Origin of the sequence: Variovorax ureilyticus (assembly GCF_050632185.1) — a bacterium.
In the GTDB taxonomy this organism is placed as follows: domain Bacteria; phylum Pseudomonadota; class Gammaproteobacteria; order Burkholderiales; family Burkholderiaceae_C; genus Variovorax; species Variovorax ureilyticus_A.
The window spans coordinates 910,118-1,804,735 of record NZ_CP192579.1 but is presented as its reverse complement, the minus strand read 5'-3'; the positions used below and the strand labels follow the sequence as shown (position 1 = coordinate 1,804,735).

General features: G+C 66.9%; 820 protein-coding genes, 10 tRNA genes, 1 other RNA gene, 76 pseudogenes and 2 riboswitches (2 of these 909 only partly in view). Of the genes and pseudogenes, 398 read left to right on the top strand and 509 right to left on the bottom strand.

Annotated features, from left to right (window positions below):
• Window positions 1–651: the 5' portion of a translation elongation factor Ts gene (tsf, locus tag ACQ858_RS08920; RefSeq protein ID WP_431276347.1), read on the bottom strand. Its footprint begins 276 nt before the window's first position; only the first 651 of its 927 coding nucleotides appear in the window; it begins with the start codon at window positions 649–651; its stop codon lies beyond the left edge, outside the window.
• A 106-nt stretch (window positions 652–757) separates the two neighbouring features.
• Window positions 758–1,513 (bottom strand): 30S ribosomal protein S2, encoded by a 756-nt coding sequence (gene rpsB, locus ACQ858_RS08915; RefSeq protein ID WP_431276346.1) that lies wholly within the window; start codon window positions 1,511–1,513, stop codon window positions 758–760.
• Window positions 1,514–1,740: 227 nt separating this feature from the next.
• On the opposite strand from rpsB, the gene ACQ858_RS08910 reads away from it, so the two are divergent.
• The 3 genes and pseudogenes from ACQ858_RS08910 to ACQ858_RS08900 all read left to right on the top strand — a co-directional run bounded on the left by ACQ858_RS08910 (window position 1,741) and on the right by ACQ858_RS08900 (window position 5,861).
• Window positions 1,741–3,069: an amidase gene (locus tag ACQ858_RS08910; protein WP_431276345.1), complete on the top strand. Its 1,329-nt coding sequence runs from the start codon at window positions 1,741–1,743 to the stop codon at window positions 3,067–3,069.
• Window positions 3,070–3,121: 52 nt separating this feature from the next.
• A complete protein-coding gene (locus tag ACQ858_RS08905; RefSeq protein WP_431276344.1) occupies window positions 3,122–4,378 on the top strand; it encodes a D-amino acid dehydrogenase in 1,257 nt (418 codons plus the stop codon).
• 17 nt (window positions 4,379–4,395) lie between these two features.
• Window positions 4,396–5,861: pseudogene (locus ACQ858_RS08900) on the top strand (NAD(P)H-hydrate dehydratase).
• A 6-nt stretch (window positions 5,862–5,867) separates the two neighbouring features.
• On the opposite strand, the pseudogene ACQ858_RS08895 reads toward ACQ858_RS08900, so the two are convergent.
• Window positions 5,868–6,627 (bottom strand): annotated as a pseudogene (locus ACQ858_RS08895) (SDR family oxidoreductase).
• A 15-nt stretch (window positions 6,628–6,642) separates the two neighbouring features.
• Entirely contained in the window at window positions 6,643–8,880 is a 2,238-nt protein-coding gene (gene rnr / locus ACQ858_RS08890; RefSeq protein WP_431276822.1) for a ribonuclease R, read from the bottom strand.
• 81 nt (window positions 8,881–8,961) lie between these two features.
• On the opposite strand from rnr, the gene ACQ858_RS08885 reads away from it, so the two are divergent.
• Window positions 8,962–9,046, top strand: a tRNA-Leu gene (locus ACQ858_RS08885).
• Between the two features lie 77 nt (window positions 9,047–9,123).
• Here ACQ858_RS08885 and rimO read toward each other — a convergent pair.
• The 5 genes from rimO to ACQ858_RS08860 form a co-directional block, all read right to left on the bottom strand.
• The gene (rimO, locus tag ACQ858_RS08880; RefSeq protein WP_431276343.1) at window positions 9,124–10,530 is read right to left on the bottom strand and encodes a 30S ribosomal protein S12 methylthiotransferase RimO; all 1,407 of its coding nucleotides are present in this window, start codon (window positions 10,528–10,530) and stop codon (window positions 9,124–9,126) included.
• Window positions 10,531–10,569: 39 nt separating this feature from the next.
• Window positions 10,570–11,130 carry a polyhydroxyalkanoate synthesis repressor PhaR gene (phaR, locus tag ACQ858_RS08875; protein ID WP_431276342.1) on the bottom strand — a complete coding sequence of 187 codons (561 nt, stop codon included), beginning with the start codon at window positions 11,128–11,130 and terminating at the stop codon, window positions 10,570–10,572.
• A 71-nt stretch (window positions 11,131–11,201) separates the two neighbouring features.
• Window positions 11,202–11,570, bottom strand: a complete 369-nt coding sequence (locus tag ACQ858_RS08870) for a hypothetical protein (RefSeq protein ID WP_431276341.1) — start codon at window positions 11,568–11,570, stop codon at window positions 11,202–11,204.
• Window positions 11,571–11,783: 213 nt separating this feature from the next.
• Window positions 11,784–11,860, bottom strand: a tRNA-Val gene (locus ACQ858_RS08865).
• Window positions 11,861–11,908: 48 nt separating this feature from the next.
• Window positions 11,909–14,101 (bottom strand): RelA/SpoT family protein, encoded by a 2,193-nt coding sequence (locus tag ACQ858_RS08860; protein WP_431276821.1) that lies wholly within the window; start codon window positions 14,099–14,101, stop codon window positions 11,909–11,911.
• Between the two features lie 194 nt (window positions 14,102–14,295).
• Between ACQ858_RS08860 and ACQ858_RS08855 the strand changes: the two genes are divergently transcribed.
• Window positions 14,296–15,066 carry a 3-hydroxybutyrate dehydrogenase gene (locus tag ACQ858_RS08855; RefSeq protein WP_431276340.1) on the top strand — a complete coding sequence of 257 codons (771 nt, stop codon included), beginning with the start codon at window positions 14,296–14,298 and terminating at the stop codon, window positions 15,064–15,066.
• 20 nt (window positions 15,067–15,086) lie between these two features.
• Here the strand turns inward: ACQ858_RS08855 and ACQ858_RS08850 are convergent, their stop codons facing one another.
• Window positions 15,087–15,791, bottom strand: coding sequence for an SIMPL domain-containing protein (locus ACQ858_RS08850; protein WP_431276339.1), 705 nt, complete (start codon window positions 15,789–15,791; stop codon window positions 15,087–15,089).
• A 49-nt stretch (window positions 15,792–15,840) separates the two neighbouring features.
• Window positions 15,841–16,170, bottom strand: coding sequence for a hypothetical protein (locus tag ACQ858_RS08845; protein ID WP_431276338.1), 330 nt, complete (start codon window positions 16,168–16,170; stop codon window positions 15,841–15,843).
• A gap of 172 nt (window positions 16,171–16,342) precedes the next feature.
• Here ACQ858_RS08845 and ompR point away from each other — a divergent pair, with 172 nt between their 5' ends.
• Window positions 16,343–17,074 (top strand): osmolarity response regulator transcription factor OmpR, encoded by a 732-nt coding sequence (gene ompR / locus ACQ858_RS08840; RefSeq protein ID WP_088956805.1) that lies wholly within the window; start codon window positions 16,343–16,345, stop codon window positions 17,072–17,074.
• 159 nt (window positions 17,075–17,233) lie between these two features.
• Window positions 17,234–18,731 (top strand): annotated as a pseudogene (locus ACQ858_RS08835) (ATP-binding protein).
• A 3-nt stretch (window positions 18,732–18,734) separates the two neighbouring features.
• Here the strand turns inward: ACQ858_RS08835 and ispF are convergent.
• Both ispF and ispD read right to left on the bottom strand, forming a co-directional pair.
• On the bottom strand, window positions 18,735–19,220 hold the full coding sequence (gene ispF, locus ACQ858_RS08830; RefSeq protein WP_431276337.1) for a 2-C-methyl-D-erythritol 2,4-cyclodiphosphate synthase: 486 nt from the start codon (window positions 19,218–19,220) through the stop codon (window positions 18,735–18,737).
• Entirely contained in the window at window positions 19,217–19,927 is a 711-nt protein-coding gene (ispD, locus tag ACQ858_RS08825) for a 2-C-methyl-D-erythritol 4-phosphate cytidylyltransferase (RefSeq protein ID WP_431276336.1), read from the bottom strand. The genes ispF and ispD overlap by 4 nt, the downstream gene beginning before the upstream one ends.
• Before the next feature lie 98 nt (window positions 19,928–20,025).
• On the opposite strand from ispD, the gene mfd reads away from it, so the two are divergent.
• Genes mfd through ACQ858_RS08805 form a run of 4 tightly spaced genes read left to right on the top strand, consistent with a single transcriptional unit; the run spans window position 20,026 to window position 26,166 of the window.
• Window positions 20,026–23,508, top strand: coding sequence for a transcription-repair coupling factor (gene mfd, locus ACQ858_RS08820; protein WP_431276335.1), 3,483 nt, complete (start codon window positions 20,026–20,028; stop codon window positions 23,506–23,508).
• 34 nt (window positions 23,509–23,542) lie between these two features.
• Window positions 23,543–24,172, top strand: a complete 630-nt coding sequence (locus tag ACQ858_RS08815; protein ID WP_431276334.1) for a hypothetical protein — start codon at window positions 23,543–23,545, stop codon at window positions 24,170–24,172.
• Entirely contained in the window at window positions 24,169–24,897 is a 729-nt protein-coding gene (gene serB / locus ACQ858_RS08810) for a phosphoserine phosphatase SerB (RefSeq protein ID WP_431276333.1), read from the top strand. The genes ACQ858_RS08815 and serB overlap by 4 nt, the downstream gene beginning before the upstream one ends.
• 3 nt (window positions 24,898–24,900) lie before the next feature.
• Window positions 24,901–26,166: a cystathionine gamma-synthase family protein gene (locus ACQ858_RS08805; RefSeq protein ID WP_431276332.1), complete on the top strand. Its 1,266-nt coding sequence runs from the start codon at window positions 24,901–24,903 to the stop codon at window positions 26,164–26,166.
• Between the two features lie 17 nt (window positions 26,167–26,183).
• Here ACQ858_RS08805 and ACQ858_RS08800 read toward each other — a convergent pair whose 3' ends face one another.
• Complete coding sequence (locus ACQ858_RS08800) at window positions 26,184–27,371, bottom strand: PLP-dependent aminotransferase family protein (protein ID WP_431276331.1); 1,188 nt, start codon at window positions 27,369–27,371, stop codon at window positions 26,184–26,186.
• 77 nt (window positions 27,372–27,448) lie between these two features.
• Here ACQ858_RS08800 and nth point away from each other — a divergent pair, with 77 nt between their 5' ends.
• Window positions 27,449–28,087: an endonuclease III gene (gene nth / locus ACQ858_RS08795; protein WP_431276330.1), complete on the top strand. Its 639-nt coding sequence runs from the start codon at window positions 27,449–27,451 to the stop codon at window positions 28,085–28,087.
• A gap of 37 nt (window positions 28,088–28,124) precedes the next feature.
• On the opposite strand, the gene ACQ858_RS08790 is transcribed toward nth, so the two are convergent.
• Genes ACQ858_RS08790 through ACQ858_RS08775 form a run of 4 tightly spaced genes read right to left on the bottom strand, consistent with a single transcriptional unit; the run spans window position 28,125 to window position 32,038 of the window.
• Window positions 28,125–28,676 carry a histidine phosphatase family protein gene (locus ACQ858_RS08790; RefSeq protein WP_431276329.1) on the bottom strand — a complete coding sequence of 184 codons (552 nt, stop codon included), beginning with the start codon at window positions 28,674–28,676 and terminating at the stop codon, window positions 28,125–28,127.
• Window positions 28,673–29,470: an adenosylcobinamide-GDP ribazoletransferase gene (locus ACQ858_RS08785; protein WP_431276328.1), complete on the bottom strand. Its 798-nt coding sequence runs from the start codon at window positions 29,468–29,470 to the stop codon at window positions 28,673–28,675. Before ACQ858_RS08785 ends, ACQ858_RS08790 begins: the two co-directional genes overlap by 4 nt.
• Before the next feature lie 55 nt (window positions 29,471–29,525).
• Window positions 29,526–30,572 carry a nicotinate-nucleotide--dimethylbenzimidazole phosphoribosyltransferase gene (cobT, locus tag ACQ858_RS08780; protein WP_431276327.1) on the bottom strand — a complete coding sequence of 349 codons (1,047 nt, stop codon included), beginning with the start codon at window positions 30,570–30,572 and terminating at the stop codon, window positions 29,526–29,528.
• On the bottom strand, window positions 30,569–32,038 hold the full coding sequence (locus tag ACQ858_RS08775; protein ID WP_431276326.1) for a cobyric acid synthase: 1,470 nt from the start codon (window positions 32,036–32,038) through the stop codon (window positions 30,569–30,571). Before ACQ858_RS08775 ends, cobT begins: the two co-directional genes overlap by 4 nt.
• 123 nt (window positions 32,039–32,161) lie before the next feature.
• On the opposite strand from ACQ858_RS08775, the gene ACQ858_RS08770 reads away from it, so the two are divergent.
• A complete protein-coding gene (locus tag ACQ858_RS08770; protein WP_431276325.1) occupies window positions 32,162–32,389 on the top strand; it encodes a hypothetical protein in 228 nt (75 codons plus the stop codon).
• A 139-nt stretch (window positions 32,390–32,528) separates the two neighbouring features.
• Here the strand turns inward: ACQ858_RS08770 and ACQ858_RS08765 are convergent, their stop codons facing one another.
• From ACQ858_RS08765 to ACQ858_RS08750, 4 genes are all read right to left on the bottom strand, one after another.
• Window positions 32,529–34,004 carry an efflux transporter outer membrane subunit gene (locus ACQ858_RS08765; protein ID WP_431276324.1) on the bottom strand — a complete coding sequence of 492 codons (1,476 nt, stop codon included), beginning with the start codon at window positions 34,002–34,004 and terminating at the stop codon, window positions 32,529–32,531.
• Window positions 34,005–34,041: 37 nt separating this feature from the next.
• Window positions 34,042–37,299 carry an efflux RND transporter permease subunit gene (locus ACQ858_RS08760; protein WP_431276323.1) on the bottom strand — a complete coding sequence of 1,086 codons (3,258 nt, stop codon included), beginning with the start codon at window positions 37,297–37,299 and terminating at the stop codon, window positions 34,042–34,044.
• A 25-nt stretch (window positions 37,300–37,324) separates the two neighbouring features.
• A complete protein-coding gene (locus ACQ858_RS08755) occupies window positions 37,325–38,581 on the bottom strand; it encodes an efflux RND transporter periplasmic adaptor subunit (RefSeq protein WP_431276322.1) in 1,257 nt (418 codons plus the stop codon).
• Between the two features lie 244 nt (window positions 38,582–38,825).
• Window positions 38,826–39,686 carry an alpha/beta hydrolase gene (locus ACQ858_RS08750; protein WP_431276321.1) on the bottom strand — a complete coding sequence of 287 codons (861 nt, stop codon included), beginning with the start codon at window positions 39,684–39,686 and terminating at the stop codon, window positions 38,826–38,828.
• 179 nt (window positions 39,687–39,865) lie between these two features.
• Between ACQ858_RS08750 and ACQ858_RS08745 the strand changes: the two genes are divergently transcribed.
• A complete protein-coding gene (locus ACQ858_RS08745) occupies window positions 39,866–40,798 on the top strand; it encodes a LysR family transcriptional regulator (RefSeq protein ID WP_431276320.1) in 933 nt (310 codons plus the stop codon).
• On the opposite strand, the gene ACQ858_RS08740 is transcribed toward ACQ858_RS08745, so the two are convergent.
• The 8 genes and pseudogenes from ACQ858_RS08740 to ACQ858_RS08705 all read right to left on the bottom strand — a co-directional run bounded on the left by ACQ858_RS08740 (window position 40,795) and on the right by ACQ858_RS08705 (window position 48,544).
• Complete coding sequence (locus tag ACQ858_RS08740; protein WP_431276319.1) at window positions 40,795–41,757, bottom strand: aminotransferase class I/II-fold pyridoxal phosphate-dependent enzyme; 963 nt, start codon at window positions 41,755–41,757, stop codon at window positions 40,795–40,797. The two genes, ACQ858_RS08745 and ACQ858_RS08740, sit on opposite strands and share 4 nt — an antisense overlap.
• Window positions 41,754–42,683 carry an adenosylcobinamide-phosphate synthase CbiB gene (gene cbiB, locus ACQ858_RS08735; RefSeq protein ID WP_431276318.1) on the bottom strand — a complete coding sequence of 310 codons (930 nt, stop codon included), beginning with the start codon at window positions 42,681–42,683 and terminating at the stop codon, window positions 41,754–41,756. The genes ACQ858_RS08740 and cbiB overlap by 4 nt, the downstream gene beginning before the upstream one ends.
• 9 nt (window positions 42,684–42,692) lie before the next feature.
• Complete coding sequence (cobO, locus tag ACQ858_RS08730; protein ID WP_431276317.1) at window positions 42,693–43,262, bottom strand: cob(I)yrinic acid a,c-diamide adenosyltransferase; 570 nt, start codon at window positions 43,260–43,262, stop codon at window positions 42,693–42,695.
• A 14-nt stretch (window positions 43,263–43,276) separates the two neighbouring features.
• A complete protein-coding gene (locus ACQ858_RS08725) occupies window positions 43,277–44,065 on the bottom strand; it encodes an ABC transporter ATP-binding protein (RefSeq protein WP_431276820.1) in 789 nt (262 codons plus the stop codon).
• 3 nt (window positions 44,066–44,068) lie between these two features.
• Window positions 44,069–45,067, bottom strand: a pseudogene (locus tag ACQ858_RS08720) (FecCD family ABC transporter permease); the annotation flags it as partial.
• A gap of 188 nt (window positions 45,068–45,255) precedes the next feature.
• Window positions 45,256–46,104: pseudogene (locus ACQ858_RS08715) on the bottom strand (ABC transporter substrate-binding protein); the annotation flags it as partial.
• Window positions 46,101–46,670, bottom strand: coding sequence for a bifunctional adenosylcobinamide kinase/adenosylcobinamide-phosphate guanylyltransferase (locus ACQ858_RS08710; protein ID WP_431276316.1), 570 nt, complete (start codon window positions 46,668–46,670; stop codon window positions 46,101–46,103). The gene ACQ858_RS08710 and the pseudogene ACQ858_RS08715, both read right to left, overlap by 4 nt.
• Window positions 46,667–48,544 carry a TonB-dependent receptor domain-containing protein gene (locus ACQ858_RS08705; RefSeq protein ID WP_431276315.1) on the bottom strand — a complete coding sequence of 626 codons (1,878 nt, stop codon included), beginning with the start codon at window positions 48,542–48,544 and terminating at the stop codon, window positions 46,667–46,669. Before ACQ858_RS08705 ends, ACQ858_RS08710 begins: the two co-directional genes overlap by 4 nt.
• An 81-nt stretch (window positions 48,545–48,625) precedes the next feature.
• Window positions 48,626–48,869: riboswitch (cobalamin riboswitch) on the bottom strand.
• A gap of 77 nt (window positions 48,870–48,946) precedes the next feature.
• Here ACQ858_RS08705 and ACQ858_RS08700 point away from each other — a divergent pair.
• From ACQ858_RS08700 to ACQ858_RS08685, 4 genes are all read left to right on the top strand, one after another.
• On the top strand, window positions 48,947–49,174 hold the full coding sequence (locus ACQ858_RS08700; RefSeq protein ID WP_431276314.1) for a DUF904 domain-containing protein: 228 nt from the start codon (window positions 48,947–48,949) through the stop codon (window positions 49,172–49,174).
• Entirely contained in the window at window positions 49,171–49,491 is a 321-nt protein-coding gene (locus ACQ858_RS08695; RefSeq protein WP_431276313.1) for a cell division protein ZapA, read from the top strand. Before ACQ858_RS08700 ends, ACQ858_RS08695 begins: the two co-directional genes overlap by 4 nt.
• A gap of 280 nt (window positions 49,492–49,771) precedes the next feature.
• Window positions 49,772–50,587: a sulfite exporter TauE/SafE family protein gene (locus tag ACQ858_RS08690; protein WP_431276312.1), complete on the top strand. Its 816-nt coding sequence runs from the start codon at window positions 49,772–49,774 to the stop codon at window positions 50,585–50,587.
• A gap of 73 nt (window positions 50,588–50,660) precedes the next feature.
• On the top strand, window positions 50,661–51,104 hold the full coding sequence (locus ACQ858_RS08685) for a universal stress protein (protein WP_431276311.1): 444 nt from the start codon (window positions 50,661–50,663) through the stop codon (window positions 51,102–51,104).
• Window positions 51,105–51,155: 51 nt separating this feature from the next.
• Here the strand turns inward: ACQ858_RS08685 and ACQ858_RS08680 are convergent, their stop codons facing one another.
• From ACQ858_RS08680 to ACQ858_RS08645, 8 genes and pseudogenes are all read right to left on the bottom strand, one after another.
• Window positions 51,156–52,715 carry a malonate--CoA ligase gene (locus ACQ858_RS08680; protein ID WP_431276310.1) on the bottom strand — a complete coding sequence of 520 codons (1,560 nt, stop codon included), beginning with the start codon at window positions 52,713–52,715 and terminating at the stop codon, window positions 51,156–51,158.
• A gap of 7 nt (window positions 52,716–52,722) precedes the next feature.
• Entirely contained in the window at window positions 52,723–53,499 is a 777-nt protein-coding gene (locus ACQ858_RS08675; RefSeq protein ID WP_431276309.1) for an enoyl-CoA hydratase/isomerase family protein, read from the bottom strand.
• The gene (locus ACQ858_RS08670) at window positions 53,496–54,482 is read right to left on the bottom strand and encodes a Bug family tripartite tricarboxylate transporter substrate binding protein (RefSeq protein ID WP_431276308.1); all 987 of its coding nucleotides are present in this window, start codon (window positions 54,480–54,482) and stop codon (window positions 53,496–53,498) included. Before ACQ858_RS08670 ends, ACQ858_RS08675 begins: the two co-directional genes overlap by 4 nt.
• A gap of 74 nt (window positions 54,483–54,556) precedes the next feature.
• On the bottom strand, window positions 54,557–55,981 hold the full coding sequence (locus ACQ858_RS08665; protein WP_431276307.1) for a malonyl-CoA decarboxylase: 1,425 nt from the start codon (window positions 55,979–55,981) through the stop codon (window positions 54,557–54,559).
• 186 nt (window positions 55,982–56,167) lie between these two features.
• Complete coding sequence (locus tag ACQ858_RS08660) at window positions 56,168–57,373, bottom strand: OmpA family protein (protein ID WP_431276306.1); 1,206 nt, start codon at window positions 57,371–57,373, stop codon at window positions 56,168–56,170.
• On the bottom strand, window positions 57,373–59,178 hold the full coding sequence (locus ACQ858_RS08655; RefSeq protein WP_431276305.1) for a serine/threonine protein kinase: 1,806 nt from the start codon (window positions 59,176–59,178) through the stop codon (window positions 57,373–57,375). The genes ACQ858_RS08660 and ACQ858_RS08655 overlap by 1 nt, the downstream gene beginning before the upstream one ends.
• A gap of 342 nt (window positions 59,179–59,520) precedes the next feature.
• A pseudogene (gene lgt / locus ACQ858_RS08650) lies at window positions 59,521–60,347 on the bottom strand (prolipoprotein diacylglyceryl transferase).
• A 28-nt stretch (window positions 60,348–60,375) separates the two neighbouring features.
• Window positions 60,376–61,312, bottom strand: a pseudogene (locus ACQ858_RS08645) (LysR family transcriptional regulator).
• A gap of 111 nt (window positions 61,313–61,423) precedes the next feature.
• Between ACQ858_RS08645 and ilvD the strand changes: the two are divergent.
• Window positions 61,424–63,117: pseudogene (gene ilvD / locus ACQ858_RS08640) on the top strand (dihydroxy-acid dehydratase).
• Window positions 63,118–63,225: 108 nt separating this feature from the next.
• On the opposite strand, the gene ACQ858_RS08635 reads toward ilvD, so the two are convergent.
• Window positions 63,226–63,462, bottom strand: coding sequence for a TIGR04438 family Trp-rich protein (locus tag ACQ858_RS08635; protein ID WP_431276819.1), 237 nt, complete (start codon window positions 63,460–63,462; stop codon window positions 63,226–63,228).
• A gap of 109 nt (window positions 63,463–63,571) precedes the next feature.
• Here ACQ858_RS08635 and ACQ858_RS08630 point away from each other — a divergent pair, with 109 nt between their 5' ends.
• On the top strand, window positions 63,572–63,877 hold the full coding sequence (locus tag ACQ858_RS08630; RefSeq protein WP_431276304.1) for a c-type cytochrome: 306 nt from the start codon (window positions 63,572–63,574) through the stop codon (window positions 63,875–63,877).
• Window positions 63,878–63,886: 9 nt separating this feature from the next.
• Here the strand turns inward: ACQ858_RS08630 and ACQ858_RS08625 are convergent, their stop codons facing one another.
• Entirely contained in the window at window positions 63,887–64,393 is a 507-nt protein-coding gene (locus ACQ858_RS08625) for a LapA family protein (protein ID WP_431276303.1), read from the bottom strand.
• 39 nt (window positions 64,394–64,432) lie between these two features.
• Window positions 64,433–66,428: pseudogene (gene acs, locus ACQ858_RS08620) on the bottom strand (acetate--CoA ligase).
• 187 nt (window positions 66,429–66,615) lie between these two features.
• Between acs and ACQ858_RS08615 the strand changes: the two are divergent.
• On the top strand, window positions 66,616–67,233 hold the full coding sequence (locus tag ACQ858_RS08615) for a YqhA family protein (RefSeq protein ID WP_431276302.1): 618 nt from the start codon (window positions 66,616–66,618) through the stop codon (window positions 67,231–67,233).
• A 15-nt stretch (window positions 67,234–67,248) separates the two neighbouring features.
• On the opposite strand, the gene fumC is transcribed toward ACQ858_RS08615, so the two are convergent.
• On the bottom strand, window positions 67,249–68,646 hold the full coding sequence (gene fumC, locus ACQ858_RS08610; RefSeq protein WP_431276301.1) for a class II fumarate hydratase: 1,398 nt from the start codon (window positions 68,644–68,646) through the stop codon (window positions 67,249–67,251).
• Between the two features lie 128 nt (window positions 68,647–68,774).
• On the opposite strand from fumC, the gene ACQ858_RS08605 reads away from it, so the two are divergent.
• Genes ACQ858_RS08605 through ACQ858_RS08595 form a run of 3 tightly spaced genes read left to right on the top strand, consistent with a single transcriptional unit; the run spans window position 68,775 to window position 71,949 of the window.
• Complete coding sequence (locus tag ACQ858_RS08605) at window positions 68,775–70,325, top strand: fumarate hydratase (RefSeq protein ID WP_431276300.1); 1,551 nt, start codon at window positions 68,775–68,777, stop codon at window positions 70,323–70,325.
• Complete coding sequence (murI, locus tag ACQ858_RS08600; protein ID WP_431276299.1) at window positions 70,322–71,176, top strand: glutamate racemase; 855 nt, start codon at window positions 70,322–70,324, stop codon at window positions 71,174–71,176. The genes ACQ858_RS08605 and murI overlap by 4 nt, the downstream gene beginning before the upstream one ends.
• Before the next feature lie 11 nt (window positions 71,177–71,187).
• A complete protein-coding gene (locus tag ACQ858_RS08595; RefSeq protein WP_431276298.1) occupies window positions 71,188–71,949 on the top strand; it encodes a hypothetical protein in 762 nt (253 codons plus the stop codon).
• A 13-nt stretch (window positions 71,950–71,962) separates the two neighbouring features.
• Here ACQ858_RS08595 and ACQ858_RS08590 read toward each other — a convergent pair whose 3' ends face one another.
• The 4 genes from ACQ858_RS08590 to ACQ858_RS08575 form a co-directional block, all read right to left on the bottom strand.
• Window positions 71,963–73,261 carry an MFS transporter gene (locus tag ACQ858_RS08590; protein ID WP_431276297.1) on the bottom strand — a complete coding sequence of 433 codons (1,299 nt, stop codon included), beginning with the start codon at window positions 73,259–73,261 and terminating at the stop codon, window positions 71,963–71,965.
• Window positions 73,262–73,354: 93 nt separating this feature from the next.
• Entirely contained in the window at window positions 73,355–73,987 is a 633-nt protein-coding gene (locus tag ACQ858_RS08585) for a DUF6806 family protein (protein WP_431276296.1), read from the bottom strand.
• 100 nt (window positions 73,988–74,087) lie between these two features.
• The gene (locus tag ACQ858_RS08580) at window positions 74,088–74,390 is read right to left on the bottom strand and encodes a hypothetical protein (RefSeq protein ID WP_431276295.1); all 303 of its coding nucleotides are present in this window, start codon (window positions 74,388–74,390) and stop codon (window positions 74,088–74,090) included.
• Window positions 74,387–74,653, bottom strand: coding sequence for a hypothetical protein (locus tag ACQ858_RS08575; protein ID WP_431276294.1), 267 nt, complete (start codon window positions 74,651–74,653; stop codon window positions 74,387–74,389). The genes ACQ858_RS08580 and ACQ858_RS08575 overlap by 4 nt, the downstream gene beginning before the upstream one ends.
• 61 nt (window positions 74,654–74,714) lie before the next feature.
• On the opposite strand from ACQ858_RS08575, the gene ACQ858_RS08570 reads away from it, so the two are divergent.
• The gene (locus ACQ858_RS08570; protein WP_431276293.1) at window positions 74,715–76,256 is read left to right on the top strand and encodes a hypothetical protein; all 1,542 of its coding nucleotides are present in this window, start codon (window positions 74,715–74,717) and stop codon (window positions 76,254–76,256) included.
• Between the two features lie 69 nt (window positions 76,257–76,325).
• On the opposite strand, the gene ACQ858_RS08565 is transcribed toward ACQ858_RS08570, so the two are convergent.
• From ACQ858_RS08565 to ACQ858_RS08290, 56 genes and pseudogenes are all read right to left on the bottom strand, one after another.
• The gene (locus tag ACQ858_RS08565) at window positions 76,326–76,862 is read right to left on the bottom strand and encodes a DUF2514 family protein (protein ID WP_431276292.1); all 537 of its coding nucleotides are present in this window, start codon (window positions 76,860–76,862) and stop codon (window positions 76,326–76,328) included.
• Window positions 76,859–77,476, bottom strand: coding sequence for a glycoside hydrolase family 19 protein (locus ACQ858_RS08560; RefSeq protein WP_431276291.1), 618 nt, complete (start codon window positions 77,474–77,476; stop codon window positions 76,859–76,861). The genes ACQ858_RS08565 and ACQ858_RS08560 overlap by 4 nt, the downstream gene beginning before the upstream one ends.
• Window positions 77,476–77,742, bottom strand: coding sequence for a hypothetical protein (locus tag ACQ858_RS08555; RefSeq protein ID WP_431276290.1), 267 nt, complete (start codon window positions 77,740–77,742; stop codon window positions 77,476–77,478). Before ACQ858_RS08555 ends, ACQ858_RS08560 begins: the two co-directional genes overlap by 1 nt.
• A gap of 64 nt (window positions 77,743–77,806) precedes the next feature.
• A complete protein-coding gene (locus ACQ858_RS08550; protein ID WP_431276289.1) occupies window positions 77,807–78,082 on the bottom strand; it encodes a hypothetical protein in 276 nt (91 codons plus the stop codon).
• Window positions 78,083–78,094: 12 nt separating this feature from the next.
• Complete coding sequence (locus ACQ858_RS08545) at window positions 78,095–78,526, bottom strand: tail fiber assembly protein (protein ID WP_431276288.1); 432 nt, start codon at window positions 78,524–78,526, stop codon at window positions 78,095–78,097.
• The gene (locus ACQ858_RS08540; RefSeq protein ID WP_431276287.1) at window positions 78,523–79,467 is read right to left on the bottom strand and encodes a hypothetical protein; all 945 of its coding nucleotides are present in this window, start codon (window positions 79,465–79,467) and stop codon (window positions 78,523–78,525) included. Before ACQ858_RS08540 ends, ACQ858_RS08545 begins: the two co-directional genes overlap by 4 nt.
• Window positions 79,468–79,476: 9 nt before the next feature.
• Window positions 79,477–80,001 (bottom strand): YmfQ family protein, encoded by a 525-nt coding sequence (locus ACQ858_RS08535; protein ID WP_431276286.1) that lies wholly within the window; start codon window positions 79,999–80,001, stop codon window positions 79,477–79,479.
• Window positions 80,002–80,075: 74 nt separating this feature from the next.
• Entirely contained in the window at window positions 80,076–81,203 is a 1,128-nt protein-coding gene (locus tag ACQ858_RS08530) for a baseplate J/gp47 family protein (RefSeq protein WP_431276285.1), read from the bottom strand.
• Window positions 81,203–81,649: a phage GP46 family protein gene (locus ACQ858_RS08525; protein WP_431276284.1), complete on the bottom strand. Its 447-nt coding sequence runs from the start codon at window positions 81,647–81,649 to the stop codon at window positions 81,203–81,205. Before ACQ858_RS08525 ends, ACQ858_RS08530 begins: the two co-directional genes overlap by 1 nt.
• Window positions 81,650–82,207, bottom strand: a complete 558-nt coding sequence (locus ACQ858_RS08520) for a phage baseplate assembly protein V (protein ID WP_431276283.1) — start codon at window positions 82,205–82,207, stop codon at window positions 81,650–81,652.
• Window positions 82,204–83,307: a phage baseplate assembly protein gene (locus tag ACQ858_RS08515; RefSeq protein ID WP_431276282.1), complete on the bottom strand. Its 1,104-nt coding sequence runs from the start codon at window positions 83,305–83,307 to the stop codon at window positions 82,204–82,206. The genes ACQ858_RS08520 and ACQ858_RS08515 overlap by 4 nt, the downstream gene beginning before the upstream one ends.
• Before the next feature lie 6 nt (window positions 83,308–83,313).
• Window positions 83,314–83,877, bottom strand: a complete 564-nt coding sequence (locus ACQ858_RS08510) for a hypothetical protein (RefSeq protein ID WP_431276281.1) — start codon at window positions 83,875–83,877, stop codon at window positions 83,314–83,316.
• Entirely contained in the window at window positions 83,874–84,755 is an 882-nt protein-coding gene (locus ACQ858_RS08505; protein WP_431276280.1) for a DNA circularization N-terminal domain-containing protein, read from the bottom strand. Before ACQ858_RS08505 ends, ACQ858_RS08510 begins: the two co-directional genes overlap by 4 nt.
• Before the next feature lie 10 nt (window positions 84,756–84,765).
• Window positions 84,766–86,628 (bottom strand): phage tail tape measure protein, encoded by a 1,863-nt coding sequence (locus tag ACQ858_RS08500; protein ID WP_431276279.1) that lies wholly within the window; start codon window positions 86,626–86,628, stop codon window positions 84,766–84,768.
• Window positions 86,629–86,739: 111 nt separating this feature from the next.
• Window positions 86,740–87,018, bottom strand: coding sequence for a phage tail assembly protein (locus tag ACQ858_RS08495; RefSeq protein ID WP_431276278.1), 279 nt, complete (start codon window positions 87,016–87,018; stop codon window positions 86,740–86,742).
• A gap of 3 nt (window positions 87,019–87,021) precedes the next feature.
• The gene (locus ACQ858_RS08490; RefSeq protein ID WP_431276277.1) at window positions 87,022–87,390 is read right to left on the bottom strand and encodes a phage tail tube protein; all 369 of its coding nucleotides are present in this window, start codon (window positions 87,388–87,390) and stop codon (window positions 87,022–87,024) included.
• A gap of 27 nt (window positions 87,391–87,417) precedes the next feature.
• The gene (locus ACQ858_RS08485) at window positions 87,418–88,902 is read right to left on the bottom strand and encodes a phage tail sheath subtilisin-like domain-containing protein (RefSeq protein WP_431276276.1); all 1,485 of its coding nucleotides are present in this window, start codon (window positions 88,900–88,902) and stop codon (window positions 87,418–87,420) included.
• 59 nt (window positions 88,903–88,961) lie between these two features.
• Entirely contained in the window at window positions 88,962–89,156 is a 195-nt protein-coding gene (locus ACQ858_RS08480) for a DUF2635 domain-containing protein (RefSeq protein WP_431276275.1), read from the bottom strand.
• Between the two features lie 9 nt (window positions 89,157–89,165).
• Window positions 89,166–89,828, bottom strand: a complete 663-nt coding sequence (locus ACQ858_RS08475) for a hypothetical protein (RefSeq protein WP_431276274.1) — start codon at window positions 89,826–89,828, stop codon at window positions 89,166–89,168.
• A complete protein-coding gene (locus ACQ858_RS08470; protein ID WP_431276273.1) occupies window positions 89,828–90,139 on the bottom strand; it encodes a head-tail joining protein in 312 nt (103 codons plus the stop codon). Before ACQ858_RS08470 ends, ACQ858_RS08475 begins: the two co-directional genes overlap by 1 nt.
• Window positions 90,139–91,185 carry a major capsid protein gene (locus ACQ858_RS08465; protein ID WP_431276272.1) on the bottom strand — a complete coding sequence of 349 codons (1,047 nt, stop codon included), beginning with the start codon at window positions 91,183–91,185 and terminating at the stop codon, window positions 90,139–90,141. Before ACQ858_RS08465 ends, ACQ858_RS08470 begins: the two co-directional genes overlap by 1 nt.
• 74 nt (window positions 91,186–91,259) lie before the next feature.
• A complete protein-coding gene (locus ACQ858_RS08460) occupies window positions 91,260–92,186 on the bottom strand; it encodes a head decoration protein (RefSeq protein WP_431276271.1) in 927 nt (308 codons plus the stop codon).
• 30 nt (window positions 92,187–92,216) lie between these two features.
• The gene (locus ACQ858_RS08455) at window positions 92,217–92,816 is read right to left on the bottom strand and encodes a hypothetical protein (protein ID WP_431276270.1); all 600 of its coding nucleotides are present in this window, start codon (window positions 92,814–92,816) and stop codon (window positions 92,217–92,219) included.
• A 24-nt stretch (window positions 92,817–92,840) separates the two neighbouring features.
• Window positions 92,841–93,719, bottom strand: coding sequence for a S49 family peptidase (locus ACQ858_RS08450; RefSeq protein ID WP_431276269.1), 879 nt, complete (start codon window positions 93,717–93,719; stop codon window positions 92,841–92,843).
• Complete coding sequence (locus ACQ858_RS08445; protein ID WP_431276268.1) at window positions 93,716–95,224, bottom strand: phage portal protein; 1,509 nt, start codon at window positions 95,222–95,224, stop codon at window positions 93,716–93,718. The genes ACQ858_RS08450 and ACQ858_RS08445 overlap by 4 nt, the downstream gene beginning before the upstream one ends.
• Window positions 95,225–95,370: 146 nt before the next feature.
• Entirely contained in the window at window positions 95,371–95,643 is a 273-nt protein-coding gene (gene gpW, locus ACQ858_RS08440; protein WP_431276267.1) for a gpW family head-tail joining protein, read from the bottom strand.
• Between the two features lies 1 nt (window position 95,644).
• Window positions 95,645–95,845 carry a hypothetical protein gene (locus tag ACQ858_RS08435; RefSeq protein WP_431276266.1) on the bottom strand — a complete coding sequence of 67 codons (201 nt, stop codon included), beginning with the start codon at window positions 95,843–95,845 and terminating at the stop codon, window positions 95,645–95,647.
• A 9-nt stretch (window positions 95,846–95,854) separates the two neighbouring features.
• A complete protein-coding gene (locus ACQ858_RS08430) occupies window positions 95,855–97,948 on the bottom strand; it encodes a terminase gpA endonuclease subunit (RefSeq protein ID WP_431276265.1) in 2,094 nt (697 codons plus the stop codon).
• Window positions 97,945–98,520, bottom strand: a complete 576-nt coding sequence (locus tag ACQ858_RS08425; protein ID WP_431276264.1) for a hypothetical protein — start codon at window positions 98,518–98,520, stop codon at window positions 97,945–97,947. The genes ACQ858_RS08430 and ACQ858_RS08425 overlap by 4 nt, the downstream gene beginning before the upstream one ends.
• Before the next feature lie 207 nt (window positions 98,521–98,727).
• Window positions 98,728–99,351: a hypothetical protein gene (locus ACQ858_RS08420; RefSeq protein WP_431276263.1), complete on the bottom strand. Its 624-nt coding sequence runs from the start codon at window positions 99,349–99,351 to the stop codon at window positions 98,728–98,730.
• Window positions 99,351–99,833 (bottom strand): hypothetical protein, encoded by a 483-nt coding sequence (locus ACQ858_RS08415; protein ID WP_431276262.1) that lies wholly within the window; start codon window positions 99,831–99,833, stop codon window positions 99,351–99,353. The genes ACQ858_RS08420 and ACQ858_RS08415 overlap by 1 nt, the downstream gene beginning before the upstream one ends.
• Window positions 99,754–101,634 carry a hypothetical protein gene (locus ACQ858_RS08410; protein ID WP_431276261.1) on the bottom strand — a complete coding sequence of 627 codons (1,881 nt, stop codon included), beginning with the start codon at window positions 101,632–101,634 and terminating at the stop codon, window positions 99,754–99,756. Before ACQ858_RS08410 ends, ACQ858_RS08415 begins: the two co-directional genes overlap by 80 nt.
• Window positions 101,635–101,643: 9 nt before the next feature.
• Window positions 101,644–102,036: a hypothetical protein gene (locus ACQ858_RS08405; RefSeq protein WP_431276260.1), complete on the bottom strand. Its 393-nt coding sequence runs from the start codon at window positions 102,034–102,036 to the stop codon at window positions 101,644–101,646.
• 7 nt (window positions 102,037–102,043) lie between these two features.
• Window positions 102,044–102,442 carry a hypothetical protein gene (locus ACQ858_RS08400; RefSeq protein WP_431276259.1) on the bottom strand — a complete coding sequence of 133 codons (399 nt, stop codon included), beginning with the start codon at window positions 102,440–102,442 and terminating at the stop codon, window positions 102,044–102,046.
• A 3-nt stretch (window positions 102,443–102,445) separates the two neighbouring features.
• Window positions 102,446–102,739, bottom strand: a complete 294-nt coding sequence (locus tag ACQ858_RS08395) for a hypothetical protein (RefSeq protein WP_431276258.1) — start codon at window positions 102,737–102,739, stop codon at window positions 102,446–102,448.
• A 10-nt stretch (window positions 102,740–102,749) separates the two neighbouring features.
• Complete coding sequence (locus ACQ858_RS08390) at window positions 102,750–102,938, bottom strand: hypothetical protein (RefSeq protein WP_431276257.1); 189 nt, start codon at window positions 102,936–102,938, stop codon at window positions 102,750–102,752.
• Window positions 102,939–103,254: 316 nt separating this feature from the next.
• Window positions 103,255–103,536: a hypothetical protein gene (locus tag ACQ858_RS08385; RefSeq protein ID WP_431276256.1), complete on the bottom strand. Its 282-nt coding sequence runs from the start codon at window positions 103,534–103,536 to the stop codon at window positions 103,255–103,257.
• Between the two features lie 240 nt (window positions 103,537–103,776).
• Window positions 103,777–103,852: transfer RNA gene (locus ACQ858_RS08380), tRNA-Met, on the bottom strand.
• Window positions 103,853–103,923: 71 nt separating this feature from the next.
• Window positions 103,924–104,169: a hypothetical protein gene (locus tag ACQ858_RS08375; RefSeq protein WP_431276255.1), complete on the bottom strand. Its 246-nt coding sequence runs from the start codon at window positions 104,167–104,169 to the stop codon at window positions 103,924–103,926.
• Window positions 104,170–104,527: 358 nt separating this feature from the next.
• Complete coding sequence (locus ACQ858_RS08370; RefSeq protein ID WP_431276254.1) at window positions 104,528–105,190, bottom strand: hypothetical protein; 663 nt, start codon at window positions 105,188–105,190, stop codon at window positions 104,528–104,530.
• A complete protein-coding gene (locus ACQ858_RS08365; protein WP_431276253.1) occupies window positions 105,187–105,342 on the bottom strand; it encodes a hypothetical protein in 156 nt (51 codons plus the stop codon). The genes ACQ858_RS08370 and ACQ858_RS08365 overlap by 4 nt, the downstream gene beginning before the upstream one ends.
• Window positions 105,339–105,887, bottom strand: coding sequence for a hypothetical protein (locus tag ACQ858_RS08360; RefSeq protein ID WP_431276252.1), 549 nt, complete (start codon window positions 105,885–105,887; stop codon window positions 105,339–105,341). Before ACQ858_RS08360 ends, ACQ858_RS08365 begins: the two co-directional genes overlap by 4 nt.
• Window positions 105,884–106,105 (bottom strand): hypothetical protein, encoded by a 222-nt coding sequence (locus ACQ858_RS08355; protein ID WP_431276251.1) that lies wholly within the window; start codon window positions 106,103–106,105, stop codon window positions 105,884–105,886. Before ACQ858_RS08355 ends, ACQ858_RS08360 begins: the two co-directional genes overlap by 4 nt.
• Window positions 106,102–106,302 carry a hypothetical protein gene (locus ACQ858_RS08350; RefSeq protein ID WP_431276250.1) on the bottom strand — a complete coding sequence of 67 codons (201 nt, stop codon included), beginning with the start codon at window positions 106,300–106,302 and terminating at the stop codon, window positions 106,102–106,104. Before ACQ858_RS08350 ends, ACQ858_RS08355 begins: the two co-directional genes overlap by 4 nt.
• A complete protein-coding gene (locus ACQ858_RS08345) occupies window positions 106,299–106,844 on the bottom strand; it encodes a hypothetical protein (protein WP_431276249.1) in 546 nt (181 codons plus the stop codon). The genes ACQ858_RS08350 and ACQ858_RS08345 overlap by 4 nt, the downstream gene beginning before the upstream one ends.
• A pseudogene (locus ACQ858_RS08340) lies at window positions 106,841–107,229 on the bottom strand (RusA family crossover junction endodeoxyribonuclease). The gene ACQ858_RS08345 and the pseudogene ACQ858_RS08340 overlap by 4 nt, the downstream one beginning before the upstream one ends.
• A 97-nt stretch (window positions 107,230–107,326) precedes the next feature.
• On the bottom strand, window positions 107,327–108,775 hold the full coding sequence (gene dnaB / locus ACQ858_RS08335) for a replicative DNA helicase (protein WP_431276248.1): 1,449 nt from the start codon (window positions 108,773–108,775) through the stop codon (window positions 107,327–107,329).
• On the bottom strand, window positions 108,772–109,665 hold the full coding sequence (locus ACQ858_RS08330) for a hypothetical protein (RefSeq protein WP_431276247.1): 894 nt from the start codon (window positions 109,663–109,665) through the stop codon (window positions 108,772–108,774). Before ACQ858_RS08330 ends, dnaB begins: the two co-directional genes overlap by 4 nt.
• 59 nt (window positions 109,666–109,724) lie before the next feature.
• Window positions 109,725–110,264: an HNH endonuclease gene (locus tag ACQ858_RS08325; protein ID WP_431276246.1), complete on the bottom strand. Its 540-nt coding sequence runs from the start codon at window positions 110,262–110,264 to the stop codon at window positions 109,725–109,727.
• An 89-nt stretch (window positions 110,265–110,353) separates the two neighbouring features.
• Entirely contained in the window at window positions 110,354–110,605 is a 252-nt protein-coding gene (locus ACQ858_RS08320; protein WP_431276245.1) for a hypothetical protein, read from the bottom strand.
• The gene (locus tag ACQ858_RS08315) at window positions 110,602–110,790 is read right to left on the bottom strand and encodes a hypothetical protein (protein WP_431276244.1); all 189 of its coding nucleotides are present in this window, start codon (window positions 110,788–110,790) and stop codon (window positions 110,602–110,604) included. The genes ACQ858_RS08320 and ACQ858_RS08315 overlap by 4 nt, the downstream gene beginning before the upstream one ends.
• On the bottom strand, window positions 110,790–111,224 hold the full coding sequence (locus ACQ858_RS08310; RefSeq protein ID WP_431276243.1) for a hypothetical protein: 435 nt from the start codon (window positions 111,222–111,224) through the stop codon (window positions 110,790–110,792). Before ACQ858_RS08310 ends, ACQ858_RS08315 begins: the two co-directional genes overlap by 1 nt.
• Window positions 111,224–111,511 carry a hypothetical protein gene (locus ACQ858_RS08305; RefSeq protein WP_431276242.1) on the bottom strand — a complete coding sequence of 96 codons (288 nt, stop codon included), beginning with the start codon at window positions 111,509–111,511 and terminating at the stop codon, window positions 111,224–111,226. The genes ACQ858_RS08310 and ACQ858_RS08305 overlap by 1 nt, the downstream gene beginning before the upstream one ends.
• The gene (locus ACQ858_RS08300) at window positions 111,508–111,855 is read right to left on the bottom strand and encodes a hypothetical protein (RefSeq protein ID WP_431276241.1); all 348 of its coding nucleotides are present in this window, start codon (window positions 111,853–111,855) and stop codon (window positions 111,508–111,510) included. Before ACQ858_RS08300 ends, ACQ858_RS08305 begins: the two co-directional genes overlap by 4 nt.
• Before the next feature lie 213 nt (window positions 111,856–112,068).
• Window positions 112,069–112,308, bottom strand: coding sequence for a hypothetical protein (locus ACQ858_RS08295; RefSeq protein ID WP_431276240.1), 240 nt, complete (start codon window positions 112,306–112,308; stop codon window positions 112,069–112,071).
• A complete protein-coding gene (locus ACQ858_RS08290; RefSeq protein WP_431276239.1) occupies window positions 112,309–112,584 on the bottom strand; it encodes a transcriptional regulator in 276 nt (91 codons plus the stop codon). It abuts the gene before it with no gap.
• A gap of 76 nt (window positions 112,585–112,660) precedes the next feature.
• On the opposite strand from ACQ858_RS08290, the gene ACQ858_RS08285 reads away from it, so the two are divergent.
• The 17 genes from ACQ858_RS08285 to ACQ858_RS08205 all read left to right on the top strand — a co-directional run bounded on the left by ACQ858_RS08285 (window position 112,661) and on the right by ACQ858_RS08205 (window position 122,214).
• Window positions 112,661–113,350 (top strand): XRE family transcriptional regulator, encoded by a 690-nt coding sequence (locus tag ACQ858_RS08285; protein WP_431276238.1) that lies wholly within the window; start codon window positions 112,661–112,663, stop codon window positions 113,348–113,350.
• A 10-nt stretch (window positions 113,351–113,360) separates the two neighbouring features.
• The gene (locus ACQ858_RS08280) at window positions 113,361–113,786 is read left to right on the top strand and encodes a hypothetical protein (RefSeq protein ID WP_431276237.1); all 426 of its coding nucleotides are present in this window, start codon (window positions 113,361–113,363) and stop codon (window positions 113,784–113,786) included.
• Window positions 113,787–113,950: 164 nt separating this feature from the next.
• Window positions 113,951–114,154, top strand: a complete 204-nt coding sequence (locus ACQ858_RS08275; protein ID WP_431276236.1) for a hypothetical protein — start codon at window positions 113,951–113,953, stop codon at window positions 114,152–114,154.
• Complete coding sequence (locus tag ACQ858_RS08270; protein WP_431276235.1) at window positions 114,151–114,447, top strand: hypothetical protein; 297 nt, start codon at window positions 114,151–114,153, stop codon at window positions 114,445–114,447. Before ACQ858_RS08275 ends, ACQ858_RS08270 begins: the two co-directional genes overlap by 4 nt.
• Window positions 114,444–114,656: a hypothetical protein gene (locus ACQ858_RS08265; RefSeq protein WP_431276234.1), complete on the top strand. Its 213-nt coding sequence runs from the start codon at window positions 114,444–114,446 to the stop codon at window positions 114,654–114,656. The genes ACQ858_RS08270 and ACQ858_RS08265 overlap by 4 nt, the downstream gene beginning before the upstream one ends.
• On the top strand, window positions 114,653–114,832 hold the full coding sequence (locus ACQ858_RS08260; protein WP_431276233.1) for a hypothetical protein: 180 nt from the start codon (window positions 114,653–114,655) through the stop codon (window positions 114,830–114,832). Before ACQ858_RS08265 ends, ACQ858_RS08260 begins: the two co-directional genes overlap by 4 nt.
• Complete coding sequence (locus ACQ858_RS08255) at window positions 114,829–115,011, top strand: hypothetical protein (protein WP_431276232.1); 183 nt, start codon at window positions 114,829–114,831, stop codon at window positions 115,009–115,011. Before ACQ858_RS08260 ends, ACQ858_RS08255 begins: the two co-directional genes overlap by 4 nt.
• Complete coding sequence (locus ACQ858_RS08250; protein ID WP_431276231.1) at window positions 115,008–115,157, top strand: hypothetical protein; 150 nt, start codon at window positions 115,008–115,010, stop codon at window positions 115,155–115,157. Before ACQ858_RS08255 ends, ACQ858_RS08250 begins: the two co-directional genes overlap by 4 nt.
• 2 nt (window positions 115,158–115,159) lie before the next feature.
• Window positions 115,160–115,981: a RecB family exonuclease gene (locus ACQ858_RS08245; RefSeq protein WP_431276230.1), complete on the top strand. Its 822-nt coding sequence runs from the start codon at window positions 115,160–115,162 to the stop codon at window positions 115,979–115,981.
• Window positions 115,982–116,005: 24 nt separating this feature from the next.
• Window positions 116,006–117,214, top strand: coding sequence for a hypothetical protein (locus ACQ858_RS08240; protein WP_431276229.1), 1,209 nt, complete (start codon window positions 116,006–116,008; stop codon window positions 117,212–117,214).
• Between the two features lie 7 nt (window positions 117,215–117,221).
• A complete protein-coding gene (locus ACQ858_RS08235; protein ID WP_431276228.1) occupies window positions 117,222–118,982 on the top strand; it encodes an AAA family ATPase in 1,761 nt (586 codons plus the stop codon).
• A complete protein-coding gene (locus tag ACQ858_RS08230) occupies window positions 118,979–119,386 on the top strand; it encodes an HNH endonuclease (RefSeq protein ID WP_431276227.1) in 408 nt (135 codons plus the stop codon). The genes ACQ858_RS08235 and ACQ858_RS08230 overlap by 4 nt, the downstream gene beginning before the upstream one ends.
• Entirely contained in the window at window positions 119,383–119,997 is a 615-nt protein-coding gene (locus tag ACQ858_RS08225) for a 3'-5' exonuclease (RefSeq protein WP_431276226.1), read from the top strand. The genes ACQ858_RS08230 and ACQ858_RS08225 overlap by 4 nt, the downstream gene beginning before the upstream one ends.
• A gap of 113 nt (window positions 119,998–120,110) precedes the next feature.
• Window positions 120,111–120,335 (top strand): hypothetical protein, encoded by a 225-nt coding sequence (locus ACQ858_RS08220; protein ID WP_431276225.1) that lies wholly within the window; start codon window positions 120,111–120,113, stop codon window positions 120,333–120,335.
• Between the two features lie 98 nt (window positions 120,336–120,433).
• Complete coding sequence (locus tag ACQ858_RS08215) at window positions 120,434–121,138, top strand: hypothetical protein (RefSeq protein ID WP_431276224.1); 705 nt, start codon at window positions 120,434–120,436, stop codon at window positions 121,136–121,138.
• A 3-nt stretch (window positions 121,139–121,141) separates the two neighbouring features.
• Window positions 121,142–121,309 carry a hypothetical protein gene (locus ACQ858_RS08210; RefSeq protein WP_431276223.1) on the top strand — a complete coding sequence of 56 codons (168 nt, stop codon included), beginning with the start codon at window positions 121,142–121,144 and terminating at the stop codon, window positions 121,307–121,309.
• Window positions 121,306–122,214 (top strand): DNA cytosine methyltransferase, encoded by a 909-nt coding sequence (locus ACQ858_RS08205; protein ID WP_431276222.1) that lies wholly within the window; start codon window positions 121,306–121,308, stop codon window positions 122,212–122,214. Before ACQ858_RS08210 ends, ACQ858_RS08205 begins: the two co-directional genes overlap by 4 nt.
• A 2-nt stretch (window positions 122,215–122,216) precedes the next feature.
• Here ACQ858_RS08205 and ACQ858_RS08200 read toward each other — a convergent pair whose 3' ends face one another.
• Window positions 122,217–122,414 (bottom strand): hypothetical protein, encoded by a 198-nt coding sequence (locus ACQ858_RS08200; RefSeq protein ID WP_431276221.1) that lies wholly within the window; start codon window positions 122,412–122,414, stop codon window positions 122,217–122,219.
• Between the two features lie 29 nt (window positions 122,415–122,443).
• Between ACQ858_RS08200 and ACQ858_RS08195 the strand changes: the two genes are divergently transcribed.
• The 13 genes from ACQ858_RS08195 to ACQ858_RS08135 are packed head-to-tail and all read left to right on the top strand — an operon-like array spanning window position 122,444 to window position 129,051.
• Window positions 122,444–123,235 (top strand): hypothetical protein, encoded by a 792-nt coding sequence (locus tag ACQ858_RS08195; protein ID WP_431276220.1) that lies wholly within the window; start codon window positions 122,444–122,446, stop codon window positions 123,233–123,235.
• Window positions 123,232–123,621: an ASCH domain-containing protein gene (locus tag ACQ858_RS08190; RefSeq protein ID WP_431276219.1), complete on the top strand. Its 390-nt coding sequence runs from the start codon at window positions 123,232–123,234 to the stop codon at window positions 123,619–123,621. The genes ACQ858_RS08195 and ACQ858_RS08190 overlap by 4 nt, the downstream gene beginning before the upstream one ends.
• Complete coding sequence (locus tag ACQ858_RS08185) at window positions 123,618–124,631, top strand: hypothetical protein (protein WP_431276218.1); 1,014 nt, start codon at window positions 123,618–123,620, stop codon at window positions 124,629–124,631. The genes ACQ858_RS08190 and ACQ858_RS08185 overlap by 4 nt, the downstream gene beginning before the upstream one ends.
• Window positions 124,631–124,840 carry a hypothetical protein gene (locus ACQ858_RS08180; RefSeq protein WP_431276217.1) on the top strand — a complete coding sequence of 70 codons (210 nt, stop codon included), beginning with the start codon at window positions 124,631–124,633 and terminating at the stop codon, window positions 124,838–124,840. The genes ACQ858_RS08185 and ACQ858_RS08180 overlap by 1 nt, the downstream gene beginning before the upstream one ends.
• 1 nt (window position 124,841) lies before the next feature.
• Window positions 124,842–124,991: a hypothetical protein gene (locus ACQ858_RS08175; RefSeq protein WP_431276216.1), complete on the top strand. Its 150-nt coding sequence runs from the start codon at window positions 124,842–124,844 to the stop codon at window positions 124,989–124,991.
• Window positions 124,988–125,398, top strand: coding sequence for a hypothetical protein (locus ACQ858_RS08170; RefSeq protein ID WP_431276215.1), 411 nt, complete (start codon window positions 124,988–124,990; stop codon window positions 125,396–125,398). Before ACQ858_RS08175 ends, ACQ858_RS08170 begins: the two co-directional genes overlap by 4 nt.
• Window positions 125,395–126,279 (top strand): hypothetical protein, encoded by an 885-nt coding sequence (locus ACQ858_RS08165; RefSeq protein ID WP_431276214.1) that lies wholly within the window; start codon window positions 125,395–125,397, stop codon window positions 126,277–126,279. The genes ACQ858_RS08170 and ACQ858_RS08165 overlap by 4 nt, the downstream gene beginning before the upstream one ends.
• Window positions 126,276–127,103, top strand: a complete 828-nt coding sequence (locus ACQ858_RS08160; protein WP_431276213.1) for a hypothetical protein — start codon at window positions 126,276–126,278, stop codon at window positions 127,101–127,103. Before ACQ858_RS08165 ends, ACQ858_RS08160 begins: the two co-directional genes overlap by 4 nt.
• Complete coding sequence (locus ACQ858_RS08155; protein ID WP_431276212.1) at window positions 127,096–127,593, top strand: hypothetical protein; 498 nt, start codon at window positions 127,096–127,098, stop codon at window positions 127,591–127,593. Before ACQ858_RS08160 ends, ACQ858_RS08155 begins: the two co-directional genes overlap by 8 nt.
• Window positions 127,590–127,793 carry a hypothetical protein gene (locus ACQ858_RS08150; RefSeq protein WP_431276211.1) on the top strand — a complete coding sequence of 68 codons (204 nt, stop codon included), beginning with the start codon at window positions 127,590–127,592 and terminating at the stop codon, window positions 127,791–127,793. The genes ACQ858_RS08155 and ACQ858_RS08150 overlap by 4 nt, the downstream gene beginning before the upstream one ends.
• A gap of 9 nt (window positions 127,794–127,802) precedes the next feature.
• Window positions 127,803–128,225 (top strand): hypothetical protein, encoded by a 423-nt coding sequence (locus ACQ858_RS08145; protein ID WP_431276210.1) that lies wholly within the window; start codon window positions 127,803–127,805, stop codon window positions 128,223–128,225.
• Entirely contained in the window at window positions 128,222–128,821 is a 600-nt protein-coding gene (locus ACQ858_RS08140) for a J domain-containing protein (protein WP_431276209.1), read from the top strand. The genes ACQ858_RS08145 and ACQ858_RS08140 overlap by 4 nt, the downstream gene beginning before the upstream one ends.
• Window positions 128,818–129,051, top strand: coding sequence for a helix-turn-helix transcriptional regulator (locus tag ACQ858_RS08135; RefSeq protein WP_431276208.1), 234 nt, complete (start codon window positions 128,818–128,820; stop codon window positions 129,049–129,051). The genes ACQ858_RS08140 and ACQ858_RS08135 overlap by 4 nt, the downstream gene beginning before the upstream one ends.
• Here ACQ858_RS08135 and ACQ858_RS08130 read toward each other — a convergent pair.
• The 12 genes and pseudogenes from ACQ858_RS08130 to ACQ858_RS08075 form a co-directional block, all read right to left on the bottom strand.
• Window positions 129,048–130,043 (bottom strand): tyrosine-type recombinase/integrase, encoded by a 996-nt coding sequence (locus tag ACQ858_RS08130; RefSeq protein WP_431276207.1) that lies wholly within the window; start codon window positions 130,041–130,043, stop codon window positions 129,048–129,050. The genes ACQ858_RS08135 and ACQ858_RS08130 overlap by 4 nt on opposite strands.
• Before the next feature lie 194 nt (window positions 130,044–130,237).
• A tRNA-Leu gene (locus ACQ858_RS08125) sits at window positions 130,238–130,330 on the bottom strand.
• An 87-nt stretch (window positions 130,331–130,417) separates the two neighbouring features.
• Window positions 130,418–130,491: transfer RNA gene (locus ACQ858_RS08120), tRNA-Cys, on the bottom strand.
• A gap of 71 nt (window positions 130,492–130,562) precedes the next feature.
• Window positions 130,563–130,638, bottom strand: a tRNA-Gly gene (locus ACQ858_RS08115).
• A 74-nt stretch (window positions 130,639–130,712) separates the two neighbouring features.
• Window positions 130,713–133,153, bottom strand: a pseudogene (gene lon, locus ACQ858_RS08110) (endopeptidase La).
• A gap of 119 nt (window positions 133,154–133,272) precedes the next feature.
• Window positions 133,273–134,544, bottom strand: a complete 1,272-nt coding sequence (gene clpX, locus ACQ858_RS08105) for an ATP-dependent Clp protease ATP-binding subunit ClpX (protein WP_431276818.1) — start codon at window positions 134,542–134,544, stop codon at window positions 133,273–133,275.
• A 97-nt stretch (window positions 134,545–134,641) separates the two neighbouring features.
• Window positions 134,642–135,250 carry an ATP-dependent Clp endopeptidase proteolytic subunit ClpP gene (gene clpP, locus ACQ858_RS08100; RefSeq protein ID WP_431276206.1) on the bottom strand — a complete coding sequence of 203 codons (609 nt, stop codon included), beginning with the start codon at window positions 135,248–135,250 and terminating at the stop codon, window positions 134,642–134,644.
• Window positions 135,251–135,339: 89 nt separating this feature from the next.
• On the bottom strand, window positions 135,340–136,653 hold the full coding sequence (gene tig, locus ACQ858_RS08095) for a trigger factor (RefSeq protein ID WP_431276205.1): 1,314 nt from the start codon (window positions 136,651–136,653) through the stop codon (window positions 135,340–135,342).
• 28 nt (window positions 136,654–136,681) lie between these two features.
• Window positions 136,682–136,768: transfer RNA gene (locus ACQ858_RS08090), tRNA-Leu, on the bottom strand.
• A gap of 125 nt (window positions 136,769–136,893) precedes the next feature.
• Window positions 136,894–140,067, bottom strand: coding sequence for an efflux RND transporter permease subunit (locus ACQ858_RS08085; protein ID WP_431276204.1), 3,174 nt, complete (start codon window positions 140,065–140,067; stop codon window positions 136,894–136,896).
• Window positions 140,068–140,077: 10 nt separating this feature from the next.
• Window positions 140,078–141,241, bottom strand: a complete 1,164-nt coding sequence (locus ACQ858_RS08080) for an efflux RND transporter periplasmic adaptor subunit (RefSeq protein WP_431276203.1) — start codon at window positions 141,239–141,241, stop codon at window positions 140,078–140,080.
• Between the two features lie 108 nt (window positions 141,242–141,349).
• Window positions 141,350–143,194 carry a potassium transporter Kup gene (locus tag ACQ858_RS08075; RefSeq protein ID WP_431276817.1) on the bottom strand — a complete coding sequence of 615 codons (1,845 nt, stop codon included), beginning with the start codon at window positions 143,192–143,194 and terminating at the stop codon, window positions 141,350–141,352.
• A 123-nt stretch (window positions 143,195–143,317) separates the two neighbouring features.
• Between ACQ858_RS08075 and hpnC the strand changes: the two are divergent.
• The 3 genes and pseudogenes from hpnC (at window position 143,318) to hpnE (ending at window position 146,551) form a co-directional block, all read left to right on the top strand.
• Window positions 143,318–144,213 (top strand): annotated as a pseudogene (gene hpnC, locus ACQ858_RS08070) (squalene synthase HpnC).
• 213 nt (window positions 144,214–144,426) lie between these two features.
• On the top strand, window positions 144,427–145,266 hold the full coding sequence (gene hpnD, locus ACQ858_RS08065) for a presqualene diphosphate synthase HpnD (protein WP_431276202.1): 840 nt from the start codon (window positions 144,427–144,429) through the stop codon (window positions 145,264–145,266).
• 1 nt (window position 145,267) lies between these two features.
• Complete coding sequence (hpnE, locus tag ACQ858_RS08060) at window positions 145,268–146,551, top strand: hydroxysqualene dehydroxylase HpnE (RefSeq protein WP_431276201.1); 1,284 nt, start codon at window positions 145,268–145,270, stop codon at window positions 146,549–146,551.
• 3 nt (window positions 146,552–146,554) lie between these two features.
• Here the strand turns inward: hpnE and ACQ858_RS08055 are convergent, their stop codons facing one another.
• Together ACQ858_RS08055 and ACQ858_RS08050 are read right to left on the bottom strand one after the other, a co-directional pair.
• Window positions 146,555–148,054 (bottom strand): sigma-54 interaction domain-containing protein, encoded by a 1,500-nt coding sequence (locus ACQ858_RS08055; protein WP_431276200.1) that lies wholly within the window; start codon window positions 148,052–148,054, stop codon window positions 146,555–146,557.
• A gap of 16 nt (window positions 148,055–148,070) precedes the next feature.
• Window positions 148,071–149,450, bottom strand: a complete 1,380-nt coding sequence (locus ACQ858_RS08050; RefSeq protein ID WP_431276199.1) for an acetate kinase — start codon at window positions 149,448–149,450, stop codon at window positions 148,071–148,073.
• A gap of 584 nt (window positions 149,451–150,034) precedes the next feature.
• On the opposite strand from ACQ858_RS08050, the gene ACQ858_RS08045 reads away from it, so the two are divergent.
• The 4 genes from ACQ858_RS08045 (at window position 150,035) to ACQ858_RS08030 (ending at window position 153,148) form a co-directional block, all read left to right on the top strand.
• Complete coding sequence (locus tag ACQ858_RS08045) at window positions 150,035–151,423, top strand: hypothetical protein (RefSeq protein ID WP_431276198.1); 1,389 nt, start codon at window positions 150,035–150,037, stop codon at window positions 151,421–151,423.
• Window positions 151,424–151,523: 100 nt separating this feature from the next.
• Window positions 151,524–151,895: a hypothetical protein gene (locus ACQ858_RS08040; RefSeq protein WP_431276197.1), complete on the top strand. Its 372-nt coding sequence runs from the start codon at window positions 151,524–151,526 to the stop codon at window positions 151,893–151,895.
• Between the two features lie 9 nt (window positions 151,896–151,904).
• Complete coding sequence (locus tag ACQ858_RS08035) at window positions 151,905–152,603, top strand: C39 family peptidase (RefSeq protein WP_431276196.1); 699 nt, start codon at window positions 151,905–151,907, stop codon at window positions 152,601–152,603.
• Window positions 152,603–153,148, top strand: coding sequence for a hypothetical protein (locus tag ACQ858_RS08030; RefSeq protein ID WP_431276195.1), 546 nt, complete (start codon window positions 152,603–152,605; stop codon window positions 153,146–153,148). The genes ACQ858_RS08035 and ACQ858_RS08030 overlap by 1 nt, the downstream gene beginning before the upstream one ends.
• Before the next feature lie 25 nt (window positions 153,149–153,173).
• On the opposite strand, the gene ACQ858_RS08025 is transcribed toward ACQ858_RS08030, so the two are convergent.
• Window positions 153,174–153,905 (bottom strand): HAD family hydrolase, encoded by a 732-nt coding sequence (locus ACQ858_RS08025; protein ID WP_431276194.1) that lies wholly within the window; start codon window positions 153,903–153,905, stop codon window positions 153,174–153,176.
• A 15-nt stretch (window positions 153,906–153,920) separates the two neighbouring features.
• On the opposite strand from ACQ858_RS08025, the gene hemH reads away from it, so the two are divergent.
• Window positions 153,921–154,964, top strand: a complete 1,044-nt coding sequence (gene hemH, locus ACQ858_RS08020; protein ID WP_431276193.1) for a ferrochelatase — start codon at window positions 153,921–153,923, stop codon at window positions 154,962–154,964.
• On the opposite strand, the gene ACQ858_RS08015 is transcribed toward hemH, so the two are convergent.
• The 9 genes from ACQ858_RS08015 to ACQ858_RS07975 form a co-directional block, all read right to left on the bottom strand.
• Complete coding sequence (locus tag ACQ858_RS08015) at window positions 154,958–155,464, bottom strand: DUF1993 domain-containing protein (RefSeq protein WP_431276192.1); 507 nt, start codon at window positions 155,462–155,464, stop codon at window positions 154,958–154,960. The two genes, hemH and ACQ858_RS08015, sit on opposite strands and share 7 nt — an antisense overlap.
• Before the next feature lie 48 nt (window positions 155,465–155,512).
• Entirely contained in the window at window positions 155,513–156,388 is an 876-nt protein-coding gene (locus ACQ858_RS08010; RefSeq protein WP_431276191.1) for an alpha/beta fold hydrolase, read from the bottom strand.
• A 26-nt stretch (window positions 156,389–156,414) separates the two neighbouring features.
• Window positions 156,415–157,467, bottom strand: coding sequence for a branched-chain amino acid ABC transporter permease (locus tag ACQ858_RS08005; protein ID WP_431276190.1), 1,053 nt, complete (start codon window positions 157,465–157,467; stop codon window positions 156,415–156,417).
• 11 nt (window positions 157,468–157,478) lie between these two features.
• Window positions 157,479–158,459 (bottom strand): branched-chain amino acid ABC transporter permease, encoded by a 981-nt coding sequence (locus ACQ858_RS08000; protein ID WP_431276189.1) that lies wholly within the window; start codon window positions 158,457–158,459, stop codon window positions 157,479–157,481.
• Window positions 158,456–159,184 (bottom strand): ABC transporter ATP-binding protein, encoded by a 729-nt coding sequence (locus tag ACQ858_RS07995; RefSeq protein WP_431276188.1) that lies wholly within the window; start codon window positions 159,182–159,184, stop codon window positions 158,456–158,458. Before ACQ858_RS07995 ends, ACQ858_RS08000 begins: the two co-directional genes overlap by 4 nt.
• The gene (locus ACQ858_RS07990) at window positions 159,181–159,945 is read right to left on the bottom strand and encodes an ABC transporter ATP-binding protein (protein WP_431276187.1); all 765 of its coding nucleotides are present in this window, start codon (window positions 159,943–159,945) and stop codon (window positions 159,181–159,183) included. The genes ACQ858_RS07995 and ACQ858_RS07990 overlap by 4 nt, the downstream gene beginning before the upstream one ends.
• Before the next feature lie 42 nt (window positions 159,946–159,987).
• Window positions 159,988–161,451 carry an extracellular catalytic domain type 2 short-chain-length polyhydroxyalkanoate depolymerase gene (locus tag ACQ858_RS07985; RefSeq protein ID WP_431276816.1) on the bottom strand — a complete coding sequence of 488 codons (1,464 nt, stop codon included), beginning with the start codon at window positions 161,449–161,451 and terminating at the stop codon, window positions 159,988–159,990.
• Between the two features lie 199 nt (window positions 161,452–161,650).
• Window positions 161,651–162,853 (bottom strand): substrate-binding domain-containing protein, encoded by a 1,203-nt coding sequence (locus ACQ858_RS07980; RefSeq protein WP_431276186.1) that lies wholly within the window; start codon window positions 162,851–162,853, stop codon window positions 161,651–161,653.
• A gap of 150 nt (window positions 162,854–163,003) precedes the next feature.
• On the bottom strand, window positions 163,004–164,533 hold the full coding sequence (locus tag ACQ858_RS07975) for a sigma-54 interaction domain-containing protein (protein WP_431276185.1): 1,530 nt from the start codon (window positions 164,531–164,533) through the stop codon (window positions 163,004–163,006).
• Window positions 164,534–164,692: 159 nt separating this feature from the next.
• Between ACQ858_RS07975 and ACQ858_RS07970 the strand changes: the two genes are divergently transcribed.
• From ACQ858_RS07970 to ACQ858_RS07955, 4 genes are all read left to right on the top strand, one after another.
• Window positions 164,693–166,216, top strand: coding sequence for an efflux transporter outer membrane subunit (locus ACQ858_RS07970; RefSeq protein ID WP_431276184.1), 1,524 nt, complete (start codon window positions 164,693–164,695; stop codon window positions 166,214–166,216).
• A 5-nt stretch (window positions 166,217–166,221) separates the two neighbouring features.
• Window positions 166,222–167,370 (top strand): efflux RND transporter periplasmic adaptor subunit, encoded by a 1,149-nt coding sequence (locus ACQ858_RS07965; protein WP_431276183.1) that lies wholly within the window; start codon window positions 166,222–166,224, stop codon window positions 167,368–167,370.
• A 105-nt stretch (window positions 167,371–167,475) separates the two neighbouring features.
• Window positions 167,476–170,607, top strand: a complete 3,132-nt coding sequence (locus ACQ858_RS07960; protein WP_431276182.1) for an efflux RND transporter permease subunit — start codon at window positions 167,476–167,478, stop codon at window positions 170,605–170,607.
• Window positions 170,604–170,933 (top strand): hypothetical protein, encoded by a 330-nt coding sequence (locus ACQ858_RS07955; RefSeq protein WP_431276181.1) that lies wholly within the window; start codon window positions 170,604–170,606, stop codon window positions 170,931–170,933. Before ACQ858_RS07960 ends, ACQ858_RS07955 begins: the two co-directional genes overlap by 4 nt.
• Window positions 170,934–171,031: 98 nt before the next feature.
• On the opposite strand, the gene ACQ858_RS07950 is transcribed toward ACQ858_RS07955, so the two are convergent.
• Complete coding sequence (locus ACQ858_RS07950) at window positions 171,032–171,736, bottom strand: Crp/Fnr family transcriptional regulator (protein WP_431276180.1); 705 nt, start codon at window positions 171,734–171,736, stop codon at window positions 171,032–171,034.
• A gap of 119 nt (window positions 171,737–171,855) precedes the next feature.
• Here ACQ858_RS07950 and ACQ858_RS07945 point away from each other — a divergent pair, with 119 nt between their 5' ends.
• Complete coding sequence (locus ACQ858_RS07945) at window positions 171,856–172,302, top strand: hypothetical protein (protein ID WP_431276179.1); 447 nt, start codon at window positions 171,856–171,858, stop codon at window positions 172,300–172,302.
• A 115-nt stretch (window positions 172,303–172,417) separates the two neighbouring features.
• Here ACQ858_RS07945 and ACQ858_RS07940 read toward each other — a convergent pair.
• The 3 genes and pseudogenes from ACQ858_RS07940 to ACQ858_RS07930 form a co-directional block, all read right to left on the bottom strand.
• Window positions 172,418–173,884 (bottom strand): annotated as a pseudogene (locus ACQ858_RS07940) (tripartite tricarboxylate transporter permease); the annotation flags it as partial.
• Window position 173,885: 1 nt separating this feature from the next.
• Entirely contained in the window at window positions 173,886–174,395 is a 510-nt protein-coding gene (locus ACQ858_RS07935; RefSeq protein ID WP_431276815.1) for a tripartite tricarboxylate transporter TctB family protein, read from the bottom strand.
• A 23-nt stretch (window positions 174,396–174,418) separates the two neighbouring features.
• Window positions 174,419–175,378, bottom strand: a complete 960-nt coding sequence (locus ACQ858_RS07930; protein ID WP_431276178.1) for a Bug family tripartite tricarboxylate transporter substrate binding protein — start codon at window positions 175,376–175,378, stop codon at window positions 174,419–174,421.
• Window positions 175,379–175,486: 108 nt separating this feature from the next.
• Here ACQ858_RS07930 and ACQ858_RS07925 point away from each other — a divergent pair, with 108 nt between their 5' ends.
• Genes ACQ858_RS07925 through ACQ858_RS07910 form a run of 4 tightly spaced genes read left to right on the top strand, consistent with a single transcriptional unit; the run spans window position 175,487 to window position 178,872 of the window.
• A complete protein-coding gene (locus tag ACQ858_RS07925; protein WP_431276177.1) occupies window positions 175,487–176,167 on the top strand; it encodes a response regulator in 681 nt (226 codons plus the stop codon).
• A complete protein-coding gene (locus tag ACQ858_RS07920) occupies window positions 176,164–177,579 on the top strand; it encodes a sensor histidine kinase (RefSeq protein ID WP_431276176.1) in 1,416 nt (471 codons plus the stop codon). Before ACQ858_RS07925 ends, ACQ858_RS07920 begins: the two co-directional genes overlap by 4 nt.
• Window positions 177,580–177,582: 3 nt before the next feature.
• Window positions 177,583–178,005, top strand: a complete 423-nt coding sequence (locus ACQ858_RS07915; protein WP_431276175.1) for an RNA-binding S4 domain-containing protein — start codon at window positions 177,583–177,585, stop codon at window positions 178,003–178,005.
• A gap of 60 nt (window positions 178,006–178,065) precedes the next feature.
• Window positions 178,066–178,872: a PPK2 family polyphosphate kinase gene (locus ACQ858_RS07910; RefSeq protein ID WP_431276174.1), complete on the top strand. Its 807-nt coding sequence runs from the start codon at window positions 178,066–178,068 to the stop codon at window positions 178,870–178,872.
• A 54-nt stretch (window positions 178,873–178,926) separates the two neighbouring features.
• Here the strand turns inward: ACQ858_RS07910 and ACQ858_RS07905 are convergent, their stop codons facing one another.
• The 10 genes from ACQ858_RS07905 to cysS form a co-directional block, all read right to left on the bottom strand.
• Window positions 178,927–180,495 carry an acyl-CoA synthetase gene (locus ACQ858_RS07905; protein ID WP_431276173.1) on the bottom strand — a complete coding sequence of 523 codons (1,569 nt, stop codon included), beginning with the start codon at window positions 180,493–180,495 and terminating at the stop codon, window positions 178,927–178,929.
• A 65-nt stretch (window positions 180,496–180,560) separates the two neighbouring features.
• Window positions 180,561–181,028: a MarR family winged helix-turn-helix transcriptional regulator gene (locus ACQ858_RS07900; protein WP_431276172.1), complete on the bottom strand. Its 468-nt coding sequence runs from the start codon at window positions 181,026–181,028 to the stop codon at window positions 180,561–180,563.
• A gap of 60 nt (window positions 181,029–181,088) precedes the next feature.
• Complete coding sequence (locus ACQ858_RS07895) at window positions 181,089–182,054, bottom strand: PDR/VanB family oxidoreductase (protein ID WP_431276171.1); 966 nt, start codon at window positions 182,052–182,054, stop codon at window positions 181,089–181,091.
• A gap of 58 nt (window positions 182,055–182,112) precedes the next feature.
• Window positions 182,113–183,162: a Rieske 2Fe-2S domain-containing protein gene (locus ACQ858_RS07890; RefSeq protein ID WP_431276170.1), complete on the bottom strand. Its 1,050-nt coding sequence runs from the start codon at window positions 183,160–183,162 to the stop codon at window positions 182,113–182,115.
• 240 nt (window positions 183,163–183,402) lie between these two features.
• Window positions 183,403–183,495 (bottom strand) — tRNA-Ser (locus ACQ858_RS07885).
• Window positions 183,496–183,518: 23 nt separating this feature from the next.
• Window positions 183,519–184,787, bottom strand: coding sequence for an aspartate kinase (locus ACQ858_RS07880; RefSeq protein ID WP_431276169.1), 1,269 nt, complete (start codon window positions 184,785–184,787; stop codon window positions 183,519–183,521).
• Window positions 184,788–184,885: 98 nt separating this feature from the next.
• A complete protein-coding gene (tilS, locus tag ACQ858_RS07875) occupies window positions 184,886–185,836 on the bottom strand; it encodes a tRNA lysidine(34) synthetase TilS (RefSeq protein ID WP_431276168.1) in 951 nt (316 codons plus the stop codon).
• A 38-nt stretch (window positions 185,837–185,874) separates the two neighbouring features.
• Window positions 185,875–186,855, bottom strand: coding sequence for an acetyl-CoA carboxylase carboxyltransferase subunit alpha (locus tag ACQ858_RS07870; protein WP_431276167.1), 981 nt, complete (start codon window positions 186,853–186,855; stop codon window positions 185,875–185,877).
• A 15-nt stretch (window positions 186,856–186,870) separates the two neighbouring features.
• Window positions 186,871–187,521, bottom strand: a complete 651-nt coding sequence (locus ACQ858_RS07865; protein WP_431276166.1) for a DNA-3-methyladenine glycosylase family protein — start codon at window positions 187,519–187,521, stop codon at window positions 186,871–186,873.
• Window positions 187,522–187,535: 14 nt separating this feature from the next.
• Entirely contained in the window at window positions 187,536–188,912 is a 1,377-nt protein-coding gene (gene cysS / locus ACQ858_RS07860) for a cysteine--tRNA ligase (protein WP_431276165.1), read from the bottom strand.
• A gap of 191 nt (window positions 188,913–189,103) precedes the next feature.
• On the opposite strand from cysS, the gene ACQ858_RS07855 reads away from it, so the two are divergent.
• The 5 genes and pseudogenes from ACQ858_RS07855 to ACQ858_RS07835 all read left to right on the top strand — a co-directional run bounded on the left by ACQ858_RS07855 (window position 189,104) and on the right by ACQ858_RS07835 (window position 192,428).
• Window positions 189,104–189,685, top strand: coding sequence for a tetratricopeptide repeat protein (locus ACQ858_RS07855; protein WP_431276164.1), 582 nt, complete (start codon window positions 189,104–189,106; stop codon window positions 189,683–189,685).
• 50 nt (window positions 189,686–189,735) lie between these two features.
• A complete protein-coding gene (locus ACQ858_RS07850; RefSeq protein ID WP_431276163.1) occupies window positions 189,736–190,329 on the top strand; it encodes a peptidylprolyl isomerase in 594 nt (197 codons plus the stop codon).
• A 15-nt stretch (window positions 190,330–190,344) separates the two neighbouring features.
• Window positions 190,345–190,854 carry a peptidylprolyl isomerase gene (locus tag ACQ858_RS07845; protein WP_431276162.1) on the top strand — a complete coding sequence of 170 codons (510 nt, stop codon included), beginning with the start codon at window positions 190,345–190,347 and terminating at the stop codon, window positions 190,852–190,854.
• Window positions 190,855–190,874: 20 nt separating this feature from the next.
• Window positions 190,875–191,636 (top strand): UDP-2,3-diacylglucosamine diphosphatase, encoded by a 762-nt coding sequence (locus ACQ858_RS07840; RefSeq protein ID WP_431276161.1) that lies wholly within the window; start codon window positions 190,875–190,877, stop codon window positions 191,634–191,636.
• Window positions 191,636–192,428: pseudogene (locus ACQ858_RS07835) on the top strand (zinc-dependent peptidase). The gene ACQ858_RS07840 and the pseudogene ACQ858_RS07835 overlap by 1 nt, the downstream one beginning before the upstream one ends.
• An 18-nt stretch (window positions 192,429–192,446) precedes the next feature.
• Here ACQ858_RS07835 and ACQ858_RS07830 read toward each other — a convergent pair.
• Window positions 192,447–195,244 (bottom strand): annotated as a pseudogene (locus ACQ858_RS07830) (DUF349 domain-containing protein).
• A gap of 92 nt (window positions 195,245–195,336) precedes the next feature.
• Window positions 195,337–199,146: pseudogene (locus ACQ858_RS07825) on the bottom strand (DUF748 domain-containing protein).
• A gap of 595 nt (window positions 199,147–199,741) precedes the next feature.
• Between ACQ858_RS07825 and ACQ858_RS07820 the strand changes: the two are divergent.
• From ACQ858_RS07820 to nrdR, 3 genes and pseudogenes are all read left to right on the top strand, one after another.
• A pseudogene (locus ACQ858_RS07820) lies at window positions 199,742–200,583 on the top strand (transglycosylase SLT domain-containing protein).
• A 39-nt stretch (window positions 200,584–200,622) separates the two neighbouring features.
• Window positions 200,623–200,750: riboswitch (ZMP/ZTP riboswitch) on the top strand.
• A gap of 41 nt (window positions 200,751–200,791) precedes the next feature.
• On the top strand, window positions 200,792–202,036 hold the full coding sequence (glyA, locus tag ACQ858_RS07815; protein ID WP_431276160.1) for a serine hydroxymethyltransferase: 1,245 nt from the start codon (window positions 200,792–200,794) through the stop codon (window positions 202,034–202,036).
• Between the two features lie 114 nt (window positions 202,037–202,150).
• The gene (gene nrdR, locus ACQ858_RS07810; RefSeq protein ID WP_431276159.1) at window positions 202,151–202,594 is read left to right on the top strand and encodes a transcriptional regulator NrdR; all 444 of its coding nucleotides are present in this window, start codon (window positions 202,151–202,153) and stop codon (window positions 202,592–202,594) included.
• A gap of 15 nt (window positions 202,595–202,609) precedes the next feature.
• On the opposite strand, the gene ACQ858_RS07805 is transcribed toward nrdR, so the two are convergent.
• The 7 genes from ACQ858_RS07805 to pilV all read right to left on the bottom strand — a co-directional run bounded on the left by ACQ858_RS07805 (window position 202,610) and on the right by pilV (window position 209,705).
• Window positions 202,610–203,170, bottom strand: coding sequence for a GspH/FimT family pseudopilin (locus ACQ858_RS07805; protein ID WP_431276158.1), 561 nt, complete (start codon window positions 203,168–203,170; stop codon window positions 202,610–202,612).
• Window positions 203,139–203,525 (bottom strand): type IV pilin protein, encoded by a 387-nt coding sequence (locus tag ACQ858_RS07800; RefSeq protein ID WP_431276157.1) that lies wholly within the window; start codon window positions 203,523–203,525, stop codon window positions 203,139–203,141. Before ACQ858_RS07800 ends, ACQ858_RS07805 begins: the two co-directional genes overlap by 32 nt.
• A 50-nt stretch (window positions 203,526–203,575) precedes the next feature.
• On the bottom strand, window positions 203,576–205,096 hold the full coding sequence (locus ACQ858_RS07795) for a pilus assembly protein (protein WP_431276814.1): 1,521 nt from the start codon (window positions 205,094–205,096) through the stop codon (window positions 203,576–203,578).
• 617 nt (window positions 205,097–205,713) lie between these two features.
• Window positions 205,714–207,504 carry a hypothetical protein gene (locus ACQ858_RS07790; protein WP_431276156.1) on the bottom strand — a complete coding sequence of 597 codons (1,791 nt, stop codon included), beginning with the start codon at window positions 207,502–207,504 and terminating at the stop codon, window positions 205,714–205,716.
• A gap of 14 nt (window positions 207,505–207,518) precedes the next feature.
• On the bottom strand, window positions 207,519–208,100 hold the full coding sequence (locus tag ACQ858_RS07785; RefSeq protein ID WP_431276155.1) for a pilus assembly PilX family protein: 582 nt from the start codon (window positions 208,098–208,100) through the stop codon (window positions 207,519–207,521).
• Window positions 208,101–208,162: 62 nt separating this feature from the next.
• The gene (locus ACQ858_RS07780; protein ID WP_431276154.1) at window positions 208,163–209,116 is read right to left on the bottom strand and encodes a PilW family protein; all 954 of its coding nucleotides are present in this window, start codon (window positions 209,114–209,116) and stop codon (window positions 208,163–208,165) included.
• A 1-nt stretch (window position 209,117) separates the two neighbouring features.
• The gene (gene pilV, locus ACQ858_RS07775; protein WP_431276153.1) at window positions 209,118–209,705 is read right to left on the bottom strand and encodes a type IV pilus modification protein PilV; all 588 of its coding nucleotides are present in this window, start codon (window positions 209,703–209,705) and stop codon (window positions 209,118–209,120) included.
• Window positions 209,706–209,817: 112 nt separating this feature from the next.
• On the opposite strand from pilV, the gene ribD reads away from it, so the two are divergent.
• From ribD to tolA, 10 genes and pseudogenes are all read left to right on the top strand, one after another.
• A complete protein-coding gene (gene ribD / locus ACQ858_RS07770; RefSeq protein WP_431276152.1) occupies window positions 209,818–210,945 on the top strand; it encodes a bifunctional diaminohydroxyphosphoribosylaminopyrimidine deaminase/5-amino-6-(5-phosphoribosylamino)uracil reductase RibD in 1,128 nt (375 codons plus the stop codon).
• 43 nt (window positions 210,946–210,988) lie between these two features.
• Window positions 210,989–211,641: pseudogene (locus tag ACQ858_RS07765) on the top strand (riboflavin synthase).
• The gene (gene ribBA / locus ACQ858_RS07760) at window positions 211,638–212,798 is read left to right on the top strand and encodes a bifunctional 3,4-dihydroxy-2-butanone-4-phosphate synthase/GTP cyclohydrolase II (RefSeq protein WP_431276151.1); all 1,161 of its coding nucleotides are present in this window, start codon (window positions 211,638–211,640) and stop codon (window positions 212,796–212,798) included. The pseudogene ACQ858_RS07765 and the gene ribBA overlap by 4 nt, the downstream one beginning before the upstream one ends.
• Window positions 212,799–212,827: 29 nt before the next feature.
• Window positions 212,828–213,292, top strand: a complete 465-nt coding sequence (gene ribH, locus ACQ858_RS07755; RefSeq protein WP_431276150.1) for a 6,7-dimethyl-8-ribityllumazine synthase — start codon at window positions 212,828–212,830, stop codon at window positions 213,290–213,292.
• Window positions 213,289–213,824: pseudogene (nusB, locus tag ACQ858_RS07750) on the top strand (transcription antitermination factor NusB). Before ribH ends, nusB begins: the two are co-directional and overlap by 4 nt.
• The gene (locus tag ACQ858_RS07745) at window positions 213,821–215,020 is read left to right on the top strand and encodes a pyridoxal phosphate-dependent aminotransferase (RefSeq protein ID WP_431276149.1); all 1,200 of its coding nucleotides are present in this window, start codon (window positions 213,821–213,823) and stop codon (window positions 215,018–215,020) included. Before nusB ends, ACQ858_RS07745 begins: the two are co-directional and overlap by 4 nt.
• Window positions 215,017–215,478, top strand: coding sequence for a tol-pal system-associated acyl-CoA thioesterase (ybgC, locus tag ACQ858_RS07740; RefSeq protein ID WP_431276813.1), 462 nt, complete (start codon window positions 215,017–215,019; stop codon window positions 215,476–215,478). The genes ACQ858_RS07745 and ybgC overlap by 4 nt, the downstream gene beginning before the upstream one ends.
• Complete coding sequence (gene tolQ / locus ACQ858_RS07735) at window positions 215,475–216,188, top strand: protein TolQ (RefSeq protein ID WP_431276148.1); 714 nt, start codon at window positions 215,475–215,477, stop codon at window positions 216,186–216,188. Before ybgC ends, tolQ begins: the two co-directional genes overlap by 4 nt.
• Window positions 216,189–216,204: 16 nt before the next feature.
• Complete coding sequence (locus ACQ858_RS07730) at window positions 216,205–216,642, top strand: ExbD/TolR family protein (protein ID WP_431276147.1); 438 nt, start codon at window positions 216,205–216,207, stop codon at window positions 216,640–216,642.
• A 3-nt stretch (window positions 216,643–216,645) separates the two neighbouring features.
• Window positions 216,646–217,620: a cell envelope integrity protein TolA gene (gene tolA / locus ACQ858_RS07725; protein WP_431276146.1), complete on the top strand. Its 975-nt coding sequence runs from the start codon at window positions 216,646–216,648 to the stop codon at window positions 217,618–217,620.
• A gap of 22 nt (window positions 217,621–217,642) precedes the next feature.
• Here the strand turns inward: tolA and ACQ858_RS07720 are convergent, their stop codons facing one another.
• The 3 genes from ACQ858_RS07720 to dnaE are packed head-to-tail and all read right to left on the bottom strand — an operon-like array spanning window position 217,643 to window position 222,305.
• Window positions 217,643–218,215: a YbhB/YbcL family Raf kinase inhibitor-like protein gene (locus ACQ858_RS07720; RefSeq protein ID WP_431276145.1), complete on the bottom strand. Its 573-nt coding sequence runs from the start codon at window positions 218,213–218,215 to the stop codon at window positions 217,643–217,645.
• A complete protein-coding gene (locus tag ACQ858_RS07715; RefSeq protein ID WP_431276144.1) occupies window positions 218,212–218,793 on the bottom strand; it encodes a phosphatase PAP2 family protein in 582 nt (193 codons plus the stop codon). The genes ACQ858_RS07720 and ACQ858_RS07715 overlap by 4 nt, the downstream gene beginning before the upstream one ends.
• Before the next feature lie 11 nt (window positions 218,794–218,804).
• Window positions 218,805–222,305, bottom strand: a complete 3,501-nt coding sequence (gene dnaE / locus ACQ858_RS07710) for a DNA polymerase III subunit alpha (protein ID WP_431276143.1) — start codon at window positions 222,303–222,305, stop codon at window positions 218,805–218,807.
• 95 nt (window positions 222,306–222,400) lie between these two features.
• On the opposite strand from dnaE, the gene ACQ858_RS07705 reads away from it, so the two are divergent.
• The gene (locus tag ACQ858_RS07705; protein WP_431276142.1) at window positions 222,401–223,186 is read left to right on the top strand and encodes a sulfurtransferase; all 786 of its coding nucleotides are present in this window, start codon (window positions 222,401–222,403) and stop codon (window positions 223,184–223,186) included.
• Between the two features lie 104 nt (window positions 223,187–223,290).
• On the opposite strand, the gene ACQ858_RS07700 is transcribed toward ACQ858_RS07705, so the two are convergent.
• The 4 genes from ACQ858_RS07700 to ACQ858_RS07685 form a co-directional block, all read right to left on the bottom strand.
• Window positions 223,291–224,181 (bottom strand): pirin family protein, encoded by an 891-nt coding sequence (locus ACQ858_RS07700; protein ID WP_431276141.1) that lies wholly within the window; start codon window positions 224,179–224,181, stop codon window positions 223,291–223,293.
• Between the two features lie 24 nt (window positions 224,182–224,205).
• Window positions 224,206–224,751 carry a flavodoxin family protein gene (locus tag ACQ858_RS07695; protein ID WP_431276140.1) on the bottom strand — a complete coding sequence of 182 codons (546 nt, stop codon included), beginning with the start codon at window positions 224,749–224,751 and terminating at the stop codon, window positions 224,206–224,208.
• 96 nt (window positions 224,752–224,847) lie between these two features.
• Window positions 224,848–225,291: a DoxX family protein gene (locus ACQ858_RS07690; protein ID WP_431276139.1), complete on the bottom strand. Its 444-nt coding sequence runs from the start codon at window positions 225,289–225,291 to the stop codon at window positions 224,848–224,850.
• Window positions 225,292–225,449: 158 nt separating this feature from the next.
• Window positions 225,450–226,151, bottom strand: coding sequence for a pirin family protein (locus tag ACQ858_RS07685; RefSeq protein ID WP_431276138.1), 702 nt, complete (start codon window positions 226,149–226,151; stop codon window positions 225,450–225,452).
• A 144-nt stretch (window positions 226,152–226,295) separates the two neighbouring features.
• On the opposite strand from ACQ858_RS07685, the gene ACQ858_RS07680 reads away from it, so the two are divergent.
• From ACQ858_RS07680 to trmB, 4 genes and pseudogenes are all read left to right on the top strand, one after another.
• Window positions 226,296–227,249: a LysR family transcriptional regulator gene (locus tag ACQ858_RS07680; RefSeq protein WP_431276137.1), complete on the top strand. Its 954-nt coding sequence runs from the start codon at window positions 226,296–226,298 to the stop codon at window positions 227,247–227,249.
• Window positions 227,250–227,314: 65 nt separating this feature from the next.
• Window positions 227,315–228,386 (top strand): annotated as a pseudogene (locus tag ACQ858_RS07675) (NAD(P)/FAD-dependent oxidoreductase).
• Window positions 228,387–228,403: 17 nt separating this feature from the next.
• Window positions 228,404–229,318 carry a tRNA glutamyl-Q(34) synthetase GluQRS gene (gluQRS, locus tag ACQ858_RS07670; RefSeq protein WP_431276136.1) on the top strand — a complete coding sequence of 305 codons (915 nt, stop codon included), beginning with the start codon at window positions 228,404–228,406 and terminating at the stop codon, window positions 229,316–229,318.
• A pseudogene (gene trmB / locus ACQ858_RS07665) lies at window positions 229,288–230,060 on the top strand (tRNA (guanosine(46)-N7)-methyltransferase TrmB). Before gluQRS ends, trmB begins: the two are co-directional and overlap by 31 nt.
• 11 nt (window positions 230,061–230,071) lie before the next feature.
• Here the strand turns inward: trmB and ACQ858_RS07660 are convergent.
• Window positions 230,072–230,632, bottom strand: coding sequence for a hypothetical protein (locus ACQ858_RS07660; RefSeq protein ID WP_431276135.1), 561 nt, complete (start codon window positions 230,630–230,632; stop codon window positions 230,072–230,074).
• A 113-nt stretch (window positions 230,633–230,745) separates the two neighbouring features.
• On the opposite strand from ACQ858_RS07660, the gene ACQ858_RS07655 reads away from it, so the two are divergent.
• Window positions 230,746–231,933 carry an ABC transporter substrate-binding protein gene (locus ACQ858_RS07655; protein ID WP_431276134.1) on the top strand — a complete coding sequence of 396 codons (1,188 nt, stop codon included), beginning with the start codon at window positions 230,746–230,748 and terminating at the stop codon, window positions 231,931–231,933.
• Between the two features lie 95 nt (window positions 231,934–232,028).
• On the opposite strand, the gene ACQ858_RS07650 is transcribed toward ACQ858_RS07655, so the two are convergent.
• On the bottom strand, window positions 232,029–232,751 hold the full coding sequence (locus ACQ858_RS07650; protein WP_431276133.1) for a Crp/Fnr family transcriptional regulator: 723 nt from the start codon (window positions 232,749–232,751) through the stop codon (window positions 232,029–232,031).
• A 93-nt stretch (window positions 232,752–232,844) separates the two neighbouring features.
• Between ACQ858_RS07650 and ACQ858_RS07645 the strand changes: the two genes are divergently transcribed.
• Both ACQ858_RS07645 and ACQ858_RS07640 read left to right on the top strand, forming a co-directional pair.
• Window positions 232,845–233,438, top strand: coding sequence for an HD domain-containing protein (locus ACQ858_RS07645; protein WP_431276132.1), 594 nt, complete (start codon window positions 232,845–232,847; stop codon window positions 233,436–233,438).
• Window positions 233,439–233,460: 22 nt separating this feature from the next.
• Complete coding sequence (locus tag ACQ858_RS07640) at window positions 233,461–234,228, top strand: class II aldolase/adducin family protein (RefSeq protein WP_431276131.1); 768 nt, start codon at window positions 233,461–233,463, stop codon at window positions 234,226–234,228.
• Between the two features lie 288 nt (window positions 234,229–234,516).
• Here ACQ858_RS07640 and ACQ858_RS07635 read toward each other — a convergent pair whose 3' ends face one another.
• Window positions 234,517–235,080 carry a MarR family winged helix-turn-helix transcriptional regulator gene (locus tag ACQ858_RS07635; RefSeq protein ID WP_431276130.1) on the bottom strand — a complete coding sequence of 188 codons (564 nt, stop codon included), beginning with the start codon at window positions 235,078–235,080 and terminating at the stop codon, window positions 234,517–234,519.
• 228 nt (window positions 235,081–235,308) lie between these two features.
• On the opposite strand from ACQ858_RS07635, the gene ACQ858_RS07630 reads away from it, so the two are divergent.
• The 6 genes and pseudogenes from ACQ858_RS07630 (at window position 235,309) to alaC (ending at window position 242,378) form a co-directional block, all read left to right on the top strand.
• Window positions 235,309–236,298 (top strand): Bug family tripartite tricarboxylate transporter substrate binding protein, encoded by a 990-nt coding sequence (locus ACQ858_RS07630; protein WP_431276129.1) that lies wholly within the window; start codon window positions 235,309–235,311, stop codon window positions 236,296–236,298.
• A 246-nt stretch (window positions 236,299–236,544) separates the two neighbouring features.
• Window positions 236,545–238,764 carry a xanthine dehydrogenase family protein molybdopterin-binding subunit gene (locus ACQ858_RS07625; protein ID WP_431276812.1) on the top strand — a complete coding sequence of 740 codons (2,220 nt, stop codon included), beginning with the start codon at window positions 236,545–236,547 and terminating at the stop codon, window positions 238,762–238,764.
• Complete coding sequence (locus tag ACQ858_RS07620) at window positions 238,757–239,638, top strand: FAD binding domain-containing protein (protein WP_431276128.1); 882 nt, start codon at window positions 238,757–238,759, stop codon at window positions 239,636–239,638. The genes ACQ858_RS07625 and ACQ858_RS07620 overlap by 8 nt, the downstream gene beginning before the upstream one ends.
• On the top strand, window positions 239,635–240,111 hold the full coding sequence (locus ACQ858_RS07615) for a (2Fe-2S)-binding protein (protein WP_431276127.1): 477 nt from the start codon (window positions 239,635–239,637) through the stop codon (window positions 240,109–240,111). Before ACQ858_RS07620 ends, ACQ858_RS07615 begins: the two co-directional genes overlap by 4 nt.
• A pseudogene (locus tag ACQ858_RS07610) lies at window positions 240,101–240,936 on the top strand (CoxG family protein). The gene ACQ858_RS07615 and the pseudogene ACQ858_RS07610 overlap by 11 nt, the downstream one beginning before the upstream one ends.
• A 115-nt stretch (window positions 240,937–241,051) precedes the next feature.
• Window positions 241,052–242,378 (top strand): annotated as a pseudogene (gene alaC / locus ACQ858_RS07605) (alanine transaminase).
• Here alaC and ACQ858_RS07600 read toward each other — a convergent pair.
• From ACQ858_RS07600 to ACQ858_RS07515, 18 genes and pseudogenes are all read right to left on the bottom strand, one after another.
• The gene (locus ACQ858_RS07600) at window positions 242,305–243,600 is read right to left on the bottom strand and encodes an MFS transporter (protein ID WP_431276126.1); all 1,296 of its coding nucleotides are present in this window, start codon (window positions 243,598–243,600) and stop codon (window positions 242,305–242,307) included. The pseudogene alaC and the gene ACQ858_RS07600 overlap by 74 nt on opposite strands.
• 31 nt (window positions 243,601–243,631) lie before the next feature.
• Entirely contained in the window at window positions 243,632–244,762 is a 1,131-nt protein-coding gene (locus ACQ858_RS07595) for a porin (RefSeq protein WP_431276125.1), read from the bottom strand.
• A gap of 37 nt (window positions 244,763–244,799) precedes the next feature.
• A complete protein-coding gene (locus ACQ858_RS07590; RefSeq protein WP_431276124.1) occupies window positions 244,800–245,735 on the bottom strand; it encodes a PDR/VanB family oxidoreductase in 936 nt (311 codons plus the stop codon).
• A 58-nt stretch (window positions 245,736–245,793) separates the two neighbouring features.
• On the bottom strand, window positions 245,794–246,252 hold the full coding sequence (locus tag ACQ858_RS07585; protein ID WP_431276123.1) for a RidA family protein: 459 nt from the start codon (window positions 246,250–246,252) through the stop codon (window positions 245,794–245,796).
• Window positions 246,249–247,283 (bottom strand): Rieske 2Fe-2S domain-containing protein, encoded by a 1,035-nt coding sequence (locus ACQ858_RS07580; RefSeq protein ID WP_431276122.1) that lies wholly within the window; start codon window positions 247,281–247,283, stop codon window positions 246,249–246,251. The genes ACQ858_RS07585 and ACQ858_RS07580 overlap by 4 nt, the downstream gene beginning before the upstream one ends.
• A gap of 36 nt (window positions 247,284–247,319) precedes the next feature.
• Window positions 247,320–247,550: a recombinase-like helix-turn-helix domain-containing protein gene (locus ACQ858_RS07575; RefSeq protein WP_431276121.1), complete on the bottom strand. Its 231-nt coding sequence runs from the start codon at window positions 247,548–247,550 to the stop codon at window positions 247,320–247,322.
• 45 nt (window positions 247,551–247,595) lie between these two features.
• Window positions 247,596–247,931, bottom strand: coding sequence for a hypothetical protein (locus ACQ858_RS07570; RefSeq protein WP_431276120.1), 336 nt, complete (start codon window positions 247,929–247,931; stop codon window positions 247,596–247,598).
• A 58-nt stretch (window positions 247,932–247,989) separates the two neighbouring features.
• Window positions 247,990–249,062 (bottom strand): annotated as a pseudogene (locus tag ACQ858_RS07565) (Bug family tripartite tricarboxylate transporter substrate binding protein).
• A 3-nt stretch (window positions 249,063–249,065) separates the two neighbouring features.
• A complete protein-coding gene (locus ACQ858_RS07560) occupies window positions 249,066–250,037 on the bottom strand; it encodes a VOC family protein (RefSeq protein ID WP_431276119.1) in 972 nt (323 codons plus the stop codon).
• Window positions 250,038–250,144: 107 nt separating this feature from the next.
• Window positions 250,145–251,623, bottom strand: a complete 1,479-nt coding sequence (locus ACQ858_RS07555) for an aldehyde dehydrogenase (RefSeq protein ID WP_431276118.1) — start codon at window positions 251,621–251,623, stop codon at window positions 250,145–250,147.
• Window positions 251,624–251,647: 24 nt separating this feature from the next.
• Window positions 251,648–252,451 (bottom strand): aspartate dehydrogenase, encoded by an 804-nt coding sequence (locus ACQ858_RS07550; protein WP_431276117.1) that lies wholly within the window; start codon window positions 252,449–252,451, stop codon window positions 251,648–251,650.
• Window positions 252,452–252,465: 14 nt separating this feature from the next.
• A complete protein-coding gene (locus tag ACQ858_RS07545; protein ID WP_431276116.1) occupies window positions 252,466–254,166 on the bottom strand; it encodes a thiamine pyrophosphate-binding protein in 1,701 nt (566 codons plus the stop codon).
• Window positions 254,159–254,998 (bottom strand): SDR family oxidoreductase, encoded by an 840-nt coding sequence (locus tag ACQ858_RS07540; RefSeq protein WP_431276115.1) that lies wholly within the window; start codon window positions 254,996–254,998, stop codon window positions 254,159–254,161. Before ACQ858_RS07540 ends, ACQ858_RS07545 begins: the two co-directional genes overlap by 8 nt.
• 7 nt (window positions 254,999–255,005) lie before the next feature.
• Window positions 255,006–255,848, bottom strand: coding sequence for an IclR family transcriptional regulator (locus ACQ858_RS07535; protein WP_431276114.1), 843 nt, complete (start codon window positions 255,846–255,848; stop codon window positions 255,006–255,008).
• A 31-nt stretch (window positions 255,849–255,879) separates the two neighbouring features.
• On the bottom strand, window positions 255,880–256,743 hold the full coding sequence (locus tag ACQ858_RS07530) for an alpha/beta fold hydrolase (RefSeq protein WP_431276113.1): 864 nt from the start codon (window positions 256,741–256,743) through the stop codon (window positions 255,880–255,882).
• Between the two features lie 9 nt (window positions 256,744–256,752).
• On the bottom strand, window positions 256,753–257,301 hold the full coding sequence (locus tag ACQ858_RS07525) for a cupin domain-containing protein (RefSeq protein ID WP_431276112.1): 549 nt from the start codon (window positions 257,299–257,301) through the stop codon (window positions 256,753–256,755).
• A 23-nt stretch (window positions 257,302–257,324) separates the two neighbouring features.
• The gene (locus ACQ858_RS07520; protein ID WP_431276111.1) at window positions 257,325–258,143 is read right to left on the bottom strand and encodes an SDR family oxidoreductase; all 819 of its coding nucleotides are present in this window, start codon (window positions 258,141–258,143) and stop codon (window positions 257,325–257,327) included.
• Window positions 258,144–258,255: 112 nt separating this feature from the next.
• A complete protein-coding gene (locus tag ACQ858_RS07515) occupies window positions 258,256–259,233 on the bottom strand; it encodes a Bug family tripartite tricarboxylate transporter substrate binding protein (protein ID WP_431276110.1) in 978 nt (325 codons plus the stop codon).
• 285 nt (window positions 259,234–259,518) lie between these two features.
• Between ACQ858_RS07515 and ACQ858_RS07510 the strand changes: the two genes are divergently transcribed.
• The 3 genes from ACQ858_RS07510 (at window position 259,519) to ACQ858_RS07500 (ending at window position 266,662) form a co-directional block, all read left to right on the top strand.
• Entirely contained in the window at window positions 259,519–260,265 is a 747-nt protein-coding gene (locus ACQ858_RS07510) for a transporter substrate-binding domain-containing protein (protein WP_431276109.1), read from the top strand.
• A 399-nt stretch (window positions 260,266–260,664) separates the two neighbouring features.
• Window positions 260,665–263,685, top strand: coding sequence for an AAA family ATPase (locus ACQ858_RS07505; RefSeq protein ID WP_431276108.1), 3,021 nt, complete (start codon window positions 260,665–260,667; stop codon window positions 263,683–263,685).
• A gap of 4 nt (window positions 263,686–263,689) precedes the next feature.
• Window positions 263,690–266,662 carry a hypothetical protein gene (locus ACQ858_RS07500; protein WP_431276107.1) on the top strand — a complete coding sequence of 991 codons (2,973 nt, stop codon included), beginning with the start codon at window positions 263,690–263,692 and terminating at the stop codon, window positions 266,660–266,662.
• 1 nt (window position 266,663) lies between these two features.
• On the opposite strand, the gene ACQ858_RS07495 is transcribed toward ACQ858_RS07500, so the two are convergent.
• From ACQ858_RS07495 to alaS, 4 genes are all read right to left on the bottom strand, one after another.
• Window positions 266,664–269,540 (bottom strand): Dyp-type peroxidase, encoded by a 2,877-nt coding sequence (locus ACQ858_RS07495; RefSeq protein WP_431276106.1) that lies wholly within the window; start codon window positions 269,538–269,540, stop codon window positions 266,664–266,666.
• Window positions 269,541–269,577: 37 nt separating this feature from the next.
• Complete coding sequence (locus ACQ858_RS07490) at window positions 269,578–270,552, bottom strand: cytochrome P450 (protein WP_431276105.1); 975 nt, start codon at window positions 270,550–270,552, stop codon at window positions 269,578–269,580.
• Between the two features lie 638 nt (window positions 270,553–271,190).
• On the bottom strand, window positions 271,191–272,207 hold the full coding sequence (locus tag ACQ858_RS07485) for a 2-dehydropantoate 2-reductase (RefSeq protein WP_431276104.1): 1,017 nt from the start codon (window positions 272,205–272,207) through the stop codon (window positions 271,191–271,193).
• A complete protein-coding gene (alaS, locus tag ACQ858_RS07480) occupies window positions 272,204–274,840 on the bottom strand; it encodes an alanine--tRNA ligase (protein ID WP_431276103.1) in 2,637 nt (878 codons plus the stop codon). The genes ACQ858_RS07485 and alaS overlap by 4 nt, the downstream gene beginning before the upstream one ends.
• 118 nt (window positions 274,841–274,958) lie before the next feature.
• Here alaS and ACQ858_RS07475 point away from each other — a divergent pair, with 118 nt between their 5' ends.
• Window positions 274,959–275,315 (top strand): DUF2784 domain-containing protein, encoded by a 357-nt coding sequence (locus tag ACQ858_RS07475; RefSeq protein WP_431276102.1) that lies wholly within the window; start codon window positions 274,959–274,961, stop codon window positions 275,313–275,315.
• Here the strand turns inward: ACQ858_RS07475 and ACQ858_RS07470 are convergent.
• The 4 genes from ACQ858_RS07470 to thpR are packed head-to-tail and all read right to left on the bottom strand — an operon-like array spanning window position 275,275 to window position 280,894.
• The gene (locus ACQ858_RS07470) at window positions 275,275–276,303 is read right to left on the bottom strand and encodes an Hpt domain-containing response regulator (protein WP_431276101.1); all 1,029 of its coding nucleotides are present in this window, start codon (window positions 276,301–276,303) and stop codon (window positions 275,275–275,277) included. The genes ACQ858_RS07475 and ACQ858_RS07470 overlap by 41 nt on opposite strands.
• Window positions 276,228–279,353, bottom strand: coding sequence for a PAS domain S-box protein (locus ACQ858_RS07465; protein ID WP_431276100.1), 3,126 nt, complete (start codon window positions 279,351–279,353; stop codon window positions 276,228–276,230). The genes ACQ858_RS07470 and ACQ858_RS07465 overlap by 76 nt, the downstream gene beginning before the upstream one ends.
• An 8-nt stretch (window positions 279,354–279,361) precedes the next feature.
• Window positions 279,362–280,333, bottom strand: a complete 972-nt coding sequence (locus ACQ858_RS07460; RefSeq protein ID WP_431276099.1) for a diguanylate cyclase domain-containing protein — start codon at window positions 280,331–280,333, stop codon at window positions 279,362–279,364.
• Between the two features lie 30 nt (window positions 280,334–280,363).
• On the bottom strand, window positions 280,364–280,894 hold the full coding sequence (gene thpR / locus ACQ858_RS07455; RefSeq protein WP_431276098.1) for an RNA 2',3'-cyclic phosphodiesterase: 531 nt from the start codon (window positions 280,892–280,894) through the stop codon (window positions 280,364–280,366).
• 201 nt (window positions 280,895–281,095) lie between these two features.
• Between thpR and ACQ858_RS07450 the strand changes: the two genes are divergently transcribed.
• Genes ACQ858_RS07450 through ACQ858_RS07430 form a run of 5 tightly spaced genes read left to right on the top strand, consistent with a single transcriptional unit; the run spans window position 281,096 to window position 286,715 of the window.
• Window positions 281,096–282,217, top strand: coding sequence for a sugar ABC transporter substrate-binding protein (locus ACQ858_RS07450; RefSeq protein ID WP_431276097.1), 1,122 nt, complete (start codon window positions 281,096–281,098; stop codon window positions 282,215–282,217).
• Window positions 282,218–282,235: 18 nt separating this feature from the next.
• Window positions 282,236–283,771, top strand: a complete 1,536-nt coding sequence (locus ACQ858_RS07445; protein WP_431276096.1) for a sugar ABC transporter ATP-binding protein — start codon at window positions 282,236–282,238, stop codon at window positions 283,769–283,771.
• Window positions 283,768–284,754 carry an ABC transporter permease gene (locus ACQ858_RS07440; protein WP_431276095.1) on the top strand — a complete coding sequence of 329 codons (987 nt, stop codon included), beginning with the start codon at window positions 283,768–283,770 and terminating at the stop codon, window positions 284,752–284,754. Before ACQ858_RS07445 ends, ACQ858_RS07440 begins: the two co-directional genes overlap by 4 nt.
• A gap of 8 nt (window positions 284,755–284,762) precedes the next feature.
• Window positions 284,763–285,731: an ABC transporter permease gene (locus ACQ858_RS07435; protein WP_431276094.1), complete on the top strand. Its 969-nt coding sequence runs from the start codon at window positions 284,763–284,765 to the stop codon at window positions 285,729–285,731.
• A 27-nt stretch (window positions 285,732–285,758) separates the two neighbouring features.
• On the top strand, window positions 285,759–286,715 hold the full coding sequence (locus tag ACQ858_RS07430; RefSeq protein ID WP_431276093.1) for an SMP-30/gluconolactonase/LRE family protein: 957 nt from the start codon (window positions 285,759–285,761) through the stop codon (window positions 286,713–286,715).
• 63 nt (window positions 286,716–286,778) lie between these two features.
• Here ACQ858_RS07430 and ACQ858_RS07425 read toward each other — a convergent pair whose 3' ends face one another.
• The gene (locus ACQ858_RS07425) at window positions 286,779–288,176 is read right to left on the bottom strand and encodes a hypothetical protein (protein WP_431276092.1); all 1,398 of its coding nucleotides are present in this window, start codon (window positions 288,174–288,176) and stop codon (window positions 286,779–286,781) included.
• Window positions 288,173–289,159, bottom strand: a complete 987-nt coding sequence (locus tag ACQ858_RS07420) for a glycosyltransferase family 2 protein (RefSeq protein WP_431276091.1) — start codon at window positions 289,157–289,159, stop codon at window positions 288,173–288,175. The genes ACQ858_RS07425 and ACQ858_RS07420 overlap by 4 nt, the downstream gene beginning before the upstream one ends.
• 217 nt (window positions 289,160–289,376) lie before the next feature.
• Between ACQ858_RS07420 and ACQ858_RS07415 the strand changes: the two genes are divergently transcribed.
• Window positions 289,377–289,450 (top strand) — tRNA-Gly (locus tag ACQ858_RS07415).
• 54 nt (window positions 289,451–289,504) lie between these two features.
• Here ACQ858_RS07415 and ACQ858_RS07410 read toward each other — a convergent pair.
• The gene (locus ACQ858_RS07410; RefSeq protein ID WP_431276090.1) at window positions 289,505–292,576 is read right to left on the bottom strand and encodes an ATP-binding protein; all 3,072 of its coding nucleotides are present in this window, start codon (window positions 292,574–292,576) and stop codon (window positions 289,505–289,507) included.
• Between the two features lie 307 nt (window positions 292,577–292,883).
• Between ACQ858_RS07410 and ACQ858_RS07405 the strand changes: the two genes are divergently transcribed.
• Both ACQ858_RS07405 and ACQ858_RS07400 read left to right on the top strand, forming a co-directional pair.
• Window positions 292,884–293,285, top strand: a complete 402-nt coding sequence (locus ACQ858_RS07405) for a GreA/GreB family elongation factor (protein WP_431276089.1) — start codon at window positions 292,884–292,886, stop codon at window positions 293,283–293,285.
• 15 nt (window positions 293,286–293,300) lie between these two features.
• Window positions 293,301–293,849: a hypothetical protein gene (locus ACQ858_RS07400; protein WP_431276088.1), complete on the top strand. Its 549-nt coding sequence runs from the start codon at window positions 293,301–293,303 to the stop codon at window positions 293,847–293,849.
• Here the strand turns inward: ACQ858_RS07400 and ACQ858_RS07395 are convergent.
• Window positions 293,828–294,175, bottom strand: a complete 348-nt coding sequence (locus ACQ858_RS07395; RefSeq protein ID WP_431276087.1) for a hypothetical protein — start codon at window positions 294,173–294,175, stop codon at window positions 293,828–293,830. The genes ACQ858_RS07400 and ACQ858_RS07395 overlap by 22 nt on opposite strands.
• A gap of 115 nt (window positions 294,176–294,290) precedes the next feature.
• Window positions 294,291–295,082 carry a hypothetical protein gene (locus ACQ858_RS07390; RefSeq protein ID WP_431276086.1) on the bottom strand — a complete coding sequence of 264 codons (792 nt, stop codon included), beginning with the start codon at window positions 295,080–295,082 and terminating at the stop codon, window positions 294,291–294,293.
• 233 nt (window positions 295,083–295,315) lie between these two features.
• Here ACQ858_RS07390 and ACQ858_RS07385 point away from each other — a divergent pair.
• From ACQ858_RS07385 to ACQ858_RS07350, 8 genes and pseudogenes are all read left to right on the top strand, one after another.
• Window positions 295,316–296,155 (top strand): annotated as a pseudogene (locus tag ACQ858_RS07385) (DUF1302 domain-containing protein); the annotation flags it as partial.
• 94 nt (window positions 296,156–296,249) lie between these two features.
• Window positions 296,250–297,014 carry a DUF1302 family protein gene (locus ACQ858_RS07380; RefSeq protein ID WP_431276085.1) on the top strand — a complete coding sequence of 255 codons (765 nt, stop codon included), beginning with the start codon at window positions 296,250–296,252 and terminating at the stop codon, window positions 297,012–297,014.
• Window positions 297,015–297,049: 35 nt separating this feature from the next.
• A complete protein-coding gene (locus ACQ858_RS07375; protein ID WP_431276084.1) occupies window positions 297,050–298,405 on the top strand; it encodes a DUF1329 domain-containing protein in 1,356 nt (451 codons plus the stop codon).
• Between the two features lie 141 nt (window positions 298,406–298,546).
• A complete protein-coding gene (locus ACQ858_RS07370) occupies window positions 298,547–299,533 on the top strand; it encodes a WD40/YVTN/BNR-like repeat-containing protein (RefSeq protein WP_431276083.1) in 987 nt (328 codons plus the stop codon).
• Between the two features lie 23 nt (window positions 299,534–299,556).
• Window positions 299,557–302,004, top strand: a complete 2,448-nt coding sequence (locus tag ACQ858_RS07365; protein ID WP_431276082.1) for an efflux RND transporter permease subunit — start codon at window positions 299,557–299,559, stop codon at window positions 302,002–302,004.
• 28 nt (window positions 302,005–302,032) lie between these two features.
• On the top strand, window positions 302,033–302,503 hold the full coding sequence (locus tag ACQ858_RS07360; RefSeq protein WP_431276081.1) for a MaoC family dehydratase: 471 nt from the start codon (window positions 302,033–302,035) through the stop codon (window positions 302,501–302,503).
• On the top strand, window positions 302,500–304,170 hold the full coding sequence (locus tag ACQ858_RS07355; protein WP_431276080.1) for an alpha/beta fold hydrolase: 1,671 nt from the start codon (window positions 302,500–302,502) through the stop codon (window positions 304,168–304,170). The genes ACQ858_RS07360 and ACQ858_RS07355 overlap by 4 nt, the downstream gene beginning before the upstream one ends.
• Window positions 304,167–304,994, top strand: a complete 828-nt coding sequence (locus ACQ858_RS07350) for an alpha/beta fold hydrolase (protein WP_431276079.1) — start codon at window positions 304,167–304,169, stop codon at window positions 304,992–304,994. Before ACQ858_RS07355 ends, ACQ858_RS07350 begins: the two co-directional genes overlap by 4 nt.
• A 4-nt stretch (window positions 304,995–304,998) precedes the next feature.
• Here ACQ858_RS07350 and ACQ858_RS07345 read toward each other — a convergent pair whose 3' ends face one another.
• Together ACQ858_RS07345 and ACQ858_RS07340 are read right to left on the bottom strand one after the other, a co-directional pair.
• Entirely contained in the window at window positions 304,999–305,427 is a 429-nt protein-coding gene (locus ACQ858_RS07345) for a type II toxin-antitoxin system VapC family toxin (protein ID WP_431276811.1), read from the bottom strand.
• Window positions 305,424–305,705, bottom strand: coding sequence for a type II toxin-antitoxin system prevent-host-death family antitoxin (locus ACQ858_RS07340; protein ID WP_431276078.1), 282 nt, complete (start codon window positions 305,703–305,705; stop codon window positions 305,424–305,426). Before ACQ858_RS07340 ends, ACQ858_RS07345 begins: the two co-directional genes overlap by 4 nt.
• A 188-nt stretch (window positions 305,706–305,893) precedes the next feature.
• Between ACQ858_RS07340 and ACQ858_RS07335 the strand changes: the two genes are divergently transcribed.
• Complete coding sequence (locus ACQ858_RS07335) at window positions 305,894–306,553, top strand: hypothetical protein (protein ID WP_431276077.1); 660 nt, start codon at window positions 305,894–305,896, stop codon at window positions 306,551–306,553.
• A gap of 25 nt (window positions 306,554–306,578) precedes the next feature.
• Here ACQ858_RS07335 and ACQ858_RS07330 read toward each other — a convergent pair whose 3' ends face one another.
• From ACQ858_RS07330 to ACQ858_RS07280, 11 genes and pseudogenes are all read right to left on the bottom strand, one after another.
• Entirely contained in the window at window positions 306,579–307,865 is a 1,287-nt protein-coding gene (locus ACQ858_RS07330) for a cupin-like domain-containing protein (protein ID WP_431276076.1), read from the bottom strand.
• 78 nt (window positions 307,866–307,943) lie between these two features.
• Window positions 307,944–308,939: a Bug family tripartite tricarboxylate transporter substrate binding protein gene (locus ACQ858_RS07325; RefSeq protein WP_431276075.1), complete on the bottom strand. Its 996-nt coding sequence runs from the start codon at window positions 308,937–308,939 to the stop codon at window positions 307,944–307,946.
• A gap of 126 nt (window positions 308,940–309,065) precedes the next feature.
• Window positions 309,066–310,070: a YeiH family protein gene (locus ACQ858_RS07320; protein WP_431276074.1), complete on the bottom strand. Its 1,005-nt coding sequence runs from the start codon at window positions 310,068–310,070 to the stop codon at window positions 309,066–309,068.
• Window positions 310,067–311,709, bottom strand: a pseudogene (locus ACQ858_RS07315) (3-(methylthio)propionyl-CoA ligase). Before ACQ858_RS07315 ends, ACQ858_RS07320 begins: the two are co-directional and overlap by 4 nt.
• Before the next feature lie 131 nt (window positions 311,710–311,840).
• Entirely contained in the window at window positions 311,841–313,202 is a 1,362-nt protein-coding gene (locus tag ACQ858_RS07310) for an MFS transporter (protein ID WP_431276073.1), read from the bottom strand.
• 16 nt (window positions 313,203–313,218) lie between these two features.
• Entirely contained in the window at window positions 313,219–314,190 is a 972-nt protein-coding gene (locus ACQ858_RS07305; RefSeq protein WP_431276072.1) for a quinone oxidoreductase family protein, read from the bottom strand.
• A gap of 124 nt (window positions 314,191–314,314) precedes the next feature.
• The gene (locus ACQ858_RS07300) at window positions 314,315–314,875 is read right to left on the bottom strand and encodes an RBBP9/YdeN family alpha/beta hydrolase (RefSeq protein WP_431276810.1); all 561 of its coding nucleotides are present in this window, start codon (window positions 314,873–314,875) and stop codon (window positions 314,315–314,317) included.
• Between the two features lie 20 nt (window positions 314,876–314,895).
• A complete protein-coding gene (locus ACQ858_RS07295; protein ID WP_431276071.1) occupies window positions 314,896–315,954 on the bottom strand; it encodes a 3-keto-5-aminohexanoate cleavage protein in 1,059 nt (352 codons plus the stop codon).
• 54 nt (window positions 315,955–316,008) lie between these two features.
• Complete coding sequence (locus tag ACQ858_RS07290) at window positions 316,009–316,857, bottom strand: TauD/TfdA dioxygenase family protein (protein WP_431276809.1); 849 nt, start codon at window positions 316,855–316,857, stop codon at window positions 316,009–316,011.
• Window positions 316,858–317,068: 211 nt separating this feature from the next.
• The gene (locus ACQ858_RS07285) at window positions 317,069–319,765 is read right to left on the bottom strand and encodes a LuxR C-terminal-related transcriptional regulator (protein WP_431276070.1); all 2,697 of its coding nucleotides are present in this window, start codon (window positions 319,763–319,765) and stop codon (window positions 317,069–317,071) included.
• Between the two features lie 65 nt (window positions 319,766–319,830).
• The gene (locus ACQ858_RS07280) at window positions 319,831–320,106 is read right to left on the bottom strand and encodes a metal/formaldehyde-sensitive transcriptional repressor (RefSeq protein ID WP_431276069.1); all 276 of its coding nucleotides are present in this window, start codon (window positions 320,104–320,106) and stop codon (window positions 319,831–319,833) included.
• Between the two features lie 46 nt (window positions 320,107–320,152).
• On the opposite strand from ACQ858_RS07280, the gene dmeF reads away from it, so the two are divergent.
• On the top strand, window positions 320,153–321,118 hold the full coding sequence (gene dmeF / locus ACQ858_RS07275; protein ID WP_431276068.1) for a CDF family Co(II)/Ni(II) efflux transporter DmeF: 966 nt from the start codon (window positions 320,153–320,155) through the stop codon (window positions 321,116–321,118).
• Between the two features lie 168 nt (window positions 321,119–321,286).
• Here dmeF and ACQ858_RS07270 read toward each other — a convergent pair whose 3' ends face one another.
• Window positions 321,287–321,694 carry a hypothetical protein gene (locus tag ACQ858_RS07270; protein WP_431276067.1) on the bottom strand — a complete coding sequence of 136 codons (408 nt, stop codon included), beginning with the start codon at window positions 321,692–321,694 and terminating at the stop codon, window positions 321,287–321,289.
• Between the two features lie 10 nt (window positions 321,695–321,704).
• On the opposite strand from ACQ858_RS07270, the gene ACQ858_RS07265 reads away from it, so the two are divergent.
• The 4 genes and pseudogenes from ACQ858_RS07265 (at window position 321,705) to chrA (ending at window position 326,728) form a co-directional block, all read left to right on the top strand.
• A complete protein-coding gene (locus ACQ858_RS07265) occupies window positions 321,705–323,465 on the top strand; it encodes a glycoside hydrolase family 28 protein (RefSeq protein ID WP_431276066.1) in 1,761 nt (586 codons plus the stop codon).
• A gap of 193 nt (window positions 323,466–323,658) precedes the next feature.
• Window positions 323,659–324,603 (top strand): annotated as a pseudogene (locus ACQ858_RS07260) (tannase/feruloyl esterase family alpha/beta hydrolase); the annotation flags it as partial.
• Window positions 324,604–325,018: 415 nt separating this feature from the next.
• Window positions 325,019–325,423, top strand: coding sequence for a tannase/feruloyl esterase family alpha/beta hydrolase (locus ACQ858_RS07255; RefSeq protein ID WP_431276808.1), 405 nt, complete (start codon window positions 325,019–325,021; stop codon window positions 325,421–325,423).
• A 69-nt stretch (window positions 325,424–325,492) separates the two neighbouring features.
• Window positions 325,493–326,728, top strand: coding sequence for a chromate efflux transporter (gene chrA / locus ACQ858_RS07250; protein WP_431276065.1), 1,236 nt, complete (start codon window positions 325,493–325,495; stop codon window positions 326,726–326,728).
• A 13-nt stretch (window positions 326,729–326,741) separates the two neighbouring features.
• Here chrA and ACQ858_RS07245 read toward each other — a convergent pair whose 3' ends face one another.
• Window positions 326,742–327,449, bottom strand: coding sequence for a VIT1/CCC1 transporter family protein (locus ACQ858_RS07245; protein WP_431276064.1), 708 nt, complete (start codon window positions 327,447–327,449; stop codon window positions 326,742–326,744).
• On the bottom strand, window positions 327,446–327,832 hold the full coding sequence (locus ACQ858_RS07240; RefSeq protein ID WP_431276063.1) for a cytochrome b: 387 nt from the start codon (window positions 327,830–327,832) through the stop codon (window positions 327,446–327,448). Before ACQ858_RS07240 ends, ACQ858_RS07245 begins: the two co-directional genes overlap by 4 nt.
• Here ACQ858_RS07240 and ACQ858_RS07235 point away from each other — a divergent pair.
• Entirely contained in the window at window positions 327,831–327,980 is a 150-nt protein-coding gene (locus ACQ858_RS07235; protein ID WP_431276062.1) for a hypothetical protein, read from the top strand. The two genes, ACQ858_RS07240 and ACQ858_RS07235, sit on opposite strands and share 2 nt — an antisense overlap.
• Window positions 327,981–328,080: 100 nt before the next feature.
• Here the strand turns inward: ACQ858_RS07235 and ACQ858_RS07230 are convergent, their stop codons facing one another.
• The gene (locus tag ACQ858_RS07230; RefSeq protein WP_431276061.1) at window positions 328,081–328,326 is read right to left on the bottom strand and encodes a hypothetical protein; all 246 of its coding nucleotides are present in this window, start codon (window positions 328,324–328,326) and stop codon (window positions 328,081–328,083) included.
• Window positions 328,327–328,523: 197 nt separating this feature from the next.
• Between ACQ858_RS07230 and ACQ858_RS07225 the strand changes: the two genes are divergently transcribed.
• On the top strand, window positions 328,524–329,042 hold the full coding sequence (locus ACQ858_RS07225) for an aspartate carbamoyltransferase (RefSeq protein ID WP_431276060.1): 519 nt from the start codon (window positions 328,524–328,526) through the stop codon (window positions 329,040–329,042).
• Between the two features lie 21 nt (window positions 329,043–329,063).
• Here ACQ858_RS07225 and ACQ858_RS07220 read toward each other — a convergent pair whose 3' ends face one another.
• Complete coding sequence (locus ACQ858_RS07220) at window positions 329,064–330,008, bottom strand: helix-turn-helix domain-containing protein (RefSeq protein ID WP_431276059.1); 945 nt, start codon at window positions 330,006–330,008, stop codon at window positions 329,064–329,066.
• 98 nt (window positions 330,009–330,106) lie between these two features.
• On the opposite strand from ACQ858_RS07220, the gene pobA reads away from it, so the two are divergent.
• The 4 genes from pobA to ACQ858_RS07200 all read left to right on the top strand — a co-directional run bounded on the left by pobA (window position 330,107) and on the right by ACQ858_RS07200 (window position 333,695).
• Window positions 330,107–331,279, top strand: a complete 1,173-nt coding sequence (gene pobA, locus ACQ858_RS07215; RefSeq protein ID WP_431276058.1) for a 4-hydroxybenzoate 3-monooxygenase — start codon at window positions 330,107–330,109, stop codon at window positions 331,277–331,279.
• A 142-nt stretch (window positions 331,280–331,421) separates the two neighbouring features.
• Window positions 331,422–332,303: a S1C family serine protease gene (locus ACQ858_RS07210; RefSeq protein ID WP_431276057.1), complete on the top strand. Its 882-nt coding sequence runs from the start codon at window positions 331,422–331,424 to the stop codon at window positions 332,301–332,303.
• On the top strand, window positions 332,300–332,683 hold the full coding sequence (locus tag ACQ858_RS07205; protein ID WP_431276056.1) for a response regulator transcription factor: 384 nt from the start codon (window positions 332,300–332,302) through the stop codon (window positions 332,681–332,683). Before ACQ858_RS07210 ends, ACQ858_RS07205 begins: the two co-directional genes overlap by 4 nt.
• 7 nt (window positions 332,684–332,690) lie before the next feature.
• Complete coding sequence (locus tag ACQ858_RS07200) at window positions 332,691–333,695, top strand: S1C family serine protease (RefSeq protein ID WP_431276055.1); 1,005 nt, start codon at window positions 332,691–332,693, stop codon at window positions 333,693–333,695.
• Here ACQ858_RS07200 and ACQ858_RS07195 read toward each other — a convergent pair.
• From ACQ858_RS07195 to imuA, 3 genes and pseudogenes are all read right to left on the bottom strand, one after another.
• The gene (locus tag ACQ858_RS07195) at window positions 333,692–336,991 is read right to left on the bottom strand and encodes an error-prone DNA polymerase (RefSeq protein WP_431276054.1); all 3,300 of its coding nucleotides are present in this window, start codon (window positions 336,989–336,991) and stop codon (window positions 333,692–333,694) included. The genes ACQ858_RS07200 and ACQ858_RS07195 overlap by 4 nt on opposite strands.
• Window positions 336,992–337,116: 125 nt before the next feature.
• Window positions 337,117–338,477 (bottom strand): annotated as a pseudogene (locus ACQ858_RS07190) (Y-family DNA polymerase).
• On the bottom strand, window positions 338,446–339,249 hold the full coding sequence (gene imuA, locus ACQ858_RS07185) for a translesion DNA synthesis-associated protein ImuA (RefSeq protein WP_431276053.1): 804 nt from the start codon (window positions 339,247–339,249) through the stop codon (window positions 338,446–338,448). Before imuA ends, ACQ858_RS07190 begins: the two are co-directional and overlap by 32 nt.
• Window positions 339,250–339,382: 133 nt before the next feature.
• On the opposite strand from imuA, the pseudogene ACQ858_RS07180 reads away from it, so the two are divergent.
• Window positions 339,383–340,320: pseudogene (locus ACQ858_RS07180) on the top strand (aldo/keto reductase).
• A gap of 11 nt (window positions 340,321–340,331) precedes the next feature.
• Here ACQ858_RS07180 and ACQ858_RS07175 read toward each other — a convergent pair.
• Genes ACQ858_RS07175 through ACQ858_RS07165 form a run of 3 tightly spaced genes read right to left on the bottom strand, consistent with a single transcriptional unit; the run spans window position 340,332 to window position 342,488 of the window.
• On the bottom strand, window positions 340,332–340,763 hold the full coding sequence (locus tag ACQ858_RS07175; RefSeq protein ID WP_431276052.1) for a GNAT family acetyltransferase: 432 nt from the start codon (window positions 340,761–340,763) through the stop codon (window positions 340,332–340,334).
• On the bottom strand, window positions 340,760–341,650 hold the full coding sequence (locus ACQ858_RS07170; RefSeq protein WP_431276051.1) for an alpha/beta fold hydrolase: 891 nt from the start codon (window positions 341,648–341,650) through the stop codon (window positions 340,760–340,762). Before ACQ858_RS07170 ends, ACQ858_RS07175 begins: the two co-directional genes overlap by 4 nt.
• 25 nt (window positions 341,651–341,675) lie before the next feature.
• Window positions 341,676–342,488 carry a DODA-type extradiol aromatic ring-opening family dioxygenase gene (locus tag ACQ858_RS07165; RefSeq protein ID WP_431276050.1) on the bottom strand — a complete coding sequence of 271 codons (813 nt, stop codon included), beginning with the start codon at window positions 342,486–342,488 and terminating at the stop codon, window positions 341,676–341,678.
• A gap of 90 nt (window positions 342,489–342,578) precedes the next feature.
• Here ACQ858_RS07165 and ACQ858_RS07160 point away from each other — a divergent pair, with 90 nt between their 5' ends.
• From ACQ858_RS07160 to ACQ858_RS07100, 13 genes are all read left to right on the top strand, one after another.
• Window positions 342,579–343,466: a LysR family transcriptional regulator gene (locus tag ACQ858_RS07160; RefSeq protein ID WP_431276049.1), complete on the top strand. Its 888-nt coding sequence runs from the start codon at window positions 342,579–342,581 to the stop codon at window positions 343,464–343,466.
• Window positions 343,467–343,553: 87 nt separating this feature from the next.
• The gene (locus tag ACQ858_RS07155) at window positions 343,554–345,431 is read left to right on the top strand and encodes an ABC transporter ATP-binding protein (protein ID WP_431276048.1); all 1,878 of its coding nucleotides are present in this window, start codon (window positions 343,554–343,556) and stop codon (window positions 345,429–345,431) included.
• A gap of 404 nt (window positions 345,432–345,835) precedes the next feature.
• Entirely contained in the window at window positions 345,836–347,206 is a 1,371-nt protein-coding gene (locus ACQ858_RS07150) for a DUF2868 domain-containing protein (protein WP_431276047.1), read from the top strand.
• A complete protein-coding gene (locus ACQ858_RS07145; protein WP_431276046.1) occupies window positions 347,203–348,618 on the top strand; it encodes a GTPase/DUF3482 domain-containing protein in 1,416 nt (471 codons plus the stop codon). The genes ACQ858_RS07150 and ACQ858_RS07145 overlap by 4 nt, the downstream gene beginning before the upstream one ends.
• Entirely contained in the window at window positions 348,615–349,394 is a 780-nt protein-coding gene (locus tag ACQ858_RS07140; protein WP_431276045.1) for a glutamine amidotransferase, read from the top strand. The genes ACQ858_RS07145 and ACQ858_RS07140 overlap by 4 nt, the downstream gene beginning before the upstream one ends.
• A 63-nt stretch (window positions 349,395–349,457) precedes the next feature.
• A complete protein-coding gene (locus tag ACQ858_RS07135; protein ID WP_431276044.1) occupies window positions 349,458–350,102 on the top strand; it encodes a CDP-alcohol phosphatidyltransferase family protein in 645 nt (214 codons plus the stop codon).
• 56 nt (window positions 350,103–350,158) lie between these two features.
• Complete coding sequence (locus ACQ858_RS07130; RefSeq protein ID WP_431276043.1) at window positions 350,159–351,736, top strand: phospholipase D family protein; 1,578 nt, start codon at window positions 350,159–350,161, stop codon at window positions 351,734–351,736.
• A gap of 20 nt (window positions 351,737–351,756) precedes the next feature.
• The gene (locus ACQ858_RS07125) at window positions 351,757–352,371 is read left to right on the top strand and encodes a histidine phosphatase family protein (RefSeq protein ID WP_431276042.1); all 615 of its coding nucleotides are present in this window, start codon (window positions 351,757–351,759) and stop codon (window positions 352,369–352,371) included.
• A 38-nt stretch (window positions 352,372–352,409) separates the two neighbouring features.
• A complete protein-coding gene (locus ACQ858_RS07120; RefSeq protein ID WP_431276041.1) occupies window positions 352,410–353,369 on the top strand; it encodes a DnaJ C-terminal domain-containing protein in 960 nt (319 codons plus the stop codon).
• Between the two features lie 5 nt (window positions 353,370–353,374).
• The gene (locus ACQ858_RS07115; protein ID WP_431276040.1) at window positions 353,375–353,698 is read left to right on the top strand and encodes a chaperone modulator CbpM; all 324 of its coding nucleotides are present in this window, start codon (window positions 353,375–353,377) and stop codon (window positions 353,696–353,698) included.
• A gap of 40 nt (window positions 353,699–353,738) precedes the next feature.
• Window positions 353,739–354,638 (top strand): dienelactone hydrolase family protein, encoded by a 900-nt coding sequence (locus tag ACQ858_RS07110; protein ID WP_431276039.1) that lies wholly within the window; start codon window positions 353,739–353,741, stop codon window positions 354,636–354,638.
• Window positions 354,639–354,951: 313 nt separating this feature from the next.
• Window positions 354,952–355,482: a hypothetical protein gene (locus tag ACQ858_RS07105; RefSeq protein ID WP_431276038.1), complete on the top strand. Its 531-nt coding sequence runs from the start codon at window positions 354,952–354,954 to the stop codon at window positions 355,480–355,482.
• A gap of 151 nt (window positions 355,483–355,633) precedes the next feature.
• The gene (locus ACQ858_RS07100; protein ID WP_431276037.1) at window positions 355,634–356,185 is read left to right on the top strand and encodes a hypothetical protein; all 552 of its coding nucleotides are present in this window, start codon (window positions 355,634–355,636) and stop codon (window positions 356,183–356,185) included.
• Here ACQ858_RS07100 and mmsB read toward each other — a convergent pair.
• From mmsB to ACQ858_RS07080, 4 genes and pseudogenes are all read right to left on the bottom strand, one after another.
• A pseudogene (gene mmsB / locus ACQ858_RS07095) lies at window positions 356,104–357,002 on the bottom strand (3-hydroxyisobutyrate dehydrogenase). The gene ACQ858_RS07100 and the pseudogene mmsB sit on opposite strands and share 82 nt — an antisense overlap.
• 46 nt (window positions 357,003–357,048) lie before the next feature.
• The gene (locus ACQ858_RS07090; protein ID WP_431276036.1) at window positions 357,049–358,164 is read right to left on the bottom strand and encodes an enoyl-CoA hydratase/isomerase family protein; all 1,116 of its coding nucleotides are present in this window, start codon (window positions 358,162–358,164) and stop codon (window positions 357,049–357,051) included.
• Window positions 358,165–358,175: 11 nt separating this feature from the next.
• Window positions 358,176–359,330, bottom strand: coding sequence for an acyl-CoA dehydrogenase family protein (locus tag ACQ858_RS07085; protein WP_431276035.1), 1,155 nt, complete (start codon window positions 359,328–359,330; stop codon window positions 358,176–358,178).
• 10 nt (window positions 359,331–359,340) lie between these two features.
• Window positions 359,341–360,864: a CoA-acylating methylmalonate-semialdehyde dehydrogenase gene (locus tag ACQ858_RS07080; RefSeq protein ID WP_431276034.1), complete on the bottom strand. Its 1,524-nt coding sequence runs from the start codon at window positions 360,862–360,864 to the stop codon at window positions 359,341–359,343.
• A gap of 101 nt (window positions 360,865–360,965) precedes the next feature.
• Between ACQ858_RS07080 and ACQ858_RS07075 the strand changes: the two genes are divergently transcribed.
• Together ACQ858_RS07075 and ACQ858_RS07070 are read left to right on the top strand one after the other, a co-directional pair.
• The gene (locus ACQ858_RS07075; RefSeq protein ID WP_431276033.1) at window positions 360,966–361,853 is read left to right on the top strand and encodes a LysR family transcriptional regulator; all 888 of its coding nucleotides are present in this window, start codon (window positions 360,966–360,968) and stop codon (window positions 361,851–361,853) included.
• A 136-nt stretch (window positions 361,854–361,989) separates the two neighbouring features.
• Window positions 361,990–363,063 (top strand): NAD(P)-dependent alcohol dehydrogenase, encoded by a 1,074-nt coding sequence (locus ACQ858_RS07070; RefSeq protein WP_431276032.1) that lies wholly within the window; start codon window positions 361,990–361,992, stop codon window positions 363,061–363,063.
• Here ACQ858_RS07070 and ACQ858_RS07065 read toward each other — a convergent pair.
• From ACQ858_RS07065 to ACQ858_RS07055, 3 genes are all read right to left on the bottom strand, one after another.
• Complete coding sequence (locus tag ACQ858_RS07065) at window positions 363,053–364,459, bottom strand: CoA transferase (protein ID WP_431276031.1); 1,407 nt, start codon at window positions 364,457–364,459, stop codon at window positions 363,053–363,055. The two genes, ACQ858_RS07070 and ACQ858_RS07065, sit on opposite strands and share 11 nt — an antisense overlap.
• Before the next feature lie 89 nt (window positions 364,460–364,548).
• Window positions 364,549–365,187: a 3-oxoacid CoA-transferase subunit B gene (locus ACQ858_RS07060; RefSeq protein ID WP_431276030.1), complete on the bottom strand. Its 639-nt coding sequence runs from the start codon at window positions 365,185–365,187 to the stop codon at window positions 364,549–364,551.
• Window position 365,188: 1 nt separating this feature from the next.
• Window positions 365,189–365,986, bottom strand: coding sequence for a CoA transferase subunit A (locus tag ACQ858_RS07055; RefSeq protein WP_431276029.1), 798 nt, complete (start codon window positions 365,984–365,986; stop codon window positions 365,189–365,191).
• Window positions 365,987–366,111: 125 nt separating this feature from the next.
• Between ACQ858_RS07055 and ACQ858_RS07050 the strand changes: the two genes are divergently transcribed.
• Together ACQ858_RS07050 and ACQ858_RS07045 are read left to right on the top strand one after the other, a co-directional pair.
• Window positions 366,112–366,672, top strand: a complete 561-nt coding sequence (locus tag ACQ858_RS07050; protein WP_431276028.1) for a LuxR C-terminal-related transcriptional regulator — start codon at window positions 366,112–366,114, stop codon at window positions 366,670–366,672.
• Window positions 366,673–366,684: 12 nt separating this feature from the next.
• A complete protein-coding gene (locus tag ACQ858_RS07045; RefSeq protein WP_431276027.1) occupies window positions 366,685–367,746 on the top strand; it encodes an MBL fold metallo-hydrolase in 1,062 nt (353 codons plus the stop codon).
• Here ACQ858_RS07045 and alkB read toward each other — a convergent pair.
• From alkB to ada, 3 genes are read right to left on the bottom strand one after another with little or no spacing between them, the layout of a single operon-like run.
• Window positions 367,718–368,365, bottom strand: coding sequence for a DNA oxidative demethylase AlkB (gene alkB, locus ACQ858_RS07040; RefSeq protein ID WP_431276026.1), 648 nt, complete (start codon window positions 368,363–368,365; stop codon window positions 367,718–367,720). The two genes, ACQ858_RS07045 and alkB, sit on opposite strands and share 29 nt — an antisense overlap.
• 10 nt (window positions 368,366–368,375) lie before the next feature.
• The gene (locus tag ACQ858_RS07035; RefSeq protein ID WP_431276025.1) at window positions 368,376–369,086 is read right to left on the bottom strand and encodes a 2OG-Fe(II) oxygenase; all 711 of its coding nucleotides are present in this window, start codon (window positions 369,084–369,086) and stop codon (window positions 368,376–368,378) included.
• Complete coding sequence (gene ada, locus ACQ858_RS07030) at window positions 369,083–370,165, bottom strand: bifunctional DNA-binding transcriptional regulator/O6-methylguanine-DNA methyltransferase Ada (protein WP_431276024.1); 1,083 nt, start codon at window positions 370,163–370,165, stop codon at window positions 369,083–369,085. The genes ACQ858_RS07035 and ada overlap by 4 nt, the downstream gene beginning before the upstream one ends.
• A gap of 172 nt (window positions 370,166–370,337) precedes the next feature.
• Between ada and ACQ858_RS07025 the strand changes: the two genes are divergently transcribed.
• On the top strand, window positions 370,338–371,936 hold the full coding sequence (locus ACQ858_RS07025) for a glucan biosynthesis protein (protein ID WP_431276023.1): 1,599 nt from the start codon (window positions 370,338–370,340) through the stop codon (window positions 371,934–371,936).
• Between the two features lie 485 nt (window positions 371,937–372,421).
• Here the strand turns inward: ACQ858_RS07025 and ACQ858_RS07020 are convergent, their stop codons facing one another.
• The 8 genes and pseudogenes from ACQ858_RS07020 to ACQ858_RS06985 form a co-directional block, all read right to left on the bottom strand.
• The gene (locus tag ACQ858_RS07020) at window positions 372,422–372,907 is read right to left on the bottom strand and encodes a hypothetical protein (RefSeq protein WP_431276022.1); all 486 of its coding nucleotides are present in this window, start codon (window positions 372,905–372,907) and stop codon (window positions 372,422–372,424) included.
• Between the two features lie 25 nt (window positions 372,908–372,932).
• Window positions 372,933–373,322 carry a hypothetical protein gene (locus ACQ858_RS07015; protein WP_431276021.1) on the bottom strand — a complete coding sequence of 130 codons (390 nt, stop codon included), beginning with the start codon at window positions 373,320–373,322 and terminating at the stop codon, window positions 372,933–372,935.
• Window positions 373,323–373,324: 2 nt separating this feature from the next.
• Window positions 373,325–374,191: a hypothetical protein gene (locus ACQ858_RS07010; RefSeq protein WP_431276020.1), complete on the bottom strand. Its 867-nt coding sequence runs from the start codon at window positions 374,189–374,191 to the stop codon at window positions 373,325–373,327.
• Window positions 374,192–374,448: 257 nt separating this feature from the next.
• A complete protein-coding gene (locus tag ACQ858_RS07005) occupies window positions 374,449–375,066 on the bottom strand; it encodes a hypothetical protein (RefSeq protein WP_431276019.1) in 618 nt (205 codons plus the stop codon).
• Window positions 375,066–375,227, bottom strand: coding sequence for a hypothetical protein (locus ACQ858_RS07000; RefSeq protein ID WP_431276018.1), 162 nt, complete (start codon window positions 375,225–375,227; stop codon window positions 375,066–375,068). Before ACQ858_RS07000 ends, ACQ858_RS07005 begins: the two co-directional genes overlap by 1 nt.
• A gap of 103 nt (window positions 375,228–375,330) precedes the next feature.
• On the bottom strand, window positions 375,331–376,284 hold the full coding sequence (locus tag ACQ858_RS06995) for a hypothetical protein (protein WP_431276017.1): 954 nt from the start codon (window positions 376,282–376,284) through the stop codon (window positions 375,331–375,333).
• Between the two features lie 49 nt (window positions 376,285–376,333).
• Window positions 376,334–378,015, bottom strand: a pseudogene (locus tag ACQ858_RS06990) (ShlB/FhaC/HecB family hemolysin secretion/activation protein).
• A gap of 344 nt (window positions 378,016–378,359) precedes the next feature.
• Complete coding sequence (locus ACQ858_RS06985; protein ID WP_431276016.1) at window positions 378,360–378,767, bottom strand: FKBP-type peptidyl-prolyl cis-trans isomerase; 408 nt, start codon at window positions 378,765–378,767, stop codon at window positions 378,360–378,362.
• A gap of 90 nt (window positions 378,768–378,857) precedes the next feature.
• Here ACQ858_RS06985 and ACQ858_RS06980 point away from each other — a divergent pair, with 90 nt between their 5' ends.
• Genes ACQ858_RS06980 through ACQ858_RS06970 form a run of 3 tightly spaced genes read left to right on the top strand, consistent with a single transcriptional unit; the run spans window position 378,858 to window position 381,630 of the window.
• On the top strand, window positions 378,858–380,252 hold the full coding sequence (locus ACQ858_RS06980) for an ethanolamine ammonia-lyase subunit EutB (RefSeq protein ID WP_431276015.1): 1,395 nt from the start codon (window positions 378,858–378,860) through the stop codon (window positions 380,250–380,252).
• The gene (gene eutC, locus ACQ858_RS06975) at window positions 380,249–381,019 is read left to right on the top strand and encodes an ethanolamine ammonia-lyase subunit EutC (protein ID WP_431276014.1); all 771 of its coding nucleotides are present in this window, start codon (window positions 380,249–380,251) and stop codon (window positions 381,017–381,019) included. The genes ACQ858_RS06980 and eutC overlap by 4 nt, the downstream gene beginning before the upstream one ends.
• 32 nt (window positions 381,020–381,051) lie before the next feature.
• Window positions 381,052–381,630: a peroxidase-related enzyme gene (locus ACQ858_RS06970; protein WP_431276013.1), complete on the top strand. Its 579-nt coding sequence runs from the start codon at window positions 381,052–381,054 to the stop codon at window positions 381,628–381,630.
• Between the two features lie 26 nt (window positions 381,631–381,656).
• Here the strand turns inward: ACQ858_RS06970 and ACQ858_RS06965 are convergent, their stop codons facing one another.
• Window positions 381,657–383,426 (bottom strand): phosphoethanolamine transferase, encoded by a 1,770-nt coding sequence (locus ACQ858_RS06965; protein ID WP_431276012.1) that lies wholly within the window; start codon window positions 383,424–383,426, stop codon window positions 381,657–381,659.
• Window positions 383,427–383,565: 139 nt separating this feature from the next.
• On the opposite strand from ACQ858_RS06965, the gene ACQ858_RS06960 reads away from it, so the two are divergent.
• Both ACQ858_RS06960 and ACQ858_RS06955 read left to right on the top strand, forming a co-directional pair.
• Entirely contained in the window at window positions 383,566–384,243 is a 678-nt protein-coding gene (locus tag ACQ858_RS06960; RefSeq protein WP_431276011.1) for a response regulator, read from the top strand.
• Window positions 384,240–385,607, top strand: a complete 1,368-nt coding sequence (locus tag ACQ858_RS06955) for an ATP-binding protein (protein ID WP_431276010.1) — start codon at window positions 384,240–384,242, stop codon at window positions 385,605–385,607. The genes ACQ858_RS06960 and ACQ858_RS06955 overlap by 4 nt, the downstream gene beginning before the upstream one ends.
• 11 nt (window positions 385,608–385,618) lie before the next feature.
• On the opposite strand, the gene ACQ858_RS06950 is transcribed toward ACQ858_RS06955, so the two are convergent.
• Entirely contained in the window at window positions 385,619–386,041 is a 423-nt protein-coding gene (locus ACQ858_RS06950) for an acyl-CoA thioesterase (protein ID WP_431276009.1), read from the bottom strand.
• A gap of 42 nt (window positions 386,042–386,083) precedes the next feature.
• Entirely contained in the window at window positions 386,084–386,866 is a 783-nt protein-coding gene (locus ACQ858_RS06945; RefSeq protein WP_431276008.1) for an SDR family oxidoreductase, read from the bottom strand.
• 116 nt (window positions 386,867–386,982) lie between these two features.
• On the opposite strand from ACQ858_RS06945, the gene ACQ858_RS06940 reads away from it, so the two are divergent.
• Complete coding sequence (locus tag ACQ858_RS06940; RefSeq protein ID WP_431276007.1) at window positions 386,983–388,680, top strand: 4Fe-4S dicluster domain-containing protein; 1,698 nt, start codon at window positions 386,983–386,985, stop codon at window positions 388,678–388,680.
• A 222-nt stretch (window positions 388,681–388,902) separates the two neighbouring features.
• Here the strand turns inward: ACQ858_RS06940 and ACQ858_RS06935 are convergent, their stop codons facing one another.
• The 6 genes from ACQ858_RS06935 to ACQ858_RS06910 all read right to left on the bottom strand — a co-directional run bounded on the left by ACQ858_RS06935 (window position 388,903) and on the right by ACQ858_RS06910 (window position 394,538).
• Entirely contained in the window at window positions 388,903–389,325 is a 423-nt protein-coding gene (locus ACQ858_RS06935; RefSeq protein ID WP_431276006.1) for a DUF1924 domain-containing protein, read from the bottom strand.
• Between the two features lie 46 nt (window positions 389,326–389,371).
• Window positions 389,372–389,653 carry a cation transporting ATPase C-terminal domain-containing protein gene (locus ACQ858_RS06930; RefSeq protein ID WP_431276807.1) on the bottom strand — a complete coding sequence of 94 codons (282 nt, stop codon included), beginning with the start codon at window positions 389,651–389,653 and terminating at the stop codon, window positions 389,372–389,374.
• Window positions 389,654–389,658: 5 nt separating this feature from the next.
• A complete protein-coding gene (locus ACQ858_RS06925) occupies window positions 389,659–391,929 on the bottom strand; it encodes a cation-translocating P-type ATPase (protein WP_431276005.1) in 2,271 nt (756 codons plus the stop codon).
• Window positions 391,926–392,885, bottom strand: a complete 960-nt coding sequence (locus tag ACQ858_RS06920; RefSeq protein ID WP_431276004.1) for a cation diffusion facilitator family transporter — start codon at window positions 392,883–392,885, stop codon at window positions 391,926–391,928. Before ACQ858_RS06920 ends, ACQ858_RS06925 begins: the two co-directional genes overlap by 4 nt.
• 86 nt (window positions 392,886–392,971) lie before the next feature.
• Complete coding sequence (gene cysE / locus ACQ858_RS06915; protein WP_431276003.1) at window positions 392,972–393,748, bottom strand: serine O-acetyltransferase; 777 nt, start codon at window positions 393,746–393,748, stop codon at window positions 392,972–392,974.
• Between the two features lie 49 nt (window positions 393,749–393,797).
• Window positions 393,798–394,538, bottom strand: a complete 741-nt coding sequence (locus ACQ858_RS06910; protein WP_431276002.1) for an RNA methyltransferase — start codon at window positions 394,536–394,538, stop codon at window positions 393,798–393,800.
• Between the two features lie 146 nt (window positions 394,539–394,684).
• On the opposite strand from ACQ858_RS06910, the pseudogene ACQ858_RS06905 reads away from it, so the two are divergent.
• A pseudogene (locus ACQ858_RS06905) lies at window positions 394,685–395,724 on the top strand (inositol monophosphatase family protein).
• Window positions 395,724–397,971, top strand: a pseudogene (locus ACQ858_RS06900) (FUSC family membrane protein). Before ACQ858_RS06905 ends, ACQ858_RS06900 begins: the two co-directional pseudogenes overlap by 1 nt.
• A gap of 129 nt (window positions 397,972–398,100) precedes the next feature.
• Here the strand turns inward: ACQ858_RS06900 and ACQ858_RS06895 are convergent.
• The gene (locus ACQ858_RS06895; protein ID WP_431276001.1) at window positions 398,101–398,610 is read right to left on the bottom strand and encodes a MarR family winged helix-turn-helix transcriptional regulator; all 510 of its coding nucleotides are present in this window, start codon (window positions 398,608–398,610) and stop codon (window positions 398,101–398,103) included.
• A 112-nt stretch (window positions 398,611–398,722) separates the two neighbouring features.
• On the opposite strand from ACQ858_RS06895, the gene ACQ858_RS06890 reads away from it, so the two are divergent.
• The 3 genes from ACQ858_RS06890 (at window position 398,723) to ACQ858_RS06880 (ending at window position 402,150) form a co-directional block, all read left to right on the top strand.
• Complete coding sequence (locus ACQ858_RS06890; protein WP_431276000.1) at window positions 398,723–399,709, top strand: Bug family tripartite tricarboxylate transporter substrate binding protein; 987 nt, start codon at window positions 398,723–398,725, stop codon at window positions 399,707–399,709.
• A 150-nt stretch (window positions 399,710–399,859) separates the two neighbouring features.
• Entirely contained in the window at window positions 399,860–400,828 is a 969-nt protein-coding gene (locus ACQ858_RS06885) for a Bug family tripartite tricarboxylate transporter substrate binding protein (protein ID WP_431275999.1), read from the top strand.
• A 5-nt stretch (window positions 400,829–400,833) separates the two neighbouring features.
• The gene (locus ACQ858_RS06880; protein ID WP_431275998.1) at window positions 400,834–402,150 is read left to right on the top strand and encodes a sulfatase family protein; all 1,317 of its coding nucleotides are present in this window, start codon (window positions 400,834–400,836) and stop codon (window positions 402,148–402,150) included.
• Window positions 402,151–402,207: 57 nt separating this feature from the next.
• On the opposite strand, the gene ACQ858_RS06875 is transcribed toward ACQ858_RS06880, so the two are convergent.
• Entirely contained in the window at window positions 402,208–402,405 is a 198-nt protein-coding gene (locus tag ACQ858_RS06875; RefSeq protein ID WP_431275997.1) for a hypothetical protein, read from the bottom strand.
• A gap of 213 nt (window positions 402,406–402,618) precedes the next feature.
• On the opposite strand from ACQ858_RS06875, the gene ACQ858_RS06870 reads away from it, so the two are divergent.
• From ACQ858_RS06870 to ACQ858_RS06845, 6 genes and pseudogenes are all read left to right on the top strand, one after another.
• On the top strand, window positions 402,619–403,185 hold the full coding sequence (locus ACQ858_RS06870) for a PadR family transcriptional regulator (protein WP_431275996.1): 567 nt from the start codon (window positions 402,619–402,621) through the stop codon (window positions 403,183–403,185).
• A gap of 61 nt (window positions 403,186–403,246) precedes the next feature.
• Window positions 403,247–404,029, top strand: a complete 783-nt coding sequence (locus ACQ858_RS06865) for a siderophore-interacting protein (RefSeq protein ID WP_431275995.1) — start codon at window positions 403,247–403,249, stop codon at window positions 404,027–404,029.
• A 124-nt stretch (window positions 404,030–404,153) separates the two neighbouring features.
• Window positions 404,154–404,657 carry a hypothetical protein gene (locus tag ACQ858_RS06860; protein ID WP_431275994.1) on the top strand — a complete coding sequence of 168 codons (504 nt, stop codon included), beginning with the start codon at window positions 404,154–404,156 and terminating at the stop codon, window positions 404,655–404,657.
• 81 nt (window positions 404,658–404,738) lie between these two features.
• Window positions 404,739–407,365: pseudogene (gene mutS, locus ACQ858_RS06855) on the top strand (DNA mismatch repair protein MutS).
• A 26-nt stretch (window positions 407,366–407,391) separates the two neighbouring features.
• Window positions 407,392–408,231, top strand: a complete 840-nt coding sequence (locus tag ACQ858_RS06850) for a peptidase (RefSeq protein ID WP_431275993.1) — start codon at window positions 407,392–407,394, stop codon at window positions 408,229–408,231.
• 141 nt (window positions 408,232–408,372) lie between these two features.
• On the top strand, window positions 408,373–409,179 hold the full coding sequence (locus tag ACQ858_RS06845) for an alpha/beta hydrolase (RefSeq protein WP_431275992.1): 807 nt from the start codon (window positions 408,373–408,375) through the stop codon (window positions 409,177–409,179).
• 118 nt (window positions 409,180–409,297) lie between these two features.
• Here the strand turns inward: ACQ858_RS06845 and ACQ858_RS06840 are convergent, their stop codons facing one another.
• The 6 genes and pseudogenes from ACQ858_RS06840 to ACQ858_RS06815 all read right to left on the bottom strand — a co-directional run bounded on the left by ACQ858_RS06840 (window position 409,298) and on the right by ACQ858_RS06815 (window position 420,736).
• Window positions 409,298–410,122 carry an undecaprenyl-diphosphate phosphatase gene (locus tag ACQ858_RS06840; RefSeq protein WP_431275991.1) on the bottom strand — a complete coding sequence of 275 codons (825 nt, stop codon included), beginning with the start codon at window positions 410,120–410,122 and terminating at the stop codon, window positions 409,298–409,300.
• 56 nt (window positions 410,123–410,178) lie between these two features.
• Entirely contained in the window at window positions 410,179–410,856 is a 678-nt protein-coding gene (locus ACQ858_RS06835; RefSeq protein ID WP_431275990.1) for a GNAT family N-acetyltransferase, read from the bottom strand.
• A gap of 2 nt (window positions 410,857–410,858) precedes the next feature.
• On the bottom strand, window positions 410,859–411,497 hold the full coding sequence (locus ACQ858_RS06830; protein WP_431275989.1) for an aspartate/glutamate racemase family protein: 639 nt from the start codon (window positions 411,495–411,497) through the stop codon (window positions 410,859–410,861).
• Window positions 411,498–411,511: 14 nt separating this feature from the next.
• Window positions 411,512–416,269, bottom strand: coding sequence for an efflux RND transporter permease subunit (locus ACQ858_RS06825; protein ID WP_431275988.1), 4,758 nt, complete (start codon window positions 416,267–416,269; stop codon window positions 411,512–411,514).
• 13 nt (window positions 416,270–416,282) lie between these two features.
• Window positions 416,283–419,431 (bottom strand): annotated as a pseudogene (locus tag ACQ858_RS06820) (efflux RND transporter permease subunit).
• A 15-nt stretch (window positions 419,432–419,446) separates the two neighbouring features.
• The gene (locus ACQ858_RS06815) at window positions 419,447–420,736 is read right to left on the bottom strand and encodes an efflux RND transporter periplasmic adaptor subunit (protein WP_431275987.1); all 1,290 of its coding nucleotides are present in this window, start codon (window positions 420,734–420,736) and stop codon (window positions 419,447–419,449) included.
• Between the two features lie 216 nt (window positions 420,737–420,952).
• On the opposite strand from ACQ858_RS06815, the gene ACQ858_RS06810 reads away from it, so the two are divergent.
• The 6 genes from ACQ858_RS06810 to ACQ858_RS06785 all read left to right on the top strand — a co-directional run bounded on the left by ACQ858_RS06810 (window position 420,953) and on the right by ACQ858_RS06785 (window position 425,299).
• Window positions 420,953–421,366, top strand: coding sequence for a DUF2306 domain-containing protein (locus ACQ858_RS06810; RefSeq protein WP_431275986.1), 414 nt, complete (start codon window positions 420,953–420,955; stop codon window positions 421,364–421,366).
• A 53-nt stretch (window positions 421,367–421,419) separates the two neighbouring features.
• Window positions 421,420–421,932 carry a DUF6622 family protein gene (locus ACQ858_RS06805; protein WP_431275985.1) on the top strand — a complete coding sequence of 171 codons (513 nt, stop codon included), beginning with the start codon at window positions 421,420–421,422 and terminating at the stop codon, window positions 421,930–421,932.
• A 179-nt stretch (window positions 421,933–422,111) separates the two neighbouring features.
• On the top strand, window positions 422,112–422,342 hold the full coding sequence (locus ACQ858_RS06800; RefSeq protein ID WP_431275984.1) for a 2TM domain-containing protein: 231 nt from the start codon (window positions 422,112–422,114) through the stop codon (window positions 422,340–422,342).
• A 49-nt stretch (window positions 422,343–422,391) separates the two neighbouring features.
• On the top strand, window positions 422,392–423,429 hold the full coding sequence (locus ACQ858_RS06795) for an alpha/beta hydrolase family protein (RefSeq protein ID WP_431275983.1): 1,038 nt from the start codon (window positions 422,392–422,394) through the stop codon (window positions 423,427–423,429).
• Complete coding sequence (locus tag ACQ858_RS06790; protein ID WP_431275982.1) at window positions 423,426–424,469, top strand: sensor histidine kinase; 1,044 nt, start codon at window positions 423,426–423,428, stop codon at window positions 424,467–424,469. The genes ACQ858_RS06795 and ACQ858_RS06790 overlap by 4 nt, the downstream gene beginning before the upstream one ends.
• Window positions 424,470–424,474: 5 nt before the next feature.
• On the top strand, window positions 424,475–425,299 hold the full coding sequence (locus ACQ858_RS06785; protein ID WP_431275981.1) for a LytR/AlgR family response regulator transcription factor: 825 nt from the start codon (window positions 424,475–424,477) through the stop codon (window positions 425,297–425,299).
• A 104-nt stretch (window positions 425,300–425,403) separates the two neighbouring features.
• On the opposite strand, the gene ACQ858_RS06780 is transcribed toward ACQ858_RS06785, so the two are convergent.
• The gene (locus ACQ858_RS06780; RefSeq protein WP_431275980.1) at window positions 425,404–425,748 is read right to left on the bottom strand and encodes a hypothetical protein; all 345 of its coding nucleotides are present in this window, start codon (window positions 425,746–425,748) and stop codon (window positions 425,404–425,406) included.
• Between the two features lie 138 nt (window positions 425,749–425,886).
• Here ACQ858_RS06780 and ACQ858_RS06775 point away from each other — a divergent pair, with 138 nt between their 5' ends.
• Window positions 425,887–427,692: a glutamine--tRNA ligase/YqeY domain fusion protein gene (locus tag ACQ858_RS06775; RefSeq protein ID WP_431275979.1), complete on the top strand. Its 1,806-nt coding sequence runs from the start codon at window positions 425,887–425,889 to the stop codon at window positions 427,690–427,692.
• 18 nt (window positions 427,693–427,710) lie between these two features.
• On the opposite strand, the gene ACQ858_RS06770 is transcribed toward ACQ858_RS06775, so the two are convergent.
• Window positions 427,711–428,640, bottom strand: a complete 930-nt coding sequence (locus tag ACQ858_RS06770) for a succinylglutamate desuccinylase (RefSeq protein WP_431275978.1) — start codon at window positions 428,638–428,640, stop codon at window positions 427,711–427,713.
• Between the two features lie 155 nt (window positions 428,641–428,795).
• On the opposite strand from ACQ858_RS06770, the gene ACQ858_RS06765 reads away from it, so the two are divergent.
• Together ACQ858_RS06765 and ACQ858_RS06760 are read left to right on the top strand one after the other, a co-directional pair.
• Entirely contained in the window at window positions 428,796–430,454 is a 1,659-nt protein-coding gene (locus tag ACQ858_RS06765; protein WP_431275977.1) for an HsdM family class I SAM-dependent methyltransferase, read from the top strand.
• Window positions 430,451–431,629, top strand: coding sequence for a restriction endonuclease subunit S (locus tag ACQ858_RS06760; RefSeq protein ID WP_431275976.1), 1,179 nt, complete (start codon window positions 430,451–430,453; stop codon window positions 431,627–431,629). Before ACQ858_RS06765 ends, ACQ858_RS06760 begins: the two co-directional genes overlap by 4 nt.
• Window positions 431,630–431,643: 14 nt before the next feature.
• On the opposite strand, the pseudogene ACQ858_RS06755 reads toward ACQ858_RS06760, so the two are convergent.
• A pseudogene (locus tag ACQ858_RS06755) lies at window positions 431,644–432,698 on the bottom strand (aldo/keto reductase).
• Between the two features lie 202 nt (window positions 432,699–432,900).
• On the bottom strand, window positions 432,901–433,857 hold the full coding sequence (ylqF, locus tag ACQ858_RS06750) for a ribosome biogenesis GTPase YlqF (RefSeq protein ID WP_431275975.1): 957 nt from the start codon (window positions 433,855–433,857) through the stop codon (window positions 432,901–432,903).
• Between the two features lie 171 nt (window positions 433,858–434,028).
• On the opposite strand from ylqF, the gene ACQ858_RS06745 reads away from it, so the two are divergent.
• Genes ACQ858_RS06745 through ACQ858_RS06735 form a run of 3 tightly spaced genes read left to right on the top strand, consistent with a single transcriptional unit; the run spans window position 434,029 to window position 435,740 of the window.
• Window positions 434,029–434,592, top strand: a complete 564-nt coding sequence (locus tag ACQ858_RS06745) for an acyltransferase family protein (protein ID WP_431275974.1) — start codon at window positions 434,029–434,031, stop codon at window positions 434,590–434,592.
• Between the two features lie 60 nt (window positions 434,593–434,652).
• A complete protein-coding gene (locus ACQ858_RS06740; protein ID WP_431275973.1) occupies window positions 434,653–435,027 on the top strand; it encodes an HPF/RaiA family ribosome-associated protein in 375 nt (124 codons plus the stop codon).
• Window positions 435,024–435,740: a carboxypeptidase regulatory-like domain-containing protein gene (locus ACQ858_RS06735; protein ID WP_431275972.1), complete on the top strand. Its 717-nt coding sequence runs from the start codon at window positions 435,024–435,026 to the stop codon at window positions 435,738–435,740. Before ACQ858_RS06740 ends, ACQ858_RS06735 begins: the two co-directional genes overlap by 4 nt.
• A 4-nt stretch (window positions 435,741–435,744) precedes the next feature.
• Here ACQ858_RS06735 and ACQ858_RS06730 read toward each other — a convergent pair whose 3' ends face one another.
• The 6 genes from ACQ858_RS06730 to ACQ858_RS06705 form a co-directional block, all read right to left on the bottom strand.
• On the bottom strand, window positions 435,745–436,182 hold the full coding sequence (locus tag ACQ858_RS06730; protein WP_431275971.1) for a desulfoferrodoxin family protein: 438 nt from the start codon (window positions 436,180–436,182) through the stop codon (window positions 435,745–435,747).
• Between the two features lie 129 nt (window positions 436,183–436,311).
• Complete coding sequence (locus tag ACQ858_RS06725) at window positions 436,312–436,686, bottom strand: response regulator (RefSeq protein ID WP_431275970.1); 375 nt, start codon at window positions 436,684–436,686, stop codon at window positions 436,312–436,314.
• The gene (locus ACQ858_RS06720) at window positions 436,683–438,299 is read right to left on the bottom strand and encodes an ATP-binding protein (protein WP_431275969.1); all 1,617 of its coding nucleotides are present in this window, start codon (window positions 438,297–438,299) and stop codon (window positions 436,683–436,685) included. The genes ACQ858_RS06725 and ACQ858_RS06720 overlap by 4 nt, the downstream gene beginning before the upstream one ends.
• 71 nt (window positions 438,300–438,370) lie before the next feature.
• Window positions 438,371–439,288: an SDR family NAD(P)-dependent oxidoreductase gene (locus ACQ858_RS06715; RefSeq protein WP_431275968.1), complete on the bottom strand. Its 918-nt coding sequence runs from the start codon at window positions 439,286–439,288 to the stop codon at window positions 438,371–438,373.
• Between the two features lie 162 nt (window positions 439,289–439,450).
• On the bottom strand, window positions 439,451–441,031 hold the full coding sequence (gshA, locus tag ACQ858_RS06710; protein ID WP_431275967.1) for a glutamate--cysteine ligase: 1,581 nt from the start codon (window positions 441,029–441,031) through the stop codon (window positions 439,451–439,453).
• 131 nt (window positions 441,032–441,162) lie between these two features.
• Window positions 441,163–441,819 (bottom strand): alpha/beta hydrolase, encoded by a 657-nt coding sequence (locus ACQ858_RS06705; protein ID WP_431275966.1) that lies wholly within the window; start codon window positions 441,817–441,819, stop codon window positions 441,163–441,165.
• A 179-nt stretch (window positions 441,820–441,998) separates the two neighbouring features.
• Between ACQ858_RS06705 and ACQ858_RS06700 the strand changes: the two genes are divergently transcribed.
• Window positions 441,999–443,096, top strand: a complete 1,098-nt coding sequence (locus ACQ858_RS06700) for a M14 family metallopeptidase (protein WP_431275965.1) — start codon at window positions 441,999–442,001, stop codon at window positions 443,094–443,096.
• Window positions 443,097–443,214: 118 nt separating this feature from the next.
• Here ACQ858_RS06700 and ACQ858_RS06695 read toward each other — a convergent pair whose 3' ends face one another.
• The 4 genes from ACQ858_RS06695 to ACQ858_RS06680 all read right to left on the bottom strand — a co-directional run bounded on the left by ACQ858_RS06695 (window position 443,215) and on the right by ACQ858_RS06680 (window position 448,246).
• Entirely contained in the window at window positions 443,215–443,625 is a 411-nt protein-coding gene (locus ACQ858_RS06695) for a hypothetical protein (protein WP_431275964.1), read from the bottom strand.
• 100 nt (window positions 443,626–443,725) lie between these two features.
• Complete coding sequence (locus tag ACQ858_RS06690) at window positions 443,726–446,515, bottom strand: autotransporter outer membrane beta-barrel domain-containing protein (protein WP_431275963.1); 2,790 nt, start codon at window positions 446,513–446,515, stop codon at window positions 443,726–443,728.
• A 234-nt stretch (window positions 446,516–446,749) separates the two neighbouring features.
• Window positions 446,750–447,631: a DUF808 domain-containing protein gene (locus ACQ858_RS06685; RefSeq protein ID WP_431275962.1), complete on the bottom strand. Its 882-nt coding sequence runs from the start codon at window positions 447,629–447,631 to the stop codon at window positions 446,750–446,752.
• 99 nt (window positions 447,632–447,730) lie between these two features.
• Window positions 447,731–448,246 (bottom strand): GNAT family N-acetyltransferase, encoded by a 516-nt coding sequence (locus ACQ858_RS06680; RefSeq protein ID WP_431275961.1) that lies wholly within the window; start codon window positions 448,244–448,246, stop codon window positions 447,731–447,733.
• A 45-nt stretch (window positions 448,247–448,291) separates the two neighbouring features.
• Here ACQ858_RS06680 and ACQ858_RS06675 point away from each other — a divergent pair, with 45 nt between their 5' ends.
• Window positions 448,292–448,573, top strand: a complete 282-nt coding sequence (locus tag ACQ858_RS06675) for a 2Fe-2S iron-sulfur cluster-binding protein (RefSeq protein WP_431275960.1) — start codon at window positions 448,292–448,294, stop codon at window positions 448,571–448,573.
• On the opposite strand, the gene ACQ858_RS06670 is transcribed toward ACQ858_RS06675, so the two are convergent.
• Window positions 448,570–449,754: an MFS transporter gene (locus ACQ858_RS06670; protein ID WP_431276806.1), complete on the bottom strand. Its 1,185-nt coding sequence runs from the start codon at window positions 449,752–449,754 to the stop codon at window positions 448,570–448,572. The genes ACQ858_RS06675 and ACQ858_RS06670 overlap by 4 nt on opposite strands.
• A 110-nt stretch (window positions 449,755–449,864) precedes the next feature.
• On the opposite strand from ACQ858_RS06670, the gene ACQ858_RS06665 reads away from it, so the two are divergent.
• Window positions 449,865–450,509: an RluA family pseudouridine synthase gene (locus tag ACQ858_RS06665; protein WP_431275959.1), complete on the top strand. Its 645-nt coding sequence runs from the start codon at window positions 449,865–449,867 to the stop codon at window positions 450,507–450,509.
• Here ACQ858_RS06665 and ACQ858_RS06660 read toward each other — a convergent pair whose 3' ends face one another.
• The 4 genes and pseudogenes from ACQ858_RS06660 to ACQ858_RS06645 form a co-directional block, all read right to left on the bottom strand.
• Window positions 450,510–450,953, bottom strand: coding sequence for a universal stress protein (locus tag ACQ858_RS06660; RefSeq protein WP_093160116.1), 444 nt, complete (start codon window positions 450,951–450,953; stop codon window positions 450,510–450,512).
• Window positions 450,954–451,066: 113 nt separating this feature from the next.
• Window positions 451,067–451,807: a 2OG-Fe dioxygenase family protein gene (locus tag ACQ858_RS06655; protein WP_431275958.1), complete on the bottom strand. Its 741-nt coding sequence runs from the start codon at window positions 451,805–451,807 to the stop codon at window positions 451,067–451,069.
• Entirely contained in the window at window positions 451,804–452,085 is a 282-nt protein-coding gene (locus tag ACQ858_RS06650; RefSeq protein ID WP_093160121.1) for a DUF427 domain-containing protein, read from the bottom strand. Before ACQ858_RS06650 ends, ACQ858_RS06655 begins: the two co-directional genes overlap by 4 nt.
• Before the next feature lie 70 nt (window positions 452,086–452,155).
• Window positions 452,156–452,636 (bottom strand): annotated as a pseudogene (locus ACQ858_RS06645) (VOC family protein).
• A gap of 165 nt (window positions 452,637–452,801) precedes the next feature.
• Between ACQ858_RS06645 and ACQ858_RS06640 the strand changes: the two are divergent.
• On the top strand, window positions 452,802–453,116 hold the full coding sequence (locus ACQ858_RS06640; protein ID WP_431275957.1) for a hypothetical protein: 315 nt from the start codon (window positions 452,802–452,804) through the stop codon (window positions 453,114–453,116).
• A 40-nt stretch (window positions 453,117–453,156) separates the two neighbouring features.
• Here ACQ858_RS06640 and ACQ858_RS06635 read toward each other — a convergent pair whose 3' ends face one another.
• The gene (locus tag ACQ858_RS06635) at window positions 453,157–454,407 is read right to left on the bottom strand and encodes an NAD(P)-binding domain-containing protein (protein ID WP_431275956.1); all 1,251 of its coding nucleotides are present in this window, start codon (window positions 454,405–454,407) and stop codon (window positions 453,157–453,159) included.
• A 218-nt stretch (window positions 454,408–454,625) separates the two neighbouring features.
• Here ACQ858_RS06635 and ACQ858_RS06630 point away from each other — a divergent pair, with 218 nt between their 5' ends.
• The gene (locus ACQ858_RS06630) at window positions 454,626–455,192 is read left to right on the top strand and encodes a methyltransferase family protein (RefSeq protein WP_431275955.1); all 567 of its coding nucleotides are present in this window, start codon (window positions 454,626–454,628) and stop codon (window positions 455,190–455,192) included.
• Between the two features lie 10 nt (window positions 455,193–455,202).
• On the opposite strand, the gene ACQ858_RS06625 is transcribed toward ACQ858_RS06630, so the two are convergent.
• The 18 genes and pseudogenes from ACQ858_RS06625 to egtB form a co-directional block, all read right to left on the bottom strand.
• Window positions 455,203–455,787, bottom strand: coding sequence for a hypothetical protein (locus ACQ858_RS06625; protein WP_431275954.1), 585 nt, complete (start codon window positions 455,785–455,787; stop codon window positions 455,203–455,205).
• A complete protein-coding gene (locus ACQ858_RS06620) occupies window positions 455,759–456,838 on the bottom strand; it encodes a DUF2955 domain-containing protein (protein WP_431275953.1) in 1,080 nt (359 codons plus the stop codon). The genes ACQ858_RS06625 and ACQ858_RS06620 overlap by 29 nt, the downstream gene beginning before the upstream one ends.
• 16 nt (window positions 456,839–456,854) lie before the next feature.
• Window positions 456,855–457,994: an HlyD family secretion protein gene (locus ACQ858_RS06615; protein ID WP_431275952.1), complete on the bottom strand. Its 1,140-nt coding sequence runs from the start codon at window positions 457,992–457,994 to the stop codon at window positions 456,855–456,857.
• A 205-nt stretch (window positions 457,995–458,199) separates the two neighbouring features.
• Window positions 458,200–459,552 (bottom strand): annotated as a pseudogene (locus ACQ858_RS06610) (efflux transporter outer membrane subunit); the annotation flags it as partial.
• A 4-nt stretch (window positions 459,553–459,556) separates the two neighbouring features.
• Window positions 459,557–460,684 (bottom strand): AI-2E family transporter, encoded by a 1,128-nt coding sequence (locus tag ACQ858_RS06605; RefSeq protein WP_431275951.1) that lies wholly within the window; start codon window positions 460,682–460,684, stop codon window positions 459,557–459,559.
• A gap of 21 nt (window positions 460,685–460,705) precedes the next feature.
• Window positions 460,706–461,347: a VIT1/CCC1 transporter family protein gene (locus ACQ858_RS06600; protein ID WP_431275950.1), complete on the bottom strand. Its 642-nt coding sequence runs from the start codon at window positions 461,345–461,347 to the stop codon at window positions 460,706–460,708.
• Window positions 461,348–461,384: 37 nt separating this feature from the next.
• On the bottom strand, window positions 461,385–462,323 hold the full coding sequence (gene arcC, locus ACQ858_RS06595) for a carbamate kinase (RefSeq protein WP_431275949.1): 939 nt from the start codon (window positions 462,321–462,323) through the stop codon (window positions 461,385–461,387).
• Between the two features lie 2 nt (window positions 462,324–462,325).
• Complete coding sequence (locus ACQ858_RS06590; protein ID WP_431275948.1) at window positions 462,326–463,330, bottom strand: ornithine carbamoyltransferase; 1,005 nt, start codon at window positions 463,328–463,330, stop codon at window positions 462,326–462,328.
• A gap of 17 nt (window positions 463,331–463,347) precedes the next feature.
• Window positions 463,348–464,571, bottom strand: a complete 1,224-nt coding sequence (locus ACQ858_RS06585) for an arginine deiminase (RefSeq protein WP_431275947.1) — start codon at window positions 464,569–464,571, stop codon at window positions 463,348–463,350.
• A 19-nt stretch (window positions 464,572–464,590) separates the two neighbouring features.
• A complete protein-coding gene (locus tag ACQ858_RS06580; protein ID WP_431275946.1) occupies window positions 464,591–465,490 on the bottom strand; it encodes an amino acid ABC transporter substrate-binding protein in 900 nt (299 codons plus the stop codon).
• Window positions 465,491–465,503: 13 nt separating this feature from the next.
• Window positions 465,504–466,835 carry a putrescine-ornithine antiporter gene (gene potE, locus ACQ858_RS06575; RefSeq protein ID WP_431275945.1) on the bottom strand — a complete coding sequence of 444 codons (1,332 nt, stop codon included), beginning with the start codon at window positions 466,833–466,835 and terminating at the stop codon, window positions 465,504–465,506.
• A gap of 51 nt (window positions 466,836–466,886) precedes the next feature.
• Window positions 466,887–469,262 carry an ornithine decarboxylase gene (speC, locus tag ACQ858_RS06570; RefSeq protein ID WP_431275944.1) on the bottom strand — a complete coding sequence of 792 codons (2,376 nt, stop codon included), beginning with the start codon at window positions 469,260–469,262 and terminating at the stop codon, window positions 466,887–466,889.
• A 4-nt stretch (window positions 469,263–469,266) separates the two neighbouring features.
• Window positions 469,267–471,531: an Orn/Lys/Arg decarboxylase N-terminal domain-containing protein gene (locus ACQ858_RS06565; protein WP_431275943.1), complete on the bottom strand. Its 2,265-nt coding sequence runs from the start codon at window positions 471,529–471,531 to the stop codon at window positions 469,267–469,269.
• 27 nt (window positions 471,532–471,558) lie between these two features.
• Window positions 471,559–472,923 (bottom strand): DcaP family trimeric outer membrane transporter, encoded by a 1,365-nt coding sequence (locus tag ACQ858_RS06560; RefSeq protein ID WP_431275942.1) that lies wholly within the window; start codon window positions 472,921–472,923, stop codon window positions 471,559–471,561.
• A 157-nt stretch (window positions 472,924–473,080) separates the two neighbouring features.
• The gene (locus ACQ858_RS06555; protein WP_431275941.1) at window positions 473,081–474,178 is read right to left on the bottom strand and encodes an AraC family transcriptional regulator; all 1,098 of its coding nucleotides are present in this window, start codon (window positions 474,176–474,178) and stop codon (window positions 473,081–473,083) included.
• Complete coding sequence (locus ACQ858_RS06550; RefSeq protein ID WP_431275940.1) at window positions 474,118–475,866, bottom strand: DUF3300 domain-containing protein; 1,749 nt, start codon at window positions 475,864–475,866, stop codon at window positions 474,118–474,120. The genes ACQ858_RS06555 and ACQ858_RS06550 overlap by 61 nt, the downstream gene beginning before the upstream one ends.
• 66 nt (window positions 475,867–475,932) lie before the next feature.
• Window positions 475,933–476,913, bottom strand: coding sequence for an L-histidine N(alpha)-methyltransferase (gene egtD / locus ACQ858_RS06545; protein WP_431275939.1), 981 nt, complete (start codon window positions 476,911–476,913; stop codon window positions 475,933–475,935).
• Window positions 476,913–478,160, bottom strand: coding sequence for an ergothioneine biosynthesis protein EgtB (gene egtB, locus ACQ858_RS06540; RefSeq protein WP_431275938.1), 1,248 nt, complete (start codon window positions 478,158–478,160; stop codon window positions 476,913–476,915). The genes egtD and egtB overlap by 1 nt, the downstream gene beginning before the upstream one ends.
• Window positions 478,161–478,359: 199 nt before the next feature.
• Here egtB and ACQ858_RS06535 point away from each other — a divergent pair, with 199 nt between their 5' ends.
• A complete protein-coding gene (locus ACQ858_RS06535; protein ID WP_431276805.1) occupies window positions 478,360–479,676 on the top strand; it encodes an NAD(P)/FAD-dependent oxidoreductase in 1,317 nt (438 codons plus the stop codon).
• Window positions 479,677–479,796: 120 nt separating this feature from the next.
• Here ACQ858_RS06535 and ACQ858_RS06530 read toward each other — a convergent pair.
• From ACQ858_RS06530 to ACQ858_RS06470, 13 genes and pseudogenes are all read right to left on the bottom strand, one after another.
• Window positions 479,797–481,005: pseudogene (locus tag ACQ858_RS06530) on the bottom strand (DUF1501 domain-containing protein).
• Window positions 481,006–481,016: 11 nt separating this feature from the next.
• Window positions 481,017–482,576: a DUF1800 domain-containing protein gene (locus tag ACQ858_RS06525; RefSeq protein ID WP_431275937.1), complete on the bottom strand. Its 1,560-nt coding sequence runs from the start codon at window positions 482,574–482,576 to the stop codon at window positions 481,017–481,019.
• A gap of 86 nt (window positions 482,577–482,662) precedes the next feature.
• On the bottom strand, window positions 482,663–483,337 hold the full coding sequence (locus ACQ858_RS06520; protein ID WP_431275936.1) for a DsbA family oxidoreductase: 675 nt from the start codon (window positions 483,335–483,337) through the stop codon (window positions 482,663–482,665).
• A gap of 92 nt (window positions 483,338–483,429) precedes the next feature.
• Window positions 483,430–484,194: an alpha/beta fold hydrolase gene (locus ACQ858_RS06515; protein ID WP_431275935.1), complete on the bottom strand. Its 765-nt coding sequence runs from the start codon at window positions 484,192–484,194 to the stop codon at window positions 483,430–483,432.
• Window positions 484,195–484,255: 61 nt separating this feature from the next.
• A complete protein-coding gene (gene pcaB, locus ACQ858_RS06510; RefSeq protein WP_431275934.1) occupies window positions 484,256–485,467 on the bottom strand; it encodes a 3-carboxy-cis,cis-muconate cycloisomerase in 1,212 nt (403 codons plus the stop codon).
• A 12-nt stretch (window positions 485,468–485,479) separates the two neighbouring features.
• Window positions 485,480–486,313 (bottom strand): shikimate dehydrogenase family protein, encoded by an 834-nt coding sequence (locus ACQ858_RS06505; protein ID WP_431275933.1) that lies wholly within the window; start codon window positions 486,311–486,313, stop codon window positions 485,480–485,482.
• A 21-nt stretch (window positions 486,314–486,334) separates the two neighbouring features.
• Entirely contained in the window at window positions 486,335–487,087 is a 753-nt protein-coding gene (locus ACQ858_RS06500; protein ID WP_431275932.1) for an ABC transporter ATP-binding protein, read from the bottom strand.
• Between the two features lie 11 nt (window positions 487,088–487,098).
• Window positions 487,099–487,845: an ABC transporter ATP-binding protein gene (locus tag ACQ858_RS06495; protein WP_431275931.1), complete on the bottom strand. Its 747-nt coding sequence runs from the start codon at window positions 487,843–487,845 to the stop codon at window positions 487,099–487,101.
• On the bottom strand, window positions 487,842–488,837 hold the full coding sequence (locus ACQ858_RS06490) for a branched-chain amino acid ABC transporter permease (protein WP_431275930.1): 996 nt from the start codon (window positions 488,835–488,837) through the stop codon (window positions 487,842–487,844). Before ACQ858_RS06490 ends, ACQ858_RS06495 begins: the two co-directional genes overlap by 4 nt.
• On the bottom strand, window positions 488,834–489,709 hold the full coding sequence (locus tag ACQ858_RS06485) for a branched-chain amino acid ABC transporter permease (protein WP_431275929.1): 876 nt from the start codon (window positions 489,707–489,709) through the stop codon (window positions 488,834–488,836). Before ACQ858_RS06485 ends, ACQ858_RS06490 begins: the two co-directional genes overlap by 4 nt.
• A gap of 22 nt (window positions 489,710–489,731) precedes the next feature.
• Window positions 489,732–490,895, bottom strand: a complete 1,164-nt coding sequence (locus ACQ858_RS06480; protein ID WP_431275928.1) for an ABC transporter substrate-binding protein — start codon at window positions 490,893–490,895, stop codon at window positions 489,732–489,734.
• Window positions 490,896–490,950: 55 nt separating this feature from the next.
• The gene (locus ACQ858_RS06475; protein ID WP_431275927.1) at window positions 490,951–491,832 is read right to left on the bottom strand and encodes a sugar phosphate isomerase/epimerase family protein; all 882 of its coding nucleotides are present in this window, start codon (window positions 491,830–491,832) and stop codon (window positions 490,951–490,953) included.
• 37 nt (window positions 491,833–491,869) lie between these two features.
• Entirely contained in the window at window positions 491,870–492,793 is a 924-nt protein-coding gene (locus ACQ858_RS06470) for a shikimate dehydrogenase family protein (protein WP_431275926.1), read from the bottom strand.
• A gap of 169 nt (window positions 492,794–492,962) precedes the next feature.
• On the opposite strand from ACQ858_RS06470, the gene ACQ858_RS06465 reads away from it, so the two are divergent.
• Window positions 492,963–493,748 (top strand): IclR family transcriptional regulator domain-containing protein, encoded by a 786-nt coding sequence (locus ACQ858_RS06465; RefSeq protein WP_431275925.1) that lies wholly within the window; start codon window positions 492,963–492,965, stop codon window positions 493,746–493,748.
• A 103-nt stretch (window positions 493,749–493,851) separates the two neighbouring features.
• Here the strand turns inward: ACQ858_RS06465 and ACQ858_RS06460 are convergent, their stop codons facing one another.
• The 3 genes from ACQ858_RS06460 to aroC all read right to left on the bottom strand — a co-directional run bounded on the left by ACQ858_RS06460 (window position 493,852) and on the right by aroC (window position 497,814).
• Entirely contained in the window at window positions 493,852–495,264 is a 1,413-nt protein-coding gene (locus tag ACQ858_RS06460; protein WP_431275924.1) for an MFS transporter, read from the bottom strand.
• A gap of 241 nt (window positions 495,265–495,505) precedes the next feature.
• Window positions 495,506–496,690 (bottom strand): MFS transporter, encoded by a 1,185-nt coding sequence (locus ACQ858_RS06455; RefSeq protein ID WP_431275923.1) that lies wholly within the window; start codon window positions 496,688–496,690, stop codon window positions 495,506–495,508.
• Entirely contained in the window at window positions 496,690–497,814 is a 1,125-nt protein-coding gene (gene aroC, locus ACQ858_RS06450; RefSeq protein ID WP_431275922.1) for a chorismate synthase, read from the bottom strand. The genes ACQ858_RS06455 and aroC overlap by 1 nt, the downstream gene beginning before the upstream one ends.
• A gap of 100 nt (window positions 497,815–497,914) precedes the next feature.
• Here aroC and ACQ858_RS06445 point away from each other — a divergent pair, with 100 nt between their 5' ends.
• Entirely contained in the window at window positions 497,915–498,334 is a 420-nt protein-coding gene (locus ACQ858_RS06445; RefSeq protein WP_431275921.1) for a cupin domain-containing protein, read from the top strand.
• Between the two features lie 49 nt (window positions 498,335–498,383).
• On the top strand, window positions 498,384–498,953 hold the full coding sequence (locus ACQ858_RS06440; protein WP_431275920.1) for a GbsR/MarR family transcriptional regulator: 570 nt from the start codon (window positions 498,384–498,386) through the stop codon (window positions 498,951–498,953).
• Here the strand turns inward: ACQ858_RS06440 and cydX are convergent.
• The 5 genes from cydX to cydD are packed head-to-tail and all read right to left on the bottom strand — an operon-like array spanning window position 498,950 to window position 505,232.
• Window positions 498,950–499,081, bottom strand: coding sequence for a cytochrome bd-I oxidase subunit CydX (gene cydX / locus ACQ858_RS06435; RefSeq protein WP_431275919.1), 132 nt, complete (start codon window positions 499,079–499,081; stop codon window positions 498,950–498,952). The two genes, ACQ858_RS06440 and cydX, sit on opposite strands and share 4 nt — an antisense overlap.
• Window positions 499,082–499,112: 31 nt before the next feature.
• Window positions 499,113–500,267 (bottom strand): cytochrome d ubiquinol oxidase subunit II, encoded by a 1,155-nt coding sequence (gene cydB, locus ACQ858_RS06430; RefSeq protein WP_431275918.1) that lies wholly within the window; start codon window positions 500,265–500,267, stop codon window positions 499,113–499,115.
• Window positions 500,268–500,282: 15 nt separating this feature from the next.
• Entirely contained in the window at window positions 500,283–501,896 is a 1,614-nt protein-coding gene (locus tag ACQ858_RS06425) for a cytochrome ubiquinol oxidase subunit I (RefSeq protein ID WP_431275917.1), read from the bottom strand.
• Window positions 501,897–501,930: 34 nt separating this feature from the next.
• Complete coding sequence (cydC, locus tag ACQ858_RS06420; protein ID WP_431275916.1) at window positions 501,931–503,625, bottom strand: thiol reductant ABC exporter subunit CydC; 1,695 nt, start codon at window positions 503,623–503,625, stop codon at window positions 501,931–501,933.
• Complete coding sequence (gene cydD, locus ACQ858_RS06415) at window positions 503,622–505,232, bottom strand: thiol reductant ABC exporter subunit CydD (protein ID WP_431275915.1); 1,611 nt, start codon at window positions 505,230–505,232, stop codon at window positions 503,622–503,624. The genes cydC and cydD overlap by 4 nt, the downstream gene beginning before the upstream one ends.
• A gap of 229 nt (window positions 505,233–505,461) precedes the next feature.
• Between cydD and ACQ858_RS06410 the strand changes: the two genes are divergently transcribed.
• The gene (locus ACQ858_RS06410; protein WP_431275914.1) at window positions 505,462–506,565 is read left to right on the top strand and encodes a glycosyltransferase family 4 protein; all 1,104 of its coding nucleotides are present in this window, start codon (window positions 505,462–505,464) and stop codon (window positions 506,563–506,565) included.
• On the opposite strand, the gene ACQ858_RS06405 is transcribed toward ACQ858_RS06410, so the two are convergent.
• The 7 genes from ACQ858_RS06405 to ACQ858_RS06375 all read right to left on the bottom strand — a co-directional run bounded on the left by ACQ858_RS06405 (window position 506,562) and on the right by ACQ858_RS06375 (window position 514,825).
• Complete coding sequence (locus tag ACQ858_RS06405; RefSeq protein ID WP_431275913.1) at window positions 506,562–507,719, bottom strand: acyltransferase family protein; 1,158 nt, start codon at window positions 507,717–507,719, stop codon at window positions 506,562–506,564. The genes ACQ858_RS06410 and ACQ858_RS06405 overlap by 4 nt on opposite strands.
• Before the next feature lie 10 nt (window positions 507,720–507,729).
• The gene (locus ACQ858_RS06400) at window positions 507,730–508,689 is read right to left on the bottom strand and encodes an NAD(P)H-dependent flavin oxidoreductase (RefSeq protein ID WP_431275912.1); all 960 of its coding nucleotides are present in this window, start codon (window positions 508,687–508,689) and stop codon (window positions 507,730–507,732) included.
• A 159-nt stretch (window positions 508,690–508,848) separates the two neighbouring features.
• A complete protein-coding gene (locus tag ACQ858_RS06395) occupies window positions 508,849–510,639 on the bottom strand; it encodes an acyl-CoA dehydrogenase (protein ID WP_431275911.1) in 1,791 nt (596 codons plus the stop codon).
• Between the two features lie 99 nt (window positions 510,640–510,738).
• Entirely contained in the window at window positions 510,739–511,671 is a 933-nt protein-coding gene (locus tag ACQ858_RS06390) for an electron transfer flavoprotein subunit alpha/FixB family protein (protein WP_431275910.1), read from the bottom strand.
• Window positions 511,672–511,682: 11 nt separating this feature from the next.
• Window positions 511,683–512,432, bottom strand: a complete 750-nt coding sequence (locus ACQ858_RS06385) for an electron transfer flavoprotein subunit beta/FixA family protein (protein ID WP_431275134.1) — start codon at window positions 512,430–512,432, stop codon at window positions 511,683–511,685.
• A gap of 154 nt (window positions 512,433–512,586) precedes the next feature.
• The gene (locus tag ACQ858_RS06380) at window positions 512,587–513,867 is read right to left on the bottom strand and encodes a mechanosensitive ion channel family protein (RefSeq protein WP_431275909.1); all 1,281 of its coding nucleotides are present in this window, start codon (window positions 513,865–513,867) and stop codon (window positions 512,587–512,589) included.
• Between the two features lie 4 nt (window positions 513,868–513,871).
• Window positions 513,872–514,825 (bottom strand): histone deacetylase family protein, encoded by a 954-nt coding sequence (locus ACQ858_RS06375; RefSeq protein WP_431275908.1) that lies wholly within the window; start codon window positions 514,823–514,825, stop codon window positions 513,872–513,874.
• A 73-nt stretch (window positions 514,826–514,898) separates the two neighbouring features.
• On the opposite strand from ACQ858_RS06375, the gene ACQ858_RS06370 reads away from it, so the two are divergent.
• The 6 genes and pseudogenes from ACQ858_RS06370 to ACQ858_RS06345 all read left to right on the top strand — a co-directional run bounded on the left by ACQ858_RS06370 (window position 514,899) and on the right by ACQ858_RS06345 (window position 521,018).
• The gene (locus ACQ858_RS06370) at window positions 514,899–515,819 is read left to right on the top strand and encodes an AAA family ATPase (RefSeq protein WP_431275907.1); all 921 of its coding nucleotides are present in this window, start codon (window positions 514,899–514,901) and stop codon (window positions 515,817–515,819) included.
• Complete coding sequence (locus tag ACQ858_RS06365; protein ID WP_431275906.1) at window positions 515,816–516,823, top strand: DUF58 domain-containing protein; 1,008 nt, start codon at window positions 515,816–515,818, stop codon at window positions 516,821–516,823. Before ACQ858_RS06370 ends, ACQ858_RS06365 begins: the two co-directional genes overlap by 4 nt.
• Window positions 516,817–518,804 (top strand): annotated as a pseudogene (locus tag ACQ858_RS06360) (transglutaminaseTgpA domain-containing protein). Before ACQ858_RS06365 ends, ACQ858_RS06360 begins: the two are co-directional and overlap by 7 nt.
• Window positions 518,805–518,871: 67 nt before the next feature.
• The gene (gene mltB, locus ACQ858_RS06355) at window positions 518,872–519,960 is read left to right on the top strand and encodes a lytic murein transglycosylase B (RefSeq protein WP_431275905.1); all 1,089 of its coding nucleotides are present in this window, start codon (window positions 518,872–518,874) and stop codon (window positions 519,958–519,960) included.
• Window positions 519,960–520,580: an HD domain-containing protein gene (locus ACQ858_RS06350; RefSeq protein WP_431275904.1), complete on the top strand. Its 621-nt coding sequence runs from the start codon at window positions 519,960–519,962 to the stop codon at window positions 520,578–520,580. The genes mltB and ACQ858_RS06350 overlap by 1 nt, the downstream gene beginning before the upstream one ends.
• 24 nt (window positions 520,581–520,604) lie before the next feature.
• Window positions 520,605–521,018: a PaaI family thioesterase gene (locus ACQ858_RS06345; protein WP_431275903.1), complete on the top strand. Its 414-nt coding sequence runs from the start codon at window positions 520,605–520,607 to the stop codon at window positions 521,016–521,018.
• An 18-nt stretch (window positions 521,019–521,036) separates the two neighbouring features.
• On the opposite strand, the gene ACQ858_RS06340 is transcribed toward ACQ858_RS06345, so the two are convergent.
• The gene (locus ACQ858_RS06340) at window positions 521,037–521,447 is read right to left on the bottom strand and encodes an SRPBCC family protein (RefSeq protein WP_431275902.1); all 411 of its coding nucleotides are present in this window, start codon (window positions 521,445–521,447) and stop codon (window positions 521,037–521,039) included.
• A gap of 135 nt (window positions 521,448–521,582) precedes the next feature.
• Window positions 521,583–522,281, bottom strand: a complete 699-nt coding sequence (locus ACQ858_RS06335; protein ID WP_431275901.1) for a succinate dehydrogenase iron-sulfur subunit — start codon at window positions 522,279–522,281, stop codon at window positions 521,583–521,585.
• Window positions 522,282–522,409: 128 nt separating this feature from the next.
• Between ACQ858_RS06335 and ACQ858_RS06330 the strand changes: the two genes are divergently transcribed.
• The gene (locus tag ACQ858_RS06330) at window positions 522,410–522,811 is read left to right on the top strand and encodes a hypothetical protein (protein WP_431275900.1); all 402 of its coding nucleotides are present in this window, start codon (window positions 522,410–522,412) and stop codon (window positions 522,809–522,811) included.
• Window positions 522,812–522,817: 6 nt separating this feature from the next.
• Here ACQ858_RS06330 and ACQ858_RS06325 read toward each other — a convergent pair whose 3' ends face one another.
• The 6 genes and pseudogenes from ACQ858_RS06325 to ACQ858_RS06300 all read right to left on the bottom strand — a co-directional run bounded on the left by ACQ858_RS06325 (window position 522,818) and on the right by ACQ858_RS06300 (window position 528,634).
• On the bottom strand, window positions 522,818–524,179 hold the full coding sequence (locus tag ACQ858_RS06325) for a sigma-54-dependent transcriptional regulator (RefSeq protein WP_431275899.1): 1,362 nt from the start codon (window positions 524,177–524,179) through the stop codon (window positions 522,818–522,820).
• An 8-nt stretch (window positions 524,180–524,187) separates the two neighbouring features.
• Window positions 524,188–525,384 carry a sensor histidine kinase gene (locus ACQ858_RS06320; RefSeq protein WP_431275898.1) on the bottom strand — a complete coding sequence of 399 codons (1,197 nt, stop codon included), beginning with the start codon at window positions 525,382–525,384 and terminating at the stop codon, window positions 524,188–524,190.
• Window positions 525,309–525,980 (bottom strand): hypothetical protein, encoded by a 672-nt coding sequence (locus ACQ858_RS06315; RefSeq protein ID WP_431275897.1) that lies wholly within the window; start codon window positions 525,978–525,980, stop codon window positions 525,309–525,311. The genes ACQ858_RS06320 and ACQ858_RS06315 overlap by 76 nt, the downstream gene beginning before the upstream one ends.
• A gap of 90 nt (window positions 525,981–526,070) precedes the next feature.
• Window positions 526,071–527,413 (bottom strand): annotated as a pseudogene (locus ACQ858_RS06310) (dicarboxylate/amino acid:cation symporter).
• Window positions 527,414–527,757: 344 nt separating this feature from the next.
• Window positions 527,758–528,165 (bottom strand): annotated as a pseudogene (locus ACQ858_RS06305) (Hsp20/alpha crystallin family protein).
• Between the two features lie 16 nt (window positions 528,166–528,181).
• Window positions 528,182–528,634, bottom strand: a complete 453-nt coding sequence (locus ACQ858_RS06300; RefSeq protein WP_431275896.1) for an Hsp20/alpha crystallin family protein — start codon at window positions 528,632–528,634, stop codon at window positions 528,182–528,184.
• A 408-nt stretch (window positions 528,635–529,042) separates the two neighbouring features.
• On the opposite strand from ACQ858_RS06300, the gene ACQ858_RS06295 reads away from it, so the two are divergent.
• A complete protein-coding gene (locus ACQ858_RS06295) occupies window positions 529,043–529,282 on the top strand; it encodes a hypothetical protein (protein WP_431275895.1) in 240 nt (79 codons plus the stop codon).
• 15 nt (window positions 529,283–529,297) lie between these two features.
• On the opposite strand, the gene ACQ858_RS06290 is transcribed toward ACQ858_RS06295, so the two are convergent.
• The 4 genes and pseudogenes from ACQ858_RS06290 to ACQ858_RS06275 form a co-directional block, all read right to left on the bottom strand.
• Window positions 529,298–530,254 (bottom strand): fasciclin domain-containing protein, encoded by a 957-nt coding sequence (locus ACQ858_RS06290; RefSeq protein WP_431275894.1) that lies wholly within the window; start codon window positions 530,252–530,254, stop codon window positions 529,298–529,300.
• Window positions 530,255–530,361: 107 nt separating this feature from the next.
• Window positions 530,362–531,251 (bottom strand): annotated as a pseudogene (locus ACQ858_RS06285) (class I SAM-dependent methyltransferase).
• Between the two features lie 344 nt (window positions 531,252–531,595).
• Window positions 531,596–532,387 carry a DUF1365 domain-containing protein gene (locus ACQ858_RS06280; RefSeq protein WP_431275893.1) on the bottom strand — a complete coding sequence of 264 codons (792 nt, stop codon included), beginning with the start codon at window positions 532,385–532,387 and terminating at the stop codon, window positions 531,596–531,598.
• Window positions 532,384–533,721, bottom strand: a complete 1,338-nt coding sequence (locus tag ACQ858_RS06275) for an NAD(P)/FAD-dependent oxidoreductase (protein WP_431276804.1) — start codon at window positions 533,719–533,721, stop codon at window positions 532,384–532,386. The genes ACQ858_RS06280 and ACQ858_RS06275 overlap by 4 nt, the downstream gene beginning before the upstream one ends.
• A 74-nt stretch (window positions 533,722–533,795) precedes the next feature.
• On the opposite strand from ACQ858_RS06275, the gene ACQ858_RS06270 reads away from it, so the two are divergent.
• A complete protein-coding gene (locus tag ACQ858_RS06270) occupies window positions 533,796–534,536 on the top strand; it encodes a sigma-70 family RNA polymerase sigma factor (protein ID WP_431275892.1) in 741 nt (246 codons plus the stop codon).
• Window positions 534,537–534,843: 307 nt separating this feature from the next.
• A complete protein-coding gene (locus ACQ858_RS06265; protein WP_431275891.1) occupies window positions 534,844–535,185 on the top strand; it encodes a cupin domain-containing protein in 342 nt (113 codons plus the stop codon).
• 6 nt (window positions 535,186–535,191) lie between these two features.
• On the opposite strand, the gene ACQ858_RS06260 is transcribed toward ACQ858_RS06265, so the two are convergent.
• The 5 genes from ACQ858_RS06260 to ACQ858_RS06240 are packed head-to-tail and all read right to left on the bottom strand — an operon-like array spanning window position 535,192 to window position 538,721.
• Entirely contained in the window at window positions 535,192–535,656 is a 465-nt protein-coding gene (locus ACQ858_RS06260) for a DUF2177 family protein (RefSeq protein ID WP_431275890.1), read from the bottom strand.
• A complete protein-coding gene (locus ACQ858_RS06255; protein WP_431275889.1) occupies window positions 535,653–536,297 on the bottom strand; it encodes a DUF6134 family protein in 645 nt (214 codons plus the stop codon). The genes ACQ858_RS06260 and ACQ858_RS06255 overlap by 4 nt, the downstream gene beginning before the upstream one ends.
• On the bottom strand, window positions 536,294–537,094 hold the full coding sequence (locus ACQ858_RS06250) for a DUF1295 domain-containing protein (RefSeq protein WP_431275888.1): 801 nt from the start codon (window positions 537,092–537,094) through the stop codon (window positions 536,294–536,296). Before ACQ858_RS06250 ends, ACQ858_RS06255 begins: the two co-directional genes overlap by 4 nt.
• Entirely contained in the window at window positions 537,091–537,681 is a 591-nt protein-coding gene (locus ACQ858_RS06245) for a DUF2878 domain-containing protein (protein WP_431275887.1), read from the bottom strand. Before ACQ858_RS06245 ends, ACQ858_RS06250 begins: the two co-directional genes overlap by 4 nt.
• Window positions 537,678–538,721 carry an SAM-dependent methyltransferase gene (locus tag ACQ858_RS06240; protein WP_431275886.1) on the bottom strand — a complete coding sequence of 348 codons (1,044 nt, stop codon included), beginning with the start codon at window positions 538,719–538,721 and terminating at the stop codon, window positions 537,678–537,680. Before ACQ858_RS06240 ends, ACQ858_RS06245 begins: the two co-directional genes overlap by 4 nt.
• 131 nt (window positions 538,722–538,852) lie before the next feature.
• Here ACQ858_RS06240 and ACQ858_RS06235 point away from each other — a divergent pair, with 131 nt between their 5' ends.
• Window positions 538,853–539,140, top strand: a complete 288-nt coding sequence (locus ACQ858_RS06235; RefSeq protein WP_431275885.1) for a DUF4148 domain-containing protein — start codon at window positions 538,853–538,855, stop codon at window positions 539,138–539,140.
• A 70-nt stretch (window positions 539,141–539,210) separates the two neighbouring features.
• On the top strand, window positions 539,211–539,741 hold the full coding sequence (locus ACQ858_RS06230; protein WP_431275884.1) for a lipocalin family protein: 531 nt from the start codon (window positions 539,211–539,213) through the stop codon (window positions 539,739–539,741).
• A gap of 3 nt (window positions 539,742–539,744) precedes the next feature.
• Here ACQ858_RS06230 and ACQ858_RS06225 read toward each other — a convergent pair whose 3' ends face one another.
• Together ACQ858_RS06225 and ACQ858_RS06220 are read right to left on the bottom strand one after the other, a co-directional pair.
• Window positions 539,745–540,641, bottom strand: coding sequence for a GntR family transcriptional regulator (locus ACQ858_RS06225; RefSeq protein ID WP_431275883.1), 897 nt, complete (start codon window positions 540,639–540,641; stop codon window positions 539,745–539,747).
• Window positions 540,622–542,304, bottom strand: coding sequence for a sigma 54-interacting transcriptional regulator (locus tag ACQ858_RS06220; protein WP_431276803.1), 1,683 nt, complete (start codon window positions 542,302–542,304; stop codon window positions 540,622–540,624). The genes ACQ858_RS06225 and ACQ858_RS06220 overlap by 20 nt, the downstream gene beginning before the upstream one ends.
• A 283-nt stretch (window positions 542,305–542,587) precedes the next feature.
• Between ACQ858_RS06220 and ACQ858_RS06215 the strand changes: the two genes are divergently transcribed.
• The 21 genes and pseudogenes from ACQ858_RS06215 (at window position 542,588) to ACQ858_RS06115 (ending at window position 559,755) form a co-directional block, all read left to right on the top strand.
• Window positions 542,588–542,827, top strand: coding sequence for a phenol hydroxylase subunit (locus ACQ858_RS06215; RefSeq protein WP_431275882.1), 240 nt, complete (start codon window positions 542,588–542,590; stop codon window positions 542,825–542,827).
• Between the two features lie 45 nt (window positions 542,828–542,872).
• On the top strand, window positions 542,873–543,868 hold the full coding sequence (locus tag ACQ858_RS06210) for an aromatic/alkene monooxygenase hydroxylase subunit beta (RefSeq protein WP_431275881.1): 996 nt from the start codon (window positions 542,873–542,875) through the stop codon (window positions 543,866–543,868).
• Between the two features lie 43 nt (window positions 543,869–543,911).
• A complete protein-coding gene (locus tag ACQ858_RS06205) occupies window positions 543,912–544,181 on the top strand; it encodes an MmoB/DmpM family protein (protein ID WP_431275880.1) in 270 nt (89 codons plus the stop codon).
• 29 nt (window positions 544,182–544,210) lie between these two features.
• Window positions 544,211–545,798 (top strand): annotated as a pseudogene (locus ACQ858_RS06200) (aromatic/alkene/methane monooxygenase hydroxylase/oxygenase subunit alpha).
• Window positions 545,795–546,151, top strand: a complete 357-nt coding sequence (locus ACQ858_RS06195) for a phenol hydroxylase subunit P4 (RefSeq protein WP_431275879.1) — start codon at window positions 545,795–545,797, stop codon at window positions 546,149–546,151. Before ACQ858_RS06200 ends, ACQ858_RS06195 begins: the two are co-directional and overlap by 4 nt.
• Before the next feature lie 25 nt (window positions 546,152–546,176).
• Complete coding sequence (locus ACQ858_RS06190; protein WP_431275878.1) at window positions 546,177–547,241, top strand: NADH:ubiquinone reductase (Na(+)-transporting) subunit F; 1,065 nt, start codon at window positions 546,177–546,179, stop codon at window positions 547,239–547,241.
• Between the two features lie 12 nt (window positions 547,242–547,253).
• Window positions 547,254–547,640, top strand: a complete 387-nt coding sequence (locus tag ACQ858_RS06185; protein WP_431275877.1) for a 2Fe-2S iron-sulfur cluster binding domain-containing protein — start codon at window positions 547,254–547,256, stop codon at window positions 547,638–547,640.
• Window positions 547,640–548,584 carry a catechol 2,3-dioxygenase gene (locus ACQ858_RS06180; protein ID WP_431275876.1) on the top strand — a complete coding sequence of 315 codons (945 nt, stop codon included), beginning with the start codon at window positions 547,640–547,642 and terminating at the stop codon, window positions 548,582–548,584. Before ACQ858_RS06185 ends, ACQ858_RS06180 begins: the two co-directional genes overlap by 1 nt.
• 90 nt (window positions 548,585–548,674) lie before the next feature.
• Window positions 548,675–550,127 (top strand): annotated as a pseudogene (locus tag ACQ858_RS06175) (2-hydroxymuconic semialdehyde dehydrogenase).
• A gap of 9 nt (window positions 550,128–550,136) precedes the next feature.
• Entirely contained in the window at window positions 550,137–550,988 is an 852-nt protein-coding gene (locus tag ACQ858_RS06170) for an alpha/beta fold hydrolase (RefSeq protein WP_431275875.1), read from the top strand.
• Between the two features lie 14 nt (window positions 550,989–551,002).
• A complete protein-coding gene (gene dmpE / locus ACQ858_RS06165; protein WP_431275874.1) occupies window positions 551,003–551,785 on the top strand; it encodes a 2-oxopent-4-enoate hydratase in 783 nt (260 codons plus the stop codon).
• Between the two features lie 58 nt (window positions 551,786–551,843).
• A complete protein-coding gene (locus tag ACQ858_RS06160) occupies window positions 551,844–552,755 on the top strand; it encodes an acetaldehyde dehydrogenase (acetylating) (RefSeq protein ID WP_431275873.1) in 912 nt (303 codons plus the stop codon).
• A 13-nt stretch (window positions 552,756–552,768) separates the two neighbouring features.
• Window positions 552,769–553,815 carry a 4-hydroxy-2-oxovalerate aldolase gene (dmpG, locus tag ACQ858_RS06155; protein ID WP_431275872.1) on the top strand — a complete coding sequence of 349 codons (1,047 nt, stop codon included), beginning with the start codon at window positions 552,769–552,771 and terminating at the stop codon, window positions 553,813–553,815.
• Between the two features lie 9 nt (window positions 553,816–553,824).
• Window positions 553,825–554,613 carry a 2-oxo-3-hexenedioate decarboxylase gene (gene dmpH, locus ACQ858_RS06150; RefSeq protein WP_431275871.1) on the top strand — a complete coding sequence of 263 codons (789 nt, stop codon included), beginning with the start codon at window positions 553,825–553,827 and terminating at the stop codon, window positions 554,611–554,613.
• Window positions 554,614–554,623: 10 nt separating this feature from the next.
• Window positions 554,624–554,815: a 2-hydroxymuconate tautomerase gene (locus tag ACQ858_RS06145; RefSeq protein WP_431275870.1), complete on the top strand. Its 192-nt coding sequence runs from the start codon at window positions 554,624–554,626 to the stop codon at window positions 554,813–554,815.
• 213 nt (window positions 554,816–555,028) lie between these two features.
• Entirely contained in the window at window positions 555,029–555,508 is a 480-nt protein-coding gene (locus ACQ858_RS06140; RefSeq protein ID WP_431275869.1) for a hypothetical protein, read from the top strand.
• Between the two features lie 119 nt (window positions 555,509–555,627).
• Window positions 555,628–555,996 (top strand): glutaredoxin, encoded by a 369-nt coding sequence (locus tag ACQ858_RS06135; protein WP_431275868.1) that lies wholly within the window; start codon window positions 555,628–555,630, stop codon window positions 555,994–555,996.
• 68 nt (window positions 555,997–556,064) lie between these two features.
• Window positions 556,065–557,297 (top strand): alpha/beta fold hydrolase, encoded by a 1,233-nt coding sequence (locus ACQ858_RS06130; RefSeq protein WP_431275867.1) that lies wholly within the window; start codon window positions 556,065–556,067, stop codon window positions 557,295–557,297.
• A gap of 269 nt (window positions 557,298–557,566) precedes the next feature.
• A complete protein-coding gene (locus ACQ858_RS06125; RefSeq protein ID WP_431275866.1) occupies window positions 557,567–558,310 on the top strand; it encodes a hypothetical protein in 744 nt (247 codons plus the stop codon).
• A gap of 384 nt (window positions 558,311–558,694) precedes the next feature.
• Window positions 558,695–559,594 (top strand): hypothetical protein, encoded by a 900-nt coding sequence (locus ACQ858_RS06120; RefSeq protein ID WP_431275865.1) that lies wholly within the window; start codon window positions 558,695–558,697, stop codon window positions 559,592–559,594.
• 101 nt (window positions 559,595–559,695) lie between these two features.
• On the top strand, window positions 559,696–559,755 hold the full coding sequence (locus tag ACQ858_RS06115) for a hypothetical protein (RefSeq protein WP_431276802.1): 60 nt from the start codon (window positions 559,696–559,698) through the stop codon (window positions 559,753–559,755).
• 451 nt (window positions 559,756–560,206) lie between these two features.
• On the opposite strand, the gene ACQ858_RS06110 is transcribed toward ACQ858_RS06115, so the two are convergent.
• Together ACQ858_RS06110 and ACQ858_RS06105 are read right to left on the bottom strand one after the other, a co-directional pair.
• Window positions 560,207–561,382: an IS91 family transposase gene (locus ACQ858_RS06110; protein ID WP_431275864.1), complete on the bottom strand. Its 1,176-nt coding sequence runs from the start codon at window positions 561,380–561,382 to the stop codon at window positions 560,207–560,209.
• Between the two features lie 10 nt (window positions 561,383–561,392).
• Window positions 561,393–562,265, bottom strand: a complete 873-nt coding sequence (locus ACQ858_RS06105) for a tyrosine-type recombinase/integrase (RefSeq protein ID WP_431275863.1) — start codon at window positions 562,263–562,265, stop codon at window positions 561,393–561,395.
• 513 nt (window positions 562,266–562,778) lie between these two features.
• On the opposite strand from ACQ858_RS06105, the gene ACQ858_RS06100 reads away from it, so the two are divergent.
• Window positions 562,779–563,081 carry a hypothetical protein gene (locus tag ACQ858_RS06100; RefSeq protein WP_431275862.1) on the top strand — a complete coding sequence of 101 codons (303 nt, stop codon included), beginning with the start codon at window positions 562,779–562,781 and terminating at the stop codon, window positions 563,079–563,081.
• A gap of 15 nt (window positions 563,082–563,096) precedes the next feature.
• On the opposite strand, the gene glpD is transcribed toward ACQ858_RS06100, so the two are convergent.
• Window positions 563,097–564,755 (bottom strand): glycerol-3-phosphate dehydrogenase, encoded by a 1,659-nt coding sequence (glpD, locus tag ACQ858_RS06095; protein WP_431275861.1) that lies wholly within the window; start codon window positions 564,753–564,755, stop codon window positions 563,097–563,099.
• Window positions 564,756–564,855: 100 nt separating this feature from the next.
• Between glpD and ACQ858_RS06090 the strand changes: the two genes are divergently transcribed.
• Complete coding sequence (locus ACQ858_RS06090) at window positions 564,856–565,626, top strand: DeoR/GlpR family DNA-binding transcription regulator (protein ID WP_431275860.1); 771 nt, start codon at window positions 564,856–564,858, stop codon at window positions 565,624–565,626.
• An 11-nt stretch (window positions 565,627–565,637) separates the two neighbouring features.
• A pseudogene (gene glpK / locus ACQ858_RS06085) lies at window positions 565,638–567,132 on the top strand (glycerol kinase GlpK).
• 8 nt (window positions 567,133–567,140) lie between these two features.
• Here the strand turns inward: glpK and ACQ858_RS06080 are convergent.
• The 4 genes from ACQ858_RS06080 to ACQ858_RS06065 form a co-directional block, all read right to left on the bottom strand.
• Window positions 567,141–567,749 carry a hypothetical protein gene (locus ACQ858_RS06080; RefSeq protein WP_431275859.1) on the bottom strand — a complete coding sequence of 203 codons (609 nt, stop codon included), beginning with the start codon at window positions 567,747–567,749 and terminating at the stop codon, window positions 567,141–567,143.
• Between the two features lie 177 nt (window positions 567,750–567,926).
• Complete coding sequence (locus ACQ858_RS06075; protein ID WP_431275858.1) at window positions 567,927–568,883, bottom strand: alpha-E domain-containing protein; 957 nt, start codon at window positions 568,881–568,883, stop codon at window positions 567,927–567,929.
• A 17-nt stretch (window positions 568,884–568,900) separates the two neighbouring features.
• The gene (locus ACQ858_RS06070) at window positions 568,901–570,403 is read right to left on the bottom strand and encodes a circularly permuted type 2 ATP-grasp protein (protein WP_431275857.1); all 1,503 of its coding nucleotides are present in this window, start codon (window positions 570,401–570,403) and stop codon (window positions 568,901–568,903) included.
• Between the two features lie 98 nt (window positions 570,404–570,501).
• Window positions 570,502–572,871: a DNA internalization-related competence protein ComEC/Rec2 gene (locus ACQ858_RS06065; RefSeq protein WP_431275856.1), complete on the bottom strand. Its 2,370-nt coding sequence runs from the start codon at window positions 572,869–572,871 to the stop codon at window positions 570,502–570,504.
• A 100-nt stretch (window positions 572,872–572,971) separates the two neighbouring features.
• Between ACQ858_RS06065 and ACQ858_RS06060 the strand changes: the two genes are divergently transcribed.
• From ACQ858_RS06060 to ACQ858_RS06040, 5 genes and pseudogenes are all read left to right on the top strand, one after another.
• Window positions 572,972–576,466 (top strand): DUF2126 domain-containing protein, encoded by a 3,495-nt coding sequence (locus tag ACQ858_RS06060; protein ID WP_431275855.1) that lies wholly within the window; start codon window positions 572,972–572,974, stop codon window positions 576,464–576,466.
• Window positions 576,467–576,584: 118 nt separating this feature from the next.
• Window positions 576,585–579,292, top strand: a pseudogene (locus tag ACQ858_RS06055) (circularly permuted type 2 ATP-grasp protein).
• A gap of 2 nt (window positions 579,293–579,294) precedes the next feature.
• On the top strand, window positions 579,295–580,287 hold the full coding sequence (locus ACQ858_RS06050; RefSeq protein ID WP_431275854.1) for a transglutaminase family protein: 993 nt from the start codon (window positions 579,295–579,297) through the stop codon (window positions 580,285–580,287).
• Window positions 580,284–580,739: a RidA family protein gene (locus ACQ858_RS06045; protein ID WP_431275853.1), complete on the top strand. Its 456-nt coding sequence runs from the start codon at window positions 580,284–580,286 to the stop codon at window positions 580,737–580,739. Before ACQ858_RS06050 ends, ACQ858_RS06045 begins: the two co-directional genes overlap by 4 nt.
• A 133-nt stretch (window positions 580,740–580,872) precedes the next feature.
• Window positions 580,873–581,328 (top strand): Lrp/AsnC family transcriptional regulator, encoded by a 456-nt coding sequence (locus ACQ858_RS06040; protein ID WP_431275852.1) that lies wholly within the window; start codon window positions 580,873–580,875, stop codon window positions 581,326–581,328.
• A gap of 36 nt (window positions 581,329–581,364) precedes the next feature.
• On the opposite strand, the gene ACQ858_RS06035 is transcribed toward ACQ858_RS06040, so the two are convergent.
• Window positions 581,365–581,571 carry a DUF6494 family protein gene (locus ACQ858_RS06035; RefSeq protein WP_431275851.1) on the bottom strand — a complete coding sequence of 69 codons (207 nt, stop codon included), beginning with the start codon at window positions 581,569–581,571 and terminating at the stop codon, window positions 581,365–581,367.
• 83 nt (window positions 581,572–581,654) lie between these two features.
• On the opposite strand from ACQ858_RS06035, the pseudogene amrB reads away from it, so the two are divergent.
• Window positions 581,655–582,454, top strand: a pseudogene (gene amrB, locus ACQ858_RS06030) (AmmeMemoRadiSam system protein B).
• A 5-nt stretch (window positions 582,455–582,459) separates the two neighbouring features.
• Window positions 582,460–583,536 (top strand): AmmeMemoRadiSam system radical SAM enzyme, encoded by a 1,077-nt coding sequence (gene amrS, locus ACQ858_RS06025; RefSeq protein ID WP_431275850.1) that lies wholly within the window; start codon window positions 582,460–582,462, stop codon window positions 583,534–583,536.
• A 14-nt stretch (window positions 583,537–583,550) separates the two neighbouring features.
• On the opposite strand, the gene ACQ858_RS06020 is transcribed toward amrS, so the two are convergent.
• From ACQ858_RS06020 to ACQ858_RS05945, 16 genes and pseudogenes are all read right to left on the bottom strand, one after another.
• Window positions 583,551–584,747 carry a saccharopine dehydrogenase family protein gene (locus tag ACQ858_RS06020; protein WP_431275849.1) on the bottom strand — a complete coding sequence of 399 codons (1,197 nt, stop codon included), beginning with the start codon at window positions 584,745–584,747 and terminating at the stop codon, window positions 583,551–583,553.
• A gap of 151 nt (window positions 584,748–584,898) precedes the next feature.
• Entirely contained in the window at window positions 584,899–585,924 is a 1,026-nt protein-coding gene (locus ACQ858_RS06015; protein WP_431275848.1) for a LacI family DNA-binding transcriptional regulator, read from the bottom strand.
• A gap of 14 nt (window positions 585,925–585,938) precedes the next feature.
• The gene (locus tag ACQ858_RS06010) at window positions 585,939–586,925 is read right to left on the bottom strand and encodes a 2-hydroxyacid dehydrogenase (protein ID WP_431275847.1); all 987 of its coding nucleotides are present in this window, start codon (window positions 586,923–586,925) and stop codon (window positions 585,939–585,941) included.
• Window positions 586,922–587,872, bottom strand: coding sequence for a sugar kinase (locus tag ACQ858_RS06005; RefSeq protein ID WP_431275846.1), 951 nt, complete (start codon window positions 587,870–587,872; stop codon window positions 586,922–586,924). Before ACQ858_RS06005 ends, ACQ858_RS06010 begins: the two co-directional genes overlap by 4 nt.
• The gene (locus ACQ858_RS06000; RefSeq protein WP_431275845.1) at window positions 587,869–588,618 is read right to left on the bottom strand and encodes a sugar phosphate isomerase/epimerase family protein; all 750 of its coding nucleotides are present in this window, start codon (window positions 588,616–588,618) and stop codon (window positions 587,869–587,871) included. The genes ACQ858_RS06005 and ACQ858_RS06000 overlap by 4 nt, the downstream gene beginning before the upstream one ends.
• Window positions 588,618–589,391, bottom strand: coding sequence for an amino acid ABC transporter ATP-binding protein (locus tag ACQ858_RS05995; RefSeq protein ID WP_431275844.1), 774 nt, complete (start codon window positions 589,389–589,391; stop codon window positions 588,618–588,620). The genes ACQ858_RS06000 and ACQ858_RS05995 overlap by 1 nt, the downstream gene beginning before the upstream one ends.
• Window positions 589,392–589,521: 130 nt before the next feature.
• Window positions 589,522–590,319 carry a transporter substrate-binding domain-containing protein gene (locus ACQ858_RS05990; protein ID WP_431275843.1) on the bottom strand — a complete coding sequence of 266 codons (798 nt, stop codon included), beginning with the start codon at window positions 590,317–590,319 and terminating at the stop codon, window positions 589,522–589,524.
• 130 nt (window positions 590,320–590,449) lie between these two features.
• Window positions 590,450–591,103, bottom strand: coding sequence for an amino acid ABC transporter permease (locus ACQ858_RS05985; RefSeq protein WP_431275842.1), 654 nt, complete (start codon window positions 591,101–591,103; stop codon window positions 590,450–590,452).
• A gap of 5 nt (window positions 591,104–591,108) precedes the next feature.
• Complete coding sequence (locus ACQ858_RS05980; protein WP_431275841.1) at window positions 591,109–591,780, bottom strand: amino acid ABC transporter permease; 672 nt, start codon at window positions 591,778–591,780, stop codon at window positions 591,109–591,111.
• Between the two features lie 160 nt (window positions 591,781–591,940).
• Window positions 591,941–592,258, bottom strand: a complete 318-nt coding sequence (locus ACQ858_RS05975) for a hypothetical protein (RefSeq protein ID WP_431275840.1) — start codon at window positions 592,256–592,258, stop codon at window positions 591,941–591,943.
• 85 nt (window positions 592,259–592,343) lie between these two features.
• Entirely contained in the window at window positions 592,344–595,592 is a 3,249-nt protein-coding gene (locus ACQ858_RS05970; protein WP_431275839.1) for a hypothetical protein, read from the bottom strand.
• Window positions 595,593–595,615: 23 nt separating this feature from the next.
• A pseudogene (locus ACQ858_RS05965) lies at window positions 595,616–595,900 on the bottom strand (patatin-like phospholipase family protein); the annotation flags it as partial.
• A gap of 107 nt (window positions 595,901–596,007) precedes the next feature.
• Window positions 596,008–596,193, bottom strand: coding sequence for a hypothetical protein (locus tag ACQ858_RS05960; protein WP_431275838.1), 186 nt, complete (start codon window positions 596,191–596,193; stop codon window positions 596,008–596,010).
• Window positions 596,194–596,216: 23 nt separating this feature from the next.
• Window positions 596,217–598,598, bottom strand: a complete 2,382-nt coding sequence (gene parC, locus ACQ858_RS05955) for a DNA topoisomerase IV subunit A (RefSeq protein WP_431275837.1) — start codon at window positions 598,596–598,598, stop codon at window positions 596,217–596,219.
• Between the two features lie 73 nt (window positions 598,599–598,671).
• On the bottom strand, window positions 598,672–599,535 hold the full coding sequence (locus ACQ858_RS05950) for a lytic transglycosylase domain-containing protein (protein WP_431275836.1): 864 nt from the start codon (window positions 599,533–599,535) through the stop codon (window positions 598,672–598,674).
• A 179-nt stretch (window positions 599,536–599,714) separates the two neighbouring features.
• Window positions 599,715–601,712 carry a DNA topoisomerase IV subunit B gene (locus ACQ858_RS05945; RefSeq protein ID WP_431275835.1) on the bottom strand — a complete coding sequence of 666 codons (1,998 nt, stop codon included), beginning with the start codon at window positions 601,710–601,712 and terminating at the stop codon, window positions 599,715–599,717.
• A 139-nt stretch (window positions 601,713–601,851) separates the two neighbouring features.
• Between ACQ858_RS05945 and ACQ858_RS05940 the strand changes: the two genes are divergently transcribed.
• From ACQ858_RS05940 to ACQ858_RS05915, 6 genes are all read left to right on the top strand, one after another.
• Complete coding sequence (locus ACQ858_RS05940; protein ID WP_431275834.1) at window positions 601,852–603,069, top strand: MFS transporter; 1,218 nt, start codon at window positions 601,852–601,854, stop codon at window positions 603,067–603,069.
• Window positions 603,070–603,076: 7 nt separating this feature from the next.
• The gene (locus ACQ858_RS05935) at window positions 603,077–603,217 is read left to right on the top strand and encodes a hypothetical protein (RefSeq protein ID WP_431275833.1); all 141 of its coding nucleotides are present in this window, start codon (window positions 603,077–603,079) and stop codon (window positions 603,215–603,217) included.
• Window positions 603,214–603,768, top strand: a complete 555-nt coding sequence (locus tag ACQ858_RS05930) for a class I SAM-dependent methyltransferase (RefSeq protein WP_431275832.1) — start codon at window positions 603,214–603,216, stop codon at window positions 603,766–603,768. The genes ACQ858_RS05935 and ACQ858_RS05930 overlap by 4 nt, the downstream gene beginning before the upstream one ends.
• A gap of 44 nt (window positions 603,769–603,812) precedes the next feature.
• Window positions 603,813–604,739: a 4-hydroxy-tetrahydrodipicolinate synthase gene (dapA, locus tag ACQ858_RS05925; protein WP_431275831.1), complete on the top strand. Its 927-nt coding sequence runs from the start codon at window positions 603,813–603,815 to the stop codon at window positions 604,737–604,739.
• A 110-nt stretch (window positions 604,740–604,849) separates the two neighbouring features.
• Entirely contained in the window at window positions 604,850–605,938 is a 1,089-nt protein-coding gene (gene bamC, locus ACQ858_RS05920; RefSeq protein WP_431275830.1) for an outer membrane protein assembly factor BamC, read from the top strand.
• Window positions 605,939–605,951: 13 nt separating this feature from the next.
• The gene (locus tag ACQ858_RS05915; protein ID WP_431275829.1) at window positions 605,952–606,737 is read left to right on the top strand and encodes an MBL fold metallo-hydrolase; all 786 of its coding nucleotides are present in this window, start codon (window positions 605,952–605,954) and stop codon (window positions 606,735–606,737) included.
• A gap of 62 nt (window positions 606,738–606,799) precedes the next feature.
• Here ACQ858_RS05915 and ACQ858_RS05910 read toward each other — a convergent pair whose 3' ends face one another.
• The 3 genes from ACQ858_RS05910 to ACQ858_RS05900 form a co-directional block, all read right to left on the bottom strand.
• On the bottom strand, window positions 606,800–607,057 hold the full coding sequence (locus ACQ858_RS05910; protein ID WP_431275828.1) for a hypothetical protein: 258 nt from the start codon (window positions 607,055–607,057) through the stop codon (window positions 606,800–606,802).
• A gap of 93 nt (window positions 607,058–607,150) precedes the next feature.
• Window positions 607,151–607,657, bottom strand: a complete 507-nt coding sequence (locus ACQ858_RS05905) for a hypothetical protein (RefSeq protein ID WP_431275827.1) — start codon at window positions 607,655–607,657, stop codon at window positions 607,151–607,153.
• Window positions 607,647–608,786, bottom strand: coding sequence for a JmjC domain-containing protein (locus ACQ858_RS05900; RefSeq protein WP_431275826.1), 1,140 nt, complete (start codon window positions 608,784–608,786; stop codon window positions 607,647–607,649). The genes ACQ858_RS05905 and ACQ858_RS05900 overlap by 11 nt, the downstream gene beginning before the upstream one ends.
• A gap of 14 nt (window positions 608,787–608,800) precedes the next feature.
• On the opposite strand from ACQ858_RS05900, the gene ACQ858_RS05895 reads away from it, so the two are divergent.
• Window positions 608,801–609,325: an FKBP-type peptidyl-prolyl cis-trans isomerase gene (locus ACQ858_RS05895; RefSeq protein WP_431275825.1), complete on the top strand. Its 525-nt coding sequence runs from the start codon at window positions 608,801–608,803 to the stop codon at window positions 609,323–609,325.
• A 69-nt stretch (window positions 609,326–609,394) separates the two neighbouring features.
• On the opposite strand, the gene ACQ858_RS05890 is transcribed toward ACQ858_RS05895, so the two are convergent.
• The 3 genes from ACQ858_RS05890 to coaBC form a co-directional block, all read right to left on the bottom strand.
• Window positions 609,395–609,889 (bottom strand): glycine zipper 2TM domain-containing protein, encoded by a 495-nt coding sequence (locus ACQ858_RS05890; protein ID WP_431275824.1) that lies wholly within the window; start codon window positions 609,887–609,889, stop codon window positions 609,395–609,397.
• Window positions 609,890–610,060: 171 nt separating this feature from the next.
• Window positions 610,061–610,507 carry a dUTP diphosphatase gene (dut, locus tag ACQ858_RS05885; RefSeq protein ID WP_431275823.1) on the bottom strand — a complete coding sequence of 149 codons (447 nt, stop codon included), beginning with the start codon at window positions 610,505–610,507 and terminating at the stop codon, window positions 610,061–610,063.
• 31 nt (window positions 610,508–610,538) lie between these two features.
• Window positions 610,539–611,780: a bifunctional phosphopantothenoylcysteine decarboxylase/phosphopantothenate--cysteine ligase CoaBC gene (gene coaBC, locus ACQ858_RS05880; RefSeq protein ID WP_431275822.1), complete on the bottom strand. Its 1,242-nt coding sequence runs from the start codon at window positions 611,778–611,780 to the stop codon at window positions 610,539–610,541.
• Between the two features lie 73 nt (window positions 611,781–611,853).
• Here coaBC and ACQ858_RS05875 point away from each other — a divergent pair, with 73 nt between their 5' ends.
• The 7 genes from ACQ858_RS05875 to ACQ858_RS05845 all read left to right on the top strand — a co-directional run bounded on the left by ACQ858_RS05875 (window position 611,854) and on the right by ACQ858_RS05845 (window position 618,147).
• Entirely contained in the window at window positions 611,854–613,524 is a 1,671-nt protein-coding gene (locus ACQ858_RS05875) for a CTP synthase (RefSeq protein WP_431275821.1), read from the top strand.
• Between the two features lie 79 nt (window positions 613,525–613,603).
• Window positions 613,604–614,461: a 3-deoxy-8-phosphooctulonate synthase gene (kdsA, locus tag ACQ858_RS05870; protein WP_431275820.1), complete on the top strand. Its 858-nt coding sequence runs from the start codon at window positions 613,604–613,606 to the stop codon at window positions 614,459–614,461.
• Complete coding sequence (locus ACQ858_RS05865; protein ID WP_431275819.1) at window positions 614,458–614,745, top strand: DUF1330 domain-containing protein; 288 nt, start codon at window positions 614,458–614,460, stop codon at window positions 614,743–614,745. The genes kdsA and ACQ858_RS05865 overlap by 4 nt, the downstream gene beginning before the upstream one ends.
• Before the next feature lie 19 nt (window positions 614,746–614,764).
• On the top strand, window positions 614,765–616,048 hold the full coding sequence (gene eno / locus ACQ858_RS05860) for a phosphopyruvate hydratase (protein WP_431275818.1): 1,284 nt from the start codon (window positions 614,765–614,767) through the stop codon (window positions 616,046–616,048).
• Window positions 616,049–616,175: 127 nt separating this feature from the next.
• Complete coding sequence (locus ACQ858_RS05855; protein WP_431275817.1) at window positions 616,176–616,451, top strand: septum formation initiator family protein; 276 nt, start codon at window positions 616,176–616,178, stop codon at window positions 616,449–616,451.
• Window positions 616,452–616,486: 35 nt separating this feature from the next.
• Window positions 616,487–617,137: an AAA family ATPase gene (locus tag ACQ858_RS05850; RefSeq protein WP_431275816.1), complete on the top strand. Its 651-nt coding sequence runs from the start codon at window positions 616,487–616,489 to the stop codon at window positions 617,135–617,137.
• Window positions 617,138–617,163: 26 nt separating this feature from the next.
• On the top strand, window positions 617,164–618,147 hold the full coding sequence (locus tag ACQ858_RS05845) for a hypothetical protein (RefSeq protein WP_431275815.1): 984 nt from the start codon (window positions 617,164–617,166) through the stop codon (window positions 618,145–618,147).
• 18 nt (window positions 618,148–618,165) lie between these two features.
• Here ACQ858_RS05845 and ACQ858_RS05840 read toward each other — a convergent pair whose 3' ends face one another.
• Both ACQ858_RS05840 and ACQ858_RS05835 read right to left on the bottom strand, forming a co-directional pair.
• The gene (locus ACQ858_RS05840; protein ID WP_431275814.1) at window positions 618,166–619,164 is read right to left on the bottom strand and encodes an Hsp33 family molecular chaperone HslO; all 999 of its coding nucleotides are present in this window, start codon (window positions 619,162–619,164) and stop codon (window positions 618,166–618,168) included.
• A gap of 157 nt (window positions 619,165–619,321) precedes the next feature.
• Window positions 619,322–619,846 carry a gamma carbonic anhydrase family protein gene (locus tag ACQ858_RS05835; protein ID WP_431275813.1) on the bottom strand — a complete coding sequence of 175 codons (525 nt, stop codon included), beginning with the start codon at window positions 619,844–619,846 and terminating at the stop codon, window positions 619,322–619,324.
• A 39-nt stretch (window positions 619,847–619,885) separates the two neighbouring features.
• Here ACQ858_RS05835 and ACQ858_RS05830 point away from each other — a divergent pair, with 39 nt between their 5' ends.
• On the top strand, window positions 619,886–620,689 hold the full coding sequence (locus ACQ858_RS05830; RefSeq protein WP_431275812.1) for a ferritin-like domain-containing protein: 804 nt from the start codon (window positions 619,886–619,888) through the stop codon (window positions 620,687–620,689).
• Between the two features lie 48 nt (window positions 620,690–620,737).
• Here the strand turns inward: ACQ858_RS05830 and ACQ858_RS05825 are convergent, their stop codons facing one another.
• The gene (locus tag ACQ858_RS05825; RefSeq protein ID WP_431275811.1) at window positions 620,738–621,712 is read right to left on the bottom strand and encodes a Bug family tripartite tricarboxylate transporter substrate binding protein; all 975 of its coding nucleotides are present in this window, start codon (window positions 621,710–621,712) and stop codon (window positions 620,738–620,740) included.
• Between the two features lie 24 nt (window positions 621,713–621,736).
• Entirely contained in the window at window positions 621,737–622,639 is a 903-nt protein-coding gene (gene xerD / locus ACQ858_RS05820) for a site-specific tyrosine recombinase XerD (protein WP_431275810.1), read from the bottom strand.
• A gap of 94 nt (window positions 622,640–622,733) precedes the next feature.
• On the opposite strand from xerD, the gene ACQ858_RS05815 reads away from it, so the two are divergent.
• Genes ACQ858_RS05815 through ACQ858_RS05795 form a run of 5 tightly spaced genes read left to right on the top strand, consistent with a single transcriptional unit; the run spans window position 622,734 to window position 627,476 of the window.
• Window positions 622,734–624,044: a chloride channel protein gene (locus ACQ858_RS05815; protein ID WP_431275809.1), complete on the top strand. Its 1,311-nt coding sequence runs from the start codon at window positions 622,734–622,736 to the stop codon at window positions 624,042–624,044.
• Window positions 624,045–624,060: 16 nt separating this feature from the next.
• Entirely contained in the window at window positions 624,061–625,284 is a 1,224-nt protein-coding gene (locus tag ACQ858_RS05810) for a helix-turn-helix domain-containing protein (protein WP_431275808.1), read from the top strand.
• A 48-nt stretch (window positions 625,285–625,332) separates the two neighbouring features.
• Complete coding sequence (locus ACQ858_RS05805) at window positions 625,333–626,007, top strand: hypothetical protein (protein ID WP_431275807.1); 675 nt, start codon at window positions 625,333–625,335, stop codon at window positions 626,005–626,007.
• 28 nt (window positions 626,008–626,035) lie between these two features.
• Window positions 626,036–626,821, top strand: a complete 786-nt coding sequence (locus tag ACQ858_RS05800; protein WP_431275806.1) for a DUF899 domain-containing protein — start codon at window positions 626,036–626,038, stop codon at window positions 626,819–626,821.
• Window positions 626,822–626,852: 31 nt separating this feature from the next.
• Entirely contained in the window at window positions 626,853–627,476 is a 624-nt protein-coding gene (locus ACQ858_RS05795) for a hypothetical protein (RefSeq protein WP_431275805.1), read from the top strand.
• On the opposite strand, the gene ACQ858_RS05790 is transcribed toward ACQ858_RS05795, so the two are convergent.
• Window positions 627,415–628,389 carry a tripartite tricarboxylate transporter substrate binding protein BugE gene (locus ACQ858_RS05790; RefSeq protein WP_431275804.1) on the bottom strand — a complete coding sequence of 325 codons (975 nt, stop codon included), beginning with the start codon at window positions 628,387–628,389 and terminating at the stop codon, window positions 627,415–627,417. The two genes, ACQ858_RS05795 and ACQ858_RS05790, sit on opposite strands and share 62 nt — an antisense overlap.
• A 96-nt stretch (window positions 628,390–628,485) precedes the next feature.
• Between ACQ858_RS05790 and ACQ858_RS05785 the strand changes: the two genes are divergently transcribed.
• Together ACQ858_RS05785 and ACQ858_RS05780 are read left to right on the top strand one after the other, a co-directional pair.
• A complete protein-coding gene (locus ACQ858_RS05785; RefSeq protein ID WP_431276801.1) occupies window positions 628,486–629,406 on the top strand; it encodes an AEC family transporter in 921 nt (306 codons plus the stop codon).
• Between the two features lie 37 nt (window positions 629,407–629,443).
• Window positions 629,444–629,869 (top strand): hypothetical protein, encoded by a 426-nt coding sequence (locus ACQ858_RS05780; RefSeq protein ID WP_431275803.1) that lies wholly within the window; start codon window positions 629,444–629,446, stop codon window positions 629,867–629,869.
• Here ACQ858_RS05780 and queG read toward each other — a convergent pair.
• Complete coding sequence (gene queG, locus ACQ858_RS05775) at window positions 629,856–630,926, bottom strand: tRNA epoxyqueuosine(34) reductase QueG (protein ID WP_431275802.1); 1,071 nt, start codon at window positions 630,924–630,926, stop codon at window positions 629,856–629,858. The two genes, ACQ858_RS05780 and queG, sit on opposite strands and share 14 nt — an antisense overlap.
• Between queG and tsaE the strand changes: the two genes are divergently transcribed.
• Window positions 630,912–631,409 carry a tRNA (adenosine(37)-N6)-threonylcarbamoyltransferase complex ATPase subunit type 1 TsaE gene (gene tsaE, locus ACQ858_RS05770; RefSeq protein ID WP_431275801.1) on the top strand — a complete coding sequence of 166 codons (498 nt, stop codon included), beginning with the start codon at window positions 630,912–630,914 and terminating at the stop codon, window positions 631,407–631,409. The two genes, queG and tsaE, sit on opposite strands and share 15 nt — an antisense overlap.
• A pseudogene (locus ACQ858_RS05765) lies at window positions 631,406–632,877 on the top strand (N-acetylmuramoyl-L-alanine amidase). Before tsaE ends, ACQ858_RS05765 begins: the two are co-directional and overlap by 4 nt.
• A gap of 135 nt (window positions 632,878–633,012) precedes the next feature.
• Here ACQ858_RS05765 and ACQ858_RS05760 read toward each other — a convergent pair.
• Window positions 633,013–633,522: a hypothetical protein gene (locus ACQ858_RS05760; protein ID WP_431275800.1), complete on the bottom strand. Its 510-nt coding sequence runs from the start codon at window positions 633,520–633,522 to the stop codon at window positions 633,013–633,015.
• Between the two features lie 134 nt (window positions 633,523–633,656).
• Here ACQ858_RS05760 and ACQ858_RS05755 point away from each other — a divergent pair, with 134 nt between their 5' ends.
• From ACQ858_RS05755 to ACQ858_RS05730, 6 genes are all read left to right on the top strand, one after another.
• On the top strand, window positions 633,657–634,211 hold the full coding sequence (locus ACQ858_RS05755) for a ferritin-like domain-containing protein (protein ID WP_431275799.1): 555 nt from the start codon (window positions 633,657–633,659) through the stop codon (window positions 634,209–634,211).
• Complete coding sequence (locus tag ACQ858_RS05750; RefSeq protein WP_431275798.1) at window positions 634,208–634,594, top strand: c-type cytochrome; 387 nt, start codon at window positions 634,208–634,210, stop codon at window positions 634,592–634,594. Before ACQ858_RS05755 ends, ACQ858_RS05750 begins: the two co-directional genes overlap by 4 nt.
• Before the next feature lie 103 nt (window positions 634,595–634,697).
• Complete coding sequence (locus ACQ858_RS05745) at window positions 634,698–635,060, top strand: hypothetical protein (protein WP_431275797.1); 363 nt, start codon at window positions 634,698–634,700, stop codon at window positions 635,058–635,060.
• A gap of 74 nt (window positions 635,061–635,134) precedes the next feature.
• A complete protein-coding gene (locus ACQ858_RS05740; protein WP_431275796.1) occupies window positions 635,135–636,541 on the top strand; it encodes a hypothetical protein in 1,407 nt (468 codons plus the stop codon).
• 25 nt (window positions 636,542–636,566) lie between these two features.
• Window positions 636,567–637,490, top strand: a complete 924-nt coding sequence (locus tag ACQ858_RS05735; protein WP_431275795.1) for a metal ABC transporter substrate-binding protein — start codon at window positions 636,567–636,569, stop codon at window positions 637,488–637,490.
• Window positions 637,487–638,260 (top strand): metal ABC transporter permease, encoded by a 774-nt coding sequence (locus ACQ858_RS05730; protein WP_431275794.1) that lies wholly within the window; start codon window positions 637,487–637,489, stop codon window positions 638,258–638,260. The genes ACQ858_RS05735 and ACQ858_RS05730 overlap by 4 nt, the downstream gene beginning before the upstream one ends.
• On the opposite strand, the gene ACQ858_RS05725 is transcribed toward ACQ858_RS05730, so the two are convergent.
• Window positions 638,248–638,670: an Lrp/AsnC family transcriptional regulator gene (locus tag ACQ858_RS05725; RefSeq protein ID WP_431275793.1), complete on the bottom strand. Its 423-nt coding sequence runs from the start codon at window positions 638,668–638,670 to the stop codon at window positions 638,248–638,250. The two genes, ACQ858_RS05730 and ACQ858_RS05725, sit on opposite strands and share 13 nt — an antisense overlap.
• Before the next feature lie 141 nt (window positions 638,671–638,811).
• On the opposite strand from ACQ858_RS05725, the gene ACQ858_RS05720 reads away from it, so the two are divergent.
• Both ACQ858_RS05720 and ctlX read left to right on the top strand, forming a co-directional pair.
• Window positions 638,812–639,861 (top strand): ornithine cyclodeaminase, encoded by a 1,050-nt coding sequence (locus tag ACQ858_RS05720; protein ID WP_431275792.1) that lies wholly within the window; start codon window positions 638,812–638,814, stop codon window positions 639,859–639,861.
• A gap of 74 nt (window positions 639,862–639,935) precedes the next feature.
• A complete protein-coding gene (gene ctlX, locus ACQ858_RS05715) occupies window positions 639,936–640,838 on the top strand; it encodes a citrulline utilization hydrolase CtlX (RefSeq protein ID WP_431276800.1) in 903 nt (300 codons plus the stop codon).
• Here ctlX and ACQ858_RS05710 read toward each other — a convergent pair.
• Window positions 640,835–641,488 carry a DedA family protein gene (locus ACQ858_RS05710; RefSeq protein ID WP_431275791.1) on the bottom strand — a complete coding sequence of 218 codons (654 nt, stop codon included), beginning with the start codon at window positions 641,486–641,488 and terminating at the stop codon, window positions 640,835–640,837. The two genes, ctlX and ACQ858_RS05710, sit on opposite strands and share 4 nt — an antisense overlap.
• A 173-nt stretch (window positions 641,489–641,661) precedes the next feature.
• On the opposite strand from ACQ858_RS05710, the gene mutL reads away from it, so the two are divergent.
• From mutL to ACQ858_RS05685, 5 genes are all read left to right on the top strand, one after another.
• The gene (gene mutL, locus ACQ858_RS05705; protein WP_431276799.1) at window positions 641,662–643,479 is read left to right on the top strand and encodes a DNA mismatch repair endonuclease MutL; all 1,818 of its coding nucleotides are present in this window, start codon (window positions 641,662–641,664) and stop codon (window positions 643,477–643,479) included.
• Window positions 643,480–643,659: 180 nt separating this feature from the next.
• Window positions 643,660–644,583: an alpha/beta hydrolase gene (locus tag ACQ858_RS05700; protein WP_431275790.1), complete on the top strand. Its 924-nt coding sequence runs from the start codon at window positions 643,660–643,662 to the stop codon at window positions 644,581–644,583.
• Window positions 644,584–644,608: 25 nt separating this feature from the next.
• Window positions 644,609–645,862, top strand: a complete 1,254-nt coding sequence (locus ACQ858_RS05695; RefSeq protein WP_431275789.1) for a multidrug effflux MFS transporter — start codon at window positions 644,609–644,611, stop codon at window positions 645,860–645,862.
• The gene (miaA, locus tag ACQ858_RS05690) at window positions 645,852–646,805 is read left to right on the top strand and encodes a tRNA (adenosine(37)-N6)-dimethylallyltransferase MiaA (RefSeq protein ID WP_431275788.1); all 954 of its coding nucleotides are present in this window, start codon (window positions 645,852–645,854) and stop codon (window positions 646,803–646,805) included. The genes ACQ858_RS05695 and miaA overlap by 11 nt, the downstream gene beginning before the upstream one ends.
• A complete protein-coding gene (locus tag ACQ858_RS05685) occupies window positions 646,802–647,455 on the top strand; it encodes an ABC transporter ATP-binding protein (RefSeq protein ID WP_431275787.1) in 654 nt (217 codons plus the stop codon). The genes miaA and ACQ858_RS05685 overlap by 4 nt, the downstream gene beginning before the upstream one ends.
• 21 nt (window positions 647,456–647,476) lie before the next feature.
• Here the strand turns inward: ACQ858_RS05685 and ACQ858_RS05680 are convergent, their stop codons facing one another.
• A complete protein-coding gene (locus tag ACQ858_RS05680; RefSeq protein WP_431275786.1) occupies window positions 647,477–648,295 on the bottom strand; it encodes a YoaK family protein in 819 nt (272 codons plus the stop codon).
• A 7-nt stretch (window positions 648,296–648,302) separates the two neighbouring features.
• Window positions 648,303–649,274, bottom strand: a complete 972-nt coding sequence (locus ACQ858_RS05675) for a threo-3-hydroxy-L-aspartate ammonia-lyase (RefSeq protein WP_431275785.1) — start codon at window positions 649,272–649,274, stop codon at window positions 648,303–648,305.
• 73 nt (window positions 649,275–649,347) lie between these two features.
• Here ACQ858_RS05675 and ACQ858_RS05670 point away from each other — a divergent pair, with 73 nt between their 5' ends.
• From ACQ858_RS05670 to ACQ858_RS05660, 3 genes are all read left to right on the top strand, one after another.
• Complete coding sequence (locus ACQ858_RS05670; RefSeq protein WP_431275784.1) at window positions 649,348–650,130, top strand: zinc ribbon domain-containing protein; 783 nt, start codon at window positions 649,348–649,350, stop codon at window positions 650,128–650,130.
• A 115-nt stretch (window positions 650,131–650,245) separates the two neighbouring features.
• Complete coding sequence (locus tag ACQ858_RS05665; RefSeq protein WP_431275783.1) at window positions 650,246–650,602, top strand: YciI family protein; 357 nt, start codon at window positions 650,246–650,248, stop codon at window positions 650,600–650,602.
• Complete coding sequence (locus tag ACQ858_RS05660; protein ID WP_431275782.1) at window positions 650,599–651,852, top strand: RNA polymerase sigma factor; 1,254 nt, start codon at window positions 650,599–650,601, stop codon at window positions 651,850–651,852. The genes ACQ858_RS05665 and ACQ858_RS05660 overlap by 4 nt, the downstream gene beginning before the upstream one ends.
• Window positions 651,853–651,859: 7 nt before the next feature.
• On the opposite strand, the gene ACQ858_RS05655 is transcribed toward ACQ858_RS05660, so the two are convergent.
• Window positions 651,860–652,198 (bottom strand): hypothetical protein, encoded by a 339-nt coding sequence (locus ACQ858_RS05655; protein ID WP_431275781.1) that lies wholly within the window; start codon window positions 652,196–652,198, stop codon window positions 651,860–651,862.
• Between the two features lie 173 nt (window positions 652,199–652,371).
• On the opposite strand from ACQ858_RS05655, the gene ACQ858_RS05650 reads away from it, so the two are divergent.
• Both ACQ858_RS05650 and ACQ858_RS05645 read left to right on the top strand, forming a co-directional pair.
• Entirely contained in the window at window positions 652,372–654,927 is a 2,556-nt protein-coding gene (locus tag ACQ858_RS05650) for an FtsX-like permease family protein (protein ID WP_431275780.1), read from the top strand.
• Window positions 654,928–654,934: 7 nt separating this feature from the next.
• Window positions 654,935–656,017, top strand: coding sequence for a lipocalin-like domain-containing protein (locus ACQ858_RS05645; protein ID WP_431275779.1), 1,083 nt, complete (start codon window positions 654,935–654,937; stop codon window positions 656,015–656,017).
• Between the two features lie 12 nt (window positions 656,018–656,029).
• On the opposite strand, the gene ACQ858_RS05640 is transcribed toward ACQ858_RS05645, so the two are convergent.
• On the bottom strand, window positions 656,030–657,139 hold the full coding sequence (locus ACQ858_RS05640; RefSeq protein ID WP_431275778.1) for a LuxR C-terminal-related transcriptional regulator: 1,110 nt from the start codon (window positions 657,137–657,139) through the stop codon (window positions 656,030–656,032).
• A 90-nt stretch (window positions 657,140–657,229) separates the two neighbouring features.
• On the opposite strand from ACQ858_RS05640, the gene ACQ858_RS05635 reads away from it, so the two are divergent.
• Complete coding sequence (locus ACQ858_RS05635) at window positions 657,230–658,639, top strand: FAD-binding oxidoreductase (RefSeq protein WP_431275777.1); 1,410 nt, start codon at window positions 657,230–657,232, stop codon at window positions 658,637–658,639.
• A gap of 36 nt (window positions 658,640–658,675) precedes the next feature.
• Here ACQ858_RS05635 and ACQ858_RS05630 read toward each other — a convergent pair whose 3' ends face one another.
• The 3 genes from ACQ858_RS05630 to ACQ858_RS05620 form a co-directional block, all read right to left on the bottom strand.
• Window positions 658,676–659,095 (bottom strand): hypothetical protein, encoded by a 420-nt coding sequence (locus ACQ858_RS05630; RefSeq protein WP_431275776.1) that lies wholly within the window; start codon window positions 659,093–659,095, stop codon window positions 658,676–658,678.
• Between the two features lie 28 nt (window positions 659,096–659,123).
• Window positions 659,124–659,576: an ester cyclase gene (locus ACQ858_RS05625; protein ID WP_431275775.1), complete on the bottom strand. Its 453-nt coding sequence runs from the start codon at window positions 659,574–659,576 to the stop codon at window positions 659,124–659,126.
• A gap of 96 nt (window positions 659,577–659,672) precedes the next feature.
• A complete protein-coding gene (locus ACQ858_RS05620; RefSeq protein ID WP_431275774.1) occupies window positions 659,673–659,813 on the bottom strand; it encodes a hypothetical protein in 141 nt (46 codons plus the stop codon).
• Window positions 659,814–660,010: 197 nt separating this feature from the next.
• On the opposite strand from ACQ858_RS05620, the gene ACQ858_RS05615 reads away from it, so the two are divergent.
• A complete protein-coding gene (locus ACQ858_RS05615) occupies window positions 660,011–660,376 on the top strand; it encodes a hypothetical protein (protein WP_431275773.1) in 366 nt (121 codons plus the stop codon).
• Between the two features lie 37 nt (window positions 660,377–660,413).
• Window positions 660,414–661,055, top strand: a complete 642-nt coding sequence (locus ACQ858_RS05610; protein WP_431275772.1) for an FABP family protein — start codon at window positions 660,414–660,416, stop codon at window positions 661,053–661,055.
• Window positions 661,056–661,093: 38 nt separating this feature from the next.
• Here the strand turns inward: ACQ858_RS05610 and ACQ858_RS05605 are convergent, their stop codons facing one another.
• From ACQ858_RS05605 to ACQ858_RS05560, 10 genes and pseudogenes are all read right to left on the bottom strand, one after another.
• A complete protein-coding gene (locus ACQ858_RS05605; RefSeq protein WP_431275771.1) occupies window positions 661,094–662,083 on the bottom strand; it encodes a branched-chain amino acid ABC transporter permease in 990 nt (329 codons plus the stop codon).
• Between the two features lie 109 nt (window positions 662,084–662,192).
• On the bottom strand, window positions 662,193–663,068 hold the full coding sequence (locus ACQ858_RS05600; protein ID WP_431275770.1) for a branched-chain amino acid ABC transporter permease: 876 nt from the start codon (window positions 663,066–663,068) through the stop codon (window positions 662,193–662,195).
• 10 nt (window positions 663,069–663,078) lie between these two features.
• Window positions 663,079–664,281, bottom strand: coding sequence for an ABC transporter substrate-binding protein (locus ACQ858_RS05595; RefSeq protein ID WP_431275769.1), 1,203 nt, complete (start codon window positions 664,279–664,281; stop codon window positions 663,079–663,081).
• Between the two features lie 121 nt (window positions 664,282–664,402).
• Window positions 664,403–665,595: pseudogene (locus ACQ858_RS05590) on the bottom strand (ABC transporter substrate-binding protein).
• 32 nt (window positions 665,596–665,627) lie between these two features.
• Window positions 665,628–666,339 (bottom strand): annotated as a pseudogene (locus ACQ858_RS05585) (ABC transporter ATP-binding protein).
• Complete coding sequence (locus ACQ858_RS05580) at window positions 666,339–667,109, bottom strand: ABC transporter ATP-binding protein (protein ID WP_431275768.1); 771 nt, start codon at window positions 667,107–667,109, stop codon at window positions 666,339–666,341. The pseudogene ACQ858_RS05585 and the gene ACQ858_RS05580 overlap by 1 nt, the downstream one beginning before the upstream one ends.
• A 275-nt stretch (window positions 667,110–667,384) precedes the next feature.
• Entirely contained in the window at window positions 667,385–668,944 is a 1,560-nt protein-coding gene (locus tag ACQ858_RS05575) for a DHA2 family efflux MFS transporter permease subunit (protein ID WP_431275767.1), read from the bottom strand.
• An 18-nt stretch (window positions 668,945–668,962) separates the two neighbouring features.
• The gene (locus ACQ858_RS05570) at window positions 668,963–670,276 is read right to left on the bottom strand and encodes an efflux RND transporter periplasmic adaptor subunit (protein ID WP_431275766.1); all 1,314 of its coding nucleotides are present in this window, start codon (window positions 670,274–670,276) and stop codon (window positions 668,963–668,965) included.
• Window positions 670,277–670,306: 30 nt separating this feature from the next.
• Complete coding sequence (locus ACQ858_RS05565) at window positions 670,307–671,803, bottom strand: efflux transporter outer membrane subunit (RefSeq protein WP_431276798.1); 1,497 nt, start codon at window positions 671,801–671,803, stop codon at window positions 670,307–670,309.
• Between the two features lie 153 nt (window positions 671,804–671,956).
• A pseudogene (locus tag ACQ858_RS05560) lies at window positions 671,957–672,172 on the bottom strand (MarR family winged helix-turn-helix transcriptional regulator); the annotation flags it as partial.
• A 240-nt stretch (window positions 672,173–672,412) separates the two neighbouring features.
• On the opposite strand from ACQ858_RS05560, the gene ACQ858_RS05555 reads away from it, so the two are divergent.
• A complete protein-coding gene (locus ACQ858_RS05555; RefSeq protein WP_431275765.1) occupies window positions 672,413–674,197 on the top strand; it encodes an ABC transporter transmembrane domain-containing protein in 1,785 nt (594 codons plus the stop codon).
• A 42-nt stretch (window positions 674,198–674,239) separates the two neighbouring features.
• Here ACQ858_RS05555 and ACQ858_RS05550 read toward each other — a convergent pair whose 3' ends face one another.
• From ACQ858_RS05550 to ACQ858_RS05430, 25 genes and pseudogenes are all read right to left on the bottom strand, one after another.
• The gene (locus tag ACQ858_RS05550; protein WP_431275764.1) at window positions 674,240–674,692 is read right to left on the bottom strand and encodes a DUF1178 family protein; all 453 of its coding nucleotides are present in this window, start codon (window positions 674,690–674,692) and stop codon (window positions 674,240–674,242) included.
• Between the two features lie 7 nt (window positions 674,693–674,699).
• Window positions 674,700–675,314, bottom strand: a complete 615-nt coding sequence (locus ACQ858_RS05545; protein WP_431275763.1) for an NUDIX domain-containing protein — start codon at window positions 675,312–675,314, stop codon at window positions 674,700–674,702.
• A gap of 10 nt (window positions 675,315–675,324) precedes the next feature.
• On the bottom strand, window positions 675,325–675,627 hold the full coding sequence (locus ACQ858_RS05540) for a DUF2818 family protein (protein ID WP_431275762.1): 303 nt from the start codon (window positions 675,625–675,627) through the stop codon (window positions 675,325–675,327).
• A gap of 9 nt (window positions 675,628–675,636) precedes the next feature.
• On the bottom strand, window positions 675,637–677,124 hold the full coding sequence (nuoN, locus tag ACQ858_RS05535; protein ID WP_431275761.1) for an NADH-quinone oxidoreductase subunit NuoN: 1,488 nt from the start codon (window positions 677,122–677,124) through the stop codon (window positions 675,637–675,639).
• 24 nt (window positions 677,125–677,148) lie between these two features.
• A complete protein-coding gene (locus ACQ858_RS05530; protein ID WP_431275760.1) occupies window positions 677,149–678,624 on the bottom strand; it encodes an NADH-quinone oxidoreductase subunit M in 1,476 nt (491 codons plus the stop codon).
• A 25-nt stretch (window positions 678,625–678,649) separates the two neighbouring features.
• Window positions 678,650–680,673: pseudogene (gene nuoL / locus ACQ858_RS05525) on the bottom strand (NADH-quinone oxidoreductase subunit L).
• An 8-nt stretch (window positions 680,674–680,681) separates the two neighbouring features.
• The gene (gene nuoK, locus ACQ858_RS05520; protein ID WP_088956248.1) at window positions 680,682–680,990 is read right to left on the bottom strand and encodes an NADH-quinone oxidoreductase subunit NuoK; all 309 of its coding nucleotides are present in this window, start codon (window positions 680,988–680,990) and stop codon (window positions 680,682–680,684) included.
• Complete coding sequence (locus tag ACQ858_RS05515) at window positions 680,987–681,634, bottom strand: NADH-quinone oxidoreductase subunit J (RefSeq protein ID WP_431275759.1); 648 nt, start codon at window positions 681,632–681,634, stop codon at window positions 680,987–680,989. Before ACQ858_RS05515 ends, nuoK begins: the two co-directional genes overlap by 4 nt.
• A 35-nt stretch (window positions 681,635–681,669) precedes the next feature.
• Window positions 681,670–682,212: an NADH-quinone oxidoreductase subunit NuoI gene (gene nuoI, locus ACQ858_RS05510; RefSeq protein ID WP_431275758.1), complete on the bottom strand. Its 543-nt coding sequence runs from the start codon at window positions 682,210–682,212 to the stop codon at window positions 681,670–681,672.
• Between the two features lie 5 nt (window positions 682,213–682,217).
• Window positions 682,218–683,294: an NADH-quinone oxidoreductase subunit NuoH gene (gene nuoH / locus ACQ858_RS05505; protein WP_431275757.1), complete on the bottom strand. Its 1,077-nt coding sequence runs from the start codon at window positions 683,292–683,294 to the stop codon at window positions 682,218–682,220.
• A pseudogene (gene nuoG / locus ACQ858_RS05500) lies at window positions 683,291–685,439 on the bottom strand (NADH-quinone oxidoreductase subunit NuoG). The gene nuoH and the pseudogene nuoG overlap by 4 nt, the downstream one beginning before the upstream one ends.
• Before the next feature lie 22 nt (window positions 685,440–685,461).
• The gene (gene nuoF / locus ACQ858_RS05495) at window positions 685,462–686,802 is read right to left on the bottom strand and encodes an NADH-quinone oxidoreductase subunit NuoF (protein WP_431275756.1); all 1,341 of its coding nucleotides are present in this window, start codon (window positions 686,800–686,802) and stop codon (window positions 685,462–685,464) included.
• Window positions 686,802–687,332 carry an NADH-quinone oxidoreductase subunit NuoE gene (gene nuoE, locus ACQ858_RS05490; RefSeq protein ID WP_431275755.1) on the bottom strand — a complete coding sequence of 177 codons (531 nt, stop codon included), beginning with the start codon at window positions 687,330–687,332 and terminating at the stop codon, window positions 686,802–686,804. The genes nuoF and nuoE overlap by 1 nt, the downstream gene beginning before the upstream one ends.
• An 8-nt stretch (window positions 687,333–687,340) precedes the next feature.
• Window positions 687,341–688,594: an NADH-quinone oxidoreductase subunit D gene (locus ACQ858_RS05485; RefSeq protein ID WP_431275754.1), complete on the bottom strand. Its 1,254-nt coding sequence runs from the start codon at window positions 688,592–688,594 to the stop codon at window positions 687,341–687,343.
• Complete coding sequence (locus tag ACQ858_RS05480) at window positions 688,594–689,205, bottom strand: NADH-quinone oxidoreductase subunit C (protein WP_431275753.1); 612 nt, start codon at window positions 689,203–689,205, stop codon at window positions 688,594–688,596. Before ACQ858_RS05480 ends, ACQ858_RS05485 begins: the two co-directional genes overlap by 1 nt.
• An 11-nt stretch (window positions 689,206–689,216) precedes the next feature.
• Window positions 689,217–689,696, bottom strand: coding sequence for a NuoB/complex I 20 kDa subunit family protein (locus ACQ858_RS05475; protein WP_012748606.1), 480 nt, complete (start codon window positions 689,694–689,696; stop codon window positions 689,217–689,219).
• A 15-nt stretch (window positions 689,697–689,711) separates the two neighbouring features.
• The gene (locus ACQ858_RS05470) at window positions 689,712–690,071 is read right to left on the bottom strand and encodes an NADH-quinone oxidoreductase subunit A (RefSeq protein WP_093165969.1); all 360 of its coding nucleotides are present in this window, start codon (window positions 690,069–690,071) and stop codon (window positions 689,712–689,714) included.
• Window positions 690,072–690,129: 58 nt separating this feature from the next.
• Window positions 690,130–690,214: transfer RNA gene (locus tag ACQ858_RS05465), tRNA-Leu, on the bottom strand.
• 121 nt (window positions 690,215–690,335) lie between these two features.
• Window positions 690,336–690,764: a preprotein translocase subunit SecG gene (gene secG / locus ACQ858_RS05460; protein ID WP_431275752.1), complete on the bottom strand. Its 429-nt coding sequence runs from the start codon at window positions 690,762–690,764 to the stop codon at window positions 690,336–690,338.
• A gap of 37 nt (window positions 690,765–690,801) precedes the next feature.
• A complete protein-coding gene (tpiA, locus tag ACQ858_RS05455; protein WP_431275751.1) occupies window positions 690,802–691,560 on the bottom strand; it encodes a triose-phosphate isomerase in 759 nt (252 codons plus the stop codon).
• Window positions 691,561–691,562: 2 nt separating this feature from the next.
• The gene (locus tag ACQ858_RS05450; RefSeq protein WP_431275750.1) at window positions 691,563–692,561 is read right to left on the bottom strand and encodes an NAD(P)H-quinone oxidoreductase; all 999 of its coding nucleotides are present in this window, start codon (window positions 692,559–692,561) and stop codon (window positions 691,563–691,565) included.
• A 95-nt stretch (window positions 692,562–692,656) separates the two neighbouring features.
• Window positions 692,657–694,927: a polyribonucleotide nucleotidyltransferase gene (gene pnp, locus ACQ858_RS05445; protein WP_431275749.1), complete on the bottom strand. Its 2,271-nt coding sequence runs from the start codon at window positions 694,925–694,927 to the stop codon at window positions 692,657–692,659.
• A 221-nt stretch (window positions 694,928–695,148) separates the two neighbouring features.
• Window positions 695,149–695,415: a 30S ribosomal protein S15 gene (gene rpsO / locus ACQ858_RS05440; RefSeq protein WP_088956237.1), complete on the bottom strand. Its 267-nt coding sequence runs from the start codon at window positions 695,413–695,415 to the stop codon at window positions 695,149–695,151.
• 212 nt (window positions 695,416–695,627) lie between these two features.
• Window positions 695,628–696,788 carry a pyridoxal phosphate-dependent aminotransferase gene (locus ACQ858_RS05435; RefSeq protein WP_431276797.1) on the bottom strand — a complete coding sequence of 387 codons (1,161 nt, stop codon included), beginning with the start codon at window positions 696,786–696,788 and terminating at the stop codon, window positions 695,628–695,630.
• A gap of 20 nt (window positions 696,789–696,808) precedes the next feature.
• Window positions 696,809–698,087 (bottom strand): annotated as a pseudogene (locus ACQ858_RS05430) (branched-chain amino acid ABC transporter substrate-binding protein).
• 122 nt (window positions 698,088–698,209) lie between these two features.
• On the opposite strand from ACQ858_RS05430, the gene ACQ858_RS05425 reads away from it, so the two are divergent.
• Both ACQ858_RS05425 and ACQ858_RS05420 read left to right on the top strand, forming a co-directional pair.
• Window positions 698,210–698,581, top strand: coding sequence for an Hsp20/alpha crystallin family protein (locus ACQ858_RS05425; RefSeq protein ID WP_431276796.1), 372 nt, complete (start codon window positions 698,210–698,212; stop codon window positions 698,579–698,581).
• A gap of 172 nt (window positions 698,582–698,753) precedes the next feature.
• Window positions 698,754–699,497, top strand: a complete 744-nt coding sequence (locus ACQ858_RS05420) for an alpha/beta hydrolase (RefSeq protein WP_431275748.1) — start codon at window positions 698,754–698,756, stop codon at window positions 699,495–699,497.
• Here ACQ858_RS05420 and tsaD read toward each other — a convergent pair.
• Window positions 699,445–700,494, bottom strand: a complete 1,050-nt coding sequence (gene tsaD, locus ACQ858_RS05415) for a tRNA (adenosine(37)-N6)-threonylcarbamoyltransferase complex transferase subunit TsaD (protein WP_431275747.1) — start codon at window positions 700,492–700,494, stop codon at window positions 699,445–699,447. The genes ACQ858_RS05420 and tsaD overlap by 53 nt on opposite strands.
• A gap of 76 nt (window positions 700,495–700,570) precedes the next feature.
• On the opposite strand from tsaD, the gene ACQ858_RS05410 reads away from it, so the two are divergent.
• The 5 genes and pseudogenes from ACQ858_RS05410 to ACQ858_RS05390 all read left to right on the top strand — a co-directional run bounded on the left by ACQ858_RS05410 (window position 700,571) and on the right by ACQ858_RS05390 (window position 705,134).
• The gene (locus tag ACQ858_RS05410; protein WP_431275746.1) at window positions 700,571–701,470 is read left to right on the top strand and encodes a nitrate- and nitrite sensing domain-containing protein; all 900 of its coding nucleotides are present in this window, start codon (window positions 700,571–700,573) and stop codon (window positions 701,468–701,470) included.
• A complete protein-coding gene (locus ACQ858_RS05405) occupies window positions 701,464–701,823 on the top strand; it encodes an ANTAR domain-containing response regulator (protein ID WP_431275745.1) in 360 nt (119 codons plus the stop codon). Before ACQ858_RS05410 ends, ACQ858_RS05405 begins: the two co-directional genes overlap by 7 nt.
• Window positions 701,824–702,150: 327 nt before the next feature.
• The gene (locus ACQ858_RS05400; protein WP_431275744.1) at window positions 702,151–703,395 is read left to right on the top strand and encodes a CmpA/NrtA family ABC transporter substrate-binding protein; all 1,245 of its coding nucleotides are present in this window, start codon (window positions 702,151–702,153) and stop codon (window positions 703,393–703,395) included.
• A 10-nt stretch (window positions 703,396–703,405) separates the two neighbouring features.
• Window positions 703,406–704,328: pseudogene (ntrB, locus tag ACQ858_RS05395) on the top strand (nitrate ABC transporter permease).
• Entirely contained in the window at window positions 704,325–705,134 is an 810-nt protein-coding gene (locus ACQ858_RS05390) for an ABC transporter ATP-binding protein (RefSeq protein ID WP_431275743.1), read from the top strand. The pseudogene ntrB and the gene ACQ858_RS05390 overlap by 4 nt, the downstream one beginning before the upstream one ends.
• Here the strand turns inward: ACQ858_RS05390 and ACQ858_RS05385 are convergent.
• Window positions 705,059–706,426, bottom strand: coding sequence for an ANTAR domain-containing protein (locus tag ACQ858_RS05385; RefSeq protein ID WP_431275742.1), 1,368 nt, complete (start codon window positions 706,424–706,426; stop codon window positions 705,059–705,061). The genes ACQ858_RS05390 and ACQ858_RS05385 overlap by 76 nt on opposite strands.
• Window positions 706,427–706,660: 234 nt before the next feature.
• Here ACQ858_RS05385 and ACQ858_RS05380 point away from each other — a divergent pair, with 234 nt between their 5' ends.
• The gene (locus ACQ858_RS05380; RefSeq protein WP_431275741.1) at window positions 706,661–707,932 is read left to right on the top strand and encodes an MFS transporter; all 1,272 of its coding nucleotides are present in this window, start codon (window positions 706,661–706,663) and stop codon (window positions 707,930–707,932) included.
• Window positions 707,933–707,961: 29 nt separating this feature from the next.
• Here ACQ858_RS05380 and ACQ858_RS05375 read toward each other — a convergent pair whose 3' ends face one another.
• Window positions 707,962–709,671, bottom strand: a complete 1,710-nt coding sequence (locus ACQ858_RS05375) for a protein kinase domain-containing protein (protein ID WP_431275740.1) — start codon at window positions 709,669–709,671, stop codon at window positions 707,962–707,964.
• 61 nt (window positions 709,672–709,732) lie between these two features.
• On the opposite strand from ACQ858_RS05375, the gene nirB reads away from it, so the two are divergent.
• From nirB to ACQ858_RS05325, 10 genes are all read left to right on the top strand, one after another.
• Entirely contained in the window at window positions 709,733–712,189 is a 2,457-nt protein-coding gene (gene nirB, locus ACQ858_RS05370; protein WP_431275739.1) for a nitrite reductase large subunit NirB, read from the top strand.
• Window positions 712,190–712,210: 21 nt separating this feature from the next.
• Entirely contained in the window at window positions 712,211–712,591 is a 381-nt protein-coding gene (gene nirD / locus ACQ858_RS05365) for a nitrite reductase small subunit NirD (protein WP_431275738.1), read from the top strand.
• 10 nt (window positions 712,592–712,601) lie between these two features.
• A complete protein-coding gene (locus ACQ858_RS05360) occupies window positions 712,602–715,403 on the top strand; it encodes a molybdopterin-dependent oxidoreductase (protein ID WP_431275737.1) in 2,802 nt (933 codons plus the stop codon).
• Window positions 715,404–715,490: 87 nt separating this feature from the next.
• The gene (gene ybiB, locus ACQ858_RS05355; RefSeq protein ID WP_431275736.1) at window positions 715,491–716,429 is read left to right on the top strand and encodes a DNA-binding protein YbiB; all 939 of its coding nucleotides are present in this window, start codon (window positions 715,491–715,493) and stop codon (window positions 716,427–716,429) included.
• A 28-nt stretch (window positions 716,430–716,457) separates the two neighbouring features.
• Complete coding sequence (cobA, locus tag ACQ858_RS05350) at window positions 716,458–717,213, top strand: uroporphyrinogen-III C-methyltransferase (protein WP_431276795.1); 756 nt, start codon at window positions 716,458–716,460, stop codon at window positions 717,211–717,213.
• Window positions 717,213–718,451 (top strand): NAD(P)/FAD-dependent oxidoreductase, encoded by a 1,239-nt coding sequence (locus tag ACQ858_RS05345; protein ID WP_431275735.1) that lies wholly within the window; start codon window positions 717,213–717,215, stop codon window positions 718,449–718,451. The genes cobA and ACQ858_RS05345 overlap by 1 nt, the downstream gene beginning before the upstream one ends.
• 107 nt (window positions 718,452–718,558) lie before the next feature.
• Window positions 718,559–718,771 carry a 30S ribosomal protein S21 gene (gene rpsU, locus ACQ858_RS05340; protein WP_007833691.1) on the top strand — a complete coding sequence of 71 codons (213 nt, stop codon included), beginning with the start codon at window positions 718,559–718,561 and terminating at the stop codon, window positions 718,769–718,771.
• 119 nt (window positions 718,772–718,890) lie between these two features.
• A complete protein-coding gene (locus tag ACQ858_RS05335) occupies window positions 718,891–719,340 on the top strand; it encodes a GatB/YqeY domain-containing protein (RefSeq protein WP_431275734.1) in 450 nt (149 codons plus the stop codon).
• 3 nt (window positions 719,341–719,343) lie between these two features.
• Window positions 719,344–719,817: an NUDIX domain-containing protein gene (locus ACQ858_RS05330; RefSeq protein ID WP_431275733.1), complete on the top strand. Its 474-nt coding sequence runs from the start codon at window positions 719,344–719,346 to the stop codon at window positions 719,815–719,817.
• Window positions 719,814–720,269, top strand: a complete 456-nt coding sequence (locus tag ACQ858_RS05325) for a DUF6314 family protein (protein WP_431275732.1) — start codon at window positions 719,814–719,816, stop codon at window positions 720,267–720,269. The genes ACQ858_RS05330 and ACQ858_RS05325 overlap by 4 nt, the downstream gene beginning before the upstream one ends.
• Window positions 720,270–720,281: 12 nt before the next feature.
• Here ACQ858_RS05325 and ACQ858_RS05320 read toward each other — a convergent pair whose 3' ends face one another.
• Genes ACQ858_RS05320 through pmbA form a run of 4 tightly spaced genes read right to left on the bottom strand, consistent with a single transcriptional unit; the run spans window position 720,282 to window position 723,607 of the window.
• Window positions 720,282–720,878, bottom strand: coding sequence for a biotin transporter BioY (locus ACQ858_RS05320; RefSeq protein ID WP_431275731.1), 597 nt, complete (start codon window positions 720,876–720,878; stop codon window positions 720,282–720,284).
• A 32-nt stretch (window positions 720,879–720,910) separates the two neighbouring features.
• Complete coding sequence (locus ACQ858_RS05315) at window positions 720,911–721,504, bottom strand: energy-coupling factor transporter transmembrane component T family protein (RefSeq protein WP_431275730.1); 594 nt, start codon at window positions 721,502–721,504, stop codon at window positions 720,911–720,913.
• On the bottom strand, window positions 721,497–722,234 hold the full coding sequence (locus ACQ858_RS05310; protein ID WP_431275729.1) for an energy-coupling factor ABC transporter ATP-binding protein: 738 nt from the start codon (window positions 722,232–722,234) through the stop codon (window positions 721,497–721,499). Before ACQ858_RS05310 ends, ACQ858_RS05315 begins: the two co-directional genes overlap by 8 nt.
• A 2-nt stretch (window positions 722,235–722,236) precedes the next feature.
• Complete coding sequence (gene pmbA / locus ACQ858_RS05305) at window positions 722,237–723,607, bottom strand: metalloprotease PmbA (protein ID WP_431275728.1); 1,371 nt, start codon at window positions 723,605–723,607, stop codon at window positions 722,237–722,239.
• A gap of 69 nt (window positions 723,608–723,676) precedes the next feature.
• On the opposite strand from pmbA, the pseudogene yjgA reads away from it, so the two are divergent.
• Together yjgA and mog are read left to right on the top strand one after the other, a co-directional pair.
• Window positions 723,677–724,332, top strand: a pseudogene (yjgA, locus tag ACQ858_RS05300) (ribosome biogenesis factor YjgA).
• 58 nt (window positions 724,333–724,390) lie between these two features.
• The gene (gene mog / locus ACQ858_RS05295) at window positions 724,391–724,999 is read left to right on the top strand and encodes a molybdopterin adenylyltransferase (protein ID WP_431275727.1); all 609 of its coding nucleotides are present in this window, start codon (window positions 724,391–724,393) and stop codon (window positions 724,997–724,999) included.
• Here the strand turns inward: mog and ACQ858_RS05290 are convergent.
• From ACQ858_RS05290 to ACQ858_RS05275, 4 genes and pseudogenes are all read right to left on the bottom strand, one after another.
• Entirely contained in the window at window positions 724,996–726,432 is a 1,437-nt protein-coding gene (locus tag ACQ858_RS05290; protein ID WP_431275726.1) for an aldehyde dehydrogenase family protein, read from the bottom strand. The genes mog and ACQ858_RS05290 overlap by 4 nt on opposite strands.
• 37 nt (window positions 726,433–726,469) lie before the next feature.
• Complete coding sequence (kdgD, locus tag ACQ858_RS05285) at window positions 726,470–727,381, bottom strand: 5-dehydro-4-deoxyglucarate dehydratase (RefSeq protein WP_431275725.1); 912 nt, start codon at window positions 727,379–727,381, stop codon at window positions 726,470–726,472.
• Between the two features lie 139 nt (window positions 727,382–727,520).
• A pseudogene (locus ACQ858_RS05280) lies at window positions 727,521–728,493 on the bottom strand (Bug family tripartite tricarboxylate transporter substrate binding protein).
• 109 nt (window positions 728,494–728,602) lie between these two features.
• Window positions 728,603–729,436, bottom strand: coding sequence for a FadR/GntR family transcriptional regulator (locus ACQ858_RS05275; RefSeq protein WP_431275724.1), 834 nt, complete (start codon window positions 729,434–729,436; stop codon window positions 728,603–728,605).
• A 68-nt stretch (window positions 729,437–729,504) separates the two neighbouring features.
• Here ACQ858_RS05275 and ACQ858_RS05270 point away from each other — a divergent pair, with 68 nt between their 5' ends.
• From ACQ858_RS05270 to dnaJ, 14 genes and pseudogenes are all read left to right on the top strand, one after another.
• Entirely contained in the window at window positions 729,505–730,323 is an 819-nt protein-coding gene (locus ACQ858_RS05270; RefSeq protein ID WP_431275723.1) for an NAD-dependent epimerase/dehydratase family protein, read from the top strand.
• 61 nt (window positions 730,324–730,384) lie between these two features.
• Window positions 730,385–731,371, top strand: coding sequence for a TRAP transporter substrate-binding protein (locus ACQ858_RS05265; protein WP_431275722.1), 987 nt, complete (start codon window positions 730,385–730,387; stop codon window positions 731,369–731,371).
• 9 nt (window positions 731,372–731,380) lie between these two features.
• Window positions 731,381–731,875, top strand: coding sequence for a TRAP transporter small permease (locus tag ACQ858_RS05260; protein ID WP_431275721.1), 495 nt, complete (start codon window positions 731,381–731,383; stop codon window positions 731,873–731,875).
• Window positions 731,866–733,217, top strand: a pseudogene (locus ACQ858_RS05255) (TRAP transporter large permease). The gene ACQ858_RS05260 and the pseudogene ACQ858_RS05255 overlap by 10 nt, the downstream one beginning before the upstream one ends.
• 2 nt (window positions 733,218–733,219) lie before the next feature.
• Window positions 733,220–734,227: a lactonase family protein gene (locus ACQ858_RS05250; RefSeq protein WP_431275720.1), complete on the top strand. Its 1,008-nt coding sequence runs from the start codon at window positions 733,220–733,222 to the stop codon at window positions 734,225–734,227.
• A gap of 12 nt (window positions 734,228–734,239) precedes the next feature.
• Window positions 734,240–735,829 (top strand): annotated as a pseudogene (gene garD / locus ACQ858_RS05245) (galactarate dehydratase).
• A gap of 35 nt (window positions 735,830–735,864) precedes the next feature.
• On the top strand, window positions 735,865–736,047 hold the full coding sequence (locus ACQ858_RS05240) for a hypothetical protein (RefSeq protein ID WP_431275719.1): 183 nt from the start codon (window positions 735,865–735,867) through the stop codon (window positions 736,045–736,047).
• Between the two features lie 21 nt (window positions 736,048–736,068).
• Window positions 736,069–737,060, top strand: a pseudogene (locus tag ACQ858_RS05235) (Bug family tripartite tricarboxylate transporter substrate binding protein).
• A gap of 82 nt (window positions 737,061–737,142) precedes the next feature.
• Window positions 737,143–737,994, top strand: a complete 852-nt coding sequence (gene asd, locus ACQ858_RS05230; RefSeq protein WP_431275718.1) for an archaetidylserine decarboxylase — start codon at window positions 737,143–737,145, stop codon at window positions 737,992–737,994.
• Between the two features lie 163 nt (window positions 737,995–738,157).
• Entirely contained in the window at window positions 738,158–738,481 is a 324-nt protein-coding gene (locus ACQ858_RS05225) for a winged helix-turn-helix transcriptional regulator (RefSeq protein WP_431275717.1), read from the top strand.
• An 87-nt stretch (window positions 738,482–738,568) separates the two neighbouring features.
• Window positions 738,569–738,919, top strand: a complete 351-nt coding sequence (locus ACQ858_RS05220) for an FKBP-type peptidyl-prolyl cis-trans isomerase (protein WP_431275716.1) — start codon at window positions 738,569–738,571, stop codon at window positions 738,917–738,919.
• Window positions 738,920–739,049: 130 nt separating this feature from the next.
• Entirely contained in the window at window positions 739,050–739,616 is a 567-nt protein-coding gene (grpE, locus tag ACQ858_RS05215) for a nucleotide exchange factor GrpE (RefSeq protein ID WP_431275715.1), read from the top strand.
• Window positions 739,617–739,720: 104 nt separating this feature from the next.
• Window positions 739,721–741,654, top strand: a pseudogene (gene dnaK, locus ACQ858_RS05210) (molecular chaperone DnaK).
• Between the two features lie 89 nt (window positions 741,655–741,743).
• Window positions 741,744–742,873 (top strand): annotated as a pseudogene (dnaJ, locus tag ACQ858_RS05205) (molecular chaperone DnaJ).
• Here dnaJ and ACQ858_RS05200 read toward each other — a convergent pair.
• The 3 genes from ACQ858_RS05200 to ACQ858_RS05190 form a co-directional block, all read right to left on the bottom strand.
• Window positions 742,866–743,558 carry a molybdate ABC transporter substrate-binding protein gene (locus ACQ858_RS05200; RefSeq protein ID WP_431275714.1) on the bottom strand — a complete coding sequence of 231 codons (693 nt, stop codon included), beginning with the start codon at window positions 743,556–743,558 and terminating at the stop codon, window positions 742,866–742,868. The pseudogene dnaJ and the gene ACQ858_RS05200 overlap by 8 nt on opposite strands.
• Window positions 743,555–744,544: a tripartite tricarboxylate transporter substrate binding protein gene (locus tag ACQ858_RS05195; RefSeq protein WP_431275713.1), complete on the bottom strand. Its 990-nt coding sequence runs from the start codon at window positions 744,542–744,544 to the stop codon at window positions 743,555–743,557. Before ACQ858_RS05195 ends, ACQ858_RS05200 begins: the two co-directional genes overlap by 4 nt.
• Window positions 744,545–744,700: 156 nt before the next feature.
• Entirely contained in the window at window positions 744,701–745,372 is a 672-nt protein-coding gene (locus ACQ858_RS05190) for a FadR/GntR family transcriptional regulator (protein WP_431275712.1), read from the bottom strand.
• Between the two features lie 122 nt (window positions 745,373–745,494).
• On the opposite strand from ACQ858_RS05190, the gene ACQ858_RS05185 reads away from it, so the two are divergent.
• The 6 genes from ACQ858_RS05185 (at window position 745,495) to ACQ858_RS05160 (ending at window position 752,633) form a co-directional block, all read left to right on the top strand.
• Entirely contained in the window at window positions 745,495–746,364 is an 870-nt protein-coding gene (locus ACQ858_RS05185; RefSeq protein ID WP_431275711.1) for a fumarylacetoacetate hydrolase family protein, read from the top strand.
• Between the two features lie 37 nt (window positions 746,365–746,401).
• The gene (locus tag ACQ858_RS05180; protein ID WP_431275710.1) at window positions 746,402–747,388 is read left to right on the top strand and encodes a tripartite tricarboxylate transporter substrate binding protein; all 987 of its coding nucleotides are present in this window, start codon (window positions 746,402–746,404) and stop codon (window positions 747,386–747,388) included.
• A gap of 185 nt (window positions 747,389–747,573) precedes the next feature.
• Window positions 747,574–747,753 carry a hypothetical protein gene (locus tag ACQ858_RS05175; protein ID WP_431275709.1) on the top strand — a complete coding sequence of 60 codons (180 nt, stop codon included), beginning with the start codon at window positions 747,574–747,576 and terminating at the stop codon, window positions 747,751–747,753.
• 129 nt (window positions 747,754–747,882) lie between these two features.
• Window positions 747,883–749,805, top strand: coding sequence for a PrkA family serine protein kinase (locus tag ACQ858_RS05170; RefSeq protein WP_431275708.1), 1,923 nt, complete (start codon window positions 747,883–747,885; stop codon window positions 749,803–749,805).
• A 30-nt stretch (window positions 749,806–749,835) separates the two neighbouring features.
• A complete protein-coding gene (locus ACQ858_RS05165) occupies window positions 749,836–751,122 on the top strand; it encodes a YeaH/YhbH family protein (RefSeq protein ID WP_431276794.1) in 1,287 nt (428 codons plus the stop codon).
• Window positions 751,026–752,633: a SpoVR family protein gene (locus ACQ858_RS05160; protein WP_431276793.1), complete on the top strand. Its 1,608-nt coding sequence runs from the start codon at window positions 751,026–751,028 to the stop codon at window positions 752,631–752,633. The genes ACQ858_RS05165 and ACQ858_RS05160 overlap by 97 nt, the downstream gene beginning before the upstream one ends.
• A 15-nt stretch (window positions 752,634–752,648) precedes the next feature.
• Here ACQ858_RS05160 and ACQ858_RS05155 read toward each other — a convergent pair whose 3' ends face one another.
• A complete protein-coding gene (locus ACQ858_RS05155) occupies window positions 752,649–753,284 on the bottom strand; it encodes a DNA-3-methyladenine glycosylase I (RefSeq protein WP_431275707.1) in 636 nt (211 codons plus the stop codon).
• Window positions 753,284–753,739: a type II 3-dehydroquinate dehydratase gene (aroQ, locus tag ACQ858_RS05150; protein ID WP_431275706.1), complete on the bottom strand. Its 456-nt coding sequence runs from the start codon at window positions 753,737–753,739 to the stop codon at window positions 753,284–753,286. Before aroQ ends, ACQ858_RS05155 begins: the two co-directional genes overlap by 1 nt.
• Before the next feature lie 68 nt (window positions 753,740–753,807).
• Here aroQ and ACQ858_RS05145 point away from each other — a divergent pair, with 68 nt between their 5' ends.
• From ACQ858_RS05145 to fghA, 4 genes and pseudogenes are all read left to right on the top strand, one after another.
• Window positions 753,808–754,830: an aldo/keto reductase gene (locus tag ACQ858_RS05145; protein WP_431275705.1), complete on the top strand. Its 1,023-nt coding sequence runs from the start codon at window positions 753,808–753,810 to the stop codon at window positions 754,828–754,830.
• Window positions 754,831–754,835: 5 nt separating this feature from the next.
• Window positions 754,836–755,672 (top strand): amidohydrolase family protein, encoded by an 837-nt coding sequence (locus tag ACQ858_RS05140; RefSeq protein WP_431276792.1) that lies wholly within the window; start codon window positions 754,836–754,838, stop codon window positions 755,670–755,672.
• Window positions 755,673–755,717: 45 nt separating this feature from the next.
• Window positions 755,718–756,823, top strand: a pseudogene (locus ACQ858_RS05135) (S-(hydroxymethyl)glutathione dehydrogenase/class III alcohol dehydrogenase).
• A gap of 38 nt (window positions 756,824–756,861) precedes the next feature.
• Entirely contained in the window at window positions 756,862–757,734 is an 873-nt protein-coding gene (gene fghA, locus ACQ858_RS05130; RefSeq protein ID WP_431275704.1) for an S-formylglutathione hydrolase, read from the top strand.
• A 27-nt stretch (window positions 757,735–757,761) separates the two neighbouring features.
• On the opposite strand, the gene ACQ858_RS05125 is transcribed toward fghA, so the two are convergent.
• From ACQ858_RS05125 to ACQ858_RS05100, 6 genes and pseudogenes are all read right to left on the bottom strand, one after another.
• A complete protein-coding gene (locus tag ACQ858_RS05125) occupies window positions 757,762–758,280 on the bottom strand; it encodes a gluconokinase (protein ID WP_431275703.1) in 519 nt (172 codons plus the stop codon).
• 41 nt (window positions 758,281–758,321) lie between these two features.
• A complete protein-coding gene (locus ACQ858_RS05120) occupies window positions 758,322–759,416 on the bottom strand; it encodes a PA0069 family radical SAM protein (protein ID WP_431275702.1) in 1,095 nt (364 codons plus the stop codon).
• Window positions 759,417–759,488: 72 nt separating this feature from the next.
• On the bottom strand, window positions 759,489–760,265 hold the full coding sequence (locus ACQ858_RS05115) for an enoyl-CoA hydratase (RefSeq protein ID WP_431275701.1): 777 nt from the start codon (window positions 760,263–760,265) through the stop codon (window positions 759,489–759,491).
• Window positions 760,262–761,391, bottom strand: a pseudogene (locus ACQ858_RS05110) (CaiB/BaiF CoA transferase family protein). Before ACQ858_RS05110 ends, ACQ858_RS05115 begins: the two are co-directional and overlap by 4 nt.
• Before the next feature lie 62 nt (window positions 761,392–761,453).
• Complete coding sequence (locus tag ACQ858_RS05105; RefSeq protein WP_431275700.1) at window positions 761,454–762,446, bottom strand: Bug family tripartite tricarboxylate transporter substrate binding protein; 993 nt, start codon at window positions 762,444–762,446, stop codon at window positions 761,454–761,456.
• Window positions 762,447–762,560: 114 nt separating this feature from the next.
• Entirely contained in the window at window positions 762,561–763,481 is a 921-nt protein-coding gene (locus tag ACQ858_RS05100; protein WP_431275699.1) for a LysR family transcriptional regulator, read from the bottom strand.
• A 47-nt stretch (window positions 763,482–763,528) separates the two neighbouring features.
• Between ACQ858_RS05100 and ACQ858_RS05095 the strand changes: the two genes are divergently transcribed.
• The gene (locus tag ACQ858_RS05095) at window positions 763,529–763,882 is read left to right on the top strand and encodes a DOPA 4,5-dioxygenase family protein (RefSeq protein WP_431275698.1); all 354 of its coding nucleotides are present in this window, start codon (window positions 763,529–763,531) and stop codon (window positions 763,880–763,882) included.
• 12 nt (window positions 763,883–763,894) lie between these two features.
• Here ACQ858_RS05095 and ACQ858_RS05090 read toward each other — a convergent pair.
• Window positions 763,895–764,552: pseudogene (locus tag ACQ858_RS05090) on the bottom strand (glutathione S-transferase family protein).
• Window positions 764,553–764,665: 113 nt separating this feature from the next.
• Between ACQ858_RS05090 and ACQ858_RS05085 the strand changes: the two are divergent.
• Entirely contained in the window at window positions 764,666–765,883 is a 1,218-nt protein-coding gene (locus tag ACQ858_RS05085) for a polyhydroxyalkanoate depolymerase (protein ID WP_431275697.1), read from the top strand.
• Window positions 765,884–765,947: 64 nt separating this feature from the next.
• Here ACQ858_RS05085 and ACQ858_RS05080 read toward each other — a convergent pair whose 3' ends face one another.
• The gene (locus ACQ858_RS05080) at window positions 765,948–766,853 is read right to left on the bottom strand and encodes a LysR family transcriptional regulator (protein WP_431275696.1); all 906 of its coding nucleotides are present in this window, start codon (window positions 766,851–766,853) and stop codon (window positions 765,948–765,950) included.
• 156 nt (window positions 766,854–767,009) lie between these two features.
• On the opposite strand from ACQ858_RS05080, the gene ACQ858_RS05075 reads away from it, so the two are divergent.
• Window positions 767,010–768,101, top strand: a complete 1,092-nt coding sequence (locus ACQ858_RS05075; RefSeq protein WP_431275695.1) for an adenosine deaminase family protein — start codon at window positions 767,010–767,012, stop codon at window positions 768,099–768,101.
• Window positions 768,098–769,084, top strand: a pseudogene (locus tag ACQ858_RS05070) (Bug family tripartite tricarboxylate transporter substrate binding protein). Before ACQ858_RS05075 ends, ACQ858_RS05070 begins: the two are co-directional and overlap by 4 nt.
• A 123-nt stretch (window positions 769,085–769,207) precedes the next feature.
• On the opposite strand, the gene ACQ858_RS05065 reads toward ACQ858_RS05070, so the two are convergent.
• Window positions 769,208–769,648 carry a CBS domain-containing protein gene (locus tag ACQ858_RS05065; protein ID WP_431275694.1) on the bottom strand — a complete coding sequence of 147 codons (441 nt, stop codon included), beginning with the start codon at window positions 769,646–769,648 and terminating at the stop codon, window positions 769,208–769,210.
• A 136-nt stretch (window positions 769,649–769,784) separates the two neighbouring features.
• Between ACQ858_RS05065 and ACQ858_RS05060 the strand changes: the two genes are divergently transcribed.
• The 3 genes from ACQ858_RS05060 to ACQ858_RS05050 are packed head-to-tail and all read left to right on the top strand — an operon-like array spanning window position 769,785 to window position 771,900.
• On the top strand, window positions 769,785–771,095 hold the full coding sequence (locus ACQ858_RS05060) for an O-acetylhomoserine aminocarboxypropyltransferase (protein ID WP_431275693.1): 1,311 nt from the start codon (window positions 769,785–769,787) through the stop codon (window positions 771,093–771,095).
• Entirely contained in the window at window positions 771,095–771,763 is a 669-nt protein-coding gene (locus tag ACQ858_RS05055; RefSeq protein WP_431275692.1) for an alpha/beta fold hydrolase, read from the top strand. The genes ACQ858_RS05060 and ACQ858_RS05055 overlap by 1 nt, the downstream gene beginning before the upstream one ends.
• Entirely contained in the window at window positions 771,709–771,900 is a 192-nt protein-coding gene (locus tag ACQ858_RS05050) for an alpha/beta fold hydrolase (RefSeq protein ID WP_431275691.1), read from the top strand. Before ACQ858_RS05055 ends, ACQ858_RS05050 begins: the two co-directional genes overlap by 55 nt.
• Before the next feature lie 69 nt (window positions 771,901–771,969).
• Here the strand turns inward: ACQ858_RS05050 and ACQ858_RS05045 are convergent, their stop codons facing one another.
• Window positions 771,970–772,305, bottom strand: a complete 336-nt coding sequence (locus ACQ858_RS05045; protein WP_431276791.1) for a thioredoxin family protein — start codon at window positions 772,303–772,305, stop codon at window positions 771,970–771,972.
• Between the two features lie 98 nt (window positions 772,306–772,403).
• A complete protein-coding gene (locus ACQ858_RS05040; protein ID WP_431275690.1) occupies window positions 772,404–773,621 on the bottom strand; it encodes a YihY family inner membrane protein in 1,218 nt (405 codons plus the stop codon).
• Window positions 773,622–773,669: 48 nt separating this feature from the next.
• On the opposite strand from ACQ858_RS05040, the gene ACQ858_RS05035 reads away from it, so the two are divergent.
• From ACQ858_RS05035 to ACQ858_RS05010, 6 genes are all read left to right on the top strand, one after another.
• Complete coding sequence (locus tag ACQ858_RS05035) at window positions 773,670–774,083, top strand: DUF2069 domain-containing protein (protein WP_431276790.1); 414 nt, start codon at window positions 773,670–773,672, stop codon at window positions 774,081–774,083.
• Window positions 774,080–775,510 carry an FAD-binding oxidoreductase gene (locus ACQ858_RS05030; RefSeq protein WP_431275689.1) on the top strand — a complete coding sequence of 477 codons (1,431 nt, stop codon included), beginning with the start codon at window positions 774,080–774,082 and terminating at the stop codon, window positions 775,508–775,510. Before ACQ858_RS05035 ends, ACQ858_RS05030 begins: the two co-directional genes overlap by 4 nt.
• The gene (locus ACQ858_RS05025; protein WP_431275688.1) at window positions 775,507–776,337 is read left to right on the top strand and encodes a thymidylate synthase; all 831 of its coding nucleotides are present in this window, start codon (window positions 775,507–775,509) and stop codon (window positions 776,335–776,337) included. The genes ACQ858_RS05030 and ACQ858_RS05025 overlap by 4 nt, the downstream gene beginning before the upstream one ends.
• A gap of 70 nt (window positions 776,338–776,407) precedes the next feature.
• The gene (locus ACQ858_RS05020; RefSeq protein ID WP_431276789.1) at window positions 776,408–776,839 is read left to right on the top strand and encodes a dihydrofolate reductase; all 432 of its coding nucleotides are present in this window, start codon (window positions 776,408–776,410) and stop codon (window positions 776,837–776,839) included.
• Window positions 776,840–776,918: 79 nt separating this feature from the next.
• Window positions 776,919–777,698, top strand: coding sequence for an exodeoxyribonuclease III (gene xth / locus ACQ858_RS05015; RefSeq protein WP_431275687.1), 780 nt, complete (start codon window positions 776,919–776,921; stop codon window positions 777,696–777,698).
• On the top strand, window positions 777,695–778,192 hold the full coding sequence (locus ACQ858_RS05010) for a hypothetical protein (protein WP_431275686.1): 498 nt from the start codon (window positions 777,695–777,697) through the stop codon (window positions 778,190–778,192). The genes xth and ACQ858_RS05010 overlap by 4 nt, the downstream gene beginning before the upstream one ends.
• 9 nt (window positions 778,193–778,201) lie before the next feature.
• Here the strand turns inward: ACQ858_RS05010 and ACQ858_RS05005 are convergent, their stop codons facing one another.
• The 16 genes and pseudogenes from ACQ858_RS05005 to ompA all read right to left on the bottom strand — a co-directional run bounded on the left by ACQ858_RS05005 (window position 778,202) and on the right by ompA (window position 791,183).
• Window positions 778,202–779,293: a sigma 54-interacting transcriptional regulator gene (locus ACQ858_RS05005; RefSeq protein WP_431276788.1), complete on the bottom strand. Its 1,092-nt coding sequence runs from the start codon at window positions 779,291–779,293 to the stop codon at window positions 778,202–778,204.
• Between the two features lie 199 nt (window positions 779,294–779,492).
• Window positions 779,493–779,735 (bottom strand): annotated as a pseudogene (locus ACQ858_RS05000) (response regulator); the annotation flags it as partial.
• Between the two features lie 22 nt (window positions 779,736–779,757).
• Complete coding sequence (glnL, locus tag ACQ858_RS04995; RefSeq protein ID WP_431275685.1) at window positions 779,758–780,834, bottom strand: nitrogen regulation protein NR(II); 1,077 nt, start codon at window positions 780,832–780,834, stop codon at window positions 779,758–779,760.
• Entirely contained in the window at window positions 780,834–781,346 is a 513-nt protein-coding gene (locus tag ACQ858_RS04990) for a hypothetical protein (RefSeq protein ID WP_431275684.1), read from the bottom strand. The genes glnL and ACQ858_RS04990 overlap by 1 nt, the downstream gene beginning before the upstream one ends.
• A 207-nt stretch (window positions 781,347–781,553) precedes the next feature.
• Window positions 781,554–782,969, bottom strand: coding sequence for a type I glutamate--ammonia ligase (gene glnA, locus ACQ858_RS04985; protein WP_431275683.1), 1,416 nt, complete (start codon window positions 782,967–782,969; stop codon window positions 781,554–781,556).
• Between the two features lie 146 nt (window positions 782,970–783,115).
• On the bottom strand, window positions 783,116–783,916 hold the full coding sequence (locus tag ACQ858_RS04980) for a competence/damage-inducible protein A (RefSeq protein ID WP_431275682.1): 801 nt from the start codon (window positions 783,914–783,916) through the stop codon (window positions 783,116–783,118).
• Window positions 783,913–784,785, bottom strand: coding sequence for an EI24 domain-containing protein (locus ACQ858_RS04975; RefSeq protein ID WP_431275681.1), 873 nt, complete (start codon window positions 784,783–784,785; stop codon window positions 783,913–783,915). The genes ACQ858_RS04980 and ACQ858_RS04975 overlap by 4 nt, the downstream gene beginning before the upstream one ends.
• Before the next feature lie 45 nt (window positions 784,786–784,830).
• The gene (locus ACQ858_RS04970) at window positions 784,831–785,802 is read right to left on the bottom strand and encodes a sterol desaturase family protein (RefSeq protein WP_431275680.1); all 972 of its coding nucleotides are present in this window, start codon (window positions 785,800–785,802) and stop codon (window positions 784,831–784,833) included.
• A gap of 31 nt (window positions 785,803–785,833) precedes the next feature.
• The gene (locus tag ACQ858_RS04965; RefSeq protein WP_431275679.1) at window positions 785,834–786,628 is read right to left on the bottom strand and encodes a polysaccharide deacetylase family protein; all 795 of its coding nucleotides are present in this window, start codon (window positions 786,626–786,628) and stop codon (window positions 785,834–785,836) included.
• Window positions 786,615–787,583 (bottom strand): YncE family protein, encoded by a 969-nt coding sequence (locus tag ACQ858_RS04960; protein WP_431276787.1) that lies wholly within the window; start codon window positions 787,581–787,583, stop codon window positions 786,615–786,617. The genes ACQ858_RS04965 and ACQ858_RS04960 overlap by 14 nt, the downstream gene beginning before the upstream one ends.
• Window positions 787,584–787,631: 48 nt before the next feature.
• Window positions 787,632–788,390: a pseudouridine synthase gene (locus ACQ858_RS04955; RefSeq protein WP_431275678.1), complete on the bottom strand. Its 759-nt coding sequence runs from the start codon at window positions 788,388–788,390 to the stop codon at window positions 787,632–787,634.
• Window positions 788,390–788,560: a hypothetical protein gene (locus tag ACQ858_RS04950; protein ID WP_431276953.1), complete on the bottom strand. Its 171-nt coding sequence runs from the start codon at window positions 788,558–788,560 to the stop codon at window positions 788,390–788,392. Before ACQ858_RS04950 ends, ACQ858_RS04955 begins: the two co-directional genes overlap by 1 nt.
• Window positions 788,561–788,610: 50 nt before the next feature.
• Window positions 788,611–788,996: a transfer-messenger RNA gene (gene ssrA / locus ACQ858_RS04945) on the bottom strand.
• A 13-nt stretch (window positions 788,997–789,009) separates the two neighbouring features.
• Entirely contained in the window at window positions 789,010–789,678 is a 669-nt protein-coding gene (gene gph / locus ACQ858_RS04940) for a phosphoglycolate phosphatase (protein ID WP_431275677.1), read from the bottom strand.
• Window positions 789,678–790,397, bottom strand: coding sequence for a bifunctional 2-polyprenyl-6-hydroxyphenol methylase/3-demethylubiquinol 3-O-methyltransferase UbiG (gene ubiG / locus ACQ858_RS04935; protein ID WP_431276786.1), 720 nt, complete (start codon window positions 790,395–790,397; stop codon window positions 789,678–789,680). Before ubiG ends, gph begins: the two co-directional genes overlap by 1 nt.
• Before the next feature lie 138 nt (window positions 790,398–790,535).
• Window positions 790,536–791,183, bottom strand: coding sequence for an outer membrane protein OmpA (gene ompA / locus ACQ858_RS04930; RefSeq protein WP_088956155.1), 648 nt, complete (start codon window positions 791,181–791,183; stop codon window positions 790,536–790,538).
• 224 nt (window positions 791,184–791,407) lie between these two features.
• Here ompA and gyrA point away from each other — a divergent pair.
• From gyrA to ACQ858_RS04840, 18 genes and pseudogenes are all read left to right on the top strand, one after another.
• Window positions 791,408–794,057 (top strand): annotated as a pseudogene (gene gyrA, locus ACQ858_RS04925) (DNA gyrase subunit A).
• Between the two features lie 52 nt (window positions 794,058–794,109).
• Window positions 794,110–794,646 (top strand): DUF2059 domain-containing protein, encoded by a 537-nt coding sequence (locus tag ACQ858_RS04920; protein WP_431275676.1) that lies wholly within the window; start codon window positions 794,110–794,112, stop codon window positions 794,644–794,646.
• 50 nt (window positions 794,647–794,696) lie between these two features.
• The gene (gene serC / locus ACQ858_RS04915; RefSeq protein WP_431276785.1) at window positions 794,697–795,764 is read left to right on the top strand and encodes a 3-phosphoserine/phosphohydroxythreonine transaminase; all 1,068 of its coding nucleotides are present in this window, start codon (window positions 794,697–794,699) and stop codon (window positions 795,762–795,764) included.
• A 20-nt stretch (window positions 795,765–795,784) separates the two neighbouring features.
• Entirely contained in the window at window positions 795,785–796,900 is a 1,116-nt protein-coding gene (gene pheA, locus ACQ858_RS04910) for a prephenate dehydratase (RefSeq protein ID WP_431275675.1), read from the top strand.
• An 11-nt stretch (window positions 796,901–796,911) separates the two neighbouring features.
• Window positions 796,912–797,790 carry a prephenate dehydrogenase gene (locus tag ACQ858_RS04905; protein ID WP_431275674.1) on the top strand — a complete coding sequence of 293 codons (879 nt, stop codon included), beginning with the start codon at window positions 796,912–796,914 and terminating at the stop codon, window positions 797,788–797,790.
• Between the two features lie 15 nt (window positions 797,791–797,805).
• Window positions 797,806–799,800 carry a bifunctional 3-phosphoshikimate 1-carboxyvinyltransferase/cytidylate kinase gene (locus ACQ858_RS04900; RefSeq protein WP_431275673.1) on the top strand — a complete coding sequence of 665 codons (1,995 nt, stop codon included), beginning with the start codon at window positions 797,806–797,808 and terminating at the stop codon, window positions 799,798–799,800.
• Between the two features lie 159 nt (window positions 799,801–799,959).
• Window positions 799,960–801,648, top strand: coding sequence for a 30S ribosomal protein S1 (gene rpsA / locus ACQ858_RS04895; protein ID WP_431275672.1), 1,689 nt, complete (start codon window positions 799,960–799,962; stop codon window positions 801,646–801,648).
• A 65-nt stretch (window positions 801,649–801,713) separates the two neighbouring features.
• Window positions 801,714–802,031 (top strand): integration host factor subunit beta, encoded by a 318-nt coding sequence (locus ACQ858_RS04890; RefSeq protein WP_431275671.1) that lies wholly within the window; start codon window positions 801,714–801,716, stop codon window positions 802,029–802,031.
• A gap of 67 nt (window positions 802,032–802,098) precedes the next feature.
• Window positions 802,099–802,418 (top strand): annotated as a pseudogene (locus ACQ858_RS04885) (LapA family protein).
• Window positions 802,408–803,592, top strand: coding sequence for a lipopolysaccharide assembly protein LapB (gene lapB, locus ACQ858_RS04880; protein ID WP_431275670.1), 1,185 nt, complete (start codon window positions 802,408–802,410; stop codon window positions 803,590–803,592). Before ACQ858_RS04885 ends, lapB begins: the two are co-directional and overlap by 11 nt.
• 121 nt (window positions 803,593–803,713) lie before the next feature.
• Window positions 803,714–804,055, top strand: coding sequence for a ComEA family DNA-binding protein (locus ACQ858_RS04875; RefSeq protein WP_431275669.1), 342 nt, complete (start codon window positions 803,714–803,716; stop codon window positions 804,053–804,055).
• Between the two features lie 124 nt (window positions 804,056–804,179).
• Window positions 804,180–807,086 (top strand): monovalent cation/H+ antiporter subunit A, encoded by a 2,907-nt coding sequence (locus ACQ858_RS04870; protein ID WP_431275668.1) that lies wholly within the window; start codon window positions 804,180–804,182, stop codon window positions 807,084–807,086.
• A 132-nt stretch (window positions 807,087–807,218) separates the two neighbouring features.
• Entirely contained in the window at window positions 807,219–807,572 is a 354-nt protein-coding gene (locus ACQ858_RS04865) for a Na+/H+ antiporter subunit C (protein WP_431275667.1), read from the top strand.
• A 41-nt stretch (window positions 807,573–807,613) separates the two neighbouring features.
• A pseudogene (locus tag ACQ858_RS04860) lies at window positions 807,614–809,270 on the top strand (monovalent cation/H+ antiporter subunit D).
• The gene (locus ACQ858_RS04855; RefSeq protein WP_431275666.1) at window positions 809,267–809,764 is read left to right on the top strand and encodes a Na+/H+ antiporter subunit E; all 498 of its coding nucleotides are present in this window, start codon (window positions 809,267–809,269) and stop codon (window positions 809,762–809,764) included. The pseudogene ACQ858_RS04860 and the gene ACQ858_RS04855 overlap by 4 nt, the downstream one beginning before the upstream one ends.
• On the top strand, window positions 809,761–810,039 hold the full coding sequence (locus ACQ858_RS04850) for a K+/H+ antiporter subunit F (protein ID WP_088956140.1): 279 nt from the start codon (window positions 809,761–809,763) through the stop codon (window positions 810,037–810,039). The genes ACQ858_RS04855 and ACQ858_RS04850 overlap by 4 nt, the downstream gene beginning before the upstream one ends.
• Before the next feature lie 169 nt (window positions 810,040–810,208).
• Complete coding sequence (gene mnhG / locus ACQ858_RS04845; RefSeq protein WP_431275665.1) at window positions 810,209–810,568, top strand: monovalent cation/H(+) antiporter subunit G; 360 nt, start codon at window positions 810,209–810,211, stop codon at window positions 810,566–810,568.
• Window positions 810,569–811,054: 486 nt separating this feature from the next.
• Window positions 811,055–811,609: a DedA family protein gene (locus tag ACQ858_RS04840; RefSeq protein ID WP_431275664.1), complete on the top strand. Its 555-nt coding sequence runs from the start codon at window positions 811,055–811,057 to the stop codon at window positions 811,607–811,609.
• 42 nt (window positions 811,610–811,651) lie between these two features.
• Here the strand turns inward: ACQ858_RS04840 and ACQ858_RS04835 are convergent, their stop codons facing one another.
• Window positions 811,652–812,983: an MFS transporter gene (locus ACQ858_RS04835; RefSeq protein WP_431275663.1), complete on the bottom strand. Its 1,332-nt coding sequence runs from the start codon at window positions 812,981–812,983 to the stop codon at window positions 811,652–811,654.
• 154 nt (window positions 812,984–813,137) lie between these two features.
• Between ACQ858_RS04835 and cyoA the strand changes: the two genes are divergently transcribed.
• From cyoA to ACQ858_RS04800, 7 genes are read left to right on the top strand one after another with little or no spacing between them, the layout of a single operon-like run.
• A complete protein-coding gene (cyoA, locus tag ACQ858_RS04830) occupies window positions 813,138–814,202 on the top strand; it encodes a ubiquinol oxidase subunit II (RefSeq protein ID WP_431275662.1) in 1,065 nt (354 codons plus the stop codon).
• 2 nt (window positions 814,203–814,204) lie between these two features.
• Window positions 814,205–816,208 carry a cytochrome o ubiquinol oxidase subunit I gene (gene cyoB, locus ACQ858_RS04825; protein WP_431275661.1) on the top strand — a complete coding sequence of 668 codons (2,004 nt, stop codon included), beginning with the start codon at window positions 814,205–814,207 and terminating at the stop codon, window positions 816,206–816,208.
• A complete protein-coding gene (gene cyoC, locus ACQ858_RS04820) occupies window positions 816,201–816,842 on the top strand; it encodes a cytochrome o ubiquinol oxidase subunit III (RefSeq protein WP_431275660.1) in 642 nt (213 codons plus the stop codon). Before cyoB ends, cyoC begins: the two co-directional genes overlap by 8 nt.
• Window positions 816,839–817,234 carry a cytochrome o ubiquinol oxidase subunit IV gene (gene cyoD, locus ACQ858_RS04815; protein WP_431275659.1) on the top strand — a complete coding sequence of 132 codons (396 nt, stop codon included), beginning with the start codon at window positions 816,839–816,841 and terminating at the stop codon, window positions 817,232–817,234. Before cyoC ends, cyoD begins: the two co-directional genes overlap by 4 nt.
• Entirely contained in the window at window positions 817,234–818,019 is a 786-nt protein-coding gene (locus ACQ858_RS04810) for an SURF1 family protein (protein WP_431275658.1), read from the top strand. Before cyoD ends, ACQ858_RS04810 begins: the two co-directional genes overlap by 1 nt.
• A complete protein-coding gene (locus ACQ858_RS04805) occupies window positions 818,003–819,364 on the top strand; it encodes an ATP-binding protein (RefSeq protein WP_431275657.1) in 1,362 nt (453 codons plus the stop codon). The genes ACQ858_RS04810 and ACQ858_RS04805 overlap by 17 nt, the downstream gene beginning before the upstream one ends.
• Window positions 819,348–819,890: a response regulator transcription factor gene (locus ACQ858_RS04800; protein WP_431275656.1), complete on the top strand. Its 543-nt coding sequence runs from the start codon at window positions 819,348–819,350 to the stop codon at window positions 819,888–819,890. Before ACQ858_RS04805 ends, ACQ858_RS04800 begins: the two co-directional genes overlap by 17 nt.
• A 19-nt stretch (window positions 819,891–819,909) precedes the next feature.
• Here ACQ858_RS04800 and ACQ858_RS04795 read toward each other — a convergent pair whose 3' ends face one another.
• The 3 genes from ACQ858_RS04795 to ACQ858_RS04785 form a co-directional block, all read right to left on the bottom strand.
• Entirely contained in the window at window positions 819,910–820,446 is a 537-nt protein-coding gene (locus ACQ858_RS04795; RefSeq protein ID WP_431275655.1) for a GAF domain-containing protein, read from the bottom strand.
• 173 nt (window positions 820,447–820,619) lie between these two features.
• Window positions 820,620–821,441 (bottom strand): alpha/beta fold hydrolase, encoded by an 822-nt coding sequence (locus ACQ858_RS04790; protein WP_431275654.1) that lies wholly within the window; start codon window positions 821,439–821,441, stop codon window positions 820,620–820,622.
• Between the two features lie 127 nt (window positions 821,442–821,568).
• The gene (locus ACQ858_RS04785; protein WP_431275653.1) at window positions 821,569–821,757 is read right to left on the bottom strand and encodes a hypothetical protein; all 189 of its coding nucleotides are present in this window, start codon (window positions 821,755–821,757) and stop codon (window positions 821,569–821,571) included.
• A 166-nt stretch (window positions 821,758–821,923) separates the two neighbouring features.
• Here ACQ858_RS04785 and ACQ858_RS04780 point away from each other — a divergent pair, with 166 nt between their 5' ends.
• Complete coding sequence (locus ACQ858_RS04780) at window positions 821,924–822,142, top strand: hypothetical protein (protein WP_431275652.1); 219 nt, start codon at window positions 821,924–821,926, stop codon at window positions 822,140–822,142.
• Here ACQ858_RS04780 and ACQ858_RS04775 read toward each other — a convergent pair.
• Entirely contained in the window at window positions 822,139–823,362 is a 1,224-nt protein-coding gene (locus ACQ858_RS04775; RefSeq protein ID WP_431275651.1) for an NAD(P)/FAD-dependent oxidoreductase, read from the bottom strand. The two genes, ACQ858_RS04780 and ACQ858_RS04775, sit on opposite strands and share 4 nt — an antisense overlap.
• A 51-nt stretch (window positions 823,363–823,413) precedes the next feature.
• Between ACQ858_RS04775 and ACQ858_RS04770 the strand changes: the two genes are divergently transcribed.
• Window positions 823,414–824,304 carry a RibD family protein gene (locus ACQ858_RS04770; protein ID WP_431275650.1) on the top strand — a complete coding sequence of 297 codons (891 nt, stop codon included), beginning with the start codon at window positions 823,414–823,416 and terminating at the stop codon, window positions 824,302–824,304.
• A gap of 7 nt (window positions 824,305–824,311) precedes the next feature.
• On the opposite strand, the gene ACQ858_RS04765 is transcribed toward ACQ858_RS04770, so the two are convergent.
• From ACQ858_RS04765 to ACQ858_RS04750, 4 genes are read right to left on the bottom strand one after another with little or no spacing between them, the layout of a single operon-like run.
• Entirely contained in the window at window positions 824,312–825,199 is an 888-nt protein-coding gene (locus ACQ858_RS04765; protein WP_431275649.1) for a class I SAM-dependent methyltransferase, read from the bottom strand.
• Window positions 825,196–826,260, bottom strand: coding sequence for a glycosyltransferase family 4 protein (locus ACQ858_RS04760; protein ID WP_431275648.1), 1,065 nt, complete (start codon window positions 826,258–826,260; stop codon window positions 825,196–825,198). The genes ACQ858_RS04765 and ACQ858_RS04760 overlap by 4 nt, the downstream gene beginning before the upstream one ends.
• The gene (locus ACQ858_RS04755) at window positions 826,257–826,670 is read right to left on the bottom strand and encodes a 6-pyruvoyl trahydropterin synthase family protein (protein ID WP_431275647.1); all 414 of its coding nucleotides are present in this window, start codon (window positions 826,668–826,670) and stop codon (window positions 826,257–826,259) included. The genes ACQ858_RS04760 and ACQ858_RS04755 overlap by 4 nt, the downstream gene beginning before the upstream one ends.
• Window positions 826,671–826,697: 27 nt before the next feature.
• Window positions 826,698–827,696 (bottom strand): zinc-dependent alcohol dehydrogenase, encoded by a 999-nt coding sequence (locus tag ACQ858_RS04750; RefSeq protein WP_431275646.1) that lies wholly within the window; start codon window positions 827,694–827,696, stop codon window positions 826,698–826,700.
• 85 nt (window positions 827,697–827,781) lie between these two features.
• Between ACQ858_RS04750 and ACQ858_RS04745 the strand changes: the two genes are divergently transcribed.
• Window positions 827,782–828,006 (top strand): hypothetical protein, encoded by a 225-nt coding sequence (locus ACQ858_RS04745; protein WP_431275645.1) that lies wholly within the window; start codon window positions 827,782–827,784, stop codon window positions 828,004–828,006.
• A gap of 7 nt (window positions 828,007–828,013) precedes the next feature.
• Here the strand turns inward: ACQ858_RS04745 and ACQ858_RS04740 are convergent, their stop codons facing one another.
• The 7 genes and pseudogenes from ACQ858_RS04740 to ACQ858_RS04710 all read right to left on the bottom strand — a co-directional run bounded on the left by ACQ858_RS04740 (window position 828,014) and on the right by ACQ858_RS04710 (window position 835,622).
• Window positions 828,014–829,024, bottom strand: a complete 1,011-nt coding sequence (locus ACQ858_RS04740; protein WP_431275644.1) for an XdhC family protein — start codon at window positions 829,022–829,024, stop codon at window positions 828,014–828,016.
• Window positions 829,025–829,070: 46 nt separating this feature from the next.
• Complete coding sequence (locus tag ACQ858_RS04735) at window positions 829,071–829,670, bottom strand: CoxG family protein (RefSeq protein ID WP_431275643.1); 600 nt, start codon at window positions 829,668–829,670, stop codon at window positions 829,071–829,073.
• A 36-nt stretch (window positions 829,671–829,706) separates the two neighbouring features.
• Window positions 829,707–830,866: pseudogene (locus ACQ858_RS04730) on the bottom strand (vWA domain-containing protein).
• 38 nt (window positions 830,867–830,904) lie between these two features.
• Window positions 830,905–831,837, bottom strand: a complete 933-nt coding sequence (locus ACQ858_RS04725) for an AAA family ATPase (RefSeq protein ID WP_431275642.1) — start codon at window positions 831,835–831,837, stop codon at window positions 830,905–830,907.
• A 95-nt stretch (window positions 831,838–831,932) separates the two neighbouring features.
• A complete protein-coding gene (locus tag ACQ858_RS04720) occupies window positions 831,933–832,724 on the bottom strand; it encodes an FAD binding domain-containing protein (protein ID WP_431275641.1) in 792 nt (263 codons plus the stop codon).
• A gap of 23 nt (window positions 832,725–832,747) precedes the next feature.
• On the bottom strand, window positions 832,748–835,126 hold the full coding sequence (locus ACQ858_RS04715) for a xanthine dehydrogenase family protein molybdopterin-binding subunit (protein WP_431275640.1): 2,379 nt from the start codon (window positions 835,124–835,126) through the stop codon (window positions 832,748–832,750).
• Between the two features lie 10 nt (window positions 835,127–835,136).
• Window positions 835,137–835,622 (bottom strand): (2Fe-2S)-binding protein, encoded by a 486-nt coding sequence (locus ACQ858_RS04710; RefSeq protein ID WP_431275639.1) that lies wholly within the window; start codon window positions 835,620–835,622, stop codon window positions 835,137–835,139.
• A gap of 190 nt (window positions 835,623–835,812) precedes the next feature.
• Between ACQ858_RS04710 and ACQ858_RS04705 the strand changes: the two genes are divergently transcribed.
• The 3 genes from ACQ858_RS04705 (at window position 835,813) to ACQ858_RS04695 (ending at window position 838,629) form a co-directional block, all read left to right on the top strand.
• Window positions 835,813–836,934, top strand: a complete 1,122-nt coding sequence (locus ACQ858_RS04705; RefSeq protein ID WP_431275638.1) for a helix-turn-helix domain-containing protein — start codon at window positions 835,813–835,815, stop codon at window positions 836,932–836,934.
• A gap of 148 nt (window positions 836,935–837,082) precedes the next feature.
• Window positions 837,083–838,243, top strand: a complete 1,161-nt coding sequence (locus ACQ858_RS04700; RefSeq protein WP_431275637.1) for an ABC transporter substrate-binding protein — start codon at window positions 837,083–837,085, stop codon at window positions 838,241–838,243.
• Window positions 838,244–838,308: 65 nt separating this feature from the next.
• Window positions 838,309–838,629 (top strand): thioredoxin family protein, encoded by a 321-nt coding sequence (locus ACQ858_RS04695; RefSeq protein ID WP_431275636.1) that lies wholly within the window; start codon window positions 838,309–838,311, stop codon window positions 838,627–838,629.
• A 104-nt stretch (window positions 838,630–838,733) separates the two neighbouring features.
• Here ACQ858_RS04695 and ACQ858_RS04690 read toward each other — a convergent pair whose 3' ends face one another.
• Both ACQ858_RS04690 and ACQ858_RS04685 read right to left on the bottom strand, forming a co-directional pair.
• Window positions 838,734–839,105 carry a nuclear transport factor 2 family protein gene (locus tag ACQ858_RS04690; RefSeq protein ID WP_431275635.1) on the bottom strand — a complete coding sequence of 124 codons (372 nt, stop codon included), beginning with the start codon at window positions 839,103–839,105 and terminating at the stop codon, window positions 838,734–838,736.
• Between the two features lie 89 nt (window positions 839,106–839,194).
• Window positions 839,195–840,499, bottom strand: coding sequence for a D-amino acid dehydrogenase (locus tag ACQ858_RS04685; protein WP_431275634.1), 1,305 nt, complete (start codon window positions 840,497–840,499; stop codon window positions 839,195–839,197).
• Between the two features lie 129 nt (window positions 840,500–840,628).
• On the opposite strand from ACQ858_RS04685, the gene ACQ858_RS04680 reads away from it, so the two are divergent.
• On the top strand, window positions 840,629–841,096 hold the full coding sequence (locus ACQ858_RS04680; RefSeq protein WP_431275633.1) for a winged helix-turn-helix transcriptional regulator: 468 nt from the start codon (window positions 840,629–840,631) through the stop codon (window positions 841,094–841,096).
• A gap of 99 nt (window positions 841,097–841,195) precedes the next feature.
• Here ACQ858_RS04680 and ACQ858_RS04675 read toward each other — a convergent pair whose 3' ends face one another.
• From ACQ858_RS04675 to ACQ858_RS04665, 3 genes are read right to left on the bottom strand one after another with little or no spacing between them, the layout of a single operon-like run.
• On the bottom strand, window positions 841,196–842,128 hold the full coding sequence (locus ACQ858_RS04675) for a substrate-binding domain-containing protein (RefSeq protein WP_431275632.1): 933 nt from the start codon (window positions 842,126–842,128) through the stop codon (window positions 841,196–841,198).
• On the bottom strand, window positions 842,125–842,832 hold the full coding sequence (locus ACQ858_RS04670) for a phosphate ABC transporter ATP-binding protein (protein WP_431275631.1): 708 nt from the start codon (window positions 842,830–842,832) through the stop codon (window positions 842,125–842,127). The genes ACQ858_RS04675 and ACQ858_RS04670 overlap by 4 nt, the downstream gene beginning before the upstream one ends.
• Entirely contained in the window at window positions 842,829–843,578 is a 750-nt protein-coding gene (locus ACQ858_RS04665; RefSeq protein ID WP_431275630.1) for an ABC transporter permease, read from the bottom strand. Before ACQ858_RS04665 ends, ACQ858_RS04670 begins: the two co-directional genes overlap by 4 nt.
• Window positions 843,579–843,714: 136 nt before the next feature.
• Between ACQ858_RS04665 and ACQ858_RS04660 the strand changes: the two genes are divergently transcribed.
• Window positions 843,715–844,815 (top strand): substrate-binding domain-containing protein, encoded by a 1,101-nt coding sequence (locus tag ACQ858_RS04660; protein ID WP_431275629.1) that lies wholly within the window; start codon window positions 843,715–843,717, stop codon window positions 844,813–844,815.
• A gap of 18 nt (window positions 844,816–844,833) precedes the next feature.
• Here ACQ858_RS04660 and ACQ858_RS04655 read toward each other — a convergent pair whose 3' ends face one another.
• Window positions 844,834–846,123, bottom strand: a complete 1,290-nt coding sequence (locus ACQ858_RS04655) for an SUMF1/EgtB/PvdO family nonheme iron enzyme (protein ID WP_431275628.1) — start codon at window positions 846,121–846,123, stop codon at window positions 844,834–844,836.
• Between the two features lie 134 nt (window positions 846,124–846,257).
• On the opposite strand from ACQ858_RS04655, the gene ACQ858_RS04650 reads away from it, so the two are divergent.
• From ACQ858_RS04650 to ACQ858_RS04630, 5 genes are all read left to right on the top strand, one after another.
• Entirely contained in the window at window positions 846,258–847,424 is a 1,167-nt protein-coding gene (locus ACQ858_RS04650; RefSeq protein ID WP_431275627.1) for an ABC transporter substrate-binding protein, read from the top strand.
• A 146-nt stretch (window positions 847,425–847,570) separates the two neighbouring features.
• The gene (locus ACQ858_RS04645; protein WP_431275626.1) at window positions 847,571–848,452 is read left to right on the top strand and encodes a branched-chain amino acid ABC transporter permease; all 882 of its coding nucleotides are present in this window, start codon (window positions 847,571–847,573) and stop codon (window positions 848,450–848,452) included.
• A complete protein-coding gene (locus tag ACQ858_RS04640; RefSeq protein WP_431275625.1) occupies window positions 848,449–849,312 on the top strand; it encodes a branched-chain amino acid ABC transporter permease in 864 nt (287 codons plus the stop codon). The genes ACQ858_RS04645 and ACQ858_RS04640 overlap by 4 nt, the downstream gene beginning before the upstream one ends.
• Window positions 849,309–850,106, top strand: coding sequence for an ABC transporter ATP-binding protein (locus ACQ858_RS04635; RefSeq protein ID WP_431275624.1), 798 nt, complete (start codon window positions 849,309–849,311; stop codon window positions 850,104–850,106). Before ACQ858_RS04640 ends, ACQ858_RS04635 begins: the two co-directional genes overlap by 4 nt.
• Window positions 850,103–850,825, top strand: a complete 723-nt coding sequence (locus ACQ858_RS04630) for an ABC transporter ATP-binding protein (RefSeq protein ID WP_431275623.1) — start codon at window positions 850,103–850,105, stop codon at window positions 850,823–850,825. Before ACQ858_RS04635 ends, ACQ858_RS04630 begins: the two co-directional genes overlap by 4 nt.
• Before the next feature lie 16 nt (window positions 850,826–850,841).
• Here the strand turns inward: ACQ858_RS04630 and ACQ858_RS04625 are convergent, their stop codons facing one another.
• The 4 genes from ACQ858_RS04625 to xseB are packed head-to-tail and all read right to left on the bottom strand — an operon-like array spanning window position 850,842 to window position 855,008.
• Window positions 850,842–851,921, bottom strand: coding sequence for a TRAP transporter substrate-binding protein (locus ACQ858_RS04625; RefSeq protein WP_431275622.1), 1,080 nt, complete (start codon window positions 851,919–851,921; stop codon window positions 850,842–850,844).
• Window positions 851,922–853,808 (bottom strand): 1-deoxy-D-xylulose-5-phosphate synthase, encoded by a 1,887-nt coding sequence (gene dxs, locus ACQ858_RS04620; protein ID WP_431275621.1) that lies wholly within the window; start codon window positions 853,806–853,808, stop codon window positions 851,922–851,924.
• 16 nt (window positions 853,809–853,824) lie between these two features.
• Entirely contained in the window at window positions 853,825–854,745 is a 921-nt protein-coding gene (locus tag ACQ858_RS04615; RefSeq protein WP_431275620.1) for a polyprenyl synthetase family protein, read from the bottom strand.
• The gene (gene xseB / locus ACQ858_RS04610; RefSeq protein WP_431275619.1) at window positions 854,742–855,008 is read right to left on the bottom strand and encodes an exodeoxyribonuclease VII small subunit; all 267 of its coding nucleotides are present in this window, start codon (window positions 855,006–855,008) and stop codon (window positions 854,742–854,744) included. The genes ACQ858_RS04615 and xseB overlap by 4 nt, the downstream gene beginning before the upstream one ends.
• Before the next feature lie 191 nt (window positions 855,009–855,199).
• Between xseB and ACQ858_RS04605 the strand changes: the two are divergent.
• From ACQ858_RS04605 to ACQ858_RS04570, 8 genes and pseudogenes are all read left to right on the top strand, one after another.
• Window positions 855,200–856,329: pseudogene (locus tag ACQ858_RS04605) on the top strand (aromatic ring-hydroxylating oxygenase subunit alpha).
• A 10-nt stretch (window positions 856,330–856,339) separates the two neighbouring features.
• A complete protein-coding gene (locus ACQ858_RS04600) occupies window positions 856,340–857,272 on the top strand; it encodes a DMT family transporter (RefSeq protein WP_431275618.1) in 933 nt (310 codons plus the stop codon).
• A gap of 10 nt (window positions 857,273–857,282) precedes the next feature.
• A complete protein-coding gene (locus ACQ858_RS04595; RefSeq protein WP_431275617.1) occupies window positions 857,283–858,188 on the top strand; it encodes a sulfurtransferase in 906 nt (301 codons plus the stop codon).
• Entirely contained in the window at window positions 858,185–858,733 is a 549-nt protein-coding gene (locus ACQ858_RS04590; protein WP_431275616.1) for a DUF2796 domain-containing protein, read from the top strand. Before ACQ858_RS04595 ends, ACQ858_RS04590 begins: the two co-directional genes overlap by 4 nt.
• A gap of 7 nt (window positions 858,734–858,740) precedes the next feature.
• On the top strand, window positions 858,741–859,445 hold the full coding sequence (locus tag ACQ858_RS04585) for an ABC transporter ATP-binding protein (RefSeq protein ID WP_431275615.1): 705 nt from the start codon (window positions 858,741–858,743) through the stop codon (window positions 859,443–859,445).
• On the top strand, window positions 859,442–860,701 hold the full coding sequence (locus ACQ858_RS04580; protein WP_431275614.1) for an ABC transporter permease: 1,260 nt from the start codon (window positions 859,442–859,444) through the stop codon (window positions 860,699–860,701). The genes ACQ858_RS04585 and ACQ858_RS04580 overlap by 4 nt, the downstream gene beginning before the upstream one ends.
• Window positions 860,702–860,703: 2 nt before the next feature.
• On the top strand, window positions 860,704–861,303 hold the full coding sequence (locus tag ACQ858_RS04575) for a DUF3299 domain-containing protein (RefSeq protein WP_431275613.1): 600 nt from the start codon (window positions 860,704–860,706) through the stop codon (window positions 861,301–861,303).
• Window positions 861,304–861,468: 165 nt separating this feature from the next.
• Window positions 861,469–861,678 (top strand): dodecin, encoded by a 210-nt coding sequence (locus ACQ858_RS04570; RefSeq protein ID WP_431275612.1) that lies wholly within the window; start codon window positions 861,469–861,471, stop codon window positions 861,676–861,678.
• 138 nt (window positions 861,679–861,816) lie between these two features.
• On the opposite strand, the gene ACQ858_RS04565 is transcribed toward ACQ858_RS04570, so the two are convergent.
• From ACQ858_RS04565 to ACQ858_RS04550, 4 genes are all read right to left on the bottom strand, one after another.
• Window positions 861,817–862,089, bottom strand: a complete 273-nt coding sequence (locus ACQ858_RS04565; protein WP_431275611.1) for a hypothetical protein — start codon at window positions 862,087–862,089, stop codon at window positions 861,817–861,819.
• A gap of 101 nt (window positions 862,090–862,190) precedes the next feature.
• Window positions 862,191–863,087, bottom strand: coding sequence for a ZIP family metal transporter (locus ACQ858_RS04560; protein WP_431276784.1), 897 nt, complete (start codon window positions 863,085–863,087; stop codon window positions 862,191–862,193).
• A gap of 147 nt (window positions 863,088–863,234) precedes the next feature.
• Entirely contained in the window at window positions 863,235–863,999 is a 765-nt protein-coding gene (locus ACQ858_RS04555; protein ID WP_431275610.1) for an aspartate/glutamate racemase family protein, read from the bottom strand.
• A gap of 122 nt (window positions 864,000–864,121) precedes the next feature.
• Complete coding sequence (locus ACQ858_RS04550; RefSeq protein ID WP_431275609.1) at window positions 864,122–865,003, bottom strand: transporter substrate-binding domain-containing protein; 882 nt, start codon at window positions 865,001–865,003, stop codon at window positions 864,122–864,124.
• A gap of 212 nt (window positions 865,004–865,215) precedes the next feature.
• Here ACQ858_RS04550 and ACQ858_RS04545 point away from each other — a divergent pair, with 212 nt between their 5' ends.
• Window positions 865,216–866,436 (top strand): D-amino acid dehydrogenase, encoded by a 1,221-nt coding sequence (locus ACQ858_RS04545; RefSeq protein WP_431275608.1) that lies wholly within the window; start codon window positions 865,216–865,218, stop codon window positions 866,434–866,436.
• Between the two features lie 28 nt (window positions 866,437–866,464).
• Here ACQ858_RS04545 and ACQ858_RS04540 read toward each other — a convergent pair whose 3' ends face one another.
• The 7 genes from ACQ858_RS04540 to xdhC all read right to left on the bottom strand — a co-directional run bounded on the left by ACQ858_RS04540 (window position 866,465) and on the right by xdhC (window position 873,114).
• The gene (locus ACQ858_RS04540; protein WP_431275607.1) at window positions 866,465–866,989 is read right to left on the bottom strand and encodes a DUF4136 domain-containing protein; all 525 of its coding nucleotides are present in this window, start codon (window positions 866,987–866,989) and stop codon (window positions 866,465–866,467) included.
• Between the two features lie 75 nt (window positions 866,990–867,064).
• A complete protein-coding gene (locus ACQ858_RS04535) occupies window positions 867,065–868,276 on the bottom strand; it encodes a beta-ketoacyl-[acyl-carrier-protein] synthase family protein (protein WP_431275606.1) in 1,212 nt (403 codons plus the stop codon).
• On the bottom strand, window positions 868,273–868,533 hold the full coding sequence (locus tag ACQ858_RS04530; RefSeq protein WP_431275605.1) for an acyl carrier protein: 261 nt from the start codon (window positions 868,531–868,533) through the stop codon (window positions 868,273–868,275). Before ACQ858_RS04530 ends, ACQ858_RS04535 begins: the two co-directional genes overlap by 4 nt.
• Window positions 868,534–868,588: 55 nt before the next feature.
• Window positions 868,589–869,344 (bottom strand): phosphatase PAP2 family protein, encoded by a 756-nt coding sequence (locus ACQ858_RS04525; RefSeq protein ID WP_431275604.1) that lies wholly within the window; start codon window positions 869,342–869,344, stop codon window positions 868,589–868,591.
• A 68-nt stretch (window positions 869,345–869,412) separates the two neighbouring features.
• Window positions 869,413–870,747 (bottom strand): glycerate kinase type-2 family protein, encoded by a 1,335-nt coding sequence (locus ACQ858_RS04520; RefSeq protein ID WP_431275603.1) that lies wholly within the window; start codon window positions 870,745–870,747, stop codon window positions 869,413–869,415.
• A gap of 141 nt (window positions 870,748–870,888) precedes the next feature.
• On the bottom strand, window positions 870,889–872,094 hold the full coding sequence (locus tag ACQ858_RS04515; protein WP_431275602.1) for a urate hydroxylase PuuD: 1,206 nt from the start codon (window positions 872,092–872,094) through the stop codon (window positions 870,889–870,891).
• A 207-nt stretch (window positions 872,095–872,301) separates the two neighbouring features.
• Complete coding sequence (gene xdhC, locus ACQ858_RS04510; RefSeq protein WP_431275601.1) at window positions 872,302–873,114, bottom strand: xanthine dehydrogenase accessory protein XdhC; 813 nt, start codon at window positions 873,112–873,114, stop codon at window positions 872,302–872,304.
• 53 nt (window positions 873,115–873,167) lie between these two features.
• Here xdhC and ACQ858_RS04505 point away from each other — a divergent pair, with 53 nt between their 5' ends.
• Window positions 873,168–873,668 (top strand): hypothetical protein, encoded by a 501-nt coding sequence (locus ACQ858_RS04505; protein WP_431275600.1) that lies wholly within the window; start codon window positions 873,168–873,170, stop codon window positions 873,666–873,668.
• A gap of 118 nt (window positions 873,669–873,786) precedes the next feature.
• Here ACQ858_RS04505 and uraH read toward each other — a convergent pair whose 3' ends face one another.
• The gene (gene uraH / locus ACQ858_RS04500; RefSeq protein WP_431275599.1) at window positions 873,787–874,149 is read right to left on the bottom strand and encodes a hydroxyisourate hydrolase; all 363 of its coding nucleotides are present in this window, start codon (window positions 874,147–874,149) and stop codon (window positions 873,787–873,789) included.
• A gap of 85 nt (window positions 874,150–874,234) precedes the next feature.
• On the opposite strand from uraH, the gene ACQ858_RS04495 reads away from it, so the two are divergent.
• Genes ACQ858_RS04495 through ACQ858_RS04480 form a run of 4 tightly spaced genes read left to right on the top strand, consistent with a single transcriptional unit; the run spans window position 874,235 to window position 878,904 of the window.
• Window positions 874,235–874,900 carry a GntR family transcriptional regulator gene (locus ACQ858_RS04495; protein WP_431275598.1) on the top strand — a complete coding sequence of 222 codons (666 nt, stop codon included), beginning with the start codon at window positions 874,235–874,237 and terminating at the stop codon, window positions 874,898–874,900.
• 6 nt (window positions 874,901–874,906) lie between these two features.
• Window positions 874,907–875,848: an allantoinase PuuE gene (gene puuE / locus ACQ858_RS04490; protein WP_431275597.1), complete on the top strand. Its 942-nt coding sequence runs from the start codon at window positions 874,907–874,909 to the stop codon at window positions 875,846–875,848.
• 13 nt (window positions 875,849–875,861) lie between these two features.
• Window positions 875,862–877,640, top strand: a complete 1,779-nt coding sequence (uraD, locus tag ACQ858_RS04485) for a 2-oxo-4-hydroxy-4-carboxy-5-ureidoimidazoline decarboxylase (protein ID WP_431275596.1) — start codon at window positions 875,862–875,864, stop codon at window positions 877,638–877,640.
• 4 nt (window positions 877,641–877,644) lie between these two features.
• Window positions 877,645–878,904, top strand: coding sequence for a M20 family metallopeptidase (locus ACQ858_RS04480; protein ID WP_431275595.1), 1,260 nt, complete (start codon window positions 877,645–877,647; stop codon window positions 878,902–878,904).
• A gap of 17 nt (window positions 878,905–878,921) precedes the next feature.
• Here the strand turns inward: ACQ858_RS04480 and ACQ858_RS04475 are convergent, their stop codons facing one another.
• The 3 genes from ACQ858_RS04475 to ACQ858_RS04465 are packed head-to-tail and all read right to left on the bottom strand — an operon-like array spanning window position 878,922 to window position 879,806.
• The gene (locus ACQ858_RS04475) at window positions 878,922–879,116 is read right to left on the bottom strand and encodes a hypothetical protein (RefSeq protein ID WP_431275594.1); all 195 of its coding nucleotides are present in this window, start codon (window positions 879,114–879,116) and stop codon (window positions 878,922–878,924) included.
• A 31-nt stretch (window positions 879,117–879,147) separates the two neighbouring features.
• Window positions 879,148–879,501 (bottom strand): hypothetical protein, encoded by a 354-nt coding sequence (locus tag ACQ858_RS04470; protein ID WP_431275593.1) that lies wholly within the window; start codon window positions 879,499–879,501, stop codon window positions 879,148–879,150.
• Window positions 879,498–879,806 (bottom strand): hypothetical protein, encoded by a 309-nt coding sequence (locus ACQ858_RS04465; protein WP_431275592.1) that lies wholly within the window; start codon window positions 879,804–879,806, stop codon window positions 879,498–879,500. Before ACQ858_RS04465 ends, ACQ858_RS04470 begins: the two co-directional genes overlap by 4 nt.
• A 278-nt stretch (window positions 879,807–880,084) precedes the next feature.
• Here ACQ858_RS04465 and ACQ858_RS04460 point away from each other — a divergent pair, with 278 nt between their 5' ends.
• The 3 genes and pseudogenes from ACQ858_RS04460 (at window position 880,085) to ACQ858_RS04450 (ending at window position 883,310) form a co-directional block, all read left to right on the top strand.
• A complete protein-coding gene (locus ACQ858_RS04460) occupies window positions 880,085–881,614 on the top strand; it encodes an NCS1 family nucleobase:cation symporter-1 (RefSeq protein WP_431275591.1) in 1,530 nt (509 codons plus the stop codon).
• Window positions 881,615–881,664: 50 nt separating this feature from the next.
• Window positions 881,665–882,515: pseudogene (locus ACQ858_RS04455) on the top strand (aspartate/glutamate racemase family protein).
• A 57-nt stretch (window positions 882,516–882,572) separates the two neighbouring features.
• Window positions 882,573–883,310: a GntR family transcriptional regulator gene (locus ACQ858_RS04450; RefSeq protein WP_431275590.1), complete on the top strand. Its 738-nt coding sequence runs from the start codon at window positions 882,573–882,575 to the stop codon at window positions 883,308–883,310.
• Here the strand turns inward: ACQ858_RS04450 and ACQ858_RS04445 are convergent, their stop codons facing one another.
• From ACQ858_RS04445 to ACQ858_RS04435, 3 genes are read right to left on the bottom strand one after another with little or no spacing between them, the layout of a single operon-like run.
• Window positions 883,311–883,931 (bottom strand): hypothetical protein, encoded by a 621-nt coding sequence (locus tag ACQ858_RS04445; protein ID WP_431275589.1) that lies wholly within the window; start codon window positions 883,929–883,931, stop codon window positions 883,311–883,313.
• Complete coding sequence (locus ACQ858_RS04440; protein ID WP_431275588.1) at window positions 883,928–885,358, bottom strand: AsmA family protein; 1,431 nt, start codon at window positions 885,356–885,358, stop codon at window positions 883,928–883,930. The genes ACQ858_RS04445 and ACQ858_RS04440 overlap by 4 nt, the downstream gene beginning before the upstream one ends.
• 16 nt (window positions 885,359–885,374) lie before the next feature.
• Complete coding sequence (locus tag ACQ858_RS04435; RefSeq protein ID WP_431275587.1) at window positions 885,375–885,986, bottom strand: DUF2939 domain-containing protein; 612 nt, start codon at window positions 885,984–885,986, stop codon at window positions 885,375–885,377.
• Between the two features lie 111 nt (window positions 885,987–886,097).
• On the opposite strand from ACQ858_RS04435, the gene ACQ858_RS04430 reads away from it, so the two are divergent.
• On the top strand, window positions 886,098–886,271 hold the full coding sequence (locus tag ACQ858_RS04430) for a hypothetical protein (protein ID WP_431275586.1): 174 nt from the start codon (window positions 886,098–886,100) through the stop codon (window positions 886,269–886,271).
• 195 nt (window positions 886,272–886,466) lie between these two features.
• Window positions 886,467–887,948, top strand: a complete 1,482-nt coding sequence (locus tag ACQ858_RS04425; RefSeq protein ID WP_431275585.1) for a nucleobase:cation symporter-2 family protein — start codon at window positions 886,467–886,469, stop codon at window positions 887,946–887,948.
• Window positions 887,949–888,073: 125 nt separating this feature from the next.
• Here ACQ858_RS04425 and ACQ858_RS04420 read toward each other — a convergent pair.
• Window positions 888,074–888,921 (bottom strand): annotated as a pseudogene (locus ACQ858_RS04420) (aldo/keto reductase).
• A gap of 134 nt (window positions 888,922–889,055) precedes the next feature.
• Here ACQ858_RS04420 and ACQ858_RS04415 point away from each other — a divergent pair.
• The gene (locus ACQ858_RS04415) at window positions 889,056–889,733 is read left to right on the top strand and encodes an alpha/beta hydrolase family protein (protein ID WP_431275584.1); all 678 of its coding nucleotides are present in this window, start codon (window positions 889,056–889,058) and stop codon (window positions 889,731–889,733) included.
• Here ACQ858_RS04415 and ACQ858_RS04410 read toward each other — a convergent pair.
• The 5 genes in view from ACQ858_RS04410 to ACQ858_RS04390 are tightly spaced (at most 53 nt apart) and all read right to left on the bottom strand, a layout consistent with a single transcriptional unit that may run on beyond the window.
• The gene (locus ACQ858_RS04410; protein ID WP_431275583.1) at window positions 889,730–891,367 is read right to left on the bottom strand and encodes an MFS transporter; all 1,638 of its coding nucleotides are present in this window, start codon (window positions 891,365–891,367) and stop codon (window positions 889,730–889,732) included. The genes ACQ858_RS04415 and ACQ858_RS04410 overlap by 4 nt on opposite strands.
• Window positions 891,357–891,758 carry a DoxX family protein gene (locus tag ACQ858_RS04405; RefSeq protein WP_431275582.1) on the bottom strand — a complete coding sequence of 134 codons (402 nt, stop codon included), beginning with the start codon at window positions 891,756–891,758 and terminating at the stop codon, window positions 891,357–891,359. Before ACQ858_RS04405 ends, ACQ858_RS04410 begins: the two co-directional genes overlap by 11 nt.
• 10 nt (window positions 891,759–891,768) lie before the next feature.
• Window positions 891,769–893,658 (bottom strand): amidohydrolase, encoded by a 1,890-nt coding sequence (locus tag ACQ858_RS04400; protein WP_431275581.1) that lies wholly within the window; start codon window positions 893,656–893,658, stop codon window positions 891,769–891,771.
• A gap of 25 nt (window positions 893,659–893,683) precedes the next feature.
• The gene (locus ACQ858_RS04395) at window positions 893,684–894,361 is read right to left on the bottom strand and encodes a hydrolase (RefSeq protein WP_431275580.1); all 678 of its coding nucleotides are present in this window, start codon (window positions 894,359–894,361) and stop codon (window positions 893,684–893,686) included.
• A gap of 53 nt (window positions 894,362–894,414) precedes the next feature.
• Window positions 894,415–894,618: the end of a pirin family protein gene (locus tag ACQ858_RS04390; RefSeq protein WP_431275579.1), read on the bottom strand. It continues 516 nt past the right edge of the window; 204 of the gene's 720 nt are visible here — the last part of the coding sequence; its start codon lies beyond the right edge, outside the window; the stop codon is at window positions 894,415–894,417.

Here is an 894,618-nt window from a genome sequence, read left to right as displayed (position 1 = left end):
CTTGCGGTCTTCTTCCGCCTTGCCGGCGGCGACAGCACGCTCCTTCTCGATCAGCTCGGCCGGCACATCGGCCGACGAGATCGCCACCGGCTTCATCGCAGCCACGTGCATCGCGACGTCCTTGGCGGCGGTCGCGTCACCCTCGAACTCGACCATCACGCCGATGCGGGTGCCGTGGAGGTACGACGCCAGCGCGCCGTTGCCGGCGAAGCGCTTGAAGCGACGGAACGTCATGTTCTCGCCGATCTTGCCGATGAGGCCCTTGCGGACGTCCTCGAGCGTAGGACCGAAGGTGTCCTGCTCGTACGGCAGCGCGCCGAGCGCGGCCAGGTCCGCGGGGTTGTGCTTGGCGACCAGCATGGCGGCGGCGTTGGCCAGGGCCAGGAAGCTGTCGTTCTTGGAGACGAAGTCGGTTTCGCAGTTGATCTCGACGATCGCGCCGACATCGCCTTCGGCATAGGCGGCGACCACGCCCTCGGCCGTGATGCGGCTCGAAGCCTTGCCAGCCTTGTTACCCAGCTTGATGCGCAGCAGCTCTTCGGCCTTTTCCATGTTGCCGTCGGCTTCGGTCAGCGCCTTCTTGCACTCCATCATCGGAGCGTCGGTCTTGGCGCGCAGCTCGGCGACCATGCTTGCGGTGATTGTTGCCATGTGTTTTCTCCGTTCGGTTTGTCAGTTGCCGCCCTGACGGGCGCCACGAAAATCAGATTAAAAAAGGGGCTTCGAGGCCCCTTCTTCAGGCTCGAACGAGCACGAATCAGGCGGATGCGCCCTCTTCGACCTCGACGAACTCATCGGCATTGCCTTCGGACACAGCCTTGACCACGTCGCTGACAGCGCTGGCGCGGCCTTCGATGATCGCATCGGCGATGCCACGGGCGTACAGAGTGACCGCCTTCGACGAGTCGTCGTTGCCCGGAATCACGTAGTCGATGCCTTCAGGGGAGTGATTGGAGTCCACGACGCCGATCAGCGGAATGCCCAGCTTCTTGGCTTCGGCCACCGCGATCTTGTGGAAGCCCACGTCGATCACGAAGATCGCGTCCGGCAGCGCGGTCATATCCTGGATGCCGCCGATGTCCTTCTCGAGCTTCTGGATTTCGCGCGTGAAGGTGAGCTGTTCCTTCTTGCTCAGACTGTCGAGACCGGCTTCGAGCTGGGCCTTCATGTCCTTCAGGCGCTTGATCGAGGTCTTGACGGTCTTGAAGTTCGTCAGCATGCCGCCGAGCCAGCGGGTGTCGACGTAGGGAACGCCGGCGCGGCGCGCCTCGGCCGCGACGATTTCGCGGGCCTGGCGCTTGGTGCCGACCATGAGGATGGTGCCGCGATTGGCGGTGAGCTGCTTGGCGTACTTCATCGCTTCCTGGAACATCGGGAGCGACTTTTCCAGGTTGATGATGTGAATCTTGTTGCGGTGACCGAAGATGTACGGGGCCATCTTGGGGTTCCAGAAGCGGGTCTGATGTCCGAAATGGACGCCGGCTTCCAGCATTTCGCGCATGGTGGTCGACATAGAGATAACTCCAAAGGTTGGGTCTAAAATCCAGCCCGTTTTGTGCGCCGCTCATCCATGGATATCCAACGGAATTGAGGCATCACAACACCTTGATTGGGCTGGTTTGCGGATGCGCTTCACTTCGGGACCCTGGGAAAACACCAGGAAACGCGAGTAAAAGTACCCGGAGCGAAACCCAAAGAGTATAGCACGCACCCTATCCCTCCCAGCCGCCATCCCTTCCCATGCGCCCCGACCTGCACGCCGCCCGCCTCGCCCTGATGACGGGCGCTTCCGACGCACGCACTGAAATGGAGCATTCCATCGCCACGGCCGGGTCGGTCGCCTGCGAGCACGTCTTCACGCGCAAGCTGTTCGACGATGCCCGGCGCGAGGCCGCGGCCGCCCGGGCCCGGCAGCCCTTGGCCGGGCTTGCCTTCACCGTCAAGGATCTTTTCGACGTCGCGGGCCAGCCGACACCAGCCGGCTCGGCCGTGCTCTCCCACGCACCGGCGGCGAAGGCCGATGCGGTCGCGGTCGCCCGCCTTCGGGCTGCCGGGGGCGCGCTTCTCGGCCGGACGAACATGACCGAGTTCGCCTTTTCGGGCGTCGGGATCAATCCGCATCACGGAACACCGGCAAGCCCGAGCGATCCCGGCACGCCGCGGATTCCGGGCGGATCGTCCTCCGGCGCAGCCGTGTCCGTCGCCACAGGTGCCGCGTTCATCGGGCTGGGCTCGGACACCGGCGGCTCGATCCGGATTCCCGCCGCGCTCAATGGGATCGTCGGTTTCAAGAACACCGCCCGACTCGTTCCCAACGACGGCGCGCTTCCGCTGTCGACCACCCTCGACACGGTTTGCGCGATGACTCGGTCCGTCCGCGACGCGATCACTGCGCACGAGATCCTCTCGAATCGCCGCGTCACCGCCGGAAATGCATCCCTGGCAACGTACCGGTTCGCGGTTTCCAGGGACCTCTTCCAGAACGAAATGGACGCCGCCGTGGCCGGCGCCTTCGATCGGACCCTCCGCACGCTGCGCAACGCCGGGGCGCAGATCACCGAAATCAGCTTGCCGGCGCTCGCGGATCTGCCGTCGATCAACGCGACCGGTGGCTTCTCCGCCGCCGAGTCCTACGCCCGGCACCGCCATCTGCTCGAGCGCAGCGGCGCGGGTTACGACCCGCGGGTCGCGCAGCGCATCCTCAAGGGCGCGACGATGAAGGCGCACGAGTACATCGACCTCTGCCACGCCCGGCGGGACTGGATCGCCCGCATGGAGCAGGCGCTGACGCCCTTCGACGCGGTGCTGTCGCCGACCGTGCCGATCACCGCCCCGACCATCGCCAGCGTCGCGCCCGGACCCGAGCGTGACGACGAATTCTTCCGCGTCAATGCGCTGCTTCTGCGCAACCCTTCCGTCGTCAACATGCTCGACGGTTGCGCGATCTCGATCCCCTGCCACGCCACGGGTGAGTTGCCGGTCGGCCTGATGATCTGGCACGCCGCGCTTCGCGACGACGGGGTGCTGGCCGCCGCGCTGCAGGCCGAACGCGCGCTCGGCAGCCGGTGATCCGGCCCCGAGACCGGCCCTGGGCGTCGAATCAATATCAACAAAGTACCGAATGAAAGTAGCGATCGTGGGAGCCGGCATCATCGGCGTCACCACTGCATGGGAGCTGGCCTCCGACGGACACGAAGTCGTCGTCTTCGACCGACGTGGCGCGGCAGCCGAGGAATCGAGCTTTGCGAATGCCGGGGTCGTGGCGCCGGGATACGTCACCCCCTGGGCCGCTCCCGGCATGCGCGGCAAGGTGCTTCGCTCCCTCTTGTCCACGCACGGCGCGGTCAAATTGCGCTGGCCGCTGTCCATGCGCGACGTGCGCTGGATGGCCCACTGGCAGCGCGCGTGCAAGCTCGAGACCTACCTGGCCAACCGCGCACGACTGCAACGGCTCGCCTTCTACAGCCGCACCCGCCTCCACGCGATCACCGAGGCTTGCGAGCTCGACTACGAGCGCAGCGACGGCTATCTGGTGCTCCTGCGCTCCAAACGTGAGAAGAAGCTGGTCCAGGCCGGCCTCGAGGTGCTGCACGCCGCCGGAACCAAGTTTCAGGAAATTGATGCCGACGAAGCCCGCAAGATCGAGCCGGCGCTGAATGCGGACACCTCGCTCGCGGGCGCCATCTACCTGCCGGACGACGAAGTGGCCAACTGCCGGCAGTTCGCGCAACTGCTCAAGTGGGAAGCCGAGGCACTGGGCGCACAGTTCCATTTCAACTGCGACCTGGCGCCGCTGAAGCGCTCGGCCCCCACCGAGCTCTCGCTCGCGGCCGGCTCCGAGAGCCATCGTTTCGACGCGGTGGTGGTCTGCGCCGGCGTGGCCTCGGCGGACCTGATCAGGCCGCTGGGATTGCGCCTGCCCCTGGCCCCGGTCTACGGTCATTCAATCAGCGCCAACATCCGCGAGCCGCTCAATGCGCCGCGTAGCGCGGTCATGGACGAGCGGTACATGGTCGCGATTTCCAGGCTCGGCCTTCGCGTGCGGGTTGCGGGAAGCGCCGAGATCGGCGGCTCGCCCGGGACGATCAATCCGGATTCGCTGCGAACGCTCTACAAGGTGCTGCAGGACTGGTTTCCCGGCGCGGTGACGCTCCGCTCGGGGGTCCAGCAATGGAAAGGCGCGCGGCCGATGCTGCCGGACGGCCCGCCGATCATCGGCCCCAGCGGTGCGCCGGGTGTCTGGCTCAACCTCGGGCACGGATCGAGCGGATGGGCACTCTCCTGCGGCAGCGCGCGGGTCCTGGCGGACCTCATGCAGGGTCGCGACCCCGGCATCGATCTCGAAGGCTTCGGCCTGGAGCGCCTGCTGCAACATTGACCCGGGAGGACCGCCGCATGCTTCGAATCACATCCGCCACCGCCGCCGATCTGTTCGACATCGCCGCTACGCGCCGGATCGAAGAAGCCGCGGCGAAGGCCCTCCCGCCGCACACGCTGATGCAGCGCGCAGGCCCGGCAGCGGCCCGGCTCGCAATGGCACTGGCACCGCATGCGCGCCTCGTCTGGGTTGCCTGCGGTCCCGGCAACAACGGCGGCGACGGCTTCGAGGCCGCGTCACAGCTTCAGCGGCGCGGCTTCAAGACGGTCGTCACGCGAATCGGCGAGGACGACCGGTTACCTGCCGATGCACACGCCTCGCTCCAGCGTGCGCGCGAAGCGGGGGTGGCGTTTGCCGAAGCACCGCCCGCGAACTGCGACCTCGCGCTGGATGCGCTGCTCGGCATCGGCGCCGCACGGCCGCCATCCGGCCTGATGCTCGACTGGCTTCGCAAGATGAGCGACGGCGCCGCGCCGGTGCTCGGCATCGATACGCCGTCGGGGCTCGATGCGGACACCGGCGGCTTGTCCGCCAACTACCTGCAAGCCGATGTCGGACAGCATCGTCGCGTGTGCCTGAGCCTGCTGACGCTGAAGCCAGGACTTTTCACCGCCCAGGGCCGCGATGCCGCCGGCGACGTGTGGTTCGACGACCTGGGCATTGCGGACATCACGGAGCCCCCTGTCGCCAGGCTGACGGGCGCCCCCGTCATCCCGCAACGGCGGCACGCCTCGCACAAGGGAAGCTACGGCGATGTCGCGGTGATCGGCGGGGCGCCCGGAATGGCGGGCGCTGCGCTGCTCGCCGGCTCTGCGGCTCTGCATGCGGGCGCGGGGCGGGTCTTTGTCGCGCCGCTCGATCGGGATGCGCTACCACTGGACCCGGTGCGTCCCGAACTCATGTTCCGCCGGCCCGACACGCTTGACCTCGCCGACATGACGGTGGTCAGCGGATGCGGCGGCGGCACGGCAGTGGGCGAACTGCTGCCGCACATCCTCCAGGCCGCCGGAGCGCTGGTTCTCGATGCGGACGCGCTGAACTGCATTGCGACAGCTCCTGCCCTGCAGGGCCTGCTGGTTGCGCGCGCTTCATCCAGCCGGCCCACGGTCCTGACGCCGCACCCGCTCGAAGCGGCTCGGCTTCTGGGCTCGAACGCCGGAGAAGTCCAGCGCGACCGGCTCGCCGCGGCGCGTGAACTCGCCGCACGATTCGGCGCGATCGTCGTACTCAAGGGTCGGGCACCGTGATCGCCGGGCCGAACGAGATCCCGGTAATCAACCCGACCGGCAACGCGCGGTTGGCGACAGCGGGCACCGGCGACGTTCTCGCCGGCATGGTGGGCGCGGCGCTCGCCACCGGCCATCCGCCAATGACGGCGACGTGCGGCGCCATCTGGCGCCACGGACACCTGGCGGACCGCTGGCCATCCGGGGTTCCGCTCACGGCGGGCGCGCTCGCCGCCGGTAGCCCGCCACCCCTCTGAACAGCGTCAGCCGCGGCCCACGAAGGGCATCTTGGTCGCCATCACCGTGTGGAAGAGCACGTTGGCATCCAGCGGCAGGTTGGCCATGTAGAGCACCGACTGCCCGACGATCGACACATCCATGGTCGGCTCGATGGCGATCTCGCCGCTGGCCTGCGGGACCCCTTGGTCATGCGCGCGGCCAATTCGGTCAGGGCATTGCCCACGTCGATCTGGCCGACGGCGATGTCGTGCTTGCGGCCATCGAGCGAAGCCGTCTTGGTCAGGCCTTCCACCGCGTGCTTGGTGGCCGTATAGGCGATCGAATTCGGCCGCGGCGTCGTGGCCGAGATCGAGCCGTTGTTGATGATGCGTCCGCCGCGCGGCGTCTGCCCACGCATCGTGCGGAACGCCTGCTGGATGCAATAGAACATCCCGTTCAGGTTGATGTCCACGACCCCTCGCCATTGCTCCGGCGTCCAGTCCTCGAACGGACCCGGGGGTTGCCCACGCCGGCGTTGTTGAAGAGGAGATCGACACGGCCGAAGCGCTCCACCGCCGCCGCGAACAACGCCTGCACGGATTCGGGATTGGCGACGTCCGTGGGCACCGCGAAGGCTCGCGCACCTGTGCCTGATTCCTCGGCCACCTGCTCCAGCGGCTCAAGGCGCCGTCCGGCCAGCACGACGCTCCATCCGTCGCCCAGCAGGGCCAGTGCCGCCGCCTTGCCAATGCCGGTCCCCGCGCCCGTGACGATCGCGATTCGGCTCCTCTTTTCAACGCTCATTCATATCTCCTTGGGTCAACGGCGCGCCTTGCGCCCTTTCATCTTGTTGGCCGCCTTCTTCACCGCGGTCTTGAAGGCCTGTATCGCCGACTTTGGCGCGTGTTCGCTTCGGTCGGCCGCCTCGGGCTTCTTGCGCGCGCTGCGCTTGGCGGAGGCCTTCGCGGGCACGCCGCTCGGCGCCAGCCCCTTGTCCTTCATCGCGCGCGCCCCGAGTTCCTCGCCTTCGCGCACGAGTCGGAAGTCGATCCTGCGGCCGTCGAGGTCCACACGGCTGACCTGCACACGCACGCGCGTTCCGATGGCGTAGCGAATCCCCGTGCGTTCGCCGCGCAGCTCCTGGCGCTGCTCGTCGAACTTGAAGTACTCGCCACCCAGTTCGGTGATGTGCACGAGGCCTTCGACGTACATCGCATCGAGCGTGACGAAGATGCCGAAGGTGGTGGCCGCGGTCACCACGCCGCCGTACTCCTCGCCCAGGTGCTCGCGCATGTACTTGCACTTCAGCCAGGCTTCCACATCGCGACTGGCTTCATCGGCACGACGCTCGTTGGCGCTGCAGTGCAGGCCGGCGGCTTCCCAGGCCTGCACTTCCTTGCTCGGTGCGACGCTGGCCTTCTGCGGCTTGGCGCTCGGCGATTTCACGCGCGAAGCCGGGCGCTTCGCGAGCTTGGCGTGCGCTTCACCCGGTGTCGGCAGCATCGGCAACTGGTACTTGGTCTTGCCGAGGATCGCCTTGATCACGCGATGGACCAGCAGGTCCGGATAGCGCCGGATCGGGCTCGTGAAATGCGTGTAGGCCTCGTAAGCGAGGCCGAAGTGACCGCTGTTGATGGGCGTGTAGATCGCCTGCTGCATCGAGCGCAGCAGCATGGTGTGGATCTGCTGCGCATCGGGCCGCTCCTTGGTCGCGTCGGCAATCGCCTGGAACTCGCCGGGCTTCGGATCGTCGGTGATCGAGAGCCCGACGCCCATCGCCTTGAGATAGCCGCGCAGGATCTCCTTCTTCTCCGGCGTCGGACCTTCGTGCACGCGAAACAGGCCCGGATGCTTGCCTTCGGCGATGAAGTCGGCGCTGCAGACGTTGGCCGCGAGCATGGCTTCCTCGATCAGGCGGTGCGCCTCGTTGCGCGTACGGGGCACGATCTTCTCGATGCGGCCCGCCTCGTCGCAGATGATCTGCGTCTCGGTCGTCTCGAAGTCCACCGCACCGCGCTTCACGCGCTGACTCAGCAGCGCGCGATAGACGTCGTGCAGGTTCAAGAGGTCCTTGATGCGCTCCTTGCGCTTCTGGGCCTCCGGGCCGCGCGTGTTGCCGAGAATCGCAGCAACCTCGGTATAGGTGAAGCGCGCATGGCTCCACATCACTGCCGGGTAGAACTGATAGGCGTAGATATCGCCGTCGGCCGCCACGAGCATGTCGCACACCATGCAAAGGCGCTCGACCTCGGGGTTGAGCGAGCACAACCCGTTCGACAGCTTTTCCGGCAGCATCGGGATCACGCGGCGCGGGAAGTACACGCTGGTCGCGCGGTCGTAGGCGTCGACGTCGATGGCCGAACCCGTCTGCACGTAGGCGCTGACGTCCGCGATCGCGACGAGCAATCGCCAGCCCTTGCCGCGACCGACCTTGGCCGGCTCGCAATACACCGCGTCGTCGAAATCGCGCGCGTCCTCGCCGTCGATGGTGACCAGCGCAATGTCGGTCAGGTCGATGCGCCCCTTCTTGTCGGCGGGCCGGACCTTGTCGGGCAGCGCCTTCGCTTCCGCGAGACACGCTTCGGAAAACTCGTGCGGCACGCCGTACTTGCGAACCGCGATCTCGATCTCCATGCCCGGGTCGTCGATCTCGCCGAGCACTTCCTTCACGCGGCCCACCGGTTGCCCGAAGAGCGCGGGCGGCTCCGTGAGCTGAACGACCACGACCTGGCCCACCTTCGCGGTGCCGGTCGCCCCCTTGGGGATCAGAACGTCCTGGCCGTAGCGCTTGTCCTCGGGCGCCACGAGCCACACACCGCCTTCGTGCAGAAGGCGGCCGATGATGGGCTGCTCGGGCCGCTCGAGGATTTCGACCACGCGCCCCTCCGGTCGACCGCGGCGATCGAGCCGCACGACGCGCGCCTTGACGCGGTCCTTGTGCAGCACCGCGCGCATCTCGTTCGGGGGCAGATAGATGTCGGCTTCACCGTCGTCGCGTTGCACGAAACCGTGTCCATCGCGATGTCCAAGAACCGTTCCTTCAAATTCATCCAGCAGTCCGCCGGAATGGCCAAAATTTTTGATATGATCTCCTTCTTTCCTGAAATTCAAAACATAACTGCTTCGGCAGATGTGTGGGCCCAGATGGCGGAATTGGTAGACGCACTAGTTTCAGGTACTAGCGAGTAACATCGTGGAGGTTCGAGTCCTCTTCTGGGCACCAAATTCAAATACACCCTTCCAGGGTTCTTCGATTCAAGCCACCGGTCTCCGGTGGCTTTTTCTTGGCCGAGTGCAGCATCAAATCGGTAGCGCGATCAGGTCGTGCCCCTCGGCACCCACGATGCGCGCGCGCGTGAACTCGCCGACCTTCAGCGTCTTGCTGATCTTCTCCGGCGGCAGAAGCCGCACGGTCCCGTCGATCTCCGGCGCATCGGCATAGCTGCGGCCGACACCGCCCTTGCGGCCCATGGCCGGCGCCGAATCCACAAGGACCTGCATCGTGGCGCCGATGCGTTTGCGCAGCTTGGCGATCGAGACGGCTTCCGCCACCTCCATGAAGCGGGCGCGACGCGCTTCACGTTCGGCCTCGGGCAGCATGCCTGGAATGTCGTTGGCAGCAGCACCGGCCACCGGGCTGTAGGCGAAGCATCCGGCACGATCGATCTCCGCCTCGCGGATGAAGTCGAGCAGGTGCTCGAACTCTTCCTCGGTCTCTCCCGGGAAGCCGGCGATGAAGGTGCTGCGAATCACCAGCTCAGGGCAGACCTCCCGCCAGCGTGCGATGCGCTCGAGGTTCTTCTCTCCGCTGGCCGGTCGCTTCATACGCCGCAGGACATCCGGGTGACTGTGCTGAAGCGGCACATCGAGGTACGGCAGGACCATACCCTCGGCCATCAACGGAATGATTTCGTCGACGCTGGGATAGGGGTACACATAGTGCAGCCGAACCCATGCACCGTACGGCGCGGCAATCTCGCCGAGCGTGCGCACAAGCTCGAGCATGCGCGTTTTCACCGGCTTGCCGTCCCAGAAGCCGGTCCGGTACTTCACGTCGACGCCGTAGGCCGACGTGTCCTGGCTGATCACGAGGAGCTCCTTGACCCCGCCTTCGAACAGCGCCTTGGCCTCCGACAGCACATCGCCGACGGGTCGCGACACGAGGTCGCCGCGCATCGACGGAATGATGCAGAAGGTGCAGCGGTGATTGCAGCCCTCGCTGATCTTGAGATAGGCGTAATGGCGCGGCGTGAGCTTCAGCCCGGCGACGCCGAAGGCCTGCGGCACCAGATCGATGAAGGGATCGTGCGGCTTGGGGAGATTCGCGTGCACCGCGTCCATCACTTCCTGGGTCGCATGCGGGCCGGTCACGGCGAGCACGCTCGGATGCATCTCGCGCACCAGGTTGCCGCCCTGATCGCCGGTCTTTGCGCCCAGGCAGCCGGTGACGATCACCCGGCCGTTCTCGGCGAGGGCTTCGCCGATCGTGTCGAGGCTTTCCTTGACGGCATCGTCGATGAAGCCGCAGGTGTTCACGATGACGAGGTCGGCGCCTTCGAAGGTCTTCGAGGTCTGGTAGCCCTCGGCGCTCAGTTGGGTCAGGATCAGTTCGGAATCCGTCAGGGCCTTGGGGCAGCCAAGGCTCACAAAGCCGATCTTTGGGGTCGTCGGCTCAATCGTTCTATCGGGGGAGGCTACTTCGCTCATATCCCCATATTGTCCCAGCTATCGGCCGGCACACGGCGTTCAGGGGCGCTTGATGCCAAAAGCGCCCAGGACCTGCTCGGTGTTCTTCTGCATCTGCTCCTGCATCTGCAGGAAAACATTCTTGGACTGCTCCACGTAGTTGCCCATCAGCCCCTGCAGGACCGGCGACTGCAGCGTCATGAAGCGGGCCCACATTTCGGGCGTCAGGCTCTCGGCCTTTTCCGCGAGCTGGGCCTGCACCTCGGCCATGGCCTGGATGTTCTTCTCCAGATAGGGCCCCATGTAGCTCTGCATCGCATGCCCGTAGAACCGGATGATGCTCGCGAGAACCTGCTCGGTGAACATCGGCGCTCCGCCGGCTTCTTCCTCGAGGATCACCTGGAGCAGGATGCTGCGCGTGAGATCGTCGCCGCTCTTGGCGTCGCGCACGACGAACGACTCCTTGTTCATGACAAGCTGCTTCACCTCGGCGAGCGTGATGTAGCTGGAGGTTTCCGTGTCGTAGAGCCTTCGGTTCGGATACTTCTTGATCACCCGCTGGACCGGCTTGGCACCGGACTTCTTGCTCTGCACTAGGGACTCCTTCGAATTTCGCATCATGGCGTGCAAACGATTCTAGGGAGCGGCCATGTTGCGCCGCGCCAAGGTTTACCCTGACCGAAAAGACCGCGTCAGTCCAGCGAAGTGGCGTACTCCGCGCCGCAAACCTTGCAGGTGCCGGTCTCGGGACGCTCCTCCGTCGCTTCTCGGTACTGGAGCGGGCTCTTGATGCCGTTGAATACCCAGCAGCGCGGGCAGTGCTCCTGTCCCGCAACCGGAAGATAGGCTCGCGCGCGCTGCTCTGCGCGCTCCCGAGTCACCGGTGTCCCCTGGCGAAGGGTGCGCGCCACTTCCTCAGCCGCCATGGTGCCGGCACGCCCATTGGCCCGATCGTTGAGCCCGTAGACCACCCGCGCGAACTCCAGCGGCGCCTGGCGTACGAGAGCCGCGATACGGAGTTCTTCTTGCGTTGGATCGATCTCGGCGGCGGGGGTGTTCATCTATTCCCTGGAGTCGAGTGCATTGAGGTGACAAGCAGGCAAGTTACCACAACCGACGCCGCAGCCGCCAGTCGCCCGAAGGCCATAGACCGACAAGCGATCGGGACCGGAAATCCGGAAAGGAATTCAGGAGCGAATTCCGGGGAATCGGGAGCAAGGAGATCTTGATCAGCTTAGCGTCTGGTGGTTAATCAGACTCGTGACCAAGTAAATTGGTAGGCGCGATTGGACTCGAACCAACGACCCCCACCATGTCAAGGTGGTGCTCTAACCAGCTGAGCTACGCGCCTGTGTGTATTCGAGAGATGAGAGTATAGCAGGCTTTTTCGAGCCTCTTTTCACCGACGTCGCACGGAACGCACACCGGTCACCGAGGCCACCACCGTGAGCACCTGCGCGAGCCGCCCGGCATCGGCGATCTCGATGGTGAAAGTCATCCACGCGGTCCCCTTGATGGACTGGGTCTGCACGCCGATCACGTTCATCTTCTCGCGTGCGAACACATCGGAGATATCGCGCAGAAGACCCTGCCGGTCTGCGGCTTCGATCGCGACGTCGACCGCGTAGACCGCGGCGCCATCGCCCTTCTGGGCCCCCCACTCGACATCGATCACGCGCTCCGCGTTCTGGCTCGCCATCGATCTGAAATTGCTGCAGGTGGCGCGATGGATGCTCACGCCGTGCCCCTTCGTCACGAAACCGCGGATCGCATCGGGCGGCGCGGGCTTGCAGCACTTGGCGAGCTGCGTCATGAGCGACGACACGCCGACCACCAGGACCCCACCGCGCCCGGCCTGTTCGCTGCCGCGCGCCTTCTTGATGACGACGCCGTCATCCGGGCCGGGCACCGGCTCGGGCGGGCGCAGCAGCATCTCGATGTTGCGCAGCGAAAACTCGTCCTTGCCGACCACTTCGAACAGGTTGTCCGCCGACTTGAAGCCGAGCTGCGACGCGAGGTCCTCCAGCTTGAGCGCCGTTTTTCCTTCGCGCTGCAGAAGCCTCTCGACCGCTTCGCGGCCGCGCGCCACCGTCTCATGCGTGATCTGTGCGTTGAACCACGCCCTGACCTTCGCGCGCGCCCGGTGGCTCGCCAGATAGCCCAGATCGGCATTGAGCCAGTCGCGCGAGGGACCGCCCTCCTTCGCCGCGATGATCTCGACCGTCTGGCCGTTCTGCAGCGGCGTGTTGAGCGGCACCATCACGCCATCGACGCGCGCGCCGCGGCAGCGATGGCCGAGGCTTGTGTGAACCGTGTAGGCGAAATCGACCGCCGTTGCGCCCTGCGGCAACTCGACGATCGCGGCATCAGGGGTCAGCACGTAGATGCGGTCGTCGAAGAGGCCCTGGCCCTGCTGGCCGCCGGACAGATCGCGCTCCCACGCCAGCAGTTGCCGGAGCACGGCGATCTTCGCGTCGTATTCGCCGGTCGCCCACACGCCTGCGTAGCCCTTCTGGCCGGCCTCCTTGTAGGCCCAATGCGCGGCCACGCCGTGCTCGGCATGGTCGTGCATTTCCTCGGTGCGGATCTGGATCTCGATCGGCTTGCCGGCGCGGCCGCCGATCACATCGCGCACGACGGTATGCAGCGACTGATAGCCGTTGGGCTTGGGCCGCGCAATGTAGTCGTCGAACTCGGCATCGATCGGCTGGAAGTGCGAGTGCACCCACGCGAGCGCCGCGTAGCAATCCTTGACGTCGCCCACGATCACGCGCAGCGCCATGATGTCGAACACCTGCTCGAAGTCGAGCGACTTGCCGCGCATCTTCTTGACGATGCTGTAGATGTTCTTGGGCCGCCCCTGCACCTTGGCCTTGATGCCTTCGGCGGCCAGTTCGCGCTCGAGGCGCATTCGCAACTGATCGACGTAGCTTTCGCGCTCGATGCGCTTCTCTTCGAGAAGACGTGCGATGAGCTTGTAGGTGTCAGGCTCGAGGAATCGGAACGAGAGGTCCTCGATCTCCCACTTCACCTGCCAGATGCCCAGGCGGTTCGCCAGCGGCGCAAAGACCTGCAGCGATTCGCGCGCGACGTTCTCCGGCGGGGGCTTCTTGGACGCCGCCGCATAGCGCAGCGTCTGGAGTCTGGATGCCAGCCGGAGCATGACCACGCGCAGATCGCGCGAAAAGGCCAGCAGCATCTTGCGCACGTTCTCCGTCTGCGTGCCCGCACCATCGTTCAGATGGACATTGGCCGTGGCCGAACGCGCCTGCTTCTGCACATACACCAGCTTGGTGGTCTCGACGGCGAGCGCGGCGAAGTTGTCGCCGAAGACCTTGGCGATGACTTCCTGCGGCCGGTTCAGGTGCTGGCACGAATAGACGAGATAGCTCGCCGCCTGCATCGCTTCGGAGCCGCCCATCGACGCGACGATGCGCGCGACCGCATCCGCGTGCGCCAACGTGTTCTCGCCGGTGTCCAGCGTCTCGTCGGCGATCAGCGGCTCGGCGAAGGCGCGAGCGCGCGCGAGCATGTTCTCCATCACCGGCGACCGCTCCGCCGTCGCGGCCGACAATGGATAGTCGACCACCATCGACTCCGGCGTGGAAGCCGCCTGCAGGTTGGATTGCTCGCGCTTCACAGTACCTGACGCCGGCAAATCGACCGCCTTGCCGACCGGCAAGCCTCACGGGGGCGTGATGAAAGGCAGGCGCGGTCATGTCGAAAGCGAAGTCGCGATGAAGATAATGGGGTCGTTGCATCCTACTTCAACCGGAGTTCACCATCATGCTCAAAGGCAAAACCGCGCTCGTTACGGGGTCCACCAGTGGCATCGGCCTTGGAATCGCCAAGGCGCTCGCACAGCAAGGCGCAAACATCGTGCTCAATGGTTTCGGGGATTCCGAACAGCCGCGCGCGGAAATCGCCGCACTGGGTGTCAAGGTCGAGTACCACGGCGCCGACATGAGCAAGCCCGACCAGATCGCGGACATGATGAAGTTCGCCGCCTCGCGCTTCGACCGCGTCGACGTGCTCGTGAACAACGCCGGCATCCAGCACGTCGCGAACGTCGAGGACTTCCCGCCGGAGCGCTGGGACGCGATCATCGCCATCAACCTCACGAGTGCGTTCCACACCACCCGCCTCGCCATCCCGGCGATGCGCCAGGCCAACTGGGGCCGGGTCATCAACATCGCCTCGGCGCACGGGCTGGTCGCCTCGGCGCAGAAGTCGGCCTACGTCGCGGCCAAGCACGGCATCGTCGGCTTCACGAAGACGGTCGCGCTCGAAACCGCGACCAGTGGCGTGACCTGCAACGCGATCTGCCCCGGCTGGGTGCTGACGCCGCTGGTGCAAAAGCAGATCGACGACCGCTCTGCGCGCGAAGGCATCGCGGTCGCGCAGGCCCAGAAGGAACTGCTCGGCGAAAAGCAGCCTTCGCTGCAATTCACCACCGTCGAGCAACTCGGCGGGCTCGCGGTGTTCCTGTGCTCGCCGGCCGCCGACCAGGTCCGCGGCGTCGCCCGGCAGGTCGACGGCGGCTGGACCGCCCAGTAAGCGGGCGCTTCGGTGTCCAGCTACTTCAGCTGGACCGATCCGGAGACGTTGACCACCACGCTGGTCTTGCCGGCTTCGATCGGCAGCGGCGCGTCGGCGGCCATCTTGGCCGCCTCCATCGCCATCACGCGCGGGCGGATGGGGCCGCCAAGGTGCGAGTTGACCGCCACCTCGCGCAGCGTGTAGCCGGCAAAGCCGAGCCGCTTGGCCAGTTCGTCGGCGCGCTGCTTGAAGTTGTCGATCGCCTGCCCCTGGGCTTCGGTTTCGGCCTTGGCCCGCTCTTCGCGGCTCAGGCTGAAGCCGACATTGCCGACGGTCAGGGTCGAAATCTTGCCCGCCGTCTGGGCGATGCGCGGGAAATCCCGGCCTTCGAGAATCAGCTCCGCCGTGCCCTGCCATCCGGTGAGCCTGCCCTCGCGGCTGCGGCGCGGCGACATCGTGAAGTTGCCGGTGTGCACGTCGAGCAGCCCCGGCTGCGCGCTCTTGCGCGCCTCGGCCAGCGCAACATCGAGCGCCGACTTGAGCTGCGCCTGCACGGCGCTCGCGTCGGCACCGTCGCGCGTCGTGGAAAGGGTCATGCTCAACTGGTCCTGCTGAACCTCCACCGTCGCGTCGGACGAAAGTTGCAGCACGTTCTGCGGCGGGGGTAGCGTGACGGCCTGCGACCAGGCCGCCGAAGCACCCGTCAGGACGGCGCAGGCCGCCAACCATTTGGCTTTGTTCAAACTGGATTCCTCGGAATGTGAAAGACGAGGCGCCCGCGCGGGGTGCCGTTCATGGGCGCTGCTTGCCCGGTACGAGCACCGCGCCCTTGAAGTCGGGCGCCGGAATCATCCGCTCGGGCGGCACGGATTCCGCCGAAGCCTGCTGTCGCACCTGCTGACGCAACTCGGCCAGCTCGGCGGGCGTCAGCCTGCGACCCGCGATCGCCTCGCCCTGCCCGGCCTCGGCACGGGTCGCCGCACGATGGGCTTCGACCGCAGCACGCAGGCTGCGTTGCTGATCGCCAGTGGAAATGAATCCGACAGGGCCCGCCGCCCAGGCAGAAGGGCCGAGCGAAGCGCAGACGACGACAAAGGACAGTGCGAATTTGTTGGATTTCATGACGACTGTGGGACAGCACAGCGCGACTTTGCCATCCCAAGGCAATGCGTGAACGCCCTACGCGCTAACGGCCGCAAGTTTTGTAACTTAGTGTCAAACAACTACCCAAAGCGACGCATCGGCATCGCAACGCCCTCAAAATTGGCGCTGTTACAAATTCACCGTTGTAAAAATGAATCAGACTCCAGCTCGCACTGACAAGATCGTGATCGTCGATGACGACGCCCGCATCCGCGACCTGCTGCGCCGCTACCTCACCCAGGAAGGATTCGAGGTCATCGTGGCGGAAGACGGCAAGGCATTGAACAGGATTCTGCTTCGCGACACGGTCGACCTGATCGTCCTCGACCTCATGATGCCCGGCGAAGACGGGCTCTCCGTCTGCCGCCGCCTGCGGGCCGCCAACGACCGCACGCCGATCATCATGCTGACCGCAAAGGGCGAGGACGTGGACCGCATCGTCGGCCTCGAGGTCGGCGCCGACGATTACCTCGGCAAGCCTTTCAACCCGCGCGAATTGCTGGCCCGCGTGCACGCGGTGCTGCGTCGCCGTCCGCCGCTCGAGGCCCCGGGGGCTCCGTCCACCGACAACGAGACCGTGAACTTCGGCCCGTTCAGCTTCGACCTCGGCTCGCGCACGCTGAAGAAGGACGGCGAGGAGCTCTCGCTGACCACCGGCGAATTCGCGATGCTGAAGGCGCTGGTGCGGCATCCGCGCCAGCCGCTGTCGCGCGAAAAGCTGGCCCAGCTCGCGCGCGGCCGCGAGTTCGAGCCTTTCGACCGCAGCCTGGACGTGCAGATCTCGCGCCTGCGCAAGCTGGTCGAATCCGACGCCGCGGCGCCGCGCTACATCCAGACGGTCTGGGGCGTCGGCTACGTGTTCGTGCCGGACGGCACCACATGACGCCCACCCCCGTTGCTTGCTCACTTCGTGTAGCCGCTTTCCCCTCCGGGGGCGCACCCGGCGGCCCGGCGAAGCCGGTTCCGCGGGTGCCCTGGACTTTGACCGCGCCAGGTTCATGAGCAGTGGTCGCGCACAGCATGATGGAGTACTGAACTCAAAATGGCCGTCACGCTCGGCTCCCAGACCACCCAGCCGAGCCCGCTCGAGGACAGCACCCAGGGGACGCTGCCGAGCCCGCTTGAAGGCATCGGGTCGCGCACACGCCGCACGCGGCTGCAGCTCGGCCTGAGCCTGTTCTGGCGGACCTTCTTCCTGCTGGTCCTGCTGCTCGTGGGCTGCACGGTCGCCTGGCTGCAGACCTTCCCGCGCGCTCGAATACGAGCCGCGCGCGATCCAGACCGCGCACCAGATCGCCTCGCTCGTGAACCTCACGCGCGCGGCGCTGGTGTATTCCGATGCCATCACCCGCGTCTCGCTCATCAAGACGCTCGCCGACCAGGAAGGTGTTCGCATCCTGCCGCGCGAACCGGGCGACCGCTTCCTGCCCTACACCAGCGGCGCGCTGGATCAACGGGTCACCGAGGAGCTGATCGCGCGGCTCGGCGAAGGCACGACCGTCGCCAGCCGCGTCAACGACGAACCGGGCCTCTGGATCGGCTTCACCATCGAGAGCGACACCTACTGGCTGCTGGTCGATCCGACCCGCTTCAGCCGCCTCGATCGGCGCACCTGGCTGATCTGGCTCGCGACCACGATGGCGCTGTCGCTCGCCGGCGCCGCATTGATCACCCGGCTCATCAACCGCCCGCTCAAGCAGCTGTCGCAGGCGACGATGCAGGTGCGCGAAGGCGAATACGAGGCGCATCGCCTCGACGAGCGCGCGCGCACCAACGAGATCCGCGCCGTGAACGTCGGCTTCAACCGCATGGCCGACCAGCTCGCCAAGATCGAGCAGGACCGCGCCGTGATGCTCGCCGGCATCTCGCACGACCTGCGAACCCCGCTCGCCCGGCTGCGGCTCGAGACCGAGATGAGCGTCGCCGACCCGGACGCGCGCGACCACATGGCCGCCGACATCGCGCAACTCGACGCGATCATCGACAAGTTCCTCGACTACGCGCGCCCCGACCATGTCGAGTTCAAGCCGGTGCTGCTGCGCGACGTGGTCGACGCCTGCGCCTACGCGGTGCAGGACCATGAGGACATCAAGATCACCGTCGATGTGCCCTCCGACCTGCGCGTGATGGCGGACGAAGTCGAGCTTCAGCGCGTGATCTCCAACCTGGTCGAAAACGCACGCCGCTACGGCAAGACGCCTTCGACCGGCGTCGCCGACGTCACGATCCAGGCACAGGCCCACAACGATGCGGTGCTGATCAAAGTGCGCGACCACGGGGCGGGCGTTGCGCCGGCCCTGCTGTCCCAATTGAGCAAGCCGTTCTTCCGCGGCGATGTGGCGCGCACCTCGGCGGCGGGTGCGGGTCTTGGCCTTTCGATCGTCACCAAGAACATCGAGCGCATGGGCGGCACTTTCGCGCTCACCAGCACGCCCGGCCGTGGTCTGGCTGCGCACATCCGCATGCCGCGCGCCGCTTCAGCGAAGGGCGATCCGTCTCAAGCCAAGGACAAGGAAAGGCAGCCGCAGCCACGCGCCTGACGCTTACCGGTGAATCAGGGCTACGGCGCGCGACTCCATCGCGCGCCCCTCGCCCACCGGGCCGAGCTTCTCGGCCGTCTTGGCCTTCACGTTCACCTGGCCAACGTCAACGCCCAGCACGACCGCGATGCGCTCGCACATCGCGGGAATGTGCGACGCCAGCTTGGGCGCCTGGGCGATCACGGTGCAATCGACATTGCCGATCTCCCAGCCGGCCGCACGAACGCGACGGGCCGCCTCGGCCAGCAGCACCGCGGAATCGGCGCCGCGGAACTGCGCGTCCGTGTCGGGAAAATGACGCCCGATGTCGCCGAGCGCGGCCGCACCGAGCAGCGCATCCGTGATCGCGTGCAGAAGCACGTCGGCATCCGAATGGCCGAGCAGCCCCATGGTGTGAGGTACCTCGACGCCGCCGAGCATGAGCTTGCGGCCCGCCACGAGTTGGTGGACATCCCAGCCTTCGCCGATGCGCAGATTGAGTGAGGTCATGGCTGGACTTTCCGGCTACGCAGGACGGCATCCGCGAGCGCGAAATCTTCCGGATAGGTGAGCTTGAAATTCTGCGCGCTGCCCGGCACCAGCAGCGGTGCAAGGCCCACGGCTTCGATTGCACTGGCTTCGTCGGTCACCGTGTCGCCCGCACGTTCGAGCGCGTCGAGCAGCATGCCGATACGGAACATCTGCGGCGTCTGGGCGAGCCATTTGTCGGCGCGCGTCGCAGTGCTTGCCACCCTGCCGTCGGGCGAAGCGATCTTGAGCGTGTCCGCCAGCCGATGCGCCAGCAGTCCACCGACCGCATCGTGCGCGCAGGCGGCGATGAGCGCTTCGATCTGGGTCGGCGTGACGAGGCAGCGCGCCGCGTCGTGCACCAGCACCCAGTCATGCGCGCCGGCGCCGGCCTGCCGCAGGGAGCACAATCCGTTGCGCACCGTCGCGGCGCGCGTGGCGCCGCCGACATGGAACAGGTATTCGCCGTCGGCCGGGAAGCGCTGCAGCACGATCCCGACGTCCGCATCGTCCGGCGAAACCACCAGCGCCACGCCGGCGAAGACACCCTTGAGCGAGCGGAAGGCCTCCAGCGTGTGCTCGACCATCGGCCGGCCCGCGACCCGCTGGTACTGCTTGGGCCCCTGCCCACCCGCGCGGCTGCCGGTGCCGGCGCAGGGAATCAACACGTAAAGACGAGAAGCGGACATGGATGCGAACGGCCTGCGTGAACGGGGCAGCCATTCTAGAATCGCGCTTCACACCCCTCGTCGGTCGGCGCGGGGTGTTCTGCATTTCCAGGCACTTCATGGACCTCCCCCAACTCACGGCCGGCAAGCGCTTCACGCTGCCACGCCCGCCCCTGTCGGCCGATGCACTCATGCTGGCGCAGCTGGCCGGACGCGAAAAAGCGGCAGGCCGCGCGACCGCCGTCTTCACCGGCGATGCCAACGACGCGCAGCGGCTCATCGACGAGATCGTCTTCTTCGCACCCGAGCTGCGCTGCGCGCTCTTCCCGGACTGGGAGACGCTGCCCTACGACAACTTCTCGCCGCACCAGGACCTGATCAGCGAAAGGCTCGCGACGCTCTGGCGCATCAGCCAGAAGGAAGCCGACGTGGTGCTCATCCCCGCGACCACGGCGCTCTACCGGCTTGCGCCGCCGAGCTTCCTCGCGGGCTACACCTTCCATTTCAAGAGCGGGCAGAAGCTGGAGGAAGCGAAGCTCAAGGCCCAGCTCACCCTCGCCGGCTACAGCCATGTGACGCAGGTCGTGAGCCCGGGTGAATACGCGGTGCGCGGCGGGTTGATCGACCTCTTCCCGATGGGCTCCCAGATGCCCTTGCGCGTGGACCTGTTCGACGACGAGATCGATTCCATCCGCACCTTCGACCCCGACACGCAGCGCAGCCTGTACCCGGTGCCCGAAGTGCGGCTGCTCCCGGGGCGCGAGTTCCCGATGGACGACGACGCCCGCGCGCGCTTCCGAAGCCGCTGGCGTGAGCTGCTCGAAGGCGACCCCACGCGCAGCCGCATCTACAAGGACATGGGCAACGGCGTCGCCACCGCCGGCATCGAGTACTACCTGCCGCTCTTCTTCGAAGAAACGGCCACGGTCTTCGACTACCTCGGCCCGGACGCCACGGTGGTGCTGCACGGCGACCTCGAACCCGCGTTCCAGAACTTCTGGCAGGACACCGGCGAACGCTTTCGCCTCGTGCGCGGCGACCCGGAACGACCCGCGCTGCCGCCCGAAGCACTGTTCCTGAACGCCGAGCAGTTCTATCAGCGCGCCAAGCCGCATGCCCAGCTCGCATTGCGCGGCGACGTTCCCGCCGACGCGCCCTACGCCGAGTTCGACGTCCTCCCGCCGTTCGCCGTGATGCGCGGCGCGGACGATCCGCTGGTCAAGCTCAAGGCCCACATCGGGGCAACGCCGCACCGCGTGCTGTTCATCGCCGAGAGCGACGGCCGGCGCGAAAGCCTGCTGGACTTCCTGCGCGCGAGCGGCGTCGGCCCGCCAGCCTTCGATTCGCTGGCCGAGTTCGAAGCCTCGCCGGACGAGAAGATCGGCATCGCCACCGCCGCGCTGGTCGCCGGTTTTGCGTGGCGCGAGCAAGGGATCGATTTCGTCACCGAGACCGAGCTCTTCGCCGCCGCACCGTCAGCGCGCCGGCGCAACCGCAAGCAGGAACAGGTCAGCGACGTCGAAGCGCTGATCAAGGACCTGAGCGAACTCGCGGTCGGCGACCCGATCGTGCACTCCGCCCACGGCATCGGCCGCTACCGGGGGCTCATCAACATGGACCTGGGCCAAGGCACAGGCCCCGACGGCAAGCCGCTGATGCAGGAAATGCTGCATCTGGAATACGCCGACAAGGCCACCCTCTACGTGCCCGTGTCGCAGCTTCACCTGATCAGCCGCTACACCGGCGTCAGCGCGGACGAGGCACCGCTTCACAAGCTCGGCTCCGGCCAGTGGGAAAAGGCCAAGCGCAAGGCGGCCGAACAGGTGCGCGACTCGGCCGCCGAGCTGCTCAACATCTACGCACGGCGCGCGGCGCGCGAAGGCCATGCCTTCCGCTTCTCGGCCGCCGACTACGAGGTGTTCGCCAACGATTTCGGCTTCGACGAGACGGCCGACCAGAAGGCCGCGATCCACGCGGTCATCCAGGACATGATCTCGCCGCGCCCGATGGACCGCCTCGTGTGCGGCGACGTGGGCTTCGGCAAGACCGAGGTCGCGTTGCGCGCCGCCTTCGTCGCGGTGACGGGCGGCAAGCAGGTCGCGTTCCTCGCGCCGACCACGCTGCTCGCGGAACAGCACTACCAGACGCTGGTCGACCGTTTCGCGAAATGGCCGGTCAAGGTCGCGGAGATGAGCCGCTTCCGTTCCGCCAAGGAAATCACCAACGCCGCGAAGGGCCTCGCCGACGGCAGCGTGGACATCGTCGTCGGCACGCACAAGCTGCTTTCGCAGTCGGTGAAGTTCAAGAACCTCGGCCTCCTGATCATCGACGAGGAGCACCGCTTCGGCGTGCGCCACAAGGAAGCAATGAAGGCGATGCGCGCCGAGGTCGATGTGCTGACGCTGACCGCGACGCCGATCCCGCGCACGTTGGGCATGGCCCTCGAAGGCCTGCGCGACCTGAGCGTGATCGCCACCGCGCCGCAGCGGCGCCTTGCGATCAAGACCTTCGTTCGCAACGAAGGCACCGGCGTGATCCGCGAAGCCGTGCTGCGCGAGCTCAAGCGCGGCGGGCAGGTCTACTTCCTGCACAACGAGGTCGAGACCATCGAGAACCGCCGCCAGAAGCTGGAGGAGATCCTGCCCGAGGCCCGCATCGCGGTCGCCCACGGCCAGATGCCCGAACGCGAGCTGGAGCGCGTGATGCGCGACTTCGTCGCCCAGCGCTACAACATGCTGCTGTGCTCGACCATCATCGAGACCGGCATCGACGTGCCGAGCGCCAACACCATCGTGATGAGCCGCGCCGACAAGTTCGGCCTCGCGCAGCTGCACCAGTTGCGCGGACGCGTCGGGCGCAGCCACCACCAGGCCTATGCCTACCTGATGGTGCCGGACATCGACGGCCTCACCAAGCAGGCGGCGCAGCGGCTCGACGCGATCCAGCAGATGGAAGAACTCGGCTCCGGCTTCTACCTCGCGATGCACGACCTCGAGATTCGCGGCGCGGGCGAGGTGCTCGGCGAGAACCAGAGCGGCAACATGATGGAGATCGGCTTCCAGCTCTACAACGAGATGCTGGCCGAAGCGGTGCGCTCGCTCAAGGCCGGCAAGGAGCCCGACCTGCTGTCGCCGCTGTCGGTGGCGACCGAGATCAACCTGCATGCGCCCGCGCTGCTGCCCGACGACTACTGCGGCGACGTGCACCTGCGCCTGTCGTTCTACAAGAAGCTCGCGACCGCGAAGACCTCCGACCAGATCGACACGCTGCTCGAAGAGATCGTCGACCGCTTCGGCAAGCTGCCGCCGCAGGCGCAGACGCTGATCGACATGCACCGGCTGCGCGTGCTCGCACTGCCCTACGGCGTGACCAAGGTCGATGCGGCGCCGGGCGTCATCAACATCACGTTCAAGAAAGACCCGCCGGTCGATTCGATGAACATCATCAACCTCATCCAGAAGAACAGGCACATCAAGCTCGCCGGCAACGAAAAGCTGCGCATCGAGCGCGAGCTCAAGGAGCCCAAGGACCGCGCGCAGATGGTGCGCGACGTGCTGCGCTCGCTCGGCCAGCCGAAGAAGGACGAGGTGGCGAGCGCCTGAGCGGCACACCCCGAACCGCAACCCCGCGACGCCGATGCCCATCCTCGACACCACCCTCGTCGTCTTCGCGCTGGCCGTCGCGCTCTCGCTGCGGCCGTGGCGCATGATGCGCGGCGGGCAGCTGCTCGCGCCCGCGCTCGCGACGCTGGTGCTGCTGCCGTGGGTCTGGGCGTTGCCCGCGCTTCATCCGATGCCGCTGTCACTTCGGTGGTCCGGCGCCTGTCTCGTGCTGCTGATGCTCGGCTGGCCGCTGGCGGTACCCGTGCTGCTTGCGGTCGCGCTGCTGGCGGGCTTCATCGGCGCACTCGGGCCGGCGGACATGCTCTCGCTCGCGATCTGGCAGGGCTTGCTGCCCGCGACGCTCGCTCTTGCGGCCGGCGGTGCCGTGCGGCGCTGGCTGCCGCCCAATCCCTTCGTCTACATCCTCGCACGGGCCTTCATCGCCACCGTGCTGTGCGCGTTCGCTGCGGCCTGGCTCGCGCGGCTCGACATGTCGGCGTTGCCGGCCAAGCCGACGGTGGATGATCTTTCCTCCAACGTCGCGCTGTGGCTGATGGCCTGGAGCGATGGCACCGTCACCGCCATGCTGGCCGCGATCTTCGTCGCCTACCGGCCCGAGTGGCTCGCCACATGGTCCGACCGACACTACCTTCCCCGAACATGACCCCCACTTCCATATCGCCCCCCAACGACGCGTTTCCCGGTCTGACGATCCGGCGCTTCGCCCCGCCGCTCGCCCTCGCGGACTTCAAGCTCATCGTCTTCGACATGGACTCGACGCTCATCAACATCGAATGCATCGACGAGATCGCCGACGCGGTCGGCAAGAAGACCGAGGTGGCCGTCATCACCGAGGCCACGATGCGCGGCGAGATCAAGGACTTCAAGGAAAGCCTGCGACAGCGCGTCGCGCTGCTCAAGGGCGTGCCGGTCGATGCGCTGCAGAAGGTTTACGACGAGCGGCTGCAGCTCAATCCCGGCGCGGAACAGCTCGTGGCCGCGTGCAAGGCCGCCGGGCTCAAGGTGCTGCTGGTGTCGGGCGGATTCACCTTCTTCGCGAACCGGGTGAAGGACCGCCTCGGCATCGACTTCGCGCGCTCCAACCTGCTCGACGAAGCGGACGGCAAGCTCACCGGCGTGGTGGTGCAGCAATCGTGGGGCGACATCTGCGACGGCCCGGAAAAGCGCCGCACGCTGCTCGAAGTGGCCTCGCTGCTCGGCATCTCGCCGCAGGAGGCCATCGCCGTGGGCGACGGCGCGAACGACCTGCCGATGATGGGCGAAGCCGGGCTCTCGGTGGCCTTTCACGCAAAGCCAAAGGTGCGCGAGCAGGCCATGGTCGCGATCAACGAAGGCGGGCTCGACCGCCTGCTCGAAGTGCTGAGGTGAGACATGGGCAACGCTGAAGACAAGAAGGGCCCGCCGCCCGCATCCGCCATCCTGCACGCCGATCGCCGATCCGGCGTCGAGCACGGTGCCATCCACAAGCCGATCCACACCTCGGTGCAATACGGCTTCGACCGCGTCGAGGATCTGATCGGCGTGTTCCAGGGCACCCTCAAGGGCGGCTTCAACTATGCGCGCCAGGGCACGCCGACCAGCGCCGCACTCGAAAGCAAGATCACCCTGCTGGAAGGCGGCATCGGCACCGTGTCCTTCTCGACCGGCATGGCCGCACTGACCGCGATCTTCCTCACGCTGCTGCGCGCGGGCGATCACGTGGTGTCGAGCCAGTTCGTCTTCGGCAACACCAACAGCCTGTTCGGCACCATGGGCGACCTCGGCATCGCGGTGTCGAAGGTCGATGCCTGCGCTGCCCTGAACGTGCGCGCGGCATTGCGGCCCGACACGCGCATGGTGTTCGTCGAGACGGTCGCCAACCCGGGCACGCAGATCCCTGATCTCGAAGCGATCGGCGCGCTGTGCCGCGAGCGCGGAATCCTCTATGTGGTGGACAACACCATCACCTCGCCCGCCCTCTTCCAGCCGAAGACGGTCGGCGCGGGGCTCGTGGTGAACTCGCTGACGAAAACCATTGCCGGCCACGGCGCGGCGCTCGGCGGTGCAGTCACGGACACGGGTCTGTTCGATTGGGCGGCCTATCCCAACATCTCGCCGAGCTATCGCGGCGTCGATCCGCGCCAGCAAGGCCTGCAGCAGCTGCGCAAGAAGGCGCTGCGCGACATGGGCGCAACGCTGTCGCCGGAACAGGCGCACCGCATCAGCCTGGGCGCGGAGACGCTCGCGCTGCGCGTCGCGCAGACCAGCGCCACCGCGCTGTCACTCGCGCGCTTTCTCGAAGCCCATCCGGCCGTGGCGGCGGTCCATTACCCGATGCTCGAAAGCCATCCGCAGCACGCGCTCGCGCTGCGCCACTTCAAGGCGGGTTCGTGGCTGATGGCGTTCGAACTGCGCGACGGCCTCGACATGCCGGCGACGCTCAACCGCCTGCAACTGCCGATCAAGGCCACGGGGCTCGGCGACAACCGCACGCTGATCATTCCGGTCGCGCCGACGATCTTCTGGGAAGCCGGGCCCGCGGTGCGCGCCCAGATGGGTATCGCGGACGGGCTCGTGCGTGTGTCTGTCGGTCTCGAATCGGCGGACGAGCTGATTGCCGATTTCGACCAGGCACTGCGCGGTGGGCGCAGCGCCTGACCGGCCTCCGGGCAAGCTCAGAGCGCCGAACCCAGGCGCGCGATGCCCTCCCGGATCTTCTCGACGTTGGCGGTTGCGAAGCTCAAGCGCAGCGTCGCGACGTCGGGCTTCTCGGCATAGAACGGCGCACCAGGCACAAAGGCCACGAGCTTCTCGATCGCGCGCCTGGCGAATTCGTTGGCATCCGCGACCTTGCCGTTCGCGCCCGTAAGACGCGCCCAGAAGAACAGCCCGCCGCCCGGCTGCGTGAAGGTGATCGCGTCGCCGAGCTCCTTGCGAAGCGCCGCGCCCATCGCCTCGGCACGCTCGGCGTAGACCTTGCGCACGTGGGCCAGCGTGGCGGGCATGCGGCCACTCTTGAGGTACTGCGCCGCCGTGGCCTGCGCGAAGGTGCTGGTGTGCGCGTCGCTGAACTGCTTGCACATCGTGGCCTTGGCGAGCAGTTCAGCGTCGCCGATCATCCAGCCGATACGCAGGCCCGGGCTCAGCACCTTGCTGAGGCTGCCGCAATGCACCACCAGCTCACGGCTGCCGGGCACGTCCTTCGTGAGCGACATGAGCGACGGCGGCGGCGCCTTGTCGAAGTAGAGATCTCCATACGGATCGTCCTCGACGATCACCGTGCCGTGCTTCACCGCCATCTCGAGCACCTTCTTGCGGCGCGCGAGGCTCAACATCGCGCCGCTCGGGTTGCCGAAGGTCGGGATCAGGTAGACGAACTTGGGCTTGTGCTCGGCGATGAGCGCTTCGAGCTCGTCGGTCTTCACGCCGTCGGCATCGACCGGTGCGCTGATCAGCTGCGCGCCATAGAGACGGAAGCACTGGATGGTCGCGAGGAAAGTCGGGCCCTCGACGATCACCTTGTCGCCGGGCGAGACGAGCGTCTTGCCGATCAGGTCCAGCGCCTGCTGGCTGCCGGTGGTGACGATCAGGCCGCTCGGGTCGACGTCCACGCCCTTGGTCTTCATGAAGGCGCTGAGTTGCGTGCGCAGCGGGTCATAGCCTTCGGTGGCGCCATACTGCAGCGCGCCGCCGGGTTCTTCCGCAAGGGCCTTGGCACTGGCCTCCTTCAGCCCTTCGACGTCGAACATCGCGCTGTCCGGAAAGCCGCCCGCGAAGCTGATGATGCCGGGCTTGCCGAGCAGCTTGAAGAGCTCGCGGATGGCGGAGGTTTCGACGTTGTCGAGGCGGGAAGCGAATTGCATGGGAACCTTCTGTCGGAGATGGCGGAGAGGGTCGATTGTCGCAGCCGTGCATGGGTCGCCCTAAACTCCCGGCCACGATGAAAAAAGCCGATATCGAACCCTTCTTCGCAACGCTGGAGGCCGCGAATCCCACGCCCGAGACCGAGCTCGAATACGGCACGCCCTTCGAGCTGCTCGCCGCGGTGCTGCTCTCGGCGCAGGCGACCGACGTCGGCGTGAACAAGGCAACGCGCAAGCTCTTCCCCGTCGCGAACACGCCGCAGGCCATCGTGGCGCTCGGGGTGGAAGGGCTGGAGGAATACATCAAGACCATCGGCCTCTATCGCAGCAAGGCCGGGCATCTCGTCGAAGCCAGCCGCATGCTGGTCGAGCGCCATGGCGGCGAAGTGCCGAGGACGCGCGCCGAGCTCGAAGCGCTGCCCGGCGTGGGACGCAAGACCGCCAACGTGGTGCTCAACGTCGCCTTCGGCGAGCCGACGATGGCGGTGGACACGCACATCTTCCGCGTCGGCAACCGCACCGGGCTGGCACCGGGCAAGACGCCGCTGGAGGTCGAGCTGAAGCTTGAGAAGCGCGTGCCCGAGCAATACCGGCTGCATGCGCACCACTGGCTGATTCTGCTCGGCCGCTACACCTGCCTCGCGCGCAAGCCGCAGTGCTGGAATTGCGCGGTGTCGACCTACTGCGACTACAAGCCGAAGACGCCGGCCCCCTGATCGCCGGGAACGGCCCGCCGGTCGCGTCGGCGGCGGCTCAAAGCGCGATCGTCACGCACTCGCCGAAAGCGATCGCCTGGCCCGGCCACTGGTCGGAGCGCTGGATCGAACGGATGCCGTCGCGCAGCAGCCATGCGGCGCGAATCACGCCGGCATGGGTGATCCAGACCGCGTCGCGCCCGCCGGCCCGCCATGCATCGAAGGCTTCGCCCACCCGCAGCAGGAACTGCCGCGTGCTCTCGCCGCTGCGGCCCGCGCGCGTGTCGGCGAAGTCGCGTGCCCAGGCGTCGAGTTCGGCGGGGTCGATGGCGGACCAGAGCTGTTCCTCCCACTCGCCCAGATCCATCTCGGCAATGCGAGGGTCGGTTTGCGGTGCACTGAGATCGGGCCGCAGGTCGATGAGCGTCCTGGCGAGGTCGGCGCAACGCGAAAGCGGTGAGCAGGCGAGCGACACGCCCGCAGGCAGCAGCGGCGCGACGCTTTCGGCCACCGCGCGCGTCACCTCGGGCCGCACGGACACATCGGTCCGCCCATAACAAAAGCCATCGACCGCGGTGGTTCGCGCATGGCGGACGAGCAGGAGCTTCATATGTGCCACGCCAGGGCGAGGTAGATCGCCAGTTCGCACACCTGCTGCGTCGCGCCGAGGCCGTCGCCGGTGAATCCGCGAAGCCTGCGCTGCAGCAGCCGCGCCATGAAGAGCACGGCCAGTACGCCAAGAAGCACCGGGGCCAAGCCGCGCACGATGCCCAGCGTCATCACCAGCCATGCGATGGCGGGCAGCGACCAGGCGACGCCGACCAGCAAGGCGCCCGTGCCGATCGCGTCGGCCAGCGGCTTCGACTTGCTCGCCGCGTTCTCGTCGCCGACGTAGGGCAGCCAGCGAATCAGGAATAGCGGCGCAAGGCGCGAGAGCACATGGGCGCTGACGAGCGAGAGAACGACATGGGCCGCCCCCTGCCCCGCCAGCGCAGCCACCAGCGCCATCTTGAGGCCCAGCGCCAGCACCAGCGCGATCGCGCCGAACGCGCCGATGCGCGAGTCTTTCATGATCTCCAGCGCCCGCGCGCGATCCGCCGAACCGCCGAGGCCATCGGCCACGTCGGCCAGGCCATCTTCGTGGAATGCGCCGGTCATCAGCACGGTCGCGATCGTCGACAACGCCGCCGCGACCCCTGCGCCGGCCACGCCCGGCAGGCCGGCATACGCGAGGTAGAACACGCTCGCACCGACCGCGCCCACCAGCCATCCGACACCGGGGAAATGCGCCGCGCTCGCGCGCAGCATCGCGGGGCTGAACCCCACCCACCCCGCCAGCGGCCCCTTGACCGGCACCCGGGTGAAGAACTGAAGCGCCAGGAGAAAGTGGCGCACACCGTTCATTGGCAGACCTCCGCGCGGCAGCGCTGCGGTACTCGCCTTGGGGCGGCCCGGCGGCTCATCCCGCGTCCTGCCTCGAAACCCCCGCCGATTCGAAGCTCGCCATGTCGCGAAGGATGTGGCAGGCGGACTCCAGGAGCGGCCATGCGAGCGCCGCGCCCGACCCTTCGCCAAGGCGCAGATCGAGCTGCAACAGCGGCTGGAGACCCAGGAAATTCAGCAACAGCCGGTGCCCCGGTTCGGCCGACTCGTGCGCCGCGACACAGCGTTGCACCACGTTCGGTCGCAATGCCTGCGCCACCAGCACCGCCACGCTGGCGATGAAGCCGTCGAGCACGATCACGCGCCGCTCTTGCGCGGCCTGCAGCACCGCGCCGACGAGCGTCGCGATCTCGAAGCCGCCGAAAGCCGCGAGCGCGGCCAGCGGTGCGTCGGCGGCCGCGTGCAATTCGAGCACGCCGCGCAGCACCTTGCGCTTGTGGGCGCGCCCGGTGGCGTCGAGCCCGGTTCCGGCGCCGGTGCAGGCATCGATGTCCTGACCGGAGATGCGTGCCAGCAACATCGCGGCGGCGGACGAATTGCCGATGCCCATCTCGCCGAGCAGCACCACGTTGCCCGGCATCCCGTGCATGAGCGCCATGCCGTTCGCGACCGCTTCCTCGCATTGCGCCATGCTCATCGCCGGGCCGACCGAGGCGTCGGCCGTCCCCGACGCGATCTTGCGCACCAGCAGGCCATCGCGCGGCGCGAACGCATGCCGCACGCCGCAATCGACCACCGTGAGGTTGAGCCCATGCTGCCGCGCGAGCACGCTCACGGCCGCGCCGCCGGCCAGGAAGTTCTCGACCATCTGCCAGGTCACGTCGCTCGGATACGCCGACACGCCGCGCGCCGCCAACCCGTGGTCGCCCGCGCACACCAGCATCTGCGGCGAATCGAACGCAGGCGCCGTGGTTCCGAGGATGCATCCGAGCCGCAACGCGAGCGCCTCGAGTCGGCCGAGTGCACCGACCGGCTTGGTCTTGTTGTCGAGCACGTGCTGGAGTCGCGCCGCGAGCGCGGAGTCGTCGATGCTGTCGATGGAGGGAAGTTGAAGAAGCGTCATTCGATGAGGGAGCGCAGCACGCCCGGTTCAAAGTTGGAATCGATGTGGTCGGCCAGCCCGTCGAACACCGCATCGAGCGTACGCGCTTCGACGCCGAACAGCGCCTCGAGCACCGCAGGGTCTTCGAAGAGCCCGTGCAGGTAGAGGCCGAGCACGTTGCCGGCGCCGTTCTGCCACGCGAGATCGTCCGCCATGACGGCGGCGGCGTGGTCGCCTGCCGCTGCCATCGCGCTGTGTTCGGCCGTCTGGCCATGATGGATTTCGTAGCCGCGCACGGCGATGCCGGACAGCGCGGACCACGGTCCGGCCACCTGCGAAAACCGCGCCTCGCGGTGCTGCACGGTCTTGTCGGCGGCGAACACGGTGACCACAGGCAGCAGTCCGAGGCCGGGGCCATTGCCGTCGACGCCATGCGGATCGATGAGCGCTTCGCCCAGCATCTGGAGCCCGCCGCACACGCCGAGCACCGCGCCGCCGCGCGCCGCATGCGCGGCCACCGCGCGGTCCAGCCCCTGGGCGCGCAGCCATGCGAGGTCGCCGCTGGTGTTCTTGGAGCCGGGCAGGATGATCCAGTCCGCGCCGGCCACGTCAGCCGGGCTGCGCGCCCAGCGAAGGCGCACCCCCGCGATGTTCTTGAGCGGCTGGAACTCGTCGAGATTGCTGATGCGCGGATAGGCGATGACAGCGATGGTGCGGGTGACTTCGCCGCTCGCCACGCTGCGGTCATCGAAGACCCCGTCCTCCTCCGGCAGCCCGTGCTGCCACCACATCGGCAGCGTGGCCACGGTCGGCACGCCGGTCAGCGCCTGCAACTGCTGCGGCGCAGGCGCGAGCAGCGAGGCGTCGCCGCGGAATTTGTTGAGCACGAAGCCGGCGATCAATGCACGATCCTCGGGTGGCATCAGCGCCCAGGTGCCGTAGAGATGCGCGAACGCGCCGCCGCGATCGATGTCGGTGACGAGCAGGCAGCGCGCATTCGCGTGCCTTGCGACGCGCAGGTTGACGATGTCGCTCGCCATGAGGTTGATCTCGGCCGGCGATCCTGCACCTTCGATGACGACGACATCGTTCTCGCCGCGAAGCGCATCCAGGGCCTGCGCGATCTGCGGCCAGACGCGCTCGCTTCGTCCACGCCATGGCAGCGGCGACAGTTCGTTGCTGACCTGGCCCATCAGGACCACCTGGCTGTGGGTGTCGCGTTCGGGCTTGAGCAGCAGCGGGTTCATGCGCACGTCGGGCTCGGCGCGCGCGGCCAGCGCCTGGAAGTATTGCGCGCTGCCGATCTCTCCACCCGCGACGACACGCGCGTTGTTGCTCATGTTCTGCGCCTTGAACGGCGCGACCTTGAGGCCCTGGCGCGCATACCAGCGGCACAGCGCCGTTGCGATCCAGCTCTTGCCGGCGCCGCTGGTCGTGCCCAGGACCATCACGCAGCGCGCTCGCGGATTCACCACATTCGGACTCATGGGGGCGATTGTCCTTTACGTGAAGTCCATCACGGTTCGACATCTCGCGTTCCGGTGCAGTGAAATCTTTCTTTTGATTCGCCGTTAGCTTCTCGTCATCCGGAAACGAAGGGAGTACGGCGGATGACCGCATTACGCGAAATCGCGCTCACGGTTGAAGAGCGCGACACGAATCAGTTCTTTTGGGTTCTCCTGGAGGCTGTCAGCAGCGACGCGAGCGAGGCGATTCACTATCGCAAGATCCGGTCTGCGACCTTGCCGCAGCCTAGCTATTCGAGCGCTTTGGCTGTGGGGGCGAATGCACTGCGGCGGTTTGCCGATTCTGGGGGGTTTTCGGAGACCATTCTTTAGGCGCCTTCTTGGGGGCCGCCCGGGTTGCACGACGGGCTTGCTCGTCTGCGACGTTGCAGTCATCCCCAAAACAACGCTGCCGGAGGCGGACAGTTCTTCCCCGCCACCGCCACGCCAGTGGCAAACATTCAAGCCAGCACTAGCGCGCAGCCACCGTCTGATCCCCAGACGAAGCAGCGACCTTCACATCCCAGCTACCCCCGATCGCCCGGATCAGCCCCACGGTCGCCTGGTACTGCGCCGACCGCACCTGCAGTGCCTGCCTGCGATTCGCCAGTTCCTGCCGCCGCGCGTCCAGCAGATCGAGCTGGCTCACCATTCCGTTGCGATAGCGCGAGTCGGACAAGCTCGTCGCCCGGCTCGCCGAGGTCACGGCCTTGGCCTGCACGTCCGCCTGCTGCTCCAGGATGCGCAGCGCAGAAAGCTGGTCTTCCACTTCCTTGAACGCGACCAGCACCTGCGTCCTGTAGTTCGCCAGCGCCCCGTCGAGCTGCGCCGAGGCGCTCTGCACGCCGGCCTCCCGACGACCACCATCAAAGATCGGCAGCGCCAGCAGCGCACCGATGCCCCATGACTTGGCCGACCACTTGAACAGATCGCTCAAGTCCTGCGACGCATAGCCGCCGCCCGCGGTCAACGAGATGTCGGGGAACCACGCCGTCTGCGCCACGCCGACACGCGCCTGCGCCGCCATCACCGACTTCTGCGCTGCCGAGATATCCGGCCGCCGCGTCAACACCGTGGCCGGAACACCCGCCGGAATCGTCGGCAGCGCGGTCGCCCACTCGTCCGTGTTCACGCCGAAATCCGAAGCCGCATCGCCCGCCAGCACCGCCAGCGCGTGCTCCAGCTCGGCGCGGCGGCGGTCGAGTGTCAGCGCATCGGATTCCGTCGACGCCACCTCCGTTTCCACGCGCGCCACATCCAGCTCCGCCACATCGCCCGCGCGCTGCCGGCTCTGCGTCAGCTTCAGCGTGTCGCGGTACGCCTCGACGGTGTCGCGCACCAGTGCCCGCTCGGCATCGACCGCGCGGAGCTGCAGGTAGGTCTGCGCCGTGTCTGATTCGACCAGCAGCCGCGTGCTCTGCAGCAGCCCTTCGCGGGCATCGGCATCCAGTTGCGCCGCCTCGCTCGCTTTCGAGAGCTTGCCGAACAGGTCAAGCTCATACGAAGCCGCAACACCCGCCTGCAGCAATGTCGACGGCCTCGGGCTCAGGTTGCGATCCAGCCCCGCGCTGCGCACGCCGCCCGCGACCACGCCGACCTGGGGCGAGCGCTCGGCGTCGGCGCTGCGCGCCAGTGCACGCGCTTCGGCCAACCGGGCGGCCGCGGCCTGGATGTTCGTATTGCGCGCATCGGCACGCTCGATCAGCTTGTCCAGCACCGGGTCGTTGAACGCGCGCCACCATTCGCCGCGGGGCTGCGCCTCAGCGGGCTGGGCACGCGTCCACGCGCCGTCGCGCTGCGCTGCAGCCTGCTCCTTGAACTGGGCGGGCGCCTCGAAGGTGGGCGCCTCCACCTTCGCTGTCGCGCAACCGGCCAGCACCAGCGCTGCCACCAGCGGCAGCAACGCGGCCCGCCACGGGCGCACCTTGGCTTGTGTTTCGTTTTTCATGATCAGCTTCCTCGATTCACAAAGTTGAGTCGGTGCGTCACTCGATCGCCTTCAGCGGCGCCGCAGGCGAAGGCCGGAGCAGCCCACCGCCATGCGAAGGCTCGACCGGGTGGTCGCCCGACACGAACGCGTCGCCATGCGGTACTTCTCCATGCAGCTTGAGCGGACGATTGCCCGTCATGCGGCGCAGCAGCACATAGAACACCGGCGTCAGGAACAGGCCGAACGCGGTCACGCCGATCATTCCGCAGAACACCGCAATCCCCATCGCATGGCGCATCTCGGCGCCCGCACCGCTGGAAAGCACCAGCGGGAGCACGCCCATGATGAAAGCCATCGAGGTCATCAGGATCGGCCGCAGGCGCAGCCGGCTCGCCTCGATCGCGGCCTGCACCGGCGTGCGCCCGGCGAACTCCAGCTCCCGCGCGAACTCGACGATCAGGATCGCGTTCTTCGCCGACAGCCCCACGAGGACCATCAAGCCGATCTGCGTGAAGATGTTGTTGTCGCTGCCGGAGAGCCACACGCCGGTCATCGCCGCCAGGAGGCCCATCGGCACGATCAGGATGATCGCGACCGGCAAGGTCAGGCTCTCGTACTGCGCGGCCAGCACCAGGAAGACCAGCAGGATCGCGAGCGGGAACACCCACACCGCCGAATTGCCGGCGAGGATTTCCTGATAGGTCAGCTCGGTCCACTCGAAGCTCACGCCCGGCGGCAGCGTCTCCGCCGCGATGCGTTCGACCGCCGCGCGTGCCTGCCCCGACGAGAAGCCCGGCGCCGGTCCACCGTTGATGTCGGCGGAGAGGAAGCCGTTGTAACGCATCGCACGCTCCGGCCCATAGCTGGGCTGGATGTTCATCAGCGCCGACAAAGGCACCATCTCGCCGCTCGAAGAACGCACCTTGAGCAGGCCCACGTCCTCCGCGCGTGCGCGGTACGGCGCATCCGCCTGCACCCGCACGCTGTAGGTGCGGCCGAAGCGGTTGAAGTCGTTCGCGTACAGGCTCCCGAGGTAGATCTGCATGGTGTCGAACACCTCCGTCACGGGCACGCCGAGCTGGCGTGCCTTGGTGCGGTCGATGTCGGCATAGAGCTGCGGCACGTTGACCTGCCAGCTCGTGAACATGCCCGCGAGCTCCGGCGTCTGGTAGGCCTTCGCCATGAAGGCCTTCACCGCCTTGTCCATGCCCGCGTAACCCACCGAGCCGCGGTCTTCGAGTTGCAGCTTGAAGCCGCCCGTCGTGCCCAGGCCCTGCACCGGCGGCGGCGGGAAGATCGCGATGTACGCGTCCTGGATCTGGCTGAACTGCGCGTTCAACTGGCCCGCGATCGCCCCCGCGCTCAGGTCCTTCGACTTGCGCTTGTCGAAATCGTCGAGGCCGACGAACACGATGCCCGAGTTCGAGCTGTTGGTGAAGCCGTTGATCGACAACCCCGGGAAGGTGATCGCGTGCTGCACGCCCGGCTGCTTCATCACGATCTCGTTCATGCGGCGCGTGACTTCTTCCGTGCGGTCGAGCGTCGCGCCGTCGGGCAACTGCGCGAAGCCGATCAGGTACTGCTTGTCCTGCGCCGGCACGAAGCCGCCGGGCACCGCCTTGAAGAGGCCGAAGGTCACGGCCACGAGCGCAAGGTAGATCACCATCATCAGCGCCTTGCGCGAGATCGCGCCCTTCACGCCGCTGCTGTAGCCCTCGGCGCCGCGATGGAACACGCGGTTGAAGGCGCCGAAGAAGCGGCCGAACACGCGGTCCATGCCACGCGTCAGCGCGTCCCGGGGTGAATCGTGGCTGCGCAGCAGCAGAGCGGCGAGCGCGGGCGACAGCGTCAGCGAGTTGACCGCCGAGATCACGGTCGAGATCGCGATCGTCAGTGCGAACTGCCGGTAGAACTGCCCCGTGAGCCCGCTGATGAAAGCCAGCGGCACGAACACCGCGACCAGCACCAGCGCGATCGCGATGATCGGCCCCGACACCTCGCGCATCGCGCGGTAGGTCGCGTCGCGCGGGCCCAAGCCGGCCTCGATGTTGCGCTCCACGTTCTCGACCACCACGATCGCGTCGTCGACCACGATGCCGATCGCCAAGACCAGCCCGAAGAGGCTCAGCGCGTTGATCGAGAAGCCGAAGAGATGCATCACCCCGAAGGTGCCGATCACCGACACCGGCACCGCGAGCAGCGGGATGATCGATGCGCGCCAGGTCTGCAGGAACAGGATCACCACCAGCACCACCAGCGCGATGGCTTCGAGCAGCGTATGCACCACCGATTCGATGGAGGCACGCACGAACTGCGTCGGGTCGTAGACGATGTCGTAGTCCACGCCGTCGGGCATGTTCTTCTTGAGCTCGGCCATGGTGGCGCGCACGTCGTTCGAGATCTGGATCGCGTTCGATCCAGGCGCCGCGAAGATCGGCACCGCCACTGCGTCCTTGTTGTCGAGCAGCGAACGCAGCGCATAGCTGGACGCGCCGAGTTCGAGCCGCGCCACGTCGCGCAGCCGCGTCACGGCGCCGTCGCTGCCGGTCTTGACGATGATGTCGCCGAACTCCTCCTCGGTCTGCAGACGGCCCTGCGCATTGATCGAGATCTGCATGTCCACGCCCGGCAGCCCCGGCGAAGCGCCGACCACGCCGGCCGCAGCCTGCACGTTCTGCTCGCGGATCGCGCGCACCACGTCGCCGGCCGAGAGGCCGCGCTGCGCGACCTTCTGCGGGTCGAGCCACACGCGCATCGAATAGTCGCCCGAGCCGAAGAGCTGCACGTCGCCCACGCCCTGCACGCGCGCGAGCCGGTCCTTGACATTGAGCACCGCGTAGTTGCGCAGGTAGGTCATGTCGTAGCGGCCGTTGGGCGACAGCAGGTGCACCACCATCGTGAGGTCGGGCGAGCTCTTGACGGTCGTGATGCCCAGACGGCGCACCTCTTCGGGCAGGCGCGGTTCGGCCTGCGCGACGCGGTTCTGCACCAGCTGCTGCGCCTTGTCCGGATCGGTGCCGAGCTTGAAGGTCACGGTCAGTGTCATCAGGCCGTCGGTGGTCGCCTGGCTGCCCATGTAGAGCATGCCTTCGACGCCGTTGATCTGCTCCTCCAGCGGCGTCGCCACCGTCTCGGCGATCACCTTCGGGTTCGCGCCCGGGTAGTTGGCCCGCACCACCACCGAGGGCGGGACCACTTCGGGGTACTCGGAAATCGGCAGGCCGCGCAGCGCGATCAGCCCGCCGATCAGTATCAGCACCGAAAGCACGCCGGCAAAGATCGGGCGGTCGATGAAGAATTTCGAAAGATTCATGGTCGTTTCCCTTCCTGGGACGGGATCAGGATTTCTCGGGCTTCGCTTGCGCGACACGCTGCGTCTGCGGTGCCAGTTCGGCCTTCGCATCCATCGTGACGGTCTGGGGCGCAACGACAGCGCCGGGGCGGATGTGCTGCAGGCCGTTGACGATCACGCGCTCGCCGGGCGCGAGGCCCTTGGTCACGATGCGCAAGCCGTTGAACGGCGCACCGAGCGCGACTTCGCGGTACTCGGCCTTGTTGTCGGCGCCGACGACCATCACGAACTTCTTGTTCTGGTCGGTGCCGACGGCGCGTTCGTTGACCAGCAGCGCCTTGTCGCTATGCGCCTGCCCCATGCGGATGCGGGCGAACTGTCCCGGGATCAGCGAGCCGTCCTTGTTGTCGAAGGCGGCACGCACGCGCACGGTGCCGCTCTTGGCATCGACCTGGTTGTCGATGAGCTGCAGGCGGCCTTCGTATGGCGTGCCGTCGGTGCCCGCGGTGCCCATCTGCACCGGAATGCCTTCGATGCGATTGCGTGCGCCGGCGCCGCCCGGCAGGTCCTTGAGCGCGCGGACCACGATCTGCTCGTCGGCGTCGAAGCTCGCGTAGATCGGGCTCACCGATACCAGCGTCGTGAGCACCGGCGCGCCCGGACCGGCCGCGACCAGGTTGCCCACCGTCACCTCGAGCTTGCCGATCCGCCCGGCCACCGGTGCGCGCACCTGCGTGTAGCCGAGGTTCAGCCGTGCGCTCTGCAATTGAGCCTGCGCGGCGCGGAGGCTGGCCTCGGCTTCGCGGCTTGCGTTCGTCCGTTCGTCGAGCTCGCGCTGGGCGATCGCCTGCTCCGCCCAGAGGCGGCGAGAGCGCTCCGTCTCGCTGCGGGTGAAGGCCACGCGCGCCTGCGCGGCGACGACCTGTGCTTCGGCGCGATCCACTTCGGCCGCATACGGCGCCGGGTCGATGGTGATCAGCAGTTCGCCCTGCTTGACCAGTGCGCCCTCTCGGAAATGCACCGCCTGCACCGCGCCCGCGACACGCGAGCGGACATCGACGCGCTCGACCGCTTCGAGCCGGCCCGAGAACTCGTCCCAGGTATTCACCTCGGTCGAGGCGACGGTGGCGACCGACACCGGCACCGCCGGCGGGGCCCCGGCCGCCTGCGCGTTGTTCGCCTCGGCGTTGAAACTGTGGAAACCCAGGATCACCGCCGAAGCGATGGCAACCAGGGCCGTGACGCCGGTCACCGCGGGCCAGAGGCCGCGCCGGGCCAGGGAGGAAGACTTGTTGTTCGTCATGATGAATACGTCCTTTTGGTGACTTCTGGGATGCAACGGACCCTCCCGCGCGGGTAGCGCGGGACGGCGGAAAAAGGAATCGGTTGGGAGCGCGGCGGTCGGCGGCCAAAGGCGTTGCGCGGACGAAGGCATCACCGCTGCGGCGGTTTTGCCGTCGCAGGAGAACGAGGGATCAGGCCCTCAGCCTTCTGATCGATCCCGCGCGACGGGATCCATGGCCGCACGGCGAACCGTGCGTCGCCGCTCAGTGAGGCGGCGGTGCGGCGCTGAAGAAATCGCGGAAGTGCTTCTGCACCACCGCCTCGCACTCAGCGCAACCGGAGCCCTCGGGCTCGTAGAGTGCAGCAGGCCAGTTCGAGGCCCCGGGCAAGACGCTGCTGGTGACCGGAATGCCCGCGTCCTGGAGCCGCTGCGCGAAAGCCAGGCCCTCGTCGCGCATCGGGTCGTCCTTGCCGACCAGCACCAGCGTCGGCGCCACTTCGGCCAGCCGCAGCGACCCGCCGGGCACCGCGTAGGGGTGCGTGGCGTCGACCGGGCGGCGGAGGAATTCGCGCCAGCCCGACGCCCATCGGCACTGGACCGCATCGCCCGTCGCCTGCCGCAACGACGCGGTACCGGCGCAGGGGTCGAGCATGGGCGACAGCAGGATCTGCCCGGCCAGCGGCGGATGGCCCCGGTCGCGCGCAATCAGCGCCACGGCCGCCGCCAGATTGCCGCCGGCCTCCTCGCCTGCGAGGAAAAGCGCCGCGCCCTTGCCGCCCAGCTTCACACGCTGCTTGTAGAGCCATTCGAGCGCCGCATAGCCGACTTCGATCGGCTCGGGGAACGGCGCCTTGGGCGCCTTCGGGTAGTCGAGCGACACCACCACCGCGCCCGCTCCGGCCAGCAACCGGGCGACGTTGCGGCCGTTGTCGAGGCCGCCGCAGACGAAGGTTCCGCCATGGAAATGCAGTACCAGCGGCACCGTCGCGCCGCGGGCGCGATCGCCGTAGACGCGGGCCTTCACCGGGTCACGGCCCGGGAGGTCGATGCTGATGTCGGTTTCGGCACCCCGCGCGGCGGCCGCCGGGGCGTCGGCAGATGGCGGGGATAGGCGGGTGGACATGGGCGGTCTCATTGGGTGGACGATGGATGGAATATAAGACGCCGCTCTCATGCTTCAAACAGGACAGAAGCCCCTACTCTGTTTCCAGACGGCTAACAATCAGCTCAAATGACCGTGTGAGAATCCCGCTCCCCTGGCCCCCCGGGCCACTCCCAAGCGCACTCTCAGGAGCAGCATAGATGGATCAGATCCAGGCCATGCGGATCTTTGTCCGCGTCGTCGAAGCAGGCACTTTCACCCGTGCCGCCGACTCGCTCGGCCTGCCCAAGGGCACGGTCACCAAGCAGATCCAGGCACTGGAGGGGCGCCTGCGCGTCAAGTTGCTCAACCGCACCACCCGCCGCGTCACCGTCACGCCCGACGGCGCCGCCTATTACGAGCGCACCGCCCGGCTGCTGAACGATTTCGACGACATCGAGGCCAGCATGACGAATGCGCAGGCCAACCCGACCGGGCGATTGCGGATCGACGTCGGCTCGTCGATGGCGCGGCTGGTCATCCTGCCGGCCTTGTCCACCTTCTGCGACCAGTACCCGGATATCCAGGTCGACGTCGGCGTGAGCGACCGCACGGTGGACCTGATCACCGACAACGTGGACTGCGTGATCCGCGGCGGCGATCTCACCGACCAGTCGCTGGTCGCGCGGCGCATCGGCAACCTGCCGTGGATGACGGTGGCCTCGCCCGCCTACATCAAGCGCTACGGCATTCCGCAGCATCCGACGGATATCGAGAAGCGGCACCTCGTGGTGGGCTTCTTCTCGGGCAGCACGCGCCGGGTCTACCCGCACGAGTTCCACCGCGGCGACGAACAACTTGAAATCACCGGCCCCTACCGCGTGTCGGTGAACGACAGCAACGCGCACATGACGGCCGTGCTCGGCGGCTACGGCCTGTCGCAGGTCATCACCTACATGGCCGAGCCCTACATCGCGAGCGGCGAGCTGGTGCAGATCCTGAAGGACTGGACGCGCCCGCCCCTGCCGGTGCACGTGGTGTATCCGCCGAACCGGCACCTGAGCGCCAAGGTGCGCGCGTTCGTGGACTGGGCTGCGGAATTGTTTGCGAAGCATCCGCAGTTGCAGCGCACGCCCACCGCGCCGGAGCCCTAGCGCCAGGCCAGCCGCAGCGCCTGCTGGCTGGCCGGCGGCAGAACGCCGAGCCGCACATGGCCCGGGAGGCCGAAAGAGGCCGCGTCGCGCAGCTTGATCCCGTGTGCGCGAAGGGCGGTGGCTCGCTCGGCCGCATACGGCACATCAGGTTTCGCGCAAAAGTAATTGGCGACGCTGGGCATGCATCGCCAGCCGAGCGCTTCGCACATTTCGCGTTGGGCGGATTTCCAGGAGCGCAGCGTGGCGCGGCTTTCTTCGAGCCACTGCTGTGTCGTGGAACGGGTCCAGGCGTCGAGCAGCGCGACGCCATGCGCGCCCACGGGCCACGATGGCGCGAGCGCCGCGAGATGCGCCGTCATCTCGTCCCGACCCGGCGGAGCGACCGCATAGGCGGCGCGAACGCCGGTCAGGCCCAGCGCCTTGTTTGGCGTCCACAGCTGCCAGATCGCATTCAGGCGCTCGCGCGTCAGGGAAAGCGCCCCCTCCAGCCGCAGCGGCTCATAGGCGAGGTCGATCACGCAGGTCGCCTCGGCGCCTTGGCCTTCGATGCACGCATCGAGCCCTTCCTGCGGCTGCCCGAGCGGACTCGACGGATCGCAGCACCAGACCAGATCGGCGCCACGGCTCACCGGCTCCAGGCCCCATGCGGCGGCCGCACGCAGGTAGTCGCCGTAGCTCTGCGGCGGCACCTGAATCCGCCGGCCACCGCGTCGCGCCACCGCCATGGTGATGCGCGAAATGAACTCGCTGGCACTCGATGCGATCACGATCCGCCGCGTATCGACTTGATGGAAGTCGGCGAGCCGTTCACGCAGCGCCGTGTAGAGCGGGTCCGGGTAGCGGCGAGGATCGGCGGCCTCCATCGCCGACAGCGCATCGGGGCACGGACCGCAGGCGTTGGCGTTGGTCGAGAAATCGTGCGGCGCCGCACCCAGCGCGTCGGGCCCGCCGTGCGTCATGACCAAGCCGCCCGCCCGGCCATCGCAACCGTCGCGCCGAGGGCCGAGAGCCACACCACGCGCGACGCCGCCACCGCGGCACGCGCCGTATCCGAAGCGCCGGCCTCGCGACCCTCGCCGTTGAGCACATACACGCCGGGCTTCGCGAGCCGCACCCCCAACAGCAGGGCCATCGCGCCCATCGGCCAACCACCGTTGGGCGAGGGCGTCTCGCGCGCCTGACGCCTGCACGACGCCCACCGGGCCGATGAACCCGGCAGCAGCAGCGCCGTGGTAATGCGCGCCGGCATCCACGAAAGCACGTCATCCACGCGCGCGGCCCACTTGCCGGCCCATTCCCAGCGCACGCTGCGATAGCCCCACATCGCGTCGGCCGTGTTGGCGAAGCGATAGAGCGCCGCACCCGGCAGCCCGAGCAGCGCGAACCAGAAGAGAGGCGCGACCAGCGAATCGTTGAGGTTCTCGGCCAGCGATTCGATGGCGCTCTCGCGCACTTCGACCGCGCCGAGCGCATTCACGTCCCGGCTCACCAGCCGGGCAAGCTGCGTCCGTCCTTCGTCCAGCGAACGGCCGAGCGCCGCCTCAACCGCCAGGACTTCGTCGCGCAACATGCGCCAGGCGAGCAGCGGCTTGAGTGCGAAGCCCGTCGCCAGCGCGGCGGCCCATGCGGGCAGCATCCCGGCGATCAGCGCGACACCCCAAGCCACCGCCGCGACCAGAACGGCCCCCGCACACCAGGCGAATGCACCCCCGGCGAAGCTGGAGAGCGGGTGCATCCGGCCCTCGCCATGGCGCGGCGCGATGCGCTCCCCGATCCGGCCCAGATACCGCCCCATCCACACCACCGGATGCCAGTCCGGAGGCGGCTCGCCCAGCCAGCGGTCGATCGCCAGCGCCAGCCAGAGTGCGGCGATCGAGACCCACACGGCCCGCTCCTAGTCCTCGATCCCGCGCTGGGCGGGAATGCCGGCCTGGAACGCATGCTTGATCATCTTCATCTCGGTGACCGTGTCGGCGAGCTGGATGATTTCCTCGGGGCAGCGGCGGCCGGTCAGCACCACATGCACCTCGCGGGGCCGCGCGCGCAGCGTCTCCAGCACGCCGTCGAGCGGCAGCCAGCCGTAGATGAGTGGGTAGGTGATCTCGTCGAGCACCACGAGGAAATACTCGCCCGACAGGATCGCTGCCCTCGCCTTCTCCCAGCCGTCGCGCGCGAGCTGCGCCGATCGTTCGAGGTCCTGGCTCTTCCAGCTGAAGCCGTCGCCGAGCCCTTCGATCGGGATGCCGATCTGCTCGAACATCCGGTGCTCGCCGAAGCGCGCGCTGGGCACCTTCATGAACTGGAAGATCTTCACCGCCTTGCCGCGTCCGTGCGCGCGCAAGGCGAGGCCGAAGGCCGCGGTGCTCTTGCCCTTGCCGTCACCGGTGTTGACGATCACGATCCCGCGGCGTTCGCCTTCGGGCTTGTCATAGGGCTTTTCGCCGGGTGGGGTTTCGATCTGCATAGGTCTTGAATTCGTCAACGCGCAACGGCCAGCCACTGGCCTTCGATTTGGTACACCACGACGCGCCGGTCGAACACGGCCTCCAGCGCGCGATGCGTGGCGCTGTCATCGCAGGGGCCGTGATGAAGAACGCGCCCCTGCGCCATGACCACCATGTCGTCGGCGGCCAGCGCGGCATTGAGTTCATGCAGCACGCTGACCACGGTGCGGCCCTGCGCGATCAGTTCGCGCACGGTCCGCATCCAGTCGGCCTGGTGCGGCGGGTCGAGGTTGGCGAGCGGTTCGTCCATCAGCAGGACGTCGGCTTCGACGGCGAGCGCCCGCGCCAGCAGCACGCGCTGGCGTTCGCCTCCGGAGAGTTGGCCGAGCGGCCTGTCGCGCCACTCCCAGGCCTGCGTGCTGCGCAGGGCGCGCTCCACCGCCGCGCGGTCCGCATCGCTCGGCGCGGCAAGCCAGCGCTGGTGCGGCAGGCGTCCGAGCATCGCGACGTCGTACGCCATGAGATCGTCCGCGCTGCCCTCGCCCGCGCCGCCCTGGCCGAGCCAGGACAGCCTCCGCGCGCGCGTACGTCCGGCCAACGCTGCCAGCGACTGGCCGAACAACCGCACCTCGCCCCCATGCGGCAGCAAGCCCGCGAGCACCCTGAGCAGGGTCGACTTGCCCGCGCCATTGGGGCCGACGATGCTGGTCCAGCGCCCTGGCGCCAGCGCCAGATCGATCGTGCGCAGGACTTGGGCATGGCCGAGCCGCGCATCGACGCGCAGGGCTTCGAGCGCGGGCTCGCGCCGGGCGACGGCCGTCATCGCCCCCTCCCGCGCGCTGCGCCGGTGCATCAGCCAGAGCAGGTAGGTCCCGCCGAGCACCGCCGTCAACACGCCGACCGGCAGTTCCTGCGGCGCGACCAGCCATCGGGCGAGCAGATCGGCCGCCATCAGCAGCAGACCGCCCATGGCGCTCGACAGCGGGATCAGCCGCGCATGCGTGGTCTTGACCGCCGAGCGCACCAGGTGCGGCGCCGCGAGGCCGACGAAGGCGATCAGCCCGGTCTGCGCCACCGCGGCGCCGGTCGCCAGCGCCAGCACCGCCACCAGCGCAGCACGCATCGCGCCAACCGGCAACCCCAGGCTGCTGGCGGTGGACTCGCCGAGCGCCAGTCCGTCGAGCAGGGGCGCCAGCGCCCATCCCGACAGGAGGCACACGACGCCCAGCACAGCCATCACCGCACATGCGCTCCAGCCCACCAGCCCCGTGCTGCCGAGCATGAAGCCCTGCATCGCCTGAAGGATGTCGGCCGACGCGATGGTGATCAGGTCCTTGAGGGCGCCAAGCACCACGCCCACGATCACGCCCGCGAGCAGGAGCCGCAAGGTCTGCTGCACGCCGCGCGCGAGCAGCAGCGTGAGCATCACCGCCACCACTGCGCCGACAAATGCCGCCCCTGTCATGCCCAGGCGAACCACCCATTGCGTGCTCGCCGGCGAGGCGCCGAACATCCACAGCGCCACCCCCACGCCGAGCGAAGCGCCCGACGCGCTCCCCAGCAGATACGGATCGGCCAGCGGGTTGCGGAACAGCCCTTGCGCCACAGCGCCCGCCAGTCCGAGCAACGCGCCGGCCAGCCATGCGCCCAGGCTGCGCGGCAGCCGGATATCCCACACGATCCGCATCGCGACCGGGTCGCGCCAGGCGTCGAAGAGGCTGTCGAATCCGGTGCTGCCCACGCCCGCTCCGGCCACCAGCACGGCCAAGCCGATCACCAGCAGCACGAGCCCCAGCACGAACGCACGACGATGCTCACCTTTCATTTGCGCTCCATGTCAGGCCCAGGGCACCCGCGGAACCGGCTTTGCCGGTCCGCCGGGTGCGCCCCCGGAGAGGGGGCTGAGGGCCGCGGCTCCAAGCCTGCCTGCGCACGCTCGGACGTGCCCGAAGAGCAGCCGCCTCCGGCGGCCGCCCGACAGTCGCCACACGAAGTGGGCGAGGCTGGGGGTGAACTCAAACACCCCGCCATCAGGCGCGCGGCCTCGCCCATGCGCGGCCCGGGCCGCACCAGCACATCGGCCTCGTCGGCGGTGAAGCGGCAGATGCGGCCATCGCGCACCGCCTTGATGCGACTCCAGCCCGGCCGCTGTTCCATGCCCTGCGCGTTGCGCTCGCCGATCATGATCAGGTCCGGATCGGCGCGCACCACGAATTCGGGATTGAGCTTGGGAAACGGCCCCATCGACCCCGGCACGATGTTCTTCGCGCCAAGGCGCGAGAGCGTCTCGCCGATGAACGAAGACTCGCTCGCCGCATAGGGTCCGCTGTTGACCTCGAAATACACGCGGGTATGCTTGGCGCTCTCCGGCACCGCGTCGGCCGCCGCCGTGACGGTCGCGTCGATCGCCCGCCATACGCGCTGCGCATCGTCGGTGCCGAGCACGCGGCCGAGCACATCGAGCACGCGCCGGACATCGGCGTGGTTCTTTGGCTCGAGCACCACCACCTTGAGCCCCAGGGCTTCGAGCCGCTCGCTGACCCGCGACGACCGGGCGAGCAGCACCACATCGGGCCTGAGCCCGACGATGGCCTCGATGTTCGGATCGATCCCGCCGCCCACCTGCGGCAACGCGCGCACCGCATCGGGCCAGTTGGAATAGCGGTCCACACCGACCAGCCGGCCGCACGCACCGAGCGTGCAGACCGATTCGGTGAGCGAGGGCAGCAAGCTGACGATGCGCTGCGGCGGCTTCGGCAGCTCCACCGCCACGCCGCGCTCGTCGGTCACGACGATCGCCTCCGCCGCGACCGCGAACAGGGTCAGCAAGGCGGCGAGCGACAGTCTCGCGAGCAGATTCATTCAGGTCCCTTCAGGATGAGCGGCAGGCCGGCCGCCATCAGCGTGACGCGGTGGCAGACGGCGGCCACGCGCTGGTTGAGCGTTCCGAGCGCATCGACGAAGGCGCGCACCTCGCGCCCAAGCGGGATCACGCCGAGGCCGATCTCGTTGCCGATCAGCACCACCGGGCCGGTGGCCGCATCGAGTTCGCGCACGAGCGCGCCAGTCGCCGCGTCGATCTCGCCCGAGGCATGCGCGACGCCATCGACCGGCATCGTCAGATTCGTCAGCCACAGCGTGAGACAGTCGACGAGCACCAGCGTCTGCGGCGAAGCGTTCGCGCGGATCGCTTCCGCAAGCGCGAGCGGCTCCTCGACCGTCACCAGCCCCGGCACGCGCAGCGCACGGTCGCTGCGATGACGCGCGATGCGCGCACGCATCTCGTCGTCGTGCGCCCGCGCGGTCGCGACGAGCACGGCCCGGTGCGCGTCCGAACGCCCGAGCCACGCCGCGGCGAGTTGCTCACCGCGGCGCGATTTGCCGCTCTTCTGGCCACCGAGGATCAGTTCGCGGCAAGCGCCCCTCATTTCGGCTGCCACCTCAGCGTCACGTAGAACGCGCGGCCGGGCTGGTTGTAGCCCCATGCGGTTTCGTAGTTCACGTCGCCGACGTTCGAGACGCGGCCCTGCACCGACCAGTCCTTCGCCACGCGGTACTCCGCGTAGAGATCGACCGTGGTGTAGCTGCCGAGCACGCGCGTGTTGGCTGCGTCGTCGTAGCGCTGGCCCACGTGGAGCGCCGAGCCGCCGAACTTCCACGCCCCGATCCGGTAGTCGGCGCCGAGCGTCGCCTGCTCCTTCGCGCGGCGCGGCAGCAGTTTGCCGGTGACCTCGTTGTGCGGATCGAGCGAGTCGTAGCTCGCATGCAGGCCGAGGTTGCCGAACTGGCCGTCGTAGCTCAGGGTGCCGCCCTGGATGCGCGCGTGCGGAATGTTCTGCGGCAGCGTCTCGCTGGTGATGAAACCGGTGATCTTGTTGTCGTAGCCCACCAGCTTCACCGTGTGGCCGCCCTGGCTCCAGGTGATGCCCAGGTCGGTGTTCTTGCCTTCCTCCGGCTTCAGGTTCGGATTGCCGAAGCCGGGGTAGTAGAGCTGGTTGAACGACGGCGCCACGAAGCTGGTGCCGTGCGATGCGTTCACGCGCCAGTTCTGCGTGATGCGGTAGCCGTAGCCGGCGAACCAGGTGTCGTTGCCGCCGAACTGCGAGTTGTCGTCGTGCCGCGCGTTGAGCTGCCAGCTGTGCGCGCCCTGGTCGCCGTTGAGGCCGACGAAGGCGGAATTGATGTCGCGCTCGGTGACCGTGTAGCGCGTGTCGCTGTTCACGTTCTGTTCGAGTCGCTCAAGACCCGCGATCACGGTGCCGACCGGCGTGGCGACATCGTTCTGCCAGAGGTACTGGTTCTGAGTGGTCTGGAACAGGCCCGGCAGATTGAAGGGCGCCGCGACGATGTTGCGGGAGTAGTCGTCGCTGCGCGAATAGCGCAGTTGCGTGCTCCAGTTCGACATCACCTTGCCGGCCGCACCGACATAGCCCGTCTGCGTGCGCACGGTGTTGCGCGCGTCGCGGCCGGGACCGTCATCGAAGTGGTTCAGGCCGTCCGAATACAGAAGGCCGGCGTCGAGCTTCCAGTCCGGATTGAACTGGTAGCCGAACGAAGCGTTGACCGCGCTCTGGTTGAAGGGGTCGCGGTCGGGATTGAAGTTGCCGAATTGCACCCTGCTGTTGGTCGCGGAAAAGCTGTCCTGGATTGTGCGCTGAACGTCGAGCGAGTAGGTCGCAGCGCCCGACGCACCGCTGAAACCGCCGGTGATCTGCTTGTAGCTTTCGCTGCCGAGCGTTGCCGAGGCTCGCGGCATGAAGACCGAATCGCCGGACGCCGCCTTGCGCGTGAATATCTGCACCACGCCGCCCACGCCGTCGCTGCCGTAGAGCGCGGAGGCCGGCCCCTTCACCACCTCGATGCGGTCGATCATCTCGACCGGGATGTTGTCCCAGTTGGGCGTGCCGAGTGTCGCCGAGCCGTAGCGCACGCCGTCGATCAGCAGGAGAGTGTGACGCGCCTCGGCGCCGCGGATGAAGACGCTGCTCGCCTTGCCGGCGCCGCCGTTGGCCGAGATCTGCACGCCGGCGACGCGCGCGAGGATTTCGGGCAGCGTACGGCTGGCCTGCTGCTCGATCTGCGCACGGTCGATGACGACGGTGTCCGAGACAAGGTCATCGACGCGCGTCGGCGTGCGGGTGGCGGTCACCACGGTTTCGGCGAGCGTGCCGGTGCTCTGCGCCATCGCGGCGGAAGCCAGGCCCGACAGTGCGGCAACGGCAAGGGAAACACGGCTGGCGCGCGCGAGCGGCCACGACGAAACGCACCGGTCGGTGCGAAGGAAGAAAACGCTTGTTTTCATGGGGGCAACAAAAGATCAATGTCCTTCGCCGGCTTCCCCGCCAGCGCATGGACGTCATGGCCGACACACATGCGCGAACATGCGGCGACCGCCTCGTTGGCCGGTATCCGGGCTGGCAGAACGACCTCCGTCGCCTTCCCAGAAGCCTGTTTCATTGCTTCCAGTGGCTGTTGACGAGGGCGGCATCCGAAAAAGGACGCCGTCTGCTTGACCGTTGCGGGGGCAGCGCAGGCTGGCCTGAGCCCTGTGAGGGCGTGGGCTTCTGCTTCCCGTTGAACTGCGACGTGTGAACCACCTCGCGAGCACCAACAGCGTGGGATTGTAAAGTCTCGTGAAACACGGTCGTCGAACCGCCGGCCGGCCGTGGAAACCCGCAAGCGCCCGAATCTACAATCGCCCCCCATGCCTGCACCGAGCCGTATTGAACAGATCGCCGAGCGTGTCGAACGCCTGCTCGTGCGCCATGAAGAAGTACAGCGCACCAATGCGTTGCTGCAGGACCAGGTGGAGGCGCTCACGCGGGAACGCGATGCGCTCAAGTCCCGGCTCGCCGCGGCACGCACGCGGCTCGATGCCCTCCTCGATCAGCTCCCGACCGATCCCTCGCAAGACCCGAGCGCCCGCTCATGAAACAAATCGAAGTCCAGATCATGGGCCAGAGCTATCTGCTCGGCTGTCCCGAAGGCGGTGAAGTCCAGTTGCGCGAAGCGGTGGAACGCGTCGACGCGGCGATGTGCAAGATCCGCGATGCCGGCAAGGTGAAGGCGCGCGATCGCATCGCCGTACTCGCCTCGCTGAACCTTGCGTTCGACCTGGCGCAGCGCGAAGCTGCGCCCCCGCCCGCGCCGCTCGCGGCCGAATCCGACCCCACCGCCGACGACGCACGTGCCGCGCATTTGATCCAGCGTCTCGATCAGGCCCTCGCCGGCGACGGACATTTGCTCTGAAACCACCGCCATGCGCGCCGCTCCGGCGTAAAATCGCGCCTGTCTGCGGTGCGCGCTGGGCTCAATATGTCCTTGTACCAATGCTCTACGGAGCAGGGCTTGGTATATCGCTTGGCGGGTGTGATCATCTCGCGTCAGATGAACCCGAAGCCTCGCTGCCCTCGCCCACCTGAACCCCGGTTCAGGCTGCGAGTCCAGGCTCACTCGCAGACACCTATTCACGAAGGCCACGGCACCCGCCTCGGGGCCGTGGCTTTTTCTGGCCTCTTTCTCGCACCCCATGACGATCGAACCCCTGCTGATCGCCGAACTCGCGCTGCTCGGTGTCGGCACCGGATTCCTGGCCGGCCTGCTCGGCATCGGCGGCGGCATGCTGATGGTGCCGTTCATCACGATCATCATGGGCCAGCGCGGCGCGACGGCGGACCTCGCAGTGAAGATGGCGATCGCGACCTCGATGTCCACCATCATCTTCACCTCGATCTCGAGCGTGCGCGCGCATCACAAACGCGGCGCGGTGCGCTGGGACATCGTCAAGCGGCTTGCACCCGGGATCGTGCTCGGCAGCCTGATCGGCAGCCTCGGCGTCTTCGCGTTGCTCAAGGGCACGGCGCTCGCGATCTTCTTCGCGTTGTTCGTGGGCTTCTCGGCGACGCAGATGTTCCTCGACAAGAAGCCCAAGCCCACACGCCAGATGCCCGGCACCGCCGGCCAGCTCGCGGCCGGCAGCACGATCGGCTTCATCTCGGGCCTGGTCGGCGCGGGCGGCGGCTTCATCAGCGTGCCATTCATGACCTGGTGCAACGTCGCGATCCACAACGCGGTGGCAACGAGCGCGGCGCTGGGCTTCCCGATCGCGGTGGCCAACGTGGCGGGCTACATCGCAAGCGGCCAGTCGGTGCAGGGGCTCCCGGCCGGGGCCTTCGGCTACATCTGGCTGCCGGCGCTCGCAGTGATCGCGGTGTGCAGCTTCCTGGTGGCGCCGCTGGGCGCGCGGGCAGCGCACAGCCTGCCGGTGTCGAAGCTCAAGCGGGTGTTCGCGAGCATCCTCTACCTGCTCGCGATCTACATGCTGTGGAAGGGACTGCACGGCTGAATGCCTTGACCTGTCGCAAGTGCTTCCCCGGCGGCTGGCTTACAGTGCTCTCATTCAACTGAAGGAGAACTGCATGTTCCAGCGAATCCTGGTCGCCACCGACGGCTCGCCCCTGTCCAAGAAGGCCGTGACGAGCGCCATCGCGCTCGCGGCGCAGAACGGGTCCGAACTGGTGGCGCTCACGGTCGTGCCCCGCTACCCCACCAACTATTTCGACGGCGCCGCCGTCTTCACGCCCGAGGACATCGGCCGCATCGAGAAGCAGTGGTCCGATGCGGCGCAAGCCGCGCTCGACGAGGTCGCGGCCGAAGCCAAGGCGGCCGGCGTGAACGTCAAGACCTCGGTCATCAGCTCCGACCTCGTCGGCGACGCCGTCATCGCTGCCGCCAAGAAGCACGAGAGCAACCTCATCGTCATGGCCTCGCACGGCCGCAAGGGCATCAAGCGACTGCTGCTGGGCAGCGAAACCCAGCATGTCCTTACGCACTCGGAGCTCCCTGTCCTGGTGTTGCGCTGATGCAGATCCTGCTCCGGGCAAGGGGACGATCGCGGGGCGTGCAGTAGCGCCTCAGGCGCCGGCGAACAGCTTCTTGTGCTGTTCGCGCAGCAGCGCCTTCTGAACCTTGCCCATCGCGTTGCGCGGGAGTTCCGCCACCACGAAGCAGCGCTTGGGAATCTTGAAGTTCGCCAGCTTGGCCTTGAGCTCGACCACGATCGCATCCGCATCGAGCGTCGCCCCCGGCTTGGGGATCACGATCGCCACGCCCACTTCGCCGAAGTCCGGATGCGGCACGCCGACGATCGCGCTTTCCGCCACGCCGGGCATCTCGTTGATGTAGCCCTCGATCTCCGCCGGATAGACGTTGTAGCCGCCGCTGATGATGAGGTCCTTGCTGCGCCCGACGATGGTCACGTAGCCCAGGCCGTCGATCTTGCCCACGTCGCCGGTCTTGAAGTAGCCGTCGGGCGTGAACTCCTCCTTGGTCTTCTGCGGCATGCGCCAGTAGCCGCGGAACACGTTCGGCCCGTTCACCTCGATATGGCCGATCTCCTCGGTCGGGCACGGGTTGCCCTGGTCGTCCCGCACGCGCAGCCGCACGCCGGGCAGCGGGAAGCCCACCGTGCCGCCGCGACGCTCGCCCTGCACCGCGCTGTAGGGGTTGGAGGTAAGCATCACCGTCTCGCTCATGCCGTAGCGCTCGAGGATCGTGTGGTCGGTGCGCTCGCGCCATTCGTCGAAGGTCTCGATCAGGAGCGGCGCGGAGCCCGAGATGAAGAGCCGCATGTTGCTGCACGCGTCGCGCGTGAGGCCCGGCTCGGCCAGCATGCGCACATAAAGCGTCGGCACGCCCATGAAGACGGTCGCATCCGGCAGGCGCGCGACCACGCGGCGCGCATCGAAGCGGTTGAACCAGATCATCCGGTTGCCGCTGATCAGCGCACCGTGGATCGCGACGAACAGCCCGTGCACATGGAAGATCGGCAGCGCGTGGATCAGCACGTCGCCGTCGCCGCGCTTGGAAGAGCGCCAGCCCCAGTAGTCCTTGAGCACCTCGGCATTCGACTGCAGGTTGCGGTGCGAAAGCATGGCGCCCTTGCTGCGGCCGGTGGTGCCGCTGGTGTAGATGATGGCGGCGAGATCGTCGCCCTTCTTGTGCGCGGGGTCGTGCTGGTCGCTGCACTGCGCCGCGGCTTCGAGCAAGGTGCCGGTGCGGTCGTCATCGAGCGTGAAGACGTGGCGCGTGCCGGCAGCAGTCGCAATCGGCGCGACCCACTCGGCATTGGCGCTGCTGCAGACGACCGCCTCCGGCTCCGCGTTGCCGATGAAGTACTCGATCTCGGCTTGCCGATAGGCGGTGTTGAGCGGCAGGAAGACATAGCCCGCGCGCAGCGTCGCGAGGTACAGCAGCATCGCCTCCACGGACTTCTCGACCTGCACTGCGATGCGGGCGCCCTCCTTGAGCCTCAGCGCGTGAAGCAGGTTCGCGATCATTGCGCTCGCACGGTCGAGGTCGCGCCAGGAATAGAACAGGCCATCGTCGGTCTCGACCGCGATCGAATCGAGATCGGACGGGAAGGCGGCGCGCAATGCGGCGAAGAGATTGGCGTTCGTTGTCGTGTCGGTCATGGTGATTTCAGAAGACGGGAGTGCGCTTGCCGAGGAAGGCAGCGATGCCTTCGCGGTGTTCGTCGGAGTCGGCGTAGTCGTAGGCCACGGCCACGAGCGGTGCCAGCGGGTCTTGTCCACCTGCAGAGCGCAGCGCGGAGAAGGTGCGCTTGTTGAGGCGGGCGGCTTCGGGCGCGAGCGCGGCAATGCGCTGCGCATGCGCCAGCGCCGCACCGGCGACGTCGGCATCGGGCATGACACGCAGCAGGAAGCCGGCGTCGTACAGGCGCTGTGCATCATGCACGCCCGCGGCCAGCAGCATGTCGCGCGCGAGCGTGTCGCCGATGGCGCTGGTCACCAGCGCGGCTTCGCGCGGCGCCATCGGGAAACCCAGCTTCGCGATCGGTGCACCGAACTTCGCCGAAGCGCCCGCCAGGCGGATGTCGCAGCAGCTCGCGATCTCCAGCCCCGCGCCCATGCAGGCGCCCTCGATCTGCGCGACGACCGGCAGTTCGTAGGCCAGCATCGCGGCGAGCGCGGCCCAGACCTCGTTTTCGTGGAATTCGCGCAGACTCGCCTCGTCGAAACGGAACGACGGGTACTCGGAAATATCGCCCCCCGCGCAGAAGGCGCCGCCCTCTCCGCGCACGACGACGCACCGGCATGACGCATCGCGCCCGAGCCCCTCGAAGATCGCGCGCAATTCGCGCCACATTGCGCGCGTCATGGCGTTGAGCCGGCCCGCGTTCGCCAGCGTGACGAACGCGATCGGCCCTTCGCCGTGCAGCATGATCGAATCCGTCATTCCAGCTTGGCCCCGGAGTCTCTGACCACCGCAGCCCAGCGCTTGATCTCGGCGTTCACGAAAGCGCCGTATTCCGGGCCCTTGAGCGTCGGGATTTCGGAGCCGTTGGCGGCCCAGATCGTTTTCAGCTCGTCGGTCGCGAGCGCCTTCTTCATGTCGTCGATGGCCCGTGCCTGAATGTCGGCCGACGTGCCCTTGGGCGCCCAGAGGCCGTACCAGGTGGTCACGGTGTAGTCGGGCAAGCCCACCTCCGCCGCGCAAGGCACGTCGGGGAACGCCGGGTTGCGCTTCGCCCCGGCCACCATCAGCGCCTTGATGCGGCCAGCCTTGATGTGCTGCGCCGACGAGCCCAGCCCGTCGAACATCACGTCCACGTTGCCGGCGATCAGATCCTGCAGCGCGGGGCCCGAACCGCGGTACGGGATGTGCGTGATGAAAGTGCCCGTCTGCAGCTTGAAGAGCTCACCTGCCAGATGATGCGAGGTGCCCGAGCCTGCCGAGGCGTAGTTGAGCTTGCCCGGGTTCTGCCCGGCGTAGGCGACGAAGGCCTTGAGCGTGGTCGCGGTCACGCGCTTCGGATTGACGACCACCACCTGCGGCACGTCGGCCAGCAGCATCAAGGGCACGAAGTCTTTCTCGAGGTCGTAGTCCAGCTTGGGGTAGACCGAGGGCGCGATCGCGTGGTGCACCGCGCCCATGAAGAGTGTGTAGCCGTCCGGGTGCGCCTTGGCCGCGATGCTCGCGCCCACGGTGCCGCCCGCGCCGCCGCGGTTGTCGATGACCAGCGTCTGGCCCACGATGCGGCTGAACTGCGCCGAGAGCGGCCGTGCGAAGGCATCGGTGCCGCCGCCGGCCGGAAACGGCACGATCATGGTCACCGGTTTGGTCGGCCAGCCCGACTGCGCGCGGGCACCGCCAGCCAGGGCCGCGGCGCCCGCCACCGCGAGCTGCAACAGCTCGCGTCGCTGAAAGCCTGGGGTCATTGCTTTGTCTCCTCGTTATGGTCTGCCATGCGCCGGGGCCTGCAGCGCAGGAATCGTCGGCCCTCTCACAGAAATCAGTCCGGGAAAAACAGATCGTCGATCGCGCCGGACACCGCCACCTTGCCCTGCGCCAGCAGGGCGCGATGCTTGTCGAGCCGCTTGAGATCGTAGAGGTAGTTGACCATCAATCCGTACGACTGCTTCATCCCCTTCGGCGAGGGATCGCCCGCCCAGTTGAGCCGCTCCACCCGCGCGCCATTGCCGAGATGGAAACGCGCCACCGGGTCCACTGGCTTGCCGTCAGCGGTGGCGCGGCCGAGGTATTCGGCGGCCGAATTGAGGAGCAGTTGCCGCACCGGCGACCTGGCATCGATCTGGCTGACCGCTTCCGCGGCCGCGAGAAATCGCTCCGCCGTGGGTGGCAGCGATCCGACCACGCGGCCGAGCTCGGTCGAGCGCTTCTCGTCGAGCCGCGCCATCATGTCGCCGGCATGCTTGCCGAGCCATGCGCGAAAGCCCGGGATCGGCGACAGGGTTGCGAAGGTCTTCAGGCGCGGCAGCTCTTCCTGCAGCGTCTCGACCACGCGCTTGATCAGCGAATCGCCGAAGCTCACGCCGCGCAGGCCGGTCTGCGTGTTGCTGATCGAATAGAAGATCGCGGTCGTCGCCTTTTCGGGCTGCGTCAGCGCGGCGGCCTCGTCGAGCAGCGGCGCGATGCCCTCGCTGACGCGATCGACCAGCGCCACCTCCACGAAGATCAGCGGCGTGTTGGGCAGGCGCGGATGAAAGAAGCCGTAGCAGCGGCGGTCGCTGTCGAGCCGGTTCTTGACGTCCGCCCAGCTCTTGATGTCGTGCACCGCCTCGTACTGGATCAGCTTCTCGATCAGCGAGGCCGGGGAATCCCAGCTGATGCGGCGCAGGTCGAGGAAGGCGACGTCGAACCAGGTGGAGAACAGGTGTTCGAGCTCGGCGTCGAGCGGCAGCAGCCGCCGGTCGCCTTTGAGATGCGGCAGCAGTTGCGCGCGCAGATCGACGAGGAACTGCATGCCGTCGGGCTCGACCGCGAAGCGCTGCAGCAGCCGCGCGCGCGGCGATGCCAGTGCGCGGCGCAGCTGGATCTCGGCCTGGCCTTCGTCGGGCGTGCCGACCGCCGCCTCGTGGTGCTCGCGGGCGTCGCTGAGCTTCTGCGCATCGGGCGCGAAGCGTTCGCTCATGAGCAGCCAGATGTCGCGCCGTTCGTCGAGTTCACGGCCCGCATACCACTGCACGAAATCATGGGCGCGGCGGCCGCCCTCGACTTCGCTCACGCCGGGGTCGACCACCGCCTGGAGTTCCCCCAGCGCGCGCCGCAAGGCGCGCGGCGCGAGCGCTTCGCCGGAGCGGCGCAGCGTGGCTTCGAGGCGTTCGGAAAGCGGCCTGGGTCCGACGGCAGCCGCCTCGGCGGCGTTGCCCGGCTTCAGCCGCGAGACGTTGCGTGTGATCCAGTCGCTGGCATTCATGAGATCGGTTCGACCCTTCCTTGCGCACGATGACTCTGACGAAAAGAGGCATCTTAGTGCGCCACCGCGCGCCGCACGACGCGCGATGCCAGGAACCCCGCGGAACCGGCTCGGCCGGGCCGCCGGGGTTGCCCCCTGGAAGGGGATGCCCGAGCCACACGAAGTGGGCGAGCTGGGGGTGAGAGCCTAACGGACAGCCTGCATCACGCCGCAATCGACGATCTTGAATTCGACGCGCCGGTCCAGCGCATCGACCGCGTCGTCGGTACCGCTGCCGATGATGTTTTCGCGGAAGCCCTTGCCGCTCGGCGAGGTGCGGGTGCCGAGGACCACCGCCTCGCCCACCAGCCGCTGCCGGATGTACTTGGCCCGCTGCAGCGAGAGCGTATCGTTGTAGGCCACCGAACCGGTGTGGCTGGTGTGGCCGATGATCTCCATGCAGACCTTCGCGTCGGCGCTCGCCTTGGCGATCTCGCGCAGCCACATCTGATAGGGACCGCTGATCTTCTGCTCCGACCAGAACACCGTGGTGTTCGGATTGAAGAGGAACTTCACCCCGAGCTGCTGGTTGGCGATGCCGTAGGCGACGAGCCTGCCGAAAGCCTGCTCGGCCTCCGCCCTCCGGCCGAGCCTGGCCGAACTCAGGTAGATGCCGTTGAGCACGCGCAGTTGCTCGCCGATCGCGCTGTCGCCGGCGGCGCTGTACCCCGCGAGCGCGTCCTGGTAGCGCTCGGCGTTGTAGGCGCTGGTGGCATCCTTGATCAGCGGCGCGACCGCGAGCCGCTCGAGGTAGTACGCATCGGCCTTCTGGCCGGGCGGGGTGGCGCTGGTGCGCACGTAGCCTTCGACCACGCGGTCCTTCGTCGGCATCGGCGTGTCGCGGTAGTAGAGCAGCGGCGTGTGGTCCAGTCCCTCGTCACGGGTGATCGCCGAGGACTGGGCGATCACGTTGCCGGTCGCGAGTTCCGTCAGCGCGAGGTTGATCCCCATGGGGCCGCGCGGCTGGTCGACCGCAAGCCGCGTCATCGTGCCGGTCAGCAGGTAGCGCGCCTTGTCGAGGTTCGCGCGCTCGAAGGGCACGACCTGGATGGATTCCTGCGCGGCGAGCCGCTCGGTCACGCGGTCCTGCAGCGACTGCGTGGCGGCCGTCTGCTGGCCGCTTCCGGCGTCGATCATCGGGTCCAGCACCACGCCGCTCTTGCCGCCGATCCTGGCGAGCAGGCTCTGCATCTTCTGGGTCTGCATCACCAGCCCGTCGGTGGCCTGCGCGACGGCCTGATCGAAGGGAAGCTCGGTTCTGGACGAGGTCGGTTGGGTGGCGCAGCCCGCCACGAGCAGGGCCAGGCCGAACGAGGACAGGGCCTGAAGCCAGCGAGCCAGTGTCGTGGTCATCATTCACACCCCTTTCTGAGTTGGGCCGCCTCGGCCGGTGTCAGCGAACCGAGCGAAGCGCGCTGGAGGATGTCGGTGCAGTTGATGCCGCCCTGCGCATGCTCCGGGGGCGGCGGGCGAACAATCGGCACGACGACGGTGCGCACTTCCGACTCGGGTTCGGCGACGGGCTGCTCGCGCCGGGCGAAACGCCTCGGTTCGGGCCGGGCGCGCGCGGTGGCTCTGGGAGCCACCGCCACGGCTGCCGGCGCCGCTGCCACCGGAGCGGGGCCGGCAGCCTTTGCAGGCTCGTCGACGGGCGCGGCCATGATCGCCGGCTTCACCGGCTCGGGTGCCTTTTCCTCGGCGGGATCGACCGTCCTGAGCGGCACGGCCGATGGCATCGGCGCGGGTACTTCGACCGCCTTGGTTGGCGCGGGCTCGGGCGGCTTCACCGGTTCCGACACCTGCGGAATCGGCGGCGTCACGCGCATCGTCACCGCGCGCGGTTTGGTGGGTGCCGAAAGGGGCGTCCCCGCCGGCGAAAGCGCGGCTGTCGTCGACACGCTGCTGGTGCGGTAGTAGACGAAGGTCATCACGCAGGCCAGCACGGCCAGCGTCGCAAGCACGGTCGGCTTGACCCAGTTCGCACGCTGCCCTGCCGCGGCCGGGGCGCCGACCAGCGGCGGCCAGTTCGAGATCGGCGCCCTGCCGCGGGTGCGGATCACGACTGGTTCCTCGCGCGCCTCGATCTCGTCGGAAGCCGTATGGACGTGCTCCACCGCCGCGGGCGGCATCGTCGGCGGCACGCGCACCGCTTCGGCCAGCTCCCGTTCGACGATCGGGTCGGGTTCGGCGAACGAGGGCCGATCGGTCTCGGGCTTCCCACCAGCGGCTGGCATAGACGGCGCGGACGACAGCACCTCGTTGCGATGGACCGCCCGCACCAGTTCCAGGTCCTGCAGCTTTTCGCCGCAGCTCAGCATCGTCCAGAACTCGGCCGCGCTCTGGGGCCGGTTGCGTGGATGAAGCGACAGCGCGGCATCGATCGCGGCCAGGAAAGGCTCGCTGTACTGCCCGTGGGCGATGTCCGACAACGGCAGCAGGCGGTCATCCATCAGCCGCTCGATCGCCGGCATCGGCGGGTGCCCGGTCACGGCCGCGTACACCACGCCCGCGAGCGCGTAGAGGTCCGTCCAGGCGCCCTGCCGCATCGAGGCGACTTCGCCGTACTGCTCGATGGGCGCGAAACCGGGCTTGAACACCACCGTCGGCGACGAACCCATGCCGTCGATCACGCGCCGCGCGGCGCCGAAGTCGAGCAGCACCGGACCGGTGTCGGTCAAGAGGATGTTGTCCGGCGCGATGTCGCGATGGAAGCAGCTCGCGGCATGCATGGTGCCGAGCGCATCCAGCAGGGGCCGCAGCCAGTTGCAGAGCTCCTCCTCGGTGGGCGGGCGACCGAGCTCGGCGAGCGCATGCTGCAGCGTCGGGCCTTCGTAATACGGCATCGCCATGTAGGCCGTGCCGTTGTCTTCCCAGAAGTGCAGCACGCGCACCAGCGACGGGTGATCGAATCGCGCCAGGAGCCGCGCCTCGTTGAGGAAGCTGCGCATGCCGACGCGGAAGCTGTCGCGATGCCGCTGCGACTTGACCACCACCGCGGACGAAACGCTCGCGCGCGTCGCAAGGATGGCCGGGAGGTATTCCTTGATCGCGACGTGCTGCTCGAGCGAATGGTCCCACGCGAGGTAGACGATGCCGAATCCGCCCTCGCCGATCGGGCCGACGATCTCGTAGTCGAGCAGGCGGGTGCCTTCAGGCAAGGTGTGCGCGGTGGCCCGCCCGGCGTCGCTCCATTCCGGCGAGGCGCCGTCCACGTCGCCCGGGCCCGTGACGGTGCCAAGAACGGAATTCGGGCCGGTGACCGAGGGGGGCTCATCGCATCCAGGGCACGCCGACGGATCGCTTGCCCAGCCCAGAAGCATTGAAAAGCAGGATGCAGAGTCGCATTGCCATCACGTCAGTCCCCTGTCGTGCGCACTCTACTGCGCACCGCAGCATGATGCATTCACCAGAAGCACTAGCCGAACGGACGCTCCGGCGCTCCCGTGCCTGGGCGCCGGCCAAATGCGATAGGGAAGCGCCCGGACGGCGCCGAAAGGCCCTTATGCGGTCGCGGTCGTGGTCCGCCGCTGCGCTGGCGCGCTGAGGTAGAGCCACACGCCGAAGACGATCATCGGCACGCAGAGCCACTGGCCCATGCTCATGTTGAGCGCGAGCAGGCCCAGGAAGTCATCGGGCTCGCGGAAGAACTCGGCCGTGAAGCGCATCGCGCCGTAGCCGACCAGGAACACCGCCGAGACGCGGCGCTCGCGCCTCTCCTTGCGCGCATAGAGCCACAGGATCACGAAGAGCAGCAGCCCCTCGAGCAGGAACTGGTAGACCTGCGACGGATGGCGCGGCAGCATCGACCCGCTCTGCGGAAAGACCATGCCCCACGGAAGGTCGGCGGGGGCGAAGCGGCCCCAGAGCTCGCCGTTGATGAAGTTGCCGACACGGCCTGCCGCCAGCCCCGTGGGCACGCAGGGCGCAACGAAATCCATCACCTGCCAGAACGGCCGCCTGCGCGAATGCGTGAACCAGAACATCGACGCGATGACGCCGAGCAGCCCCCATGGAAGCTCATGCCGCCCTGCCAGACGAAGAAGATCTCGATCGGATGGGTGAGATAGAAGCCCGGCTTGTAGAACAGGCAATAGCCCAGGCGCCCCCCGACGATCACGCCGAGCACACCGAGAAAAAGGATGTCCTCGAGGTCCTTGCGCGTCCATGCGCCCGGGCCGGTGATCGAGCGGAACGGCTCGTGCCCAAGCCGCCGCGTGCCGAGGAAATAGAACAGTGCGAAAGCGGCCAGATAGGTCAGGCCATACCAGTGGATGGCGATCGGCCCGAGCTGCAACGCCACGGGGTTGATCTGCGGATACATGAGCATGACCGGGATTAAAACACCCCGCGCGCACCTACCCGGCCGATCCGCGGCCGATGAATTCGATGAACCGTGCGAGCGCCGGGTTGGCGGTTCCGGCGTCCCAGACGAGGCTGGTCTCGCAGCTCGGAAGCGCCACGGATGCGCGGCGGCGGCCTTCGGGCTCGAACTCGGCCGCGCCGCGATAGACGATGCCCGCGCGCCGGAACTGCATCACGCTCTCGGGCACCCAGGCCACGCCGAGGCCGCCCCAGACGAGGTTGACGATGGTCTGCATCTGGATCGCCTCCTGCGCGATGCGCGGGGTGCGGCCGGCTGCGTGGTAGAGGCCGAAGATCGCGTCGTGCAGCGAGGGCACGATGCGGCGCGGGAAGATGACCACCGGCTCGGCGAGAGCATCCGCGAGCCGGACCTTTCTGGCTTTCGCCATCGGATGCGTCGCTGGAAGCGCGAGCACCAGCGGCTCCTGCGACACCGCGAGCCGTTCCAAGCCCGGGGGCGCCGAGCCCGGCGAATGCAGCATCAGCCCGGCGTCGATCTCGCCGCGTGAGAAGGCCTCGAGCTGCACGTCGCCGGTGGCCTCGACCAGCTCCAGCGCGACATCCGGTGAGCGCAGGCGGAATTCGCGCACCCACACCGGCAGCCGCTCGAAACCGATCGTCGACACGAAGGCGAGCCGCACGCGCCCCACCTCGCCCGCCGCCGCCGCGCGCGCGCGCCGGCAGGGCCTGCGCGCGGGCCAGGAGCTCGCGCACTTCGGGCACCAGCGCCTCGCCCGCCGGCGTGAGCGCGACCCGGCGGCGCGTGCGGTCGAACAGCACCACGCCGAGCGCTTTCTCGAGTTGCGCGATCGCCTGCGTGACCGGCGGCTGCGTCATGTGAAGGCGCAGCGCCGCGCGGCCGAAATGCAATTCCTCCGCCACCGCCAGGAACTGGCGCCAGACACGGAGGTCGATCAGGCTCTCTTTCATATGCCAAGCATATCAATGCATGGCAGAAATTGGATTGGAACCAATCAATCAATCGTCCGATACTTGGCCTCCCCCCGATTTCCCAATTCCCCCGATCACGAGAGACCCACGATGGAAACGAAACCGATCCAGATCAACCGCCGCAGCGCCAACATCGTCGAAGGCAAGAGCCGGGCGCCGAACCGGTCGATGTTCTATGCCATGGGCTACGAGGAAGCCGATTTCAAGAAGCCGATGGTCGGCGTCGCCAACGGCCACAGCACCATCACGCCCTGCAACTCGGGCCTGCAGAGGCTGGCCGACGCGGCCATCGCCGGCATCGAGGAAGCCGGCGGCAACGCCCAGGTGTTCGGCACCCCGACCATCTCGGACGGCATGGCGATGGGCACCGAGGGCATGAAGTATTCGCTCGTGAGCCGCGAGGTGATCTCCGACTGCATCGAGACCTGCGTCGGCGGCCAGTGGATGGACGGCGTGCTGGTGGTCGGCGGCTGCGACAAGAACATGCCCGGCGGCATGATGGGCATGCTGCGCGCCAACGTGCCATCCATCTACGTCTACGGCGGCACCATCCTGCCCGGCCACTACAAGGGCCAGGACCTGAACATCGTAAGCGTCTTCGAGGCGGTCGGCCAGAACGCGGCCGGCAACCTGAGCGACGAAGACCTGAAGGAAATCGAACGCCGCGCCATCCCCGGGACCGGTTCGTGCGGCGGCATGTACACCGCCAACACCATGTCGAGCGCCTTCGAGGCTCTGGGCATGTCGCTGCCCTACTCGTCCACGATGGCCAATCCGCACGACGAAAAGCAGAACTCGGCCAAGGAATCGGCCAAGGTGCTGATCGAAGCCATCAAGAAGGACCTGAAGCCGCGCGACATCGTGACCAAGAAGGCGATCGAGAACGCGGTCGCGGTCATCATGGCCACCGGCGGCTCGACCAATGCGGTGCTGCACTTCCTCGCGATCGCTCATGCGGCAGGCGTGGACTGGACCATCGACGACTTCGAGCGCATCCGCAAGAAGGTGCCGGTCATCTGCGACCTGAAGCCCAGCGGCAAATACCGGCGGTCGACCTGCACAAGGCCGGCGGCATCCCGCAGGTCATGAAGGTGCTGCTGAACGCCGGCCTGCTGCATGGCGACTGCATCACCATCACCGGCAAGACCATCGCCGAAGTGCTCAAGGACGTGCCGGACCAGCCGCGCGCGGACCAAGACGTGATCCGCCCCATCAACAATCCGATGTACGCCGAAGGACATCTGGCGATCCTCAAGGGCAACCTCTCGCCCGAAGGCGCGGTCGCTAAGATCTCCGGCCTCAAGAACCCCGTCATCACCGGACCGGCGCGCGTGTTCGACGACGAACAATCGGCGCTGCAGGCGATCCTCGACGGCAAGATCAAGGCTGGCGACGTGATGGTGCTGCGCTATCTCGGCCCGAAGGGTGGCCCGGGCATGCCGGAAATGCTGGCCCCGACCGGTGCGCTGATCGGCGCGGGCCTCGGCGAAAGCGTGGGCCTCATCACCGACGGCCGCTTCTCCGGCGGCACCTGGGGCATGGTGGTCGGCCACGTCGCGCCCGAAGCGGCCGCGGGCGGCACCATCGCGTTCGTCAACGAGGGCGATTCGATCACCATCGACGCGCACCAGTTGAAGCTCGAACTGAACGTGCCTGACGCAGAAATCGCCAAGCGCCGGGCCGCCTGGAAAGCCCCTGCCCCGCGCTACACCCGCGGCGTGCAGGCCAAGTTCGCCTTCAATGCGTCCAGCGCCAGCTCCGGCGCCGTGCTGGACAAGTACTGACACTTCGGGCATTCGGGAAACACCACGGAACCGGCTCCGCCGGGCCGTCGGTGTTGCCCCCGGAAGGGGTGCCCGAGCTACACGAAGTGAGCGAGGCTGGGGGCGAGCCTATTTCCTCCGGAGCGTGCCGAGCCGGCTGCGCTGGCGATCGATGCGCTCCTGGCGGCGCGCGTTCTCTTTTTCGACGACCTTGCGCTTGGTGTAGCCCGAGGCATCGGCCCAGGCCCACCAAACGACGGCCAGCGCGAAAGGCGCCAGCACCACCCACCAGCTCCAGTTGGCGACAACGCCGACCTCGAGCACCTTGAGCGCCACGCCCAGCAAGCCCAACCCCAGGAACCACATCGCGAACTCCTCCATCCTTTGTCTGTGACGCGCCCCGGCAAAGAGCGGCCCGCCGCCCTACCTACAATCGCGCTGGATCGACTTTAACGCACCCAAGCCGTTGACCCCCATGAAAAGAGCGCTCCTTGCCGCCACGCTGTGTGTCGGCTGTACAGCCCCCGCCGTCGCCGATCTGGCGCTGGCCACGTCGAAGAACTGCATGAGCTGCCACGCGGTGGATCGCAAAGTGCTGGGCCCGGCCTTCAAGGACGTGGCCGCCAAGTACAAGGACAACAAGGGCGCGCTCGAACTGCTCGCCAACAAGATCATGAAGGGCGGCTCCGGCGTGTGGGGGCCAGTCCCGATGCCCGCCAACAACCAGGTCAGCGAGGCCGACGCGAAGAAGCTGGCCGCCTGGGTGTTGTCGACGAAATAGCGCCCTGAATCAGACCGCCGGCGGCATGCCCGCCGCGGCGTCGGTCGAGCGGCGATCCAGCCTGTCTTCGAGCTGGCCGATGTGCGCGGCCAGCGTGTTGTCGAGCTGGTCGGAACGCACCTTCATGGCCACTTCCAACTGCTCGACCCGCGCGAGCATCGCCGCATGCCGCTCCGCGTTGCGGGTCATGTGGGCGTTTTCCTGGCTTTCAAGAAAGTTGCGCAGCTCGGTGAAGCGCGAGGCTTCCGCCTTGTCGGCGAGATCGCGCTGGACCTGCATTTCCTTGGTGTGACGGCGCGTCTCCAGAAGGATCGAGCTCTGCAGATAGACCACGTAGGCGACGAAGAAGATGCCCAGCAGCGCCGTCAACCCCAGCATGATCAGCCCGAAAGGCGCTGTGACCTGCATGAAGCCGATCGAGATGGTCGTCGGCGCGACGACAAGGCCCCAGTTCAATGCGGCCAGTGCCGCAATCAGCAGCACGACCACCAGCAATACACCTGTTCTGACTCCCATGACCTGCTCCGGTTTGTGATTGGAGGGTCATTTGTAACATCAGTAGGCCTGCCCGAGCTGCTCCAGGATCGCGGGATTCTCCAGCGTGGAGGTGTCCTGCGTGATCGCCTCGCCCTTGGCGATGCTGCGCAGCAGGCGGCGCATGATCTTCCCGCTGCGGGTCTTCGGCAGGTTCTCGCCGAAGCGGATGTCCTTGGGCTTGGCGATCGGGCCGATTTCCTTCGCGACCCAGTTGCGCAGTTCCGCCGCGATCTGCTCTGGCTTCGTCGCCGGTGGGACGGCCGCGCTTGAGCACCACGAAGGCGCAGACCGCCTCGCCGGTCAGGTCGTCCGGCCGACCGACGACCGCGGCCTCCGCCACCAGGTCCGTCTTGGCGACCAGCGCGGATTCGATCTCCATCGTGCCCAGGCGGTGTCCGGACACGTTGAGCACGTCATCGATGCGGCCGGTGATGCGGAAGTACGCGCGGTCGGCGCTGCGCACCGCGCCATCGCCGGCGAGGTAGATCGCGCCGCCCATCTCCTCGGGGAAGTAGCCCTTCTTGAAACGCTCCGGGTCGTTCCAGATGGTGCGGATCATCGACGGCCACGGCCGCTTGATGACCAGCATGCCGCCCGAGCCGTGCGGGATGTCCTTGCCGGTCTCGTCGACGATCGCGGCCATGATGCCCGGCAGCGGCAGCGTGCACGAACCCGGCACCAGCGGCGTGGCGCCCGGCAGCGGCGTGATGACATGACCGCCGGTCTCGGTTTGCCAGAAGGTGTCCACGATCGGGCACTTCTCGCCGCCGACATTGCGGTAGTACCACATCCATGCTTCGGGATTGATCGGCTCGCCCACCGTGCCGAGGATGCGCAGCGATGAAAGGTCCCAGTTCTTCGGATGCACCTTCTCGTCGCTGTCCGCCGCCTTGATGAGCGAGCGGATCGCCGTCGGCGCCGTGTAGAAGACCGAGACCTTGTGCCGCTCGATCATCTGCCAGAAGCGGCCCGCATGCGGGAAGGTCGGGATGCCCTCGAACACCACCTGCGTCGCGCCCGCCGCGAGCGGACCGTAGGCCACGTAGGTGTGGCCGGTGATCCAGCCGATGTCGGCGGTGCACCAGAAGATGTCCTCCGGGCGGATGTCGAAGGTCCAGTCCATCGTGAGCTTGGCCCACAGCAGGTAGCCGCCGGTCGAATGCTGCACGCCCTTGGGCTTGCCCGTGGAACCGGAGGTGTAGAGGATGAAGAGCGGATGCTCCGCCCCCACCGGTACCGGCGCGCATTCGGTGCTCTGGCCCTTGAGCGCGTCGTCGAAGGTCTTGTCGCGGCCGGCGACCATGTTGCATGGCGTCTTGGTGCGCTCGAAGACCAGCACCGTCTTGATCGACTCGCAGCCGCCGAGCGCGATGCCGTCGTCGACGATCGCCTTGAGCGGCAGTTCCTTGCCGCCACGAAGCTGGAAGTTGGCGGTGACGACCGCCACGGCGCCGGCATCGATGATGCGCTCGTTCAGGGCCTTGGCCGAGAAGCCGCCGAACACCACGCTGTGCGTGGCACCGATGCGCGCGCAGGCCTGCATCGCGACCACGCCCTCGATGGTCATCGGCATGTAGATGATGACGCGGTCGCCCTTCCGGATGCCCTGCGCCTTCAGCGCGTTCGCGAACTGCGAGACACGCGCCAGAAGTTCCTTGTAGGTGACCTGCGTGACCGCGCCGTCGTCGGCCTCGAAGATGATCGCGGTCTTGTTCTCGACCGGCGTGCCGATGTGCTTGTCGAGACAGTTGGCCGAGGCATTGAGTTCACCGTCGTCGAACCACTTGTAGAACGGCACGTTGGACTCGTCGAGCACGCGCGTGAAAGGCTTGGTCCAGACCACGTTGGCCTTCGCCTGGCGGCCCCAGAAACCCTCGAAATCATCGGCGGCTTCCTTGCACAGCGCTTCGTACGCGGCCATGCTGGGGATGCGCGCGCCCTGGCTGGCACGGGCGTCCGGCGGAAACACGCGGTTTTCGACCAGGACGGATTCGATGGTGGATGCGCTGCTCATTCGTTTGTCTCCTTTACCGACTGCATCAGATTGCGACCCGTTGCGGTGCCGGTCGAATGTCGGGGCACCCACTTACGGAGGACTGACGGGCCATGTTAACGAGGGAATCGTCACATGGTGCTCATCGGCCCACCCCTAGAATCCCGCGTCCAACCGTTGTCAAAGAAGTCCAGGTCCGTCCCGCCAGATGTCAAACCAAGATCCCCTGCGCCCCATCGAGGGCAAGGCCTCGCCGCTTCGGCCCCTGCCCAACCTGATCTTCGCGAGCCGCTGGCTGCAGCTCCCGTTGTACCTGGGTCTCATCGTCGCGCAGGCGGTCTACGTGGTGCATTTCCTGGTCGAGCTTCTGCATCTCGTGGAGGCAGGTTTCGGCAGCCAGGATGCGCTTCAGGCGCTCATCACCAGCATCGGCTACAAGACCACCGCGCCGGTGGCCACGCTCAACGAGACGGTGATCATGCTGGTCGTGCTGGCGCTGATCGACGTGGTGATGATCTCGAACCTGCTGATCATGGTGATCGTCGGCGGTTACGAGACCTTCGTGAGCCGGCTCAATCTCGAAGGCCACCGCGACCAGCCCGAGTGGCTCAGCCACGTCAACGCCTCGGTGCTCAAGGTCAAGCTGGCGACCGCCATCATCGGCATCAGCTCGATCCACCTGCTGAAGACCTTCATCAACGCGGACAACTACACCGACCGCGTGCTCATCGCGCAGACCGCGATCCACATCACTTTCCTGCTCTCGGCGATGGCGATCGCGGTCACGGACCGGCTCATGGCGCCGGCCCCTGCCGAAGACCACTGATCCCGCGGAACCGGCTCAGCGGCCGGTCATTTTCTCGGGCACCACCCAGGCGTCGAATTGCTCGGCCGTCAGGTGCCCCGAGGCGATCGCCGCCTCGCGCAGGCTGCTGCCTTCCTTGTGCGCCTTCTTCGCGATGAACGCGGCCTTGTCGTAGCCGATGTGCGTATTGAGCGCGGTCACGAGCATCAGCGACCGCTGCACCAGCTCGGTGATGCGCTCGCGGTTGGGCTCGATGCCGACTGCGCAGTGGTCGTTGAAGCTCACCATGCCGTCGGCCAGGAGCCGCACGCTCTGCAGGAAATTGTGGGCGATCATCGGGCGGAACACGTTCAGCTCGAAGTTGCCCGACGCGCCGCCGACGTTGATCGCGACGTCGTTGCCGAACACCTGCGCAGCCAGCATCGTCACCGCCTCGCTCTGCGTCGGGTTGACCTTGCCGGGCATGATCGAAGAACCCGGCTCGTTCTCCGGAATGGCCAGCTCGCCGATGCCGCTGCGCGGGCCGCTCGCGAGCCAGCGGATGTCGTTGGCGATCTTGTTCATGCTGGCCGCCAGTGTCTTCAGCGCGCCGTGCGCATGAACCAGCCCGTCGGCCGAGGCCATGCCCTCGAACTTGTTCGGCGCAGTGACGAAAGGCAGTCCGGTGAGCTTCGCGAGCTCCGCCGCCACCTGCTCGGCGTAACCCTTGGGCGCGTTGAGGCCGGTGCCGACCGCGGTGCCGCCGAGCGCCAGCTCGCACAGGTGCGGCAGTGCGGCCCGCACATGGGCCTCGCCGTGCGCGAGCTGGGCAACGTAGCCCGAGAACTCCTGGCCGAGCGTGAGCGGCGTCGCGTCCTGCAGGTGCGTACGGCCGATCTTCACGATGCCCTCGAAGTCCTTCGATTTCTTCTCGAGCGTGGCGCGCAGCCTGGCGATGGCCGGCAGCAGCCGATGCGTGATCGAATCGACCGCAGCGACGTGCATCGCAGTCGGAAAGACGTCATTCGACGACTGGCTGCGGTTGACGTCGTCGTTGGGGTGCACGAGCCGCCCTTCACCGCGCTCGCCGCCGAGCAGCTCGCTCGCACGGTTCGCCAGCACCTCGTTCACGTTCATGTTGGTCTGCGTGCCCGATCCGGTCTGCCAAACCACCAGCGGAAACTCAGCCGGATGCTTGCCGGCAATGACCTCATCGGCCGCCTGCACGATGGCCTGGGTCTTCTTCTCGTCCTGCAGGCCGAGGGCGTGGTTGACCACCACCGACGCGCGCTTCACCTGGGCCAGCGCGCGGATGATCTCGGCCGGCTGACGTTCGCCGGAGATGTCGAAGTTCTGGAGCGAGCGCTGGGTCTGTGCACCCCAGAGCCTGTCGGCCGGCACGTCGATCGGCCCGAAGGTGTCGCGTTCGGTACGGGTCTTGGTGGATGTCGCCATGGATGAGGGTTCCCGTCGGAGTCGAAACGCCGACCATGGTACTCGGGCGCACCGCGCCAGAACGGCAGGCCACGGCCGCGGCGCGGATAATCGCGGGGTTTTGTCTGCCATCCATCCCACGTAACGCCATGACCATCATCCAGCAGGCCGACCTGATCGAATCGGTGTCCGCCGCCCTCCAGTACATCAGCTACTACCACCCGACCGACTACATCGCGCACCTGGCCAAGGCCTACGAACGCGAACAGAGCCCGGCGGCCAAGGATGCGATGGCGCAGATCCTGACCAACAGCAAGATGAGCGCGATCGGCCACCGCCCGATCTGCCAGGACACCGGCATCGTCAACGTGTTCCTCAAGGTCGGCATGGACGTCCAGTGGGGCGGCTTCACCGGCAGCCTCGAAGACGCCGTCAACGAAGGTGTCCGCCGCGGCTACAACCATCCCGACAACACGCTGCGCGCCTCGGTCGTGGCCGATCCGCAGTTCGACCGCAAGAACACCAAGGACAACACGCCGGCCGTGATCTTCACCGAGATCGTGCCGGGCAACACCGTCGAGGTCACGGTCGCCGCCAAGGGCGGCGGCAGCGAGAACAAGAGCAAGCTCGTGATGCTGAACCCCGGCGACAGCGTGGTCGACTGGGTGCTCAAGACCGTGCCCACGATGGGCGCCGGCTGGTGCCCGCCGGGCATGCTCGGCATCGGCATCGGCGGCACGGCCGAGAAGGCCACCCTGCTCGCCAAGGAGAGCCTGATGGACGACCTCGACATGCACGAGCTGCAGGCCAAGAAGGCCTCTGGCGCCGAGCTGACCAAGGTCGAGGCGCTGCGCATCGAGCTGTATGAAAAGGTCAATGCGCTCGGCATCGGCGCGCAGGGCCTGGGCGGCCTTTCGACCGTGCTGGACGTCAAGATCAAGATGTACCCGACACACGCGGCCAGCAAGCCGGTCGCGATGATCCCGAACTGCGCGGCGACCCGCCATGCGCACTTCGTGCTCGACGGTTCGGGCCCGGTGTACCTCGAAGCACCGTCGCTCGACCTCTGGCCCAAGATCGACTGGGCACCGGATTACAACAAGAGCAAGCGCGTGGACCTCGACAAGCTCACGCCCGAGGAAGTCGCAAGCTGGAAGCCGGGCGACACGCTGCTGCTCAACGGCAAGATGCTCACCGGCCGCGATGCCGCACACAAGCGCATCGCCGACATGCTCGCCAAGGGTGAGAAGCTGCCGGTGGACTTCACCAACCGCGTGATCTACTACGTCGGCCCGGTCGATCCGGTCAAGGGCGAAGCGGTCGGCCCCGCGGGCCCGACCACCGCCACCCGCATGGACGGCTTCACCGAGATGATGCTCGCCCAGACCGGCCTGATCGCGATGATCGGCAAGGCCGAACGCGGCCCGGTCGCGATCGAGGCGATCAAGAAGCACAAGAGCGCCTACCTCATGGCGGTCGGCGGCGCGGCCTACCTCGTGAGCAAGGCGATCAAGGCGGCCAAGGTGGTCGGCTTCGCGGACCTCGGCATGGAAGCCATCTACGAGTTCGACGTGGTCGACATGCCCGTGACCGTGGCCGTCGATGCCGGCGGCACCAGCGCCCACATCACCGGCCCGGCCGAGTGGCAGAAGCGCATCGCCAGCGGCGAATTCAAGACCATCACGCTGGAACCGGCTTGAGCGCTGGCGCGGTAGCAGGATCATCGGGCGCCGATCGACCGATCGGCGTCTTCGACAGCGGCGTCGGGGGGCTCAGCGTCCTCAACGCGCTGCGCGCCGAACTGCCGCACGAGCATTTTGTCTACTTCGCCGATACCGCCCATGCACCGTACGGCGAGCGCGGCGATGCCTTCGTCGCGCAGCGAACCACCGCAATCGCGCGCCACCTGATCGACGAGCACGGGATCAAGGCGCTCGTCGTCGCCTGCAACACGGCGACCGCGGCCGCGATCCATGAACTGCGCGCGGCGCACCCCGCCCTGCCCGTGATCGGCGTCGAGCCGGCCCTCAAGCCCGCGGTCGCGCTGAGCAGGACGGGGCACATCGCGGTGATCGCCACCCGCGTGACGCTGGAGAGCCGCAAGTTCGAGGCGCTGCACGCCTCGCTCGCGGCGCGGGCCCGATTCCGCATCATCCCGTGCGATGGACTGGCGGGCGCCATCGAGCGTGCGGATGCCGTCCGGGTTGCCACGTTGTGCGAGCAGTACCTTGGTGCTGCCGGCCGCTTCGGCGATCAGCCCGGGCAAATCGATACGCTGGTGCTCGGCTGTACGCACTACCCCTTCATCGCGGACGCGCTGCGTCGCTGCACGGGGGACGCGGTGCGATTCATCGACACGGGGGTACCGGTGGCACAGCAGACTCGCCGACTCCTGCTGAGCGCCCGGAAACTCAGGACGCAAGGCGCCGGGAGCGTGCTGCTGCTCAGCAGCGCCGAGCCCGGGGCGCTCGATGCCGCGGCGGCGCGCTGGCTCGACGGCCCTGCCGGCAGCGTGATCCACACCCGGGCCGCCGACACGACGGCCGCCTGACCGCGCCACGCATGCGCCGCCAGCTCCTCGCCGCCTGCTTTCTCGGACTCGCCGGCACGGCCGGCCACGCGGCATGCGATACCGGCCTCGCAGAGCGAATGCACGCCAAGCTGCACCCCAAGCGCGTCCTCGACCACGAACGCGCCGTGTGCGAGCCCTGGAGGGGCTTGCCGGGCCGCTACATCGTGGTGCTACCGATGCCGGAGGCCGGCGGAGATCCCGACACGACCCGGTTCGACCTCGATGTGCTGGTCGTCCAGCAGGCCGACAACGGCAACACCGAGCGCACGAAGATCGTCAGCCGGCTTCTCGACGAAGGCGCGCTGACCGAAGACGCGATTCGCATCGCGGAAATCCGGGTGGACACCACGCGCTACACGCTCGCGCCGGATGCGCGCGCCTTCGGCCTGCGCGTGCTGTACCAGGGTTCTTCGCGCGCAAACCCCTACGCGCGTGAAACGCTCACGCTCTATCTGCCGCAAGGCCAGAAGCTCGCCAAGGTGCTCGACCAGCTCGAGACGACACTGGAACGCGGCGAGTGGGACACGAATTGCACCGGCACGTTCGAGGCAACGCGCGGCGCGCTGTCGGTCATGCGGGCGACGAGCAACGGCCTGGCCGACCTGACGCTGCGGCGCACGCGCTCCGGGAGCCGCGCCACGCTCCAGGGGGACGAGTGCATCACTCAGGAGCGTCCGGCCACTTTCAGCGCCACCGTGCTGCGCTACGACGGCACGATCTACCGGATGCCCAGGCGCGCGGCGCGCGACTGAGCTTCGCGGACGTTCAGGCCCGAAGCGCGACTTCGCGGCCCCGTCGCATGTCGATCGGCAGCAGCATCAGAAGTCCCAGGGCGAACAGCACCGCGGTCGCGAGGATCGCGATACGCTGGTTGCCGCCTGTCATCCAGGTGATCACGCCGTAGCTCAATGGGCCGATGATGCTGGCCAGCCGCGTCGCGAAGGTCCACAGGCCGAAGAATTCGGCCAGCTGACCCGGAGGTGCGAGGACCCCCGTCATGGCGCGGCCTGCGGATTGGCTGGAGCCCATCGCCAGCCCGGCGATCGATGCGGCCCACCAGAAGCCGCCTTTGGTCGTCACCGATGCCGCGATCACGCACACGGCGATCCAGGCGACCAGCGTTGCGGCCAGCGAACGCCTGTGTCCGACCCGGTCCTGCCAATAGCCGAAGACGAAGGCCCCGAGCGCCGCGGCGATGTTCAGGACGAAGATCAGGATCATGGTTTCGTTCGGGACGAAGCCGATCACCTGCTCCGCATAGATCGCCGCCAGCGTGATGGCGACCGCCACCCCGCCCTGGTAGGACACGGTGCAGGCCAGCAGCCACATGAAGTCGCGGTACTTGCGGGCTTCGCAGAAGGTGCTGCGCAACTGCTGCCACGCGCTCGACGTCTCGGCTCCCGCCTGCGGCACCGCCCGTTCCGGGAGGAGGACGAAGGTCGCACACGCTGCGACGCCATAGAGCCCCGCCGTGATGAGCATCGTCACCGGCACGAAGTGGGCAGCGGGCAGCCCGCGGCTCTGCGCCCACAGCACATAGGCCAGGCACAGTCCCAACGCGAGCATGCCGCCGAGGTAGCCGAAGCCCCAACCCCAGCCACTGACCTTGCCCATGCCGTCGGCGGTCGCCAGCTCGGGCAGGAACGCGCCGGTCAGCGACTCGCCGTAGGAGTAGAAGGTGTTGGAGACGATCACCAGCGCCATCGCGACGATCACGCCGCTGAACCCATCGACGCGCGGCGTGAACGCGAGGGCCGCGGTGCCGACCACACAGCCCGCTGTGGCCAGGATCAGCACACGCTTCTTGGCGGCATGAAGATCGGCCCACGCGCCGATCGCGGGCATCGTCACCATCACGAGCCCATACGAGACGCTGAGCGCGAGGGTCCACGCGAAGGCGCCCCAGGGCGCCCCGTGGGCGATGCCGCCGACGAAATAGGCGGCGAACACCGCGGTGATCACCACGGTGGTGTAGCCCGAATTGGCGAAGTCGTACATCGCCCAACCGAACACTTCGCGCTTGCGAACGCCCGGCTGCAGGGCTGACTGGGGAAAAAGGCTCAAGCAACGTCTCCTCGAAAGATCGCCGCCGAGCATAGCGGAGCGAACTGACCGCTCCGTGTCGCGCGTGCCTGCTGCTGCAGGCCGTCTCGTCCGCTAGTGCAGATGACGCGGCCGGCGTCCGCCGCCGTGGCCGCTGCTGCCGGCACCACCGGTGCCGCCGCGCGGGCGCTTGCCGATCTCGAGCGAGTTCACCAGCGCATCGAAGCGATCGCCGAAGAGCTTGTCGATCTCCGCCACCACGCCGCCGAGCTCCGCGCCGTCGAAGTGGCGCTCCATGAGGTTCACGACATCCTCGACCAGCAGGTCGCGCTGCACCTGCATGATCGCGGCGGGATTGGGTCCGACGAAAAGCATCAGGAAGTCGTCGCGCGACTCCTGGTCAGGGTCGCCTTCCTCTTCGTCGAAGTCGGTGTCGTAGAAGGTGACTTCCAGCGCGGCGCCCTGCTCGGACAACTCGTTCAGCGCCATGCACATCTCGTCGAGCGCCTGCCGGAAGTCGTCGTCGCCCGCCACCGTCCAGCAGATCTGGAGCATGTGGTCCTTCTGCTCGAAGCGGATGCCTGGTTCTTCCTCGTAGACGCTGCTCGCGCCATCGGCGAGCGAGCGTGCGCCGGCGTATTTCCAGAGCGGCTTGAGGGCTTCCTGAATCTGCTCGAAATTCACATCGGAGCGCAGCGGCACATCGCCATGCACATGGATTTCGAACGGAGCGTTATAGCGAGGCATGTCTTGCTCCCTTGTAATGTGGTGGTGCCCGGAACCGGCGGCGAACAGCCTTTATTTATGCGGGTTGCGCAGGAATTCGGGGGATTTTTGAGTGGTGACTTTAATTCGCCGGGGGCGTCTGAATTGATTTTCCCACATCGGGGGATGAGTCCAATCCCTCGGCATGCACCGCCGTCCAGAACCAGTTTCGCCACTTTCCCCGCCGGCTGCTGTTGAGCTGGAAGGTAATGCGCACGCGGCCATGGTGCCCCGCGTCAACCTCGGCGGTCAAGCGCTCGGGCTGGCCGGCGGCGGGGCTCGGCAGGGTTTGCGAACCCAGGCTGATCACGTCGCCCGGAACCTTGGCCAGCATGCCGTTATCGGCGAAGGGAGAGGACATGGCGCCAGCATAGCGCCCGCTCATCCCTTGCGCTTCTTCAGCGCGACGAGCACCGCCTCCAGCTGCTCGGCCGTGAACGTGCCATCCAGTCGCGCTTCGCCCTGCAGGAGCTCGACTCGGTTGTACCTTCCGGTTGGCACATGCGGCGCGGGCGCATTGGGCTCTTCGGGTTCCTCGTAGACCACCTCAACATCCGGCCGGAACTGGTCTTCGGCGTCTTTCGTGTGCTCCAGACCTCTCCGGTGAAAGCGGAACTTGGCGCCGATGGGAAGCTCGCGGAACTTCATCACGCGAGCATAGAGCCATTGTCCATGTACATTCGCTGCGTCCCCCAAACCCCCATGTCCCATGCAGAACAAGAAAGCCGTTCTTAGCGGCTTCGTTGCCGTCCTCCTCGTATTCATAGCCGCACTGGTCGTTCGAAGTGACGATTTCAGGGGAGAACGCGGCGCCGAGAACCTTGAGGCGAGCTATCACACCTTGCTGACCATCACAGCACTTCATGAGGTCCCGGTAGCTCGTAGCCATCTTTTGCCAATAGTGAATTTTGGCGGCCCCAAGGACATCAATATCCCTTGGGGGGCCACCGTTCGGACTCCCAATGGCGACTTCGTCTACACGTCGTTCCCTCCGCTTGCATTCCTGGTTCCTGCAGCGCTATTTCAAGCGCTCAACGTCGAGCCATCGCTCGGGACACTCGCCTCCTTCAATGCTGGCCTGGGCTTAATCAGCGCCTTCCTCCTCTTTGCCATCCTCGTCCGCATATTGACGTTCGATGGGCACACTAAGGGCGTCGCCGTCTTCGCCAGTGTGGCTGGAGCGTCGCTGCTACTTCTCTCAAAGGAAGGCCTGCATTCCTTTGGACCCGTGTATTGGGCACAACAACTCGCACAACTCTTCCTGCTGGGGCAACTCGCCGTCCTTGTTGAACTGAAGCACCGTGAACCCCCAAAACCAGTCGCACTCCTCGCACTCTTGGGTGTGATTTCGTTTCTCGCAGCCTATACGGAATGGACTGGTTTCGTCGCGAACGGGCTCATTGGACTGGCCTTCGTGGTGCGAGACCGCGCTGGATCGCGCCGTGTTGGCCTGGTCATGCTTGCAGCTAACGCCCTAGCCATTGGGGCGATCACCGTTCATCTAGCATCAGCGATCGGCTGGCAAGAGACCCTTTCTGCATTGAGCAAACGATTCTTTGCTCGCAGTGCCATGGCCGATCGCGGGCTCCTGGAATTGCTGGGTCAGTACTGGGAGTCATTCGGCCTTCTGCTAGTGCTTTCAGCACTCGCCGGGGCGGTTGTCATGGCTCACGCACGGCGGCATTCCAAGCCGGCTGTCACCTTTGCGGTCTTCGCCCTTCTGGTATCTCTGGCTCCGCTTGTCGAGAACTTCATCATGCTGCAGCATGCTTGGCAATTCTCGTATGACCGCCTCAAGCTGGTCGTGCCGCTCTCCGTACTTGTCGCTTCCGCTTTCGCAATCCTACTGAGTGCCAAACGCACAGCTGCTTGGGCATTCGCCTTAATATTGCTAGCGCTGTCGTTCTGGCAGAACTCGTCTCAGTATCTGGCCAACCGAGCGGAATATGCTGGTTGGGCGCAGGTCACAAAAGACAACGAGCGACTGCTCGCAGAGATCAAAAAGTCGGGCACATGGGACTGCGCTGTTGTCGGGGCAAATGGAAGCGTCAGAGGATACGCAAGCCTCTTGTTTCATCGCGGCGTCTATGAGGCTGTTTCCTCTTCACGATTGCAAGAGCTGGCGATCGAACTCAATCGGTGCGCCGCGATCTTCTTGGAGCAAGAGCGCTTCAGCTTCGACTTGCCAAGATACACGTCTGCGACGATCTATCGCTCGGGACAGGAACCGGTCAGGCTAACCCCTCCCTGAATTTGCCCCCCAGAACGGAAAAAACCCCCGACCGAAGCCGGGGGAGATCATTGCGCAGGCGGGATTGGTCTACCGGTCGGGAGGTTGTAGTCCGTCCGCGATGCGCTCGGCAGCGAGACCCCGGATGCGGAGTTCATCAGCATATTGCGCGATTGCTCCCGCAGCTTCGTCACTCCGGCTGTACAGGTCGGCAAGCAGATCGAGGGGATCGGCACTTGCGACACCCGCGCTTCCGGCGGCAGGCGCGGGATCTTGGCCGGCTCGATGGACTGAGGTGATGTAGGCGGCGAGCTGGTCGCGCAGCTTGCCAGCAGCAGCGTTGGCAATAGCAGCGTCAGCACGCGCCTGAGTGAGTTTCTGGGCAGCATCTTCGGCCTCCTTCGTGGCTACTTCCTGTTTGCGTTGCTCCTCGGTGCGCTGGGCGCGATCGGCGAGGAGCCGGGTCTCTGCGGCGTTGGTCTTCCAGTCCGCGAACTCCTTCTGGGTGCGCGCGACATTGGCCCTCGCGTTGCTGACCCTCACCTGCTGACCCAGCATCAGGAACAGCAGCAGCGCGATGGCGGTCGCGTAGAGCCACCCCGGCACGATGTCGAAGATCTTGGTCATCGTCTGATCTCATTGCCCCACATCGAATCGGCGCCCTTGGCTTGGGCATCAGTAACAACAAGTGCCTTTTGAGCGGCCACCCACAGATCTGTGCGTTCACCCCACCCGTTCGGCAGGCCTGTTTCCTTGTTCTTGCCGTTGATGCCGATGCAGTAGCCCAGGAAGTCGGCCGCATCGGCCTTGGCGTTGAGCTTGCGCATGTCCACATAGTCACCTGCGGACAGCGCGGCCCACTGTGGCAACTCCAGCCTTTCCGGCTCGGCCTCGAAGTCAGGGCAATCGATGCCCTTTGCGCGCAGCCGCCTGGTCAGGGCCCGGTAGTTCGCGCGGCCAGTGGTCTGCAGAATGCCGCGCCCCTTGTAGCGGGGGCCATCCCCGAGCTGCGTGTTGCCTAGATCCGCGCGCCCCTCGTAACGCATCAGGTAGTCTTTGCTGCCGAGCTCCGCCAGGAACATCAGATGAGTCGTCTCATGACCGACGTTCGCCAGGAACATTCCCTGCCGCTGCGGCGTAGAGATGTCGTAGTCGGCCATGGCGGCACTGATCGCGCCAACCAGTAGCTGGGCGCGATCGAGCCGTGCGCCCGTGCAGCGAGCAAGCGTCGCGGCATCCATCATTGATTCCCGGGCGAAGCGGAGTCGACGTTGATACCTTGCGCTTTCAATCGCAAGAAGATGCCGACGAGGAACGCGGCTCCGACGATCCATGCAGGCTTGATCCCGATGAGCGTCAGGAGGGCCGTCTTCTGGTCGTCGGTCAGCAGCAGCCAGCCGGGAGCCGCCGCCGCACATACCGAGTTCCAGATCACGCTGAGCATCTTCCAAGCCTTGCGCCATTCCGGCACGAGGACCTTGTCGAAGTATTGGGCGATGAAGTTCATGTGAGCCTTTCAGGAAAAAGAAAACCCGCACACGGCGGGTTGGTCGATCGGAGGTGACGAGGAACTATCGAGCGGCGGCTTTCTTGTCGGCTTCGAGGTTTTCGACTCGATATCGAAGAATCGCGATCTCACTTTGGACCGCGCCCTGCTGAGCGTTCCCCGCTTTGACGGTTGCCTTGAGTTCGGCCATGTCCTCGCGCATCTGACCGACCTGGTAATAGGTGCTCACGAATGCCGCAGCGATGAGGCCCGCTACGCCGAGGAGCCACTGCAACGGCAATTTCATGTCGATGATTCGGGAGACCCGAGGAAGATCTCCGGGCTGGGTGTCTGGCGGCATTGCTTGACCTCGTCAGGAAGGGGCCTTCGGCCAATCGATAGTCGAAGGAAACCCCTCTTGCCCAGGCACATCGCGCAGGCCTTGGCGATACGAAAGCCACGCTTGGCGGGTTACCTCGGGCACGTCCGGCAACTGCGTCCAGTCGCTCATCACAAGCAGGCGATCACGCTGAGCGCGGACATTGCTCGCAAGCTCCTCGACGGATGGTCCCGGCACCGGATCATCCGGCGGCGGATTGTCGAGATCGATTTCGATCAGTTGCGCGACAAACTCCGGGTGAAAGCGATCCGCGATGGCGATCTCTTCACCCTTGTGGTGCAGCACCACGGATTCTTCCGAATCGACCGAGGGCGCACCGAATACGTCTTCCGCGTAGTAGGCCGGCGCAATGACCTCTTGCAGCTTTCCATTGAGGCACAAGGCCCAACCGCGATTTGCTTTCATGCGAACTCCCGAATGATGATCTGGCCATCGCCACCTTTGCCGCCCGCTGAGTTCGCCCCAGCGGAATTGCAGATAACGCCGCCACCACCGGTTCCCGGAACGGTGCTTGCGCCGGCGCTGGTATTGAAAGCTCCGGCGCCACCCTGGCCGTATTTGGAGGGGGCACCTGGAGCTGGGATGTATCCGGTCGTGGCACCCACGTTGATGATCAGCGATACGCTCGAGTTCATGCCGGGGACTGCAATCAGGTTCGCGCCGGTTGGAGCTGCTGTCACGCTGGAATTGCCATTTGCGATGTTCGCCGCCACGAAATTGTTCAGCGGCGCGCTGCCGATGCCACCGGGAGCAGTGAGCAGGGATCCCAAGGACGACGCGCCTCCATTGCCCCCGGCGGCGCTGGCCACACCCGCTCCGCCGAGCCCGACAGTGACGACTTGCGATGCACCAATGCTCGCCGCACTGAAGTAGCCCTCGCCATAGGCGCCACATCCGCCTGGCGAACCCATGCTGAGGTTCCCGCTTGTCGGAACAGATGCTCCGCCACCAGCATTGCCGGCTCCCTGGACCTCGGCGATGCAGAAAGTCATCGACGCACCGGGCACGTAGGAACCTGCACCCGTGGTCGTCGGGGTACCACCATTGACGCTGACGTTCTGAACGCCCGAGACGCGCGTGTAGACCAGCGTCCGCAGAAGGCGCCCCTTGCTATAGAGCGCATTGAGAGCGGCGAGCAGCTGGTTGTAGGTCGTCTTGTTCGGAGTGACACCGCCAGCGGAAAGGATGTTGAGCAGCTCTTGCTGCAAGCCGTTGAACCATGAGGCGCGCATCAGCGTTGCTGCTTGGCCAAGCGCCGGATTGCCTTCGGTCCACCAGCCGGCCGTGCCTGCGGCCTCCGGGGTGGGCATGACCGCTACAGCGGACGGATCATCGATCGCAAACATTGAAGCTCCTTAGGTGTACGAAAAGATGAGCACGGAATGCGCAGGCATGACTTCACGCAGCTGGCACTCCAGCACCGTGTTGTTCCAATAGGCGAGCGGCTCGCCTGCCTGCGACACGCCGACCTGGGCGCGAACAACGGTGTGCAGCGCGGTGTTGATCTGCCATGCGTGAGCCCAGTCGGGACCGTTGAGCGGGTCTCCCGCGCGCGAGAGACCGACGCGCGCAGGGCTGAACTCGGTGATCGTGATCTGGTAGCCCAACGCCAGCGCGTAGGCAATGAAGTACGGCACGGATTGACCACCGAGCGCCTTGAAACGCGCAACGACCTGGGCGCGCCGCGCAGCGATCGTCGGCGATGGGCCAGCACAAGGATCAGGTAGCCCGAGCGTCTCCTCCCACTCCGGCAGCAGTTCGATCGTCGAGGCCGGGAAAGCGTCGACGATCAGTTGGTTCGCGCGCGCGTTCTGCCGCTCGTAGGTGGGCGCCAGCGCGCGCAGCGCTTTGTGAGCACGGCCTCGGTATCGCGAGGCCACACGCGCCCGCGAGGCAGCAGCGCCTGTAGCGCCTGCAGGTAGTCTGCGGCGCTGTATTGAGGAGCACTCATGGGTCAGGGGTACGTGATGGTGCCCAGCACGGGCAGTTGCCCTAGCGTGGTCGTGATATTTCCGCTGGGGGATGTGATGACGAAGCCCTGCACGCCTGGAATGGCAGCGATGGCGGACTCGATCAGTGACAGGGCGACCGTCCCGCCGAGCGGCGAGCCATAGAGGAAGAAGACGCCTTGAATGGCGGCTGCGATGAGCGCGCGGGTCGAAAGGCTCGCACCCGTGAGGCCAGTGATGGTGAGGTTGATCGGAGCGGCGACCGGGGCCACGGAATACACCAACGCCGTCGCCGGTCGCAGCGGAAAAATCGCGTTCGCCACGATGAGCTGATCGCCGGTGGCCGCCGTTCCGCGCGGCTCTCCTGTCGCGACGCCATTCGTCCCCTGCGGAAAGCCACCAAAGGCCGCCTCCGCCTGGTCGAACATCGTGTAGACCACCACGGTGCCGGCCCCGAAGCCGTTCGGGTTGCACCATGCCCTGGTCACACCTGGCACGGCGAGGGCCCACTGTACGTAGTCGGTGACCGCGCCACCTTGGGGAGGGTTGCGATAGGCAGCCAGCATCCGGCTGCGCAGGCTATCGTCGCCCTCGAGGTCCGCGCCGCCAGTGAAGGCGGTAGACACGACCCCGTTCGATTGCACGCCGGAAATCGCCGTTCCCAGCGTCAGCACCACGCCAATCCCTGCATTCCCGATGGCACCGGCGAGCCCCGAAGGATCTGGCGTCGCAGTCGCCGGCACTGCCACGGTACCGCCGCCTCCGATGGTCCCGACCGCAGTGGTGCTGTAGGTGATGCCATCGCCGCGCACGAGCTGCACGCCGGAATTGACGACAGTGCCCGGGGCGCCGGTGAATGTGACGCTTCCACTCGCCTGTGCGGCCGGCTTGCGGGTAACGCCCTTCAGGCCGGCCCAGGCCTCGAGGAACTCGTCTTCAGCGGTGTAGGGCACCGCCATCTTGGCAATCCAGTCGAGATAGCCGTAATGCAGGTGCGCGAGGTTCGCCTGCACCTTGCCGGTGACGCCAAGGTTCGAGAAACGCAGCAGCGCATCGGAGCCAGGCAACGCCGCGGCGATGTCGCTGGCGACCTGCCCCTGCAGAGTGCTGAGTGTTGGACGGGAATACGGCATCAGTTGATTCCTTGCCAGACGGAGGCGAAGTTCATCGCGACCACGGAGCCGTCCCGGCGGTTGGCGATCACTTGCGCGCCGAGCTGGCCGCGGGCGATCCAAGTCGTGTCAATGTCGAAGCCCGCGACCACGTCGTCGTCGATGAGCCACTGCAGGGCTTCGGCGATGTAGTCCTTAGCGCGTGCGGCGACTTCGGAGGTTTGCTTCTCACGGGACAGGATCCAGAGCCGCGAGCCGATCGGGTAGCGCTCGCCGGCATCGCCCCACCAGCCGCGAGGATCAGATGTGCCGTCCGGGATGTCATCGTCGGCATTGGCCACGCGATCGGTGAAGAGGCTGATCAGGACAGCGCTGACCAGGTCGTCGCCCTTCTTCAGATCGGCGCCATCCATCACCCAATCGCCGCGGCCGAGCTCGGGCACCCAGACTGTGGTTGTGTCGCTCATCTACATGCTCTGGTTCGGGGTTGCTGTCGGCCCACCCGCAACGTTGTTCTCGTTGTGCGTGTGCGAGTTGTAGGTCTGCCGCATGTGGGCGACCGTCACCGTGTTGGTGTTGCAGTTGTCGAGCAGATCGCCAGTCGTTCGAAGCAGCGGCGTGTCGGCAGTGATCTGCGGGGTGTTCTCGATCTCGATCGGCTTGCCTCCGCCGTTGATCACGATGCCTGAGCGCGTGATGTAGACCGATTGCCCCTGGTCGTCGTAGATCGCGACCTCACCAGGCTGCAGGTTCTTCATCCTGGCGTTCTGGTCGTTCGTGCCGATGATCACGCCGTTGGAGCGGTCACCACCGACGAAGATCACCACAGCGTGACAGCCGGGCAGCGGCATCGACGTGAAGCCATATTCCGCCACTCGCTTCGTGTTGTCGCGCGTCTCCAGCTCGCCGATCTGCACCTGCTGCGTCTGCACCATGCCGGCATCGTTGCCCGTCGTGATGCGCCCACGGCCCACCACGAGCAGCATGCGCCGCCACAGCTTCTCGATTGCATCGCTTGCGCTCATCGCCGGATCTCATTTCCCCAGACGCTGCCACCCAGATCTGCTGGGATGTCGGCGAAGGTCGGCAGCTGCATGATCGGAATCGGCAGGAATGCCTCGGGCCGCATGATCGTGAGCTCGCTGGTCGTGCCCTCGAAGTCGCGGCGATAGGACACCTGCGAGATGAGCCAGTTCAGCGGCGCACTCTCACTTCCGCACTTCAGTGTCGGCAGCACCAGCGGCACCAGCGTGTTCGGCGTCCAGAGCGAACCCGCGCTGTCGCGCCAGCTATCGGTGACGAGCAGCAGCTGCGCGGAGCGGCCGATCCGTCGATTCGCTTCCCACGTTGCTCGCTTCTGAGCGAAGTCCTGGCCGCCGGTGGGCGCCTCGGAAACGATGTAGCGGGCCCGGTGCCGCAGCACGCCAGGATCGGTTGCGCTCGCCAGAAGGTTCCCGCCCTCCCCGATGTCGCCCAGCACATCCATGCTCTGCATGAAGCACCTGTACTCGGCGAAGCGCTGGTCGCTGCTGAAGGTCATCGTTGCCCTCTGCACGTTCTGGCCCTGAGTGAAGCCGCTGGCGGCCTGCACCTGGGCCGCCTGTGCGAGCAGCAGATTGCCGTCTGGCTGGTCGTACGCGAGCAGTGCGCCATAACGGCACACGCGCTCGATGATCTCGAACGCGGTCTCGCCGATCATCAAGTTGAACTGCTCGACTCGCACGCCCTTCTCGCCCGGCGCGGATACCGTGATGCCGTAGGGCTGTGCCAGCTTCTGGGCAATGCCGAGCGCGTCAGCACCGCTGATCTGCCCGCCGGGCCACTCGGCCGCGCAATCGACCAGATCGGAGCACTTGCTGCGCCCGACCACCATGACGGTGTGCTGCGCGGCACCGATACCGTAGGCCACGCGGTCAACGTAGCCTGTGATCACCAGGTCTGCGCCGAGGCGAACCTCGCAGGCGTCGCCCGGTTGCACCACGAAGGCCGTAGCTTCGCCAGGGTAGCGCTCCGTCATCGAGATCTCGAAGTCGGAGGGACAACGCTCGATGCCGCGGTTCACGCGCACCTGCGACCACCCGCTCAACTGCCGGCCGCCGACCGACAGTGTCAGTTCATCATCCATGCGGAACTACCTGGAAAGTGCCTGGAAGGAAACGGGCATGAACGCCGGGTGCTTTGGGTCGGCCTGCACCACGAGCTCGTCGGAACGGGTGGAGTCGCGATAGAGGCGCTGTGCAATCACTGGCGCCGGCAGCACGTTCGGGCTCGATACCGTCTCCAGTTGTGCGAGGTTCGCACCACGCTGCGTCAAGTCGCGCACCACAGCGGAGCGAAGCGCTCGCAGCGCGTTGAAGGTGGCATCGTCTCCGTCGTCACCCGCGCTCAGGATCTCTGCATCCAGAAGATCGCAGACGGTATCGCGCAGGGACAGAGCATCGTCGGCCGACCACGGCTGGTAGTTGCGCGCTGCACGACAGAGAGAAACCAGCGCCGAGCGCCGAAACAGCTTTCCGCACGCGGCCTGCATGACGGCTCGCGCTGCCCCGCCGGCAGACACCGAGGTCGGGTCTGAGGGATAGAAGGCGGCGAGGCTCTGCAGCACGCGGACCGAGTCCGCTGGATCTGTCGTTGCCGCTCGCAACGCTTCAGCCAGCGCCTGCGCAGCATCAGCGAAGTCCGTTGCACCGCTCACGATGCAATCTCCACAGCCGCAGCCGTCAGCGCCGAGCTCGCGGTTGCGACGCCTTGCCGCGCGACGGTACCGGCCGCCACGAGCTGGGTGATGGTCGTCGTCGGCATCGAAAGTTGCGCGGTCAGATTCTGAAAGCCTCGGTTCCGCCCGCCGAAATAGCGGCTGTAGGAGCCCGACAGCGAGCCGACCGTGTTGATGAGGTTCGTCGCATCGCCCGCAAGCGAGACGGCGTTCCCTGCCCAGGTGCCGGCCGTGCTCACCGCCATGTCGACAACCGCCTGCCCCTGCGAGAGTGCGGACCCGATACTGGCCTCGAAGTCACCGCTGAGCGCTGCCTCGGCCGCGTCCGCTGCGGAGTCGACCACGACGCCCGTGGATACGTCTGCACGCGGAAATACGCGCTGCCCGGCTTCGATGAACGAGAACGAGACCTCGAACATGCGCCCTTGGTCCCAGCGCTCCTCCATGGCGGAGTCGAGCAGGCTCACGTTGAGCGAGCCCAGCGTCGGGTGCACCAGCGTCTTCTGGTCGCGCGATTCGCAGACGGCGATCAGGCGATCGCGCTGCTGGATGACATTGCCGCCACCGTACACCGCGTTTTCGACGATGAAGCCAGTCAGCGTGATCCGGCGCGCGGCTCGGCCCAGATCTTCAACCCAGACCTCGTCCTTGAATGGGTACTCGTGCACCGCGTTGCGCCGGCCGACGCGCAGCTGGCCACCCCAGACCGCGAACGGCACACCGCCGAGCGAGGCCGGTCGCAGCTGGGCGCGCCAGTTGGACGCGAGCGGATTGCCGGGGATGCCGGCACCCGCGTAGATGCCGGAAATCATCTTCTCCGTGCCGAGCACGGCCTGAACGGATCCGGTGAAGCTCATGCTTGATTCCTCACGGCGACATGGCCGTGTTCATGGACGACGACACCCGCACCGGCACGTTGGACCCATCCGTCCTGTGCGCGGTCGCCTTGACGCCCGCCGGCAGACCGGTGAGCCTGATCTCCAGCTGCTGCTTCATGCTCGAGGCCATGTCAGCACGCCCCGCCGCCTCGCCGTCGGCATTGGCCGGCCGCTCGTACTGCCGGGAAATGATCGACGCGGCATCGCGCTCATTGGTTGCACCGCGCAGGGCATCACCGGCCTTGCGTTCGTTGCCCTGCGTCAGCTCGTAGTTCACGAAGCCGAGCTGCTCTTCCAGCGAGGCCTGGCGGATGTTCTTGCCGGCCCAGCGTTGGAAGGCTGCCTGCCGATCGCCGTGCCACTGCGCAACGCCATAGGCGTTGCCGTTGTCGCCGACCGCGTCGGTGTTGAAGCCGCTTTCCTTCTTCAGGTTGGCGGCGATGCCGAGCGCCTGCGACTCGGTCCAGCCCTTGGACTTGAAGAAATCGACGACACCGCGAGAACTGCCGGTCTGGGATACCTTCGGGCCGGCCTCATCCGGGTGCATCCAGTCGTAGACCTTGCTGCCGATCGAGATGCCGCGCTTCTGCAACTGGTCATTGATCAAGGTCCCGATGCCCCAGCCCGCCGCGCCAGCGAAGCCGAGTGCGCCCAATGTACCGATGCCCCGCAGCGATGCCATGAGGAGCCCGGCCGAAGCATTTGCCCCACCCAGAGCGGTGCCGAGCAGCGCGAGGCCTTTCACGGCGACGGGTACAGCCGTCACAGCAAGATTGGTCAGGCCCAAACCGATGTTTGTGATGCTGAGCAGCAGCGGCCCGGCCATGATCCCCGCCACCGCGATCGCCGCGACCTTCCAGCCGCCGATCGCATCGACGAAATTCCCGACGCTCGTGATGGCTCGGCCGAGCCCGTCGAGCAGCTTGTTGAAGTCGATGTCCTTCACCCAGCGCGCGAAGTCCGCTGCCCACTGCCCGACCTTGGCGCCGATGAGTTCCCGGTTCGCCGAAATCCACTTCGTCAGGTCCTCGACGAGCGGCTGCAGCGCGGGGATCAGCGCATCGCCGATCGTGTTGCGCAGGCCTTGGCCAGCGATGTTCAGGTAGTTCAGCGCTACGCCGAAGTTCTCGGCACGCTTCACCTGTTCAGGCGACATCTCGGCGCCAAGCGCCTTCACCTTACGCTGGTACTCAGCCATCGCTCGCGGGCCCTCGCGCAGTAGCGGCAGCACTGCTTCCAGGCCGAACTGCCGCGCGATCAGCGCCTGCACCTGCGGGCTCTTCACGTTGGCGATCGCGTTCGACAGATCGTTGAACGCGCGTGTGCTATCCACGGCCCCGCTCGAGGTCCTGTGAATCTGGACGCCAAGCTTGTTGAGGACGGCAAGCGCCTGCTGGTTGCGTCCGTAGAGCGCGTCCTGCAGCGTGTCGCCAAGCGATTGCAGGCCTCCAGTAAGCGCCTCCGAGGAAACGCCCATCACCTGTGCAGCGCCGCGCAACTGCTGTAGCTCGGAAGTGCCTACACCGATCGTGCGCGACGTGCGCGAGACCTCAGAACCGACCCGCGCCCACTCGTTCGCGAGGGCGGCCAGGCCGATGATCGAGCCCCCGCCGACGATTGCGGTGATGGGCGCCGCGATCTTGCTCACCTGCACGGCGGCCACCTTGGCGTTGCGCGCGACGTTCCCCAACGACTTCGCCATCTTGTCGATGCCGATCTCGCGGCCGAGCGCCTTCGTCGAGCGCGCCAGCTGGTTGACCGGCCGCGTGAGCTGCGAGATCGAGTTGTTGATCTTGCGGACCGTGGCCGTCGAGCGGTCGATCGCGCTGATGGTGATCGCGAAATTGTTCATCGCGCCTTCCTCTTCTCCGAGATCCGCTGCGCCTGGCGAAACCAGAACGCGATGTCTGTCCACGTCAGGTCCCACGCATCGCGCGGGCTCCAGCCGTAGAACTCGGTCACATCAGCGAGTCGGTCCCGCCACTCGGCTGGACGTCCAGCCTGAAGCCTTCCAAAAATCACCAGCCTCCTGGAGATCTCGCTTGCAGAGGTTTTCGATCGCCTTGCGGGGGACCTTGGCCACGAGCGAGATCAGGTTAATGACCACGCCCACGTTCGTCGTGGCGTTGGCTGCCTTTTCGATCTCGCCGGCTGTGGGCTCGCGCAGGGTCAGCGACGTGTACTCGATGTCGGCGAGCTTGACCGGCTTGCGCAGGGTGATGGTCTTTTCGGTTTCGTCCATGGCTTACTGCTCCGTCACAGAGATGCCTTCCCACTTGACCTCGATGGTCGCGTCGGCGGCTTTGGAGGTCTGGGTCTCGACGGTCCACATGTTGCGGCCGACGATGGTCTTGCCGTTCGCCAGCTCGGCGACGACAGTGACGTTGTCCATGGCGTTCAGGCTGGCGACGCTCAGGCCGCCGCTGTCGCGCAGCGTGGCGGAGATGTGCCCCGCCGTGGGCTTCTCGCTGAAACCGTGGACGGTGTCCATGCCAGCGAGCGTCTCGCGCGAGAGCGTCGACGGGCTGTATTCGAAGTCGCCGGCCACCATGTAGCTGACGCCATCGACCGACACGAAGGCGGTGCCGGCAAGGCGATTGGGAGTTGCAGACATTGCTTTTCCTTGATGTCAGGCGCCGGCTTACTGCAGGCGGAACTGCGCGAGCAGCGCGAAGATGCGCAGCTGCGCGATGAGGGTGCCGGGCCAGAGCACATCCACCCGGTTCGGGTTAGACGCGTTCTGCTGCACGATGAGGTTCTGCGCGAACAGGTCGCTGCGCTGCACGATGCCTGCGAATTCCAGCTCCTGGTAGGCAGCGATCTGGTCGGCGCGGATCATGCTGGGCGTCACGATCGCCGAGCCCGCGGCGAACTTCGTCCCGTCCGCCGCCAGCTTCATCCGCGGGTACTTGCTGGTGATGCGCGTCTTGAGGAAGCGCAGCACGTACATCAGCGTGAACAGCGTCTCCACCTCGAGGTAGCTGTTGTCCGGCTGTCCGAAGCTGTTCTTCTGGTACGTCGTGATCGCGTTTTCGATCGCCACCGTGCCGTCGTCGGCCACCGTGAAGGTCGAGATGCCGTCGTAGAGCAGCGTGTTGCGATCTCCCACGAGGCCGAAGCGCGACTTCAGCGGCGGCGCGAGCACACCCTGCAGCGCGAGGGTCTGCATCGGCCGGGCGGGGTCAGCGCGCACGCTGACGGCCGCTTGCGCAGCGAAGGCCGCAGCCCACAGCCAGTTCGGTGTCGGGCTGTCGTTGAAGCCCATGATCGAGCCGTGCTGGTCATTTCGGGTCACGCCGAAGGTGGTCAGTCCACCCAGCGTGCCGCGATAGGCCGCGAAGTAGTGACCATAGATCTGCAGCTGCCAGCTCCAGCGGCCGGTCTGGTCATTCAGCAGGGTCTTGAGCGCGTCCAGACTGGTCGCGTCGGTGTACGGGCAGACGATGAAGTCGAAGGGCTTGTCCACCAGGTTGTTCAGCGCAGTCGTCAGCGTCGGCGCCGTTGCACCGCTGGCCATTGCGGTGATGGTGTACGTCATGCCGGTCGGCGTGGCTTCGCCGCCTGCCGTGCCGAGGTAGTTCACGCGCAGGTCGATATCGTTGCCGCACGGGCCCTTGTTGATCGCGGTGAAGGTGACCGTCGAGGTCGCCGCGGCTGCGGTGACGGGCAGGTTTGGCGTCGCCGTGACGGCCGCTGCGATCGCGGTTGCGATCTGCGCGGTGGTCTGGGTCGACAGGACCGGCACCGAGATCCGCACACCGGCGATGTAGAGCGAGAGCGTGCCGTTCGCAGTCGGTACGGCGGTCACCGCGAAGGTGCCGGTTGCCGCACCGGCCGCGCCGTCATCGGCGAGCGGCAAGTACCAGAGCTCACCGAAATTGTCGTTCTGACGGTACATCTGGGTCATCAGATGCAGCATCGAGCCCGGGCCGCCCACAGCCGCCGCATCAGCGACGCCCTGCGAGATCACCGGCACGTTGGGGGTGCCGGTACCGGCGGTGGTGATCTGGCCGATGATGAGCGCGCGCTGGTTCAGCGTCGCGGTGTTGGCCAGCGAGTTGTCCACCTCGGCGTAGAAGAGTGGCACCCGCAAATTGGCCGGGATGTTCTTGAAGGGAAGCGTCATGGCGACTCCAGAAAGGAGAAAGCCCGCTCAGGGCGGGCTCTCGGAGGGGTTGCGGGTAGTCAGTCGGCGCGCGACTGGGTGTCTTGCTCGGTCGGCGCAGCGGACGCGTCCGGGGGCGTGGCAAGCACCACGTCACCGTCGCCCTTTCGCTTCTGCCAGTAGGGCGTGTCGGGCACGTCGCGCCCCTCCGGCGGCAGCAGATCGAGGAAAACCGGGTCGCGGATCACGAGCCCCGGGGCGGCTTTCACGTACATGGAGAACTCCTATTGCGGAAGCTGGATGTCCAGCGCCCCCTCGTCGCGTCCATCCGGGCCGCTTGTGCGCGGCGCCGGCGTGACTGCATCGGGGAACGGAGGGCTGGGATAGGTGCCGGTCGCGTCGAACGGGTCGGTGGTATCGACGTGGATGCCCACGCTCTCCAGAGGCGCAAGCGTCGGGTCCGCCGGCGGCCAGACCGAACCAGGTGGAATGTCGGCAGTCGGATCGAAGGATTCAAAGACCTCGCCGACCAGCGTCATCCGGAAGCCAGCGAAATGGCGCTTGCCGTCTGCTGTGCACTCGACGTCGGTCTGGATCGACGAGAACTGCTGGATCATGCGAATGACCCAGTAGCCCTTGAGGATCGCCTCCTCGACGCGATAGGCGAGATCCTCGATCCGGTCCTGCGCCTCTTCGGCCGTCAGCCCGTCAACTTGGCCCTGGACCACAACCGAGATCATGGTGGTGAACTCCGGCACACCGCGATTGATCGAGGTCCTCTGCTCCGTCGGGACGCTGACCAGCAATGCCGGCAGCTTCTCAGATGCAGTCGGCCAGTTCCCGGGTGTGACCTGGTAGGTGCCCTGCACTCGCGCAGCCAGCGCGGCCACGATCGCGAGACGCAACTGCCGTCGCGCCGACATCGGTTGGACAAGGGGATCAGCCATCAGATTGCCTCGTTCAGCAACAGCTTGGCGGCGCCATGGCCGTCGACCTGCACTTCGCGGATGACGAACGTCATGCCGTGCACGATGACCTGGTCACCTTGCACTGGCAGTACTGGGTAGTCGCTGATGCGGATACCGAGCACAGGGTGCTCCGTCGTCACCGCCATCCCTCCGGCGAGATCCACCTCGCGGTAGGCCTCGTCGAAGATGCCCGACCCGGCCTGCGGATCTCCCGTAGCCGGCAAGTGCGTGACAGCCTCGCCGAAGACGCCCTGCAGCGGCCCCAGCACCAGCGAATCCCAGTCGATCATCAGGCGCCCGCGCGACCGGAGAGCAGCACCTCGGGGCGGGTGCAGATCATCAGCGGGTAGGCGTACGCCTCCATCTTCCACCACATGCGACGCAAGAGGTCGAAGATCGGCAGAACGTAAACCGGCTTACCCGGGGTGTTGACCCAATCCACGGTCTCACCAGGTGCCATGGCTTCGCGGAAGATGCCGGGCGCGCCTACGGGGAAGAACTTGACCTTGTCGTCAGCCAGCTTCACCGTGCTGTTGTCGTCGGAGCCGCGGTAGTTCATCCACGTGATGCCGCCGAACTCGAACTCGTCGAACGCGGCACCAGCGCTCCCGCCGCGAATCTCGCGCGCATCGTTCCAGTTGACGAAGGTACGGATCACATCGGAGTGATTCACGAAGCCGTCGTAGAAGCTGTCGCCGCAGAGCCCATAGACCTTGGTAGTCGGCATGAATGCGCCCTGTGCCTTGCGGGCCATCGTGCGCTTGATGCCGTTGCAGATGGGCCGCAGGGTGTTGGCCGCCCCGGCGGCCAGGTTGAAGCCGATCTCGGCAGCCTGGGTGATCTGGAACTCATCGAACCAGTTATAGAGCGTGCTGCCGTCCTTGGGATCGAGCATCAGGCCCTGAATGGCGCCAAGGCGAAGGTATTCCTTCGTGTACTCGACACTGGCCAGGAGACCGGTGGGGCCGCTCAGGCGACGCGCAACTTCGGTCTCGACCTGCATGAGGATCGATTCGGTTCCGAACTCGCGGATGCCTTGCAACTCGCTCGCATAGAGCGTGTCGTCGTGCATCAGGCGCGGCACGTCGAAGTAGCGCATCTTGCGCTTCTCGGTCGTGCGCTGGGTGCCTTCGGCGCCACGCTCGCTCAGCGGGATGAGCACCAGCTTGCCGGTGCGCTCTTCGACGGCCAGCGCCGTCGTGCGGATCGGGTTCGGGTCGAACAGATCGAGATTGCCCAGTCCCACCGGCTGGTAGGGGTTGCGCTGAACCGCATCCGTCAGCGCGATCGCTTTGAACGGGTCCTGATTGAAGATGTCGAGGATGTCGCCTGCCATGATGTTTCCTTTCGGGAATGAAGAAAGGCGCCCTCAGGCGCCCTTGGCGGGGTGTTGGTGGAGATGGACCTTGATCAGCGAGCGAGGATGCCCAGCGACTTCAGCTGCGCCAGCGCGCTGGCGATTTGTGCAGCGCTCGTGCCGGTCGGGTAGATCAGCTCGGAAGCGTTGACCTCCGCATGCCGCGTGATCGCGAGCGCCGGCTTGTCTCCGTTCGTGACGTTCTTGCCGTTGAACAGGATGCCCGCGACGAACTGCGAGCCGTCCGCGTTGGCCGGGTCCCACGGTTTCATCTTGTTGGAGCCAGCCGCCACAGTCACCGTGAAGCTGTCGCCAGCCACGAAGGCGGTGCCGCCTGCCGTGATCGTGAAGCCGAGACCGCCAGCTGCGTATGCGACGCCGGTGGTGCCGTGGCCCACTTCCGAGCCATACGGATCGTTCACCACGTAGTGCGTCGCGTCGTTGAACTCGACGGTGTAGGCACCGACGACCGGCGCGTAGCCTTTCGCAGACAACGAACCCATCGTGCCATTGCCGGTGTTCGTGCCGGGGGCAGACACAACCGTGGGATTGCCGATGGTCTGGGTCGCAGTGACGGTGAACGAATCGCCAGCAACGAAGGCAGTGCCGCCCGCGGTGATGGTGAAGTTGACGCCCAGCGCGCTGAAGGCCACGCCAGTCGTACCCGCCGCGACCGCGCCGTTCGGGGCCGTCACGTTGAACGTGGTGGCGCCGGTGAACAGGATGTTGTAGACCCCGATCATGGTCGGCTGCGAGACCGTCGTGATGGCGCCGAAGGTGCCGTTGCCAGTGTTGGTGCCGAGCGCGGCAGCGACGGCGGCGGCGCCGGCCGTCAGCTGACCGAGGAGCGTGCCGGGCAGTACGTTGACGCCGCCGGTCAGCACGATGGAGTCACGCGAGATGTGCCCATTGGCCTCGCTGACCATGAAGCCGCCGTCGTGGTAGTTCTCGACGAGCGGAGTAACGGTGGGGTTTCCCATGATGAAGTCCTTTCGGGGTGATCGGGTGGATTACTTGCGCTTCGGGTTCGCGCGGGCAAATGCGCTGTCGAGGCGCGCGGCGGTGACCTGGGCACTCGACTGGCTCGGGGCACCGCTTGCATCCAGGTTGGGGTTGCGGCGCTGCACGCTGGCCTGCGGCGCCGGGGTGCCTTCCAGCACCGCCAGCGCTTCCTTGCGCGTCATCGCGGTGTTGAAGGCGAGATTGGCGGCGAGGACGGGATTCTTTGCGGCGGCCTTGCTGCCGAAGATGGCGGCGCAGCGGGCGCGCTCGCGCCGCCGGGCCGCGGCAGCGGTGCTGTCGCCACGCATTTCTTCGTCGTTGTCGTCATCGGCCTTGGCGTCCTTGTCCTTGTCTTCTTCCTCGTCGTCGAGGGCCTTCATGCGCTTGGCATAGTCGTCGTCGGACTCACCTTCGCGCTGGTCGCGATCGCCCGCCTTCGCGTCCTTGTTCTTGTCCTTGTCGTCGTCGCCTTTGTCCGGATCGTCGCCCGAGGCCGTGTCCTTCTTGTCCTTGTCGTCGGGGTCATCACCTTCGGCGCGCGGCTTACCGGCGAACCCGGCGAGATGGGCGAACGAGAGCGCGTTCGCCACTTTGCGGAGAGTGCTCATTGGCTTTCCTTGTGGTTGAAGTGACTAGTCGCCCAGCTCGCTGAGCAGGGACCGGAACGCTTCGTCCGGCGCCATGACGGCGTCGGCGAAGCCAATCTCGACACCGCTGGCGCCGAGAAAGGTGGTGGCCTGGGTGCTGCGTACCTTGGCCGTGGACAGGTTTCGATTGCGTGCGACCGTGCTCACGAACAGATCACCCATCGCGTCGATGTCCGCCTGGAAGCGCTTGCGGGCGGCCTCCTCGAGCGGCGTGTATTCGTTGCCGTCTGCCTTGCGGTCGCCATACTGGAAGATCGTCACGGTGATGCCGGCAGAGGTGAGCGCCTTCGAGAACTCGACGGCCATGCAGATCACGCCGACCGAGCCAGTGCCGCCCGTGCGCGGCACGGTGATGCGGTCGCAGGCGCTCGCAATCGCGTAGGCGGCAGAGTAAGCAGAGTCGCTGAGGATTGCCCAGATCGGCTTCGTGCCCCGCTGGCTGTAGATCGCGTCGACGAAGTCGAAACAGCCAGACACCTCGCCGCCGGGGCTGTCGATGTCGAAGGCGATGGCGACGACTTCTGGGTCTTCGATCGCCATCGAGAAGTTCGCGCGCAGTCCGTCATAGCCAGTCATGCCGCTGTACGGACGCAACGTACCGAGCTTTGCCACCAGCGTTCCGGTGACTGGGATGATGGCCACTCCAGCGACGACCTCATAGCCGCGCGGGGGCGACTCCGCAGGACCGCCGAACTCGTCGTCATCGGACCAGGCGCCCATTCGCGCTGGGGTGCCATTGGCGCGGAAGAGCTTCGTGATCCCGAAGCGATCAGCAAGCGCCGCCATCACCATCTCGCCCTTCGAGGGCAGGATGGCCAGGGGCGTGTTGAAAAGGCGCTGCGCCAGGTGCGGGTAGTTGGTCATTGGGCGGAGGGTTCCGGTTCGGGTTGGGCCGCGCTCGTCGCGTCGTCGCCGTACCAGTTCGGCGGCGGCAGGCCGGCGTCCTTGAATTGCTGGATCTCGACCGCGCGCTGCTGGATCACCTCTTCGTAGTCGAGGCCCTGCTCTGCGCACTCGCGCTTCAGCGTCGACAGCGCACCGTCCATGCCCAGAATGGCGCCCTGCTTTTCCTTGACCGGATCGACCCAGCCGCGGGCCACGCCGAGCCAGTCGCATCGGCTGTAGTGCGTCCGAGCCTCCAAGTACTCGGGCGCGCCATTCGGAAGTGGAAGATCGCCGCGGTCCATGGCTTCGTGCAGCCAGCAGGAATACATGGGCGTCGCCGTGCCGATCTTGAACTCGGTGTTCCGGCGAGTGAGGGTCTTCCAGCTTTCGAGCAGGGCCGCGCGGGCGCTGCTGTAGTTCGTCTTGCTCCAGTCCTGCGTGACCTGCTCGGCGGAGATGCCGGCGGCGGCCGCGAAAGTGCGCAGCATCTCCTGCGCGAAATCGCTGAAGCCTGCGTGAGGGTGCGCGCTGGCGACGGATTCGATCTTCTCGCCAGGTGCGAGGGTGGGCACCTTCGCCCCGTCCAGCATTGCGGGCCGCTCTTTCGACCAATCCGCGCGTAGCTGCTGGTATTGGCTTAGCTCGTTGTCCGCGGAGAGCGCATCCTGCACCTGCGCAGGGTCGTATGGGCTGGTGACATAGGTCCCGAAGGTCGCAGCGATCGTCGCGGCCTGCAGCTCGACGCCGTAGTAGCGGGCGAGCATCTTGAAGCGTGCCAGCACCGGCGTGAAGATGCCGATGCCACGGTTCTGCCCCGCGCGGTCGCGCTCGAAGTCATGGATCACGCGGCGCCAGCCGTCCTCGTCCTCGTACTCGACGCGCTCCCAGTCGTTGCTCTCGATCGCGCTGTACCAGTCGTTCTGGTGCGCCTTTCGGATGTGATACGCCAGCGGCACGCCGTAGGTGTCGATCTCCACGCCGCCCCGCATGAACTTCGTATCCATCGCCTGGAACGGGTTCGAAAGCCGGTCAGGGTCGACCACGAGAAACGACGTCGCGTAGCTGGCAGCGCCTCGGCCGATGCGCTCCGGCAGCCAGTAGGTCAGGGCCAGCGAATCGCCGTCGATCAGCTTGTGGCGCAGGAGCAGGCGCATCTGCTGGCTCACGGTGAGCTGACGGGACACATCGTTGTACCGAGAGACATCGTCTGCATAGCCGCGCCAGAGGGCCTCAACCACACGACGGAATTCCTCGGCCCACTCAGCGTCGAAGGCACTGATGCCGGTAACAGCCGCCAGCGCGCGATAGTCCGGGCCAGCCGACAGGCGCATGTTCGCGCCGACCGTGTTGTCCAGGATCCGCGCGATGCCGCCGGAGGCCCAGCCATCATTGCGAGCGAGGTCCCGGCTGCGCGCGACCATCCGATCGCGGAACTGGTTGATCTCCGAGTCAGGCGAGCGGATGACGGGCAGCCAGTCGCCCATCTCTTGGGTCTGCCAGTTCGAAGACTCGTAGGGGAACGAGCTCGCCCCCATGGACAGCAACGGGCCAGGCACAGGTCCGTACCCGGACGCCTTGCGGTTTGGCGACGATGGCGCCATCGGGCGCCCTTGAGCATCGAGGATGGCCATCAGAACAGCGGGCGCAGAGGAGCGCGACGGTTGATGCACTGGGCGCCAGTCAGTCGATCGATCTGCGTCTGCACGGCGAGGATGGCCTGCGTCAGATCGGCGATGTTGGCCTGCGTGTAGGTGACCGTGCGTGCACCGTCACCCTGCGTGTACGAGGCGACCTGGATCTTTCCGCCAGTCGTCAGGTCGAGATAGGCCTGCTGCATAGCGGCCGGGCGAGCCTGGAGCGCCGGCAGTGCGATCCCATCGAGGATGCTGGTGCGACGGTACATGTCAGGCCAGCTTCGCAATGAGATCGGAGACCTTGGCCGTTTCAAGCGCGGCGATTCTGTTCGCGCGCACCTTCTCGGCCACCACGCGCACCAGCGCATCCATCGGGATCTTGAGGGTCACGTCACCCTTCACGATCTCCACGTCGCCCACGAAGTTGTCGGCCACGGTGAAAGTCACCGAGCCTGCCTTGATCTGTGCCATCGATTTCTCCTACGCGAGCCTGCTGGCCAGCGATTTCCTCTCGGGCTTCTGCGCACTGGGCGCCGGGGCTGCCGCTTCGGTGGACTCGGCGACCACCGCAGGCGCCTCCGTCACCAGAGAGTTCTTGTCCCATTCGGCCGCCCACGGTGGCGGGCGGTCCCAATTGATCCGACTGAGGCCATGCAGGTGGGCCAGCACGTGGCCCATCACCATCAGGTCTAGCTTCTCGTTGCGAGCGCCGTCGGCCGTTTTCTCCCATCGACCATTCGGCAGCCGATGCTCAGACACCACCTGCTCGAACCACGGGTGCGGCGCTTCCTTGGCGCGCAGCGCGTACGGGAAGTGCACGTACCAGTCGCCGATCTCCGCACGCTGCAGCTGACCCGACAGGTCATCCTTGAACATGTTCGGGTTGAACTGCGCGAGAGGCACCGTGCCGCCGCCTGCCTTCACGTTCGCCGCGCGCGAGGTGTCCGGGTAGACCACCGTCAGCCGCGGCGCATTCAGCTGGCTCGCCCCCTTCATCGGGATTACCGACCATGCATCGCGGCCGGCGATCTTTCCGTAGAGCCTCACCTGCTTGCGAGTGCGCCAGCGTGTCCATGCGGCATATGCCTGCTGCGTCACGCCCGGCAGGCCTGCCGAGTCGAAGCCGCTGGCCTTGATCGCCATGACGCGGCCGCTGCGATCCGCGAGCGGGTAGACCTTCTCCATCACCTGCTCGCGCATCTTGTCCCAGTCCTCTGGCGACGTTGCCGGGTCTGCGGGGATCTTCCCGCCATCGATCACCCAGCTCTCGCCCCGCGGGCCCCATCCGCGCACCAGCCATTCGAAGTTCGCAAGCTGGCAGTCCACTATGGCGGTCAGGAAGCGCACGCCCTCGGGCACCACGCCCGTCTTCAGGTCCTGCTCTGCCCGTTCGGCCAGCGTGTTCGCGTCGACGGTGCCGACGTTGCGCGGCGGCGTGTATGGGAAGCCCCACTGCTTCACCAGCACCTGCCGGAGGGTCTGCTCTTCGCCGGACACCTCCATCTCGCGCTGCGCCTTCGCTCGCGCCCTAGCCAGGCCTCCGATGCCGCCCATGATGAAGGGACTCATCGCCCCGACGATCCAGAAGCCTGCTGTCTTGCGCCGTACCAGCTCCCCGGTCACGGTGCCGTCCTGCGAGATCTCCTGCCCTTCACCAACCCAGCCGCGGAACGGCGACGCGAACGCCAAGCGATTCATCTCGCGCCGATGGTGGTCCTCGATGAGGCAACCGTTCACCGGGCACACCAACCGGGCCCGCGCCTCGATCTCATCGAGCGAGCCATCCTCCGGATACTCCAGTGGCATGTACCGCTGCGCGATCGGCACCGGGCTCGACCAGCAGCCGCAGTGCGGGCAAGGCCAGTACCAGACCCGACGATCACTGTCGCCGTAGATGGCCATGATCCCGGCCGCCCAATCTCGCTCCGGGATGAGCCCACGCGCCAGGTCAGGGTGGCTCAGCGCGAGCAGCGTCGACTGCCGCCCGAAGGTCTGGCGCCGCACATCGAGCAGCGCCTTCACGTCTCCCAGCGACGTCGCGTAGGCGTCCACCTCGTCGGCCACGATTCGCGGGGCCGACTTGTTGATCAGGTTGCTGTGGGCCGCAGACAGGAACTCCACCCGCATGCCCTGGAACTGCTTGAAGTGCAGGCTGTCATCGACGGGGCGCCGCCCGAGCCGCTCCTTCATGCTTTCGTGCGCATCGATCATCGGGTTGATCCGGCCCTTCACAAAGGCCTCCAACCCCGGATCGGTCTGCATGTACCAGAGCATGTCGCCGGGATCGGTCGAAACCGACTTCAGCAGCCAGTTCTGCGCGATCTCCGTCTTTCCGCTCTGACCGGGCCCCACCACTGCCACCGTCTGGTAGTCCAGCAGGTTGAGCACGTCCATGGGCCCGACCAGGTAGGGCGCCATGTCGTGCGTCCACTTGCCGACGTAGCCCCCGCCTTGGTTCGACAGGTGCCGCTTCTCCAGTGCGAAGTCGCTCACCGACTGCCGCACGGGCGGCAACAGTAGGTCCAGCGCATTGACGGCAATGCCGACGGCGGACCCGTATGGGCTCTCCCTCATCGCGCCAGCAATGCCTTCAGGTCGGTCACCATGTTCTGGCGCAGCTCGTCGACCATCGAACGCACGATGTCGCTGCTCTCTTCGGGCAACCCGACACGCTTGACCACCATGTCGGACAGGCTGTCGAGGCCTTTGCCGAGGCGCGCGAGCATGGTGCCGAGCACGAGTCGCATTTCCTCGGCGTCGATCAGCTCACGCCGATCCTTCCGCAGGCTGTCCTCGACCTTGGCGGCCTGGGCATTCTTCAGACGCTGGCTGGCCGTGCTCTCGCCGCGGTGCGCAGCGCCCGGCGTGTCCGCCACGTCACCCATGTACGGGGCGACCTTGGCTTCTGGCGCAGGTGGCGCGGGCGTTGGCGCCGGCTCGGCTTGCGCCACGCTCTGACCGTCCAGATAAGCCACGACGGCATCTACGTCGAACTCCCAGCCGCCAGCGCGTGTGCCGCGCTTGCGCACCGGGAACGATGCATCGTTCTCCAAGCGCCGATCGAGTCGCGGGCGAGTCCAGCCCAGCGCCGCGGCAAGTTCTGCCTTTCCGACCGCCGAGCTCGCGCCCTCCTTGTTCTTCTTCATGACCGGCCTCCTCCGAGCGTGTAACGCTGGCTCTGCGCCGCGCTGCCGCTCGGGCGTCGGATCGCCGGCTTTCATTGGAGAACCGGCCGTGTAATGCGACCGTGTAACGCTGTTTTTTTCGTTACACGGTCCCGAAAACGGGCGCGCGCAATGCCCGCGTCCTAGGGTGCTCCGGGAAGGACCCGCGCCCTCGATTGGTGCGATCCCTCAGCGGGCCGTCGCGATGGCCCGGGCCAGCGATGCCCCGAGCACGCGGTTGAAGTTCGATCGCACGAGCAGCTCGGCGCGCTGCCTGTAGTCCAGATGCTGGGTCACAGGGTGCGCGTCCTCGAACTTGATCAGCAACTGGATGCTGGCAGGCTTGCCGTTCTTGGGGGGCACGCGCTGCCATACACCGTTGATCTCCTGCCCACCCTTCCCCTTCACCTTGCCGACGAACACATTCCCCTTGGCCTTGAGCTGGGCCAGCTTCGTCTTGGCAAGGTTGCCGTACTGGTTCAGCGGTGCATTCGCTGGCCGCAGCAGCGCACGGCTGTTCAGCTTGTTGGTGCCGCCGTTCTCGTAGGGCTCGAGGTAGGCCGCAGCGATGTCCTTCACGAACACCATCGTCTGCAGGTCGTCCTTGCGTGCTGCCTTCACCCCCACCGAGTTGACGGTGAACGGTGTCGGTCTGTCGAACACCGACTTCATGGCGTCCTGCTCGCCCGCCTGGACGATCTTGGCCAAGCCTGTCAGGGCCTGCGCCGTCGCGAAGGGCATCTGCCGATAGGCGAAGTCGTTGAGCGTGCGCTCGATGCCCTTCACGTCGCCCCGCACATTGATGTCGAACATCAGACCGGCGGGTTGTTGATCAAGCGCAGCAGCACGGTCGGCTCGCGCTTCGGGTTGTACACAGTGACGCCGTCCAGAGTCGTGGAGATCACGGGGCGCACGTAGCAATGCAGGACGGAACGGCCAGCCAGGGCGCCGCCGCTGATCTCGACCTGAATGGCCTTGCGCGCCGCAATGATCCGTCTGTCCTTGGTGACGATCTGCGCAACGTTGATCGATGGCGTTCCGAAGGTGAGATTTCCCTGATCGGCGGTGATATTGCCGATCACCTGCAGGATCGTCTCGTTCGGATCGAGCAAAGGTGTGCAGTCGATGGTGTAGAACAGATCCTCGCTGGTGCGCTTTTCGCAGATATCGATCATGGCCTGCGGTCCCCCAACGACCCAGATGGTCGATCGTTCCTCAGCACGCAACTGGGTGTTGCGCCCCTGTACAAGCCATGCTGTCAGCCTCGCCGCGGCTTTCACCACCGGGCCGAGCATGGCGCGAACCACCACGGTTCCACTGGTGACCAGTGCTCGCGAGCTGGCCGGTGATCGCACCTCGCACGATCCCCACTGTCTTCCGAACGCTTGCCGTGATGGCGACTGCGGCGCTCAGCACAAGGAAGCGCGCCCGCGATGTCGCAAGCGCCGCCACCGAGGCCTGAACCGCCATGCGTGTCGCGCCAACTACACGCCGAAGGGATGAGCCTGCGGTGAGCACTGCGGAGCGGATCAGGTTCATCCGCTTCCCAACGCTTGCGATTGCCGCCGTCGCCGCTGCGCGCACCACCTGAATCGTTCGGCCCAATGACGCCGCGGTCGAGACGCTGGCCGCCAATGTGAGCAGCTTCGCCTTGACAGTCGAAATGGCCGCCACCGTTGTGCTTGAGGCTGCACGAACCAGATTCGCCCTCTTCTGCACCAAGGCGACAACCGTGGTGGAGGTCGAGCGAACGATTTGAACTGCGCGCGCCGCGCTCGCCGAGGCTGTCACCGTCGCCGCCAGCGTCATGAAGCGCGCCTTGAGCAGCGAAATAGCCGCCTGGCACGACGTCGCAGCCGACCTGGTCACGCTTGGCATCTTCACGACGGACGCCGTCGCAGTCGCCACAGCAGAACGAATCGCCCGAATGCCGCGCTGCACGCTCGCCGAAGACGTTGCCGTCGCGGAGCGAACAGCCTGAATCGACAGCAGTCGGCTCGCTGAGGCCGTCACGCCAGCACTCAGCGTCATCAGCTTTGCCTTGATCGTCGACAGCGTAGCCGCCGAAGCCTGCGATGCGCTCTTGACCAGGATCCCTCGCTTCGTCAGTGCGGAGACGGCAGCCGTTGCCGCCGATTTCGCTGCGCTCACCGCGCGCTGCACTGTCGCCGAGCTCGTGACGCTGGCGGAGAGCGTGAGCAGCTTGGTTTTGATCGAGCTCAGCGTGGCCGAACCGGTCGTCGATGCGCTGCGGATCGCGCCGACAAGCCGAAAGACTGCGGCGGTTCCAGATGTCGCCGCCGACCTGATGATCGCGGGCCCGGCCACCTTCGAGGCCGCGACCGAGCTCGCCGCCGAGCGAATTGCTGCGATTGCGGCTACCTTGGCTGCGCCGGCAGTCACCGAGGCAGTCAGCGTCTTCGTGTAGGTCGTTCCTACACCGCCCGCGGCCCCCTTGAGGACCATGGCCGCGCCGGCAAAGACCGAGCTGCCGGACCAGCCCCACACCGCCGACTGCGCGCCCGTTGCCGTCAGAATTTTGTAACTGATGTCGGCGGCGACGTGGACGGAGTTGTCCGCGTTGTTCGCGACGTTGGTCCAACCCGAGGGGGTGAGGAAAGACCCCGTATTGATGCCGTTTTCCGCATGCCCGACCGCAAAGATAACCGCGTCGTTGGTCGTGTTCGTGGCCGTACCGCTCGACCCGGACAGACCGTTGGTTGAAATAACGTTGCTGGAGCTGACATCGAGCGCCGCCGCTGTGTCCACGCCGCTGTATTCGGCAATGGCGGCCATGGCATACGAGCCGCCCGGCATAACTTGGGTGGCCGAGTAGGTGCCGGCGCTCGTGTTCTGCTGGAGGGCCAGCACTACGGAGGGGCCGTAGCTGCCGCCCCCTGTGGCCGGCGCTGTCGTGGACTGAACGCCCGTCCATCCGGTAGGGTAGGCAAGCGCCACCGTGGTGGCATCCCCTCGCGAGACGGCCACCCCCAGCGCGACCGCATTCCCGGCATTGACCGACGCGAGCGACGGCGCGATCCCGCTCGCGTTGTCCGCAAAGAGAAGCGTGGTTTTCTTGACGAAGGCTACAGCCACGGTAGCCCCTTAGAAATACTCGACCGCCGCCGCAGCGGTGATCGCCTGCCACACCTGGAGCGCGAGCGTGTACTGCCCCGTGTCGAGATCCGGGTCGCCAACGTCAGGCGTCATCCAGATGGAGCACGTCTCCGAGCCGTCGACCTTTGAGACCGTGCCGCCACCGTCGAACATGACCCAACCCGTCCATGTCCCATCCGGCTTGCCGATGTTCGCCAGCAAGCACAAGGCCGCCGGCCACCCGGACGTGGTGAACGTGAGCTTCACACCGCGCACACTCTTGCCGGCCGGAATGGTCGCCGTGAAGCTGAGCGTGCGCGGCGTGTTGTCGAGCGGGTTTCCCGTCTTGGCATCGACGAGCGGCGTGTACTGCTGCGCCGCGCGCTGCACGAGCAGCGTCATGGCCGATCTAACTGAACTGCTTTTTGACGGTCAGCTGAAGCGAATCCCCGGTTGCCAGGTTCACCACCGCGAACGTCGCACTGATGTCCATGTTTCCTGCGGTCGAGGCGTCGAACGTGCCGGCCTCATCCACCGCGCGCGGGGCGCTGGCAGTGATCGTGCCCACCGTCTGGTAGGTGTCGTTCGTCACGGTCGTGGTCACCGTGCTCGATGTGCCGGCGACGCGCGACTCGGCTGGCGTGCTGAGCGCTGTATCGGCCGCGGCGGCAGTGCGAGCCGCGCCAGTGGCGCCAGTGCCGATGCCGATGTAGTTGGGTTCCGCCTGCGCCGGCGTGCTGCCGATGTGGCGCTTTGCCGCAATGGCTTTGCCGCTGGAGGTGGCGACAGTCGCAGTGCCGAAGGCCATGGCTTACTCCTGGACGGTGGATTGATAGAAGGCGATGGCCGCGTAGACCACGGCATCCAGCGAGCCGGGAACGGGAGCTGGCGCATCTGCGGCCGGTCCCGGCCAGAGGTCTTCGACGCGCTGCCCGACGGCCATGGAGATCGCGTGCACGGCGGCGCGCTTCTTGGCGTCCGCCACCGCTTGCTCGACCTGCGCGCACGCAATGGAGTTGTCCGGGTCGGGAGTGAATGCCGGAGTCGATGCAGCGGCATGTGCAGCCTTTGCCGCGGCCGCGAAGGATGCTTGGTCAAAGGCCATGGGTCAGTCCTCAGTGGTGGGTGATGCGGCCAGGCTTGCGGCCGCGCAGGAGTTGCTGCACGCGCCAGGCGATGCGGCGCAGCGGGTTCCGATCCCAGAAGGCGAGTTGGCCGAGCTCCTCGACGGTGCCGTCGGCGCGAATGATTCGGCCCTCGACACTGACCTGCTTCACAGGCTGGGACGTGGTGAAGAAGCTCATGGGGAACCTCGGAAAGAAAGGCGCCCCGACCGCGCAGGGTCGGAGCGAAGAGGCCCGAAGAGCGGGCCTGGAGACAACTGGGGGGGCCGGACACGCCCCCGGCGTCCGTGGAAGGAACGGAGCTATGCCGGGGGCGGCCACGGGGCGGAGGGTTTGCCCACCCTGCCGCAGGGGCCAGCGCGTGTGCAGCAGAACCGCCGGGAGGGAATGGCGGCGCCGCGGTGTGACTGCGCTGGGTTCGGTTTTGCGCTGGGTCGGCTCGCGGCCCAATGCAAAACGCCCGCACGTGGCGGGCGCTTGTCAGCTCAGAGAGCGATCAGATCGAGGGGCACATGCGCCACTGATCACGCACGCGGGGTCGCTCGCGCTTGGCCAACTTCAGCGCGTAGGCGCAGGCCTGCACCAGCTCGGCTGGGCGGTCCATGAGGCGGAGCTTCGGTTGCTCGAACTTCTCCGTCGCGACCTTGACCGCCGCGACGACCAGATCGGCGACGGCAGTGCGGAACGCTTGCAAGGCGTCCCAGATGCCAACGACGTAGGTGATGCAGGCGGTGACGAAGGTGCTGGCGCCGGAGTGACGGCTGATGTAGATGGCCATGTTGCTTCCTGTGGTGTGGTGCCGCGGCTACCGGCGGGGAGCCCTTGCCATTAGCGGGAAAAGGTGCCGGTACTTTCCCGGCCGTCATCTGGGCCTGTCGACCTGACCTCCTGGTCATATCGCCTGACGGGGCTGTTGTCGGTCGCGGCGGCATGGGGAGCCTGCGAGTGGGTGCGTCCAACCGGGCCGAGGCGTGTGCAAGGCCCTGCAGGTGCTTCATGCCGGCTGACCGTCCCAAACTGGTTGCGGTGGAGGCGCTCGCATCCTCGACAGTCGGGGTATGAACCCGGCGCTCTGCTATCTGAGCTACACCGCTGAAATAAAAAAGCCCGCACGAAGCGGGCAAACAGGCCCAATGTTGGGGCCTGGGAGACAACCGGTTGCGGCTTACTTGCCAGCGGGACGCTTGTCGAGGCCCTTCTCGGCCAGCATCGCCTGGATGTCTTCGATGTGGAGGGCGTCCACCATGCATGCGCCGGTGCCGGCGAGTTGAACGGGCGCGACCTGCCCATTGCAGTAGTCGTTGCCGGCGACAGCGCTATGGAGCACGCCGAAGCCTTGAACCTTGCCGTCGTAGCCGAGTTGAACGATCAGGTCGCCGTTTTTTGCCTCGCGGCCGTTGCGATAGTGCATTTGAAGCTCCTTCAGAAATGAAGAAGCCGCCTCAGTGGGCGGCTTCAGGAAGAAAAACGGGGCGATGGTGCAAGCAAGTGCCATTCAAGGCTCCCGCCGGATCTACCTTGCACAGCGATCCGGCCCTATGACTCCATCCCGTGCTCTTGGCCTACTTGCTCAGCACCGGCCACACGGTCAGCCCCTCCGGGGGTGTTAATTCAAGAGGCACCTTTCCTATCGAGGGCGAACGCGCTGTGTTCCAAGCGTGACGGGCGATGTAGGCTGGTGCCGTTGTACGAGGGGCGACAACTTCAGCAAGTTGGTCCGGTCTCGATGGGGCGGCGATTGTATGGAGGAGTTTCAACTCGTCAAGCGGTCAGCGAGTGATCGAGCCAATGCTGCCGCGCGCCCCGTTTACCGCCTCCTCGATCTCACCAACCAATTTACGGCCGGCCCACCCGTGCGGGATCGGCTTCTCGCCCAAGCCTTCACACTCTTCGCATAGGCGGTTCGATGGGCGGTTCGTGCCGGGGATGAGTTCCCACTTTCGGCCCCGGCATTCCAGGCAGGTGTGATCGAGCCACCACGACACCGCTGCGGCGGCCTTCGTATGCGGGCTGTCGATCTTCTCCAGCCACGCGAACTCCGCCACCAGCATGCGCACCTCCGACAGCGTCTTCAGCCTCTGGAACTTCAGACCGAGCTCATGGATGTACCAGCGGTTTGCTGTCTCCGCTGCCATCGCATGCGCGCGCTTGACCTTTTCGGCTTCCGTGAGGACACGCGGCATATAGCCATGGAGGATGCGCTGCGCGAGCTGCGCGACCGCGGCGCGCGGAATGTGGCGCGGCCGCTCCGATCCATCCCACTCGCTCTGCAGGCGCAGCAGTGCGACACCCAACTTTTCGCGGCTCCAACCAGCGGCCATGATCATGCCGGCGGCCTGGACACTATTGACCTGCACATCCAAGGTGAGATCGCTGGTGTTGGTCGCGCTGGCGTAGCGCTCGTCGATGGTCGGACGCGTGTTTTCGGTCATTCAGGTTGGTCTCGATAGAAGTCAATGGCGATCACGGGCATAAGCCACGGCACGCCGGTCTCTTTGTCGACGATGAGGGCGGCGCCGAGCGCGGGCGCGGCCGCGGTGTTCGGCAGGTCCTCGCGCTCGACGGTCTGGTCGTCAGCGTTCATGGTGCCTGCCGCTCCTCGTCGGGGCGCGTGAGGATGCTCTCCAGCATCTCCTGGCGCTTCGGTGCCGACAGATGTGGCCATAGGAATCGGCTGGCATGCGGCGTGTGCAGGAACTCCACCATCGCCTCGTGCACTTCCCGCATCTCGTCATCGCTGCAGTGGTCGTAGTCGAAGGAGACCGGCACAGGCACGATGCCACCACGCGGGCCTGGGGCCCATTCGCACCAGCCGGCGCCGATCTTCAGCCAGTCGCGCATGCTCTTGATGTGGGGCCAGCGCTCCTGGCGGTCGAAAAGCGATTGCTCGAATCGCATGTGCATCCGGTGGTACCGGCCGGCGCGGCTCGACAGGTTCATGAAGCCGAACACCTCGCCGGGCTCCGCGCGCAAGAGTCGATTCACGAGCCTGCGCCACCGGCTGTGGTGCTGATCGTTGAGTCCTCGGATGGCGTCGAGCAGGACGTGACGCACGACGCGGCGATCGGGCTCCGCCATGCCGGCGAGCGACATCTGCTTCGCGACCATGATGGGGCTGTGTTTCGTCATCGAATGCTCCTGCGACTGCGCGGCGCCCAGCGCCAGGACAGGACGCGCGTACCTCGCGTCAGCTTGTGTGTGGTGGGAAGCACGATGCAGTGCATCGTCCGGCCGCGCACGCGCAGCACCTGGTAGCGCCGACCTGTGCGCATCTCCAGCACGTCGCCGGGATCCGGAACATCGCCCCAGCAGCAGCGCAACTTGACCGGATCCCATGCCTGCTTCAAAGCAGCGTTCCCTGCGCGTGCTCGCGCTGTTGCAGCTGCTGGCGGTCAGCCTTGGCGAACTTGCCGATGCGGCACATGGCCTGAGCCGATGTGGTGATGGCGCTGCGATGCGGCTCCTGCCTCGCTTTGCAGATGCCGAACCCCATGCGCCCGAGCTCACCCTCCGGGCTCCAGTGCTTGCAGGTGCCGCAGTTCATGACGTCACCTCAGCGCTTTCCAGTGCCTTGAAGGCATCCCACATGCGCAGGTTCGCGAGCCGAGCGATATCGATCACCTGCTCGGGCTTGAGCCGGTAGGCATCCTTGGCAGGTGTCGCGCGCCGCTCGCAGTGAACCGCCAGAGTTCCGCCGCGCGTCTCACGCGCCAGCAGAATGCCGCTCGCCGTCGACGGCAGACACGCCGCCAGCTCCGGCTTCCAGATCTCGGCCGGCATGGCGTAGTAGTGCTTCCAGACCCTGCGAGGATGCTGGACCGGATCGCGGTGATTCCAGAGGTCGACACCGCGCTCCTGAGCCTCCGCATATGAAAGGCGGTGCCACCACTTATCCTTCTTGGCGTCAGCTTTCAGATCGCTTCGGCTGATCTTGACCTCGATGTCGATGATGCGCAGGTCCTGCGTTACGCCCAGCACGTCGCACTCGTTTCCCGTCCAGTTGCAGCGGTCCACCAGCAGCAGGCACTTGCTCGCCAGCGTCTGGCGCGCGACGAGTCGGGCGATGACGCCTTTGGACCACTTCATGCGGCCTCCGTCAACAGGTCGCCCTGAGGATTGGCCTGGCGAAGGTATGGCCGAATCGTCACGATCAGACAGGCATCGCGACCGTCGGGCTCCATCACCTCACCGCCGTCCTTGAAGATGCACTTGTCATCCTCGAAGACGATTTCCTTCAAGGCGTCGTTCACGACCTTGCGAGCGTTGTCCAGATCGAGCCGTTGCACGGTGTCGTCCCAGTAGAGGGGTTCGCTCTCACGCGCTTGAGGTAGTCGAGCGGCCGATGGGGAAACATCTGGATGTCCACCTGGACGCGGCCCGGCAAGCGCTCGCGCACGCCCGCCGCCTTCGCTAGCCAGCCGACCTGCTGTTTGTAGGCCTCAGCCTCGGGCGTAACGTAGGTCATCGCCATGTACTTGCCCGTCTTCTTCGACTTGATCACGCGCGTGGCCCAGTAGCGGTTCGCGGAGATCGGATATGGCAGTGTCAGGGTGATCATCAGGTCCTCTTCAGAGATCGCCGCCGCGCGGCTGGTTGTTGCGCGTCACGCGCACCGGGTTGGTGGGGACCGGCATGTCACGCGGCCAGTCCATGAAGCGCGTGTTCTCGCCGACATAGGTGAAGTCGAGATTTCCAGTGCGGCCGCCGCGCTGCTTCGCGAGGCGGCCCTTGGCGTAGTACTTCCATTCGGCGTCCAGGTCAGGCGTGCGCTGGATCGGTCGGTCGATGAACAAGATCACATCGGCGTCCTGTTCGATGGCGCCGCAGTCCTTCAGGTCGGACATGCGCGGCATCGGGTCTTGCTCTTTTTCCACGCCGCGATTGACCTGGGCCAATGCGATCACCGGCACGCCGAGTTCCTTGGCCAGCGACTTGAGACCGCGGCTTGCCTCTTCGAGCTGGTATGTCCTCGGCGCCCGTGCGTCGGTGCCTGACATCAGCTGCAGGTAGTCGACGATGAGGAGCTTCAACCCGAATTTGCGGCGCAACGCCCGGGCCTTCGACCGCACCTGATTGATGTTCAGGCCGCCCCTGTCGTTGCTGTAAAACGGCAATCCGCGCAGATCTTCGATTCCACGGGTCAGGCTGGCCCAGTGCTCATCGCTCATCCGCTCAGGACGGCGCAGCGCATGCAACGGAATGCGCGCCGTGGCGGAGATCGCTCGCTGGCCGCCCTCATGGTTCTGCATCTCCATCGAGAACTTCCCGACCGGGTAGCGCAGCTTCGCCGCGTGCAGCCCGATGGTGTCGGCCAGCGCGCTCTTTCCCATGCCGGGCCGCGCGCCGATGACGATCAGTTGCCCCGGCCGCGTGCCGCCGTCGAGCATCGCATCCAGATCCTTCAGGCCAGTCGGAATGAAATCGGCGGCGCGTTCGCTTGAGCGGCCTTCGGCACGGTCATTGATGAGGTCGAGCTCCTGAACGACCATCTGTTCCATCGATTCCCACTCGTCGCCGGCAGCTTCTGGATCGATAGCGAGAACCTTCTGCATTGCCTCGTCGAGGACTGCATCGACCCCCTTGCCTCGCGTGTTGAACGCGGTGGTCGAGATCTCGTCGGCGGCCGAGATCAGCTTCCGCAGGATCGAGCGCTCGCGCACGATCTCGGCATAGCGGCGTAGGTTGCCCGTGCTCGGCGTGTACGTTGCCAGGGCGTGCAGGTAGGCCAGCCCTCCGATATCGGTGGCCTTTCCCTGTGCGTCCAGCCGCTCGAAGACCGTGATCACGTCGGCGGGCTTGCAGGCGTTGATCATGCTGCACGCGGTCGCGAAGATGAGGCGATGCTCGGCCCGGTAGAAATCGTCCTCCGTCACCAGGTCGGCGACGCGGTCGAACGCCGAGTTGTCGAGCAGCAGGCCACCCAGCACGCTGGACTCGGCTTCGATGGAATGCGGCGGCACGCGCAGGTGCTCGAGGTCGGCCTCCAGGAATCGGGTCTCGTCGGTGCGCGCGTTCATGCGGCCTCCGCCGTTTGTTCGATGACCTTCTGCATGCCCTTGGCCGACAACAACCATTCGAACGGGCAGCGCCAGTTCGGGTGATCCGGAGATCGTGGGCCGCGACCCATGATGAAGTCGTTGTGCCTCGCGCGCTGGAAGTAATCGCGAGTCCACGCCAGGAACTCCTCGTCGTTCGTCGCGCGGGGCGTGCCATCGCGCCGCAGCGTCGTGAGGACCCAGTTGCGGAAGTCGTTAGCCGCCTGCGATCGTTCGGCGTTCATCACGACGACACCCGGCAGTTCGGGCAGGACTTCGTGCCAGAGATCGATGAGCGCCTGCATCCAGGTCGGCAGCGTGTCCGCCGACGTAGGAGCTTTAGCTCCTTTCCTTTTTCTCTGTCCCTGTCTCTGTCCCTCTCCCTGTCTCTTGGAGGCGATGTCCCTAGGCTTGTCCCCGGGACGATCAGATTTGTCCTCGGGGACAAATAGTGGATGTCCCTGAGGACGCCCCGCATCGATCCACGCATCGAACTCGGGACATAGAACGTTTGTCCCGTGCCGTTGGTTATGCTTCTTGATGCGGGCACACTCGCTCTTCCAACGTTGTTCGAGCTTCGACTTCCAGGCGTCGCGGGCCTTCTCGGCCACCACGGGGTGGTAGTGCCGTCCATCGGAGCACAGCACCCAGCCGCGCAGAGCCCCCGTCCGAACGTTGGCCCATTCCTTGGCGATCTTCCCGCGCTGCGCGTATCCCGCCTGTTTCGCAATCCAGTTATCGTTGTCCGGGATGGAGGCCGCCGGCACTTGGTGCCAAGAAGCGGCCCATATCAGCACTGCCGCCCAGCAGGCTTCCGGTGACTCGTCCGATGCCAAATCGGAATCGCGAAGGCGTGCGACGTCGAGCGGCATGAATGGGAAGTCCTGCAGATCGCAGTCTGCAGGCGTAAGTGGCGCGATCGCACTCTCTGTCACAGATCGAACCCTGTCTTTCTGGCCGGAGCGTCCGGCCGGCTCTTGAGGTCATCAGTGAACGCCCAGGCCGATGCTTCGATGGTCCACCGATCTCGCGCTTGCAGGGCTTCGAGCATCTTCAGCAGCCCATCCATGGTGCAGTGCTGCTCAAGAATGCTGGCGATCTCGCCTGCGACGTAGCAGCCCGGGTCGTCAGTTCCCCGGTCGCTGGTCATCCCGAGGCCACAGAAGCCTGCGATCAGGCTGCCTGCCGCGCTACGGTTCTGACGGCCCGTGCTCGGCACGAAGGAAGCTGCGAGCAGAAGAGGATCCTGGGCTTCATGCTCCAAGGTGTGACACGACTCGCACAGCACTTCCAACTGGCTGGTCTCGTACTCCCACGGCTCACGACCTTTGAAGTACTGCCGATGGTGAACGTGCAGCGTGCTTGTCTTGTCCCGGCAATTGCAGCATTGCCAGTTCGCAGCCTGCAACGCCTCCAGGCGCAGCTTCTGCCACCGCGGATCTTTGAGCTTCTCGAAATAGGTCTTTGTCATGCGCATCTCCGCAATGCCCGGCTGAAAGGACATCGGCAGAGCGGGCCGGAAGACCGCCTTTTCGGGAGCTACCCTAGCCGCGCCCGAAATCACATCACCGCCTTCCGGGCTTCGGCCTGCATCGCCTTCATCTCGTCGGCGATCTCGGAGTAGCTGTGGCCCTGATCGGCAAGCCATTCCATGTGCACGAAGCGCGCGGCGATCAGCGTGTTCTGCTCGCGCAGGTAGCGCTCGGCGCCATTTCGATCGCCGATCGCCATGCAGATCTGGATGGACGTGCCGGCGGCGAGGATCTCCAAGGTGCGGCGCGTCGCGATCAGTCGTTGGAGCCGATCCATCATGCTGAGTGCTCCGTGTGATACCGAACCGCCCATGCGAGGTCATCGAGGAGCCTTCGCGCCTTCGGCGTGTAGATGTGGATGCCCGGCCGGGTGTTCTTGCTGGCCGGATCTGCGCGCACGGCCTGCTGCTTGGCGATCAGCTCCCCGACCGTGTGGCGCTTGTAGAGGTCGTATCCGCGAGACATCAGATGCCCCCGCCGTTTCGCAGCGCGGCAGTCAAGGCGCGCACGTCGAGCCGAAGCCTCGCGTTTTCCTCTTGCGCCAGCCGCAGCTTCCGTTCCATCTCGGTCTCGCGCTGTTTGAGCGAGTCGAGGGCATAGCCACGGGAGTGCAGTAGCCACAGCAGCGGCACCTCGTTCCCGGCGAGGTCCATGAAAAAGTTGAGCCCGTCCTGCGGGAAGTTGTGCTGGCCGGCGTTCATGATGCGAGACCACTGCGCCTGACCCGACACCACGCCGAGAGGGCCAATGAATTCATGGCTCTCCAAGCCGCTAAGGGTTTGGCAGAGCTGCAATGCTTGGGTCATCGAAGTTAGCTTCTCGATGAGCTTCGCATCGACAGGCTCCATGGCCGGCCTGACGGTCGTCGAGTTCGAAGAAACGAAATGCGCGCGGGCCATCAGATGCCCCCGCGACGAATGGCGTCGCGCCGGTCGCGGCTGCGCTGGCCTTCGTCGGCGTTCTCGATCGGCGGACTGAAGCGGTTCTGGTGGCGCAGCTCGCTCACGCGCACGTCGGCCTTCTTGCTCAAGCCGTGGATGACCGAGCGATCGACGCCCTGCTTTCGCGCGCGCTCGACCTTGGCGGTGCTGGCGGCGCGCAGGTTTGCCGCAGTCTGAAGGGGGCGGAAGACGCTGGGCTCACCGGTGCGCCAGTGGAAGGCGGAAAGGACTGATGACTGCTTCATGCGACCTGCTTCGTTGCGGTGATTTCTTCGAGGACCGTCAATTGGTCGCCACGGGCGAGCCATTGCGACACGAGCGTGTTCCCGACGTAGTTGTTGAACTTGGTGATGCAGTCCCCAGGCAGGCTGCGCCGTCTGGGCTTGTCGTCCTTGGCGAGCCAGTCGCTGATGTGCTGCGCATGGAATTTGCAGTCGCGGGCCATGTCGGCCTTCGAGTGCTTCACGCGCCGGAGCTCCCAGGCGATTCGTACGACATCGCGGTACGTCTTCGCATACCGCACCCATTGCTCAGGGGCGACGCTCGGTGCGTTCAACCTCCCCAGGAGCGGGAACTCCAGCTGGTCCATCAAGGTGCCTCTCGATAGAAAAAGATCAACGTCTAACCAGTTGCCTAACCAGTTGGGCCGGGCAAAAAAATAAGGGCCATGACGACGCGAAAAATCACGGCCTTTTGGATGCACCCAACCAGCACGCCCGCGGTTGCGAGAGGCACCCCGCATGCGAGCGGAGAAGCTGGTGGGCGCATCCAAAAGGACGCGGCTGAGTGGCAGTCGCTGCATTCATTGGCCCTCGGGGTCTTCAGCCCGCTCCTCGCGGTGCATGAGGCGGCGCAAGGCCTCTGCGTCGGTGAAGAAGGCCATCAGGGCTTGCAGGAAGCCGATTGCACAGGCGATCGCGCCGCCGGCGGTGGCGATGGAGCCGCGCCGGATGAAGAAGACGGCAAGGTAGACGCAGGTCAGGAAGAGTCCGGCCGTCAGCAGTCCTTCCCAGTGGCGGCGGATGGCGGCGAGGAAGCGCATTCAGGCTGCCTTGGGTTCCACGAGGTCCGCAGCAGCAGTACTTGCGGCCTCTTGCCGGCGCAGAACATCCCAGGCCACGTCCGGGCGGAGCCGTTCGCAGCGAACACCCGTTTCCCGCTCAATTGCGGGGCAGTGCTCTGCGGGAACGCGACCGCGCTGCTTCCACATGCTGGGCGCGCTGGGCGCGACTCCAATGCGAATGGCTAAGGCACCAACGCCCCCAGCCGTGGTGATTGCTTCTTCAAGCGGGGAAGAGGGTTCAGGTGCCGTATCCATCGTTGCTCCGAATTGTCACGTTCGTGATTATCACGAGAACACCAACGTGATGCAACCACCGTGTCAAATCACATACGTGAAATCCATCGGTGAACGAATCAAGTGGGCGCGAGAGCAGCGCGATATGACGCAAGAGCAGGTGGCCCTTTTGGCCAAGGTGGCCACCTCGACGATCGGCAACGCCGAATCCGGCCTCAGAAAGAAGCCGCGGGAGCTCAATGCGATCGCCGCAAGTCTCGGGGCGTCGGCCACATGGTTGGAAACGGGGCGAGGCGAATGGCAACAGCCCGGCGGGTCGCCGGGCGCGACAGGCCTACCATTGCCGGACAGCCAGCAACCAGAACATGCCGGCACGATGAACAAGCTTCGTCGCGTGCCGATCGTGGGGACCGCGAAAATGGGGGATGACGGCTTCTATGAAGAATTGAGCGCCATGCCTGGCGCGGGCGATGGCCATATCGACATCGCCACAGGAGATCCGAACGCCTACGGTCTTAGGGTGCGAGGCATGAGCATGGCGCCTGCGATCCGAGACGGCTGGTACGTGGTGGTCGAGCCGAACGGCCAACTGGTCCAAGGCGAATACGTGTTGATCAAGCTCCTCGACGGCAAGAAGATGGTCAAGGAGCTGCTCTTCCAGAGGAACGGCGCCTACGAAATCATGTCGGTCAACGGCGAGGAGCGCCGGACCATCTACAACGACGAGATCGAAGGCATCCAGGCTGTTGGAGCGGTGGTCCCCCCGAGCAAGTGGAAGCCCGATTGACTCGAATCCGATGGAAACTCGACATCTGCTAGCCGGCGCACTCCTCGCGACAGTGCTGTCTCTTGCGAACGCAGCGGACTCGACGAACTGCACCCCATGGGTGCAGGCTGAAAGCAATCTCAAGCTTCACGGCTACAAGATCGTCCAACTGAGTCGCCCCGGCGTTGAGCGCGTCCTCGCATATCTCGCCGAACGGTCCAATGGCCGCCCGTCAAAATCGGTACCAGACGACTGGACGGGCTACTACGCATCCACCCGGTTTTATTTCTACGTGGACAGCGGCGTGCGCGCAGGCGGCATGCCAGACAACAGAGCAGTCATCGTTCTGGCAACAATCGCGGGTGAATGCTTGGCTCAAATGGGCGGGACCATCGAACAGATGGAGGCGATCCTCGATGGCTCCGCCGCTCGCCTGAACAATTCGTTGGCGCGCTGACCCTCCCCCCACCACTCGACAGACCTGAGCCCGCCTCGTGCGGGCTTTTTTGCGCCCGCGAAAAAATATCACGTTCTTGTCACGTATGTGTTGACACGAAGAATCACGAACGTGACAATTCCTCCCACGCCCTGCAATCCCGTAGGCGCAACCCGGAGGGGAACATGCCAAGCACAACGACGGTGATGGTCAACGCGGCCACCTACCACGTCACCACGCCGGCGCAGCTCGAGCTGGCTCGCCGCGATCGCGCCCGCGCTGAAGCCGCCTTCGTGCGCAACGTCGAGCAGACCGCGCGGCGCCTGCGCGAGATCGGCCGCGCCATGGGCATCCGACTTCCCGCGCAGCAACCCAGGAGCCGGGCATGAGCGCGAAGCACACGCCGGGGCCGTGGTCGCAGCACTTGGTCAAGGTGCAACGCGACATCTGTGGACCCCAAGGGCAAAGCATCGCGTACACGCGCGGCGCTCATTGGTCGGGCGATCGCAGCGAGGCGGAAGACTTCGCGAACGCTCTGCTGATCGCCGCCTCGCCGGAGTTGCTGGACACGCTGCGCGCCGTCGTCGCATTCTGGGACGCCATCACGATGGAAGACGCTGTGAACGACCTGCACGTCAAGGCCCGCGCCATCATCGCCAAGGCCACCGGGAGCGCATCGTGAACACGGTCGTTCTCTACGTGCTGATCGCTGTGTTCGGCGGCTACAGCGATCACCCGGCCACGCTGGAGCGCTTCGCGACCGCGCAGGACTGCGAGGAAGCGGCCAAGGCTGTCGCCATCGCCTTCCGCCGAGCATCCAACGTCGACGCGGGACTCCGCTGCGTCCCCATGAAGGTCTACATGCCGAAGGCCACCGGGAGCGCATCGTGACAGCGCGGCAGACCTACACGTTCCTGATCCGCTTCCGCGGCGGAGAGACGCGCACGGTGACCCGCGCCGGGCTCGATGAGATGGATGCCCGCGAGCTGGTGCTGCTGCACCTGAGCGACCTCGACAAGGAGCGGGTCGTGGCTGTCGTCGCCGAGATCCCGAAGGAGGCGTCGTGACGCAATCCGACTTCGCCACTCTGCGCGCCTGCACCGCGCCCCGCACCTCGCGCGATGTCTGCCGTGACGCCTGCGCCATCGAGCGCCCGGCTCCCAAGGTTGGCGGCCACCGCTGGATCGTCCCGGCGGGAATCGCCTGCCTCATCACCCTGTTCTTCATTCTCAGGAGCACGTCATGAGCGATCCGGATGACTTCGCCTGCACGACTGCCGAGGACCTTGATTTCATCGGCGCCGCCGGCCTGCTCAGCGCGGCCGCCCTGCTCTTCCTCTTCTACGGCGACGACATCGCCCGCTTCCTCAACTCACTCCTGATCGGTCTCTGAACGTGGACACAAACGAACCTCTCGCCGTCGTGCGCGCCAGCTCGTGGCCCAATCTCTTCGACTGCGCCTACAAGTGGTATTGGCAGAACATCGCAGGCCTGCGCAGCCCATCAGGCGGCCCAGCCGCGCTCGGCACCGCGGTGCACGCCGGCACCGCCCACTTCGACCAGGCGGTGCTCGCCGGGCAGACACCCAGCATCGTCGAGGCCGTCGACGTGTCGCGCGAATCGCTTGCCAGTCCCATGAGCGAGGTCGAGTGGGACGAGAAGCTCAGCCCCTCGGATGCCGACAGCCTCGCGGTCAAGCTGACGACGCGCTACTGCGCCGAGATCGCGCCGACGCGCACCTATGCAGCCGTCGAGCTGCTGTGCACGGCACTCGACATCACCACTCGGCACGGCGTCGTACGGGTCACCGGCACAACAGATCGCGTCCGAATCCATGCGGACGGGCGCAAGGGCATCTCGGACATCAAGACCGGCAGCCGCGCCACCGAGAAGAACGCGGACGGCAGCCGGCGCGCGGTCACGAAGGGCCACCACATCCAGCTCGGCATCTACGCACTGATGGCCGAGCAGGCCTCGGGCGAGCGCATGGACGCGCCGGCCGAGATCGTCGGCCTGCAGACCACCAAGGAAGCGCCCTGCGCGGTCGGCGAGGTCGCTGACGTGAAGACGCCCCTGCTCGGCACCGACGAAATGCCGGGACTCATCGAGATCGCCGCCGGCATGTTGAAGACGGGCTCGTTCCCGCCCAACCCGAAGTCGACGCTCTGCTCGCCCAAGTACTGCCCGGCCTATGGCCGCTGCAGATATCACGACTGATCACCTCCAACCAGAAAGGCAACCATGTCCTCAACCGTCGCGGCATCGCCGCCCGTCAACACCGCCAGCGTCGAGCAGCTGCGCCAGCACCAGATCGCGCGCATTCCCGACGAAGCCGACCACGTCGTCAGCATGTTCTCGCTGCGCGGGTTCGAACTCGCACAGCGCATCGCCCGTGCGATGTCGACGTCCAACGCGGTGCCCGCCGCCTTCCGCCAGTTCAACGAGAAGAAGGACCGCGACGGCAACATCACCTACATCGAGAACCCGTCGGCGCTCGGCAACTGCCTCGTGGCGATCGAGACCGCGCAGGCCGTAGGAATGAGCATCACGGCCGTCATGCAGAACGCGAACGTGATCGAGGGGCGTCTGACATGGAGCGGCCAGTACAAGATCGCGGCGATCAACGCGAGCCGGCGGTTCACGCCCCTCCGGTTCCAGATCATCAACCGCGGCATGATCAAGGCCACCTACCGCGAGAAGCAGGGCTGGAACAAAGAAAAGCGCGGCTTCGACTTCATCGACCGCCAGGTCGAGATCGAGAACCTCGAATGCATCGCCTGGGCGCTGCCGGGCAACATGGTGATTCCGCCCACCATCCGCACGCTGCAGCAGGCTCGCGAAGCGAATCTGCCGCTGATCGAGTCGGCCCCGGTCAGCATGAAGCTGGCCGTCGAGGAAGGCTGGTACAGCAAGCCGGGCTCGAAGTGGCAGACCGAGATGAAGCATCTGATGCTCCAGTACCGGGCCGGCAGCTTCTTCGGCAACATCCACGCGCCGGACGTCGTCATGGGCATGGGCCGCACCTCGGAGGAGGTGCAGGACGCGATCGTGCTCGATGTCGACAACGACGGCCGCGTCACAAGAGTCTCGGTCGAGGATCTGAATGCCGCGCCCGTGAAAGCCGAGGTCGTGCAGGCCTCGCAGGCTCCCGACCCGCAGACGGGCGAGGTCGCCGCTCCAACAGCTGCTGCAGCAAGTGCGAAACCCGAGCCGACCGAAGCAGCGTTCGACGTTGAAGCCTTCGCCGAGAAGCTCGCGGCCTGCAAGACCAGCGACGCACTCGAAGCGCTGTTCGACACCCTGCGCAGCACCTCTGCCAACGAAGACCAGCGCGCGGTGCTGACGGACGTCTTCAACCGCCGCCAGGAGGAGATCGCCGCCGCGGCGACGGCTGCCTCGCCGGCCCCGGCCAGCCGCCGCGCCCGCGCCTCTTCCCCTTCGATGGAGTGATGACGCCATGAAGCTGACCCATATCGAAGCCGAAAACTTCCTCGGCATCCGTCGTGCAGACGTGTCGCTGCACAAGCCCATCACCCTCTTCGCTGGCGGGAACTTCGCCGGTAAGAGCAGCCTGCAGGAGGCCGTCCGCATGGCCCTCACCGGCGAGGCCGTGCGCGTCGACCTGAAGAAGGAATACGGCGCGCTGGTGACCGAGGGTGCGCGCAACGGCTTCGCCCAGGTCTCGATCGCTGCCGGCGAAGCAGAGGAGACGGCGAGCATCGTGCTGCCCAGTGGCAAGGCGTCGCAGTCGGCGGGATTCGCCTCGTTCCCGGCGCTGCCCTACGTCCTCAACGCCCAGCGCTTCACCACGCTCGACGAGAAGGCGCGTCGCACCTTCCTGTTCGGCCTCATGGGCATCCGGATCACGCCGGAGACCGTGTCGACCCGCATGCTGAAGGACGGCATGGACAAGGTGAAGATCGACCGCATCGCGCCCATGCTGCGCGCCGGCTTCGATGCCGCGTGCGCGGAAGCCAAGACCAAGGCTACCGAGGCGAAAGGCGCGTGGCGCGCGCTGACGGGCGAGACCTATGGCGAGGTCAAGGCCGCGAGCTGGAAGGCCGCCAAGCCCGCGCTGGACGCTGCCGCGCACACCGCGGCGCAGCAGCGCCTGGCCAGCCTGGACCAGCAGATCGCCGACGCGAACCAGAACATTGGCTCCCTGCAGGCTCGCCTGAAGGAGCAAACCGGACGCGCTGCGCGGATCGGCACCCTCACCGCTTCCGCCGACCAGGTCGGGCGCGTTGAAGCGAAGCTCGCGACGGACGAAGCCGGCCTCAAGGAATGGGAGCAGAAGGTCGCGGACACCGAGGCGAAGGCCACCGGCGCGGCGCCGACGCACCCGCTGGTCTGCCCGCACTGCCAGGGCCATGTGGAACTCGCGGGCCAGGGCGAGCTACGCGCCTACGTGGCGCCGGATGCGGTGCGCGACGCCGAAGCCGCCGCGGCACTGCCAGAGTACGTGCGCTCGCGAGATCTGCTGCGCCGCGCAGTGGAGAACGATCGTCGCGACCTCGATGCCGCCCGCGCTGCCGCCGCCGAGCTCAAGGCGCTGATCGCCGAAGGCGAGCAGGAAAAGGGGGCAAAGCAGTCCGATCTCGACGAGGCGACGCAAGGCCTCGCGGCGCTCAAGGTAAGGCGCGCCACCGCGGCCGCCGATCTGGAGAAGCTCGACACCACCGCGCGCGCCGCGAAGGAGGCCGACAAGAAGACCGAGGCCGCCGCGGTGCATCACACCGACGTCGCCGCATGGCTCGCGATCGCCGCGGCTCTCGCGCCCGATGGCATCCCCGGACAGATGCTCGCCGAGGCTCTCTCGCCGATCAACGAGCGGCTGCTGCAAAGCTCCGCCGACTCCGAATGGCTGCACGTCGGCATCGACGCCGATATGTCCATCAACTGCCTCGTGCCCGGCGGCGCGCTGCGTCCCTACGCGCTGCTCAGCGAATCCGAGCGCTGGCGCGTCGACGCCATGGTGGCCGAGGCGATCAGCCACCAGTCCGGCCTGAAGCTGCTGGTGCTCGATCGCTTCGACGTGCTCGACCTGCAGGGTCGCAGCGACCTCCTCGCCTGGCTCGATGTGCTCGCCCAGAACGGCGAGATCGAGACTGCCCTCCTCTTCGGCACGCTCAAGTCGCTGCCGAGCGGCCTGCCCCAGACGGTGGCCGCCGAATGGATCCACAACGGCCACGTCGGGCAGCTCAAGGAGGCAGCGTGACGCAGCTGTCTGTCAACGGTCCGAAGGCGCGCCATGACGGGTACATCGGGCACAACGTCCAAGGCAGGACGAAGCTCGAGCACGTCCTCGTCGCCGAGCGCGCTCTCGGCAAACCCCTGCCGCGCGGCGCCCAGGTCCATCACTGGGACCGCAATCGCGGCAACAACGCGCCGCGCAACTTGGTCATCTGCCCTGACCAGGCCTACCACCGCCTTCTGCACCGCCGCATGGCAGCGATGGAAGCCTGCGGCAACCCGAACTGGATGCCGTGCCGCCTCTGCGGTCGGTATGACGACCCCGCATCCCTCTATGTCGCGCCGAAGGGCGTGAACGCCTACCACCGTGAGTGCTCGGCGACCTATGCAAGGTCCCATCGCGCTCGAACCAAAGGAGCTACCGCGTGAAAACCTTCCTCGCTTTTGATACCGAGACGAATGGCCTTCCCTTGTTCAAAGAACCCAGCGAGGACCCGCGCCAGCCGCACATCGTGCAGCTCGGCGCCGTCCTGGTCGACCTTGACACTCGCAAAGAGATCGCCAGCCTGGACGTGATCGTGAAGCCGGAGGGTTGGGCGATCCCTGATGACGTGGCCGCAATCCACGGCATCACGACCGAGCATGCCCAGGCCGTAGGAATTCCCGAGTCGCTGGCCGTCGAGATGCTGCTCGAATTGCATCGGCAGGCCGACTTCCTCCTGGCTCACAACGCCAGTTTCGACCAGCGCATCGTGCGTATCGCCTGCAAACGCTTCTTCGACGATGTGACCGTTGAGGAATGGAAGGCGGCACGCGCGGAGTGCACGCAGCTCATGAGCACGCCGATCCTGAAGCTGCCGCCGACCGCGAAGATGCGCGCGGCCGGGCGCTTCCACCACAAGAGCGCGAACCTCGGCGAGGCCTACGAGTTCTTCACCGGCAAGCCGCTCGAGAACGCTCACAGCGCGATCGCCGACGTGCGCGGCTGCATCGAGGTCTATTTCGGCGCCCAGGAGCACCGACAGCCCGTCGCAGCCTGAACCCTTTTTCGGGCGAGCCCGGCCGGGCTTCTTCTCCTCCCTCCCTCCCTCCACTTCCCGGCCGGCCCTGCATCCGCAGGCGCCCTCTTTTCTTCCACCTCAACGAAACGCCCATGGCTGAAACCCTGAACACCCGCGACATCTTTGTTCGCTACACCGCAGTCGACGGCAAGAGCTATGTCGCCGAACACCGGGTCTGGGATCCGGACCACTTCATTGCCACACGCAAGAAGGCGGCCGATGCCGAGAACGCCAGGCAAGACCCTGGCGCCCCGCGCAAAGCCGGCGTCGAGCAGATCACCGAGGAACAGTACCGCGCCGCCAAGGGCGCGGCCTGACGAATTCGCCAGGAACAGGCGCGCGGGAAGTTATTCACCCCTCGTGACCCGGCGTCGTAGTAGTCGCCCCTGGCACCCATCACCACACCGGAGCCTTCATGCCCTTCCAACTGGAAAAAGTCACCCAGGTCACCGTGACCAATGCGAACCCGCGTCGCGAGCTGCACGGCGAAGACCGCGTGCGCGCGATCGACATCTCGTTCTCCATCACCGGTGAGAACACCCTGCTCGATCTGATCGAGCCCGGCCTGCGCGAGCACCACTACTTCAACAAGGCAATGACCTCCGGCCAGGAGCCGCTGCCAGGCGTCATCGTGCCGCTGCCGAACCTGCGGTATCCGAAGCTGCCGCAGGCCTACGCGTATGGCAAAGGCGATCGGCTCCGCGGCTACCGCTTCATCTGGGACTGGGGCACCGAAGGCGATCACGTCGACTTCACCGATGTCGTGCTGACCGGACTGCACTACGACCTGCAGGAAGGCGGCAGCGTCACGGTGCGCGGCACCATCCAGTACAACGGCGACGAGCTGCAGGACAACGATGTCTACGGTGAGCTCTCCGGTCTGGCATCTGAGGGCGAGATCTACATCAAGCTGCTCGCGCCCGGCGAGCTGCTGCCCGCGAAGAAAGGTTACCGCGCCGGCAAGCCGGACACGCCCCAGCAGCAGGTGCCGGCCGATGGCGATGGCAAGACCGCGGGCGACATCTTCGCCGAGCAGCATGGCGACCAGGGCGATGGCGATGGCGATGGTCAAGGTGACGGACAAGGCACCGACGACGACACCCCGGGCGGCGAGGGCTGAGCCGTGGATCACGAGATCAAGACCATCGAAGACATCCTCGCCGCCTACGAGCGTTGCAAGGCTCTGCATCCCGACCACGAAGCCGCATGCGCGGCGGCCGCTCAGTCGATGGGCATCACCTTCGAGTCCGTGCGTGACGCCATCGCCATGGTGCAGGGAGCGTCGGCGTGAAGGCGATCGACCTCTTCGCTGGTGCCGGCGGCTTCACGACTGGCGCGGAGATGGCCGGCGTGAAGGTGGTCTGGGCCGCGAACCACTGGCCCGCCGCAGTGCAGGTGCACGCGAACAACCACCCGGGCACTCAGCACGTCTGCCAAGACCTGCAGCAGGCCGACTGGCGCGAGGTGCCGGCGCACGATCTGCTGCTTGCGTCGCCTGCCTGTCAAGGCCACAGCCGAGCCCGCGGTAGGGAACGCCCGCACCACGACGCGCAGCGCGCCACTGCGTGGGCAGTCGTGAGTGCCGCCGAGTGCCATCAACCTGCGGCCGTCGTGGTCGAGAACGTGCCGGAATACAGCCACTGGGTGCTGTTCCCGGCATGGTGCGCGGCGATGCACGCGCTGGGCTACGCGCTGGCGCCGATGGTGCTGGACGCTGCCGACCATGGAGTGCCACAGCACCGGCGCCGGCTGTTCATCGTCGGCACGCTAAGCAAGCACCCGATCGAGTTGAGGCTCCCGCAGCGTGAGCACGTCGGATCTGCCTCGGTTATCGACTTCGGTGCCGGCAACTGGTCCGCGGTCGATCGCCCGGGTCGTAGCGCCGCGACGCTTGCGCGCATCGCCGAAGGCCGACGCACCTGCGGCCATCGGTTCCTGACCGCCTATTACGGGAACGAGCGCGGCGGCCGCGGACTGCATCGCCCGGTCGGAACCATCACCACCCGAGACCGCTGGGCCGTGGTCGACGGTGACCGCATGCGGATGCTGACCGTCTCCGAATGCCGCGGCGCTATGGGCTTCCCTGCGGACTACCAATTGCCCGCGCGGCAAAAGGATGCGATGCACATGCTCGGAAACGCGGTGTGCCCACCCGTGGCCCGCGACCTGATCGCAGAACTGCGGAGGGCCGCGTGATGTCAGCCGTCCAGCTTCTGGTCGATCGCCGCACGGGCCGCATAGTCCGCCTCGCGCAAAGCCGCCTCCTCAGTTTGAGCGCCGGACTCCTGGCATTCGCCCTTCAACTCGCCGCCGGTTTCGTACCACCAGTTGAATCTCTTTCCGACCTGGTGCGTACCGATCGTGATCGTGTCACCGCGGTACTCGAACGTCTTCATATCCGCCTCCGTTGTTTGGAGCCCGCAGTATGACCTCCCGCAGCCTGCACGAAGTCGCCAAACCGCGTCCGCTCACCCAGTGCGGCCTCGAAGAGCTCGCGGTGCATCAGATCACCGCGACGCCCTCGGGTGGCATCCTGTTCGCCAGGAAGAAGGAACGCGGCGAGAAGGATGAGGCGCGCCGGTACATCGTCGATCTGCTCGGCGACGTCGAGGCCTTTCCTACGCTGTCAGTCCTGACGCTGCCCGGCCTCGACTGGAAGTTCGAGAACAAGCTGCTCGGCCGCCGCGAGGGAAACTGGGCCGGCGAGAAGCGGGACGGCCCTGCGCGTACCGAGTTCGTCTGCATCGAGAACGACCGGGCGATCTACCACGCAGCCCTCACCAAGATGCCGGGCATGCAGCCGTGGAAGAACCGCTACTGCGGGAACCCGCTCATCAGCGTGCTGCCGGGCACGAAGTTCGCTGAGCGAGCGATCAGCAATCCGTGGATCGACCGCTTCTACTTTGGGAACGTCGACGACCTCATGCGCGATGACGATCGCGTCTTTGATGCGGCATGGCTCGACTACACCGGGCCGCTGTCCATCGAGCGGCTGGCGCTGATCCAGCGCTTCTACCGGGAGCGCGTGCGCCGCGTGCTCGTGGTGACGGCGCTGCGCGCGCGGTGGAACCGGGAGACCTCTGACGCGATCACGCGCGCCGGTGGGCACTCACCGTGGTTCCTGCGCGGCACGGATGCCGAGGTCTTGCACGACATGAACTATCAGGACGGTCCGTCGCCGATGGCGCAGATCGCAATCAAGAAGGTGCCGGCATGAAGGCTCTCTCGATCCGCCAGCCCTGGGCGTGGCTCATCGTTCACGGCGGCAAGGACATCGAGAACCGTACGTGGTCGACGCGCTACCGCGGCCCGGTCCTGATCCACGCCGCCAAGGGCATGACCCGCGACGAGTGGGAAAGCGCCTGGATCCTCGCGCACGGCACGGGCGCGTCACCCAAGGCGGTCGCCGCCGGCATCACGCGAGACACCATCGAACGCGGCGGCATTGTCGGCATCGCCGATCTGGTCGACTGCGTGCCGTCCGCGCGCCGCGTGTCCCGATGGCACATGGAAGGCCAGTTCGGGTTCAAGCTGACGAACGTGCAACCCCTGCCCTTCCGGCCGCTGAAGGGCGCGCTGGGTTTCTTCGAGGTGCAGGAATGAATCTCAGCGACGACCAGATGAACGCGGTGTGCGGCGGCGGCATCGCCGGCTGGACGCCGGTGGAGCGTCCTACAGGCAGGCAAGAACTGCCCGCTTGGGTACGCGATGCCCATGTGGACTGGATGCACGGCGCCAGCAATGCGCCGTCGGTCACCCTGAAGGTGGTCGGCAACGTCCGCAGCTGGGAAAGCCAGACCTGGGTGAAGGAAGGCTCAGACTGCTACATCGCGCGCCATGCCGATGGCCGCGCCAAGGTTCTCTATCACGGCGGCGCAGTGACGCCAGCGGCGGCCTGGCGCGTGTTCGCCGGCGAGAAGCCTTTTACCTACAGGTGGGCAGTGCCTGAGCGCCGACAGGCCGGCGAGACGTGGGAAGACGCGGCGCAGCGAGAGGGCGCAGCGCACCTCGCGAGCATCCAAGCACCGTCGCCCTACCCGCTTCACGATCCTCACAGCGGCAAGCCGTTGGACCGCGCGTCCTGCCGAGTGGTCGTGCGTGCATTCAACGTCACGACGCAGCAAAGCGGCTTCGGCGGCGACGGCTACGCGCTCGACATGGCCGATGGCTCTCGGATGCTGCTGCGCGGGCCCTGGCACGGCGGCGCGCCAGCCGGCTACGTCGAAGTCGGCTTGCTGGATGTGACGTCGCCCTACTACCGGCCATACCCCGGGCAGAAGCCCCGCCCGTGGTATCGGCGCGGCGGCACCGTCGGCTATATCACCGAAGACCTGTTCCTGCGCATCGTCTCCACGTACTGCGCCCACGTGCCGGTCGCGCGTGTCCAGCATCGCTACGGCACGCGCATCGAACCGTACCGCGCCGAGTGGGAAATGCCGAAGGCGCAGATCTATGACATCGAGTGGAAGCGCGCCCAGCAGAAGGAGCCCGCCGGCGAGTTCTGGCGCGTGTACTGGGACGGCAGGGAACGGTATTGCGGCTCGCTGCGGATTCCAACGCACGGCTTCCAGGACGCGGTGACTGACCTGCCGACGGCGCTGGAACTGCTCTGATGACCACGGCCCACTTCTCCGCCCTCGTCGGCCCCACAGCCCGAGCCATGGCAGAGGTGCGCAAGCTGCACCCGAAGCCGCCGGCCGCGCCGGTGCGCGCCGCGATCCGCTGCCCACGCTGCCAGGGCCGCCTGCTCTTCACGGTCTCGCCGGCAGGCAGCACCACCGGCCGCTGCTCCAGCACCGGCTGCATCCAGTGGAGAGACTGACATGCGCGCCCTGCTCTTCACCCTTCTTCTGGCCTCGTGCGGCGGTGGCGGCGACGCCTACGTGACGCACACCGAGGAAGCCCCCAAATGCGCCCCGGCTCTCGCGAAGCCCGGCGGCGGATCACCAGCATGCACACAGGAACAGCAATGACGGATCACGTCACCCACGAATATCCGCGAGCCTTCAAGGCGGCGACGAAGGTCGATCCGCTGATCCTGGCCACGGCCTTGGATCACATCGCGCGCACCGCGCAGCGCAGCCGAAGCCAGACGCGGCGCCTCCGCTGGATCGAGCAGCGCGCCCTCATCGCCCTGAGCGGCCGCGAGTACTCGGATCTCGATCTCGACCTGCCGAAAAACGCCGGGCCAGACACGCACGAGAAGCTGCAGAAGCGCATGTCGTTCCACATCGCCATCAAGCACCAGACGCGCGAGGCGCTGGTGCAGCTGCTGGACGTCTGCGAGCGCATGGACCTCGAAGACCAGAACCAGCGCCCCACCGAAGAGGAATACCAATCCGCGCTGGCTGCGGCCCGCGCTCTCAAGGAGCCGACATGACCACCCCCACCAGCGCAGAGCGCGAATTCGAGCAGACGTTCCCCGATCACATCTGGCTTGATGTCGGCGCAGATGCCAGGATAGACCTCAAGCCCGGGGACACCTTCCGCGATTTGCAGGAAGTCACATGGAGCGAGGACAACGCTACTGGCTTCGGCGTCAAGTATGTCCGCTCCTCAGTGGGAGAGCCCGCCGAATTCGAGCAACTGTGCCGCGAGCACGAGATCACCGGCACTGCATTGGAAGCCATCGCCCAAGTGTTTTGGGCCAGAGGCATGGCAGTGGGAGAGCGTGCAGAGTCGAGCGAGGAGATCTGCCCGGACTGCCATGGCTCCGGCGAAGGCATCGTGTACGACACATCCAGAGGACCGGACGGGCATGACTACGCGATTATTTGCGAGACATGCCACGGGTCCGGCGTAGCGGCAGTCCAAGCGGCACCGATCATGCGCTTCAACTTGCTGGCTGGTCTTGGCCCGAATCCGGACAAGCGCGGGCTGTACGTGCGATACGAGGATCACATCGCCGCCCTCTCCGCATCTCCAGCAGCAGCGCAGCCGAGCGACAGCCAGATTAACGACATCGCCGAGGACTTCAAGTCGCAGTACATGCACGGGCGAACGACGTTCGATGAGTTTGATCATTTGGGCTTCGCTCACGCGGTCATAGCGCATTTCCTAGAGCACACAGGGCAATACGTGACCAACGACGCGAGTCGGGAAGCCTGCATCAAGTCGCGTGTAGATGAGGCATTGGAGAAAGCTGCAAAGCTCTGCGAGCCGTGGAACTTTGACCACCCCGATGACTGGACGGTCTACGCGAAGGCATGCGCCACATGCGCTGCTGCGGTTCGTGAACTCAAGTATGGAGAGCCGAAATGAGCGTACCTCGCAAATTCGTCCGCTTTGGCGACTGCAAGTGCATCCTGTCGAAGTACTGCGACGGCCATTGCAACCCGATCTTCGTTGATCGCACCGAGGCAGAGCAAGCCGCATGGCTGGCTGACAAGATCGTCGCGTTTGGCGACTATGCCAAGGAAGCCGCCGAGATGCCGCGCCGCTGGCCGTCTCCCGCCAACAAGAACGAAATTCCCGACGCCGGTAACAAGGGTGCTGCGCAGGACAGCGAGCCGAGCGAGGCATGCAGCCACGACTGGCGCCCGTTCTTCACCGGCCCAAATCAAACGCACCTCATTTGCGCTCACTGCGAAGAAAAGCGGCCAGCGCCAGCAGTGCCACGGGTGGAGCCCGACCTGATTGCGCGCGGTCCCGGTGCTGATGAGGCTGAGTCCATTATTCGTGAAGCAGTCGAACAGGCTGGCTACCCATGGGAAAAGGTCGATCCGCTCGCGTACAACATCGTGCTTCGGGCAACCATTGCCGCACACAAGGCCGGGTTCAAGCTGGCGCTGTCGCGATTTTCCGATTTCGCCCTAGCGCTTGAATCCGCTCTGTCAGAGACGATCGACAAGATAATCCCCGGCCTCGACTCGGGATCGATCCTCGACGATGCGCGAACGGCAAGCGCTGCACTCTCAGCCGCAACAGTGGAACATGGAGCGGTGACCGTGCACGAGTGTGGGACCAAGAACAGCTACGGCTACCACATCGTCAAGTGCTTCGCCGATGCGCCGATTGCAAAGGGCACGAAGCTCTACTCCGCCCTCGCAAGCGCAGCACAAGCAGAGGGAGGGAACAATGCCTGAGTCCTACTCCTGCACCCACAAAGAGGCCGTGAAGCGCATCTCTGCATGGCTGAACAACACCAAGGGCATGGCCATCGTGATGGCCGAACTTGTGGTGACCGCATCAACGGAAACGCCTGACGCTATCGGGTGGTCGGGGCGTGGTGAGTCCATCCTTGTCGAATGCAAGGTGAGCCGGTCCGACTTCCATGCGGACAAGAACAAGGTGTTTCGTCGCGACGAAGACCTTGGTGTCGGCACGCAGAGGTACTTCGCCGCACCGGCCGGAATGCTTTCTGCCGACGACATGCCTCCAGGCTGGGGCCTGCTCGCAATTCACCAGTACCAGGTGCGCGAGGTGGTTCGCCCCGAAATCAAGACCGCGAACCGCGTGGCTGAAGTGCAGATGCTCGTGTCGGCGATGCGCCGGCTCGAATTGGCCGCAACGGTGTTTGTCCGTCATGAGAACGAGTCCACTAGCGCTCAGGCTGCGGAAGGCGGTGAAGCATGAAGCGCTTTCGCTGGACCCGCACGAAGTACTACAAGGCCGCGCATCTCTCGCGCTTGCTGAGCCGCTTCGACTACTCCTCCTCGGACAAGCCGCCGCTGGTAGAGCGCTACCTCGAACTGTGCGAGCACATTGAGCGCCAAGGCCGCGATCCTCTGCTGACGCCGATCGGCTGGCGCTATGACCCCGAAATTCCGTTCTGAGGACCACCCATGATCACCAACAAGAACACCCCGCAGGAGCGTGAAGCGTTCGAGGCATGGGCGAAGTCCGCCAAGGCGTTCATGACCATCCGGAAGCCCGAGGAGGTTGTGTCCCGCTATCCGGATGGCCGCTACGTCTTCGGCTCAGTGCGCCAAGCGTGGGAAGCATGGCAGGCTCGTGCAGCGCTCGCCCCGCAGGCTGAGAGAGCAGCACCAGCGGAGCGCAAACCGCTGACGGACGAGCAAGTGGCTGAATTTCAGCGCGTCATCTATGACGCCTCACGCGGAGACTTCGAGGCAACCGTCGATGAAGCGCGCGCAATCTATGCAGCAGCCCACGGCATCTCTTCGGGTCTGGACCGCATGGCAAGGAATGGGGAGCCCGAACCCGACGACACGCCCCTCGAAACCGGCGAAGGGGATGCGCGATGACCGCAGAGGCCTATCCGCTGCAGTGGCCCACCGGCCGCGCGCGCACGGAGCGCTGGCGCCGCGAACCTGCGCCCTTCGACGTGACGTTCGCACGGGCCCGCGACGACATCGTGCGCGAGGTCGAGCTGCTCACCGGCACTCGCCACTATGGCGACGCCTACGTGGTGATCAGCACCAACACCGCGCTGGCCCGCGACGGCCTGCCGCTCGCGGGCCAGCGCCAGCCCGATGACCCGGGCGTCGCCGTCTACTTCACCTACAAGAAGCGGCAGATGTCCTTCGCCTGCGATCGCTGGACGAAGATCGAGGACAACATGCGCGCGATCTCGAAGACCATCGAGGCGCTGCGCAGCATTGCGCGCTGGGGCACCGGCGACATGCTCGAAGCGGCGTTCACCGGCTTCGAGGCGCTGCCGGCGCCCGGCGCGGTGCGCGCCTGGTGGGAAGTGCTCGGCGTCGCCCGGCACGCCACCAAGGACGAGATCACCCAAGCCTACCGGCGCGCCGCGATGGACGCCCACCCGGACCGCGGCGGCTCACACGATCGAATGGCCGAGCTCACCCGGGCTCGGGATGAAGGGATGAGAGATAAATGAGCGAAGCAGCAATTCTTCAACGGCTCGACAAGATGACGGCCGCCGTCGTGCAGATGGCGAAGATGACCGGTGCTCGCCTCACGCGAGCCCAGATGCTGGAACGCCTCGGCGTGAGCAGCAACACTTTCACCGCGCGCGTTCGCAGCGGCCAGGTGCCAAAGCCATGCAGCGATGGCAAGTGGCTCCTCTCCGAAGTGATCGAGTGGGAATCGCGCGACGTTGGCAGCTAACCAAGCCGCTTTGCGATGTCGGAAACCTTGGGGTTGTAGTAGGTCAGGGCCTGAGTGGTCTTGACCCACCCCATCATCTTGCACAGATCGAGCACGTCGATCTTCCGCGCCAGATGCGTGCACGCCGTGTGCCGCGAGTCGTGAAACGTGAACCCCGAGAGCTTCGCCCGATCGCGCGCACGCCGAAACAGTGTGTCCAGCGTCTGCGACTGGATGCCGAACACGAGCTCCGGGTCCCACCCCTTCATCCGCTTGATGATGCGCCGCGCGGCCTTGCTTAGTGGCACCTGGCGGCTTCGTCCGGTCTTCGTGGTGCCCTTGCCGTCCGTAGTCGCCTCGGCTTCTGAGAGCGTCAGCAGGATGACGTGATCGGTGCGCACGCGCGACCACTCCAGCCCGCAGATCTCGCCCGCTCGCATTCCCGTCATCAGCGCCAGCAGGAAGGCTTGTGCGACGGCCTGGGAGACTGAGCGCACCTCACCCCGCTTGTAGCCCAGCCGACGCAGCACGCCGCGGATCTCAGTGCCGTGGATGAGGCGCTCACGATGGTCCGGGTTCGCCGGCTTGGTGACATCCTCAACCGGGTTCGCAGTAATCCACTTCCATTCCGTCTTCGCGATCGAGAAAACCGACGACAGCAGGCCAAGATCGCGCAGCACGCCGCCGCGTGCGTTGAGGGTGAGGCGATGGTTACGCCACAGGCCGATCTGGTCGCTGGTGACCTTGTGAATGAGCGTCTTGAGCGGCAGATGCTTATGCGCTTCAGGGTCTTCGAAGGCCTTCAGGCGGATCGCTTCCTTGACCTTTCCGCGCTTGCTCGGCGTGACCTCTTCTGCATACCGGCGCAGCGTGTCGAGCAGCGTCTTGTTCGAACCGGGGCCGGCTTTACCCTGCGCCTTCAATTCGAGAGTGCGCCGCAGGTTCCACTCATCGGCCTCGCGCTTCGTGTCGAAGGTGCCGCTGTCGCGCACGCCCGCAATTTCGAGCTGCACGCGCCGGTGCCCTGTGCCGTCTTCTTAGGGGTTGCCAATTTCGGGGGATCGTCCGGGGAAAATTCGGGGGGAGGACTTGAGGCACCTTGAGTCTTGGTGCCTCAAACTCGCCGAATCATAGGGCCTCGGATGCCCCAATCTGCGCGGGTTTGCGCTGGGTAGACGCAGCGCATATCAAAAGTACGAAAGTAACGTGGTGCCCGGAACCGGGGTCGAACCGGTACGCCCCTTATGCAGGAAGCGGCGGATTTTAAGTCCGATGTGTCTACCAATTTCACCATCCGGGCTTCCGGTCGGATGTTGACGATACCCCAAACAAAAACAGTCCCGTCAATCTGTATTGGCGGGACTGCATTTTGGGCACTAGGAATCGATGGAGGCGCGATCCGGAGTCGAACCGGACTAGACGGATTTGCAATCCGTTGCATAACCGCTTTGCTATCGCGCCGCTCTCGTTGCCGAGATTTTCAAGCTCGCAGAACCTGCGAAAAAAGGAAGCACCGGCTTCCTTTTTAGAACTGGAGCGGGAAACGAGACTCGAACTCGCGACCTCAACCTTGGCAAGGTTGCGCTCTACCAACTGAGCTATTCCCGCGTACTGCACCGATTGCTGCAGAGCCTCGAATTATATAGCAATTTTTCGGCGCTCCACAATCGAAGGCACCCTTCTTAGTGCTTTACCGAACCTTCCGAAGACTGGGACGCGCGCTGCTTGGCCTGCTCGGCCATCGCTGCAGCGGATGCGGCAACCTCTTCGTCGGAAAGCGGCGTCGGCGTCTTCTCGAGCGCGATCTCCAGGACCTTGTCGATCCACTTCACCGGCACGATCTCGAGGCCGTTCTTGACGTTCTCGGGAATGTCCTGCAGGTCCTTCGCGTTCTCTTCGGGGATCAACACGGTCTTGATGCCGCCGCGCAATGCAGCGAGCAGTTTTTCCTTCAAGCCGCCGATGGCCGTGACTTCGCCGCGCAGCGTGATCTCGCCTGTCATTGCGACGTCGGCACGAACCGGAATACCGGTCAACGCAGAAACGAATGCGGTGGTCATCGCGGCACCGGCGCTCGGGCCGTCCTTCGGCGTGGCGCCGTCGGGCACGTGGATATGGATGTCGCGCTTCTCGAAGACCTCATCCTTGATGCCGAGCCGGCGCGCACGGCTGCGCACCACGGTGCGGGCCGCCTCGACCGATTCCTTCATCACGTCACCGAGCGAACCCGTGCGGCTGATCACGCCCTTGCCGGGCATCGTCACGGCTTCGATCGTGAGCAGATCGCCCCCGACCTCGGTCCACGCCAGACCCACCACCTGCCCGACCTGGTTCTGCTTCTCGGCCAGACCGAAGGTGTACTTGCGCACGCCCAGGAAGTCGTTGAGGTTCTCGCCCTTGACGACGACCTTCGGCTCCATCTTCTTGAGCAGCAGGCCCTTGACCACCTTGCGGCAGATCTTCGACAACTCACGCTCGAGCGAACGCACGCCCGCTTCGCGGGTGTAGTAACGCACGATGTCGCGCACCGCCTCTTCGGTGATGAGGAGTTCGTCCTCCTTCACGCCGTTGTTCTTCATCTGCTTGGGCAGCAGGTACTTCAGCGCGATGTGCGTCTTCTCGTCTTCGGTGTAACCCGCGAGGCGAATGACTTCCATCCGGTCGAGCAGCGCCGGCGGAATGTTCATCGAGTTCGAGGTCGCCACGAACATCACGTCGGAGAGATCGAAGTCGACCTCGACGTAGTGATCGCCGAAGGTGTGGTTCTGCTCCGGATCGAGCACTTCGAGCAGCGCGCTCGAAGGATCGCCGCGGAAGTCGGTGCCGAGCTTGTCGATCTCGTCGAGCAGGAACAGCGGATTGCGCGTGCCGACCTTGCCCAGGCTCTGCAGCACCTTGCCCGGCAGCGCGCCGATGTAGGTGCGACGGTGGCCGCGGATCTCGGCCTCGTCACGCATGCCGCCCAGCGCCATGCGCGTGTACTTGCGGCCGGTCGCCTTCGCGATCGACTGCCCGAGCGAGGTCTTGCCCACCCCCGGCGGGCCCACGAGGCACAGGATGGGCGCCTTGACCTTGTCCACGCGCTGCTGCACCGCGAGGTATTCGAGGATGCGGTCCTTGACCTTCTCGAGCCCGTAGTGGTCCTCGTTGAGCACCGCCTCGGCATGCGCGAGGTCGTGCTTGATCTTGGTCTTCTTGCTCCACGGCAGGCCGAGCAGCACATCGATGTAGTTGCGCACCACGGTCGCCTCGGCCGACATCGGCGACATCAGCTTGAGCTTCTTGAGTTCGCTCTCGGCTTTCTTGAGCGCGTCCTTGGGCATCTTGGCGAGCTTGATCTTCTTCTCGATCTCCTCGATGTCCGCGCCCTCTTCGCCTTCGCCCAGCTCCTTCTGGATCGCCTTGACCTGCTCGTTCAGGTAGAAGTCGCGCTGGTTCTTCTCCATCTGACGCTTGACGCGGCCGCGGATCTTCTTGTCGACATTGAGGATGTCGACCTCGCGCTCCAGTTGCCCGAACAGGTTCTCGAGACGCTCCTTGATGTCATCCAGGTCCAGCACCGCCTGCTTGTTGTCGAGCTTCAGCGGCAGATGGGCGGCAATGGTGTCGGCAAGCCGGCCCGGGTCGTCGATGCTCGAGATCGAGGTGAGGATCTCGGGCGGAATCTTCTTGTTCAGCTTGACGTACTGGTCGAACTGCTGCATCACCGCGCGGCGCAGCGCCTCGACTTCGGTCGCCTTCTGCGTGGAGGTATCGGCAGCCTCGACCGGCGTCACGCTCGCCGAGAAATGCGTTTCGCTGTCGTCGATCCGGTTGACACGCGCACGTTGCTGGCCTTCGACCAGCACCTTCACGGTTCCGTCGGGCAGCTTCAGCATCTGGAGGATGGTGGAGATGCAGCCCACCTCGAACATGTCTTCGACCGAAGGCTCGTCCTTGGCGGCGGCTTTCTGCGCCACCAGCATGATGCGGCGCTCTGCTTCCATCGCCAGTTCGAGCGCCTTGATGCTCTTGGGACGGCCGACGAACAGCGGAATGACCATGTGGGGAAACACGACCACGTCGCGCAGCGGAAGCAGCGGCAGGTCGAGTTCAGTTGCAGGCAGGGGGTATGACCGGACATGGGAATCCTTTACTTGATCATGAAAAGATGGTCGGCCACACGCGCTTTTCAAGCCCGCGTTGGCGGATTTCGGCGAAAGACGCCGGACACCTGTTTCAAAGCGGCCGGCTGCGCGCTCATCACGCCTTCTTCGCGGTTTCGCGGTAGACGAGCAACGGAGGCTTGTTCTCGTCAATGGTCGATTCGTCGACCACCACCTTGTCGACATTGGTTGCATTCGGCAGTTCGAACATCGTGTCGATCAGCGACTGCTCGAGGATCGAACGCAGGCCCCGTGCGCCCGTTTTGCGCGCGAGTGCCTTGCGCGCGATCGCCTTGAGCGCGGCCGGGCGGATCTCGAGGTCCACACCTTCCATCTGCAGCAGCTTGGTGAACTGCTTGACGACCGCGTTCTTCGGCTCGGTCAGGATCTGGACCAGGGCATCCTCGGTGAGCTCCGCCAGCGAAGCCACCACCGGCATCCGGCCCACGAGCTCGGGGATGAGGCCGAACTTGATCAGATCCTCAGGCTCGACCTCGCGGAAAACCTCCGTGAGGCTGCGCTGCTTCTTGCTTTTGACCGACGCGCCGAAGCCGATGCCGGACGCCTCGGTCCGGTTCTCGATGACTTTTTCGAGGCCGGCGAACGCACCGCCGCAGATGAACAGGATGTTGGTCGTGTCGATCTGCAGGAAGTCCTGGTTCGGGTGCTTGCGCCCGCCCTGCGGCGGCACGCTGGCCATGGTGCCCTCGATCAGCTTCAGCAGCGCCTGCTGCACGCCTTCGCCGGACACGTCGCGGGTGATCGACGGGTTGTCGGACTTGCGCGAGATCTTGTCGATCTCGTCGATGTAGACGATGCCACGCTGCGCGCGCTCGACTTCATAGTTGCAGCTCTGGAGCAGCTTCTGGATGATGTTCTCGACGTCCTCGCCCACATAGCCGGCTTCGGTCAGCGTGGTCGCATCGGCCATCACGAAAGGCACGTCGAGCATGCGCGCCAGCGTTTGCGCCAGCAGCGTCTTGCCCGAGCCGGTCGGGCCGATCAGCAGGATGTTGCTCTTGCTCAGTTCGACGTCGTCGCCCTTGGCCTTGTCCTTGTGGCGCAGGCGCTTGTAATGGTTGTAGACGGCGACCGACAGCATGCGCTTGGCAGGCTCCTGGCCGATCACGTAGTTGTCGAGGTTCGCCTTGATTTCCGACGGGGTCGGAAGGTCGCTGCGGGACTCGCGCGATTCCTCGCCCGTGGGCAGCTCGTCACGAATGATCTCGTTGCAGAGATCGATGCACTCGTCACAGATGAAGACCGAAGGCCCGGCGATCAGCTTCTTGACCTCGTGCTGACTCTTCCCGCAGAACGAGCAGTAAAGCGTTTTTTCGCTGGAGGAGCCTTTTTTCGGCCATGGACAAATGCCTCGTAACAGGGGTTTTAACAATGATAGCGAAACAAAAACGGCGTTCCCCGTGTGGGAAAACGCCGTCGTCGCTTCGGGCGCCTCGCGCGGGGAATCAGCTGCGCTTGGAGATCACCTGGTCGATCAGCCCGTATTCCTTCGACTCGTCGGCCGTCAGGAAGTAGTCGCGCTCGGTGTCACGGGCGATCTTCTCGACCGGCTGACCGGTGCGTTCCGCGAGGATGCGGTTCATCTGCTCGCGGGTCTTCAGGATGTCGCGCGCATGGATCTCGATGTCCGTGGCCTGTCCGCGTGCGCCGCCGAGCACCTGGTGGATCATGATCTTCGAGTTCGGCAGCGAGAAGCGCTTGCCCTTCGCGCCGGCCGCGAGCAGGAAGGCCCCCATGCTGGCCGCGAAGCCGATGCACAGGGTCGATACGTCAGGCTTGATGAACTGCATGGTGTCGTAGATCGCCATGCCCGCGCTCACGCTGCCGCCGGGGGAGTTGATGTAGAAGGAGATGTCCTTGTCGGGGTTCTCGCTCTCCAGGAACAGAAGCTGCGCCACCACCAGATTGGCCGTCTGGTCATTGACCTCGCCGACCAGGAAGATCACCCGCTCCTTGAGCAGGCGCGAATAGATGTCGTAGGACCGCTCGCCGCGACCCGACTGCTCGATGACCATCGGAATCATGCCGAGGCTTTGAATTTCCTGTGCGCTCATTTTTGCTCTCCAGAGGGATTTTGACTGTACCCAGACGAAATGGGGCTCGTGCCACAAAGCACAAGCCCCATGGATTCGACCGACTGCGATCAGCCCTGTTGGGCCATCAGCTCGTCGAAGGATACCGACTTCTCGTTGACCTTCACCTTGCCCAGCACGAAATCGGTCACGTTGTTCTCGATGACCACGGCTTCGACTTCCGCCAGGCGGCGGTTGTCGCTGAAGTACCAACGCACGACGTCGGCCGGCTTCTCGTAGCTGGCGGCGAGCTCATCGACGTGCGCCTTGATCTGCTCGGGCTTGGCCTGGAGGTTGTTGGCACGGACCAGCTCGGCCACGACGAGGCCCAGGCGCACGCGGCGCTCGGCCTGCGGGCGGAACACGTCGTCGGGGATCGGGGCCTTGTCGGCGTCCTTGATGCCGCGCTGCTTGAGCTCGGCGCGGGCGCCTTCGATCATGCGGTCGACTTCGGCCTGGACGCTCGAGTTGGGCAGATCCAGTTCGGCGTTGGCCACGAGTGCGTCCATCACGGCGTTCTTGTTGCGCGCCAGGAGGCGGAACTTGACTTCGCGCTCGAGGTTCTTCTTGATGTCGGCGCGCAGGCCTTCGACCGTTGCGTCGGCGATGCCGAGCGACTTGGCGAACTGCTCGTTGACTTCAGGCAGGTGCGAGGCCTCGATCTTCTTCACGGTGACCATGAAGTCGGCTTGCTTGCCGGCCACGTCCTTGCCGTGATAGTCGGCCGGGAACGACAGCGGGAAGGTGCGGCTGTCGCCCGCCTTCAGGCCGCGAACGGCATCCTCGAATTCCTTGAGCATCTGGCCTTCGCCGACGATGAACTGGAAGTCGTCGGCCTTGCCGCCCTGGAAGGGCTCGCCGTCGATCTTGCCCTCGAAGTCGACGCTGACGCGGTCGCCGTCCTGCACGGCGGCGTCCTGCGCGCGCTGCGCGAAGGTGCGGCGCTGCTTGCGCAGGATGTCGAGCGTCTTGTCGATGGCATCGTCGCCGACGTCGGCGCTGAGCTTCTCGACTTCGGCGGCGGACAGGTCATTGATCTTGACGTCCGGGAAGACTTCGAAGATCGCGTCGAAGGCGAGCTGACCCTCGGGCGATTCTTCCTTTTCGGTGATGCGCGGCTGCCCGGCGACGCGCAGCTTGGCTTCGTTGGCCGCCTGCGAGAAGGCCTCGCCGACCTTGTCGTTCATGACTTCGTAGTGAACCGAATAACCGTAGCGCTGGGCCACGACGTTCATCGGCACCTTGCCGGGACGGAAGCCGTCCATCTTGACGGTGCGTGCCAGCTTCTTGAGGCGCGAATCGACCTCGGACTGGATGGCGCCGACGGGCAGGGTCAGCGTGATCTTGCGCTCGAGCTTCTCGAGGGTTTCAACGTTCACGGTCATTTGAGTCTTCCTTGTGAGGGTCTTGTGCTGGTGCGCGGGGCCGGACTCGAACCGGCACGCCATTGCTGGCGTCAGGACCTAAACCTGGTGCGTCTACCAATTTCGCCACCCGCGCGGTTCCAGTGTTTTCAGGTGATGAATACCCGAAGGCGGCCCATAGCCCATAGGCCAGGCCGCCTTCGTCATTCGCTAGCGGACGACTCTGAAAGTCGTCTGCCTGAAATCGGTCAACCGCGTATTTTAAGCGCGAACCAAGGCCTCTTCCGCCAGGGCCGCAGGGTTTCTCTCATCGCGCCTGACGCGGAACCATGCCGCGTACATCGCCGGCAGCGCAAGCAGCGTCAGCACGGTCGCGACGATGAGCCCACCCATGATCGCCACCGCCATCGGCCCCCAGAAGACGCTGCGCGACAGCGGGATCATCGCCAGCACGGCCGCCGCGGCCGTCAGCACGATCGGCCTCAGGCGGCGCACCGCCGATTCGACGATCGCGTCCCACGCGGGCACGCCGGCCGCGCGGTCGGCTTCGATCTGGTCGATCAGGATCACCGCGTTGCGCTGGATCATGCCCATCAGAGCGATCACGCCGAGCAGCGCGACGAAACCGAAAGGCCGGTTCAGCACCAGCAACGCGCCGGCCACGCCGACGATGCCCAGCGGCCCGGTGATGAACACCAGCAACGAGCGGCTGAAGCTGTGCAACTGCAGCATCAGCAGCGTGAACACGAGGAACAGCATGACCGGCACGCCGGCCACGATCGACGCCGAGCCCTTGCTGCTTTCTTCCACCGCGCCGGCCACCTCGATGCGGTAGGCGCCCTGCCCGGCCGCGTGCCATCTCGCTTCGAGTTCGCGCAGCTTCGGACGCAGCTGATCCGTCACCGTCGCGCCCTGCAGCCCTTCGACGATGTCGCCCTGCACCGTGATCGCATAGTCGCGGTTCTCGCGCCACATCACGCCGGGCTCCCAGGTGAACACCGGCCCGGCGATCTGCGTCAGCGGGATCGAGCGGCCCGAAGCGGTCGTGAGATAGGCATTGCCGACATTGGAAATTGCCTCGCGCTCATCGGGCGACTGGCGCAGCACGATGTCGATGAGGCGGTCGTTCTCGCGGTACTGCCCGACCGTGGTGCCGCTGAACATGGTCCGCGATGCCTGCGCGATCGCCTGGCTCGTCACGCCCAGGGCGCGCGCCTTGTCCTGGTCGACCTCGAGGCGGATCACCTTGACCGACTCGTTCCAGTTGTCGTTGACGCCGCGCATGTTCGGGTTCTCGCGCATCACGGCCTTGACTTCGTCGGCGCGCGCGCGCAACTCCGCCGGATCGGTCCCGATCACGCGGAACTGCACCGGATACGGCACCGGCGGCCCGTTGGGCAGCAGCTTCACGCGGCCCCGCACCTCCGGGAACTCCTGCGCCAGCAAGGCGGGAAGCTTCAGGCGCAGGGTCTCGCGATAGTGCAGATCCTCGGCAAGCACGATCAGTTGCGAGACATTGGTCTGCGGAAACACCTGGTCCAGCGGCAGGTAGAAACGCGGCACGCCCGAGCCGATCCAGGTCGTGACCGTCGCGACGCCCTCTTCCTGGTGCAGCCGCTTCTCGACGCGCCTGGCGACTTCCTCGTTGGCGGCAAAGGACGTGCCCTCCGGGAACCACAGGTCGACCAGGATCTCCGGCCGGCTCGAATCGGGGAAAAACTGCTGCTGCACCTTGCCCATGCCGACGATGCCGAGCGCGAACATCAGCAAGGTCGCGCCGATCGTGGTCCAGCGGTGCGCCACGCACCAGTCCACCATGCGCCGGAAGGTGTTGTAGAAGGGCGTGTCGAAGAGCTCATGCGGCGGCGCATCGGGGTCGTGCGGCTTGACCTTGAGGATGATCGTCCCGAGGTACGGCACGAAATACACCGACACGAGCCAGCTCAGCACCAGCGCGATCACCGTCACCGCGAAGATGGCGAAGGTGTATTCGCCGGTCACCGACTTCGCGATGCCGATCGGCAGAAAACCCGCCGCCGTGATCAGTGTGCCGGTCAGCATCGGCTTGGCCGTGACGTCGTACGCGAAGGTGGCGGCACGCACCTTGTCGTAGCCCTCCTCCATCTTCCGCACCATCATCTCGACCGCGATGATCGCGTCATCGACCAGCAAGCCGAGCGCAATGATCAGCGAGCCCAGCGATATCTTGTGCAGCCCGATGCCGAAGTAGTTCATGGCGAGGAAGGTCACCCCGAGCACGAGCGGGATCGTGATCGCCACCACCAGCCCCGGCCGGACGTCGATATACCAGCCGAAGCGCCCGCCCTTGTGCAGACCGAGCGAGATGAAGCTCACCGCGAGCACGATCGCCACCGCCTCGATCAGCACGTGCAGGAACTCATTGACCGAGCGCGAGACCGCAACCGGCTGGTCCTGCACCTGCACGAGCTTCACGCCGAGCGGCAGTTGCTTGTCGATCTGCTCCGTCGCGCTCTGCAGCGCCTTGCCGAGCGCGATGATGTCGCCGCCCTTGGCCATCGACACGCCGAGCGCGATCACTTCCTTGCCCTCGTGCCGTACCTTGACGGCCGGCGGATCGACGTAGGCGCGATGGATCTGCGCGATGTCGCCAAGCCGCATCTGGTTGCCCGAGCTGCCACGGATCGGCATGGCACGCAGCTGCTCGACATTCGTGAACTGGCCGGCCACGCGCACCTGAACGACGTCCTGCGGGGCCTGGATCGTTCCGGCGCTCTCGATCGCATTCTGCGAGCCGAGCTGCGCGAGCACGTTGCTGAAATCGAGGCCGAGCTGAGCGAGTCGCTTCTGCGAGACCTCGATGAAGACCTTCTCGTCCTGCACGCCGAACTGCTCGACCTTGGCGACGTCCTTCACACGCAACAGCCGCTGGCGCACGTCGTCGGCGAAGGTCTTGAGTTCGGCGTAACTGAACCCCTCGCTTTCCAGCGCGTAGATCACGCCGTAGACGTCGCCGAAATCGTCGTTGAAGAACGGCCCCTGCACGCCGGACGGCATTGTGTAGCGCATGTCGCCGATCTTCTTGCGCACCGTGTACCAGGCGTTCGCCACGTCGCCCGGCGGCGACGAGTCCTTGATCTGGAAGATGATCTGCGACTCGCCGGGCTTGGAGTAGCTGCGGATCTTGTCGGCGTACGGCGCTTCCTGCAGCGTGCGTTCGAGCTTGTCGGTGACCTGCTCCGCGACTTGTTGCGCGGTCGCACCCGGCCAGTAGGTCCGGACCACCATGGCGCGGAAGGTGAACGGCGGGTCCTCGTCCTGGCCGAGCTGGAAGTAGGACGCGAATCCCAGCAGCATCAGCACGAGCATCAGGTAGCGGGTGAGCGCCACGTGATCGAGCGCCCATTTCGAGAGGTTGAAGCCGGTCTTGCCGGCGTCGGCGTTGGGTGAGCTCATGGCGCCGTCCTCAGCGCGCCGCGACCGGCGCGATGGGCGAGCGGATCGCAGTGGCTGTCGATTCCGTGGCCGCCGGCGCGGCCGAGCGGTCCTGATAGATCGTCACCTTCTGGCCTGGTTGCAGCACGTGCACCCCCGCGGCGACGACCAGCATCCCGGGCTCCAGCCCGCTGGCGATCACGGCTTCGTTGCCGTCTGCGGTCGTCACCTCGACCGGGCGGGAGCGCACCGTCATCGTGGACTTGTCGAGCACCCAGACGGCGCTGCCCTTGCCCTCCTGACGCAGAGCGCTGGTCGGCACCTTCAGCACCGGCGCTCCGCTGCTCGACAACGCCTTGGGGCGGGCGTAGACCGTGGCACCGAGCGCCGGCGCGGCCTGGGGATCGACGGTCACCTTGACGGTGTAGGTGCGCGTGACGGCGTCTGCACTCGCAGCCACTTCGCGCACCTGGCCTTCGAACTCACTGCCGTTGGCCCAGCCGCGCACCGTGACCGGCGAGGCGGGCTTGATCCGGTCCGCCTTGTCTTCGGGCACCGCGAAGACCACGTCGCGCGCGCCATCCTGTGCCACACGCACCACCGGCGCACCGGCCGCGACCACCTGCCCCGGCTCGGCTTCGATCGCGGTGATGATGCCCGGCACGTCGGCCACGAGCGTGGTGTAGTTGGCCTGGTTGCCCTGCGTCGCCAGTTGGGCCTGTGCCTGTTCGAGCTGGGCCTGGGCGGCCTTGTAGGTCGTCTCGCGGCGCTCCAGGTCGGCGCCGCTGATGAAGTTCTGCTCGCGCAGCTCGCGATAGCGCTTGAGGTCCGCGGCCGCGAGATCCCGATTGGTCAGCGCGGCGGCATGCTGCGCTCTGGCCGCTTCCGCCGCGAGCCGGTAGTCCTGCGGATCAAGCTGGGCCAGCACCTGCCCAGCCTGGACATGCTGACCGAGCTCGGCCTGCCGCTTGGTGATCTTGCCGGCGACGCGGAAGCCGAGCCGCGATTCGATCCGTGCGCGCACTTCGCCCGAAAACTCCGGCTCGGTGTCATAGCCGCTCACGCCGACCGCGATCACCTTGACGGCGCGGACCGGCTCTTCCGCCGCCGGAGAACGCGAGCAGCCCGCAAGCACGAGCACTGCGGCCATTGCGCCGATGCAGAGCGAAACCCGGAGATGTGATGAGGCGGTCATGTATCACCCTTGAAGAAACGATCGGGGTCACTAATGACCAGCCGGTTAGTAATCTAGGGTAAACGCCTAGCGCTGTCAACGAAAACAGCCGACGCTCCGAAGGAAGTTTCAGGTGCGCTGCCCCATCTCCACGAGCCGGTTGTCGGGCAGCACGAAGTAGTCCGAGGCACGGCCGGCGTTGCGCTGCAACCAGCCGAACAGCGCCCGGCGCAAGGGGTTCATCTGCGGCAGGCGGTCGTCCCCCACGGATGCGCGCGAGACGAAATAGGACGTGGTCATCGAGTCGCAGGCCAGCCCCTTCTGGTAGGCCAGGATGCGGATGAACTCGGGCACGTTGGGCCGCTCCATGAACCCGTGCCGCGCGGTCACGACCCAGATGCCGTAGCCGAGCGGCTCGGCCTCGATGCGCAATCGGGCGTCCACGCGCGGCGTGTCGCACGACAGCACCCTGAGCACGATGACCTGCGAATGCAGCACCTGGTTGTGCTTGAGGTTGAGCAGCAGCGCATGCGGCACGGTTTCGGCATCGGGGTTGAGGAATACGGCTGTCCCCTTGACGCGGTGCGGCATGTCGGCTGCAAGCGACTGGATGAACGGCACCAGCGGCAAACGTTCCGCCTCCGCCGCCTGGAGGCCGAGCCGCCGGCCCGCCGCCCATGTCGTGAAGATCGCCATCACGATCGCCGCCGCGGCCAAGGTGAGCCACCCGCCCTCCAGGACCTTGAGGCTGTTGGCCACGACGAAGGTCATGTCGACCGAGGCGAAGAGCAGTGCGCCCAGCACCACCGCCACGCGGTTCCAGCGCCAGAGCTTGTAAGCGATGATCCCGGCCAGCAGCGTCGTGGTCACCATCGTGATCGACACGGCGATCCCATAAGCCGCCGACAGCGCGCTCGAGCTGCGGAACCCGAGTACCAGCAGCACCACGCCCACCATCAGCAGCCAGTTGACGCCCGGCACGTAGATCTGGCCGATGGCCTCACCCGAGGTCTGCACGATGCGCATGCGGGGCAGATAGCCCATGCGCATGGCCTGCGCCGTGATCGAGAAAGCGCCGGAGATCACCGCCTGCGAGGCGATGACCGTGGCCATGGCAGCGAGCACCACCATCGGCAGCACCGCCCAGGCCGGAAAGAGCCGGAAGAACGGGTTGTCGATCGCGGCCGGATTGCCGAGCACCAGCGCCCCCTGGCCGAAATAGTTCAGCACCAGGGCCGGCAAGGCGATGAAGAGCCATGCGAGCCGGATCGGGCGCGCGCCGAAATGCCCCATGTCCGCATAGAGCGCCTCGCCGCCGGTGAAGGCCAGGAACACCGCGCCCAGCACGGCCAGCGAATGCGCCCGGTGCGTGAACAGGAAGCCCACCGCATGCCGGGGATCGAGCGCGGCGAGAACCTGCGGCTGCAGGAGCACCTGCTGCAGGCCACCGACCGCGATCACGATGAACCACAGCAGCATCACCGGCCCGAACACCCTGCCCACCAGTCCCGTTCCCCGGCGCTGGACTGCGAACAGCCCGACGAGGATCACGATCGCTGCCGGGATGACGAAGGGCTGCAGGGCCGGTGCCTCGACCTCGAGGCCCTCGACCGCAGAGAGGACCGAGATGGCCGGCGTGATCAGGCTGTCGCCGTAGAACATCGCCGCACCCACCAGGCCAAGGCCCGCGATCAGCTGCAGAACCCACAGCGGAGTCGGCGTGCCGGTCACCGCGTTGCGCGCCAGCGCCTGGAGCGCGAGGATGCCGCCCTCGCCGTCGTGGTCGGCGCGCAGCACGAACACCACGTACTTCAGCGTCACCACGACGATCAGGCCCCAGAACACCAGCGACAGCAGGCCAAGCACCGCTTCGGGCGTGAACGGAATGCCGTGATCGGGATTCAGTGTCTCCTTGAATGCGTAGAGCGGCGAAGTCCCGATATCGCCGAACACCACGCCCAGCGCCGCCAGCATCAGGGCCGGCCCTGCGCGGGGATGGGAAGCGGAATCCCCGGAGTCCAGTGGCGGCAGCGTTGTTTTCATGATGTTTGAACCCTCGGTGCCGGATCGTACCCGGCGTGCAGCACAATCCGCCGCGTGCCAACCCGCTCCCCGCCGGTCGTCGCCGCGCCGCCGACCCATTACGAAAACTTCCCCGTTGCCTCCTGGCTGTGCCCCCGCGGCTGCGGCCGCCGATCGCCGCCATCTACGCCTTCGCACGCACGGCCGACGACATCGCCGATGAAGGCGATGCCGGTCCCGCGCAGCGCCTCGACGCGCTGCGGGCCTTTCGCGCCGATCTGGCCGCGGCGGCACGCGGCATGCCGGTTTCGCCACGCTGGCCCGAGGTCTTCGGCCCGCTCGCGCACGCCATGCGGGGCTTCGCGCTGCCCGAACAACTGCTCGCCGACCTTCTCTGCGCCTTCATGCAGGACATCGAGAAGACCCGCGACCGCGCCGGCTACGCCGACCGCGCCGAGCTGCTCGACTACTGCCGCCGCTCGGCCAACCCGGTCGGCCGCCTGCTGCTGCATCTGTACGGCGTGGACGACGCGCGCGCACTGCGGCAGAGCGACGCGATCTGCAGCGCGTTGCAGCTCATCAACTTCTGGCAGGACCTGAGCGTCGACCTGCCGCGGGGCCGCTACTACCTGCCCCGCGAGGATTGCGCGGCGCATGGACTGAGCGCATCGAGCTTCGAATCCTTCCGGCCGCTCGGACCGGCATCGACACCGGCGCAGGCCATCGCGCTGGTCGCCGAGCTCGTCGCCTGGGCCCGCCGCCTGATGAGCGAGGGCGCACCGCTCGTCCACGCGCTGCCGGGCCGCGCCGGGTGGGAGCTGCGCTTCGTGGTCCAGGGCGGCAGCCGCATCCTCGACAAGATCGAGGCGCTGGGCTGCGACACCTTCGCATCCCGGCCGACGATCGGCAAGGCCGATGCACCGCTGCTCGCGTGGCGGGCGCTGCGTATGCGGAGACAATCGCAAGGATGAATCTCACCCCCGTTGCTTGCTCACTTCGCGTAGCCGCCTCCAGGCGGCCGCCAGAGGTGGCTGCTCTTCGGGCACGTCCAAGCCTGCGCAGCCGGGCTTGGAGCCGCGGCCCTCAGCCCCTCAAGGGGCGCACCCAGCGGCCCGGCAAAGCCGGTTCCGCGGGTGCCCTGGTATGGACCGTGCAGTTCCATACGTCGTCGGAGTCGCTGGAGAGTGACGCCCGATCAGTACGTCCAGGACAAAGCCGCTGCATCGGGCAGCAGTTTCTATTACGCGTTCCTGTTTCTGCCGAAGCTGCGCCGCGCCGCGATCACTGCCTTCTATGCGTTCTGCCGCGAGATCGACGACGTGGTCGACGAAGTCACCGACCCCGGTGTCGCCGCCACCAAGCTCGCGTGGTGGCGCAACGAGGTTTCGCAGGGCTTCGCCGGCCAGCCGCATCACCCGGTCATGCAGGCGCTGATGCCGCACGCGAAGGAGTACGGCATCGAGGAGCGGCAGCTGCAGGACATCATCCAGGGCTGCCAGATGGACCTGGAGCAGACGCGCTATCTCGACTTCCAGGCACTGCGCCGCTACTGCCACCTTGTTGCCGGCGTGGTGGGCGAAGGCGCGGCGCGCATCTTCGGGCAGACCGATCCGCAGACCACGGCCTACGCGCACAAGCTCGGCCTCGCGCTGCAGTTGACCAACATCATTCGCGACGTCGGCGAGGACGCATTGCGCGGCCGCATCTACCTGCCGGTCAACGAGCTGCAGCAGTTCGACGTCAAGGCGCACGAGATCCTGAACCGCGTGCATTCCGACCGCTTCGTTGCGCTGATGAAGTTCCAGGCGGCGCGCGCGCAGGCCGCGTACGACGAAGCGCTGGCGCTGCTGCCGGCCGCCGACCGCCGCGCCCAGAAGCCCGGGTTGATGATGGCCAGCATCTATCGCACGCTGCTCTGCGAAATCGAGCGCGACAACTTCCAGGTCCTGAACCAGCGCGTAAGCCTGACGCCGGTGCGCAAGCTGTGGCTGGCGTGGCGTGTCCAGGCGCTCGGGAAGCTGTAGCTTGGGGCGCGTCGCGATCATCGGCGGCGGGTGGGCCGGCATGGCGTGCGCGGTCGAAGCGGTACGCGCCGGCCATGCGGTCAGCGTGTACGAAGCCGCGCGCAGCTGGGGAGGTCGTGCGCGCGCCGTCGCCGCCACCTTGCCCGACGGCAGCGGAGTCCTACTTGACAACGGCCAGCACATCCTCATCGGCGCCTACACCGCCTCGCTGGACCTGATGGCGCGCGTCGGCGTCGACCCGAACGAGGCCTTGCAGCGCGTTCCGCTGAACCTGCGCTTTCCGGACGGCACCGGCCTGTCGCTGCCGCGGCTTCCGGCATGGATCGACCATGCAACACGCCGCATCGCGCCGCTGGACGTGCTGGCCGGGGTGCTCGGCGCACGCGGCTGGTCCTGGCAGGACAAGCTGTCGCTGCTGAAGACCTCCACCCGCTGGCAGCGACAGGGCTTCGTCTGCGCGGACCATGAAACGGTGGCCGATCTTTGCGCTCCGCTCACGCCGCGCGTGCGTGCGGAGCTCACCGAGCCGCTGTGCGTCTCGGCGCTCAACACGCCGGCCGCGCAGGCCAGCGGCAAGGTCTTTCTTCGCGTGCTCGACGAGGCGCTGTTCCGCACGGCGGGTGGATCGCAGCTTCTGCTGCCGCGTGTCGACCTCGGCGCGCTGTTTCCCGAGGCGGCGGACCGCTGGCTGCAGGGGCGCGGCGCCCGCACGGAACTCGGCCGCCGCGTGCGCTCGATCAAGCCGGCCGGCCACGGCTGGCAGGTCGACGGCGAAGCTTTCGATCGCGTGGTGCTGGCGTGTTCGCCCTGGGAGGCCGCGCGGCTTTCTGCCGGCATCGCGGCCGCCTGGTCCGCCACCGCGGATGCGCTGGCGCACGAAGCCATCACCACCGTCTACCTGCATGGCGACGCGCAGCTTCCGGCGCCCTTTCTCGCACTGCGCTGCACGCCCTGGGCGCCCGCGCAGTTCGCATTCGATCGCGGACAACTCGGCGGCCCTCACGGCCTGCTCGCTTTCGTCATCAGCGCGAGCAGCGACGACCGCGAGTTGCTGCAACACCAGGCGATCGCGCAGGCACGCGAACAGCTCGGGCTGGATCGGCTTCAGCCTGTGCTCACCGTGATGGAGCGGCGAGCCACCTTCGCCTGCACGCCGGGTCTGGTCCGTCCGCCGATGCAGGTCGCGCCACAACTCCTGGCATGTGGCGACTACATCGAAGGCGCGTACCCCGGAACGATCGAAGGCGCCGTGCGCAGCGCAATCGCGGCCGCCGCATCGCTCTGACGTTCAGGCCCGCCCTGAGGGCTTGCCCGCACCGTCCCAGTCGGCGTGGAAGCCCGCCGGCGTGCCGAGCACCGTCTCCAGCGGATTGCCCACAGGCGCGGCGGGCACGGTCCGCAACGTCGGCTGCGGCGTCGGCCAGGGCTGGGTCACATGCGGCCGGATTTCGGAATCCAGCGCGATGCTGTGCTTGTCCATCAGGCGGTAGAGCGTCATGCGCGACACGCCGAGCTCGCGTGCGGCATGCGTGATGTTGCGGCCGACGCGGGTCAGGGTCAGCACGATGGCGTCGCGCTCGGCGACGGTCCGCGCGGCATCGAGCCCCATGCCGACCGGGTTGTCCGCGGGCGCGAGGCCGAGATCGTTGGGCCCGATCAGTCGCCGGTCCGTCATCACCACCGCGCGTTGCACGCGGTTGAAGAGTTCGCGCACATTGCCGGGCCACGCATGCGCGAGCATCGCCGCGACGGCCTGGCGGCTGAAGCCCTTGACACGCGCCCTGCTCTTCGCGGCGCAGCGCTGGAAGAAATACTCGGCGAGGATCGGCACGTCCTCCATGCGTCGCCGCAAGGGCGCGACCTCGATCGAGAGCACGTTGAGGCGGTAGAAAAGATCGTCGCGGAACTGCCCCACGGCCACCGCTTCGGCCAGATCCACATGCGACGCCGCGACGACACGCACATCGACGTGCAGGTTGCGCACAGCGCCCACGCGGCTGATGGTCTTTTCCTGCAGGAAGCGCAGCAGGTTGGTCTGCAGTTCCACCGGCAGGTCGCCGATCTCGTCGAGAAAGATGGTGCCGCCGTTGGCCGCCTCGATGAGTCCGCGCCGTTCCGACGATGCGCCGGTGAACGCGCCGCGCTCATGCCCGAAGAGCTCGGACTGGATCAGGTTCGGCGAGATCGCTCCGCAGTTCACCGCGACGAACGGTCCCGCCGAGCGCTGCGAGCATTGGTGGATCGCCCGCGCGGCAAGCTCCTTGCCGCTGCCGCTTTCGCCACCGATCAGCACCGGCGCATCGGTGGCGGCGACCTTGCGGATCTGCTGACGCAGCCGCGTGATCGCAGGCCCCTGCCCCACCATGCCGAGCGCGTCGACCGCGTGACGATGCGCCGCGTCGTGGCGCAATCGCAGCAGCGCGCGCTGGTCCGCGTGCTGCAGCGTCATCTCGAATTCGGCGAGGTCGACCGGCATCACCCGATGATCGAAGAAGCAGCCGAGCACCAACTCGCGGAAGCCGGGGTGCTCCAGCGCCTCGGTCTCGCAGAGGCTCACCCATTCGGAACCGGGCGACGCATTGACGCAGGCTTCGACGGCGGCTTCCGGCACGTTCAGCGAGGTGCCGACGATGAGCACGCCGACCTTGAAATGCCGATGTGCCTGGATGCGGCCCGCGGCAACGAGGTCGCTCGCCTGCGTCACGTCCCAGCCCCTCGCAATCAGGGGGCCGAGCACCTGGGTGGCGCTTCCGCCCAGCGTCACGCAAAGAATGCTTCCCGGCTGCATGCCGATACGCCCCCTCTCAGAAGGACATCGGGAACCTGACTGTCAGCTGGAGGTCGGGAGTGTCGCGCGTCAGGCCGGCGCCCACGCTCACGTTGAACACGGACTTGTTGCTGTAGCGGTACGAGTAGCCCAGCAGCAACGAAGCGAGCTGGGTACGCACCGAGCCGATCACCGTCTGGCCGTTCTGCTGGGTGGGTGCGACGGTGTACATCTCCACGCCCAGGCTGAACGACGAGCGCTCGTTGATCGCAAGGCCCATGCCGAAATTCAGACCCCATACGTCGCCGGCCTTCACATCGCCGAGGAACTCGCTGCCCCCGTTCAGCACCGTGCGGCTGACGTTGTTGCGCTGGAAGTTGTAGGTGTAGCTCAGGCCGCCGAAGAACACGGCAGGATCGGACGGCAGCAGGAAGGTCACGCTCGGCTGCAGCGAATAGAAGCCCGAGCCGGTCGGCAGTTCCAGCGGCAGGCCGGTTCCCGTGGTGTTGCCGATGCAGCGCGTCACGCAATCGACCGGCACTTCGAACGGGTCCTTGCCGTTGCGCGCCTTGAAGCGAAGCCCGCCGACCACATAAGGCTTGTTGTTGTCGCGGCCGTCGGCAATCTGGTAGCGGATGGCGGCTTCGACGTCGCCCATGCCGTTGCCGTGCGTATTGAAGACGTTGTCGGTCGCGGAGCCGGTGAAGATCTCGCGGCTGATGGTCGAGTCCGAGCGCGCCACATAAGGCAGCTTCAGCTCCAGTTCCATGCGGTTCGTCGCGCCCCAGCGGCCGGTCAACGCGCCGATGAAGGTGTTGCGCTTGAATTCGCGCACGTCGATGAGACCGATCAGGAGCGCCGGAATCACGGTGTAGCCGACCAGCGCGACGCGGTTGTTCGACGAGTAGCCGTATTGCAACGAGGGCTCCAGCACGAACGAGCCCTTCGGCGTCAGGATGCTCGGCTCGTCGAAGAGCTGCGCCACCGGCGGCGCCTGCACCTCCTCGCTCGGCGCGACACCCACGCGCACCGCGCGCGTCGAGGTGTCGGAGGCCTCGGCCGCTGCGCCGGCTGGCGCGGGCTTTTCCTCGGCGATCTTCGAGCCCGGCGCGGGCATCGGGACAGGTCTTTGCGGAGCGGCGGCCTTTGCCTCCTGCGAGGTGATGCGGTCCTGGAGTTCCTGGTAACGGGTCTCCTGCTCCGCCGCCTGGCGGCGCAACGCCTCGATCTGTTGGCCCTGCTCGGTCACCTGCTTCTGGAGCGCCTCGACACGCTTGCTCGCGTTTCGCGCGGCCGCGGAAGAGCTTGTGGAACCGGTGGAACTCTTGGAACCCTGCGCCTGAGCCATGGCATCGGACGATGCCATCGAGGAACAGGCAACCAACAAGAGCGCCCCGTAAGAGCGGTAAGTCTCCATCGATGTCCCTCTCTTCCTGCTTCTTGCGCCAGGTGCGTCAGGCGTGTGCGGGGCAGCGTAAACGCAATGCTCGAACGGCGCAAAGCTGGAAGTTGCAATCAGAAGTAACTGACCGAACGTCGCCCGCAGGATGTCTCAGGGATGTGGCAGTTCCGTTGCGAATTCGCCCGGCAAACGCGGCAGTTCACGAGGCAAACGCGATGTCACCGGCTCGGCGCGAGGGTTCTCGAACGAAGACGAAGCGACTGGCATCGATGTACCACGGCTGAGACACACCGCGAATCCGCGTGCATCGCGGCCAAAGTCAAAGCGCGCGCTGGCGTTGCGAGTGAAAACGTCGCGATCCAGCCACTGTTCACCGTCAATCCGATGTGACAGTCGGCGTTGAGAAAGCGCCTGCGCAAGCGCTGCTCGAGACCCCTTTGCTGTGTCGCAATTCCGTCGTCTTCGATGCGCTCCAAATGAGAAGAGGTCCCGGCGAAACAAGCCGTAATTTGCTGGCACCGAAGTTGCACTGCGCCCTTCGATTTGCGGCGACGCACGTCAATCCATGCTTGTTTAACTTAACTTTTGCTGGAGGGTTCATGAAAAAGACACTCTTGGCTTCGGCCATAGCTCTTGCCTTCGGGTTCAGTGGTGCTGTGTTTGCGAGCGACACCGATCAGAGTTCGAGTCAGTCATCGTTGACGGGCGCCAACAGCAGTACGAACTCAAGCTCAGACAGCAGCAACAATTCGCGAACGACCACGAACTCGAACAATCGCACGGACACGACCACGAGTTCGAACAATCGCTCCGACAGCCACAATGACACAGGTCAAGCGGTGGCCAATGCTGCACGCTCCGCCGCGCTGAACAACGGCTCGAGCAACAACAACTTCACGAACGCGTTCTCCGACACGAAGGTCTCAGCCATCAGCAAGCTTGAAGGCGCCGTGTCGAACAACAGGATCTACGGCATCGGCAATCAAGCCATCAACAGCGGCTCGGCCAACGGTGGCACGGGCTTGGGTGGACACGGCGGCACGGGCCAGGGCGGCGACGCTCGTGGGACCGGTACCGGCGGAAATGGTGCAGTGGGTAACGGTGCAGTAGGCGCAGGAGGCGGATACGCCTCCAATGGTTCGATCTCGCATGGCAACGCCAGCAATGGCAGCGCCGGAAACGCAGGCAATGGCGGCACCGGTAACGGCGGTGGCGCCAACGGGTCGAGCGGTGCCGGGGCCCTGTCCGCCGGCGGAGACGGCGCACGCGGCGGGTCGAGCGGCGACAGCGGCCGCGGCGGCAGCAGCGGAAGTCTGGCAGCCGGTCTGGGCGGCAGGAGCGGCGGCGGCGGCGGCGGCGGTAGTTCCGGCGGCGGTGACGCAGGCAACGGCGGCAACGGTGGCACCGGCGGCTTGGGCTCGGGTGGCTCAGGCGGCAGCGGTGGCTCAACGGGTGCCAGCGGAACGGCAGGCGCAGGCGGCGCGACCGGCACAGGCGGCGCGGGCTCCGGGACCAGCACGGCAGGTGCAGGCGGAGCGTCCGGTGCCACGGGCGCAGGCGGCGCGGGCGGCGCAGGCGGTGGTGGTGGCGCAGCCACCGCCACGTCCGGCGGAACGCGCACGGGCGGCGCAGGCACGGGCGGCGCGGGCGGCTCGAGCACCAATGGCAGTGCCACCAATGGCAGCGCCAGCAATGGCAACAACACCGCCGGCTCCGGCGGTTCGGGCGGCAGCGGCACGGGTGGTTCGGGCGGCGCGGGCAGCGGTGGAACCGTCACGGCCAATGGCGGCACCGGCGGCACCGGCAATGGTGGCACGGGTGGTTCAGGCGGCTCGGTGTCCGTCAACGCCGGCACGTTCAACATGTCCAACACCATGACGAGCGTCGGGCAGACCGCCGCCGGCATCATGGTCGCGAACCAGAACAGCGGCATGGCGTCGCTGGTTCAGCAGGCTGTGACCGTCCAAGCCAACCTGACCGTTCATTGATTGACCGATAGCGAAGCCCGATGAGTGCCGCGCAGCCTGACCCGTTCCGGCTGTGCGGCGCACGTCGGCTCGCCTTCACGGCAGGCCATAGGGAGACGCCATGAAATCCACCACTCTCCTCGGGACGGCGTGCATGGCCCTGGGGATGCTGCTGCCGGTTGCGGCTGCGGCGCAAAGCGCCCTCGCAGGCAGCGAAACGACGGCGAAAGCCGAGGAGGCCGTGGCGTTCGTCGCCACACCGGTCGACTCGGCCACGCTGGCAGGCTATCGGGGCGGAGCCGAGGTGGTCCGCAACGACATGACCCTGAACGGCACGACGGCCGGCAACTCGGCCCGCAATGTCGATACGGGGGACAACACCATCAGTTCGGGCTCGTTCGCCAACATGAGCGGGCTGCCGGTCGTGATCCAGAACTCTGGCGCGAACGTACTGATCCAGAACGCGGTGATCGTCCACGTGCAGATGAACTGAGGAGGCGACATGCGCGGCATGCTGCTCTCCCTCGCTTTGCTGGCCGTGGCCACCGCGGCGCCCGCTCAACAGGAGCAGGAACAAGAGCGGGCCTATATGCCATCCATGGGTATGGGCGACTTCAACATACCCGTGAAGAGCCTGAAGAAGCAGCGGCAGGCACGCACGCTGATCCAGAAGTACGACTTCAGTTGCGGCTCGGCCGCGGTCGCCACGCTGCTCACGCACCACTTCAACTATCCGGTGACCGAGCAGCAGGTATTCGTCTGGATGTACGAGCACGGCGACCAGGAGAAGATCCACAAGGAAGGCTTCTCGCTGCTCGACATGAAGCGCTATCTTGCGACCCTGGGCTTCGAGGCCGACGGCTTCGAGCAGCCGCTCGAAAAGCTCTCGCAGGCGCGCGTGCCGGCCATCGTGCTGATCAACGCCAACGGCTATCACCACTTCGTGGTGGTGAAGGGCTTGCAGCCGGGCCGCGTGCTCATCGGCGATCCGGCGCAGGGCACACGCGCGCTTTCGCGCAAGGATTTCGACGAGATGTGGCAGAACGGCCTGCTCTTCGTGATCCACAACCGAATGGACATCGCGCGCTTCAACGTCGCCGCCGATTGGCGCGTTGCGCCGCACGCGCCGCTCGGCCAGGGCATTTCCCGCGAAGGCATGGAGATGCTCGCGCTGCCCAAGCTGGGACCGGGAGACTTCTGATGGCCGCGCGCCGCTTTCCCTTCGCCCATCTCGTCATCGGCCTCTATGCGCTGCTGGTGGGCAGCGTGCTGTCGCCGGCGCGGGCGGACGATCCGGAATCCGAGCAGCCGCAGCGAACGGAAGAAATCTGGATCGCGGCGAGCAACCACGATCTCGATCAGTTGCGTGGTGGATTCGACCCCGCCGGCACCGGGCTGATGGTGAGCTTCGGCATCACGCGCGCCGTCTATATCAACGGCGACCTCGTGACGCAGACGACGCTCGACTTCGGCCGCATCTCCGACCTGACACCGGTGCAGGCGGCGCAGCTCGACAAGCAGCTCGCAAGCCTGAACCTGGTCCAGAACGGGCCCGGCAACACCTTCCAGGCGCAGCAGGGCGGCGGCCCGAACGTCGGCACCGTGATCCAGAACTCGCTGAACAACCAGACCATCGTCAACCAGACGATCATCAACGCATCGAGCAATTCCGCGGGGATGGTGAGGAACCTCAACATCCTCTCGACGCTGAACGACAGCGTCGCGGCAGCGATAGGCTCCCGTTGAAGCGCGCGCCTCGCGCGACGCGCTTTCAGGCCCCGCCCGACGCCAGTGCCACGCACAGCGCGTGCAGATTGGGCACGATGAGTTGCGGGCGCGCATCGTGTTCCCACGGGCGCTCGTCGCGCACCAGCCACGCGGCCTGCATGCCGGCACCGAGCGCGCCGACCACGTCGAGCGCGGCGTCGTCGCCGACATGGAGTACGTCCCTCGGTAGCAGCCCGACCGATGCCGCCGCCGCACGGAAGATGGGCGCGTGCGGCTTGCCGCTGCCGAATTCGCGCGCATTGAACGCGGTGCGGAACCAGCGTCCGACACCCGTGCGGTGGACATCGGCATTGCCGTTGGAAATCGCGACCAGCGGATAGCGCTCGCTGAGCCATTTGAGCGCGGGCAGCGCGTCGTCGTAGAGCTCCACGCGCTGGCGCTCCGCGAAGAAGATGTCGAAGGCCGGCTCCGCGAGCGCCGGGTCTTCGCCAGAGCGCTTCAATGCGGCGCGGATCGATTCGCGGCGCAGCGCGCTCAGGTCGTGTGCCAGATCGGAACGCTCCTTGGCCGTGGCCTCACGCAACTCGCGCAGCACGCCGGGCGTGACCAGCAGGTCGGCAGTCTTCGGCGCCTCGCGCATCAGCCAGCCGTGCAGCACGCGCTCCGCGCGCTCGATGGTGGGCCAGATCGGCCAGAGGGTGTCGTCGAGATCGAGCGAGATCGCGGCGACGCGCTTCACATCGAGGGTCAGGGAATCGGGGGTCGCGACGGGCATGGCCGAGAATATCGCATGCCTTTCCGACAAGAACCGCCCGCCGCCGACATGGCCCCAGGGCGCACTGCCGTGCTGTGGTGCAACCTGGGCTCGCCCGATGAACCGACGGCAAAGGCCGTGCGCACCTACCTTGCCGCCTTCCTCAGCGACCCGCGCGTGGTCGAGATTCCGAAGGCCGCGTGGTTGCCGATCCTGCACGGAATCATCCTGCGCACCCGGCCCGCGAAATCCGCCGCCAAGTACGCCAGCATCTGGATGCGCGAGGGCTCGCCGCTCAAGGTGTGGACGAAAAAGCAGGCCACCATGCTCTCCGGCTGGCTCGGCGAGCGCGGCCATCGGGTGACGGTGCGCGATGCGATGCGCTACGGCGAGCCATCGATCGCGAGCCGGCTGGACGAACTCCGCGCGGAGGGCGTCACCCGTGTGCTGGTGCTGCAGGCCTATCCGCAGTACTCCGCCACCACCACGGCGAGCGTGATCGACGAGGTAAATGCCTGGAGCGCGCGCGTGCGCCGCGTGCCCGAGTTCCGCTTCGTGAACGACTACCACGACGATGCCGGCTACATCGACGCGCTCGCGCGCAGCGTCCTGCGCCACTGGCAGCACCACGGCCGGCCCGAGCAGCTGGTGCTGAGCTTCCACGGCATTCCGGCGCGCAACATCCGGCTGGGCGATCCGTACCACGCGCAATGCGTGGTCACCGCGCGCCTGCTGGCCGAACGCCTGCAGCTCACGCCCGACCAATACCGCGTGACCTTCCAGTCACGCTTCGGCCGCGCGAAGTGGCTGGAGCCCTACACCGAGCCCACGCTGCGCGCCCTCGGCGCGAAGGGCGTCAAGCGTGTCGACGTGATGTGCCCGGGCTTCCCCGCCGACTGCCTCGAGACGCTGGAGGAGATCGCGATGGAAGGCCGCGAAGCCTTCCTGCAGGCGGGCGGAAAGGAATTCACCTACATCCCTTGCCTCAACGACAGCAGAGACTGGATCACCGCGCTCGCAGGCATTGCCGAGCGCCATCTGGCAGGCTGGCCGTCCGACTCGCGAGCGAAGGCTCAGTAGCGCCCGAGATAGTCCAGCTTGCCGATCGGCACGCCGTTGTGCCGCAGGATGTCGTAGGCGGTCGTGATGTGGAAGAAGAAGTTCGGGATCGCGAACTGCAGCAGGTAGCGCTGGGCGGTGAACTTGAGTTCGTTGCCTCGGACCTTCATGACCACCTCGCGGTCCTCGTGGCCGTCGATGAGCGAGCGGTCCACGGTGCCCAGGTAGTCGATGGTCTTCGCGACGCGCGCCTGCAGCTCGGCGTACGTCGCTTCGGTGTCCGGAAAGCTCGGACCCGTGACGCCCGCGATGCGCGCCACGCCGAACTTGGAAGCATCGCTCGCGCTCTGGATCTGCCCGGCGAGCGTGAACATGTCCGGCGCAAGGCGCGCGTCGACGAGCTGCGAAGGATCGATGCCCGAAGCCTGCGCATGCGCAAGACCTTTTTCGAGGATGTGCGAAAGCTGGCCCAGTCCGCGGGTGAACACCGGGACGGTTACGTCGTAGAGCGAGAGCGCCATGAATTGACTCCGTGTGTAGTGGCCGCCCGATTGTGCGACCGCCACATTTCACACGCCGGCGCTGCGCACAAAGGCCTCGATCGGGTCCAGATGCTCCGGCACGTTCAATGCCGGCGCGTGGCCGCAGCCTGGGACTTCGATGATCTGGAGGCGGTTCCTGTCGCCGGGGCCGCGGCGGCGCATTTCTTCGATCGTCTCCCGCAGCACGAGGTCGGAGTCCACGCCGCGAAGGCAAAGCACCGGCGCTTCGATCGCGTCGTAGTGCGCCCAGAGCACGTAGTCCTCCGGATGCACAGTGAACTGCCTCGCCATCGCCGGGTCGTAGTGCGGCGTCACGCGGCCGTCGGGCAGACGGCGGGTGGAAGTCTCGGTCAACCGTCGCCATTGCGCATCGCTGAGCCAGCCGTAGGGCTTGTAGACGGTGCGGAAGAAGGCTTCGAGTTCCACCACCGTGTCGAAGGCCGGCGGCTGGCCCGCATAGGCGCGGATGCGCTCGACCGCCTCCGACGCGAGCTGCGGCGCGTTGTCGTTGAGCACCAGGCTCGCGATGCGCGGCTTCATCGCCGGCTCGACCAGCCCGCCCGCGCAGACCATGCCGATCGCGCCGCCCATCGAGGTACCGACCCAATGCACGCGCGTGAGCTTGAGCTCGTCGCACAGCGCCGCCGCGAGCCGGGCATAGAACGAGAGCTTGTATTCGTCATCCGGCGCCCTGCTCCACTGGCTCAGGCCGCGGCCCAGCGTATCGGGACAGATCACGCGGAACCCGCGGTCCGCGAAATGCACCGCAAGCTCGTCCATGTCGCGACTGGTGCGTGCAAGGCCGTGCCATGCGACGATGACAGGATCGCCTGCGCGGCCCCAGTCCATCCAGTGGATTTCGTATCCGGCGAGTTGCGCGTAATTGGAAGTCGGTATGTTCATTTCGATCGCCTTCGAATTCAGGACGCTCATTTACGGAGCCGACCCACGATGCCGGTCGGGAAGTAGTAGACCGAGAGCACGAACAGCACCCCCAGCCACAGCAGCCAGCGATCGGGCGACAGCAGCGCCGACAGCCACGTCACGCTGCTCGCCGCCTCGCTTCCGAGGCGCAGCAGGTCCTGCAGATAGCTCTGCGCGACCACGAAGATCACGCTGCCGATCACCGCGCCGTACATCGTGCCCATGCCGCCGATGACCACGATCAGCAGCACGTCGATCATGATTTCGAAGCTCAGCGAGGTGTCCGGCCCGTTGTAGCGCAGCCAGATCGCGAGCATCGCGCCCGCGAGCGTCGCAAAGAGCGCCGAGAGCACCGACGCGGTCGTGCGGTACACCACCACGCGGTAGCCGATCGCCTCGGCGCGAAACTCGTTCTCGCGGATCGCCTGCAGCACGCGGCCGAACGGCGAATTCACGATGCGCAGCAAGGCCAGCACCAGCACCACCGCCAGCACGAAGAGCATGTAGTAGCAAAGCAGCCGGCCGTCGAGCGACACGCCGAGGAAAGGCTCCTCCGCGAACTCGAAGCTCGGCGAGATCAGTTCGGGCAGCTTGAAGGTCAGACCATCCTCGCCGCCGGTGAAATCCGACAGCTGCGACGCCAGTGTCTGGAAGGCCGAGGCCACCGCGAGCGTGATCATCGCGAAGAAGATCGCGCGCACCCGCAGCGAGAACAGGCCGATGGCCAGCGACAGCACCAGCGAGATGGCCAGCGCCACGCCCAGACCGAGCAGCAGGGCGCCCCACCCCGCGCCGAGGCGGGTCGCCGAAATCGCGATGCCGTAGGCGCCGATGCCGAAGAACATCGTCTGCGCGAAGCTCACGATGCCGGTGTAGCCGAGCAGCAGATCGAAGCTAGCGACCAGCACGATGAACACCAGCACCTTGGCTGCCACGCTGAGCGCCTTGACGCCCGGGAAGATGAACGGCGCGGAGGCCAGCCCCAGCACCACCGCGAGCAGCAGCACCGCCAGCAGGCGGTTGCGCGGCAGGTCGTTGGAAAGAAGACGGGAAATCATGGGTCGTCCTTTCAACGGTTCGTGACGGGATAGACGCCCTGCGGACGCCACAGCAGCACCGCGACCATCAGAAAGATGCTCGCGAACTGCGTCAGCGTCGGCATCAGGAAGCCGGTGTAGTTGTTCATCAGGCCCACGAGCAACGCGCCGATCAGCGCACCGGTGGTCGACCCGAGGCCGCCGATGATTATCACGATGAAGATCAGCACATTGACCTGCGCGCCCATCTGCGGAATCAGGTTCTGCTGGAACAGGCCCCACATCACGCCGCCCAGGCCGGCGAGCGCGCTGCCCACCACGAACACACCGACGAAAAGCCGGCCGATGCGGTAGCCGAGCGACTCGACCATCTCGCGGTCCTGCACGCCGGCGCGGATCAGGAGGCCGATCTTGGTCCGGCCCAGCGTCCAGGCGAGCACGCCGAAGACGAAGATGCCGACGATCACCGCAAGGATGCGGTACCTGCTGATCGCCGCATCGCCGATGAAGAGCGAACCGCGCAGCGCATCGGGCAGCGGCAGCGGAATCTGCCCCGGTCCCCAGATCACCTTGATCAGCTCCTCGCCGATGATCATTCCGCCCATCGTGATGAGGATCTGCTTGAGATGCTGGCCATAGACCGGCCGCACGATGAAGCGCTCGAACGCCGGGCCGATCGCGCCCGCGACCAGCATCGCCACCAGCATGGCCGGGAATACCGCGACGAGGTTGCGCCACAGGTCCTGAGAGCCGGTCCAGTCGCTCATGCCTCCCAGCACGGTGCTCGCCACGAAGGCGCCGAGCGCGATGAACACGCCGTGGCCGAAGTTGAGCACGTCCATCAACCCGAAGACCAGCGTGAGGCCGGAAGCGATGATGAAGATGATCATCCCCATCGCGAGGCCCGCGACAGTGAGCGTGAGCCAGGTAGAAACCGAGCCCGTCAGCGGCAACGCGATGAGTGCCAGCACCGGCACGAGCGCCAGCGGTTTCCAATCGAAATCTTTATTCATAGTGCGAGCCCCAGAAGCGATTGCTGCAGGGCTTCATCCGCCGAGAACGCGGCCATGCTGCCGCTGTGGACCACAACGCCGTTGTCCATCACGGCGACCGTGTCGCCCAGCCTCTGCGCGAAGTTGATGTTCTGTTCGACGAGCAGGATCGTCACGCCGCTCTTCTTGAGCTCGCTGAAGGCGTCGATCATGTTGTTGATGATCGCGGGCGCGAGGCCCTTGCTGGGCTCGTCGACGATCAGGAGCTCGCGCGGCTCGACGATCGCGCGCGACACCGCGAGCATCTGCTTCTGCCCGCCCGAGAGCTTGCCCGCCGGGTGGTTCCAGAACTTCTCGACCGCGGGAAAGAGCTTGAAGATCCATTTCAGCCGCGTGTCGTCCATCTGGTCGGCGTTCTTCGCGCTCCTCGCGGCCAGCAGCATGTTCTCCTTCACGGTGAGGTCCGAGAAGATGCCCATGTTCTCGGGCACGTAGGCGATCCCGAGTTCGGCGATCTGCGGCGTGCGAATCGCGGTGATGTCGGTGCCGCCGAAGCGCACGCTGCCCTGCGACGCATGCCACAGGCCCATGATGGTCCGCAGCGTGGTGGTCTTGCCGGCACCATTGCGGCCCAGCAGCATGGTGAGTTGGCCCTTGGGCACCGCGAGGTCCACGCCATGGAGGATGTGATACGCACCGATGTGCGTGTGCACGCCGCTCATTTCCAACAGGTTCGCCGCGCTCATTTGGCCTCCTTCGCGACGCCGAGGTACGCCTCTTGAACCACCGGCGAGGCGATCACCTCGGCCGGCTCGCCATCGGCCACGAGCTGGCCGTTGTGCAGGACGATGATGCGGTCCGCGAGTTCGCGCACCACGTCCATCTTGTGCTCGACCAGCAGGATGGTCTTGGTCTTGTCTTTCTTGAGCGCGCGGATCAGGTCGAGGATCACCGGGGCTTCCGCCGCGTTCATGCCGGCGGTCGGCTCGTCGAACATGAACACCTTCGGTTCGAGCGCCATCAGCAGCGCGACCTCGAGCTTGCGCTGGTCGCCGTGCGGCAGGCCCGCGACGGGCGCGTGCTCCTTGGCCTTGAGCGCCACGTCCGCGAGGATCTGGTCGGCGCGCTCGGTCAGCGCGCGGTGGTCGCTCCAGATGCTCCAGAGATTGAGGCCGCGCCGGTGCGCGCCTTCGCGCGTGGCCTGCACGGCGAGGCGCACGTTCTCCAGCACGGTGAGATTGGGAAACAGGTTCGTGAGCTGGAACGCACGCCCCAGCCCCGCCCGCGTGCGCGCCGAGGCCGGCAAGCCCGAGAGCGATTGCCCGTCGAGCGTCACCGTGCCCTCGGTCGCCTTGAGCTGGCCCGAGATGAGATTGAAGTACGTGGTCTTGCCGGCGCCATTGGGGCCGACGATGGCCGTCAATGTGCCGGGTGCGAAAGCGCAGCTGACAGCATTGACCGCCACGTGGCCGCCGAAGCGGATGGTCAGGTTTCGGGTCTCAAGCATTGATCGAAGAAAGAAGCCGCCTCGCGGCGGCGCGGTTGGGGATCAGCAGGTGCCAATCACGTAGTAGTTGGTTCCGGTCTGCTTCAGGGTCGTGGTGACGAAGGTGTTCCACAGGCCCATGTTCTGGCTGGAGCCGTTGGCATAGGTGTAGCCGCCGCTCTGCGTGGCGCGGCCCGCGGTGGTGTGGGCGTAGTTGCTCGCGGTGTAGCAAACGGGCGTGGTGCCTCCGCCGCTGGCGGCGAGCGTGGTGCCGGTGGCCGCGGTGGACATCGCGCCTTCGACGTTGCTCGCATCGACCGCGGTCACACTCCAGCTGTAGGTCGTCGATGCGGCAAGCCCGGTGTCGGTGTAGCTGGTGCCGGTCAGGGCCGACGCATTGACCTTGGTGCCGCCACGGTAGACGTTGTAGCTCGCGGCGCCAGAGACCGCGTTCCATCCGATCACCATGCTGCTGCTCGTCGCGCCGGAGGTGCCGACGCCGGTGGGCGCCGCCAGCGTCGATCCGCCGCCGCTGCCGCCAGTCGAGCCGCTCGTCACGCGATCCACCATGGCCTTGATCGCGGCCATCTGCGGGCCCGACTTCTTCGCGTAGTTCGCGTTGTCGTAGCCCCACCAGTCGAAGCAGCTGTTGGTCGCGGCGGTGCTGGTCTGCGGATAGATCAGGATGATGTTGTTGGTGTCGGCCCACCGGTTGTAGCCGGTGTTGCGCACGTACTTGTCGCCGATGTCGCTGTAGTTCTGCTTGCAGCCGTGCAGCACCACATGCACGCGGCACGACGTGCTATTGCAGCTTTGCGGCACGTAGATCCAGCCGGTCGCGGCCATGCCGTGGCCGCTCACGAAGTCGGTCTGGTTGAACTCGGTGAAGGCGCCCGAGAGCGTGCCGTTGTTGCGCGCATTCAGCGTGCCGTAGAGGTACTGGAGGATGTCGCCCGCCAGGTCGAAGCCGCAGTTGTTGATGTAGGGCGAGGCCGTCGTGCTGCAACTGCTGCCGTAGTCATCGGTGATCATCGCGTGACCGGAGCCGATGTTGTTCTTGTAGAAGGTGTTGGCCGTCGGAACGAAGCTCTGGTAGTAGGTCTTGAGGTCGTTCATCACGGCCTGCACCACCGTGTTGTCCGAGGTGCCGGAGTAGAGATAGACCTTCGAGTTCGCGAGGTTCGAGACCGGATCGATGGTGCCGCTCGATGCCCAGCTGTTGGTCGTGCTCACCAGAGATGACACCGGGATGCTGCTCGTGTGCGACATGCAGCGCCCGGTCGCATTGACGATCGACCCCTCGGCACAGTAGTACGGCCCGCCCGCCACGACGCCCGCCCCGCGCTTGAAGGTCGCCGAATAGGCGACGTGCAGTTGCACCGCCATGAACCCGCCCGCGGACAGGCCCGACACGCTGACCTCCGCCGAATTGGCCCCGAGCGCCGGCAACGGCACCGCGGCCGTCGCCGCGTGGCACGCCAGCGCGGCGAAGGCCGCGACCAAGCTCGTCTTCATCTTCATCGTCATCCAGTTGCGCTTCATGTTGTCTCCATTGGTTTTTTTCGAGGTGCACTGAACCGTCCCCTCTCGCGAGGGGACAGATGGGAAAAACGTTGTGTGCCGCGCCAGTCGCTATGCCAGGAACCCCGCGGAACCGGCTTAGCCGGGCCGCCGGGGTTGCCCCCGCAAGGGGTGGAGAGCGACACGCAGTGCGCGAGGCTGGGGGTTAGCGCTTGTTCCGGATGGGAATGTCCATCTCTTCCGGCTTGATCTCGTGCACCAGCTCAGGCACGCCCCACGCGAAAGCCGGGTCCACCTTGATCTTGAAGTGGTACATGCTCTGCATCGCCTGGTGGTCTTCCTTGCGGAAGGTCATCTTGCCCTTGGGCGTGTCGAAGCTCATGCCTTCCATGGTCGAGATCAGCTTGTTGGTGTTGGTGTCGCCGCTCGTCTTCTTGAGGGCAGTCACCAGCGCCATGGCAGCGGAGAAGCCTCCCGCCGTGAAGAAATCTGGCGGCGACTTGAATTCCTTGTAGTGCATCGAGACCATCGCCTCGTTGACCGGATTCTTCGGGATACCGAAGTAGTAGTAGGTGGCGCCCTCCATGCCCGGGAAGCGCTTGTAGGCCGTCATGGCCGGCAGGATGTTGCCGCCCGTGCCCACCTCGATGCCGTAGCGCGACTTCAGCTCGGCATCGGCCAGGGCGTTGAAGGGGGTCGTCGCCCCGGCCCACACCACCGCGATGATCTTGCGGCCCGGCTTGCCCTTGAGCTGCTCGACCATGCGGGCGATGCCGGCGGTGAAGTCGGTCGTGGCGGGCGGCAGGTACTCCTCGTGGACGATCTTGGCCTTCTTGAGCGCGTCCTTGAAGGCTTTCACGCCGTCGCGGCCGAAGGCCCAGTCCTGCGCCAGCATGACGATGGAGGTGCCCTCCTTGTCGACCGCCACGGCGTTGGAGATCGCGTCCTGCGCGCTGTTGCGGCCGGTGCGGAAGATGTACTTGTTCCACTTGTCGCCGGTGATCGAATCGGCCACGGCCGGCTCGACCAGCAGGATCTTCTTGTATTCCTCGGCCACCGGCAGCATCGCGAGCGCGACGCCCGACGACGTGGGGCCGACCGCGATCGCGGCCTTGTCGTCCGCATAGGCCGCCGCCAGCAGCGACTTGCCGAGGTCCGGCTTGCCCTGGTCGTCTTTTTCGATGACGACGATCTTCTTGCCGTTGACCATCATGGTCCCGCCCGTGGCGTAGTCCAGGCCCATCATCAGGCCGGTCTGCGTCTGCTTGCCGTAGGCTTCGAGCGGCCCAGTCTTGCTGTAGATGTGGGCGATGCGGATCTCGTTGGACTGCGCCCAGGCCGGTGCGGTGAAGGTGGTGACTCCGGCGGTGGCCATGGCGGCCAGAGCGACGAGGTGGCGACGGTGCATTCTTTGTCTCCTAAGGATGGTGGCTGAAGATTGCACACATCGTGCCAAGCGCCATCGTCTTGAAAACAAAGGACTTTCCCGAAGTTTCCGCTTCAAAAGATTGAAATCAAGACAATTGGAGTGTCTTTATTTCAGTCAATTGACTGTTCTTCAGTCAGGGTTTTCCAGACGTTCATAGAGCGTCGCGCGGGAGATGCCGAGCAGCCGCGAGGTCGCGAGCTTGTTGCCGCCCGTCTCGGCCATCGCGGCGGCGATCGCCTTGCGCTCCAGTTCGGCGACCTGCTGCGCAAGCGGGCGTAACAGCAAGGCGCGCTCCTCGGCCTCGGTGGCGGGTTCGGCCTGCATGCGTGTCGGCGGCGCGATGTTCTCCTGCCCGGCTTCACGCAGGATGCGTTCGAGCTGCGGCGCATCGATGCGCTGCGAATCGCTGCGCATGGTCACCTGCTCCAGCACATTGCGCAGTTCGCGGATGTTGCCGCGCCAATGCTGCGCCGCGAGCAGCGCCAATGCATCGGGCGTCAGCTCGGGCGGGGCCTCGCCGCTGCGCAGCGCCATGTCTTCCCCCAGTGCCTCCACCAGCGCAGGGATATCCCCCCGGCGTTCCCGCAGCGGCGGCACACGCACCGGCAACACGTTGAGGCGGTAGTACAGGTCTTCGCGGAAGCGCCCTTCTCGGACCAGCGCCGCAAGATCGCGCGAAGTGGCCGCGATCACGCGGGCATCGAACGGCACCAGCTTGTTCGACCCCAGCGGCTCGATCTCGCCTTCCTGCAAGGCGCGCAGCAGCTTGGCCTGCAGGCCGAGCGGCATGTCGCCGATTTCGTCGAGGAACAGCGTGCCGCCATCCGCCAGCTTGAACTTGCCCTCGCGCGCCTTGCGATCCGCGCCGGTGAACGCGCCGGGTGCGACACCGAAGAACTCGGCTTCGAGCAGCGTGTCGGGCACGGCGGCGATGTTCACGCTCACGAAAAGGCCCTGCGCCCGCGCCGACGCCGCGTGGATCGCATGCGCCAGCAGTTCCTTGCCCGTGCCGGTTTCGCCCAGCAGCAGCACCGGGCTCGACGACTGCGCCGCGCGCCGCGCATGCCGCTTGACCTCGACCGCCGCCGGACTGCTGCCGATGAAGCTCGCAAAGGTGTACTTGGACCGCCGCTGACCGTCCGCCGACTGCTGGTAGAGCGGGTTGGCGCGCTGGCTCGCCAGCTCGCGCCGCGCATCGTCGAGATCGCGCTGAAGCAGGGCAAACTTGCTGATCAACGGCTGCAGCGTCGTTTCCGGGTGGTCGAACAGTACGATCCCGATCGCGCCGATGATCTCGCCCAACGCGGCGCCCTCGCGCTCCTCGCGCAGCGGAATCCGGCTCACCACGAAAGTCCCCGCCTTGTTCGTCAGCAGATCGACCAGGATCGGCTCGCCGGTCTCGAGCACACGGCGCATCTGCGTGTTGGGGATCACGTCCTCCACCATGTGGCCGAGGAACTGGTCGATCGACGAGAAGCCCAGCGCCGGCAGAAACCGCCGATAGCCCTCGTTGACCCACACGATGCGCCCGGTCCGATCGACCAGGAACATGCCCTGGCTGATGCTCGAGAACAGATGGAACATCGACCGCGCGGCGAGCGCGAGGATGCTGTCGGCGTCGAGCGGCAAGGCGGGTGGAGCGGCGGTGGCGGGTGGCATGGGCGGGATCGTAGCGCGGGCCCCGGCATGCCCCTACTCGAGCCCGGCAGGCGCCGACAGAGTGGTCTTTTGTGCTTGCTATGCTCCGCCCCTTGCAGGCCACCAGCCTCCAGACCGGCGCCCTCGGCGATGCCCCCTGCGCCCGCCTCGCGCCACCTTATGCGGAACCCCGAACTCATGAGGATCTCCCGGCTTCCGACGCTTTCGCTCGTTGCCTCCTTGCTGCTGCTTTCGGCCTGCGCCGTCCCGCGTCCGCCTGAAAAGGCCGACACGCCGATGCCGCCGACGTGGAGCAACCCGCTCCCCGCCTCCACCGCCGCGCTGCCCCACGGCGGCTCGCTGCCGACGCTGGGCCAGTGGTGGGAACAACTGCATGACCCACTGCTGGTCGACCTGATCTTCGCCGCCGAGTCGGTGAGCCCGACCGTCGCGAGCGCGGGCGCGCGCATCGCGGAAGCGCGAGCCACGCGCGTGGCGGCCGGGGCAGCGCTGATTCCGAATCTCAACGGGCAGTTGGCGGCCAGCCGCGGCAATTCGCCGACCAGCGGATTCACCGGCACTTCGACATCCACCACCGGAGGTGTGAGCACCAGCCTGCCGGTCCTCACGACCGGGCAGGCCGCGCTGCAGTCGAGCTGGGAGATCGATCTGTTCGGCGGCCTTCGCGCGAATCGCGACGCGAGCCAGGCGCGACTCGCGGGCGCGGACGCCCGGTGGCATGACGCGCGGGTGTCGGTCGCGGCGGAAACCGCGAACACCTATCTCGGCGAGCGCGCCTGCCGCCGGCAGCTCGAGGTGTCGACCTCCGATGCGCAATCGCGTGCGGAGACGGCACGGCTCACCGAGCTGTCGATGCGCGCCGGCTTCACCGCGCCGGCCGATGCGGCGCTCGCGCGTGCCAGCGCCGCCGAGGCGTCGGGGCGGCTCACGCAGCAGCGGGCGCAGTGCGCGGTGCTCGAGCAGGCGCTGGCGTCCTTGACGGGCATCGAGGCGCCGGTGCTCAAGGCCCGGCTGGAAGCCGCGCCGATCGATGTCGCCCTGCCGGCCGTCCAGGCGGTGCACAGCGTGCCGGCGGAGGCACTCGCACAGCGGCCCGATGTGTATGCGGCCGAACTCGGCGTGGCGGCGGCAAGCGCCGACGCGGGCGCAGCGCTCGCTGCACGCTTTCCGCGGCTGACGCTGCAAGGCTCGATCGCCACGGTGCAGGTGCGCACCGGTGGTTTCCGCGAGACGCTGGACACCTGGACCATCGGCCCGCTGGCGCTCAACCTGCCGATCTTCGACGGCGGCGCGCTGGCGGCCAACGAGGCAGCGGCCAAGGTGCGCTATGACGAAGCGGTCTCGCTCTATCGCGCGAGCGTGCGGCAGGCGGTGCGCGAGGTCGAGGAAGCGCTGATCAATCTCCGCAGCACCGACGAGCGCGCCGACGATGCCGATACCGCGGTACGCAACTACCAGGCGTCCTTCGACGCCACGCAGGCGCGCTTCAGCACCGGGCTGGCGAGCCTGTTCGACCTGGAGGACGCGCGGCGCACGCTGTTCGTCTCGCAGACCTCGCGCGTGTCGCTGCAGCGCGAACGCGCCGAAGCCTGGGTGGCGCTCTACCGCGCCATGGGCGGCGGATGGTCGCGGCCCGAATCGATCGCAACGACGGCCCCGCCGGCCGCTCCGTCATCCCGTTGAAGAGAATGAAGAAGAAGCGCTCCACCCTTATCGTCGTCGCACTGGGCGTCCTGGTTCTGGCCGGGGCGGGCTTCTGGCTCGCGCGCGGCAAATCCTCGGGCGGCGAGCCCGCGAAGGCGGCGGCGACCGCGCGGCCGACGCTGACCGTCACCGTCGCCGGGCCCGAAACCAGCGAGCTCAACGTCACGCTCTCGGCCAACGGCAATGTCGCCGCGTGGCAGGAAGCCAGCATCGGCTCCGAGGCCAACAGCCTGCGGCTCGCCGAAGTGCGCGTCAACGTGGGCGATGCGGTGAGGAAGGGCCAGGTGCTCGCGGTGTTCTCGGGTGAATCGGTGGATGCCGACGTGGCGCAGGCCAGGGCTGCGTTGGCCGAGGCGCGTGCGACCGCCGCCGACGCGGCCGGCACCGCCGCGCGTGCCCGGACGCTGCAGGCGACCGGTGCGATGAGCCAGCAGCAGATCAACCAGTACACGACCGCCGAGCAGACCGCCAAGGCGCGCGTCGAAGCAGCCGAAGCGGTGCTCGCGGCGCAGCAGGTACGCGGACGCAACACGAAGGTGATGGCGCCGGACGACGGCGTGATCTCCTCGCGCACCGCGACGGTGGGCAGCGTGGTCTCTGCCGGCACGGAGCTGTTCCGCCTGATCCGCCAGGGCCGCCTCGAATGGCGCGCGGAGATCACCTCATCCGAGCTCGGCCGCATCACGGTGGGCACGCCCGCCGTGGTGGTGAGCGCGACCGGCGCGACGGTCAACGGCAAGGTGCGCAGCGTCGCGCCGACGGTCGATCCGCAGACACGCGCCGCGCTGATCTACGTGGACATCCCCGACGTGCAGCAGAACACCGGCATCAAGGCCGGCATGTTCGCGCGCGGCGATTTCATGCTCGGGCGCAGCAGCGCGGTCACGGTGCCGCTCGCCTCGGTGGTGCCGCGCGACGGGTTCAACCATCTGCTGCTGATGCAGCCCGACAGCCGCGTGTCGATGCTGCGCGTCGAGACGGGCCGACGCGTGGGCGACCGCGTCGAAATCACCACCTCGCTGCCGCCCGACGCGCGCGTGGTCGTGCAAGGCGCGGGCTTTCTCAACGATGGCGACCTGGTGCGCGTGGTCGACGCGCCGCCCGCCAATCCGGCAAATGGAGCCCCGAAATGAGCAAGCCCATGTCAGGGCACCCGCGGAACCGGCTTCGCCGGGCCGCCGGTGCGCCCCCTTGAGGGGGTGTCCGAGCCACACGCAGTGGGCGAGGCTGGGGGTGGCATGAACATCTCGGCTTGGTCGATCCGCAATCCGATCCCGGCGGTGATGCTGTTCGTGCTGCTCACGTTCGCCGGGCTGCTGTCCTTCAACGCGATGAAGGTGCAGAACTTCCCCGACATCGACCTGCCGACCGTCACGGTTTCGGCGGTGCTGCCGGGCGCGTCGCCGTCGCAGCTCGAAAACGACGTCGCGCGCAAGATCGAGAACTCGATCGCCACCGTGCAGGGCCTCAAGCACATCACGACCAAGGTGCAGGACGGCGCGGTGACGCTGATCGTCGAGTTCCGCCTCGAGAAGCCGGTGCAGGAAGCGGTCGACGATGTCCGTTCGGCGGTGCAGCGGGTGCGCGCCGACTTGCCCGCGGACCTGCGCGATCCGGTGATCACCAAGCTCGACTTCGCGGCGCAGCCGGTGCTGGCGTTCACGATCTCGTCGTCGCGCATGGACAAGCAGGAGCTCTCGTGGTTCGTCGACAACGACGTGACGCGCCGCCTGCTCGCGATCCGCGGCGTGGGCGCGGTGAATCGAGTCGGCGGGGTCACGCGCCAGGTGCATGTCGATCTCGATCCGGGCAAGCTGCAGGCGCTCGGCGCGACCACGGCCGATATCTCGCGGCAGTTGCGACAGCAGCAGATCGAAAGCGCCGGCGGCCGCACCGACGTGGGCGGCAGCGAGCAGCCGGTGCGCACGCTCGCCACGGTGCGTTCGGCGGACGAGATCGCCGACATCCAGATCCCGCTGTCGGACGGACGGCGCATCCGGCTCGACCAGGTCGCGCGCATCAGCGACACCATCGCCGAGCCGCGGGCCGCCGCCTTCCTCGACGGCAAGCCGGTGGTCGGCTTCGAGGTCGCACGCAGCCGCGGCGCGAGCGAGGTCGAGGTGGGCGATGCGGTGCAGCAGGTGCTCAACCAGCTGCGCGCGGAGCGCCCCGACATCCAGCTGACCGAGGCCTTCAATTTCGTCAAGCCGGTGCGCGAGGAATACCAGGGATCGCTGCACCTACTGTACGAAGGCGCCATCCTCGCGGTGGTGGTGGTGTGGCTGTTCCTGCGCGACTGGCGCGCGACCTTCGTCTCAGCGGTCGCGCTGCCGATGTCGGTGATCCCGGCCTTCGTGGGCATGTACCTGCTGGGCTTCTCGATCAACGTGGTGACGCTGCTGGCGCTGTCGCTGGTGGTCGGCATCCTGGTGGACGACGCGATCGTCGAGGTCGAGAACATCGTGCGCCACCTGCGCATGGGCAAGACGCCCTACCAGGCGGCGATGGAGGCGGCCGACGAGATCGGCCTCGCGGTGATCGCGACGACCTTCACGCTGATCGCGGTGTTCCTGCCGACCGCCTTCATGAGCGGCGTGGCCGGCAAGTTCTTCAAGCAGTTCGGCTGGACCGCCTCGCTCGCGGTGTTCGCCTCGCTGGTGGTGGCTCGGATGCTCACGCCGATGATGGCGGCCTACATCCTCAAGCCGCTCGCGGGCGGCCACAGGGAGCCGCGCTGGCTCGCGGCCTACATGCGCATGGCCGGGTGGTGCCTGCAGCACCGCTTTGCCACCATGGTGCTGGCCACCCTCTTCTTCTTCGGCTCGGTGGCGATGATCCCGCTGCTCAAGACCGGCTTCATCCCGCCGGACGACAACTCGCAGACGCAGGTGTACATCTCGCTCGCACCCGGCGCGACGCTCGCGCAGACCACCGCGATGGCCGAGGAAACGCGACGCCGCGTGATGGCGATCGAGCATGTGCGCAGCGTCTACACCACGGTCGGGGGCGGCAGCGCAGGCGGCGATCCGTTCGCGAACTTCGGCACGCCCGAGACGCGCAAGGCCACGCTCACGATCCAGCTCGACCCGCGCGGCGAGCGGCCGCGCAAGCAGGTGATCGAGAAGAACATCCGCGCCGCGCTCGAAACCCTCCCCGGCGTGCGCAGCACCGTGGGCCTCGGTGGCTCAGGCGAGAAATACATCCTCGCGCTTTCCGGCGATGACCCCAACGCGCTGACCGTCGCCGCGCGCGCGGTGGAGCGCGACCTGCGCACCATCCCGGGCCTGGGCAACATCACCTCGACCGCGAGCCTGATCCGCCCCGAGATCGTGGTACGCCCGGACTTCGCGCGCGCGGCCGACCTCGGCGTGACCAGCTCAGCCATCGCCGAAACGCTGCGCGTCGCCACGCTCGGCGACTACGACCAGAACCTGCCCAAGCTCAATCTCGCACAGCGGCAGGTGCCGATCGTGGTCAAGCTGGAGGATTCGGCGCGGCAGGATCTCTCGCTGCTGGAGCGCCTCGCGGTGCCCGGCGCGCGCGGACCGGTGATGCTGGGCCAGGTCGCCACCTTGTCGATCGAAGGCGGCCCGGCGGTGATCGCCCGCTACGACCGGTCGCGCAACGTCAACTTCGAGATCGAGCTCTCCGGCGTCGGCCTCGGCGACGCGAAGGAAGCGGCGATGAAGCTGCCCTCGATCCGCAGCCTGCCGCCCGGCGTGAGGGTCGCCGAAGTGGGCGACGCGGAAGTGATGACGGAACTGTTCAACAGCTTCGGCCTCGCGATGCTCACCGGCGTGCTGTGCATCTACATCGTGCTGGTGCTGCTGTTCAAGGACTTCCTGCATCCGGTCACGATCCTGTGCGCGCTGCCGCTCGCGCTCGGCGGCGCCTTCGTGGGGCTGTTGGTCGGACAGAAGGCGCTCTCGATGCCGTCGCTGATCGGGCTCATCATGCTGATGGGCATCGCGACGAAGAACTCCATCCTGCTGGTCGAGTACGCGATCGTCGCGCGCCGCGATCATGGCATGAGCCGCTGGGAAGCACTGCGCGACGCCTGCCACAAGCGGGCGCGGCCGATCATCATGACCACGCTCGCGATGGGCGCGGGCATGACGCCGATCGCCTTCGGCTGGAGCTCGGCGGATTCCAGCTTCCGCGCGCCGATGGCCATGGCGGTGATCGGCGGACTCATCACCTCCACCGTGCTGAGCCTGCTCGTGGTGCCGGCGGTGTTCACCTATGTCGACGATGTCCAGCAATGGATCCGCAAGACGGTCAAGCGCATTCGTGGCGCGGTGCACATCGGCCACGGCCATGAGGCTGGCGATAGACTCGCGCCATCGTCGAACGACAGAGGTACACCGTGATCAGCATCTTTCAGCGTGTGGCGGTTTCCGGCGCCTTCCTGGGCATCTCGTTGGCTGCGCTTGCACAGACGCACGATCTGTCGGAGGCCCAGCGGCGGTTCGACGAGCAGGTCGCGAAGTGCAACAGCGGCTCGCTCCCCCGGCCCGAGCGCGATGCCTGCATCCGCGATGCGGGCGCCGCGCTGGACCGCGCGCGCGGCGGTCCGTCGGGCAACGTCACGACGCGCTCGCGAGATCGGCGTTCCACCGTGGTCAAGCCTGAAGGCGCACCCCGCCCGCCGGCACGAAAACGGTCCGTTCGGGCGATCGTCGCTCCACCGTCGTGACGCCGCAGGGCACGCCCGCACCGGCCGGGTCGACGACCGTCACCTCGCCCGACGGCCGCGCCACCGTGGTGGTGCCTGACCAGCCGCAGCGCTGAATTTCAGGGAAAGCCCCGCACCTCCGCCAGCAACGCGGCAAGGCGCCGCACATCCAGCACGACCAGCGCCTTGGCGTCTTTCGCAAGAATGCCCGCGCGCACAAGCGCATTGAGCTCGCGCGTGACCTGCTCGCGATTCGTGCTGACCCGGCTCGCCAGTTCGGCATGGGTCGGCGCGGGGTCCAGCCGCGCGCGGTTCTCGTCGACGCCAACCTCGTGCGCCAGCCGCAGCAGCTCGGCATGGACCCGGTTCTGCACGCCCATCGTGCTCAGGTCGATCACGCGCTCCGACAACTGCCTCACGAGCGAAGCCGGGCTCTGCATCACGCGCTCGGCCACCACCGGCTCGTCGCGAAGCAGTTCGAGGAACGCGAGGCGGTCCAGACTCGCGACCACGCTGGGCTTCAGCGTCAGCACGTCGGCGGAGCGCGGCCGGCCGTCGATGGCCGCGATCTCGCCGAGATGCTCGCCCTCGTTCAGGTCGCGAAACGTGATCTGCCGCCCGTTGGCCGAATAGGTGGTCACGCGCAGCTGGCCCGACACGAGGAAGTAGACATCGCTTTTCTCTTCGGATCGCAGCAGCAGCGGCGCACCGGCGGCGACGCTCTGCCATTGGCAGCGCTGGGCCAGTTGATCGAACCGCGATTGCGACAACCCCTCCAGCAGCGCGATGTGCTTCAGGGCCAGACTGGAACGCCGGGTGGTCATGCTTGTGGATCAGTTGATAAAACCTGTGCGCAAACGCACAGCGCGAATGGCCTGCCAACGCCAAAGTACAGCCCTGTGATCCAGCGATTCCCGCAGTCACACATCAAGGAGATTTCATCATGAATGCAAGACTATTTCTCGGCCTCTCGGCACTCGCATTTGCCGGCGCCGTGTCCGCGCAAACCGTGCCGGCCGAGCAATGGGTCGGCACCCCGATTTCCGCTGTCGGCCATTTCAGCCGCGCCGAAGTGGCGGCGGACATGACCGCGAGCCGCGCGACCTTCGCGAGCGCGCCGGCGGAATATCGAGTCGGTCCCGCCGACCCGACGACGGGCGCGACAAGCCGCGCCGAAGTTGCCGCCGACACCCAACTGTGGATGCGCTCCGGCATGAGCCAGGTCGCGAACCGCGACGGCTTCGATCCGACCGGCGCCGAATTCCGCCACCAGATGGCGGCGTATCAACGCATGCGGAATGGACCGGAGTTCACGGCCGAGGTGCAGCGCGCCCAGAACACGCGCTCGATCGGGATGGCGCGATTCGATCGCGGATCGTCGGCCGAATAAGGACGGTTGAACAAGCAGGTGCGTCGCGATCGCCGCGGAACCGCTCGGGCGGTCCGCGGCGTTTTTCACGTGCGTGGCGTTCGCCGCCGCTACCTCGCGCCCATGCGCCTGGCCGGCGCGGCAGCACCAGCACGGCCAGGATCACGACGATCAGAGCGATCGACATCGGACGCTGGAAGAACACGCTGGCGCTGCCCTCCCCGATCGACATCGCGTTGCGCAGTTGCGCTTCGGCGAGCGGCCCGAGGATCATGCCGACCACCACCGGCGCCGTCGGGAAGTCGAAGCGCCGCATGATCACGCCCAGGACGCCGATGGCGTAGAGCAGGAACAGATCGAACGCACTCTGCCGCATGCCGTAGGCGCCGACCGTGGCGAAGATCAGGATGCCTGCGTAGAGCTGCGGCTTCGGGATCTTGAGCAGCTTGACCCACAGGCCGACCATCGGCAGGTTCAGCACCAGCAGCATCACGTTGCCGATATAGAGGGAGGCGATCAGCGCCCACACCAGCGCAGCCGAGGTGGTGAACAGCTGCGGCCCGGGCTGGATGCCGTAGTTCTGGAACGCACCGAGCAGGATCGCGGTGGTGTTCGAGGTCGGGATGCCGAGCGTAAGCAGCGGGATCAGCGCCGCCGTCACCGTCGCGTTGTTCGCAGCCTCCGGGCCGGCCACGCCCTCGATCGCGCCCTTGGTGCCGAATTCGGCGCGGGCTTCCGAGTCCTTGGCAAGCTTGCGCTCGGTGGCATAACTCAGGAAGGTCGGGATCTCGGTGCCGCCCGCTGGAATGCAGCCAAAGGGCGTTCCGATGGCGGTGCCGCGCAGCCACGCCGGGATCGACCGCTTCCAGTCGCGCGCTGTCATGTGCACGCGGCTGAGCTTGTTCTGCCCTTCGACGACGCGGCCTTCGTACAGCACCGCATACAACACTTCGGCCACCGCGAACAGGCCGACCGCGACCAGCACGATCTCGATGCCGTCGAGCAGCTCGGGGATGCCCCCGGTGTAGCGGCCCTGGCCCGAGATCTGGTCGAGCCCGATGCATCCGGCCGCGAGCCCGATGAACAGCGCCGTCATGCCGCGCAAGGTGCTTTTGCCGAGCACCGCGCTCACGGTCGTGAAGGCCAGCAGCATCAGCAGGAAGTACTCCGGCGGGCCGAGCCGGACCGCGAAGTCGGCCACGAACGGCGCGAACAGCGTGACGATCACCGTGGCGATGGTGCCAGCCACGAACGACCCGATGGCCGCCGTCGCGAGCGCGGCGCCCGCGCGGCCGCTCTTGGCCATCTTGTTGCCTTCCATCGCCGTCACCATGCTGGCGGTTTCGCCGGGCGTGTTGAGCAGGATGGAGGTGGTCGAGCCGCCGTACATCGCGCCGTAGTAGATGCCCGAGAAGAAGATCATCGACGCCGTGACGTCGACCTTGCCGGTGATCGGCAGGAGCATCGCCACCGCGACCGCCGGCCCGATGCCGGGCAGCACGCCGACCGCCGTGCCGAGGGCGCAGCCCACCAGGCACCACAGGAGATTGGCCGGCGTGATCGCAAGCGCGAAGCCGTTCAGAAGCGCGTTGAAGATGTCCATGTCAAATCCAACCCGTCGCAGTCAAGCCCGGGAGGTTGATCGCCAGGAACTTCGTGAACGTCCAGTACACCGGCGCGGAGATGATGAGCCCGGTCACGGCATCGATGACCCAGGCGCGTGGCGAATTCGCGACGGCCTGCCCGCCGGCGCGGCGCAGGCCCTGCACCGCGAGCAGGTAGCACAGCGCGCAACTCAGCACGAAGCCGATGGTGGTGATGAGCCCCGCATTGAGCAGCAGCCCCGCCGAGACCCAGATGAACCCGGTCCAGTAAGGTGCAGCGTCACCCGACGAGTCTTCCATCTCGCGGAAACCGCCGGTGCGCGCCTCCCAGAGAATCCACGCGCCGCACGCCGCGAGCGCGACCGAGACCAGCCAGGGCAGGAAGTTGGGGCCGACGCCGCCGTAGCCGGCTTCGGAGGAAATGCCGATGGCGCCGTACGCGAGGGCGAGGCCGGTGACCAGGACCCCGACGCCCACCAGCGTCTGGGGCCAGTTCGCTGGCGCCGGCATCGAAGTCAGTTCGGCCTGCACGCTCAGACCATTCCCGACTTGACCATGGTGGCGCGCAGGCTCGCGAACTCGTCGTCCACGAACTTGGCGAAGGCGTCGCCCGAAAGCACCGCCGGCGTCCAGTCGTTCTTCTTCACCGCTTCGGCCCAGGCCGGCGTCTTGACCGCGGCCAGCACCAGATCGGTCAGCGCCTTGCGCTGCTCGGGCGTGATGCCCGGTGCGCCGTACACGCCGCGCCAGTTCCCGATCTCGACGTCGATGCCCTGCTCCTTGAGCGTCGGCACGTTGACGCCCGGCAGGCGCTGCGCCGAAGTGACCGCAATCGGCTTCATCTTGCCGGCATTGATGTATTCGGCGAATTCGCTGAAGCCGCTGCCGCCCACCGTGACGTTGCCGCCCAGGATGGCTGCCGTTGCCTCGCCGCCCCCACGGAAGGCGACGTAGTTGATCTTGGACGGATCGACGCCCACCCGCTGCGCGATCATCGCCGCCGCAATGTGCTCGGTGGAGCCGCGCGAGCCGCCGCCCCACTTCACGCTGCCCGGGTCCTTCTTGAGCTGATCGATCACGTCCTTCATGCTCTTGTGCGGCGAGTTGGCCGGCAGCACGAACACGTTGAATTCGCTGGTCAGGCGCGCGATCGGCGTGGCCTGCGAGAGTGAGACCGGCGGCTTGCCGGTGATGATGCCGCCGAGCATCACGGCGCCCATGATCATCATCGCGTTGGGGTCGCCCTTGGAACCGTTGACGAACTGCGCCAGGCCCAGCGCGCCGGCCGCGCCGCCCTTGTTGTCGAAGGTGACCGTGTCGGCCAGCTTGCCGTCGGTCAGGGCCTTGCCGAGCGCACGCCCGGTGGTGTCCCAGCCGCCGCCCGGGTTGGCGGGAATCATCATCTTGATGTTGGCGCCGGCCCATGCCGACAGCGGCAAGGCACCGGTGGCCGCCAGCGCGACCATGGATTTCAGAAACGTGTCTCGGCGCATCAATGTCTCCTTTGTTTGAACCTGAGTGGAAGCTGACGCCGGTATGATGCGCCGCCCTGCTGTCAGTTGGCTGTCCGACGGACTGGGGTAAACACCGAAAATCCCGGCATGAAGCTGCTGCTAGTCGAAGACGACCCGTCGATGCAGACCACCCTGCAGCGCACCTTCGGTCGCCGCCAGATCGACGTGCGGGTGTGCGGGGACGGCGCCCAGGCCATCGCGCAATGGCGCTCGCTCGAACCCGATGTGGTGGCACTCGACCTGAGCCTCCCCAACCTCGACGGCCTGCAGGTGCTGGCGCAGGCCCGCGCTGCCGGGCTGCGCGCGCCGGTGCTGCTGCTGACCGCGCGCGGCACGGTCGGCGACCGCATCGTGGGACTCAATGCCGGTGCCGATGACTACCTGCCCAAGCCTTTCGACCTCGACGAACTCGAGGCGCGCATCCGTGCCCTGCACCGCCGCAGCCAGAATGCGGGTGCCGATTCGCCGCCCCGCCTGCCGGAAGTCGGCGGCCTGCGCTACGACCCCGAGAACGGCGCGATCTACCACCGCACCGAAGTACTCGAACTCACGCCGCGCGAACTCGCGCTGCTGAAGGCGCTGATGGTCAAGCCCGGCCATGCGGTCTCGAAGGAGCGCCTCTTCGAGCTGGTCTTCCCCGGCGAAATGGACGTGCAGTACGAGGCCGTCGAAGTCGTGGTCTACCGGCTGCGCAAGAAGCTTGCAGCCACCGGCGTCACGCTGATGACGCTGCGCGGCCTCGGCTACCTGCTGCGCGAAGAAAAATGAAGCCGGTGTCTTCGCTGCGCGCGAGGCTGCTGGTGGGCATCCTCGCGCCGATCGCGCTCTTCATCGTCATCAACAGCGTCAGCCTCTACCGCCAGAGCCTCGCGGCCGCGACCACCGCCTACGACCGCACCCTGCTCGCCTCTGCCAAGACGATCGGCGAAGAACTGGACGTGGACGGCTACGACGAGCACGCGGCGTTGCGCGCCATCGTCCCCTACGCCGCGCTCGAAGCCTTCGAGGCCGACAGCCAGAGCCGCATGTACTACCGCGTCTCCGCACTCGACGGCCACCTCGTCTCCGGCTTCGAGGACCTTCCCCTGTGGCGCGGCAGGCTGCCCGACCGGCCGCCCTATGCGGCGCTGGTGGACTTCTACGACGCCAAGTTCCGCGGCATGCCGGTGCGCGTCGCGGTGCTGCTGCAGCCGGTGGCAAGCCCGCGCGGACGCGGCATGGCGGTGGTGCAGGTGGCCGAAACGCTGGAGCTGCGCGAGACGCTCGCGCGCAAGCTGCTCGTCGATACGCTGTGGCGGCAACTGGTGCTGATCTCGGTGATCGCCGCGGTCACGGTGGTCGTGGTGCAGCGCGCGACGCGGCCGGTGCGCGAGCTCGGCGAGGCGATCGAAGCACGCGCCGCCGACGACCTCTCGCCCATCGATGCGCCCGATGCACCGCGCGAGCTGCGGCCGCTGATCGACGCGACCACGCGTGTCATGGGACGGCTGCAGCGCCTGCTCGATCACCAGAAGCGCTTCGTGCGCGACAGCGCGCACCAGTTGCGCACGCCGCTCGCAGTGCTCAAGGCGCAGGTGCAATCCGCGCGGCGCGGCGACGTGCCGGCCGGGCAGGCGCTCGAGGAGATCAGCCAGACGGTCGAGCGCGCCACCACGCTCGCCAACCAGATGCTGTCGCTCGCGAAGGTCGAGCAGTTGCGCCAGCAGCCCGAGTCGGTGACGCTGGACCTCGCCGAATGCGTGCGCGACATCGCGCTCGACCTTTCTCCGCTGGTGGCGGACAAGGCCCTCGATTTCGAGCTCTCCGCCGCGCCCATGCCGGCGCCAGTACGTGCGCACCGGTGGATGCTGCAGGAACTGTCGCGGAACCTGCTGCACAACGCGATCAAGCACAGCCCGGCCGGGGACGCGCTGGTGGTGCGCGTCGCTGTGGATGGGCAGTCCGTGACCCTGATCGTGAGCGACCAGGGCCCGGGCATTTCCGACGACTTGCGCCAACGCCTGTTCGCCCCCTTCGCGGCAGGCGACGTGGCAAGCGGCTCCGGACTCGGGCTCGCGATCTGCCGGGAGATCGTGCTGGCGCTCGGCGGCTCCATCGCGCTCGAAAACCGGGAATCCGGCGCACGCGTGATCGGCCTGGATGCTGTCGTCCAACTGCCGCTGGCGCGCGACAATGGCTGACTCATGGATCGCCTACGCATCGACAAATGGCTCTGGGCCGCGCGCTTCTACAAGACGCGCTCGCTCGCCGCCGACGAGATCGGCAAGCATCGCATTCAGGTGAACGGGGAAGTCGCCAAGGCCTCGCGCGAGGTGAAGCCGGGCGACAGGGTCACGATCCGGCTCGGCCCGTTCACGCGCGAGGTGCTGGTGCGAGGGCTCAGCGGCCAGCGCGGCCCGGCACCGGTCGCGCAGCAGCTCTACGAGGAAACGCAGGAAAGCCTCGTCGCGCAAGCCGCCGTGCGGGAGCAGCGCCGCCTGGGCAGCGAGCCGGCGCTCAGCATCGAGCAGGGCCGGCCAACCAAGCGCGACCGGCGCGAGCTGGAGCATGCGCGTCGCGGCAACTGGGACAACCGCTGGAGCGCCTCGCTCGACGATGACGAGTGAAACCGGCCTGCCCCCGGCGCCTGGCGTACCCTGCGGCTTTTGCGAAAGGAGTCCGACCTCATGGCCAGCTTCAAAAAGTATTGCGTCACCGGCAAGTTCAAGCTCACGAGCATCGATCCCGCCGAGGCCCCTTTTCTGACCGGCACCGAAGAAGCGCAGCGGCAGGAACTCGAGCAACTCGCGGTTCGCCTCGACGATCTGCAGAACAACCTGCATGCCGAGGGCCGGCGCAAGCTGCTCCTGGTGCTGCAAGGTCTGGACACCAGCGGCAAGGACGGCACGATCCGCTGGGTCTTCTCGCGCACCTCCCCGCTCGGCGTTCGCGTGAAGGCCTTCAAGGTACCCAGCGAGGACGAACGCGCGCACGACTTCCTCTGGCGCTGCCATGCGGCCGTGCCACCGACCGGCGACATCGCCATCTGGAACCGCAGCCACTATGAAGACGTGCTGGTTCCGGTGGTCGAAGGACTCATCGACAAGGCCGAGACCCAGCGCCGCTACGCCCAGATCAACGACTTCGAGCGCCTGCTGACCGAAACCGGGACGGTGGTCATCAAGTGCATGCTGCACATCAGCCGGGAGGAGCAGCGCAAACGGCTGCAGGCGCGGATCGACCAGCCGGACAAGCACTGGAAGTTCCACATGGACGACCTCTCGGTTCGCAAGAAGTGGGCGGACTACGAGCTGGCGTACGAAAAGGCGCTCGCGGCCACCTCGACCGCCTACGCGCCGTGGCACGTGGTGCCGGCCGACAGCAAGATCCACCGCAACCTGATGGTCGCGCACCTCATCGTGAAGACGCTGGAGGACATGAAGCTCACCCTGCCGCCGGCGAGCCCTGCGCTGGAGCACCTCATCGTGCAATGAACGGCGGTCGGGCGGTCGAAGCGCATACCGCCGACCTGCCGCAGAGTCTGTCGGCTAACCGCCGGCAAAAAGCCCGGCGTGCGCCTTGCGCAGGTCGCGCTTGAGCAGCTTGCCGCTCGGGTTCTTGGGCAATGCCTCCACGAAAACCACCCGCTTGGGCGTCTTGAAGCCCGCGAGGTGCTCGCTGCAATGGGCCAGCACCTGCCCCTCGTCGAGCGTCTGGCCCGCCCTGGGCACGACGATCGCGACCACGGCTTCCACCCAATGCGGATGCGGCACGCCGACCACCGCGACCTCGGACACCTGCGGCAGGCGGTAGATCATTTCCTCGACCTCACGGCTGGCGACGTTCTCGCCGCCGGTCTTGATCATGTCCTTCTTGCGATCGACGATCGTGATGTAGCCCTCCTCGTCGATGGTCGCGAGGTCGCCCGAATGGAACCAGCCGCCGTCGAACGCGGCCCGGGTGCGCTCGTCGTCGTGGAAGTAGCCGAGCATCAGGTGCGGCGAGCGGTGCACCACCTCGCCGATCTCGCCGACCGCAACATCGTTCATCCAGTCGTCGACCACGCGCGTTTCGACATTGAGCACAGCACGCCCCGCCGAGCCGGGTTTGCGCAGCTGGTCGTCGGGACCGAGCATCGTCGCCAGCGGCGCAATCTCGGTCTGGCCGTAAAGGTTCCACAGCCGCATTTGCGGGAGCCGGCGGATGATCTCGCGCATCACTTCGACCGGCATGATCGACGCGCCGTAGTAGCCCTTGCGCAGGCTGGCCAGATCGGTGGCGTCGAACAGCGGCGAGCGAAGCAGCGAGATCCACACCGTCGGCGGCGCGAAGAACGAGCCGATGCGGAATTTCTCGATCAGCGGCAGCAGGTTGTCCGGCGTCGGCTTGGCGGTGATGACGTTGGTCGCGCCCGCGTAGATCGACGGGCCCAGGAACACGTCGAGCTGCGCGCAGTGGTAGAGCGGCAGAGCGTGCAGCGTGAAGTCGCTGCCGGCGATCTCGGCGTCGACGAGGCAGCTCACGTACTGCGCGATCACAGCGTCGTGGGTGAGCATCGCGCCCTTGGGGGTCGATTCGGTTCCGCTCGTGTAGACGATCTGCGCGAGATCGGCGGTTTGCAGGTCCACCTCCGGCGGTTCCGCGTCGCTTCGCGCGAACTCATCGAAACGCAGCATGCCGGGCACCGGATCGGTGGGGTCTTCGGACGGCAGCCAGAGGAAGTCGCGCACCGAGGTGTCGAGCGCGGCGGCTTCACGCGCCAGGGCAGCCAGGCCGGTGTCCGTCGCGAGCACGGACGCCCCCGCGTGGCGCAGGATGTAGGCGACCTCCTCCGACTTCAGCATGAAGTTGATCGGCACCAGCACCGCGCCGATTCGCGCGAGCGCGAAGCGCAGCGCCGCGAAGGCATGCGAGTTGCGCGCGAGGACCGCCACGCGCTCGCCCTTGCCGATGCCGTGGCGGGCCAGGGCGCCCGCCACCCGCGAACAGATCGCGTCGAACTCGGCGTAGGTCCATCGCGTCTCACCGCAGGCGATGGCGAGCTTGTCGGGATAGCGCCTCGCGCTGCGGTGCAGAAGGTCCGCCAGCGTCTGGCGGCGTGCTGTCTCTTGCGGCATCGGTGTCTCCTTTTTTGGCGCACCGAGCATAGTGCCCGGCACGCGCCGCCGCCAGAGGTCCGGCCTCAGGTGCGCATCGGTGCGCGGCTGCGCTCGTTGTTGACGGTCACGAACTTGCTGAGCAGCTGGATGAACGCTTCACGCTCGCTGTCGGAGAGCATGCCCAGCAGCGCGTTCTGCATCTGCTGCATGCCGGGCACCATCTTCGCGAGCAGTTCCTCGCCTTCGGCCGTGAGGCGCAGTTCGCGCTGGCCGCGCGCCAGGAGCTTGCGGGTGATCCAGCCCTTGCCTTCGAGCCGCACCGCGATGTCGGCCGTGCTCGAGGTGTCGAGCGCCACCTGCTGCGCCAGCGTGACCTGGTCGATGCCCGGGTTGTCCTGCAGGGTGCGCATGACCGCGTACTGGACCGGTGTGACTTCGCGGCCCAGCGTCTCGTAGAACACCGACACCGAAATCTGATGCGCCCGGCGGATGAGGTGTCCGGGCTGGTCGTTCAGGCTGATCTCGGCGGTGTTGGAATCCTGGCTCTGCATGGCGGGTTCGATTGGCAAACAGCCCGGGATTATCGATGGCGGGGCAGGCCCCGCACGCTGCTACAGGTCGAGCACCAGCACCGGCGAACGCGACCGCGAGCAGCAGGGCGTGAACTGGTCGTTGGCCGCCTGCTCTTCCGGCGTGAGGTACATGTCCTTGTGGTCCGGCTCGCCTTCGAGCACGCGCGTGAGGCAGGTGCCGCACACGCCCTGCTCGCACGAGGTCTGCACCTCGACGCCGATCGCGGCCAGCGCCTGCACCACCGTCTGGTCCTTCTCGACCTTGACCACGCGGCCGGAGCTGGCGAGCTTCACCTCGAAGGCCGCATCGTCATCGGACTTGGCCACTTCCGCGGAGAAGAACTCGTAATGGAGCTGATCGGCCGGCCAGCCCGCGGCGCGCGCGGCGTCGAGCACCCAATCCATGAAGCCCTTCGGCCCGCAGACATAGACGTGAACGCCCGGCTGCGGCGCGGCCAGCAACGGATCGAGCGCGAGCTTCTGCGACGCATCGCCGTCGTCGAAATGGAAGCGCACCTGCGGCGCGAAGGCCGACTGCGCGATGCGGTCGACGAAGGCGGTCCGATCGCGCGAGCGCGTGCAGTAGTGCATCTCGAACGCACCGCCCGTCATCGCGAGGCGCTCGGCCATGCAGAGGATCGGCGTCACGCCGATGCCCCCCGCGATCAGCAGGCTGCGGGTCGCGCCGTGCGCGAGCTGGAAGTGGTTCTTCGGCGCGCTGATGCGCAGCAAGGCGCCCTCTTCCATGGCATCGTGCATGGTCTTCGAGCCACCGCGCGAAGCCGGGTCGCGCAGCACGCCGATCAGGTAGCGATGACTTTCGCGCGGGTCGTTGCACAGCGAGTACTGGCGCGTCACGCCGCCGGGCATGTGCACGTCGATGTGCGAGCCGGCCGAAAAGGCAGGGAGCGGATGGCCTTCGGCCTGCACCAGCTCGAAAGTGCAGATGTCGACGGCTTCCGTCTGCTTGCGCGCGATGCGCACTTCGAGCTCGACGGAGCTCATTGCGCAACCTCCATGCTTCGCATTGCGGTGCGAGCGCCTTCGGGCGGCCGGGCGGCGCTCATGCCGCCACCGCTTCGGCGCCGATGCCTTCCTGCGCCATCAGGCGATCGAGCACGCGGCGCGACTGCACGCCACCCGAGTCGATGTTGAGCTTGAGCAGATTGCGCGTGGGATGCGCCAGCAGGTTGCGCTGCTGCGATTCGAGCATCTCCAGGTCCTCGCTGAAGATCTTGCCCTGGCCTTCGCGGATGGCTGCCGTGAGGGCCTTGTCGTGCGGCTGGAAGTTGCGCGCCATGCCCCAGAAGTACCAGTGCGAGGTCTCGGTTTCGGGCGTGATGAAGTCGACCACGATGCTCGACACCTTGTGCGCCGGATCGGCGTTGTAGCCGCCCTTCCCGGCATGCGCCACGCCGACCTCGATCATCACGTGGCTCGGCGGCGTGAAGCGGCAGATCTGCCAGCGGTCCACCGGCACGTCATCGGCGAGGTGATTGCCGCGCAGCGCCATGCGCCAGAACGGGGGTGCCGAGATGTTCTCCATGAAGCGGCTGGTGACCACCGTGTCGCCGTCGACCTTGGTGGTGGTCGGCGTTTCGTCGATTTCCTTCTGGCCGATGCTGGTGGAGTGCACGTAGGTTTCGTGCGTGAGGTCCATCAGGTTGTCGACCATCAGGCGGTAGTCGCAGTTGATGTGGAACAGGCCGCCGCCGTAGGCCCACTCGGGGCTCTCGGCCCACTCGAGGTGGTGCAGCTTGGACGCATCGGCCAGCACCGGATCGCCGGGCCAGACCCAGACGAAGCCGTAGCGCTCGATCACCGGGAAGTTGCGGATCGCAGGAAAGCCGCGCACGCGCTGGCCGGGCATGGCAACCGTCTTGCCGTCGCAGCCCATTTCGAGGCCGTGGTAGCCGCAGACCAGCTTTCCTTCGACCACGCGGCCGAGCGACAACGGTGCACCGCGGTGCGGGCAGAAATCCTCCAGCGCCGTCGCCTTGCCGTCGGCTGCGCGGTAGAGGACCAGGCTTTCGCCGCAGATCTTGCGGCCCAGGGGCTTGTCGTCGATCTCGTTGGCCGAACAGGCGACGTACCAGGCGTTCTTAGGAAACATGGTGGCTCCTCGTGGGATGGGTGCTGAGTGGGATCGGAGGGCCGAAACTTAGTGCTCTCGGCAACTTGATTCAGTACACTGAATCGTCTTCGATGAGTGTACTGAATGAAGTTTTCCGACCGTACCCCGTAGTTACCCTTAGTCGGCGATTTGGTGCGCTCGCGCCCCGGCACGAACCGATCGCCACCGCAAAAACAAAAAACCCCGCCGATCCGAAGATCGACGGGGTTTCTGCTGTTTTGGCGGAACCGGAGGGATTCGAACCCTCGATGAGGCTCTACACCCCATACTCCCTTAGCAGGGGAGCACCTTCGGCCACTCGGTCACAGTTCCTCAAGCCCGCCATTATGCCAGTTTCAGGAGGCAGGTTGATCCAGATCGAAGGCTTTATGCAGCGCGCGGACGGCAAGCTCCATGTATTTCTCGTCGATCACGACCGAGGTCTTGATTTCGCTGGTGGAAATCATCTGGATGTTGATGCCCTCTTCGCTCAGAACCCGGAACATCTTGCTCGCCACGCCGACGTGGCTGCGCATGCCGATGCCGACGATGCTGACCTTGCAGATCTTGGTGTCGCCGACGATGTCCGCCGCACCCAGTGTGGGCAGCACCTTGGTCTTGAGCAGGTCGACCGCCTTGGCGTAGTCGTTGCGGTGAACCGTGAAGCTGAAGTCGGTGCGACCGTCTTTGCTCAGGTTCTGGATGATCACATCGACTTCGATGTTCGCATCGGCGATAGCGCCGAGGATGTGATAGGCGATGCCCGGCTTGTCGGGCACGCCCAGCACGGAAATCTTGGCTTCGTCGCGATTGAACGCAATGCCGGATACGACGGCTTGTTCCATGTTCTCGTCTTCCTCGAAAGTGATCAGCGTGCCTGACTTGGCTTCTTCGTTGATGTCGATGTCCCACGGCGTGAAGCTCGAAAGCACGCGCAGCGGCACCTTGTACTTGCCGGCGAATTCGACCGAGCGGATCTGCAGCACCTTGGAGCCCAGGCTCGCCATTTCGAGCATTTCCTCGAAGCTCACGGTGGCGAGGCGGCGCGCATCGGGCTCGACGCGCGGATCGGTGGTGTAGACGCCGTCGACGTCGGTGTAGATGAGGCACTCGTTCGCCTTCATCGCCGCGGCGATCGCCACCGCCGAGGTGTCGCTGCCGCCACGGCCGAGCGTGGTGATGTTGCCGGCGTCGTCGACACCCTGGAAGCCGGTGATGACAACCACCTTGCCGGCATCGAGGTCGGCGCGCACGCGCTCGTCATCGATGCTCTCGATACGCGCCTTGGTGAACGCGCTGTCGGTCTTGACCTGGACCTGCCAGCCTGCGTAGCTGACAGCCTGAAGACCTTCGGACTGGAGAGCGATCGCCAGAAGCGCCGAAGAGGCCTGCTCGCCGGTCGCGGCCAGCATGTCGAGTTCGCGGTTGTGGTCGTCGTCGGGCGTGCCGGAGGCGAGTTCCTTGGCGAGCCCGAGCAGGCGATTGGTTTCGCCGCTCATGGCACTCGGGACCACGATCATCTGGTGGCCGGCGCGAGCCCATTTGGCGACGCGCTTGGCGACATTTCGGATGCGCTCGGTCGAGCCCATCGACGTGCCGCCGTATTTGTGAACGATCAATGCCATGGGTGAAGTCAAGAGAGAAGAGTTCGCATGCCGCAATGCCGGCATTCGTGCGCCTTCGCCATTCAGCTCACCTGTCAAGATCGACGCGAGGCCGAGAGCTACGGCAAGGGCGAAGCATTGTACCAACGCAACGCGTCGCCTTCGCGTTCGACCCTTCCGGAGGCCACCTTGATGCGGATCCGGTGGCCTCGGGTGCTGCAGGCGGCGATCTGGCCCTGAAGCTGCTCGAGCTGCGCTTCGCTCGGTACCACGCCGTGCTCGGTCTTGAGCCAGTGGCGCAGGAGATTCGCCAGACGCTCGCGGGGCAGCGCCCGCAACGCGGCCAGCCTGGGCGGCGAACCCGCGGCGGCGAGATCGCCCGCCGCCGCTTCGGAGAGCAGCCTCGATGCCCTCGCCGCGTTGCGCGCCGAGCGGGCGAAGGTCTCGCGGTACTGCGGCAGGGCCTCGGCGAGGGCCGGCAGCACCAGCCGCCGGATGCGATTGCGCGTATAGCGCAGGTCGGCGTTGCTCGGGTCGTCGATGTGCGGAATGCCGGCCGCGGCGATCCACGCGCGCAAGGCATCGGCGTGCAGTTCGAGCAACGGCCGGTGAAACACCACGCCGTGCCGCTCCATGCGGCTTGGCATGCCGGCCAGGCCATCGACACCAGCGCCGCGGCCCAAGGCGATAAGCAGCGTCTCGACTTGATCGTCCGCATGCTGCGCGAGGAGGACGTGCTGCACCCCGCTCGCCTGCGCCAGCGCGGCCAGCGTCGCATAACGCGCGCGCCGTGCAGCGTCTTCCGGGCTTTCGCCGGGCGCGTGACGCGCATCGACACGCCCTACGTGCAGCGGCACCTCCAGCGTCGCGCAGGTGGCGGCGCAATGCGCCTCGAAATCATCTGCGGCGTGCTGCAGGCCATGGTGAACATGAAACGCATGAACCTGGCCTGGCCAGCGCTTTACCGCCGCATGCAGGAGCGCGGTGGAATCCGCCCCGCCGCTGTAGGCCACGCCCAATGGCAGAACCGCCGACCATGAAGCCAGCGCATGGTCGGCGGGATTTTCCATGGGAGAGACCGCGCGCCAGGCTGGCGCCCGCGCGCGCGTTACTTGCCGCTATCCGCCTTGGTGTCGGCGAAGCGGCCGTAGCTCTGGAGCCGGTCGTAGCGACGGGCCAGCAGTTCCTTGACCGACAGGTCGCCCACTTGGCGGAAGGCGTCGTTCAACGCACGCTTGAGGAAAGCAGCCATTTGCCGATGATCGCGGTGCGAACCGCCCACCGGCTCATTGACGATCTTGTCCACCAGGCCCAGCGCCTTGAGCCGGTGCGCGGTGATGCCCAGCGCATCGGCCGCTTCCTGCGCCCTGTCGCTGGTCTTCCAGAGGATGGACGCGCAACCTTCCGGGCTGATCACGGAATAGACGGAATACTGGAGCATCAGCAGCTGATCGCCCACCGAGATCGCCAGCGCGCCGCCGGACCCGCCCTCGCCGATGATCGTCACGATGATCGGCACCTCGAGTTGCGCCATCTCGAAGATGTTGCGGCCGATGGCCTCGGACTGGCCGCGTTCCTCGGCATCGATGCCCGGGTACGCACCCGGCGTGTCGACGAAGGTGAAGACCGGAAGCTTGAACTTCTCCGCCGTCTTCATCAGGCGCAGCGCCTTGCGGTATCCCTCGGGTTTGCTCATGCCGAAGTTGCGCGCGGTGCGCTCCTTGGTGTCGCGGCCCTTCTGATGGCCGAGCACCATGCAAGGCGTACCGTTGAATCGCGCGAGACCGCCGACGATTGAGAGGTCATCGGCAAAGTGGCGATCGCCGTGCAGTTCGACGAAATCCGTGAAGATCTCGTTGATGTAGTCGAGGGTGTAGGGACGTTCCGGATGCCGCGCGATCTTGGTGATCTGCCAGGGCGTCAGGTCGCTGTAGATTTCCTTGGTGAGCTGGAGGCTCTTCTTGCCGAGCTGATCGATCTCCTCAGAGATATCGACTGCGGACTCGGTCTGCACATAGCGCAGCTCTTCAATCTTGCTTTCGAGCTCGGCCACGGGCTGCTCGAAGTCGAGAAAGGTTCGTTTCGCCAACGTCTTCTCCTATTTTCAGTATGCGACCGGTAGCGGGTCGAGCGATCGCCAAATATACCAAGTCGCCACGCTGCAGTACGGGGCCCAGGCGACAGCCACTTCGCGCGCATCGCTGCGGCTGACCGGGTCGCCGGAAAAATAGTTCTGGCTGATGCCGTTGATCAGCCCGAGGTCGTCCAGCGGCAGCACGTTGGGACGCATCAGGTGGAAGATCAGGAACATCTCGGCCGTCCAGCGGCCGATGCCGCGGATCGCGACGAGTTCCTCGATGATCATCTCGTCGGACATGTCCTTCCACTTGTCGACGTGCACCGCGCCCGAATCGAAGTGCAGCGCGAGATCGACGAGGTACTCGACCTTGCGGGCGGAAAGCCCCGCCCCGCGCATGTCGTCGACCTTGAGCTTGAGCACGCTTGCGGGCGCCATCTTTCGGGGCAGGTTCGCGAAACGGTCCCACACGGACTGGGCCGCCTTCACCGAGATCTGCTGGCCCACGATGCTGCGTGCCAGCGTCGTGAACGCGTCGCCGCGCGATTCGAGACAGGCATCGCCGAAACGGGGAATGAGCCGCTTCATGACGCGGTCTTTCTTGGCCAGGTGCTTGCAGGCTTCTTCCCAGTAGTCGGGCGTGAAGACCACGACGGCCGGCTTCTTTGCAGGGGGCATCGTCTTCGCCCTGTTCACTGTGCCGACGACCAAGTGGTGCCGGTGGGGGAATCCTTCAGCACGATCCCCTGCGCGAGCAGCTCGCTGCGGATGCGATCCGCTTCGGCAAAGTTCTTTGCCGCCTTGGCATCCGCGCGCTGCTGGATCAGAGCCTGGATGGCTGCCTCGTCGAGGGTCGCACCGGCCTGCAGGAAAGCCTGCGGGTCGGCCTGCAGAATGCCCAGGCAGGCGCCGAGCGCCTTCAGCAGCCCAGCGAGTTCCGGCGACCGGGTGCGGTTGACTTCACCGGCCAGGTCGAACAGCACCGCCACAGCTTCGGGTGTCCCGAAGTCCTCGTCCATTGCCGCCTTGAAGCGCGACGCATAGTCATTGCGCCAATCGATGTCGACCTTGGCCGGTGGCACAAGATGCAGCGCGTTGTACAGCCGCTTGAGCGACGCACGGGCATCGCCCAGATGCACGTCGCTGTAGTTGAGCGGGCTGCGGTAGTGCGCCCGCACCACGAAGAACCTGATCGTCTCGGCGTCGAACTTCTTCAGCACGTCGCGGATGAGGAAGAAGTTGCCCAGGCTCTTGGACATCTTCTCGTCGTCGATGTTGATGAAGCCGTTGTGCATCCAGAAGCGCGCCAATGGCTTGCCGTTGGCACCTTCGCTCTGCGCGATCTCGTTCTCGTGATGGGGGAACTGCAGGTCCGCGCCGCCGCCGTGGATGTCCAGCGTTTCGCCGAGCAGCTCGCAGGCCATGGCCGAGCATTCGATGTGCCAGCCGGGCCGGCCAGGGCCGAAGGGGCTCGCCCACTTGACCTCTTCGGGCTCGGTCGGCTTGGCGCTCTTCCAGAGCACGGGGTCCAGCGGATCGTCCTTGCCGTCGAGCACCGCGACGCGCTCGCCGGCATGCAGTTCATCGAGCGACTTGCCGCTGAGCTTGCCGTAGCCCGGGAACTTGCGCACCGCGTAGTTCACATCCCCGTTGGGCGAGCGGTAGGCCAGGCCCCTCTTCTCCAGCGTGCCGATCATCGACAGCATCTGCGGGATGTATTCGGTGGCACGGGGCTCATGCGTAGGCCTTTCGATGCCGAGCGCATCCGCATCCTCATGCAGCGCAGCAATCATGCGATCGGTCAGCGCGCGGATGCTTTCACCGTTCTCGACGGCGCGGCGGATGATCTTGTCGTCGATGTCGGTGATGTTGCGCACGTAGTCGACGGCCAGGCCGGAGGACTTGAGCCATCGCTGCACCACATCGAACGCAATCATCGAACGTGCATGGCCCAGGTGGCAATAGTCATAGACGGTCATTCCGCACACGTACATGCGCACCCGGCCGGGTTGCAGTGGAGAAAACTCCTCCAGTTCACGCGACAGCGTGTTGTAGATGCGAAGACTCATGAAGGTTAGGAGCGTCAGTTCGCGCTCGTGCAAAAACGGGCGAAGGACAGCTGATTTTCAGGGGTGAAAGTGCTGCGTAGACGAGCGGCTCGGCATGCCCCCTCGGCTACAATGCCCTGCAGTATAAACGGCCACCGATGGATATTTCCGCGTGTTACGCGGCCTGTGTCCCCTCCCAATTTCGAGGCTCCATGCAGCTTGCCGCTTTCACCTCTGCTTCCCTCCTTCGCGTTTTCCCTGCCCTGGTGCTGGCCTTGGCCATGGGCGCCGCGCATGCGGATGAATACAGCGATGTCAACGCCCTGCTGCGCCAGGGCAAGGGGGACGAAGCCCTGACCAAGGCCGACGCCTACATCAGCGGCAAGCCCCGCGATCCGCAGATGCGCTTCCTGCGCGGCGTGATCCTCACCGAACAGGGCAAAGAGGCCGATGCCGTCGCCGCGTTCACGCAGCTCACCCAGGACTACCCCGAGCTGCCCGAGCCCTACAACAACCTCGCCGCCCTCTACGCGTCGCAGAGCCAGTTCGACAAGGCCCGGGCCGCACTCGAGATGGCCGTCAAGCTCAATCCCGACTACGCGACGGCGCACGAGAATCTCGGCGACGTGTATGTGCGACTCGCCGCGGAGTCCTACAGCCGCGCCAAGCAGCTCGAGGCCGGCAACGCCACCGTGCCGCCCAAGCTCGCGCTGATCCGCCAGATGTTCAGCGCACCCGCTCCCGGCGATCTGCCCCCCGCGACGCAGGCGGCACGCAAACCCGTGCGCAAGTAAGCCGGCCACGTTCTCCCGCGCTTCGGCGCATCTTCGGAAAGCGAACTCCCGTGACCCTTCGAATCCTCTCGCGCCGCGCGGCGCTGATCGCCGCCACGACGCTGGCGATTGCCGGTACCAGCACCATCGGCTGGGCCCAGACCGCCGCACCTCGCGTCAAGCTCGGCACCTCTGCCGGCGACATCGTGGTCGAGCTCTATCCGGACAAGGCGCCAAAGACGGTCGAGAACTTCCTCCAGTACGTCAACGACAAGCACTACGACGGCACGATCTTCCATCGCGTCATCGACGGCTTCATGATCCAGGGCGGCGGCTTCACCTCCGAACTCCGGCAGAAGCCCACGCGCGCGCCCATCCCCCTCGAAGCCAAGAACGGCCTCAAGAACGACAAGTACACGATCGCGATGGCACGCACCTCCGATCCGAACTCCGCCACCTCGCAGTTCTTCATCAACGTGAAGGACAACGCCAGCCTCAATGCGCCCTCGCCCGACGGCTACGGCTACACCGTGTTCGGCAAGGTGGTCTCGGGCACCGAGGTCGTCGACAAAATCCGCGCCGCCCGCACGGGCAACAAGGGCGGCATGCAGGACGTGCCGCTCGAAACCATCACCATTCAATCGGCCACCGTGGTGGCCAAATAATTCAAAGGAGCCCTCATGAGCAATCCCCAAGTCGAACTCCACATCAAGGACAAGGGCGTCATCACGCTCGAACTCGATCAGGGCAAGGCCCCGAAAACGGTCGAGAACTTCCTGAACTACGTCAACAAGAAGCACTACGACAACACCATCTTCCACCGCGTGATCCCCGGCTTCATGGTGCAGGGTGGCGGTTTCGAGCCCGGCATGTCGCAGAAGCCGACGGATGCCGAGATTCAAAACGAAGCCAACAACGGCCTCAAGAACGAAACCTACACGGTCGCCATGGCACGCACCAGCGCGCCGCACTCGGCCACCGCGCAGTTCTTCATCAACGTCGCGGACAACAGCTTCCTGAACCACACCGCGCCTTCGGCCCAGGGCTGGGGCTATGCGGTCTTCGGCAAGGTCGTGGACGGCACGGAAGTCGTCGACAAGATCAAGGCGGTCAAGACCGGCCGCAAGGGCTTTCATGACGACGTGCCGCTCGAGGACGTCGTGATCGAGAAGGCCGTCGTCAAGGCCTGAGGCGGCGCAGACTGACGCACATGGAGGCGTTTGCAGAGATCGTCGCGCCGGCCAGCTGGCGCACGGTCGATCTCATCTCCGACCTCCACCTGCAGGCCGCAGACCAGACCACCTTCGAGGCCCGGCGCGGCTATCTCGAAACCTCGCCGGCCGACGCGATCTTCATCCTCGGAGACCTCTTCGAAGTGTGGATCGGCGACGACGCCGCCACGCTCCCGGGTTTCGAGGCGCAATGCGCCGACGTGCTGCGCGCCGCAACCACGCGGCGGCCCATCTTCTTCATGCACGGCAACCGGGACTTCCTGCTCGGCCCCGCCTTCGCGGCGCAGTGCGGCATCACGCTCATCGACGACCCGACGGTGCTCGTCCTGCACGACAGGCGCTGGCTGCTGAGCCATGGCGATCTCCTGTGTCTCGATGATGTCGAGTACCTGCGCTTCCGGGCCCAGGTGCGCACCCCCGAATGGAAAGCCGCGGTGCTCGCCCATCCGATGGAGGAGCGCCGCGCCCTCGCCCGCTCGGTCCGCGCCCAGAGCGAGGACCGCAAGCAAAGCCCCGGCATGGTCTGGGCCGATGTCGATGCCGACGCCGCCCGCAAATGGCTGCGTCGCGCCCATGCGACCACACTGATCCACGGCCATACCCACAAGCCCGGGACGCACGACCTGGGCGACGGTCTCGAACGAATGGTGTTGAGCGATTGGGATGCGGCGGCCCATCCGCCCCGCGCGCAATTGCTCTGCCTCTCCGCAGCCGGCGCTCAGCGCGTCGATCTGCGCTGATGTTCTCCTGGCTGCGCCGGATTCGCCCGGCGCCCCGCATTCCCGACGAGGCATGGCAAGCCACGCTGGCCCGCTATCGCTTTCTGGGCGAACGCTCCCCGGCCGATATCGAACGTCTGCGCCAGCTCTCGGCGGAATTCCTGCGCGACAAGCGCTTCCATGGTGCGCACGGGTTCGTCATCTCCGACGAGGTCGCGCTGGCGATCGCCGCGCAGGCCGTCCTGCCGGTGCTGCACCTCCAGGGGGCTCGACTGGTACGACGATTTCGTCGGGGTGGTCGTGCATCCGTCCGAAGCGGTCGCGCAACGCACCACGGTCGATGCGACCGGCGTCGTGCACGAATACGAAGAGATCGTGGCCGGCGAGGCCATGGACCGCGGCCCGGTGATGTTGAGCTGGCAGGACGTCCTCGCCAGCGGTGCAACGCGCGACGAGGGCTACAACGTCGTGATCCACGAATTCGCCCACAAGATCGACATGCGCGGCGGCATGGCCGATGGCTGCCCACCCCTGCCCCGGGGCTTTCGCGGTACTTCGAATTCGCGGGACGCACGCGCCGCGTGGGTCGCGGTACTGCAGCCCGCCTACGACACCTTCCGCGAACAAACCATCGTCGCCGAGCGCTTCGGCGGCGAGCCGCCGTGGCTCGACGCTTACGGCGCTCAGTCAATGGGCGAGTTCTTCGCCGTGGCCTGCGAAGCGTATTTCGTCAACCGCGAGAGGCTGCGCAGCGACTTCCCGGAACTCGTCGATCTCTTCGACGAGTTCTTCACGCGGTCCGGCCAGCGGTAGTCCGGGCCGGTACGGCGCTCACTTGCGCAGCAGGGCCTTGAGCGCGTTCTGCAACCGACGCGCGGATGCCGCATCGTGCGGCGCGGCCAGCACCTTGCCCGCATCCTGGCCCCAGGTCTGTGCGGGCGCCGGGTCGCCGCGACGTGTCAGCAGCTTGAGCTGCAGCGCGCGGCGCGCTTCGAGCTGCTCCGCCGGGGTCGGCACTTCCGCCGCCATTTCGAGGCGCAGCAAGGCTTCCGCGGCATCGGCGACCGGTGCGGAAGGCGTCGCGCCAAGAGCCTGCGACCAGACATTGCGGACCGCGGGCGTAACCGCGCGGCCCAGTTCCTGCGCACTCGGCAGTTGAGACGCGTCGCGCTTCTCCCACGCGCCGAGCACCTGGGTGAGCGCCTCTCCGTGCGCTTGCGCCGCCAGCTTGCGCAGCGCAAGGTCTGCGCGCTCCATCGCGTCGCGCTGCGCGCGGAATGCGGTGTCGCCCAGACGCGGCCCGCGATCCTCGCGCGGCGGCCGATCGCCAAAGCGTCCACCCGCCGGCGCACCGCGTTCGCCGCCGCGCGGCGCGCGCTCGCCCGGTCGCCCACCCGGTGTGCCACGGCTGTCGCGACGATCGCCGAACCGGCCGCCGCGCGCCGCGGGCTGGGGCTCGGCCTTCCTGTTGCCAGGACGGTCGTCGCCGCGCACGGCGATCACCGGCTTCGGTGCGGGCTTGGCCGGCGCCACGACGGGCATCGCTTCGGCATCGCTGCGCGCCGAAGGATCCGCGCCATCGGCCGGCGCAACCAGATCGGCAGCCGGAGCCGGCGCTGCGGCCTCCACCGGCGCAGGCAGTGCTTCGGCATCTTTCGGCGTGGGCGATTGCCCGGCGCTTTCGCTGAACTCGGCAGCCGCCTGCCCCGGCGCCACGACTTCGGTCGCGCCGACGGCCGGACCATCGGCGGAATCGGGCGCAGGCGCAGCCTCCCGGGCGGCTTCGCCGCGCATCGCGGCCTCCAGTTGCGCGATGGCGGCGCGGATTTTCTGCGCATCGCCGCTCGTGCTGGCGGCTTCGAGCGCCTTCGACGCCTCGAGAACGCTGCGATCGTGCGTGTTCATGGCCGCCGACGCCTTTTCGCGCTCGGCCGTCTTGCGGTTGAAGGCTTCGTCGATGGGCGCGCGGAACGCGTCCCACAGCTTCTGCTCCTGCCGGCGATCGAGCGGAACCGACTGCGCCTCGACCTGCCAGCGCTGCTGGAGCGACTTCACCGCATCGATACGCAGCACAGGCGCCGCACCCAGCTCGGTCGCCTCGGCGATCATGGCCGGCGGCGCTCGACGCTCGCCTTTTGCTGGACCTCGAACGGCGCACGCGCCGCGCCGAAGGCCTCGGACCACTGGGATTGCAGCTCGGCGAAAACCTTCTCGCCGACATGGCCCGCGTCGCGCCAACGATCGGCGAACTGGTGCAGCGAGCGATTGACGGACTTCAGGTCCGGCCCGTTCGCATGCTCGGCCGCCCAGGCCTTCACTTCCTCGATCAGCGCGACGCGATGCGCACGATGCTCCGCCGCATCCGCGCGAACTTTTTCGAGCCACGCCTCGACCACCTTGTGGGCCTCGTTGCAGGCTTCGTCGAAGCGCTTCCAGAGTGCGTGGTTCGGCACCCCGCCCTGGTCGGATTGCTTCCACTGCTCGCGCAGGCTGCGCAGGGTTTCCTGCATCTTCCTGCCGCCCAGCGCCCGGCCTTCGGGGCGCTTGAGCAGACCCTCGGCCTTGGCCACGAGCTCCTCCCGCACCTTGTCGGCGCTCCAGCGTTGCCAGCCTTCGAGCTCGCCCGCGGCGACCAGGGCGGCATGGACCCGGGCCTCGAGCGCGGCGTCGACCAGCCGGCCATACTCCTTGAGCACCGCGCGCAGGGCGGCCGCCGCACCGGCGCTTGCCTTGCCATGTCCTTGGGTGGTTTCCTGCTCGAGTTTGGCGAGTGCCGCCTCCACCGCGCCGTGCGCCGCGGCGCGCTTTTCGGGATCGACCTTGGGCCCGGCGGGCTTCGCCACGGCGGGCGCGGCCGCTTCCGGGACGCCGCCTCGCGCCACACGCAACTCGTCGGCCCACACCGGCACCGGCGGCAACGGCGCGGCAGGGTCGGTGGCCGCAGCCTGAGCCTGCGCGAGTGCGCCATGGAATGCATCGGACACGACCAGAAGCTGCGCCTTCGAGGATTCGAGCTGCGGCGCGAACTTGGCGTCGAGACTGCTCCAGTTGCCGTCGGCCGCAATCTCGCCCGCCTGCTGCTGCCAGTGGGCGACGTCGCTGCGCAGGGCCTCCTCGGCCGCCTGGGCGTCGCGCCAGCTCTTGGTCGACAGCACTTCGAAGCGTTGCGCGAGCAGCACCGCCGCTTCGCGATGGACCTGAGCCCGATGCTGGAGATCCTCGATGCCCTTGACCCTTTCGGCCAGCTGCGTCTTGATGCCCGCCAGCGGCTCGCGCGACAGGGGTGCGCCGGCCTTCGCCGCATCACGTTGCCACGCGAGCGCATCGGCAATGTTGAGCTTGGGCTGGGCCAGGAGCATTTCGGCCTTGTGCGTCCATTCGGCGGCGATGGCTTCCTGCCCCTTCGCACGCTTGAGTTCGTCGAGCTTTTCGCGCAGCAGGCGAGCGGCCCCCTTGTCGCGGCCGCTCAGTTCCTTGAACACGTCCTGCATCTGCTCCGCTGCCGGATTGCGGGCGAGCCAATCACGGATGCGCTGCGCACGTTCGCCCGAGGTCGGCGCGGTGAACGCGCCGCCCGTCAACGTGTCGAGGGACTGGATGTCGTGAGGCTTGGAAGAAGTTGAAGTCACTGCGCGAAGAATCGTTATCTGTAGAAGAAAAGCGAAGGCGCCGGCAATTGCCGGCGCACCACTCCATTTTCACCGACTTGCCGCCGCCCGGTTCAACGGGTCGCCAGTTTCAGCTCGGCACTGGGTTTCCAATTGTCGCCATCGGCCTTGGTACGCACCGCGCCGAGGAAAAGGCGCTCGCTCGGCACCTTCTGCTCGAGCAGGTAGTCGCGCACCGCGGCGCCGCGCGCCACCGCCAGCTGCCGCATCGACTCCTCATCGACGGGGACGCTGGCTGCCAGCAGGTTCTCCATGTCCTGCTGCGGCAGGTCCTTGGCGAGCCCGACCATGTTGCGCGGCTTGGTGATGTCCGAGCGCTTGTACGCCGCAGTCAGGAGATCCGGATACTCGGAATCGCTGAGCGCCTCGACGTCCGCCGCGTTCTGGCCGGCCCGGACGGCCGCTCGCCGCTTCTCGGCCTGCGCGAGCTGGCGCACACGCTGCCGCTGGTAGCCGTCGCGCTCGTGTTCGAGGCTGGCGGTGCCGACGACCGTCATCTGCAGGCCGGGCCGGTCGATGATCGCCTTCGCGACCTTGTCGAGGTTCTGCCCGGCCTCGGCAGACAGCTCGGCACTGCCGGGCGCGAACACGATGGCGCTCGACTCCCCGCCTCCTGCGCCGCCGGTCAGAAGCGCGAACGGCGCCGTCGCCGCCTTGGCGATCAGATTCACGATCGCCTTGAGGATCAGCGGCCCGATGCTGAACTCGGGATCGTTGATCGAGCCGCGCAGCGGCAGGTCGACGTCGATCACGCCATTGCGGTCCGCGAGCAGCGCCACGGCGAGCCGCACGGGCAAACTCGCCGGCGCACCCTCGACCTGCTCGCCGAACTGGAGCTGGTTGAGGATGAGCCGGTTGGACGCGGTGAGCGAGCCATCCGGCGCGATCTTGTAGTTCACGTCCATGCTCAACTTGCCGCGCTCGATGCCATGGCCCGCGAAGCGGACCGAATACGGCGACAGCGGCGGCAGATCGAGCTCGCGCATCTTCGCCGTGATGTCGAGCTCCAGCGGCTTGACCAGCGGATTCAGTCGGCCGGTGATTTCGAGCGACGCGGTCTGCTGGGCCTTGCCGCGCAATTCGAGATCGGCGAGCGCCGGCTTGTCCCCCTGGGGCTTGGAAGAAAACGCGCTCAGCCGGCCCGTGAGTTCGGTGAGATCCGCCGAATAGTTCGGCTTGATGAACGTGTCGGAAAAGTCGATTCGCCCATTGACCAGCGCCATCGGGCCGAAATTGATGACCGGCGCCATCGAGTTCGGCGGCGCGGCGGGTGCACGCGCAGCCGGCGCGGCGGCCGCAGCCTGCGGTGCGCCTCCCACCACCAACTCTGCAGGGGTGGCGCAGCCCCTGGGCGCGCGAACGAGCCGCGCGGCCGGCATTCGTCGTCGTGGTGGTTCCACCCAGGCTGCGCTTGGTCGTGACCTCGGGCGCCGTTGCCGGAGCCGATGCATCCGGCGCTGCCGGTTGCCCAGGCTGCTTGACCAGATACAACAGATTCAGCTTGCCGGTCGGGTCGATGATGATTCGGGCGAAGAAATCGGTGAGCGTCGTTTCGCGGACGTCGAGGTTCAGCGGCGCACCCGGCACCATGTTCACCTGCACCCCGCGCAATCCCAGCGTCTTCCAGCTCAGGAGTTGCCTGTTGCCCGAGCTGGCCTGCCCCTGAGCCTGCGTGAGGATCACGCTATTGGCGCGGAAATCGTCGACGGCGGTATCACCTGCCAGCCGCACGCTCGCGCCTGCAGGCGTGGACGCGTATTTGACGGTGCCCCGGTAGCTCGCGAAGGCGCGGCGGATGTCGATGTTGAGCGCATCGGCGTAGTACGCCTTGAAGGCATGGGCCGGCAGCGACGCGAGGGTCACCTTGCCCTCGGCGGCGACCGGGTTCAGTGCCAGGCTGCCGTCGTATTCGAAATGTCCCGGCTCAGCGCGACCCGAAGCGATGCGCCCCGACACCTTGAGCGGCGACACGGTGGCGGTGTTCGGCGCGATCTTCTGGGCATTGACCTTCAGCGCGCTGATCTCGAAAGCCACCGGCGTGTCGCTGGCGTTGTCCGCATACGAAACCGCGCCGTTGTCGACCGCCACCGTGGCGATGGAAAGCTCCCACGGCTTCGTGTTGGCCGCGGACGCCTGCCGGTCCTTCGGCGCGGCGACCTTGGCCTCCTTCGCATCACCGCTGCCGCCGCCATCACCGGCCGGCAGCTTGAGCCAGCGCTCGAACATCCAGCGCTTTTCCTTGTCCCGCTCCACGCGCACCTTCGGACTCGTGGCCGCGAAGGAGCCGATCGCCAGCGTGTGCCGGGTCATGTCGACTTCGGCATCCCGCAACTCGAAGCGGCCGACGCTGGCGAGCGAGGTCTTCTCCTGCGTGAGCGCGAGATCCTCGGCCACCACGCTGCGCGCCTTGAACTTCAGGTCGGGCTGGGTCCAGGCCACTTCGATCTGGCCGCTGAGCTTGCCGTCGAGCGTCGGCTCGAGACTTTGCGCGAGGTACGGCGCCGCCACCGACAGCGGCAGCGCACCGACCTCCGTCTGCACCCGCGCCTCCTTGTCGGTCGCCTGGCCCTCGAACTTGACGGTCGCGCCTGCGACGGCGGTCGATCCGTTGAAGGTCGCCGGCTTTTCCATCGGCCACGTGACCGCATTCACTTCGACGGCCAGTTCCTTCGCGTCGATGCTCGCGGCCGGCTTCGTGGTCTGGTCACGCCAGCCGACCGGCCGCCGGTGAGTGCGACCTTGTCCACCTGCACGTGCCAGCCCGGCGGCGCGGCAGGCTTGGCCCCGGCGTCGCCGTTGGATTCGGTCGCAGGCAGGGCCCCGACCTTCTCCTTGGCACCGGTGGCCGGGTCGGTGGCGAGCAGGTTCAACGTACCGCCCTGGTCGCGCGCCACCACGAGTTGCGGCGCGGCCAACGCCACCTCGCTCAGATGGACCACCCTTTCCAGCGGCCGCACGTCCGTCAGCGCGACCTTGAGCGACTCGAAGCCAAGCAGGTCCTTGCCCCTGCCATCCGCGAGCTTGACGCCGTTGGCCGCCACGGTGCCGGTGACCTTGAGCGCCGGCGCCGCAGCCTGCGAGAAATCGATCCGGATGTCGGCATCGAGCTTGCCGGCCTGCAACGAAACCGGCAGGCCGCCGGGGATGTAGCCAAGGTAAGGCACCAGATCGAGCCCTTCGAACTTGATCTGCGCATCGGTCTTGTGGCTTTCCGCAAAGGGCGTCGACTCCGCCGTGGAGTCGAACTTGCTCCCGTTCAGCACGAAGGCCAGCTTCGGTTCGGTCTTGATGTCCCGCTTGGAGGCCAGATTGCTCAGGAACGGTACGGATAGTTCAAGGTTGCGCAGTTCGTGCCGGCGCTGAACCGTCTGGTCGTCGAAGGTGAAGGAACCGTTCGAGATGCCGATGTTGTAGATCGCAAAACGCGGCGGCTCGCTCTTGGGCGCGTCCGGCGCGGGCGCGAGCTTGGCCAGGATGTCGTCGATGTCGTATTTGCCGTCGCTCAGGTGGGTGAGCAGGATGGCGGGCGAGTCGACCGACACAGCGTCGATCACCGGCGCGAGGCGCAGGATCGATTGCAGCTCGGCGTCGAGATAGATGCGATTGATCGCCACCTGCGCCCCTTTGCCGTCGGCAGTGGCGATGCGCAGGTCGTGCACCGTGAGCTCGAGCGTCCACGGCTTGAAGTCGACCTTGCCGACCGTGACCTGCCGGCCCAGCTTGTCGCTCGCGATTCGCTGGATCTGCCCCTTGGCGATGGGCGGTACTGCAAGCCACGCCAGCAGCCACATGCCCAAGAGGACCAGTAGCGCGACGATGCCGCGCCGCACCCATTTGTTCTGTTTCAGGTCACCGACTTTCATCGCCCGGGAGTGTGCCCCAAACAACCTCTCCTTCCCAGAAACGAGAAAGCCCGGTGGCGGGACGAACGTCATGCCACCGGGCTCGATGGCGGGCGCAACGCCCATGCCATCTTTTCGCGCGACCGGAAGTTGATCTGTTCCGGTCAGGCTGGCAGCAAGAGATTGCCACCGTTGGGCCGCAGTCGCTGAACCGCCGGATTGCTCCTTGGGTTACCGGACCTTGGTGAAGCGCCTACAAAGTCGAGGCACTTACAGCGTATTCCTGTACCGGAAAGATTTCAAAATGAGCTTTTCAATCGACTGGCGGCGGGCGATTTGTGAACTGATCCTCACACTTTTTACAATCAAAATTAGAATAACATGCCAAGTTCTTATTCTTGACCGGGTATTTAGCCGCTCCTAGAATGCCGCCAACCCGGACCGCCAGATCGTCCGGACTCACCCCTAATCCGCTGCCGATATGCATCGGCTTGATCAGGTGGACGCGCCCCTCCCTCTATTTCGCGCGGACCTGATACGTACCAATCCAGGCGCTGCTGCGTTCTCCTTCGCCCTCGTGGCGTTGCGAACAAGCTCCGCATAGAAAGGAAAAGCGATGAAGCAAGCGCTTGATGCCACAGCCCGAGGGCTACGGACTTTCATGTCCGACGTGGTCGACGGCTTCTTTGAAATCACGCACAACGGCTTTGCTCTCGTTGGGCTGGCGATCGTCTTCGCGGCGCTCGCACTGGCCGCCCGGCCGGACCTTCGCCAAACCGGCGAGGAGCAACTCATGGGCTGGCTCCAGTCCCGCAAGCCGCCGCCGGAAGTTCCGGACCTCGAACTCGAGCCGACCGCCATCGAGCGCACCACCGCCGCCAGCCCCCACGAACTGCCGAAGCAACAAGCGGCTGTCGCCTACTGGCTGAGCAAGAAATACCGCGTCGCCGCGGAACCGCTCGCGGTGCTGGTTTCGGAGGCATTCGACCTCGGCAAGCGCACGAAGCTCGACCCGACGCTGATCCTTGCGATCATGGCGGTGGAATCCAGCTTCAACCCTTTCGCCCAAAGCCGGTGGGCGCCCAAGGCCTCATGCAGGTCATGACGCGCGTCCACGGCGAGAAGTATGAAAGCGCCGGCGGCACCCTGACCGCCTTCGACCCGGTCACCAACATGCGGGTCGGCGTCAAGGTTCTGCAGGAGTGCATCGCGCGTGCCGGCTCGCTCGAAGGCGGACTGCGCTTCTATGTCGGCGCCGCCAACCTCGCGGACGACGGCGGCTACGCCTCCAAGGTGCTGGCCGAGCATGAGCGTCTGCGACAGGTCGTCGCCGGACGTCCGCCGAGCGTCAACACGCCGCCGGCCGCACCGCGCCAGAATCCGGTGCCCGTCGCGACCCCCACGCCGGCCAAGCAACCGGAGTCCGGTTCGGAACGTGTCGCCCTGGTCGGGGATTAGCGCTTTTTCGAGACGGCAGCAATCGCGGTCGGCTACACTCGGCGAGCACGCGACTGGCGATAGGCGCAGCACTTTTTCAGGTGCGTAGCGCTGACGTGGACTACCACTGGGGAGCGTGCTGCCTGCGGTCTTGAGCAGGTGTTCAGCCGTTCGCCTGGGCAGCCCTTGTTTGGTTGAAGAACAAGGCCCACCGTCTTGAAGGACTGCCATGTACCACCGCAACAACCTGGTCGAACAGACCGATCCTGAAATCTGGGCCGCCATCCAGGCCGAGAACGCCCGTCAGGAGCACCACATCGAGCTCATCGCGAGCGAAAACTACGCCTCGCCGGCGGTCATGGCCGCGCAGGGCTCGCAACTCACCAACAAATACGCCGAGGGCTACCCCGGCAAGCGCTACTACGGTGGCTGCGAATACGTCGACATTGCCGAGCAGCTCGCCATCGACCGCGTCAAGCAGCTCTTCGGCGCCGATGCCGCCAACGTGCAGCCGCATTGCGGCGCCTCCGCGAACGAAGCAGTGATGCTCGCCTTCCTCAAGCCCGGCGACACCATCATGGGCATGAGCCTCGCCGAGGGCGGCCACCTGACCCATGGCATGCCGCTGAACATGAGCGGCAAGTGGTTCAACGTCGTGAGCTACGGCCTCGACGCCAATGAAGCCATCGACTACGACGCGATGGAGCGCAAGGCGCACGAGCACCTGCCCAAGCTGATCATTGCGGGCGCCTCGGCCTATTCGCTGCGCATCGACTTCGAACGCTTCGCCAAGGTCGCCAAGGATGTCGGTGCGATCTTCATGGTCGACATCGCGCACTACGCCGGCCTCGTGGCCGCGGGCGTGTACCCCAACCCGGTTCCTCACGCGGACGTGGTCACCTCCACCACGCACAAGAGCCTGCGCGGCCCGCGCGGCGGCATCATCCTGATGAAGTCGCAGCACGAGAAGGCCATCAACAGCGCGATCTTCCCGGGTCTGCAAGGCGGCCCGCTGATGCACGTGATCGCTGCCAAGGCGGTGGCGTTCAAGGAAGCGTTGTCGCCGGAGTTCAAGGCCTACCAGCAGCAGGTGGTCAAGAACGCCCAGGTCGTCGCCGAGACCCTCACCCAGCGGGGCCTGCGCATCGTGAGCGGCCGCACCGAAAGCCACGTGATGCTGGTCGACCTGCGCGCCAAGGGAATCACCGGCAAGGAAGCCGAAGCGGTGCTGGGCGATGCCCACATGACGATCAACAAGAACGCCATCCCGAACGATCCCGAAAAGCCGATGGTCACCAGCGGCGTACGCATCGGCACGCCGGCGATGACGACGCGCGGCTTCAAGGAAGAAGAGGCCCGCCTGACGGCCAACCTGATCGCCGACGTGCTCGACAACCCGCGCGACGCGGCCAACATCGAGGCGGTTCGCGCCAAGGTGAACGCGCTGACCAGCCGTTTCCCGGTGTACCTTTGATCAGCCCCGAGCACCTGCGGCGCTCCCCTCGAGGGGGCGCACCCAGCAGCCCAGCGGAGCCGGTTCCGCGGGTGCCCTGGATTCGGTTGAGCTGGTTTCGAGCAGCGGGTCGGCATGAAATGCCCCTTCTGCGGCCACCTCGAAACGCAGGTCGTCGAGACCCGCGTTTCAGAGGACGGCGATTTCGTCCGTCGCAGGCGCCAGTGCGGCGCCTGCGACAAGCGCTTCACGACCTATGAGCGCCCGGACGTCACCTTCCCGGTGGTCGTCAAGAAGGACGGCAGCCGCGCCGACTTCGTCCCCGCGAAGGTGCGCGCCTCCATGATGCTGGCGTTGCGCAAGCGACCCGTGAGCATCGAACAGATCGACAATGCGCTGCTGCGCATCGAGCAGAAGCTGCTTTCGAGCGGGCTGCGCGAGATCGAGTCGACCAAGGTGGGCGAGCTTGTGATGCGGGAGCTCAAAAAGCTCGACAAAGTGGCCTACGTCCGCTTTGCTTCCGTGTATCGGAGCTTCGAGGATGTGGACGAGTTCAGGCAGTTGTTGCGGGATATCTGAAGCGCTCCGGCGCAGTCAACGCTTGCCGCAGACGCGATCGCCGCAATCGCCCTTCCTGTCGGGGTCGCAGACCCTGGGTCGACCGGAAATCGCGAGCACGATCGAGCTGCGCCGTCCTGTCTCGGCCCTGAACGTCAGGCACCCCGCGCTCTTGCCTGACAGGAACCCATTGGCGTCGTAAGCGAGTGCCTGTTTGAGGCCGCCGGTGGTCGCCCCGGAGTCGACCACGACGCCCGGTCGCAACCCGTCGAACGTACGCAGCACTTCTCGTTGCTTGCCAACGGTGATCGCCACCTCCCAGCCGTTTGACCAATCTCGACCAATGGGGTCCAGCCCGACCTTCTGCGACCGTTTCATGGCTTCGGTCCGCGCCAGACTCAATGCAGCGGCAAAGTCGCTGGCATTGGATGCCAGGCGCTGGTTCAGCAGAAGATCGCGGAAGCTGGGAACGGCGATGGCCCCCAGAATCGCGACGATCGCAATCACCACCATCATCTCGACGAGCGTGAATCCACGTTCGTGCTTGCGAAAGCCAACAAGGCGATCATTGCCAGCACCTGCTCGCGTCGTCACCATCACAACCCTTGCCTCCTGAACTTTCAATCCAGATGTTGCGTGCCGCGGCGTCCGAAAATCCGGGCCTCAGACTCGCGGTCAGCCTGATGCATTGCGCGACGTCGGTGCTTTTCTCGCAAGTTCCGACGCCGATCTTGTACTTGCTGCTCGCCACGTTGGCGTCCGTCGCCGCTGTCAAAAGCGCTCTCGAATACCTCGCGCGCTGGGTATAGAAGCGTTCCTGCTGCTGCATCTCCTGAATCAGGGCGGTACGCGCTTCCGCACGCCAGCCTTTGCGGACCGACTCCATGTAAGAGGGATAGGCGATGGAAGCAAGAATGGCCACGACCGCCAGGACGATCATGAGTTCGATCAACGTGAAGCCGTAGTCCAGGCGCCTCCGCGCGGGCGAATGAATCCGCTGCCTCATTTGTTGACGCTCTTGAAGTCGACGACCTGGCGCCAGTTGAGCCGCCCTCCGACTTGCGACACGACGCCTCCCTCGATGGGGCTCTCGATCGAAGAAGCAGGCCCGGAACCGGCCCCGCTGCCGAGATTGATGACAGACACCGTCTTCTTGTAGACGCGGCGCCCGAACGAATCCGACGCTGTGAAGACGCCATCGCCCGCCTGAACCACCAACGGCGAACCCAGCAGACCAACGGTCGACGGAATGCAGGTACTGCCCGATGACAACCCGGTCATGGCATTCACCGCGCAACTTCGGCCGCCGCCACCGGCATGGCACACGTTGGGGTTGGGAATCAGCGTATTGAACAACAAATAGCCATCGCTCAACACCATCCGAGAGACTTGGCGTTCGCCTTGACTGGCCGCGTCCGGCAGATCGAAGTACCAGCCGCGGCGAGCCGATGTCTTGTCGTCGTGGCGACCATAGACAAATGACCTGCCGGAAATACCGAACAGCCCGTTCTCGCCTGGATCTACCGTCCGCTGCTCCAACTGCGCTCGCATCTGACTGGCGGGGATGATCGAGTCGTCGTCGTACACGCCGTAAATCGATTGCACGCGGCGCGTGCTCAGGTCATCGACCTCGACGAACTTTCCAGTACCGAACAGCACGAGCGGACGGCCATGGGGACCCGCACCGACAAGCGGCGCGGTCGTGATGGGTTGACGGTTTCCCTGGTCATCCTTCGCGACCATCAATGGCGCTCCCTCAAGCCCCAAGGCGCCCTGTCCCCATGGCGCATCTGTCGAGAAATTGAACTTCCACAGATTGCCCTGGGTGTCGCCCGCATAGAGAAATCGGGTCGCGTTGTCGGAAGTGCTGTAGTCGCCCACGGGGCCCAGCGCATTCACTGTCGTCTTGTCGACCGGGGTCGGCAACACGATCTTGTAGTAGTTCGTATTGAGCTGCCATGGCTGGCCGCTCCCCTTGTCGAGCGACAACAGGAACAGGGCCGCGGCCTTCGTCGCGTTGCCGTTGTTGAAGCCCGAGGGAACGACAGCAAACCAGCGATAGACGGCCGGCTTGCCGTTCTTGGCGGCCGCCGTACGGAACTTGACGATGCGAGGCGCCTGCAGGACATAGCCCATGTCCGGGTCGTCGGCAGCATTGAACTCCCACATCACCTGACTTCCCGAGAACTGGGTCGGGTCGGTCACCTCCAGGGCGAACACGCCACGAGCACCTCCACCCATGCCGGATACCAGGAACGTCTTCTTCAAACCGTTCGCCAATTGCACTTCACCGGCGACAGCGTTGCCGTCAGCATAAGGTTGGTGCACGTAGTCCGGCGAGGTGTAGGCGCCCAGCCTGGCGTGCAGCGCCTTCGGCACATAGGCGAACAACTCGGCACCGGTGTCGGCGGCAAACGCGTGCAGCATGCCGTCGTTGGCGCCAACGTACACGACCGGGGTGCCGTTCTTCTGCCCGCTCGGGGGATCGACCAGCAACGGGGTCGAGTTCACGATGTCGCCCATGACCGAATCGCGCGTCCTGAAGAGACCGCCGCTCTTGCCCGTCTCCTTCGTGCGGTCACCGCGCAGGTAGTTGACACGGTCGCGCCCGAGGTTGTCCTCGGTGCCAGGCGTCTGAAGATCGGGTTCCGTATTCAGGTGGCCGGCCAGGGCGGCGTCACCCTTTATCGCTTCCCACGTGAATTCAGCGCCGTTGCCGGACGCGAGCATGGTGAATATCTTCCGCGTCTTCGGATCGCGTGCGCCTACCGCGGGGCTCGCGAGCGCATTGCCTGTCAACAGCTCGCCTGCGTTCCAGGTTGGCGTCGAGTCGCGGGTCACCGCGCCGTCCCGATACCTGAGCTTGTAGGCAAGCAGGGAGCCGGACCAACGGGTGCTGTCCATCTGCGGGATGAAGACCGTGGCACCGTTCGATGTGATGCGCGGGTTCGACACCGCACCACCGGTGGTGCTCCCGCTGGCGGATCCGGCTTTCGCAAAGATCCTCCGAATAGCCGCGATCATTTCCTCGGGCTCGTTCGCGAGAAAGTAGTTGGCAGGCTTGGGCTTGCCGTCGCTGTCCACGCCTGATTGCCATTCTTCGTTCGACAGGACTTCCTTGCCGTCAGTACCGCTGCCCGTCACGAACGGATTGCCATCGTTGTTCCTGTCGTCAAAGCCACCGTACTTCGCAGCGAGATAGAACGCGCTACCACGCTTGCCCTGCCTGATCGTGCCGTCACCACGTTCATCGACGTCGATGGTGAATGTCTTGACGCGCAGTTGCGGATAGTCCCCCGGATTGCCTGCGTGTTGGCCCAGTAAGCCAGGCCCGCCCACCCGAACGAGCCTTGATCCGACCCGGTCTTCATCGTCGCGATGTCCTTCGACGTGATTTGGGCACCGTTGTTGTAGGCAAAGGAACGCGGCCCCTGGGCATTTCCTCGCGTGGTCAGTTTTTTACGGCCGGCGGGGTCGGGGTATTCGAGCGTCTCGTTGTTCTCGTAGGCGCCCAGGATCTTCGTCCAGAAGGCCGCATCCGGTTCCTGCGCCTCCACCGGCCGAGCACCTTTCCAGCCGTCAAGGTCGTCGGTCACCAGCCCCGGGAGCGACTTGTCGTGGTGCGTGTTCAGATCACCAATCACAAGGGCGTAGTTGCGTTGACAGCTCGAGACGATCGGATCCCAACCCCGACGGTCGCCTTCACCCCATTTTTCGGTCCCGTTGTAGACGGGGAAGCCGTCCTTCATCCGGTCGGTCATGGCCGCGGCGGCTTGCGGCGTCGGCGGCTGGCCCTGCAGATAGCGAAGCGACTCGTAGTAGAGCTCGCCGACGGGATCCAATTCCTTGTAGATCCCGGGTGTGGGGCTGGTGCGTCCGAAACGGTTGAGATAGTTCACCACGCCGCTGGCCCCTTCAGCAGCTTTAAGCGGATTCGCGGCAAAGACGCCGGTGCTCGAGTCCCACTCCGCAGCTTCGTTCGCGATCTTTTCGAATCGATCGTTCCGGCTCGTGGCCCCGGTGAACTTCATCGGTGCCCGAAGCACGCCACCATAGCGGCCGTTGGTGTTGTCCATCAGGTACCCGAATGCGGCGAATCTCATCGCGTCGGAATACTTCTGGATCGTGCCCACAGGCTTGTAGTTGCCGTTCGGATACTGCTGACAGAGGTCGCCGCGCAAGGGGCCTTCCTCGGCTGAACAAACCTCCACCCGCGCGCCGTACGACGCGGCCGTGCCGCTGGGGCCGTAAAGCTGCCCATCGCCCGGCTCGTCGCAGCTGCCCCCGATTGCAGTCGGCCCGATGAACAGGCGGTCACGGCAGTTCGAAATATGAATCGTGCCGCCGGCCGCGACGACTTTGCTCGCAACCAACGGCGTGAGCTTGTCGAGATTGCCCGTCAGCGAGTGAATGGGGAAGTACGACGAATTCCTGTAGAAGTCCGCTCGCAACACGGCGCGCTGAAGCAGCGTCGCACTTGCCGTGTCGCTCACACGGTCGCCGCCCGTCATGGCATAGCGCAGCATGTCGATCGCAGACGATGCCGCCCAGTTCAGCAGGTTCCCGCTCCATTTGTTGGCGCAGACGATCTCCCCATTCGAAACGGTCGCCGCAGACGCACGCTTGAAGTAGCCGTCGGAGGCAGTGGAATAGTCGTAGCATCCCATCGGATCCCAATAGCCGACATAGGACTTCCTGATGTCGAACGCCTTCCGATGCGCAGCGCCTGTCGTCGGAAACTCGACCGACAGATCCAGCAGCATGTTGGGCTTGACCAGCGATGTGGTCGAGAACAGCGGCTCGCTCGCCAGCACGGCATCCGGTGACGCATCCGCAGTGGGCGCAGCCTCGGCAAGGATGGAAACGCCAGCAAGCAACAGCGCCACCGCGACGAATGCGATCTCCAGTTCGTGTCTTGCAGACTTGGACAATTCCAACTCCCTGTTCACGGACAACCTGCGCTGACGGTCGGCTTGGACAGATTGGTTTGCAGAACCACCTGCGTCTCCTTCCTGACGCCGAAGCCGATCGCGGTCACCCGAAAAATCTTCGTCGCGCTGCCAGCGCTTGCGTTCTGAAGGCGATTGACGTCCCAGCCGCCGTTGTTCCGCATGACCTCGATGACGTAGCGCGGCAGCGCAGCCGGCGTTGCACCTGTCCCCGTCACGTACTGCCGGCCGGTGAAGGTTCCGTACGCCACGGAGGTCTTGCTTTCCGGGGACAGATCCGCCTTCATCCAGGCCGGCGTGGTGCCGGCCTCTGCTGGCGCACACAGGCCTTGATTGGCGCCGGGGCCTCCGCAGTCGGAGATGAAGGCCGTGTCATCCTTGTGATCGAACAGGCACAGACGCGCACTCGTGCTCGTGTTCGGCCCCAACACATCGATTTCGGCATCGACGAGCGCGGCCTCCGCCGCCTGGAACGCAATCTCCGTGTCGCGGTCGTTGCGCGCGCCCAGTTCGTTGACGATGGAAAGCTCCGCGGCGCCCAGGCCGAGGAGCGTGACCGCCACCAGGAGCAGCAACACGACGACGAGCGAAGAGCCGGCCTTCCGATGCGGCCCGGCGCCGGCTCCCGGCGAACGCACGCTCATACGGGATCCTTGACAACGTTGCGCAACATCACCGTCAACGTCGCGACCGAACGAAAGCGCCCGTCGTCAGGCGGTTCGTAAGAGATGTGCTCGAATTCGCGACCCAGCGGAAACAGATCAGACTTTTCGCCGGGGACCCGCTTCAGATCCCCATTCGGCCGAGGACTGCGAACCACGATGCCCACGCGCACAGCCACGACCTTGCGCCACTCGTCGTTGGGGGCGCCGCCGAAACTGGCGGCCTTGGCGGCGATATCGATGGCGTCGAGCCAAGCCTCGGGGACGCCGTCACCATTGCCGTCGTAGCCGTAGACGACCTTGAACTTCTCGACACCGCGGACCAACTGTGCCGCCCTGAAAGTGCCGTTCTTGGTCCGGTATTTGCAGTAGAGCTCCGGCTCTCCATCAGTGGCGAGCGCCACATAGAAAAAGCTCCACGCACGGTCGCTGGCCGACGGCACCCCGGCGGGCCCCGCCTGCGCATTGCCAAGGCAATCGACCATGGTGCCATCGGGGTCGCTGGCGCCGACCTGGCTGCGTCCGAAGAAGCGCACCATGAGCGAGTCGTTGCCTGACTTCGTATCGGTGTTGTTCTGGCCGAAGTCATTGCTTGTGCCGCTGACCATGGTGTTGCTGGCGCCAGCGATGTTCAGGTCGAGCGGATCCGTGGAACCCGCAAGCAGGGTTGCGTTGCTTGCTACCACGCCGACACCGTCGTTCAGTTCATCGGGCGCGTAGTCCGCATAGCCCGCCTGGCGGATCAGGCCTTGGACGACGTGACGGGCAAAGCGCTGCGAGTCCTGGACAGACTGCGCATCGGAATCGGTGTCGAACAGCTTCTTGCCGGCGACCAATGCGATCGAGGCGGCGACCACGACAACCAGGCTGAGGGCCATGGCCACCATGACCTCGATCAAGGTCACGCCACGCTGACGGAGGCGGGACGTCATCTCAGTTGCCCCCCGATCCGTCGTCGTCATGCCCCGGAACGAGTTGCATGACCACGCGGGGCGGCTCTTTGTCGCCGCTTGCTTCGTCGGAGCTTCCCCCGTGGGGCTTCCACCCCAGCTTCACCACCAGATTGCGACCGGCGAGCGTGCAATCCCACGTGCTCTCGCGCTCGCCGCTCACCACTTCGTCGTCGAAGCACACGGCGATACGGACATCCGGCAACGTGTTTCTGGCCCTCAGGACCCACTGATAGAGGTCCCAGGAAGCCAATTCCGCCTGACTGCACCCGGCGTCGAAGCCGACACAAGAGTCGCCGCGTTTCGGAAGCGCATCCCTGCTCTTGAGGTCTGCAAGCAGATAGAGATTGGCCTCGCCATTCCTTGACGAGACGTTCTTGTTGATACGTGCCTTTTCGGACAGCTCGCGAACAAGATTGACTGCAGAGGTAAAGGATCCGGACTCGGTCGTGCCTCTCACGGAAGTCATCAACATGCCCACCGCCCCCAGCAACCCCAGGCTGAAGACGATGATCGAGACGAGGACCTCCAAGAGAGAGAAACCGGCGGCCGGACGTTTGATTGACGCCATTTCTTCGCCTTCCCTGACTATCCGCCGCAGAGTCTACGGAGGCCCGGTTACCGTTCATCCCCCATTGAGTGCCGCTCGTATGATCAAGAACTTTCCCGGCTCCCTCTCTTCCATGTCCACTCCAGACGCAGATGCGCAACAGATCGCTGCGGCACAACAGTTGGCCGTCGACGCGCGCTATCTCACCGACCCCAACCCGCGTGTGGGCTGCATCCTGACGGACGCCGCTGGTCGCCGCATCGGCGCCGGGCACACGCAGCGCGCCGGAGGTCCTCATGCCGAAGTCATGGCACTCCGAGACGCCGCAGCGCGCGGCCAATCGGTCGCCGGCGCCACGGCCTACGTCACGCTTGAGCCCTGCTCCCATCACGGCCGCACGGCGCCCTGCTGCGATGCCCTGATCGCCGCGGGCGTGCGCCGGGTGGTCGCCTCCATCTCGGACCCGAACCCGCTGGTCGCCGGCCGGGGCTTCGACCGCCTGCGCGCAGCCGGCGTCGAAGTCGTGGTCGGCCCCGGAGCCGACGAGACGCGCGAACTCAACATCGGGTTCTTCAGCCGCATGGTGCGCAAAACGCCCTGGGTGCGTCTCAAGGTCGCGGCCTCCCTCGACGGCAAGACGGCGCTCGAGAACGGGACGAGCCAGTGGATCACATCCGAGGCCGCCCGCACTGACGGCCATGCGTGGCGTGCCCGCGCCGGCGCGATCCTGACCGGCGTCGGCACGGTGATCGAGGATGACCCTCGGCTCGACGTCCGGCTGGTCGATACGGTGCGCCAGCCGCCGCTTGTCATCGTCGACAGCCGCCTGCAGACACCGCCGAGCGCTCGGCTTTTCGACGTCGAGCGCGAGGTCTGGATCTACGCCGCCGCGCGCGACGAGGCCAGGGCCGCCGCGCTGGAGGCGCGAGGCGCCACGGTGACCTGCCTTTCCAACCCACATGGCAAGGTCGATCTCGCCGCACTGCTGCGTGACCTCGCCGCACGGCAGGTCAACGAATTGCACGTCGAAGCAGGTCACAAGCTCAACGGCTCGCTGATGCGCGAGGGGCTGATCGACGAATTGCTGCTCTACCTCGCCCCGAAGTTCATCGGCGACGGCCTCGGCATCGCCAGCCATCCGCACGCGGGCGGCGCACTGACCTCGCTGGAGGGCGCGCTGGCGCTCGAATACCGGTCTTTCGAGCCGATCGGGCCGGACCTGCGCATCGTCGCCCGGGTGGCGGGACGCGACCGGTTTTAGGGTTCACCCCGATGCTCGGCCGCATCTCTGCGAAAATGCCGGGATGTTCACCGGAATCATTACCGGCGTGGGGCGCATCGCCGCCGTCCACGACCTCGGCAGCTCTTCATCCCACGGCAAGCGGCTCAGCATCGCGGTGCCCGACGGCTACCTCGACGACGTGGGGCTCGGTGACAGCATCGCGCTCAATGGCGCGTGCATGACGGTCACCTCGCTCGACCTCCCGGGCAAGCAGTTCACCATCGACATTTCCGCCGAATCGCTCGACAAGACGGCGGGCCTGTCGGATGCGGCCAAGCAGGTCAATCTCGAAAAGGCACTGCGGGCGCATGACCGGCTGGGCGGCCACATCGTCTCCGGCCACGTGGACGGCATCGGCACGATCACCCGCTTCGCGCCGGTTGGCGAAAGCTGGGAGCTGTGCGTGCTGGCGCCCCCGCCCTCGCCCGCTTCCTCGCCTACAAGGGCTCGATCACGGTCAATGGCGTGAGCCTCACCGTCAACAGCGTGAACGACCGGGCAGACGGCAGCGAGATCAGCATCAACCTCATCCCTCACACCGTCGAGAACACGGCGCTCGGCAGCCTTAAGGAAGGCAGCCGCGTGAACCTCGAGATCGACACCGTGGCGCGCTACGTGGAGCGCATGCTCCAGGCGGGTGCCATTCCACTCCCACAGAAAGACAAAACCCCATGAACGCATCCGTCACACCGATCGGAGCGCCCCGCGGCAACCGCGTACCGGCGCCCATTTCATCGGTCGAGGAAATCGTCGCCGACATGCGCGCCGGCCGCATGGTGATCCTGGTCGATGAAGAAGACCGCGAAAACGAAGGCGACATCGTCCTGGCGGCCGACCACGTCACGCCCGAAGCCATCAACTTCATGGCCCGGCATGCGCGCGGCCTGATCTGCCTCACGCTCTCGCGCGAAATGTGCGAGCGCCTGAACCTGCCGCCGATGGTCGCGCGCAACGGCGCCAAGCATTCAACCGCGTTCACGGTTTCCATCGAGGCCGCCGAGGGGGTCACCACCGGCATCTCGGCCGCAGATCGCGCCCGTACCGTGCAGGCAGCGGTCGCGCCCCATGCGGTCGCATCCGATCTGGTGCAGCCGGGCCACATCTTCCCGCTGCAGGCGGTGGACGGCGGCGTGCTGATGCGCGCCGGCCATACCGAAGCCGGCTGCGACTTCGCGGCGATGGCAGGCTGCTCGCCCTCCGCGGTGATCTGCGAAGTCATGAACGAAGACGGCACGATGGCGCGGCTGCCCGACCTGCAACTCTTCGCGGCCGAGCACGACCTCAAGATCGGCACGATCGCGGCACTGATCGAACACCGCAGCCGCACCGAATCCCTCGTCGAGAAGGTGGGCTGCCGCGAGATCCAGACCGCGTGGGGGCCCTTCACCGCACACGCCTTCAAGGACAAACCGAGCAACGGCGTGCACCTCGCGCTGGTGCGCGGCCAATGGAACGCCGGCGACACGGTCGACGTGCGGGTCCACGAGCCGCTGTCCGTGCTGGACGCGCTCGAACTCCATCGCTCGATGCACTCGTGGAGCCTCGATGCCAGCCTTTCCCACCTCGCCGCCCAGGGCAAGGGCGTCGCCGTGCTGCTGAACTGCGGCGAAAGTGCCGCGGATCTGCTGTCGCAGTTCGACGGCACCGCACGGCCCGCGCAGGCGCCCGAGCGCGGACGCATGGACCTGCGCAGCTACGGCATCGGCGCGCAGATCCTGCGCGCATGCGGCGTGCACCGCATGAACCTCATGGGCACGCCGCGACGCATGCCCAGCATGGCCGCGGGTTTCGGACTCGAAATCGCCGGCTACATCACGAAAGACGAACAATGATCAACCCCAACGAGAGGGCAGGCTGACTGATGCAACACGCGAACAAGGGCAGCGACGTCGAACTCGACGGCAAGGGATTGCGCATCGGCATCGTGCAGGCGCGCTTCAACGAGGACATCACCAACGCGCTGGCCAAGGCCTGCTGCGATGAGCTCGCGGCGCTCGGCGTCGCCGATGCCGACATCGACCACGTGAGCGTGCCGGGCGCACTGGAAGTGCCGGTCGCGCTGCAAGGGCTGGCCGAGCGCAACCGCTATCACGCGCTGGTCGCGCTGGGCTGCATCATCCGCGGCGAGACCTACCACTTCGAGCTGGTCGCGAACGAATCCGGCGCCAGCGTGAGCCGCGTAGCGCTCGACTACCGCATTCCAATCGCGAATGCGATCCTCACCACCGAGAACCTCGAGCAGGCCATCGCGCGGCAGACCGAGAAAGGCCGCGACGCGGCGCGCGTGGCGGTGGAAATGGCGCGACTGCTGGCTACCCTCCAATGACCGAGAACAACGACAAAGCCCCAGGCGGCAAGCCGCGCCAGTCGCGCACCGGCCTCACGAGCACGGGTGCGCGCAAGGCGTCCGCCAAATCCACGCGCAGCCGCGCGCGCGAGTTCGCGCTGCAGGCGCTCTACCAGCATCTGGTGGGCCGCAACGACGCCACCGCCATCGACGAATTCACACGTGACCTCGCCGGCTTCCACAAGGCCGATTCGGCGCACTACGACGCGCTGCTGCATGGCGCGATCGAGTCCGCCGAAAGCCTCGACACGCTGATCGTTCCCCTGCTCGATCGCAAGCTCGAAGAGATCTCCCCATCGAGCACGCCGTAATGTGGATCGGCGTGTACGAATTCCAGAACTGCCCCGACGTGCCGTGGCGCGTAGTGCTCAACGAGTGCATCGAACTCGCCAAGGAGTTCGGCGGCACCGACGGCCACAAGTACGTGAACGCGGTCCTCAACGGCCTCGCGCCGAAGCTGCGCGCCGCCGAGGTCGAAGCCGACCGCGCGGCCGGGAAGGCCCGGTCATGAGAATTTCGAGGCGGGCGGAGCGCATCGAGCCGTTCTATGTGATGGAGGTCGCCAAGGCCGCTTCCGCGCTCGCGCGCGAAGTCGCGCACACGGACCGGCCGATGATCTTCCTGAACATCGGCGAGCCCGACTTCACCGCGCCGCCGCTGGTCCAGGAGGCGGCCATCCGGGCGGTTCGCTCCGGCGCCACGCAGTACACGCACGCCACCGGCCTCGACCACCTGCGCGAACGCATCAGCGGCTGGTATGCGGATCGCTTCGGCGTCGACGTGCCCGCGCGCCGCATCGTCATCACGGCAGGCGCTTCGGCGGCCTTGCAGCTCGCCTGCCTCGCGCTGATCGAGTCGGGCGACGAGATCCTGCTGCCGGACCCGAGCTATCCATGCAACCGCCATTTCGTCACCGCGGCGGATGGCCGTGCAGTGCTGGTGCCCACGACCGCGGCCGAGCGCTTCCAGCTCAGCGCGGCCAAGGTCGAAGCGGCATGGAACGACCGCACGCGCGGCGTGCTGCTCGCATCGCCTTCGAACCCGACCGGGACCTCGATCGCGCCCGATGAGCTGCGCCGCATCCACGAGGTCGTGTCAGTGCGCGGCGGCATCACGCTGATCGACGAGATCTACCTCGGCCTTTCCTACGACGGCAACTTCGGCCAGACCGCGCTCGCGATCGACGATCAGGTCATCAGCATCAACAGCTTCAGCAAGTACTTCAACATGACCGGCTGGCGCCTCGGCTGGCTGGTGGTACCGGAGGCGCTGGTGCCCGCGGTCGAGCGGCTGGCGCAGAACCTCTTCATCTGCGCGAGCACGGTGTCGCAATACGCTGCGCTCGCCTGCTTCGAGCCCGACAGCATCGCCGAGTACGAGCGCCGCCGCGCCGAATTCAAGGCACGCCGCGACTGGTTCATTCCGCAGCTCGACGCGCTGGGCCTGCACGTACCGGTGGCGCCCGACGGCGCCTTCTATGCCTGGGCCGACTGCTCGAACTTCGCGGAGCGGCTCGGCATCTCCGGCAGTTGGGACTTCGCCTTCGAAGCCATGAAACAGGCGCACGTCGCGGTCACGCCGGGGCGCGATTTCGGCTCGGCCGAGACCTCGCGCTTCGTGCGCTTCTCGACCGCCAGCTCGATGGCGCATCTCGAAGAATCGATCGACCGCCTGCGCGTGTGGGCGAACGCCGCAGTTACTGCATGAGTTTTTCCTTGGCGATCCGCGTTTACTGGGAGGACACCGATGCCGGCGGCATCGTGTTCTACGCCAACTACCTGAAGTTCATGGAGCGCGCGCGCACCGAATGGCTGCGTTCGATGGGCATCGCGCAACAACGGCTGCGCGAGGAGACCGGCGGCATCTTCGTCGTCAGCGAGACGCAGCTCAAATACCACCGGCCCGCGCGGCTCGACGACGAACTGCTGGTGACTGCAGAACTCCGTCAGATCGGTTCCGCGTCGCTGATAATCGCCCAGCGCGTGCTATCAAAATCAGAGCAAGGCGCCGATGCCGCCACGGCCGGCGCCGAGCTGCTGTGCGAAGGCACGATCCGCATCGGCTGGGTCCAGGCCGACACATTGCGCCCCGCGCGCATTCCACGCCAGGTTTCGGGAACCCTCGAGCGCCACAACGGCTCCATGTCTCAACCTTTCAAGCCATGAATCAAGACCTCTCGATCATCTCCCTGCTGCTGCATGCCAGCCTCCCGGTGCAATTGGTGGTGGCATTGCTCATCGTCGTTTCCGTCGCGAGCTGGGCGGCCATCTTCCGCAAGTACTTCTCTCTCAAGCGCACGCGCTCGCTCAACGAGGACTTCGAGCGCGACTTCTGGTCGGGCACGAGCCTGAACGAACTCTTCTCTTCCGCTGCGCAGAACGCGAAGTTCGCCGGCCCGATGGAGCGCATCTTCGCCTCCGGCATGCGCGAGTACCAGAAGCTGCGCGAGCGCCATGTGTCCGACGCCGGCACCCTGCTGGACGGCTCGCGCCGTGCGATGCGCGCGAGCTTCCAGCGCGAGCTCGACGCGGTCGAACAGAACCTCTCCTTCCTCGCCACCGTGGGCTCGGTCTCGCCGTACGTCGGCCTCTTCGGCACGGTGTGGGGGATCATGCATGCCTTCACCGGCCTCGCCGCGCTGGCGCAGGTCACGCTTTCCACCGTCGCGCCCGGCATCGCCGAAGCGCTCGTGGCCACTGCGATCGGTCTCTTCTCCGCGATCCCGGCCGTGGTCGCCTACAACCGCTTCGCGCGCGAGATCGACAAGATCGCGATCGCGCTCGAGACCTTCATCGAAGAGTTCTCCAACATCCTCCAGCGCAACCTGACGGCGCACACGAACCCGGCTACCGTCATGCCGGCCGCCGGCCGCTGAAGCGGAGCACCTCGCCATGCCAGCAATGTCCTCCCGCGGCCGCGGCCGCCGAACGATCAACGAGATCAACATGGTCCCGTTCATCGACGTGATGCTGGTGCTGCTGATCATCTTCATGGTCACTGCGCCGTTGATCACGCCGAGCGTGATCAACCTGCCGAGCGTCGACAAGGCCAACAAGCAGCCCGACAAACCGATCGAGATCGTCATCAAGAGCGATGAGGAGGTGCAGATCAAGAAGGACCCGTCCAGCGGCAGCGGCGGCAGCTCGATCCCGATGGCGCAGATCGGCGCGGCAGCCAAGACGGCGCAAGGCGGCGACGACGAGCGTCCGGTCGTCATCAGCGCGGACAAGTCCGTCAAGTACGAGACCGTGGTCAAGGCCATGAACCAGCTCAAGCGCAGCGGCATCGAGCGGGTTGGTCTCTCGGTGCAGACCACGGGCGCGAAGTAAGGCATGTCGCTCGCTGCGGAACGCCCCGAATTCGCGCCGCCGCCGCAGCGCGGCACGCTGCGTGCCGTGCTGCTGGCGCTGTTCGCCCACGCGCTGCTCATCGCCCTGCTGACGTGGGGCGTGAGCTGGCGTCGCGAGGCAGAGAACGATGCCGTCGAGGCCGAGCTGTGGTCATCGACCGTCCAGCAGGCTGCGCCACGCGCGGTGGCGCCGCCGACGCCGACGCCTCCCCCGCCGGTCCCGACGCCGGCACCGCCGCCGCCACCGCCTCCGCCCCCACCGCAGCAGGCCGTGAAGCCGCCCGAGCCGACGCCTACGCCGAAAGCGCCCGACATCGCGCTCGAACGCGAGAAGAAGCTCAAGGAACAGAAGGAACGCGAACTGGAACAGCAGCGGGTCGAACAGCAGAAGAAGCTCGAAGCCCAGAAGAAGGCCGCGCAGGAAAAGAAGGAGGCCGAGGCGCGCAAGCGCGAAGAGGAAGAGGCCGAGCGCAAGAAGGACGAGCAGAAGAAACTCGCCGAGCAGAAGCGCAAGCAGGAAGCCGAAGCGAAGCAGCAGGCCGAGGCCGCGAAGAAGAAGGAGGCCGAGGCGAAGCAGGCCGCCCAGGCGGCCGCCGATCGGGCGGCAACGCTCAAGCGCATGCAGGCGATGGCTGGTACCGGCAACGAAAACTCGACGGGCACCGCTGCGCGTGCTTCAGGCCCATCCGGCGGCTACGGCGCGCGAATCGCCGCGAAGGTTCGCCCCAACATCGTCTATCCGGATGCGGAAACGGTGAGTGGCAATCCCACGGCCGAGTTCGACGTCAGCCTGGCACCGGACGGCACCATCGTCGGTGTCAAGCTCCGCAAGTCCAGCGGGGTTCCCGCATGGGACGAAGCTGCCGAGCGAGGACTGCGGCGCACCGAGACGCTGCCGAGGGATATCGACGGGCGCGTGTTCCCCTCTTTGACGGTCGCGCTGCAGCCAAAGCGCTGACCTCCACCGGTCGCCGCGCCGATTACTTCGCGCGGCCGTACTTGGCGGTGAAGCTCGCCGAAGCCAGCTTGTTGGCGTTGATCATGTAGCCAATCAGCGCGGCAGTGGCGTCCGGCGGAATGTCCAGCTTGTCCGTCTTCAGCGCGTGGACGGTAAAGATGTAGCGGTGCGGCTTGTCTCCCGGCGGCGGGCATGCGCCGCCGAAGCCCGGTGCACCGAAGTCCGTGCGGCCTTGCATGCTGCCGGCCGGCAGGCCCTTGCCGTCTGCGGTGCCCGCACCCTCAGGGATGTCGCTCGCGCTGGCGGGAATGTTGTAGATCACCCAGTGCCACCAGCCCGAGCCGGTCGGCGCATCGGGGTCGTATGCGGTCACGGCGAAACTCCTGGTGCCCTTGGGCGCCCCGCTCCACTTCAACGCGGGCGAGATGTTCTTGCCGGTGCAGCCGAAGCCGTTGAACACCTGCGCATCCGTCAGCGTGCTGCCGGGCTTGATGTCGGGGCTGGCGAGGACGAATCCGGCGGCTTGCGAAATCGGCGCACACGCGGCCAGGGCCACGGCGAGGGATACCGAACGCAGGTTGGTATGCAGGGTCATGGCTCCTCCTTCCCGGATGCTTGCGGGGAGCCGATCATGCCGCGCGTCGCTCGCAGGCGTCCAGCCCTCGCGATCAGGTCGTGCGCTGCCATCGCCGCGAGGCCGCCGAGCACGACTCCGAAGAAGACGTCCGTCGGGTAGTGCACCCCGACGACCACGCGGGCCACGGCCACCAGGGCCGCGAGCACGAGCAGGATGCAGCCGAAGGCCCGATGGCCCGCCACGAGCAGGAACGAGAAAGCCACGGCGCCGTAGGCGGTCGCGTGGCTGCTCGGAAACGAGGGACTCGGGCCATGCGAGATGTGCAGGAAGCCCAGCCCGATCGCGAAGGGCCGCGGCCGGTTCCAGAGCACGCCGATGACCTCGCCAGCCAGCGCACCCAATCCAAGCGCGAGGACCATCGCCAACAGCGGCTTCAGAGACGGCTTCCCTCGACGCAGCGCATAGCCCGCCAGCAGCACCAGCAGCACCCAGTGCGCATGGACCGCGAAGAAGGACGCCGTGCCGATCCACCACCGGGGTGCATCGCCGCTCGCATTCAGAAGCAGGAAGAGCTGGCGATCCAGCGCATCGATCATCGGGAAGCCCTCTACTCGTAGACGACGGCCGCCTTGCCGGCGTCGGCCTGCGCCATCCAGCTCGCCAGCGCGGCGTCGGTCGGGAAGAACTTGGCGCGTTCTCCAAGCTGAAGCTCGACCTGCGCACCGTTCCGAGCCATCGACAGCCGCACGCCCAGCCCCTGCAGCAGTTCGCCGTGCTCGCTCTGCTCGGTGCGCGGCGGGAATTCCTTCACGAGCCGCGCGATGTCCGGCGCCTTGCCGTTCACGGCCACGCGCAGGTACTTGCCGAAGCGGCAGCGCGCCGCAGCGAGGTCCCACGCCTGCATGACCTGGAAACGTGCCTCGAATCCGCCGCGCGCCGGTTGCAGCCGGCCGCTCACGATCACCAGTTCGTCGTCCTTGAGCACATTGCGGTTGGCGTTGAACAGCGCCTCGTCGGCGGTCGCCTCGATCGAGCCCGACTTGTCGTCGAGCTTGAAGATGCAAAGCCGCCCGCGCTGCCCGTTGATGACGCGGAAGTCGCTCACGATGCCGGCGATCACCTGCTGTTCGCGGCTGTCGATCAGGTCGTCGATCGCGCGCTTGCAGAAGCGGCGCACCTCGTGCTCGACCTCGTCGAAGAGGTGGCCCGACAGGTAGAAGCCGACCGCGGTCTTCTCGAAGGTCAACCGTTCCTTCACGCCCCAGGGCGTCGCGTTGACCAGATCGGGCTCCTGCGCCGCCGAGCCGTGCTCGCTGTCCCCGAAGATGTCGACCTGCGCCGCATTGGCCTCGGTTGCCACCGCGAACTCGAAGGCGCGATCGAGCGATGCGATCAGCGACGCGCGGTTCTGCTGCAGCGAATCGAAGGCACCGGCCTTGATCAGCGCCTCGACCGTGCGCTTGTTGATGCGCTGCCGGTCCACACGCACGCAGAAGTCGAACAGGCTCTTGAACGGCCCGCCCTGCTCCCGCGCCCGCACCACCGCTTCGACGGCGAGTTGCCCGGTGCCCTTCACCGCACCGAGCCCGTAGCGGATCACCTTGTCGTTGACCGGCTCGAAGCGGTAGTTGCCGCGGTTCACGTCCGGCGGCTCGAAAGTGATGCCGAAGTTCTTCTGCGCGTCCTCGAACAGCACCTTGAGCTTGTCGGTGTTGTCCATTTCCACCGTCATGTTGGCGCAGAAGAACTCGGCCGTGTAGTGCACCTTGAGCCAACCGGTGTGATAGGCCAAGAGCGAATACGCGGCCGCGTGCGACTTGTTGAAGCCGTAGCCCGCGAACTTCTCCATCAGGTCGAAGATCTCGTCGGCCTTGGCTTCATTGATGCCGTTCTGCGCCGCGCCCTTGCGGAAGATCTGGCGGTGCTCGGCCATTTCCTCGGCCTTCTTCTTGCCCATCGCGCGGCGCAGCAGGTCGGCGCCGCCGAGCGAGTAGCCACCCAGGATCTGCGCGGTCTGCATCACCTGTTCCTGGTAGACCATGATCCCGTAGGTCTCGGAGAGCATGTCGGCCACCAGCGGATGCGGGTACTCGACCGGCTCGCGCCCGTGCTTGCGCGCGACGAAGCTCGGGATCAGGTCCATCGGACCCGGCCGGTACAGCGCGTTGAGCGCGATCAGGTCTTCGAGCCGCGTCGGCCGGGCATCCTTCAGCATGCCCTGCATGCCGCGCGATTCGAACTGGAACACGGCTTCGGTCTTGCCATCCGCGAAGAGCCGGTAGGTCGGCGCATCATCGAGCGGGATGTTCTCGAACGCGAAATTCTCCTGCCCCTTGTGGCGGCGGACGATGAACTCCTTCGCGATCTCGAGGATGGTGAGCGTCGCCAGCCCCAGAAAGTCGAACTTCACGAGGCCGACCGCTTCGACGTCGTCCTTGTCGTACTGGCTCACCGCCGAGTCGCTGCCCGGCTGCTGGTAGAGCGGGCAGAAGTCGGTGAGCTTGCCCGGCGCAATCAGCACGCCGCCCGCGTGCATGCCGATGTTCCGGGTCATGCCTTCGAGCTTCTGCGCGAGCTCGACCAGCGTGCGGACTTCTTCTTCCTTCTCGATGCGGCTCGCGAGTTGCGGCTCCATCTCGATCGCGTAGTTGTTCTTGTCGCCCTCGACCTTGGGCGACGGCGGGTACTGCAGCGTGACCGACATGCCCGGCTTGTTCGGGATCAGCTTGCTGATGCCGTCGCAGAAGGTGTAGCTCATGTCCAGCACCCGGCCCACGTCGCGGATCGCGGCGCGCGCGGCCATGGTGCCGAAGGTGGCGATCTGGCTCACCGCGTCGCGGCCGTACTTGTCCTTCACATAGTCGATCACGCGATCGCGGTTGCCCTGGCAGAAGTCGATGTCGAAGTCGGGCATCGACACGCGCTCCGGGTTCAGGAAGCGCTCGAACAGCAGCTTGTATTCGAGCGGATCGAGGTCGGTGATCTTCAGCGCGTACGCCACCAGCGAACCGGCGCCCGAGCCCCGGCCCGGACCGACCGGGCAGCCATTGTTCTTGGCCCAGTTGATGAAGTCGCCCACGATCAGGAAGTAGCCCGGGAACCCCATTTTGAGGATGGTGTTGATCTCGAACTCCAGCCGCTCCACATAGCGCGGGCGCTCGGCATCGCGCTTGGCCGCATCGGGATAGAGATGCGCAAGCCGCTCCTCGAGGCCCTCGAACGAGGCGTGCCGGAAGTACTCTTCCATCGGCATGCCGTTCGGCGTCGGGAAATTCGGCAGCTGCGGCTTGCCGAGCACCAGCGTCAGGTTGCAGCGCTTGGCGATCTCGATGGTGTTCGCGATCGCGCTCGGCACGTCGGCGAAGAGCGCCTCCATCTCGGCGGAGGATTTGAAGTACTGGGCCTGGGTGAACTTGCGGACGCGTCGCGGGTTGCCGAGGATCTCGCCCTCGGAAATGCAGACGCGCGCCTCGTGCGCCTCGAAATCCTCCGCGGTCGCGAACTGCACCGGATGCGTCGCGACCACCGGCAACTTGAGCCGTGCGGCGAGCTGCACGGCGGCAATGACGTGCGGCTCGTCTTCCGGCCGGCCGGCGCGCTGCAGCTCGACGTAGAAGCGATGCGGGAACATCCCCGCCAGTTGCAGCGCGACGTCGGCGGCGCGCTCGTGCTGGCCCTGGAGCAGCGGCGCACCCAGCGGCCCGGCCTGCGCGCCGGACAGCGCGATCAGCCCGCCCTGCAATTCCTTGAGCCACGCCAGCTTGCAGGCGGCCTGCGCCTGACCACGGCCGACGTTCTGGGTCCAGGCCCGCGCGAGCAGTTCCGAAAGGTTGAGGTAGCCCTCCTTGTTCTGCACCAGCAACAGGATGCGCGTGAGCGCGGCGGGGTCCGATCCCAGGCCTTCGACGATCACTTCCGCGCCGAGGACGGGCTTGACTCCCTTGCCGCGCGCCTCCTTGTAGAACTTGACACCGCCGAACAGGTTGTTCAGGTCGGTGATCGCCAGTGCGGGCTGTTTGTCGGCGGCGGCCGCCTTGACGACTTCATCGATGCGGTTGGTGCCGTCGACGACGGAAAACTCAGTGTGCAGGCGCAGGTGAACGAACATCCGTCGATTGTAGAAAGCGGGGGCTTCACGATGTGATCTCGCTGTCCCTATTGCATCGGGTATCGCATGAGCCTGCCCGCCTAAAATCCCGCCCCGTGCAAGAGACTTTAAACATTGCGGCCTACAAGTTCGTCCCGATCGACGACGCCGCCGAACTGCGCGAAACGCTTCGCGCCAGGACCCACGAAATGGGCCTCAAGGGAACCGTCCTGATCGCGACGGAAGGCATCAATATGTTCGTGGCGGGAACGCCGGATTCGGTGCGCGCCTTTCTGGCGCTGCTCCGCGCGGACCCGCGCTTCGCGGACCTCGAGGCCAAGGAAAGCTGGTCCGCCACCCAGCCGTTCCGCCGCATGCTGGTGAAGATCAAGCGCGAGATCATCCGCATGGACCATCCGGCGATCCAGCCGGCCACCGGCCGTGCGCCCGGCGTGGACGCCGCCACGCTCAAGCGCTGGCTCGATCAGGGCCACGACGATGCCGGCAAGCCGGTCGCGATGCTCGACACCCGCAATGCTTTCGAAGTCGACTACGGCACCTTCGAAGGCGCGATCGACTGGCGCATCCACAAGTTCACCGAATTCCCCAAGGCCGTGCAAAAGCATCGCGACGAACTCGCCGGCAAGACGGTGGTGAGCTTCTGCACCGGCGGCATCCGCTGCGAGAAGGCCGCGATCCTGATGCACGAACTCGGCCTGGACAACGTGTTGCAGCTCGACGGCGGCATCCTCAAGTACTTCGAGGAAATCGGCGGTGCGCACTACAGCGGCGAATGCTTCGTCTTCGACGGGCGTGAATCGCTTTCGCCGGATCTCAAGGCACGCGCCAACGGCGTCAGCGCCCGGGCCTCGGAAGACCCGGACATCGGGATCAAGCACTAGAGAACGGCTCTCCCCCAGCCTCGCCCACTTCGTGGGGCTCGGGCACCCCCTCGCCGGGGGCGACCCCAGCGGCCCGGCGAAGCCGGTTCCGCGGGGTCCTTCGCTCAGCCCGCCGATCGAAAGGCTGGATGGTCGGGCAGCGGAATGAACTCGGTCTCGCCGGGCACGTGGCCGATGCGCTGCGCGGTCCAGTCGGCGCCGGCTTCGAGGATGCGTTCGCGTCGGCTCGACACGAAATTCCAGGTGATGAAGCGCGGCCCATCGAGCGGTTCGCCGCCGATCACCACCGCGCGGACCGCGCCCTGCGTGGTCAACACGCCGCCCTGCCCGTCCGGCAGCACCGCCATCGTGTGTTGCGCAACCGGTTCGCCGTCGAGCGCAAGATCGCCGTCGATCGGGTAGATCGCCAGCTCGGGCGCCAGCGCGGGCAGCTCGAATCGCGCGCCCGCAGGCAGCGCGATGTCGAGGTAGATCGTCTTCGAGAAAGTCGCAACCGGCGAACGCACGCCGAAGGCGTCACCGATCAGCACGCGCACCGGCACGCCCTGCACTTCGAGCGCCGGGATGTCCTCCGCTGCCGTGTGCGTGAAGCTGGGCTCGGCTTCCTCATGCGCCTGCGGCAGCGCGCACCAGAGCTGGAGGCCATGATTCACATAGGTCGCTTGCAGCAGGCGCTCGGGCTTGCGCTCCGAATGCACGATGCCGCGGCCGGCGGTCATCCAGTTGATCGCGCCGGGATGGATCTCCTGCACGCTCCCGAGGCTGTCGCGATGCATCATCGCGCCCTCGAAAAGATAGGTCACCGTCGCGAGGCCGATGTGCGGATGCGGTCGGACATCATGCTGGTTGCCGGGCTGCTCGGTCGCTGGCCCGAAATGATCGAAAAAGACAAAGGGCCCGACCGAACGGCGCTTGGCAGCTGGCAGCAGACGGCGGACGTTGAAGCCGCCTCCCAGGTCCTTGTCATGGGGTTGAAGCTGGAGCATTTCGGTCATCGTGGTGTTCCGGTCTGATCTGGGTCAGTCTTTTAGCACTGAGGCCACGCGCTCGCCAAACGCGATGGCGGTATCGAAGTCGCCTTTCGCCATCTCGGCCGGGCTGGCGTCCGTGGGTGACGTGGTGAGCAGCCCGTTGTAGCCGCCGACATAGTTGATCGAATCGCGCTTCGCCGCCTTGTCGTTGCTCGGCATGATGCCCAGGCTGATCCAGAGCCCGCCGTGCTGCATCGCGAAGTGCCAAAGGTAGGTCAGCGTGGCGTCCTTGTCACCGTTCATCGCGCTGCTGTTGCTGAAGCCGGCGAAGAACTTGTTCTTCCAGCCCTGCGTGTACCAGACCTTCGAGGAAGCGTCCGCAAACTTCTTGAACTGCCAGCTCGGTCCGCCCATGTAGGTCGGTGCACCGAGGATGATCGCGTCGGCGCCTGCGAGCAGATCCCAGCCATGGGCCGGCAGGTTGCCGTCGGCATCGATCGCGAGCAGGTGCGCGCCCGCACCATCGGCCACGGCCTGCGCCACGCGCTGCGTGTGGCCGTAGCCCGAATGAAAAACAACAACGATCTCGGCCATCGCCTCTCCGTGCTAGTGAACCGGCGAAGCTTAATGCCAGAAACACAGCGGACCGGCGTTGCCGGTCCGCTGGTGCTCCCCCTGAGCGGGAGTGGGTTACTTCTTGTCGATCGACAGTCGTCCAGCACCGAAGGCGGCCAGCGCCAACAGGCCACCCACCACGGCGATGTTCTTGGTGAAGAGCAGCGTGACCATCATCTTCTGCGCCTCAGGTACAGCCCAGTAGGGGTGGAAGAAGAACGAAGCGGCCAGCGTGAACACGGCCAGCACGATCGCGGCGAGGCGGGTCTTGTAGCCCAGCAGGAGCGCCGCGCCGGCGCCGATCTCGACGATGATGGCGATGACCGCGCCCAGGGCTGGCAACGGCAGGCCCACCGAGCTGATGTAGCCCACGGTGCCCGCAAAGCCCATCACCTTGCTGATGCCGGCCGGGATGAACATGTAGGCCACGAGGATGCGGCCGATCAGGGCCAGTGCGTCTTGCGCCGCACCGGTGGTGGCGGCCGGAGCGGCGTAGTTGGATGCGGTGGTGGTGGTCATGGGATGAACTCCTGTGTTGAAAAAACGAAAGAGAAAAAGCCTGTCAGCAAGACCCGGCCTTTTCGGGAATCCCGCGGAACCGGCTCTGCCGGGCCGCCGGGATTGCCCCCGGAGAGGGGGTGGAGAGTGACACGAAGTGCACGAGCCTGGAGGCCAGTTCAGCTCGTGAGGTCGAACACCAGCACTTCGGCGTCCTTGCCGCCGTCGAGCGTGAGTTGAGATTCGCCCTCGATCAGGGCCGCATCTCCGGCGGTGAGCTTCGTGCCGTTGGCCGCGAGCTCGCCGCGCACCAGGTGCACGTAGCTCTTGCGCTTCGGGTCGAGCGTGAGGCTGGCTTTTTCGTCGCCATCGAACAGGCCTGCGAAGAGCTTCGCGTCGGCGTGCACCCGCACCGAGCCGTCGGCGCCGTCCGGCGATGCGACCAGGCGCAGCTTGCCGCGCTTCTCGGCCTCCGCAAAGCTCTTCTGCTCGTAGCTCGGCGCAATGCCGTGCACGTTCGGCTCGATCCAGATCTGCAGGAAATGCGTGGTCTGGTCGGCCTTGTGGTTGAACTCGCTGTGCATCACGCCGCGGCCGGCGCTCATCCGCTGCACGTCGCCGGGCGGGATGGATTCCACATTGCCCATGCTGTCCTTGTGCGCGAGTTCGCCGGACAGCACGTAGCTGATGATTTCCATGTCCCGGTGGCCGTGCGTGCCGAAGCCGGCGCCGGCCGCAACGCGGTCTTCGTTGATCACGCGCAGGTTGCCGAAACCCATGTGCGCGGGGTCGTAGTAGCCGGCGAAGGAAAAACTGTGGAACGAGCGCAGCCAGCCGTGGTCGGCATAGCCGCGTTCCTGGGATTTACGGACTTGCAACATCGTTGACTCCGGCCCTTGCATTCCAGGGCCTTTTCGGTATGCCGCGCCCTGTGCGCGGCGGATGTCACGAACTTTAGGGTCCGCACCTGCCGCAAAAAGCAATACCGTTTGATGGCATCATTCAATTTTTTGAATGATTAGCCCATGCCGACTGCCCGCGACGTCCTGACGCCCGACGCGCTGGCGATGCTGCAGACCGTGGCCAGCACGGGCAGCTTCGCGGCCGCGGCGCGAACGCTCAATCTCGTGCCCAGCGCCCTGAGCTACCGGGTCCGGCTGATCGAGGACGCACTGGACGTGCTGCTTTTCGATCGCAGCGGTCGCCGTGCCCGCGTGACCGAAGCCGGCATCGAGCTGCTGCGCGAGGCCTCCCGCCTGCTCGGCGAGATCGATGCCGTTGCCAACCGGGTCAAGCGCGTCGCCACCGGCTGGGAGCCGATGCTCACGATCGCGGTCGACAGCGTGATTGCGCGAGACCCGCTGCTCGATCTGGTCGGCGCCTTCTATGCACTCGATCCGCCGACGCGACTCAAGCTGCGCGACGAGACATTGCTCGGCACCATCGAGGCGCTGACGAGCGGCGAAGCCGATCTCGCGATCGGGGCGGTGCTCGACGCCGCCAGCCTCGCCTTCACCGCCACCGGCATCCGCAGCCGGCCGATCGGGAAGCTGGCCTTCGTGTATGCCGTCGCGCCGCACCATCCGCTGGCCCGCATCGACGAACCGCTGAGCGACGACGTGCTGAAACAGCACCGCGCGGTCGCCGCGGCGGATTCCTCGCGCGCCGGCCCGAGCATGACGGTCAATCTGGTCGGCGGCCAGGACGTGCTGACCGTGGCGACCATGCAGGCCAAGCTGGCGGCGCAACTGCACGGGCTGGGCGGCGGTTTCCTCCCCGAGCCGATGGCGCGGCCCTATATCGAGGCCGGGCACCTGGTCGAGCGGCGGACGGTGCGCGTGACGCCGATCGCGACCATGCACTGCGCCCGGCGCGTCCGCACCGCCGGCCATCCGGGGCGCGCGTTGCAGTGGTGGCTCGAGCAGTTCGAGCACGAGGGCAGCCGCCGCGCGTTGCTCGAACGTCACCGCGGCCGCTGAAGAGCGGTCGCCAGCGGTTAGAGTGCCTTGCCTGCTTCCCACAACCAACCAGCGAGACGACCGCCATGATCCTTCGACCCCCTGCCGACCGCCACCGACCCGCCCCGTCCCGCCACTATGCGGTGGTCGGGGCGGGCATCGCCGGCGTGGCCTGCGCCCGCACGCTGATCCAGGCGGGGCACCGCGTCACCGTGTTCGAGCGCGAAGCCGCCGCCGGCGGACGCATGGCCAGCGTCTCGACGCCGTTCGGGCGTTTCGACACCGGCACGCAGTACTTCACCGTGCGCGACCCGCGCTTCACGCAAGCGATCGAGACCGCGCCGGGCATCTGCAAACCCTGGAGCGCGAATCTCGTGCGCGTGCTCGACGCCCATGGGCGCGTCGCCGAAGCCGCGCTCCCGGGCCTCGAACAGCACTGGGTCGCGCAGCCCGGCATGGATGCCCTCGTCAAGCAATGGGCGGCGCCGCTCGGCGATGCCCTCGTCCCGGGGACGAACGTGACACGCATCGAGCCCGACGCGCTCGATGCAAGGCGCTGGCAGCTCCGCACGGCCGGTAACGACGATTCGCAGCACGTCTATTCTGGCTTCGATGCGGTGCTCCTTGCCGTCCCACCGGCCCGCACACGCGAGTTGCTCGACGGCGGCCGGCTTTCGCGCACGATCAGCAAGAAAGTCGAGCGGGTGCGCGTCGCCCCCTGCTGGACGCTCATGATCGCCTTCCCGCAGGCCAACCGAGGCGACGATGTCGCATCTCGGCCCGCAATGGAACGTGGCGCGCAGCACGCACCACCGCGTCGCCTGGCTGGCGCGCGAATCGTCGAAGCCCGGCCGTGACCGCATCGAACGCTGGACCGTGCAGGCCAGCCCCGCGTGGTCGCTGGAACACCTGCGCGACGATCGAGCGCGCGTCGAGGCCAAGCTGCTTCGCGCCTTCTCCGAGATCACCGGCATCCGTGCCGAGCCTTCGCATTCGCAGGCGCGCTGCTGGCCTGAGGCGCAGACCCAGGTGCCGGCCGGCGCGGAGCATCTGTGGGACGCCGAGGCCCGCATCGGCGCGGCGGGCGACTGGTGCATCGGGCACCGGGTCGAAGACGCCTTTCTTTCGGGCCTGACGCTCGCGCTGAAGGTCATCTGACGCTTGCGCAGGACGGCATGACGCGGATCGGCCGCTTCGCTCCTTCGCCGACCGGGCCGCTTCATGCCGGTTCGCTGGTGGCCGCGCTGGCCAGCTGGCTCGACGTGCGGGCTCAAGGCCCGGACGCGCGGTGGCTGGTGCGGATCGAAGACGCCGACACCGAGCGCTGCCTGCCGGGCATGGGCGAGGTGATCCTTTCGCAGCTTGCCGCCTGCGCGCTGATGCCGGACGAACCGCCGGTCTGGCAGACGCAACGCACGCATCGCTACGAACTGGCGCTCGACAAATTGAAGGCCGTCGGACTCGCCTACCCCTGCGGCTGCTCTCGCAAGGACATCGACGAAGCGCTGGCGCGGCGCGGCGCCCTTCACACGCGGCACGGCGAGCGGGTCTACCCAGGCACCTGCCGCGACGGCCTGCACGGCAAGGCCCCGCGCGCATGGCGATTCGCCGCAACGAAATTCCAGGAAGAAGCGGCGGAGCCTCTGCTGCGTTGGCGCGACCGCCGCCTCGGCGATCAGCAGCAGGACGTGGCGCGCGAAGTCGGCGACTTCGTGCTCAAGCGCGCGGACGGCCCGTGGGCCTACCAGCTTGCCGTGGTGGTCGACGATGCCGAACAAGGCGTGACGGATGTCGTCCGCGGCGAAGACCTCGCGGACAACACCGCGCGGCAGATCCTGCTGCAGCGCGCGCTCGGTCTGCGGACGCCCCGCTATCTCCACACACCGCTGGTGCTCGGCCCGGACGGCGAAAAACTCTCGAAGCAGAACGGCGCGACGCCGCTGCGGACGGGGACGCCCGCCGAGGCGCTCGCCGCCCTCGACGCGGCCGCGCAGCGACTCGGGCTTCGCGCCACGGCCGCCGACTCGGCCCCGGAAGCGCTCGCGCAGTGGGTTCCGCAATGGCGCGATCTCTACAATTCGCGCCCGTGATCAGCCCCATCAACGACATCCCCCACGACCCGCCGGAAGACGCCCAGGGCGACAAGCCCACCGGCGAAGCGCATCCGCTGCATCGGCGCCTCAAGAGTTTCGTGAGGCGTGCCGGCCGCACCACCGATGGCCAGGCGCGCGCCTATGAGCAATTCGGCCCCCGGTTCCTGCTGCCCTACGCCCCCGCGCCGCTCGATCTCGAATCGGCATTCGGCCGCAAGGCGCCGACCATTCTGGAGATCGGCTTCGGCATGGGCGAGGCCACCGCGCACATCGCGGCGCTCATGCCCGAAAAGAACTTTCTGTGCTGCGAAGTGCACGAGCCCGGCGTCGGCGCGCTGCTCAAGCGCATCGGCGAACAGAACTTGCACAACATCCGCATCTGCGCGCACGACGCGGTCGACGTGCTCGACCACATGCTGCCGCCCGCGACGCTCGCCGGCGTGCATGTGTTCTTCCCCGACCCGTGGCACAAGAAGCGGCACAACAAGCGGCGGCTGATCCAGGGGCCTCTGGTGCGCAAGCTGGCGGACCGGCTCGCACCGGCGGCTATCTGCATTGCGCCACCGACTGGCAGCCCTACGCCGAGCAGATGCTCGAAGTCCTCTCGCAGGAGCCGCTGCTGCGCAACACCGCGCAAGCCTACGCACCCAAGCCGCCCTACCGGCCGCTGACGAAGTTCGAGAACCGTGGCCTCAAGCTGGGCCACGGGGTCTGGGACGTGGTGTTCGAGCGCGTCTGAGCGCGCGCCGCTCAGTGCGCGAGCGAGAGCGCCAGCGCTTCGCCCGCGGTCGCGGCATGGAATCCGCGCGCCGACAAGGCATCCTCCTGCTGCGCCAGGATCAGCGCCGCGCGATGCGCGGTACGGCTCGCGATCTTGGTGTGAGTGATCAGCGCCTGCCACTCGCGCTCGAGGTCTTCCGGCGACCGGTCGCCCGGCGCGCTCATCAGCGCCTTGCTCACATCGACCAGCGCCGCAGCAGCGCTCAGGCAGATGTTGACAGCCGACTGCGCCGCGCTGCCGCGAAAGCGCTGCGCCTCGGACAGAGAACCGCCGCCGATGGCCTCCAGCGGCGAATCGATCGACAGTCCGAAATGTGCGCCTTCCCAGAGTTCATTGTCGGCATGCGCAAGCACTTTCTCGATGGCAAGAAGCGCGTTTTCAAGCAGGGCGGTATCGGTGGACGTGGGCTTCATTTCATTCGCGGGCGCTGATTTTCGGCACGGCGGGAATGGTGACAGGCCGGGCCGGATCGGCCCTGTGAAAAATGCCACACGCTTGATGCAAAAGTTAACACTTTTGGATTCCTGCAACGGTCTCGTTCGCCACACGCATGGCAGACCCGCGTCAGTCCCGTGAACTACTCCCTTTGTTTGCGCCAATCAAGTTGCTACATTTTTTGTCGATTGCAAAGAAAGGCAAACCGATGGAACTGACGCGCAGGAGTTGGATGGGCAAGGCCGGCGCCACGCTGTTGCTCGGCGGCGCCGCGATCTACGCGGGTCGGCCGGCCCACGCGCAAACGGCCAGCCCCAGCCCCAGCCGCGTGCCGGCCGCGGCACCGCGCACCGTGGTGCTCGGGCAATCGGTGCCGTTGACCGGCGCGGCCAGCGAGATCGGCCTCGCATTCGCGGCGGGCGCCAAGCTCTATGCCGACCAGTTCAACGAATCCAGCGCGGCGAGCGGCATCCAGCTCAAGCTGCTGCAGCTCGACGACGGCTACGACGCCGCACGCGCCACCGCCAACGCGCGCAAGCTCCTGGACACGGACAAGGCGGACATGCTCTTCGGCTTCGTCGGCACCGCCAGCAGCGATGCGGGCGCCGCCATCGCCGCGAAGCAGGGCTCGATCCTGTTCGCGCCATTCGCGGCCGCCGACAACCTGCGCGGCCCGAGCGCACCCAACGTCTTCCACGTGCGTCCGAGCATGGCCGACGAGGCGATCAAGATCCTGCGCCAGTGCGCGGCCGTCGGGCAGACGCGCATCGCGCTCATCGGCGACGACGACGCGATGGGCCGCGCGGGCCTCGCGGCGGTCCGGCAGGCGATCGACGAACTCAAGATCGCGCCGCTCGTCGCCACCGCGATGGTGCCGGAGAGCGGCGACAAGATCGATGTCGCGGTGGCGGGCATCCTGAAGCAATCGCCGCAGGCCATCGTGCTGGTGTCGCTCTCGGGCACGACTTCGAACGTGGTGCGCAAGCTGCGCAAGAGCGGCTATTTCGGCACGCTGATGACCTTCTCGATCGTGGGCATCGACCCGCTCTACGCCACGCTCGGCAAGGACGTGGGCGGCATGGTGATCTCGCAGGTGGTGCCTTCGCCGCGCCCGTCGGCGATCCCGATCGTCAAGGAGTACCTGGCCGCGGTCGACAACTCCGACCAGACCGCCTCCTACGAAGGCCTCGAAGGCTTCATCGCCGCCAAGGCCGCCGGCGAGGCGGTGCGCCGGGCGGGCAAGGGCTTCACGCCCGCGACGCTGCAGCGGGCGATGGCCGGAATGACCGACTACGACGTCGGTGGCTTCCGCATCAACCTGCGGCCCGGCTTGCGAGATCCCGATCGGAGCATTGACTTGATCAGCATCGCGAAGGACGGCAGAGTTCTTCGTTGAACACCCCCAGCCTCGCCCGCTTCGTGTGGCTCTGCACCCCCTCAAGGGGCCGCACCCCGGCGGCCCGGCGGAGCCGGTTCCGCGGGTGCCCCCGGTCATGCGGTGCTCCCCAGGCGTTGCAAGGTATCGACTGACAGTAGCTCGATGCGGCCGTAGCGCAGGGCGATCACGCCTTCGTCGGCCATCGCGTTGAGCTCCTTGGACAGCGTCTGTCGCGTCACGCCGAGCATCATCGCGAGCGCTTCCTGCGGCAGCGAAACGGTTCGCCGCAACTCCGGCGATTGCGTGACGTCGCCGCGCGCGAGCGATATCAGCCGCCGCGCCACGCGGGCCCGCAGGCCACGCAAGGTGGCGTCTTCCATCAATCCATAGAGCCCCCGCACGCGCGCCGCCAGCAATGCGGCGATCGCGCGCGCAAAGGCGGCGTCCTGCATCTGCCGCACAAAGGCCTCGTAGGGCACGACCAGCAGGTCGAGCGCCGACAGCGCGGTGGCATCGTGGGTGCGCGGCGAACCGTCGATGAGGCTGATCTCGCCGAACCAGTTGCCGGGCTCGAGCACCGCGAGGATCGCCTCGCGCCCGTCCTGCCGCAGCGTCGAGATCTTGATGGTGCCGGACGCGAGGCCGTAGAAACCCGCGCCCGCGACATGCACCGGGTCGCCCTGCCGGAAAACCATCGCGCCGCGCCGCAGATGGATCAACTCTGCGGCGCCGAGCAGGGCTTCGCGCTGCGTGCGGCTCATCGAGGCGAACCACGGATTGGCGTCCAGCGCCGTGCGATGCGCGGCGGAAATGCGGGGTCTCGACGTCGGCGGCATTCGGGGTTTGTATGGGCGCCACATTGTCAAATTATTGACAGTTGAGCGTCAACCGCGCGTCTACAGTGGCCCGCATCCCACGGAGACGAAACCATGAACGCAAGAGCGAATTTCACCCGCATGCAGGACAGCACGCGCGAGGACTGGCAACAGATCGGCGGCGAGTTCATGCACTTCGCGACCGGCCTGCCCGATCGCGTGATCAAGCACCTGCAGATCCTCGAAGGCGACTACGGCGGCTTCCCGATCGACCGCTACGCGCATTCGCTGCAGACCGCCACGCGCGCCCTGCGCGACGGCCGCGACGAGGAGTACGTGGTGTGCGCGCTGCTGCACGACATCGGCGACACGCTCGGCAGCTTCAACCATCCGGACATCGCCGCGGCGATCGTGAAGCCTTTCGTGAGCGAGGAGAACCACTGGATGGTGCAACACCACGGCATCTTCCAGGGCCACTACTTCTTCCATCACATCGGGCTCGACCGCGACCTGCGCGAGAACTTCCGCAGCCATCCGAACTTCGAGCGCACGGCCGAGTTCTGCGAGCTCTACGACAACCCGGCCTTCGATCCGAAAGCCGAGACCTTGCCGATCAGCGAATTCGAGCCGATGCTCCGGCGTGTGATGGCGCAACCGCGCCAGAGCCTCTACAAGGCCGCCTTGAAATCCGAACAGGCCGCCGCCTGAACCCAATCACCAGGAGACCCCGATGAACGCCACCTCCACCAGCGAAGTCCAGAAACTCGTCAGCGCCGAAGAATGGCAACTGCGCGTCGACCTTGCCGCCTGCTACCGGCTGGTCGCGCTCCACGGCTGGAGCGACCTCGTCTTCACCCATATCAGCGCGCGCGTGCCGGGGCCGGAGCACCACTTCCTGATCAACCCGTATGGGCTGATGTTCGACGAGATCACGGCGTCGAGCCTGATCAAGGTCGACAAGAACTGCAACAAGATCATCGATTCTCCCTACCCGGTCAACCCGGCGGGCTTCGTGATCCACAGCGCGGTGCACGAGGCGCGCGAGGACATCCAGTGCGTGCTGCACACCCACACGCGTGCCGGCATCGCGGTCAGCGCGCAGAAGAACGGTGTGCTGCCGATCAGCCAGCAGTCGACCTTCGTGCTGGCTTCGCTGGCGTACCACGACTACGAAGGCGTCGCCTTCCGCGAGGACGAAAAGCCGCGCCTGCAGGCCGACATGGGCGAAGCGAATTTCCTGATGCTTCGCAACCACGGCCTGCTGACCGTGGGCAAGACCATCGCGGACGCCTTCCTCGCGATGTACACCTTCGAGAGCACCTGCCAGATCCAGATCGCTGCGCAGGCCGGCGGCGGCGAACTCACGCAGGTCGACCCGCGCATCGTCGAAGGCGTGGGGCATGCGATGAAGGTGCAGACGGGGGGCCTGGGCGGCGCTTTCGTCTGGCCGGCGCTGATCCGCAAGCTGGATCGGGTCGATCCGTTGTACAAGAGCTGAGGAGCTGAGTCCGGGGGCGGGATCACGCCGACGGCGTACTCTGCTCCGCGAATGTCCCCCGCCCTTCGGGCTCCTCCTTTATTTCGCTGCGCAGAGCACGCCATCGGCGCGATCCGTCACGGCGGTTGTTGATCTCTCCGCAGAGCACAGCGTTTCCCTGGCGAGGGTGCCGGGTGGTCCCCGCAGCGAAATAAAGGAGGAGGCCGAAGGCCGGGGGACATTCGCGGAGGGGACCACCCGGCGCCCTCGCCACACACCCCGGCGGTTATTTCGAGAACACCCAAAGCGCTAGATATCCAGGCCGCCGCCGTCACGCGACGGAGGTAGCCGGCCGCGGGCGTCCTCTTCCACGCGGCAGTACTCGCGCAGCTTGATCAGCGCACCGTACAGCGCATCCCGCTCCTGCGAATCCAGCACGCGCAATGCCGTCGCCTGACGCTGACGCGCGATCGGGATCGCCTCGGCATGCAGCGCCCTGCCCGACTCCGTGATCGAGCAGAACACCTTCTTGCGCGGCGTGTTGCCCTCGGCGCGCAACTCGACGTATCCCCTGTTCTCCAGAAGCTTCAGCGTGCGGCTCACCAGCGCCTTGTCGGAGGTCGACTGCTGTACCAGGTCGCTGAAGGCCAGCGTCTGTGCATGAGCCACGAGCGACAGCACGCGCCACTCGGACACCGACAGCCCGAACTGGTCGGCATAGGGCAGCGTGACGATGCGCCGCAGGGCGTTCCCCACCTGGCTCATCATGGTCGTGATAAAGGCATCGACGGTGAGGCCGGTCCCTGCCGCGTCGAGGTCGGTCCAGGGCGTTGTCTGTGCGCCGGCTGGCCGGGAAGAGCTTTGGTCAGTCATGTGGCGCGCATTGTTCCATGGCGGGCGACGGCCTGATTCTCGAAGATTTCAAGCACATATTCCATCCAGTCAATCGGTGTTTACAGCAAGTTGATTGATCAACAATCAGGCGGAAAATTCTCTCTCGTTAGTGAATCACTGTTTCACTAATGAACCAACAGTTTTCTCATGTAGCCAGCCGCCATGCAGGGCCTTCACCTCCGCATGGTTCTTTCCCAGGAGCCCCCGATGTTCTCGACCCGTCGCCAAGTTCTTCTTGCGGCCACGATGGCGGCTTGCGCCATGACCGCCGGAGCCGCCGCCTTCGCCGAAGCGGCCTACCCTGCCAAGACGATCAGCGTGATCGTGTCCTACCCGCCGGGCGGCGACACGGACGCCATCGCGCGCCTGTTCGCGGACAAGCTCTCGCAGCGCCTGAACCAGGCAGTCATCATCGACAACAAGCCCGGCGCCGGCGGCGCACTCGGCAACAACTTCGTGGGCCGCGCCCAGCCGGACGGCTACACCTTGCTCTTTACGCCGAACCCCTTCACCACCGCGCCGCTCGTGATGAAGCTGTCGCCGAGCGCCAGCTACGACGTGCTGCATGGCTTCGAGCCGATCATCAACACCGCCACGCAGCCGCTGGTGCTGGTTGCGAACCCCGCGGTCGGCGTCAAGACGCTGCCCGAACTGATCAAGCTCGCCAAGGGCGGCAAGCAGGTCACCTACGCCAGCCCGGGTGCCGGCTCGCCGATGCACATCGTGGGCGAGTGGCTCAACAAGGCCGCGGACGTCAAGTTCACGCACGTGCCTTACAAGGGCGTCGGCCCCTCGGTCACCGACGTGGTGGCCGGCCATGTGGACACCGCCTGGGTCACCTTCGGCGCGGTGCGTGCCTACCTCGAAAACGGCCGCCTGGTCCCGCTCGCGATCGGCGATGCGCAGCGTTCCAAGCTCGCGCCGAACGTGCCCACGCTGGTCGAGCTGGGCTACAAGGACGTGGTCGTCGGTTCGTGGAACGGCTTCTTCGCGCCCAAGGGCACGCCCGCGCCGGTCGTGAAGATGCTCAACGAGAACCTCAACGAGATCCTCAAGCAGCCTGAAGTGGCCGAGAAGCTGGCGGTATTCGGCGCGCTGCCCGCGGGTGGCTCTGCCGACAAGCTGGGCAAGATCAACTCGACCGACTACACGGTCATGGGCAAGGTCATCAAGGACCTGGGCATTAGCGCTGAGTAAGGCTCGCCCCCAGGCTGCGCGCACTTCGTGTCGCTGCGCCAACCCCTACCGGGGGCAACACCAGCGGACCGGCAGAGCCGGCTCCGCGGTGTTTCGCGAATGGGCTTCGCTGCGCTTGCCCTTGAAGGGGGCGCGGCGGTGTGAGGTGAATATGAAGAATCCCCTGAGATTTCTACTCCCGGCGCATCGACGTTGGGTGCGGATATTCCGCAGGTCACGGCGCGGGCCAAGGTGCTGGGTCGTGCGATGTATGCGGGCGACATCAAGCTGCCGGGCATGCTGCACGGCAAAGTGTTGCGTAGTCCCTATCCGCATGCGCGGATCGTGTCGATCGATGTGTCGGAAGCACTCGCGCTGCCGGGCGTGAAGGCGGTGCTGACGGGCGCCGATGCGCCGCGCGCGATGTGGGGCGTGCATCACAAGGAACGGCGGATCCTCGCCGAAGGCATCGTTCGCTTCGCGGGCGAGGAAGTGGCCGCCGTGGCCGCGACGACGGAAGAGATCGCGCGCGATGCGCTGGACCTTATCCGCGTCGAGTACGAAGAGCTGCCCGCGATCCTCACGCCCGAAGAGGCGATGGACGAAGAAGCGCCCGGCGTGCATCCGGGGCGCAACAACATCTCGCACGAGATCCGTTTCGAGCGCGGGGATGTGGATGCGGGTTTCGCGTCGGCGCACATCGTGCACGAAGCGACCTACGACACGCACGCGCAGTACCCGGGCTATCTGGAGCCGATGGGCACGGTCGCGACGATCGACCCGGAAGGCCGGCTCGTCGTGTGGACCTCGACGCAGTCGATCACGCAGGCGCGTTTGCGGCTCGCCGCAGCGCTGGAGCGGCCGATCTCCAGCATCCGCGTGCTCCAGGCGACCACCGGCGGCGGCTTCGGCGGCAAGATGGTGGAAGACGCCAACAACCTCATCGCCGGCCTGCTGGCGGTGAAGACCGGCAAGCCGGTGCGGGTGGTCAACAACCGGCTCGAAGACTTTCTCGCCTGCTGTTCCAGCGTGCCCGAGCGCATCACGCTCAAGCTGGGCATGGACAAGGGCGGGATCATCGTCGCGAAGGACGTTCGCATCGTTGCCGAGTGCGGCGCGTACTCGGGCCTCTCCGCCGAAGTGATGCACGTCACCGCGATGCGCAGCGACAACATGCACCGCAACCCCAACGTGCGCTCGCATGCCACGCTGGTCTACACCAACAACCCGCCGCACGGCGCGTTCCGCGGCTTCGGCGGCACGCAGATGCAGTTCGCGCTCAACAGCCACATCCACACGATGGCCGGCATGCTCGGGCTCGATCCGGTCCTGATCCACAAGCGCAATGCGATCCGCAAGGGCGACGTGTCGATCCACGGCTGGGAGATCGGCAGCACCGGCCTCGTCGAGTGCATCGACCAGGCGACGCAGGCGCTCGACTGGGAAGCCAAGCGCAAGGCACCGAAATCCAATGGGCCGAAAAAGCGCGGCGTCGGCATGGCCGCCGCGATGCACGTGAGCGGCAACCGCACCATCGGCAACTGGGATGGCTCGACCGTCATCGTCAAGATCAACGAGGACGGCCGCGTCTTCATCATGAGCGGCGAATGCGACATGGGCCAGGGCGCAATGACGATGCTGAGCCAGGTGGTCGCGCATGAACTCGATCTGCCGCTCGCGCACGTGCTCGTGCTGCAGCCCGACACCGACACCTCGCCGATCGCGATCGGCTCGCTCGCCTCGCGCGTGACCATCGCCGCCGGCAACGCCGCGATCGTGGCCGCACGCATGGCGCGCGACAAGCTCTTCGCACTGGCATCGAAGCAGTGGAAGGTGCCGATCGATCAACTGAAGATCGCAGGCGGCGCGGTTTTCGTCGCCGACGCACCCGAGCGCCGCGCGACCATCGCCGAACTCGCCAAGCTGCATGTCTGGACGCACGGCGGCGAAGGCATCCAGGTCAGCGGTACCTGGGACGCCAGGACGGTCATGCATGACGACAAGGTCTACGGCAACATCGCGCCGGCCTACTCCTTCGCCGCGCAGGCGGTCGAGGTCGAGGTCGACACCGAGACCGGCCAGGTCACCGTGCTCGACAGCTACGTCTCGGACGACTGCGGCAAGGCGCTGAACCCGATCGCGATCCACGGCCAGACCAACGGCGCCACGGTGCAGGCCTTCGGCTGGGCGCTCTACGAGCAGCTCCAGCTCGACAACGGCCGCCTGATGAACGGCAACTTCGCCGACTACACGATGGCCACCGCCGACGCAGTGCCGCTACTGCGCGGCGGCTTCGTCGAATCGAACGACCCGAACGGGCCCTACGGCGCGAAGGGCGCGAGCGAGACGGCGATCCTGCCCGGTGCGCCCGCCATCGCGAACGCGGTGTTCGACGCTGTCGGCGTGCGGATCACCGAGTTGCCGATCACCCCTGAAAAGATCCTCGCCGCCCTGCGCGCGAAGCAAGAGGAGACGCCTCATGCGTGACTTCGACTATCTCGAACCGACCACCGTCGACGAAGCCAGCCGCATGCTCGGCGACCTCGGCGACGAATGCCGCGCGATCGCGGGCGGTACCGCGCTGATGCTCGGCATGCGCCAGCGCATGCTGACGCCGACGCACCTTGTCTCGCTCGCACGCATCGAGGCGCTGCGGGGCATCGACTTCGATCCGCGCAAGGGCCTGCGCATCGGCGCCCTCTCGCGCCATGCGGACGTGGCGAATTCGACGATCGTGCAAAAGCACTACCCGGTGCTCGCGAGCATGGCCTCGCGTGTCGCGAATCCGCAGGTGCGCAACCAGGGCACGATCGGCGGCAACCTCTGCTATGCGGACCCGTCCACCGATCCGCCGGGCTGCCTGATGGCGCTCGATGCGCAAGTCGTGCTCGGCAGCGCGCGCGGCGAGCGCGTGCTCCCCGTCGAGGAGTTTCTGGTCGACTACTACGTGACCGCACTGGAGCCCGACGAGATGGTCGTCGAGATCCGCGTGCCGCCGCTCGCGGCCGGCACCGACGGCGTGTACGCGCGCTTTCTGCGGACGGCGGCCGAGCACCGGCCGCTCGCGAGCGTCGCCCTCGTCGCGCAACGCGACGGCAAGCTCTGCCGACAAGCGAAGCTCAGCGTCGGCGCATCGACACCGATTCCGACACGCCTGCGGCGTGCCGAAGCCTTCCTCGAAGACCGCATGGTCACTCCCGAGGTCATGGCCGAGGTGGCCGACATCGTCGCTGCCGACATCGAGCCGGTCTCGGACGCCCGCGGCTCGGCGGACTTCCGCCGCGAGATGGTGCGCGTCGTCGCGCGCCGCACCGTGGCCGAACTGTTCGACCTCGACATGAACGAAGGAGCCCAGCAATGAGCCAACACCGCATCGAATGCACCGTGAACGGCGAGGCGCAAAGCGTCGAGGTGCCGGCACGCCGGCTGCTGTCGGACTTCCTGCGCGACGACCTGCATCTCACCGGCACCAAGCGCGGCTGCGAAACCGGCATCTGTGGCGCCTGCTCGGTGCTGGTGGATGGCGAAGTCGTCAAGTCGTGCCTCAAGCTGGCCGTGCAGGTGCAAGGCTGCGAGATCACGACCGTCGAGGGCCTTGCCAACGGCGACCGGCTTCATCCGCTGCAGGAAAGCTTCATGCAATGCGGCGGACTTCAATGCGGCTACTGCACGCCGGGCTTTCTCATGACCTCGTGCGCCATGCTCGAGAAGAACCCCCAACCGACCGCCGATGAAGTGCGGCACGGCCTCAACGGCAACCTCTGCCGCTGCACCGGCTACACCCAGATCGTCGAGTCCATCCTGACCGCCGCGGAGAAGATGCGTGGAAATTGAAAAGACACTGACCGTCGCTGCCCCGCCGCAGCGCGTATGGGCCCTGCTGCTCGATCCGCAGGTGATGGGTGGCTGCGTGCCGGGCATGAAATCGATCGACGTGGTGAGCGATGTCGAGTACGTCGCGCTGATGCACGTGAAGATCGCCTTCATCAACGCCGGTTCCGGCTCCGCACCACCATCGTGGAGCAGCGCGAGCCGAGCTACCTGCGCGCCGAGGGCACGGGAGAAGATGCCTCGGTCGCCAGTTCGCTGAAACAGCGGAGCGAGATCTTCCTCACGCCGACCGCGGAAGGCGGCACCGAACTGCGCATCAAGGTCAACGTCGACGTGCTCGGCCGCCTCGGCACCTTCGGCCTCAGCGTGATGAAGACCAAGGCCGACCGGATGTGGGAAGAGTTCGGCGCGAACCTTGCCGCGCGCATCGATGGTGGTGCGGTGCCGGTGGCTTCCGCGCCGGCAGCGCCCGCGCCGGCGCCGGCGCCCAGGGCGGCGACCGCCGCCGTGCGCAAGCCGGCGCCCGAGGTCGTGCACGAGGCGGCCTCGGCCGTCGCGCCGGTCCTCTCCGACAGTGGCGAGCCGGTCCATGCCGCGCGTCCCCACGTCACGGCCACTCGACCGACAAGCGCGCACGAACGCGAGCCCGAACCCGGCTGGTGGTCCCGCCTGCTCGGCACGCGTAACGGCCGCTCCGCCCACGTGGCTTCGACAGACCGCTCGATCCGCATCGAGATCCGACAACTCGACAAGACGATCCACGTCGAATGGCCGCTCGAAGGCGCGGAACAGTGCAAGGACTGGCTGCGGAAGCTCCTCGCGAAGTAACGATGCGGCGGCAGCCGCTATGATGAGTCCGGCGCCGCGCCCATCGACCCCGGTCGGTATGCGCGGCGCCACGTCGCTCGGACGGTTCCGGGCGCCAACGTCAAGGAAACTCTTCATGTCATCCGCAGGCACGCGCCGCTTCGCGCGCATCGATCGCCTTCCCCTACGTCTTTAACATCACTGCCGAGCTCAAGCTCGCGGCTCGCCGGCGCGGCGAGGACATCATCGACATGAGCATGGGCAACCCCGATGGGGCCACCCCGCCGCACATCGTCGCCAAGCTCGTCGAGGTCGCGCAACGGCCGGACACGCACGGCTATTCGTCCTCCAAGGGCATCCCCCGGCTGCGACGCGCCATCGCCCACTGGTATCGCGAACGCTACGACGTCGAGATCGACCCGGAAAGCGAGGCCATCGTCACCATCGGCTCCAAGGAAGGGCTCGCGCACCTGATGCTCGCGACGCTCGACCGCGGCGACACGGTGCTGGTGCCGAACCCGAGCTACCCGATCCACATCTACGGCGCGGTGATCGCAGGCGCCGACATTCGCTCGGTGCCGATGAACCCGGATACCGACTTCTTCGGCGAGCTCGAAAAAGCGATCCGCGGCAGCTACCCCAAGCCGAAGATGATGATCCTCGGCTTTCCCTCGAACCCGACCGCGCAGTGCGTGGAGCTGGACTTCTTCGAGCGGGTGATCGCACTCGCGCGCAAGCACGAGATCCTGGTGGTGCACGACCTCGCCTACGCCGACATCGTGTTCGACGGCTGGAAGGCGCCGTCGATCATGCAGGTCAAGGGTGCGAAGGACATCGCGGTCGAGTTCTTCACCCTCTCCAAGAGCTACAACATGGCCGGCTGGCGCATCGGCTTCATGGTCGGCAATGCCGATCTGGTCGCGGCCCTCGCACGCATCAAGAGCTACCACGACTACGGATCGTTCACGCCGGTGCAGGTCGCAGCGATCGCGGCGCTCGAAGGCGACCAGCAATGCGTGCGCGAGATCGCCGAGCAGTACCAGAGCCGCCGCGACGTGCTCTACAAGGGGCTGATGGAAGCCGGCTGGCACGTCGAAAAGCCCAAGGCGTCGATGTACATCTGGGCGAAGATCCCCGAGCCCTATCGCTCGCTCGGCTCACTCGAGTTCGCCAAAGAGCTGCTGGCCAAGGCGAAGGTGTCGGTGTCGCCGGGGATCGGATTCGGCGACCTGGGCGACGACTACGTGCGCTTCGCGCTGATCGAGAACGAGTCCCGCATCCGCCAGGCGGTGCGGGGCATCAAGGCCATGTTCAAGGCGGATGGCCTCGGTGAACCCGGCCGCTGCCGCCGGCTGAACGGCAAGGCGGGCCGACCGCCCGCTCCGGTGTTCAGGCGGCCGTCGCCGTCATGCCCGGCTGCGGCGCATGGCGCTCGCGCAGCCACAGGATCAGGCCGCAGATGAACACGATCAACTGCGTGCCGATCAGCATCGCGAAGCCCGCGAAAAAGCCCGCGGCCGAGCCGCCCGAGGTGCCCGCGCCGCCGGAGAGCGCACCGATCACCGCCCCCATCATGGCCGGCATGAATCCCGCCACCAGGCTGCCCGTGCCGTTGACCACGCCGAAGGCGCTGGCCACGTGCTCGGGCCGCGAGCAGTACTGCACCGTGCTCGGAATCGCCGGGCTCATCAGGCCCCAGCAGAAGTTGGCCGCGATGAGCGAATAGGCGGCGAAGTAGCGGTCCTGCGCGCTGATCGCCAGCAGCACCGACAGCGCCACGCCCACGCTCGCGCCCATGAAGATGAAGGGCACGTGCAGCCGCTCGATCTTGTCGATGATCACGCCGCCCAGCAGCACCGCGAGCACCGTCGCGTACTGCGGCAGTGATGCGAGCCAGCCCATTTCGCGCAGCGAGAAACCACGTGCTTCCTTGAGGTACGCCGGCAGCCAGTTGCTGCCGCCCCAGAGGTAAGACAGCACTGCGGAAGTCAGCACCGTGATGAGCACGAGATGCCGCGTGTGCAAGGCGCCGCGCGCGATGCCCGCCACCTTGGCCATCGCCTCGCCGAAGTTCCGCGGCTTGGCCTGGTTCACGTAGGACGCCGGCATGCGCACGAAGGCGATCACCAACGGAATGCCCAGCAGGATGTTCAGCAGGCCGAGCACGTGGAACGAGGTGTCCCATGCATAAGTGGCAAGGAGATACCCGACGAAGGGATAGCCCACCGCCAGACCCAGCCCGGTGCCCATGTTGACGAAGGAGTTCGGCTTGCCGTTCTCATGGTCCTCGTAGTGCGCCTTGATGTACGACGAGGCCAGCGAGAACAGCGGCCCTTCGGACACGCCGAGCAGGACGCGCGACGCGAGGAGCATGCCGTAGCCCGTGAACCAGGGCGTGACGAAGGTCACCACGCCCCAGAGGACGAGGCCCATGATCAGACTTTTTCGCACGCCGAACAGCGCCGCGCAGAACGGCGTCAGCACGAAGGCCGACACGCCGTAGCCCACCATGAAGGCGGTCGCGAGCAAGCCCTGGCCGACGCGGTCGGTGGCGGCGATGCCCATGTGACCGAGGAACGCAGGGTCGGTGATGAGAACCGCGATGTTGATGCGGTCCACATACGAGATGGCGACGATCACGAACAGGGTGATCACGCCGTACCAACGAAATTGTCTGGCTTGCATGGCAATGCTCCTGTAATGGGCTGCGCCGAAACTAGAAGGCGTGACGCATGCCGAACTCAGCCCCCGTCGAATCGTGGTTCGGCGAGGTTGCGACGCCACCGAGTGCCTGCGAGGCCCCGTTGCTGTTGGAGATGCGAGCGAGCGTCGTGTACACGGCGCTTCGCTTGGAGAGGTTGTAGACATAGCCCAGCGCCACCTTCGAGGTGGTCGGCTTGGGCACGTTGTCCGCGGGCTCGCGCTCATAGCGCGCGTACGACAGCTTGATCTCGCTCGCGCCGATCGGCAGGTTGAAGCCGATGAGCGCGCCCTTGCCGTCCAGCGCTCCCTGCGATTCGTCGTAATACTCGCCCATGAGCTTGAGGCTCCACAGCGACTCGAAGGTGTACGACGCACCGATGTTCGACACGCGCAGGTTGTTCGACACCGGCAGATTGGCCGCGATGAGCGTGGAGGTGGTGCGGCCGGTGGCCAGCGCGATGTTGAACGGACCGTTCAGGTAGCCCACGCGCGCGCCGACGTAGTTGCCGTCGTTGTGGCTCCAGGTCGGCAGCAGGCCGGGGATGTCCGAGCGCGATTCGTTCTCGCCCATGGCGTACATGAACTGCCCGTAGAAGCCGCCGACCGTGGGCGGCAGGAAGTAGCCGACGCTGTTGGATGCGCGCGTGCCCGTGGGCGAGGCCAGCCCGCCGAAGCCCGAGAAGTAGAGCTGGCTGGCGCCGATGCCGCCGCCGGTCCCGAAAGGGTCGAACAGTGCCGTATTCCAGAAGGTGGGCGTGTAGTCGCGGCCCGCGCGCACTTCGCCGAAGGGGCCGGACAGGCTCACGGTGGAGCGGCGGTTGAAGGTCAGGCCGCCGAGCGTGGTGTTGCCGCTGGCCTGGTTGTTCGTGTTGGTGGTGAAACCGCTGCCGGTGTCGTTCTGCAGGCCGGCTTCGAGCCAGAAGTTCGCCGCGTAGCCGCCGCCGAGGTCTTCGGTGCCGCGGAAACCCAGGCGGCTGAAGGTGTTGGCGCTGTTGGTCAGTTGCCATTTGCTGGTGGCCAGGGGGCCGGAACCCGTGGTGTACGTCACGGCTGCATCGAGCACGCCAAACAGCGTCAAGCTCGATTGCGCGCAGGCGACGCCCGCGGCCATGCAAGCGGCCGCGGCCACTACTGTCTTCTTCATTGAGTTTTCTTTCGAGGGCTGGAGGTGGGATATCGCTTCAGATATCCAGAACGAGAGGACCGCGTTTGCAGGCCGAAACGCAAATCATGATGGTCTTGTTGGCGGCCTGTTCGGCCTTGGTCAGGATGCCGTCGCGGTGGTCGATCTCGCCGGCCTCGATCACCCTCGTTTCGCAGGCGCCGCAGACGCCTTCCTTGCAGCTGTGGTCGGGATTCAGGCCCGCATCGATCAGGCTGTCGAGGATCGACTTGCCCGGCGGGACTTCGACCGACTTGCCGCTCTTCGCGCATTCGACGATGTAGGTCGCCGTCGCTGCCGGCGCTTCGACATGCACTGCCGCGAAGCGCTCGATGTGCGCATGCGGGTAGCCGAGCTGCTCGCAGGCTTTCTCGAAGCTGTCGAGCATCGGCGTCGGGCCGCAGCAGTAGTAGTGACTCTCGGCGCCTTTGCCTGCCAGCAGTTCGGCGAGCTTGGGCGGTGTGCCCTTCTCGTCATCGAAGTGCCGGGTGAGCTGCACGCCCTTCTCGGCCGCGAGCGCGCCGATCGCCTCGCAGAAAGCCGCCTCTTTGCGGGTGCGCGCGCAGTAGAGCATCTCCACCGGCTTGCCGATCGCCACCAGGCGCTGCAGCATGCACCAGATCGGTGTCACGCCGATGCCGCCGGCCACGAGCACCGAACGCTCGGCGCCCTCTTCGAGCTTGAAGTTGTTGCGCGGCGCCGAGATCGGCAGCGTCATGCCCACGCGAAGCTGCTGGTGCACGTAGCGCGAGCCGCCACGGCTCTTGCGGTCGTTGAGCACCCCCACCACGTAACGCTGGCGGTCGCTCGAAGGGTTGCAGAGGGAGTAGCTGCGCACCAGGCCGTTGGGCAGGTGCAGGTCGATGTGGGAGCCGGCCTCGAAGGCGGGGAAATCCACATCCGGCGAGGCCGGGCGGAACTCGACGCTGACGATGCCGTCGGCTTCGTAGCGCATCGTGTGCACCAGGGCGTTCAGCGTGGGGAAGACATGGCGGGAACCTCGAAGAAACGATTCAGTTGGCGGTGCGCAGGTCGACGTCGAGCCGCGCGAAAGCGTCGATCTCGACGCGAAGTTCGGGAAACACCAGCGCGTTGACCGCCACCAGGGTGGAGGCCGGGAATGCCGACCCGGGCGATCCCGGCGGCGGCGCGAAGAAATCGCGCCGGGCGCGTCCGACCTCGTCCTTGTCCGCGATGTCGGTCACGTACACCACGAGCTTCACGATGTTGTGGATGCCGCCTCCCGCCGCTTCGAGCAGGGCCTGCACCTTGCGCAGCACCACCAGCGTCTGCTCGTAGGCGCCGAGCGGCCGGCCGGACTGCGCGGCGTCGCGCGTCGCCGGGTGGGCCGTCTGCCCCGACAGCACGACCTCCCGACCAACGACGAGCGCGTTGGACCAGGTGGCGTGCGGCAGATCGGGCACGGCCTCGCAGGTGACGCGACGCACGGAGACGACGGTTCCAGCGGTCATGCGCTCTGCGTGGCCGCTTCGATCTGCTGCTGCGCGAGACCGCGCAGGTGGCGACGCAGGCGAACGATGCCCAGGTCGTGCTGGTAGAGCTGTTCGTGCTGGTTCGCATCGGCCTCCATGTTCTCGATCAGGACGCGGTCCTGCTCGAGCACGTGCCAGTGACGCGCTTCGAGGCGGTTCTTGTAGAGGAAGCGCCACGTATCACGCTCCCAGCCCTTGGGCAGCTTGCGCACGCGCCAGTGGAAGGCGCACGACAGCGTCGGCGAGATCGGCGTGTAGCTGCCGACGATGATGAAGTTGCCGCCGGGGCCGCCCGTCTTCGGGTACGGGATCTCCAGGCGCATCCAGTGCACGCCGGTGTCCGCCCACTCGGTCCAGTCGAAATTGACGTTGCGCTGGCCTTCCTTCTCGAAAATGAAGCCGGTATCGGTCGCACGGATGCCGAACTTGGCCTTCGAGTCGCCTTCGGCCATCGAGTGCGACTGCTTGTGCAGGAAGGTGCCGTGCATCGGGTCCATCACGTTGTCGAGCACGTAGCGGTAGTCGCCTTTCCACTCCGCGTAGCAGAGGAAATGCGAGTACTCGTCCTCGTTGGTGAGCTGCTCGGGCAGCACCAGGGGCGGCGGCGTTTCGACATCGTCCTTCGAGTTGTAGAGCCACACGGCGCCGGCCTTCTCCTGCACGTGGAAGAAGCGCGTCGCGTGCGAGCCTTCGAGCTTGCAGCCGGGGCTGCCGGGCACCTTGGTGACCACGCCGTCACAGCGCACTTCGACGCCGTGGTACGGGCACGAAAGGCGATCGCCCAGGATCACGCCCTGCGACAGCGGCGCACCACGGTGCGGGCAGCGGTCTTCGAGCGCGTGCAGCTTGCCCGCGTGATCGCGCCAGAACGCCAGCTTGCGGCCCAGACGGCGCAACGAAACCGGCTGCTCCTTGATGAGGCTCGACGGGCAGATCGGATACCAGAGGTCCTTCAGGCCGATCTCGAGCAGTTGGTCAACGGGATCGACTTGGATGGGAATGGTCGTCATGATGGTTCCTCGAATGAAGAAGGGATATCGGGCGGATCACTTGCCGAGCGCGGCGATCTCTTCGCGATAGATGGCTTCGGTCCAGAGCTGGCCGCTCGGGCTGGTGATGCCATCGCGATTGAGCGCCTCCACCAGGCCCGGCAGGTCATGGACACCTGCGGCATAGGCGCGCTCGATCGCGTCGCCGAGCAGGTCTTCGTAGGTGGTGGGCGTGCGCGTGCGCGCCTGGTGCGGTTGGAGAATGCGGTCGGTCATGGTTCGCTCCATCGGGGATTAATAGGACGTGCGTAAAAGGTTGCGTTCGACGCGGCCTCACTGGCCGCCGTTGCGTACGCGCTCGCGGATGCGTTCGCGCACGGGAACGAAGTCGTAGGTCGGATAGCACTCGGTGCTGAACACGCCCCACGCACGACGTTCGAGTTCGAGGTTCACCAGCGGCAGCTTCTCGGGCGGGAGCTCCAGTGTGAGGATCTGGCCCAGCCCCATCGCCACCGTCCACGAGACGATGCGCGTGCCGTCCGGCGGGAAGGACTCCCACCAGTCGCTGGCCTTCATGCGCGATTGCACGTCGTCCAGCGTGAGCCCGGGGTGATGCTTCATCACGATCGTGAGCAGCATCGTCGGCGAAGCGGCGGCGGCAGCGCTCATGGTGCGGCGCGGCTGGATGGGTTGTCGTTCTTCATGCTTGTCTCCTTGGCTCTTCGACTTACTCGGCGACGATGTTGCGCGCCTTGATGATCTGGGCCCAGACCTTGGTCTCGTCCCGCATCGAAGCGGCGAACTCGGCCGGCTTCATGGTCGACGCGGTCATGCCCTGCGCCTGCAGGCGCTCGCGCACATCGGGCTGCGCCAGCATCTCGGCCGCGTCCTTCGCGAGCTGCTCGACCACGGCCGGCGGCGTGCCGGCGGGCGCCAGCAGGCCATACCACGAGGTCACGTTCACGCCCTGGATGCCCTGCTCCGCCAAGGTCGGGATCTCCGGCGCCACCGGCGTGCGCTTGGAATCGGTGATGCCCAGTGCGACCAGCTTGCCGCTCTTGATGAACTGCAGCGTGCCCGGCAGGTTGCTGAACATCAGCGGCACCACGCCGCCCAGCACATCGTTGAGCGCGGGCGCCGTGCCCTTGTACGGCACGTGCATCAGATCGACGCCGGCCTGCTGCTTGAACAGCTCGCCCGCGAGGTGCAGGCCGCTGCCGACGCCCGGCGACGCATACGACAGCGTGCCGGGCTTGGCCTTGGCCTGCGCGACCAGGTCCTTCGCGGTCTTGATGCCCGCGGTCGGCGCCGCCACGAGCACGTTGGGCGCCTTCGCGAGCATCGTGACCGGCACGAAGTCCTTCTCGATGTGGAACGGGAAGTTCGGCATCAAGGTCGGGTTGATCGTCAGGTTGCCGGCCGGCACGACGAGCAGCGTATGGCCATCGCCCTTGGCGCGCTTGACCCGGTCCATGCCGATGTTGCCCGCCGCGCCCGCGGCGTTGTCGACCACCGCCACCTGACCGTAGCGCTTGGCGAGGCCGTCGGACAGGATGCGTGCCAGCGTGTCGACAGGCCCCCCGGCGGGAACGGCGAGACGATCGTGAAGCGCTCGCTGCCGAGCTGCTTCTGTGCTTCGGTCTGGGCAAAGACGGGCGCACAGCAGAGCACAACGGCAAGCGCAGCGATGCCCGTTCGGAGAACACCGCGGAACGGGCTTGGCCGGGTCGCCGATGTTGCCCCCTGCGAGGGGGTTGGCGTAGCGACACGAAGTGCGCGAAGACTGGGGGTGTGCTTCATTTCTTATCTTTTCTCAGTCAAGAACTTGCCTTCGGGGCCTTGCACGTTCTTCTGGCGGCGGGTGTTGCCGTCGAGGCCGCCTTCGACCGCCCACTCGGCGAACACGGTCGGTCCGGGCTCGAATTCACGCGGCTGCCATTCGCCGGTGAGCTGGTCTTCGTCCGCGTAGTACTCGATCAGGCCCCCGGCCGGGTTCTTGAAGTACCAGAAGTACGCCGACGAAATCGGGTGGCGGCCCGGGCCGAGCTGCGTCTCCCAGCCCTTGCGCGAGAAGTGCAGGCCGCCGCCGAACACCTCGTGGATGTCGCGCACGGTGAAGGCCACGTGGTTGAGGCCGCGCTTGCCCGAGGGAAGCTGCAGCAGGAACAGGTCGTGGTGGCCGCCGTCCGGGGCGCAGCGCATGAAGGCGCCGCGATTGGGATAGCTGTCGGAGCCGACGAAGCCGAATCGGTCGGCATAGAAGGCGCTGGTGCCTTTGACATCGCTCACGAAGAACACGACATGGCCGACTTCGATCGGCGTCGCGCGTTCGTAGATCGGCGCAGGCTGGTTGATGCGCTGCTTCGCGTTCCAGGTGTTCATCGCGCCGCAGTCGACCTCGACGGCGTGCTTGCGCGTGACCTGGAGGCGCACCGCGAGGCCATTCGGGTCGATGCAGCCGATGCGGCGTGCGCCTTCGACCTTGCCGTCGGTGAAGCCCGGGTCCTTCGCGATCGCTGCCGCGTAGCGGTCGAGGTCGGCGTCGCTCTCGACGCCCCACACCACTTCGAGCAGGGTCGGGCCCTCTTCCATCGCGACCGGCAGGCCCGGCTTGCCGAGCGCGGCAACCACCACGCGGCAGCCGTTCAGGCACTCGAAGACGAGCTCATCGGCGGCTTCGGACTTCAGGGTCAGGCCCCAGTCCTGGAAGAAGGTTCGGCAGACGGCGAGGTCGTCCGCGCCGTAGGTGATCTGATCAATGCCCAAAACGCTCATCTCAAATTCTCCAATCCAGAAATACCGCGGAACCGGCTTCGCCGGGCCGCTGGTATTGCCCCCTCGAGGGGGTATGCGGCCACACTAGTGGGCAAGCCTGGGGGTGTTCATGGTCCTGCCCAGGGCAAAGGTTGTTCGTTCGTGCCCCAGTACATGCTCTTCTGCTCCATGTACTGGAAGATGCCTTCACGGCCCTTCTCGCGGCCCAGGCCGCTGTCGCGCCAGCCGCCGAACGGCGTGGAGACCGAGAACTGCTTGTAGGTGTTGACCCAGACCGTACCGGCCTGCACCGCGCGGCCGAGCTTCCAGGCGCGTTTGAAGTCGCGGCTCCAGACGCCGGCGGCCAGCGCGTAGACGCTGTCGTTGGCCTGCGCGATCAGCTCTTCCTCGCTGTCGAAGGGCATGGCGACCAGCACCGGGCCGAAGATCTCTTCCTGGCTGATGCGCGCGTTGTTGGAGAGGCCTTCGAGGATGGTCGGCGTGTAGAAGTAGCCCTTGTCGAGGCCGTCGCCATGCGGACGCACGCCGCCGGTGCGGATGCGGCCGCCTTCGGAGACGCCGAGCTCGACGTAGCGTTCGATGCCTTCGCGATGACGCGCGGTGATCAGCGGGCCCATCTGCGTGCGCTCCGAAGCCGGGTCGCCCACGCGCAGTGCGTTGGCGCCTTCGGCCGGGCGGGTCAGGAACTCGTCGTAGATCGAGCGCGCGACAAAGAGGCGCGAGCCTGCGATGCACGATTCGCCCGAGCTGCTGAAGATGCCGTAGAGCACGCCCTTGACCGCGTGGTCCAGGTCGGCGTCGTCGAGCACCATCGTCGGCGACTTGCCGCCGAGTTCGAGCGACACCGGCATCATCTTGTCGGCCGCGATGTGCGCGATGTGCTTGCCGGTGGTGGTGCCGCCGGTGAACGACACGCGCTTGACCAGCGGATGCTTGGTGATGGCATCGCCGATCACCGAACCCTTGCCCGGCAGCACGCTGACGATGCCCTTCGGCACGCCGGCCTCTTCGCAGATGCGGGCCAGTTCGAGCGCCATGACGGGTGTGACTTCGGCGGGCTTGACGACCACCGCATTGCCGGCGGCGAGCGCCGGGGCGAGCTTCTGGGCCTCGCTCGCGATCGGCGAGTTCCACGGCGTGATCGCGGCGACGACGCCCATCGGCTCGTGCACGCTCATCGTGACGAACGGGCCGCGCGACGGCGTGATGGTTTCTTCGAGCGTCTCCAGCGCGGCGGCGAAGAACTGGAAGGTGCCCGCGGCGCTGGCCACCAGGGCGCGCGTTTCGTTGATCGGCTTGCCGTTGTCCAGGCGCTGCTTCTGGGCGAGGGTCTCGGCCTGCTCACGGATGAGATGGGCCACGCGGTGCAACACGGCGGCACGTTCGTGCGGCAGCTTCTGCGCCCAGCCGCTGGTGCGGAAGGCATGGTCGGCGCGGGTGATCGCTTCTTCGACGTCGCCCAGACTCGCGGCCTTCAAGCGCGCGATCGGCTCGCCGGTGGCGGGATAGAGGCTCTCGTAGACATCGCCGCCGCCCAGGCGCCATTCGCCGGCAACGTTGATGGGGAGCAGTTCGGAGGAAATCATGGAGGTTCTCTCGGTGCTTGTCGTTCAGATCGCCAGCGGCGCGACGCGGTTGCGCAGTGCGCGCACGGCGCTGTAGACGGTGAGCGCGGAGGTCTTCGGATTGGCCGCGAGCGGCTTGTTGCGCATCGTCAGCTCGAAGCGGCCGAACGCACCTTCGGCCTCGACGGTGTGCACGTTGTCGCTGACGGCCGGGTCGGCGATCAGGCGCACGCTGGTGCGATCGAGCCCCAGGCCCGCGATCGACACCGTGGCGGCGACGTTGGCGTTCTTCGGGTAAAGCGAAGCGGCTTCACGCGCGCTGCCTTCGAAGATCACGGTGGCGCCGGTGAGCGCACCGAGATCGCGGCCCTGTTCGGCCGGCGTTCCCTTCCAGGCGTGCGGCGGCTTGCGGCCGGTGTAGCGCACGGTGTCGAGCCCGCCGATGCGCGCTGCGGCCAGCGCATCGATCGCACCGATCGCACCGGCGATCAGCTGCACCTGGGTCTTGCCGGCGACCGCCGCGGCTTCGAGCTTCTCGGCCAGGCCCTGCGCCGACAGCGCACCGACGGATGCCACGACGCATGGCGTGCCGCGCTGGAGTGCGGGCAGCACGTGTGCCTCGATGGCCGCATGGCCCGCGGCTTCGACGACGAGGTCGATGCCTTCGGCCGGCACGGCCGACACCACTTGCGCGCCGGGCGCAAGACGCGCCGCCACGTCCCTGGTGGCCGCGAAGGCCTCGTCGGGAACCACGATGGCCACAACCGACAGCCCCGCGTCTTCGCGCAGCAGTTCGAGCGCTGCGGTGCCGATGGCGCCGCAGCCGATCAGAGCGATGCGAACGGTCATTCCTTGCGCCTCGCTCACTTGGCCGCGCCGCTCAGCGCGGGAATCTGCGTGATCTTGTTGGTCGGCGGGCCGGCGAAGGTGCTCTTGAAGCTGCCGATCGTGAGCATGTCGATCTCGAGCAGGAACGGGCCATCGGTCGACAGGGCCTCGTCCAGACGCGCCGGCAGCTGGTCGAGGCGGGTCACGCGCGCATGCGGCAGCGCGATCGACTTGCACAGCAGGTCGTAGTCGGGCGTGTGCAGCTCGGCATAGCAGCGGCGGCCGCCGTACTGCACGTCCTGGATGTTCTTGATGACACCGTAGCTCTTGTCGTTCATGAGCACGATCACCATGGGGGCCTTCTCCTGGACCATGCAGGCGAGCTCGCCGAGGTTCAGGATGAAGCCGCCGTCGCCGGCCGGGCAGAAGGTCTTGCGACCCGAGCCGGTGACCGCCGCGCCGATGGCTGCGCCGATCGCCATGGGCATGCCCTGGCCGATGCCGCCGCCGGTGGCGTGCACGCCGGCGCTGGGTTCGAAGATGCGCAGTTCGCGGTTGCCCCAGGTGCTGTTGGAGACGGTCACGTCGCGCACCCAGTTGAAGTTGCGACCCGCAGCAGCCTGGATTCGGCTCACGAGTTCGGCGTACGGGCCGAGTCCGTCACGCAGCGACGCGACCGCTTCGTCGTGGGCGGCGCGCAGGTCGGTCAGCAGCCTCGGATCGGCCTTGTACTTGGCGGCTTCGAGACGATCGGCCAGGCCTTCGAGCGCGAGGGCCGAGTCGCCGCAGACGAAGGCATCGGTCGTGTAGCAGCGGCCTTCGACGGCACCGTCGGCGTCGATGCGGTAGAGCGGACGCGGCAGCTTCAGCTCGTACTTCAGCGTCTCGTTGCCGCGCAGGCGTGAGCCGACGACGAGCATCGCGTCGCAGGTCTGATAGAGGTTCTCGACCGGCTTCTGGATGTTGTAGGCGCCCAGCGAGCCCGGATCGTCCTCGGGCACGATGCCGCGACCTTGCGTGGTGGTGACCACGCCGAAGCCGAGCTTCTGCAGCCGCTTGATGGCCGGGCCGGCGTGCCGGGCACCGCCGCCGATCCACAGCATCGGGCGCTTGGCCTTGGCGAGCTTGTCGGCCAGTGCGTCGAGGCCCGCCTTGGAGGGCACGGCAGCCTCGACGGGCAGCGGCAAGAGGTCTTCCGGCATCTCGACGAGCGCTGACTGGATGTCGATCGGGATCTCGATGCTGACAGGGCCCGTCGGCGCGGTCAGCGCGACCTGCACCGCGCGCTTGAGCGTGCCGAGCACGTTCTCGACGCTGCGCACGCGGAAGGCGGCCTTCGAGACGGCCTTGAGCATCGTGAGCTGGTCGGGTGCCTCGTGGATGTACGACATGCCCTTGTCGATGTAGGGCGTCTCGATCTGGCCGGTGATGTGCAGCACGGGAGCGCCGGCGGTCAGCGCCTCGACCATGCTGCCGGCGATGTTGCCTGCGGCCGGGCCGGTGCTGGTGACAGCGACACCGAGGCTGGCGGTCGAGCGTGCATAGGCATCGGCCATGTTGCCCGCACCCGCCTCGCCGCGCGCCGAGATGAACCGGATCGCGCCGCGCTGGGCGAAGGCGTCCAGGATCGGCATGTTGTGGATGGAGATGACGCCGAACGCAGCCTTGACGCCGCACTGTTCGAGGAAGGCCGCGACGACTGCGCCGACGGTCACGGTGTTGGTGGGGTTAAGCATGGCGGGAATGGCCTCCGGAGATATCAATGTGGGCGCCCGTCGTATACGAAGCGAGGGGCGAAGCGAGGAAAAGGATGGCGCGCGCAGCTTCGATCGGAAGTCCGAGGCGCCCCATGGGGATGTGCTTGGTCTTGGCGAGTTGACCGGTCCAGGTGGGCCAGTCGAGGCTCTTGTCTTCGCGCGCCTCGAAGCGGCGGCGCCACTGGCCGGACTCGATCAGGCCGATCAGGATGCCGTTGACGCGCACGCCCTGCGGCGCGAATTCAGTGGCCATCGAGCGCACGAGGTTCAGCAGGCCCGCACGCGCAGCCGAGGTGGCGACCATGTGCGGCTCGGGCTGGCGCGCGAGCAGCGAATTGGCACAGACGATCGCCGCGTCGCCGAGCACCACGCGCTGGGCGGCAAGCTGCGGCAGGAAGGCGCGTGTGGGGTTGATGACTGAGAAGAACTTCAGGTGCAGTTCCTCGGTCCACGCCGAATCCGCGGTGTTGGCGAAGGTGCTGACACGGCCCTGCCCCGCGTTGTTGATGAGCATCGACGCGGCGCCGAGCGCGGCCTCGCTCTCGGCGGCAAAGCTCTGCACCGATGCGGCGTCGAGGACGTCGCAGGTGCGGGCGAACAGCTCGGCCTTCGGGAATCTGGCGCGAAGGCCGGCCACCGCGCCGTCGAGGCGCTCGGCATTGCGGCCGCACAGCGCGACCGACGCGCCGCATTCGAGCAGCAGCTCGACCGTCGCGAGGCCGATGCCGGAAGAGCCGCCGGTCACGACCGCGACGCGGCCTGCGAGCGCGTCGGGTGCGAAGAAGGGAGTGGAGATCGTTGGCGTGGTCATGGTCGTCTCAAGCCCGCTCGTTGCGAAGCGGAACCACCTTGGCCGAGGCCGCAGGCGAATAGTTCAGGAGGCCGGAGATGGCATCGGCGGTATCGCGCACGCGCTGAACCATTTCGTCCATGCGGTTCTCCTCGATGTGGCCGGAGGTGATGGTCGCGCCCAGCGCTGCCACGATGTGGCCGCTGTGGTCGCGTACCGGCGCGGCGATGGTCGAGATGTTCGACTCGAAGAAGCCTTCGCCCAGCACGTAGCCGCGTGTGCGGTCGGCCTGGACCATGTCGAACAGTTCGGTGACCGTCTTCGGCGTGCTCGGCGAGAAGGTTTCGAGCTTCTCTTCGGGATAGAGCGCGCGCAGTTGCGGCAGGCTCAGGTCCTCGAGCAGGATGCGCCCGAGCACCGTGGCATGCGCGGGCAGGCGCGTGCCGACCGTGACCGAACTGGCGAAAGGCGTCGGCGGCGCGACCTTGGCCACATAGACAATCGAGCGGCCATCGCGCACCACGAGATTGCAGGGCGTGCGCAGGTCTTCGCAGAGGCGCTGCAGGAGCGGCGTGCCGAGCTGCGTGAGTTCGAGCGACGCGAGGTACTCGAAGCCCAGGCGCAGCACCGCGAGGCCGAGCCGGTAGTCGCGGCCTCCCTCGGTCTTCTCGAGGAAGCCCATGTTCTCGAGCGTCGTGAGCAGACGGAAGACCGTCGAGCGCGGCAGGTCGAAACGGCGCGCGAGCTCGGGCGCCGACAAGGAGCGGTTCTCGCGACTGAATTCGCACAGCACGCGAAGGCCGCGCTCCAGCGCCGGAACGTTGTACCGGTCCGAACCCTCTTCGATCACTTCATTGCCGGGGGTGGTCATAAGTCTCTGGTTCTGTTGCTTGTTGTTCGCGTCAGGCTGCCACCGCTTCGCGCAGGAGGGGCGCCACCACCGTGGGCCGCTCCACATAGCTGGCATGGCCCGCGCCGGGAAGCAGTTCGAGCGCGACACCGCATCGGCGCGCGACCTCTTCGCAAGCAGCCGGCGTGGTGACCACGTCGAGCTCGCCGCAGGCGACGCGCACCGGCATCGCGGGCGGCAGGTCGGCCAGCAGGTCGGCGCCGCAGAGCAGCTCGACGGCCCGGCGGTAGCCGCGGTCGTTCAGGCGGGACATGTTCCAGCGCACCCATTGGCGCGCGAGTTCGCTCGCGTTGTCCGACACGAGGCGGCCCGAACGATGCGCAGCCATGCCGGCGACGCCGAGCTTGTCGAGCGTGCCGAGCCGTTCGGTGCGGACGCGCTGGCTCGCTTCCGGGCGTGTGCCGTAGCCCGCGGCAGGACTGATGAGCACCAGACGCTTGATGCGCGCAGCCAGCGGCGAGCCCGGACGTGCGGCCGAAGCCGCCGTCAGCGCGCCGAGCGAGTGACCGACCAGCACGCACGATTCGATTTCCATCGCATCGAGCAGGCCGAGCAGGCGCTCTGCATAGTCCGCCGCCTTCGGCGCATCGGCCGTGAGCGGCGTGGAGGCGCCGTAACCCGGCGCGTCCCATGCGATCAGCCGCGCGTCCGACTCGAGCAGCAGCGCCGTATCGAGCCACGACGCCGCGCCCGAGCCGATGCCGTGTAGGCAGACCAGCGCGGGACCGGCGCCGCATTCACGCACCGAGACGACACCGCCGCGCACCGGCACGCTGCGCGCGGGAAAGCGCGCATCGAGCCGGGCCAGCTCGGTCTGCGGCAGCGCGAGGGAATCGGTCACGGCAGCGTCGCTCATCGCAGTTCCTCAGCGCTTGATCTTGGCCAGCGGGTGGTCAGCCGGATAGGTCGGCGTGATCGGCTTCTTCGAACCCAGCATCACGCACATCAGCGCGTCTTCGTCGCCGATGTTGATCTCTTCGCGGTACACGCCGGGCGGCACCGACACGACATCGCGGTCGGTCAGCACGGTCTCGTAGCGCTCGCCTTCGGGCGTGGTCAGCACCACCTTGAGCTTGCCGCGCAGGACGAAGAACACTTCTTCCACATCCACGTGGATGTGCGGCGGACCTTCATGGCCGGCCGGGATCACCATCGTCGAGAAAGTGAAGTTCTCCGACGGGATGGTGTTCATGTCGCTCGCGACGCCGGTGCCGCCCGTGCCGATGTAGCGCATCTGCGCGCGGCGGTACTTGGGGTCGTAATCGGCCTGGAACTTGAGCGCGTTCCAGTCGTACTTGCGGGTCGAGAAGCGCGCCACGCGGGTGGTCATCCATTCCTCGAAGCTCGCGCCTTCGGGGCGGGCCCAGCTCGGTTGTTCGTTGTCAATGCTCTTTTGCTCGGACAGATCGCTCATCGGTTACTCCTTGGTCGAAAAAATCAGTGCATCACGAAGCCGCCGTTGACGGCCAGCAGTTGGCCCGTCACGAAGCGCGACAGGCCGGACAGGCCGAACAGCACCGCGCCGCAGACGTCCACCGCCTGCTGCTCACGCGGAATCGAGCGGCCCTCGAGGTATTTCTGGTGCCGCGCCATCGGCACGTATTCGGTGGCTTCCACCAGCGTGAGGCCCGGCGCCACGGCGTTGACCGTGATGCCGCCTGCGCCCCATTCGCGCGACAGCGAGCGGGTCATCGAGATGACCGCGCCCTTGCTCGATGCGTAGGCCAGCAGGTTGGGTGCGCCCCACAGCGCGGTGTCGGATGCGAGGTTGACGATCGCGCCGCGGCCGCTCTTCGCGAGCGCGGGCTGGCAGGCGCGGCTCATGAGCCAGGTGCCTCGCACATTGACGTTCATAACGCGGTCCCACATCTCGATCTCGAGCGCGTGGGCATCGCGGCCGCCGGAATTGGTGATCGCTGCGTTGTTCACCAGGCCGTCGAGTCCGCCGAGCAGGCGCACCGCCTCGTCGGCGCCGGCGGTGATCGACGCCGGGTCCGACAGGTCGATCGCGAGCGCATGCGCGTTGAAGCCCGCGTCGCGCAGCGCCTCTGCCTCGGTCTGCGCGAGATCCGCCAGGATGTCGGCCAGCACCACGCTCGCGCCGGATTGGGCGATGCACTTGGCAAACGCCAGACCGAGGCCGCGCGCGGCACCGGTCACGAGCACGCGGCGGCCCTTGAGCAGGTCGCCCGGCAGTTCGGCGAGCAGCGAGTCCAAGCTGGCGGGATCTGCGGTGGTGTTCACAACAGCGGTCATAAAAAATCAGTCCTTCAGAAATCCCGCGGAACCGGCTTCGCCGGGCCGCCGGGATTGCCCCCGGAAGGGGGTGTCAGAGCCACACGAAGTGGGCGAGGCTGGGGGTGAGCGTTCAATCCGCCTGGATGCCCAGTTCCTTGATGATTCGCCCGAAGCGCTCGAAATCCGAGGCGTTGGTCTTCGCCAGCGTCTCCGGCGTGCCCCCCAGCGGCAGCGCGCCGAGGGTCGCCATGCGCGAAACCACGTCCGGCATCTTGATGATTTCGTTGAAGTGGGCGTTGAGCGTCTTCACGACTTCGGGCGACATCCCCTTGGGCCCGAAGAGGCCATGCCAGGCGGTGACGTTCACGTCCTTCACGCCCAGCTCCTGGAAGGTGGGCACGTTCGGCGCGAGCGGCGAACGCTGCTTGTCGGCCACAGCCAGCACGTTCAGCTTGCCGCCCTGCAGATACGGCGCGACCGGACCCAGGGTGATGTAGGTCAGCGGCACGTGGCCGCCCATCACGTCGTTGATGGCCGGCGCGACGCCCTTGTAAGGCACGTGCGCCAGCTTGAGACCGGTGGCCTTGTTGACCATCTCGCCGAGGATGTGCATGGGCGAGCCGCTGCCCGGGCTGGCGAAGGTCAGCTGCTGCGACTTCGAGGCGGCCGTGAGGTCCTTGAAGCTCTTGATGCCGGACGCCGAGCTCGCCACCAATGCCAGCGGCAGCGTACCGGTCTGGATGATCGGGGTGAAGCCATTCAGCACGTCGTAGCCGCCTGAGCCGGTCTTGAGGACGAGCTGTGCAATGGAGAAGGTGCTTGGCGCGAACAGCAGCGTGTAGCCATCCGCGGGCGCCTTGGAGACGAAGCTGCTGCCGATGACGCCGCTGGCGCCCGGCTTGTTGTCGATCACGACGGGCTGCCCGATGCGGGTGGAGAGCTTTTCGGCGTAGAGCCGAACCAGTGCATCGGTGTCGCCGCCGGCTGGATAGGCCACCACGATGGTGATGGGCTTGCTCGGGTAGCTCTCCGCCCAGAGCGGACCGGCACCGGTGGCGGCCGCGAGCGACAGGGCGAGGGTGAGGGCTTGGCGACGTGTCTGCTTCATCATGGTGGTCTGCGATCCGTACGAGGTTGAAACTGAGAACCGGCCTCCGCTCCAGGTGCCAGCGGACGGGTCGGGAGCCCGCCTTGCTTGCGCCTGTTTGTTTCTCTAATAAAACATTGATCTATTGGTGAAACGATGGAACGAAGAATAGGCCGAAAACCTTCGTGAAAGATAGGTAAAAACCCTATCTTTTACTTTCACTTACAGCGGAAGGGGCTCCCTCTCCTGTCAGCGGTGAATCGGCCGGCACAGCGTGATCGCCGCACGGCGCGGCAGAATCGCCGGATGAGCACGCCCCTCCCCGCTGCCGTCGTTTCGGCCTTCACCCCCACCGGCGCGCTGCGCGCCTCGATCAATCTCGGCAACCCGATCCTCGCGAACAAGGACCCCGCGAGCGGTGAGCCGGTCGGCGTTTCGGTCGACCTGGCGCGGGCGTTCGCGCGCCGGCTCGGCGTGGCGATCGAGCTCATGGTGTTCGAGAAGGCTGCCGCTTCGGTCGAGGCGGTGCGCAGCGAGCAGGCGGACATCGGCTTCTTCGCGATCGATCCGTTGCGCAGCGAAGGCATGCAGTTCACCGCGCCCTACGTCCTGATCGAAGGCAGCTACCTCGTGCCGGCGCAATCGCCGCTGCAACGCAACGAGGACGTCGACCGCACGGGGACGCGCATCGCGGTCGGCGCCGGCAGCGCCTATGACCTCTTCCTCACGCGCGAGATCAGGCATGCCGGGATCGTGCGCGTGCAGGGCGCGAAGGGCGTGATGGAAAGCCTCCACGCGGGCCAGGTCGAGGTCGCGGCAGGAATCAGGCAAGTCCTCGAAGCGGAAGCCGCGAGCACGCCCGGCCTGCGCCTGCTGCCCGGTCGCTTCATGGTGATCCAGCAGGCGATGGGAACACCCGCTTCCCGCGGCGCTGAAGCCGGCGCCGCACTGTCGGCCTTCGTCGAGGAAATGAAAGCCGGCGGCTTCGTGGCAGAAGCGCTCAGGCGGCACCACGTGCAGGGCGCCAGCGTCGCGCCCGCCGGGTTCCGATAGCCTCGATGAGGGCCGACTAGCCCGATCCCGCCTCTGCGGGTCTTGCGCGCCCACCGGTCGACACAGGCCGGAGGGACGATGGCAAATCGCCGACGCCGGTGCTATCGTGCCGCAGCGTCAACACGATCGTGCACTGCCGGTTCCTCCGGCGCGCAACCCTGGCCATCCGGCCGAGCCGACATCCGGAGATGAGAAAGGCTGGCGATCATGGGCGAAGCAAGCTCACCGTTGGATGCCGAACCGCGGGCGGCCACGTCGCTCGGGTGCCCCCGGTGCGGGGCCTCGTTCAAGCCAGGTGCCAAATTCTGTTCCGAATGCGGTGCGCGCCTGATCAGCGCGGCCCAGCTGGAACGCCGCCCGCTCACTGTCCTGTTCTGCGACCTGGTCGACTCCACCGCGATGGTCGCGGGCGCAGACCCCGAAGACGCGCGAACGCTGCTGACGACATTCCACCGCGCCGTGACGGCCGCCATGAGGGAATTCGACGGCCATGTCGCCCGGTTCATCGGGGATGCCGCACTGGTGTACTTCGGCTACCCGGAGACGCAGGAAGACGACGCCGAGCGTGCGATCAACGCCGCGATCGAAGCCTCGAAGCGGGTCCGGACCTTGAATGGTCCTCAGGGACGCACACTGCAATCGCGCATCGGCATCGCCACCGGCCTGGTCGTGATCGGCAACCTGCACGAGGAGATGACGCCCGATGTGCTGGATATCGCCGGAGAGACGCCCCACCTCGCCGCCCGGCTCCAGGCGGCCGCGGAACCCGGCGGGATCCTTGCGGATACGCGGACCCGCAAGCGCGTCGGCGACCTGTTCTCCTGGCGGAACCTTGGCGATCTCACCCTCAAGGGCTTCGACAAGCCCGTGCAGGCCTGGGCGGTCACGGGCGCGCGACCGGCCGCCAGCCGGTACGAAGCCCAGCACGAAAGCCGCCTCCTGCCGATGCTTGGCCGCGACGATCTGCGAGATGCCATCCTCGGCCACTGGCACCAGGCCTGCGAGGGCCGGGGCCGAAGCATCCTGATCCGGGGCGAGCCCGGCGTGGGCAAATCGCGCATGGCGGCGGCCATCCTCGAAGCGACCTCTGCACGCACGACCCTGCGCTACTTCTGTTCGCCTTACCGCCGCGGTTCCACCCTGCACCCCTGCGCGCAGCAGCTCGAATGGGCCGCGGGCTTCGCGCGGGAAGACTCCAACGACGTCAAGCTCGACAAGCTCTCCGCGGTGACCGGGAACATTCCGGAACAGGACAGGGAGCTGCTGGCCGAGCTGGTCAACCTGACGATGGACGGCCGCGCGTCCGCGCCGACACTGACGCCGCACGCCAAGCGCCGCCGCACGATGGAGGCACTGCTCTGGCAACTCGAACGCCTCGCCAGCAGCGAACCGACCCTCGTGATCTTCGAAGATGCGCAATGGGGCGACGAGACCTCGCTCGAGCTGCTTGGCATGGCCGTGGCGCGCGTGCATCGCCTCCCGGTCCTGATGCTGATCCTTGCGCGGCCCGAGTTCAGTCCGCCATGGGGCAGGAACAAACATCTGCTGGAGGTATCGCTCACGCCGCTCGAACCTTCGGTCGGCGGACAGTTGGTGAGGATGATCGCGGACGGCGTCGCCCTCCCTGCGCAGACCGTCCAGGACATCGTGGCCCACACCGACGGCATGCCGCTCTACATCGAGGAAATGACCAGGGCGGTGCTGGAGAGCCGCCAGTGGCAGCCCTCGGGCAGCCAGGCGATCGGGGCGCTGCCGATCTCTCTGCAGGCTTTGCTGCTTTCGCGGCTGGACCGGCTGGGCGAATCCCGTGAAGTGGCGGAGATCGCCGCCGCCATCGGCCGCAACTTCAGCATGGAACTGCTCGCGCTCGTGCTCCAGCGGACCGAGGGATTGAAACGCTCGCTGGACACGCTGGTCGCAGCGGGCATCTTTCTGCGCCTCGGCGGCGCCGACTCGGACTACACCTTCCGGCACGCGCTGATTCGCGATGCCGCGTACCGGATCATGGTTCGCGAACGCCGCCAGGCCATTCAGTTGCGCATCGTCTCGGCCATCGAATCGCACTTTCCCGAGATGCGCAACGTGCAACCAGAGGTCCTGGCCTGGCACTGCGCCGAAGGCGGTCTCGACCGCGAAGCGGCCCAGTACTGGCTCATGGCCGGCGTCGCGGCACTGAGGCGTTCCGCCATGCACGAGGCCCTGATCCATCTGCGCAGCGGCATCAAGGTCCTGCCGGCGGAGGCGAACGAGCCCTGGCGAATCAAGCTGGAGCTCGATCTCACCATCGCCCTCGGCAAGGCGCTGATCGCGACGCAGGGCTATTCCATCGCCAGCACGGGAGAAACCTTCGCGCGCGCCCGGGTCCTGTGCGATCAACTCGGCAATCCGCCGCAACTGCTGGCCGCCCTGCATGGCCTGTGGACGCACGCGCTGCTTCGTGGCGAACTGGCGTCCGCGCAGAGCCGAGCCGATGCCCTGCTCGCGCAGGGCCGCAGCAGCGGCGACCGCATGTGCCTCCTGATGGGTCATCGCTTCAGCGGCATCACGAGCCATCCGCGCGGCGCGTTCTTCGATGCGGTGCGCCTGCTGGAGGAGGGTCTCTCCCTCTACGACCCGGCCCAGCAGGCCACGTATTGGGCCCTCACCGTGGACGACCCGAAGGTCATCATGCTGACCTACCTGTCCTGGTCGCAGATGTGCCTGGGCCGTCTCGCCGACGCGCGCCGCAACAGCGAACGAGCCATCAGCGAGGCGCGGGAGATGCATCACGCCTACACGCTGGCGCATGCCCTGACCGGCGCATCGTTCGTGACCCTCACGATCGACCGGCCCGAGGCGGCCCTGCAGAGGCTGGACGACCTGCGCGCACTGCTGGAGGACAACGGCATCGTCTACTACGACGCGGTCGAGATGGTGCTCCGAGGATGGTGCCTCGCGGCCCTCGGGCGCTTCGAGGAATCGCATGCACTCCTCGAGCGCGGCATCGCGGCCTACCGGGCCACGGATGCTCGGCTTTATCTCTCCGGCTTCCTGAGACATGCGGCCGAAGCCTATGGGTGGGCCGGGAAAATCGAACTGGGGCTGTCGCTGATCGAGGAATCGGTCTCGGTGCTGGAGGCGACCGACCAGCGATGGGACGAGGCCGAAACACATCGCGTGCGCGGCGTCCTTCTGAAGGCAGCCGGCGACATGGACGGCGCGAGGCGGGAACTCGCCCATGCCTGCGCGCTGGCCCGCCATCAGAAGGCTCGGCTTTGGGAGCTGCGCGCCGCATGCGATCTCGTCGCGCTCGACGAGTCCCGTCCCGGCCCGAAAGAAGAATCCCTGGGGATGCTCGCGGCGGCATTCGATGCCGCCGGGGCAGACGCCGAAACGCCGGACATCGCACGCGCCCGGGCCCTGCTGTCGCGCGGCGCCTGACGCCATGGCCAGCTCACCTCTCTGCGCCCTTTGCTCGGTGGCGCGCGGGCTGGCGACGCAGACTCTCAACGCCCGCATCGTCGGCCGCGTCCTCGGCATTTCGGTTCTGGTCGTGCTGGCAACCGCGGTCGCCCTGAGCGCGATCGATCCGACGCCGCGCGGATTCGGATCGGTCTATGGCTTCGCGCTGGCGGACGATCCCCAGCAGCGCAACGCCATCCTGGATTTCTGGCGACTGAATGGGCTGGTCCATCGCGCGCGGCTCTTCGTGATCCTGGAAACCTTCGTGCTGACGCCCGCGGCGGCGATCGCGCTGCTGACCTTCGGCGTGCGCCTGCGCCAACTGCTCGCGCGCGACAGGGGCACTGAATCGGGGCCGGGCGCCCGGCCGATCTTCATGGGGTTCTGCCTGCTGGTCTTCGCCGCCGCCCTCCTCACGCCGGCGGCCAATCTCCTGGCGTGGCAGGCGATTTCGCGCGCCGCTTCCGCCCCGGACTGGATCGCGCGCGGCACGCACGTCGCGCAGCTGGTGAAGCTCTGGCTGTGGGGCGGGGCCGTCCTGTATGCGGGCTGGTGGTTCGCTCATTGGTATTTCGCGCTCGACACACCCACCGCGCCGGACCCCGCCAATGCACGATCGCGCATGCGTGCGGACATCGCCGACATCCTGTGGCGTAGCAAGTTCGCCATCGCCGTCCTTCTCGCGCACGGCGCGCTGGTGCTTCTCATGGATCAGACGCGCGACGGCCTGGTGCGCCAGGTGCCGGACCCGGCGGACCCCCCGGGCACGCACCTGGGCATGCTCTTCGGGCTCTTCCTGACGGCTGCGGCGGTGTGGCTGCTGGCGTACGCCTCGTGGCTCTGGCCGCGCCTGCTTCTGCGCCTGGCCACACCGGGGCGCAAGCAGGCGGCCGGCACATCGTCGATCGCATTCGCCAGATGGTGGGCCCGCCTCCTGGGGCTGATGCCCTTCGGCGCGGTCAGCCCGGCGATCGCCTGGACCTTGCGCGATCAACCGACCGGATCGCCCGGAACGCCATGGCTCGCCGGGTTCCTCGTGGGCATCGGGGTGCTCGCGATGCTGTACCTCTGCGTCGTCTCGCTCAGGGCGCACGACACCTCGGCCGGCTACTACGAGACGAGCAGGAGCGCCGAGGATGCCCGGGCGGACATGGGGCTGCGCCCATTCTGGGTCGCATGGGCGCCGCCGCTGCTCTTCATGCTCGTGCGGCTGACCAGCCTGCAGAGCTGGACCCCGCCGCTCGCCCTGGGCGTCATCACGAGCGGCCTGGCGGCATGGGCCGGCATCCTCGGCTGGGTCGCCTATCTGTCGCGCCGCAACGCGGTCCCCTACCTGATCGCGGCGTTCGGTGCGTATGCCCTGTTCGGCGTTCTCGGATGGAGCGAGGTCCACGGCATCCGGACCGACCCGGCCCCGGAAGCGGCGGACCTCGCGAGATTCCTCTGGACGGCGGCACTCGGGGTGCCGTGCCTCGTCCTTGCCTGCTGGCTCTACCGGAAGGACGTTCCATCCAGGGGCTGGCTGGCGGTCGGCGTGCCGGTGGTCTTCGCCATCATTGCAATCCTCAAGCTGCACGACGGGGCACCCCGGACGCAGGCACTCCCGCAGCGACCCGGCCTGGAAGCCGCGGTGGCGCAGTGGCTCGGCGAACTGTCCCGGCAGGAACGCCGTCCGGGCGAAGACACCCTTCCCGTCTACGTCATTTCCGCGGAAGGCGGGGGCATCCGCTCGGCCTACTGGACCGCATCCGTCCTGACGCGGCTGAAGGACATCGATCCCGACTTCGACCAGCGAACCTTCGCCATCTCGGCCGTCTCGGGCGGGGCCCTCGGTGTCGCCGCCTTTCGCTCCTGCGAGCTCGAGGCCGACGGCGATGCGTCGCGCTTGCAGCGCTGCGTGGATCGAATGGGCGCCGCCGATCTGTGGACCCAACTGCTTGGCGGCCTGCTCTTCGAGGATGCGCTCGCCAGCGCCTTGCCCACGTCGCTGCTCTGCCGCCGTCCCGGTTGCGGTCTGCTGGGCAGGTCCTATTGGTTCGAGGGCGCCATGGAGAGCGCCGTCCCGGGCATGGCAACCGGCCTCGCGGCGCCGCACGCCGGACGCCGCCGGCCGCACATCCTCCTGACCGTCACCCGCGTGGAGACCGGTGAAAGGTGGATCGAGAGCGATCTCGCCATCGACTGGCGCGTGTTCCCGGCCGCCTGCGACGTGCTGGGGATGCTCCGGTCCGATGTCCACCTGAGCACGGCCGCGCACAACAGCTCCCGCTTCCCCTACACGAATCCCGTGGGCGCGCTGTACGGAAGCCATTGCACCCCTGTCGACGACAAAGGCGCGGCCCGTGCGCTGCGCGCCCGGGTGCAGGATGGCGGCTACTTCGACGACAGCGCCACATCGACCAGCTCGGACATCCTGCGCATGATCGATCACTGTCTCTTCGGCCGGTGCGCGGCGCTATCGCCCCCGGGCGACGCCGAGGCGGCACTGCGCCTTGAACGGCTGCGCGCACGGCTGCGCCCGGTCGTCATCGCCATCCGCAACGAAGACCGCTTCGCCCGGGAGGCGGCACATGATCCGGACGGCAGCTGCAACGAGGCCGGGCACCGCGACCCCGCGCGGCCGCGCGATCGCTCGCCGAGCCGGCTCGTGCCCGCGCTGCTGTCGTCGCCGGTCACGCTCTACGAAACCCGGGAGGCGCACATGCACGCCTTCGATGCGCAAATCGCCGCCGAGGCGTACCAGTTGTGGGACCGCCTCGGCCTCACGGCGAAGCCGTCGGCAACACCGTGCGGCTCGTTCGCGAAATGGGCGATCGACCGCCCCATCCATCGATTCGATCTGGTGGCGGACGGGCTCTATCCATCGGGGTGGGTACTTTCCCAGAGCGCGATGAACGGCATCCGCCGGCAGGCGGACAGCAAGATCGGCGCGGCGGGTGCCGCCGCGGCTCAATGAGTCAGCCCGCCAGGACGCGCAACGCCGCACGACCTGGGAGGAAGAAGTAGCCCCCGCCCCGCATCGTCACGAAGCGCGAGAGCCCTGCGGCCACGCGGCCCGGGCGACCCGGCAGGTTGAAGGCGCGGCCGTGGCGGCTGCCCAGAAGCGCATCGGTCTCATCTTGCAGTCCGCTGAACGAGGGGTTGAGAAGCCACCGCTGTTGAACGAACTCGAACTGCCGCTCGATGCTCGCGTTGATGCACATGAACATCAGCCCCTGGGAGCCGTCCGGGTCGCGATAGGAACGCCCGACGCGCAGCAGGCGATGGGTCTGCACGGCGGCGAAACCCTCCGCCGAGTTGGGTGCGAGCGCATCGCGCGGGTTAGCGCGGCGGATATGTGCGCCCAGCGGACAGCGCGCGCCGGACGAATCCTCCTGCACGTAGGCGAACCTGTTGCCGACGTGGGCCGGCCTGGTTCCATTCCATCCGCTCGCGGGCTCGTCGGGATGGTGCACCAGCGCGCTGCCATCGCGCCATCGGCCGACCAGCTTGGCAGCCAGCCATTCGCGGCGATGCCCGGGATGCCACGGTACGTCGGCGCCGTGAAGCGCCGGAGCCGCGGTGTCCAGCCAGCGTTCAAACGCATCGACGTTCTGCGCCAGTTCGCGCACCACGAGATAGGTGCCGTTGCGGCCGAGATCGCGGGATGTGACGTTGGGGCCGCCTGCGAACTCCGGCCGCTGGCGGTCGTCGGCGATTCCCGCGTCGTCGAGATCGTGATCGGGATCGCACGCCGCGCGCAGCGTCGGCGACGGCGCAAGCCCGCCGCGCTGGTCCGGATAGCCGAGAACGAGCTCGCCGGCGGCCACGACGTCCTCCGGACGCAGCCCCTTTGCGCGCCGCGTCCCGCTCATCGCGGGTTGCGAGATGCCGTCGACGAATCCGAAGGCCTCGCGCGACGGCCCCTTGAGCGGCAGGTCGGCACAGCGCCGGAATAACACTTCCGCCTGTTCGCCCGCGCATGCCTGTGCGCGAACCCGATCGAGGCATTTGATCAGCAAACTCGGCGAGGCGGCATGAACCATCACGAGCGCATCCACGCGGGTATTGCCGCTGCCCCAGATCCATCGCGCCGGCGCCTGCGCGTCCACGTCGCCATTGGCTCGCGCGCGCTCGGCATCGTCCATCCCCTGCTGAAAGGCGACGGGGAAGGTCGCCATGTCCTGGACCGTCGGAACGCCTGTCCCCAGCACGCCGCGCGCCGACAGCGCGAGGGTCACGGCCCATTCGCGTCCGGGTTTTTCGTCATAGCTCACCAGGGGTTCGAGCCGACGCAGCCATGCCCGGGCACGCGCCGGTGCGCCGCGGAACGCATAGCCCAGAAGGCAGGCATGCCGAAGCCTCGGCAAGGGGCCGAATGCGAGCGCAGGGATGTCGTGGCACGCCAGGGAGGATTCGGGCTCGGTTGCCGAACCGAAGCAGGCAAGCCAGTCGCGCGCGTCCTGTGCGCTCGTCGCGTTCGCGAGGCCCTGGCGAATCGCGGCGTTGGTGCGGATGCGGTCGGTCGTGAGACCCGCGTAGGCGGTGTACCAGCCATGCACCGGGCGCTGCTGGCGCCGCGCCCAGCGCACCAGGCGATCGCGGTCCGCGGCGCCGTCGTCGTACAGATTGCGGGTGCGGGGAAATCCCAGGCAGTTGCTCCAGATGGACGTCACGCCCTTCGCGCCGGCCGTGTTGATCACGAAGTCGCCGACGTATCCCTGCCAGCTCCCGTCGTAGTTCGAAAGGAACACCATCTGCCGCGTGCCGGGCACCACCAGCCAGCGCGCGAAGTGGATCACCCGGTTGGCGCCCAGGAAGCCCGGGCGGCAGAAGTACTTCACGAGGCCCACCGAGAAGAACGAGAAGCGCAAGGCGAAGCGGCGCAGCAGCCCCGGCTGGAGCCTCGATACCGAGAAGAGCAGGTTCTGCGCCGCGTAGCCCTCGCCCCGCATCACTGCCTCCACGTCAGGCGATGCTGGCTCCTCGTCCTCGGGCGTGTTCCTGATTTCGAGGCGCCGCAGCCTCAGCACCACCAGGACCGCCAGAACGCCAAGAAGCGCTCCCACGAACACCAGCGCGTCGATCGCCGACATGAACCGTGCGGCCGCGACCACGAGGACCACGGCCATCAGCAGGAACGGCCACCCGATCGTTGCAAGAAACTCCAGGGCGATGCACGCGCCGGTGCGCATCGCGGCCAGTGCGTCGAACGATCGATCCGGGATGGCATCGCCGAAGAAGCCGCGCACCAGCGGCGTCAACCCGCTGTCGGGCGCAGCCTTCAGGCACGGCGCGGCCTCGGGCGCGAATGCCCACTTGGAATCGCCGTCGAGCCAGAGCGCGTTGCGGGCAGCCTGCAGCCGGTCGAACAGGGCAAGTCCGTCGGGCAGTTGCCGAAGAATGTCGCCCAGCCGGCGCGCGAGCGCCGCCTCCCGGATGATCCGTCGGCACGGCAGCCCCGGCGTCCCCGCGAACGGCAAGCCCGGCGTTTCCCACCACGCCTGCCCCAGCACGAGCAGATGTCCCAGGAGCTGGTCCCGCAGCGATCCGGGGCCCGCGATGTGCGCCTTCTTCAGCACCTCTCCCAGCTGCGGTTCCAGCGCTTCGGCGATGGCGTCGATGCCCGCCTCGGCCGTGCCGTCCACCGAGGCTTCGAGCAGCAGATGGGCCGGCCCGCCCTGCTCGGCCGGCACCACGAGCAGGCTCATGAAATGCACCACGGCGCGCTCGCCGAGCCGCTCCGCGACCCGCGGGTGCATCGGATTTCCCAGCGCGCGGCCGATGAGCGTTTCGACCTCGCTCGCCCACACGGCCTCGAACGGCATCACGACGGTCACGAATCCATGGTCCATGGCGCATCTCCCCTGATCGAGGGCCTGCCCTGCTCCGTTATCTGATCTGCACCGACAAGTGCTCGGGAAAGAGACCCAGCAGGCGCATCCGCCCGGCCGGGCCCGGCGCACGCATCAAGTGCCCTTGCTGCCGCAGAAGCGCCTTGAACCCCTGCGTGATCTGGGCATCGGCCATCGCCTTGCCGACGCACCAGTGCAAGCCATATCCGAAGAGCAGCGAGACGGCCGGGTCGCGCGTTCCGTCGAAGCGCTCGGGTCGATCGACGCTGCGGGGATCGAGCATGGCCGATTGCGTGCTCGCCAGAACCACCGTGTCGGGACGGATCGTGGTTTCGCGCGACGTGCCCCGGGCCACGACGTACGCGTTCTTGCCGCAGCGCCGCCACGGGCCCGGATTCAGCGGCTTGAAGCGCATCGCCTCGAAGAGGCAGCGCGACAGCTGGGCGTCGTCGCCACCCTGGGCGGCGGCGCGCGCGGCCTCCATCGCCTCGGGACGTGACAGCAGGATCTCCAGGATGTGGCCGGCAGCCAGCGCGTTCGTGGGAACCGAGCCCATGATCATGCCGACCATGATCGCGCGCATGGTCGGCCAGCTCATGCCGTCGGGATCCTTGACGTGTTGCCGGGCCAGCCGGTGCAGGACGAGGTCGTCGCGCCGCGCAGCGAAGGGGTTCCCGGCGACCTGCTCGATGGCCTCCGCGATGGCGAGATCCACGAACTGCGCGACGCGGTCGGCGCCCGCTTCGGCCGTGGCCCACGCACGATCCCGTTCGTAGGGCGGCCCGAACAGCAGGCCGCTCACCGCCACCGTCCACTGGAAGAATTGCCCGCGGATCGTCCGCGGGACCGGCACACCGAAATAGCGCTCGCAGGTATCGACGAAAAGCGGGACGAACAGCGTCTGGATGGCGTCGAACGGGTCGCCCCCGGCGCACTCGACGATGTCCGTCGCGCAGTCCTCGGCCAACGGCCGCACGATGCGCTCGACGTCATCGCGCCGGAAGGCCTGCATGACCTGCTCGAGGCCGAGCCAATACGCCGCGGCCTCCTCGGGATCGCCCGTATCGAGCCCCAGGATGAAGGGGTGCCCGGCGCCTCCCCGTCATTGAGCAGCCGGACGTCCTGTCCCCACGGGACCTTGAAGACGTCGGCACGCCCGAGGACCTCGCGGACATCTTCATCGCGCGTCAGCAGCACCCAGCGCTCGAACTTCGGGACGGGAATCTTGCCGATGTAGCGCCAGCCGGGAAGCCGAAGCACCGGGAGAACCGCACGCAGAAAGGCAAAGACCCAGGGCGGCGGATTCGCGGCAACCCCCGCCAACCAGGCCTTGATCCCGTGCAGGCGCAGCGATTCGACATCGAAGACATGGCGCTCCGCGCGCTGACGGGCCAGCGCCAGGCGATCCTCGATGCCCATCGCATCGACGTCACCGTCGGCGCCATCGAATGAGGATGCCCAGGACCGCTCTACCGGTCTTTCCAGCAGCTCTTGCATGGGTCCCTCCGCGAACGGATTCGGCCGTCTTCTTCACCGGGACAAGAAACTCCGGAAGGACTCCGGAGCCGGCGAATGCCCATGGTGATGCGCGATGCCACCCTCGTCAATCACCGGCCTCCCCAAGCTTGGGGACCGGGCTGCGCTGCGCGCCTACAGCCCCAGTTCCGCCGCCAGCTGGTTCGCGGCCCAGCGCGTCTTGTTGTCGGGCCACGCCTCGAGCAACTCGACCATCTTCGCGTTGCGCGGCGCCTCGCCGCCATGCTTGCGCGCGAGGCGCACCACCTCGCCGCAGAGCGCATCGATCTCGGTGCGGCGACCGAGCGCCAGGTCGTCCGCCATGCTCGAGCGCGCCTTGGCATCGATGCGCAGCATGCGCGCGGCCACCAGGCGGAACAGCGGGGTCGGCAGGCGCAGGATGCCCGGCAGCTTGCGCGCGGGCACCGCCGCGAGCTGCGCGGGCTCGATGCCCGCCTTGGCCAGTGCGGCCAGCGCCTCGTCCATCAGTGCGGCGAGGCAGCGGCGGTAATCGCGCTCCAGCAATTCCTCGCGCAGCGGAAGCCCCGACAGCGCGTTCACCGGGTTGTTGAGGTTCATCAGCAGCTTGCCCCACTGCACCGGCACGAGGTCGGCATGCAGATCGATGGGCACGCCCGCACGCTCGAACACCGCCACCCAGCGCCGCAGCACGGGATCGTCCTTCGCGGCCAGGCGACCGGCGGTGCCGCGATGGAAGGCGCCGGGGCCGAGTTCGGCGATGTTGTAGGGAACCATGGCCGGCAGGACGTTGAGCCCCGGCGCGGCTTCGGCAGCAACGGCGGCGTTCGACATGCCGTTCTGCAGCGACAGCACCGCGGTGCCGGCAGGCAGCTTCGCCGCGAGCTCGGCCGCGGCTTCGGCGGTCGCCCCGCTCTTGACGGTCAGGAGCACCAGCCCCGGACGAACGCCCGTCGGGACGTGCTCGTAGACGCGGATCAGTCCCGCTGGCACGTGGTGGCGGATGCCCTCGAGATTCGTCAGCGTGAGGCCACGCGAATCCAGCGCGCCGATCACGCGCGGGCGCCCGACGAAGCCGACACGAACGCCCGCAGCCGCAAGGCTGCCCCCGATGTAGCACCCGACCGCGCCCGCCCCCATCACGAGGACATCGACCGCCGACTCCTCGTTCATCCCTTGGCTTGGAGTCGTTCGGCCACCCAGCCCTGCACCGACTGCAGCGCGGCCGGAACGCCGGCGGCATCGGTGCCACCCGCCATCGCCATGTCGGGCTTGCCGCCGCCCTTGCCGCCCACCTGCTGGGCGACGAAGTTGACCAGTTCGCCGGCCTTGACCTTGCCCATGGTGTCGGACGTGACGCCGGCCGCGAGCTGCACCTTCGCGCCATCGACGGCCGCGAGCACGATGGCCGCGGTCTTGAGCTTGTCCTTGAGCTTGTCCATCGTGTCGCGCAGCGTCTTGGCATCGGCGCCGTCCAGCTTGGCCGCGAGCACCTTGATGCCGTTGACATCGACCGCCTGCGCGACCAGCTCGTCGCCCTTCGAGGAAGCGAGCTTGCCCTTGAGCGCGCCCACTTCGCGCTCCAGCGCACGGACCTGTTCGAGCACTTGCGAAAGACGCGGCTGCAGTTCGGAGACCGGCGTCTTCAGCGTCGCCGCCGCGCTGTTCACGGTGGCTTCGAGCTGCTGCAGGTAGGCCAGCGCATTGGCGCCGGTCACCGCCTCGATCCGGCGCACGCCGGCGGCCACGCCGCCTTCGCTCACGATCTTGAACAGGCCGATGTCGCCGGTGCGCGCGACGTGCGTGCCGCCGCACAGCTCGCGGCTCGTGCCGATGTCGAGCACGCGAACCGTCTCGCCGTACTTCTCGCCGAAGAGCATCATGGCGCCGGTCTTCTGGGCCGATTCCAGGTCCATCACGCGCGCCTGCGTCGCCTCGTTGGCGAGGATCTCGGCGTTCACGCGGCGCTCGATCTCGGTGATCTGGTCCTGCGTGACCGGCGCGTTGTGCGCGAAGTCGAAGCGCGTCTTGTCGGCATCGACGAGCGAACCCTTCTGCTGAACATGGCCGCCGAGCACTTCGCGCAGCGCCTTGTGCATCAGGTGGGTGACGCTGTGGTTGCGCATCGTCGCGGCGCGGAGCCGGGTGTCGACGCGGGCGGTCACGACATCGCCGACCTTGAGCGTGCCCTCTGTCTGCGTGCCGTGGTGGCCGAACACGTCGGCCTTGATCTTCTGTGTGTCGGCGACGCCGAACTGCACGCCCTCGGCGGCAAGCACGCCCTGGTCGCCCACCTGGCCGCCGCTCTCGGCATAGAACGGCGTGGTGTCGAGCACGACGATGCCGGAATGGCCCTCGGCCAACTGCTGGACCGGCACGCCTTCGAAGTACAGGGCGACGACGGTCGCCTTCTCTTCGAGACTTTCGTAGCCGGTGAATGCATTGGCCGCACCGCTGTATTCGACGGCGCGTTCCATCTTGAACTTGCCCGCCGCGCGGCCGGCTGCCTTCTGCTTTTCCATCGCGGCGTTGAAGCCGGCCTCGTCGACCGCGACGCCACGCTCGCGGCACACGTCGGCCGAGAGATCGAGCGGAAAGCCGTAGGTGTCATGCAGCTTGAACGCCACGTCGCCCGGCAGCACCTTCGCGTCATTGGCGAGTGCGGCATCGAGGATTTCCATGCCGTTGGCCAGCGTTTCGAAGAAGCGTTCTTCTTCCGCTTTCAGCGTCTCGACGATGCGCTGCGCGTCGGCGCGCAGCTTGGGATAGGCGTCGCCCATCAGCGCGACGAGGTCGGGCACCAGCTTGTGGAAGAAGGGCTTCTTCTGGCCCAGCTTGTAGCCGTGGCGGATCGCGCGGCGCACGATGCGGCGCTGCACGTAGCCCCGGCCTTCATTCGACGGAATCACGCCGTCGGCCACGAGGAAAGCGGTCGCGCGGACGTGGTCGGCGATCACCTTCAGCGAGTTGTTGGCGAGGTCGGCGCAGCCCGTTTCGCGGGCGGCCGCCTTGATGAGCGCGTCGAAGATGTCAATCTGGTAATTGCTGTGGACGTGCTGCAGGATCGCCGCGAGACGCTCCAGCCCCATGCCGGTGTCGACGCAGGGCGCGGGCAGGTTCACGACGCTGCCGTCTTCCTTCATGTCGAACTGCATGAACACGTGGTTCCAGATCTCGATGAAGCGATCGCCGTCTTCGTCAGGGCTGCCCGGCGGGCCGCCGGGGATTTCGGGACCGTGGTCGTAGAAGATTTCGCTGCACGGGCCGCAAGGGCCGGTGTCGGCCATCATCCAGAAGTTGTCGGACTTGTACCGGCCGCCCTTGTTGTCGCCGATGCGGATCACACGCTCCGGCGGCATGCCGATTTCCTTGGTCCAGATGTCGTAGGCCTCGTCGTCCTCGTGGTAGACGGTGGCCAGCAGGCGTTCGGCCGGCAGCTTGTAGACCTGGGTCAGCAGCTCCCAGCCCCACTTGAGCGACTCGCGCTTGAAGTAGTCGCCGAAGCTCCAGTTGCCCAGCATCTCGAAGAAGGTGTGGTGGCGCGCGGTGTAGCCGACGTTCTCGAGGTCGTTGTGCTTGCCGCCCGCACGCAGGCAGGCCTGGACGGAGGCGGCGCGCACGTAGGGGCGCTTGTCGCTGCCGAGGAACACGTCCTTGAACTGCACCATGCCGGAGTTCGTGAACATGAGGGTCGGGTCGTTGCCCGGCACCAGCGAACTGGAGGGCACCACGGTGTGGCCCTTGCTCTCGAAGAAATCGAGGAAGGTCTTGCGGATGTCGGCAACGCTGAAAGTGGGCTGGCTCATCTTGGAATCTGGCTTGTTGCAAAGGCGGCCGGTTGCGGGGCAGCACCTGCATCGAACCCACCTAACTGCTTGATCTGCTTGAACATTCGATTATAGGTTTGAGGAAGAATCTCGCCCCATGCTCGAACGCATCCTGGCCGACGCCGTGCTGGTGCTGCACGGCGTGTTCATCCTCTTCGTCGTCGCGGGCGGTGCAGGGGTGTGGCGCTGGCCGCGGCTCGCGTGGCTGCATCTGCCGGCGGTCGCCTGGGCGATCTGGATCGAGGGGTCGGGCGGCATCTGTCCGCTGACGCCGCTGGAGAACGAATTCCGCCGCTCGGCCGGCCAAGCCGGCTACGGCGGCGGTTTCATCGAGCACTACCTGCTCGCGGCGATCTACCCCGAGGGGCTCACGCGCGGCGTTCAGATCGGCCTGGGCGCGTTCGCCCTGCTGCTCAATCTCGTGGTGTATGCGCGACTGCTTCTGCGTCGCTGACCCGCGATGCGTCGCGCAGCAGCGCGGCGGCGCTGCGGAACTGGAGTGACCGGACCGCGCCGTCGATCTGCGCGAAGCGCACCTCCCCGAGCGCGGCGCGCAGCGCGGGACTCAGTTCCTCGAACCAGGGCATGGCGGCAAGGTCCTGCCGGTCCAGCGCATCGACCAGCAAGGCAAGTTCTTCGGGATCGATCGGCGGGGCTTCTTCCGGTTCGCGCGCGCCCTCCTTCGGATCGAGCCACGGACGAGCGGACGCCTCGAGTGCGCGCAGCGCTGCGCTCAGCGCATGGAGTGCGCGCCCGGCCGCCGCTCGGTCGCCGGCCTTCAGCGCCGCCTCGCCGCCCTGCGCCGCCCGCCGGATATCGCCTGCGCCGATCACGCCCGCGCTCCCCTGCAGCTTGTGCAGCCGCGCCCGGAGGGCGTCGTCCATGCCGTCCTCGCTCTGCGCGGGCGCGGCCAGATCGCCGTATTCGCCGAGAAGCCCGCGCAGCACGCTCAGCAGCAGCGCCTTGTCGCCCACCAGCCGCGCGAAAGCATCCGCCGTGTCGATGCCCTCGATGCGCGGCCAGTCCGGCGGCGGCGTGCCGGCGGCGAGCGGCTCGACCAGCGCCGCGGACTGCGCGCCGCGCACGCGCTCCAGGCAGCGACGCACGGTGCGGACCAGCGCCTCCACCTCGAAGGGCTTGCTGATGAAATCCGTCATGCCGGCTTCCAGCGCGCGGTCGCGCTCGGCGATTAGCGCGCTCGCGGTCAACGCGATCACGGGCAGATCGCGCAATCCCAGTTCGCCGCGGATGCGCCGCGCCGCCTCGTTGCCGTCGAGCACCGGCATGTGGACGTCCATCAGCACCGCATCGACATCGGGTGCGGCGCGCAGCTGCTCGACGGCCTGGGCGCCGTCCGAAGCCAGGCTCACGCGCGCGCCCTCCTGCTCGAGGATGTGGCGGCACACGTCGAGGTTGATCGCGCTGTCGTCCACCACGAGCACCCGGGCTCCCTCGAGTCGCCGAACCGGATGCGGCTGGTCGGGCATCGGAAACGCATCGTCATCGCCGACCACGCCAAGCGGCAGGACGACCCAGAACTCGCTGCCGACGCCCGGCGTGCTGGCGACGCCGATCTCGCCCCCATCAGCTCGACGAGCTGCCTGACGATGGACAAACCCAACCCGGTGCCGCCGAAGCGCCGCGTGGTCGATGAATCGGCCTGTGTGAAAGGCGTGAACAGGCGGCCCAGCAAGGCGGGTTCGATGCCGATGCCGGTGTCGGTCACCGCAAGCCGCAGCCGCACCCGGTGCTCGTCGCGCGCCGTCGCGTGCACGCGCAGACGGACCGAGCCCCGGGCGGTGAACTTGACCGCGTTGCTCAGCAGGTTCACCAGGATCTGCCGGATGCGCGTGACGTCGCCGCGCAGCCGCTGCGGCAGGTCTTCGTCCGCGTCGAGCCGCAGCGCGATCTGCTTGTTGCCGGCCGCCACCGCCGCCATCTCGATGACGCCTTCGAGCAGCTCGCGCAGGCCGAACTCGGTCTCTTCGATCACCATCTCGCCGGCCTCGATCTTCGAGATGTCGAGGATGTCGTTGATGACGCCGAGCAACGCGGTGCCGGCGGTCTGTATCTTCTGCAGCAGCTCGCGCTGGCGATCGTCGAGCGCAGTCTGGCGCAACAGGTACGCCAGCCCCAGCACGGCGTTGAGCGGCGAGCGGATCTCGTGGCTCATGTTCGCGAGGAACTCGCTCTTGGCACGGCTCGCCGATTCCGCCTGCGCCTGCGCCTCGCGCATGTCGGTCACGTCCACCGCCACCGTGATGAAGCCCTGCACCACCCCGGCGTCGTCCCGATCCGGAATGAAATGCAGCCAGTAGTGCACGACGCTCCCATCGGCCATCGTGCGGGTGCGCATCACGCGCTGGTCCTCGCCGGCGAGCGCAGCGCGGATCAGGGGCTGGTTCTCGCCGAGGCGCACCGGTCCCAGGAGCTCCTCCATCGTGAGGCCGGGCATCTCCCAGGCCTTGCGGCCCACCCAGCGCTCGTGCGCATTGTTGGCGAAGGTGCATCGCAGGTCCGGCGTCCAGTAGGCCACCACGCCCGGGATGTTGTCCGTCACGATGCGCATGAAGCGCTCGTTCGATCGCAGGCGCTGCTCGGCCGCCTTGCGTTCCGACAGATCGGTCGCGATCGCGATGAAGCCGACCACCGTGCCTTGCGCATCGCGCAGCGGACTCACGTTCAGGTGCACCGGGACGCGGCTGCCGTCCTTTCGCACATAGGTCCACTCCCGCGCCTGGGCGCGACCGGTGCCGGGCGCGGGCGCGAAGACCTCGCCGGCTTCGAGCGGCCGCCCCATCTCGGTCGTCAGCGCCATGGCCCGGCCCTGGACCTCGAACGCATCGTGGAAGCTGTTCATCTCCATCCGGTCGACGACCTCGGCGGCCGAGTAGCCCAGCAGGGCCTCCGCGGCGGGATTGAACAGCGTCACCACGCCGCCGACGTCGGTCGCGATGATCGCGCTCGCCGCGCCTTCCAGGATCGCGCGCTCGCGCTGCGACAACGCCGCCAGTTCGGCAGTGCGCTCCTGCACCTGCTGCTCGAGCGTGGCGTTGAGCTCCAGGATGCGCGCCTTGGTCTCCTTTTCGTGCGTGATGTCGCGCATCGTCTCGGCGACACCGATCACGTGGCCATCCGCCGCGCGGATCGGCGCCGCGGCCACCGACACCGCCACCGGCGATCCGTCGTGATGCCGCCGGAAAGTCTCGAACGCAGCGACCGACTTGCCGTCCGCGATGTGCCGCAGCAGCGTCTCCTCTTCCTGCGCACAGTCCGGCGGCAGCAGCAGCGACTGCAGCGGCCGGCCCTGTACCTCCTCGGCGCTGTAGCCGAAGATCTTCGCGGCCGCGGCGTTCCAGTCGGTGATCCGGCCATCGAGCCGGCAGCCGATGACGGCGTCGTTCGAGCTGGTCACGATGGCCGCGAGGCGCGAGCGCTGCTCGCCTTCGCGTTCCTTGCGCCGCTGGATGGCCTGCTCCACGAACGAGAGCAGCGCCAGCAGCAGCGCAAGCACCGAGCCGATCAGGAAGATCGCCCAGGGGCTGCGCAGGTTGAGCTGGCTGATGAAGCGTGGCTGCGCCGTGATCTCCACCTGCCAAGTCCGGCCATAGAGCTGCAGCGGCAGCGAGGCCTGAAGCCCGATCTTCTGCGTGCCCGGCTGCGCCGGCGAAGTGAAGAAGCGCTCGGGCCGGCCTCCGCGCGTCGCGTCGATCAGCGACATCGCGAAATCGCCGTCCTGAAAATCGAAGCCCTTCAGCACCTCGTCGATCCGCAGCGGCGTGTAGGCCCAACCGAAGACCTCGTCCGGCGTGCCGCGCGCTGCCGATGACCGGCGCTGCCGCTGCTGGAGCCTGCCGAGCTGCGCGTCCGCGCGGTAGATCGGCAGCAGCATCAGCACCGAGCGCAGCCCGGCGTTCGCCGGCTCGGTCTGCACCAGCGTGATCGGCGCGGTGATCGTGGTTTCGCCGGTGCGCATGGACCGTTCGGCAGCGGCGCGGCGCTTCGGCTCGGAGGCGATGTCGAGCCCGATCGCCGGACTGTTCGGATCGGAAGGCTCGAAAAACTGGACGACGAAGCGCTCGCCCTCGTTCGGGCCGAGCTGATGGACCCGGAAATCAGGCTTGCCATCGAGCCGCGCCGCAGCGACGAAGGCGGCCTCCTGCGCGGCCGGCACGCGCCGTATGTAGCCGAAGCCGCCCGAGCCCGGAAACTCGCGCTCCAGATCGCGCGAGGCCACGAACTGCGCGAAACGCAGCCGGCTGATGCCAACCTCTCCGCCCGCGGCGATCACCGCACCGCGCGCGCCGCGCAGGCCGATCTCGTACGAGTGCATGCGGGAAGAGAGCTGCTCCAGCGCCCGCCGCGCGAGCGCATCGAAGCGCTCCTGCGCCAGCGACTCGTTGTACCGAAGCTGCAGCAGTGCGGCGCCCGCCGCGCCGCAAAGGCCGACGATCAGCCAGACCAGCGACCGCGCGGACTCACGAATCCCCACGGGACTGTTCAGCCCGCGTCGGTATTGGGGGCCGGCGCCTCGTCGTGAGCCGCCAGCGAAGCCTGCGCGCGGCCCGCACCGATGGCAGCTTCGAGCGCCTTCGCGGCCGCCGCGCCGAGCGCGTCGACTGCCGTGACACCCGCGGCGGTCAGTTCGTCACGCCGCGCCGCGTCGACGCAGGACACGCCCGCGCTGCACGTGACGTGGCGCGAAACCGCCGATCCCTGGTGAGCGATGTCGAGCGACTCGACCGCGCGCAGCGCACGGTTGGCGACATTCAGCGCGTCCTCGGCCGAGGTGTCGGGGAGCACCAGTGCGAAGCGCTCGCGATCGAGCCGCGCGGCGACATCGCCCGGCCGCCGCATGCTGCGGCGCAGCGCATCGCCGACGGCCGCGAGGCAGGCATCGGTCGCCTTCCGGTCGTAGAGCGCCTCGAAGGACTGGAAGAAATCGACCTCGAGCCGCACCACGGAAATGGCCTGCCGCGCTTCCGCCGCGCGGGCGCTTTCGCGCTCGAGCGTCTCGGTGTAGGCAGCTTCGTTCGCCAGCCCCGTGAGGCCGTCGATACGCGACAGCCGGCGCAGGTCGTCCGACAGCCGCTTGAGCTTGAGCTGTGTGTCGACCCGCGCGAGCACCTGCTGCGCATCGAACGGCTTGCGGATGAAGTCCGCCGCGCCCATCTGCAGCACCGCAACTTCGAGCTCGGATTCCTGGTGGCTGCTGACGAAGATCACCGGCACATCGGCCAATGCCGGATCGGCCTTGAGCGCCTCGCAGACCTGCAGGCCGCTCATGTCGCCCATCTGCGCATCGAGCAGGATCAGATCGGGCACCGCCTCTTTGCTCAGTTGCAGCGCGTCGGCACCGCTGGTGGCGAAACGAAGGGTCGAGTAATCAGAAAGTATCCGGCTCAACACCTGAATGATGTTGGGATCGTCATCGACGAGAAGAAGGCTCGCCTCCACCGGAAATTTCTTCATCGGTCGATTCTGCCGCAAGCATCCTGACGATCAGCCCTGCACGGGATAGCGCGCGATGAACTCGTAGCGCGCCGGATACGTCGTGTGCGAGCACACCAGTACGAATTCATTCACTTGCCAGGCGATCGGCACCATCCCGGCCGGCGGCACCGCACCGCGCGTCCTGCGCGCAAGGGTGAGATGCGGCACCCAGCGCTCGGGCTGCACGGCGAAGCCCGCACGTTCGACCTGCCGCACGACGTCCTCATGCAGCGCGCGCAGGCCTTCGTGCGCGTCGGGCATCAGCACGGCGATGGGGTTGCGCCACGCTTGCGGCGTGCGAAGCAGCAGCGTCATCGCGCGCATGCGCACGTCGGCCAGGCGATGCGCGAGGCGCGACTCGCCCGGGCCCTCCACCTCGCCGAGGAAGTGCAGCGTGAGGTGGATGCGCGCAGCGTCCGTCAGTCGCACACCGGCCGGCCACGCCCACGCCTTGCGATGCGCCTCGATGGCAGCACGCACGGCCGGGTCGGGGAACAGCCCGATGAAAAGACGCCGCGTCGATTCGTGGATGGCGTTCATCTGCAATCAAAAGCTTACGTGCTTCGGCGGCACCAAAGGCACCCCGGCAAGGGTAATTCCCAAGCCGGACGTGCAAAGCCAGATTTGTATGATGATCGTGCAACCTGCCCAAAAGGACGATGTGCAGGTGTGCGCGGCATTGTTTCGCCCCTTGGGCGGTCACGTTCAGGCGGGTCCCACGTCCAGAACAAGGAGACAGCAATGATCTTTCGCACCCGCATCGTCGCCGCGGCCGCGGCGTTCGCCTGCGCATCCGCCATGGCGGCCGGCCCTTCGGTGGTCAGCGGCCCGGGCGAGAACCCGGCCTGCTTCAAGCCCTGGGACGCCAACACCAAGTACTTCCAGTGGCCGGCCAAGAAGGGGCCGTACCGCATCGCGCTGGCCAATGGCTTCGTGGGCAACACCTGGCGCATCCAGATGATCAAGATGGCCAAGGCCTACGCGGCGACGCCGGAGATGAAGTCGCAGATCAAGGAGTTCAAGATCGTCTCCACCGGGACCGACGTCGCGGCGCAGATCGCGGCGATCGACAACTTCATCAACTCGGGCTACGACGCGATCGTGACGATCGCGGTCAACCCGACCGCCTTCGCACCGGTGATCAAGCGCGCGAACGCCGCCGGCGTGGTGGTCGTGCCCTTCGACAACGTGCTCGACAGCGACCAGGTGATGATGGTCAACGAGGACCAGCTCGGGATCGGCCAGCAGTCCGGCGAATGGGTGGTCAAGAACATTCCGAGCAAGAGCGGCAAGCTGCTCGAAGTGCGCGGCGTGCCCGGCAACTCGGTCGACCGCGACCGTCACCTCGGCTTCCGCAAGGTCGTCGAGGCGCCGGGCAACAAGTTCGAGGTGGTCGAGGTCGTCGGCAACTGGGACGACGGCACCGCGCAGAAGGCGGTCGCCGATGCAGTGGCGGTGCACAAGAACTTCGACGGCATGTTCGTGCAGGGCGGCTCCACCGGCGCGGTGCGCGCGCTGATCGACGCCAAGCACAAGATGATCCCGGTCGCCGGCGAAGCCGAGAACGGCTTCCGCAAGCTCTGCGTCGAGCACGCGAAGGAAGGCCTGTTGTGCGCCTCGCTCGGCCAGTCGCCGGGCCTGGTCGCGATCTCGATGAAGGCCGCGGTGGCCGCGCTGCAGGGCAAGGTGATGCCGCAGATGATCTCGGTGCCGATCCCGATGGCGACGCACCCGAACTTCAAGGCGGGCGAGAACTACTTCCCCGACCTCACGGACAACTTCTTCACCACGAATGATTTCCCGCCCTGCGACGTGAACCTCAAGGCGACGGACATCATGTCGAAGGACGAGAAGAACAACTGAGCGGCAACAGGGGCCGTTTTGGCTTTGGAACCGATCCTGCGGCTGGTCGACGTCTCCAAGCGCTACGGCGGGGTGCGTGCGCTGGAGCGCGCCAGCTTCGCCTGCGCGCCGGGCCGCATCCATGCGGTGCTCGGCGAGAACGGCGCTGGCAAATCGACGCTGATCAAGATCATGGCCGGCGTGGTGCGGCCCGACGAGGGTCGCATCGTGCTGGAAGGCACGGAGCGCCGCTTCTCGCATCCGCAGGAGGCGGTCGCAGCCGGCATCGCCTGCATCTTCCAGGAGCTGTCGCTGATGCCGGACCTCTCCGTGGCGGACAACATCTGCATCACCAATCCGCCGCGCCGGCATGGCCTGATCGACCGCAAGGCGCAGCGCCGCATCGCCGAAGCGGCGCTGGCGCGCGCGGGCGCGGAAGACATCCATCCGCTCGCGCCGGTCGACAGCCTGACGCTGTCGCGGCGGCAGATGGTCGAGATCGCGAAGGCGCTCGCGCGCGACCCGAAGATCCTGATCCTCGACGAGGCGACTTCGGCGCTGACCACGGCGGACGTGGAGCGCGTCTTCTCGCTGCTCAAGCGCCTGCGCAGCGAAGGCCTCGCGATCATCTACATCTCGCACCGCATGAAGGAGATCGCAGAGCTCGCCGACGACTGCTCGGTGTTCCGCAACGGCAGCCATGTCGCGACCTTCGAGGCCGGCACGCGCAGCGACGCGGAAACCATCGAGATGATGATCGGCCGCGACATCGCGCATGCCTTTCCGCCCAAGCCGCCGCCGCGCGCCGCGGATCGGGGCGGCGCACCGGCGCTGGAGACGCGTACCCTTTCGTGGAACGACCGGCTGCACGACATCGACATGGCGGTGTGGCCCGGCCAGATCGTCGGGCTCGGCGGGCTGGACGGCCAGGGGCAGCGCGAGTTCTTCCTCGCACTTTTCGGCGTGCTGCGCGGCGTGACCGGCGAGGTGCTGCTGGACGGCAGGCCCGCGTCGGTGCGCGATCCACGGCAGGCCAAGAGCAATCGCTTCGGCATCGCGCTGGTGCCCGAAGACCGCAAGACCGATGGCCTGTTGCTGCCCATGTCGGTCAAGGACAACCTGAGCCTCGCCGCACTCGACCGTCTCAGCCGTGCCGGCGTGCTGGTCGCCGCGAACGAGGCCGAGGCGGTCTCGCGGATGGTGCGCCGCCTGTCGATCAAGGCGCCTGACACCGGCGATCCGGTCGGCACCCTCTCGGGCGGCAACCAGCAGAAGGTGGTGATCGGCAAATGGCTGATCAACGCGCCGCGCATCCTGCTCCTGAACGACCCGACACGCGGCATCGACGTCGGCACCAAGCAGGAGATCTACGCGCTGGTGCGCGCGCTGGCCGACGAAGGCGCGGCGGTGATGCTCTATTCGACCGACTACGCCGAGCTGATCGGCTGCTGCGACCGCGTCGCGGTGTTCTACGACGGGCGGATCGTGCGCTGGCTCACCGGCGCGGAACTCACCGAACGGGCGCTGGTGTCGAGCGCCCTCAATCTCGAACATTCCGAACGGAGCGCCGCATGACGCACGCCGACTGGCGCTTCCATCTGCGCGAGCACCGCGCCACCTTCGCGACCGCGGCAATGTTCGTCCTGATCTTCGCGCTCTACATCGCCAAGCATCCGGTCGGCTGGAGCACGCCGGTGCTGACCACCGCGGCCAACAAGGGCGTGCTGCTCGCCCTCGTCGCGATGGCGCAGACGCTGCCGGTGCTGACCGCCGGCATCGACCTCTCGGTGGGCATGGTGTTCGTGCTCGCGAACTGCATGGCCTCGCACCTCGCGATCGGCACGCCGCTGCAGGCGGGATTCGGCGTGGTGGCGGTGCTCGCGACCGGCGCGCTGTGCGGCTTCATCAACGGGCTCATCATCGTCTACGGCCGCCTGCAGCCGATCATCACCACGCTGGCGACCGGCATCGTCTATTTCGGCCTCGCGCTGGGCCTGCGGCCGGTGCCGGGCGGCGATGTGCAGGCGGACCTCGCCGATGCGCTCACGGGCGCCCTGCCGGGCGGCATTCCGACGATGGGGGTGGTGCTGGTTGCCGTGGTGCTCCTGGTGTGGGTGCCCTATCGCCGCTCGGTGACCGGGCGCGCGGCGCTGGCGATCGGCTCGTCGGAGACCGCGAGCTACATGTCCGGTGTCGCGATCGGCCGCGCAAAGATCGTGACCTACACGCTCGCCGGGCTGCTGGCTGCCATCGGCGGGCTGCTGCTCACCTTCGTGACCTACTCGGGCGAGGCGTCGTCGGCCATCGGCGGCGTCTATACGCTGAACTCGATCGCCGCGGTCGTGATCGGCGGCACCTCGCTCGCGGGCGGCTCCGGCAGCGCGATCGGATCGATCTTCGGCGCGCTCGTGCTGCGCACGATCGGCGACCTGCTCTTCGTGTTCGACCTCGAACCGCTCTGGCAGCCTCTGTTCCAGGGCGTGATCCTGCTGGCCGCGGTGAGCTTCGGGTCGCTGCGGCTGCTCAAGGTCAACAACCGGCTCGATATCTTCAGGTGAGGCGCGGCATGAGCACACTGGCATTGCGCTTCAGGCGATCGGGCCACCTGCCGGTGCTCGCGGGCGCGCTGTGCACCGTCGCGCTGCTGCTCGTCGGCAGCCTCTATTCGAAGAACTTTCTCTCGCCGGAGTACCTGTTGCTGCAGTTGCAGATCGCCTCCTTCCTCGGCGTGATCGCCACCGGCGCGATGCTGGTGATCCTGCTCGGCGGCATCGATCTCTCGGTGCCGTGGCTGGTCACGGCGGGCGGCATGATGTCGGCCGCCGCCGCGGGCTGGTGGGGCGGCGCGGGCGCCGTGATCGCGATCCCCTTCGGCATCCTGTGCGGTGCGGCACTCGGGCTGGTCAACGGGATCGGCGTGGCCTATCTGCGCGTGCCGTCGATGATCTTCACGCTCGGCATCAACGCAGTCACGCAAGGGTTGATCGTGGTGCAGACCGGCGGCTTCGCGCCGCAGGACCGCGCCACACCCGCGATGCATCTGATCGCGACCGGCCGCTCGCTGCTCGGCATCCCGAATGCGCTCCTGGTGTGGATCGCGGTCGGAGCAATCACGATCTTCCTGCTGCATCGCACGACCTTCGGCCGCGCGGTCTACGCGGTGGGCAACCGGGAGCGCGCCGCGTACCTCTCGGGCATCGACACCCGCCGCGTGACACTGCTGTGCTTCGTGATCGCCGGCGCGTGCTCGGCGGCCGCCGGCGTGCTGCTCACGGGCTATTCGACCAAGGCCTACCAGGCGATGGGCGACGCCTACCAGTTGCCGGCCATCGCGGCCGTGGTGCTCGGCGGCACCAACATCCTCGGCGGACAGGGCTCGTACCTGGGCACCGTCGTCGGAGTGATCCTGATCACCCTGCTCCAATCGATTCTTTCGGTGATGCAGATTCCCGAGATGGGGCGGCAGGTCATCTACGGCGTCGTCATCATCACGATGCTGCTGGTGTACGGACGCGGCCGCCGGCAATCGGGCTGAGCGCGCCCGGATTCCCAAGGAGACTTCATGACGATCGAAACCGCCGCGAGCTACGAGGTGCTCGACCCTCGCTTCAGCCGGCTCATCTTCCCGGCCGCGCACGTCGACAAGCTCTACACCGGCTGCCGCTGGGCGGAAGGACCGGCGTGGTTCGCAGCCGGACGCTACCTCGTGTGGTCCGACATCCCGAACGACCGCATGATGCGTTGGGACGAAACCGACGGCTCGGTCTCGGTCTTCCGCCAGCCCGCGCTCAACACCAACGGCCACACCGTGGACCTGCAAGGGCGACTCGTCTCCTGCGAACATCGCGGGCGTTGCGTGTCGCGCACCGAGCACGACGGCTCGCGCACCGTGCTCGCCTCGCAATACGAAGGCAAGCGCTTCAACTCGCCCAACGACGTGGTGGTGAAGTCCGACGGCAGCATCTGGTTCTCCGACCCGAGCTACGGCATCGACAGCGACTACGAAGGCGACGCCGCGCCGAGCGAGATCGGCGACCGCTGCGTCTGGCGCATCGACCCGCAAACCGGCTCGGTGGCGCGCGCTGCAGATGGCTTCGTACAACCCAACGGCCTTGCATTCTCGCCCGACGAGCGGCTGCTGTACGTGGCCGACACCGGCGCGACGCATGTCGCGGACGGCCCGCGCCACATCCGCCGCTTCCAGGTCGGGGAGGATGGCCGCAGTCTCAGCGGCGGCGAGGTTTTCGCAACCTGCGGCAACGGCCTTTTCGATGGCTTTCGGATCGACACCCAGGGCCATCTGTGGAGCAGCGCGGGCGACGGCGTGCACTGCTACGCGCCCGACGGCACGCTGATCGGCAAGATCCGCCTGCCCGAGGTCGTCGCCAACGTGTGCTTCGGCGGACCGAAGCTCAACCGGCTCTTCATCTGCGCGACGACCTCGCTCTATGCGGTGTATCTGAACGCGCGGGCGGCGCCCCGAAGCGGTTCCTGCCCTATCACAGGGACCGCGAAATGAACTTCCTGCTCCAGGTGCGCGGGAACCGAAGGCCTCGGCGCTGACGCGCGCGCTCGAACACCGCTATATCGTCCGCCTCGATGGCGAGAAGGCCGATCCCTGCGGCGCCTTGGTCGGCAACCTCCGGGACGGCACCAATATCGAATCGGGACGGGTGGCCGGCGCGCTCCAAGCCGCTCGCCTTGCGGCGAGAAGCACGAACATCGATGCGCCCACGACGATACCCAGACTCAATCCCAGACTGCGGTAGACGAACCATGCGTGGACGATGCTGTGATTGCGCAGCAGTTCCATCCACACGATCGGAATCAGGGCCGGCGAGGCCACGATCAGGTAATCGCCGACCCGATCCTTCGTGAAGCGCCCGCGAACCAGCGTGAACACGAGCAGCGCCGCCGCGATGGCAAGCGAAAGCACGAACAGTGGCCAGCCCAGCGCCTGGATGTTCGCGAAGGTCGCACTGCCGATGTGCACTGAAATCTGCTTCGCGATCTCGCCCTGCGGGTCCCCCACCGTCCGCCTGAGGATGTTCGACAAAACCTCGTCGATCACTTTCTGCGGCCCCAGGAAGATCGCGCTGATCACCCACTTGCCGATCCACGTCGTCGCATAGCTGAAGAACCATGTGAGCGTGACGCTGGCGGAAGACAGCAGGAGCGACCTTGCGGACACTTCCGGACGATTCCAGCGCGTGGCCGCGATGATGAGGAACATCATCAGGGCAGGCGTGAGGGGTGGGTTGACGAGGAAATCCACGAAGGCGAAGACAGCACCCGAAAGCAGTGCGATCCATCGCAAGCCACCGATATCGTCGGGCCTTGACTTCAAATGCACGGCGGCGGCCCAGGCCGAGGCCGGGCAGACCATGAGGCCGACCGCATGCACGGTCACGAACGGAACGGTGAACAGGTCGGTCGTCAGAAAGAGCGTGCCCAGCAGGCCCGCCACGATCGGCATCGGAAGCAGACGCGTGGATGCATGGATGAGGCCGACGCTCAGGATTGTGAGCAGGATCAGGTTGATGTAGTGCACGCGGGCCAGCGGTATGCCCGCCCACAGCATCGGCCGGAGATAGACGTCGTAACCATGCCAATAGCGCACGTAGGGCGGAGTCTCTACGGAGGTGCCGTCCCGGAGGTTGCTGACCAGGGCGCCGCAGGGATCGGCCTTCTCGCCATCGAGGCCGACGATATAGCGGTGTTCGAGCGCGCGCGTCAGCGCCGATTGGCCTTCGGCCGGGACCGCGCCCGCGCTCAGCGCGACGCATTCGGTGAACATGTCCATGACCTGCCCGTAGGGGCCGGGATACCAGTTGCCCGCAATGAGCCCTCCGTAGCGCACGTCCTTGCGAAGCCGCTCCTGCACTTTTCCTGAATCGAGCGTCTGGATGGCGACCATCAGAATCACGAAGACCACGCTGAGCGCCAGCAGACAGGCGGCCGCCTTGATCACGAATTTCATGCTTCAGCCCCCCGCTGGAAGGGAGCCACTTGCAGGTACATCAGCCGCTTCAGTTCCTGCCGCCCGCGCGTGACGGTTTCGAGCACCATGCCGGCAGTCAAAGAGAGGCAGGCCAGGATCATGATGCCGGTTGCGAGGATCGCCGTCGGAAAGCGGGGTACGAGGCCGGTGCGCGACCATTCGATGATCACCGGCGCGGCGAGCCCCAGCGACACCACGGCCAGCACAAAAGCGATCACGGCGAAGAACAGCAGCGGTCGCTCGTGTTTGTACAAGGCGAGGATGAGACGCAGGATGCGCAGGCCGTCGGAGTAGGTCGATAGCTTGCTGACCGACCCTGGTGGGCGGGCGCCGTAGGGCGTCTCCATTTCGGCGACCGGCATGCGCAGTTCAAGCGCGTGGACCGTGAGTTCGGTTTCCGTCTCGAAGCCCTTCGACAGTGCCGGGAACGATTTGACGAAGCGCCGCGAAAAGACACGATAGCCCGAGAGAATGTCGGTAAAGCTCTTGCCGAACAGCCAGGCGACAAAGCCGGTGAGGACGGCATTGCCGAACTGATGGCCCCGGCGGTAGGCATCCGCGGCGGCGTGCACCCGACATGCGACCACCATGTCGTTCTCCTCTTCGATCAGGCGGGCGATCATTTCAGGCGCGGCACTCGCGTCATAGGTCGCATCGCCGTCGGCAAGGACGTACACATCGGAGTCGATGTCGGCGAACATGCGACGCACGACATTCCCCTTGCCCTGCCGGCGTTCGACACGAACGATGGCACCGGCCTTGCGCGCCACCTCCTGGGTGTCGTCTCGCGAATTGTTGTCGTAGACGTAGATGTCGGCGTGAGGCAGGCTGGCCCGGAAGCCCCGCACAACTTGCTCGATGGCCGCGGCCTCGTTGTAACAGGGAATCAGCACCGCGACCCGAGGCGCCATGGGGAGTGGCCGTGACTCGGCATGCTGCGATACAACGCTGAGTGCTGTCATTCGATTCCTCGGTTCGAGTGAGCGCTTGGTTGCGTTTATAACAGGGCAAGCGTTCGGCGAGGTAGTCGTCCGACGGTGTTCGATCGCTCTCGACCGCTGCGAGACCGTCTCGATCACTCTCGATCGGATCGATGCTGTCAGTCGTCATGGAAACCGTCCCGCTTGGAGGATCGTTGTCGGCTCACCATTTGGAGAGACGCTAGAATCCGCAGCCGACGCGGGCGTAGTTCAATGGCAGAACGGCAGCTTCCCAAGCTTCATACGAGGGTTCGATTCCCTTCGCCCGCTCCACGAAACACGCCTTCCTTCCGGTCCGGCGCCTCGGCATCGAGTCCGACCGGGTTCCTACGCCAGAAACGGCAGAACGACCAGCGCATCCGGATCGAGCCCCGCCCGGTCGCAGAGGTCGCTGGCCAGCGCCATGTAGCGCTCGGCTTCTTCCCCTTTGTCCAGATCGAGGTGCAGCGTCGCGAGGCCGTCGTAGCAGGGAAAGAGCAACTGCGGCTCGCCCGACTTCTCGGCCAGTGCCAGCGCTTCCTTGTAGTAGTGCAGCGCACGCAACGGATCGCCGTGGCATTGGTAGATCTGCGCGAGCACGACGAGCGAGACGGCCAGATGGTCGAGCTGCCCGGTGCTCCGGTCGATTCGGATCGCGTCGTGGGCCGCGACCATCCCGCGTTCGTCGCAGCGGTTGGTCAGCGTGCAGTAGGCCACCGCCAGATTGGCCGAGAGGCGCGATTGCAGGCCGAGGTCGCCAATGCGGTGGGCGGTCTGCAAGCCGCGCTCGCAGGCGTCGATGGCGCGCTGCGGGTCGCTCGAGCTGTAGAGGACGCCGAGGTTCGAGAGCGCCCGGCACTCCGCCTGCGGCAGATCGGCGGCGCGCGCGACATCGATGCTCTGCTCCAGCCGCTCGACGGCCTCGCCCAACCGGTCCAGGCGGGCGAGCGCAACGCCCTGGATGTTGAGCGCGAGCGCGACCACGGCGCGGCTCCCGTGCGGGCTCGCCGGCTCGTCTTGGGGGGCGTCGAGCTTGCGGACGTGCGCGAGGGCGCGCTGCGTCCACGCCAGCGCACCATGGCTGTCGCCGCTGCGAAACGCCAGCTCGCCCCGCTTCTGGAAGAGCCACGCCAGCTCAGGGTGCGGCGGCGCGTCGTTCATCAGCGCGAGCCCCGCTTCCAGGCACTGGCGCGCCTCGTCGCGCTGCCCGGACTCCCAGCGCAGCGCGGCGATCTTGCGCAGCACGCGCGCCTCTGCAATACGGTCGCCCGCGAGCGAATGCCCCTCGCGCACCGCTTCCAGATGCGCAGTCGCGTCGGCGATCCGCCCGGCCGGCGCCAGCACGTCGGCGAGCCGCTCGCGGATCTGCAGCGGCTGTCCGGCAGCCTCGCCGCCGGCTTGCGCGAGCGTCTCCAGCGCGAGCTCGTAGTGCCGGATCGCATCCGCGTTCGCGTAGGTGTTGCGCGCCCAGTCGCCCGCGGCGACCAGGTAGTGCACCGCGCGCGGCTTGTCGGCGCCGAGGCGGAAGTGATGGGCCAGCGCCTGCAGTTCCTCCAGATGCCGGGGCGTGCCACCGCACAGGCGCTCCAGTCCCTCGCCGATGCGGGTGTGCAGCTCGGTGCGCCGGCTCATGAGCAGCGTCTCGTAGGCCACCTCCTGGAACAGGCCGTGGCGGAACCGGAACTGCCGATCGGGCAGTGCGGGTGCGCCGGGCGACGGCGGCACCACCGACAGCAGTCCGGCTTCGACGAGCGTATCCAGCGCGTCGGCCAGGGTGCGCGCGCGCGCGGTCGCGACGTCCCGCAATAGCGCCTCGCCGAACACGGGGCCGATCACCGCCGCTTCGCGCAGCGTCTGCCGGACAGGCGCCGGCAGGCGGTCGATGCGGCCCAGCAGCAGACCGTGGATCGTCAGCGGCACCTGCTCGGCCGAAGCGCGCGGGCTGTAGATCCAGGCGCCATCCTGGTGGCACAGCACGCCGTCGGCGATCAGCGCGCGCACCATCTCCTCGAGGAAGAGCGGATTGCCGCCTGCATGCTCGACGATGCGCATGCGAAGGTCGTCCGGCAGCGTGCGCCGGGAGGTGCCGAACAGGCCGTCGAGCAGCGTTGCGCTGCATGCCGGCGAGAGCGGCTCCAGCGCGATCCGCGTGTGGGCCGCGGGCCCGCCGGCCAGCACACCGACTTCAGGCGCCGGCCGGTGCGTGACGAGCAGCATGAAGGGCTTGCCGCCCAGCTGGTCGAGCAGATAGCGCAGCACATCGAGCGATGCGGCGTCGGCCCAGTGAACGTCCTCCACGATCAGCATCACGGGCTCGCGCTGCAGCCGGCGCTGGACGACCGCGAGCACCGCGGAGAAGATCTGCCGCTTGAGCTGTTCCGGATCGAGATAGCGGGGGCGTGAATCGTCGCCTTCGAGGCCGAGCACGTAGCCGAGGTAGGACACGACCTGCTCACGCTCCTGCGCGTCCACGCCCAGCTCCGCGAGCGCGGCCGCGATCTTGCGTTGCGCTTCGCCCGGCTCCTCGTGCTCCGAGAGGCCGTAGGCATCGCGCAGCAGCGCCGCGGGCACGCCGTAGGTCCGCTCGCCGAGGGACGAGCAGGCGGCGTTGCGCGCCGCGACACCGTCCAGCCTGCCGTAGGCGCGCAGTTGCGCGATGAACTCCGCCACCAGCCGACTCTTGCCGGTGCCTGCCTCGGCGACGAGGCTGACGAACTGGCATTGCCCGCCCCGCATCGCCTCGAAGGCGCAAACCAGCGCGTCGAGGTCCGCGTCCCGGCCGACGAGCGGCGTCGCGAGGCCATGCGCCCGCAGTCCGCGCACGGCCTGGGGCTGCGCCAGCGCGGCACCGAGACGGTAGGCGATCACCGGCTGGCTCTTTCCCTTGAGCACCAGCGCAGGCATCTCCTCGAAGCCGAAGGCGTGCTGCGTGAGCAGCCAGGTCGAGCGGCTCACCAACGTCTCGCCCGCCCCCGCGGCGGACTGCAGGCGCGCGGCGGCGTTCACCGTGTCGCCCGTCACTGCGTAGGTGGCGGCCGGATTCGAGCCGATGCGCCCGGCCACGACCGGGCCGGTGTTGATGCCGATGTGGAGGGCCAGCGGACGGCCGATGCGGAGCTGCCAGCGCTCGCTCAGCGCGGCGATCCGCTCGTGCAGCAGCAGTGCCGCGCTCACTGCGCGTAGCGGGTCCTCGTCGTGCGCGACCGGCGCTCCGAACACGGCCATCACGGCATCGCCGACATACTTCTCGACGAAGCCGTCGAGGCGCTGGATGCTCGAGGCCATCTCCGCGAACAGCTCGGTCTGGAGTGCGCGCACCACCTCGGGGTCGAGCGATTCGCCGAGCGACGTGAAACCCGACAGATCCGCGAACATGACCGTGACCGGGCGGCGGTCCGATTCGGGCTCGGGGGGCGCCACCTCGAGACGCTGCCCGCACTTCGGACAGAAAGCGAAGGTGGCGTCGGCGTCGAACCCACATCCAGGGCAAGGCATCACTGATTCTCCCCCGCCTACAATCCGGGTCCATGCGCGCTCCCGCTCCGTTCCACGCCAACTACCATGCCGCCGCGACCATCGCCGGCATGGCGGGACTGCGCCAGCCGGCCGCACCCTCCTCCGCCCGGCGATCCCCTCTCCCCCTCTTTAGCGCAACCATCGATCGCCGGGCTCCCGCCCCGCGCGACAGCGGCCGCCATCCGGCCGCATTCGACTGGAGAGTTTTTTCATGACCGCAACCATTCACGGCGAGCGCGTGCTCACCGAACTCGATCATGTCCGCCTGAGCAAGCTGCTCGATGCCAAGGCGCATCCGGCGCTCGAATCCCTCCTGGACCTCGCCGAGGTGATGCGCTCGCGCGAAGTCCCGGCCGACATCGTGACCGTCCATTCGAAGATCACCCTCGTGGACACGCGAACCGGCCAGCATGACCAGATGACCTTGTGCTACCCGCCCGAGGCCGATCCGGCCAAGGGCTTTCTCTCGGTGCTTTCGCCGGTCGGCATGAGCCTGATCGGGCTTCGCCTGGGCGCGGTCGCGCACTGGAAGACGCCCGGCGGCGAGGAGCGCAGCGCACGGGTGGAGGAGATCCTCTTCCAGCCCGAGGCCAGCGGCCAATACACCCTCTGAGCGGACCGAGCGACCATGGGCACGAACCCGCCCCGCAAGCCCCGCCTCGACGACCGCGCGCTGGAGCCCTATCCGCTGCGGCAGTCGCTGTCGGTCAATGCGCAGAAGCTCGCCGCGCTGCGCGACAACGCGGCGACCGAATGGATCTCCAAGCCGGACCACTACCTGCTGGTGGACGACGGCGAGCAACTCACGCTGTGCGCCGCGAACGAGCAGGCGCTGGAGGAAGCCACGCCGCTGGTCGCAGCCGCGCTCGGCGCCTCGGCGCGGTTCGGCACGCCGCGCGCGCATGGCACCGTCCGCCCGCATGACGGCGCACGGCTGCAGCCCGTGATGCTCGTGCGCGTGGAGGTGTTGCGCGCGCACGCCGCACATGTGCGGGAGGAACTGGCACGCCGTGGCGCCGGGCTGGTCGAGGAAGACCCGCAGGCCGATCGTCTCGTGCTGCGCGCCGAGGCGCCGCTCGCTGCCCTGATCGGCTACCGGCAGTTCCTGCGCGACACGACGAATGCGCGCTTCGAGTTTTGGAGCTGGCTCGCGCGCTACGAAACCGCGGACACCTGAGCGGCATCGGTCCGCTGCGGCGTCACCGGCAGCGGAGACAGACCGCCTTCCAGATAGCGCACGAGCAGATCGCGCACCACCGCCTCGGGATGGCTCTCGAGCCGCGACACGAGCTGCTCGCCGACGTACCGGCCCTGGAAGCAGACGTAGACGCGCGGAAAGTAGGTCAGCGCCTCCGCGGCGTCGCGAAGGCATTCCGCGAAGGACGGGAGCCCCCCATCGACGTAGCAGGCCTCGGGCACCGGCGCCCCCGTCGGCCCGGTGGCGCGCACGGCGTACGTGTAGGAGCGCTCCCCGAGCTTGCGAATTTCGAGAACTGGCTGCATCGCGGACTCCTCTTCAGACGCGCGGGGCGGGCGCCAAATTGGCGGGGGAGGTAGTTTACGTTTCGTCGCACCGCTTGCAACTGCCTATGCCTTTCGGCCAGTGGCCCGGCGCCCCTCAGCCCTCCTGGCCCGGCAACAGGTCCTGCAGCTCGTCGTCGAACCCGGCCACGGGCTGCGCCTTGGCGAGCGCCATCCAGATCGCGAACGGCATGCGCGGCTGCGCACGGTGCACGGCCGAGCGGGCCACGACGAGCCGGTCGCCCTCTGCGATCATCACGCCGCATTCCGCCGGGATCTCGTCCGGCTCGCCAATGGGCCGGCCGCGTGCGTCGCAGCCGAGCACGTACCAGCACTCGCCGCCGAGGTCGAGGTAGGCCGCGCGCTTGTCGGGCTTGCGCAGATCGCTCAGCAGGTCGGAGCGGTTGACCTTGACCTCGTGGACGACCGGCTGTGCGTAGGCCTCCACGCTGGTGTTGCGGATCGAGAAGACGTCGGGCCGCGCGATGCACCAGCGCGCCCTCTCACCCTCGGTGGCGGGCGGCAGTTGCGCGCGCAGGGTCAGGCCACGCCGGGCGACCCGGCCTGCGCGCGTCATCTCCCGCGCGACGCGCTCCACCAGCGCCTCGTGGCGCGACAGGACGGCGCGGTTGACCACCAGCGAGGTCGCGATGTGCGCGATGCCGGCGTCGGTCACACGCAAGGTCTCGTGGCCGTGGGCGGAGCGGACGCGCTCCAGCAACCCGGCGGCCAGCAGGTCCACCTCGATGGCATCGCAGCAGGGCCAGCCGGCGGAGCGGTAGACCTCGCGCAGGCGCCGCGCATGCTGGCGCCCGAGCGCGAGGGCGTCGGGTGGCGGTGGACTGATCGGCATGCCGGCGGCGGCGCCCTGGGTGGTGAAGTCGGTCATTGCGCAAGATTAGCGAAACGCGCGTCGATGCGATCAGTGCGCGCTTCCTGAGCGACCGCTGACCGCGCGATTCACCCCCTCCTTTCCCGTCCACCCGGGGCCTTCCCCCGCCCCCGCCCCCTCCGCCAAGGAGGGGCGCCGGACGCACCCCCTCCCAGAATTCCACCCTGTTCCCGGCTGCCCGCAGGCGGGGAGCACACCCCCACACAGCGCCACCAAGAAAGAAGAGACTCGTGCCTCAGCTCAACACCCAGACGGACTTCTTCGCAGCCCGTCCGTCCTTCCGGCTCGCCGCGACCGCGTTCGCGGCCCTGCTCGTCACCTTGTCGTCGAACGCGCGGGCGTTCGAGATCGACACGGGCAACCCCGACGTCGAGATCCGCTGGGACAACACGGTCCGCTACAACTACGCGAACCGGGTCGAGAGCCGCGATCCCAAGATCGGCAACTCCGCCGTCTCCGACGAAGGCACCTACAGCTTCGACCGCGGCCAGACGGTGGCCAACCGCCTCGACCTGCTGAGCGAGTTCGACATCACCTACCAGAAGCGCTTCGGCGCACGCGTGAGCGCAGCCGGCTGGGCCGACAGCGCCTACGGGTCGACCAGCCACTCCAATCCGCTGCCGCCGCTGAGCCAGATCCCCAGCTACGTCAACCACCAATACAGCGACTACATCAATCGCTACTACCGCGGACCTTCGGGCGAATGGCTCGATGCGTTCGTGTTCGGCGGCGCCGACATTGGCAGCGTGCCCGTCAACGCCAAGCTGGGCCGACATTCGCTGTACTGGGGCGAGTCCCTCTTTCTGGGCGGCAACCTGAACGGCATCGCCTACGCGCAGAACCCGCTCGACCTGCAGAAGGGGTTTGCCACGCCGGGCGTGGAAGCCAAGGAACTCTTCCGTCCGCTGAACCAGCTCTCGGCGCAGGCGCAGCTCACGCAGGACCTGTCGCTCGCGGGCCAGTACATGCTGGAGTGGGATTCCTTCCGCTACCCTGAGGGCGGCACCTACCTCGGCCCGGTGGACTTCGCCTTCAACGGACCGGACCGCCAGTTCCTCTCGAGCCAGCTCGGCTTCGCCCAGCGCGGCAACCCGTCCGAACCCAAGCAGCACGGCGAAGGCGGCCTCGGCCGCGCGCTGGAGCCCCGAATGGCTCGACGGCACGATGGGCTTCTACTGGCGCAACTACGCCGACAAGCTGCCGCAGACCTTCCTCACGCAAGTCGGCCGCAACATCAGCCGCTACAACCTGATCTACGCCGACAACATCGACATGTACGGCGTGAGCCTCGCGAAGAACATCGCGGGCATCAGCTTCGGCAGCGAACTCTCCTACCGCCACAACACGCCGCTGAACAGCACCGTGCTCGGCATCGCCCCGGGCCTGCCCACGGAGGGCAACACCAAGGGCCCGCGCGGCGACACCTACCACGGCCTCGTCAACGCCGTCGGCGTGATCCCCAAGACCGCCCTGTTCGACACCGCCACCTGGGCCGTCGAATTGACGTGGGCGCAGTGGGCCAAGGTGACCAGCGGCGCCAACCTCTTCTACGCCGAAGGCTTCGCGCCCTGCGTCGGCAAGGACAAATGGGACGGCTGCACGACCAAGAACTACTTCGGCTCCGGCATGTCGTTCACGCCCACCTGGTTCCAGGTGTGGCCCGGCATCGACCTCTCCGCGCCCATCACCTATGCGGTGGGCCTGAGCGGCAACGCACCCACGGTCTTCGGCGGCAACCAGGGCAACGGCAACTACAGCGTTGGCCTGGGTGTCGATGTCCGCCAGAAGTACCGCTTCGACCTGAAATACATCGACTACCTCGGCCACTACCGCAGTACCAACGGCACCGCGGTAACGAGCCAGAACGGGTTCACCACGCTGTTGAAGGACCGCGGCTTCGTGAGCCTGACTTTCAAGACCACCTTCTAGAGCCCTTCTAGAGCACACACCCAAGGAGACAAGACATGAAGTTCCCACTCAAGCGCATCGTCATCGCCGGATTCGTCGCGGCGCAGGCGGGCATCCTCGCGCATGCCGCGGTGAGCCCCGACGAAGCGAAGGCGCTCGGCACCACGCTGACCCCGATCGGCGCCGAGAAGGCCGGCAACAAGGACGGCACCATCCCCGCCTACACCGGCGGCCTGACCAAGGCCCCGGCCGAGTTCAAGGCCGGCGACGGCATCCGCCCCGACCCCTTCGCGAGCGAGAAGCCGCGCCTGGTCATCGACGCCAAGAACATGGGCGAGTACGCCGACAAGCTGACCGAAGGCACGAAGACGCTGCTGAAGACCTACCCGAGCTTCCGTGTCGACGTCTACCCGACACACCGCACCGTGGCCTTCCCGAAGTTCGTGATCGACAACACCGCCAAGAGCGCGGTCAATGCCAAGACCACGAACGACGGCCGCTCGATCGAGGGCGTGCATGCGGGCTTCCCGTTCCCGATTCCGAAGACCGGCTACGAGGCGATGTGGAACCACCTCGTGCGCTTCAACGGCCAGTCGTATGAATCCAAGTACCGCAACATCAACGTCGATGCCAGCGGCCGCCCGGCACTCGCCACCGAAGGCGTGAGCGTGCAGGACTTCCCTTTCTGGGACACCGCCAAGGCCGATGCCGACACCTACTGGCGCATCAAGCTGACCTATACCGGTCCGGCCCGCCGTGCCGGCGAGGCACTGATGATCGTGGACCCGCTGGACGTCGGCAACAAGGATCGCCGCGCCTGGAGCTACCTGCCCGGACAGCGCCGCGTGAAGGTCGCCCCCGATCTCGCCTTCGACACGCCGAACCCCGGCACCGCCGGCGCGACGACGTTCGACGACACCTTCATCTTCAACGGCTCGATGGACCGCTTCGACTTCAAGCTCGTCGGCAAGAAGGAGATGTTCGTGCCCTACAACGACTATGCCGCGGTCTACGGGACCAAGCAGGACGACCTGCTCAAGCCCAACCACCTGAACCCCGATGCGATCCGCTGGGAACTGCACCGCGTGTGGGTAGTCGATGCCACGCTGCGTGAAGGCAAGCGCCACGTCTACAGCAAGCGCACCTTCTACCTCGACGAGGACTCGTGGGCGGCACTGGCGTCGGACAACTACGACGCACGCGGCCAGCTCTACCGCGCCGGCTTCGCCTACATGGCGCCGAGCTACGACCTGCCGGCCCCGTACACCGACATGTTCGGTCACTACGACTTCGTCTCGCGCGTCTACTCGCTGACCGGCTACATCGCCGAGACCGGCGGCATGCGCCAGACGAAGGCGCTGCCCGACCGCGAGTGGACGGCCGATTCCCTGGCTGGCGCCGGAATCCGATAAGGCTCACCCCCAGCCTCGCCCACTTCGTGTGGCTCTGCACCCCCTTGCAGGGGGCAATCCCAGCGGCCCGGCCAAGCCGGTTCCGCGGGATTTCTGGTCTTGGCCAGCTGCGGGCAACGCGGACCTTCACGGAGCACCTACATGAACCCGAAAACGATCACCCGGGCCGCAGCCTTGGCCCTCGCCTGCGCCGCCGCGTGGGGAGCGCAGGCGGCGGCCGACAAGGGCTGGCGCGATGTGCTCGACACGCCGGCCGCCCGCAGCGCCCTGGCATCGCGCGCCCTGCTCAACGGGCTGGCGCGGGCCGGCGACCGCATCGTCGCGGTCGGGCAGCGCGGCCATATCGTCTACTCCGACGACGCCGGCAAGACCCGGCGCCGGGCCGAGGTGCCGGTGAGCTCGGACCTCGTCGCCGTGAGTTTCCCGACCGCCACCGACGGCTGGGCTGTAGGCCATGACGGCGTGGTACTGCGGACCAAGGACGGCGGCCAAAGCTGGACCACCCAGCTCGACGGCCGCCGCCTCGGCGAGCAAGGCGCGGAGAACCCGTTCCTCGATGTCTGGTTCCGCGATGCGGACAACGGCTACATCGTCGGCGCCTTCGGCCTCGTGTTCCGCACCGCCGACGGCGGCGCGCACTGGGAGCCGATCCAGAACCTCGTCGAGAACCCGAAAGCCCAGCACCTCTACGCGGTGCGCGGCATCGGCCCCGACGTCTACATCGCCGGCGAGCAAGGGCTGCTGCTCAAGCTCGCGCCGGGCGACACGCAGTTCCGCGCGCTGGAGCTTCCCTACAAGGGCACGCTGTTCGGAGTGACCGGCAGCGGACAGACCATCGTCGCCCACGGCCTGCGCGGCACCGTGCTGCGCAGCACCGATGGCGGACGGCAATGGCAGCAGGTCCCCACGGGCCTGCAGGTCGGCCTGACGGCGAGCACGCGCGACAGCGACGGCCGCCTCCTCATCGTGAGCCAGGCCGGCCACATCCTCGCGAGCCGCGATGACGGCGCGAGCTTCAAGCCGGTGCCCGTTGCCGGCGCATTGCCCGCGGCCGCCGTCGCCGTCGCGGCCACTGGAACCTTGGTCGTCGCCGGACCGCGCGGCGCCCAGTCCCTACAGCTGCCCTGACCCCGGGCAGCCGGAGACCTGACATGCACACCCCTGCTACGCGCGCGCAGGACGCCGCGCCAATTTCGCTCGAATCCTTCGACCTGCGTTCCGGCCCCCGGCTGGAGCGGCTGGTGTTCAACAACCGGCTCGCGATCATCATCGCCTGCGCGTTGATCACGATCGCACTGGGCTTCCTGGCCTGGACCAAGCTGGGCCTGAACGCCAGCTTCGAGAAGATGATCCCGCGCAGCCACCCGTACATCCAGAACTACCTGGAGCACCGCGCGGACCTGCGCGGCCTGGGCAACTCGCTGCGCATCGTGGTCGAGAACACCGAAGGCGACATCTACCAGCCCAAGTACCTCGACGCACTCAAGCGCCTGCAGGACGAACTCTTCCTCACCCCCGGCGTGGACCGCGCCTGGATGAAGTCGCTCTGGGCCCCCGGCGTGCGCTGGACCGAAGTGACCGAGGAAGGCTTCCGCGGCGGCCCGGTGATGCCCGACAACTACGACGGCTCGCCGCGCGCCATCGAGCAGCTGCGCGCCAACATCGCACGCGCGGGCCTCGGCGGCAGCCTGGTCGGCAACGACTTCAAGTCGAGCATGATCATCGTGCCCCTGCTCGACAAGGACCCGACCACCGGCCAGCGCATCGACTACCGCGCGCTCTCGCACACGCTGGACAAGCTGGCCGCGAGCTACGAGCAGGACGCCAGCGGCAAGCCCACCGGCATGCGCGTGCACACGGTCGGCTTCGCCAAGCTGGTCGGCGACCTCATCGACGGCCTGCACCAGGTGGCGCTGTACTTCGCCATCGCGGCACTGGTCGCGGCCGCGATCATCTTCCTCTACACCCGGTGCCTGCGCAGCACCGCGCTCGTGATCGCGTGCTCGCTCGTGGCCGTGGTCTGGCAGCTCGGGCTGGTGGCGGGGCTGGGCTTCGAGCTCGACCCCTACTCCATCCTCGTGCCCTTCCTCGTGTTCGCGATCGGCGTGTCGCACGGGGCGCAGAAGATGAACGGCATCATGCAGGACATCGGCCGCGGCGAGCACCGGCTGATCGCCGCCCGCTTCACCTTCCGACGCCTCTTCCTCGCCGGCCTCACCGCGCTGGTGGCCGACGTGGTGGGCTTCGCGGTGCTGATGGTGATCGACATCCCGGTCATCAAGGACCTCGCGCTCACCGCCAGCATCGGCGTGGGCGTGCTGATCTTCACCAACCTGATCCTGCTTCCCGTGTTGCTGTCGTACGTCGGCGTGAGCCCGGCCGCCGCCGCGCGCAGCCTGCGTGCCGACAACAACGCCGGCACCTCGCGCCTCAATGGATGGCTCGGCCACTTCACGGAGCGCAAGTGGGCGGTGCGCACCATCGGCGCGGCGGCCGCGCTGCTCGCGATCGGCTTCGCGGCCAGCACGCACCTGAAGATCGGCGACCTGGACCCGGGTGCGCCGGAGCTGCGTCCGCAGTCGCGCTACAACCGCGACAACGCCTACGTCACGGCGAACTACTCGCTGTCGAGCGACACCTTCGCGGTGATCGTGAAGACCGCGAAGGAAGGCTGCCTGCAATACGGGACGCTCATCGAGGCCGACCGTCTGGCCTGGGCGCTGCAGCAGGTGCCGGGCGTGCAGACCACGGTGTCGCTCGCCAACGCGGTGCGGCAGATCACCGCCGGCAGCAACGAGGGCAGCCCCAAGTGGCTCACCATCGCACGCAACCAGGACGTGCTGAACTACGGCGCGCAGCAGGCCAGCGTGAACAACCCGGAGCTCTTCAACACCGATTGCTCGGTGATGCCGGTGATCGCCTACCTCTCCGACCACCGCGCCGAGACGCTCGACCGCGTGGTCGCCGCCAGCGCCGCCTTCGCCGATGCGCACAGCAACGACGACCGCCAATTCCTGCTCGCCGCCGGCGGCGCGGGCATCGAAGCCGCGACCAACATCGTGGTGCACAAGGCATGGAACGAGATGCTCGTGCTGGTCTACGCCGCCGTGATCGCGCTGTGCTTCGTCACCTTCCGCAGCTGGCGCGCGGTGGTGGTGGCCGTGGTGCCGCTCATCATCACCTCGGTGATGTGCGAAGCGCTCATGGTGTGCCTGGGCATCGGCGTCAAGGTCGCGACCCTGCCGGTGATCGCACTCGGCGTGGGCATCGGCGTGGACTACGCGCTCTATCTGCTGAGCGTGCAGCTCGCCGAACAGCGCCGCGGTGCGACGCTCGGCGAAGCCTACGGGCGGGCTCTGCGCTTCACCGGCAAGGTGGTCGCGCTGGTCGGCGTCACGCTGGCGGCCGGCGTGCTGACCTGGGCGCTGTCGCCCATCAAGTTCCAGGCCGACATGGGCATCCTGCTCGCCTTCATGTTCATCTGGAACATGGTCGGCGCGGTGCTGCTGATCCCGGCTCTGTCGCACTTCCTGCTGCGTCCCCGCGCGAGCGAGCCGGTGTCGCAGGCCACGGTCGCGGCTGCGCCGAACGCCGCTTGAGCTCCCTGCGATTTGTCTCCACAAAAGAATGACACCCCTCAAGAACTACAGCATCGCCACGCTGAAGGACCACCTCGGTCACGACTTCGGCGCCTCGACCCCGACCTTGCTCGACCAGCGGCGCATCGACCGCTTTGCCGGATGCACCGGCGACGACCAGTGGATTCACGTCGACACCGAACGCGCCCGCACGCAAAGCCCCTTCGGCCAGACCATCGCGCACGGGCTGCTGGTGCTGTCGCTGATCCCCTGTGCGCATTTCGAGCTCGGCGTGTACCCCGGCGACGCCAAGGGCGTGCTGAACTACGGCTTCGACCGCGTGCGCTTTCTCTCGCCGGTGCCGAGCGGCAGCTATGTCCGCCTGCACGTCGAGCTGACGGAAGTCACCGAGAAGCAGCCCGGTCAATGGCTCGTGCGCTGCAAGAACACGGCCTATGCCGGCGGCGACACCTGGCGTCCGGTGATGGCGGCCGAATCGCTCGCAATGGTGGTCGCATGAACGAACGCGCACGCATCCGCCCCGACCTGCCGCGCGACGGCACGCGAATCGCCGATTCCTTCATCTCGCTGGCGGCCGCCGTCTGTCGCCGGCCTTTCGAGACGATCCACAGCCTGTACCGTTCCGGAAGCGCGCTGATCGAGGCAGGCACCGGCCTCTCGCAGATCGAGCCCGCCGCGGGCGACCGCCGCTTCGACGATCCGACGTGGACCCGCAACCCGGTGTACCGCGCGCTCATGCAAGGCCACCTCGCGCTCGCGGACGAGGTGCACCGGCTGGCCGGCGAGCTCGATCTCTCGCCACGCGACGAAGCACGCGCGCGCATGGCACTGCGCATGGTCACCGATACGCTTGCGCCCACCAATACGCTCGTGGGCAATCCCGCCGCGATCCGCCGCACCCTCGAAACCGGCGGGAGCAACCTGCTCGAAGGGGTGAAGCAGCTCGCCGCCGACTGGCGCCACAACGGCGGCCTGCCCGCGATGGTCGATGGATCGCAGTTCGGCGTCGGCCGCAACCTCGCGGTCACGCCCGGCGCAGTGGTGCACCGCCATGCGATGCTGGAGCTGATCGAATACAAGGCGCAGACGAAGACGGTGCACGGCACCCCGCTCTTCATCGTGCCGCCGCAGATCAACAAGTACTACATCTGGGACCTCGCGCCCGGCCGCAGCCTGATCGAGCACCTGGTGCAGCAAGGCTTCCAGGTCTTCGTCGTGAGCTGGTTCGATCCGGGCCCGGAGCAATCGGAATGGGGCCTGCAGGACTACGTGCTCGCGCTCGAAGACGCGATGCAGGCGGTGCGCGAGATCTCGCGCTCGCCGCAGATGCACGTGCTCGGCGCCTGCTCGGGCGGCATCACCTCGGCGGCGTTGCTGGCCTATCTGCAGGCCAGGGGCAGCGACTGGGCGCGCAGCCTGACCCTGCTCGTCTCGCTGCTCGACGTGCGCGGCATCGCCGACAGCTCAATGGGCCTCTTCGCGCACCTGGAGACGCTCGAGCTCGCGCGCACCGCGAGCGGCAACGCCGGGGTGCTGCAAGGCAAGGACCTCGCCAAGGTCTTCGCCTGGCTGCGGCCGAACGAGCTGGTGTGGAACTACTGGGTCAACAACTACCTGATGGGCGAGAAGCCGCCGGCCTTCGACATCCTCTACTGGAACTCCGACACCACGCGCCTGCCCGCGCAACTGCACGCCGACTTCATCGCGCTGCTGGAGACCAACGCGCTCGCGCACGACGGCGGGCTCTCGATCGGGGAACTGCCGCTGTCGCTCGCGGATGTCGCATGCGACAGCTACATCGTCGCCGGACGCACCGATCACATCACGCCGTGGGACGGCTGCTACCAGACGCGCCGCATGCTGGGCGGCCGCAGCGAATTCGTGCTGACCGGTAGCGGGCACGTGCAATCGATCGTCACGCCGCCGGGCGGCAAGAAGGCTTCGTTCATGACGAACAGCGGTGCGCACGATTCGCCGCAGAGCTTCGAGGCCGGTGCCCGGACCCACGACGGCAGTTGGTGGCCGCATCTCGCGAACTGGCTTGCGGAGCGCTCCGACGCACAGCGACGCGCGCCGGCGCGCGAAGGCTCGCGCAAGCATCCGCCGCTCGGCGATGCACCGGGCGCCTACGTGCTCGCGTCCACCGAAGCGGCGGCGGCCGGATGAGTCGAGGAAGCAAGCCTCTCGCGACCTTCCCGGTCCGCATCGGAGCCCAGCGCCTGCGCGTCGCCGTCGGCGGCGAACCGCGGGCGGAACGCACCCTGCTGCTGTTCAACGGCATCGGCGCCAGCGTGGAAACGATGGCGCCCTTCATGGCGCAATTCACCCGCACGCGGGTCGTCACCTTCGACGCACCCGGCGTCGGCGAATCGCCCGCGCCCTTGCTGCCCTACCGCCCGCGGGACGTCGCGCAGCTCGGCGCGGACCTGCTGGCGCAACTCGACGCGAGGGATGCGCACGTGTTCGGCGTCTCGTGGGGCGGCGCGATCGCACAGGAGTTCGCGATCAACCATCGGCGCCGCTGCCAGACGCTCACGCTCGCGGCCACCTGCGCCGGTATCGTCATGGTGCCCGGCCGGCTCAATGTGCTGCTGAAAATGCTGAGCCCGCGACGCTACACCGACCCGGCGTACCTGATGCAGATCGGCGGCGATCTCTATGGCGGCGAACTTCGGCTCGAATCGGAATTGCTGCAACTGCACGCCGAATCGATGCGAAGCCCGAGCCGACACGGCTATCTCTACCAGTTGCTCGCCACCGCCGGCTGGACGAGCTGGCCGCGCCTGAACCGCATCGAAGCGCCCGCACTGGTGCTGATGGGCGAGGACGACCCGATCGTGCCGCCGATCAACGGCCGCATCCTCGCGTCCGGCCTGCGCCGGGCCACGCTGGAGACGGTCGATTGCGGGCACCTCTTCGTGCTCACCCGCGCGGCCCAGACGGCGCGGCGGGTGGAGGCGTTCATGGACCAGCACGCGGGCGTAGCGTGAAGCGCTACCTTGTCGCGCCGGGCTCCCAGGGATTGAGCAGGACCACGCCAGTGCGCACGAAATCAGCCACGTTGCGCGTGACAAGAGTCATGCCGTGCGTCATCGCAGTGGCTGCAATCATCGCGTCGCGTTCGGGTGCTGGATCGGGCACGTGCAACGCTGCGCAGCGCATGGCGATTTCGGTGGTGAAAGGAAGGATGCGACCTTCGAATGCCGCGGGAATGCCGTTGAACCAAGTCCGCAAGACGGAGCCTTGCGGCGGCTTGCGTCGCTCCAGTTGCCGGATGCCGAGTTCGACCTCGAGAATCGTGATCGCCGAAAGATAGGTCTGATTGAGCGGCACCGATTGCGCCCAATGGATGACCGCGGGTTCAATGCGCGATTTTCCGGCGCGCAGTTCCGACAGCACGTTGGTGTCGAGCACATACATCAGTGCTCGCCCTCCTCGTCATCGAGATCAGGCGTCTGCAGCCTGAGGTTCAGCCGTCTCGGCTCGAACTTGATGTCGTCCGTTGAAGGCAGCTCAGACATGGCCTGCCAGAGCGACCGCACCGGTTGCCTGTCGCGACTGAGTTCTTCAAAGTCGTGATACGTCAGCAAGGCAAATTCCGGTTTGCCTCGCGTCGTAATGAGCACTGGCCCGTTGGTTGCCGCCTGCTTCGCGCTCTTGAGGTCGCGCGCGAATTCACGGCTGGTGATGAGACGTGTCATGGCTTCTCCCTTGGTTCAATCGGAGTGGCGCAACTTGCGCGCCGATTGTCTGACATGTTATGACAATTGGCTTCTACCCGCAAGCGCGGAATCGGGTAGCACCGTGGACGGAACACCAGACGGTTCCCAAGCAGCCGAACGTGTGCTCAAATTCCGCCCCGCTCCACTCTCCTTGCAGGAGGGCTTCCATGGGCAGAAACCTGGCGTCCATCTGTGCGACGGCGCTGATTTGCGGTTGCGCCACGCAAGCACCCACGACCCCGGGCACCGGCTCGGGTGTGTCGTATGTGCCCATGGTCGACATGAAGGGTGTGGATCCCGACATCCTCACGGCCGACGTCGCCGCCTGCCGCACCATGGCTTCGAACGTGCGCGTGCTGCCGGTCAAAGGCCAGGGCAGCAACGATGTGAGCGATGCAGTGGCCCTCGGCGTCGGCATCGTCGTGCCCTTCGGCTTCGTCGGGATGGCGCTGGTTTCGGGCATCGCGTCGGGCCTGAACGACGAGACCAGGCCCCGGCCTGCCGATGCGCCGCTTCAGCAGAAGACGCTGGTCAACTGCATGGCCCGCAAGGGTTACCGCAATCTCGATCCCCACGTGACCGTCGCCTACGTGTCGCCGCCGGTGGCCGCGGATGCGAAGGCCGTCCGGACCGGACGGGACACCTATGTGGCCGAGAGCTACGCCAGGGCGAATGTCTGCCACGGCCCGGCACGGGCGGTGCTCGAAAGCAAGGGCCCCGGCTTCGAGCGCCACAGCGTCGTGTGCGCGGATGGCCAACGCACCGCGTTGCGATGCGAGTTCGGAAACTGCACGCCGGAGCCGATGGACGTCGCCCTTGATCGGTGAACGGCGACCGTCACACCCACCGGACCTACCAGTTGCGGATGTCCGGGTTCCGGAAGGAGAAGTCGTTGGGCACGTCCAGGTTCGAATACGACAGGGACATGCTCAGGTCGAGCGACACCACCTGGTGCCACCAGGCGAGCGGCAGGAACATGGTCTCCCCGGGCTCGACGACCACATCGAGGATGGTCACTTCCTTGAAGAGCGGGTAGCGGCTCAGGTCCGGGTCGTCGATGTCGACCGGACTGAAGACGTTGTTGAAGTTGTAGAGCTTGGGCGTCTCCAGCGGCGAGATGAGACGCCACCGCTTGCGTCCGACCACCTGCGTGTGGAACAGCATGATCGTGTCGTGGTGCAGGGGCGTCTTCGTGCCCGCAGGGCCGAACCAGAAGGACGACCGATCGGCCAGCTGCGACCGGTCGCACGCCGGCGGCAGGCTTCCGATGTCGGCCAGGAGCGGGGAGAACGCCTCGCTGCGCAAGGCCTCGTTGTTGGCGGTGAGATAGTAGTCGTTGGTCGGGCCGCCCGCGAGCACGCGATCCACGAAGGGGCCGAGCGGCACGACACGGCGGTGCGCCAGCTTGTTTTCCTCGTAGTTGGGATCCGCGTCGCGGCCGTCCTGGATCTCCACGTCGAACCGCCCGAAGCGTTGCTTGAGGTCCTCGGGCGACCAGCGCTTCATCGCCGGCCAGTCGCGGGCGACGTCCGTCAGCACCACGGGACGGCATCCTCGGACGTAGCGCTCGATGAACTCATCGCGCGACGGCGAGGTGCGCTTCTCGACGATGTCGTAGTGCGGTGCGGACGCCCACAGCTTCTGCAGGTTGCCGGTGACCGATTCGAGCTTGTGCTGAAGCTGCTGCATGCGACGGGCCGCAAGGAAGGCCGGTTCGTTCTCCATCGCCGCGATCGCGGCCTCGGCCTGCGCCGCATCGAGGCCGGCCGCCTTCATGGTTTCCAGCATGGATGCTGGCGTGCACTCCCTGAGCCGGCTCTCCGCGATCCATTGCAGCCAGTCGCGTGAGGGCTCGGCGGCGGCCGTGGTCCGGGGCCGCGGGGCGGGCGGCATCGCCGGCAAGGCACTAGCCGGGTCCGCACGCCGGAGCATGTCCAGGATCTCCGAGAACACGGCATCGACGAAGTGCTTGTCCGGAACATCCTCGGGAATGCCTGAATGATCCTTGAGAACATGCTCGATCGTTGCGCGGACAAAACCGCCCTGCCTGCGCTCCGCCTCCTCCAGCAGCACGTGCAGGAGGTAGAGGGAGGCGCCCAGCTGGGCGCTCTGGTTTCGTTCGATGGCGTTCGTGGTCATTCCTTCTCCAACGGGTTGCGCCATGGCACAGGGGCGCCAAGCCCGTTAATTCTGGACCCGGCAGCAAGAACCGAAGGCTCACTCGGGCTTGAAGTCGATCGACTTCAACACCTCGCCCACCCGCTTGTAGTCACTGTTCAGCGATGTCACCAGCTCGTCGGGCGTGCGCCCGGTGCCGGCTTCGAGGCCCGCATCGAGCAGGCGCGCGCGCACGGCCGGTTGCGAGATGGCCTTGAGCGCCGCCTCGCGCACGCTCGCCTGCACGGCGGCAGGGACGTCGGGCTTGGTCCACAGGCCCATCCACGAAACCGTCTCGAGCTGCGGATAGCCGAGTTCCGCGAAGGTCGGCACATCGGGCAGCAGCGGCGAGCGCTTGGGCGTGCTGACCGCGAAGGCCTTGATCTTTCCGGCCTTGATCATCGGCAGCGAGGTCGCCATGCCATCGAACATCAGCGGCACGTGGCCGCCCATTACGTCGGTGAGCGCGGGCGTCGATCCCTTGTAACCCACATGCGTCATGTCGATGCCGGCCGCCTTGTTGAGCTGCAGGCCGATGACGTGCGACACGGTGCCCGGGCTGTACGAGGCGTAGCTCACCTTGCCGGGATTGGCCTTCACCCAGCTCACCACCTCGGCGAAGTTCTTCGCGGGAACCGAAGGCGCACCAACCATCACGAGGCCGCCGCGCCCGAGCTCGGCCACGGGGCGGATCTCCTTGGACATGTCGTTGCGCAACTTGACGATGTGCGGGATCTCGCTCACGAGGGAGCTGACGCCGACCAGCAGCGTGTAACCGTCATGCGGCGCCATCGAGAGCTCGTTGACCGCCAACGCACCGCCCGCACCGGGCTTCGCGTCGACCACCACGGGCTGGCCCGTGTCCTTCGTGAGTTGATCGCCCAGGAGGCGCGCGACGATGTCGGCGGTGCCGCCGGCCGGTCCGGCCACGATGATGTGCACCACCTTCTCGGGCCATTTGGCGGCCTGCTCGGCGTGCGTCGCGAGGCTTGCAACGCCAAGGCACGAAAGGCAGGCGGCCTGGATCATCTTCCGCCGCAGGTGATTCGGGTTCATGTTTTGTCTCCTTCAGTATTCAAACCGGGAACTCCGCGGAACCGGCTTTGCCGGGCCGCTGGAGTTGCCCCCGGACAGGGGTGCCCGAGCCACACGAAGTGGGCGAGGCTGGGGGTGAGGCTCATTTCACCAGCGCAGGAGCGCAAGTGCCAGTATGGCCAGAAATACGGTCTCGCCCAACATCAGTGCGACGGGCTTGAGACCCACGGTGGCGAGGTCGCGCAATTGCGTCTTCATGCCGATGCCGGCAATGGCCGCCACGAGGAACCAGCGCGAAAAGTCGCTGCCCAGTTCGGTGAGGGCCGACGGCAGCCAGCCGGTGCTGTTGACCGCCACCATCACCGCGAAGGCGACCGCAAACCAGGGCAGCAGCGGCGGACGCGCGCCACCCGTCTGCATGCCGCTGGCCCGTGCGCACATCACGGCGAAGACGATCACCGGCAGCAGCATCGCCACGCGCATCAGCTTGACGACGGTGGCGATGTCGCCGGTTTCCTTCGACATGCTGTAGCCCGCGCCCACCACCTGCGCCACGTCGTGGATGGTTGCGCCGAGGAACACGCCCGATCCATGGTCGCCCAGGCCCACGGCGCGCGCGATCATCGGGTAGGCGATCATCGCGAAGGTCGAGAGCGCCGAGACACCGACCACGGTGAACAGCGTCGCCTTCTCCTTCTGCGGATGCGACGGCAGCGCCGCAGCCAGTGCGAGCGCGGCCGATGCGCCGCAGATGGCGGTCGCGCCGCCGCTCAAGAGGCCAAATAGCGTGTTGAAGCCCATGAGCTTCGCGACCAGCATCGACACGCCGATGGTCACCACCACCGAGATCAGCACGAGCACCACCGGATGCCAGCCCAGCGCCACGACCTGTGCGGCCGTGATGCGCAGGCCCAGCAGCGCGACGCCCCAGCGCAGCACCTGCCGCGCCGTGAACTCGATGCCGGGCTTGCATGCGCCTTCGGCCGAGAGAAAGTTCATCGCCATGCCGAGGATCAGCGCGAACAGCATCACCGGCGCACCGTAGTGCTGCGACAGGAAGGTCGACGCGGCGGCCACCACCGCGCATGCGAGCACGCCCGGGAACAGCGTGCGGCTGCGTGCAGGCCACGCCGCGATGGAAAGGCTGGTCATGCGAACCTCATCCCCAGGTTGGCCAGCAGATGGTCGCCGTGCACATCGCGCAGCAGGTTCTTCTGCACCTTGCCGGTCGCGCCGAGCGGAATGCGGTCGACGAAAACCACGTCATCCGGCGTCCACCACTTGGCGATGCGGCCGTCGTAGAAGTGGATCAGCTCTTCGCGCGTCAGCTCCTGCCCGGACTTCTTCACCACGATCAGCAGCGGACGCTCGTCCCACTTGGGGTGGCGCGCGGCGATGCAGGCTGCCATCTCGACGGCAGGATGCGCCATCGCGATGTTCTCGAGGTCGATGGAGCCGATCCACTCGCCCCCGACTTGATCACGTCCTTGCTGCGGTCGGTGATCTGCATGAAGCCGTCGGCATCGATGGTCGAGACGTCGCCGGTCGGGAACCAGCCACCCGCCAGCGGGCCCGCGCCCTCGCCCTTGAAGTAGTTCGAGATCACCCAGGCGCCGCGCACCATCAGCTCGCCGGCGGTCTGGCCGTCATGGGGCAGCTCGGCGCCGTCCTCGCCGACGATCTTCATGTCGATGCCGAAGACCGAGCGGCCCTGCTTCGACTGGATCGCGAGGCGCTCGGCCGCATCCAGCTTCTGATGGCAAGGCTTGAGCGTGCACACGGTGCCGACCGGGCTCAGCTCGGTCATGCCCCAGGCGTGCAGCACCTGCACGTCGTAGCGCTCCTGGAAGGCGCGCATCATCGCCGGCGGGCAGGCCGAGCCGCCGATGATCGTGCGGCGCATGGTGCTGAATTCGAGCCCGTTGCTCTCGACATGCGCGAGCAGTCCCTGCCACACGGTGGGCACGCCGGCCGAGACGGTCACGCCTTCGGCTTCGAACAGGTCGTGCAGCGACTTGCCGTCGAGCCACGGGCCGGGGAACACCAGCTTGGCGCCGACCATGCACGCGATGTACGGCAGGCCCCAGGCGTTGACGTGGAACATCGGCACCACCGGCAGGATCACGTCCTTGGCCGAGCAATTGAGCGCATCGGGCAGCGCGGCGGCGTAGGTGTGCAGCATCGTCGAGCGATGGCTGTAGAGCGCGCCCTTGGGGTTGCCCGTGGTGCCCGAGGTGTAGCAGAGGGACGAGGCAGCCTTCTCGTCGAACACCGGCCATTTGAAGTCAGGCGTGTGGTCGTCGATCAGGTCTTCGTAGCACAGCAGGTTCGGCACCTTCGACGACGCCGGCATGTGCGCGCGGTCGGTCATCACGACGAAGGCCTTGATGGTCGAGACGCGCGAGGCGATCGCCTCGATCAGCGGCAGGAAGGTCAGGTCGAAGAAGAGGATCTCGTCTTCGGCGTGGTCGGCGATCCACACCACCTGGTCGGGATGCAGGCGCGGGTTGAGCGTGTGCAGCACCGCGCCGGAGCCGGAGACCGCGTAGTACAGCTCCATGTGGCGATAGCCGTTCCAGGCCAGCGTGGCGACGCGGTCGCCCTGCTCGATGCCGCGGGCTGCGAGTGCGTTGGCAAGCCGGCGTGCACGCTGGCCCATGTCGCGGTAGGTGTAGCGATGCACGTCGCCTTCGACGCGGCGCGACACGATCTGCTGTTCGCCGTGATGGCGCTCGGCGTGGGTGAGAAGGCTGGAGATCAGCAGGGGCTGATCCATCATCAATCCGTTCATGGTGGGGTCCGTAAATTCAGTTTGATTGGGCGGGGAACCCTGCGGAACCGGCTTTGCCGGGCCGCTGGGGTTGCCCCCGGCAGGGGGTGGAGAGCGACACGAAGTGCGCGAGCCTGGGGGCGAGCCCCATTTCAAGCGGGCACGCTGTGAGGGGCGCCTTTGGGGGCGGATTCGGCTTCGACTTCGACTTCGGTTTCGCAGGCGCGCTGCAGGTCGGCACCGTAGCTGCGCGAGGCACGCATGAAGGCGCCAGCAGCCAGCAGACCGAAGACAGGCATCGCGATCAGCGCGTGTTCGAGCGACCAGGCGTCCGACAGGAAGCCCGCAACCAGCGGACCCATGGCCAAGCCGAGCAGGTTCTGGAACAGCGAGAGCACCGAAGCGCCGGTGGCACGGATGCCGGGATGGATCACGTCGATGACGACGGCCGCGACGACGCCCACCGAGCAGGTCATCAGGAAGCCGCCGAGCGCCAGTAGCGCGAACTGCGCCTGCTTCGACAGGACCAGCCCGACATGCTCGGCACCGAAGCCCAGCGCGAGCACCGCCGCCGAGGCGATGCAGACGACAGCCGTCACCTGCAGCTTGGCCGCCGGACGCCTCTTGCCGGCGCGATCGGCGACCGCACCCCAGACCACGCTGCCCAGCGCGCCGCACAGCACCACCAGCGCGGCCTTGATCGCGGCCTGCTCGGGCGTCATGCCGTGCACACGGTTGAGGAAGCTCGGGAGCCAGGCCCAGATGGCCGACACGAGGATCAGCTGCGCCGGTGCGGCGATGCAGACCCACAGCAGCGTCTTCGAACGCATCAGCCGCTTGACGATGGCGCGCGCCGTGCCTTGCGTCGAACGCGTGGCCCGCTCGATGCGCGGCGTGAGTTCGACGGTGCGGTAGTCGCGCACCTTGATGTAGAGCAGCGCGAGGACCAGCCCCGGCACACCGACCACGCCGAACGCGGCCTGCCAGCCCCAGCGCGCGGCGATGACGCCGCCGAGCATCACGCCCAGCACCGAGCCGATCGACGCGGCGGAGAAGAAGGCCGCCATCAGCGCACCGCGCATACGCGCCGGAAAGTGGCTCGCGATGAGCGCCGCGCCGACCGAGCCGTAGCCCGCTTCGCCGAGGCCCACCGCCGCGCGCGCGGCCAGCAGCTGGCCGAAGTTGCGCGTGAACATGCAGGAGATCGCGGCCAGGCTCCAGAGCGTCGCCATCGCGACGATGCTCTTCACGCGGCTGAAGCGGTCGGCGACCAGCGCGATCGGGATGCCGCCCACGGCGACCGTGACCGACACCGCCGACACCAGTGCGCCGAGTTGCTTGTCCGAAAGGCCCCAGGCCTCCTTCAGATGCGGAAAGAGCGAAACGATCACCTGGCGGTCGATGTAGTCGACCATCATCAGGCCGAGCGTCATCGCGAAGGCGAACCACGCCTGGCGCGGGCCGAACAGGTAGCTGTCGGACCCTTGCTTCGCGTCGAGGGCATGCATGTCCATGGCGATCCCCTTGGCTTCAGGGCACGAGCACGGTCGCGCCGGTCGTGGCCCGCGATTCGAGCGCACGGTGCGCGTCGGCCGCGTCGGCCAGCGCGAAGCTCTGCTTGGGCTCGCTCACGATGCGGCCCGCGAGAACGTGGCCGAACAATTCGTCGGCCATCTCCAGCATGTGCGAGCGCGGGGTGATGTAGTGCATCATCGCCGGCCGCGTGACCCAGATCGAGCCTTTCACCGCGAGCAGCTGCGAGTCGATCACCACCGGCCCCGAGGTGGTGCCGTTGCTCACCAGCGAGCCGCGCGGCTGCAGGCTGTCGAGCGAGTCCATCAACGTGTCCTTGCCCACCGAGTCGTAGACCACCGGAACGCCCTTGCCGTCGGTGATTTCGCGCACGCGCTTGGCGATGTTCTCGCGCGAAGTCACGATGGTGTAGGCGCAGCCGTTGGCCTTGGCGATCTCGGCCTTCTCGTCGGTGCTCACGGTGCCGATCATCGTCACGCCCATCGCGCGTGCCCACTGGCAGGCGATGAGGCCGACACCGCCGGCTGCGGCGTGGTACAGGATCGTCTCGCCGCCCTTGAGCGGGTAGACCTGGCGGAACAGGTACTGCGCCGTCATGCCCTTCATCATCAGCGTGGCCGCGGTGCGGTCGGAGACGCCGTCCGGCAGCGGGATCAGCACGTCGGCCGGCATCACGCGCGCTTCGGAATACGCGCCTTGCGGGCCGATCAGGTAGCCGACGCGGTCACCGACCCGGATGTCAGTGACGCCGGGGCCGACCGCCTCGACCACGCCGACCGCGTCCGAGCCCAGTCCATTGGGCAGCGGCAGCGGATAGCGCCCGGTGCGGAAGTAGATGTCGATGAAGTTGACCGCGATGTAGGTATGGCGCACGCGCGCCTGGCCCGGGCCGGGCTCGCCGACTTGGACGTCTTCCAGGCGCAGGACTTCCGGACCGCCGGTTTCATGAAAGCGAATGGCCTTGGCCATGTTTGTCTCCTAGATGTGAAATCGCCCCCAGGCTGCGCGCACTTCGTGTCGCTGCGCCAACCCCTCTCCGGGGGCGCACCCGGCGGCCCGGCCAAGCCGGTTCCGCGGGTGCCCTGGGTGTCAGTTACTTCGTCAATTCGCTGATAAGCAGTTCCGCGCGGGGCCATTTGCCGAAACCGGACGCGGGATTCAAGTGGCCGACCTCGCCGAGGTCGATCAGGCGGCTGCCCCAGTCGCGGGCCAGTTCCGCGATGCGCGCGTACTCGCCGAGCGGATCGTTCCGGCTCGCCGCGACGATGCTCGGGAACGGCAGCGTCCTGCGCGGCACCGGCAACCAGCCGCTGGCACGCAGTTCATCGAGCGTCGGATAGCCCGCCGGCATCGGCCGATCGAAATCCGGCGGCGCGGCAAGCAACGCCCCTTCGACCGCGCGCCGCGTCTGCAAGGCCCAGTGCGCCACCATCACACAGCCGCCACTGTGGGCCACGATGACGATCGGGCCGTCGATGGCCTGCGCTTCGCGCTCGATCGCGGCGACCTTCGCCTTGCAGTCGAGGTCGCTGCGCCCCATCGGCGGCACGGTGCGCACCTCGCGCCCCTTGGCCGCGAGCTCGGCGGCCAGCAGCGTCTGCCAGTGCTCCGCGACGTGGTCGCGCAGGCCCGGGACGATGAGCACGGTCGGCATCACGGCGTCACTCCCCAACTTCAAGCCACCCGGCGCAGGTAACCCTGCTGGCGGCCCTTGGGGTTGGGCGCGAAGCCGTTGGCGGCCAGCGTCTCCTCGACGGTCTCGTAGAACACGCCGATCTTCAGGATCTCGCGCGCTTCCTTGCCGGTGGCGACTTCACGGCCGAACTCGCGCGAGATGCGAACGAGCTGTTCGATCTGCTTCACGGTCGACATCTTCCCGGTGCGCGACTGGTTCCAGAGGTTGTCCTCGATGCCGCAGCGCACATGCAGGCCCATGGCCATGCCGATCATGTTGATCGGCAGCACGTTGCGCATGCTGCTTTCCACCGTGAGCATCGCGCCGTCGGGGATCGCGCGCAGGAAGTTCGAGAGGTTGTAGATGTTCGGCGCGTCCATGCCGCCGCTGATCGCGACCCAGTTCATCACCAGCGGGCCCTTGTAGATGCCGCGGCGGATCAGGCGCTCGACCGTCTCGTAGCTGTTGATGTTGTAGAACTGGAAGGCGCTCTGGATGCCCGCGGCGCTCAGCCGGCGCACGTGCTCCTCGATGAAGCCGGGGCCCGAGGGAACGATCATCTCGCGGTAGGCCGCGTTGTTCTGCGGGTCGGCGAGCGAAGTGCCGGCGATGTCATCGGCTTCCATGTGCTCCAGCACGTTCATCTGCGTCGTGTTGACGGTGACCGTGACCTGGTCGGGCTTGGGGTCGAGCTCGGCCAGCATGTGGCGCGTGTCGTCCTTGAGCCACTTGGCGCTCGCGCCGTCGGTTTCGGGCGCGAAGGAGATCGAGCCGCCGACCTGGATGACCATGTCGGGCACGGCACGGCGAACGCCGGCGATCAGCTCGTTGAACATCGACAGGCGCTTGGAGCCCTTGCCGTCCAGTTCGCGCACGTGAAGGTGCAGGACCGTGGCGCCGGCGTTGTAGCAGTCGACCGCCTTCTGCACCTGCTCTTCCATGGTGACGGGAATGTCCTCCGGGAAGTCGGAAGGAATCCACTCGGGCCCGTAGGGCGCGGCGGTGATCACCAGCTTGTCCTGGTTTTCCGGGAAAAGGGAGCCGTCGAGGAAGTTCATGATTTGTCTTTCAGTTGAGATGTCGGGTGTTGGATGAGGTGATGCAGCGCTGTGTCAGTACGTGGCCTCACCCATGATTCCGGCGCGTTCCATCTTTCGGTGGCAGGGTGGGTAGTCCATGACCGCGTAGTGCTGCGTGCTGCGGTTGTCCCAGAAGGCGACGCTGTTCTTCTTCCAGCGCCAGCGCACCTGGTACTCGGGGATCGCGGCCTGGCTGACCAGGTAGTTCAGCAGCAGGCTCGCACCGGGCGCGTGGTCCTGGCCGAAACGCACGTTCGCGGCGGTGTGGAAGTTGGTGAAGTGCGTGGTGAAGGCGTTGACGAAGAGGATCTTCTCGCCCGTCTCCGGATGGGTGCGCACCACCGGATGCTCGGCATCGGGGAACTGCGCGTGCAGCGCCAGGCGCTTCTCGATCGGCATCGCGGCGCCGAAGCTGGCCTCGATGCTGTGGCGGGCGCGCAGGCCGCCGATCCTTGTCTTGACGTCTTCCGGCAGGCGCGCGTAGGCCAGGGCCATGTTCACCCAGATGGTGTCGCCGCCGACGTCCGGCGTCTCGACGCAGCGCAGCACGCAGCCGAACGGCGGCTTCTCGCGCCAGGTGGCGTCGGTGTGGAAGGCGTTCTCGTAGCGGTCGTTGGGGACTTCGGGCGATTTGTAGATGCGCACGAGGCCGGGGTGGTCGGGATCGCTGCCGGCGACCGGGTGGTCTTCAAGATTGCCGAAATGGCGGGCGAAGGCGACATGTTCGGCGCGGGTGAAGTCCTGGTCGCGGAAGAAGAGCACCTTGTGCTCGAGCAGCAGCGCGCGGATCTCGGACACCGTCTCGGCGTCGCGCGAGGCGGCCCCGAGATCGACGTTGCGCAGTTCGGCGCCGATGGCGCAGGTCAGGCGCTCGACCTGGATGGAGGTTTTCAGCGCGGCGGACGACACCACGGCGGGTGCGCCTTTCAGCGGGGTTGCTTCGACTGTCGTATTCATGGGCCTGTCTCCGTGATGAGCGCGGCGCCTGCCGGCTCTGGGTGATGGAGCCGCGCGGTGCGGCTTCTCAGGCGTAAAGAATAGGAAGCGGAGCCCTTTCGGGCCCCCTCCTTGCGGGAGGGGGAGACCCCTCCCCTCAGCCCCCGGACTGGTCTTGGATCAGCCCGAGGATGCGCGCGCGCACGACGACTTCCTTGCGCGTGCCGGCGTCCAGCTTGGCGAGCAGGTTCTTGACGTGCCACTTGACAGTGGTTTCGCCGACCTGCATCGCGCGCCCGATCTCCTTGTTGGAGAGGTTGCGGGCGAGAAGTTCGAGCACCTGGCGCTCCTTGGGGGTGAGCACCATGCCGCGTGCGGCGATCGGATGAGGCATCTCGCGGACCGGCGCCGGGCGCGCGGGCGCAATGGCGGGGGCCGTCGTCCGGGCGGACTCGCCGCCCTGCTCGGCCACCTGCCGCACCCACTGGCCGAGATCCGGATGGGCGTCCTCGAAGACGCGGACGAGCCCGTAACTTTGCGCCAGATCCATCGCCTCGCGCAGCATCGGAAGCGCGCGCTCGCCGCAGCGGTCGAGCGCGAACGCGCGCAGGCCGAGGATCTCGATGCGAAAGCGCCCCTGGTGCATCGCCTGCGCCAACTCGTCGGCACGCGCGAGCGGCTCGAGCGCGGCCCGCCAATCCTGGTTCGCGATCGCCGCATAGCCCTGCGCGAGCCCCCGCAGCGCGTCGATGCCCCGTCGCCAAAGCCGCCCCTGCGGCAACGAGGGGTCGCCCTGCAAGACGTCCATACGCTGGCACAGCTCGCGGCAGCTTCCGGCGCGGTAGCGCCGCGCGTGCATGCGCACCTGCTCCAGGAGGCTGGCGACGCGAAGCCGAGGCAGCGAACGCGCCGAGCCCACGGCGTCGAGCGCGCCGAGCAGCTCCATCGCCCGGTGCTCGGCGCCCTCGGCCATCGCCATGCGCGCCAAGGTGCGATAGGCCAGCAGCAACGATTCGGGCAGGCCGCTGCGCTCCAGCACGTCGATCCGGTCGGCCAGCAGCGCCGAGGCATCGGCGGGACGCCCGCGCTCCCACATCGCCGAAGCCAGGAGCGCCGCGAGCATGCAGCTGAAGCTGTTGCGACGGCCGAGCTCCGCATCGGCGCTGGCGACAGCCGGCTGCAGCAGGCTCTCGACCAGCAGCACCTGCCCTTCCCAGACGTAGGACAGGCCGATGATGAATTCACCCCAGCGCCCGACGAAACCCTGCCCGCGCCCGAAATCCCCGCGCGGCGACTGCTGCTGGCGCAGGCGTGCCAATGCCGGATTGCCTTCGAGCAGCGTGCGGTACGCGGTGCGGTTGGCATGCACATGCAAGAGCATCGGGTCGCGCAGCGGAGGGGATTCGGCCCACGGGTCGTGCAGCGCGGCGAAGCGGTCCGGATCGTCGGCGAACACCGCTGCGCCGCTGAGGATCAGCGCGCATTCGCATTGCAGCGTCGGGTCGGGCTTGTCCTTGGACTGGTGCGCGAGGATGCGCTCGACCATGCGGCCGGCGTCCTCGTGGCGCTCGCTCGTGGCCAGCGTCCACGCGGCGGCCAGCAGCAGGCGTGGACGACGATCGAGCTCGTCGGCGGGCAACTGCGCCAGCCATTCGAGCACCACGCCTTGCCGGCCGTGGGTCACGATGGCCTCGTAGAGGCTGCGTTCGGCCAGCTCGTAGGCCAGTTCGCGCTGTCCCGCGACCAGCGCATGCCGCGCCGCGTCCTCGAGCATGCCCCGCTCGGCCAGCCATGCCGCCGCGCGTGCGTGTGCGCTTTCCTGCTGCGCCTTCGGCATTGCGGCGAACGCCTCGCGCAACACGTCGCGCGCGAGCGCGTGCATGCGCAGCCAGTCGCCCTGCTCTGCCGCCACGAAGACCGGCGTGTCGCGGCTCAGGCGCGCCAGCCGCTCGGTGGCGTCGTCGATCTCGGCCACCCTGCGGCACAGGTCCGGATGCAGGTGGTCGAGGATCGCGATGCGGGTGAGGAATTCGCGGTCGGACACATCGAGATTCGCGAGCAGCAGCTTCATGAACTGGTCGCGCAACTGCCCGCCGATCCCCGCGATGCCGGCCACGTCGGCGCCGCGCGCCATCACCGTGAGCGACAGTTGCAGACCCAGCGGCCAGCCCTCGGTGAGCGCGTGCAGGCGCGCGGCGGTGTCGTTGTCGATGCTGGTGCCGAAGCGCTCGTGAACCAGTTCCAGCGTCTCTTCGAGCTTGAAGCGCAGCATCGCCGGGCCGACCACCACGCACTGGCCGTAGGCGATCAGGTCGTCGATGTCGAGGTTGCTGTCCGGCCGGCTCGCGATGACGGTGCGCAGGTTCGGCGGCGCATTGCGCAGCAGGTAGCCCAGTGCTTCGCGCGACGCGGCGGGCAGGCGCTCGGCCTCGTCGACGATCAGGACCACGTCGAGCGCGGTCTGCGCGAGCTCCGCCAGCCAGATCGTGATGCCTTCGAGGCCGGTTGGCCCCACCGCATCGAGCAGCACATGGCCGAAGGTCGAGCGCCCCGAGCTGCGCCGCACCGCCATCGCCAGCGCCTGCGCCAGCCGCTGCGGCGTGTCGCGCGCCTGCGCCGAAACCCAGGCCACGACGAGACCGTGCGAGAGATGCTCCAGGCGCCATTGCGCCAGCAGCGAGGTCTTGCCGAAACCGGCCGGCGCCTGGATCAGGATCGCGGGGACGCCGCGGAATGCCGGATCGTTGGCCAGCAACCTCGGCCGGGAAAGCAGATGGCGCGGCACCCTCGGCGGCGAAACCCGCAGCAGCAGGTCGTCGCCCGCGCCGTCCGGCAGATGGGTTTCGGTGGTCACTGGAAGCCTCGGCAAGCGGGGGATGCCACGGGGTTTGCCAGTCTAGCCAGACTCATCGCCTTGGGCTACTTCAGGTACGAGCGCAGCGCCGACACGACCACGTCGAGGTCTTCCGCGCGCTCCTCGCGGGAGGCGTCATGCGCGCCGAGGTGGTGGCGCACATGGCCGTCGAGCACCTCCAGCATCAGCCCGTTGACGGCGCCACGGATGGCGGCGAGCTGCTGAAGCACGGCGGCGCAGTCGCGGTCTTCCTCGAGCGCGCGCTCCAGGGCTTGCGCCTGCCCCTTGATGCGCCGGATGCGTGTGAGCAGGGGTTTCTTGTTGAGAACCGTATGCGACATGAAGGTCGATTCTAGGTCGCCCCACATACTGGGGTACAGTATCTGAATGATCCATGCTTCCCCTGATACCGAGGCATTCCGGCTTGACGCCGGCGGCCACTCCCACGTCTTCGACGACGGCAATCCGCTGGGCGAAAAGAACGCCAGGCTCGCGGTCCTTCTCACCGCGGCCATGATGGTCCTGGAGATCGTGGGCGGCTACTGGTTCAACTCCATGGCGCTCCTGGCCGACGGCTGGCACATGAGTTCGCATGCGCTCGCGCTCGGGCTTTCGGTGGCGGCCTACGCCACGGCGCGCAGGCTCTCGGGCAACACGCGCTTCGCGTTTGGGACCTGGAAGATCGAGGTGCTTGCCGGCTACACGAGCGCGATCTTCCTGCTGCTCGTCGCGGGCTGGATGGCGTACCAGTCCATCGAACGGCTGTTCTCGCCGACGGCCATTCACTACGAACAGGCGATCGTGGTCGCGGTCATCGGCCTGCTGGTCAATCTGGTCTGCGCGTGGCTGCTGAAAGACGGCCATCACCATCATCACGGTCACGAGCACCATGATCATGACCACGATCACCACCACGGCCACCAGGATCTCAACCTGCGTTCGGCCTACATCCACGTGCTCGCCGATGCGGCCACCTCGATCACGGCGATCGCGGCACTGCTGGGCGGCCTGCTCTGGGGCTTCGGCTGGCTCGACCCGGCGATGGGCATCGTCGGTTCGGTGCTCGTCGCGGTCTGGGCGCTGGGTCTGCTACGCGACACCAGCCGCGTGCTGCTCGACGCCGAGATGGACGCGCCGGTGGTCCAGGAGATCCGCGAAGCGATTGCGGCCAGCCCCGTCCCCGCACGCATCCACGACCTGCACGTCTGGCGCGTGGGCCGCGCGAAGTACGCATGCATCCTCGCCGTGGAGGTGCAGCAGGCCGCGACGCCGGGCCACTTCCGACAACTGCTCGAGATTCACGAAGAACTGGCGCACGTCACGGTGGAGGTGCACCTTCCGCGAGGTTCGTAGTCAGCGTCGGCAAGATGACCAGACGGCGCACACTCATGATCGCGATTTGTCATCGGTTGTCCTATAACTCATAGGACAACCCGATCCTTCAGGATCGACCGCGCCGCAGCAACGATTGCAGGCAGATGCCCATCAAATGGGTCAATTACGTCAGTGTTTACCCTCAAATCAGGCATCCTGGTTTCCATTGACAGCGTCGAATGGCGTGTAAATAATTCCTTCAGGTTGTCTGACAACCGATGACTTGCAACGCCGCATCAAGACAAAGACCAGGAGACTCATGAAAAGACCTCGCATTGGAATATCGGAATCGATCGTGCCGGCATCCGCGCCGCAAGGCATGCAATCGCCAGGACGGCGGGCGTTCATCGCCTTGGCCAGTGCGTCGGCCGGGGCCACGTTGCTGAGCGCCTGCGGCGGTGGCGGCAGCACGACCACCTTTCCAGTCGCTTCGAGTTCCACGCCGAGCGGCACCACCGCGCCGTCAACGACACCCGCGGCGGCCCAGCCGCCGGCCGACCCGATCTGGGGGCCCGCCGGTCTGGGCACACAGATCATCGACTCCCTGAAGGGCATCAATCAATCGATGTTCGCCAGCCGCGACTTCCTGGTCACTGACTACGGAGCGCAGGCATGCAGCACGGTGCCGGCGACCAGTCCCTACACCGATCCGGCCAAGTCGCCGCTCAGCGTCGGCGCCGATACGACGCATGCGCCGGGTTCGTTCGACTCGCGGCCGGCCTTCCTGGCCGCCATTGCGGCGTGCAACAGCGCCGGCGGCGGACGGGTCGTGGTGCCATCCGGTACGTGGTACTGCGCCGGGCCGATCGTCCTGAAGAGCAATGTCAACTTCCACCTGAGCCAGAACTGCGCCATCTACTTCAGCCCCGATCCGGCCGACTATGCAAAGGACGGCCCGATCAACTGCGGCACCAACGGACAGCTGTTCTACAGTCGCTGGCAAGCGAACGATTGCCTGAACTTCGGCTCACCCATCTACGCCAGAAACGAGCAGAACGTCGCGGTCACCGGCGAAGGCGACACGTCCGTCTTCAACGGCCAGGCCATGACGCCATTCGCAGGCACAGGCAACACCAGCACGTGCTGGTGGACCTTCAAGGGCACCAGCGGTGCCTACGGCTTCGTCAGTGCCGCAGCCACGCCCTCGCAGGCCAGCACCAACGCCAGCAACGTCGACCTGCGCACGGCGGCGCCGGGCATTTCGGATGCGCTGTACACCCTGCTGACCAATCCGGTCACGCCCTGGCAGCAAGACCAGAACTACTTACCGGCACTGTCGGAAGCCGGCGTGCCGATCGAGCAGCGGATCTTCGGCAAGGGCCACGACCTGCGGCCCTGCATGGTCGAATTCCTGGGCTGCACCAACGTGCTGATGGAGGGCTACCAGACCCAGAACACGCCCTTCTGGCAGCACCATCCGACCGACTGCACGAACGTGGTGATCCGCAAGGTTACCGTGAACAGCATCGGCCCCAACAACGACGGGTTCGATCCCGACGCCTGCGACAACGTGCTCTGCGAGGATGTCGTTTTCAACACCGGCGACGACTGCATCGCGATCAAGTCGGGCAAGAACCTCGACAACGAGTACGGCTCCGCGAAGAACCACGTCATCCAGAACTGCACGATGAACAGCGGCCACGGCGGCATCACGCTGGGCAGCGAGATGGGCGGCGGCGTCGAGAAGATCTATTGCCGGAATCTCGCCATGCTCAACGAGTTCTGGGCGACGAATTCGCTGAACATCGCGATCCGGATCAAGACCAATATGAACCGGGGCGGCTTCGTCAAGGATTTCTACGTGGACGGCGTGACGCTTCCCAACGGCGTCAGCCTGATCGGCGCAGGCTACGGGAGCAGCATGCTGCCGGGAAGCCCCATCAACAGCAACGTCCCGATCGGGGTGAGCACGCAGGCCAACAGCAACCCCTCGGCCTCGCAAGGCGGAATCATCACTTTCGACTGCGACTACCAGCCGTCCAAGGATGCGATCCGCACGCGCCCGGCGTTGCTGCAGAACATCAACATCTCCAACGTCGTCGCGAAGAACGTGACGCTCGGCGGGGCGACCGGGTCGTGCTTCCAGGCCATCGTGGCGCAAGGCCCCGTGGCCTTCGACTACAACGGACCCGCGCCGGCCCCCACCGCGCCGGCCATCGAGGGGGTGAGCATCGTGAACTGCGATTTCGGCAGCCCCATGGCGACCGGTCCCGCAAGCGCCACGGTGCCTGGTCCGATCTACGCCTACAACGTGCACGACATCACGCTGACGAACACGTTGATTGCAGGCCGGACCTACAACATCACCGTCACCGATCCGCGTTGAAAGACGGTCGACTGATGCTCGGCGTCCTCGGAGGCGGTGCGATGCCTCCTTGGTGCGCGCCCCGCGCACCCAGACCTGCGTGATACGGCGTCCAAACGGCAAGCTCGGAAGTACCAGTTGCGAACCATAACCAACTAGTTATAAAACAAAACCTTGCGCGCATTCCTCCAGTACCACAAACAGGAGACGTGGAATGAACCTCAAGGATCGACTTCCGGCGCCGCTTGCCCTGCTCCTTCTGGGAGCGACGGCCTACAGCCATGCGGCGACGCCCATCGCGTGCAACGCCCTGCTCAACCAGACCATCGAAGGCGCGACCATCACCAGCGCCGTGCTCAACCTGGCGACGGCGACGCTTCCCGAGCACTGCGACGTGTTCGGCAGCATCGGCCAGCACACCGGGGCGGATGGGCAGAGCTACGCGGTGAAGTTCCATCTGCGCATGCCCACGTCATGGAACGAACGCTTCTACTACCAGGGCGGCGGCGGGCTTGACGGCAGCGTCGGCGGCGCCGATGCGGCGCAGATACATCAAGGCTACGCCGTGGTCTCCACGGACAGCGGGCACGACGCCGCGGTCAACATCTCTGCCGTCGCCGGCAACGCCGAGTTCGGCTTCGATCCGCAGGCGCGTCTGGACTACGGCTACGACGGCCCCGCCCGCGTCGCGCAGGCCGCCAAGGCGATCACGCGGACTTACTACCGCCAGAAGATCAGGTACGCCTACTTCGAAGGCTGCTCGGAAGGCGGTCGCGAAGGCCTGATGTTCTCGCAGCGCTATCCCGACCTCTTCGACGGCGTCATCGCCGGCAACCCCGGGATGGACCTGCCCAAGGCCGCAGTCGCCGAGGCCTGGGACACGCAGGCCTTCGCCGGCGCCGCACGTTCGCTCACGCCCTTCGGCTTTCCGGATCTCGCGACCTCGTTCACCCCGGCGGAACTGAGCGCGATCGGCGACGCGATCCTCAAGAAATGCGACGCGAAGGACGGCCTCGCCGACGGCATCATCTCGAACCCTCAGGCCTGCCGCTTCGATCCGCGCACCCTCGGCCCTCAGGGCTCGGGACTGCTTTCGGCCAACCAGATTGCCGCGTTGAGGAGCGTGTTCGACGGCGCCAGGGATTCGAAGGGCCGTGCGCTCTACGCGGGCTGGTTCTGGGACCCGGGCATCGCGGCCCCCGGGTGGCGCGTCTGGAAGATCGGACCGCTCTTCCCCGCCCCGGGCAACACCTCGCTCAACACCACGCTCGGCGGCGCGGCATTGCCCTTCGTCTTCACCACGGCGCCCAATTCGCAGACCGCCGGCCGGCCGGGGTACCCCGGCACGGTCATCACGACCGCCGGGCCGGCGCCGAGCCTGCCGGGACTCAACGACGCCTTCATGCCGTGGCTGCTCAGCTTCAACATGGACGTGGATGCCCCGAAGATCTACGCGCGCGGCGGCATCTATTCGCAGTCGGCGATGGACTTCATGGGCACCAGTTCGACCGACTACCGCCGTTTCCGCGCCAGTGGGGGCAAGCTGATCGTCTACAGCGGCCGAGGCCGATCCGGTGTTCTCGTCGAAGTACCACATCGGCTGGTATCGCGACCTGATCGACCGCTCCGGCGGCGTGCGCGGCACGCAGCAGTTCGCACGCCTCTTCGTCGTGCCGGGCATGAACCACTGCGGCGGCGGGTATGCCACTTCGCAGTTCGACGCCTTCGGCGCACTCGTCAAATGGGTCGAGCAGGGACAGGGGCCGTCAGCGCTCATCGGCACTGCGCCCGCCGACACCCCGTGGCCCGGACGCACCCGCCCCCTCTGCGCCTACCCGGCGCAGCCCCGCTATGTGGGGCACGGCAGCATCGAGGATGCCGCGAACTTCGTCTGCGTGGCGGTTCGCGACGATGACGGCGACCAAGGCGGCTCCAATGGCGGCAACGGGCACGGCAATGACGACAACAACCACCAATGACACCTGAATGCACGCAGACATGACGACGGGGGAACCGGGCCGGCGGACTTGGCCCGGCAGGCGTTTTCGATGGCATACGATCGCCGGATGCCCATCGAGAACCACAACGCCCCCGCCCCCCACGAGCGGGGTAGCGCCCTGGAGGTGCTGCGCGTCTTCCTGAAACTCGGTCTGACGTCTTTTGGCGGTCCGGTCGCCCACCTCGGCTACTTCCGAGCTGAAATCGTGGAGCGCCGTCGCTGGCTCGATGAACGGAGCTACTCGGATCTGGTGGCGCTCTGCCAGTTTCTTCCCGGGCCGGCCAGCAGCCAGGTCGGATTGGCGATCGGGCTCACACGAGCCGGATGGCTCGGGGCACTGGCCGCCTGGTGCGGCTTCACGTTGCCATCCGCCATCGCCCTGATCGTGTTCGCCTACGGTATCGGGCATTGGGGCGCTCTCGCAGACAGCGGCGCGGTGCACGGCTTGAAGGTCGCCGCCGTCGCTGTGGTGGCGCAAGCGGTGTGGGGCATGGCCAGGAGCCTGTGTCCGGACCGCCCGCGCGCCGCCATGGCGATCGTCGCGGCGCTTGCAGTGCTGGTCCTGCCGACCTCGCTGTCGCAGGTCATCGCCATCGCGGTCGCGGGCCTGGTCGGCTGGCGGATGCTGGAGCTGCCGCAACAGCCGCATGTGGCGCATCGGAGCTATGGCGTGTCAAGGACTGCGGGTGCCGTCGCCTTGACGATGTTCTTCGGTTTCCTGGTCGCTCTGCCGTTCGTTGCATTGGCGACCCACTCGCTGATGTGGACGATCGTCGAGGGCTTCTACCGCGCAGGCGCCCTCGTCTTTGGCGGTGGCCATGTGGTCTTGCCCTTGTTGCAGGCGACGGTCGTTCCGGCAGGGGTCGTCACGAACGAGCAGTTCCTGGCCGGATATGGCGCCGCGCAGGCCGTGCCCGGCCCTTTGTTCACGTTCGCAGCCTACCTGGGCGCCGTGATGCACGGGCCGTTCTCAGGCTGGACAGGCGGGCTCGCACTCCTGGTCGTGATCTTTGTCCCTGCGTTCCTGCTCGTGGTCGGAGCGGTGCCCTTTTGGGATGCGCTTCGGGAACGCGCCGCGGTGCAGTCGGCGATGGCCGGGGTGAATGCCGCGGTGGTCGGAATCCTGCTCGCGGCCTTGTACAACCCCGTGTGGACCAGCGCGATTCACACGCGGGCGGACTTCGCCACTGCGCTTGCGGCGTTCGCCCTGCTCGTCTACGGCCGCGTGTCGCCCCTCATCGTGGTACTGCTTGCAGCAGCGGCCGGCTGGGCTTTCCTGGCTTGAGCCGAGAAGGGCGTCAGGGAGGCGCACCAAAGAGCGCACCGACCCCCGCCGTCACTGCCATGGCCAATGTGCCCCAAAAGGTCACGCGCATGGCACTCCTGGCCACGGGCGTGCCGCCGATGGTGGCGGCGATGGCACCGAGCAACGCCAGGAAGAAGGCGGCACTGACGACGGTCCATTGCAGCAGCGAACGCTCCGGCGCCAGCGCCACAACGGTGAGCGGCATGGCCGCACCCACGGCGAAGCTCACGGCGGACGCCATGGCCGCCTGCAGCGGACGCGCACTAAGTGCCTCCGAGATGCCCAGCTCATCACGCGCATGCGCACCCAGCGCGTCATGCGCCATCAATTGGGTGGCGACCTCATTGGCGAGTACAGGCTCGAGACCGCGGCGCACGTAGATCGCGGTCAGTTCCCGAAGCTCTGCCTCGCCGTCTGTGGCCAGCTCGTCGCGCTCGCGCTCCAGGTCCGCCTTCTCGGTATCTGCCTGGGAGTGGACCGAGACGAATTCCCCGGCGGCCATCGACATGGCGCCTGCCACGAGGCCCGCCACCGCGGTGGTCATGATGTTGGCGTGGCTCGCTTGCGCCGCCGCGACACCCGCCACCAGGCTGGCGGTGGAAATGATGCCGTCGTTGGCGCCGAGCACGGCGGCGCGCAGCCAGCCGATGCGTTCGGTGCGGTGTCGCTCGAAATGTGCGCGGTAGTGGAGCGGCTTCATCGCGCTTCGCTACCTGTCCAGTTCTTGCTGGGAGCGGCGCCGCGAGGAAGCATGCGCACAAGCGTGTTGTCGCGCATGACATAGTGATGGAGCAATGCCGCCGCAGCATGCATGCCGATCAGGAAATAGGCTGCCGTGGACGGCCGGATTTCGGGCGCGGCCCCTGCATTCCAACGCACGCCGATCCGGACGATGACGACCGCCAGCACGCACAGACCGAGCAGGGAATGCAGAGACTTCATATTCGCTCGCAGGTCGCTTCCTTTCGGGGCGAGTCCCCGCAATTCCATGCAGGCGTAAACGGCGACGAGAAGCAAGAGCGTCAGCCAATGCAGACCGATCAGCGACGTGCTGTAGCGGCTTCTCGAGTTCTTCAATTCCATGTTCCTCTCCATCAACGGCGAAGCCCCGGTGCGGGCCTCCAATGCAATGCCGGCCATCTGCGCGAGCACGCAGGCCGGCCCCGACGACAACGCGACTGGCGTCTCGGTGGCGCGGCCCGGATCGACGAACCGGTCGAGCCCTCCGTAATGTCGGGCTCGATTCTGAACGACAGCTGAGGTCAACCGGTCCGGCCACGAGCGTGGCGGCCGGGCGCGCAGTGACGACCGCTGGACTTGCTGCGTCGGCGTCAGAACGTCGGCGCGTCGAGTTCCGGGGGCTTGGCGCCCAGCGCCGCCTCCTCCTTCGAGAACATGTCTCCGAAGTACGTGACGGGGCGCGTTCCGACCGGGCTGGCTGCTGCCTGCCCCACATATCCGGCAGGATCGCTGTCCATGAGTGCTGCGTGGACGGCCGGCCTTTGCGGCTGGCACGCGGAGAACACCACGATCACCAGGCCTGCGAAGACGATGGGACGAAATACTTGAGGTTGCATGGCAAGCTCCTCCATGCGAAAGGCCGGTTTGGCGCTTTTCGCCCTCTCGGCCTTCGCTCGTAGCAGGGTACGCGCCTACCGCACCGGTGGCAACCTCCGAACAGAGGAGATGGGCCATGTCCCGGTCGGGCACGCTGGCGGCTGACTTTGGGGCTCCGGGCAGAATGCGGCCTCGACACTCTCTCCAGGCACCTCCTATGACCAAGCACTTCTGGGGCGCCGCGGCCGCCGCCCTCCTCCTTCTGCCCTTGTATTCACACGCTGCCGACCCGGCACGCCAGTCCGAGATCGCCCGGCGCGGGGCGGACGTCATGCCGTTCAGCCTCAAGGCGACGACGCACATCTTCACCAAGACCGCCGACGGAGGCGTGCAGCGGGTCGTGGCCAGGAACGCCGGCGACAAGCGGCAGGTCGAGCTGATACGCGCGCATCTTCACGAGATTCAAGGCCAGTTCCTCAAGGGCGACTTTTCGGGACCGTCCCATATCCACGGCGACCAGATGCCCGGTCTTTCGCAACTCCAGGCGGCTGGGCCGGGACAGATTGCCATCGACTACAGGGAGGTGGATGGCGGCGCCGAGCTGACCTATCGGACCGCCGACCCGAAACTCGTCTCGTCATTGCATGCCTGGATCGACGCCCAGCTTTCGGACCACGGACCCGATGCGATGGCCGGCCATCACCACCCCATGCACGACGCCATGCCGCAACGATAGTCCGGGCGGGCCGGCGGCCCATCACGGTGGCGACGGATCGACATGTCCCACGAATGAGCCATCCGCGGGTTGCGTGACGCTTGCGCGGAAGGCCCGGGGCGAACAACCGCAAGTGCGGGCAAAAACCCGACTGAAATGAGCAGGGTCGTCGAAGCCCAGCAGTTCCCCGACGGCCGCGACGCTCGCCGTCGTGTAGGCAAGTTGTCGGCGCGCCTCGCGCATTCGACGCGCTTCGACCAGACGCGAAACGGGCGAACCCGTGGCGCCTCGGGCCAGGCGGCTCAGATGGGTGGGCGTCACGCCAAGGGCCTGTGCATAGTCACTGACCCGCCATGCGGAGCAGAACTGCTGCTCCAGCAGCGCCTCGAAACGCTTCAGGACCCTCGACCCGACGGAATCGGCAGCATGGGCCGAAGCCTCTGCAACTGCCCTGCCCGCCAATCCGAGCACGGCCGTGCCCAGGCCCCGCAGCACGAGCGAACGTCCCGGGGCGCCCTCTTGGCCGTAGGACTCCAGAACGGAGGAGAACAACGACTGCAACTGCGTCGCGGCATCTGCCTTCAGCGACACCGCGACCGCGCGCGCGAGCGAGTGGCTCAGCACGGGCTCGTTGCCCAGTTGCTGCGCTACCAATTCGTCGGGCAGGCTCAGGACCCAGCCCTGCGTCCCGGGCGAAAAAGAAAAGGCGTGCACATCGCCGGCGGGAACGTTGACCAGGGTCTGCCTGCCCAGCGCCACAAACCCGGATTCAAGCCAGGCCTTGCCGCTGCCTTCCCGCAAGAGCAAGAGCTGATGCAGCCGCGAATGGCGATGCGATGCCAGCTCCCAGCTGTGCAGGACTGAACGCGCGGCGATCGTCTCGCAGTGCAAGACGTCCGGAAGCTGGCCCAGTTCGCCAAAGAGACTGTAGGAACGGATCGAGCCTGCCTGTGACCCCGGTGCGCGCATGATGTTCGAATCGTACAAGTAGTGGCTCGATCCAGCCATTCCGCCGCGGCCCGGCGCGTCCTACTGTACGGCCTGTGCCGCCGATCCCCGGCGCGCATCCAATCAAGGAGACTCGCATGAAGACCCAGGTTTGCATCATCGGCGGCGGCCCTTCCGGACTGCTGTTGTCCCAACTGCTCGATCTCAAGGGCATCTCGAACATCGTGCTGGAAAAGCACAGCCGCGAGTACGTGCTGGCGCGCATCCGAGCCGGCGTTCTGGAACATGGCTTTGCCGAGCTGATGCGCGAAGCGCAGTGCAGCGAGCGCATGGACCGGGAGGGTGAAATTCACCATGGGTTCTTCATCGCGCACGACGGCCATCTGGATCGGATCGATCTTCACAAGTACTCCGGCGGGCATTCGGTGATGGTCTACGGTCAGACCGAGCTGACGCGCGACCTGTACGAGGCACGTGACCGCGCGAACGGACAGGTGGTGCATGACGCACAGGACGTGAGGCCGCACGACCTCGAATCGGACGCGCCGTGGGTCAGCTACCGCAAGGGCGACGACCTCCTGCGCGTGGACTGCGACTTCGTCATCGGCGCCGATGGCTTCCATGGCGTCAGTCGCAAGTCGATCCCCGCCGATGTGCTGCGCGAATACGAGAAGGTCTATCCGTTCGGCTGGCTGGGTGTGCTCTCGCGAACCAAGCCGGTGTCGCCGGAGCTGATCTACGCCAAGCACGAGCGGGGATTCGCGCTCTGCTCCATGCGCTCCCAGGTGCTCAGCCGCTACTACATCCAGGTGCCGCTCTCGGACACAGTCGATGAATGGTCGGACGAGCTCTTCTGGGCGGAGCTCAAGCGCAGACTGCCGGCCGACGTGGCCGAGCGCTTGCTCACCGGTCCTTCGATCGAAAAATCCATCGCACCGCTGCGCTCGTTCGTGGCAGAGCCGATGCGCTGGGGGCGCCTCTTCCTGGCAGGCGATGCGGCGCATATCGTGCCGCCCACGGGCGCACGCGGCCTCAACACCGCCGCATCGGACATCTATTACCTCTACCACGCGATGGTCGACCACTACCTCAAGGGTGATTCCTCGGGTCTGGACAACTATTCGGCCAAGGCGCTGGCCCGCGTGTGGAAAGCGCAGCGCTTTTCCTGGTGGATGACCACGATGCTGCATAACTTCCCGCAGAATAGCGGCTACGACAACGAACTGCAGAAGACCGAACTGGACTACCTGCTGTCCTCCGATCGCGCCAAGGGCGTTCTGGCCGAGAACTACGTCGGATTGCCGTTCTGATGCGCCCGCGCCGGCCTTCGCCGGAAACATGACAGCGAAGTCTTAGTCGCTGCCGCCCCGTTCGGCCATCACCGCCCCTGCCCAACCGGGCAGTGGCGCCGCCCCTGTGGCTTCACACAATGAAGCCATCTAAGGAGCTCCCATGGCCGACACGATGATTTCGTCTCTCGAACAACTGTCCGCCGCCATGGCGGACGCGGTGGCTGCCGCTTCCCGCAGCGTGGTCGCGATGCATGCCGCACGATCGCGCGCCAGCGGCTTCGTCTGGCGAGATGGCTTGATCGTCACCTCCGAGGAGGCGCTTCCTGAGGAAGGCGACGTGGCCGTGCTGCTGCCGGACGGCGGCAAGCTGCGCGCGAGCATCGTCGGCCGCGATGCCGCCACCGATATCGCGCTGCTTCGCGTCGAAGGCAGGGCACCCTCCCCGATCGCCTTCGATGCCGCGCCGGTGCGCGCCGGCTCGATCGCGCTCGCGGTGGGCTCGCAGGCCGGAACGGCGGTTGCGGCAGCGGGCGTGGTTTCGCTCGTGGGCCCGGCGTGGCGCAGCCTGCGCGGCGGCGACATCGACCTGCGGATCGAGCTCGGCCTCGTGCTACGGCGCAGTGTCGAGGGCGGGCTGGTGCTCGATGCGGGCGGCCGGGCGATCGGCATGGGCGTATTCGGGCCGCGCGGGCGCGTGCTCGTGATTCCGGGCGCGACGATCGAGCGCGTGGCCTCGCAGCTCGCCGCGCATGGCCGCGTGCCGCGCGGCTATCTCGGCGTTGCGCTGCAGCCGGTGAAGGTGGAGCCCGACGGCATCGGCGCGATGGTGATGGGCATCGACCGCGACGGCCCTGCCGCGATCGCCGGCGCGCGGCAAGGCGACGTGATCCTCGCGTGGAACGGCGAGCCGGTGCGCGGCGTGCACACGTTGCCGCGCGCGCTCGGGCCGGCGAGCGTGGGTACCGTCGTGAAGCTCTCGCTGCGCCGCGCGGGCGAGCCCCTCGAACTGCCGATCACCGTCGGCGAAAGGCCCGCCGATTGAGCACCTCGCGCGTCGCGGAACCGATCGTGGTCGCGATCGACATCGACGACACCGAGTTGTCGGAGCGCCTGCTCGCGTCGCTCGCGGAAGCACCCGGCCTGCGCATCGCACAGCGCGGCGAGCCGGCGGACGTGACGATGGTGGCGATGGCCGGGTCCACGCCCGCATCCGACGACAACGACACGACGCTGACCCCGCGCGAGCTCGAAGTGCTGGCGCTGATGGCCGAAGGTGCATCGAACAAGGCGATCGCGCGGCGTCTGGGCATTTCGGTGCACACGGCCAAATTCCACGTCGGCTCGCTGCTCGACAAGCTCGATGCGACAGGCCGCACGGACGCTGTCGCGCAGGCGGTGCGGCAAGGCGTCATTCATTTGTGAGACGGACATGTTCGACGAACCTGCTTCTTCGTCATCGACGATCGATGGCGGCGCTCCAGAGTTGAATCAGGACGCGCTGATCGATGCCTATTCCCGCGCGGTCGCGACGGTGGCCGACGGCGTCGGCCCGGCCGTGGTGCGCGTGCAAAGCGGCACGGCGGGCCGGCGCGGCGGATTGGGCTCGGGCGTGGTGATTGCCAACGACGGGCTCGTGCTGACCAACAGCCACGTGGTCGCTGGTGCGCGCCGCGTGCGCGTGGGCAGCACCGAGGCCGGCGACCGCGAGGCCGAAGTGATCGGCGACGACCCGGCGACCGATCTCGCGCTGCTGCGCGTGGAGCTGCCGCGCGGCGCCGCGACCGCGACGCTGGGCGATTCGAAGGTGCTCAAGCGTGGCCACCTCGTGGTCGGCATCGGCAACCCGCTGGGCTTCGAATCGACGATCACCGCGGGCATCGTCTCGGCGCTCGGTCGTTCCTTGCGCTCGCAGAGCGGGCATCTGATCGACGACGTGATCCAGACCGACGTGGCGTTGAATCCCGGCAACTCGGGCGGCGCGCTGGTGGCGGCCTCGGGTCAGGTGGTGGGCATCAACACCGCGATGATCGCGGGCGCGCAAGGGCTGGCGTTCGCGGTGTCGAGCAACACGGCAGGTTTCGTGATCGGCGAGTTCGTTGCGCATGGCCGCGTGCGGCGCGCGCATCTGGGCATCGCGGCGCAGACGGTGCCGCTGCCGCGCCGCGTGGCGCTGGCGATCCACTCGGGCGCGAACGCGGTACGCGTCGGCGAGGTGCAACCCGGCAGCGCGGCCGAACAGGCGGGCCTGCGCGTCGGCGACATCCTCGTGGCGCTGGACGACATGGTGGTCGCGGGGGCGGACGATCTCTTGCGGCTCTTGAGCGCGGACCGCATCGGCCGCAGCGTGGCGGTGTCCGTGCTGCGCGAGGGGCGGCTCATCAAGCGATCGGTGACGGCGCAGGAACGGCCGCCGATCGCCGCGGCGCGGCGCTAGTGGAAGTCCCGACTCCTGCTGCTGTGCACCAGCCGACCCAGCAACGGCGTCAGATCCTTGAACCCCGTCGCCACGAGATGCTGTACGTTCCCGCCGCTGTCCGTATCGCGCTGCCAGGTGCCCTGCACGGCCAGCAGCGTGGACTTGAGCACCGCCTCGCGCCAGGCTTCGAGCATGTGGCCCCACACGATCACGTTGACGTTGCCGGTCTCGTCCTCGAGCGTGACGAAGATGGTTCCCTTGGCGGTCTGCGGGCGCTGGCGGCCTTTGACGATGCCGCAGGCGCGCACCGCCCGGCCGCTGGGTAGCAGGCGCAGTTGCTCGGCGCTCATCAGGTTCATGCGCGCCAACCGGGGGCGCAGCAGCGCGAGCGGATGCCGGCGCAGCGTGAGGCCGAGCGAGGCGTAGTCGCCGACGATCTCCTCGCCTTCCGGTGCGGCGGGTAGCTGCAAGCCGGGTTCGTTGATCGGCACGCCCCGCAGCAACGCCGGCGCGCGGCGCTGTGCGGTCGCGTCCCACACCTGCTGGCGGCGATGGCCGGAAAGCGACATCAGCGCATCCGCGGCGGCCAGCGCGCCCATGTCCTTGCCGTCGAGTTCGGCGCGCAGCGCGAGGTCTTCGGTGCTGGTGAAGGGCGTCAGCGCGCGCGCGGCGAGAAGGCGCTCCGCGCCGGCCTCGCTGAGACCGGACACGCGGCGCAGGCCCAAGCGCACGGCCGGTTGATTCGCATTCCCGAGGCGATCGGCATGGCGCGCATCGGTGCCGGTCGGCATGCGCGGTGCGTCGGGCGCACGGGCTTCGATGCTGCTGTCGTACTCGCTCATGCCCACATCGACCGGCCGCACTTCGACACCGTGCCGCCGCGCATCCTGAACGAGCTGCGAAGGGCTGTAGAAGCCCATCGGCTGGGCATCGAGCAACGCAGCGAGAAAGCACGCGGGCTCATAGTGCTTGAGCCAGCTGCTCACGGTGACCAGCAGCGCGAAGCTCGCGGCATGGCTTTCCGGAAAGCCGTAGTCGCCGAAGCCCATCACCTGCTTGAAGATCGATTCCGCGAAGGCCGGCTTGTACCCTTTGTTGACCATGCCGTTCACGAGCTTGTCGTGGAACTTGCCGAGGCCGCCCTTGCGCTTCCACGCGGCCATGGCGCGGCGAAGCTGGTCGGCCTCGTCGGCGCTGAAGTCGGCCGCGATCATCGCAATCTGCATCACCTGCTCCTGGAAGATCGGCACGCCCAGCGTCCGCTCCAGCGCGGGGCGCAGTTCGTCCTTCTCGTACGTGATGGTCTGCCCCTTGCGCAGGCGCTCGCGCTGCTTGAGGTAGGGATGCACCATGCCGCCCTGGATCGGCCCGGGCCGCACGATGGCGACCTCGATCACGAGGTCTTCGTAGCAGCGCGGTTTCAGGCGCGGCAGCATCGACATCTGCGCGCGGCTCTCGATCTGGAACACGCCGATGGTGTCGGCGTCGCAGATCATGTCGAACACCGCTTCGTCGTCGTTGGGGATGTGGTGCATCTCCACCGCGGTGCCGCGCCAGCGGTTCATGAGCTCGAGCCCGCGCCGGATCGCGCTCAGCATGCCGAGCGCGAGCACGTCGACCTTGAGCATGCCCATGGCTTCGAGGTCATCCTTCTCCCACTGGATGACGGAGCGGTCCTTCATCGAGGCTTTCTCGACAGGCACGAGCCGCGTGAGCTTGGTATGCGTGAGCACGAAGCCGCCCACGTGCTGGCTCAAATGACGCGGAAAGCCGCGCAGCGCGTGCGTGAGATCGATCCACTGGCGCAGCTTGAGCTCGTCTTCCTGCACGTTCACGCGCTCGGCGGCGGTGCGCAGCTGTTCGCCGAGCACGGCATCGTCGAACCAGTAGTGGTCCTTCGCGAATTCGTCGACCAGCCGCGCATCGATGCCGATCGCCTTGCCGACGTCGCGCAGCGCGCTGCGGGTGCGATAGCAGATGACGACGGCGGCGATGGCGGCGCGCTCGCGGCCGTATTTCCTGTAGATGTACTGGATGACCTCCTCACGCCGCTGGTGCTCGAAGTCGACGTCGATGTCGGGCGGCTCGTGGCGATGGCGGCTCAGGAAGCGTTCGAACAGCAAGTGGCCCGTGTCGGGGTTGATCGCGGTGATGCCGAGGCAGAAGCACACCGCCGAGTTGGCCGACGAGCCGCGGCCCTGGCAGAGGATCTTCTGCGAACGGGCGTAGCGCACGATGTCCTCGACGGTGAGGAAGAACATCTCGTACTTCATCTCGATGATCAGCGCGAGCTCGCGCTCCAGCTGCCCGGAGACTTTCTTCGGGATGCCGCCGGGGTACTTGTCGCGCGCGCCTTCCCACGTCTTGCGCACCAGCGTCTCGGCCGGCGTTTCGTTGCTGCCCACGCTTTCGAGCGGGTACTTGTAGTTCTCGCGGATCACCTCGGGATCGAAGCGGCAGCGGTCGGCCACGCGCAGCGTGTTGGCGAGCATCTCGCCGGTATGGAGGCGGGCGAGCTGCATCCGCATGCGCAGATGACGCTCGGCGTTGGACTGCAGCGCGAAGCCGCATTCGGCCACGGCGCAGCCTTCGCGCACGGCGGTGAGCACATCCTGCAACGGCTTGCGTCCGCGTGAATGCATGTGGACGTCGCCGGCCGCGACGAGTTGCACACCGGCGCGCTCGCCCGCCTCGACCAGCGTGACGAACCAGAGGTCGTCGTCGAGTTCGTTGAGCATCTCGACGGCGAGCCAGAGGTTGTCTCCATAGAGAGCACGCGCGGCCAGCAGGTCTTCGTGCAGCATGGCGCAATCGACTGCGCCGCCGGAGGGACGATCGGGCACGAAGAGGATCTGGCAATGCATGAGCGAGGCGACGTCGCTCTCCTCCCAGCGCACGCGGTAATCGCCCTTGGGCAGCTCGGTGTTGCGCGCGGCGGTGATGAACTCGCAGAGGTTGCCCCAGCCTTCGGTGTCGTTCGCGATGACCACGAGCCGGAAGCGCTCGAAGCGGAACTCGCTGCCGAAGAGCAGGCGGAATGTCGGGTTGCGCGGGGTCGGCGGTTCTTCGGGGTGATCCTTCTCGTAGGCATCGAGCTTGGCCGGCAGTTCGCGCAGGCCGACGTGCGCGCGCACGATGCCGGCGACCGAGCATTCGTCGGTGATCGCAAGCGCCGAATAACCGAGCTGATAGGCGCGCTCCACCATTTCCTCGGGCGTGGAGGCGCCGCGCTGGAAGCTGAAGTTGGTGACGCAGTGCAGCTCCGCGTAATCCGGTAGCTCCCCCAGGCTTGCCCACTTCGTGTGGCCGCCCACCCCCTGCCGGGGGCAACACCGGCGGCCCGGCCAAGCCGGTTCCGCGGTGTTTCACGAACGAGCTCGGCTCCGCCGGCCAAAGACCGGTCGTGGCGGCTGCGCGCAGCCTGGGGGTGAGCTTGATTTCAGGCATACAGGCCCTGCAGATACCAGTGCACTTCGGCGTCGGCGAAGCGGGTCGGCACGCGCTCGCGATAGATCCACACGAGGCCGGCCTCGGGGCTTTCGGCGACGTAGTAGTCGCGCACCGCCGGCTGGCCGCCGTCTTTCGTGCCGCCCCACCAGCCGGCTTCGACACGCTGCGGTCCGATCAGCTTGCGCAGCGGACCGCGATAGCAGGGACGCTCGCCGTCCATGTCGAGTCTCAAAGGTTCGGGCAGCAACCACGTTGGGTAAATCGCATCCGGCCGGGACGGCGCGGTGGCTGCGCGCTCCTTCTTTTTTCTTTCTTTTCCTGCGGCCCCTGCGGCCGATTTCCCGACAAGGCCGGCTGCCACGCCTGCGTGCGCTCGGCGCGGTGATCCGCATGCGGCACGGGCACGAGTACCTGCTGCGGTCCGAGACGCGCGCTGAGCCGCTCGACCATTTCATGGAGCTTGTCGCCCTTGCGGTTGTCCTCGGGCAGGAAGCTGGTGCTGACGCCGCCCCACGGATCGGTTTCGAGGGAGCGCAGCCGCAGCCAGCTCGCGGGAGCGGCGAGCGTGGTGAGCGCGAGTTTCTCGGCCAGCAGGCGGCGCAGGTGCGCCATGTCCTGCGTGGGCTCGGCGGTGCGCACGGTGATGTGCTGGTGCGGCGGCAGGTCCACGCCATTGAGCCGCTTGAGGTCGAGCGTCCATTGCAGTTCGAGCGCACGTACGCCGCGCTGGCGCGCGCGCAGCCAGATCGAAAGCGCCGCGAGCAAGCGGTTGGCCGACCACATGAGTTCGCCCGCGTTCTCGGCCAGCGCGGGCAGTTCCAGCTTTTGCTCGAACACGTCGGGCAGTTGGAGCCAGACATGGGTTTCGGGGCGCAGCCCCCAGGCGACATCGAGCGCCTCTCGCAGCCCTGCGCCGAAACGCCGCGAGAGCCCGCCGCGCGGCAATGCGGCCACATCGCCCCAGGTGCGGCAGCCGAGGCGCGCGAGCAGGTCGAGGTGGTCGCGCGCGGCGCTGAGCGTGTCGAGCGGCAGGCCGGCGGGCATGTCGTCCGGCCGCCGTTCCCCGCGCACGAAAAGCCGCAGCCGCGCGAGCGCCTCCAGGCCGGTGGCGCCCTGCGCACCCAGCAGGCGCGTGTCGGGCGCGGGGTTGGTGCCGGAGAGCTGGCGCATGAGGCCGAGCCGCCCGCCCCAGAGCCGCTCGCAGGCGGCGACTTCGAGCATCAGCGCCTCGTCCTGCCAGGCGACATGCGGCGTGAACTGCAGCGCCCACCAGCTCAGGGCTTCGGGGGGCGGCAGAGGGATGTCATCGGCATCGGATTCAGGCAACCACTGCAAAGCGATCCAGTGCATGGCGTCCTTCTTTCTTCCACTCGCCGATGCTGACCACGATGGCTGAATCGGCCGCTTCCGGCACCGACGCGCCCTGCTGCAGGCGCAGCTTGCGGCGCACCCGCGCAGCGGCGAGCAAGGCGCTCATGCGCTCGCTGCGCGCCGGGGCCATCACCGGTGTCGCGAGCGGCGGGCCGCGCCGCTTGAGGATGTGGAGTTCGACTTGCCCCGCATCGACCGCGCTGCGCACGATGTGCAGCCGCAGCCGCGCGGGCGAAGCCGATTGCGCCACCGTCTCGGGCCGGCAGACGAAAAGCAGTGCCTCGTGCTGCGCCGCCGCGAGCTGCAGCCGACGCAGTTCGCCGACCCGGGCCTGCGGCAGCCGGGCCAGCACCGCACCCACGTCGGCGCAGCGCAAGGCCTGCTCGCAGGCCCACAGACGCGCGGCCGGCGCGTCGCTGCAGACCCACATCAACGACTCGGGCGCGAGCCCATGCGCGGCCAGCGAAGCACCGAAGGGCTCGCAGGGCGCACCGATGAGCACCACCGGCCCGCCGCGCGCCTGCACCGCCTGCACGAGACCGGGCAGCAGCAGCGGCCAGATGGGGTCATGCGGCGCGGTCTGCAGCAGTTCCGTCATCGCGCCGACCGGCCAGCCGCCGCCGGGCAACTCGGCATCGAGTGCCGCATGACCGGTGCCGATGACCTGCGCGTCGGCGCTGCCGAGCTCGTCGGCATGCCAGACGCCATGGCGGGCGGCAGCGGAAAAGGAGTCGAGGAAAGGCAGGCCCATGATGCAGTTTTACTGTATTTTTATACAGTATTTCTGCGCCCGACTAGAGAATTTTCTTGTAATCCCGAGCAGCCATCCCGGGAACCGCGAGAAGCCTGAGCAAGCCTGCGGTCCGCTCCGGATACTGCGCGCGATGACCGATGCAGGCGCCCTCCTCCTCACGCGTGCCCGGCTGCTGCGGCTGGGCATGGCGCTATGCGCCGGCGCCGCGATCCCCGCACTCGCGCAGCAGCAACAGCAGCCAGGCAGGCCCCGCATGAACACCCGCCCCATCCCCTCGACGCAGGACGCCTTGCCGGTGGTCGGCTGCGGCACCGGCTCGGCTTCGACCAGCGCCCCGGCACGCCCGAATACCAGCGCCTGCCCGGCGTGCTCGACGCGCTGTTCGCGGCCGGCGGCTCGGTCATCGACAGCTCGCCGATGTACGGCCGCTCCGAGGAAACCACCGGCGAACTGCTGGCCGCATCGAACCGGCACGCCTTCCTTGCGACCAAGGTCTGGACCTCGGGCCGCGAGGCCGGCATCGCGCAGATGGAGCAATCCTTCGCCCGGCTGCGCACCCAGCGCATGGACCTGATGCAGGTGCACAACCTCGTCGACTGGCGCACGCACCTCGCCACCTTGCGCGGCTGGAAGGACCAGGGCCGCGTGCGCTACGTTGGCATCACGCACTACACCACTTCCGCCTATGGCGAAGTCGAGTCGGTGCTGCGCGCGCAGAAGCTCGATTTCCTGCAGATCAACTATTCGCTCGACGCGCGCGAGGCCGAAAAGCGACTCCTGCCGCTGGCCGCCGAACGCGGCGTGGCGGTGATCGTCAACATGCCCTTCGGTGGCGGCGGCCTGCTGCGCCGGCTGCGCGACAAGCCGCTGCCCGACTGGGCCGCCGAGATCGGCTGCACGAGCTGGGCGCAGGTGCTGATCAAGTTCGTGCTGAGCCACCCGGCCGTGACCTGCACCATCCCCGGCACGGGCCGGGCCGAGCACATGGCAGAGAACGCGGCCGCCGGCGCGGGGGCGATTCCGGATGCTGCGTTCTGGCGGCGGCATGCCGCGTCGCTGGCCGTATAGCGTCGGCGCGGCTACTCGCGCCAGGGGAAGCGCTTGCCCATGCTGATACGTGGCTCGACGCTGAAACCCAGCGATTCGTAGAAGCCGATGACCTGCTCGTTGCCGGTGACGATCTGCAGATTCACCTTCGGGCAGCCCTGCGCCTTCAGGGCCTGCTCCGCGTGCCGAACGAGGGCAGCCCCGATGCCGCGACGGCGAAAGGCCGGATCGACGGCCACCGAATAGATCCAGCCGCGATGGCCGTCGAAGCCCGCCATCGTGGTGCCGATCACCGCGCCGTCTTCGAGCGCAACGAACAGCAGGCCGTCATCGGCCTTGAGCTTCAGGTCGAGCGAGTAATCCGCATCGTTGTGCGGCGTTCCGTAGTCGAAGGTCTTGCGCCACAGCGCGACGACACCGGCGCGGTGGACCCCGTCGGAATAGGTGGCGATCACCGTGCTCATGCGCGCGACTCCGACAGGAAGCGCAGCACCCGCGCGTTGACTTCATCCGCGCGCTCGAACTGCACCCAGTGCCCCGCTCCCTCGATCACCGCGCCTTGGCGCAGCGGATGGTCCCGGGCGAGCTGCGCCACCAGCGGCCGCGGATCGGCCGTGACGTCGTATTCGCCCCAGACCAGCAGTTGCGGCCCGCCGATGGCGTCGAGCGCAGACTGCAGGCCGCCCGAGAGCGAAATCTCCTTGCTGCGAAAGCGCGTGCCATGGCACGAGATGTCATGGATCGCGAAAGCCACCGCGTCGATCGATGCCCTGTCGTGCAGCATCAGCGCGGCGAGGTTGTGCAGCAGCGCGGCGCGTTCCTCGTCGCGGTCGGCGGCGGCACGCCAGTTGATCATTTCCACCGTCATGCGGCGCAGGGTGCCGTGGCCGCCGCTGCCCATCAGGATCATCCGGCGGATGCGGCCGCGCCGCGCGCCGAGCTTCGACGCAATCAGGCCGCCGAAGGAGAAGCCGCCGAGGTCGATCTCGGTTTCCGCGCCGACGAGGCCGTCGAGCGTTGCGCACAGCGTGTCGAGAAAGGCATCGAGCAGCGACTGGCCCGATGCCGGTTCGGACATCGCATCGGAGTCGTTGAAGCCCGGCATATCGGGCAGCCACAGCGTATGCGCAGCCGAAAGCGACTCGATGTTGCGCAGCCAGTGCATCCAGCTGCCATGGCCGCCGTGCAGCAGCACCAGCGGCGGATTCGACGCGTCGTTGCCGAAGCGCCGCCATCGCACGCGGACACCGCCGTGCTCGACATCGTGATGGGTGGCAAGCGCGTCGACGCGCTCGATCAGGCGGACGGCTTCCGCCTCCGCGCGGGGTTCGTAGGTGGAGAAATAGGGCACCGGCGCATTGTGACGCGCCGGCGGCTTATCCCAACCTGAAGCTCGACACCGCGATGCCGCCCATGAAGGCGTCCTCGTGGTAGACACGCTCGGCCGTCTCGTCCTCCGCTGCGCCCACGGCGACCATCAACGGGATCAGGTGTTCCTCGCGCGGATGGGCAATGCGCGCGGCCGGCGCGGCCGACCATTGCAGCAACTGCTCGTTGCGTCGCCCCGCCGCCCGGCCGACCACCACGGCGTTCAGCCAGTCGTCGAACGCCTTCGACACATCGCGCGCCTGCGGACCGAAGGCGCGCAGGTTGTGATAGCTCAGCCCGCTGCCGACGATCAGCACGTTCTCGTCGCGCAGCGGCGCGATCGCGCGGCCCAGCGCGATGTGCTCGGCCGGATCGAGCCCGCGCCGCAGCGACAGCTGCACCACCGGGACTTCGGCCTTCGGGTAGATCGCCGCCATCGGCGAGAACATGCCGTGGTCGAAGCCGCGCTCGGGATCGATGCGCGCCGGCAGCCCGGCGGCTTCGATCAGCGACTGCACGCGGCGCGCGAGTTCGGGCGAACCGGGTGCGTCGTAGTGCACCTGGTAGGTGTGCGCCGGAAAGCCGCCGTAGTCATAGATCATCGGCGGGTGCGGGTTGCCCTGGACGGTGAAAGCCGACTCCTCCCAGTGCGCGGAGACCATCAGGATCGCGTCGGGTTGGCGGCCGATCTGGCGCGGCATGTCAGCCAGCGAGGCTTCGAGCTTGTCGTAGGCATGGCCCATCTCCTTCTTCATCCACGGCCAGGGGCCGCCGCCGTGCGAGATGAAATAGGTGGGAAGACGTGAATTGGTGCTGCTCATGGATTGCTCCTTCAGAGCAAGTCTAGAGATTTCCGCATGAGAAATCGATGGGCTACGATGCATCGATTCGTTTCTCCACAGGAAATCGACATGGACCGCCTGACAAGCCTTCGCGTGTTTCGCGAAGTGGTCGAATCCGGCAGCTTCGCCGCCGCGGCGGAACGCCTCGGAATCTCGCCGCCGATGGCGAGCAAGCATGTGGCGCAGCTCGAGAAGTCGCTCGGCGCACGGCTTCTTCACCGTTCGAGCCGCCACCTGAGCCTCACGGAAGCCGGACAGGCCTGGTACGAACAGAGCGGCCGCGCGCTCGACCTGCTCGATGCCGCCGAGGCCGCCATCGGACAGACCAGCGCCACGCCGCGCGGCCAGCTCAAGGTCAGCGCGCCCGTGTGGTGCGCCACACCGCGATTCGCGCGCGTGCTGGCCGGCTACCGCGCGCAATGCCCCGAAGTCGTGGTCGACATGCATCTGGAGAACCGCAAGGTCGATCTGGCGGCCGACGGCTACGACCTTGCGTTGCGCGCGACGCAGGAGCCTTCGCCCGCGCTGATCGCACGGTCGCTGTGCAAGCTGCAGTTCCATCTGGTGGCTGCGCCTGCGTGCATCGCCCGCAGCGGGCTTCCCGTCTCGCCGGCCGATCTCGCGAAGCTCGATGCCATCGTGCCCAGCTACGTCAACCTCGAGGGCTTCACGCTGAAAGGCCCCGGCGGCCGACAGGCGCCGCTGCGGCTGCAGCCGGTGATGAAGTCCGACGACACCAACCTGACGCTGCACGCGGTGCACGCCGGCATCGGCCTCTCGTTCCTGCCCGAATGGCTGGTCGACGAGGACCTGGCTGCCGGCCGGCTCGTGCGTCTGGTACCCGACTACGCCGCGCCGCCGGTCACCTTGTTCGCGGTGTACACGAGCCGGCAATACATGGCGCCCAAACTGCGCAGCTTCATCGATTTCCTCGGCGCGCGGCTGGGCGGGGCCTAGCACGCATTCCCCTCGCGGGCATATCCATTGACGCGCGCAGGGCCGTGTGCGCCGGTACAGTCGGCGCCTCACTGGAGACCGTTCGCCTTGTTCCGCTTCTTCGAAAAACGCCTCGACGCCTACCCGCCCGCCGAACCCGGGCTGCCGCCGCACGGCTTTCTTGCCTTCGTCTGGTCGTGCACACAAGGGTTGCGCGGTGCGATCGCCGCGATGGCGCTGCTCACCGCGGCGATGTCGGCCTTCGAGGCGCTGCTGTTCGCGATCCTTGGGCGCATCGTCGACTGGCTCGGCGGGCAGGTCCCCGCGCGCCTGTGGGAAGAGCGCGGCACCACGCTGGCCTGGCTCGGCTTCGCGCTGGTCGCGAGCATCGCCGTCGTCGCGCTGCAGACCATCGTCAAGCACCAGACGCTCGCGATCAACCTGCCGATGCGGCTGCGCTGGAACTTCCACCGTTTGATGCTCGGCCAGAGCATGGCCTTCTACCAGGACGAGTTCGCGGGTCGCATCACGGCCAAGGTCATGCAGACCGCGCTCGCGGTGCGCGACACCATCTTCGTGCTGGCCGACGTGCTGGTGGCGATGTGCGTCTACGTCGCGACCATGATCGTGCTCGCCGCGGTGCTCGACCGGCAGCTGATGCTGCCCTTCGTCATCTGGCTGGCGCTCTACATCGCGCAGCTCGTCTTCTTCGTGCCGCGCCTCGGCCACATCGGCAAGGCGCAGGCGGACGCGCGCGCATCGATGACCGGCCGCGTGACCGACGCCTACACCAACATTGCAACGGTCAAGCTCTTCTCACACGCGCACCGCGAGGCCGGTTTCGCGCGCTCGGCCATGCAGGAGTTCATGCAGACCGGCTACGCGCAGATGCGGCTCGTGAGCGCCTTCGAGATCACCAACCACACCCTCAGCATGGGCCTGACCGCGGGCATGGCAGGCATGGGGCTATGGCTCTGGTCGCAGGGCGTGATCGGCGTCGGCGCGGTGGCCGCCGCGACCGCGATGGCGCTGCGCCTGCAGGGCATGTCGCACTGGATCATGTGGGAGATGACCAGCCTGTTCGAGAACGTCGGCACGGTGCAGGACGGCATGAAGACGCTCTCGCGCCCGCGCACGGTGGTCGATGCGCCGGGTGCCAGGACGCTGCAGGTGCCGCGCGGGGAGATCCGCTTCGAGCATGTGGGCTTCCGCTACGGCGATGCGGGCCGGCGCGTGATCGACGACCTCACGCTGACTGTCGCGCCGGGCGAGAAGATCGGCCTGGTCGGCCGCTCGGGCGCGGGCAAGTCGACGCTGGTCAACCTGCTGCTGCGCTTCCACGACCTCGACGGCGGCCGCATCCTCGTCGATGGGCAGGACATCGCGCACGTCACCCAGGACAGCCTGCGCGCCCACATCGGCATGGTCACGCAGGACACCTCGCTGATGCATCGCTCGGTGGCCGACAACATCAGCTACGGCAAGCCCGGTGCGACGGCAGCCGCGATCCAGGCCGCGGCCGAACGCGCCGAGGCGCACGCCTTCATCCAGACGCTGGGCGATCCGGCCGGCCGCAAAGGCTACGAGGCCCATGTCGGCGAACGCGGCGTCAAGCTGTCGGGCGGCCAACGCCAGCGCATCGCGATCGCGCGGGTGATGCTGAAGGACGCGCCGATCCTGCTGCTCGACGAAGCCACCAGCGCGCTCGATTCCGAAGTCGAGGCCGCGATCCAGGCCAGCCTCTACCGCCTGATGGAGGGCAAGACGGTGGTCGCGATCGCGCACCGGCTGTCGACCATCGCCGCGATGGACCGACTCGTCGTGCTCGACAACGGCCGCGTCGTCGAGGAAGGCGACCACAAGACCTTGCTCGCCAAAGGCGGGCTCTACGCGCGCCTCTGGGCCCACCAGAGCGGCGGCTTCCTCGGTGACGACAGCGACGACGGCAGCGAAGACAGTGAAGAGGCCGAGACATCGACAGTCTGACCCGCGAGTCCTACAGTGGACGGTGCACCCCGCCGACACCGCCGACGGGGGGCGATGGGCATGCTGACAACGTCTTCAACAGAGGAGTTTCAACCGTGAATTCCATCATCTACATCGTCGGTCTGGTCGTGGTCGTGGTCGCCGTGTTGTCGTTCTTCGGCCTGAGGTGAAGCCCACCCCCGTTGCTTGCTCACTTCGTGTAGCCGGCTCCGCGGGTGCCTGCGAAGGGGTCCGCTGCGCGGCCTCTGCTGAAGACCTTCTTCCCCTGCGCATGGCGTTGACGAGGCCGTAGCCGCGGCCGCTTCGTGGACGCGGCTCCCCGTTGGCCACGGGCATAATTTCCGGCTCCCCTCCGGTGCGCCGGAGTGCCTGCTTGCCGTGACATAAGAAAGCTGTCGAACTCCGTGCCTCATCCCTCTTCGTTCCAGGACGCAACGCTCACCGAAGCAGTGCGATTGATCGAAGAGACCGGGCCGCTCGAGGATTCGCAGGCGCTGCGCGAAGCCGTCGGCGCCGAACCCGGTGCGGCGGGCCGGATCGTCCGTCGCGCGCGCATCCTCGCAGAGAGGACGGGGCTCGTCGCCGAATTCGCGCGCGCCCGCGCGTGGGCCCCGTGGGTGCTCCTCGGGCTGGTGGCGGTGATCGTCATCGCGGGTCTCTCGCTCGCGGGCAACGTGCTCGGCGGCGGCGAGCGGCGGATCAATGTCGTCGTGGCGCTCGCGAGCCTGCTGGGCCTGCACCTCCTCACGCTGCTTCTGTGGCTGATCGGACTCTTGGTGTCGCCCGGCTCCTTCAACGCATCCTTCGGCTGGATCTGGATGGCGCTGACCGCGCGCGTCGCGGGCGGCCGGCAGGGCCAGGCGCCGGTGCTGTTGCGCGCCACCACGCGGCTGCTCGCGCAGGCGCGGCTCTTGCCTTGGGCTCTGGGCTTCGTGAGCCATGCCATCTGGGCGCTGTCGTTCGCGGTGGCGATCGCAGCCATGCTCTTCGCGCTGGCGTTCCGCAACTACACGCTGAACTGGGAGACGACGATCCTCGATCCCGATTTCTTCGTGCAAGGCGTTCAATGGCTGGGCCGCTTGCCGGCATGGCTGGGGTTTCCCGTTCCGGACGCGGACGCGGTGCGCTCGCCCCTCGCGGCGGCATCGGGCCAGCGCGCATGGGCGCTCTGGCTCACGGGTTGCATCGTGGTCTACGGACTCCTTCCGCGCACCGCCTTCGCGCTGCTGTGCGCGGCGGTCTGGCGGATGCGCAGGAAGGCGCTGTCGCCTGATCTCTCATTGCCCTACTACCGCAAGCTGATCGCACGCTTCGATGCGCTGACACCGCCGCGCATCGTCGACGCCGATCCCGGCCAGTCGCCGCATCTCGCACCGCGGCATCTGCCTTCAGACGACACCACCGACACGCTGATGGCGATCGGCTTCGAACTGCCCGACGAACTGCCCTGGCCGCCCGCCGCGCTCGAGATGCGCGGCGCCCGCGCGATGCGCGTCGACGGCAGCGCTTCGGCGCGGCGGCAATTGCTCGACACGCTGGCCCGGCTGCGGCCGCGCCGGGTACTCGTCGGTTGCCACGCAGGCTCGAGTCCCGACCGCGGCACCGAGCGCTTCCTGCGCGAAGTGCTGGCGCTGTGCAGCGATTGCCGTCTCTGGCTCTTCGGCACCGCGGACGAGGAGGCACGCCGGCGCTGGCACACCTGGCTGGCCGACACTGGACTCGACGGCATCCGTGCCGGCGACGCGCTGGAGCCTATGCTCCACGACTGGACATGACGACCGACAAGCCCATCCGTATCGCCGTCGTCGGCCACACCAACGCCGGCAAGACCTCGCTGCTGCGCACCCTCACGCGGCGCGTGAACTTCGGCGAGGTGTCGGAGCGGCCGGGCACCACGCGCCACGTCGAATCGGTGGACCTCGAAGTCGGCGGCAGGCCCGCCGTGCGCTTCTTCGACACGCCGGGCCTCGAAGATGCCGTCGCGCTGAGCGAGCACCTCGAGGTCTTCGACAAGAACCTGACGCCGCCGGACCGCATCCGCCGCTTTCTCCAGAGCCCCGAAGCGCACGGCGTGTTCGAGCAGGAAGCCAAGGTGCTGCGCGCGATGCTCGAGATCGATGCGGCCTTTCTCGTGATCGACGCGCGCGAGCCGGTGCTGCCCAAGTTCCGCGCCGAGATCGAACTGCTCAACGCCTGCGCGCGGCCGGTGCTGCCGGTGCTGAACTTCCTGCACGGCGCCGCGCATCGCGAAAGCGCATGGAAGGAGCTGCTGTCGGCCTACGGCCTGCACGTGGTGGTGCGCTTCGATGCGGCCGCCCCTTTCGTCGGTGCGGAGCGCGAGCTGTACCGCGATCTTTCGACGCTGCTGCGCGACCGGCGGGCCGCACTGGACAAGGTCGCCGCATCGCTCGACGCCGAGTTCTCGCAGCGCCGGCAGGCCGCGTGCCGACGCATCGCCGAACTCCTCGTGGACGCCACCGCGATGCGGCGCACTGCGACGGCCGCCGAATTCGCCGACGAGCAAGGACGCCACGCACGGGTCTCCGGACTGCAGCAGTCGCTCTTCGACAAGGCGCAGCGCTGCGCCGACGATCTGCTCGCGCTTTACGGATTCCGCGAGGGCGATGCGGACGAAGCGCCGCTGCCCGCGATCGAAGGCCGATGGACCATGGACTTCTTCCACCCCGAGGCGCTGAAGGACGCCAGCATCCTTCTGGGCAAGGGCGTGGCGGTGGGCGCGGCGGTGGGCGTGGTGGCCGATCTCGCGCTGGCCGGCCTTTCGCTCGGCACGGGCGCGGCACTGGGCGGCGCAATCGGCGGCGCGATGTCGCAGGGACTCGGCCCGCTCGGACGCAAGCTCGCGAACAAGCTGCGCGACGTGCACGAGCTCACCGTCGAAGACCGCGTGCTGTTCGTGCTCATGGGCTGGCAGGCCCGGCTGCTGCGCGCGCTCGAATACCGCGGGCATGCGGCACAGGACCGCATCGGCGCCGATGGCCCCGGCGGCATCGACCAACGCGCGCTGGCGGACGTCGTGCGGGCTGCACAGCCGGCCCGCAGCCATCCCGATTGGGAATCCGAGACGCGCCTGCGCTGGCGCGAGGCGCCGCAGCGGCACGACCTCGCCTCGCAGGTGGCGCGGCGACTGCGGGAGGCCATCGAGGCCGCCGACCACGCGCCCGCATGACCGCGCCTGATTCCGGCATGATCGAAGGCATGGAAGACATCGACCCCCGCCCCCTCGCGATCATCAAGGTCGGCGACACCTTCGAGCTGCTGCGCGAACACCGTGGCGACTTCGAACACTGGATCGCCGCCGGACTCGGCGACACGCCGCTGCCCGTCGTGGTGCTCGACCCGCGCCGCGGCGACACGCTGCCCGATCCCGCCACGCTCTCGGGCGCCATCGTGACCGGCTCGCACGCGATGGTGTCGCACCGCGAACCCTGGAGCGAAAGCACCGGCGCATGGCTCAGGCAACTGGTGGCCCATCGCACGCCGGTGCTCGGCATCTGCTTCGGTCACCAGCTCCTGGCCGATGCGCTCGGCGGCGAGGCCGGCGACCACCCGGTGGGCATGGAGATCGGCACGGTGCAGGTCGAACTCCGGCCCGAGGCGGCGGACGATCCGCTCACGCGCGGACTGCCGCCACGCTTCGACGCGCACGTGGTGCACCGGCAAAGCGCGCTGCGCCTGCCGAAGGATGCAGTGCTTCTGGCGGGCAATGACTTCGAGGCGACGCAGGCCTTTCGCATCGGCGACAGCGCCTGGGGTGTGCAGTTCCATCCCGAGTTCGACGACGAGATCATGCGCGGCTATGTCGAGCATCTCGCCGAGCCGATTCGAGCCGGGGGCGCAGAGCCCGGCGCCGTGGAAGCACGGGTGAAGCCCACGCCCGCGGCCGCAGGATTGCTCGGCCGCTTCGCCCGCATCGCCGAGGCGCGCGCCGCGGCATCGGCGTAGCGACTCCACCCGGCCGCCCCGACTTGCGCTAAGGTCTGCCGCAGTCCGATCAAGGAACAGCCCATGCCCCACACTGCCTCCGGCACCCGCCCGGTCCCGAAGCACTTCTCGATGATCCGCGGCTTTCATCTCGCGGACTTCTTCACCCTCGCGAACGCGGCCTGCGGCGTCGGGGCGATCTTTCTCGCGATGGCCTTCATCGCCAGCCAGTCGGTCGTGCACTTCCTGTGGGCGGCGGCGCTCGCGCCGGCGGCCTTCGTCTTCGATGTGTTCGATGGCCGCATCGCGCGCTGGCGGCAGACCAACTCGGCACTCGGCCGCGAGCTGGATTCGCTGGCGGACGTGATCTCCTTCGGCGTGCTGCCTGCATCGCTCGCCTTCGCGGCAGGCCTCAACGGCGGCTGGGATTGCGTGATCCTGATCTACTTCGTCTGCTGCGGCGTGAGCCGGCTCGCACGCTACAACGTCACGGCCGAAGCGCTCTCCGAAGGCGCGGGCAAGGTCAAGTACTTCGAAGGCACGCCCATTCCGACCAGTGTGGTGCTCGTCGGCATCCTCGCGCTCGCCGCATGGCAAGGCCGTGTCGGCAACAACATCTGGGGCGGTGCATGGGCGCTCGGCCCGTGGGCGCTGCATCCGCTGTGTCTGCTGTTCGCACTCTCCGGCACCCTGATGATCAGCAAGACCTTGCGCATCCCCAAGCTGTAGTCGCGCTGCGGCATCAGGTCCCTAGAATCCCCGCATCGTCATTGCCGAACCGCATCGTGACCCTGACCGCTTCACGCGCGCTTGTTGCCTTCCTCCTCGGCCTGCTGCTCACCGGCTGCGCAAGCCTGCCGGCCAGCGTCGAGCGGACGCCGACGAACGCACTCGCAAACACCGCCGACACGCGGCTCGGCAAGGCGGTGCGTCCACTGGCAACGGCGCATCCGGGCAGATCGGGCATCCATCCGCTGGTCCTGGCGGAAGACGCCTTCGCAGCGCGCGTGGTGCTCGCGAAGCTCGCGGACCGCAGCCTCGACCTGCAGTACTACATCTGGCACGACGACACCACAGGCCAGCTGCTCTGGCAGGCCATCTGGGAGGCCGCCGAGCGCGGCGTGCGCGTGCGGCTCTTGCTCGACGACGCGAACACCGGCGGGCTCGACCCCACGCTCGCGGCGCTCGATGCCCATCCGAACATCGAGATCCGGCTGTTCAACCCGTTCGCGAACCGCGGCTTCCGCGCGGGCGACTTCGTCTCCGACTTCTCGCGCGTCAACCGCCGCATGCACAACAAGTCCTTCACCGCGGACAACCAGGCGACCATCGTCGGCGGACGCAACATCGGCGACGAGTACTACGGCGCCAACATGGACGTGGGCTTCCAGGATCTCGACGTGATGGGCATCGGCCCGGTCGTACAGGAAGTCTCCAACGAGTTCGACCTGTTCTGGAACAGCGCTTCGGCCTATCCCGCCGCCAGCGTGATCGCGCCCGCGCAGCCGGGCAGCGCCGCAACGCTTCGCGAGGCGTGGGACAAGGTCCACGAGAACCCCGAGGCCGTCCAGTACATCGAAGCAGTGCGCAAGACGCCGCTCATGGCGCAACTGGCCGACAAGAATCTCGACTTCGAATGGACCACCGCGCGCGTGCTGCACGACGATCCGTCGAAGGTGCTTCAGCCGACGGACCGCAGCGACCTGCAGATGCTGCCGAAGCTGCTCAGGGCCATGGGCGAGCCGAAGCGCGAGCTCGATCTGGTGTCGCCCTACTTCGTGCCCGGCGCCAATGGAACCAGGTCGCTCGTCGATCTCGCGCAGAGCGGCGTGAAGGTGCGCGTGCTGACCAATTCGCTCTCGGCCACGGACGTGAGCCCGGTGCATGCGGGCTATGCCAAGTACCGTGGCGAGTTGCTCGAAGGCGGCGCGGTGCTCTACGAGCTGAAGCCGGGCTCGGCCGTGCCGCCGCCCGACAAGGACGTCGACAAGCCGCGCGGACTGCCCGGCAGCGGCAGCCGCGCCAGCTCGGCCGCGAGCCTGCATGCGAAGACCTTCGCGGTGGATCGCGAGCGCATCTTCGTCGGCTCGTACAACCTCGACCCGCGCTCCGCCGGGCTCAACACCGAGATGGGCGTGGTCATCGAAAGCCCGGCGCTCGCCGGAAGGCTGTCGGAGCAGTTCGACACCACCATTCCCACACGCGCCTACCTCGTGCGGCGCCAGTCCGACGGACATGGGCTCGAATGGATCGACGTCGAACCGACCGGCGAGACGCGCCACTCCTCCGAACCCGGCTCGGGCGCAGTGAAGCGCCTGTGGATCGACTTCCTCGAAGTCCTGCCCATTGAGTGGTTGCTCTAGTCGGCCGCTCCAAGAACCCGATGACACCAGGCCTCCAACTTCTAGCCGAACTCGCCGCCAGGCAGCCGCTCTCGCCCGCGTGCGACCACTTCTATTTCCTGCGCCACGGGCAGACCGCGTGCAACGCGCGCCGTATCTTCCAGGCCACCGATGAACCGCTGAGCGAACTCGGCGTGCAGCAGGCGCACCACGCCGCCACGATCCTTGCCGGCGAGCCGGTGCGCAGCATCCTCAGCAGCGGCGTGGTGCGCGCGCTGACGACCGCGCACACGGTGTCGGCGCCGCATGGCATCGCGCCGCTGGTGCTCGAAGGGCTGCGCGAGCGCAACTTCGGCGCGCTCATCGGCACCTCGTCGGCGCAGATCGACTGGGCCTGCGCGCCCGAGAACGGCGAGACGCTGCCCGAATTCGTCGACCGCTCGCGCGCTGCGATCGAGCACTCGCTGACGCACCCGGGCCCCGTGCTCATCGTCGCGCACGGCGGCACGCTCTACGTCCTTGCGGCGCTTCTGGGCGTGCCGGTCGATCTCAGCGTGCTCGGCAATGCGCAACCCTTGCGATTCGAGCGCAACGGCACCAGATGGCGCCTGAAACCCCTCCTGCAGCAGGTGAACGGCGGGGCCGCCCTGGCCTGATCGCGCCGTTCACCGCACTCTTTTCGGAACCCATCGTCATGGACTTCAAGGACTACTACAAGATCCTCGGGCTCGAACGCGGCGCCTCGGAGGACGAGGTGCGCAAGGCCTACCGCAAGCTCGCGCGCAAGTACCACCCCGACGTCAGCAAGGAACCCGATGCCGACGTGCGCATGCGCGAAATCAACGAGGCGAACGACGTGCTGCGCGACAAGGAAAAGCGCGCGGCCTACGACCAGCTCGCCGACCACGTCGCGCGCGGCGGCAGCCCCGACGGCGGATTCCAGCCGCCGCCCGGATGGGACGAGGGCTTCGAGTTTCATCGCGGCCCGCACGCGGGGCCGGCCGATCACGCGGAGTTCAGCGAATTCTTCTCCTCCCTGTTCGGTGCGGCCGAGCGGCGCGGTGCCGAGCGGCGCCACTACCGCGCGCGCGGCGAAGACCACCATGCCGCGATCGAGATCGCGCTGGAGGACGCCATCAAGGGCACCGAGCGCGAGATCACGCTGCGCTCGCAGGAAGTCGACGCGCAGGGCCATCCGCAATGGAAGACGCGCACCTTGAGCGTGAAGATCCCCGCCGGCGTGCATCCGGGCCAGTACATCCGTCTCGCGGGCCAGGGCATGCCGGGCCATGGCGGCGAGCCGCCGGGCGATCTCTACCTCGAAGTGCGCATCGCGCCGCACAAGCTCTACCGTGTCGAGGGCCGCGACCTCTACATGACGCTGCCGATCACGCCGACCGAAGGCGCGCTCGGCGCGAAGGTGCAAGTGCCCACGCCGGGCGGCGGCGTCGTCGAGGTGACCGTGCCGCCCAACGCGCGCAATGGCCTGAAGCTGCGGCTCAAGGAACGTGGCCTGCCCGGCAAGCCACCGGGGCATCTCTACCTGCTGCTCGAAATCGCGCTGCCGCCGGCCGACAGCGATGCGGCGCGCAAGGCCTACGAGCAGCTCGCCGCCGCGGCACCCTTCAATCCGCGCCGCCATCTTGGAGTTTGACGACCATGGCTACTGTGACTGTCACGACCACCGCGCTGAGCGCCTCGCATCCCCTCGCCGCCGCGGAACTCGCCCATGCCTGCGGTGCGGAGATCGACTGGGTGGTTCGATTGGTCGAAGTCGGCATCATCGAATCGCGCGAGCCGGGCGAACAACCCGAGGAGTGGCGCTTCCACAGCAGTGACCTGCAGTGTGCGCTCGATGCGCGGCGACTGGAGCGCGACTTCGGCGTGGGGCTCGATGCGGCGGCACTGATCCTCGATCTCGAACACGAGGTGCGCCGGCTCAAGGCCGTGCTGCGCGCGCAAGGGCTCGGGCGCGAGATCTGAGCCCTGAGCCGGCACCTCCAATCCCATCCAGGAGTCTTCGATGCAACCACGTCTCACTGCCAAGGATTTCGACCAGGATCTGCTCATTCTTTTCGACGCCTACGTGCACGGCAACCTCGACCGCCGCGGCTTTCTCGCGGGGGCGCAGAAGTTCGCGACGGCGGGCATGACCGCCGCCGGACTGCTCGCGGCGCTGAGCCCCGATTTCGTGGCGGCCCAGCAGGTGCCGCCGAACGATTCGCGGCTCAAAGCCGAGCGCCTCAGCTACCCCTCGACCGCCGGCAACGGCACCGTCAACGGCTATCTCGTGCGACCGGCGAACGCGGGCTCGAAGAAGCTGCCCGCGGTGCTCGTGATCCACGAGAACCGCGGGCTGAATCCGCACATCGAGGACATCGCGCGCCGCCTCGCGCTCGACGGTTTCATGGCCTTCGCGCCCGACGCACTGACACCGCTCGGCGGTTATCCCGGCGACGAGGACAAGGCGCGAGAAGCCTTCGGCAAGCTCGACCAGAACCGAGCGCACGAGGACTTCGTCGCCGCCGCCAGCTGGTTGAAGGGCCGCCCCGATTCGTCGGGGAAGATCGGCGCGGTCGGCTTCTGCTGGGGCGGCGGCATGGTCCACGTCCTGACCACGCGCCTGCCCGAGCTCGACGCGGCGGTGGCGTTCTATGGCAATGCGCCAGCGCCGTCGGAAGCCGCCAAGGTCAAGACGCCGCTGCTGGTTCACCAGGCCGGCATCGACGAACGCATCAACGCGGCGTGGCCCGCCTATGAAGCCGCGCTCAAGGCCGCGAACGTGAAGTTCAACGTCTACCAGTACTCCGGCACGCAGCACGGATTCAACAACGACACCACGCCGCGCTACGACGCCGCGGCCGCCAAGCTGGCTTGGTCGCGCACGGTGGAATTCTTCGAGGCGCGGCTCGACGGCGCCTGAGCGGGCCCTCAAAGTAGGCGACGACTGGCAGACTTCGCGCCACACTCCACCGAAAGTGGAAGCTTCGCGTCCCTGGAACGCGTCCGGAGTGCCTCATGCCCGTGATTTGCCCCGCCTGCCAAACGGAGAACCGCGATTCCGCGATGTTCTGCCATGGATGCGCGCGCAAGCTCCCGACCTTCATTCCGACCCAGCCGTCGATGCTGGAAACCATGCGGGCGATGCCGGCTCCCCCGTCGTCTCGACCCCGGCCGTGGCCGCGCCGGTGCACATCGATCCACAGTCTCCTACTAGGCTGTGGATCGGTGTCGGCGTGGCAGTGCTCGTTCTGCTGGCGGGCATCGCCGCGTGGTACGTGCACCTGCTGCGCAAGCCGCCGCCTGCTGTGCCCTCCGCGACCGTGGCCTCGCGTATCGAGCAGCCGGCCTCTGCGGCCCCTTCCCTCGCCCTCGCCGCCGACACACACAAGGCTCCGGCACCGGAAGCCGTCTCGCTCGGCGCATCGCTCGCCCCGGGCGAGATCGCGGTCGTCACCCCGGCCGGCAGCGCCGCGCCAGCAGACGGCCCGGCAGCCCCTCCGGCAGCGATGTCGCCCCCGGTCGCCGCGTTGACGCCCTCGCCGCAGCCGGCCGAGCGCAGGCAGGTTCCCCGGGCCGCGCCACCGGCGCGCGTCGGCGCGCTGGACCCGCGCAGCGGCTGCGAAACGCTCAACTTCGTCTTCGCGGCGCGCTGCGAGGCCGCGCATTGCGACAAGCCGCAGTACGCCCAGCATCCGCGCTGCAGACTGGTACGCGAGCAGCGCAAGCGCGACGAACTGCACCGCAATCCGACGCTGGCGTTCTGACTCGAGGGCGAAGCACCTCGCAGCGCCCTAGCAGAAGCCGAACGCGGAAGGAAGCGCCCCGAACACCTTGGCGATGATCGCGAATCGCGTCAGACTGCGCATCGCAGTCCCGAAACGACAAAGCAATCTCACCGAAGGAGCGACGTTCATCATGGCATTCCGACAACTGCATACCCGCATCGCGACCCTCGCCACGGCCCTCGTGCTCACCGCCTGTGCGGTGCCGCAACAGCAGGCGCCGATGGCGATCACGCAGGGCAAGATCGAGCAGATCACCCCCACCACCATCCGCAGCGACGCCCACACCGGAGTGGGTGCCGTGGTCGGCGGCCTGACCGGCGTGGGGCTCGGCAGCCTGATCGGTGGCGGCACGGGACGCGACGTGGCCATGGTGGCCGGCGCGATCGGCGGCTCCATGGCCGGCGCGCAGATCGCGAACAACGCCGCGGGTTCGCAGCCCGGTCAGGAGATCTTCGTGCGCACCGACAGCGGCGTGCTCGTCGAAGTGACCCAGCCCACGACGCCTGGTCTGCGCGTGGGCCAGCGCGTGTTCATCCAGGGCCAGGGGCCGCGGCGCGCGTCGTGCCGCAGTAACGCCCCACGCGGCACCCGCGCTGCGTCCTACGCGGACTTCGCCTGCACCAGCTTGATGACGCTCGAGAAATCGAGCGCCCCATGCCCCGCGAGGCTGTGCGCCGCATAGAGATTGCGTGCGAGCCCGCCGAGCGGCGTGGCCGCGCGCACGGCTGCCGCGTTCTCCTGCGCGAGGCCGAGGTCCTTCAGCATCAGGTCGGTGCCGAAGCCGCCCGCATAGCCCTTCGAAGCAGGCGCGGTTTCCATCACGCCCGGCAGCGGGTTGTACTTCTCGAGCGCCCAGTTGCCGCCCGAACTGCGGCGCATGATCTCCGACAGCACCTTGGGATCGAGCCCGTTGGCAACGCCCAGCGCAATGGCTTCCGAGGTGCCGATCATCAGGATGCCGAGCAGCATGTTGTTGCAGATCTTCGCGGTCTGCCCTGCGCCTGCGCCGCCAGCGTGGAAAATGTTGGCGCCCATCTTTTCGAGGACGGGACGCGCACGTTCGAGGTCGGCCTCCGATCCGCCGACCATGAAAGTCAAGGTGCCCGCGATCGCGCCGCCGGTGCCGCCAGACACCGGCGCATCGATCACCGCCACGCCACGCTTCGCACCGGCCTCAGCCACCTTGCGCGAGCTCGCGGCGGCGATGGTGCTGCTGTCGATCACCAGCGTGCCCGCGGGGATCTGCGCCATGAGCCCGGGCTTGCCCTCGCTGCCGAGATAGAGCGATTCGACGTGCTGGCTCGCAGGCAGCATGCTGATCACGACCTCGGCGCCTGCGATGGCCTCGGCCGTCGATGCCGCGATACCGAGGCCGTCGCCCGCGAGCTTCTCGCACGCCGGCTTCGAGAGGTCGAAGCCCCGGACCTCATGGCCCGCCTTCTTCAGATTCAGGGCCATCGGCCCCCCATGTTGCCGAGGCCAATGAATGCGATCTTCATGATCATGTCTCCGTTCTTGATCAATGCTTCTTGCGACGAAGCGGATTCAAACGAGCGCGGCCAGCGGATGCGGGCCCGGGGCGCGCACGCGCAGATGGTCCTCTATGAACTCCGGCGTGATCTCTTCGAGCGTCGCGGGGCTCCAGCGCGGATTGCGGTCCTTCTCGATCAGCAGCGCGCGAATGCCTTCGGCGAAGTCCTTGTGCGCGCAGCAGCCGAGCGATGCCCAGTATTCGAGCCGGAACACTTCGGCGAGCGACATGCGGGTGACGCGCTGCCAGAGCGCAAAGGACAGCGCCGCGGAACTCGGCGAGCCCTTGGCGAAAGTGGTGGCAGCGGTCTGCAGCCAGGCATCGTCCGACTTCAGCGCGCGCAGGCGATTCGCGATGTCGATCAGGTCGTCACCGGCCATCAGTTCGTTGATCGTGTCGAAATGCGCGCGCAGCTTCGATGGCTGCTTCTCCGCACCCTCGCCCGCCTTCGCGAGCAGGCGCGACAGCAATGCGCGATCCGCTTTCGACTCGCCCTGCCACGCTGCCGCCGCGATGCCATCGAGCACCTGCGCCTTGCGCTCATGCGGCACCACGATGTCCGCCAGCCCGCAGAAGATCGCATCGGCTGCATTCAACGGCGCAGCAGTGAGCGCGAGGAACAAGCCCACGCGCCCCGGCGCACGGCGCAGGAACCAGCTTCCGCCCACGTCGGGGTACAGGCCGATGTTGATCTCGGGCATCGCCACGCGGCTTTGCAGCGTGACCACACGATGCGACGCCCCCGACATCAGTCCGACGCCCCCGCCCATCACGATGCCGTGTCCCCAGCACAGGAAGGGCTTCGGAAAGGTGTGGATCAGGTGGTCGAGCTCGTACTCCTCGCTGAAGAACTCTTCGGCGTAGGTGTTGCGCGCGGGTCCGCACTCGAGCAGCGTCTGGTAGAGCTGGCGCAGATCGCCGCCGGCGCAGAAGGCTTTCTCGCCCGCTGCGTCGAGCAGCACGCCGACCACGCCGTCGTCCTGCGCCCATTCGCGCAGCTTCGGGATGAGCAGCCGCACCATCGCCACCGAGAGCGAATTGAGCGATGCGGGCGAATTGAGCGTGGCAACGCCGAAGCGCTTGCCGTTGGCGGTCTTGATTTCGTTGAAGAGAACGACGGGATCGGTCATTGGTTGGGTTGTCATCGGATGTCTGAATCGCCGTCCAGCAATTTGCGGGCGACGATCATTCGCATGATTTCATTGGTGCCTTCGAGGATTTGGTGCACGCGCGCGTCGCGCACCAGACGCTCCAGCGGGAACTCGCTCAGGTAGCCATAGCCGCCATGCAGCTGCAGCGCTTCGTTGCAGACGGTGAAGCCGGCGTCGGTCGCAAAGCGCTTGGCCATCGCGCAATAGGTACTTGCGTCGGCGTGCCCCGCATCGAGCTTGCTTGCGGCGAGCCGCACCATCTGCCGCGCGGCAACGAGTTCGGTCGCCATGTCGGCGAGCTTGAACTGCAGCGCCTGGAAGCTCGCGAGCGGCTTGCCGAACTGCTGGCGCTCATGCAGGTAGCGACGCGCCGCATCGAGCGCGCCCTGCGCGGCACCCACCGAGCAGGTCGCGATGTTGATCCGCCCACCGTCGAGCCCCTTCATCGCGATGCGGAAGCCCTCGCCTTCCTGGCCGAGCAGGTTCCCTGCCGGCACGCGCACGTTGTCGAAACTGATGGTGCGCGTGGGCTGGCTGTTCCAACCCATCTTGTGTTCCTTCTTGCCGTAGCTGATGCCGGGCGCATCGGCCGGCACCGCAATGGCGGAGATGCCGCCCGGTCCGCCGCCGCCTGTGCGCGCCATCAGCACCAGCACGTCGGTGGAACCGGCGCCGGAGATGAAGGCCTTGCCGCCATTGATGACGTACTCGCCGCCCTGCAACTCGGCGCGCGTCTTGAGCGATCCGGCATCGGAGCCCGCTCCGGGTTCGGTCAGACAGTAGGACGCGAGCTTGCGCCCGCTCGTGAGATCGGCGCCCCAGCGCTCGCGCACGGCCGGGCCGCCCCAGGTGCCTAGCATCCACGTCGCCATGTTGTGGATCGTGATGAAAGCGGTGGTCGACGGATCGACCGCCGCCATCTCCTCGAACACCAGCGTCGCATCGAGACGCGGCAGCGCGAGCCCTTCGACGCTTTCGGGCGCGTAGAGGCCGCAGAAGCCCAGTTCACCGGCCTTGGCGATCGCTTCCCTGGGGAAGATCGCCTCGGCGTCCCACCGGGCCGCATGCGGCGCCAATTCGGCAAGCGCGAATTCGCGCGCGGTCTGCGCGAAGGCGCGCTGCTCTTCAGTCAGCTCGAAGTCCATGCGGACGAGCTTACTTGAGGGCGATGGTGGTGTTGACGCCGTGCGAGACGGTGCTGTCGTCGAACCAGCGCGAAGTCACCGTCTTGGTCTGCGTGTAGAACAGCACGACCTGCTTGCCGTACGGGCCGAGGTCGCCGAGCTTTGACGCGCGCGAACCGGTGAACGAGAACATCGGCACCGGCACCGGGATCGGCACGTTGATGCCCACCTGCCCCACGTCGATGTCTTCCTGGAAGCGCCGCGCCGCCGCGCCGGACTGCGTGAAGATCGCGGTGCCGTTGCCGTTCGGATTGGCATTGATCAGTTCGATCGCATCGTCGATGTTGTCCGCGCCGACCAGGCACAGCACCGGGCCGAAGATTTCCTGCTCGTAGATCGACATGCCGGGCTTCACATCCGCGAACACCGTCGGGCCGACGAAGTTGCCCTTCTGGTAGCCGGGCACCGCGGGCTTGCGGCCGTCGAGCGCCAGCGTCGCGCCATCGGCCACGCCGCGTTCGATGAGACCGGTCACGCGATCGAAGGCCGCGCACGAGATCAGCGGCCCGACATCCACGCCCTTCTCGACACCCGCGCCGACCTTGAGCGTCTTGGCCTTCGCGACCAGATCGGGAATCCAGTTGCGCGCCTCGCCCACCAGCACCGCGACCGACACCGCCATGCAGCGCTGCCCCGCCGCACCGAAGGCCGCACCGGCCAGCGCGTTGAGCGTCTGCTCCTTGTTCGCGTCGGGCATCACGATCGCGTGGTTCTTCGCGCCCATCATGCACTGCACGCGCTTGCCGGCGAGCGATGCGCGGTTGTAGACGTGCGTGCCGACCTTGGTCGAGCCGACGAAGGAGATCGCCTTGATGTCCTTGTGGTCGCAGATCGCGTTGACCACCGCTTCGCCGCCGTGCACGACGTTGAGCACGCCGGGCGGGATGCCGGCCTGGAGCGCGAGCTCGCACAGGCGCATCGTGACCATCGGGTCCTGTTCGGACGGCTTCAGCACGAAGGTGTTGCCGGTGACGATCGCCATCGGGAACATCCACAGCGGGATCATCGCGGGGAAGTTGAACGGCGTGATGCCCGCGCAGACGCCCAGCGGCTGCAGCACCGAGTAGGTGTCGACACCGCCCGCGACGTTGTTCGCGAACTCGCCCAGTTGCAGGTTGCCGATGCCGGCCGCATGCTCGACCACTTCGAGGCCGCGGAACACGTCGCCTTCGGCATCGGGCAGCGTCTTGCCCTGCTCGGCCGTCAGGATCGCGGCCAGCTCGCCCATGTGCTCGCGGATGAGCTGCTGGTACTTCAGGAAGATGCGCGCCCGCGCGCCGATGGCTGTCTTGCGCCAGGTCTTGAAGGCTTCCTTGGCGGAGGCGACGGCCGCATCGACTTCGTCCTGCGTCGCGAACGGCACCCTGGCCAGCACGTCCTGCGTGGCCGGGTTGACGATGTTGCGCCACTCGGTGGTCTTCGACTCGACGAACTTGCCGCCGATGAGCAGCTTGACGGTGGCGACCTTCGTCGCGGGGGTGGTGGTGGCGTCCATGAACCTTGTCTCCTGAATGGGGTGCGAGCGAGGATGCTAGCTTTGCACTTTTGCCGTTGCAATAGACAAATACGCATGGCCGATCTGCATAATTGCAACGCATGGACTGGGACAACCTGCGCTTCTTCCTGGAGCTCGCGCGAACGGGCACGCTGGTCGGCGCAGCGCGTCGGCTGGCGGTCGATCACACCACCGTCGCGCGGCGCATCCAGGCGCTGGAAAAGGAAATCGGCACGGCCCTCTTCGCGCGCGAATCGGACGGACATCGACTGACCGAAGCGGGCCGCCGGCTGCAACCGCAGGTCGAAGCCATGGAGAGCGCGTTTCGCGCCGTCGAGAGCACCGCGCCAGCGTCGAATGAAGGGCTGTCCGGGCTGGTGCGCATCGGCGCGACCGAAGGTTTCGGCACCGTGGTACTCGCGCCGCAACTGGCGCTGTTCGCGCAGCAGCACCCCAAGCTGGTGATCGACCTGCTCGCGATGCCGCGCCTCGTTCATCTCTCGCGGCGCGAAGCCGACATCGTGATCTCGCTCGAACGTCCGGCGCGCGGCGCGGTCGTGGTGACGAAGCTCACGGACTACGTGCTGCGGCTGTACGCGTCGAAACAATACCTGGCGAAGCGCGGTCCCATCCGCACGCGCGGGGACCTGCGCGGCCACACCTTCATCAGCTACGTGGACGACCTGCTGTTCAGCAAGGAGCTGCAGTACCTCGACGAACTGTACAAGCCCGACTCGTTCGCGCTGCGCAGCACGAGCATCCTCGCCCAACACCGCGCCACGGCGGCCGGCGCGGGCATCGCCGTGCTGCCGGCTTTCATCGCCGAAGGCGACAAGTCGCTGCGCCGCGTGTTACCGGACGAAGCGAACTTCATGCGGACCTTCTGGATGTCGGTGCCGGCGGAGACGCGGCATCTGGCGCGCATGAAGGCGGTGTGGGATTTCCTGCGCGAGACGGTCGAGGCGCAGCGCGCGTTGCTGCTGCCCTAGCGTCGGCCGGCGCGAGCTGGAACATTTGTCCATCGTTGTTGCGCGTCGTCAACCCTGCGTGGCACGGATGAACGTCCAATGGAACGCGAGCGCCGCTCGCGTCATTCCATCAGCACTTCATCGAAAGGGTCTTGCCATGCCGAAAATGAAAGCCGCCATCTTCGTGGAGAAGGGACGGATCGTCCTCGACGAGAAGCCGATCCCCGACGTCGGGCCGCTCGATGCCCTCGTCCGCATCACCACGACCACGATCTGCGGAACGGATGTCCACATCCTCAAGGGCGAGTACCCGGTGGCACGCGGGCTGACCATCGGCCACGAGCCGGTCGGCGTGATCGAGAAGCTGGGTTCGGCCGTCGAAGGCTACAAGGAGGGCCAGCGCGTGATCGCCGGTGCGATCACGCCCAGCGGCCACAGCTACGCCTGCCTGTGCGGCTGCGGCTCGCAGGACGGCGTGGGGACGAAGCACGGCTTCAAGGCCATGGGCGGCTGGAAGTTCGGCAACACCATCGACGGTTGCCAGGCGGAGTACGTGCTCGTCAAGGATGCCATGGCCAATCTGAGCCCGATCCCCGACAACCTCACGGACGAGCAGGTCCTGATGTGCCCCGACATCATGTCCACCGGCTTCTCCGGTGCGCAAAGCGGTCGCGTGCGGATCGGCGACACCGTCGCCGTCTTCGCGCTCGGCCCCATCGGCCTGTGCGCGGTCGCGGGCGCGAAACTCATGGGCGCCACGACCATCATCGGCGTCGACACCGTGCCCGCGCGACTCGAAGTGGCCCGCACGCTCGGCGCCGATCACGTGGTCGACTTCCGTCAGGGTGATCCGGTCGCGCAGATCATGGCGTTGACCGACGGGCGCGGCGTCGACGTGGCCATCGAGGCGCTCGGTACACAGGGCACCTTCGAATCGGCTCTGCGCGTGCTGCGCCCCGGCGGAACGCTCTCCAGCCTGGGCGTCTATTCGAGCGACCTGCGGATTCCGCTGGATGCCTTCGCGGCCGGCCTCGGCGACCTGAAGATCGTCAGCACGCTGTGCCCCGGCGGAAAGGAGCGGATGCGCCGGCTGATGGAAGTCTGCGGCTCCGGGCGGGTGGACCTGAAGCCGCTGGTGACGCATCGCTTCAAGCTCGACGACATCGAGGCCGCCTACGAGCTTTTCGCCAATCAGCGCGACGGCGTGCTGAAAGTGGCCATCACGCCTTGACTGCCGAAGCCCTCGCCGGCGGCCACGTCGGCGGATGGCTCCCCGGCGGCATCGAAGGCCGCGACCACATGGCCGGCGTGCGCGACAGCCGTGCACTGTGGCTCAGGCCGCACAGCGCACCGAAACCCGAGGCCGATGTCTCCAGGAACGGCGCCCGGTCGGGCATGCCGATCCGCAGGCCGCCTTCGACGCGCCCCAGTCCGCGCAGCCATTGCCCGGTCTGCGCGAGCGACACCCGCACATGCCAGCTTCCGCCCTCGCGCTGCTGCCGCCAGAGCGCGGCGGCGGCGCCCATCGCGATGAGGTAACCGGTTGCCTCGTCCAGGATCTGCATCGGCAGCGGCCTCGGCTTGCCCTCACCGGCCGCTTCGCCCTCCGCCTGGTTGAAGCCCATCGCCGTCTGCACGAGCGAATCGAAGCCGCGCCGCGATGCCCACGGGCCTTGCGCACCATAGGCGGTGAGCGAGACATAGACGATGCCGGGACGCGCACGCACAGCAGCGCCGGGCCCGAATCCCAACGCCGCGATGCCGCCGGGCCGGTAGCCCTGGATGAACACGTGCGCACCGTTGAGCAATCTGCCGAGTGCGTCGCGACCCGCTTCGCCTTGCAGATCGATGTGCGTGGAAAGCTTGCCGCGACTCGTGTCCGCGACGGCATCGATATTCGGAAGGTTCGGCGAATTGACCAGCATCACATCGGCGCCATAGGCGGCCAGCGCGCGACCGCCGACCGGGCCGGCGAGGATGCGCGTGAGGTCGAGCACACGCACGCCTGACAGCGGGCGCTCGTCCTGCGCGAGCACCGGCAGCGCGAGCGGCGGTGCATCACCGATGCGCTCGATGGTGAACAGTGGCTGGCCGGAGAGCGCCTTGCCCTGCGGCGTCGCATCCCATTCGTCGAACCGCCTCAGCGCAGTCGCGACGAGGCCCCTGGCAGCGGCTGCTTCCTCGAAGTCCTGCGCCTTCCATGTCCGCATGGCCGCTTCGGCATCCGCGCGTTGCGCCGTGGCCGGATCGAGCCTCAGCAGCCGCAGCGCGCCTTCGCGATGGTGCGCAAAGTTGGCATGAATCCGCACCCAGCCATCGGAAGCACGATAGAGCCCGGAGAACGCATCCCAGAGCTCGGGCACCCGTCCGTCGATGCTGAACCATGCGGTGCATTCGAGCGCCGCGTGCGGCATGTCCACCGCCACCTGCTGGCGCGGCACCCCGCGCGCATGGCCCAGTTCGCATGCGGCCAGCGCGGCGGCCGCGATGGTGCTCTGCGCCGCCGCGCCCACCGCGAACGACGACGGCAGCACCGGATCGGCACCGGTCAGCCGCACCTGCGCCAATGCCTCGTCGGGCAAGCCCGCCTGCCGCCAGATGCCTTTCAGGACTTCGCTCGCATCCATGCCGTACCTTTCGTTCCCAAAGAACAAAAGGCAGGGTTCGCTCGCACGACCCTGCCCTCTCTCTCTTGCGCGCTGCGTCGCGCGGCCGATCACTGGATCAGCTTCGGCCCGGTCTTCGACTGGATCTGATCGAAGCTCACGCCCGGCGCCAGCTCGACGACCTTCAGGCCGTTCGGCGTCACGTCGAGCACGCCGAGGTCCGTGATGATGCGGTCGACCACACCCACACCCGTCAGCGGCAGCGAGCAGTTGTCGAGGATCTTGAGGTCCTCGGTGCCGTCCTTCTTCTTGGCGACGTGCTCCATGAGCACGATCACGCGCTTGACGCCCGCGACGAGATCCATCGCGCCGCCCATGCCCTTGACCATCTTGCCGGGAATCATCCAGTTGGCGAGGTCGCCCTTGGCGCTCACCTGCATCGCGCCCAGGATCGAGAGGTTGATCTTGCCGCCGCGGATCATCGCGAAGCTGTCGTGGCTACCGAAGATCGCGCTGCCGGGCAAGGTGGTCACGGTCTGCTTGCCGGCATTGATCAGGTCGGCGTCGACCTGGTCTTCGGTCGGGAACGGGCCGATGCCGAGCATGCCGTTCTCGCTCTGCAGCCACACTTCCTTGTCACCGACGAAGTTCGCGACCAGCGTGGGAATGCCGATGCCGAGGTTGACGTAGAAGCCGTCTTCGAGTTCTTGCGCCGCGCGCGCGGCCATCTGGTCTTGGGTCCAGGGCATCTCAGGCTCCTTTGCTGTTCTTGATGGGCGCGGGCGAGCCGGCTGCGGCTGCTTGCGCGATGGCGGCCTGCGCCTCGACCTTGGCGGCGACGGCATCGACCGACGCGCTCACGGTACGCTTCTCGATGCGCTTCTCGGGCGTCGCGTTGAGCACGATGCGGTGCACGTAGATGCCCGGCAGATGGATGTCGTCCGGTGCAAGCTCGCCGACTTCGACGATCTTCTCGACTTCGACGATGCAGATCTTGCCGGCCATCGCGGCGGCGGGATTGAAGTTGCGCGCCGTCAGGCGGAAGCGCAGGTTGCCGGACTTGTCGGCCACGTCGGCCTTCACCAGCGCGACATCGGGAACCAGCGAGCGCTCCATGACGTAGGTTTCGCCGTCGAATTCGCGCAGTTCCTTGCCTTCGGCGACCTGGGTGCCGACGCCGGTCTTGGTGAAGAAGGCCGGGATGCCCGCGCCGCCAGCGCGCAGCTTCTCGGCCAGCGTGCCCTGCGGCGTGAATTCGAGCTCGAGCTCGCCCGCGAGGTACTGGCGTTCGAACTCCTTGTTCTCGCCAACGTAGCTTGCAACCATCTTCTTGATCTGGCGCGTCTCGAGCAGCTTGCCGAGGCCGAAGCCATCGACGCCCGCGTTGTTCGAGATGCAGGTGAGGTTCTTGACGCCGGAATCGTGCAGCGCATCGATCAGCGCCTCGGGGATGCCGCAGAGGCCGAAGCCTCCGACAGCGAGCGTCTGGCCGTCGGCCACGACGCCCTTGAGCGCCGCGTCGGCAGAGGGGTAGATCTTGTTCGCCATGGTTCCTCGTTCGGTGGTGGTGGTGATTGAATCCTGCTGAATCCGACTGAATTCGTGACCGAGACGATACTACGTACAGGCATACGTAGTATTCCGTAATGGAGACACCCGAAGGAAATTCACCGATGGTCGACTACCGGCTGGCTTTCGAGCTGGCGCCGGTGGGCATGGTGCTGTCTCGTCACCGCATCATCGTGGACTGCAACGCCCGCGTCTGCGAGATGTTCGGCGCCACGCGCGATGCGCTCGTCGGCCAATCCTTCCAGGTGCTGTACCCGAGCGTCGCCGAATTCGAGCGCATCGGCAAGCGCATGGAGCCGATCCTCAATGCAAGCGGACGTTACGCCGACAACCGCATGATGAAGCGGCTGGGCAATCTGCATGGCATGTTCGCGGGCGAGACCTTCTGGTGCCACGTGAGCGGCCAGGCGCTGAACCGCGAAGCGCCGCACGAGGCCGGCATCTGGACCTTCGAGGACCTGGGCTCGCGGCGCTCGGTCAAGTCCGAGCTCACGCCGCGCGAGCGCGAAGTGGCGGCGCAGGTGATGCAGGGGCGCACCTCGAAAGAGATCGGCAAGGCGCTGCAGATCAGTCATCGCACCGTCGAAATACACCGAGCGCGCCTGATGCGCAAGTACGCCGCCGCCACCACCGCCGAGCTGGTCCAGAAGCTGATTGCGGGATAGATTGGGGCACCGATGAACCGCTACCTCGACCCCGACAGGCCGCACCACCGCGAACACGGCTTCCAGAACAACTACGAGGAGTTCGAGCCGAAGAGCCTGTCCGAGTTGCTGCGCTGGCGCCGTCAGGCCCGACGCGACCGACTGCCACCGCCACCGCTCGCGCCGACGCCGCGCGTGACGCCCGAGCTCGAATGGCTGCACGCCAACGCCCGCGCCGGCACTGCGATGGTGCCCTCCTTCACCTGGATCGGCCATGCAACGGTGATGGCGCAGATGAGCGGACTCACGATGCTGACCGATCCGATGTTCTCGCTGCGCGCATCGCCGGTGCGCTTCGCGGGACCGAAGCGGCAAACGCCGCCGGGCGTCGAACTCGCGCAACTGCCGCGCGTGGATCTGGTGCTGGTGTCGCACAACCATTACGACCATCTCGATGCGCCGTCGGTGGATGCGCTCAACCGGCAGCCGGGCGGCCCGCCGCTGTTCGTGGTTCCGCTGGGCATCAAGCCCTGGCTGGAGGGTCGCCGCATCCGCCACGCCGTGGAACTGGACTGGTGGGACCGGCACACGGTGCCCGGGGCGCACGGCGACGTGGAAATCGCCCTCGTGCCCGCGCAGCACTGGTCGTCGCGCAGCCCCCGGGACGCCATGGCAACGCTCTGGGGCGGCTTCGCGGTGCTCGCGCCGGACTGCCATCTGCTCTACACGGGCGACACCGGCTATTCGCGCGACTTCGCCGACATCCGCCGGCACTTCGGCGACCGGCAGACGCCCGAGCAAGGCGGCGGATTCGACATCGCGCTGATCCCGATCGGCGCCTATGCGCCGCGCTGGTTCATGAAGAACCAGCACGTGGATATCGAGGAGGCACTGCGCATCCACGCCGACGTGGGCGCCAAGCGTTCGCTCGGAATTCACTGGGGCGTCTTCGAGCTGAGCGACGAGGCGATCGATGAACCGCCGCGAAAGCTGGCGGAAGTGCGCGACGCGCAAGGCGTGGCGGAAGACGTCTTCTTCGTCACCGCCGTCGGCGAAACGCGAAGACTCACCCGGCGCAACGGAACGTCAGGTTGAACCGGCAGGCGCCGGTCAGCGGGTGCTCGGCTTCCTTCAACGGCAACACGCCGTGATAGTGCAAGCGCGCCGGCCCGCCCCACACCACCACGTCGCCATGCTCGAGCGGCACGCGCTGCGACTTGTGCGATCGCGCGGCGCCCCCGAAAAGAAACACCGCCGGGATGCCGATCGACACCGAAACGATCGGCTGGCCGTAGTCGCGCTCGTTGCGGTCCTGGTGCAGCGAAAGGCGCGCGCCCGGCTCGTAGCGGTTGACGAGGCAGGCATCGGGTACGAAGCCTTCGAAGCCCGCATGCGATGCGGCCTCGGTCGCCAGGCGCGCGAACACATCCGGCATGCGCGGCCAGGCCTTGCCGCTTTGAGGATCGGTGGGGTCGTAACGGTAGCCGGTCGGGTCGCTCACCCAGCCGAGATCACCGCAGTTGGTCATCGCGACCGACATGCGAAAGCCCCCGGGCGTGACCATGTGGCGCAGCGGCGCCTGCTCGATCACCTGCCGGACCGCATCCAGCAGCGCCGATTCATCAGCCGTCGCGAATCGGCGCAGCACGACCGCACCGGGACCGAGCGGCAGCAGCACGGGGTCAAGTTGATCGTCGAAGAGATCCTGCGTCATCGCCCGCTGCTCACTCGGCATCGTGGAAGATGATGCCCGCGGTATGCCGCCGCCCCGAACGCACACGGCTCACTCCATGGCGCAAGTTCACGCGGTACGCACCCCGCGCGCCCTGCACCGGCCGGTGATGCACCGCGATCACGGCGGCGTCGCCCTGCCGCAGCGGCAGCACCATCGGACGCGACTGCATGCGCGGACGCTGCTCCGTCATCACGAACTCGCCGCCGGTGAAATCGCGACCGGGCTTGGAGAGCAGGATCACCACCTGCAACGGAAACACGTGCTCGCCGTAAAGGTCCTGATGCAGGCAGTTGTAGTCGTCACGCTCGTACTGCAGCAGCAGAGGCGTCGGCCGCAACTGGCCCGCCGCATGGCAGCGATCGATGAACTCGGCATGCCGCGCCGGATAGCGCACCTCGATGTCCATGATCTCGTTCCACCGGTTGGCGATCGGCACCAGATGCGGATAGAGCCGCTCGCGCAAGGCCGCGACCGGCTCCGGCAGCGGATAGGCGAAGTACTTGTATTCGCCGCGCCCGAACCCGTGGCACTCCATCACCACGCGGCTGCGAAAGGGCCTCTCGGCCGCGTAGAGCCCAGCCAGCGATTCGCACTCGCCGGGCGTCAGCAACGACGGCAGCATTGCGCAGCCCTGATCGTCGAGTTCGGCTTCGGCCTGCGCCCAGTCCGTCTGCGCCACCCGGTCCTTCCAAGCGGTCATGCGGGCTCGGCTTCCCGGCGCAGCAGCGCGCTCTTGCGCTCGACGCCCCAGCGGTAGCCCGAGAGGCTGCCGTCGCTGCGCACCACGCGATGGCAAGGGATCGCCACCGCAAGCGCATTCGCGCCGCAGGCCTGCGCCACCGCGCGCACCGACTTCGGCGAGCCGATGCGCTCCGCGATGTCGCTGTAGCTCGCGGTCTCGCCCGCCGGAATCTCGCGCAGCGCCTGCCACACGCGCTGCTGGAAAGCGGTGCCGCGCACGTCCAGCGGAAGATCGAGCCCCACGCGCGGCGCCTCCACAAATCCGACGACCTTCGCGACCAGTGCTTCGAATCCGGCATCGCCGCCAATCAGCCGCGCACGCGGAAACTGGTCCTGCAGGTCGCGCGCCAGCGCATCGGGATCGTCGCCCAGCGCAATCGCGCAGATGCCGCGTTCGCTCTGCGCCACGAGGATCGCACCCAGCGCGCACTGGCCGATGGCAAAACGGATCTCGGAGTCCGCGCCGCCGGAACGCCACGCGGTCGGCGTCATGCCGAGAATCTCGTTCGAGTCCTCGTAGAAGCGGCCGTTGGAGTTGTAGCCCGCGTCGTAGATCGCCTCGGTGACGGTGCCGCTGCGCGTCAGCTCGCGGCGAACGCGACTTGCACGATGCGCCGCCGCATACGCCTTCGGCGTCACGCCGGTCACCTCCTTGAAGAGCCGGTGCAGGTGCCACGGGCTGAGGCCGGCGCGCTCGGCCAGTTCGTCCAAGGTCGGCACCTGCGCGGCGCTCTCGATGTGGCGACACAACTCCGCCACGCGATCCGCCTGCAGGCTCGACCGCGCGGGCTCGTCGGGCCGGCAGCGCATGCACGGGCGGAAGCCCGCGCGTTCGGCATCCGCAGCCGTGGCGTGGAAGTCGATGTTCTCCGGCCGCGCCCGGCGCGACGCGCAGGACGGCCGGCAGTACACGCCCGTGGTGCGCACCGAATAGAAGAAGCTGCCGTCGGCCTTCGCATCGCGCGCGACCACCGCCGCCCAGCGGGGGTCGCTCACCGTGGCGAGGGCACGTGTTTCGTTGTCGCTCAGCATGTTCATCTCACGTCCTTCAGTGTCGTTGATCGGTGCATTCACTGTAGGAATCGGGGTCGCAAGGCGCACTCCGCCGCTTGCTGTCGAATTCGATCGTAGGACGATGCCGACACCGCAGCGCCATTTCCGCCATCGGCCTACGATGCCGGCGCCACGCCCTCGTTAACATTTGCGCCACATGATCGACCGTCGCTCACTCCTCACCGCCGGCGGCGCCTCCCTGGCGCTCGCTTCCCTCGGCATGTCCGCCGATGCTTTCGCCGCCGCCGGGCTCCAGCTGAGCCAGCCGCGGCCCTTCTCCTTCGACAGCCTGGTTGCGTACGCGAAGACGCTGGGCGCGCAACCGTACGCCGCCGACAAGTCGCTGCCGGCCAACATCCTGGAACAGATCGACTACGACGCGCACGGCAAGATCAAGTTCGACACCGACAATGCCCTGTTCCGCGACGGGCCGGGCCAGTTCCCGGTCACCTTCTTCCACCTCGGCCGCTACTTCCAGGTGCCGGTGCGCATGCACGTGCTGGAAAACGCGGGCGGCGACGCCTTCGCGCGCGAGATCGTCTACGACCCCGCGTACTTCACGATGCCGCCCGACAGCCCCGCGCGCCAGTTGCAGGGCGGCGCCGGCTTCGCGGGATTCCGCCTGCAGGAAAGCCGACTCGGCGACCAGAAGAAGCTGCCGTGGCAAACCAACGACTGGGCGGCCTTCCTCGGCGCTTCGTACTTCCGCGCCATCGGCGAGCTGTTCCAGTACGGCCTGTCGGCACGCGGGATCGCGCTCGATGCGGCCATGCCCGATCGCGCCGAGGAGTTCCCGACCTTCACGCAGTTCTACTTCGAGCCGCCGGGAAACGATTCGTCGAACTCGATGACGGTCTACGCCCTGCTCGAAGGGCCGAGCGTCACCGGTGCCTACAAGTTCGTGCTGCAACGGGGCAAGGCGGTGCTGATGGACATCGACGCGCGCCTCTTCCTGCGCCGCGACATCGGGCGCTTCGGACTGACGCCGCTGACCTCGATGTACTGGTATTCGGAAACCGTGAAACCCACCGGCATCGACTGGCGCCCCGAGGTGCACGATTCGGACGGCCCGGCGATGTGGAACGGTGCGGGCGAGCGCATCTGGCGTCCGCTCAACAACCCGGCGCAGACCCGCGCATCGGCCTTCAGCGACAACAACCCGCGCGGCTTCGGCCTGCTGCAGCGCGACCGCGCCTTCGACCACTACCAGGACGGCGTCTACTACGACAAGCGCCCCAGCCTCTGGGTCGAGCCGCTCGGCCAATGGGGCGAAGGCTCGGTCCAACTCATCGAGATCCCGACTGACGACGAGATCCACGACAACATCCTCGCCTGCTGGGTGCCCAAGACGCCCGCCAAGGCGGGCTCGACCTTCGAGCTCAAGTACCGGCTGCACTGGTCGGCCGAGGAACCGTTCCCGTCGCCGCTCGCGCGCTGCGTCGCCACGCGCATCGGCCGCGGTGGACAGCCCGGCACGCCGAGGCCGCAGGGGGTGCGCAAGTTCATGGTCGAATTCATCGGCAAGCCGCTGGAATCACTGCCCTTCGGCGTCAAGCCCGAACTGGTGCTGACCGCTTCGCGCGGCAAGTTCTCGTACATCTTTACCGAGGCGGTGCCGGATGGGGTGCCGGGACATTGGCGGGCGCAGTTTGACTTCACCGCCGAAGGGTCCGATCCGGTGGATATGCGGCTGTATATGAAGAACGGGGATCAGACGTTGACGGAGACTTGGCTTTATCAGTTTCAGCCGTTTTGAGGCACGCTGCTTCACAGCGTTTGATCGATCGCCACTTTCTACCTGAATCGTCGACGAAGCCGACGCAGCGCGGCTTGCCAAAGGTATTCGCGCTCCCCCCGAGCCAACTCGCCGCGGGCCTTTTCCCACGACTGGAGGGTGGCGATGTAGCGAAGAAACTGCGCCCACGACAAGATCATCCCACCGCATAGAAATATCGCCCAAGACAACCAGCCGGGCTCGAAAAGAAAGCCAAGGGCAAAGAGCGCGAAGCCCCCGATCGTCAAGGGCCACGCCCATTGGATGGGGTAGTCAAGGTGCTCGGGGATATTGGTCATCCTTTCGGAAGGTCTCTCTTCCATCGCTCCAGTACCGCGCCGCAATCACCACATCCAGAAGCGGCGAACTGACGCCAACGGTGACACCGCTTTGCTTCGAGTGCTGCTCGGTGTGCGTCTGCGGGATTTCGCGCGCTTGAACCGAACGTCCGTTCCGCACTTCGGCTTCTATTTTTGAACATTGATTGATGCTGCTGAGTTTGCTGGAGCAAAGAGAAATGCCGCACCCTTAGCTTCGACTGCCGTTCGAAGCTCGACTGCATCCGCTTGATCGCCCACAAAAGCCAGACTAAGTCCTGGAAGATCACCATCCACTCGACTTAGGGCGGCGAGGGTCGCCTTCGCGGTGAATCGGCTGTTTGGCCCCGACACGGCGATATGCAGTGGTTTGTCCGCTGCCTGAGAAATAGCTTTATGAATCTCTGCGACCTTTGGTGAATCCAAGCCAATATTTCCGATCATGGCCGAGGCCATTGCAAGACCGATACTCGGCGAGCCAGAGTGGACCCATATCAGATAGGTCGGTTGCGGCCCCTTGAAGAGCTTTGCGGCTACCGCACCGGCTTCATCAGCTGATCGTGGACTAGGAGCGCTGCAGGCGGTCAAGGCCAATGCAAGCAAGATAGCAACAACCTTTTTCATTCTTTTTGTCATGAAATTTTTTTATGATAAGTTGACTTTATTTGCAAACATCCGCCCCGGGAAGCTCTCGACAAAACCGTCCACCCAATCTTTTCTCAATCTTCCGATTGGGAATTTCAGCGTCCGGAAGAGCGCATGCAGGAAGATTGAAGTTGCCGCGACATAGTGAGTAAGGTATTTTTGATGTAAATCCACTTTTCTCCATGCATCGCGACATGATTACAAATTCATTGGCAGACGCCTTTCCGCCAGCTATAAAGGGATCGGGGTATCCGCACTCAAGCAGTGCTCTTTTTATCTCCTGTTCTGATGTTCCGGGTTTTTCCCAGCTTTCAAACTCGAATGGGGGTGGCTGAAACGGTTTGCCTGCACAACCCGTTTGAAGGGCGAGAGAAACAAAAAGGAAAAATACTGAAGCAAATTTCATCGTTACTTGTATTGAGGCAATCCAGCATTCCAGAAATTCGCGCATGCCCCGGGAGCGGTGCCATAGCAGTTGTGCGACGTAATGGGTTGCGCCGTTGCTGCTCTAATCATTTGCCACAGAACCGATGACTCTCCCCCTGGCAATGTTCCCCCAGTGGGTGGATTTCGCCCGATAAGAATCCCCACCGGATCAGCCATGTGATTTTGATACTGCACTATTCCGTCATACCCAGAGCCTTGCAGGTAGCCCAGCAGTGCCGATGCATTCGACACGTTGTACGCTGGCCCGAAGAAATTGATGCTGGTGTTGCTCAACACGCCTGCCACGCCTTGATTCGAGAGCACCTCCATCGCATTGCCGGTGGTTAGCGAACCCCGGCTGTGCCCATCAAAGTGCAATCCATCCTGGCCATACCGATTCATCAGATCCACAGTGGTCTGCGTGGCATTGGTGAGGTCGAAGGTGCCTTCGAGGAATGCCTGATACCCGGCAATCATCAGTTCGGAAACCATGTACTCAGCCTCGGGGAAGTGGATGAGGTATTGCGGCCCACCTTCCGCCGTGCTGTGCTGCGCGGCGTATTTGGCCGCTGCATCCAGATCGTTGAAGATGCCGTTGTTAGCAACATGTATCTTCCCGTCCGCCGCAGGTTGAAGTCGGAGCACCTCCTCATCACTAAGTCTCCGCGTCCCGGTGGGATTGCCATTCTCGTCTTTCAGTACCTCATATATCGGGTGGTCCTTCAAGAACTGCGTCCGATATGCTTCGTCGGTGAACTTCTTAGCCTCCGAGTAGACGATGGAGGTTGTCGCAGAGGTGATCTGCTGCTGCGAGGCCAGGTCTCCTGCATCGCCCGCTGCTCGTTCCACCGGTTCGCCAGCGCGCCGACGCTGCTGTTATCGCCGGTCCTGACGCTGTCGTCACCCGCAATGCCAGATATGCCAGCGCGTGTCACGCTCTCCTGATGCTCGTTGAGGCCAGAGAAGCCCGCCGACGATCCATTGGGCTTGCTGCCGTCCGTGCTGACGCTCACGCTCCAGAAGGGGCCTAGCTGCAGCACGGTCGCTCGTGTCTGCAGGCTTTACTGCGAAAAGGTGGATCTGACGGTGCGGAAATGCCTGCGAGATCAATGCACGGGCTGAAAAGTCAATATTGTTTGACTTTCTTTTCTGGGAGGCGATTGCATAGTTCGGACCCAGTTTCTTCCCCAGCGATGAACCTCCAACGAGCCACCTTCAAGCTTGCGAAAAACCGCCTCGCTCGCATCTGCCTCGCCAGGAGTTAACTCGGCGCCCCCATGTCGAGAAAACTCTCTTAGAACAAGGTTGCCGCTAGCGTCACAGCCAACATTGGGATGGCTGAATGATATACGCCTCCCTTCATAGGGAATCTTGTCACCGCCATATAGAGTGACTTCAAGATCGGATGGGGTTTTTCTTATCTCCACAAAGGCGTTCGCGTCGAATGCCTTTTGAAAATCGCGGGGGTTTTTTTCACCAAATGGAACAATGCGCCTGTCGTATTTTACTGAAGTGGAAAATTTCGACGTGGAATAATTAATCGAAGTATCATTGAACTGTCTAAAAAGAAGTCCGTTGTCCGCATATTTTCCGTCTATGGAAGCACAGTTTCCTTGAAAAAAAATTGGCACCCTCCAGAGAGGATCCCCTTCTTGGATGACAGCGCGTCCGCAACCTCCGAGTACGATCAACGAAGCGATCAATGTCGACCAGCGAGCAATCATTATTTCCTCAGCAAGAGATTTATCGAGTTCAAAAGCTCGGGAGGCAATAAAGAAGAAAATGCGAATGGTGTGGCCACCAACACGTTGATTTTATTCATCAATTCGCCAATCTTCTGCTCAGCTTCGGCGTTGAAAATGATTCGGTGAAGATTCTTGTTCATTGCTTTCTCCCTGGCTCGGACGCCTCCGATGTCTTGTCGCAACCTGTGCGTCTCGGCAGCACCTCCAGAAGCCTCGCGGAACTAGAGGTGCAGACTGAGTTCTCTATTGCTCCTTCCGGAGGTAGTTGGTGAGCAAGTAGAGGTTCGGCGTCTTCACGTGGAAGGCGAAGGTGCGGAAGTAGCCGTTCTGCACATAGTTACCAGCCGGCGTCAACACGACACCTGCGAGCCCCGTGTAGGGCAAGGAGGTGTCGAGCGTGCAGGCCTTCTCCGACGCAGTAGCCGCGTTGATAGCGGTCATCTCCAGATAGAACATGTTCTTGGCAGTGCCAGGCTCGACCTGCGTCGCGGCGCCGGTTAGCTTGCAAACGCCGAACTGGGAACCGGAACTCGCGCCGGAGAACACTCCGTTCGAATCAAACTCGAGCCACATGTCGTTGCGGGGAAGGTCGCTGACGGACCATTTGCCCTGAAGGCTCTTGGGCGTGATGGCCAACGCATTGGATTGGCTGTACTTCAGCGGCCCCCAGGCAGACGATGCCCCTCCATCCTTCGAATAGGTCCCATCCATCGACGTCTTGGATGTGAACGTGCCCGAGCCCGTCACAGGCGTCGCGCTAATGAAATACGAGCGGGTATCGGGATTGAAGGACCAGTTGTCGCCGCTGACCGTGATGGATCCCCATATCCAATCCACAAGGTCTTTCCGAGCGAAATATCCCTTCGGACTGATGAAGGTGTAGCCAGCCCGAGACTCGAAGATTCCATCCGTCCCGGAGCCCACATCGGCACTAGAGCCCGCCTGGGGTTCGGCCGGCGAAGGGGCCGGCTCGCTGCCTGCGACGGGCGCATATCGGTCAGGTGCCGTCGTCTCAGTCTCCGAGCCGGGATTCGACGCTTCGGGTGCCTTGGCCTCCGTTTGCGGTTGTGAATCGCCGTGGCCCGATGGAATGAGCCCGACAGGATAGCCTCCACCCCCTCCCCCGCCGCAGCCCTGCAATGCCACCAACGCCGCAGCAAGCGCCAGAACTCCGAAAGTTGATTTGCTCTTTGTCATATCTCTCCCTTAGGTTGATGAAAGTGCGTAAGGGCGCCCCCGTCATTCCTCAGAACATGTAGTTCAGGCTGAACCCGGCCGTGACGTTGGCGGTCTGGTAGCCCTCGGGCTTCTTGATGGGCGCACCGACGAAGAAGTCGTAGTTCAGCCCACCCCACGCACCGCGCAGTCCAATGACACCGCCCGTGAGCCGTCGCCCGGTGAGCTGATCGACGAAGAGCCCGCCGACCTCGCCGTGGTCGATACCCACGTAGAGCTCGGCGCCGCTCTGGCCCAGGGACCCGCCGATGTCGTTGCGCACGAGCCGGCCGCGATCGCCCAGGAGGGTGTTTTCGCCATCGAAGCCGCGCACGGTGAAGCGCCCGCCGATGGCGAACTGGTCCTGCGGGGTGAGCCAGGTGCGGTTCCATTGCGCGCGCCACAGGCCGCTGTAGCGCAGCCTCTGCCCACCGAGTTCGAACGGCACGTTCAGGCCCAGGTCGGCGGTGATGAGCTTCATGCGCGAGGTGCCTTCGTTGTCCGCCTCCTCGGGCGCACGGAGGGCCCCGAAGGCGCCGGTCCCGCGCCGGTAGCCCAGGTTGCCGTCCAACGTGGCCGCACCGATGAACTCGCGGTGACTGAGGCCCAGTTCCCAGCCCCCGACGATGCGGCGCTGCAGACCGAGCTCGCTGTCCTCGATGAAGTTGTGCGAGGAGCGCCGAAAGCCGCGCAGGCTCAAGCTGGTCTTGCGATGCTGGTCGCGGTAGAGCAGGCGCGAGAGCTTGGCCTCGGCATTGCTGCTCTCGCCGGAATACTCATAGTTCTCCCACAAACCGTAGACACGCTGGTGGTAGCTGCTTTGCGAAGCGGTCGCACTCAGCAGCCAGTTGCCATACGGCACCGAGTAGTGAACGACCTGTCCGTCGGTACCCTTGTCCGGGTTGTTGAAGGCGTGGTTGTCGATGCTGTGGTTGGCGCTGACGTAGAGGAGGTCGTTGAGGCCGAGCAGGTTGTCCAACGACACGGTCGCACCGGCCTGGTACTTGCCGGTGGCTTCGGTGCCGCTGTCGTCCAGGCTGACGGTGCCGCGCCAGCGCTTGGCCTGCATGTACTTGACCACGAGGTCGCTGTCGCCGGGTTGCGCGCCTTCACGCGTCGAGGGCTCGATCTGGATGTCGGCCTCGGCGGTGGGCACGCGCTTGAGGTTTTCCAGGCCCTGCTCGATGTCGCGGAGATTGAGGAGATCCCCTGCCCGCACAGGGATGGCGGTGCGCAGGCTGGTGGGCGTCGCCTCGTCCTCGAATCGGATGATGGCGACGCGACCGGGGATCAATCTGAGAGTCAGCGTACCGCCAGTGAGATCCTGGGACCCGGCGAGGACGCGGGTGGTCACGTAGCCGCGCGCGATCACGGCCTGCTGAATGCGCGAGAGGACGATGTTGACGCCGTCAGTGCCGAGGCATCGGCCAAGCGGCGAATCATCGCCCCCGGACCGGAGATCGCCTCGAGCGCCCATTGAAAGTCCCCCGAACGGTCGCCCTCGAGAACGATGCGGTCAATGCGAAAGCACGGCGTTTCGGATTCCGGCAGACGCCGGGTTTCGTCGGCGGCCGGTCTCTGCAGACGGGCGTCGACGCTTCGCTCCTGCTGCTCGCGCAGCGCGCGCTCGCGCTCCTGCTGGCGCTGTTCCTCGACGAAGGGATTCGGTGCGGACGAAAGCTGCGCCGTCACGAGTACGGGCGTCGTGAACAGGCTCGCGAGGAGAGCCGCCCTTGCGAGCCCTCGCGCTGCAGCAAGCTGTGGGCTCACAACAGCCGGCGGCTTGGGCGATGGCGGAAAAAGCCGCGCGCAGGCGCGCGGACTTGCTCTTGCAAGAGGACTGGAAACATGACTGCCGCTTTTCTTTTTCGGCAATCAGTCGTTGCGTCCTGAATGCCCTCCCTGTGAAGCACCCTGACCAGGGTGCGCAACTGCGCGGGATTCTAGCGATCCGCCTTCCATGCGGGTAGAAGGCGACGCCGCGGCATGTTCAAGAAATGTCTGGCTATCACAGGCCGGCCGGCGGCCGGTCAGAACCGGCGCCAGGCCGGCCCCGCTCACTTGCCCTTGATGGCGAGCAGCTCGATCTCGAAGTTGAGCGTCGCGTCCGGCGGGATCACCCCACCCGCACCCCGCTTGCCGTAGGCGATCCCCGGCGGGCAGGTCAGCTTGGCCTTGCCGCCGACCTTCATGAGTTGCACGCCTTCGGTCCAGCACGGGATCACGCCATTGAGGGGGAACTCCGCCGGCTCGCCGCGTTTGAAGGAACTGTCGAACTCCTTGCCGTCGGGGAAGGTACCGCGGTAGTGCACCCGCACCACGTCGGTGGCCGATGGCGAGGCACCCTTGCCGTCCACGAGCGACGCAAAGATGAGCCCGCTCGGCTTGGTCACGGGCGCCGATTGCGCGAAGGCGGTCGGCAGGATGAACATCGAAACGACGGCGGCACAGAGAATGGAACGCACAGGAACCCCTTTGATGATTGAGTGAACGGGTTCATTATTGCCCCGGCCGCGCCGACGGCCGCCTTGGCACCGCTCTTGCACGTCCACACCATGCGCTACCGGACCACGATCGATTCGCACGTCTTCGAGTTCGCCGACCTGAAGCAGGTCATGGCCTGCGCGAGCCCGGCCCGCTCGGGGGACTATCTCGCTCAGATCGCGGCCGACACGGCGCAGCAGCGGCTCGCAGCGCGGCACGTTCTCGCCGAGACGCCGCTCACGCAGTTCCTCAATGAAGCGCTGGTTCCGTACGAGGAAGACAACGTCACGCAGCTGATCATCGACAGCCATGACGCGCAGGCATTCGCGCCCGTGGCCCACCTGACGGTCGGCGACTTCCGCAACTGGCTGCTGTCGGAGCAGTCGAACACGCAGACGTTGACCGCGCTCGCCCCTGGCCTCACCCCGGAGATGGCAGCCGCAGTGTCCAAGCTGATGCGCAACCAGGACCTCGTGGCGGTCGCGCGCAAGTGCAGCGTCGTCACGCGCTTTCGCGACACCATCGGCCTACCCGGCCACCTCGCGGTGCGGCTGCAGCCCAACCACCCCACCGACGATCTGCGCGGCATCGCGGCATCGCTCCTCGACGGACTGCTGCTCGGCGCGGGCGACGCGGTGATCGGGATCAACCCCGCTTCCGACAGCATGCAGGTGATTGGCAACCTGCTGCGCATGCTCGACGAGGTGATCCAGCGCTTCCAGATCCCGACGCAGAGCTGCGTGCTCACGCACGTCACGAACACGCTGAAGCTGGCCGAAGGCGGTGCGCCGGTCGATCTGGTGTTCCAGTCCATCGGCGGCACGGAGAAGACCAACCGATCCTTCGGCGTCACGCCCGAGTTGCTCGATGAGACTTACGCAGCCGCGCTCGCCATGAAGCGCGGGACCGTCGGCGACAACGTCATGTATTTCGAAACCGGCCAGGGCAGCGCGCTCTCTGCGAACGCCCATTTCGGCGTCGACCAGCAGACCTGCGAGGCACGCGCCTATGGCCTCGCCCGGCGCTACAAGCCGCTGCTGATCAACACCGTGGTGGGCTTCATCGGGCCGGAGTACCTCTACGACGGCAAGCAGATCATCCGCGCCGGCCTCGAGGACCACTTCTGCGGCAAGCTGCTGGGCCTGCCGCTCGGTTGCGACATCTGCTACACCAACCACGCGGAAGCCGATCAGGACGACATGGACACGCTGCTGGTGCTGCTCGGCACCGCCGGTGTCAACTTCATCATGGGCGTGCCGGGCGCGGACGACGTGATGCTCAACTACCAGAGCACGTCGTTCCACGATGCACTGTTCCTGCGCGAGACGATGGGCCTCAGGCGCGCGCCCGAGTTCGAGGCCTGGCTGCAGCGCATGCGGATCACCGATGTCGCAGGGCGCATCGCCCCGCCCTCCTCCAACGCCATGATCGCGGACATGGACACGCTGAAGGCACTCGCAGGATGAACGATTCACCCGTCACCCGGAACCCGCTCGACCCCTGGCGTGCGGCAACGCCCGCCCGCATCGCGCTCGGCCGCGCCGGCGCGGGCGTGCCCACGAACGAGGTGCTGCGCTTCGGCTGGGCGCACGCGATGGCGCGCGATGCGATCCATGCGGCGCTCGACGCGCAGGCGCTCGCGGATTCGCTGAACGCACAGGGTTGGCAGACGGAACAGGTCCGCAGCCGCGCGGGCGACCGCGCGTGCTACCTGCGGCGGCCCGATCTCGGGCGACAGCTCGCACCCGAAGATTCAGCGCGGTTGCGCTCGCTGGCCGGCACGCCCAAAGACCTCTGCATCGTGATCGGCGATGGGCTGTCGTCGATGGCCATCGAACGGCATGCCGCACCGCTGCTGGCGGAACTGCAGCCGAAGCTGCCTCCGACCCTTTCGCTGACGCCGGTGGTGATCGCCACGCAGGCCCGTGTCGCACTGGCGGACGAGATCGCGGAGGATCTCGGCGCGCGCCTGTCGATCATCCTGATCGGCGAGCGCCCGGGCCTCAGTTCGCCGGACAGCCTGGGCGTCTACATCACGCACGCGCCACGGCGCGGACGGCACGATGCCGAACGCAACTGCATCTCCAACATCCGCCCCGAAGGGCTCGGCTATGCGGCGGCCGCGTTCAAGCTTGCATGGCTGATCCGCGAATCGCTGCGGCGCGGACTGACCGGCGTCGGGCTGAAGGACGAAAGCCATCTGGCGCTGGTCGACGAAGGCGTGTCCCTATGATCGATGGCGTTTGCGGATCATCAGGAGACTTCATGACCGATCGCTATCCCCTCGCCGAAATCAAGGACCTGCCCGACGACATCCGCGCCGCGGTGCTCGAAGTGCAGGGAAAGGCGGGCTTCGTGCCCAATGTGTTCCTCGCGCTCGCCCGCCGGCCGGCGGAATGGCGTGCGTTCTTCGCCTACCACGACGCGCTGATGCTGAAGGAGGAAGGCTCGCTCACCAAGGGCGACCGCGAGATGATCGTCACCGCCACCAGCGCCGCCAATCAGTGCCTCTATTGCGTGGTCGCCCACGGAGCGTTGCTGCGCATCTACGAGAAGAAGCCGCTGGTGGCCGACCAGGTGGCCGTCAACTGGCGCAAAGCCGACATCACGCCCAGGCAGCGCGCGATGCTCGAATTCGCGATGAAGGTCTGCGAGCGTTCGCACGAGATCGACGAAGGCGATTTCCCGCCGCTGCATGCCCATGGCTTCAGCGACGAGGACATCTGGGACATCGCGGCGATCACCGCGTTCTTCGGGCTCTCCAACCGCATGGCGAGCTTCAGCGGCATGCAGCCGAATCCGGAGTTCTACCTGCTCGGGCGATTGCCGCGCGACAAGAAGTAGCACCCGGTCGAGCAGGGCCTCGGAGATCAGCTGGCCGCTGCCGCCTCCGGACCGCGGCAGCCGGCCAGCACGTCGAGCGAACGAATGTAGGTCGGCGTGCGCACATCCATCAGACCCAGGACGGTGTGATAGAGGTTGTCGTGCGTGAGCGGCTTGTCGAGCCCGGATTCCATGCACGAACGCGAGAGCTTTTCGCGCTCGATCATGCCGTCGCCGAACCAGGCCAGCATCGGCACGCGCTTCTGCACGTCGGGCGCGAAGCCGTAGGGCAAGCCGTGCAGGAACAGGCCGTATTCACCGAGCGACTCTCCATGGTCGCTCACGTAGAGAAGCGACGGATCGAACTTCCGCGACTTTCCCTTGAGCCAGTCGATGGTCTTGCCGAGAAAGCGGTCGGTATAGGCGATCGAGTTGTCGTAGCCATTGATCAGCTCGGAATGGCTGCACTCGGCCAGCGCATTGGTCAGGCACTCGGGCATGAAGTGCTTCACGTCGGCGGACGAGCGCCTGTAGTAGGCCGGGCCGTGGCTTCCCATCTGGTGCATCACGAGCACGATGCCCTTGTTTCGGCGCGCGGCGGGCAGCGCGGCAATGCGCTGGTCCAGGCCGTTCAGCATCACGTCGTCGAGGCATTCGTCGCCGTCGCAGAGCAGGCTCCTGACGGCGGGGTCCACGCGATCGAAGGCCGACGCATGCGGAACGCGGTCGCACACGCCCTCGCACCCGCCGGCCTGGTTGTCGAGCCAGAACACCGCAAGACCCGAGGCCTGAAGCACGTCCATCAGGTTCTCGAAGTCGTCCTCGCTAGCTTCGAATGCGTCCTTGCCGAGCGGCGAGAACATGCACGGCACCGAGGCCAGCGTGTTGGTCCCGCAGGAACGCACCTCGCGGTAGCTCAGCACATGCCGCGCGGCGAGCTCCGGCGTGGTGTCGCGCGCATAGCCGTTGAGACCGAAGTGATCAGCGCGCGCGGTCTTGCCCACCACCAGCACGAGCAGCGGCGGCTTCGTCTGGTTCGCGTAACTCGCGCCAAGCGCCGTGCCGCCGGTGATCGGCAACAGCTTGCGGCTGTGGACGAACATCGGCTTGACCACCACGGCGGTCGTCGAATAGATGCTCGCGAGCGGATTCAGCATGTAGCGCAGATGGACGTTGTTCCGCATCAGCGGCGCAAGCTGCCGGTTCATCGCGAAGGCGCCTGCGAAAGCGACAGCCGCCGCGATCAGCAGCAGCGCGAGGTTGCGCCCGATCTGAGGCAAGACCGGCGCCGGCACGATGCGCACGCGCCAGAGCGCCCAGGCCGGCAGCGCGGCGACCCACAGCACGTTGAGTGCCAGGCGCCAGCCCAGCAGGTCCCGGACTTCGCTCGAGTCGGTCTGCAGAACGTTGGCCAGCATCGTCGGGTCCATCACGACGCGATAGGTCAGCATGTAGTGCTGCGCCACCGCGGCGAGCACGACGACGCCGAACCAGACCGGCTTCATCCACCGCGTCCATGCGGTGAACGTGAGCACCGCGACCATGCCGCAGGTCAGCAGCAGCGACATCAGCGCGATCGAAGGCATGTAGACGCTGGGCGCACCGCCGATGCGCGCGAGTTCGTTCCACAGCGGCCAGTTCGCGGCCACCGCGAAATAGAGACTCAGTCCGACGATGACGCTGCGCGCCGAACGCGGACGCGCGAACCAGCCGTCCAGCGCGCGCCAGGGCGTGAGGGCCGGCACCTCATCTTCCGCAGAACCTGCCGGGGCGGGAACGGGAGGGAGAGGAGTGGAACGAGCACGCATGCCGGACATCCGACAAGACTAGAAATCGGGACTGAAAGCTCACTGAATGTGTTACTCAGGATTCATTCAGACTGCGCCGGCGCCGCGGCGCCGGCACCGATGGCGCTGGCACTAGACTCCCACTTTTATCACTGAAAGGAGGCCCGAGGTGCGCATATTGCTCGTCGAAGATGACACCGCCCTCGCGAGCGCGCTCCGCAGCTACCTCGAGGCCAAGGCCTTCGTGGTCGACGTCGCGCCGAGCCTCGCGCAAGCACGCGCCGCACTTGCCGCGGTGCAATATGCCGCGGTCCTGCTGGACCTGCATCTGGGCGACGGGGACGGCCTGTCGCTCCTGCCAAGCGTGCGCGCCCTGCGCGACCGGCCGATCGTGATCGTGCTCACCGCTCGCGACCAGGTGACCGACCGCATCCGCGGCCTGGACGCCGGCGCGGACGACTACCTCATCAAGCCCTACGACCCCGCGGAACTGCTCGCCCGGCTGCGGGCGGTCGAGCGCAGGCGCAGCACCAGCAGTTCGCCGGTGCTCCAGCTGGGCAAGCTCGAGATCGACCTGGCCCGCGACCTCGTGCGCAAGGACGGCATACCCGTCACGCTCACGCAGAAGGAATGGGCGCTGCTGCGGGTCATGGCGACGCGGCCCGACCGCATCCACACGCGCGACAACCTCGCCGACGCGCTCTACGGCTTCGGTGACGAGGCCGACAGCAACACGCTCGAGGTGTTCATCAGCCGCCTGCGCCGCAAGCTCGGCCGCAACCACATCCAGACCCTGCGCGGTCTCGGCTACCGGCTTTCGTTCAGCCCCGACGACGAGGACGAATGAACTTGCGCGTCCCGCGCCTGGCGACGGCCGGGTCGATCAAACGCGATTCGCTCGCCGGCCGGCTGACGCGCACGCTGATCGTCTGGGTCGGCGGCGTCTGGCTGCTGTGCGTGCTCGGCGTCGTCTGGTATGTGGACCGCGAGATCAACCACAACTTCGACAACGAGCTCGTCGAGGCCTCGCACCGCATGTTCGACATGGCGCTCGGCGAACTCGACACGCTGCAGGCCGCCCATCCGGATGCGCCCAGACCCCTGATCGCGCGGCCGCAGCTCTTCTCGTCGGACGCCGTCATCTACCAGGTGGTCGACTCGGGCGAGCGCGTCCTGCTGCGTTCCGCCGAGGCGGCCGGCACCTCATTCGACGTGCCGCTGGCCCCGGGGTTCGCGAATGCCGAGCCGTGGCGGATCTATACCGTGCATCACCCCTCGCGCAACCTCTACTTCCAGGTCGCCGATCCACTCGACGCGCGCCGCTCCGCCCTCAATCGAACCCTGCTGGGCCTGATCATTCCGCTGGTCGCTGTTCTGCCGCTGCTGGCGCTGGTGCTGCGCAACGTCGCGCGCAGCGAGCTTCGCGGGCTGCAGGTGCTGGCCGCCGAAATCGAGCAGCGCAGCGGCACCGACCTGCGCCCGATCCGCCTGCCGGGCCTGCCCAAGGAACTGCGCTCGGTGGGCGACCATGTCAACCAGTTGCTGGAGCGGCTGTCACAGTCGCTCGACGTCGAGCGCGCACTGGCCGCGAATGCGGCGCACGAGCTGCGCACCCCGCTCGCCGCGGCGCGGCTGCGGCTCCAGACCGCGCTCGAACACGACCTCAAACGCGAGGATGTGGTGGCTGCCCTCGAAGCGCTGCAGGTACTCGGTCACCGCGCGGAAAAGCTGCTGCAGCTGTCGCGGGCAGAGTCCGGCGCCTCGCTGTCGCGGGCACGCATCGACCTGGTGCAGCTCGCCGGCGCAGTCGCGCAGGAGTTCTGGCAGGACCCGAGCGCGAACGAGCGCCTCAAGCTCAAGGTGCCCGACAGCGAACCGCCGATCGCGCTCGGCGACGTCGATTCGCTCGCCATCGCATTGCGGAATCTGGTGGAGAACGCGCTGCGCTACGGCAAGGGCCGCGTCTCGATCGAGGTGATGTCGCCTTGCACGCTCTGCGTGCGCGATTTCGGGCCGGGCGTGAGCCCCGAGCAGTTGCGCACGCTGCAGCAGCGCCACGTGCGCCATGGCCCGGACCACGTGGGCTACGGCCTCGGCCTGTCGATCGTGAACACCATCGTCGACAAGCTCGGCGGACGGCTCGAGCTGGCTTCGCCGCCGCCGGGCGCATCGACCGGCTTCGAAGCGCGGATCGTGCTGCGGGCGGCTTGACGCGGCAGCGCCTACACCGTCGCCAGTTCCCGGAGCCAATCGGGCAGCGTCAGCGCCTTCTGCTTCGCAACGTCGATCCAGATCGTGGTGGCGCCGCCCGCCGCGCAGATCACATCGGGCGCATCGGCGCGGGCCATCGTGGCCCAGCTCTCGAAGGTGGTCCGGCCGGGATCGCTCACGTACATCTTGAGCAGCACGTCGCCGGGGTACTCGATCTGCCGATAGAAGTTGCAGAACGCATTGACGATCACGATCCCCTGGCCTTCCGGCATCGGTTCATGGCCGAGCGAATGCATCCAGTCGATGCGCGCGATCTCGAGATACCGGAAGTAGGTCGTGTTGTTGAGGTGTCCCATGGCGTCCATGTCGCCCCAGCGGATGGGGATGGACGTTTCGTAGACCAGCTTCTTCTTCTCGGGGATTTCGATCCGCATCGGTGATCCTGACCTCTCGGTGGTTTGATGGAATGGCGGCGTCTAGAGTGCGAAGCCATCGTCCGCCGCGATGACTGCGCCGTTCACGAAGTGGCTCTCGCCGCTGGCAAGCAGCACGACGAGGCCGTCGAGATCCTCCGGCTTGCCGATGCGCTTGCGTGGCAACATGCCCACGAGCTTCTGCCCGCCATCGGTGACCCAGTGCTCCTCGTTGAGTTCGGTCGCGATGTAGCCCGGACACAGCGCGTTGACATTGATGCCGAAGCGGCCCCACTCCAGCGCCATGGCCTTGGTCATCTGCACCACGGCCGCCTTGCTCATGCAGTAGACCCCGATCTGGGGCAGCACCTTGAGCGCCGCGACCGAGGCGATGTTGATGATGCGCCCGCCGATGTAGGTGCCCGGCGCCGCGCCCATGGCGCGCGCGAGCATGCGCTTGCCGATCTCCTGGGCGACAAAGAAGGAGCCCTTGACGTTGGTGTCGAAGATGAAGTCGTAGTCTTCGACGGAGACTTCCTGCAGGCGCTGGGTGGTACTGACGCCGGAGTTGTTGACGAGGATGTCGATCGGCCCGACTTCGGTCTCCGCGCGCGCGACCGCGGCCTTGATGCTGCCCTGTTCGGTGACGTCGAGCTCGACCACATGGGCGTCTCCGCCCTCGCCTTCGATGCGGGCGCGAAGCTCCTTGAGCTTGTCCGTGCTTCGGCTCGCGAGCACCACCGCCGCACCGGCACGCGCCAGCGCCTTGGAAAACTGCGCGCCGAGGCCGCTCGATGCGCCGGTGACGAAAGCCACCCTGCCGGAAAGATCGATGCTGTACGCCATGGAGAGATCCTCTGGGAGTCGCCGATGCGACGGCTCGGGACACGCGAAACCGCCGCATAAAATGGCGCGGCCCAAGCGGTGCCTCGCACCCTCAAATCATTATCGACGAGACCCACATGACGAACGACGAAATACTTGCCCAGTTCGGCCCCCGCGAATCCATGGAATACGACGTGGTGGTGGTCGGTGCCGGGCCCGCAGGCCTCTCGACCGCCATCCGCCTGAAGCAGCTCGCCGCATCGCATGGCAAGGAGATCTCGGTCGTCGTGCTCGAGAAGGGCTCCGAGCCCGGCGCGCACATCCTCTCGGGCGCGATCATGGACCCGCGCGCGCTCTACGAGCTCTTGCCCGACTGGGAAGAAATGGGCGCCCCGCTGAACCAGCCCGTCACGCAGGACACCTTCCTGATGCTGACCGAGACCGGCGCCACGCGCACCCCCAACTTCATGCTGCCCCACAACTTCCACAACGAGGGCAACTACATCGTCAGCCTCGGCAACGTGGTGCGCTGGCTGGCGCAGCAGGCCGAAGCGCTCGGCGTCGAGATCTTCCCGGGCTTCCCGGCGGCCGAGGTGCTCTACACCGAGGACGGCAAGGTGCGCGGCGTCGCCACCGGCAACATGGGGATCGGCAAGGACGGCGAGCCCACCGAGAACTTCCAGCTCGGCATGGAGCTGCTGGGCAAGTACACGATCTTCGCCGAAGGCGCGCGCGGCCACCTCGGCCGCCAGCTCATCGCCAAGTACGAGCTCGACGCCGGCAAGGACCCGCAGAGCTACGGTATCGGCATCAAGGAACTCTGGGAGATCGACCCCGCGCGCCACGAGCCCGGCCTCGCGGTGCATACCGCCGGCTGGCCGCTGCCCTCGGACACCTACGGCGGCTCGTTCCTCTATCACGCCGAGAACAACCAGGTGGTCGTCGGCTTCGTGGTCGGTCTCGACTACCAGAACCCCTACCTGAGCCCCTTCGAGGAATTCCAGCGCTTCAAGACGCACCCCAACATCCGCTGGTACTTCGAAGGCCAGGACAAGGGCCTGAAGGCACCCAAGCGCCTGAGCTACGGCGCGCGCGCGATCACCGCGGGCGGCCTGCTCTCGCTGCCCAAGACGGTGTTCCCCGGCGGTGCGCTGGTCGGCTGCGATGCGGGCTACCTCAACGCGAGCCGCATCAAGGGAAGCCACGCCGCGATCAAGACCGGCATGCTCGCGGCCGAGGCCGCCTACGACGCCGTGATGGCGGGCCGCCAGCACGACGAGCTCACCGCCTACCCGGCAGCGTTCGAGCGCAGCTGGCTGCACACCGAGCTCAAGAAGGCGCGCAACTTCAAGCAGTGGTTCAAGAAGGGCATCACGGTCGGCACTATCATGACCGGCATCGAGCAGTTCCTGCTGCGCGGGCACGTGCCATGGACCGTCCACCGCGACCAGCCGGACCACGAGCGGCTCAAGCCCGCATCGGCCTCGAAGAAGATCAGCTACCCGAAGCCCGATGGCAAGCTGACTTTCGACCGCCTCTCCTCGGTGTTCATCAGCAACACCAACCACGAAGAGAACCAGCCCGCGCACCTGACGCTGAAAGACCCGGCGGTACCGACCCGGATCAACCTGCCCGAGTACGCCGGCCCCGAAGGCCGCTACTGCCCGGCCGGCGTCTACGAGTTCGTGCCGGACGAGGCCAGCGGCAAGGAACGCCTGCAGATCAACGCGCAGAACTGCGTGCACTGCAAGACCTGCGACATCAAGGACCCGACGCAGAACATCGTCTGGGTGACGCCCGAAGGCGGCGGCGGGCCGAACTACGTGGGCATGTAAGCCCTGGCGGGATCAGGCGGCCCAGTCGACGGTGACCGCCAGCGCCAGCCCGAGCAGCGCGACGATGGCCAGCGCACCCGCCGGGTTGTGCCCGACGTGATGCGCCGTTCGACCACGAAGCATGCCGCCGACATAGGCCGCGACGGCGCGCGTCCGCCCGGGCCTGCACCCCGAGCAGGGCGACGACCAGCCCGACCCACGCGCCCGCGACTCGACGGGCCCTCATGGCTTCAGCGTCATCAGCCAGCCGAGCACATCGGCCTTTTCCGCCGCTGTGCATTCGCGCCCCATGACGTCGTTGCAATTGCGGCGAAACCACTTGTCGGTCTTGGCGGCGTCGGTGAACCGCTCTGGATTGAAGGCAGGCGCGAGCGCGGCGATCGGCTTGCCGGTGGCCGCATGCCGGCCCGGTGCGGTGGGCACGGCGCCGTGGCAGGCGGCGCAACTCCACTCGCGTCCATGGCGGCTGTTGAACAACGACTGGCCGCGATCCGGGTTCGGGGCGGCGCCTGCCTCCTTGGCGTAGCCGGCGAGGAGTTCGGCGGGTGTGGCGGCCAGTGCGGCGGGGACCACGGCCGCGGCGGCCAGACAGGCCGCGGCGACGCGCCAACGATGTGGATTCGAGAACGGTTGCAAAAAGCGCATGGCGACTCCTTGGTGGGCATCGTGTCGCCGGGCTCTTAGGGTTTTCTTAACGCATTCGGCGGCGACGAATTCCCCACTTGACGGTTTCGAACCACATCCAGCTCAGGGCCGATCCGGCCAACGCCGCCAGCAACAGCATCGGCGAAGGCTGCACGAACGAGAACAGCCGTGCGACCGCCGGCACCCCGAGCACGACACCCAGCAAGACGATCGTGCCCAGGAAGATCCAGCGGAACTCCCTGGCGGACTCGCCGTCGACTCGCGAGACACCGCGATCCCAGGAACGGTTGGCCTGGATCAACGCCAGGTTGGACAGCACCAGGACCACGAAGGTCAAGGTCCGCGCCAGATCGTCGCGGTCAACCCCGGCGGGGCCAGAAGTCGACTCCCGGCATACAAGCCGACCAGCAGCGCGAGCAAGCCGGCGCCCTGCCAAAGCCCCCGGACCAGGACTGCCTTGTCGAACAGGCGCTGGTCCGCACGGCGCGGAGGCCTCTTCATGGCATCGGGCTCCAGCGGCTGGGCCTCGAACACCACCGAGCAGGCCGGATCGATGATGAGCTGCAGGAACAGGATGTGCACCGGCATCAGCAGCAGCGGCCAGCCCAGCAGCACCGGCGCGACCGACAGGCCGACGATCGGCACATGCGCGGCCACCACGAACACGAGCGCCTTGCGCAGGTTCGCGAACACCCGGCGTCCGTAGCGCACCGCGGTCACCAGCGAGGCGAAATCGTCGTTCAGCAGGACGAGCGCGGCCGACTCGCGAGCCACCTCGGTGCCGCGCGCGCCCATCGCCACGCCGATGTGGGCCGCCTTCAACGCGGGGGCGTCGTTGACGCCATCGCCCGTCATGGCCACCACGTCGCCGCGTGCGTTGAATGCACGGATCAGCCTCAGCTTCTGGTCGGGCTGGACGCGGGAGAAGATGTGCGTCTGGGCAAGACGCGCCTCGAGTGCTTCGTCCGAAAGCCCCGCCAGCTCGACCCCGGTAACGACCGCCGCATCGGCGTCCAGGCCCGCCTGTCGTGCCACCGAAATCGCGGTGGCCGAATGGTCGCCCGTCATCATCACGACGCGGATGCCTGCTTCCCTGCACTCGGCGATGGCGTGAGGCACCTCGGGACGCACGGGGTCTTCCAGACCCACCAGGCCCAGGAAGCGGAAATCGAAATCGTGCTGGATCCCGGGCAGCGGGGCCGCGCCGAAAGTGGCCTGCGCCACGCCCAGCACACGCAGCCCGTCCCGCGCCATCAGCCGCACCTGCGCGGCCACTTCCGCGCTCCGATCGGCATCCATGTGGCACAGATCGACGATGGCTTCCGGTGCGCCCTTGGCCGCGATGAGGCGGTCGCGCTGGTCCGGCGACTGCCAGACGCGCGACATGGCCAGCATCTCGGGCGACAGCGGATAGTCGTCGACCAGCGTCCATTCGGCGTGCAGGTGTTCCGTGCCGGCCAGAAGCTGGTGCCCGGCCGCGACGATGGCGGATTCCATCGGGTCGAAGGCCCGGCGGTGGCTGGCCAGCACGGCGTACTCGAGAAGGCCGTGCAACTCCTCCTGAAGCGCAGGGTCCGGCGACTGCAGGCGGTCGTAAACCGCCGTTCCGGACCACAGGCGCCTCACCGTCATCCGGTTGGCGGTCAGCGTGCCGGTCTTGTCCACGCACAGAACGGTGGCGGCGCCGAGCCGCTCGATCGCGGGAATGCTCCGGGCCAGGACCTTCTCGCGCGCCAGCCTCCAGGCACCCAGCCCCAGGAAGAGCGTGAGGACCAGCGGGAGTTCTTCCGGCAGGATGGCCATCGCGAGCGTGAGCCCCGCCAGCACACCGTGCAGCCAGTCGCCCCGGGTGACGCCATACGCGACGGAGAGAACACCGGCCAGCGCCAAGCCGATGGCGGCCACCTGCTTGACGACGCCGCGTGTCTCCTGCTGGATCGGCGTGGACTCGCCCGCGATGCCCGCGAGCGACTGGCCGATGCGCCCCAGCGCGCTGCGCTCGCCGGTGGCGGTCACGCATCCGCGACCGGTGCCTCGCGTCACCAGGGTGCCGGAGAACGCCTTGGAAGCGTCGTCTGCCTGCGGCGAGGATGCGGCTTCCTTGGCCACCGGCACCGACTCCCCGGTCAAGAGCGATTCGTCGATCGCGAGGTTGGCCGCTTCGACGAGGTCCATGTCGGCCGGGACCCGGTCGCCCTCGGCGAGCAGCACCACGTCGCCCACCACCAGCTCGCGCGCCGCGATGCGCCGCAGCGCTCCGTCGCGAAGAACCTGGGCCTGAGGACTCGACAAGTCCCGCAAGGCATCGAGCGCGCGTTCGCTGCGCCGCTGCTGGAAGAAGCTGATGGCCATCACCACGAAGACGAAGCCCAGCAGCATCAGCGCTTCGCGGGCGTCGCCGAGCGTCATGTAGATGGCCCCGCACGCGACGAGCAGCAGGAACATGGGCTCGGAAGCCACCTCGCGCGCCAGCCTCAGGACGCCGCGCGGGCGCGAAACCGGCAGTTCGTTCGGGCCGTCCCGTTGCCGCCGCCGTGCCGCCTCGCCCTCGCTCAGGCCGTCGGTCGGGGGCAGCGACGCCGACGCGGGAGCGCCCCGGTTCATGTCGGCGTCTGAGCCGCCGGCGTCGCGTGATCGAGGTCCGGCCTGCGCCACGGATCGACGTGCGTCATCAGGTTCAGCACGCGATGCCGCTGCAGCACGCGCTGCCGGGCTTCGACCGCGATGTCGTGGCCCTCTTCGACGCTGATCGTCGCGTCGACCTCGATGTGCGCATCCACGACGATCATGTCGCCCATCTTGCGCGTACGCACGTCGTGCACGTTCCGCACTCCGCGGGTTTCGGTGAGCGTGCGACGGATCGCCTCGACCTCCTCCTCATCGACCGAGCGATCCATCAGGTCATGCAACGCATCCCAGCCGAAGGTCCAACCCATCTTGGTCACCATGAACCCGACGATGAGCGCGGCGATCGGGTCGAGGATCGGGTAGCCCGCCAGGTTGCCGATGATCCCGATGCCAACCACCAGCGAAGAGGCTGCATCGGAGCGTGCGTGCCAGGCATTGGCAACCAGCATGCTCGACTTCACGCGCTTGGCGACGGCCAGCATGTAGCGAAAGAGCAGCTCCTTGGCGACGAGCGCGCCGCCGGCGACCCAGAGCGCGACGATGTGCACCTGCTGCACGGTCTCGGGCGCCTCGAGCTTCCGAAAGGCCGACCACAGCATGCCCACCCCCACCGCGAGCAGCAGCAGGCCGAGCGCCAGGGATGCGGCCGTCTCGAAGCGCTGGTGGCCGTAAGGGTGGTCCTCGTCGGCTTCCTTCTTGCTGTGGTGGCTGGCGAAGAGCACGACGAAGTCCGCGACGAGATCCGACAGCGAATGAATGCCGTCGGCCACGAGGCCCTGGGACTTTGAAAATATGCCGACCGTGACCTGGGTGAAGGTCAGGAGCAGGTTGACACCGACACTGACCCAGGTGCTGCGCGAGGCCGCGCTCGCTCGTTCGGCGGCGGTGTGTTCGGTGTCTTCGGGGTCGTCGGTCAGGTCATCGAGATTCATGGCATCGCGCACAAGTGGGAACCCCGAAGCCTAGCAGCAGAAGAAGGCACGAAGAACGGATCGGCTTGCGCCGATCATCGCCCGGATCACTTGCCGATCAACTGGGTCAGGCGGTCGGCCTCGAAGGACTCATCCTTCGCCGCATCGCACGGCACGCAGTCCTTCTTGCCCGGCTGCTTCGACAGCGCGTCGAGCGCCTGCCACAGCAGCGCGATCTGGTGTTCCTGGCTCGCGGTGTGGTCGATGAGCCCCTTCATGGCCTGGCTCAGCGGATCGTCCTCCAGCGTGACGCCGTAGGCCGAGAACTTCGCGGCCGCGGGCCGCGCGACGTCGGCGCTCTCCCCGGCCTTCGAAGGAATGATCCGCGCCGGAATGCCCACCGCAGTCGCGCCCGCGGGCACGGGCTTGATCACCACCGCATTGCTGCCGATCTTGGCGCCGTCGCCCACCGTGAAGCCGCCCAGCACCTTCGCGCCGGCGCTCACCACCACGTTGCGGCCGAGCGTCGGGTGCCGCTTGGTACCCTTGTAGAGCGAGGTGCCGCCGAGCGTCACGCCCTGGTAGATGGTGCAGCCGTCGCCGATCTCGGCGGTTTCGCCGACCACGACGCCCATCGCGTGGTCGAAGAACACGCGCTCGCCGACGATGGCGCCCGGATGGATCTCGATGCCGGTCAACCAGCGCGAGAACTGGGAGACGAAGCGCCCGATCCACTTGAAGCCGTGGGTCCAGAACCAGTGCGCGAACCGATGCAGCACCACCGCATGCAGCCCCGGATAGAGGGTCAGTACTTCCCAGCGCGACCGGGCCGCGGGATCGCGGTCGAGGATGCACTGGATGTCGGAACGCAGCCGGGAGAACATCGGTTGTTGTTATATGGATGTGGGGCAGGCAGTCTATTACCGTGGCTCATTACGCGCGGCGGATGGGGGTTTTTCCGTCCGCGGCGTCCGCCATGGCCTTGGCGATGCCGCGCAGGATGTGGATTTCCTCCTCCGTGGGCTGCGCGCGGTTGAACAGCTGTTGAAGGCGCGGCATCAGCTTCTTGGGCGCCTCCGGGTCGAGAAAGCCGATCTGCACCAGCGAGCGCTCCCAATGGTCCAGCATGCCCGCCACCGCCTGTGCGTCAGCCGCGCGCACCGGCGCGGTTGCATCGCGCACCGCGAAGCCGCCCAGCGCCTGCCGCCATTCGTAGGCGATCACCTGGATCGCCGCACCGAGGTTGAGCGAGCCGAACTGCGGATCGGTCGGGATGCTGAGCGCGACATGGCAGCGATAGACATCCTCGTTGCGCATGCCGAAGCGCTCGGAGCCGAAGAGGAAGGCGACATGCTGTTCCTCGCCCTTCGCCAGCGGCTCGAGATGTTCGCGCGGGGTCCGCGTCGGCGGGCCGAAGTCGCGCGGGATCATCGCTGTGGCGCACAGGTGCGTGACGCCGTCGAGCGCCTCGTCGAGCGTGTCGACGATGCGCGCATTGGCCAGCACGTCGAGCGCACCGCTGGCGCGCTGGATGGTTTCCTCGCGACGCAGCACGTTGGCCCAGCGCGGCGCGACCAGCACCAGCTCATCGAAGCCCATGGTCTTCATGGCGCGGGCGGCGGCGCCGACGTTGCCGGCGTGGCTGGTCTGGATCAGGATGAATCGGGTACGCATGGGGACTTGGAAAAAACGCACCGCCCGAGGGCGCGGCGGCGCGGAGCCGGTAAAATCCCACGATTCTCGCCGCCCGCATCGCCGGGCCGCATTCCAGGGTGCCACGTGCAAACGTCGTCGCTCCCATACCGTTCTTCGCACAATTCATGTCGTCCCCGAACCTGCACCCCATGCTGAACATGGCCATCAAGGCCGCCCGCGCCGCCGGCGCCATCATCAATCGCGCCGCGCTCGATATCGAAGCAGTGCGCGTTTCCCAAAAGCAGGTCAACGACTTCGTGACCGAAGTCGACCACGCGAGCGAGCACGCGATCATCGAAACGCTGCTCACCGCCTATCCGGGGCACGGCATCCTCGCCGAAGAATCGGGCACCGAGCACGGAGCCAAGGATTCGGACTACGTCTGGATCATCGATCCGCTCGACGGCACCACCAACTTCATCCACGGCTTTCCGGTCTACTGCGTGTCGATCGCGCTGTCCGTGCGCGGCAAGGTCGAGCAGGCCGTGGTCTACGACCCGACGCGCAACGATCTCTTCACCGCCACCAAGGGCCGCGGCGCCTTCATGAACGAGCGCCGCATCCGCGTGAGCAAGCGCACCCGCCTCGCCGAGTGCCTGGTCTCCACGGGCTTCCCATTTCGCACGGGCGACAACTTCAAGCAGTACCGGCCATCATGGCGGACCTGATGCCCCGCGCTGCCGGTCTTCGCCGCCCCGGCGCCGCCGCGCTGGACCTTGCCTACGTGGCGGCCGGCTTCAGCGATGCCTTCTTCGAGACCGGCCTCAACATCTGGGACGTGGCGGCCGGCTCGCTCCTCGTGACGGAGGCAGGCGGCCTCATCGGCAACTTCACGGGCGAGCCTGACTTCCTCGACCAGCGCGAATGCCTCGCGGGTGCGCCGCGCATCTACGGCCAGCTCGTGCCGCTGCTCGCCAAGTACTCGAAGTTCGCGGGCGTGGACGACAAGCTGCGCGCCAGCGACCGCATCCGCGCTGTCGATCCCTCGCGTTCGGAAGCCGACCTCTACGCGCGCAGCACGGTGGGCCTCGCGGACGAGAAGACCGAGGAAGCGCCCGAATCGCCCGCTGCCCCCGCCGAGGCCGCGCCGCAGCCACGCAAGCTGACCCGCGTCCGCCGTGACAAACCCGCGGCGCCCGCCGAGGGCGACGCCCCGGCCCAGTGATGCCGTCGCAGGGCGCGGCCACCGGGCGGGGCCGCGCGGCCATGCGGGTGGCGCTGAGCCACTATGTGCTCAACGGCATCGCAGTCGCCTTCGGGCTGCTGCTGATCTCCGGGGGCATGCATCTCGTGCTCGGCACGCTGGCGGCCTCGGCCGCGTCGGTCGGCGTCATCGTGACGGCGCCCCCGATCTCGCCGCGCCCAGGCGCGGCAAGTTCTTCCAGATGCTGCCGGCGCCGCTCATCGGGCTGCCGCTCTTCTTCCTGGTGCAGCTTCTTCATGCGGCGCCGGTGCGGCTGGGCCTGCTGCTGGTGCCGGCGACCTTCCTCGCATTCCTGGCGATGGCATGGGGCAAGCGCGGCATCCCGATCGCCATCGCGGTCATGTTCTCCATGATCTTCTCGATGGCCACGCCCACGCCGACCGGCATGGCGGAAGCGGTGCAGCGCACGATGCACTTCGGGCTCGGCGCGGCGATCTACGTGGTCTATGCGGTCATCGCCAACTCGGCGCTCAATGCACGCTACCGCGTGCAATTGATGGCCGACCTGCTGTTGTCGCTGGCCGCGCTGATGCGCACCGAGGCCCGCCAGTTCGTGCCGGTCGACGAATCCGGCGACGTGCGCGAGATCCCGCCTTCGCTGCTCGGCCAGCTCCTGCGCGAGCAGGCGGCGCTGGCCGACCAGCTCCAGGCGGCACGCGACATCGTGCTCGAATCGCCGCGCACGCCACGGCGGCAGCAACTGGCCGGCATGCTGATGACCGTGCTCGAGCTGCGCGACCTGCTGCTGGCGAGCGAGCTCGACCTCGACGCGCTGAAATCGCACCCCGATCACGGCACCGCGCTCAAGGAGATGCGCGACATCCTCCACGGACTGGCCGATGACACCGCCGCATTGGCGGACGCCCTCCTCTTCATCCGCAAGCCCGCTGCGCTCATCGACCGCCGTCCGCGCCTCGCGGCCATCCGCCTCGAGGAGGACGCCACGCCCGCCGGCTACGCCGGCCCCACGCCGGCGATGCTGTCCCGCGGGCTCGCGAACCGCATCGGCCACATCAACGACGAAGTGCTCCGGCTGTCGGCGCTCGCGCGGGGCGACCGCGAGCCCGACCTTGCGGTCGTGCGCGCGAGCTGGCAGATGTTCGTGAGCCCCACCGCATGGTCGCTGCGGCCCTTCCTGACCCTCTGGCGCTGGGACGCGCCGCCGCTGCGCCATGCGATCCGCGCCACGCTCGCGATCGCCGCCGCCTACGGCATCGCACTCGCCATGCCTTGGGGTTCGCACGACTACTGGATTCTGCTGACCATCGTGGTGGTGCTGCGCGGCAGCCTGTCGCAGACGCTGGAGCGGCGCAACAGCCGCGTGGCCGGCACGCTGCTGGGCTGCGTGTTCGCGGTCGCACTGCTTTCGGCACATCTCTCATCAATCGCCCTGCTGATGGCGATGACGCTGGCACAGGCGATCGCACACGGTTTCGCGGTCCGCCGCTATCTCATCACGTCCGTGGCGGCCACGGTGCTCGGCCTGGTGCAGGCGCACATGCTCAACACCGGCGTGAGCACCGCTTTTGCGCTATTCGAGCGCGTGGCCGACACGCTGATCGGCGCTGCGCTCGCCTGGGCCTTCTGCTACGTGCTCCCGTCGTGGGAACGCGGGCAGATCCCGACGCTGGTCGCCCGCACGCTGAAGGCACAGGCGCGGCATGCGCGGCTTGCGCTCGGGCTTGGCCAGTTGCGCTCCGTCGATATCAGCCCCGAGCTCGAATGGCGCCTCGCGCGCCGCGAGGCCTATGACAGCCTCTCCGCGCTGGTGCAGGCCACGCAGCGCTCGTTGTCGGAGCCGCGCGCGGTGCGCCCGCCGCTGGAGCCGCTCGAGCATCTGCAGGCCCACAGCTACCAGTTGCTCGCGCAGCTGAGCGCCGTCAAATCGATGCTGGTGCTGCGGCGCGACCGTCTCACGGTGGCCGAGATCGAAGGCCCCTGGCCCGCACGATCCACCGCATCGAGGCGGCCATCGGTGCCGCGCCGACGAGCGGACCGGCGATGCCCGAGAGCCCGCCGGCCACCACCATCGCCGGACCGGTCTCGCTGCCCGATCCCTTCGACAACGACATCACGCCGTGGCTGCTTCGCCGCCTCGACATGGCGAACGGCATCGCGGTGCAACTGCGCGATGACGCTGCACGCATCCTGCAATCGCTCGCCAGGACCGAGACCGAAAGGCAGACGCAGGCCGAAACGGCCCGATGATCAAGGAATACGAGGACCTGCAGTTCCTGTCGAAGATCCGGGTTGACGGCGACCCCGGCGGGCCGAAGCGGGCCAAGCCGGCGGCGGTCGGCTAAGCTGGACAGAAGCGATGCATGCACCCGCCGCTGCTCAATCCGCCTTCGTGCCACGCCGCCGGCGGTCCGCCTTGGGCAGCACGGCCTCGGCAACCATCTGCTCCGCATGCGATTGCAGGCGCGCGAGTGATTCGTCGAGTTGCGCCGCGGCGGCGGCATCCAGCGCACCGAGCAGGTCGGCGTTGATGCGGGTCACCAGCGGGAACAGTTCGTCGTAGAGATTGCGGCCGCGTTCGGTCAGGCAGAGGTGCACCTGCCGCCGGTCGCCCGCCGAATGCGAACGCGCGACCAGCGCTTTCTCCACCAGCGAACCGATGGCCTTCGAGGTGCGTGCGCGATCGAGCTGTGCATGCTCAGCCAGCCCGGACGAGCTGAGTTCGCCACGACTCGCCAGCGTTGCGATGAGTCGCCACTCGCGCCGCGTGATGCCGAAGCGACCCTCGCAGATCCTGATGACCATGCTGCCCGCGACCGACAGCAGGCGCGACAGCCGGTACAGCAGCAGCTCGTCGAGCGGTCGGCGCGACTCTGGCGTCGGGGTCATCTGGGGTTAGTCCGGAGGATGGTTGATTAGATCAATCGAATGTCGCAACTCTAAAGTCATCCGAGGCCAGGCCCCCGAAGCCCGACGCGCGAACACATTCCAGGAGACATCCATGCCCCGCACCGAACTCGACCGCCGCAGCCTGATCGCCGGCATTTGCGCCCTCGCGCTCTCGCCGCTGGCAAGCGCCGAAGCGGCTTTCACGCCGTGCCAGCCGATCAGGGTTCTGATCGGCGTGCCGGCCGGCGGCACGCAGGATGTGTTGACGCGCGCCATCGCACAGGAAGTGCGCGACTCGCTCGGCCCGCTGATCGTCGACAACCGCTCGGGCGCGTCGGGCCGCATTGCGGTCGAAGCCGTCAAGCACGCGAAGCCCGACGGGCGCACGCTGCTGCTCGGCACCGCGAGCATGATGACGATGTACCCGAGCGCGTACGCGAAGCTCTCGTACGACCCGATCAAGGACTTCGTGCCGATCATCAACGCGGCGCGCTTCGAGCTCGCGCTGGTGGTGAGCAAGGACGTGCCGGCCAACACGCTCACCGAGTTCATCGCCTGGGCCAAGGCCCAGGGCGACAAGGTCAGCTTCGGCTCGTACGGCGCCGGCACGCCGTCGCACTTCCTTGGCGAGATGCTCAACCGCTCGGCGGGGCTCAAGATGGTCCATGTGCCGTACCGCGGCTCCACGCCGGCGCGGCAGGACGTGATGGGCGGACAGATCCCGGTTTACTTCGACACCGTCGGCGGCGCGTTGCAGATGCAGCAAGGCGGCCGCGTGAAGGTGCTCGCGACCAGCGGCGAGAAGCGCTCGCCGCTGATGCCCGATCTGCCGACCTTCGTCGAGGTGGGCCTGAAGGACGTGGTCGCGACCGCGTGGTTCGCCTTCTATGCGCCCGCGAAGACCCCGCAGCCCATCGTCGACAAGCTGCGCGCCGAGTTCTCCCGGGCGGTCGACACGCCCGAGGTGAAGCAGCAATTGCTGCAGAACGGCATGTATGTCGTCAACGACGACGCGAACACGCTTCTGAAGACAATGCGCGATGACACCGCCCGCTGGGCCGTGATCATGAAGGCCGTGAATTTCCAGGCGAATGACTAGTTCTCCCCCAGCCTCGCCCACTTCGTGTGGCTCGGACACCCCCTCTCCGGGGGCAACCCCGGCGGCCCGGCCGAGCCGGTTCCGCGGGGTTTCTGGTTTCGCGGCTGACAGGTGCTGGCGGGCGGTGCGCATCACTGACGAAAGGACTTCATGTTTTCTCAATTGATCTCACGCATTGCGGGCACGCTGGTCTTGACCGCGGCGGCCTTGAGCGCCCATGCCCAAACGCTCGAGGGCGGCCCGCTGCACATCGTGGTCGGCTACGCGGCCGGCGGCGCGACCGACCGCGTGGCGCGCATCGTGGCCGACAAGCTGCAGGCCAGGGTCGGCGTGCCGGTGATCGTGGACAACAAGGCCGGAGCGGGCGGGCGTCTGGCGGCACAGCAGGTCAAGGCCACGCCGGCCGGGCAGAACGTGCTGATGGTTGCCAATCCCGCCGTGATGGTGGTCGCACCGCTGGTGTTCAAGGACAACGGCTATGACGCGGAGCGCGACTTCGTGCCCGTGTCGCACGTCAACGACTACGAGTTCGCGCTCGCGGTCTCCACCGCGGTGCCGGTGCGCGAGTTGTCGCACCTGCTCGCGTGGATGCGCGCGAATCCCGAGAAGTCGAACTTCGGCGTGCCCGCCACCGGCAGCCTGCCGCACTTCTTCGGCCTGATGATGGGCGAGAAGGCGAACGTGCAGGCCCAGGTGATCGGCTACCGCGGTTCCGGCCCGCTCTTGACCGACCTCGTGGGCGGCCAGGTGCCGATCGCCTTCGACACCTTCGATGTCGATCTTCCGCAGCACCAGGCCGGCAAGATCCGCATCCTGGCGGTGTCGGGTGCCGGGCGCTCGCCCTTCGCACCGGACATCCCGACCTTCAAGGAAGCCGGCCTCGACCTCGTCGCAACCGGCTTCAACGCGTTCTTCGCACCGGCCACCATGCCGCGCGAGAAAGTCGCGCGGCTCGCCAAGGACATCCACGCGGTGATGCAGGACCCCGACACCCAGCGCCGCTTCAAGGACGCACTGATGACGCCGGTCGTCAGCACCCAGGAGCAGACGGCCGCCATGCTCAAGGCCTACCGCGCGCAGTGGGCGCCCGTGGTCCAGAAATCCGGCTACCAACCCTGAAATCCATGCAACGACCCAACATCATCTTCATCGTCGCCGACGACCTCGGCTATGCGGACCTCGGCTGCTACGGCGGCCGCGACGCCCACTTCGGGCCGGTGTCGCCGGTGCTCGACCGGCTCGCCGCGCGCGGCATCAAGTTCACGCAGGGCTATTCGAACTCGCCGGTGTGCTCGCCCACGCGCTTCGCGATGATCACGGCGCGCTACCAGTACCGCCTGCGCGGCGCGGCCGAGGAGCCGATCAACAGCAGGAGCCGCGGCAGCACCACGCTCGGGCTGCCACCGGAGCACCCAACCCTGCCTTCGCTGCTTCGGGCTGCGGGCTACCGCACCGCGCTCATCGGCAAGTGGCACCTGGGCTATCCGCCGGCATTCGGGCCGCTGCGCTCGGGCTACGAAGAGTTTTTCGGGCCCATGTCGGGCGGCGTGGACTACTTCACCCACTGCGATTCGGCCGGCCGGCACGACCTGTGGTCCGGCGAGGAGGATCACCAGGAAGAGGGCTACCTCACCGACGTGCTGTCGCGCCGCGCGGTCGACTACGTGGAGCGCATGGCGAAGCAGGACGCGCCCTTCTTCATGAGTCTGCACTACACCGCGCCGCACTGGCCGTGGGAAACGCGCGACGACGCGGCCAAGGCGCCCGCGGTGAAGGACAACCTGTTCGACCTCTCGGGCGGCAACATCCATACCTATCGCCGGATGATCCACCACATGGACGAAGGCATCGGCTGGATCATGGACGCGCTCGAAAGGCACGGCCTGGCCGACAACACGCTGGTGGTCTTCACCAGCGACAACGGCGGCGAGCGCTTCTCGGACAACTGGCCGCTGGTCGGCGGCAAGATGGACCTGACCGAAGGCGGCATCCGCGTGCCATGGATCGCGCACTGGCCCCAGGTGATCGCCGCCGGCGGCGACAGCACGCAGCACTGCATGACGATGGACTGGTCGGCGACGATGCTCGATGCCGCAGGCGTCAAGGCCGATCCGGACTATCCGCTCGACGGCGTCTCACTGATGCCCGTGCTGCGCGACGCGACGCAGAGCTTTGCGCGCCCCCTGCACTGGCGGATGAACCACCGCGACCAGCGCGCCCTGCGCGAAGGCAACTGGAAGTACCTCCAGGTCGACGGCAACGAATACCTCTTCAACATCCCGGCCGACGAGCGCGAACGGGCCAACCAGGCGAAGAAGGAGCCGGAACGCCTCGCCCGCATGCGCGAAGCGTGGCTGGCGTGGAACGCGACGATGCCGCCCATCCCGGACGACGCGACCATCAGCCTCGGCTACTCGGTCAAGGACATGCCGCAGCGCTGAGCAGGCAACAAAAAAGCCCCTCGACGAGGGGCTTTTTCATGGGCCGGCGCCAGGGCCTCAGCGGGCGTGGATGCCGACCTTCGGCCACGCACCTCGCATCAGGGCGGCGAAGGCTTCGGCAATTCGCTTGAACACCGGTGCCAGGAGGGACGGCTCATCGCGGCCGATATGGCGGACGTCGTCGTTCGCCAGATCGCGCTCGAACGAGTCCGTGAACTTGGGATTGCGGGGGAAGTACGAGGTCGAAGCAGTCATGACGCAATTTTAAGGGTTTACCCTAGTTATTGCAGGCTCGCCGACCGAATCCCCTCCGCAGACCGGCATTCCGTCACGCGAATGCGCGGCTGGAGCTTCCGCACCGCGGTCAGTCGCACAAGCGCGTCCGTGTGACGTGGGATCAGACTTGACTTCGACATTATTCAGATATATCTTTATCTTTTCAGATATAGATATCGAGGTCCAACGCTCATGCACCACTTCAGACACTTCGTACACGGCACCCGCCGCGATGAGCATGACGACGGGCTCGGCGGCGGCTCGCACCGCAGCCTGCGCGCGAGTCGCGGCGGCGGCCGGATCTTCGGCCACGGCGGCCTGCGCTTCGTGCTGCTGCAGCTGATCGCCGACAAGCCGAGCCACGGTTACGAACTCATCAAGGCCATCGAGGAACGCCTCGGCGGCCGCTATGCACCGAGCCCCGGCATCGTCTACCCGACGCTGACACTGCTCGAGGAACTGGGCTACGTCAGCATCGACACACCCGAAGGCGGCAACCGCAAGCGCTACACCGCCACCGACGAGGGCCGCGAATTCCTCGCCGCCAACCGCGCGACGACCGACGAACTGATGGCCCGCATGCAAGGCGGCGTGGACGGTGCGGGCGTGCGCGCCGGCCGCCCGCCGCAGGTGGTCCGCGCGCTCGAGAACCTCAAGCTCGCCATGCGCATGCGCCTCGCGGCGCCCCTCACCGAACAACAAGCCCACGAATTCGCCGCGGTGCTCGACAGCGCCGCCCAGCAACTGGAACGCATCTGACTCTCATGACATCGCCCCAACACACCGCCGACACCCCCTCCCCGACCGCCTGCCGCGCCGTGTGCGCCACGAACTGCGCTTCCGCAAGCTGCAGGTGCGTACGGTGCGGCGCGTGACGCCGCACCTGATCCGCGTCACCCTCGAAGGCGACGAACTGGCGGGCTTCACCAGCCCCGGCTTCGACGACCATGCCAAGCTCTTCTTCCCCGATGCGGCGACAGGCGTCCTGCGACTGCCGACTGCCGGCCCCGACGGACCGGTGTGGCCGGGCGGCATCCGGCCCACGATGCGCGACTACACGCCGCTGCGGCATGACCCGGGGGCGGGCACGCTCGAATTCGACTTCGCGCTGCACGACGCCGGCCCCGCCACGCAATGGGCGGAATCCGCCAAGCCCGGGGATGTCATCGGCGTCGGCGGCCCGCGCGGCTCGTTCATCGTGCCCACCGCCTTCGATTGGCATTTGCTCATCGGCGACGACACCGCCCTCCCCGCGATCTCGCGCCGTCTGGCCGAGTTGCCGGCCGGCGCCCGCGTGGTCGTGCTGGCCGAGGTCGACGGCGAGGCCGACCAGATTCCGCTCGCATCCGCCGCAAACGTGGCGCTGCACTGGGTTCACCGTCGCGGTGCCAAACCCGGCATGGGCGCCCCGCTGCTCGATGCGTTGCGCGGCCTGAAGCTGCCGCAGGGCGACTTCCACGCCTGGATCGCGTGCGAGTCGGGCGCCGCCAAGGCACTGCGCTCGCACCTCGTCGACGAGCGCGGTGCGCATCCCAAATGGACCCGGGCTTCCGGCTACTGGCGCCGCGGCGCCGCCGCCACCCACGACACCCACGACGGCTAAGTACCCGACCCGCCGAAAGCGCTATGCCGCGTGACCGGTTTACGACTGCCGGGGTGAGTTTGAAAATTCCTCCGCTCCAATACTTGGAAAGTCGTTTCCTCGGGGTACACGGATGGGTTTCAGCATGGCGCAGTGGCAGTTCTTCGCGGCCTTGTTGACCGGCGTCCTGCTGCTGCTCGCAGTGATGTGGGCATGGCGGCGAGCCGCCGGGCGGCGTGAAACGCAGCGCCGCATCGAAGCTGCACGCATCCGCTCGGGCCACGTGCCGCTCGAGATTCCGACCGTGCGCGGCAGCATCAACCCTTCGGGCGGTGACTCTGTGCCCGACACGCTGCCCGAATGGTTCATCCAGGGCAAGGGCGAGCACGCGATCGTCGATGAGCACCCGCGCATCCGCGTGCGCTACCTCGACGCGCACGACAAGAAGATCGAATGCGTGATCCAGGTGGACAACCTGGACCTGCAGAAGAAGATCATCACGGGCCATGGCGAAATGCCCGGCGAAGTCCGCCGCGTGCCGCTGCACCGGATTCATTCGGCGCGCATCGCGGAGACGGGGCAGCGGTTCGACGTCGATACGTGGGTGGAGGCGGTGCGGGTGGCGCGCAGGCGGCGCGGGCAAGCTTGAGCAGGTTCGGGGCACCGTCGCCCCTCGGCATCCTTATGATGCGTGCCTGCCGGCCCATCGGCCGGCGCGGCGTTCTCTTCGATGACTCTCCCTGCGACGGCACCTCACACCCCCATGATGGCCCAGTACCTGGGCCTCAAAGCCGACCATCCGGACACCCTGCTCTTCTACCGGATGGGCGATTTCTACGAACTCTTCTACGGCGACGCCGAGAAGGCGGCTCGGCTGCTCGACATCACGCTGACGCAGCGCGGCCAGTCGGCGGGGCAGCCGGTGATCATGTGCGGCGTGCCGTTCCATTCGGTCGACACCTACCTCGCGCGGCTGATCAAGCTCGGCGAATCGGTGGCGATCTGCGAGCAGGTCGGCGAAGTCGGCGCCGCCAAGGGGCCGGTGGAACGCAAGGTGGTGCGCGTGGTCACGCCCGGCACGCTGACGGATGCGGAGCTGCTCAACGACAAGAGCGATTCGCTCCTGCTCACGGTGCATGCGGGCACGCGCAATTTCTGCGGGCTCGCGTGGCTCAGCGTGACGGGCGACGAGCTGCGGCTCGCCGAGTGTCCGGCAGACGCGCTCGAGGCGTGGATCGCCCGCATCGGCCCGAGCGAAGTGCTCTACAGCGCCGAAGTCACGCCGGCTTTCGAGCAGCGGCTGAAGGCGATGCGCAACGGCGCGTCGTCGTTCACGCTGTCGGTACGGCCCGCGTGGCAGTTCGACGGCGGTCTCGGCGAGCGCAAGCTGTGCGAGCAGATGGGCAGCAACAGCCTCGCGGCGTGGAACGCCGATTCGCTCGCCAACGCGCACGCCGCGGCGGCCGCGCTGCTGGGCTATGCCGAGCACACACAGGGGCGCGCGCTCTCGCACGTTCAGCGCCTGTCGGTGGAGCGCGACGGCGACCTGATCGAGCTGCCGCCCGCCACCCGGCGCAACCTTGAACTGGTGCAGACACTGCGCGGCGAGGATTCGCCGACCTTGTTCTCGCTGCTCGATACCTGCATGACCGGCATGGGCAGCCGCCTGCTCAAGCGCTGGCTGCTCGCGCCGCGCCGCGACCGGGCCGATGCACAGGCGCGGCTCGATGCCATCGGCGCGCTGCAAGCCACGCCCCCGGCGGCACGTCCGCGCCGTGGCGGACGCTGCGCGAGCAGCTCAAGAACACGAGCGACGTGGAGCGCATCGCCGCACGCATCGCCCTGCGGCAGGTGCGCCCGCGCGAACTGGTCGCGCTGCGCATGGCACTGGCCAAGGCGGAGCAACTGGTGCCGAAGCTTCCGGCCTCGGCGCCGCTGCTTGAGTCCATCGCGTCGCGGCTCGCGCCTCCGGCAGGCTGCGTCGACTTGCTGATCGCCGCGATCAGCCCGGAGCCTGCCGCGCTGGTGCGCGACGGCGGCGTGATCGCTTCGCGCCACGATGCAGAGCTCGACGAGCTGCGCGCCATCAGCGAGAACTGCGACGACTTTCTCCTGCAGCTCGAAACCAGCGAGCGCGAGCGCACCGGCATCGGCAACCTGCGGGTGCAGTTCAACCGCGTGCACGGCTTCTACATCGAGGTCACGCAGAGCGCGCTCGACAAGGTGCCCGACAACTACCGCCGACGGCAGACGCTCAAGAACGCCGAGCGCTTCATCACGCCTGAACTGAAGGCCTTCGAGGACAAGGCGCTGTCGGCGCAGGACCGTGCCCTCGCGCGCGAGAAATGGCTCTACGAGCAACTGCTCGACAACCTGCAACCCTTCGTCGCCGGGCTGAACCGTCTCGCCGGCGCGCTCGCCACGCTCGATGCGCTCGCCGCGCTGGCCGAGCGCTCGCACACGTTGCACTGGCGCGCACCCGGCTTCGTCGCGCATCCGTGCATCGAGATCGACAAGGGGCGCCATCCGGTGGTCGAGGCGCGGCTCGCCGAGAAATCATCGGGTGCGTTTATTGCAAACGACACGCGCATGGGCCCTCAGCAGCGCATGCAGATCATCACCGGACCGAACATGGGCGGTAAATCCACCTACATGCGGCAGGTGGCGATCATCGTGCTGCTGGCCTCGATCGGCTCGCATGTGCCGGCCGATGCCTGCCGGCTCGGCCCCATCGACGCGATCCACACGCGGATCGGCGCCGCGGACGATCTGGCCAACGCGCAATCGACCTTCATGCTGGAAATGACCGAGGCCGCGCAGATCCTGCACAGCGCTTCCGCGCATTCGCTGGTGCTCATGGACGAGATCGGCCGCGGCACCAGCACCTTCGACGGGCTCGCGCTCGCGGCCGGCATCGCGGCGCAATTGCACGACCGCACCCGCGCCTTCACGCTCTTCGCGACGCACTATTTCGAACTGACCGAGTTCCCCGCCACGCACCACGGCGCGGTCAACATGCACGTGAGCGCGACCGAGGCCGGCCGCGACATCGTGTTCCTGCACGAGATGCAGCCGGGCCCAGCCAGCAAGAGCTACGGCATCCAGGTCGCGCGACTCGCCGGCATGCCCGCCGCGGTGGTCAATCACGCGCGCCAGGCGCTGGTGGCGCTCGAGGCGCAGCAGACCCAGACGCGGGCGCAGGTGGACCTCTTCGCGCCCCCGCCCGCGGCGGAGGCGCCGATGGTCAGCGCCGTAGAATCCGCGCTGACTGCGCTCGACCCGGACGCGATGAGCCCGCGGGAGGCGCTCGAAGCGCTCTACACCTTGAAAAAACTCCAGACGCGCGAACAGGGCTGATGGTTCGATTCGTGCAACAAGACCTCATGACGTACTGTGTAGGCATCAAACTCAACGCCGGACTGGTGTTCCTCTCCGACTCGCGCACCAATGCGGGGGTGGATCACATCAGCACCTTCCGCAAGATGATCGTCTACGAAAAGCCGGGCGACCGCGTCATGGTGCTGCTGTCCGCCGGCAACCTGAGCATCTCGCAGTCGGTGCGCGAGATCCTGCAGATCGAAGAGCTGCGCGAAGTGCGCGACGACGGCGAGGAAGGCCCGCCGATCACCATCTGGAACGCGAAAAGCATGTTCGACGCCGCGCGCGTGCTCGGCTCCGCGGTGCGCCATGTGTACGACCGCGACGCCGAGGCGCTCAAGCATGCCGGGCTGGACTTCAACGTCTCGTTCATCTTCGGCGGGCAGGTCAAGGGCGAAGGCATGCGCCTTTTCCTCGTCTACGCGGCCGGCAACTTCATCGAGGCCACGACCGAGACCCCCTACTTCCAGGTTGGCGAATCCAAGTACGGCAAACCGGTGCTCGACCGCGTGCTGACGCCCGAGACCCCGCTGGACGAAGCCGCCAAGTGCGCGCTGGTGTCGATGGACTCGACGATGAAGTCGAACCTCTCCGTCGGCCTGCCGCTCGACCTCGTGGTGTACGAGGCCAACCAGCTGCACACCGACAAGATCATCTGCATCGACGCAGACAACCCCTACTACCGCATGATGCACAACAGCTGGGGCCAGAAGCTGCGCGAGGTGTTCGACAGCATCGAGGACCCGGTCTGGGACGACGCCTACACCGAGCATCCGCTCAAGATGCCCGCCACGCGGCACAGCCCGCTGCGCAAGATTTCCACGCCCGATGAGAAGTTGATCTGACCCCCAGCCTCGCCCACTGCGTGTGGCTCGGGCACCCCTTTCAGGGGGCAACCCCGGCGGCCCGGCAGAGCCGGTTCCGCGGGGTTTTGCGAACGGGCTTCGCTTCGCTTGCCGCTTGCTTGCTTCCATACCGCGCTTTCCATGCTTCCTCCCGTCATCTTTTCCCACGGCAACAGCTTTCCCGCCAGCACGTACCGGGTGATGCTCGACAGCTTGCGCAACCGCGGCTTCGACATCGACGCGGTCGAGAAATTCGGCCATGACCCGAAGTACCCGGTCACCGACAACTGGCCGCACCTCGTACAGCAACTCGCCGATTTCACGCGCGAGCGGACAAAGAAGCTGGGCGGTCCGGTGTTCCTCGTCGGGCACTCGCTCGGAGGCTTCCTGAGCCTGATGTGCGCCGCGCAGCATCCCGAACTTGCGCGCGGCGTGGTGCTGATCGACTCGCCGATCATCGGCGGCTGGCGTGCCGGCACCATCAACCTGATAAAGCGCACGCCGCTCATGAAGAATGTCTCGCCCGGCGCGATCAGCCGCAGGCGCAGGAATCTCTGGGAACACCGCGAAGCCGTGTTCGAGCACTTCCGCAGCAAGAAGGCCTTCGCAAAGTGGGACGAGCGCGTGCTGCGCGACTACATCGAGCACGGCACCCTCGACGCCGAGGATTCACGCGCGCTGAGCTTCGATCGCGATGTCGAGACGGCGATCTACGACACCATCCCGCACAACCTCAGCGCCCTGCTGCGCGCGCATCCGCTCAAATGCCCCGCCGCCTTCATCGGCGGCCGCCAGTCGGTCGAGATGCGCCGCGTGGGCATGGCGATGACCCAGCAGGTCACCAAGGGCCGCCTCATGATGCTCGACGGCACCCATCTGTTCCCGATGGAGAAGCCGATCGCCACCGCGGCGGCAGTGGAAGCATCGCTGCGCAATATGCTGGCCTGACGGCCCAACCGCTCCCCTTACCAAGAATACCGCGGAACCGGCTCCGCCGGGCCGCCGGTATTGCCCCCGGTAGGGGGTTAGCGTAGCGACACGAAGTGCGCGCAGCCTGGGGGCGAGCTCAATCAGCCCAGACCACGAGCCCGCTCCACGCGGTCGCCAGCACCACGATGCCGAAGGCGATGCGATACCACGCGAACGGAATGAAGTCGTGCGTGCTGATGTAGCGCAACAGCCAGCGCACGCAAAGCCAGGCGCTCACGAACGAGAACACGAGGCCGACCAGGAACAGCGGCAAGTCGGCCACCGACAGCAGCGCGCGCTCCTTGTAGAGGCTGTAGACGCCCGCACCGATCAGCGTCGGGATCGCGAGGAAGAAGGAGAAATCGGTTGCCGCCTGGCGCGACAGCCCGAGCAGCATCCCGCCGATGATGGTCGAGCCGCTGCGGCTGGTGCCCGGAATCATCGCGAAGCACTGCACGAGGCCGACCTTGAGTGCATCCCACGGCGTCATGTCGTCCACGTGCTCGATGCGCACTGACCCCGGCGGCCGCTTCTCGGCCCACAGGATGATGAAGCCGCCGATGATGAAGGTGCTCGCCACCACGACCGGAATGAACAGGTGCGCCTTGATCGCCTTGCCGAACAGCAGGCCCAGCACCACGGCCGGCAGGAAGGCAATCAGTACATTGAGCGTGAAGCGTCGCGCCTTGGGCTGGCGCGGCAGCGCGACGATGGTCGAGTGGATCTTCTGCCAGTAGACGAGGATGACCGCGAAGATCGCGCCGGTCTGAATCGCGATGTCGAAGACTTTCGCCTTGTCGTCATCGAAGCCGAGCAGCGAGCCCGCGAGAATCAGGTGGCCGGTCGACGAGATGGGAAGAAATTCGGTCAACCCCTCGACGATGCCCATGATGGCGGCCTTGACCAGCAAAACGATATCCACGCGCGCTCCTTGAAAGAGCGTCGATTATCGCGATGGAAGTCAGGCGTCGGTCCAGTTCAGCACCGCGAGATCACGCGGACCGCCGCTTCGCAGTGGTCGCGGAAGCCCATGCGCAGGTACAGCCGGTGGGCGCTGTCGTTGTCGCGCATGACGTGGAGAAACGGCGTTTCGCCGCGCAACAGCTGGCGACGGATGAGCTTTTCCATCAGGCGGCGGGCGAGCCCGCGCCCCTGGAAATCGGGGTGCGTGCACACGCCGCTGATCTCATGCAGCGTGCCGGCGTGCATGCGCTCGCCGGCCATGGCGATCAGGCGGCCGTCCTCGAAGCAGCCGAAATATTCGCCCAGTTCGGGCGTGCGCGGACCGAAAGGGCCGGGCCGGGTCAGGGTTGCGAGCTCGGCCGCCTGCGCCGCGTGCTCCGGTCGCAGAGGCACGGCATCGAACGCCGGGGCGTCGCCCGGCATGACGCCGTCCCAGACCATTCGGTACATGGTGGCGTCGACATCGATGTTCCATCCCGCCGGCGCGAGGCCGGTCCAGTCCATGCAGTAGACGTGCTCGTCGGGCTCGCAAAGCAGCGCGAGCGCGTCGAGATCGGGATGCCGCGTGTCTGCGAAACCCGCGATCGGCGAGAAGCCCGGTGCGTAGCGCCGCGCCCGGTCGTTGCCGGATGCGAACTTCGCATGCGCGCCGGAGAGCGCATTCCAGGTGATGTTGTCGAGGAGCGGGTTCATGTTCACGCGCGCTCACGCAACGCCCGCACCGCGCTGTCCACGGTGGTCATCACAGGCAATCCCGAGGCCGCTTCGCATGCGGCCCGGGCGCGCGCCATGCTGAACTGCGCCAGCGCAATGCGCGCGCAGCCGCGTTCTTTCAGCGCCTTGGCCTGCGCGGCGACCAGTTCGTCATGCTGCTGCACATCGCCGCGGTTCAGCGCCTCCATGGCGCCTGCGGCAAGCGCCGTCACGAGTTCCACGCTGCCCGGAAATTCCCGCGGCATCGATTCCAGCGTCGGCGCAAAGGTGGCAATCAGCCCCAGCCTGCCGCCCCCTTGCGCGGCCTCCGCCACCATGGCCTCGTTGGGCTTGAGCACCGGGATGCCGGCATGTCGCCGCGCAACCGCCTCGATGCACGATCCGAAGGCCGAGCAGGTGAACAGAATCCCGTTCGCGCCGGTATCGACCGCGTATTGCGCCAGCCGCTGGAAGCGCTCGTGCATGGCCTCGTCGAGACCCCGTCCGCCACGCGAGAGATCGGCCGAGAGGCTGTCGTCCAGCAGGTTCATGCGCACTGCCTCGGGCCAGTCGCGCGCGAAGGCTTCGTTGATCGGTGCGACGGAATGGGCGAGGGCGTGGATCAGGGCGATGCGTGTCATCCCCCGAGGGTAGCTCAGGAGCCGCTGCTTGCAACGGGTTGCGCGGCGTCCTGCATCCAGTCCGCATGCCAGCCCCCGCCGAGCGACTGGATCAGCGCCACCGCCGCGGTCTGCCGGCTGACCTGCACCTGCAGCAGCGTGCGCCGGGCATTGAGCGCCGACACCTGCGCCACCACGACGCTGGTGTAGTCGATGGTGCCCGCGCGGTAGCGGTTGAGGAACTGCTCCTCGGTGCGGTCCGCGGCGGCCGAGGCCTGGCGGCGCATGGTTTCCTGCTCGGCGAGACTGGCGCCGGCGGTGAGCTGGTCCTCGACGTTCTGGAACGCGGTCAGCACGGTCTGCCGGTAGCGCGCAACGGAGGCCTCATGGCTCGCCTTGGCCGCGTCGACGCTCGCGCCGATCGCGCCCGCGTCGAACACCACCTGCGCCACCGACAGGCCGAGCGACCACAGCGTGTTCGAGGCGTTGAAGAGATCGCCCACGCGGGTCGCGCCGCTGCTGACGGCACCACCGAGCGTGAAGCTCGGGTAGTAGGCCGACCGCGCGATGCCGATCTGCGCATTGGCAGCGGCCACGCTGCGCTCGGCGGCCGCGATGTCGGGGCGGCGCTGCAGCAGAAGCGTCGGCACACCGGAGGGAATGCCGGGCACCACCGGCTTCCAGTCGGCTGGCGGCAGCGAGAACTCGGCCGGCGCCGCACCGATCAGCACCGCGATCGCGTGTTCCAGCGTGTCGCGGGTGCGCTTGAGCGCAACGCGCTCGGCCCGGGTGGTGACCAGCAGCGTTTCCGCCTGCAGCACGTCGCTCTGCGCGGCAATGCTGGCTTCGTAGCGGTTGCGCGTGATCTGAAGGCTGCGCTCATAGCCTTCGAGCGTGATGTCGAGGATGCGCAGCTCGGCATCGGCTTCGCGCAGCGAGAAGTAGTTGGTCGCGAGATCGCCGATGGCCGACAGTCGCGCCAGCGCCAGATCGGCTTCGTTTGCCTGCGCGTTGGCCTGCGCGCTGTCCACTGCCTTGCGCAGACGCCCCCAGACGTCCGGCGCCCAGTCGGCGTTGAGCGAAACGGCCATCGCGTTCGACGGCGAGGTGTTGCGCGCACCGCTGCGGCGCGCGCTGCCATCGACCGTGACGCTCGGGAACAGCGCGGCCCGCTGCCCGCGCACCAGCGCCTGCGCCTGCGCGTAGTTGGCGACGGCCGCCGCGACGTTCTGGTTCGACACCTGCACGCGGGACGCGAGATCGTCAAGCACCGGGTCGCCGAAGAGCTTCCACCACTCGCCACGATCCAGGGCATCCGCGGGCGCGGCAGGCAGCCAGCCTTCAGCGGCGGGCGCGGACTTCCAGGCGGCCGGGCTCGCCGTCTCCGGCTGGACGTATTCAGGGCCCACCGCGCATCCGGCCAGCGCCGCAGCCAAGGAAAGAGCGATGGCCGTGCGCACAAGCGCTCGCGGGTCCTGGCGAAAAATCGGTCGGTTGAATGCAGTCATGGTCTCGGGTGCGCGTGGCGTGCGGCTCATGTCGACACGCCGGCCGCGCGGCTCAGTTTTCTCTCGTTGGACGTGCGGCGGCGCAACTTGTCCAGCAGCACGTAGACCACCGGTGTGGTCAGCAGCGTCAGCAACTGGCTTGCGATCAGACCGCCGATGATCGCGACGCCCAGCGGCTGGCGCAGTTCCGCGCCCAGCCCGAAGCCGATCGCGAGCGGCAGTGCGCCCAGCGCGGCGGCCAGCGTGGTCATCAGGATCGGGCGGGAAGCGCAGCAGGCAGGCCTCGCGCACCGCTTGTGTAGCGTTCAGCCCGCCCGCGCGCTCGGCTTCGAGCGCGAAGTCGATGATCAGGATCGCGTTCTTCTTCACGATGCCGATCAGCAGGAAGACGCCGATCAGCGCGATGATGGAGAACTCCATGCGGAACAGCAGCAGCGCCAGCACCGCGCCGACGCCGGCCGAAGGCAGCGTGGTCAGCACGGTGATCGGATGGATGAGGCTCTCGTACAGCACGCCGAGCACGATGTAGATCACCACCAGCGCCGCGACGATCAGGAACCACTGCTGCCCTTGCGACTGCTGCGCCGCGAGCGCCGTGCCCTGGAAGCTGCCGCGCACGTTGACGGGCATCGCGATGTCGGCCTCGGCCTGCGCGACGATGCGCTTCGCGTCGCTCAGGTTCACGCCGTCGGCGAGGCTGAACGAGACGGTGCTCGCGAGCTCGGTGTCCTGGTGGTCGATCGAGGTCGGCACCGCGCGCTCGCTGAACTTCGCGAAGGCCGACAGCGGCACCATCAGCGTGGTGTCGGTCGCGATCTGCTGGCCGGTGGATGCGGTGCGCGAAGACGGGTTGGCGGACACGAGCGTCGAGGTGCCGGTGGTGGCGTCCTTGTTGTCCTCGACCGAGCTCACGATCGTCGCACCGCTCGCGTTGGTGGTGGCGGCCAGCGTCGAGGGCACGTAGAGATCCCGCAGCACGATCGGCGAACGCTGGAAGCGCGGCGCCCATTCCATGATCACCGAGTACTGGTTCAATTCATCGTAGATGGTCGCGACCGAGCGCTGGCCATAGGCGTTGTAGAGCGCGGCGTCCACCGCGCTCGAACTGACACCCAGGCGCGCGGCCGCATCGCGGTCGACATCGACGAAGGTCTCGACGCCGTTGTCCGCGTCGTCGCTGTCGACGTCGGTCAGCGCAGTTTCCTGCCGCAGCCGGTCGGCGAGCTTGGTCGACCAGGTGCGCAGGTCACTGAGGTTGTCGCTCTTGAGCGTGTACTGGTAGGTCGAGTTGCTCGACCGCCCGCCCATGCGCAGGTCCTGCACCGGGAACAGGAACACACGCAGCCCGGTGAGCTGGTTGAGCTGCGGGCGAAGCCGGTCGATGACCGCCTGCGTGCGGTCGGTGCGCTGCGACACCGGCTTGAGGTTGACGAACATGAAGCCGCCGCCCGCGCGGCCGCCACCCGAGAAGCCCACGACCGTATCGACCGCCGGGTCCTTGCGGATGATGTCCACCGCCTGCCTGAGCTTCTCGGCAACGGCGCCCGACGAGATGCTCTGGTCGGCGCGCAGGCCGGCATTGAGCTGGCCGTTGTCCTGCTGCGGGAAGTAGCCCTTGGGAATCGCGTTGAAGAGATAGACGTTGAGCGCGATCACCGCGAGCAGCACCGCAACCACCACGCCCTTGCTCGCGAGCGCCCAGTCGAGGCTGTGGGCATAGGCGACGAGCGTGCGCTTCCACGCGCTCTCGGTGATGCGGATGAAGAAGCTGCGCACCTTGCCGGGCTTCTTGCCGCCCTCTTCCGCCTCGCTGCGCAGCAGCATGGCGCACAGCATCGGCGTGGTGGTGAGCGAGATCACCAGCGAGATCAGCACCGAGACCGACAGCGTGACCGCGAACTCGCGGAACAGCCGGCCCACCTGTCCGCCCATGAAGAGCAGCGGGATGAACACCGCCACCAGCGACAGGCTGATCGACAGCACCGTGAAGCCGACTTCGCGCGCGCCGCGCAACGCGGCCTCCACGCGGTTCATGCCGGCCTCGACGTGGCGGGTGGTGTTCTCGAGCACCACGATCGCGTCGTCGACCACGAAGCCGGTGGCCACCGTGAGCGCCATCAGGCTCAGGTTGTTCAGGCTGTAGCCCAGCAGGTACATCACGCCGAAGGTGCCGAGCAGCGACACCACGGTCGCCACCGCCGGCACGATGGTCGCGCGCGCTTTGCGCAGGAAGAGGCCCACCACCAGCACCACCAGCGCGACCGAGATCATCAGCGTCGTCTCGATCTCGTGCAGCGACGCGCGGATGGAGTTGGTGCGGTCCGACGCGACCTCGATGTTGATGTCCTGCGGCAATTGCTCGCGCAGCTCGGGCAGCAGCTTGCGCACGCCGTCCACGGTCTCGATGATGTTGGCGCCCGGCGACTGCGTGACCAGCACGATCACCGCCGGTTCGCCGTTGAAGAGGCCCAGCGTGCGCGTGTTCTCGACGCTGTCGATCACCCGTGCCACATCGCTGAGACGCACCGCCGCGCCGTTGCGCCACGCGATCACCAGGTCGCGGTAGTCGACCGCCTTGCGCCCCGGCGCGGGCGTGTAGATCTGCAGCTTGCGGTCGGCGCTTTCGATCGCGCCCTTGGGCCTGTTGGCGTTGTTGGCCTGGATCGCGGCGCGCACGTCCTCGCTGCTGATGCCGAACTTGTTGAGCGCGAAGGGCTCCAGTTCCACCCGCACCGCCGGCAGCGAGCCGCCGCCGATCTCGACTTCGCCGACGCCTTCCACCTGCGAGAGGCGCTGGCTCACGATGTTCGAGACCTCCTCGTAGATCTGGCCCGGGGTGCGCGTCTTCGAGGTGAGCGCGAGGATCATGACCGGCGCCGATGCCGGATTGCGCTTGCGGTACGTGGGATTGGTGCGCAGCGTCGCCGGAAGATCGACGCGGGCGGCGTTGATCGCGGCCTGCACTTCGCGTCCGGCGCTGTCGATGTTGCGGCTCAGGTCGAACTGCAGCGTGATGCGGGCGGAGCCGTTGGAACTGGTGGACGTGAGCTCGTTGACGCCCGGAATGATGCCGAGCCTGCGCTCCAGCGGCGTCGCGACGCTGGAGGCCATCGTGCTGGGGCTCGCACCCGCGAGGCTGGCCTGCACCGAGATGGTCGGGAAGTCGACCTGCGGCAGCGGCGACACGGGCAGCACGAGGAAGCCGATGATGCCCGCCAGCGCAATGCCGATGGTCAGCAGGACCGTGGCGACCGGGCGTTCGACGAATGGCCTGGAAAGATTCATGTCCGGCCCCGCCTCACGCCGTCACCTCGTCGCCGTCGGTGTCGCCGGTTCCGCTCTTGCCGCCGCCGCCCAGCCTGCGGCCCATGCGGTCGAAGGCCAGATAGATCACCGGCGTGGTGAAGAGCGTCAGCACCTGGCTCACCACCAGTCCGCCGAAGATCGCAAGACCCAGTGGCCGCCGCAGTTCGGCGCCATCGCCCCAGCCGAACATCAGCGGCAGCGCGGCGAACAGCGCGGCCAGCGTCGTCATCAGGATCGGGCGGAAGCGCAGCAGCGCGGCCTGATGGATGGCCTCCTGCGGCGACTTGCCCTGGTGCCGCTCTGCGTCGATCGCGAAGTCGATCATCATGATCGCGTTCTTCTTCACGATGCCGATCAGGAGGATGATCCCGATGATCCCGATCACGCCGAGGTCGTTGCCGGTCAACATGAGCGCGAGCAGCGCGCCGACGCCGGCCGAGGGCAGCGTCGAGAGGATCGTCAGCGGATGGATGTAGCTCTCGTAGAGCACGCCCAGCACGATGTACACGCACACCACCGCCGCGAGGATCAGCCAGAGCTGGTTGGTGAGCGACTTCTCGTAGGCCCCCGCCGCGCCGAGGAAAGTCATGCTCACGCTGCCGGGCATGGCGATCTCCTTGGCCGCCGCGCGGATCGCCGCGACCGACTTGCCGAGCGCCACGCCCGGCGCGGTGTCGAAGCCGATGGTCGCCGCCGGGTACTGCGCCACGCGCGTGACCTGCAGCGGCGCGTACTGCTCGCGCACCGTCGCGAGCGACGACAGCGGCGTCGCCGCGCCCGATCCGGTGCGCAACTGCAGGTTGCCGAGTGCTTCGGGCGAAGACAGCGGCTCGCGCTGCGCTTCGAGGATCACGCGGTACTGGTTGGTCTCGGTGAAGATGGTCGAGACGATGCGCTGCCCGAAGGCGCTGTAGAGCGCATCGTCCACCGAGCTCGCGGTGACGGACAACCGCGATGCGGTGTTGCGATCGACGTCGACGTAGGCGGCAAGACCCTGCGCGCCCGCGTCCGTGGTCGGGTTGCGCACCAGCGGTTCGCTGCGCAGGCGTTCGACCAGCTTGCGCGCCCAGGTGTCCACCGTGGCCGTGTCCACGCCTTCGAGCGAGACGCGGAATTCGGTCGGCCCGGTTTCGGCGTCGATGGTCAGGTCCTGCGTCGGCTGCAGGTAGAGCATGACACCGGCCACGTTGGCGCGCACCCGCTCGCGCAGAAGCTGCATCACCTCGGCCTGCGGGTCGTGGCCCTTGCGCAGGTTGATCAGCATGCTGCCGATGTTCATCGCCGTGTTGTTGGCGGCATCGACGCCGACCACCGAGCTCAGGCTCTGCACGTCCGGGTCGGCCAGGATCGTGTTCGCGGCGGATTGCTGCAGATCGGCCATGCGCGCGTACGAGACTTCCTGCGCCGCCTCGATGCGGGCCTTGAGCTGGCCGGTGTCCTGCGTCGGGAACAGGCCTTTCGGAATGACGACGTAGAGCACCACCGTGAGCGCCAGCGTCAGCACCGCCACCAGGAGCGTCAGCGGCTGGTGGCGGAACACCCATTGCAGCCATGCGTCGTAGCGTGCGATCACGCGCTCGAAGAAGCGCTGCACGCGCGCGCCGAAGCGGCCGCCCTCTTCCGACTCCGGCTTGAGCCAGCGCGCCGACATCATCGGCACCAGCGTCAGCGACACCACCGCGGAGATCAGGATCGTGATCGCCAGCGTCACTGCGAACTCGCGGAACAGCCGGCCGACCACGTCGCCCATGAACAGGAGCGGAATCAGCACCGCGATCAGCGACACCGTCAGCGAAATGATGGTGAAGCCGATCTGCGTCGCGCCCTTGAGCGCGGCCTGGAACGGCGGCTCGCCCTTCTCGAGATAGCGCGCGATGTTCTCGATCATCACGATCGCGTCGTCCACCACGAAGCCGGTCGCGATCGTGAGCGCCATCAGGCTCAGGTTGTTGAGGCTGTACCCCATCAGGACCATGAGCCCGAAGGTGCCGACCAGCGAGATCGGCACCGCGATGCTGGCGATGACCGTCGCGCGCAGGCTGTGCAGGAACAGGAAGATCACCAGCACCACGAGCACCACCGCGAGCGCGAGTTCGAGCTGGACGTGGCTCACCGATGCCCGGATGCCGGTGGTGCGATCGCTCAGCACCTCGACCTTGACCGCGCCGGGCAGCGAGGCTTCGAGCTCGGGCAGCTGCTTCTTGATGGAGTCGACCGTGCCGATCACGTTCGCGCCGGGCTGGCGCTGCACATTCAGAATGATGGCCGGATAGGGCCCGGCGTCTTCGCTGCCGGCCCTTTCGTCCGATCGAATCGCCGCCCACGCGCCGAGCTGGGTGTTCTCGGCGCCGTCGATCACGCGGGCCACGTCGGTCAGGCGCACCGGCGCCCCATTCTTCCAGGCGACGATCAGGTTCTTGTAGTCGGCCGCGGTGACGAGCTGGTCGTTGGCGTTGATGGTGTAGGCGCGCTTCGGGCCGTCGAAGCTGCCCTTGGCGCTGTTGGAATTGGCCGCCGCGATCGCCAGCCGCAGCGTGTCGAGCCCGATGCCCACGGACGCCAGCGCGTTGGTGTTGGCCTGGATGCGCACGGCGGGCCGCTGGCCGCCCGAGAGCGTGACCAGGCCCACGCCGCCGACCTGGCTGATCTTCTGCGCGAGCCGCGTGTTCGCGAGGTTCTGCACCTCGGTGAGCGGCATGGTCTCGGAGCTGACCGCCAGCGTGAGGATCGGCGCGTCGGCCGGATTGACCTTGGCGTAGACCGGGGGCGCGGGCAGATCGGCCGGCAGCAGCGAGCCCCCGCGTTGATCGCCGCCTGCACCTGCTGCTCGGCGACGTCCAGCGTCTGGTCGAGTGTGAACTGCAGCGTGACGATCGACACACCGGTCGCGCTGGTCGAGCTCATGCGGTCGAGGCCGGCCATCTGGCCGAACTGGCGCTCCAGCGGCGCCGTGACGGTGCGGCTCATGACTTCCGGGCTCGCGCCCGGGTAGAGCGTCTGCACCTGGATGGTCGGGTAGTCGACCTGCGGCAAGGCGGCCAGCGGCAGAAACCGGAAGCCGACCAGCCCCGCGAGGACGATCGCGAGCATCAGCAGCGCGGTCGCGACCGGCCGCTCGATGAAGACGCGCGAAGGACTCATCTTCTTTCCAGTCCTTTACTGCGGCGGCGGGCGCTGGCGGCGGCTCTGTTGCTGTCCATCGCCACGCTGTCCGCGCTGGCCATTCGCGCCCTGGCGCGGCGCCGTGGGCTTGTCGCCCTGCAGGGTCACGCGCGCGCCGTCCTTGAGGCGGTCGCCGCCTTCGGTGACGACGAGCTCGCCCTCCTTCACGCCATCGTTGATCGCCACCAGATCGACCGTCGCCTCGCCGCGCTTGACAGGGCGCATCGAGACCGTGCGGTCCTCGTTGATCACGTACACGAAGGTGCCGTTGGGCCCGGTGCGCACCGCGGTGACGGGCACCACGACGGCGCTGACGGTGCGCAGCGTCATCTGGATGTTGACGAACTGGTTCGGGAACAGTGGCGCTCCCTGGTTCGCGAAGCGCGCCTTGGCCTTGACCGTGCCGGTGCTGGTGTCGACGATGTTGTCGAGCGTCGAGAAGGTGCCGGTGTCGAGCACCGAACTGCGCACGCGATCCAGCGCCTTCACGTGCAGCGCTTCGCCCTTGGCGAGCTGCGCCTGGATGTCGGGCACGCGATCCTGCGGCACCGAGAACTGCACGTCGATCGGGTTCATCTGCGTGATGACTGCGATACCAGTGGTCGCGTTGGCGGTCACGGTGTTGCCCGGATCGACCGTGCGCAGCCCGATGCGGCCGGCCACCGGCGCGGTGATGCGGGTGTAGTCGAGGTTGAGCTTGGCCGCGGCCTCGGCGGCGCGGTCGGTGATCACCGCGCCTTCGAGCTGCTTGACCAGCGCGGCCTGGGTGTCGACGTCCTGCCGTGCGATCGAGTCCTGCCCGAGCAGCGTGCGGTAGCGCGCCAGCGTGACGCGCGCGGCCTCGAGCTGCGCCTCGTCGCGCACCCGCGTGCCCTGGGCCTGCGCCAGCGCCTGCTCGTAGGGGCGCGGATCGATCCGCGCGAGCAACTGGCCCTTGGTGACCGTCTGGCCCTCCGTGTAGAGCACCTCGGTCAGCACGCCGCCGACCTGCGGCCTGAGCGTGATCGTCGCCAGCGGCGTCACGGTGCCGAGGGCGTCGATGAGGATGGGGAGATCCGTGCGGTGCGCCGACGCATGGCCCACCGTCTGAGCGATGCCGCCGGCGCCGAAGCCGGGACGCCCGCCGGCCGGCTCGCCGGAGCGATTGACCAGATACCACGCACCGCCAGCCAGGCCCGCCACCAGGATCAACGCCAGCGCCGCGCCCAGCCAGCGCCGTCCACGCGAAGGGGGCCGAGGTTCAGGATCAATGGGACGGGTGGGCTCGGCGTTGGGAGACGACATTGTTGGAGTCAGGCTTTCGACGTATGCGTCTGAGTGGAGCCGGGAATCGTAGCGCCCAGTGACGACAAACCGTAAAGCCTCGGTAAAGCCCGGGTTGACGTCTGCATCTGGCGACAGCGATCTGCAACTGGCGCCGCCGTGATGCAGTTCGTCGCATCGCCATGGCGGGCGACGCGGGCCGTCGGCACAGTCCGGCCATCGATTCAGGAGCCCGCCATGCAGATGTCCCCGATCATCGCCGTCCACCTCACCGCAGCCGTCAGCGCGCTGGTCCTCGGGCCGGTGGTGCTCTGGGCCCGCCGTGGCCGCACCCAGCACCCGCGGCTGCATCGCGCCCTGGGCTATGCATGGGTGACCCTGATGGTGATGACCGCCGTCTCGGCCGTCTTCATCCGCGATTTCAGGCTGCCCAACATCTCGGGGTTCACGCTGATCCATTTGCTGGTGCCGGCGGTCTTCTATGGCCTCGGGCGGGCCTTCTGGAAGCTCTTCCGGGGCGACATCCGCGGCCACCGCCTCGCGATGCAGGTGACCTACATCAGCGCCTGCATCGTGGCCGGCGGCTTCACGCTGCTGCCGAGCCGCTACCTCGGCCAGCTTCTCTGGAGCCAGTGGCTGGGCATCGCCTGACGCCTTTTTTCTTTCGCATTCCCTCTTTTCTCCCAACTCTCACGGAGCACACCATGCTGACGCAGATCCTTCTTCATACGCCCAAGTGGGTCTTCGGCCTTTTCGCTGCCCTGCTGTGGCTCGGCGCGCGCCAGCTCACGGCAACCAGCCCAAGCCTGAGCCGCATGACGCTGATGCCGATCGCGATGGGCGGCCTCTCGATCTACGGCGTCGCCTCGGCCTTCGGCGACTCGATCGTCTCGCTGCTGGCATGGGCGGCCGTGGCCTTCGCGACGCTCGCGCTGGTACTGCAACGCGGATTGCCCGCAGGCACGCGCTACGACACGGCAGCGCGCCGGTTCCATGTGGCCGGCACGGCCGTTCCGCTGATGCTCATGATGGGCATCTTCCTCACCAAGTACATCGTGGGCGTGCTGCTCGCCATGCATCCCGAGCTCGGACACCAGCCTGCCTTCGCCGACGGGGTCAGCGCGCTGTATGGTGCCTTCACGGGCATCTTCATCGGGCGAGCCATCCGGCTCTGGCGCCTCGCGATGCGCACCGAATCCACGGCGCTCGCCGCATAGGATGAGACTCACCCCCAGGCTCGCGCACTTCGTGTCGCTCTCCACCCCTCTCCGGGGACAACCCCGGCGGCCCGGCGGAGCCGGTTCCGCGGGGTTCCTGGGCTTGGCTGCGGCGTTTCATCCGATGCGGACGGCGCGTCGCGCAATGGATCAATGGATAGCTTGGAAGGAGTTTCATCATGAGTACTGACGAGATCGACCGTCTGGCCCGCAAGCGTGCGAAGGCCAAGATGGGCTGGTTCATCCACGCAGGCATCTATGCCACCGTCAATCTCGGGCTGGTCGCGCTCTCGGCGGCGAGCGGCCGGGCCTGGACCGTCTTCCCGCTGCTCGGCTGGGGCGTCGGCCTGCTGGCCCACGGCATCTCGGTCTGGATGCTGCCCCCGGGGGCACGCTGCTCGAGCGGATGACCGAGCGCGAACGCGCCAGGCTGGCCCGCGGCACCCAGGGAGACCCGTGGTGAAGGCGGGCGCACGACGCCTCCTGGCCCTGGCGCTGTCCGGCCTGCTGTGCGGCGCCGCATTGGCGGCCACCGGCGTGACGGTGCTGCCGGCTCCGCCGGACACCGGCCCGGTCACGGTGTTCTACCCGACCGCTGCCGCGCCGGCCCGCTTCACCCGCGGCCCCTTCTCCTTCAATCTGGCCGCCGACGCCGCCCCGCTGCGCGGCAATGGCCGGCTGGTCATCATGTCGCACGGCTCCGGCGGCTCACCCTGGCCACAGGGCGATCTGGCCATCGCGCTGGTGGACGCCGGCTTCACCGTCGCCATGCCGGAGCATGCAGGCGACAACTACCGCGACATGCGCGATGTCGGCCCGGCCACCTGGCGCCATCGCCCCAGGGAGGTGTCCCAAGCCATCGATGCGATGGCCGCCGACGCGCGTTTCGCGCCGCTGCTCGACTTCAGCCATGTGGGCGTCTACGGCATGTCGGCCGGTGGCCTCACGGCCTTGACCCTGGCCGGCGCGCGCTGGTCCCCGGCCTTGCTGAATGCCCATTGCCGGGCGCACCTGGCGCAGGACTTCCCGGCCTGCGTGGGTCTTGCGACCTCGCTCACGGGCGGCATGCTGGACGGCCTGCGCCTCGCGGCTTCCCGTCGCGTGATCGATTGGAAGCTGGGCAGCCAGACCGCGCTCGAATCCTGGAGCGATCCGAGGATCACTGCGGCGGTGGCGGCCGTGCCCATGGCCGCGACCATCGAGATGAGCTCGCTCGCGAAGCCCCGGATTCCGCTGGGCCTCGTGCGCGCCGGCCACGACGAGTGGCTCGCGCCGCAATGGCACATCGACGCGGTGCGCGCTGCCTGCGGCACCCACTGCACGCTGGTCGCCGACATGCCCGCCGCGGGCCACGGCTCGATCCTGTCGCCCCAGGTGCCGGACCTGCCCGACCGCGCGGCGCGGCTCCTGAACGACCCGCCGGGCTTCGACCGGGCGAGCCTGCCCGCCGTCTACGACGCCATCGCGCGCTTCTTCATCCAGAATCTGGCGCCATGAAGATCCACTGGTTCAGCGCCGGCCGCCACTACCTGCAAGTCATCGCGTTCTGCTGCGTGGTGGCGGTGCTGACCACCACGATCTGGCCGAACAAGACCTACCTGATGCAGGTCGGCTATGCCTTGTCCGTGGGCACGGTCATCTGGGCCGTGATCGAGTTCGGGCGCTACCTCGTCGACGAGCGCCACTGCCATACCGACAGCACCGGCGGCCATGGCTGGCCGAAGGGCTGGCGCGGCCTCGTGCTGACGGTCTTGGGCATCGGCAGCGGCTTCCTGGTCGGAGACCGCGTGGGCGACTACCTGTTCGGCTACACGAACGTCTCCTCGCCGCGCGACAACGCCATCAGCCTGGTCATCACCGTCGTCGCCGGTGCCGCCGCCAGCTTCTACTTCCATGCGCGTGGCAGGGCCGCCGCGCTGACCGCCAAGATCGCGACCGCCGAACGCGACGCCGGCGAAGCCGAGCTCAAGCTGCTCGAGGCCCAACTCGAGCCGCACATGCTCTTCAACACACTGGCCAACCTGCGCGCGCTGATCACGGTCGATCCGCCGCGCGCCGTCGAGATGCTCGACCACCTCAACAACTTCCTGCGGGTCACCCTCGCCGGCTCGCGCGCCACCTCGCATCCGCTGGCCTCCGAATTCGACCGGCTTCGCGACTACCTCGAACTGATGTCGGTGCGCATGGGGCCGCGCCTGCGCTACTCGCTCGACCTCCCCGATACCCTGGGCAACCAGCCTGTTCCGCCCCTGCTGCTGCAGCCTCTGGTGGAGAACAGCATTCGCCACGGCCTGGAACCGCGCGTCGAAGGCGGCGAGGTCGTCGTGCGTGCCCGGCGCGACGGCGCAAGCCTGCTCATCGAAGTGACGGACACCGGCGTGGGCATCGACACGGAGCCCTCCAAGGGCGACGGATTCGGAATCGCGCAGGTGCGCGAACGCCTACAGACCGTCTACGGGCCGCAAAGCACCCTGACCATGGCCCCGCTGCCGACCGGCGGAACGCGCGCGGCCATCCGCTTTCCCTTGTCCGCATGAATCGAATGAACCCGACCGCACTCATCGCCGAAGACGAACCGCTGCTCGCGCAAGCCCTTCGCGCCGAACTGGCTACCGCGTGGCCCGAACTCCAGGTGATCGCCACTGTCGGCGACGGCCGCAGCGCGGTGCGCGAGGCGCTCGAACAGCTTCCGCAGGTGCTCTTCCTCGACATCCGCATGCCCGGCCTCGACGGACTGGGTGTGGCCGCCGAGTTGGCCGATGCGTGGCCGATCGACGAGGCGCCCATGCCGCAGCTCGTCTTCGTCACCGCCTATGACGAATACGCGGCGCGCGCCTTCGATGCGCAGGCGATCGACTATGTGCTCAAGCCAGTGCAGTCCGAGCGTTTGCGGCGCACGGTGGCGCGGTTGCGATCTGCGTTGGAACTGCGCTCGTCCTCCTCAGTGCCGGCGGACGACCTGCTCGCCAGCACGCTGGCTCAGTGGCGAAAGGTGCTTGGAGCCGCCGAGTCCGCACCCAATGGGGTGGCACCGCTCAAGCTGATTCCCGCGAGCGAGGCGGGATCGTCGGGCAACACCGTGCGAATGGTGCCGATCGACGAAGTCCATTACTTTGAAGCGGCCGACAAATACGTGCGCGTGATCACCGCGAAGCACGAATACCTGATTCGCACACCGCTCAGGCAACTGCTGCCGCAACTCGATTCGCAGGTGTTCTGGCAGGTCCATCGCGCCGCAGTCGTGCGCGCCGACGCGATCGAAGCAGTCCATCGCGACGAGGCGGGCAAGCAGCATCTGACGCTGCACGGACGCACCGAAAAGATCCCGGTCAGCCGCCTTTACGCCCACCTCTTCAGGGCCATGTAGTCCCAGTCCGACGCAGCAAGAAGAAGGCCAACAAGACAAAGAAAAGGCCGGCCCTTTATGGGGCCGGCCTTTTCATGTGACAGCAGGCTATTCGGACCTGTCTCTCATCGCCAGTCACGATGACCGTGGCCGTGCCCGTGGCCGTAGTAATACCCGGGGTAGTACACAGGCGCCGGGCGATAGTAGACGGGCGGAGGTGCGTAATAGACAGGCGCCGGACGGACATACACCGGTGCCGGGGCCACATAGGCCGCCGGCGGGTAATAGACCGGCGCCGGTGCAACGTAATACGGTTGCGGCGATGCCACACCCACGGCGACGCCAGGGACGTTGACACCCACCGACCAGGCCACGTTGGCTGCGCTCGCGGACGCTGCGGCAAAGAGCGCACCTGCGGCGACAGCGCCTGCGGAGGCCCATTTGAAGAGTGTGGATCGAGTTTGGTTCATGTCTGAACTCCTGTTGAAGCGGGCGCCATCGATCGCCCGTAGCGATATTCAACGCGCCAAGTGTCAATGCGGTGTACGCCGCTCGGTGAAGAAGGTTGCGAAAGGTAACGGGCCCCTGGCGGCACGTAGAATGCGTGAATGACTTCCGCCGCAGCCGACAACGATACCGCCAAGCCTAGCAATTTCTTGCGCCACGTCATCGAAAACGATCTCGAGCAGGGCACCTATTCCGGCCGCAAATGGGGTGGCGACCCCGGCGATGCCGCCCATCACGCACAAGGCATGCAGGACCCGGCCAAGGTCCGCATGCGCTTTCCACCCGAGCCCAACGGCTACCTGCACATCGGCCACGCCAAGAGCATCTGGCTGAATTTCGAGCTCGCGAAGGAATACGGCGGCGTGTGCCACCTGCGCTTCGACGACACCAACCCCGAGAAGGAAGAGCAGGAATACGTCGACGCGATCCGCGACGCCGTGAAATGGATGGGCTACGAACCCGTGATGGCCGACGACCCCGCGCATCCCGGCGCGCGCAACGACCACGTCTACTTCGCGAGTGACTATTTCGACTTCATGTACCGCGCAGCCGAGTACCTGATCACGACCGGCCACGCCTACGTCGACGAGCAGAGCGCCGACGAGATCCGCGCCACCCGCGGCGACTTCAACACGCCCGGCACCGAAAGCCCCTTCCGTGCCCGCACGCCCGAAGAGAACCTCGCGCGCTTCCGCGCGATGCGTGACGGCAAGCTGGCCGACGGCGCCGCAGTGCTGCGCGCCAAGATCGACATGGCGAGCCCCAACATCAACATGCGAGATCCGGCGCTCTACCGCATCCGCCGCGCGACGCACCACAACACCGGCGACAAGTGGTGCATCTACCCGATGTACACCTTCGCGCATCCGATCGAGGACGCGCTGGAGCAGATCACCCACAGCATCTGCACGCTCGAGTTCGAGGACCAGCGGCCGTTCTACGACTGGCTGCTCGACCGCCTCGCCGAGGGCGGCCTGATCGCCTCGCCCCATCCGCGCCAGTACGAGTTCGCGCGCCTCAACGTCACGCACGTCATCACCAGCAAGCGCAAGCTGCGGCAACTGGTCGAAGACGGCCACGTCGACGGCTGGGACGACCCGCGCATGCCCACCCTCGCGGGCCTGCGCCGCCGCGGCTACACGCCCGATGCGCTGAAGCTCTTCTGCGAGCGCTCGGGCGTGACCAAGTCCGGCGGCTGGATCGACTATGCGAGCCTCGAGGCCGCGCTGCGCGACACGCTCGACCCGATCGCGCCGCGCGCGATGGTGGTGCTCGATCCCGTCAAGCTCGTGATCACCAACTGGGGCGAGCTCATGGGCGGCGACGACGTGCTCGACGAATGCACGGCGCCGGTGCACCCGCACCATGCCGAGATGGGCCGGCGCAGCTTCAAGCTCGGCCGCGAGGTGTGGATCGAGCGCACCGACTACGAAGACGTGCAGCCCAAGGGCTTCTTCCGCCTGTTCCCCGGCAACAAGGTGCGCCTCAAGTATGGGCACGTGATCGAATGCACCGGCGCCACGCGCGATGCCGACGGCAAGCTGGTCGAAGTGCTGGCTACGCTGGTGCCCGACACCAAGAGCGGCACGCCGGGCGCCGATGCGATCAAGGTCAAGGGCAACATCACCTGGGTCGCGGCCGCCGATGCGCTGCCGGCCGAGGTGCGGCTCTACGAGCGCCTCTTCGCGGCAGCGCAGCCCGGCGCCGGCGAACTGATCGATGAGCTCAACCGCGACAGCCTGACGGTGACGCAAGGCTATGCCGAGCCCGCGCTGGCGTCCGCCGCGCCAGGTGCGCCCTACCAGTTCGAGCGGCACGGCTACTTCGTGCTCGATTCGCACCTCGGCGCGAACGGGCAGCGCGTGTTCAATCGTGCGGCCGGGATGCGGGACAGCTGGGGCAAGTAGCCCGATCCGCTTGCCGCTTCAGAGCGGCCTGGTCAAGTAGACCGCTTCGCGCCCCACGATCACGCGCTGCGCCGGCATGAACACGGTGCAGTCGTCGCACGGCGCGCGGATGTCATGGGGCCCGTTGTTGGCGATGAGCTCGCCCTTGGCGAAGGTTTCGAAGCCAATCAGCGGGCGCACGAAGCGGAAGTCCTCGGACTGGATGACGTGCGTCTGCAGCAACTCGTAGCGCCGCTGCGGCGCGGGCGGTGCGGCGGGTTCCCTGTCGATCAATCCGAAATGGGCGAGGAAGCGCAGCGTCACCTCGGTCGCGAGGTCGGCCGCCGACTGCTTGAAGTGCTGGCCGCACTCGACCACCACCGCCGCGCCGGGTGCATCGGCGCCTGCGTGCAGGCCGTGCTGGATCAGCGGCGTGCCCGACCCCAACCCGGCCGGCATCACGAGATGGACCGGCGGCAGGCCGATCGCCATCGCGACCCTGGCGTTGCGCTCATACGCGGGGTACACCCAGAAGGGCACGACGTCCTGGCTGGTGGAGTGGATGTCGAGGATGTGGTCCGCCGCCGCCACCACCGGCCGCAGCTCGCGCGCGCGGCGCAGTTCGGGGCTGTCCTCCGGACCGTCGAGCCACTCGTCGGACCAGACGCGGTTCAGGTTGTGCACGATCTGCCGGTTGTCGAAGGGCCTGGCCGGATCGAAGGCGTTGTAGGCCTCGACGTGCGCGAAGCTCACGGTCAGCGTGCCGACCTTGGGGCGCACGCCGGTGTCGAGCAGATGCGTGGCCGCCACCATCCCGCAGATCTCGTTGCCGTGGGTCAGCGCGTTGATCAGCACATGCGGCCCGGGCTTGCCGGACTCGAAGCGGTGGACGTAGTCGATGCCGGTGTTGCCCTGGCGGTAGGCGGAAATGTCACGCGGAAGCACTTCGAGATCAGGATTCTGTGTCATTGAAGAAGTGGGCCTCGGATGAAGAACAGCGGCGCTGCCGGATGCGCAAGTTTGCTACACCTTGCGACCGTGCGCCCGAAGGCCGCCCTGACGGGCGCCGATTGGGCCGTAGACTCGCGGGCCATCGCTGAGAACACCCATGACAAGATTCCTCCATGCCCCTGACCGCTGAAATGCGACGGTCGATCGACCAGATTCGCGACTATCTCTTTGGCGGTGGCTATCCCGATCCCGTCAGCAATGCGGAGCAGTTGTCGTTCCTCTTTTTCTTCTTCCTGCTGGAGACCATCGACGACGAGAACAGAAAGCGCGCCGAGGTCCTGAAAGAGCCCTACACGAGCATCTTCGACGGCGAATGGACGCTCCGGAGCGCCGAGACTTCCGCGCGCGAAGGCTGGCGCATCGAGGCGACCGTGCTGCGAACCGCCGCACAGGCGATCCCGCGCAGCCGCTTCCGCTGGACCGTCTGGGCCCGGGAGATGGGCGGCCAGGCGCTCGTGGACTTCGTGGGCGAGCAGGTCTTCCCGTTCTTCGCCGAGATCGGCGCGGCCGGCGTGCACGATTTCATGCGCGGTGCGCGCCTCGGCATCCACGATCCGACGGTGCTGACGCAGGTTGTTCGACTCGTGGATGGGCTGGGCCCGGCCGATGCCGACTCCGACACCAAGGGCGATCTGTTCGAACACGTGCTGCGGCAGATCAAGCAAGCCGGCGAGCTCGGACAGTTCCGCACGCCGCGCCACATCATCCGCCGCATCGTCGAGATGGTGGACCCCTCCATCGGCGAGACCATCTACGACCCGGCCGCGGGCACCGCGGGCTTTCTGGTGGCGGCGTACAACCACATCCGCCTCAAGCATTCGTCGCCCGCAACGATCGTCGAGGTCGAAGTGGAAGGCAAGACCCAGCGGCGCGGTCTCGGCGATCTGCTCACGCCCGAGGACCTCGACGTGCTGCGCAACAGGACCTTCTACGGCAACGATGTCGACCCGAAGATGGTGCGGCTCGCCACGATGAATCTCCGGTTGCGTGGACTGGACAATGTGCGCATCCTCCAGCGCAACGTGCTGACCTCCGTCCTCGACGAGGCCAGCAAGGAAGAACTCGGCCTGCCGACCGGAGGCTACGACCTGGTGCTGGCGAATCCCCCTTTCTCCGGCCGCGTCGACAAGGCGCGCATCGTCGACGCCGTGCGCGTGGGCAGCACGAGCAGCACCGAGCTGCTGTTCCTCAAATACCTGCAGGACAGCCTTCGCGACGGCGGCCGCGCCGCGGTCGTGGTGCCCGAAGGGGTTCTTTTCGGCTCATCCGCCGCGCACCTGGAGCTGCGGCGCCAGCTCGTCGAGAACAACCAGGTAGATGCCGTGCTGAGCCTGCCGGGCGGCGTCTTCCAGCCCTACTCGGGCGTGAAGACCTCGGTGCTTTTCTTCCGCAAGGGTGGAACCACGAAACGCGTGCTGTTCCTCCACGTGGACGAGGACGGCTATGAATTCGACGCCCACCACGACACGCCCCATGAGGAGGACGATCTGCCGCGCCTCGCGGCTGCGTATGCACACCGAGAAGCCTCCCTTTCGCGCTGGGAGGCTCGAGAACGCGACGCCGACTGGAACGAAAAATGGTGGTTTGCCGACGCAGCCGCGCTGCGCGACAACAGCTACAACCTCACGGCGAGCCGCTACCGCCCGCTGGGCCGCAGCGAGGCCGAACACCAGGACTTCCTCGAGCTGCTCGACGACGTGATCGCCAGGGAGCTCGAACTGGTCAAGGTGATGGAGACACTGCGGGACATGGTCAGGGAGTACAAGGCGTGACCGCGCGCCGGATCGCGCTGCGGGAGGTGGTCGAGGCGAAAACGGGCACGATGAACCCGTCTGCCTGGCCCGACGATCCGATCACCTACGTCGATGTCACGGCCATCGACAACGAGGTCAAGGCCATCACCGCCGCGCGGACGATGCGCGGCGCCGAAGCGCCGGGCCGCGCGCGAAGGCTGCTGCGTACCGGCGACGTGCTGGTCTCCACCGTGCGGCCCAATCTCAACGCGGTGGCACTGGTGCCCGATTCGCTCGACGGCGAAGTGGCGAGCACCGCGTTCTGCGTGCTGCGCGCGACGCCGCGCGTGCTGCCCGAGTACCTCTACTTCTTCGTTCAGTCGGCGAGCTTCACCCGCAGCCTGGAGCGCCTGGCGAAAGGTGCGCTGTACCCGGCCGTTTCCGAGCAATGCGTGCTCGACCAGACGATGCCGCTGCCGCCGCTCGAGACGCAGCGCCGCATCGTCGACATGCTGCTGTGCGCACAACGCGCGCTGCGCCTGCGCCGCGAAATACGGGAACGAACGCTACGGCTGCTGCCGGCGCTCTACGCCGACAGCTTCGGCGACTCGGTCGCCAATCCGAAGAACTGGCCGGTGGTGCCGCTGGAGACCCTGTTGAAGACTCCGCCGCAGAACGGGCTGTACAAGCACAAGTCGGCCTACGGCGACGGCACGCCGATCGTGCGGATCGACAGCTTCCGTGAAGGCGACCTCTGCGAACCGGGGAGCCTGAAGCGGCTGCGCCTCGACGAGAACGAGGCCCGGCGGTACACGCTCGCCGGAGGTGACATCCTCGTCAACCGCGTCAACAGCGCGGAGCATCTGGGCAAGAGCGTCATGATCCGCACGCTGCCGGAGCCGACGGTATTCGAATCGAACATGATGCGGTTGGTGGTCGATCCGGAGCGGGCGTTTGCGCAATACGTCTTCTCCGCGCTGCAGACGACGCGCACGCGGCAGCATTTCCAGCTCAACGCCAGGCGCGCGGTCAACCAGGCGAGCCTGAACCAGACGGACCTGAGATCGGTGCCGATCATGCTGCCGCCGCTGGAAAAGCAGGCCCCCTTCGCGCGCCATGCCGACTTCACCGCGTCCGCGAGAGGGATCGAAGCCCAGATGATCTCGAGCGCGGAAGCGACCCTGGCGTCACTGCTGGCGAGAATCTTCGGCTGATCGTCAATCCGGTCTCATGGCGCGGAACCGCGCCTCGCTTCCGCGAGCTGCCTGCGCCGGTATTCCCCTGCCGCGCGAACATCCAGCCAGGATATTCGGCCGGCAGTCGACTGACCGCGTCGAGCTGTTCAAGCTCGGCCGCGCTCAACGAAACCTTCGTGGCCGCGATGTTGTCCGCAAGCTGGTCCGGCCGCTTTGCGCCAATGATCACGCTCGTCACCTGCGGTTGATGGAGCAGCCACGCCAGCGCGATCTGCGCGACCGACACGCCGTGCGCCGCTGCAATCGGGCGCATCGCATCGACGCAGTCGAACGCGCGGTCCTTGTCGACCGGCGGGAAGTCGAAGGTGGTGCGGCGGCTGCCCTGCTCCGCCTGCTGCTCGCGTCCGTACTTGCCGCTGAGCAGGCCGCCCGCGAGCGGGCTCCACACCATCAGGCCGACGCCTTCGCTCGCGAGCATCGGCACCAGTTCGCGTTCGAGGTCGCGGCCCGCGATCGTGTAGTAGGCCTGCAGCGATTCGAAGCGTGCGAGACCCAGCCGCTCGGCCACGCCCAGCGCCTTCACGATCTGCCACGCGGCCCAGTTGGAAACACCCACGTACCGAACATGGCCCTGCCGCACGAGCTGGTCGAGCGCGCGCACCGTTTCCTCGATCGGCGTGGCCGGGTCGAAGCCGTGGATCTGGTAGAGGTCGATGTGGTCGAGCTGCAGGCGCTTGAGGCTCGCCTTCACGCCGTCCATGATGTGCCCGCGCGAGGCGCCGCGCGCGTTCGGGCCCGGTCCCGTCTCGCCGAAGACCTTGGTCGCGACGATCACGTTCTCGCGCGGCACCTTGAGGTTCTTCAGCGCCTGCCCGGTGATCTGCTCCGACAGGCCGCCCGAGTAGACGTCGGCGGTGTCGATGAAATTGATGCCGGCATCGAGCGCCGAGCCGACCAGCCGCTCGGCATCCGCCTGCTGCAGATCGCCGATATGGGTCCAGATGCCCTCGCCGCCGCCGAAAGTCATGGTGCCCAGGCAGAGTTCGGACACGAACAGGCCGGTGCGGCCCAGTGGAAGGTAACGCATGGGAAGGATCTCCTTGAAGCGAATCCGCCAGCATAGGCGGGCGCACGCATTTCTGCAGGCCGGCGCTGATCTTCTTCAGCACGCCGAACGATGCCAAGGCCGACGTCAATATCGTGTCGACCGCTCACGTCACGCCTTTGATGCGACTGCTGCTCGCGCGCGGTGCCGGACAAGCCGCGGCGGCGGGGGCGGTAGGGCTGCATCAGGCTTCCTCGGAGGGCGTCGGGGCCGCCGCCGGCTTCGCGCCTTTCTTGCGCGCAGCGCGGGCATCCTTCTTCGCCTGCCGCTCTGCATCGAGCCGCTGCCCTTCCGCAAGCCACTGTGCGAACTCCTCGGGCGTCTCCAGCGTGATGCGGCCCATGTTGCCGCTGCGGAACTCGTGCATCACGATCTCGGCCGCCTTCTGCGTGTTGACCTTGCCCTTGCCCAGCAGCGCGCCGCGCCTGCGGCCGATGGCGTCGAGCACTTCGTCATCAGCGAGGTCCGCGATCGGATCGATCTTGAAGCGCGCTTCGACCAGCGCCGCGTAGTGTTGCTTCAGGTACGACAGCAGTTCCAGCGCCACCAGTTCCTCGTCGAAGGCATTGCGCCCGACCGCACCGCTGGCCGCGAGGTTGAAGCCGCTCTTGGCGACGATGATGCGCGGCCACAGCATGCCGGGCGTGTCCCACAGGTAGAAGTCGTCGGCCAGCACGATGCGCTGTTCCAGCTTGGTGATGCCGGCCTCGTCGCCCGTCTTGGCCTTGCGGGTACCGGTCAGCGTATTGATGAGCGTCGACTTGCCGACGTTGGGAATGCCGCAGATCAGCACCCGCATCGGCTTGGCCATGCCGCCGCGATTCGGCGCCAGCGCGTGGCAGGCATCGATGAGCTGGCGCGCGGGCGCCGTCTGGCTCGCGTCGAGTCCGATGGCGCGCGTGGCGGGCTGGGCGTTGTAGTGAGCAAGCCAGGCTTCGGTGCATCCCGGATCGGCGAGGTCCTGCTTGTTGAGCACCTTGAGGCCCGGCTTGTGGCCGGTGAGGTCGGCCAGCATCGGGTTCGCGCTGGAGCCGGGCAGCCGGGCGTCGAGCAGTTCGATGACCACGTCGATGTCCTTGACGCGCTCGGCGATGGCTTTCTTGGTCAGGTGCATGTGACCGGGGAACCACTGGATGACCATCGCGAATGTCTTTCTCTCTTGTCGGTGAAGCAGAGCGCGGATTGTCGCGCGCCGGCCCCTTTCGTCTCTCCACAGCCCGCCATTCGTCACGAATGCCCGGCAAATCGTCCTCCGGGGCACCCCGCGCCGCCCGCCCGGGCCCTACCATCGCGCCGTTCGAGGAATAGCAACATGGCCACAAACCGGCGACATGACATCGACGCATTGCGGGCGCCGGCCTTCGGCCTGTTCCTCTACGGTTTCTGGATGAGTATCGATGAAGGCATCTGGCGCGAGCTGGAGCGCCTGCGCGGCTGGGCGGTGGTCATCGCCGCGGCGTGCGTCGGTGGCTATCTCTCGCTGCACTTCGCTGGCGTGGGCGCGGACACGGCCGCCTGGATCGCCCGCGCCCTGCGCACCATTTACCTCTGGAGCGTGCTCGTCGTGATCCTGGGCTTCGCGCACCGCCACCTGAACCGGCCCTGGCCATGGCTCGACCGGGCCAACGAGTCCGTCTACCCCTGGTACATGCTGCACCAGACGCTGATCATCGCCGGCGCCGTCCTGCTCGCTCCGCTGCGGCTCGGGCCGGTGTTCGAAACGGCGGGGATCATCGTCCTCACCGTGGCCGGCTGCTGGCTGCTCACCGATGGCCTGATCCGGCGAGTTCGCTGGCTGCGCCCCCTGTTCGGACTCCCTCCGCGGCGGCCGCTGCAGCCGTCGCCGAATGCAAGCACCATCGTCATGGGCATTTGAACCTCGGCGCGGCAGCACGCATGCTAGAGGCTTGTCCACCTGCCGTGAAAGGTGCAAGACATGCAAATCCAGGTCAACACGAGCAACGGCGTCGCCAACAAGGAAGCACTGGAACGATGGGCCGACGGACAGATCCGGCAGACCCTCGGCCGCTTCGCCGACACCGTGACGCGCATCGAGGTTCACCTCAGCGACGAGAACCATGACGCCAAGGGCGGCGCCGACAAGCGCTGTGTCATGGAAGCCCGGCTCGCCCATCACCCGCCGCTGGCCGTCACCCAGCATGCCGCGAGTCTCGACGAGGCGTTCCGGGGCGCGTCGGACAAGCTCAAGCGCTCCCTCGACAACGCGGTCAGCCGTCTCTACAACCATCGAGACCGCGACTCGATCCGCACGGCCCCCGATGGGGCGGCCGACGAGGGGAATGCCCCTTGAGTCCATCCAGCCCCAGCCCACGCGACCCGATCCGCGCCCCGCGCGTGCTGGCCTGGGTGCTGCTCGGCTGCGGGCTCGTGGATGGCGCGTTCGCCGGGAGCATCATGGGCAAGGTGATCTTCGCCGGCGCCCTGCCCCCGACGGCCAGGGTGCCGGTCACCATCGACCAGTACCTGTGTGGCCAGGAGAAGCCCGCGGACGACCTGCAGGTTTCCTCCGCGCGGGAGATCCGCAATGCGGTCGTGTGGGTCGAGAACGCCCCGCCGGGCGCAGCGGCCCCGGCCGTGCGGAAGGTGGAGGTCGACCAGAAAGGCTGCACCTTCGTGCCTCGCGTCGTGGTGGTCCCGGCGGGCGGCACGGTGGACTTCCTCAACAGCGACCGGCTGCTCCACAACATCCACGCGACGCCGCAGGCCAACGTCTCGTTCAACCGCACGCAGCCGATGGGCCGCACGATCCCGATCACCTTCGCGCAGCCCGAGATCGTCCGCATCAACTGCGACCTGCATTCGTGGATGACCGCGTGGGTGGTGGTCGCGGCGCATCGCTTCTATGCGATCACCGGGCCGGACGGCGCTTTCGCGTTCGACGACCTGCCGCCGGGGCAATACCGGCTGCAGGTGTGGCACGAGCGGCTCGGCACCGTACCGGCCAGCGTCACCATCGGCGAACAGCAGCCGGCGCAGGTCAGGATCGAGATGAAGATGCGCTGAGCCCTCAGGGAACGACGCTGATCTTCTTCGACGCCTCCCAGGCGGCGGAATGCGTCGGCTCGGCGATCGCGCGCAGCGACCCGCCTTCGTCCAGCGCCACCGTGAAGGTCACGGTCGGCGCCGAGTAGACCGGATGCAGGTAGGCGCGTGCGATCTCCACCGTGTCCTTGTAGAGCGCGATGTAACGCACGAAGTGCTCCTGCAGCGACGGGTGCTGCGACTCCGCGCCGATGCTGACGGTCACGTTGAACCATGCCCCGCGTTTGACGCTGTCGGGCGCGATGATCTTCGGCGTGTGCTTGCCGTCGAAGCCCTTGTGCAGTTCGCGGAACTCGGGCGTGAACTGCTGCGCCTGATCTTCCTCCGCGTGGGCGGCCACCGCCATGCCGAGCCCCATCGCAAGGGCCAGCGCCACCGGGCGGCCGGCATCTCCCATATTCATGCGCATATCACCTCCTAGCGTCCATCCAGACAAAGGCCGGAAATCCCGTGGAACCGGCTTCGCCGGGCCGCTGGGATTGCCCCCTGCAAGGGGTGCAGAGCCACACGAAGTGGGCGAGGCTGGGGGTGCTCATAAATCCGGGAGAAACTGCTTCACCATCTTCAGCAGCTCGCTTGGGCTGTAGGGTTTCGCGATATAGCTCGAAGCCCCGGCCTGCATCGCCTTGTCGCGGTCGCCGCTCAATGCATACGAGGTGATGACGATCACCGGGATGTGGCGGGTGTCCGCCTCGGTGGTCAGGAGCCGCGTCGCATCGAGGCCCGACATCTTCGGCAACTGCACGTCCATCAGGATCAGGTCGGGCAACTCGCTGCGCGCCAACGCGACGCCGGTCTCGCCGTCCGCCGCCTCGAAGAGCTTGCAGGCCGACCGGCTCAGCAACTGCCGGACGATCTTGCGGTTGTATTCGTTGTCCTCGACGTAGAGGATCTTGCGCTCGCTCATAGGTCGACCTCGCTGCCTGCGTGCAACGGCACGGAAAACCTGAAGGTGGAGCCCTTCCCCAGTTCGCTCTCGACCCAGATGCGCCCGCCGAGGCGCTCCACGAACTTCTTCGAAATGCTCAGGCCCAGCCCGGTGCCGCCGAATTCGCGCGTGATGGTGGTGTCCACCTGCCGGAACTCGGTGAAGATGTTCTCGAGATCCTCATTCGCGATGCCGATGCCGGTATCGGAGACGCTGTAGATCAGCTCGTCGCCCGCAAGCTCGACCGCGATGTTCACGCTGCCCTTGCGCGTGAATTTCAGTGCGTTGCCGGCCAGGTTGGTGAGGCATTGCGTGAGCCTGCCGCTGTCGCCGTGGGCGATGGGGAGGTCGCCGGGCACGTGCGCGGTGAACGCCAGGCCCTTCTCGGCGGCGATCGAGCGCAGCGCGGTGCGCACCGTGTTGACCACGTCGCCCACCACGTAATCCTCGAGCGCGAGCTCCATGCGGCCGGCCTCGATCTTCGACAGGTCGAGCACGTCGTTGATCAGGCGCAGCAGGTTGCGCCCGTTCACCTGGATGTCGGCGAGCGGCTCCTTCAACTCGGAGGGCACGTCGCCGTAGATGCCGTCCATCATCATCTCGCTGAACCCGAGGATCGCGTTCATCGGGGTGCGCAGTTCGTGGCTCATGTTCGCGAGAAACTCCGACTTGGCCTTGCTCGCGCTGGACAACTGCTCGTTGAGATCGACGAGCTCCGCTGCAGCCCGCCGCTGCGATTGATCGAAGCGCTGCAGCTGCTGGCTCATGTGATTCATCCGGTCGGCGAGCGCACCGAACTCGTCACGGTTGGGCACCGAGATTTTGCGCCCGAAGTTGCCGGCCGCAACGTCGTCCAGAAACACGTGCGCCGCGCGCACCGGCAGGATGAAGGACCACGAGATCACGAAGCCGCACAGCCACGCGAGCAGCACGGCGCTCACCGCGAAGACGGAGGTCAGGATCAGCGAGCGCCGGTTCGCCGCGCTCACGCTGTCGCGCAGGCGGCCCATTCGGTCCTGCTCCGCCTCCACGAGCTGGCCCATGTAGAGCGCGATCTGCTCGTCGAGCCGCTCCTGGCGCTGCAGAAGGTCGGACGTGATGCGCGCCAGATTGCCGTCGCGGATCGCGTTCGCGATGTCGGCCACCACGCCCATGGCGTCATCCTGCGAGGCACGGATGCGGTCGATCAGGCCCTTCTGTCCGGAACCGGTCGCCGTTTCGAGCTGGGCCAGCGATTCGTTGAAGCGGTTGTTCTCGCGCAGGATGCGCTCGATCGCGGCCTCGTCCTTCGAGAGCATCGCCAGCGCCGTGAAGTGCATCTGCCGGTCCAGCGCATGCTGGCTCTGCTGCGACCAGTTGACCCGCTCGTGCGCCTCGTCGAGCAGGCGGCTCTGTTCGGTGGTGTCGACGAGCATCAACAGGCTCGCCACCGCCATCGCGATGAACAGCAGCGTGATGATCAGGAACGCGAGCAGCAGTTTGGTGTGGACCGAGGCGCGAACACGCGCCACCCTTTGCACCAGCCCGGCGAAGGGCGACCGCTTCAACACCCGCGTGACAAGCTGCTCGAGTTCGATGCCGGGCTCCCTCAATCGGTCGAAGGGCCCTCCCTGCTGCGCGTCTGATGGTCCGCGACAACGCGGCCAGCGTCAAGGTTCGGCGCTCAGCGCCCGCGCGCGTTCGCCATCGCCTTGCCGACTTCGTTGCTGCCCTGCGCCGCGCCGCTCTGCGGGACGATCTCGCCGCTGCGGTCCGTCACTTCGGCGAGGCGCTCCGCGAGCCGTTCGGGCGCATCCGCGCCGAAGCCGATCCACGCACCCTGCGTGAGCGTGATGTGGGCGGCTTCGAAGACCCCGGCGCCCGCACAGAGGATCTGGCGGGTGGGTGCATCCTGCGCCGCAAGAACGAGCATCGCCGGCACCACTGCCTCGGGCTTCAGCGCATCGAGCGCTTCCTGCGGCATCAGGTCCTCGGTCATGCGCGTGGCGGCGGTCGGCGCCGGGCAGTTCACGCGGATATCGTTCTTCGCGCCTTCGAGGCTCAGGGTCTGCATCAAGCCCACCAGCGCGAGCTTGGCGGCGCCGTAGTTGCTCTGGCCGAAATTGCCGTAGAGACCCGAGGACGAAGTCGTCATCACGATCCGTCCGTACTTCTGCTCGTTCATGATGGGCCAGACGGCCTTCGTGCAGTGCACCGCGCCCATGAGGTGAACGTCCATCACGAGACGGAAATCGGCGAGCTCCATCTTGGCGAAGCTCTTGTCGCGCAGGATGCCGGCGTTGTTCACCAGGATGTCGACGCGGCCCCAGGCATCCACCGCCTGGCGCACCATGGCCTGCACCGCGTCGAAATCGGTCACCGAGGCGCCGTTGGCGATCGCCTCGCCGCCCGCGGCCTTGATCTCGTCGACCACCGCCTGTGCCGCGGTCGCGGAACCGCCGGAGCCGTCGCGCGCACCGCCAAGGTCGTTCACCAGGACCTTGGCGCCGCGCGCCGCGAGGGCCAGCGCGTGCTGGCGGCCGAGGCCGTTGCCCGCGCCAGTAACGATGGCGACGCGGCCCTTGAAATCGAGATTGCTCATGCTGGAAAGGCTTTCGTTGGAGTCGTTGACGCGAAGCGTTTTACCCCAGAAAGCCGATGCCCCGGCCCGGTGACATCCCCGGCACAGTCGTGTGCGTGACTCGGTCGCTCAGCACCACCTGCCCGGCCATCCCGGCCATCCCGGCCACGCGGCCGGCGCGGCTCAGAGCGCCGCGCTCTGGCTCACCGGCCCGGTCGCCACTTCCGGCCAATGGTTCTTGAAGCCGAGCCGGGCGGGCGACACGTACTGCTCGCGGTAGATCTCGAACGGCATGGTGTCGCCAGCCTCGATGCGCTTCTGCTCGTCCAGCGATTCGCGCGAAAGGCGCTCGAATCCGGCACGCTGTTCGGCCGAGAACGGCAGCGCCAGCAGGGTTTCGCGCGTCTGCGCCGACTGCGCGCGCACGAAGCTCACGAACGAATCGTTGTGCGATGCCTTCATCGCCGCCAGCACGCGGGCGGACGGCAGGATCGACGGGTCCTTCAGCGCGGCGGCCGCGGCCTGCACCGCCTCGGCGTGCTTCGAGACGCCGTGCGCCGCGTCGAGCGCGGCGGCGACGGGTTCGAATTCGCGCAGCAACTCGCTGCCCCACTCGGCAAGCTCCACCGGCTTGCCGGCGCGGCGCAGTTGCAGGCCCGGTTCGCGGCCGCGCGCGGCGGTCAGGTGCTGGTTTTGCCCGAGATCGGCGATCTCCTCGCGCGTGTCGGGCGGACTGTCGGTCAGCAGGCAGTGCAGCAGGAACACGTCGAGAAAACGCATCGTCTGCGCATTGATGCCGACCGGCTCGAAGGGGTCCAGGTCCATGAGCCGCACCTCCACGTACTCGACGCCGCGCTCGCGCAACGCATGCAGCGGACGCTCTCCGGGGTAGATCACGCGCTTGGGGCGGATGGTGCCGTAGAACTCGTTCTCGATCTGCAGCAGCGTGGTGGCGAGCTGGTTGTAGTCGCCGCCGAGGTTGCGGATGCCGATGGCCTCGTAGGCGGGCCACGGCCGGGTCAGGGCGTCCTGCAGCGACGCCGCATAGCCGTCGAGGCTGTTGTAGCTCACGGCCAGCGATGCCTGCGCCTCGCTCTGGTAGCCCAGGCGGCCCATGCGCAGCGAGGTGCCGTGCGGCATGTGCATGCTGCCTTCGCCGATCGGCAGCAGCTCGTGCGGCCGGCCGTCGACGAAGCTCGAACACAGGGCCGGCGAAGCGCCGAACAGGTACAGCAGCAGGAAGGCATGGCGCCGGAAATTGCGGATCAGCGCGAAGTACTGCTCGCTAGACACCTCCGGCAGGGACCAGTTGTAGTGGATGCCCGAGATGGTCTGCATGCGCCGGCCGTAGCGGTGGCTCAGGCCCATGCGGTAGACGCTCTTGGCACGGCCCACGTTCGACGAGCCGTAGCGGCCGATCGGGATGGTTTCATCGGGGGGCAGGCCGCAGGGCATGCTCGACACCCAGAGGCGCTCGTCGCCGGCCTCGTCCAGCACGCGGTAGGTGAACTGGTGGACCTGCACCAGCTCCCGAAGCACCGCCTCGACGTCCTTGTGCGCACCGGTGATCAGCTCGAGCTGCGACTCGCTGAAATCGGTGGTGATGTGCGGATGCGTCAGCGCCGAGCCCAGTGCGGCCGGATGCGGCGTCAGCGCGAGCTTGCCGTCGGGCTGCGCGCGCAGGCTCTCCTTCTCGATCCCCCGCCGCACGCCCCTCAGCCGCGCGGCCGAGAGCGCTTCGATGCGCTCCTTCAGATTGTTCATGTGGATATAACCCATCTTTTTTCGTGGGGCTGGAAGGTAGCACGCCAAAAATACTGTTGCTGGCCGAGGACTGTTGTCCCCGGGGCCGGCGGCTCATTCCGTGGGCGTCCGCATGAACGCGCAGCCGGGTGCTAGGCGAGGACCTTCAGCAGGTAGCGGTTGAGGTCGGCGATCTCCTCCATGCAGACGGAATGCTCCATGGGGTATTCATGCCATTCGACCCGGTAGCCCAGCGCCGCCAGCGCATCGCGGCTCTGGGCGGCGCGGGCGATCGGGATGACGCCGTCGCGCGTGCCGTGGGCCTGGAAGATCGGCGTCGCCTGGTTGGCGGGATGGCGCTCGGCGGCCACGGTCTGCGCCAGCGGCAGGTAGCCCGACAGGCCCACGATGCCCGCGAGCCGCTCGGGATGGCGCAAGGCGGTCATGAAGGTCAGCGCGCACCCCTGCGAGAAGCCGGCGATCACGATGCGATGGGCCGGGATGCCACGCGCTTTCTCGTTGGCGATCAGCGCCTCGATGGTGGCCTGCGAGCGTCGCAGCCCCGCCTCGTCCTCCGGGCCGCCCGGACCGGGGATGTCGTACCACGCCGGCATGCGGTAGCCGCCGTTGATGGTGACCGGCATCACCGGTGCGTTCGGAAACACGAAGCGCACCGGCCCCACGGCCGACAGGTCGAGTTCGCTGGCGATCGGCACGAAGTCGTTGCCGTCAGCGCCGAGGCCGTGCATGAGGATGATGGCGGCCTTGGGATCGGGCCCGGTTTCGATTTCGATGGGTGGGAGTGACATGGCCCCGACGTTACCGCAGAAAGGGGCCGCGGCGCGCGGCGCACCAGCGTGGCATCTGCTCGCGGTGTCGATGGTGTCGCTGCTCGGCCTGCTGTGGATGCGAGACTTCGCCGGCGAGGACATCGACGCGGCCGACGCCCATCGACCCGCCCAGAAATCACTTCCAAAGGACTCTCACGATGCACACCACTGCAGCCACCCGCCATTTCTCGGGCACGTATGCCGAGGCACGGCAGAAGTTCCTCGATGCCGCGGCCCAGCGCGGCGCGGCGATCGAAAGCTTCGAACTCGAGGCCCATCGCGGCGCGCTCGGCGAAACCCTGGCGACAGACGTGGCCTACCTCGGCAAGCCGGGCGCAGCCAAGCTGCTGATCGTGAGTTCCGGCACGCACGGCCCCGAGGGCTTCTGCGGCTCGGGCTGCCAGATCGCGACGCTGAACGACCCCGACCTGCTCTCGCGCGTCGATCAGGCCGGCATCGGGCTTTTGCTGATCCACGCGGTCAACCCGCACGGCTTCTCGCACCTGCACCGCACGAACGAGGACAACATCGACCTCAACCGCAACCACATCGACTTCGACGCGCCGCTGCCGGTGAACTCGGCCTACTCCGAGGTCGAGCCCTTCGTGCTGCCCGCCCACTGGCCGCCGACCGCGGTGGATCTCACGGCGATGTCGGCGTACATCGAGAAGCACGGCATGTGGGCCTTCCGAGCCGCCGTCTCATCGGGCCAGTACACCTCGCCGCAGGGCGTGTTCTACGGCGGCAAGGCGCCGTCGTGGAGCAATCGCACGATGCGCGCCATCCTGCGCAAGTACGGTGCGAATGCCACGCACATCGGCTGGATCGACGTGCACACCGGCCTCGGCCCGTATGGCCATGGCGAAAAGATCTACGCGGGCCGCAATGCCGCGGCCGATCTGGCGCAGGCGCGCGCCTGGTGGGGTCTGGACGTCTTCGCGCCGTTCGAGGGGCAATCGGCCTCGGCCGACGTGTCCGGTCCGGTGGTGTCGGCGGTGTACGACGAGTGCCCGCAGGCCAGCGCCGCGCTGATGGGCCTGGAATTCGGGACCCTGCCCGACCAGGAAGTCATGACCCGCCTGCGCGCCGACACCTGGCTGCGCCGGCACCCCGAAGCACCGGAAGCGCAGCAGCGCGCCATCCGCCGGGACCTGCGCGAGGCCTTCTATTGCGACAACGACGAGTGGAAGGGCATGGTGCTAGGCCAGACCCGCGTCGTGCTGCTGCAAACGGTTCAGGGCCTCAAAACCGCGTGATCCCGCACGTCACTGCCTTCGCGGGAAACCCCGCGGAACCGGCTTTGCCGGGCCGCTGGGGTTGCCCCCGGAGAGGGGTGCAGAGCCACACGAAGTGGGCGAGGCTGGGGGTGAACTCTCACCGGGCAAGTTCGCGGCACTTCTGCAGATTCGTGTTGAAGCGCTGCTGCATCCCCGGCTCGCAGGTGTCGGCGGTGGTCATGATGCGGCACATGCCGACCACGAGGAAGTCCGACACCGCCTCGGTGCACATCGGGTAGCGCGCGAGCTGCGGGTTGTCGCGCACCTTGAAGCCCCACTGGTCCGAGAAATCGAGCATGCGCGACATCGCGTCCTCGAAATAGTCGCGATCGCGCTCCTTGATGGCGTTTTCCATCTGCGGCAGTTCAACGTTCAGGAAACGCATGGCCGCACCGGGGAACTCGCGCGCGTCCTGCTGCGCGCCCGCGCCCGAAGCGAACAGGGCAAGCAGCAGCGGCGCGATCGCGCGTGCGGTCAGCGAAGGGACGCGGTGACGGGCAAATTCCATGGGCTTTCGGTGTGTGACGTCGGGGTTGAAACCGCCGCGCGCCCTCGGGCGGCGGCAACCCCTTATTTGAACCGAAAGCCGGCCACGGCCGGGCGGACGCCTACCAGGCCACCCGCACGCCGACCGAGCCCTGCACCGACGACTTCACGCGCGCATCGCCGCCGACGTCGAAAACATGCCCGACTTCGCCATACAGCGTGGTCGACGACGACAGGGCCAGCGTCGCGCCGCCCGCCACCTCGGCCGAGGTGTAGCCGGTGGCGCTCGCGATCGGCGTGCTCGCCGCGGGACCAATGAAGGTCGCCACGTCGGTGCCGGAACCGGCGTGATAGAGGTTCACACGGCCGTAGGGCTGGAGGCGACCGGCGCCGGTCGCGAAGTCACCCTTGACGCGCACGCCGAGACGGCCGATCCAGCCGCTCGCGGCATCCTGGCGCACCGCGGCGCCGCTGATGAGCACGTCGTCGAAGCTGCTGCGCTGCCGGGCGAGCTGGGCTTGCGGCTCGAGGGTCCAGCTCCCGGAGAGCGCGAAGGCCTTGCCGGTCTCGATCGACGCCGTCAGGCTGTCGGCCTTGCCGGAAGCGCTCAGATTCAAGTCCGGACGCGCGGTGTAGCGATGGCTGCCGCCTTGCAGCACCGCATCCGCGTACCAGCCGCTGCCGCCCATCCAGGTCGCGTAGCCGCCGAGATAGCGCGACTGCAGATCGTTGCTGCCCACGCGGCCGCTGGTGCCCCGCGCATTGCCGCTCACGTCGGCACCGCCGTCGAGGTAGCCCACGTAGATGCCCGCACGCCAGTTGCCCGCCGCGAACAGATCCGTGCCCGCTTGCAAGCCGCTCATATGGCCCTTGCTGCCCGCGTCGGCCACACCGTCCTGGCGGATATCGAGATCGGTGTAGATCGCGCGCGCCCAGGCCCGGCGGCCCGCATCGCCCGAGCCCGCGACGGCGGTCCCCGGCGTGGCTTCATCGCCCACGCGGCGGTGCAGATTGCCGAGCATCGCGATGTCCGCCTGGCGCAGTTGCGCCGGCAATGCGGCGAAGAGCGGGACTTCCGCGCGGTAGGCCGTCACCGCCGGGGCGGGCGCCGTCGCAGTCGGCAGCTTCGGGTTCGCCCCCGGGCCCGTGTCGGGCGCGGCGTCCGGCGTCGTCGGTGGGGTCACTTCGGGCTGCACCGGCGGTGTGACTGGCACGTTGGTACGCAAATACCAGTTCTCGCCCGCACCCTGGGCATCGGCTGCGTACAGGCGGTACTCGAAAGCGCCCGCATCGACGTGGCCGTTGGCCAGCATGAAGGCGCTCTTCGTGGTCTGGGCTGTGGTGGTCGCGCCGCCCTGCGCACTCACCACTTCGATGCCGTTGCCGGTAGTCTGCGCGCCGAGGCCGCCGAGATTGGTGATGCGGATCGTCGTGCTGCCGCTCGCGCTCGCCGCGGGGCCGCTCAGCACCAGTCGATCGCTGAGGCTGCTGCTGCCGCCCAGCACCGTGCCGAGGTTCAGCACGCCGTTCTGGCCGACATAGGCGCCGTTGACCGTCAACGTGCTGCCGGGAACGGCGCTCAGCAGGCTCACCGTGCCCGCGTTCTGGAGCGATGCGACGGTCTGGCTGAAGCCGGCGGTGTCGAGCGTCGCGCCCGCCGCGACCACGTGCGCCGAGCCCGCGCTGAAGGTGTCGGCCGCGCCGGCCCTCAGCGTGCCCGCGCTGACCGTGGTCGTGCCGGTGATCGCCTGTGCCTTCGCGAGCGTCAGCGTGCCGGCGCCCGTCTTCTCGATGCCTCCGGTCCCGCTCAGCAGCCCGGTGTAGGTCGCGTCCGCGGGCTGGGCGAAGCGAACGAGGCCGTTGTCGGTGACCGCCAGCGGCGCGAACTCGGCACGGGTCTGCAGCGTGCCGGCCGGGTCCACCGTCATGCTGCCGGTGTAGTTGCTGGTGTCCGTCGCGAGCACCAGCGTGCCGCCGGCCACGCGCGCGCTGGTGAAGCCCGAATCCTGCAGCGAGATGCCCAGGTTCCAGGTGCCGCTGTCGTTCTTCACCAGCGACTGGAAGTTCGAGATCGCGTGGCTGAGGGTGCCCGTGCCGGTGCCGTTGAGCGTCAGCAGGTTCCTGCCGCCGCCGCCGTCGATGGCGCCGGAGACCGTGCCGTTCTCATAGAGGTTGAGCGTGTCGTCGCCATCGGCGAATTTCAGCGAACCGATCACCTGCCCCTTGTTCGTGAAGTTGATCGCCATCGTGCCGGCGACGGCGATGACGCTGGCCGTGCCGTCCTTGTAGCGGATCACGCCGGTCTCGCCGTTGACCACGGTGTTGCTGCCGCTCGTCGATTCGAACCAGATCGCGGCACCGCCGGCCTGCGAGTCGATGGTTCCGTTGTTGATGATCGTGTTGCCGGTGCCGATCGGATTGATCGCCTCCGCGTCGCCGGCGATGCCCTTCGAGAGTACCTGCGCCCCCTGCGCGATCGTCATCGTGTTGTTGTGCAGGAACTCCACCGTGTTCGCGCCGGTGCCGAACAGCCCCTGGGTCAGGCCGAGGGCATTGTTCTCGACCGTCGCGCCGCTGCGCACGGTGATGCTGCCGTCGCTCAGGATGCTGATCGCCGTCTGTTCCCCGGTGCTGATGACCGCGTTCTGCTGCACGTCGACCGTGGTCCCCGGGATGGCGCCGTAGCCCGATCCGACCGTGGACGTCTGGACCCCGCCCGCGCTCGTGCAGACGTAGGCGGTGCCGATCCCGTTCAATGTGCAGGCGGCCGACGCGGCGCCCGACAGGACAAGAAGCGCCGAGGCGGTGGAAACCGCCCTGCAGCTCGATTTGCCCGCAGTGGCGGCAAGTTCGGAAGCAACGGACCAGGTTTGTAGCGATGAATTCCAGACGACTCTAAAGACGCGATTCACGAGCTTGTTCTCCCTTCAACGGACTCGGAGATGAAAAATGAATACTTAAGAATGTAATTCCGAGGTATTCATTTCCGTTGGGAGAAAGTCACACAAGCGGTGCGCGATTGCAGTTTTGCAACGAAATAGTTACAAAACTTGGGTCATTTCTGAATGCAAACGCTTTTCCGGCGACGTACATCGCCCCGGATTGGTGCCCGCCGCATCGCGGGCGGCGCGATGCCCGGTGGCGCTTCAGTGCCGCGAACGCAGCCGCTTCACGACCTCGACCACCGCCAGCACGATCGCTCCGGCGATCACGCCGAAGGCCGTGTTGGTGGCCACCGAAGCCAGCGTGCCCCAGGCTTCGATCGCGTGCCGGAGGGCTGGCACGCCATGCACGAGGATGCCCCCGCCGACGAGGAACATCGCGGCCGTGCCGAGGACGGAAAGCACCTTCATCAGCCAGGGCGCCGCGCCGACCAGCGCGCGTCCCACCGACCGCGCGACCGCACCCTCACGTTCGCTCAGGTAGAAGCCCGCGTCGTCGAGCCGCACGATGCCGGCGACCAGCCCGTAGACGCCGATGGTCATCACGACCGCGATGCCCGCCAGCACGGCGAGTTGCGCCAGGAAAGGCTGTCCCTGCACCGTGCCGAGCGTGATCGCGATGATCTCCGCCGACAGGATGAAATCGGTGCGCACCGCGCCCTTGACCTTGGCCTTCTCGGCCGCGACCAGGTCGATCGCCTCGTTGGCGACGGCCTGCTCGTGTTGCTCCGTCTCGATCGCGTGCTCGGCCGTGTGCAGGAACCGGTGCGCGAGCTTCTCTGCGCCCTCAAAGCACAGGAACGCGCCGCCGACCATGAGCAGCGGCGTGACCAGCCAGGGCAGCCAGGTGCCGATCAGGAGCGCCGCCGGCACCAGGATCGCCTTGTTGACGAACGATCCCTTGCACACCGCCCAGACCACCGGCAGCTCGCGGCTGGCCCGCACGCCGGCAACCTGCTGCGCGTTCAGCGCCAGGTCATCGCCGAGCACCCCCGCCGTCTTCTTGGCCGCCACCTTGGCGAGCACGGAGACATCGTCGAGCACCGTCGCGATGTCATCGAGAAGCAGCAGGAGACTGGTGGCCATGTCTATTCTTCGCTGAAACCGTTTGACGAAACCCGGGCCTGGACGCGAGACACCGCGGACCCGGCTCGGCCGGGCCGCCGGTGTCGCCCCCGGGCGAGCTCAAACACTTCGCTTCAGGCGGATTTCCTCGATCTTCACGGTGCCGATCGCGGTGGTCTTGGCGGTCTTCATCTCGCGCTTGAAGCCGGCGAGTTCGCAGAAGCGGATCGCGCGGTCGTTGCGCAGCGGCACCCAGATGGTCACGACGGTGCAGCCCTCTTCCTCGAGGCCCTCGCGCGCGGCGTCCCACAGCGCGACGCCGAGACCCTTGTCCCAGTGCTCGGGCTTGACGTAAAGCGACCAGATCTCGCCGGTGGTCGACGGCGTCTTGGGGTCACGCGAACGGTCGAAGCCGACGAAGCCGACCACCTCGCCGCCGAGCTCGACCACATGGACCTGCGGTTCGGCGTACTCGATCGCCTCGCGCCACTTGGCCTCGCGCGTGGCGGGCGTCAAGGCGCGCAGTTGGTCTTCGGGGAGGAGGCCCTCGTAGGCGGCCCGTGCGGCGGCGGCATGGACTTCAGCGACGGCCTTGGCATCGCGCAGGGTGGCGGGGCGAACTTCGAAATCGGACATGAATGCAGGGAAACGATCGGGTAAAGGGGCGTATTGTCGCTGCCGATGAAAGCGACCGTCCTGCCCGGCGGCTTCCACTTCGACCTCGAAGCCGGCCGCACCCTCCTCCAGTCGGCGGAAGCCGGCGGCATCGAGCTGCCGAGCTCGTGCCGCAACGGCACTTGCCGCACCTGCCTGTGCAAGCTGGTGTCGGGCCGGATTCGCTACCGTATCGAATGGCCCGGCGTGAGCGCCGAGGAAAAGGCCGAGGGCTGGATCCTGCCCTGCGTCGCCGAGCCCGAGGGCGACGTCACGCTCGACGTGCCCTACGCATTCGCGGCGTTCTAGGCTTCGTGGGTTCTCGCGAGCCGGTCGCGCTGCGCGAGCGACGGGAACAGCCGGAACCAGCAGGCCGCCACCAGCACCGTGCCAATGCCGCCGGCCACGACCGAGCCGACCGGCCCGAGCAGCGCGGCGGTCGCACCCGATTCGAATTCGCCCAGCTGGTTGCTCGCGCCGATGAAGATCGAATTCACCGCGCTCACCCGGCCGCGCATCGCATCGGGCGTCTCGAGCTGCACCAGCGTCTGCCGGATCACCACGTTGACCATGTCCGCGCCGCCCGAGACCGCCAGCGCAACCAGCGAGACGATGAAGCTGCGCGAGATGCCGAAGACGATCATGCACACGCCGAACATCGCCACCGCCAGCAGCAGCGTGCGCCCAATGCCGCGCTCCACCGGGTGGCGCGTGAGATAGATCGACATCACCAGCGCGCCGACCGCGGGCGCTCCGCGCAGCAGCCCCAGGCCCCACGGTCCGGTGTGCAGGATGTCCTTGGCGTAGATCGGCAGCAGCGCCACCGCGCCGCCGAGCAGCACCGCGAACAGATCGAGCGACACCGCGCCGAGCACCGGCTTGCGATTCCAGATGAACTCGACACCGGCCAGCAGCGTCTTCGCGGTCACGGGCTCGCGCGGCGTGACCGTATAGCCGTACTTCAGTTTCACCACCAGCGCCGACGCGAGCACGAAGAAGAGCAGCGCCGCGCCGTACACCACGCCCATGCCGGCCACGAACAGCATCCCGCCGAGCGCCGGACCGCCGATGATCGCGCCCTGCATGCCGGCCGAGCTGAACGCCATCGCGCGCGGCAGCATCATCGGCGACACCAGGAGCGGCGTCAGCGCCTGCTGCGCCGGCATCTGGAACGCCCGCACCGCGCCGAGCACCAGCGAAAGCCCCAGAAGCAGCGCGCGCGAATCCCTGCCGCCGTAGACCGACAGAAGAAGCACGAGCGCGACCGCGCCCTGCACCGCGAAACACGCCGCGACGATGCGCCCGCGATGGTGGCTGTCGACCACGTGCCCGGCCCACAGCGCGAGCAGCAGCGCCGGCACGAACTGATAGAGCCCCACCAGCCCGAGGTCCCACGCGCTGTGCGTCAGGTCGTACATGTGCCAGCCGATCGCGACCAACAGCATCTGGCTCGCCGCCGTGCCGCACAGGCGCGCGAACCAGAGGCGCATGAAGGGCCGCTCGCGGGTCAGATCTGAGAAGCTGGCACTGCGATCGGGAGCGGCGGCGACGGACATCCGGTCGAGGATAGCCGAGCGCGTTCTTCTAGACTTCGTGCCCGATGAATGACCTGCAAGTGGTCCACGAGGACCCTCACCTGCTCGTGCTGGACAAGCCCGCCGGCCTGCTGTGCGTGCCCGGGCGCGGCGCAGAAAAGCAGGACTGCCTCAGTGCGCGCGCCCAGCGGCGCTGGCCCGATGCACTGGTGGTGCACCGCCTCGACATGGCGACCAGCGGCCTGGTGGTGATGGCGCGCAGCCCCGAGGTGCAGCGCGCGCTCGGCGATGCGTTCGCCAACCGGCAGGTGAACAAGCGCTACGAAGCCATCGTCGATGGCCTATTGCCCGTGCGCGACGAGTGGTCGCTGATCGATGCACCACTGATGGCCGACTGGCCGCGCAGGCCGCTGCAGAAGATTGACGCCGCAGGCAAGCCGAGCCAGACGCGATGGCGCGTGAAGAGGCTGCTGCCCGCATGCCACGCCACGCATGTGTGGCTGGAACCGCTCACCGGCCGCAGCCACCAGCTTCGGGTTCATCTGCTGTCGATCGGCCATCCGATCCTCGGCGATGCGCTCTATGGCGGCGAGGAAATCCGCCAACGCGCGCCGAGGCTGCTCCTGCATGCCACGATGCTCGAGTTCGCGCATCCGGCCGATGGGCGGATGTGCCGCTTCGAGAGTGCGCCGCCCTTCGTTTCGATTTGACTAGAGCGCGCCCTTCACGACGAGCACCGGGCACTTCGCATCCTGCAGCACGCGCTGCGTCACGCTGCCCAGCAGCAGCTTCTCGATACCGGTGCGGCCGTGCGAGCCCATCACGATGAGGTCGGCACCAATGGCGATCGCGGTGTCGACGATGCCTTCGTGCACCACATGGCCGTCAATCACGCGCTGGTCGCTGTGCAGGCCTTCGGCCGCCAGCGCCGCGACGCCGCGCGCGAGGGCAGCATTGGCGCTGCTGGTGGCGGCGGCAAGGTATTCGTTCTGGCCGAGCGCGTAGTCCGCACCCACGCCGATGAAGGGATAGTTGTCCACCACGTGGATGAGGGTGATGCGACTGCCGAAAGCAAGCGCCAGCCCGCTGGCCTTGCTGACCGCCAGCATCGAGGTTTCGGAACCATCGATGGGCACCAGGATGTGATTGAACATGGCAGACCTCTTGATCGGAGAGTACGGATTCCAGGTTCGCGGGCGAACCGGCCCCGAATGTACATCCAAGGCAAGTCGCGCGGACGTAGGAAGTCTACGGTCCGCGGCGAGGCTCAATCGCCCTGGAATTCACCCGTGCGGCAGGTCACGACCAGCGTGTCGCGCCAGCCCGCCTCGCCTTCGACGAGCGGCTGGATCGGCGTCGATTCGTGGATCACGCGCGCGTCGTCGAGCAGCATCAGCGTCCACGGCTCCGTCAGCGTGAAGCGCTCGCCGCGCCGGCCCCCGGCCTCGAAGACGCGCGTCTCGCCGCCCTTGATGTTGTGCCGGCCGACGAGCGCCACCGCCACGAGGTCCACCCCGTCGCGATGCGCGCCTTCGGGCGTCGGGCGTCCGATGCCGTCGGCGGTGTCGATGCGGAACTGGTGCGCTTCGACGTACCAGCGCTGCGCGCCGCGCAGCCCGCTCGCCGCGTCGGCAAGCGCATGCATCAGCCGCCGCCAGACCGGCAGCGCCACGGTCGCTTCCTGCATCGGCGCGAACCAGCGCTGCATGCCGCCGTGCAGCGCGTTGTATTCGACCGGCTGCCAGTGCGCGCGATGCGGCACCTGAACGAGTTCGGCGCCGTCGACGGTGAAGCACGCATGCCGCCGCGTGCGATAGCGGCCGCCGTCCTTCAGGTAGTCGTCGGGCGGCAGGTGGAACCAGTCGGCATGCAGTGCATCGAGCTCCGAGATCGGCATGCCGAGCCACTCGGACACGCCCTCCGGGCTCAGCACGGCATAGCCGTCCTGGCGCAGCGTGGGAATCAGCCGGTCGGGCGGCGTGAAGGGTGGGCTGAAGGCCGCGTTCACTCGGTCACCTTCACGCCCTTCCAGAAGGCGACGCGGTCGCGCACCATTTCTGCTTCGGGCTTCGGGTCCGCGTAGTACCACACCGCGTCGGGATTGAGTTCGCCGTTGACCAGCAGCGAGTAGTAGCTCGCGGTGCCCTTCCAGGGGCAGGTCGTCTTGTGGTTGCTGAAGCTCACATGCTCGCGGTTGAGCGATGCGGCGGGAAAGTAGTGATTGCCTTCGACGAGTACGGTGTCGTCGCTTTCGGCGAGGGTGACGCCGTTCCAGGTTGCTTTCATTGGTGACTCCAAGGCGCGATGCGCCACTCACACGGACGAAAGTAGCATATCCCGGCGGGCCACTTCCCACTCAGCCCCGACGCGCCGCCTCGATGGTCGCGATGTCGATCTTCCGCATCTGCATCATTGCCTCGAACGCGCGCCTGGCCGCCGCGGGGTCCGGGTCGGCGATCGCGTTCATGAGCGCCCGCGGCGTGATCTGCCACGAGAGGCCCCATTTGTCCTTGCACCAGCCGCACGCGCTTTCCTCGCCACCCTGGCCGACGATCGCGTCCCACAGCCGATCGGTTTCGGCACTGGTCGTCGGTCGCGACCTGGAACGAGAAGGCCTCGTTGTGCCGGAACGCCGGGCCGCCGTTCAGGCCCAGGCACGGGATGCCCATGACAGTGAACTCGACCGTCAGGACATCGCCCTCTTTGCCGGCGGGGTAGTCGCCCGGCGCGTGGTGCACGGCTTTCACCGCGCTGTCCGGAAAGGTCTTTGCGTAAAACTGCGCGGCCTCCAGGGCGGTGCCGTCGTACCAGAGGCAGATCGTGTTCTTGCTGGCCATCTTCGTTCTCCATTCCGTGGCGGCAGGTTCACCCCGCTCGGCGGGTCGGGCGCTCGGCGAGCGCCGAAATTCTCTGCCGGAAAACGCCTTCCCGGAACCCGATTGCCACCTGCCTCGCGTGGTGATTGAATAGCGGCCCTTCCCCTCATCACGCAGGAGGATGCCATGGCCTACGAGGCGCGATATGTCTTCAGACCGAATCCCGGCGCCGACCTTGGCGCCGTCATGGCGGCGATACAGCACGGTGCGGCGCTCTGGAAGCGCCACGGCGCCAGCAACGCGCGGCTGTGGGTCGTCGCCGCGGGCGAGGTCGGCAACTACGTGCTCGAACTGCGCTTCGACAACGCAGGCGAGTACGCCAAGGTCACCGATCCGCTTTCCGCCGATCCCGAATTCAGGAAATGGCAGGCGGCGAATGTGCAGGCGGGTGCGTTCACCTGGGTGCGGAGCAATCTTCTGCGTGAACTGCCGCTGGCGTAGTCGCCGCCGCCATGCGCAGACGCAGGTGACCGTCGGCTGATCAGCGCCGCCGTGGAACGATGTGCTGCGCCAGGTGGGCAGCGTCTTCGTCCGCGCCGAACAGGAAGGCCGACTTCCATTTGTGCAGCCAAGGCAGTCCCAGGAAATATAGACCGGCCTCGGCAGTCACTCCGCGCTCGTGCACGGGCGCCCTCTTCGGTTCGGCGGACTGGCCGAAGACGGGCAGGTCGATCCAGCTGAAGTCTGCGTGGGCACCGTTGGCCCAGATCACCGACCTGATCCCCGCGCGGGCGAGATCGAGGACACGGATGGGAGCCTGGAGCTCCGCCGGATCGGGCAGCGGATCTTCGGACGGACCCGCGGCAGGCAGGTCCAGCTGTTGCGCGCGAACCGTGTCGTCGCACCGACGGTCGAACGCCTTCAGCGATTCGTCACCGTGCGCGATGCTGGAGGCGAGATCGTCGGCGATCGCCAGCTTGCCGTCCTCGGCGGCCTTGACGCGGCCGATCAGCACGACCCCTTCGGCCGCCAGTCGGCGCAGGTCGATGTCGTGCCCGCCATTCACGCCGGTCATCAAGCGAGACAGGCGAGCGCCCTTCCAATCGCGAAGGGTCGAATCGGCGGAGCCCGTTGCGATCAGCCACCAGATGCAGTCCTTCCCGCGATAGCGACGCCGGATCCGCTCGTGCGAGCTCACGGACAGGAACACGCGCCGCCCGGCGCGGCACAGTTCCTCGGCAATCTGGACGCCGGAGTTCCCGGCGCCGACCACGAGCACAGCACCGGCGGGCAGTTGCATCGGATTGCGGTACTGGGTCGAATGAAGCTCGAACACGCCGCCGCCAAGCGATGAAGGCGTCGCGCGCGGAACCTGGTACGGACCGGTGGCCACGACGATGTTGTGTGCCACGTAAAGGGTGCCGTCGGTCTGCACCTGCAATGCGCGCGACCCCGGCTCGCGCGTGACCGAGAGCGCCGCGCAATGCGTGCGCACGGGCGCGCGAATGGTCGCCGCGTAGCGTTCGATGTAGTCCGTCACTTCATGCAGAGGTGAGAAGGCATCCGGGTCCGCTCGCGGGTCGGCCGTCATGCGCGACCAGCCCGGAAGATTCATGTTCCAGTTGGGAGACTGGAAGTGCAACGAATCCCAGCGCTCGCCGCGCCACCGCTCGGCAAGTTGCCCGCGCTCGAGCACGAGGTGCTCCCCGCCCAGTCGTCCCAGGTGGTAGCTCATCGCCAGGCCCGCCTGACCGCCACCGATCACGATGGTTTCGACGCGCTCAGTCGACATGGCGGGCCTTGGGGGCTTCTACCCCCGACGAAACGCTGTACATCGCGAACCCCTCTTGCGCAGGCCGGTCCGTTCGTCCGGCACAAACTCTCCCCCGATGCCTGCGCGAAATATGCCTTGCCCGGCCTGGCTTCACAAGCAGCCATTGCTACCGGCGCGACGCCAATCGCTCGGTCTTGCACCGGCGTTCACGGCAGAATGGCTCCGTAGATTCCCCCATGCTCCTCCCGCTCCAGGCCTACCCGGCAACCTTCGTCATCGCCAGTTCGGTCGTGCTCTACCTCTCGCGCGGAGCGATCACGCGGCCGCGCTCGCATGGCTTCTATCGCTTCTTCGCGGTGGAATGCATCTTCGGGCTGATCTGGATCAATCTGCCGGTCTGGGGCGACGATCCCGTGCTGCTGCCGAGCCAGTCGCTGGCGCTGCTGCTGCTCGCCGCTTCTGTCTGGCTGCCGCTGCATGCAGCGCGCCAATTGAGCCGGCTGGGCCAGCCCGACGGCACACGCAGGGACGAGGCGCTGCTCGGATTCGAGAAGACCACCCGGCTGGTGACGACCGGAGCCTTCAAGTACATCCGCCATCCGATGTACGCTGCGCTGATCTGCCTTGCCTGGGGCGTCTTCCTGCAACGCTTCACCTGGCTGGGCCTGCTGCTGGTGCTGGCGGCGACCGCGCTGCTCTTCGTCACCGCCATGCGCGAGGAGCAGGAATGCCTCGAGCATTTCGGCGCTGCCTACCTCGACTACATGCGCCGCACACGCCGCTTCGTGCCGTTCATGCTCTAGCGAGCACCATTCAGGGAAGGTCGGCCAGGCGACCGGCAGAGCTCCCTCGCAAACCGCTTCGCGATCGCGCGCGCCGCACGAGCAGCGCAATCAGCAGGGTCGCGGCGGCAGAACCCGCCACGCCGGGCGACGAGACCAGCAGCTGGGCCAGGCCATCGACGGTCTCGACGCTGACCTGTTGCGCATGATGAACCAGCGCAACCACGTCGGCGGCGTGGACGTTCTGGATGTCCTCGAACCGGACCCCCGGCTCCTGGCCGGCGCTGCGAAACCGGATCTTCGCGAAGATGCCGTTGGCGATGGCCACCAGCGACAGCACGCCCAGGGGCCGCATCAGCATCTCGACGAGGCTGCAGCGCTCCGCGGGCGGCGCCTCCTCGAAAACCTCGGCCACGAGGATGGGAATGGCCTCGTCCGAGCCGAGTTCGGGCGTCGTCCGAGGGTTGGCGATGGATGGCGATGGGTCAGGTGCCATGGCGTTTGCTTCTCGTCTGCTTCTCATCGAGCCATGCATATTGACCGCGGACCATGGCATCTTGATGAAGGAAAAGTAAAGCCGAGTGACTTTACGTGGCTGAGGTGTGACTTCGGCCATCTTCGTCACCTTGTTCGTGAGGCGCGAGTTGGACGTCAGCCTGAGAAGCGGGCCGCAGCGCGCGGCCTCGCCAGCGCTCCAGCACCCACACCGTGGCCGAGGCATAGAACGCCACGCCCACGAAAAGGCAGACGCGCATCACCGAGCCTTCGAGCACGCTCTTGCCGCTCGCACTGTCCTCGATGGCGGGGCCGAGCAGGATCAGCGCGGTCACCAGCGCATTGCTCCAGAAGGAAGGACGAAAGCGCGTGCGCCGCACGCCGAACATGGCCGAGCCCGTCCACAGCGCCGCGGCCATCAGCCACAGAGTCAGCATCCAGAGGCTCGGCCACAGCGACAGGCCCGCCCACACCGCCATGCCGATGAAGGCGCCCATGAGGGTCGAGCCGACGAGTTCCCGGCTGGCTGCGCCTGCTTGCGCATCGCCGGCCTGTTGCGCCAAGGTCGCGGTCTTCATGATGGCGGCGAGGTAGAAGGAAGGATTGGTCAGCGCAAGCACGAAGACCGGCATGACGATGAGGGTCCCGCGCAGCGCGATCCAGTGGGCCGATGGGGCATCGGCGCGCTGCGCAGGCGCCCTCGCCGGCTGCGGCGGATCGGGAAAGAGCGCGCTCGACATCGCGCTCACCAGCGTGCCGACACCGAGCCCGACCGCGAGCGTGGCGCTGAGCACGGCCACCAGCGATTGCTCTGCCACGCCGGCGACGGGCATCATCGCGAACGAGATCACCAGCAAGGCGGTCAGGGCGCCGCCGCCGGCCTGCCCGGCGCGGAACACCGCATGGAGCACCACGCCGGTCAGCAGCACACCGGCCAGCGCGTAGTGCTCGAGCAGCGGAACCATCAGGACCCCCGCGGCGATCAGCGCCGCCAGAATCACCGCCGTGACGATGCCCTTGACCAGCGGCATCGGCGGGCCGGGCTTGCACAGCACCAGCACCGCCATCACGCAGACCACGAACGGCAGCTTGAGCGCGAGCCCGTAGGCCAGCGCCGTGGCCAGGCCCAGTCCGAGGGTCAGGCGCAGGCTGGCCTTGTCACCGCGCGTCATGGATGTCTCCCGATGCTCAGTAAAGGTACGACAGCCAGCTCACGACGCGCATGTACAGCGCACCGAGGGCGTTCATCACGGGATGGTCGCCGGTGAAGACCAGCACGTCGGCCTGGCCGCCCACCTGAACGCGGCGCAGGCGGTCGAGCTCGGACGGATCGAACTCCACCGCGACCGGGAAGCGCTGGGCCCGGCGCAGCCAGTCGCGGCTGTTCTCCACCGTGGGCAGGGCACCGGGCGAGCCCTGCTTGCCGCTGCTGACGCCGCGGCCCACGCTGCGCACGCGCCCCTTGAGCACCTGGCCCGGCAGCACGTCCAGCACGATGGCCGCTTCGTCGCCGGGTTCGATGTTGCCCAGGTTGTTCTCGGTCATCTCGGCGCTGATCCAGAGGTCGTGCATCGCGATCAGCGTCATCAGCGGCGCACCCGGCTGCGCGAAGAGGCCGACGTCGGTCTGCAGGTCGGTGACCCTGCCGCGTGCAGGCGCGAGCACGGTGGTGCGCGCGAGGTCGAGCTCGGCTTTCTCCATCGCGGCCCGCGCGCTTTGCAGTTGTGCGTTGTCCTCCCCGCTGCCGCCGGCAGCCTCCTGCGCCTTGCGCAGGTCCGCCTCCGCGCGCTTGGCCTGGCTGCGCGCCCGGTCGCGCGTGGACTGCGCGATCTCCAGGCGCCGCACGGAGATGGCGCCCGGGTCTTCGTCGTGCAGCCTCTCTTGCCGGCTGGCATCGCGCTCGGCCATCTCGCGGCCGGCCTGGGCGACGCTCAATGCGGCGCGCGCCGCGTCCACGGCGGCGACCGACCCCTGCACGGAACGCCGCACCGATTCGAAGTCGGCACGCGAACGGCGCAGCGCGATGCGGAAGGGCTCGGGGTCGATGTCGAGCAAGGGCTGTCCGGGCTGCACCTCGTCGTTGTCGCGCACATGCACCGCCAGCACCTTGCCCGCGACCTCGGCCGCCACCGGCACCACGAAGGCCTGGACGCGCGCCTGCGAGGTGCTCGGCGTGAGGCGGTCGCCGACGAAGTAGATGAGCAGGCTGCCGACGATGAGAGCGGCCAGCACCAGCGCACCGATGCGCGTGCCGGTGCCGGGCTTCGACGCTGGAGGCTCGGGCGGCGCAACGGGGGCAGGTGGCGGGGTGGCGGTTGACTGGCTCATCGGGTGTCGCTCCGTTGCCGCGAAGGTGGCGCCGCCCCGGGGGCGGCAGGGGATCGTCCAGAAGTGGCTGCCAGTCGCGGCGTTCGGCCATTGCGCGGCGCGTGTCCTCGTCGATCGGCAGCGGCCGGTCGCGGCCGGCCTGCCAGCCGCCGCCCAAGGCCTTGTAGAGGGCCACGAGGCTTTGCACCACGCTGCCTTGCGTGCTCACGAGCTGTTCCTGCTGGCTGAACAGCGTGCGCTGCGAATCGAGCACACGCTGGAAGTCCACCAGGCCTTCGCGGTACTGGATCGTCGCGATGTCGAGCGAGCGGCGTGCAGCCTGCACCGCGCCTTCGAGGAGGTCGATCTGCGCGCGGTTGCTCGCGAAGCCGGCCGCGGCGTCGTCCATCTCGCGCGCGGCGGTCAGCACCGTGTTCTGGTATTGCTCCAGCAGCTGCCGGAAGCGCGCGTCCTGCACCAGCACCTGGTTCCGGAGGTTGCCATGGTCGAACACGTTCCACACCAGCGCGGGCCCGATCGCCCAGGTCGCGGTGTTCGACGAACCCGCGATCGAGGTGGCCGAGAGGCCGAGCGTGCCGCCGAGCGCGATCGAGGGATAGAGCGCCGCCTCGCTGATGCCGATCAGCGCGGACTGCGCGGCGAGCTGCATCTCGGCCGCGCGCACGTCGGGGCGCCGCCGCAGCAGGTCGGCGGGCACGTCGACGATCAGCCCGAGTTCCGCGCGCGGGATGCGGCCCTGCCCGGCCGCCATCTCGGGCAAGGGGCCGGGCGGCCGGCCGAGCAGCACCGCGAGTGCGTTCTGCGACTGACGCAGGATGCCTTCGAACTCCGGGATGGTCGCGAGCGTGCCGAGGTACAGCGAGCGCGCCTGCTGCACGTCGAGCTCGGATTCGTTGCCGCTCTTGAACAGCCGCTCGGTGATCTGGAGGCTGCGCTTCTGGATCTCGGCGTTCTCGTGCGCGATGCGAAGGCGCAGCTCGGTCGTGCGGATGCTGCCGTAGAGGCTGGCCGCCTGCGCCGCGACCAGCACCTGCAGGTCGTCGTACTGCGCGATGCTCGCGAAGTAGCCCGCATCGGCCGACTCGATGCCGCGCCGGTACTTGCCCCAGAAGTCCATCTCCCAGGCGATGTCGAAGCCCGCGCTGGCGCTCCAGAAGGCGGTGCTCGTGCCGCGCGACTGGCGCTGTCCGGCCCGCAGCGCATTGGCGTTCACCTGCTGCACCTGCGGATAGAGGCCGCTGCCCGCGATGCCCAGCTGCGCGCGCGATTCGAGGATGCGCATCGCCGCGAGGCGCACGCCGGGGTTGAGGCGCTGGGCCTCGGCCACGAGCTCGTCGAGCACGGGGTCGTCGAAGCTGCGCCACCAGTCATCGGCCACGGGCCCGGCGCGCGGCTGCGCATCGGCGGAGAGCGTGCGCCCGGCGTCGCCGGACCAGTCCGCAAGCCACGGCACCCGCGGCCGCGAGAAATCCGGCCCGAGCAGCGTGCAGCCGCCCAGCGCAACGCACGCGGACCAGGCCAGGGTCGCAAGGCGCCAACGCGGGATCGCGGTCGGCATGCCTTCAGTCGCCGGCCGGCAGATCGCTTTTCGGGATGGTCGAACCGGTTGCCGGACCGGTATCGACCCAGCCCATGAAGATCTGGTAGCCGAGCGCGAGCAAGGTGGCACCGACGAACATGCCGAGAATGCCCGCGGTCGCCATGCCGCCGAGCGCGCCGATCAGGATGACCGGCATCGGCGCATCGACACCGCGGCCGAGCATCAGCGGCTTGAGCACGTTGTCGGCCATGCCCGCGACCAGCAGCAGCACGGTGTAGGCGGCCGCGGCGCCGGTGTCATGGTCGCTGCGCGTCCAGAGCCAGGCGATCGCGGGCAGCGTGACGATGACCGCGGGCACCTGCGCGATGCCGAGCACCAGCACGATCAGCGAGAGCACCCCGGCCCACGGGACGCCCGCGATCAGCAGGCACACCCCGACGATGATCGCCTGGATGAAGGCCACGCCGATCACGCCCTGCGCCACCGCGCGGATGGTTGCCGTGGACAGGTTCGCGAACTCGACCCCGTGCGCGGGCCCGATGATGCGCACGAAGATCGCCCGGATGGCCCCGCTGCCGGCCTGGCCGAAGGCCATCACGATGCCCGCGACGATGATCGCCGCGAGGAACATCAGGAGCGCACCGCCGATGTCCGCGATCGCGCCGAGCACGCTGCGTGCGAGGTTGCCGATCTTCGGCTGCAGGCTCTGCACGAGCGCCGGCAGATCATCGTGGGCCTGCGTCCAGATCGCGAAGACCCTGTCGCCGACGAACGGCCATTTCGCGACGCTGTCGCGCGGCGCCGGCAGTTTCAGCGTGTTGTTCTGCACGTCGGCGATCAGTTGTCGCACCGAGTCGCCGACCGAGCTCAGGAGCACCGCCGTCGGCACGATGATCAGCACGATGCCCGCGATTACCAGCAGCGTGGCTGCGAGCCCCTGCCGGCCGCCCATGTGGCGAGCGAGCGACTGCTGTGCCGGATAGAGCGTGACCGCGAGGATCAGCGACCACGTGATCAGGGTCAGGAACGGCGAGAAGACGCGATAGCACAGCAGCGCGAGCACGAGCACGAGGCCGGCGCGGATCAGCACGTCCATGAGGGCGGACGCGCCGCGAGAGACCAGTTCGTCGTCTTCTTCAGGCATCTGCATGCTCGTCTCCCGTCAGGTGTGTCAACCGCCCAGCGCGATGATCACGGCCTGGATGCCGGCCCCGAGCGCGGCCAGCACGAGCGCCGCGCGCCACGGCCTCAGCCCCGCGTAGCGCCCCCATCCGTAGCCGCACAGGAACATCATCGCGATCCCGATCACGGCCGACACGCGCATGGCAGGGCGCACCTCGCTGAAGAACAGGAAGGGCAGCACCGGCGGAAAGGTCGATGCGAAAACCAGCAGGAAGACGCCGAGCCCGCCGACCAGATCCTGCCGCGTGAGCGCCGCGGACGGCGTCCTGTGCGAGGGCTGGGCGACCATCCACTGCCGCGTGCGCTCGAGATCGGACGGCCCCAGCGCGCTCGCGAGCGGACCGAGTTCCTGCGCGATCAGGCCGTGCGCCGTTTCGGGGCCGCCCGCCGCGATCACCTCGCGCCAAACCCTGGCCTGGCGTCCTCGCGTGACGAGGTTGCGCAGCACGTACATCACGCCGTCGACGAAACCCCACGCGATGTTGCAGCCGATCGCCGCGATGAGCATCTCGCGCACCTCCTTCTGGCCGGCGGTGGCCACGCTCAAGGTGCCCGTGAAGCTCAGGACCATGAACAGGCCGAAGAGAATCTCGGAATTGCGGTCGATCGGATCGAGAACACGGTTTTCCATCTGAACTCCTCCCGCTAGGCACCTCCCCGGAGGCCCCTTATCTGGCCAGCACGATGCCGGACGCCGTCGAAGATACCGTGGTTCCCGCCTCGCCGGCAATGATGCGTTCCAGGTCCCCAAGCGCGCCGATGGCCGCGGCCTTGCCCGTCGCCTTCGCGAAGCGGCAGGCCGCATCGACCTTCGGCCCCATCGAACCGGCGGCGAAGCTCATCGCCGACAGCGCGTCGGGCGATGCGCGCCGGATCGCGCGCTGCGTCGGCTTGCCCCAGTCCACGTACACCGCGTCGGCGTCGGTGAGCATCACGTACAGGTCGGCCTTGAGCTCGCGCGCGAGCAGCTCGGTGGCGAGGTCCTTGTCGATCACGCATTCGACGCCGCCCAGCTTGCGGTTCGCGCCGGGCGCGTAGGCCGCCGGAATGCCCCCGCCGCCCGCCGCGATCACGATGGTGTTGTGCTCCAGCAGCCACTTGATCGGCCGCAGCTCGAAGATGCGCTTCGGCTCGGGCGAGGCGACCACGCGCCGCCACCTGTCGCCGTCCTGCTTGAAGACCCACCCCTTCTCGGCCGCGAGCCGGTCGGCGGTCTCCTTGCCGTAGACGGGGCCGATGAACTTGGTCGGGTTCGCGAAGGCCGGGTCCTTCGGGTCGACCTCGATCATGGTCAGGAGCGTGGCAAAGGGCCGCTCGAAAGGCAGCAGGTTGCCCAGCTCCTGCTCGATCATGTAGCCGATCATCCCTTCGGTCTCCGCGTCGAGCACGTCGAGCGGATAGGTCTCCACGTCGGTGTAGGCCGCCCCCTGGAGGGCGAGCAGGCCGACCTGCGGCCCGTTGCCGTGCCCGACCACCATGTCGTGCTGGCGCGCGACCGGCGCGAGCGCCCTGGCGGCGACGCGGATGTTCTCGCGCTGGTTCTCCGAGGTCATGGGCTGCCCGCGCCGCAGCAGCGCATTTCCGCCGAGCGCGGTAACGATGAGCATGGTCAGTCTCCCAGCGTCGCGACCAGGATGGCCTTGATCGTGTGCATGCGGTTCTCGGCCTGCTCGAAGGCGACGTTGTATTCGGACTCGAACACCTCGTCGGTCACTTCAAGGCCGTTGCTGATGCCGTAGGTGTCGGCGATCTGCTTGCCCAGCACCGTCTCGCTGTCGTGGAACGCGGGCAGGCAATGCATGAACTTGACCTGCGGATTGCCGCTGGCCTTCATCAGCTCCGCATTGACCTGGTAGGCCTTGAGCAGGTCGATGCGCTCCTTCCAGACCTCCTTCGGCTCGCCCATCGAGACCCAGACGTCGGTGTGGATGAAGTCCACGCCCTTGACCGCCGCCTTCGGGTCGTCGGTGACGGTGAGCTTGGCGCCGTAGCGCTTTTCGAGATCGCGTGCGATCTTGAGGTATTCCTCGGCGGGCCAGAGCGACTTCGGTCCGCAGATGCGAACGTCCATGCCCATGAGGCAGCCGACGATCATCAGCGAATGGCCCATGTTGTTGCGGGTGTCGCCGAGGAAGGCGTACTTGATCTCGTGGATCGGCCGGTCGCTGTGCTCGCGCATGGTCATCACGTCGGCGAGCATCTGCGTGGGATGGTATTCGTCGGTGAGCCCGTTGAACACCGGCACGCCGGCGTACTTCGCGAGCGTCTCGACGCCGGTCTGGCTCGACCCGCGGTATTCGATCGCGTCGTACATGCGACCCAGCACGCGCGCGGTGTCCTTGAACGACTCCTTGTGCCCGATCTGCGAGCCCGCCGGGTCCAGGTAGGTCACATTCGCGCCCTGGTCATGGCAGGCCACCTCGAACGAGCAGCGGGTGCGCGTCGAGGTCTTCTCGAAGATGAGGCAAATCTCCTTGCCGAGCAGATGGCGCTGCTCGGTGCGCGCGTACTTGGCGCGCTTGAGGTCACGCGCCAGGTCGAGCAGGTAGCGGAACTCGCGCTGGGTGTAGTCCTGCACGGTCAGCAGGGAACGGTTGCGCAGATTGAAGCTCATGAAGCTCTCCAGAAAGATCAATACGCCGGGTCGCGCGAGATCGGGCAGGTCATGCAATGACCACCCCCGCGCCCGCGCCCGAGTTCTGCGCCGCGCACGGTGATGACCTCGATCCCCGCCTTGCGCAGCAACGTGTTGGTATACGTGTTGCGGTCGTAGGCCACCACCACGCCGGGTTCGAGCGCGACGACGTTGTTGCCGTCGTCCCATTGCTCGCGCTGGGCCTGCCGGGCATTGCCGCCGGTGTCGACCACGCGCATCTTGGGGATGCCCAAGGCCTCTCTCACGACATCGAACAGATGCCCCTTGTCCGCCCGGATGTCGAGCGCGTCGCCGTCGCCCGGCCGCACGCTGTAGCAGCGCACCTGGTCGGTCACCTCGCGGAACGCGGTGACAACCTCGCGGTCGCAGAAACTGAACACCGTGTCGAGGTGCATCGCAGCGCGGCTCTTGGGCATCAGACAGGCGATCACGCGCGTGGCGGCCCGGTGCGCGAACAGCTGCTGCGCGACCTGGAACACCGCCTGCCGCGTGCTGCGTTCACCCATGCCGATCAGCACGACACCCTTGCCAACCGGCATCACGTCGCCGCCTTCCAAGGTCGATGCGCCGAAGGGCTCGTCCGAATCGCCCCACCAGATCTTGAAGTCCGCACCCTTGAATCGCGGATGGAACTTGTAGACCGCGCGCTGCAGCAGCGTCTCGGGCTTGCGCGCGGGCCAGTACATCGGGTTGCAGGTCACGCCGTTGTAGATCCAGCACGAGGGGTCGCGCTGGAACAGCGTGTTCGGGATCGGGGGAAAGAGGAAGTCGGTGCCGCCCATGGCCTCCTGGAGCATCGACGACCATTCGCTCTTGGGCACGTCGAGCACCGCGATGCCGCCGATCAGGTGCTCGGCGAGCTTCTCGGCCGGCATCTCGTCCAGCCACGCCCGAAGGTGCTGCACACCGAGCCCCACGTCGTTGACCGTGATGCGCCGATCGAGTATCCATGCGCGGGCCACGGCGTCTTTCAGCGTCTCGGCCAGCATGTCGTGCAGGTCGATCACCTCCACGCCGCGCTCGCGCATCTTGAGCACGAAGTCGTAGTGGTCCTTCTGCGCCTCCTGAACCCATAGGAGATCGTCGAACAGCAGCTCGGCCGCGTTGCCGGGCGTCAGGCGCTGATGGGCGAGTCCCGGCCGGCAGACCATCACGGTCCTGAGTTTGCCGACCTCGCTGTGCACTCCAAGCTTTTGCATGATGAACCTCCTGTCTGGGCTATTCGGGCAATGCCATCAATTCGAAGAACTGCAGCGTCTCGCGATCCGGGTCCTTCAGATAGGTGCGGTAGATCGTTGGCAGCTCCGGCGAGCGGTAGATCCGGCTCAGCGCGCGATCCACCGTCAGGCGGAAATCGTCGTCGTTGCGCCGGATCGCGAACGCGAGCAGCTCGCGCCGGAAGAGCCGGTCGAGTACGACGAGGTTCGACTTTTCCGGGCTGCGCGCGACCGCGTCGAGCAACAGCGGCCGCCCGTCGAAGAAGGCGTCGGCGCGGCGGTCGACCACGGCCTGAACGCCTTCGGCCGTGTCCTTGACCGAGACCACGTCGATCGCGATGCGCCGCTCGGCGAGCTTGTCGGCCAATGCGCGCTCCACCGTCGTGCCGCTGACCACCGCGAGCGCGCGGCGTTCCGGCGCATTGGTGCCGCGCCAGATCACCGACGGGGGCGGCTCCTGCCCCGTGAGCACCTGCACGAGGCGAACGGGCGCATCCGAGCGGATGACTGCATTGACGCCGACGAAGCCCACCGGAATCGAGAAGCTCACCTCGGCCCGGCGCTCCAGCGTGGGCACCGCGCCGCACAGCATGTCGATCTTGCCCTGCGCGACCGCGCTGAAACGCTCCTCCATCGACACCTGCACCAGTTCGACCGCGAGCGACGGCAGCTTCAGCTCCTGCCTGGCCGCATCGCCGACCTTCGTGCACAGCGCGATCGCGTAGCCGGCGACCTTGCCGGTCGCGTCCTTCTGCGAAGAGCCGTCGGAGACGTAGCCGACGACGAACTTGCCGGATTCGCGCAGCTTGTCGAGCGTTCCCGCTGCGAACGAGGCGCCGGCGTGCAGCAGCGTGGCGCCGATCAACACAAGCAGAACATTGCGGGGTTTGACGTATCGCATGGTCTTCCTCCCCTTACCCCGCGTTGGCGCTCGCAGTGCGGGGCGCGAAGCGCGGTGCGATGAAGCCGTAGATGATGAAGCCGATCGCCATCACCAGCATGCCGCCGAGCACCGCATCCTTGCCCGAGGCGTAGAGCGCGTACACCGAATACAGCATCGCGATGACCGCAATGACCGCGTTGCGCTTGTAGACGCCGGGATCGACACCCGCGTTGCGCATGATCACGAACAGCGCCGAGAGCGAGACGATGTACGGCACCACGTTGGTCACCACCGCGAGGTTCACCAGCGCGGCGAACTGCTTGCTCAGGTCCGGCGAGATCGTGGAGAGCGCCATGATCGACTGCACGACGCCCATGATCACCATGCCCGCGATCGGCGCACCGGCCGCACTGGCCTTGCCGAAGATGGCCGGGAACATGTGGGTATCGGCGGCATCCTTGGCGGTCTGTGCGAGCGTGAACTGCCAGCCCAGCAACGAACCGACGCAGGCCATCGCCGCCAGCGCCATCACGGTGGAGCCCACCGCAGGACTGAACATCTGCGTGTACGCGAGGCCGAAGGGCCCCGTGGACTTGGCCAAATCGGCGTTCGGCACGATGCCTTGAATGACGGTCGTCGAGAGGATGTAGATCACCGCCGCGCCGAGCGTTCCGAACATGCATGCGAGCGGCACGTCACGCTTGGGGTTCTCGACCGCCGAGGCGTTCTGCGATGCCGACTCCATGCCGAGGAAGGCCCACAGGGTGAGCGAGATGCTCGAGCCCATGCCTTCGCCGATGCTCAAGCCCTTCGGGTTCCACGCCTCGGAGAAAGTCTGGCCGTTGAACCAGAACCATCCCGCGATCGAGATGAAACCCACCGGCAGGATCACGCCCCACACCGTGATGGCGCCGATGCGCCCGGTCAGCTTGGGCCCGCCGAAGTTCGCGACCGTGGTGATCCACAGCAGTGCGATGACGCCGACGCAGGTCGATATCGCAGAAGAGGTGAGGACCGGGAAGAACGCCGCGAGATAGCCCAACGCGGAGCTCGCCACGGCCACGTTCGCAATCGCCAGCGAGAGGAAGTAGAGGAAGAAGACGTTGAAGTACCCGTCCTTCCCGTAGGCATCCTCCGCGTAGGCCGCCATGCCGCCCGAGCGCTGGTTGAACACACCCGCCTGCGCGAAGCTGTAGGCGATCGCGAGCGAGCCGAGCGCCGTCACGATCCACGACAGCAGCGAGATCGCCCCGACCTGCGCCATGTTGGCGGGCAGCATGATGATCCCCGAACCCATCATGTTGACCGTCACGATGAAGGTCAACTCCATCACACCCATCTTCTTTTCCGAAACGGCTGCCATCGTCATCTCCTTGGTTTGTTGTCCGCGGGACCCGCTCCATCTTCGGCGGCGCTATTCGCGCACCACGTAGGTGTGGAAGCGGATGCGCCCGTCGATTCCTCGCTCCTGATAGACACCCTGCACTTCGTAGTTGAAGCCCGGGAACCGGCCGAACGATTCCTCGAACGCGCAGAAGTAATCCCGCATCGGCTTCGCGCGCTCGTCCCATCGCTCGCCCGGCACCACGATGCCGATGCCCGGCGGATAGATCAGCGCCAGCGTCGCGGAGATGCGCCCCTGCGCCTCGGCGAGCGGCACGTAGTCCACCTGGTTGCCGACCAGCGCGCGGTAGGCGTCCTGCGGCAGCATCGCGAGCTCGGGAAAGTTGTCGGCGCGGAAGCACTGGCCCTGCAGGCCCTTGATGTTCGCGTCGCGGTAGAACGCATGCATCTCGTTGCAGACCTGGCGCAGCGTGTAGCCCGCATAGCGCTCGGCGTTCGCAGCGTAGAGCGACGGCAGCACGTCCTGCAGCATCGCGTCCTCGTCCCACAGGTTCTTGAACTTGACAAGCTTGGAGATGAGGCTGTTGAGCTTGCTTTCGTCCTCCGCCGGCGTCATGAGGAACAGGATGCTGTTGAGATCGCACTTCTCCGGCACGATGCGCTGCTCGCGCAGGTAGTTCGCGACCACGGTCGCGGGCACGCCGAAATCGAGGTACTCGCCGGTGGCGCGGTCGATGCCCGGGCTCAGCAGCATCAGCTTGTTCGGGTCGACCATGGCGTAGCCGTCCACGTAGCCGGCGTAGCCGTGCCAGCGGGCCGCGGGGTCGAAGTTCCAGCACTGCTGCTCGCGCTTGATGACGTCCGTCGCGAGGCTTTCCCATGGCACGTCGCTCACGTCCTCCATGAACGGCGAGCCCTTGATCGTCACCCGGTCGGGCACGAAGGGATCGAAGAACCACTGCTCCTGCACGTTGCGCCCGGTCTGCACGAAATGGCGGCCGAACTCGCGGAACTTCTTGCGCGTCTCGATCCCGAGCTCGATGCAACGGTCCCACAGCATCTCGCCGGCCTTGCCTTCATGGATCTTCGCGTTCACGTCGAGCGATGCGAACAGCGGATAGAACGGCGAGGTCGAGGCGTTCATCAGGAACGACTCGTTGAAGCGATGGTGATTCACGTAGCGCTCTTGCCCGATCAGGTGGTCGTCGCGCTTGTGGATCTGGCTGGCCTGCGAGAAGCCCGCGCCCTGCTTGTGCACCGATTGCGTCGAGAACAGCCCCGGGGCATCCGCACCAAGCTCGCCGAGCCGCATCGGGCTGTGATCGGTGAACAGCGGATGGAAGGCGTTGTAGCCGATCCAGGCCTCGTCCCACAGCACGTAGTCGCACAGGTGGCCGATGCGCTCCAGCACCTTGCGCACGTTGTAGACGGTGCCGTCGTAGGTCGCGAGCTGGATGCACGCGAGGCGGAACGGGCGCGGCTGATCAGCACGGGACTTGTCCTCGATGAGCGGATGCGCGCGGATACGCTCGCGCAGCGAGGCCTCGTCCCAGGCGTCCCAGTCGACCGCGCCGATCATCCCGAAGGGATTGCGCGCGGTCGGCAGGAAGACCGGCACCGCGCCGGCCTGCACCAGCGCGCCCTGGTGCACCGACTTGTGGTTGTTGCGATCGAACAGCACCAGGTCGCCGCGCCGCAAGAGCGCATTCGCGACGATCTTGTTCGAGGTGCTGGTGCCGTTGAGCACGAAGTAGGTCCGGTCGGCGCCGAACACCTGCGCCGCGTGCCGCTGCGCCTCATCGGCCGCGCCCTCGTGGATCAGCAGGTCGCCGAGCTCGACATCGGCGTTGCACAGGTCGTTGCGGAAGATGCTTTCGCCGAAGTGCTTGAAGAAGAGCTGCCCCGCGGGCGACTTGCGGTAGAACTGCCCGCCCTGGTGGCCCGGGCAGTCGAAGGCGATGGTCGCCTTGCCGTCGTAGGCCATGAGCTTGCCGAAGAACGGCGGCAGGAGCGACATGCCGTACTTCACGAGGCTCGCGCCGATCTGCTTGGCGTAGAACTCGGGCGACTGCTGGCCGAGGTAGACATATCCCTCGACCTCGCCGAGCCCGCTCACCACCGGCACGTCGGAAATGCGCTGCGAGTCCGCGAGGATCCACACCGGCGTGCGAAAGCCCACGCCGCGCAGCTCGCGCATCAGATTGCGCGTCTTCGCGAGCATCTCGCCGTCGATCCAGAGGATGTACGCGCCGACGCCGGCATCTTCGGCGAGATCGCGCTCGTAGAGTCCCGAGACCTCGAGCTGAAGGCCGTTCGCCGCCGGGCAGGCCAGGAGTTCCTTCGTCTGGTGGTTGTTCGCATCGACGACGGCGACCACCTTCAGGTACTTGTGCAGCGGAATCGGAATCGCCTGCGGCTGCAACGAATAGGTGGCGTAACGGCTCATGAGGCTAGCCCTCCTTCACGCAATCGACCAGCCAGCGCTTCCCTCCATTGCGGTCGACCTCGAACCGCAGCCCGTGGATGTCCGATTCGAATCCCGGGAACCGGTCATCCGAATCGCGCGCGAACTTCAGGTACTCGATGATCGAATCCGTGCCGAAGCGCTCGCCCGGCATGATCAGCGGAATGCCCGGCGGATACGGCACCAGCATCACCGCCGCGACACGGCCCTTGAGCGCCTCGATCGGCACCGGCTCCACGCGCCCGTGCACCAGCCGGTCGTAGGCTTCGGCGGGGATCATCGCGGGCTCGGGCAGCTCGGTGTACATCGCGTTCATCGCGCGCGCGGTGTCGTTGTCCCGCAAGCAGGCATGCAGCGCCTCGCAGAGATCGCGCAGGCCCATGCCCTTGTAGGTGGCACCGCCCGCCGCAAGCACGCTGGGGAGCACTCTCGAGAGCGGCGCATTGCTCTCGTAGTCGGTCTTGAAATCGACCAGCGCATCGACCATCGTGGTCCACTTGCCGCGCGTGATGCCCAGCGAGAAGAGGATCAGGAAGCTGTAGAGGCCGGTCTTCTCGACCACGAGGCCGCGCTCCCAGAGGTACTTGGTGACGATCGACGCCGGGATGCCCGTCTTGCCGAGCTTGCCCCCCGCCCCCAGGCCCGGCGTGAGCAGCGTGACCTTGATCGGGTCGAGCATCACGTAGTCGTTCGCCACCTTGCCGAAGCCGTGCCATGCCGCGTTCGGCGCGAGCACCCAGTCGGAGGTCTTCGGCGGCTTCTTCAGGTCGAGCTTCTCGGGCTGCCAGATCCGGAACCACCAGTCACGCTTGCCGAAGCCCTCGCCCACCGCGGCCAGCGCATGGCGGAAGTTCATCGCCTCGTCGTGCGTCTCCTGCACGATGGAGCGGCCGGCCGGGCCGTCCATCATCGCGGCGCTGACGTCGAGCGAGGCGATGATCCCGTAATGCGGCGAGGTCGACCCGTGCATCATGAAGGCGTCGTTGAAGCGCGTCGTGTCGATCTTGCGTTTCTCGGACTCCTGGATGTGGATCATCGAGGCCTGCGAGAACGCGGCCAGCAGCTTGTGCGTGGACTGCGTCGCGAACACCAGCGTGTGGTCCGCGCGCGGATGGCCGCGCGGCACGCCCATCGCGTGGCGGCCCGAATAGAACTCGTGGAAGGCCGCGTAGGCGTACCAGGCCTCGTCGAAATGCAGGGCGTCGACCTGGTCGGTGACCTTCGCCTTGATCATCTCGGCGTTGTAGCAAAGGCCGTCGTAGGTGGAATTGGTCACCACCGCGATGCGCACCTGCCCCTTGTTCCCGCGCGCGATCGGGCTCGCCGCGATCCGCCTCTGCATGGCCTCGGGCGAGAACTGGTCGAAACCGATCGGGCCGATGATCCCGTAGTCGTTGCGCGACGGCATGAAGTAAATCGGCGTCGCACCCGTCATGATCAGCGAATGCAAGAGCGACTTGTGGCAGTTGCGGTCCACCGCCACGAGGTCCCCTCGCCCCGCCATCGAATGCCAGACGATCTTGTTGGCGGTCGATGTGCCGTTGGTGACGAAATAGGTGTGGTCGGCACCGAACACGCTCGCCGCATGGCTTTCGGCTTCTTTCACCGGCCCGGTGTGGTCGAGCAGCGAGCCGAGCTCCGGCACCGAAACCGAAAGGTCCGACCGCAGCGTGTTCTCGCCGAAGAATTCATGCAGCGCGAAGCCCACCGGCGACTTGGTGAAGCCGATGCCTCCTGCATGGCCCGGTGTGTGCCACGAATAGGCCGAGCGCTCCGCGTGGTGCGCGAGAGCCTTGAAGAACGGCGGCAGCAGGTTCTCGAGGTATTCCGATGCCGCGCGCATGATCTGCCGCGCGAGGAAGGGCACCGTGTCCTCGTAGAGGTAGATGATGCTGTGCAGGTGGCGCAGCGCCTCGATCACCGCCGCCGAGCCCTTCTCCAGCGCGGCCGATTCGCCGAGCGCGATGATCGGCAGCAGCGGTGCGCGCTCGTGCACCTTGTGCATTTCCTCGACCATGCGCTTGAGCATCTCGGCGTCGCCGCGGGCGGGCTCGGCGCTCATCACGATCGCCGAGAGCCCGCGATGCGCGCCGGCGACGATGCCGGCATCGGACTGCCCGGCGACCGCGAACGTCTTCCACCCGTTGCGTTCGATCTCGTCCTGGATCTGGCGGATGCGCACGCCCGCGACCGAGGGTGCGCCGACGTCCCGATGCGCGATGAGGATCGGGAAGCTGGATTGAAACTGCATGGTCTTCTGCTCCCTTTCTTCCTGCGGCTAGAAAGTGACCTTGGTCGAGAACTGCAGCCGCGAATCGGGTTCCGATGCGCCGTCCTTGTTCTCGCGTCGGCCCCAGATGTATTCGAGGCCGGTCGTGATGTTCTTCTGCAGGTTGTAGAGGAGGTTCGCCGACGCATAGCTGCCCTTTCGGAAGGCGCTGCCGAGCTGGCCGTCGGTGTTGCTCTGGCGGTGCTCGCTGTAGCCGATCGCGCTCGTCCACTGCGCGTTCCAGGCGTGGTTGTAGTAGAGCAACCAGGCGGTCGAGGGAACAGTCTCGGCACGCAGGAGAGCGTTCGGCGCGAGGTCCACGCCGCCGTCGTTCGCGTAGCTTGCGATCGCATGGCCGTAGGCCGCCTGCCAGGTCAGCGAATCCTTGCCGCCGAAGAACTTGAACGCGCCCGAGAGATTCGCGCCATAGCCGGTCTGGTGGCCTGACGGGTTGCCGCCCGGCGTGTTCACGAACTGGTAGCCCACCTGCCGCACCATGCCGGCTGCGCGCACATGGCCCCAATCTCCATCAAACCGGAACGACGCGATCGCATCCGGCGTGCGGTTCCACGGCTGCACGCCCGCGCCGAAGGCCGGGTCCACCTCGGTGAGCTTGCCGGTGTCGAGCGCGGAGTTCGGCGCCTCGAGCGACAGCGCGACTTTCATGCCGTTGCTGTCGAACGGCGTGTAGCGCAACTGCGGGTTGCGCAGGAACATCATGCCGCTCGGTCCCCAGTAGTCGATCGTGTTGGGAAACACGTCGATGTCCATGAAGTTCGAGTAGTACTGCCCGACGCCGAACTTGCCGAGTTCGCCCCACACGTTCAGCCAGTGCACGTGCGTGCCGCCGTCGGTGCCGAAGAGATCGAAGCTGACGTCCGTCTTGATCTCGCCGTAGGTGGTCGGGATGAACGACTTGAAGCCGAGGCTCGACTGCCGCACGCTGAAGGTGGTCGCACCGTCCTTGCCGCAACCCGCATCGCCCGGGCAGTTGACCGGAATCTGCGAGGGCCGCAGCGTCGCGCTCCACTGCGGGTTCATCCGCTTGTTGTCGTAGATCGCGTCGAGCATCACCTGGCCGTAGAACTCGACATGCGCCTTGTCCTTGTCCGGTGCGTTGTCGTCGGCGACCGAGCGGGGCGCGATCACGAGCGCACCGGCCGGCGCGGCGGCGGGCGCCTGCGCGGCAGCCGGTGCAGGCTGCGCCTGCTGCTGCCGCTCCAGCGTCTCGACACGCCGCTGCATGTCCTCGATCGTCTTCAGGGCCTGCTGAAGCTGGGCCTTGAGTTCATCGACCTGCGGGTCCGCGGCATGGGCCGCGGGCACGGCCTGCACGCCTCCGACGATCGCAAGAGTCCAAAGCAATTTCCTCATGACACCCCCTCTGGTGTGGAGTTGACAATTCGCCATCGACCAACGCTCGCGCGGTGCGATCTTAGGAGTCGCTGTCCGGCTGTCATTTGCAGGGCGGGACAATTTGTTTGCACTTTGGGACAGGCGCCCCCTCGCAAACCCTCGACCTGCGGCGCCCTCACATCGCGTCGAGTTCGGAGTGCTCGTGGATCGGACGCCCCGGGCGCCCCATCCCTCGACGCGCCATCCATTGCGAGGCCGTCATGCCGAAGTGGCCGCGGAACCACCGCGAGAAGTCGGCGCCCGAGGCGAATCCGAGCAGGTAGCCCACCTCGTAGAACGTTCGCCCGCCCCCGGCGAGGTAGGTTTCGGCCATCTCGGCGCGCACGCCGTCGATGACTGTCGAGACACTCTGGCCCGCGACCGCGAGCTTGCGGTTGAGCGTGCGCCGGTGCGTGCCCAATTGCTCGGCGACCCGCTCGACCGAGCAGCTTCCGCTCGGGATCAGCACCCTCGCCACCTGGCGCACCCGGTCGAGCGGTCCGTCGCTTGCCGCCGTGAGCTGCTGGTCCAGCCATTGCTTGAGTGCGTGGCCGAGTTCGGGGTCGGCCAGGGGGATCGGCAGGTCCAGATCCCGGTTGCGGCAGACGATCGCGTCGAAGGGCTGCGAGAAGTCGATCGTCGCCCCGAGCACGCGCTTGTGAACCTCGAGACTGCGAGGCTTCCCATGGCGGAAGCAGACGCTGACCGGCTGGAAGTCCTCGTGCGCAAGCGCGCGCAGTGCGCGCAGCGTCACGCCCGCCGCCATCTCGATCCCCTGGCGCGAGTCGCCCGGCTTCTGAAGCTTGAGCTCGAGAAAGGCCATCGTGAACTGGCCCATGTCGTCGAGCTTCAGGCCCAGGCCGCCGTTCTGCACGCACATGTAGCGCCTCAGGGACTGCAACGCGGCGCGCAGCGTCGGCTCCTCGCGCAGCACCGCGGCGAGCACGCCCAGGTTGCTGATCCTGCGCGTCTCGGCAAGCAGCAGGCCGAAGGCCTCCTGTCCCGACGCGCGCGCCGACGCCTCGAGCAGCGCCGCGACCGAATCGACGCTGATCAGGGTGTCCTTGCTGCAAAGCACCGCCGGCGGCAGGCCAGCCGCCTTCACCATGCGCACGGGATCGAGCCCGACCGACCGGGCCAGGGCGTCGTAGTCCGTCAGCGTCGCACCGCGCGTCAGTTGGCCGGTCGCCTGCGACTTCTCGTCGCGAAGCTCGAGGACGTCAAGGCGACGCATGCTGCGTGTCCCCCGCAGGAGTCACCGAAGAGTGCAATGCGGGTACGCGCGATGCGACCCGCTTCACGATCGAAGCGTTCATGTCTGCCTCCATCAGCTTTCATTATTGACAAGCGCCCCTGCGGCGAACATTGCACCTTCGGGCAATGCCGACGCCACGCGCAACTAGCGGCGTCCTCCGCCGCCGCGCCCGCCGCCACCGCCACCGCGCGCACCGCCGCCACCGGAGAAGCCGCCGCTGCGGCTGGCGCCGCCGGATGCGCCGCTGCGGCCGCCACTGAATCCCCCGATGAGCGGCCGGCGCCGTAGCTGGCGGACGGCCGGCTCACGTTCGCGCTGCTGCGGGCATTGCCGTAGCTGGCCATCGATTGCCGGCTGGCTGCCCCGCGATCGACTTGTTGCCGCGTCTGCGGGGAGCCGCCAGCCGCGCCCCTGAACGCGTTGTCGGTGGACGGGCGGCTCTGCACCTGCTGCAAGCCCTGGCTTCGGCTGCCCGCGCCGAACTGTCCGCCGCGGTCCCCGCCCGCGAACTGGGAGCCGCGATCCCCCGCCCGCGTCTGGCCCGCGGCCCGGTCGCCCGCACGCAGGCCGGCCTGATCGCCGGCGCGGCCTCCGCGGTCGAAGTTGCCCGCCGCCTGCTGGGCGCGCTGGCGCGTCGCGGGGTCGTCGCGCAGGTTCTGCCGGCCCTGCGCCGGGTCCATGCCGCGCTGCTGCAATGCGGCTTGCGCGCGCTGGCGCTCCGCGTTGCGCCCGGCGTTGTCGCGGCCGCGGAAATCGGCGCGGTTGTCGACGCCGGGCACATTGCGGGCGAACTGCTGCTGGCTGCGCTGGTCGCGGTATGGCACGCCGCGCCGGTTGGCCGCGTTGTGCTGCCAGTTGTTCTGGTTCGCCCCGATCTGGCGATGGGTGTTGATGCTGTTGTAGCGGTTGGTGTTGATGTTGACGTTGCCGCCGCCCCAGTTGCAATTGCCCCAGAGCGCGCCCACCGCCGCCACACCGACGCCGAACGCGATGCCGGTGGCGAGCGCCGCGCCGGGATACCAGCCCGGATACCAGGCGCCGTACCCCACCGGCGGGTAGTAGTACGGCGGGTACGCCGGATAGGGCCACGTGCCGTACACCACGGCCGGGTCGTAGGTGGGCACGTAGACCACCTCGGGATTCGTCGGCTCGATGCGGATCACGCTCTGCTGCGTCTGCGGCTCCTGCTCGACGATCACATGCTGCTGCTCGTTGCTCTGGAGGCTGCCCTGCTGCTGCGCCTTGCCGCGCAGGCGCTGCGCGGAATCGAGCACGTCCCTGGACGACGCGAGGAAGGCATCGCCGAGGTTCTGCACCCAGTCGGGCTGCTCCCCCATCATCTGGATCACCTGCGGGAAGGCGACCAGCGACTGCACGCTCGGGTCCCACGGCATGCCCTGCACCGCCTTGACGGCGGCATCGCCGCTCTGGTCAGGGTGGGACCTGGACCACTTCGCGGCGTCGGCCACGTCGGCGGGGTAGGTCGCGGCCATCAGCACCTGCGACAGCAGCGAATCGGGGTACAGCGCGATCGGCGCCATCATCTGGTCGATCTGCTCGCGGCTGAAGGACGGAGCGGTCGCCTGCTGCGCCGCAGCGAGCACCGGCAGGCACAGGCAGAGCAGCGCGACGAGGAAGCTTGCGAACCGGAGGACCGAAGGACGCATGGCGGTCTCCTGACGGGATCCGGCACACATGCTCGCGCGCCTGCGCCGCCAGCGCAAGCGCCTGCGTCAATCCCTCGCCTGGAGCCAATGCACGCTGAAGAGGCGGTCCGGATCGGTCCACACCGCGGCGGGCCGGAAGCCTGCCTGGACCGCCAGCGCGCGCAGGCTGTCGATGGTGAACTTGTACGAGTTCTCGGTGTGGATCGTCTCGCCTTCCTCGAAGACGAAACGCTGTCCGTCGAGCGTGACGGTCTGCGCGCGGCGGCTCACCAGATGCATCTCGATGCGCTGCAGCGGCGCGTTGTAGAACGCCGCATGCGTGAAGCCGTCGGGCTCGAAGTCGGTGCCGAGTTCACGGTTGGCGCGTCGCAGCAGGTTCAGATTGAACGCCGCCGTCACGCCCTGCGGGTCGTTGTACGCGGCGTGCAGCAATGCGGGGGCCTTCACGAGGTCGACCCCGAGCAGCAGCCCGCCGCCGCGCAGCAGCCGGCACGCCAGCTGGAGGAAGGCGAGCGCCTCCGCGGGGCTGAAGTTGCCCAGCGTGGAACCCGGGAAGAAGCCGACGCGCTGCCCCGCGGCCTTCTCGCGCGAAGGCAGCACCAGCGGCATGGTGTAGTCGGCCACCATCGGCTGCACCGCAAGTTGCGGATAGTCGGTGCGCAGGCGTTCGGCAGCCGCTTCGAGGTGCTCGCCGGAGATGTCGATCGGCACGTAGCGCCGGGGCGATTCGAGCGCGTCGAGCAGCAGCCGCACCTTGGTGAGCGAGCCGGCGCCGAACTCGACGATCTCGGCATGCGGCCCGATCTGCGCCGCGATCTCGGGCGCGCATTCGGTGAGGATGCGCACCTCGGTGCGCGTCGGGTAGTACTCGGGCAGCTCGCAGATGCGATCGAAGAGCGCCGAGCCCGCGGCATCGTAGAAGAACTTCGGCGAAATGCTGCGCTGCGCCTGGCTCAGCCCCGCATGCAGTTCCCGCGCGAAGTCGGACAGCGGCGCCGCGCGCTGCGCCGCGCGAAAGGCGTGGACGTTGAATGCCTGTGTTCGCATCAGAGATCCTTCGCGAGCCGCAGCCCCGAGAACTGCCAGCGCGCCGCCGGCGGGAAGAAGTTGCGGTAGCTGGCCCGCGCATGCCCGTCGGGCGTCGCGACGCTGCTGCCGCGCAGCACGATCTGGCCGACCATGAACTTGCCGTTGTATTCGGCCGCGACGCCCGCGAGCGGTCGGAAGCCCGGGTACGGGTCGTAGGACGAGCGCGTCCATTGCCAGACGTGGCCGTGCATCTCCGAGATGCCGGGCGCGTCGTGCGCAGCCTCCCATTCGAACTCGGTGGGAAGCCTGGCGCCGGCCCACTCCGCATAGGCCGCGGCTTCGTAGAAGCTCAGGTGCGCGACAGGCGCCTCGGGCTCCATGGGCCGCACGCCGTGCAGGCCGAAGACCTGCCAGCCGCCCGCAGCGCCGTGATGGGCAAGCCGCGGATCGTCGGGCGCGAGCCAGTAAGGCGGGCAGCGCCAGCCCTGCGCCTGCACCGAGGCCCAGCCGTCGGACAGCCACAGGTCGGGGCGCTGGTAACCGCCGTCGGCGATGAACTGCGCGTATTCGCCGCAGTTCACGAGCCGGTCCGCGATCGCGTGAGGATGCAGCAGCGTCGCGTGGCGCGGTGTTTCGTTGTCGAAGGCGAAGCCGGGGCCTGCGTGGCCGGCCGCCATGACGCCGCCGGGGCGCTCGATCCACCGCATCGACGGCGCGACCGACGCGAGGCGCAGGGCCGGACCGGAGGCCGGCCGGTATGCCGGCAGCATCGGATTGCATGACAGCGCATGCAGGATGTCGGTGAGGATCAGTTCCTGGTGCTGCTGCTCGTGGTTCAGGCCCAGCGTGAAGACGGGTTCGACCGCCGGCCAGTCGACGTCGCCCGCGGTGCCGAGAAATGCGAGCACGGCCTCGTCCACATGCCGACGATAGGCGCGCACTTCATCGAGCGAGGGACGCGTGAGCAGCCCGCGCTGCGGGCGCGGATGGCGTGGGCCGAGGGCCTCGTAGTAGGAATTGAAGAGATAGGGAAACCGTTCATCGAACAACCGGTAACCGCCGGCGTGCGGCTGCAGCAACACCGTTTCGAAGAACCAGGTGGTGTGCGCCAGGTGCCACTTGGTCGGGCTGGCGTCGGGCATGGACTGGATGCACTGGTCCTCGGCCGAAAGCGGCGCCGCCAGCGCGAGGGTGTGGGCGCGCACTGCCTGAAAACGCTCGCGCAGCGCCTGCGCCGCAGACACGGCCGGCTGGGTCAACTTCATGGGGTCTCCAGTGCTGGTTGGTGGTTTTTAGCCCATGCACACAACAGGACGCCGTAGGACAAGGCCCCGCCCGGACGGACGAGGCGACCGGAACGCCGGCGCGGCGGGACGTGCCACTTTGGCACAAGTCGCTTTCGGCTGCCATGACCCTGCGTATCATCCGGCGAATGAGCACGCCCCCTCATCCGGCCGCCCGCACATCGTCATCATCGGCTGCGGTTTCGGCGGCCTCGAGGCGGCGCGCAAGCTGCAGAGCGCCGACGTCGACGTCACGGTCATCGACAAGACCAACCACCATCTCTTCCAGCCCCTGCTCTACCAGGTGGCGACCGCCGGGCTGGCGGCGCCGGCCATCGCGGCGCCCGTTCGGGTGCTGTTCCGGCGCCGGCCGAACGTCACCACACTGCTCGGCGAAGTCACCGGCATCGATCCGAAGGCGCAGCAGGTGCGGCTGGCCGACGGCACCCTCATCGACTGGGACCACCTGATCGTCGCGGCCGGCGCCACGCACAGCTATTTCGGCAACGACCAATGGGCGCAGGCCGCGCCGGGACTCAAGACGCTGGCGGATGCCTTCGAGATCCGCCGCCGCGTCCTGCTGAGCTTCGAACAGGCCGAGGTCGAGACCGACCCCGAGAAGCGCCGCGCGCTGCTGACTTTCGCGGTGATCGGCGCCGGGCCGACCGGCGTCGAGATGGCCGGGACCATGGCGGAGATCGCGCGCCACACGCTCTCGGGCGAATTCCGGCGCATCGACCCTGCCAGTGCCGAGGTGCTGCTGATCGAGGGCGGCCCGCGCGTGCTGCAGGCCATGCCCGAATCGCTCAGCCAGCGCGCGCTGGAGCAGTTGCAGAAGCTCGGCGTGCAGGTGCGGCTGAATGCGCGCGTGACGGCGGTCGAGCCCCACGGGCTGCAGGTCGAATCGCCGTTCAGCGACGGCGGGGCCGGCGTCGGCAGCCATCACATCCCGTGCAACTGCGTGGTGTGGGCGGCCGGCGTCGCCGCCTCGCCGCTGGGCCGCATGCTGGCCGCCGTGACCGGCGCGGAAACCGACCGCGCGGGCCGCGTGAAGGTGCTGCCGGATCTGAGCCTGCCGGGCTATCCGAACATCAGCGTGGTGGGCGATCTCGCGGCCGCGATGAGCCACCGCCCGGGCCGCGAACCCAAGCCCGTGCCCGGCGTGTCGCCCGGCGCCAAGCAGATGGGCCGCGCCGCCGCCACGAACATCCTGCGCCGCATCGCGGGCCGGGCGACGGAGCCCTTCCGCTACCGCGACTACGGCAACCTCGCGACCATCGGCCGCAATTCGGCGGTGGTCGATCTGGGCACGCCCTTCGGCCCGCTGCGCTTCTCGGGGAAGGCGGCGTGGCTGTTCTGGCTGTTCGCGCACGTGTACTTCCTGATCGGCTTTCGCAATCGCTTCGTGGTGCTGCTGGACTGGGCGAGCGCGTACTGGAGCTTCCAGCGCTATGCGCGCGTGGTGGCGGATGTCCGGGCACGGGGGAACCAGCCATGAGCCATGCACGCGTCGAAAGCAAGCTCCAATCCCTCGGCCTCGAGCTGCCGCCACAACTCGCGATGCCGCCCGGCATGGTGCTCCCGTTTCCGTGGGTGCGCGTGGTCGGCATGGTGAACGTCAGACCACCCCCAGATCCTTCGGCGCCACGCCTTCGAACACCCGATCGAGCTGCGCAGGCAAGAGCCCGTACATCCGCTTGAACAGCCCCCGAACACAGCCCGGTACTCGTTGAGCACCGGGTAGTCGCGGTTCTGGAAGAGGCGGTCCTGTGTCAGCGCCACCTGCTCGCCGACCACCCGCCCGCCTGCCCGGGCCGCCAGCCCGCCGCCGAGCACCCAGTAGACCGTTCCATGGCCATGGTCGGTGCCGCGGTTGCCGTTTTCGCGGGAAGGTGCGGCCGAACTCGCTGATCACCACCACGACGGTGTTGCGCCAGCCGTCACCGATCTCCGCAGCGAAACCCGACAGGCCACGCCCGAGTTCGTCGAGCCGGTTCGCGAGATAGCCCGTCGCGCCGCCCTGCCCCACGTGCGTGTCCCAGCCGCCGATGTCGACGAAGCCCAGGTCGAAGCGCTCGCGCATGAGCCGCGCCATGCGGCGCGCGACGAGCTCGAAGCCCTTGGCGCTCATCGCATCGCGACTCGCGGCCTCCATCTCGGCCTGCATGGAACGCATCACCTCGTCGCGGACCTGGAAACCCTCCGCGACCGGCTGCGCCAGCGACGTGTTGCGATACATGGACTGAATCACCCGACTCTGCCGCTCGTCGATGCCGGGGCGCCCCACGCCGGCGAGCGCCATGTTGGCCGCCTTAGCCTCGCCGTGCATCGCAATCGGCAACTGGTTCGTGAACGCGATGGGCGACACGTCCACGCGCGGCCCTGCGCCCAGCACCATGGCGAGCCGGTTGAGGAAGCCCGACCGGTAGTCACGCCGCCTGTCGAGCGCCTGGCCGAGCTCGATCGAATCCTGCGTCTCGAAGTGGCTGCGGGTGAGGTCGTCCGTGCCCGCGAAGGCGATGAAGGCGGCCTGCCGCTTCTGGAACAGCGGCATCACGCTCGGTGCGAGCACGGGGTGCAGGCCCCACACGCCATCGAGCGCCAGGGCACCGTCCCTCTCGCCGGGTCGGGCGATGGCGATGTTGGGCCGTGCGGCGTAGTAGAAGTCGCTCGACGTGGGCACCAGCACGTTCGCGCAGTCGTAGGCACCGCGCAGGAAGACCACGAGCAGCTTGGCGCCACCTGCCGCCGGCGCGGCGACAAGATGACCGGCCACCCCGGCAGCGGCGGTCGCGCCAAGGAGTCTGAGCACATCGCGTCGTTGCATGGCAGCCTCCTTCAACGGTGCATCCGTTCGGGCGACGCGAGCAGGAAGGTGTTCCAGTCCTGCGGCGACCTGGCCTCTGCCAGCGCCTCGCGCGTGTCGATACTCATCGACGGCAGGCCGAGGCGCACGACGGGCGACTCGGCAAGCGCGGGCGGGGCCGGCCGCTCGCCCAGGACACCATCGTCGCGGCGGAACAGCACGCCGCCGTTCGCCCCGATGGCCCGGGCGATCTCGAAGCGGGTGCTCATCTGTCCCGCGCTGGCCCAGGCATCCTGCGTCATCGGATAGCCATCGGGCGTCTCATGGCCGTAGAGCGGCTCGCCCATGCGGGCCATCCACTGGAGCATCGGATCCACGTTGCTGACGATACGGCCGTCGTCGGCGAGCCGGACACTGGCGATCACGTAGTGCACCGGATCGCGGAACTTGCGGCCGAGCGAGGCGGCGAATTCGCGCGACTCGAACATCGTCTGCAGCGTCTCGGCAATGTCACCGTCCGACTTGCGGAAGGTCTCGGCCATGCGGCCCACCAGTGCGGGCGATGGATCGTCGGCGACGAAATACACCGCGAGCTTGCGCGAGATGAAGCGCGCCGTCGCGGGTGCGCGGGCCAGGCGGTCGAGCGCCTCGTCCACCTCGGCGAGCCCGCGCTGCGTCATGGGCTGGCCCAGCAGCGTCTTCGCGCCATAGTCATGACGGTTCGGATTGAATTCGAACAGGCCCTGCTGCACGTAGTCGCCACGGACATCCGGCTGCATGCGCGGCGGCGCATCGGGCGCGCGCACCCGGATGCCCACGCCCGTGAGCACCCGGGCCAGTTCCTGCACGTCGGCCTGCGAATAGCCGCTGCCAACGCCCAGGGTGTGGAGCTCCATCAGCTCGCGCGCGTAGTTCTCGTTGATCCGGTCGGCGGCGTTCTGCGCGTTGTCCAGGTACAGCAGCATCGCCGGGTGATGCAGCGTGGCACCGAGCAAGTCTCGGAACCGGCCCAGCGCATGCGGGCGGATCGCGGTTTCCTCATAGTCGCCGACCAGCGCGCGCAGGTTGGCCTTGCGTGCGTTCACGTTGAAGTGATTCATCCAGAACCACGTCATCTGTTCCTCGAGCTGATTGGGCGAGTAAAGCGCGCGCAGAACGAAGCGCTGCTGCGCCTCGCGCGCGAGGCGGGTCAGGTCCTGCTGGAGGGTCTTGCGCGCCTCCTTCTTCTGTTCCTCGTCGGCCAGCTCGTTCATCGCACGCCGCTGCGCTCTCAGCGACGCGACGATCGCTTCGGCGGGCGTGTGCGAGATGGTCATCGCGTCGATCTGAGCCTGGACCTCTGCAGGCAGCGCGGCGGGACGTGGATGCAGTTGCTCGCGCAGCCATTCGGGCAGCCCGAGGCGCTCCAGGTCCCTTGCACCGCCGGCGTTCGCGCCCCAGCTCACCCGTTCGAGCCAGCGAAGCTGAACGGCTTCGTCAGCTGCGGGGACCTGCGGGAGCGATCCTCGGCCGGCGGGTGCCGCACAGGCGCCGAACAGCAACGACGACGTGAGCAGGAGTCCGGACACCACCATGCGACGTGGGGTTCTCATCGGGTTTTCCTCGCCCCGGAGCACCGCCGGGGCTGCCCCACTCAACCAGCCGGCGTCTGCGCCGGTTGACGGTCTTTACACGCCGATCAGGCGACGGCCACGCTCGGGGGCGCTGCGCCTGCGATCTGCCGCAGCGCACGCTCGAACACCTCCACCGGCTGGCCGCCCGAGATCAAGTGCTTGTTGTCGATGATGATCGCGGGCACGGAATGGATGCCGGCCTCGGTGTAGAGCCGTTCGCGCGCGCGGGTTTCGGCGGCGAATTCGTGGCTCTCGAGGATCTCGCGTGCCCGCTGCGGATCGAGCCCCGCCTCGGTCGCGAGGCGCACCAGCACTTCGGGATCCGACGGGTTCTCGCCATCGGTGTGGCAGGCCTTGAGCAGCGCTTTCTTCAGCGCGACCTGCTTGGAAAGATCTTCGCGCTCGGCCCAGTGCAGCAGCCGGTGCGCGTCGAAGGTGTTGTAGACGCGCGAGCGCCCTTCGGGGCGGAACTCGAAGCCGACCGAAGCGCCGCGTGCGCGGATCGCTTCGCGGGCCTGCGCCTGCTGCTCGCGCGTGGAACCATACTTCTGGTTCAGGTGCTCGAAGGCATCCTGCCCTTCGGGCGGCATGGCCGGGTTCAGCTCGAAGGGCTGGAAGCGGAGCTCGGCAGTGATCTCGGGCGCGAGCTTCTTCAGAGCGGCTTCGAGCGAGCCGAGGCCGACGGCGCACCAGGGGCACGACACGTCGGACACGAAATCGATGTGGAGTCGGGTAGGCATGGCCCGCATCATGAGGCCGCGCGGAACTTTCAACCGACGCGGGCCCGATCACCCCACGGGCCACTACGTCATCGCGGCCGGGCCGGCTTGCTTCAGAGGCTGCGCCAGAAGTCCACCAGCGTCTGGCTGAACTCCACCGGGCGCTCGACCGCGCTCAGGTGCGCCGCATCGATGGTGACCAGGCGCGCGCCCGGAATCGCCTCCGCGATGGTTTCGGACATGGCGGGCGGCGTCGCTTCGTCGCGTGCGCCGGCGATCACCAGCGTGGGCACCGAGATGGCGCGATTGCTCTCGCGGAAATCGATCGCCGCGACCGCATGGCAGCTCGCGATGTAGCCGGCGGCATCGGTACTCAGCAGCGTTTCGGTCAGCTTGCGGGCCTCCTCGGCCCCTTCGGGGGTCGAAACGTACTCGGGCGTGAGCCAGCGCGCGACGGCCCCGGATGCGATGGCCGCCACGCCCTGAGCCTGAACCGTCTCGATGCGCGTGCGCCATGGCGCCTGGTCGGGATAGTGCGCGGACGAGTTCGCGATCACCAGGCTCCTGAGCATCCCGGGATGCTTCGGCGCCAGCGCCTGCGCCGTCATGCCGCCCATCGACAGGCCGACGAAATGGATAGGCACGTCGCCCGCCTCGCGCGTGATGAGTTCCGCGGCGTCATCGGCAAGCGCCTCTATCGTGAGCGGACCGGCCACCACTTCGGAGCGGCCGTGATTACGGTGGTCGTACCGAATCACCGTGTGCGCGCGGGCGAGCTGCTCAGCCACACCGTCCCACATGTGCAGGTCGCAGCCCAGTGCATGACTCAACACGACGATCGGGCCGTCGCCTTCGCGGACGACATTCAGACGGGTCATGGTGTTTCCTTTCGTTGATGTGTCCTGGGCAGGTGCGGCAGCCACAGCGTCGAAGCGGAAGTCATTTGGCGATCTGAGGTGGATGGAGTTGGGCTTGCAGCACCAGCGCCTGCGCCAGCGCCATCTCGCCGGCGGACCCGGCGAGCGCCGGATCGAACCATTCGTCGGCGGCATCACGGGGAAGCTCGGCGCGCAGCCGGTCGATATTGGAGCGCATCCGCGCTGCATCCGCATGCAGGCCGGGCAAAGCCCCTGCAAGCGCACGCACGCTGCCGTGCGCCGACATCAGCAACTGCGGCCACTCGCCGAGTTCGGCCTGCCATGCACCGAGGGCGCGCTCGTGTTCCTGCGGCATGGCCTGCAGCAAGGCGGCGACGCGCTGCGGCGCGCGCTCGGCGGCCGCGAGCGCGACCATCGAAGCCACCGGATTTCGCTTGTACGGCATCGCGGACGAACCGCCGCGCCCCGGCTCGCCGGGCTCGGCGAGTTCACCGACCTCGTACTGGCCCATGAGCGAGATGTCCTTCGCGATCTTGCCGAGGCTGCCGACCATGATGCCGAGCTCGCAGCCGAGCGCGACCCATTCGTCGCGCTGCGTATGCCGAGCCGCGCCCGGATCGCCGAGACCGAGCGCCTCGGCCATGAGGTGGCGCACCTGCGGTCCCAGCCCCTTCATCTGCGCCAGCGTGCCGACGGCTCCGCCGAGTTGCACATTCAGCGCGCGGCGCGCGGCCTGCGAAATCCGATCGCGGCTGCGCACCAGCGGCGCGGCCCAGCCGACGCACTTCAGGCCGAAGCTGGTGACCGAGGCCGGCTGCATCAGCGTGCGCGCGAGGATGGGGGTGGTCGCATGCGTCTCGGCATGCCGCAGCAGCACCTGCGCGGCCTTGGCCAGGTCGGCCTCGACCAGCGACACGGCCTCGCGCGTGACCAGCGCCATCGCGGTGTCGATCACATCCTGGCTGGTGCTGCCGAAATGCACGTAGCGCACCGCATCGGCGTTGAAGAGGCCCACCGCTTCCTTGAGGCTCTTCACGAGCGGGATCGCGACGCTGCCGGCGCGGCTGCTGCCGCGCACGATCTTCGCCACATCGAAAAGCTCGACCTTGCAGCTGCCGACGATCGACTGCGCCGCCGATTCGGGGATCAGGCCGACCTGCGCCTGTGCGCGTGCCAGCGCGGCCTCGAAGCGCAGCATCGCGTCGATGAAGTCGTGGTCGCTGAAGGCCGCCAGAGTTTCGGACGTGGAGAGGAACCCCTCGAAGATGCTCATGGCACTCGGTGTTCAGTAGGCAAGTGTGGCAACGGCGCGCAGTTCCTCGGCGGTGGCGGTGCCGTAGCCGAAGAATTCGAGATAGGCCGGGATCATCTCGAACAGCATGTCGGTGCCGACCTGCACCGCGCAGCCCTTTTCCTTGGCGGCGCGCAGGAGCGGCGTGTATTCGCTCTTCATCACCACCTCGCCGACGAAGGTGGTGGGCGCGATGCGGTCGATGTCGAAGGGCAGCGGATCGCCCTCCTTCATGCCCAGCGGCGTGGCGTTGACCACGAGCTCGAAGCCCGCCGGATCGTTGGAGCCGGTCGTGACCTTGAGCTTCGGGTAGTGGGTGCGCAGCCGCTCGGCGAGCGCTTCGGCCGACGCGGCGCTCATGTCGAAGAGCGCCATCTCCGCGACGTTCGCCGCGGCGAGCGACGCAGCGATCGCCGAGCCCACGCCGCCGCTGCCCGACACCAGCACCCGCGTGCCGTCGAGCGAACGGCCCTTGCGCTGCACGCCGCGCACGAAGCCCGCGCCGTCGAACTGGTCGCCGACCAGCCGGCCGTCGGCGCGCTTGAGCACCGCATTGCAGGCGCCCGCGATCCTCGCGGTGGGCGTGACTTCGTCGACCAGCGACATGGTCGTGATCTTGTGCGGCATGGTCACGAGCGCGCCGCGCAGGTTGGTGAACTTGAAGACCGACGCGAACACCCCGGGATAGTCCTCGGCCTTCACGCCCATCGGGATGACGACCGCATCGATGCCCTGCTTCTCGAACCAGGGGTTGTAGATCATGGGAGCCTTGAAGCTCTCCGTTGGATAGCCGAGATGGGCGATGAGGGTGGTCTTGCCGGAAATCATTGCAGTGGTCCTAGGGATGAATCACGCCGTCGCCGCTGCCGCAGCATGGGCGCCGCCGAGGAAAAGCCGTTCGATGTTCGGGTCGGCCAATAGCGCGTCGGCCCGCTTGTGCAGCACGAGGCGGCCCGATTCGAGCGCGATCGCCTCGTCCGCCATGTGCAGCGCGCTCTTCACGTTCTGCTCGACCATGAGCACCGTCGTGCCGCCGTCGGCCAGCCGGCGCAGCAGCTTGAAGACGTCCTGCACCACGATCGGCGACAGGCCGATCGAAGGCTCGTCGATCAGGATGACCTTGGGCCGAAGCAGCAGCGCGCGGCCGACTTCGAGCTGCTTCTGCTCGCCGCCCGAGAGCGAGGCCGCCGCGCTGTGCATGCGCTCCTTGACGCGCGGAAAGAACTCCAGCACTTCGGGAATGCGCTCGCGCGTGGTCTTCATGCCCAGCGTGATGCCGCCGAGCTCCAGGTTCTCGAAGGCGGTGAGCTGGCCGAACAGGTTGCGCCCCTGCGGGACGAAGGCGACGCCGTGCTTCACCAGCAGGTCGCGCGCGCTGGCGCCGGTGATGTCCTGCCCGTCGAGGCGGATCGCACCCTGACGCACCTTGAGCAGGCCGAACATCGTCTTCAGCACCGTGGACTTGCCCGCGCCGTTGGGCCCGAGCAGCAGCGTGATCCTGCCGCGCTTCGCCTTGAACGACAGGTTGTTGAGGATCATGAAATCCTTGTAGCCCGCGACGACGTTGTCGAACTCGATGCAGGTGTCGGAATTGTTTTGCATGCTCGTCACCATCAGCTTCCGAGATAGGCGTCCAGCACCTGCTTGTTGGCACGGATCTCCGCCGGCGTGCCGACGGCCATCACCTTGCCCTCGACCATCACCATGATGCGGTGGCACAGGTCCATCACGAAGTCCATGTTGTGTTCGATCACGACGAAGCTGCCGCGGCGCGTGCGGTTGAGGTCCTTCAAGAGCGACGAGAGGCCGCTCACCAGGCTCGGGTTGACGCCGGCGCAGGGCTCGTCGAGGAGCACCAGGTCGGGGTCGCTCATGAAGGCCATGCCGATGTCCACCAGCTTCTGCTGGCCATAGGAGAGCAGGCCGGCCTTCTTGTCGGCCACATGGCGGATGCGGAACTGATCGATCAGCGCGTCGGCCTTGGGGCCGAGGCCCGAGTCGCCGGGCGCGAACATGCGGCTCCACATCGTGCCCTGGTGCTCCTGCGCGGCGACGATGAGGTTCTCGCGCACGGTCATCTTGCCGAACACCTGCAGCGTCTGGAAGGTGCGGCCGACGCCGCGCCGGTTGAGCTCCAGCGGCCCGAGCACGGTGACATCGTCGCCCTTGAGCTCGATGCGTCCGGCATCGGGCGCGATCTGCCCGAGCATGCAGTTGAAGAGCGTGGTCTTGCCCGAGCCGTTGGGGCCGATCACGCCGAAGATCTCGCCGGGGCGGACCTCGAAGCTCACGCCGCCCACGGCCTGGATCGCACCGTACGACTTGCGCAGGTCGGTCACGCGCAGGACAGGAGCGCTCATTGAACCACCCCCACCTTCTGCGCCATCGCCGCGCGGGCCTGCGACGCTTCGCGCGATTCGCGGCGCGCGCGGATGCGATCGGGGATCGAGAGCAGCCCATCGGGCAGCCACACCATCAGCAACACCACGGCGCCGCCGAACAGCGGCAGGTACCAGTCGGACACACCGGGCACATCGCGCAGCCATTCGGGCAGCACCACACCGACCGCTGCGCCCAGCACCGGCCCCCAGAAGTACCCGGGGCCGCCGACCACGACCATCAGGTACATCATGATCGACGCCGCCACGGTGAACGGCGCCGGCTCGATGAACTGCACCAGCGAAGCGAACAGACCGCCCGCCACGCCCGCGTAGGCGGCGCCGATCGCGAAGCTCAGCAGCGTGTAGCCGCGCACGCTGATGCCCAGGCTCTCGGCCCGGATCGGGTTGTCGCGCAGCGCGGTGAAGGCCTTGCCCCACGGCGAGCGCAACAGGCCCCAGAGTGCGAGCGCGAGCAGGACCGCGACCGCCAGCACCAGGTAGTAGTACGGCCGGTTGCCCTCCAGCGACAGCCCGAAGAGCGACGGACGCGCCACGTTGTTGATGCCGAAGGTGCCGCCGGTGAGCCACTCCTCGTTGCGCATCACGAGCCAGATCGCGGTGTTGAAGCCCAGCGTGGCGAAGGCGAGGTAGATGGTCTGCACGCGCAGCGCCGGGAAGCCGAGCGCCAGCCCCACCGCGAAGCACAGCACCGCAGCGGCTGGCAGCCCCAGCCAGAAGCTGAACCCCGCCTTGAGCACCAGCGCCATGGTGTAGGCGCCGATGCCGAGAAAGGCCGCATGGCCGAGCGACTTCTGCCCCGCGTAGCCCACGGTGAGGTTGAGCCCCATCGTCGCGATGATGAAGATCAGCCAGTAGCTCAGCAGGTAGACCCCGTAGTTCTTGAGGAACTGCGGCGCGATGAGCATCGCGGCCAGCGCGGCGGCGATGAAGAAGACATGGAGCTTTTTCATACCTTCCGCTCCTCCTTCTTTCCGAGGAGGCCCTGGGGCTTGAACAGGATCACGACCATGAAAATCACCAGCGCCACCGCGTCCTTGTAGGCCGGCGAGATGTAGGCCGCCGCGAGGTTCTCGGCCACGCCGACGATCAGCCCGCCCACCAGCGCGCCGCGCGAGTTGTTGAAGCCGCCGATGATGGCCGCGAAGAACGCCTTGCTGCCCAGGCTTTCGCCCATGTCGAACTTGGCGAGATAGGTCGGCGTGACCAAGAGCGCTGCCGCCACCGCGAGCGCCGCGTTGATCGCGAAGGTATAGAACACCATGCGCGGCACGTTGATGCCCAGCACGCTCGCGCTTTCGGTGTTCTGCGCCACGGCCTGCATCGCGCGGCCGGTCACGGTCTTCGCGAGGAAGGCCTGCGTCGCCAGCACGATCGCCACCGCGAGCACGAAAGTGCCGAGGTCACCCATCGTGATCGTCACGCCCGCGACATTGAAGAGCTTGTCCGGGAACAGGCTCGGAAAGGGCTGTGCTTCGGCGCTGTAGGCCGCGCGCACGCCGTTGCGCATCGCGATCGACAGGCCGATGCTCGCGACCACGATCGGCATCATTCCGTACTTGAGGAGCGGATCGACCACGCCGCGCTTGAACGCCCAGCCAAGCACCCCCACCGCCACCGCGATGGTGAGCACGAAGCTCACCGCCAGCGGTGCACCGAAGGACATGAACGCCAGCATGGCAAAGGCCGGCAGCATCACGAATTCGCCCTGGGCGAAGTTGATGGTGCCGCTGGCCTGCCAGAGCAGCGTGAAGCCGAGCGCCGCCAGCGCGTAGATCGAGCCGGTGGCGAGCCCGGAAAAGAAGAGCTGCAGGAAGTCGGTCATGGAACCCGGCTCGCCCTCGCGCTTACTGCTTCTTGCCCAGTGCGGGCAGGATTTCCTTCACCTCCTGCTTGCCGTTCTTCACCTCGACGATGAAGCTCTCGCGGTCGAGATCGCCCTTGTCGTCGATGGTCACGTCCATCAGCACGCCGGGCTCCTTCGCGACCGGGATCGTCAGGCCGTGCAGCGCCTTGGCGATCGCGATGCGGTCGAGCTTGCCGGCCTTTTCCACACCGGCCTTGAACATGTAGACGCTGGTGTAACCCTTGATGCCGTTGTGGTCGGGGATGTACTTGTATTCCTTCTCGAACTTCGCGCGGAAGGCGCGCATCGTCGGGATCGGCGCATCGACCGTGAGGCCCACGTGCGCGAGGATTCCGTTGGCGGACTCACCCGCGAGTTCGATCACCTTCTGGCTCGGCAGCACCGTCTCGCCGAGGATCGGCTTGCTCCAGCCCTGCTTGCGCAGCTCGCGCAGCGCGCGCGCCGACTCTTCCTCGTTGGTGTAGACGAACACCGCGTCCGGATTGCTCTGCTTGGCCTTGAGCACCGGCGCCGACCAGTCGACCTGACCCGGCTCGGTCGAGATGTCGGCCACGATCTTGATGCCGTTCGCTTCGGCGGACTTCATGAACGCATCGCGCCCGCCCTTGCCGAAGTCGTTGTTGACGAAGATCACCGCGATCGTCTTGGCCTTGAGATTCGCGGCCACGTAGCGCGCCAGCTTGGGCATCGCGTTGACCTGCGAGAAGCTCGTGCGGAAGACGAAGGGATTGCCCTGCGCGGTGATCGCGGTGGCTTCGGCGCCGGTGAAGTTCGGCGTTTCGCCGCGGCGCGTCTCGGCCATGCTGACGATCATCGAGCCCGAGAAGCCCGGGCCGAACACCGCGATCACGCCGTTGTCGACCGCCTTGGCGGCCATGGCCTTGGCGACGCCGGGGTTCGACTGCGTGTCGCTGATCGCGCTTTCGATCTTCTTGCCGAGGATGCCGCCGGAGGCGTTGATCTCCTTGATCGCGAGTTCGACGCCATTCCTGAAGTTCGTGCCTGCCGTGGCGCCCGTGCCCGACAGCTCCTGGATGTTCGCCACCTTGATGGTGTCCTGGGCGAAAGCGCCGCCCGCGCAGGCGGCCAGCGCACACGCCGCGGCCAGACGGATCGCGAATCGGCGGGGTTGAAGAATGGTCATCGAAGTCTCCTCTTTGGTGGTTGATGGTTTGTGATTGATGATCGTCATGGGCGGCTCAGGGCTGAGACACATGGACGGGCTCGCCGCCCGCGACATGCGACTCGCTGAGCCAGCGCGCGCTCTTCATCGCGCGCTGTCCGACCACCATCGGGTCGGAGTTCACGTAGTCGTCGTTGAACACCTCGAAGGTGTAGTGGCCGCGGTAGCCCTTGTCCTCCAGAAGCTGCACGAGGTCGCGCACATCGTGCAGGCCTTCGCCCGGGAACAGGCGCTGGTGGCGCGCGAGCTCGATCATGTCGGACTGGCGATCGCTGTATTCGAAGAAGTAGTCGGCGAGCTGCACGAGAAAAATCTTCTCGACCGGCACGTCCGCAAGCTGTCTGAGCGTCTCGGGCGTGTCGTCGCCGCGCACGGACATGTGGAAGAAATCGAGGTTGAGGCCGACGTTCTCGCGGTCGCAGCGGCGCACGATGTCCCACGCCTGATGCCAGCGGTTGGTGTGCCGGCCCCACGACAGCGCCTCGTAGCAGATGCGGATGCCCAGCGGCGTCGCGAGCGTGGCGAGCGTGCGCAGGTCTTCGGCCGCGCGGTCGGGGTCGTCGATCGCGAGCGGCGAGGTGGTCGAGCAGCACAGCAGCAGATCGGTGCCGACCAGCGCCATCTGGCGCAACTGCTCGCGCGCCATTTCGAGCCGGTGGGGGCGCATCGCGTCGGGGGCGCACTCGAAGTCCCGCAGCGGCTGGAAGTCGGTGACCTTGAGGCCGCTTTGCTTGACGAGCTCGGCCGCCTTGTCGACACCGGCCGGATGGTTGATGAGATCGCGCGCCCAGAGCTCCACGCCCGAGAAGCCGGCCGCCTTCATGCACTCCAGCTTGTGGCCGAGCTCCCCGCCCATGGTGACGGTGTTGAAGCCGAAGCGGTCGAGGGCGATGGCCATGGAAGTCTCTGTCCTTGGAAGATGAACGGGCTGCGCCTCAGGCCACGCTGGCGGAGTGATAGCGCAACGGCGTGTGGATCTCGTCGGCCATCGAAACGGGGTAGATCAGCTCGCGCAGGAAGTTCGCGTCGTGGCGCACCGCGTTCGCGGCATCCTTGTGGCCGAAGAAGTCGAGGTAGTGCGGCATCTGCTGGATCAGCATCTCGAAGCCGGCCTGCGCGTTGAGGCCGCGCTCGCGCGCCGCGCGCACCAGCGGCGTGGGCTGGCCGCGCAGGAGGATGTCGAACAGCGCCGCGTGCGCGTCCATGCGCGCGACATCCACCGGTATCGGGTCCTCGGGCCTGAGGCCCAGCGAGGTGGCGTTGATGACGAGGTCATAGCCCGCGGGATCGTTGCTGTCCACCGCGACCGTCGTCGCGTCGAAGAAGGCATCGAGCTTGGCCGCGACGCCCGCCGCCTTGCCCGCCGCGATGTCGTAAAAGGCGATGTGCTCGGCGCCGTTGACCGTGCCACCTTCGGCCAATGCGACGCCGATGGCCGCCGCGCTCACCCCCGCACCGAGGATCAGCACGCGCTTGCCGCGGAACGGGATGTTGTAGCGGTCGAGCGCGCCGATCAGCCCTTCGCCGTCGAACAGATCGCCTTCCAGCTCGCCGTTGTCGATGCGTCGCACCACGTTGGCGGAACCCGCGACGCGGCCGAAGAGGCCGCAGCCGTCCAGCAGGTCGACCAGCGACGGCTTGTGCGGCGGTGCGATCACCATGCCGCGCACATTCCTGGCCAGGAAGGCCGCCTTCACGAAGACGGCCAGGTCGCGCCGCCCCACCTGCACCGGCACCATCACCGCATCGATGCCGAAACGCTCGAACACCGCGTTGAACATGCGCGGCAGGCGCACGTTCGTGACCGGGTCGCCCGGGAGAAGGTAGAGAGAGGTGCTGCCGACGATGGAGGGGAACATACGGAGTGTCTCGCTTCAAGTTGTTCGACTATCGACCGAATCACCGAGGAGGCGCCGCTAATGTAGCGGTGCATGTACACCGGTCGTAGCAGAAGGAAGTGTGAAAACGCGATTATCAAACTACACTGATCGATCATCGAACGCTTTCAGGGTTTGTCCCACAAACGCCATGGACAACGAGACATCCCCCGCCCCGCCCGGCCTCGACAAGCGCGACTGGATCGCCGGCCTCGAGCGCGGCATCTCCGTCATCGAATCCTTCGACGACGCGCATCAGCGCATGACCGCCAGCGAGGCCGGCCAGCGCACCGGCATGACGCGAACCGCCGCGCGCCGCTACCTGCTGACACTGCAGCACATGGGCTACGTGGCGAGCGACGGCAAGCTCTTCTGGCTCACGCCGCGCGTGCTGCGGCTCGGGCAGTCCTACCTTGAATCGGCGCGGCTGCCGCGCATCGTGCAGCCCTTTCTCCAGCGCGTGGCGGCCGGCACGCACGAGATCGCCTACCTCAGCGTGATGGACGGCGACGAGGTGGTCTACATCGCGCGCAACGGCCCGAACCGCAGCATGAGCACCGGCTACGTGCTCGGCGCACGGGTGCCGGCGCAGGTGACGGCGTCCGGAATGCTGATGCTCGCGATGCGCAGCGACGAGGAGCGCAGCGCCTGGCTGGAAACGCACGAGCTGGCGGTGTTCACGTCGCACACCATCTCGAGCAAGGAGCGCATGAAGCTCGAGCTGGCGCGCATTCGCGCCCAGGGGTGGGCGCTTTCGGAGCAGCAGCTGGATCTGAATTCACGCGGCATCGCGGTGCCGCTGCGGGACCGTCATGGGGAACTGGTCGGGGCGCTCAACGTGACGATGCCCATGGGCCATGAAAGCAGCGAGGACGCGGTCGCCCGCGTCCTCCCCGTTCTGCGCGAAACCGCGCAAGCGATGCGGAATTTGATCTGACCCCCAGGCTCGCGCACTTCGTGTCGCTCTCCACCCCCTTTCAGGGGGCAACCCCGACGGCCCGGCGAAGCCGGTTCCGTGGGGTTTCTGGGTTCACTTCACCTCAAGCGACGGCTTTGGTCAGTGAGGCGCCGGCCAGCGTCTGGGCGCGCAGGCGGTCGTATTCATCCTTGGGAACGGGGGCCGCGTTCGGCTTGCCCAGATCGTTGAGGTGGACGCGGTAGGTTTCGCGGGCACTCATCACGGCGATGGCAGCGATCGCGGTGATGCCGAGGGTCAGCGCACCGATGATCATCGGGATGTTGGCGGCACCGGGCGGCGCGACGGCCACGAACAGCGCCGGCAGCATCGCGGTGATGGCGGTGCCGAGGTTCTGCGAGATCGCCATGGCCGAGCAGCGGGTGCGGGTCGGGAACAGCTCCGGGTAAAAGCTCGGGAAGACCGCGTTGTAGCCCTGGTACACGATGCCCCACATCAGGAGCGACATCACGATCGCCAGCGGCACGTTGTGGATGCTGATCGCATAGAGATAGCCGAAGGACAGGAGACCCGCGCCCAGCGAACCGAGCACCATCGGAAACTTGCGGCCGACCCTGTCCGAAAGGTTGCCGACCATCGGGATGACGATCACCGCGATGATGTTGCCGAGCACCGGAATCCACAGATAGATGTCCTTCTGGAAGCCGATGCCGTAGGCCGGCTGCACCGCATAGGCCGCGCCGAACACGGTGGCGACGACCGGGATGACGTTCATGAGCGAAGCGCAGACCACGCGGATCATGTCCTTCCAGCTCTGCGTGAGGGCCTCGATGACCGGGGCCTTCGGCGCGGCTTGGCCCTGCCCGACTTCCTCGGTGAACGCGGGCGTCTCGTCGACTTCACGGCGGATGATGTAGCCGGCCGCGATCACGACGAAGCTCAGGATGAACGGAATGCGCCAGCCCCAGCTCAGGAAGGCGTCGTCGGGCATGTAGTGCGCGAGCGGCAGGAACACGGCGGCCGCGAGGATCTGGCCGGCCTGCACGCCCTGCAGCGTGAAGCTGGCGAAGAAGCCGCGCCGGCCGAAGGGCGCGTGCTCGAGGATCATCGAGCTGGCGCCGGAGATTTCGCCGGCCACCGCGAAGCCCTGGACGAGGCGCAGGATCACGAGCAGCACGGGCGCGAGCAGGCCGACCTGGTCATAGGTCGGCAGCAGGCCGACCGCGATGGTCGAGAAACCCATGAGGAACATGCACACCAGCAGCATGTGCTTGCGCCCTTTGGTATCGCCCCAGTGGCCGAGCACGAAGGCGCCGATCGGGCGCGCGATATAGCCGACCCCGTAGGTCGCCAGCGAAGCGACGATGGCGATCGTGGGGTCGCCCTTGGGGAAGAAGATCTGCGGAAAGATCAACGACGCGGCGGTGGCGTAGATGAAGAAGTCGTAGTACTCCAATGCCGAACCGATCCAGCCGCTGGCGGCCGCCTTCTTGGATTGGTGTCGGCCTTTCGGTTCCGAGTCCTGGGGGTTGCTCATTTGTCTCTCCGGATGATGGGTCGGGGGCGGCGGACTTGGGACGGGGTCCCGCCGGCTTCGTTCGGCTATCGCGCAAATCGGTGCGCGCAGGGTGAATGTAGTGCGCGGTCCCTGCGGGGGCACAGCGAAATCCGGCGACGGAAATCGATGATCGTACCCGAGCGATCGATCATCGAACGCTCTCCGGGTTTCTCCTGAACGCGGCGCGGACATGCCGAGGCGGAACGAACTCGCCTGAGGGTCAAGCCGTCTTCGCGACCTTCTCGAGCTTCTGCGCCCGCCACGCGCAGAAGCTCGCGGCCGCGGCCAGCGCTGTGGCCACGCTGAACATCACGACATAGCCGAAGCGCTGCGCGATCGCGCCGCCCGCGAGGACGCCCAGCACACCGCCGAAGCCGTAGCCGGTCACCGTGAAGAGCGCCTGTCCGCGCCCGCGCAACCGGCCCGGAAAGTGCCGGGTCACCATCGCGATGCAGGTCGTGTGATGCGCCGCGAACGAGAGCGCGTGCAGCAGTTGCGCCACCACGAGCGCCCAGATCCATTGGCCCAGGCCCGCGGTGATGCCCATGCGCAGCACGGTCGCAAGGCCGCAAAGCAGCAGCCAGCGCGGCATCGCCAACAACCCCAGCAGCCGACCCTGGAGAAAGAACCACGCGATCTCGGCCACCACCGACAGCGCCCACAGCAACCCGATCGTCCCCTTGCCGTAGCCCAGCGAATCGAGGTACAGCGACAAGAATCCGTAGACCGCGAAGTGCGACATCACGTGGAAGAACAGCGAGGCGAAGAACCACCGCACCGCCGGAAAGCGCAGCACCGGGCCCACGGGCACCTTCTCATGCGAATGCGCCGCGACCGGTTCGCGCACGTCGGGCAGGCGCAGCGTCGCGAGCAGCACGATCGCCAGCGTGCCGGCCGCCCACGCCGGGAAGTGCCGCATACCGAAGCGTTCGAACCACTCACCCGCGAAGAACACCGTGACGAGAAATCCTGCCGAGCCCCACAACCGGATGCGCCCGTAGCGCCCCCAGTCGCCGGCCACCAGATGCGCCATCGCCGCTTCGGTGAGCGACATCATCGAACTGGTGTGCGTGAACATGACGAGCAGTACCAGGCCCAGCCACCACGGGCCGCCGTTCCACCAGAGGCCGAGCGACGACAGCAGCGCCACGGCCGCGCTGAACCGCAGCAGCTTGACGCGCTCGCCGGTGTGATCGCTCAACGCACCCCACGCATAGGGTGCGAAGACGCGCGTGACCGACTGCACCGAGGTCAGCAGGCTGATGACGAAGATCGGCAGCCCGAGCTCCTTCAGCCAGAGCGGAAGGTAGGGGTTGAAGAAGCCGATGTGGGCGAAGTAGCTCGCCGAAAGCGCGGCAAAGGCCAGCAGATGGCCCTTGCCACCGGCCGCCCGCGGCGCCGGCACTACAGGAAGGACGCCTGGGGCGACGAAGACTCCGCGGCGTTCGACGGCTTGCCCGGCGACACATCCACGTCACCGCACTGCGCGCGATTGCGCAAGGCATGCTCGATGACGACCAGCGCCAGCATCGCCTCCGCGATCGGCGTCGCGCGGATGCCGACGCAGGGGTCGTGCCGTCCCTTGGTGACGACCTCGACCGGCTGGTTGTTCACGTCGATCGACTGGCGCGGGCTGATGATCGAGCTGGTCGGCTTGATCGCGATGCTCACCTCGAGGTCCTGCCCCGTCGTGATGCCGCCGAGCACGCCGCCCGCGTTGTTGGTCTCGAAGCCCGACGGCGTGATCGAATCGCCGTGCGTGGTGCCGCGCTGCGCGACGCTCGCGAAGCCGGCGCCGATCTCGACGCCCTTCACCGCGTTGATGCCCATCATGGCCCAGGCGATGTCGGCGTCCATCTTGTCGAAGAGCGGCTCGCCGAGGCCCACGGGCACGTTCGACGCGGTGACGCGCACGCGCGCGCCGCAGGAGTCGCCGGCCTTGCGCAGCGAATCCATGTACGCCTCGAGATGCGACACATCGGCGATCGGCGCGAAGAAGGGATTGTTCGGCACATGCTCCCAGCTCTCGAAGGGAATCGCGATCTCGCCGATCTGCGACATGCAGCCGCGCAACACCGTGCCGTACTTCTCGAAGAGCCACTTCTTGGCGACAGCGCCAGCCGCGACCATCGGCGCGGTGAGGCGTGCCGACGAGCGTCCGCCGCCGCGCGGATCGCGGATGCCGTACTTCTTCCAGTAGGTGAAGTCGGCGTGGCCGGGGCGGAACTGCTGGGCGATCTGGCCGTAGTCCTTGCTGCGCTGGTCGGTGTTCTGGATCAGGAGCGCGATCGGCGTGCCGGTGGTCCTGCCCTCGTACACGCCGCTCAGGATCTGCACCGTGTCGGGCTCGTTGCGCTGGGTGACGTGGCGGCTGGTGCCGGGGCGGCGGCGGTCGAGGTCGCGCTGGATGTCGGCTTCGCTGAGGGCCATGCCGGGCGGGCAGCCGTCGATCACGCACCCGATCGCGGGGCCATGGGATTCACCGAAGTTGGTGACTGCGAAAAGGGTGCCGAAGGTATTGCCGCTCATGGCGCGGATTATCCCAGCGTCCGCGCCCCGCGGCGGGGCGGGACCACGGGAACGCTTTATGCATGCTGCGGCGCAGCATCCCCTCTTCAAAGGAACGCTCATGCTGGATCGGACCGACACGAAGTTCTCCCACGTCAAGCCGGCGGATACCGGGTACGTCTCGGGCGGCCTGCGTGACTTCTTCCTCTACCGCGATCTCGGCGTGGCGGACGCCACCCATGGCAAGGTGATCGCGCACCTCGTCAAGGCCAACATGGCACCGGAAGCGGGCACCGGCTGGCACCGGCACGAGGCGGACTTCCAGATCGTGATCATGGTCAAGGGCTGGGCCCGCTTCATGTACGAAGACAAGGAAACCCTCGTCGAGGCCGGCGACGTGGTGCACCAGCGCCCGGGCATCCGGCATTACCTCTTCGACTACTCGCCCGACATGGAATACCTCGAGATCGTCTCGCCGGCCGACTTCAAGAGCGTCGACGTCGATCCCGTGTGCGAGGTGCCGAACCCTACGCCCTGGTGAGTTTTCAGTATTTCCTGAACGTGCAGCATTTCGGCGTCAAAATCGCCGGATGCCTGCATCCGCCCTGCCGCCGCTCAGCCGCCAGTTCGTCGCCCACTTCGGCGAGATGGGCAGCAAATGGGGCATCAACCGGACCGTCGGCCAGATCTACGCGCTGATCTTCATCTCGGAGCGCGCACTCAACGCCGACGAGATCGCCGAGCTGCTGGAGTTCTCGCGCTCGAACGTGAGCATGGGCCTCAAGGAGCTCCAGGCGTGGCGCCTCGTGCACCTGCGCCACCAGCCAGGGGACCGGCGCGAGTATTTCGAGGCACCTTCCGATGTGTGGGAAATCTTCCGCGTGCTGGCCGAGGAGCGCCGCCGCCGCGAGATCGAGCCCACGCTGTCGATGCTGCGCAGTGCGATGCTCGAAGAGCCCTCTTCCGACGAGGAGCGCCATGCCCAGCAGCGCATGCGCGAGATGTACGACCTCATCGACCGGCTCATGAAGTGGTTCGACGAGGTGCAGCGCCTCGCGCCCGAAACCGCGATGCAGCTCATGGGCCTGGGCGCGACCGTGACCAAGGTGCTCGGCCTCAAGGACCGCATTACCGGTACGGCACGCAAGAAGGCGCCCTAGCCGCCATGCGGCGTGTCTAGCTTGTCGTGGCGGATGGCCTCGTCATCCATGAGCTCGTACCACATCGCGTTGAGCACCGCGAAAGTCGCTGCCAGCGGCAGCCCCAGTATCCAGGCGAAGTACCACATGGTGTATTCCTCTGTTGATTCTTGGATGTGATCAGTAGGCGTGCCCGCGCTCTTCGCGGATCGCATCGCGATCGACCTTGCCGCGCAGCACGTGGTAGATCCAGCCGGTGTAGGCCACGATGATCGGAATGAAGATCACCGTCACCACCAGCATGATGAACAACGTCAGGTGGCTCGACGACGAGTCGAACGCGGTCAGGCTCGCGCGCGGGTCGGCCGAGGACGGCAGGATGAAGGGGAACATCGACACACCGACGCTCAGGATGATCCCGGCGATGCTCAGGGCACTGGCCAGCAGGGTCGTCAGTTCCGCGCGCGCGCGAAAGCCGATGAAGGCGAGCAGCGCGCCCGCGAGCCCGAGACCCGGGACGACGTACAGAACCGGGCGGGCCGCGTAGTTGGTGAACCATGCGCTCGCATAGGTCTCGACCGTCTTGAGCAGCGGATTGGACGGACCGTCGGGCGCGAGCGAACTCGTCACGCGGTAGCCATCGATGAACTTCCAGAGCAGGAAGCCCGCCACCGCATACAGGACCGCGGTCAGCAGCGCCGCGATGCCCCCGTAGCTGCGCGCGCGATCGGCGACCGCGCCTTCGGTCTTCAACTGCAGCCACGCGGCGCCGTGCATCGCAAGCATCGCCACCGACACCAGGCCGCACAGCAGTGCGAAGGGATTGAGCAGGCCGAAGAAGGTGCCGTCGTAGTGGATCTGCATGTCGGTCCCGAAGCGGAACGGCACGCCCTGAAGCACGTTGCCCATGGCGACGCCGCAGATCAGCGAAGGCACGAAGCCGCCGATGAAGAGCGCCGCATCCCAGCGCCCGCGCCGGGCCGCGTCGCCCCGCTTGCTCCTGAACTTGAAGGCGACCGGCCGCAGGATGAGCGCGACGAGGATCGCGAACATCGCGATGTAGAAGCCCGAGAACGACACCGCATAGAGCTGCGGCCACGCCGCGAAGATCGCGCCGCCGCCGAGGATGAGCCAGACCTGGTTGCCCTCCCAGACCGGCCCGACGCTGTTGATGATCACGCGGCGCTCCAGGTCGTCGCGGCCAGCGAAGGGCAGCAGCATGCCGGTGCCCAGATCGAAGCCGTCCATGACGGCGAAGCCGACCAGCAGCACGCCGAGCAGCAGCCACCAGACGACGCGCAGGAATTCGTAGGAAAGAAGTGTGTGCAGGATCATGTTCGTGCTCCGGGGTCAGTCGGCGGCAAGCGGTGAACGGGCCAGCGCGGCGGCCAATTCGGGATCGGCTTCGGCGCGATACGCGGCCGGCGCGGGCACCGGGTGTTCGGTCGGTCCCTTGCGGATCGCACCCAGCATCAGCTTCATCTCGACGATGAACAGGACCGTGTAGATCAGCGTGAAGATCAGGATCGTCATCAGCACTGTGGCCGCGCCGAGGTTCGAGACCGCCACCGCCGTGGGCAGCACGCCTTCGATCACCCACGGCTGGCGGCCGACCTCGGCCACGATCCAGCCCAGCTCGGCCGCGATCCACGGCAGCGGGATCGCGAACACCGCCGCCTTGAGCAGCCATGGATGCGCGTCGAGCCTGCGCCGCGCGGAGAGCACGAAGAAGGTCGCGGTCAGCACGATGAAGAGCATGCCGAGGCCGACCATGAGGCGGAACGACCAGTAGAGCTGCCACACCGGCGGAATCGTGTCGAGCGCGGCTTGCGCGACCTGCTCCGGCGTCGCCTTGCGCGGATCGTCGACGTAGCGCTTGAGCAGGAGCGCGTAGCCGAGTGCGTGGCCGTTCTCCTCGAAGATGGTCTTGGCCGATTCGGGAACCGCAGCGGTGCTGCCGGCCTCGCGGATCTTCTGCAGTGCGTCGTAGGCCGAGATGCCGACGCGGATGTTGAGCTCCGCGCGGTGCACGAGGTCGTCGATGCCGGGGATCTCGGTGGTCAGCGAGCGCGTGCCGATCAGGCCCAGCAGCCATGGGACGTGCACCGCGAAGTGCGTCTCGCGCGTGCGCTGGTCGGGAAAGCCGAAGGCGGTGAACGCGGCCGGCGCGGGCTCGGTCTTCCACATCGCTTCGAGCGCAGCGACCTTCATCTTCTGATGCTCGGTGGAGAGATAGCCCGATTCGTCACCAAGCAGCACCACCGACAGCGAGGCCGCGAGCCCGAAGGAAGCGGCGACCGTCATCGAACGCTTCGCGAGCTGCAGATGCCGGCCCTTGAGCACATACCACGCCGACACGCCGAGCACGAAGATCGAAGCCACCACATAGCCCGCCGAGACCGTGTGCACGAACTTGGCCTGCGCCACGGGGTTGGTCAGCACCGCGAAGAAGTCGTTCACTTCCATGCGCATCGTCTGCGGATTGAACGACGCGCCGACCGGGTTCTGCATCCAGCCGTTCGCGATCAGGATCCACAGCGCCGAGAAGTTCGAGCCGATCGCGACCAGCCACGCGACGATCAGGTGCGCGACCTTGGACAGGCGCTCCCAGCCGAAGAAGAACAGGCCCACGAAGCTCGCTTCGAGGAAGAAGGCCATCAGCCCCTCGATGGCGAGCGGTGCACCGAAGACGTCGCCGACGTAGTGGCTGTAGTAGCTCCAGTTCATGCCGAACTGGAACTCCATGACGATGCCGGTGGCCACGCCCATCGCGAAGTTGATGCCGAAGAGCAGCCCCCAGAACTTCGTCATGTCGCGCCAGATCGTGCGGCCGGTCATCACGTAGACCGTCTCCATGATCGCGACGATGATGGACAAGCCGAGCGTCAGGGGCACAAAGAGAAAGTGATACAGCGCCGTGAGGGCGAACTGCAATCGTGAGAGAGCGACGATGTCGAGGTCCATGGGGTTCCTTTCGTGTTCTTGCGAATCCTTGAGCTCAATCGGGCCGCAGCGCGCACAGCGCCGCCTCGAATGCCGGCGTGCCACGCTGGAGGTCGGCCGCGATGCGCCCTTCCTCGATGCGGATCAATCGATCCGCGAGCGCGGCCTCGCGCCGCAGGTGGGTCGCGATCAGCAGGACCCGGCCCTTGGCCTGTGTTTCGAGGCGCCGCAATACGTCTTGCGCTGTCGCAGTGTCCAATGCTTCCGTGGGTTCGTCCAGCAGCCAGACGGGAACGTCACGCAGCAACAGCCGGGCCAGCGCGAGGCGGCGCGACTGGCCGCCCGAGAGTCCGAGGCCGCCTTCGCCGAGCCGGGTGTCGAGACCGCCGGGCAGCGCGCGCACATCTTGCGCAAGGCCCGCGGCCCATAGCGCGGCAAGCAGGCGCGCGTCGTTCGCGGCGGGATCGGCGAGGCGCAGGTTGTCGCGCAGGCTGTCCTGAAAGAGTTCGGTGCGCTGGGTCAGCAGGCAATGCGCTGGTGCGTGCACCTCGCCGGATCGGGGCGCGAGGTCGCCCGTGATGACAGCGAGCAGCGTCGACTTGCCTGCACCGGAGGGGCCGATCAGCGCGACACGCTCGCCGGGAGCGATGGTCAGCGAGATCCCATCGAGCGCGAGCACCCGGCTGCCCGGATGCGCCGCGCGCACGTCGTGCAACCTGAGCGCCGATTCGTCATCGCGGACCGGCGCCCCTGCCGGCGTGTTCGCATCGGGCATCGCCATGCGCGGCGCGAGCCGCCGCCCGGCCAGCCAGGCGCGGCCGGCTTCGATCGCACCGCGACGCAAGGCGGCAAAAGGCTCCATCGCCGTGAGCGCGATCAGCAATGCCAACGCCGCGCCGGGCGCACCGATGGCGCCCCCGCCCGCCAGCCAGCCCACGGCCAGGAGCACCGCCACCAGCGTCAGCGTTCCCGCGATGCCGTAGGCGGCACCGGCACCGGCTTCGAGGCGATTGAGCCGCATGTCGGCCTGCGCGAGATGGCGATCCGCCGCTGCCAGCAATTCGCGCTGGGCAGCGATTCTCCCCGCCATGACCAGTTCGGTCTGTCCTGCCACGAGGTCCACCGCGCGCGCGCGCAAGGCCTCCATCGCCTGCGCCCGCCGGACCGAAGCCGGACGCGCACGCGCCGCGGTCACGACCGCGATCCCCCAGCCCGCGACAAGCAGCCAGAGGGCGAGCACGATGCCCATCCAGAGGCTCATCGCACCCAGCACCACGCCCGCCAGCATCGCCGCCGCGAGCGCCGCACCCGCCGGCACCAGCATGCGCAGATAGAAGGCCTCGAGCGCATCGATGTCCGCGGTCAGGCGAAACAGCAGCCGCGAGGGCCGCGCGAGCAGCTGACGCGCGGCGCCGGGCCGGGCCCAGCCGCAAAACAGCCGCTCGCGCAGGCTTGCGAGCACGCCGAAGGTGGCGTCGTGCGTGACCAGCCTTTCGCCGTAGCGCGATGCGGTCCGCCCGAGCGCGAGAAGGCGGATGCCCGCCGAAGGCATGAAGACGTCGAAGCGGATCGCGCTCGCCGCGTTCAGCCCCGCCAGCGCGGTGGCGGTGATGAACCAGCCCGAGAGACCGAGCAGCGCCATGCCCATCAGCACGGTCAATGCAGCCAGCGCGGCGCCCAGTGCGAGCCGCTTCGGCTGCGCGGTGAGAAACGGCACCAACGCCGGACGAAGGTCACGCCAGAGCTTCACGCGGCCTCCTGGCGTGGCGCGGCGTCGAGCCGGATCGTGCGGTGCATGCGCGCCGCCAGGATGGGGTCATGCGTCGCGGCGATCAGGGTCTTGCCGCGCGCCAGTTCGATCAGCGCGTCGGCGACACGCTCGGCGGTCTGGGTGTCGAGGTGCGCGGTCGGCTCATCCACCAACAGCAGATCGGCCTCTGCATGCACCGCGACGCGCGCGAGCGCCAGTCGCACCGCCTCGCCGCCGGAAAGGCCGCTGCCGCCCTCCCCGAGCGACATGCCCGGATGCGCCTGCGCCACCTCGTCGAGCACGGCGAACTGCATCGCGGCTTCGACATCCTTCGAATCCACGCCAGTGCGCCCGAGCGCGACATTGGCGTGCACCGAACCCGCGAACACATGCGGCTTCTGGCCCATCCACGCGATGCGCGCGCGCAGCGCCGCTGCGGTGCGATCGGTCAACGGCGTGCCGCCGATCGCGATCTCGCCGCGCTGCGGCTGGACCAGTCCGGCGATGAGGCTCAGCAATGCCGTCTTGCCGGCGCCGCTCGGGCCCATCAGCGCGACATGCTCGCCTGCCGCCACGCGCAGGTCGTAGCCGTCGAAGAGCACATCGCCGCCCGGCTGCGCGTAGCGCAGGTCGCGAATGCGCAGCGTGGGCGTGCCGGACACGGCCCCCGGCGGCGAAGAAGGAGAAGCCGTCGCACCACCAGGCAGGGGCACGCCTTCCGCCGAAAGCGCATCGAGCGAACTCAGGGCGGCCTCGCCCGCCGCCCGGTCATGCCACGTGGCGGAGAGATCGCGCAGCGGCTCGAAGAACGCGGGCGCGAGCAGCAGAACGAACATCCCTTCGCCGAGCGTCAGCCGCCGGCCCCAGGTGCCGAATTCGAAGGTGCCGAGCAGATGGAAGCCCACATAGGCCGCCACCATCGCGACACCGAGCGCCGAGAACAGCTCGAGCACCGCGGACGAAAGAAAGGCGATGCGCAGCACCGCCATCGTGCGCACGCGCAGGCCCTGCGCGGCCTCGCCGAGGCGGTTCGCGGTGGCATCCACCGCGTCGAGTGCCCGCAGGGTCGCGAGGCCGCGAAGGCGGTCCAGGAGGAAGGCGTTCATGCCGCCCATCTCGACCATCTGCGCCTCGCTCGCGGCCTTCGCGCGCCAGCCGACGATGGCCATGAAGATGGGGATCAGCGGCGCGGCGATCAGCAGGATCAGCGCAGCCAGCCACGACAGGCTCGCCACCAGGGCGGCGATCACGACGGGCACGACCATGGCGCGCGAGCGCGCGGGCCCGTAGCGCACGAGATAGGGCACCACCGCCTCGGCCTGCTCCGCGATCACGCTGGCGGCAAGGCCCGAGGCCGGGCGGGCGCGGTCGATCGGCGACCTCGCGGCGAGCGCGGCGGCCACGTCTGCACGCAATGCGCAAAGCCCGGAGCGCGCGGCCGCATACACCCGGCGCGAACCCCAGGCCTCGCACGCGGCTCGCAGCAATCCCAGCAGCAGGATGCCAACCGCGGGGACGAGGACCGAATCGAAGCCCTCTCCGTGGCCCAGGCGCTGCACCGCCCACGCCAGCAATGCCGCTTGCGGCAGCCAGCACAACGCGGCCATGCCTTGAATCAGATTCCCGACCCGATCGGTGCCGAGGGAACGCAGGCTGGCGGTTGGCGGTACAGGTAGGCTCACAAGGTTTTCTTGAATTTCAGTATTTACTGAAAACTCAGCAATCATAAGAGAAGTCTCTCTACCCTTCTTATCTTGAAGCCAAAGTCGTGCGGCACGATGACAAATCCCCATGACGCAGCAGCTAAGCTAGGCGCCATCGACGGAGAAAACCGAAATGAAAGTCCTTTCCATCACGCCCACGTACTTCCCTGAAGTGGGCGGCATCGAGTCCGTGGTACGAGAACTGGCGACCCGCATCTCCGCACACGGCATGCAGGTGGACGTGGCCTATGTGTCGCCCAAGCACACGGCCTTCTCCGTGAACCGCATCGACGGCATCGACGTCTATTGCATCCCCGTGTCGGGAAACCGGCTCGTGGGCTACGCGCGCGGTTTCGGCGAACTCGCGTCGGGCTATGACCTGCTGCACGTGCACGACCCGCAACTCATGATGCTGACCGGCAACGTGCTGCTGCAGTGCCGCCGGATTCCCGCGATCCTGAGCACGAACGGTGGATTCCGGCATACGCGCAAGCACAGCGGCTTCAAGTGGATGCACGAGCATTTCCTGATGCGACCGCTGCTCAAGCACTACCGGCGCGTGCTCGCGGTCAGCGAATCGGATGCGACGTACTTCGGACACTATTCAAAGCGGGTCCACAAAACCGAGCTCGGCATCGCCTACGCGAAGTTCGTGCCCGGCCGCACCACCGGTACGCCGGACCCGACGCGATGGATCTACTGGGGCCGCTGGTCGCGCAACAAGCGCATCGACGCGGTGATCGACACCGTCGCCCTCGCGCGGGACAACGGCATCGCCATCGACCTGCTCATCGCGGGCCCGGACTTCGACCATCTCGGCGAGGGTTTCAAGGCGAAGATCGAGGCGCTGGGGCTGGGCGATTCGGTGCGACTGCATCCGTACATCGAGGACGACCGCCTGATGGCCGAACTGCGGCAGCGCACCGTCTTCATCACCGGCACCGAGTACGAGGGCTTCGGCGTCGGCATCATCGAAGCGATGGCTGCCGGCAAGATCGTGGTCTGCCGCGACATCGAACCCATCAACGGCTTCGCGCAGCCCGGGGTCAGCGGCTTTTTCCTGAACTTCGACGGCGGCGCGAAGGATCTCGAGGTGGTGCGCCGAATCGCAGGCCTCGACGCCGAACAATGCCGCGCCATGTCCGAGGCCGCGCAATCGGCCGCCAAGCGCTATGACTGGGATTCGGTCGCCCGGCGGTTCACCGAGCACTACGCCAGCGCCCTGGGCCGCGGCTAGGCAGAGATCAGCGAAACCGCCGCGCCGCAGGCCAGCAGGCCCGCGAACAGTCCCAGCACGCCGCGCCAGGTCGCCGGCCGTGATTCGACGAAGCGATACAGCACAAACGCAGCCCCGATCGACAGCACAACCGTCGCCAGCAGACCGCCCATGCCGATCCACGGCGTGACGCGCATGAAGTGGCTCACCACCGCGCTCACCAGCAGCAATACCGGAAAGTGGATGAGGAAGAGCGAATACGAGATGCGCCCCAGCCGCACCAGCGGCTCGCCGAACGCGGGCCATGCCGAGGGTTCGAGTCCGTCGAAATGCTGGATGACCGCCACCGCCAGCGCGGTGATCCAGGCCGTCGCGATCCGGCTGCGCCAGTCGAGCGCCAGCGCCGCGGCGCCGAGCAGCGCGAGCACCAGCACCGCGAAGCCCCAGGTGCTGCGCCGCGTCACGCGGCCGATCCAGAAGACGAACATGCCCAGGCCGTACGAGCCGAAGAAATAGAGCGCGGTCGAATCGAGCTCGGCATGCCGGTTGAACACGGCCAGCGACGACACCACGAGCAGCAGCACGAAGCCGACCATCAACCGGCGCGACGTTTCGGGCTGCATGGCCCAGCGCCGCTGGATCACCTCCGACACACCGATCGCCGCGAGCGCCAGCACGAAGAGCTGGAAGTCGATCGCCACGTACCAGACGCCGGTGGACAGCGCCTCGAAACCCAGCAGGTCCTGCAGCAACAGGCCATGGGCGATCAGTTGCGTCATCACCGGCGGTCCGGGCACCGCCTCGTCGTCCAGCCAGGGCCGCACGAGGGCCGCCACGATCACGCTGAAGGTCAGCGCCGCGAGGTACGGCATCACGAGCCGGCCATAGCGCTGGAAGATCCTGGCGAGCGGCCGGTCGATGCGCAGCTTGCCGTCGGGCGCGAGGCTGCCCGCCGCAAGAAAGCCGGCCAGCACCAGGAACACCTGCACCGCGAGCCGCCCGTATTGCGACAGCCAGTCGAAGACGCCGGGCGCCAGCGATGCCGCGCCCTCAGGCAGCGGACCGTAGCGAGACAGGTGGTGGCCGACGATCAGCAGGCAGGCGAGCCCCTTCACCGCATCCAGCAACGGCATGCGGCTCGCGGCCCCCTTCGCCGCTGGCGCGGCGCGATTCATGACTTGAGACTCAGAGTGCAAGACGGCTGCGCGCTTCCATGTACTCGCGCTTGAGCTTCTCGATGAATGCCGCGGCGGTGGCGACCTCCGTCACCGCGCCGATGCCCTGTCCCGAGCCCCAGATGTCCTTCCAGGCCTTCTTGGCGCTGTCGCCACCGCCGAAGTTCATGGTCTTGAGGTCGCCCTGCGGCAGGTTCGACGGGTCCATGCCCGCGGCCACGATGCTCGGCGCGAGATAGTTGCCGTGCACGCCGGTGAAGAGGTTCGAGTAGACGATGTCGTCCGAGGTGCCTTCGACGATGGCCTGCTTGTATTCGGCGCTCGCGCGGGCCTCCTCGGTCGCGATGAACGCGGTGCCGATGTAGGCGAAGTCCGCGCCCATGGCCTGCGCCGCAAGCACGGCCGCACCGGTGGCGATGGAGCCCGAGAGCGCGAGCGGCCCATCGAACCACTGGCGGATTTCCTGCACCAGCGCGAACGGGCTCTTGATGCCCGCATGGCCGCCGGCACCGGCCGCCACCGCGATCAGGCCGTCGGCGCCCTTCTCGATCGCCTTCTGCGCGAAGGCGTTGTTGATGACGTCGTGCATCGTCACGCCGCCGTAGCTGTGCACCGCATCGTTGACGTCGGTGCGCGCGCCCAGCGAGGTGATGACGATCGGCACCTTGTACTTCACGACCAGCTCCATGTCGTGCTCGAGCCGGTCATTGCTCTTGTGCACGATCTGGTTGATCGCGAAGGGCGCAGCCGGCTTGCCAGGATTCGCCTTGTTGTAGGCCGAGAGTTCCTCGGTGATCTCCGCGAGCCAGTCTTCGAGCTGCGCGGCGGGCCGCGCATTGAGCGCGGGCATCGACCCGACCACGCCGGCCTTGCACTGGGCAATCACGAGCTTGGGGTTGCTGATGATGAACAACGGTGAGCCGATGATCGGCAATGGCAGGTTGGCGAGCACGGGCGGCAGCTTGGACATGGTGTCTCCGGAAGATTGAAAGGAATTGGCAAGAAACGGTCAACGAAGCGGGGCCCTTGCGGGGAACACCGCGGAGCCGGCTCTGCCGGGCCGCTGGTGTTGCCCCCGGTCGGGGGTGGGCGGCCACGCGAAGCGGGCAAGCCTGGGGGCGAGCGACATCTAGAAGGCTTCGAGCGCCAGCGCGGTCACGCTGTCCGCGCCATCGACGATGCTGTCGCGCAGGCCGGGGGCCCTGTTCAGGATGTGCTCCGCATAGAAGCGCGCCGTCGCGATCTTGGCCTTCATGAAAGGCACGTCGGTGCCCGCCTTCGCGAGGTCCTCGGCCACGAGCAGCGAGCGCCCAAGCTGCCAGCCCGCCGCCAGATTGCCCGCGAGCATCAGGTAAGGCACGCTGCCCGCGAACACCGCGTTGGGCGACGCCTTGGTCTGCCCGGCGACGAAGCCGACCACGTCGAGGAAGGCCTCGCGTGCGGCCTTCAGGCGCTTCGCCACGGCCTTCGCATCGGCGCTGTCGCGCTTGGCGAGTTCGGCCTCGGTCTTCTCGATCTGTGCGGCGATCGCCTTCGCGACCTGTCCGCCGTCGCGCGCGGTCTTGCGGCCCACGAGGTCGTTCGCCTGGATCGCGGTCGTGCCTTCGTAGATCGTCAGGATCTTGGCGTCGCGCAGGTACTGCGCCGCACCGGTTTCCTCGATGAAGCCCATGCCGCCGTGCACCTGCACGCCGAGCGACGCCACCTCCAGGCTCATCTCGGTACTGTAGCCCTTGACCAGCGGCACGAGGAATTCATAGAAGGCCTGGTTCTGCTTGCGCGCCTCGGCATCGGCATGATGATGCGCCGCGTCGTAGGCCGCAGCCGCCGTCATCGCCATGGCGCGGCAACCCTCGGTATAGGCGCGCATCGTCATCAGCATGCGCTTCACGTCTGGGTGATGGATGATCGGCGCGCTCGCGTTGATCGAACCGTCGACCGGACGGCTCTGCACACGCTCCTTCGCATAGGCCACCGCATGCTGATACGCGCGTTCGGCGATCGCGATGCCCTGCATGCCCACTGCATAGCGGGCCGAGTTCATCATGATGAACATGTACTCGAGGCCGCGGTTTTCCTCGCCCACGAGGTAACCGATCGCGCCGCCATGGTCGCCGTACTGCAGCACCGCCGTCGGCGAGGCCTTGATGCCCAGCTTGTGCTCGATGCTCACGCAGTGCACGTCGTTGCGCGCACCGAGCGATCCGTCCTTGTTCACGAGGAACTTGGGCACCACGAACAGGCTGATGCCCTTCACGCCTTCGGGTGCGCCGCTCACGCGGGCCAGCACGAGGTGGACGATGTTCTCGGCCATGTCGTGCTCACCGTAGGTGATGAAGATCTTCGTGCCGAAGACCTTGTAGGTGCCGTCGGGCTGCGGCTCGGCGCGGCTGCGCACCAGCGCGAGGTCGCTGCCGGCCTGCGGCTCGGTCAGGTTCATCGTGCCGGTCCACTGGCCGGTCACGAGCTTTTCGAGATAGGTCGCCTTGAGCTCGTCCGAACCCGCGGTCAACAGCGCCTCGGTGGCACCGTCGGTCAAGAGCGGGCACAGCGCGAAGCTCATGTTGGCCGAGTTCAGCATCTCGACGCAGGCCGCCCCGATCGTCTTGGGCAGGCCCTGGCCGGCGAAGTCCGTGGGATGCTGCAGGCCTTGCCAGCCGCCCGCCACGTACTGCGCAAAGGCTTCCTTGAAGCCGGGCGTGGTCGTGACCTTGCCGTCCTTGAACGACGAAGGGTTGCGATCGCCTTCCACATTGAGCGGAGCGATCACGTCCTGGTTGAAGCGCGCGCACTCTTCGAGCACGGCTTGCGCGGTCTCCAGGCCGGCGTCCTCGAGGCCCGGCATCTGCGAAACCTGCGCGATGTTCGCGAGGTGCTCGATGTCGAACAGCATGTCCTTGATGGGAGCGGTGTAGCTCATGGTTATCTCCTGCGGCCTTCGGGCCTGATGCGAACCGACGTGAAAAAGGGCATCGCGAACGATGCCCCTTCTGGGTTCAAACAGCGATCTGCGGATGGATCAGAGCGCCTTGACGAGTTCCGGCACAGCCGTGAAGAGATCGGCCACGAGGCCGTAGTCGGCCACCGAGAAGATCGGCGCCTCTTCGTCCTTGTTGATCGCCACGATCACCTTGGAGTCCTTCATGCCCGCCAGGTGCTGGATCGCGCCGGAAATGCCCGCGGCGATGTACAGCTGCGGGGCGACGATCTTGCCCGTCTGGCCCACCTGCCAGTCGTTCGGGGCGTAGCCTGCGTCCACGGCCGCGCGGCTGGCGCCGAGCGCGGCGCCGAGCTTGTCCGCCAGCGGCGTCATCACTTCATTGAACTTCTCCGAGCTGCCCAGCGCCCGGCCGCCCGAGACGATGATCTTGGCGGCCGTCAGTTCGGGGCGGTCGCTCTTGGTCACTTCGCGGCCCACGAACGCGCTCTTGCCGCTGTCTTGGACGCCTTCCGCGTTCTCGACGGCGGCGCTGCCGCCCGTGGCGGCGGCTGCGTCAAAGCCGGTCGTGCGCACCGTGATCACCTTGATCGCATCGCTGCTCTGCACGGTGGCAATGGCGTTGCCGGCATAGATCGGGCGCTCGAAGGTGTCGGCGCTGTCCACCTTGGTGATATCGCTGATCTGGGCCACATCCAGCTTGGCGGCCACGCGCGGCGCGACGTTCTTGCCGTTGGCAGTCGCCGGGAACAGGATGTGGCTGTAGTTCTTGGCAATGGCGAGGACCTGGGCGGCAACGTTCTCGGCGAGGTTCTCCGCCGGGCTCGGGCTGTCGGCCACGATCACCTTGGCAACGCCTGCGACCTGCGAAGCGGCCTTGCCGGCTTCGGCAGCATTGGCACCGGCCACCAGCACGTGGACATCACCACCACAGGCAATCCCTGCAGTCACGGTGTTCAGGGTCGCCGGCTTGAGGGTGGCGTGGTCGTGTTCGGCAATAACAAGTACGGTCATGACAGTCTTCCTCAGATCACCTTGGCTTCGTTCTTCAGCTTGTCCACCAGCGTGGCCACGTCGGGCACCTTGATGCCGGCGCCGCGCTTCGGGGGCTCCGCGACCTTCAGGGTCTTCAGGCGCGGCTTGACGTCCACGCCGAGGTCCTCGGGCTTGACCGTGTCGAGCTGCTTCTTCTTGGCCTTCATGATGTTGGGCAAGGTCACGTAGCGCGGCTCGTTCAGGCGCAGGTCGCTGGTGATGACCGCCGGGAGCGTGAGGGACAGGGTTTCCAGGCCGCCATCGACCTCACGGGTGACGCTGACCTTGTCGCCGGCGACTTCGACCTTGCTGGCAAAGGTGGCCTGGGGCAGGTCGGCCAGGGCAGCGAGCATCTGGCCGGTCTGGTTGTTGTCGTCGTCGATGGCCTGCTTGCCGAGGATGACGAGCTGGGGCTGTTCCTTGTCGACCAGCGCCTTGAGCAGCTTGGCGATGGCCAGCGGCTGGAGTTCTTCGGCGGTCTCCACGAGGATGCCGCGATCCGCGCCGATCGCCATCGCCGTGCGCAGCGTCTCCTGGCACTTCGCATCGCCGCAGGAGACGGCGATGATTTCGGTCGCCACGCCCTTTTCCTTCAGCCGAACCGCCTCTTCGACGGCAATCTCGTCGAACGGGTTCATGCTCATCTTGACGTTGGCAATGTCCACACCGGTGCCGTCGGACTTGACGCGCACCTTCACGTTGTAGTCGACGACCCGCTTGACGGGGACCAGGATCTTCATTGGCTTGACTCCATTGAATTGCGAAACCGGGGGATGTACAGGGCAACCGACGATTTTAGGCACCGGGCGCTGCGCGAAGTGTTCATTTCAATCAGGGGGTGCGCTGCGAAAGCAGGCGCGGAGGAAAAATCGAACGATCGTGCTTTTTTCGTAATTATAGATGGGCATCTGGCAAAGGCGAAGCATCAGAAGGTAACGATGCGACGCGAACCACCCGCTGCGGGTTGGCGATGGTGATACCCGCCGAACGCAGCCCCTCGAGAATGGCGATGTTGATCGCCGAGCGAAGGTTGTCCCGCCCCTTGTCGGGGTCGGATACCCAGAAATTGAGGTTGAACTCCAATCCGTCGGGCACGAAGTTCAGCAGGAAGGCCACCGGTGCAGGGTCGGCAATGACCCGCGCCTGCGCCTTGGCCGCGTTCAGGAGAATGGACTGCACCTGCCCCACGTCGCTGTCGTAGCCGACGACGATGTTCGTCTGGATATTGAACTTGAGATCCGCCTGCGAGAGGTTCTCCACGCGGCTCGTGATCAGCGATTCGTTCGGCACGATCGACTCGCGCCCGTTGCCCGCCCTCACCAGCGTGTAGCGCGTCTTGATGTCGGTGATGCGCCCCTCGAAGCCGTCGACCCGCACGTTGTCGCCGATCCGAATCGAACGCTCCAGAAGGATGACGAAGCCGCTCACGTAGTTGGCCGCGAGCTTTTGCAGGCCGAAGCCGAGGCCGACGCCCAGCGCCCCGCCGAGCACCGACAGCGCCGTCAGATCGACCCCGACCGCGGACAGCGCGAACAAGAGGCCGATCAGCAGCAGGAAGGCGCGGATCGCATTCGACGCCACCTTGCGCATCGAAAGGTCGTTCACCGCCTCGCGCAGGATGCGCTTCTCGATCGTCGACGAGATCCACAGCGCGACCACCAGCACCAGGCCCGCCGACAGCGTTCCATCGAGGATCGTGCGCAGGCTCACGCGCGTGCGGCCAAAGGCGAGCGTGATCTCGTCGAGTTCCGCGAGCACTGGCTGCAGCAATCCCACGATCCAGAGGATCGCGCCGATCCATGCGATCCACGAGATGGTGCGCTCCACCAGCCGCGCCATCGCAGACGCCGGAAACACGGCCCGCAGCACCCGCGCGAAGAACCGGATCACCGCCAGCGAGATGAACACCGACACCGCGATGCGCAGCAACAGCACCGGCTGGAAGGTCAGCACGCCGCGCCGGGCGAGATCGGTGAAGAGCAATGCAAGCAGCGGAAACAGCAGCCCGTCGAAGATGCGCGCGCCGAACCAGATGGAATCCTTCGGCTGGTCGCGTCCGAACCAGCGGCAGACGCCCCACGCCAGGGCGACGCAGACGACGAGGATGGCGAATTCGATCCAGAGGCTGCGCGCCTCGATCTCACTGAGCTTCTGGGTAAAGGCGCTGAAATCCATCGATCTACAAATCGGCCAGCACCCTCAGATGTTCTTCCACGCTGCGCGCCAACGCATCGAGGTTGTAGCCGCCTTCGAGCGTTGAGACGATGCGGCCCTGCGCATGGCGGCGGGCCACATCGACGATGCGGCCGGTGATCCAGCCGAAGTCGTTCTCGTTGAGCTTGAGCTGTCCGAGGTCATCCTCGCGATGCGCGTCGAAGCCCGCACTCACGAAGATCATCTGCGGCTTGAATTCTTCGAGCCGCGGCATCCAGCAGGCCTCGATCAGCTCGCGCACGTCCATGCCGCGCGTGTACGCCGGCACCGGCACGTTGAGCATGTTCGGCGCCGGATGGTCCGTGCCGCTGTACGGATAGAACGGGTGCTGGAAGATGCCCACCATCACCACGCGCGGGTCGTTGCTGAGGATGTCCTCGGTGCCGTTGCCGTGGTGCACGTCGAAATCCACGATCGCGACCCGTTCGAGCCCGTGCTGCTCGAGTGCATGCCGCGCAGCGATCGCAACGTTGTTGAAGAAGCAGAAGCCCATCGCCTTGTCGCGGCAGGCGTGATGGCCCGGCGGCCGCACTGCGCAGAAGGCGTTGTCGACCTGGCCGGCGATCACCGCATCGGTCGCCGCAATGGCGGCCCCGGCGGCACGGCGCGCGGCCAGCACGGTGAAGCGGTTCATTGAGGTGTCGGGATCGATCTGCGCGTGATCCGGTCCGCCGGCGGGCTCGTCCTCGATGAGGCGCTGGCTCAGCGTTTCGAGATGCTCCATGTGCGCCACACTGTGCGCGCGCGTGATCTGCGGCAGCGTGGCCAGCGGCACCTCGCCGCGTTCGAGTGCGTCGCCGACACCGGTGACGAGCAACCGGTCCTCGATGGCATCGAGCCTCGCGGGGCATTCCGGATGCCCCGGTCCCATCTCGTGTCTCCAGCAGTCGCGGTGTGTGAAATAGCCTGTTTTGCCCATGGTCGTTCTTCGCCAAGGCCTTGCGCCACAGGGGCCGCGAGGCTTAGGGTATGGTTTGCATATGGATACAAAAATGGACGTTGCCGCGAAGCTCGCCAGTTTGCTCGGGCAGCTTAACACGGTGATCGTCGGCAAAGAGGCCCAGGTGCGCGACTGCGTGGCTTGCCTGCTGGCCGGCGGCCACCTGCTGATCGAGGACGTACCGGGCGTCGGCAAGACCACGCTGGCGCACGCGCTGTCGCACACCTTCGGGCTGCAGTTCTCGCGGGTGCAGTTCACCGCCGACCTGATGCCCGGCGACCTGTCGGGCGTCGCGATCTACGACCGCGGCAAGCAAAGCTTCGTCTTCCACCCCGGCCCGATCTTTGCCCAGGTGCTGCTGGCGGACGAGATCAACCGCGCCAGCCCCAAGACACAAAGCGCGCTGCTCGAAGCCATGGAGGAAAAGCAGGTGACCGTCGAAGGCGAGACCCGCCCGCTGCCGACGCCCTTCTTCGTCATCGCGACGCAGAACCCGCACGAACAGCTCGGCACCTTCGCCCTGCCCGAATCGCAGCTCGACCGCTTCCTGATGCGCATCTCGCTCGGCTACCCCGACCGTGCGGCCGAACGCGAACTGCTGGCCGGCGCCGACCGCCGCGACCTGCTCGCGGGCCTGCCGGCCCTGCTCAGCGCCGGCGAGCTCACCGCCCTGCAGCAGCGCGTGCTGCAGGTGCACGCGGCAGAGCCGCTGCTCAACTATGTGCAGGACCTGATCGCCGCGACGCGCTCCGGCCGCTGGTTCCTGCAGGGCCTGTCGCCGCGCGCGGGCATCGCGGTGCTGCGTGCGGCCAAGGCGCAGGCGCTGCTCGCCAACCGCGACTACGTGGCGCCCGACGACGTGCAGGCGGTGCTGCCGCAGACCATCGCCCACCGCCTCACGCCGGTCGGCGACGCGGGCCGGGGCGCGGTCGAGCAGGTGCGCGCCATGATCGCGGCGGTGCCCTTGCCGTGAGCTCGCCGGCGCCCGCTCGCAGGTGGGTCGCGCATCCGTTCGCGCCGCTGCGGTCCCGCATCGACCAGTGGTTCCTGTCGCGCCGCGCGCCATCCGACACGCTCGAGCTCACGCAGCGCAACGTCTACATCCTGCCGACCCGGGCCGGCTGGATGCTGGCGGCGACCCTGCTGCTCCTGCTGGTCGGTTCGATCAACTACCAGCTCAACCTCGGCTACCTGCTGACCTTCCTGCTCGCGGGCTGCGTGGCGGTCGGCATGCACGTGTGCCACGGCACCCTGCGCGGGCTCGCGATGCGGCTGATGCCGCCCGAGCCGCAGTACGCCGGGTCGGCCGCGGTGTTCCGCATCGTGCTCACCAACACCCGCCGCAGCACACGCTACGGCATCGGCTTCGCGGTGCACCGCAGCGGGCAATGGTCATGGAGCGACGTGCCGGCGCAAGGCAGCGCCATAGTCGAAGTCGCCTTCAAGCCCGAGCGGCGCGGCCTCCATGCGGTGCCCACGCTGACGGCGGAAACGCGCTTTCCGCTCGGCACTTTCCGCGTCTGGTCGATCTGGCGGCCCGCCGCGCAGGTGCTCGTCTACCCCGCGCCCGAACCGAACCCGCCACCGCTGCCCGAAGCCGAGCCGCTGGCCGGCCCGAGCGCCGCCATCGCGATGCGCGCGCACATTGCGGGCGAATACGACGGCGTGCGCGCCTACCGCCGGGGCGATTCGCTCAAGCTCGTCGTGTGGAAGCGCGCCGCGCAGGCGCAGGCCGCCGGCTCCGATGAACTGGTCAGCCGCGACACGCTGCAGGCCCAGCGCTCGCAGCTCTGGCTCGACGCGCAGCACACCGGCCTGGCCGACGCCGAAGCGCGCCTGTCGCGCCTTAGCGCCTGGGTGCTGATGGCCGACCATCTCGGCGTGGACTACGGCCTGCGTGCGGGCGGTCGCATCGTCGAGCCTTCGCTGGGCGAGGCGCACAAGCGGCAATGCCTGGAAGTTCTGGCGCTATGTTGAGCAAGCTCCAAGCCCTGCCGAGGGACGCGCGGGACACCCTCTTCCTGCTGTCGGTCATCGGCCTCATCCTCCTGCCGCAGGTGCCGAACCTGCCCTGGTGGTGCAGCCTGCTCGCGGCCATCGTGCTGGTCTGGCGCGGCGCGCTCGCGGTCCAGGCCAGGCCGCTGCCCAGCAAATGGTGGCGCGTCGCACTGCTCGCGATCACGCTGATCGCCACCTACGCGACGCACCGCACGCTGCTCGGCCGCGATGCGGGCGTGACGCTCGTCGTGATCCTGCTCGCGCTCAAGACACTGGAGTTGCGCGCGCGGCGCGACGCCTTCGTCATCTTCTTCCTGGGCTTCTTCACGATGCTCACGAACTTCTTCTACTCGCAATCGCTGCCGACCGCGTTCGCGATCCTGCTTGCGCTGCTGGGGCTGCTGACCGCGCTGGTCAACGCCCACATGCCCGTCGGCCGGCCGCCGCTCGCACAGGCGGCCCGCACCGCCGGGTCGATGGCGCTGCTGGGTGCGCCGATCATGGTGGTGCTCTTCCTGCTGTTCCCGCGCCCGGCGCCGCTCTGGGGCGTGCCGGGGGACGCGATGGCCGGGCGAACCGGCCTGTCGGGCACGATGCGCGTCGGCACCGTCGCGGAACTCGCGATGGACGACGGCATTGCCGCGCGCGTCAAGTTCGACGGCGACCGCATCCCGGCGCGATCGAGCCTCTACTTCCGCGGCCCGGTGCTCTCGCAGTTCGACGGCCGCGAATGGAAGGCTGCGCCCGCGTTGGGACAACAGGCCGTGCCGGGCCTGCAGACGCGCGGAGCGCCGGTGGGCTACGAAGTCACGCTCGAACCGTCCAACCGGCCGTGGCTCCTCACGCTCGAAGCCACCCCCATGCGCCGGAGTTGCCGGAATACACGCTGCTCGGCACCTCCGATCTGCAATGGCTCGCAAGCCGTCCCTTCGGCGATCTCGTGCGCTATCGCGCCGAAAGCTTCACCCAGTTCCAGTACGGCCCCCTGCGCCGCACCCGTGCGATGCAGGCCTACGTGGCGCTGCCGCCGGGCACGAACCCGCGCACCGTCGAGCTCGCCGCCGAAATGCGCCGCGACCCGGCGCTGGCCGGCGCATCGACGCACGCGCTGGTGCAGAACGTACTGCAGCGGCTTCGCACCGGCGGCTATTCGTACACGCTCGAACCCGGCGTCTACGGCGACGACACCGCCGACGTGTTCTGGTTCGACACCAAGGCCGGTTTCTGCGAGCACATCGCCTCGGCCTTCGTGGTGCTGATGCGCGCGCTCGACATTCCCGCGCGCATCGTCACCGGCTACCAGGGCGGCGAACTCAATGCGGTCGACAACTACTGGGTGCTGCGCCACAGCGACGCCCACGCGTGGGCCGAGGTGTGGCAGGAAGGCGTGGGCTGGACCCGCGTCGATCCCACGGGCGCGATCTCGCCCGACCGCGTCGGCCAGTTCCGCCGTCTCGCGACCAAGCCGGGGATCATCACCGAGGCGTTCGAGGCGATCACGCCGTCGCTCGCGATCAACCTGCGCGCCACCTGGGAAGCGATCAACAACGGCTGGAACCAGTGGGTGCTCAACTACACCCAGAGCCGGCAGCTCAACCTGCTCAAGAACATCGGCTTCGAGGCGCCGAGCCTGCAGGACCTCATCCTCGTGCTGCTCGTTCTCCTGGTCGTCGCGAGCCTCGCGGGCGCCGGCTGGACCTTGTGGGAACGCAGCCAGCACGACCCGTGGCTGCGCCTGCTCGCGCAGGCCCGCGCGCGCCTCAAGCGAGCCGGCATCGACGTGCCCGAGGCCACGCCGCCGCGCCAGATGGCCGCGCGCCTCGCCGAGCGCTTCGGCACCGAGGCGCAGGCGGCGCAGGACTGGCTGCTGCGCCTCGAAGCCCAGCGCTACGCGAAATCACCGGCGGCCGCGCTGCCGGCGCTGCGCGCCGAATTCCGCCGGATCGCCTGGCCGCACTGAACGGCCGCGCTGAAACCACATGTGACCTTCATCCGAGGCGTGCCGCGCGGACGGCACAATCCACGCGATGCCACGCCCCCTACCCTCTGCGCTTTCCCACGCACTCTTCGCGGCCCTGCTTTGCGCCGCCACCCTCCTGCCCTGCACGCCGTCCACTGCGCAGGCGGCGCCTGACAAGCGCAATGCGCCTTCGCGCGGCATCCCGTATTCAACCCGCGAAGACGCGATGCAGTTCGCCGATGAAATCGCCGCGCGCCGCAATCTCGACCGCGTCTGGGTACGCACCACCATCGGCAACGCCAAGCTTCTACCCAACGTGCCGCGCCTGATGCTGCCGGCGCCCACCGGCACACCGAAGAACTGGTATGCCTACCGCAGCCGCTTCATCGATCCGGTGCGTATCCAGGCCGGCGCCCGCTTCTGGCGCAATAACGCGGCCACGCTCGCGCGGGCCGAAGCGGAGTTCGGCGTGCCGGCCGAAATCATCGTCGGCATCATCGGCGTCGAAACCATCTATGGGCGCAACATGGGGAGCTTCCGCGTGATCGATGCGCTCGCCACGCTGGCCTTCGACTTTCCGCAGGAACATCCGCGCGCCAGCGAGCGGCAGGCCTTCTTCCGCGCCGAACTCGAAAGCTTCCTCAGCACCGAAAGCCGCACCAACGAAAACCCGCTGCTCCCGCTCGGCAGCTATGCCGGCGCGATGGGCATGCCGCAATTCATGCCCAGCAGCATCGCCAAGTACGCGGTCGACTACGACGGCGACGGCCGCATCGACCTCGTCAACAATCCCGTCGACGTGATCGGCTCCGTGGCCAACTACTTCAAGGCCTTCGGCTGGCAACCCGGCATGCCGCCGATCTTCCCGGTGAGCTTCGACGAATCGCGACTGCAGAAGGGGGTGCTGCTCGGCCCGGACATCGTGCCCACCTTCAGCGCCGACGCCTTCGTCGCGGGCGGCGCGGTGCTCCAGGGCGAAGCATTGCAGTTCAAGGGCCTGCTCGCGCTGATCGAACTGCAGAACGGCGGCGACCCGCCGAGCTACGTGGCCGGCACGCAGAACTTCTACGTGATCACCCGCTACAACTGGAGCAGCTACTACGCGATGTCGGTGATCGAGCTCGGCCGCGAAGTGCGCGCCGCGATGGAGAACTGATGGACGAAGCCGCGCTGTACGGCTCGTGGGTCCAGGCCTGGCGCACGCTCGGCATCGGATCGCCCGATGAGGCGCTGCAGGACGAACTGCTGGCCGCGCACTGCGAGGCGCATCGCGCCTACCACACGCTCCAGCATCTCGGCGAATGCCTCGCACTGCTGGAGACGCACCGCGACAACGCGCAACGCCCGGCCGAAGTCGCGCTCGCCCTGTGGTTTCACGACGCGATCTACGACGTGCACCGGCATGACAACGAGGAACGCAGCGCCGAATGGGCCCGGCGCGCGATGCAGGGCGCTGGCGCCGCGCCCGACGCGGCCGACCGCGTGCACGCGCTCGTGATGGCCACCCGCCACGATGCGGAGCCCGTCGGGGCGGATGCGCGGCTTCTGGTGGACATCGACCTCGCGATCCTCGGCGCACCGGCCGATCGCTTCGCGGAATACGAAAGGCAGATCCGCATCGAATACGCGCATGTGCCGGCCGAGGTCTTCGAAACACGACGCCGCGAAATCCTCGCCGGCTTTCTCGCGCGCGATCCGCTGTACCTCACTGCACCGATGCGCGAACGCTTCGAAGCGGCCGCGCGCGCCAACCTCAAGCGCGCGGTCAGGCGCTAGACACATCCAACAGCAAACACCTCCATGAACGACGATCTCGACGAACGCATCCGCTCAGGCAAAGCGCTGAGCGAATCGATGGGCAATTTCCACGTAACCGGATGGGACCCCGAACGCAAGGTGCTGAGCGCCGCCTTCACGATTCGGCGCGAGTACTGCCACACGAACGGGACGATCGCCCAAGGCGGCTTCATCACCGCGTGGCTCGATGCGGCGATGGCGCATGCCGTGATGCACGAGTCCGATCACAAACAGACCGTCTTCAGTCTGGAGATCAAGGTCAGCTTCTACGAAAAGGTCGGCCCCGGCGAGGGCCGCGCGGAAGCACGCATCATCCGGCGCGGCAAGCGGGTCGCCTTTCTCGAAGCCTCGCTCTACAACCCGCAGGGCAAGCTGGCGGCGGAGGCGACGTCGACGGGGATGCTGGCTGACCTTTAGGGTCGAGCAGAACGCCGCCTACGGCTTGTTCTTCTCAACGTACCGCGCGAAGTTGTCCAGGATCGCTTGCCACCCCTGGCGCTGATGCTCGACCGGAAAGGTCGTCTCGGGATCGAAAGCCACGCGCACCTTGACGCCATCGGGGCCATCGATGAACTCGACCTGCGCAGTACGGTCACCAAAGGAATATTCGATCAGGGCCTGCGGCACGATCTTCGTGTAGATGCCGGCGAAGTCGAAGCCCATGCTGCCGTCCTTGGCCTCCATGCGCGACGAGAAGGCCCCGCCTTCGCGCAAGTCCACCGCGGACGCCGTGGTGTGCCAATCGTCGGACGCAGCGTTCCACTGCTTGATGTCTTCGGGGGTGGTGTAGGCGCTCCAGACTTGGGTGATGGGGGCGGAGACGGTGGTTTCGACGGTGAGTTTCATGGGGCCTGTCAGGTCAGAGGAAAACCAGATGCTGATCGATTCCTCGCATGCGGGCAACGGGTGTTCCCTTGCTCTGCGAGTTCGATGGCCACCCGCCGCAGGTCAAAGCAAGTTTCTGGTTCTGTCGCGATGGCTTCAGATACCTCGGCGCACCATCATCTGCTTGATCTTCCCGATCGCCGCAGCAGGGATCAGACCCTTGGGGCAAACGTCGACGCAGTTCAGGATGTCCCTGCAGCGGAACAGGCGGTAAGGGTCCTGAAGGTTGTCAAGGCGCTCTTCGGTCGCCTGGTCGCGGTTGTCGGCGAGGAACCGGTAGGCTTGCAGCAGACCCGCGGGTCCTACGTACTTGTCGGGATTCCACCAGAAGCTCGGACAAGCGGTCGAACAGCAGGCGCACAGGATGCACTCATACAAACCGTTCAGTTCATCGCGTGCCGCAGGAGACTGCAGCCGCTCGCGATCGGGCGGTGGATCGTCGTTGATGAGGTAGGGCTTGATCGAGTGGTATTGCGCAAAGAACTGCGTCATGTCCACGATCAGGTCGCGGATCACCGGGAGGCCGGGCAGCGGCTTCAGGACCACCGTTCGCGGAAGCGAGCGCATGTTGGTCAGGCATGCGAGTCCGTTCTTGCCATTGATGTTCATGGCATCCGAGCCACAGATGCCTTCACGGCATGAGCGCCGGAAGCTCAGACTCGGATCGATGGCTTTCAGCTTGATGAGTGCGTCGAGCAACATCCGCTCCCCATCCCCGACCTCGGTTTCGAAGATCTGCATTCTCGGCCTGACATCAAGGTCCGGGTCGTAGCGGTAGATGCGGAAGGTGTGCATGACGGCTCTTTCTGATCCTGGTCCAGACGCGAACCTTGCGAAGGTCGATGGCGCTCGGGCCATCGATTGCACAAGCGGCGCGCACTAGGCCAAACTTGAGTATTTACAGCTCGTGGCCGGAGTTCTCCATGCCTGACAAGAAGCCAGACTCTAAAGATCGCTCACATCAACGTCAAACGGTCTCCGCCGGAAGGGAGGGTGATCGCAAGGTGAAGGCGTCGGGCATCCATGCAAATCTTGCCCCTGAGAACGAATCAGAGATCAGCCCGCCTTTGAGCGACGCCGAGTTGGTACAACTGCGCGTTCGCGTCATCGCGCTGGAGAACATCGTGATAGCCCTTCTCGCACAGGCGCCAGAGCGTCAGTTGGAGCTTGCCCGCGAGATGGCGGTCTACATCTCTCCCAGGCAGGGTTTCACGCCCCATCCGATGACCGTGCATGCGGCCGCCGAGATGCACAGTCTTGTGAAACGAGCCGATGCTTTCCGATCCGGCGAGCAAAGTGGGTGGGATGGGGTAAGGAAGGAGTGAATCGTATTACTTGAACTCGTCCGCGGAGATGCCGAACCTGCGCAGCTTGTCGAACAGCGTCTGGCGCGCAATCGCAAGCGCGGTGGCGGTCGCGGTCTGATCTCCACGATGCCGTCGAAGTGCCTCGAGGATGACCGCACGTTCAAAGGACTCCACCTGCTGCGGCAGGCCGCGAGGAAGTCCGTCCGGCGCCTCTCCCGCACCGCGCAACTGGGTGAGACGTTCCCCCAGCAGGCCCAGGACGAACCGATCGGCCACGTTGCGCAGTTCGCGCACGTTGCCAGGCCATGCGTACGCCATGAGGTCGCTCAACTGGGCGCTGCTCAACAGCGGCGCCGCGCGGTCATATCGGCTGGCCGCGAGCAGCGTGAAGTGCTCGAACAATAGCGGGATGTCTTCGCGACGTTCGCGCAGCGGCGGCAGCTCGATCACGGCGACACCGATGCGGTAGTACAGGTCGGCCCTGAACTTCTGCTGGTCGCTCAGCGACTTGAGGTCTTCCTTGCTGGCGGCCACCACGCGGCAATCGAAGGGGATGGGCTTGTTGGATCCGATGCGCTCGATGCTGCGTTCTTGCAGCGCCCGCAGCAGCTTGATCTGCACGACCATCGGCATGCTTTCGATCTCGTCGAGAAACAGCGTACCGCCGTGGGCGTACTCGAACCTGCCGACTCGCATTCGGTTCGCACTCGTGAAAGCGCCCGCTTCGTGCCCGAAGAGTTCGCTCTCTGCGAGTGCTTCGGGCAGTCCGCCGCAATTGAGCGGCACGAAGTGCTTGTGCCGCCGATCGCCGTAGTCGTGAAGGCAGCGCGCGACAAGTTCCTTGCCGGTCCCGGTCTCGCCGTAAATGAGAACGTCCGCCGATGTTCCGGCCAAGGTCATGACCGTCGCGCGGACTTGCTGCATCTGCGCGGAATGCCCGATCAGTACGCTCTGGATGCCGCTCCAGTTGTCGAGCGCGTCGCGCAGCGCGCGCACTTGCAGCGTCAATTGCCGTCGCTCCACGGCGTGGCGCACCGTGGCAATCAGGCGTTCTGACGTGAAGGGTTTCTCGACAAAGTCGTATGCCCCCTCGCGCATCGCCTGCACAGCCATCGCGATGTGGCCGTGACCCGTGACAAGAATCACTGGCAGTTCCGCGTCGATGGCGCGGATTTCGAGCAGCCAGTCCACTCCGCTCGATCCAGGCAAGCGTACGTCGCAGACCACGACGACAGGGGCGCCGGAACTGATGTGCGCGCGTGCCCGTTCGACGCTGGGAAATGACTCGACCTCGAAACCGGCCAGGCCGAGCGCCTGTGCCGTGCTCTGTCGTACGTCATCGTCGTCCTCGATCAGCAATACATGAATGGCGATGGACTCTTTCACTTTCTTTTTCACTCCTGGCCCGCGGCGATCGGAAGATCGACGGTAAAGCACGCGCCACCCGCTTCGCGATTGGTCGCTCGAAGCGAGCCGCCGGCGGCAAGCACCAATTGTGACGAGATGACCAGACCCAGGCCCAGGCCGACGCCGGCCGACTTGCTGCTGACGAAGGGCTCGAAGAGCCGCGGCAGGATGTCCGCGCGAATTCCCGGACCGGTATCGCTGACGGTCAGGATCACGCGATCGTCCTGAACCCTCGCAGCGATTCGCAGGTTCCGCAGTGGGGCGTCCTGCATGGCGTCGATCGCATTGCGCATCAGGTTGACGAGCAGGCTTTCCATCGCCGCCGCATCGGCCATCACGCTGAGCCCTTTCGGCTGAACGTCGACCTCGACGTTGACGGCGCGAGCTTTCGCTTCGGCGTCGACGACGGTCTGCGCATCGGCGATGCTTCGCGCCAGGTCCACCGGCGCGCGCGGCGCGTCGCTCTTGTGCGCGAAGGTCTTCAGCTGGGAGGTCAGCCGTGCGAGTCGATCCACCATGCCCGCAATGCGACGGAGATTGCCGCGCACGTCATCAGGGCGATCCTGATCGAGAAGAATGCCCGCGCTGTCCGACAGCGTGCGAAGCGCCGTGAGCGGCTGGTTCAGCTCGTGGACCAGGCTCGCCGACATCTGGCCCAGGGCCGACATCTTGCCGGCATGCACCAGCTCGTTCTGGGCCGCTCGGAGCTGCGCAGTCCTTGCGACGACGGTCGTTTCGAGGTTGTCATGCGCCGCCTGCAGGGCGGCCTGGTTCGCGAGTTTCTGGCGCACTGCGCGCCGGCGCTGCCACAGCGCCACTGCCACCAGCAGCAATACCGCCATGGCCAGGCTTGCCGTCATCGCCGCGTAGCGCGCTGTCGATCGAACCGGGGCCAGGTCATCCAGCACGATCAGCCGCCAGGGCGCGGCCTGAAGTACGCGCGTCGATGCGAGACGCGTCCGGCCATCGAGCGCAATGATCTGCGCATCGTCGTCGAGCGCATTCACCACGGTCCAGCGAAGCGGCCGCAGGTCCGCGTCGCCATAGGGGCGGGATCGCGAAACCTCGTCGCGCTGTCCTTCGCCCAGCGGCGCCAGGGGCCTGAACTTCAGATCCTCGCGCGTGGACAGGATGACGACCCCCGCTCGTCGATCAGCAACACGTCGCCGGGCAGCTTGCGCCATGCATGCTCCGCTTCCTCGAGATTGACCTTGACCGCCACGACGCCGCCCACGTGCGTGCCGCGGCGCAATGCATACGAGAGGTAGTAGCCGGGCCTTCGGCTGGTGATGCCTATGCCGTAGAAGCGGCCACGCCCCTGCTTCAGCGCGTCGATCACGTAGGGGCGGAACGAGAGATCCTGGCCGACGGTGGTTCCGGGCTTGTCCCAATCCGATGCGGCGAGCGAGGTTCCACCGGCATCGAGCAGATAAAGCATCTCGGCACCGACGGTGGCGTTGACCCCGTCGAGGTAGCGGTTGACGGTGTCGCGAAGTTGCGCATCGGATGGCGTATCGAGCAGCGCCGGAACGACCGGCGTCATCTGCAACAAGGCAGGCAGATAGTCGAAGCGGGCCAGGTCGGCACCCAAGCCCGTGGACAGCATGTCGAGCCGGTGTGCTGCCGCCTCGTGCAGGCTCCGCAAGCCGGCCTGCAGTGCGACCTGATGTCCAATGGAGGCGGCCGCCGCGATCAGGGCCAGCGCACCGATCCACCGCAGCCATCCACGCCTGCGGTTCGATTGCTTCTGGTGCGATGGAGGGGCGGCCGCTGTCGACATGCGCCATATATGGCACAAGGGATGGCGGGCCGCATCAGTGGGAATCCCGTTCTGCTTCATGGACGCCGGCACCTCGCGGTGCGGTCGCGCTCAGCGCGCCGGGCTCGTGGGCATGTGCGCCACGATGGGGTCGAGGACGCGCTCGGGGTCGTCGGATTCGGCGCCTGTCTCCTGGTCGAGGTGCCGACGCATCTGCTCGGTATCGAGGTCGCCCGTCCACTTGGCGACGACGAGGGTGGCCACACCGTTGCCGATCAGGTTGGTCAGTGCACGCGCCTCCGACATGAACCGGTCGATGCCGAGAATCAGCGCCAGCCCGGCCACCGGCACATGGCCGACTGCGGAGAGCGTGGCCGCGAGCACGATGAAGCCGCTGCCCGTGACGCCTGCGGCGCCCTTCGACGTGAGCAGCAGCACCAGCAGCAGAGTGACCTGCTGGCCGAGCGTCATCGGCGTGTTGGTGGCCTGCGCGATGAACACGGCCGCCATCGTGAGGTAGATCGAGGTGCCGTCCAGATTGAACGAATAGCCCGTGGGAATCACCAGGCCGACGACCGACTTCTTGGCCCCCAGGTTCTCCATCTTGGCCATCATGCGCGGCAGTGCGGCCTCGCTGGAGGACGTTCCGAGCACGATCAGCAGCTCTTCCTTGATGTACCTGATGTACTTCCAGATCGAGAAGCCGTGGAGCCTCGCGATCGTGCCGAGCACGACGAAGATGAAAAACAGGCAGGTGGCATAGAAAGTCGCCATCAACGCACCGAGAGAGACCAGCGAGCCGACACCGTATTTGCCGATTGTGAACGCCATTGCACCGAATGCGCCGACGGGGGCGACCTTCATGATGTAGCCAACGATGGAGAACAGCACGTGCGAGAACTTCTCGATGAAGTCGAACACCAGCGTGCCGCGCCCCCGAACTTGTGCAGCGCGAAGCCGAACATCACGGCGATCAACAGGACCTGCAGAATCTCCCCCTTGGCGAAGGCATCGACCACGGTGTTGGGAATGACGTTGAGGAGAAACTCCGTCGTCGTCGCCATCTTGCCGGGCCCGGTATACGCGGCGATGGCTTTGGTATCGAGCGTGCTCGCGTCGACGTTCATGCCCACGCCGGGGCGCACCAGGTTGATGATCACCAGCCCCACGATCAGTGCAATGCTGCTGACGATCTCGAAATACAGCAACGCCATGCCGCCTGTCTTGCCCACCTTCTTCATGTCTTCCATGCCGGCGATGCCCACCACCACGGTGCAGAAGATGATCGGCGCGATGATCATCTTGATCAGCTTGATGAAGCCGTCGCCCAGCGGCTTCATCGCCTCGCCGGTAGCGGGATAGAAATGTCCAACCGCCACGCCGATGACGATGGCGGTGACGACCTGGAAATAGAGTGACTTGTAGAAGGGTTTGGGCGCGGATGAATGGTCCATGGGGTCTCCTTTGTAGGCATTGACGCTCGATGGCGTGCGGTGACCCCTGGCCAGTGCAACGGATGTGCCATGCCGCATCGGCGGCATCGGCCGGGCTAAGTCTTTGATTTGTCAGGGATTCCCATGCGCGTGCTGCGACCCCTTTGCCGGACGCCCGGAACTTGGCTTGACAGGCTGTCCGGCCGACCGGACTGGAATCTCCGTGCAAACCCTAGGTTTGCCGGCGCTCGTGCAAATCTTTCAGGCCCGCCTCGCAAAAAGAGCGCGCGCAAGGCCTCAGGCCTGACGAGCGGCGCACACCGGACGCCAGAGACGGCTGGAAGGCATGCGCCGCCCGGCGCCGCTCACGCCGCGCGAACCTCGATGCGGCGTGGTTTCGCGTGCTCCAGTTTGGGAATGCACAACTTCAGCACACCATCGGCCAGCTCTGCCGTGACTTTCTGCGTGTCCAACTCGGAACTGAGCGTGAAGGTCCTGTGGAAGCGACCGAACCCGACCTCGGTATGGCTCGACTGGAGGCCCTCGGGCAGGCGGAGGTCGATCTCGGCGTCGATGGTTAGCGTTCCCGCCTATACCTGCAGATTCAGTCTGTCCCGCGAGACCCCTGGAAGGTCGGCGTAGAGCGTGATGCCGCTGGCATCCTCGATGACGTCCACCGGCGGCATGAGAGCGGAGTCCCTGTAGCGCGCCTCATTGCTCTGCGCATTCGCGGTGGCCGCCGGCGCACGTTCCTGGTTGCGAACATCGTTCATTTCCGGGCTCCTTTCCTCATTGGATGGCAATGCGGCGAGGGCGGGCCGCGGCACGCCGCTGGACTGTGATGTGCAGTACGCCGTCACGGTACTTGGCCTCTACGGCGTCGGGGTCGGCGTCGTCGGGCAGGCTGATGACACGGCGGAATCTGCCCGACAGTCTCTCGTTGATGTGCACGGCGACGGCGTTTCCCTTGGCCGGACCCTCCGCCTCGGGCAGGCTGGACTTGCGGGTTCCGGCAAGGGTCAGCAGCCCGCGGTCGAGGGTGATTTCCAGGTCAGCCGGGTCGAGCCCGGGCGCAAAGGCATAGACCTCCACGGTCTGAGGTGTTCCGCCCACGTTCAGGGCCGGGAAGCCGCCGCGGCCGAAGCCACGGATTGTGGGTGAGAGATCGAAGGCCTGCTGCATCTCGCGCTGCAGGCGATCCATCTCGGCGAACATGTCGCGAGGAAACAGGGATCGATACATGGCGAATACCTCCATTCAGGTTGAACGAAGCGCCGGAGGCGTCCTTCCAGCGCTTCCGGTTCCCGACATAGGGTCGGCCAAAAATGGTTTCAAGAGGCAGCACTGCCAATCCTCCCCGACCCAATCAGGCAACTTGTCGAGGGCAACAAAAGGCAAAAATTTTGTCGGCCGGTGTCGCACTCTTGATCTGCCAACGGGCAGGCGCTATCTATCGCTCGCTTTGGTCATTGTTGAAAAAGGAGGTTGTCAAATGGCCATGGACCTGCTCAGACAGCTTGCCGGCAGCTCGTTGCCGGCGAGCTTCGGCCTACCAGGAGACACACCGCCCATGCGAGCGGTCCGGTCGTCCTGGTGGAAAGCCAGAAATTCCGCAGGCGATTTCCGTCGTGTGCCGTGATGGAGGCGACTATGCGAGACGCATGTTCAGATCCGATCATCTACCGCGACTTCTCCATCGCGATCAACGTCGAAAGAGCCGGTGACCGCGTCTTCGGCCATGCCGACCTCTTTGCGGCGAATGAGCTCAAGGGCCGCATCTCCCTCGGGAGCGCAACAAAGCGACCTCGGGAAGTGCGTGAGAAGCTGCGCTGTCTGGCCAAAGCCAAGGTGGACGTCTGGGCCACGGTCGAGGCAGCGAGCCGTCATTGAGCCGATCATCGCGAATCAGGACGGCAAGAGCACCTTGTCGATCAAGTGAACCACACCGTTCGTGTTGAAGATGTCCGTCGCGGAAATGCCCGAAGTCCGTCCACGCTGATCGATGATCTGCAGGCTGCTGTTGATGATGATGCTCTGGCCTTGAACTGTCGCGATCGGCGAGTTGAGCGGAATCTCGGCCTTGAGAACCCGCTTTGAAAGCACGTGATAGGTGAGCACCTTGGTCAGGAGCGCCTTGTCGGCCAAGAGTGCGTCCTTGGTGATGCCAAGTTCGGACAGAAGCGCGACAAAGGCGTCGTTCGACGGCGCGAAGACGGTGAACGGCCCGGGCCCCTTGAGGGTCGCCACGAGATCTGCGGCGACGACGGCTTCGACGAGGATGCTCAAGCTGGGCACGCCCTGTGCTGTTTGCACGATGTCCTTGTCGGCAGGCAGCAGGACTCGATCGATGACATGAACGACCCCGTTCTGCGCCGGGATGTCTGTCGCGATGATGTTCGTGACGCGGTTGCGGCCATCGGTGATGCGCGCGCTGGCGTCTTGTGTCTCGATCTTGAAGAATCCGCCACCGACCGGCTCGATCGCCTTGCCGGAAGGAATGTCCGCCTTGCGAACGGCCGCGTTGAGCACGTGATATTTCAGGACTGCGGTCAGGAGCGCCTTGTCCGCAAGAAGCGCGTCCTTCGTGGTCCCCAGCTCTCCGAGCAGCGCCGCAAATGCGTCATTGTTCGGCGCAAACAGCGTCAACGGGCCAGCCGCCGAAAGTGTGCTCGTCAGGTCCGCCTTGCTGACGGCTTCGGACAGAACACTGAGGTCTGAACGGGAAGCCACGACCTGCGCAAGGTTCGGCTGCGCGAGCGCGCCGAGCCCTTGGCTGCCCCCGCCTCCTCCGCAGCCTGCCAAGGCAACACTGCCTCCCAAGGAACCAATGAGGACTGCGCGACGCGTGAGACCGATGTTCATGAGCTACTCCTGTTGCTGACGAATGAGAAACAACTGGAGACCGCGCGCTCCGCGGCTTCCGGCCGGTTCTACGTATCGGCTGGCCGCACGGACTTTTGGTGAAAACCCTATCGCGCTACCTTCGCGGCATGACGCACGACGTAGAGTCCCACGTCGACTCGACCCGACCGGAAGCCCGCCTCGCAATAGCAGAGGTAGTACTCCCACAGGCGACGGAACGAAGCGTCGAAACCTGCCGACGCGACCGCCTCCTGCGCCTGGAGGAAACGCTCGCGCCAATGGCAGAGCGTCGCGGCGTAGCTCTTGCCGAAGGTCGCTGCGCGCTCGATCGTCAACCCCGCCCCTTTCGCTTGCGACTGCAGGGCGCCCCAGGACGGCAACATGCCGCCAGGAAAGACGAAGCGCTGAATGAAGTCGGCGCGCTCGCTGTAGCGGTCGAAGTGCTCGTCCGCGATCGTGATCACCTGGAGCACCGCGTGGCCGCCCTGGCGCAGCCGCTCGCGAAGCACCCGGAAATAGTCCGGCCAGAAAGCCTGACCCACGGCTTCGAGCATCTCGATGGAGACGATGCGGTCATAGGTGCCGCGCACGTCACGGTAGTCCTGCAGCCGCAGCTCTACCGAGGCCTGCATGCCCTCGTCATGGATGCGTCGGCGCGCATGGGCGAGCTGTTCGCCCGACAGCGTGAGGCCGGTCACACGCGCGCGATGGCCGTGTGCGATGGCAAGCGCCAGCGCCCCCAGCCGCAGCCGATTTCGAGTACGGCCGAGCCCTCCTCGGGCTCCAGCAGATCGAGGATGCGTGCCATCTTGGCGGCTTGTGCCTCTTCGAGCGATTCGCTCCCGCTCGCGTAGATGCCGCTCGAATAGTTCAGCTCGGCATCGAGCCAGAGCTTGTAGAAGTCGTTTCCCAGGTCATAGTGAAACGCGATGTTGTCGCGGCTCCCTCTGCGCGTGTTTGCCCGCAGCAGATGGCGAAGTCGGTCGGCGCATCGCATGGCCCAGGAGCCGTCGACGCCTGCGCCCAGATGCGCCTCGTTCTCCAGCGCGAGCGCCATCACCGCAAGCAGATCGGGACTCGACCAGTCACCGTCCCGATACGAGCGCGCGAGGCCGATGTCGCCGTTGGTCATGAGCCGCAGCAAGGCGCGCCAGCGATGAAGAAAGACGACCGCCTGCGGTCCCGGGCAGACGCCCTGGACGTCGATGCATTGGCCGTTCGGAAATGCGATCCGCAGCGTCCCCACGCGCAGCCCGCGTGTCAGCTTCTCGATCCATCGCTGCAGGGGATGAACAAGCCGTTGGATGGGCGCCGGGACGGATGGCGAAATATTCGATGGCGTCATTCAATGTGTCCGGATTTGATGATCGTGACTTCGGTCGGCGGGGCTCCCGGATTGGCACGCGGGCGCAATCCCTTGAGCCAGAGCCACATCGCCTCCCAGTGGATCGCGACGATGACCTTGAGCGTGACGAAGGGAAAGAAGACCAGGGTGCGCAGCAGCGCAAGGTCGTTCAGCGGTTGCCGCCGAGCGTCGAGGACGGCGGTGAGCACCGTTCCGCCGAGGTCGCTTGCCGTGACCCCCACGCGCAGGCTCTCCTTGTCGGGCCGCGGCGGGTCGATGTCGAACCGGTAGCGCATGTCCAGGTCCAGGAACGGAGAGACGTGCAGCTGCTTCGCGCAATGCTGCACGATGTGCTCGGGCCGGTCCGCCGCGCCATTCACCTCGATGAGATAGGTGTGCCTCGCGCCGAACGTGTTGTTCACTTCGTAGAGCACGGCATGCAGCACGCCGTCGGGGCGATGGCAGAAATACACGTTCAAGGGATTGAAGGCATAGCCGAGCAGACGCGGCATGGTCAGCAGATGGATCGCCCCCTCGGCGCTCAGACCCGAGGCCCGCAAGAGCTGCTCCACGCGGGCGCGCAGGGCCCCGCCATCGCCATAGTCGCGCTGCCGAAGGCTGAAGACGTTGAAGCGGTCGAGCGAGAACAGACGCAGCCGCCTGGAGAGCGCCGGCAGTTCGTCCAGATCCACGAGGAGCCAGAACACGCGATACCGCAGTCGATGCGCCACAGGGCGCAGGCGCCGGTGCATCACGCTGCCGGCATAGAGTGCGGAGCCGCCGCTCACGTGATCGACGCCGGTGGCGCCTGCAGATGAATCCTGCCGGACTCGCTGGCCACTCGCCACGGTCGGCGCACGCCGCCGAGCGCCTCCGCCACGGCAAGTCCGGCCTGCAGTCCGTCCTCGTGAAAGCCCGACCCGAAGTAGGCACCGCAGAACCAGATCCGCCGCCGCCCCTGCATGGACCACAGCTCGCGCTGGGCGCGGATCGCGGCCGCATCGAAAAGCGGATGCTCGTAGACCTCGGTGCGCAGGACCTGCCGGGCCTGCGGCTCCCGAGAGGGGTTGAGCGTGAGAAAGAGCGGACCCACGCCGGGCAACTGCTGCAGGCGGTTCATCCAGTAGCTGACGCACGGCGCGGCGACGGCGGCGCTGTTCGAGATGTAGTTCCAGCTCGACCACACCGCGCGACGCCCGGGCATCAGCGCGGGATCGGTGTGCAGCACTGCATGGTTGCGGCTGTAGCCGAACGCGCCGAGCAACCGGCGCTCGGTGTGCGTCGCATCGGCCAGGAGTCGAAGTGCCTGGTCGGCATGGGTGGCGACCACGACATGATCGAAGGTCTCTGGCGGGCCGCTTTCGGTGCGCACCTCGGCGCCATGGGCGGTCGCGCGCACCTGCATCGCCGCGCATCCGAGCCGCAGGCCCGGACCCAGCGCACCCGTCAGCGCCTGGACATAGCGGCGGCTGCCGCCTCGAACCGTCCGCCACGCCGCTCGATCGCCGAGCTTGAGCAATTGATGGTTTTCGCAGAAGCGCACGAAGGCTTCGGTCGGATAGGCGCCGATGCGCGACGCCGGCGCGGACCAGATCGCAGCGGCCATCGGGTACAGGTGATCTTCCCGAAACGCGCGACCGTAGCCGCGCAGCCGCAGGTAGTCGTCCAGCGCCATCAAGCCGAAGCGATCGGCATCGGCAGGCGCCTGCCGGTAGAAGCGCACGAGGTCGCGCAGCATGGACCAGAACCGTCGGTCGAGCATATTGGCCGGCTGCGCGAACAGGCCGCGCAGGCCCGAGCCCGAGTACTCCAGCCGCCCGCCGTCCATGCTGACTGCGAAGGACATGTCGGAGCTGTCGGTGGCGACCCCCAAGTGCGCGAAGAGCGCCGTGAGATTCGGATACGCCGCCTCGTTGTAGACGATGAAACCCGTATCCACCGGCACGGCCTCTCCCGAGGCATCCGGAACCTCCACCGTATTGCTGTGACCGCCCGGTCGGCTGTCGGCCTCGAACACGGTGACGCGATGGCGATGCGACAACAGCCACGCCGCCGACAAGCCGGAGATGCCGCTGCCGATCACGGCGATATTCAACGCTCTGCCGGCGGTGGCCGGCGGCATCAGAGAGGTATCGCTCACGCGGAGCTTGGCGGTCAGGGTCATGGGCGATCTGGACTTGCTGTTGTTGCGCCTGCTTGTACGCAACCACGGCTCATTTGGATTCGTTCGGCTGCGGGTGCTGTGATCTAATTTGCCGGGCTCCACGTAAAGAGGGCATGACCAGCGCCCCGCAGCCATCGACGTCGAGCTCCACTGTTGCCGGGCAAAAGCCGCCGTGGCTGTCGATCGTGACCACGCATCACCTCTGGAGGGCCATGCCGACGAGCGAAGACCTCAACCGCCTCGCGCGGGCCGTGGCCCTCGAGGGCGATCGACAAGCCTTCGCCGCACTCTTTCGGCACTTCGCGCCACGCGTCAAGTCCTACCTCATTCTTGGCGGCACGGGTGAGGCCCTGGCCGAGGAACTGACCCAGGAAACGATGGTGAACGTGTGGCGCAAGGTCTCGAGCTTCGACCCCGGTCGCGCGAGCCTTTCGACCTGGATATTCACCATCGCGCGGAATCTGCGCGTGGACTATTTTCGGCGGCAAGATTCGCGAACGATCTACGGTGCGGACGAGGAGACGGAGGCCCAACCGGATGCGCAGCCCTCCCTTGACGAGCATGTCCTGGCACGCGAGCGCGAAACGCGGGTGCGGCAAGCCATGGACCGGCTGCCGGAGGAACAGGCGCTCATCCTGCGTCTTTCGTTCTTCGAAGAACGGCCCCATGCGCGCATAGCGGCCGAGCTGGGCATCCCGCTCGGAACCGTGAAGTCGCGCGTGCGCCTCGCCGTGAACCATCTTCGCCGTCTGCTCGGCGACATCCAATCATGATTCATCACCATCCAGCCGACGATCTGTTGCTCGGCCTGGCGGCGGGCAGCCTTGTGGGCGGAGCCGCCGTGCTGACGGCCAGTCACCTGGAAACCTGCGTGCATTGCCGCGAGCGCCTCGATGCGCTCCAAGCCGTGGGAGGCATCCTGCTCGCAGACCTGCCCCCGGCCGCTCTTGCGCCCGACGCACTTGCACGAACCATGGCGGCGATCGATGCGCCGTCACCCGCCAAGCCGCACGTACCACCAACGACACGGCTCCCCCTCCCCCGGAAGGCATGCGCTGGCCGCGCGCACTGGACGGCTGCATGGCGACCTCCTGGCGCTGGATCGGCCCCGGCATGCGCTGGAGCCGCGTGACGGTGCCGTCCGCCCCCGCCGCCAAGGTGTTCCTGCTGCGCATCGGCGCCGGCAGGAAGCTGGCGATGCACACGCATGCGGGCATGGAACTCACGCAGGTGCTGTACGGCCGATTCCACGATGGCCGCGATGTCTTCGGCGAGGGCGATTTCGACGAGACCGACAGCACCGTGCACCACCAGCCCGAAGTGCTGGCGTCCGGCGAATGCATCTGCCTGGCCTACGTCGGGGGCGAGATGGTGTTCAAGGGCATGGTGGCCCGCACGCTCGGCGCGCTCATGGGCATGTGAGCCCTTTCACCGGCCGGCGCCGCGCGGGCGGGGCCATTTCATCCCGGCGCGACATCCCGCCGCAGCGGAGATCGCGGTCAGGCACGTACCCCAGGCGAGATCGACGACAGTCACCTGCCAGGGCCAGCGAACGAGCGTCGCCTGATTGGTGAGGTCGTAAGTCGCGTAAGCCACCAGACCGAACATCGCGCCCCTGAACATCGCGACCTGCCAGCGCCGCTCGGTCAGGCCAGGGGCCACCGCGAACAGCACCACACCGGCCAGGTAGACGGCATAGAAGACCATCGCAGGCAGCACATCGAAGTGATCCGCCATCAAGTGGCCGATGGAGGCCCGGTAGAGCCTGTCGGCCATCAGCGTGAGCCACGCGGCATCAAGCGCCAGCATCGCAAGCGCGGATGCGGCGTAGGCCACGGCGAACTGCCTGACCGACAGATTCGCGCCCGACCGCAAAGCCGTCCGATTGCTCATTGCAGCCGATAGCTCAGTCTGCGGCCGCCCGCGACGGTGGAATCGAGCCCGATCCAATCGCCTTGCCTCGAATACCACACATCCAGCGGCGCGGCCGGCCCCTCGATGCGCCAGTGCTGCGCCACGACGGACTCGCCGCGCACGTCCAGCGCACCATCGCCGACCCGGTGGATCTGCACCCGCTCCTCCACGCCGCTCTGCGGGTTCAACAATCTCGTCTGCTGCCGCAGGGCCGGATTCCAGTAGGCGAACGTCATCGTGCAGCCGGGAAGCGAGCGCGAAGCGCCATTGACGGTGACGTCGAGCCGGCCGTTGTCGCCCGGCCGTGCGCGCACCTGCGACACCTTGCCGTCATCATCGGTGAATGTCGCGAGTTGCATGAGGCAATCGCCCCGCCACGACTCCGAAGCCCTGTGCCGATAACGGTACACGGGAATTCCCAGGAGCTTGACCACGAAGTCGGCTTCGCTCACCACCTGCCGCTCGTCCTCCGCGCGAGTCACGCTGAATCGGTGCTCGCCGATCGCCACGCCGTCGAGCAAGACCCGGAAGCGCCATTCGGCGGCTTCGGCGCCGCTGCTTCCCAGCGCGCAGGCCGCAGCGAGCGGCAACCACAGGGCTTTCGTGCATGCGCTTGTCATGTCGATGTCCTGCGCGGCGGCCCCGGCACGAAGGCGTTGGTGCGGGCGATGTAGTCGCGGTACGCGGGGCGGCGCTCGGCCAGGTCCTTCTCGAGCATGGCGACGCCCGAGACCTTCAGCAGGAGCACGGTCATGAGAAGCGGCGATGCGACACTCCATGCACCGGACCACCCTGCGCCCGACACGGCCATCAGCCACAGGCCCCACCAGACACAGGCCTCGCCGAAATAGTTGGGATGCCGCGTGAATCGCCAGAGGCCGCGATCCATCACTTTCCCGCGATGCCCGGCATCGGCCTTGAAGCGCGCGAGCTGCGCGTCGCCGACGGATTCGAAAACGATGCCGAAGACGGTGAGCGCGACACCCGCCGAATCGATCCAGCCCCACGGCGCTTTGCCGATCGCCCCGACCAGGAACGGCGCGGATACCACCCACGCAAGAACGGCCTGAAGCCCGAACACGAGATAGAGACTCTTCCAGCCGAACCCAGGCGCGTTGCGTTCGCGCAGCGCGCGATACCGCCGATCCTCGCCCTGGCCCCAGTTGCGGACGGTGAGGAAGATGCAAAGCCGCGCCGCCCAGACGATGCCGAGCCATGCCATGACGGGCACCCGCGTCGCCCCGGATGCCGGGAAGAGCGCCATCTGCAGCAACCCCGCGCCGCAAATGGCCGCAGCCCAGATTCGGTCTGCAAGGCTCGCATCGTGACGCGCCAGACTGGCGAGCCACGTCACCCACCCGAGCGCCAGACAAAAAGCCAGGCCCCACATCATCGGACGCAGCACAGCGATGCTCATGCGCCGCCCTCCGGCCGGCCCACGCCGTCGAGATTCATCGACAGCCAAACCAGTACCGGCATCACCAGGGCCCACGTCGTCGCGATCAGGAGCAGGGCCGGAACCGTCTCGACGAACCGGGCCGCACCGAGCCGCGCGCCCGCCGCAAACGACATCGGCCCGCCGAACGCGCCAAATGCGGAGGCCAGAAGCCAGCGGCCCCGCAACCATCGCAGCGAAACGTTCAGGCAAATCGAAAACAGCGCCCACATGGCGACGAGCCAGTACGGCGGCCACCCGCTGGGAGCGTCTCCGCACGAGGGGAAACTCACATAGCCGAACGCACCGTTCACCGTCTCCACGAAGAAGCCGAGAAGGGTGACCGCCGCCACGAGCCACGCCTCGCGCGCCGGCCTGTCGGCCAGCCCCAGATGCCACAACACCGCGCACGCAACGCAGAATGTGCTCCAGAGCGGAATGCAGTACGCGGCACCGAACACGGCGGCAAACCAGGCGGCCTGAAACATGGCAAGGTTCGCAAGCACCGCCGCACGCGTCAGTGCTCCGCCGCCGCTCACCACGCACGCAGTCACGGCAGGCAGCTTCACGCGCGCTTTCCGATGAGGTAGTGACCGACCCACCACTGCTGGCCCCCGGCGTAGCCGAACAGCTCCGCCACCGACATGAAGAAGACGCGCCACCGCGCCCACCACACCCGCGCATCCGCCCCGTAGACGGCGGCGAACAGCGGCTCGAGTGCGCGCCGGCTGGCATCCATGCGCCGCAACCATGCCTCTGCCGTGCGCTGGTAGTGCGTGCCGTCCCAGCGCCAGCGCCGCAGTACCCGCAGATCATCCTGGCAATGCAGCGCCAGATCGTCGCTCGGCATCATGCCGCCGGAGAAGAAGTAGCGGCTCATCCAGTCGCTCGCGTCGGCGTCGACGAAGGCATACGGCACCGTGCGGTGCACGAAGACGTGCATGAAGAACTGCCCCTCCGGCCGGAGCCAGCGCGCCACGTTCGAGAAGGCACGCGGCCAGTTGCGCAGGTGCTCGAACATCTCGACCGACACGATGCGGTCGAATCGATCTCCTGTGTCGAAGTCATTGATATCGCACGTGACCACGCGCACGTTGCCGAGGCCCCGCCGCTTCGCTTCCGCCTCGATGTACCGACGCTGCGAATGCGAGTTCGACAGCGCGGTGATCTGGCTTCGCGGATAGCACTTCGCCATCCACAGCGTGAGCGAGCCCCAGCCGCAGCCCAGCTCCAGCACCGACTGGCCGTCCCGCAGCCCGGCGCGCTCGCAGGTCATCCGCAGTGCGGCCGCCTCGGCATCCGCCAGCTCCGTCACGCCGTCGGGCCAGTAGCCGCAGCTGTACTTGCGGTGCGGCCCCAGCACGGCGCCGAAGAACTCGGGCGGCAGTTCGTAGTGCTGTTCATTGGCTTTGTCGGAGGACACGGCGATCGCGGCGGTGCGCATGTGCTCGACGAAGCGCTGCGTACGTTCGGCATCCTCGGCCGCGCGGCCGCTCCCCAAATCCGAAAGACGCGTCTTCAGGAGTCTCCGGATGCCCGCGCGGGTCACCCCGTCGGGCACGATGCCGAGCTCGACCCAGCCAATCGCCATGGCGGTGTTTGTTGTCATGCGCCATCTACGCAGCGAGCGGGGTGCTCGGATCACTCGGAAAAATGATCCGACCCGTCGGCCGCCGCGTATCAACGGCAGCCGTCGCGCATCGTGTGGCGGCCCACCCACCATTTCAACAGGACAAGGCCATGAAACCCAGATACATCGCGATCGCGGCACTGTGCGTTCTACCGGCATTCGGCACCCAGGCCTTCCAGGGTGAGCAGAACCCGCTGCCACCATCGCCCTTCGAGTCGACACAAACGCGCGCCGAAGTGCGGGCACAAGCCATGCAGCCCATGAAGATCAGCAATGGCGGAACTGCGGTCGCTGCGCGCGTTGACAGGGCCGACCGGGCCGAAGTGCGCGCCGGCGCTCGCGCAATCACGGCCAAGGGTGCAGCCACCTACGGCGACACGACGTTCGGCGCGAACTAAGGTGCAGCCCATTTCATCAGCGAATCGGCGGGATCGAATCGGATGGCCTCGCTTGCCATGCGCATTGGCATTGGCAGCCCTGGTCTGCGGTTGTGCGGTCGGCAGGAGCGAGAACGAGCAGGCCGCCCTGCCCTCCATCGACCTGGCCAACTACATGGGCGAGTGGTATCAGGTGGCGCACATCCCGAACTGGTTTCAGGCGACATGCGTGTCGGGCACCAAGGCGACCTACCGCCTGCAGAGATCGGGGGAGGTCGAAGTGCGGAACGAATGCCAGACGAAGTCTGGTCTCAATGGGGTCGTCGGCGTTGCGCGGCCTCGCGCCGGGGCGGCACTCGAATCGGGCCAGCTGCGGCCGGCAACGCTGGAGGTGGCATTTGCACCCAGCTGGATTCGATGGGTGCCACTGGCCTGGGCCAACTACGACGTCGTCTACCTGTCCTCGGACGCACGCGTGGCCATCGTCACGGAGCCTTCCCGCCGCTACCTGTGGGTGTTGTCCCGCACCAGCAAGATCGCCGACGACGAATGGATGCAGGTCGAGCGGCGTTTGGAGCAGCTGGGCTTCCGGCGCGATCAGTGGGTCAGGGACTCCGGGTGAAGGCTACCGCTTCTTCTCAACGTGCCGCGCGAAGTTCCTCACGTGCGGGCAACTGGTGTGGCCTTCGTCGGCGAGTTCGCCTTCAGACTGACTGCCGCCGTTCGCCTCTGCCTGTCGAATGTCGGTAGCCGGCCGCTGGAACAGCAGCACACCGTCGCGCCGGGCGCGCTTGAGCAAGTCGTGCGTCGCGCGAATGTGCGCCTCCAGCGCCAGCGCCGCGCGAGCATCCTGGCCGGCCATCGACAGCTCGAATATTTCGGCGTGCTCGGCGTGAACATCCCTTGCGCTGTCCGACAGCGCCATCGCGTAGCGCCGGTAGCGCTCGCCGTGGCGCGAAAGAAGGCGCAGCACCTTGAAGGTCCACGCCGACGCGCCTGCGCCGATCAGCGACTCATGGAAGCGATTGTTCAACTGCTCCCATCGGCGGCGGTCCTCGGCGCGAAGGGGCTGCTCCACGGCCGACAGCTCCTGGTAGCTCTGCCGGACCTGCTCCCGCCACTGCGCATCGCCGCACACGATCGAGCGGCGGAGCGCGTCGATCTCGATGTGCACGCGTAGCCGGGTGAGTTCTTCGAGATCATCGAGGGCAATCGGCGCGACGCGAAATCCGCGCTGCCCCTCGGCCACCACCAGCGCGTCGCTCACCAAGCGGGTGATGGCCTCGCGCAAGGTGCCGGCGCCCACACCGTAGCGGGTCCTCAGATGCTCGACCCGCAGCTTCTCCCCTGGTGCCGGGCGTCCGTCGACGATGTCGTCGCGCAACTCGCCGTAGGCGCGCTCGATCAGGGTGCGCGAGGGGCTGTTCTCGTCGTCGGTCGGCGGCTGCGCCGCATTCGGCGAGACCTGTTTCAGCATTGCGCGTTTCGCCACGAGACCGCCTTCAGGCGCGAGCGCGCTCATGCGCGCGCGCAATGCGATAGCTGAGTTGTGCACGGCTGACACCCAGCGCGCGCGCCGCGCCCGCGAGATTGCCGCCGGCACGATGTACAGCCTCCTTCAGCAAGGCGTCTTCGAGCGCTTCCAGGCTGAGGCCGCGACGCTGCACTTCGTCGTACAGGCCCGCCGTGTCGTGCGGCGCGCCTCGCTCGAGCTGACCTTCCGCGTTGACTATCACCGGCGCGGCTTGCGGTGCCGAGGCGAACAGATCGCCGACGTCCACCGGCTCGTCCGGGCTGGAGAGGATGACACCGCGTTCGATGAGGTTCTCCAGTTCGCGCACGTTGCCGGGCCAGGGGTGCTGGCGCATGGCATCGATCGCACGGTCTGTGAAGCCCGCCACTCGCTTGCCATGCAGCGCGGCAAAACGCTGGAGCAAGTGGTTGGCCAACGGCTCGATGTCGTCCACGCGCTCCCGCAACGGCGGGATCCGGATCGGATAGACATTGAGCCGATACATCAGGTCGCGCCGGAAACGGCCGGCGGCAACGGCCGCTTCGAGATCGACGTTGGTTGCCGCGATCACCCGCACGTCCACCTTGCGCGGCAGGGTGCCGCCCAGGCGCTCGACCTCGCCATGCTGAAGCACGCGCAGCAGCTTGGCCTGGGCTGGAAGTGGCAGCTCGCCCAACTCGTCCAGCAGCAGCGTGCCGCCGTCGGCACGCTCGAACCGGCCGGGCCGCGCTGCCCCCGCGCCTGTGAAGGCACCTTTCTCGGCGCCGAACAGCTCGCTTTCGATCAGCTCGCCGGGAAGGGCCGCGCAGTTCACGGCGACGAAGGGCTTGTCGGCGCGCGCGCTCATCGCGTGAAGGGCGCGCGCGAATCGCTCCTTGCCGACGCCGGTCTCACCGGTCAGAAGCACGCTCACCTGGGTCCCCGCGGCCTTGCGCAGCAACGCGGTGGCCGCAACGTAGGCGCGCGACCGGCCGATCAGCGGACCCAGGTCATCGGCCGGCTCGAGCGTGGAGCGAAGACTGTCGACCTGGGACTTCAGGTCTTCGAGTCGCAGCAGCATCGGATCGGCCTCGTAGTCGCGCGCGAGCGCTTCGCCGTCGGGCCAGTCGGCCAGCGGGCGACCTTCGATGCGACAGTGCGGAGCGCCGCAGGCGCAGCAGGCGACTTCCTTGAAGAGAACCGGCCGGCCCATGAAGGCGCTGGTGTAGCCGGAGGCGTATCCCAGCAGCATCCAGCAGACAGGCTCATCCTGCGGGCCGAAGTCGCGCACATGCGTTTCGACCTCCCACGAATGGTCCCAGCGAAAGATGCCTTCGAATTCGCCCTTGGCGATGTCGAACACGAAGCGCTCGGGCGTGACCTGCACCGCGCCTTCCAGCATGTGCAATTGCGGGCCGACTGCAAACATGTCGGCCAGCGATGCCTCCCCGCGCACCTGGCGCGCGAGCACTGCGTCGCGTTCACCCGACGCATAGCCAGCGCGCATCAGCACGCGACGCGTCTGCTCGCGGCCAATGGATTGCATCATCTCGCGCCGCAGCGAGCCCAATGCCGCCATATGGACCAGCACCATGCGCTGGCCTGCCAGCCAGATGCGGCCGTCCCCCGCCGAAAAATGGACGAGCCGGCGCAGATCGGCGTCCGACGGCAAGGGCTGCGCGGGGGTGGTCATGCGCCAATTATCGAGATAACGAGCCCACGCACCAAGCCCCCTCTTTCCCCGATCTGCTGATTTGATGAACAGCGCTCCGCGCGATTTGCTCATTTCATCATGATGCAGTGCGGCAATCCCGACCTTCCCGCTGCGGGAATGCCGATAAACGCTCGAGCGAGGGCTCATCGAGGTCGTCCATTTTCGGGGTTTACCCTGTTTTATCGAGATTGTTGGGCTTCGTGGCGTTTTCTGGCACAGCGCATGCGATGTGTTCGTCGTGACCCGCAACGCAAGCCGCTCGATGAACACGTCCACTTCGCTTCGCAACGACGCCCGGCCCTCTGACGACCCTCTCATGGTCGGAGACGGGCTCCAGTGCAACACATCCCTGAAGTTCGTGCGCGTGATCGAAGAGCGTGCTGATGGGCTGGTGGCTTTCGAGTTTTCCATCGGCTGGCCGGAACTGGCGGTCGAGTTGCTGCTGCCGGCGCGGGCCTTCACCGAGTTCTGCACCACCCACCGCGTGCGGCGACTCGACTGAGTTTCGTTCGACGCAATACATCCCGACGACCAGGAGACACACTGTATGAATATCGACCTCCAAGCACGCGAGATCACGCCGCTGCGCCAGACCTACGCGCATGTGGCGAAGTACATCGGGGGCGACAAGGCCGCCTCTCGCTACCAGGAAGCGACGATGGGCGCGCAGCCTTCGGTCAACTTCCACTACCGCCCGACGTGGGACCCCGAACACGAACTGTTTGATGCCTCCCGCAGCGGTGTCGTGCTGGCCGACTGGTACGCGCTGAAGGACCCGCGCCAGTTCTATTACGCCACCTGGACGATGACCCGGGCTCGCCAGCAAGACGCCATGGAGGCGAACTTTCAATTCGTCGACGCGCGCGACATGGTCGCCAAGATCCCCGACGACGTGCGCGAACAGACGCTGCGGATCCTGATGCCGCTGCGTCACGCGGCATGGGGCGCCAACATGAACAATGCCGCCATCTGCGCCTATGGCTACGGCACGGCGTTCACAGCGCCAGCGATGTTCCATGCGATGGACAACCTCGGGGTGGCGCAATACCTTACGCGCCTCGGCCTCGCGCTGGACGACGCGACGGTGCTGGACGACGGCAAGCAAGCCTGGCTGACCGATCCGCACTGGCAAGTGCTGCGCCGCTATGTCGAAGACACGTTCGTCGTGAAGGATCCCTTCGAGCTCTTCATTGCGCAGAACCTCGCACTCGACGGCTTGCTCTACCCGCTGATCTACGGCAGCTTCGTGGATGACCATGTGGCCTTGCAGGGCGGCACGGCCGTCGCGATGCTGACCGCCTTCATGCCCGAGTGGCACGACGAAAGCGCGCGCTGGGTCGACGCGGTGGTCAAGACCGCCGCGGTCGAATCGCCCGCCAACCAGCATCTGATCTCGCAGTGGATGCAAGCCTGGACCGAACGGGCCCGCGCCGCACTGGCACCTGTGGCCGAGATGGCGCTCGGCGTCATCGGCCAGGACGCGCTGGAAGAGGCTTGCGCAAAGCTGGGCGAGCGTTGCCGCAAGGCCGGCGTGGGCGTGTGACCCCGAACTGCATTACCGCATCACCGCTTCACCAGGAGACCTCATGTCCAACGTATTCATCGCCTTCCAGCACAACGAAGAGTCGCGCCCGGTGGTCGACGCGATCGTCGCCGACAACCCCGGTGCGATGGTCGTGCACTCGCCCGGTCTGGTGAAGATCGACGCACCGGACCGTCTGACGATCCGGCGCGCCACGATCGAGGAGCAGACCGGCCGCGCCTACGACCTGCAGGCCATCCAAGTGAACCTCGTGACGCTGTCAGGCCATATCGACGAGGACGACGACCAGTTCACGCTGAGCTGGCGCCACTGATTCCCAACGAACGCTCAAGGAGACAAGCCATGGACACCCGTGTCGTGAAGAAGAAGCTCGGTCTGAAAGACCGCTACGCCGCGATGACGCGCGGCCTCGGCTGGGAAACCAGCTACCAGTCGATGGATGAAGTCTTTCCGTACGACAAGTACGAAGGCATCAAGATTCACGACTGGGACAAGTGGCAGGACCCGTTCCGCCTCACGATGGACGCCTACTGGAAGTACCAGGGCGAGAAGGAGAAGAAGCTCTACGCGGTGATCGAGGCCTTCGCGCAGAACAACGGCCAGCTCGGCGTGAGCGATGCGCGCTACATCAACGCGCTGAAGCTCTTCATCCAGGGGGTCACGCCGCTCGAGTACTACGCACACCGCGGCTTCGCGCATGTGGGCAGGCAGTTCACTGGCGAGGGCGCGCGCGTCGCCGCGCAGATGCAGTCGATCGACGAGCTGCGCCACTACCAGACCGAGACCCACGCGATCTCGCACTACAACAAGTACTTCAACGGGATGCATCACTCGAACCACTGGTTCGACCGCGTCTGGTACCTGTCGGTGCCGAAGTCCTTCTTCGAGGATGCCAACACGGCCGGACCGTTCGAGTTCCTCACCGCGGTGAGCTTCTCGTTCGAATACGTACTGACCAACCTGCTGTTCGTGCCCTTCATGTCGGGCGCGGCGCACAACGGCGACATGTCCACCGTGACCTTCGGCTTCTCGGCGCAGAGCGACGAGTCGCGCCACATGACGCTCGGTATCGAGTGCATCAAGTTCATGCTGGAACAGGATCCCGCCAACGTGCCGATCATCCAGGGCTGGATCGACAAGTGGTTCTGGCGCGGCTACCGGCTGCTGACGCTGGTCGCGATGATGCAGGACTACATGCTTCCCAAGCGCGTGATGAGCTGGAAGGAAGCCTGGGAGATGTACGCGGAGCAGAACGGCGGCGCGCTCTTCAAGGACCTGGCGCGCTACGGCATTCGCGAACCCAAGGGCTGGAAGGACGCGTGCGAAGGCAAGGACCACATCAGCCACCAGTGCATGGGCCACCTTCTACAACTACAACGCCGCCGCGCCCTTCCACACCTGGATCCCGAAGGAAGACGAGATGGCGTGGCTGTCGGAGAAGTACCCGACGACCTTCGACAAGTACTACCGTCCTCGCCTCGAATACTGGGGCGAGCAGGCAGCCAAGGGAAACCGCTTCTACAACAAGACGCTCCCGATGCTGTGCACGACCTGTCAGATCCCGATGCTCTTCACGGAGCCGGGGGACGCCAGCAAGATCTGCTATCGCGAGTCGGACTACCTGGGCGACAAGTACCACTTCTGCAGCGACCACTGCAAGGGCATCTTCGATCACGAGCCCGAGAAGTACGTGCAGTCGTGGCTGCCGGTGCACCAGATCTACCAGGGGCACTGCTTCAAGCCCGGCACGGATCCGACGGCCGAAGGCTTCGACCCCTTGCTCGCAGTGCTCGACTACTACGAGATGAACGTCGGCCGCGACAACTTCGACTTCGAAGGCTCGGAAGACCAGAAGAACTTCGCGGCCTGGCGCGGCGATCCGCCGGCCGCCGCTGCGGCCGCAGCCAACGAATCGGGAGAAGCCAAATGAGCGTCGTCGCCCTCAAGCCCTACGCATTTCCGGCTCGCGATGCGCGTGAGAACTTTCCCGCGCCGCTGCTCTACATCGGCTGGGAAGACCACCTGATGTTCTGCGCGCCGTTCTGCCTGCCGTTGCCCCCGGACACGCCCTTCGGCGCGCTGGCGACCGCCGTGCTGCCGGGGATCTACGGCTGGCACCCCGACTTCGCGAAGATCGACTGGACGAAGGTGCGGTGGTTCAAGTCGGGCCAGCCGTGGACCCCCGATCCGGCCAAGTCGCTCGCCGAGAACGGGCTGAAGCACAAGGACGCGATCCGCTTCAGCACGCCGGGGCTGACCGGAATCAAGGGTTCGTTCAGCTGAAGTTGCAGCGTTCGCGAGTCACGCCATGAGCTATCAACTCACCATTGAACCGCTGGGCGCCACCATCGAGGTGGAGGAAGACCAGACGCTGCTCGACGCCGCGCTGCGCCAGGGCATCTACCTTCCGCATGCCTGTGGACACGGCCTGTGTGGATCCTGCAAGGTACAGGTATGCAACGGCGATGTGGACCACGGCGCCGCGAACCCGTTCGCGCTGATGGAGTTCGAGCGCGACGAAGGCAAGGCGCTCGCCTGCTGCTGCACGCTGCAAAGCGACGCGACCATCGAAGCCGACATCGACGAGGAGCCCGACGCCCGGATCATTCCGGTGCGGGACTTCGCGGCCACCGTGACGCGCATCGTGCAGTTGACGCCGACCATCAAGGCCCTGCACCTGGCGCTGGACAAATCGATCGAATTCCAGGCCGGGCAGTATGTGCAGCTCGAGATCCCGGGGCTGGGACAGGCCCGCGCATTCTCGATCGCCAACTCGCCCGGCGACGTCGAGAACACCGGGGAGATCGAACTCAACGTGCGCATCGTCGCAGGCGGCGCCGGCACGGGCTACCTGCACCACACGTTGAAAGCCGGGGATCGGCTGCGCCTGTCCGGCCCCTATGGTCGCTTCTTCGTGCGCCAGTCCGCGGCCGTGCCCATGATCTTCATGGCCGGCGGATCGGGCCTGTCGAGCCCACGCTCGATGATCCTGGACCTGCTGGACGGCGGCTGCACGCTGCCGATCACCCTCGTCTACGGACAGCGCCTGCGCGAAGAGCTGTACTACGACGAAGAGTTTCGCGCGCTCGCCGACAGGCATCCGAACTTCACCTACGTGCCGGTCCTTTCGAACGAGCCCGAGGCTTCGGACTGGGACGGTGCACGCGGCTTCGTGCACGAAGCCGCCAAGGCCCACTTCGGCAGCGGCTTCGCAGGCCACAAGGCCTACCTGTGCGGACCGCCGCCGATGGTCGAGGCGTGCATCTCCACGCTCATGCAAGGGCGGCTGTTCGAGCGCGACATCTACACCGAGAAGTTCATCTCGGCGGCAGATGCCGGCCAGCAGCGCAGCCCGCTGTTCCAGCGCGTGTAGGAGGCGACGACGATGTTCCTCGACACCCGCCCCAAGGTCGACGTCTGCATCGCGCAGACCGGTGAAAGCTACTTATGCGCGACCGACGAAAGCCTGCTGCGCGGCATGCTGCGCCTCGGCCGCAAGGGCATCCCTGCAGGCTGCGTCAATGGCGGCTGCGGCGTATGCAAGGTGCGCATCGTCGATGGCACGGTCGCATCGATCGGTCCTGTCAGCCGCGCACACGTCAGTGTCGAAGAAGAGCAGTGCGGCTTCACGCTGGCCTGCCGCGTAGCACCGGCCAGTGCGGTTCGGCTGGAGGTGATCGGCAAGCTGGAGAAACCGTTTTCCAAGAGGCCCGCCATGGTGGCGAGCCATGTACCAACGCCGCAAGCAACGCGGCATGAAGGAGACATGTGATGGGTGTAATGCGTATCGGCCACGCCAGCCTGAAGGTGATGGACATGGCGGCTGCGGTGAAGCACTACGAGAATGTGCTGGGCTTGAAGACCACCATGCAGGACAAGGCGGGCAACGTCTATCTGAAGTGCTGGGACGAGTGGGACAAGTACTCGCTGATCCTCACGCCTTCAGACCAGGGCGGCTTGAACCATGTGGCCTACAAGGTCGAGAAGGACTCGGACCTCGACGCTCTGCAGAAGAAGATCGAGGCATGGGGCGTGAAGACGACGATGCTGCCGGAGGGCACGCTACCGGCCACCGGTCGCATGCTGCAGTTCAACCTGCCGAGCGGCCACGAGATGCGCCTGTATGCCATGAAGGAATTCGTCGGCACCGAGGTCGGCACCACCAACCCAGACCCCTGGCCCGACAGCCTCAAGGGTGCCGGCGCGCACTGGCTCGACCATCTGCTGCTGATGTGCGAGATGAATCCTCCTGAAGGCATCAACACCGTCGCCGACAACACGCGCTTCATGACTGAAGCGCTGGACTTCTTCCTCACCGAGCAGGTCCTCGTCGGCCCCGCCGGCGATATCCAGGCCGCGACCTGGATGAGCCGCACGACCACGCCGCACGACATCGCATTTGTCGGTGGCCCCAAGAGCGGTTTGCACCACATTGCCTATTTCCTCGATTCCTGGCACGACGTGCTCAAGGCGGCCGACGTGATGGCCAAGAACAAGGTCAAGATCGATGTGGCGCCCACCCGTCACGGCATCACGCGGGGCGAGACGATTTACTTCTTCGACCCGAGCGGCAATCGCAACGAGACCTTCGCGGGCCTGGGCTACCTGGCTCAGCGCGACCGGCCGGTGACGACCTGGACGGAGGATCAGCTGGGCAGCGGGATCTTCTATCACACGGGCGAGCTGGTGGCGTCCTTCACCGACGTCTACACCTGAGCGGAGCCGGACCGCAATGCGGGCTTCAGGCGCTTCGCCTGGCGCTCGCCTGCGCCTGAATTCTTGACATCAACCCTTGCAATCCACGCCATGAAACAGATCCTCAACTTCATCAACGGGGAACACACCGCCACCGAAAAGACCTTCCCCAAGCGCTCGCCGGTGACCGGCGAGGTCATCGCGCAAGTGCACGAGGCCGGACGCGCCGAGGTGGATGCCGCGGTGGCCGCCGCGCGCGCGGCGCTCGATGGACCGTGGTCCCGCATGACGGTGGCGGAGCGCGTGGAGCGCCTCTATGCCGTGGCCGATGGCATCAACCGCCGCTTCGACGAATTCGTCGCCGCCGAATGCGCCGACACCGGCAAGCCGATGAGCCTGGCCAGCCATCTCGACATCCCCGCGGGGCCGCCAATTTCAAGATCTTCGCCGACGTGGTGAAGAACGTGCCGACCGAGTTCTTCGAGATGGCCACGCCCGACGGCCGCGGTGCGATCAACTACGGCTTTCGAAGCCCGATCGGCGTGGTCGGCGTGATCTGCCCGTGGAACCTTCCCCTGCTGCTGATGACATGGAAGGTCGGCCCGGCGCTGGCCTGCGGCAACACCGTGGTCGTGAAGCCTTCGGAAGAAACGCCGCAGACTGCCGCCTTGCTCGGCGACGTGATGAACGAGGCCGGTATCCCCAAGGGGGTCTACAACGTGGTGCACGGCTTCGGCCCCGGCTCGGCCGGAGAGTTCGTCACGACACACCCGCAGGTCGATGCCATCACCTTCACCGGCGAGACGCGAACCGGCGAAGTCATCATGAAAGCCGCGGCGCACGGCGCCCGTCCGGTGAGTTTGGAGATGGGCGGCAAGAACGCCGCCATCGTCTTCGCCGATGGCGACTTCGACGCGGCGATCGAAGGCACGATGCGCTCCGTCTTCGCCAACTGCGGCCAGGTGTGCCTGGGGACCGAGCGGGTGTATGTCGAGCGACCGATCTTCGACCGATTCGTGGCCGCAATGAAGAAGGGTGCCGAAGGGCTGAAGCTCGGCCCCCGGAAGACGCGGCCACCGGCATGGGCCCGTTGATCAGCCAGGAACACCTGGGCAAGGTGCTCTCCTACTACAAGCTCGCCCTGGAAGAAGGGGCCACGGTGGTGACCGGTGGCGGCGTGCCGGCAATGACCGGCGCACTCGCTGAAGGCGCCTGGGTGCAGCCGACGATCTGGACCGGGCTGCCCGAGACGGCGCGCGTCATCAAGGAAGAGATCTTCGGCCCCTGCTGCCACATCGCGCCCTTCGACAGCGAGGAAGAGGTGCTGGCCAAGGCCAATGACAACGCGTACGGGCTCGCTTGTGCGATCTGGACCCGCGACGTATCGAGGGCGCACCGTGTCGCGCAGCGCATGAAAGTCGGCCTCTCCTGGGTCAACAGCTGGTTCCTGCGCGACCTGCGCACGCCCTTCGGCGGCGCCAAGCAGTCGGGCATCGGTCGGGAAGGCGGCGTCCATTCGCTGGAGTTCTACACCGAGCTCAAGAACGTCTGCATCAAGCTCTGAGAGACCGACATGAGCAATCCCGAAATCGCGCAGTCGGTACTTGCGGCAGGCATCCGCACCAATGTGCACGACTTGGGCAGCGGCCCTCCCGTCTTGATGATTCACGGCTCGGGGCCCGGCGTGACGGCTTGGGCGAACTGGCGCCTGGCGATGCCGGTGCTGGCCCGGCAGGCGCGCGTGATCGCGCCCGACATGGTGGGCTTCGGCTACACCGAAAGGCCGGCAGGACAGCGCTACGACATGGACACCTGGGTGGCACAGGCCATCGGCGTGCTCGATGCGCTGGATGTCGAGCAGACCGACCTGGTCGGCAACTCCTTCGGCGGTGCGCTGGCGCTGGCACTGACGATTCGGCACCCCCAGCGGGTGCGACGCCTGGTGCTCATGGGCAGTGTCGGCGTGCCGTTCGCGATCACGCCGGGGCTGGACGCGGTGTGGGGCTACGCGCCGTCGCTGGCGCGCATGCGCGAGCTGCTCGACATCTTTGCCTACGACCGGAACCTGGTCACCGACGAACTCGCTCAGCTTCGTTACGAAGCAAGCATTCGCCCGGGCTTCCAGGAGTCCTTCGCGGCAATGTTCCCCGCGCCGAGACAGCGCTGGGTCGACGCGATGACCAGCAACGAATCCGACATCCGCCGCATCGCCCACGAGACCCTGGTCCTCCATGGCCGCGAGGACCGCGTGATCCCGCTGTCGACGTCGCTGACGTTGTCGAACTGGATCCCGCGCGCTCAATTGCACGTGTTCGGGCAGTGCGGCCACTGGACGCAGATCGAGCACGCCGCGCGCTTCGCGCAACTGGTCGGCAACTTCCTCTCCGAGGCGGGCGCCGATGAACCCAAGCGCCTGAACGGCTGATATCCGAGAACACCATGAACGAACAACTGATCCACACGCTCGGCGACGAGCTGTACGACGCACTGAAGGCCTGCCGTGTCGTCGAACCGCTGACCACGCGCCATGCCGACATCACGATCGAGGACGCCTACCGCATCCAGCAGCGACTGATCGCGCGCCGCATCGAGGCCGGTGAAGCCATCGTCGGCAAGAAGATCGGCGTCACCTCCAAGGCGGTGATGAACATGCTGGGCGTCTACCAGCCGGACTTCGGCATGCTGCTTGACGGCATGGTCTACAACGAAGGCGAAGCCATCGAGGCATCCACGCTGATCCAGCCCAAGGCCGAAGGCGAGATCGCATTCATCCTCAAGCGCGACCTCGTCGGCCCCGGCATCAGCGCCGCCGACGTGATCGCCGCCACCGAAGGCGTGATGGCGTGCTTCGAGATCGTCGACTCACGCATCCGCGACTGGAAGATCAAGATCCAGGACACGGTCGCCGACAACGCCTCCTGCGGTGTGTTCGTGCTTGGCGACCGGGTCGTCTCGCCGCTCGAGGTAGATCTCAACACCTGCGGCATGGTGCTGGAGAAGAACGGAGAGATCGTCGCCACGGGCGCCGGCGCCGCCGCCCTCGGCGCACCGGCCAACGCAGTGGCATGGCTGGCCAACACGCTCGGGCAACTGGGCATTCCGCTGAAGGCCGGCGAAGTCGTGCTGTCGGGGTCGCTGGCGATCATGGTGCCGGTCAAGGCAGGCGACAACCTGCGCGTGACGATCGGCGGCATCGGCGGCTGCTCGGTGCGCTTCGTCTGAAAACCGCGCGGCCCACAACCCATTCAACCCATTCAACCAAATTGACTGGAGAGTCCCTGTGAAGAAAGTGAAATGCGCCCTCATCGGGCCCGGTAACATCGGCACCGACCTGCTGGCCAAGCTGCAGCGCAGCGCCGTGTTGGAGCCGGTGTGGATGGTGGGCATCGACCCCGCCTCCGACGGCCTGAAACGCGCCCGCGAGATGGGCATCAAGACGACTGCCGATGGTGTCGACGGACTCTTGCCCCATGTGAAGGCCGACGGTGTGCAGATCGCGTTCGACGCCACCAGCGCCTACGTGCATGCCGACAACTCGCGCAAGCTCAACGCGCTGGGCGTGATGATGATCGATCTGACACCCGCTGCCGTGGGTCCTTACTGCGTGCCGCCGGTCAACCTGAAGCAGCATGTGGGCAAGCGCGAGATGAACGTCAACATGGTCACCTGCGGAGGGCAGGCGACGATCCCGATGGTTGCGGCAGTCTCGCGCGTCCAGCCGGTGGCCTATGGCGAGATCGTTGCCACCGTCGCGTCCCGCTCCGTCGGCCCGGGCACCCGGAAGAACATCGACGAGTTCACCCGCACCACCGCCGGTGCGGTCGAAAAGGTGGGCGGCGCGAAGAAGGGCAAGGCCATCATCGTCATCAACCCGGCCGAGCCGCCGATGATCATGCGCGACACCGTGCACTGCCTCACCGAAACCGCGCCGGACCAGGCCGCGATCACGAAGTCGATCCACGACATGATCAAGGAAGTGCAGAGGTACGTGCCCGGCTACAAGCTCGTCAACGGTCCGGTATTCGACGGCAACCGGGTCTCGGTCTTCATGGAGGTCGAGGGCCTGGGCGACTACCTGCCCAAGTACGCCGGCAACCTGGACATCATGACGGCGGCCGCCGCGCGCACCGCCGAGATGTTCGCTGAAGAAATCCTGGCCGGCTCGCTCAAGCTCGAGCCCGTGGCCGCTTGAGGGGGAAAAGATCATGACGACATTCCAGGGCAAGAAGATCCTCGTGCACGACATGACGCTGCGCGACGGCATGCACCCCAAGCGCCACCAGATGACGCTGGAGCAGATGAAGTCGATCGCGAAAGGACTGGATGACGCCGGCGTTCCGCTGATCGAAGTCACGCATGGCGACGGCCTCGGCGGCAGTTCGGTGAACTATGGCTTCCCGGCGCACACCGACGAGGAATATCTTGCGACCGTGATCCCGCTGATGAAGCGCGCCAAGGTTTCCGCACTGCTGATCCCCGGCATCGGCACGGTCGATCATCTGAAGATGGCTCACGGCCTGGGCGTCAGCACCATTCGCGTGGCGACGCACTGCACCGAGGCCGACGTCAGCGAGCAGCACATCGTCGCGGCGCGCAAGCTCGGCATGGACACGGTGGGCTTCCTGATGATGGCCCACCTGAACAGCCCGGAAGGACTGGTCAAGCAGGCGCTGCTGATGGAGGCTTACGGCGCCAACTGCATCTACATCACCGACTCGGCCGGCTACATGCTGCCCGACGACGTGAGAGCGCGGATAGGCGCGGTGCGCGCGGCGCTGAAGCCCGAAACCGAACTGGGCTTTCACGGCCACCACAACCTGGCGATGGGCGTGGCGAACTCGCTCGCCGCCGTCGAGACCGGCGCGACGCGCATCGACGCGGCGGCCGCGGGCCTGGGCGCCGGTGCGGGCAACACGCCGATGGAGGTGCTTGTCGCCGTCTGCGAACGCATGGGTATTCAGACCGGTGTCGACGTCTGGAAGATTCAGGACGTTGCCGAAGACCTCGTCGTGCCGATCATGGACTTCCCGATTCGCATCGACCGCGACGCGCTGACGCTGGGCTACGCAGGCGTGTACGGGAGCTTCCTGCTCTTTGCCAAGCGCGCCGAAAAGAAATACGGCGTGCCGGCACGCGACCTGCTTGTCGAACTGGGCCGGCGCGGCATGGTCGGCGGACAGGAAGACATGATCGAAGACACTGCGCTCACCATGGCCCGGGCGCGCGAACCGAAACTGGCAAAAGCGGCCTGAGGAGACACCATGGCACTCGACAAAGTCACCATCGCCGCCCTGGCGGAACACCTCGAGACCTGCGAACTGCAGGCCCGCGACACCCTGAAGATCACCGACGAACACCCCGGCATGGATTGGGACGACGCGTATGCGATACAGGACGAGATCCTGCGGCGCAAGCTGGCACGCGGCGCGCGCGTCATTGGCCTGAAGGCGGGCCTCACCTCGCACGCCAAGATGAAGCAGATGGGCGTGGATACGCCGGTGTTCGGTTTCCTCGTAGACAGCTTCTGCGTGTCGGAGGGTGGCGAGGTCAAGCACGGCGAGCTGATCCACCCCAAGGTCGAACCCGAAATCTGCTTCGTGCTCAAGCACGCGCTCAAAGGACCGGGCTGCCACATCGGCTCTGTGCTCGCGGCAACCGACTTCGTGCTGCCGGGCATCGAGGTGATCGACAGCCGCTACCGCGACTTCAAGTTCGACCTGAAGAGCGTGGTGGCCGACAACACCTCGGCCGCGCGGTTCGTTGTCGGTGGCCGTGCCCAGCGGGTCGACCGGCTGGATCTGCGCACGCTCGGCGTGGTGATGGAAAAGAACGGCGAAGCCGTCGCCATCGGCGCCGGTGCGGCGGTGCTGGGGCACCCGGCCGCCGCCGTCGCCATGCTGGCCAACCATCTGGGCAAGCGCGGCCGCGAGATCCCGGCCGGCACCATGATCATGTCCGGTGGCGTCACTGAGGCGGTGGCGGTCGAGGCCGGCGATCACGTGAGCCTGCGAGTGCAAGGCCTGGGCAGCGTATCGCTGCGTTTCGCCTGAGGAGCCCCACATGCCATTTGCACAGATCTACATGATCGAAGGCCGCACCGACGATCAGAAAAAAGCCGTCATCGAAAAGGTCACACAGGCCCTGCAGGACGCCGTGGGCGCGCCGAAGGAAAACATCCGCGTCTGGATCCACGACGTGCCGAAGCAGAACTGGGGCATTGCGGGAGTCAGCGCGAAAGACCTGGGGCGCTGACGAAGGACACCCATGTCTGCATTGCCTCGGGATCCGTCGTCGATGCTGAGGATCGAGGCTTCGAGATCGAAGTTTCGGGGCTAGATCGAGGTTTTGGGGGTGGCTCAGCGATATGCCGGATTCCGCCTGCCTTAAGGAGGCAGTAAGTCGACGGGCGCAAAGTCCTCGCCGTGACCCCTGGTCGGGCCACGTTCTTCAGGAAAGGACTCCATCATGACCCGGCATCAGAAGAAGAATGCGGCCCACGCCGTGGCCGTGCTGTGCAGCGGCGCGGTGCTGTCATTGGCAGGCATCGGGGCGCAGGCCACGGTCTTCAACCCGCCGATCCACGTGGTTCACGGCATCGAATACATGAGCGGCGGTATCGGCCCGGACGAGGCGGCGTTGATGCGCGTCGTCGAACCTCGCTGGCCGGCTGTCTTCGAGTTCGCGGTCAAGGACGGGAAGAGCGCTGCCGCCGACGTGGTTCTCACGGTGCGCGACGCTCAGGGCAATGTGGTTCTTGACCAGGTCCATGCTGCAGGCCCCTACCTGGTGGCGCGTCTCGAACCTGGACGCTACACGGTGGAAGCCGTGTTGGGAGGCCAGAGGATCCAGCGCGACGTCTCGATCCAGGGGCCGGGCACGTCGGCCAAGAGCGTGTTCGAGTGGCCGCGAGGCACCGATACCGCGAGCGCGAGCACGAGTTCCTGAGCCGGCGCACCGGATCGGGCTTCAGGCCCGGGGCTTCGATGCGTTCTTCTCATCGCTCCGCCTTGGACCGACTTTCGACAGTAGCGGTAAGCTGCTTGGTAATTCCACAGACACTGTCTATGCCCCGAGCAGTCCTAGCCGAAACCCAAATTCATCCCGCTGTCCGCGACAAGATCGCCCGGCACCATTCCGCCATCGTCCACGAGGTGCAGACCGCCGTGGCGGCGCATCCGGTCGTGGTAGTCGGCATGGGAATCAACCCCTTTCCGAAGAAGGCCAAGCGCCTGCTCGAAGAAGCCGGGGTGCCGTACCACTACATCGCCTACGGCAGCTACCTCTCAAAATGGCGCGAGCGCAACGCGCTCAAGATGTGGACCGGCTGGCCAACACTGCCGATGGTGTTCGTGCGAGGCACTCTGATCGGCGGAGCCGAGGATCTGCAGAAGCTCATCGCGAGCGGCGAGTTGGCCAGGTTGATGGCCGACTAGAGAATGGGCCGCCGCAGGCAATCGGGTCGAGCCCGACGAGGGCATGCGTTCGGGTTCTAATGCAAGCCATGAATACGATCTACCGCATGCCCGGGGCAGTTTTGACCGAGCGCGAGCACTCGGTTCCCCTGGTTCACGGCGACCCGCTGCGTGGCACGATCAGCGTGTTCACGCGCGAGCTTGCTGCCCCAGACGGTCTTGATCGCCCCTACCTCGTGTTCCTGCAGGGCGGCCCAGGCTTCGAGGCTGCCCGCCCGACGAGCCCGCCCTCAGGGTGGATGGCGCGTGCCCTTGCCGACTTCCGGGTCCTGCTGCTTGACCAGCGGGGCACGGGGCGCTCCACGCCCGTCGGGCCAGTCATCCCAGGGGCAGCGCCTGCCGACCAAGCCGAGTACCTCACGCATTTCCGCGCCGACTCGATCGTGCGCGACCTCGAATTGATCCGCGCTGAACTCGGCGTCAAGCGTTGGAGCCTGCTCGGTCAGAGCTTCGGTGGATTCACCTCGCTCACCTATCTGTCGCTGGCGCCCGAGGGCCTGCGGGAGGTACTGATCACCGGCGGCCTTGCGCCGATCACGAATCGGCCGGTCGACGAGGTCTACGCGGCGACATGGACGCGCGTGTGCGAAGCGAATCAGCGCTATCACGCCCGATACCCGGGAGACCTCGATCGTTTGCGGACGATCCTGCGCCGGCTCGACGAGGAAGATGTCCGCTTGCCCAACGGCGACCGCCTCACATCGCGTCGGTTTCGGCAGACCGGAATGTGGCTCGGCGACAGCGCCGGGTTCGAACGGCTGCACCACCTGCTCGAGCTGCCCTTCGGCTCGGCGGCATTCATGGTCGACGCGCAGATGGCGTCGTCCTGGGAGCGCAATCCGATCTACGCGACGCTCCATGAGTCCTCGTACGCCGACGGCGGTGCCACCCGCTGGTCGGCACACCGGCTCGCGCCCGAGGAGGCGATGACCGGCGACCTCCTCGGCGCAGAGCACGTATTCCCCTGGATGTGGGATGACTACTCGGGCTTGCACGCGCACCGCGAGGCGGCGCAGCTTCTGGCCCAGCATCCATGGCCGCGCCTGTACGACACCGACCGCCTCGCCCGCAATGAGGTCCCGGTGGCAGCGACCGTGTACGTCGACGATGTCTACGTGGAGCGATCGTTTGCCGAGGAGACGGCCCGTGGCGTTCGTGGGCTGCGGGCCTGGGTGACCAACGAGTACGCCCACAACGGCCTGCGGGCCGATGGCGAGCGCATCGTGGGTCGCCTGCTCGACATGGTCCGCGGCCGGGCGTGAACCGATGGGCGTGGCCTTCGCGTACCCAGCAAAGGAATGTCTGCAGAGGGCTGGCTTGCGGTCTTCCGTGCTTGCCTTCCTGAAGGGCCGCTTTCGCTGCAGTCCAGTGGCTCAAGCCGGCCAATACCGGCCGGCCGTTCGACGTTGGCGTCCAATTCGCCAGCCAGATAGCCGACGTTCGCGGCGCACGCACAACGGTTTGCTTGCGGGCCGGGAGCGCATTGCCTGAAGCGCGTGCACACAAACAAGTCCCTAGGACAATCGCAACCATGGGTCACAGTGTGGTCAGTTTGATGATGAAATCTGCAGTGGTTGCGATGGCCTGTACGCTAGGGGCCCTCGGATTTTCTAAGGCTCATGCCGATGGGGCCTCGCCAAAGGTCGGCAGGACGCTCACCACGGTCGCCGTCTGCGGTATCGCGTTCGAACTGCCAAGTGGCTACCGAGTCACCCGGGCGAGTCGCTCCAAAGCCTTGGCCGGAAAGAGCGAGTGTCGGTTTGAGGTTTTGATGGTGAATCCGAAGAACCCGGATTTGGACGAATGCCATTCCGAAGGGGATTACCCATCGCAGCCGCCCTATGACGTGTGCGATTGGTATCTTGCCGGCCCGCTCGACCCGGGCGTTGCTGCGTCCATCGTGGTGGGTAGAGGACGCCTGGATGCCGACCAGCCCGACGACATTGGGGTGTTCTCATTCGAAGACGGCGCTTGGCGATTGCCGGATGTCGGAGGGGCTCACGCAGCTCTTGTGCAACAGAAGTTCTTCGGAAGGCGAGCACTTGCGGGAACTTGGGTATCTCACGGCGCCTGGATTCGCCGGTGGACCAAGAACTCCAACAGCGTGACTGCCGGCACGTTCGATGTACCGGGAGCTTTGCTCCAACTCGAGCCCGATACGCTCCTAGGAATTCTTGGTGACGGCAGTGATTCGAGTGAGCCAGCATCACTCTGCAATTCGGGCTTCTGTATGAGCCTGCGGGTCGCTACCGACGCGGACCTGAAGCGGCACTGACGGACGCAATTCGGCCAGAACCAGCCGGTCGCCGACGTCCCTCAATTCGCTCGATAGCGGTCACTTCGAGGTGTGCCGGGCCTGCATCGTGGCAAGGCACTCAAGTCGATGAGGACACGGCCAGTCGACTTCACATAGGCTTCTCGCGGACCTCACATTCCGAGTACACCATCGTCCCATTCTGCTTGCAACGCATCACGGGTCGAAGAATGAGCAAAGTGACGGATGTCATAGATGGAATTCGATGGTGCTCCCTAGTGTGACCAGGGCCGCTTGCACTGGCTCTCGGTGTTTCCGGCTCATTTTGGCCATCTGCTACCGAGGTGATGGCTCTAGTCCCACTCGTCACATTCGCCCTCTACCTACCCGAAATCAAATAGTTCCGTGAAATCCGCTCTCTTAAGTATCGTCCCCTCGCGCTGGGGGCGGATTATTTTTCTGCTCTTCGCGGCATTTATCATTTCTCATTTTATTTATTTTCTTTTGGGGAATGGCATTTGTACGGGTTGGGGCACCGGTTTGATCCACGGCACACCGGCTCATGGCGCCGGATCTCTCCCTAAATTTTATGACTTTGTAAATTACTCACGACTGAGGCCGCTCCGGCCCTGGATCAATTGGTCGAACCTGCTGTCGTTTTGCATCGTGCTTATCGTTATTGTGTGGATGCTGGTCGCAATACTGAGAATTCCATTTGGAAAAAATAAATTTACGCCATCCTATACTTTATTGATGCCAGCCGCCTTGCTCTTACTCGTCTGGCTCACGTCACTCGCGGAAAGCTACACAAGTTGCACTCTACGTAATACACATTTAAATATCCAGAGGATTTTTGAGCAATTCTTGATTGACTCTCATGGCAGTGAATTCACCAGCAGCAGTATCGTCAGTGAGGACGGCACTGTCATCGACGCTCTCGAGGTCGCCAGACTATCAGATCGTCACCTTTTTGAGCTTAAAGGTCATGGTGGAGAGCCTACGTGCGGTGCTTATGTCTTCATCGACGTCAATGCAGATAATTTCAACAGCGGCACCGATAAAATTCTTTACCCCGCATGGATAACGGTTAAAGAGGTCGCTGACCAAAAAATCTGGGCCTTGAAAAATCTAATTCAACAGAATGATTTTATGAGAAAGAATTCAGACCAATTATTTTTAAATATAAAAGAGATTCAAAACACACCCTCTTCCGAGATCTTTCAACTCTCACGCAAATCGAGGAGATACTACTCAGTAATTACGTGCGGGTACTGGCCTTATGGATGGATTCACGAAATTGAGTAGCCTCGTCTAAGCCTGGCTCATTTTGATTGAAACCTCTATGAAGGAATAGCCGTGCAGTCTCCGACTGGTGACAGGTCATTTGTGATTCGACCTTGGCGAACATGGATTTCTCTGAGTTCGCAGACAACGTCGCCGCGGACGGGATATTTCGTGGTTTTTGAGGCAGCCCGCTAGTACTGGCTTGGAATGACCGCTTCCGAGCGAGGCGGCGAACGCCAAAGGGCCATTGGCGGATGACCGCTTTCCGCCGGGCGCCATGTCCGCTATGGTTAAGGGTTGTCCGACACCTGCCTCGAGGCGCACACGTAGTGCCGCCCGACATTGCGGGCAGGTGTTGGACTGGCCTCCAGGGAGGAAACCGCGGCACTCAATGCAAGAGCTGATGGAGGCGCGCAGCTATGGCGATTCGAGCCTCGGCTCGTGTGGTGAAGATGGGCGAGGACGCGACGGACTGCCTGATGGCGGCAGCAAGGGGTCGCGAATTGCTCCTGGCACTTCCGCGTTGCATGGCGAGTGATGCGTGCTCCGACGCGGTTTTCAGGTCACAGGCAAGGCCGCACCACATCGGCGCTGGCAGATGATGCGCAAGAGCGTGATGACTCCAACCTTTCGTCATGGCGGTCGAGCCTGTTGCGCGACGATGGGGGCGCCCCGCGTGAAGTTCGCCAGAACCACCATCGGGTGGCCGCAGTGCGGGCAAGAGAAGGTTGCCGGCACGCCGCTGGAGTCATCTTCTGGCTGCGGGACGGTCCTGACCTGCAGCAACTGGCGAGCAAGCGCCAGATTGGCGGTGCGTGCGCCATTGGCCAGCAGCCCGTAGTGGCGGATGCGATGGAAGCCGGTGGGCAACACGTGCAGCAGGAAGCGGCGCATGAACTCGTCCGGCCCGAGCGTCATCGTCTTCAGGCGCGTGTGGCCCTTGGCCCGATAGTCCTTCCAGCGGAAGGTGACGCCGCGTTCATCGAGGCAGATCAATCGGCTGTTGGAGATGGCCACCCTGTGCGTGTAGCGCGACAGGTAAGCCAACACGGCCTCGGGCCCGGCGAACGGCCGCTTGGCGTAGACCACCCATTCGCATCTGCGCAGCGGTGCAAGCCACTCTGTGAAGGCCTGCGCATCGGCCAGCGCAGCGTGCTCACCGAAGAACCGCAGGCGGCCCGCCCGGTGCAGATCCTCCAGCTCTTCGAGGAAGCGCCGTCGGAACAGGCGCGACAGCACGCGAACGGGCAGGAAGAATCCCGGCCTGCAGGCGATCCAACGTTCGCCGTCGGGCGACAGACCACCGCCGGGGACGACGCCATGGACGTGCGGGTGGTGCGTCAGTGATGATCCCCACGTGTGAAGCACCAGAGTGGCTCCGATGCTTGCGCCGAGATGCTTCGGATCCGCCGCAATGGTCAGCAGGGTCTCGGCGGCGACGTCGAACAACAGCGCATAGATCACGGCCTTGTTGCAGTACGCGAAGGCGCTGATCGGCGCCGGCAAGGTGAAGACGACGTGGTAGTAGTCCACCGGCAGCAGATCGGCCTGCCGAGCATCCAACCAGCGTTTTGCCGCGCTCGCTTGGCACTTCGGGCAATGCCGGTTGCGGCACGAGTTGTAGGCGATCTGTTCTTGCCCGCAGCCTTCGCAACGCAGCACGTGACCTCCCAGCGCCGCGCTGCGGCACTGTTCAACGGCCGACATGACCTTGAGCTGGCCCAGGCTCAGGTGGCTGCGCTGTGCGTTGCGCCAAGCGGGACCGTGGGTACGGAAGATGTCGGCGACCTCCAAGGCGCCGTGCGCCATGGACGCGTGCTTAGGCGCAACGCGCGTCCAGTGGGCTGACGACTTCGCGCAGCATCCTGGTGCCCACGTGGGTATAGACGGACGTGGTCTCCAACTTCTTGTGGCCCAGCAACACCTGGATCACGCGGATGTCCACCTTCTGCTCCAGCAGGTGCGTGGCGAAGCTGTGCCGCAGCGTGTGCATCGACACGCGCTTGTCGATGCCGGCTCGCTCCGTGGCAGCGACCACGGCGCGATTGAGCTGGCGCGCGGTCAACGGGTTGAGCGGATCCATGCCCGGGAACAGCCACCCGTGGGGCAGCATCTTGCCCTGCGAATGAGCCAGCCGCCACCATGCGCGCAGCAGTTCAAGCAGGACGGGCGAGAGCATCGCATAGCGGTCCTTCTGCCCCTTTCCTTGTTCGACGCGCAGCGTCATGCGCTGGCTGTCGATGTCGTCGACCTTCAATGCGACGATCTCGCCCACGCGCAGTCCAGTGCCATAGGCGATGGACAGTGCGGTCTGGTACTTGAGGTTGGATGCTGCGGCGATGAGGCGTACAGCTTCCTCATGGCTGAGCACCACCGGCAGCCTCTGCGGAACGCGCACATAGCTCATCTTGGCCGTCGCGTCATCGCGGCCGAGCGTGACGTCGAAGAAGAACCGCAAGGCCGTGATGGTCGCGTTGATCGTGATGGCCGATACGCCCCGTTCGGCCATGTGCAACTGGAAACGCCGCAGGTCTTCTGCGGTGGCGGTGTCCGGGGAGCGCTGCAAGAAGGCGGCGAGATACCGAACTGCGCGGATATAGGAGGTCTGAGTCTTGGGCCCGAGCTTGCGCAGACGCATGTCATCGAGCATGCGCTGGCGCAAGGGCGAGATGGCTTGGGTGGATGCAGTCATGGTCGTGCTCCTGTCAGAGGACGAGGCGGATTGCCTCGCACCGCACATTGACAGGGGCGCGATGACAGATTGACCCCACGGTCTTGGCGGCGGGCTACCGCGGCAGCGGTTTAGTCCATGGGCGCGGTGCTGCCACTCGCAATGATCCAAAAACCTTGCTCCTCTGAACTTCCGCAACCGGTCAACTGCCTGTGGGGGGCGTTACGCTGACCGGGCGCTTTCGCTGCATCACAGCCCTTAAACACCCTCGCCTCCTATACTCCACAAGTCACGCCAAATCGGCGTGACCGGGTTTGACAGCCCATAGCACCCCTGCGGAGAAAGCCGCAGGACTCTCTACGCAGGACCTGCGGCTTTTTCGTTCGTGTTTGCTTTTATGGCGGCTCGGACGGGAGGGCTCACGCCCTGCCGGTTCTCGCAAGGGGTGCCCGGTCTGTCAACCCGTTCGAGCTGCCGCCATCGACTGACAGCGAGGGCGGCGGTTTTTGAAACTGCACCCCTTGGAGGCCATTCATGGCACACCCTTTTGCGCGCTCGCGCGCCCCCGCACCCTCCCCCGCTTGCGACGACTCGTTCAGAGACAGCGATCGCGCCGCACCGTTCGCGCAAGCCGACGCCGAAGCCCTGGCCGTGCGCGAAGCCCTGCACGTCACGATCTACCTGCGCAAGCTCGTCGCCCTGGCCCAAAGGGAAGGCTCCGCAGAGTGCGACATCCACGCACCCGAGCTCCTCCTGCTGATCGCCATCGTCGAAGCCGAATTCGACCGGCGCATGCAAGCGATCATGGCAACCCTCGGGCGGATGCGGTCGGTCTAACGAAGAAAGACGCGGTCAGGTGACAGCGGAACCGACCTCTTCCTGGCCGGTCTCATGCGCCCGCATCCACGCATCGACCTGCTCGCGCTCGGCGCGGGTGTAGCGCAGGCCGAGCTTGGAGCGGCGCCAGAGCACGTCGTCGCCGCTGCGCGCCCATTCCTCCTTCTGCAGGTAGCGCAACTCGCGTTCGTGCAGGCCGGGGGCGACCGCGGGGCCGAGGTCGTCCATCGAGCGTGCGTCGCCGACGACTTCGGTGATGCGAGCGCCGTAGGCACGCGCCGGGCGGCGCGCGATGCCGGTATCGAGCCACGGATATCGCTTCTGCACTTCGGCGACGAAGCGCTCGAAGTCTTCATCGGGACGTGACGTACGGCTCGTCGGGCCGATCCACGCCGACAGATCGCCGCCCGCGAGGAAGGCGCCTTCGGTCCACGGTTCGCGCGCATCGCCGAGCATGCGGCCGACTTCATCGGCGGCGTCTTCGGCGAGCTTGCGGAAGGTGGTGATCTTGCCGCCCCACACCGACAGCAGCGGCGCGGCGGCGGTGTTGGGTTCGAGCAGGTAGTCGCGCGTGACGGCGGACGGATCGCCCGAGGCGTCGTCGAGCAGCGGCCTCACGCCGGAGTAGGTCCAGACCACGTCCGAGGGCCTGATCGGCTTCTCGAAATAGCGGCTGGCCTGCGTGCAGAGGTAGTCGATCTCGTCGTCGCCGATGCGCGCCGCGCCGGGGTCGTCGCCCGCGAGTTCGATGTCGGTGGTGCCGATCAGCGTGAAGTCGTCCTGGTACGGGATGGCGAAGATGATCCGCTTGTCGGGGTTCTGGAAGATGTAGGCGTGGTCGTGGACGAACACGCGCGGCACGACGATGTGGCTGCCCTTGACCAGCCGCAGGTGCCGCGTGGCGAGCGCCTCGTCGTGCGCCGAGCGCGCCACGCCGCGCAGGAAGGCTTCGGCCCACGGGCCCGCCGCGTTCACGACCGCGCGGGCGCGCACGGTGCGTTGCCCTTCGGGGCCTTCGAGCACGGCCGTCCACTGGTCTGCACTGCGCTGCGCGCTCACGCATCGGGTGCGGGTGAGCACTTCGGCGCCGCGTTGGCGCGCGTCGAGCGCGTTCAGCACCACGAGGCGCGCATCGTCCACCCAGCCATCCGAATAAACGAAGCCGCGTTTGAACGCGCTTTTGAGCGGTTCGCCGGCCGGGTGCTTTCGCAGATCGATGCTGCGCGAACCAGGGAGCACCTCGCGCCGGGCGAGGTGGTCGTACAGGAAGAGGCCGATGCGGATCATCCACGCGGGGCGCATCGAGGGGTCGTGCGGCATGACGAAGCGCAGCGGCGACATGATGTGCGGCGCGCTTTTCAGCAGCACTTCGCGCTCCTGCAGCGCCTTTCGCACGAGCGAGAATTCGTAGTACTCGAGGTAGCGCAGGCCGCCGTGGATCAGCTTGGTGGACGACGAGGATGTGTGGGCCGCAAGATCGTCCTTCTCGCAGAGGATGACGCGCCAGCCGCGCCCCGCGAGGTCACGCGCGATGCCGCAGCCATTGATGCCGCCGCCGATGATCAGGACGTCGCCGATGATCAGGACGTCGCCGTCGGTTTCTGGTGCGGCGGAGGGGTCGGCAGGGTGACGCGAAGCGCGATTCGAAGGATATTCGTGTTCGAATATTTTCATATTGGTTCCTTAAGGTGCGATTTTCGTCGGCGTTTACCCTAAAGTCCATTCGTTTCTTTTCGTTTTAAATTCGTTCGCGCCTTGCGCTGCGCGTGCCTCCGTGAATTCCAATCCCAGACAACTCAAACTGCTGAACACCGTGCGCTCGCGCGGGTCGATCCACGTCGACGAGCTGGCCCACATGCTCGGCGTCACCCTGCAGACCGTGCGCCGCGACGTGCAGCGGCTGGCCGACGAAGGGCTGCTCGCGCGTTTTCATGGCGGCGTGCGTGTGCCGAGCTCGACCACCGAGAACATCGGTTACCAGCAGCGCGAGACCCTGCATGCCGAGGGCAAGGCGCGCATCGCGCGCGCGGTGGCGGCCAAGGTGCCGAACGACTGCTCGCTGATCCTCAACATCGGCACCACCACCGAGGCGATCGCCAAGGCGCTGCTCGGGCACACCGGGCTGCGCGTGATTACCAACAACCTCAATGTGGCGACGATCCTGAGCGGCAATCCCCGCTGCGAGGTGATCGTGGCGGGCGGCTCGGTGCGGCCGCGCGACCGCGCGATCGTCGGCGAGGCCACGGTGGATTTCATCCGGCAGTTCAAGGTCGACATCGCGCTGATCGGCGTGTCGGGCATCGAGGCCGACGGCACGCTGCGCGACTTCGATCTGCGCGAGGTGAAGGTGGCGCAGACCATCATCGCGCAGGCGCGCGAGGTGTGGCTGGCCGCCGATGCGAGCAAGTTCAACCGGCCTGCAATGATCGAACTGGCGAAGCTCTCGCAGATCGATTGCCTGTTCACCGATGCGGAGCCGCCACCGCCCTTCCCGGAGCTCATCGAACGCGCGCAGGTGCGTTGCGTCATCGCCCGGGAACACTGAAGGACCACCTCATGACCTACCTGCTCGCCCTCGACCAGGGCACATCGAGCTCACGCAGCATCGTGTTCGACCGCGACAGCCGCATCGTCGCCATCGCGCAGCGCGAGCTGACGCAGATCTATCCGCAGCCCGGCTGGGTGGAGCACGACGCGATGGCGATCTGGAACGACCAGCTCGCCACCGCGCGCGACGTGCTCGCCAAGGCGAAGCTGACCGCTAACGACATCCACGCGATCGGCATCACGAACCAGCGCGAGACCACGGTGGTGTGGAACCGCAAGACCGGGCAGCCGGTGCATCACGCGATCGTCTGGCAGGACCGCCGCGCCGAGCCGCTGTGCGCGCGGCTGCGCGAGGACGGCATGGCAGGCACGATCCAGGAGAAGACCGGGCTCGTGATCGACGCCTATTTCTCGGGCACCAAGCTGCGCTGGCTGCTCGACAACGTGCCCGGCGTGCGCGCGCAGGCGGAGCGCGGCGAGCTGGCCTTCGGCACCATCGACAGCTGGCTCATCTGGCAGCTCACCGGCGGCGCGGTCCACGTCACGGACGTGAGCAACGCCTCGCGCACGATGCTCTTCAACGTGCACACCAACCAGTGGGATGCCGAGTTGCTGAAGGCGCTGGACATTCCTGCATCGCTGATGCCCGAGGTGAGGCCGTCGAGCACGCATTTCGCGGACACCGCGGCGGGCCTCTTCGGTGGCGCGCTGCCGATCGGCGGCGTGGCAGGCGACCAGCAAGCCGCCCTCTTCGGCCAGTGCCTGCTTCGAGGCCGGGATGGCGAAGAACACCTATGGCACCGGTTGCTTCATGCTGATGCACACCGGCGGCGACTTCCAGCCATCGCACAACGGCCTGCTCGTGACCAGCGCCGCGCAGACCACCGCGATGCCGCAGTACGCGATGGAAGGCAGCGTGTTCGTCGGCGGCGCGGTGGTGCAGTGGCTGCGCGACGGGCTCAAGGCCATCCCGGGCAGCGCGCACGTGCAGGCGCTGGCCGAAAGCGTGCCCGACGCGGGCGGCGTGATGATGGTGCCCGCCTTCACCGGGCTCGGTGCACCCTACTGGGACGCGGAGGCGCGCGGCATCATCACCGGCCTCACGCGCGGCACCACGGTGGCGCACATCGCGCGGGCCGCGCTGGAGAGCATCGCCTACCAGAGCGCCGCATTGCTGCAGGCGATGAGCCGCGATGCGGTCGCCGCCGGCGGGACGCCGGTGGCCGAGTTGCGCGTGGATGGCGGCGCGTGCGTGAACAACCTGCTGATGCAGTTCCAGGCCGATCTGCTGGGGATTCCGGTGGTGCGGCCGGAGGTGACCGAAACCACCGCGCTTGGCGCGGCATACCTCGCGGGACTTTCAACGGGCTTCTACGGCGACGTCAGCGAGCTCTCCAAGCTGTGGCGCGCGGAGCGCCGTTTCACGCCGACCCTGAGCCGCCCCATGGCCGAGGAAGCACTGGCGCGATGGGACCAGGCGGTGCGCAGGGCGACACTGGTCTGAGCGACACGCTATTGCTCGACGACGAAGCCGTTGAAGAGCGTCCTCAGTCCTTGATCGATCCTGCGCCATTCGGGCAGGTAGTCCACCGGCAGCGTGTAGCCCAGTTCGTAGCCGGCCCACAGCACGACAGCCACCCGGCAGCCGGTCAGGCCATTCGGCATCGGGACGCGGTAGATCACGACCGAGGAGCCGTCGCTGGCCTCGTAGCAAAAATGCGAGCGCGCAGTGCCGGTATAGATCTCGAGCCCGTATTGATCGTCATGACGCTCGGCCAGCCCCTTCCTCACGTCATCCTGCGTTTTTTCGTACAGGCGATTCACAAAGGCTTCGTCCCACCACGGGAGGAAGCTCAGCGAGACCTTCATGACGTCGCCACGACGGGACGACGTGCGCTCGATGTCGCGCTCGTCGAGCAGCACACCCCATTGCGAGAGCAGCACATGGATCGCGAGCACATCGAGCTCGAGGCGCCCTTTGCTGCGAGGCGGTCCCCACGCGACAAGTTGGTCGTTCAGCTCTTTCGCCAACAGCAAGGTTGACGGGATCTGCAGCATCCGACTGCCGACACGACACCGACATGAACCAACGCCAGGATCTTCTTTGCGCGCTTTTTGCATGCGCTGCCTCCCTCATACTGCAATCACCTCTGGCGACGATACCCCAGGCCCTCGCGCACCATCGTGAAGCATTGTCAAAGCGCTTCGACAATGGCCGCTTGTGCCGAACAATGCACAGAAATGCGAAGGCCGGCGACCCTTGGGGAGTTCGCCGGCCTTCGCTTCAAGTCCGCAGTGTCATTGGGCCGGGACGAGGAAGTCCTGGCTGATGCGCCATCCCAACTCGTTCACGCGATCGAGGAACTGCGTGAGGTAGGCATGCAGCCCGGTCGCGAGGATCTCGTCCACCGTCGCGTACTGGAGGTCGGCCAGCAGCTTGCCCGCGCGGCGCTGCGTCTCGGCGCTCTGGTCGTTCTTCACCTTGTCGAGGTTGCTCACCACCTCGACGAGGCTCGCGTGCAGTGAACGCGGCATGTCGGCGCGCAGGATCAGCAACTCGGCCACGCGCTCGGGCTTGATCACGTCGCGATACACCTTGCGATAGACCTCGAAGGCGGAGACGCTGCGCAGGATCGCGCTCCAGTGATAGAAGTCGTACTCCTGGTCTTCCTCGGTCGCGGTGCCGAAGAACTCGCTGTTGAGGGCGTGGAACTTCACGTCCACCAGCCGGGCGGTGTTGTCCGCACGTTCGAGGAACGTGCCGAGGCGCGAGAAATAGAAGGCTTCGTCCTGCAGCATGGTGCCGAGCGTCACGCCGCGCGAGAGATGCGAGCGGAACTTCACCCATTCGAAGAACTGCGCCGGGTCTCGCTCGAGGTCACCGGCACGCAGCATGCGGTTCACTTCGAGCCAGGTGGTGTTCTGCGTTTCCCACGCCTCGGTGGTGAGCGCGCCGCGCACCGCGCGTGCGTTCTCGCGCGCCGCGCGCAGGCACGAGAGGATGGACGATGGATTCGTCTCGTCCTTGACCATGAAGTCCATCACTTCGTCGGGCAGGATCTGGTCGTGCTTCTCGTTGTACGTCGACAGCAGTTCGCTGATCGACAGCAACCCCTGCCATCCGTACTTGGCGACTTCGGCCGATTGCGGCAGCAGCGAGGTCTGGTAGTTGACGTCGAGCATGCGCGCAGTGTTCTCGGCACGCTCGGTGTAGCGCGACATCCAGTAGAGGTGATCGGCGGTGCGTGACAACATGATCTGAAGGCTCCCGATCAGGACGTTTGCGTCTGTGTTTGCGACTGGCCTTGCGACCGCGGCGTGGCGCTGCGCTCGCCTTCGAGGATCCAGGTGTCCTTGGTGCCGCCGCCCTGCGACGAATTGACCACCAGCGAGCCTTCCTTGAGCGCGACGCGCGTGAGGCCGCCGGGCACCATCTGCACCTCCTTGGCCGACAGCACGAAGGGCCGCAGGTCGATGTGGCGCGGTGCGATGCCGGCGTCGACGAAGGTGGGCGAGCTCGACAGGCTCAGCGTCGGCTGCGCGATGTAGCCGTCGGGCTTGGCAAGCACCGCCTTCTTGAAGTCCTCGATCTCGGCCTGGGTCGCGGCGGGCCCGATGAGCATGCCGTAGCCGCCAGCGCCGTGCACTTCCTTGACCACGAGATCCTTCATGTTCGCGAGGGTGTAGTCGAGATCGTCCCGGTTGCGGCACATGTAGGTGGGCACGTTCTTCAGGATCGGTGTCTCGCCGAGGTAGAACTCGATCATCTTCGGGACGTACGGGTAGATCGACTTGTCGTCCGCGACACCGGTGCCGACCGCGTTGCAGATGACGACGTTGCCTTCGCGGTAGGCGCGCATCAGTCCGGCGCAGCCGAGCGTCGAAGTCGGGCGGAACACCTCGGGGTCGAGGAAGTCGTCGTCCACGCGGCGGTAGATGACGTCGACGCGCTTCGGCCCGCGCGTGGTGCGCATGTAGACGAAGTTGTCCTTGACGAAGAGGTCCTGCCCTTCGACCAGTTCCACGCCCATCTGCTGCGCAAGGAAGGCGTGCTCGAAGTACGCGCTGTTGTACATGCCGGGCGTGAGCACGACGACGGTCGGTTCGGCCGTGGCCGGCGGCGCGGAGGCGCGCAGGGTTTCGAGCAGCAGGTCGGGATAGTGCGCGACCGGCGCGATGCGGTTCTGGCTGAAGAGCTCGGGGAAGAGCCGCATCATCATCTTGCGGTTCTCGAGCATGTAGCTCACGCCGCTGGGCACGCGCAGGTTGTCTTCGAGCACGTAGTACTCGCCGTTGCCGCTGGCGTCGGGCGCGCGCACGATGTCGATGCCGGAGATGTGCGAGTAGACGTCGTTGGGCACCTTCACGCCGGCCATCTCGGGGCGGTACTGCGCATTCTTCAGGATCTGGTCGGCGGGGATCACGCCGGCCTTGATGATTTCCTGGTCGTGGTAGACGTCATGGATGAAGCGGTTGAGCGCGGTGACGCGCTGCACCAGCCCCTTCTCCATCGAAGCCCACTCGTGCGCGGGAATGATGCGCGGCAGGAGATCGAAGGGGATCAGGCGCTCGGTGCCCGACCCGTCCTCGTCCTTCGCGCCGTAGACGGCGAAGGTGATACCGACCCGGCGGAAGATCATTTCCGCCTCTTCGCGCCGCGACCGCATCACCGCTTCGGGTTGCTTCGCGAGCCATTGGTCGTATCGCTTGTAATGGCTCCGGACGGCAGCGCCGTGGTAAGGAACCTGCTCATACATCTCGTCGAATTTGTGCATGGACGACCAATCTCCTTGACCATAGCTTAGCAAGTTCAAGGCCAAACCTCGGCGGCAGATGGGCAATCGAGGGGGCTGAACGGCGGGCTTGCGCATCGTCATTCCATCTGGTGGTGCCAGTAGCGGCGCCCGGTGTTTCTGTAGCAAAGCACTTCGGCCGGCGCCGCGCTGGACCATGTCACGGCGCCGCAATGCGGCGAGTCGATCAGCCGGATGCCGCGATCCACGTAGCGCTGCACCACCTCCGCCGCGGGGTGCCCGAACCGGTTGCGCCAGCCCGCCTGGACGACCGCGATATCCGGGCGCACCGCGTCGAGCAGGAGCGGGCTCGACGAGGTTTTGCTCCCATGGTGCGGCACCAGCAGCAGATTGGCGGACAGGTCGGCATGACGCGCAACGAGCGCGGCTTCCTGCGCTTTTTCGATGTCGCCCGTGAGCAACGCTGTCGCGCCGCCGCTGGAGATTCGCAGCACACAGGAGATCGGATTGGGCTTGGTGAAGCCGACGTAGTCGCTTTCCACGGGATGAAGGATCTCGAAATCCACGCCGTCCCAACGCCAGCGCTGCCCGGCGATGCAGCGATCCGCAGCGCGCAGCGCCTGCAACGGGTGCGACGCCTCGATCGAACTCAGCAGTCTCGCCTGCGGCTGCATGGCCAGCACCGCCGCCGCGCCGCCGGTGTGGTCCGTGTCGCGGTGGCTCAGGACGACGGTGTCCAACCGCTCGCCGAAGGCGCGCAGCAGCGGGACGAGCACGCGATAGCCGGCATCGCTGTCGAGGCTGTACCGTGGCCCGGCGTCATACAGCAGGCTGTGCGACGCGGTACGCACCAGGACGGCGTTGCCCTGCCCGATGTCGGCGGCCAGCAGCTCGAACTCCCCCAACGCCGGACGCAGCGGCTGCCAGAGCAGCACGGGCATCAGCAGCGGCAGCCCCAGCGCGCGAACCGACCAGGGCAGTCGCATGGCGATCACGATGCCGCCCAGGACGCCTGCGACGGCCATCCAGAGCGGCGGGGTCGGCATCGACAGTGTCGCGAACGGCCAGTTCGCAAGCCATTGCAACACCCACGACAGCGCCTGCATGGCCCATGAAGCGAGCTCCCACAGCCAGGGCGCCAGCAGCCCGAGCATGGAAAGCGGCGTGACCACCAGCGTCACCCACGGGATGGCGATCAGGTTGGCCGGCAGCCCGACCAGCGAGATCTGCTGGAACAGCAGCAGCGTGAGCGGCGTCAGCGCCAGCGTGACGACCCACTGCTCGCGCAGCAGGCGGAAGACACGCGCCGCGATGCCCTTGGGCGCCTCGTCCGGCGCACCGGTGCCGGCGGCAAAGAGGACCCCGACCGCGACGAAGCTCAGCCAGAAGCCCGGCTGCATCAGGGCCCACGGGTCGATCCCCACCACCACCGTGCAGGCCACGAGCCAGACCAGCGACCACGGCCAGAGCCGACCGCGGAGGCGAAGCAGCGCGATGACCGCCAGCATCCAAACCGTCCGCTGCGAGGGTACGCCCCAGCCGCTGAACGCCGCATAGAGCGCCGCGAGCGCCACGCCGCCGGCGAGCCCCGCATGCTGCGCCGGCCAGCGAAGCATCAGCCTGCGGCTGCGGCGCCAGAGCGCCTCGACCGCCAGCGCGGCGAGCCACGCGAACATCGTGATATGCAACCCCGAGATCGCCACGAGGTGCGCGACACCGGTGGCGCGAAAGACGTCCCAGTCGGCGCGCTCGATCGCGTTCTGGTCGCCGGTGACCAGCGCGGCGATCACGCCCGCGCTCTGGCGATCGGCGATGCGTTGCAGGATCGAATCGCGCACGGCCTCACGGGCGCGCTCGATGGGATGGCGCCACGTCGCCGCGATGCGCTCCGGCGCAGCATCACGGACCTTCGCCCGCACGTAGCCCGTCGCCTGCTCGCCCTGCTCCCAGAGGCGCAACTCGTAGTCGAAGCCGTGCGGGTTGAGGGTGCCGTGAGGCGCCTTCAGCCGCACCGGCAGTCGCCAGCGCTCACCGGCATGCAGCACCACTGGCAATTCGCCGCCAGCGTCGGCATACCAGCCGAGCGAAATGCGCGGCGGCACGCCGGGCGCCGCCGATTCGATCTCGAGTGCGAAGCGCAGTCCGCTTTCATTGCGCAGCGGCATTTGCGCGACCACGCCGGTCACCACCAGGTCGCGGCCCTCGAGCGCCGCAGGCAAGGCATCGGCCGCAAAGCTCGCCGCACGCCAGCCCGCGAGCCCGGCGCCGGCCAGGCCGCCGAGCAGCAGCGCCGCCGGCAGCACGAGCACGCCGCGCCGCATTCGTTCCAGCGGGCGCAATGCAAACCACCCGGTCAATGCAACCGCCACGAGCGCCGCATAGACGGCTTCGCGCCACAACGCCGGCTGCCGCAGCTGCAACGCCGTTCCGAATATGAAACCCGCCATCGCGACCACAACGCGCAGGCCGCGCACATCCCATCGCTGCATACCGCAATCCGCTCCCTAGCACGCTTTCGTGGCGCGCTAATTGCTATCTGTGTCGGCTAGTATGCGTCTCACCCGAGGCACGCTCGACGCACTGAACAACATGTCCATTCACGCCGCGCTCCACCACGTCACTCACTACAAGTACGACCGTCCGGTGCAATTGGGCCCGCAGGTGATCCGCCTGCGGCCTGCGCCGCACTGCCGGAGCAACGTGATCTCCTATTCGCTGCGGGTCGAGCCCGAGCAGCACTTCATCAACTGGCAGCAGGACCCGTTCGCGAATTACCTCGCGCGGCTGGTGTTCCCGGAGAAGACGACTTCCTTCAAGGTCACGGTCGACCTCGTCGTCGAGATGGCGGTCTACAACCCCTTCGATTTCTTCCTCGAACCGCAGGCCGAGCACTTCCCGTTCAAGTACACCGAGGCACAGGCACAGGAACTCGCGCCTTACCTCGTCGCCGATGCGCCGACGCCGCTGGTTCAGGCGTACCTGGACAAGATCGAACGCAAGGACCAGCGCACCATCGACTTCCTGGTCTACCTGAACCAGCAGGTGCAGAACGACGTCAACTACCTGATCCGCATGGAGCCCGGCGTGCAGACGCCGGAGGAAACGCTGGCCAAGGGTTCGGGCTCCTGCCGCGATTCGGGCTGGCTGCTGGTACAGCTCCTGCGGCATTGCGGCCTCGCGGCGCGCTTCGTCTCGGGCTACCTGATCCAGCTCACGCCCGACGTGAAATCGCTCGACGGCCCGAGCGGGACCACGGTCGATTTCACCGACCTGCACGCCTGGTGCGAGGTCTACCTGCCGGGCGCCGGCTGGATCGGCCTCGACGCCACCTCGGGCCTCCTGGCCGGCGAAGGCCACATTCCGCTCGCCTGCACGCCGACGCCGTCGAGCGCCGCGCCGATCGAAGGCGTGGTGGACGAGGCCAAGGTCGATTTCGGCCACGAGATGAAGGTCACCCGCATCTACGAATCCCCGCGCGTGACCAAGCCCTACACCGAGGAACAGTGGGCCGAGGTGCTTGCGCTCGGCGAGGCGGTGGACAGACGCCTGAAGGCCGGCGACGTGCGCCTGACGATGGGCGGCGAGCCGACCTACGTCGCCACCACCGACCGCGACGCGCCCGAATGGAACACCGACGCACTCGGTCCCACCAAGCGCGGCTACGCGACCGAGCTCGTCCACAAGCTGCGCGCCGAATACGGCGAAGGCGGCTTCCTGCACTTCGGGCAAGGCAAGTGGTATCCGGGCGAGCAATTGCCGCGCTGGGCGCTGTCGATCTACTGGCGAGCCGATGGCGAAAGGATCTGGCACGACCCCGCGCTGTTCGCGGACGAGCGGCACCCCACCAACTACACGAGCGAAGACGCGCACCGATTCACCGACGCACTGGCGCGGCGCCTCGGCCTCACCGAGCGCTATATCCAGCCGGGCTACGAGGACGTCTACTACTACCTCTGGCGCGAACGCCGCCTGCCGGTGAACGTGGACCCCTTCGATTCGAAGCTCGACGACGAGATGGAGCGCATGCGCCTGCGCCGTGTGTTCACGCAAAAGCTGGACGCGGTGATCGGTTACATGCTGCCGATCGAGGCCGCGAACGCCGACAGCGACGCGCCCGCCCTCGCCGGCCCCGGCTGGAAGACCGGCCCGTGGTTCCTGCGTGACGACCGGCTCTACCTCGTGCCCGGCGATTCGCCGATGGGCTTGCGCCTGCCGCTCGATTCGCAGCCGTGGGCCAGCAAGGGCGACTACCCCTACCTCGTCGAGCGCGACCCGACCGCGCCGCGCACCGGCCTGCCGACCGCGGCCGACTACCGCTCGCGCTATGCCGGCACGTTCGGCACGGGCGACGCCGATCGCGGCATGGTGCCCTACGACTTCGGCGCACCCCAGGCCACGCCCGCCGCACTGCGGATGCAGTCGCCGGGCGAAGCCGCGGCCCTCCGAGACGGGGCGGCGCAGGATTCGACCGGAACGCGCCAGCCGCGCCGCGGCGAATCCGCCTACTGGGTCACGCGCACCGCCCTGTGCGTCGAAGTGCGCGACCCACGCCGCGCCAACGGGCCGGCGGCCGAAAAGATCGGCAGCGCCTCGGGCGTGCTCTACGTCTTCATGCCGCCGCTCGCGCGGCTGGAGGACTACCTCGACCTTCTCGCCGCGGTCGAAGCCACCGCCGAGGAGCTCGGCGTCAAGATCGTCATCGAAGGCTATCCGCCGCCACGCGATCCGCGCCTGAAGCTGCTGCAGGTGACGCCGGACCCCGGCGTGATCGAAGTCAACATCCATCCCGCGCACAACTGGGCCGAACTGGTCGCGCACACCGAGTTCCTCTACCACGCCGCGTTCGAATCGCGCCTGTCGGCCGAGAAGTTCATGACCGACGGCCGCCACACCGGAACCGGCGGCGGCAACCACTTCGTGCTCGGCGGCGCGACACCGGCGGACAGCCCCTTCCTGCGCCGGCCCGAGCTGCTCGCGAGCCTGTTGCTGTACTGGCACAACCACCCCTCGCTGAGCTACCTGTTCTCGGGCCTCTTCATCGGCCCCACGAGCCAGGCGCCGCGCGTGGACGAGGCGCGCAACGACCAGCTCTACGAGCTGGAGATCGCGCTCAAGGAAATCGCGCGCAACCGCGAGATCCACGGCCAGAACATGCCCGCGTGGCTGGTGGACCGCACGCTGCGCAACATCCTCATCGACGTCACCGGCAACACACACCGCAGCGAGTTCTGCATCGACAAGCTCTACTCGCCCGACTCCAGCACCGGCCGCCTCGGCCTGCTCGAACTGCGCGCCTTCGAGATGCCGCCGCACGCGCGCATGAGCATCGCGCAGCAACTGCTGCTGCGCGCGCTCGTCGCCCGGTTCTGGGATGCGCCCTACACCGCGCCGGCGACCCGCTGGGGCACCGAGCTGCACGACCGCTTCCTCCTGCCCACCTTCGTGAAGATGGACTTCGAGGACGTGATCAGCGAAATGCGGCAGGCCGGCTTCGCCTTCGATCCGAACTGGTTCGCGCCGCACTTCGAGTTCCGCTTCCCGCTGGTCGGGCAGGTGCAGGCGATGGGCGTGGAGCTGTCGCTGCGCAATGCGCTCGAACCGTGGCACGTGATGGGCGAGGAAGGCTCAGCCGGCGGCACCGTGCGCTACGTGGATTCGTCGCTCGAGCGCGTCGAGATCCGCGTCACCGGCATGAACGAGAGCCGCCACGTCATCACCGTCAACGGCCAGGTGCTGCCGCTGCAGCCCACCGGTACCGCGGGCGAGTTCGTCGCCGGCGTGCGCTACAAGGCATGGAACCCGCCCTCGTCGCTGCATCCGACCATCGGCGTGCATGCGCCGCTGACCTTCGACATCGTCGACACCTGGATGAAGCGCTCGCTCGGCGGCTGCCAGTACTTCGTCGCACACCCGGGCGGGCGCAACTACGACACCTTCCCGGTGAATGCCTACGAAGCCGAAAGCCGCCGCCACGCGCGCTTCTCGCGCATGGGTCACACGCCGGGCCTGATGACCACGCCGCCGGCGACCATCGAAATCAGCGGCAGCCGGGAGTTTCCGTATACCCTGGACCTGCGGCGGTAGCGACCCAACATCCAGGAACCCCGCGGAACCGGCTATGCCGGGCCGCTGGGGTTGCCCCCGGAGAGGGGTGCAGAGCCACACGAAGTGGGCGAGGCTGGGGGTGAACTCATAATCCAACGTGGACCCACAGAACACCTCACTCTTCGATGCCCAGGCGCTCGAGGCGCCGGCCGAGCTGGCGTCCGCCCTCGCGCCGCCGGCCGCGCCGGGGCATTTCGACGAGCTGCGCGACATCGCGACGCCGCAGTGCACCCCGCGGCCCGCTACGCCTTCGCAGCCCGCGCCGCTCTATGACGCAGCCTCGGTGCCGCCCGCCGCGCCGGCGTCGGTCGAGAGCGATCTCGCCCCGGGCGAACATGCACCGCTCGCCCCGGCCTGGGCCGGCTTCTTCGAGAACCTCGGTCCCGGCGGCTTCGACGACCTGCCGCGCCGCGCCGTCAGCCTGGAGCGGCAGATCCGCGACAACGGCGTCACCTACAACGTCTATGCCGACGCCGCCCACGGCCCGCAGCGGCCGTGGTCGCTCGATCTCTTTCCGCTGATCGTCTCGCCCGAGAGCTGGGCGCAGATCGAGACCGGCGTGCAGCAACGCGCGCGCCTGCTCGATCGCGTGATGGCCGATGTCTACGGCCCGCAGCAACTGCTGTCCGAAGGACTGCTGCCGCCTGCGCTGGTGCAGGGCAATCCGGGCTATCTGCGCGGCATGCACGGTGTGAAGCCGCCCGGCGACACCTGGCTGCACATCGCGGCCTTCGACCTCGCGCGCGGTCCGGACGGCAACTGGTGGGTGGTCTCGCAGCGCACGCAGGCGCCCTCGGGTCTCGGCTACCTGCTGGAGAACCGCCTTGCGATCGCACGCCAGTTCCCGCAGGCCTTCGAGAACCTGCACGTGCAGCGCCCGGCCGCGACCTACCGCGCCATGATGGAAGGCCTGCAGCAGATGTGCCCCGCGGGCCAGCCGCCGCACATCGCGCTCCTGACGCCGGGGCCGTACAACGAAACCTATTTCGAGCACGCCTACCTCTCGCGCTACCTCGGCCTCACGCTGGTCGAGGGCAGCGACCTCACGGTGCGCGACCAGCGCCTCTACCTGAAGACGCTGCAGGGCCTGCGTCCGGTGCACGGGCTCATCAAGCGGCTGGACGACCAGTTCCTCGACCCGCTGGAGCTGCGCCCCGATTCCACGCTGGGCGTGCCCGGGCTGCTGCAGGCGATCCGCGCCGGCAACGTGCTCGTCGCCAACATGCCGGGCTCGGCCTTCCTCGAATCGCCGGCGCTGCTGGGATTCCTGCCCGCGCTCGCGCGCCGCCTGCTGGGCGAGAAGCTGCAACTTCCCGCACTGCCCACCTGGTGGTGCGGCGAGCGCGCCGCGATGGAAGCGGTGCTGCCGCTGCTCTCCGACTGCGCGATCAAGGCCACCTACCCCGGCGACGATTCGCACACCAGCTTCGCCGCGGTGCTCGGCACCCGCATGGGCCGCCGCGAGCTCGACGAGTGGGCCGGCCGCATCATGCGCCAGGGCGACGAGCACACGGTGCAGAGCTACCTGCCGCTGTCGCAGATGCCGACATGGACGCAGAACTCCGAACGGGGCCACATCGCGCCGCGCGCCGTGGTGCTGCGCGTCTTCGCGATCAGTGACGGCCCGCAGTCGTGGCGCGTGCTGCCGGGGGCCTCGCGCGCCTGGCCGGCCCCGATGCGCAGATCGCCTCGATGCAGCGCGGCGGCAGCAGCGCCGACGTCTGGGTGCAGACGCTCGGCGAAGTCGACATGACCACCCTGCTGCACTCGCACGCGACGCCGGCCTCGCTCGCACGGCACCGCGCACCGGTCACCAGCCGCGCGGCGGAGAACATGTTCTGGCTCGGCCGCTACACCGAGCGCGCCGAGAACGCGGTGCGCCTCGCGCGCGTCACGCTCGACCTGCTCGGCGGCGAAGAAGCCTCGTCCCGTGCGCTGCTGAACTGGCTCCATCAGCTCGCGGAACGCAATGCGCTCGTGCCGCGCGAGGTGCCGAGCCTGCCGAAGTCGCGCCGCGTGTTCGAGCGCGCGCTGATCGCCGAGCTCGGCGACGTCGATCGCGGCGGCAGCGTCGGCTTCAGCCTGAGCTGCATCCGGCGCTCGGCCGCCGCAGTGCGCGAGCGGCTGTCGCAGGACCACTGGAACCAGATCGTGCGCGCCGAGGCCGACTTCCTGCGCAGCAGCGCCGAGCAGACCGGCGAGGAAGGCGAAGCCGGCTACGAATCCGGCGCCGCGCTGCGCCTGCTCGAATCCGCGAGCGCCGCGCTGGCCGCGATGACCGGCGCGCAGACCGACCGCATGACGCGCGACGACGCATGGCGCCTGCTGTCCATCGGGCGGCACATCGAACGGCTGGCCTTTCTTTCGAGCGCGCTCACGGCCGGCTTCGAAACCGGCGCGGTGCACGAGGTCGCCGGCTTCGAGGCGATGGTGGCGCTGTTCGACAGCACCATCACCTTCCATGCGCGCTACCAACAGCGGCGCGACGTCGCGCCCCTGGTCGACCTGCTGGTCCTCGACGGCGACAACCCGCGCTCGCTCGCCTGGGTCACGCACACGCTGCGCAAGCGCATCGCCAAGCTCGCGGGCAGCGCGCCGGGCAAGCTCTCCGCGCTGTCTTACGAACTGCCGGACCCCGACACCTGGGCGCTGGAACGCCTCTGCGATGCCGGCTCCGAGTCGCGGTACGGCGCGCTGGTCGATCTCTGCACGGCGTGCGAGACGGCGGCCTACCATGTGTCGGACGCCATCGGCACGCGCTACTTCACGCTGACCTCCGAATCGCTGCGCTCCGTCGGAGCCTGACCATGCTGCTCCACGTCACGCACTTCACGCGCTACGACTACACGCCGCCGGTCGATACGGCGCAGCATCTCGCGCACCTGAAACCGATGACCACCGCATCGCAGCGGCTGGTGAGCCATGCGCTCAGGATCACGCCGTCGCCGGTGCAGAGCAGCGAATCGCCGGACGTCTTCGGCAATGCGCGCACCTTCTTCGCGCTCGACTCGACACACGAGGAACTGCTCGTCACCGCCGAGAGCGTGGTCGAGACCTCGGTGCCGCAACTGCCCGCCTCGGTGGCGCGCGAGCTGCCATGGGAGGAGGTGCGCGAGCGCTTCCGCTATGTCAAGGATTCGCACTACGACCCCGCGGCCGAGTTCCTGTTCCCGTCGCGCTACGTGCCGCGCCATGCCGACTTCGCGGCCTATGCGCGGCCCAGCTTCGCCGCCGGCCGGCCGACCTTGGACGTGGCGATGGACCCGGCACTGCGCATGTTCAAGGACTTCGACTACGACGCCGAGAGCACCGAAATCAGCACGCCCGCGATCGAGGCGCTCGCCGAGCGCCGTGGCGTATGCCAGGACTTCGCGCACATCATGATCGCGTGCATGCGAACCATGGGCCTGCCGGCGCGCTATGTCAGCGGCTATCTGCTCACCCAGCCGGCGCCCGGACAGCCGCGGCTCGTCGGCGCCGATGCATCGCATGCGTGGGTGTCGGTCTACCTGCCCGGCGCCGACGGACCGGGCGACTGGGTCGACTTCGATCCGACCAACGGCCGCCAGCCCGGCGAGGACTACGTGACGCTCGCGATCGGCCGCGACTATTCCGACGTATCGCCGATGCGGGGCGTGCTGCACGGCGGCGCGCGCCATTCGCTGCACGTCGGCGTGACGGTGCAGCCCATCGAGGAGCGGCTGGGCGAAGCCTTGCTCGCTGCGCGCGCCGAAGCCGGCCCGGTGGCGGACAATCCGCCATCCGCCTTACTGCCACCCGAGAACAAGGACATCCCATGAGCATCCAGGACAAACTCAAGAGCCTCGGCATCACGCTGCCGCCCGTCTCCGTGCCCGCCGCCGCCTACGTGCCTTTCGTGCAGACCGGCAAGCTGGTGTTTCTCTCCGGCCACATCGCCAAGAAGGACGGCAAGCCGTGGGTGGGCCAGCTCGGCGCCAACATGACGACCGAGGAAGGCAAAGAGGCCGCGCGCGCGATCGCGATCGACCTGCTCGGCACGCTCAACGCAGCCGTCGGCAGCCTTGACAAAGTCAAGCGCATCGTCAAGGTGATGAGCCTCGTGAATTCGACCGGCAGCTTCACCGAGCAGCATCTCGTGACCAACGGCGCGAGCGAACTCTTCGCCGAGGTGTTCGGCAGCGAAAAGGGTGCGCACGCGCGCAGCGCCTTCGGCGTCGCGCAGATTCCGTTCGGCGCCTGCGTCGAGATCGAACTGATTGCGGAGGTGTGACCACCCCCAGCCTCGCTCACTGCGTGTGGCTCTGCACCCCCTCGAGGGGGCGCACCCTGCGGCCCGGCGGAGCCGGATCCGCAGGGGCCCCCGCATCGCGTGCTCACGGGGCTTGCCTGCCTGAGGCTTCGATTTGGACGACACCGACCGCCACCTGCTGAGCCTGCTGCAAGCCAACGCGCGCGAATCAGCTGCGCTGCTCGGGCGTAAGCTCGGCATGGCGCGCACCACCGTCGTCGCGCGCATCGCGCGGCTCGAGCACGAAGGCGTGATCGCCGGCTACGGCGTGCGCCTGGGCAAGCGCCTGGAGGAAGCCGCGGTGCGCGCCTACTGCGGCCTGAGCGTCGCACCAAAGATGGGCGCCGCCGTCATGCGTGCACTGGAACGGTTACCCGAGGTCGAAGAGGTCTCGGCCGTCAGCGGGCAGTTCGACTACATGGTCCTGCTGCGCTGCGAAACCAACGAGCAGCTGGACGCCCTGCTCGACCGCATCGGACTCATCGAAGGCATCCAGCACACGCACACCTCGGTGGTGCTCAGCCGCAAGCTGGACCGGCGCGGCGCGGTTCCGCCGCCGCCCGCGGCCTGAGCCCGAGGAACCAGAAGAACGGGCCCGCCGGGCCGTTCACTCCAGATGGATTTCGCCATCGAACCCGACCTTGAGCTGCAATCCGGGAATCTCGAGCGTCATCTTTGCGGGCAACGCGGCGTTGTCTGCAATCGATCCTGATGCCAGCGCCTTGCTGACCGCCTGCTCAATCTCTCGCTGCGAACTCACGCCGACCATCTTGAGGAACTTGCGGATGCTGATGTTGAGGCTTTCTTCGTTCATGGCACGCTCCGGGTAAGGACATGGCGGATGGGATTTGATTTTCGAATCCGGAAGGTTCAAATTCAACGCCAGGAGCCGCCTTCATGCCCGCCGTGCGCCATGCCGCCGTCTGTGGCCTGTTCTACCCGTCCGCGCCGCGCGAGTTGCGGGAGCAGGTGGAGGGCTTTCTGCGTGACGGCACCGATGAGGGCGTGCAAACGCATCCACGGCCCAAGCTGCTGATCGCGCCGCACGCGGGCTACGTCTATTCGGGGCCCGTTGCCGCGAGCGCCTATGCTCTGCTGCGGCTTCCGGGTGCACCGCCGATCCGCCGCGTAGTGCTTCTGGGGCCTGCGCATCGCGTGTGGGTGAACGGCCTCGCCGCACCCGAATCCGACGCCTTCCAGACCCCCTGGGCCGGATCGCCGTCGATCGCAAAATGATCGACCGCATCGCCGATCTGCCGCAAGTGATCCTGAGCGACCGGGCGCATGCGCAGGAGCATTCGCTCGAAGTGCACCTGCCCTTCCTCCAGGCGGCGCTCGGCGACTTCACGCTGGTGCCGCTGGTCGTCGGCGACACCGGCGGCGCCGCGGTGGCGGAAGTGCTCGAACGCCTCTGGGGCGGCGACGAAACGCTGATCGTCGTCAGCTCGGACCTGTCGCACTACCTGCCCTATGCGAAGGCCGGGCTCGCCGACAAGGCGACCGTGCAGCGCATCCTGCACCTGGATGCCGGACTCACGCCGCACGAGGCCTGCGGATCGGAAGCGATCAACGGCGCCCTGCTGGCTGCACGGCAGCACGGCCTGAAGCCGCGCCTGCTCGATCTGCGCAACTCCGGCGACACCGCGGGCGACCTCGATCGCGTGGTCGGCTACGGCGCGATTGCCTTCGAGGCGTGAGTGCCATGGCGACGGACGACCGGCCCGCCCACTGGTGGCACCGTCTCGACGACGGGCGCATCCAGTGCGACCTCTGCCCGCGCGACTGCCGCCTGCACGAAGGCCAGCGCGGGATGTGCTTCGTGCGGCAGCGCGTCGGCGACGCAATGGTGCTCACCACCTACGGGCGCAGCTCGGGCTTCTGCATCGACCCGATCGAGAAGAAGCCGCTCAACCATTTCTTCCCCGGCAGCAGCGTGCTGAGCTTCGGCACCGCGGGCTGCAACCTCGCCTGCAAGTTCTGCCAGAACTGGGACATCTCGAAGAGCCGCGAGTTCGACCGGCTCATGGACACGGCCTCGCCCGAACGAATCGCACAGGCCGCCAAGCAGAACGGCGCCCAGAGCGTGGCCTTCACCTACAACGACCCGGTGATCTTCGCCGAGTACGCGATGGACACCGCCGATGCCTGTCATGCGCTCGGGCTGTACAGCGTGGCGGTGACCGCGGGCTACATGCACGCGGAGCCGCGCCGCGCGTTCTATGAACGGATGGACGCGGCGAACGTCGACCTCAAGGGATTCACCGAGCGTTTCTATTTCCAGCAGACCGGCGCGCATCTCGCGCCGGTGCTCGATACGCTGCGGTACCTGAAGCACGAGACACGCTGCTGGTTCGAGATCACGACGCTGCTGATTCCCGGCCAGAACGACGAGAACGCCGAGATCGAGGCCATGACGCGCTGGATCGCGGACCACCTCGGCCCCGACGTACCGCTGCACTTCACCGCCTTCCATCCGGACTACAAGATGCTGGACGTGGCGCCGACACCGCCGGCCACGCTGAAGCGCGCCCGCGCCATCGCGCTCGCCAACGGGCTGCATCACGTCTACACCGGCAACGTGCGCGACGTCGAAGGCGGCACCACCTTCTGTCCGTCATGCCGCGAGCCGCTGGTGCGGCGGGACGGGTATGCGGTGCTCGAATGCCGCCTCGACGAGCGCGGCATCTGCCCGCATTGCGGCACGGCGGTCGCGGGCCGGTTCGGCGCATTCAGGCGCGGCTTCGGGCCGCGGCGGATTCCGGTGCGGCTCGCGACGTAGAGTGCCCGCGTCGCTCATGGGCGTGGCGCCTTCCGGGTCCGGCGTCGCGCCTGGGGTGGCCAAGTGTGGGCGGGGGTGCTGCCGCGATGCGGTGTGGCGGATGGCCGGCCCGACGTCGGTTCGGCCAGTGCCGCATAGCAACTGCCGACGCGCGTCGAGAGGAAGTCCTCGAGCGCCACCTGCTCCTGCCCCAGGAAGCCGCGTGCCGGCAGCCGGCCGCTGCGAAGCAGCTCGAACACACCGACCACGCCGGCCGCCGTCGCGAGCTCGATCGCGGTGCGGTCCACGCCGCGCAGGTGGCCGCCCTGGATGCGCGCCATGCGCGTCTCCTGCTCGAAGCGCCCGCGGCGCAGGCCGGATGCGGAGGCGAAGACGATCACCATGTCCTCCCGGCTGTGCGGCACCGCGTTCTCCAGCACCTGCCGCAACAGGTCGCGCCGCTCGATCAGCCGCAGATCGTGCAGCAGCAGCTTCATCGCATCGCGATGGCCCGGACAGCGGATCGTCTTGTAGTCGAGATTGCGCACCCGGCCCGCGAGCGTTTCGCACAGCGTGCCGAGTCCGCCCGAGGTGTTGAAGGCCTCGTAGGTGTCGCCGTCGAGCACCAGCGTCTCGAGCCCCTCCAGCGGCGGCACCGACACCTGCTGGCCTTGCGCGATGGCCGCGCAGGGATGGCAGTACTCGTTGATGACGCCATCGATGCTCCAGGTGAAGTTGTAGCGCAGGCCGTTGGTCGCATGACGCGAGAGCGCACCCACGCGCAGGTGCAGGTCGTAGAGCTCGTCGAAGCGCTCCGCGAGATGCGCGCCGAGCATGCCGATCACGCCGGGCGCGAGGCCGCACTGCGGCATCAGCACCGAGCCGGCATCCACGGCCAGTGCGCGAATCGCTGCGGTGGCTGCGACGTCTTCCGTCAGGTCGAAGTAGTGAATGCCCACCGCGCGGGCCGCCGCGGCGACGCGGGCAGCAAGGTAGAAGGGAAGCGCATTGATGACCGCATCGTGCCCGGACAGCGCAGAGACGAGCGATGTCTCTTCGTCGACATCGACGATGGTGCGGGTGACCAGCCGGTCGCCCGGTTCGTGTGGCGCGTGCTGCCGATCGGCCAGCGTGACCGGAAGACGGTGGTATTCGGCCACCATGTCCGCCACGGTACCGCCGATCTTGCCGGCACCGAGAACGAGGACCTTGCGGATGTCGGGCGCAGTCATCTGAACCTCCTCGGGATCATTCGCTGTAGATGCGAACGACTCTAGGAGACGGCGCAGGCAGGCGGAAGCCAACAGAGCGTCGAACCCGCACGCTTTTCGGACGGAATGACGAGCGCCTCGATCGAAACGGCTGCCCAACGCAGCGGGCGACTCACGCCGGTCCGGACGACCCCCGAACGATCAACTCCCCCGGCAGCAGCAACTGCCGCGGGGGTCCCTCGAGCCCTTGCAGTCGCTCGATCAGGCAGGTCGCCGCGGTCCGGCCGATCGCATCGGTGGGCTGCGCAATCGCACTCAGGCCGGGGCCGATCAGCGGCGCCCATTCCGGATCGTCGAAACCGACGAAGCCGATGTCGGCGCCGAACTGCAGGCCGAGCCGCGCCATCGCACTCGCCACGCGCAAGGTCACGACCGCGTTGCCGGCGAGCACCGCGACCCGGCGGCCGCGCCCGGCGCGCTTGTGCAATGCGCGCAATGCGGCATCCAGGCTGTCGCTGTCTTCGCCCGTGCACTCGAACACCTCGCCCGCCACGCGCGATTCATGTGCCGTCATGCAGGCGCCGAAGGCGCTCGCCCGTTCGCGCCGCGAGCTCACGCCCTTGAGCGGCTCGGTGATGTAGAGCAGGTCGCGAAAGCCGCCTTCCACCAGATGGCCACAAGCCGTCTTCATGGCCACTACGTTGTCGAGCGACACGAAATCGGTGTGCATGCCCGCATGGCGTCTGTCCACCAGCACCGCCGGCTTGCCATGCAGGGCCTCGGCATCTGCGAGGCCCACGCCCCGGCCGAGCGTGTTCAGGATGAAGCCGTCGACCTGATAGCCGGCGAGCGCATCGATGGCCTCGCGCTCGCGGTCGATATCGTTGCCGAGGTTGAACAGCATCACGAGGTAGCCGGCGTCCTGGCAGGCCTTCTCCGCGCCGCGCAGCACGGCCACCGAATAGGGATTGGTGATGTCGGCCACGATCAGGCCGATGAGGCGCGAGCGCCCGCGGCTCAGCGCCTGCGCCATCGGGCTCGGCGAGTAGTCGAGCTGGGCGATGGCGGCTTCGACGCGCGCCGCAATGTCCGGGCTCAGCAGCCGTTCACGGTGATTGAGAAAGCGCGAGACGGTCGCCTTGGACACGCCCGCCGCCTTGGCGACGTCGGCAATGGTCGCGCGGGCCGGACGCTGCATGGGTGTCCTCGCGTTCAAGCGGAGGCCGTGTCGTAGACCGCCAGCGGACGCTCGCCGGCGAGCGCACGCAGCAGGTTCGTCGTCGCCATTTCCGCCATTGCATGGCGCGTCTCGTGCGTGGCCGAGCCGATATGCGGCAGCGGCGTCACGCGCGGATGGGTGCGCAGCGGCGAATCCTTGGGCAAGGGTTCGGCGGCGAACACATCGAGGCCGGCGGCGCGCAGGCGGCCGCTGTCGAGCGCTGCGAGCAAGGCGTCCTCGCGCACCGTGGCGCCGCGCCCGCCGTTGATGAAGATCGCGCCGGGCTTCATCGCATCGAACACGCGGGCGTCGATCATGCCGCGCGTGCTGTCCGACAGCGGCAGCATCGCGACCACGAAGTCGGCGCGCGCGAGAAGCTCCCAGAGCGGCGTGTGCAGCGCGCGTCCCTGCAGCTCGGGCGCCTGCGCGGCCAGGTCCACCGGCCGGCGCGCGTGATAGAGCACCGGCATGCCGAAGCCGAGCGACGCGCGGCGCGCGATCGCCTGCCCGATGCGGCCGAAGCCCAGCAGTCCCAGCGTCTTGCCGTGCACGTCGAAGCCGAACAGGTCTTCGCCGATGTTCCGGGTCCATCGGCCTTCGCGCACGAGATTCGAGAGCTCGACCACCCGGCGGCTGGTCACCATCAGCAACGCGAAGACCGTGTCGGCCACGGTCTCGTCGAGCACGCCCGGCGTGTGACACAGCAGGATGCCGCGCGCATGCAGCGCCTGGAGCGCGTAGTTGTCGACGCCGACCGACACGCTGGACACCACCTGGAGTTGCGGTGCGCGCGCGAGCAGCGCGTCGTCGATCGGAAAGCTGGAGCCGATCAGCCCGTGCGCGAGCGGCAGTGCCGCATCGAAGGCCGCGCGCTCTGCACCGATGCGCGGGTTGGCGACCGTGACCTCATGTTCGGCCTTCAGCCGCGCGAGCTGGTCATCGGGCAATTCGCGGAAGACGAGGATGTTCCTGCGTGTCACAGGCGGGCCTCGTCGAGCTGGGCGCGCGTCGGCAGGCCTTCGGTATCGCCGAGCACCTGCACCGCGCGCGCGCCGATCCAGGCGCCGCGGCGCACGGCGTCCGGCACCGACTTGCCTTCGAGCAAGGCGCTGATCACACCGGCCGCGAAGCCGTCGCCGGCGCCGACGGTGTCGACCACTTCCTTGACCGGAAAGCCTTCGATGGTGCCGGTGCCCGCGACGTCGCTGTCGTAGTACGCCCCCTTCGCGCCGAGCTTGACCACCACCAGCTTCGCGCCGCGGGCGCGGTAGAAGCGCGCGATGCCCTCGGGCGTGCCGTCGCCGGTGAGGAACAGGCCTTCCTCGATGCCGGGCAGCACCCAGTCGGCGCGCGCGGCGAGTTCGTTGATCCAGTGCCGCATCGTCTCGGGCGACGACCAGAGTGTCGGCCGCAGATTGGGGTCGAACGAAATCGTGCGGCCGGCGGCACGCATCACGTCCATCGACTTGATCGCGGCCTGCAGGCTGGTGTCGGAGATCGCCGCGAAAACGCCGGTCGCATGGAGGTGGCGAGCGGAGCGCAGCCACGCTTCATCGACATCGGCCGGGCCCATGTGGCTCGCAGCCGACCCCTTGCGGTGGTATTCGACCGGCGGATCGCTGCCGTCGGTGACGCGGCCCTTGAACTGGAAGCCGGTGCGCTGCGTCGCATCACAGATGACATGCGAGCAGTCGATGCCCTCGCCCTTCATGGTCGCGAGCAGCGCGCGGCCCATCGAATCGGTGCCGAGCCGGCTCGCCCAGCCGACCTTCAGGCCGAGGCGCGACAGGCCGATGGCCACGTTGGTTTCCGCGCCGGCGGTGCGCTTGTGGAAGGCGTTGGCGTTCTCGATCGGGCCCGGCTGGTCGGCGACCAGCAGCAGCATGGCCTCGCCGAACAACGCGACATCGAAGGCGGATGAAGTCATGTTGTCGTTCGAAGTGATCGGATGTGCGCAATCTGGTCGCGCGTGACACCGAGCAGATCATCGCCGACCAGCGGGTATTCGATCGCGTGCGGCACATCGGCCGGCAGCGCACGCAGCACCGAGCGCCACGGCGCGATCGAATCGGCCAGCGGCACCGCGACCCATTTCGCTGGAAGACGCTGCACACCCTTGCAATGCACGTAGCGCACACGCCAGCCCAGTGCCTGCGCGGCCTGCAACGGGCATTCGCCGAGCCAGTGCCAGTTGCCCATGTCGAAGGTCATGCCGAGATCGAGGCCGACGCGATCGGCCGCATCGAAGAAGGCCTGCAAGGCGGGCAGCGTGCCGGCCGAAGCCGTCTGGTCGTTCTCGATGACGAGTTCGACGGAGGTTTCGGCCAGCCGGGCCTTGAGGCCATTCAGCGCGCCGTGCGACGAAGGGCCGAAGTCGCCGATCGCCATCTTGAGCCGTACGGCGCCCAGCGTGGTCGCGGCCGCAATGCCGCGACCGAGCGCGGCTTCGTCGAGATCGCCGCCCTGCGCGAAGAGGCCTTCAGGGCTCGAATAGACCGATGCGAGACCGGCCAGTGCCGGCAGTTCGGCTTCGGGGTCGCGCAGCAACTCGCCGCGCACCTCGACGCTGTCGGCACCCGCGGCCCTCGCCAGTTGCGCGCACCAGAGCTGCCCATGGCGGCCGATCTCGGCGGCGCCGAAGGATGAAAGAGAAATCAGGACCGGCGTGGCCATCAGTGATGCGAGCTCAGAATCTGGCCCAGGAACTGCCGGGTCTTCTCGTGCTTCGGATTGCCGAAGAACTCGGTCGGTGCGCCCTGCTCGATGATCTTGCCGTCGGCCATGAAGATCACGCGATCGGCCACGCTGCGCGCAAAGCCCATCTCGTGCGTGACGCACAGCATGGTCATGCCGTCTTCGGCGAGGCCGATCATGGTGTCGAGGACTTCCTTGACCATCTCCGGGTCGAGCGCAGAAGTGGGCTCGTCGAACAGCATGATCTTGGGCGACATGCACAGCGCCCGCGCAATCGCGACGCGCTGCTGCTGGCCGCCCGAAAGCTGGCTCGGGTACTTGTGCGCCTGATCGGGGATGCGCACGCGGGTGAGGTACTTCATCGCGACCTCTTCTGCCTGCGCCTTCGACATGCCGCGCGAACGCATCGGCGCGAGCGTGCAGTTCTGCAGGATGGTGAGGTGCGGGAACAGGTTGAACTGCTGGAACACCATGCCGACCTCGGCGCGCACCGCATCGACGTTCTTTCCGCCTGCGGTGAGCTCGATGCCGTCGACCACGATGCGGCCCTTCTGCACCGTCTCCAGGCGGTTGATGCAGCGGATCAGCGTCGACTTGCCCGAGCCCGAGGGGCCGCAGATCACGATGCGTTCGCCGGTGCGCACCGAAAGGTCGATGTCGGTCAGCACCTGGAAGGTGCCGTACCACTTGTTCACCGCCTCGAGCCGGATGATGGTGTCCGTGCCCGCGTGGGTGGCGACTGAGTCCGTCATGGCCGTGTATTCCTAAAGTCCAGTCAATCCAGAAACACCGCGGAACCGGCTTCGCCGGGCCGCTGGTGTTGCCCCCTGCAAGGGGGTTGGCGTAGCGACACGAAGTGCGCGAAGCCTGGGGGTGAGCCTATTACTGCATCTTGGGCAGGTCCGTCTGGAGCCACTTGTTGTAGAGCTTGTTGAGCTCGCCATTCGCCGAGTTCTTCTGCACGAACTCATTCACGTTCTTGAGCAGATCATCCTGACCCGGACGCATCGCAATGCCCATGTTCTGCTGAACCAGCGTGAACTTGTTTTCGAAGGTGTCGGCCGGCACGCGCTTGGCGATCTGCGCGGCGACGGTGGTCGAGGCGCCGATCGCATCGACCTGGCCCGACATCAGCGCCTGCATGGCCGAAGCGTCGTCGTCGAAGCGGCGGATCTCGGTGCCTTCCGGCGCAGCCTTCGTCACGGCCACGTCTTGCGTGCTGGCACGGGCCACGCCCACGCGCACGGTCTTCAGGTCGGCAGCACTCTTGATCGGCAGGGCCTTCTTGCCGTAGAGCACGATGGTCGCGGCCGCGTAAGGCTGCGAGAACTGCACCTGCTTCGCGCGCTCGGGCGTGATCGCGAGCGACGCGACCAGCAGGTCGACCTTGTTGGTCAGCAGGAAGGGAATGCGGTTCGGGCCGGTCACCGGCACGATGTTGGCCTTCACGCCCCAGTCCTTCGCGAGCAGCTTGGCCACGTCGGCGTCGTAGCCGTCGGGCTGGTTCTGCGCGTTGGTCGTGCCGTAGGGCGGGAAGTCGACCAGCATGCCGATGGTGATCTCGCCCTTCTTCTTGATGTCCGCAACGGTCTGCGCGGAAGCGAGCGGTGCGAACACGGTGAGCGCGGCGCCCAGGCCCAGGGCTGCGACGGCAGCGCGGCGGGTGGTGGAACGGAACATGTCGAGGTCTCCTTGGGGTTGAAAGCGAATCTGGGAAACACCGCGGAACCGGCTTTGCCGGGCCGCTGGTGTTGCCCCCGGCGAGGGGCTTGCGTAGCGACACGAAGTGCGCGGAGCATGGGGGAGTGCCTTATCGGGCCAAGGCGCGGGCTCGCCGCCGCTCCATACGAGCAGCGAGGAGCGACAGCGGCCAGCAGATGACGAAATAGATCGCCGCCACCGTCGTGAAGACCTGCAGCGGCTGGAAGGTCGCGTTGTTGATGATCTGCCCGGCGCGCGTGACTTCGGTGAAGCCGATGATGGCCGCGAGCGAGGTGCCCTTGATGATCTGCACCACGTAGCCCACGGTCGGCGGCAGCGCGATCTTGAAGGCCTGCGGCAGGACCACGTCGCGCATGAGCGAGGTGTAGCTCAGGTTGAGCGCGTGTGCGGCTTCCCACTGGCCGCGCGGAATCGCCTCGATGCAGCCGCGCCAGATCTCTGCGAGGAAGGCCGCGCTGTTGAGGACGAGCGCCACGCCGGCCGCGATCCACGGATTGATATCGAAGCCGAGCACCGGAGCGCCGAAGAAGATCAGGAAGAGCTGCAGCAAGAGCGGCGTGCCCTGGAAGATCTGGATGAAGCCGGTGGACAGCACGCGCGCCGTCTTGTTCTCGGAAGTGCGCGCCAAGGCGATGACGAGCCCGAGGATCGCGCCGCCTATGAAGGCGATCGCCGACAGCGCCAGCGTCCACTGGGCCGCCTGGAGGATGAACAGGAATTCGGGAAAACCAAAGGTACGCATGGCGTTCAGCGTCGATCGGGGTAGTTGAGGGTGCGCCGGTAAATCAGCTTGAACAGCGCCGAGAACGACAGCGCCAGCGCGAGATAGATGCACGCGACCACGATGTAGATCTCGAAGCTGCGGAAGGTCTGCGACTGCAGGTTGGCCGCGACCGAGGTGAGGTCGTCCGCCGAGATCACCGACACCACCGCCGAGCTCAGCATCAGCAGGATGAACTGGCTCGTGAGCGCCGGGTAGATGGCCTTGAGTGCCGGCTTGATGATGATGAAGCGGAAGATCTCCCAGCCCTTGAGATTGAGCGCCCGGCCCGCCTCGATCTGGCCCTTCGGAATGGACTCGATGCCCGCGCGCACGATCTCGGCCGCATAGGCGCCGAGGTTGACCACCATTGCGGTCAGCGCGGCCGTGTAGGGCGACCAGCGCAGGCCCACCGCGGGCAGCGCGAAGAAAAAGAAGAAGAGCTGCACCAGGAACGGCGTGTTGCGGATGACCTCGATGTACGCATTGACGATGAAGCGCAGCCACTTCGGCCCCGAGACCTTGCCCCAGGCGCAGAAGATGGCCACCACCAAGCCGAGCAGCGTCGCCACGAGCGAGAGCTGGATCGTGATCCAGGTGCCCTTGAGCAGCAGCGGCCAGGCGGCAAAAACGGCGTCGAACTGGAATTGGTAGTTCACGGGGGAAACGAGGCTGGAGTGCGTGTTCGCAACGAGTGCATTTCCGCGATGAACGCACATCGTCGCGGGCGGCGCCAGTATATTTGAAACCGGTTTCAGCACCGACTTAGGGATTCCCCTGATTCACTGGTATCCCTGCTGTGGGTGGCCAGCGGCCGGATCAATCCGGCGTGCGAAGGCGGTCGTCCGCGATCTCCGTGCTTCGAAAGTCGCCGACGGGAATGCGAACGTCGTCGAGGTTCGTGATCCGCATGCGGATGTACCTGCCGTCGCGCACCCAGCAGCCACGCAGCGTGGCGCCATCCCACCACGTCAGGTAGCCGAGCCGGGCCGGGGCATCGCAGGTGTCCTGGACCTCGGTGAGGCTGAGTACGTCGAAGTCGCCGCCGTTCGCGACGAAGGTCACCGCAGGTTGCGACTCGCACGCGGCGATCAGTGCGCAAGCGGCCACAAGGCCGGCGATCGGTGATGTGTCCATGGCCATCCTCCGGGCTGTGAACGATTGGACGCTTCGGCCGACGCGCTGTCATCACCCCGTCGGGCGACTTGAGCGCGCCCGACGCTCAGGCACCCGCAGCGTCCCTGGCCCGCGGCAGCCAGACTTCGATCGCACCCGGCTCGGCCTTGATCGATCTCGGCAGCAGCTTGATGACCCAGGGCTGGCCGGTGGGCGAGTTCGCGGTCTGGACGAGCGCCTCTGCGCAGGCACGCGAGGATTCGTCGCGGATGACCACCGTCGGATCGGGATGGCCGACAGGCGGTGCGCGGCCCGCGCGGCGCGAGGTGCTGAGCACGTCTTCGATCGGCGGCACCGATGCGCCCAACGCACGCCAGGGCCCGCGCCAGTTGCGCGCCTTGTCGCGCAATGCGGTCCCGTAGGTCTGGATATAGACCACCGCACCCTGGCAGGCGTCGGGCGGAGGCGGCATCGCGGGCGCGGGCGATCCCGCCGCCGAGCCGTTGCCGTCGGGCGCTGCGGGCGCAGGCGCGTAAGTCGGCGGCACGGCGGCACCGGGGCGTGCCACGGGCGACGGTGGCGCCGCCGCCACCCGGGTCTCCTCGCCGCGCCGCCCGGTCAGCACATCGCGCACCCAGACCGCCACCGGCCAGGGTTCTGGCAAGGTGCCGCTGCAGTTCTGCTTCGAGCCGGTCTGGCCGGTGTAGTCGCGCGCCCAGTAGCGCGGCGCGCACGGCGGCGCCTGCGCGGGCTGCAGGCAGTTGATGCCGTTGCCCGGATCGAGCAGCCGCGCGCATGCGGGCGAGCGCTGGCCCGGCGCCTCGTTGCCGCAGGCCTGCTTCGCGTCGTCGACGATGCGCACCGACAGGCGGAACCTCGCCATGAAGTTGTCGCTGCCCTCGCGGCACAGCAGGTCGCCGGTGCGCAGCAGTTCCGCAGCCAGCAGCGAGGGCGCATCGCCGCCGGCGTTGCCGCTGTGCAGGTGGGCCCAGCGTTCGGTCAGGTCCTTGAAGGCGCTGTTCTCGGAGCGTTCCTGGTCCGCCCTTTGCGCACGCCAACTGTCGATGCCCTGCCACGCGGCGACGCCGAAGGTCGCGGCGGTGCCGATGCCGATCGAGGCGGTCACCGCACCGGCCTTCAGCACACGCGCCTGCAAGCGGCTCATCGAGCCCACTGCCGCAGCGGTCGCGCTGTCCCTGTCGCCGCCTTTGACCGAGCGCGGCGTCGAATCCGGCTGGCCGTCATCGGGCACGAAGAGACCCACGGCGCCCATCGCGACGTGCGAGAGCATTTCGTCTTCCAGGCGGTTGCCGATCTCCGCGCCGAGGCGGAAGTAGCTCTCCCACTGGGCTTCGTCGAAGAACTGGTCCGTGGTCGGTTGCTGCGGGAACAGCGGGTTGGCGGCCTTGAAGTTCACCAGGTCCACCGGCAGCGAGGCCGAGACGTTCGGCTTGACCAGCACGATCTGCCCGGTGGCGCCGCTGGCATAGCGCACTTGCGCGAGTGCGAGGCAGGCCTGGCTGCGCGGCGACGCGAGGTCGTTCAGCGAACCGAAGGCTTCGAGGTGCTTCCAGTCCGCACCCGGTCTCGGCTTCATGAAGGTGATCTCGGCATTGAGGTCGATGCGCGCGCGCCGGATCAGGATCTCGAGATCGCAGAAGCGGTAGTCGGGATCGGCGCCGCAGTCCGCGATCACGATCAGCGCCGCCTCCTGCCGCAGCAGCGCATACGCGGCCGTGTTCTCGAAATGCCCGCCATCGCTCAGATACCAGTTGGCGGAGCTGCTGCCCGGGAACGCGCCGAAGCATTCGAGGAGCAGGAAGCGCGTCTTCATCAGCAGCGGGCTTGCATGCACCACCGCCCCGCGCTGCAGGATGCCGGCCTCCGCGCTGTTCCACCAGTAGCCGAGCCGCAATCCGGCGAAGACCGACAGCGTCGCGAGCCCGCGCTTGGTCAGCCGCCCGAGGCCCGGCGCGAAGGCCGCGCCCGAGATGGCGGTCCACGCGCCGAGCGAGAGAGCGCCGTCGCCGTGCGCCTGCGTCCACTTCGCGCCGCCGGCCTGCATCCAGCCCAGCGGACCGACGGTGAGCGGCTGGCTCTTGCGGTCGCGGTTGAAGAGCTTGTCCTTGGTGCTGTGCGTCTGGTTGATGCAGATATTCGCAAGGTGCACCGGCCCGCCGTGCACGTGCGGCGCGTAGCGCAGCTGCGAGATGTCGTCGTGCGGGTCCACCTCGCCCACAGGCACCTGGGGCGGCTCCAGCCCCGAGACCTGGTCCACCGGGCTCGCGCCGAGCCGCCGCGCATTGGCCGCGCCGAGGTAGCCGCGCACGATGCGCGCCTTGTAGAACATGTGCAGCGACGAGACGTTGAGGAACGCAAAGTTGCGCCCCGTCACGATCGCGTAGCTGCCGATGATCACGGCGATGGTGCCGAGCCACGCCCAGCCTCGCGTGAAGTCCAGCCCCGCGGGCGTGAACACCGGCAACAGCGCCACGGTGTAGACCACGCCGATCCACCAGGCCGCAAGGCAGAAGGCCAGCACCAGCCCGAGCAGGCTCGCGAGGGTCAGCATCAGCGACTTGCCGATGCCGGGTATCTCCTGCCGGTGCGACAGCAGCATCGGCAGCACCCCACGCAGCGCCGCCGCCAACACCAGCAGCACGGCGCCATAGGACACGCGCAGCTGCGAGTCTTCCGCAGCGAGCCACCACGCGCTGAAGTCGAGCAGGCCCAGCATGACGATCAGCAACGCCGTGTTGATGACCGACGCCAGCCGGTCGGTGAGCTCGTTGCGCATCGCGGCCGCCGCCTTCCGGTGGCTCTTGAACAACACCCAGAACAGCGCGACGACCCAGCACATCGAGAAGCCGACGAAGGCCGGCGTGATCCACACCGGCCCGCTGTAGCGCTTGACCAGCGGCCCGCCGATGAAGCTCGCGCCGATGCCGAGCGCGAGCCACATCCCGATCTGCAGGAGCATCGAGGCGTTCGACGGCTTGTCGCGCACCGACCAGTACGCACATGCGAGGACGACCGAAGCAATGAAGGGCCCGACCAGCGTGAACCACAGGGTGGGCCATTGCGTCGCCCACTCGACGAGCAGCCGCACGTACTGCGTGGCGTCGAGGTCGGTGACACTGCTGACCGAGTCGGGCGGCACGCTGTTGAGGTCCACCGCACGGAACACCGCATCCCACAGCAGCAGGTTGGTCGCGGCGAGCACCATGCCGATGAGGCTCGCGGCGATTGCGAGTTCGATGTGCGTGCCCAGAAGATTGCGCAGGTAGAGCGCGGCTGCGAAGAGCGTGTCGCGCACGCCCCCGGGATGAGATAGCGGCCGTTGGCGCGCAGCCACCAGCCGAAGCGTGCACGGTCCACGTCGCCGAGTGCCCGCTCAATTTCGCGCACGTCGTCCGGCGACTTGGCATCGGTGCACAGGCGGCCGATCGTCGCGCCGATATAGCCGCCGCCCGAGACGGTCGAAACCAGGTCGAACTTCAGCAGTTGCCGATGCCCCGCCAGCGACTTGAGCAGGCCGAGACAGAAGGTGGCGCTGCGGATGCCCCCGCCGGACAACGCGAGCCCCCAGGGGCGATGACCATCGTCGACGCCGTGGAGCGCGCGGCGACGCTCGCCTACCAGCTGCTGGATGGTTTCGTCCATGCCGCTCCTCGTCGTTCTGCGCCGCAATATTTCATGCCTTGCGCGGCGCAGCAATGGAGCGAAAGGTCTATGGCTTCGGACGGGCGACGGGTTGGGCGCGCGCCATTTCAGCGCCGCCGCTGTTGCTGCCGCTCGCGCGCGCGCCGCACCTGGCGGCTCTGCGATGCGTGCTCGGCCGCGCGCGCCTTCTGCGTGGTCTTTTCGCGCCGCCTCCTGGACAACCAGCGGCCGAGTGCGAAGCTCGCGATCCCGCTCACGATCGCGATGACGAGGCCGAGGATGCCGACTTCCATGCGTATGTCTCCGGCCGTGCGCGTTACTGCACGCGCGTGACGTTCGCCGGCTTGAAGCCCAGATCGGCCGCCTTACCCTTGCGCGCACGCGCGGCGCGGGCGTTGTTGAGCGAGCGGATCTCCAGCGTTTCCTCGCGCTCCTTGCCGCCACGGCCGACGCCTTCGATCTTCACGCTGCGCGTGTAGGCCGCCGCGCCCGCGAGCGTGTCCTTGGCTTCGAGGTCGATCAGCGTTAGCCCGCGACCGCCCTTCGGCAGCGCCTTGAGCTCGCCGATCTCGAAGGTCAGGATGCGCCCGCCCGTCGATGCGCAGCACACATGCGTGGCCGCCGGCAACGGGTCTGCGCCGCCCGCACCGCCGACCAGCGAAGGCTGGCAGAGCTGCTCGCCCTCGCCCACGTCGACGAAAGCCTTGCCGCCCTTCTGGCGCGAGACCATGTTCTCGACCGCTGCGATGAAGCCGTAGCCGCCTGTGCTCGACAGCAGCAGGTTCGCGCCGAGCGGACCGGCAAAGTAGTGCGCCACGTGCGTGCCGCTTTCGAGGTCGATCAGCGTGGTCACCGGTTGCCCGTCACCCCGGCCGCCCGGCAGCGACGCCACCGGCACGCTGTAGACGCGCACGCTCTTGTCCTTGGCGGTGCCGAAGACCAGCAGCGTATCGACCGAGCGACATTCGAAGGCGCCGTAGAGCGCATCGCCGGACTTGAAGCTGTACTCGGGCGGCGCGGACCCCGCCGCGCGCTCGCTGGCCCAGCCCTTCTGCGTGCGGACCCAGCCCTTCTGCGACACGATCACCGTCACCGGCTCGTCCACCACGCGCACTTCGGCGACGGCGCGCTTCTCGGCCTGGATCAGCGTGCGGCGCGGGTCTTCGAAGCTCTTCGCATCGGCTTCGATTTCCTTCACCAGCAGGCGGCGCAGTGCGGCCGGGCTGGCGAGGATGTCTTCGAGTTTCTGCTGCTCCTCGCGCAGGCTCTTGAGTTCCTGCTCGATCTTGATGGCCTCGAGCCGCGCCAACTGGCGCAGCCGGATTTCGAGAATGTCCTCGGCCTGCCGGTCGCTGAGGTTGAAGCGCGCGATCAGCGCCGCCTTGGGCTCGTCGGAGGCACGGATGATCGCGATCACCTCGTCGATGTTCAGCAGGACGATCTGCCGGCCTTCGAGGATGTGGATGCGGTCCTGCACCTTGCCGAGGCGATGCCGCGAGCGCTTCTCGACGGTGACTTCGCGGAACGCGATCCACTCGTTCAGCATCTGCCGCAGCGACTTCTGCGTGGGCTTGCCGTCGATGCCGACCATCGTGAGGTTGACGGGCGACGAAGTCTCCAGCGAGGTCTGCGAGAGCAGCGTGCCGATGAACTCTTCCTGGCTGATGCGCGAGGTCTTGGGCTCGAACACGAGCCGCACCGGCGCATCCTTGCTCGATTCGTCGCGCACGCCGTCGAGCACCGCGAGCACTGCGGCCTTGAGCTGCGTCTGCTCGGCGGTCAGCGCCTTCTTGCCGGTACGCACCTTCGGGTTGGTGAGTTCCTCGATCTCCTCGAGCACCTTCTGCGAACTCACGCCCGGCGGCAGTTCATTGACCACCACCTGCCACTGGCCGCGCGCGAGTTCCTCGATCTTCCAGCGCGCGCGCACCTTGAGCGAGCCGCGGCCGGTGCGATAGGCCTCGCCGATCTCGGCCGCGCTGCTGATGATCTGCGCTCCGCCCGGATAGTCGGGCCCCGGCACGAGCCCGAACAGTTCCTCGTCGCTCAGCTTGCCGTTGGACTTGATCAGCGCCACGCAGGCATCGGCCACTTCGCGCAGGTTGTGGCTCGGGATTTCGGTCGCGAGGCCGACCGCGATGCCGCTCGCGCCGTTGAGCAGCACGAAAGGCAGCCGCGCCGGCAGCAGGCGCGGCTCGTCGGTCGAGCCGTCGTAGTTGGGGATGAAGTCGACCGTGCCTTCGTCGATCTCGTCGAGCAGCAGGCTGGTGATGCGCGACAGGCGCGCTTCGGTGTAGCGCATCGCCGCGGCGCCATCGCCGTCGCGGCTGCCGAAGTTGCCCTGCCCGTCGACCAGCGGATAGCGCTGCGAGAAATCCTGCGCCATGCGCACCAGCGCGTCGTAGGCGGCCTGGTCGCCGTGCGGATGAAAACGGCCGAGCACGTCGCCGACCACGCGCGCGCTCTTCACCGGCTTGGCGCCGACCGTGCCGTTGGCGCCGCCGAAGCCCAGGCCCATGCGCGACATCGAATAGAGGATGCGCCGCTGCACCGGCTTCTGGCCGTCGCTCACATCGGGCAGGGCGCGGCCCTTGACGACGGAGAGCGCATATTCGAGGTACGCGGTCTGCGCGTAGTCGGCCAGCGTCAGCGCGCCGTCGTCTTCAGGGCTCTGGAAATCGAGCGTGGGTTGGTCCATGGGAGCAAGGAAGTGAAATGGATGTCGGGTCAGCGCGCTTCGGCGTGCTCACCCTTTCGGGAAATTTGCCGGATCACGGTGCCGGCTCTGCAGGTGCGGCCGTCAACGCCTCGGGCAGCGCCGGCATGGCCGGGCGGCCGCGCACGTCGGGCGGCATATTGCCACGACCGAGGGCGCCACCCGCCGGCACGCCCATTTCCATGCGGATGCGCGCCGGCGCCTTGCCCCGGCCGATCGCGGCCGAAGGCTTGAGGTAGGCGTAGAGCTGAAGCACCGTGCTCACGTAATTCTGCGTCTCGCGGTAGTTCGGGATCCTGTTGCCCGCGCGCTGCACTGCGCCCTCGCCCGCGTTGTAGGCGGCCAGCGCGAGTTCGAGGTCGCCGGGAAACATCGCGATCAGGTCTCGCAGATAACGCGCGCCGGTGGCGATGTTGATGCGCGGATCGAAGAGCTTCTTCTCGATCGACGCGCGTTTGTCGGCCGCCACGCCGTAGCGCTCCGCCGTCGCGGGCATCACCTGCATGAGTCCCATCGCGCCCTTGGGCGAGACGGCCTGCGCATCGAAGCCCGATTCGGTCGCGACCAGCGCCTGCAGGAGTTCGTAGTCGATCGAGTGGCGGCGGGCGGCCTCGCGCATCGCGCCCTGTGCCGGCTTGTAGCTCGGCGAGGCCTCGAACATCGAGATCAGCGCCTGCGAGGCACGCGGCACCTTGCCGTCGACCGGGCCGCTCCGCCCGCGGCCGAGGCCGTTCGCGGTGTCGAAACTCTGCCCGCCGCGGAAGAACAATTGGTAGCGCTCGTCGACCTTTTCCGACGCGAAATGCGCCACGCCCTTGTCGTCGACGTAGCCGAAGATGTCCGTCGCCCGGGCGGCCCGCGGCGAAGCCGCCAGCACGAGTGCCGACAGCAGTGCAACCATCCATCCAGAAAGCGTCATCGATTTCGCCATGCGGCACTATGCCCGCGCCCGGTCAACGTACGTCGTCTACCCCGTCACAAAATGTTCAACCGACCCCAGGCCAGGAACACCGCGGATCCGGCTTCGCCGGTCCGCCGGTGTTGCCCCGGGACGGGGGTTGGCGGAGCGACACGAAATGCGCGCAGCCTGGGGGCGAGCTAAATATCCACTTCGACTTCGTCGGCGCGCAATTCCATCAACTCGCGCCGCGCCGCGGCCTCGCCCTTGCCCATGAGCTTGGTGATCTCGCCTTGCGTCCCCTGCACGTCGAAGCGGCCGAGCCGGACCTGCAGCAGCCGCCGCGTATCGGGATTCAGCGTGGTTTCCCACAACTGTTCCGCGCTCATCTCCCCCAGGCCCTTGAAGCGGCTGATGCTCCAGGCGTTCTCGCGCACGCCGTCCTTGCGCAGCTTGTCGAGAATCGCGGTGAGCTCGCCTTCGTCCAGCGCATAGACCTTCGACGCCGGCTTCTTGCCGCGCGCCGGTGCATCGACGCGGAAAAGCGGCGGCTTGGCCACGTACACATTCCCGGCCTCGATGAGCTTCGGGAAGTGGCGGAAGAACAGCGTGAGCAGCAGCACCTGGATGTGCGAGCCGTCCACATCGGCATCGCTCAGGATGCAGATCTTTCCGTAGCGCAGTCCCGAGAGGTCGGGCGTGTCGTCCGGCCCATGCGGGTCGACGCCGATCGCGACCGAGATGTCGTGGATCTCAGTGTTGGCGAAGAGCCGGTCGCGCTCGACTTCCCAGGTGTTGAGCACCTTGCCGCGCAAGGGCAGGATCGCCTGGCATTCCTTGTCGCGGCCCATCTTGGCGCTGCCGCCGGCCGAATCGCCCTCGACGAGGAAGACCTCGTTGTGCGCGGTGTCGCGGCTTTCGCAATCGGTCAGCTTGCCGGGCAGCACGGCCACGCCGGAGCCCTTGCGCTTCTCGACCTTCTGGCCGGCGCGCTGGCGCGTCTGCGCGGCCTTGATGGCGAGTTCGGCAAGCCGCTTGCCGTAGTCCACATGCTGGTTGAGCCACAGCTCCATCGCCGGGCGGGCGAAGCTGGAAACGAGCCGCACCGCATCGCGGGAGTTGAGCCGCTCCTTGATCTGCCCCTGGAACTGCGGGTCGAGCACCTTCGCCGACAGCACATACGAAGCCCGCGCGAACACGTCTTCCGGCAGCAGCTTCACGCCCTTGGGCAACAGCGAATGCAGGTCGATGAAACTCTTGACCGCGTTGAAGAGACCATCGCGCAGGCCGCTGTCGTGCGTGCCGCCCGCGCTGGTCGGGATGAGGTTGACGTAGCTCTCGCGCACCGGCTGGCCTTCTTCGGTGAAGGCGACGCACCAGTCGGCGCCCTCGCCTTCGGCGAAGTTGTCGGCGTTCTTGTCGGCATGGCCCGAGCCCTCGAAGAGCGGGATCACCGGGTCGCCGTTGAGCGTCTGCATCAGGTAGTCGCGCAGGCCGCCCTTGTAGAGCCAGGTCTGGGTCTCCTTGGTTTTCTCGACCACGAGCGAGACCGAGACGCCGGGCATCAGCACCGCCTTGCTGCGCAGGAGATGCGTGAGTTCGTGGACCGGCAGCACCGCCGACTCGAAGTACTTCGCGTCGGGCCAGGCGCGCACCGTGGTGCCCTGGCGGCGATCGCGCGGACCATCGCCACTGGAGGCCGCCGCGCTTTCCTGCGGACGCACCTTGAGCTTTTCGACGACATCGCCGGCGGCGAAGGCGATCTGGGCGACCGAGCCTTCGCGGTACGAGGTCACTTCGAGTCGCTTCGACAGCGCATTGGTCACCGAGACGCCCACGCCGTGCAGGCCGCCCGAGAAGCTGTAGGCGCCGCCGGCGCCCTTGTCGAACTTGCCGCCCGCATGCAGGCGCGTGTACACCAGTTCGACGACCGGCGCCTTTTCTTCCGGATGGAGGCCGAACGGAATACCGCGGCCGTCGTCTTCCACGCTCACCGAGCCGTCGGTGTGGAGCACGACCTTGATCTTCTTGCCGAACCCCGCGAGCGCCTCGTCGGCGGCGTTGTCGACCACTTCCTGGATGATGTGCAACGGGTTGTCGGTGCGGGTGTACATGCCCGGCCGCTGCTTGACGGGCTCGAGCCCCTTGAGGACGCGAATGGACGCTTCCCCGTAACTGCCTGGTTCCTTGCTTGCCATGGCGCGGGATTCTAGGGCGACGGCCCGGCCCGCCGGGACAGGCCGCGCTTTTCGCCTCATCAATGCAATGCGCAAATATCAATAATCGCTTTTGGCCTCAGACCGGCGCCGCATGCGGCTTTTGGGTACATTGCCCGCCATGAATCCCGCCGCCCGCCAGTCTCTCAGCCTCAAGCAGGTGCTCCTCTGCGGAGCCATGATCGTCACGCTGTCGATGGGCATCCGGCATGGATTCGGGCTCTGGCTGCAACCGATCACGCAGGAACAGGGCTGGTCGCGGCAGGCCTTTTCGTTCGCGATCGCAGTGCAGAACCTGTCGTGGGGGCTGATCGGCGTGTTCGCCGGGATGCTGGCCGACAAGCTGGGCGCATTCCGGGTACTGGTGGCGGGCGCCGTGCTGTATGCGCTGGGCCTGGTCGGGATGGCGTTCTCGCCCACGCCCCTGATGTTCGCGCTGACGGCCGGCGTGCTGATCGGCGCGGCGCAGGCCGGCACCACCTATGCGGTGATCTACGGCGTGATCGGCCGGCAGATTTCGCCCGAAAAGCGGTCCTGGGCCATGGGCGTCGCCGCCGCGGCAGGCTCGTTCGGCCAGTTCCTGATGGTGCCCGTGGAGGGCCAGCTCATCGCGCGTCTCGGCGCCCACGGCTCGCTGGTCGTGCTGGCCGCGATGGTGCTCATGATCGTTCCGCTGGCCTTCGGGCTGCGCGAGCCGCGCCACGACTCGGTCGCGGTGCGCCGTCACCAGACCATCGGCCAGGCAATTCGCGAAGCTTTCAGCTATCCGAGCTTCATGCTGCTGACGGCCGGGTACTTCGTCTGCGGCTTCCAGGTGGTGTTCATCGGCGTGCACATGCCCAGCTACCTGCGCGACCAGGGCCTGTCTCCCGAAGTGGCGAGCTACGCGCTGGCGCTGATCGGGCTGTTCAACGTCTTCGGCACCTACGTCGCCGGCTCGCTGGGCGCGCGGCTGGCCAAGCGCAAGCTGCTCGCGGCCATCTATATCACCCGGGCGGTGGCGATCACGCTGTTCCTGCTCGTGCCGATCTCGCCGCTCACGGTCTACGTCTTCGCGAGCGTGATGGGCTTCCTGTGGCTGTCCACGGTCCCGCTGACCAGCGGCATCGTGGCGCAGATCTTCGGCGTGGCGCATCTGTCGATGCTGGGCGGGATCGTGTTCTTCAGCCACCAGGTGGGCTCGTTCCTCGGCGTCTGGCTGGGCGGCTATCTGTATGACCGCACCGGCAGCTACGACATCGTCTGGTACATCGCGATCGCGCTGGGCGTCTTCGCAGCATTGATCAACCTCCCGGTCAAGGAAGGTGCGATTGCGCGCCCAACCCCACAACCCGCCTGAGACGTTCATGTCGAACCCGACGCGAGTCCGCCTCGTGCGCACCGGCTGGCTGGCCGCAGCCGCGGCCGTGCTCGCCGGGGTGTTCGCGCTTTACACGCGACCGGCCTTTCTCGTGGCGATGATCGACCAGCTCTGGGCCTGCTTTTGAATCACGTTTCCCTTGCCCCCTCCCCCTGGATCGAGCGCTGGTGGCACCTGCTGGCGCCGGGTGCCACCGTGCTGGACGTCGCCTGCGGGTCCGGTCGGCACATGCGTTTCGCCGCCGAACGGGGCCATGCGGCCACCGGCGTCGACCGGTCGCAGGAAGCGCTCGACGCCGCGGCGCTGTATGGACAGACAGTTCCGGCGGACATCGAAAATGGTCCATGGCCGTTTCCAGCACAGGCCTTCGGCGGCGTCATCGTTACAAACTACCTCTGGCGTCCTTTGCTGCCAGCCATCTTGGCCGCGGTGGCGCCGGGCGGCGTCCTGCTTTATGAAACCTTCGCGGCAGGCAACGAGACCGTCGGGAAGCCCTCCCGGCCCGATTTCCTGCTGCAGCCCGGCGAACTGCTGACCACGTGCGCCGGCCTGCGAGTGGTCGCTTACGAAGACGGATTCCTGCAGGAGCCGGACCGTTTCGTCCAGCGGATCGCCGCGGTGCGGCCCGGTACGCGCTCACCGGCCGAGCCGCCCCGCCACCGGCTGAATCCCCGATAGGCCCCGGGCCGCCCCTGAGCCGCATGCAACGGCGGATCAGTAGAATGTTCGCTTTTCGTCCACCGACAAAGAGATTCCCCTTGGAGCAACTCACAGGCAGCATCGTCGCACTCGTCACGCCGATGCACGACGACGGCAGCGTCGACTATCCCGCCCTGCGCCGGCTGATCGACTGGCACATCGACGAAGGCACGGATTGCCTCGGGGTGGTGGGCACCACCGGCGAGTCACCGACGGTCGATGTCGAGGAGCATTGCGAGATCATCCGCGTCTCGGTCGAGCAGGCACGGGGCCGCGTGCCCATCATGGCCGGCTGCGGTGCCAACTCCACCAAGGAAGCCATCGAGCTCGCCAAGTTCGCCAAGAGCGTCGGCGCCGATTGCCAGCTCCAGGTGGTCCCCTACTACAACAAGCCGACGCAGGAAGGCCAGTACCAGCACTTCAAGGCCATCGCCGAGGCCGTCGGCGACCTCCCCATCGTGCTCTACAACGTGCCCGGCCGCACGGTCGCCGATATGGCGCACGACACCGTGCTTCGCCTCGCGAAGGTGCCCGGCATCATCGGCATCAAGGAAGCCACGGGCAACATCGAGCGGGCCCAATGGCTGATCCGCGAGGTGCCGAAGAATTTCGCCATCTACTCGGGCGACGACCCGACGGCCGTTGCGCTCATGCTGTGCGGCGGACAAGGCAACATCAGCGTCACGGCCAACGTGGCGCCGCGCAAGATGCACGAGCTGTGCGTGGCCGCCATCGCCGGCGACGTGAAGCGCGCCATGCAGATCCAGTTCGAGCTCATGCCGCTGCATCGCAACCTCTTCGTGGAACCCAATCCCATCCCCGTCAAGTGGGCCATGGCAAGGCTCGGCCTGTGCGGCGGCGCGTTGCGCCTGCCCCTCACCGAGCTCGCCGAAGCCAACCGCCCGGCCGTCGAAGCCGCGCTGCGGGCGAGCGGCCTCCTCAAGGGTTGATCCATCTTTACCGCGCAGTTCGCGAATGCGGGCAACCTTTTGCTCGGACTGCGCTCTGAAACTGCGGGCGATGCAGCCCATCCATTGAGCCAGACATTCCCAGAAAGAAGATGACGTTGAACACCATTTCGCGATTCGCCCTGCTGGCCGTTGTCGCCAGCCTCGCGGCATGCTCGGCTCTCGAAAGCGACAAGATCGACTACAAGAGTGCCGGCAAGGGGCCCACGCTCGAAGTGCCGCCCGACTTGACGCAGCTCTCGCGCGACAACCGCTACGCCATCCCCGGCGGCGCGGTGTCGGCCAACACGTACCAGGCCGGCTCGGCCAATTCGCCGGGCGTCCCGACGGCCGCCTCGTCGATCGGTGACGTTCGCATGGAACGCGCCGGCTCGCAGCGCTGGCTGGTGGTGAATCGCCCCGCCGAGCAGCTCTGGGACCCGGTCAAGGACTTCTGGCAGGAAAGCGGCTTCCTGATCACCACCGAGCAGCGCAACCTCGGCATCATGGAAACCGACTGGGCCGAGAACCGCGCCAAGCTGCCGCAGGACGTCATCCGCGGCACGATCGGCAAGTTCATGGATTCGCTCTATTCGACGGGCGAACTCGACCGCTTCCGCACCCGCATGGAGCGCACCGCCAACGGCACCGAGATCTTCATCAGCCATCGCGGCATGCAGGAGGTCTACAGCACGGCCCGCCAGGACGCCACGATGTGGCAGCCGCGCCCGAGCGACCCCGAGCTCGAGGCCGAGTTCCTTCGTCGCCTGATGGTCAAGCTCGGCGTTTCGCAAGAGCAGTCCAAGGCCCTCGTCGCGGCCGGTACGCCCATCCAGACCGCCAAGGTCGCCGACGTCAACGGCCAGCCCGTGGTCCAGATCAGCGAAGGCTTCGAGCGCGCATGGCGCCGCGTCGGCCTCGCGCTCGACCGCACCGGCTTCACCGTGGAAGACCGTGACCGCACTGCCGGCACCTACTTCGTGCGCTACGTTCCGCCGAATCCGAACAAGGGCGAGCCGGGCTTCTTCGGCAAGCTCTTCACCTTCGGCTCGAGCAAGACCGAGGGGCCCCTCAAGTTCCGCATCCAGGTCAAGGGCTCGGGCAATTCGAGCACGGTGTCGGTGCTCGACGGTTCTGGCGCACCTGACAGCTCGGCCAACGCCAAGCGCATCGTCCAGGTCATCGCCGACGACCTGAAGTAGCCCACGCCCCGGCTTGCCGCGCGATGCTGCGCTTCCGGAGCCTTGGCAGCGGCAGCACGGGCAATGCCACGCTGGTCGAGGCGACCAGCGGCGGGCGGACCTCGCGGCTCCTGATCGACTGCGGCTTCACGCTGCGTCATCTCGAAGCCCGGCTCGCACGGGCCGGGCTTTCCCCGCCGACATCGACGCGATCTTCATCACACACGAGCACGCCGATCACATCGGCTGCGCGCACACGCTGTCGCGCCGCGAACGCATTCCCGTGTGGATGAGCGAGGGCACCTGGCTCGCCGCCGGCGGCCGCGATTTCGAGGGGCGACTTCAGCTCGCGCACGACAGCGCCGACATCGTGGTCGGCGACATGCTCGTCCAGCCGTTCACGGTGCCGCACGACGCGCGCGAGCCGCTTCAGCTGCGCTGCACCGATGGGGCCCGCAGCCTCGGCGTCCTGACCGATCTGGGACACGCGACGCCGCACGTGCTGGGCCGGCTCATGCAGCTCGATGCGCTGCTGCTCGAGTTCAATCACGACAGCGACATGCTCGCGGGTTCGCGGTATCCGCCCTTTCTCAAGCAGCGGGTCGGCGGCAACTATGGCCATCTGTCGAACACGGCTGCCGCAGCGATCGCAAGTACCGTGATGCACTCCGGACTTCGTCATGTGCTCGCGGCGCATCTGAGCGAGCAGAACAACAGACCGGAGATCGTTCGCCAGGTGATGGCCGAGGCGCTCGGCGCACGCGAAGAGGAGATGCTCACCGCCAACGCGGCAGAGGGCTCACCCTGGCTCGACCTGTAGACAAGCAAAGCAGATGAACGAAGGCCGCCCATGGGCGGCCTTCGTTCGTCCGGTCGACGCGCTCAAGGCTTGGCCGGGGGCGTCTCCGCCTGCTTCTTCTCGGCGTCGGTCGCCGCATTCGCAGCATCAGGCGCGGACTGGGCGTTGGGCGACGGTGTCGTGGTGGTCGCATCCGACGAAGGCGATGCCGGTGCCGGCGCGGGTGCAGGTGCAGGTGCGGCAGCCGGTGCCACGGCGGCAGGCGCAGGCTCCTCCTTCTTTCCGCATGCGGTCAGCGCGGCAACGGCGACCAGCGACACCAGCAGTACGTGCTTGTTCATTTGACGGCTCCTTGGGGTGAGGGTCTCGGTCGAAAAATTCTAGGCCCGCATCCTCGCGCGCAGCTGTTTCAAGGCGCGATTCGGGACATTGGCTTACAAGCCCAATGTCGAAGTCGGAAAGCCGGGTTTCGCATGGCGAAGGCACTCATCGATGCGCTCGCGCACCGCGCGCCGGCTGTCGGGACTGCGGCCGCAGACGCCCCGCACGTGCTCGACGTCGATACGGTGAAGAAACCATGACGGCGTCCAGATGGCACTCGGCACTTGCGGCATGCCCGGTCCGTGACAGACACGGCAATCGATGATGTGTCCCCACATCCTGCGCCAATGGACGAAGCGCGCATGCTCGCGCTCGAACACGTCGAAGCGCTGCGCGACCATGACCAGTTGCCGACCGGCGCAGGCCCACGCCTGCAGCGCATCGATGACGCTGCGTTCACCCAGCGGCCAGTCGGTGAAATCGGGATCGCTCCAGACGAACTCGCGCCAGTTCTGCTGGGCGGCCGCGGCGAACGCGCTGCGCAGGAGCGCGTCGAAGGCCTGGCGTCCGTCGAACGCGCCTTCGGGCAATTCGAGATGTGAGTCGTCTTCACTCTGCATGCAGCCACCCCGCTTCGCACCAGTCGCCGAGGAGCGCCAGCGCATCGTCACTTGCGCCTGCCAGATCGCGCGGACCAAGCATGCGCTGATCCGCCAGCCGGCGCATCAGCTTGGCATCGCGGCCCGAGGCGCGAAAGCTCTCTCCGTTGATGTAGAGATGGCGCGCGTCATACAGCATGCGTGTCCGGCGGTCGAGCGCCACGCCCTTCGACGCCGAAAGCGGCTCGCCCGGGTCGAACCACACCGTGGGCTTCGGCTCGGTCATGGATTCGCCGAGCGCGCGGTCGATCACGTCGCCGTTCCGCATGACGGCGAGCACGGCTTCGCGCGCGAAGGCCTGCAACGCGGGCGGCATCTCCGCGGGATTCTGCAAGGCAGGCTGTGAAGGATCGCGGTAGTGGACCGCCACCTGCCCCACCTCGTCCTGCAGTTCGTCGGCGCGCGCCTCGGCGATGCGCGCCAGCAGATCCGCGCCGAGCGGACCGGCCGCCGGCGATCGCAGGCCGATCGAATAGGTCATGCAGTCGCCGCCGACCGCCACGCCGTCGTGCGCGTAGCGAGGCGGCAGATACAGCATGTCCCCCGGCTCGAGGACGAAGGTCTCCTCGGGCTCGAACTGCGCGAGGATCTTGAGCGGCATGTTCGGCTGCAGACGCAGATCGCGCTGTCGCCCGATGGACCACCGGCGTCTCCCATGCGTCTGCAGCAGGAACACATCGTAACTGTCGAAGTGCGGCCCCACGCCGCCGCCGTCACTGGCGTAACTGATCATGAGATCGTCGAGCCCGGCATCGGGCACGAACCGGAAACGCGAAAGCAGCTCGTGCACGCCCTGGTGATGCAGGTCGACGCCCTGGACCAGCAGCGTCCATTGGGCCTGGCGCAGCGACGGCAAGGCACGGCGCGAGAACGGGCCGTGCCGCAGGGTCCACCCCTTGTTTCCATGCCGAATCAGGCGCGACTCGACATCCTCACGCGCAGCCAGGTCGAACAACTCGCCGCGCGCAATTGGTGGCACCATCCCGGGTACCGCCTGCCGGATCAGCAGCGGCTTTTTCTGCCAATGGCGTCGCATGAATTGCTGGGCGCTCAGACCGCCGAGCAGAGGCAAAGGTTGATCAATCTCCATGGGAGAATTCTCGTATGGAAATCTCTGAACAATGCGTGGTCGGGCTCACCTGGACCCTCAAGGACACGCTCGGCGAAGTGCTCGACGTGCTGGATGAGCCGGTTGAATTCCTCATCGGCGGCGACGACCTCTTCGACGCCATCGAAGCCGCCCTGCTCGGCCATGGACCCGGTGCCAAGGTACAGCTTCAGTTGGAACCCGAGCAGGCGTTCGGCGACTTCAACGACCAGTTGCTCTTTCTCGAGCCGCGCTCGCTCTTCCCGGAAGGCGTCGAGGAAGGCATGACTTTCGACGGCACCGCACTGCCTTCGGGCGTGAATCCGGACATGCCCAAGGAAGTTCTATATACCGTGAGCGAGATCTACCCGGAGCACCTCGTGCTGGACGGCAACCATCCGCTCGCGGGCATCGCGATCCGGCTCGACATCACGGTGAGCTCGGTGCGCGAAGCGACGGAGGAGGAAGTCGGGCGCGGGACCGCCGGCACCGGCTTCTTCAAGATTCCGCCGACCGCGCCGGGTAACGATCTGTTGCACTGAGCCGCTCCTGCGCCGGGCGCGCACAAAAGCCGGGCCACGCCCGGCTTTTTCGATGGCGCCAACCGCTTCCTAATAGCGTGAAATCTGGCCGTTGTTGATGACCACGCGATCGCCGATGCGCAGATCGCCCGGCGAGGGCACGTCGAACGCGCGATAGCCGCCGTTGTCGGTCTGGATCGAGACGCGGTAGGTCTGGTAGGTCCGCGGGGCATTGGCGTTGGCCTCGATGCTGTTGCCCAGCAGCGCGCCGCCAACGAGGCCCAGCGCCGTCGCCGCCGCACGGCCGTTGCCGTGGCCGATCTGGTTGCCGAGCACCCCGCCGACCACGCCGCCGGCGATTGCACCGCCGCCCGTGGTCGAGGCACCCGAGGACTGGCTCTGGATCACCTCGATGTTGGCGACACGGCCGTATTCGACGTAGGCGCCGGGCGCCATCTGCTGGACCGGCGGCTGGTAAGGATAGCGTGCGGTCTGGTAGACCGGCTGCGGGGCAACACAGGCCGTCAGCGCGGACAGGGCCAAGGCCGAGGCGACAACGGCCAGGGGGCGGATCGAGATCTTCATGTTGGATGGCTTTCTGAAAATGGCGCGTCGACAACGCGCTCTCACGGACCTGACAACGCACGGAGGCCGCATGCGATGACGGCGGTCACAAGTTGACACGTTCGAGGCCCCACAAAGGGGGCCGGTTCCCGTCTTTACGCACGCGAAACGTTTGGCGCCGGCGTGTGCCGCTCAGTGCTTGCCGGTCGAACCGTAGCCGCCCTCGCCGCGTTCGCTCGGCGGGAACTCCGCCACCACGCGGAACTGCGCCTGCACCACCGGCACGATCACCAGCTGGGCCAGCCGCTCCATCGGCTGCAGCACGAACGGGGTGTTGCTGCGGTTCCAGGCGCTCACCTTGAGTTCGCCCTGGTAGTCGCTGTCGATCAGGCCGACCAGGTTCCCGAGCACGATGCCGTGCTTGTGCCCCAGCCCCGACCGCGGAAGGATCAGCGCCGCGTAGCCCGGGTCCGCGAGGTGGATCGCGATGCCGGTGCCCACCAGTTGCCGGGCGTTCGGCAGGAGCGTGATCGGCGCGTCGAGACAGGCCCTCAGGTCCAGCCCGGCGCTGCCGGGCGTGGCGTAGGCAGGCAGTTGGTCCTGCATGCGGGGATCGAGGATTCGAACGTCGACTTTCACTGAATGGGTCCTTGGATGCGTGTTGCTGAATTCATTGCTTCGCGGCCGAACGCACATAGTCCGGCACCCGGGCCGCGATCTCGGCCACGAGCTCGCGCGCCAGCGTGAGCTTGGTGGCATGCGGCAGTTCGCGCACGCCCTTGGCATCGACCAGGAGCAGGCTGTTGTGGTCCTGCCCGAAGGTCAGCGGGCCGATGTTGCCGACGAGGAGCGGAATGCCCTTGCGCTCGCGCTTGGCCTTGGCGTGTTCCACGAGGTTTTCGCTTTCCGCGGCAAAGCCCACGCAGAAAAGCTCGCCGCCCTTGGCGCGCGCCCCCTGCGCGACGGTGAGCAGGATGTCCTCGTTCTCGACGAAATGCAGCACGGGCGGCTTGCCGCTGCCGTCCTTCTTGATCTTCTGCGCGCTGTGGGTCGCCGGCCGCCAGTCGGCGACCGCGGCGGTCGCGACGAAGATCGACGCGGCCTGCACGGCCTGGAGGGTCGCGGCGAGCATATCCTGCGCCGACTCGACGTCGACCCGGCGCACGCCGCGCGGCGTCGGCAGATGCACGGGCCCGGCGATCAGCGTGACTTCCGCGCCCGCGTCTTGCGCCGCGCGCGCGATCGAAAAGCCCATCTTGCCGGACGAATGATTGGTGATTCCGCGAATCGGATCGAGCGCCTCGAAGGTCGGCCCGGCCGTCACCACCACATGCTGGCCCGCAAGCACCTTGGGCTGGAACTGGGCCACGATCTCATCGAAGAGCTGCTCGGGCTCGAGCATGCGGCCGTCGCCGGTTTCGCCGCAGGCCTGCCAGCCATTGCCGACACCCAGCACGCGGGCGCCGTCGGCGTCGACCTGGCGCAGATTGCGCTGCGTGGCGGGGTGGCTCCACATCTCGCGGTTCATTGCGGGCGCAATCAGGAGCGGCACCCGGTCCATGGGCCGCGCCAGGCACATGAGGCTCAACAGCTCATCGGCACGACCCTGTACCAGCCGCGCGATGAAATCGGCGCTGGCCGGCGCCAGCACGATCGCATCGGCTTCGCGGCTCAGGTTGATGTGAGGCATGTTGTTGGCCTCGCGCGCATCCCACTGGGAGGTATGGACAGGCCGCCCCGACAGCGCCTGCATCGTGACCGGCGTGATGAACTGCGCCGCGGCCTCCGTCATCACGACCTGCACCGTCGCCCCGGCCTTCACCAGCAGCCGGCATAACTCGGCCGACTTGTAGCAGGCGATGCCGCCCGAGAGGCCCAGAACGATGTGTTTGCCCACGAGGTCTTGTTGCATCGGGGCAGTTTAATGGGTGGCCGTCCTCTACAATCCCCATTTCCCACTTCCCGGAACTGCGTCCGGAACTGGCATGACCAAATTCGTCTTCGTCACCGGCGGTGTGGTGTCTTCCCTCGGCAAGGGAATCGCCTCCGCCTCTCTCGCCGCGCTCCTCGAATCGCGCGGCCTCCAAGTCACCCTCATCAAGCTCGACCCGTACATCAACGTCGATCCGGGCACCATGTCGCCGTTCCAGCACGGCGAAGTGTTCGTCACCGACGACGGGGCCGAAACCGACCTCGACCTGGGCCACTACGAGCGCTTCATCACGACACGCATGCGGCGTGCCAACAACTTCACCACGGGCCAGATCTACAAGTCCGTGCTCGAGAAGGAACGCCGCGGCGACTACCTCGGCAAGACGGTGCAGGTGATCCCGCACATCACCAACGAGATCCAGGAATACATCAAGCGCGGCGCCGGCATCGGCACCGCGCACGAGGTCGACGTGGCGATCGTCGAGATCGGCGGCACCGTGGGCGACATCGAGTCCCTGCCTTTCCTCGAGGCCGTTCGCCAGATGAGCCTGCGCGCGGGCCCGAACAACTCGGCCTTCGTGCACCTGAGCTATGTGCCGTGGATCGCCGCGGCCGGCGAGCTCAAGACCAAGCCGACCCAGCACACCGCGCAGAAGCTGCGCGAGATCGGCATCCAGGCCGATGCGCTGCTGTGCCGCGCCGACCGTCCGATCCCCGACGACGAACGCGCCAAGATCTCCCTCTTCTCGAACGTGCCCGAATGGGGCGTGATCTCGATGTGGGACGTCGACACCATCTACAAGGTGCCGCGCATGCTGCACGAGCAGGGCCTGGACGGCCTCATCTGCGACAAGCTGCGCATCAACACGCCGCCGGCCAAGCTCCAGCGCTGGGACGACCTCGTCTACGAAGTCGAGCATCCGCAGAAGGAAGTCTCGATCGCCATGGTCGGCAAGTACGTCGACCTCTCCGACAGCTACAAGTCGCTGAACGAGGCGCTTCGCCATGCCGGCATGAAGAACCACGCGCGCGTGAAGATCGACTATGTCGACTCCGAAACCATCACGCCGCAGGACGTGGCCCGGCTCGGCAAGTACGACGCGATCCTGGTGCCCGGCGGCTTCGGCCAGCGCGGTGTCGAGGGCAAGATCGCCGCGGCGCGCTTCGCCCGCGAAACCAAGGTGCCGTACCTGGGCATCTGCCTGGGAATGCAGGTCGCGACGATCGAGTACGCGCGCAACGTGGCCGGTCTCAAGAACGCGAACAGCACCGAGTTCGACCCCCAGACGACCACCCCGGTGATCGCGCTGATCACCGAGTGGAAAGACGCCGACGGCACGGTCAAGGTGCGCGACGAGAAGTCCGACCTCGGCGGCACGATGCGCCTGGGCGCGCAGAGCTCCGACGTGGCGCCGGGCACGCTGGCGCACAGCATCTACGGCGACGTGGTCACCGAGCGCCATCGCCATCGCTACGAAGCCAACGTCAACTACCTGGACGACCTGCGCCGCGCCGGCCTGGTGATCTCGGCGCTGACCCAGCGCGAGCACCTCACGGAAATCGTCGAGCTGCCGCAGGACGTGCATCCCTGGTTCATGGGCGTGCAGTTCCACCCCGAGTTCAAGTCGACGCCTTGGGGCGGTCATCCGTTGTTCAATGCGTTCATCGCCGCGGCGCTCGAGCATCAAGGCGCGGACAAGAAGGCCTTGAAGGTGGTGGCATGAGCGTCGCAGGACCGCTCCAAGACGCGAAGACCCCCTCGGGGGGCAGCGCAGCACACGAAGTGGCAAGCGAGGGGGCACCATGAAACTCTGCGGATTCGACATCGGGTTGGACAAGCCCTTCTTCCTGATCGCGGGCCCCTGCGTCGTCGAGTCCGAGCAGCTGCAGATGGACACCGCCGGCACGCTGAAGGAGATCACCGCCTCGCTCGGCATTCCGTTCATCTTCAAGAGCAGCTTCGACAAGGCCAACCGCTCGTCGGGCACCAGCTTTCGCGGCCCGGGCCGCGACAAGGGCCTCGAGATCCTGGCCAAGGTCAAGCGTGAACTCGGCTTGCCGGTGCTGACCGACGTGCATACCGAGGACGACATCGCAGCCGCGGCCAAGGTGGTCGACGTGCTGCAGACGCCCGCCTTCCTGTGCCGCCAGACCGACTTCATCCGCGCCGTGGCGCAGTCGGGCAAGCCGGTCAACATCAAGAAGGGCCAGTTCCTCGCGCCGCACGACATGAAGAACGTGATCGACAAGGCGCGCGCGGCCGCGAGAGAAAAGGGCCTGCCCGAAGACAACTTCATGGCCTGCGAGCGCGGTGCGAGCTTCGGCTACAACAACCTCGTCTCGGACATGCGGTCGCTGGCGATCATGCGCGAGACCGGTGCGCCGGTCGTCTTCGACGCCACACATTCGGTGCAGCTGCCGGGCGGCCAGGGCACGAGCTCCGGCGGCCAGCGCGAAATGGTGCCGGTGCTGTCGCGCGCCGCGGTCGCGGTGGGCGTGGCGGGCCTGTTCATGGAAACGCATCCGAATCCCGCCAAGGCGTTGAGCGACGGTCCGAACGCCGTGCCGCTCAAGCACATGAAGGCGCTGCTCGAGACGCTGCTCGCGCTCGACACCGTCACCAAGAAGAATGCTTTTCTAGAGGACGTCTTTCAAGCATGAGCGCCTACATCATCGCCAACGTCCAGGTTACGAACCCGACGCAGTACGAGGAATACAAGAAGTGGTCCTCCGAGGCCATGAAGGCGCATGGCGCCGAGGTGTGCGTGCGCGGCGGCAAGGTCGAAGTGCTTGAGGGTGACTGGCATCCCGAGCGCATCGTGATCCTCAAGTTTCCGGACGTCGAGGCCGCCAGGAAATTCAATTCATCACCCGAATACAGTAAGGCGCGCGCGTCGCGCCAGGGCGCCGCGATCATGCGCATGATCGTCGTCGAAGGTATTTGACCCAGGAGAAAGTAAAGAGATGAGTGCAATCGTAGACATCGTCGGGCGCGAGATCCTCGACAGCCGCGGCAACCCCACCGTCGAGTGCGACGTGCTGCTCGAATCGGGCACCATGGGCCGCGCGGCCGTGCCTTCGGGCGCATCGACCGGCTCGCGCGAAGCCATCGAACTGCGCGACGGCGACAAGAGCCGTTACCTCGGCAAGGGCGTGCTCAAGGCCGTCGAGAACATCAACACCGAGATCTCGGAAGCCGTGCTGGGCCTCGATGCCAGCGAACAGGCCTTCCTGGATCGCACTCTGCTCGACCTCGACGGCACCGAGAACAAAGGCCGCCTCGGCGCGAACGCGACGCTCGCCGTGTCGATGGCCGTCGCCCGCGCGGCCGCTGAAGAATCCGGCCTTCCGCTCTACCGCTATTTCGGCGGCATGGGCGGCATGCAGCTGCCGGTGCCGATGATGAACGTCATCAACGGCGGCGCACACGCCAACAACAGCCTCGACCTGCAGGAATTCATGATCATTCCGGTGGGCGCGAAGAGCTTCCGCGAGTCGCTGCGCTATGGCGCCGAGGTGTTCCACGCACTCAAGAAGATCCTCGGCGACCGCGGCATCAGCACCGCGGTGGGCGACGAAGGCGGTTTCGCGCCGAGCGTCGAAAGCCACGAAGCCGCGATCCAGCTCATCCTCGAAGCGATCGACAAGGCCGGCTACACCGCCGGCGAGCAGATCGCCCTGGGGCTCGACTGCGCCGCGAGCGAGTTCTACAAGGACGGCAAGTACGTCCTCTCCGGCGAGAACCTGAGCCTTTCCGCCGAAAGCTGGACCGACATGCTCGCGAGCTGGGTCGACAAGTACCCGATCATCAGCATCGAGGACGGCATGCACGAAGGCGACTGGGACGGCTGGAAGCTGCTCACCGAACGCCTCGGCAAGCGCGTGCAGCTGGTGGGCGACGACCTGTTCGTCACCAACACCAAGATCCTGCAGGAAGGCATCGAGAAGGGCATCGCGAACTCGATCCTGATCAAGATCAACCAGATCGGCACGCTGACCGAGACCTTCGCCGCGATCGAGATGGCCAAGCGCGCGGGCTACACCGCCGTGATCAGCCACCGTTCGGGCGAGACCGAGGACAGCACCATCGCCGACATCGCGGTGGGCACCAACGCCGGCCAGATCAAGACCGGTTCTCTCTCGCGTTCGGACCGCATGGCCAAGTACAACCAGCTCCTGCGCATCGAGGAAGACCTCGGCGACGTGGCCGTCTACCCGGGCCGCTCCGCCTTCTATAACTTGAAATGACGCTCACCCCCAGCCTCGCCCACTTCGTGTGGCTCGGGCACCCCTCGCCGGGGGCAACCCCGGCGGCCCGGCAAAGCCGGTTCCGCGGGGTTCCTGGCATGAGGCTGGCAGGGTTTAATCGAGCATCATGCGCTCCCGCATCGTTCCGATCATCCTGGTCCTGCTGCTGCTGCTCGTTCAGTGGCAGCTCTGGACCAGGCGCGGCAGCGTGCCCGACGTGGCGCAACTGCAGGAAAAGCTCGCCGAGCAGAAAGAGGCCAACGCGCGCGCGGCGTTGGCGAACGAGCGCCTGGAGTCCGAGGTCAACGATCTGAAGGAAGGGCTCGAGATGGTCGAGGAACGGGCCCGGCAGGAACTCGGGATGGTGAAACCCAACGAGGTCTTCGTGCAGATCACGAAATGACCCGCAGCCGATGATCTGAGCCTTGCGGGGATGACATGACGCCCGCTCTTCCCGTCGGTTGCGTGATTGCAGTGCTGGGTGCGCGAGGCACCGGCAAGACCGAACTCGCGAATGCGCTCGCCGCTCGGCTCTTGCAGCGTGGCATCTCCGCTCAGCTGGTGACCGATCCTGCGCCGAGATCGCCCGCCTGTCAGGAACAGGCCGAAGCGGCGTTCGCGCAGACGAATCGCATCGCCGAAGCCGCCCGGCGCAGCGTCGTGATCGCGGACTCGACCGCGCTGGCGACCGCAGTCGATGCCGAGATGCGGTTCGGCGACACCTCCCTCTACGATCACGCGCTGGCCGCGCACCGCAGCCATGCGATCACACTGCTGATGGCGCTCGATCTGCCGCACGCTGACGGCACCGCACCCGACGCTCTGGCGGAGGCAGAAAGAACCGACGCCCTCCTGCGCGCTGCCCTCGCCCGCGCGGGTTCGCCCTACGCCGTCATCCACGGCCGCGGCCCGGATCGACTCGCCAGTGCATGGAACGCGATCAACGCGCGGGCGGAAGATGCTGGCGTCAGTTCGAGTTCGGGCCGGACCGCCTCGGGCGAGCGCGCGTGGTTCTGGCCCTGCGACAAATGCTCCGATCCGGCGTGCGAACACAGACTCTTTCGCGATCTCATCGCGCGGCGCACCTAGCGCCGGCGATTCACCGAACGATCCCCATGGCAAGTTCACTGCAGCTCAGGGTTCTCGCAGCGTCCGGCACGGCCGCCCTCGCTTTCTGGTTCACGGGGGCGTCGGCGGCACCGGCGACGGTGATCGTCGAGAACAAGACGCGTCCGACCGCTTGCGCGGAGGAAGACAACGTCTCGATGGTGCTTCGCGGCCAGGGCATCACCCGCTTCCGCGTCGAGGCGCTCCAGCCGGCCTACATCGACAAGATCGAGAAAGACGTCACCGCGCCCGACTTCTCGGGCTGCAACTTCGACGGCGGCACGCACCCCACGGACCCGAGCTACAAGTTCAAGCCGCGCCGCGTGGTGCTGCACGACGGCCCGCAATGGATGATCGTCGGCATGACCCTGCCGTCTTTCTGGCGGCCGAACCGCGTGCCGGTGCGTGTGGGTGCGCGTTCGGGCAACGACTTCCATCTGGTCCAGGTCTTCGCGAAGTCCAGGGAGAAGGACAGGAAGCCGATGGAAGCACTGGTGCTCTACCCCGCCGACGGCTACTGGCGCCTCAAGCCACTGCCCCTGGCGCGCTTCGGCGATGGCGTCTACGGCTCGTCGTTCCTCATGGGCCCGGTGCAGGATGCCGGCCGGCCGGTGGTGAACATCTCGTCGATCTCGATCCAGACGCGGCCGCTCTCGTTCCGCCTGCGCTTCGCCGACGGCGGCAGCGCCTCGGTCAAGGTCGCCGAGATCAGCGAGGCGCGCACCGCGCTCGATGTGGCGCTTCACCCGCCGACGCAGAAGTCGCAGCCTTTCGCGGTGCTTCGTTCGATGTATGTGTCGGCTGACAACGCGGACGTGAGCGAACTCGATTGGCGATCCACCCGCACGGCCGAGCCGCAGACAAGGCCGCTGCCCGAGATCTCCTCGATCGAGGCCGCGCAGGTCCGCTTTGCACGGACCACACCATCGCGGCACAACACCAGCGCGCCGGATATCCGCTTCGGCGACTTCGAAACCGCGCGGCGCAACTGATCGCCGCGCGCTGCGCAACTACTGGACGACCGTGCTGCCCGGCATCTGGTCGCCGGGCGCGGTGAAGATCTGCGCCGCATCGACCGCATCGAAGTGGTACTGCTTGCCGCAGAAATCGCAGCCGACCTCGATGTTGTCGCGCTCCGCGAGGATGCTCTCGGCTTCTTCGCGGCCGAGGCCGCGGATCATGTTCTCCACGCGCGCGCGGCCGCAGGTGCAGGCGAAGTGCGGCCCCAGCATGCCCGTCTGCGGCTCGAAGCGCAGCAGCTTCTCTTCCCAGAACAGGCGGCGGAGGATCGTGTCGACGTCCAGCGTCAGCAACTCGTCGCGCGTGAGGCTCGACGCGAGGATCGAGATACGGTTGTAGTCCTCGTTGTGCCCGATCTGGTCCTGCTGCACCTGCTCGCGGCCGCCCTCGGCGGTGCCTTCCAGATTGGCCTCGCCCTTCACCGGCAGGCGCTGGATCAGCAGCCCGGCCGCGATCTTGTCGTCGGCGGCCAGCACCAGCGTCGTGTCGAGCTGCTCGCTTTGCAGCATGTAGTGCTGGAGGATGTCGCTCATGCGCTCGAGCTTCCTGCCGTTCTCGTCGACGAGCGGCACCACGCCCTGATAGGGCTGCTGGCCCGGCAGCTTGTCCTTGGGGTCGAGCGTGATCGCGCAGCGGCCCTTGCCGTGGGCGTTGACCATGTCCGACAGCTTGGCATCAGCCGCGACCTCGCCCATCGCCTTGGCGGTGGAGCGCAGACTCAGATCGGGTTTGATTTCAGCGACTGCGACCTTGACTGGCCCGTCGCCGAAGATCTGCAGGATCAGCGCCCCATTGAACTTGATGTTGGCCTGCATCAGCGTGGCTGCGGCGGTCATTTCGCCGAGCAGCTCGGCCATCGGCTTCGGATAGGCGCCGGTCTCGGTATTGGACGCGCGGCGCGCAAGCACTTCCTGCCACGACTCGGTCAGCCGAACGATCATCCCGCGGACCGGCAGACCGTCAAACAGAAATTTGTGCAACTCGCTCACTGAAACTCTCTCTTTCTCTCTTTGCTGACTCAGACGATCATCACGCTTCGAAGACCAGGAACCCCGCGGAACCGGCTTTGCCGGGCTGCCGGGGTTGCCCCCTGCAAGGGGTGCCTGAGCCACACGAAGTGTGGCGAGGCTGGGGGTGAGCGTCAGTTCAAGCAATCTTCTTGAGGCCCTTCGCGAAGCGACGGGCGTTTTCGACATAGTGTTCGGCGCTCTGCCGCAGCTTGGCGGCGGCCGCCTCGTCCAGCGTGCGGACCACCTTGGCCGGCGATCCGATGATGAGCGAGTTGTCCGGAAACTCCTTGCCCTCGGTCACGACGCTGCCGGCACCGACGATGCAATTGCGGCCGATCTTCGCGTTATTCAAGACCACCGCCTGGATGCCGATCAGCGAGTTGTCGCCGATCGTGCAGCCGTGGAGCATCACCTGGTGCCCGACGGTGACGTTCTCGCCGATGTTCAGCGGGCAGCCATGATCGGCATGAAGCACCGACAGATCCTGGATATTGCTGTTGCGACCGATCCGAAGCGTTTCCGTATCGCCGCGCAGCACCGCGCCGAACCAGATGCTGGCGTTCTCGGCCAGTTCCACATCGCCGATCACCTGTGCACTGTCGGCGACCCAGGCGCCCTCTCCCAGTTGCGGCGCCACGCCATCGAGTTCATACAAGGCCATCGCGGTGTCTCCAGAGGTCGAAAAACTAGAATTGTAGGGATGCACCCCCGCCTTAGCGCCCTCGCCGCGCTGCGCCTCACGGACCCCGAACAGAAGGTCGCCGCCGCCCGCGCGCTGTTCGCACAACTCGGCGACCAGCCCCTCTCCCTGCAGCCGGTGCGCACGTCCGGTGACGACGCGGGCGTGCCCGGTCGGCCGGAGCGCCCGCTGCGCGTTTCGGCCACCGCAGTCGAGAAACGCTCGCCCTTCACGCCCGAAGGCCGTGCGGCGCTGATCCATTCGATCTGCCACATCGAGTTCAACGCGATCAATCTCGCGCTCGATGCGGCATGGCGCTTCGATGGCATGCCCGAAGATTTCTACCGCGACTGGCTGCGAATCGCCGACGAAGAGGCGCAGCACTTCACGCTGCTGCACACGCACCTGCAGGGCATGGGCCACCGCTACGGAGACTTCACGGGCCATGACGGCCTGTGGTCCATGTGCGAGAAGACCAGGGACGACGTCGTCGCCCGCATGGCGCTGGTGCCGCGCACGCTGGAGGCGCGCGGGCTCGATGCCACGCCGCTGATCCAGGCCAAGCTGCGCCGCGTCAACACGCCCGATGCGATCGAGGCTTGTGCGATCCTCGACCTCATCCTGCGCGACGAGGTCGGCCATGTCGCGATCGGCAACCGCTGGTATCGCTGGCTCTGCGAGCGTGACGGACTCGATCCGGTCTCGCACTACCGGGAGCTGTACCGCCGGCACGAGGCGCCCCGCCTGAAGGCGCCGTTCAATCTGGACGCTCGCGCGCGGGCGGGCTTCACTGACGAGGAGCTGCGCGCCCTCTCAGAGCTCTGAAGGCGCGATGGCCGCTGCCGGGCTCCGTCGGAAACGCTTCAGGCGCCCTCACTCGGGCTTGATCGCCGCAGCCCGCACGATCCGCCCGTTGCTCTCGAACTCGCTCGCGATCTCGGTCGCGAACTCCTCGGCACGCCCGCCCGTCGGCACGTTGTCGGTCGACTCCAGCCGCGCCCGCAGGTCGGGACTCGCAAGCGCCTTGTTGATCTCGACGTTGTATTTCTCGATCAAGATCGGCGATGTACCCGCCGGAGCGAACACGCCGAAGAGCGACGACTGGTTGGCGTCCGCATAGCCCAGTTCGGCCAGCGTCGGCACCTTGGGCAGGCTGTCGAGCCGCTTCGGCGCAGCCACCGCCAGCGGCCGCAGCTTGCCGGCCTGGATCTGCGCCGCGACCGACGGGCCGGCATTGGTCGAGAGGATCTCGAACTGTCCGCCGACCGCATCGTTCAGTTGCTGACCGCCCCCCTTGTAAGGGATGTGCGTGATGTCGACCTTCGCCGCGGCGCGCACCTGCTCGAGCACGATGTGGCCGAGCGAGGCCTGCCCCGACGTGGCCCAGCGCACCGCACCGGGACGCGCGCGCGCATCGTCGAGCAGGGTCTTGAAATCGCGCGTGCCGGTGGCCGGCGTCGCGAGCAGCAGCACCGGCGAATACATCACGCTTGCCACCGGCGCGATGTCTTTCAAGGGATCGAAAGGCGACTTGGTGAGGTGCGGGTTGAGCACCAGCGGGCTGACCGACGAGAAGCCCAGCGTCGCCCCGTTGGGCGCGGCCTTTGCGACCGCATCCATGCCGATGGTTCCGCTCGCGCCGGCCCTGTTCTCGACGATGAAGGTGACGCCGAGCTGCGCCGAGAGCTTGTCGGCCAGCGCGCGTGCGACCACGTCGCTCACGCCGCCGGAGGGATAGGCCACGATGAGCCGGATGGTCTTTGGCACCGCCTGCGCGTGCGCGAGTGCGGCAACGCATGAAAGACCGAGCGCGGCCACGAGTGCGCGCCGGCATTTGTTCAATGACATGAATACAACTCCTGAAAGATGAGGTCAGCCGCGCGGATGGTGATGTGCATGCAACTGCTTGAGCCGCTCGCGCGCAACGTGCGTGTAGATGGTGGTGGTCGAGATGTCCGCGTGGCCCAGCAGCAGTTGCACCGCTCGAAGGTCCGCGCCGTGGTTGAGCAGGTGCGTCGCGAACGCATGCCGCAGCGTGTGCGGCGACAACGGGACGTGGATGCCCGCCGCATGCGCATGCTTCTTGACGATGACCCAGAACATCGCGCGCGTCATGCCCGCGCCGCGGTTCGTCACGAACAGGTCCTGCGTCTGCTGGCCGTCGAGGATCGCGGATCGCGACTCGTGCAGGTAGCGTTCGATCCACCGCCGCGCCTCGCCGCCGAAGGGCACGAGCCGCTCCTTGCTGCCCTTGCCCAGCACGCGCAGCACGCCGTCGTTCAGGCTCATCTCGAACGCCTTGAGCGCGACCAGCTCGCTCACGCGCAGGCCGCTCGCGTACATGAGCTCGAGCATCGCGCGGTCGCGCAGGCCAAGCGGCGTCTCCACGTCCGGTGCCGCGAGCAGGTCGTCCACCTGCTTTTCGGACAGCGTCTTGATCGCGCGCGGCATCTGCCGCGCAGGCATCAGCCGCAGGCTGGGATCGGCCGCAACGCGGTGCTCGCGCATCGCCCAGCGGTAGTAGCGCTTGAACACGGTCAGCCGCCGGTTGGCCGAGGTGGCCTTGCCCTTGTCGGACAGGCGAACACCCATGTAGGCCTGCAGATCGGTCTCCTGCGCGCCATCGAGCGCCTTGGCGCGCTCGGTCGCGAGCCATTTCGAGAACAGTTCCAGGTCGCGACGGTACGCGGCCAGCGTGTTCTTGGAGAGTCCGTCCTCCAGCCAGAGGGCGTCGATGAATTCGTCGATTTCAGTGGATTGGGTGACCGCTGTCATGCGCGGCAAGATAGCAAAAAACCAGAGGGCCGGCGGGAGCGGGGCGTCCTCCCCGTTCCGGTCCCGCGCGCGTGGTGCTTAAACTGGCCGCTTCATGAATCGAGAGCCCGACTTTCTTGAACATCTGCGCGCCGAATTGTCGGGCGGCCGCGTGTGGATCGACCGGGCCATCGTGCTTTGCTATGCCACCGCCGCCGGATTGTTCGTGGTGGGCTTCACCCTGATCAGCGACTGGATGTTCGCGCACTTCCAGCGCGTCTACGGCCGCTGGCCCTGGGTGGTGCTGCTGACCACGCCGCTCATCACCGGGGGCATCGTGTGGATGACCCGGCGTTACTTCCCCGGCGCGGGCGGCTCGGGCATTCCGCAGGTCAAGGCGGCGCTGCATCCCGACCTGCCGCACGACAAGCGCTTCTCCTTCGCCTCGCTGCGGCTCACGCTCGCGAAGATCGGGCTCGGCGCGGCGGGCTTCGCCGCCGGGTTGTCGATCGGGCGCGAAGGCCCTTCGGTGCAGGTCGCCGCAGGTGTGATGCAGCATGCGCGGCGCTGGCTCTCGCCGGGCAGCACGATCGACGGGCGTGCGCTGCTGGTGGCCGGCGGGGCGGCCGGCATCGCGGCGGCGTTCAATGCGCCGCTCGCCGGCGTGGTGTTCGCGATCGAGGAACTGACGGGCCGGCTCGAGACACGCTCCAGCGGCCTGATCATCACCGCGATCGTCCTGGCCGGTCTGGTGGCGGTGTCGGTGTTCGGCAATGTGAGCTACTTCGGCGTGATCCACGTGCCGCGGCTGGGCTGGGATCTGCTCGGGCCCGGATTGCTCGTGGCGCTGGCGAGCGGCGCGGCGGGCGGGTTGTTCGCGCGGCTCATGAGCGCCTCGCTGACCGGCGCACCCGGACACTTCAACACATGGCGGGCGCGCTATCCGGTGCGCTTCGCGGCCGGCCTCGGGCTGTGCGTCGCCATCATCGGGCTCGCCACGGGCGGCATCACCTTCGGCGCGGGCTCGGAAGCCGTCAAGCAGATGCTCCGGGGCCATGACGAGCTGACGCCGCTCTACACCCTCCTCAAGTTCGTCGCCACCTGGCTCACCGCCTGGAGCGGCGTGCCGGGCGGCATCTTCGCGCCGTCGCTGTCGATCGGCGCGGGCATCGGCGATGCGCTCTCGGTGATCGGCAACGCCGACCTCGCGCCCGCGCTCATCGCAATGGGCATGGCGGGCTTCCTCGCGGCGGTGACGCAGGCACCGCTCACCGCCTTCATCATCGTGATGGAGATGGTCGACGGCCACTCGATGGTGCTGAGCCTCATGGCCGCCGCGATGCTGGCCAGCCTGGTTTCGCGCATGATCAGCCGTCCTCTCTACGACACGCTCGCCGAATACATGGTCGGGCGCGCGCGTGCCTAGTCCTGGTACTTGCACCATGGACTCCCTGATCGCCGCTTCCGCACGCGCGCTCGCCGCCGGCGATGCGCTCGGCGCGCTCAAGCGGGTCGCGCTGCGCGACGATCCGCCCGCGCTGGCGCTGCGCGGCATCGCGATGGCCCAGCTCGGCGAGCATCCACGCGCCCGCGAGTTGCTGCGGCGCGCGGCGCGCGGCTTCGGCGCGCACGAGGAACTGGCGCGCGCCCGCTGCGTCGTCGCCGAAGCGGAGGTGGCGCTCGCGATGCGCGACCTCGGCGGTTCGCCGCGCGCGCTCATGGCGGCATCGTCCACGCTCGAAGCGCGTGCCGATCGCGCGAACGCGCTGCAGGCACGCCTGATCGCCGCGCGCCGGCTTCTGCTGCTGGGCCGGCTCGACGAGGCCGAGGCCGCACTGTCGCAGCTCGATGCGCGCGGCCTGCCGCCGTTGTCCGCCGCCATCGCCGAGCTGACGGGGGCAGAGCTCGCGCTTCGCTCGCTGCGCATCGATGCGGCGGATGCGGCGCTCGCCCGAGCGCAGGAGGCCGCGCACCGAAGCGGCATTCCCGCACTCATGGCCGAGGTGGCGGAGGCACGCGCCGCGCTCGACCGCCCCGCGGCGCGGCGGCGGTCCGCAGGCATCATCGAACAGGCTCTTCGCCTGGGCGAAGTCGCCGCGCTCGTGAGCGCCGGCGCGCTCGTGGTGGACGCATGCCGCCATGGCATCCGCATGGGCGACACATGGCGGCCGCTCGCACGGCGGCCCGTGTTGTTCGCGCTGGCCCAGGCCCTCGCCGAGGCATGGCCGGGCGACGCCGATCGCGATGCCCTGATCGCGACCGCGTTTCGCATGCGCCAGCCCGACGAGACGCATCGCGCGCGCCTGCGGGTCGAGATCGGCAGGCTTCGCGCACTCGTCAAGCCGATGGCGGATATCGAAGCGACTGCGCAGGGCTTCGCTCTCAAGCCGCGCGACCTGCGTGAAGTCGTTTTGCTCGCGCCGCCGATCGACGGCGAACAGGCGTCGCTCGTGGCACTGCTGTCGGACGGCGCCGCGTGGTCCACCTCCGGCCTCGCGCTGGCGCTGGGCGCGAGCCAGCGCACCGTGCAGCGAGCGCTGGTGGAGCTGGAGGCCACCGGGCGCGTACGGTCGATCGGCCGCGCGCGGGCGCAGCGCTGGCTAGCGCCCCCGCTGGCGGGATTCACGACGATCTTGTTACTCCCCGCTTCGCTGCCGTTTGAATAGAGTGCTCCCAACGGCGCCACTCCGCGGCGCCCAACAGGAGAGCCCTTGATGAGCAGCAAGACGAGCAAGGACGGCACCGGGCCGATCGCGCGTGCGGCAGAGATCGTGCGCGAATACGGCCCTTTTGCGGGTGCCGATAACGTCCACGGGGTGACCCACGATGGCACGCGCGTATGGGCCGCGACCGGTCCGCGGATGGTCGCCTTCGATCCCGAGAGCGGCGACACCACGCGCACGCTCGACCATGCATGCGACGCGGGCACCGCGTTCGACGGCAAGCACCTCTACCAGATCACCGAATCGCGCATCGACAAGATCGATCCGGTCACCGGGCAAACGCTGGCGTCGATTCCCGCACCGGGCAACGGCCACGACTCGGGCCTCACCTGGGCCGAGGGCAGCCTGTGGGTCGGGCAGTACCGCGACCGCAAGATCCACCAGATCGACCCCGAGACCGGGAAGATCAGGCGCACCATCGAATCCAACCGCTTCGTCACCGGCGTGACCTGGGTCGACGGCGAGCTCTGGCACGCCACCTGGGAAGACGAGGAAAGCGAACTCCGCCGCATCGACCCCGAGAGCGGCGCAGTGCTCGAACGTCTGGAGATGCCGAAGGGCACCGGTGTGAGCGGCCTCGAGTCCGACGGCAACGGTCTCTTCTACTGCGGCGGCGGATCGAGCGGAAAGGTCCGCGCCGTGCGACGGCCGAAGACAGCCGCCTGAAGCGACCCATAAAGCGAAGGAGCACACCATGACCGCATCGACCGTCGTTGAATCGGGCACCGCGAACCATGCCATCGTGTCCAGGGACCGCTGGATCGCCGAGCGCAAGGCGCTGCTCGCCCACGAGAAGGAACTCACGCACCTGCACGACCGGATCGCCCGCGAGCGCCGCGCGCTGCCGTGGGTGCGCGTCGAGAAGCGCTATGTCTTCGACACGCCCGACGGGCCGCGCACGCTGGCCGACCTGTTCGACGGGCGCAGCCAGCTCATCGTGCAGCACTTCATGCTCGGCCCGGGATGGGACCAGGGCTGCGTGGGCTGCTCCTACATGGCGGATCACACCGACGGCATGACGGTGCATCTCGAACACCGCGACATCGCCTGGGTCGCGATCTCGCGCGCGCCGCTCGTGGAGATCGAGCGCTTCCAGCGCCGCATGGGCTGGAAGTTCGCCTGGGTGTCGTCCAACGGCAGCACCTTCAACCACGACTTCGGCGTGAGCTTCACCCCCGAGGAAAGGGAGCGCGGCGAGGTCTACTACAACTACGACATGCAGGCCTTCCCGCACGAGGAGGCGCCCGGCATCAGCGTGTTCTACAAGCACGAGGCGGGCGAGGTGTTCCACACCTACTCCACCTACGGACGCGGCGTGGAAGTGATGATGGGCGCCTACCACATGGTGGACCTCACGCCCAAGGGCCGCGACGAACGGAACACGGCGATGGAATGGGTGCGCCACCACGACCGCTACGAGCTCGCGCCGTCGAAAAAGGCTGCGGCATCGGCTGGATCGTGCTGCGCATCGCACGAGTGAACCTGGCCCCGCGGACGTCGAGGCGAAGCCCATGGCAAACCTTTGGCCTTGGCTGGTGGTTGCGGGCGGCGGCGCCCTTCATGGGCTCAATCCGGCCACCGGATGGATGTTCGCGGCGGTCTGGGGCCTGCGCTCAGGCGATCGTTCGCAGGCGCTCTGGGCACTGACGCCGATCGCGGTCGGGCATGCGGCATCGATCGCGCTGGCGGCCGCGGCGGTGGCACTCGGCGTGTCGATGGACCGTGCCGTGATGCAGGCCATCGCGGCCGGGCTGCTCGTCGTCGTCGCGATCGCTCACCTCGCGGGCCGCAAGGCGCGGCACACGCACGACCAAGGCCCGGTCGGGCATGCCGGCCTGGCGCTCTGGTCTTTCATGATGTCCACCGCGCACGGCGCGGGATTGATGCTGGTGCCCGCGCTGGTCCCGCTGTGCATGGGGACCGCGCCGGGGCAGGCAACCACCGCATCGGGCGCGCTGGCGCTGGCGCTCGCGGCGGTGGGGATTCACACGGCGGCAATGCTCGCGGCGACCGCTCTGGTCGCCACCGGCGTCTGCCGCGGCTTCGACGCCGGCAGACGCCTCGTGCGCAGGCTCACTCGAGCTGGAGCTTCTGCTTCGCCACGACTTGCTTGTAGACCTCGTACTCGGCCTTGATCTGCGCGGCGAACTGCTCCGGCGTGTTGGCCACGATGAGCGAGCCGGTGTCCTCGATGCGCTTGCGCACCGCCGGGTCCTCGACCGCCTTCTTCACGCCGGCGTTGATCTTGTCGACCACTTCCTTGGGCAGCCCCTTCGGGCCGAGGATGCCGTAATAGGCCATGCGGTTCACCGGCTCCAGGCCGACTTCCTTGAAGGTCGGCACGTCAGGCAGTTCCTTGAGCCGCTGCGGCGCCGCCACCACGATCGGCACCAGCCGGCCGCTCTTGATGAAGGGCAGCGCCGAGGGAATGTTGTCGAACATGATGGGCACCTGGCCGGCCACCACGTCGTTGAGCGCAGGCCCCGCACCGCGATAGGGAATGTGGGTCACGTAGGTGTTGGTGAGGCTCTTGTAGAGCTCCATCAGCAGGTGGCCGATGCCGCCGGTGCCCGACGAGGCGTACGAGTACTTGCCCGGGTTCTTCTTGATCGCGGCGAGGAACTCCGCGTAGTTCTTCGCCGGAAAGCCCGGATTCACCGCGATGATGTTCGGCGTCGCCGCGATGTTGATGATCGGCGTGAAGTCGTTGATCGGGTCGTATGGCGTCTTCGGGTTGATCGCGGGATTGGCCGCGGTGCTCGACACCGTCGCGATACCGAGCTTGTAGCCGTCCGGCGTTGCGCGCGCCGTCTCGGACGCGCCGACGATGCCGCCGCCGCCCGCCTTGTTGGTCACCACCACGCTCTGCCCCAGCGCCTTGCTGAGCGGCTCGGAGATCACGCGCGCGACGATGTCGGTGGTGCCGCCCGGTGCGAACGGCACCTGCAATTCGATGGGCCTGTTGGGATAGCTCTGCGCCCAGCTGGACCCTGCGGCCGCGAACAGCGCGGCTGCGCCGGCGAACGCATTCCATTGACGACGATTCATTGAATGGCCTCCTTGAGCCAGGAAACGAAAATCCGGATGCTACCGGCTGGGGTCGGCCGGCTACCTCGTGGATAACCCACAAGAAGGCCGCCGTATATCCTCGACCGGGTGAACTATGCCCAGCTTCTCTTCCCGGACTTCTCGCTCATCGCCTGCGGCTGGCTCCTGTGCCGCTACACCGCGCTCAACCGCCTCGTGTGGGACCAGGTCGAAAGCCTCGTCTACTACTTCCTCTTCCCGGTGCTGCTCTTCCATTCGATCGTGCGCAGCCCGCTCGACTTCGGCGCGACCTCGAACCTGCTGACCGCGGGCGTCGGCGTCGGGCTCTCGGGCATCGCGCTCGCTTACGCCCTGCCCTTTCTGCCGCTGATCGGCGCGCGCATCGACCGGCGCGAGCACGCCGCGAGCGCACAGATCGCCTTCCGCTTCAACTCGTTCATCTGCCTCGCGCTCGCCGGCCGCGTGGCGGGCCCCGAAGGGCTCTTGATGATCGCGGTGCTGATCGGCGTGTGCGTGCCGATGTTCAACATCGCCGCGGTGTGGCCGATGGCGCGGCATGCGCAGAGCGGCTTCGCGCGGCAACTCGTGCGCAATCCGCTCATCATCGCGACCGTGACCGGCCTCATCGCCAACCTGCTGGGGCTGGGCGTGCCGGCATGGCTCGAACCCACGCTCTCGCGCATCGGCGCGTCATCGCTCGCCCTCGGGCTGATGGCGGCCGGCGCGGGCATGCAGTTCGCGTCGCTCGCACGCGGCAAGCTGCTGGCGTTCTCGCTGCTTGCGATCCGCCATCTGGCGCTGCCGCTCATCGGCTGGAGCCTCGCGGCCGCCCTGCGGCTCGACGCGGCGCAGGCGGCGGTGCTGATGACCTTCTCCGCGGTGCCGACCGCTTCGAGCGCCTACGTGCTTGCGGCGCGCATGGGCTACAACGGGCCGTACGTCGCGGGGCTGGTCACGCTCTCGACGCTGCTGGGCGTAGCGAGCCTGCCCTTCGCGCTGTCGCTGATCTCGCGCTGACGCCGGCGGAAAGCCCGCCAGCGGCTACGATGCGCCGATGCGCTATTTCATCGCCGCGGTCGCTGTAGCGTCGCTCGCGGGCGCCGCGTCGGCGCAGGACTACACGCGCTACCAGGGCGCATGGAACGGCCCGTTCCTCTTCTACTTCACGCAGGAGGATGGCGGCGCCATGGGGCCGCCGATGGTCTACCCCGGCACGCTGGACATCGAACGCGACGGCACCGTGCGCGGCAGCGTTCCCGATGCGGCCTGCCTGATGGCCGGCGCCAGCGCCGACTACGTGTCGTCGGTCAACGCGACCATCGATCTCGACGTGAGCGGCTGCCACGACGTGCGCTTCAACGGCCGCTACAGCGGCAAACTGCTCAACAACCCGGCCCTCAAGTACGCCTCGATCCGCCTGAGCTCCATGCGCTCGCTCGAGACCGGCACCGCGCAGATTTCCGCGATCATCCGGCACTGAGACCGAGCGCCCACTCGACATGCTCGCGCACCAGCGCGCTCGGGTGCGACAGGCGTGTCTCCAACGCCGCGCGGGCGCTTTCGTCGCCGGCACGCCATGCATTGCCGAGCGCGACCGCCACATTGCGCAGCCATCGTTCATGGCCGATACGGCGGATCGGGCTGCCTTCGGTGTGGCGGAGAAATTCCTCCTCGCTCCATGCGAACAGCTCGCCGAGCTGCCGCCCGGTGAGCCCATCGCGCGCATCGAAGTCCGGCAACGCACTCTTCCTCGCGAACTTGTTCCACGGACAGATGAGCTGGCAGTCGTCGCAGCCGTAGATGCGGTTCGCCATCAACGGGCGCAGCTCGACCGGGATCGGACCCGCATGCTCGATGGTGAGGTAGGAGATGCAGCGCCGTGCGTCGAGCCGGTAAGGCGCGGTGATCGCCCCCGTCGGGCAGACGTCGATGCAAGCGCTGCAACTGCCGCAATGCGCACTCACCGGCTCGCTCGGCGGCAATGCCATGTCGACGTAGATCTCGCCGAGGAAGAACATCGACCCCGCCGCGCGGTCAAGCACCAGCGTGTGCTTGCCGCGCCAGCCCTGGCCGCTGCGCGATGCGAGCTCGGCTTCGAGCACCGGCGCGGAATCGGTGAAGGCGCGATGGCCGAAGGGACCGACCTCTTCCGCGATGCGTTCCGCGAGCTTCGAGAGGCGCGAGCGCAGGACCTTGTGATAGTCCCTGCCGCGCGCGTAGAGCGACACGATGCCTTCGCCCGGCCGCTCCAACCGCGCGAACTCCACGGCCTGCCACTCATCGGACGTGGCGCGCGGCAGGTAGTCCATGCGCGCGGTGATCACCGATACGGTGCCCGGCACCAGTTCGGCCGGTCGCGCGCGGCGCATGCCATGCGCGGCCATGTAATGCATCTCGCCATGAAAGCCCTCGGAGAGCCACTGCGTGAGACCCGGCTCGGCACTCGACAGGTCGACACCCGCAATCCCGATTTGGGAGAATCCGAGCTCCCGGGCCAACGCCCGAATCCGACTCACGAGTTGATGGCTGCCGATCACCTGCCGATTGTAGAAACGCACTGCGTCACGCGCGTCTGGCGCACCGAAGACGACACGCAAGCATTGGCTCGCGCGCTCGCGTCATCGCCGGCGCTGCGTGATGCGTTCATCTCACTGCAGGGCGATCTGGGCGCGGGCAAGACGACTTTCGTGCGCCACTTGCTGCGAGCGCTCGGCATCACGGGCCGCATCAAGAGCCCGACCTATGCAGTAGTGGAACCGCACGAGGCACCCGATGGACTCGCGATCTTTCATTTCGATTTCTACCGATTCAGCGATCCGCGCGAATGGGAAGACGCCGGTTTCCGCGACATCTTCGCGGGCCCCGGCGTCAAGCTGGCCGAGTGGCCGGAGAACGCTGCAGGGCGCATCCCGCTTGCAGATCTTGCTATTAAAATCGAAGCAATGACCGACGACACCCGCACCGTGACCCTGCGCGCAAACACAGAGCGCGGCAGCCGGTTGATTGCCGCCGCTGCATGAGCACCGCCAAAGGTCTGAAACGCCGCGAGTTGCTGCAAGGCGGCAGTCTCGTTCTTCTGTTGGGGCTGCATGAGATCGCGCGCGGCGCCACCATCGTCGCCGTCCGCGTCTGGCCCGCCGAGGACTACACGCGCGTCACCATCGAATCCGACGGACGGCTGAATTCGCAGCAGCTGGTCGTCGGCAATCCGCCCCGGCTCGCGGTGGACATCGAGGGCATCGATCTCAACCCCGCACTGCGCGAGCTGGTCGGCAAGATCAAGCCCGACGACCCCTACATCAACGGCCTGCGCGTCGGCCAGTTCGCACCGAGCGTGGTGCGGATCGTGTTCGACCTGAAGCAGGCGGTTGCGCCGCAGGTCTTCTCGCTCGCGCCCGTGGCGGCGTATCGCGACCGGCTGGTGCTCGATCTCTATCCGCAGAAGCGGATCGATCCGCTCGAGACTTTCATCGCCGAGCGCATGCGCGAAGTACCCAGGACGCAGGCATCCGCGCAGGCATCGCGCAATGCGGCGCCGGCCGCCGAGGCCGCTGTCTCGCCGAAGGCGGGTGCCGAAGCGCCCGATCCACTCGGCGAGCTGATGGCGCAGCAGTCGGCGCGCGCGTCGCAGCAGCCCTCTTCCGCCGCGTCCGCCGCTGCGGCCGGGCGCGCGCCTGCCGGCGGCCTGCCGCTGCAGGTCCCGCCGGTGGCAAGCGCCCCGCCCCCGCGCCTGTGCGCGGCGGCGCGCTGCCGAACCAGACCGACCGCATCATCATCGTCGCGCTCGACCCCGGCCACGGCGGCGAAGACCCGGGCGCGATCGGCTCGAACGGCACACGCGAAAAGGACATCGTGCTGCAGATCGCGCACCGGCTGCGCGAGCGCATCAACGCGAGCAACGTCAACGGCAATCCGATGCGCGCCTTCCTCACGCGCGATGCCGACTTCTTCGTGCCGCTCGGCACGCGGGTCCAGAAGGCTCGCCGGGTGCAGGCAGACCTGTTCGTAAGCATCCATGCCGACGCCTTCACCACGCCCGACGCACGCGGTGCGAGCGTGTTCGCGCTGAGCCAGGGCGGCGCGTCGAGCAGCGCGGCGCGCTGGCTCGCGAACAAGGAAAACCAGGCCGACAAGGTCGGCGGCGTGAACGTGGGCGAGCACGAGGTCCAGGTGCAGCGCGCCCTGCTCGACATGAGCACCACGGCGCAGATCAACGACAGCCTGCGTCTCGGCGGCGCGATGCTCGGGGAAATCCGCGGCATCGGCGCGCGCCTGCACAAGGGGCAGGTCGAACAGGCCGGCTTCGCGGTGCTCAAGGCGCCGGACATCCCCAGCGTGCTGGTCGAAACGGCCTTCATCAGCAACCCCGAGGAAGAGTCCAAGCTGCGCAGCACGGCCTACCAGGAAGATCTCGCCGATGCACTGATGCGCGGCATCCAGCGCTACTTCGCGCAGAACCCGCCACTGGCGCGCAGCCGGCAGCTGTAGCCTACCCCCAGCCTCGCCCACTTCGTGTGGCTCTGCACCCCCTTCGAGGGGGCAACCCCAGCGGCCCGGCGGAGCCGGTTCCGCGTGGTTTCTGGCCTCGGCTGCGCCAGTTTTGATGTGCCTGGGCGCCGACGGTTACTTGAGTTCGATCTGCGGGTGCCGCAGCGGTAGCTGCTCCTTGGCGCCGCAGGAGCGCATCGAGGCCTTCTTGAGGTTGTCGATCTCGCCCTTCGATGCGGGCGGCGAAGCGCGGAATGCGGTCGCGAAGGCCTCCGCGCTGCAACTGCAGAAGTCTCCATGGCCGGGCTGCCGGTTGGCGCTTGAGATGCAGTCCTGCCGAAACCACGCATAAATGCTCGATTTCGCGGCCGGGCATTGTTGCAACAGCCTGTAGTCGCGTACGAGCGCCCGGCGACGGAAGGTCGAGCCGGTCTCCTTCACGGCCTCCCTGTAGCCTTCGGTGAGGCAGCGGCAGTCGTAGAGCTCGGGGTAGTCCTCGTTCTTGGCGCACGCGACGGCGAAGCGCTGGACCTCGCGCTCCAGTTGGGCCGGAGACGCCGCGCCCGCGCCGTGCGCACACGCCAGCGCCGCGGCCAGAAACAGCATCGCGCGGATCGCGCATATCACGCGCCAGGCCACGTTCATCCGTTCTCCTCTCTGGAGCCGCCACCCGGCGGCGACGACGATGTTGCCGCGTCTCGCGCCCGCTGTATATGGCGGCTTCCACGAAAGTTGAAACGCGCCGCCGTGATGAACCATCCAATGGGCAAGAGAAGCTCATGTCACACATCGCACCCACTCCTTCCAGCCCGCCCTCGCCGCAGGACTCCGATGCCGGGCTCGCGGCCCGTGCCGCCGGCGGCGACGCACAGGCCTTCGCGCTCATCATGCGGCGCGACGGCGCCAATGACGTCCGCATCCTCAACACCGCCCTGGGCGCGGAGCTCGAAGCCGTGGCCGCCTACCAGGTCAGCGCGGAAAGCAAGCTGCTCGACAAGCCCGTGCTCGACCTCGCGACGACCTTCCAGGGCCATCACAAGCAGCACGCGGACCTGCTCGCGGCCACCATCACGAAGCTGGGCGGCAAGCCTGTCGTGGCCAAGGCGACTTACGACTTCCCGACGGAGCAACTGAAGTCGCAGGCCGACGTACTGCGCTTCGCCGCGAAGCTCGAACAGGGCGCGGTCAGCGCCTACCTGGGCGCGGTGCCGCTGTTCCAGGAGCGCGATCTCTCGAAGGCCGCGGCCAGCATCCTCAGCGGCGAGGCCATGCACTGGGCCGTGCTGCGCCAGGCGGTGGGCGAGGCGCCCGTTCCTGGGGCCTTCGTGTCGTGAAGGCCAACTCGCTGGCGGCGGCGGTCGCATTGACCGCCGGCGCGACCGTGCCCGCGTTCGCAGCACCGGACATTGTGCGCGGCGAGCAGATCTACGTGCGGTGCATGGCCTGCCACGCGCTACCCACCGACCGTGTCGGACCGCGGCACTGCGGCCTGTTCGGGCGCCGCGCGGGCAGCATCCCGGGCTACCCCTATTCGGATGCGATGAAGAACTCGCGCATCGTCTGGAACGACAAGACGCTGGACCGCTTTCTTGCGAATCCGCCCGCCACCGTGCCAGGCACCACGATGACCTATGCCGGCATCGACGACCCGGGTGAACGCGCGGACCTGATCGCCTATCTGCAGCGCGCCGGCGAAGGACCGGCCTGCGGACACTGAGAGCTTTCCCAAAGGCCGGGCGGCCATCGAGCGACGCGCTGCCGAGCCGCCTGCGCACCTGACCCGGCGCCGCCTGCACTCGCTAAGATCGCAGGTTTTCGCCATGGCAGCCCCACCCATCCCACGACTTTCGACGCGCCGCTTCGCGTGGGTGCTGTGGGTCATGCTGCTCCTTCCGGTAGCGCAGGCCGCTGCCCTGTGGCATAGCGTCTCGCACGCAGCGCAGGCGGCCCAGGCAATCCAGCCGGGTACGCCGACACCCGACGAGCCGCTGTCGCAGCCAGCGCACTGCGATCTCTGCCTTTTGGCGGCCAGCATTCATGGCGGCGCGCTGCCCAGCGCGCCGATCCCGCTCCCGCATCCGACCGCGCGGCATGAAGCGCCACTGACGGCTTTCGCAGCCAGCTGGCAGGGATCGCCCGCGCACCCCTACCGCAGCCGCGCGCCGCCCGCTTCCTCGCTCTGATCCGTGGTCCCACGCCCGCCCGCGTCCAGCGCGGGGCGGGCGCTCTCCAACGTTCCCGCGAGGAGCATCCGCTCATGCAATCCCTTTCCCGGGCCGGCCTCGTGCTGGCCCTGGCCATGCCGCTCGGCGCGCTGGCCGAACCTTCATCCTCCGACGTCGACGCGCTTCGACGGGAGATCCAGTCCATGCGCGCCGACTACGAAGCGCGCCTGCAGGCGCTCGAACAGCGCGTCAAGGCGGCCGAGGCCGCCGCCGGCAGCACGGGCGGCACCGCCAGCGCCGCGGCCGCGCCGGTCGCCTCCCCACCGCCCGCTGCCGAGCCGGCCCCAGCGGCCGTCGCCGGGGCGGGTGGCGGCGGTGCGAACTCCTTCAATCCCGCGCTGTCGCTGATCCTCTCGGGCGCCTACACGCGCACGTCGCAGGACCCGGCGAACTACGCGATCACCGGCTTCCCGCTGCCGCCGAACGCGGAGATCGGGCCCGGCACCCGCGGCTTCAGCCTCTCGGAATCGGAGCTCGGCTTCTCGGCCAGCATCGACCCCTGGCTGCGCGGCGCGGCCAACATCGCGCTGCACCCGGACAACTCCGTGTCGGTGGAGGAAGCCTTCATCCAGACCACCTCGCTCGACAGCGGGTTCTCGCTCAAGGCGGGCCGCTTCTTCTCGGGCATCGGCTATCTCAATGCGCAGCATTCCCACACCTGGGACTTCGTCGACAACCCGCTCGCCTACCAGGCGATGCTCGGCACGCAGTACGGCGACGACGGCATGCAGCTCACGTGGATCGCGCCGATCGACCACTACATCGAGCTCGGTGCCGAGATCGGCCGGGGCCGCACCTTTCCGGGCAGCGATTCGAGCAGCAACGGCGCCGGCATGACCGCGCTGACGCTGCACACCGGTGGCGACATCGGCGACAGCAGCAACTGGCGCGCAGGCGTCTCGGTGCTCAACGCCAAGGCGAACAACCAGGCCCTGGTCTCGACGAACGCGGCGGGCGCGGCAGTGAACGACATCTTCAACGGCGACACCCGCGTGTGGGTGCTGGACGGCGTGTGGAAGTGGGCCCCCAACGGCAACGCCACGCGGACCAACTTCAAGCTGCAGGGCGAATACCTGCACAGCACGCGCAACGGCAACCTGCTCTACGACGTCGGCAACACCGATGCCTTCGGCGCCTTGCGCGTGGCGCAATCGGGCTGGTACGTGCAGGGCATCTACCAGTTCATGCCGCGCTGGCGCGTTGGCCTGCGGACGGAAAGGCTCGACCCCGGCACGCCGAGCTTCGGCCTCTCATCCGCCGCGCTGTTCAGCGACTACCGGCCGCGCAAGAACTCGGTGATGGTCGACTTCAACCCGAGCGAGTTCTCGCGCATCCGGCTGCAATTCGCGCAGGACCGCGCCCGCGAAGGCTTCGTCGACAACCAGATCACCCTCCAGTATCAAATGAGCTTGGGCGCCCACGGCGCACACAGCTATTGAAGCACCCACCAACAAGGAGCCCTCCATGAAGATTCGCTCTCCCCTTCCCCTCATCGCCCTCCTGGCCGCGCCGCTGATGCTGCTGGCCGCGCCCGCGCAGGCCGCGCTGCGTGTCTTCGCCTGCGAGCCCGAGTGGGGCGCGCTGGCGCAGGAACTCGGCGGCCCTCTCGTCGACGTCTCGGTCGCGACCAACGCGCTGCAGGACCCGCACCAGATCCAGGCCAAGCCGAGCCTGATCGCCCGCGCGCGCGGCGCCGACCTCGTGGTCTGCACCGGCGCCGAACTGGAGATCGGCTGGCTGCCGGTGCTGCTGCAGCAGTCGGGCAACGCGAAGGTGCAGCCCGGCCAGCCCGGCAACTTCGCGGCCGCGGACTTCGTGCGCAAGCTCGAAGTCCCGACGCAAGTGGACCGCTCGCAGGGCGACGTGCATGCGGCCGGCAATCCGCACATCCAGACCGACCCGCGCAACATCGCGCTGGTCGCGACGGCGCTCGGCAAGCGGCTCGCGCAGGTCGATCCGGCCAACGCGGCCGAGTACACGAAGCGCAGCGCCGACTTCAGCCAGCGCTGGCAGCAGGCGATGGCGCGCTGGGGCACGCAGAGTGCGCCGCTCAGGGGCGCACCGGTGGTCTCGCAGCACAACGCCTTCGTCTACCTCTATGACTGGCTCGGCATGAAGGAGGTCGCGGTGCTCGAACCCAAGCCCGGGGTCGAGCCCACGGCCTCGCATCTTCAGGAGGTCCAGGCTGCCCTGAAGGGCACGCCCGCGAAGATGGTGATCTACGCCGCCTACCAGGACTCGCGGCCCTCGGACTGGCTCAGCAGGAACGCGGGCCTGCCGGCGGTCAAGCTGCCCTTCACCGTCGGCGGCACCGACGGCGCGAAGGATCTGTTCGGCCTCTTCGACGACACGCTCGCGCGGCTGCTCGGCGCTGGGGCGAAGTCGTGAGCTGGAGCGCGCTCGACGCGGGCATCCTCGGCCCCGCACTGATCGCCGGCCTGCTGGTGCTGGCCACGCATGTGCCGCTGGGCATGCAGGTGCTGGACCGGGGCATTGTGTTCATCGATCTCGCGATCGCGCAGATCGCGGGCCTCGGGGTGATCGCCGCCGACGCCTTGGGCATGCCCGAGGGCGGTGTCGCGGTGCAGGCGGCGGCCGTCACCGCAGCGCTGCTCGGCGCCTGGCTGCTGACGTGGACCGAACGCCGCGCCCCGCAGCAGCAGGAGGCGCTGATCGGCGTGATGTTCATCCTCGCGGCCTGTGCGGGCATCCTGCTGCTCGCGAGCAATCCGCACGGCGGCGAGCACCTGAAGGACCTGCTCGTCGGCCAGATCCTGTGGGTCAACAAGACGCAACTGCTGTGGCTCGGCGGCATCTCCGCCGTCCTGCTCGTCGCCATGCGGCTCGGATGGATCGCGCGGCTGGGCCGCTTCGGCTTCTACGCGGCGTTCGCGCTCGCGGTGACGGCCTCGGTGCAGCTCGTCGGCGTGTACCTCGTGTTCTCGAGCCTCATCATTCCGGCGCTCGGCACCCGGGCGCACGACGGGGCACGGCGCCTGCGCATCGCCTACGTGGTCGGCGCGCTGGGCTATGCACTCGGGCTCGCGCTGTCGGCGCTGTTCGACCTGCCCTCGGGCGCCGTGATCGTGTGGACCCTCGCGGCCTGCGCGCTCGCGGGTGCGCTCACGCTGCGGCCGCGCCTCGATCAGAGTTTGTAAGTCGACAGAAGAATGCTGGTCTCGCTGTTCGAGATGCCGGGGATCGAGCGGATCGCGGTCAGCACGCGGTCGAAGGCTTCGAGCGTGTCCGCGCGCAACTCGGCCAAGAGGTCCCACCGCCCGTTGGTGGAATGCAGCGTGATCACGTTCGGATGGCCCCGCAGCGCGCGGCGCACCTCGTCGCCATTGGGGCCGTCGACTTCGATGCTCATCATCGCCCGGATGCGGTAACCCTCCGCGTCGGGCCGCAGGCGCACGGTGTAGCCGACGATGGTGCCGTCGGCCTCCAGCTTCGCGATGCGGTTCTGCACCGTCGCGCGCGCCACGCGCAGCTTCTGCGCCAGCGCCACCACGGACATGCGGGCGTTGTCCCGGAGGAGCGCGATGAGCTGGCGGTCGGTATCGTCCATGGATTGTCATTTTGCTATTCAAAGCTAGCAAACTGCAAGCTTCGGAGCCGGATTTGACAGGTTGCAGGGTTCAATCTGGCACCACGAGACGGAACAATGAGCGCATCCCGGCAACGCCCGGTATCCCGCAAGGAAAGCCTCATGACCCGCTTCATCGACGTACCGACCATGTCCCGCCTGATCCAGGATGTCGGCGCAATTTCATTCATCGGCGAACTCGCCGACGTGATCCGCCAGGACTTCATCCGCTGGGCCGACTTCGACAAATCGGCCCGCGTGGCGAGCCATTCCGACATCGGCGTGATCGAGCTGATGCCGGTATCCAACGCCAAGAACTACGCCTTCAAGTACGTCAACGGCCACCCGAGCAACACCGCGAAGGGCCTGTACACGGTGATGGCCTTCGGGGTGCTCGCGGAAGTGGACACGGGCTATCCGGTGCTGCTGTCCGAACTCACCGTCGCGACCGCGCTGCGCACCTGCGCGACCTCGCTGATGGCAGCGCGTGCACTGGCACGCCCCGATGCGCGGCGCATGGCGTTGATCGGCAACGGCGCGCAGAGCGAATTCCAGGCGCTGGCTTTTCATGCGCACCTGGGCATCGACGAGATCGCGGTCTACGACGTCGATCCGCGCGCCACGGACAAGCTCGTTCGCAATCTCTCGGTCTATCCACAGCTGAAGCTGATCCGCGCTGCATCGACCGCCGAAGCGGTGCGCGGCGCCGACATCGTGACGACGGTCACGGCCGACAAGACCTACGCCACCATCCTCACGCCCGAAATGATCGAGCCGGGTATGCACATCAACGCGATCGGCGGCGATTGCCCCGGCAAGACCGAACTGCATGTGGACGTGCTGCGCCATGCGCGCGTGTTCGTCGAGTACGAGCCGCAGACGCGCATCGAAGGCGACATCCAGCAGTTGCCGAAGGACTTCCCGGTGGTCGACCTGTGGCGCGTGCTCGCTGGCGTCGAGGCCGGCCGCGAGCATCCATCGCAGGTGACCGTCTTCGACTCGGTGGGCTTCGCGCTCGAGGACTATTCCACGTTGCGCTACGTGTTCGACCAGGCCATGTCGCGCGACATGGGCGTCGACGTCGAACTCGTGCCCGCGGCCGATGACCCGAAGGACCTGTTTCGATACACCCGCCCCGGCGCTTCGCGCGCAGTGATGCGCCGCGTGGCCTGAACGCCAGTCACCCAGAGAGAGGAATCGCACCCGTGTCCACGCTCCGCTCCGTCCAGGCACCTGCTGCCGTCGTCATGATCCGCCCGCACGGCTTCACCCCCAATCCCGAAACTGCGGCGGACAACGCATTCCAGACGCGCGCCGGGAAGGCATCCGCGGAGGCCCTTGCTCGTTCCGCCTACCGCGAGGTCACCGCCGCCGCCGAGCGTCTCCAGAGCGAAGGCGTGCGGGTGCACCTCTTCGAAGACCGCGGCGAGCGCGACACGCCGGACTCGGTGTTCCCGAACAACTGGTTCTCCACGCATCCGGGCGGCCACGTCGCGCTCTATCCGATGTACTGCGAGAACCGTCGCCGCGAGCGCCGCCCCGAGATCATCGAGACGCTCAAGGCCGACTACCGGGTGCAGGAGGTGATCGACTACTCGGGCCTCGAGCACGACGGCCTCTTTCTCGAAGGGACCGGCGCCATGGTGCTCGACCACATGGCGCGCGTGGCCTACGTCGCACGTTCGAACCGCGCCGATCAGGTCGCACTCGAACGCTTCAGCACGCACTTCAACTTCGAGCCCATCGCGTTCGACACCTGCGACCCGATGGGCCGGCCGGTCTATCACACCAATGTGCTGATGTGCGTCGCGACCGCGTTCGCGATGGTGGGCTTCGACCTCATTCCGGACCGCCGCCGTGCGGACGAGGTGCGTGCGCGGCTCGAAGAGTCGGGACGCGAGGTCATCGCATTGAGCGCCGAACAGATCGCCAACTTCGCGGGCAATGCGATCGAGCTGTCAGGCCATGGCGGGCGCATCCTCGCGCTCTCGCAGCGCGCGTTCGACAGCCTCACCGCGCAACAGAAAGCGGTGATCGAACGCTCCGCCCGGCTCGTGCCGCTCGCGGTGCCGACGGTGGAGATGGCGGGCGGTTCGGTGCGCTGCATGCTTGCGGGCATTCACCTCGCACCGAGGCACCGCGATGCCTAGCTTCGCGCTGCCGACGTGCCGCGCGAGCCGCGCCATGCGCCGAAGATCGCGATCAGTCCGGGGATGAGGATCAGGCCCCAGATGATCTTCTCCAGATGCTCGCGCACCAGCGGCAGGTTGCCGAAGAAGTAGCCCGCGGTCGTGATGCCCAGCACCCAGATCAACGCACCGACGACATTGAACAGGGTGAACTTGCCGCGCGTCATGTCGGCCACGCCCCCCACGAAGGGCGCGAAGGTGCGAATGAACGGCATGAAGCGCGCGAGGACGATGGTGATGGCGCCATAGCGTTCGTAGAACGCATGCGCCTGGTCGAAGGCCTTGCGGTTGAAGAAGCGCGAGTTTTCCCACTGGAAGACCTTCGGCCCGAAGTAGCGGCCGATGCTGTAGTTGCACTGGTCGCCGAGGATCGCGGCTGCAAGCAGGATCGGCACAGCGACCCCGAAGTTCATCAGCCCCGCGCCGCTCAGCGCGCCGACGATGAAGAGGAGCGAATCGCCGGGCAGGAAGGGCATCACGACAAGCCCCGTTTCGACGAACACGATCAGGAACAGAAGGCCATACACCCAGACCCCGTAGGTCGCGACAAAGGCTTCGAGATGCTTGTCGATGTGCAGGATGAAATCGACGAGAAAGCTGATGATTTCCATAAAACGATTGTCGCTTACCCCCAGCCTCGCCCACTTCGTGTGGCTCGGGCACCCCTTCCAGGGGGCAATCCCGGCGGACCGGCCAAGCCGGTTCCGCGGGATTCGTGATCTGGGGTTGAAAACTAGAATGCTCGCGTGAGCGCACTCCCTCTTCCCCCGCAACGCGGCGCCCGATCCGCGAGCTTCCCGACGAACTGATCAGCCAGATCGCGGCGGGCGAAGTGGTGGAGCGCCCCGCCTCGGTGATCCGCGAACTGCTCGACAACGCGCTCGATGCCGGCGCGCGCCAGATCACGGTGCGGCTCTCCGCGGGCGGTGTTCGCCTGATCTCCGTCGAGGACGACGGCACCGGCCTGCCGCAGGGCGAGCTTCCGCTGGCCCTGCGCCGTCATGCGACCAGCAAGATCGCGAGCCTCCACGATCTCGAAACCGTCGGCACGATGGGCTTTCGCGGCGAGGCGCTCGCAGCGATCAACGCGATCGCCGACCTCAGCATCCATTCGCGCTTCGCCGGCGCCGACAGCGCCTTCGCGCTCGACGGCCGCACCGGCGAGCTGCGCCCCGTGGCGCGCGCAACCGGCACCACGGTCGAGGTGCGCGAGCTCTTCTTCGCCACACCCGCGCGCCGCAAGTTCCTGAAGACCGACGCGACCGAGCTCGCGCACTGCATCGAGGCCGTGCGCCGCCACGCGCTCGCGCGGCCCGATGTCGGTTTCTCGATCTGGCACGAAGGCCGGCTGGTCGAACAGTGGCGCACGGCCGCCACGCTGGAGCAGCGGCTCGCCGACACCCTCGGCGACGACTTCGTGAAGCAAAGCGTCGTGGTCGAGCATGAGGCCGGCCCGGTGCGCGTCACCGGACGCGCGGGCATTCCCGATGCGGCACGGTCGCGCGCCGACCAGCAGTTTTTCTACGTCAATGGCCGCTTCGTTCGCGACAAGGTGCTCGCCCACGCGGTGCGCAGCGCCTACGAGGACGTGCTGCACGGCCAGCGCCAGCCGGTGTATGCGCTGTACCTCGAGATCGATCCGGCGCGCGTCGATGTCAACGTGCATCCGACCAAGATCGAGGTGCGCTTCCGGGACAGCCGCGAGGTGCACCAGGCGGTGCGTCATGCCATCGAGAACGCGCTCGCGGCGCCGCGCGCCGGCGATGCGGCTGCCGCGCCTGCCGAGCCCTTCTTCAAGCCGCGCGCATTGCCCGAGGCGGCGGCGTGGACCCAGCCCGCGATGCCGTTCGCCTCCGAACGCGGCCTCGGTGATATGGCGGCGATGTGGCCCGCCTATCGCGACACGTCGGCGATACCGGTTTCGCTGCCGACATCTGACACCCGTGCCGCGCCCGCAAGCGCACCATTCGCCCCGGCAGCGCAAGCCCCGTCGAGCGCCGGCACAGCCGCGGGGGAAAGCTGGCCCCTGGGCCGCGCGCTCGCGCAACTGCAGGGCGTCTACATCCTCGCGGAGAACAGCCAGGGTCTCGTCATCGTCGACATGCACGCGGCGCATGAGCGCATCGTCTACGAGCGCCTGAAGACGCAACTCGACGGCGCGGCGATCGCAAGTCAGCCGCTGCTGATTCCCGCCACCTTCGCGGCGACGCCGCAGGAAGTCGCGACGGCGGAAGCGTGTGCCGCGGTGCTGCCCTCGCTCGGGCTCGAGATCTCCCCGTTCTCGCCGCGCACCCTCGCGGTGCGTGCCGTGCCCAGCACGCTGGCGGACGGCGATCCGGTCGAGCTCGCGCGAGGCGTGCTCGCCGAGCTGGCCAACCACGATGCGAGCACGGTGGTGCAGCGCGCCCAGAACGAGCTGCTCTCCACCATGGCCTGCCACGGCGCGGTGCGCGCCAACCGCAAGCTGACCCTCGAAGAGATGAACGCGCTGCTGCGCCAGATGGAGGCCACGGAGCGCTCCGACCAGTGCAACCACGGGCGGCCGACATGGCGCCAACTGTCGGTCCGCGAGCTCGACGCGCTCTTCATGCGCGGACGCTGAGCGAACACTCACCGCGCTTCTTTTCCTTACCTCGCTTACATCCGTCGGTTTTCCGGCCCCGGATCTGCGTAGGCCCGCGCCGGCATTAGGGTTTTCCGGGGTCATCGGCACGACAGGCACAACCGTTGCATGAGGTCTTTCGTTGAACTTTCCGGGCAAAACGCCAATCCTTCGACGTTCATGAAAACCTGGTCCCTGTACGCATCCGCTACCGCCCTGGTTGCCCTGCTGGCAGCCGGCTGCTCGACGCTCGACGAGCGTCAGCGCGAATGGATCTTCCAGCCCAGCGACCGCAGCTGGGGCAACTCGGAGGCCAGCAGCAAGGGCATGGACGACGTCTGGATCGAGTTCAAGTCCTCGCTCACCGACGAGCCGGTGAAGCTGCACGGGCTGTGGCTCGGCCGCGCGCCGGAGTCGCCGGACCAGCCGGTCATGCTCTACCTGCATGGTGCGCGCTACAACGTGGCCGGCTCGTCGCCGCGGATGCGGCGGATGAACGAGCTGGGTTTCTCGGTGCTTGCGATCGACTACCGCGGTTTCGGCAAGAGCTCCAAGGGCTTGCCTTCGGAAGATTCGGCGCGCGAGGACGCGCTCGAGGCCTGGAAGTGGCTCGCCGCGCATCATCCCAAGCAACCGCGCTACATCTTCGGCCACTCGCTCGGCGGCGCGATCGGCATCGACCTCGCATCGCGCGTGCACGACGAGAGCGGCATCATCGTCGAGAGCACCTTCACCTCGATCGCCGACGTGGTCAGCAGCTTCAAGTGGGGATGGCTGCCCTTCGGGCCCTTCATCACGCAGCGCTTCGAGGCGATCAGCAAGGTGAAGGACATCGACGCCCCGCTGCTCGTGGTGCATGGCACTGCCGACAGCCTGATCAACCCGACCCTCGGTCGCAAGCTCTACGACGCCGCGACGGTGCCGAAAATGTTCGTGCTGGTCGAAGGCGGATCGCACCACAACCTCAATTCGATCGGGCAGGCGCAGTACCGGTCGGCCCTCACCCAGCTCTTCCGCATGCACGAGCCGCCGCTGGAACCGCCCACGGACATGGCGGCAAGCCAACCCACCGTCGCGCACAGCGCGTCCACGCCTTCGCTCTGACGCGGGCTTTGTTACCCTTGGGCGCATGCCGCCCCCCGCCGTACAGGCCCTCTCCCCTTCCTCCAAGACCTCCGTCCGCATCGCCGGCATGCCGGCCGGCCTGGTCGTGCTCGCGCTCGCGCTGCTGCTGGGCATCCAGCCGGTCACGACCGATCTCTACCTGCCCGCACTTCCCGCGCTGACTGCGAGCCTCGGCGCGCAGATGGCGCATGCGCAGCTCACGCTGAGCGCGCTGCTGCTGGCCTTCGGCAGTTCGCAGCTCGTCTTCGGGCCGCTGTCGGATCGCTTCGGCCGGCGCCCGGTGCTGCTGTGGGGGCTGGCCGGCTACGTGATCACGAGCATCGGCGGCGCGGTCGCGCCTTCCATCGAAGTGCTGATCGTGTGGCGCACGCTGCAGGGCGCGGCAATGGGCGCGGCCGTGATGGCGGCACGCGCGATCGTGCGCGACCTCTATCAGCCGGCCGAAGGCGCCCGCGTCATGTCGCGCGCACTGACCGGCCTGGGCGTCATCGCCTGCCTCTGCGCGCCGACGGGCGGGCTGGTCTCCGATCTCTTCGGCTGGCGCTTCGCGCTGCTGGTACCGACCCTGTTCGGCGCGGCCACGCTGGCGCTGATCGCATTTCGCTTCAACGAGACGCTGCCGGCCCGCAACCCGGACGCGCTGCGCTTCGCGACGCTGGCCGGGACCTGGACGATGGTGCTGCGCAACCCGACCTTTATGGCCTTCAGCGCGCTCACGACCGCTGCCTACGGGCTGCTCTTCACCTTCCTGGCTTCGTCCTCCTTCGTCTTCATCCAGGTGCTCGGTCTCAGCAAGACGCAGTACGGGCTCGTGATGCTGTGGAACTCCGTGGCCTACATCGCGGGCACCTTCATCTGCCGCCGCTGGCTCGTGCGTCATGGCGTTCGCGGCAGCGTGTCGCGGGCCGGCGTTCTCACGCTGGCAGGCGGCACCGCGATGGGCGTTCTCTCGCTGGCGGGCGTGCAGTCGGTCGCCGCGATCGTGGGGCCGCTCACGCTCACGATGCTCGCGCACGGCGTGCACCAGCCGTGCGGACAGACAGGCGCGGTCGGTCCCTTTCCCCGGGCGGCGGGCGCGGCATCGGCGCTCAACGGCTTCATCATGATGCTGGCCGCCTTCGGCATCGGCGGCTGGCTCGGTGCGCGCATGGACGGCACCGTGATGCCGCTGACGCTCGGCATGTGGTTCTGGAGCGTCTGCATCGCGCTCGTGGCCTGGACGCTGGTGCGCAAGCATGGAGAGGCGCATGGCCACTGACGGCAGCGCCATGCCGCGTTACGTGGCGCTCGCAGGACCGACCGCATCGGGCAAGACCGCGGCAGCGCTGGCCGTCGCGCGCGTCCGGCCGGTCGAGATCGTCAGCGTCGATTCGGCGCTGGTCTATCGCGGCATGGACATCGGCACCGCCAAGCCGACGGCGCAGGAGCGCGCCGAGGTGCCGCATCACCTGATCGACATCATCGACCCGCGCGACGCCTACAGCGCCGCCGCCTTCGTTCAGGATGCACGACGGCTCATCGCGGAGATCACGGCGCGCGGCCGGCTGCCGCTGCTGGTGGGCGGCACGATGCTCTACTTCAAGGCGCTCGCCGAAGGCATCGACGCGATGCCGGCCGCCGACCCCGACGTCCGCAAGCGACTCGACGCCGAAGCCGCCGTGCTGGGCTGGCCCGCGATGCATGCACGGCTCGCCGAAGTCGATCCGGTCACCGCCGCGCGGCTCGCGCCCAACGACAGCCAGCGCATCCAGCGTGCGCTGGAGGTGTGGCACACCAGCGGGCAGCCGCTGTCGAGCTTCCATGCGGCCGGCAACACCGGTGCGCTCGCAAGCGGATGGCCGCCCGCGGCGCTGATCTCGCTCGAGCCCACCGAACGCGCATGGCTGCATGAACGCATCGCGATGCGCTTCGATGCGATGCTGGCCTCGGGCTTTATCGCCGAGGTGCAGGCCCTGCGCGCACGCGGCGACCTCAACGCCGACCTGCCCTCGATGCGCTGCGTCGGCTACCGGCAGGCCTGGGAGGCGCTGGACGGCGACTGGCCGATGGCCGACCTTCGCGAGCGCGGCATTGCCGCCACGCGCCAGCTCGCCAAGCGGCAGATCACCTGGCTGCGCAGCATGCGCGAGCGGCACGTCATCGCGGCCGAGGCGCCGGATGCGATCGTGCAGGTGGTGCAACAGGCGGCGCGGATCGCATGACGCTGCGCATTACGGAGCTCGCAAAGCACTACGGCGAGGTGCCGGTGTTCGAGCACGTCTCGCTCGAAGTCGCAAGCGGCGAATTCGTGGCGATCGTCGGCGAATCGGGGGTGGGGAAATCGACGCTCCTCAACTGCATGGCCGGCCTCGACCACTGGGACGCCGGCAGCGTGGTGCACGATGGTGTCGACATCGGTTCGCTCGATGCGGAGGCGCGCGCGATCTGGCGGCGCCGGCATGTCGGCTTCGTGTTCCAGGCCTTCCATGTGCTGCCGCACCTCGACGTGTCGCAGAACGTCGCGCTGCCGCTGATGCTGCTCGGAGAACGCGGCGCGGCGGCCGATGAGCGCGTGGCACGGATGCTCGACGCGGTGGGCCTGGCCGGGCTCGGCGATCGTCTGCCGCAGCAGCTCAGCGGCGGCCAGTTGCAGCGCGTTGCGATCGCACGTGCACTGGTGCACCGGCCGTCGCTGCTGCTCGCGGACGAGCCGACCGGCAATCTCGACCCGACCACCGCCGCGCGCGTGCTCGAAGTGCTGCTCGCGCAGACACGCGAGCACGGCGCGTCGCTGATCCTGGTCACGCATTCGGAAGCTGCGGCGGCGCGCGCCGACCGGGTGCTGCATCTGAGCGCCGACGGCGTGCGCTGAGAGCGCGCGCCGCGGGCGGGCTCAATCGTCCAATCCGGCGCCCCCGCCGTCGCGTGCAGGCCGAGCGCGCCAGCCCAGGCGCCCGATCATCCGGATCAGGGCCACGGATCTCGGCGCGTCCCGGACCAGCGGCGGCACCGACAGCGCCATCAGCAGCGCCGCAAGCGGCACCACGCAGACGAAGCCGATGAACTTGAAGCCAACCGCGCCCGCCACCCCGCCGAGCACGAACATGCCGATCAGGCCGCCCGCGAGCTTGAGCCGCGAGCGGTCATGGCGAACCAGCACCGCGCCGTGCGCCTTGCGGCGATTCCAGTAGAGCATCTTGCCGAGCTCCATCCCGAGGTCGGTGATGTTGCCGGTCATGTGCGTGGTGCGCGTGCTGCCGCCCGAGGTCTTGGAGGCCACGGCGTTCTGCAGGCCCATGATGAACGACAGCAGCAGCACCGTGAGCGGCACCGCGAAAGGCGTCGACCAGGTGAGCGTGACCGCACCCATCAGCCCGAACGGGAACATGAGCAGCGCCTCGAGCAGCAGCGGCAGCGCATACACGCTATGCAGCCGGTGCTGGCGCCCCCAGTTGACCAGCATCGCGCACACCGCGGCGCCCGCGACGAAGAACAGGATCGCGCCCAGCGCATTGAGCAGCATCCGGACCTGCCCGAGCACGAGCCCGTCCGCGAGCTGGGAGGTGAAGCCGGTCATGTGCGAGGTGTAGGTGTGCAGCACGAGGAAGCCGCCCGCATTGACCGCGCCCGCATTGAAGGCCAGCAACAGGCCGAGCATCCGGTTCGTCGAAGGCGACCGGTGCCGGATGGTGAGGAATCGAAGCCTGCGCACGTTCGTCTCAGACGCCTGCGCCGCCGAGCAGCGCAGCAAAGCGCCCCAGGTCGACATTGCCACCGCTGACGATCACGCCGACGCGCCTGCCGCGGATCGCCTCGCCCGCCGCACAGGCCCCCGCGAAAGCCAGGCACCCCGTGGGCTCGACCACCATCTTCATCCGCTCGGCAAAGAAGCGCATCGCCTCGACCAGTTGCGCATCGCTCACCGTGACGATGTCATTGACGTCGCGTCGAATGATGCCGAAGGTGTATTCCCCCAGATGCTGCGTCTGAGCGCCGTCGGCGATGGTTTTCGGCGTGTCGATGTGAACGATGCGGCCCTCGCGCAACGAGCGCTGGCCGTCGTTGCCGGCCTCGGGCTCGACGCCGTAGATCGTGCATTGGGGCGACAGTGCGCGCGCCGAAAGCGCCGAGCCGCTGGTCAGGCCGCCGCCGCCGAGGCAGACGTAGAGCACGTCGAGCGGCCCCGCGTCCTCGATCAGCTCCTTCGCTGCCGTGCCCTGCCCCGCGATCACGTCAGGATGGTCGTAGGGCGGCACGAGCGTCATGCCGCGCTCCTGCGCAAGCTTGCGCGTGAGCGCCTCGCGGTCTTCCGTGAAGCGGTCGTACTGCACCACCTCGGCGCCGTAGCCGCGCGTGGCCGCGAGCTTGGCCGCCGGCGCGTCGTTGGGCATCACGATGACCGCCGGCATGCCGAGGATGTTCGCGGCGAGCGCCACCGCCTGCGCATGGTTGCCCGACGAAAACGCGATCACGCCGGCCTTGCGCTGCGCGGCGTCGAACTTCGACAGGGCATTGAACGCGCCGCGGAACTTGAAGGCGCCCATGCGCTGGAAGTTCTCGCACTTGAAGAAGAACTGCGCACCCCAGCGCGCATCGGCGGTACGTGAGCGCAGCACCGGTGTCCGGTGGGCATGGCCATGGATTCGGCCGGCGGCGGCGATGACATCGTCGTAGGTGGGGAGTGCGTGCATTTCGGCCTCTTGGGGACAGCGCTGTCGGACACGACTGACAGACAGCAGGGTTCGAGCGTGCAATTTTTACCGGATGTCCAATCCTCTCATTTGTGGGAACTGCGGAACGCCGAACCGCGCGAACGCGAAATTCTGCATCGGCTGCGCAGGGCGGCTCCCGGGCCTTGCCCCGGCGGGCGGCATTCCGGCACGGATGCCCGCGATGCAGGCCCTCGAACGCGATCGGCCGATCGCCGCATCGCGGCCGGAAGCGTCATCCACCTCGTTCTGGCTGCACCTCGGGCTGGTCGGCCTCACGATGATCCTTGCTTTCGTCGCTTGGTGCATCTACGTATTCCTCGGCCGGCCCGCGCCCTGGATCCCTCCTGCGCCGGCAACCCGAGCGCAAGAACCGGTCCACGTGTCCGTGCCCGTCCCGACGCCTGTGCCCGGTCCGGCTGCCCCGCCCGTGCGGGAAGCGGCCCTCACGGCGGATCGGACCCCGGCGGCTCCCCGTTCCGCGCCGACGCGCACCGCCGCGATACCGCGCACGCGCCGCGATACGCGCGACCTCGACCGTTCGATGCCGATCGAGTACCCGGTGGTCGCCCCCCGCCCCGCCTCGCAGCCGGACCCGGGCCCGCCGATCGTGCCGGGGCCAGGCCCTCAATACAGCTGGACACGCCCCTCCACCACGCGCGTCGCTGGCGATCCCGGCCCGCCCATCGCCGTCGGGCCCGGCCCACGCTACGAGGCGCGGCCGGAAGTGCGCGCGCCGGTCACGGCGGTCATGCCCAGCGGCGACCCGGGGCCGCCGATCGCGATCGGACCGGGCCCGCGGTACGACTACTCGACCCCTTCGGCCCGGGAGCGCTGAAGCGCCTCCGGCCCAGGCTTCCTCGCATTCTTCGGCGCCTGCTGTCGAAATGCCGACTTGCGCGCCGTCATTGCAGTGAGCGATCCTGCTCGGCACATCTTTTTGCGAGGTTTCCATGCAATACATGCTCATGTTCTACCAGCCGGAATCGGAGTTCCTGGAGCGCGACGAGATCTCCAGCCAGGCCTACCGCGCCAGCTGGATGGACTACGTGGGTGCGATCCGCAAGTCCGGCGTCGCGCTCAACGGCCACGGCCTCCATCCGCCGATGACCGGCACCACGCTGCGCATCCGCGGCGACAAGCGGCAGGTGCAGGACGGCCCCTTCGCCGACACCAAGGAGCAGCTCGGCGGCTACTTCGTGATCGACGTCGCCGACCTCGACACCGCGCTCGAGTGGGCCGCGCGCGCCCCTTGCGCGAGCACCGGCGGGGTGGAGGTGCGCCCGGTCTTCACCACGTCCGCGATGTGACGGACACCGCGCGGAACAACGCAAGGACCGCGGCCGAAAGGGCCGCCGAAAAGGCGGCCCGCCAGTCGTACGGCCGTCTGGTCGCCATTCTTTCGGCGCGCACGCGCGATATCGCGGCATCCGAAGACGCGCTCGCCGATGCCTTCGCGCGTGCGCTCGAGCGCTGGCCGGTCGATGGCGTGCCGGACCGGCCCGAGGCCCGGCTGCTCAGCGTCGCGCGCCACCGCACGCTCGATGCGTGGCGGCACAGCCGGGTGCGGGACGAGGCGGCGCAGACCCTTCTCCTGCTGGCCGATCAGGTCGCTGCGGACGCGGGCGGCGCCGAGGCCGTGCCCGACGATCGCCTGCGCCTGCTCTTCGTGTGCGCGCATCCGGCCATCGACGAGGCCGCTCGCGCGCCGCTGATGCTGCAGACGGTGCTCGGCCTCGACGCGGCCCGCATGGCCGGCGCCTTCCTGACCGCGCCGGCCACGCTCGGACAGCGCCTGGTGCGCGCCAAGGCGCGCATCCGGTCCGCAGGCATCCCCTTCGAGTTTCCGCGCGCGCAGGATCTGCCGCAGCGCCTGCAGGACGTGCTCGACGGCATCTACGCCGCCTACGGCACGGGATGGGACGACGTCGATGGTGCGGATGCCAAACAGCGCGGCCTGACGTCCGAAGCCATCGAGCTGGGCCGCATCCTCTGCGAGCTGATGCCGCGTGAGCCCGAGCCCTGGGGGCTTCTGGCGCTGATGCTGTTCTGCGAAAGCCGCGCCGCCGCCCGCCGCAGCGATGCCGGCGACTACGTGCCGCTCGACGAACAGGACACCGCGCTGTGGAACCGCACGCTTCGCGCGCAGGCCGAGCACGCCCTGCACGCCGCCGCGGCCCTGAACAATCCGGGGGCCTTTCAGATGGAGGCCGCGATCCAGTCGGCGCACTGCGCGCGGCGCCTGGGCGCCGACGTGCCGCCCGATGCGCTCGTGGCGCTGTACGACGGTCTCCTGGCGCTGCGGCCGGGACTGGGCGCGCGGGTGAGCCGCGCCTGCGCGCTGGCGAACGCCGCCGGTCCGGCCGAAGGGCTGCGCGCGCTCGACGCCTTCACGCCGGCGCAGATCGCGAACTACCAGCCCTACTGGGCGGCACGCGCGCATCTGCTGGGCGAGACAGGAAACGTGGCCGGAGCACGCGAAGCATACGCACGCGCGGCCGGCCTGAGCACCAGCCCCGCGATCCGGGCCTACCTGATGGCTGCTTCCGGCCGGCTGTGAGCGGCGATCAGCCCGCGCTCCGAAGCCAGGCCGGAAACGCGCGATCGAACTCCTGGGCGGTCACCTCCTGGAGGTGCTCGCAGGTGCTGAGCGGCAGGCCCACGCTGACTTCGCGATGCCAGAGCACCACCCCCGCGAGACGATTGACGAGGATTCGCTCCTCGCGCGGCACCGGGTAGTCGGACACGCTGCTCGGGAGCCGCTCCATGGCGACCCGACGGCGGACCTCGATGGCCATCCAGCCTTTCCGTTGCTTCTTGATACAGATCGATCGGCCCAGCCAGTGCGCCAGATAGAGCTCCCGCAGCGCAAAGGCAGCGATCAGGACAAGCACAGAGGTCAACATGAAATGTCCACCGTAAGTTGTTGAGTCAAAACACTTTGATCGTGGTCGAAAGATAGGCCCGCTGCACCCCGTAGCGCAATACGGCAAAAGTCCTAGACGTTCCATAATCAAACGAGCCGCGTGACTTTTGTCGCGTCAAAACAACCATTCGACGCCGGGGCAGAATGCTTCGCATGTGGGCGCTGCTTTCCACCTTCTCCTTGCAGGAACTGCGCCACCACCCGTGGCGCAACGCGGCGGCGGTTGTCGCGGTGATGCTCGGCGTGGCGCTGGCCTTTTCGGTCCAGCTCATCAACGCCTCGGCGCTCGACGAGTTCTCGAGCGCGGTGCGCTCGGTCAATGGCCAGCCCGATCTCGAACTGCGCGCGGTGCAGGGCAGCTTCGACGAAGGCGTCTTCGCGAAGGTGGCGGCGCATCCGATGGTGTCGCTGGCAAGCCCCGTGCTCGAAGTGCCGACGGTCTCGCTGGCCGGGGGCCGCCAGATTCCGATCCGCGCGGTGGGCGTCGACCCGCTGGTGCTGCCTTCGATCGCACCGGCGCTGATGCCGAAGCCGGCCGAAGGCGGCGAACGCCTTTCGCTGCTGCGGCCCGGCAATGTGTTCCTCAACGCCGCCGCGCGCAAGGCGCTCGGCGAGACGGCTGCAACCGTCCAATTGCGCGTCGGCGGTCAGTGGCTGACGTTGAAAGTCGCCGGCCAGGTGGCCGCCGGCGGCGCGGCGCTCGCGGTGATGGACATCGGCGCGGCGCAGGACCTTTTCAATCGCGGCGGCCAGCTCACGCGCATCGATCTGCGGCTTGCTCCCGGCACCGATCGCGCCGCTTTCATGCGCGCATTGCGCGAATCGCCCGGCTGGCCGCAAGGCATCCAGATCGCGGAGCCCGGCGACGCGGCGGAGCGCGTGAGCAATCTCTCGCGCGCGTACCGCGTCAACCTCACCGTGCTCGCGCTGGTGGCGCTGTTCACCGGGGCCTTCCTGGTCTTCTCGGTCCTCGCGCTCAGCGTGGCGAAGCGCGCGCAGCAATTCGCGCTGCTCGGCGTGCTGGGCCTCACGCCACGCGAGCGGCTGAAGCTGGTGCTGGCCGAATCGCTGGTGCTGGGCCTGATCGGCAGCGCGGCCGGCATCGCGCTCGGGACGGCGCTCGCCGTGTTCGCGCTGAAAGTGCTCGGCGGCGATCTCGGCGGCGGCTATTTCGAGGGCGTCGCACCGACGCTGCGCTGGAGCTGGGGCGCCGCCCTGCTCTACGGTGCGCTCGGCGTGCTCGCTGCGCTGGTCGGCGGCTGGTGGCCGGCGCGCGCGGCGCAGGCGCTGCCCGAGGCGCTGACCCTCAAAGGCCTGGGCACGACGCATGCGCAGCGCGGGGCGCATCGCATCGCGCTGGTGCTGATCGCGGCCGGCGTCGCGCTCGCCGCGGCGCCCGCTGTGTTCGGCATTCCGATCGCCGCGTATCTCTCAGTCGGCTTGCTGCTGGTGGGCGGCATCACGGCGCTGCCGTGGCTCATCGCGTTGCTCTACGACCGGATCGCACCGCTCTTCTCGCGGCGCGTGCTGCCGCTGCTCGCGATCGAACGGGCGCGACGGATGCGCGGCACCGCGGCGGTCGCCGTCAGCGGCGTGGTGGCGAGCCTGAGCCTTGCGGTCGCGCTCACGGTGATGGTGGCCAGCTTCCGCGATTCGGTCACGCGCTGGCTCGATGTGGTGCTGCCGGCCGATCTCTATGTGCGCAGCGCGAGCGGCGGCAGTTCCACGAGCGAGCAGGCCTCGTTCACGCCGGCAACCGTGCAGGCCTTTGCGCAGATCCCCGGCGTGACACGCATCGGCACGCTGCGCACGCGCGCCTTGCTGCTCGACCCGTCCCGGCCCCCGGTCACACTGATCGCCCGCAGCCTCGACGACGGCGCCGACCGCTCGCTGCCCCTGCTCGGCGCGGCGCTGCCGGTGCCCGCGGGCCAGATCGGCGTCTACGTGAGCGAGGCGATGGTCGAGCTCTACGGCGCACGGCCGGGCGCCGTGTTCGAGCCGCTGTCGCGCGCATTCACTTCAACGTCTTCCGCACAGCCGCCCGTCTTCTTCGTCGCCGGCGTGTGGCGCGACTACGTGCGGCAGTTCGGCGCGGTCACGATCGACGCACGCGACTTCGAGCGCCTGACCGGCGACCGCAGCGTCAGCGACGTCGCGCTCTGGCTCACGCCCGGCGCGGATGTGTCGACGGAGACGCAGGCAGTGCGCGACATTGCGGCGCAGCGGCTGGGCCCGGCCGAGCCTATCGAAATCGCATCGGTCGGCCAGATCCGCGCCACCTCGCTGCGCATCTTCGACCGCAGCTTCGCGGTCACCTACTGGCTTCAGGCAGTCGCGATCGGCATCGGCCTGTTCGGCATCGCGGCGAGCTTCAGCGCGCAGGTGCTCGCGCGCCGCAAGGAGTTCGGTCTCCTGGCGCACCTCGGCTTCACGCGAAGGCAGGTGCTGGCGGTTGTCGCGGGCGAAGGCGCGGCATGGACCGCCATCGGCGCGATCGCCGGCCTGGTGCTCGGGCTCGCGGTGTCGGTGGTGCTCGTGCACGTCGTCAATCCGCAAAGCTTCCACTGGACGATGGACCTGCTGGTGCCATGGGTGCGCCTCTTCGCGCTATGTGCTGCGGTGCTCGCAGCAGGCACGCTCACCGCGTGGCTCGCGGGGCGTGCGGCGGCCGGCCACGACGCGGTGATGGCTGTCAAGGAAGACTGGTGAGCCACTGATGAGAATCGTCGGCATGCACGCACCCGCACTCCCGCGCTTGTCGCGACGCTCGCTGATGCTCTGCGCGCTCGCAGCGCCCATGGCCGCCTGGGCGCTGCCGCCGCGAGAGATGCGCTTTCCGCGCGACTTCGGCAGCCACCCCGATCTGAACACCGAGTGGTGGTACATCACCGGCCATGCGCGCTCCGGCGCGCGCGAATTCGGATTCCAGCTCACCTTCTTCCGTTCGCGCGTCGCCGAAACGCAGGACATGCGATCGGAATTCGCCGCGCGCCAGCTGATCTTTGCGCATGCGGCGATCACCGATCTCGAAGGCCGCAAGCTCTGGCACGACCAGCGCATCGCGCGCGCCGGCTTCGGCGTGGCCTCCGCCTCGGAAGAAGACACCGACGTGCGCCTGCGCAACTGGACGCTGCGGCGCCAGGGCAAGAGCTATCTGGCGCGGCTGCCGGCCGAAGGCTTTGCGCTCGACTTGCGTTTCACGCCCACGCAGGCGGTGATGCTGCAGGGCAGCGCCGGACTCTCGCGCAAAGGGCCGCAGCCCGAACAGGCGAGCTACTACTACAGCGAACCGCAACTCGCGACCGAGGGCCGGCTCACCGTGCAGGGCCACGGCTTCGACGTGCGAGGCACCGCGTGGCTCGATCACGAATGGAGCGAGGCCTACCTGCATCCCGAGGCTTCGGGCTGGGACTGGATCGGCATGAACCTCTTCGACGGCAGTGCACTGATGGCCTTCCGCATCCGCCACCGCGACGGCTCGACCCTGTGGGCCGGCGGGTCGATGCGCAGCGCCGACGGGCGCATGCGCGTCTTCGGTCCCGACGAACTCCAGTTCACGCCCGAAGGCCGATGGGTCAGCCCGCGCACGCGCGCCGACTATCCGGCGCGGCTGCGCATCCGCACGCCCATCGGCACGTTCAGCGTGCATCCGCTGCTCGACGATCAGGAGCTCGACAGCCGGGGTTCGACCGGCGCGGTGTACTGGGAGGGATTGAGTGATCTGCGCGACGCGCAGGGGCGGACTGTCGGGCGCGGGTATCTTGAACTCACCGGATATGTGCAGGCGCTGCGCATGTGATGTTGACGGCGTCTAGAGAAACCACCCGGTTCCGTCGAGCGAGATGTCGGCCTTGGTCCGCGGGACGTATTGGTCGAAGAACAGCCGCGACACGAGTTCGCTACGGCTTCGCACACCCAGCTTGTCGAAGCATTTTTTCAGGTGGTCCTCCACCGTGTAGCGGCTGACGAACAGCAGCTTCGCGATCTCCTCGTTGCCGCAGCCCGCGGCGACCAGGCGCGCAACCTCCGCCTCGCGCACCGTGAGTCCATAGGCGCCCGTCAGCACTTGCGCGATCTCATGCGGCCGGCTGGGCTGCAGGATCAGGGAGATCTCGTCCGCCGATGGCGTGGTCGCCTCCGCATGCGCCGTGAGCCAGCGGCCTGCCCGCGTGCGGATGCGCGTCACGGCGTGGCCGTCGCGGGTCGCATTCATCGCGAGTGAATACAGTGCATAGGGCAGCGGTCCGGCGGTGCTGTCGTCGATCTGATCGATCCAGTGACGCGCGCCCGCGCTGGCGTGCCTCACCTGGAGTGCGTCCGTCTGATTGGCCCGCTCCAGCAGGATGAGCGCGGGCGCCCCCGGGTCCGCGTGCGCATGGATCTCGGCCAGCAGCAGCAAGCGGCGCAACGCGCGCGTGAGCGGTTCGTTGATGGCCGCGAGCAATTCGACATCGTTCGCGCCGAAGTCCTCGCGGTCCGCGCTCCGCAGCAGGACCATCGCGGCCCAGGGGCCATGCGGATCGCGGAAGACGGCGCGCAACTCGTGCCGCAACCCCTCCGGCGCAAGGACTTCCCGAAAGCGCACACTGGACTCGACGTGGCCCCGTGTCGCCGTCGACAGCGTGTTGACGGCGGTCTTGCCGCGGGCAAGCTCGGTCAGCTTGTTCACATCCTCGGGTCCGCCGAACTCCAGGGAGAGCAGGCGCTGCCCACCCGCAGGACTGAAGCCATGCTCGTGCACACCGCCGGTCGGCAGCGACGTGGCCGGGTCCAAGGTCATCGCGCACCAGCGGTCCGCGGGCAAGTGCGGCTGCAACGCATGCTGCACGGCATTGAACAGCCCGGCGGGCGTGGACGCCTGCCTGCAGGCGTCGAACACGTGCCGTTGCGCAAGCTCGAATGAGCGGGCTCTCTTTGCCATGCGGGTCATTGTGGCGGCAAGCTGTTGCCGCGCAAAACACCGGAATTCAGGGATGGTGCGGGGGCGTGGGGCTGCGGATCATCCACGCCCATGAACACACACATCACCTCCATTGCCTCACGCACCTCCAGCCTCCTGGGCGAGGTGCTCCGACCCGGGGATGCCGGGTATGACCAGGCGCGCGCTCTCTGGAATGGCGCGATCGACCGCCGCCCGGCTTTCATCGTGCGCTGCCGCAGTGCGCATGAAGTCGCATCGGCCGTGCGGTTCGCCGCCCACCACGACCTGCTGCTGGCCATCAAGGGCGGCGGCCACAGCATTCCAGGCTGGTCCGTCTGCGATGGCGGGCTCATGATCGATCTTTCGCCGATGAAAGCCGTGCACGTCGACGTGCGGCGCCGAATCGCGACTGCCGAGCCCGGGCTGCTGCTGCGGGAGTACGACGCGGCGACGCAGGCGGATGGCCTGGCGTCGCCCGGCGGCGAGATCTCCCACACCGGCGTGGCCGGACTGACGCTGGGCGGCGGCCTGGGCTGGCTCTCGCGCAAGTACGGCCTGGCCTGCGACAACCTCATCGAAGCCGAAGTCGTACTGGCCGACGGTTCGATCACCGTGGCCAACGAGCAGCAAAACACCGAGCTGTTCTGGGCCCTGCGCGGAGGGGGCGGCAATTTCGGCGTGGTCACGAAGTTCAGCTTCCGCCTGCATTCCGTCGCGCCCTTGTACGCCGGCTTCGTGATGTACCCGGCCGAGCAGGCACTGGAGGTGCTCGCGCACTATGAGCAGCTCACACGCGCAGCGCCCGACGAACTCTCGCTGATGACGGCGCTGGTGAGCGCACCCCCGGCGCCCTTCGTGCCACCGTCGCTGCACTTCCAGCCGGTTGTCGCGATCGCGGGCTGCTACGTGGGGCCGGTCGAAGAAGGCCAAGGAGTGCTGCAGGCCGTGCGCGATTTCGGCAATCCGGCCGTGGACACGTTCGGCATCCAGCCGTACACGGCCATCCAGCAGTGGTTCGACGCGGGCGTGCCGCATGGACTGCACTATCACTGCCGCTCGGAGTGGCTCAACCCGCTGGAGAGCGGCGCCCTGCGCGCACTGGCCAAGGCGGCGGCGGCACGCACATCTCCGCTGTCGCAGGTCCTGGTGCGGCACATGGGCGGCGCCACCGCGCGCGTGGACCCATCGGCGACCGCATTCCGCTTTCGCAACGTGCGCCACATCCTCACGGTGGCGGCAGCCTGGGAACCCGCCGACGCGAACGCGGAAGAACACCGCCAGTGGTGCCGCGATGCGTGGGCCGGGCTGCGCCCGTGGTCGGCGGGCGGCAGCTATGTGAACCACCTCACCGAGGAAGGCGCGGAACGCACGCGCGAGGCCTATGGGCCGGATACCTGGGAACGCCTGGTAGCCGCCAAGCGCCGGTACGACCCGACCAATCTCTTCCGGATGAACCAGAACATCGATCCTGCGATCGGGCGCCAACGCGCGCTCGCCTGATCAACGGCCAGAGGCTTTGCACTTCTGGGCGACCCTTCACGAAGCGCGCAGCTTCGCCGAGGCCGCTGCAGATCGTGGCTCGGCCATGCGCGTGAGCACCAGCCAGGCAAACAGCACGACGCCGATGCCGACGACCACCGATGCGATGCCGATCACAGGCTCGGCGGCCTCCACCCCCTTGAGCCGGGCCGTCAGCGCGACCAGCATCACCGGCACACCGGTGTTGTGCAGCCAGAACTGCCATGCGGCCGCGCGGCCCTCGGTGATGGCCGGGTAGGCCAGGCCGATCAGGCCGAACAGGGCCATGGTCACCCAGCCAAGCAGGTTGATGTGCGCGTGCACGGCCATCAACGTGTGGTCGCCGGAGGCGCCCATCACGATGCCCAGTGCGACGGCAACGACGAAATAGACGACGGCCACACGGAACCACGCGCGGCTGCGAGCGTTGTCTGTCATCTTGTTCTCCTTGTCTGAAGGCGGCCGCTCAGGCCACCGCCTCGGCTTGCGGAGCCTGCTGGGTCTGCAGCTGCTGCAGGATCGCGGCGAGGTCGAGCCACACGTTCTCGCGCTTGATCTTGCCGTCGGGCGCCATGTCGAACACGTGCAGCAGCCGGAAGGCGATCCGCCGGCCATCACCCGGAATGCCGAAAGGCGTTCCGGGCGCGGTGCCCTCCCACAGGCTCTCGTCGACGACGAAGTCCGGCCCGTAATAGCGCCGCAGCGTGGTCACTTTTTCGCCGGACAGGTCGGCGAACAGCGCATCGTAGAAGCCGCGCGCCGCCTGCTGGCCGTTCAGCGGCCCGGTGGGCGAGCCGACCACGTCGTGCTCGACGTCGTCGACCATGGTGCTGAGCACACCATCGACATCGTTCTCCGCCTCGAAGCGGAAGTGGCGATCGATCATGCGATCGAACTGTTCTTTGGTCATTGCGTTCATGGGGACTCCTCTTTCTTGCGGGTTGAAGAAACTATAATGAGACATCAGAGTTGTCATGAGACATGTGTTTCATTATTTGCCATGAATACCAAATCGTCAAGCGCGCAACTGCGTGATGCCGCCGACGGCGAAGGCCGCGCCAATCAAAAGCGACGCACGCGGCGCGCGCTCATCGAGGCGGCGCTCGCGCTGTGCGAAGGTGGCCGCACGCCCAGCTTTGCCGAGGTGGCCGCCCACGCCATGGTGTCGCGTGCGACCGCGTACCGCTACTACTCTTCAGTGGAGGAACTGATCAGCGACGCGATGTTCGAGCACGCGGTGCAGCCGCTTCAGACCCTGTTCCGACCGGGGAAGATGATCCGGTCGAGGCCATCGGCCGCGCGGCGCGCACGCTCAACGGGCTGCTGCTCGGCGACGAGGTCGGCCTGCACGTGGTGGAACGCTCGTTCATGTCGGCGTGGCTGGACAACGCGCCGCAGGCGCGACCGCCGCGCCCGGCCCGCCGCATGCAATACATCGCGCCGATCGTCGAGGCGCTGAAGGACCAGTTGCCGTCCGCCGCGCGCAAGCGGCTGGCAGCCGCGCTGGCGCTGACCATGGGCACCGAGGCCGCGCTCTCCCTGCACGACGTGGCGGGCACCGACACCGAGCAGTCGCTGGCAGTGAGCGCCTGGGCCGCGCAGGCGCTGGTGCGGCAGGCGCTGGCCGAGGCAAGCGATGCCCGGGAGGCGCGAGAGGAGCGCGAAGGGCGAGGAACGCCGGAGAAGCGCTCGCGGCGCGGCGCGACTGGCCACGCCTGAGGGTAGGATCGTCGGGCCACAACTCCCACGCACATCCATGTCCGATTTCCCCGAAGACATCTACACCGAGCCCTCCGACCTCGACGCCGACACGCTCGCCAATCTGGGCCCGCTGCGCCGCATGGCGGGGCTGTGGCGCGGAGAAAAGGGCGTGGACGTCAAGCCCAAGGCGCAAGGCCCGAAGACGCAGGTCTACGTCGAGCACTACGAGCTGCAGCCCATCGACCCGCAGACCAACGGCCCGCAGGTCTTCTACGGGCTGCGCTATCACACCTTCATCCACAAGCCGGGGCTCACCAAGATGTACCACGACCAGGTCGGCTACTGGCTCTGGGAGCCCGCGACCGGCACGGTGCTGCATACGCTCGCGATTCCGCGCGGCCAGATCGCGATGGCGACCGGCCATGCGACCGCCGATGCGGATCGCTTCGAGCTCAGTGCCGTGCGCGGCAGCCTGACCCACGGCATCGTGTCCAACCCGTTCCTCGAGCACGCCTTCACCACCACCGATTGGCGCATTGAAGTCGAGTTCAACGCCGACGGCACGTGGACCTACCGGCAGGACACGGTGCTGCAGATCCGCGGGCAGGCCGAGCCCTTCCACCACACCGACAAGAACACGCTGGCGAAGGTAGGCGAGCCGTCGCCGAATCCGCTGGCCTCGGCTGCGATGCGGTAGTTCCCACGTTTACAGCGGCCAGAGTGGCGGCGTCGTCGTCACCCCTTGGCCATCCCGCGCCTGCGATCCATGAACGCGATGATCTCGCCCATCACGCCGCGCCGGAAGGCGAGCACGCAGATCACGAAGATCAGGCCCGTCACGATCGTGACCGACTCGCCGAGCGTGTCGAACCATTCGACGGTCGTGATGCGCGCCAGCAAGTGGCCGAGTTCGCCGATCTTGTTCTCGAGCAGCACCACCACCGCCGAGCCAACGAGCGGCCCGGAGAGCGTGCCGAGGCCGCCGACCAGTGTCATGAGGATGACCTGGCCCGACGCACTCCAGTGCACATCCGACAGCGTCGCGAAGCCCAGGACCAGCGTCTTGAGCGAACCCGCGAGGCCCGAGAGCGCCGCCGAGATCACGAACGCAAGCAGCTTGAAGCGGCTCACGTCATAGCCCAGCGAAATCGCGCGCGGCTCGTTTTCCTTGATGCCCTTGAGCACCTGGCCGAACGGCGAATGGATGGTCCGCACGATGAGCAGGAAGGCCGCGACGACGATGACCAGCGTGACGTAGTACATCGTGAGGTCGCTCTGCAGGTCGACGACACCGAAGAGCTTGCCGCGCGGCACACCCTGCAGGCCGTCCTCGCCGCCGGTGAACTTGGCCTGCAGCGCGACGAAAAACACCATCTGCGCGAGCGCCAGCGTGATCATCGCGAAGTAGATGCCCTGCCGACGGATGGCGAGCACACCAAAGATCCAGCCCAGCAGCGCACCGGTGAGCGTGCCGAGGATGAGGCCGACCTCGGGCGTCACGCCCCACACCTTCATCGCCTGGCCGGCGATGTAGGCGGAGCCGCCGAGGAAGGCCGCGTGGCCGAAGGACAGCAGTCCCGTGTAGCCGAGCAGCAGGTTGAAGGCCGAGGCGAACAGCGCGAAGCACATCAGCTTCATGACGAACACCGGGTAGGCGCCGGCGAACGGCGCAACGATCAGCGCCAGCAGGAGCAGCGCATAGACGAGAGGGGTTATTTTTTGCATGTGGCTCTGTGCGTGGAGGCCGCCGCGCACGGCCGCCCGAAGCGGCCGGCCTGCCCCCGGTCGGGGGTTGGCGAAGCGACACGAAGTGCGCGCAGCCTGGGGGCGAGCTTCATCTTTCTTTTCCGAACAGGCCGGCGGGACGGATCAGGAGGACGATCACCATGATCACGAACACGACGGTGGACGAGGCCTCCGGGTAGAACACCTTGGTCAGCCCTTCGATGACGCCGAGGCCGAGGCCGGTGAGGATCGCGCCCATGATCGAGCCCATGCCGCCGATCACCACCACCGCGAACACCACGATGATGAGGTTCTGGCCCATGAGCGGCGACACCTGGATCACCGGCGCGGCGAGCACGCCGGCGAAGGCGGCGAGCGCGACGCCGAAGCCGTAGGTGAGCGTGATCATCAGCGGCACGTTGACGCCGAAGGCCTCGACGAGCCGCGGGTTCTCGGTGCCGGCGCGCAGGTAGGCGCCGATACGGGTCTTCTCGATCATGAACCAGGTCGCGAAGCACACCACGAGCGAGGCGACAACGACCCACGCGCGGTAGTTGGGCAGGATCATGAAGCCGAGGTCGGTCGCGCTCGCGAGGACGTCGGGCGTGTCGTAAGGCAAGCCCGAGACGCCGTAGATGGAACGGAACACACCTTCGATCAGCAGCGTGAGCCCCAGCGTGAGCAGCAGGCCGTAGAGATGGTCGAGCTTGTAGATCCACCGCAGCAGCAGCCGCTCAATGACGATGCCGAACAAACCGACGAGCACCGGCGCGACGATCAACATCACCCAGTAGTTGACGTTGAAGTAGTTCATCGCCATCCAGGTCGACACCGCGCCCAGCATGAACAGCGCGCCGTGCGCGAAGTTGATGACGTTGAGCAGGCCGAAGATGACCGCGAGCCCGAGGCTCAGGATGGCGTAGAACGACCCGTTGACCAGCCCCAGCAGGAGCTGGCTCAACAGGGCAGGAAGAGAAATGCTCATGGGCTGGCGATTACTTCCACAGTGCACATTTGCTCTCGGCCTTCGTGGTGAAGACCTCTTCACCCGGCAGCTTGGCGACGACCTTGTAGTAGTCCCACGGCTGGCTCGATTCGGCCGGCGACTTCACCTGCACGAGGTACATGTCGTGCACGAAGCGGCCATCGGCGCGGATGGTGCCCTTGGCATAGAAGTCGTTGACCGGCGTGGACTTGAGCGCGGCCATCACCTTGTCGGCATCCGTGCTCTTGGCGGCCTGCACCGCCTTCAGGTAGGTCATCGTGGCCGAGTAGTCGGCGGCCTGGATGTCGGTGGGCATGCGCTTGGTCTTCTCGAAGAACTTCTTGCCGAAGGCGCGCGTCTGGTCGTTCAGGTTCCAGTCCCAGCTCGTGGTGAGCAGCAGGCCTTCGGTGTTCTTCAGGCCCAGGCTGTGGATGTCGGTGATGAAGACCAGCAGGCCGGCCATCTTCATGGTCTTGTTGATGCCGAATTCCTTGGCGGCCTTGATCGCGTTGATCGTGTCGCCGCCCGCATTCGCGAGGCCGAGGATCTGCGCCTTGGAGTTCTGCGCCTGCAGCAGGAAGGACGAGAAGTCCGACGCATTGAGCGGATGCTTGACGCTGCCGACCACCGTGCCGCCCTTTTCCTTCACGACCTTGGCCGTGTCGGCTTCGAGCGCTGCGCCGAAAGCGTAGTCAGCCGTGAGGAAGAACCAGCTCTTGCCGCCGTTGGCGACGACCGCACCGCCGGTGCCCTTGGCGAGCGCGACGGTGTCGTAAGCGTAGTGCACCGTGTAGGGGCTGCACTGCTCGTTGGTGAGCGCCGAGGTGCCGGCGCCGTTGACCATGAAGACGCGCTTCTTCTCCTGCGCGACCTTCGCCATCGCGAGGCCGGTGCCGGAGTTGGTGCCGCCGAAGAGCATCGTCAGGTTCTCGGTGTCGATCCACTCGCGCGCCTTCGAGGCGGCGATGTCCGCCTTGTTCTGGTGGTCGGCCGTCACGAGCTCGATCGGCATGCCGTTGACCTTGCCGCCGAAATCGTCGATCGCCATCTGGATGGCGGTCGCGCCGTTCTTGCCCTCGACGTCCGCGTAGAGGCTCGACATGTCGGTGATGAAGCCGATCTTGACTTTGTCCTCGGCCTGCGCGGCGCCTGCCGCGAGCGCGATGGCGAGAGAGACGGCGGAAAGTGCGAGGGTCTTGTTCATATTCATCATGGGTTGAAAGGAGACGAAAAAATCGAGAGGGCCGCCGCGCCCGGCCGCCCGAAGCGGCCGGCCCGCCCCCGGTCGGGGGTTGGCGAAGCGACACGAAGTGCGCGCAGCCTGGGGACGAGCTTCATTTCCAGAGGGCGCACTTCGAATCGGCCTTGGCCGTGAAGACTGGTCGCCGGGCAGCTTGGTGATGACCTTCAGGTAATCCCACGGCTGCTTCGATTCGGCGGGCGTCTTGACTTCGACGAGGTACATGTCGTGCACGAAGCGGCCATCGGCGCGGATCCGGCCCTTGGCGTAGAAGTCGTCGATCGGCATCTTCCTGAGCTCCGCCATCACCTTGTCGGCATCCGTGCTCTTGGCGGCCTGCACCGCCTTCAGGTAGGTCATCGTGGCCGAGTAGTCGGCGGCCTGGATGTCGGTGGGCATGCGCTTGGTCTTCTCGAAGAACTTCTTGCCGAAGGCGCGCGTCTGGTCGTTGAGGTCCCAATACCAGCTCGTGGTGTGCAGCAGGCCTTCGGTGTTCTTCAGGCCCAGGCTGTGGATGTCGCTCAGGAAGATCAGCAGGCCGGCGAGCTTCATGTTCTTGCCGATCCCGAATTCCTTCGCGGCCTTGATCGCGTTGATCGTGTCGCCGCCCGCATTCGCGAGGCCGAGGATCTGCGCCTTGGAGTTCTGCGCCTGCAGCAGGAACGACGAGAAGTCCGACGCATTGAGCGGATGCCGCACCGCGCCGACCACCGTGCCGCCCTTCGCCTTGACCACGGCGCTGGTGTCGGCTTCGAGCGCATGGCCGAAGGCGTAATCAGCGGTCAGGAAGAACCAGCTCTTGCCGCCGCGGTCGACCACCGCACCGCCGGTCCCCTTGGCGAGCGCGACGGTGTCGTACGCGTAGTGCACGGTGTAGGGGCTGCACTGCTCGTTGGTCAGTGCGGAAGTGGCGGCGCCGTTGTTGAAGTACACGCGCTTCTTCTCCTGCGCGACCTTGGCGGTGGCCAGCGCGGTGCCGGAGTTGGTGCCGCCGAAGACCATCGTCACGCCGTCGGTGTCGATCCATTCGCGCGCCTTCGATGCGGCGATGTCGGCCTTGTTCTGGTGGTCGGCGGTGACGAGCTCGATCGGCTGACCGAGCACCTTGCCGCCGAAGTCGTCGATCGCCATCTGGATCGCGAGCGCGCCGTTCTTGCCCTCGACATCGGCGTAGAGGCTCGACATGTCGGTCACGAAACCGATCTTCACTTTTTCCTGTGCTTGGGCGCCCGATGCCAGGGCCAGTGCCGCCACAGCGATCGAGAGTGCGGAGAGAGAAGTCTTCATGATGGGCTCCATCCAGTCAGAAAGGTTCGGGATCAGACGCCCAGCAGCTCGTTGAGCACCGGCATCTTGGCGTCGAGCTCGGCCGCGCTGAACGCCTCGACCATGCGGCCGTGCTCCATCACGTAGAACCGGTCGGCGAGCGGCGCGGCGAAGCGGGAAGTTCTGCTCCACCATCACCACGGTGTAGCCCTTGCCGCGCAGCGTGTGGATCATCCGCGCCAGCGCCTGCACGATGACCGGCGCCAGCCCTTCGGAGATTTCGTCGAGCAGAAGCAGCTTGGCGCCGGTGCGCAGGATGCGCCCCACCGCCAGCATCTGCTGTTCGCCGCCCGACAGGCGCGTGCCCTGGCTGTGCCTGCGCTCGGCGAGGTTCGGGAACATCTTGTAGATCTCGTCGACCGACATGCCCTTGTCGCCGCCCTTCAGCGGTGGCGGAAGCAGCAGGTTCTCTTCGCACGAGAGGCTCGCGAAGATGCCGCGCTCCTCCGGGCAGTAGCCGATGCCGTAGTGCGCGATGCGGTGCGTGGACAGGTGGATCGTCTCGTGGCCATTGACCTTGATGCTGCCCTTGCGCGCACCGGTCAGGCCAAGGATCGCGCGCATGGTCGTGGTGCGTCCTGCCCCGTTGCGCCCCAGCAAGGTGACGACCTCGCCGGGTTGCACCACCATGTCGACGCCGTGCAGCACGTGCGACTCGCCGTACCAGGCCTGCAGGCCGCTGATTTCGAGTGCTGGAACCGACATCAGTGGGCCCCCTGCAACTGGCCTTCGGTGGTGCCCATGTAGGCTTCCATCACCTGCGGATTGCGGGAGACCTCGGCATACGGCCCTTCGGCGAGCACCGCACCACGTTGCAGCACCGTGATCTTGTCGGCGATGGTCGAGACCACGCTCATGTTGTGCTCGACCATCAGGATGGTGCGGCCCGCCGACACACGCTTGATGAGCTCGGCAACGCGATGCACGTCTTCGTGGCCCATGCCCTGCGTGGGTTCGTCGAGCAGCATGAGTTCAGGCTCCATCGCGAGCGTGGTTGCGATTTCGAGCGCTCGCTTGCGGCCGTAGGGCAGATTCACCGTGAGTTCATCGGCAAGGTCTTCCAGGCCGACCTGCGCGAGCAGCTCCCGGGCCCGTGCGTTGAGCGGCGTCAGCGACTTCTCGCTCTTCCAGAAGTGGTAGGAGGTGCCGAGCGCGCGCTGCAATCCGAGGCGCACGTTCTCGAGCAGGGTCAGGTGCGGGAACACCGCGGAGATCTGGAACGAGCGGATGATCCCGCGGCGCGCGATCTGCGCCGGCCGCTCGCGGGTGATGTCCGTGCCGTTGAACAGGATCGCGCCCGAGGTCGGCTCCAGGAACTTGGTCAGCAGGTTGAAGCAGGTCGTCTTGCCCGCGCCGTTGGGGCCGATCAAGGCATGGATCGATCCGCGAACGACCGACAGATCGACCTTGCTGACTGCGGTGAAGCCCTTGAATTCCTTGGTGAGCTTGCGCGTTTCGAGAATGATGTCGGTCATCTCGCGATTGCGCCCTTGAGCTGGCGGAAATAGTCGGTCATGCGTTCCATGTTTGTGCACGCCACCATGGCCGTGCGGAACGCATTGTTCGCAGGCGTAACAAACCTGCCTACTGGGGCAAATGCCTAGCTGGGCTCGCCCCCAGGCTGCGCGCACTTCGTGTCGCTTCGCCAACCCCTTCCGGGGGCAACACCGGCGGCCCGGCGAAGCCGGCCCCGCGGTGTTCCACGAAAAAGGGCCGCATTGAGCGGCCCTGTATGGTCGGATGCGCCGAATCAGTGTGCACCAGCAGCGGCATCGGACGAGCCGCCCCCGCGCGCCGGCTTCGCCAGCCACACCAACGGAATCAGCAGCAGGAACAGGATGGCCGAGCCGTAGAACACGTCGCTCGACGCGAGCATGAAGGCTTGCTGGTCGACCAGGCGATTGATCTGCCCCAGCACCTGCTCAGCGCTGAAGCCGGCACCGCCCAGATTGGCCATCGCGCCGCTCGCGGCCGAACTGCCCTGGTTGATCGCTTCGACCAACTGCGCGTGATGCAGCGTTGCCCTGTTCTCCCAGAGCGTGGTCGCGGTCGAGGTGCCGATGGCACCCGCCGTGATGCGCAGGAAATTCGACAGGCCCGACGCGGCCGGGATGCGGTCCGGCGTGAGGCCCGACAGCGTGATCGTCACCAGCGGGATGAAGAAAAACGCCATCGCCACGCCCTGGATGACGGTCGGAATCATGATCGTCCAGAAGTCCGCCTGGGTGTTGAAGTTGGAGCGCATCCACAGCACCAGCGCGAAGACCAGGAACGAGAAGGTCGCGTAGCGCCGCGGATCGACCCTCCCCACCGTCATGCCCACCACCGGCGAGAAGAAGATCGCCAAGAGGCCCACCGGCGCCATGATCATCCCCGCCTGCGTGGCGGTGTAGCCCATGTACTGCTGCAGCCACAGCGGCAGGATCACCACGTTGCCGAAGAAGAGCCCGTAGGCCACTGCGGTTGCGAGCGCGCCGGACCAGAAGTTGCGGCGCTTGAAGAGCGACAGGTCGACCACGGGGTGCTTGTCGGTGAGTTCCCAGACCAGGAAGAAGGCGAAGCCCACCACTGCCACGGCGGCGAGCGTCACGATCTGGGCCGAGTGGAACCAGTCGAGCTCCTTTCCCTTGTCGAGCATGAGCTGGAGCGAACCTACCCACAGGACGAGCAGCGCCAGCCCGATGCCGTCGATCGGCACCTTGCGCGTCGCGCTTTCACGCTTGTGGTAGATGGCCCAGGTGATGCCTGCCGCAAGAAGACCCACCGGGATGTTGATGTAGAAAATCCACGGCCACGAGATGTTGTCGGTGATCCAGCCACCGAGCAGCGGGCCCATCACCGGTGCCACCAGCGTGGTCATGGACCACATCGCCATCGCGAGTCCCGCCTTGGCGCGCGGATAGCTCGACAGCAGCAGCGTCTGCGACAGCGGGATCATCGGCCCGGCGACGAAGCCCTGCAGCGCGCGGAAGGCGATCAGCATCGTCATGTTGGGCGCGAGGCCGCACAGCCACGAACTGATGATGAACAGCAGCACGCTCGCCATGAACAGGCGCACCTGTCCGAAGCGCTGCGTGAGCCAGCCCGTGAGCGGCACCGCGATGGCGTTGGCCACCGCGAAGCTGGTGATGACCCAGGTGCCCTGCGTGGAGCTCACGCCCAGATCGCCGGAAATCGCCGGCAGCGACACATTCGCGATCGACGTGTCGAGCACGTTCATGAAGGTCGCGGCCGACAGCGCGATGGTTCCCCACGTGCGTGCGGAACCTTCGAGCGGCGCGAGCGGCTGCGGTGCAGCGGCGTTCGACATTGCGCGGACCTCGGTCGATCAACCGGGTTGAGCCGCCGAGGCCACCGGGGTCGCCGGCTTGGCGCCGTTCGAGGCGGGCGCCTTCTGCGGGGCATCGCGGCCGATGTTCGCGGCGATGATGCGCTCCACTTCGGCATCGGCGCCGCGTTCGAGCTGGCTGTAGACCTGCGTCTGCGCCGTCGCCGCGTCGCCGCGCGGTGCGTCGGCGAGCATCTTGCCGCCCTTGTCGCGCACGTCGATCTCCGCGTCCATCGAGAGCCCCACGCGCAGCGGGTTGGCCTTGAGCTGCTCGGCGTCGAGCGCGATGCGGACCGGCACGCGCTGCACCACCTTGATCCAGTTGCCGGTCGCGTTCTGCGCGGGCAGCAGCGCGAAGGCCGCGCCGGTGCCGACGCCGAGGCCCTGCACGTGGCCGGTGTACTCGACCTTCTTGCCGTACAGGTCGGCAGTGAGCTTCACCGGCTGGCCGATGCGGATGTTGCGCAGTTGCACTTCCTTGAAGTTCGCATCGACCCAGAGCTGGTTGAGCGGGACGATCGACATCATCGGCGTGCCGGCAGTGACGCGCTGGCCGAGCTGCACGGTGCGCTTGGCGACGTAGCCGTCGACCGGTGCGGGCAGCCCGACGCGCTGCGTTGCAAGGTAAGCCTCGCGCACCTTGGCGGCGGCGGCCAGCACGCTCGGGTGCTGCTCGACGCTCGTGCCTTCGGTGAGCGACTGGTTGCTCGAGAGCTGCTCGCGCGCGGCGAGTGCGCTCGCCTGCGCGGCCGCCAGCGCGCTCTTGGCGTTGGCCAATGCGGTTTCGGAGTGGTTGAGCTCTTCCTTCGACACCGCGCCGTTGCCCGACAGCGCCTGACGGCGCTTCAGGTCGTCCTCGGCACGGGCGATGTCGCTCTGCGCACGCACGATGTCGGCCTGGCGCAGCGACACCTGCGCGGCCAGCGAAGCGTTGTTGACGTAGAGCGTGCGGGCCTGGCGCACCGCCTGGGCCAGCGCGGCCTCGGCCTGGTCGAGCGCCACGCGGGCGTCGGACGGATCGAGCTGCACCAGCGGCTGGCCCGACTTCACGAAGTCGGTGTCGTCCGCCATGATCGTCATCACCGTGCCCGCGATCTGCGGCGTGATCTGGATCACGTTGCCCTGCACGTAGGCGTTGTCGGTCGACTCGTAGTGGCTGGCGACGAGCCATTCATACCCGCCCCAGACGGCACCCACGACCACCACGGCCGCGGCCAGCGCGGTGAGTGCGCGGCGGCGCTTGTTGTTCGGGGCCTGTGCTTCTGCTGCGGCTCCAGCCAGAGCGGCGGGGTGGGCGGCGTTGTTGTTTTCCATGGCGATGTCTTTCGGGTACGAAACGTTTGTTCAGTTGTGCGCGGTGGCAGAGCCGGCCGCAGCGGTCTTTGCGTCGTCAGGCTGCCAGCCGCCGCCCAGTGCGCGTGCGAGGCCGACCTGCGAATCGAGGGCGCGCGCGGCGAGATCCACGCTATCGCGGCGCTGTGCCAGCACGGTGACTTCGGCCGTGAGCACATCGAGATAGGTCCCGAGGCCCGCGCTGTAGCGCTGCACCGCGATGTCGTAGGCGGCTTCGGCGGCGTCCTGCGCCTCGCGCTGCTGCACCTGCTGGCGCGCGACCGACTGCACGCTGGAGATCTGGTCCGCGACATCGCGCACCGCATCGATCACGGTGGCGTTGTAGCTTTCGATTGCGGTGTCGAGATCGGCCGACTTGCCGCGCAGGTTGGCCCGCAGGCGGCCACCTTCGAAGATCGGCAGACGCACCGCGGGACCGACGCCCCACTGCTGGCTGGCGGACTTCAGGAGGTTGTCGAAACCGATGCTCTGGAAGCCCGCGAAGGCCACCAGGTTGATGTTGGGATAGAACAGGGTCTTGGCATTCGCCACGTCGCTCGTGGCGGCCTCGACACGCCAGCGCGCAGCCGCGATGTCGGCGCGGCGGCCGAGCAGGTCGGCCGGGATCGTCGACTGCAGCGCGATCGGCTTCATGTTGCCGAGCACCGGCGGATTGAGCCCCTGGGTGGCGTTCGGCTTGGCGACCAGCGCGTCGAGCGCATGCTGGGCGATCTCGATCTGCTCCTTGAGCGCTTCGATCTGCTGGCGCGCTTCGGGCAGGCCGCCTTCGCTCTGCTTCAACTGCAGGCGCGTGTCGAGGCCGGCGGAAACGCGGTCCCGCACGAGCTTGAAGGTCTCTTCGCGCTGCGCGAGCGTGCGATTGGCCACGGCAAGGCGATCCTGCAGTCGCGCCCACTGCACGTACCCGCGCGCGACGTTGCTCGCGAGCAGCACGCGCGCCGCATCGGCGTCCGCGGCGGCAGCGTTGGCACTGCCGATGGCGGCCTCGATCGCGGTGCGGTTCTTGCCGAAGAAGTCGAGTTCCCAGCTGCCCGAGAGCTGCAGCGTGCCGACCTCCTGGATCGAACCGCCGAGCGGCGCCGGATAGATGTAGGTGTTGGAGAATTTCTGTCGCGTGAGGTCGAGCGAGCCGTTGATCTGCGGCTTGTCGTTGGCCTCGACCACGGAAACCGCGGCTTGCGCCCGTGCGAGCCGCGCACGCGCGACCTGCAAGTTAGGATTACCTTCCAGCGACTGCGCAATCAGGGCGTTGAGCTGGGCATCGCCGAAGGCCAGCCACCATTGGCTGTCGAGGGCGGGCACGGCCGCGGCAGGCGCGGAAGCGGCCGGCGACGCCGGCGCCGTGAGGCCGAGCGAATCGGCATCGCGCAGCTTGGCCTGCGGCCAACTGCCACCCATGTCGGCGCAACCGGCCAGCGCCAGCGCAAACACGGCTGTTGCCACCGCAGTGGCACGGCGCAACGCGCCTTCAGGAAGTCGATGAGTCATTTTTTCTTTGCGGCCCGAGAGGGCGTGTGCGTTATCAAGAATGCGGCGCAGATAACTCTTGAGCTGCTCCCATTCCTCGTCGGAGAAACCGGCGAGGTGCTCGTTCTGCACGCGACAGAGCAGATGCGGTACTTGCTTGGCGGCGGCGCGGCCTTCGTCGGTGAGCTCGATGTTGACCACACGGCGGTCGGACACCGAGCGAACGCGCCGGCAGAGGCCCTTGGCCTCGAGACGATCCAGCAGACGGGTCATAGCGCCGGTGTCGAGTTCGCACTCGCGCGCGAGTTCCGCCACGGTGGTGGCGTGCCCCATATGAAGCTTGTGCAGCGGCACCCATTGCGGGTAGGTCGGGCTGCCGGGTTCGCACATGAGCGATTCCACGGACTGGCCGACAGCCGTCATGATGCGCCGCATCAGGTAGCCGATGCTCTCCTCCGAGCGGTAGTTCTCGGGCTTGTAGAACGCCTTGACGCCGCGCGGCTCGCCGGACGGCGACTCTGCCAGAGTGGACTCGGGACTCTTGGAATTGGACATCGGCGAATATTAGTTGCCTCGGCAATTATTGTCAAGGCGACCTTTGAGTGGGCAAGCGTTAGCTAGAATCGCGCCATGGCTTCCTCCACTTCCACCCGGCCCGGCAAAGGCTCCCCGAAGTCCTTATCCGGGCTGGCGCCCTTTCTTCGGCCGTATCGCACGCAGATCATCCTGGCCGGGGTTTTTCTGGTGCTTGCCGCCGTCACGACGCTAATCTTCCCGGTCGCGCTGCGCAGCCTGATCGACGGCGGCCTGATCGGGAGCGACAAGGGCGCGCAAACCATGGCGCTGCGCGATCACTTCGTCGCCCTCTTCGCCGTGGCCGTGGCGCTCGGCCTCTTCTCGGCAGCGCGCTTCTACACCGTGAGCTGGCTCGGGGAGCGCGTCACGGCGGACCTGCGCAATGCGGTCTACGCCCACGTGCTGCGCCAGAGCCCGGTCTTCTTCGAGACCACGCAGACCGGCGAGGTGCTTTCACGCCTGACTGCCGACACCACGCTGGTACAGACCGTCGTCGGCTCGTCGCTCAGCATGGGCCTGCGCAATGCGGTGATGGCGGTGGGCGCACTCGCGATGCTGATCTGGACCAATCCTTACGTGATGGTCCAGGTGCTCGGCATTCTCGTGCTGGTGGTGCTGCCGAGCATGTGGTTCGGCCGGCGTGTGCGCAAGCTGTCGCGCGCCAGCCAGGATCGCGTGGCGGACTCGAGCGCGATCGCCGCGGAAGTGCTCAATGCCATCCCGGTCGTTCAGAGCTACACGGCGGAGGCGCGTGAATCGGCCCGCTTCGACGCATCGACGGACAACGCCTTCCGCACCGCGGTTCATCGCACGAAGGCGCGTTCCATCCTCGTGGCCTTCATCATCATCGCGACATCGGCCGCGCTGCTCTGGGGCCTCTACCAGGGAACGCAGGCCGTTCTGCACGGCGACATCACGGCCGGCCACCTGGGACAGACCGTGGTCTACGTGATCATTCTCGCGAGCGCCGCGGCGGTGCTCGGCGAGGTCTACGGCGACCTGCTGCGCGCGGCCGGCGCGACCGAACGGCTGATGGAACTGCTGCACGCCAGGTCCGTGATCGAATCGCCCGCCGCGCCCGTTCAGGCGCCGGTTTCCGATGGCGGCAGCTCGGTCCGCTTCGGATCGGTGACCTTCCACTACCCTTCCCGCCCCGGCGTTCCCGCGCTGCGCGAATTCAGCCTCACGATCACGCCCGGTGAGACGGTGGCGCTGGTCGGATCGAGCGGCGCCGGCAAGAGCACGGTCTTCCAGCTTCTGCTGCGCTACTACGACCCGCAATCCGGAAGCATCTCGCTGGACGGCGCCCCGCTCGGCGCGCTGTCGCTGGACGCGCTGCGCCAGCGGATCGGCCTCGTTCCCCAGGATGCGGTCATCTTCTCGGCGACCGCCTTCGAGAACATCCGCTACGGCCGGCCCGACGCGACCGCCGAGGAAGTCCACGCAGCCGCCAAGGCGGCCTTCGCGGACGGCTTCCTGCGCGCGCTGCCCGAGGGATACGACACGTTCCTGGGCGAACGCGGCGTACGGCTTTCCGGCGGCCAGCGGCAGCGCATCGCGATCGCACGCGCCATGCTCAAGAACCCACCGCTGCTTCTGCTCGACGAGGCCACGAGTGCACTTGACGCCGAGAGCGAGCGCATGGTCCAGGCGGCGCTTGAATCGGCAATGACCGGACGCACCACGCTCGTGATCGCCCACCGGCTCGCGACCGTGCAGAAGGCGGACCGCATCGTGGTGCTCGACCACGGGAGCATCGTCGAGCAGGGAACGCACGCGAGCCTGGTTGCGCAGAACGGCGTCTACGCACGGCTCGCAGCGCTGCAGTTCGTGGCCTGAAATCCGGCTTGCGGCCGGGACGCGCGTCGCCGGCGCGCGGCGCTACTGCAAGGTTTCCTTGAGCGCCGGCGGCAAAGGCAGCGAAAAAACAGGGATGCCCTCGTCGATCAGGCTCTGGGCCTGTTCGCGCGTGGTCTGGCCGCGGATGCCGCGTTCTTCCGCCTCACCGTAGTGCATCTTTCGCGCCTCGTCGGCGAAGCGGTCGCCGACGTCCTCGGTTTGCGCGATCACCTTGCGCACCGCCTGGAGCCAGCGGCCTTCGGGCGACCCGGCATCGTCAGGCGCTGCTCGCGGCTCGGCCGGCTTGGCCGGCTTGGCCGGCTTGGCGCTGCCGAGATTCAGGCGCGGCGCGGCCAGCAGCTTCGCGATTTTCCTGTCGCCACAGAGCGGGCACTCCACCAGCCCACCCGCGAGCTGGGTCTCGAACTCCTCGTGGGACGCGAACCATCCCTCGAAGCCGTGACCGTGTGCGCACTGGAGGTTGAGGACCTTCATGCGCGCATTATCCCGCCGGGGCGAACTGCGCGGGCGATTGCCAGTCGAGGACCCAGGCACCCGAAAGGACGTTCTGGAGCCACAACGCGCAAGTCTGCGACTTGGCATCGGTCACGATTCCGTCACGGCACCACGCAAGCACTTCCTCGGGCGTCGCACTGATCACGTCGAGGAATTCGCCATGGTCCAGCTGGCGCGTTCCGAGCGAAAGTCCGCGCGCGAAATAGATGTGGATGACTTCCGTCGAATAGGCGACCGCCAGATGCATCGCACCGGCGTAGGCCCACTCTTGCGCGGTGTAGCCGGTTTCCTCGACCAGTTCGCGCTGGCCGCACAGCAGAGGGTCCTCGCCGGCATCGAGCTTTCCGGCAGGAAACTCGGTCATCACATGGCCGATGGGGTAGCGATACTGGCGCTCGAGCACGAGGCGCCCATCATCGAGCAACGGCACGACCACGACCGCACCGGGATGCACAACGTACTCGCGCGTCGCGGTGTGCCCATCCGGCAATCGGACGGTGTCTCGCTTGGCACGGAGGAAATTCCCCTGGAACAACAGTTCGCTGGCCGTGCATTCTTCACGGAGGTGCGTATCGACGCCGTCTGGGGTCTTCGAGCTCATTCGATTTCCTTCACCGATGCTTCAACAGATAGCGCCACGTGAACCCGGGGAACGCCAGAACGATGAACAGCGCGGCCGTGACGGCGTAGAACTCCCATCCCTGTGGGGCAATCTGACCGACGCGGCTTTCGAACAGCAACCCGATGCCGCCGACGATGAAGTAGAGCAGCAGCAGTTCGCCGAGCCGGATCGCGAGCGACTTCGTCGAGCCCGGCAGCGGAATCAACCCCAGTATGCGCTCCGTGAAGAACGGCAGGTTGGCTGCCAGCAGCGCAACCAGCAGCACCACCCAGACCGAGGCGGTTTGAGACACGGAGCCGGATCAGGTCGCGAGCGTTGCCACGATCGCCCGAGCGCAAAGCGCCATCAGGCCACCGGGCAGAATCCCCAGGATCAGGATCAGCGCGCCGTTGACGGTGAGCACGGCACGGACGTCGTGCGGCGCCGACACGGTCGTCGCGGTCAGGGGAGCGTCGAAGTACATGACCTTGACCACGCGCAGGTAGTAGAACGCGCCGATCAGCGACATCACCACGGCGAAGACGGCCAGCGCGATGTGCATCGCCTGACCCGATGCGATCAGGGCCTGGAGCACTGCGAACTTGGCGTAGAAGCCGACCAGCGGCGGCACGCCCGCCAGCGAGAACATCGCGATCGCCATCACGCCGGCATACAGCGGGCTGCGCTGGTTGAGACCGGCGAGATCGGTGATCTCCTCGCTCTCGAAGCCCTCGCGCGCCAGGAGCAGGATGATCCCGAAGCTCGCGAGCGTCGTGAGCACATAGGTGATGATGTAGAACATCGCGGCGCTGTAGGCGAACTGCGCGTTGTACGTGTTGCCGTTGACGACACCGGCCACCAGGCCGAGCAGCATGAAGCCCATCTGCGCGATGGTCGAATAGGCCAGCATCCGCTTGAGGTTCGTCTGCGCGATGGCCGCGAGATTGCCCACCAGCAGCGACGCGATCGCGAGCAGCGTCAGCATCTGTTGCCAGTCGAATGCGAGCGGGAGCAAGCCTTCGACCAGGAGGCGAATGATGATCGCGAAGGCCGCCAGCTCAGGCGCCGCGCCGATCAGCAGCGTGACCGCCGTCGGTGCGCCTTGGTACACATCAGGCACCCACATGTGGAATGGTGCAGCGCCCACCTTGAATGCCAGGCCCGCGACGATGAAGACCAGGCCGAAGACGAGGACCTGGTGATTGACCTGACGGGTACCGATGGCCTTGAACACCTCGTTGATGTCGAGCGAACCGGTCGCGCCGTACATCATCGACAGGCCATAGAGCAGGAAGCCGCTGGCCATTGCGCCGAGGACGAAGTACTTCATTGCGGCTTCGCTCGCCACGGCGTTGTCGCGGCGCAGCGCGACCAGGGCGTAGCTCGACAGCGTCAGCAATTCGAGTCCGAGGTAAAGCACCAGGAAGTTGCTGCCCGAGATCATCACGAACATGCCGAGCAAAGCCAGCATGCTCATCGTGAACAACTCGCCGCCACGCAGCATGCCGCGATCGGCCGAATAGGGGCGGCCGTAGACGAGCGTGACCATCAGTGCGAGCGTCGCGAAGCACTTGAGCCAGTTGCCCATCGGGTCGCTCACGACCATCCCGCCGAATCCATAGATGGTCTTGCCTTCGGCGGCGTTGAATCCGGTCAGCACCGCGATCACCGCCAGCGTCAGCAGCGTCAGCACATAGGTGGCCGTGCGGCGGGGGCTGGTGGTGGACAGATCCACCAGCGCGATGACGCATGCCATGATGAGCAGCGCCGCCTCTGGGTAGATCGCCATCCAGCTGAGTTTGTCAATCATCTCGTTCTCTTGTTCAGCTTGGATTTAGGGCAGCTTGGAAATCGCCACGTGGCGCAGCAGTTCGGCCACGGACGGATTCATCACATCGGTGAAAGGCTTGGGATAGAGGCCCATCCAGAGCACCGCGATCGCCAGCAATGCGAGCATGAGGAATTCGCGGGCGCCGATGTCGCTCAGCTCCTTCACGTGGTCGTTGCCCGGGGCGCCGAGGTAGACGCGCTTGTACATCCACAGCGTGTAGGCGGCACCGAAGATCAGCGCCGTGGCGGCGCCGAGGCCGAGCCAGAAGTTCGTCTTGACCGCGCCGATGATCACCATCCACTCGCCGACGAAGCCGGCCGTTCCCGGAAGGCCGCAGTTGGCCATCGCGAACAGCAGCGCGAAGGCCGCGAACTTGGGCATGGTGTTGACCACACCGCCGTAGTCGGCGATCTCGCGGGAATGCACGCGGTCGTACAGCACGCCGATGCACAGGAACATCGCGCCGGAGACGAAGCCGTGGGAAATCATCTGGACGATGCCGCCCGAGACACCGAGTTCGTTGAAGATGAAGAAGCCGAGTGTCACGAAGCCCATGTGGGCCACCGACGAATACGCGACCAGTTTCTTCATGTCCTGCTGGACCAGGGCGACGAGGCCCACGTAGATCACGGCAATCAGTGACAGCGCGATCATGAGCCAGGCCCACTCGTGCGAGGCATCGGGCGCGATCGGCATCGAGAACCGCAGGAAGCCGTAGGCGCCGAGCTTCAGCATGATCGCTGCCAGCACGGCAGAACCGCCCGTCGGCGCCTCGACGTGCACGTCCGGCAACCAGGTGTGGACCGGCCACATCGGGACCTTCACCGCAAAGGCAGCAAGGAAGGCGAAGAACAGGTAGGTCTGCGTGCTCCGCTCCAGCGGCAGCTTGTGCCACGTCAGGATGTCGAAGCTGCCACCCGACTTGTTGTACAGGTAGATCAGCGCGACCAGCGTCAGCAGCGAGCCGAGCAGCGTGTAGATGAAGAACTTGAAGGCCGCGTAGATCTTGTTCGGACCGCCCCAGATACCGATGATCAGGTACATCGGGATCAGCGTGGCTTCGAAGAAGACGTAGAACAGGATCCCGTCGAGCGCGGAGAACGTGCCGATCATCAGGCCGGACAGGATCAGGAACGCGCCCATGTACTGGTTGACGCGCTCGGTGATCACCTCCCAGGCAGAGATCACCACGATGACCGTGATGAACGCCGTCAGGAGCACGAGCCAGAACGAGATGCCGTCGAGGCCGACGTGGTAGTTGATGTTGAAACGCTCGATCCAGGGCGTCTTCTCGACGAACTGCATCGCGGCGGTGCTGGTATCGAAGCGCGCGTAAAGCGGCAGCGTGACCAGGAAGCTCGCAATCGAACCGACGAGGGCGATCCAGCGGACCATCGTCGCCTGACTGTCACGACCGAAGGCCAGTAGCACGGCGCCGATGATGATCGGCATCCAGATGGCAAGGCTCAACAGACCCATTTTTGTTTTTCTCCAGCGAGAGCGCTTACCGTTTGAACCAGACGAAGTACGACATCAGCACGAAGATGCCCAGCAGCATCGCGAATGCGTAGTGATAGATGTAGCCCGACTGCACCCAGCGCACGGCACCGGCGATGCGGCCGACCAGTTTCCACGAACCGTTGACGATGGCGCCGTCGATGATGCCCTGGTCGCCGCCCTTCCAGAGACCCGTGCCCAGGGCACGGGTGGCGCGGGCGATGACGTTCTCGTTGAACCAGTCCATGTAGTACTTGTTGTCGAGCAGGCGGTAGATCGGTCCGCAGGCACGCTTGATCGCCGCCGGCAGCGCCGGGTTGACCGGTACATGTACCAGGACAGCACCACGCCTGCGAGCGCGAGCCAGAACGGCGCGGCGGTCAAGCCGTGGACTGCCATCGCCAGCGGGCCATGGAACGCCTCGGACAGTTCCTTCATCGCCTCGTGCTTCGTCTCGTCGATGACGATCGCGCCGCTGAAGAAGTCGCCGAAGAGCATCGGCTGAATCGTCATGAAGCCGATGACGACCGACGGAATGGCCAGCAGCACCAGCGGCAGCCAGACCACCCACGGAGACTCGTGCGGCCCATGATGGTCGTCGTGGCCATGGTGATCGTCGTGCGCATCATGGTGCGCATCCGGATTCTGGTCGTAGCGCTCCTCGCCGTGAAACACCAGGAAGTACATCCGGAACGAGTAGAAGGCCGTGACGAACACGCCTGCGAGCACCGCGAAATACGCGAAGCCGGAGCCCCACAGGTGGCTTTCGTGGACCGCCTCGATGATGGTGTCCTTGGAGTAGAAGCCGGCGAACAGCGGCGTGCCGATCAACGCGAGCGAGCCGACGAGCGAGGTGATCCAGGTGATCGGCATGTACTTGCGCAAGCCACCCATCCAGCGGATGTCCTGGTTGTGGTGCATGCCGATGATCACCGAGCCGGCGCCGAGGAACAGCAGGGCCTTGAAGAAGGCGTGCGTCATCAGGTGGAACACCGCAGCCGAGTACGCCGATGCGCCAAGCGCCACGGTCATGTAGCCGAGCTGCGAAAGCGTCGAGTAGGCCACCACGCGCTTGATGTCGTTCTGGATGATGCCCAGGAAACCCATGAAGAGCGCCGTGATCGCACCGATCACCAGGACGAAGCTCAAGGCCGTATCGCTCAGCTCGAACAGCGGCGACATGCGCGCCACCATGAAGATGCCGGCGGTCACCATCGTCGCCGCGTGAATCAGCGCGGAGATCGGGGTCGGGCCTTCCATCGAATCAGGCAGCCAGACGTGCAGCGGGAACTGCGCGCTCTTCCCCATCGCGCCGATGAACAGGCAAATGCAGATCACCGTGATGAGCATCCATTCGGTACCGGGGAAGGTGATCTTCGCCAGCTCGCCGGCCTTCGCGAAGGCTTCGCCGTAGTTCAGCGTGCCCGCATAGGCGGCGATCAGGCCGATGCCGAGGATGAAGCCGAAGTCGCCCACGCGGTTGACCAGGAAGGCCTTCAGGTTCGCGAAGATCGCTGTCGGACGGTTGAACCAGAACCCGATCAGCAGGTACGACACCAGGCCCACCGCTTCCCAGCCGAAGAAAAGCTGGAGCATGTTGTTGCTCATCACGAGCATCAGCATCGAGAAGGTGAACAGCGAGATGTAGGAGAAGAAACGGTTGTAGCCGTCGTCGTCCTGCATGTAGCCGATGGTGTAGATGTGAACCATCAGCGACACGAAGGTCACGACGCACATCATCATGGCAGTGAGACCGTCGATCAGGAAGCCGATCTCCATCTTCAGGCCGCCGACCGTCATCCATTCGTAGATGGTCTCGTTGAAGCGGGCGCCGTCGGCGACCACGCTCTTGAGCGTCATGGCCGAGATGATGAAGGCCACGAGCACGCCGAGGATGGTCAGCGAATGCGTGACGCGGCGGCCGATGTGGTTGCCGCCGAACTTCGTGCCGAACAGGCCCGCGACGACGGCGCCGACCAGGGGAGCCAGCGGAACGGCCAGCAACGAGGATGCAGAAAGTGTTGCGCTCATGATGATCCTTAGCCCTTGAGCGCGTTGAGTTCGTCGACGTTGATGTTCGACCTGTTGCGGAACAGGAGGACGAGCAGCGCCAGACCGATCGCGGATTCGGCCGCAGCGACCGTCAGGATGAAGAACACGAAGATCTGGCCGTGCATGTCGCCGAGGAAATACGAGAAGGCGACGAAGTTCATGTTGACGGCCAGAAGCATGAGCTCGATGCACATCAGGAGAACGATGAGGTTCTTCCGGTTGAGGAAGATGCCGATCACGGAAAGCGCGAACAGCATCGCGCCCAGCGAGAGGAAGTGTCCGAGCGTGAGCGTCATGCCTTGGTCTCCGCGGCTGCCGACGGTTCCTCGGCAGCGGGTTGTGGCGCACGGGTGGCCGGCATCTGGACGATGCGGACCCGGTCGCGCGCCTTCACCCGGACCTGGTCGGCCGGGTTGACGTACTTGCTGTCCTTGCGGGTGCGCAGCGTGAGCGCGATGGCCGCGACGATCGCGACGAGCAGGATCACCGCCGCAATCTCCAGCGGATACAGGTAGTCGGTGTAGAGAAGCTTGCCCAGCTCGAGCGTGTTGGAGGTGTTGGGACCGGTCGCAAGCGGACTCTTCGGCGCAGCGAGGCGGAAGCCGCCCATCAGCACCGCCGCCATTTCGAGCGCGATGAGTGCACCGACGCCTGCGGCAAGCGGGAAGTGCCGCCAGAAGCCCTCTCTGAGACTGTCGACGTTGATGTCCAGCATCATCACGACGAACAGGAACAGCACCATCACCGCACCGACGTAGACGAGCACGAGCGAAATGGCCAGAAACTCGGCCCGCAGCAGCAGCCAGATCGCCGAAGCCTGGAAGAAGGCCAGCACGAGGTAGAGCGCGGCATACACGGGGTTGCGCGCGGTGATCACGCGAAAGGCTGCGAACAGCAGCACCGCGGAAAACAGATAGAACAGACCGGTCTTGACGTCCATGGGTCGAATTCGTTGCGAGGTTCGGGCCAGACCGCTCAGCGGTACTTGGCGTCTGCCGCCTTGTTGGCAGCGATTTCTTTTTCGTAGCGATCGCCCACGGCCAGGAGCATGTCCTTGGTGAAGTAGAGGTCGCCGCGCTTTTCCCCGTGGTATTCGAAGATGTGGGTTTCCACGATCGAGTCGACCGGGCAGCTTTCTTCGCAGAACCCGCAGAAGATGCACTTGGTCAGGTCGATGTCGTAGCGGGTGGTCCGGCGAGAGCCGTCGTCACGCACGTCGGACTCGATCGTGATCGCCATGGCGGGGCACACGGCCTCGCACAGCTTGCAGGCGATGCACCGCTCTTCGCCATTCTCGTAGCGGCGAAGCGCATGAAGTCCGCGGAAACGCGGCGAAAGCGGCGTCTTCTCTTCCGGGAACTGCACGGTGATCTTGCGGCTGAAGGCGTACTTGCCGGTCACTGCCAGACCCTTGAACAGTTCGAACAGCATGAAGCTGCGCAGAAAGTCCTTGAGCGAAAACGGCTGCGCCGTCGTCGGTGATGAGCGCGCAAGCGCGCTGGTGGTTTGCGCAGGCATGGCGATTACTTCCAGATGTTGAACGAGGTCTGCATCCACGCGCCGACCACCACCAGCCACACCAGCGTGACCGGAATGAAGATCTTCCAGCCCAGACGCATGATCTGGTCATAGCGGAAGCGCGGGAAAGTCGAACGGACCCACAGGAACATGGTGACCACGCAGAAGGTCTTGATGCCCAGCCAGATCCAGCCCGGAATGAACGACAGGAACTCGAATGGAGGCAGCCAGCCGCCCAGGAACAGGATCACGCAGAGGATCGAGACCAGCCACATGTTGGCGTACTCGGCCAGGAAGAACATGGCGAAGCTCATGCCCGAGTACTCGATCATGTGGCCCGCGACGATCTCGGATTCGCCTTCGACGACGTCGAAGGGGTGGCGGTTCGTCTCGGCCAGACCGGAGATGAAGTAGACGAGGAAGATCGGCAGCAACGGCAGCCAGTTCCACGACAGGAAGCCTACGCCCATCGAGACGAAGTGACCCCTGCCCTGCCCCATCACGATGTCGGTCATGTTGAGGCTGGCCGACACCATCAGCACCACGACGAAGCAGAAGCCCATCGCGATCTCGTAGCTGACCATCTGGGCGGATGCACGCAGGGCGCCGAGAAAGGCGTACTTCGAATTCGACGCCCATCCCGCGATGATCACGCCATAGACCTCCAGCGAGGTGATGGCCATGACGAACAGCAGGCCGGCATTGATGTTGGCGAGCGCAACTTCGGGGCCGAACGGAATCACGGCCCACGCGGCCAGCGCCGGCATGATCGTCATGATCGGGCCGAGCAGAAACAGTCCCTTGTTGGCGACGGTCGGAAGGATGATTTCCTTCGTCAGCAGCTTGAGTGCGTCGGCGATGGGCTGCAGCAGACCGAGCGGTCCAATCCGATTGGGGCCGATGCGGATCTGCGTGAAGCCGATGGCCTTGCGCTCCCAGAGCGTCAGATAGGCGACCGCACCCATCAATGGTGCGACCACTACGACGATCTTGATCAACGTCCAGATGATGGGCCAGGCGATGGCGGTCCACCAGCCTGCGGACACGAGTCCGGCTCCGAAGCCGTGCAGTGCGTCGATCATGCGAGCACCTCCTCTGCGCCGGAAGCCTGCGCAAGACGAGCGTCGGCCGTGAGTTGGAGCGATGGGGCACGACGGACGATCGAGTCGAGCTGATAGATGCTCGCAACCACCGGCGCAGCCTGCGTCGGCGTGCCGGCAACGACCGGTGCCGACGTCGCGTTGCTCAGCCTGCCCGTCACCAGTTCGGCAGTGGGGCCCATGTCGGCGAGAACGTCCGCCGAGGATTCGAAGGTAAAGCCGGGCAAACCGAGCAGGTTGCCCAGAACGCGGAGGACCTTCCAGGCCGGACGCGCCTCACCCTGGGGCTTCACGACCGCATGGAAGCTCTGCACGCGCCCTTCGGCATTCACGAAGGTGCCGGCCGTTTCGGTAAAGGGAGCGATCGGCAGCAGGACGTCGCTGAACTCGAGGTTGGCCTTGAACGGGCTCAGCGTCACGACCATCTGAGCGTGCGTCAGCCCTTCCACAGCAGACTCGCCTGCGGCCGAGTCGAACACCGGCTCGTTGTTGAGCAGCAGCGCGGCCTTGAGTCCGCCAGCCAGCATCTGGCCTGCATTCAGTCCGCCGGCCTTGGGCAACGCGCCCACGACCTGCGCACCGACCGTGTTCGCGGCCTCGGTCAGGAAGCCGACGCTCGCGCCGGTTTGCGCACCGATCCAGTTCGCCAGCAGCAGCAAGGTGCCGGCCTGTGCGTGATGGGCTGCCGCATTGCCGAGCAGGATGGCTTTGCGTTCGCCGTCGAGCAGGGAAGCAGCGATGGCCTTGGCAACATCACTCGGGGAACCGTTTGCAGCGATGGGCGCACTGGCACCCTTGCTTTCGGCGACGGCCGCGGCGACTTGCGCGAGCACATCGACCCAGCGATCGGACGAGACACGAACGGCGTTGGCGACCGGAATCGCCCAAGCGTCGTCATCGGCGAAAAGCGCCTGCGAGGTGACGGCGCTCAGCACACCCCTTGCGAACGGCCTGGCGGATCCGCTGGGCGAACAACGGATGATCCTTGCGGAGGTTGGAGCCGATCACGAGTGTGCGCTGCAGCTGCGACAGCGATGCGATCGACGTGCCAAGCCAGCGCACGCCTTCGAAAGGCGCGAACTCGGCATTGCGCAAGCGGTAATCGATGTTGTCGCTGCCCAGGCCATTCGTCAGCAGCTTGGCCAGGTGCAGCTCTTCGAGCGTGCTGTGCGGGCTGACCAGCGTGCCGATGGTCTGCGGGCCGTGATCGGCCTTGATCTGCTTGAGACCGTTGGCGACGTATTCCAGCGCGGTCTGCCAGTCCACCTGCTGCCACTGACCGCCTTGCTTCAGCATCGGCTGCGTCAGGCGCTCAGGGCCGTTCAATGCCTCGTACGAGAAGCGGTCACGGTCGGCGATCCAGCACTCGTTCACGTCTTCGTTCTCGAGCGGCACCACGCGCATCACGCGGTTGTTCTTGACCTGCACGATCAGGTTGGCACCCGTCGAATCGTGCGGGCTCACCGACTTGCGGCGAGACAGTTCCCAGGTGCGGGCGCTGTAGCGGAAGGGCTTGCTCGTGAGCGCGCCGACCGGGCAGATGTCGATCATGTTGCCCGACAGCTCGGAATCCACCGAATCGCCGAGGAAGGTTTCGATCTCGGAGTGCTCGCCGCGATTGGCCATGCCCAGCTCCATCACGCCGGCCACTTCCTGGCCGAAACGGACGCAGCGCGTGCAGTGAATGCAGCGGCTCATTTCCTCCATGCTGATCAGCGGGCCGACGTCCTTGTGGAACACGACACGCTTTTCTTCTTCGTAGCGAGAGGAAGAAGCGCCGTAGCCGACGGCGAGATCCTGCAGCTGGCACTCGCCGCCCTGGTCGCAGATCGGGCAATCCAGCGGGTGATTGATGAGAAGGAACTCCATCACCGACTGCTGGGCCTTGATCGCCTTGTCGCTCTTGGTGCGGACGATCATGCCCTGCGTCACCGGCGTGGCGCAGGCCGGCATCGGCTTCGGCGCCTTCTCGACGTCGACCAGGCACATCCGGCAGTTGGCGGCGATGCTGAGCTTCTTGTGGTAGCAGAAGTGCGGGATGTAGGTGCCCGCCTTTTCGGCCGCATGCATGACCATGCTGCCTTCGGTCACTTCGACCTTCTTGCCGTCAAGTTCGATTTCAACCATATGTGTTGTGTTCTTCTTGTGCTCAGGCCTTGACGGGAGCCTTCGGAACGTAGCCCGGAACCAGGGCTTCGAACTCGTGGCGGAAGTGCTTGATCATGGCCCGCACCGGCATGGCCGCCGCATCGCCGAGCGCGCAGATGGTGCGGCCCTGGATGTTGTCGGCGACGGAGTTCAGCAGATCGATGTCGGCCGGCTTTCCGTGTCCGTTGTGGATCCGGTCCACGAGACGCCACAGCCAGCCGGTGCCTTCGCGGCACGGCGTGCACTGGCCGCAGGACTCGTGCATGTAAAAGTACGAGAGGCGCTTGAGCGACTCGACCATCGAACGGCTGTCGTCCATCACGATGACCGCGCCCGAGCCGAGCATCGAGCCGGCCTTGGCGATCGAGTCGTAGTCCATCGTGCATTCCATCATGATGGAAGCCGGCAGCACGGGCGCGGACGACCCGCCGGGGATCACCGCCTTGAGCTGGCGTCCCTTGCGGACACCGCCCGCCAGTTCGAGCAGCTTGGAGAACGGCGTGCCCATCGGCACTTCATAGTTGCCGGGCATCTCGACGTCACCGCTGACCGAGAAAATCTTGGTGCCGCCGTTGTTGGGCTTGCCGCATTCGAGGTAAGCCGCACCACCGTTGTTGATGATCCACGGCACCGCCGCAAAGGTCTCGGTGTTGTTGATGGTCGTCGGCTTGCCGTACAGGCCGAAGCTCGCCGGGAACGGCGGCTTGAAGCGGGGCTGCCCCTTCTTGCCTTCGAGCGACTCGAGCAGCGCAGTTTCTTCGCCGCAGATGTAGGCGCCGAAGCCATGGGCGGCGTGCAGCTGGAAGTTGTAGCTGCTGCCCATGATGCCATCGCCGAGGTAGCCTGCCGCGCGCGCCTCTTCCAGCGCTTCCTCGAAGCGCTCGTAGGTCTGGAAGATCTCGCCGTGAATGTAGTTGTAGCCGACGCTGATGCCCATCGCATAGGCAGCGATGGCCATGCCTTCGATCACGATGTGCGGGTTGAATTGCAGGATGTCCCGGTCCTTGCAGGTGCCGGGCTCGCCCTCGTCGGAGTTGCAGACCAGGTACTTCTGGCCCGGGAACTGCCGGGGCATGAAGCTCCACTTGAGGCCCGTCGGGAAGCCCGCGCCGCCGCGCCCGCGAAGGCCGGAAGACTTGACTTCGGCGATCACCTGGTCGGGCGTCAAGCCTTCGGTCAGGATCTTGCGCAGCGCCTTGTAGCCGCCGCGCGCCTCGTAGTCGGCCAGGCGCCAGTTGGTCCCGTTCAGGCCGGCATAAATCTGCGGCGAGATGTGGCGGTCATGGAAGCAGGTCTGGACACCGGTCGCCTGGAATTGCGACAGCACTTGCTCGGGCGACATCATTGCGCTCCCTTCGGCGTCGAATTGCGCAGGCCGTCGATCAACTGATCGAGTTTCTCGTTGCTCATGAAGCTGCACATCGTGCGGTCATTGACCAGCATCACCGGCGAATCGGCGCAGGCGCCGAGGCATTCGCTCTGCTGCAGCGTGAACATGCCGTCAGCCGTGGTCTCGCCCATCTGGATGCCGAGCTTCTTCTCGAGATGCGCAAGGGCAGCCGCGCCGTCGCGGAGCTGGCAAGGCAGATTGGTGCAGACGTTGAGCTTGAACGCGCCCACCGGCCGCTGGTTGTACATGTTGTAGAACGTGGTGACCTCGTGGACCGCGATCGGCGCCATGCCGAGGTAGTCCGCGATCTCACGCTCGCGCAGCTCGCTGATGAAGCCGTCTTCCTGCTGCACGATGGCGAGGCAAGCCATCACGGCCGACTGCTTGCCGGCTGGCGGGTACTTGGCGACCTCGCGTGCAAAGCGGGCCAGCGTCGCTTCGGAGAGCGGCGCCTGTTCGCGGCGGGTGGTGTCGGAAGTCATGGGTTCGCTTACCTGTCAATCTCGCCGAACACGATGTCCATCGTGCCGATCACGGCGACCGCGTCGGCAATCATGTGGCCACGCGACATTTCGTCGAGCGCCGCCAGATGCGGGAAGCCTGGCGCGCGAATCTTGAGTCGATACGGCTTGTTGGCGCCGTCGCTCACGAGATAGATGCCGAACTCACCCTTCGGGTGCTCGACGGCGGCATACGCCTCGCCTTCCGGCACATGGAAGCCTTCGGTGAAGAGCTTGAAGTGGTGGATCAGCTCCTCCATGTTCGCCTTCATCGATTCGCGCGCAGGTGCGGCCACCTTGTGGTTGTCGGTGATCACCGGACCCGGGTTCGCGCGCAACCATGCGGAACACTGCTGGATGATCCGATTGGCCTGGCGCATTTCCTCGACGCGCACGAGGTACCGGTCATAGCAGTCGCCGGTGCGGCCGACCGGCACATCGAATTCCATGCGGTCGTACACGTCGTACGGCTGCTTTTTGCGCAGGTCCCATTCGACGCCCGAGCCGCGCAGCATCGGACCCGTGAAGCCGAGATTCAGCGCGCGCTCCGGCGAAACGACACCGATGCCAACGGTACGCTGCTTCCAGATCCGGTTGTCGGTGAGCAGCGTTTCGTACTCGTCGACCATCTTCGGGAAGCGCTTGCAGAAGTCGTCGACGAAGTCGAGCATCGACCCCTGGCGGTTCTCGTTGAGCCTCTCGATCGCCTTCGCGTTCTTGATCTTGCTGACCTTGTACTGCGGCATCGAATCCGGCAGGTCGCGATAGACACCACCCGGACGGAAGTACGCCGCGTGCATGCGCGCACCGGATACCGCCTCGTACAGGTCGAACAGGTCTTCGCGCTCACGGAAGCAGTAGATGAGCATGTTCATCGCACCGCAATCCAGACCATGCGCGCCCAGCCACAGCAGGTGGTTCAGGAGCCGCGTGATCTCCGCGAACATCACGCGGATGTACTGCGCGCGAATCGGCACCTCGATGCCGAGAAGCCGCTCGATCGCCAGGCAGTACGCATGCTCGTTGCTCATCATCGACACGTAGTCGAGACGATCCATGTAGGGCAGCGACTGGATGAAGGTCCTCGTCTCGGCAAGCTTTTCGGTTGCACGATGCAGAAGGCCGATATGCGGATCGGCACGCTGGATCACTTCGCCGTCCAACTCGAGCACGAGGCGCAGCACACCGTGCGCCGCAGGATGCTGAGGCCCGAAGTTGAGCGTGTAGTTCTTGATTTCGGCCATCAGTGCAATCCGCCACCGTAGTTGTCTTCGCGAATGACCCGCGGCGTGATCTCACGCGGCTCGATGGTCACAGGCTGATAGATCACGCGCTTCTGCTCCGCGTCGTAGCGCATCTCGACATGACCGGAGACCGGGAAATCCTTGCGGAACGGATGACCAATGAAACCGTAATCGGTGAGCAGGCGCCGCAGGTCGTCGTGACCCTCGAAGACGATGCCGTAGAGATCGAAGGCTTCGCGCTCGAACCAGCCCGCGCTGTTCCAGATGCTCGTGAGCGAATCCACGACCGGCAGGTCCTCGTTGGGCGCGAACACCTTCAGGCGCACACGCTGATTGAGGCTCACCGACAGCAGATGGGACACGACGCAGAAGCGCTCGCCATCCCACTCGCCTTCGCGGTAGCTGGAGTAATCCATGCCGCACAGATCGATGAGCTGCTCGAAACGGCAGCCCGGCGCGTCACGCAGCAGCGCGGCGGCGGCAAGGTAATCGGAAGCCCCAACGACCACCGTCACCTCGCCAAGCGAGACCGTGACGCTCTTTGCCCTGGAGCCAAGCGTTTCGGTGATCTGGGTCTGGAGCGCCTCGGGAGAAATGGCAAAGTCGGTCATCGTCTTGCTCTTCAGGCGCGCGCAATCGTATTGGTGCGCCGAATCTTCTGCTGGAGCTGGATCACCCCATACAGAAGCGCTTCGGCGGTCGGCGGGCAGCCCGGCACATAAACGTCGACCGGCACGATGCGATCGCATCCACGCACGACCGAATAACTGTAGTGGTAATAACCGCCACCATTGGCGCACGAGCCCATCGACAGAACCCAACGCGGCTCGGGCATCTGGTCGTACACCTTGCGCAGCGCCGGCGCCATCTTGTTGCACAACGTGCCCGCCACGATCATCAGGTCGGACTGGCGCGGACTGGGTCGAAACAGCATGCCGAACCGATCGATGTCGTAGCGGGCCGCGCCCGCATGCATCATCTCCACCGCGCAGCACGCCAGACCGAAGGTCATGGGCCACAGTGATCCGGTCTTGGCCCAATTCACCACCGAGTCGTAGGTCGTGGTGACGAAGCCTTCCTTCATGACGCCTTCAATGGCCATTTTCGGGATTCCTTGTCATTCCCAGTCGAGCGCACCCTTTTTCCACTCGTAGACGAAGCCCACGACGAGGATGGCGAGAAAAATCATCATCGCCCAGAAGCCGACAGCACCAATCTCCTTGAGCGCGATCGCCCACGGGAAGAGAAAGGCGATTTCGAGATCGAACAGGATGAAGAGAATGGCGACGAGGTAATACCGGACGTCGAACTTCATCCGCGCGTCTTCGAAGGCCTCGAAGCCGCATTCATAGGGGGAATTCTTTTGGGCGTCAGGCCGATTGGGGCCGAGGATGTAGCCCAGAACCTGCGGTGCGACGCCGACACCGACACCGACCAGGATGAACAACAGGACGGGGAGATAGGAATCGAGGTTCATCAGGGGGCTCTATCACCGCTTGACACCAGCAGGAAGCACGATTCCTGCCGGTGAGATTTGGTGCGGTCGGCGAGACTCGAACTCGCACAGCTTTCGCCACTACCCCCTCAAGATAGCGTGTCTACCAATTTCACCACGACCGCGGTTTTTGTCTGCCCGGATGGCATGAGGAACCTTTGACAGGTTTGTTTGGCTTTCCGGAACAGCTTTAGAGTTTACCCTGAAAAACTGCCGTTTTCACTCGGCAAGCACAGTTTCGTCAGATTACTTGTTCGGAATCTGGTTGGCGCCCCCGGCAGGCGCCGCGGGAGCAGGTGCGGGTGCACTCGTTGCAGGCGCCGAAGGCGCATTGCCCGCAGGAATTTCCGCCGCAGAACCAGACGGAGCCGTCGCAGGCGCTGGTGCCGGAGCGCCGACCGCGGCCCGCTCGAGCAGGCTGCCGCCGCCCACAGGGCGGGCATGACCGAAATAGGCGAGCACCAGCGTGCAGGCAAAGAACACGACGGCAAGAACAGCCGTCGAGCGAGACAGGAAATTCGCGCTGCCACTGGCACCAAACAGGCTGCCCGCGCTGCCGCTACCAAAGGCCGCACCCATATCGGCCCCCTTTCCGTGCTGGACCAGGATCAGGCCGATCATGGCCAGCGCGGCAAGCATCTGGACGCCGACCAGGATATTGAGGACCAAGTTCATTCGTTCTAACTCCTTAATTCTTGACTACCGCGGCTCGTCAGCGAGCGGCGGCGATGATCTGCAGAAAGTCGGGCGCCTTGAGCGACGCGCCACCGATCAGTCCGCCGTCGATATCGGGCTGGGCGAGCAGTTCGGCTGCATTGGAAGCGTTCATGCTGCCGCCGTACAGCAGCCGGATGCCGCTCGCATGCTCGCTCGCAGCATGATGGAGTTGCGCGCGCAACACCGCGTGTACCGCCTGTGCCTGCTCGGGCGTTGCGGTCTTGCCGGTGCCGATGGCCCAGACGGGCTCGTAGGCGACGACGATCTCGCTGATGCAATGGCCATTGACATGAATGACCGCGGCAAGCTGGCGCTTGACCACTTCCTCGGTCTGCCCGGCCTCGCGCTGCGCGAGCGTTTCACCCACGCAGACGATCGGCGTCAGGCCATTGGCCAACGCTGCCGCCGTCTTCGCAGCGACCAGTTCATCCGTCTCGCCGTGGTATTGCCGGCGCTCCGAGTGCCCCACGATCACGTACCGCACACCGAAGTCCTTCAGCATCGCAGCCGACTGTTCGCCGGTGAACGCGCCCTGAGGCTGCGCAGAAATGTCCTGCGCGCCCACAGCGATGGAAGAGCCTCCGACGAGCGCCTGCACTTGCGCGAGGTACGGCGCCGGAACGCAAACTGCAACGTCGCAAGCGGGCGCGCCAATCCCTTGCAGCAGCGCCTTGAGCAGCATCTCGTTGGCCACGAGGCTGCCGTTCATCTTCCAGTTGCCTGCAATCAGCTTTTTCTTTTTCATTTCCGTCATGTTCACCACGTCAGCACGATCTTGCCGATGTGCTGGTTCGACTCCATCAGGGCGTGCGCCTGTGCCGCGCCGCTCGGCTCGCCGCCTGCGGCGAATCTGCTGTGGATGATCGGCCTCACCGCACCGCTTTCGAGCAGCGGCCAGACCTTCTCCCGAAGCGCCTTGGCAATCGCGCCCTTGAATTCGACGGGGCGGGGGCGCAGCGTCGAGCCGGTGATCGTGAGTCGCCGCCGCAGCACGAGGCCCGCATTGAATTCGCTCTTGACCCCACCCTGCACCGCGATGATGACGAGGCGGCCATCTTCAGCGAGGCATTCCACCTCGCGCGCCACATAGCCACCGGCCACCATGTCGAGCACCACATCCACGCCCTTGCCGCCGGTCAGGCGCTTGGCCTCTTCGACGAAGTCAGCCGTCTTGTAGTTGATCGCGTGGTCGGCGCCGAGCTTGAGGCAGGCATCGCACTTTTCGTCACTTCCGGCCGTCACGATCACCGTCGCGCCCAGCGCCTTGCCGAGCTGGATCGCGGTCACGCCGATGCCGCTGGAGCCGCCCTGGATCAGCAGGGTCTCGCCCTTCTGCAGGCGGCCGCGCTCGAACACATTGCTCCACACGGTGAAGAAGGTCTCGGGCAGCGTCGCGGCCTCGACGTCGGTCCAGCCCTTGGGCACCGGCAGGCATTGCGCGACCGGCGCGACGCAGAGTTCCGCGTAGCCGCCACCGGCGATCAGCGCACAGACGTGGTCCCCGATCTTGAGGCCGGCCGCGGCGAGTGCCTTGCCGTCGCCGGCCACGATCTCGCCGGCCACCTCGAGGCCCGGCAGGTCCGAAGCACCCGGAGGCACCGGGTAGTGGCCCATGCGCTGCAGCACGTCGGGACGATTCACACCACTCGCGGCGACGCGAATCAGCAGCTCGCCCTGCCCTGCCGCGGGCGCGGGGCGCTCGACCATGCGCAGCACCTCGGGAGCGCCGTACGACGAGATCTCAATGGCTTTCATGGACTTTCCGACTGGATTGATATGCTCATATGCGCACCGCTGGTGCGGATTCGCCAGATCCGGAAGGACGACGGCACTGCCGCCGCCCTGCCTCGTCAGGGCTGCTGATCGGTGCGGCCCGACTCTTGCAGCGGCAGTTGCTCGGCCACCTGCTCGACCGGCTCTCCGCGCTCGCCACCCTCGGCACGCGGGGCGCGCTCCCCACGGGGCGGACGCTCGCGGCGCTCACCACGCTCCTCGCGCGGCGGGCGGTCGCCGCCTTCCATGCCGGCCGGACGCTCGGTCAGCGCCTTCATCGACAGCTTGACGCGGCCCTTGTCATCGGTCTCGAGGACCTTGACCTTCACGATCTGGCCTTCGCTCAGGTAGTCGCTCACCTTCTCGACGCGCTCATGCGCAATCTGGCTGATGTGCAGCAGGCCGTCCTTGCCGGGCAGCAGGTTGATCAGCGCCCCAAAGTCCAGGATCTTGGTGACCGGGCCTTCGTACACCTTGCCGATCTCGACTTCCGCCGTGATCTGCTCGATGCGCTTCTTGGCCTCTTCGGCCTTGGCCGGATCGGTCGACGCGATCGTGATGGTGCCGTCTTCGTCGATGTTGATCTGCGTGCCGGTTTCTTCCGTCAGCGCGCGGATCACCGAGCCGCCCTTGCCGATCACGTCGCGGATCTTCTCGGGATTGATCTTCATCGTGAACAGGCGCGGCGCGAAGCTCGACACCTCGGCCTTGGCTTCGCCCATGGCTTCCTGCATCTTGCCAAGGATGTGCATGCGCGCTTCCTTGGCTTGCGCCAGCGCGACCTGCATGATTTCCTTGGTGATGCCCTGGATCTTGATGTCCATCTGCAGCGCGGTGATGCCGTTCGTCGTGCCCGCGACCTTGAAGTCCATGTCGCCGAGGTGGTCCTCGTCGCCCAGGATGTCGGTCAGCACGGCGAAGCGGTTGCCTTCCTTGATCAGGCCCATCGCGATGCCGGCCACGTGCGCCTTCATCGGCACGCCGGCGTCCATCATCGACAGGCAGCCGCCGCAGACCGACGCCATCGACGAGGAACCGTTCGACTCGGTGATTTCCGAGACGACGCGGATGGTGTAGGGGAACTCTTCCTTGCTCGGCAGGCAGGCCACGAGGGCACGCTTGGCGAGGCGACCATGGCCCACCTCACGGCGCTTGGTCGAGCCCATGCGGCCGACTTCGCCGGTCGCGAAGGGAGGCATGTTGTAGTGGAACAGGAAGCGGTCTTCGAACTCCCCGGCCAGCGCGTCGATGCGCTGCGCGTCGCGCTCGGTGCCCAGCGTGGTCACGACCAGCGCCTGGGTTTCGCCGCGGGTGAACAGCGCCGAGCCGTGGGTGCGCGGCAGCACGCTGTTGCGGATTTCGATCGGGCGCACGGTGCGCGTGTCGCGGCCGTCGATGCGGGGTTCGCCCGCGAGGATCTGGCTGCGCACGATCTGCGCTTCGATCGAGAACAGCAGGTCGCCAACCTTGGCGGCGTCGAAGGGCTCGCCGCCTTCCTTGAGCGCCTCCATCACGCTGGCGTTGGCTTCGCGCAGGGCTTGCGTGCGAGCCTGCTTGCTGCGGATCTGGTAGACGGCACGCAGCTTCTCTTCGGCCAGGCCCTTGACCTTGGCGACGAAAGCCTCGTCTTCGGCAGGCGCCTGCCAGTCCCAGACCGGCTTGCCGGCGTCACGCACGAGTTCATGAATGGCGTTGATGGCGACGTTGGCCTGCTCGTGGCCGAAGACCACGCCGCCGAGCATGATCTCTTCGCTCAGTTGCAGCGCTTCGGATTCGACCATCAGCACGGCAGCCTCGGTGCCGGCGACGACCAGGTCCATCTGCGAATCCTTGCGCTCGGTCTGGCCAGGGTTCAGCACGTACTGGCCGTTGATGTAGCCCACGCGCGCGGCGCCGATCGGGCCATTGAACGGGATGCCGGAAACGGCCAGCGCGGCGCTGGTCGCGATCATCGCGGCGATATCGGCATCGACTTCGGGGTTGAGCGACAGCGTGTGGATGACCACATGGACTTCGTTCAGGAACCCTTCGGGGAAGAGCGGACGGATCGGACGGTCGATCAGGCGCGAGGTCAGCGTTTCGAGCTCGCTGGGCTTGGCTTCGCGCTTGAAGAAGCTGCCGGGAATCTTGCCGGCGGCGTAGGTCTTCTCGATGTAGTCGACGGTCAGCGGGAAGAAGTCCTGCCCGGGCTTGGCCGACTTGGATGCGACCACGGTCGCGAGCACGACGGTGCCCTCGATGTCGACCAGCACGGCACCGGAGGCCTGGCGTGCGATCTCGCCGGTTTCCATGACGACGGTCTTGCCGCCCCACTGGAAGGTCTTGGTGACTTTATTGAAGAGGCTCATGTTTAGCTCCTGTTGTTGTGAGCGCCTCGGCCCTGTGCATTGACGGGCCGGGCGGTGGCGGAGCGCTTGCCAGAACACGATGCCATTCCAGAGAAGCTCGACGGTCGAACTTCGTTGGAATGACACAGCTTCGCTCTGTTCGGCACTCCAGAATCGATTCGCGAAGTAAAAAACGCCTGAGCTAGCGGACTAACCCAGGCGTTCTTGCATTGCGAATCGGCTTACTTGCGCAGACCCAGCTTGGCGATCAGCGCGGTGTAGCGGTCGGCGTCCTTGGACTTGAGGTAGTCCAGCAGCTTGCGACGGCGGCTCACCAGGCGCAGCAGACCGCGACGGCCGTGGTGGTCCTTGGCGTGCGTCTTGAAGTGCGGGGTGAGTTCGTTGATGCGGGCGGTCAGCAGTGCGACTTGCACTTCGGGGCTGCCGGTGTCGTTGGCGGAGCGAGCGTTGTCCTTGACAACTTCGGCCTTGATGGAGGCTGCGATCATTTGATGTTTCCTGTTCCGGGATGTTTGACTTGCGATGCGCGCTGGAACTGCACGCATCGTGTGCTTTTGCGGATGCAAAGCCTGAGGATTATAGCTCGCCCCCAGGTTGGCTCACTTCGTGTAGCCGCCCACCCCCGACCGGGGGCAACACCAGCGGCCCGGCAGAGCCGGTTCCGCGGCGTTTCACCAACGGACCTGGCTGCGCCGGCCTCTTACTTTTGCACCGCCAGCCAGCGTTTCAGGCGATTGACGCCTTCTATCAGGCGCTGCTTGTCCTTTGACGCGAAGCACCAGCGCAGCCAGCCCTGGGCTTCGGGGGCGAAGGCGTTGCCGGGGGCCAGGCCGAGGCCGGCTTCGGCGACGAGGCGCTTGGCGACCGCCAGCGAGTCGTCGAAGCCGTCGAGCTTGAAGAAAGCGTACATGCCCCCACGGGCGGGGGCGACCTGCACGCCGGGAATGTCGGCCAACAACGGCACCAGCGTGTCCCGGCAGGACTTCAGGTGCGCGACGATGCGGGGCGTGATTTCCTCGGTGTGGGCCAGCGCCGCGATGCCGGCGCGCTGCGTGAACACGCTCGCGCACGAGGTGTTGAATTCGATGAGCTTGCCCATGCCGTCCATCAGCGCGGGCGGAAGCACCAGCCAGCCGAGCCGCCAGCCGGTCATCAGGAAGCTCTTGGAGAAGCTGTGCGCGACCACCAGCCGGTCGTCGGGCGAGGCCACATCGAGGAAGCTCGGCGCGCACCGGTTGGGCGACGGCTCGTAATAGAGCCGCTCGTAGACCTCGTCGGCGAGGATCCAGGTGCCCGTCCGGCGGCAATGGTCGAGGATGGCCAGCTGTTCGTCGCGGGTGAGCGTCCAGCCGGTCGGGTTGTTGGGCGCGTTGACGATCAGCAGCTTCGTTTTCGAGGTGACCGCGGCCCGCAGGGCATCGAGGTCGAGCGTCCATTGGCCGCCCTGCGGCACCAGCGACACGCACCGCACATCGGCGCCGAGGATCGCCGGCTGCGCCGTCAGGTTCGGCCAGACCGGCGTGACGGCCACGACCTCGTCGCCCGCATCCACCAGCGCCTGCACCGCGAGCATGAGTGCGCTCACGCCCCCCGAGGTGATCGCGATGCGCGATGCATCGATCTTGGGATGCAGTCCACTCATGTAGGCCGCGACCGCTTGGCGGAGCTCGGGCAGACCGAGGTTGTGGGCGTAGAAGGTCTCGCCGCGCTGCAGCGACTCGATAGCGGCCTGCCGGATGACGTCCGGCGTGACTTCGTCGCTTTCGCCGAACCAGAACGCGAGCACGTCGGAGCGGCCGAGCCCCGCATTGGCGACTTCACGGATCTTGGAGGCTTCGAGGTTATGGATGGCTTCGCGCATCAATTTCTCTATCTTGGAACTCAAGGGCGCTGCATTGTGCAGCTGGTCGGCATTTGCGCGCGCTCTGCGGGAATGACCTTCACGACGCGAAAGCCGTAGCCCGATCCTTCGACGTCGAACTTCACGCCGGGCGCACCCTGCTTGTCCATGACGCCGACCACCAGCGTCTGCTGGAACTGGTGATCCTCGGCGCGCATGCGGCCTCGCTGCCCCGCGAGCGTAACATCCGCCTTTTCGAGCGCTCGCGCGACCGCCACCGTGTCGGCACTGCCGGCCTTCTCCATCGCCTGCGCGAGCGCCTCGACGAGCAACTGCATGCGCATGTGCACGTAGTCTTCCGACGGCTTGGGAAAGCGCGCGCGGAACGACTGGTAGAAGGCCTCCGACTGCGGCGTCTGCACGTTGGGCAGCCAGTCGGCGACAGCAATGACACGGCCGATGCCGGCGTCGCCGATCGCCGCCGGTGCACCGAGCGCGTTGCCATAGAAGGTGTAGAAGCTGCCATTGAACCCCGCCTCGCGCGCCGCCTTCACGAGCAGGGTCAGGTCGTTGCCCCAGTTGCCGGTGATCACCGCCTGCGCGCCGCTGGCGAGAATCTTGGTCGCATAGGGCGCGAAGTCCTTCACGCGGCCCATCGGATGCAGTTCCTCGCCGACGATCTGGACGTCCGGGCGCTGCCGGGCCAACTGCCGCTTCGATTCGCGCAGCACCGACTGGCCGAAGCTGTAGTCCTGTCCGATGAGGTAGACCCGCTTGAGCGACTTGTCGTCCTTCATCATTTCCATGAGCGCGGCGACGCGCATGTCGGTGTGCGCGTCGAAGCGGAAGTGCCAGAAGCTGCAGCGCTCGTTGGTGAGGATCGGATCGACCGCCGAGTAGTTGAGGAACAGCACGCGCCTGGCCGGATCGCGCTCGTTGTTCTTGTCGATCGCATCGATCAGCGCCGCGGCGGTCGCCGACGAATTGCCTTGCAGCACGATGCGTGCGCCGTCATCTATCGCGGCGCGCAGCGCGGAGAGCGCTTCTTCGTTCTGCCCCTTGCTGTCGTAGCGATCGAGCTGCAGATAACGCGCCCCCCGGCAGCTTCACGCCGCCGCGCGCATTGACCCGCTCGACGGCCCACAGCAGATTGCGGAAGACCGCCTCTCCGGTGTTGGCGAACGGGCCGCTCATGCTTTCGATCAACGCAAGCCGGATCGGCTTCGCGTCCTGCGCGTGGAGCGGCGCGATCGCGCCCGCGCATAGCGCCAGAGCCGCGAATTTCAAGGCCCTTCGACGCCAAATAAAGCTGGAAGCCATTCTCTTGAAACGCATTGCGCAATGCCTAGATGTGGAGGCATGCGGCACTTGTCTTGTTGAAACGCCGCGCAGTGTACGGGACACACATTCTTGTCCTCTTCGTCATGCCCAGGAGTTCATCCATGCTTTTCGCACCTGCCATCCGCACCGCCCGCTTCGCCCCGCGTTCGTTCGACCGCAGTGTGGAACGCTTTTTCAACGAAGCCTTCACCGGCGTTCAACGCTCGCTCAACGTCGAACAGGATGAAAAGACCTGGACCCTGACGCTCGATGTCCCGGGCGTCGCACGCGAGGATTTGACGATCGGCATCGAAGGCGCCGTGGTCCGCATCGAAAGCAAGGCCGAGGCCAAGCGCCAGATCAAGGCTGCGTACGAGCTGCCGCAGGAAATCGACGCCGCCGCCAGCGAAGCCAAGCTCGAAAACGGCGTCCTCACCCTCAAGCTGGGCAAGCGGGTGCCGGTCAGCAACGTCGCACAGCTCGCCATCAACTGATCGGAGATCGCGCTTCCGGCAAATAAAGTGCCGGACAGTTGTAAAAACCCCCAAAACACGGGCCGGTAACTTTTGGTTGCCGGCCCTTTTTTATTTCTAACTCACAATCCGTGCGAAATACGTCACGTTCTGTGACGTATTTTTCAAAGCTTTCGCACCCACACGAGCCCTCATGAATACGCATCTGAAGCTTGCAGACGCCAATGCCCGCTCCGACACCCTTCTTGTGTTTCTCCCGGGGGCATTCCTGAAGCCTGAAGAATTCGAACGCGAGGGTTTCATTGGTGCCGTGCACGAGCGCGGTTTCGCGGCCGACGCCCTGCTCGTCGACGCCGACGTGTCGTATTTCTACGACCAGACCTTCGTCGAACGGCTGCACGAAGACGTCATCGCGCCGCAGCGCGCGGCAGGTTACAGGAAGCTCTGGCTGGTGGGCATCTCGATCGGGGGCTTCGGCGCCCTCATCCACGAACTCGCCAAGCCCGGCACGGTCGACGGCATCGTGACTCTGGCCCCGTATCTCGGCCGCCGCCCGGTCGCCGCCGAAATCCAGAAGGCCGGCGGCCTGCGCACCTGGAAGGTGCCGGAAGGCCCGCCGCCGGACCAGGAGGTGGATCGCAAGCTCTGGCCATGGCTGCAGCAATACACCTCGCCGGAACGGGCGGAAAGCCTTCCACCGCTCTACCTGGGCTACGGGCTGAGTGACCGCTTCGCGGCCAACCATCAATTGCTGGCGGACGCCCTTCCCGCCGGCCATGTCTTCACCACCGAAGGCGGTCACGATTGGCCGCAGTGGTCGCAACTCTGGCGGCAGATGCTCGACGTGCTGCCGCTGCCGTCGAAGACGACGGGCAAGGAGCCCGTCAGGCGGGCGCCGGCTCCGCGTTCAGCGACGCCAGTGGCCATCGCGGCTTGACGTCGAAGGCATAGCGCTCGGTCGGGCGCTGGATGCCGGCCTGCAGACGCATCGCGGCCGCCATCGCTATCATCGCGCCGTTGTCGGTGCACAGGTGAAGCTCCGGATAGTGCACGCGCACGCCACGCCTGGCGCAGGCGGCGTCGAGCTGCATGCGCAGCGACCGGTTCGCGCCGACCCCGCCGGCGACCACCAGCCGGTTCAGCCCGGTCTGCTCGATCGCCCCGATGGATTTCTTCAGCAACACCTCGACGATCGCCGCCTGGGTCGAGGCCGCGAGATCGGGCTTGCGTGATTCCAGTTCGTCGCCGAGCTTGCGCGCCTGCGTCAGCACTGCCGTCTTGAGGCCGGCGAAGGAAAAATCCAGATCGCCGCTGTGCAGCAGCGGGCGCGGCAGCTTGAAGGCGGCCGGATCGCCCGCTTCCGCCAGCTTCGCGAGCCACGGGCCGCCCGGATAAGGCAGGCCCAGCAGCTTGGCGCTCTTGTCGAAGGCCTCGCCGGCCGCGTCGTCGATGGTTTCGCCGAGCAGTTCGTACTGTCCGACCCCCTCGACCCGCATGAGCTGCGTGTGCCCGCCGGACACCAGCAGCGCGACGAACGGAAACTCGGGCGGATCGGCGCTCAGGAACGGCGACAGCAGATGCCCTTCGAGGTGATGCACCCCGAGCACCGGCTTGCCCAGCGCGGCACCCAAGGCGCACGCCACCCCGGCGCCCACGAGCAACGCACCCGCGAGCCCCGGTCCGCGCGTGTAGGCGACCACGTCCACGTCGGAAAGCCCATGCCCGGCTTGAGCGAAGACGGATTCGGCCAGCGGCAGCACGCGGCGGATGTGGTCACGGCTCGCCAGCTCGGGCACGACGCCGCCATAGGCCTGGTGCATCGCGATCTGGCTGTGCAGTGCGTGCGCCGCAAGCCGCGGCAGGCCGCTTTCGCCGGCCTCCACCAACGCCACGCCGGTTTCGTCGCAGGAGGACTCGATTCCCAGTACAAACATCCCGCGAGTGTAGGTGGCGCCCGGAATCGGGGCACGGTTGTTGCTGCAAGCCCTTCGAGATGGACCCCCACCCCCGATGAAATCAGGCCTCGGTTTTCTGGTCGCCGCCCTCGGCTGCGAGATCGAAGGGCTGGAGCAACTGGCCCGCACCGGCGAACTGGTCGGCACGATCGGCCGGCTGGTGCATGCGCTGCAGCGGGAGCGCGGCATCTGCAACGTGCTGCTGGCCTCCAGGGGCCAGCGCTTCACCGAACAGCGCCGCGAGCAGATCGTGGAAAGCCTGCGCATGGAAGCCGCGGTGCGGCAGAGCTTCGAGCACCTGGCGGTGCAGAACCGCATCGGCAACGGCGCGCGGCTTTTCAGTCGCATCGCGTGGGTGCTGCCCGGCCTCGGGGCGCTGCCCGAACTGCGCCGCCGCATCGGCGCGCTGGAAATCGACGCGGCCGAATCGACCGCCGCCTTCGTCAAGCTGATCGCCGGCCTGCTCGCGGTCGTGTTCGAGGCGGCGGACGGCGCGACCGACCCCGAGATCTCGCGCGTGCTGGTCGCGCTCTTCAACTTCATGCAGGGCAAGGAGTTCGCCGGACAGGAGCGCGCCTGCGGCGCCGCCGCCTTCGCGTCGGGCCGGAACGACGCCGCGCGGCAGCAGCAATGGCTGCACCTGATCGACTCGCAGGAGCGCTGCTTCAAGGTCTTCGTGGATTTTTCGGATGCGGCCCTGGTCGACGTCTGGCGCGCAAGCCAGTCCTCTTCCCAGATCGCCGAGCAGGAACGCATGCGCCGCATCGCCTGCGCGGCACCGGCCGGGGTGGCGCTGGACCCTGAGCTGAGCCCGCTCTGGTTCGACTGCTGCTCGCAGCGCATCGACGCCATGCGGGGGTCGAGGAACGGCTGGCCGCCGACCTGCGCACGACCTGCAAGCAGAAGACGGTCGAGGCCCGCGCCGAACTCGAGGCGCACGAGGCGCTGTTGCTGACGCTGGGGGACGCGTCCGATCCACCCGGCACCGCGTTCTTCGACGCACCTGTGCCCGATGCCCCCGCGCCCTATGGTCGGCAGCTCGAACGCTCGATCCTCGACATGGTCCAGGAGCAATCCAGCCGCCTGCAGGCAATGAGCGACGAACTCGAGACCGTGCGCACCGCGCTGAACGAGCGCAAGGTGGTCGAGCGCGCCAAGGGGCTGCTGATGGCGCATCGCCGCATCAGCGAACAGGAGGCGCACAAGATGCTGCGCCAGACCGCGATGAACCAGGGCCGGCGGCTCATCGACGTCGCTGAATCGGTGCTGTCGATGGCCGAGTTCCTGCCCCGGAATGCGGCTCCATGAAGACGCGACGATCCGGAATGGTGCGTTGCACAACGACGGCATGACCCACGCTCCGCAAATAGAAAGGCTTCGAGAGTCATTCCCTGAGACGCTTTGAAGCTATCTTTTTCATAGCGCCCGCTTTGCGCGAGCGGCTGGCATGCCGCTTGCAATCACCAAAGTCGTAGACCGACGAGGTCTCAGGCAGGCGGCATCCAACGGCGGATGCGGCCTACCCCACCGGACAAAGGCGTCCCCACCCGCAAGGGCTCGTTTTCGAGCGGCCCCTGCGCGGTGAGGACGCCTTTTTGCTTTTGCGTTTTGACCTTGCTGACTGGAGTTCGCCCCATGACCGATTCGCTGACCCACAAACTCAGTCGCCGCCGCGTGCTGCAGGCCGCCGCCGCTGGCGCTCTGGGGCTGGACCCCGCCTTGCGCGCCGCCGTCTGGGCGCAGGGCTCGGACAAGCCCGAGAAGGAGGAAGTGAAGATCGGCTTCATCCCCCTCACCGATTGCGCCAGCGTCGTGATGGCCTCGGTGCTCGGCATCGACAGGAAGTACGGCGTGAAGATCGTCCCGAGCAAGGAAGCGAGCTGGGCCGGCGTGCGTGACAAGCTGGTCAACGGCGAGCTGGACTTCGCCCATGTGCTCTACGGACTGGTCTACGGCGTGCACCTGGGCATCGGCGGCCCGAAGAAAGACATGGCCGTGCTGATGACGATCAACAACAACGGGCAGGCGATCACGCTGTCGAAGAAGCTCGCCGACAAGGGCGCGGTGGATGGCGCCTCGCTCGCCAAGGTCATGGCCGCGGACAAAGGCGAATACACCTTCGCGCAGACCTTCCCGACGGGCACGCACGCGATGTGGCTCTACTACTGGATGGCGGCCAACGGCATCAACCCGCTCAAGGACGCGAAGGTCATCACGGTGCCGCCGCCGCAGATGGTCGCCAACATGCGCGTGGGCAACATGGACGGCTACTGCGTCGGCGAGCCCTGGGGCCAGCGCGCGATCATGGACGGCATCGGCATCACCGCCGTCACGACGCAGGACATCTGGAAGGACCACCCCGAGAAGGTGCTCGGCACCACCGGCGACTTCGTGAAGAAGTACCCCAACACCGCGCGTGCGGTAACCGCGGCGATCCTCGAAGCCGGCAAGTGGATCGACACCGGCCTGCAGAACAAGAACAAGATGGCCGAGACCATCGCCGACAAGAGCTACGTCAACACCAGCGTCGACGCGATCAACCAGCGCATCCTCGGCCGCTACACCAACGGCCTCGGCAAGAACTGGGACGACCCCAATTACATGAAGTTCTACAGCGACGGCGCGGTGAACTTCCCGTACCTGTCGGACGGCATGTGGTTCCTCACGCAGCACAAGCGCTGGGGCCTGCTCAAGGACCATCCGGACTACCTGCAGGTGGCCACGCAGATCAACCAGATCGACATCTACAAGCAGGCGGCGGCCGCGACGAAGACCGCCGTGCCGAAGGACACGATGCGCACCAGCAAGCTGATCGACGGCGTGGTGTGGGACGGCAAGAACCCCAGGCAATACGCCGATTCGTTCAAGGTCCACGCCTGAGGAGTACGCCATGGTCAGTGCCGTCTTTCACTCCCCCATCGATGCGGCTGCGGCGATGCCGGCTGCCGCGAAGAGCATGCTGCCGCCTGCACCAAAGCCCGTGCAGGAAGCCGCTCCCGCCGCGACGAAGGCCGCGCAGCGCGCACCGCGCGACTTCAGCGGGCTGTGGCTGCGCGTGCTTCCGCCGGTGCTCGGCATCGCGTTGCTGATCCTCGTCTGGGAACTGGTCGCGATGAAGAGCACCACCGGCTTTCCTCGCCGCTGGCCACCTGGCAGCAGGCGGTGCAGGTGTTCAGCGATCCGTTCTACAGCAAGGGGCCGAACGACCAGGGCGTGGGCTGGAACGTGCTCTCGTCGCTGCGCCGCGTGGCGCTGGGCTTCGGGCTCGCGGCCGCGGTAGGCATTCCGGCGGGCTTCGCGATCGGGCGCTTCGAGTTCCTCTCGCGCATGTTCAACCCGCTCATCAGCCTGCTGCGCCCGGTCTCGCCGCTGGCCTGGCTGCCGATCGGGCTCCTCGTCTTCAAGGGCGCGAACCCGGCTGCGATCTGGACCATCTTCATCTGCTCGATCTGGCCGATGATCATCAACACCGCCGTCGGCGTGCAGCGCGTGCCGAGCGACTACATGAACGTCGCCCGCGTGCTCAACCTGAGCGAGTGGAAGATCTTCACCAAGATCCTCTTCCCCGCCGTGCTGCCCTACATGCTCACCGGCGTGCGCCTCGCGGTCGGCACCGCATGGCTCGTGATCGTCGCGGCCGAGATGCTGACCGGCGGCGTGGGCATCGGCTTCTGGGTGTGGGACGAGTGGAACAACCTCAACGTCGCCAACATCATCATCGCGATCTTCGTCATCGGCATCGTCGGCCTCGTGCTGGAGTTCGCGCTGATCAAGGTCGCCACCGCGTTCACGTTCGAAGAGGTGAAGTCATGAACGATCAGAGGAAGTACATCGACATCCACGGCGTCGAGCAGCGCTTCAAGACACCGAAAGGCAGCTTCCTCGCGCTGCAGGGCATCAACCTTCAGGTGGCCAAGGGCGAGTTCATCACGCTGATCGGCCATTCAGGCTGCGGCAAGTCGACGCTCCTGAACCTGATCGCGGGACTCACCACGCCCACGCAAGGTGCGCTCCTGTGCGCCAACCGCGAGATCAAGGGTCCCGGCCCGGAGCGGGCGGTGGTGTTCCAGAACCATTCGCTGCTGCCGTGGCTCACCTGCTACGAGAACGTCTATCTCGCCGTCGAGCGCGTGTTCGCGGCCACCGAAGGCAAGGCGCAGCTGAAGGCGCGCACCGAAGCGGCGCTCGCGATGGTCGGGCTCACCGCTGCCGCGCAGAAGCGCCCCGGCGAAATCTCCGGCGGCATGAAGCAGCGCGTGGGCATCGCACGCGCGCTGTCGATGGAACCGAAGGTGCTGCTGATGGACGAGCCCTTCGGCGCGCTCGACGCGCTCACGCGCGCCAGGCTGCAGGACGAGCTGCTCGCGATCGTGCAGAAGACGCACAGCACCGTGGTGATGGTCACGCACGACGTGGACGAGGCGGTGCTGCTGTCGGACCGCATCGTGATGCTCACCAACGGGCCCGCCGCGACGATCGGCGAAGTGCTCGCCGTCGATCTCCCGCGTCCGCGCAACCGCGTGGAACTGGCCGAAGACCCGGTCTACGTGCATGCGCGCAAGGCCGTGATCGACTTCCTGTACACGCGCCAGGCGCACGTGGAGAAGGTCGCCGCCTGACCTGAACCCGCGGAGTCAGGACATGAGGACCTGCAGACTGTGCTCGTACGACGCAGTGAGCTGGTCGAAGGTCTCGACCAACGCATCGCTGGAGCGCACCAGCGCGGCGCGTCCCTCGGCGCTGTCGATCTCGCGCACCCCGCGCACGAGCCGCAGCCATTCGTCGCGCGCCGACGCCAGCGCGGCGCGGATGTCGGGGAGCTCAGCGGCGCCTGCTCCAGTTCGAGCAGCGCGGATTCGAACTCGTCCATGATCGGTGCCAGGCGCTCGCGCGACGCGCTGGCGGACAGCGTCGCGGCCAGCAGCGCATCCTTCGCGAGCCGCTGCACGCGCATGCGCTGGCGGCCGCAGATGTTGACGATGCGCAGCGCGCGTCGTGCGCCGGAAGTCTCCAACACGCCGGTCAAGGCCTCTGCAGCAAGCAGCAACCCCTCCGCGCGCGCATCGATCTCGGCCAGCGCCTGGGGTGACATGCGCGCCGCGAGCGCGGCTTCGAGCGCGTTCCAGGCCGCGCGCGCATGGCCCAATCCCTGCGCTCCCGCCTCGTCGAGTTCGAGGGCCGCGAGATGAACGAAGTTGTCCTGCACGCGCTCGGTCGACTGGGTGCGAAGCACGCGCGCACGCTTTGCATCGATGCCCGCCAGCGCCTGCGCCGCGAGGCGCACGAGCCGCTGCGACAGCATGCGCAACTGACCCGCGCGGTTGATCGCATCCGCCCAGCGCGAGGCCTCGACCACCGAGCGCGAGACCTCGCCAAGCCGCAGGTTCGCATGCATCGCCGCGCCGCGCAGCAGGCCGAAGGCCTCGTCCTCGCCGATGCCGCGCGCGGACATCAGCAGGCCCTTCGCGCGATCGATCCACTTGCGCTCGTCGAATCGGGTCCGCAGCGCATCCAGTTCGGTGCGCAATACGGATTCGCGCGTCCAGCGTGCGCGCGCACGGCTTCGCAATGCATCGAGCGAGTGCACATCGAGCGATTCGATCGGCATCCATGCATGGACCCCGAGCGCGGCCAGCTTCTCGTGGCCATCGCGCGCGAGCGGCCCGGAGACGAGGCTGAGCGGACATGGCAACACACCGCCGCCCGCTCCCAGTGCATCCAGAAGCTCCGGCACGGGCTCCGGCATGAACACGACGACTTCCCGCGATCCGAGCGCTTCGGCCTGCGAAAACAGGGTGCGCAGCGTTGCGCGCCCGATCGCCGAAAAATCAACGGCATCGCCCAATGCCTGTCGCAGCACGTCGGGCAGTCCGGCCGACTCGGAGGAAAGAACGACGAGAAGGGAATTCACGGCAGACATCGAGGTACGGATGGAAGCATAGGCCAGGCCAGCGTGCGCGCATTGGCATGCCTCTTGCGTCAACGTGGGTGCGGTGTAACGAAGCACCGCTTTGGTGAAGCGGCGGAGTCCTCCACGCCGAACACCCCTCACGCCGCCAGCGTCCGCTGCCGGCACACCACCCCCACCCTGCCTCACGACGCGACCCGCCAACGGCCGCGCCGCGGCATTTCGCATTGAAAGCCCATGTCCAGCTTCAAGTCCTTCTTGCGCGCAGGCCACGGCCCGACGTTGTTCGCGGCCTTCCTGTACTTCGCTTTCTCGTGCTGCATCTGGGTGCTCAACGGCGCGATGGCGCCGTTCATCGGCGAGACCTTCAACCTCTCGCCGGCGCAGAAAGGGCTGATGCTCTCGGTGCCGATCATCGCCGGCGCACTGATGCGCTTTCCGCTCGGCGTGCTCGCGCAGTACATCGGCCGCAAGAAGGCCACGCTGGTCGAGATGGGCCTGATCGCGGTGGCGATGCTGTTCGGCTTCTTCATGGTGCACAGCTTCAACGACCTGCTCGCGATGGGCGTGCTGCTGGGCATCGCGGGTGCGAGCTTCGGCGTGGCGCTCTCGCTGGGTTCGGGCTGGTTCCCGCCGCAGCACAAGGGCCTCGCGATGGGCCTCGTGGGCGCGGGCAACGTGGGCACCGCGGTGTCGGTGCTGGTCGCGCCGCCGCTCGCGCAATGGCTGGGCTGGCAGAGCGTCTACGGCATCGCCGCGGTCGCGATCCTGGTCCCGATGATCGTGATGATCGTCTTCGCCAAGGAGCCGCCGGACGTCGACAGCCACGCGAGCCTGCGCGAGCACATCGCCTGCCTGTTCGAGAAAGACGGCTGGGTGTTCAGCCTGATCTACGGCGTGACCTTCGGCGGCTTCATCGGCCTGACGACCTTCCTGCCTTCGTACTACTACGACCAGTTCGGCGTGAGCAAGGTGCAGGCGGGCCAGCTCACCATGCTGGCCGCCTTCATGGGTGCGGCGGTGCGCGTGATCGGCGGCTGGATCTCCGACCGCTGGGGCGGCGTCAACACGCTCACGCTGGTGCTGCTGGCGGTGGCGGTCGCGCTGGTGCTGGTCGGCTTCTCGTCGGGCTCGCTCGCGATCACCACGCTGCTCTTGATCGCCTGCTTCGCGGCACTCGGCGCGGGCAACGGCGCGCTGTTCCAACTCGTGCCGCTGCGCTGGCCCGCGACCACCGCGGTCGCCGGTTCGATGATCGGCGAGATCGGTGCACTCGGCGGCGGGCTGGTGCCGAACGCGATGGGCCTGTCGAAGCAGTACCTCGGCAGCTACACCTGGGGCTTCGTCTTCTTCGCCGTGCTCTCGCTGGTGATGCTCGGCGTGATGCGCGTCATGCAGATCCGCTGGACGCGCACCTGGGCCGAGAAAGGCGGACGTGCACGCGCATCGGCGCATGCGGCAGCGCCCGCACATGCACCCAAGCGCGCTCCCAAGGCGAGAAACGCATGAACACCTTGAACGTCATGGCGCACGCGGGCTCATTTCGGCAGGAACAGCAGCCAGAAGGCAAGCAAAGCGTTGAGCACCACCGAGATGGCGAGCGCGATCTTGTAGAGCGCCGCCGGGTCGCGGTGGATCAGCGGCGTGGCGCCCGGCGCGCTGACCGGTCTCGCCGCACCACGTTCGAGTGCGAGCAGCATCTCCTCGGCCGTCTCGAAGCGCTGCCGCGGATCGCGCGCGACCGCCTTGCAGACCAGATGGTCGAGCCAGATCGGCACATCGGGGCGAATGCGCGACAAGGCGACCGGATCGCGCCGGTAGCGCGCGGACTGGTAGGGCTCGATCTCGCCATAGGGCAGACGCCCGGCGAGCCACTGGTAGAGCGTGACGCCGAGCGCGAACAGGTCGCTCGCCGCATCGGCGCCCTGCCCTTCCCACTGCTCGGGATTGATGTAGCTCGGCGTGCCGGCATGCAGCTCGCGCTGCGCCTCGCCTTCGCGCCCGGAAAGCGCGACGCCCAGATCGAGGATGCGCCAGCGGCCGTCATCGCCGAGATGCAGGTTGCCGGGCTTGATGTCTCGATGCACCACACCATGGCGGTGCAGGCACCCCAGCGCGCGGGTGACCTCGATCGCCGCCGCGACGACTTCGGCGACGGCGCCGCGCGGATGGGTCTTCTGAATCTGCTCCAGCGTTCGCCCGCCGTGCCAGTCGAAGACGGTGTAGAGCGCGCTCGCATCGGGTGCGCGCTCGTGCACCCGCACGAAACCGCTGTCGGCCCGCGTGCCGACGCGAAGCGCGAGCCAGGCTTCATGCGCGAGCATGGCGCGCTCCTGCGGATCGCCGGCACGGCTGGGATGCAGTGTCTTGAGCGCGACCAGCTCGCGCGTGACCGGATGGCGTGCCTGGTAGAGCAGATGGACGCCGGTGTCGGCGACCAGCGCGGTCACGACGTAGCCGTCGATGGTGTCGCCCACCTTCAGCACCGGCGGCGGAGCCAGCCGGCGAACGTCGCCGAGTTCGTCGTCGAGCTGGCGCGCGTCCAGCCCGGTGACGCGGATGACCAGCGCGGTCGCGTTGTCGCGCGTGCCGGCGGCCAGCGCAGCGCGCACCAGGGCGTCGCTCGCGTCCGCCGCACTGCCCCGCAGCGCGAGCGCGGCCAGATGCTGCGGCTTGAGCACGCCGTGCACGCCGTCGGAACTCAGCACGAAGCAGTCGCCGACACGCACGTCGCCCTGCACGTAGTCGACGCGCACCTGGTCGTCGAGGCCGATGGCGCGCGTCAGGCGGCTGCGCAGGTCGGGATGGTCGAAGGCATGGTCCTGCGTCAGCGGCGCGGCCGGTTCGCGGTCGCGGCGCACACGCCGGGCGCGGGTGTCGCCGACATGCGCGAGCGTGTAGCTCTGCCCATGCAGCACCAAGGCGGTGAGCGTGGTGAGCGCGGCGCCACCGCCCTGGCGACGGCGGTTGTGGTCGGCCAGCCAGGCGTTCTGCGCGCCGATCAGGCGGTCGAGCGCAGCGGTCGGCTCCCAGGTGTCGGGCGTCGCGAAGTAGTCGCCCAGAAGGCCCATCACCGTGGTCTGCGCGGCTTCCAGGCCCCGGCCGCCGGTCGATACGCCGTCCGCAATGGCGGCGATCAGCCCGCGTGCTTCCTCGCCTTTCGGCGCACGCACCGCGCCCGCGAAGTCCTCGTTGACGTCGCGCGGTCCGCGTTCGCTGCTGTAGCCGATGTCCACCTCGAAACTCATGGCGCGATTCTCCATGCGCGCCGCGGTCACCCGATTGCTTGATTCAGAAAGGATGAGCCCCATGAAGAAGATGAAACTCGTGATGGTCGGCAACGGGATGGCCGGCGTGCGCACGATCGAGGAGCTGCTCAAGATCGAGCCCGAGCTCTACGACATCACCGTGTTCGGCGCGGAGCCGCATCCCAACTACAACCGCATCCTGCTGTCGCCGGTGCTCGCGGGCGAACAGACGATCGACGAGATCGTGCTCAACAGCTGGGAGTGGTATGCCGAGAACCACATCACCCTGCACGCGGGCAAGAAGGTGGTCGAGGTGGATCGCGTGAAGCGCATCGTGCGTACCGAGGACGGCACCGAGGCCGCCTACGACCGCCTGCTGATGTGCACCGGCTCCAACCCCTTCATGCTGCCGGTGCCGGGCAAGGACCTGAAGGGCGTGATCGCCTACCGCGACATCGCCGACACCGACTACATGATCGAGACCGCGCGCACGCACAAGAACGCGGTGGTCATCGGCGGCGGCCTGCTGGGCCTCGAAGCGGCCAACGGGCTGATGCTGCGGGGCATGAACGTCACCGTGGTGCACGTCATGCCCTGGCTGATGGAGCGCCAGCTCGACGACGTCGCGGGCAAGATGCTCCAGAAGTCGCTCGAAGACCGCGGCCTGAAGTTCCTCATCGGCGCGCAGACGCAGGAGCTGGTCGGCGGCGAGGACGGCCGCGTGAAGGCCATCCGCTTCAAGGACGGCACCGAGGTCGCAGCCGATCTCGTTGTGATGGCGGTCGGCATCCGCCCCAACACCGAGCTGGCCGAGAAGATGCGCCTGCACGTCAACCGAGGCATCGTCGTCAACGACACCATGCAGACAGTGACCGACCCGCGGATCTATTCGGTGGGCGAATGCGCGGCGCATCGCGGCATCGCCTACGGGCTGGTCGCGCCGCTCTTCGAGCAGGCGAAGGTGGCGGCGAACCACCTCGCGCATTTCGGCATCGGCCGCTACCAGGGATCGCTCACCTCGACCAAGCTCAAGGTCACCGGCATCGACCTGTTCTCGGCCGGCGAGTTCATGGGCGGCGAGGGCACCGAGGAGATCGTGATGAGCGATCCCTTCGGCGGCGTCTACAAGAAGCTCGTGATCAAGGACGACAAGCTGGTCGGCGCCTGCCTCTACGGCGACACGGTCGACGGCAGCTGGTATTTCAAGCTGCTGCGCGACGGCCGCAGCGTGCACGACATCCGCGACAAGCTGATGTTCGGCGAATCGAACATCGGCGACACCGGCCACGAGGGGCACAACAAGGCCGCATCGATGCCCGACGACGCCGAAGTCTGCGGCTGCAACGGCGTCAACAAGGGCACCATCTGCAAGGCGATCAAGGAAAAGGGCCTGTTCACGCTCGAAGAGGTCAAGAAGCACACCAAGGCCAGCGCCTCCTGCGGCTCGTGCACCGGGCTGGTCGAGCAGATCCTGATGTTCACCGCCGGCGGCGACTATTCGGCCGCGCCGAAGAAGAAGGCCCTCTGCGGCTGCACCGATGTGAGCCACCAGGACGTGCGCGACGCGATCCGCAAGGAGCACTACCTCACGCACGACGAGGTCTACCGCAACCTCGGCTGGCGCACGCCCAACGGCTGCGCGAGCTGCCGGCCGGCCATCAACTACTACCTGATCTCGACCTGGCCCAAGGAGGCGAAGGACGATCCGCAGAGCCGCTTCATCAACGAGCGCAGCCACGCGAACATCCAGAAGGACGGCACCTATTCGGTGATCCCGCGCATGTGGGGCGGCCACACCACGCCCGACGAGCTGCGCCGCATCGCCGACGCCGCGGACAAGTACAAGATCCCGACGGTCAAGGTCACCGGCGGCCAGCGCATCGACCTGCTCGGCGTGAAGAAGGAAGACCTGGAGAACGTTTGGCGCGACATCGGCATGCCCTCGGGCTTTGCCTACGCGAAGTCGCTGCGCACGGTGAAGACCTGCGTGGGCAGCGAGTGGTGCCGCTTCGGCACGCAGGACTCGACGCAGATGGGCAAGGACCTGGAGCGCGCGCTGTGGGCGATGTACTCGCCGCACAAGGTCAAGCTGGCCGTCTCGGGCTGCCCGCGCAACTGTGCCGAGTCGGGCATCAAGGATGTCGGCGTGATCGGCGTCGACTCGGGCTGGGAGATCTACGTCGGTGGCAACGGCGGCATCAAGACCGAGGTGGCGCACTTCCTCGCCAAGGTGAAAAGCGCCGAGGAGGTGATGGAGTACGCCGGCGCCTTCCTGCAGCTCTACCGCGAGGAAGGCTGGTACCTGGAGCGCACGGTGCACTACATCGGCCGCGTCGGCCTCGACTACGTGAAGAAGAAGATCCTCGAAGACGCGGAAGGCCGCAAGGCGCTGTGGGAGCGCCTGCAGTTCGCGCTCGACGGCGAGCCCGATCCGTGGTTCGCGTCGGCAGAGGCTTCGGTCGACGTGCGGCAGTTCAAGCCCGTGGCCGTGATCCACCCCGCCGCGCAACCCGCCTGACGCGGTCTGAAAGGAACCACGATGAGTGAATGGAAAGTGATCTGCCGCGTCGATGAGATTCCGGTGCTCGGGGCGCGGCGCGTGAACCGGCCGGTGGGCGTGGACGTGGCGGTCTTCCGCAATTCGAGCGACGAGGTTTTCGCGCTGCTCGACCGCTGCCCGCACAAGGGCGGCCCGTTGAGCCAGGGCATCGTCTTCGGCACCAGTGTGGCCTGCCCGCTGCACAACTGGTCGATCGGCCTCGACGACGGCTGCGCGAAAGCGCCCGACGAAGGCTGCACGCCGCGCTTCGCGGTCAAGGTGAGCGATGGTGTGGTGCATCTCGATGCGCAAGAACTCGAATCGCACGCGACCGATCTGCCGAAGCCGGTGGCCGGCCCGATGCGAACCATCGAAGTCTGAGGGCTGTCCCATGAAGGAAACACGCTCGACCTGCCCTTACTGTGGCGTGGGCTGCGGCGTGATCATCGAATCCGATGGCGCGCAGATCACCGGCGTGCGCGGCGATCCCGAGCACCCTGCCAACTTCGGCCGGCTGTGCACCAAGGGCTCGACGCTGCACCTCACGGCGGGCGCCGCGGTCACGATGCAGACGCGCCTGCTGCGGCCCATGCAGCGCACCACGCGCGGCTCGGTGCCGGAGCCGATCAGCTGGGACGGCGCGCTGGACCTCGCGGTCGAAAAGTTCGCGCAGGTCATCGGCGACCACGGGCCGGACGCGGCCGGCTTCTATGTGTCGGGCCAGTTGCTGACCGAGGACTACTACGTCTTCAACAAGCTCGCCAAGGGCCTCGTCGGCACCAACAACATCGACACCAACTCGCGCCTGTGCATGAGCAGCGCAGTGGCCGGCTACAAGAAGACGCTGGGCGCCGATGCGCCGCCGGCCTGCTACGACGACCTGAAGCACGCACAGTGCCTCTTCATCACGGGCAGCAACACCGCGTGGGCGCATCCGATCCTCTTTCGCCGCATCGAGGACGCGAAGGCGGCCAATCCGGCGATGAAGATCATCGTGGCCGATCCGCGCCGCACCGACACGGTGGAGATCGCCGACCTGTTCCTGCCGATCCAGCCGGGCACCGACGTCATGCTGTTCAACGGCATGCTGCACCTGATGCTGTGGGAGGGTTGGACCGATGCGCGCTACATCGCCGAGCACACGAATGGCTTCGACGCACTTAAGGCGACTGTGCGCGACTGCACGCCGGATCGGGTCGCGCAGGTGTGCGGGATCTCGAAGGACGATCTCCTCGAAGCGGCGCGCTTGTTCGCGACGTCGTCCGCGACGCTGAGCCTCTATTGCCAGGGCCTCAACCAGTCGTCGTCGGGCACGCTCAAGAACGCGGCGCTGATCAACCTGCACCTCGCGACCGCGCAGATCGGCAAACCTGGCGCGGGGCCCTTCTCGCTGACCGGGCAGCCGAACGCGATGGGCGGCCGCGAGGTGGGCGGGCTCGCGAACCTTCTGTCGGCGCATCGCGATCTCGCGAACCCGCAGCATCGCGCCGAAGTCGCCGCGCTCTGGGGCCTGCCCGACGTGCCCGAGAAGCCCGGCAAGACCGCGGTCGAGATGTTCCAGGCCGCCGCCGACGGCGAGATCCGCGCACTGTGGATCGCCTGCACCAACCCGGCGCAGTCGATGCCCGACCAGGCGACCGTGCGCCGCGCGCTCGAACGCTGCGAGTTCGTGGTGGTGCAGGAGGCCTTCTCGACCACCGCGACCTGCGCCTTCGCCGACCTGCTGCTGCCCGCCACCACCTGGGGCGAGAAGGACGGCACCGTCACCAACAGCGAGCGGCGCATTTCGCGCGTGCGCCCGGCCGTCTGCGCGCCCGGCGACGCGCGCAACGACTGGGCGATCGCCGCGGACTTCGCGCGGCGGCTGGAAGTGCGCCTCGGCCGCCCGCGGACGCTCTTTCCCTACGACTCGCCGGAAACGGTCTGGAACGAGCACCGCGACACCACCGAGGGCCGTGACCTCGACATCACCGGCATGAGCTACGCGATGCTCGAAGCCGCGCCGCAGCAATGGCCGCTCTGCCGGGGCGAAACCGAGGGCCGCGCGCGGCTCTACGAAGACGGCATCTTCCCGACGCCGGACGGCCGCGCGCGCTTCGTCGACACGCCGTACAAGCCGGTGGCCGAAGCACGCGAAGCGCGTTATCCGTTCTCGCTGAACACCGGGCGCCTGCGCGACCAGTGGCACGGCATGAGCCGCACCGGCACGCTCGGCCGCCTGTTCGGCCACGCGGCCGAGCCCATGCTGCAGATGCATCCGCAGGACATGGCACGCCGCCAGATCGCCGAGGGCGATCTGGTGCACGTCACCTCGCGGCGCGGCTCGATCGTGGTGCCGGTCGCCGGCAGCACCGAGGTCGGTCTGAGCCAGGCCTTCATCGCGATGCACTGGGGCGGCGAGTACCTGAGCGGCTCGTCGAGCACCGGCACGCCGCTCGCGGGCGTCAATGCGCTGACCACTTCGACCTACTGCCCCGATTCGAAGCAGCCGGAGCTCAAGCACGCCGCGGTGAAGATCCTCAAGGCCGAACTGCCGTGGTCGCTGCTCGCCGCCGCATGGCTGCCGCAGACGAGCGCGCTGGAAGTCACGGCCCTGCTGCGCGAGCTGATGCGGTCCTTTCCTTTCGCGAGCTGTGTGCCCTTCGGCAGCGGCGCAGCGCTCGGGGGCGACGGCCAGGAACGCACCGGCGTTCTGTTCCGCGCAGCCGCCTACGAAGCGCCGCCGGATGCGCTGCTCGCGCGGATCGAGAAGCTGCTGTCTCTCGGCGGGGCCGACACGCTGCGCTACGCCGACGCACGACGCGGCCAGCGCCGCGCGGTCCGGCTGGTGCGCGGCGGCGCCGATGCCTACCTCGAAGGCTTCCTGCTCGGCGGCGACACACGCGCCGAAGCGTGGATCAAGGCCTTGCTGCAGGACCGCCTGCCGGCCCAGTCCTATGGCCGCCAGCTTCTGCGGCCCGGCGCGGCGGCGCCCGGCAATGTCGCTTCCAGGGGCAAGATCATCTGCAGCTGCTTCGGCGTGACGGAGACGGCGATCGCCGGTCAGCTCGCCGCGTCGGGCGGCTCCGACGAAGAACGGCTCGCGGTGCTCCAGGGTTCGCTCAAATGCGGCACCAACTGCGGATCCTGCGTGCCCGAACTCAAGCGCATGGTGCGCGCCAGCGCGCCGCCGGCCGTCGTGGTGGCGTCATGAGCGCTGGCGGAAACAGACCTTCCTGCGCGGCGGGGCATAAGGACGCCCGCGTTGCGGCATAAGCCTTGCGGGACAATCCCCACACCCATGGGAATCAGCCTCTACATCAAGGAAATCGGCCGCGGCGCGCGCGGCGCGAAGCCGCTCGACCGTGCGCAGGCGCGCGACCTGTTCGGCCAGGTGCTCGACGGCACGGTGACCGACCTCGAGATCGGCGCGTTCTGCCTCGCGATGCGCATCAAGGGCGAGACGCCGGAGGAACTTGCGGGCTTTCTCGACGCGACGCATGCGCGGCTGAACCGCTTTCCCGCGACCCGGCAGCCCTTGGTCGTCCTGCCGAGCTACAACGGCGCACGCCGCCTGCCGGTGCTGACGCCGCTCCTCGCGCTGCTGCTGGCGCGCGAAGGGCTGCCAGTGCTGGTGCATGGCGCGGCGACCGAATCGACGCGCGTGCTCGCGTCCAGCGTGCTCGCAGGGCTCGGCGTGCCTGCGCTCACGGCCATCCGATCGATCGACGACGGCGAGGTCGTCTTCGCGCCCACCGAGCTGCTGTCGCCCGGGCTCAAGCGCCTGCTCGATGTCCGCCGCGTCGTGGGCCTGCGCAACTCCGGCCACAGCGTGGTCAAGCTGATGCAGCCGACCGCGGGCGAGTGCGTGGTGATCGGCAGCTACACCCACCCCGAATACGCCAAGTCGATGGCCGCGACCTTCGAGCTGATGGGCATGACCGCCCTGCTCTCGCGCGGCCTCGAAGGCGAGAGCGCCGCCGATCCGCGCCGTACCGCGCAGGTCGACGGCTTCGTGCATGGCAAGCACGTCGCGCTGCAGGAACAGCAGCCCGGCACGCAAAGCGAAGTGCCCGGCCTCCCGAAAGAAATCGACATCGAATCCACGGTGGGCTACACGCGGCGCGTGTTGTCCGGCGAAACGCCCGTGCCCGACGCCATCGCGCTGCAGGTGGCACAGATCGTCCAGCTCGCCAGGCTGGCACTACAGACACGGCCGCAAGAGACGGAGACCCAATGAAGACACCCCCACCCAAGGCAGTTGCACCCTGGTCGGCGCCGGCCCCGGCGATCCGGAGCTGCTCACGATCAAGGCCGCCCGGGCGATCCAGGCCGCGACGGTGCTGCTGGTCGACGATCTGGTCAACAGCGAGATCCTGGCCTATGCGCGGCCCGACGCGCGCATCATCCACGTGGGCAAGCGCGGCGGCTGCCGCAGCACGCCGCAGGCCTTCATCGAGCGGCTCATGATCACCGCGGTGCAGGAAGGCGAAACCGTGGTCCGCCTCAAGGGCGGCGATCCCTTCATCTTCGGCCGCGGCGGCGAAGAGGTCGAGCATCTGCGCGAAGCCGGCATCGAGTGCACCGTGGTCAACGGCATCACCGCGGGGCTCGCGGCAGTCACCGCGCTGGGCGTGCCGCTCACGCACCGCGACCACGCGCAGGGCGTGGTGTTCGTCACCGGCCATGCCAAGACCGGTCACTCGGCCGCCGAGAACCCCACCGACTGGCGCCAGCTCGCGGCCACCGCCCGCGATGCGCGGCTGACGCTGGTGATCTATATGGGCGTCTCGGGCGTGGCGCACATCCAGAACGAGCTGCTCCACGGGCTGTCCGGCGACACGCCGGTGGCGGTGATCCAGCACGCCAGCCTGCCGCACCAGCGGCACATCACGAGCACGCTGTCGCGCCTCGGCACCGACCTGACGGCCGCCGGCCTCGGCAGTCCGTCGGTGATCGTGGTCGGCGACGTGCTGCGAGGGCTGGCGGCAGCGGGTGCATCGGTCACCCGTTTCGGCACCTGATGGCGAACGGTCCGAAGTCGTTCGACGCCATCGTCATCGGCGCGGGGGCGGCCGGCCTGTTCTGTGCAGCGCAGGCGGGGCAGCGCGGGGTCAAGGTGCTGCTCATCGATCACAACGAGCGCATCGCCGAGAAGATCCGGATCTCGGGCGGCGGGCGCGCGAATTTCACCAACCGCGATCTGGACGTGCGCGCGCCGCAGCGGCATTTCATCGGCGACAACCCGCATTTCTGCCGCTCGGCGCTGTCGCGCTATGCGCCTCAGCAGTTCATCGACATGGTGCAGCGCCACGGCATCGCGTACCACGAGAAGCACAAGGGGCAGCTCTTCTGCGACGGCTCCTCCCAGCAGATCATCGACATGCTGCTGGCCGAATGCCGCGCCGGCCGCGTGGAGCACTGGCAGCCTTGCAGCGTGGGGGCGATCGGCTGGTCGGATGACGGTGGCTACCTGATCGAAACCGACCGCGGCGCTGTGCGCGCGCCTCAATTGGTCATCGCGACCGGCGGTCTTTCGATTCCGCAGATCGGTGCGAGCGACTTCGGCTATCGGGTGGCCGAGCAGTTCGGGCTGCGCGTGGTCACACCGCGCCCGGCATTGGTCCCGCTGACCTTCGCTGGCGAAGCCTGGGCGCCCTATGCCGGTCTGGCCGGCCTGTCGCTTCCGGTGCAGATCGAGACCGGCAGCAAGAAGGAGCGGATGAGCTTCCTCGAAGACCTGCTCTTCACGCACCGCGGGCTTTCCGGTCCGGCGGTGCTGCAGATTTCGAGCTACTGGCGGCCCGGAACGCCGCTCACCATCGATTTCGCGCCAGGCGCCGACGTCGCCGAAGCGCTCGACAAGGCCAAGAGGCATTCGCGCAAACGCATCGCCAACGAGCTGGCCGCGCTGGTGCCGTCGCGGCTCGCCGACGCCTGGGTCGGTCAGGATGCGTCCCTTCAGCGGCCGATCAACGAAGCCGCCGACCGGGCGCTGGCGGCCCTGGCGGAACGCATCGCCCGCTGGCAGATCACGCCCACGGGCACGGAGGGCTACAAGAAGGCCGAGGTCACCGCCGGCGGCGTCGATACGCGCGATCTGTCCTCGCAGACCATGGAATCGAAGCAGCCGGGCCTGTATTTCATCGGCGAGGTGGTCGACGTCACCGGCTGGCTTGGCGGTTACAACTTCCAGTGGGCCTGGGCGAGCGCACATGCCTGTGCCGAAGCATTGGCGCTGAAGGCAAGGCTCACGCTATAATGCTTGGCTAACTTTGGCCTCCCCTCAACGGCCGCACCCATTTTTCAGTTGAGGAACCCCGGCTTGGGTGCCGATCTTGCCCGAGCCAAATTCAACCGATCTACTCAATGACCACCATCCGCGTAAAAGAAAACGAGCCCTTCGACGTCGCGCTGCGCCGCTTCAAGCGCACCATCGAAAAGCTCGGCCTGCTGACCGACCTGCGTGCCCGCGAGTTCTACGAAAAGCCGACCGCCGAGCGCAAGCGCAAGAAGGCAGCTGCCGTCAAGCGTCACTACAAGCGCGTGCGCAGCATGCAGCTCCCCAAGAAGCTGTACTGATCGCCCGCCGCGCTGGCCCGACGCCAGCGCCCGGTTCAGCTTCAGCGCCTTCCCCGAGCCGCGCCAGGACTTGCCTGCCGCGGCTTTTTGTTTTCCGCCAGACAGACAGAAAGCCAGCCATGAGCCTCAAGGACCAGATCACCGAAGACATGAAGACCGCGATGCGCGCCAAGGACTCCGAGCGCCTGGGCACCATCCGCCTGCTGCTTGCCGCCATGAAGCAAAAGGAAGTCGACGAGCGCGTGGAACTGGACGACGCCATGATCGTGTCGATCGTCGACAAGCTGGTGAAGCAGCGCAAGGACTCGGTCGCCGCGTTCACGCAGGGTGGCCGCACCGACCTCGCCGACAAGGAAGCCGCCGAGATCAAGGTGCTCGAGGTCTACCTGCCGCAGCGCATGAGCGCCGACGAAATCGCAGTCGAGGTGAAAGCCATCGTGGCCGAGCTCGGCGCCAAGGGCCCCGGCGACATGGGCAAGGTCATGGGCGTCGTCAAGACGCGCCTCGCCGGCAAGGCCGACATGGGCCAGGTCAGCGCCGCGGTCAAGGCAGCGCTGTCGGGCGCCTGAAGCATGACGAAGCGCCCGATTCTCAAGGCCTGCGCCTGCCCGGTGGACGATCGGGGCCGCCTCCTGGTCTTCCATCACCCCGAGGACCGGGGCATGCAGCTTCCGAAGGGCACGATCGAGCCCGGCGAATCCCCGGAAGATGCGGTGCGCCGCGAACTGCTGGAGGAATCGGGCATCGACTACACCGGCGAACTCGTGCGCCTGGGCACCATGGATCGCTACTGCGAAGCCGGCGTCGAGGGCAACAAGCACCGGCATCCCCAGCTCTGGCACCTGTTCCTGATGCGCTCGTCATCCATGCTGCCCGAAACCTTCGACCACGTCGCCATGGGCAGCCCCGAGGAGGACGGCCTCGTCTTCAGCTACAGCTGGCTGACGCACGAGGCGCCGCTCGACGCGTTCGCGGAACCGTACGTGCGCGTGATCTCACGGGTGCGGGAACTTCTGCAGACCGAACCGCCGCCCGCGCTGACGTGACAACGGGCCCTTGGCGCGGCACACACGCCGTCTTCGACCAACTGGAAGGCGCCTGGGACCTCGACCGGACCATCGAGAACCAGGCCGCGATGACCGGCATCGCCCGGTTCGAGCGACAGCCTCCCGATGTGCTGGCCTACCGCGAAGAGGGCCGTGTCCGGCTCGCCGGCGGCAAAGTGCTCGACGCGTCCCGCGAATACCGCTTCGAGCGCGCTTCCCGCGGCTTCACGGTCTTCTTCAACGAAGTGCCGCCCCGCGTCTTCCACCACATCGAACTCGAGCGCCACGGCGATGCATTCTGCGGGCAGGCCACGCACCTGTGTTCACCCGACGTCTACGACAGCAGCTACCGCTTTCTGGGCGACGGGACCTTCGTCGTCCGTCACACCGTGCGCGGCCCGCGCAAGGACTACGTTTCAGCGACGCTGTTCAAGCGCCGCAAGGCGCCCTAGCAGACCATCCATTCAATCGCGGCCGAGCCGCCAGCTGGGCATGCCGCGCATCACGGTCTGCACGACCACGGCGCAGATGCCGCACTTGACCAGGTCGCCGGGAATGAAGATCAGCATGGCCAGCGCGGCCTGCGACAGCGACATATGGGCCACGAACGACAGCCCGACGATTCCGAAGGCATAGACCACCACGATCCCGCCGATCACCGAAGACAGGAAGCTGGTCGCCAACAACCCCTTGCCCGTGGTGTCGCCCAGGCGAGGCACCAGCAGGCGCATCAGCAAGCCGCAGGCGAAGGCGCCGAACATCCAACCGAACAGGAAGCCCGAGGTCGCGCCGACGAACACGCCGAGTCCGCCGCGCCCGCCGGGCAGCAAAGGCAGGCCCAGCGCCACCGCGAGCAGGAAGAGCGCCATCGCGAGAAAGCCGCGGCGCGGCCCCAGCAGGCAGCCCGCCAGCATCACGCCGAGCGATTGCAGCGTGATGGGCACGCCAAAGGGGAGGTCGATCTTGGGAATCAGCCCAAGCACGGCCATCAACGCCGCGAACAGCGCGATGTGAGCGAGAGACCGCGAAGACGAGGCGCCAGCATGAGGGTTTGCGGACATGGGAGCGGCTTTCAAGGAAGGGGTTGAACGAATCATCGGCCGAGCCGCGCAGCCAGTGCGTCGGCCACGCGGTCGGCGGTCTGAAGGGTGCGGATCGTCATCGGCGCCAACAGGCGCATTCCGCCGCCCCGGCCCGCGCGAGCGCGGTATGCGTCATCGAGGCGATGCCATTGCGCATGGAAGTTCTCGGCGAAGCGCAGCATGAGGCCCAGTGCGAGCGCGACGCGACCGGTCGGTATGCCGATGCGCTGCAAGGGACGCATGACAGCCTCGAGCACGGCCAGCAGGTCTTCGAAGCGCGTGGTCAGTGTGAGCATGAGCGCGAGCATTGCCGCACTCCCGAGGCGCAAGGCGCTCGCCACGCCCTGCATGGTCGTGCCCATCACCCAGTGGAAGAGGACGATCAGTCCGCCCGCGATGGCCACTCCGCCCAGCATCCGGAAGCTGCGCCATGCGGGTGCCCCCAGCGACACGAAGATCGACAGCGCCAGGGCGCACGCAGCAACCAGGTCAGCGGGTCGCTCGACCCACAGCAGGATCGTGCCGCAGACCGACAACAGCGCGAGCTTGATCCAGGCCGCAATGCCGTGCATCCAGGTCGCCTGCGCCGAATAGAGACTACGCATGGCTGCCTCGCTCTGCCTCTGCCCGCGCGCGCTCGCGCACGTCGCCGGCATAGGCTTCACAGACCTCGCTACCCGGGCCGTCGGCACGCACCCGGCCTTCTTTCAGCCACAACACGCGCTCGAAGTCATGCACGTGTTCGAGCAGATGGGTCGACAGGATGATCTGCTGGCGAGACGCATCGATCTGCGCGGCGAGCCGGGCCTGGCTCGGCAGATCGAGGCTTGCGTAGGGTTCGTCGAGAAGCAGCGTCTGCGGTTCGCTGATCTGGAGCGCCATGAGGCAGACCTGCTGGCGTTGGCCCTGGCTCAACTCGCCGACGGACCGGCCGGCCCAGGCGGACAGGCCGCGCCCGGCCAGGAAGTCGAGCGTTCGCTGCCGCGCGGCCTGGCGCGCTTCGCCACGCGCCGTGAGGCTGAAGGCCAGCTCCTCGGCCACGGTCGGAAAAATGATCTGGTCGTCGGGGTTCTGGAACATCAGCCCGACGCCAGAGGCGATGACGCGGCCCCGCTGCGGCTTGTCGAGCCCGCTGATCAGGCGGAACAGGCTGCTCTTGCCCGCACCGTTGTCGCCGATCAGGCCGATCCTCGATTCCGAAAGCTGCAACGTCAGCCCTTCGAAGACTCGCTGGTGACCCCGCACCAGCGTGACGTCCTCGATGCGGACACCGGTGCTGCCGCCATCCTCTTGCGGGACGGGTTGCCGCGCCGGCCAGGCGCCGCCGCGCGCCAAGCTCAGCTCCCCGCGACCTTCATCCGGTTGACGAGCAGGGAGCCCGTGGTCTTCGCGCCATAGTTGTACGCATCGGCACCCACCGCCTCGATGCCGAGCAGCATGTCCTTGAGGTTGCCGGCGATGGTGATCTCCTGCACCGGATAGGCGATCTTTCCGTTCTCGACCCAGAAGCCGCTCGCGCCGCGCGAGTAGTCGCCGGTCACGTAGTTCACGCCCTGCCCCATCAGCTCGATCACGAAGAGGCCGGTGCCGAGCTTGGCCAGCATCGCGTCGAGATCGTCGCCCGCCTGCGTGAGCCGCGAGGTCAGCGTGAGGTTGTGCGAGCCGCCCGCGTTGCCGGTGGTCTTCATGCCGAGCTTGCGCGCCGAATAGGTACTGAGGAAATAGCCTTCGAGCCGCCCGCCGTCGACCAGCTTGCGCTGCCGGGTGCGCACGCCCTCGTCGTCGAAGGGCGAGCTGCCCTTGCCACGGGGTACGTACGGGTCCTCCACCACGTCGACGTGCGATGGCAGCACCTGCTTGCCGAGCGAATCGAGCAGGAAGGTGCTCCGGCGATACAGCGCCCCGCCGCTGGTCGCCTGCACCAGCCCACCCAGCAGACCGGCCGCGAGCGGCGATTCGAACAGCACGGGGCATTCCGTCGTCTTGATCTTGCGTGCCTTCAGCCGGCTCAGCGCGCGCTCGGCCGCATAGCGCCCGACGGCCTGCGGGCTCGCGAGCTCATCGGCGGAACGCATGGAGCTGTACCACGCGTCGCGCTGCATGTCGTCGCCTTTGCCGGCGATCGGCGCCACCGAGATCGAATGACGCGAACTCGCATAGCCGCCGCGGAAACCGCGCGTATGGGCGCTGAAGAAGTGACTCTGCTGTGCCGAAACACCCGCACCCTCGCTGTTGGTGATGCGCTTGTCCGTCGACAACGCGGCGGCCTCGCACTCGAGCGCGATGGCGGCGGCCTGTTCGCTGGTGATGTCCCAGGGGTGGAAGAGGTCGAGGTCGGGGTGGTCCTTCGCGATGTCTTCCTCGTCGGGCAAGCCGCTGACCGGGTCCTCTGCCGTGAAGCGCGCGATGTCGTAGGCCGCCTGCACGGTCTGCGCGACCGCCGCTTCCGAGAAATCGGACGTGCTGGCATTGCCGCGCCGATGGCCGACATACACCGTCACGCCCAGCGACTTGTCGCGGTTGCGCTCGACGTTCTCGAGCTCGCCCTTGCGCACCGACACGCTCAGGCCGCAGCCTTCGGACGCCTCGGCGCCGACGTCGGTGGCACCGAGCTTCCTGGCATGGGCCAGGGCGGAGTCGACCAGGTGTTCGAAGAAGGAACGGCTGTAGGCGAAGCCGGATTCGGCGCGCGAAGGTGAGGTGCTCATGTGGTTGGCTATGATACTTGCCCCCTTGGCGATGCACACGAAGCACCTCGAGGGCCTACGATTGTCTCTATGTCCCGCAAACCCAAAAAGGCTACTTCGTCCGCGGCCACTTCGTCGCCGAAGGCAGCGAACTCGACCTCGAGCTCAAACGCGAGCTCAAGGGCACCGACGCGGCGAGCAAGACCGATCTCAAGCGCGAAAGCGCCGAACTCCAGGCGCTCGGCGAGGCCCTGCTGACGCTGCGCGCCAGCCTCTTCGACCCACTCGACCTCGGCGACAAGCTCAGGGATGCGATCGCAGATGCGCGGCGCATCACCAACTTCGAAGGCAAGCGCCGGCAGATGCAGTTCGTCGGCAAGCTGATGCGTGGGCTGGATGAGTCGGTCGTCGACGCGGTGCGTGCCGCTCTCGCCGAACAGGATCGCGGACCGGCCCAGGAAGCCGCCGCGCTGCACGAGGCCGAGCGCTGGCGCGACCGCCTCATCGCCGACGACGACGCGCTCGGCGGCTGGATCGAAACACACCCCGGCACCGACGCCCAGCAGCTGCGCGCGCTGGTGCGCCAGGCGCGCAAGGACGTGAAGTCCGGCCCGCCAGGCGTTGCGCCGCGCCAGGGCAAGGCCTATCGCGAGGTGTTCCAGCTCGTGCGCGAGCAGCTGCGGGTGCATGGCACCGAAGATCACGCGGCCGAAGCGGCGGAACAATCCCGCGAGGAAGACGCATGACTGCCGCCCGGCCGCCCGAAGGCACTCGCACCGCAGTGCGCAGCACGGAGGTTACCGAATGACCGACGCCACCTTCGACCCCGTACGCATCGGCATCGTCTCCATCAGCGATCGCGCATCGAGCGGCGTCTACGAAGACAAGGGCCTCCCGGCCCTGCAGGAGTGGCTGCAGCGCGCGCTGCGCAATCCGATCACCTTCGCATCGCGGCTGATCCCCGACGAAAAGGAAGGCATCAGCGCCGCGCTGATCGAGCTGGTCGACGCCGGCTGTTCGCTGGTGCTGACGACGGGCGGCACCGGCCCGGCGCTGCGCGACGTGACGCCTGAAGCCACGCTGGCCGTGGCCCACAGGGAAATGCCGGGCTTCGGCGAGCAGATGCGGCAGATCAGCCTGCGCTTCGTCCCGACCGCGATTCTTTCGCGGCAGGTGGCGGTGATCCGCAACAAGAGCCTCATCATCAATCTGCCGGGCCAGCCCAAGTCGATCGCCGAGACGCTCGAAGGCCTGAAGAACCCGGACGGCACACAGGTCGTGCCGGGCATCTTTGCCGCCGTGCCCTATTGCATCGACCTGATCGGCGGGCCCTACCTCGAGACCGACGAAGCGGTCTGCAAGGCGTTCCGGCCCAAGTCGGCGATCCGCGCGCCGGGCCAGCCGAAGTCCTAGGCCAGCGTGTAGGCGGTCTTCACGATGGTGAAGAACTCCTGCGCGTACCTGCCCTGCTCGCGCGGCCCGTAGCTCGACCCCTTGCGGCCGCCGAACGGCACGTGGTAGTCCACACCGGCCGTGGGCAGGTTCACCATCACCATGCCCGCCTGGCTGTGGCGCTTGAAGTGCGTCGCGTACTTCAGGCTCGTCGTGGCGATGCCGGCCGAGAGCCCGAACTCGGTGTCGTTCGCGGTCGCGATCGCCTCCTCGTAGTTCTTCACCCGGATGACGCTGGCCACCGGGCCGAAGATCTCTTCCTTGTTGATGCGCATCGCGGCCACCGATTCGCTGAAAAGGGCCGGCGACATGTAGAAGCCGTCGGTATCCAGCTTGAGCCGCTCGCCGCCCGCGGCCAGCGTCGCGCCTTCCTTCCTGCCGATCTCGACGTATTCGAGGTCCTGCTGCAGCTGGCTGCCGCTGGAGACCGGGCCGATGTCGGTGCCCTGCGCGAGCGCATCGCCGACCTTGATCCTGGCCATGCGCGCCTTCATCGCCTCGATGAACTTCGGATAGATGCCTTCGGTGACGATCAGACGGCTCGATGCGGTGCAGCGCTGGCCGGTCGAATAGAACGCGCTCTGCACGCTCAACTCCACCGCCTGGTTCAGGTCGGCATCGTCGAGCACCACCTGCGGGTTCTTGCCGCCCATCTCGAGCTGCACCTTCTTGCCGCTGGTGGCGCACTGCACCGCGATGTCGCGGCCCACGCCGACCGAGCCGGTGAAGCTGATCGCATGAATGCCGGAATGCTTGACCAGCGCATTGCCGATCACGCTGCCGCGGCCCATCACAAGGTTGAAGACACCCGCCGGAATGCCCGAGCGGCTGATGATCTCGGCCAGCGCCCAGGCGCAGCCCGGCACCAGGTCGGCGGGCTTGAGCACCACGCAGTTGCCGAAGGCCAGCGCCGGAGCGATCTTCCAGGCGGGGATCGCGATCGGGAAGTTCCACGGCGTGATGAGACCCACGACGCCCACCGGCTCGCGCGTGATCTCGATGCCGATGCCGGGGCGCACCGAAGGAATCAGTTCGCCCGCGAGGCGCAGGCATTCACCGGCGAAGAACTTGAAGATCTGGCCGGCGCGCGTGGCCTCGCCAATGCCTTCGGCTTTTGTCTTGCCCTCTTCGCGCGCCAGCAGCGTGCCGAGCTCTTCCTTGCGCGCGAGGATCTCGTTGCCGATCTTGTCCAGTGCTTCCGAGCGCGCCTGCACGCCGCCGGTGGACCAGGCGGGGAACGCGGCCGTGGCGGCTGCGACAGCGGCATCGACCTGGCCGGCGTCGCCCTGGGCGTACTCGCCCAGCACGTCCGCGAGGTTGCTCGGATTGGTGTTCGCGCTGTAGCTGGCGCCGGCGGTCCATTCGCCGTTGATGAGGTTGTCGAATTTCTGCATGGCGGTGTCCTTGGGAAATCGGATCGGTCTCTCGAGCTTACTGCGGGCCGAGCTTCGCGATCAGCGTCTCGAGCGCCTCGTACTCGTCGGACTTGAGCTCGGTCAGCGGCGTGCGCACCGGCCCCGCATCATGGCCGACGATCTTCGCGCCGGCCTTCACGATGCTCACCGCGTAGCCCTGGCCCTGGTTGCGGATCGCGAGGTAGGGCATGAAGAAGTCCTTGAGCAGGCGGTGCTGCGTCGCGGTGTCGTCGGTCGCGACAGCGCGGTAGAACGCCATCGCGGTCTTCGGGATGAAGTTGAAGACGGCCGACGAATACACCGGCGTGCCGAGCGCCTTGTAGGCCGCCGCATAGACCTCCGCCGTGGGCAGGCCGCCGAGGTAGGCGAAGCGGTCGCCCATCTTCAGGTAGATCGAACTCATCAGCTCGATGTCGCCGATGCCGTCCTTGAACCCCACGAGGTTCGGGCAGCGCTCGGCCAGCCCGGCGAGCGTTTCGGGATAGAGCTTGCTCTGGCCGCGGTTGTAGACGATGACGCCGAACTTCACGCTCTTGCACACGGCTTCGACATGTGCGGCGAGGCCTTCCTGGCCGGCTTCGGTGAGGTAGTGCGGCAGCAGCAGGATGCCGTGCGCACCGGCCTTCTCGGCGGCTTGCGCGCACTGGATCGCGAAGCGCGTCGGGCCGCCGGCGCCCGCGATGATCGGCACCTTGCCGCGGCAGGTGTCGACCGCGGTCTGGATGATCTCGGGGTACTCGTCGCCGGTCAGCGAAAAGAACTCACCGGTGCCACCGGCCGCGAACAGCGCGCTCGCGCCGTAGGGCGCCAGCCATTCGAGGCGCTCGATGTAGCCCTTCTTGTCGAAGTCGCCGTTCGCGTCGAAGTCGGTCAGCGGAAACGACAGCAGGCCGGAGCCCATGATGGACTTGAGTTCTTGAGGATTCATGATGTAGGAGTGGTAAGTAAAGGGTCAGAGGAAATCGGTGCACCCACCCCAGGAATCCCGCGGAACCGGCTTTGCCGGGCCGCTGGGATTGCCCCCGGAGAGGGGTGTCAGAGCCACACGGAGTGGGCGAGGCTGGGGGTCAATCAAGTTTTATCTGCGCGGCGGAAACGACCTTGGCCCAGCGGGCGCGTTCCTTCTCGAAGAACTGGTCCTGCTCGGGCGGCGTCATCGTCACGACTTCGGCGCCCTGTCCGGCGAGGCGCGAACGTACGTCGGCGGAGCGGATGATCGCGATCAGTTCCTTGTTCAGGCGTTGCACCAGTGCGTCGGGCGTGCCGCGCGGCACCAGAACGCCTTGCCGGTGCCGGATTCGAAGCCGGGCACGCCCTGCTCCGCGATGGTGGGCACCTCGCCGATCAGCGGCATGCGGGTGGGCTTGGACACGCCGAGCACCTTGAGCTTGCCGCTCTGCACGTGGGGCCAGGTCGCGAGCATGCCGTTCATGAGCACCTGGGTCTGGCCGGCGACGGTGTCCTGCACCGCCTGCACGCCCCCTTGTAGGGCACGTACTGCCAGCGCGCGCCGCTTGCGCGCTCCAGCGCCACACCTGCGAGGTGCGGCGCGCTGCCGGTGGCGGTCACCGCGAAATTGAGGTCGGACTTCTTCGACAGCGCGATCAGTTCCTTGAGGTTGCCGGCCTGCACCGAGGGATGCACCACGAGCAGGTGCGGCGAATAGGCCAGCATCGTCACGCCGCGCAGGTCCTTCGACGGGTCGAAGGACAGCCCGGCGTAGACCGAGGGGCTGATCGCGAGCGCGCCGACGTCGCACAGCAGCAGCGTGTAGCCGTCGGCCGGAGCCTTCGCGACATAGTCGGCGCCGATGTTGCCGTTGGCGCCGGCCTTGTTTTCGACGATGACCGACTGCTTGAGCGCTTCCGACAACTGCACGCTGATGATCCGCGCAATGATGTCTGACGATCCGCCGGGCGGGTACGGCACCACGATGCGAATCGGCTTCGAGGGCCAGGCATCGGCGGCGCGGGCCGCGCCAGTGGCCATCAGGCCTGCGCCGAGCGCACCGAACATCAGGTCGCGGCGGTTCAAGGTCATGTGTTCGTCTCCAGATGCGATGAATGGAATGACAACCGGCTTGCGACCCGTCGTCGTCAGTCATCGTACAACCAGTTGCGCGCGATGTCCAGTGTCCGGGCACCCGGTTTCAGGCGGAAGGCACAGGACCGGACGCGGCAGCGGCATCCGGCGCCGACGCACCGCCTCCGGCGGCGCTGCGCGCAGCCTCCTGCGCGATGCGCAGGCGTTCGCGGCTGTTCGTCAGGTGGATGCGCATCGCCGCGCGCGCGGAGTCCGGATCGCGCCGCGCGATCGCCGCGTAGATCTCCTCGTGCTCGCGATTCACGCGCGTCAGGTATTCGCCGCGGCGGTCGTAGTTGCGGATGGCGGTGATGCGCGTGCGCGGAATGATCGTGGTGCCGAGGTGGCTCATGATGTCCGCGAAATAGGGATTGCCCGTGGCCTGCGCGATCTCGAGGTGGAAGCGGAAGTCGGGCGCCACCGTGTCGCCCGCCACCGCCACATTGCGCTCGAAGTCGTCGAGCGCTTCGCGCATCGCCGTGAGTTGCTCCTCGGAGCGGCGCATGGCGGCGAGCCCTGCAGATTCGGTTTCGAGGCTGATGCGCAGTTCGAGCACCGCAAGCACGTCGACCGAGGTTGCAAGTTCCGACACATCGAGCCGGAACATCCCGGCGGCCTTGGGCTGCAGCACGAAAGTGCCGATGCCGTGATGCGTTTCGACCAGCCCTGCGGCCTGCAGCTTGGACAGCGCCTCGCGCACCACCGTCCGGCTGACGCCATAGGCCTGCATGATGGCCGACTCGGTCGGCAGCTTGTCGCCCGGGCGCAGTTGCTGGCTGCGAATTTTCTCGCCGAGATCGTCGACCAGGCCATGCGCCAGGCCCCGGCCTCTCCGGCGCGGACTGGCGCCGAAAGCGGGTTGATCTGCGGTTGAGGTTGACCCCGTTGACAGGTTCGACATGGCGTGATGATAATCCCCGCGTTGTTGTACGACAACCGATAACTTACGACAAGAGACCCGGAAATTTCATGAGCGAGACAACCACTTCCCAACGCGTTTCCCGCCTGCTGCTCACCGGCGCCGCGGGCGGCCTCGGCAAGGTGCTTCGCGAGCGCCTGCGTCCCTACGCCGACATCCTGCGTCTTTCAGACATCGCCTCACTCGCCCCGGCCTCGGGCCCGCATGAAGAAGTCGTTCCCTGCGACCTCTCGGACAAGAAGGCAGTCGATACGCTGGTGGCCGGCTGCGACGCCATCGTGCACCTGGGCGGCGTTTCGGTCGAGCGCCCGTTCGAGGAAATCCTCGAAGGCAACATCAAGGGCGTCTTCCACATCTACGAAGCGGCGCGCCGCCATGGCGTGAAGCGCGTGGTGTTCGCCAGTTCCAACCACGTGATCGGCTTCTACAAGCAGACCGAGCGCCTCGACGCGCACGTGCTGCGCCGGCCCGACGGCTACTACGGCCTGTCGAAGTCCTTCGGCGAGGACGTGGCGCAGTTCTATTTCGACCGCTGGGGCATCGAGACAGTGAGCATCCGCATCGGCTCCTCGTTCCCCGAGCCGGCCAACCGCCGGATGATGAGCACCTGGCTCAGCTACGACGACCTGACCTCGCTCATCGAGAAGTCGCTCTTCACGCCGGACGTGAAGCACACCATTGTCTACGGCGCGTCGGCCAACAAGGACGTGTGGTGGGACAACAGTGCGGCGGCGCACCTGGGCTATGCCCCGAAGGACACCTCGGAAATCTTCCGCGCGAAGGTCGAGGCACAACCACCGGTCGCGCCCACCGATCCGAATGCCATCTACCAGGGCGGCGGTTTCACCGCGCAAGGGCCCTTCGAATAAGCCACAGATCCCCCTCCTCAACTCACTTTCTCCAGATCCATATTCCAACAAAGGAAGAGACATGAAAACTTCGAATCTGAAACTGCTCAGCCTGGTCACCACCGCCGTGGTCGCGCTCGCCGCCACCCATGCAGAGGCGCGCGACTTCCGCTCCGCGGAAGTGCATTCCAAGGATTTCCCGACCAACATGGCGGTGAAGTACATGAGCGACCAGTTGTCGGCCGCGACCGGCGGCAAGGACAAGATCAAGATCTTCGCCGACAGCTCGCTGGGCTCTGAGAAGGACACGGTCGAGCAGGTGAAGATCGGCGCGCTGGACATGGTGCGCGTGAGCAGCGCCTCGTTCCACGGCATCGTGCCGGACTCGGTGATCCCGTCGCTGCCCTTCCTGTTCCGCGACATCGACCATTTCCGCAAGGTGATGTACGGACCGACCGGCGACAAGATCCTCGCTTCGTTCGAGAAGGCCGGATTCGTCGGCCTCGCCTTCTATGAAAGCGGCGCGCGCTCGGTGTACGCGAAGAAGCCGATCAAGAATGTGGCCGACATGAAGGGGCTGAAGATCCGCGTGCAGCCGTCGGACCTGATGGTGAGCCTGGTCGGCGCGACGGGCGCATCGCCCACGCCGATGCCGATCGCCGAGGTCTACACCGGCCTCAAGACCGGCCTGGTGGATGCCGCCGAGAACAACTACCCCTCCTACGAAGAAGCCAAGCATTTCGAGGCCGCCCCCGTGTATTCGGAAACGATGCACGTGATGACGCCTGAAGTGCTGGTGTTTTCCAAGAAGATCTGGGACACCCTGCCGAAGGAAGAGCAGGCACAGATCCGCAAGGCTGCGAAGGAATCGGTCCCCTACTACGTGAAGCTCTGGGAGCCGCGCGAGAAGGACGCCAAGGCCGCCGTCATCAAGGGCGGCGCGAAGGTCGTCCCGGCCGCCGACATCGACCGCAAGGCCTTCGTCGAGGTCGAGAAGCCCGTGTGGGACAAGTTCGCCACCACGCCCGAGCTCAAGGCGCTGGTGCAGGAAATCGTCGACACCAAGTGATGCAGCGCGATGACCTTGCTAACCCGACTGAACGCGAGGCTCTCGCGTTGGGCGATGTACTTCGCGTGCATCTGCCTGGTGGGCCTGCTGGGCGTGGTGGTCTATGGCGTGGTGCTTCGCTACGCCTTCAATGACGCGCCTGCCTACGTAGAACAGGTTGCACTGCTGCTGGTGGTCTCGGTCGCCATGTTCGGCGCTTCCGCCGGTGTGCGGGACGCCGGGCACATCGGCCTGGATTCGCTGGTGAAGGCCCTGCCCTTGAAGGGGCAGTTCTGGTGCAAGGTCGTCGTGTACCTGCTCACCATCGCCTTCGCCGTGGCGCTCGTCGCCGGCGGCGTGGAGATGGCGACCTCGACGCGCGAGACCACCATTCCCACCCTTGGCATCTCCGAGGCCATCCGCTACCTCCCGGTTCTCGCTGCCGGTGTGCTGATCACGCTGTTTTCCGTCGAGCACCTCGTCTCCCAATTCTCCGGCCACGAGGTCGTTCCATCATGGCATTGACGCTGCTGTCTCTCAGTTTCCTGGTCTTCCTGGTTCTCGGGATGCCCGTCGCGTTCGCGATCGGGCTGAGCTGTCTCCTCACCTTCGCCTACGAAGGACTGCCCTTCGAGACGGCGATCCAGATGATGGTCTCGGGCATGAACGTGTTCTCGTTCCTGGCCATTCCCTTCTTCATCTTCTCGGGCGAACTGATGCTGCACGGCGGCATCGCAGACAAGATCGTCGCCTTCGCACGCAGCCTCGTCGGCCACTGGAAGGGTGGACTCGGCCTTGCGAATGTGGTCGCCTCGACGCTGTTCGGCGGTGTCTCGGGTTCGCCAGTTGCGGACACATCGGCCATGGGCGGCGTGCTGATTCCGGTCATGAAGAAAGAGGGTTACAGCGCCGCCTACGCGGTCAACGTCACCACGCACGCGTCGCTCTCGGGTGCGCTGATGCCGACCTCGCACAACATGATCATCTATGCCTTCGCGGCGCAGGCCGCCGTGGGCGAGATCGCCGGTCACATGATCAAGGGCGTGTCGATCGGCGACCTGATGTTCGCGGGGTTGATCCCGGTCTTCTGGATCATGGTCTGCATGCTGGTCGCCGCGTACTGGCAGGCCAAGAAGTACGGCTATCCGAAGCGCGAAGACGGCAGCACGATGGTCGAGCGCTTCCCGGGCTGGGGCACGGTGGTGCGCACCTTCATCGCCGCCATCCCCGGATTGCTGGTGATCGCCATCATCCTGTTCTGCGTGATGGAAGGCGTCGCCACCGCCACCGAGGCCGCTGCGATCGCGGTGACCTACTCGCTGCTCCTGACCGTCGTGGTCTACCGCACGATGACGAAGCAGGCGCTGCTCAAGTCCCTGGCCAAGGCCTCCAAGACCACGGGCGTGATCCTGCTGCTGATCGGCGTGTCCAACATGCTTCGCTACCAGATGGCGTACCTGGAGATCCCCGACACGATCGAGGCGGCGCTGCTGGCTGCGACCACCACGCCGTGGCTGATGCTGCTGTACATCAACATCATCCAGATCTTCCTGGGTGTCTTCCTGGACATGGCGGCGCACATCCTGATCACCACGCCGCTGTTCCTGCCGCTGGCCATCCAGATGGGCGTGGGCCCGGTGCAGTTCGGGATGATGCTGCTGCTCAACTGCGCGCTGGGCCTGGTGCATCCCCGGTGGGCACGGTGCAGTTCATCGGCTGCGCGATCGGGAAGATCTCGATCGGTGAAGCCACCAAGACCGCGTGGCCCTACTACCTGGCGATCTTCATCGCGATCACGCTGGTGACCTACGTGCCTTCGTTCTCGACCTGGCTGCCGTCGATCATCAACGGTCACCCGGTGTTCTGACGATGTTCTGCGTCTACGTTTCCAATGCCGAGAGCGGCGACATCAGCGTCCTGCATCTCGACCCCTCGAGCCCACGCTCGTTCCGGTCCAGACCGTCCAGATCGGGGGAAGTGATGCCGCTCGCCTTGAGCCCCGACCGCCGGCGGCTCTACGCCGCGCGGCGCTCGGAGCCCCGCGAGGCGTTGAGCTTTGCCATCGACCCGAAGAGCGGCCGGCTCGCACCCCTGGGTGCGGCGGCGCTGCCGCACAGCATGGCGTACATCGCGACCGATCGCACCGGCCGCTACCTGTTCAGCGCCTCATACGGCGGCAACCAGATTGCGGTCAATGCGATCGACGCCCACGGCATCGTCCAGTCCACGCAGCAGGTGCTGCCGACCGGCCCCAACGCGCACGCGATCCAGGTCGATCCGTCGAACCGCTTCATCTTCGCCAGCACGCTCGGCGCGGGCGTCGTCGTCCAGCTCCGCTTCGACGCGGCCAGCGGACAGCTGACGCCCAACACGCCACCCACTGTGCAGCCGCACACCTGGGCGAGTCCCCGGCACTTCGTGTTCGGGCGTGATGCGCGCTTCGTCTATTTGCTCAACGAACTGGACGGCGCCATCGACATCCTCGCGTTCGACGCGGCCGCCGGCACGCTGCAACCGCTGCAGACGGTCAGTTCGCTCCCGCCGGGCTTCCGCGGCGACCCATGGGCTTCAGACCTGCATCTCACGCCGGACGGCCGCTTTCTCTACAGCAGCGAGCGGCGCTCCGACACCCTGGCGGCCTTCCGGATCGACCCCGCGAGCGGCATGCTGACGCTCATCGGCCATGTACCGACCGAAGCGCAGCCGCGCGGTTTCAACATCACGCCGGACGGTCGCTTCCTGATCGCGGCCGGGCAACGCTCGCACCGGCTGCGGCTGTACGAGATCGATGCGGCGACCGGTGCCCTGCAAGCGCTCGCCGAATGCCCTGCGGGCCAGGGGCCCAACTGGGTCGAGAGCATCATGCTCGAAAGCTGACCAAGCACATCCATGTCATCCACTTCCGACCGCCCTCCCCTCTACATCACGATGCACGAGCGCGACAACGTCGCGATCGTGGCCAACGACGGCGGCCTGCCCGCCGGCAGCGTCTTCCCTCGGGCCTGACCCTGCGCGAGAAGGTCCCTCAGGCCCACAAGGTCGCGCTGGTCGACATCCCCGAAGGCGGCGAGGTGCGCCGCTACAACGTCACCATCGGCTACGCGCTCAAGGACATCCCCGCCGGCAGCTGGGTGCACGAGCGCCTGCTGAAGATGCCCGCCGCGCGCGAGCTCGAAGGCCTGCCGATCTCCACTGTCAAACCACCGGAGATGCCGCCGCTGGAAGGCTTCACCTTCGAGGGCTATCGCAACCCGGACGGCTCGGTGGGCACCCGCAACATCCTCGCGATCACCCAGACCGTGCAGTGCGTGGCCGGGGTGACCGAGTTCGCCGTCGATCGCATCAAGAAGGAGCTGCTGCCCAGGTTCCCCAACGTCGATGACGTGGTGGCGCTGGAGCACACCTACGGCTGCGGCGTGGCCATCGACGCACCCGATGCGATCGTTCCGATTCGCACCCTGCGCAACATCAGCCTGAACCCCAACTTCAGCGGCGAGGTGATGGTGGTCAGCCTGGGCTGCGAGAAGCTCCAGCCCGAACGCCTGCTGCCGCCCGGCAGCATCCCGCTGGTCGACGAGCGCAACGTCGCCGACGTGGGCGACAGCGCCGAGAGCCGGCTCGACGTGGTCTGCCTGCAGGACGAGGCGCACGTGGGCTTCATGTCGATGATCGATTCGATCCTGCGGCAGGCCGAGGAGCACCTGGAACGCCTGAACGCCCGCCGGCGCGAAACCGTGCCCGCCAGCGAGCTCGTGGTCGGCGTGCAGTGCGGCGGCAGCGATGCCTTCTCCGGCGTCACCGCCAACCCGGCCGTGGGCTTCTGCACCGATCTGCTGGTGCGCGCGGGGGCCACGGTGATGTTCTCCGAAGTCACCGAGGTGCGCGACGGCATCGACCAGCTCACCTCGCGCGCGACCACGCCGGAGGTGGCCGAAGCCATGATCCGCGAGATGGCCTGGTACGACGCCTACCTGGACAAGGGCCGCGTGGACCGCAGCGCCAACACCACGCCGGGCAACAAGAAGGGCGGCCTCTCGAACATCGTGGAAAAGGCGATGGGCTCGATCGTCAAGTCCGGCAGTGCGCCGATCTCGGGCGTGATCTCGCCGGGCGAGAAGGTCAGGCAGAAGGGCCTGATCTACGCGGCGACGCCGGCGAGCGACTTCATCTGCGGCACGCTGCAGGTGGCCGCGGGCATCAACCTGCATGTGTTCACCACCGGGCGCGGAACGCCCTATGGCACTGGCCGAGGTGCCGGTGATCAAGGTCGCCACGCGCAGCGACCTCGCGCGGCGCTGGCACGACCTGATGGACGTGAACGCAGGCCGCATCGCCGATGGCGAAGCCACCCTCGAGGACGTGGGCTGGGAGCTGTTCCGCCTCATGCTCGACGTGGCCAGCGGCAGGAAGAAGACCTGGGCCGAGCAGTGGAAGCTGCACAACGCCCTCGTGCTGTTCAATCCGGCGCCGGTGACCTGAACCGGATTTCGATCGACAACAACGGAGACAAAGGCTTGAAGACGACCTTGCTGCGCGGCGTGGCCGCGATCTCGGCGGCGGCCACCCTCTCGCTCGGCCTGGCCGCACCGGCCGCGGCGGAGACGGGCTTCCCCAACCGCACCATCGAACTCTTGGTGCCCTGCCAGGACAACGCCTGCGACAAGGGCCCGATCACCAAGCTCAACATCAACCCCTGAGGCCGACCGGGAGACATGTCCATGCAACGACGCACCCTCATCCACACCGCGCTCGCTTCCCTGGCCGGCGCACTGCCCTCATTGCCTGCATTCGCGCAGTCCCAGTGGCCGACCGGCAAGACGATCACCTACCCGGTGCCCTTTCCCGCCGGCGGCACCACCGACGTGCTCGCGAGGCTGATCGGGCAGAAACTCGGCACCGCGCTCGGCACCACGGTGGTGGTGGACAACAAGGGCGGCGCGGGCGGCAGCATCGGTTCCGAGATTGCCTCGCGCGCCGCGCCCGATGGATTCACGCTGCTGGGCGGCACGATCAGCTCGCACGCGATCAACGTCAGCCTCTATCCGAGGATCGGCTACGACCCGCTGAAGTCCTTCGCGCCAGTCACGCTGATCGGCACCAATCCGGTGGTGCTGGTGGTCAACCACGCGAGCCCGTACAAGACGCTGAAAGACGTGCTCCAAGCCAGCAAAGCCAAGCCGGGCGGCCTGTCCTCGGCCTCGGCAGGCACCGGCACCTCGCAACATCTCGCGCTGGAACTGCTGGCCTACAGGTCCGGCGTGAAGTTCACGCACATTCCTTACAAGGGCAGCGGCCCGGCGATCCAGGACGTGATCGGTGGCCGGTGGACATGATGTTCGACACCACCGTCGTCGCGGGTCCGCACATCCAGAGTGGCAAGCTGCGCGCGATCGCAGTCACGTCGGCCAAGCGGCTGCCGTCGATGCCCGACGTGCCGACCGTTGCCGAATCCGGCGTTCCGGGCCTGGAGAACTTCGAGGTGCTGTCGTGGCAGGCGATCTTCGTGCCCGCCGGCACACCGGCACCGGTCATCGACCGGCTCCACAGCGAGATCCGAACCATCCTCGCGCAGCCCGACATGCAGGAGAAGCTGAAGAACTTCGGGATGCAGCCGGCCGACATGACGACCGCCGAGATCGCAGCCTTCCAGAGGGCCGAAGTCGAGAAGTGGGCGCAGGTCATCAAGGCTGCGAACATCAAGCCGGATTGACGCGGCGCGGGCCGCCCGTGGACGGCCCGGCCGGTTGCGGACCGGTCGATAGAATCGCGCACCGCTTTAGCCGAGAACACTCTTGTCCGATCGCCTTGCCGTTCTGCCGCAGTACCTGCTCCCCAAGCAGGCATTGACGTCCTTCGCCGGATGGGTCGCGGGCAAGGAGCGCGGCGCGGTGACCACCTGGATCATCCGGCGCTTCGTCGACAAGTACGGCGTGGACATGAGCGAGGCGCTGGCCAGCGACATCGCGAGCTACCGGAGTTTCAACGAGTTCTTCACACGCGCCCTCAAGCCCGGCATGCGGCCGATCGCCGATGCCGACCTCGTGGCGCCGGTGGACGGCGCGATCAGCCAGTTCGGCCCGATCGAAGGCGACCAGATCTTCCAGGCCAAGGGACACAGCTACTCGACCACCGCGCTGGTCGGCGGCGATGCGGCGCTCGCCGGGCGCTTCGAGCACGGCAGTTTCGCGACCCTCTACCTGAGTCCGCGGGACTACCACCGCATCCACATGCCGTGCGACGGCCGCCTGCTGCGCATGACCTACGTGCCCGGCGAGCTGTTCTCGGTGAACCCGGCGACGGCGCGCGGCGTGCCCGGGCTCTTCGCGCGCAACGAGCGCGTGGTGTGCGTCTTCGAGTCGGCGCGCGGACCGTTCGTGCTGGTGCTCGTGGGCGCAACCATCGTCGGCAGCATGGCGACGGTGTGGCACGGCGTCGTCAACCCGCCGCGCCCGGGCGAGATCCGCCAGTGGCGCTACGACGACCAGCAGGTCGCGCTCAAGAAGGGCGAGGAAATGGGCCGCTTCCTGCTCGGCTCGACGGTGGTCCTGCTGTTCCCTTCCCCGCCTGTGACCTTCAATCCGGACTGGGCCCCGGCGCGTCCCATCCGCCTCGGCGAAACGATGGCCAATTACGTAGCGTCTTGAACTCGCGAGCCCACAGCCCGCAGCCCGCCTGCCTTCTCAGCTATTAAAGTTGTAGCAATCGACCTTCTGGGCTATAGTCGCCGCCCGGCTCGTGGGGTCACGAGCCCGTCACAAGAAGAAAGTAGCCGCACCGGCTGCCGTGTGCCCGAGGAGTCTGATGTCGATGAGTGGCAAGGAAAACGCAGCGATCAGCCAGTTGCTCGCGTTGCTGGAAGCCCGCTACGCGCTGCGCGTCCTCTGGGCCTTGAGGGATGGACATGCCCAGACCTTCCGCCTGCTGCAGGACAGCGTCGGCGGCATCACCCCGAACACGCTCAACACCCGCATCAAGGAGCTGCGTGAAGCCGGCCTCGTCAGCCATGGCAACGAGGGATACAGCCTGACGCCGAGCGGGCAGGACCTGCTCAAGCGGCTCTCGGACCTGCAGGCCTTCGCCGCAAAATGGCAACAGGGCCAGGCCAGAAAGACGCCTGCGCCGGCACCATAGGACGGGCCGAGGGCGCCGCGGCCTGCAAGGCGGCCCCTCGCCCTCGTTAAACTGCGCGGTTTCCTCCCACTTCCCACAGGAGCGCACATGCCCACCACTCCCTCCGGCCTGCAGTACGAAGACACCACGCTCGGCGACGGCGCCGAAGCCGGGCCCGGCCACCACGTGCACGTGCACTACACCGGCTGGCTCTACAACGACGGCGTGCAAGGCGCCAAGTTCGACTCCAGCCGCGACCGCAACGACCCCTTCGCCTTCTCGCTCGGGGCCGGCCAGGTCATCAAGGGCTGGGACGAGGGCGTCGCCGGCATGAAGATCGGCGGCAAGCGCACCCTGATCATCCCGCCCTCGCTCGGCTACGGCGCGCGCGGCGCAGGCGGTGTGATCCCCCCAAACGCCACCCTCAAGTTCGACGTCGAGTTGCTGGACGCTCACTGACCAGCTCCCGGAACCGAGGAAATGCGCCGCTTCCGGCGCATTTTTTCTTGAAAACCCTGCGGCGGACCCCAGTTAGCTGCTTGTCGTTCGTTTTTCGTTGATTTCCGGCTTGGTTGCCGGCCTTTTGAGCATGTCAGACCCGCAAAACACCCAACCGAATCCCGACACCCTGCAAGGTGCGCCCAGCCCCGAAGAACTCGAGGCCGCCCAGGCAGCGAACGAAGCCGACGCGCTGGCTGCGGCCCGGGCCGAGATCGCTGCATTGCAGGCCAAGAACGCCGAACTCGCCGACCAGTACCTCCGCGCCCAGGCCGACGTGCAGAACGCCCGCCGCCGCGCCGATGAAGAAGTCAGCAAGGGCCGCAAGTTCGCCATCGAAGGCTTCGCCGAGAGCCTGCTGCCCGTGCTGGACAGCCTCGAAGCCGGCCTCGCAGCGCAGGACGCCACGGTCGAGCACCTGCGCGAAGGCACCGAAGCCACGCTGCGCCAGCTCAAGAGCGCGCTGGAGCGCAACAAGGTCATCGAGATCGCGCCACCGGCCGGCAGCAAGTTCGATCCGCACCTGCACCAAGCCATCTCGATGGTCCCGGCACCCGGCCAGGAATCCAACACCATCGTCGGGGTGCTGCAGAAGGGCTACACGATCGCAGACCGCATCCTGCGTCCGGCCCTCGTGACGGTCAGCAACCCGAGCTGAAACCAAACAAGAAATACACAGGAAAACCCCGCCTGATCACTTGAATCGCACAGGGTTATCCACAAGTTCACAACAACCTCATTTCAGATCCCCAGGAGCAACACATGGCCAAAATCATCGGCATCGACCTCGGCACCACGAACTCGTGCGTGGCGATCATGGAAGGCAACACCACGCGCGTGATCGAGAACTCCGAAGGCGCCCGTACGACGCCCTCGATCGTCGCGTATCAGGAAGACGGTGAAGTGCTGGTCGGCGCCTCGGCCAAGCGTCAGGCGGTCACGAACCCCAAGAACACCATCTATGCGGTCAAGCGCCTGATCGGCCGCAAGTTCGAAGAGAAGGAAGTCCAGAAGGACATCGACCTGATGCCCTACAGCATCACCAAGGCCGACAACGGCGACGCCTGGGTCGAAGTGCGCGGCAAGAAGCTCGCGCCGCCGCAGATCAGCGCCGAAATCCTGCGCAAGATGAAGAAGACCGCCGAAGATTATCTCGGCGAGACCGTGTCCGAAGCGGTGATCACCGTGCCGGCCTACTTCAACGACAGCCAGCGCCAGGCCACCAAGGACGCCGGCCGCATCGCGGGCCTGGACGTCAAGCGCATCATCAACGAACCGACCGCTGCCGCGCTGGCCTTCGGCCTCGACAAGCAGGACAAGGCCGACCGCAAGATCGCCGTGTATGACCTCGGCGGCGGCACGTTCGACATCTCGATCATCGAGATCGCCGACGTGGACGGCGAAAAGCAGTTCGAAGTGCTGTCGACCAACGGCGACACCTTCCTCGGCGGCGAAGACTTCGACCAGCGCGTGATCGACTACATCATTTCCGAGTTCAAGAAAGAACAGGGCGTCGACCTCTCCAAGGACGTGCTCGCGCTGCAGCGCCTGAAGGAAGCGGCCGAGAAGGCCAAGATCGAGCTGTCGAACAGCGCCGCGACCGACATCAACCTGCCCTACATCACGGCCGATGCCTCGGGTCCGAAGCACCTGAACATCAAGCTGACGCGCGCCAAGCTCGAAAGCCTGGTCGACGAACTGATCGAGCGCACCATCGCGCCCTGCCGCACCGCCATCAAGGATGCCGGCGTCAGCGTGTCCGATATCAGCGACGTGATCCTGGTCGGCGGCATGACCCGCATGCCCAAGGTGCAGGACAAGGTCAAGGAGTTCTTCGGCAAGGAGCCGCGCAAGGACGTGAACCCCGATGAGGCCGTGGCCGTCGGCGCCGCAATTCAAGGCCGGTGCTCTCCGGCGATCGCAAGGACGTGCTGCTGCTCGACGTGACCCCGCTGTCGCTCGGCATCGAGACCATGGGCGGCGTGATGACCAAGATGATCACGAAGAACACCACGATCCCGACGAAGTTCGCGCAGACCTTCTCGACCGCCGAGGACAACCAGCCGGCCGTGACCATCAAGGTGTTCCAGGGCGAGCGCGAGGTCGCCGCGGGCAACAAGCTGCTCGGCGAATTCAACCTCGAAGGCATTCCGCCGGCATCGCGCGGCACGCCGCAGATCGAGGTGAGCTTCGACATCGACGCCAACGGCATCCTGCACGTCGGCGCCAAGGACAAGGGCACCGGCAAGGAAAACAAGATCACCATCAAGGCGAACTCGGGCCTGTCGGAAGACGAGATCCAGAAGATGGTGAAGGACGCCGAACTGAACGCGGCCGAGGACAAGAAGAAGGTCGAACTCGCCCAGGCCCGCAACCAGGGCGAAGCCATGGTCCACAGCGTGAAGAAGTCGCTGGGCGAACACGGCGCGAGCCTGGACGCCGGCGAGAAGGAAAAGATCGAAGCCGCGATCAAGGAAGTCGAGGAAGTCGTCAAGGGCGAGGACAAGTCCGCGATCGAGGAAAAGACCAACGCGCTGATGGCCGCCAGCCAGAAGCTCGGCGAGAAGATGTACGCGGATGCACAGGCTGCCGCAGGCGCGGCCGGTGCCGCGGCTGGTGCCGGCCCGGAAGCTGCAAGTGCTCCGGCCGACGACAACGTGGTCGACGCCGAAGTGAAGGAAGTCAAGAAGGGTTGATTCGCTCGCCCTGGCACGAGGCTGGGTCACCCGAAGGTGATCCAGCCTTTTCCGCTTCCTGAACCTGCCTCCTGACGACCCGCCTCATCATGGCCACCAAACGCGACTACTACGAAACCCTCGGCGTTCCGAAGAACGCAAGCGAGGAGGAAATCAAAAGGCTTATCGCAAGCTCGCGATGAAGCACCACCCCGACCGCAACCACGGGGATTCCAGCAAGGAAGCCGAGGCCAAGTTCAAGGAGGTCAAGGAAGCCTACGAAATGCTCTCCGATGGGCAGAAGCGGGCAGCCTACGACCAGTACGGCCACGCGGGCGTCGACCCCAACATGCGCGGCCCGGGTGCGGAAGGCTTCGGCGGCTTCGCGGAAGCCTTCGGCGACATCTTCGGCGACGTCTTCGGTGGACGCAGCGGCGCGCGTGGCGGCCGTCAGGTCTACCGCGGCAGCGACCTGAGCTACGCGATGGAAGTCACCCTCGAGGAAGCCGCGGAGGGCAAGGACGCCCAGATCCGCATCCCGAGCTGGGACGATTGCGACACCTGCAAGGGCACCGGTGCCAAGCCGGGCACCAAGCCGATCACCTGCACCACCTGCCACGGCCAGGGCGCGGTCCAGATGCGCCAGGGCTTCTTCAGCGTGCAGCAGACCTGCCCGACCTGCCATGGTTCGGGCAAGATCATTCCGGAACCGTGCACGACCTGCCACGGCCAGGGAAAGATCAAGAACAACAAGACGCTGGAAGTGAAGATCCCGGCCGGCATCGACGACGGCATGCGCATCCGCAGCAGCGGCAACGGCGAACCGGGCACCAACGGCGGGCCGCCGGGGGATCTCTATATAGAGATCCGCCTCAAGAAGCACGAAGTCTTCGAGCGCGACGGCGACGACCTGCACTGCGTGGTGCCGGTCAGCATCACGACCGCGGCGCTCGGCGGCGAGATCAGCGTGCCGACGCTCAAAGGGCCGGCGGCGATCGACATTCCCGACGGCACGCAGAGCGGCAAGCAGTTCCGCCTGCGCGGCAAGGGCATCAAGGGCGTGCGCTCGAGCTACCCCGGCGACCTGTACTGCCACGTGCGCGTAGAAACGCCGGTCAAGCTCACCGAGCACCAGCGCAAGCTGCTGAAGGAACTCGACGAGTCGCTCAAGAAGGGCGGCGACAAGCACAGCCCGACCGACAAGGGCTGGTTCGACAAGGCCAAGGAATTCTTCAGCTGATTTCGAAGCCGCCCTGCGCGCGCAGGGCGCGCGAGGTCGGACCGCACAGCAGTGCAACGAAGCGCTGGGCGAGCGCCGGATTGCTCGCGGTCGCGCTCACTGCGGCCGTGTAGACCGTCGAGAGTTCGAAAGCCTCCGGCAAGGGCCCGGCCAGCGTGATGCCGGGCGTGTACTTGATTTCGGTGATCTGGGTACAGCCGATCGCACCGCGGCGCGATTCGGCCGCCAGTTCGCGCATGGCGGTGGCGCCGTTCGGAAAGGTGCGAAGCCGCGCCGCGACGTCGTTGGCAATGCCCAGCTTCCCAAGCACCGACGCGAAATGGATGCCGGCGGTCGAACGTTCGGCATCGGGAAAGTAGATCGCGCTCGCGGCGAGCAGGCTGTCCCTCAACGCCTCGGGCGTGGAGATCGCAGGCACCGGATCGCCCGCCCGGACCGCGATGCCCGTGCGCACGCGGCCGAGCGGAGCCTCCGAATCGACAATCAGCCGTCTTTCGTTCTGCAGTTCGGCCACCATGGGGGCGGTGACGACCATCACGTCGCACGGCTCGCCGGCCAGCAGGGCCTCCTTCATCGCGCCCACTGCGCCGAAGCGCCCCTCGACCTTTGCGCCGGTCAGCTCCAGGAAGACGCCCTGCAATGCCTTGACCAGGCCCTGGGCGGCGCCCGCACAAAGAATGTTCATTGGTCAGCCTTCGCGCCGGAAATCTTGACGATGCGCGCCCACTTGGCGATGTCGTCGTTCATGTAACGGGTGAAATCGGCCACGCCCATCGTCATCGGCGTCGCACCCTGCGCCTTCCAGGCGCGGACCACGTCCGGGTTCGATGTGATCTTGACCACTTCGGCGTTGAGGCGCTGGACGATCGCGGGCGGCGTGCCCTTCGGCGCCATCAGGCCCAGCCAGATCGTGGCCTCGTACTTGGGCACGCCGGCCTCGTCGACCGTCGGCACGTCCGGCATCACGGCCGAGCGCGCGAGGCCGGTGGTCGCCATGGCCTTCACCCTGCCGGCGCGGGCGTGCTCGACCATGGTCGGCACCGCGTCGAACATCATGTCGACCTGGCCGCCGAGCACGTCGGTGCGCGCGCCCGCGCTGCCGCGATACGGGATGTGCAGGATCGACACGCCCGCCATCGCCTTGAAGAGCTCGCCGGCCATGTGGTAGGGCGTTCCGGGGCCGGACGAGGCGTAGCTCAGCGCGCCAGGGTGCGACTTCGCCATCGCGATGAGCTGCCCCAGGTCATTGACCGGCAGGCCGCTGCGCGTGACGAGCACCAGATCGGAATAGTTGATCGCCGCGACCGGCGTGAAGTCGCGCATGAGCTGATAGGGCTTGTTCGGGATCAGCGACTCGTTGACCGTGTGCGCGTTGGACATCAGCAGGAGCGTGTAGCCGTCCGGCGGACTCTTGGCAGCGGCATCGGTACCGATCACCGAACCGGCACCGGGCCGGTTGTCCACCACGAAGCCCTGGCCCAGCGCCTCCTGCAGCCGGTTGGCGACGAAACGCGCGTACACGTCGGCCGGTCCACCCGCCGCAAACGGCACGACGACGCGCACCGGACGGGTTGGATAGTCCTGCGCCACCGCCCATGGGGCGGCCACCACCAGTGTCGCGGCCATCCAGGCGCGGACCGCCGGCCGCGCACGCTGAGCCCAATGCATCATTCCTGTTGTCTCCGAACTTCGGGTGGGTAGAGCCGCCCCGATTGGTTTTTATTGGTATCCAATTCCGCCAATTGGCAAACCAATATAGCGAGCCCCTGCGCGGGGGTCAATGCGAGGCCGGGTTAGCCCGCAAGCGAATGTGTCGCGGGCGCCGATTCAGTAGCCGAGCAGATTGCGGCGCACGTGGACCAGATGCCCGAGGCAAAGCTCGGCGGCCCGCGTGCCGTCGCGGTCCTTCAGCGCCGCCACGAGGTCGCGATGCTCCCGCTGATATTCCACCCGACGCTCCGGCGTGGCGCTGCGGCGCTTGAGCATGCCCCATTCGCTTTGCGCCCGAACCTCGTTCATGCGCTGGAACACGGCAGAGATGAAGCTGTTGTGCGCGGCATCGGCGATCGCTTCGTGCAGCCTGCCGTCCCACAGCTCGAACTCCTCGATGGTGGCGGCCGCCTCGCCCTTGTCGCAGCACTGGTCCATCCTGTCGAAATCCGCCGCCGTCGCGTTGCCGACCACCATGGCGATGATCGCGGGCTCCAGCACGAGGCGCGCACTCATGAGTTCCGCCGGACTGGTGGCGAGCGGCGACTCGCCGCTGCTGATGTCCGCCAGCGCACGGCCGACGTCGTGGCTGACGTAGGTGCCGCTGCCGACGGTCTGCGTGATCAGGCCCCGGGTCTTCAGGTCGCCGAGCACCCGCCGCACCGTCGAGCGACTGAGGCCGAACTGCCCGCACAGCTCGCGCTCGGTGGGCAGCCGGTACCCGGCACGCCAGGCGCGCGACTTCAGGTTCTCGAGGATCGCTTCCCGCAGGGTCAGGGCACTGTGCACGATGACGGAAGAAGATGGGTTGGTGGGGCGCATCGATCGTATCAACCTCGATGCAGGGGCCGGGCTCTATTGTGCGCTTGGTATCTGATTGGTAGCATTTGGTCGCCAAACAGGAGTTCACTTTGCGCATTGCCACCTATCAGTATCAAGGCCACCGCCAAGTCGGCCTCGTCTCGGCCGACGGCCAGACGGTGTCGCCATTCCAGATCGAAGCATCGCGCACCCGCCGTGGTGCACTCTCGCTCATCGAGGCACAGGCCGCCGGCGAATCGCTGCCTGTCACCGGGCAGGCCGTGCCGCTCAGCGTCGTCCGGCTCGAAGCGCCACTGCCCCTGCAGCGCCGCAACATCTTCTGCGTGGGACGCAACTACCACGCGCATGCCAAGGAGCTGTCGGGTTCCGTCTTCAGGAACAGCGCCGCCAAGATCGATTCATGGCCGATCGTCTTCACCAAGGTGCCCGAATGCGTGATCGGCCCGAACGACGAGGTGCACCTGCCCGGCGAGGCGATCTCGGCGCAAATCGACTACGAGGCCGAGCTCGCCGTCGTGATCGGCAAGCCGGGCCGCAACCTCACGCGCGAAGACGCCATGTCGCACGTGTTCGGCTACACCATCGTCAACGACGTGACCGCCCGCGACGTGCAGATGCGGCACCAGCAGTGGGATCTGGGCAAGTCCTTCGACACCTTCTGCCCGATGGGTCCGTGGATCGTCACCGCCGACGAACTCGACGGCACGAGCACCCGCGTCCGCTGCTGGGTCAACGGCGAACCCCGGCAAGACGGCCATACCACCGACCTGATCTTCGACATCCCGACGCTGATCGAAACCTGCTCGCGCGGCATCACGCTGAAGGCCGGCGACGTGATCGCGACCGGCACGCCGGCCGGCGTCGGCATGGGCCTCACGCCACCGCAGTACCTCAAGCCAGGTGACGTGGTCCGCATCGAGATCGACGGCCTGGGCGTGCTGGAAAACCGGTTCGTCTGAACCTCGCCTCAATCACGACAAGACGGAGACAACACCCATGAACGCATCACGACGCACGCTGCTGCAGGCCGCGCTGCTCGCGGCCGCGGGCTGCGCCGCGGCGCCCGGCGCACTGGCCCAGACCAACTGGCCCGAAAAGCCGATCACGATGGTCGTTCCCTTCCCGCCGGGCGGCGTCGCCGACACGGTGGCGCGGCCGGTGGCCGAGGCCCTGTCGCGCGAACTCAGGCAGCCCGTGGTCGTCGACAACAAGGCGGGTGCCGGCGGCGCGGTCGGGATCGGTTTCGTCGCCCGGGCCCCCGCGGATGGTTACACCGTGCTGCTGAGCCTGTCATCGATCTCGATCCTTCCCGAAGCCGACGCCATCCTCGCGCGCAAGCCGGCTTATCAGATGAACCAGTTCAAGCCGATCGCACGTTTCACCGCCGATCCGACCGTGCTGGTAGTGCGTGCCGACGCACCGTGGAAGACGCTGGCGGAGTTCATCGCCGATGCGCGCACCAAGCCGGGCACCTACAACTACGGCAGCTCCGGCAACTATGGAACCATGCACGTGCCGATGGAGATGCTGAAGAACGCCGCCGGCTTTCGCATGACGCACATTCCATACACCGGCGCTGGGCCGGCGGTGATGGCGCTGCTCGCCGGCCAGGTGGACGCGGTGGCAAGCGGCCCGGCCACCGTGGTGCAGCAGATCAATGCCGGCAAGCTGCGCGCGCTGGCGCACTGGGGCGACCAGCCGCTCGCCGCGCTGCCGGGCGTGCCCAGTCTGCAGCAGGCCGGCTACGACGTGAAGTTCGCGCAGTGGTCGGGACTCTTCGTGCCGGCGGGGACGCCGGACGAGGTGATCCGCAAGCTCAGGGCCGCCTCCGCCAAGGTTGCGGCGGACCCGACCGTGGCACAGGTGATCGAGAAGGCAGGCAGCCCGCTGGCCTACCTCGATGCGCCCGCGTTCCAGGCCTACTGGAACGCGGATGCGAACACCATGACCGAAGCGGTCCGGAAGATCGGCAAGGTCGAGTGAGCGCGATGCGCGGCAGCGGCTCGGACCGGAAAGAAAAAAGCGGCCCATCGGCCGCTTTTTTTGTATCGCGCCGCTGTTTGTGAATATGCAGAGCGATTGTCGCGCGATTCACGTTTATTCGTATGCCGCCGACACGCATCGCGCGTTCTATTAGCAATAGAGCATCGGGAAATATGGAGCACACGATGAATCTCGACACCGGCCGCGCCTCTGCGCACACAACGATGGCCACACCCAGACCATCGTCCGCGTCGAGCTTGCTCAATGACTTCGCGATGCCACCAACTTTTGCGCTGAACTTTCGTTCTTCGTGTGGTTCTTATCCCAAAAGCAATTTGCTCGACGCCCTGTTTGTTCTATGCTGAGAGCCAAGTTCCTGCTTGAGGAGTGAATCCGAAGCGTGCACACATCACCTGGCACCATTCCTGCGAACGATGCAACGTGTGCAGCACGGAAACTCCGGGCAGCGCCCCGCTGACTCGATGGAGGTGTCTATGGATGTCATCAGTAACTTCGCGGCTCGTTACGAACGCACGCGCGAAGAGGTCCTGTCCTTGCAGGAGTATCTGGAACTCTGCAAGCGGGAGCCACTGGCTTACGCGACCGCGGCCGAGCGCATGCTCAAGGCCATCGGTGAGCCGGAGCTGGTGGATACGCGCAACAACCCCCGCCTGTCGCGCATCTTTGCCAACAAGGTCATCAAGATCTATCCCGCGTTCCGCGAGTTCTACGGCATGGAAGACGCCATCGAACAGGTGGTTTCGTACTTCCGCCACGGCGCCCAGGGACTCGAAGAAAAGAAGCAGATCCTCTATCTGCTCGGCCCCGTGGGCGGCGGCAAGAGTTCGATCGCCGAGCGCCTCAAGCAGCTCATGGAGCACGTGCCCTTCTATTCGATCAAGGGCTCGCCGGTGAATGAATCGCCGCTTGGTCTCTTCGACGCGGCGGAAGACGGCGAGATCCTGGAGAAAGAGTACGGCATCCCGCGCCGCTACCTGCAGCGCATCCTGTCGCCCTGGGCCGTGAAGCGGCTCGAGGAGTACGGCGGCGACATCCGCCAGTTCCAGGTCGTCAAGCGCTATCCCTCGGTGCTCCGGCAGATCGCGGTCGCGAAAACCGAGCCCGGCGACGAGAACAACCAGGACATCTCCTCGCTGGTCGGCAAGATCGACATCCGCAAGCTCGAGGACTATGCGCAGGACGACCCGGACGCCTACGCCTACTCCGGCGGCCTGTGCCTCGCGAACCAGGGTCTGCTCGAGTTCGTCGAAATGTTCAAGGCGCCGATCAAGGTGCTGCACCCGCTGCTGACCGCTACGCAGGAAGGCAACTTCAAGGGCACCGAAGGCTTTGGTGCGATTCCGTTCGACGGCATCGTTCTCGCGCACAGCAACGAGAGCGAGTGGAAGACCTTCCGCAACAACAAGAACAACGAGGCCTTCCTCGACCGGATCTACATCGTCAAGGTGCCCTACTGCCTGCGCGTCTCGGAAGAGATCAAGATCTACGAGAAGCTGGTGCGGAACTCCTCGCTGTCGCAAGCCCCCTGCGCGCCCGGCACGCTGCGCATGATGGCGCAGTTCTCGGTGCTCACGCGCCTGAAAGAACCCGAGAACTCCAGCATCTTCAGCAAGATGCAGGTCTACGACGGCGACAACCTGAAGGACACCGACCCGAAGGCGAAGTCCATCCAGGAGTACCGCGACTACGCGGGTGTCGACGAGGGCATGAGCGGCGTTTCCACGCGCTTCGCGTTCAAGATCATCTCGAAGGTCTTCAACTTCGACAGCAGCGAGATCGCGGCCAATCCGGTGCACCTGATGTACGTGCTTGAACAGCAGATCGAGCGCGAGCAGTTCGCGCCCGAATCCGAGCAGAAGTACCTGTCCTACATCAAGGAGCTGATCGCCCCGCGCTATGCGGAGTTCATCGGCAAGGAGATCCAGACCGCGTACCTCGAGAGCTACTCGGAGTACGGCCAGAACATCTTCGACCGCTACGTCACCTACGCCGACTACTGGATCCAGGACCAGGAGTACCGCGACCAGGACACCGGCGAGGTGTTCGACCGCAGCTCGCTCAACGCCGAGCTCGAAAAGATCGAGAAGCCCGCGGGCATCAGCAACCCCAAGGACTTCCGCAACGAGATCGTCAACTTCGTGCTGCGCGCACGCGCCGGCAATGCAGGCAAGAACCCGCTGTGGACGAGCTACGAGAAGCTGCGCACCGTGATCGAGAAGAAGATGTTCTCGAACACCGAAGAGCTGCTGCCCGTCATCAGCTTCAACGCCAAGAGCAGTGCCGACGAGCTCAAAAAGCACGAGGATTTCGTCAATCGCATGGTGCAGAAGGGCTACACCGCCAAACAGGTGCGCCTGCTGTGCGAGTGGTATCTACGCGTACGCAAGAGCTCATGATGAGCGAGTGAAGGAGGTCCGGCCGTGGCCATGCTGCAGCAGATCATCGACCGCCGGTTGTCAGGAAAGAACAAGTCCATCGGCAACCGCGAGCGTTTCCTGCGGCGCTATCGCGAGCAGATCGGGGAGGCCGTTCGCCGCGCGGTCAGTGGCCGGGGCATTCGCGATCTCGAGCAGGGCGAGGACATCACGCTGCCCAAGCGCGATGTCTCCGAGCCGGTTTTCGGTCACGGCCAGGGTGGCGACCGCGAATACGTGCACCCCGGCAACCGCGAATACGTCAAGGGCGATCGCATCGAAAGGCCGCAGGGCGGCGGCGCCGGTTCGGGCAGCGGCTCGCAGGCCGGCGATGGCGAAGGCGGCGAGGACGACTTCGTCTTCCGCCTGACCAAGGAAGAGTTCATGCGGGTCTTCTTCGAGGACCTGGCCCTGCCCCACCTCATCCGCACGCAACTCGCAGAAGTCCCCGAGTGGAAGAGCCACCGCGCCGGCTTCACCAGCGACGGCACGCCGGCGAACCTGCATGTGGTGCGTTCGATGCGCGGTGCACTGGCGCGGCGCATTGCCTTGGGTGGCGACTCGCGCAAGGAGATCCGCGAACTCGAAGCGCACCTGGTGCACCTGCAGCGCAGCCCGCGCGCGACCGACGCGATGGTGCAGCGCGAGATTCGCGAGACGGAAGCCAAGCTCGAGGAACTGCGCGCCAAGGCCCGCCGCATCCCCTACCTCGACCCGATCGACCTGCGCTACCGCAATCGCGTGAAGGTGCCGGTGCCCTCTGCCAAGGCGGTGATGTTCTGCCTCATGGACGTCTCGGGGTCCATGGACGAAGCCCGCAAGGACATGTCCAAGCGCTTCTTCATGCTCCTCTATCTCTTCCTGACGAAGCACTACGAGAAGATCGAACTCGTCTTTATCCGCCACCACACGCAGGCCGCCGAAGTGACGGAAGAGGAGTTCTTCCACGCCACCGAGACCGGTGGCACCGTGGTGTCGAGCGCGCTCACGCTGATGCTCGACATCATCCGCGCCCGCTACCCGAGCACGGACTGGAACATCTACGGTGCGCAGGCCAGCGACGGCGACAACTGGCACCAGGACAGCGGCCGTTGCCGCGAGCTTCTGGCCGACCACCTGCTGCCGCTGGTGCGTTATTACGCCTATGTACAGGTGGCCGAGGCCGAGCAGAACATGTGGGAGGAATACACCCAGCTGCTCGAATCGCACAAGAACTTCGCGATGCGCAAGGTGTCGGAAGCGGAGGACATCTACCCGGTGTTCCGGGACCTGTTCAAGAAAGAGAGAGGAACGGTGTGAACGAAAAGACCCGGACACCCCTTCCCAGCCCGTCCGACTGGACTTTCGAACTAATCGAGCAGTACCACGGCGAGATCGCCCGGGTGGCGAAGGGCTACAAGCTGGACACTTACGCCAACCAGCTCGAGATCATCACCGCCGAGCAGATGATGGACGCCTACGCCTCGGTGGGCATGCCCGTCATCTACCGCCACTGGTCGTACGGCAAGCAGTTCATTCAGACCGAGAAGAACTACCGCCGCGGCCACATGGGGCTGGCTTACGAGATCGTCATCAACTCCGATCCCTGCATCGCCTACCTCATGGAAGAGAACACCATGGCGATGCAGGCGCTGGTCATCGCGCACGCCGCCTACGGCCACAACAGCTTCTTCAAGGGCAACTACCTCTTCAAGATGTGGACGGATGCGTCGTCCATCATCGACTACCTCGTCTACGCGCGAAACTACATCAGCGAATGCGAGGAGCGCCACGGCGTTTCGGCGGTCGAGGATCTGCTCGACTCCTGCCATGCGCTCATGAACCACGGCGTCGACCGTTACCGCCGGCCGCAGAAGCTGTCGCTCAGCCAAGAGCAGGCACGCCGCGAGGAGCGCGAGCACCATCTGCAGCAGCAGGTCAACGACCTCTGGCGCACCCTGCCCAAGCGCACCCGCAGCGCCGAGGAAGAGGAAGCCGCCAAGCGCTTCCCGTCGGAGCCGCAGGAGAACCTGCTCTACTTCATCGAAAAAAATGCACCATTGTTGGAACCGTGGCAACGCGAAGTGGTGCGTATCGTGCGCAAAATCGGGCAGTACTTCTACCCGCAGCGGCAGACGCAGGTGATGAACGAGGGCTGGGCCACCTTCTGGCACTACACGCTGCTCAACACGCTGTACGACGAAGGCCTGCTGGCAGACGGCTTCATGATGGAGTGGCTGCAGTCGCACACCAACGTCGTCTTCCAGCCGCCGATCGGGCACCGCGCCTACAGCGGCATCAATCCCTATGCGCTGGGATTTGCGATGTACACCGACCTGCGCCGCATCTGTGAAAAGCCGACGGAGGAGGACAAGCGCTGGTTCCCCGACCTCGCCGGCTCCGACTGGCTGACCTCGCTCGACTACGCGATGCGCAATTTCAAGGACGAGAGTTTCATCGGTCAATTTCTTTCACCGAAGCTGATGCGCGATTTCCGCTTTTTTGCCATCAGCGACAAAGAGAGCGAATCCGAGCTCGAAGTCTCCGCCATCCATGACGACAGCGGCTATAAGCAATTGCGCGAAGCGCTGTCGCGGCAGTACGACCTCAACCACCGCGAGCCCAACATCCAGGTGTGGAGCGTCAACCTGCGCGGCGACCGCGCGCTGACGCTGCGCCACACGCAGCACAACAACCGGCCGCTGCACGACGATTCGCAGGAAGTGCTCAAGCACGTCGCGCGGCTGTGGGGTTTCGACGTGCATCTCGAAAGCGTCGACAGCCAGGGGCGCATCAGCCACCGCAAGGTGGCCGGCCCGCAGACCACGTAGCACGGCGGGTACGGCTCAGCGCGGCAGCTTGAGCTTCGCGCGGGCGACCAGGGCCGTTTCGCGCGCGTGGCAACCCTCGATGTGGTCGTTGACCAGCCCCATCGCCTGCATGAAGGCATAGACGGTGGTCGGTCCGACGAAGCTCCAGCCCCGCTTCTTCAGGTCCTTGGACATCGCCACCGATTCGGGCGAAGTGGTCATGGCTCGCAACGCCTCGTGCGTGATCCGCCCAGGCCGCGATGCCGGGTCCGGCTCGTAGCGCCACGCATAGGCGGCGAGGGAACCGACTTCGTCACGCAGTTCGAGCACGCGCCTCGCGTTGTTGATGACCGATTCGATCTTGCCCCGGTGCCGCACGATGCCGGCGTCGGCCAGCAGGCGCTCGATGTCCTTTGCACCGAAACGCGCCACCTTCTCGGCATCGAACTGCGCAAAGCCCTGCCGGAAGGCCTCACGCTTGTTCAGGATGGTGAGCCAGCTGAGCCCGGCCTGAAAGCCTTCGAGGCAAAGCTTCTCGAAAAGCCGGCGGTCATCCGTGACCGGGAATCCCCATTCGCTGTCGTGATAGGCCTGGTAGGCCGGTGTCGACTCGCACCAGCGGCACCGCAAGGTGCCATCGGCGGCCTCGAAAAGCCCGGCTTGCGCACCCATCAGCCGGCGTCGCTCACGCGGACCAGCGCCTCGATCGCGAGCGGATAGCCCTTCACCCCGAAGCCGACGATGATCCCGCGCGCCGCCGGCGAGATGTAGGAGTGATGCCGGAATTCCTCGCGCGCATGCACGTTGGAGATGTGCAGTTCAACGAGCGGAACGCTGGCGCCCTTGATCGCGTCGTGCAGCGCGATCGAGGTGTGGGTGTAGGCGCCCGGATTCATCACCACGCCGAGCATTCGGCCGGCTGCGACCTCGCGGCCCGCCTCGTGGATCCAGTCGATCAGCATGCCCTCGTGGTTGGACTGGCGGCATTCGATCTCCACGCCGAGCTTCGTGCCGGCTTCGGCGCACATGCGCTCGACGTCGGCGAGGGTCTCCCAGCCGTACTGCGCGGGTTCGCGCGTGCCGAGGAGGTTGAGGTTGGGGCCGTTGAGAACGAGGATCTTTTTCATGGACGCTTTTTATCAGGTGTCGCCCCCCGTCACCACCGGGGAGGCCGATCCGGAGTACAAAGCAACGCATGCCACCGAAGAACGCCGTTCTCGACCGCCTCCAGGGACCACTGCGCCTCGGCTTGGGCGGCGCGCCGCTGGGCAACCTGTACGCCGCACTCAGCGACGACGCGGCGCTGCGGACGATCGAAGCGGCCTGGCGGCTCGGCGTGCGCTATTTCGACACCGCGCCGCTCTACGGTCACGGGCTCAGCGAGGTGCGGCTCGGCCGCTTCCTGCAGGTCCAGCCGCGCGAGAGTTTCGTGCTCTCGACGAAGGTCGGCCGGCTGCTGAGCCCCGACCCGCACCCGCCCGCCGAGCGCGACGGCTACGTGCAGGGCCTGCCCTTCGCGCCACGCTTCGACTACAGCTTCGACGGCGCGCTGCGCTCGATCGAGGAGAGCCTGCAAAGGCTGGGGATCGACCGCATCGACATCGCCTTCATCCACGACATCGACCGGCATACGCATGGCGATGCGCAGCCGGCGCGGTTCCGCGAAGCCATGGACGGTGCCTACCGCGCGCTGCACCGGTTGCGGGGCGAAGGCGTGCTCGGCGCGATCGGCATCGGCGTCAATGAATGGCAAGCCTGCTGCGATGCCTTGGGCGAAGGCGATTTCGACTGCCTGATGCTCGCCGGCCGCTACACGCTGCTCGACACCTCCGCAGCGGCCGAACTGGTGCCGATGTGCATCGCGAAGGGCGCAAGGCTCGTCCTCGCGGGTGTCTTCAATTCGGGCATCCTCGCGAGCGCCACCGGCGTTGCGGCCGACGCGCGCTTCGACTACCAGCCGGCGGACCAGCAGATCCGCGACAGGACCGCGCACATCGCGCGCATCTGCAACGAGTTCGACGTGGCGCTCCCGGCCGCCGCCCTGCAGTTCGCGCTGGCCTGCCCCTGCGCCGCAGCGGTGGTGGTCGGCGCCCGCAGCGCCGCCGAGATCGCGCAGAACGTCGCGCATCGCGACGCGCCGATCCCCACCGCGCTGTGGGAGGCACTCGAAGTCGAAGGGGTGCTGCCCGCCGGCCTGCCACCGGGGAGCTGGCCATGAGCGTGGTGCGGGTCGATGCTCATCAGCATTACTGGTCGCTGGTGCACAGCGACTATGGCTGGCTGCGGAATACGCCCGAGCTGCGCGCCCTCTATCGCGACTTTGCGCCGGAAGATCTGGCGCCGCTGCTGGACGACGCCGGCATCGACGCCACGGTGCTGGTCCAGGCTGCGCCGTCGGAAGCCGAAACCGCGCGCCTGCTCGGCATCGCGGCCGATCCGGCAAGCCGCGTCCGGGCGGTGGTCGGCTGGACCGACCTCGCGGCCGACGACGCGCCGCGACGCATCAGCCGCCTCGCGCAGGAGCCGTTGCTGAAAGGCCTGCGCCCCATGCTGCAGGACCTGCCGGACCCGGAATGGATTCTCGACACGCGCCTCGAACCCGCGATCCGGACCATGACCGAGTCGGGCCTTTGCCTCGATCTGCTGGTCAAGCCGCACCAGATCGACGCCGCGACGAAGTTCGCCTTGCGTCACCCGTTTCTGCCGATGGTGATCGACCACGCGGCCAAGCCGGACATCGCGCACGGCCGGTTCGAGCCGTGGGCGGGCCTCATCGCGACGTTTGCGCAATCCACCCGTGTGAGCTGCAAGCTGTCGGGGCTTGCGAGCGAGGCCGGCGCCGACTGGGACGCCGCCACGCTGCGGCCTTACGTCGATCACCTCATCCGCCATTTTGGCCCCGCGCGCCTCATGTGGGGCAGCGACTGGCCGGTGCTCAACCTCGCGGGCAGCTACGGCCGATGGCACGCCGCCTCGATCGAATTGCTGGCCGGCCTTTCTCCTCTCGAACAGGATCAGATTCTGGGTACGAACGCAGCAACCTTCTATGGCATAAAGTGACGCACGGGGCTGCGTCGGCCCCGCATCCAATCCCTCACTTCCGCCATGAAAACCAAAGCCGCCGTCGCCTGGAAATCCGCCTCGCCCCTGACCATCGAAACCGTCGATCTCGAAGGTCCGCGTTTCGGCGAGGTGCTGGTCGAGATCAAGGCCACAGGCATCTGCCACACCGACTACTACACCCTCTCGGGCGCCGACCCCGAAGGCATCTTCCCCGCGATCCTCGGCCATGAAGGCGCCGGCATCGTGGTCGACGTCGGCCCGGGCGTGACCACGCTCAAGAAGGGCGACCATGTCATCCCCTCTACACGCCCGAGTGCCGGCAGTGCAAGTTCTGCCTCTCGCGCAAGACCAACCTCTGTCAGCTCATCCGCGGCACGCAGGGCAAAGGGCTGATGCCCGACGGCACCAGCCGCTTCAGCATCGACGGCAAGCCCATCTTCCACTACATGGGCACGAGCACCTTCAGCAACTACACGGTGGCGCCCGAAATTTCGCTCGCCAAAATCCGCGAGGACGCGCCCTTCGACAAGGTCTGCTACATCGGCTGCGGCGTGACCACCGGCATCGGCGCCGTGATCTTCACGGCCAAGGTGGAAGCCGGCGCGAACGTGGTCGTCTTCGGCCTCGGCGGCATCGGCCTGAACGTGATCCAGGGCGCGAAGATGGTCGGCGCCGACAAGATCATCGGCGTGGACATCAACCCGGCGCGCGAGGCCATGGCCCGCAAGTTCGGCATGACACACTTCCTGAACCCGAAGGAGCACGCGAACATCGTCGATGCGATCGTGCAACTGACCGATGGCGGTGCCGACTACAGCTTCGAGTGCATCGGCAACACGCAGGTGATGCGCCAGGCGCTCGAATGCACGCACAAGGGCTGGGGCCGCAGCATCATCATCGGCGTCGCGGAAGCCGGCGCCGAGATCAGCACCCGTCCGTTCCAGCTCGTCACCGGCCGCAAGTGGGAGGGCTCGGCCTTCGGCGGGGCGCGCGGACGCACCGACGTGCCGAAGATCGTCGACTGGTACATGGAGAACAAGATCAACATCGACGACCTGATCACCCACACCATGCCGCTGGAGAACATCAACGAAGGCTTCGACCTGATGAAGCGCGGCGAGTCGATCCGCGGCGTCGTCATCTACTGACCACCGCCGTGACGCGCATGGACCCCTCAACTGAAAACATGACAGACAGTCTGACGACGCTTTCCGAGCACCGCTGCTTTGGCGGCACTCAACGTTTCCACGAACACGACTCGCGCGAGATCGGATTGCCGATGCGCTTTTCGGTATTCCTGCCGCCACAGGCCGACCGCGGCCCGGTGCCCGCGGTGATGTACCTCGCGGGCCTGACCTGCAACGAAGAGACCTTCATGATCAAGGCCGGCGCGCAGCGCGTTGCCGCCGAACTGGGCCTCGCGCTCATCGCGCCCGACACCAGTCCGCGCGGCCCCGCAGCCGAAGCCATCGAGGGCGCAACGGCGAGCTGGGATTTCGGCATCGGCGCCGGCTTCTACCTCGATGCCACCGCCCAGCCGTGGGCAGACCACTGGCGCATGGAAAGCTGGATCGTCAACGAACTGCTGCCACTGATCGCGCGCAGCATGCCGATCGACGGCAAGCGCATCGGCATCTTCGGCCATTCGATGGGCGGGCACGGCGCGCTGACGCTGGCGCTCCGGCACCCCGGCCGGTTCCGCTCGCTGTCGGCGCTGGCGCCGATCTGCGCGCCGACGCAGTGCCCCTGGGGCCAGAAGGCGTTCGCCGGCTACCTCGGGCGCGACGACGAAACCTGGCTTGCGCACGACGCCTGCGCGCTGATGCAGTCGCAGACCGCGCCGCCCTATCCCGCGGGCATCCTCGTCGACCAGGGGCTGGCCGACAAATTCCTGGCCGAGCAATTGCGTCCGAAGCTGCTCGAAGCCGCCTGCCGCGCCGCGGGCCAGCCGCTCACGCTGCGGCGGCACGAGGGCTACGACCACGGCTATTACTTCATCCAGAGCTTCATCGCAGACCACCTCGCGCATCACGCAAGGACTTTGCTCGGCACGAAATGAGGGGGCCGCCGGGCTGAGCCGACCGGCTCAGCACCACGCCCGAACCTGCGCGACGAGCTGCGGGATCGGCGCGGTCGCATCCACCGCCAGCACGCCCGGCTCGCCGGCCGGCGACTCCAGCGTCGCGAACTGGTTGGCGACGAGGCTCGCTGGAAACATGTGGACCGCCGCCCGCTCGGCAACGCGCCGCTCGGCCTCTTCGCGCGACAGCGCCATGAAGACGAAGCGCAGCCCGGGCCGCGCGGCACGCAGGCGTTCGCGGTAGTCTCGCTTGAGCGCCGAGCAGGTCAGGACCGCGCCCGCCTCATGCCCGGCGAGTTCGCGGCCGAGCCGGTCGAGCCAGCCGGCGCGGTCGTCGTCGGTCAGTGGGATTCCGGCGCGCATCTTGCGGACGCTCTCGGGGGCATGGAAGTCATCTCCCTCGATCAGCGGCAGGGCCAGATCGCGCGCGAGCGCCGCGCCGAGGCTGGACTTGCCGCACCCCGAAACGCCCATGACCACCAGCCAAAGGGCGACATCTGCTTCGGGTGCGTGGGGCTGATGCATCGTCGGCATTGTCTTTCGATCTCTGCCGATCCTGGCGATCTTTAGAACAGGCTGCCCTGCCCCGCAGCGCCGGGCGGCCGGAACGCCCCGATATCCAGCGGGGTGCGGTCGTTGCAGAAACCGAGGCGCTTCGTCGCTTTCTCGAAACGCTGGCGGATCAGCTCGGCCCAGACGCCGCTGCCTTTCATGCGCGTCGCGAAATCGGCGTCGTAGTCCTTGCCGCCGCGCATCTCGCGGATGCGCTCCATGATGCGGCCCGCGCGCTGCGGGTAATGCAGCTCGAGCCATTGCCTGAAGAGCGGCGCGACCTCCCACGGGAGGCGGATCACGGTGTAGAAGGCGCTGCGGGCCCCGGCGTCCCAGGCGGCTTCGAGCACCTGCTCCATGTCTTCGTTGACGAAGGGGATCTGCGGCCCCACGCTGACGCCGACCGGCACACCCGCCTCGGCCAGCGTGCGCAGCGTCCGCAGCCGGCGGTGCGGCGCAGCCGCACGCGGTTCGAGCTTGCGCGCGAGCTCGCCGTCGAGCGTGGTGATGGTGACGTACACCGCGGCGAGATGCTCCGCCGCCATCGGCGCGATCAGGTCGAGGTCGTGCTCCACCGCGCTGGACTTGGTGATGATGCCGAAGGGATGTCGCGCTTCCCTGAGCACCTCGATCACCGATCGCGTGAGGCGCAACTCACGCTCGATCGGCTGGTAGCAGTCGGTCGCGGTGCCGATGATGATGGGGCTCGGCCTGTAGCTCTTGCGCGCCAGCTCGGCCCGAAGCAGCTCGGCGACGTTGCGCTTGGCGATCAACCTGGTCTCGAAATCAAGCCCCGGCGAGAGATTGAGGTAGCTGTGGGTCGGGCGCGCGAAGCAATAGACGCATCCGTGTTCGCAGCCACGATACGGGTTCAGCGAGGTGTCGAAGGTGATATCGGGCGAGTCGTTGTGGCTGAGCACCGACTTGGCATCTTCGAAGCGGACCTCGGTGGCAAGGGGCGGAAGCCCATCGGCTTCGGCATCGCCTTCCTCGAGCGTACCCCAGCCGTCATCGAAGGCATTGCGCGTGTCGCGCTCGAAGCGGTGCGCGAGCCGCGTGGCGGCACCGCGGCCCTTGAGCGCGTGAATGGGGATGAAAGCATCGGACATGGCGATGGCCTGAAATACTGGATGAATTTACAGTATTTCACCATCTTGCCACGCGTGCAGCAACCGCTTGTTTCAGCCCTCGGAGCGCCTTCGCTGGAGGAACGCCTGCATGCAGGCCGACGGTTCGGTTGTCTCGTAGGCCTGACCGAACAGGTCGATGCTGCGGCGCATCGCCGCATCGAGATGCGGCGCCTCGCCCGTGCGCAGGACGCGCTTCTGGGCGCGCATGCCGGCCGCGCCCATGGCGGCCATTGCCGAGGCAAGCTGCCGGGTCGCGTCGTCGAGTCGATCGACCGGCGTCACCTGGTTGACCAGCCCCCAGCGTTCCGCGGTGTCGGCGCCGATGGGGGCGCCGGTCAGCATCAGCCAACGCGCATGCCCCTCGCCGACCAGGCGTGCCAGCAGCGCCCCCTGAATGACCGAGGGAATGCCGATCTTCACTTCGGGCATGACGAACTGGGCATCCTGCGAGGCAACACGCAAGTCGCACGACGCGGCCAGCTCGAGCCCGATGCCGATGCACCAGCCGCGCACCCGCGCGATGGTGGGCACCGGCAGATCGCGCGCGGCCTCGCACAGTGCATGAAGATCGCTGATGAATGCACGTGCGCTCGCAGGATCGAGCGCGGCCATCTCCTTGATGTCCGCGCCGCCGACGAAGGTCTTCTCGCCGCCGCCGGTGATCACCCCGACGCGGACGGCCGGGTCGCTGCCCATCCGCCGAAGCGCCTCGGTCAGCGCGCGCGCGGTGCCGCTGTCGATGATGTTGAGCGGGCCGCCGCTCTCGATTTTCAGCGTGGCAACGCCACGGGAATCGATGCTGTAGCCGGGATGTTCGTGAGCGTTCATGTCATGCAGGCCACGACGCGGGCCGCGGCAAGTTCGTTGATCTGTTGTTCGCCGAAGCCTTCCGACGCAAGGAAGGCGCGCGTGTGCTCGCCCAGGCGCGGGCTCATGCCTTGGCGCGTGGTCGGGTTGTCGCTGGCGGACTGCTGGTACGCCTCGCCGTCGGGCAGCCGCGCGAAGAAGCCGGTCTCGCGCAGATGCGGATCGTCGATGAGCTGCTCGACCGACTGGACCGGCGCGCATGGCACCTCCGCCCGTTGCAGCAACTCCAGCCATTCGGCCGTGGAGCGCGTCTCGATCACCTCGGCCAGCCAGGCGTAGATGAAGTCGTAGTTCTCGGCGCGATTCGCTGCTGTCTGGAAGCGCGCATCGTCCTCGAACAGGTCGGGGCAACCGACGAGATCGAAGAAGCTGCGCCAGTGCTTGTCGTTGTAGATCACCACGGCGATGTAGCCGTCCTTCGTCTCGTAGGGCCTGCGGTGCGGCGTCAGCAGGCGGCTGTAGCCGATCGGGCCGGCAGGCGGATCGAAGCTGCGCCCGCCCAGGTGGTCCGCGAGTGTGAAAGCGGCCATGGTCTCGAACATCGAGACATTGAGGTACTCGCCCTCCCCGTCGCGCGGCGGCGGTAGAGCGAGGCCAGCACACGGTGCGCGGCGCTCATGCCGGTCATGCGGTCCGCAATGAGCGCGGGCAGGTAGCGCGGCTGCCCGTCGATGTGGCGTGCCAGAAGATCCGCGAGCCCGGCCTGCGCCTGGATGATGTCGTCGAAGGCCGGGCGTCCGGCATACGGACCGCTCAAGTCGTAGCCGGTGAGTTCGGCATAGACGATGTCGGCACGCAGCAGTCGGATCGCCTCGTAGCCCAGGCCCAGCCGCGCGATCGCATCGGGACGCAGGTTGTGAACGAGGACATCGAAGCGCGGCACGAGCCGCTTCAGCAGGTCGACGCCTTGCGGCTTCTTCAAGTCGATGAGGACCGACCGCTTGTTGCGGTTGGCGTGCAGGAACATCGCCCCCATGCCCGGTTCCTTCCTGGCGCCGGCGTGCCGCATGATGTCGCCCTCGGGCGGCTCGATCTTGACGACCTCGGCACCATAGCCGGCGAGGATCTGGGTGCACACCGGCCCCATGATGACCGAGGTCAGATCGAGCACACGCACGCCGGCCAGCGGCGCGGCTTCGGACTTCGCGCTCATTCGGGCTGAATCCCGGCGGCCTTGGCGCGTGACGTCCAGATATCGCGCTGCGACAGTGCGAACGCCCGATGTTCCGCGGGCGAGTTGACCGCCACATCCATGCCGAACTGCGACAGCTTGGCGACGGTCGCGGGTTCCGCCAGCACCGCCTGGACCTCCCTGCTGAGTCGATCCACGACATTCGCCGGCGTGCCCTTGGGCGCAGCGAGGCCGACCCAGACCACGAGGTCGAAGTCCTTGTAGCCGAGTTCGCCCAGCGTAGGGACGGACGGGAATTCCTTCGAGCGCCGCGGCGCCGACAACGCCACGCCCGCCAGCCGCCCGGACTGCATGAAGGAGGTGACCACCGACAGATCGGCGAACAGATAGTCGACATGCCCGCCCAGCAGATCGGTGACCGCCGGCGGCTGGCTCTTGTACGGAATGCCTTCGGACGGCACGCCCGCTACCGCGCTGAAGGTGGCACCCGCGATCTGGCTGGTCGCGGACCCGTAAGCGAAGCTGAGCGGCTTGTTCCTGGCCGCGGCGCGCATTTCGGGGATCGTCTTCGCCGGCGCATCGCCACGTACGACCAGCATCATCGGAATGGTGGCGACACGGGCAATGTGGATGAAATCTTCCGTCGGATCGAACGCCAGCTTGGCGAACAGCGCCGGCGTCGCGGAATGCGTCGAACTGCTGGTCAGGATCAGCGTGTAGCCGTCCGGCGCCGAACGCGCCACCGCCGTCGAGCCGATGGTGCCGGACGCGCCGGGCTTGTTGTCGACGATGACCGGAACGCCCAGCCGCGGCGCGAGGCGGTCGGCCAGCACGCGGGCCGTGGTGTCCGTGGCGCTGCCGGTGCTGAACGGCACCATGATCTTGATCGCCCGGTTCGGGTAGGCCTGCGCGAACGCGTGCGATGCGAACAGGGCCGCCGCCGCCAGGGTGGCGGCGCGCGTCAGGTGACGGGCCCAGCGGCCCTTGTCTCTTGTGTTTCGTGGGTCCATGCGATGAGTCCTGGGGTCTTCCATCCGGCGCCGAAGCGTCGAGGGTGCCGATGATGAAGACCGTCGCTCATGAGGACAAACGAATAATGTTCATCGGAACATTCCATTTCGAGATCAATCTTTGGACCGGGACCCGCGCCTTGCCGGCGCCAGGTGGGCTTCGAGTTCGGCGATGAACGCGTCCGCAGCGATCGACGGCCGGCTGTCGCGACGAGTGAGCAGCGAGATCTCGTGGGGATCGCGGTCGGCCCCACTGATCGCCACCACGCGCAGGCCCAGCTCGCGTGCGAAGGTGCTCGCGTAACCCGGCGCCAGGGTGATGCCGAGGCCCGACGACACCAGCCCGAGCGCCGACGCCAGCGTGCCAGCCTGGATGGATGAGCGCATCTCGAGGCCCTTGGCGGCCAGGATGCGGTCCAGCGTGCGTCGCACGCTGTAGACGCTGCGCAGGCTGATGTGCGGGTGACGGGCCAGTTCAGCCCACCGCACGCTCGCACGGTCGGCCAAGGGATGCTCGGGATGACAGATGACGGACATCGGCGAGCGGTGAATCACCCGCGCTTCCAGCAGCGCATCGCCCTCGGGAATGGAAACCAGTCCGAAATCGACCCGGCCGGTGCGCACGAACTCGATCGTCTCGTCAGTCGACAACTCGTGCAGGTCCAGGGATACCGCCGGATGCGAGCGGTGAAAGGCGGCGATGACCGGCCGCGTCAGGCCGTACATCATCATCGGCGACGAAGCGAAACTCACGCTGCCGCGCTCCAGCCTCCTGAGACGCGACAGGCTGCGTTCGGCCGTGCGCACCGTGCCCAGAATGTCCTGCGCATAGGCATAGAGGTCGGCCGCCCCGTCGCACGACGTGACGCGACGGGTCGTCCGCTCGAAGAGTGGAATGCCGATCTCGCTCTCGATCTCCGCGCACAGCTTGCTCACGGCCGATTGCGTCATGTGCATCGACGCAGCGGCGGAGGTGAAATTGCGGTGTTCATAGACCGCGCAGAAGACCCTGAGTTGCTTGAGCGTGATGTTCATCCGAGGAATTCTGGCGCTAAGCTGCACCTCCCCTGCCGGACTTTCCCATGCCACGCCGCCCCGAAAACCTGTACCCGCAGTACCACGCCCACATCTATTTCGGCCCCGACACCGTCGCCCAGGCGCGGCAGTTGGCCGAGGAGGCGGGCCACAACCTGCTCGTGGTGGTCGGGCGGGTGCATGAAAAGCTCGTCGGCCCGCACCCGCACTGGAGCTGCCAGATCGCCTTCGACGCGGCCGAGTTCGACGAGGTCATCGGCTGGCTCGATGCGCACCGCAACGGGCTCGATGTCTTCGTCCACGGCGTGACGGGCGACGACTACCTCGACCACACCGCGCACGCGATGTGGCTGGGGAACGAATCCACGCTCGACCTGCGCATGTTTCGCAAGCCGGCCTGAACAGCGGACGGCTCAGAACTCCGCGTCGAGCTCGTCGATCTCCTCGGGCTCCGCCTTCGCGGCCTTGATCCATTCCTGCATCGCAGGTAGTTCCAGAATGCGCTTGCAGTACGCGGTGCAGACCTTGTCCAGCGACACGTCGTAGGTGACGAAGCGCGTGACCACCGGCGCGTACATCGCATCCGCCAGTGCAGGGCGTCTCGCCGAACAGGAACGGCCCGCCGTAGGTCGACAGGCATTCGCGCCAGATCGCGACGATGCGGTCGATGTCCGTCTGCGCGCGCGACCAGATCTTGAAGCCGGGGAAGCGCGCCTTGACGTTCATCGGCAGCGAGCCGCGCATCGATGAGAAGCCCGAATGCATCTCGCCGCAGATCGCCCGGCAGTGCGCGCGCGCCTTGGCGTCGGCGGGCAGCAGGCCGGTCCTGGGCTTGATTTCATTCAGGTACTCGCCGATCGCGAGCGTGTCCCACACCTTGATGCCGCCGTGCTGCAGCGAGGGCACCAGCATCGAGGCCGACAGCAGCAGCATCTCGGCCTTCATGGCGGGATCGTCGGGCGGAATCACCTTCTCGCTGAACTCCAGGCCCGCGAGCTTGCACATCAGCCACCCGCGCAACGACCACGCACCGTAGTTCTTGCTGCTGATGGTGAGAACGGGTTTGGCCATGCATCGCTCCTGGTCCGCCGGATCGGCGATTCAGCCGTGCAAGGCCTGTGCCAGAAAGGTGCGCCGCGCGTTTCCCTCGCGCCACTGGCCCGCAACTTGCCTGCGGCCCGTGCATGCTGTATCGCGCCTACCAAACCCACGCCGACCTGCTCTCGCCGACGCGGCTCACGGCGCAGTACCTCGGCAAGGCGCTGTGGCACGACAAGGCGGACCGCAGCCTGACTCGCCGGATCGCCTCCGCCATGGAGGTCTACTCGCGCTTGCGGCTCACGCACACCCGGCCCGCCTACGGCATCGACAGCGTGATGGTCGACGGCGAGGAGGTCGCGGTGCATGAAGAAGCCGCCCTGGTCACGCCCTTCGGCACGCTGCTGCACTTCCGGAAAGACTCCAACACGGTGCATCCGCCGGTGCTGCTGGCTGCACCACTCTCGGGCCATTTCGCGACACTGCTGCGCGAAACCGTGCGCACGCTCCTGCGCGACCACGATGTGTATGTGACCGACTGGCACAACGCGCGCGATGTGCCGCTCTGGCACGGTGGCTTCGGGCTGGACGAGTACACGCTGCGGATCATCGATTTCCTCGAGGCGATCGGCCCCGGCGTGCACATGGTGGCGGTCTGCCAGCCCTGCGTCGCGGCGCTCGCCGCCACGGCACTGATGGCCGAGGACGACAACTCCTCGACCCCGCGAAGCCTCACGCTGATGGCCGGACCGGTGGATTGCCGGGTCAACCCCACGACGGTGAACAAGCTCGCGACCGACCGGCCCATCGGCTGGTTCGAGCGCAACCTGATCAGCCACGTGCCCTGGCCGCACGCCGGCATGATGCGGCGCGTGTACCCGGGCTTCCTGCAGCTCAGCGCCTTCATGAGCATGAACCCGGACCGCCACAAGCAGCAGTTCGTCAAGCTCTACCAGCACCTCGTGGAGGGCGAAATCGAGCAGGCCGACACGATCCGCACCTTCTACGACGAGTACCTCGCAGTCAACGACCTGCCGGCCGAGTTCTATCTGGAAACCGTCGAACGCGTGTTCCAGACCTACGACCTGCCGCGCGGCAAGCTCACCGTCGGCGAGCGGACGGTCCACCCCGCCGCCATCCGCCGCACCGCGCTGCTGACGGTCGAAGGCGAGCGCGACGACATCTGCTCGGTCGGACAGACGGTGGCGGCGCAGGACCTCTGCACTGGCGTTCGGCCCTATCTCAAGACCCATCACCTGCAGGCGGGCGTGGGCCACTACGGCGTGTTCAGCGGCAGCAAGTGGAACGCGCAGATCTACCCGCGCGTGCGCGAGACCATCCACACCGCGACCGAGCTGCACTGAGGTTTGGGTACCTCCGTGCTCCGCACTGCGGTGCGAGCCCCCTTCGGTGCAGCCGGGCGGGGGCTCAGGCGCCGCGCTTGCGCGGCGCACGGAAGCGCCGCGGCGCGACGCCGTCGGCGGGCAACGGCAGGCTTTCTCGCAGGTGGGCGATCAGCGCCTCGGCCATCACGTTGCGCATCGGCCCCGGAAGATGCACCAGCACCACCCGCCGCTCGATGCGGGGCTTGCGAAGCGCCAGCACCACCAGTTCGTCGTCGCGCAGCGAGGAGGTATAGAGCTTCGGCATCAGGCCCAGCGCGAGCCCGCCGCGCACCAGCGCGTAGAGCGTCTCTGAGTAGCTGACGCGATAAGGCTCGGCGCCCTGCGCGAACTGGGCGCGCGCCGGATCGCCGAGCGCGGGCATGCTGCCGCTCTCGAACAGCACGAGCCGCTCGCCACCGATGGCCTCCCAGTCCGCTTCGCCCGCCCGCGCCAGCGCGTGGTCGCGCCGCACCACCAGCACCAGCGGATCGCGGAACAGGTCCACGCAGACGAGGCCGCCCGGGGGCTCGGTGATGGCGGCCACCGCCATGTCGAGCTGCCCGCTGCGCACCTCGGCCAGCAAGGTGTTCGACGGCGCATCGCGCCAGGCGAATTCCACCTGATGCGCCGCACCGCCGCGCAGGAAGTCGCCGACCGCCGCCGCAACCCGGCCGCTCGCGGAAGGGATCACGCCGATGCGCACGAACGCGCGTCCGCGCTGCACCGCGTGCTCGATGTCGCGCAGCGCCACGTCGAAGGTATTGACCAGGAAATCGGTGCGTGCGAGCACCTCGGCGCCCAGCGGCGTGAGTTCGAGCCGGTGCGTGGAACGCGTCAGCAACTCGGCACCGAGCAGCTTCTCCATCTGCTTGATCGCATTGCTGAGCGCGGGCTGCGTGATGGAAAGCCGCTTCGCGGCGCGGCCGAACTGGCCTTCTTCTACCAGCACCGAAAAAACCGCAACTGGCGCAGCGTGAGCGCGCGCAGGGAGGAGGAAAGCTGCGGATTCGCCATGGATTCGGAACGGTTCGCCATCATTCGGCTGAATCAAATTATAGAAATTCAAAATTTTGCTTATCGCGGCGGCGTCCCTAGACTGCGCCCCATGACACAACCCGCAGCCACTTCGTTGTCGCCCCTGGAATCGTTCCTCCACGCGATTCCGAAGGTCGAACTGCACTGCCATCTGTTCGGCACCGTGCGGAAGGACACCTTCATCGACCTCAACCGGCACGCCGGCCAGCCGCTGCGGGGCGACGAGATCGAAGCCTTCTACACGCGCGGCGAGAAGCCCGTCGGGGTGCTGCGCGTGCTGCGGGCGCTCGATGCGGAACTGGTGCGCAGCGCCGACGACCTGCATCGGCTCACCTTCGAATACCTGGAAGACGCTGCAAGCCACAACGTCCGCTACGCCGAGTTCTTCTGGAACCCGACCGGCACGGTGCACGAATCCGGCATCGACTACCGCAAGGCGCAGGATGCGATCGTGCGTGCGATCCATGATGCCGAGCGGGCGCACGGCATCACCGGCCGCCTGATCGCCGCGATCGACCGCGAGGCCAGCCCCGAGGCCGCCGTCGAGATGGTTCGCTGGGTGATCGGCAACCGGTGCGAAGAGGTCATCGGCATCGGCATCGATTACCGCGAAAACGATCGTCCCCCCGAGCTGTTCCAGCAGGCGTACGCCGATGCGCGCCGAGCCGGCCTCAAGACGACTGCGCATGCCGGCGAATTCGGCATGCCGTGGACCAACGTGCGCACCGCGCTCGACCTGCTCAAGGTGGACCGCATCGACCACGGCTACACGGTGGTCGACCAGCCCGACTTCGCGCGCGCGTGCGCGGAGCGCGGCGTGATCTTCACCGTGGTGCCGACCAACTCCTACTACCTGCGCACGCTGCCGCCTGAGCGTTGGGCACTCGACCATCCGATCCGTCGCATGCCCGGCCTCGGCCTTCGCATCCACCCGAACACCGACGACCCGACCCTGCACAAGGTCACGCCCACGCAGGCATGGCACATGATGGTGAGGGACTTCGGCTTCGGGCTCGACGACCTGCGCGGCTTCATGCAGAACGGTCTCGATGGCGCATGGATCGACGATTCGCTGCGCCGTCAGTGGCGCATGCAATGGACCGGCGAATTCGACGCGCTGCGCGCACGCCTCCCACAAGACCCGATCTCTCCCACGCCATGAACAAGCTCTTCCGCAAGCCCCTTCTCCTTGCCGCGATCCTGGTCGCCGCACTGCCTGCCGCAGCGCTCGCGCAGGCCGCATGGCCGACCGCGAAGCCGATCACGCTGATCGTCCCGTACTCGGCCGGCGGCAGCGTGGACTTCAATGCGCGTCTGGTGGCGACCCGGCTCGGCGAGCGGCTGTAGCAATCGATCGTCATCGAGAACGTCTCCGGCGCGGGCGGCGCGATCGGCGTCGCCAAGGCGGTCAACGCCGCACCCGACGGCTACACGCTGGTCGCCGGGCCGGACAGCGCGATCGCGATCGGCCGGCTCATCAATCCGGGCGCCTTCAAGTTCGACCCGCTCAAGGATCTCGCACCCGTGGGCATGCTGAACACCGCGCCGATGGTGCTGGTCGCGCGCCCGGGACTGCCGGTAAAGAACTTCGCCGACTTCGTGAAGCTCGCGAAGGCCTCGCCGGGCCAGTACAACTACGCGACCTCCGGCGTCGGCACGGTGCTTCAACTCGCGATGGAACTGTTGAAGGAACGCACCGGCATCTACGTCACCCACGTGCCCTACCGCGGCGGCGCGCAGATCGCCACCGACGTGATCGGCAACCAGGTCGACCTTGCGATGCTGGTCAGCACCAGCGCCATTCCGCATGTGGGCGCCAACCGGCTCAAGCCCCTCGGCGTGACGAGCGAGAAGCGCCTCGAGGCGCTACCGGACGTGCCGACCTTCGGCGAGATGCCCGGCCTCAAGGGCTTTTCGATGGTGAGCTGGACCGGCATCTTCGCCCCGGCCGCGACGCCGCCGGCGATCGTCAACCGGCTCAACCAGGAACTCAACGCCGTCCTCAAGGACCCCGAGGTCCGCGCGAAGCTGCAGGAACAGGGCGCCGTCCCCGGCAGTGGCTCCGCCGAAGAACTGGGCCAATTCGTGCGAGCCGAATACGCCCGCAACCAGAAGATCGTCCAGTCCGCCAACATCAAGGAATAAAAACAAGGGCCCCGCAAGCGGGGCCTTTTCGGGAAACACCGTGGAACCGGCTCCGCCGGGCCACTGGTGTTGCCCCCGGCAGGGGGTTGGCGGCTACACGAAGTGAGCAAGCCTGGGGGCGAGTCAAGTCTCTTCGGGCCAGTCGCGAATGTAGGCCTTGAGCATCTTGTTCTCGAAGTTCTGGCTATCGACCACCGCCTTGGCGACGTCGTAGAAGCTGATCACACCCATCAGCATGCGCTTGTCCATCACGGGCATGTAGCGCGCATGGCGCTCCAGCATGATGCGGCGGATCTCGTCGAGATCGGTTTCGAGCGTGCAGGTCACCGGATGGTCGTCCATGGCCTTGCGCACCAGGGTGCCACCGACCTGCCCGCCGTTGCCCACGATGGCGACGATCACTTCGCGGAAGGTCAGCATGCCGACCAGATCACCGTGCTCCATCACGACGAGCGAGCCGATGTCCTTCTCGGCCATGGTGCTGACCGCCTCGGCCAGGGGTTGATCGGGGGTGATCGTAAACAGCGTGTTTCCCTTGACGCGCAGGATGTCGCTGACCTTCATCGTGGTGCTCCTCTCTTGGTTGGCGATGTGCCAAATTGAATATAGCCCACAATGACCATCCATCCACAGGCCATGTCGGCATCGCAGGGATTGCGCGCGTAACGGGCCTTTGCAGAAACCCTATCGAAAGGCTTCCATGCCCGGCTACTCCGATCCCGGCTTCGACACGCTGGCACTCCACGCCGGCGCCGCGCCCGACCCCGCCACCGGCGCGCGCGCGGTTCCGATCCACCTGACCACCTCCTTCGTCTTCGAGTCGAGCGACCACGCGGCGGCGCTCTTCAACCTGGAGCGCGCGGGGCACGTGTATTCGCGCATCAGCAACCCGACCAACGCGGTGCTGGAGCAGCGGGTCTCGGCGCTCGAAGGCGGCATCGGCGCGATCGCCACCGCGAGCGGGCAGGCCGCGCTGCACCTGTCGATCGCGACGCTGATGGGCGCGGGCTCGCACATCGTCGCGAGCACCGCGCTCTACGGCGGCTCGCAGAACCTGCTGCACTACACGATGCGACGCTTCGGCATCGAGACCACCTTCGTCAAGCCCGGCGACCTCGACGGCTGGCGTGCCGCGATCCGCCCCGACACCAAGCTGCTGTTCGGCGAAACCGTGGGCAACCCGGGCCTCGACGTGCTCGACATTCCGGCAGTGAGCGAAATCGCGCACGCGGCCAAGGTGCCGCTTCTGGTGGATTCGACGCTGACCTCGCCCTACCTGATCAAGCCTTTCGACTGGGGTGCCGACCTCGTCTACCACTCGGCCACCAAGTTCCTCTCGGGGCATGGCACCGTGATCGGCGGCATCGTGGTCGATTCGGGCAACTTCGACTGGGAGCGCTCCGGCAAATTCGCGGAACTGACCGAGGCCTACGAAGGCTTCCACAACATGGTCTTCAGCGAGGAAAGCACCGTGGGCGCCTTCCTGCTGCGCGCGCGGCGCGAGGGGCTGCGGGACTTCGGCGCATCGATGAGTCCGCACACAGCATGGCTCATCCTGCAGGGCATCGAGACGCTGCCGCTGCGCATGGAGCGGCACGTCGACAACACGCAGAAGGTGGTGGAGTTCCTCGCCGCCCATCCATTCGTGGCGCACGTCGGGCATCCGCTGCTCGAATCGCACCCCAGCCACGCGCTCGCGCACAAGCTGCTCAGACACGGCGCGAAAGGTGCAGGCTCGGTATTCAGCTTCGACCTCAAGGGCAACCGCGAACAGGGCAAGAAGTTCATCGAGGCGCTGCGGCTGTTCAGCCACCTCGCGAACGTCGGCGATTGCCGCAGCCTCGTGATCCATCCGGCGAGCACGACGCACTTCCGCATGAGCGACGAAGCCCTCGCCGGCGCGGGGATTTCGCAAGGCACGATCCGGCTCTCGATCGGTCTCGAAGACCCGGCCGACCTCATCGACGATCTCAAGCGCGCGCTGAAGGCGGCAGAGAAGGCGGGTGCGTGATGGAACTCAAGGTCAACGGCCACGCGACCTACTGCTACACCGGCGGCAAGACGCTCGACAACACCAAGCCCACCGTCGTCTTCATCCACGGCGTGCTGAACGACCACAGCGTGTGGATCCTGCAGAGCCGCTGGTTTGCCAACCATGGCTGGAACGTGCTCGCCGTGGACCTGCCCGGGCATTGCAGGAGCGAAGGGCCGCCGCCGGCCACCGTCGAAGAGGCGGCGGGATTCATCATCGCGCTGCTCGACGCGGCCGGTGTGGCGAAGGCGGCGCTCGCCGGGCACAGCTTCGGCTCGCTGATCGCGCTCGAAGCCGCGGCGCGATCGCCGGAGCGCGTTTCGCACCTTGCGCTGGTGGGCACCGCCTATCCGATGACCGTGTCACCGGCACTACTCGACGGCGCGCTCAACGATCCGCAGCGTGCGATCGCGATGGTCAACACCTTCTCGCATTCACTGCTGGCACCGCCGCCCTCCTCGCTCGGGCCGGGCACCGGCTCTACGGCGCCTCGCGCGCGCTCATGCGGCGCGTGCTGGCAAGCAACCCGGACGCGAACGTCTTCCATATCGGCTTCAAGGCCTGCAACGACTATGCGAACGGCGAAGCCGCGATGGCGAAGGTGCAATGCCCGACGCTGTTCCTGCTCGGCGCGGCGGACCAGATGACGCCGCCGCGTGCCACACGCACACTGACTTCGAAAGCTGCCAATGCGAAGGTGGTCACGGTCAACGCCGGCCATGCGCTGATGACCGAAGCGCCGGACGAGGTGCTCTTCGCGCTGAGCGCTTTCCTGAAGACCTGAATCGCGCCGGGCAGCTCCGGCGTCGAGGGCGTCGATGTCGGCCAGCAGCGCGGGCCGGGCGCGCTCCGTTCAGGCGACCGAGAAGGTCTCGGGCTCTCGCTGGAGCGCGGCGAGCAGTGTTCGCACCTCCGGCGCCGACGCCTGTGCAGGCTGCAATGCCGTCAGCATCCGCGAAAGCGTCTCGGCATGCGGCAGCAACGGCCCGAGGAAATGCGTGCCGCCGCCATCCGCGATCAGCAGGGTCGGAAAGGTCTCGACGTCGAAGTCGTCGGCCAGATCGGCGTGATCCTCGATGTCCACCCAGGCGAACCGGAACTGCGGATGGGCTCGCGCCACCTGCTCGAACAACGGCCGGTACTCGCGGCACGCGCCGCACCATTCGGCGCACAGGCAGACGACCCACATCGGATCGTCGGCCGGGACGGGAGCTGCGGCGGAGGAGGAGAAGTCGGTCAAGGCCAGGCTCGGTCGATGAAGAGGATGGAATGGAAAATCCGCCGCCATTATCGATAGACCAGCAGGTCCTGCAGCAGCAGCGCGTCCAAAGGGCCTTTGCGCCAGAGGTTCTCCAGCGGAGGCGCCTGCGGCATGAGCAGTTGTTTCAGCAGCGGCTCGAGCGGGGTGATCGCCGGGTCCGCGAGCAGCACGAAGCGCGGGTCTTCGTTGTCGGGCTCCTCGGCGAGCGGCGCGATCCAGTCGAGGGCCACCAGCGTCTCGAGCACCGGCGCGAGTTGCAGGGCATCCACCTGCATGCGTGCCACCAGCGCGGCGGCGCCGAGCCCCTTGGCGGGGGTCGAACCCGCGTCCGAGAGATGCTGCAGCACCTCGACCGCCAGTTGCAGCGCCCAGCCCGCCGCACCGCCCCGGCGCGCCACGCCGGTGAGAAGGCTGGGCAGATAGGCCGCGATCACCGCGCCGAACAACACGATCAACCATGCCACATAGGTCCACACCAGCAGGATCGGCACCGTCGCGAAGGCGCCGTACATCACCGAATAGGTCGGCACGAGGCTGAGGTAGTAGCCGAGCACCCGCTTCGAGATCTCGATCGCCGCCGCGACGAAGACGCCGCCGGTCCAGGCATGCGACCACTTGACGTGTGTGTTCGGCACATAGCGATAGAGGCACGCCATGCCGCCGGCCAGCAGCACGAACTCGAAGCTGTCGAGCAGCAGCTTGACGATGGCACCGCCGAACACTTCGCGCGAGGCCGCGAGAAAAGAGGCGGTGGTGCTCAGGCTCAGGGCCAGCACCAGCGGGCCGAGCGTGATCGCAGCCCAGTAGATCAGCACCCGCTGTGCAAGGGGCCTGGGCATGCGCACGCGCCAGATGTTGTTCAGCGTCTTGTCCATGGTCAGGATCAGCGCCACCGCCGTGACCAGCAGCACGACCAGGCCGGCCACGCCGAGCCCACTGGCCTTGTTCGCGAACTGATTGAGGTAGCCGAGCACCTGCCGCGCGATGTTGTCGGGGATCAGGCTTTCGATCAGCCAGCGCTGAAGTCGCCCCTGCATCTTCGAAAACATCGGGAACACGGTGAACAGCGCGAGCGCCACCGTGAAGAACGGCACCATCGCGATGGTGGTGGTGAAGGTCAGACTGCTTGCGGTCAACCCGAGGCGGTCCTCGCGGAACCGCTCGAGAAGCACGGCCCCCGTATTCCGCCACGGGAAATGCGAAAGGTCCCTCCAAAGCTGCCGGCGATTCATGGCCGGTATCATGCCGTACAGGTTCCCCGCAGGCTTCGCGCACTGCGTTTCGCTTCGCCGATTTTTCTCGTGATCAACCCCTCTTTGCCTCCCGCATCCGTATCCGCCACGCGCTGGCTGGCCGTTGGCAGCCTGGTCGGCCTGATCGTGCTGGGGCTGGCCTGGGAGCTGTGGCTGGCGCCGCTCAGGCCGGGCGGCTCGTGGCTCGCGCTGAAGGCGCTGCCGCTGGCCGTGCCGCTCGCCGGGCTGCTGAAGAACCGCATGTACACCTACCGCTGGGTCAGCCTGCTGGTCTGGCTCTATTTCACCGAAGGCGTGGTGCGCGCCTGGAGCGACACGAATGGCGTGAGCCGGGTTCTGGCGCTGGTCCAGGTCGTGCTGTCCCTGGCGCTTTTCATTGCCTGTGCCTGGCACGTGCGGCTGCGGCTGCGCAACGCCGACCGGGCGCGAAGACTGGAAGGAGCGACGCCATGAGCGTCCTGATCGAAATGCTGCGTGGCATCGTCGGCGCGGCGAACGTCCTCACCGACGGCGACCTCACCGCCTGGGAGCAGGACTGGCGCAAGCGTTCGCGCGGCAAGGCGCTCGCGGTCGTCCGGCCGGGGAACACGCAGCAGGTGGCCGAGGTGGTCAAGGCCTGCGCAGCCGCAGGCACTGCGATCGTTCCGCAGGGCGGCAACACCGGCCTTGCGGTCGGCTCGGTTCCCGACGACAGCGGTACACAGGTTCTGCTCAGCCTGCAGCGCATGAACGCGATCCGCGGCATCGACGCGGCCAACCTCACCGTGACGGTCGAGGCCGGCTGCGTGCTGCAGGTGCTGCAGGAAGCGGCGCGCAACGCGGGCTTTCTCTTCCCCCTGAGCCTCGCGGCCGAAGGAAGCTGCACCATCGGCGGCAATCTCGCGACCAACGCCGGCGGCACGCAGGTCGTGCGCTACGGCAATGCGCGCGACCTCTGCCTCGGGCTCGAAGTGGTGACGCCGCAGGGCGAGATCTGGGAAGGCACCAGCGGCCTGCGCAAGGACAACACCGGCTACGACCTGCGCGACCTGATCGTCGGCAGCGAAGGCACGCTCGGCATCATCACGGCGGCAACGATGAAGCTCTACCCGCTGCCTGCGGCTCAACTCACCGCCTGGGCGGCAGTGCCGTCGCTCGACCACGCCGTGACGCTTCTCGGCCTCGCGCACAAGCGCCTGGGCGCGGGGCTCACCGGCTTCGAGGTCATGGGCCAATTCGCCTTGAGCCTCGTCGCCAAGCACTTTCCCGCGCTGCGCGTGCCTTTCATCGACGATGAATCGGCGCCCTACTGCGTGCTGCTGGAGAACTCCGACAACGAATCCGAGGACCATGCCCGCGCCCGCTTCGAGGCGCTGCTCGAAACCGCCTTCGAGGCCGGCTGCGTGACCGATGCGGTGGTCGCCGAGAACCTCACGCAGGCGCACCAGCTGTGGCATGTCCGCGAAAGCATTCCACTCGCGCAGGCCGAAGAGGGCCTCAATATCAAGCACGACATCTCGATCGCGGTGTCGCGCATCCCCACCTTCGTGGCCGAGACCGATGCACTGCTGCAGCGCGAGGTCCCCGGCGTGCGGCTGGTCAACTTCGGCCACCTCGGCGACGGCAACCTGCACTACAACGTGCAGGCGCCCGCCGGTGGCGACAACGGCGCCTTCCTGCGCGAATACGAAGACCGGATCAACACGCTGGTCTACGACGAGGTGGAAAAATTCGAGGGCTCGTTCTCGGCCGAGCACGGCGTCGGCTCGCTGAAGGTCGAGAAGCTCGAGAAGCACAAGTCGCCCGTCGCGCTCGCGATGATGCGCGCCATCAAGCGCGGACTCGATCCGCAGAACATCCTGAATCCGGGTCGGGTGATCCGGACGGAGACCACCCAATGAATCGCCCCATTCGCTCGCAATACGAAGACTTCATGCGCCACGTCGACACGACGGGCGTGCAAAAGGGCGACCGCACCGGCACCGGCACCAAGAGCGTGTTCGGCTACCAGATGCGCTTCGACCTGAACGAGGGCTTCCCGCTTGTTACTACGAAGAAGGTGCACCTGCGCTCCATCATCCAGGAGCTGCTGTGGTTCCTGACCGGATCGAGCAACAACAACTGGCTGCGAGAGCGCGGCGTGACGATCTGGGACGAATGGGCGCGCGAGGACGGCGACCTCGGCCCGGTGTACGGCGTGCAGTGGCGCAGCTGGCCGACGCCGGACGGTGGCCACATCGACCAGATCCAGCAGGTGATCGACACCCTGCGCAGCAACCCCGATTCGCGCCGCATCATCGTGAGCGCCTGGAACGTTGCGGAGCTCTCGAAGATGGCGCTGATGCCATGCCACGCCTTCTTCCAGTTCTACGTCGCGCCGCCGCAGGCGCCGGGCGCGCGCGGCAAGCTCAGTTGCCAGCTCTACCAGCGCAGCGCCGACATCTTCCTCGGCGTGCCGTTCAATATCGCGAGCTATGCGCTGCTCACGCACATGGTCGCGCAGCAGTGCGACCTCGACGTGGGCGATTTCATCTGGACCGGCGGCGACTGCCACATCTACAGCAACCATGCCGAGCAGGTGGCACTGCAACTCGGTCGCAAGCCCTACCCCTATCCGACGCTGCGCATCAACCGCAAGCCGCCATCGATCTTCGACTACGCGTACGAGGACTTCGAAGTGGTCGACTATCAGCACCACGATGCCATCAAGGCGCCGGTCGCCATCTGACACCGTGACGACGCGCATCAATCTCATCCTCGCGCGCGCCGCCAACGGCGTGATCGGCCACAACGGCACGATGCCGTGGCATCTGCCGGAGGACATGGCGCATTTCAAGCAGCAGACGGCCGGGGCGCCGGTGATCATGGGCCGCAAGACCTGGGATTCGCTGCCGCCGCGCTTCCGTCCGCTGCCGGGACGCCGCAACATCATCATCACCCGCCAGCCGGACTGGCAGGCGGACGGCGCCGAGCGGGTGTCGAGCCTGCAGGCGGCGGTGGCCATTTGCGAACGCGACGCGGCGCCCGAAGCATGGGTGATCGGCGGCGCGCAGATCTACGCCGAGGCCGAACCGCTGGCGCAGCGCGCCATCGTCACCGAGATTGCGCGCAACTACGGGGGTGATGCCTGGGCGCCGCGCTTCGGCGCGGGCTGGCACGAGATCGAGCGCGAGTCCCACACTTCGGCGAGCGGCATCCCCTACAGTTTCGTTACCCTCGAGCGCCGCTGAACACGAGAGAATCCGGCCGAACGCGGCCCGTGGATCGGACGCCGTCGCCGGCCCACCTGAAGGACCCGAGACAAGCCCCATGAAGATCGCCACCTGGAACGTCAACTCCCTCACCGCCCGCCTGCAGCATGTGCTCGACTGGCTGGCCGCCAACCCCGTCGACGTGCTGTGCCTGCAGGAGCTCAAGCTGAGCGACGACAAGTTCCCGCTGGACGTGCTGAAGGCCGCCGGCTACGAAGCCGCGGTATTCGGCCAGAAGACCTATAACGGCGTCGCGGTGCTGAGCCTCGCGCCGACGCGCAACGTGGTGAAGAACATCGTCGGCTTCACCGATGAACACTCGCGCGTCATCAGCGCGAGCATCGACACGCCGTCCGGCGAATTGCGCATCGTCAACGGCTATTTCGTGAACGGCCAGGCGCCGGGCACGGACAAGTTCGCCTACAAGATGAAGTGGCTCGAAGCCCTGCGCGACTGGCTGCGAGAAGAGCTCGCCCTGCATCCCAACCTCGTGCTGCTCGGCGACTTCAACATCGCGCCGGAGGACCGCGACAGCTTCGACCCGGTGGGCCTCGCGGAGACGATCCACCACACCACCGAGGAGCGGAACCACTTCAAGGACCTGCTCAAGCTGGGTCTCACCGACAGCTTCCGCCTCTTCGATCAGCCGGAGAAGAGCTACTCGTGGTGGGACTACCGCATGCTGGGCTACCAGAAAAACCGTGGCCTGCGCATCGATCACATCCTCGTCAGCGCTCCGCTGGTGCCGCGCGTGAAGGGCTGCGTGATCGATCGCGCGCCGCGCAAGTGGGAAAAGCCCAGCGACCACGCGCCGGTCATCCTCGAGCTCGCGCCATGACACGCATCCTCGCCCTTGCACTTCTTGCGGCAGCGATCGGTCTTGCCGGGTGCTCGGCACTCCAGCAGGAAGGCAAAGGCGAAGCCGCCAAGGAAGCGGCGGCAGAACCTGGAGCCCCCGTCCAGGAAACCATCGGCCGCACCATCACTGCCCAGACGCCCGCGGTGCGCGCCTACCGGAAGCTCGGTGCGCAGCACATCTACAAGACCTACCCGAAGCGCATCTACAAGGGAAAGATTCCGCCACTGGTCTATGCGGTGGTCGTGACCGAGACCGACGTCGACGCCACCGGCAAGGTGACCGGCGTGCATTTCAGCCGCACGCCGAGCCATGCGCCGGAGGTGCCGCCGATGATCGCGGAGCTGATCAAGGACGCATCGCCCCTGCCCAACCCCGGCAAGATCGGCGGCCACACCTATGTCGACACATGGCTGTGGGACAGGAGCGGCCAGTTCCAGCTCGACACGCTGACCCAGGGCCAGCGCAGCCGCTGAAGCCGGCCGCTACTCCAGCCCCAGCTCCTGGATCTTCCGCGTGATCGTGTTGCGGCCGATGCCGAGCTTCTGCGCGGCCTCGATGCGGCGGCCTCGCGTATTCGCGAGCGCCGTGAGGATCAGCCGTGACTCGAAGCGGCGCGACAGCGCATCCCAGACGTCGGTCCGGCCGGCCGCCAGCATGCTTTGCGCTTCCAGTTCGAGTCCGCTTTCCCACGTCGCAGCCGGCGCGCTCGCAACGGCCGCCGGCACTGCGGGCTGCACCGCAGTCATGGCGACGGATGCAGCAGAGACCGGCGCGACCGAGGGCTGTTCATGCTCGGAGACCGCTGCGGGTGGCACGGCCGCCAAAGCCGCAGGTGCCTCGGAGGAGGCATTCGCCATCACCTCGGGCGGCAGGTCCTTGGCCTCGATCAGCTGCGCTGGCGCCATGACGGTGAGCCAGTGGCAGATGTTCTCCAGCTGACGCACGTTGCCCGGGAAACTGAATGCAGCCAGTTGCGCGAGCGCCGCATCGGAGATGCGTTTGGGTTCGACACCGAGCTGCTTCGCGCTCTGCTGCAGGAAATGGCGCGTGAGCGCGGGCACGTCCTCACTGCGCTCGCGCAAGGCAGGCAAGCGCAAGCGGATCACGTTGAGCCGGTGGAAAAGATCCTCGCGGAAGCCGCCCTGCTTGACGCGCATCTCCAGATCCTGGTGAGTCGCCGCGATCACGCGCACATTGGCCTTGACCGAGTTGTGACCACCGACTCGGTAGAAGTGCCCGTCGCTCAGCACGCGCAGCAGCCGCGTCTGGAGGTCGAACGGCATGTCGCCGATTTCGTCGAGAAAGAGCGTGCCGCCTTCGGCCTGCTCGAAGCGGCCGCGGCGCATGGTCTGCGCGCCGGTGAACGCGCCGCGCTCGTGGCCGAAGAGCTCGCTCTCGAGCAGGTCCTTCGGAATGGCGGCCGTGTTGATCGCGACGAAGGGCCCGTTGGCGCGCGGCGAATGCTTGTGCAGCGCGCGCGCGACCAGTTCCTTGCCCGAACCCGACTCGCCGGTGATCAGCACCGTGACGTTGCTCTGCGAGAGACGGCCGATGGCGCGGAACACGTCCTGCATCGCCGGGGCCTGACCGAGCATCTCGGGCGTGGCGGCCATGCGTTCCTCGGCCACCTCCTCGCGCTGGCTTTCGTCGACGGCGCGGCGGATCAGCTCCACCGCACGCGGCAGGTCGAAGGGCTTCGGAAGGTATTCGAAGGCCCCCCTGAAACGCCGAGACGGCGCTGTCGAGGTCGGAGAACGCGGTCATGATGATGACCGGCAGTCCCGGATGCTTGGCCTTGATCTTGTCGAGCAGATCGAGGCCGGAACCACCCGGCATGCGGATGTCGCTCACCAGGACCTGCGGGCCCTGCAATTCGTCGTCGGCCGCCGCCTCGAGTGCGGCAAGAACCTCGCGCGTGTTGGTGAAGCTACGGGTCGGCAGGTCTTCGCGCAGCAGCGCTTTTTCCAGCACGAAGCGGATTGATTGATCATCATCCACTATCCAGATCGGCTTCATGCAGCTCCTTGTTGCGTGGCTGCTAGGGCAGCGGTATCAATATCTTGAAATCGGTCCGGCCCGGGACGCTGTCGCACTCGATCACGCCGTGATGCTGCTGCACAAAGGTCTGTGCAAGCGTCAACCCCAGCCCGGTTCCGCCTTCCCTCCCCGATACGAGGGGATAGAAGATGCGGTCCTTGATCGCGTCCGGTACGCCCGGTCCATTGTCGATGACATGCAATTCCAGTGCCAGTCGATACCACTGCTTGTTGAATATGACCTGACGAGCGACGCGCGTCTTGAGCGTGATCTGCGCATCGCCCGCAGCGCGCCGCTCGGCCAGTGCCTGCGCGGCGTTGTGGACGATGTTGAGCGTCGCCTGGATGAGCTGCTCGCGATCGCCGCGAAATTCGGGAATCGAGACGTCGAAGTCGCGCTCGATATGCAGGTCGCGCGGAAACTCCGCGAGGATCACCGAGCGCACGCGCTCGCACACCTCGTGGATGTTGACGTCGCCCACCACGTGCGGCCGACGGTGCGGCGCGAGCAGGCGGTCGACCAGCGTCTGCAGCCGGTCGGCTTCGTGGATGATGACCTGCGTGTACTCGACGAGGTCGCGCGACTCGACCTCCATCTGAAGCAGCTGCGCGGCGCCGCGGATGCCGCCGAGCGGATTCTTGATCTCGTGCGCGAGATTGCGGATGAGCTCCTTGTTGGCCTGCGCCTGGTCGAGCAGGCGCTCCTCGCGGTCCTGGCGCACCTGCTGCTCGAGCGGCGACATCTCGATGATGAGCTCGCCCGCCTTGCCGCTCTGCGCGATCGTGACCTGTACCGGCATCAGCTCGTGGTTGACCCTGCGCAGCATCGCCTCGTAGCGAAGCGTCGCGAAGTCGTTGCTGCTCGCGCCCTCGATGGCCGTGCGCAGCACCTGGGGTTCATGGAAGCAGGCGCCGAACTGGGAACCTTCGAGCGTCCGGCGCGACGTGCCGAGTGCGTCCTCGAGGCCCGAGTTCGCAAACAGGACCGACCCATCGGCGCGAACCACCGCGATCAGCGTCGAGAGCAGGTCGAAGGCCTGGAAGCGCTTGCCGGGGCCCGCGGGTTTGCCAAAAGCCATCAACGATTGGCCGCAGCGGGCAGCCGGCCGATTTCGCGCTGAATGCCGTCGATATCGCTCTGGTTGCGATCGATCTCCGCCTTCATTTCAGCCACGCGGTCCAGGTACTTCTGATAGTTCTTGGACTCGCTGCCCTGCTTCTCGGGCTCGCCGTTGTTGTAGTCCTTCAGAAGCTGCGCCTGGCGGTCCTGCGCCTTCTTGAGTTCGGATTCAAGCACCGAACGCGCCTCGCCGTCGCGCGCGCGCTGGTCGGCGCCTTCGACGCGCGGGCTGCCCGCCGGCGATCTTGCGGCGGATGCGCCGCTCGAGGATGCGGCGGACGCCACCGGCCGGGTGCCCTGCACGACGGTGACGTTGCCGCCTTCCATGATCTTGCAGCCGCGCTGCTGCGCCAGCGTGGCGTTGTTGGTGTATTCGTTGCCGCAGCGCCAGACGCGCTCCTGCGCACTGGCTTGCATGTGGAGGCCGCCCAGTGCAAAGGCGGCCAGCAGGGAAGCGGAAAGGGTCTTCATGATCGTCGATGGAGTGCGCTCAGCCGGACATTTTGATGCAATTCGATGTCCCCGCGACCGATGCGTTCCCGCAGAAAAGGAAAAGCCCGTCAATGACGGGCTTTTGTTCGTGAAACACCGCGGAACCGGCTTGGCCGGTCCGCTGGTGTTGCCCCCGGCAGGGGTTGGCGGAGCGACACGAAGTGCGCGCAGCCTGGGGGCGAGCAATTACAACGAGTAGTACATGTCGAACTCGACCGGATGAGTGGCCATGCGGAAACGCGTGACTTCCTGCATCTTGAGTTCGATGTAGGCATCGATGTAGGCATCGGTGAACACGCCGCCCTTGGTCAGGAACGCACGGTCCTTGTCGAGGTACTCGAGCGCCTGGTCGAGGCTGTGGCAGACGGTCGGGATCAGCGCGTCTTCTTCCGGCGGCAGATGGTAGAGGTCCTTGCTCGCGGCTTCGCCCGGGTGGATCTTGTTTTCCACGCCGTCGAGGCCCGCCATCAGCATCGCGGCGAAGCCGAGGTAGGGGTTCATCATCGGATCGGGGAAGCGCGCCTCGACGCGGCGGCCCTTCGGGTTCGCCACGAACGGGATGCGGATCGATGCCGAGCGGTTCTTGGCCGAGTAGGCCAGCTTGACCGGGGCCTCGAAGCCGGGCACCAGGCGCTTGTAGCTGTTGGTGCCGGGGTTCGTGATGGCGTTGAGCGCGCGGGCGTGCTTGATGATGCCGCCGATGTAGAACAGCGCGAATTCGCTCAGGCCGGCGTAGCCGTCACCGGCGAACAGGTTCTTGCCGTCCTTCCAGACCGACTGGTGCACGTGCATGCCGGAGCCGTTGTCGCCGACGATCGGCTTGGGCATGAAGGTCGCGGTCTTGCCGTAGGCGTGCGCGACGTTGTGGATCACGTACTTCTGCAGCTGGACCCAGTCGGCGCGCTGGATGAGCGTGCTGAACTTGGTGCCGAGTTCCATCTGGCCGGCGTTGGCCACTTCGTGGTGATGCACTTCGACCGGGATGCCGAGCGATTCGAGCACCGGGCACATTTCCGAACGCATGTCCTGGAAGCTGTCGACCGGGGGAACCGGGAAGTAGCCGCCCTTGACCGCCGGACGGTGGCCGGTGTTGCCGTGCTCGTATTCCTTGTCGGTGTTCCACGAGGCTTCTTCGGAGTCGATCTTCACGAAGCAGCCGGACATGTCATTCTTCCAGCGGACGCTGTCGAACACGAAGAATTCGGGTTCCGGTCCGAAGAAGGCGGTGTCACCGAGGCCCGATGCCTTCATGTAGGCCTCGGCGCGCTTGGCGAGCGAGCGGGGATCGCGCTCGTAGGGCTTGCCGTCGGTGGGATCGACCACGTCGCAGGTCAGGATCAGGGTCGTTTCTTCGAAGAACGGGTCGATGTTGGCGGTGTTCGGATCGGGCATGAGCAGCATGTCCGAGGCTTCGATGCCCTTCCAACCGGCGATCGACGAACCATCGAAGGCGTGGCCCGAATTGAACTTGTCTTCATCGAAGTGCGAAACCGGCACGGTCACGTGCTGTTCCTTGCCGCGGGTGTCGGTGAAGCGGAAGTCGACGAACTTGACCTCGTTTTCCTTCACGAGTTTGAGTACATCGGCGACGGTCTTTGCCATCAGGTTCTCCTGGTTTGGATGGTGGTTGGTATGACGGGGACGAGGAATGCAGTTTCTGTGCCATTGTCACTGGCGCGCGAGAGCCTTTGGTGCACACATGCACGCCGGGAAACATGCAAGTTGTAACCAAATTGGTGCGGACGCATTTACCGCACCAATTCGGGGCCTAGGCGCGCATCAAAGCTGTGCAGGCCCTGCAGGAGATGGGCGTAAGCGGCATCGACCTTGTCGGAATCGCCCTTGACGCCGAGTTCGATGTGGCGGCCATGCTCGGCGTGGTCCACGCTCGGCAGACTGAACACCTTGATGCCCGGGTGTTCGCGCTCGATGGTCTCCATGAGCGGCGTCAGCGTCGCTTCCATGGAACCGAAGACGATCACCGATTTCTCGACGGCGCGGCCTCGCGCGAAGAGATCGGCATAGCGCTCGTCGAGCACCGACTCGATCATCGGCCAGGCCATGACCGGGAAGCCCGGCACGAAATGGACGTCGCCGAGGCTGAAGCCCGGGATCTTGTTGTAGGGGTTCCGGATGATCTTCGCGCCGAGCGGGAATACGCCCATGTTGAGGCGATGCACGTTATCGGGGCGGTCGGGCTCGTAGGGCACGCCCTGCTCGCGCGCCGTGTCCTGCATGCGCTCGCGGATCAGCACTTCGGCCTCGGGGTGGAGCCCGAGCGGGACACCGAGCGCCGCGGCGGCGCACTGGCGCGTATGGTCGTCAGGCGTCGCGCCGATGCCGCCCGTGGAGAACACCACATCGCCCGAAGCGAAGGCGCGCGCGAGGGCCGCAGTGATGCGCGCCGGGACATCGCCGACGTACTCGGCCCAGGCGAGCTGCAACCCGCGTGCGGCGAGCAGTTCGATGACCTTGGGCATGTGCTTGTCGAGACGCTTGCCCGACAGGATTTCGTCGCCGACGATGATCAGACCGAATGACCGGCTCATGGTGCGCTCCATTGGCTTGCGGCGGCCTTCGCGTCCGCCATGTCGATGGCTGGCGGCGCGACCGTTGCGGCCGCCCGCTGCAGGCGCAGCCTTGCGAGCGCGTCGAGGCAGTAGTGGGCGAACCAGAGCGCGGAGAACGCGAACACCAGCGTGTAGATCCAGATGGCCATCGGGGCGAGCACGAAGAAGGCGGCCGCGAACAGCAGGCCCGATGCCCAGACGATGCTCGGCGCCGCGCCCAGGTAGCCGCACAGCACGCCGATGGCGAGCAGTTGCATCCGGTGGGCGCGCAGGAGCGCGTTGCGCTCCTCGGCCGTGGCGTGCTCGGCCAGCGCATCGAAGCTCATCACCCGATAGGTGAGCCAGCCCCAGATCAGCGGCGGAAGGATGAGCACCAGAGGCGGAATGAGCCACAGCGGCATCGACACCACGAGCGCGAGCATCGCAAGAACGGTCAGGCCGAATGCGCGGGCAGCGCTGCCGATGAAGGACGACCCCCTTTTCTGCTCCAGCTCAGGAAATCTCCGCTCGGCAACGAGTCGGGTCAGCGCCGGCGCCATGAATCCGGCCACGACCAGCAACGACACCACCACGATCAGCGGCGTCACGGCCAGCACCACGAGCAGCGGAGCGAGGATCGCCTTGACGTCGCTGGAGAAGATGCCGCCGATCCACGCCCACACGCTGGAGAGCAGGGGCCATGCATCGAGCGCCTCCCGCGTCCAGGCGACCGAGGCGTCCCAGTAGAAGTAGCCGAGCACGGCCGACAAGGCCACCATCAGCCCGAGCGGCAGGAACGACAGCACGATCACCCGCGGGTGCATGCAGTAGGCGACCGCGCGCCAGAACGAATCGAGAAGAAGTCGCATGGGGGCCCGAGGATAACGCCATCGCGTGAAGCGAAAACCTGCGTCTCAACCCCGGCCGGCCAGTCGCTTGAGACCGAGCCACTGCTGCGACCAGAAGCCCCGCCCGTAATCCCTCACGCGGCCCTGCGCGTCGGGCTCGACCTGGTCGCGGATGCCGGTCGGGTCGTAGCGGTCGTCGAAATTCGCGGTGCCGATCAGCATGTCCCACCACGGCAGCAGCACCCCGAAGTTATGGCCCCCGAGCGTTCGTGGCCCCTCGGATTCGTGCCCGATGCCGATGCTGTGGTGCACGCGATGGAAGCGCGGGCTGATCCACAGCCGCTCGCCCAGCTTGCCGAAGCCGAGCCGCAGATTGGCGTGCTGCAGGCTCTGGCTGAGCTGGGTGAACGCCACGATCGCGATGAACTGCCCGGGCGCGACGCCGATCAGCTGGGCGACGATCACGATGATCGTGTCGTGGATCAGGTCGTCGAGCAGGTGGTTCCGGTTGTCGCTCCACATCGTCATCTGCCGCTGCGAGTGGTGCAGCGAATGCAGCGCCCACCACCAGTTGAAGCGGTGCTGGCCACGATGGATGAGGTACTCGACGAAGTCGATCACCACCAGGTACATCGCGAGGGCGACCCAGGGAATATCGGTCACGCCGGGCCAGAGTTCGTCCAGGTGCATCGTGCCCCAGCCGGCTGCGCGGATCATGCCGAGCACATCGTCGAACAACGGAGTCACCGCGAAGAACATCGCCAGCCGGAACAGGCCCAGCCGATGGATCAGCGTGTAGAGGACATCGGTGCGGATGGCGGGCCGGTCGACCACCGGCTCCACCGGTCTCCAGCGCTGCATCGGCCCGATCACGGCCACGAGCACCGCGATCTGGATCAGGCCGACCAGCAGCCAGCCGGTGGCATTGAAGGCGTCTTCGACCCGGCCGCCGAGGCCGATTGCGTAGACGATCGGCTGCACGGCGGCCTCGAACAGCCACTGCTGCAATGCCGAGAATTGATCGGTGAGCCACTCCATTGCGGTGCGATCCGGTTCAGGCGCCGATGGTTCAGGAATGTGCCGCGATCCAGTCGCGGTACGCCGGATGCTGCGAAAGCGTCTGGAAACAGAAGCCCTTGGCCTTGAGGCCGACGATCAGCGGCTCGAGGTCGGCCGGCGCCCACGGGTCCTTGCGCGACCAGATACCGAGGTGCGCGACCAGGATGTCGCCCGTCCGGATGGTGTCGAGCGCCTGCTGGAGCAGTTTCTCGTTGCTGTACTTCTCGCTCGGCAGTTCGTCGCCGAGGAAGCCGGCGGGCGCCCAGCCGACGTGCTCGTAGCCGCAATTCTTTGCCGCCTGCAGCAGCTTCGGCGAGGTCTTGCCGCCGGGCGCGCGGAACAGCGGCAGCGGCTTCTTGCCGGTGACGAATGCGAGCCGGTCTGCCGCTTTCTTGATGTTCTCGCAGTACTGCTTCGCGTCCCAGGTGAATTCGCGGCCGGCAAGGGCCCCGGCAGTGGGCTTGATGCGGAAGCGCGGCTCGATGCCCTTGAGGTCGCCGCGCCAGTAGGCGTGGTCATAGGTGTGGGAAGCGAATTCGTGCCCCTCGGCCGCCCTCGCCCTCCACCAGGGCGCCCACTGGGTGTCGAGGCTGTCGCCGCCGGTCTCGGTGCGCTCCGCCGCGGCGAAGAAAGTCACGCGCACATCCTGGCGCTTGAGCACGTCGGCCACGAGTGGCGCGATGCCCATGTGACCGGTGTCGAAGGTGAGATAGACCGGCTTGCTGCATGTGCCCTGCGCCACCGCATTGCCAGCAAGCGCAGCCGCCAGCAGCAACGCCCCGAGCGCGCGCCTACGACTTCGCATGGTCGAGGGTCCAGACGCCGTGCGGCGAGCGGCCGACGTTGACCTGCCGCACGATCTTGTTGCCAACGAGATCGACCACCGTGAGCTTCTTGGCCCAGCGGGAGGTCACGTAGAGCGTCTTGCCGTCGGCGGAGACGTCCATGCAGTCCGGGCCCCCCGGCACCGCATAGGTGTCTGTGACCTTGAGAGTCGCGATGTCGATGCGGCTGATCGTGTTGGCCACCCGATTGCTGATGAACACGCTGCGGCCGTCGCCCGCCGACCGGAAGGCGTGCGCGCCCTTGCCCGTCGCAAGCTTGCCGACCAGCTTGGGCTCCGCCCCCGCGACGTCGAACACCTGCACGCCGTCGCCGCCGGTCAGCCCCACCAGGAGAGTCTTCCCGTCATGGATGCCGAATACGTCGGCCGGCATCGGACCGGTGGGCGTGCGCCAGCGGATGGTCTGCGTGGCGAGATCCACCGCGATCAGTTCGTCGGTGTCCTGCATCGTCACGTAAGCGGTGGTGCTGCGCGGGTCGATCCAGATGTGGCTCGGTGTCTTGCCGGTCGGGATGCGCTTGACGAGCTTGGGCTCCTTGCCGTCCCAGCGGTAGATATCGACGTGGTTCAGGCGGTTGCCTGCGGTGACGAACCACTTCATGTCGGGCGAGAAGCGCAGTTGGTAGGGATCGATGATCCCGTAGACCACGCGCTGCACTTCGGCCGTGCGCGGATTCAGGAAGGTCAGCGAGTCACCGGCCGAATTCGCGACGATGAGCGACTGCTCGTCCGGCGTCAGGTAGAGGTGATGCGGCTCCTTGCCGGTCGGTATGCGTACCCTCTCGGTCCATGAGCCAGGATCGATCACGCTCACCGTGGCATCGAGGGAATTGAGCACGAAGACGGGAGGCGGCTCCGCAGCATGCGCCGCAAGCGCCGCACAGGCAAACAAAAAGGCCGCAAGGCGGCCTGTCAGGTGGGAAGTGAGACGCAAGGGGATGGTTCCGAAAGAAGAGTCTGGATTTTAACGATCGCCCCCCGCGGCTGGCTGACTTGCGCGCGCGTTTCGCAGGGCTTCGACTTGCGCTAGGTCAAGCCAGCGCCATTGACCCGGCGCCAGGTCCTCCGGGAGCGCCAGCATGCCAATGCGCGACCGGTGCAGCGCCTCGACCCGATTTCCCACGGCGGCCAGCATGCGCTTGACCTGGTGGTACTTGCCTTCGGTGAGCGTCAGGCTCAGGCGATGGGGCCCGGCGATCTCGCAGGCGGCGGCGCGCACCGGCCTCGGATCGTCATCGAGCACCACGCCGGCCAGCAGGCGCTGCACCTGCCCGTCATCGACCCGGTGCTTGGTCGAGACTTCGTACACCTTCGGCACGTGGTGCCTGGGCGAGCCCATGCGGTGGATGAACTGGCCGTCGTCGGTGAGCAGCAGAAGCCCGGTCGTGTCCTGGTCCAGCCGGCCGATCGCCTGCACCCCCTGCACCGCACCCTTGTTCGGCCGCTGGCGCAGCGGCGACGGCAGCAGCGTATAGATGCTCGGATAGGTGGACGGCTTCTGGGAGCACTCGGTGCCGGCCGGCTTGTGCAGCATCAGGTAGGCCCTTTCGTGGTACTCCCACTCGGTCCCCTGCACCGTGAATCGCAGCCCCGCGGTCTCGAATTCCTCGGCGGGTTCGCTGACGGGAGCGCCACCCACGGTGACGTATCCCTGCTGGACGAGCCCGGCGCATACCCGGCGCGTTCCAAAGCCCTGCGTGTAAAGGATCTCGTCGATGCGCATCAGTGCCCCAGGGCCGGTCCGGTGTTGCGACGCGGATCATTCGCACCGTAGAAGCGGTCGTTGCCGACCGGCTTGCCGCGCGAGGCGGCATCCGCATGCCCCGCAGCGGCGGGAACGAGCACAGCGCCGACTGCGTTGCGCAGCGCCGGGCTCCATCGAAGTTCTCTCATGTCAAAAGGACCGGCGCCGATGGATGACCATCGGCGCCGGTTGCGTTGAGTGGTGGAGCTGGGGGATTTGAACCCCCGTCCGTAAGCCTTCTTCGCGCAGATCTACATGTTTAGCGGTCTGTTTTGGATCTCGCCACCGGTGTCGCGCAGTCGCACGCTACACCGGTCGCCAGTACCCTTGGTTCTCGCCCCGATCCAAGGTACCCGGATCGAAGCCAGCCAACGTAGATTAACTTTGCAGCCGGGAGGCGTCAGATTGCTCCGAGCCCCCTTGCCCAGCCCGTTGGCGTGCTGTTGCAAAGCTCACTGGCAATTAAGCAGCGAGTGCGAAACGTTCGTCGTTTGCAGTTAGTTTGTTTGAATCTGTTTAACGAGCACATTCAGCTCGACATGCCCCGCTGCGATTCCGAACCCACGTCGAAACCAGTGCAGCCCCAAGGACTCGTATTTTAGGGCTGATTGAGTAGTTTCAAGAGCTCAAGGGGCGATGCGATGGCCGCATCGGCGTCCCACCGCGCGACCTCGGCCTGCTCGCCCATGTAGCCGTAGGTGGCGGCGATCGTCCTCATGCCGGCCGCCCGGCCCGCCAGGATGTCGCGCTCGTCGTCACCGACGTATACACAGGCTTCGGGCGCCACGCCGAGCCGCCGTGCCGCTTCGAAAAGCGGCTCCGGATGCGGCTTCGAGTAGGGCGTCGTGTCGCCGCTGACGATGGCGCCGGCCGTGTCGAACAGCGCAATGGCGCGCGTGAGCGGATCGGTGAAGCGCACCGACTTGTTCGTCACCACGCCCCATCTCAACCCGCGTTCGCACAGTGCATCCACGAGCTCCGCGACACCGGAAAAGACCTGCGTATTGCGCAGCATCCGCGCTTCGTAATTGAGAAAAAACTCCTCGCGCAGGAGGGCAAATTCGGGGGCGTCCGGCGCGATGCCGAAAGCGACGCCCAGCATGCCCCGCGCGCCGGCCCCGGCCATCGGGCGATAGCGCTCCAGCGGCAAGGATGCAAGCCCTCTGGCGACGCGCATCTGGTCGGCCGCCGCGCCGAGGTCGGGGGCACTGTCGATCAACGTGCCATCCAGGTCGAACAGGACGGCCAGCGTGTCCCGCCCGCCCATCATTCCCCCTGCGCCGGCTTCTGCGTGGCGATCATGTAGTTCACGCTGGTGTTGTCGCTGAGCCAGTAGCGCCTTGTGAGAGGGTTGTGCTCCATGCCACGCGTCTGGCGGAGGTCGAGTCCGGCGGCCCGGCAGTAGGCGGCGAGTTCGCTCGGACGGATCAGCTTCTGGTATTCGTGCGTTCCGCGGGGCAGAAGCCCGAGCACGTATTCGGCGCCGACGATGGCGAACAGGAACGACTTGAGATTGCGATGGATGGTCGAGAAGAACACCCACCCGCCCGGCTTGACCAAATCGGCGCAAGCCTTGACAACCGACGCCGGTTGCGGCACGTGCTCAAGCATCTCCATGCAGGTCACGACATCGAAGCTCCCGGGCTGTTCGGCAGCAAGCGCCTCGGCACTGACGGCACGGTACTTCACGCCTCGGGTGCCGGCCTCCAGCGCGTGGAGCTGAGCCACCTTGAGCGCCTTTTCGGCCAGATCGATGCCCAGCACCTCCGCGCCCTTGCGCGCCATCGAGTCCGCCAGGATCCCGCCGCCGCAGCCGACGTCGAGCACCTTGCGTCCGGCAATCGGCGCGATGCCGTCGATCCACTCGAGTCGCAACGGGTTGATTTCGTGCAGCGGTCGGAATTCGCTTTCGACATCCCACCAACGGTGCGCCAGCTCTGAGAATTTGGCGAGCTCGGCCGGATCGGCATTCACGGTATCGGTCATGTGTTGATTATGAATCGGGTCGAATTCGGCCCTCGGCCCTCGGCCCATCGAACTGGGTCGACTGCGAAGCGCATTGCGCGCCGCGTCCGGCCATAAAAAACCCCGCCGAGGCGGGGTTTCATCAGTGACTCGGGAGAATCACTTGTTGGGGCGGGTACCCACCACTTCGATTTCCACGCGACGGTTCTTGGCGCGGCCTTCGGCGGTGCGGTTGTCAGCGATCGGCTGGGTCTTGCCCTTGCCTTCGGTGTAGACGCGGTTCTTTTCGATGCCCTTCGACACCAAGTAGGCCTTGACGGCTTCAGCACGGCGAACCGACAGCTTCTGGTTGTATTCCTTCGTGCCGATCCAGTCGGTGTGGCCAACCGCGATGATCACTTCGAGGTTCACGTCCTTGATCTTCGAGACGAGATCGTCCAGCTTGGCGCGGCCTTCCGGCTTGAGCACGTACTTGTCGAAGTCGAAGAAGGCGTCAGCCGCGAAGGTCACCTTCGAAGCAGCCACGGCCGGCGGAACAGGTGCCGGAGCCGGAGCGGGAGCTGCAGCAGCCGGTGCCGGCGGCACGAGGGCGCCATCGCAGCCAGCGGCGGCGGTTGCCGGCGTCCAGTTGGCATCGCGCCAGCAGAGTTCGTTGGTGCCGTTCTTCCAAACCAGTTCGCCGGTGCCGTTTTGCCAGTTGTCGATCGCCGGACCACCGTTCGCGGCGGTGACACGGTTCTGCGCGCCGGCGGCAGTGGCGAGCGCAGCGACTGCAAACATCATCGCCACTTTATTCAGTTTCTTCATGGTTCTCCTCTTGGGGAAAAAGCCGCAGCCGCGCTGCGAATCAAGGACGCTTTAAGTGACCACCACCCAAAACGTTGAGGCGATTGTGCCATAGGGTCTTTCGCAAACAGCCCGACAGACGCCCCTGAAGCGCAGGACGGAGGCGGAATAGCCACCTTGTGTTGCGGCGGTGCGACACCCTCGACAGCGTAAAATTTCGCCTCCTTGCCGTCAGCCCGCCGTTCATGACCTCGTTCGCCAAAGAAACTCTCCCCATCAGCCTCGAAGAGGAGATGCGTCGCAGCTATCTCGATTACGCGATGAGCGTGATCGTGGGACGCGCCCTTCCCGACGCCCGGGACGGCCTCAAGCCAGTGCATCGCCGTGTGTTGTATGCAATGCACGAACTCAACAACGACTGGAACCGCCCCTATAAGAAGTCGGCGCGCATTGTGGGCGACGTGATCGGCAAGTATCACCCGCACGGCGATCAATCGGTCTACGACACGATCGTCCGATTGGCGCAGAACTTCTCCATGCGCCACATGCTGGTTGACGGACAGGGAAATTTCGGATCGGTGGATGGCGATATGGCGGCAGCCATGCGATATACCGAGATCCGTCTGGCAAAAATTGCGCATGAAATGCTCGCCGATATCGACAAGGAAACCGTCGATTTCGGCCCGAATTACGACGGCTCCGAAAAAGAGCCCTTGGTATTACCGAGCAAACTGCCGAATCTTCTGGTCAATGGCGCGGGCGGCATCGCGGTCGGCATGGCGACCAATATCCCCCCGCACAACCTCAACGAGGTGGTGGACGCCTGCCTCCACCTCCTGCGCCGCCCGGATGCCAGCATCGACGATCTCATGGAGATCGTCCCGGCCCCGGATTTCCCGACCGCCGGGATCATTTACGGCATCAACGGCATCAAGGAGGGCTACCGCACCGGCCGCGGCAAGGTGGTGATGCGGGCCAAGTGCCACTTCGAGGAGATCGATCGCGGCCAGCGGCAGGCGATCATCGTCGACGAGCTGCCCTACCAGGTCAACAAGAAGACGCTGCAGGAGCGCATGGCCGAGCTCGTGCACGAGAAGAAGATCGAAGGCATCAGCCACATCCAGGACGAATCCGACAAGTCGGGCATGCGCCTGGTGATCGAGCTGAAGCGCGGCGAGGTGCCCGAGGTCGTGCTGAACAACCTCTACAAGCAGACGCAGCTTCAGGACACCTTCGGCATCAACATGGTGGCGCTGGTCGACGGCCAGCCGAAGCTGTGCAACCTGAAGGACCTGATCGAGGTCTTCCTGCAGCACCGCCGCGAGGTCGTGACGCGACGCACCATCTTCACGCTGCGCAAGGCCCGCGAACGCGGACACGTGCTCGAGGGCACTGGCCGTCGCCCTGGCCAACATCGACGAGTTCATCGCGATCATCCGCAATGCACCAACACCGCCGGTGGCGAAGGCCGAGCTCATGAATCGCGCCTGGGACAGCAAGCTGGTGCGCGAAATGCTCACCCGCACGCGCGCCGACGGCGGCGTGGTCAACGCCGACGACTATCGCCCGGACGGCCTGGACCGCGAGTTCGGCCTTTCCGCCGACGGGCTCTACAAGCTGTCGGAAACGCAGGCGCAGGAAATCCTGCAGATGCGCCTCCAGCGCCTGACCGGCCTCGAGCAGGACAAGATCGTCGCCGAATACAAGGACGTCATGGCCGAGATCGACGACCTGCTCGACATCCTGGCCAAGCCCGAGCGCGTCTCGATCATCATTGGGGACGAACTCACCTCGATCAAGCAGGAGTTCGGCCAGAGCAAGCTGGGCGTGCGCCGCAGCCAGATCGAACACAGCGCCTTCGACCTGTCGACCGAGGACCTGATCACGCCGACCGACATGGTGGTCACGCTGTCCCACAGCGGCTACATCAAGAGCCAGCCGCTGAGCGAATACCGCGCCCAGAAGCGCGGAGGACGGGGCAAGCAGGCGACGACAACCAAGGAAGACGACTGGATCGACCAGCTCTTCATCGCGAACACGCACGACTACATCCTGTGCTTCTCCAATCGTGGCCGGCTCTATTGGCTCAAGGTGTGGGAAGTCCCGGCCGGTTCACGCGGCTCGCGCGGGCGTCCGATCGTCAACATGTTCCCGCTGCAGGAAGGCGAAAAGATCAACGTCGTCCTGCCGCTCACCGGCGAGAAACGCACCTTCCCTGCCAACCAGTACGTGTTCATGGCGACGTCCATGGGCACCGTGAAGAAGACGGCGCTCGATGAATTCAGCAACCCGCGCAAGGCCGGCATCATCGCGGTCGACCTCGATCCGGGCGACTACCTGATCGGCGCCGCGCTGACCGACGGCGCGCACGACGTCATGCTTTTCTCCGATGGCGGCAAGGCGGTGCGCTTCGACGAGAACGACGTGAGGCCCATGGGTCGCAATGCCCGCGGCGTGCGCGGCATGACCCTCGAAGACGGCCAAGGCGTGATCGCGATGCTCGTCGCGGAAGACGAGCAACAGAGCGTCCTCACCGCCACGGAGAACGGTTACGGAAAAAGGACAAGCATTACCGAGTACACGCGCCATGGCCGCGGAACCAAAGGCATGATTGCCATTCAACAGAGTGAACGTAACGGCAAGGTGGTTGCGGCGACCCTCGTTCACACCGATGACGAGATCATGCTCATCACCGACAAGGGCGTGCTGGTGCGCACCCGCGTCGCCGAGATTCGTGAACTCGGTCGCGCGACGCAGGGCGTCACGCTGATCGGGCTCGACGAAGGCGCCAAGCTCAGCGGGCTGCAGCGCATCGTCGAGAATGACGCCAACGTCGAGAACGAGTCCGGCGCCGACGACACTTCCTCAACATCTTCAACGGAGAATCCTCAGTGAAAAAGTCAAACTCGCGCTCCTGACGGTCGCGCTCGGCGCAAGCTCGCTCGCCATGGCCCAGGACAAGGCCGCGCTGGTCAAGCAGTTCATCGATCTGCAGCGCCCCGGCATCGAATCCCTGGCGCGCGGCCTCGTCGAGCAGTCGAGCGCGCCGATCGCCGCCGCCGGCTCGCAGTACCTCCAGACGCAGGTTCCGGCGGAGAAGCGCGAAGCCGCTGCCAAGGCCGCCGATGCCGAGCTCAAGAAGTACTTCGACGACGCCTACCCGATCGTGCGCGACAAGGCGGTGCAACTCGCACCAGGCGCTCTGGGCCCGATCATGGAGCAGAACTTCAGCGAAGATGAGCTGAAGCAGCTTCTGGCCTGGATCAGCTCGCCGCTGAGCAAGAAGTACCAGGACCTCAATCCCAAGCTGCAGCAGGCGCTCACTGAAAAGCTGGTGGCCGAGACCCGCGCGACCATCGAACCGAAGATGGTTGCGCTCGACAGCAGCGTCGCCAAGGCGCTGGGCGCCCCGACCAATCCTCAGGCTGGCGGCGGCGCGGCAGCACCGAAGGCTGCGCCCGCGAAGGCGCCTGCCAAGAAGTGACGCGGCCGACGAGTCCGCGCCCCTACAACTTCTCTGCCGGTCCGGCCGCAATGCCGGACGCGGTGCTGCAACGCGCCGCTTCGGAGATGCTCGACTGGCAGGGCAGCGGCATGGGCGTGATGGAGATGAGCCATCGCGGCAAGGAGTTCGGCGCGATCTGCACGCGGGCTGAAGCGGACCTGCGCTTCCTCCTCGCGGTGCCGGAGAACTTCCACATCCTGTTCATGCAGGGCGGCGGACTCGGCGAGAACGCGATCGTCCCGATGAACCTCTCGCGCGGAACCAGCGCGGATTTCATCATCACCGGCAGCTGGAGCACCAAGTCCCACAAGGAAGCCCAGCGCTACTGCAAGGCGAACATCGCCGCCACCAATGCGGCGGACCAGCACACGCGACTGCCCGACCCGGCATCGTGGTCGCTGTCCGATGACGCTTCCTACGTGCACGTCTGCTCCAACGAGACGATCAACGGCGTCGAGTTCCAGGAGCTTCCGGACCTCGCCGCCCTCGGCAGCAAGGCGCCCCTGGTCATCGATTTCTCCTCGCACGTGGCGTCGCGCCCGGTCGATTGGCGGCGCGTCGGCCTCGCCTTCGGCGGCGCACAGAAGAACCTGGGGCCGGCCGGCCTGACGATCGTGATCGTCCGCGACGACCTGCTGGGCCATGCGCTCGACATCTGCCCGAGTGCCTTCAACTACAAGACCGTGGCCGAAAACCGCTCGATGTACAACACGCCGCCGACCTGGGGCATTTACATCGCCGGACTGACCTTCCAGTGGCTGCGCGAGCAGACCGAGGGCGAACTCACGGGCATCGCCGCCATGGAGGCGCGCAACATCGCGAAGGCTCGACTGCTGTACGACTTCATCGATGCTTCGTCCTTCTACGTCAACAAGGTCGACCCAACCTGCCGCTCGAGGATGAACGTGCCGTTCTTCCTGCGCGACGAAAGCCGCAACGATGCCTTCCTGGTGGGCGCACGCGAGGCGGGTCTCCTGCAACTCAAGGGACACAAGTCCGTGGGCGGCATGCGGGCCAGCATCTACAACGCGATGCCGCTGGCCGGGGTGCAGGCCCTGGTGAGCTACATGCGAGAATTCGAGCGGTCGCATGCCTAGACGGCATGTGCACCCGACCGATGACCGCACCCGCCCCACAGCCCCAGCACCCTGACAACGCCTCCCTCGCCGATCTGCGCGTGCAGATCGACTCGCTCGACCAGCAGCTTCTCGACCTCCTGAACCGCCGCGCCCACGTCGCCGAGCAGGTCGGCGAGGTCAAGAAGCGCGAAGGCACCCCCTTTTTCCGTCCCGATCGCGTCGCCCAGGTGATCGAGAAGATGCAGCAGACCAACCAGGGCCCGCTCAAGTCGCAGCATGTCGCCGCGATCTGGCGCGAGATCATGTCGGCCTGCCCGGCATTGGAATCGCCCCAGCGGGTCGCGGTGCTGGGCCCGGAGGGCACCTTCTGCGAGCAGGCCGCCATCGAGTACTTCGGCGGCGCGGCCGACCTGATCTACTGCGCCAGCTTCGATGAGGTCTTCCACGCGACCGCCGCCGGCAGCGCTCAGTACGGCGTCGTCGGGGTCGAGAACTCCACCGAGGGCGTGGTCGCACGATCGCTGGACCTTTTCCTGCACTCGCCCACCCATGTAGTCGGAGAAGTCAGCCTTCTCGTGCGCCACCACCTGCTGCGCACCATCAATTCGCTGGAGGGCATCGAGGCCGTCCTGGCCCACCCGCAAGCGCTTGCCCAGTGCCAGACCTGGCTTTCCAAGCACCTGCCGAACGCCGAGCGCCGGGCGGTTTCCAGCAACGCGGAAGGCGCCGGGCTGGCCGCAGGCAACCCGGCCTGGGCAGGTCTTGCAAGCGAGCGCGCCGCAACGCGCTTCGGGCTGCACATCGTCTCCCACGCGATCCAGGACGACTCCTACAACCGCACCCGCTTCGCCGTCATCTGCCTGCCGCAGACGCTGGCCATGCCGCCGGCAACGGGCAAGGACTGCACCAGCCTGGTCGTCTCGGTGCCCAACCGCCCCGGCGCCGTGCACGACCTGCTGGTGCCGCTGAAGACCAACAACGTCTCGATGACCCGGTTCGAATCACGGCCCGCGCGTACCGGACAGTGGGAGTACTACTTCTACATCGACCTCGACGGCCATCCCACCCAACCCAACGTTGCGGCCGCGCTGACCGAACTGCGCAAGCTCTGCGCGTTCTACAAGGTCATCGGCGCCTACCCGGTCAATTCCTGAGGCCACGGACGATGTTTGAACAACTGGGCCTGATCGGCTGCGGCCTCATGGGCGGCTCCTTCGCGCTCGCGCTCAAGCGGGCGAAGCTCGTGAAGCGGGTCGTCGGCTACAGCAAGTCGCCTTCGACGACGGAGCGCGCCAAGCAGCTCGGGGTGATCGACGTCGCGGCGCCGTCCGCCCTGCTCGCGGTGTCGGGCGCCGACCTGGTGCTGATCGCGGTGCCCGTGGGCGCGTCCGAGCAGACGTTCAAGGCGATCCGCCACGGCATCACCGAACAGATGCTCGTGATGGACGTGGGCTCGACCAAGGGCGACGTGATCGAGGCCGCCCGTCGCGGTTTGCAGGACCAATTGGCATCGTTCGTGCCTGCCCATCCGATCGCCGGCAAGGAGGTCGCTGGCGTCGAGCACGCCGATGCCGGCCTCTACACCGGGAAACAGGTCGTGCTCACGCCGATCAAGACCACGCTGCGCTCGAACGTTCAGCGCGCCACCCAGGTCTGGAGCGGCATCGGTGCCAAGGTCAGCACCATGACGCCGGACGAGCACGACACCATCTTCGCGGCTGTCAGCCACCTCCCCCACCTCATCGCCTTTGCCTTCACGAACGGCATCGTCTCGCAGCCGCAGGGCGAGCGCTTCCTGGAAATGGCCGGCCCCGGATTTCGCGACTTCACGCGCATCGCGGCCAGCGACCCGGCCGTGTGGCGCGACATCCTCATCGCGAATCGGGAGAAGGTTCTGCTCCAGTCGCAGGCCTTCCGAGAAGCGCTCCGTCAGTTCGAGGCACTGGTGGCATCAAGTGACGCGCAGGCGCTCGAAAGTGCCATCGCCGCGGTGAGTCAGCTGCGCGCCCGATGGCAGCCTGCCGCGACAGCTTCGCCCGAATGATGGCGGCCCATTGACATGTACGCCACACCATTCCTGGATCTTCCAGCGCTCACCGGGGCATCCGGCACCGTCCAGTTGCCGGGATCGAAGAGCATCTCCAACCGCGTGCTGCTGCTGGCCGCGCTCGCGAGCGGTACCACCACGATCCACGACCTGCTCGACTCGGACGACACGCGGGTCATGCTGGACGCCTTGGCGGCCCTTGGCTGCGTCATCGAGCGCGATGGCACGACCGTGAAGCTCGAAGGACTCGGCGGGGCGCTGCGGGCCACCCAGGCCTCGCTGTTCCTCGGCAACGCCGGCACCGCCATGCGTCCGCTGACCGCCGCGCTGTCGCTTCTCGGCGGCGAATTCGAGCTCAAGGGCGTGCCGCGGATGCACGAACGACCGATTGGCGACCTCGTCGACGCATTGACCCAGCTCGGCTGCCGCATCGACTACCTCGGCAACCCGGGCTATCCGCCGCTGGCGATCCACCCGGTCGCAATCGACGCCCTCCAGCTCGACACGCCGATCCGCGTGCGCGGCGACGTGTCGAGCCAGTTTCTGACGGCGTTGCTGCTGGCGCTTCCGCTCGCAGCCCGGCGTGACATCGTGATCGACGTGGTCGGCGAGCTGATCTCGAAGCCCTACATCGAAATCACGCTCAACCTGCTAGCGCGCTTCGGCATCGAGGTGCGGCGCGACGGCTGGCAGCGCTTCACAATTCCGGCCGGCAGCCGGTACCGCTCACCCGGCGAGATCCACGTCGAGGCCGACGCCTCGTCGGCCAGCTACTTCATCGCGCTTGGCGCGATCGCCAACAGGTCGGGCATCCGGATCGAAGGCGTCGGCGCGGAATCGATCCAGGGCGACATTCGTTTCATCGACGCCGCGCGGCAGATGGGCGCCCGCGTGGACAGCGGCCCCAACTGGCTTTTCATTTCCCGCGATGCGTGGCCGCTCAAAGCGATCGACATCGACGCCAACCACATCCCCGATGCGGCCATGACGCTGGCCGTGATGGCGCTCTACGCCGACGGGCCGAGCACCCTGCGCAACATCGCGAGCTGGCGCGTGAAGGAAACCGACCGCATCGACGCCATGGCGAACGAGCTCGGCAAGCTGGGCGCAACCGTCGAAGCCGGGCCGGACTTCATCCGCGTCCACCCGCTGCCTGCGGGCGCCTGGAAACCGGCCAGCATTCGCACCTACGACGACCATCGGGTCGCCATGTGCTTCTCGCTCGCGGCCTTCAATCCGGACGGCAAGCCCGTGCGGATTCTCGAGCCGCACTGCGTCGCGAAGACCTTCCCCGACTATTTCGAGACGCTGTTTTCGGTGGCGCAGGCCGGCGAGATTCCCGTCATCTGCATCGACGGCCCGACCGCGTCGGGCAAGGGCACCCTGACGATCGAAGTGGCGCTCCGGCTCGGCTACCACTACCTCGATTCGGGCTCGCTCTACCGCGTCACAGGCATTGCAGTCCGGCGTGCCGGCCTCGCACCGGACATGACCCACGAAGCCCGGATCGCGGAGATCGCCGCTGCGCTGCCGCTGACCTTCAGTGAGGGCAAGGTCCTGCTCGCCGGCGAGGATGTCAGCGACGCCATTCGCACCGAAGCCGCCGGCATGGACGCATCGCGCGTATCGACGCTTCCCGCGGTGCGCAACGCGCTGATCGACCTGCAGCGCAGCTTCCGCAAGCTGCCGGGGCTGGTCGCGGACGGCCGGGATATGGGCACCGTGATCTTTCCGGATGCCAGGCTCAAGGTCTACCTGACCGCGAGCGCCGCCCACCGGGCCGAGCGGCGCCATAAGCAATTGATTTCAAAGGGAATTTCCACTACACTTGACAGTCTTCGTGCTGACTTGGAAGCGCGCGATCTTCGGGACTCATCCCGCAGCGTCGCACCTTTGAAGCCCGCGCAGGACGCCCGCCTCCTGGACAACTCCCATCAAACGGTCGAGCAATCGGTCAGGGAGGTCTTGCACTGGTGGCAGGAAATACAGCCGTTCAAGTCTTCTTGAACGGCGTTTCGGTCCAGCAGGTCCCCACCGCGCGCCAGCGCACCGGCCTGCTGGTTGTTCAACCCCAACCGGGCCTCAAGCCCAACCAACCGCCGTCTCCAGACCCAAGCCAGCCGCAATGGTGCGTCTGCAAACCCTGCGTGACGGAAGGAACACACAATGTCTGAATCTTTTGCCGACCTATTCGAAGAATCCCTGAAGCGCTCCGAAATGCGCGCCGGCGAGGTCATCACCGCCGAAGTCGTGCGTGTCGAACACAACCACGTCGTGGTCAACGCAGGCCTCAAGTCCGAAGCCTACGTGCCGATCGAGGAGTTCAAGAACGACAAGGGTGAACTCGAAGTCCAGGCCGGCGATTTCGTCTCCGTCGCCATCGGCAGCGTCGAGAACGGCTACGGCGACACCATCCTCTCGCGCGACACCGCCAAGCGCCTCGCTTCGTGGCTCGCCCTGGAGAAGGCCCTCGAATCCGGCGACTTCGTCACCGGCACGACGAGCGGCAAGGTCAAGGGCGGCCTCACGGTGCTGGTCAACGGCATCCGCGCCTTCCTGCCGGGTTCGCTGATCGACACCCGTCCGATCAAGGACCTGACCCCCTACGAGAACAAGACCCTCGAATTCAAGGTCATCAAGCTCGACCGCAAGCGCAACAACGTGGTGCTCTCGCGCCGCGCCGTGGTCGAAGCCAGCATGGGCGAAGAGCGCGCCAAGTTGATGGAAACGCTCAAGGAAGGCGCGATCGTGCGCGGCGTGGTCAAGAACATCACCGAATACGGTGCGTTCGTCGACCTCGGCGGCATCGACGGTCTGCTGCACATCACCGACATGGCATGGCGCCGTGTCCGCCACCCGAGCGAAGTGGTGCAGGCCGGCCAGGAAATCACCGCCAAGATCCTCAAGTTCGACACCGAGAAGAACCGCGTGTCGCTGGGTCTCAAGCAGATGGGCGACGACCCGTGGATGGGCGTTTCGCGCCGCTATCCGCAAGGCACCCGCCTGTTCGGCAAGGTCACGAACATCGCCGACTACGGCGCGTTCGTCGAACTCGAGCCGGGCATCGAAGGCCTGGTGCACGTGTCCGAGATGGACTGGACCAACAAGAACATCGCTCCGAACAAGATCGTCTCGCTGGGCGACGAAGTCGAAGTCATGGTCCTCGAGATCGACGAAGACAAGCGCCGCATCAGCCTCGGCATGAAGCAGTGCAAGGCCAACCCGTGGCAAGAGTTCGCGCAAAACACCAAGCGCGGCGACCGCGTCAAGGGCCCGATCAAGTCGATCACCGACTTCGGCGTGTTCGTGGGTCTGGCTGCCGGCATCGACGGCCTCGTCCACCTGTCCGACCTGTCGTGGAACGAGCCGGGTGAAACCGCCGTCCGCAACTACAAGAAGGGCCAGGAAGTCGAAGCGATCGTGCTGGCCGTGGATGTGGACCGCGAGCGCATCAGCCTGGGCATCAAGCAACTCGACAGCGATCCGTTCACCACGTTCACCACGGTGAACGACAAGGGCCAGATCGTGACCGGCAAGGTCAAGACCGTCGACCCGCGCGGCGCCGAGATCGACCTCGGTGAAGACATCGTCGGCTACCTGCGCGCCAGCGAAATCTCCCGCGATCGCGTGGAAGATGCCCGCAACGTGCTCAAGGAAGGCGACGAAGTCACGGCCGTGGTGGTCAATGTGGATCGCAAGACCCGCAACATCCAGCTGTCGATCAAGCAGAAGGACATGGCCGACCAGCAGGAAGCCATGGCCAACCTGAGCCAGCAAGCCGCGCGTGAAAACGCCGGCACGACCAGCCTGGGCGCCCTGCTGCGCGCCAAGCTGGACAGCAGCAGCGACAAGTAAGCTGAGTCCGGGGACAGGGCAGGCCTTCGGGCCGCTCTGTCTTTTTCGTCTTCACGTTTTCTGCCATGACCCGATCCGATCTTGTCGAAGAACTCGCCGCACGCTTTGCGCAACTGACGCACCGCGATGCCGAATACGCCGTCAAGACCATCCTCGACGCGATGAGCGATGCGCTCGTGCGCGGACACCGCATCGAGATCCGGGGCTTCGGCAGCTTCACCGTGAACCGGCGCCCTCCCCGCATCGGACGCAACCCGCGTTCGGGCGAAAGCGTGCAGATTCCGGAGAAGCGGGTGCCGCACTTCAAGCCCGGCAAGGCCTTGCGGGAAGCGGTCGACGCGCGCAGCGCCGAACTCGACGCCGAGAAGAAGAGGCGCGCATAACGCGAAGCACGCACCCTGCGGGTCCACCGACATGCAGGCATAGAATTCCCCGCCAACGGGGAAGCGCATGAAATATCTCCTGTGGCTGCTGAAGGCAGCCATTTTTTTACCCTCTTCGCCTTCGCGCTGAACAACCAGCACGATGCGACGGTGTATTTCTTCTTCGGGACCTCCTGGCGTGCCCCGCTGGTGCTGGTGGTGCTGGCCGCGTTCGCGGGAGGCATGGTGGTCGGCGCCCTCGGCATGCTGCCGGGATGGTGGAAGCATCGCAGCGCGGCGGCACAGCAATCGCCCGCCCCCGTGGTTCCTCCAGCCGCACCGCCAGTCACGCCCACCGCCACCGTTTCCGCCGCTGACCTGCCCGCCGTACGCCAACATGGACTTTGACCTCAGCTGGCTGCTCCTTGGCCTCCCTATCGCCTTCGTCCTCGGCTGGCTCGCATCGCGCTTCGACCTTCGGCAGCTCAAGATCGAGAATCGGCAGGCGCCGAAGGCCTACTTTCGCGGCCTGAACTTCCTCCTGAACGAGCAGCAGGATCAGGCCATCGACGCCTTCATCGAAGCCGTGCAGAACGACGCGGACACGCAGGAGCTGCACTTCGCGCTCGGCAACCTGTTCCGGCGCCGCGGCGAATACCAACGTGCGGTCCGCGTGCACGAGCACCTGCTCGGACGCGGTGACCTGAGCCGCGCCGATCGCGACCGCGCGCAGCATGCGCTCGCACAGGACTTCCTGCGCGCGGGGCTGCTCGATCGCGCCGAAGCTGCGCTGCAGAAACTCGAAGGCACGCGCTACGAGAACGAAGCCCGGCTCTCGCTTCTCGCCATCTACGAGCGTTCGCGCGAATGGGCCCAGGCGGAGGACGTGGCACAGAAGCTCGACGAGTCGGAACAGGCCAGCTACGGCGCGCGCCGTGCCCACCATCTCTGCGAACAAGCCGCCGAGCGCGTCGCGGCCGCAGACTTCGACGGCGCGGCGCAACTGCTTCGCCAGGCGGTGGCGCTCGCGCCGAACGCGCCACGCCCCGCGATCGACACGGCGACGCTGCAGCTGCGCAATGGCGATCCGGCGGCGGCCTTCGATACGCTCAAGGCGCTCAGCGAGCGCGCACCGCTTGCGCTGCCGTTGTATGCCGCGATGCTCCAGCAGGCCGCCGTGGCATCGCAGCGTTCCGGCGAGGCACTGGCCCTGCTGCAGAGGCGGTACGTTGCCTCGCCGTCGATCGATGTGCTCGAAGCCATCATCGCGCTCGGTGGTACGCCTGCATTGCCGGATGACGCACGCTCGGCCGACGTACCGGCACCCGAGCCGCGCGACGGCTACATCGCACACCTGGCACGCCAGCCCTCGCTGGTGGCCGCATCGCGATGGCTCGCCGGCGAGCGCTTCGAGCACGAGCAGTTCCATCCGCAGGTGCAGCGTTCCCTGGACCAGGCGACGCGCCCCCTCATGCGCTATCGCTGCGCTGCATGCGGATTCGAGGCGCACCAGTACTTCTGGCACTGCCCCGGTTGCCAGGCGTGGGACAGCTATCCGCCCCGTCGCGTCGAAGAGCTCTGATCGACGGCAGCCCGCACGGGGCTGCCGCCCCTCCCCGCTATCATGTGATCGCCGCGCGCACTCTACGAGCGGTGGAACGCTCCGCGTTCCTCACACAACAATGTCAGGGAGTTAGTCAATCATGTTCAAGAAGATCCTGGCCGCCACGGCCATGCTGTTTGCCGTCGCCTCCTGGGCTGCGGTCGATGCCAACAAGGCCACCGAGGCCGAACTCGACAGCCTGAAGGGCGTCGGACCCGCACTTTCCAAGCGCATCATCGAAGCCCGCAAGCAGGGCGAGTTCAAGGACTGGGCCGACTTCATGCACCGGGTCAAGGGCGTGAAGGACAAGTCCGCCACCAAGCTCTCGGGCGAAGGCCTCACGGTCAACGGGCAAACCTACAGCGCTTCCGCACCGGTCACCAGGAACGATGCGAAGAAGGCCGCGCCGGCAGCAGCGCCGAAGGCTCCGGCAAAGCCCTGAGCTTCGGCGCCGCGCACAACGGATGCGTCCAACGGAAGGCCGCCCTCGGGCGGCCTTTCTGCGTCGGGAGACACCACATGGATTGAAATGGGATTGATAGGGGCGATCGATAGAATCGATCACGATGCCCCTGGTCTTCCTCGTCGCACTTCCGTTCATCGCCAGCGTGCTCGCCGCGCTGCTGCCTTCGGATGCGCGAAACAGAGAATCGACCTTGGCCGGCCTGGTCGCACTGGGCTGTGCGATCCAGGCGGCATGGCTCTTTCCGAAGGTTGCCAGCGGCAACGTGATCCGGCAGCAGATCGACTGGCTGCCCCTCATCGGCCTCGATCTCGTCTTCCGCATGGACGGCTTCGCGTGGCTGTTCTGCATGCTCGTGCTGGGCATCGGCACGCTGGTGGTGCTGTACGCGCGCTACTACATGTCGCCGTCCGATCCGGTGCCGCGATTCTTCTCGTTCCTGCTCGCGTTCATGGGCGCGATGATGGGCGTGGCGCTCTCGGGCAACATCATCCAGATGGTGCTGTTCTGGGAACTCACCAGCCTCTTCTCCTTCCTGCTGATCGGCTACTGGCACCACCGCCGCGACGCGCGCCGCGGCGCGAGCATGGCGCTCGTCGTCACCGGCGCGGGCGGTCTGTGCCTGCTGGCCGGCGTGCTGATCCTCGGGCGCATCGCCGGCAGCTACGACCTCGACGTGGTGCTGGCTTCGGGCAGCGCGATCCGCGCGAACCCGCTCTACCCCGCCGCGCTCGTGCTGGTGCTGCTCGGCGCCTTCACCAAGAGCGCGCAGTTCCCGTTCCACTTCTGGCTGCCGCGCGCGATGGCCGCGCCCACGCCGGTCTCGGCCTACCTGCATTCGGCCACGATGGTGAAGCTCGGCGTGTTTCTCATGGCGCGGCTCTGGCCGGTGCTGTCCGGCACCGACGAATGGTTCTGGCTGGTGAGCGGCGCCGGCGCGATCACGCTGCTGCTCGGCGGCTACGTCGCCATGTTCCAGCGTGACCTGAAGGCGCTCTTGGCGTATTCGACGATCTCGCACCTCGGCCTCATCACCCTGCTGCTGGGCCTCAACAGCCCGCTCGCGGCGGTCGCGGCGGTGTTCCACGTCATGAACCATGCGACCTTCAAGGCGTCGCTCTTCATGGCCGCCGGCATCATCGATCATGAAAGCGGCACGCGCGACATCCGCAAGCTCAGCGGCCTGCTCAAGCTGATGCCGATCAGCGGCACGCTCGCGATCATCGCGAGCGCATCGATGGCCGGCGTGCCGCTGCTCAACGGCTTCCTGTCGAAGGAGATGTTCTTCGCCGAGACGGTGTTCATCGAGGCCACGCCCTGGGTGAGCCGGAGCCTTCCCGTCATCGCGACCATTGCCGGCATCTTCAGCGTCGCCTACTCGGCCCGCTTTGTCTTCGACGTGTTTTTCGGCCCGCCCTGCGCGCCCCCCGACGTGCCCAGGCAGCCGCACGAGCCACCCCACTGGATGCGCGTGCCGGTGGAACTGCTGGTGTTGATCTGCCTGGTGGTCGGCATCGCACCCGCATGGTCGGTCGGCGCGTTTCTCGCGACAGCCGCACGGCCGGTCGTCGGCGGCACCTTGCCCGAATACAGCCTGGCGGTGTGGCACGGATTCAACCTGCCGTTGCTCATGAGTGTCATCGCACTGGTCGGCGGGATGGCGCTCTATCTGATGCAGCGCCGGGGCCGCGAGCGGGGTGCGCTGACGGATGCAACGCCACTGCTGCATCGCTTCGACGGCCAGCGCATCTTCGAGAACCTGCTTGCGCGGCTCAGCGAGACCGGGCGCCGCAGCCGCCGGATGCTCGGCACTCGGCGTCTGCAAGTCCAGTTGCTGCTGCTCGTCGGCGTCGCGATCGCCGGCGCGGCCGCGGCGCTCCACTTCACGCCAGCCGCACGCGGATCGCGCGAACTGCTGCCCTTCTCGCCCATGTTCGCAATGACCTGGTTGATCGGCTGCACCTGCGCGCTCGCCGCTGCATGGCAGGCCAAGTTCCACCGCCTCGCGTCACTGATGCTGGCCTCGGCCGCCGGGCTGGTGAGCTGCATCACCTACATCTGGTTCTCGGCGCCCGACCTCGCGCTCACGCAGCTCGTGGTGGAGGCGGTGACGACGGTGCTGATCCTCCTCGGCCTGCGCTGGCTGCCGATGCGCACCGCGACATCCGAGCCCACGCGGACATGGCTGCGTCAATGGGGACGCCGCAGCCGCGACCCGGCGATCGCCACTGCCGCCGGAGCGGGCCTCGGCTCGATTGCCTGGATGATGATGACGCGGAACTTCCCGCAAAGCATCTCTCCCTTCTTTCTCGACAACGCGCTGACGCGCGGCGGCGGCACCAACGTGGTCAACGTGATGCTCGTCGACTTCCGCGGCTTCGATACCTTCGGCGAGATCACCGTGCTCGGCGTCGTGGCCCTGACGGTCTATGCGCTGCTGCGCCGCTTCCGTCCTGCGCCGGAATCCATGGCGCTGCCCCCGCAGCAGCGCGCGCATCCCGACGACGGCAGCAGCGACCTGCTCAATCCGCGCCGCGCCAAGGACACCGCGGTCGGCTACCTGATGGTGCCGGCGGTGCTCGTGCGGCTGTTGCTGCCGCTGTCGGTGCTGGTGTCGGTCTACTTCTTCATGCGCGGCCACAACCAGCCGGGCGGCGGCTTCGTCGCGGGGCTGGTGATGTCGGTGGCGCTGGTGCTTCAGTACATGGTGTCCGGCACCGAGTGGGTGGAAGAGCATCTGCGCATCTATCCGCGGCGCTGGATCGCGGTCGGCCTGCTGCTCGCGTTGATCACGGGCGACGGCGCGATCCTCTTCGGCTACCCCTTCCTCACCACGCACACGGCGCATCTGCACCTGCCGCTCGTCGGCGAAGTGCATGTGCCGAGCGCGCTGTTCTTCGACACCGGCGTGTTCGCGCTGGTGCTCGGCGCCACCATGCTGATCCTCACCGCGCTGGCGCACCAGTCGATCCGCAGCCACCGCTGGTCCGACGAGCAGGCCGAGAAATGACCACCCCGGTTGCTTGCTCACTTCGTGTAGCCTCCTTCCCCCTCAAGGGGGCAACACCAGCGGACCGGCAAAGCCGGTTCCGCGGTGTTTCGCGGGCAGACTTCCCTTCAATTGCCGCGCCGCACCGCTGACATGGAAATCGTCCTTGCCATCGCCATCGCCATCCTCACCGGCTCGGGCGTGTACCTGCTGCTGCGCCCGCGCACCTTCCAGGTGATCATGGGTCTCACGCTGATCTCGTATGCAGTCAACCTGTTCATCTTCAGCATGGGCCGGCTCAAGGTCGACAGCGATCCCGTGCTGATGCCGGGCTTCACCGCCACGCTCTCCAACACCGCGGACCCGATGCCGCAGGCGCTGGTGCTCACCGCGATCGTGATCGGTTTCGCGATGACCGCCTTGTTCCTCGTGGTCCTGCTCGCCTCGCGCGGACTGACCGGCACCGACCACGTCGACGGCGAAGAGCGCCGGGAGACCCGCCTGTGACCGGCCTCCTCCACCTCCTCGACCGCGTGCTCGAGTTGAGCATGCCGCACCTCATCGCCGCGCCGATCCTCGTGCCGATGCTGACCGCCGCGCTCATGTTGCTGCTGCGCGAGGAACGCCGCCGGACCAAGTCGGCGCTCAGCGTCGCCTCGGGCCTGATCGGCCTCTTGGTCGCGCTCGCGTTGCTGCGCTGGGTCAATGCGCCGGAAACCGGTGGTGGTCCGGGCTCGATAGGCGTCTACCTGCCGGGCAACTGGCAGGCGCCCTTCGGCATCGTGCTGGTCGCCGACCGCCTCTCGACGATGATGGTCGCGCTCACCGGCGTCGTCGCGTTCGCGGCGTCGATCTACTCGACCTCGCGCTGGGACCGCGCGGGCGTGCATTTCCATCCGCTGCTGCAGTTGCAGCTCATGGGCCTCAATGGCGCATTCCTGACCGGTGACCTGTTCAATCTCTTCGTCTTCTTCGAGGTGATGCTGGCCGCCTCGTACGGCCTGCTGCTGCACGGCTCCGGACGCGGGCGCGTGCACGCGGGTCTGCACTACATCGCGATCAACCTCGCGGCGTCGTCGCTCTTCCTCATCGGCGCCGCGCTGCTCTACGGCGTGACCGGCACGCTCAACATGGCCGACCTGGGCATGAAGATCGCGCAGATCGATCCCGCCGACCGCGGCACTGGTGCATGCGGCGGCGGCAATCCTCGCCACGGCCTTCTTCGCCAAGGCCGGCGCATGGCCGCTCAACTTCTGGCTCGTGCCCGCCTACAGTTCCGCCGTCTCGCCGGTCGGCGCCGTGTTCGCGCTCTTGACCAAGCTTGGCATCTACGCCTTGCTGCGGCTCTGGACGCTGATGTTCGCCCCCGACGCCGGCGCTTCGGCGGGATTCGGCCAGGACGTGCTGATCGCGATGGGGCTGGCAACGCTGTTCGTCGGCGCGCTCGGAATCGTCGGCACGCAGCGCCTGTCGAATCTCGCCGGCTTCAGCGTCCTGGTTTCCGCCGGCACGCTGCTGACCGCCGTCGGGTTCGGGCAAACGGCGGTCTGGGCCGGTGCGCTCTACTACCTCCTCAGCTCGACGCTGGCGGTGAGCGCCTTCTTCCTGCTCATCGACATGATCGAACGCTGGCGCAATGCCGGCATGAGCATCGCGCCGCACGAGGCGGCGAACGAGGTGCCCTTCCTTTCCGCGGACCTGCAGCGCATGAACGACGTGAATCTCGACGACAACGCGCAAGCACTCTATGGCCGCGCCATTCCGGCGGGTGTCGCGTTTCTGGGACTCGGCTTCGTCGGCTGCACGATCCTGCTGGCCGGACTGCCGCCGCTCTCCGGATTCCTCGGCAAGTTCGCGATGCTCTCGGGCCTCTTCGATGCCTCGCGGATCACGCCAGCGGCCTGGAGTTTCCTGGTACTCGTGCTGGTGTCCGGCTTCTTCACGCTCATCGCGTTCAGCCGCACGGGCATCCGGCATTTCTGGACGCAGGAGCACGCCAACCTGCCCTCGCTGCCCGCCCTCGAGGTGATTCCGGTCGGAGTGCTGCTGGCCGCCTGCCTCGTGCTGGCGCTCGGCGCCGGACCGGCCCTGCAGCATGCCACCGCCACGGCCGAGGGACTGCGCACGCCGACGGCCTATCGCAACGCGGTGCTCCATGCGCGCGAAGTGCCCAGCCCTGCGCCGACACCGGGAGCCGCGAAATGATCAAGCGCTGGCTCCCCTTCCCGCCGCTGTCGCTGGGCCTCTTCGTCGTGTGGCTGCTGCTCAACCAGTCGCTCGACGTCGGGACGCTGCTGCTGGCCGCAATCCTCGCCATCGCGGTGCCGCTCCTGACCCAATCGCTTCGGCCGCGGGAAACGGTACGCGTCCGCCGGCCCGGCACGGCACTGAAACTCGCGTTCGTGGTCATGCATGACATGGCCCGGTCCGCCCTCACCGTGGCGCGTCTCCTGCTGACCCGCCACAACGACGAGATGCACCCGTGCTTCGTGCGCGTTCCGCTGGAGCTGCGTGATCCCAACGCGCTCGCGGTGCTGGCGATGATCGTCTGCCTCACACCCGGCACGGCCTGGGGAGAAATCTCGTTCGACCGTTCGAGCCTGCTGATCCACCTGTTCGACGAGCGCGATACCGAGGCCTTCATCCTGCTCGTGAAATCGCGCTACGAGCGCCCGCTGATGGAGATATTCGAACCATGACGCCAGTCCTTTTCTGGGCGCTCAAACTGGCGCTGTTTCTCCTCGCCGTGGCGATGCTCTGCGCGGTCACGCGCCTGCTCATCGGCCCGACCGCGCAGGACCGCGTGATGGCGCTCGACTGCCTCTACATCAACGGCATGCTGATGATGCTCATCCTCGGCATCAACTACACCAGCAGCGTCTACTTCGAGGCCGCGATGCTGATCGCGCTGTTCGGCTTCCTCGGCTCGACGGCGCTCGCGAAGTTCCTGCTGCGCGGCGAAGTGATTGAATGATGGCTCACCCCCAGCCTCGCCCACTTCGTGTGGCTCTGCACCCCCTCTCCGCGGGCAACCCCGGCGGCCCGGCGAAGCCGGTTCCGCGGGATTCCCCGAACGGGCCTCGCTTCGCTGGCCTGCTTATTTCATGCGTCATGGAGCTCCCACGCAGCGGTGGAGAACTGAAATGAACGATCTCGTCGGCAGTCCGCTGCCCCTTTGGGCCGAAATCCTGACCGCGGGCTTCGCGGTGCTGGGCGCGGCCTTCGCGGCCATCGGCTCGTTCGGCCTCGTTCGGCTGCCCACCTTCTTCCGCCGCATCCATCCGCCAACGCTGGGCGCCACGCTGGGCGTCTGGAGCATCACGCTCGCGACCGTCATCTACTTCTCGGTGCAAGGCGGCAGCCTGTTCCTGCACGCCATCCTGATCACGCTGTTCGTGGCGCTCTCCGCACCGGTCACGACCATCTTCCTCATGCGCGCCGCGCTTTTCCGAGAGCGGCTCAAGGGCGGAAACGTGACGAACCCCGATGCCCGTCAGCCCTGAAAACTTGGCCCCGCGCATGCAAAGGCGGATCATCCCATCGCAATGTCTCCTGGAGTTCGTGCCATGAAGGCTCTCGTTCTGACCGCGGCGCTCGCCGTCATCCAACTGGTCGCGCCGAATGCGCAGGCGCAAGTTTTCGGCGTCGACGACGGGGCGCGGCGCGCGCCGAACGCAGCCGGCAGGGGAAAGCCGCCGCACGCAGCCCGCAGGTCGGCGAGGGCAATCCGGTCCCCGATGCCAGACCCAGAGCCTCCACCGACGAGCGCGCCGCGGCACGCAGCCAACGCGCGAAGGTCGGAGCCCAGGCGGCCCGCGGTCCTCAGATGGGCGAAGGCGATCCGATCCCGCGCCCGGCACCGGCTGCGAGCAAGTAGCTCACCCTCCACGCGCCGGCGCGCGCGTCCGCGGCGCCAGGCAGACGAATGGCCGTGACGAAAGTTCACGGAAATGGGCCGGGCGACCGCGCTTGCCTGCATGATCGCCACCATGCATCTGTCTGAATTCCTGCAGAACTACGGCTATCTCGCCGTCTTCCTCGGCGGTCTGTTCGAGGGCGAAACCATCCTCATGCTGGGGGCGTTCGCGGTGCACCAGGGCTATCTGTCGCTCGGGCCGCTGATCGCCTGCGGCGCGGCGGCCGCTTTCTTTACGGACCAGTTCTACTTCCACCTGGGGCGTCGCAAGGGCGCCGAGTGGCTCGCGAAGCGCCCGAAACTGCATTCGTACGTCGAACGAATCAGCGGATTCGTCACGCGGCATCCTATCGCGACGATCTTCGTGATGCGATTCGCCTGGGGGCTTCGGATCGCGATGCCGGTCACGCTCGGCATGGGCCGAATGGCAGCGCTGCCATACGCCGGGTTCTGCGCGATTGCAGCGGTCGTCTGGGCCACCGTGGTCAGTCTTTTCGGGGTGAAGATCACCGCGTGGATTCATGCCGCGGTCGGCCATCTGCGACCCTACGAACACAGGCTGATCATCACGGCATTCATCGTCGCCGTGGTGCTTGCACTACTCAGGCAGTGGCGCACCCGGCGCTGAAGGCCGGGCGGGGAGCGGGCCGCAGTCGCGGCACCGCGTGGATCAGTCGTTGTCGCTGCGCTCGATGATCGCGCGGTTGATGTACAGCGCGATGAGCGTGCAGAGCGCGCCGGAGAGCAGATAGACGCTGACGTACCCCAGGCCGAAGCTCGAAGACAGGCCGAGCGCGACGAGCGGGGCGAAGGCGGCGCCGATCAGCCAGGCCAGATCGGAGGTCAGCGCGGCACCGGTATAGCGATACTTCTTCTCGAAGTTCGCAGTCACCGCACCCGCGGCCTGACCGTAGGACAGACCCAGGATCAGGAAGCCCACCAGGATGAACACGTCCTGGCCGAGCTTGCCGCCATCGAGCAGCGTCGGCGCGAAGCCGCTGAAGACCGCGATCAGCACCGCAAGGCTGCCCAGCGTGTTGCGGCGGCCCATGCGGTCGGCGATCAGGCCCGAGGCGACCGTGCCGATCGCGCCGAGCACCGCACCGACCATCTGGACCACGAGGAATTCGCTGATCGACTGGGTCGAGAACAGTGAGATCCACGAAAGCGGGAACACGGTGATCAGGTGGAACAGCGCGTAGCTGGCCAGCGCGGCGAACGCGCCGATGACGATGTTGTAGCCCTGCGACCGGGTCATCTCCAGCACGTTGGTCGGCTGGAGTTCGCGCGATTCCAGCGCGCGGTCGTATTCGTTCGTGGAAACCAGGCGCAGGCGCGCGAACAGGGCCACGACGTTGATCGCAAACGCAACGTAAAAGGTGTAACGCCATCCCCAATCGAGGAAATCCTCCATCGAAAGGCTCGAATACAGAAACGCAAAGAGCGCGCTGGCCATGAAGAAGCCCAGCGGTGCGCCGAGCTGGCCCAGCATCGCGTACCAGCCGCGGCGGTTCGGCGGTGCGTTGAGCGCCAGCAGCGACGGGAGACCGTCCCACGAGCCGCCGAGCGCCAGGCCCTGGCCGACGCGGAGGATCGACAGCAGCACGATCGCTGCCGCGCCCATGGACGCATAACCCGGCAGGAAGGCAATGCCGGCGGTCGAGATGCCCAGCAGGAACAGCGCCATCGTCAGCTTGGCCTCGCGCCCGAAGCGGCGCTGGACCGACATCGAAATCAGCGTGCCGAACGGCCGCGCGATGAAGGCGAAGGAGAAGATCGTGAAGGCGAATAGCACCCCGTCGAGGCGGTTCTCGAACGGGAAGAACACCGCCGGGAACACCAGGACCGAGGCGATCCCGTAGACGAAGAAGTCGAAGTACTCCGATGCACGGCCAATGACCACGCCGACGGCGATCTCGGAAGGCGTGATGTGCGAGTGGTCGTCCCCGTGGAGGGTCTCGCTGATATCGGTATGGACGGGTGTGGGGCTGATGCCGGACATCATCATTTCTGCAAAGGTTCGTATGTCATCCTAGGACCCCGCAAGGTTCTCACCGAATCGGGATTGCCGCCATAGGACAAAACGTCCAATATCCGGCACCTGCCAAAAGAAGTAGATTCTGGCCTCTTTGCCCAGTAAAAGCTCAATCTTCGGCATGCCTCCCCTCTCCAAACTCCGCGGACTGCTGTTGCTGCCACTCGCCCTGCTGGCGGGCTGCAACATGGTGGTATTGAACCCCTCCGGCGACATCGCCCGCCAGCAAGGCCAGTTGGTCGTCATTTCCACGGTGCTCATGCTCCTCATCATCGTGCCGGTGATCGGGCTGACCATCTTCTTCGCCTGGAAATACCGGCAGTCCAACAAGGACGCGAAGTACACGCCCGAGTGGGACCACTCCACCGAGCTCGAACTGGCGATCTGGGCCGCGCCGCTGATGATCATCATCGCGCTGGGCGCCATCACCTGGATCAGCACCCACACGCTCGATCCCTACCGTCCCCTGCGGCGTATCGAGGCGAACCGCCCGGTTCCCGACAACGTGAAGCCACTGACCGTCGAAGTCGTCGCACTCGACTGGAAGTGGCTTTTCATTTACCCCGAGCAGCGCATCGCGACCGTCAACGAGCTGGCGGCGCCGGTGGACCGGCCGATCGAATTCAAGATCACGTCCTCCTCGGTGATGAACGCCTTCTACGTTCCCGCGCTGGCCGGCATGATCTACGCCATGCCGGGCATGGAAACCAAGCTCAATGCGGTCATCAACCAGCCCGGCGAATTCGACGGCTTTTCCGCCAACTACAGCGGCGCCGGCTTCTCGGGCATGCGCTTCAAGTTCCACGGCGTGACCAACGAAGGCTTCGACCAGTGGGTCCAGAAGGCCCGCGCCGAAAGCACCGAGCTCAGCCGCGAGGTCTACCAGAAGCTCGAGCGCCCCAGCGAACGCGAGCCCGTGCGTCGCTTCGGCGCCGTGGCCCCCGACCTGTACGACGCGATCCTCAACCGCTGCGTCGACCGCAACAAGATGTGCATGAAGCAGATGATGGCGATCGACGCGAACGGCGGCATCGGTGGCGCACCGGGTGCGTACAACGTCGCCCGGAAGCCCTGGCAGCCTGATGAGAAGAATTCCCCGATCCGCAGCTACGTGACGGCCATGTGCACCGTCGAGGACCCTGCCGGCATCTCGACCCCGCGTACCAACCTCCGCATCGAAGAGTAACGATGTCCGAACATCTTGATTTGACGAAGCTGATCTTCGGCCGTCTCACCTGGGATGCAATCCCTTTCCACGAGCCGATCCTCCTCGCGACTTTCGCCGCCGTCATGCTCGGCGGTATCGCAGTCCTCGGCGCGATCACCTACTTCCGCCTGTGGGGCACCCTGTGGCGCAACTGGATCACCAGCATCGACCACAAGAAGATCGGGATCATGTACATCATCCTCGGTCTGATCATGCTGCTGCGCGGCTTCGCCGACGCGCTCATGATGCGTGCCCAGCAGGCCATCGCCTTCGGGGATTCCGCGGGCTTCCTGCCACCGCACCACTACGACCAGATCTTCACGGCCCACGGCGTGATCATGATCTTCTTCGTGGCAATGCCGCTGGTCACGGGCCTCATGAACTACGTCGTTCCGCTGCAGATCGGCGCGCGCGACGTGGCCTTCCCGTTCCTGAACAACTTCAGCTTCTGGATGACGACCTTCGGCGCCATCCTGGTGATGGCGTCGCTCTTCGTCGGCGAATTCGCGCGCACCGGCTGGCTGGCCTATCCGCCGCTCTCGGGGCTCGACTTCAGCCCTGACGTGGGGGTCGACTACTACATATGGTCGCTCCAGATCGCGGGCGTCGGCACATTGCTCTCCGGCGTCAACCTGATCGCGACCATCGTGAAGATGCGCGCGCCGGGCATGTCGATGATGAAGATGCCGGTGTTCACCTGGACCGCCCTGGCGACCAACATCCTGATCGTCGCCGTCTTCCCGGTGCTGACCGCGACGCTCGCGCTGCTGTCGCTCGACCGCTACGTTGGAACGAACTTCTTCACCAACGACCTCGGCGGCAATCCGATGATGTACGTGAACCTCATCTGGATCTGGGGCCACCCCGAGGTCTACATCCTGATCCTGCCCTGCTTCGGCATCTTCTCGGAAGTGGTGGCGACCTACTGCGGCAAGCGCCTGTTCGGCTACGCGTCGATGGTCTACGCGACCCTGGTGATCACGATCCTTTCGTACCTCGTGTGGCTGCACCACTTCTTCACGATGGGCTCGGGCGCGAGCGTGAACTCCTTCTTCGGGATCACGACGATGATCATCTCGATCCCGACGGGCGCGAAGATCTTCAACTGGCTGTTCACCATGTACAAGGGCCGCATCCGCTTCGAGCTGCCCATGATGTGGACCATCGCCTTCATGATCACCTTCGTGATCGGCGGCATGACCGGTGTGCTGCTCGCGGTGCCCCCGGCGGACTTCGTGCTGCACAACAGCCTGTTCCTGATCGCGCACTTCCACAACGTGATCATCGGCGGCGTGCTGTTCGGCCTGCTGGCCGGCATCACCTACTGGTTCCCGAAGGCTTTCGGCTACAAGCTCGATCCGTTCTGGGGCAAGTGCTCGTTCTGGTTCTGGGTGGTCGGCTTCTACTTCGCCTTCATGCCGCTGTATGTGCTCGGCCTGATGGGCGTGACGCGGCGCCTGAACCACTTCGAGGACCCGTCGCTGCAGATCTGGTTCCAGATTGCCGCCTTCGGCGCAGTGCTGATCGCGCTGGGCATCGCCTCGTTCCTCATCCAGCTCGTGGTGAGCTTCATCCGCCGCGATTCGCTGCGCGACACCACGGGCGACCCGTGGGATGGCCGCACGCTCGAATGGTCGACCTCCTCGCCGCCGCCGGCCTACAACTTCGCGTTCACGCCGCAGGTGCATGACAACGATGCCTGGACCGACATGAAGAAGCACGGCTACGTCCGACCGACCGAAGGCTTCATCCCGATCCACATGCCCAAAAACACCGGCGCCGGCTTCGTCATCGCGGCCCTCGCGACGGTCTGCGGCTTCGGCCTGATCTGGCACATGTGGCTCATCGCCGGCGTCGGCTTCGTCGCCATGCTGGCCGCCGTGATCACCCACACCTTCAACTACAAGCGCGACTACCACATCCCCGCGCAAGAAGTCATCCAAACCGAAGGCGAACGCACCCGCCTCCTGGCTGCCCATGTCTGACGCTACTGCACTCTCCCCCGCCGGCGCCGCGAGCGCCAGCCCCAGCGCCCGCTTCTATCTGACGAGCGAGCACCATCCCGAAAACGGCACGCTGCTCGGGTTCTGGCTCTACATCATGAGCGATTGCCTGGTGTTCGCCTGCCTGTTCGCGGTCTATGGGGTCCTCGGGCGCAGCTATGCGGCCGGCCCCTCGGGCGCAGACCTCTTCGATCTGCGGCTGATCGCACTGAACACCTCGCTGCTGCTGCTGTCGTCGATCACCTACGGCTTCGCGATGCTCGAAATGCAGCGCAACAAGGTGAAGGCCGTGATGATCTGGCTGCTCGTGACGGGCCTGCTGGGCGCCGGCTTCATCGGCATCGAGCTCTACGAGTTCGCGCACCTGATCCACGAGGGCGCCGGCCCGCAGCGCAGCGCGTTCCTGTCGTCGTTCTTCGCGCTCGTTTCCACGCACGGCCTGCACGTGACCTTCGGCATCATCTGGCTCGTCGTGTTGATGGCACAGGTCGCCAAGCGCGGGTTCATCGCCGAGAACCGCCGCCGTCTCATGTGCCTGTCGATGTTCTGGCACTTTCTGGACGTGGTCTGGATCGGCGTCTTCACCTTCGTCTACCTGATGGGAGTCCTGCCATGAGCGCGCACAACGCAATCTCCGACCACCACGGCCACGACGACCATGGCCATGACGATGGCGCACCGCACGCCACCTTCAAGGGCTACATGACGGGCTTCATCCTGTCGATCATCCTGACGGCGATCCCGTTCTGGATGGTGATGGGCAACGTGTTCGAGAAGCCCAGCACGACCGCGATGGTCATCCTCGCGTTCGCGGCGGTGCAGATCGTGGTGCACATGGTGTACTTCCTGCACATGGATTCGAAGTCCCAGCACGGCTGGACGATGCTGGCATTCATCTTCACCGTCGTGCTGGTCGTCATCACGCTGAGCGGCTCGTTGTGGGTCATGTTCCACATGAACAACAACATGATGCCGCACATGACGACGGAAACGCACCACACGTCTTGATGACCGAGCGCGGCCCCTGCTCCGCGCCCTTCCTGACCGCGCTCGCGATCTGCGCGGCAGGGATCTTCACGGGGCTCGTCGCCCTCGGCCTCTGGCAGGTCGAGCGGCGAGCCTGGAAGCTGGATCTCATCGCCAAGGTCGACCAGCGCGTGCACGCGCAGCCCGTTGCGGCGCCGGGACCGGCGCAATGGCCCCAGGTCCATGCGGCCTCCGACGAATACCGGCGCGTATCGGCCACCGGTACCCTCCTTCATGATCGCGAAACGCTGGTGCAGGCCACCACGGCCCTCGGCGGTGGCTACTGGGTGCTGACGCCGCTGCAGCGCACCGATGGCAGCGTCGTGCTGATCAACCGCGGCTTCGTTCCGCCGGAGCGTCGTGATCGTGCGAATCGCGACGACAACGCGCCGGTCGGCGAGACCACCATCACCGGGCTCCTGCGAATCACAGAGCCCGGCGGCAGCTTCCTCCGGCACAACGACCCCGCCGCGAACCGCTGGTATTCACGCGACGTGCAAGCCATCGCCGCCGCGCGCGGGCTCGGCCAAGTCGCGCCGTTCTTCATCGACGAGGAAGCCTCTGCCGACCGGAGGGCGGCATCATCGAAGACGCAGACTTGGCCCGTCGCGGGGCTGACGGTCATCAGCTTCCCGAACAACCACCTGACCTACGCGATCACCTGGTTCGCCCTCGCGCTCATGATCGTCGCGGGCGCCTGGTACGTGGCGCGGGACGAGCTTCGGGTGCGCCGCGGCCGCATGCGCGAAGATGCGCGCCATGACTGACACCATCGCGACCGCGCCGGCGCCTCGATCCGACAGTTCCCCCACCCCACGCTTCGGCGACGCCACCGGCCTGAAGAACATGCAGCAGTTGATCCAGCTGCGCTGGATCGCGGTGGTCGGCCAGGTCGCCACGATCCTCGTCGTCCACTTCGGCTTCGGCATCCGCCTGCCGCTCGACCAGATGCTGGCGGTGCTGACCGGCCTCGCCGCGTTCAACGCGGCAAGCCAGTTGCGCTGGCGCATCCCTCGCGACGTGACGAACACCGAGTTGTTCATCGCGCTGCTGGTGGACGTCGGCATGCTCACCGCGCAGCTCTATCTCAGCGGCGGTGCAGCCAATCCCTTCGTTTTCCTGTACCTGCTGCAGGTGATCATCGCGGCCGTGCTTCTGGAGTCATGGTCGACCTGGACGATGGTCGGCGTGACCATCGCGTGCTTCGCCGGCCTCGCGCTCTTTTCCGAACCGCTGCCGCTGTCGACGGACCCGGGCCAGGGTCTGTTCAGGCCCTATGTGGTCGGCATGCTGATTTGCTTCGCGCTGGTCGCGGCGCTGCTGGTGGTGTTCATCACACGGATCAGCCGCATCCTGCGCGGGCGCGACGCCCGCCTTGCGGACCTGCGCCAGCGCGCCGCCGAAGAGGAACACATCGTCCGCATGGGCCTCCTGGCCTCCGGCGCGGCGCACGAACTCGGCACCCCGCTCGCCACGCTTGCCGTGATCCTGGGCGACTGGCGGCACCTGCCTCACTTCACCTCCGACCCGGAACTGCTGGAAGAGGTCATCGAGATGGAAGCGCAGGTCAGGCGATGCAAGACCATCCTGAGCGGCATCCTGCTGTCGGCCGGCGAGGCGCGGGGCGAGGGTTCGGAGGAAACCACCGTCAGCACCTTCCTCGACGACCTCGTCGAGGAATGGCGCACCACGCGCGCCGTGACCTCGTTCGCCTACGAAAACCGCTTCGGCCACGACCTGCCCATGGTCTCGGATTCGGCGCTCAAGCAGATGATCTGCAACGTGCTCGACAATGCGCTGGAGGCCTCGCCGCAATGGGTGGGCCTCACGGCCGCCCACGACGGCGATGCGCTGACCCTGACGGTCTCCGATGTCGGGCCCGGTTTCGCGCCCGAAATGCTGGCGCACTTCGGCAAGCCTTATCAATCGAGCAAGGGCCGGCCCGGCGGCGGGCTGGGGCTGTTCCTGGTGGTGAACGTGGCGCGCACGCTCGGCGGCACCGTCACGGCGCGCAACCGTCCCGAGGGCGGCGCGGTGGTCACGCTGACGCTGCCGCTGGCCGCGATCACGCTCGAAGAGGACGACGACGAAGACGATGGACACGGACACTGAACGCCTGCTGCTGATCGTGGAGGACGATGCGGCCTTCGCGCGCACGCTCGGCCGGTCGTTCGAACGCCGGGGCTACACGGTCATGCACGCTTCGAACCTCGATCAGGTCGCGGAACTGCTGACGGAGCACTCGCCCGGCTACGCGGTGGTCGATCTCAAACTCAACGGCGATGCCTCGGGCCTCGCGTGCGTGCAGACGCTCAACCGGCACGACCCTTCGATGCTCATCGTGGTGCTGACCGGCTTCGCGAGCATCGCCACCGCGGTCGAGGCGATCAAGCTCGGCGCCTGCCACTACCTCGCCAAGCCGTCGAACACCGATGACATCGAAGCGGCCTTCGGTCGCGCCGAGGGCACCATCGACGTCGAGCTGACCAACCGATCGACCTCCATCAAGACGCTGGAGTGGGAGCGCATCCACGAGACGCTCGCCGAGACCGGCTTCAACATCTCCGAAACCGCGCGCCGGCTCGGCATGCACCGCCGGACACTGGCGCGCAAGCTGGGCAAGCAGCAGGTCAAGTAGACCTGCCGCAGCCGGCCGATCATTCGCGCCCTTCGGCCTGCGCCAGCAGCCTCGCGGCGGCCTTGGCGGCCATCTCGAGGCGTTTCACGTCGCGCTCGTCGAGGTCTGCGCGGGGCTCGAAGCTGAATCCGCAGAGCACGCCGTACAGGCGGCCATCCGTGAACCGCACCGGAACGCCGACATGCGCGCCCATCCCGTGGTAGTACTCAGGCAGGCCGTTCGACGTCCGGATCGGTGTGACGTTCGGGATGACGCAGGGCATGCGCCCGTCCAAGATGCGCTGGCAAATCGACTCGATGCGCGGATGGCCCTGGCCCGGCTTGATGATCGCGTCGATCGCCTTCGACGAGATGTGGCGGAAGACGCGGTGGTCATCCACGAATTCGCCGACGAACACCACCTCGAGATCGAGCTGCTCGCGGACCATGCGCAACAGGCTCGCGATGCTGCGCTCGGTCAGGTTGCCGTGTGTGTGGATGTCCGGCGTGATCGCCGCCATTCGAGATGCCCAGATCTCAAGATCGTGGGTGTCGCCCGGGGATGTCTTGTTGTCCATTCTTGCCTCTGTGGCGCGATCCTAAGCCTCAGCTGCGCCGACTTGTACCGGGGTTTTGTGGATAACGTTGTGTGTAGTGCGTGGAGGTCCGGGCTCGAATCGAGTCGCCATGCGGGTTGCCGCTGCATTGCCTCGGAAACAGGCAGCCGCCCCCGGATGTTCGCAAGTCGCGGTCAGCCCTTGATGAATGCCAGCAGATCGGCATTGAATTCGGCGGCCCGCGTCGTCGCCAGCCCGTGCGAGCCGCCCGGGTAGACCTTCAGCGTCGAGCCCTTGACCAGCTTCGCCGACAGCATGGCCGAGGCGCCGATCGGCACGATCTGGTCGTCATCGCCATGCGCGATCAGCGTCGGCACGTCGAACTTCTTCAGGTCCTCGGTGAAGTCCGTCTCGGAGAACTGCTTGATGCAGTCCAGAAGCCCCTTGTGTCCGCCCAGCATGCCCTGCAGCCAGAACGAGTCGCGCACGCCCTGCGACACCTTCGCGCCCGGCCGGTTGTAGTTGTAGAACGGCATCGTGAGGTCCATGAAGAATTGCGAGCGGTCGGCGGTCACGGCCGTGCGAATGCCGTCGAAGACCTCCAGCGGCAGCCCGCCCGGATTCGCCGCAGTCTTGAGCATCAGCGGCGGCACCGCGCCGAGCAGCACCGCCTTGGCGACGCGCGAGGTGCCATGCCGACCGATGTAGCGCGCGACCTCGCCGCCGCCGGTGGAGTGGCCGACCATCACCGCGTCCTGGATGTCGAGCTTGTTCATCAGTTCGGCGAGATCGTCGGCGTAGGTATCCATGTGATTGCCGTCCCAGGGCTGGCTCGAGCGGCCATGCCCGCGCCGGTCGTGCGCGATCACCCGACAGCCACGCTCGCCGAGGAAGACCATTTGCGCATCCCACGCATCCGCGGTGAGCGGCCAGCCGTGGGAGAACACGATCGGCTGGCCTTTGCCCCAGTCCTTGTAGAAGATCTGCGTGCCGTCTTGGGTGGTGATGGTGCTCATGTGGTCCTTTCCATGGTGGTGCCGGGGATGGATGGAGGGGAGCTCCGCGCCCGGTCGGGCGCGGCACGAGAGCGTAGACGAGCGACCTTCTTGTTGGAAGCGCCTCGGCGCGCTGGGCTGAACAGGCTCAGAGGCCGGCGAAATACTTGAAGCCCAGAACCAGCGCAACCCCGAGAATGGTGAAGAAAAGCAACCGGCCCCAGCGCGCGACAGGCGGGTGGTAGGCAGGCATTTCGTTGCGGTGAAGGCCGGAAAACGATGTCGTGTCCGGCTTGTCCCGGTGCCAGTCATGGAAGTTGTCGCGCTCGGTATTCATGTAATACATACTAACTACACTTACATGGGTACTCATCGGTCTCGCACTTGACGCCCCCCGACGTGCCAAAAAGTGCACGATTTTGGACGTCTCGGCATCGATGACACGGGCGTAACGTCGTCATCGGCCTACAGAAAATCCGGGGGCGCGCACCCACCATCAAGGCATGAACAACCCGATCAAACTCGTCGTCGACGAGCCGGCGCCCGGCTCGTTCATCTGGACGCTTCTCGAAACCGACGCAGGCGGCGCACCACGCAAGGTTCTGCGCGCAGCCGAGTTCGGAGCAGACACCTACGAGGCCGCGCTCGCGGCCGGGACGCGCATGATGGACGCCGAGATTCGCAAGAACGTCACGGCCTCCCCGGCGCGCAACGACTCCTAGGCCAGGAGCGACTTCAGCGGGACGGCCGGATCGGCCGCGACCGAAGGATCAGGGCTGCGGCCCGCTTCGAGCAGCTTGCGGCTCATCATGTGGTCGACCGGTGCGTTCACCGATTCGACGCAACGCAGCTGAGCCCCGACGTAGTGCAGCAGCGAGAACGACGCCGCATTCGCGCCCAGCCGGCGGACCGTGAGCGCGCCCGGCGTGCCCGGTGCCGGCACCAGTCCCGCCATCTGCAGACGCAGGCTTCCCTGATCCGACCAGAACCACGGCACCACGTCATGCGGACGCGGTGCCCCGGTGAGCGTTGCCACCGCGGTGCGCGCCTGGTCGTTCGCGTTCTGCACCGACTCGAGCCGCAGCGGCGCGTCCGAGCGCTGGTCCGGAAAGCGCGTGCAGTCGCCGACCGCGAGGATCGCCTCGTCGCTGGTCTGCATGAAGGCATCGACCACGACCCCGTCGGCGCATTCGAGGCCGGCCGCCTGTGCGAGCGCGATCTCCGGCACCGCGCCGATCCCGAGCAGCAGAAGATCGATCGGCTGCGGCTGGCCATCGATCTCGATCGCGGTCAGATGGTCGCCGTCGACCTGCCGTACACCCGTCTTCACGCCAACGCGAATGTCCATGCCCGCCGCCCGGTGCGTCGCAAGCACATGCGCCGACAGCTCTGGAGACACCGCGCGGCCCAGCAGCCGAGGCGCGCTTTCGAGCACCAGCACCTGCTTGCCCAGCGCCAGCGCGGTCGCCGCCACTTCGAGCCCGATGAAGCCGCCGCCGAGCACGGTCACATGCTGCGCCGCAGCGAGCTTGTCGCGCAGTTGCACCGCCTCATGGGCCGCGCGCAGCAACGCCACGTTCTCCAGACCTTCGAGCGCCGAGATGCGACGCGCGCGCGTGCCGGTGGCGAGCACCAGTCGCTCCCACCCGAGCACCGCGCCCGACTTGAGCGTGACGGTGCGCGCCTGTCGATCGATGGCCTGCGCCGGATCACCCAGATGCAGGGTGATGCCCGCATCCGCATACCAGGCTTCGGCACGATGCTGCTGCGGCACCTCGTCCGGGCTCTTGAGGAAGGTCTTGGACAGCGGCGGCCGGTGATAGGGAATGGCCGCTTCCTCGCACACCAGGTGAATGCGCGCGCCCTGCCCCGCGTCCACGAGGCCGGCACAGAGCTGCGCGGCCGCGTGGCCGCCGCCGATGATGACGATGTTCGAATTCATGATGGTTCCCGTGACTGGTCTGCCACTGTAGCCTTAGCATGGCGGAAGATGATGCCCGCCCCCACCGCCATTCCCGGCGTCGATGCGCTCTGGCCCCTGTGCCTCGACATCGCCTTGCATCGCCGTGGCCAACTGGCATGCCCGCCGCGGCGGGCCGATGCGCCGCTTGCGGGCGACGCAGCGCACGGCTTCTCGCTGCGCGGCGTGTGGGATGACCCGGCGGTCGAGCTGTTCGAGCTCATCAAGCCCTTGCTCGACCGGCCACGCGGAGGCACGCCGTGGGTCATCGGACAGCTCGGCCAGAGCCTCGACGGCTACGTTGCAACGCACAGCGGCGATTCGCATTACGTCAACGGCCGCGAGGTGCTGGTGCATCTGCACCGCCTGCGCGCGCTCTGCGATGCGGTCATCGTCGGCGCGAACACGGCGGCCATCGACGATCCGCAGCTCACCACGCGGCATGTCGACGGACGACATCCGGTGCGCGTACTGATCGACCCGGCGCTGCGGCTGCCGCCCACACTGCGCGCGCTGTCGGACCGCATCGCGCCGACCCTGCTCGCCTGCGATGCCAGCCGCGCTGTGGAGGCGGCCCGGCGCTTCGGCGCCGATCAGGTGCTCGGCGTGCCCGCGATGGTGGATGGCGACGGCGGGCTGAACCTGCGCGCGCTGGTGACCGAACTCGCGTCACGCGATCTACGGGTGCTCTTCGTCGAGGGCGGCGGCGTCACGGTCTCGCGCTTCATCGCGCAGGGCTGCCTCGACCGGTTGCATCTCAGCATCGCGCCGGTCGTCATCGGGTCCGGGCGACCCGGACTGCAGATTCCGCGAAGCGCCGCGATGCGCGACTGCCTGCGGCCGTCGGGGCGCGTGTTCCGCATGGGCGCGGACGTGCTGTGGGACCTTGACCTGCGCGAGACGTGCCCCGGCTCCCGGGACTGAACACGCCTCAAGGCAAGGTCGCCAGAAGATCGCGGTGGCCGACGCGCAGGGTCGTGCGTTCGACCCGGTCGAGCCGCTGCGCGGTCCAGTCCCTGATCCACGGGGCAGCCGATGGGTCCTGCTCGATGGCCGCGGCCGCTGCACCTTCGACCATGGCGCGCAACATGGCCATCGAATGCGCACCGTCGCGGCCGTCGATGCGCCAGTCGCTCGCTGCTTGCGTGACCTCATAGCCCAACGACGAGAGCCGCGCGGCGGTCCATTGCACGGCGTCGCCGCCAAGCGCGGGGCCGAAGCCCTTGTCGCGGCGCTGATGCGCAGCGAACAGGCGGCCCACGCCGTCGTCGTCCCGCAGGCTGGGCTGCCACAGGGCGCTTCCGTCGACGCTCAATGCGAACAGCAGCGCCGCTTCGGCCTTGCGCGCACACACGGCCAGCGCATCGATCCATCGCACCGATACCAGATCGAGCAGCGCCGATGCGGTGATCAGGCGATGGCGCCCGAGCAGCGCCGCATCGAGCGGCTGCGCAAGATCGCAATGCAGCATCTCGACCTCGACCTTCAACGCCGATCCTTCAAGGCAGAGGCGGCCCCCGCCCGTGTTCATGGACAGCCCCGTCGCCCGCGCCCACGGCGTGAACACAGCCGGCATCGCTGCCAGCAATCGCGGGTCGTGATCGACCAGCGTCCAGCGCTGCACGCCACCCAGGCGAGGCGCGAGTGCCCGCAGGTTCGCACCGGTGCCGCAGGCCAGGTCGAGCACCGTCAAGGCCGATGCCTCGCCACGCAGCCGTGCCGCGAGGCCTTCGAGATCGAACGACGCGCAAGCGCCGGCGCGCGCCTCGCGATCGAAGGGTTCGCGCAGGGCCAGCCAGCCGGCACTGAAGGCATTCATTCGTCGGAAGGCGTTTCAAGCGCAACCAACGCCGACGCAAAGCGCGCCGCGCTGTCCCCCCACGTCGGCAACCGATGCCGCGCGGCTTTCGCGCCTGACGCGAGCTGCTCGCGCCACGCGGTGTCGTCCATCAGCCGCTGCAAGGCCGCGCGCAACGCCTGCCCATCGCCGGGCGGCACGAGCACGCCCGCACCGGCCGGCACGGTGTCCGGAATCGCGCCGGCCGTGGTGCTGATCACCGGCAGACCGTGTGCCGCCGCCTCGGCGAGCGCCATGCCGTAGCCCTCGTGGAAGGACGGCAGCACGAACGCATCCGCACGCGCGTAGAACACACGCAGCGCCGCTTCGTCCTGCTCGCCGTGCAGCATCACGCGATCGCGCAGGCCGTGGCGATCGATCGCCGCCCCGAGCGCCGAGGTGCATGCGGCATCCATCGTGAGGCTGCCGACGCAATGCAGCACCCAGCGCCGGTCGCGCAGTCCGGCGAGCGCATCGATCAGCAACGCATGGCCCTTGCGCGGCGTCAGGTTCGCCACACAGAGCAGATGCAGATCGCCCGTGCCCGACCCGGTCGCGAGCGGCGCAGGCTCCGTGCCCGGCTCGACCACGGTGATGCGCGAAGCCGGGACCTCATAGGTCGCCAGCGCGCGGGCGGTGGAAGGGCTGGTGACGATCACGGCGCGCACCGTCGCGAGCGCTCTGCATTCGCTGTCGAAAAGCATGGTCTGCGCGGTCGCATCGAGCCCGGTCTCGAGCGCGAGCGGGTGATGCACGAGCGCCACCCACCGCAGCCGCTTCGCATGCGCCTCTGCAAGCCCGGGCATCGCACCGAAGACCAGGCCATCCGCGACGACCAGCGAATCCTCGGGCAATGTCTCCACCGCCTGACGGGCAGCCTCCATGACCGCGTCGTCAGGCATCGGCCAGCCTTCGCCAAGCGAGCGCACATCGACATGCCAGCCCAACGCGTGCAGGCCATTGATGATGTGCCGGTCGTAGGTGGAGCCGCCGGTGCGCGCCCCGAGCTCGCCCGGCACGAGAAAGCTGCAGCGCCCATTCACGACATGCGCGCTGGCAAGGCGCCCTCGTACGCCGCCCACGCGACGTGCGATTCGTTCAGCCGCACGCGCAGGCTCGAAAGGCCGCCCGCGTGCGGGCCGAGTTCGCCCGCGGCGATGCGCGCGGCCACGCGGTCGAAGATCACGCGCGCCATGAATTCGGTCGTCGTATTCCTGCCCTTGAATGCCGGATCGTCGTCTAGGTTGCGCAGGGTGAGTTCACCGAGCACGCGGCGCAGCACCTCGGTCGCGAGCGCGATGTCCACCACCACCCCGTCCATATCGAGTTCGGCGCGGCGCATTTCGAGGTCGACCACATAGGTCGCGCCATGCAGGCGCTGCGCCGGCCCGAACACCTCGCCGGTGAAGCTGTGGGCAATCATGAAATGGTCGCGGACATTGACGCTGTACATGCGGGCCTTTCGGAAGCGAAGAGCGGTTCAGGGATAGTCGATGCGCTGGCACAGCGTGTCGAGCGCGCCGCTGGAAAGCCTCTCGAGCACCACAGGCAATTTATCGAAGGGCGCGCTGTCGGTGATCAGCACGTCGAGCACCGGGTCGCGCAGCAGCGAAAGCGCCAGCGCCATTCGTCGACGGCGATCCCACCGCGCACGCTGCGCCGTCGCCACATGGCCGACCTGCGAACTCCTGAGCGTGAGCCGGCGCGAATGAAAGGCTTCGCCCAGCGGCAGCGGCACATCGCGCGTGCCGTACCAGCTCATCTCGATGACCGATGCCTCGAAGGCGGCGAGCTTCAACGCGGTGACGAGTCCTTGCGGATCGCCGCTGGCGTGCACCACCAGATCCGCATCGGGCGTCGCATCCCGCGGCGTCGCGAAACCAACGCCCAGCGCCTCGGCCACCGTACGCCGCGACGCGCGCACGTCGACGAGTTCCACCGTGCAACCCGGCATGCGCCCCGCGAGCCAGGCCACCAGCAGCCCGACCACCCCGCCGCCCACCACCGCCACGCGATCGCCCACGCGCGGCGCCGCATCCCAGAGGGCATTCACGGCGGTCTCCATGTTCGCTGCGAGCACCGCGCGCGCAGGGGGAAGCCCATCGGGCAGCACATGCACCGCATCCACCGGAACGACGTAGCGCGTCTGGTGGGGATGCAGGCAGAACACGTAACGCCCCTTCAGCGACTCGGGGCCCACCTCGACGACGCCGACGCTCGCATAGCCATACTTCACGGGCGCCGGGAAATCGCCTTCCTGGAACGGCGCGCGCATCCGCTGGAACTCCGACTTCGGCACCTCGCCGCGAAACACCAGCATCTCGGTGCCACGGCTGACCGCGGAGTGAAGCGCCCGGACCTGCACCTGCCCCGCTGCGGCCGCGGGAACCGCTGCGGCGCGGATCACCGCACGGCCGGGCGCCTCGATCCAGCAAGCCCTGGAGCCACCCGGAATGTCGTCGGACAGAGATGTCGGCATGGCGCGCAGCAGCATTAAGTGTTCAGTGTTTTTCCCCAGCGCAGCGGGCCGTTGGCGTCACCGTTCTCTGATAGCCTGTGAGGCCATGCGCGCCCTCGTTCTTCTCGCCAATCTCGGCCTCCTCGCACTCGCTTTCTATTTCGGTTCGCTGGCCGGTCTGCTGATCGCTGCGGGCGTGTGCGTCGCGATCGTGGCCTGTCTGTTCCTGTTCTCGATGTCCCGCAGCGAATCGCTCGAATCGAAGGAGATGCGCCGGTCGATGGGCCGCAGCACCACCTTCCTCGGCGGGCTGATGGACACCCGCCGCTAAAGGCGCCTCAAACCGCCGCCGCCGCGGCCTTCGCGATCGCGACTGCCGCTTCTCGCGGCAACTGCACCGCATTCTTCACCGCGAGGATTTCCGCCATCACGCTCACCGCGATCTCCGGCGGCGTCTTGCTGCCGATGTAGATGCCGATCGGCCCGCGCAGGCGTGCCAGCGAGGCTTCGGTCTGGTCGAAGTGCTTGATCATGCGGTCGCGCCGCGCCTCGGCATTGCGGCGCGAGCCGATCGCGCCGACATAGAACGCCTCGCTCTGCAAGGCCTCCAGCAAGGCGAGGTCATCGAGCTTCGGGTCGTGCGTGAGCGCGACCACGCAACTGCGGCGATCGGGCTTGAAGGCGACCACCGCGTCATCGGGCATCTCGGTGGTGGTGGTCACGCCCGGCACGTTCCACGAGGTCTGGTATTCGGTGCGCGGGTCGCACAGCGTGACCGCGAAGCCGCTGAACTGCGCCATCGTCGCAAGGTATTCGGCGAGCTGGCCGGCGCCGATCAGCAGCATGCGGTACTCGGGGCCGAAGGTGTTGACGAGCTCCACGTCGTTGACGGTCAACGCCGCCGGCGATGCAGCCTCGGCCAGCTTCACCGACCCGTCGGCGAGCGTCACTGTCCGCTGCATGAGCCGCCCGCGTTCGAGCGCCGCCACGAGCGTCTGCAGCGATGCGGGATCGGGGTCGTATTCGAGCAGCAGCTCGAGCGTGCCGCCGCAGGGCAATCCGAAGCGGTGCGCCTCATCGGCGGTGACGCCGTACTTGACGAAGGCCGGCTTGCCGGTGGGCATCGTGCCGTCGCCGTGCGCGCGGGTGTAGCGCGCGATCAGGTCGTCTTCGACGCAGCCGCCCGATACCGAGCCGACTACCGCGCCGTCTTCCGCCATCGCCATGATCGATCCGATCGGGCGGGGCGACGAACCCCAGGTGCGCACCACCGTCGACAACAGCGCCCGGCGGCCGGCGAGTCGCCAGTCGCGCAGCGCGCGAAGCACCATCACATCGAGGTTTTCCATACTCTGCCTCTCTCTATCTCTCTGACGCTTTCCGTCTTTTTGCCGTTCAGTCAGCCGGCTTCTCGGCCGCCCCGCCTTCCTCGCCCTTGTCCTTCTTGCCGAACCCGATCTTCCGCATGAGGCCCGCCATCGCACCCTCCTTCTCGGCCGGTGCCGCCTCGCCTTCGGCCGGCGCGTCGGCGGGCGGCGGGCCGTAGCGGCTCTGCATCTCGGCTTCGAAGCGCTTGAAGAAATCGTCGGCCGTGGACTTGGCCGCACCGTCGATCAGCCGCTGCCCGAGCTGCGCGATCTTGCCGCCGACTTGCGCCTGGACCGTGTAGTCGAGCTCGCAGCCTTCGGCGCCATCGCCCGAAGGCTTGAGCAAGACGCCCGACGAGCCCTTGGCAAAGCCCGCCACCCCGCCCTGCCCTTCAAACGTGAGCTTGTAGCCGTCGGGCGCCTGGATGTCCGACAGCGTGACCTTGCCATTGAACTTGGCAGAGACCGGACCGATCTTGACCGCCAGCCCGACGCTGTATTCGTTGTCGCCGGTCAACTCGAACTTGTCGCAGCCCGGGATGCACTTCTTCAGCGTCTCCGGGTCGTTGAGTGCGTCCCAGGCCTGTTGCTGCGTGATCCCGAGCGTGCGGTTGCCGAGCATTTCCATGATGAATCTTCCTTGTGGGTGTCTTGTCGCGGCGGGCTAGCGACCCGACCGCATGAGGGCAGCGAGGCTCGTTGCCAGTTGTTCCAGGGCGCTGAGATTGTGGACCGCCAGCATCGCGTCTGCATGGCGGTGCAACAAGGCCGCACCACGGGCAAGGGGTGCGTAGCCCTCGAAGCGCAGCAGCGGGTTCAGCCACAGCACCCGGCGCGAATGGCGCTTGAGCCACTGCAATTCGTTGTCGAGGACCTCGGGCTCGCCGGTGTCGAGCCCGTCGCTGATCACCAGCACCAGCGTGCGACGGCCGGTGAGGCGCCGCGCATGGCGGCGGCGCAGCTCGACCAGTGATTCGCCGAGCCGGGTGCCACCGGCGAAGTCGTCGATGGCTTCGCTCGCGGCGGCGAGCATCGCGTCGGTGTCGGCGAGCCGGAAGGCGGGCGTCAAGTCGGTCAGGTGCGTGCCGAAGGCGAAGACGTCGCGCCGGCCTGAGTGCCGTGTCGAGGCGTGCAGGAACGCAAGCAGCAGCCGCGCGTAGCGCTCCATCGAGCCCGACACGTCGACCAGCACCAGGAGCGGCAGCGGTTCCTTGCGCCGCGCCCATCGCGGCAGGCGCAGGATCTCGCCGCCGGTGCGTGCCGCCCCGTGCAGCACGCCGGGCCAGTGCATGCGCGAATGCGCGCCTGCATCGCCGGTGACGCGCAGCCGCCGCGCGGGCAGCGTCGGGATCGGCAGCGCGATGTCGCGGGCCAGGCGTTCGACGAGGCGGTATTCCGCCGCGCCGAGCGCGTTGAAATCGGCGTGGTGAAGACGCGCGCGGTCGCTCGCGGTCATCGCGGCGTCGAATTCGACCTCTCGTTCGTTCTGCGCCGCGCGTGCGCCAGCGCGCGGGGCGCCAGCGCTTCGCGCACCCGCGGCCGGCGCCTGGAGGGCTCCGCCTTGCCCTCGGCGCTCGGCAGCATCTGCGCGAGCAGCTTGTTGGCCAGCTCGGGATCGCGAAACCACGCATCGAAGAGTTCGCGGAACACCAGCCGGTCCTCCTCGCGGCTGATCATCACGGCCTCCATCGCCGCGGCGAGATCGAGGCGGTTCTCGATACCCACGAGCGTCGCGGCCTCGGCGGCGAGCGCGATGCGCATCGAATCGGTGCGCACGCCGGCGCGGCGCAGCGCACGGCCGAAGCCCAGCATGTTGCCCGCCATCTTGCCGCGGCGAGCGTCGCCAAGCTGATGGGCAGTATTCAAGGCGCAGCCTCCTCCTCGGGCCTGAGGAGATCCGTCGCCATCGCGTGCGTCAGCGCGGCCACGTCATCGCGCTGCTTGAAGAGGATGCCCGCGGTGTCGACCACGATCTCCGGGTCGAGCTCGATGGTGTCGAGCGCCACCAGCGCCTTCGCCCATTCGACGCTTTCGGCGATGCCGGGGCCACGCTGGAACGCGCTCGCAAAGGGCGTGCTGCGCAGGCGGCCGACGAAATTCGCGATCTGCTCGGACAGCGCGGCGCTGGCTTGCGGCACCTGTGCGCGCACGATCGCGAGTTCGCGTTCGCGCTCCGGATAGTCGAGCCAGTGATAGAGGCAGCGGCGCTTGACCGCGTCGTTGAGTTCGCGCGTGCGATTGCTGGTAAGGATCGTGACCGGTGGGACCAGCGCGCGGATGGTGCCGAGTTCCGGGATGCTGACCTGGTATTCGCCGAGGTACTCCAAAAGGAAGGCCTCGAAGGGCTCGTCCGCGCGATCGACTTCATCGATCAGCAGGACCGCACCGGGCGCGGGCGCCTGCAGCGCCTGTAGCAGCGGGCGGCGGATCAGGTAGCGCGGCTGGTAGACCTCGGATTCGACGTCGGTGGAGATGCCCTGCGCCTCGGCCGCACGCATGTGCAGCATCTGCGCGGCGTAGTTCCACTCGTAGAGCGCCTCGCGCTGTTCGAGGCCGTCGTAGCACTGAAGCCGCAGCAGCTCGCGGTTGAGCGCGGTCGACAGCGCCTTGGCCAGCTCGGTCTTGCCGACGCCGGGCTCGCCTTCGAGCAGCAGCGGGCGCTGCAGCTTGAGCGCCAGGAACACCGCCGTGGCGAGCCGCCGGTCCGCGTAGTAGCCGGCGCCCTGCAGCGCCTGCACGACGGCGTCGATGGAGGAGAACGGCGAAGCCGCCTGAGGGGTGTCGTGATCGGTCATCTCGGCAGCTTAAGGGCTCTTGGCAATACAGGCAGGCTGCGGGGAATGGCCCGCCCCGCAGCCACCTGCCGCGCACAACAAAGCGGCGAACGGCCTTACCCGAGCGCCTTCGCTACGGCCCGCTGGGTCAGCACGCTGATGAGGTTCGCGCGGTACGCGGCCGACGCGTGCAGGTCGGTGTTGAGATCGCTCGAATCGATCTTCACCGAGGCCGCCGACTCCGGCGTGAAGGCCTTGCCGAGCGCCTGCTCGAGCCCCGCGTGCCGGAACACGCCGTTGCCCGCGCCAGTGACCGCCACGCGCACGCCGCTGTCGAATTGCGCGACGAACACGCCCACGAGCGGGAAGTTCGACGCCTTCTGGCGCAGCTTTTCGTAGGCGGCGCGCTTCGGAATCGGGAAGCGGATCGCCTTGATGAGCTCGCCGTCGGTCAGCGCGGTGGTGAAGAGGCCCTGGAAGAAGTCGTCGGCCGCGATCTCGCGCTGCGTGGTGACCACCGTCGCGCCGCTCGCGAGCACCGCGCTCGGATAGCACGCCGCCGGGTCGTTGTTGGCAACCGAGCCGCCGATGGTGCCCATCGCGCGCACCTGCCGGTCGCCGATGTGAGCAGCGAGCCACGCGAGCGCCGGAAAGGCGGCCTTGACGTCGGCGTTGTTCGCGACATCGAGATGCCGCGTCATTGCACCGATCACGAGCGCATCGCCCGACTTGCTGATCCCCGCGAGCTCCTTGATGCCGCTCAGGTCGGCGAGTTGCTCGGGGGCGGAAAGGCGCAGCTTCATCGAGGCCAGCAGCGTCTGGCCGCCGGCGAGCGGCTTGGCGCCGGCCGCCGCGAGCTTGACCGCATCGGCCAGGGTCGTGGGACGTTCGAGAGTGAAGGCGTACATGGTGTTCTGACCTTTTTTCGTATTCAGGGTTGCTTGTGCATCGCTTCCCACACGCGGTAGGGCGATGCCGGCATGTCGAAGTCCTTGACGCCGAGCGGCGCGAGCGCATCGAGCACCGCGTTGATCACCGCGGGCGGCGAACCGATCGCACCCGCCTCGCCGCAGCCCTTGGTGCCCAGCGGGTTATGGGTGCAGGGCGTGCACACGGTATCGAGCTTGAACATCGGGAAGTCGTCGGCGCGCGGCATGGCGTAGTCCATGAAGCTGCCGGTGAGGAGCTGGCCTGTCTCGTTGTCGTAGACGCAGTTCTCCATCAAGGCCTGCCCGATGCCCTGCACGAGGCCGCCCAGGACCTGCCCTTCCACGATCATCGGATTGATGATGGTGCCGAAGTCGTCGACGGCCGTGAAGCGGTCGACCCGCACTTCGCCGGTCTGCTTGTCGATCTCGACCTCGCAGATGTAGGTGCCGCCCGGGAAAGTGAAGTTCGTCGGGTCGTAGAACGCTGTTTCGTTGAGCCCCGGCTCCAGCTTGTCGAGCGGATAGTTGTGCGGCACGTAGGCCGTGAGCGCGACCTGCCCGAAGGGAATCTTCTTGTCGGTGCCCTTGACGGTGAACTCGCCGTTGGCGAATTCGACGTCGGCATCGCTGGCCTCCATCAGATGCGCCGCGATCTTCTTGGCCTTGGTCTCGATCTTGTCGAGCGCCTTCATGATCGCCGCGCCGCCGACCGAGATCGAGCGCGAACCGTAGGTGCCCATGCCGAAAGGTACGCGTCCGGTGTCGCCGTGCACGACGTCCACGTTCTCGACGGGGATGCCCAGGCGCGCGGCCACCACCTGCGCGAAGGTGGTCTCATGGCCCTGTCCGTGGCTGTGCGAGCCGGTGAACACCGTCACGCTGCCGGTCGGATGGACGCGAATCTCGCCGCACTCGAACAGACCCGCGCGCGCCCCGAGCGCACCCGCGATGTTCGACGGCGCGATGCCGCAGGCTTCGATGTAGCTCGAGTAGCCGATGCCGCGCAGCTTGCCCCTGGCCTCGCTCGCCGACTTGCGCTCGCCGAAGCCGGCCACGTCGGCCAGCGTCTTGGCCTTGTCCATGCAGGCATGGAAGTCGCCCGTGTCGTACTGCAGCGCCACTGGCGTCTGGTAGGGGAAGCTGGTGATGAAGTTGCGCTTTCGGATCTCGTCCTGGCCGAGGTTCATCTCCCATGCGCAGCGCGAGACCAGTCGCTCGAGCAGGTAGGTGGCTTCCGGCCGGCCCGCGCCGCGGTAGGCATCGACCGGCGCGGTGTTGGTGAACCACGCATCGACTTCGACGTAGACCTGCGGCGTGGCGTACTGGCCCGCAAGCAGCGTCGCGTAGAGGATGGTCGGTATCGCGGTCGAGAAGGTCGACAGGTAGCCGCCCAGGTTCGCATCGGTATGCACGCGCAGCGCAAGGAACTTGCCGTTGGCATCCATCGCCATCTCGGCGTGGCTCACGTGATCGCGGCCGTGGGCGTCGGAGAGGAAGGATTCGGAACGCTCCGCCGTCCACTTGATGTTGCGGTTGAGCTGCTTCGAGCCCCAGGTCAGGGCCACGTCTTCCGCATAGAGATAGATCTTCGAGCCGAAGCCGCCGCCCACGTCGGGGGCGATCACGCGCACCTTGTGCTCCGGCAGGCCGAGCACGAAGGCCGTCATCAGCAGGCGCTCGACGTGCGGGTTCTGGTTGGAGACGTAGAGCGTGTACTCGTCGTTCGCGCGGTTGTAGCTGCCGATCGCGACGCGCGGTTCGATCGCATTGGGCACGAGGCGGTTGTTGACAAGATCGAGCTTGGTCACATGCGCCGCATTCGCGAATGCCGCATCGACCCCGGCCTTGTCGCCGATCGTCCACTTGTAGCACTGGTTGTCCGGCGCCTGCTCGTGGATCACGACGCCGCTCTGCTTCTTCGCGGCATCGGCCACGCTGACCAGCGCGGGCAGCTCTTCGTAGTCGACCACGATCGCCTCGGCGGCGTTTTTCGCCTGCTCGACCGTCTCGGCCACGACCATGGCGACATGGTCCCCGACGTAGCGCACTTTGCCGATCGCAAGGATCGGATGCGGCGGCTCCTTCATCGGCGTGCCGTCGGGGTTGTTGATGAGCCAGCCGCAGGGCAGGCCGCCCATCTTTCCGTCGATGTCCTTGCCGGTGAAGATGCCGACCACGCCGGGCATCTTGAGCGCGGCCGACGTGTCGATGGACTTGATGTTCGCGTGCGCATGCGGCGAACGCAGGAACACTGCGTGTGCCTGGTTGGCCAGGGTCACGTCGTCGGTGTACTGGCCGGCGCCGGTGAGGAAGCGGTAGTCCTCCTTGCGGCGCAGCGCCTCGCCGATATGCGGCAGGTTGGAGAAGTCGGATGCACCCATGTCGTTCTCCTCAGACGCTGGCCACGGGCTTGCCGGCCATCGCCTCGCCGCCCATCATGACCGCCTTGACGATGTTCTGATAGCCGGTGCAGCGGCAGAGATTGCCGTCGAGCAGTTCGCGGACCTCGGTCTCGCTCGCCTTGGGGTGATGCGTGCACAGGTCGATGGCGCTCATCACCATGCCCGGCGTGCAGAAGCCGCATTGCAGGCCGTGGCACTCCTTGAACGCGGCCTGCATGGGGTGCATGGTGCCGTCGGCCTGGGCCACGCCCTCGATGGTCGTGACCTTCGCACCGGCGACCTGCGCCACCAGCACATTGCAGGACTTCACCGCACGTCCATTGACGTGGACCGTGCACGCGCCGCACTGCGCGGTGTCGCAGCCCACGTGCGTGCCGGTGAGATGGAGGTGCTCCCGGAGCGCCTCGACCAGGAAGGTGTTGGGCGGCGCGTCGACCGTGACCTCGCGGTCGTTGACCGTGAAAGAAACCTGCATGTGGCTGTCTCCGTTGTGAAGGAAAGAGATGGCTGAATTCGGCCACATGAATCTTGGCCGCCGCACCTGACCGGAACCCTAGGCAAAACCCTAGCCGCTTGCGCGTGGCACTTGAAATTCTCAAAATGAAACAGCTTGCCCGCCGGCAACGCCCACGCCCAACAGGTGCCGCCCAGGCCCGAATCACACGATGACCGCATCCCTCTCCTCGCCGCCGCCAGAGCGCTCCATTTCCATCGCCCAGGCACGACGCGAATGGATCGACGGCGAACCCGCCGCCGTGCAAGGCACGCGGGTCGAACCCTGGCTGCGGCGTTCATGGCAGCGCTGCCTCGCGGCCGGGCGGCTGCCCACGGAGCGTGTGAGCTTCGATCCGGTTTCTGCGCAGGCCGCGGCGCGTGTCGCCGATCGCAACCGGGCGCTGGTCTCGGCGGCGCGGCCGGTGATCGAGCGGCTTTCGCGCGCCATCGCCGACACGCGCTACTTCGCGATCCTCACGGATGCGGCCGGCATCGTGGTCGACGTCGGATCGCTGCCGGGCGGCAGCGATCCGGCCGCGCGCCATGCGCAAGACATCGCTCGCATCGGTGTGGACCTGTCGGAGCGCGCGGTCGGCACCACCGCGATCGGCACGGCGCTGGCCGAACACGAGTCGGTGTGGCTGCACCGCGGCGAACATTTCTTCGACGACACCAGCATCTACAGCTGCGCAGGTGCGCCGCTCTTCGGTCCGCGCGGCGAATGCATCGGCATGCTGGACCTGACCGGCGTCCAGGTGGTCGAGCGGCCCGAGCTGCGCCATCTCGCCGCCCTGTCGGCGCGCAGCATCGAGAACGCGCTGCTGCAGGATCATCCGTGCGAGCTGCGGCTGCGCATCGGCTGGCCGGGCTGCGCGCCGGGCGCCGACGCCGAAGGCCTGCTGTGCGTCGACGCGGATGGCTACGTCATCGGCGCGAACGCGGCGGCACGCCACATGCTGCACCAGCCGCTGGGCACGGGGCCCGCGCTGCACTGCAACGACCTCTTCGCGCTGCCGCCGCAGATGCTTTTCGACGCGGCGAAGCGTGGCGATCCGCTGCTCGAAGTGCCGCTGTGGTCCGGCCTGCGCGTACACGTCCGGCCGCAGATCGCGAGCCGCCCTGTCGTGTCATCGCAAGGCGGCGGCCGGCCGCGCCTGCGCGACGTGGAAACCGCGCTGATCCGCAAGGCGGTGGAAGACGCACGCGGCAACGTCGCCGAGGCCGCACGCGCACTGGGCATCAGTCGCGCGACCGTCTATCGCAAGCTCCCCCGCAGCCGGCGCGCTGTCTGATCCGGCCGCCGCCTTCGTGCGGTTTGCCACAGAACGCCGGCCGGGCCGCAGCCCGTTCGGATAGACCTATTTACACTTTGTTGCTATTGTCAATAGTTGCAAAAACTTCTGCGTGCCCCATCGTCGGCATGCTCTGGAGACGTTGACCATGAGTGATTCCAAGGCCCGCGCCTTCGACCCCCCGCCGAAACCGACACGGCGCCAAGTCATCGGCCGGCTGGCCGGAGCCGCCGCCGTCGCCGGCCTCGGACTGCCAGTCTTCGCGCAGGCCAAGACCCTGCGGATCGGCGCCACTTTCGACAACAGCAGCGTCGAGAAGGCCAACGGAACCGGGCTCTTCCTCGGATCGAGCGCCTATTTCAACGCGCTCAACCGCGCTGGCGGCATCAACGGCACGAAGGTCGAGCTGGTCATGGCCGACGACCAGTTCAAGCCCGACATCGCCAAGGCCAACGCCCTCTCCTTCGCGGCGGACAGCTCGACGCTGGCCATCCTGCACCCGCTCGGCACGCGCCAGACGGCGGAGGTCAGCGACGCGGTTCCCGGCATGGCAGTGGTGGGGCCGAACACCGGCACCGTCTCGCTGCGCAAGAAGGCGAATCCGAACACCTTCTGGGTGCGCGCGAACTACGACCAGGAAATCGACAAGCTCATCGCCACGGCAGCCGTGCTGGGCCAGTCGCGCATCGGCATCGTGTATTCGAACGACCCGCTCGGCCAGTCGCTGCTCGCGGGCTACAAGGCCGCGCTGGCGAAAGTCAAGCTCGAACCCGCGGTAGTCGCGAGCACGCCGAGCACCACCAGCATGGATGTCGAGCCGGCCGCGCGCCAGATCGCGGAAGCGAGCCCGCAGATCGTGATCATCGGGCTGGCCGGCACGGCGCCGGCCTTCGTGCGTGCGCTGCGGGCGGCGGGCGGCAAGAGCAGTGCGTACGGGCTGTCGATCACGGCCGGGTCGCTCAGCGCGATGGGCGACCTCGCGCACGGACTGGGCTTCGCGATGGTGGTGCCGTCGCCGTATGCGACCAAGTTCGAGATCGTGCGGCGCTACCAGGCCGACATGATCGCCAACGGCAGCAAGGAGTTCTCGCTGCCGAGCCTGGAGGGCTACATGGATGCCGCCGTGCTGGCCGAAGGCCTGCGCCGCGCCGGTCCGGCGCCGACGCGCGCGGCCGTGATCGCGGGGCTGGAACGCATCGAGGCCTTCGACCTCGGCGGCGTGAAGATCAACTTCGGCAAGACCAACCGCGAAGGCAACCAGTTCGTGGACGTGGCGGTGGTCAGCACCAACGGAAGGCTGATCAGCTGATTCGCACCCGGCGGGCCGCCGGCCTCGGTCGAGCGCGATTCGAGGCGCTCAAGCAGAATCGCGCGATGAGTTCCTACGCCACAGAACAACCTTCCCGCGCCGAGGTCGACGCGATGTCCGGCCTCACGGTGGTCGAGTTCGGCGCCAACTGGTGCGGCATCTGCAAGGCCGCCCAGCCGGTGATCAGCGAGGCGTTGCGCGATGCGCAGCACCTGCGCCACCTCAAGGTCGAGGACGCCAGTGGGCGACCGCTCGGCCGATCCTTCCACGTCAAGCTCTGGCCGACGCTGGTCTTCATGCGCGACGGCGTGGAAGTCGGCCGCGTGGTGCGGCCCGGCAACGCCGCGGACATCCGCCGCGAGCTCGAACAAGCGGCGAAGCCGTAGCCGTAGATCCAGAAACCCCGCGGAACCGGCTTCGCCGGGCCGCCGGGGTTGCCCCCGGAGAGGGGTGCCCGAGCCACACGCAGTGGGCGAGGCTGGGGGCGAACTCAGTGCGGCACCTTGTCCAGGAAGCCGGTGACCGTTTGCAGCTTGCCCGCTTCGAGCTGCACGAAGTCCGTGCCTTCGATCAGATCCTCGGCGCCGCTCGGCCCGAGCGTCCACGAGAAGCGAAGTTGATCGCCATGCCCGTCCACGCGACCCTTGAGCGCGAAGCGGAACCCCGGGTAACGCTGGTGGACACCGCCGACGAGCGCGTTGATCTGAGTGCGGCCGCTGGCCTCTGCAATCGGATCGACGTAGCGCGCGTCGTCGGTCCAGTGCGTTTCGAGCAGCTTCAGGCGACGGCCCTCGTCGGTCTCGTTCCAGACGGCGATGTATTGCTCGGCGAGCCGGACGGCATCGGGGGTGGCGGCGTTCATGGCGAATCCTTTCGGTGTTCAACACCCGCAACGGCGCGGGGTGAACGAATGGTCGCCGCGAGGCCGCCGCCGGTCGATGACGCGGGAGGTTATGCGGGCACGCCCGCCGGCCGCGCGATGCGCCGCCCGCCGGATGCCGGCGCGAGGTAGCGATCGACCGAAAGGCCGTCGGTGCGGATGTCGGGACGGCGGCCCATCACCTGATCGGCGACCACCCTGCCCGAGCCGCAGGCCATGGTCCATCCCAGCGTGCCGTGGCCGGTGTTGAGGAACAGGTTGGTGTACGGCGTGGCGCCGATGATCGGCGTACTGTCGGGCGTCATCGGGCGCAAGCCGGTCCAGAAGTCGGCGCGCGCCAGGTCACCGCCGGGGAACAGATCGGTCACGACGCGCTCGAGCGTCTCGCGGCGACGCGGGTTCAGCCGCAGGTCGAAGCCGCCGAGCTCGGCCATGCCGCCGACGCGGATGCGGTCGTCGAAACGGGTGACCGCGACCTTGTAGGTTTCGTCGAGCACCGTGGATTGCGGCGCCAGTGCGGGATCGACCAATGGCACGGTCAGCGAATAGCCCTTGACCGGATACACCGGGATGTCCAGCCCCAGCGGCGCGATGAAATCGCGCGAGTAGCTGCCGAAGGCCAGCACGAAGCGGTCGGCGGTGAGCACCTCTCCACCGGCCAGACGCACGCCGGTGATGCGGCCGCCTTCGGTGACGAGACGCTCGACCGATCGATCGAAATGGAAATGAACGCCGAGCCCGCGCGCCACCTCGGCCAGGCCCTTGGTGAACATGTTGCAGTCGCCGGTTTCGTCGTTCGGCAGGCGCAGGCCGCCGGCGAGCAGATCGCCGGTGCGCGCCAGCGCCGGTTCGACGGACGCGAGCTGCTCGCGACTGAGCAGCTGATACGGGACGCCGCATTCTTCGAGCACGGCCACATCGCGCTGCACCGCATCGAGCTGTGCCTGCGTGCGGAAGAGCTGCAGCGTGCCCTGGGTGCGGTGCTCATAGCGCACGCCGGTTTCGGCGCGCAGTTGCCGCAGGCAATCGCGGCTGTATTCGGCCACGCGCATCATTCGTTCCTTGTTGACGGCGTAGCGGTCGGGCGAGCAGTTCTTGAGCATCGCCCCCATCCAGCGCAACTGGAACAGCGTGCCGTCCGGACGGATCGACAGCGGTGCGTGCTTCTGGAACATCCACTTGAGCGCCTTGAACGGAATGCCCGGCGCGGCCCACGGCGTTGAATAGCCAGGCGAGACCTGCCCGGCATTGGCGAAGCTGGTTTCCTGCGCGGCGCCGCTCTGGCGGTCGAGCACGGTCACTTCGGCGCCAGCCTTGGCGAGGTAGTACGCGGTCGTGACACCGATGACGCCGCCACCCAGAACAATCACTTTCATCGCAAAACCCATCCGATTCAGGAAATGAGCTAAGCGTATCTCTCACATTGCCATAAACTTCGCTGAAATCAGTCGCCATGACAGTTGTTTTCGCTGATATTTGGCCGCTTTTGGGCCCGAAGGAGTGAAATGATCGAGCTCGATCGAACGGACCGGAAAATCCTCGACATCCTCCAGCGCCAGGGGCGCATTTCGATGACCGATCTGGCCGAGCAGATCGGCCTCTCGACCTCGCCTTGCTCCGAGCGCGTGCGCCGCATGGAGCGCGAAGGCGTCATCACCGGCTACTACGCGCGCGTCGACCCGCAGGCCCTCGGCAAGACGCTGCTGGTCTTCGTCGAAGTCACGCTCTCGTCCAAGTCGGGCGACGTGTTCGACAAGGTGCGCAAGGAACTGATGCACGTGCCGGAGGTCATGGAATGCCACCTCGTGTCCGGCGGCTTCGACTACCTGATCAAGGCACGCCTGCGCGCGATGAGCGATTACCGCAACCTGCTCGGAGATCTGCTCAAAAAGCTCCCCGTCAGCGCCGAATCACGCAGCTATGTCGTGATGGAAGAGGTCAAGGAAAGCCTCTACCTGCCCGTGGACAGGTAGCTCGCCCCCAGCCTCGCCCACTGCGTGTGGCTCTGCACCCCCTTCCGGGGGCAACCCCAGCGGCCCGGCAAAGCCGGTTCCGCGGGGTTTCTGGTTCACTCATTTGCCTGCGGCGTTGGGGAAGAAGAGCTGTTCGCCGGCGATCTTGTACGAGGCGATCGTCGACTGACCCGCGGGCGAAATCACCCAATCCACGAATTTCTGCGCCCCTGCGCTGTTGAGCTGCGGGAATTTGGCCGGGCTGACGACCATCACGCCGTACTGGTTGAAGAGGCGCTTGTCACCCTCCACCAGGACCGCGAGATCGGCGCGGTTCTTGAAACTCAGCCAGGTACCACGGTCGGCCAGCAGGTAGGCGCCGGTCGAAGCCGCGATGTTGAGCGCCGGGCCCATGCCACAGCCGCATTCCTTGTAGCCCGCGCCCTTCCTCTCGCCCGGCACCGGCTGGCCGGCTTCGGCGAGGCCCGTCTGCGTCCACAGGCGGCGCTCGGCGGCGTCGGTGCCGCTCTTGTCGCCGCGCGACACGAAGGGCGCGTTGGCGGCGGCGACCTTCCTGAGCGCGGCGACGATGTCGCGGCCCTTCGTGCCGGCCGGATCGTCCTTCGGCCCGATGAGCACGAAGTCGTTGTACATGACCGGGAAGCGCTTGGCCGCAAAGCCTTCCGCGACGAACTTCTCTTCGGCTGCGGTGTCGTGGACGAAGAGCACGTCCGCATCACCGCGCTTGGCCATATCGATCGCCTGACCGGTGCCGACCGCGACCACCTTCACGTCGATGCCGGTGGCCTGCTTGAACGCCGGCAGCAGATGGCCGAACAGGCCGGACTGCTCGGTCGAAGTGGTCGAGGCCATGGTGATGGTTTCGGCGCTCGCGGACGGCGCCGCCGCCGAAAGAACGATCGCGCCCGACGCGATCAACGCATGCAGACCGGCGCGGCCAAGCCGGGGAATCCCGTGGAACCGGCTTTGGCGGGCCGCCGGAATGGCCCCCGGAGAGGGCGAGCGCCGAAGGCGCATGAGGGTGAGTGTCACAGAGCTTCTCCTTTGACGAACAGACGTGCTTCACGGGGCAGAGGCCCGTTGAAGAAATCGTGGACCGGCAGGTCGGCGAGCAGCTGGCCGTGCTCGAGATAGATGACACGGCTCGCGAGGCGCTTGACCTGCCCGAGGTTGTGGCTGGCGAACACCAGCGTGCGGCCGTGCGCCGCATCGGCGATGAGCGCTTCGACATCGCGCTTGGCGGTCGGGTCGAGGCTCGCGGTGGGTTCGTCGAGCAGCAGCACGTCCGGCTGCAGCACCCAGGCGCGGGCCAGCGCCATCCGTTGCTGCTGGCCGCCCGACAGCGTGCGGGCGTTGCGGTCCACGAGATCGGCGAGGCCGACGCGCGCGAGCGCCACCATGGCCTCGCGCTGCGCATTGCGCCACGGCGCACCGTGCAGCCAGAGCGCGAGCGCGACGTTGTTGCGCACGCTCGCGCGCAGCATGTGCGGCCGCTGGAACAGCATCGCCTGCCGGCGACGCCGCACGCGGCTGACGAAAGCACCCCGGGAGTGCGGCACCAGCCCGTGCAACACCCGCAGCAGGGTGCTCTTTCCGCTGCCGTTCGCGCCGATCAGCGCGACGCGCTCGCCTGCGTGGATCGACAGCGTGGCTCCGGACAGGGCCAGCACGCGCCCGAACCGCACGTCGACGTCGTGCAGGCTGAAGAGCGGCTCGGCGTTGGCGAACCCGCTCACGATGCCACCTCCAGATGGCGTCTGACCGCCGGATCGGCCACCGCGCCATCGACGCGCTCGCGCCAGCTGCGCACCGCCGCGATCACCAGGTTGAGCACCAGCACCACCCCCAGGAGGACGAAGCCGAGCGCGAGCGCCAGCGGCAGATCGCCCTTGCTGGTCTCGAGGGCGATGGCGGTGGTCATCACGCGCGTGAAGCCGTCGATGTTGCCGCCGACGATCATCACCGCGCCGACTTCCGACACCGCACGGCCGAAGGCGGCGATCACGACCGTGACCAGCGCATAGCGCTCGTCCGCCACGAGCAGCAGCGCACGCGCGAAGGGGCTGGCGCCGAGCGACCGCAGCTGTTCGCCGTGCGCGCGATCGGCATCCTCGATCGTCTGCCGCGTCAGTGCGGTGACGACCGGCAGGACGAGGATCGTCTGCGCCAGCACCATCGCCTTGAAGCTGAACAGCCAGCCCAGGAAGCCCAGGGGCCCCGAGCGCGAAAGGAGTAGGTAGATCAGCAGACCGACCACCACCGAAGGCAGCGCGAGCAGCGTGTTGAGCAGGATCAGGAGCAGCGGGCGTCCCGCAAAACGCACGACCGCGATCCAGGCGCCGAGCACCAGACCCAGGCCGCAGGCGAGCGCGCACGCCGTCGCACTGACCGCCAGCGACCGGCCGACGATCGCCAGCAACACCGGGTCGCCCGAAGCGAGGAGCTGGCCTGCGGCGGAGACGCTGTCTGAGAAGGTGTTCATTCGTGAGGGAGAGCAAAACGCGGGGCAGTGTGGAGCAAATTGCCACCGCGGCTTATGCAATCACTTTCATAAGTTCCGGAATGCGTCTGGAATGCATTTGCATAATCCCCCGGGCTCCTGCTTCCAGCCGCCCACCGTGCACCATATAGAACTCTCCTACGCCATCGCGCCACGCAGAAGCGGCCGAACGCTGATCCGCAACCCGCTCATGGAACTGCTGCACGCGGTGCGCGAACACGGCTCCATCTCGTCGGCGGCGCGCGCGCTGGGCTTTTCGTATCGGCACGTCTGGGGCGAACTCCGGCGCTGGGAAGATGTGCTCGGCCACGCGCTGGTCACGGGCGAGCAGGGTCGCTCGGCGCAGCTCTCGGAGTTCGGCGACAAGCTGCTGTGGGCCGAGCGGCAGGCCCAGGCGCGGCTCGCCCCGCAGATCGAGGCGCTGCACGCCGATCTTGAACGCGCGTTCGCGCTTGCCTTCGACGACAGCACGCACGTGCTGAGCCTGCATGCGAGCCACGACGACGCGCTGGTCCTCCTTCGCGGCCACGCGGCAGCCACCGCGCGCCTGCAGCTCGACATCCGCTTCACCGGCAGCGTCGATGCGATCAGTGCGTTGAACCAGGGGCGCTGCGTGATGGCCGGCTTTCACACGCTGGAGCATTCGCCCAACGGCTCGCTCGCCCAGCGCACCTACAAGCCGCTGCTGAAGCCCGGCCTGCACAAGCTGATCGGCTTTGCGCGGCGCACGCAGGGACTGATCGTCGCGGCCGGCAATCCGCTGGGATTGCGCCATCTGAGCGACGTGGCCGAGCGACAGGTGCGCTACGTGAACCGGCCGCTCGGCACCGGCACGCGTGTGCTGTTCGACGAACTGCTGGAACGCGACGGGCGTGGCGCGGACGCGATCGCCGGCTACGCGCGCAACGAGCCTTCGCACACCGCGGTCGCCCACGCGATCGCATCGGGTCAGGCGGACGCAGGTCTCGGCATCGAATCCGCCGCACGCGCCCTGGGCCTGGGCTTCGTGCCGCTGGTGCATGAGCGATACCACCTCGCCTGCCTCAAGTCCGCGCTGGACCAGCCGGCGATCCAGGCCCTCTTGACCCTGCTGCGCGGCAAGGCCCGGCAGCATCAGCTCGGCACCCTGCCGGGCTACGAGAACGCGGACAGCGGCAACGTGCAGTCGCTGAGCCGACTCTTGCCATGGTGGAGCTTCAAAACGAAGAAGCCGGGCTGAGGATGGCGCCGGCGACGCTCACAGCGTGCAGGTCCTGAAACCGAAGAAGCCATCGTCGCGATCGGGCGCCGCGAAGTCCCTGCGCTTGGGCGAGCGCAACCGCGCACGGGTCGCGAACGACGCACCACGGAGCACGCGCGCGCGCCCGAAGGCGGGTTTCGGATCGAAGGCCGATCCCTCACTCCAGGGATCGGCGCGGAACCCGGTCCACGGCCGCAGCGTGCCCGCGGTCCACTCATGGACGTCGGCCCAGCGGAAGCCGCGGTTCATCGCGGTGTGCGCCGCGATCTCCCATTCGACTTCGGTCGCCAGCCGGCGGCCGGCCCAGCGCGCCCAGGCGTCGGCTTCCCACCAGCTCACATGTACCACGCTCTGGTTGTCCGCGGCGCGCACCGTTCGGCCGAACCGCTGCTGCAGCACCGAGCCGCCGCCCTCGCGCGTCGATCCGATCTGTTCGACGTGGCGCGGGCCGCGCCGGCCGTCGACCTGGGCGGCCAGCCACGCCTGGCCCTCCGGGCGCCACAGCTCGGGCCGGTCGTAGCCGCCGTCGTCGACGAATTCGACGAACTGGCTCCAGGTGACCGGCTGCGCATCGATCTCGAATTCCGGCACGTCGGCGCGTTCCGAGCCGCATTCCTGCGCGAATGCGAAACCCGGCCCCGACATGCCGAGTTCCCAGGCAGTGCCCGGCACCAGCACCGGCTGGCGGGCGACGGCGGCCGGCGGCAGTTCGATACCCAGTCCCAAACCCAGCGTCTGCGCCATCACGATGAGCTGCTCGCCGCACATGTCCTCGTGAAACAACGCGAGCCGGTAGAAATAAAGGCCCGCGTCCGTCTCCGCCGCGTGCTCGAGCAGTTCCAGCGTGATTTCCAGCGTTTCGAGCAGGTAGGCCTTGGTCTGCGCGAGATCCGGCATGTCGGGCGACCACCGTTCGGCCGGCGGAACCTGCGAGGGGTTCCACCAGGCGTCTGCGTTCGGCTCGATGGCCGCAAGCCGCGTGGGCCGGACCGGGCACTCGGCGCCGAACGCGCGCTGGGTATTGCGGGCGATCCACCATTCGGCGAACCATCCGATCTGCCCGGCCAGCCAAACCGGCGGATCGACGCCCTCGACGCGCGGCATCGCGAGCGTCGCCGAGCCGAGGGCCTCCTCGTAGAGCGACAGCAGTTGCAGCGTGTGGTTGCGCGCATCGATCAGCGCCAGCGACAGCAGGTCGCGGCCGGCGCGGCGCACGTCCGGCGAATCGATCGCCTGCGGGGCGCCGGAAATGCTGAAAGGCGTCGACGACGACGGGCTCGAAGGCATCGGGAATTATGACGATCCGCGCGCTGGCGACGTCAACTCGGCGTTGCCCGGGGGAATAACCGCCGGCAGGCAGCGCCACCCCACTTATAAAATACGCGCCCTCACTTTCCCCTGACCAGAAAGAACTCTTCATCATGAGACGCTTCCCGCTCAAGAACCCGCTTCTCGCCATCGCCGCGTTTGCCGCGTTCACCGCCTTCGGTCCTGCCGCACAGGCGGCCGACCTGAAGATCGGCGTCGCCGAAGCCTTGTCCGGCGGCGCCGCCCAGTACGGCACCGCCATCCGCAACGGCTTCGAACTGGCCGCCCTCGAGATCAATGCCGCCGGCGGCATCAACGGCAACAAGATCGAACTGGTCGTCGCCGACGAGCAGGGCAAGAAGGAAGAGGCGATCAACGTCTTCAAGAAGCTGATCTTCCAGGACAAGGTGCTGATGGTCTTCGGACCGACGCTGTCGAACTCCGCGCAGGCCGCCGACCCGATCGCCCAGGCCGCCAAGACAGTGGTCTTCGGCACGTCCAACACGGCCGACGGCATCACCTCGATCGGCGACCACGTCTTCCGCAACTCGGTGACCGAAGCCGACGTGCTGCCCGAGACGATCAAGACCGCCGTCAAGAACGCCGGCATCAAGAAGGTGGCCGTGCTCTACGGCAACGACGACGTCTTCACCAAGAGCGGCTACGACAACTTCAAGAAGGCGCTCGAAGACCTGAAGATCCCGGTGACCACCACCGAGACCTTCGCCAAGGGCGACGTGGACTTCAAGGCCCAGCTCACCAAGATCAAGGCCAGCGGCGCGGATGCGATCGTGCTGTCGGCGCTGCTCGCCGAAGGCGCACCGATCATGGTGCAGGCCCGCCAGCTCGGCCTGAACGTGCCGGTCATCGGCGGCAACGGCATGAACTCGGTGAAGATCTTCGAACTCGCCAAGGGCCAGTCGGACAACCTCTACGTGGGCAGCCCCTGGTCGTCCAGCAACGCCACGCCCGAGAACACGAAGTTCATCAAGGCCTACACCGAGAAGTTCAAGACGGCGCCCGACCAGTTCGCGGCGCAGGCCTATGACGCGATGTACATCGCGGCCCAGGCGCTCAAGAACGTCAAGGTGAGCGGCGACCTCGCGGCCGACCGCGCCGCCGTGCGTGAGGCGCTGCCGTCCGTGAAGCACACTGGCGCCACCGGCGCGTTCCAGTTCCGCCGCGCCAACGACAAGAGCGGCAAGCCGGCCGGCTACGACGCCCAGCAGTTGCCCATCGTCAGCGTGACGAAGGGTTCCGAGTTCGTTATTACCAAGTAACCCCCCAGCCTCGCTCACTGCGTGTAGCTCGGGCACCCCCTGCCGGGGGCAGCACCAGCGGACCGGCAAAGCCGGTTCCGCGGTGTTTCTGGGATGGCGGGAGCCGGCTTTCGGCCCCGCTTTATGTTTTTTTGAATGGGACCACGATGCTTGAACAGCAACTGGTTAACGCGCTCTCTCTTGGGTGCGTCTATGCGCTCTTTGCGCTGGGCTTCACCCTGATCTTCGGGGTGCTCGGCGTGATCAATCTTTCGCACGGCGCGGTCTTCATGGTGGGCGCTTACGCGGCCGTGCAGGTCATGGCGCATTTCGATCTGCCGCTATGGATCGGACTGCTGTTCGCGTTCGTCTCCTGCGGCCTCCTGGGGCTCTTGATCGACTTCCTGGTGCTCAAGCCGCTGCGCGCACGCAATGCGCCGCACCTGATCCCGATGATCGCGACCATCGGCGTGGCGATCATCCTCAACAACGGCGTGCAGGGCCTGTTCGGCGCGCAGAACGTGCGCTTCCCGGCGGACGCGGTGTCGGGCGAGTCGCTGAATCTTGCGGGCATCCACCTCACCGCGCTGGAGCTGGGCATCATCCTGCTGTCGTTCGTGCTGATGGCGGTGCTCATGCTGGCGCTCAAGCGCACGCAACTGGGCCGCGCGCTGCGCGCGATCGCCGAGTCCCCGAAGGCGGCCTACCTGCTCGGCATCAATGTCGAGGGGCTTTTCTTCCTGACCTCGTTCGCGGCCGCCGCGCTGGGCGGACTCGCGGGCGTGCTGATCGGGCTCTATTCCAACGCGGTGTTTCCGCTCATGGGCCAGCCGATGCTGCACAAGGGCATCGCGGTGATCATCCTCGGCGGCATGGGCGACATCCGCGGCGCGATGCTGGGCGGCCTGTTCCTCGGCTTCGCGGAGGTGCTGTCGGTGGCCTACATCGGCTCGACCATGCGCGACGCGGTGGCGTTCGGCCTGCTGTTCCTCGTGCTGCTGGTGCGGCCCAAGGGACTCTTCGGCACGGTACAGGAGCGCAAGGTATGACCGTCCTCGAAAACTTCTGGTCGGTCTACAGCAACCTGGTGCTCACCCTGGGCACCAATGCGCTGCTGGCGCTGTCGATCTGGCTCACGCTCTCGTGCGGCATGCTCGCGATGGCGAATGCCGCTTTCATGGGCATCGGCGCCTACACCTCGGCGATCCTGTCGATGAACTACGGCGCCCCCTTCCCGGTCGCGATCGCGGCCGGCATGGCGGCGCCGGCCCTGACGGCGTTCGTGATCGGCAAGCCGACGCTGCGGCTGTCGGGCGTGTATCTCGCGATGGCGACGCTCGCTTTCGGCGAGGTGGTGCGCATCGTGGTGCTCAATGCCGAATCGCTCACGGGCGGCGCGCTGGGCCTCAACGGCATTCCGCAGGCCACGCAGTGGTGGCACGTGCTGCTCGCCGTGGTGCTGGTGCTGTTCGGGCTGTGGCGGCTGCGCCGCTCCAAGGTCGGCCGCGCCTTCGAGGCGATCAAGGAAGACGAGACCGCCGCCGGCCTGATGGGCATCGACGTCGGCGGCCACAAGATGCTGGCCTTCGTGCTCGGCGCCGCGATCGCGGGACTGGCGGGCGTGCTCAATGCGCACCTGACTTTCTTCATCGGGCCGAACGAATACGGCTTCGACCGCGGCGTGGACATCCTGACGATGACCGTGCTCGGCGGCATCAACGGCCTGACCGGTCCCGTGCTCGGCGGCGTGATCCTCACGGTGCTGCCCGAGGCGCTGCGCGCGTTCGGCGATTTCCGGCTGGTGGTCAACGGCGTGATCCTGGTGCTGATCGTGCTGTTCCTGCCGAAGGGCATCTGGGACCCGGCGCGCTTGCGCCAATGGTTCGGGCGCAAGGGAGCGATGGCATGACGGCATCGCTTCTCCAGCTCGACAGCGTCTCGCGCCACTTCGGCGGCCTCAAGGTGCTGCAGGAGGTGAACCTCGACGTGCCGCAGGGCGGCGTCTTCGGCCTCATCGGACCCAATGGCGCGGGCAAGACCACGGTCTTCAACCTGACGACGGGCCTGCTGCCGACCACCGGCGGCTCGATCCGCTTCGAAGGCCGCGACCTCGCGGGACTCAAGCCCCACCAGATCACGCGCGCGGGCATCGCCCGCACGTTCCAGAACATCCGCATCTTCAAGGAGATGTCGCTGCTCGAGAACGTGATGGTCGGCATGCACGCCAAGCTGCGCTATGGCGCATTCGGGCTGCTGGCCGGCACGGGCCTCTTCCGCGGCGAGGAGAAGCGGGCGCGCGATCGCGCGCGCGAGCTGCTCTCGTGGGTCCGTCTCGATCACAAGGGCGACGACGTGGCCGACAACCTCTCGTACGGCGACCAGCGCAAGCTCGAACTCGCGCGCGCCCTCGCCACCGACCCGAAGCTGCTCTTGCTCGACGAGCCGGTGGCGGGCATGAACAGCACCGAAAAGACCGAACTGATGCACGAGATCCGCAACATCGCGGGCCGCGGCTACACCATCTTCATGATCGAACACGACATGCGCTTCGTGATGGGCTTGTGCGAGCACATCGCGGTGCTGAACTTCGGCCGCATCATCGCGCGCGGCAATCCCGACCAGATCCGCAACGATCCGCAGGTGATCGAAGCCTACCTCGGTCGCGAGGAAGACGAAGCGACGAACGAGGGGGTGACGCGATGAGCGCAGCGCCTCTGCTGAAGGTCGAAGGACTGCGGGTCGCCTATGGCCACATCGAGGCGGTCAAGGGCATCGATTTCGAACTGCATGAAGGCCGCATCACCACGCTGGTGGGGGCCAACGGCGCCGGCAAGTCGACCACGCTGCTCGCGTTGTCGGGCCTTGTGGCCAAGGCGGCCGGACGGGTGGTGCTCGACGGGCAGGACCTCACGGCCCAGTCGCCGCACCGCATCGTCGCCTCGGGCATGGTGCAGGTGGCCGAAGGCCGCGCCACGCTGACGACGCTGACGGTGCGCGAGAACCTCGAACTCGGCGCCTACACGCGCCGCGACAGCCGTGCCCAGCGCGCCAACGACCTCGAACGCATCTACACGCTGTTCCCCCGGCTGAAGGAACGGGCCGACGGGCTCGCCGGCAACCTCTCGGGCGGCGAGCAGCAGATGCTGGCGATCGGCCGTGCACTGATGGCGAAACCGCGCGTGCTGCTCTTGGACGAACCGTCGATGGGCCTCGCGCCGATCATCGTGCAGGACATCTTCCGCACGCTGCGCGAGATCAACAAGGCGGGGCTGACGATCTTCCTGGTCGAGCAGAACGTGCGGCAGGCACTCAAGATCGCCGACAGCGCCTATGTGATCGAGACCGGGAAGATCGTGTTGACCGGCAGCGGGCGCGAGCTGCTCGGTAACCCGAAGGTCCAGGACGCCTACCTCGGCGGCTGAGGCGCGGCGAACCGATCTACAGCTTCTGCGCCTGCATGAAGCGGTCGAAGCTGCCCTCGGTAAAGCGGAACCAGGCGTTCTGGTCGGCCAGGAACCTGGCGTAATCGGTGTACACCTTCTTCCACTCGGGGTTGGTGCTGTTCAGGTCGGCGTAGATCTGCTGGGCCGACTTGAAGGCCGCCTCCGTCACGCCCTTCGAGAAGGGTCGCAGCTTGGTGCCGGAGTGCACGAGTTGCTTCAGCGCGATCGGGTTGCGCGCGTCGTACTTCGCGGTCATGCCGATGTTGGCCTGTGCGGCGGCAGCCGAAACGATCGCCTTGTACTCCGCCGACAGGCCTTCCCAGGCCTTGGTGTTGATGTAGAAGTCCAGTTGCGCACCGCCTTCCCACCAGCCGGGGTAGTAGTAGTACTGCGCGACCTTGTTGAAGCCGAGCTTCTGGTCGTCGTAGGGACCGACCCACTCCAGCGCATCGAGCGTGCCCTTTTCGAGGGCAGGGTACAGGTCGGCGCCGGGGAGGGACCGGGGAATCACGCCCAAGGGTTCGAGCACGCGGCCGGCGAACGGGTTGGTGCGGAACTTCAGGCCCTTCAGGTCGGCCACCGACCTGATCTCCTTGCGGAACCAGCCGCCCATCTGCGCGCCGGTGTTGCCGCCCGGCAGGTTGTAGATGTTGTACCTGGCGTAGAACTCGCGCATGAGCTTCAGGCCGTTGCCTTCGTACATCCATGCGTTCATCTGGCGGGTGTTCAGACCGAAGGGCACCGCGCAGCCGAGACAGAAGGTCGGGTCCTTGCCGTAGAAATAGTAGGGCGCGGTGTGCGCCATTTCGATCGCTGCGTCCTGAACGCCGTCGACCACGCCGAAGGCCGGCATCAGCTCGCCGCCCGCATGGACCGAGATCTGGAAATTGCCGCCCGTCATGTCGCTCACGCTCCTTGCGAAGGTCTCGGCCGTGCCGTAGATCGTGTCGAGCGACTTCGGGAAGCTCGACGCGAGACGCCAGCGCACGGCGGCTTGCGCATGGACGGCGGGCGCGATGCCGGCGGCCAGGACGCCTGCAATGCCGGCGTTTTTGATGAGGGAACGACGATCCATCTACACGACCCCGGGCCGGGTCTTCCCTGCGGAAACCACGCTGTCGAAACGCTGCGCGATCGAGCGTTCGATGCCCTCGGCGTCCAAGCCGATACCCGACAGCAGCTTCGCCGGGTCGCCGTGCTCGATGAAGCGGTCGGGCAGGCCGAGCTGCAGCACCGGCTTCTGCAGACCCGCGGCCTGCAGCGCCTCGAGCACCGCACTGCCCGCGCCGCCCATGATCGCGCCCTCTTCCACCGTCACGATCGCGTCGTGCGATCCGGCGACCTTGAGCAGCAGCTCGACATCGAGCGGCTTGGCCCATCGCATGTTGACCACGGTGGCATCGAGCGACTCCGCCGCCTTCAACGCCGGGTAGAGCAAGGTGCCGAAGGCGAGGATCGCGATCCTGCGGCCTTCGCGGCGGATCTCGCCTTTGCCGAACGGCAGCCCGTCGAGCGACTGCGGCGGCGTGACGCCGGCGCCCGACCCGCGCGGATATCGCACCGCGACCGGATGATTCTGCTCGTAGGCGGTGGTGAGCAACTGCCGGCACTCGGCTTCATCCGCCGGGCAGGCCACGCTCATGTTGGGAATGCAGCGCAGGAACGAGATGTCGTAGGCGCCCGCATGCGTCGCGCCGTCGGCACCCACCAGGCCCGCGCGGTCGAGCGCGAAGACCACCGGCAGGTTCTGGATCGCGACGTCGTGGATGAGCTGGTCGTAGGCGCGCTGCAGGAAGGTCGAATAGATCGCGACCACCGGCTTGAGGCCCTCGCACGCGAGACCCGCCGCGAAGGTCACCGAATGCTGCTCCGCGATGCCCACGTCGTAGTAGCGCTCGGGGAAGCGCTTCTCGAACTCGACGAGACCCGAACCCTCGCGCATCGCCGGCGTGATGCCGACGAGGCGACCGTCCTTCGCGGCCATGTCGCACAGCCAGGTGCCGAAGACCTGCGTGAAGGTCTGCTTGGGCGCCGTCGCCGGCTTGACGAGCCCGACGGCCGGGTCGAACTTCGACGGTCCGTGGTAGGCGACCGGATCGGCCTCCGCCAGCTTGTAGCCCTGGCCCTTCTTCGTGACCACGTGCAGGAATTGCGGACCGCGCAGGTGCTTCAGGTTTTCGAGCGTGGGCACCAGCGAATCGATGTCGTGCCCGTCGATCGGCCCGACGTAGTTGAAGCCGAACTGCTCGAACAGCGTGGCCGGCACCACCATGCCCTTGGCGTGCTGCTCCAGCCGCTTCGCCAGCTCGAACAGCGGCGGCGCGGCGCGCAGCACGCTCTTGCCGACGTTCTTCGCGGCCGAGTAGAAGTTGCCGCTCATGAGTTGCGCGAGATAGCGGTTGAGCGCACCCACCGGCGGGCTGATCGACATGTCGTTGTCGTTCAGGATCACCAGCAGCTTGCAGTCGTCGCACACGCCCGCGTTGTTGAGCGCCTCGAAGGCCATGCCGGCCGTGAGCGCGCCGTCGCCGATGATCGCCACCGAATGGCGGTCCTCGCCCTTCTGCCGTGCCGCCAGGGCCATGCCGAGCGCGGCCGAGATGCTGGTGGACGAATGCGCGGTGCCGAAGGTGTCGTATTCGCTCTCGGTGCGCTGCGGAAAGCCGGAGATGCCGCCGAGCTGGCGCAGCGTCGGCATGCGGTCGCGCCGCCCGGTGAGGATCTTGTGCGGATAGGTCTGGTGGCCCACGTCCCACACCAGGCGGTCGTGCGGCGTGTTGAAGACGTGGTGCAGCGCGACCGTGAGCTCCACCGTGCCCAGGTTCGAGCTCAGATGGCCGCCGGTGCGCGACACGTTGTCGAGCACGCAGCTGCGCACTTCGTCGGCGAGTTGCTTGAGCTGGGCGCGGTCCATTTGCCGCAGCTGGGAAGGGTCGTGGATGGTGGGAAGCAGCGGAGCCATGTGCAAAGTCTTGTCGTTATCGATCGCGATCGACGACCATGTGGGCGAGCGCGCGCAGGGCGCCCGTGTCGGCCAGCGCGCTGCGATCCAGCGCTTCGAGGGCCTTGGCCAGCAACTGACGCGCCTGTGCACGCGCGCCGTCGAGGCCGAGCAAAGAGACATAGGTGGGCTTGTCGCTCGCGGCGTCCTTGCCCGCGGTCTTGCCGAGCGTTTCGGAATCGGCGATGACGTCGAGGATGTCGTCGACCACCTGGAAGGCGAGACCCACCGCGGCGCCGTAGTCGCGCAGCGCCGCGAGCGACTGGGGCGCGAGCGCATTGCCGCAGGCCGCACCCATCTCGACGCTGCCCTGCAGCAGCGCGCCGGTCTTCAGGCGATGCATAGTGCGCAGTTCGGCTTCGGTCAAGGCGACGCCGACGCTGGCGAGGTCGATCGCCTGGCCGCCCGCCATCCCCTGGCTGCCAGCGGCGCGCGCCAGCAGGCGGCACAGCGTCGACTGGACCACCGGCGAGATGCCGGTGCCGTCGGGCGTGAGCAGCTCGAACGCGAGCGCCTGCAAGGCATCGCCCGCCAGCAGCGCGCCGGCTTCGCCGAACTTGACGTGCACCGTGGGCTTGCCGCGGCGCAGCACGTCGTTGTCCATGCACGGCAAGTCGTCGTGCACCAGCGAATAGGCGTGGATCAGCTCGACCGCGCAGGCGGCGCGCAAGGCCGCTTCGGCATGACCGTCGACCGCCTCGCTGGCGGCCAGCACGAGCAGCGGCCGAAGCCGCTTGCCGCCGTCGAGCACGGCATAGCGCATCGCGTCGCCCAGTTGCACGGGCGCATCGATGCCGACCCAGTCGGACAGTGCGGACTCGACACGCGCAAGCAGGGGCTCGCTCCACGCGGCCAGACGGGCGGCATCCCACCGCGAGGTTTCGGCGAACGTCGTCATTCGCCGGTCCAGACCTTGAGGCTGCCCGCGTCGAGCAGCTTGATCTGGTCCTCGACCGCCTGCAACTTGTCGCGGCAGAAGGCCAGCAGGGCCGCGCCCCGCTGGTAGCTGCCCAGGAGCTGGTCGAGCGGCAACTGGCCCGATTCGAGTTCGGTCACGAGTCGTTCGAGCTCCTGCAGGCCGGCTTCATAGGTGGCCGGCAACGCGCCGGTATCGGGCGCGGCGGACTCGGCCGGCTGGGAGGAGGAAGGCACCTTGGGCATGCGGCGATCGTGGGTGAAACCCTACATTTTAGGGCGGGGGACCCGAACGCATCCCGAAGGGTACAATCCGCGGTTCCCCGGGCCGGCAGATGCTGACCCATTTTCTTTTGGGGCCGTCGCACGTCATCGCACGCATTCAAGACGGCCATCCGTTCCTCTTTCTCCCTGTGGGGAGCTTGGTCAGGTCACCCATGTCTGATTTAAGTCTTCAACTGCAGCAGGCTTCGAGCCAACTTCCGGTTACCGCATATTTCGACGAGGCGCTCTACGCCCGCGAGATGCAGACACTTTCGCCGCCGGCCCGCGCTATGTGGGCCATCGGCTGGCCGTTCCCGAGCAAGGCACCTTCCACACGCTGCCGCAGGAGCACCAGGGCCGCGCGCTGGTCCACACGCCCAAGGGCGTGGAGCTGATCTCCAACGTGTGCCGCCACCGGCAGGCGCTCATCCTCCAGGGTCGCGGCGCACTCGACCCGACCAGTGGCGGCAACATCATCTGCCCCCTGCACCGCTGGACCTACGCGGCGGCCGATCCGCGCACCACCGGCACGCTGATCGGCGCACCCCACTTCGAGCAGGACCCCTGCCTCAACCTGCACAACTATCCGCTGACCGAATGGAACGGCCTGCTGTTCGAGCGGAGCACGAACCCCGGTACCCGCGACGTGGCGGCCGACCTCGCGAAGCTCGGTGCGCGGGCCGATCTCGACTTCGAGGGCTACGCGCTCGACCGCGTCGAGCTGCACGAGTGCAACTACAACTGGAAGACCTTCATCGAGGTCTATCTCGAGGACTATCACGTCGGGCCGTTTCACCCGGGGCTCGGCAGTTTCGTGACCTGTGACGACCTGCGCTGGGAGTTCGGCGAGCACTATTCCGTGCAGACGGTCGGCGTGGCCAACAGGCTCGGCCGCGCCGGCAGTCCGGTGTACCAGCGCTGGCAGGAACAGCTCCTGAAGTACCGCGAAGGCAAGCCGCCGAAGTACGGTGCGATCTGGCTCACCTACTACCCGAACGTCATGGTGGAGTGGTATCCGCACGTGCTCACGGTGTCCACGCTGCACCCGATCGGGCCGCAGAAGACGCTCAACATGGTCGAGTTCTTCTACCCCGAGGAAATCGTCGCCTTCGAGCGCGAGTTCGTCGAAGCGCAGCAGGCCGCCTACATGGAAACCTGCGTCGAGGACGACGAGATCGCCGAACGCATGGACGCCGGCCGCCGCGCGCTCATGCTGCGCGGCGACGACGAGAGCGGCCCGTACCAGAGCCCCATGGAAGACGGCATGCAGCAATTCCACGAGTGGTATCGAAAAAACATGTGACTCGCCCCTGATGCAAGCCTTATGGATGGTGCTGGGGGCACTGATCTTCGCCACCATGGGCGTGTGCGTGAAGTTCGCGTCGGCCTGGTTTTCCTCTGCTGAACTGGTCTTCTACCGCGGCCTGATCGGCATCGTCTTCCTGTGGGTCCTCGCGCGCCAGCGCGGCGTCACGCTGGCCACGCGCTATCCCGGCATGCATGCCTGGCGCAGCCTGATCGGCGTCGTGTCGCTCGGCGCGTGGTTCTACGCGATCGCGCACATGCCGCTCGCCACTGCGATGACGCTCAACTACATGAGCAGCGTCTGGATCGCGGCTTTCCTGGTCGGCGGCGCCTTGCTCGCGTGGGTGCCCATGCCGGGCCGCGACGGCCGCGCGCCGAAACCGCCGCTGCAGGGACCGCTGGTGCTCACCGTGCTCGTGGGCTTCGGCGGCGTGGTGCTGATGCTCAAGCCTTCCGTCGAAGGCAGCCAGGGCTTCGCCGGCATGCTGGGCCTGCTGTCGGGGCTGACGGCCGCGTTCGCCTACATGCAGGTGGTCGCCCTGTCGCGCATCGGCGAGCCCGAATCACGCACGGTCTTCTACTTCGCCGTCGGTTCGGCCGTCGCGGGCGGGCTCGGCACGCTGCTGGGCCCTTCCACGCCGTTCGGCGATTGGACCTTGGCGCATGCCTTCTGGCTCCTGCCGGTCGGCGTGCTGGCCGCGCTCGGCCAGCTTTGCATGACGCGCGCATACGCCACGGCCAAGACCGAAAGCGGTACGCTCCTGGTCGCGAATCTCCAGTACTCGGGAATCGTGTTCGCCGCGATGTACAGCGTTCTGCTGTTCGGCGACCCCATCGACGCGACCGGCTGGCTCGGCATGGCCCTGATCGTGGCGAGCGGCATTGCGGCAACGGTGCTGCGGCAACGCTCGCTGCCCAAGGCACCGGCCGAAGAACATTGAAGGACTTCTCATGTACGCCACCCTGATTTCCGCCGAGCAGCTCCAGGCCCTGACCGCCCGCGAGGCACGGTTGATGGTGTTCGACTGCACCTTCGACCTCACGAAACCCGACGCCGGGGCGCAGCAGTACCGCGCCGCGCACATTCCGGGCGCGGTCTACGCCAACCTCGACACGGCGCTGAGCGCGAAGCACGGCGTGGCCGGCGCGCATGGCGTCGTGGTCGCGAAGGAAGAAGGACCTCCGGCATCGGGCGGCCGCCATCCGCTGCCCAGCCGCGAGAAATTCGCGGGGTGGCTCTCCAGCGTCGGCTTTGCGAACGACATGCAGGCGGTGGTCTACGACCGCAACGGCGCGAACTACTGCGGCCGCCTCTGGTGGATGCTCAAGTGGATGGGCCACGAGGCGGTGGCCGTGCTCGATGGCGGCCTGCAGGCCCGGCAGACGTCCGGCGGCACCGTGACGGACCGCGAGGAGCCTTCGCATTTCCAATCGAATTTCGTCACCGGCGAACCTTTGACACGACTCGTCGACACGAAGACGGTGGCCGCGCGACTCGCGCAGGCCGACCAGACGCTGATCGACGCGCGCGCACCGCAGCGCTATCGCGGCGAGGTGGAACCACTGGACCCGATCGCCGGTCACATCCCCGGGGCGCTGAACCGGCCTTTCGCCGAGAACCTCGGTCCCGACGGGAAGTTCAAGCCGGCCGCGCAATTGCGCGCCGAATTCGAAACCTTGCTGGCGGGCCGGAATCCGTCCACGGTCGTCCACCAATGCGGCAGCGGCGTGAGTGCGGTGCCCAACCTCCTCGCGATGCAAGTCGCGGGACTGGGCCCGACCGCGCTCTATGCCGGCAGCTGGAGCGAGTGGAGCAACACGCCGGGGCTGCCGATCCGGCAAGGCGCAGAACCATGAAACCGACGAGCCGGCCGCTTATTTCGCTCCTGCTGACCGCAGCCGTCATCGCAACACCGCTCGCCGTCCTCGCACAGGTCCAGCATGCGCACGTGCATGGGCAGATCAAGCTGGACGTCGTCGTCGACGGGCCCACGGTCGTGATCGAGATGGAGTCACCGCTCGACAACTTCACCGGCTTCGAACGCGCACCGCGCACCGACGCCGAAAAGAAGGCCGCAGAGACCGTCGTCGCGCAATTGCGCGCGGCGGACCAGATCTTCCGCATCGACCCCGTCGCCAATTGCAAGCTCGGCCCGGTCACGCTGCGTTCGCCGGCACTGGGCCTCGGCGAGGCCGAAGGCGCATCGCCCGAAGGCCATGCCGATCTCGACGGCACTTTCGCCTTCAACTGCACCAACGCAGGGGCGGCAAAGTTCATCGACATCGGCCTGTTCAGCGCGTTCAAGGGCCCTCGCCAGATCGAGGCGCAGATCGCATCGCCGCAAGGCCAGTTCAAGCGGTCGCTGAAGCGGCCCGCCGAACGGCTCGCATGGAGCAAGTGACCCGGCCGTGAGTTCCGTTCTTTCGGCTGAATCGCTGCGCTTCCAATGGCCAGGCGCGAAGGCGCCATGCGTCGACATCGAGCGGCTCGACATCGCCGCCGGCGAGGCCGTGTTCCTGCACGGACCGAGCGGATGCGGCAAGAGCACGCTGCTGTCGCTGCTGGCGGGCGTGCTGGTCGCCCAGGGCGGGCGCATCACGCTGCTCGGGCACGACTGGGCTTCGCTTTCGGGCGCCAGGCGCGACCGGCTCCGAGTCGCGCATGTGGGCTACATCTTCCAGCAGTTCAACCTCCTGCCCTATCTCAGCGTGCTGGACAACGTCCTGCTGCCGTGCCGCTTCTCGGCGCGGCGCATGGCGCAGGCGACGCGCGATGGTTCGGCGCAGGCGCAGGCGGAACACCTGCTCGGACAGATGGGACTGGATTCGAGCTTGTGGCGGCGTCAGGCCCTCCGGCTGTCCGTCGGCCAACAGCAGCGAGTGGCGGCCGCACGCGCATTGATCGGCCACCCCGAAGTCGTGATCGCCGACGAGCCGACCTCGGCGCTCGACGAGGACCGCCGCGAAGCCTTTCTTGACGTCCTGCTGTCGGCCTGCGAGACGAACCGCAGCGCGCTCGTCTTCGTGAGCCACGACCAGCGGATCGCCGAGCGCTTTGCGCGCCATATCCTGCTGCCGGAGATCAATCGCGCAGCCGTGGGAGAAGCTGCATGACCGCGCTGCTCGCCATCGCCTGGCGTAGCGGGTGGAACCGCCGCTTCACGCTCGCACTGACCGTGCTCTCGATCGCGCTGTCGACCTTCCTGCTGCTCGGCGTCGAACGCATCCGCACCGAGATGCGCGAGAATTTCGCGTCCTCGGTGTCGGGCACCGACCTGATCGTGGGCGCACGCACCGGCTCCACGCAATTGCTGCTGTATTCGGTGTTCCGCATCGGCGCGGCGACCAACAACATCCAGTGGAAGAGCGTGCAGGCACTTGCGGCGCATCCCGGCGTGAGCTGGGTCGTGCCACTGTCGCTCGGCGATTCGCACCGCGGCTTCGCGGTGCTCGCGACCACGCCCGAGTACTTCGAGCATTTCCGCTACGGTGACCGCCAGCCTTTGCGCATCCGCGAAGGCAAGCCGTTCGACGAACTCTTCGATGCAGTGATCGGCGCCGAAGTCGCCGACCGTCTCGGCTATCGCGTCGGCCAGAAGATCACCCTCGCGCACGGCAGCGGCGAGCTGGTCGCGGAACATGCCGACAAGCCCTTCACCGTGGTGGGTGTGCTCGCGCGCACCGGCACGCCGGTCGACCGCACGGTGCACATCGGCCTCGGTGCGATGGAGGCCATCCACCTCGAATGGGCCGGCGGAGCGCCGATGCCGGGCGTCAAGATTCCGGCCGATCAGGTGCGCAAGTTCGATCTCACGCCGAAGAACGTGACCGCCGCGCTGGTCGGCCTCAAGAACCGCGCGGCGGTGTTCGCGGTCCAGCGCTGGGTGTCGACCTATTCCGGCGAACCGCTCATGGCCATCCTCCCGGGCGTGGCGCTCGACGAGCTGTGGAGCGTGATCGGCGTCGGCGAGAACGCGTTGCTGCTCATGTCCGCGCTGGTTGCGCTGGTGAGCCTCGCGGGGCTGGTGTCGGTGGTGATGGCCGGCCTCAACGAGCGGCGGCGGGAACTCGCGGTGCTGCGTGCGGTCGGCGCGAATCTGCGCCATGTGCTCACGCTGCTCGCGCTCGAAGGCGGGATGGTCACGCTGCTCGGCGTAGTGATCGGCACGGCGCTCGCGGCGCTGGGCATCGCGACTCTGTCGCCCTGGCTGCAATCGCAATTCGGACTGGCCCTGCACCTCTCCGAACCTACACTGAACGAATGGCTGCTGCTGGCAAGCCTGGTCGCCGCGGGCTGGCTCGCGAGCTTGCTGCCCGGCATCCGCGCCTACCGGCTCTCGCTGGCCGACGGACTTTCTCCAAGGATCTGAAGATGACTCTGCGCCTTCCTCTTTCGTTTCTTCTCGCCGTGGTCATCGCGGGCAGTGCGCTTGCGGCCGAGCCCGTGCCCTCGGCCACCTCGCCCACCAACCCGCTCGGCGGCAAGGCGGGCAGCGAGAAGGCCGCACCCGGCCAGCCGCGCGTCATCTCGTGGGAAGAACTGGTGCCCAAGGACTGGGACCCGATGAAGGAACTCAAGGGCATGGACCTGAGCAAGCTCGACGACAGCGACCCGCGCGCCAACGAGCTGCTGATGAAGCTGCAGGACGTGTCGAACAACGCGCCCACCAACACCGCGATGAACGGCGTCGAGGTCAAGATCCCCGGCTTCATCGTTCCGCTCGAGGAGAACAAGGGCGAGGTCACCGAATTCCTGCTGGTGCCCTACTTCGGCGCCTGCATCCACACGCCGCCGCCGCCGGCCAACCAGATCCTGCACGTGCGCCCGAAACAGGGCGCGAAGTTCCGCGCGATGGACACGGTCTGGGTCACCGGGAAGCTGCAGACCCTGCGCAACGATTCGATGATGGGCGTGAGCGGCTATCACGTGACCGCCGACAGCGTCACCAAGTACACCGGCGGCGCGAAGTAGACGCGGCAAGCATATTTCACGGCCCGTCCCGCACACGCATTTCCGGGACCTGCATGCGTCGCACCGATGCCCGGGTTTCAACTAGGGGCCCGGCGGTCGCCCGACGTGCCACCATGGCGGCGCCAACGCACCGAATCCGAAACGACCAACCACAAGGAGAACGCCATGACCAGCCACGTCTACAAGCTCATCGAACTCACCGGCTCCTCCCCCAACAGCAGCGACGACGCCGTCCGCCGCGCCATCACCAAGGCCAGCGAATCGGTGCGCAACATCCAGTGGTTCGAAGTCACCGAAACCCGCGGCCACGTCGTCGACGGCAAGGTCGCCCACTGGCAAGTCACCCTCAAAGTAGGCTTCACCCTGGAAGACTAAGAAAGAGGATCTGACCAGGGCGGCGCAAAGCGCCCGCCCGTTCGTGAGCCGCCGCGGAACCGGCTCCGCCGGTCCGCCGGCGGCGCCCCCTCGCAGGGGGTGGAGAGCGACACGAAGTGCGCGAGCCTGGGGGTGGTCTTAATCCGGTGCTTGAATCACCCGATCGAACTCCTCATCGGCCGGCACATTGTCCGCATCGAGTTCGCTCGCATCAGTGAGATCGATGCCTGTTTCCTCGGAGAGTTCGTCCGTCGCCTCCGCCTCGGCCTCGGCATCTTCGAATTCGTCCTCCGTCTCTTCGGACACGTTGTCATCGGTCTCGTCGATCTCGGGTTCGTCTGCGGCTTCTCCGGGACGCAGAGGGGGTCGGCGCTCTTCATGATCGGACTCCTGGCTGACTGGCTGTCGCATCGCGACGATGCACATCCCGAGTGTGGGCCCAACCGTTGGAGTCGTCTTGTCAGCAAAGACGCAACAAGCGTTTCAGAACGTTCATGACTCCCCGCCGTGACTCAATCGGCGTGGTCACGCGCCTCATGCGCGTGGCCGGCGTCGTCGTGCGAGTGCGCATGGTCGCCGTGGGCGATCCGGCTGACGAGCGTGACCAGCACGATGCCGACAGCCAGCCACACGATCTGCAAAGCGGTCTGGCGCGCGGGCAGGCGCTTCTGCAACTGCGGGATCAGGTCGGCGAGCGCCACGTAGACGAAGCTGCTGGATGCGAGCACCAGAAAGTACGGCAGCCATCCATGCAAACGGTCGACCAGCCACCAGCCGACCACGCCGCCGAGCGCGGTCATGGTGCCGGCGAGCGACACCTTGACCAGCGCCGCGCGCTGATTGGCGGAACTCTGGCGCAGCACCACCAGGTCGCCGATGTGGTGGGGCACCTCGTGCGCCAGCACCGCGACTGCGGCGACGAGCCCGAGCCGCAGGTCGGCGATGAAGGCCGAGGCGATCAGGACGCCGTCGCCGAAGCAGTGCACGCTGTCGCCGGTGAGCACCGCCCAGCCGCCGCCCTTGCCGGTCGCGGCGTGGGAATGGCCGTGCGAATGCCCATGCACATGCGGATGTTCGTGACCGTGGTCGTGCTCTTCCGCATCGCCTTGGTCGTGGTGATGCTCGTGCCCGTGGTGCCACAGTTCGGCCTTGTCCAGCAGGAAGAAGAACACCAGCCCGAACAGCAGCACGGCAAAGAGCACTCCGGGTGCGATGTGGCTTTCGAAGGCTTCCGGCAGCAGGTGCATGAAAGCGGTCGCCAGCAGCGCACCCGCTGCGAGGCTCAGCAGATGCTGCGGATTGACACCGCCCCCTTCGGTGCGCACCCCCACGCGCAGCAGCAACGCGGCGATCCACACACTTCCGATGCCGGCGGCCAGGGTCGCGGCGATGATGGCTAGCAAATTCATGACGGCTTGACGCTGTTTGGCAAAACAAAAGCCGTCCATCGGACGGCTTTCGGTGGAAAGCGGCTGGAGGATGCGGCTTATCCGCACCTTGGGCTGTTGGCAGCCGGTCAACCGGCCGCCAGTTCGCTTTTCATCTTATCAATCGTGTCAAGCGCCATGCGCGGCGAGCCGGGAAGCCCCGTCGTAGGCGCGGTCGGCCAGCGCGCAAGCAAGCACCCGCGCCGGATCGACGAGCCGCAATCCACCGACCGCGGCCGCGCCTTGCAGTCCCAGCGGAATCTCCGTGCAGCCCATCACGATGGCCGCCGCGCCATGCCGCCGCGCCAGTTGCAGCGCGACTTCGCTGAAGCACGCCTCAGCCAAAGCCATGTCGCCCGCCTTCACGCCGTCGTAGATGCCGCGCATGAGGAGGCGCCGTTCGTCGGCCAGCGGCAGGTGGCAGCGAAGGCCCGCGTCGGCCATGGCGTGTTCGTAGAGACCGATCCGATAGGTGCCTTCTGTCGCCATCAGCGCCACGTCGCGCACGCCCTGCGCGGCGAGATGCGCCGACACCTCGCGCGCCACGTGGAGCAGTTCGATGTGGGGAAAGCGCGCCTGCAACGCGTCATGCCACGCATGCGCCGTATTGCAGGCGATCGCGACCGCGCGGCTGCCGAGCGCAGCCAGCCGGCCCAGCGCCTGCAACATCGGCTCGAGCGGCTGATGCGCGCCCTGCGTGGCGGAGTCCAGCGCGCCGGTGCGATCGGGCACCGGCACCTGCGCCAGCCAGTGTTCCGGAAAGCCCTGGTCCCGCACCGGCTCGCCGCGCGCCCGCATGCGGCGCGCGCAGGCCTCCACGAAGAGGCGCACGAAGTCCGCGCCGGCCGCAGGCCCCATACCCCCAAGAATGCCCACCACATGCGTCACAAGCATCACCTTCCGTCAATCCCAAGCCCAAGCCAGAAACACCGCGGAACCGGCTCCGCCGGGCCGCCGGTGTTGCCCCCTGCAAGGGGGTTGGCGGCCACACGAAGTGGGCAAGCCTGGGGGTGTGCTCAAGTCGCCGGTTTGTCGCTGGGCGCCTTGATGTTGTCGCGCAGCTGCGGGCTCATCGGCAGACCGAGCGCGGTGCCCCGGGGCGGGATCGGCTGCATGAACCACTTGTCGTACATCTTCTCGAAGCGGCCCGATTTCATGAGGTCGATGATGGTGTCGTCCACCACCTTCTTGAAGGCGGGATCGTCCTTCGGCAGCATGCAGCCATAGGGCTCGACCTGCAGCGAATCGCCGACGACCTCGAAGTCGCTCGGGTTCTTGGCGTTGGCGATCAGGCCGAACAGCAGGATGTCGTCCATCGCGAACGCCACCGCGCGATCGGTTTCCACCAGCAGGAAGGCATCCGCATGGTCCTTGGCGAGGACGATGTCCATGTCGAGGTTCTTCTCGGCGTTGTACTTGCGCATGACCAGCGCGTTGGTGGTGCCGGTGGTGCTCGCCACCGGCTTCTTCGCCAGGTCCGCGTAGTTCTTGATGTGCGAGGTCTTCTTCACCAGCAGCCGCGTGCCGGTATAGAAATGATTGATCGCGAACGCGACATCCTTGCCGCGCGCCGTGTTGTTGGTGGTCGATCCGCATTCGAGATCGACGGTGCCGTTCTGGATCAGCGGGATGCGGTTGGCAGAGGTCACCGGCATCAGCGCAACCTCGAGGTTGGGCTTGTTGAGCTTCTTCTTGACCGCATCGACCACCGCGTTCGACAGCTCGACCGAGAAGCCGATCGGCTTGCCGCCGTCCAGGTAGCTGAACGGCACCGACGACTCGCGATAGGCCAGCGTGATCTTGCCGGACTCGGCGATCTTGGCCAGGGTGTCGGCCGCTTGCGCGCCCGTCGCGGCGGCAGCGAGCAGGACGGCGGTCATCAATGCGGATAGCTTCATGCGAGCCCTTTCGGTGGTTTGAAATGTGAAACGGAGTGTAGGAAGCAATGGCCTGCCGATCACAATTCCTTTTGCTGCGACGCCCATGTCCAAAAGTTATGGTCAGGGTATCCCATGAGCTTTGGCTATGGGCTGCGGCGCTTTTGGCATTTCCCGCGTGCGGCGGTGCGACCTAGAGTCGGCGCATCCAGGACAACGGAGAGGAATGCGTCATGCACGTGTGCGTGCTCGGTGCCGGCATCGTCGGCTTGGCCACCGCGTGGCAGTTGAATCGACAGGGCCACGAAGTGACCGTGATCGACCGCGCGGAGCCCGGCGCCGGCGCGAGCGGCGGCAACGGCGCGCAGCTCAGCTACTCGTACGTGCAGCCGCTGGCCGATCCTTCCATCTGGAAGCAGTTGCCCAAGCTGCTGCTGTCGCCCTCCTCGCCGCTGAAGCTGCGGCCGCAGCTCGATCCGCTCCAATGGCGGTGGGGGCTGGCCTTCCTCGCCGCGTGCAACGCCCGGACCTCACGCGAGACCACGGTGCGGCTGCTGGCGCTGGCCGCACGCAGCCGCACGGCCTTCGAGGCGATGCGCGCCGACGTGGAGCCCGACTGCGACTTCTCGGCCACCGGCAAGCTCGTGCTGTACACCAATGCGGCATCGCTCGACGGCGCGCGGCGGCAGCTCGAGCTGCAGCGCACCATGGGCAGCGAGCAGCGGCTGGTCACGCCGGACGAATGCGTCGGGATCGAGCCCGCGCTTGCGGACTACCGCAGCCAGATTGCCGGCGCGATATTTACGCCGAGCGAATGCGCGGCCGACTGCCTCAAGGTGTGCACGGAGCTCGCCCAGGCGCTGCGCGCGCGGGGCGTGCGCTTCGTCCTTGGCGCCGAGGTCAGCGGATTCGACCTGCGCGCGGGCCGCGTGGCCGCGGTCCGGACTTCCGGCGGCGATGTGCCCGCCGACGTCTGCGTGATGGCGCTCGGCACGGCGTCGCACCAGCTCGGCGCGCAGCTCGGCGCCTACCTGCCGGTCTATCCGCTGAAGGGCTACAGCATCACCGTGGACGTGGACCCGGCGCCGGAGGCCGCGCCGCGCGTGAACGTGACCGACAGCGCGCGCAAGGTGGTCTTCGCACGCGTCGGTTCGCGCCTGCGTGTGGCCGGGATGGCAGAGCTCGTCGGCCACGATGCGAGCATCCCCGCGACCCGCATCGACACGCTCGCGGAAGCCACGCGCGCCGTGTTCCCGAAGGCGAGCCGCATGGAATCGCTGCATCCGTGGACCGGCATGCGGCCCGCGACGCCGACCGGCGTGCCGATCGTCGGCAAGGTGGCGGGCGCACCGTCGAACATGCTGTTCAACACCGGCCACGGCGCGCTGGGCTTCACGCTGGCCTTCGGCTCGGCGCAGCAGATCGGGCAGGACCTCGAGGCGAAGAGGATCTGAAAACGACGCGCCGGAACGCGCCACGGGATCACTTGGCCGGCGCGCTGCCCGGCGGGAAGCCGGTGAACATCTTGTCGAGCGCGGTCTGCAGCATCGCGTTCATGCGCGCGGGGTCGTCCTGCAAGGTGCCGCTCGCGGTGCCGCGCCACAGCCCGCGCTTGGTGGCACCGTCGAACAGGTCGACGACGAGGGTGCCCACCTCGAAGGCGTCGACCGTCGTCGTCGAGTTCGGCGCGGCGGGGCCGAAGCCGCCCCAGCCGAGGTAGCCCACGCTCGTCGTGTTGAAGACCTGGCGCTCCTGGCTGGTCACATGCGCGGCCACGTGGACGTCGCCATTGGGAACAAGCTTCCACCCCCGGGCCTGCAGGCGCGAGTCGATGCCGTCGACGATGCGCTGCTGCATCAGCGGCGACCCGCCGTCGGGTTTCGTCACCCAGCTGTAGGTCCTGAAGCGCGAGAAGTTCACACCGGGATCGAAATCGGTCTTGACCGTGGGTGTGGCGGCACAAGCCGACAGAAGCACTGCGAAGACCAGCGCGACGACGCGTCCCATCATGTTGACTCCAGTTGCGAGTTGCAAAGGCCGGGGCAGTTTAGCCCCGCATCCCCGCAAACCGAACCGGGTCGCTCAAGCGCGAGCGAAGACGAGGACCGAGTTGGTGCCGCCGAAGGCGAATGAATTGCTGATCGCCGCTTCGAGCCGAGGCGCCGCCGCGCCGGCCTGCGGCACGAGGTTCAGGCTGCACGCCGGGTCCATCTCGGCGCAGTTTGCGTTGGGCGGCAGCTCGCGCCGTTGCAGCGCCAGCACGGTGATGGCGGCCTCGAGCGCGCCGGCTGCGCCGAGGAGGTGCCCGTGCAATGCCTTGGTCGAGCTGACGCGCAGTTGATCGAGATCGTCACCCCAGACCTGCGCCAGCGCATCGCGTTCGACGACGTCGCCGATGCGGGTGGCCGTGCCATGCGCGTTGCAGTAGCCGATGTCGCGCGGCTGCAATCCCGCTTGCCGCAAGGCCTGCCGCAGCGCGCGCGACTGGCCGGGCGCATCGGGCTTGGTCAGGTGAGTGGCATCGCAGCTCTGGCCCCAGCCGGTCAAGAGGGCGTGGAGACGGACGCCACGATGGCGGGCGCGCTCCGCGGATTCGAGCACCAGGAACGCCGCGCCCTCGCCGAGCGCAAACCCGCTGCGGTCGCTCGCGAAGGGACGGACCGCCGCCGCCTCTTCGCCGGGCGCGAACGCCGCGAGCGTCTGCATCGCCTGCCATGCGAGGACGACGCCGGGCACGATCAGCGCTTCGCTGCCGCCGGCGATCGCCACGTCGACCTCGCCGCGCCGGACGGCCTTCGCGGCTTCGGCGATTGCGAGGCTCGATGACGCGCAGGCCACCGAGTAGGTCAGCACCGGGCCATGCACGCCCTGGCGCATCGCCACGTGCGAGGCCGGCGCGCTCGGCATGAAGGCCGGGATGGTCAGCGGCGGCACGCGCCCGTTGCCACGATAGGCCGTCTCCAAGGCCGTCGCACCGCCCATGCCGCAGCCGGCGAACACGCCGATGCGCTCCGGGTCCACATCGGCGGCCTTGCCGCCATACCCGGCATCGCGCATCGCCAGATCGGCGGCGGCCACGGCGAGCTGGCTGACCCGGTCGACCCCGGCCAGCTGAAGCTTGGTGAACCAGCGCAATTCGTCGAATGCGGTGGTGGCCGCGGCGGCCGGTCTGGGGAGTTCGGGGAAGACGGGCCGCAGCGCCGACTCGCCGCGCATCAGCGCATCGAACATGGCCTGGGGATCGTCGCCATGCGGCGAGACGATGCCCAGCCCCGTGACGGCGACTTCGCTCACGCCGATTGCGAGGCTCTGGTCTTGTCGACCACGGCCGCCAGTTGGGCCAGCGTGTCGATCGTGGGATCGTCGTCGGGCATGCTGATGCCGAAGCGGTCTTCGATCGCGAAGACGAATTCGACCAGCGCCAGCGAATCGAATCCCTTCTCGCGCATGGAAGCGTTCGGGTCGAGCTCCGCAGGCTCGATGCCATATTTTTCGTGGATGAGGTCCTGCAGTTCTTTGAGCGAACTCATTTGTGCGGTGTCAGTCGTCATGTTCTGTCCATCGACCGGTCCCGCCGATGGCAATGTTGGTGGTTGCTGCGGTGGCTCAACCCCTCCTGGGAAGGCCGCGATCGACCCGCTGGCCATGCATTTCCATGATATCCGCTCCAGTGCGCAGGCCCGGCGTCGCGCGGGGCCGCCAATACAGCGACGGGACCGCGAACGCGATGCCGAGCGCGGCGCCGGCGACCGCGTCGAGCGCGACATGCTGGCGGACCGCGAGCGTCGAATAGGCGATCGCGAGGAACCACGCGCCGTTCACGGCCCGCAGCCACGCGGGCGCACGCACCGCCCTGAAGATGTGGTCCACCCAGATGGCGGTGAAGATCGCCACGGCCACGTGCATCGAGGGGCAGGCATTGCCCGCGGCATCGACTCCGCGAAGGATCTCGAAGCCGGGAAAATCCGTCGGGTCCTTGGGAATCGTCGGGATCTGGCTCGGCCAGAGATAGAAGAAGCCGAGCCCGGTCAGGCACAGCGCGCCGACCCAGAGGCCATAGGACAGCAGTTCCCTGAACGTGAGTTGCAGCCCGGGCGCCACCCCGACATAGACCCAAAGCGAGAAGTACGCGATCAGCGCCGGTGGCTGGAAAGGGATCCAGCGGTCCAGCGCGGTGAGCGGCATCACCGTCACCTGACCCACCGGCTCGCGCAGCAGGTGGAAATAGCCGATGAAGAAGACCCAGGTCCACGCCGTGGTGCCGACCACTTTCAGCGGCAGGTAGCGGCGGAACCTCACACCGAGTTCGGAAGCCCAACGCGGGGCGGGATGGGACGCGAGCCCCGGGCGGGATGGGTTCATCTGGTCGGCGTTCTTGTTCGGTCAGGGAGGAAACATGCCCATTGCCCCACCCGGACGACAAACGCAGACTACAGGATCAACAGTGCGCGAAAGTCGTTGACGTTGGTGTGCGTCGGTCCGGTCACCAGCAGGTCCCCGATCGCCTCGAAGTAGCCATAGGCATCGTTGCGATCGAGGTGATCCGCGAGCTTGCGGCCGGCGGCTTGCGCACGGCGGAGCGTGTCGGGCGTCACAAAGGCACCGGCATTGTCCTCGACGCCGTCGATTCCGTCCGTGTCGGCGGCCAGCGCCCACACGTTCTCGCGACCGGCGAGTGCACCCGCGAGGCCCATGCAGAACTCGCCGGCGCGGCCTCCCCGGCCCTTGGGTCGGCCCGGCTGGCGCGGGCGTATGGTCACGGTCGTCTCGCCCCCCGAAAGAATCACGCAGGGCCGGGCGAACGGCTGGCCGCGCATGGACACTGCGCGCGCCAGCGCACCGTGGACCTTGCCGACTTCGCGCGATTCGCCTTCCATCTCGTCGCTCAGGATGTGCGCCCCGATGCCGGCGGCGCGCGCCGCGGCGGCCGCGGCTTCGAGCGACTCCTGCGGCGTCGCGATCAGGTGCGTGGCGTGATGCCTGAACACGGGGTCGCCCGGCTTGGGGGTTTCGAGTGCGCCGCTTTCGAGTCCGGCCCGAACGCCGGCGGGCACTTCGATGCCATAGCGGTCGAGGATCGCGAGCGCCTCCGCGCAGGTGGTGGCGTCGGGCACGGTTGGGCCGCTCGCGATCACCGCCGGATCGTCGCCCGGCACGTCGCTGATGGTGAGCGTGACCACCTGCGCCGGCCCGCAGGCCGCCGCGAGGCGGCCACCCTTGATGCGCGACAGGTGCTTGCGCACGCAGTTCATCTCACCGATGTGGGCGCCGGATTCGAGCAGCTGCTTGTTGATGCGCTGCTTGTCGGCGAGCGTCAGCCCTTCGGCCGGCAGCGTCAGCAGGGCCGAGCCGCCGCCGGAGATCAGGCACAGCACGAGGTCGTCGGCAGTGAGTCCCTGCGTGAGCGCGAGGATGCGCTCGGCCGCCTTCATGCCGGCTTCGTCGGGCACGGGATGCGCAGCCTCGACGATCTCGATGCGTTGCGGCAGCCCGTCGGGACGCGGCGGGATGTGCCCGTATCGCGTGACCACCAGGCCCGACAGAGGCGCATCAGCGGGCCAAAGCGCCTCGAGCGCCTGCGCCATGGATGCACCCGCCTTCCCGGCACCGAGCACCAGCGTGCGGCCCTTCGGCGGCTTGGGCAGGCACGGCCCCATGCTCGCGAGCGGGAGGGCGCGCTCGACTGCGACGCGATAGAGATGCTCCAGGAATTCGCGCGGCGCGCGCTGCGGACTCGGGGCGGATGATGTGTTCAGCGGGTTCATGATTTCCCTTGTCTCCGTAAACGACCAGTATCCCCTCCCCCGCCGCAATACCCAGGGGCCGCCGCGCCCGGCCGCCCGAAGCGGCCGGCCCGCCCCCAGCAGGGGGTGGCGAAGCGACACGAAGTGCGCGCAGCCTGGGGGTTATTTCGTATTCGCGCCGCCTTCGAACCACTTGGCGATCAAGGCGCGCTCTGCATCCGTGATGCCCGTCGCGTTGTTCATCGGCATGATCTTGGTGACCACCACCTGCTGATACACCGCTTGCGCATGCGCGGCCACCTGGTCCGGCGCGTCGAGCCGCACGTTCTTCATCTGCACCTGCGCGCCGTGGCACATGTAGCAGCGCTGCTCGAACACCTTCTGCACCTCGCCGAACGAGACCTTCTGGGGGGCGGCGCCCGGTGCGGGAGCGGCGGCGGGCTCGGGCTTCATCCAGACGATGGTCAGGCCCAGCACCGCGATGCCGAAAAGCGCATACGGCAGCGGATTGCGCGCATTGCCCAGCTTGAAGCGATGCCGCACCACGAAGAACTGCCGGATGGCCGCGCCGCCGAGCATGACCAGCAGCAGGACGATCCAGTTGTACTTGTTCGTGTAGGTGAAGCTGTAGTGATTGCTCAGCATCGCGAACAGCACCGGTAGCGTGAAGTAGGTGTTGTGCACGCTGCGCTGCTTGCCGCGAGCGCCGTGGATCGGGTCGACCGGCCGGCCCTCGCGCATCGCCGCGACGTTCTTGCGCTGGCCCGGGATGATCCAGAAGAACACGTTGCCGCTCATGGTCGTCGCCATCATCGCGCCCACCAGCAGGAAGGCCGCGCGACCCGCGAACCAATGGCAGGCGAGCCATGCCGCACAGGCGATGAAGATCGCCACCAGCACGCCGACGATGGTGTCGCCGTTCTTGCGCTGGCCGAAGATCTGGCAAATGCCGTCGTAGACCATCCAGAAGACGACGAAGAAGGCCAGCGCCACCGCGATCGCGGCGCCGGGCTGCCAGTCCATCTTCGACTTGTCGATCAGGTAGGTGCTGGCGTTCCAGAGGTACGAGACCGTGAAGAGCGCGAAGCCGGTGAGCCAGGTCGAATAGCTCTCCCAGTACGACCAGTGCAGGTGATCGGGCAGTTTCTTCGGCGCCAGCGCGTACTTCTGCATGTTGTAGAAGCCGCCGCCGTGCACGGCCCACTGCTCGCCGCCGACGCCCTTGTCCAATGACTCGGCGTCCTGCGGCTTCTCGAGGCTGTTGTCCAGCATCACGAAGTAGAACGAGGCACCGATCCAGGCGATCGCAGTGATGACGTGGACCCAGCGCAGCAGCAGATTGGCCCAGTCGAGGTAATAGCTTTCCATTGGCTTCAACCCTTACGGCGTGGAGGAACGCCGTGGTGTTCCGGCCTGCTCACCACTGCGGGCGCTGTAAGCAGAGTGATTGCCGCGAACGAAAGGCTCCTGAAGGCTCCTCGCTCCGCTGCGGCTTGTGAACTCGAGTGTATACACTTTTGCAGGAAAATCATGGGATCCGGGCACTGAGATGCGTGCAGGAAAACCCTGATCACTTCACTCGGAATACAGGGATTGCAACAACTGTGCCGCGACTGCCACAGCGATGACCTCCGGTTCCTTGCCCGTGATGCCCGGGACGCCGATGGGACAAGTCACACGATCCATCTCGGCCGCCGTGAAACCGCGTGCCTCGAGGCGATGGCGGAAGGTGGCCCACTTGGTCTTGCTGCCGATCAGGCCGATGTAGGGCAGGTCGTCGCGCTCGCGCAGGCGCTTGAGGCAGGCGATCACGATGTCCAGATCCTCGGCATGGCTGAAGCTCATGATCAGTACGCGCGAGCCGGGCGCCAGATCGGCGACCGCCTGCTGCACCGGGTCGGAGTATTCGGTTTCGATCTGTGCGGGCAGCGCATCCGGGAAGACGCCGTCACGGCTGTCGATCCAGCGCACCGAGAACGGCAGCGTCGAGAGCAGCCGCGCCAGCGCCGCGCCGACGTGGCCGCCGCCGAACAACGCCACCGGCTCGAGGTGCGCGAGCAACTCGGACTGCAGCGCCTGCGCGTCCGAGGCATCGATGCGGCGGTACGAGAGAAAGACCACGCCGCCGCAGCATTGCCCGAGGCTCGGGCCGAGCGGATAACGACGGATGCCTTCGATGGCCGGCCCGCCCGCAAGCCAGGCTCGCGCTTCCTCGGTCGCCTGGAACTCGAGTTGCCCGCCGCCGATGGTCGCGGTCAGGCCGTCGGCCCAGACGGCCATCCACGTGCCGGCCTCGCGCGGCGCGGAGCCCTGCGTGGACTCGACCTGCACCAGGATTCCGGGCTGGTCCTTCAACTGCGCAAGGAGTCGGTCGACCGCGCCCGTCATCGGCGATACCTCCGGTTTCGGCGCCCCATCGCGGCCACGGTATAACCGCGCCGATGAATTTCCAGATCACGCCGCGCCGCCTCGCATTGGCGGGGGCCCTCCTCTCCAGCCTGTGGCTCGCCGGTTGCGGCACCACTTCGCCCGGCGCCGTCCCCGGCCAGCTCAGCAACGCGACGCCCGAGCGCGGCGACGGCAATCGCCCGCGCCCGACGCCGTCGAACGCAACGACCGCGCGCGACTACCGCAAGGATGCGGCGCGCTATGTCTACCTGCTCAACAAGAGGCGCATCTACGAAGGCAAACTGCCGCCGATACTCTATGCGGTCGGTACGCTGCAGGTCGATCTCGACGCCGGCGGCAAGGTGCTCTCGATGCACTGGATGCGTGCGCCGAAGCACGCGCCCGAGGTCATCGCGGAGATCGAGAAGACCGTGCTTGAATCCCAGCCTTTCCCCGCGCCGACGCGGCTTGGCAAGGTCACCTGGACGGACACCTGGCTGTGGGATGAGGACGGTCATTTCCAGCTCGACACCCTGAGCGAAGGCCAGCTGTAAGTCGCTCGCCCCCAGGCTGCGCGCACTTCGTGTCGCTGCGCCAACCCCCTACCGGGGGCAACACCAGTGGCCCGGCGAAGCCGGTTCCACGGTGTTCCCACGACAGAGCCGGTCATCTTCAAGATCCTCTGTAAGTCGAATAACTCCAGGGGCTCACCAGCAGCGGCACGTGGTAGTGCTGGTCGGCGTGCGCGATACCGAAGTCCAGCGACACGCGATTGAGGAAGTTCGGCTCCGGCAGCTTCACGCCACGCGCCTTGAAGTAGCCGGCGACGTCGAACACCAGCCGGTAAGTCCCCGTCTTGAGGGAGGTGTTGTCATAGAGCGGACCGTCGCTGCGGCCGTCCAGGTTCAAGGTGAAGCGCCGCACCAGCGTGGCGCGCGCGTCCTCGCCCGTGCCATCGGTGGTGTACAGCGCGACCTCCATGCCGGCCGCGGGGGTGCCATGCATCGTGTCCAGTACGTGGGTGCTCAGGCCCATGGATTCGCTCCTTCAGTGCATTCGGGAAATTTCGGTCGACAAAAGTGTATACAGTTATTGGCTTTCGGTCTATCATGAAAAAACCATGGAATCGACCACCACCCGCGCCATCGTCGACGCACTCACCAAGGCCATTGTGGAGCACCGGCTCCAGCCGGGCAGCAAGCTGGCGGAGCAGAAGCTCGCGGATCACTTCGGCGTCTCGCGCACGCTGGTGCGGCAGGCGCTGTTCCAGCTCTCGCAGAACAAGCTGATCCGTCTCGAGCCGGCGCGCGGCGCCTTCGTGGCGGCGCCGGCGGTCGACGAGGCCAAGCAGGTCTTCGCGGTGCGCCGCATGCTCGAAGCCGAAATGACGCGCGCCTTCGTGCGCAGCGTGACGCCGGCCAAGATCAAGGCGCTGAAGGAGCATGTGGCGCTCGAAAAGGCCGCCGTCTCCGGCGAGGACATCTCGGGCCGCACCGAGCTGCTCGGCGATTTCCACGTTCGCATGGCCGAGCTCATGGGCAATGCCGTGCTGGCGCAGATCCTCGGCGAACTCATCTCGCGCTGCGCACTCATCACGCTGATGTACCAGAGCGCCAGCGCCGCCGAGCACTCGAACGACGAGCATGCCGACATCGTGAAGGCCCTCGCCGCACGGGACGAAGAACGAGCCGTGCGCCTCATGACCGAGCACCTCGAGAACGTCGAGGCCAATCTCACCTTCGACCGCAAGGTCCCGACCCACGACATCAGCCTCGCATTGGCGTGAACACCCATGAGCATCTACGACACCACCCTTCCCTACCCGCGCGACCTCGTCGGCTACGGCCGCAATCCGCCGCACGCGCAATGGCCGGGCCGCGCACGCATCGCCGTGCAGTTCGTGCTGAACTACGAGGAAGGCGGCGAGAACTGCGTGCTGCATGGCGACGCGGGTTCCGAGCAGTTCCTCTCGGAGATGTTCAATCCCGCGAGCTACCCCGAGCGCCACATCAGCATGGAAGGCATCTACGAATACGGCTCGCGCGCGGGCGTGTGGCGCATCCTGCGTGAATTCGAGAAGCGCCAGTTGCCGCTCACCGTGTTCGGCGTCGGCATGGCGTTGCAGCGCTATCCCGACCTCGCGGCCGCCTTCAAGGAACTGGGCCACGAGATCGCCTGCCACGGCTGGCGCTGGATCCACTACCAGGCCATCGACGAAGCGACCGAGCGCGAACACATGCGCCTGGGCATGGAGGCGATCGAGAAACTCACGGGCGAGCGCGCACTCGGCTGGTACACCGGCCGCGACAGCCCGCGCACCCGCCGACTGGTGGCCGACTACGGCGGCTTCGAATACGACAGCGACTATTACGGCGACGACCTCCCCTTCTGGATGAAGGTGCAGAAGACCAGCGGCGAGGTGGTGCCGCAGCTCATCGTGCCCTACACGCTGGACTGCAACGACATGCGCTTCGCACTGCCGCAGGGCTACTCGCATGCGGACCCGTTCTTCCAATACATGAAGGACACCTTCGACGCGCTCTACGCCGAGGGCGACGAGGCCCCGAAGATGATGAGCATCGGCATGCATTGCCGCCTGCTCGGGCGCCCGGGGCGCATCACCGCGCTGCAGCGCTTCCTGGATCACATCGCCACGCACGACCGCGTCTGGGTCTGCCGCCGCGTCGATATCGCGCGGCACTGGAAGGCAACGCACCCCTACGCCGCAGCCTGAAACGGAGACCGACATGGCCCTCACCATCGACCAACTGAACGCCGCGTCGGGCGCCGAATTCGCCCGGCTGCTCGACGGCGTCTACGAGCACTCGCCCTGGATCGCGGAGCGCGCGGCCAAGGCTCGCCCCTTCCGCTCGCTGCCGCATCTGAAGCACGCGCTGGTGCAGGCCGTGGCCGGTGCGTCGCGCGAAGAGCAGCTCGGCCTGATCCGCGCCCACCCCGAACTCGCGGGCAAGGCAATGGTCGCCAGGAACCTCACGGCCGAATCGACCAACGAACAGAACAAGGCAGGCCTCACGCAGTGCACGCCCGAGGAGTTCGCGAAGATCCAGCAGCTCAACGCCGACTACAACGCCAAGTTCACCTTCCCTTTCATCCTCGCGGTGCGCGGTCCGCGCGGCACCGGGCTCTCGAAGCAGGAGATCATCGAGACCTTCGAGCGCCGGCTGCACAACCATCGGGAGTTCGAACTCGGCGAGGCACTGCGCAACATCCATCGCATCGCCGAAATCCGGCTCGACGACAAGTTCGGTGTCGAACCGTCGCTCGGCAATGCAGTGTGGGACTGGCAGGAGAAGCTCTCGGTGCACACCGATCCGGGCTACGCCGAGAAGGGCCAGCTCACGGTGACCTACCTGACTGACGCGCACCGCGCCTGCGCGCAGCAGATCGCGCAGGACATGCGCGAGGCTGGCTTCGACCATGTCGAGATCGACGCGGTCGGCAATGTGGTCGGCCGCTACGACGGCGCGACCCCGGGCGCGAAGACGCTGCTCACCGGCTCGCACTACGACACGGTACGCAACGGAGGCAAGTACGACGGCCGGCTCGGCATCTTCGTGCCGATGGCCTGCGTGCGCGAGCTCAAGCGCCAGAACCGCCGCCTCCCCTTCGGCTTCGAGGTGGTCGGCTTCGCGGAAGAAGAAGGCCAGCGCTACAAGGCGACCTTCCTCGGCTCCGGTGCACTGATCGGCCACTTCCACCCCACGTGGCTCGACCAGAAGGACGCCGACGGCATCACGATGCGCGAAGCGCGCCGCAACGCGGGCCTGAACGACGACGACATTCCCAAGCTGCAGCGCGATCCGTCGAAGTACCTCGGCTTCGTCGAAGTGCACATCGAGCAGGGGCCGGTGCTCACCGAGCTCGATCTGCCGCTGGGCATCGTCACTTCCATCAACGGCAGCGTGCGCTTCGTCGGCGAAGTCATCGGCATGGCGAGCCACGCGGGCACCACGCCGATGGACCGCCGCCGCGATGCGGCAGCCGCCGTCGCCGAACTGATCCTCTTCGCCGAGAAGCGCGCCGCCAAGGACGGTGATTCGGTTGCAACGGTCGGGATGCTCGAAGTCCCCGGTGGCTCGATCAACGTCGTGCCGGGCCGCTGCAGGTTCAGTCTCGACCTGCGCGCGCCCAACAATGCCCAGCGCGACGCGCTGACCGACGACGTGGTGAACGCTCTCAAGGAAATCTGCGAGCGGCGCGGCGTGCGCTACACGCTCGAAGAGACGATGCGCGCCGCCGCCGCCCCCAGCGCACCCGAATGGCAGAAGCGGTGGGAGAAGGCGGTCGATACGCTCGGCGTGCCTCTCTTTCGCATGCCCAGCGGCGCGGGCCACGACGCGATGAAGCTGCACGAAGTGATGCCGCAGGCAATGCTCTTCGTGCGCGGCATCAACTCCGGCATCAGCCACAACCCGCTCGAATCGAGCACCAGCAACGACATGCAACTGGCGGTGCAAGCCTTCCAACTGCTGCTCAACGACCTCGCCGCCGAACAAGCCCATTAAGACCATGACCGACTACAGTAAGCTCGACGCCTGGATCGACGCCCACTTCGACGAGGAGGTGCGCTTTCTTCAGGAACTGGTGCGCGTGCCCACCGACACGCCGCCCGGCAACAACGCCCCGCATGCGGAACGCACGGCGGAACTGATCAAGGCATTCGGCTTCGAGGCCGAGAAACATGCGGTGCCCGAGCAGGACGTGAAGGACTACGGCCTCGAATCCCTCACGAACCTGATCGTGCGCCGCAGGTACGGCGAAGACGGTGGCCGCAAAGATGGAGAACGACCAAGCAAAGGCTTGGTCGTGGCACTCAACGCGCACGGCGATGTCGTGCCTCCCGGCGAAGGCTGGACACACGATCCGTACGGCGGCGAGATCGACAACGGCAGCCTCTACGGCCGCGCCGCCGCGGTCAGCAAGAGCGATTTCGCGAGCTTCACGTTCGCGGTGCGCGCGCTCGAAGCCGTCGCCAAGCCCACGCAGGGCAGCGTCGAACTGCACTTCACGTACGACGAGGAATTCGGCGGCATCCTCGGCCCGGGCTGGCTTCTCAAGAACGGCCTGACGAAGCCCGACCTGATGATCGCCGCAGGCTTCAGCTACGAAGTGGTCACCGCGCACAACGGCTGCCTGCAGATGGAAGTCGCGGTGCACGGCAAGATGGCCCACGCCGCCATCCCGACCACCGGTGTCGATGCCTTGCAGGGCGCGGTCAACATCCTCAATGCGCTGTATGCCCAGAACAGGCTCTACCAGGAAGTCACCTCGAAGGTCGAGGGCATCACGCACCCCTACCTCAACGTGGGCCTGATCGAAGGCGGCACCAACACCAACGTGGTGCCCGGCAAGGTGGTGTTCAAACTCGACCGCCGCATGATTCCCGAGGAGAACCCCGCCGAGGTCGAAGCGAATATCCGCCAGGTGATCGCCGACAGTGCGGCGCAGATGCCGGGCATCACGGTCGAGATCAAGCGCACGCTGCTGGCCAATTCAATGAAGCCGCTGCCGGGCAACAAGCCGCTGGTCGACGCGATCCAGAAGCACGGCCAGACGATCTTCGGCGAACCGATCAAGGCCATGGGCACGCCGCTCTACACCGATGTTCGTTTGTACGGCGAAGCGGGCATCCCCGGCGTGATCTACGGCGCGGGGCCGCGCACGGTGCTCGAATCGCACGCCAAGCGCAACGACGAGCGCGTGGTCCTCGAAGACCTGCGCCGCGCGACCAAGGTGATCGCGCGCACGCTCAGCGACCTGCTGTCCTGATAGGAAAGGGCCGGGGCTCAGGCACGGTGCCCGCTGGGCAGCAGATAGCCGTTGCGAAAGACGCCGATGACGAGCCCGCTGACGGAATCCGTCGGGCGGGCCGTGACGTATTTGCCGGCGCCCGCCTGATAGACGACGATCGTGCAGGCGGAGCTTTTGCTCAACGTGCGGGCAACGCCGACGGCCTGGTTCGCGGTCTGGTAGGTGTTCATCTTCGGTTCCTCGACGCTTCGCCGGCCGGCATCAGGCGCGGGCGACGGACAGAAGGCCGTCGATTGCCAGCACCACGCCGTCCTGGGCATCTTTGGTCGGCGTGCCTTCGATCAGCAGCTTGCGGATCAGGCCCAGGGTATTGAGCAGTTCCGCTTCCATGTCGGTCAGGAGCGGGATGACTTCGAAGTTCGGATACTTGCCGCGCGCTCCCATCGGCCGACCGGGGCCGGAAAGATCGACGTTGTAGCCTTCGCTGATCGCTTCGCTCTGGGTTTTCATGGCGTTGGGGGTGGTTTGAACAAACTGGGACGAAAGGGTCCGGCATCGCATCCTGCGGATTCGCTCCAGGCGGCGCGCGATGCGGCGGACATGCAGGCGACTCAAGGCAACCTCATCAGGTCGGACAGGCGCTTGCCCATCGCCTGGATACGGCTGTGCTTTTCGGCACGGCGGCGGGCCACGAGCTCGAGCGCCTGCGCGACAGACTCGGCACCGAGATCTCCGAACGAGGTGCGATCACGCCAGGCGCTGGCCACTTCGGTGAGCTGCTCGCTGTCGAGGCGCGGGGGCGGCGGATTGGCATGTGCAGCCAGGGCGCGCTCGCGTTCCGAAGGTGGCAGGCTCGCGCGCAAGAGTCCCAGAAGGCCGGCACTGGTCCACTGCGGTTTAGAAATGTTTCGTGCGTCCATGTAATACATTGTGCCTATGTAAACATAAGGTTACAAGGCGTCGCATTTAACTTTCTTCTTACGTTCCCCATAGACCGGAACAAGTTCACGAATTTCGGTCGTCCGCCCATCACAAACGCGCTCGTGACCTGGGTGCCCTTCCTTGTGACAACTGAAGCCTGCCAGTCCTCCCCGCGGTTGGCAGCGAGGGTAAATACCGATCCCGGAATGACATGTGGCGCTTGTTTGCACCCATTTTTTGTATACAAATATAGGGTGCAAACCACGAACCGAACCCGATGTTCGGAAACCCGCCATCCGCCACGAGGAGACAACCCGTGAACACCGCCATCCACTCTGTCGGCATCGAGGTGCCGGCGCCCATCGCCACGCCGCAGCCGCAATCCCATGCGCTGATCAAGCCGGGCTACGACCCGCGTCTCACCAACGAAGACCTGGCCCCGCTGAAGACGCAGACCTGGAGCCAATACAACATCTTTGCCTTCTGGATGTCCGACGTGCACAGCGTCGGCGGCTACATCACCGCGGGCAGCCTGTTCGCGCTCGGGCTGTCGAGCTGGCAGGTGCTGGTATCGCTCCTGGTCGGCATCTGCATCGTGCAGTTCTTCTGCAACCTGGTCGCCAAGCCGAGCCAGGTGACGAGCACGCCCTACCCGGTGATCTGCCGAGCGTCCTTCGGCGTGCTGGGCGCGAACATCCCGGCGGTGATCCGCGGGCTGATCGCGGTCGCGTGGTACGGCATCCAGACTTACCTCGCTTCCGGCGCCTTCATGCTGCTGGCGCTGCACTTCTTCCCCAACCTCGCCCCCTACGCGGATGTGCAGCAGCACGGCTTCGTCGGCCTCTCGGCGCTGGGCTGGGTCGCGTTCATGACGATGTGGGTCATGCAGGCCTTCGTGTTCTGGCACGGCATGGAAGCCATCCGCCGCTTCATCGACTGGGCCGGTCCCGCCGTCTATGTCGTGATGATGATGCTGTGCGGCTGGCTGGTCTGGAAGGCCGGCTGGAACAACATCGACATGCGCCTGGGCGGCCTGAAATTCAGCGGCTGGGACGCACTGCCGGTGATGCTCAGCGCGATCGCGTTGGTGGTCAGCTACTTCAGCGGCCCGATGCTCAACTTCGGCGACTTCTCGCGCTACGGCAAGAGCTTCGACGCAGTGAAGAAGGGCAACTTCTGGGGCCTGCCGGTCAACTTCCTGTTCTTCTCGCTCCTGTCGGTGATCACCTCGGCCGCGACGCTGCCGGTGTTCGGCGAGCTCATCACCGACCCGGTGCACACCGTGGCCCGCATCGACAGCACCACAGCCGTCGTGATCGGCGCGCTGACCTTCATGATCGCCACCGTCGGCATCAACATCGTCGCGAACTTCGTCTCGCCGGCCTTCGACTTCTCGAACGTCGCGCCGCAGAAGATCAGCTGGCGCACCGGCGGGATGATCGCGGCGGTCGGCTCGGTCTTCATCACGCCGTGGAACCTCTACAACAACCCCGAGGTGATCCACTACACGCTCGACATCCTCGGTTCCTTCATCGGCCCGCTGTTCGGCATCCTGATCGCCGACTTCTACGTGGTGAGCCGGCAGCGCGTGAACGTCGATGCGCTCTACACGCTCAGCCCCAAGGGCGACTACTGGTACACCAACGGCTACAACCGCCGCGCCATCTTCGCGATGGTCCCGGCCGCGCTGATCCCGGTGATGTGCGTGCTCCTGCCCAACCTGCACGCGGCGGCGAACTATGCGTGGTTCATCGGCACCGGGCTCGCCTTCGTCTTCTACCTCGCGCTCAACGCACGCAAGCGCTGACCTGCGATTTCCCTTTCGACCGACTCCACGGACCCCGTTCCGCCTTTCCCATGCGCATCAAGATCATCAATCCCAACACGACCTGGAGCATGACCGAGAAGATCGGCGCCTGCGCCCGCTCGGTCGCGCGATCCGGCACCGAGATCGTCGCCGTGAGCCCCTCGATGGGGCCCGCATCGATCGAAAGCCACTACGACGAGGCGCTCGCGGTGCCGGGACTGCTGCAGGAGATCGCCGCCGGCGAGCGGGACGGCATGGACGGCTACGTGATCGCCTGCTTCGGCGACCCCGGCCTCAAGGCGGCGCGCGAACTGGCGCGCGGGCCGGTGGTCGGCATCGCCGAAGCGGCCATGCACCGGCCAGCCTCGTGGGCAGCAGCTTCAGCGTGGTCACCACCCTCGGCCGCACCGTCGGGCAGGCATGGCATCTCGCCGAAGCCTATGGCATGAAGCGCTTCTGCGCCAATGTACGCGCCTGCGAGATCCCGGTGCTCGAACTCGAAGCGCCCGGCTCGCGCGCACGCGACCGCATCATCGAGGAGTGTCGCCGCGCGCTCGATGAAGACGGCTCGGATGCCATCGTGCTCGGCTGCGCCGGCATGGCCGACTTCTGCGAGCACATCGGGCAGGTGCTCGGCGTGCCGGTGATCGACGGTGTCGCGGCCGGCACGCAGCTGATCGAATCACTGGTCAACCTGCGCCTGACGACCAGCAAGCGCGGCGAGCTCGCACGTCCGCTGCCCAAGCCGATGGCGGGGCTGCTGCAGGATTTCGCCCTTGCATCTGAAACTCACCCCCAGGCTCGCGCACTTCGTGTCGCTCTCCACCCCTCGCAGGGGGCAATCCCAGCGGCCCGGCGAAGCCGGTTCCGCGGGATTTCCCGAACGAGTCCCGCAGCTTAGCTCGCTACGCAGAGGAAAACTGAAATGCGCGTAGTGCGGGTCGTCCACAATCGCGAGATGCCCCGCGCACCGAAGACGTCCTCGCCCGCCACCACCGACAACACCGCCGTGCCCGACAAGACCGCGACCATCGAGGGCATCGCGCAGGACATCGCGACCGCCATCGTCGAGAAGCGCCTGCCGCCCGGCACCTGGCTGCGCGAGGAAGCGCTGGGCCGGGTCTACGCGGTCAGCCGCACCAAGATCCGCGCCGCGCTCCTCACGCTGTCGAAGGACAAGCTGATCGAGATCATTCCCGACAAGGGCGCCTTCGTGAGCAAGCCCAGCGTGCAGGAAGCGCGCGAGGTGTTCGGCGTGCGACGCATTCTCGAAAGCGAAGTGGTTCGCCTGTTCGTTGCGCGTGCGACGCCGGCCGACTACCTCGCGCTGGAGCAGCACATCCAGTTCGAGCGGTCCACGCTGCGGTCCAGCACGACCACCGGGACAGTGCGCGAAAGGCTCCTCGGCGACTTCCACGTTGCGCTGGCCGAGGCCGCCGGCAACCATACGCTGGCCGAGCTGGTCCGCGAGCTGGTGGCCCGCAGCTCGCTGATCGCGATGCTCTATCACTCGTCGAACGATCCGCACTGCTCCTCCGACGAGCATTCGGACTTCCTGCGCCTGTGCCGCAGCGGCGACGTCGAAGCAGCCGTCGCAAGCATGACCGAGCACCTGACGCGCATCGAATCGAATCTGCAGTTGACCAGCGGCGTGCCGGATCGCCAGCTCGACCTCATCAAGGCACTGCTGGCCTGATCAGCGCATCGACTCGAACGGCCGCAAGAGCTTGAACTTGCGCCCGCCTTCCGCCGGCTGCGCTTGCGCCTTGCCGCCTTTTGCGGCGCCGCCCTCCAGCCCGCAATCCTTGGCGGCGCCGTCGTCGCCAAACAGTGCCGGCGCGAGCAGCGACAAACCACCCGTCGCCGCGGCCACGCCGTAGGTCGCGGCCTGCCGCACGGTGCCCTTGGGGTCGATGCTCAGCTCGGGACTCTCCAGCGGCCCCTTCAGCAGCATGAGCTGAACGAGGCTGCCCGGATTCAGATCCAGCCCCTTCTTCACCCGAGGCCGGAATTCGAGTTCGATCGTCTGCTTCGCCAGATCGATCTGCCCGATCGCCGCGACCCCGATCTGGCGCGTTTCCATCGCGATCGACCGGTCGATCGGCGCCACGCCGTTGCGCAGGGGCAGACGCGCCACCGCGCACTGCACCACGAGGTCTTCGCGCGAAGCCTGCTTGGGCAGCAGCACATCGAGCAGCCCTGCGACGATGCCGCGATCGAGCGACGCGGCCCGGCCGGTCAACGCGACGTCGCGGACCGAGAACTGCACATCGCCGTTCGACGAGGCGGCGAGGCTGCGTGGCGTGCGGCCGGTCATCGACAGCTTGGCCGCGAGGCTCGCACGGCCTCCCTTGAACTGACTCCCCCGCTCCACAATCCATCGAACGCATCGACCGACAACGAGCGCGCCGTCAGCTGCACGTCGGTGCGGGGCACCGCTCCCTTGCTCAGCGCGATTGCCAGACTGCCCTTGACCTCGCCGCCGGCAACGCCGAAGGAAACCGGATCGATCGCCAATCGCCCCTTGTCGGAGACCGCGCGCGCCTTCACGCTCGACAGCACCGGCAGCCCCGGTACCGTCAGTCGATCGACGCCGATCGCAAGTCGCACCGGAAGCTCCGGCAACGACTCGATGGTGAGCAGCGGCTTGTCGCCGAAGACCGGCTTGCGCGGCCCCGATTCAGCCGGAGCCGGCTTGCCTGCTGATCGCACTGCACCCCATTTGCCGAGGTCGATCTCCGCGCTTGAAAGCTCCGCGTCCAGGCTTGGCGTCGGCTGGGTGGCCATCCACGTGATCCGCCCGCTCAGCAGTTGCCCGGCGAGCGACAGGGTCAGCGCATCGAAGCGCCATTCGTCCCGGTTGCGCTGCAGATCGGCGCTGGCTTCGAACGGCATCGGCAGCGCGGCCGCCGCCTTCGACACCTGCGAGAGCGCCTCCGCGTTATCGGCACGAACCGTCAACTTGGCCGACAGCGTTCCGGTACGCGGGCCGACGCCCATGCCGCCGCTCGCGGTCACGAGCGCACCGCCGGTCGCGAGGCGCAGATTGAAGGGCCACTCGTCCGTGCCGGACAGAAGGGTTGCCGGGCGGCCGACGTCGCCTTCAACGGCCCACTGTTGGGGCCCGAGCTTGAAGGAAGCGCTCAAGCGGTCGTGATCGCCCTGTCCCTGAAGGTCGAGCGATTCGATATCGACGTCGCGCGACGTCCCCTTGCCCGCATTGCGATAGCGGATGTGCACCTGCGAGAGCCGGAGCCGGTCCAGCGCGAGCGGCGGCGTCGTTGTCTGTTTGCCCGAGCCCGGCGCGCGCGGCGCCATCTGCCAGTTGTAGCGGCCGGCGCCGTCCGCTTCGAGCAGCACGTCGGCGCCATCCACCTCGATGCTGAGGATGCGGATCTTGCGGTCGAGCAAATCCCTGAGCGACACATCGAATGCCGCGCGCCGAAAGCGGAACATGTCCGGCCGCGAGCCCCACTCGGCATTCGCCAGGGCGACATCGTCCGCACGCACCGCGATCGTCGGCAGCAGGCGAATCGACAGGTCGCCGTCGATGCGGAACGCGCGCCCTGTCGCGGCCGAGACCTGCTCCGCCAGCAGCGCGGAGATGCGCGCCGGCGGAAAGGCCATGCGCAGCCCGATGGCCGCGGCCGCCAGCAGCAGAACGACCACCGCCAGCACGATGCCGGCGATGCGCCAGCCACGCCGGCTGCGCTTCGAGACCGTGGTGCCGGCGATGTCGGGCATGACGTTGCAGGGCTCGCTACTTACTGACTATCGAGGCCGGCATCCTGATTTCAGTCAGCCTCCAGTCAACAAAGCCGCTGCGCTCGAACACCAGACCGAGGCGCTCCGAATTGGGCTCATCGGGCTTCGCCGGGTCGATCGCGAGAGCCGTCATGCGGCTTGCGCCTTGGCGCTCGATGATCCAGCGGGGCTTGTTGCCGGCCTGTGCGCCTTCCGCTGACGGTGGCGAATTCTCCGGCGCGGCCTGGCCCGGAGCGGGTGCCGGCGTCGGGCCAGGCGCGGGCCGGGCCAGCCTGCCGTGGCTCATCGCAGCCATGACCGTTTCGGGCCGCACCATCACGTCCACGAACTGGTTCACCAACCCCAGCCCGATCATGCTGCCGAGGGCCGCCAGCGGATTGCCTGGGTCTTTCGGCGCACCGAGCTTCTGCGCCACCAGCGCCGAAAACTGGTCCTTCAGGCTTTCGCGCAACCTCGGGTAATCCACGTGCCGGTTGAATTCCTCCGCGTCGCCACTGCGGGCTGCCGTCTGGATCTGGCGCAACGCCAGAAACGGTGACCAATACCAATACGCCGCGATGCCCAGGAGCAGGACCAAAACAACCGCGACGAGACTTTTGGATTTCATGCAGGAGATTCTGCAACGTTGTCATCCGACTTCGAAGTCGCGCGTTGGTCGTCTTGACCAGCCCGGAATTTCGAGTTGGCCATTTTCAAACCGTCACAACACCGATCTCTCATGAAACGCACTCTCATCGCTCTCGTCGCTGCAGGCTTCGCACTCGCCGCCGGCTCGTCCTTCGCCCAGGCGCCTGCCGAACCCACTGCTGCACCGGCTGCCAAGACCAAGCCCAAGCACAAGTCGTCGCACAAGGTGGCGCACAAGAAGTCCACCAAGGCCCACGCAGCCTGAAGCTGAACGGAACATGAGAGCCCCTTCGGGGGCTTTTCTATTTCCGCCGGGACGCGGCATGGGAACCCGGGTTTTCCGCTATACATCCTGGCGGCTCAAGTGTATACAGTTTGGCGTACAGAATCGTGAACGCTCCGGCGGGCACGAGTCCTGCAATCCCATCTGCCCACTCACGCCGCTCCAGGAGAACCCGAAATGACGGCTGCCGCCTCCGTTCACCCTGTCGACCAGCGATTGCCGCTCGGCAAAGTCACCGCCCTCGGGCTGCAGCATGTGCTGGTGATGTATGCCGGCGCCGTCGCCGTGCCGCTCATCGTCGGCCGCGCGCTCAAGCTCAGCCCGCAGGAAGTCGCACTCCTGATTTCCGCCGACCTCTTCTGCTGCGGCATCGCCACGCTGATCCAGTCGCTCGGCGCAACCCAATGGTTCGGCATCAAGCTGCCGGTGATGATGGGCGTGACCTTCGCCTCCGTCGCGCCGATGGTGGCGATCGCCAACGCCAACCCCGGCCAGTCCGGCGCCCAACTGCTCTTCGGCTCGATCATCGGCGCGGGGATCATCTCGATCCTCATCGCGCCGATGGTCTCGCGCATGCTGCGCTTCTTCCCGCCGGTGGTGACCGGCACCATCATCGCGGTGATCGGTATCAGCCTGATGCGCGTGGGCATCAACTGGATCTTCGGCAACCCCGTGGGCCCGACCGCGCCGGCGATCGTCGATCCGGTCTACGCCAAGTGGCTCGCCGACGTGACCTCGCCCGGCTCCGCGGTGCCGCCGATGCCCAAGGGGCTGTCGATCGTGCCCTCGGTGCCCAACCCCAAGTACGCCGATCTCGGCGGCCTCGCCATCGCGGCGCTGGTGCTGGTGTCGATCCTGCTCATCGTGAAGTACGCCAAGGGCTTCATCGCCAACATCTCGGTGCTGCTCGGCATCGTGATCGGCGCGGTGGTGGCGACCCTCTTCGGCTTCATGACCTTCGAGAAGGTCGCCAATGCGGCCTGGGTCGACATCGTGCTGCCCTTCCACTTCGGCATGCCGAGGTTCGACCCGGTCCTGATCCTCACGATGTCGCTGATCATGATCGTGGTGATGATCGAATCCACCGGCATGTTCCTCGCGCTCGGCGAGATGACCGACCGCAAGATCTCGCAGCAGGACCTCGCACGGGGCCTGCGCACCGACGGCCTCGGCACGCTGATCGGCGGCGTCTTCAACACCTTCCCCTACACCAGCTTCTCGCAGAACGTGGGGCTGGTGGCGGTGACGGGCATCAAGAGCCGCTTCGTCTGCGTGGCCGGCGGCGTGATCCTGATCGTGCTCGGCCTGTTGCCGAAGATGGCGGCGCTGGTCGAATCGCTGCCGACGGTGGTGCTCGGCGGCGCGGGCCTCGTGATGTTCGGCATGGTCGCCGCGACCGGCATCCGCATCCTCTCGGGCGTGGACTTCAAGACCAACCGCCACAACGCGATGATCGTCGCGGTGTCGATCGGCGTCGGCATGATTCCGCTGATCGCGCCCAACTTCAAGCAGTGGATGCCGCATGCGATCCACTCGCTGGTGGAGTCGGGCATCCTGCTCGCCTCGGTGAGCGCGGTGGCGCTGAACCTGTTCCTCAACGGCGCGAAGCACGACGAAGCAGCAATGATTGCCGCGGCCAAGCAGGCCGAAGCGCACTGAATGTTGCTCGCCCCCAGGCTTGCTCACTGCGTGTAGCCGCCAACCCCCTGCCGGGGGCAACACCGGTGGCCCGGCAAAGCCGGTTCCACGGTGTTTCGCGAAGGGGCCTGGCTGCGCCGGCCACGTCAGATCATCGCCAAGGGTTTCTTGCGCCTCGGCGGTGGATGCAGGCGGTCGATCTCGGCAAGCGTTTCAGCACTCAGTTGCAGGTCGGCCGCCGCGAGGTTTTCGCGCAGATGGCTTTCGCGCACGGCCTTCGGAATCGCAACGACACCGGGCCGGGAAAGGACCCAGGCCAATGCCAGCTGCGCCGTGGTGATGTCCAGCTTCTGCGCGAGCCGACCCAGCGCCGGATCGGCGGCCAGCGCACCCTGGTCGATCGGGCTGTAGGCCATCAACGGCATGCCGCGTTCGCGCTGCCAAGGAAGCAGGCTGAACTCCGGGCCGCGCTCGCCGACCGAGAAGTAGACCTGGTTGGCCGCGCAGCCGCCATCCACCGCCTCCAGCTCTTCCATGTCGTCGACATCGAAATTGCTGACGCCCCAATGGCGGATGCGGCCATCGGCGACGAGTGCGCGCATCGCATCGCAAGTTTCGGCGAGCGGATGGTCGCCGCGCCAGTGCAGCAGGTACAGGTCGATGTGATCGAGCCCCAGCCGTAAAAGAGTGCGTGCGCAGGCCGACGGTGTTCCGCGCCGGCTCGCGTTGTGCGGATAGACCTTGCTGACGACGAAGAGCTCCTCGCGCTTCACGTCACCGGCGCGCAGCGCCTCGGCCACGGCCTGTCCGACGACCTCCTCGGCCCCGCCCTCGCCGTACATCTCGGCGGTGTCGATGAGCCGGTAGCCCATCTCGATCGCGGCGCGCACCGCGGCCACTTCGGTCGCACGGCGCCCGGACGATTCGCCCATGTGCCGGTGCCGAGGCCGAGCGCGGGCATTGCACCGCCACCCGGGATTTCCAGACTTCGCATGCAGGCTCCTCTCTTCGTGTCTCGCCGGCAGGTCGAACCAGCGCGGCCGGGACACGATTTTCGCCTCGTCCGGATCGGCGAAGCAGTGCGGCGACATGATCGGGCGGGCGATCGGATGTAGAGTGCCCGGCGACATGCAAAAGCTCACGATCCAGGTCAGCGACGACACCACCGTCTCGGGCATCCTCCAGCGCCCGGACGATCCCGTGGCCTGCTACGTGTTCGCGCACGGCGCGGGCGCGGGCATGGAGCACGCCTTCATGACGGCGGTGGCCGACGGGCTCGCCGAACGCCGCATCGCCACCTTGCGCTACCAGTTCCCGTACATGGAGCGCGGCAGCAAGCGGCCGGACACGCCGCCGGTGGCGCATGCCGCGGTCCGCGCGGCGGTCGCCTGCGCGGCGCGCGAATTCGGGTCGCTCATGCTGCTGGCGGGCGGCAAGTCCTTCGGCGCGCGCATGACCTCTCAGGCGCAGGCGACCGAGCCGCTGCCGCGAGTCGCGGGGCTGGTGTTCCTCGGCTTTCCGCTGCATCCGGCCGGCACGCCCTCGACCTCGCGCGCGGACCACCTGTCGAAGGTCCGGATTCCGATGCTTTTCGTGCAGGGCACAGAGGACAAGCTCGCCGAGCTGGACAGGCTGCGCCCGATCGTCGCAGCACTCGGCACGCGCGCCACGCTGCTGACCATCGAGCACGCGGACCACTCCTTCCACGTGCCGAAGCGTTCCGGGCGCGACGACGAGGCGGTGCTGAAGGAAGTGCTGGACGATGTGATGCGATGGACCGAGGCACTTCGCGGCGCGTCACGCTAGGTGGCCTGTGCCGCGTTCTGATCGAGCGCCAGGAAGTGATGCGCCACCGGCCGTTCAGGCCCGATGTGGAAGCGCAGCACCTCGGCCTGCAGGTCGGCGTCGGCCTTGGAGACGCGCCCGTGCTGGCGCATGTGCTCGGCCCAGGACTCGACCAGGAACCACTCGATGACGCGCTCCGGCTCGCCGGTGTGCTCGGCGACGCCCCAGGCGTAGGCACCGTCCCGACGGCGCTCCAGCGACAGGCGCTGCATCGCCACGAGAAAGGCCGGCAGATCGCTCTTGCGCACGCGGTATTCGATCTGCACCATCACCGGCCCGCGGTCGTTGGCGACCGGCTCGGTCAGCATCGGCTCCGGCCAGTGGTTGGAGGGCTGCAGATCGGCCTCGCCCGAAGGCAGCTTCGCGCGATGGAAAACCAGCGCCACCACCACGAGTCCCCCCGCGCCGACAAGCAGCGCGCCGGCGATGCCCACGGGCTGCGCCACCAGGCCCCAACCGAGGCTGCCGGCCGCCATCGCGCCGTTGAACACCGTGAGGTAGATCGCCAGTCCGCGCCCGCGCACCCAGTTGGGCAGCACCGCCTGCGCCACACCGTTGAGGGTGGTGAGCGCGATGATCCAGCCCACGCCGAGCACCACCATCAGCACCACCGCCGTCCATTGCGGGGGTGCGACGGCCAGCGCCGCCATCACCGCCGCGGTGAGCAGCGAAGCGACGAGCACCAGCCCGTCCGCATCGAGCCACTGGCGCAGCTTCGGCAGCAGCACCGCGCCGAGGATCGCGCCGCCCCCCACCGCGCCCAACAGCACGCCGTAGAAGCCCGCACCGCCGCGGAGCATGCCGCGCGCGACCAGCGGCAGCAGCGCCCACACCGAACTCGCGAACAGGAAGAACACCGCCGCGCGCAGCAGCACCCGGTGCAGTTCGCGGCTGGCGCGCGCATACCGCAGCCCGGCGCGGAAGGCGCCGAAGAACTGCTCGTCGAGCCCCTTCGATTCGGCCGGCGGGCGGGGCCACCACAGCAGCGCCGCGATGACGACCACATAGCTCAACACGTCCACCCCGTAGACCAGGGCGGCACTGAACGCCGCGAGAAGCAGGCCGCCGGTCGCGGGACCGATGGCGCGCGCGATGTTGATGCCCAGCGAGTTGAGCGCCACCGCGCTCTTGAGGTCGCCGCGCGGCACCAGTTCCGGCACGATGGACTGCCAGGTCGGCCCCATCAGCGCCGCGCCGATGCCGCCCACGAAGGTGAGCGCGATGAGCGCTTCCACCGTCAGCGTGTGGGTGCGCGCCATGACCAGCAGCGCCGTGCTCACCAGCGCGAGGAGGATCTGCACGCCGATCAGGAAGCGCCGCCGGTCCAGGATGTCCGACAGCACGCCGGCGGGAATCGCGAGCAGGAAGATCGGCAAGCTTGCGGCCGTCTGCACCAGCGCGACCGCCGCGGGGCTGGTGGACAGCTCCGTCACCATCCAGGCGCTCGCGACATCGCGCATGAAGCTGCCGATGTTGCCGATGACGGTCGCGGCCCACAACACCGCGAACACCGGCAGCCGAAGCGGCGCGAAGCTGCCGCCGCCGGTCGAAGGCGATGCGGGCGCAGCCGCAGCACGAGGCGATTCATCCGCCATGAAAACCTCCCAGGTCGATCCAGGCGATCAGCAGCAGGCCGCCGACCAGACCCCAATGTTCGAAGAACGCATTGGCCTTGTGCTGCCGCTGCACCTTCGGCCCCCGCCAGAAGCGGTCGGCCAGAAAACCCGCGAGCATGGTGAAGCCGGCCAGCGCAAGCGCCCCGAGCCAGCGATACCAGCCCGTCAGCACCAGTGCCGACGCGCCGATCTGAAGCACGATGGTCGCGGCAGTGATCGGGACGGCCGGCGCGAGGCCAAGCTGCCTCACCTCGGACACTGCGCCGGCGAAGTCGCGCACCTTGTCGAAACCTCCCTGCAGGTAGGCCGCGCACAGGCACAGCAGCGCCAGCCAATGCAGCCACGGCGACGTGAAAGCGGCATGCAGCATCGCCGGCCTCTCAAACCGCCCAGCAGGCGCAGCCGAGCGCGCCCCAGAAGCCCTTGAGATCGGAGACCGGCAGCTTGCTCGTCCATGCGGTCGCGTGCTGGTGGCCGTGCACGTTGCAGCTGCTCGCGCAGCCGCACGCGGCCGCCGCCTGGCGCATCACCTTCTGCAGCGGCGCGCCCTCGCGCTCACCCCAGGCGCCGTAGCCGCCGTAGCGCCGCACCGGCGACCAGTCGGGCATCGCGGGCGGTAGCGGCGCATCGTCGAACGCGGCGAAGGACCCCGCGCCGTAGACCACGCGACCACCGACGATGGTGAGCAGTGATGTCGTGTCCGCGATCTCCGATTCCGCGCACGCGAAGAAGTCGCGATCGGGGACGATCAGGTCCGCCATCTGACCCGCCTGGATTCGGCCCTTCTTCCCTTCCTCGTTGGAGAACCAGGTGACCTTCTCGGTCCACATGCGCAGCGCCGTCTCGCGGTCGATCAGGTTGCGCTGCGGCGTGATCTTCATGCCGCCGACCGTCTTGCCGGTCACCAGCCAGGAGAGCGACACCCACGGGTTGTACGAAGCCACGCGCGTCGCATCGGTGCCCGCAGACACTTTCACGCCCATCTCCAGCATGCGCTTGACGGGCGGTGTCGCCTCGGCCGCGCCGGGACCGTAGCGGTCGACGAAGTATTCGCCCTGGTAGGCCATGCGGTGCTGCACTGCCACCCCGCCGCCCAGCGCCGCGACGCGCTCGATGGATTTCTCGGAAATGGTCTCCGCGTGGTCGAAGAACCAGTTCAGGCCCGCGAGCGGCGTGTCGCGATCGACCTTCTCGAACACGTCCAGCGCGCGCGTGATCGTCTCGTCATAGGTCGCATGCATGCGCCAGGGCCAGCGGTTCTGCGCGAGGATTCGCACCACCTCTTCCAGGTCGCCTTCCATCTCCGGCCCCATCTCGGGCCGCGGCTGGCGAAAGTCCTCGAAGTCGGCGGCGGAGAACACCAGCATCTCGCCCGCGCCGTTGTGGCGGAAGTAGTCGGTGCCCTGCTTGTACTGCGAGCTCGCGGTCCACTTCAGGAAGTCGTCCTTCTCCTGCTTGGGCTTCTGCGTGAAGAGGTTGTAGGCCAGGCGGATCGTGAGCTGGTTCGCATCGGCCAGCTCCTGGATCACCGCATAGTCTTCCGGGTAGTTCTGGAAGCCGCCCCCGGCATCGATCGCGCCGGTCACGCCGAGGCGGTTGAGCTCGCGCATGAAGTGCCGCGTCGAGTTGACCTGGTACTCATGCGGCAGCTTCGGGCCCTTGGCGAGGGTAGCGTAGAGGATCGCAGCGTTCGGCTTGGCGAGCAGCAAGCCCGTGGGTTGCCCCGACGCATCGCGCACGATCTCGCCGCCGGGCGGCGCGGGCGTGTCCCGGGTGTAGCCCACGGCGCGCAACGCCGCGCCGTTGAGCAGCGCGCGGTCGTACAGGTGCAGGATGAATACCGGCGTGTCCGGCGCGACGGCATTGAGCTCCTCGATGGTCGGCAGCCGCTTCTCGACGAACTGGTGTTCGGTGAAGCCGCCCACCACGCGCACCCATTGCGGCGCGGGCGTGATGGCCACCTGCTGCCCGAGCATCGCCATCGCATCGGCAAGGCTGCGCACGCCGTCCCAGCGCAGTTCCAGGTTGAAGTTGAGCCCGCCGCGGATGATGTGCAGGTGGTTGTCGATCAGGCCCGGCAGCACGCTGCGGCCGCCGAGATCGATGCGCCGCGTCTGCGGCCCGGCGAGCGCCAGGACATCGCGGTCGCCGCCCACCTGGATGAATCGCCCCTCGGCGATGGCCACCGCGCTCGCCGTGGGGTTGGCGCGGTCCAGCGTGGTAAAGCGGCCGTTGTGAAGAATCAGGTCCGGGGTGCCGGGCTGTGTCATGCGTTTGCTCTCGTGGTCTGCCGGATCAACCTTCGTGCGCGCCGAACATGGTCTTGGCGTAATTGATGCCGATGCCGTAGGCGCCGCCGACCTTCTTCGCAATGCCGGTCGTCAGGTCGTAGGTCTCGGCGCGGGCCCAGTCGCGCTGAAGTTCCAGCAAGTATTGCAGCGAAGTCATCGGGCGCGCGCCGGCCTGCACCATGCGCTCCATCGCGCGGTTGTGCGCTTCGGCAGAGACATCGCCGCAAGCGTCGGCGATCACGTAGACCTCGAAGCCCTGGTCCAGTGCCGAGAGCGCCGGACCGACGATGCACACGCTGGTCCACAGGCCCGCCAGCACGATGCGCGGCTTGCCGATCTCGTTGATGCGCCGGATCACGGCTTCGTCCTCCCACGTGTTCATCGAGGTGCGGTCGAGCAGCGCCTGTCCGGGGAACGGCGCGGTGACTTCCTCGAACATCGGGCCGCTGAAGCTCTTCTCGGCGACCGTCGTGAGCACGGTCGAGACACCGAAGCCGGCCGCCGCGCTCGCCACGAGGCTCGCGTTGTTGCGCAAGGTGACCGCGTCGATCGAATGCGTGGCGAAGGCCATCTGCGACTGGAAGTCGATCATCACGAGCGTGTGGTCCTGCGGATTGAGCAGCGTCGCGCCGGGAGCGGCTTTGGCGACGGCGACGGTCTTGGCGGCGGTTGCGTTGGTCATCATGAATCTCCTCGTTGAGTCGGGTGGTTGAGAGGGGTTGGGCAAAAGACGGATCAGAGTGCAGGGAGCTCGCGCGGCCGCAGGTCGAAGACCAGCACCTCAGCCCGATCGCCCTTGTCGAAGCGCAGGGCGCCGGCGTTGCGGATGCGCGCGCCGTCGCCTTCGGAGAGTCGCTCGCCATTCACTTCGAGGCTGCCGCGTGCCACGTGCACGTAGACATGGCGGTCCGGGCCGACATCGAGCTTGGCGGATTCACT

What these genes read in the sequence shown, in the direction of transcription:
- ACQ858_RS07200 (WP_431276055.1), top strand. Translation starts at nt 332,691, where the DNA reads ATGTTCGACGAACCTGCTTCTTCGTCATCGACGATCGATGGCGGCGCT.
- ACQ858_RS07395 (WP_431276087.1), bottom strand. Translation starts at nt 294,175, where the DNA reads ATGCAGCCAGTTCTCGAAATTCGCAAGCTCGGGGAGCGCTCCTACACG.
- ACQ858_RS08525 (WP_431276284.1), bottom strand. Translation starts at nt 81,649, where the DNA reads ATGAGCGACACAACCACAGTCTGGGTGCCCGAGCTCGGCCGCGGCGAT.
- ACQ858_RS08485 (WP_431276276.1), bottom strand. Translation starts at nt 88,902, where the DNA reads ATGACGCTTCCCTTCAAGAACATCCCGGCCAATTTGCGGGTGCCACTC.
- ACQ858_RS07645 (WP_431276132.1), top strand. Translation starts at nt 232,845, where the DNA reads ATGAACGCAAGAGCGAATTTCACCCGCATGCAGGACAGCACGCGCGAG.
- ACQ858_RS07635 (WP_431276130.1), bottom strand. Translation starts at nt 235,080, where the DNA reads ATGACTGACCAAAGCTCTTCCCGGCCAGCCGGCGCACAGACAACGCCC.
- ACQ858_RS06845 (WP_431275992.1), top strand. Translation starts at nt 408,373, where the DNA reads ATGCTTCCTCCCGTCATCTTTTCCCACGGCAACAGCTTTCCCGCCAGC.
- ACQ858_RS05910 (WP_431275828.1), bottom strand. Translation starts at nt 607,057, where the DNA reads ATGAACAAGCACGTACTGCTGGTGTCGCTGGTCGCCGTTGCCGCGCTG.
- ACQ858_RS07085 (WP_431276035.1), bottom strand. Translation starts at nt 359,330, where the DNA reads ATGGACTTCGAGCTGACTGAAGAGCAGCGCGCCTTCGCGCAGACCGCG.
- speC (WP_431275944.1), bottom strand. Translation starts at nt 469,262, where the DNA reads ATGAGCCGTTACGCCACCTATTCGTTGCAGCCGCAGGCGATTCCGATT.
- uraH (WP_431275599.1), bottom strand. Translation starts at nt 874,149, where the DNA reads ATGGGCCTGAGCACCCACGTACTGGACACGATGCATGGCACCCCCGCG.
- ACQ858_RS08270 (WP_431276235.1), top strand. Translation starts at nt 114,151, where the DNA reads ATGAGCGCGAAGCACACGCCGGGGCCGTGGTCGCAGCACTTGGTCAAG.
- ACQ858_RS08350 (WP_431276250.1), bottom strand. Translation starts at nt 106,302, where the DNA reads ATGAACTGCGGCACCTGCAAGCACTGGAGCCCGGAGGGTGAGCTCGGG.
- ACQ858_RS05030 (WP_431275689.1), top strand. Translation starts at nt 774,080, where the DNA reads ATGAGCGTCCTGATCGAAATGCTGCGTGGCATCGTCGGCGCGGCGAAC.
- ACQ858_RS05105 (WP_431275700.1), bottom strand. Translation starts at nt 762,446, where the DNA reads ATGGACCCACGAAACACAAGAGACAAGGGCCGCTGGGCCCGTCACCTG.
- ACQ858_RS04800 (WP_431275656.1), top strand. Translation starts at nt 819,348, where the DNA reads ATGGACACGGACACTGAACGCCTGCTGCTGATCGTGGAGGACGATGCG.
- ACQ858_RS05650 (WP_431275780.1), top strand. Translation starts at nt 652,372, where the DNA reads ATGTGGGCGCTGCTTTCCACCTTCTCCTTGCAGGAACTGCGCCACCAC.
- ACQ858_RS08550 (WP_431276289.1), bottom strand. Translation starts at nt 78,082, where the DNA reads ATGCCGCCAGACACCCAGCCCGGAGATCTTCCTCGGGTCTCCCGAATC.
- ACQ858_RS08665 (WP_431276307.1), bottom strand. Translation starts at nt 55,981, where the DNA reads ATGAATGCCAGCGACTGGATCACACGCAACGTCTCGCGGCTGAAGCCG.
- ACQ858_RS06670 (WP_431276806.1), bottom strand. Translation starts at nt 449,754, where the DNA reads ATGCGCCTCTGGTTCGCGCGCCTGTGCGGCACGGCGGCGAGCCAGATG.
- nuoF (WP_431275756.1), bottom strand. Translation starts at nt 686,802, where the DNA reads ATGTCGCCCGAGCAAGTGCTGTCGCAATTCCAGGCGACCGGTGTCCAG.
- ACQ858_RS08790 (WP_431276329.1), bottom strand. Translation starts at nt 28,676, where the DNA reads ATGAAGCTCCTGCTCGTCCGCCATGCGCGAACCACCGCGGTCGATGGC.
- ACQ858_RS08045 (WP_431276198.1), top strand. Translation starts at nt 150,035, where the DNA reads ATGAAAAAGACACTCTTGGCTTCGGCCATAGCTCTTGCCTTCGGGTTC.
- ACQ858_RS08860 (WP_431276821.1), bottom strand. Translation starts at nt 14,101, where the DNA reads ATGGTGGTCGACTATCCATTGTCGGCCGCGACGGCGGAGCGGTCGCCG.
- ACQ858_RS08595 (WP_431276298.1), top strand. Translation starts at nt 71,188, where the DNA reads ATGCGCCGCCAGCTCCTCGCCGCCTGCTTTCTCGGACTCGCCGGCACG.
- bamC (WP_431275830.1), top strand. Translation starts at nt 604,850, where the DNA reads ATGACGTTGAACACCATTTCGCGATTCGCCCTGCTGGCCGTTGTCGCC.
- ACQ858_RS08425 (WP_431276264.1), bottom strand. Translation starts at nt 98,520, where the DNA reads ATGAAGAAGAACAAGGAGGGCGCGAGCTCGGCGGTCGGAAAGGCAGAA.
- ACQ858_RS08280 (WP_431276237.1), top strand. Translation starts at nt 113,361, where the DNA reads ATGGAAACTCGACATCTGCTAGCCGGCGCACTCCTCGCGACAGTGCTG.
- kdgD (WP_431275725.1), bottom strand. Translation starts at nt 727,381, where the DNA reads ATGAATCCTCAAGAACTCAAGTCCATCATGGGCTCCGGCCTGCTGTCG.
- ACQ858_RS06980 (WP_431276015.1), top strand. Translation starts at nt 378,858, where the DNA reads ATGCGCTACCGGACCACGATCGATTCGCACGTCTTCGAGTTCGCCGAC.
- ACQ858_RS07890 (WP_431276170.1), bottom strand. Translation starts at nt 183,162, where the DNA reads ATGTTTCCTAAGAACGCCTGGTACGTCGCCTGTTCGGCCAACGAGATC.
- ACQ858_RS08705 (WP_431276315.1), bottom strand. Translation starts at nt 48,544, where the DNA reads ATGAAAACAAGCGTTTTCTTCCTTCGCACCGACCGGTGCGTTTCGTCG.
- ACQ858_RS06065 (WP_431275856.1), bottom strand. Translation starts at nt 572,871, where the DNA reads ATGCAGCGATGGGATGTGCGCGGCCTGCGCGTTGTGGTCGCGATGGCG.
- cysE (WP_431276003.1), bottom strand. Translation starts at nt 393,748, where the DNA reads ATGTTCTCCCGGCTGCGTTCCGACATCCAGTGCATCCTCGACCGCGAT.
- ACQ858_RS08320 (WP_431276245.1), bottom strand. Translation starts at nt 110,605, where the DNA reads ATGATGGATCGGCTCCAACGACTGATCGCGACGCGCCGCACCTTGGAG.
- ACQ858_RS06895 (WP_431276001.1), bottom strand. Translation starts at nt 398,610, where the DNA reads ATGACCCCGACGCCAGAGTCGCGCCGACCGCTCGACGAGCTGCTGCTG.
- ACQ858_RS05805 (WP_431275807.1), top strand. Translation starts at nt 625,333, where the DNA reads ATGAGCAGCAAGACGAGCAAGGACGGCACCGGGCCGATCGCGCGTGCG.
- ACQ858_RS08660 (WP_431276306.1), bottom strand. Translation starts at nt 57,373, where the DNA reads ATGACCACGACACTGGCTCGCTGGCTTCAGGCCCTGTCCTCGTTCGGC.
- ACQ858_RS07015 (WP_431276021.1), bottom strand. Translation starts at nt 373,322, where the DNA reads ATGAAATTTGCTTCAGTATTTTTCCTTTTTGTTTCTCTCGCCCTTCAA.
- ACQ858_RS06565 (WP_431275943.1), bottom strand. Translation starts at nt 471,531, where the DNA reads ATGCAGTTTCAATCCAGCTTCCCGATCCTCATCGCGCATCGGGACGTC.
- ACQ858_RS04480 (WP_431275595.1), top strand. Translation starts at nt 877,645, where the DNA reads ATGACCGACTACAGTAAGCTCGACGCCTGGATCGACGCCCACTTCGAC.
- ACQ858_RS06955 (WP_431276010.1), top strand. Translation starts at nt 384,240, where the DNA reads ATGAACTTGCGCGTCCCGCGCCTGGCGACGGCCGGGTCGATCAAACGC.
- ACQ858_RS08055 (WP_431276200.1), bottom strand. Translation starts at nt 148,054, where the DNA reads ATGCAGCCGGGAAGCATTCTTTGCGTGACGCTGGGCGGAAGCGCCACC.
- ACQ858_RS04635 (WP_431275624.1), top strand. Translation starts at nt 849,309, where the DNA reads ATGACGGCATCGCTTCTCCAGCTCGACAGCGTCTCGCGCCACTTCGGC.
- ompR (WP_088956805.1), top strand. Translation starts at nt 16,343, where the DNA reads ATGAATCAGACTCCAGCTCGCACTGACAAGATCGTGATCGTCGATGAC.
- mnhG (WP_431275665.1), top strand. Translation starts at nt 810,209, where the DNA reads ATGAACGATCTCGTCGGCAGTCCGCTGCCCCTTTGGGCCGAAATCCTG.
- ACQ858_RS05315 (WP_431275730.1), bottom strand. Translation starts at nt 721,504, where the DNA reads ATGCGTAGTCTCTATTCGGCGCAGGCGACCTGGATGCACGGCATTGCG.
- ACQ858_RS06495 (WP_431275931.1), bottom strand. Translation starts at nt 487,845, where the DNA reads ATGAGCGCTCCTGTCCTGCGCGTGACCGACCTGCGCAAGTCGTACGGT.
- ACQ858_RS05655 (WP_431275781.1), bottom strand. Translation starts at nt 652,198, where the DNA reads ATGTTGACCTCTGTGCTTGTCCTGATCGCTGCCTTTGCGCTGCGGGAG.
- ACQ858_RS08755 (WP_431276322.1), bottom strand. Translation starts at nt 38,581, where the DNA reads ATGACGAACAACAAGTCTTCCTCCCTGGCCCGGCGCGGCCTCTGGCCC.
- ACQ858_RS05515 (WP_431275759.1), bottom strand. Translation starts at nt 681,634, where the DNA reads ATGGACGTCAAGACCGGTCTGTTCTATCTGTTTTCCGCGGTGCTGCTG.
- ACQ858_RS08315 (WP_431276244.1), bottom strand. Translation starts at nt 110,790, where the DNA reads ATGTCTCGCGGATACGACCTCTACAAGCGCCACACGGTCGGGGAGCTG.
- ACQ858_RS07720 (WP_431276145.1), bottom strand. Translation starts at nt 218,215, where the DNA reads ATGACCCTGCATACCAACCTGCGTTCGGTATCCCTCGCCGTGGCCCTG.
- ACQ858_RS08470 (WP_431276273.1), bottom strand. Translation starts at nt 90,139, where the DNA reads ATGATCGACTGGGATTCGCTGGTGCTGGGGCCGCTGCAGGGCGTCTTC.
- ACQ858_RS08800 (WP_431276331.1), bottom strand. Translation starts at nt 27,371, where the DNA reads ATGCAATTCGCTTCCCGCCTCGACAACGTCGAAACCTCCGCCATCCGC.
- ACQ858_RS08580 (WP_431276295.1), bottom strand. Translation starts at nt 74,390, where the DNA reads ATGAGCGGGCGCTATGCTGGCGCCATGTCCTCTCCCTTCGCCGATAAC.
- ACQ858_RS07375 (WP_431276084.1), top strand. Translation starts at nt 297,050, where the DNA reads ATGAAGTTCCCACTCAAGCGCATCGTCATCGCCGGATTCGTCGCGGCG.
- ACQ858_RS04790 (WP_431275654.1), bottom strand. Translation starts at nt 821,441, where the DNA reads ATGAGCACCATCACCACCCAAGACGGCACGCAGATCTTCTACAAGGAC.
- ACQ858_RS05830 (WP_431275812.1), top strand. Translation starts at nt 619,886, where the DNA reads ATGCACCCCCGCCTTAGCGCCCTCGCCGCGCTGCGCCTCACGGACCCC.
- ACQ858_RS04410 (WP_431275583.1), bottom strand. Translation starts at nt 891,367, where the DNA reads ATGGCGGATGAATCGCCTCGTGCTGCGGCTGCGCCCGCATCGCCTTCG.
- cyoD (WP_431275659.1), top strand. Translation starts at nt 816,839, where the DNA reads ATGAGCGCGCACAACGCAATCTCCGACCACCACGGCCACGACGACCAT.
- ACQ858_RS08295 (WP_431276240.1), bottom strand. Translation starts at nt 112,308, where the DNA reads ATGCGCTTCCTCGCCGCCATCCGCCGCCACTGGGAAGGACTGCTGACG.
- ACQ858_RS05375 (WP_431275740.1), bottom strand. Translation starts at nt 709,671, where the DNA reads ATGAGTTTCGAGGTGGACATCGGCTACAGCAGCGAACGCGGACCGCGC.
- ACQ858_RS04595 (WP_431275617.1), top strand. Translation starts at nt 857,283, where the DNA reads ATGTACGCCACCCTGATTTCCGCCGAGCAGCTCCAGGCCCTGACCGCC.
- ACQ858_RS07920 (WP_431276176.1), top strand. Translation starts at nt 176,164, where the DNA reads ATGAAGCCGGTGTCTTCGCTGCGCGCGAGGCTGCTGGTGGGCATCCTC.
- ACQ858_RS06465 (WP_431275925.1), top strand. Translation starts at nt 492,963, where the DNA reads ATGGACAACGAGACATCCCCCGCCCCGCCCGGCCTCGACAAGCGCGAC.
- secG (WP_431275752.1), bottom strand. Translation starts at nt 690,764, where the DNA reads ATGAACTTGGTCCTCAATATCCTGGTCGGCGTCCAGATGCTTGCCGCG.
- ACQ858_RS06075 (WP_431275858.1), bottom strand. Translation starts at nt 568,883, where the DNA reads ATGTTGTCACGCACCGCCGATCACCTCTACTGGATGTCGCGCTACACC.
- ACQ858_RS06340 (WP_431275902.1), bottom strand. Translation starts at nt 521,447, where the DNA reads ATGAAACTCACCGTCGAAACCACCGTCTCCGCCCCCATCACCCAAGTC.
- ACQ858_RS06330 (WP_431275900.1), top strand. Translation starts at nt 522,410, where the DNA reads ATGCCTGACAAGAAGCCAGACTCTAAAGATCGCTCACATCAACGTCAA.
- ACQ858_RS08585 (WP_431276296.1), bottom strand. Translation starts at nt 73,987, where the DNA reads ATGCCTCGCTATAACGCTCCGTTCGAAATCCATGTGCATGGCGATGTG.
- nrdR (WP_431276159.1), top strand. Translation starts at nt 202,151, where the DNA reads ATGAAATGCCCCTTCTGCGGCCACCTCGAAACGCAGGTCGTCGAGACC.
- pcaB (WP_431275934.1), bottom strand. Translation starts at nt 485,467, where the DNA reads ATGAGCATCTTCGAGGGGTTCCTCTCCACGTCCGAAACTCTGGCGGCC.
- glnA (WP_431275683.1), bottom strand. Translation starts at nt 782,969, where the DNA reads ATGGCAAAGACCGTCGCCGATGTACTCAAACTCGTGAAGGAAAACGAG.
- ACQ858_RS04950 (WP_431276953.1), bottom strand. Translation starts at nt 788,560, where the DNA reads ATGAGAGAACTTCGATGGAGCCCGGCGCTGCGCAACGCAGTCGGCGCT.
- ACQ858_RS08545 (WP_431276288.1), bottom strand. Translation starts at nt 78,526, where the DNA reads ATGAAAGCAAATCGCGGTTGGGCCTTGTGCCTCAATGGAAAGCTGCAA.
- ACQ858_RS05005 (WP_431276788.1), bottom strand. Translation starts at nt 779,293, where the DNA reads ATGCAGGACGTGTTCCGCGCCATCGGCCGTCTCTCGCAGAGCAACGTC.
- ACQ858_RS04425 (WP_431275585.1), top strand. Translation starts at nt 886,467, where the DNA reads ATGACGGCTGCCGCCTCCGTTCACCCTGTCGACCAGCGATTGCCGCTC.
- ACQ858_RS08785 (WP_431276328.1), bottom strand. Translation starts at nt 29,470, where the DNA reads ATGAACGGTGTGCGCCACTTTCTCCTGGCGCTTCAGTTCTTCACCCGG.
- ACQ858_RS08475 (WP_431276274.1), bottom strand. Translation starts at nt 89,828, where the DNA reads ATGGCTGATCCCCTTGTCCAACCGATGTCGGCGCGACGGCAGTTGCGT.
- ACQ858_RS08345 (WP_431276249.1), bottom strand. Translation starts at nt 106,844, where the DNA reads ATGAAGTGGTCCAAAGGCGTCATCGCCCGACTCGTCGCGCGCCAGACG.
- ACQ858_RS04530 (WP_431275605.1), bottom strand. Translation starts at nt 868,533, where the DNA reads ATGACGACTGACACCGCACAAATGAGTTCGCTCAAAGAACTGCAGGAC.
- ACQ858_RS06315 (WP_431275897.1), bottom strand. Translation starts at nt 525,980, where the DNA reads ATGTCGACAGCGGCCGCCCCTCCATCGCACCAGAAGCAATCGAACCGC.
- ACQ858_RS05400 (WP_431275744.1), top strand. Translation starts at nt 702,151, where the DNA reads ATGACCGATTCGCTGACCCACAAACTCAGTCGCCGCCGCGTGCTGCAG.
- ACQ858_RS04745 (WP_431275645.1), top strand. Translation starts at nt 827,782, where the DNA reads ATGCGCGCCCTCGTTCTTCTCGCCAATCTCGGCCTCCTCGCACTCGCT.
- ACQ858_RS06045 (WP_431275853.1), top strand. Translation starts at nt 580,284, where the DNA reads ATGAGCATCCAGGACAAACTCAAGAGCCTCGGCATCACGCTGCCGCCC.
- ACQ858_RS08750 (WP_431276321.1), bottom strand. Translation starts at nt 39,686, where the DNA reads ATGTCCACCCGCCTATCCCCGCCATCTGCCGACGCCCCGGCGGCCGCC.
- ACQ858_RS08300 (WP_431276241.1), bottom strand. Translation starts at nt 111,855, where the DNA reads ATGGACCAGCTGGAGTTCCCGCTCCTGGGGAGGTTGAACGCACCGAGC.
- ACQ858_RS06870 (WP_431275996.1), top strand. Translation starts at nt 402,619, where the DNA reads ATGCACCACTTCAGACACTTCGTACACGGCACCCGCCGCGATGAGCAT.
- ACQ858_RS05855 (WP_431275817.1), top strand. Translation starts at nt 616,176, where the DNA reads ATGCGCTCCCGCATCGTTCCGATCATCCTGGTCCTGCTGCTGCTGCTC.
- ACQ858_RS04460 (WP_431275591.1), top strand. Translation starts at nt 880,085, where the DNA reads ATGTTCGGAAACCCGCCATCCGCCACGAGGAGACAACCCGTGAACACC.
- gpW (WP_431276267.1), bottom strand. Translation starts at nt 95,643, where the DNA reads ATGTACCGTCGCACCAGCATCCTCGATGGGATCGCACTGCCGGCGCTC.
- ACQ858_RS05145 (WP_431275705.1), top strand. Translation starts at nt 753,808, where the DNA reads ATGCCACCGAAGAACGCCGTTCTCGACCGCCTCCAGGGACCACTGCGC.
- ACQ858_RS08375 (WP_431276255.1), bottom strand. Translation starts at nt 104,169, where the DNA reads ATGCACTATCGCAACGGCCGCGAGGCAAAAAACGGCGACCTGATCGTT.
- ACQ858_RS08080 (WP_431276203.1), bottom strand. Translation starts at nt 141,241, where the DNA reads ATGACCGCCTCATCACATCTCCGGGTTTCGCTCTGCATCGGCGCAATG.
- ACQ858_RS08140 (WP_431276209.1), top strand. Translation starts at nt 128,222, where the DNA reads ATGACCGCAGAGGCCTATCCGCTGCAGTGGCCCACCGGCCGCGCGCGC.
- ACQ858_RS07065 (WP_431276031.1), bottom strand. Translation starts at nt 364,459, where the DNA reads ATGGATGCGAGCGAAGTCCTGAAAGGCATCTGGCGGCAGGCGGGCTTG.
- ACQ858_RS07550 (WP_431276117.1), bottom strand. Translation starts at nt 252,451, where the DNA reads ATGACCGTTCGCATCGCTCTGATCGGCTGCGGCGCCATCGGCACCGCA.
- ACQ858_RS08565 (WP_431276292.1), bottom strand. Translation starts at nt 76,862, where the DNA reads ATGACCAAGATCTTCGACATCGTGCCGGGGTGGCTCTACGCGACCGCC.
- ACQ858_RS05180 (WP_431275710.1), top strand. Translation starts at nt 746,402, where the DNA reads ATGAACGCATCACGACGCACGCTGCTGCAGGCCGCGCTGCTCGCGGCC.
- ACQ858_RS07135 (WP_431276044.1), top strand. Translation starts at nt 349,458, where the DNA reads ATGCCCCACACTGCCTCCGGCACCCGCCCGGTCCCGAAGCACTTCTCG.
- ACQ858_RS06500 (WP_431275932.1), bottom strand. Translation starts at nt 487,087, where the DNA reads ATGCAAAACAATTCCGACACCTGCATCGAGTTCGACAACGTCGTCGCG.
- ACQ858_RS06080 (WP_431275859.1), bottom strand. Translation starts at nt 567,749, where the DNA reads ATGCAAAAAGCGCGCAAAGAAGATCCTGGCGTTGGTTCATGTCGGTGT.
- ACQ858_RS08710 (WP_431276316.1), bottom strand. Translation starts at nt 46,670, where the DNA reads ATGAGGGGCGCTTGCCGCGAACTGATCCTCGGTGGCCAGAAGAGCGGC.
- pnp (WP_431275749.1), bottom strand. Translation starts at nt 694,927, where the DNA reads ATGAGCCTCTTCAATAAAGTCACCAAGACCTTCCAGTGGGGCGGCAAG.
- ACQ858_RS07100 (WP_431276037.1), top strand. Translation starts at nt 355,634, where the DNA reads ATGGCATTCCGACAACTGCATACCCGCATCGCGACCCTCGCCACGGCC.
- ACQ858_RS06215 (WP_431275882.1), top strand. Translation starts at nt 542,588, where the DNA reads ATGAACACGTCCACTTCGCTTCGCAACGACGCCCGGCCCTCTGACGAC.
- ACQ858_RS07615 (WP_431276127.1), top strand. Translation starts at nt 239,635, where the DNA reads ATGAGCCAACACCGCATCGAATGCACCGTGAACGGCGAGGCGCAAAGC.
- ACQ858_RS07685 (WP_431276138.1), bottom strand. Translation starts at nt 226,151, where the DNA reads ATGTTGCAAGTCCGTAAATCCCAGGAACGCGGCTATGCCGACCACGGC.
- pobA (WP_431276058.1), top strand. Translation starts at nt 330,107, where the DNA reads ATGAAGACCCAGGTTTGCATCATCGGCGGCGGCCCTTCCGGACTGCTG.
- ACQ858_RS06555 (WP_431275941.1), bottom strand. Translation starts at nt 474,178, where the DNA reads ATGCGTCGCCTTGACGTCCTCGAGCTTCGCGACGAGAAGTCGCAGGCG.
- ACQ858_RS05890 (WP_431275824.1), bottom strand. Translation starts at nt 609,889, where the DNA reads ATGAAGATCTCGATCCGCCCCCTGGCCGTTGTCGCCTCGGCCTTGGCC.
- puuE (WP_431275597.1), top strand. Translation starts at nt 874,907, where the DNA reads ATGAGCATCTACGACACCACCCTTCCCTACCCGCGCGACCTCGTCGGC.
- ACQ858_RS05975 (WP_431275840.1), bottom strand. Translation starts at nt 592,258, where the DNA reads ATGGACACATCACCGATCGCCGGCCTTGTGGCCGCTTGCGCACTGATC.
- ACQ858_RS04795 (WP_431275655.1), bottom strand. Translation starts at nt 820,446, where the DNA reads ATGGACAACAAGACATCCCCGGGCGACACCCACGATCTTGAGATCTGG.
- ACQ858_RS08015 (WP_431276192.1), bottom strand. Translation starts at nt 155,464, where the DNA reads ATGGCGCTCTCGCTCTACGACGTAACCGTCCCGGTGTTCACCCGCGGA.
- ACQ858_RS08085 (WP_431276204.1), bottom strand. Translation starts at nt 140,067, where the DNA reads ATGAGCTCACCCAACGCCGACGCCGGCAAGACCGGCTTCAACCTCTCG.
- ACQ858_RS06390 (WP_431275910.1), bottom strand. Translation starts at nt 511,671, where the DNA reads ATGACCGTACTTGTTATTGCCGAACACGACCACGCCACCCTCAAGCCG.
- rpsO (WP_088956237.1), bottom strand. Translation starts at nt 695,415, where the DNA reads ATGATCGCAGCCTCCATCAAGGCCGAAGTTGTCAAGGACAACGCTCGC.
- aroC (WP_431275922.1), bottom strand. Translation starts at nt 497,814, where the DNA reads ATGAGCGGCAATACCTTCGGCACCCTTTTCGCAGTCACCAACTTCGGT.
- ACQ858_RS08745 (WP_431276320.1), top strand. Translation starts at nt 39,866, where the DNA reads ATGGATCAGATCCAGGCCATGCGGATCTTTGTCCGCGTCGTCGAAGCA.
- ACQ858_RS04615 (WP_431275620.1), bottom strand. Translation starts at nt 854,745, where the DNA reads ATGACGACGTTCGCCGAAACCTCGCGGTGGGATGCCGCCCGTCTGGCC.
- potE (WP_431275945.1), bottom strand. Translation starts at nt 466,835, where the DNA reads ATGGCAGCCGTTTCGGAAAAGAAGATGGGTGTGATGGAGTTGACCTTC.
- ACQ858_RS05060 (WP_431275693.1), top strand. Translation starts at nt 769,785, where the DNA reads ATGCCCGGCTACTCCGATCCCGGCTTCGACACGCTGGCACTCCACGCC.
- xdhC (WP_431275601.1), bottom strand. Translation starts at nt 873,114, where the DNA reads ATGACGGGCGCGGTCGACCGACTCCTTGCGCAGTTGAAGGACCAGCCC.
- ACQ858_RS06505 (WP_431275933.1), bottom strand. Translation starts at nt 486,313, where the DNA reads ATGATTTCCGGCAAGACCACCCTCATCGCCCATCTCGGCTATCCAACG.
- ACQ858_RS06480 (WP_431275928.1), bottom strand. Translation starts at nt 490,895, where the DNA reads ATGACCATTCTTCAACCCCGCCGATTCGCGATCCGTCTGGCCGCGGCG.
- ACQ858_RS05380 (WP_431275741.1), top strand. Translation starts at nt 706,661, where the DNA reads ATGTCCAGCTTCAAGTCCTTCTTGCGCGCAGGCCACGGCCCGACGTTG.
- glyA (WP_431276160.1), top strand. Translation starts at nt 200,792, where the DNA reads ATGTACCACCGCAACAACCTGGTCGAACAGACCGATCCTGAAATCTGG.
- ACQ858_RS08235 (WP_431276228.1), top strand. Translation starts at nt 117,222, where the DNA reads ATGAAGCTGACCCATATCGAAGCCGAAAACTTCCTCGGCATCCGTCGT.
- ACQ858_RS07475 (WP_431276102.1), top strand. Translation starts at nt 274,959, where the DNA reads ATGCTCGAACGCATCCTGGCCGACGCCGTGCTGGTGCTGCACGGCGTG.
- ACQ858_RS06020 (WP_431275849.1), bottom strand. Translation starts at nt 584,747, where the DNA reads ATGACTGCGCCCGACATCCGCAAGGTCCTCGTTCTCGGTGCCGGCAAG.
- ACQ858_RS06515 (WP_431275935.1), bottom strand. Translation starts at nt 484,194, where the DNA reads ATGACCCGTCTGAATGTCGTCCGCGAAGGCGACGGCCCGATCGTCGTG.
- ACQ858_RS06240 (WP_431275886.1), bottom strand. Translation starts at nt 538,721, where the DNA reads ATGACAACAAACACCGCCATGGCGATTGGCTGGGTCGAGCTCGGCATC.
- ACQ858_RS06810 (WP_431275986.1), top strand. Translation starts at nt 420,953, where the DNA reads ATGCAGATGTCCCCGATCATCGCCGTCCACCTCACCGCAGCCGTCAGC.
- ACQ858_RS06520 (WP_431275936.1), bottom strand. Translation starts at nt 483,337, where the DNA reads ATGCCTACCCGACTCCACATCGATTTCGTGTCCGACGTGTCGTGCCCC.
- ACQ858_RS06405 (WP_431275913.1), bottom strand. Translation starts at nt 507,719, where the DNA reads ATGAATCGCGCCGCGCCAGCGGCGAAGGGGGCCGCGAGCCGCATGCCG.
- ACQ858_RS07525 (WP_431276112.1), bottom strand. Translation starts at nt 257,301, where the DNA reads ATGAGCGATCTGTCCGAGCAAAAGAGCATTGACAACGAACAACCGAGC.
- ACQ858_RS04540 (WP_431275607.1), bottom strand. Translation starts at nt 866,989, where the DNA reads ATGGGACGCGTCGTCGCGCTGGTCTTCGCAGTGCTTCTGTCGGCTTGT.
- ACQ858_RS04580 (WP_431275614.1), top strand. Translation starts at nt 859,442, where the DNA reads ATGACCGCGCTGCTCGCCATCGCCTGGCGTAGCGGGTGGAACCGCCGC.
- ACQ858_RS07245 (WP_431276064.1), bottom strand. Translation starts at nt 327,449, where the DNA reads ATGAAGCCGCTCCACTACCGCGCACATTTCGAGCGACACCGCACCGAA.
- ACQ858_RS07325 (WP_431276075.1), bottom strand. Translation starts at nt 308,939, where the DNA reads ATGAACCCGAATCACCTGCGGCGGAAGATGATCCAGGCCGCCTGCCTT.
- ACQ858_RS05670 (WP_431275784.1), top strand. Translation starts at nt 649,348, where the DNA reads ATGTCCAATCCTCTCATTTGTGGGAACTGCGGAACGCCGAACCGCGCG.
- ACQ858_RS08725 (WP_431276820.1), bottom strand. Translation starts at nt 44,065, where the DNA reads ATGACGGCCGTCGCCCGGCGCGAGCCCGCGCTCGAAGCCCTGCGCGTC.
- ACQ858_RS07420 (WP_431276091.1), bottom strand. Translation starts at nt 289,159, where the DNA reads ATGACAGCACTCAGCGTTGTATCGCAGCATGCCGAGTCACGGCCACTC.
- ACQ858_RS07045 (WP_431276027.1), top strand. Translation starts at nt 366,685, where the DNA reads ATGAACCGCTACCTCGACCCCGACAGGCCGCACCACCGCGAACACGGC.
- ACQ858_RS06260 (WP_431275890.1), bottom strand. Translation starts at nt 535,656, where the DNA reads ATGAGCAATCGGACGGCTTTGCGGTCGGGCGCGAATCTGTCGGTCAGG.
- ACQ858_RS07430 (WP_431276093.1), top strand. Translation starts at nt 285,759, where the DNA reads ATGACGATCGAAACCGCCGCGAGCTACGAGGTGCTCGACCCTCGCTTC.
- ACQ858_RS05025 (WP_431275688.1), top strand. Translation starts at nt 775,507, where the DNA reads ATGAATCGCCCCATTCGCTCGCAATACGAAGACTTCATGCGCCACGTC.
- ACQ858_RS08430 (WP_431276265.1), bottom strand. Translation starts at nt 97,948, where the DNA reads ATGAGGGAGAGCCCATACGGGTCCGCCGTCGGCATTGCCGTCAATGCG.
- ACQ858_RS08150 (WP_431276211.1), top strand. Translation starts at nt 127,590, where the DNA reads ATGAAGCGCTTTCGCTGGACCCGCACGAAGTACTACAAGGCCGCGCAT.
- ACQ858_RS04505 (WP_431275600.1), top strand. Translation starts at nt 873,168, where the DNA reads ATGAATTTCCAGATCACGCCGCGCCGCCTCGCATTGGCGGGGGCCCTC.
- ACQ858_RS05075 (WP_431275695.1), top strand. Translation starts at nt 767,010, where the DNA reads ATGACACAACCCGCAGCCACTTCGTTGTCGCCCCTGGAATCGTTCCTC.
- ACQ858_RS08000 (WP_431276189.1), bottom strand. Translation starts at nt 158,459, where the DNA reads ATGAATAAAGATTTCGATTGGAAACCGCTGGCGCTCGTGCCGGTGCTG.
- ACQ858_RS07500 (WP_431276107.1), top strand. Translation starts at nt 263,690, where the DNA reads ATGGCCAGCTCACCTCTCTGCGCCCTTTGCTCGGTGGCGCGCGGGCTG.
- ACQ858_RS04600 (WP_431275618.1), top strand. Translation starts at nt 856,340, where the DNA reads ATGCAAGCCTTATGGATGGTGCTGGGGGCACTGATCTTCGCCACCATG.
- ACQ858_RS04430 (WP_431275586.1), top strand. Translation starts at nt 886,098, where the DNA reads ATGAAACGCACTCTCATCGCTCTCGTCGCTGCAGGCTTCGCACTCGCC.
- ACQ858_RS04775 (WP_431275651.1), bottom strand. Translation starts at nt 823,362, where the DNA reads ATGAATTCGAACATCGTCATCATCGGCGGCGGCCACGCGGCCGCGCAG.
- ACQ858_RS07600 (WP_431276126.1), bottom strand. Translation starts at nt 243,600, where the DNA reads ATGCAAGCCAGACAATTTCGTTGGTACGGCGTGATCACCCTGTTCGTG.
- ACQ858_RS07280 (WP_431276069.1), bottom strand. Translation starts at nt 320,106, where the DNA reads ATGTCGCATACGGTTCTCAACAAGAAACCCCTGCTCACACGCATCCGG.
- ACQ858_RS06130 (WP_431275867.1), top strand. Translation starts at nt 556,065, where the DNA reads ATGAATACGATCTACCGCATGCCCGGGGCAGTTTTGACCGAGCGCGAG.
- ACQ858_RS06630 (WP_431275955.1), top strand. Translation starts at nt 454,626, where the DNA reads ATGCTCCTCCCGCTCCAGGCCTACCCGGCAACCTTCGTCATCGCCAGT.
- ACQ858_RS07115 (WP_431276040.1), top strand. Translation starts at nt 353,375, where the DNA reads ATGGCTACTGTGACTGTCACGACCACCGCGCTGAGCGCCTCGCATCCC.
- ACQ858_RS06525 (WP_431275937.1), bottom strand. Translation starts at nt 482,576, where the DNA reads ATGAGAACCCCACGTCGCATGGTGGTGTCCGGACTCCTGCTCACGTCG.
- ACQ858_RS08310 (WP_431276243.1), bottom strand. Translation starts at nt 111,224, where the DNA reads ATGGCCCGCGCGCATTTCGTTTCTTCGAACTCGACGACCGTCAGGCCG.
- ACQ858_RS04435 (WP_431275587.1), bottom strand. Translation starts at nt 885,986, where the DNA reads ATGAAATCCAAAAGTCTCGTCGCGGTTGTTTTGGTCCTGCTCCTGGGC.
- gph (WP_431275677.1), bottom strand. Translation starts at nt 789,678, where the DNA reads ATGGGCGGGCGGGACACGCTGGCCGTCCTGTTCGACCTGGATGGCACG.
- ACQ858_RS07895 (WP_431276171.1), bottom strand. Translation starts at nt 182,054, where the DNA reads ATGAGCTCCGTCGAGCTCGAAGTGCGCATCGCGCGCAAGCAGACGGAA.
- ACQ858_RS08805 (WP_431276332.1), top strand. Translation starts at nt 24,901, where the DNA reads ATGGGCAACGCTGAAGACAAGAAGGGCCCGCCGCCCGCATCCGCCATC.
- ACQ858_RS06470 (WP_431275926.1), bottom strand. Translation starts at nt 492,793, where the DNA reads ATGTTCCCCTCCATCGTCGGCAGCACCTCTCTCTACCTTCTCCCGGGC.
- ACQ858_RS06625 (WP_431275954.1), bottom strand. Translation starts at nt 455,787, where the DNA reads ATGGCCGAAGTCACACCTCAGCCACGTAAAGTCACTCGGCTTTACTTT.
- ACQ858_RS08675 (WP_431276309.1), bottom strand. Translation starts at nt 53,499, where the DNA reads ATGACGGATTCGATCATGCTGCACGGCGAAGGGCCGATCGCGTTCGTC.
- cyoA (WP_431275662.1), top strand. Translation starts at nt 813,138, where the DNA reads ATGCCTCCCCTCTCCAAACTCCGCGGACTGCTGTTGCTGCCACTCGCC.
- ACQ858_RS05120 (WP_431275702.1), bottom strand. Translation starts at nt 759,416, where the DNA reads ATGTCCGATGCTTTCATCCCCATTCACGCGCTCAAGGGCCGCGGTGCC.
- ACQ858_RS06385 (WP_431275134.1), bottom strand. Translation starts at nt 512,432, where the DNA reads ATGAAGATCCTGGTCCCCGTCAAGCGGGTCGTCGACTACAACGTGAAG.
- ACQ858_RS06745 (WP_431275974.1), top strand. Translation starts at nt 434,029, where the DNA reads ATGGCCACAAACCGGCGACATGACATCGACGCATTGCGGGCGCCGGCC.
- ACQ858_RS06970 (WP_431276013.1), top strand. Translation starts at nt 381,052, where the DNA reads ATGACCGATCGCTATCCCCTCGCCGAAATCAAGGACCTGCCCGACGAC.
- ACQ858_RS05565 (WP_431276798.1), bottom strand. Translation starts at nt 671,803, where the DNA reads ATGACTCATCGACTTCCTGAAGGCGCGTTGCGCCGTGCCACTGCGGTG.
- ACQ858_RS05125 (WP_431275703.1), bottom strand. Translation starts at nt 758,280, where the DNA reads ATGCATCAGCCCCACGCACCCGAAGCAGATGTCGCCCTTTGGCTGGTG.
- ACQ858_RS07640 (WP_431276131.1), top strand. Translation starts at nt 233,461, where the DNA reads ATGAACGCCACCTCCACCAGCGAAGTCCAGAAACTCGTCAGCGCCGAA.
- ACQ858_RS04650 (WP_431275627.1), top strand. Translation starts at nt 846,258, where the DNA reads ATGAGACGCTTCCCGCTCAAGAACCCGCTTCTCGCCATCGCCGCGTTT.
- ACQ858_RS08330 (WP_431276247.1), bottom strand. Translation starts at nt 109,665, where the DNA reads ATGCCGCTCGACGTCGCACGCCTTCGCGATTCCGATTTGGCATCGGAC.
- ACQ858_RS07900 (WP_431276172.1), bottom strand. Translation starts at nt 181,028, where the DNA reads ATGCAGAGCCAGGATTCCAACACCGCCGAGATCAGCCTGAACGACCAG.
- ACQ858_RS07700 (WP_431276141.1), bottom strand. Translation starts at nt 224,181, where the DNA reads ATGACCGAAATGCTCCAGCTTCAACCCCATGACAAGGACCTGGGAGGC.
- ACQ858_RS07050 (WP_431276028.1), top strand. Translation starts at nt 366,112, where the DNA reads ATGGTCGACTACCGGCTGGCTTTCGAGCTGGCGCCGGTGGGCATGGTG.
- ACQ858_RS06000 (WP_431275845.1), bottom strand. Translation starts at nt 588,618, where the DNA reads ATGGCCACGCCGGTCCTGATTTCTCTTTCATCCTTCGGCGCCGCCGAG.
- ACQ858_RS05700 (WP_431275790.1), top strand. Translation starts at nt 643,660, where the DNA reads ATGAAAACCTGGTCCCTGTACGCATCCGCTACCGCCCTGGTTGCCCTG.
- ACQ858_RS08480 (WP_431276275.1), bottom strand. Translation starts at nt 89,156, where the DNA reads ATGTACGTGAAAGCCGCCCCGGGGCTCGTGATCCGCGACCCGGTTTTC.
- ACQ858_RS05575 (WP_431275767.1), bottom strand. Translation starts at nt 668,944, where the DNA reads ATGTCGAACGCCGCTGCACCGCAGCCGCTCGCGCCGCTCGAAGGTTCC.
- ACQ858_RS08005 (WP_431276190.1), bottom strand. Translation starts at nt 157,467, where the DNA reads ATGATTTCCCGTCTTCTTTCCAACGACCTGCCGCGCAACCGCCTGCTG.
- ACQ858_RS05450 (WP_431275750.1), bottom strand. Translation starts at nt 692,561, where the DNA reads ATGAAAGCCATTGAGATCTCGTCGTACGGCGCTCCCGAGGTGCTGCGC.
- ACQ858_RS08700 (WP_431276314.1), top strand. Translation starts at nt 48,947, where the DNA reads ATGCCTGCACCGAGCCGTATTGAACAGATCGCCGAGCGTGTCGAACGC.
- alkB (WP_431276026.1), bottom strand. Translation starts at nt 368,365, where the DNA reads ATGACGCAGGATCTCTTCGACGATCAACTTGACCCCGTGCTGCTGCCG.
- ACQ858_RS05410 (WP_431275746.1), top strand. Translation starts at nt 700,571, where the DNA reads ATGAAATCAGGCCTCGGTTTTCTGGTCGCCGCCCTCGGCTGCGAGATC.
- ACQ858_RS07025 (WP_431276023.1), top strand. Translation starts at nt 370,338, where the DNA reads ATGATCGACCGTCGCTCACTCCTCACCGCCGGCGGCGCCTCCCTGGCG.
- ACQ858_RS07125 (WP_431276042.1), top strand. Translation starts at nt 351,757, where the DNA reads ATGACACCAGGCCTCCAACTTCTAGCCGAACTCGCCGCCAGGCAGCCG.
- ACQ858_RS06380 (WP_431275909.1), bottom strand. Translation starts at nt 513,867, where the DNA reads ATGGATTTCAGCGCCTTTACCCAGAAGCTCAGTGAGATCGAGGCGCGC.
- ybiB (WP_431275736.1), top strand. Translation starts at nt 715,491, where the DNA reads ATGGGAATCAGCCTCTACATCAAGGAAATCGGCCGCGGCGCGCGCGGC.
- ACQ858_RS06890 (WP_431276000.1), top strand. Translation starts at nt 398,723, where the DNA reads ATGCCCCGCACCGAACTCGACCGCCGCAGCCTGATCGCCGGCATTTGC.
- xseB (WP_431275619.1), bottom strand. Translation starts at nt 855,008, where the DNA reads ATGCCCAAGGTGCCTTCCTCCTCCCAGCCGGCCGAGTCCGCCGCGCCC.
- ACQ858_RS07730 (WP_431276147.1), top strand. Translation starts at nt 216,205, where the DNA reads ATGCCAGCAATGTCCTCCCGCGGCCGCGGCCGCCGAACGATCAACGAG.
- ACQ858_RS06695 (WP_431275964.1), bottom strand. Translation starts at nt 443,625, where the DNA reads ATGGAATTTGCCCGTCACCGCGTCCCTTCGCTGACCGCACGCGCGATC.
- ACQ858_RS07070 (WP_431276032.1), top strand. Translation starts at nt 361,990, where the DNA reads ATGCCGAAAATGAAAGCCGCCATCTTCGTGGAGAAGGGACGGATCGTC.
- ACQ858_RS07335 (WP_431276077.1), top strand. Translation starts at nt 305,894, where the DNA reads ATGGGCAGAAACCTGGCGTCCATCTGTGCGACGGCGCTGATTTGCGGT.
- pilV (WP_431276153.1), bottom strand. Translation starts at nt 209,705, where the DNA reads ATGGCGTCAATCAAACGTCCGGCCGCCGGTTTCTCTCTCTTGGAGGTC.
- ACQ858_RS07110 (WP_431276039.1), top strand. Translation starts at nt 353,739, where the DNA reads ATGCAACCACGTCTCACTGCCAAGGATTTCGACCAGGATCTGCTCATT.
- ACQ858_RS08415 (WP_431276262.1), bottom strand. Translation starts at nt 99,833, where the DNA reads ATGCTCGGCCCGGTGGTGAAAGCCGCGGCGAGGCTGACAGCATGGCTT.
- ACQ858_RS05095 (WP_431275698.1), top strand. Translation starts at nt 763,529, where the DNA reads ATGCCACGCCGCCCCGAAAACCTGTACCCGCAGTACCACGCCCACATC.
- ACQ858_RS06300 (WP_431275896.1), bottom strand. Translation starts at nt 528,634, where the DNA reads ATGTATCGATCCCTGTTTCCTCGCGACATGTTCGCCGAGATGGATCGC.
- ACQ858_RS07210 (WP_431276057.1), top strand. Translation starts at nt 331,422, where the DNA reads ATGGCCGACACGATGATTTCGTCTCTCGAACAACTGTCCGCCGCCATG.
- ACQ858_RS06925 (WP_431276005.1), bottom strand. Translation starts at nt 391,929, where the DNA reads ATGAACCGGGGCGCTCCCGCGTCGGCGTCGCTGCCCCCGACCGACGGC.
- cydD (WP_431275915.1), bottom strand. Translation starts at nt 505,232, where the DNA reads ATGGCCGCGTTGTGCTGGCTGCCGCAAGCGGCATTGCTGGCGTGGGCG.
- eno (WP_431275818.1), top strand. Translation starts at nt 614,765, where the DNA reads ATGAGTGCAATCGTAGACATCGTCGGGCGCGAGATCCTCGACAGCCGC.
- ACQ858_RS07305 (WP_431276072.1), bottom strand. Translation starts at nt 314,190, where the DNA reads ATGGCCAAGGCCATTCGCTTTCATGAAACCGGCGGTCCGGAAGTCCTG.
- ACQ858_RS04740 (WP_431275644.1), bottom strand. Translation starts at nt 829,024, where the DNA reads ATGGAAAACCTCGATGTGATGGTGCTTCGCGCGCTGCGCGACTGGCGA.
- ACQ858_RS04545 (WP_431275608.1), top strand. Translation starts at nt 865,216, where the DNA reads ATGCACGTGTGCGTGCTCGGTGCCGGCATCGTCGGCTTGGCCACCGCG.
- cyoC (WP_431275660.1), top strand. Translation starts at nt 816,201, where the DNA reads ATGTCTGACGCTACTGCACTCTCCCCCGCCGGCGCCGCGAGCGCCAGC.
- ACQ858_RS05990 (WP_431275843.1), bottom strand. Translation starts at nt 590,319, where the DNA reads ATGTTCCGTTCCACCACCCGCCGCGCTGCCGTCGCAGCCCTGGGCCTG.
- ACQ858_RS07055 (WP_431276029.1), bottom strand. Translation starts at nt 365,986, where the DNA reads ATGGCGAACAAGATCTACCCCTCTGCCGACGCGGCGCTCAAGGGCGTC.
- ACQ858_RS07490 (WP_431276105.1), bottom strand. Translation starts at nt 270,552, where the DNA reads ATGCAGGCCTTCCGGCGCGATGACGTCGAGCGCATCGTGCGGCCGTTG.
- ACQ858_RS05320 (WP_431275731.1), bottom strand. Translation starts at nt 720,878, where the DNA reads ATGTCCGCAAACCCTCATGCTGGCGCCTCGTCTTCGCGGTCTCTCGCT.
- ACQ858_RS04990 (WP_431275684.1), bottom strand. Translation starts at nt 781,346, where the DNA reads ATGAAGACCCTTTCCGCTTCCCTGCTGGCCGCCTTTGCACTGGGCGGC.
- ACQ858_RS05050 (WP_431275691.1), top strand. Translation starts at nt 771,709, where the DNA reads ATGGCGAAGGTGCAATGCCCGACGCTGTTCCTGCTCGGCGCGGCGGAC.
- ACQ858_RS07145 (WP_431276046.1), top strand. Translation starts at nt 347,203, where the DNA reads ATGACGACCGACAAGCCCATCCGTATCGCCGTCGTCGGCCACACCAAC.
- phaR (WP_431276342.1), bottom strand. Translation starts at nt 11,130, where the DNA reads ATGATGCGAAATTCGAAGGAGTCCCTAGTGCAGAGCAAGAAGTCCGGT.
- ACQ858_RS06605 (WP_431275951.1), bottom strand. Translation starts at nt 460,684, where the DNA reads ATGCAGATGCCTGAAGAAGACGACGAACTGGTCTCTCGCGGCGCGTCC.
- ACQ858_RS06560 (WP_431275942.1), bottom strand. Translation starts at nt 472,923, where the DNA reads ATGAGGAAATTGCTTTGGACTCTTGCGATCGTCGGAGGCGTGCAGGCC.
- ACQ858_RS06370 (WP_431275907.1), top strand. Translation starts at nt 514,899, where the DNA reads ATGGACGTTGCCGCGAAGCTCGCCAGTTTGCTCGGGCAGCTTAACACG.
- uraD (WP_431275596.1), top strand. Translation starts at nt 875,862, where the DNA reads ATGGCCCTCACCATCGACCAACTGAACGCCGCGTCGGGCGCCGAATTC.
- dapA (WP_431275831.1), top strand. Translation starts at nt 603,813, where the DNA reads ATGTTCGCTTTTCGTCCACCGACAAAGAGATTCCCCTTGGAGCAACTC.
- egtB (WP_431275938.1), bottom strand. Translation starts at nt 478,160, where the DNA reads ATGAAGTTGACCCAGCCGGCCGTGTCTGCGGCGCAGGCGCTGCGCGAG.
- ACQ858_RS08815 (WP_431276334.1), top strand. Translation starts at nt 23,543, where the DNA reads ATGCCCATCCTCGACACCACCCTCGTCGTCTTCGCGCTGGCCGTCGCG.
- ACQ858_RS08185 (WP_431276218.1), top strand. Translation starts at nt 123,618, where the DNA reads ATGAATCTCAGCGACGACCAGATGAACGCGGTGTGCGGCGGCGGCATC.
- tilS (WP_431276168.1), bottom strand. Translation starts at nt 185,836, where the DNA reads ATGGAAAATCCCGCCGACCATGCGCTGGCTTCATGGTCGGCGGTTCTG.
- ACQ858_RS07340 (WP_431276078.1), bottom strand. Translation starts at nt 305,705, where the DNA reads ATGACACGTCTCATCACCAGCCGTGAATTCGCGCGCGACCTCAAGAGC.
- ACQ858_RS06205 (WP_431275880.1), top strand. Translation starts at nt 543,912, where the DNA reads ATGTCCAACGTATTCATCGCCTTCCAGCACAACGAAGAGTCGCGCCCG.
- nuoI (WP_431275758.1), bottom strand. Translation starts at nt 682,212, where the DNA reads ATGCCTGCGCAAACCACCAGCGCGCTTGCGCGCTCATCACCGACGACG.
- ACQ858_RS05335 (WP_431275734.1), top strand. Translation starts at nt 718,891, where the DNA reads ATGAGCCTCAAGGACCAGATCACCGAAGACATGAAGACCGCGATGCGC.
- ACQ858_RS07845 (WP_431276162.1), top strand. Translation starts at nt 190,345, where the DNA reads ATGAGCAATCCCCAAGTCGAACTCCACATCAAGGACAAGGGCGTCATC.
- grpE (WP_431275715.1), top strand. Translation starts at nt 739,050, where the DNA reads ATGTCAGACCCGCAAAACACCCAACCGAATCCCGACACCCTGCAAGGT.
- ACQ858_RS06320 (WP_431275898.1), bottom strand. Translation starts at nt 525,384, where the DNA reads ATGGCGCAAGCTGCCCGGCGACGTGTTGCTGATCGACGAGCGGGGGTC.
- ACQ858_RS06635 (WP_431275956.1), bottom strand. Translation starts at nt 454,407, where the DNA reads ATGTCGACTGAGCGCGTCGAAACCATCGTGATCGGTGGCGGTCAGGCG.
- ACQ858_RS08145 (WP_431276210.1), top strand. Translation starts at nt 127,803, where the DNA reads ATGATCACCAACAAGAACACCCCGCAGGAGCGTGAAGCGTTCGAGGCA.
- ACQ858_RS08495 (WP_431276278.1), bottom strand. Translation starts at nt 87,018, where the DNA reads ATGGACGAAACCGAAAAGACCATCACCCTGCGCAAGCCGGTCAAGCTC.
- ACQ858_RS06125 (WP_431275866.1), top strand. Translation starts at nt 557,567, where the DNA reads ATGGGTCACAGTGTGGTCAGTTTGATGATGAAATCTGCAGTGGTTGCG.
- ACQ858_RS04440 (WP_431275588.1), bottom strand. Translation starts at nt 885,358, where the DNA reads ATGCCCGACATCGCCGGCACCACGGTCTCGAAGCGCAGCCGGCGTGGC.
- ACQ858_RS08760 (WP_431276323.1), bottom strand. Translation starts at nt 37,299, where the DNA reads ATGAATCTTTCGAAATTCTTCATCGACCGCCCGATCTTTGCCGGCGTG.
- ACQ858_RS05800 (WP_431275806.1), top strand. Translation starts at nt 626,036, where the DNA reads ATGACCGCATCGACCGTCGTTGAATCGGGCACCGCGAACCATGCCATC.
- ACQ858_RS07540 (WP_431276115.1), bottom strand. Translation starts at nt 254,998, where the DNA reads ATGACCACGCCAACGATCTCCACTCCCTTCTTCGCACCCGACGCGCTC.
- ACQ858_RS08450 (WP_431276269.1), bottom strand. Translation starts at nt 93,719, where the DNA reads ATGACCAACTACCCGCACCTGGCGCAGCGCCTTTTCAACACGCCCCTG.
- ACQ858_RS06225 (WP_431275883.1), bottom strand. Translation starts at nt 540,641, where the DNA reads ATGAGCGCGCTCGCGCCTGAAGGCGGTCTCGTGGCGAAACGCGCAATG.
- ACQ858_RS07235 (WP_431276062.1), top strand. Translation starts at nt 327,831, where the DNA reads ATGTTCCTCTCCATCAACGGCGAAGCCCCGGTGCGGGCCTCCAATGCA.
- ACQ858_RS04685 (WP_431275634.1), bottom strand. Translation starts at nt 840,499, where the DNA reads ATGAAAGTGATTGTTCTGGGTGGCGGCGTCATCGGTGTCACGACCGCG.
- ACQ858_RS04550 (WP_431275609.1), bottom strand. Translation starts at nt 865,003, where the DNA reads ATGAAGCTATCCGCATTGATGACCGCCGTCCTGCTCGCTGCCGCCGCG.
- ACQ858_RS05815 (WP_431275809.1), top strand. Translation starts at nt 622,734, where the DNA reads ATGAATCGAGAGCCCGACTTTCTTGAACATCTGCGCGCCGAATTGTCG.
- ACQ858_RS08325 (WP_431276246.1), bottom strand. Translation starts at nt 110,264, where the DNA reads ATGACAAAGACCTATTTCGAGAAGCTCAAAGATCCGCGGTGGCAGAAG.
- ACQ858_RS06290 (WP_431275894.1), bottom strand. Translation starts at nt 530,254, where the DNA reads ATGAACATCGGTCTCACGCGTCGCGCAGTCCTCATTGGTTCCTTGGGA.
- ACQ858_RS04720 (WP_431275641.1), bottom strand. Translation starts at nt 832,724, where the DNA reads ATGTACGCCTTCACTCTCGAACGTCCCACGACCCTGGCCGATGCGGTC.
- ACQ858_RS04695 (WP_431275636.1), top strand. Translation starts at nt 838,309, where the DNA reads ATGAGTTCCTACGCCACAGAACAACCTTCCCGCGCCGAGGTCGACGCG.
- ACQ858_RS04525 (WP_431275604.1), bottom strand. Translation starts at nt 869,344, where the DNA reads ATGAACCCATCCCGCCCGGGGCTCGCGTCCCATCCCGCCCCGCGTTGG.
- cobO (WP_431276317.1), bottom strand. Translation starts at nt 43,262, where the DNA reads ATGCAGATCGAAACCCCACCCGGCGAAAAGCCCTATGACAAGCCCGAA.
- ACQ858_RS04810 (WP_431275658.1), top strand. Translation starts at nt 817,234, where the DNA reads ATGACCGAGCGCGGCCCCTGCTCCGCGCCCTTCCTGACCGCGCTCGCG.
- ACQ858_RS06775 (WP_431275979.1), top strand. Translation starts at nt 425,887, where the DNA reads ATGACTTCCGCCGCAGCCGACAACGATACCGCCAAGCCTAGCAATTTC.
- ACQ858_RS05685 (WP_431275787.1), top strand. Translation starts at nt 646,802, where the DNA reads ATGACGCTGCGCATTACGGAGCTCGCAAAGCACTACGGCGAGGTGCCG.
- ACQ858_RS04445 (WP_431275589.1), bottom strand. Translation starts at nt 883,931, where the DNA reads ATGACCGGCCGCACGCCACGCAGCCTCGCCGCCTCGTCGAACGGCGAT.
- ACQ858_RS05155 (WP_431275707.1), bottom strand. Translation starts at nt 753,284, where the DNA reads ATGGGTGCGCAAGCCGGGCTTTTCGAGGCCGCCGATGGCACCTTGCGG.
- ACQ858_RS05745 (WP_431275797.1), top strand. Translation starts at nt 634,698, where the DNA reads ATGGCAGCCCCACCCATCCCACGACTTTCGACGCGCCGCTTCGCGTGG.
- ACQ858_RS05905 (WP_431275827.1), bottom strand. Translation starts at nt 607,657, where the DNA reads ATGCAGAGTGAAGACGACTCACATCTCGAATTGCCCGAAGGCGCGTTC.
- ACQ858_RS04575 (WP_431275613.1), top strand. Translation starts at nt 860,704, where the DNA reads ATGACTCTGCGCCTTCCTCTTTCGTTTCTTCTCGCCGTGGTCATCGCG.
- ACQ858_RS07570 (WP_431276120.1), bottom strand. Translation starts at nt 247,931, where the DNA reads ATGAGCGCTGCCGCCGCCGCTTCGCCGACGATGCTGCTCACGATCGTG.
- ompA (WP_088956155.1), bottom strand. Translation starts at nt 791,183, where the DNA reads ATGAAGAAACTGAATAAAGTGGCGATGATGTTTGCAGTCGCTGCGCTC.
- ACQ858_RS04855 (WP_431275666.1), top strand. Translation starts at nt 809,267, where the DNA reads ATGATCAAGCGCTGGCTCCCCTTCCCGCCGCTGTCGCTGGGCCTCTTC.
- fghA (WP_431275704.1), top strand. Translation starts at nt 756,862, where the DNA reads ATGACAGACAGTCTGACGACGCTTTCCGAGCACCGCTGCTTTGGCGGC.
- ACQ858_RS06805 (WP_431275985.1), top strand. Translation starts at nt 421,420, where the DNA reads ATGCTGACGCAGATCCTTCTTCATACGCCCAAGTGGGTCTTCGGCCTT.
- imuA (WP_431276053.1), bottom strand. Translation starts at nt 339,249, where the DNA reads ATGGGCCTGCCTTTCCTCGACTCCTTTTCCGCTGCCGCCCGCCATGGC.
- ACQ858_RS05665 (WP_431275783.1), top strand. Translation starts at nt 650,246, where the DNA reads ATGCAATACATGCTCATGTTCTACCAGCCGGAATCGGAGTTCCTGGAG.
- ACQ858_RS06765 (WP_431275977.1), top strand. Translation starts at nt 428,796, where the DNA reads ATGCCCCTGACCGCTGAAATGCGACGGTCGATCGACCAGATTCGCGAC.
- ACQ858_RS05635 (WP_431275777.1), top strand. Translation starts at nt 657,230, where the DNA reads ATGAACACACACATCACCTCCATTGCCTCACGCACCTCCAGCCTCCTG.
- ACQ858_RS04905 (WP_431275674.1), top strand. Translation starts at nt 796,912, where the DNA reads ATGTTTGAACAACTGGGCCTGATCGGCTGCGGCCTCATGGGCGGCTCC.
- ACQ858_RS07690 (WP_431276139.1), bottom strand. Translation starts at nt 225,291, where the DNA reads ATGACCACCACCACCGCATCCAACTACGCCGCTCCGGCCGCCACCACC.
- ACQ858_RS08290 (WP_431276239.1), bottom strand. Translation starts at nt 112,584, where the DNA reads ATGGATACGGCACCTGAACCCTCTTCCCCGCTTGAAGAAGCAATCACC.
- ACQ858_RS04710 (WP_431275639.1), bottom strand. Translation starts at nt 835,622, where the DNA reads ATGCAGGTTTCTTTCACGGTCAACGACCGCGAGGTCACGGTCGACGCG.
- gluQRS (WP_431276136.1), top strand. Translation starts at nt 228,404, where the DNA reads ATGACGCGGATCGGCCGCTTCGCTCCTTCGCCGACCGGGCCGCTTCAT.
- ACQ858_RS08155 (WP_431276212.1), top strand. Translation starts at nt 127,096, where the DNA reads ATGCCTGAGTCCTACTCCTGCACCCACAAAGAGGCCGTGAAGCGCATC.
- ACQ858_RS07880 (WP_431276169.1), bottom strand. Translation starts at nt 184,787, where the DNA reads ATGGCATTGATCGTTCACAAATACGGCGGCACGTCGATGGGCTCGACC.
- ACQ858_RS04840 (WP_431275664.1), top strand. Translation starts at nt 811,055, where the DNA reads ATGCATCTGTCTGAATTCCTGCAGAACTACGGCTATCTCGCCGTCTTC.
- ACQ858_RS04770 (WP_431275650.1), top strand. Translation starts at nt 823,414, where the DNA reads ATGCCCGCCCCCACCGCCATTCCCGGCGTCGATGCGCTCTGGCCCCTG.
- ACQ858_RS05435 (WP_431276797.1), bottom strand. Translation starts at nt 696,788, where the DNA reads ATGCGCGAAGCCATCCATAACCTCGAAGCCTCCAAGATCCGTGAAGTC.
- ACQ858_RS05865 (WP_431275819.1), top strand. Translation starts at nt 614,458, where the DNA reads ATGAGCGCCTACATCATCGCCAACGTCCAGGTTACGAACCCGACGCAG.
- ACQ858_RS06140 (WP_431275869.1), top strand. Translation starts at nt 555,029, where the DNA reads ATGACCCGGCATCAGAAGAAGAATGCGGCCCACGCCGTGGCCGTGCTG.
- ACQ858_RS06135 (WP_431275868.1), top strand. Translation starts at nt 555,628, where the DNA reads ATGCCCCGAGCAGTCCTAGCCGAAACCCAAATTCATCCCGCTGTCCGC.
- ACQ858_RS08575 (WP_431276294.1), bottom strand. Translation starts at nt 74,653, where the DNA reads ATGAAGTTCCGCGAGCTTCCCATCGGCGCCAAGTTCCGCTTTCACCGG.
- ACQ858_RS05935 (WP_431275833.1), top strand. Translation starts at nt 603,077, where the DNA reads ATGTCGAACCCGACGCGAGTCCGCCTCGTGCGCACCGGCTGGCTGGCC.
- ACQ858_RS06940 (WP_431276007.1), top strand. Translation starts at nt 386,983, where the DNA reads ATGACGAACGACGAAATACTTGCCCAGTTCGGCCCCCGCGAATCCATG.
- ACQ858_RS07990 (WP_431276187.1), bottom strand. Translation starts at nt 159,945, where the DNA reads ATGCTTGAGACCCGAAACCTGACCATCCGCTTCGGCGGCCACGTGGCG.
- ACQ858_RS08240 (WP_431276229.1), top strand. Translation starts at nt 116,006, where the DNA reads ATGTCCTCAACCGTCGCGGCATCGCCGCCCGTCAACACCGCCAGCGTC.
- ACQ858_RS07295 (WP_431276071.1), bottom strand. Translation starts at nt 315,954, where the DNA reads ATGAACTTCCTCGACGGCTCCCTTTTCCCGGAAAACCAGGACAAGCTG.
- mltB (WP_431275905.1), top strand. Translation starts at nt 518,872, where the DNA reads ATGCCACGCCCCCTACCCTCTGCGCTTTCCCACGCACTCTTCGCGGCC.
- ACQ858_RS04640 (WP_431275625.1), top strand. Translation starts at nt 848,449, where the DNA reads ATGACCGTCCTCGAAAACTTCTGGTCGGTCTACAGCAACCTGGTGCTC.
- ACQ858_RS07360 (WP_431276081.1), top strand. Translation starts at nt 302,033, where the DNA reads ATGACACCCCTCAAGAACTACAGCATCGCCACGCTGAAGGACCACCTC.
- ACQ858_RS07020 (WP_431276022.1), bottom strand. Translation starts at nt 372,907, where the DNA reads ATGACAAAAAGAATGAAAAAGGTTGTTGCTATCTTGCTTGCATTGGCC.
- ACQ858_RS04890 (WP_431275671.1), top strand. Translation starts at nt 801,714, where the DNA reads ATGACCCGATCCGATCTTGTCGAAGAACTCGCCGCACGCTTTGCGCAA.
- ACQ858_RS06060 (WP_431275855.1), top strand. Translation starts at nt 572,972, where the DNA reads ATGTCCATTCACGCCGCGCTCCACCACGTCACTCACTACAAGTACGAC.
- ACQ858_RS07745 (WP_431276149.1), top strand. Translation starts at nt 213,821, where the DNA reads ATGAGAATTTCGAGGCGGGCGGAGCGCATCGAGCCGTTCTATGTGATG.
- ACQ858_RS06830 (WP_431275989.1), bottom strand. Translation starts at nt 411,497, where the DNA reads ATGACACGCATCGCCCTGATCCACGCCCTCGCCCATTCCGTCGCACCG.
- ACQ858_RS05290 (WP_431275726.1), bottom strand. Translation starts at nt 726,432, where the DNA reads ATGCAGAAATTCGACAACCTCATCAACGGCGAATGGACCGCCGGCGCC.
- ACQ858_RS07160 (WP_431276049.1), top strand. Translation starts at nt 342,579, where the DNA reads ATGGACCGCCTGACAAGCCTTCGCGTGTTTCGCGAAGTGGTCGAATCC.
- ubiG (WP_431276786.1), bottom strand. Translation starts at nt 790,397, where the DNA reads ATGACCGATACCGTGAATGCCGATCCGGCCGAGCTCGCCAAATTCTCA.
- ACQ858_RS07090 (WP_431276036.1), bottom strand. Translation starts at nt 358,164, where the DNA reads ATGACCGATCCCGTCGTTCTCTTCAACGAAATCAAGACCGCCAACGGC.
- ACQ858_RS05760 (WP_431275800.1), bottom strand. Translation starts at nt 633,522, where the DNA reads ATGAACGTGGCCTGGCGCGTGATATGCGCGATCCGCGCGATGCTGTTT.
- cysS (WP_431276165.1), bottom strand. Translation starts at nt 188,912, where the DNA reads ATGAGTCTTCGCATCTACAACACGCTGTCGCGTGAACTGGAGGAGTTT.
- ACQ858_RS05850 (WP_431275816.1), top strand. Translation starts at nt 616,487, where the DNA reads ATGACGCCCGCTCTTCCCGTCGGTTGCGTGATTGCAGTGCTGGGTGCG.
- ACQ858_RS06705 (WP_431275966.1), bottom strand. Translation starts at nt 441,819, where the DNA reads ATGTCACTCCCACCCATCGAAATCGAAACCGGGCCCGATCCCAAGGCC.
- ACQ858_RS04625 (WP_431275622.1), bottom strand. Translation starts at nt 851,921, where the DNA reads ATGGATCGTCGTTCCCTCATCAAAAACGCCGGCATTGCAGGCGTCCTG.
- ACQ858_RS07805 (WP_431276158.1), bottom strand. Translation starts at nt 203,170, where the DNA reads ATGGTGACGACGCGAGCAGGTGCTGGCAATGATCGCCTTGTTGGCTTT.
- ACQ858_RS07680 (WP_431276137.1), top strand. Translation starts at nt 226,296, where the DNA reads ATGCCGACTGCCCGCGACGTCCTGACGCCCGACGCGCTGGCGATGCTG.
- ACQ858_RS05065 (WP_431275694.1), bottom strand. Translation starts at nt 769,648, where the DNA reads ATGAAGGTCAGCGACATCCTGCGCGTCAAGGGAAACACGCTGTTTACG.
- ACQ858_RS04705 (WP_431275638.1), top strand. Translation starts at nt 835,813, where the DNA reads ATGACCGCATCCCTCTCCTCGCCGCCGCCAGAGCGCTCCATTTCCATC.
- gshA (WP_431275967.1), bottom strand. Translation starts at nt 441,031, where the DNA reads ATGAACAATCTGAAGGAGCGCATCGAAGCGCTCTCGGCCGCGCGGCTG.
- ACQ858_RS07575 (WP_431276121.1), bottom strand. Translation starts at nt 247,550, where the DNA reads ATGGAGCGAACCATGACCGACCGCATTCTCCAACCGCACCAGGCGCGC.
- dmpH (WP_431275871.1), top strand. Translation starts at nt 553,825, where the DNA reads ATGGCACTCGACAAAGTCACCATCGCCGCCCTGGCGGAACACCTCGAG.
- ACQ858_RS08455 (WP_431276270.1), bottom strand. Translation starts at nt 92,816, where the DNA reads ATGAGCACTCTCCGCAAAGTGGCGAACGCGCTCTCGTTCGCCCATCTC.
- ACQ858_RS08365 (WP_431276253.1), bottom strand. Translation starts at nt 105,342, where the DNA reads ATGAACGCTGACGACCAGACCGTCGAGCGCGAGGACCTGCCGAACACC.
- ylqF (WP_431275975.1), bottom strand. Translation starts at nt 433,857, where the DNA reads ATGGTCATCCAGTGGTTCCCCGGTCACATGCACCTGACCAAGAAAGCC.
- ACQ858_RS05010 (WP_431275686.1), top strand. Translation starts at nt 777,695, where the DNA reads ATGACACGCATCCTCGCCCTTGCACTTCTTGCGGCAGCGATCGGTCTT.
- ACQ858_RS05020 (WP_431276789.1), top strand. Translation starts at nt 776,408, where the DNA reads ATGCCGTGGCATCTGCCGGAGGACATGGCGCATTTCAAGCAGCAGACG.
- ACQ858_RS07535 (WP_431276114.1), bottom strand. Translation starts at nt 255,848, where the DNA reads ATGACCACCCCCGGCAATGAAGTGATCGAAGAGGGTTCGGACCGGTAC.
- ACQ858_RS05845 (WP_431275815.1), top strand. Translation starts at nt 617,164, where the DNA reads ATGGCAAGTTCACTGCAGCTCAGGGTTCTCGCAGCGTCCGGCACGGCC.
- ACQ858_RS06110 (WP_431275864.1), bottom strand. Translation starts at nt 561,382, where the DNA reads ATGGCGCACGGCGCCTTGGAGGTCGCCGACATCTTCCGTACCCACGGT.
- ACQ858_RS04590 (WP_431275616.1), top strand. Translation starts at nt 858,185, where the DNA reads ATGAAACCGACGAGCCGGCCGCTTATTTCGCTCCTGCTGACCGCAGCC.
- ACQ858_RS06335 (WP_431275901.1), bottom strand. Translation starts at nt 522,281, where the DNA reads ATGCACACCTTCCGCATCTACCGCTACGACCCGGACCTTGATGTCAGG.
- ACQ858_RS08395 (WP_431276258.1), bottom strand. Translation starts at nt 102,739, where the DNA reads ATGGCCTTTGACCAAGCATCCTTCGCGGCCGCGGCAAAGGCTGCACAT.
- ACQ858_RS05250 (WP_431275720.1), top strand. Translation starts at nt 733,220, where the DNA reads ATGTTCTGCGTCTACGTTTCCAATGCCGAGAGCGGCGACATCAGCGTC.
- ACQ858_RS07780 (WP_431276154.1), bottom strand. Translation starts at nt 209,116, where the DNA reads ATGACGTCCCGCCTCCGTCAGCGTGGCGTGACCTTGATCGAGGTCATG.
- ACQ858_RS06180 (WP_431275876.1), top strand. Translation starts at nt 547,640, where the DNA reads ATGGGTGTAATGCGTATCGGCCACGCCAGCCTGAAGGTGATGGACATG.
- dnaE (WP_431276143.1), bottom strand. Translation starts at nt 222,305, where the DNA reads ATGTTCGTTCACCTGCGCCTGCACACTGAGTTTTCCGTCGTCGACGGC.
- ACQ858_RS07980 (WP_431276186.1), bottom strand. Translation starts at nt 162,853, where the DNA reads ATGCACCGTCGCCACCTCGTCGCTCTGGCCGCCATGGCCACCGCCGGA.
- ACQ858_RS06615 (WP_431275952.1), bottom strand. Translation starts at nt 457,994, where the DNA reads ATGAGCCAGTCAACCGCCACCCCGCCACCTGCCCCCGTTGCGCCGCCC.
- ACQ858_RS05720 (WP_431275792.1), top strand. Translation starts at nt 638,812, where the DNA reads ATGACCCGCTTCATCGACGTACCGACCATGTCCCGCCTGATCCAGGAT.
- ACQ858_RS07405 (WP_431276089.1), top strand. Translation starts at nt 292,884, where the DNA reads ATGACCGCAACCATTCACGGCGAGCGCGTGCTCACCGAACTCGATCAT.
- ACQ858_RS04725 (WP_431275642.1), bottom strand. Translation starts at nt 831,837, where the DNA reads ATGACCGATCACGACACCCCTCAGGCGGCTTCGCCGTTCTCCTCCATC.
- kdsA (WP_431275820.1), top strand. Translation starts at nt 613,604, where the DNA reads ATGAAACTCTGCGGATTCGACATCGGGTTGGACAAGCCCTTCTTCCTG.
- ACQ858_RS07390 (WP_431276086.1), bottom strand. Translation starts at nt 295,082, where the DNA reads ATGACCGACTTCACCACCCAGGGCGCCGCCGCCGGCATGCCGATCAGT.
- ACQ858_RS05610 (WP_431275772.1), top strand. Translation starts at nt 660,414, where the DNA reads ATGTCCGATTTCCCCGAAGACATCTACACCGAGCCCTCCGACCTCGAC.
- ACQ858_RS04630 (WP_431275623.1), top strand. Translation starts at nt 850,103, where the DNA reads ATGAGCGCAGCGCCTCTGCTGAAGGTCGAAGGACTGCGGGTCGCCTAT.
- ACQ858_RS04645 (WP_431275626.1), top strand. Translation starts at nt 847,571, where the DNA reads ATGCTTGAACAGCAACTGGTTAACGCGCTCTCTCTTGGGTGCGTCTAT.
- lapB (WP_431275670.1), top strand. Translation starts at nt 802,408, where the DNA reads ATGGACTTTGACCTCAGCTGGCTGCTCCTTGGCCTCCCTATCGCCTTC.
- ACQ858_RS06070 (WP_431275857.1), bottom strand. Translation starts at nt 570,403, where the DNA reads ATGCACAAATTCGACGAGATGTATGAGCAGGTTCCTTACCACGGCGCT.
- ACQ858_RS04700 (WP_431275637.1), top strand. Translation starts at nt 837,083, where the DNA reads ATGAGTGATTCCAAGGCCCGCGCCTTCGACCCCCCGCCGAAACCGACA.
- ACQ858_RS05345 (WP_431275735.1), top strand. Translation starts at nt 717,213, where the DNA reads ATGGCGAACGGTCCGAAGTCGTTCGACGCCATCGTCATCGGCGCGGGG.
- ACQ858_RS04495 (WP_431275598.1), top strand. Translation starts at nt 874,235, where the DNA reads ATGGAATCGACCACCACCCGCGCCATCGTCGACGCACTCACCAAGGCC.
- ACQ858_RS08385 (WP_431276256.1), bottom strand. Translation starts at nt 103,536, where the DNA reads ATGGCCATCTACATCAGCCGTCACTCCGGCGCCAGCACCTTCGTCACC.
- ACQ858_RS08685 (WP_431276311.1), top strand. Translation starts at nt 50,661, where the DNA reads ATGTTCCAGCGAATCCTGGTCGCCACCGACGGCTCGCCCCTGTCCAAG.
- ACQ858_RS06785 (WP_431275981.1), top strand. Translation starts at nt 424,475, where the DNA reads ATGAACCCGACCGCACTCATCGCCGAAGACGAACCGCTGCTCGCGCAA.
- ACQ858_RS06425 (WP_431275917.1), bottom strand. Translation starts at nt 501,896, where the DNA reads ATGGACCTCGACATCGTCGCTCTCTCACGATTGCAGTTCGCCCTCACG.
- ACQ858_RS04750 (WP_431275646.1), bottom strand. Translation starts at nt 827,696, where the DNA reads ATGCCGACATCTCTGTCCGACGACATTCCGGGTGGCTCCAGGGCTTGC.
- ACQ858_RS08030 (WP_431276195.1), top strand. Translation starts at nt 152,603, where the DNA reads ATGGCCGCGCGCCGCTTTCCCTTCGCCCATCTCGTCATCGGCCTCTAT.
- ACQ858_RS08200 (WP_431276221.1), bottom strand. Translation starts at nt 122,414, where the DNA reads ATGAAGACGTTCGAGTACCGCGGTGACACGATCACGATCGGTACGCAC.
- ACQ858_RS05555 (WP_431275765.1), top strand. Translation starts at nt 672,413, where the DNA reads ATGGCTTCCTCCACTTCCACCCGGCCCGGCAAAGGCTCCCCGAAGTCC.
- ACQ858_RS06780 (WP_431275980.1), bottom strand. Translation starts at nt 425,748, where the DNA reads ATGAACCAAACTCGATCCACACTCTTCAAATGGGCCTCCGCAGGCGCT.
- ACQ858_RS07580 (WP_431276122.1), bottom strand. Translation starts at nt 247,283, where the DNA reads ATGACGACCATTCCCATCCAAGTCGATCCCGTTGACCAACTGCTCGAG.
- dmpE (WP_431275874.1), top strand. Translation starts at nt 551,003, where the DNA reads ATGAACGAACAACTGATCCACACGCTCGGCGACGAGCTGTACGACGCA.
- ACQ858_RS07620 (WP_431276128.1), top strand. Translation starts at nt 238,757, where the DNA reads ATGCGTGACTTCGACTATCTCGAACCGACCACCGTCGACGAAGCCAGC.
- ACQ858_RS07560 (WP_431276119.1), bottom strand. Translation starts at nt 250,037, where the DNA reads ATGAGCGTTTTGGGCATTGATCAGATCACCTACGGCGCGGACGACCTC.
- ACQ858_RS05900 (WP_431275826.1), bottom strand. Translation starts at nt 608,786, where the DNA reads ATGGAGATTGATCAACCTTTGCCTCTGCTCGGCGGTCTGAGCGCCCAG.
- ACQ858_RS06255 (WP_431275889.1), bottom strand. Translation starts at nt 536,297, where the DNA reads ATGACAAGCGCATGCACGAAAGCCCTGTGGTTGCCGCTCGCTGCGGCC.
- ACQ858_RS04920 (WP_431275676.1), top strand. Translation starts at nt 794,110, where the DNA reads ATGGCCCAGGACAAGGCCGCGCTGGTCAAGCAGTTCATCGATCTGCAG.
- ACQ858_RS05390 (WP_431275743.1), top strand. Translation starts at nt 704,325, where the DNA reads ATGAACGATCAGAGGAAGTACATCGACATCCACGGCGTCGAGCAGCGC.
- ACQ858_RS08175 (WP_431276216.1), top strand. Translation starts at nt 124,842, where the DNA reads ATGCGCGCCCTGCTCTTCACCCTTCTTCTGGCCTCGTGCGGCGGTGGC.
- ACQ858_RS05330 (WP_431275733.1), top strand. Translation starts at nt 719,344, where the DNA reads ATGACGAAGCGCCCGATTCTCAAGGCCTGCGCCTGCCCGGTGGACGAT.
- ACQ858_RS08870 (WP_431276341.1), bottom strand. Translation starts at nt 11,570, where the DNA reads ATGAACACCCCCGCCGCCGAGATCGATCCAACGCAAGAAGAACTCCGT.
- nirD (WP_431275738.1), top strand. Translation starts at nt 712,211, where the DNA reads ATGAGTGAATGGAAAGTGATCTGCCGCGTCGATGAGATTCCGGTGCTC.
- tolQ (WP_431276148.1), top strand. Translation starts at nt 215,475, where the DNA reads ATGAATCAAGACCTCTCGATCATCTCCCTGCTGCTGCATGCCAGCCTC.
- ACQ858_RS07910 (WP_431276174.1), top strand. Translation starts at nt 178,066, where the DNA reads ATGGCCAGCTTCAAAAAGTATTGCGTCACCGGCAAGTTCAAGCTCACG.
- ACQ858_RS05225 (WP_431275717.1), top strand. Translation starts at nt 738,158, where the DNA reads ATGAGTGGCAAGGAAAACGCAGCGATCAGCCAGTTGCTCGCGTTGCTG.
- ACQ858_RS08690 (WP_431276312.1), top strand. Translation starts at nt 49,772, where the DNA reads ATGACGATCGAACCCCTGCTGATCGCCGAACTCGCGCTGCTCGGTGTC.
- ACQ858_RS04560 (WP_431276784.1), bottom strand. Translation starts at nt 863,087, where the DNA reads ATGAATTTGCTAGCCATCATCGCCGCGACCCTGGCCGCCGGCATCGGA.
- ACQ858_RS07120 (WP_431276041.1), top strand. Translation starts at nt 352,410, where the DNA reads ATGGACTTCAAGGACTACTACAAGATCCTCGGGCTCGAACGCGGCGCC.
- ACQ858_RS08445 (WP_431276268.1), bottom strand. Translation starts at nt 95,224, where the DNA reads ATGGGCGACTGGCTGCCCGTCATCCGCTCGCCTGACTCGGAGATCAAC.
- ACQ858_RS07905 (WP_431276173.1), bottom strand. Translation starts at nt 180,495, where the DNA reads ATGCCGCAAGAGACAGCACGCCGCCAGACGCTGGCGGACCTTCTGCAC.
- ACQ858_RS08855 (WP_431276340.1), top strand. Translation starts at nt 14,296, where the DNA reads ATGCTCAAAGGCAAAACCGCGCTCGTTACGGGGTCCACCAGTGGCATC.
- ACQ858_RS07425 (WP_431276092.1), bottom strand. Translation starts at nt 288,176, where the DNA reads ATGAAATTCGTGATCAAGGCGGCCGCCTGTCTGCTGGCGCTCAGCGTG.
- ACQ858_RS05580 (WP_431275768.1), bottom strand. Translation starts at nt 667,109, where the DNA reads ATGACCGACATCATTCTCGAAACGCGCAAGCTCACCAAGGAATTCAAG.
- ACQ858_RS05790 (WP_431275804.1), bottom strand. Translation starts at nt 628,389, where the DNA reads ATGAATCGTCGTCAATGGAATGCGTTCGCCGGCGCAGCCGCGCTGTTC.
- ACQ858_RS07435 (WP_431276094.1), top strand. Translation starts at nt 284,763, where the DNA reads ATGAGCACACTGGCATTGCGCTTCAGGCGATCGGGCCACCTGCCGGTG.
- ACQ858_RS06935 (WP_431276006.1), bottom strand. Translation starts at nt 389,325, where the DNA reads ATGCGCTTTTTGCAACCGTTCTCGAATCCACATCGTTGGCGCGTCGCC.
- ACQ858_RS07935 (WP_431276815.1), bottom strand. Translation starts at nt 174,395, where the DNA reads ATGCCGGCGCCAGCGAACTGGCCCCAGACGCTGGTGGGCGTCGGGGTC.
- chrA (WP_431276065.1), top strand. Translation starts at nt 325,493, where the DNA reads ATGGCATACGATCGCCGGATGCCCATCGAGAACCACAACGCCCCCGCC.
- ACQ858_RS07960 (WP_431276182.1), top strand. Translation starts at nt 167,476, where the DNA reads ATGAACATCTCGGCTTGGTCGATCCGCAATCCGATCCCGGCGGTGATG.
- ACQ858_RS08435 (WP_431276266.1), bottom strand. Translation starts at nt 95,845, where the DNA reads ATGGCACAGATCAAGGCAGGCTCGGTGACTTTCACCGTGGCCGACAAC.
- cydB (WP_431275918.1), bottom strand. Translation starts at nt 500,267, where the DNA reads ATGATCCTGCACACACTTCTTTCCTACGAATTCCTGCGCGTCGTCTGG.
- ACQ858_RS05780 (WP_431275803.1), top strand. Translation starts at nt 629,444, where the DNA reads ATGCGCTATTTCATCGCCGCGGTCGCTGTAGCGTCGCTCGCGGGCGCC.
- ACQ858_RS08400 (WP_431276259.1), bottom strand. Translation starts at nt 102,442, where the DNA reads ATGGCCTTCGGCACTGCGACTGTCGCCACCTCCAGCGGCAAAGCCATT.
- ACQ858_RS08360 (WP_431276252.1), bottom strand. Translation starts at nt 105,887, where the DNA reads ATGACGAAACACAGCCCCATCATGGTCGCGAAGCAGATGTCGCTCGCC.
- ACQ858_RS08180 (WP_431276217.1), top strand. Translation starts at nt 124,631, where the DNA reads ATGACCACGGCCCACTTCTCCGCCCTCGTCGGCCCCACAGCCCGAGCC.
- nuoH (WP_431275757.1), bottom strand. Translation starts at nt 683,294, where the DNA reads ATGATCGACGCACTGCACGGCTTCGGAGCCGGACTCGTGTCCGCAGGC.
- ACQ858_RS05600 (WP_431275770.1), bottom strand. Translation starts at nt 663,068, where the DNA reads ATGAGCATTTCTCTTCCTGCCCTGTTGAGCCAGCTCCTGCTGGGGCTG.
- ACQ858_RS08910 (WP_431276345.1), top strand. Translation starts at nt 1,741, where the DNA reads ATGCGCCCCGACCTGCACGCCGCCCGCCTCGCCCTGATGACGGGCGCT.
- ACQ858_RS04975 (WP_431275681.1), bottom strand. Translation starts at nt 784,785, where the DNA reads ATGCGACTTCTTCTCGATTCGTTCTGGCGCGCGGTCGCCTACTGCATG.
- ACQ858_RS08275 (WP_431276236.1), top strand. Translation starts at nt 113,951, where the DNA reads ATGCCAAGCACAACGACGGTGATGGTCAACGCGGCCACCTACCACGTC.
- ACQ858_RS08025 (WP_431276194.1), bottom strand. Translation starts at nt 153,905, where the DNA reads ATGCCCGTCGCGACCCCCGATTCCCTGACCCTCGATGTGAAGCGCGTC.
- ACQ858_RS08420 (WP_431276263.1), bottom strand. Translation starts at nt 99,351, where the DNA reads ATGTTCGACATCAATGTGCGGGGCGACGTGAAGGGCATCGAGCGCACG.
- ACQ858_RS05275 (WP_431275724.1), bottom strand. Translation starts at nt 729,436, where the DNA reads ATGTCGAACCTGTCAACGGGGTCAACCTCAACCGCAGATCAACCCGCT.
- ACQ858_RS07650 (WP_431276133.1), bottom strand. Translation starts at nt 232,751, where the DNA reads ATGCCGCCGACGTCGAGACCCCGCATTTCCGCCGCGCATCGCACGGCG.
- ACQ858_RS08405 (WP_431276260.1), bottom strand. Translation starts at nt 102,036, where the DNA reads ATGACGCTGCTCGTGCAGCGCGCGGCGCAGCAGTACACGCCGCTCGTC.
- ACQ858_RS06550 (WP_431275940.1), bottom strand. Translation starts at nt 475,866, where the DNA reads ATGCGTCCTTCGGTCCTCCGGTTCGCAAGCTTCCTCGTCGCGCTGCTC.
- ACQ858_RS07855 (WP_431276164.1), top strand. Translation starts at nt 189,104, where the DNA reads ATGCAGCTTGCCGCTTTCACCTCTGCTTCCCTCCTTCGCGTTTTCCCT.
- ACQ858_RS06965 (WP_431276012.1), bottom strand. Translation starts at nt 383,426, where the DNA reads ATGTCCGGCATGCGTGCTCGTTCCACTCCTCTCCCTCCCGTTCCCGCC.
- cydX (WP_431275919.1), bottom strand. Translation starts at nt 499,081, where the DNA reads ATGTGGTACTTCGCCTGGATACTGGGGCTGCCGCTGGCAGCGACTTTC.
- ACQ858_RS06620 (WP_431275953.1), bottom strand. Translation starts at nt 456,838, where the DNA reads ATGACGCGCGGTGACAAGGCCAGCCTGCGCCTGACCCTCGGACTGGGC.
- xth (WP_431275687.1), top strand. Translation starts at nt 776,919, where the DNA reads ATGAAGATCGCCACCTGGAACGTCAACTCCCTCACCGCCCGCCTGCAG.
- ACQ858_RS05530 (WP_431275760.1), bottom strand. Translation starts at nt 678,624, where the DNA reads ATGGGTCTGTTGAGCCTTGCCATCTGGATGCCGATCATCATCGGCGCC.
- eutC (WP_431276014.1), top strand. Translation starts at nt 380,249, where the DNA reads ATGAACGATTCACCCGTCACCCGGAACCCGCTCGACCCCTGGCGTGCG.
- ACQ858_RS04690 (WP_431275635.1), bottom strand. Translation starts at nt 839,105, where the DNA reads ATGAACGCCGCCACCCCCGATGCCGTCCGGCTCGCCGAGCAATACATC.
- ACQ858_RS06100 (WP_431275862.1), top strand. Translation starts at nt 562,779, where the DNA reads ATGGCACACCCTTTTGCGCGCTCGCGCGCCCCCGCACCCTCCCCCGCT.
- ACQ858_RS07510 (WP_431276109.1), top strand. Translation starts at nt 259,519, where the DNA reads ATGAGCACGCCCCTCCCCGCTGCCGTCGTTTCGGCCTTCACCCCCACC.
- ACQ858_RS08465 (WP_431276272.1), bottom strand. Translation starts at nt 91,185, where the DNA reads ATGGCAGGCGACATCCTCGACATCTTCAATCAGGACCCGTTCAAAGCG.
- ACQ858_RS06485 (WP_431275929.1), bottom strand. Translation starts at nt 489,709, where the DNA reads ATGACCGACTTCCTGCAGCTCTTCTTTTCCGGGCTCGCCACCGGCTCG.
- ACQ858_RS08560 (WP_431276291.1), bottom strand. Translation starts at nt 77,476, where the DNA reads ATGGATGCCGCGACGCTTGCTCGCTGCACGGGCGCACGGCTCGATCGC.
- ACQ858_RS04395 (WP_431275580.1), bottom strand. Translation starts at nt 894,361, where the DNA reads ATGACCAACGCAACCGCCGCCAAGACCGTCGCCGTCGCCAAAGCCGCT.
- ACQ858_RS06880 (WP_431275998.1), top strand. Translation starts at nt 400,834, where the DNA reads ATGCAACGACCCAACATCATCTTCATCGTCGCCGACGACCTCGGCTAT.
- ACQ858_RS04755 (WP_431275647.1), bottom strand. Translation starts at nt 826,670, where the DNA reads ATGTACAGCGTCAATGTCCGCGACCATTTCATGATTGCCCACAGCTTC.
- ACQ858_RS05755 (WP_431275799.1), top strand. Translation starts at nt 633,657, where the DNA reads ATGTCACACATCGCACCCACTCCTTCCAGCCCGCCCTCGCCGCAGGAC.
- ACQ858_RS05420 (WP_431275748.1), top strand. Translation starts at nt 698,754, where the DNA reads ATGAATACGCATCTGAAGCTTGCAGACGCCAATGCCCGCTCCGACACC.
- ACQ858_RS06050 (WP_431275854.1), top strand. Translation starts at nt 579,295, where the DNA reads ATGCTGCTCCACGTCACGCACTTCACGCGCTACGACTACACGCCGCCG.
- ACQ858_RS07695 (WP_431276140.1), bottom strand. Translation starts at nt 224,751, where the DNA reads ATGGCCGAGATCGTTGTTGTTTTTCATTCGGGCTACGGCCACACGCAG.
- ACQ858_RS07595 (WP_431276125.1), bottom strand. Translation starts at nt 244,762, where the DNA reads ATGAAGAAGACAGTAGTGGCCGCGGCCGCTTGCATGGCCGCGGGCGTC.
- ACQ858_RS07080 (WP_431276034.1), bottom strand. Translation starts at nt 360,864, where the DNA reads ATGGACGCCACCACCACCCCCGCGACGAAGGTCGCCACCGTCAAGCTG.
- ACQ858_RS05640 (WP_431275778.1), bottom strand. Translation starts at nt 657,139, where the DNA reads ATGGCAAAGAGAGCCCGCTCATTCGAGCTTGCGCAACGGCACGTGTTC.
- ACQ858_RS07075 (WP_431276033.1), top strand. Translation starts at nt 360,966, where the DNA reads ATGGACTGGGACAACCTGCGCTTCTTCCTGGAGCTCGCGCGAACGGGC.
- ACQ858_RS04555 (WP_431275610.1), bottom strand. Translation starts at nt 863,999, where the DNA reads ATGCTTGTGACGCATGTGGTGGGCATTCTTGGGGGTATGGGGCCTGCG.
- ACQ858_RS06680 (WP_431275961.1), bottom strand. Translation starts at nt 448,246, where the DNA reads ATGTCCGATTTCGAAGTTCGCCCCGCCACCCTGCGCGATGCCAAGGCC.
- serB (WP_431276333.1), top strand. Translation starts at nt 24,169, where the DNA reads ATGACCCCCACTTCCATATCGCCCCCCAACGACGCGTTTCCCGGTCTG.
- ACQ858_RS06910 (WP_431276002.1), bottom strand. Translation starts at nt 394,538, where the DNA reads ATGCGTACCCGATTCATCCTGATCCAGACCAGCCACGCCGGCAACGTC.
- ACQ858_RS05795 (WP_431275805.1), top strand. Translation starts at nt 626,853, where the DNA reads ATGGCAAACCTTTGGCCTTGGCTGGTGGTTGCGGGCGGCGGCGCCCTT.
- ACQ858_RS08010 (WP_431276191.1), bottom strand. Translation starts at nt 156,388, where the DNA reads ATGAACATACCGACTTCCAATTACGCGCAACTCGCCGGATACGAAATC.
- tpiA (WP_431275751.1), bottom strand. Translation starts at nt 691,560, where the DNA reads ATGACGGAAATGAAAAAGAAAAAGCTGATTGCAGGCAACTGGAAGATG.
- ACQ858_RS05265 (WP_431275722.1), top strand. Translation starts at nt 730,385, where the DNA reads ATGAAAACTTCGAATCTGAAACTGCTCAGCCTGGTCACCACCGCCGTG.
- ACQ858_RS07400 (WP_431276088.1), top strand. Translation starts at nt 293,301, where the DNA reads ATGGGCACGAACCCGCCCCGCAAGCCCCGCCTCGACGACCGCGCGCTG.
- ACQ858_RS04450 (WP_431275590.1), top strand. Translation starts at nt 882,573, where the DNA reads ATGCCCCGCGCACCGAAGACGTCCTCGCCCGCCACCACCGACAACACC.
- dxs (WP_431275621.1), bottom strand. Translation starts at nt 853,808, where the DNA reads ATGGCTCCGCTGCTTCCCACCATCCACGACCCTTCCCAGCTGCGGCAA.
- ACQ858_RS06210 (WP_431275881.1), top strand. Translation starts at nt 542,873, where the DNA reads ATGAATATCGACCTCCAAGCACGCGAGATCACGCCGCTGCGCCAGACC.
- ACQ858_RS05810 (WP_431275808.1), top strand. Translation starts at nt 624,061, where the DNA reads ATGGACTCCCTGATCGCCGCTTCCGCACGCGCGCTCGCCGCCGGCGAT.
- ACQ858_RS04835 (WP_431275663.1), bottom strand. Translation starts at nt 812,983, where the DNA reads ATGTCCGGCATCAGCCCCACACCCGTCCATACCGATATCAGCGAGACC.
- ACQ858_RS06105 (WP_431275863.1), bottom strand. Translation starts at nt 562,265, where the DNA reads ATGACTGCATCCACCCAAGCCATCTCGCCCTTGCGCCAGCGCATGCTC.
- ACQ858_RS07355 (WP_431276080.1), top strand. Translation starts at nt 302,500, where the DNA reads ATGAACGAACGCGCACGCATCCGCCCCGACCTGCCGCGCGACGGCACG.
- ACQ858_RS07370 (WP_431276083.1), top strand. Translation starts at nt 298,547, where the DNA reads ATGAACCCGAAAACGATCACCCGGGCCGCAGCCTTGGCCCTCGCCTGC.
- dmpG (WP_431275872.1), top strand. Translation starts at nt 552,769, where the DNA reads ATGACGACATTCCAGGGCAAGAAGATCCTCGTGCACGACATGACGCTG.
- ACQ858_RS07005 (WP_431276019.1), bottom strand. Translation starts at nt 375,066, where the DNA reads ATGATTGCTCGCTGGTCGACATTGATCGCTTCGTTGATCGTACTCGGA.
- ACQ858_RS06995 (WP_431276017.1), bottom strand. Translation starts at nt 376,284, where the DNA reads ATGACAAAGAGCAAATCAACTTTCGGAGTTCTGGCGCTTGCTGCGGCG.
- ACQ858_RS04665 (WP_431275630.1), bottom strand. Translation starts at nt 843,578, where the DNA reads ATGAACACCTTCTCAGACAGCGTCTCCGCCGCAGGCCAGCTCCTCGCT.
- ACQ858_RS08305 (WP_431276242.1), bottom strand. Translation starts at nt 111,511, where the DNA reads ATGAAGCAGTCATCAGTCCTTTCCGCCTTCCACTGGCGCACCGGTGAG.
- ACQ858_RS07380 (WP_431276085.1), top strand. Translation starts at nt 296,250, where the DNA reads ATGGGCTTCTACTGGCGCAACTACGCCGACAAGCTGCCGCAGACCTTC.
- ACQ858_RS04870 (WP_431275668.1), top strand. Translation starts at nt 804,180, where the DNA reads ATGCCCCTGGTCTTCCTCGTCGCACTTCCGTTCATCGCCAGCGTGCTC.
- arcC (WP_431275949.1), bottom strand. Translation starts at nt 462,323, where the DNA reads ATGCTCATCGTTACCGCGCTCGGCGGAAATGCGCTGCTGCGGCGCGGG.
- ACQ858_RS05625 (WP_431275775.1), bottom strand. Translation starts at nt 659,576, where the DNA reads ATGAACGCAATGACCAAAGAACAGTTCGATCGCATGATCGATCGCCAC.
- aroQ (WP_431275706.1), bottom strand. Translation starts at nt 753,739, where the DNA reads ATGAAAAAGATCCTCGTTCTCAACGGCCCCAACCTCAACCTCCTCGGC.
- ACQ858_RS04850 (WP_088956140.1), top strand. Translation starts at nt 809,761, where the DNA reads ATGACGCCAGTCCTTTTCTGGGCGCTCAAACTGGCGCTGTTTCTCCTC.
- ACQ858_RS04680 (WP_431275633.1), top strand. Translation starts at nt 840,629, where the DNA reads ATGATCGAGCTCGATCGAACGGACCGGAAAATCCTCGACATCCTCCAG.
- ACQ858_RS05895 (WP_431275825.1), top strand. Translation starts at nt 608,801, where the DNA reads ATGGAAATCTCTGAACAATGCGTGGTCGGGCTCACCTGGACCCTCAAG.
- mog (WP_431275727.1), top strand. Translation starts at nt 724,391, where the DNA reads ATGACCGACGCCACCTTCGACCCCGTACGCATCGGCATCGTCTCCATC.
- ACQ858_RS07865 (WP_431276166.1), bottom strand. Translation starts at nt 187,521, where the DNA reads ATGCCCCCTGCAAAGAAGCCGGCCGTCGTGGTCTTCACGCCCGACTAC.
- ACQ858_RS04765 (WP_431275649.1), bottom strand. Translation starts at nt 825,199, where the DNA reads ATGAATGCCTTCAGTGCCGGCTGGCTGGCCCTGCGCGAACCCTTCGAT.
- tsaD (WP_431275747.1), bottom strand. Translation starts at nt 700,494, where the DNA reads ATGTTTGTACTGGGAATCGAGTCCTCCTGCGACGAAACCGGCGTGGCG.
- ACQ858_RS06725 (WP_431275970.1), bottom strand. Translation starts at nt 436,686, where the DNA reads ATGAGCGAGCGCAAGATCCTCTACGTCGAGGACAACGAATACAACCGC.
- ACQ858_RS07545 (WP_431276116.1), bottom strand. Translation starts at nt 254,166, where the DNA reads ATGCTTAACCCCACCAACACCGTGACCGTCGGCGCAGTCGTCGCGGCC.
- nth (WP_431276330.1), top strand. Translation starts at nt 27,449, where the DNA reads ATGAAAAAAGCCGATATCGAACCCTTCTTCGCAACGCTGGAGGCCGCG.
- ACQ858_RS06825 (WP_431275988.1), bottom strand. Translation starts at nt 416,269, where the DNA reads ATGAATCTTTCCAGGCCATTCGTCGAACGCCCGGTCGCCACGGTCCTG.
- ACQ858_RS04655 (WP_431275628.1), bottom strand. Translation starts at nt 846,123, where the DNA reads ATGCCTTCGAGCCCGTCGTCGTCGACGCCTTTCAGCATTTCCGGCGCC.
- ACQ858_RS07460 (WP_431276099.1), bottom strand. Translation starts at nt 280,333, where the DNA reads ATGAAGAAATTTCCGGTGGAGGCGAGCCTTCTTCTCGTCGATGACGAT.
- ACQ858_RS05595 (WP_431275769.1), bottom strand. Translation starts at nt 664,281, where the DNA reads ATGATGAATATGAACAAGACCCTCGCACTTTCCGCCGTCTCTCTCGCC.
- ACQ858_RS08160 (WP_431276213.1), top strand. Translation starts at nt 126,276, where the DNA reads ATGAGCGTACCTCGCAAATTCGTCCGCTTTGGCGACTGCAAGTGCATC.
- ACQ858_RS08390 (WP_431276257.1), bottom strand. Translation starts at nt 102,938, where the DNA reads ATGAGCTTCTTCACCACGTCCCAGCCTGTGAAGCAGGTCAGTGTCGAG.
- rpsU (WP_007833691.1), top strand. Translation starts at nt 718,559, where the DNA reads ATGACCACCATCCGCGTAAAAGAAAACGAGCCCTTCGACGTCGCGCTG.
- pheA (WP_431275675.1), top strand. Translation starts at nt 795,785, where the DNA reads ATGACCGCACCCGCCCCACAGCCCCAGCACCCTGACAACGCCTCCCTC.
- ACQ858_RS05550 (WP_431275764.1), bottom strand. Translation starts at nt 674,692, where the DNA reads ATGAAGGTCCTCAACCTCCAGTGCGCACACGGTCACGGCTTCGAGGGA.
- ACQ858_RS06460 (WP_431275924.1), bottom strand. Translation starts at nt 495,264, where the DNA reads ATGAGCAACCCCCAGGACTCGGAACCGAAAGGCCGACACCAATCCAAG.
- tolA (WP_431276146.1), top strand. Translation starts at nt 216,646, where the DNA reads ATGTCGCTCGCTGCGGAACGCCCCGAATTCGCGCCGCCGCCGCAGCGC.
- ACQ858_RS07630 (WP_431276129.1), top strand. Translation starts at nt 235,309, where the DNA reads ATGTTCTCGACCCGTCGCCAAGTTCTTCTTGCGGCCACGATGGCGGCT.
- ACQ858_RS06580 (WP_431275946.1), bottom strand. Translation starts at nt 465,490, where the DNA reads ATGCGATACGTCAAACCCCGCAATGTTCTGCTTGTGTTGATCGGCGCC.
- alaS (WP_431276103.1), bottom strand. Translation starts at nt 274,840, where the DNA reads ATGAGCCAGCCCACTTTCAGCGTTGCCGACATCCGCAAGACCTTCCTC.
- ACQ858_RS06860 (WP_431275994.1), top strand. Translation starts at nt 404,154, where the DNA reads ATGGCGCAGTGGCAGTTCTTCGCGGCCTTGTTGACCGGCGTCCTGCTG.
- ACQ858_RS04565 (WP_431275611.1), bottom strand. Translation starts at nt 862,089, where the DNA reads ATGCGACAGCCAGTCAGCCAGGAGTCCGATCATGAAGAGCGCCGACCC.
- ACQ858_RS06590 (WP_431275948.1), bottom strand. Translation starts at nt 463,330, where the DNA reads ATGAGCTTCAATCTGCGCAACCGTTCCCTGCTGACCGTGCAGGACTAC.
- ACQ858_RS07715 (WP_431276144.1), bottom strand. Translation starts at nt 218,793, where the DNA reads ATGATCGATGCGCTGGATCGCCAGCTCTTCCTGCTTCTGAATGCGAGC.
- ACQ858_RS04475 (WP_431275594.1), bottom strand. Translation starts at nt 879,116, where the DNA reads ATGAACACCTACCAGACCGCGAACCAGGCCGTCGGCGTTGCCCGCACG.
- ACQ858_RS08050 (WP_431276199.1), bottom strand. Translation starts at nt 149,450, where the DNA reads ATGGAGACTTACCGCTCTTACGGGGCGCTCTTGTTGGTTGCCTGTTCC.
- xerD (WP_431275810.1), bottom strand. Translation starts at nt 622,639, where the DNA reads ATGACAGCGGTCACCCAATCCACTGAAATCGACGAATTCATCGACGCC.
- ACQ858_RS08670 (WP_431276308.1), bottom strand. Translation starts at nt 54,482, where the DNA reads ATGACCCCAGGCTTTCAGCGACGCGAGCTGTTGCAGCTCGCGGTGGCG.
- ACQ858_RS06220 (WP_431276803.1), bottom strand. Translation starts at nt 542,304, where the DNA reads ATGACCACCCCCGCGCAGCCCTTGCCGTCGGACGCCGATCTGCGCCGG.
- ACQ858_RS08635 (WP_431276819.1), bottom strand. Translation starts at nt 63,462, where the DNA reads ATGTGGTTCCTGGGGTTGGGCTTGCTGGGCGTGGCGCTCAAGGTGCTC.
- ACQ858_RS06345 (WP_431275903.1), top strand. Translation starts at nt 520,605, where the DNA reads ATGAACGACGATCTCGACGAACGCATCCGCTCAGGCAAAGCGCTGAGC.
- ACQ858_RS07945 (WP_431276179.1), top strand. Translation starts at nt 171,856, where the DNA reads ATGAATGCAAGACTATTTCTCGGCCTCTCGGCACTCGCATTTGCCGGC.
- ACQ858_RS05725 (WP_431275793.1), bottom strand. Translation starts at nt 638,670, where the DNA reads ATGGACGATACCGACCGCCAGCTCATCGCGCTCCTCCGGGACAACGCC.
- ACQ858_RS08845 (WP_431276338.1), bottom strand. Translation starts at nt 16,170, where the DNA reads ATGAAATCCAACAAATTCGCACTGTCCTTTGTCGTCGTCTGCGCTTCG.
- ACQ858_RS06375 (WP_431275908.1), bottom strand. Translation starts at nt 514,825, where the DNA reads ATGGGCAAAACAGGCTATTTCACACACCGCGACTGCTGGAGACACGAG.
- ACQ858_RS07450 (WP_431276097.1), top strand. Translation starts at nt 281,096, where the DNA reads ATGATCTTTCGCACCCGCATCGTCGCCGCGGCCGCGGCGTTCGCCTGC.
- ACQ858_RS04965 (WP_431275679.1), bottom strand. Translation starts at nt 786,628, where the DNA reads ATGCGAAGTCGTAGGCGCGCGCTCGGGGCGTTGCTGCTGGCGGCTGCG.
- ACQ858_RS07240 (WP_431276063.1), bottom strand. Translation starts at nt 327,832, where the DNA reads ATGGAATTGAAGAACTCGAGAAGCCGCTACAGCACGTCGCTGATCGGT.
- ACQ858_RS08530 (WP_431276285.1), bottom strand. Translation starts at nt 81,203, where the DNA reads ATGCCGTATTCCCGTCCAACACTCAGCACTCTGCAGGGGCAGGTCGCC.
- pmbA (WP_431275728.1), bottom strand. Translation starts at nt 723,607, where the DNA reads ATGAGCACCTCACCTTCGCGCGCCGAATCCGGCTTCGCCTACAGCCGT.
- ACQ858_RS08035 (WP_431276196.1), top strand. Translation starts at nt 151,905, where the DNA reads ATGCGCGGCATGCTGCTCTCCCTCGCTTTGCTGGCCGTGGCCACCGCG.
- ACQ858_RS06700 (WP_431275965.1), top strand. Translation starts at nt 441,999, where the DNA reads ATGCACACCACTGCAGCCACCCGCCATTTCTCGGGCACGTATGCCGAG.
- tig (WP_431276205.1), bottom strand. Translation starts at nt 136,653, where the DNA reads ATGACCGTGAACGTTGAAACCCTCGAGAAGCTCGAGCGCAAGATCACG.
- ACQ858_RS05695 (WP_431275789.1), top strand. Translation starts at nt 644,609, where the DNA reads ATGCCGCCCCCCGCCGTACAGGCCCTCTCCCCTTCCTCCAAGACCTCC.
- ACQ858_RS08615 (WP_431276302.1), top strand. Translation starts at nt 66,616, where the DNA reads ATGTCAAACCAAGATCCCCTGCGCCCCATCGAGGGCAAGGCCTCGCCG.
- ACQ858_RS08195 (WP_431276220.1), top strand. Translation starts at nt 122,444, where the DNA reads ATGACCTCCCGCAGCCTGCACGAAGTCGCCAAACCGCGTCCGCTCACC.
- ACQ858_RS05195 (WP_431275713.1), bottom strand. Translation starts at nt 744,544, where the DNA reads ATGATGCATTGGGCTCAGCGTGCGCGGCCGGCGGTCCGCGCCTGGATG.
- ACQ858_RS05740 (WP_431275796.1), top strand. Translation starts at nt 635,135, where the DNA reads ATGCAATCCCTTTCCCGGGCCGGCCTCGTGCTGGCCCTGGCCATGCCG.
- ACQ858_RS07515 (WP_431276110.1), bottom strand. Translation starts at nt 259,233, where the DNA reads ATGAAGCAGACACGTCGCCAAGCCCTCACCCTCGCCCTGTCGCTCGCG.
- ACQ858_RS08520 (WP_431276283.1), bottom strand. Translation starts at nt 82,207, where the DNA reads ATGAGCGCAAGCGATGCAATCGAGAAGCTGTGGCGGCGCATGCTGCTC.
- ACQ858_RS05985 (WP_431275842.1), bottom strand. Translation starts at nt 591,103, where the DNA reads ATGCGTACCTTTGGTTTTCCCGAATTCCTGTTCATCCTCCAGGCGGCC.
- ACQ858_RS06265 (WP_431275891.1), top strand. Translation starts at nt 534,844, where the DNA reads ATGGCGACCTCCTGGCGCTGGATCGGCCCCGGCATGCGCTGGAGCCGC.
- ACQ858_RS06250 (WP_431275888.1), bottom strand. Translation starts at nt 537,094, where the DNA reads ATGAGCATCGCTGTGCTGCGTCCGATGATGTGGGGCCTGGCTTTTTGT.
- ACQ858_RS07930 (WP_431276178.1), bottom strand. Translation starts at nt 175,378, where the DNA reads ATGCGCCGAGACACGTTTCTGAAATCCATGGTCGCGCTGGCGGCCACC.
- ACQ858_RS05835 (WP_431275813.1), bottom strand. Translation starts at nt 619,846, where the DNA reads ATGGCCTTGTATGAACTCGATGGCGTGGCGCCGCAACTGGGAGAGGGC.
- ACQ858_RS07655 (WP_431276134.1), top strand. Translation starts at nt 230,746, where the DNA reads ATGGAACTGACGCGCAGGAGTTGGATGGGCAAGGCCGGCGCCACGCTG.
- ACQ858_RS07625 (WP_431276812.1), top strand. Translation starts at nt 236,545, where the DNA reads ATGTATGCGGGCGACATCAAGCTGCCGGGCATGCTGCACGGCAAAGTG.
- ACQ858_RS08500 (WP_431276279.1), bottom strand. Translation starts at nt 86,628, where the DNA reads ATGAACAATTTCGCGATCACCATCAGCGCGATCGACCGCTCGACGGCC.
- ACQ858_RS04780 (WP_431275652.1), top strand. Translation starts at nt 821,924, where the DNA reads ATGAACAACCCGATCAAACTCGTCGTCGACGAGCCGGCGCCCGGCTCG.
- ispF (WP_431276337.1), bottom strand. Translation starts at nt 19,220, where the DNA reads ATGACCTCACTCAATCTGCGCATCGGCGAAGGCTGGGATGTCCACCAA.
- hemH (WP_431276193.1), top strand. Translation starts at nt 153,921, where the DNA reads ATGCCTTTCCGACAAGAACCGCCCGCCGCCGACATGGCCCCAGGGCGC.
- ACQ858_RS05175 (WP_431275709.1), top strand. Translation starts at nt 747,574, where the DNA reads ATGAATCTCGACACCGGCCGCGCCTCTGCGCACACAACGATGGCCACA.
- ACQ858_RS06440 (WP_431275920.1), top strand. Translation starts at nt 498,384, where the DNA reads ATGCCTGCATCCGCCCTGCCGCCGCTCAGCCGCCAGTTCGTCGCCCAC.
- ACQ858_RS06275 (WP_431276804.1), bottom strand. Translation starts at nt 533,721, where the DNA reads ATGCCGCCGGCCACCGCCGGCAGAGCGTTGAATATCGCCGTGATCGGC.
- ACQ858_RS05645 (WP_431275779.1), top strand. Translation starts at nt 654,935, where the DNA reads ATGAGAATCGTCGGCATGCACGCACCCGCACTCCCGCGCTTGTCGCGA.
- ACQ858_RS06170 (WP_431275875.1), top strand. Translation starts at nt 550,137, where the DNA reads ATGAGCAATCCCGAAATCGCGCAGTCGGTACTTGCGGCAGGCATCCGC.
- ACQ858_RS05045 (WP_431276791.1), bottom strand. Translation starts at nt 772,305, where the DNA reads ATGTGGGTCGTCTGCCTGTGCGCCGAATGGTGCGGCGCGTGCCGCGAG.
- ACQ858_RS05570 (WP_431275766.1), bottom strand. Translation starts at nt 670,276, where the DNA reads ATGGAAAACAACAACGCCGCCCACCCCGCCGCTCTGGCTGGAGCCGCA.
- ACQ858_RS05995 (WP_431275844.1), bottom strand. Translation starts at nt 589,391, where the DNA reads ATGACGGACTCAGTCGCCACCCACGCGGGCACGGACACCATCATCCGG.
- ACQ858_RS06640 (WP_431275957.1), top strand. Translation starts at nt 452,802, where the DNA reads ATGGCCTACGAGGCGCGATATGTCTTCAGACCGAATCCCGGCGCCGAC.
- ACQ858_RS07485 (WP_431276104.1), bottom strand. Translation starts at nt 272,207, where the DNA reads ATGAACGAGGAGTCGGCGGTCGATGTCCTCGTGATGGGGGCGGGCGCG.
- ACQ858_RS06195 (WP_431275879.1), top strand. Translation starts at nt 545,795, where the DNA reads ATGAGCGTCGTCGCCCTCAAGCCCTACGCATTTCCGGCTCGCGATGCG.
- ACQ858_RS05940 (WP_431275834.1), top strand. Translation starts at nt 601,852, where the DNA reads ATGAATCCCGCCGCCCGCCAGTCTCTCAGCCTCAAGCAGGTGCTCCTC.
- nirB (WP_431275739.1), top strand. Translation starts at nt 709,733, where the DNA reads ATGAAGAAGATGAAACTCGTGATGGTCGGCAACGGGATGGCCGGCGTG.
- ACQ858_RS06715 (WP_431275968.1), bottom strand. Translation starts at nt 439,288, where the DNA reads ATGAGCAATCTCGATTTCAAGGGCCGCGTCGCCATCGTTACTGGCGCG.
- ACQ858_RS08190 (WP_431276219.1), top strand. Translation starts at nt 123,232, where the DNA reads ATGAAGGCTCTCTCGATCCGCCAGCCCTGGGCGTGGCTCATCGTTCAC.
- ACQ858_RS08370 (WP_431276254.1), bottom strand. Translation starts at nt 105,190, where the DNA reads ATGACCGAAAACACGCGTCCGACCATCGACGAGCGCTACGCCAGCGCG.
- ACQ858_RS06015 (WP_431275848.1), bottom strand. Translation starts at nt 585,924, where the DNA reads ATGCAGCGTCCGGCCCGCGCGACCATTGCCGACGTCGCCAAGGCGGCG.
- ACQ858_RS05360 (WP_431275737.1), top strand. Translation starts at nt 712,602, where the DNA reads ATGAAGGAAACACGCTCGACCTGCCCTTACTGTGGCGTGGGCTGCGGC.
- ACQ858_RS04900 (WP_431275673.1), top strand. Translation starts at nt 797,806, where the DNA reads ATGTACGCCACACCATTCCTGGATCTTCCAGCGCTCACCGGGGCATCC.
- ribBA (WP_431276151.1), top strand. Translation starts at nt 211,638, where the DNA reads ATGAACGCATCCGTCACACCGATCGGAGCGCCCCGCGGCAACCGCGTA.
- ACQ858_RS08135 (WP_431276208.1), top strand. Translation starts at nt 128,818, where the DNA reads ATGAGCGAAGCAGCAATTCTTCAACGGCTCGACAAGATGACGGCCGCC.
- ACQ858_RS07950 (WP_431276180.1), bottom strand. Translation starts at nt 171,736, where the DNA reads ATGACCACCCGGCGTTCCAGTCTGGCCCTGAAGCACATCGCGCTGCTG.
- ACQ858_RS07840 (WP_431276161.1), top strand. Translation starts at nt 190,875, where the DNA reads ATGGAGGCGTTTGCAGAGATCGTCGCGCCGGCCAGCTGGCGCACGGTC.
- ACQ858_RS08075 (WP_431276817.1), bottom strand. Translation starts at nt 143,194, where the DNA reads ATGCTGGCGGCGCTGGGCGTGGTGTTCGGCGATATCGGGACTTCGCCG.
- ACQ858_RS08605 (WP_431276300.1), top strand. Translation starts at nt 68,775, where the DNA reads ATGACCATCATCCAGCAGGCCGACCTGATCGAATCGGTGTCCGCCGCC.
- ACQ858_RS08540 (WP_431276287.1), bottom strand. Translation starts at nt 79,467, where the DNA reads ATGTTTGCGATCGATGATCCGTCCGCTGTAGCGGTCATGCCCACCCCG.
- ACQ858_RS07970 (WP_431276184.1), top strand. Translation starts at nt 164,693, where the DNA reads ATGCGGAACCCCGAACTCATGAGGATCTCCCGGCTTCCGACGCTTTCG.
- ACQ858_RS07000 (WP_431276018.1), bottom strand. Translation starts at nt 375,227, where the DNA reads ATGAACAAGAATCTTCACCGAATCATTTTCAACGCCGAAGCTGAGCAG.
- nuoK (WP_088956248.1), bottom strand. Translation starts at nt 680,990, where the DNA reads ATGACGCTCACGCTCGGACACTTCCTCTCGCTGGGCGCGATGCTGTTC.
- ACQ858_RS05260 (WP_431275721.1), top strand. Translation starts at nt 731,381, where the DNA reads ATGACCTTGCTAACCCGACTGAACGCGAGGCTCTCGCGTTGGGCGATG.
- ACQ858_RS07175 (WP_431276052.1), bottom strand. Translation starts at nt 340,763, where the DNA reads ATGAGCACGGTGATCGCCACCTATTCCGACGGGGTCCACCGCGCCGGT.
- ACQ858_RS05055 (WP_431275692.1), top strand. Translation starts at nt 771,095, where the DNA reads ATGGAACTCAAGGTCAACGGCCACGCGACCTACTGCTACACCGGCGGC.
- ACQ858_RS05165 (WP_431276794.1), top strand. Translation starts at nt 749,836, where the DNA reads ATGCTGCAGCAGATCATCGACCGCCGGTTGTCAGGAAAGAACAAGTCC.
- ACQ858_RS04955 (WP_431275678.1), bottom strand. Translation starts at nt 788,390, where the DNA reads ATGCGCATCGACGAGATCCTTTACACGCAGGGCTTTGGAACGCGCCGG.
- ACQ858_RS08165 (WP_431276214.1), top strand. Translation starts at nt 125,395, where the DNA reads ATGACCACCCCCACCAGCGCAGAGCGCGAATTCGAGCAGACGTTCCCC.
- ACQ858_RS06190 (WP_431275878.1), top strand. Translation starts at nt 546,177, where the DNA reads ATGAGCTATCAACTCACCATTGAACCGCTGGGCGCCACCATCGAGGTG.
- ACQ858_RS06740 (WP_431275973.1), top strand. Translation starts at nt 434,653, where the DNA reads ATGCAAATCCAGGTCAACACGAGCAACGGCGTCGCCAACAAGGAAGCA.
- ACQ858_RS07495 (WP_431276106.1), bottom strand. Translation starts at nt 269,540, where the DNA reads ATGGACCATGGATTCGTGACCGTCGTGATGCCGTTCGAGGCCGTGTGG.
- ACQ858_RS08555 (WP_431276290.1), bottom strand. Translation starts at nt 77,742, where the DNA reads ATGAACTTCATCGCCCAATACTTCGACAAGGTCCTCGTGCCGGAATGG.
- ACQ858_RS06685 (WP_431275962.1), bottom strand. Translation starts at nt 447,631, where the DNA reads ATGGCCACCAGTCTCCTGCTGCTTCTCGATGACATCGCGACGGTGCTC.
- ACQ858_RS06585 (WP_431275947.1), bottom strand. Translation starts at nt 464,571, where the DNA reads ATGCAAAAGCTTGGAGTGCACAGCGAGGTCGGCAAACTCAGGACCGTG.
- ACQ858_RS07365 (WP_431276082.1), top strand. Translation starts at nt 299,557, where the DNA reads ATGCACACCCCTGCTACGCGCGCGCAGGACGCCGCGCCAATTTCGCTC.
- ACQ858_RS06875 (WP_431275997.1), bottom strand. Translation starts at nt 402,405, where the DNA reads ATGACTGCTTCGACCTCGTACTTCCCCCGCAATCCCAAGTTCACGGAC.
- ACQ858_RS04980 (WP_431275682.1), bottom strand. Translation starts at nt 783,916, where the DNA reads ATGAGCCGGTCATTCGGTCTGATCATCGTCGGCGACGAAATCCTGTCG.
- fumC (WP_431276301.1), bottom strand. Translation starts at nt 68,646, where the DNA reads ATGGCGACATCCACCAAGACCCGTACCGAACGCGACACCTTCGGGCCG.
- ACQ858_RS05875 (WP_431275821.1), top strand. Translation starts at nt 611,854, where the DNA reads ATGACCAAATTCGTCTTCGTCACCGGCGGTGTGGTGTCTTCCCTCGGC.
- ACQ858_RS07225 (WP_431276060.1), top strand. Translation starts at nt 328,524, where the DNA reads ATGACCAAGCACTTCTGGGGCGCCGCGGCCGCCGCCCTCCTCCTTCTG.
- ACQ858_RS07590 (WP_431276124.1), bottom strand. Translation starts at nt 245,735, where the DNA reads ATGCGCTACGAAGCCGACGGCATCGTCAGCGTCGAGTTCCGCCCGGCC.
- dmeF (WP_431276068.1), top strand. Translation starts at nt 320,153, where the DNA reads ATGATCCATGCTTCCCCTGATACCGAGGCATTCCGGCTTGACGCCGGC.
- cyoB (WP_431275661.1), top strand. Translation starts at nt 814,205, where the DNA reads ATGTCCGAACATCTTGATTTGACGAAGCTGATCTTCGGCCGTCTCACC.
- ACQ858_RS05960 (WP_431275838.1), bottom strand. Translation starts at nt 596,193, where the DNA reads ATGGAAGTCGGCATCCTCGGCCTCGTCATCGCGATCGTGAGCGGGATC.
- ACQ858_RS07985 (WP_431276816.1), bottom strand. Translation starts at nt 161,451, where the DNA reads ATGACGATGAAGATGAAGACGAGCTTGGTCGCGGCCTTCGCCGCGCTG.
- ACQ858_RS06665 (WP_431275959.1), top strand. Translation starts at nt 449,865, where the DNA reads ATGAATGACCTGCAAGTGGTCCACGAGGACCCTCACCTGCTCGTGCTG.
- ACQ858_RS07320 (WP_431276074.1), bottom strand. Translation starts at nt 310,070, where the DNA reads ATGACCAGCCTTTCCATCGCGGCGTGGCCTGCACGCAGCCGCACGCTG.
- ACQ858_RS06600 (WP_431275950.1), bottom strand. Translation starts at nt 461,347, where the DNA reads ATGGAAAACCGTGTTCTCGATCCGATCGACCGCAATTCCGAGATTCTC.
- ACQ858_RS04805 (WP_431275657.1), top strand. Translation starts at nt 818,003, where the DNA reads ATGCGCGCCATGACTGACACCATCGCGACCGCGCCGGCGCCTCGATCC.
- glnL (WP_431275685.1), bottom strand. Translation starts at nt 780,834, where the DNA reads ATGGCTTTTGGCAAACCCGCGGGCCCCGGCAAGCGCTTCCAGGCCTTC.
- ACQ858_RS05630 (WP_431275776.1), bottom strand. Translation starts at nt 659,095, where the DNA reads ATGACAGACAACGCTCGCAGCCGCGCGTGGTTCCGTGTGGCCGTCGTC.
- ACQ858_RS06835 (WP_431275990.1), bottom strand. Translation starts at nt 410,856, where the DNA reads ATGAACCCGCTCCTCGACAACATCACCTGGAATGCGCTCTCCGGCGCG.
- ACQ858_RS08170 (WP_431276215.1), top strand. Translation starts at nt 124,988, where the DNA reads ATGACGGATCACGTCACCCACGAATATCCGCGAGCCTTCAAGGCGGCG.
- ACQ858_RS05270 (WP_431275723.1), top strand. Translation starts at nt 729,505, where the DNA reads ATGAGCGAGACAACCACTTCCCAACGCGTTTCCCGCCTGCTGCTCACC.
- ybgC (WP_431276813.1), top strand. Translation starts at nt 215,017, where the DNA reads ATGAGTTTTTCCTTGGCGATCCGCGTTTACTGGGAGGACACCGATGCC.
- ACQ858_RS06790 (WP_431275982.1), top strand. Translation starts at nt 423,426, where the DNA reads ATGAAGATCCACTGGTTCAGCGCCGGCCGCCACTACCTGCAAGTCATC.
- clpP (WP_431276206.1), bottom strand. Translation starts at nt 135,250, where the DNA reads ATGAGCGCACAGGAAATTCAAAGCCTCGGCATGATTCCGATGGTCATC.
- coaBC (WP_431275822.1), bottom strand. Translation starts at nt 611,780, where the DNA reads ATGCAACAAGACCTCGTGGGCAAACACATCGTTCTGGGCCTCTCGGGC.
- ACQ858_RS07265 (WP_431276066.1), top strand. Translation starts at nt 321,705, where the DNA reads ATGTTCGCCAGCCGCGACTTCCTGGTCACTGACTACGGAGCGCAGGCA.
- ACQ858_RS06235 (WP_431275885.1), top strand. Translation starts at nt 538,853, where the DNA reads ATGAAACCCAGATACATCGCGATCGCGGCACTGTGCGTTCTACCGGCA.
- ACQ858_RS04520 (WP_431275603.1), bottom strand. Translation starts at nt 870,747, where the DNA reads ATGAACCCGCTGAACACATCATCCGCCCCGAGTCCGCAGCGCGCGCCG.
- ribH (WP_431276150.1), top strand. Translation starts at nt 212,828, where the DNA reads ATGCAACACGCGAACAAGGGCAGCGACGTCGAACTCGACGGCAAGGGA.
- ACQ858_RS04970 (WP_431275680.1), bottom strand. Translation starts at nt 785,802, where the DNA reads ATGGAGTGGCTCACCGATCAATTCTCGGCATTGCAGCAGTGGCTGTTC.
- ACQ858_RS05425 (WP_431276796.1), top strand. Translation starts at nt 698,210, where the DNA reads ATGCTTTTCGCACCTGCCATCCGCACCGCCCGCTTCGCCCCGCGTTCG.
- ACQ858_RS06410 (WP_431275914.1), top strand. Translation starts at nt 505,462, where the DNA reads ATGAAAGTCCTTTCCATCACGCCCACGTACTTCCCTGAAGTGGGCGGC.
- ACQ858_RS05950 (WP_431275836.1), bottom strand. Translation starts at nt 599,535, where the DNA reads ATGACGCTTTCTGGATGGATGGTTGCACTGCTGTCGGCACTCGTGCTG.
- ispD (WP_431276336.1), bottom strand. Translation starts at nt 19,927, where the DNA reads ATGTCCGCTTCTCGTCTTTACGTGTTGATTCCCTGCGCCGGCACCGGC.
- ACQ858_RS05040 (WP_431275690.1), bottom strand. Translation starts at nt 773,621, where the DNA reads ATGATACCGGCCATGAATCGCCGGCAGCTTTGGAGGGACCTTTCGCAT.
- ACQ858_RS08490 (WP_431276277.1), bottom strand. Translation starts at nt 87,390, where the DNA reads ATGTCTGCAACTCCCAATCGCCTTGCCGGCACCGCCTTCGTGTCGGTC.
- ACQ858_RS04400 (WP_431275581.1), bottom strand. Translation starts at nt 893,658, where the DNA reads ATGACACAGCCCGGCACCCCGGACCTGATTCTTCACAACGGCCGCTTT.
- ACQ858_RS05115 (WP_431275701.1), bottom strand. Translation starts at nt 760,265, where the DNA reads ATGAACGCTCACGAACATCCCGGCTACAGCATCGATTCCCGTGGCGTT.
- ACQ858_RS07520 (WP_431276111.1), bottom strand. Translation starts at nt 258,143, where the DNA reads ATGACCGCTGTTGTGAACACCACCGCAGATCCCGCCAGCTTGGACTCG.
- tsaE (WP_431275801.1), top strand. Translation starts at nt 630,912, where the DNA reads ATGGCTGCCGATCACCTGCCGATTGTAGAAACGCACTGCGTCACGCGC.
- ACQ858_RS04570 (WP_431275612.1), top strand. Translation starts at nt 861,469, where the DNA reads ATGACCAGCCACGTCTACAAGCTCATCGAACTCACCGGCTCCTCCCCC.
- ACQ858_RS06185 (WP_431275877.1), top strand. Translation starts at nt 547,254, where the DNA reads ATGTTCCTCGACACCCGCCCCAAGGTCGACGTCTGCATCGCGCAGACC.
- ACQ858_RS04865 (WP_431275667.1), top strand. Translation starts at nt 807,219, where the DNA reads ATGGAAATCGTCCTTGCCATCGCCATCGCCATCCTCACCGGCTCGGGC.
- rpsB (WP_431276346.1), bottom strand. Translation starts at nt 1,513, where the DNA reads ATGTCGACCACCATGCGCGAAATGCTGGAAGCCGGCGTCCATTTCGGA.
- ACQ858_RS04735 (WP_431275643.1), bottom strand. Translation starts at nt 829,670, where the DNA reads ATGGAAATGCTCGGCAACCGCACGCTCGGGATCACGCAGCAACAGGCC.
- ACQ858_RS08570 (WP_431276293.1), top strand. Translation starts at nt 74,715, where the DNA reads ATGCAGAACAAGAAAGCCGTTCTTAGCGGCTTCGTTGCCGTCCTCCTC.
- cobT (WP_431276327.1), bottom strand. Translation starts at nt 30,572, where the DNA reads ATGACGCTTCTTCAACTTCCCTCCATCGACAGCATCGACGACTCCGCG.
- ACQ858_RS06675 (WP_431275960.1), top strand. Translation starts at nt 448,292, where the DNA reads ATGAAAGCGACCGTCCTGCCCGGCGGCTTCCACTTCGACCTCGAAGCC.
- ACQ858_RS06395 (WP_431275911.1), bottom strand. Translation starts at nt 510,639, where the DNA reads ATGAGCTACACCGCTCCCATCAAGGACATGCTGTTCGACATCGAGCAC.
- ACQ858_RS07925 (WP_431276177.1), top strand. Translation starts at nt 175,487, where the DNA reads ATGAAGCTGCTGCTAGTCGAAGACGACCCGTCGATGCAGACCACCCTG.
- ACQ858_RS07270 (WP_431276067.1), bottom strand. Translation starts at nt 321,694, where the DNA reads ATGCCCTTCAGGGAGTCGATGATCTGTGTGCCCAGACCGGCGGGCCCC.
- ACQ858_RS08680 (WP_431276310.1), bottom strand. Translation starts at nt 52,715, where the DNA reads ATGACCGACACGACAACGAACGCCAATCTCTTCGCCGCATTGCGCGCC.
- ACQ858_RS07995 (WP_431276188.1), bottom strand. Translation starts at nt 159,184, where the DNA reads ATGAGCGCGGCGAACCTGTTGGAAATGAGCGGCGTGCACACGCACATC.
- ACQ858_RS06400 (WP_431275912.1), bottom strand. Translation starts at nt 508,689, where the DNA reads ATGTCCAAGCTGCCGCCCGTGCTCGCCAACCTGCCATTGCCGATCATC.
- ACQ858_RS06950 (WP_431276009.1), bottom strand. Translation starts at nt 386,041, where the DNA reads ATGCGGATCGAAATCCCCGAGAAGAAGAAGCTGGTCTACGAAACGTCC.
- rpsA (WP_431275672.1), top strand. Translation starts at nt 799,960, where the DNA reads ATGTCTGAATCTTTTGCCGACCTATTCGAAGAATCCCTGAAGCGCTCC.
- ACQ858_RS07585 (WP_431276123.1), bottom strand. Translation starts at nt 246,252, where the DNA reads ATGACCGCTGGAACCGTCGTCTCCGTGCGTCGCGTCACCTGCGAGGCC.
- egtD (WP_431275939.1), bottom strand. Translation starts at nt 476,913, where the DNA reads ATGCGAACACAGGCATTCAACGTCCACGCCTTTCGCGCGGCGCAGCGC.
- dnaB (WP_431276248.1), bottom strand. Translation starts at nt 108,775, where the DNA reads ATGAACGCGCGCACCGACGAGACCCGATTCCTGGAGGCCGACCTCGAG.
- ACQ858_RS08040 (WP_431276197.1), top strand. Translation starts at nt 151,524, where the DNA reads ATGAAATCCACCACTCTCCTCGGGACGGCGTGCATGGCCCTGGGGATG.
- ACQ858_RS07310 (WP_431276073.1), bottom strand. Translation starts at nt 313,202, where the DNA reads ATGGACATGCATGCCCTCGACGCGAAGCAAGGGTCCGACAGCTACCTG.
- ACQ858_RS05710 (WP_431275791.1), bottom strand. Translation starts at nt 641,488, where the DNA reads ATGGAAATCATCAGCTTTCTCGTCGATTTCATCCTGCACATCGACAAG.
- ACQ858_RS05675 (WP_431275785.1), bottom strand. Translation starts at nt 649,274, where the DNA reads ATGCACGCACTCCCCACCTACGACGATGTCATCGCCGCCGCCGGCCGA.
- ACQ858_RS06660 (WP_093160116.1), bottom strand. Translation starts at nt 450,953, where the DNA reads ATGTTCAATCACATCCTGGTGCCCATCGATGGTTCCGAAACCTCGATG.
- ACQ858_RS06850 (WP_431275993.1), top strand. Translation starts at nt 407,392, where the DNA reads ATGACGTACTGTGTAGGCATCAAACTCAACGCCGGACTGGTGTTCCTC.
- ACQ858_RS05470 (WP_093165969.1), bottom strand. Translation starts at nt 690,071, where the DNA reads ATGAACCTCGATTCCTATCTCCCCGTCCTGTTGTTCATCCTGGTCGGT.
- serC (WP_431276785.1), top strand. Translation starts at nt 794,697, where the DNA reads ATGCCGGACGCGGTGCTGCAACGCGCCGCTTCGGAGATGCTCGACTGG.
- ACQ858_RS07350 (WP_431276079.1), top strand. Translation starts at nt 304,167, where the DNA reads ATGAGTCGAGGAAGCAAGCCTCTCGCGACCTTCCCGGTCCGCATCGGA.
- ACQ858_RS04715 (WP_431275640.1), bottom strand. Translation starts at nt 835,126, where the DNA reads ATGGGTGCATCCGACTTCTCCAACCTGCCGCATATCGGCGAGGCGCTG.
- ACQ858_RS06945 (WP_431276008.1), bottom strand. Translation starts at nt 386,866, where the DNA reads ATGGCGTACAGCATCGATCTTTCCGGCAGGGTGGCTTTCGTCACCGGC.
- ACQ858_RS05605 (WP_431275771.1), bottom strand. Translation starts at nt 662,083, where the DNA reads ATGCAAAAAATAACCCCTCTCGTCTATGCGCTGCTCCTGCTGGCGCTG.
- nuoN (WP_431275761.1), bottom strand. Translation starts at nt 677,124, where the DNA reads ATGATTGACAAACTCAGCTGGATGGCGATCTACCCAGAGGCGGCGCTG.
- ACQ858_RS07915 (WP_431276175.1), top strand. Translation starts at nt 177,583, where the DNA reads ATGGATCGCCTACGCATCGACAAATGGCTCTGGGCCGCGCGCTTCTAC.
- ACQ858_RS04405 (WP_431275582.1), bottom strand. Translation starts at nt 891,758, where the DNA reads ATGCTGCATGCCGCTTTCACGTCGCCGTGGCTGCATTGGCTGGCGCTG.
- ACQ858_RS08515 (WP_431276282.1), bottom strand. Translation starts at nt 83,307, where the DNA reads ATGGATGATGAACTGACACTGTCGGTCGGCGGCCGGCAGTTGAGCGGG.
- ACQ858_RS07300 (WP_431276810.1), bottom strand. Translation starts at nt 314,875, where the DNA reads ATGCCGACCGTGCTCATCGTCCCGGGCCTGCGCGACCACGTCGCGGAG.
- ACQ858_RS04875 (WP_431275669.1), top strand. Translation starts at nt 803,714, where the DNA reads ATGTTCAAGAAGATCCTGGCCGCCACGGCCATGCTGTTTGCCGTCGCC.
- ACQ858_RS06650 (WP_093160121.1), bottom strand. Translation starts at nt 452,085, where the DNA reads ATGAAAGCAACCTGGAACGGCGTCACCCTCGCCGAAAGCGACGACACC.
- ACQ858_RS07140 (WP_431276045.1), top strand. Translation starts at nt 348,615, where the DNA reads ATGACCGCGCCTGATTCCGGCATGATCGAAGGCATGGAAGACATCGAC.
- ACQ858_RS05545 (WP_431275763.1), bottom strand. Translation starts at nt 675,314, where the DNA reads ATGAGCTCGAAGACCCCAGACGGCGTCGATACGCACCTCCGTGAAGAA.
- ACQ858_RS08460 (WP_431276271.1), bottom strand. Translation starts at nt 92,186, where the DNA reads ATGGGAAACCCCACCGTTACTCCGCTCGTCGAGAACTACCACGACGGC.
- ACQ858_RS04465 (WP_431275592.1), bottom strand. Translation starts at nt 879,806, where the DNA reads ATGGACGCACGAAACATTTCTAAACCGCAGTGGACCAGTGCCGGCCTT.
- ACQ858_RS05475 (WP_012748606.1), bottom strand. Translation starts at nt 689,696, where the DNA reads ATGGCCATTGAAGGCGTCATGAAGGAAGGCTTCGTCACCACGACCTAC.
- ACQ858_RS05945 (WP_431275835.1), bottom strand. Translation starts at nt 601,712, where the DNA reads ATGGCAAGCAAGGAACCAGGCAGTTACGGGGAAGCGTCCATTCGCGTC.
- ACQ858_RS07530 (WP_431276113.1), bottom strand. Translation starts at nt 256,743, where the DNA reads ATGAGCGACGCTGCCGTGACCGATTCCCTCGCGCTGCCGCAGACCGAG.
- ACQ858_RS04515 (WP_431275602.1), bottom strand. Translation starts at nt 872,094, where the DNA reads ATGGAAAGCTATTACCTCGACTGGGCCAATCTGCTGCTGCGCTGGGTC.
- ACQ858_RS06730 (WP_431275971.1), bottom strand. Translation starts at nt 436,182, where the DNA reads ATGAATATGGGAGATGCCGGCCGCCCGGTGGCGCTGGCCCTTGCGATG.
- ACQ858_RS07965 (WP_431276183.1), top strand. Translation starts at nt 166,222, where the DNA reads ATGAAGAAGAAGCGCTCCACCCTTATCGTCGTCGCACTGGGCGTCCTG.
- ACQ858_RS08220 (WP_431276225.1), top strand. Translation starts at nt 120,111, where the DNA reads ATGGCTGAAACCCTGAACACCCGCGACATCTTTGTTCGCTACACCGCA.
- ACQ858_RS05825 (WP_431275811.1), bottom strand. Translation starts at nt 621,712, where the DNA reads ATGTCATTGAACAAATGCCGGCGCGCACTCGTGGCCGCGCTCGGTCTT.
- ACQ858_RS07555 (WP_431276118.1), bottom strand. Translation starts at nt 251,623, where the DNA reads ATGATTTCCTCCGAACTGCTCCCCATCAACGTTGCCGGCGAATGGCGC.
- ACQ858_RS07035 (WP_431276025.1), bottom strand. Translation starts at nt 369,086, where the DNA reads ATGACCGCTTGGAAGGACCGGGTGGCGCAGACGGACTGGGCGCAGGCC.
- ACQ858_RS07440 (WP_431276095.1), top strand. Translation starts at nt 283,768, where the DNA reads ATGACGCACGCCGACTGGCGCTTCCATCTGCGCGAGCACCGCGCCACC.
- ctlX (WP_431276800.1), top strand. Translation starts at nt 639,936, where the DNA reads ATGATCCGCCCGCACGGCTTCACCCCCAATCCCGAAACTGCGGCGGAC.
- ACQ858_RS08505 (WP_431276280.1), bottom strand. Translation starts at nt 84,755, where the DNA reads ATGAGCTTCACCGGATCCGTTCAGGCCGTGCTCGGCACGGAGAAGATG.
- ACQ858_RS06475 (WP_431275927.1), bottom strand. Translation starts at nt 491,832, where the DNA reads ATGGCCATCGCCCTCGACCGCTTCGGCTTCAACACCGTCACCATGGGC.
- ACQ858_RS05480 (WP_431275753.1), bottom strand. Translation starts at nt 689,205, where the DNA reads ATGACCGACTTTGCCATTTCTCCCGAGGCGCTCCAGACCCAGATCACC.
- ACQ858_RS07165 (WP_431276050.1), bottom strand. Translation starts at nt 342,488, where the DNA reads ATGAGCAGCACCAATTCACGTCTTCCCACCTATTTCATCTCGCACGGC.
- ACQ858_RS06035 (WP_431275851.1), bottom strand. Translation starts at nt 581,571, where the DNA reads ATGAACGAAGAAAGCCTCAACATCAGCATCCGCAAGTTCCTCAAGATG.
- ACQ858_RS06005 (WP_431275846.1), bottom strand. Translation starts at nt 587,872, where the DNA reads ATGACTTCATCCGCCTTCGATGTCGCGTTGTTCGGCGAGGCCATGCTG.
- ACQ858_RS04785 (WP_431275653.1), bottom strand. Translation starts at nt 821,757, where the DNA reads ATGAATACCGAGCGCGACAACTTCCATGACTGGCACCGGGACAAGCCG.
- ACQ858_RS08765 (WP_431276324.1), bottom strand. Translation starts at nt 34,004, where the DNA reads ATGAAAAACGAAACACAAGCCAAGGTGCGCCCGTGGCGGGCCGCGTTG.
- ACQ858_RS08625 (WP_431276303.1), bottom strand. Translation starts at nt 64,393, where the DNA reads ATGGGAGTCAGAACAGGTGTATTGCTGGTGGTCGTGCTGCTGATTGCG.
- rimO (WP_431276343.1), bottom strand. Translation starts at nt 10,530, where the DNA reads ATGAGCGAAGTAGCCTCCCCCGATAGAACGATTGAGCCGACGACCCCA.
- ACQ858_RS06490 (WP_431275930.1), bottom strand. Translation starts at nt 488,837, where the DNA reads ATGAAAAAGCTCCATGTCTTCTTCATCGCCGCCGCGCTGGCCGCGATG.
- glpD (WP_431275861.1), bottom strand. Translation starts at nt 564,755, where the DNA reads ATGAAAATATTCGAACACGAATATCCTTCGAATCGCGCTTCGCGTCAC.
- ACQ858_RS08905 (WP_431276344.1), top strand. Translation starts at nt 3,122, where the DNA reads ATGAAAGTAGCGATCGTGGGAGCCGGCATCATCGGCGTCACCACTGCA.
- amrS (WP_431275850.1), top strand. Translation starts at nt 582,460, where the DNA reads ATGGCGACGGACGACCGGCCCGCCCACTGGTGGCACCGTCTCGACGAC.
- ACQ858_RS07330 (WP_431276076.1), bottom strand. Translation starts at nt 307,865, where the DNA reads ATGACCACGAACGCCATCGAACGAAACCAGAGCGCCCAGCTGGGCGCC.
- ACQ858_RS05085 (WP_431275697.1), top strand. Translation starts at nt 764,666, where the DNA reads ATGCTGTATCGCGCCTACCAAACCCACGCCGACCTGCTCTCGCCGACG.
- ribD (WP_431276152.1), top strand. Translation starts at nt 209,818, where the DNA reads ATGTCCACTCCAGACGCAGATGCGCAACAGATCGCTGCGGCACAACAG.
- ACQ858_RS07505 (WP_431276108.1), top strand. Translation starts at nt 260,665, where the DNA reads ATGGTCGCGGGCGCAGACCCCGAAGACGCGCGAACGCTGCTGACGACA.
- ACQ858_RS06815 (WP_431275987.1), bottom strand. Translation starts at nt 420,736, where the DNA reads ATGTCGTCTCCCAACGCCGAGCCCACCCGTCCCATTGATCCTGAACCT.
- ACQ858_RS06445 (WP_431275921.1), top strand. Translation starts at nt 497,915, where the DNA reads ATGCTGGATCGGACCGACACGAAGTTCTCCCACGTCAAGCCGGCGGAT.
- ACQ858_RS06350 (WP_431275904.1), top strand. Translation starts at nt 519,960, where the DNA reads ATGGACGAAGCCGCGCTGTACGGCTCGTGGGTCCAGGCCTGGCGCACG.
- ACQ858_RS08215 (WP_431276224.1), top strand. Translation starts at nt 120,434, where the DNA reads ATGCCCTTCCAACTGGAAAAAGTCACCCAGGTCACCGTGACCAATGCG.
- ACQ858_RS06145 (WP_431275870.1), top strand. Translation starts at nt 554,624, where the DNA reads ATGCCATTTGCACAGATCTACATGATCGAAGGCCGCACCGACGATCAG.
- ACQ858_RS08695 (WP_431276313.1), top strand. Translation starts at nt 49,171, where the DNA reads ATGAAACAAATCGAAGTCCAGATCATGGGCCAGAGCTATCTGCTCGGC.
- ACQ858_RS05170 (WP_431275708.1), top strand. Translation starts at nt 747,883, where the DNA reads ATGGATGTCATCAGTAACTTCGCGGCTCGTTACGAACGCACGCGCGAA.
- ACQ858_RS08630 (WP_431276304.1), top strand. Translation starts at nt 63,572, where the DNA reads ATGAAAAGAGCGCTCCTTGCCGCCACGCTGTGTGTCGGCTGTACAGCC.
- ACQ858_RS05220 (WP_431275716.1), top strand. Translation starts at nt 738,569, where the DNA reads ATGCCCACCACTCCCTCCGGCCTGCAGTACGAAGACACCACGCTCGGC.
- ACQ858_RS07975 (WP_431276185.1), bottom strand. Translation starts at nt 164,533, where the DNA reads ATGCCACCCGCCACCGCCGCTCCACCCGCCTTGCCGCTCGACGCCGAC.
- ACQ858_RS05485 (WP_431275754.1), bottom strand. Translation starts at nt 688,594, where the DNA reads ATGGCCGAAATCAAGAACTACACGCTCAACTTCGGGCCTCAGCATCCT.
- ACQ858_RS05735 (WP_431275795.1), top strand. Translation starts at nt 636,567, where the DNA reads ATGAAGATTCGCTCTCCCCTTCCCCTCATCGCCCTCCTGGCCGCGCCG.
- ACQ858_RS06920 (WP_431276004.1), bottom strand. Translation starts at nt 392,885, where the DNA reads ATGAATCTCGATGACCTGACCGACGACCCCGAAGACACCGAACACACC.
- nuoE (WP_431275755.1), bottom strand. Translation starts at nt 687,332, where the DNA reads ATGACTTCCGACACCACCCGCCGCGAACAGGCGCCGCTCTCCGAAGCG.
- ACQ858_RS05200 (WP_431275714.1), bottom strand. Translation starts at nt 743,558, where the DNA reads ATGAACATTCTTTGTGCGGGCGCCGCCCAGGGCCTGGTCAAGGCATTG.
- ACQ858_RS06295 (WP_431275895.1), top strand. Translation starts at nt 529,043, where the DNA reads ATGCGAGACGCATGTTCAGATCCGATCATCTACCGCGACTTCTCCATC.
- parC (WP_431275837.1), bottom strand. Translation starts at nt 598,598, where the DNA reads ATGGACCAACCCACGCTCGATTTCCAGAGCCCTGAAGACGACGGCGCG.
- ACQ858_RS08770 (WP_431276325.1), top strand. Translation starts at nt 32,162, where the DNA reads ATGACCGCATTACGCGAAATCGCGCTCACGGTTGAAGAGCGCGACACG.
- ACQ858_RS08740 (WP_431276319.1), bottom strand. Translation starts at nt 41,757, where the DNA reads ATGACGCACGGCGGGCCCGACGCGCTGGGTGCGGCGCCGCACGATTTC.
- ACQ858_RS08775 (WP_431276326.1), bottom strand. Translation starts at nt 32,038, where the DNA reads ATGAGTCCGAATGTGGTGAATCCGCGAGCGCGCTGCGTGATGGTCCTG.
- ACQ858_RS07795 (WP_431276814.1), bottom strand. Translation starts at nt 205,096, where the DNA reads ATGGGCGACATCGTGAACTCGACCCCGTTGCTGGTCGATCCCCCGAGC.
- mfd (WP_431276335.1), top strand. Translation starts at nt 20,026, where the DNA reads ATGGACCTCCCCCAACTCACGGCCGGCAAGCGCTTCACGCTGCCACGC.
- ACQ858_RS05100 (WP_431275699.1), bottom strand. Translation starts at nt 763,481, where the DNA reads ATGAACATCACGCTCAAGCAACTCAGGGTCTTCTGCGCGGTCTATGAA.
- ACQ858_RS07060 (WP_431276030.1), bottom strand. Translation starts at nt 365,187, where the DNA reads ATGCCCTGGACCCAAGACCAGATGGCCGCGCGCGCGGCGCAAGAACTC.
- thpR (WP_431276098.1), bottom strand. Translation starts at nt 280,894, where the DNA reads ATGAACGCCATCCACGAATCGACGCGGCGTCTTTTCATCGGGCTGTTC.
- ACQ858_RS06770 (WP_431275978.1), bottom strand. Translation starts at nt 428,640, where the DNA reads ATGACACAGAATCCTGATCTCGAAGTGCTTCCGCGTGACATTTCCGCC.
- ada (WP_431276024.1), bottom strand. Translation starts at nt 370,165, where the DNA reads ATGAACATGCTGAGCGACAACGAAACACGTGCCCTCGCCACGGTGAGC.
- ACQ858_RS04415 (WP_431275584.1), top strand. Translation starts at nt 889,056, where the DNA reads ATGCAAAAGCTCACGATCCAGGTCAGCGACGACACCACCGTCTCGGGC.
- miaA (WP_431275788.1), top strand. Translation starts at nt 645,852, where the DNA reads ATGGCCACTGACGGCAGCGCCATGCCGCGTTACGTGGCGCTCGCAGGA.
- ACQ858_RS06800 (WP_431275984.1), top strand. Translation starts at nt 422,112, where the DNA reads ATGAGTACTGACGAGATCGACCGTCTGGCCCGCAAGCGTGCGAAGGCC.
- ACQ858_RS07230 (WP_431276061.1), bottom strand. Translation starts at nt 328,326, where the DNA reads ATGCAACCTCAAGTATTTCGTCCCATCGTCTTCGCAGGCCTGGTGATC.
- ACQ858_RS06885 (WP_431275999.1), top strand. Translation starts at nt 399,860, where the DNA reads ATGTTTTCTCAATTGATCTCACGCATTGCGGGCACGCTGGTCTTGACC.
- ACQ858_RS08250 (WP_431276231.1), top strand. Translation starts at nt 115,008, where the DNA reads ATGAGCGATCCGGATGACTTCGCCTGCACGACTGCCGAGGACCTTGAT.